Source organism: Bradyrhizobium sp. S3.7.6 (assembly GCF_054061875.1).
Genome location: NZ_JBSSEQ010000001.1, coordinates 4,939,358 through 5,821,273, shown reverse-complemented (window position 1 = coordinate 5,821,273; position 881,916 = coordinate 4,939,358). Strand labels below are relative to the sequence as shown.

Sequence of the window (881,916 nt, the reverse complement as noted above, 5' to 3'; positions counted from 1 at the left end):
CGTGGATGGCCGGGACAAGCCCGGAATTTCTGCCCTCGAGCTCCCGCCGCAGCCCTACTGGATATTGGTACTATTGTTCGGGCCGTTCCCCGAGCTGTCAGGCGGCACCTTCATGCCCTGCCTGAAGGCAAGACGATGAAGCCGACCAAAAGCCCTCCGCAGAGAATGGCGATGGCCAGCTGCATCGTCGCGGTCTTTCGTCAGCTCGCTTCCGCCAGCAGCGACAATTGCCGCGGCTGCTGCTCGGTCTGGGTCTGGTCGGTGAGGTGGGTCGGATACGCCCCGGTGAAGCAATGATCCGAGAATTTCGGATTGGCGGGGTCGCGGCCGGGCTCGCCCATGGCGCGATACATGCCGTCGATCGACAGGAAGGCGAGCGAGTCGGCGCCGATGATCTCGCGCATCTCCTCCAGCGAATGCGTCGCGGCCAGGAGGCCGCCGCGATCCGGCAGGTCGATGCCGTAATAATCGGGATAGAGGATCGGCGGCGAGGCGAGGCGGAAATGGACTTCCTTGGCGCCGGCATCGCGCATCATGCGCACGATCTTCTTCGAGGTGGTGCCGCGCACCAGCGAGTCGTCGATCAGGATGATGCGCTTGCCTTCGATCGCGGCGCGGTTGGCCGAATGCTTCATGCGCACGCCGGACTCGCGGATCGCCTGGGTCGGCTGGATGAAGGTGCGGCCGACATAGTGGTTGCGGATGATGCCGAGCTCGAACGGCACGCCGGAATGCTGGCTGTAGCCGACCGCGGCGGGTACGCCGGAATCCGGCACCGGGACGACGACGTCGATCGGCACATGGCTCTCGCGCGCGAGCTGCGCACCAAAGGCCTTGCGCACTTCGTAGACCGAGCGGCCGTGAACGATGGAGTCCGGACGGGAGAAATAGATGTATTCGAAGATGCAGGGGCGTGGCGCCATCGGCGGGAACGGCTTGTGGATGTCCTGGCCGTTCTCGTCGAACACGATGACTTCGCCGGGCTCGATGTCGCGAATGAAGCGCGCGCCGATGATGTCGAGCGCGCAGGTCTCCGAGGTCAGGATCGGGCAACCGTCGAGCTCGCCGAGCACCAGCGGGCGGATGCCGCGTGGATCGCGCGCGCCGACCAGCTTCTTGTTGGTCAGCGAAACCAGCGCATAGGCGCCCTCGATCTCGCGCAGGGCGTCGATGTAGCGCTCGATGAAGCGGCTGCGCCTGGAGCGCGCGACGAGATGCAGGATCACCTCGGTGTCGGTGGTCGACTGCATCATCGCGCCGTTCTTCACGAGCTCGCGGCGCAGCGTCAGGCCGTTGGTGAGGTTGCCGTTGTGGGCGACCGCAAGGCCGCCGGCATTGAGCTCGGCGAACAGCGGCTGCACGTTGCGCAGGATGGTGGCGCCGGTGGTGGAGTAGCGGACATGACCGACGGCCATATTGCCGGGCAGGCGGTCGATCACCTCGCGGCGGGAGAAGGTGTCGCCGACGAGGCCGAGGCGGCGTTCCGAGTGAAAGCGGCTGCCGTCGTAGGAGACGATGCCGGCGGCCTCCTGGCCGCGATGCTGGAGGGCGTGGAGGCCGAGCGCCGTGATGGCCGCGGCGTCAGGGTGGCCGTAGATGCCGAAGACGCCGCATTCCTCGCGGAGCGTATCGCCCTCCAGGTCGTCCTGAAGCTCTAGCGCGGCTGGGCCGAGATCAAGTTGGGCGTCCTGGTCAGGGTGTCGCATCTCGTCCGCGCCTCTCTTTTAGGGCCTAATCAACGCGCCGCAGGTTTCTCGATCAGCTTCTTGAGGCTGTCACGAGCAGGTTTACTGTATCCGTCGCCAGTGCCCGAAGGCTGCGGTTCGGAATCAGCTTGATCATCATCTGGTTTGTTTTTCTTGAATCTCTTCAAGATGGTGTTCTCGGGGTCGTCAGGCAAGAGGGCCATCAGCCAATCCCCGGTTCCCTGGAGCACCACGCGAGATTTGGCCCCCGTGACCCAGTCCGGGCGCTGCTTGTCCGGCACCAGCCAGGTGAAGAACAGGAACGCGACCACGACGATCAAAAGCCCGCGAGCGAGGCCAAACAGGAAGCCCAGGGTGCGGTCTAGCGCGCCGATGCGCGAATCCAGGATCATGTCGGAGATCCGGACCGTGATCACGGAGACCACGACCAGGGTGCCCACGAACACGCCGGCGACCACGACGACGCTCGCCACCGTGTCGTTGTTGAAATAGGTCTTTGCGGTCGGCAGCAGCTTCGAGAACGAGTACAGCGTCACGATCGCCGCTGCGCCCCAGGCCGCGATCGACAGGATTTCGCGCATGAAGCCGCGGACCATGGCGAGCAGGCCCGAGATCAGCATCACACCGAGCAGGATCAGGTCGAGGAGTGTTACTGGCATCGGCTGGTCGGGTCCGCTCGTACTTCAAAGGTGCTCAGCGAATCGGTGCTTGGCCGTGGCCCTAAGTGAGGGCCAGACGGCGTTCCCGGCAAGGCCGCAACCACGCAATCCCATGCTGCTTTTGTGACGGCTGTATAGCGGTGGGGGCGGAGGACGTCACCTCCACCTAACCCTCTCCACGGCGGAATCTTGCCGGTGTGGCATTTTTCTCCGCCGGCGGGCTCGAGTCGCCGCGGCGGGAGCAGCGGGCCGCGATCTCGGCCACCAGTGTCGTCAGGCTGTTGATCGCGTTCAGGGACAGTCCGGCGTCGCCGCCAGCATCGCCGCCACGGGCCGATTCGGGCAGCACGGCGCGCTTGAAGCCGAGCTTGACCGCTTCCTTGAGCCGGGCCGGGGTCTGCGCCACCGGGCGGATGACGCCGGAGAGCGAAATCTCGCCGAAATAGACAGCATCGGTGGGTAACTGCGCATTAACCAGGGATGAAACCAGTGCGGCCGCGGCGGCCATATCGGCCGCCGGCTCGTGGATGCGCAGGCCGCCCGCGACGTTCAGATAGACGTCGTGGCCGGACAGCTTGACCCCGCAATGGGCCTCCAGCACCGCCAGCACCATGGAGAGCCTGCTCTGATCCCAGCCGACCACGGCCCTACGCGGGGTGCCGAGCGAGGTGGGGGCCACCAAGGCCTGCAATTCGACCAGAACGGGCCTCGTACCCTCGATGCCCGCGAAGACTGCGGTGCCCGGCGTGCCCAGATCGCGCTCGGACAGGAACAGCTCGGAGGGATTGGTGACCTCGCGCAGGCCAAGGCCGGTCATCTCGAACACGCCGATCTCGTCGGTCGGGCCGAAGCGGTTCTTCACTGCGCGCAGGATGCGGAATTGCTGTGAGCCTTCGCCCTCGAAGGACAGCACCGCATCGACCATGTGCTCGACCACGCGGGGGCCTGCGATCTGGCCGTCCTTGGTGACATGGCCGACCAGGATGATGGCAGCACCGGTCTTCTTGGCGAAGCGGATCAGCGCCTGCGCCGAGGCGCGCACCTGGGTGACCGTGCCGGGCGCGGATTCCACCGTGTCGGTCCACATGGTCTGGATCGAGTCGATCACGATCAGCCGCGGCACCGCGCCTTCCGACAGCGTCGAGACGATATCCTCGACAGAGGTCTCGGCCGCCAGCTGCACCGGCGCGTCCGACAAGCCGAGCCGCTCGGCGCGCAGGCGCACCTGGGCGACCGCCTCTTCGCCGGAGATGTAGACGATGCGGTGGCCGGCGCGCGCCATCATGCTGGTGGCCTGCGTCAGCAGCGTCGACTTGCCGATGCCGGGATCGCCGCCGACCAGCAGCACCGAGCCGCGGACGAAGCCGCCACCGGTGACGCGGTCGAGCTCGGTCATGCCTGAGGACAGGCGAGGAGCGTCCTGGGTCTTCCCCGACAGGCTCTCCAGCGCAAACGTCCGGCCCTTGCGCTTGGAGCGGATCGAGACCGGCACGCTGCCGGTCGTGTCCTCCTCGGCAAGCGTGTTCCACTCGCCGCAGGATTCGCACTTGCCCTGCCAGCGGTTATAGGCCGCGCCGCAGTTCTGGCAGACGAAGGAAAGCGTGTTCTTGGCCATGGGGACAGCGAGTCGGGGTTTTCAGGTTTGCTGATAGCACGGAATGACGGGCGAGACGGCGATCGCCGTAACCCCCATTAGCCCAATTCACCGCAGCCGATACACCCTTTGTTAGCTCTACGCCGCCGCGCCGTTCCGGACTTTGCCAAATGTTAGCGGACGCCGGTCCAGTTTCGAAACCGATACGGGATGGCGAAACGAATGACGGTAGTCTTGCGGATAATGCTCGCCGTGGGCATGGCCTGCGGCCTTCTTCTGCCGATTGGCGGCGCCGTTGCGGCCGACGCCGGGCGTCTCAATATCGTTTTCGTCAACCCTGGCAAGACCGGCGAGGTCTACTGGGACATGGTCGCGCAGACCATGCAGGCCGCGGGCCGCAAGCTCGACGCGCATGTCGAGGTGCTGACCAGCGAACGAAATTACCGCACCATGCAGGAGCTTGGCTTCGGCGTGGTGGCACGCGCCGACAAGCCGGACTTCCTCATCCTGTCGAACGAGGAATCCGCCGCCGTTCCCATCCTGGAGGCGGCCGAGGCCGCCGGGGTCAAGACGCTGCTGCTCTCGAACACGCTGATCGGCGACGACGCCGCGCGCCTCGGACCGCCCCGGCAAAAGCTCAAGACCTGGCTCGGCGACATCACGACGGATCTCCAGACCGCGGGTGCGAGGATGGCCAATGCCTTGATCAAAGTGGCGCGCGCCGAGAAATGGCAGAGCCCGGACGGCAAGATCCACATTCTCGGCATCGGCGGCGACGAGATCACGCCGGCCTCGATCGCCCGCAACGCGGGTCTCAAGCTCGCGGTGGACGCCGCGCCCGACGTGGTGGTGGACCGGATGCTGTTCGCCAACTGGACCCAGTCGGAGGCAGAGCAGGTCACCAGGAATTATCTGAGCTGGGCCGCGCGCAAGGAGATCCGGCCTGCCGGCATCTGGGCCGGAAACGATCCGATGGCGCTCGGCGCGCTTCGCGCGGTGGTCGCGGCCGGCCTCACGCCCGGCCGAAACATCCAGCTGGTCGGCCTCAACTGGTCGGAGGACGCGCTGCGCGAGATCAAGGCGGGCCGTCTGCTCATGACCGATGGCGGACATTTTCTGCTCGGCGGCTGGTCGATCGTCCTCCTGCGCGACTACGCCGACGGCTGCGATTTCGCGACCGCATCGCCCCGCGTCGAGGCCAGGACGTCCGCGATCACGCGCGACAATCTCGCTTCGGTCGGAGACCTCATCAAGACGCGCGCCTTCGATCGGATCGATTTCGCGCGCTTCAGGGCGAGGGCGGGGCGCTGCGGCCAGTACGATTTCTCCATCGATGCGCTCATCTCTTCGCTGACGCTTCCGGAAGGCGCTGCTGACTGATGCGAAACGGTGACGACATGACCGATCGGGATCGCAAGCAGCAGGCGACGGCGCCGTCGCGCTCGCGCTCGGTGGTCCGTGCGATGATCTGGGCCACCGTGCCGGTGCTGCTGGTGGTGCAGCTGCTCGCCTCCGCCGGCGTCGAGGCATCGAGCTTCTGGTCGCAGATCAGGCAGCTCGACGCGCGCATTGCCCGCACCGCAGAGAGCCGCGCCGAGCTGATCGCCGAGCCGCTCTGGAAGATGCGCTACGATCAGGTCACGAGCGTGCTCAACGAGATCATGCACGACGAGACCATTGCCGCGGCGGCCGTTTATGACGACACCGGCGTCGCGATCGCGCGGGTGGTGGCGCGGCCGGCGGACCAGGCGGTATCGGAAGTCTCGCGTCCGATCCGCTACAGCAACGGCAACATCGCCGTGCAGGCCGGTCGTATCGCGATCGCCTATTCCTATGCGACGGTCTACACGGACACGGGCAGCCGGCTGATGCTGCTGCTGGTGGTCGGCCTGCTCGCAACATTTGCCACCCTGATCGCGATGCGGATATCGGCCAACATCTTCATCGGCAAGCCGCTTACCGCGATCATGTCGGCGATCCAGCGCAGCAAGCAGGACGGGCGAGCCTATCCGGCCGACATCAAATCGACGAACGAATTCGGCCAGCTCGCGCGTGCCTTCAACGCCATGCAGCACACGACATCGGGCGCGCTCGACCGGCTCGGGCACATGGCCGCGCACGATCCGCTCACGGGCCTGCCCAATCGTCGCTCGCTGTCCGAGCATCTGGTGACCCTGAGCGGCGATGCCGGCTCGCCGGACTCGCTGATCGCCTTCTGCTTCATCGATCTCGACGACTTCAAGGGCATCAACGACACCTTCGGCCATGATGCCGGCGACAAGTTCCTGGTGCACATCTCGGAGCGCCTTCGTGATGCGGTCGAACCGCAGGATTGGGTCGCCCGGCTCGGCGGCGACGAATTCGTCGTCATCCGCCCCGAGGTCAGCAATGAAGCGACCGCCCAGGCGTTCGCGCGCCAGCTGTTAGATGCGATTTCCGAGCCGATCCGGCTGCACGACAAGCAGGTCGTGCCGCGCGCCAGCATCGGCCTTGCCGTGCGCCGCGCCGGCGATCCCGAGCTGTCGCATTTGCCGGCGCTCGCCGACATCGCGCTCTACCATGCCAAGAGCAAGGCGCCCGGCACGGTCGCCGTGCTCGACGAAGCGCTTCAGCGCGACTATCGCCGCCGCCGGGATCTCGAGCTCGCCATTCCCGCAGGCTTCGCCGACGGGCAGTTCGAGGTCTGGTATCAAAGCCAGGTCGACCTCGAGAGCCAGGCCGTTGTCGGCCTCGAGGCGCTGATCCGCTGGCGCCATCCCGAACTTGGTTTGATCGGTCCCGGCGAATTCCTGCCGCTGATTGAGCGCAGCGGCAACAATGCGCGGCTGACGCGCTACGTGCTGACCGATGCCTGTCGCGCGCTGCAGCGACTGGCATCCGCCGGCAGGCCGCAGATCCGGATCGCGATCAATCTGCCGCCGTCCGAGCTCGCCGACCATTCGCTCGCTGCCGAGCTGCGCGCGACCTGCGCGCGTTTCGATGTCGCGGCATCATTGCTGGAGCTCGAGATCACCGAGGGCTCGCTGATCAACAACATCGCCAGCGCCTCCGAGACGCTGCACCGCCTGCGGCGCCTGGGCGCAACCATCGCGCTCGACGATTTCGGCACCGGCTATAGCTCGCTCGCTCATCTCCGGCGTTTCCCGCTCGACAAGGTCAAGATCGACAAAGCCTTCATCAGCGAGATCCCTGACAGCGCGGAAGACAAGGCGATCGTCGGCGTCATCGCCTCGCTCGCCGGCACGCTGGGGCTGAAGCTTGTCGCGGAAGGCATCGAGCGGCCCGAGCAGGCTGAGGCCATGCGCGAGATGGGCGTGATGCTCGGGCAGGGTTATCACTACCATCGGCCGCAGCCGCTCGACGCCGTGCTGCAATGGCTCGAAAAGCAGGCGGTACCCACTGAGACAAGCCGCGTCGTCGCCGGCAGCCCGTCGATCGCGCCCGAATTCGCCGCCTGAGCGCGATTACGACTGCGTTGCGTTCCAGAGCATGGAGAGCCCGGCCGCGATCATGATCGCGTCCATCACCAGGCGGAACATCTCCGGCTTGAGATGCAGCACGAAGCGTTTTGCGATGAAGGCGCCCGACATCAGCGAGGAGCCTGCGACCAGGCCCTTGATGAAGACGTCCTGCGTCAGCGCGCCGAAACGTTCGAAGGTCACGGACTTCGCGAAGTAGAGGCCGAGTGAGGAGGCCGCCTCGGTTGCGAGGAAGGCGCCCTTGGACAGGCCGTAGAACAGGAACAGCGGCACGCTGAGCGGGCCGGTCGAGACCACGATGCCGGTGAGATAGCCGATGATCGCCCCGCCGATCGCGAGGTGCCAGAGATTGGCCTTGAGATCGTGCCGCGCCAGCCAGTGCCGCACCGGCACCATCGCGATCAGGAAGACGCCGATGGCGAGATCGACGGCGTGCGAGGGGAGCGCGAGCAGCGTGCGCGCGCCCAGCACGGCGGCCGGAATGCCCGTCACCGAATAGGCCGCGCAGGCCCGCCAGTCGACCTCGCGCCACCACGCCAGGATCCGCGAGAAGTTCGCCATCACGGAGGCGACCGCCATGATCGGCACGGCTTCCTTCGGCCCATAGGCATAGACCAGCACCGGCATCAGCATGATCGACGACCCCGTGCCGACGATGCCTGAGACGGTGCCGGCGATCAGGCCGACGATGAGGACGAAGAGAAAGGCCAAGGTGCTCTCCACGAATCGGGAGAGTTTAGCCGTGGCCGGCGATGCGGGCGATCCATTCCAGGCGAGGGAACCAATCGCTCAGCGCATGCCATCCCGGCCGGCCGTCAGCCTTGTTCGTCCATGATGCGCAGCTTCTCGACGCGGCGGCGAAAATCCTCGTCCGTAGAGAATTCGGCGGAGAGATAGGACGAGACCAGATCCACGGCGAGCCAGGCGCCGACGATCTGCGCGCCGATGCACATGACGTTGACGTCGTCATGCTCGACGCTCTGATGGGCGGAATGAACGTCGTGGCAGACCGCGGCGCGAATGCCCTTCATCTTGTTGGCCGCGATCGAGGCGCCGACGCCGGTGCCACACACCATGATGCCGCGTGCGGCTTCGCCTGACGTCACCTTCTGCGCAACGGCCCGCGCGATGTCGGGGAAATCCACCGGCTTGTCGTCATAGGAGCCGACATCGACGACGTCGTGGCCGAGGCTGCGGATGTGGTCGATAACGGTCTGCTTGAGCGGCCAGCCGGCGTGGTCGGATCCGATGACGAGACGCATGTGATGTCCTTCTTGATTTTATGTTGGTCGTGACAGCCGCTTCGCGGCTGCCACGATTTTCCCTGGTTTCAGCTGCGCATGTCGGGCGGCAGCTCGACCCCATGGAATTTCTTGTAGATCGCGTTGAGCTTGCCGTTCTTGACGTTCTCGGTGATCCAGGCGTTGAGCTTGTCCATCAGGCGCTGCTCACCCTTCTTCAGGCCGATCGCGAGGTCGAAGGTCGCCAGCGGAATCCGTGACTCGAACACGCGCGACGGGTTCTTCACCCCGATCTGGTTGATGATCGTCGCCGACGAGGCGACGCAGTCGACCTGGCCGGAGACGGCCGCCGTCACCATCGTGGCGTCGTCGTCGTAGCGCGAGATCTTGAGGTCCTTGTCCTTCATGTTGGACAGGGTGGTGTCCTGCGTGGTGCCGCGGGAGACGCCGATCGGCTTGTCTTTCAGGTCGGGCCAGTCCTTGACGGTCGAGGATTTGAGGCAGCCGACGTCGGACTGCAGCGTCGCATAGCGCTTCGTGAAGTCGATGACCTTGGCGCGATCGGGCGTCACCGACAGGGTCGAGATGATGATGTCGGCCTTGCCGGTCAGGACGTTGGGGATGCGCGTCGCACCGGTGGTCTGGATGAATTCGAGCTCGAGCCCCCAATCCTTGGCGAGCAGTTGCGCCACTTCGACGTCGGAGCCGGTCGGCTTCATGCTGCTGTCCATCATGCCCGAGGGCGGAATGGCGACGTCCGTCGAGATGCGGATTTTCTTGGCCTGCGTGATGTCGTCGAGCAGGTCGGCCGACGCCGGCGTGGCTGATATCATGACGAGGCCGAACAGCGCGGTGGCGGTCCCCAGCAGTGTCTTGTTTGTCATCCTTGGTTCTCCTCTCCTGTTATGATTTTAAGTTTCCAGTGCCCACGAATTGCGTGAGTTCGGGCGTCGCCGGCGACGTCAGGATCGAGGCGGGGCCGGTCTCGTGGACCTTGCCCCGATGCATGAAGACGATCCGGTCGGCGATGCCTTTGGCAAAACCCATCTCATGGGTGACCATCACCATGGTCATGCCGTCCGCCGCCAATTGCTCGATTACCTTCAGCACCTCGCCAGTAAGCTCGGGATCGAGCGCGGAGGTGACCTCGTCGAACAGCATCACTTTCGGCTGCATCGCGAGCGAGCGGGCGATCGCCGCGCGCTGCTGCTGGCCGCCCGAGAGCTGCTCGGGATAGGCGTGCAGCTTCTCCTCGAGCCCGACCTGCGCGAGCACTTTTCGGGCGAGGTCCCTGGCTTGCGAGGCGGCCATGCCCTTCACGGCGCAGGGGGCGAGCGTGATGTTCTGTTCGATCGTGAGATGTGGAAACAGATTGTAGCTCTGGAACACGATGCCGACGTCCTGGCGCAGCGCGCGCAGATCGACATCAGGGCGGTCGACGCGATGCCCGCACACGACGATCTCGCCCCCGTCGACCTTCTCGAAGCGGTCGATGCAGCGCAGCGCCGTGCTCTTGCCGGAGCCGGAGCGGCCGATCAGTGCCAGCACCTCGCCGCGTTCGACGGCAAAGGAGACGCCATCGAGCACCCGCAGCGGGCCAAAGCTCTTCTGCACGTCGCGGAGCGACACGATCGGTTCGGAGGAGGAGGGGTTTTGCTGCATGTCAGGCTGGTGCGAGGTTGGACCTGCCACGCCCCATCCGCCGTTCCAGCTTCTGGCTGAACAGGGACAGGGGATAGCACATGGTGAAATAGACGACGGCGATGATCGCGTAGATGGCGAACGGCTCGAACAGCGAGTTGTTGACGATCTGGCCCGACCGCATCAGCTCGACGAAGCCGACGACCGAGGCGAGCGAGGTATTCTTGATGATCTGCACCATGAAGCCGACGGTCGGCGGCGTCGCGATGCGGATCGCCTGCGGCAGGATCACCTTCATCATGCGCTGGGTCCGGCTCAGCGCGAGGCCTTCGGCGGCCTCCCATTGCGGCTTCGGCACCGACTGGATGCAGCCGCGCCAGATCTCGCCGAGATAGGCCGAGACATAGAGCGTGAGCGAGGCGCCGGCGGCAGCTAACGGCGAGACCTTGAGGCCGATCGCGGCGAGGCCGAAATAGCCGAGGAACAGGATGACGAGCAGCGGCGTACCCTGGATCAGCTGGACATAGACGCCGCTGGCGATCCGCACCGACTTGAGCGGCGAGATGCGCGCGAGCGCAATCACGAAGCCGACAATGCCGCCGCCGATCAGCGCGATCACGGACAGGCCAATCGTCCACAGCGCGCCCTGGCCGAGGAACATCAGATGATTGATGTTGAGATGTCCGCCCATGGTCATCTCACAACGGTGTGCCGAGCCGGCGCCGGCGCGGAAACAGCACGAGGCCTAGGCCCCAGAAGCCTGCGCGCATCACCAGCGACAGGATGACGTAGAGCACGGCGACGATGATATAGGTCTCGAAGGCGCGATAGGTGTCCGACTGGATGTAGTTGGCGACGGCGGTGAGTTCCTCCGCCGAGATCTGCGAGCAGACCGAGGAAGCCAGCATCAGCAGTACGAACTGGCTGGTCAGCGCCGGATAGACCTTCTCGATCGCCGGCAGCAGGATGATGTGCCAGTAGATTTGCAGTCGCGACAGCGCCAGCCCTTCGGCGGCCTCGATCTGTCCGCGCGGGATCGCTTCGAAACCGGCGCGCATGATCTCGGCGGTGTAGGCGCCGACATTGATCGTCAACGCGGCCACCGCCACGGTGAAGGCGGAGAATTTCAGGCCGAGGCTGGCGAGGCCGAAATAGACCAGAAAGATCTGTACCAGCAGTGGCGTGTTGCGGATGGTCTCGACATAGCCTTTGCAGGCGCCCGCGATCAGCGGGCTTCGTGAGCCGCGGCCGACGGCTGCGAGCGTGCCGAACAGGGCGCCGAGCACCGTCGCGAAGGCCGCCAACTCCAGCGTCAGCGCCGCGCCGGCCAGAAAATTCGGCCAACGCTCCAGCACCGCGGGAAAGTCGAGTTGGAGGCTCATCGTATCAGGTTCAGCCGGTGGTCTGGTTGGTCATGCGGTCATAGACGCGGAACAGCGCCTGGTTGCCGTTGCTGCCTTCGCCATGCGCGCGTGCGTCCACGTACTGGCTGGTGACGAGCGCGGTGCCGGGCAACGGCACGCTCAGCGCCTGTGCGTGCTCTTGCACCAGGCGGAGATCCTTGAGCTGGAGATCGATCCGGAAGCCGGCGGAGACGTCGCCCGCGATCATCGCGGGGCCGAGCTTGTCGAGCATCCAGGAGGCGGCGGAGCCGCCGAGCAGAACGCGACGCAGCAGATTGAGATCGATGCCGGAAGCGCGCCCGAGCGCCAGCGCCTCGCAGATCGCCTGGATGTTGATGCCACAGATCAACTGATTGCAGAGTTTCACGGTCTGGCCCGCGCCGGACGCGCCGACATGCGTGATGGTCGTCCCCATTGCGCGGAAGAACGGCTCGGCCCGCGCGAAGGCCGCCGCATCGCCGCCGGCCATGATCGAGAGCGCAGCGTTCTTGGCGCCCACGGGCCCGCCCGAGACCGGCGCGTCGATGAAGCTGACGCCGGCCTTTTGCAGGTCGGCATGGATGCGGCGGACGGCGACTGGCGAGATCGTGCTCATGTCGACGATCAGCTTGCCGGGCGGGGGAGACTTCAGGAGACCATGTTCGCCGTAGACGGTCGCCTCGACATGAGGCGTGTCGGGCAACATGGTGATGACGATGTCAGCGCCTTGCGCGGCGTCAGCGGGGCTGTTGGCGCCGGCCGCGCCTTCCTTGACGCTGTCGGCCAAGGCGGCTTCGTTGAGATCGAAGACGCGAACCGCATGCCCGGCCACCAGGAGGTTGCGCACCATCTCGCGGCCCATCGTGCCGATACCGATGAAGCCGACATTGCCCTTGTCGTTCCGTCCCATGTCAGTCGTCCGTTTCTTGGTTGAGTGGTTTCTTGCTTGTTGGCCTGCCGCGATCAGCCTGAGGCGCTGGTCTTGTCGATGTCGCCGACGACGGCGCGCCTGCGGTATTCGTCGCCAATGGCAAAATGCTTGCGCAGCGTCGCATCCGCTCGCTCGGGGTCGCGCGCGATGATCGCGTCGAAGATGCGCCGATGGTCGTCGATCAGGTACGTCTTCATCGACGGGAAGGCCTGCACCAGCTCGCGGCGGCTGCGATGCGAATGCGTCAGCAGCCCCGCCAGCGAACCGTGCAAGACCGTCAGCGTTTCCGAATGCGATGCCACGACGATGGCGCGATGGAATTCGAAGTCGGCCATGCCGCCGGCATCGGCCTCGTCGATCGTATCTCCGATCTTCGCGAGCGCACGCTGCAGGCGTTCGAAATCGGCAATGTTGGCGCGCTCGCAGGCGAGCCGGATCGCCTGACACTCGATCGCGACACGCGCCTGCATGACGTCATCGAGCATGTCCGCCTGCTGGGCGAGCGCGAAGGTGAAGAAGTCGTTCAGCACCGAGACGTCCGGCTGCGTCACCACGGTGCCGATGCGGTCGCGGATCTCGACGATGCCGAGCACGGTGAGGGCGCGTAGCGCCTCGCGGACGATCGGCCGGCTGACGCCGAGGAGGGTCGCCAGCTCGCGCTCGGAAATCAGGCGGTCGCCGGGCTTGAGCGAGCCCGCAAGCAGGCGTTCGCGCAGGAAGGCGAACACCTTCTCGAACCCTTTTTCGCCCTCAGTGGCCCGCTTCACTTCCATCCCGGTCTCTTCTTGGTCTGATCTTGGTCAGACCAGTAGGCTAACCAGGGCGTCGGCGTCAAGAGCCTTGGTTAATTGCGGGTGTCGCAGGCGCGGCTAATCCGATCAGTTCCCCGGCCGGATCCTTCAAATTTGAGGCGTATTGATCGGAGCGCTCACTCAAAGAATTTGAGGTCCGCGATGCCCGATCATCATTCTTTCTCCGCCCTCGACCGTCATGCGGCGCTCAGCGGATCCGACAACGGCTTTCCCTGGTATGCGGGCGCGATGCTCGCGGTCGAAGCGAGCGAGGTGGTGCGGCTGCGCTGCGAGAAGCTCAGCCACGGCGACGAGGGCGCTCGGCAGGAGGCCGTGCTGATGGTCAGCGAGAAGATCGCCGCGGCTTTCGAGGCGGCCGCGAGCCTGCTTGCGGGAGCAACGCCGGCCGCGATCGTCCAGCGCTACCGCGAGCACGTGGCCGCGAACGCCAGGCGGCTGTCCGCGAACGAGGCTCCATGACCGAGTTGCGCTGCTGACAGCATGTTGGCAGCAGGGGCAAGCTACGACCATCTCCTGACAAAACGGAGAGCGGGTCCATGCCGATCGAGGCAAGCTGTCATTGCGGTGAGACGGTGTTCGAGGTGACGGAGGCGCCGGCGAGCGTGACGCGCTGCACCTGCTCACTCTGCGCCAAGCGGGGCGCGTTGTGGGCCTATTACACGCCGGCGCAATTTCGCCTGCTGTCGCCGCCGGAAAGTGTGGCGACCTATCTCTGGGGCAGCCGCACGGTCAAGCATCATTTCTGCGCGAGCTGCGGCTGCGGTACTTATTCGGAGTCGCCGGACTGGTCGACCGGCAAGGCCGATTTCGACAATCCCAAGGTTGCGGTGAACGCGCGCCTGTTCGACGATTTCGATCTCGATGCCGTGCCGGTGAACATGATCGACGGCAGGAATTTGTGGTGAGCATGCAGGGCGCGCGCATGTCCGCTGCGCGTCTGTGACCTTGAGGCGATTTTGAAAAGCTGATTTGGTCCGGCCCCAGAGAAAAAGGGGGGGAAGCCATGATGCGTCGTTTTGCGCGAGTGATGCTCGCAATGTGTCTGGCCGTTGCAGCCGGCTTCAACGCGCAGGCGCAGACCAAACCGAAGGTCACGACATCAGGACCTGACTTCCCCAAGGCCGCGCTGTTCGTCGGCAACAGCTTCTTCTACTACAACAACGGCATGCCCGGGCATCTCTCCTTCATGGAGCGCGCGGCTGATGCTGACAACAAGGCGGCGTACCGCAACACCATGGCTACGATCGGCGGCTCCGGCCTCGATTGGCACGACATGGACAATCTGCTGCGGCCGGGCGGCATCGGCGCCTATTCCTTCGACGAGCAGAACAACGTCGTCTTCAACAAGCCGGGCAGGCAGTTCGACGCCGTCGTCATGATGGATTGCAGCCAGTGCCCGATCCATCCGCAATTGAAGGACGCGTTCGCGACCTTCGCCAAGAAGGACAGCGAGATCGTCCGTGCCCACGGCATGCGGCCGGTGTTCTTTATGTCCTGGGCCTATGCCGACAAGCCGGAGATGACGGAAGCCTTGGCCGAGGCCTATACGCTCGCCGGCAATGCCAATGATGCGCTCGTGATTCCCGCAGGCCTCGCCTTCGCGCGCGTGCGCAAGCTCCAGCCGGAGCTCAATCTGTATGCGCCGGACAAGCGACACCCGAGTCCGGCGGGCACGTATCTGGCAACCTGTGTGACGCTCGCCGCGCTGACCGGGCGCTCGCCGGTCGGCAATTCCTATGCGACGGGCTTGGATGCGGAGACCACCCAACTGCTGCAAAAGGCGGCGTGGGATACGGTGCAGGAGTATTACGGGCGTTGATCTGGCGCGATCTCGTAGGGTGGGCAAAGCGACTTGTCCGCCGTAGCTAGAAGAGCGAAGGCGGAAGCGTGCCCACCACCTTACTCGCGATAGAAGATGGTGGGCACGGCGCAAGAGCGCCTTTGCCCACCCTACGGCACCGTCAACGCTCCTTCAGAACCACCCACGCCGGCGCGTGATCGCTCGCCCCTTCCTCGCCGCGCACCTTCTTGTCGACACCCGCCTTGGCCAGACGCGAGACCAGGGCGGGGCTCAGCAGGAGATGATCGAGTCTGAGGCCCGCATCGCGCGGCCAGCGGTTTCGCTTGTAGTCCCAGAACGTGTAGATGCGTTTCTCCGGATTCAGTTCGCGGATCGCATCACACCAACCCTGTTCAATGAGCGAGGCAAACGCAGCGCGGCTCTTCGGCTGAATCAAGGCATCCTTGTCCCATGACCGCGTCGGATAGATGTCGATCTCATTAGGCGCGACGTTGTAGTCGCCGGCGAGCACCACGGGCAGATCCTGCTTGATGAAGGTCTTGGCGTGGCGCTTGAGGCGCGCGAACCAGTCGAGCTTGTAGTCGAATTTCGGCCCCGGCTGCGGATTGCCGTTCGGCAGGTAAATGCTGGTGACGATGATTCCGCGCACGGCGGCCTCGATGTAGCGGGCTTCGCGATCATCAGGCTTTCCCGGCAAGCGGTCGCGCGTGAGAATGGGCTCGGCATTGCGGGCGAGGATGGCGACGCCGTTCCACGTCTTCTGTCCACGCCACACCGCGCCGTAACCGGCCTGTTCGATGGCCGCTGCCGGAAATTCGCCGTCGGCTGCCTTCAGTTCCTGGAGCGCGACGACATCAGGCTTCGCCGCGCTCAGCCAACGCAACAGGTTGGGCAGGCGGCGGTTGACATTGTTGATGTTGAACGTCGCGATCCTCATGGGCCCAACGACTGGAAATCTTCAGAAATGACTCGCTACCGTTGTCATCGGCGTTCCACGATGTATGCTTACAACCCAAAATTGCCGATCAACACGACGGAGGTTTGACGATGACCAAGCTTTGCCTTGCCGTAGTCGTGGCCGCAACCGCATTTTCCGGAGTGGCTCTTGCTGCCGAGAAAATGGAAATCGCCTGTAGGGTGGAATATTTCAAATACTGCCCCAGTGTCGTGCCGGGGGGCGGGCGCATTGTTGCTTGCCTGAACAGGTACAGGAGCCATATCGGCAACGCGTGCAAAGAGAGCATGGATGCGTGGGTTATCGATAACAAGGTGCGCGGATAATAGAGCGCGATGAGATCGATGAAGCATCATCGCCCCTAGGACCACGGGCGAGGCAGCGACATCAGGCTTCGCCGCGCGGTCGTAGGACAGATTCGGTTGACGTTGAGTGCCGCAATCTTCATGTAGAGATTGCGGCCGCGGTCGTTTGCGCCGCCACCGGAGATCCAAATCCATGTTGAAGTCCAGTCTGAGCCTCGCCATCGTCGCATTCGTCGTCGCATTCGTCGTCGCGTTCTCCGGTGTCTCGTCGGCACAATCGTCCGATCCACGCGGCGCGTGCAAGGCGGACTATGACAAATTCTGCGCCGGCATCGCGCCCGGTGGCGGCAAGATCATCGCCTGCCTCAACGCCAAGCGCGATCAGCTCAGCGCGTCCTGCAAGACGGCGCTCGACAGCCGGAAGAAGTAAGTCTCGTGTCCCGGACGCGGCGCAGCGTGTGACGCTGCTCCGCAGAGCCGGGACCCAGAAAGCGACAGAGTACGGTGCGAGAAGATGGCCCCGGCTCTGCAGCGCATTGCTGAAGAAGCGCTGCGCCGCGCCCGAAGAACGGGCGCGTCCCTAACTCGGCAGCGGCGGCGGGCTCGCGGGCTGCTCGATCGGCGGCGGGGAGGGCGGCTGCTCGGCCGCCTGCACCAGCGCGGGCTCCGGCTTGACCAGCGGCTCCACCTCATTGCCGCCCTTGTAGACGCGGGCGTAGCGGTGGCCGAGGCTGGTCAGCACCTCGTAGCCGATCGTGCCGAAATGATGCGCGAGCTCGTCGACGGTGATGCCCTCGCCGAGCAGCGTCACCATGTGGCCGCGCCGCGCCGCGTTCGGGGCCAAGTCGGTGATGTCGATCGCGATCAGGTCCATCGAAACGCGGCCCGCGACCGGGCAGCGCTTGCCGGCGACAACGACCTCGGCGCCGCGGGTGCCGTCATTGGAGCTGGCGGCGCGGAAATAGCCGTCGGCATAGCCGACTGCGATGATTGCGAGTTTTGTCGGCCGCCGCGCGGTCCAGGTGCCGCCATAGCCGACGCTCTCGCCGCGTTCGACATTGCGGGTCTGCACGATGCGCGCCTTGAGGTCGACCACCGGCTGCATCGGGTTGTCGGCCTCAGGCGTCGGGTTGACGCCGTAGAGCGCTGCGCCCGGCCGCACCAGGTCGAACTGGAAGGGCGCGCCGAGGAAGATTCCGGAGGAATTGGCAAGCGCAGCCGGCACGCCGGAAAATTCGCTGGCGATACTGCGGAAGGTTGCCAGCTGTTTTGCATTCACGGGACTGTTGAGCTGCTCGGCCGAGACCAGATGGCTCATCACCAGCGTGATGCCGTGATCGCCGGCGTTGATGCGGGGGATGATGGCCTGCGCGTCCGCAAGCGTCAGCCCGAGCCGGTTCATGCCGGTGTCGATGTGAACAGCGGCGCCTCCGGTCCAGCCGGTGCGGCGGCAGAACACGTCCCATTCGGCAAGCTCGTTGAGATCGCCGATCACCGGCCGGCAATTGATCCTGGCGTAGTGCTCGCCGGTGTTCTGGAAATAGCCGCCGAGCACGTAGATCGCGGCTTCCGGCACGGCTTCGCGCACAGTGCGCGCTTCCTCGATGGTGGCGACGAAGAAGGTCTTGCAACCGGCCTTGCTCAGGGCCCGCGAGACCTGCGCGGCGCCGCAGCCATAGGCATCGGCCTTGATCACGGCCGAGCATTCGGCCGGCACGGCCGTCTTCTCGAGCTTGCGCCAATTGGCGATGATGGCGTCGAGATCGACGGTGAGCACGCCGCCATAGGCTGCGAGCGCGGCAGCCTGATTGGCCTCCGCGGAGAGGAGGCCGGATTGCGGGATCATTTTCGGGTCGGACGCCATTGTCATGGCGCCGTTTTACGCAAGAGGCCGGTCTGGTTCAAGGAACTCAGTAGTCGTTGCCGCTGCGAACCGGCAACTGACTGTCAGGCGCGAGGTCGCCGAACCTGGTGACCGAGGCTTCGAACGCCAAATCGACGGTGCCGGTCGGGCCGTGGCGCTGCTTGCCGATGATGACCTCGGCTTTTCCGTGCGCAAGACTCATGTCAAGCTGCCACTTCTCGTGTTCAGGCGTGCCTGGGCGGGGCTCCTTCATCGCGAGGTAATATTCCTCGCGGTAAACGAACAGGACGACGTCGGCGTCCTGCTCGATTGATCCGGATTCACGCAAGTCGGAGAGCTGCGGCCGTTTGTCGTCGCGGGATTCGACTTGGCGTGAGAGCTGGGACAGCGCGATCACGGGAACGTTGAGCTCCTTGGCCAGCGCCTTCAGGCTGGTCGTGATCTCCGTGATTTCCTGTACTCGGTTGTCACTCCGCTTGCCGGATCCGGAGAGCAACTGGATGTAGTCGATCACGAGGAGATCGAGGCCCTTCTGCCGCTTCAGCCGGCGCGCGCGTGCCATCAGCTGCGCGATCGACAGGCCGCCGGTCGCGTCGACATAGAACGGCAGCGACTGCAGCTCGATCGAGACTTCCCGGATCTTGTCGAAATCGGCTTCCGAGATGCCGCCGCGGCGGATGTGGGAGGAGGGAATGCCGGTGCGCTCGGCGACGATACGCGTGGCGAGCTGGTCGGCCGACATTTCGCAGGAGAAGAAGCCGATCACGCCGCCATTGGCGGCCTTCATGGTGCCGTCAGCCTGGACCTCGCCGACATAGGCCTTGGCGACGTTGTAGGCGACGTTGGTCGCCAGCGAAGTCTTGCCCATGCCCGGGCGTCCGGCCACAATGATGAGGTCGGAGTGCTGGAGGCCGCCCATCTTGGTGTCGAGGTCGCGCATGCCGGTCGAGATGCCGGACAGCTTTCCATCGCGCTGGAACGCTTTGGCCGCGAGATCGACCGCGACCGCCAACGCCTGCGAGAATTTCTGGAAGCCGCCGTCATAACGGCCGGATTCGGCGAGTTCGTACAGGCGGCGCTCGGCGTCCTCGATCTGCGCCCGCGGCGCGAAGTCGACCGGCGCGTCATAGGCGACATTGACCATGTCCTCGCCGATGCCGATCAGGTCGCGTCGCAGCGCCAGATCATAGATGGTGCGGCCGTAGTCCTGGGCGTTGATGATGGTGGTTGCTTCCGCCGCGAGCCGCGCCAGATATTGCCCGATGGTCATGCCGCCGACATCGGTGTCGGCCGGGAGGAACGTCTTCAGCGTGACGGGCGTGGCGATCTTGCCCATCCGGATCAGGCTGCTGGCCGTCTCGTAGATGGTCTGATGCAGCGGCTCGAAATAATGCTTCGGCTCGAGGAAGTCGGAGACGCGGTAGAAGGCGTCGTTGTTGACCAGGATCGCGCCGAGAAGGCTCTGTTCCGCCTCGATATTATGCGGCGCGCTCCGATACGCCGGAGTTCCGGGCTCGGGCGCGAGTTTGAGGACGTTCGAATCAGTCAGGGCCATGGTCGAGCGTTAGCAATTTTCTGGGGCGGATACGGGGCCGGGATAAAGCGCCGCCTCAGGCCAAAGCGGAAGCAAAAGCTGACCGCTATCAACCGCTCAGTTAAAATGGTGGATGATTGGCAGCCGCGGCACGCGCCGCGCTTGACGGTTTTTGCGGAACTCGCCCGTCCCGGAAGCGGCCGTGACCGCGCCACGGAAAACTCTGGGTGACATGAACCTAATGGATTGGCGCGCAGACGTATCAAGAAGCGCGCGAAATGACGCACGCCGGGAGCTTTGGGCTCGGATTCAGACCAGCAGGAGGTAGACAAGCGCAACCAAGGCCGCTCCGACGCCGGTGGCGATCAGAGCGTAATCGGTGCGGAGGTCGTCCTGCACGTCGAATGAGGTTTGGGTCCGCTTGCTCATGGCGACGGTCTAAGCCGGGCCCGACGAGACTTATGTGAAACAGATCACATCTCCCCGGATTCTTTCGGGGTACGACCCGGAACAGGAAGGCGGTCGGGGGGTTGTCTCCCGCCACCAGGGAACGAGGCGAGCGATGCGGCCAGAACGGCAGCACCAGAATTGGCGAAGCGAGGCGGCCAGCCGGCTTTGGTTGTCGGGGCTGATCGCGGCCATGCAGCACGCCGAGCGGCCCGAAGTGCGGCGCGAGCCGGTCTCGCCCGAGACCCTCGCGGACCTGCGGGCGCAACTGGCGTTAACAGCCTCTTTCCGATCGTCCCAGATCTCGACCCTGCGTCATTAGGATTCATTCACCAACCAGCGTCAGGTCCGGGTTCGGCGCCGCCTTCGCGCGCACGATGACGGGTGTCTGCGGCGTCGTGACTTTGCGACGATGTGCCGCTTCCGACAGGCGACGCGTCGTCTCACGAGGCCACCGGCACTCGAACAAGCTGCAGCGCTATTGCGCTGTGATCACAGCCGATATTCCAAAAGCGCTTAATCACATCCTTGCGTGTGGAGGCTGCTTCCATTCGCGGCTCAATCCGCTAAAAGGTGACCCGCCGCCGCGCCTTATGCCGGCTGCATTCGCGTAAATTCAATGGAGATGATGGGAATGTCGAGCCGAGCGCTCAGCCTCGCGACGGTATTTCTTCTGATCGGCTTCGGCGTGACCGATACCGTCCTTGCGCAGGCGACGAACCTCGAGGCCGGCAAGGCCCCATCCCAGCTTTTCGCGCAGACCTGCAGTGCCTGCCACAAGAGCCCGCGCGGTCTGTTGAAGACGGTGGCGCCGGGCTCGCTGCCGGGCTTCCTGCGCCAGCACTACACGACCAGCTCCGACATGGCCGGCGTGCTCGCGTCCTACCTCGTCTCCAACGGTGCCACCGACACCCGCTACCAGGCCAAGGACGGCAAGGACAAAAAGGACGGCGCCAAGGAGAAGGAAGCCAATACCGCGCCCGGCCAGGCGCCGGACCATCAGGGGCGCCGCCAGCGCTCCCAGGACGCCGCCAAGCCGGACGGCGAGGCTGCCGCGCCCGAGGGCGCCCGTCAGAAGCGCGCGGCACGGCCACCCGAGGAGGGATCGAAGGAAGGTGCGAAGCCCGAGGGCCAGGCCGCGCCCGAGGGACGCAAAGCTAAGCGTCGCGCCAAGCCCGGGACCGAGGAAGCACCGAAGGTCGACGCCGCCGCGCCGGCCATTGAAGACAAGAAGAGCGAGCCGAAGGCCGAGACCAAGCCTGACACGACCAGGCCCGACTCGGCCAAGGTCGAGCCCGGCCGTGACGAGGCGAAGCCCGAGAACAAGCCGGCAGAGAAGCCCGCTGAGGCCAGGCCGGATAGTGCCAAGGTCGAGCCGCGCGGCAGCGATACTCCGGCGCTGCGGCCCGATCCGGTACCGCAGGTCACGCCGGCTGCACCGTCTGCCGCCGCGAAGCCCGCCGAGGCCAAGCCGGCGGAGGAGGCTGCTAAGCCGGCCGCGCCTGCCGTGAGCTCCGAGCCGGCAGCCAAGCCGCAGGAGCCTGCACCGCCCGCGACCGCTGCGGCCCCGCCCGCGGCGCCAGCCGACTCGTCCGGTCCGCCCACACCGCCGATTTCGCGCTAAGCGAGCCAGATTTTCCGTCGATTTGCGAAGGCCGCACGCATCGCGGCCTTCGCATCGTCTTGACCGCAATTAGAGCGTTACTCTAGAGTGATGCTCTAGGAGGCGTCGATGACGACGAGCGTGCGTGACGACCTGTTGGCGGCCGGGCTTTTCGTATTCGACCGCGTCGGCTTCGAAGCCGCGACGGTGGCAGCGATCCGCGCCCGGGCACGCGCCTCCAACGGCAGCTTCTTTCATGTCTTCGGATCGAAGAAGGAACTGGCGGGCGCGCTTTTCCTGGAGGTGCTGCGGCACTATCACGCCGCGGTGCTGGCCGCGCTCGATCCGATGCCGAGGGCCGGGCAGGGCATCGATCGGTTGATCCGGGCCCATCTCGACTGGGTGGTGTCGAGCCGGCGCGAGGCCCGCTATCTCTTCGAGATATCGCGCAGCGAATGGAGCGAGGACGTCCGCGACGCTCAGCGCGCGCAGAATGCGCGCCTTGCCGAAGGCATCGAGCGCTGGCGCGCGCCGTTGGTTGCCGGCGGCGAGCTCTTGCCTATGACGCCGGTGATGTTCGTCAGCCAGCTCATCGGCCCTGCCCAGATCTTCTGCCGCGCCTTTCTCTCGGGACGTGACCGCGCCGATCCGCGCAGCGAAGCCGACACGCTTGTCGCCTGTGCCATCCGTGCGCTGCGGCCGCCCGATCGCATCCACAAGCAATAGGAGAAGCCGCATGCGAGCCGAAGCAGATCCCGAATTCGCAGCTGTAGCCGAGCGCATCCACGCCAATGTCGGCCGTCAGGGGTTTATGAACCTGGTGGGCGCCGAGCTCTCGGAATTGTCGCGCGGCACTTGCACGATTGCGGTCGCGCGCCGGCCCGAGCTGCTCCAGCAGCACGGCTTCTTCCACGGCGGCGTCACCGCCTTCCTGGTCGACAACGCCACGACGATCGCGGCGGCGACCTCGCGCGGCCAGCCGGCGTTGACGGCGGAATACAAGCTCAATCTGTTGTCGCCGGCGGTCGGCGAGAAACTGATCTGCCGGGCCAGGGTGATCAAGCCGGGCCGCCAGGTCTCGGTGGTCGCGGCCGACGTGTTTTGCGTCAACGACGGTGTCGAGAAGCACACGGCAACTGCGCTCGCTTCGATCGCGATGCTGAGCGAGGACGTCGCCGCGAAAACGAAAAGCCCGGCCGCCTGAGGCGGCCGGGCGTCGCAACCTGCGCGAACGCGGGTCTTACTTCTCGGTCTCGTCCGCAGCCGGCGCCGGCTCGTCGTCCTGCTGGGCTTCCGGATCGAAGAACTCGCCGGCGGCGGCGATCGCTTCGGCGGCCGCATCGCGGTCCTCGTTGCGGGTCGAGATGTCCTCGCCGCGGTTGATGCGCTCGGCCTCGTCCTGGCTGCGCGCAACCGTGACGGAAACCTCGACCTCGACCTCGGGGTGAACGGCGACGGTGATGGTGTGCTTGCCGATGGTCTTGATCGGCGCGTCGAGCTGCACTTGCGGGCGCTCAAGCGAGACACCGTCGGCTTCGAACGCAATGACGACGTCGCGCACCGTGACCGAGCCGAACAGCTGGCCGGCTTCGGAAGCCTGACGGATCACGATGATGTTCTTGCCTTGGATCTTCTCGGCGACCTTGGACGCCTCGCCCTTGGACTGGAGGTTGCGAGCCTCGAGATCGGCCTTCATGCCGTCGTACTTGGCGCGGTTGTCGGCGGTGGCGCGCAGCGCCTTGCCGCGCTTGAGCAGGAAATTGCGGGCATAGCCGTCGCGAACCTTCACGACTTCGCCCATCTGGCCGAGCTTGCTCACGCGTTCCAGCAAAATGACTTCCATATTCGTTCTCCTTTGAAGTGTTGAGTGAGTTGGGTTTTGGGGTTGAACTTAAGAGGTTGGCAGCGGCGGTGGCTGGCGGCTGCGCAGGAAGCGCTCGCGGAAGCCGAACACGGCATCCGCGAGGCCGAGGATCACCATCGCGATGACGGGCCAGCCGAACACCACGACGACGGCATAGGTCGAACCGAGCCAGAAGGTGCGGCTCTTCAGCGCCAGCGTCAGCGTATGCAGCACGGCAAATCCGGTCAGCGCATAGCCCATCATCAGCGCCGCCGTCGTGATCTGCGCGACCATCGCGAGCAACCCGCCGGTGAAGCAGAACGCGAGCGCGATGCAGAGCGCCACCAGCGTCATCGGCGGCAGCTCGGCCGTCATCATGTCCGGCCACGGACGCAGCAGGCGGCCCGATGTCGCCGTTATCTTGCCGCTGAGCCAGAGATTGAGGGTGAGCGTCATCATCGCGACGATGGTGGCGGCGGCCGGAGCGATCAGCACCAGCGCGTCGACGAACTGACCGGCTTCGCCTGACGTCTGCGGGTCGGCGGTGCGGAGCAGGCGCATCAAGCCGCGCCGCAGCGTGCCGGTGATGGTCTCGGCGTCGGTGCCGAGGGTGAGCAGGGCGGCGATCGTGGTCAGCGCGGCGAAGCCCGCGATCCACAGCAGGATGCGACCGACCGGATACCATTCGAGCTCGGGCTCGGCCGGCGGCTCGGTGGTGGCTTCCGGCGCGACGGGTCCAACCCGCCGGCTGAGCAGGACGAGATGGCCGAGCCACCACGCGGGCAGCGCGACGGTCACGGCAAAGGCGATGCAGTAGGGCAGGCCGAACAGGGCCCCGAGGCCGATCGCAGCTGCGATGCCGCCGAGGCTCGCGCAAAGCGGGCCCCAGCCGATCGAGGCGACCATCAGCGGCAGCGGTGCGAGATAGAACAGGACGAGCGAGATCAGCGCGCCCGATACGATCGAGGCGAACATCAGGGCCGACGCAGCGCCGGCGATCAGAGCTATCAGTCCAAGAGTCATCATCAGCTGTCCCGCTCCCTTCGAGCGGTTAGAGGCATCTTGCCCCAACCATCGGCGACCGGACGACCCGGAAGCCTTATGAAACCAAAAAAGCGCGGCCGGCGGCGATGTCGCCGCCGGCCGAATTCGTCTTAGCGAATGACGTAGGGCAGCAGGCCCAGGAAGCGCGCGCGCTTGATGGCGCGGGCGAGCTCACGCTGCTTCTTGGCCGACACCGCGGTGATGCGGCTCGGCACGATCTTGCCGCGCTCGGAAACGTAGCGCATCAAGAGCTTGGAGTCCTTGTAGTCGATCTTCGGAGCATTTGCGCCCGTGAACGGGCAGCTCTTGCGACGACGGAAAAACGGACGGCGTGCACCAGCTTCAGCCATTGATCTTACTCCGCATCCGGCGTTGTCGTTTCAGCTTCGTCGCGCGGACGGCGCGGACCGCGGTCACCGCGGAAGCCACCACCGTCGCGATCGCCGCCACGGAAACCACCCTCGCGGTCGCCACGGAAGCCACCGCCTTCACGATCGCCGCGGAAGCCGCCGCCACGGTCGTCACGCTCGCGGTCACGGTCAGCCTTGCGCATCATCGCCGACGGGCCTTCCTCGAGCTCCTCGACGCGGACGCTGAGATAGCGGATCACGTCTTCGCTGATGCGCTCCTGGCGCTCGATCTCGGCGATCGCCGCGGACGGCGCGTCGATGTTGAGCAGCACGAAGTGCGCCTTGCGGTTCTTGTTCATGCGGTAGGTGAGGGAGCGAACGCCCCAATTCTCGGTCTTGGTGACCTTGCCGCCGAGACCCTCGACGATGCCGGTCATCTGCGCAGTCAGCTCTTCGACCTGCTGCGTGCTCGCGTCTTGGCGCGCGAGAAAAACATGCTCATAGAGAGCCATAATGGTCCTTTCCTCATGTTGGCGCATCGCCCGGCGTCAAGCCCTTAAGAGGCCTTCGGAAAGGACTCTGGGATTAAGCTCAGAAGGCGGAAACACGGGACGACGGGCCGACTGGCCCTGCCACACCAAAATCACGAATGATTTGCTGAGACCGTCCGTTCAGCTCCCGGCCGGGGTCTGCGGATGGCGCGCTTATACGGATTTTGGCCGGCTTTGCAAGGTTGGAGGCCGTGCTTTCGGCCCCGGATGGTTCCGGTGCGGGCAGCGGGACCGGTCCTCGCGGACCATACCAGCTTGATTTATTTGTTTGTATAGCATACAAATAAATCAACGCAGAGGACCCCAATGGCGGAAAAGTCGGTCCATGAGCCGTTAGAGGCGGCTGGCGACCCCAAGCATGCGGCACGGGCCACACGTTCGGCCGGCCGCAAGATGCGGTCGCTGCTGCTGGATGCGGCGAGCCCGCTGTTCAGGGAGCGGGGGCTGTCCGGCACGGCCATCACCGACATCGCCGCCGCCGCGGACGCGTTCCCGAGCCAGATCACCTATTACTTCCGCACCAAGGAGGCGCTGTTCGTCGAATGCGCTTGCCGAGAGCTGCTGTATCTGGCGCGGGCGACGGAGCAGGCAGCGCTGAAAGCGCGCACGCCGCGGGACTATACCCGCGCGCTAGCCGAGACCGTGACGGCGAGCGATTCGGTCGCCTTCTTCGCAGAGGCGCTGACGCTGACCCGGCGGCGCCAGGATCTTGCGCCGCTGGTCGAGCGCACCATCGAGCGCCTGCACGGTGAAGGCGCACGCGCCTATGCGAGCCAGGTCGCGCGGCACGGCTGGCGCTCCCTGCGTGCGCCCGACGAAAGCTCGCGGCGGTTCTGGGCCGTCGCCATCGGCGTCATTCTCGAGGGGTACGCCATGGGCCGGTCGCCGGATGAATTGTGCGCCGAGATGCTGCGTGTGCTTGGCGAGCAGGCGAAATCAGCCAGCGACACGGCGCGCCTCCGTCTGGTCGACGAGCGCGACGCATCTGGCAATTCGAATGAGGAGGGTTAGGCCATGACTGCACTTCGCATGCGTGCCCGCGATTTCCTGACCGACGACCAGCTCGCCGACGTGCGCCAGCGCGTGACCTGGAAAGGCGTCGCGCTGATCGCCCACGCCTGGGCACTCATTGTCGCAGCGATCGCTTTGGTGGCGTGGTGGCCCAACCCGATCACCTACATTCTCGCCGTTGCCATCATCGGTTCGCGCCAGCTCGGGCTCGCGATCCTGATGCATGACGGCGCGCATGGCTGCCTGTCCGCTGACGAGAAGACCAATCTGACCCTGAGCCAATGGTTCTGCGCCTATCCTCTCTTCGCGGAGACGCGCAGCTATCGGCGCTATCACCTTCAGCATCACGCGCGCACCCAGCAGGAGGATGACCCCGATCTCGTGCTGTCGGCGCCGTTTCCGATCACCAGGCTGAGCTATCGCCGCAAGTTCATTCGCGACATCACCGGGCAGACCGGCTACCAGCAGCGCAAGGCGCAACTGCTCAATGCGCTCGGGCCGAAGGACTGGACGTTGCGGCAGCGCGCGGCGCATTTCTGGGAGAAACTCGGCCCGCAATGTCTCGCCAATACCGCGATGTTCGCAGCGCTCGCGGCGGCCGGCGTGTGGTGGGCCTATCCGCTTTTATGGCTGGTGCCGCTGTTGACCTGGATGATGGTCATCACCCGCATCCGCAACATCGCCGAGCACGCCGTCGTGCCCGACAGCAGCGATCCCTTGCGCAACACCCGCACCACGCATGCGAATTTTCTCGAGCGGCTGTTCATCGCGCCGTACTACGTGAACTATCACCTCGAGCATCATCTCTTGTTCTACGTGCCCTGCTACAATCTGCCGAAGGTGCATCGGCTGCTGAGTGCGAGCCGGCACGCAGATCGCATGGAGGTGCAGCCGGGCTACGCCGCGGTGCTGCGGCTCGCGACCGCGAAGCCGGACCGGGATGACCGGCCCGGGCAACTCGTGAACAGCGCCCGCCGTGCGCAGGCAGGGGCCGCGGTCGACGCCAATCAGACCAATGGCGGATTCTAGGGCCGGCATTCCCCGTTGAATCCCGGGCGAAGTTCCTATCTTGGCTTGACATTCCGGCCCCGGACAGTGTCTACGGCCCCCTTTGGAGCATGATCCGGAACCATGGCCTAAGGCCGTGCGTCATCGGCTGCCGGTTCTCGCAGGGATCACGCCCGACAAGCAGGGAGCGCCGATGACGGCAGCATTCACATTTCCAGGGCAGGGGTCCCAGGCGGTTGGCATGGGCAAGGCCTTGGCCGACGCCTTTCCGGTGGCGCGCGCCGTGTTCGACGAGGTCGATGCCGCGCTTGGGGAGAAGCTGACGGCGATCATCTGGGATGGTCCTGCAGAAACGCTCCTGCTTACCGAGAACGCCCAGCCGGCGCTGATGGCGGTATCTGTCGCCACGCTGCGCGTGCTGGAGGCCGAAGCCGGGTTTTCCGTGGGGCGGGATGCGGCCTTCGTCGCCGGCCACTCGCTCGGTGAATATTCGGCGCTGGCTGCGGCCGGCAGCCTGACGATCTCGGACACCGCGCGGTTGCTTCGCACCCGCGGTCTCGCAATGCAAAAAGCCGTGCCGGTCGGCGCCGGTGCGATGGCCGCTCTCCTTGGTCTCGACTACGAGGCCGCCATGGAGGTCGCAGGCGAGGCGGCACAGGGCCAGGTCTGCCAGGCCGCCAACGACAATGGCGGCGGGCAGGTGGTCGTCTCCGGCGACAAGGCTGCGGTCGATCGCGCCGTCGAGATTGCCAAGACCAAGGGTGCCAAGCGCGCAATGCTGCTGCCGGTGTCCGCACCGTTCCATTGCAAGTTGATGCAGCCCGCCGCCGACGCCATGGCGGAGGCGCTGGCGAAGGTCACGATCAAGGCGCCGGCGGCGCCGCTGGTGTCGAACGTGCTGGCGAGCGCCATCAGCGATCCCGACGAGATCCGTCGCCGCCTGGTCGAGCAAGTCACCGGCACGGTGCGCTGGCGCGAGTCGGTTGCCTATATGGCAGGGCAGGGCGTCAACCGCTTCTTCGAGATCGGCGCTGGCAAGGTGCTGTCGGGTCTCGTCAAGCGCATTGCGGACGGCGCTGTCGGCGTGTCGGTCGGTGGTCCCAACGACATTGCCGCCGCCAAGGATGCATTGGCCGCTGCGAAGCAGGCCTAGAGGAGTTTTTCAATGTTCGACCTGACTGGCAAAAAGGCGCTCGTCACCGGCGCGACCGGCGGCATCGGCGGCGCGATCGCGCAGGCGCTGCACGCGCAGGGTGCTACCGTTGCGATTTCCGGAACGCGCAAGGAAGTGCTGGATGAGCTTGCCGGCAAGCTCGGCGAGCGTACCCATGTGCTGCCCTGCAATCTCTCCAAGGCCGACGAGGTCGAGGCGCTGGTGCCCGCTGCGGAAGCCGCGATGGGGCAGGTCGACATTCTCGTCGCCAATGCCGGCATCACCCGTGACAATCTCTTCGTCCAGCTCCGCGACGAGGACTGGGAGGAGGTCATCAACATCAACCTGACCTCGACCTTCCGGCTGGCGCGCGCCGCGACCAAGCTGATGATGCGCAAGCGCTTCGGCCGTATCATTGCCATCACGTCGATCGTCGGCGTCACCGGCAATCCCGGGCAGGGCAACTACACGGCATCGAAGGCCGGCCTGATCGGCATGATCAAGACGCTCGGTGCCGAATACGCCAAGCGCGGCGTGACCGCGAACTGCATCGCTCCGGGCTTCATCAAGACGCCGATGACCGATGCGCTCAACGACAAGCAGCGCGAGACGATTCTGGCCAAGGTTCCGGCTGCCCGCCTGGGGACGCCGGAGGACATCGCAGCCGCCGCCGTCTACCTGAGTTCGAACGAAGCGGCCTACGTCACAGGACAAACCATCCACGTCAACGGCGGCATGGCCATGATCTGACGTCTCCTTCCGCACTGCCCACATGGGCGGTGCGGGATGCGGCAAACGGCCGTTTCCGGTGCGAAATGAGGCTTGTAGTCAAGGCAGTTGAAGTATGATAACCGGACGCTCAACGGATGGGCAAAGAACGCCATTGCAGGTTTTTGAAACCCTGTATATTGGCGATGCGGAGCCTTGGCCGTCTCGCCGGGCCTGCATCGGTTAAGATGGGGCCAATCAAAGTTCGTAAGCGAAGGCAGTCAACGACCACGACGGCTCGTATCGTCCCGGGGGGTCGGGTCTACAGGGAACAACACGAGGTTATGCAATGAGTGACATTGGCGAGCGGGTTAAGAAGATCGTGGTCGAACACCTTGGTGTTGAACCCGAGAAGGTTGTCGACGCTGCGAGCTTCATCGACGACCTCGGCGCCGACAGTCTGGACACCGTCGAGCTGGTGATGGCGTTCGAAGAAGAATTCGGTTGCGAGATTCCGGACGACGCCGCGGAGACAATTCTCACCGTCGGCGACGCCACGAAGTTTCTCGAGAAGAACGCGAAGAGCTAAGGCTCTTCATTTTCGCGGGGACAACATTGAAACCGGACGGGCCGCTGACCAGCGGTCAGCCGGTTTCTTGTTATTGGCCGTGAATCTTTCGATGCGGAGTTTTCGAACATGAGGCGGGTTGTCGTCACTGGTCTCGGCATGGTGTCGCCGCTCGGCTGCGGCGTCGAACCGACCTGGAAACGCATCCTCAACGGCGAAAGCGGCGCACGCAGGATCGAGAGCTTCGATGTCTCCGATCTTCAGACCAAATACGCCTGCACCGTCGTGCGCGGCGACGGCACGAACGATACTTTCAATCCCGATACCTGGATGGAGCCGAAGGACCAGCGCAAGGTCGACGACTTCATCATCTTCGGCATGGCCGCAGCCGGCCAGGCGCTCGATGATGCCAACTGGCATCCCGAGACCGAAGAGGACAAGTGTGCGACCGGCACCATGATCGGTTCCGGCATCGGCGGCCTCACCGGCATTGCCGAAACCGCGATCCTCCTGAAGGAGCGCGGACCGCGCCGGGTGTCGCCGTTCTTCATTCCGGGCCGCCTCATCAATCTTGCCTCCGGCTACGTCTCGATCGCGCACGGCCTGAAGGGGCCGAACCATTCGGTGGTCACGGCCTGCTCGACCGGTGCACATGCGGTGGGCGACGCCGCCCGCCTGATTGCGCTGGCCGATGCCGACGTCATGGTTGCCGGTGGCGCCGAGTCGCCGATCAGCCGGATCGGCATTGCCGGCTTCAACGCCGCGCGCGCGCTCTCGACCGGCTTCAACGAAACGCCCGAGAAGGCATCGCGTCCCTACGACAAGGACCGCGACGGCTTCGTGATGGGCGAGGGCGCCGGCGTGCTCGTCCTGGAAGAACTCGAGCACGCTCAGCGCCGCGGCGCCAAGATCTACGCCGAGGTGATCGGCTACGGTCTTTCGGGCGATGCCTACCACATCACCTCGCCGTCGCCCGATGGCGATGGCGGCTTCCGCAGCATGGCGGCAGCGCTCAAGCGCGCCGGCCTCACGGCATCCGATCTCGACTACATCAACGCCCACGGCACCTCGACACCGCTCGGCGACGAGATCGAGCTCGGTGCGGTCGAGCGGCTGCTCGGCAACGCCGCTTCCAAGGTCGCGATGTCCTCGACCAAATCCTCGACCGGCCATCTCCTTGGTGCCGCCGGCGCGATCGAGGCGATCTTCGCCATTCTCGCGATTCGCGATAATGTCGTGCCGCCGACCATCAATCTGGACAATCCGTCGGTGGAGACTGCGATCGATCTCGTGCCGCACATTGCGAAGCAGCGCGAGGTCAACGTCGCGTTGTCGAATTCTTTTGGTTTTGGCGGTACCAACGCGTCGGTGATCTTCCGCCGCCTGGTTCATTAGTTTGCGTTTGAAACGAATCCACCGTTTTGCCGTATTCAGCGATAGTCATACCCCGTGGGCGCGTGCATTGGCTCGACAAGCGATTGTCTGGCCGCGATTGAACCGGCAGGATTCAGGTTGCTTCGATGAGTGAAAGGCCGCCCATTTCGCCCCGGAGTCCGCGGGCAGCGCTGGAGCCCGAGCAGGTTCCGCCGCCGCCGAGGCGATCGGACCGGGCGCGCAATCCCTTCGTGATCGTCGGCAACGCCATCATCACCCTTCTGCTGATCGCCATGCTCGGCGCCGGCGGCGTCTACTATTACGGCCGGCAATTGCTCGAGGCGCCGGGGCCGCTGAAGGAAGACAAGATCGTCAACATCCCGCAGCGGGCCGGTAAGCGCGACATCGCCGAGACGTTGAACCGGGAAGGCGTGGCCGACGTCAATCCGTGGGTGTTCATCGCCAGCGTCGCCGCGCTGAAGGCGAGCTCGGACCTGAAGCCGGGTGAGTATTCGTTCCAGAAGAACGCCTCCTTGCGCGACGTCATCGCCACCATCGTCGAGGGCAAGGTGGTGCAGCATTCCGTCACGATCCCGGAAGGCCTGACCTCCGAGCAGATCGTGGCGCGGCTGTCCGACAACGACATCTTCACCGGCAGCGTCCGCGAGTTGCCGCGTGAAGGCACGCTGCTGCCAGAGACCTACAAGTTCCCGCGCGGGACCCCGCGCGATCAGGTGATCCAGCGCATGCAACAGGCGCACAAGCGCGTGCTGGCCGAGATCTGGGAGCGCCGCAGCCAGGACATTCCGGTGAAATCGCCGGAGCAACTGGTGACGCTGGCCTCGATCGTCGAGAAGGAGACCGGCAAGCCGGACGAGCGCAGCCGTGTCGCTGCCGTATTCGCCAACCGGCTCAAGCAGAAAATCAAGCTGCAGTCCGATCCGACCATCATCTACGGCCTGGTCGGCGGCAAGGGTACGCTCGGCCGTCCGATCAAGCGCAGCGAGATCACGCAGCCTTCGCCCTACAACACCTATGTGATCGAGGGACTGCCGCCGGGCCCGATCTCCAACCCCGGCCGCGCCTCGCTGGAAGCCACCGCCAACCCGGCCCGCACCCGCGACCTCTATTTCGTCGCCGACGGCACCGGCGGGCATGCCTTCACCGAAACCTACGACGCGCACCAGAAGAACGTCGCCAAGCTCCGCGCGATGGAGAAGCAGATCCAGAACGACACGGTCGAGCCGGCCGAGGATGCGCAGCCGCCGGCGGCCGCCGCGCCCGGCGCGGCCGCGGATCCGCCGACCGCGACCACGCCGGCGCGGCCCAATCAGCAGAAAAAGCCGCCAGCCGCTCGCCCCGCCAATCCCGCGCCCGCCCGCCAGGGCGCGGTGCAGCCGTCGCCGCCGGTGGTCCAGCGCTAGGTTCGCGCAGATCTGCCTGCGGGACTTTGCGGATTCCACTTTCCCGCAAAATAGTCTTAAGATTCGCGTGGCCTGATGGGCCTCGCGAATCCTGAGTTTCCGGAGAAATTGACCTGATGGCGCTGTCGTCCATGACCGGCTTTGCCCGAAGCCACGGCGCTAGCGGGCCGTATACGTTCGAATGGGAATTGAAGTCGGTCAACGCCAAGGGCTTTGACCTCAGGGTGCGGTTGCCGCAGGGGTTCGACGAGCTTGAGGCCCACGCCAAGAAGCGCGCCGGCGAGCTTTTGTCGCGCGGGACCGTCTACGCCAATCTCAACGTCAAGCGCGCCAACGCCGCAGCTTCCGTCCGCGTCAACGAGGACGTGCTCAATGCCGTCCTGAAGGCGGCCGCGATGATCGCCGGCAAGGTCGATGCGGTCGCGCCGAGCGTCGACGGCCTGCTCGCCATCAAGGGCGTCGTCGAGGTTGCCGAGCCCGAGGGTGACGAGGAGGAGGACAAGGCCGCGCGTGCCGCCGCCGCGGAGGCCTTCGACAAGGCGCTCGCCGATCTCGTCGAGATGCGCAAGCGCGAGGGCACGTCGCTCGGGCAGATCCTGACCCAGCGGGTCGACGAGGTCGAAGTGCTGGCGAGGAAGGCGGAAGCTGCGCCGGGCCGCAAGCCCGAGGCGATCAAGGCGAGGCTCGCCGAGCAGATCGCGACCCTGCTCGACACCTCCGACCGGTTCGATTCCGACCGCCTGATGCAGGAGGCGATCCTGATCGCCACCAGGGCCGACATCCGCGAGGAGCTCGACCGCATCGCCTCGCACATCGCGCAGGCGCGCGAGCTGATTGGCAAGGGCGGCCCAATCGGCCGCAAGCTCGACTTCCTGGCGCAGGAGTTTCACCGCGAGGTCAACACCTGCTGCTCGAAGTCGAACGACATCGAGCTGACCAATACGGGCCTGGCCATGAAGAACGTGGTCGAGCAATTCCGCGAACAGGTCCAGAATCTGGAGTGATCGATGACGACGGGCGGTCACGGAACTGACGGTGTCGAGCGGCGTGGATTGATGTTCGTGCTGTCCTCGCCGTCGGGCGCGGGCAAGACGACGCTGTCGCGTCTGCTGATCGACCGCATGCCCGGCCTGCGGATGTCGGTCTCCGCGACCACGCGGGCGATGCGGCCGGGCGAGGTCGACGGCCGCGACTACCTGTTCGTCGACAAGGCCAGGTTCGGCGCGATGGTGAAGGGCGACGAGTTGCTGGAATGGGCGACGGTGTTCGACAACAGCTACGGCACGCCGCGTGCGCCGGTCGAGGCGGCGCTGTCGGCCGGGCAGGACGTGCTGTTCGACATCGATTGGCAGGGCACGCAGCAGCTCCGCGAGAAGGCGCGCGCGGACGTCGTTAGCGTGTTCATTTTACCGCCCTCGGCCGCCGATCTCGAGAAGCGGCTGCATTCGCGCGCGCAGGATTCCGACGAGGTGATCCGCAAGCGCATGAGCCGCGCCAGCCACGAGATGAGCCACTGGGCCGAGTACGACTACATCGTCATCAACCACGCGGTCGACGAGGCGTTTGCCGAAGTGCAGTCGATCCTGAAGGCCGAGCGCCTCAAGCGCGAGCGGCGGACTGGCCTCGTTGGTTTCGTACGAGGTTTGCAAGGCCAGCTTCAAGGTTAGGCTTCGCGAGGCGCGGTCCTTCCTGCGCCAGCCGTTCCAGCATCGCCGTGATCACGTCGACGTCGACGGCGTCCTCGATCTGCACGTCGTCATCGCGATCGGCCGCCCCCTTGTCATTGATGTCGTTGGCCGCGAGCCGGGGGGCCGATGCCTCGATCTCGAACTCTCCGTTGAACATGTTGGCCTCGTCGAGCTCTGCGACCTCGTTGCGGGCTTGGGGCGCCCGCTGATCGACGGCATCGATCGCGTGATCGATCGCCTTGAGCTGCGCGGCCTTGGGCTGCGCGGCTTCGCGCTGGGCAGCTTGGGGACGCGCGGCCGCCTGGGGACGGGCGGCATCGAAATCCACCGGGCGCGGCTGCTGCGCGCGCGGCGCGGCAGTCGGCATCGCCTCGAGCCAGGGTGCGCGGCCGTCGTCGTGCGGCTCCCGATTGTCCCAATTGACGCGACGATCCTGGACGCGGACGCGTCGTCCGCCTGCGAAGCGATAGATGATGCTGGCGAGGAGGCCGGCGAGCGCCAGCGCGCCACCGATCACGAGCAGCAGCGTCTGGAGCGAGCCGGTCGCTTTATCGGTGGTGGCATCTGCCGCGGCAAGCGTGACCGGGGCAGGGGATTTTGACGGCTTCGCGCTCGGCGGCGCAGGCGAGGCGACAGGAGCGGGCGCAGCCTGCGGTGCGGGCGACGGAGCCGCGGCGGAGGCATCGGGCCAGCGCGTGGCGACCGGGGGCTGCTGCGCGTTGCTGTCAGCGGAGGGAGTGGCAGCTTGTTGCATCGGCGCCGGTTTCGCTGGTGCGGGCGCATTCGGCGTCGTCGGCGCGGTATTGCCCTGCGGCGTCAGATATTCGGCGCGTGCGTCCTGCACTGGGTGCTGCTGCGGCGCTGCTGAATCTGCCGTCGGTGCATCGGGCGCAGCCTGCGCGGTCTGCACGGCCTTGGCGCTGTCCTTGCCGCCTTCGGCGCGCAAATACCAGCATTGCCGCTTGCTCCCGCGCTCCAGGCGATAGTACCAATGCTGCCCCTGCGGCGCGACGCCCTTTGGCGAGGCGAGGCAGTCGCTGGCGGCATTTGCCGAGCTCGTTGCCTCCGGTGCATTCTGCGACACGGCGGCCAGTGGTGTGCCGGCGATGATGCTGCCGACAAGCGCAGATATGAACTTCGCGGTGCGGTTGCCCATCCTGGTCTCCCGATTACGCATAACGCAACTCTTTACCTTCCCTTTGTCATCAAAGACTTGGGTGGCAATGAGCCGCAAATCCGGAGAGGATGTGGCTTGAATCGGGCCTGCGCGGCGTTCGTTCCGCCGCGAATTCAGGCGTTTTCGAGGGCTATTGCTTCGCCGAACTCCAGGTTCCGCCGCAGCCGTCGGAGCGGCGCCACGTTCCGGAACCACTGCGGCCCGAGAGCCGGCCCGTGCTGGTAAAGGTCACGCCTTGGCCCTGGCCGAACGTGCTGACCGAGCCGCCCGTGCTGACGGTTCCGCGAACGCCTTCGCCGATGATCTTGCCCGAGCTCACGACGACAGCGCCGCTCGTGCTGCCGCCGCAACCAACGCTGACGACCGCCCAGGCACCGTCGAAACCACCGCCGCCACCTCCACCGCCACCTCCGCTTCGCCGAGGCGACGAGCGTTCCTCGGTCGCCGGCTTGCTCCGGCGTGAGGGCGCGGCCGGTTCGGCCGAGCGGCCTGAAGAAGTATCCTGGCGCGAGCCGGACAGCGACTTTTCGTCGTTGCCGATCGAGCCGCCGGCGCTGCCGGACTGCGCGAAGGCGGACGACGAGGCGAGGGCGAGGTTGAGGAGGGACGCAAGGGCGATCGTACGGACGACGGCATTGGGCATGAGGAAACAATCCGAAATGAAAAAGGTATCAGCGGCCGGAGCCGTCGGCGCAGACGGATCCGATAATGCGACAAGCTTTGCCAGCCTTGCCGCATTCGTCAAGCGCGGCATCCCTGGCGTGCTGGATGCTGTCGCGCTGGACCAGCGACCAGGATTTGTCTGATATCGCGAACGCGCCGCAGCGGTTGCCGTAGAAGGAGAGCTCGATCGGACATTTGGCGCCGGCGCAATTGCCGCGCGCATCCGCCACCGCCGCGCGCCGCGAGGCGTGGTTCCACGATATGCCCCATTTGCTGTTGTCGGGACCGTACACGATCGAGCCCCACGGCTTCAGATCCTCCATCTTGCGCATCCGCAGCAGCAGGCCTTCGGTTGCCTCGCCCGTCGGCGCCATCGATATCCGCTGCTGGAGCTTGGTGATCGCACGGGTCAGTCCATCGGGCGTCTCAGGATCGAAATTGAGCTCGTAGAGCCGCTCGCTCAATTCGCTCAGCAGCGCGGCATCGCGCAGCGGCACGCGATCGGGATCGGCGCGCAGCCGATCCGCCGGCAGCGGATCGGGCTGCATCGCCGCGACCTGCGGCGGCGGGCTTTGCGTCGGCGGCACGAAATAGAAGGTGCCGTCGATCGGCGAGGATGACACCCAGGGCTGCTGCGCGCCTGACGTGGCGCGCTTCACGGCGAGGCCGACCTGGTTGAAGGTCTGGAACACGTCGAGGCCCGCGGTCCGGACCGTCGCCGCCAGCGCCTTGGTGTAGGGGCTGTGGCCGTCGCTGCCGTCTTGCGCGACGTTGCCGGGCTGCGTGGCGTAGGAGATCAGCGTGCCCTCCGGCGCGCGCATCTGCGCAAGGCCGCCGTCGGAGGATCGCAGGCCGCGCGAGCCAAACGGGTTGTTGCGGCAGGCGTCGAGGATCACGAGGTTGAGGCGCGTGCCCGATCCCTGCATCTGCCGCAGCACGAGGTTGACGTCGGTCATCTGGAAATCGACATCGGCCTCGCGCGTCGGATTGGCGCCGACAGGCACGAGATAGTTGGAGCCGGCGACCTGCACGCCGTGACCCGCATAATAGAACAGCGCGACGTCGGCGCCCTGGACCTGCCGGCCAAAGCTCTGCACCGCGATGTCCATCGCGCCCTTGTCGAGATCGAGCTGGGCGCGGCCGCCGACCAGTGTGAAGCCGAGCGCGGCAAGCGTCTCCGCCATCAGGCTCGCGTCCTTGGACGGGTTGTCGAGCGGCGTGATGTTCTTGTAGGCGGAGTTGCCGACGACCAGCGCAATGCGCTTCTCGGCCGAGGCCGGCGCCGCCCCGGCGATAAGCAGGGCTGCGGCCAGCGCCGCCAGCCCCACGACGCGATTGAAAATCCTCGCGCGCATGAAAACCCCCAAAGCGAAAATTCTTCAAGGCAATGACGCCAATCTACCAGCCCGGCGCGCCGGCGAAAAGCGGTGCGACATTCTGTGCAGGGCAATCGCATGGGAGCGTTACAGGCCGTCATGCCCGGGCTTATCCCGGGCATCCACCCCGGGCCACGCACGCCGGAATGATGAGGGATGGATCGGTGTTTACTTCCACACCCGCGCCAGCGTCAGCGCCAGACATCCCAGCGCAGTGCTGATGAGTCCCACCAGCGCGTAGGACTGGGCGAACACGCCGGTCTGGATAAAGACCTGGCAGGCGATGGCGATGCAGATTGCGGCCAGCAGCAGGCAGGCGCAGCCAACGATGATAGACAGATAGCATATCGCGGTTGCGACGGGCCTTGCGGATGAAGCAGGATCGTTCATGCAGGGTTACAACGGCGCGGCCGGCGGCGGGTCGATCCGCCGCGGCGTGCGCGCAAGATCATCAGTCGCGGGCGCAGCAATCGACAAGTGCGCGCCAGATGCGCTGAACTTCGATGGTCCGCTGCAGCTCAAGGACGTGGTTCTCGCTTGCATGAGAGGATTTTTCTTCCAATCGTGATTCACGTGGTGCGATCCAGCGCTCGGATATCGGATCGTACCATTTGCCGAGATCGACCAAGTTCGTGTCTCCTCTCTTCGATCCCCCTGGTCTTTTAGCCCATGCGCCTGTTCGTGGTGTTCTGGGTGATGTTGCCGTGCTCGGCCTGTTCGCGAATGTTCTGCTTCTCGTCGTCGCGATGGCCCTTGGTGGTGTCGAGCGGAATTGACGGCGTGCTGCCGGGACCCTTGTGGCTCTGGTTCTCCGCGGGAACAGGCTTGACCGTTTTCGTCAGCGGCTTCGTCATGGGCTTTGACTCCGTCGTTGCCTCACGAGATGCCAACGCATGGGACATTCGCGGCGTTCCAATTGGTGGTCTGATGTGATCGGTGCGGAGGCGACGGGAAGGGCTGTCAGCGAAACCGCCGTGTCACCATTGCAAGCACGAAGACAGGCTCGCTTCCGTCAAACACGCTGAGCGTCCAGCTGTCGCCGGGGCGCAGCGCATGCTCGACGTCGCGGGAGAGGCGGACGGCTTCGCGCCAGGCGGCATCGTCGTCGAGGAGCGTTTCACCGGTCGTGTCGGTGTGAGGTTGCTGGCCCTCGAAATGAAAGAAGTACCGCGCCATGTCGGGCAATGCGGGCCACGCGAATATGTTCCGGCTGCGCGGATCGTTCTAGCCCGCCGAGCGTCCCAGCACTTCGCGAAAGTGCTTCTTCACCGCGCCGTTGCAGGTGCAGGCGCTTGTCTCGAGTGCCGGCGCATCGAGAATCAGGATGGCGCCGCGGCGGGTCGCGAGGATGCGCCTGGCCTTGAACGTCTGGATGACGCGGCTGGCATAGCTGCGGGAGACGCCGAGCATGCTGGCGAGCTGCTCATGGGTAAGGCGGATTTCGTCGCTGCCGATATGCTCTCGGGCCGCAATGATCCATTTCGCCGCGCGTTGCTCGATCGAATGCGCCGCGTTGCAGGCCGCGGTCTGGAGCAGCTGTGCGAACTGGCAGGCTGCGTAGCGCGAAAAAATCTCATGCATGCTGGGCGATCGCTGCTGCGCCTGCTCGAGCGCGCGCAGCGGCAGGCGGACCAGCGTGCCGCCGACCTTCACGACGACGCGGGAAAAGGCCGGCGACGGGCTGCGGCCTGCGGAAAGACCGACCCCGCCCTCGCGGCCCACCAGGAGACTTTCGACCTCGCGGTCATCCTCAACCGGCACCGCGAACGACACGAACGCAGGGCCGCAGGGGAAGTGGACGACGGAGATGCCGTCGCCGGCGTGATGCAGAACGTGGTTGGCGGCGACCTCGACCGATTGCAGGTGCGGCGCGAGCAGCTCGAAATCCTGGGCGCTGAGCCTTCGCAGGAGATCGTTCCTGGGCCGGCCGGTCACTCTTCTTGTCTCTGGGCTCTTCGTTGGCCGGGAATCGGCGTCTCCAGGAAAACCCTACGTTTCCGCGCAGGAACCGACAGTTCCAAAGTGAACACAAGTGTTTGCGGGAAACCGAAAAGTTCGCAGCAGCGAGGCGTCGCGCCGTCCGGCGTTGCCCGCAGGACACGCTGCGAACTTTGTTCTCATCCGGAGAACTACGGAATTTCCAAATGAGCCAGCGCTTGTGGGGCGCCGCGGGCTCTTATCCGAGACGGATCTGGCGTTCGGCCAGGAGGCGGCTTTGGGCCACCTGCTTGCGGTAGGCACCGATCGCCTTGTTGGCGAGCATCAACTGCCGGCGCTCTCCGGTCCTGAGCTGCGCTTCGATGGCATCCAGAATGGTGTTCGCGGTCTCGTCCGGAGGCCCGAGCTCGCCGCTCTGCTCCAGGAAGCTCCAGGCGATGAAGAATGCGCTTTCGACGGTGCAACGAATGGACATGCGCTGCCAACGCGGTGTGGTCGCAGCCGTTCCGCGCGGCGACGTACCTTCAGCGCGCGCAGGTTTCGCGCTACTTCAGCGAGGTGCTGATCGAGCCGAACTTCAACTTCAACGACGAGCCGAGATTGTTGACCACGGCGATGATCGCGAGCGCGATGCCGGCTGCGATCAGGCCGTATTCGATCGCAGTGGCTGCGGTTTCATCGGCCAGGAAGCGGCGAATGGTCTGTATGGCCTCACCAGAATTCCAAAGAGAAAGCTGTCGAGGACTTTAGTTCGCGACGTGCCGGTTCCCCTATTTGGAACCGGGGCTTGCGTCAATTCCGGGTTAATTCGCCGGAGGAAAGCGCGGCGGCGAGACCTCATCCCGCCGCCAAGCCTGTCCAGATTTTCCTGCGCGTCAGTTCTTCAGCACGATGCGGCCGACGACCTTGCCGGCGCGCAACTCGTCGATCCATTTCTGGACGTCGCCCATCGGCTCCTCGCGCATCGGCGTCGGCTTGATCTTGCCGGCGCGGGCGAGCGCCATCAGCTCCTGGGCTTCCGCGAGCGTGCCGACCATGAAGCCTTCGACGGTCAGGCGCTTGTAGACCCATTGCACCATCGGCAGGGTGAACTGGCCGCCCATCAGGCCGGAGACGACGACCTTGCCGCCGCGCGCGGCGACCGCCACGGCAAAGGCCATCGACTTCTCATTGCCGGCGAAATCTACCACCTCGTCGAAGCCGCCCTCGGTTTCCTTCAGGATGCGCTTGATCACGTCGGGCTCGGACGGATCGTAGGCGACGGCTGCGCCGTTCTTCAGCGCGGTCTCGCGTGCGGCCGGCGAGAGATCGGCCACCGTGATCGGCTGCTTGAACATCGCCTGCGCGAACGACAGGCCCATCATGCCGACGCCACCGAGACCGATCAGCAGCAGATTGCGCTGGCGCGGGCGGTCGACCAGGCGCTTGAGCGCGCCGTAGGCGGTCACGCCGGAGCACATCAGGGTCGCGGCCTGGTTGACGGGCAGGGGATCGTAGTCGAGCAGGTACTTTGCGTCGGGCACCAGCACGTGGGTGGCGAAGCCGCCGTCGATGGAGACGCCGAGGAAGCGCTGTTTCGCGCAAAGGTTCTCGTCGCCATTGGCGCAGTCGCGGCACTGGCCGCAGCCGATCCACGGGAACACCGCCTTCTTGGCTCCGACAAGGTTCGCCGGCACGTCCGAGCCGACTTCGTCGACCACGCCCGCGATCTCGTGGCCGAGCGTGAAGGGCAGCGTCATGCCGCGCGTGGTGTCGAGCTTCTTGCCGCCGCCGAGATCGGCATAGCCGTCCTGGATGTGCAGGTCGGAATGGCAGAGGCCGCAGCGCTCGATGCGCACCAGCACTTCGGCGCCTTTCGGCTTCGGCGTGTCGACGATGGTCTCGCACAACGGCGCATCGAACTTGACCAGGGACTGCCGACGCATCAACGCCATATTCCTTCCTCCGAAATTCCTGTTATCCAGCTTGCTTTCGTATATCCGCCAATTCACGCGCCATGGCAACAAAGCCTGATATCGGGATGGTCTCGGCACGCCGCGTCGCATCGACACCTGCGGCCGCGGCAAGGCGAGCGGGATCCGCTTGAAGCGATTTCAGGCTTTGTCGCAGCATTTTTCGGCGCTGCCCGAAAGCGGCGGCTGCGACCTGTTCGAGCAGCTTGCGATCGCAAGGCAGGGGCTCTGCGCGCGGCACCAGCCGCACGACGGAGGAGGTGACCTTCGGCGGCGGCACGAAGGCCGACGGCGAAATGTCGAACAGGATCTTCGTCTCGCAGCGCCAGTTGGCGAGCACGCCGAGGCGGCCATAGGCCTCCTCGTCCTCGCGCGCCACGATCCGTTCACCGACCTCGCGCTGGAACATCAGGACCATCATGTCGTACCAGGGCGGCCAGGGGTCGGTCGTGAGCCAGCCGATCAGGAGCTGGGTCGCGATGTTGTAAGGCAGGTTCGCGACGATCTTGGTTCTTTCGCCATTGAGCAGCGGACGCGGGTCGAAGGTCATGGCATCGCCATGCACGATCTCGAGCCTATCAGGGTAGCGCGCGGAAATATCCTGCAAGGCAGGGATCGCGCGCTCGTCATGCTCGATGGCGATGACGCGTTTGGCGCCGAGCGCGAGCAACGCGCGCGTCAACCCGCCCGGGCCGGGACCGATCTCGACGATGGTGGAGTCCTCGAGCGGCGCGGCGGCACGCGCGATGCGCGCGGTGAGATTGAGGTCGAGCAGGAAGTTCTGCCCCAGCGATTTGCGTGCCGACAGTGCGTGCTGGCGAATGATCTCGCGAAGCGGCGGGAGGTCGTCGATCGCGCTCATCAGCTTTGCGCAGCCGCCATGCGGCTTGCGAGCTTGAGCGCGGCGATCAGGCTTGCCGGATTGGCCTTGGCCGTGCCGGCAATGTCGAACGCGGTGCCGTGATCGGGCGAGGTGCGGATGAAGGGCAGGCCGAGGGTGACATTGACCGCGTCGTCGAAGGCGACCGTCTTGATCGGGATCAGCGCCTGGTCGTGGTACATGCAGACGGCGCAGTCATAGGTGCTGCGTGCGGCCTCGTGGAACATGGTGTCGGCAGGGAGCGGTCCCTTCGCCTCGATGCCGTCGCTACGCAACGCTTTGAGCGCTGGTGCAATCACGGTCTGCTCCTCGTGGCCGAGCGAGCCGTCCTCTCCGGCATGCGGGTTGAGGCCGGAGATCGCGATGCGCGGCCTTTCGATGCCGAAGCGGGATTTCAGCTCGGTCGCGACGATGCGCACGGTCGAGACAATGAGCTCGCTGGTGAGCTGGGCCAGCGCATCGCGCAAGGAGACGTGGATGGTCACGGGCACCACGGCGAGCCGCGGCGACCACAGCATCATCACCGGCTGCGGCACGCGGCCGTTCTTTGCGGCGAGCTCGGCGAGGTATTCGGTGTGGCCGGGATGGCGGAAGCCTGAGCGGTAGAGCACGCTCTTGGCGATCGGGTTGGTGACGACGGCGCCGGCGCGGCCTTCACGGACGTCGGCGACCGCTTGCCGGATCGAAGCGAGCGCGGCCGGCGCGCTCGCTTCATCGGGCTTGCCGGGCTCGGCTGTTGCACTCTCGCCCGTTGCGACCACGGGCAGGGCCTCGGTGAACGCGGCTGCGGCCTCGCCGGCGCTTACCGAGGCAATCCGGATACCGGCGCCGAGGGCCTTGGCGCGGCGAGCGACGAAGGCCTCGTCGCCGAGCAGATAGAAGGCGGGCAGGTTCAGTTCGCGGCGTCTGAGCCAGGCTGCGATCGTGATGTCGGGGCCGATGCCGGCGGGCTCTCCCAGGGTCAGGGCGAGGGGCTTCGAAGGCTTGATGGAAGGTTCTAAGGCGAAGTTGGCCATCAGCGGTTGCGATATTCGATCATCGCCGCTTTCCGGAGATCATCGAGATAGGCCTTCTGGGTCTTCTCGTATTTCTCCGAATACATCTTCTCGCGGACCTCGCGCTTTTTCGGCGTGTCGATCATGGTCGGCTTGCGCGAGCACAGCACGACCATCTCGATGCCCGCCTTGGTGACCTCCGGCGCGGTCAGGTGGCCGATCTGGGTGTCGTCGAGCACCTTGCGAAGCGCGTCGGGCAGTTCCGCGGTGGTCTTGGTGACGGTGTCGCGGATGGTGGCGTTCGGCGTTGAGCGGAACAGCGAATTGGCTTCCTCGCAGCTTCCGACACGCGAGCGATAGGTCTCGGCTTCCTTCTGCCGCGTCTCCAGGAACGCCGGGGACGAGCCGCGTGGCACGATCAGCACGATCGGCTGCATCTTGTACTCGGTGCCCTCGATCTGGAGCTTGTCGCCGGTCTGGGCCTGCACGGCCTGCGCGACGTCGCGCTCGCCGACCATCAGCTTCTCCTTGAAGCGTCCGCGTACGAGGCTGGTCCAGACCATCTCGGCCTTCATGCGGCCCTTCAGCGTCTCGGGGCGGACGCCCTTGACCTCGAGCGACTTGGTGAGCTGATCCGGCGTGATGCGCATGCGCTGCGCCATGCCCTCGTAGGACTGGTTGATGTCGGAGATGCCGGGGTCGACGCCGTATTTCTTGCCTTCCTTGAGCTTCACCTTGTCGTCGATCAGCTCGTTGATGACGTCCTGGCGGCTCGGGGTCTTCTGCGTGGTCAGCTGGTCGAGCTTGGAGCGCTGCTCGATGTCGAAATCGGTGATCGGGTCGCCGTTGACCATCACGACGATGTTCTGCGCGCACGACGGCGCGGGCAGGCCGGTGAGGATCAACCCGGCACCGATGGCGAGGAGGAGGCGAAAAACAGGCAATTGGGTCGTCATGATTATCGCTCGCATGTCAGCCGGGATGAGCTCGCTCTCGGGAGAGCCCGGCCGTCATTTCAGACGGTTCATTGGTAGCCGGCGGACGAGCTGGACCCGGTCGAGGTCGCCAGCGTGCGCAGGCCAATCTGGAACATGAACGCGTGGTTCAGTACGGGCGGCGCCGTGCCCGCAGAGTAACTATACGAAGTTACATAGTTCACGCCGAGCACGAAGCAATCGTCGACATAGCCCGCTCCGAGCACATACTGGTTGATCTTGTTGGCCTCGAGGTCCCAGCGCGCCGAGCCGGTCACCACCCAATTGGCCGCGACCTTGATCGAGCCCGAGGTCAGGATGCCCTCGCGCCGCGTCAGATAGCCGAGCTCCGGCTGCTCGGCGTAATTGCCGTACATCATGCTGACCGACCAGCGATTGAAGTTGGCGCGGCCTTCCGCCTCGAAGCGCTGCACGTTCCAGGTCTGCTCGTCCATGCGGGAGCGGACGCTGAACGTGTAGGTGCTGTTGGGCGAGTAGCTGGCGCTCGCCACGTAATCCGAGCGCGGCTTGTCGAGGCCGGAATCAAGGCCGGTGTTGATGGTGTCCTGAACCGTGTAGGAGTTCAGGCCGAACAGCTGGTAGGACTGGCCGAACAGCACCTTGACGGCGCCGCCCTTGTCGAACTGCGTGGTGGACTGCACGCCGACATTGGCGCGGCCGCCGCCCTCGACGCGGTCGTAACCGGAGAACTTGTCGACGCTGAACAGGTTCGAGGTGTCGAACACCATGCTCTGGGCGTCCTCGTTCGGGAACTTGCCGGCATAGGGCTCGTTCGGCCGGATGATGACCTGCGCGATCGGCTCGATGGTGGTCGAGCCCCAGGGCTGAACGTTGATGAAGGGATAGCGGTATTCGAGGCCGACGGTCGGCATCAGGCGGAACGCCTGGGTGTCGCCGACCGGCAGGTAGTTCGACACGCCCGGCTGGTTGGAGATCGAGGCGTTGATCGCGTCGGCGCGGAGGCTGGCGAACGGTGTCCAGATCTCGCCGAACGGGTCGGTGTAGGACTTGCGCCACTGCGCTTCCGCCGTGAGGCGGGTGTAGGTGCCGGGGACGCCGCGCAGCAAGCACTGCGACGGCGTGCGCGCGAGCGGATCGGCCGACGTCGTCGTGCACAGGCTGGCGGTATTGGCGAGCGTGGTGATCGGATCGAACACCGCCGTGTCACGCGACAGGTTGGTGAAGTTGGTCTTGTAGCTGAACTCGCCGCCGAACACCGGATAGTTGAGCACGTTCGAATAGTCGATCACGGGATAGACGATCGGCACCTGGCTCTGGTTGCCCGAGTAGCTCAGCCAGTACATCGTGCGCGCATCGAAGAAGCTGCGATTGCCGACGCCGGTCAGATAGAGCTGCGACAATGCGTCGGTCGGCAGATACAGGAACGAGCCCAGCGGATCGCGGTATTGCGACAAGCGGTAGTCCGAGAAGAAGTAGTAGTCGGACATGACGACGCCGTCCCAGCCCCAGACCCACTTGTCGTTCAGCGCGAACTGACCCTTGGTGTCGACGGCGCCGCGGAACTGGCGGTCGCCGGGCTGGCCGGCGAGTGCGCCGGGGTCGAGTTGGTCGATGCCGTAGACTCGGATCTGGTAGGCGCCGTCCATCAGGCGCTGGCGGTACTCGGCCTGGAACAGCACGCCCTGCCTGGAGGTGATGCGCGGGCTGAAGGTCATGTCCATATCGGGCGCGATCGCCCAGTAGAACGGAACTTCGACACCGTAGCCGAACGGCGTGTTCGACGTGAAGCCCGGCATCAGGAAGCCGGTCTTGCGCTTCACGGTCGGGTCGGGCGTCGAGAAATAGGGCATGTAGGCGATCGGCACGCCGAAGAATTCGAGCTGTGCCGTCTCGAAATACAGCATCTTCTCCTGCTGGTCGTGGATGATGCGCGCACCCTTGACCTGCCACAGCGGCGGCTTCTTCGGATCGTCCTTACACGGCGCGCAGGCCGTGTAGACGCCGTTCTCGAACACCGTGTAGTTGCCGCTGGAGCGGTCGGCGCGGCTCGCCGCCATGCGGGTCTGGTCGGCGGTGTCCACGCGCAGCGAATCGACGAAACCGTCGCGGTAGTCGTCGGAGAGATCCAGGATCTCGGCATAGGTGATCTTGCCGTCGGCATCCGTCATGCGGACGTTGCCTTCGGCATGCAGCCGCTTGGTCTTCTGGTCGTAGATGACCTTGTCGGCCTCGACGCTCGTGCCGTTGTAGAACAGCTGGACGTTACCGACCGCGGAGACGCGCGAATTGTTGTAGTCGTAGTCGACCTCGGTCGCCTGAACCAGCATCTGGTTGTCGTTGGCGACCTTCGGCGGCTTCGCACGCGGCGGCAGCGGATTGTAGGTGAAGCTCTGAGCGGAGGCCGGCGTCACGGCCGCAACGTCCATCAGCCCGCCGAGCGACGCCACGGCGGCGACGGCCAGCAGGAGCCTGCGAATGGACAAGCCGTATCCGTTCGCGCGCACCACAGTACGCTGCGTCAAACAAGACACGAGCCCTCGATGGACGGCAGTCACTAACCGTCCTCCTGATACAACAAGGCCAAAAAGCCGGTGAGGCCGCCCACCACCGCGGGCAACCACGCCGCAGCGATCGGATGCATCAACTCAGCCTTGCTCAAGTCTTCAGTCACTTTCGACAAAACGTAGAGCAGAAAGCCTGCGCCCACGCCACTCAAAACCATCTTCTGCACGCCGCCCATCCGGAAGAAACGCAACGACACGGAAGCCGCCAGCATCACCATGGCGGCCAGCAAAAACGGCTGTGCCAGGAGCTTGTGATACTGGAGTCGATAGCCGGCTGTCGCGAAGCCCGAGCTCTCCGAGGAGCGGATGTAGCTCGGTAGTTGCCAAAAGGACACAGTCTCGGGTGTGGAAAAGCTGTTGCGGATCTGGGCTTCGGTCAGCGTCGTCGGAATCTCCAACGTCGCCTGGTCGATCGGCGGCGAATCCAGCGAGAAGCGGCGCACCGATTTGAACAGCCAGTGACCGGACTCCAGCGCCGCCTCGCGCGCCTCGATCCGCTCCTTGAAATGCCAGTCCGTATCGAATCGGAACAGGGTCAGGCCGGTCAACCGGACGCCCTGCTGCTCGCTGCGCGCCGCGTTGATGATGACCTGGCCGTCATTGGTGACCTGGTTGAGCCAGAAGCCGGAGGCGTCCTGGATGCCGCCGCCGGGGGCCGAGCCGAACAGCTCGGCTTCCATGCGCTTGGACAGCTCGCGCAGGTTCGCCGACATCGGATTGTAGGCGACGGTGGCGATCACCCCGATCAGGAGCGCGCTGCCGAGAGCCGGCGAGATGAATTGCCACGCGGAGATTCCGGCGGCGCGCGCGACCACGAGCTCGAGCCGGCGGGAGAGGGCGAGATAGCAGGTCATGGCGCCGATCAGCATGCAGAACGGCGTCAGCTTCTCCAGCAATTGCGGGACCCGGAACAGCGAGGTCTCGGCCACCATGATCGCGGAGGCGGATGCGAGCCCTGAGGTCTTGCGCACCATCTCGATGTAGTCGACCAGCACCAGCAGCAGGAAGATGCCCGCGAACACGCCGAGCGCCGCGACGACGAAGCGTCCGGCGAAATAGCGCCCGAGGGTGTTGGTGAGCATGCTCATGCGGCGGCCGGCCGCCCGAACAGCCGCGCGATGCGCGCGTTCGACCTGTTGATGGCCTCCATGAGGCGGGGCGGCGGCTCGACCACGATGCCGCCGATGATCAACCACAGCCCGACACCGATGGCGCCCAGGACCATCGCGTATTGGAACAGCACTGGGCCAGGCGACTTCACCGCCATCACCGAGCAGGCGAATCCCGCCATGCGCAGGCCGAACACGGCGATCACGGAGCCGCCGATCGAGAAGTTGCGGCTTTGGCGCGTGGTGCGCGGCGCGCCGAGGAAGGCGAAGGTCAGCACGGCAAAGGCGAAGGGATAGATCGGCGCCAGCAGGCTGTCGTGCAGAGCCGAGCGGAACTGGCCGGGAATCTGCTTGTAGACCGGATCGTCCTCGGACGGGGAGAACAGCTCCCAGAGATAGCGCTCGCGGATGCCGAGGGTGACGTCGTGACCTTGGCCCGAGAATTTCGACATGTCGAAGCCGTAGCGGCCGAAGGCCACCAGCGCGGGATCGCGCTTGCCGGCCTCGAAGCGCTGGAGATTGCCGTCCTTGAGCACCAGGAACGAGCCGTTGTCGTTCTTCACGACCTCGCCATGCTCGGCGACGATCGAGACGCGCTCGTTAGGATCACGGCGATCGTCGATGAAGATCCCGGCGAGGATGCCGCCGGGCTGGCGTTCGCGGATCCGGATCGTGAGGTTCTTGTCGAGTTGGGCGAAGCGGCCGGGCTGGAGGATGTTGGTGAGCACGTCGGCGGTGATCTCGGCGTCCCACTGCTTGATCCGCCGCATGCCGTCGGGGGCGAGATAGGCCGCGATGAAGGCGACCAGCAGCGCCACGACACAGGTGGCGTAGAAGAACGGATAGAACAGCCGGAACGGCGAGAAGCCGGCGGCATTCATCACGATGATCTCCGAATCGGTCGCGAGCTTGTTCAGCGTGTGCGAGATCGCGATCATCAGCGCGATCGGCGAGATGATCAGGACCAGTGCCGGCACGACGAGGCTGGTGATGCCGAGGAAGGTCAGGATGGTCTGACCCTGGCTCGTCATCAGGTCGATGCCGCGCAACGCCTGCGTAATCCAGATCACGCCGGTGAGGCTGACCAGGACCAGCGCAAACGACGCCAGCGTCGTGCGGAAGATATACCTATCGATTGACCCCATGCGCTACCGCACGAATCCCCACCAGCGCCGCAATGCAGGCCGGAAGTTCGGCTGCCCAACCAATCCCCGATCAGGAGATCCCCAAGGTCGGCCAACCACCTCTTCCACCGGCTTACTCTCTCACTACCATCCCTTTGATCCATCAACAAAATGGCTGCCCCGTGGCGCCGTCAATATATGGTTAATATTTCCCTCGTTGTGGCCCGGCGGCCACGGGGGTGCTTGGCAGCCACCGCGCAGGTGGCCCATAGTGGGGAAAGTCCAGTGAATCGTCGTTCAGCTCCGGCCCGTGGCCGGGTCCGCCCAGCGACGAAAAGCCCGATGTTTTGAAGGAGTTACCCATGTCCGATGCCATCAAGGTCGGCTTTGTCCCGCTGTCTGCTGCCGCCCGTGGCATTCTGGTCGTGTTCTGCGACGACACTCTGAAGCTCGGTCCGGCGACGGCCAAGGCACTCGGTGGCGCCACTGAGCTGGTCAAGCGGGCGGCCTCCGCCGCCGGCTTCAAGGGCAAAAGCGGCGCCGCGCTGGACATCCTGGCGCCGGAGGGGGTGAAGGCCACCCGCCTGGTCGTGATCGGCGCCGGCAAGGCGGCGAGCCTGAAGGCGAACGACTTCCTCAAATTCGGCGGCGTGGCGGCGAGCAAGCTTTCGGCCGCGGCCGCTGCCATGACCATCATCGCGGAACTTCCTGATGGCGCCATGACCAGCGAGCAGGCGGTTGCGATCGCCTCGGGCCTGCGGCTGCGCGCCTACAAGTTCGATCGCTACAAGACGAAAAAGAAAGACGGCGAGGAGGGCGGCTTGCGCGCCGACGTCTCGCTTGCGGTCGGCGATGCCACCGCGGCGAAGAAGGCGTTTGCCTCGGCCGGCCATGTCGTCGACGGCGTGATCATCGCGCGCGACCTCGTCAACGAGCCGCCGAACGTGCTTTTCCCCGAGGAGTTCGCGCGCCGCGCAGGCCTGCTCCGCAAGCTCGGCGTCAAGGTCGAGGTGCTCGACGTCAGGGCGATGGACAAGCTCGGCATGGGCGCGCTGCTCGGTGTCGGCCAGGGTTCGTCGCGGCCGAGCCGCACCGTGATCATGCGCTGGGACGGCGGCAAGAAGGGCGAGGCACCGGTCGCCTTCGTCGGCAAGGGTGTCTGCTTCGACACCGGCGGCATCTCGATCAAGCCGGCCGGCAGCATGGAGGACATGAAGGGCGACATGGGCGGTGCCGCCTGCGTCGTCGGCCTGATGCACGCGCTCGCCGCGCGCAAGGCCAAGGCCAACGTGGTCGGCGCCATTGGCCTCGTCGAGAACATGCCCGACGGCAATGCGCAGCGGCCGGGTGACATCGTCACTTCGATGTCGGGCCAGACCATCGAGATCATCAACACCGACGCCGAAGGCCGCCTCGTGCTGGCGGACGTGCTCTGGTACGTCGCGAAAAAGACCAAGCCGAAATTCATGGTGGATCTGGCGACGCTGACCGGCGCGATCATGGTCGCGCTCGGCACCGAGCATGCCGGCATGTTCTCCAACAATGACGAGCTCGCCGACCGTCTGCTCGCGGCCGGCATCGAGAGCGGAGAGAAAGTCTGGCGCATGCCGCTCGGCCCCGAATACGACAAGCTGATCGATTCCCAGTTCGCCGACATGAAGAACACCGGCGGCCGCCATGGCGGCTCGATCACCGCGGCGCAGTTCCTCCAGCGCTTCGTCGACGGCACGCCCTGGGCGCATCTCGACATCGCCGGCACCGCGATGGGCGCGCCGAAGACCGATATCAACCAGAGCTGGGGAAGCGGTTACGGTGTGCGTTTGCTCGACCGTCTGGTCGCCGACCACTACGAGCGCAAATGATCTGAGATGACCGAAGTCCTTTTCTACCATCTGCAAAACATGACGGTGGAGAACGTGTTGCCGCCGCTTCTCGAGAAATCGCTCGAGCGCGGCTGGCGCGTCGTGGTGCAGTCGACCTCGCCGGAGCGCGCCGACGCGCTCGACGCGCACCTATGGACCTACCGCGACGATTCCTTCTTGCCGCACGCGACATGGCGCGTGAACGATGCCGCCGATCAGCCGATCGTGCTGGCGATCGAGGAGGACAATCCCAACGGCGCCAATGTCCGCTTCCTGGTCGACAACGCCGCGCTGCCGCAGGACGCGCAGGGCTATGAACGCATGGTGCTGCTGTTCAACGGCGACGATCCGGATGCGCTGGCGTTTGCCCGGAGCGCCTGGACGGATTGCAAGGCGCGGGGATTTGATGTCACCTATTGGCAGGCCGACGAACGGGGCCGTTGGCAGCGCCGGAATTAGCGGTCGTCTGCAATTAATGATAATTTGCACTTTTCGGGCGATGCTGGCTTTTGTCACCTTCGTGCCGCAAAGTGATGTTGGGACAATCGCTTAGGGCCGGTCCTTCATGCGGGGAATTTAGTTTATCGTGCGACATCAAAAGCTTCCCAGCTCGCTCATAGTTGCGTTGGCTGCCGTAGCACCGCTGCTCGCGGGCTGCTCGGGGACCGACCTGTTGTCCAAGGATGCCCAGTGGTTCAACACGCCGAGCCGCCTGTTCATCAAGAGCATCTCAATCGAATCGCCACCACTGACCCCCGACAAGCCCGTGACGGCCGAGGATCTGGTCAGCGCCGACGGCGCCTGTCCCGGCATGACGCCGCCCCCTGGGCCGGCTGACGCCAATGCTTCGACGACGGCGCCGGCGCCCATGGGCGGCACGGTCGCGCTCGGTCACACCGAATGCGATGTGGTGCGCGGCATCGGGGCGCCCTCGACCGTCAATCTCTCCAGTGATGCCGCCGGTCGGCGCGTTGCCGTGGTCACCTGGAGCACCGGTCCGCGCGCAGGCATCTACACCTTCACGTCCGGCCGTCTGTCCTCGATCGAGGGCACGCCGGAAGCGCCTGTCATGCCGAAGGCGACCAAGCCGAAGCCGAAGAAGAAGTCGGCGTAAGGCGAACTCTCGCGTCCCGGACGCGCTGCAGCGCCATCAGCGCGTTCACGCGCGTCTTCGACGCGCTATGGGCTGCTGCGCAGAGCCGGGACCAGGTCTCTCTCGATCAAGTCTCTCTCGATCCAGTCTCTCTCGATCATGAGCCCCGGCTCAGCAGCGCACCACTATCGTGCTGCGCTGTGTCCGGCGCACGAGAGCACCGATCGAATTCGCCATCTCATCAAAACGAATGCGTCGTCGCTTCGAGCTGTGGCTTCTGCGCGCGCATCAATGTGTTGGTGGGACTCGCGCGCGCCTTCGAAAGTCACGCTGCCGTTATAAGTGATCGGCAATTCGTGATGTGAGAGCGTTTGCATCCGCTGTCGAAACCAGCCCGGAGGAAAACTGGAGGAAATCTCCAGAATAATCACGCGTGTCTAAAGCAGTGCTTCAAGTAAGACATCCGCACCACTGCTACGCATCGAGGGGAGGGGCTAGATCGATCGAAGGAATATTTGGATGTCTACTACCTCTGTTTTCTCCCCGGTTACGGGCCAGCTCACCATTTTCGGCGACAGCGCCAATAACGGCGTCGTGATCAGCCGCGACAAGTCGGGCCGCATTCTCATCAATAACGGGCAGGTGAAGACGATCGGTGGCGATCCCACCGTGGCCAACACCAATGAGATCGACATCTTCGGTCAGGGCGGCGACGACACGATCACCGTTAACGAATCCAACGGCCCAATGCCCGCGGTGCACATTTTCGGCGGCGACGGCAATGACAGGATCACGGGCGGCTCAGGTGCCGATTTGCTGTTTGGGCAGGCCGGCGACGATACGATCAAGGGCGGCGGCGGCAACGATCTGCTGTTCGGCGGCGCGGGCAACGACACGCTGGACGGCGGCAGCGGCGACAACCAGTTGTTCGGCGAAGCGGGCAACGACCTCATGATCTGGAATCCGGGGGGCGGCACCAACCTGTTCGAGGGCGGTGACGGCAACGACACCGCGCAGGTCAACGGAAGCAATGACCCGGAGACGTTCACGATCACGGCGAACGGCACGCGCGTGCGATTCGATGGGACAGGCGCCGCGCCATTTTCGCTCGACATCGGCACGACGGAGAATCTCGTGCTGCACGCCGGCGGCGGCGACGACGTCATCACCGCAAGCAATGGACTCGCCAGCCTGATCTCGCTGACGCTCGATGGCGGCGCCGGCAACGACAGGATCACCGGCGGCGACGGCAATGACCTCCTGATCGGCGGCAGCGGCGACGACATCGTCAATGGCGGGCGCGGCAACGACGTCGCGCAACTAGGGACGGGCGACGACACCTTCATCTGGAATCCCGGCGACGGCAGCGACACGGTCGAAGGCGGATCGGGCAACGACAAGCTGCTGTTCAACGGCGCCAACATCAACGAGACCATCAACATCTCGGCCAATGGCGGCCGGGTGCGCTTCACCCGCGACGTCGCCAACATCACGATGGACCTCAACAGCATCGAGCAGATCGAATTCGATACACGCGGCGGCGCCGACAACATCACCGTCGGCGATCTCTCCGGGACCGGCGTCAAGCAGGTGCTGGTCGATCTCGGAGCCGTTCCCGGCGGCACGCAAGGCGACGGCGCGGCCGACACGGTGACCGTCAACGGCACTAACGGCGGCCAGCACATCGAGGTCACGTCCAACGGGACGACCGTGACGGTGACGGGCCTGCCCGAAGTCGTGACGATCGCGAATGCGGAAGCTGCCAACGACCGGCTGGTGATCCAGGCGCTCGGCGGCAACGACGTCATCGATGCATCGCTACTTGCTGCGGCGATTGGGCTGACCATCGACGGCGGCGCGGGCAACGATACCATCACCGGCAGTCAGGGCGCCGACACCCTGATCGGCGGCGACGGAAACGATAAGGTCACCGGTGGCAGCGGCAACGACGTCGCTCTTCTCGGCGCAGGCGACGACCTCTTCACGTGGAATCCCGGTGACGGTAGCGACACCGTCGAAGGTGGCGCGGGAACGGATACGCTGGTGTTCAACGGCTCCAATGTCGCGGAGAACATGTCGATCTCGGCGAATGGCGGCCGCGCGCTTCTCACCCGCGACGTCGGTGCCATCACCATGGATCTCAACGACGTAGAGCATGTGCAGATCGCTGCCGCCGGCGGCGCCGACAACATCACCGTCAACGATCTCTCCGGCACCGGCGTCACGCAGGTGGCGATCGACCTCAGTGCCGGCCCCGGCAGCCAGAGTGGTGACGGTGCGGCAGATCGTGTGACCGTGAACGGCACCGCAGGCGATGACAACATCTCGGTCACGACCGCTGGCGGATCGATCGTTGTCAACGGCCTTGCGGCGCAGGTGACCATCGCTCACGCCGATGCCGGTGACGTCCTGACCGTCAACGGCGGAGGCGGTAACGACGTCATCAATGCCTCGTCCATCAAGGCGGGGCAGCCGTTCAGCCTCAACATCAACGGCGGTGACGGCAACGACACCATCACCGGCAGTGCCGGCAATGACATTGTGAACGGCGGCCGCGGCAACGACGTCGCTCTTCTCGGCGCTGGCGATGATACCTTCGTCTGGAATCCCGGCGACGGCAGCGACATTGTCGAAGGCGGCAAGGGTACCGATACGCTGCTGTTCAACGGCGCCAACATCAACGAGAACATCAACATCTCGGCCAATGGCGGCCGGGTGCTGTTCACCCGCGATGTTGCTGCCATCGCGATGGACCTCAACGGCGTCGAGCATATCAACTTCAACGCCCTCGGTGGTGCCGACAACATCACGGTCGGCGACCTCTCCGGGACCGGCGTGAATCAGGTCAACCTCGACCTCGGCGCCAATGACGGCGCCGCGGATACGGTGACGATCAACGGAACCAGCGGCAGCGACGTCATCACGGTGACCGAGCACGACGGCATCATTACGGTGTCGGGGCTTGGCCAGGACATCAACATCACCGATGCCGGCACAGGTGACAGGATCGTGATCAACGGCCTCGATGGCGATGACGTCATCACGGCCTCCGGTCTGCACGGCGGCATCCAGCTCGTCGCCAATGGCGGCAATGGCGATGACGTCCTGATCGGCAGCCCCGGCAACGACACGCTCGCGGGCGGGGCGGGTGACGACGTGCTGATCGGTGGCGGCGGACAGGACGTCCTCGACGGTGGCCCCGGCAACAACGTCGTCATCAACGGGGGCGGGGCGATGGCGGCCGCGATGCTGCTCAACCAGGCCATGGCGGCAAACCTCGTTCCGGCAGGTGACGGTCACGGCGAGATGCCGTTGCCCGATCCACACGCGGCGCAGAGCCAGACCCTCGCACCGCCGCAGCACGCCTGACACTAGGCTCCGGCCCGGAGAACGCCCATGACCACGAACGCGGTCTCGACCGATACGGGGTTGGACGCGCTGCTCACCCTGCTGCATTTGCAGGGTGTTGCGGCCGACCGCGACCAGCTCAGGCACCGGACCGGAACGGCTATCTTTGGCGCAGCGGAGATCATCCGCTGCGCCAAATCTCTCGGCCTCAAGGCACGAACCTATCGAACGCAGTGGAGTCGTCTGTCGGGCAGCCCGCTGCCGGCGATCGCAGTGCTGCGCGACGGCAGCTTCATGGTCATCGCAAAGGCCTCCGCTGACAAGGTGCTGGTGCAATCGCCGCAGGCCCAGCGCCCGGTGCTGATGGAGCGCGACGAGCTGTGCGCGATCTGGGACGGCGGACTGATCCTGATGGCCCGGCGCGCCGGGCTCTCCGACCTCGGGCGCCATTTCGATATCACCTGGTTCATCGGCGCGATCGGCAAATACCGGCGGCTGTTCGGCGAGGTGCTGGCCGCCTCGTTCTTTCTGCAGTTCTTCGCGCTGGTCTCACCGCTGTTCTTCCAGGTCGTGATCGACAAGGTGCTGGTCCACCGCTCGCTGTCCACGCTCGACGTGCTCGTCATCGGTCTCGTCGTCGTCTCGCTGTTCGACACGGTGCTGGGTATCCTGCGTAATTATCTGTTTGCGCATACGACCAACCGCATCGACGTGGAGCTGGGGGCGCGGTTGTTCCATCACCTTCTGGCATTGCCGATGGCATGGTTTCAGGCGCGGCGTGTCGGCGATTCCGTGGCGCGGGTTCGCGAGCTCGAGAACATCCGCAACTTCATCACCAGCTCGTCGCTGACGCTGCTCATCGACCTGTTCTTCACCTCGGTATTCCTGGCGGTGATGTTCGCCTATTCGCCGTTGATGAGCTGCATCGTGCTGGCATCGTTCCCGTTCTACATCGCGATCTCGGCGGTGGCGACGCCGCTGTTTCGCCGCAGGCTGGACGAGAAATTCCGCCGCGGCGCCGAGAACCAGGCTTTTCTGGTCGAGAGCGTCAGCGGCATCGAGACGCTGAAGGCGATGGCGGTCGAGCCGCAGATGCAACGCCGCTGGGAAGAGCAGCTCGCCGGCTATGTCTCGGCGAGCTTCGGCGTCACCAGCCTCGGCAACACCGCAAGCCAACTCGTCCAGTTCGTCAGCAAGGTCGTGACCGCCGCCATTCTCTATGTCGGCGCGCGCCTCGTGATCGGCGATGCATTGACCGTCGGCGAGCTCGTAGCCTTCAACATTTTTGCGGGGCGCGTTTCGGCGCCCGTGCTGCGGCTGGCACAGGTCTGGCAGGATTTTCATCAGGCGCGGCTCTCGATCGCGCGGCTTGGCGACATCCTCAACAGCGCGGCAGAGCCGGCTTATTCGGCGGCGCGTGCGGGGCTGCCGCCGATCCGGGGCAATATCCGGTTCGAGCACGTGTCGTTCCGCTACCGGCTCGATGGGCCGGAAATCCTGCATGACGTCTCGTTCGATGTTCCGGCCGGGCAAACCGTCGGCATCGTCGGATCGTCGGGCTCGGGCAAGAGCACGTTCGCCAAGCTGGTGCAGCGGCTCTACGTTCCGCAAGGCGGCCGCGTGCTGATCGACGGAATGGATCTGGTGATGACCGATCCGGCCTGGCTCCGCCGCCAGATCGGCGTGGTGCTCCAGGACAACATGCTGTTCAACCGCTCGGTGCGCGACAACATCGCGCTGGCCGATCCGACCCTGCCAATGGACCGCGTCATGGACGCAGCAAAACTTGCTGGCGCGCATGAGTTTATTCTGGAGCTTCCCGAAGGCTACGACACTGTCGTCGGCGAGCGCGGCTCGACGCTCTCGGGCGGGCAGCGCCAGCGCATCGCGATCGCCCGCGCATTGGTGACCAATCCCCGCATCCTGATCTTCGATGAAGCGACCAGCGCGCTCGACTATGAAAGCGAGCGGATCATCCATGAGAACATGAAGGAGATCGCCAGGGGCCGCACCGTTCTGATCATCGCGCATCGGCTGTCCACCGTCCGCGGCGCCGATCGCATCTTCACGCTCGAGCGCGGCCGTCTGGTCGAGGACGGCACGCATGACGCGTTGATCAAGACCGGCGGCCGATACGCGGCCCTGCATCGTCTCCAGGGAGGGATCTATGAGGTTGGCTAGCGCGGCGCCGGCCCCGCGGCCGGAGCAGACCGTCGTTCCCTTCCGGAAAGCGAAGGGGCGGCGCACTGAAGAGATCGCCTTCCTGCCCGCGGCGCTGGAGATTGCCGAGGCACCACCGTCACCGATCGGCCGGGCCATCGCGATCGCCCTGATGCTCCTTGTCTGCGCGGCACTCGCGTGGTCGGCATGGGGCACGATCGACATCGTGGCGTCCGCAACCGGGAAGGTGGTGTCGAGCGGGCGAAGCAAGGTGGTCCAGCCGTTCGAGACCGGGGTGGTGCGCGCCATCCACGTACAGGACGGGCAGGCGGTCAAATCGGGCGACGTGCTGATCGAGCTCGATCCGACCGTGAATGCCGCGGAGCGCGATCACCTGCATGACGATCTCATGGCCGAACGGCTCAATATGGCGCGTCTCCGCGCCGCATTGGCAAGCGGCGAAGATGCCTCCACCGATCTCGTCCCGCCTGCGGATGCCGATCCCTCGCTGGTCGCGACACAGCGGCAGCTTCTTGCCAATCAGGTCAGCGAGCATCGCGCCAAATTGGCGTCGCTTGCGCGCCAGCAGGCGCAGAAGGAGGCCGAGCATCAGACCATTGCGGCGACGATCCACAAGCTGGATGCGTTGCTCCCCGTCACCCAGCAGCGCGTCGATATCCGCAAGATTCTGATGGAGAAGGAAATCGGCTCGAAGCTGACCTATTACGAGACCCTTCAGCTTCTGATCGAGCAGCAGGAGGAGCTTCGCGTCCAGAGCAGCCATCTGAAGGAAGCCGAGGCGGCCGTCGCCGCGATCCGGGAGACCCGCACCCAGGCCGTGGCTGAGTATCGCAAGAGCCTGTCCGACGAACTCGCCAAGAGCGAGCAGAAAGCCAATGGCGTCGCGCGCGATCTGATCAAGGCGCAGCAGCGGACCCGGCTGCAGCAGCTGACCTCGCCGGTCGACGGCGTCGTGCAGCAGCTTGCGGTCCACACCGTGGGCGGCGTGGTCACGCCCGCGCAATCGCTGCTGGTGATCGTGCCATCGGATACGCGGCTCGAGGTCGAGGCGATGATCTCCAACCGCGACATCGGCTTCGTCGAGGCCGGGCAGGATGCCGCCGTCAAGATCGACACCTTCAACTTCACCCGCTACGGCCTGCTGGAGGGACGGGTGCTGAGCGTCTCGCAGGACGCCATCATCCGCGACCGTCCGCCGGGAAGCGACCGCGCGCTCGGGACGCCGCGCGACAGCAGCGAGCCTAACGGGCAGGAGCTGAGCTACAGCGCACGCATCTCGCTCGATCGTACGCAAATGCAGGTGGACGATCGCCTCGTCAGCCTGTCACCGGGAATGGCCGTGACGGTGGAGATCAGGACCGGCTCGCGCACCATTTTGAGCTACCTGTTGTCTCCGCTTCAGCGCTACCGACAGGAGATCATGCGGGAGCGGTAGATCCCATTTTGCTCCAGAGGAGCTGTATCACGCCTGCCCACCATTCGTCTCGCCGGCGACGTCGCCATTCTCGGCGCGGATCATCGTGATTGCGACACTTTTGCAGAGGTCGCTTTCCTGATGGCCGTGCGGCCGGGGATGCGCTTTTATGGCGCGATAAAGAATCTTGGAGGGAACATGCGTTTCATCACGATCGTGTCGGCTCTGCTTCTGTCGCTCGGCGCGGCGGTCGCCCAGGACTATCCGTCCAGGCCCATCACCGTGCTGGTGCCGTACGCCGCGGGTGGACCGACGGACACCATCGCGCGTCTGACCGCAGCAAGCATGGCGAAATCCCTCGGGCAGCAGATCATCGTCGAGAACGCGACGGGCGCCGGCGGCACGATCGGCACGACGCGCGCCGCGCGCGCCCAGCCGGACGGCTACACGCTGCTGGTCCATCATGTCGGCATTTCGACCGCGGCCACGCTGTATCGCAACCTGAGCTACGACACGAAGACGGCCTTTGCGCCGATCGGGCTCGTGACCAATGCGCCGATGACCATCATCGCGCGTCCGGACTTCCCGGCCGACACGCTCAAGGAACTGGTCGTCTACGCCCAGCAGCAGGGCGACAAGCTGACTTACGCCAATGCCGGGTTAGGTGCGGCATCGCATCTGTGCGGCATGCTGTTCATGACGGCGATCCAGAAGCAGCTCACCACGGTGCCCTACAAGGGCAATGGGCCGATCATGAACGATCTGCTCGGCAAGCAGATCGATCTCACCTGCGACCAGGCGACGAACACGACCGGGCCGATCACGGCCAAGCAGGTCAAGGCCTACGCTGTCACCACAAAAGAGCGGCTGAAGAGCCTGCCCGATCTGCCGACCGCCGACGAGGCCGGCCTCAAGGGGTTCGAGCTCGGCGTCTGGCATGGCCTCTATGCCCCTAAGGGCACGCCGCCCGCGGTCGTTCAGAAGCTGACGGCGGTGCTCCAGGCCGCGCTCAGGGATCCCGCGTTGATCGCCCGGTTCAACGACATCAACACCGAGCCGGTCCCTCAGGACAAGGCGACGCCGGAGGCGCTCGGGGCGATGCTGACCAGCGAAGTCGACCGCTGGGCGCCGATCATCAAGGCAGCGGGGCAGTATGCCGATTGAGTAAAGGGCCAACTGCTCAGCGGCTTGCATGCAGGTAATTTATTACCCTTACTGTGCATGGGGTTGTTTTTCAGATTTTGAGTCTAGCCCGCCGCCTCGTCGAACTGCGTGCTCGCCTCCAGCCACAGTTCCTCCGCGCGCGCCAGCGCGTCGGCGGCGTTGGCGCGCGCCTTCGACAGTTGCGCGGCCTGCTTGGGATCCCGGGTGAAGATGTCGGGCAGGGCGAGCGCGGTGTCGATCTTGGTGATGATCTCGCTGACGCGGGCGATCTCGCTCTCGGCTTCCGCGATGCGCTTCTTCAGCGAGCCACGATTGTCCGATCTCGGGCGCTGCGGCTTCTCGCTCGCGGCGCTACGCTCGCGCGGGACGGGCTCGCCATTGCGCGCCGACAGCACCAGGCGGCGATACTCGTCGAGGTCGCCGTCGTAATTGGTCACGGTCCGGTCGGCGACGATCCAGAGTTGGTCGGCGCAGGACTCAATCAGATAGCGGTCGTGCGAAACCATGATGACGGCGCCGGGGAATTCGTTGATCGCCTCCGCAAGCGCAGCGCGGCTGTCGATGTCGAGATGGTTGGTCGGCTCGTCCAGAATGATCATGTTGGGGCCGAAGAAGGTCGCCAGCCCCAGCAGCAAGCGCGCCTTCTCGCCGCCAGACAATTTCCCGACCTTGGTATCGGCCGCCTTGCCGGAGAATCCGATGGCGCCGGCGCGTGCGCGCACCTTGGCCTCGGGCGCTTCACCCATAAGCTTGCGGACGTGGTCGTAGGTCGAGGCATCCTCGTTCAATTCGTCGAGCTGGTGCTGGGCGAAATAGGCAATCGAGAGCTTGTCGGCACGCGTCACCTTGCCCGAGAACGGTGCGAGGCGGCCCGCGAGCAGTTTCACCAGCGTCGACTTGCCGTTGCCGTTGGAACCAAGGAGCGCGATGCGGTCGTCATTGTCGACGCGCAAGGTGACGCGGTTAAGCACGGGCGTGTTCGGATCGTAGCCGACCACGACGTTGTCGGCGGCGATGATCGGCGGCGACAGGATTTTCTCCGGCGCGGGAAAGCTGATTTCGCGCACGTCCTGGGTGACCAGCGCCGTGATCGGCTTCAGCCGCTCCAGCATTTTTACGCGAGATTGCGCCTGGCGCGCTTTCGAGGCCTTGGCCTTGAAGCGGTCGACGAAGGCCTGCAGCCGCGCGCGCTCGGCCTCCTGGCGCTTCACCGCCTTGGCATCGAGCAGCTCGCGCATGGCCCGTTGCTCCTCGAAGGAGGAATAGGTGCCTTTGTAGAGCGTGAGCTTGCCGCGCTCCAGATGCAGGATCTGGTCGACCGAGCTTTCCAGCAGGTCGCGGTCATGGCTGATCACGATCACCGTGCGCGGATAATGCGCAAGGTGATCCTCGAGCCACAGCGTGCCTTCGAGGTCGAGATAGTTGGTGGGCTCGTCGAGCAGCAGGAGGTCAGGGGCGGCGAACAGCGTGGCGGCGAGCGCGACGCGCATGCGCCAGCCGCCGGAGAATTCGGCGCAGGGGCGGAGCTGGTCGGTGGCGGAGAAGCCGAGGCCGGAGAGGATCGCGGCCGCGCGGCTCGGCGCCGAATGGGCGTCGATGTCGACGAGGCGGGTCTGGATCTCGGCGATCCGGTGCGGGTCGGTCGCGCTCTCCGCTTCGTGAAGCAGCGCGTCGCGTTCGAGGTCGGCCTTGAGCACGACGGAGATCAGGCTTTCGGGGCCGTTCGGGGCCTCCTGCGCGAGGCTGCCGACGCGCCAGCGTGGCGGCAGGGTGACCGTGCCGTGCTCGGCCGCCAGCTCGCCGCGGATCACCTTGAACAGGGTCGACTTGCCGGTGCCGTTGCGCCCGACCATGCCGACGCGCGCGCCGGGCGTGATCTGCACGGAACTCTGGTCAATCAGAAGGCGTCCGGCAAGGCGGATGGAGAGGTCGGTGATAGCAAGCATGCGGCCTTGTCACCGCAAGGCGCGTCGAACGCAACCCGTTTTTGCGTGAGCCTCACGTCAGTGCGAATCGCGGTCGCGCTGCTTCAACTCGTCGAGGAGCTGTTCGAGATGCGTCGGGAGCCGTGGTTCGGGGCGCAGGCTCTGCTGAAGCCGTTCGCCCACCGCATCGCAGATCGAGCGGCTGGTGCGCCGGTCGATCTGTTCGCTGTCATTGGCAAAAAGGCCAGCCATTGTGGGGTTCCGTCTTCTCAAGGTGATGACACGTTACCAAGTCCTTGGCCCCCCAAATGGTTTCGCCGCTCGCGGACATTGCCCGGCACTCTAGTAAAAATTGCATGAAGCCGGGCAATATCCGCCGAAATACAAAGCCCCGGCGCAGGGGAACGCCGGGGCTTCGCTTGGAAGGTACCTGGGGGCCTAGGTACCTCAGGAAGGTGCTGTCGGGCTCAGTAGCAGCGGTTGATCAGCCGCCAGCGGGGTCCCCAGGGGGTCGGGACCAGCCGGCGCGCGTAGCAGCCGCCATAACCGTAGGAGACGGGGCCGCCGGCATAGAAGCGCGGTCCACCCCAGCCGTGATGCCAGCCACCGCCGCCGCCGTGCCAGCCCCAGCCGCCATGCCAGTGAGCGGAGGCGGAGGTCGGCGCCAGCGCGGCACCCAGCGCAACCGCGGCGACAGCGGCAAGCGAAAGTTTCCTCAACATGGTGATCTCCTAAAGACTGCCGGCGCGGGGCTATCGCGTCGATGGAAAGGCCGCCGAAACGGTCTGCCTGATGATCGGGCCTTCGGTTTCGATAGGCCCGACCTTACGCCGGCGAAGCTGAACCGAACCCTGACGGGGGTTTCAGATTGGGTTCATCTGGATGAAATCGTTGTAATCCATGCTGGAATCCGGGGCGGGCCCTGCGGCGAAGCGCCTGTGAGGCCGTTTTTGCGGTCGCTTGCCGTCCGGCGATGGCGCCGATATAAGCCCGGCAACTCCGAACCACCGCTTTCTTCTCAAGGACAAGATTATGGCCATCGAACGCACTTTCTCGATCATCAAGCCCGATGCGACCGCGCGTAACCTGACCGGTGCGGTCAATGCCGTGATCGAGAAGGCGGGCCTGCGCATCGTCGCGCAGAAGCGCATCCGCATGACCAAGGAACAGGCCGAGACCTTCTATGCCGTGCACAAGGCGCGCCCGTTCTTCGGCGAGCTCGTCGAGTTCATGACCTCGGGCCCCGTGGTGGTCCAGGTGCTGGAAGCCGAGGGCGCCATTGCCAAGTACCGCGACGCGATGGGTGCGACCGATCCGTCCAAGGCCGCCGACGGCACCATCCGCAAGCTCTACGCAAAGTCGATCGGCGAGAATTCCGCTCACGGCTCGGATGCGCCGGAGACCGCTGCGATCGAAATCGCGCAGTTCTTCTCGGGCAACGAGATCGTCGGCTGATCAGCCGATAGGTTAATATCGACGGGGCGAAAGGACGTATTGTGAACTGGCTCTGGCAGATCTTCGATCCCGCAACGATCGGGGCATTCTTCACCCAGTTTCGCAACGAGATGGCCGAACCGACCTTCTGGGTTGCGGTCGCCAAGATCATCTGGATCAACATCCTGCTCTCCGGCGACAACGCGCTGGTGATCGCGCTCGCCTGCCGCGGCCTCAAGCCGCGGCACCGGCTGTGGGGCATGATCTTCGGCGCCGGCGCAGCCGTGCTGCTGCGGATCATCTTCACCGGCATCGTCGCGAGCCTGATGGAGCTACCGTATCTCAAGCTCGTCGGCGGTCTCGCGCTGATCGTGATCGCGGCGAAGCTCCTGGTGCCGGAGAACGAGGACGAGGACGGCGTCGAGTCCGCCTCGCATCTGTGGCAAGCGGTGCAGATCGTCGTCGTCGCCGACATCGTCATGAGTCTCGACAACGTCATTGCGGTGGCCGCCGCCGCCAATGGCAGCGTGCCGCTGCTGATCCTCGGTCTCGCCATCAGCGTGCCGCTGATCGTCGCCGGTGCGGCGCTGATCATGGCGCTGCTCGCAAAGCTGCCGGTCCTGGTCTGGGCGGGTGCAGCGCTGCTCGGCTGGATCTCGGGCGAGGTGATCGCGACCGATCCCGGCATCGCGCCGAAGCTGCACACGCTGTTCGACGGCCCGCTCGGTGCCTCGCTGGACAGCATGCTCGGCGCACTTCGCATCCCGCCCCAATTCGCCCATGGCGGCGGAGGCGGCGAATATCTCTGCGCAGCTCTCGGCGTCGTCGTCGTGCTGGTCGTCGGCAGCATCTGGCGCCGGCGCAGCCTGAGCGCGGCCGCGCTGGAATCCTCCGAGCGCCACGCCAAGGCTTCGGCAGAGTAATCTCTGCGGCATGATCTGGTTTTGCTTGCCTCTTCCCGGCGGGGAGAGGTGTTGCGCGCGATCATTCCGGCAGTCGCCGTCCCCACTGAACCGGTCATCATAGCTCCGCACGCCGGCGAGCATTGCCGCCTCATGGCGGACTCGCGCGTCAAGCGGTCACGCACAGTGCGGTCCGGCACTTCGTGGGTGACCCACAGCGCTCTCAACCTCTGCGCGATTTAGACTTTGACTTATTATAAACTACTGAAAATAAAGGCGTTTTTATTGACTTGGCGGCTCGTGCCGCGGCACGTCGCTCCGGTATTTATTCCTGTCAAACCGGAAGCTGTTGAGAAATGTCTTCGAGTGCCACCTGCCGCCCTGTTGCTATTCTTGCCGCTACCGTCAAATCCCATCCGAAGTTCTCCAGACCGACGGCTTTCGCGGCCTCTCTGGTCTCCATCGCCTTGTTCGGCGACGGCTTCCTTCACCGCACCAGCGCGCAAAGCGCTGCGCCGGAGACGGCGACAGCCTTGCCGGCGGTGACCGTCACTGCCGACGTGCCGAAGCAGCGTGCACGCCCGCGTTTGAACCCAAGTCGAAGGGCGGGCCGTCAAAGCGCGCCCGCGAATGAGCGGGCCAGGATGCAGGCGGAAGCGAAGCCCGCTGCCGCAAGGCCCGGCGCACTCCCGCCCTCCTACTCAGGCGGGCAGGTCGCCCGCGGAGGCCAGATCGGCTTGCTGGGCAACAGGGATTTCATGGACACGCCGTTCAACATCACCAGTTACACGGCGAAGAAAATCGAAGATCAACAGGCCAGCACGATAGCCGACGTCGTCAGCAACGACCCTTCGGTCCGTTTCACCGGTCAGACCGGCGGCATTCTCGACTCCTTCTTCATCCGCGGCTTTCCGATCGGCGAGGGGAATGTCGGAGAAATTGCCTTCAACGGTGTCTACGGTGTTGCGCCGAACTACCGTGTCTTCACCGACTACGTCGAACGGATCGAGATCATCAAGGGCCCGACCGCGCTGCTTTACGGGATGGCCCCGAACAGCAGCGTCGGGGGGCACCATCAATATCGTCCCGAAGCGTGCCTCTGATGTCGATCTCACACGGGTTACGACCGACTACGCGACGAACAGCCAGTTCGGCACGCATCTCGACGTCAGCCGACGGTTCGGCGAGAACCGCGAATTCGGAATTCGCGTCAATGGCAGCTATCACAATGGTGATACGCCGCTGGACAACCAGAACCGGGAGGCGCATGTCGGCGCCGCCGCATTCGATTATCGCGGTGAGAAATTCAGAGCATCGCTCGACTTCATCGATCAGGAAGAAAAGTTCGACGCGCCCACGAGACCGTTTCTGGTCGCAACAGGCGTAGCTGTCCCGACCGCGCCGGTCGGGAGGCGCAATGTCACGCAGGCCTGGGAATGGGCTAAGGTTCATGACAACTCGCTGCTGGCGCGCGCCGAATACGATGTGACGGATTCCGTGACGGTGTTCGCCGACGGCGGTGGCGGCAGGACCCAGGTCGATCGCTTGTTCGGCACGCCGACGATCCTGAACGCGGCCGGCAACACCACGTCGACACCGGGACGCTTCAAATTCGATATCGACAGGAATGTCGCTGACGCCGGTGTGCGCGCCCGGTTTGAAACCGGCGCGATCAGTCACGCCGTGAGTTTCCAGGGCAGCTACTACACGGATCAGATCTCACGGGGCTCTGTGTCCGGGACGCCGGTTCTGTCCAACATCTATGCGCCGATCGCCCGTCCTGAGCAGCTCGTTGCTGCTCCCGCGACTGTTCCGAAGCTTTCGGATACCGAATTGACCGGCCTTGCGCTGGCTGACACTTTGTCGGTTTTTCAGGAGCGCCTTCAGCTGACCGTCGGCGTGCGCCAGCAGGGGGTGAAGTCCAACAACTTCAATACCAACACGGGAGCGGTCACGTCCTCCTATGACCAGACGGCGCTCACGCCGATGGTCGGCCTCGTCGTCAAGCCCTGGAGCAACGTTTCGCTCTACACCAACTACATCGAAGGGCTCAGCAAGGGCGACGTCGCACCGACGACCGCGAGCAATCAGGGGGAAGTTCTTGCGCCTTACTTCAGCAAGCAGCACGAGGCAGGCGTCAAGGTCGACTTCGGAATGCTGGCCACCACGATCAGCGTGTTCCAGATCACCAAGCCGTCGGGACAATTGGGCGTCGACAAGATCTTCCGGGCGGACGCCGAACAGCGCAATCGCGGCCTGGAGTTCACCGTATTCGGAGAGGTGCAGCCGGGCATACGGGTCCTTGGCGGCGTGACGTTGATCGATGCGGAGCTGACAAAGACAAGCACGCCAACCAATCTCGGCAAGACGCCGATCGGTGTGCCTCAGGTGCAGGCAAACCTGTCCGCTGAATGGGACACCCCGTTCGCGCCCGGACTGACGCTGGTCGCAAACACCATCTATACGGGACACCAATATCTGGATGCGGCGAACATGCAGGTCGTTCCGGCCTGGACGAGGCTCGACCTGGGTGCCCGCTACAACACGCGGATCAACAACCGGCCGGTGACGCTTCGGGCCCTGGTTCAGAACGTGTTCGATACCAATTACTGGGCTGGCGTGGCGAGCTTCTCCGCATTGTCGCAAGGTGTACCGCGAACCCTGCTATTGTCGATGTCGACGGATTTCTGAGGCGGGTCGGCTTTGACGCGTGCAACGGCGATGTTGCCGGCCCCGAACCTCACCGGACGCGCACGGCGTAGGCTTCTGTGGGCTCATCGATGGCTCGGATTGCTCGGCGGCATCGTCGTGGTGCTGATCGGCCTCACGGGTAGCTTCATCGTCTTCTATCGGGAAATCGACGCCGCCCTGAACCCGGCGCTTTACACTCCCGCAGGTCGGGAACGAGAGGCTACGTTGAGCGAGGTGATGCGCGCGGCCGCGGCAGCGGATCCCGCGCCGATTGCCACGATCCTCGCGCCGGATCGGACCTGGCCGGTCTGGGTCGTGATACATGCGCATGAAACTGCGAAAGGCCGCTACCCGAATCGTTGGACGACCATGGTCGATCCTTCGAACGGGAAGGTGCTCGGGCGGCGTGACTACGTCAACGCGTTCTCCCTCAAGGTTTATCGTCTGCACTACACGCTGCTGCTCTACGAGTGGTGGGGCAAAGAGCTGGTCGGCGTTGTCGGGTTCATGCTGCTCGGCCTGGCCATGTCAGGCGTCATCTTGTAGTGGCCGAGGCCGGGTCGATTCTGGCGATCAGTGTCGGTCCGGAAGGACGTTTCGCTGCTTCGATTTGTTTTCGACGTCCACGGCACGGCCGGCTTTTGGGCGCTGCTCGCGCTCACGGTGATCTCGATGACCGGCGTCGGGATTATTTTTCCCGACGTCGTGCGTCCCATCGTTGGCCTTGTGTCGCAACCGACAGCCGATCCGTCGCCGCGGATCGAAGCGCCGCCCCCCACGGGGACACCGCCGCTATCACCCGATGCGATCATGCGGAGCGCGCAAGCGGCCAAGCCGGGCATGGCGGTTGCCATGCTGAGCCCGCCCACCGAAACGCGCAACACGTGGCGGGTGCAGTTCCGGGCCGCGGGTGCTGATCCCGCGGTACGTGCCCGGGGGGCGATCTGGCTCGATCCATGGAGTGGCGCAGTGGTGCACGATCGCACTTCGGCCGCGATGTCGATGGGGGATCGCTATCTGGCCGAACAGCTCTGGATCCATAACGGCGCGACGTTCGGGCTGATCGGGCGCCTGTTCGTGTTCGCAACCGGCTTCGCACCTCTCGCCCTGTTCATCAGCGGCGCGATCATGTGGCTCAAGAAGCGTCCAGGGAGGATTAGGACCGGCTGGCGAGTCTAGCGCCGCACGATCGAGCCGGAGCGGCCGATCAGGCGGGCGAGGGCGCGGAAGCGGCTGCCGACGCGGTCGGCGACGAGGTCGACGAGCCGGTGCTCGAACACCAGCATCAGATTGCGGCCCTGGCTGCGGAAATGCGTGGCCGGCAGCACACCCGGACGTGCCGCCGAGATCAGATGGGCGACGCGGAACGCCGCGCCCAGCAGACGGGCGCGTTCGAGCTGGGCAGGTGTCAGCAGCTCCTGCATGGTCACCGGCGGCTGGTTCTCCTCGCTCAGGCCCGCATAGCGGTAGAACACGGACAGGCCGACGAAGGCGCGCTCGGTGTGGGTGATTGCGCCGAAATTGCCGTTGACGACCAAGCTCAGCGTCTGCTCGCCGCGATGGTCGGGATGCACGCGCCAGCCGATGTCGGAGAGCAGGCACGCGGTGTGGCGCAAGCGGCGGTCCTCTTCGGTCTCGCGCAGCTTCACCACGCGCGCGAGGCGGTCGGTCCAGGCGATCAGCTCGCGGGCGTGCTTTGCCGAACGCGACAGCAGCTGATTGAGCTCTTCCGCGGCGCAGATCAGCCCGTCCTTGTTGCGCTCGGATTCCGACAGCTTCTCGTGCAAGAGGCCCTCGCGCACGCCGAAGGTCGAGAACACGATGGACTTGGGTTTCGCCACGCGGATGATGTGCTCGAGCACCAGCGCCGCATAGGTAAGGAGCGGGCGCCTGGCATCCGCGACGATCTCGATGTCGGCCAGCATGTCGGCGGCCGCAAGCCGGCGGAGACGACGCGAAAAGTCGAGCGCTTCAGCTGCGGAAATGGAGTAGCCGTGCATCACCTGGAGCGGATAGCCGCTCTGGATGATGTGGATGCGCGCGAGCGCGCGCCAGGTGCCGCCGACGGCGTAGAAGGTGCGGCCGCGGCCGGCGGTGAGCTGCGGCACCTCGTCGAGCTCCTCGCGCACGATACGGTCGGCGCGCTTGAGCGATTTGTGCGCGAGGTCCTGGAGCGCGAGGCCGCCGAGCGGCAGCGTCACGCCGCTGCGCACGCTGTTCTTGCGCACGTCGATCAGCTCGAGCGAGCCGCCGCCGAGATCGCCGACGATGCCGTCGGGATGATGGATGCCGGAGATCACGCCGAGCGCCGACAGCCGCGCCTCGCGCGGGCCCGACAGGATCTCGATCTTCACGGCGCAGATGCGCTCGGCTTTCGCGATGAAGTCGGGGCCGTTGGAGGCATCGCGGCAGGCTGCGGTCGCAATCGCAAACACGCGACCGACCTGCATGACGCGGCACAGCGCCCGGAACCGCTTCAGCGAGGTCAGCGCCTTGTCGACGGCATCGGGAGCAAGCAGGCCCGTGCTCTGCACCTCGCGCCCGAGGCCGCACAGCGTCTTCTCGTTGAAGATCGGAATGAGGCTCCGCGTCAGTCCCTCGTAGACGACGAGACGGACAGAGTTGGAACCGATATCGATGACCGCGACGCTCGAGCCGCGCTTACGCGGCCGCTTCACGTCCTCGATCCCGGATCAAGATTGATGACGTTCATTACGGCGCGTGAGACGGCGCGGCGAGGATTCCTTGAGCGACTTTCCACGGCCAGATAGACTCGGATTTGTCATGAAGTAGTTGTGGACGTTGAAAGGCTCCTCGCCCTTCGCGGTCTTCATACGCGTCGAGGACCCGTCCGGCAACAATTGCCAGCTCTGCTCATTGTCCTTCAGATTCGCGACCATGATCTGTTCGAGAACCTGCTGATGCACCGTGGGATTTTGCAGCGGACACAGCACCTCGACGCGGCGGTCGAGGTTGCGTGGCATCATGTCGGCCGAGGAGATATACACAGCCGCTTTCGCGCTCGGCAGGCCCTGGCCCATGCCGAAACAGTAGATTCGGCCGTGTTCCAGGAAGCGCCCGATGATCGACTTGACGCGGATGTTCTCCGACAGGCCTGGAATGCCGGGCCTGAGGCAGCAGATGCCGCGCACGACGAGCTCGACCTGGACGCCGGCTTGTGAGGCCTCGTAGAGCGCGTCGATGATGTCGGGGTCGACCAGCGCATTCATCTTCATCCAGACCGCGCCGGGGCGGCCATGCCGCGCATGCGCGGTCTCGCCTTGGATGTGCTCGATGATGCGCTTGCGCAACGTCAGCGGCGACACCGCCATCTTTTCCAGATCGCTCGGCGCGGCATAACCGGTGATGAAATTGAACACGCGCGCGGCGTCGCGGCCGATGGTCGGATCCGAGGTGAAGTAGGAGAGGTCGGTGTAGATACGTGCGGTGACGGGGTGATAATTGCCGGTGCCGGTGTGGACGTAGGTGGTGAGGCCGCCGCCCTCGCGGCGCACCACCATCGAGAGCTTCGCGTGCGTCTTCAGTTCGAGGAAGCCGTAGACGACCTGCACGCCGGCGCGTTCGAGGTCGCGGGCCCAGCGGATGTTGGCCTCCTCGTCGAAGCGCGCCTTCAATTCGATCAGCGCGGTGACGGACTTGCCGGCTTCGGCGGCTTCCGCCAGCGTGCGCACAATCGGGGAGTTGTTGGAGGTGCGGTAGAGCGTCTGCTTGATCGCGACGACATCGGGATCGCGGGCGGCCTGCTGCAGGAACTGCACCACCACGTCGAAGGATTCGTAGGGATGATGGACGACGAGGTCCTTCTGCCGGATCGCGGCAAAGATGTCGCCGCCATGCTCGCGCACGCGCTCGGGATGGCGCGGTACGTAAGGGGTGAATTCGAGATCGGGCCGGTCGAGGCGGGTGAGCTGCGAGAGCTCGTTCATGGCGAGCACGCCGTCGACCAGGAAGACCTCGTCGTCGGCGGCCGACAGCGCATGCTGCACGAAGCTGCGCAGCTCCTCCGGCATCTTGCCGTCGATCTCGAGCCGGATCACCGACCCGCGGCGGCGGCGCTTCAGAGCGGTCTCGAACAGGCGGACGAGGTCTTCGGCCTCTTCCTCGATTTCGAGCTCGGAGTCGCGGATGATGCGGAAGGCGCCCTGGCCGTGGAGATTGTAGCCGGGGAACAGGCGGTTGATGAACAGCCCGGTCGCCTGCTCGAGCGAGATCAGCCGCACGACCTTGCCCTCGGCCGGCAACCGGATGAAGCGGTCGATCTTGCCGGGCATACGAATCAGCGCGTTCATCTGCTTGCCGTCGGCGGCGCGCGTCAGCTGGAGCGCGATGGTGAAGCCGAGGCTCGGAATGAACGGGAAGGGGTGAGCCGGGTCGATCGCGAGCGGGGTCAGCAGCGGAAACACGTTGTTGAGGAAGTAGTCCTCGATCCAGGTCCGTTCCGCCTTGGTGACGTCCTTGCCGTCGACCAGCACGATGCCGACGTCGGCCAGCGTGCCGCGCAGGTCGCGCCAGATCGCCTGCTGGTCGGAGGCAAGCTGCGAGACGGTGCGGTTGATCAGCGCGAGCTGCTCGGACGGCGTCAGGCCGTCGGGGCTGCGCTCGGCGATGCCCTCGCGGATCTGGGCCTTGATGCCGGCGACGCGGACCATGAAGAACTCGTCGAGGTTATTCGCTGAAATCGACAGGAATCGCACCCGCTCCAGCATGGGGTGGCTGGGATTGACCGCTTCCTCGAGGACGCGGCGGTTGAAGTGCAGCCAGGAGAGCTCGCGATTGATGAAGCGCTCGGGACTTGAGGCAATCGCCGGCAGGCCCTCGGTCTCCGGGGCTTTTTCTTTAATTTCAACAGCTTGCGCAGAGTCCATCAGAAGTCGATCCATCCAGTTCGCCCCAATTTGCGACTTATGCGCAAAACCGGCGGGAGCATGTGTTAGTCCGATGACGTTTCGATGACAACGCCTGTAGCGTAACTTCTAACCCCTTCATCTGACATTATTTTGTCGGGGGATCGGACTTCAGGGAAGAGACTTAGGTTGCCGATCGCGGAAACGCGCACATAGAGGCTGAGATCATAAGGTGCCCGTTTGGGCGTCGGATGCACAAGAACGCAATCGATCAGATTTCCAAGCGCCATGCGGCAAGCCGTGTCTTCCGGATTGCGGCGCAATAGGGAAATCAGGGTTTCCATGTCCTTGCCGAACGCCGACATAGCGGCCGGGTGGGGCGTCACGTTGCTCGCATTGCCGAGCAGCTTCAGCCGCTCTTTGACGGTCGCGCGCTCGGCTTCCTTCGCCTTGATTTTTTCTCTGATCTCTTCGACCGGCAGATCGCCTTCGGCAGCCAGATCGACTAGGCGGGAGATTTGAACGTTGAGCCGGTCAAGCTGCCGTTGGGCGCTCTCTCGCTCGGCGTTACCTTCCTTTGCCGCCTTGGCTAGTTCCGCTGCTCTCGCCTGCATCCGCCGTTTTAGGAATTCCGGGTCTCTAAGTTCATGGTCAATCTTATTGATCACTTCTTCGGTGATCGCCTCCAGCTTATAGGCTTTGTTGTGATCGCAGGTTTGGCGATAGCGGGCATTCGAGCAGCCGACCTGACCGCCGCGCGCCTTGGTGACATAGGTCATCTTGCCGCCGCAGGTGGCGCACTTGATTAAGCCAGAAAGCAAATATTGCCGACGCACCAAGATCGGCTTGCGCACGTAGCCTGCGCTATTGCTCTCGGCGGCGCGTTGGGCGCGCATCGCATGAGCGGCGCTCCAAAGCTCGTCCGAGACGATCCGCAGATGAGGGACTTCGGCGGTCAGCAATTCACTTGGATCGGCGCGCCGGGGCAGTCGCTTGCCAGTGTCGGGGTTCTTCATCGTGGTGAAGCGGTTGCGGATGACCTTGCCGCGATAAATCTCGCCATGGATCAGGCCGCGCCCGGTCGAGTTGCCGCCGACGATATTCTGATGGTTCCAAGCCAAGCGGCCAGACGGCGAAGGAATGCCGTCGCGCATCAGACCGGCCGCGATCTGGCGCGGCGTCTTCCCGTTCGCGTACTCAGTGAAGATGCGCCGCACAATCTCGGCTTGAGCTTCGTTGATGACGCGCTCGCCCGGCTTGCCCGGCACCTTGTCATAACCATAGCAGACGCCGAGCACCTTCCCTTCGCGGGTGATGCCGTCATGGCCGCGCTTCACGCGGACCCGCAGTTTCTTGACGAAGTCTTCATTGCCGTGACCGTCGATCAGCAACTGAAAGTCACTTACCTCGCCGTTCGTCGGCGTGAAAAGGCCGACGCCATGAAACTTGAAGCGCTTATCGAGCCAAAAGAGGTCCGCCTTGTCGCGCGACAGACGGTCTGTCATTTCGACCAGCACCGCATCAAACTCTTTGCGTTCAGCGGCGCCCATAAGGTCGCGGGTCAGGCCGGGGCGGTTGAAGAGCGAGGTCGCTGACACCGCGCGATCAGAGAAATAATGGCGCGGGTCAATGCTGAAGCCAAAGCGCTTCGCGGCCTTCTCCAGTTCGGCAAACTGATCTTCAATAGAGCGGTCTTTCTGAAGGTCGCTAGAGTAACGGGCATAAAGAGCTACCCGCTTAACCGCCGCCGTCGTCTTCATCCTCGGTCCCCTTCGGTAATCGCCTGATCATGTCTCGCGCCTCCAGTCTCCCGATCGCCTCAGCAAGCGCGAGCCATGCGTCTCGATGGCTCGGATGTTTCAGGTGTCTCGGGTCCGATGGATCAAGAGGCCGAATTACCCCTTGCTGGCGGCGATGCATTGACGTCACCTAACTTAAGACATTTTGTCCGAAATGTCAGCTCATCTGACGACAGATGTCAGTTTGGCTGCCGGCATTGAATTTACAGGGTTTTTTCCGTTAACCTTCGGAATGACGGAAGTCAGCGCCGCCCGGTCAGAGCAGGCCCGGCCATGGGGGATCATGGCGGGGGTTTCGTTCAGCCGGGCGGCGCCTTCACGCAGCTCAGAACGTGAGCTTCGGAAGTTCAGTCGCGCGCTCAGTGACCGGCGCCGGCTTCTGCTCGGTCTGCTCGACCGCATGCCGTACCGCTGCCTGCTTGGCGGCGATGATGGTCTCCTCGATCACGCCGAGCCGCGACGTCAGCTCGATCGCATAAGCCTGCAGCCGATCGCGCTCGCTCGTCACCTTGGCGAGCTTCGCGCGCGTGAAGTCGCCTTCACGCAACAGATCAGTGTTGGTCAGCATCAGCGTGCGGATTTGATCCTGGGCCGTCGCCAATTCGTCGGCCATGATGTGATAGTCTTCGAATGCTTTTTGCAGCGGGTTCGCGGTCATCAGATGAAGCCCTTATCTTTCGCCAGCCATTCCGGCATGGTGAAGGTGCCGTCGTCGTTGAATTTGACCAGTGATTTAGGAACCCACTCCTCGCGAGTGCCGTCACTGATCTTGTATGCGTTCGCAGTCTCGAAGCGCAGCACCGCTGCGATGTCGGTCAGTTCGTTTCTCTTCATTGCTCCTCTCACTTGATGCGCGCCGACAGCCGGCGCTCGATGGTGGCAGCGATCTTGTTGAACACTGCTGTGATCATCCCGGCCTTCGGTCGATCGTCGATCAAGTTGCCGGTCGCCTCGGCGTCGAGAATGATGCCGAGACATGCGCGCGCATGGCCGAGATGGTGCGCCTCGCTGTCGGGCGCACACTGCTCGCGCGCGTCATAGTACGCATCGATATGGCGCCGGCAGGCGTCGATGTAGATCGATGTGATGATCGCGTTCTCGCGCCAGTTAAACGGGCCGTACTTCTCGGCGCCGTCCATCATGGCGTGCGCCTCGTGCGCGATGGCGACAGCCGGCACCTTCGAGAGCGAGACCTTCCGGATGCCGAAGCGGTCCTTGGGGTTGGCGGGCAGGGTAGTCATCAATGCAAATCCTTTCTGCCGGGCGTCGGCGCATCGATGCCCTCGACGCACATGCGCAGACGGTTGAGGTAGCTTTCGAGCAAATCCTTCCGGCGCGCGGGCGTCAGATGGTGGAATGTTTTGATGGTTACCTCCATCAAAGCGGCCTGCACGACCTCAATTATGATGACGCCTTCGGGGTACTCGACGACGTGACCGTCGATCGCCTCCGAGATCAGTAGGATCAATTCGTCATAGTGGTCATCGTTGGTCACAGGATGCCCCGCTCGCGCAGGTGCTGATCAAGCTCCTTGTATTCAAACTCGCTCATGCTCCTGCCGCAGATGCGATCGTCGTCATCGTCGAGACGCTTCGCATTCTGGAACATCAGCATGACGAACACGCCGCTGAGACAACCGCCCCATGCCGACAGGATCGCGATCAAAACAACCCAGCCCCAAGTCATCTATTCGTCCCCCTCAATGGGCGCTTCGCACACGATGCGCGTGTCCTCCGGCCCGGTATGATAAAAGCCATGGTCATCGCGATAGAGCGCGACCTTGAGATCGCAGAACACGCAGCCGCAGGACGGCGTGACCCTGATGCGTGCGATGGCGGTCGTGTCGCCGCGTGCGACATCGAGCGCTTCGTCGAGACCAGCCTTGATCTTGTCGAATGCGCGGCTCATTGCATGCTCCGCTTGAGCTGGGCTGCGACCCGACCGTCGAGTGTCGTCTTGAAGTTGTTCAGATGATCCGTCTTGTAGCTCGACGGCAGCATCTCGAAGGTGCAAGTCAGCACGTGGCCGATCGCGCCCTGCAGCAGATGCACGGGAATGTTGAAATGCAGGTACTCGCGCATGGTGTCGCCCATGGCGCCGAGCATCGCGCTCGACATCTTGGAGACGAATTCGAGATGCTGTTCGTCGGGCAGCGTCTGCAGGTCGGGGTTAATCACTTCATCACCTTCGCGATCTCGGCCAAATGCTTCTCGATCTTGCTGGCGCGATCGGCGAGCGCGCCAAGCTCGACGTACTTCACGCCGACCTCGCCATAGAGCTGGCGAACCTTCGTGATAAGCTCGCGCGCTTCAGCGATCATCTTGCGCGTGACCTCGCTCGTGATCTCCTCGCCGAAGAATTCATCGCGGATGGTAGCGACCCAGCCGCGCGGAACGCCGAGATCGGTCGCGACGCGCTGATCCGACCAGCCATCGCCATAGCCAACCTTGTCGCTGACGTAGACCTCTTTCAGCTTCTCATAGATGATGTTCTTATCGTCGCGCGTCATGGTGCGAGGCACGGCGGGCGTCGGCTTCGGCGGCGTAACGGTCGTGTTGTTCATCAATGCTTCCTTCACAAGTTGCATATTGCCGGGGCGCGGCTTCATCTCGGCGACGGTCAGTTTCGCGACGCTCTGGCAGCGCGGGCAGCGGTGATCCTGATGGCGCTTGCCAACCTGCCAGCCCTTCGCTTCGAGCTTGCGCGCGATGAAGCGCCATTCGATCTCGTCGTCGTTGCCCTTGTTATTGCCCTGCGTGTTGACGGGCAGGGGAGCTGCGGCCTGACACTTGCCGCAGCGAGCGATGATGCCGCGCACGCGCTTGTCACCATGGGGCAGCAGTGTGTGCTCGAAGCAGGTTGAGAGATCAGAGCGAGCCATGTCAGCGCTTCCCGTTGAGGATTTCCGACACGCGACCGCTATTGCGCAGACCGACCATTTCAGCGATCTCATGGTGAGTGTAGTCTTGGCGCGCGAGCTGGAGCACACGCGAACGCAACTTGCGATCGATCGTCTGACGAACAGCCGGCGCACGCTTAACCGGCGCCGATCGCGTCATCATGTTCAAAGCAGTCGAGATGGTGGATCGGGTGGAGTGAGAAAGTGCGGCTGTGTTGAGAACATGTGAAAGGAGTTCGCGAGCCTTCGGAATGTTGCTGCTCATCGACGCACCATCGCGTTCTGCTTCGCGTGCCAAAGATCGATGATCGCCTTGAAGCGCACGACATCGCCGATGCCGACCATGCGGCCATCGGCATAGGTGAGAGTGCCGTGATCGTCGTACCAGCGAACGCCAGCGATCTCGGGCTGCACGCCGGTCATATCGACATGATGCGCGGTGCCGTTGATGACGACGACGCCGCTGTCTCGATGAAAAGAAAACTGCATGGTGAGAGCTACCGAATGAAAAAGGTTGCGACGAGGGCGATGCAGATGCCAACGGCGAGAGCGCCGCTGACGATGAGTTCTTCTGTGCTCATGGGATCACAGCCTCCATCCGAGCGCGCTGCGGTCCGCTCGCTTGGTTCTGATACTTGCCGCGATACGGCTGCTCGGTCGGTTCATCGAGCAGCTTGAACACGACCTGGGCGATCGGCGTGCCGGCGCGCAGGCGGATCGGCCATGGCAGGAAGCGCGTCAGCTCCAGCGTGAGAAAGCCGTTCCAACCGGGCTCGATGATCGTGTTCTGCACGAACACGAACAGGCGCGCGTTGGTGCTCTTGTCCTTGACCTCGGCGCAGACATCATCGGGCATATCGAATTGCTCGATGGCGCTGGCGAGCCGTCCCCAGAACGGCCAAAGCCAGATGGTCTGTGCGAGGCGAATGTCATAGCCGCACGACGACAGGCCGAAGCTGCGACCTTCGAACGTCGTGCGCTCGAAGCATGGGGTTATCATGGGGCGCTGCAACGCGAGCTTCAGGCAACGCTCGCGGATGGATTGCGTTGACAGGATCATCACGCCGCCTCCGCAGACTTCAGGCGCCAGTCGGCAATCCATTGCTCGACGATGGTGCCGCTGTTCCACCATGAAACCTGAACTTGCGTGCCATGGGGATAGAAGCAAAAGCCGGTCACGATGCCGACGATGTCGCCGCTGTCGATCTTGACCTTGTCGCCAAACATGAAGCTGGTTGTGAACGTGACTTTCACGGCGTGATCTCCGGCGCCGGAAAAACGGCGATCAGAGTTGCAAGGTGAATTGTGCCGGCGTTGTCGGTGAAACGATCGTCGATCACGTGCTCGGCGACGATCTCCAGATGCGAGACGGCCACATCTTCGAAGATGAGCTGGGGCATGGGATCGCGACCGGGGCCGGCAGCGTTGCGGTTACGAACCCAGACGAAACGTATCGGATCGGATGCTTCAAGCTTCTCGCGGTCAGCATCGCTCAGCGGCCCGCCGCTCGCGGCGAACGTCATCAGGTCAGTCATATGTCCCTCGGTTTACTGCTGGTTGGTATGGATGACGCGCGCGCCCTGAAGCTCTGCGCGGATGTTGCGAAGCTCATCGAGGACGCAGAACGTCGCGATCATGAGACCCCAAATGGCGCAGGCGATGAGAGCTAGGCGCATGCGCGGGCCTTCGCGAGCGCAGCAGTCAACGCGACTTCGTATTTCTGCTTGGCATGAATGATGGTCGTATGCCGGCGATTGAGAAGCGCGGCGACCTTGCGCACGGGCGCGTCGGTCATAAGAAGGACGATGCAGACGATCTTCTGTCGCTTGATGACGATCACGCGCTTGCGGGAGGGCGCGCACAACTCATCGAGATCGGCATGAAAGGCTTGCGCCGCGATCTCCAGCATGAGTTTCGCCTGATTGGAGCTAGGCGTGAGCTGGCGATGATACTCGCGATCGATCCATGCAATGCGAGCGGCGTCGTTGGGGAGCTTCGGCAAGCTCGACTGCGGCGAAGGCACAGGCGCGCGGCTGGCGCGCGGCCCTTCGGCCGCTGCCATCATCACCATCATCATGGTCATTTCCTCTGGGGAGCGGGCGAGGAGGTCGCCCGCGTCGTCAGCAGGAATGACGTTAACGGCTGGTTAGGTCAATTGTGCTTGGTAGATAACTTAGTGGCGACTTTCGTCAGCCTAACGTTAAGTCGTTCTAGGCAGAGTGGAAAACGGACATTACCCGTCCAAGTACGGTGTAACCGGAGATTTCTACGGGCTGTGGATGACCTTCGAGAACCATGGAAAGCTGCGTAACGTCAGAGAGCGTCACATGGGCTCGCTTGGCTTCCTTGCCCTCCGGGTCAGTCACGTACCAAATGCCGGTCTCGTTGATGTCGTTTCGCGAACTGTCGATCAGGAAGTAATCGCCGCGATGGACGGGCGTGCCGTCCGGCAGCTTGCACGGCGTCATGACGCGCTTCATCACGACGCTGTCGGGGTCGCAGTTGAAGCTGAACTTCAAAACCTGCGCCGGGATCATCCATCGCGCTTCCGGCTTCTCGGTGTCGATACCATTGGCGTGCGCCTTCATCGTCGGCCTGATCTCCAGCACTTCAGCGTTAGCGGCGCCGCCGATGTCCTTGATGTTGTCGCCGGGTGAATGGTCGTTTGCTGCGGCAAAATGCAGGCGTGGCGATGTCGGCACATCGCCGTGTCGCTTCTGGCGCTTCTTGTCGAAGTGCTGCGCGAGCTGGTCAAACAGCGCTTTCGGCGTTTGCTTCACCTTCATGGTCAGCCAATCGATCGGCACCGAAGTCAGCTCTGCAAAAGCCTCGATGCGATGCGCGGGGACTTCATCAACCCTGTCTTGCTCCCATGACGTGACAGTCGGGCCGGAGACATTGAGAGCCTCAGCAACCTGATCTCGCGTCATGCCTGCAGCAAGACGCACCGCGCGCATTCTACCTCCAACGGTTGAGAGCTTTGCCGCGTTTGACGTTGGTAGATAACTCATTCGTTCCCTCCAGAAAGCGGTAGATAACGATCTTACGTAAATCTCGTTATTAACTTACGTCTCGCTCCCCTAACCGAAAGGGAGCGTTATGACGAAAGCGAAGAAGCCCGGCGACAAACGCGCCGAGTGGATTAACCCCCAGGACCCCGTGCTCCTCGCAATCCGCGAGACGCGCGGCCTCGCGAGCGAGATCGCGAAAATCTGCGGGATCAAGAGCCCTAACGCTCCACACGCATGGAAGCGTGTTCCGGCCGAGCACGTGATCAAGGTCGGCGAGTTCCTGCGCATCGCCCGTCACCGCATCCGCCCTGACATTTACCCCGCCAGCTAACGGCTGAACTACCGGGCATTTGCGGAAAAGTCAATTTTACTGACGGTCAATCCATGGTTGCTTCTAACGGCATCAATACCTTCTGGACCTCAGATCGCGTTGTAATCCTTCGACGATTGCACGCGGATGGGTTGAGCGCTTCGGAAATTGGGAAGCAGCTCGGCTGCACTCGCAATGCCGTTATCGGCAAGTTCAACCGCCTGAAACTGACGGGAACTCGGCCGGCGTCAGTTCGGCGTCATAATTGTCGCAAGGCCGCGCTGCGGCGCCCGTTCACGCGGCAGGTTCGCAAGATCGAGGAGCCGAAACGTGAGCCTGTCGCCATCGTGGCCGGCGCTGGCGCCCCTGTTTGTTTCGATTGCCTTGGCGATGGTGACTGCAAAGCCGTCGTGTCCGCGAACGGCGAGCCGACGATGTACTGCGGCCACACGCGCGGCCTGAATTGGGAAGGCAAGCTCTCGTCGTACTGCGCGACGCATCACGCGCTCTACCTCATCCCGCCGAAGCTGCCTCAGAACACGCGGCGGGCCTATCGATGAGCCGCCCGTTCACTGTCGTGCGCAAGCGCGTCATCGATCCCAGCGAGCACACCATTCAGGCGAAGCTCTGGCAGATCGTGACGATCTGCAAGTGCGACGATGTCACCGCATTCAAAATCCCCAATGAAGGCCGTCGCGGCTTCCGCGCCGCTGCCATGGCGAAGGCTGAGGGTCTTGTCGCTGGCGTTCCTGATCTCGAATTCGTTTTGCCGCCGAACGGTCGCGCGGCCTTCCTCGAATTGAAGAAGCGAACCGGCTCGCTTTCCGTCGCTCAGATTGGCTTCAGCGCGCAATTGAAACGCAGCGGCGCGCTCTGGGCTGTCGCGTACTCGCTCGAAGAGGCGGCCAGCATCCTCATCGACTGGAATGTCCTGAAGCCGATCGCAAAGGAGATGTTCCTGTGAGCCTGTCCGAGATCGATGCCGCGATCGTTGATGGTCACGACCGTGACGCGATGCGTTTGCTGATCGACCAGAACCTGCGCTCGACGAAAGCGCTGGCTCAGTTCGTCCGCTGGTATGAGCGTTACGAGCGCGATTGGACCGCTGACGAATATCGCGACAGCGTCGAATTCTTCGATCTGCGCGATGCCTATGACGCGGCGAAGGGAGCTTTGAAATGAGCTTCAGCGCAGCGGTCATGTTGGTGCTGTTCGCGAGCCTGCTTGGCTTCGTCAATGGCAGCATCGATCTCGGTTTGAAAATCCTGTTCTGGGGCGTCGTCATCGTCACGATCATCAAGGTGATCGGATGAAGCTGATCAACGAGAAATCGATCGGCGCGAAGCTGACCGACACACCGCGCGAACATCGCATCACGCACAAGGGCATGGCGCACTTCGCCGGCACCGGACCGCATGGCCGCACGTGCCGCGAATGCATCGATTGGGACGCATTCAATGCGTCTTATCGCGCTTACGACGGCCAGCTCACGGATGCCGTCTGCAAGATGTTCTCGAAACTCTCTCGCGGCCGGAAGGGCGCGAAGGTGCCGCACCATGCGGAAGCCTGCCAGCACTTCAAGATCAACCCCAGCGCTCCAGAGAAATTCAAGCGATGAGCAATCTGCCATCCGACATCCCGACCAGTGTCGCTGAGCTGTTTGAAGAGCTGGCGATAAAAGTCGCCGCTGCCGGTTACGACCGGTATTCCTCCGATGCGATCCTTCATCGCATCCGCTGGCACATGAAGATCGAGCGCGGTGATCGCGAGTTCAAGTGTAACGATCATTGGACGGCGCCGCTGGCGCGCTGGTTTCTCGCTCGTCATCCCAACATGGCCGGCTTCTTTGAGTTGCGCACGCGCCGCGAGGCTGCGTGATGGTGGTCGATAAGAAGCTTCTCGACGAGACCAATGCGCGCTGGCTGGAGGGCAAGGTCAACCTGCTCGAATACACCGCGCATCATGTCGCTAAAGAGCTGATCGCGTGGTCGCCGCAGTTCAATGGCGCCGACTACACGACGTTGGTCTCGAAGGTTCGTCTCTGGCAGTTGGGATTGCTTCCGTGAGCGACGATCCCTTCGAAGCCTACGGGGGCCGCTCCGGCGCGACGCATACGCGCGCGAAGAAGTCGCACGTGATCCAGTCGGAGAAAGAAGCTCCGATGAAGCCGAGCGCCATGGAAGAGGCGCAGCGCGAAAAGTCCGTGCTGCTCTCGCAGTTCAAGAAAGCGAAGCGCGCCGAGCACCAGGCGATGCTCGATGGTGCGCACGGCAAGCCTTACGCCGTGATGATGGCGATCGTGAAGAAACTGCCGGCCAGCTCGCAAGAGCTTGTCGCGAACCTGCGCAGCGGCTGGACCGCGCCGCTTGATCGTAACGAACGCCAGACCGTGCTCGGCATGATCTCGGCTCGCATCATGTTGGAGCGCGAGAAGCAGGGGCTCTCGCCGCTCGATGATCCGCTGCCGGGTGATCCCGACAATCTGTTCATCATCTGCCGCAAAATCATCATGGGGTACTGAGCATGGCGATCTCCAATGTAGTCGAGTTGCGCAAGGTCGTCACCGATCAAGAAACTGCATCCCTCCACGATGTAGCGAAGGCGATTGGCATCAAGCTGCGGCTCGCTGATCAGAACGACAATGATGCTGCCAACCACCGTCGCGAAGCGGGCGAAATGCTCGTCACGCTGCGCGCACGCATCGAAGCTGACAATCAGAGCTGGAAGCAGTTCGTTTATGACTATTTCGACCGGCCGCCCGCCGAGCTGGAAAAGCTCATGAGGTATGTAGCGGCCTGCAAAAGCGTGCAAGCCGCGATCGAAGCTAAGCCGGAACTGGCGGGCATGTCGGATCGCGTAGTCGGGCGCGAAGTTGGCGTTCATCACGAAACCGTCGCTGCTGCTCGCAAGGCAGTTGGCGAAAAATCGCCAACTGAAAATTCGTGCAGCAATTCCAAGACGATGGTGGAGAGGCGCACCGGCAAGGACGGCAAGCAATACAAGGCCACGAAGCCGCAGGCACAGATCAAGCAACAGCAGCCGTCGAGCACGCTTATCGAACAATCGATGCGCCTCGTCGCCAAGATGACCGCAGCAGAACGCCAGACATTTTTCAGCAGACTGAAGGAGACCTACAAGTGAAAACGATTAAGACGAAAACGATCCACACCATGAAGGTTCAAGTCGGCGTCACCAGCATCGACATCAATGACGGCGAGTGCCGCGTCGCAACGCTTTGCATGGAGAAGGTTGCCATCGCTCGCGCATTGAAGACGATGTTTCCTAATGAGCCAGCACACAAGCTGCACGTTCGCGTTGACGCGGGCCACATCAAATTCAATATCGCCGGTTATCACTGGCGGGCAGACACACCAGCAGCGGCGAAAAAGGCATTGATCGACTTCGACCGCAATGTCGAAGTGCGTCCTCACAAATACACCTTCACCGCTACTCGCCTGGGCAAGGTGCAGCCCATGTCGCGTGACCGCCAAATTCAAATCAACGTCGCGCGCGATCGCCGCAAGGCGGAAGGTAAGCCGGACAAAATCTATAACGCGGCGATCCGTAAGCGCATCGTTGGTTATGACTTGACCCATGGTGAAATCACCAAGGCCAAGCGCGCCAGCACCGACAGCAGCCACGGGGCGTAGTTCACCGCACGATGAATGGCGACACGACGCCGTTCATCTATCAGCTCGAAGAAAAACTCTATTGGCGTGCTCGCCGGCTCTCGAAGCCGGGCGTCACGGTCCGCAGCTTTAAGAAGGTCAAGTGATGAACTTCCTCCGTCGGCATCTCGATGCGCACGCCGCTTCGATCAACCGCTTCGATCCCAATGAGCGCATTCACACGGTCGGCGCGTCCGATGTAGGGCAGTGCGAGCGCAAGGTGTTCTGGTCCAAGAAGCTCGACGACAACGTCGAGCCCGACGCTGACTATGTCGATACTTACGGCGCCAAGCTGCGCGGCACCATGTTCGAAAATCACTTCTGGGCGCCGGCTCTGAAGGCGCAGCTCGGCGATCGTCTGCTCTTTGCCGGCGAAGATCAGCAGACGTTCTTCAGCGGCTATCTGTCGGCGACGCCGGACGGCATGGTCACGCAGCTCGACGAAAATGAGCGCGCGCTGATCTCTGCGATGTCCGGCGTCCCGTGCGGTCTGATCGGCAGCGAGGTCATGGTCGAGTGCAAGACCTATGACCCGCGCACCAACCTTGCCGACCCCAAGACCGAGAACGTGTTTCAGACGCACGTGCAGATGGGTCTCGTGCGCGAACTGACCCCGTACAAGCCGACGCATTCGATCCTGTCGTACACCGATGCGTCGTGGTGGAATGAAGGTCCCGAATTCGTCATCGAGTTCGATCCGCAGATTTACGCGAACGCCAAGACGCGCGCCGCTCGCATCATGCTGGCGAAGTCTGCGGAAGAGCTGGCGCCGGAAGGTTGGATCGGCGGCGGCAAGGATTGCGAGTATTGCCCGTTCACCCAGGCGTGCGGCGTTGAGCGTCGCCGCGTGCCTGATGCCGAACTGAAGAAGGGCATGCTGCCGGAATTCGTCGCGGAGGTTACTGAACTCGCCCGCGCCGTGAAGCAGATTGATGCCGCGATCGACAGTCAGTCGAGCATCATGAAAGAGCTGCAGCACAAGCTCAAAGAGCGCTTGCGCGCCGAAGGCTATCGCAAGGTGCCGGGCGTCGTGAGCTGGTCTCCGATCGCCGGCAAGACGACCTATGACGGCGTCGCCATGCGCGAAGCGCTGACCGAGCTTGGCATCAACATCGAGCAGTTCGCCAAAGTCGGCGAGCCGTCCGATCGATTTCAAATCACCCTGAAGGGCTAACCGAAACCCAACGCGACACATGCCGGGGCCTGTGGTGGGCCGCAAGGAGTGGTGTGACTGCCGTGAGAGCGCGGCGCAATCCTTGAACAGAAAACAGAAAGCATTGAGCAAATGAACGCACTGACTAATACCAATCAGACCGGCATCGCTGTCGATCAGGACTTCGATCCGTTTTCCGCATATGGCGCGACCGCTGGCACGCGCATCATCGGCAAGTTGCTGAAGTTCAATAAGGGCGACTGGCTCGTCGGCCAGAACGGCGACATCATGCAGGAAGGCACCGAGCTTGCCGCGAACATGAATGAGCTGCTTGTCGGCTGGATCAAGTGGAAGGACAAGAAGCCTGCCGAGCAGCTTCTGGTGCCGCTGATCGATAGCGTTGCAGCGATGAAGCGTGGCGATCTCGCTATGGCGAAGCGCGAAGCTCTCGGTGATACCGACGAAAGCCAATGGGAGACTGACGACGATGGTAAGCCGCAGGACCCGTGGCAGCAGACGAATTATCTGCTGTTTAAGGTGCCGGGCCTCGACGATCAGGATGCTCTCTTCACGTTCACGGCGTCGTCGCGCGGTGCCATCAACGCCGTCAAGGCGCTTTGCACCGACTTCGGCAAGCAAAAGCGCATGTGGGCGCGAGGCGAAATGCCTGTCGTGAAGTTGCTTGTCGATAAGTACAAGCACGACAAATATGGCTGGGTCAAAATCCCCCTGTTCAAGATTGTCGGCAAGGTCAGCCCGGCCGAGTTCGAAGCGGCTATGGCGGAAGAGGCTGCGCAGAAGGCGGCAGACGACGCCGGCCGCAAAGCTGCTGACGAAGATATCCCGTTCTGATTGATTACGGACTGAACGACAACGACGCCGGGCATACGTGCCCGGCGCTTCTATCAGCGAACCATAGAACGGGGCAGGGATGACGACGGCAATTGAATTTTTGAAAGCATGGTTCGCTCACACGACGGGACCGATTTACACGTGCTCATTCACCAATGAGCGCGGCGCCGGACCGGAGCGGCACGTTCTGTCGCGCAAGCCGGCCGAGATCACGGGCTTCGTCGAGCGCTGGGATCAGAACGGTCGCGGCACGTTCGTGTGTGTCAGCACCATCAAACAGGGCGCGCAGAAGCGCAACAAAGAGAACGTCGAGCAGTTTCCTGCGCTGTTCATCGATATCGATTTCAAGAATACCGATTTGCTCGGCGACGAACCGATTGAAGACGTGATGAAGCAACTTCGTCGCGCCAAGTTTCTGCCGAGCGCGACCATCCTGTCGGGCGGCGGCGTGCATGCCTACTGGTTTTTGAAAGAGCCGTTCGATCTCGACAGCGATGACGCCAAGGCGCGCATCGAGGCGGCGCTGCGTCAGCTCGCCGATATTTTTGCCGGCGATCTTCAGGTCTGCGAGGTCGCGCGCGTCATGCGCATGCCGCAGTCTCGCAATTCCAAGACCGGCGAGCCGATCCCGGTCATGATCGCGAGTTTCGACCCCGATCGCCGCTATGAGCTGGACGACCTCGAAGAATGGTTCTCCGAGCAGTCGCCGTTGCTGCTGCGCAAGGCGCGCGAGCCCGGCCAGACTGTCGGCGAAATGCAAGTGGCCGACGACGACTTCTTCGCGCAGTATGCGAAGGAGCACGGCATCAAGCCGCCGATCGATGTCATCGCGCGCCTCGAAGGCATGATGTACATGGGGCCTGGCGATAGCTCGATCCATCAGACGCAAATCCAGTGCGCGGCCTCGATGCTCTCGACGGGCATGGAGCTTGAAGACGTCGTCAACGTCATCATGCATTACACGCGCCTCGCCGCTGGCGGCTATGGTGCGCGCTGGAATTGGCGCATCGAGGAGCGCAATCTGCGCAAGGATTGCGAGAGCTGGCTGAAGAAGCATCCGCGCGATGAGAAGAAGAAGGTCGAGCCGAAGTTCACCGTCATCGAGGGCGAGCTGCAGCGTAACGTCACGACGCGCAATGAAGTCGAGCGTGAGGATAAGGAAGGGCGCGAAGCCGTTGATGGCAACGTCGTCAAGATGCCGGTGATCACGCCGGCGCCTCCGAAGCCGAATGAGCTGCACATCGCGATCGGCAAGGCCGTCATTGCCAAGTTCGCGGCCGATGGCGAGCAGATGATCCGCACGAAGGAAGGCGCATGGCTCTACAGCAACGGCGTTTGGGAGCTGCGCACCGAGTACGATTGGCTCGACGTTCGCGTCGAGAAAATCTCGGTTGGCTTCGGCTACAAGACCAGCATGAAGCTGATCAACGAGACGCGCAACTGGATCAAGCGTCAACCGGAGTTGTGGCGCGACAATGAACTGCCATGGGATCAGCATGGTAAAATCCCGACGCGCTCGGGTCTCGTCGATCCCTTGACCGGGACGCTGGAGCCGGCGCGCCCGGATCACTTCTGCACGTGGCGCGTTGAGGTCGATTATGATCCCTCTGCAACCTGCCCATGGTGGCAGACGATGATCTCCGACATGTTCGGCGACAAGGATGACGGCGAACAGGCTGATCTCGTGCGCGTCGTGCAGGAATGCATGGGCGCGGCGCTGATCGACAGCAAGCCGCGCTCGATGTCGAAGGCGCTCGTGTTCTGGGGAATTCAGAACCTCGGAAAGTCCGGGCCGCTCGATGTCGTCGCCGGCATGTTCGGTCGCGTCATTGCTGCGCCGATCGGCACTGTCGAGAGCACGCACGGCGCCATGCCGTTTCGCCAGCGCCAGCCTTGGGTGTTGCATGAGGCTTTCGGCGGCCAGTGGCATTTCTCCCAGACCGTCAAATCGATCATCACGCAAGAGCCGGTCGGCATCAACGTGAAGAACGGCCCGCTCGTCACGCAGATCGTTCGCGCGCCGATCTTCTGGGCCACGAACTTTCAGCCGCAGTTCAAGGAAGCGACCAAGGCGATCGTGTCCCGCATGATCATCATCGAGGTCTCGCGCCAGTTCTTTGACGACAAGCCGGTCGGCGCCGCCGCTGAAGCGATCCGCCGTGGGTTCGCCAAGCCCGGCGAATTCGTCGCGGCGACCGAGCTGCCGGGCGTTCTCAATTGGGCGATTGCCGGGCTTCGCAGGGCGCTGGAGCGGGGTTCGATCGAGCTGACCGCCAGCATCAAAGAAACCTCGGAAGCCATCCACCGCGACAGCAACCTCGTGGCGGGCTTCCTGGAGGACTGTATCGAATTCGACCCCATGGCCCGCATCCGCGTGTCGGATTTCTGTCTGGCGCATTCCGCATGGTGGATGGAGTTGAAGGGCGAGGACCGGCGCCTCCCGACCAATGAGGCGATCGGCAAGGCGATGAAGTCTATCGGCGACCCGCGCATCGGCGCCGATCTCAAGGAGATGCGCGACAACACGAGCCGGTATTATTGCGGGATCGCACTCAACAAGAGCGGGCTTCGCTACCATCGCACAGCTTTTGAGAGCCGTCTGTTTGAGGGCAAGATCGCGACCGCTACGGACCCGGCGCGCGAGGTCAATTCGATCATTCCGCCGAGCTGGGACACGCGCAAAAGCGTCGTCGCGATGCGCGCGCGGCACGGTGACAAGGGCGAGGCTCAGTGACGCCGCATGACGGTTTGTTGTCACAGCGTCTGTGACGGCTGACAGATCACCACCAAAATCAGGTTCGCCGTCACTGAAGCCGTCACTCCTCTAAGCTACTGATCTTCTTATTTCTTCTTCTTCTTATGACAGTAGTGACAGGTAAAGAGAGACTATAGAGAGAGAGAATAGAGATATGGAAGAGAGAGAAGGGAATAAGAGAGTATTAGGGAAAGTAGGGAATTCGCTGACATTTCCGTCACGCTGTCACGCGACGCCTCATTCACCTTCGGACTGCGCGCGATGAGCCGGCGTGATGGCATGACCATGACGATCGACCTCGCTATGCGGCAATGGGCGCCGCGCGTGTCCGAAGCAGCGCTTGCCTTCGAGGCGCGATGGACCCGGCTGGCGGTGCGGAACCTCGACGCCAAGATCGCCGAAGCCTTCGAGGGCGCGCTGACTGCCTACGCGACCGCGATGGAGCTGGGAACCGCCAGCGAGGTCAACGAGACCGGGGCGCGGCTGTGCCGGGCCTATGGCGTGATCTCGGCGAAGCTCGCGGCGGCCGGCGTGCCGGATGATGCGTACATGGTCGGCGCCGATCCCAAGACCGGCAAGCGCATCATCATCGCCAGCTCGAAGGCGGCCGGCGAGCGCGCCCGTGCGCAGGCGGGCAAGCGCTTCGCTGCATGGTTCTCGCCGGACGAGATCGCGACGATGATCGCGCACGACGAAGCGAAGCAGAAGATCGCAGCAGTCAAGGACGCCTTCCCGGGCGCCGAGATTTTGGGGGTGACGAATGCCGACGACGCTGATTAAGAAAATCCTCGACGACGAACCGGCAGCACCGGCAGAAGAGCTGCCTCCGCGCTGGAATGGTCCGCATGTCGGCTTGCGCATCACTGAGGGCTTCGTGACGTTTCGCGCGTTGCCGCTTGGCGCGAAGGGCGGCGCCGCATCAGCCTGGCCGTCGTACATGTACGAATGGGAAGACTTGCTCGCACAGCAAGCACAGGGCGAGCTTGAACGCACGATGAAGCAGCAGAACCGTACCCACGTCTCGCCGTCAGTGCGTGAGATCACGCGCGCGATCGAGGTCAGCTATTGGCCGATGAAGTATCTGTCGGCGAGCCATCCGCATCTATGCGAAGCGGTCAACGCGCTCGGAAAGGCGCACGCGCTTGAACGTGATGCGGGATGGGTGACGAAGAAGCGCGGCGGCTTCGCTGACACTTGGCGCCTGCGTCACGACACCGGTTGCGACATCATCGCGACGCGGTTGATCGCTGATCGCGTGCCGGTGTTTTGATGCTGATTTGCAGAGGAGTGTCAACCGCGCCGTTTTTCAGAATAAGGAATTTGTTTTTCAGAATAAGCGCGCTCGTCGTCTGGGGGTTTGATGCTGCAATATCCACGTGAAGGTGAACGCGACTTCATCGCGAGCATCGAGATTGCGGCGGTGTTCATCGGCCTCGCTGATGCATGTTGCTTGGTGCGATCGACGCGCGACCTCGAAGCGAGCGAGCGCGAGCTGCGCAAGATGTGGCCGAGCCTGCAGATCGTCGCGGCATGGTGGGTCGAGACCCGGGCCGACGCCGATCTGCTGGCGCGCCGGCTGAAACGCAAGGCGCCGTCCGTTGATGGCTCGGTGTTCACCGTGCAAGCCGAGATCGAGGCGGAAGCGGCCCGTGCCGGGCTAAAACTGACCAGCCATGCGACCGTTATGCGGAGGGTGTCCGAAGCAGCTCGGCGGGTTGAGGCCGCTCTGGGGGCTGCTAATGCCCGGGGCGAGCTGGCATGGTTCAATCGGTCATACCGAGAGTACCGGGCGCGGGGCGGGCGCCGCATGAGCTACAGCGCCGCCCGATCGTGTCTGCGTCGCGCCATGGTGCGCCGGCTGACACTGGTCGAGCGCATCGAGTACGGCCCGGAAATGCTGGCGGAAGTGTTCGGGGAGGGGTGGTGACATAGTTATCGACCGCTTTCAGTCGATTGCGGTAGATAACTGGATTGCCAAACCTAAAAACCGGGGGGATACCTATCGCCCGACGTGGGCGAGCTGTGCGCGCCTCCGGGCTTGGTGGATTGAAACTAAAACGCGCTCCGAACCGTCATGGTCCGAAGCGCGTTTTTTGTTTGTTTGTCCCCAGCAGAGCAGCCTTATCGCGAGTGCCATTCGCCGCGATGATCCTTTAGGTATTTCAGAATAAACGCGATCTGTTTGGCATCAACCTTCGCGGCTTTCAGAACGTCCTCGGGCGTCAATTCCTTCTCGACCATCAGCGCTAACACCATCGCCACGGGGCGAGGGATTTGGTTGGCGTCGATCCAACGCGAGATGGTGCGCTCGTTGACGCCGAAGAAGTGCGACACGCCGCGCAATGTTGTGAAGCCGAGCTTTTCGACGGTCTCGCGGAACTGATAACCGTTCATGGTTGGCTTGCTGGCGCCGCCTGACATCACGAACCCGACGGCAGGAAGTACGCGGCGATCAGGACGAGCAGCATGTTGCCCGAACTATTCTCAGACATGTTTTAGTCTCCCTATTTTTCGTCATCCTCAGTTTGATAGATGTCGTATCGCTCGACGATGACCGTCTCTGTGTAGCGTGTCCATCGTCGTGCGCGCATCAACCATTTGCGCCCGACGATCTTGTGCCCGCCGCTAACAGCGACGGGCTTCTTTGTGCAGTAGTAAGTTTCGCCGTTGGCGACGACGATCATGATCCTCCAGCCTTCGCCTTACACGCCGCATAAGCCGCGCTGAAACGCTGCTCTGAACGGCACAGGCTTTCGAACTTGTTGACGAACATGACGACCGCGTCGTCAGACCAAGTCGCCTCAGTCGATCGGTTTTCGTTCATGGCGCTATCGACGACCTTGACGAATTCGCGCGCCAGCGCGCGCAGGTTGACGGCGTCCTGTACGTCGATCGCAACCTTGTGACGGTTGTACGTCTCACGGTTGCCCCACGCGATCACGACGTCGCCATTTGATGCGGTTTGCATTTGCGTTCCTTCCGATGAAGCATGATTGCTTCGTGCTGCGCAGCTCGATGGCTGCGCAGTGTCGAAACAGTCAGTGAACTAATGCATCGATGATATGTGCGATCCCCCAGATTGTTAGTGACCAGACAGCGATTGAGAGGGCGATGCCGAGAAGCAGCCCGACGTTGAGGCGGCGCATTCTCGTATCCTTACGACATATGGATCAAACCATCGTCGCCTCGCCATAAGTCGCGACCTCGCCACTGTGACGCGCTCTTATGCAGTGTGTCGCCGACATCGCCGAGATCGCGATCCCAATAACCAGTGCCGTGACCGTTGCGCGAATACCAGAAGTCACGACCAGCGGCCTTTTCGTCATAACCGTTGATCCGTCCCTTATCGAGCGCTTCATCGAGAGCGATGCGGTTCTGTATTTGAAACGCCTTGCACTCCTCGATCATGGTGCGGAGCGTGAGTGGCGCTAACTCGGCGAATGTCGCATGCTCCAGATCGTTGTCGGCGTCGTCGCCTGTGCCGGTGCTCGTGAAGAACATCGCCTCGATGTAGCCTTGCGTGAATTGATCGAGTGCAGCGTATCGGCGCGCCGCTTCAGGCGTGCCGAGCGATAAAATAAATTCGGGCATTAGCAACCCTCTCTGATGAAGCATGATTGCTTCGTGCTGCGCAGCTCGATGGCTGCGCAGTGTCGAAACATTCAGGCCGGCTTACTTACGACTAGCGCGCCACTTAGCGGCGGCTTCTCGCGAGATGAGCACGCGGTCTCCGATAGTGAACGTCTCGGGCATTTGCTTGCGCAGCTTGTAGAAGAGCTGCACGCTGATCTCGTGACGTTCGCAGAACGTTTTGATGCTGTATGCATCAACGGCATCGGCTGGGCGGTTTGCTTTAACCGCAGTCAGAATGCCGTTGAGCAAGCCGGTTAGGGTCTTGAATTGACCTGCCGCGATCTGCATTAGGCGTTCTCCTCCTTCTTCAACAGGTTCATCACAGCCACGAACTTCTCCATCGACATGGAGCCGATATGGCTGATTGAGACCGTGCCGTCGCTGTTCAGTGTGCCGCTGACGTAATGGTCGCCGCTACTGCTACTGACGCCTGCAGTCTGCGCACTCTGATCTCGCCGATGCACATTCATGCCTGGCAGCTTGCTGCTGAGCTGATGCATGTGCTCGACGATGTTATTGCGAGCTGCCACTTGGATGGCAGCATATTCACGCTGCAGCTTCAGCGCCGCTTGCGACGCATCGATCACGCGCTTCTTGATGTCCTTTGCGATGACGTCAATCGAGCGTGCATCAGGGCTCACCGTTGCATCGCTGCACTTGTGATCCTTGCTGTAGTGGTTGCGATCAGCGTGCTTGATCTCGGGCGCCTCGATGTAGACAGACACCCGGCCTTTGCTGCCGTAGCGGTTACCGGTCACGATGATCAGGTCAGCACCGAGCATGAACGTCGCGCGGTTGTCCTTGTCATCGTGAATGTCCTCGCGCGGCTTATTCAGTGCGCCGCCCTTCAGGGCTTTCGCGAGGTCAGAAGCGAACGCGCGGACATCCGTGACAATCTCGGAACGACCGTGGCGATCGATTTGCTTCTGATACTTTGACATTGCAGAGACCTTCCTGAGCCTAGTGGCTCGATGAAGCATGATTGCTTCGTGCAGCGCTCCGAAGAGCGCTGTGTCGAAACATTCACGAGTGAGTGTATCCATCAGGCTCGATGCCGAGCCACATGCCGCACCAATGCACCATGATGCAGTCATAACCGGGCTGCACCGTGCGACGGAAGGCGCGATAGCCGCGCAGCCAGTCGCTCCGCTTAATCTCAGGCACCGGATGCTTGCGCGAGTGAACCCGCGCGAGCGCTTCGCGTTGCTTGCGTGTCGTCTTGACCATGATTGCCTCTCCGATGAAGCATGATTGCTTCGTGCTGCGCTCCGAAGAGCGCAGTGTCGAAACAGTCAGTATTCGCTCGGCAGCAAGATCGTGCTGTTCGTGTAGAACAGCGCGACCTCGTCGAGAGGGAAGTCAGTGAAATCGATGACCTCGCTATGCACGATGTTGCCGTTGCCGTCATCGCAAGTCAGTTCTGCGCGATGGCCTGCGGCGATTAGCTTGAGCTTCCACGTCTGGAATTCTTCAGCTCTTACTTCTGCCTTGAGCTGCAGCGACGCGATCTTATCGACGAGCCAGTATGCGCTCGCCTTCTCGGCGAGATACTTCACGCCGTCAGTGTAGACGATCGTACGCATCAGGTTGTGACGATAGACGCGCTCAGAGCCAGTGAATTGCGCGAGATCGCTTTGCGTGATCATGTTGTGCCTTCCTAGATGAAGCATGATTGCTTCGTGCTGCGCAGCAAGCTGCGCAGTGTCGAAACAGTCAGGCGCGATGCTCGATCTTGTTTTTCGCAGGATCGAGAGCGAGCTTCGCATAGCGCTTCGTTGCGCTCGCGACCGTCTTCTTCAGATCGGCTTTGCATTCCTCTGCAGTGGCGCGCCAAACGCCGTACTTGCTCGATTGATAACGAGAGCCGTTCAAAGTCGTCTGCAGCTCGGCACGATAAGCGATCTCGCCTTGAGCGTTCGTGTACTTCACGACCTGATTGCTGTAGCCGATGCGGCGAGCGACTTCGGCCTTGCTCTTCAGGTTGAAGTATTCGGTCAGCAGCGTCTCGGTGTGAACGACTTCGCGAGACCAGTCGTTACCGCCGCGATACAAGCTGAATTCCATCTTGTCTTCTCCATGATGAAGCGTAAGCGCTTCGTGATGCGCAGCTCAGCGTTAGCCAACGCTGCGCACTCGAAAGGCTTTGCTCTGCTGGGGCGTGGCGCTTCCGCTTTCTAGGATACTCGCGGGCCGCTTGACGTTGGTGCGGATGGCTTGCTGGGCTACTTGCTTTTGCTTTTGCCGAACCGGCCTTTTGGAAGGGACCGGACCATCTGGTGAACCCCGGGCAATTCGACCCGGCCGAAGCAGTAATGTAGGACATTTTGTCCGGTTTATCAACGTCAATAAAACTGACGTTTTTCAAGGGGTTAGCCCCATATTCACCGGAAAAACCGAATGTTCAAGTTTGACCTCGATGTAGGCGGCCTGATCCAAAGCGCCGAGCAATGGGGCGCCGCCGCAGACCAGATGCCTTTCGCGCTGTCGCGTGCGCTGAACGATGCCGTGAAGGATGCTCGGCAGCATCTCGTTGATCAGACTTGGCCGACGCACGTGACCGTGCGCAATAGCCAGTTCATCGGATGGGCGCTGCGCATCGAGTTCAGCGACAAGTACAATCTTGAGGCTCGCATCTATGATCAGAGCAAGGGCAACGTTCACTTGGCGCTGCATGACCAGGGCGGCCTCAAGACAGCGCAAGGTCGTTTCATCATCCCGACCAAGGCAGTGACGCTAACATCGCGCGGCGTTCGAACTGATCAGCGACCGGTCAACATGCGCAAGAAAGTCGTGATCGGAAATTCGATCTATCAAAAGCAGGGTCGGGGCAAAAACAAAAAGCTCGTGCGGATGTTCACGCTGACGCACAACGTCAATCAACCTGCTGACGTGCCATTCAGCCAAGACTTCAAACAAGTGATCTCGGCGAAGGTCGATGCGTACTTCTTGCCTCGCATGCTTGAGGCAATGGCAACACGAAGATAGAGGGGCAATGAGCCAAAACAATCAGGCGCAACAGCGCCAGCAGGATCAACAGCGCCGATCGGTGTTTGCGATGCCGGGCAAGCGTGACGAAGATGAATACTCGCAGTCGTATGTTGCGATGCTCAATGTGATGCGTCGCCTGTATGATCTGTATGGTGATCCTGCTATCGGCGAGATCATCACCAAGGCTGAGCGTGCGCTGGGACGGTCGCGCTAAGTATGACTGCAAGGATCGCCGCATTGTTTGATGCTGTGCTCTCCAGCATAGTGATTGCCTTAGTGATTGCGTTCTATCTGCTGCCGCTGCTGTTCATCTGGGCCGCATGCTCTGCATGCAATTCGTTTCGCATCATCATCAGCAAGCTACGTTCACTGCGATGTCTCACGCGATGCTGACGCCGATGTATCTCACGCTTGCGGCGTGGTCGTTACTGTCGTGGTCGCCTATGTCGATCGTGTTCCTGCATCTTGCATTCGATTTGCAATTCGGCAAATCGGCAGCCTTAGCAATCTCCGAAAGGTCCGGCCTGGGTCCTTCCCCTACCCCGGGGTAGGGCGGGTCGCGCGCGCGCGTTCCACATAGCTAGGGCGCAGTTTTTTCTAAGGGGTTGATGAAAGTGGCGACTATCGCAGAGGCTGCAGGGCATCTCTTCCTGACGTCGGCACGGTTCCAAGAGCTTGTTTCGTCGGGTGTCATCTCCAAGGCCGATCGCGGCGCCTATGACCTCGACAGGGTCCGCGAACAGTACATCAAGAACATCCGCAAGAAAGCGTCGGGCCGATCCGGCGATGCGGAGGGACTGACCGAAGCGCGCGCCGAGTTGACGCGCGAGCAGACCGCAGCCGTTGCATTGAAGAATGCAGTATCGCGCGGTGAATACGTGCCGCTGGCGCAGTGCCTGCGCGCGGTCGAAACCATCTTCGCAACGTTTCGCGAGCGTTGCCTTGCCATCCCGGGCAAGACGGCATCGGGGTGCGAAATGCGTTCGCGCGACGAGGTCGAAGAGATCATCCGCGCCGAGATTTACGAGGCGTTAGATGAACTCACTCAACCTATCCTCGACCCCAACGTCGAGCTGGGCGGCGATAGCGCTGAGCTTGTCGAAGGCTCAGACGGTGGTGAAGCCGCCGCCGAACCTGAACCTGATTGAGTGGGCCGACACACACCGTCTCGTCTCCTCGAAGAATTCCGCATCTCCCGGTCGCTGGAAAACATCGGCGCAGCCGTGCGCATTCGGTCCGATGGACGCGGTCACGCGCGCCGACACGCATACGGTCACGATCATGGCCGCGACGCAGGTTCTCAAGACCGAGTTCCTGATCAACGTCTGCAGCTACTATATCGCGCAAGACCCGGCCGCGATCCTGTTCGTGCAGCCGACGCAGGGCGTCGCCGAAGACTTCTCGAAAGAGCGTTTCGCGCCAACGGTCGAGATCACGCCGCAGCTTCGCGCGCTGGTCGATCCGCCGCGCGCGCGAAACTCGATGAACACGATCTCGCATAAAGAATTCCCAGGCGGGACGCTCGACTTCGTCGGCGCCAATTCGCCGACCGATCTTGCGTCGCGACCGAAGCGCATCATCCTGTGTGACGAGATCGATAAATATCCGATCTCGGCCGGCAGCGAAGGCGACCCGTTGAAGCTCGCCGAAGAGCGCGCCTCGACCTATCGCGCGCTGGGCCGAGCGAAGTTCGTCCGCACGTGCTCGCCGACGATCAAGGGAATGTCGCGGATCGGCCGCGAGTACAGCGTATCCGATCAACGCAAGTTGTTTGTCGCCTGTCCTCACTGCGACTATGTGCAATTGCTCAGTTGGGCGAATGTGCGCTGGGATCGCGATGAGATGGGGACGCATCAGCCGCAGACGGCGGCTATCGTGTGCGGGCTCGACGGCGGCGGTTGTGGTGCTGTGTGGTCCGAACGCGACCGCGTCCATGCTCTCGACGCTCTCGCAAATGCCCCGGGCTACGGCTGGCGCCAGACCGCGCCGTTCGCGTGCTGTGGCGAGAAGCGCACGCCGTCGAAATGGGACGAGAAAGGCCGATCGCTCTGCGAGGAGTGTGGCGCCCGTTCGCACTTCAACGGGCACGCCGGCTTTCAGCTCTCCAAGCTCTATTCGAAACGGCATCGCCTCGCCGATGTCGTGCAGGAATTTCTCGACGCCGGCCAAGATCAAGAGGCGCTGAAGAAGTGGACGAACACAGCTCTCGCCGAGCTATGGGAGCCGAAATACTCCGAGACGTTCGATCCTAATGCGCTGCTGGCGCGCGCCGAAGCCTATGACGGCGAAGACCTTCCGGAAGCGGTCCGCGTGGTTACCGGCTTCTGTGACGTGCAAGGCGATCGTCTCGAAGTTCAGTTGATCGGCTGGGGCCAGGACGAAGAGGCGTGGCCGTTTCAGTACACGATCATCAATCAGGACCCGACGCAGCCGCAAGCTTGGAAAGAGCTTGAGCAGTTGCTGCGACAGAAGTTTCACACGACGACCGGCCGGATGCTGCGCATCGCGTCGTTCGGCATCGACTTGCAAGGGCATCATACGGCTAACGTGCTGGCGTTCACGCGGGCGCGTAAAGGCCGGCGCATCTTCGCCTGTCGCGGCGTCGCTGGGCCGAAGCCGATCTGGCCGGGTCGATCGTCGCGCGCGAAGACCGGCGACGTGATCTATAACCTCGGCGTCGATACCGCGAAGGATGCGATTTACGCGCGGTTGAACATCGCGCCGCCTGAACCCGGGCAGAGCAAGCCCGGCTTCATTCACTTCCCGGTCGCCGACAACTTCGGCCCGGAATACTTCGAACAGCTCAACTCCGAGCGTCGCGTCGTGCGCAGGCGGTTGGGCCAGACTTACATTGCTTGGGAAAAGGTGAGGGACCGAAACGAAGCGCTCGACACGTTCGTCGGCGCGCTGGCGATGCGCAAAGCTCTGCCGCGCATGATCGCGCGCGATCTCGAATACTCGGTGACGCATGACAGCTTCACTGACGATAGCGAGGGCGCGCCGAGAGTGCCGGCAGGCGACACAGAGCAGGCGCCGGAAGCCGAAGCCGTCAAGCATTCTGCCTACATCAATCAGAATTCGCCAGATCGCGCGAGACCGCGCGTGATCTCGCCGAATGTCGCGAGAACGCACGCAAACAACTTCATCGGCCGCGACACGAGCGGGTGGTTTCGGAGATAATCTGCCTTGGCTTCACCATATCGAAATATCACGAGCCCGTCGATCGTGCCGCGACAGGTGTACGGAACGCCGCAGGGATCGACCGGGGCAGCGCCATCGCCGTATCAACGCGCGCGTGCGGTAGCACTCAACAACGTCTATCCGTCGCCGCAAGTGCAGTTGACCGATACCACGGGGCGGAACAACATCGTTCCGCCGCCTGCCGGCTTCGGTTGGCCGTTCGCGCTGTATCCGTTGGTCGTCCGGCGCGTCAATGGCGTCGTCACGACGGACTTCAATCCGGAAGCCTATGCGCGCGCTGAACTCGCAGGGCCGAGCTTCTTCGTCAACGGCTCCACTGGCAACAACGCCAACCCCGGCACGTCAGCACTACCCGTCAAATCGATCTGGAAAGGAACGCAGCTCGCCAACGCGACTGGCGTTCCGTGCAACGTGCAAGTCGCGTGGCTCAGCGGCGGCTACTCGCGCGCGGACGGCTTCTCGAATACCTCCACGCCCGTTCCGAACACTGTGCCGATCGCGTACATCGCGACCGGCGCGCCGTACCCTGCGAAGGGCGGCATCATCGATTGCTGGGTCGGCGACAATAACCTCGCGTGGTCTGGCACGACTGACGCGACTTATACGACGCTCTACACGGCGACGCGATCGAATGTCTCCCAGGTCATCAACCCGACCGTGCTCGATGTTTACGGTGATCCCATTATGGGGACACAGTACGCAGACGCAGCGAGCGCGCACGCCGCGAGCGGCAACGCATGGGCTCAGGTCGGATCGCTGGTCTATGCGAAATGGGCAGGCGGCGCTCCCGTCACCAACGCGAACACGCACGCCTTGCTGAAGGCGACGCCGAACTTCGTGCAGGATGCGACCTCGAAGTCCGTCTATATGAAGGGCTTCAACTTCCACGGCGGTGCAGCCGGCGCTATCGCATTCGGTGCTGCCGCGAACATGAATTTCATCGCGGTCAATTGCTCGGCTGGTTATGCCGGCGACGCAGCGACGAATGTGAATGCGTTCAAGCTGGATTTCATGACCGGGCTGTGCGCCTTGGTCAACTGCATCGGCATGAATGCCGAAGCTGACGACATCAACGGACACTGGACGCCGGGCGGTACGCCGGGCCTCTACCCGCTTACGATCGGATGCATCGGCCGCAATGCCGGCCGCGATACCGTGCTGTCGTGCAATGGACTGACGTACCACGACAACATCATCGCGATCGACATCGGCGGCGAATATTATCGCAACTATGGCGCCAACGTCATCCCGATCAACGGCTGTCAATTGTGGTGCGTCGGGACGAATTCACACGACGCTTTCGGCGATGTCTCGCACGGCGGTGCCGCAACTCCGATCGACTACCAGACGCAGGCCACAGCGAAGATGTGGCTGGCTCACTGCCAGTCGTCAGGGTCTGCAACCGCTCTTCTCGCTTCGGATACATCCACGATCCTGACGCACGGCTTCGTGCAGTCGGAGGGGCAGAAACAGACGCGCGACGCTGGCGCGCTGTTCCTGACGTATTGAACCAAGGGAAACGTAATGGCCTTCAGTCAAGCACAGCTCGACGCGATTGAAGAAGCAATCGCCGCTGGATCGACCAGCGTGAGCTATGAGGGCAAGAGCGTGACGTATCGCTCTCTCGACGAGATGCTGCGCATTCGATCGATCATTCGCTCCGCACTCGGCCTTACGACACAGCGGCCCACCGTGCTCGTCGAGCACAGCCGGGGCTATCGCGACCAGATCGGCAACAAATAAATGTCCAATGTTCTCGACCGCATCATCGGGTATGTCTCGCCCGAACGCGGCGCCGCGCGTGCGCGTGCGCGTACTGCGATCCGTCTCTATGAGGGCGCCGATCGCGGCCGGCGCGCTGGCGGCTGGGTCGCCTCGGGGACGTCGGCAAACAGCGAGCTGCAGGGCGCGATCTCGCCGCTGCGCGACCGCTCGCGCGATCTCGCGCGCAATAATCCGTGGGCGCATCGGATGCTCGACATCCTGTGCTCGCACTCGGTCGGCAACGGCATCATCCCGGTGTCTAACACCGGTTCGGACAAGCTCGACAATCAGGTCAACGCGCTCTGGGAAGAGTTTTGCGAGCAGTCCGATATCACCGGCTGCATGAACTTCTACGCGATGCAAGACCTCGCTGTGCGATCGATGGCCGAGAGCGGCGAGATCGTGCTGCGCTTTATCGATCGCGAGATGACCGATCGCGAGGCAGTGCCGCTGAAGCTGCAACTGCTCGAAGCCGATTTCATCGATCAGGACCGTGAAGGGCTCTTTGCAGTCGGTCGTGAGAACGCTGCGCCGGGCGTCGAGCGCAACCGTCTCGGCGTCGGTCTCGGCAAGTTTGACGAATGGCGCGGCCTCTGGCTGTGGCCTCGTCATCCTGGTGAGATGAACGATACGCTCGATCTGAAGAGCTACACGTCTCAGTTCGTCTCGCGCGATGACCTCGTGCATATGTTCCGGCGCGAGCGCCCGGGCCAGGTTCGTGGCGTGCCGTGGTTCGCGCCGATCCTTATGACCGCGCGCGACCTTTCGGACATCCTCGATGCCGCCAACGTCAAGGCGCGTGTCGAAGCCTGCTTCGCCGGCTTCATCACCAACAGCGACGAGAGCATGCCGCTGTTGGAAGACAACGGCAACGTGTCCGCGCTCCAGAACGCGATGACGACGACGCTTGAACCGGGCATGCTGAAAGAGCTGCGCTCCGGGCAGGATATCAAATTCGCGGCGCCGACCTCGACCTCCCAGCTCGAAACGATCCTGATCAACAATCTGCAGGCAATGGCCGCAGGCGTCGGCTGTACTTACGATCAGGCGACCGGCGATCTGCGACAGGCGAATTACTCCAGCCTGCGCGCCGGCAAGATCGAGTTTTGGCGCCTGATCGGCAAGCTGCAACAGCACGTCATCATTCCGCAGCTCTGCAAGCCGGTCTGGTATCGCTTCATCAATCGCGCCGTACTCGCCGGACGCCTTACGGAGCGCACGCATCGCGGCGGCTACCCCGCGCGCTGGGTCGTGCCGGCGAAGGAAATGATCGACCCGAAGAAGGATTTTGATGCGACCAAGAACTTGGTGCGCTCGGGCGCGATGACGCCGCAGGATTTCATTGCATCGTTCGGCGGCGACTGGCGCCATTCGATCGATGAGTTCAAGAAATTCTTCGAGGTCGCGCACAAGGCTGAAGTCGTGCTTGATATCGATGTCGCACGTGTTGACCAGCATGGCCGCCAGCCCGCGAAGCCGGGCGAAGATGGTGCCGCGCTGGAGCAGGGCGACGCCGCGCTCGATGACGTCGAAAAGCCCGACAGCAAGGACGATGACGACGACGATCAGGATGAGGCCGCTTAATGCCCGTCCGTCGCAACCCGGTCGCCGATGCTCTTTTCTTCGGCCGCTACAACGAGAACCACGACGCGGACACGGGTCAGTTTTCGTCGGGTGGGGGTGGCGGATCAGGCGGAAGCAGTGTAAATAACGCTGTTGGCTCCAAATCAGGGACCAAGGAAAGTGTTGAAAAGACTGGACAAAAAAGCTCGGGATCAGGCACGGGCGGCGGAAAAGGCGGCGGCAAAGGACCCGCCGTCGCTGGCGCTGGTGCTGAAAAACCATCCGGAGCTTTCGAGGGCCGAAGCCCTCGAAATGATCGAGGCAATGGGCGGCTAAAAGGCGCGACGATCGCGCGCGTCTTTTCGCCGTCTGCCGATCACGAAAAATCGCTGACTGACAGCGGTGCAACCCCCCTCACATTCAACGAGCTGAAAGCCGACAGCGGAAGCGCGAAGACGTTTCACACGCTGATTGACGCCGCCAAGTCGGCGAACAAATACGGCGCCGCCGTTACGCTTTATCCCCAGGAAGACTATGAGCACGTGCGTCTGTTCACGACAGACGACGGACAGGTCGGTTTCGCCTTGAAGGGCGACGACATCATTTCGGTCTTCAAGCATCCGGACAGCAACGCAAAGAACATCGTCGCCTCGATCCTGCCGCTCGCCGTGCAGGAAGGTGGCCGACGCCTCGATTGCTTCGATACGGTCCTGCCCGAACTTTACAGCCTCAACGGCTTTCGCGCGGTCTCGCGCACGCCATTCGACGAGAACTATCAGCCGGAAGGCTGGGATAAAGAGCTGTTCAAGGCGTACAACGGCGGCAAGCCCGACGTCGTGTTCATGGTCTATGACGAGAACGCGAAGCCCTACGCTGCCGGAGACGGCAAGACCTTCGCTTCATATGACGATGCGACGGTCGCACAGAAGGCCGCCGCGAAGACCGACAAGAGCGGTCGCGCGTTCGCACCGGTCGCCGAATATGTCCGCTCGCTCTTCCGCTACAACGAGAACCACGATCCCGACAACGGCCAGTTCACGAGCGACGGCGGCGGCGGTAGCGGCTCCAGCTCTCCCAGCTCCAGCAGCAGCAGCTCGACCGGCTCTTCGAGCAAGAGCACGAAGAGCAGCGCCGGCAGCAAGACCAGCGCGAGCAGTAAGAGCAGCAGCACGACCGCAAAGCCGGCGACGACTGGCGCCAGCGATAAGGGCAGCTCGACCGGCGCCAAGGTCAAGGCGAAGATCGCCGACTTCACCAAAGACAAGGTCAATCTTGGTCGCTTCGCGTCCGACAAGGCGAAAGCCGATCGCTTCGTCGATACATGGGACGAAAAGGTCGGCATGACGCCGGCCGAGTTCAAGGACCATTTTCTCGGCGGCATCAACGCCAACATGTCGATCGACATCGAGAACGATGGCCGTTGGAACATCAGCGGCGAAGTGCTCAACGCAGCGGGACGGCGCATCGGCACCTACACTCGATACATCGATATCCGCAACAAGACCGCAGAGAGCAGCTATTTCGCTCTCGATCGTGGCAACACGCGCGGGGACCTCGGCAAGAAGATGCTCGCCGGCAACATCGAGCTGTATCAGAAGCTCGGCGTCGAGCGTGTCAAGGTTCACGCGAACATCGATGTCGGTGGCTACGCCTGGGCGAAATACGGCTACGTGCCGGATCGCAGCTCTTGGTCGTCCCTGTCGAGTGATATTCTCGACAAGCTCGGCGGCGGCTCTGGCAGCAGCAGCGGTGGTAGCGGTTACCAGCCTGAGAGCTGGGATGAGATCGGCGATCACGATCAGAACGAGATCAAGGATGCGTGGATGCGTTCCACGCGCGACGAGTTCATTCAGAGCGAGATCGATAGTTGGCGCGACAGCGGCAACGCGATCGATGACGCGAAGTCGCAAGTCGCGACCGACTATGACGGCTCACAAGATTGGGCGCTCGATGCAATCCAAGAATGGATTGACGATCGTGATCCTGAAGACAAGCAAGTCCCCTATACGGCATCGCAGATTGCTGAAGCTATCTCGCTCGATTACGCGAGCGGCAACGAAGGGCAGGGCGATCTCGGCGTCGAATTCGACGATGACAAACTGAAAGAGCCGAGCAACGCGCCAGCGAAAGAGCAGGGCAACTTGCCCGGCATCGATCCGGAAGATTTGTCACAGCGTCTCACGGAAACGATGCGCGACGAGTTGACCGCGATCATCGAGAAGCAGTTTGACAAACACGCCGACAGCGTCGCCGACAATCTCGACCCGCCCGAATACATTTATGACAGCGTCGATGACTACCAATCCGAGTATTGGGAAAGCATGGACGACACGTCGCGCTTCCGCTGGGCTCGCGATAACGGATCGCTGCCGGAATACGACGATCCGGATGAAGAGCAATCCTCGTTCGATATGGACAGCGTCGATCCCGACGCTGCTGATGGTCTCGAAAAGCTCGCGCGCAGCTCCGATCCTAAAGCGCTCTGGGCCATCGCCGACAGCGAGCAGGGCAAGGAATTGCTGCTCGGCTCCGACTGGTACGGCACGCTGAACCTGAAAGACCCGCAAACGATGGAGCGCTTCAATGCCTACGTCGGCAAAAAGAAAGCCGCGTAAGGGCGGCGAGGAGTTCTTTGTCCTCGACGACAACCACGATCGGCAAGACAACGTTCTGCACGATCCAATTCTCGACGGCGGCGATCATGCTGCTGCTCGGTCAGTCTCAATCGCGGTGATGAAGCGGCTCGGCCTCTCGGCTAAGCAGATCGCCGCTCTCACAAAGGAGAAAACCTAAATGCCGCACTTCAATGCGCGCTCGCTCGCGGGCGCGATCGATACGCGCTTTGCCGACGTGGCGCCGGGCTCTTACGACAAGAAGGCGCACACGGTTGACGCCGTCATCTCGATGGGATCGGCGGTCAAGCGGTTCTACGGCACCGAAGTGCTGCGCATTCATGAGGACGCGATCGACCTGACGCGCATGCAACACGGCGGCATTCCGCTTCTCGACCATCACAAGCAAGACGGCCTCGATAGCGTGCTCGGTCGCGTCACCGAGACGTGGATCAAGCGCGGCGCGCTGATGGGCCGGTTCAAATTCAATCAGACCGAGCAGGGCCAGAAGGCCGAAGGCATGGTCGCGCGTGGCGAGATAGCCGGTATCAGCGCCGGCTATCGCGTCGATGATTGGGAGATCAGCAACGCAGACGGCGAAGTTGTCGATCCCGCAAAAGATCGCGTGCGGTGGGATGATGATCTCACGTTCACCGCTACGCGGTGGCAGTTGTTCGAAGCGTCGCTTGTCGGCGTGCCGGCAGACGGCACGGCGATGATCCGCAGCCTCGGCAGCGGCAAGGACCGTCCGGTGCCTGAGATCGACGAAATGGCGCGCGGCGCCTTCAAGGTGACGAAGCGCTTCGGCAATTTCGAGGTCACCTATGAATATCCGCGTGTGACTTCGCCGATCACCGACATTCGGGCGCGCATGCAAGCCCGGCAGACGATCGTCGTCGGCAAGGACGACTGAACTAAAACCAACCACTGAACTGTAACCGACCCGGCCGCGAAAGCGCGCCGGGTTTTTTATTGGAGATAGACGAATGAACGTGAAGCAACTGCGCAAGCAGAAGCGCGCCCTTGAGGCGTCCGCGAAGGCGAAGCTCGCCGAGATCGTGGAAGGCATGGACGCCGAAGCGGCTCGCGCGATCGAGACCGAGCATCAGCGCATTCTCGGCGAGATCGCCGCGCTCGACGCCAAGATCGTCAAGGCTGTCAAGGCCGAGAAGCGCGCCGCTGCGGCGACCGACGACGCCGAAGACGACGACGCCGAAGAGGACGAAGAGGACGACGATGACGAGCAGGAAGCGCCCGCTCGCAATCGCGCCGTGCTGACCCGCGCGCAGATGGCCGAGCTGGTCGCGATCGACACTCAGGCGCGTGGCCTGAAGATCGATCTCAACCTCGCCGAAGCCGTCACGCGAGGCGAGAAGCCCGACGCGATGCGCAAGCGTCTCTTCGCCGAACTGGCGAAGCAGTCGGAAGCCAAGGGACCGACTGGCGGCGGCAGCGATGTCGTCATCCTGCGCGATGAGCGTGAGGGTGTCGCGCAGGCGATGGAGCTGGCGCTTGTTCAGCGCGTGCTTGGTTCTCGCGGTAACGAGGGCATCGAGTACAAGCCGAAGGCTCCCGCCGAGAAGGCGTTCGTCGAGCGCTACCGCAAGCAGTCCGAGCAGTACATGAACCTCGGTATCGTCGATATCGCGGCTCGCTGCATCGGCTATCGCGGCACCGGCACGTATCTGTCGGCTCGTCAGGTGGATGACATCCTGTCGCGTGCTTTTCACTCGACCTCGGACTTCCCGAACATCTTCACCAACGTGCTGAACAAGTCGCTGCTGGCGCGTTATGAGACCGCGACCCCGACCTATCGTCGGATCGCCACTCAGCGCAACTTCAACGACTTCCGTCCTCATCCGCAAATCCGCGCTGGCGACTTCCCGCAGCTCCAGCCGGTGAATGAGACCGGAGAAATTCAGTACGGCACTTCGCAGGACAACAAGGAAACCGTGAGCGTGTCGGCTTACGGTGTCGTGTTCACTGTGTCGCGTCAGATGCTCGTGAACGACGACCTCGGCGCCATCGATCAAATCCTCGGATCGGCCGGCGTCGAAGTGCAGCGCTTCGAGAACACCACGTTCTACGCGATGTTCAACTCGAACCCGACGCTCAATCAGGACAGCACTGCAGTGTTCGCTTCCGGCCACGGCAACCTCGCCGCGTCCGGTGGTGTTCCGTCGATCACGACGATCGGCGCAGGTCGCAAGGCGCTGCGCGGCATGAAGTCGCTGAGCGGCATTTTCCTGAACGTGCCGCCGAAAATCCTGCTCTGCGGTCCGACGCAGGAAACCGCTGCCGACCAGATGGTGACCGCAATCGCGCCGACCCTGACCACCAGCGTGAACCCGTTCTCGGGTCGCCTCGAAGTCGTGTCGGATGCGAACATCACCGGCACGGAATGGTACATCCTGACCGAGCCGTCGCAGGTGCCGAACTACGTTTACGGCTTCCTGAATGGTTCGAACGGTCCGCGCACGCGCACCTTCGAGCCCTTCGGCGTGCAGGGCATCAAGATCAGCCTTGAACACGACTTCGGCTGCGGCGCGATCGACTATCGCGGCGCTTACAAGGACCCCGGCGTCTAATGAGTGATCGCGGCTCGCCCTAACGGGCGGGCCGCTTTTGCTTTCCGCGCGCCTTACCCCATTTCACAGGAACACACTCGATGAAGAACCAAATTCTCCCGGGCAACACCGCAGATGTTGCCGCCCCTTATGCCGTCTCGTCTGGCGGCGGCTGCTTGGTCGGCTCGCTGTTTGGCGTCGCGGCCTATGACGCCGCCAACGGCGCGACCGTGACGCTGCATCTCGAAGGCACCTTCGACATGGCGAAAACGTCCGCGCAGGCTTGGACCGTTGGCGCTCTCATCTATTGGGACGATACCGCGAAGACGGTGACGAACGTCGCATCGACGAACAAGCTGATCGGCGTCGCGACCAAGGTCGCTGCGAACCCGTCGTCGATCGGTCGCGTTCGCCTCAACAGCGCGTTCATCGCGTAAGGCACAACGATGGGCGTTGACTTCTCGAAGCTCGTGCTCGCGCCAGCGATGGCGACGTTCGCGAAGCCGGTGACCGTCACGCCTGTCGTGTCGCAACCAAATGCCGCGCCGTATACTGCGCGCGGCATTTGGACGATCCAGAACACGCAAATTCTCGGCGAGAGCGGCAACATCTACTCGACAGTGAACATCAAGCTCGGCATTCGCCTCGCCGACTTTCCTGCTACCGCTCCCGGGCAAGGCGATAAGATTACGACGCTGGCATCCGATCTGCCACTCGGTTTGCTCGATGGCGCGCTCGATCCGACTATCACCTATATCGACTTTCTGCTCGATGATGTGACGCCTGATGGACAGGGCGGCCTTTCATTGTCGCTGAAGCGGGTGATCTCGTGAGTACGACGCCGGCCGTCTATATCCGCGATCAGATCGTGTCGCGCATTCAAGCGCTCTATGAATGGAAGTCTGTGCGCAAAGTGCCGACGATCACGACACAGAGCGACCAGTTTCCACGCCTCGGCGTCTATCTAATCCGCGAGAACGAAAGCCAGGACGGTGACGCTAACGTCGGCGTTCCGCGCTATATCGACGATGCGGTTATCGGCATTTCGATCATGCACACGCTGACCGATCCGGCCGTTCTCGACGGTGCCGTCGATGACATGATCGACAACATCAAAAACACGCTGATGCAAGACTACACGTTCGTGTCACTGAAAGACGCGAACGGAGACTTCATGCTCGACAGCATCCCCAACATCAGCCGGTCCTACAGCTTCCCGAATAACGGCGAGAGCTACGTGATCGAGGGTCGTTTGCAGATGACGTTCCGCTTTAACGTCAAGTACGACCCGATCTTCCCGAACCTGCTTCGCAAGGTGATGGTTGATGTGCGACCGAACAACGATCCGCAGCCGATCGGCGACCCGTATGAGATCGACCTAAACGGATAGAGGAATATGAAAACCAAAGTTTACCCGACGCGCGAGACCTCGCTTGTTCTTCGGCATCCGATCGATGGCCCGCTCAAGGCAGAGGGCAGTGATTGGGAAGTCGATGGCTTCACGTGCCGCATGCTGGTCGATCATGCGCTGACTTCCAATCCTGAAGAGGCCTGGAAGCCTTTCGCTGCGGCGCCGATCGAGCCGGCGCCCGCGCCCGTGGCCGAACCCGAACCGGCTCCCGAACCCGCTGAGAAGCCGGCGCCGGTCGCACAGACCAAGTCCAAGTAACCAACCTAACCATCCCCGCATTGTGACCCGGCCTTAGCGCCGGGTTTTTTATTGGAGCTTTGAGCCAATGCCTGTCAGCACTGGAATTCCTTCGTCGTGGAAACTGCCGCTCTTCTGGGCGACGGTTGACGGTACGAAGGCTGGAAACGTTTCTGCGCCGGCCCGCGCGCTTCTCGTGGGTCAGATGTTCACTGCGTCGCAGGGCGGCAGCAATGCCGGCAACGCGGCGCCTGATGTGCCGGTGCCGGTCGGCTCCGTCGTGCTCGCACAGCAGATGTTCGGTCGTGGCTCGCAGATCGCGCGCATGGTCGAAGCGTTCATGAATTCGAACACGACGCAACAGCTCTGGGTCGCTCCGGTGTCCGAGCCGAGCGCCGGCACTGCTGCGACTGGCACCATCAGCATCTCCAGCGCGGCGACCGCGTCGGGCGTGCTGACGTTCTACATCGCCGGGCAGAAGGTTCAGATCAACGTCGCCTCGACGGACACGCAATCGATTATCGCGACCAATCTTGCCGCCGCGATCAACGCCGCCAATGATCTTCCGGTGACCGCTGTCGCCGCGACGGGCGACGTCAATCTGACCTGCAAATGGAAGGGTGACACCGGGAGCGACATCACGCTGATCCCGAACTATCTCGGTCAGTATGGCGGCGAAGCTGCGCCGACCGGCATGGCCTTCCGCGTCACTGCGGCGCGCGCCTCGACCTCCGCCACGACTACAACGGCGAGCCCGTCACTGACTTTCACGGCGGTGCCCGGCAATGTCGCGGCCGGCATGCAGGCGTATGACAAGACGACCAGCGCGATTATCGGCACGGTGCTTTCCACGACCTCGACTACTGTCACGCTAGCTGCCAACGCCGCAAGCGCTGTCGGTAGCGCTGACGTCATTGAGTTTCGTTCGACGCTCGGCGGCTCGCTCGCGGGCGGCCTCGGCCAGCCGTCGTTCACTGCTGTGATCTCGGCAATTCAGACACTGGAATTCGATTATTGCGGCCTGCCGTTCAGCGACACCGCGTCGATGTCCTCTTGGAATAACGAATATGGTTTCGGCGCGACGGGTCGCTGGAATTACGTTCGCCAGCAGTACGGCGTCATCTTCAGCGCGCGCCGTGACACTTATGCGGCGCTGCTGACGTGGGGCCTGTCGCAGAACGCGCCGGTCATCAGCACGATGAGCATCGAGACCGACAGCCCGTCGCCGATCTGGGAATGGACCGCGTCCTATTGCGCGCTGGGTTCGCTCGGTTTCTCCGACGATCCGGCTCGCCCGCTGCAGACGCTGGAATTCTTCGGCATCCTGCCGGCGCGTCTGCAGAACCGGTTCACGCAGTCGCAGAACAATTCGCTCGTCAATAGCGGCCTCGCGGTGCAGGCAACGGCGCCGTCCGGCAACCCGATGATCCTGCGCGAACAGACGCAGTATCAGCTCAACAGCTACGGCCAGTCCGATACGGCGTTCGCGCTGCTGTCGGTGCTGACCAACCTTCAGGCGCTGTTGCGCGCGATGAAGTCGGCGATCACGAGCAAGTACCCGCGCGTGAAGCTCGTGCCGGATGGCACGCGCATCGGGCCGGGCCAGGCCGCCGTGACGCCGACCGACATCAAGGCCGAGCTGATCGCCGAATACGGGCAAGCGATTTACAACGGCCTCGCTGCCGACATGACGAACTTTAAGGCGAACCTCATCGTCGAGATCGACAGCACCGACGCCAATCGCGTCAACGTGCTGTGGCCGCCGCGCCTCGCGGGGCAGCTTCGTCAGTTCGACGCGCTCGCACAATTCCGTCTGCAGTATCAGCCGCAGAACATCGGCTAACCCAACCCGCCAATCGCCAAGAACCAAAAAACCCGCGCTCTGAACAGCGCGGGTTTTTGCGTTCCGGCTCCCCGCATCACTCCCGCCTAATCGCCAGAACCAAAACCCGCGCTCTGAACAGCGCGGGTTTTTGCGTTCCGGCTCCCCGCATCACTGGAGCAAATTAAAATGGCCTCTCCCAACCGTATCGGCGGCGTGCTCTCGCTGCGTGTCGATGGCACGCAGTACGAAGCGCGCGGCAGCTTCCAAGTCACTCCGGGCAAGGTCCGTCGTACCGGCGTCGCCGGGCAGGACTTCGTTCACGGTTACATTGAAGAGCCGATCGTCCCCCAGATCAAGGGCGACATCTCGATCGGCAACCTGCTCTCGCTGGAACAGCTTGAGCAGATCACGGATAGCACCGTGCAGGTGCAGCTCGCCAACGGTCGCACCTATGTGCTGACCGATGCCTGGGTCACCGCTGCCTTCACGATCGACGCGCACGACGGCAAAGTCGATGTCACGTTCGAAGGTCTCGACTGTCAGGAAATCTAAGAGAAAGCCCGGCCTAACGGCCGGGCCTTTTTTGTTTTCAGAGGAGCAAATAACAAATGGCTAAAACGCCGAAGAACGCCGTCGCTGACGCTGATGAAGAGAAGGAAGAGATCGCTGTCGAATTCGCGTTGACGAAGCCGATCAACGCCTACGGCGAAGAGGTTAAGGTGCTGAAGCTGCGCAAGCCGATGGGCGCCGATCTGCTGCGCGTTGGCAACCCCGTGAAGTTCTCGCCGTACACTGATCCGCCGCAAGTTGATCATGACTATGGCAAGGTGCTCGCAATGGTCGCGCGTCTAGCTAACGTCCCGTCGTCATCGCTTGAACGTCTCGACACCGATGACCTCTCTGCGCTGGCGTGGACGATCACGCCTTTTTTTATCCCGAGCAGGTAGGAAATCTGCTCGACGCCGCACTAGACCTCGCGCTGACCTACAAGTGCGATCCCTACGTGTTTCTAAACCTTCCGCAAGATGAGCTGGCCGAGCTTTATAAGCTGACGTCAGGACGTCTGAAAGAGATACGTCAATCGGAGTGACGCCGCCTTGGCCGAAAATCAGCAACAGATGGAGCTGGTAGCTAAGCTGACCGATCAGGTCAGTGATAAGCTAAAAGAAATCCAGAAGCAGATGATCGCCACGGCGGCGGCTGCGAAGAAATCGAATGAGGGCTCCAGCGCCGCGTCGAAGGCGTATCAGAAGCAGGTCGCTGATGTTGAGAGCGTGCTGCGAAAGCATCACGACAACACAGTCAAGCGAGCTGCAGAGCACAAGAAGCGCATCGAGGAGGTGGGCGAAGCGCTGTCGCAAATGGTGTCTGGGCAAGTCATCTCGACGCTCGTCGGCATGACCACTCGCTTCGGCGCCATCGGCGTCGCTGTCGGTATTGCCTATGAAGGCATCCAGCGCATGACCGAAGCGCTGGAGAAGATGGGCAAAGAGAGCCAGTCGCTCTTTCATCTTCGGCGCGCGACCGACATGTCGGCTGAAGCGTTTCAGAAGCTCGAAAACACGATGGGCCGGCTTGGCGTGCAGAAGGGTGATGCACAGTCAGGCATCATCGGCTTCTCTGATTTTCACGCGAAGCTAAAGCGCGGTAGCATAAAAGCGCTTGAGCAGATGGAAGGCGGCGACGCGCCGGTCGGCGCAACGTCCTACGCGCGCGGCCTCAAGCGCATGTCAACAGAAGAGGCGACGAACACGATCATCCGTCGCATTCTCGGCTCGAACAATACGGTTGAGCAGAAGGAGATGCTGCTTCAGACGTTCCGGCTCCCGACCGGACTGGCAACCTCGAAGTTGTCGGAGTACGACGAGGAGAAACACAAGTCGGTCGCGAAAATCAAAGAGCATGACGTTGATCGCTACAAGGAAGCGCAGGACGCATCAGAGGACGCTACCGATCGCGCCGATAAGCTCAAGAGCAAGTTTACGGCAGCGTTCACCGAGCCGCGCAAGGAGATGAATGAATTCTTCAGCGAAATGCTGAAGAAGATCGACGAAGCAACAGATCACACCAAACATCTCGATGAAGCGATCCGTGGTGCGGCTGGTGGTCTATTTCGCGGTGCGTTGAGCGGCATCGGAGCGGGTCCGCTCGCACCGCTGGCGATCCCGGGCGCAATTGGTGGCGCGATCGGTGGCGCCGCTGGACCGCTTCTGAACGAACGCAAGCAGGAAGAGACGATCAAGAAGGGCACCATGCAAGGCATTCTCGACGGGATGCGTCAATTCTTGATGGAGCACGCCAATCCTGAGATGTTAAAGCCGGGCGGTCTTTTCCAGCCAACAGCGTTTCATCCTGATGGCGGCAACGTCAGCCCGGGGCGTGGTTTCGGCAGCAAGGACTATCCGCTCGTGCCTTCTACTGGCGGCGAGTTCAAGGGACCTCAGACCGGCAAAGCCAAGGCGGCAATCATGGATCAGCTCCGAAAAGAGGGTGTGCCGGAAGCAAATCTAGAATACGCCGCGTCGGCTCTCACTGGTCAGGCGATCTCGGAAAGTGGTCTCAATCCGAATACATCGCACGACGGCGGCACGGGGTACGGCATCTATGGTGCCCGTCTCGGTCGTGCAAAGCGGATGCTGTCTTGGTTGAAAGAAAACGGCTACGCGCACAACGACCTCGAAGGTCAGTCGCGCTACATGGCTCACGAAGCGATGACCGATCAGGCGTATGCCGCTTCGCGTCGCGCGCTCATGGGCGCCACGGCTGGCAATCTCGGTCAGGTCAACGGCGTCTTGACCGACAACTTCGAGGCGCCGGCAGTGCGCAACTATGGTCGCCGGCTGCGCGACACAGGCACAGCGCTTCGATCCGGTCATGTCGAAGGCAGTAATGCCGCAAAGGGCATTGGCATCGGCGATGCCAATCTCGCCGATCTCGATCCCGAATTCATGGGGCGCATGAACGCGCTCTGGGCTGCAGCTCCGGACGAAGCCAAGAAGGGCGCCGGTATCATTTCCGGCAAGCGCTCCTATGAAGAGCAGGCCGAGCTTTATCGTCGTTATCGCTCCGGTCGCGGCGGCATCGCAGCTCCTCCCGGCCGCTCGCGTCATGAGAGCGGTTCAGCCGCTGACTGGCGCGATCCGACCGGATGGTTTCACGAGCATGCCAACGAGTACGGGCTTCATTTTCCGATGGGACGCCGCGATTGGCCGCATATGCAGATGGACCCGCGCTTTGATGGTTCGCTGCTTCCGAACGGCCAGAAGAGCGGCATGTTTGGTAACGGCATGAAGGTGACCGGCGACGCCTCGGTGAAGATTGCACTTGAAGGCTTTCCGCGCGGCACGCGCACGCAAGTGAACAGCAGCGGCATCTTCAAGGATGTCAGCCTCAACCGTGGCCGCTCGATGGGCCTCGCCTCTGAGGATGCCTGATGCCGAAACCGCAGGAGGTCTGCACCGTCAAGGCTAACGGTGTGAACTACAACATTTGGGAGACCGTGGAGGTCACGCGGACGATCGACGATCGCACCGTCGATCACTGTCTGCTCACGGTTGCCGAGAGCAGCAAGCTGCCGCTGAAGCTCGACGATATCAAGTTGATGCCAGGCGATCCCGTCACCGTGTCGCTTGCTGGTCAGCAGGTCATCAACGGCACTGTGTATCTGCGGCAGGTTGCTTATGACGGGCATAACCACGCGGTTCAGATCGGCATCTCGTCGAAGGTGCAAGACCTCGTCGCATCGACGGTTGATGCTAAACCCGGCCAGCACATCAATCAGAATGTTCAGCAGATGGGATCGGCAGTCGCTGGCGCCGTCGGAGTGTCGTTCAGGATCGACGGCAACCCGCCCGGCGCGAATAAAATCTTCAAGCGGTTCTCCGAGCACATCGGCGAGACCCGGTTTGCATGCATCGATCGCATGTGCCGCATGGTCAACCTACATTTGATGGACAACGGCGGCGAGCTGGTTGCTTTCCGTGGGCCGGCGCGATCGACTGGGCTCACGCTGGAAGAAGGCAGGAACATTCTGCGCGCGCGCGTCGTGTTGTCTAACCGCGACCACGCCGACAACGTCACAGCGCTCGCCAACGACTTCAATGATGATAGCGGAGACAAAAACCGGGAGCCGAAGGCGTCATCGACCGTCACGCAGACCGGGGGGCGCCTTTATGTGTCTCCCTATAAGCGCAACGTCACGATCGCATGTGAGGAGCCTACCGATCAGGAAGGCTGTCAGCATCGCGCCAACCACGAAGCGGACTGGATCAAGTTCGAAAACGTTGACGGTGATATCACGACGCAGGGGTGGCTAACGCCTAATGGCGATCTCTGGTTTAATCACTTGCGATCGACGATCGTCGTCAAGTCGCCGATGCTCGTGCCTTCCGGCAGCTTCGGCTTCATGATCAAAGGCATCATTCATCGCCAATCCTCTTATGGTGGCACGACGACCGACGTGCTACTGTGCCGGGTGGACGGCAAGGGCACCAATACGGACGTGGTGACCCCGTTCAGCGGGGACGCGCCTGCCGGCCACTGAGGGGCTTGAACGGTTCCATTCCTTCCCATATGTAGACGGGTCGGGAGGACCGTTAGAGATGAAGCATTTGATTAGAGCCGTTTTTCTTGCTGGCGTGATGGCTTGCGCTGGCGCTGCTGCGTCAGCAAAGGTGACATCCGAGCAGCGGGACGCCATCGAGAGCGTTGCCACGGTTGCAGTAGCAACGACAGACGACCATTGCCCACGCATGCGGCGCATACAGAGCGCTATGCGTGAAGAGTACGAAAGCGTCGGCATCAACAGTAAAGACGAGCGGGACAGCATGCTGAAAGAGATCGACAACGATCTCGATCAGGATCACACCGGCTATAGCCTGTTCGTGATGCTGATCAGAGATTACGACGCGCGCCCGTCAGAATTCTGCGCGAAGGTCTGGAAGTTGTACGGGCCTGACGGGATGCATCGGCGGCAAATGGTTGAGCCGAAGTAAAATCCAGCCAAAGTAAATTCAGAAGCGGCCTCGGTTTTCCGGGGCCGTTTTTATTTGGGGAACGACAATGGCTCTGCCGCCGTGGAAGCTCAACTTGCGACCAGCGTCATTCAAGGGGGTCGGGTTTCATGTTGAAGCCGATACCCGATCTGGCGGGCGTCGCATTGTCCCTCATGAGTTTCCGAAGCGTGACATTCCCTATGCCGAAGACATGGGTCGCCGCGCCCGTCGCTTCCATATCACTGGTTATCTGATTGGTCCCAACTATCAGACGCAGCGCGATGCGCTTGTGCAGGCGTTCGAGACTGAAGGCGGGGCCGATCTCGTGCATCCGACCTACCAAGTCCCCGGCGCCGTGGTTGCTGACACTTACAACATGACTGAGCGCCGCGAGCGCGGCGGCTGGGTCGAATTTGAAGTGGCCTTCGTTGAAGCGGGGCAGGGTGTCGATCTCCAGATTACAGCCGACACGCAGGGCGCCGTTGCCGGCGCGGCAAACAATGCAGTGGGCGCACCGGGCGCGGGTTCGGCTTTCGATATCGCACAACAGTTCATGCAGACCGGACTTTATGGCGGGGTCGCCCTGGTCGGCGCCGGCTTCGGGGCTCAGGTCGGATTTGGCGCCTCGGGCGTCAGCCTTAGCGCAAGCGTATCGGTGCCGGGGTTGCTGGCATCGGCCGACTTTTCGGGGTGGTGATCTGTGAAAAAAGTCGATCTCGATGAAGCGATGACGGTGACGAAGAAAGTCGCCGCAGCTCTGCGCGACAGCGTCAGTGGCAAGAGCGGCGTGACTGGCGCGCAGGCACGAGCTGCCTGCGGCATCCTCGATGCGGACGGCGCGTCTCTTCTCGCGAACAACCGCCTCGGCTTCTTTCTCTGGCTGATCGCCGCCTTCGAGACAGCACAGTTCGCGGGCATTTCGTTCGAAGCGATGGACACGGTTCGCAAGATCGCGCTGGCGTTGTCGCCGAGCGGTTTGCCAGCAATAGCGGTTCGCAATGTCTCGGTGCGGCTGGCGCTTATCGAGCAGGCGCGCATTCTCGCCGCAACGGAGTTCAAGAGCCGGCAGGCTGTCGATCGATATTTCGATCGCATCAACGCCGCCTTTGATCAGGCCGAGACGGTCGCAGCCGATAACCTCGATAACATCGGATACAAGGCGATGATCGAGCTGCACGCTGCTGTCTCGAACGATCTCGCTAACCGATCGCGTCCACTGCCGAACATGGTGTCTTTCCACTTTCCCAAGCGTTACTCGGCGCTTTCTCTTGCGCAGCGGCTCTACAGCGACGGTTCGCGCGCGGGTGAACTGATCGACGAGAACGACGCGGTTCATCCGCTCTTCATGCCGCAGAAAATCACGGCTCTCTCGGAATGAGACATTCGACCTCCAGAACATCTGCCGATCGGCATGCGAACGGCCTTGGTCGCTCTGTCGTCGAAAGTGTCGATGACAGCAAGCTCATGCAGAACGGTAAGCTGTCGTTATTCGACGGCGAGCAGCAAGATCAGATCGAGCACGCGCATCCCTACGGGTTCACGAGCGTCCCTAAAAAGCCTTCCGGACAAGGTTCGCTTCGTCGCACGGCTGAAGCCTTCATCTCTTTCCTCGGCGGAAATCGCAGCAACGGCGTCGCCGTCGTCGTCGGCGATCGTCGCTTCCGGCTCTATCAGCTCGAAGAGGGTGAAGTCGCGCTGCATGACGATCAGGGGCAGCAAGTCCATTTCAAGCGCGATGGTCTCTGGGCGTCCGTACCGAACAGCAAAAAGATCATGCTGCAGGTCATGGATGACGACAAGATGCCGCAAGACGCCAAGGCGCAGGGCGGCGGCTCGAACCAAGCTCAGAAGATGGGGCAGATCAAGCAGGCTGGTCGCGCTGCTCAGATCAATCTCACGATCGACAAGACGCAGTTCACGCTCAACCATCCGAACGGCGACGTGAACTTCAATTGCAAGAACTTCAAGGTGAACGCCAGCGCCGACATCAAACTGATCGCCGCCGCTAACATGCTGGCGCGCGGCCTGAGTGCGATCCTGGTCGCTGCAGCCGACCTGTTCCTGAAGGGCGGCGCGACCATCAATGCCAAGTCTGGCGCGAACCTCGCCGATCCTGATTGGGGTTCTGGCGCCAACGATCCGCCGATCACAAGCTAGGTCAATCATGCCCGATATTCGCTATGTCGCGGTGTCCCGGCCGGACATCGTCACGTTTGACTGGCTGCAGCAGCCGACTGGATTGCTCGACGAGACGGATCAGCTCGCGAGCGCGATTATCCTCGCGCTCAACAGTGACGCGCTCGCCGACGACAGCGACGCCTTGCCTGATCCGCGCGACAGCAATCTGCGCGGCTGGTGGGGTGATATCGATGCGAAGAAGCTCTGGAACGGCTGGCCGCTCGGCTCGAAGCTCTGGCTGCTCACGCGCGCGAAGATCGTCGATGCCGGCGCCGCCGAAGGCGCAACGGTCGCTCGCGTAGAGGCGTATATCCGCGCAGCACTGAAGCCATTTGTCGATAACGGCGTGTTCACGCGCTTTGATGTCAGCGTCAGCCAAGTCAGCGATCAGCGCATCAGCGCGACGATCATGATCTATCGCGGCCAGAAGCCGGCGATCAAACTGGAATATCAGCCGCTCTGGCTGGAATTGTTTCCGGGCTCATAAGCCCGGCTTCACACAATCTGAGGAGCTAAATGCATGCCTTGGCAAACGCCAACGCTGGAGCAATTGCGTTCGCTTAACCGCGACAACGTGACGGCGCAGCTTCATTCGGGTCCGATGATCCCGAACAGCGTGTTGCGCGTAATGTCCGATGCGAACGCGGGCCTCGCCTATCTCACGCTGCTTTATCTCGACTGGCTGTCGCGCCAGATCATGCCCGACACGGCAGAGACCGAATGGCTCGATCGGTTCGCCGCGATCTGGCTGACGCAGCCGCGCAAGGCGGCGAGCTATGCCGCGTGCAAGGTGTCGGCTGATGGGGGCTCAGGCACGGTCTTGCCGGCTGGAACCATCCTTGCAGGCGCCGTCAACAACACCACGGGAGCAGCGATCTATTTCTCGACGCAGGCGACAGTAACGCTCGGCGGTCGTGGTTCGGTCGGTGTGGATGCAGTAGCGATCAATCCCGGCCCGACCGGGCTAGTTGTCGGCTCCTCGCTCGCGCTGCAGACCGGCATTGCAGGTGTCAACGGCGTCCTTCCAATCTTTCAAATCACTGATGGCATCGATGAGGAAACCGATGACGAGCTGCGCGAACGTCTGCTCGATCGTATCCGCCAACCGCCCGTTGGCGGCTCGGCAGAGGATTTCGTTCAGTGGGCGACTGCGACGCCGGGCGTCAACGTTACGCGCGCGTGGTGCTCGCCTGTCGAGATGGGGCCAGGCACGATCACGGTGCGCTTCATGACGGACGATCTCGTCAACAACCTTGACGGCTTTCCGTCTTCAGCCGACATCGCGACCGTTCAGACTTACATCGACACGGTTCGCCCGGTCTGCATCAAAGACCGCTTCATCGTCGCGCCGGTCCCTGAACCCGTCAACTTCACGATCTCTAACCTGTCTCCGGACACGGTCTCTAACCGCAACGCGATCGTTGTCGCCGTGAAGAAGATGTTGTTCCAGCGCGCGGCGCCGGCCCACGCGATCAACGGCATCGAGCAGGACGCACAGACGATCTATCGCGCGTGGGTCAGCGAAGCGGTCTCGTCGATCGGTACGATCGACAGTTTCACGCTGATCATGAACGATCATCCGATGCCCTATCCGGGCTCGATCGGCGTGCTGGGGACGATCGTTTATGCCTGAGAAATGGGTTCAGCGAACGTCCGTCGAATACGCGGAAGGCTGGAACGATCTGCTGCCGACCGGTCCCGCGTGGCCGCGCGAACCCGGTTCGGTGCTGCAATCGGTCATCAGCGGTCTCGCACAGATTTGGGGCGACCAGACCGAAGCCAAGGCAGCGCTGCTGCTCAGCGTCGAGAGCGACCCGCGCAGCACCAACCTGTTGCTGCCTGACTTCGAACGCGCGTGGGGCCTTCCCGACAATTGCCTTCCTAACAATCCGTCCGATGCAGCAACGCGGCGTGTGAACCTCGTCGATAAGATGACGTTCATCGGCGCGCAGTCGCGACAGTTCTTCATCGATCGCGCGACGAAGTACGGCCAGACCGTCAACGTTCGCGAGTATTCGCCGTATCAGTGCGGCATCTCTGGCGTCGGCGATACGACGAACATCGACCCTGACGGGCTCGGTAGTTTCCGCTGGGGCCTCGGTGACGTGACGATCCGCTTCTATTGGACCGTGACAGTCACCGGTCTCACAGCGAGCTGGAACGGCTCCGACCTGTACTGCCTCATGAACCGCTGGAAGCCTGCGCAGACCGTCGTCGTGTTCGATTACTCGGCGCTCGCCGAGCTGCGCGGCTCGCGCCCGTGGAATTCCGGTTACCTCGCTCTGTTTTAACAAGGGGCTCTCATGCCATCACCTAATGACAACGTTCTGATGAAGGACGGCAACGACGCGCCGTTCCGGATGCGTGCGAAGGATGTTTCGACCGCGCAAGATGGATCGCTTCAGGCGGTGCGCCATCTATCGACGCCGTACCCTGTCGATTATGGGATCGGTGGCTGCTATCAGGCTGTCGCCGCGACCGGTGTGATCGCTGCCGGAGCTTCCGCTGGCGCAACCGTGTTTGCGTTTCGCAATCCGTCATCGTCTCTGAGCGCCATCATCCGACGCATCCGTCTCAATGGCTTCACTAACGCAGCCGGCTTCACAAGCGGCATTCTCACGTTTAGCGCAATTGCCGCTCGCACCTTCACAGCGTTCGACACTGGTGGGACGACAATCAGCACTTCAACCGGCAAGCTGCGTTCTGCAATGCCATCATCGAGCGCAGCCGTGATGGTAGCCAATACTACTGCACTCACACCGGGAACGCGAACGCTCGACGCAAGCCCCTTCGCGCGAATGGATTTGGCGGCGCCGACGACTGCGACGACCACGTTCGCTGTGCAGGCTAGTCAGAGCTTGGATGGTTTGTTCTCGCGAGCGGTGGACGAACATCCTCTCTTGCTTGGACTGAACGAAGGCTTCGTCATCCAAGCAACCGTTCCCGCTACTGGAACGTGGAGCTGTGTGCTCACTGTGGCATGGGACGAAGTCCCTCTCGTGAACTACTAAGAGGCGCGCGCTATGCAGTACAACGCACCTTATGCGGGCGCTGGCCCGAACGGCTCCTATGTTGATGGTAACCCCTCGATGGGTCAACAACCGAGCATCATTCCCGCTGCAGCAGTCGAGATGCCGCAGCGTGAGATCGTGAACTGCATTCTGAAAAACCAGATCGCGCCGACCAACGGTGATACGACGCAGCTCGCGCGCGCAATTCAGGTCGATCTCGTCAATTGGGCAGTGGATGTCGGCACCGCGAACAACATTGTCATCAACCTCGACCCGTCGCCGGCCACGCTCGTGCAGGGTCTCAAGGTCTGGGTTCTGATCAAGGTCACGAATACCGGCACGACGACGGTGACCTGTAACGGCATCACCAAGAACTTGTTGACGCAAGGTCTCGTGAACCTTGCGGCCGGCGTGATCGTCGCGAACGGCATCGCGATTATGGTCTATGACGGCACGCAATGGCAGCTCATGCTCGGAACGGCGGCGACCGGTGGTCCGGCAGGCCCGACCGGTGCCACGGGTGCAGCCGGTCCCGCTGGTCCGCAAGGTCCCGCTGGCGCGCCCGGCGCGACCGGTCCTGCCGGTCCCGCTGGTCCGCAAGGTCCGGCCGGTTCTCCGACGAGCTTGATTGTTTCTGGCGGGCAGGTTGGAGCATGGCATCTGATCTGGGCGTCGCTGCAAACCAATCAGGGGTTCAGCGCTTATGTCGCCACAATCCCTTCGATCGGCTACATCATGAATTGGGACACAAGCATCAATTCGATCACTGCCGGGACGTGGCGCGTGACCAGCGCTCACGGTCAGCCGGGTGGCGATAGCCCCAACCCCACGGCGTGCATCGGTCTCGCTCAGAGAATTGCATGATGGCACCGACCATCATCGCCGCGATGTACCCGCGACGCTACGAAGACAGCTACACCGAGATTTTCCTCAAGGTGTGGTTCGAAGAGCTGAGCGAGCCCGTCGAATTTCTAGCGACGCTGTTCGATGGTGAGGGTCATGGCCGAGAGCTGTGGTTCAGGGCGATGAAGGGCGAGTACGGTCCGATCGAGATCATCGGGACGACGCTTCCGCTTCCGCCGTTGCCGTCACCGAAGAGCATGAAGCTCATCGAAGGCACTATCATCAATCAACCAAAACTGTTGGGACATCATGCAAGTTGATATCACGACTTACAGCGACGCCGACTGTGTGCTGACGCAAACGGTCGCGTTCTCGATCGGCTCCAATCCGCTCCATATGCAGGTTCGCTCGACGGCAACTGACGCTACTGTGCAAATCGACTTGACGACTGTGAACGGCATGATCGCGGTCTCGGGTGCCGGCAGCAACGTCGTCACTGTGACCATCCCGCAAAACAAGTTGCGCGATCTGCCGCCAGGCCCGTACGTGCATTCGTGCATCATGTCGTCGGGCGGTGGAAACAGTCGCACTGAAGTCTGGCGCGGCTCGCTCACGCACAACGCCGGCCCGACGCAGTGGGACGCGGGGACGCCGTAAATGAGCGCGACATACTGGAATTACTGCAAGTGGGCTTCGACCACGGCAGGCACTGGCGCGTTCACGGTGGGCACGGCGGCTGCGCCGGACCTCGCCGGACCTCACGCCACGCCGGAAAATTGCAACGTCATCAACGGCCATACGTATCGCTATTATGCGCGAACCGGTTCTCAAACGGAATGGGGCACGGGCGTCTACAATTCGACGACGCACACGCTCTCGCGCACGACGATCATCAATAACTCTGCTGGCACGACCACGCCGATCAACTTCACGAGCAATCCGGTCGTCGATCTCTTCCCGGTGCCGAACATACAACTCGACGGGCAGCAACTGATCAACTACATCCCGGTCAACAAGGCTGGGGACACGATGACCGGCCCACTCACGATGAGCGGCACTTATGTGAACGTTGGCGTGAGCTTGGCGATTGCCGCCGGTGACATCTCCGCTGTGCGACCAAGCGCGCCATCAACAGGTGTTATCTTCCTTGGCAACACCGGCCACTATGTCTACTTCGACGGCTCCAATTACAACATGCCGAGTAACCCGGTTCTCGCCGGCAATGGGCGTCTGTGGGGCAGTAGCGATGCCAGCCAGATTGTCATGCAGTGTCGAGCGGTCTACGTCGGCGACACCCCGATTGGAAATTTCACGCAAGAGCCATTCGGCAGCTACTCCGTTGTTTCTGGTGTTTATGACAATGGCGGCGGCACAGTTCTTGGTCGCTACCGCGCCCACCAATTCCAGCTTAACGGCGGTGGCTGGTTCAACTTCGGATAATTCATGAACATCATCAATCACGGCACATGGTCGCGCTACACGCCTGATCCACATCCGCCCGGGCTCCCGACTTTCACTTCGTTCGCAAAGAGCGACGACAACGGGCGCGACTGGTACGACGCGCTCTATAGCGAGACGCCGCTTTGCGCAGCGGACAGCGTCAAGGTTACAGCGCTCAAGGACGATAAGGGCAACTGGCGCACCATGGCGGCGAACGTGGATGCGACCATGGTCTTCCCGGTCAATCAATTGCTGCTTGAGATCACAGACTATAACGGCACTGATCCGCAAGCTGATCTAGGCGGGAAATACTATCATCCTGATACGAACACCATCGACGCTATAGCGCCGCCGCTGCAGGGCATAGGCGATCTGATCGCCTATGCAAACCTCGCGCAGTGGGCCAAGGCGACGGGCGGCTACACGACGACCGTGAACGGCGACACTTGCCGCATCCCGACCTCAACGGAAAGCCTGTCCCTGATCAACGGCAAGTTCGCGCGGCTGCAGCAGCCGAACCCGCCGACCTCGATCGCGTGGCAGGTCGGCCCGACGACGTTCGTCGATATCCCGGTCGCTGACTTCACGACGCTCGCTGTCGCTATTGCCGACTTCGTGCAGGTGACTTTCGACAAGCTGCGCAACGAAGTGCTGCCGGCGATCGAGGCCGGCACGATCACCGCGACCGAACAGATCGATACTGCTTTCGCTACGCTCTAAGGGGCTTTCATCACATGGCAAATTACGACTGGTCTGGGCAGTCCGTCTGGGCTCCCGGGGCGTGGGCGCCCGGCGCGTGGCTCAGTGGCGCGTGGTTGCCGGGGGCGTGGCTTTCGGCTGCCGTACCCGCCAAGATCGCGTTGCTTCGAGCCCACGGGCTCGCTGCAAAGCCTCTTGCTGTGATGGCGTCGCCTCCGACGATCACCATGAACGCGACGGCGAACGCCAATAGCTCCGTCGTCCCCGCGAACTACGACGCCAAATATACTGCGACCGATCCGCTGTTCACCTATGTCGGCGGCGTGGTCGCAACGCAGGCATCCTCCGGGCCGCCCGGTGCGTTCTGGGCAAAGGGGGCGGGCTCCAACCTTGGCACCGGCAACGGCTATCAGGGCAGCAGTGGGGTGTACTTCAAGACGGCCGACGCGAACGTTGACCTGTCATTCGTCGCGCAGAACAACATTCAGTGCGGCTACCGCATTTCCATCGACGTGCTCGACGGCAACGGATTGAAAGCGACCGCGCTGCAGCCGCGCACGGACATTCAAGCGCTCGCGGACTTCAGCGGTCATCGCGTCAAGATCGCGAACGGCTCCAGCGTAATGCGGGGCTATCGCGTAGAGTTTGAAAACTTCCTGTTCTTCGCTGGCGTTGACGTCGCCGGCACGATCCAGAAATGGGACCCGGGCGGGCCGACCGTCCTCGTCACGGGCGACAGCCATACGGACGGAACGGGCGCGAGTTCAAAACTCCTTGGCATGGCTCAGCGGCTTAAGGAAGCGCTCGGCGTCGATAACGTTCTCGCGCAAGGGCAGGGCGGCACGGGATATCTTACGACCTCCATCGCTGGCACGGAAACCATGCGGGCGCGCATTCCGAATGAGATCACGCCGCGCAATCCCGATCTGCTCATCGACTTGGGAGGATACAACGATCAAACCCCGACGCCTGCGGCATTGCAGGCGGAAGTGACGGCGTATTATGCCGGGCTCACAGCCGCACTCCCGAATGTCCCCGTGATCAAGGTGCTGCCGCCGCGCAGAGGCATTTCTACCGGCGCAGGCTTCACGCCGTCGCAAGCTCGCGCGGACGCGATCAAGGCCGCAGTGCAGGCCGATAGCCGCTATGGGAAATTGGTGTTCCTCGTCGATAGCTGGGCGGCGGATTGGGAGCACGGCACCGGTCGCGTCGGCGCTACGACGGGCGACGGTAACGCTGACACTTGGGTCGGGACCGACAACGTGCACCGTACTGACGTGGGGCACAGCGGCTGGCAGACCTTGATGGGGCCAGCGATCAGGACGGCTCTAGGGATCAGTTCGCTTACCGTGCCCGATACCAACAGTTTCCCGAACGATCGCTATGCGGCCGGATCGTATATGGCTATTGAGGCGGTCAATAATTTGGCGCTGACCCGCACGCAATCGTTTACCGTGAATAAGGGCAGCTTCCCGAACGGCACCAAGTTCAACTGGTCATGGCCCGCAGGAGCCGACGACACTGTTAAGTCGTGGAATGCGATTGATTACGGCAATTATCTTGATGGCGCAGGCGCGGTGCCAGTCGCAATTGCGGCGTCCAAGATCAGTGCGATCACAGCTCTCAAGAGCACGCATTCGGGTGTCTACACCGCATCGGCCGACAGCGGCAACTTCGCGCTGGATTGGTTCTTGTTCTCCGATACCTCTGGTACTACCGCGAAGATGGTTGCGGAGTTCGAGGTCTATTATCACACGCCAAACGCGACTAAGACGTTCATAGACGGCCTGACCAATCTCGGCACCTACACCTCTGTCGCGATTGACGGCACGCCATCCATCGCTTGGAAAGTTGCGCGCCAGTCGGCGAACTTCTTCGGCGTGCCGTACTATCTCGCCTATCCGGTTGATCAATCGGACAAGCCAGCGATCACCTTCGACGCGAAGGCGTTCATGGCATGGCTCAGCGCGGCCAACCCGACGACCGGCCAAACCTACCTGACCGGTAACGAATATTTCACTGGTTATGCGCTCGGCATCGAACCGCTAAAAGGTACGGGCTCGCTTGTTGTCGATTGGTCGAACACCTACGCGGTCACGACGCCGACGAATTTGATCAGCGCTGGCGCCGTCAACGACCTGACCAATGCATTCTGGACAAAGAGCGGCGCTGATCCGCTGACCGGAGCGCTCACAGAGCAGACCAATAACGGCGTTCACGGCGTGACCGGCACGGTCAGCAAGACCGCTGTGTCGAAGAACTACGTCTACAGCTTCGACGTCGATACGGCCCGCTCCCGGTCGTGGATATTCCTGCAAGTCAGTACGCCTGATTTCGGTGCGACTGGCGCGGCGCAGGCATATCTCGACATCACGAATGCTGTTGCTGGCGTGGGCTATTCCGCCAGCGGCTCTTTCACTATCGGAACGCCATCGGTCGTATCCATCGGCGGCGGAAAGTCGCGAGTGTCCTTGCCGTTCACGGCGGGGGTCAGCGGCAACAACACGCAGGACACGTCCCTCTTGCTTCAGGCGCGGCTCGCTACCGGTAACTTCGCCCAAAGCTATCTCGGTGATGTCACGAAGGGCATGAACATCCAGAATGCTCAGCTCTACGAAGTCTAAGCAAACATAGACGGCGCCGAGAAAGACCAACGGTTCGCCCGGCCCTCCGGGCGGAACGGCGCAGGCTCCTCGCGCCGTCACACTTGCCGCGAGCCTCACAAGCTCGCGGCCTTTTTCACAACATTGGAGAATATCGATGAGCTGGCGTTTAGCGCTCGGCCTCGTGACGTTGCGCGAACAGGTCAACAAGGTCTGGCCGAACCGCAGCAAGGAAAGCGACGGCTCGATCGGCGACGAACATCATTCTGCGCGGCTGTCAGACCATAACCCTGACGAGCATGGCATCGTTCATGCGATCGACATCACGCATGACCCGAAAGGCGGCTTCGACAGCTACGCCTTTGCCGACATGATCTTGCGGAAGCAGGATGCCCGGCTCCGCTACGTGATCAGCAATCGCCGCATCGGCTCCGGTCCGCAGGGTCCGCAGCCGGGCGTCTGGCGGCACTACAGCGGCGCCAACGCGCACGACCATCACTGCCACATCTCGATCAATTACGGCTCGCTCGCCGATCAGACCGAGCCGTGGGACATCGATGGCGTCGCAGCTCCGAGCGCCGAGACGGTCGCGGCCTACAAGGCGCCGCCCGCGACGCTGAAGCTCGGCAGCTCCGGGCCTGACGTGATCACGCTGCAGGCGAAGGCGGCGCTCGGCACGATCGTCGTCGATGGCGAATTCGGCCCGAAGACGCGCGACGCGGTCATCGCGTTCCAGAAGAAGCAGGGCCTCGTCGCTGATGGCGTTGTCGGCCCGCAGACGTGGGCAGCCCTCAAGTAATCCGCGCGCGACGGACTTCGCGCAACACAAAAGAGGAGTGAAGGAAAATGACTGGTGATCAAATCTGGGGCATCGCTCGCACGATCCTCGCCGCCGCTGGCGGTTACTTCGTTGCGAAGGGTTACGTTGACACCGACACGATGACGACCATCCTGGGCGGTGTCGGTACTGTGTTCGTCGCGGTGTGGTCGGTCATGACGAAGAAGCCGGCCGCCTAATGGCGACAGCGCTCGCGGTCATGCAAGTGATCGCGGCGCTCGCCGGCCTTCTCAGCAAGCTCATCACGATGACGCAGTCTGAGAGGGACCGGCAAGCCGGCCGCGACGAAGTCAAGGCGAAGGTGAACGCAGAGACAGCGGAAACAACTGATGCGATGGATCAAGTTCAGCGCCCCAATGATGATGCTGTTGCTGACAGCCTGCAACGCGGAGATTTCTGACGATATCGTCGTCAAGGCAATCTGCCCGACGATCGTCAAATACGACAAGGAGACGCAGGATCGAGCGCTTCTAGAATACCGCGCTCTTCCCTCTGGCTCTGCGATCCGCTTGTTCATCGGCGACTACAAGCGCCTCCGTGATCAGGTGAATGCGTGCCGTCTGCGCGCGGGGCAATAGATGAGCGAGATTGCGGAGGAAGTTTTAAAACTCGGCACGGCGGGTCTGATCTGCCTCGTGCTACTGTGGTGTCTGTACAAGTCGGAGCAGCGCGAAGCGAAGAAAGACGCTCGCATTCAATTGCTCGAAAATCAGCTCATTGAAAGTTACGATGAGCGCATCGTGGCGGCTGGTCAGATTGCGGAAGCGATGACATCAACCCGCAGTGCGGTCGAAGCCCTGACAATCGAGATCAGGGCGAGATCGGTAATCGATATCAGCAGGGCGAGGCCGCTTTAAATGAGGTCCATCCTCAATAATATCCGCCGCGCCTTCAATGATGATGGTCGCAACGATCGGGATTTCTCCGTTCAAGAACAACGGCTGCAGGAAGTGCAAAAGCATCTTCAGGAAGCCGCTGACGGTCTCACACGCGCAGCCGCGATCCTCTCCGACCTCATCCGGCTGCGAAACTAGAAAGCGGTCAATAACTAGCGGCGGCCATCTATCCAAGCCAGCCGGCTCGGGGCTAGATCGCGGCCACGGGGCGGCGTCGCCCTTCCGGCGCGCCGTTGATCCCGTTTTCGGTTTGCGAGCCTCCTAGAACCGGCCGCCCCATGAGCGCCCCCAAAGCAGGCTCTAGGGCGGCCGTTTTTCTGAGGCGGGGGTTATGAGGGTCATCCCAATCAACGCGCTCCAGCCTCATTATTTCGAACCTGAAGCACCTTCTCGCGGCCAAGGTCGCCGACCCGGCCAAAACCATCCCGGGAGACCGTCATGTGGCCGTTCCCTGACCATGAGATTGAGCGGCTGATCCTGAAGGTCCGTCACTCGATCAAAACTGAACTCGACCAACTGAAGGAAATGATCATGTCTCTGCAGCCTGCCGTTCAAGCTCTTGCCGACGCCGTCGCCGCCAACAATGCCGCGATCGGCGATGCCGTCGCCGAGATCGTCTCGGTCGAAGCCAAGGTCGTCGATCTCTCGAAGCAGGTCACCGACCTGCAGGCACAGGTCGCTGCTGGCGGCGAGATCGACGCCGAGAACCTCGACGCGATCGTGCAGGCGACTGCCAGCGTCTCGGCCGGCGTCGCCAGCCTGAAGGCCGCCATGCCGGCGCCTGTGCAGCCGGCTGTGTCCCAGACCGCGACCGACGCCGCTGCTGTCGCTGCCGGCGCCGCGTAAGAGCTAGGGGCGCCGGTCATCCGGCTTTGGTTCCTTCGGGGATCGGTACAGCGAAAGCCGGGGCCAGCCTCTAACGATCTAGCGCGCATCGGCTAGTGGCCCGGCCGCGCACCGGGCGATGATGCAAGAAAGCCCCGGCTTCGGCCGGGGCTTTTTTCTGTCAGTCCCATGAGGAAAGAATGATCAACGCACTCGGTTCAGCTCTCCCGATCATCTGCGCGGCGCAATTCTCATTCGCGCCGTTGCCAACTGTCACGCAGATCATGGCGATGCTCGCCAATACGGGCGCGACCGCTATTCGAATTGATGTCCCATGGGCCGACACAGAGCTTGCGGTCGGGGTCTATGCGGTCTCGCCATATCTCGACGGGCTCATCGCGGCGGTACGCGCGTCGGGCCGCTCGGTTGTGCTTGTGCTCGACTATGGCAATCGGCTTTACCCTGGGTCGGGCGATTGGAACCTGCCGCCGCGCGACGCGGCATCGTGCGCGGCCTTCGCGAATTACGCCGCTTGGCTGGTCGGGCAGTATGCCGGGCCTGATGTCTGGTTTGAGATTTACAATGAACCGAACAATCCGGCCTTCTGGGCGAGCGCGGTCAACCCGACGCAATATGCGGCGCTGCTCTCAGCGTGCATCTTGAAGATGCGAGCGGCGCCGAAGGGCGCGACCGCGAACATCATCAGCGCGGGGGTCGGTTCGGCCATGGCACAGGACGATCAGAACCCCTTCATGAAGACGGTCGCGGCGACGGTCGGCGCGACGACGATGGCGAAGCTGACTGCGCAGACGATCCATCCGTATGACGCCAACTATCCGCCTGAAGCGGTGCTGTCGTTCATCGATCGCTATCGCGCGGCGGTGCCCTGCAGCGGGCCTCTCGTGGTTACTGAGTGGGGTTACAACAGCCAATGGCTTGGTGGCGACGAGACGAAACGCGCGCTCTACGTGGCCCGCATGATCGGCAGCGCGGTGCTTGCGGGTCTGCCGATGGTCACGATCTTCAGCCTGATTGATAGCGGGCCGGACGCGATCAATCCTGAAATGACTTTCGGCCTTCATCGCTTTGACAAGACGCCGAAGCTCGCGGCCACTGCGGTCAAGACAATGGCGGCTGCTCTGGCGGGCACGATCACCTATGACGCCGAGAAGGTGGGCACGTTCTACCGGATTACGCTGCGCAAGGCGAACGGTAAGGTGACCAAGATCATTTGGAGCGACGCGCCGGTCACGAGCATCACCGAGCCGATGGCGTCGGTGTCTGCCCTCGATGATACCAACGGCGCGCGCCCATGGTTCCGGTTCGTGCCGGGCGGCTTGATGATCACGATCGGCTCGACGATCGCGCCGCAAATTATCACCGGCACATAGGACCCTGTCGGTCCAAACGATAAAGCCCCGGCTTCGGCCGGGGCTTTTTTTTGTGTCTGAGAAACACGCGCGTGTAGTCGTTGCGGGTTCATTCAATTCGTGGGTCGCTTACCGGCGAGCCGTTGACGAGGTTGTCTAGCTCCTCTTGCCTCTCGCGCGCCCATGCTTGCGCCTTGACCCTAGCCTCCTTGCTCGTCATCGTGTCGGGCTGGAGGCGTCGCCCCGCATCGTCGTCCCAGTAGAAAAACTTGCTTTCGCGACCGTCGGGAAAGCGCACCTCGAAGCTGCCGGTGTCTTCAATGCCTTCGGGGTGATGGGGGACTATGCGGATGCGGTTCATCGAAACTGATCCCGAACGCGACGGTACGCAGGGTGGTTCGGGTTCTTGACTTTGATCCAATGATCGCAACGGCCGACGCGGTATGCGCGCTCGCGATGCTTGGAAATGAGCCCTTCCAAATTCATGTTGCAGGCCGCTCGGAACAACTCCGGGCCGATGTCCCCCTGTTCAAACGGCGCAACGAAGATGCCGTCAGACCGGCGCGCGAGCAGCCGCGCGAGATTGGTCTTGCGGAGCGATAGCGGTAGCATCCTGTAATCATCCCCATCCCCGGCGAGCATGTCGAAGGCGTAGAATTGCACCTCATTGTCATGCTTGCGCGATTGCAGCGCCGAAAAATCCGAGATGCCGTCAACACCAAGGACAACGGCCTCGCCGTCGATGACGAAATGTTCCCGCCGGTTCCTTAACGCGCTTTCCACGATCCAAGGGTAGCGCGCGCTCCAGTCATGTCCGCCTTTGGTGAGCAGGCGCACGCGCTTGCCCTCCCGCAACACGAACATGCGGTAGCCGTCGTATTTGATTTCATGCAGCCAATCCGGACCGGTGGGAACCTTGGGCCGCTTGGTCGGCAGGCAAAACTCAAAACGCTTCGTCATTATCCGCCGCAGGTATGCACGGCCGACCGCTTTTTCCAGAGCCTGGTTCCCGGCAAGACACGCAATCTGCGGCGCAATTCTTTCCGCGACCGGCCTAGCTTTTGGCCCGACCGGTTTATACTTTTTACTCCGGTCAATGGAGTTGTGCGTATGGCCTCGCCCTCGATCATCCCGAACGATCGACTGGATAAGGATTTCTATTTCGTTCTCGAAGACTATCGGAGCGGCGCTGCGTTCCGGGAGACGGATGAGGGGATCGATCACACCACGCTCATCAACGATCTGATCACCGGCCAGTACGGCCAGGTGCTGCGGGTCGTTGTCTGCAACCCGGTTGAGGGATGGGCGAGGGACGCCAGCGAGGACATCGCGCACGAGCTGGAGCAGCGGCTTGCTGCGGAGGACCACGAGATATCCGAGAGGCTGAAGGACTTCATTGAAGCCCATCTCGGCCGCTCGATTGGCGTTCAATTGCCGCTACCGCTGAGAGACGGGCGCGGTTGAGACGGACCCGGGGGCGGCCGGGTCCGTCTCTCTCCCGATGTCGGCGGCGGTTAACACCTTCACCGGAAGATTTCGATCGAGGCGATCTCGGCGGGCGCCGGGGGCACTGTTCGCCGAGACCGCCTCTGTCACCTAGCATTAAGCGGGGGAGCTGCTGCTAGGTGCATCTGCTGCCGGCATCACTGCCGCCATGATCTCGGTGAGCGACGGGATAGGGATTTGCTTCACCTTGTACCACTGTTCGCTCTCGACGATATCTTCCCATACGCGCATTCCAAAGCGGCGTTGATCGATCTCGCCTTGTATGACGATCACGATCTCGCCGTTCACGGTCTTGCGGAAATGCGCGATGCGCAAGCCCGCCCATTCCTTGCCTTTGACCGGCGAGTAAATCCACCAAACCTCATGAAAGTCAGCGTGCGGGATCGGCATCAATGCCTCCTGCCGGCGCCGTTGTGGTCAATCGCGTCATCATCTTCTCAACACCTTTGATGAAGCCGAGCGCGTCCATGCGCGATCCTTCACCACGCTTGAAACTCCACACGCTTGCCGAGCTGCCAATGATCGCCGGTCCATATCGCCTCGAAATACGCCTTCAGGTCGTCGGCCATGGCGGCGCGCGTCTTGCCGTCGAGATATTGCGTAGACACGCGCGTGCGTGCTTCCTCATAGATCAGGGCAGGGGCGTTAGCCGCCGAGCTGAACAACGGGACTTGTACTTTCACGATGGTCATCACTTCACCTTAGAACCGCGCAAGCACTCCTTGATGTGCTCGGGCATGTCAGGGAATTCGCGGATGTAGCGGCATGTTGCGCACACCGGCAAGCCATCGTGGTCGCCGTACTTGTGGATATGATCGCCGCAGTCGGTGCAGACGAATTCATGGGCATGATCGAGATCGAGGTCGCCCTTATTGATCTCGACCGAGTGTTGCTCTGTCATCAGTCGCACCGCGCCACTTCGAATGAGCCATCGGGTTGGATGATAGCGAAGATACTCGCGTGATACATGACGATACGTTCGTCACGCAAGCGCAGCTCGCAGATCGGATTAAGCGGCGGGTCTTCCGGCCACTGCAGCACGTCGCCATCGTACATCGTCCAATGGCTCGGCACCAACGGCGCCCAACCTCCATGTTGACCATATCGTTCGTTGATCTGCTCCTTCGCCGGACGCGGATCGCGATCGTCGATGAAGTCAGGGAAATATCCCATGTGCTCGATGGTCGCTTTCGGGTGTCGCGGGATGAAGGTGATCATGACTTACCTCTCTTCAACGGCGCGTCGATCAGGTTCTCTCGAAACAGGTGTAATGAGCGCTCTACGGCGAGAGCTGCGTCTAAGACCTTTACAGGGTAGTAGCCACTAACCAAATTCATGACTTGCTCCGCGACTACTCGGAGCCATTCCGCATAGTCCGAAGGCGACATTTCGTTGGTGCTATCGGAGACGAGCTTTTCAGCAGCGGCGCGCAAGTCTTCGCGATAATATAGAAACCCATTTGTTGTGATTTCATCGTCCGTAACGATGGCGCACCATGCATCATCCAGTCTCGATTTTAACGTCATGACCAGTTGCAGACAGCGGCGGCATCTTGTCGCTGCCGATGAACTCTTCGGATACTTGTTGATGTCGAACATGGTTAGACCGCAGTGAAGAGCGCTAGTCAGGGGTGCTACTGCCTGATGCTGTTGGACTGTCATTTTTGGATAAACGCGCGTCATGCCACTGCCCTGTGCCTGTTAGCGAGCTTCAGAAACCGCTCCTCATCGTATTCGAGCATCATCTTCTGCGCGAGGAGCTGATCGTACAGCGGCACGGCGCCGAGATCGCAGTGACCGCACAGGCGATAAAGCGGAGCGAGGTCGATGCCTTCGAGCGGTGCAGAGAGTACGTCGATATTAGCGACCATGTGTCCGGCATCGCGGATGCGATAGTGCTGCTTTGACAGGCCGCCTTCGACGATGAACCATTTGTTTTTCTCGAAGGTCTCGCGCTGTGCCGGCGTAAGGTGCGCCAGCAGCAGCTCACGCGAGCGAGCGACGGCTTCGGCGGGATGGGCGCGCATGATCTGGCGCGCCTGATTGCGTTGCTCCATCGCGTAGTACTGGCGGACGTCATCCCAGACGGCTTGCTCTCTGGAGCGCCGAGCGATGTATGGGGCGGCTGGTCTTATCATGCGTGTCGCCGGGATGTAGGTGAAGTTTCCAGTGTTGTCGATCGCCCAATTATCGGCGGCGCACCAAACCGCATGCATGTAAATCGGCGTCGTCGTGGTTGTTGCCGTCGTGGCATTGCTCGCCCAATTGACCCACGTCGGCAGAGTTGACGATGTTGTCGTCGCGGTCGGCGACGTGATCCATCTGCTTCCGCTCGTGTTGTTGCAATAGATCGGCATCCTAGCCTCCGATCTCCCTGACCTCTTCGCGTGTGGTCAGTTTGATCAGTTTGAATTTCTTCCAGCGCACGAGCTTCGACAGGTGCTCGGCCTGCTCGATGATGAAGGGCAGGCGAGCCTCGTCAGCGGCGACCAATGGCATGATCATGCCGTTAGACAAGGTCGCCGCCGCGACGCCTTCGTCGCCCTTACCGTCAACGCTGACGATCATCCAAACCTGATCGATGCGCAGATGGTTCGGCGCGTCGTGGATGATGGGTTCATGGTCGCTCAGCTTCTCGGCCATGGGCCTAGCCTCCACGAAGCTGCGGCACCAACAGCACCTTGGCGGCGGCGCCGACGTCCTCGAAGCGATCGATGCGCCGACCTTGTCCCTCGACCTCGATGCCGTTCTCTTCGGTGATCGAGATCGCGAACGCCGTGTAACCTTTCGCCTTGTAGTCATCGAACTTGGCTTTCGCCGCCTTCACGGCGACAGCATCATCCGCGTCCCAGCTCATCGAGGTGTGGCCGGTCAAGTCCATAATGTTCATCACGTGCTGCATGGTTCACTTCTCCTTCGGGGTTAGAAACATTCCGTCAATACGATCGACCTCGATCTGCTTGCGATCGGCAAGGCGCCGAGCCTGCGCGAGCGCTCGCGTGATCGCCGGCATCTCATCCGGGCCGAGATCGGTTGCCGGCTTGTCCGTGAGCCAGCGCGTGAGATACCGGCTACCGTTCTTTGCGACGATCACCGCGCGGCATTTTCGACTGGACATCTTGAAAGTCTCCCCTCGTGATTACCTCGATCCTCAGAACGTCGAGCTTGCGATTTCGTGCCAGCTCTTTTGCACTCTCGATTGCGGCCCAATGTGTTTCGCACCATCCGGTTGCATGCCGCTCGCCAGACATGGTGATGACGTCGGCGCGTTTGTCGCGGCGTATTAATGGGCTCATACCCGCCGCATCTTAGGCACTAGCCATTCCGGCTGATCAGGCCCGCCAGTCTGCACGATCTCGAACTTCACTCCGTTCGCGTCGCGCTTGATGATGACCTTGGCGCTGCGTCCGCAGTTCTCGCATTTGCGATCCTTGGTCGCCGTCCGATCCATATCGACGATCTTCCATCGCGCCCAATCCGGCGCCGCGCAGAACGGGCAGGGCGCGACTTGCGTCGTCTCCATACCGAACCCCTCGACGCGGCTATTGGCGTCAAACAGGGCGTTGTATTCTCTGGCGTTCATCGGTTCGGTCATGCTGATCCCTTGGTGCTTGTCGAGCGAAGCGCGAACTTCTCGCCGAAGTCGGCCAGCTCATCGTGTATCTGTCCCATGCGGTTCAGGTCGGCGTTTGTCGGTTCAGCCCCAGGCTCCATGATGGTCATCATGCTGGTGAACAGGTGTTGCGCGCCGGCAAAGAACGCCAGATGTGTCTCATCGAGCTGGACCTTGCCGGCAGTGTCCGGCAGCACGGCGAGCCGGTAGCCAATCCATCCGGCTTCGATCAGCTTGCCCCTGTCGGCTAGTTCTTTCGAGAGACGCTGAAGATATGCGCGATCAGCCATGTGTGCCTACCTTATTGATTTCGGCGCGCGCGAATTGAACAGCTCGCTCGTGCATTGCTTCGGCTTCGTCCCATGTGCAGCAGCGTTCCTTATAGCCGAACAAATCCTCTGGGAGCTGTGTGCCGCTTGGCATCTCGATGCCGGTGCCGCGCCGAAAGATCATGGTTTCGAACAGCACAGCTCGGCCTCGACCGAAGCTGTGATCGAGGCCGAGAAACACGGTGCTGACATAAACATCATCGCCAAGGTCGGTCAGAGCGACGCGCCACGGATCGGTGCCCGTCTCTTTCTTCAGAGTGGCGCGGGTCTCGAATTGCTGAACCCACGTCATGAGATCGCGACACAGAACGGGCTCGCGATTGATCAGCAAGTAGCGGCCAATCATCAGGTCGGTGATCGCGGCTGTCGGCGCCAATCGCTCGATCACCGGGAACGGGATGACGTTGTCGCGCGGCTTCATCAAGCGCTGCTGGTCTTGCTCGTTCGGGTTCTGCGGCTCGTCGTCGTCAGCCATCATCGCCTCCTCGTTGTGGGGCGTCTTGCGCTCTCTGCGGTTGAGCGCGCAGGCGGTCGATCTCCTCGCGCAGAGCGTCGTTGATCGCGCGGCTATCGCGAATGTCTGCCTTCAACAAATCGATATCTGCAAGCTGCTCCAACAGCCAGATGCACAGATCAGCATGGTCGGGCCAGGACAGCTCGCGACCGGGCTTCTCTGCCTGCCATCGCTTGATCGCGCGCATGTCGGCGTTCCAGCGCAGATCGAATGAGAATTCGCGCGCCTCGATGTCGTCGGCACCTTCACCGAGCATCGAGGCGGCTTCTTCATCCGTCGATCGGAGGGCGGCAATGCGCATTCGCTTTACAAGATCGCTCATTGCTTCTGCTTCTTGGCCCACGTCTTGAAGTCGTCGATCATCCGTTGCGTCGTGCCGAATTCCGTCACGTCGTCAGGGATGCACTCCATGCAAATCTTCCGAGCTTTCTTCGGCGCGTGCGGCCTGTACTGGATCGCGTGACCGCACTCGGCGCATTTGCCAATCACGTTGTCCGGCAGCATCAGCGACTGAACAGATGTCCATCGCGCGCAAGTCAGGATCACGTTAGCCGGCAGACGTTTGACGACTTTCAAAACCATGTCTCCACAATTACAAAAAGGCGCATTGCTATCTCTCGACGTGAACCTTGCCGCCACGCATGAAGTTGGCGATCTCCGCTGGCGAGCGCTCGCGGCCCGTGCTGTTGCCGCCGACCTCGTGCCACTTGCCGCCCGTCATGCTCGGCGGAAAGATCGTGATGGCGTCGGATGAGTTGAAGCGGATCAGCGCCGCAATGCCTTCTCGCCGGCCGAGCCGATCGAGGTAGCGGCGGAACGACGGGTCGCGATGGGCGTCAGGAAAGGCAGGATCGCACCATACTTGGACGACCTGAATATGCTGCTGCGCGCCGGTCTCGTTATCCTCTGCCGTTATGAAGTCTGGCAGGACATCGACGACCAGATGCGATTGATCGGGGCGGGGCTGGTCGCTCATTCCGTCGTTCACGAGCCAGCGGCAATTCCAGACCCGACATTCGGTCGGCATCTTGCGGGGGAAGTCGTGATAGATCGAACAGCCCTTGTCGAGCTGGAATGAGCAGCGCTTGTTAGCAGGCTTGCCGATGCCTTTGACCGGCATCACCGTGCAGCAGAGCGTGCAGTCTCCGCATTCGCGCTTCATTGCATCTTCTCCGGTATCTCCTCGCCGCCGATCGTCTGTGCGGCCAGGATGAGATCGGCTCGCATTGCCGGAAGCTCGTCGCCATCGATCTCGACGATGACGCCGCCCTCGATGATCACGTCGATGCGCAGCATGTAATGCGCGCGCTGTGCGAACAGGAACGCGCGATCGACGTCGGGGAATGATATGCGCAACATCAATTCGCTCCTTGACCGTTTGTGTGGCCGTTCATGCGCTTCCTTGGCGGAATGCTCTTGATGGTCGCGAGCGCTTTAGCCTCACGCGCCAAACGCCGAGCGCGCGTGTTTTCGGAAATGACCGGGGCACTATTCGACTTCAGCGGCTCGACGGGCAAAAGCTCGGCCTGCAAAGGCTCTGCCGGCGCCGGCTTTAGCCGACATTGGCCGCGCATGATCTCGACCCTATCCGTCTTAGCGAGATAGTCGAGCTTGCGCAGGGCGATCTTCAGCGGCAGTTCCATATCGCGGGCCAGAGCTTCGATCGAATTCCAGCCGGCCGAGACGTACTCAATCGCCTTCTTGCTGCGCGTGCTCAGCTTCTCGACGATCGGCTCCGGCTCTGGCTTAGGCTCCGGCTTGGTCAGCACGTCCTCAATGCGATCCCGAAGCGACATGACCAGATCGGTGAGATCGGCGATCTCGGCGCGCATCATCTTTATCTGATGGTCGGTTGTCTCGACATGGCTCGGGACGGCGAGGGCCTTTGTCAGCTTGCTCGGCTTCGGCTTCGAGACGATTTGGCTCTTGAGCACGAGCCCATCAGCGCGGAATAGCTGCCGAACGCGCGAGCGTTCATTCATGAACCATCGGTGATCGCTCGGCGTCTTGGCGATGATGATGGAGCGGACCTCCTTGGTCGGGTCAGCCTGCCATCGCAGCTCGATGTGACCGCTGCCTCGGGTATGATGCTGGAATTTGATCCCCCATAGATCGAATTCCGATTGCATCATGCGGATCGGGTCATCAGCCATTCTTATCTCCGTTGTGGTGCCAAGGCGACGATCGTCAGGAAGATCAGCGCCGAGATCAGAGGATGTTCACTTATGCAGGTCATCACAGACGTGACCTCCGCATCACGTCACGCGCTCGGGAGCTTGCGCGCTTCCATGCGTGACGATCGTGGATGACGTCGGCGAGATAGAAGCCGGCGAAGAGCATGACGATCAGGACGATGACGATCAGGAAGTGCCAGTCATGGATGCTCATTGCTCGCCCCTCCAGATACGATCTAGGGCAGCATCGTCGTGATGACGATGTACGTCGAAGAAGCCGAGCTTTCGCCACTCGTCATAATGCTTCTCGACCCGCCACGCCATGATCAGCCAGCGCATGTGTCTGATGATGATCTGCCGTTTCATCCAGTCGGTCAGCCATTCGGCCATATCGATCCTCTAAACTAAAAAAAGCCCGGGCGCCGCCAGAAAAGCAAAAGGCAAGGGCGGCGCCCGGCAAGGTCTCACGCCCCTAGGCGTGGCAGCTTACGTGCAATGTCGATAACGAACTGGCGCTGATTGTCGTTCAGATTAATCATTGCATTGATCATTTGAACGCCTTCACGGCTCGCCATCATGGCGTTGAACTCGGACCGCGCGCCGCTGGGCTTTGTGTGGAGCTGCTCGCCTATGAAGTAATCAATGCTGACGTTGAGAACCTGCGCGATCTTCATCAAGCGCGTGGTGTCGATGCGGTTGACGCCTTTCTCGTACTTCTGGATTTGCTGGAACGTGACGCCAATACTCGCGCCTAGTTCCGACTGGCTCATCCCCGCAGTGAGGCGAGCCAGGCGCAATTGCTGACCCATCTTCACGTGCATCTCAGTCACCGATCGCGGATCGATACGTTTTTCTCTCGGCATGGGTAATTACCTCTTCGCCCGCTTCTTAGATGCGCGACCGTTGGTTGCTCTCTTGCTGCGCGACTTCGATTTGTCGCGCAGCTCCTTCTGCTGCTCAAACCAGACGCGGGCCTTTTCCAGCTCCTTTTGTTCGTCGATGGTTTTCACCTTGACGAATTCCTCCTTGTAACCAAGAGCCGACATCGTCGCCATGATGGTCTCGTGTCGGGGGTTGCGCGTCTCGCCTTCGAACCAACCGTCGAATGTCGCGACAGCAACGCCGGAAAGCTCGTGCAGCGTCCTGCGACGCTTCTTCGCGAAGAAACCTTCTTCCTGCAGGACGGTTCTGATCTTATCGACGACGGGATTTTTATCGACGAAGTTGTATGTCCGATAAGTCTGAGTGAAGCCACGCGCCATTTAGGTCGTCTCCGGTGTGGTGATGGCGGCAGCATGATGTTGCCGTCCTTTGTCCGTGAGTTGCCATGTGCCTTGTCCGTCGCTCTTTGCCAGTTTGTCCCGTTGAGCGCGTTCAAGTGTACCGCTGACCGAATTGTCGGAGACGCCTTCGCTGACGAGTTTTGCGACGACGTCCGAGCGCTTCATGGGACCATCGGTCAGCATCGAGAGGAGCAGGGTTTGGCTGTAGCCGCGAGGCTGACGTTTTGCGTCGCCGTTGCCGGACTTCTTCTTTGCATGACCGTTCTTGGCGGCGACTTCCGCTCGCGGCTTTGGCAACAGCTTCACGGCGTCGGGCATGAGCTGCTTCTTCACTCGCTCGGTCAGCTCATAGATGCCGGTCCCCACGCGCTTCACCATGCCGCTGTTGTTGAGCTTGTACAGCGTGCTGTAAGCCGAAGCCTTCGTCAGTCCCAACTCTGTGACCACATCCTGCGCTGAGATCGGCGAGCCGTTGCGCTGCATGAACATTGCCATGATGCGCTCATGGGCGTTGACCTTCTGCTCGCCGGGTTGACGAGCGGGGATAGGCGCGTAGTCGGGGAGCTTTAAGTCAATCTTGATGATGCCCGGCATCTTACGAAGAGCGATCAGCACAGGGCCGACCGCAACGTCTTCAACTTCGAGATGGATGGGTAGCGTAGCCATTGGTTAAGCTCTCCTTTTGGTTAGAGAAGCTGGCCGTAGGCGCGCCGCGATTATTCGTGCAACTCTGATCATTGTGTTTCAACCCAAAGAAGGAACGTCAGCTAAGCTTATCGTTTGTCAGGCGCCCCAGAGCCTCGATCAGAACCTCGCGCTCGTTTTCGGTGAAGTCATCGCAACCGCGCACCTTGTTGCGCAGCACACTCAGATTGACGACATCGCTCTTCGAGGGAGCGACACTCTCGACGCCGAGTAACTCCCGTAAGCGATCCTTCATCGACGGCATCTGCATTATTCCTTGCATTCCCATTGCCCTAGACTTCCCATTGCAAAGCGCAAAATAACTTCGTGCTCACGGAGCGCGCCTAACTGCCTCCGCAAGTGCTCGCCTGTTACCGGCGATGTTTGGTGATGCTGCGTCAGGTACGCTGACGGTGCATCACTATCGGGTCACACATTTGTGTCGTCAAGCAGTCGCGAGTGTTGATTTAGATTTGCAACCAGCTTCACCAAATTGGACACTTTCACCAATTTGGTCAGTTCTCGCAGCGACTGCGAAAAATTTGGACATCCGTTCCGATGTTGCTACTTGTTCCCACTGTGACTGAGGTCGTGCAGGTGGTGTGGCAAAGATGTCGGCGTCTAAAAAACTTTCGTTGGATATCGTCACCGCTACGCGCGCGATGCCGATCGTCAGCAGATTGATCGTCGCGATGATCAATTCAATTCGCCCGCAGGGTTACGGGGTCAAGCACATCGGCCTTGCGATGGAGCGCATCGCCATTGTATCGGCGGTGCGCAAGTGCGAATGCGACGGCGTGCAGTGTACGGCGGCGCAAATCTCGAAGTCGATCGGAGTACCCGACAGCAGTGTTCGCGCCGCGCTGCGCGATCTCGTCGAAGCGAAAATCGTCATTCGTGATGGTCGCTTCTATCGCTCAACCATGGATGATGAGCGGGAACGCACCGACGTTAATAGCCTCGTCGAAGCGATCGTGGAGGCCGGCGTACAGTTGAGCGACGTAGTTGCTCAGTCGCGAAACGGCTCGAACACGAGCAAAGCCGCGTCCAAACGCTGAATAACAGCCTTGATGTCCTCCTGGGGGATCGTCTTGAACTTATCGAGGTTCGCGCAATAGCCGGTGCCGAACCGCTTTGCATAGCCGTCGCGCGACAAATGCATGAGATGGCGCACGACCGTCGAGCGAGCCATCTTCAGTTGTCTTGCGATGTCACTCGCGTTTGGCGCCTGACGTTTGCCGCAAGCGACGAGAAGGATGTTCATGATGTACATGCGATCGAGCGCACGGGCCGACTGAGGTTTATTCGGGTATCTGAATTGCTGCACGATCATCGTGAGATCAACCATCATGTTGGCGAGCGCGACGGCGGCATCAGCAGTGTCAGTCATTGGGCAGGCTTTCCTTGTTCGGCTTGTTCTTGAATTTTTTTAACTTCGAGAGCCGAAGCGATCGCGCGCTGCTAACAGCAGTCCTGAAGCATGGTCAAGGCATCAGGTTTGATGACGCGCGCCAAATATTTCGTGATCAGCAGGATCACGACTATGCGAGAGCGTGCATGGATACATGTAGAACTAAGTGGAGTTGCATGGTTCTGATCCATGCAATCTTTAGAGCTGATTAAGCAACGCTCTCGATTGCTTGTTGTCCCCACATCGTAAAAATTCGTTGCGGCGCACGATTGTATCTCTCGAACGAATGTGTTGATTTGCGTCGCCCCGAATAGCCGGGGTGAAAAAGGAAATGATCAATGAAGCATTTGGTTTTTGCGCTTTCCGCTCTGGCCCTCCTTGGGACCATTATTCCCGCGCACGCCGGATGCCCTCCCGGTACACGATACGATTGCACGAGCACCTATAACGGCAAGCAGTCCTGCGGCTGTCGCTAAAAGTCCACGTCAAGATACGAAAGCCGCCCTTCGCAGGGCGGCTTTTTTAAATAGCGGAGGAGTGATGATGAGCTGGCAGATTGAAGGCGATCGAGATCGTATGTTGATCTTGGACGGCGCGCGCGTAGTCGGCTCGATCGCCCGCTCTGCCGGAAACTCGCACGGCTGGCGCGTCGAAATTCTATGGTCGGGATCGGCCGGCGATTTGACTTATGAAGCGCCGACCATGGCGAGCGCGCAGGGGTTTGTACACGGGGTCGAAATGGCTTGGGCGGCAATCCGTGCCGAAGATGATTGAAAAAGCCGCCCGGTGAGGGGCGGCTTTCGTGATCGAAATTCCGATGGCGATGCTCAGCGACCGGCGCGACTGACCATCAACAAGACGCCGCCGATCTGGGGCAGGATCGCCAGCAGCATCAGCCGCAGCATCGCGAAGTCGTCGCCGGTCGGCTTCAAGGTCCCGACACTGAGCCAAGCCACGATCTTGATCGCCGCCTCGGTCTGCGGGTCGGCTGTCTGCACGACGTCGTGCATAGCCGCATCGAGAACCCGGCGACGATCGCCGACAACGTCTTCGCGAGCGCGGCAGTTCTTTCCGATGCCGCCCGCGCATTCCCGATCGCGCGCCGCCATGGCGTCGGCGAGATCGGCCTTTGCCGCGACGATCGCCGGGGTCGATCGGCCGGCGCGTGCCGTGGTCACGTCGGCGATGTTCACGCTGGCGAACCCGATGCCGGCTGTGACCGCGAAGGCGAAGGTCATAAGCCAGACCAGCCAGCCGGCCAGGGCGGCGCCTCGCTGGCGGCGTTCCCATGACCGGGCGGCACATGAGGGCAACGCCAGCGCGACGACGTCAGCGGCGACGCCAATGGCGAGGAACAGCCAGCCGGCGATGTCGCTGGAACCGAGCGACCGGGCAAACCAGCCGTTCATGGTGACGCCAACCCCGGCGAGCCCGAACGCCGCCGCGACGAGCAGCGCGGGGCCGATCGGGTGACTGTGTCGCCGGATGTCAAGGACGGCGTTTTGCGAAACAGGAGGGGCGTTTTGCGAAATAAGCGCGGCGCCAGTTTCGCAACGTGACGGCGCCGTCACGGGCGTCACGGGCGTCACGGGCGTCACAAGTGACGGCGTCACGGGCTCGCGTGACGGCGTCACGGGCGTGACGGTGACGGGCGTGACGTCCTCGATCGAGAGGGCGAGCGTCACGGGGGTCGGGATGGTCTCGGTGATAGCATCGGCCGGCGCCATCGGAATTCCGGCTTCGGCCGGGGCGGCCTTCTGGCGCTTGCGGTCGCGGTATGCCTTGGCGCGCTCGGCGCCGGTCAGGGCGCGCGGGGCGGTCGGCTGGGGTTGATGCAGATGGATGATCGATGCAGTGTGGTCGGTAGCCATTTGAACCGGTCCTTTCGGTTTGGGTGGTTAGGACGCGGCGCCTTGGTGGAACAGGGCGCCGCGTTCGCGTTAGTGCGGCTCATGCCGCCTTCTGACGCCAGCGTCCAAGTAGGACAATGTCGTCGGAATTCTGTAACGGTTTAGGCAAACACGTTTCGATGACATTGATGTTCCGCCGCTGCGCCGCGTCAAGCGGCCTTGGAGCCAGGGCGGAAGGGTCAGGCGTCCCGAAGCAGCTCGGCGGCCAGCGCCCGCGTGACGGGGCGACCGAGGCGCAGGGCCTCGCTGTCGAGCAGCTCAACGGCCTCCCGTGCGGCCGCCGAAGAGCGCTCCAGGCGGGTAGCGAGGTAGCTGACCACGCTCTCATCCACGGCGAGCTGGCGGTCGGCGCAGAACTTGACGATCAGGCCGCGGAAGAGCTGGTCGTCGGGCGGCAGCAGCGAGATCACAGGCACCGCGCGCAGCCGCGAGCGCAGGTCGCGCAGCTCGATCTCGAGCGACGCCGGTACCTCGCGGCCGGTGAAGAGCAGGTAGGCCCCATCCTCGCGGGCGAGGTTCATCAGATGAAACAGGGCCCGCTCGTCGAGCTCTTTTGCCCTGAGATCCTCGACCACCAGCGCGCCGGTGGCGAGCGCGCCCGGGACGTTTTCGGCGGTCAGCCCATTGGCTGTGGTCGAGCGGGCGCCGGAAGCCTCGGCCCAGATCGCGGCGAGATGGCTCTTGCCGCTTCCTTCCGGGCCGGCCAGCCACATGATCCGGTTCGGCCATTCAGGCCAGGCGTCGATGAGGGCAAGACCGGCTTCGTTGGCGGGGCCTTCGAGGAAATTATCCCGGCTGAGGCTTTCCGCGTGCGGAAGCGAGAATGCCAATTGTCGGGGATGAACGCGGCCTGCCACGCTTGCTGTGCTCCGTGCCGGCACGCCGGCTTCGTTTGAAGAGATTCGACGTCATCGAGCGGGAGTTGGCCTTTTGCGGGGCCGCATCCCGGCTCATTTGGCCTCGATCGTGCTACTTGGCTTCGATCGTACTCATGTGCCGCAGCCACTCGACGAGATAGAGCGACACGGAAGAGAGCGTGAAGACCGTGACGAGGCCCATCAGGATCATATCATAAGGCGCCGGTTTGAAGCCGAAGGCCAGGGAGGCCAGCACCAGCGCCGCATAGGCCACCTGGGCGGCGGTGTTGAGCTTCGACACCTTCGACGGCTTCATCTCGACCGGCTTGTCGAACAGCCAGGACACGATCACGGCGGCGACGATCATGATGTCGCGCGACACCACCAGGATCACGATCCAGCGCGGGATGTCGCCCCAGATCCCCAGTGCCAGATAGATCGAGACCAGCAGCGCCTTGTCCGCGAGCGGATCGAGCAGGGCGCCGAGCTCGCTCGTCATGTTGAAGCGCTTGGCGAGGAAGCCGTCGACCGCGTCGCTGACGCCGGCAATGAGGAAGACGGCGAACGCAACCTCCATTTGGCTCGACACGATGGCCCAGACGATGATTGGGACCAGCATGATGCGGCCCAGGGTAATGATATTCGGAATACTCACGCGGCGCTTCCTGGCACCCGGCCTGACCTCGAATCCGGCCCGTTTGAAGGCTGAACCGGTTGATATCTACATAGTATAGGGCGGGGCGCCACGCTTGCCATTGCGCGTCCCCGGAATTCGACGTAACCAGCCGCAAACCCACTGGAAATCGGGCATGACCGACCGCAAAAACGGCCTCACTTACGCCGATTCAGGCGTCGATATCGACGCGGGCAACCGCCTGGTCGATCTGATCAAGCCGTTGGTGCGCGCCACCGCGCGGCCCGGCGCCGACGCCGAGATTGGCGGATTCGGCGGCCTGTTCGACCTAAAGGCGGCCGGTTTCAAGGACCCCGTCCTGGTCGCCGCCACCGACGGGGTCGGCACCAAGGTCAAGATCGCGATCGAGACCGGCCTGCATGGCGGGATCGGCATCGACCTCGTCGCCATGAGCGTCAACGACCTCGTGGTACAGGGCGCCGAGCCGTTGTTCTTCCTCGACTATTTCGCCTGCGGCAAGCTCGACCCGGAGGCGACCGCCTCGATCGTCGCCGGTGTCGCCGAAGGCTGCCGCGAATCCGGCTGCGCCCTGATCGGGGGCGAAACCGCCGAGATGCCCGGCCTCTACAAGGACGGCGACTACGACCTCGGCGGCTTTGCCGTCGGCGCCGCCGAGCGCGGTACCTTGTTGCCGCGCAAGGACATCGCCGCGGGGGATGCCGTGATTGGCCTTGCCTCGTCCGGCGTGCACTCCAACGGCTTCTCGCTGGTGCGCAAGATCGTCGAGCAGTCCGGCCTCAGCTTCGAGGCGCCGGCCCCGTTCGCGCCGGTCATGACGCTCGGCGGCGCGCTGCTGACGCCGACACGGCTCTACGTCAAATCCTGCCTGCGTGCGATCCGCGAGACCGGCGCGGTGAAGGGGCTTGCCCACATCACCGGCGGCGGTTTCACCGACAACATCCCACGCGTGCTGCCGAGCCATCTTGGCGTCGGCATCGATCTGGCGCGCCTGCCGGTGCTGCCGGTGTTCAAATGGCTGGCTGCCCAAGCCGGCATCGCCGAGCTCGAGATGCTGCGCACCTTCAACTGCGGCATCGGCATGATCGCGATCGTCGAGCCCGACAAGGTCGATCAGGTCGTGCAGGTCTTCAGCGATGCCGGTGAGACGGTGGCGCAGCTCGGTACCGTGATTCCGGCCGAGGGCGAGCACCGCGTCGTCTACAACGGCCACCTCGACCTGGCACTGTGATGACTGGCGCTGTGATGAAGCGCCGCGTCGCCATCCTGATCTCCGGCCGCGGCTCCAACATGTCCGCGCTGATCAGGGCCGCTGCCGCAGCGGAGTTTCCGGCGGAAATCTCGCTCGTCATCTCGAACAAGGCCGACGCGCTCGGCCTCGAACGGGCCAAGGCGAGCGGCGTCAAAACGCTGGTGATTGAGAGCAAGCCGTTCGGCAAGAACCGCGCCGGCTTCGAAAAGCTGCTGCAGGCCGCGCTCGACCAGCACGGCATCGAGCTGATCTGTCTCGGCGGCTTCATGCGCCTGTTCACGGCCGAGTTCACCAAGGCCTGGTACGGGCGGATGCTCAACATCCATCCCTCGCTGCTGCCGTCGTTCCCAGGTTTGGACCCGCATGGTCAAGCTTTGCGCGCCGGCGTCAAACTGTCAGGCGCGACAGTGCACTTCGTGATCCCCGAGACCGATGCCGGTCCGATCGTGATGCAGGGTGCGGTCCCCGTCAGCGACCACGACACGGGCGCTACGCTGTCGGAGCGCATTCTCGAGGTGGAGCATCGCATCTATCCGGAAGCGTTGCGGCTGCTTGCGACCGGCAAGGTTCGGATCGAGGGCGATGTGTGCAGGACGGACGGAAGCGGGCCCTCGGAGAATTTCCTGGTATCGCCGGTGGTGCGCTGAAGCGCCGTCGCACCGTGTTTCGTCTTCGCAAACAAAATCCCCCGGCAGAGCCGGGGGCATCGTCATGATCTCTCGCGCGAAGCTTTGAGAGAAATCAGGAGACCTTGAGGTTCTCCGCGGATGCTTTGCCGCGGTTCTCCACGAGGTCGTATTCAACCACCTGGTTCTCATTAAGGGTCGAGAGTCCGGCACGCTCGACGGCCGAGATATGGACGAACACGTCCTTATCGCTGCCGTTCGGCTTGATGAACCCATAGCCCTTGGTCGGGTTGAACCATTTGACGGTGCCCTTTTGCGGCATCGCTCATCTCCTCCACTAGATACAAAAAAGACGCGGCCGCAGTTTCGCGTGCCACGCCACAAACGGGCTTCCGATAGTCTGTTCGAGTCTCAATGTCGCGAAACGCACAGCCGAGCGGCCAATTCCGATTGTGTCCAATATTGCAACATGAAATTCGCGCGTTAGCAAGCGGCGCACGGCTTTCAAGATCGCGGCGGGTGTCGCTGTCTGCTATTTGCGACCTGTGGCAAGGGAACCACAATCGAGGCAATAGCCCCGCTCCAGCGCGCCAACCGGTTGACCCTGCGTGGCAGTTCGGCACAAATCGCCGCAAGCGCGCGCCGTTCGTGTTGCATTTTTGCGCTCCGCCACTTTGCTTCGGGATTAGTCGTCATGCGCTGCGCGTTGCAGCTCTCCGGGACACGGCAGACGGTCGGGCTGGGCCGTGTCCGCCGGATCGCGGCTGCGCTCGTCATGGCGCTTGGACTCGTCGTGATGATGTCTGCGACATCAGCCTTCGCGCAGAGTCCGACGCCCACGCCGACCCCGACCCCGACACCCACGGCGTCACCGACCCCCATGCCGACCGCGACCAATTACGACCAGTCGGCCGGCAACAGTGCGCTCAATCTTGGGTCCAATTTCCTGGAGCGGCTCGGCAACCAGGCCTCTGGCGGCGTCAACCGCGCATCGCGCACCAATCCCGGTGGGGGCGGTGCCTCGGCGAGCACGGAGGATCCGCTCTACCGCACCTGGTTCGAAGGCTATGGCATCTCGGTCCGGACCGACGCGCAAGGCGACTTCGTCGGCGACAAGCGCAAGACCTTTGGCGGCGTCGCCGGCTTCGGCGCGCGGGTCGCGCCGGGCGTCAATCTCGGCTTCTCCGTCGACCAGAGCCATACCGACATCGACGTGCCGCTGGCGCTCCAGTCGGCGACGCTCGACCTGACGCAAATCGGTTTCAACGGCTCGGTCGACAAGGGACCGTGGACCTGGGCGTTCGCGGTGGTGCACGGTTTCGGCAAGGTTCGTTCCAGCAGGGACACCGGCGTTGGTCTTGCGACCGCGGGTTATCGTGCCGCGATCGACGGTGGCCTGACCGAGATCAGCTACTACTGGACCAAGGACCAGATGCGCGTCGTGCCCAAGGGCGCGCTCGAATACGTGCGCGCTACCAGCGCTGCGTTCCAGGAGGCCGGAGGGCTCGATCCATTGAACGTCGGCTCCACGGCACTCTCACGCGCACGCGTGATGATCGGCGCGGAGATCGGGCGCTACTTCATCTACGACCAGAAGATCCTGGACCTGTCGGCCTACGGCAAGTTCGTCGACAATTTCTACCAGAACCTGGGATCGGTGCAGGTCAGCCTGGGAACCCAGAGCATCGTCGTTCCCGGCATCGGGGAGGGCCGTTACGGCATGGATGCCGGCGCCTCGGCCTCGCTCAGCCTCACCAGCGTCGCGCGGCTCTACATCAACTATGACGGCAAGTTCCGCAACGAGCTGACGTCGCATCAGGGCACGGTCGGCTTCGAGTACAGATGGTGAGGGCGAAGCGCGCCCTGCGTCTACGTCGGCGTTGCCGCGACATAACCCGTTAGCCCAAAGCCCTCGCGCGCGGCCGTCATCATTGGCACCAGCGCATTCGGATGGATGAACTCGTCGCGGAAGCAGGGATAGGTCTTGGCATCGAAGATCTTCTTCAGCCAGTCGACCACGATCTTGTGGCGCTCGGAGTTGCGGAATTCCTTGTGATAGGTGAGCCAGAGATCGGCGTGGTGGCTGACGCCCAGATCGACGGCAACGAGCGGTGCGCCGAGCGCGATCGACACGGTCGGCAGGAAGCCGATGCCGGCGCCGCGCTCCACCGCATAGAGCACGCCGACCGAAGAGTTGGTCTTGATCCCGACGATGCCTTCGAGCGACTTCAGTCCAAGCACGCGCGCGTAGGCGCCGTCGTCGACCTGCGGCGCGCTCTGCTTGATGATGCGATGGTTCTTCAACTCGGCGAGGGACGCCGGCACGCCGTAGAGGCTCTCGTATTCCCTGGAGACGAAGGGATAGATGTGCAGGCGGCCGAGCTTGGCGACGATCAGGTCGGGATTGGTCGGTGGCTCGAGCTGGATCGCGATGTCGGATTCAAGCCGGGCGACGTCGGCCTGCTCCATCGCGCAGCGCAGATCGACGGTGATCTTGCGATAGGTCTTCTGGAAATCGATCAGCCGCGGCAGGATCCAGAAATTGCCGGGGCCTTCCGTCACCGCGACGCGCACGGTGCCTGACGTGTCGTTCGACGATCGCGAGGCACGCCGGAAGACGTTGAAGGCATGACGCTCCATATGCGCGACGTCGGCGATCATCGCGGCGCCTTCATCGCTGAGCGTCAGTCCGCTCTGGTCGCGCAGGAACAGCTTGCAGTCGATGCTCTCTTCGAGCCGGTCGATCCTGCGCATCAGCGTGGTGGAGGTGAGGCCGAGTTCTTCGGCCGCGTTGCGGAAACTTTTATATTTTGCGCACGCTAAAAAGAGTTTCAAATCGTCCCAGGACGCGTCCAGGGCTTCTTCACGGTGCTGCATCAAAGCAGCACCCCGGTGCAATAACTGCTGCATACGCCAGATCCCCAACCGCTAAGGTCATCGTCATAGCGGGGCACTAAATCCTCGGACGATAGAGGGGTGACATGAGTATGGAAAGGGGCTCCTTTGCCGCAAGGCATGATTTCGATGCATTGCCGCTCAGTCCGGACGTCGATGTCCGATGTGCGCAATCTTCCGAAATTGCTGCGCTTTCCGACATGGCGCACCGGCTGGTGCCGGGTGTGCAGATCGGAACGGCAGAGCTTGCACGATATTTCACGTTCGATCCTCAGAGCATCCTGACGTTCAGTCGCAAGGGCAATCTGGTCGGCGGCATGGCCTTCTTGTTCCTCAACGACCGCGGACATGATGCGCTGCTGCTCGACGAGATCTGCCTGACCGCACCCGAGACGCGCTATCTCGCTTCCGCGAAGGAAGACGTTGCAGCGATCTACATCTGGGCGATCGCGGCGACGGGCCGCGGTATCGCCGGTCTCGGCAAGGCCGCGGCTCATCTCCGTCAGGTAAGGTTTCGCGGCGCGGATTGCTATGCGCAGCCGTCAACCGTGGCCGGACGCGACATCATGAAGGCGACGGGATTCGACCCCGTCCCGAGCTTCCAGCCCGATCTCTGGTGTTACGAGCGGCCCTGGCATCGGCAGCCGATGCGGATGCCGGGCGCGATCATCCAAACAAGGAGTTTTGCAGATGCACGGCACTAGGATTCCCCTCGCCAAGCCCGACTCCCGCGCCATCACCATTCGCCTCGCGCGCGATCCCAACGACCTCATGCTGGTCACCGCCATTCGCGCGGCGGTCTATCTCGCCGAGCAGGATTGTCCGTTCGACGAGGAGTTCGACGGCAACGACATGGTCGCAGCGCACTTCATCGGCTACGTCGGCAACGAGCCTGCGGGTTGCCTGCGGGTACGCTTCTTCGGTGATTTCGCCAAGGTAGAGCGGCTCGCGGTGCGTCATCAATATCGGCGCTCGCGCGTCTCGTTCAAGCTGGTCCAGGCGAGCGTCGACTATGTGAAGCGCAAGGGCTTTCGCAAGATCTACGGCCAGGCGCAGGACCGGCTGGTCGATTTCTGGGCTCATTTCGGCGCCAAGCCGCTCGGTCACAACCGCAAGATCACCTTCTCGGATTTCTCCTACACGGAGATGCTGCTGGAGATCGAGCCGGGGCCGGACGCCATCACGCTGGACAGCGATCCCTATGTGATCATTCGCCCCGAGGGCGATTGGGACCGGCCCGGCGTGCTCGACGCATCCGCGGGGCGGGCGGTGACCTCGCCGCTACGGGACCTCGCACTCGCCGATCACTGAAATTGGTGCAGCTCTGCGCAAGACAATGCTGGCTTCCATTACCGATGATCCGTCGATCCTGGTCTGTGCGGATCTCCAGGTTGAATATCTGACCCCCGGGCGTCGCCATGTCATCCTCGACGGCGAAGCCGCCACCGTGCGCTGCCTGGAGCTCCTGACACTGTGGCGCACCAATCTCTGGCCGGTGATGCATCTGAAGCGCATCGCCCAGGCGGCTTGGTTCAATCCGGCATCCAGGCTGACCGATTGGATCGCGGAGGCGAAGCCGCGACCCGGCGAAATGACTTTCGAGCACCCGCTGCCGTCGGCCTACAGCTCTTCGCGGTTCGTGGACTACATGTCCAATATCCGCAATGTGCGCTGCATTCTGGTCGGCTTTTCCCTGGACGAAACCATCCTGGCCACCGCCGTCGACGGGTTTCACCGCAGCCATCGCTACCAGATCGTCGCTGACGCCGTGGCCTGCCGGCAGCCGGGCACGGGCGATGCCGCCGTCTACAAACAGTCGGTGGTGAATGTGATCGGGAATTTTGCTACAGTCCATGCCAGCGCCGAACTGATCAGAACCAGCGGCGCCATCGCGGTCTAGGCGGCCGTGGTCGGCGGATGGATGGGGTGGGACATTGTCGCGGGGGGACGAGCTCAAGGAGCTGGCAAGCGATTTGTCGCGTGCTGTGGAGACGGCGCGCAGCGTCGGCTTGCCCACGACGGTCTATCTGCTCTCGATGGCGCTGGTGGAGGTGAGGGAAGCCGCTCGCGCTGCCGACGAAGAGGATGACGACGGCGCGGCGTAGGGTTTCGGGCCTGCGGCGAAAGCGTTTCTCTCAGGATCGGCCGATGGCGCGCATCAGGATATCGGATGCGTCATCAGCGTTGTCGCCCGCGTAGGCGACGAATTGATCGGGCCGCACCAGGATCAGCCGCGCCTCGTATTTCTCGCGTCCGCCTGATGCGGTGTCCCTGATCACCGTCAGCGGGATGCCAAGCCGCGCGGCGGCTTGCTCAAGAGCTGTTGCCGCGGCGCCGTCCGTCAGATCGATCAAGGTGAAGCCGTCGCCCAATTCCTCGAACACGTTGTTGCCTGACGACAGAGGTTGCGGCGTGAGATGATGACCTGCGCGCGCCGGATAGGCGTGCGAGCCGATCGCGCTGCAGACAGCGCCGGCCGGACCAAAGACGATTGGTGACCCCTCGTAATTCGGCTCGAAGGCGTTGACCTCGGCGCGGGCGCCGGAGTGCCGCTCGTGCCAGGCGGCCTCGAAATCCGCCCGATCGCGCGCCGGATCGTGGCGGCGAAGAAAATCGCGGTCGCGGAAGATCGGAGTCTCGATGAAATCGCGCGCAGTGGACGCAAACACCGGACGCCGCTCGGCATCGTAGCTGTCGAGCAGACCGGCGGGCGCCCAGCCTTGCAGCGTCGCGGCGAGCTTCCACGCCAGATTTGCGGCGTCCTCGAAGCCGGTGTTGATGCCATAGCCGCCGTAGGGCGGATGGCTGTGCGCGGCATCTCCGGCGACGAAGACGCGGCCGGCGCGGTAGCTGTCCGCGACCGTGAAGCGAAGATCCCAGAATCCGATGTGCTCGAACTCGATGTCGAATTGTGCGCCGGCGGCATCGTGCAGCAAGCGTCGGAAATCGAAATTGTCGGCGGTGGTGTCCGCGGGAACGGGGGCATGGAAGAACCAGGTGCTGCCGAGATCGACCCGGCCGAAGAACTTCCAATAGCCCTCGAGGTCCGGATGCAACACGCTGTAGAACGACTTGCCTGGAAAGGCCTCGAGCAGTCGATGCAATTCGACGGAGCGAAACACCAGCAGCACCATCAGCCGGTCGTGGTCGGAGCGGGTCTGGGTGATGCCGGCGCGTTCGCGCACGATCGATCGGCTGCCATCGCAGCCGATCACGTAGTCGGCGCGAAGGCTCTGTATCATCCCGTCGCGATTTTCGATGTCGAGGCCCACGCCCTCGGCGTCAGGCCGGACATCCCGGCAGGTCCAGCCGTATTGCAGGTCAATGGAGGGAAGCTGTGCCGCCCGTTGCCGCAGCACGGCTTCGGTCGCGTATTGCGGCAGGCGTTCGTTGTCGGTGAAATAGAAAGGGCGGACGAGCTCGCGCTGCAGCCAGTTGTAATTGTAGCCGCTGAGCAGCGTCCCGTAGCTGGTCATTCCGCCGATGCCGTAGTCGGGAGGAATGGTGCGGGCCGCGCGCAGCGCTGCCTCCGCGCCCCAGAAATGGAAATGCTCCATCGTCCGCTGCGTGAGGTTCTGTCCCTTGGGGATCGGCTGCGGCTGTTCGTGGCGTTCCACGACGATGGTCCTGATGCCGCGCTGGCCAAGGCCGATCGCCAGACCCATCCCGACCGGTCCGCCGCCGACGATCACGACGGGCGCGTCGCTATCCGCTGAAGCCTGCCTCACATCGCTTCCCCACGATTGTCATCGCGCGAGGCGCGATCGCTCGTCCTCATGAGATGTCGCACGGATTTCGTCAAGTAAAATCTCAAATAAAGAGATTAGTATGTCATTAATAAAGAGATTAGTATGTCATTACCTCGGAGATTTGCCGGGCCGCTTCGCTGACCTCCGCGCTGATGCGATCGATCAACTCGCCCTTGGCATGTGGTCCGGCGATCGTGATGCAGAGGCTTGCGATCGGGTAGCCCGCATCGAGGATCGGCGCGGCGATCCCGACCGCGCCCGGTGTCACTTCGCCAAAGGCAACGGCGACGCCGGCGCGCCGCACGCGTTTCAGCGCTGCCAGGATTTCGTCGGAGGTGTCGCCGACGCCGACGCTGCGCAGATCGGCGGCATAGCGCGTCACTAGTGGCATCACGCGCTGCTTGGGCAGAAAGGCCATGATCGAGCGCGCGATTGCGCCGCGGCCCATCGCCATCGGTCGGCCGCGCGGATAGCTGCTCACGGGATTCACGACGGAGGCGATTGAAGCCACGCACAGCATCTTTTCCCCATACCAGCGCACGACCAGGGCCGTACAGGGGTGCGCGGCCGACAGCCGCTCCAGATGCGGGGTGGCTGCTGCGATCAGCGGATCGGAACGGCGGCTGAGATAGTCCATCTCGACCACGCGCGGGCCAAGCGCGAACCGGCCGCCGCGCGTCGGCATCACGAAGCCGCTGTCCTTCAAGCTCTTCAGATAGCGATACAGCGTCGGCCTCGTGTAGCCGAGCTCCTTCATGAGCTCTTCGGGCGACCATTGCGGCCGTGCCTCGGTGAAGAGATCGAGCACGGCAAGGACCCGATCCTGACTGTTTGCTTTGACCAAGTGAGATTCGATCCAGCTTCGCGTATTCGCCGTGATACCCGCATTCGCGCCGGCCGCAAAACGGCGGCACGGTAGCGGCTTGCCTTCGTTATAATCTCACTATAAGAGATTTTAAGAAGAATAATAGTGCATGAGCTGCCGGGGAGGGGTTGGGCATGGCTGTCACAGCTACGGATGGGATCGTGTCGGGCACGGTCGACGTTCCCGCCTATGTCGATCGTCAGCCGGTCGGCGCCTTTCAGATCCGGGTTCTGCTCGTCTGCGCCGCGGTGCTGTTCATCGACGGCTTCGACACTCAGGCCATCGGTTATGTCGCGCCTGCAGTCGCGCAGGAATGGAAGCTGGCGCGTGGCAGCCTCGGTCCGGTGTTCAGCGCGGGGCTTCTGGGTCTCATGATCGGCGCCCTGATCTTCGGTCCGATGGCCGACAGGATCGGTCGCCGCCGCATCATCCTCGCAAGCACGCTGGTGTTCGGCATCGGGACGCTGCTCACCGTGTTCGCGGTGGATACGACCTGGCTGATCGCGTTGCGCGTTCTGACCGGTCTCGGTCTCGGCGGTGCAATGCCCAATGCGATTGCGCTGATCTCCGAGTTCAGCCCGCATCGCCGCCGCGCCACCATGGTCATGATCATGTTCGCAGGCTTTTCGATCGGTGCGGCCCTGGGCGGGTTGCTGGCGGCCGCCATGATCCCGGCTTTCGGCTGGCGCTCGGTGTTCCTCGTCGGCGGCCTCGTGCCGCTGCTGCTTCTGCCTTTCCTCTTCAAGGCGTTGCCGGAGTCGATCCGGTTCCTGGCGATGATGGGCGGCCGCGACCGCGAGGTGGCGAACCTCCTGCAAAAGATAGCCCCGGGGGTATCCTTCGCCGGCAATGCCATATTCGTGGTCCAGGAGCCCAAATTGTCGGGATTGCGCGTCGCGCATTTGTTTGCAGAGGGCCGCGCATCGGTGACGGTTCTGCTCTGGGTCGTGTTCTTCATGAGCCTGCTCGACCTGTATTTGCTGTCGAACTGGCTGCCCACCGTGCTGAACGATCTCGGCGTGTCGGTTTCGGGGGCGGCCGCGATTGGTGCGATGCTCCAGGTCGGCGGCGTGGTCGGCACCTTCACGCTCGGCCAGTTCATCGACCGCTTCTCGTTTCGCGCGTTGTCGCTGACCTATCTCGGGGCGGCGGTCGCGGTTGCGGCCGTCGGCATGGCCAGCCATTCGATCGTGCTGGTCACGATCGCGATCTTCGCGTCGGGATTTTGCATCGTCGGGGGACAGATCGCCTCGAACGCGCTGACGGCGACCTTCTATCCGACGGCGATCAGATCGACCGGCGTGGGCTGGGCGCTGGGCATCGGCCGCATCGGCTCGATCGTGGGGCCTCTGATCGGCGGCGTGATGCTGGCCCGCGACATGGGACCGCAGCCGCTGTTTGGCGCTGCGGCCGTCCCGGCATTGATCGCCGCGGCGGCGGCCTTCGTGCTGGCACGGCGAGGCTAGCCGAGGCGATATATCCTGCCGAAGTGCCAGCGCTGCTTTCCTGCAACGCTCGTGTGCGCTTGTTGCCAACGAAATGACGTTGCAAGTTGCGGCCTGCCGCAATAGCCAAGATGTCGACGTTTTCTTTGGACAAGCTCGTCGTTTGGACAGGTCTGCGTCATGACCTCCAATGACGCACCGTTGAGGAATCCCGCAATGTCCATGCTGCCCAATTCGCAAGAGGCCCGGGATGTGGCCTACCAGCTCCATTCCTATACCAACGCGCGCGCGCATCAGCAGGCCGGGTCCGCTGGTGATCGAGCGCGGCGAGGGCCCTTACGTGTTCGACGCGTCGGGCAAGCGCTATTTCGAGGCCATGGCCGGCCTGTGGAGCGTCGGGCTCGGCTTCAACGAGAAGCGGCTGGTCGAGGCGGCGCACAAGCAAATGCTGGCGCTGCCGTTCTACCATACGTTCTCCGCCAAATCGCACGGGCCCTCGATCGACCTCGCCGAGAAGCTGGTGGCGCTCGCGCCGGTGCCGATGAGCAAGGTGTTCTTCACCAATTCCGGCTCGGAGGCGAACGACACCGTCCTCAAGCTGATCGCCTATCGCTCCAATTCGCTTGGCCAGCCGCAGCGCAAGAAGATCATCAGCCGGATGCGCGCCTATCACGGCGTCACCATTGCCTCGGCAAGCCTCACCGGCCTGCCGAACAACCACCGCTCGTTCGACCTGCCGCTGCCCAACATCCTGCACACGGGCTCGCCGCATTTCTACAAGGACGGCGCGCCCGGTGAGAGCGAGGAGGCGTTCGCGACGCGCCGGGCCGAGGAGCTCGACACGCTGATCCAGAAGGAAGGCCCGGATACGATCGCGGCCTTCTTCGGCGAGCCTGTGATGGGCGCGGGCGGCGTCGTCGTGCCGCCGGCGACCTATTGGGACAAGATCCAGGCCGTCCTGAAGAAATACGACATCCTGCTGGTCGCGGATGAGGTCATCTGCGGTTTCGGCCGCACCGGCAAGATGTTCGGCTGCGAGACCTACGGCATCAAGCCGGACGTGATGGTGGTCTCCAAGCAGATCACCTCGAGCTATTTCCCGCTGTCGGCGATCATCCTGAACGACCGCATGTTCGAGCCGATCGCGGACGAGAGCAACAAGATCGGCGTGCTCGGTCACGGTTTCACCGCGGGCGGCCATCCCGTCGGTTCGGCCATTGCGCTGGAGAACCTCAAGATCATCGAGGAGCGCGGCTTGGTCGCGCACGCCGCCGAGCTCGGCGGCTACATGCAGGGCAAGCTGCGCGAGCTCACCAGCCATCCGCTGGTCGGCGAGGTCCGCGGCGTCGGCATGATCGCGGCGATCGAGCTCGTGCTCGACAAGGGACGCAAGACGGCCGCCAGCACGCCCGGCGCCGTCGGCGGCATCGCCAGCCGCATGCTCCAGGAGCGCGGCGTGATCTCGCGCAACATGCTGGATGCCATCGCCATCTGCCCGCCGCTGATCGTCACCAAGGCCCAGATCGACGAGCTGATCGCGGCCATTACGGGCGTGCTGAATGATATGAAGCCGGAAGTGGCGAAGCTGACGCCGGCGTAGGCTCTCTCCTCGTCATTGCGAGGAGCCCGCAACAAAATTGCGAAGCAATTTTGCGCTAGCGACGAAGCAATCCAGACCGTCTCCGCGGAAAGATTCTGGATTGCTTCGCTTCGCTCGCAATGACGGCGTTGATGCAATGAGCCTCGATTTATCACCGTCACCCTGAGGTGCTCGCCTCTTCGGCGAGCCTCGAAGGGCGACGGCCGACTGGCCGCAGCGGGGGCCGCTCATCCTTCGAGGCTCACGCCTCGCGCCTCAGGATGACGGTTTAACCGGCTCCACCCGCTGAACCCCGATCACGCGGCCCTTCTCGATCGCCAGCGCCAGCTCGCCGCGCTTCAGTTTCAGCGCGGCATCGCCGAACAGCTCGCGGCGCCAGCCGCGCAGGGCGGGGACGTCGGCCTCGTCGTCGGCTGCGATCTCTTCGAGATCGTCGACGGTGGCGATCACCTTGCTGGCGACCGCGTGGCGCTCCGCGGTCATGCGCAGCAGGACCTTCAACAGCTCGACGATGGCAGCGCCATTGTTGTTGTTGCGCGGCTTCTCCAGCTTCGGCAGCGTCGCAAAATCGCGCGCCAGCCCACGCTCGACCGCGGCGACGATGTCCGCGCCCCATTTGGATTTCTCGAACCCCTTCGGCACCGAGCGCAGATGGGCGAGCTTCTCCAGCGTGTTCGGCGCGTGGGTCGCGATGTCGCTGATGGCTTCATCGCGCAGCACGCGGCCGCGCGGCACGTCGCGGCTCTGCGCTTCCTGCTCGCGCCAGGCCGCGACCTCCATCAGGACCGCGAGGTCCTTGGGCTTGCGGACCCGCGTCTTCAGCCGTTCCCAGGCGCGCTCGGGGTGGAAGTCGTAAGTGCGGGGCGAGGTCAAAACCTCCATCTCGATGGAGACCCACTCGCTGCGGCGCCGCTTCTTGAGGTCGGCATCGAGCGCGGCGAACACGTCGCGCAGGTGCGTGACGTCGGACACCGCGTAGTGCATCTGCTCTTTCGTCAGCGGCCGGCGCGACCAGTCGGTGAAGCGGTGGGTCTTGTCCGGGCGGTGGCCCGTGACCTTCTCGACCAGCGCGTCATAGGCGATGCTGTCGCCGTAGCCGAGCACCATGGCCGCGACCTGGGTGTCGAACACCGGGTGCGGGATGATGTTGGCCTGGTGCCAGATGATCTCGATGTCCTGGCGGGCGGCATGGAATACCTTCAGCACGCCCTCGTTGCCCATCAGGTCGAAGAACGGCTTGAGGTCGATGCCCTCGGCCAGGGTGTCGATGACGATCGCTTCCTCTGGGCTGGCCATCTGCACCACGCACAGCAGCGGGTAGTAGGTGGTTTCGCGCAGGAACTCGGTATCGACTGTAATAACGGGGTGCTTGGCCAGCCGGCTGCAGGCAGCCGCGAGGTCAGCGGTGGTGGTAATCAAATCCATGAACGGCCCATGACACTTGGTATCAGCCGTTCTGCCGAAAGCGCTGTGATGTCAAGGGGCTCTAAGCGAATTCGAGCATTGCATCGGGCCGGAATCGTCTCTTTCCGACGAAATTCCTATTCGTAACGGATCCGGTGCGAGGATTTGCGCGCGCAGGGCAGCGCCACCACGACCACGCACATGGCGACCAGCGCCAGCCCCAGGAACTCGAAAACCAACAGATCCACGGCGAAATCTCCAGAAACATTGATAGATTTGTCGGGGGTACGTTGAGGGTCTGTTAATGCTCGTGGTTACCGGCCGCCCGGCAAGCCGGATGGTGGACGGGGAGTTAACGGGGGCGGGCTCGACCATCACCCCATGAGCTTCGGCAAGGCGGCGAGCGCGTCCACGGCGGCACGCACTTTTGGCGGAATCCGGGGCGAACGGGGCCACAGCGCGTGGCAGTCGTAGAGGAATTCGGGCTGGCCTTCGAGGAGGCCGACCAGCGCGCCGCTGTTGAGACGCTCGCGGACCAGCCAATAAGGCAGCCAGGCGAGCCCCATGCCCTGTGCGGCGGCGTCCGCGATCGCCTCCATATCGTCGAGCCTCAGCCTGCCTGACGGCATGATCTCGCGTGCCGGCTGGTCGGCTTGTGGAAACAGCCATGGCCGGACGCGTCCAGAGCGGCGATAGATGATCGCCTGATGCGCGGCGAGATCGTCGAGCGATTTTGGTTTGCCGTTGGCGCGTAAATAGGACCGCGCGCCGCACACCACCATGCGCTGGCTTGCGATGCGCCGCGTGATCAGACCGGACTGGTCGTCGAGATCGCCGGTCCGGATCGCAAGATCGTAGCCGGCCTCGATGATGTCAGCGATGGGATCGCCGAAGGAGAGGTCGAGCTCGAGATGCGGATATTTTCGCGCGAGCTTCATCAACAGAGGGGCGATGCAGTGCCGTCCGAGCAGGGCAGGCATGGTCACGCGCAGCCTGCCGCGCGGCGCGGAGAGTTCATCGGCCACGACGGCGTCGGCGGCTTCGGCCTCGCTGAGTACCGCGCGGCAGCGCTCGTAGTAGGCCTGGCCAGCCTCGGTCAGGCTCTGGCGCCGCGTGGTGCGGTTGAGGAGGCGGACGCCGAGACGTTCTTCGAGGAAGCGCACATGCTTGCCGACCATCGGCCCCGACATCTCCAGGGCGTCGGCCGCGGCCGCGAACGAACCGAGATCGACGGCCCGGACGAATACGGCCATGCTGGTCAGGCGGTCCATGATTGAAAACTCCTGGTTTCGACTGTTCGCGTATTCGGGCCATTTATCCACTTCGGTGGGATCGGCATAGCTCCATTCAGTTCAATTGTTTTGGAGTGTATCCATGACCCGCGTCGTTCGCTTTCACCGGCATGGCGGTCCCGAAGTGCTGTGCATCGAGACCGTCGACGTTCCACCGCCGGCAAAGGGCGAGGTGCAGATCCGGGTCAGGGCGCTCGGTCTCAACCGTGCGGAGGCGCTGTTGCGGACGGGCACCTATATCGAGACCGCGACATTTCCGTCCGGCCTTGGTCTGGAGGCGGGAGGTATCGTCGAGGCCATCGGCGAAGGCGTGGCCGGCTTTGCACCGGGAGAGGCGGTCAGCATCGTGCCGCCGCTGTCGATGGTGCGATGGCCGGCCTATGCCGAGCTCGCGACGTTTCCGGCCGAGCTCGTCGTGAAGCATCCGCCCGAGCTTGGCTTCGAGGCGGCGGCCGCGGTGTGGATGCAGTATCTGACGGCCTACGGCGCGCTGGTCGACATCGCCGGACTTGGGCGAGGGGACGTCGTCGCCATCACGGCGGCATCGAGCAGTGTCGGGCTTGCGGCCATCCAGATCGCGAACCGGATCGGCGCTTTCCCGGTCGCCCTGACGCGGACCTCGGCCAAGCAGCGCGCCTTGCGCGAGGCCGGCGCCGCCCACGTGATCGCCTTGGACGAGGAGGACATCGAAGCGCGGCTGGCAGTGATCGCCGGTGCGAGCGGCGTCCGCGTGGTGTTTGACGCCGTCGGCGGTCCCGCATTCGAGCCGCTGACCGCGGCGATGTCACGGGGCGGAATCCTGATCGAGTATGGTGGGCTGAGCCCCGCGCCGACGCCGTTCCCGCTTTTCAACGTGTTGACCAAGAGCCTGGTCCTGCGCGGCTACCTCGTGCACGAGATCATCCGCGATCCCGTGCGCCTTGCGAAAGCAAAGGCGTTCATCCTCGACGGGTTGTCAGACGGCAGCTTGAAGCCGGTGATCGCCAGAACGTTCCCGTTCGAGGAGATCGTCGAGGCGCATCGCTTCCTGGAGTCGAACAATCAGTTCGGCAAGATCGTTGTGACGATCTAACCGCGCGCGGCGCGTGGCTCACGTCGCGGCGATCAGCCCCCCTCGAATATTCTCTTGCGGGCATTTTCGACATGCGTGCGCATGGCGCGGCGGGCGCCGTCCTCGTCTTGTGCCTCGATGGCCTCGAACACGCGGCGATGCTCCTGCTGTCCCCTGAGAATGCGGCCGCGCGGCTGAATGAGCGACAGGTTGCGGTTGAGATTGACGCCAATGGCGATCTGCTCCCTCAACGAGGTCAGCGTCTCGACAAAGAACCGGTTGCCGCTCGCCTCCGCAATCGTGCGGTGGAAGAGGAGATCTTCCTCGACACCAAGGCCGCCCTCGCGCCCTTGGGCGACCATCGTATCCAGCCTGGTCAGCACCTGCTGAATGCGGCGCAGGCTTTGCCTGTCCCGGTTGCGGGCGGCGAGGGCCGCGGCATCGCCCTCGACGGCCATCCGGAACACGAAGCAGCGCTGGATATCGGGGATGCTACTGACAGGCGCGAAGTCGAAGGCATTGGCGGCCGGACGCCGGGTCACGAACCAGCCCGCGCCCTGGCGTGATGCAATCAGCCCGTCGTCGCGCAATCGCGTCAGCGCCTCGCGAACGACGGGCCGCGAAACGCCCAGGAGTTCGGCAAGGCCATTCTCGGGCGGTAACCGGCAGTTCACGGGAAGGATGCCGATCGCGATCTGACCCAGCACATGGTCGTAGATCCGGTCGCTCAATCGTCCCGTCGAGGACGACAGCGGCAACTCCGCGGATTTCATCGCAGGCTTTTTCAAGTCCGGCTCCGTCCGGTTTTGCGTTCGGCTTCCAAACAAGTTTTTGACATTTCAGTCCGTGCACAAGGCGCTCGGCCGCCAGCTCAAAACAGCTACAGAACAGACCGCTTGACAACCAGCGAAGATTTCGTCGATGCTTGCCTTACAAATAAATAACAAGTTGCGCAAAAAATAAAGCGCGTGGGAGGCGAGAATGAAACCGAGGTCAGCAACCCCAATGGTCGCCGTCCTGCTGGGGGCGTGTCTATGCAGCGGAGCCCTTGCCGCTCCGATCAGTCTTTCGATCATCGATACCGGCGGTGACCTGGCCTCGGTGCAGACCATCATCGAGAACTACAAGAAGGCGAATCCGGACAAGGTCAGCGAGATCAGAATCCAACGCGCGCCCGCGCCGGAGCTTCCGGCCAAGATCAAGGCGCAGCAGGACGCCGGACGCCTCGATATCAATCTGGTGCTGACCGGGCAGGATGGCGGCGCACTGCTGGCCCAGAACGGCCAGCTCATCGCCATCCCCGATTATCAGAAGAGCTTTCCGCGCGACGGCCTCACCGATGCGGGCAAGGCGCTTTACGACGAGGGCAAGGGCGTCCTCATTCCGTCAGTCGGCAATGCCGGTGGACCGGTGCTGATCTACAATCCGGCGAAGGTGCCGAGCCCGCCGAAGACCGCGCAGGAATTGCTGACTTGGGTGAAGGCGAACCCGGGCAAATTCATGTATGCGCGTCCGGCGAACAGCGGGCCGGGCCGCGCGATCCTCCAGGGCTTTGCCTTCATTCTCGGGGACTCCAAGCCGCTCGACCCCGAAAAGGGCTGGGACAAGAGCTGGGATTTCCTGAAAGAGCTCGGCAAGTCCGTCGAATATTATCCGACCGGTACCGCGATCACGTTGAAGGAATTCGCCCAGGGGCAGCGCTGGATGATCGCCGGGATCATGGAATGGGACATGAAGCCGCGCGCGCAGAGCGTAATCCCGCCGGACTCGAAGATCGCAATCTTGGAGAACACCACGTTCGTGGTGGACGGTCACTATTGGTGCATCCCGAAGGGCGTGCCGCAGGAACAGGTCGATGTCATCGTCGACCTCATGAAGTTCATGTGGAAGCCGGAGCAGCAGGCGCTCACCTGGAAAGCCTTCATCGGGCCGGTCGTGAAGGCCGCAGCCCTCGCATCGGCGCCCAAGGAAATCCAGGACGAGGTGAAGGAATTCTGGCGTCCTGAATATGATCAGATCGGGACCAAATGGAAAGTATCGCCTCCGCTGGGCGTGACCGAGCTGAGCTACGCGATGGAACGGTGGGACCGTGAGGTCGGCGCCGATCAGGTCAAGAAATAACAAGAACCGGGACCAAGATGCGAGGGCGCGCAGGTGCGGCCCTCGCGCGCGTATGCGGGGCGGGGAATGGCCGACTCTATCGATAAGCTGCAGATGTCGATCACCAAGCGTTATGGCGGCAAGGTGGTGCTCGACCACTTTCCGCTGGAGGTCGGCGGCCGCGAGTTCGTCACCTTCCTGGGGCCGAGCGGCTGCGGAAAGTCTACGGCGCTCGGCATCATCGCGGGCCTCGTGCCGCCGAGCGACGGCGAGATCCATCTCAATGGACGACGGATTGACGATGTCTCGCCCGAAAAGCGCGGGTTCGGCATGGTGTTCCAGAACTACGCGCTGTTTCCGCATCTGACTGTGTTCGGCAACGTCGCCTTCGGCCTCTCTCTCCAGAAGCGGCCGTCTGCGGAAATCGAGCAGCGCGTGCGGGGCATGCTCGGTCTGGTACGTCTTGCCGGTTATGAAGACCGCTATCCCGGTCAGCTCTCGGGCGGACAGCAGCAGCGTGTCGCCATCGCGCGCGCGCTTGTGCTGCACCCTCGGTTGATGCTGTTCGACGAGCCGTTGTCCAACCTTGACGCAAAGCTCCGCGTCGAGATGCGCGCCGAGATCAAGCAGCTGCACGCACAGCTCGGCCTGACCTCCATCTACGTCACCCACGACCAGGCCGAAGCTCTCTCGCTCTCCGACCGCATCGTCGTGCTGCGCGAAGGTGTGCTCATGCAGGTCGGGACGCCGCAGGAAATCCACGACCGTCCCAAGAACGTCTTCGTGGCGGATTTCATGGGCTTCCGAAATTTCCTCGATGTGACGCTCGGCAAGGAAGCGGGCGGTATGATCGAAGCCGGTTTCAAGGGGCAAATCCTGCAGGCCAGGGCCAGGGATAGCTTCCGCCCGGGCGAGCACGCCGTTCTGGCCATCCGGCCGGAAGATGTGCGTCTCGGCAAGTCTGGTGATGGCGTCAATGTGCTGCGCGGCAAGGTCGAGCTGGTCGAGTATCTCGGACGCGAGCAGGAGGCCGAGATCGCGCTCAATGGCGACGCAAGGCTCTGGGTCCGCTCGCACGAGAAGCTCGTATTGGGCGAGATGCTGGATCTGACCTTGCCGGCGGACAAGTTCGTCCTGCTGCGTCGCGAGTGAGGGGACAGATCGTGGCTCGCATCCGCTCTGATTCTCGCAGCGAACTGGACCTCGTCGCGATCCTCTGTCTTGCGCCGTCGCTGCTCTACGTGCTCGCGATGTTCGTCTACCCGTTCCTCTACGGGATCTACATCAGCTTGCAGCCGAAGAAGCGCGACGCCGGGATATTCTCGAACTATGTCGCGTTCTTCAACGACGCCTACCAGTACAATACGATCAAGACGACCTTCATGTTGGCGTTGCCGACGACGGTCGCGGTCGTGTTGGTTGCGCTGTTCCTCGCATACGGCATGCGGCGCGGCATCTGGTTCGAGCGCACCATCACGACCATTCTCGTGCTTCCGATCTCGCTCGGTGTCGTCTTCCTGTCGGAAGGGATCCTCGGCTTCTACGGCCACAATGGCTGGCTCAACCAGTTGCTGCTTGCGGTCGGATTGATCCAGAATCCGCTCGAGCTGACGCATAATTCGATCGGCGTCACCTTCTCGCTGTTCATGCAGAACTTTCCGTTCTGCTTCCTGATGTTGCTCGGTTACATCTCCGGCATCGACCCGAGCCTGGAAAGCTCCGCACGCATGCTGGGCGCCGGTCCCTGGACCATCTTCCGGCGCGTCATGTTCCCGTTGATCGCACCGGGCCTGATCATCGCGTTTGCCCTCGTCTTCGTGATGAGCTTTGCCGTGTTTCCATCCGCGGTGATGGTTGGCCAGCCGGCCGGTTCGACGCGGACGATCTCGATCGCGGCCTACCAGCAGGCCTTCGAGCAATATGACATGTCCTACGCATCCGCGATCGCGGTCATCATGGGGCTCTGCCAGCTCGCGGCGCTGGTGGTCATCGTGCTGGTGCGCCGCCGCATGACGATTGCAACAACCATGGGCGTCGGCAAACGCTGAGGGGGCGCCAATGCGCGGACGGATGTGGAAATTGGCGATCTACCTGTTCCTGCTGGGGTTCATCCTGAACCTGCTCGGCATCGTGACGCATGTCGTGGTCAGCTCGTTCGCAAAACGCTGGTTCGGCAAGCCGTTGCCGCCGGCGTTCACGACGGATTGGTTTACCTACGCCTGGCGGGAGTTCGAGCTCTCCCATGTGCTCTTCATCACGCTGTTCATCGCGCTGGCCGTGGTGTTCATCGCGCTCGCGATCGGATTTCCGGCCGCCTACGTGCTGGCGCGGCGGAATTTCAACGCCAAGCCGGTCCTGCTGCTGCTCTACTTCCTGCCGCTGCTGATCCCGCAGATGACCTACGGCATTCCGCTTGCCACGACGCTTTATGGGTTTGGTGTTGGCGGGACGGTCATTGGCGTCATTCTCGCCGTGCTCGTCCCGATGGTTCCTCTTGCCGTCTTCATCCTGTTGCCGTTCTTCGAGCAGATCAGCTTGAACCTTGAATGGTCGGCGCAGATGCTCGGCGCGAGCCGGCTGCAGATATTCCGCCGCATCCTGTTGCCGCTGATGCTGCCCGGCATTTTGACAGCGGGCCTGCTGGTTCTCGTAAATACGATCTCGAACTTCGAGCTGGCGTTTCTGCTTGCGGGCGGGGGATCGCAGACCCTGGTCGTGGCGCTCTATTACAACGTCTTTGCTGGCGGTGTGCGGCCGGTCTATTCGATCGATGCGATGGCTGTGATCTACATGTGCACCGTCATGGCGGTGCTGCTGGTCGCATTGCGGTTCGTGCGTCCGACGCAGATGGTGTTCAGGCTCGATGGCAGGCGCAACTGACGCAATCACGGCCCCTGAAATGATTTCGGCGCCCCACACCGTGGAGCGCCGAGGTTGTTTGGCTGATCGTTGGCCTTACGGCAGCTTCAGCGAGGTCTCCGCGTTGTAAGGCTTCAGCGTCTCGTCGGCGGCCTTCTGGGCGGCGACCAGTGCTTCCTTCGGCTGCTTCTTGCCGTTGAGGACCAGCATGACCTCGTCCTCCAGCGTCTTGCGGACCGGCACGGTCTTGTAGGTCGCGAACCAGGGTTTTGCGACGTCGAGCTGCTCGACGGCGGTCTTGGCGTCCGGGTTCTTGTTGAGGAAGTCGACCATGTCAGGCGTCTTGTAGGCGGCCATGTTGGGCGCGAAATAGCCGGTGGCGCGGCTCCACCAGGCGCTCTTCTCAGGCGAGGTCATCCACTTGATCAACGTCCAGGCGGCCTTCTGCTTGTCGGCTTCGAGACCGGCCGGAACGATCAGCGAGGCGCCGCCGATCGGCACGGCGTTGCGGACGTTGCGCGGGATAAAGGCGACCTTGTAGTTGAACTTGGCGTTGTCGCGCACATAGGTCAGCGAGCCCGTCGAGAGCATCATCATCGCGGCGTTGCCGGAGATGAAGGAGGTGCTGACGGCCGGACCGGGCGTGGCGCCGGGGGCGTGAACCTTGTGCTTGTAGACAAGGTCGTTCCACCAGGTCAGCGCGCCGAGCATCGAGGGCGTGTCGTAATAGACCTCGCCGCCGAACTCCTCGTTGTAGTAGCGCCCGCCATTGGTCATGGTGAGCGTTTCCATCATCCAGCCGCAATAGTCATAGGCGCAGGGGATCGCGATGCCCCATTGGGTCACCTTGTCGCCTTCGCGCTTGGTGAGCTTCTTGGCCCAGTCGGTGAGCTCGGCCCAGGTCTGCGGCGGCTTGCTGGGATCAAGGCCCGCTTCCTTGGCCTTGTCGGCGTTAATGTAGAGCAGCGGTGTCGAATTGTGGAAGGGCACGCCGTAGACTGAGCGGTTGATCACTGCGTTGCCCTGCAGCGCCGGGAAGAACTGACCGAGGAACTGGTCCTTGGTGGTGCCGTCGGCGGTGATCAGGCCGTCGAGATTGGTGAGCTCGTTCTCGATCTGCATGTCGAGCAGGAAGTTCGCCGACATGATCACGGCAGCCGGCGGCTTGCCGGCCTTGATCGACGCACGTGTCTTGATCAGCGTGTCGTCATAGGAGCCGGTGTAGACCGCGGTCGCCTTGATGGCGGGATGGGTCTCGTTGAACTCCTTGATCAACGTGCCCATGTCGCGGGCGAGCTTGCCGTCGACGGGAACGGGGAAGAACAGGTCGATCTCGGTCGGACCTTCGGCCATCGCCGGGACGGCGAGGGCGCCGGCCATAGAGCCTGCCATGGCAAGGCCAAGCATGAGCCTGCGGGTAAACAGCATCGAAAACTCTCCTATTTGATGCCTGAGGTGACGAAAGAACTGATAAAGCGCTTCTGGAAGATCAGGAAGGTGATGAGCAGCGGTGCGATCACCATCAGCGTGCCGGCGGCAATCGTGCCCCAGGCCTGCGTCCCTTCGGCGGTCGCGGTGAAGACGGACAGACCGACCGTGAGCGGCCGCTTGTCCGGCGAATTGATCACCATCAGCGGCCACAGGAAGTCGTTCCAATGGCTGGTGACGGAGATGATGGCGAAGGCGGAGAAGCTCGGCATCGACAGCGGCACGTAGATGTGGCGGATGCGCTGGAGAAGGCTGGCGCCGTCGATCAGGGCGGCGTCTTCCAGCTCGGTCGGAATGGCTTCAAAAGCCTGTCGCATCAGGAAGGTGCCGAAGGCCGAGGCGAAGAACGGCATCATCACGCCGGCGAGCGTGTCGTAGAGCCCGAACTGCGCCACCAGGCTCAAATTCGGCACGATCAGCAGCACCGGCACCAGCATCAGCTGCATCAGGAACAAATAGAAGATCAGCGTCTTGCCGGCGAATTCGAGCCGCGCAAAGGCAAAGCCGGCCAGCGTGATCGTGACGAACTGCACCAGCAGGATGCCGGTGCAGATGATCGTGGTGTTGAGGGTGTAGCGCGGGAAATCGCCGATCTCCCAGGCATCCCTGACATTGTCGAGCGTGGGCTTGAGGCTCGGGATCAGCTCGGCCATCACGTTGATGCCGTCGGACGCCGGGCGGAGCGTCGCCACGCCCATCCACAGGAACGGGATCAGCCAAACGATCGCGAGCAGCACGGTCAGCAGAAAGCCGAGCTTTGGCGTGATCTCGCGGCGCGTGGCGAGCGGGGCGTCCCTAAGCAGCCAGTCGATCAGCGTCATGCTCCGCCCTCACGATTGGCCATCGTCCGGAAGGAGAGCGCGGTGAGGCCCATCAGCGCCGCAAGCGTCAGCAGCGTTGCCGCCGAGGCCTTGCCGATGTCGTAATGCTCGACCGCCTGCTGGTAGATGTAGAACAACACGAGATTGGTCGAGTTCGACGGTCCGCCCTTGGTCATGACGAAGACGTGGTCGACCTGCGTGACCGCGTTGAGCGTGGCGATGACGATGACGAACAGGAAGGTGGGCTTGAGCTCCGGCAGGATGATGTAGCGCAGCCGCATGAACGGGCCGGCACCGTCGAGATGCGCGGCTTCCATGACATCCTCGGGCACGGCCTGGAGGCCGGCGAGGAAGAACAGCATGTAGTAGCCGGCGTTCTTCCAGATGGTGATCACCATGATCGCATAAAGTGCGATGTCGGGGTCGCCGAGCCAGTTCGGCACCACCGGAAGCAGGCGGCCGATGTAATAGTCGAGCAGGCCGACATTGGGCAGGAAGATAAACAGGAACAGCGCGGAGGCCGCGACCATCGGGATCAGCACCGGCAGGAACAGCGCGGCGCGCAGCGCGCTGCTCACCGCATTGGTGCGCGACAGCGCCAGCGCGAACAGCAGTGCAAGTCCGATGCTCGGGATCGCCGTGCCGATGGCGTAGACGAGATTGTTGACGACCGCACCGGTGAAGGCGGGGTCGGCTAGCACCGCGGCTATATTGTCGAGGCCGACGAAGCGGACCGGTGCCTTCGGCGTGGCGCGCTGGTAGAGCGCGTCGATCAGCACGCGGCCCATCGCGCCATAGGTGAACAGTGCGAGGAAGACCAGCGATGGCAGAAGCAAAAGGTAGGCGGGCAGCGAGGCTTTGAATCGGCCAAGAAACCGCTTCAGGACGCGCAGACGCGGTGCCGCCGATGCCGCGACCGGAAGAGCCGCGGGTTCAGCGAGGCTCATTTCACCGCGCCGCGAACTTGAGCGCATAGTCGCGGCCGTCCATTCCCGCCGGTGGCTCGAAGGGGAAGCGCAGACTGGTGTCGAGGAAGTCGTGGCTGTGCACGACCAGGTTCTCGCCGTCGATCAGCACCACGCCATAGGCCGGCGGCTCATGGCTGGCGAGATGGTCGGTCGCGGCAGCGTCAAGCTCGAACCAGACCTGGTGGTTGGTGCCGCGGAGCGTCGAGAACGGGATCTTGCCGTAGCTGCCGAAGATCGGCCGGTGCACGTGGCCGAAGAAGAGATGGCGGATGCGTGCGCGATAGGGCGCGATCACCTCGGCGAATTCGGCGCTCTGCGCCAGTGCGATCTCGTCCATCGCGTGGACGCCGACCGGGAAGGGCGGATGATGCATGAAGACGACGAACGGCATGTCGGCGGGCGCGGCCGCCAGCGTGCTTGCGAGCCAGCCGAGGCGCTTGGCGCACATCTCGCCGGCGTGGCTGGTCTCGTCCAGCGTGTCGAGGAAGACGAACAGGCCGTGCTCGGTGGTGCGGGTGCCCTGGACGAAGCCGTTCGGGTCGCGCGGCGCGGCCTTCAGGCCGTCGAGGCAGGCCACGCGCTTATCGTGATTGCCGACCATGGCGATATAAGGGATTTTCAGCGCGGCCATCGCCTCGGCGAAATTGGCGTAGGATTCAGGCTCGCCCCAATGGGTGAGGTCGCCGGTCACGACCGCGAAGGCAGCATCGGACTGGTGCTTGTTGATGTCGGCAACCGCCGCGTCCAGCCGGGCGCGCGGATCGAGGCCATAGAGCTTCAGTCCGGGGTTCGCGAGATGCGTGTCGGTGATGTGGATGAATTTGAAGGGCATGGCGCGTCAGGACTGTTGGAGGATGGGCGCCTCCGGCAGGACGTCCCTGACAGGCCGTTAGAGCGCCAGTGTTTCAGTTTGATGACAGCGGTTCCTGCGGCGCGTGGAAGATGTGGACATGCTTGGGACGACCGGGCGAGCGTACTCTGGGGTCGAATGACCTCTCACGATTGAGGCGCAAGATGCGGTCTACCTTGCCGCGAAGATGCGGTCGTGGTTTGCTCATACTGCTCACCGAATTTGCATCACGAGACCTCCAAATGTTGCCGCCGCGTGGCCTCCCCAAGCTGGGTTTGCTTGCCGTCTCCCTGCTGCTTGTCGTCCTCTCCGCCGTCCCCGATGCGGCGCGCGCCGAATTCAATTTCGCCCGTTACAAGGAGACCGATCTCGACGAGTTCCTGGCACGGCGGCGACCGGCCACCGGCCTCGACGTCTACCCGATGTCGCCGCTGAAGCTCGACGTCACGCTGGCCTCCCACGGGGAGCCGTGCGCAAGTGGCGCGCTCAAGCGATCGCTGATCATGAGCGGCATGCCCAAGACCGACGCCGACGCCTTGCAGGCGACCAACTGCATCACGGTCCGCTCCGCCAAGGGGCGCGAGCTGAAGGTCTTCATCCAGGATGTGGTCTACGGCTTCTTGCCGGCGGAGGTGCCGGTTGGGGACAAGCTCTCGCTCTATGCGATCCATGCCTTCACGTCCCCCGAAGGGCCGGGACTGCTGGTCAATGAATTCCTCACCCCGCGCAGCTTTCCGCGCGCCGACAAGCCTGCAGACAAGACGATGACCTCCTGTGGATGCTGGACCCAGGACGAGCATCCCGGTGTCGATTTCACCTCCGACAAGGCAGTCGGCCCGGTGGCGGCGATGGCGGACGGCGTCGTCGTCAAGATCGAGACCAGCGAGCAGGCGCCGGCCGACCTGCCCGTGATCGGCGGTTGCGGCCGCTACGTCGTGCTCAAGCACACTTATCCGAACGGCGGCATCGTCTACACACGCTACGTCCAGCTCGGCCGCATAGGCGGTCCGAAGGGCGAGCCGCTTGCGGTCGGCGCGAGCGTCAAGGCCAAGGACACGATCGGCGAGATCGGCCCGAACAAGGTGCTGCATTTCGAGATCCGCCCCGTCGCGCCCGGGACAACGACGACGAACAAGGCCTGGACCGAGCGGTACGCCAACGTGCCAGACATGGAGTGGTCCCGCTACGATCCCGTCGATCCGCAAAAGTTCGACGCGGCGTCGTTCGGCGGAGTCAGGAAGGCGACGAAGTAAGGACGGCGCGTGGAAATCCTGCGTTTCTTGTTCTCATTCAGCGGACGCGTTAGCCGGTTCGACTATGTGTTTCGCTTCCTGATCCCGCTGGCCGTGGTTCATGCCGTGGTGATTGTTCTTGTCCCTCCGCTTCAGTTTAACGTGGCATTCGGGGTCCTCGTGCTGCTCTCGCTCTGGCCCAGTTGGGCCGTCGGTGCCAAACGGTGTCACGATCGCGGGCGCTCGGGCTGGTTTCAGCTGATCGTGCTCATTCCCATCGTGGGGCCGCTACGGCTATTGATCGAGCTGGTTTTCCTGCCGAGCGTAGAGAAGACGATCAGTCGGCCATAGGCCGCAAACGCTCAATTCGATTGTTTCGATGCCAGATATCTTGCCCAGCTCCTGAGCACCTCAGCGACGCCTGCCTGACTTTCAACGGGTGCAATCCAGTCGGTCGCTTCGCGCGACAATTCGAGAGCGTACAGCACCTCGTTGACGAGCGGCTCAACCCCGTATTCCACGGGAATGATACGAAAGGATCGGCCATGAGGCCATCCTGGCTGTCAGGGTGGCCCGCTAACAGTGCGCCGCCATGTCTTTACACCGATGGGTTGCAGAAGGTATAGAGCTGCCGTTGGAGCCAGGAAAATGGAACGCTCGCCTAGAGATTGCTGTGCCCTTTGCGGCAACACTGAATTTCATCCAAAACTGACGATCAGCCGCAGGGGTGATGACTTCTCTATCGTACAGTGCGGCGGCTGCGAGCATGTCTTCGTTGCTGATCCGCCGGCGGACACAGCCAACCACGTCGAGATCGAGAAGATCGACTGGGCGTTCCGGCCACGACATCACCAGATCAGGCGGCTAATCCTCGCGCACCTCAAGTCCGGTCAACGGGTACTCGAGATCGGCTGCGGGCGTGGCGAGGTCGGTTACCTGTTGCGCGACGATCCCGTAGTCTATCAGGGCTACGAGCCGGCACGCGGGCTTTCCGACTTTGGTATCCGTGCCGGCGTACCGATAATTCAAGAAATTTACCGCGGCGGCGATACGGCCGATGCGATCGTGATTGACAACGTCATCGAGCACGTCGCCGAGCCGCGACAGATGGTTGAAGTGGCGGCGAGGTCATTGCGGCCCGGCGGCCTCGTGATCGTCATCACCCCAAATGTGCATGACGTGCGGGCGATTTTCCCGCAGTTTCGAAAACGGCATCTGTGGATCCCGCCAGATCACATCAATTACTTCTCGGCGCGGGATATCGATTTCATTTTCACAGCAGCCAACCTGCCGCGGCCGCAACGCTTCCGGTTCTTCCCACTCAGCCTAAAGGATTATCGCTTCTTCCCGCGCGCATTTTCCGAAACGCTTGGCCTATCGATCTTCGGTCACAACGTGTTTGCGATCAGGGATTGAAATTCCTTTAAGGAAAAATGTTGCTGCTGACGTTCGATCCGCCCGAGGATTGATCGTTGCAACGGTCCACGTGAAATCCGGAGCTGGTGTTTCCAATGTTGGTGTTCGGGGTGGTGAGGACGTCATCAACAGCATAGCCAGGACACGGCATCGCTATGCTGGCTTGCGTCACGGCGCCGTCAGAAACCCTCGCCTTACCTGAGCTGCTCTGCCCCGAACCGCCGGTCAGAGGGACGCCGTTGTTGGTCGTACCGCGACTTGATCGCTTCCATCCCTTCTTCGTTCAGAGTAGGGAGCTGGGTAATTTTGCACTCCAGATCAGGTTCACGTCCCGCAGAACGTCTGCAGCACCCGCTGGTCCGGCAGCGGCGGATCGGCGTAGGCGGCATAGTCCGGCTGCTCCTCGAACGGCTTGGCCAGCACCTTCACCAGCTCCTCGAACGGCGCGTAGTCGTCGTTGTTTACCGCGGCCTGGATCACGGCCTCGACGCGGTGGTTGCGGGGGATGAAGATCGGATTGGCGGCGTGCATGGCGGCTTGCCGCTCGGCTGCGGCCTGCGGCTCCAGCGCGGTGCGCTCGCGCCAGCGTCTGGCCCAGTCGTCGAGGGCTGAGGGGTCCATGAACTGCGCGCGGACGTCGGCCGCGGCGGCCTCGTCGCCTGCGGCGTCACCGAGCTTGCGGAAGGTGAGGGTGAAGTCGGCCTGGTTCTTGGCCATGGCATCCAGCAGGTCCTGGATCAGCGCCTCGTCGCCGTCGCGTTCCGTGAACAGGCCGACCTTCTTGCGCAGGCCTGCTTGATAGGCGTTGCTGAAGGTCTCGGCGAAGGCGCCGAGAATGTCCTGGGCTTCCGCGACCGCCTTCTCCTGATCATCGGAGAACAGCGGCAGCAGGCATTCGGCGAGCCGGGTCAGATTCCACAGCGCGATGCGCGGCTGGTTGGCATAGGCATAGCGGCCCATCTCGTCGATCGACGAAAACACCTGCGCGGGGTTGTAGGCATCCATGAAGGCGCAGGGGCCGTAATCGATGGTCTCGCCCGAGATCGAAGAGTTGTCGGTGTTCATCACGCCGTGGATGAAGCCGACCAGCAGCCAGCGCGCGATGAGATCGGCCTGACGCGCGACGACGCCGGCGAGCAGGGCGTGATAGGGGCGCTCTGCCTGGAGCAGATCCGGATAGTGGCGGGCGATGACGTGGTCGGCGAGCCGGCGGATCGCGCCGGTGTCGCGGCGGACGGCGAAGAACTGGAAGGTGCCGACGCGGATGTGGCTCGCGGCGACGCGCGTCAGCACCGCGCCGGGCAGCGCGGTCTCGCGGATGACGTGCTCGCCGGTGACGACCGCGGCGAGCGAGCGCGTGGTCGGGATGCCGAGCGCGAACATGGCTTCGCTGACGATGTATTCACGCAGCACCGGACCCAACGCAGCACGGCCGTCGCCGCGGCGGGAGAACGGGGTGGGACCCGAGCCCTTGAGCTGGATGTCGCGGCGGATGCCGTCTCTGTCGATGACCTCGCCGAGCAGGATGGCGCGGCCGTCGCCGAGCTGGGGCACGAATTGCCCGAACTGGTGGCCGGCATAGGCCATGGCGATTGGGTCGGCGCCAGCGGGAACCGTTTTCCCGGCCAGGATTTCGGCACCCTCAGGGGTCTCCAGCAGGTCAGGGTCGAGCCCGAGCTGGACCGCCAGCGGCCGGTTCAGCTTGATCAGCCGGGGGGCGGCCACAGGGGTCGGCGCGACCCGGGCAAAGAAGCTGTTCGGCAGTGCCGAATACGAGTTCTGGAAGGGGAAATGGACGGTCATGGAGGTAAAGATAGGCGGGGAACGCCTGATGGCAAAGGCTTGAGGCCCAATCGGCCAAAAATGGGCGCTTCGGCCCCAAAACAGCCCGTTCCCTTGGTTGCCGCCCCCGGTCTCGTCGGGTAAACCCTGCCGCAACTTCGGACCGGTCGTTTCAGGCCGTCCGATTCGACCCCTCCGACATTGATTTTGGGACGACCATGCATCGCTACCGGTCACATACATGCGGCGCGCTCCGCGAGAGCAACATCGGCGAAACAGTTCGCCTCTCGGGCTGGGTCCATCGCGTTCGCGACCATGGCGGCGTGCTGTTCATCGACCTGCGCGACCATTACGGCCTGACCCAGTGCGTGGTCGATCCGGACTCGCCGGCGTTCGCGCTGGCCGAAAAGCTGCGCTCGGAATTCGTGGTCAAGATGGACGGCAAGGTCCGCCGCCGCCCCGAGGGGACAGACAATGACGATCTGCCGACCGGCAAGATCGAGATCTATGTCAGCGAGATCGAGGTGCTCGGTCCGGCCGGCGACCTGCCGCTGCCGGTGTTCGGCGATCAGGAATATCCCGAAGACATCCGCCTGAAGTATCGCTTCCTCGATTTGCGCCGCGAGAAGCTGCACCAGAACATCATGACGCGCGTCGACATCATCAAGTCGATGCGTCGGCGCATGGAGGGGCAGGGGTTCTTCGAGTTCAACACCCCGATCCTGACTGCGTCCTCGCCGGAAGGTGCGCGCGACTTCCTGGTGCCGTCGCGCATCCATCCCGGCAAGTTCTACGCGCTGCCGCAGGCGCCGCAGCAGTACAAGCAGCTGCTGATGATGTCGGGCTTCGACCGCTACTTCCAGATCGCGCCCTGCTTCCGCGACGAGGACCCGCGTGCCGACCGTCTGCCGGGTGAGTTCTACCAGCTCGACGTCGAGATGAGCTTTGTCACGCAGGAAGACGTCTTCGCGGCGATGGAGCCCGTGATCACCGGCGTGTTCGAGGAGTTCGCCAAGGGCAAGCCGGTGAGCAAGAACTGGCGCCGCATCCCGTTCGCCGAAGCGCTGCGCAAATACGGCAGCGACAAGCCGGACCTGCGCAACCCGATCGAGATGCAGGACGTCTCCGAGCATTTCCGCGGCTCCGGCTTCAAGGTCTTTGCGCGCATGCTCGAAGACCCCAAGAACCAGGTTTGGGCGATCCCGGCGCCAGGCGGCGGCTCACGCGCTTTCTGCGACCGCATGAACTCGTGGGCGCAGGGTGAAGGCCAACCCGGTCTCGGCTACATCATGTGGCGCGAGGGCGGCGAGGGCGCTGGCCCGCTTGCCAACAACATCGGGCCTGAGCGCACCGCTGCGATCCGCGCGCAGATCGGCGTCAAGGAAGGCGATGCCGCCTTCTTCGTCGCCGGCGACCCCGACAAGTTCTGGAAATTCTCCGGTCTCGCCCGCAACAAGGTCGGCGAGGAACTGAACCTCACCGACAAGGAGCGGTTCGAACTCGCCTGGATCGTCGACTTCCCGATGTACGAGTACAACGAGGACGACAAGAAGGTCGACTTCTCGCACAACCCGTTCTCGATGCCGCAGGGCGGTCTCGACGCGTTGAAGGGCCAGGACCCGCTGACCATCAAGGCGTTCCAGTACGACATCACCTGCAACGGCTACGAGATCGCTTCGGGCGGCATCCGCAACCACGTGCCGGAAGCGATGGTGAAGGCGTTCGAGATCGCAGGTTACGGCGAGCAGGAAGTGGTCGACCGCTTCGGCGGCATGTACCGCGCCTTCCAGTACGGCGCGCCGCCGCATGGCGGCATGGCCGCGGGTGTCGACCGCATCGTAATGCTTCTGTGCGGCACCAACAATCTGCGCGAGATCTCGCTGTTCCCGATGAACCAGCAGGCCATGGATCTGCTGATGGGCGCCCCGTCGGAACCCAGCACCAAGCAGCTCCGCGAGCTGCATGTGCGGGTGAACCTGCCGCAGAAGTGATCCCTCTTCGCCTCTCCCCGCGTGCGGGGAGAGGCCGCATCGCATCGAAGATGCGAGGCGGGTGAGGGGGACTCTCCACGAGTCACTTTGTTACCTTCTTCGCGGAAGCAGCTCCTCACCCCAACCCTCTCCCCGTAAGAACGGGGCGAGGGAGCGCACCACCGCTCGCCCCTACAGCCCCGTCGACGCCTCGATCCTGAACTGCGCCAGCGCGACGATCGGCTCGCTGTTCAGTGCGTCCATGAGCTGAAGCACGGGCAGCTTGCCGAGCGGCGTCAGCTTGATGGTGAGCGTCTGACCTGAGGTCTCGACGAAGCCGGCGAGTGCATCGACCGCCGCTTTGGCATCGAGATTGGCGGCCATGACCTTCTCGCCCTGCGCCCGGATCATCTCGGCGATGGCGCTGCGGGCGGCGTCGCGGCTGACATTCTGCATGCGCGAGAACTGCGCCACGACGAGATCGACGACGCCGCTGTCGCGCAGGGAGAGCTCGATCGCGCCGGTCTCGATCTGCGCCGCCTGGCCCATGGCCTGCGCCGGATCGGTCGTGAACAGGCCGCGCGGCACGTTGGCGAGCGCGAAGCGGGCCTGAGCTTTGGCAAGGTTGCCGAGATCGATCGTGGCAGGCGCGAGCGCAAACGCGCCCGAGGACTCCGTCCAGGCGGCACCGAGATCGAGGTCGATCGCGAGCTTGTCCACGCCCGCCATGATCAGCGGCCGCTGCGCCGGATTGGAGGGATCGGTCGGCGTGACCATCTTCACGACCAGATTGGCCTTGCTCGGGATCGATCCGACCAGCTGGCCCCAGTTGAGGCTGATCGTGTCGATGGTGACGAGCTGCCGCGTGTTCTTGTAGGGCGAGACCACGCCCTTGATCTCGGCGCCTTCGAGCACCCGGAACAAGCCCAGCATCTGGTCGGGCGAGGGCGCCTGCCCGGGATTGCTAAGGCCAGCGGCCCAGCGCATCAGGTTCGTAATGCTGAACGATTTGAGCGCGAAGCGCTCCATCTTGAACTGCCCTTGCGGCGACGGCGTATCGACGCCCTCGACGGCGAACTCGCCCTCGCGGTACCTGACCGCATTGATCTTGGCTGTTCCCTGCGGCGTCCCGATCGACGTCTTGCCCATCTCGGCCTTGCCGATGCGAACACCCTCGTAGACCCCGGCGAGCTTCTCCAGCAGCTCGCGCGCCTGCGCCGGCGTCTGGGGCGCCGATTGATCCTGCGGCAGCGCGGCGAGCACGTCGGCCAGCCGGAATTTCGACGGCTGCACGGCGATGTCCTCGATGGCGAAGCCGTCGATATCGACGCGAATCGCCTGTGCCGATTTGAGCGTGTACGGGCCTGCCGAGACTTGCCGGTAGACCCGGCGATAGTTGTCGTCGCCGCTCGTCTGCGGATCGAGCGCCGCGAGGATCGCGGTGGCATCGAAATCGTTGACGATGATGTTCGACAGCTCGCCTGTCAGCTTGTCCGGCTTGCCTGGCTGCTTCACCTCGACCGAGATGACGGCGCGGTCGGCCTTCATCGCATCGATCTTGCCGTGCTTGAGGTTCTGGATCGCCAGCCCGGTATAGGTGAACTCGCCGCTGCCGGCGGCAGCGTTGCCGGAATCGAAGCTCATCGTCAGTGTCGGGGCCGTAAGCGACGAGGCCGTGACGCCCGTGTACTGGCTGAGCGCATAGCGGTACATCTCGATCAGGGAGTTGTCCGCTGGCGCAGCCGCGGCGTGAACGGGACCGGCGTAGTCGCGCATCGTCAATTGCGGGATCTTGTAGGAGACTTTCAGTTTTGCCGGGGGAGCCTGGTCCAGTGCGACCTCAACACCGGTGATGTCGATGCTGTCGGCCGAAAACCTGATATCGTCGACCAGGCAAACACCCGTCCCTTTGATGCCGGCGATCTTGATCTGCGCCTGCGGCAGGTTGCCGGGAGTGACCGCGATATCCTCGATCGTCAGCGTCCGGGTCGCGAGCTCGAACGTGATCTTGCCGTGGCTCGCCTTGCCGCCCTGTTGGCGCATCTGCTCGAACGCCGCCTCGACCTCGCTGGTCGCGCGGTGCTGGGCATAGAAGTTGAAGCCGAACCATCCGCCCGCGGCAAGCACGGCTGCCACGATCAGGCCGATCAGGATCCGCTTCATTCCCAGCTCCAGTTGCCCGTTTTGCACTGCGCAACCTGCCATATTCGGGAAATGCCGCGCGGTCTAGGGAAAGCTAGCGCTATCAGGTATTTGACCATGCGCCCTGTTGATGGGGCCGTAATCGGATGTTGCCACCGGGGCGCCCGCCGTGCTTCATCCCGTTTCCATGACCCGGAAATACCGTCCGCTTGGGCGACGGCTCCGGATGAGGCATTTTGAAGCCGGTAACGCGAGGCGAGACACCGCATGTCGTCTTATTCTGATGATCTCCACCAGGCGGCGCTGGCCTATCACCGTCTGCCGCGCCCCGGAAAGCTCGAGATCCAGGCGAGCAAGCCGCTCGCCAACCAGCGCGACCTCGCGCTTGCCTATTCTCCGGGCGTTGCTGCCGCCTGCACCGAGATCGCCAAGAACCCGGCGGAGGCCGCCACGCTCACCACCCGCGCCAATCTGGTCGCGGTGGTCTCCAACGGCACCGCGGTGCTCGGCCTCGGCAATATCGGCCCGCTGGCCTCCAAGCCGGTGATGGAGGGCAAGGCGGTCCTGTTCAAGAAGTTCGCCGGTATCGACGTGTTCGACATCGAGATCGCCGCCGACACCATCGAGCGCGTGGTCGAGACCGTGGCGGCGCTCGAGCCGACCTTCGGCGGCATCAATCTCGAGGATATCCGCGGACCGGAATGCTTCGAGATCGAGGCGCAGCTGAAGGAGCGCATGAAGATCCCGGTCTTTCATGACGACCAGCACGGCACCGCCATCATCGTCGCCGCCGCCATCACCAATGGTCTCAGGCTGAACGGCAAGAAGCTGTCCGACGTCAAGATCGTCGCGTCGGGGGCAGGGGCCGCCGCGATCGCGACGCTCAACCTTCTGGTGTCGATGGGCGCGCAGCGCAAGAACATCTGGGTCTGCGACATCGACGGTCTCGTGCATGAAGGCCGCAACACCACGATGGACCGCTGGAAGGCGGTCTACGCGCAGAAGACCGACAAGCGCACGCTGGGCGACGTCATCGGCGGCGCCGACATCTTCATCGGGCTGTCGGCACCAGGGGTGCTCAAGCCGGAGATGGCCAAGGCGATGGGCGACAAGCCCCTGATTATGGCGCTCGCCAATCCGACCCCGGAGATCATGCCGGAGGAGGCGCGGAAGGTGCGCCCCGACGCCATGATCTGCACCGGCCGCTCCGACTATCCGAACCAGGTCAACAACGTCCTCTGCTTCCCCTTCATCTTCCGCGGCGCGCTCGACGTCGGCGCCAGCGCCATCAACGAGGAGATGAAGCACGCCGCCGTCGAGGCCATCGCGCAGCTCGCGCGCGAGGCGCCGTCGGATGCGGTCGCGCAGGGCTTTGACACCGGCGAAACGCAGGGCTTTGGCCCCGGCTCGCTGATCCCGAGCCCCTTTGATCCCAGGTTGATTCTGCGCATCGCGCCCGCCGTCGCCAAGGCGGCGATGGAGTCGGGCGTCGCGACGCGCCCCATCACCAACTTTGACGAATACACCGCGCTGCTCGAGCGCTTCGCCTTCCGCTCCGGCCTCGTCATGAAGCCGATGTTCGCCAAGGCCAAGACCCAGCCGGTGCGCGTGATCTACGCCGAAGGCGAGGACGAGCGCGTGCTGCGCGCCACGCAAGTGGTGCTGGAGGAGAAGCTGGCGACGCCGATCCTGGTCGGGCGTCCGTCGGTCGTCGAGGCGCGCATCAAGCGCTTCGGCCTGTCGATCAAGGCAGGCAAGGATTTCGACCTCGTCAATCCCGAAGACGATCCGCGCTATCGCTCCTATGTGCAATCCTATGTCGAGGTCGCCGGCCGCCGCGGCGTGACGCCGGATGCGGCGCGCACGGTGGTGCGCACCAACAACACGGTGATCGCCGCGCTCGCGGTCATGCGCGGGGAGGCGGATGCCATGCTCTGCGGCGTCGAAGGCCGCTACATGCACCACCTCCGCCATGTCCGCGAGATCATCGGCTTCTCCGCGGGGATCATCGACTATGCGGCGCTGGCGCTGCTGATCACCAGCAAGGGCGCCTTCTTCATCGCCGACACCCAAGTTCGGCCCAATCCGAGCGCCGAGGAGCTCGCCGAGATCGCCTCGCTGGCGGCGGTCCACGTCCAGCGCTTCAACATCAAGCCGAAGATCGCCTTCGTCTCGCACTCGGATTTCGGCAGCTACGACACCGAATCCTCGCGCAAGATGCGCCGAGCGACCCAGCTGTTGAAGGAGAAGCATCCGGAGATCGAGGCCGACGGCGAGATGCAGGGCGACACGGCACTTTCAGCTGCTGCGCGGAAAATGGTGCTGCCGCACTCCAAGCTGGAGGGCGAGGCCAACATCATGATCATGCCGAGCCTCGACACCGCCAACGTCGCCTATCAGATGATCAAGTCGCTGGCGGATGCGCTCCCCGTCGGCCCGATCCTGATCGGCCCGGCGCGCCCCGCCCATATCCTCACGCCCTCGGTGACCGCGCGCGGCATCCTAAACATGACGGCCGTTGCGGTCGTGGAAGCGCAGGAGCGCGCTGCACGGCAGCAGCCGACGTTGTTTACGTAAGATGCCGTCTTACCCTCTCCCCCTGTGGGAGAGGGTGGATCGCGGCGTTAGCGGCGAGACGGGTGAGGGGCTCTATCCACGAGTCCCACCGCTATTGAGCTCGCGGAGATACCCCTCATCCGGCGCCATAGCCGAAGCTTCGCTTCGGCGTTCTTAAGAACGGCGGCCGCAGGCCGCCTATGCCACCTTCTCCCGCAAGGGGAGAAGGCGCACCGCCCGCGTCGCCAACTTTGAATTGCTCGCAGTTCGCCATTTCCCCGTTTGTAAACCGGCGCACGACTCTTCATAATCGCCCGGTGCTCTCGTCAAGACGCCTTTTTCAAAAAGCCTGAGCCAAGAGGCCGATCATGCCAGCGTTCGTGACTTTCGGGCGAATCCTGTTCGCCGTGCTGTTCATCTACACGGGCGCGACCAAGTTCTTTCCCCTCCAGGCGACGGCCGATTTCATCGCCACCAAGGTGGTGGTGCCGGAAGTCATAGAGTCCTACACCAAGCAGATCGAGACGGCGACCGCCATGACCACGCCGCAACTGCTGGCGATCGCGGGCGGCGGGCTTGAGATCATTGCAGGCCTGATGATTGCGCTGAACTTCGGCGCGCGCTTTTTCGCATTGCTCATGATCATCTACATCGCGGTTTCGACCGTCCTGTTCTCCGATTTCTGGAATCAGGCCGCGCCCGACAACGCCAGGATGGTGGTCGATGCGCTGAAGAATCTCTCGATCATCGGCGCGCTGTTCATGATCATGGGCTACGGCCGCGCTACGCGCTCAGCCGAGACGGCCTACGGCGACGTGTAAAGCGAGTTGATGGCTCGTCCGACAGCATCTCCACCCGCGCCGAATATCGCGTCACTCATCTCGGGGCGCGAGACGATCTGGCGTCTGATTTCATGACCAGCCTGAGCGCGGGCGGCACGGTGCACACGCTGCGCGGCGTGCTGGCCTATCACCTTCCGACGCCGTAGCGCAGATCGCCTGCGCTAGACTCGACGCCACGGCGTCACCGTGACGTCATGCGCCGCGTCGAGCAGATACGGCGCCCCCGGCTTCATCCCGTGTGACGCCAGCACCTCATGCGGCGTCCGCTCCGGCACGCCGACAAAGCAGCCTTCGCCGCCGGGCAACCGCACATGCGGTGCTTCCGACAGCCAGAACGTGTCGTAGCGGTCCATGAACATGTCGAACACGACGGGGCCGCCGATGATTGCGACCGTGCCGGAGGCGACATCGGCGAAAGCGCAGGCCTCCTCGAAGCTCGCATGCTCGGGATTCCACAGCGTCGCGTTCGGCATCTCCGGGTCGACGGTGAGTGCCTTGATCTTGCGGGTGAGGATCAGCCGCTTGCGCTTCGGCGAATTCTGCTGCTGCTCGTGCGAGTGTCCGCCGTGCACGACGACCGCGGCTCGATCGAGCGCTTGCTCGAAAAAGCGCTTGTCGCCTTCGAACACCAACGTTGAGGGCATGATGTGCGACGGATCGGCAAGCATGCCGTCCGCCGATATGATGACGTAACCCTCAAACCGGAAAGACAATTGCGGTCTATTCCGAGACCGTCGTCACGACGGAATTGACCGGGCGCGTGCTCACCGTCGGCAGCTTGACGTCCTTGAGCAGCTCCTGGTCGTATTCGGGCAGCGTCGAGGCCGGGAACTTGGCGCGCATCGCCACGACCTTGTAGCCGCCGGCCTTCAGGCGCTTGAGCAGCTCGGGCAGGGCTTCCGCCGTGTGCTTCTGGAAGTCGTGCATCAGGATGATGCCCTTGCCCTTGGTGTCGAGCTTCTTCATCACGGTCTCGATCACCTTCTCGGGCTTCGACGCCTTGAAGTCGAACGAGTCGATGTCGCAGGAGAAGATCGCGACGTTGCGGTTGCCGAGATAGGTGACCATCTCCGGCGGGTGCTGGAGCGCCGGGAAGCGGAAGAACGGCGAGGGCGAGATGCCGCCGAGCGCCCACTTCACCGCCGAGAAACCCTTCTCAATCTCTTCCTTGCGCTGCGCTTCCGTGAGCTTCTTGTTGTTGAGGTTGGCGTGCGACCAGGTGTGGGCGCCGACAGTGTGGCCGGCCGCATAGACCTGCTTCAGGATCTCCGGCTCATAGGTCGCGTGCTTGCCGATCGAGAAGAAGATGCCGGTGGTGCATTCGTCGGCGAGTGCCTTCAGCACCGCGGGCGTGTTCTTCGGCCAGGGGCCGTCGTCGAAGGTCAGCACGACCTCCTTGTCGCGCAGGAAGTCGAGCTCCTTGAAATGCTCGAAGCCGAAGCCCGGACCACCCGTGGTGTCGATCTCGACGGTGCGGGCGACGCCGAGCGCGCCGGGCGTGTTGCAGGCCGCGCGGGCGGGCTGGGGCGCCTGTTTCGGCGGGGGCGGGAAGGCCGCTTGCGTCGGCGCAGCGGCTGCCGCCGCGGGAGCGGGCGCCGGTGCCGCGGCGGGGGCTGCAGCCGGTGCCGCCTGGGTGGCGGCTGCGGGCTTTGCGGCCGGGGTCTGCGACCACGCTGCGCCTGCCATCGCAACCGACATCGCGCTTGCCAAAATCAGTCCTGCCGCCACACGCATGGTGTTGTCCTCGAGATTGATCCCGTTGTTCCGCCGCAGCTTTTCGCCTCTGGCAAAACCATCCTGCCCCTTGATCGTCCTAGCCTAGATGGTGGGCCCTCGTCATTGCAACGGCTGTTTGGCACCCCGCCACAATTGTGCCCAACCGGATGCGGGCTTGCGGGTGTCAGCTGTCGGCCAGCGCCTTCGCAATCGCTGTCTTGACCCGCGTGTCCGTCGGATCGACCGCAGACGGATACACCTCGGCAATGTAGCCGTCGCGCCCGATCAGGTATTTGTGGAAGTTCCAGCGCGGAACGTCGCGGGGGCGCGCCTCGGCCGCCCATTTGTAGAACGGATGCGCCTTGGCGCCGACCACCACGGCCTTGGCCGCGATCGGAAAGGTAACGCCGTATTGGTGGTGTGCGGTCTCCGTGATCTCGCTGGTGCCGCCTGGCTCCTGGCCGCCGAAATCATTGGAGGGTACGCCGATCACGGTGAGCCCGCGCTCGCGAAACTCGCTCCAGAGCTCTTGCAGGCCCGCGTATTGTGGAGTGTAGCCGCAGAGCGAAGCGGTGTTGACCACCAGCAGCGGCTTGCCAGTGAACGCGGCAAGGCGGATGTCGTCGCCTGATAATGCAGGGAAGGAGAACGCATAGGCCGAGATCCGGCTCATGCCGCCATCGGCGCGGCTGCGTCCAGCAGACGCGGTCGTCGCGACAAGCGCGGCGAGCATGGTCCTGCGGTTCAGCATGGCAACGTCCCCCGACGTGATCCGGGACGCACCTTACTGCGTCGGCGCGACGCGCCTGGTCAACACCGCGTTATCGGACGCGGCAAGGCGCCACTTCGCTCGAAAGCGCTCTAGTAGAGGCGGACGATGAAGTCGGTGCCTTCGCCGGTCTCGCCCTGGTTGATGCCCTGGTCGGAGACGATGATCGAGCCGCCCGATGTCAGCATCTCGTTGATCTTCGCCATGGTGTCCGCAGGGATCGAGATACGGTCGAGTGCCTCGGCCGGGCTGTCCGGCATGACCACGGGCTTGGCTGTAACGGGCTTGGCGGCGACGGGGATCACGGCGGCGCCACGCTGGCGGAGTGTCACGCGGCTGTCATCTTCGCGCGCGGCGGCGCGGGCGGAGACCGGCAGCGACACCACCGACCAACGCAGCGCGTTGGTGTCGGTCTTGTCCACCTCGGCGGTGAACACGTGCGTGCCGAGCGGCCGGTCGCTCGCAGCGATCGTGACGGGAACCTCGAACAGCGGCGCAAAGTTCTGCCGCACGTAGAGCTTGGAATCCTTGCGGCTGATGAACACCGCGATCTGGCCGGCCCGTTTGGGCGTCTCCGGCTTTGCGGCAGGCGCAGGATCAGCGACGCGGGTCTCGTCCTTCTTTGCGTCGGGCGAGGCGGCGAGCGCAGGCGCGGCAGCGGGCGCATCGGGCTTCTTCGCGGGCTCGGCCGCTTCAGCCTTAGGCGCTTCTGCAGTCTTGGGCGCTTCTGCGGCATCAACGGGCTTTGCGTCGGTGCTTGCGGGCTTGGCGGCTTCTTCCGACTGCGGCTTGACCGGGGCAGATGCCTCGGCGGTCTTTTCAGACTTGGCCTCAACCTTGTCGGGGGGAGCGGCTGCTTCCGCGCGCACCGGTGCATTGCCGGTGGTCACATCCGACATCACGGTATGGCCGAGCGACGAACGCAGCTCGAGCGCGCTCTCCGCGCTGGCGGTCTTCGTCTCTACGGGTTTTGCTTCGCTGACTTTGGTTGGTGCGGCGCCCTTGTCGGCCTTGTCGCCGACATTGGTCTGCGGCTCCAGGCTGGCGGCGGGCTGCGGCGGCACGCGCACCGAGGCGAGCAGGGGATGCGAGAAATTTTGCGGCGACATCTGGCCGGGCGAGACGATCACGCGCGCGCCCATCCTGGTCCAGTTCCACATCTTCACCGCGAACGCCATCGGCATGCGGATGCAACCGTGCGAGGCCGGATAGCCCGGCAGCACGCCGGCATGCATGGCGATGCCGGACCAGGTGATCCGCTGCATGTACGGCATCGGCGCGCCGCTATAGATGTTGGACTGGTGGAATTTGTGCTTCTGGATCACGCTGAACACGCCCATCGGCGTCGAGTGGCCCTTCATGCCTGTCGACACCGGGGATTCTGCGAACACGCCGTTGGTGTCGAAGACCGTCACCTTCTGCCGATCGATCGACACGACGATCACGAGCGGACCTTGCGGCTTGGTGCCGGCTTCCTTCTCGGCGACGACCGCCTTCTTACCAGCCGTACTGCGCTTCTGGGGCTTCTGCCGGGGAATGTCGGGATAGCGCTCCTGCCGGGCGGCGTAGGACCCGTCCGAGTAGTCGCTCCAGTAGTAGAACGCCGCGTCCGCCTGGCTGGTCAAGCCAATCGCACCCGCCGCCGTCAAAATGGCGACCTGCCACAGCCGGGCCGGCCTGGCAGAAAAACTGGCCCCGTTCACGCTATTCATTCCTCGAATCCACAATCCAACTCAGAAATTAGTCTCGCAGAGGGGATACGCGTTCACTAGCACGGCAGTTCTGCCATCAGCGAATTTTGTCCATGACGTAGCAAAAAAGCCTCACGGAGCGGTAAACGGCGGCCGCGACGGCTGCCGGTCGTCTTCCTGACCGGCTGTCGCATGCCTACATTGCCGGGACTTGTTACCGGAGAACTTCATGTCATCTCGTTTCCCCGGTCTTTCCGGCATCCGCTTGAAAGGCCTTGCTTTATTCCTCCTGTTGCTCGCTGTCCCAGCGAGTTCTGCAATCGCCGCCGACGAGCCGGATCTGATCTTCCGCCGCTCGACGGTATTCAAATGGATGAGCCCGAATGACAAGCTCGCGACCTACGGCCTCGACGACCCCGAGGTCGAGGGCGTGGCCTGTCATTTCACGGTGCCGGAGAAGGGCGGCTTCAAGGGCTGGCTCGGCCTTGCCGAGGAGGTCTCGGATATCTCGCTGGCCTGCCGCCAAGTCGGTCCGATCAAGTTCAAGAACAAGATGGAGCAGGGCGACGACATGTTCCGCCAGCGCCGCTCGCTGTTCTTCAAGAAGATGCAGATCGTGCGCGGCTGTGACGCCAAACGCAATGTGCTGGTCTACATGGTCTATTCGGACCGGCTGATCGAGGGCTCGCCGAAGAACTCGACCTCGACGGTACCGGTCATGCCGTGGGGACCGGCTGACGCAAACGTCCAGAAGTGCGGCGAGTTCTTCACTCAGTGACGCGCGTGCGTTCACTCAGTGACGCTCTTGCGTTCACCCAGTGACGCGCTCGCGTTCACTCAGTGACGAGAGTGCGGCTGGCGCGCGGTTTTGCGAGATGCGAGCCGGTCAGCCGCACGAATGCTTGTGGCGCGGCCTCGTGGCCGCGGCCCGACTGCAGCGACATTGCCCCGATTGAAGCGACCCGGCTGGGTTGGTCGGCGCGGTCCGTCCGTAGGTCCGCGTCGCGCGGCGTTGCGCGATCTTGCGCCGTCATGATGGCATCCCTCAACTGAACGCGCCCGGTGGTTCCGGACTTCTCGGTTTCGATGGCTTGAGTCGCAGTCGATTCGCCGCCGGTTCGACGGAACCCAGCCCTCGTTCGGGCTTCTCTTCAGCAGAAAAACGTAAAATGCATGTGAAGTGCGGAAGGCGCGCGTGTGACGGCGCGCAGTGTGGGTCTGCTTCCAAGCACGGACAGAGCCTGCAAGGCCACTTTCAGGCGCGGCGCGACCCATTTGAAAAGACTGGGATTTTCCGCTGAATGTTTCGTCGCCTGGCGCGTGACGAAACAATTCTCACAAAGACGAAACCATTTTCCGCTTTTGGCGCATCACGCGCGAAACGACGCATGGTTATCAGCTTCACAACGACGACGCACCGCCGGCCAAGGAATTGGGACACGAGATCATGCGCACGCTCAGCTTCATCCTTGCCTTCGCTTTCGTGCTCGCCGGCTCTTCGTTCGCGGGGGCGCCGGACGGCAATCTCCCGGGTGTCGGCACCTTCCAGTACAGCGGCTCGCCGGTCACCACCACGGCGCCGCAGCCGATCGTGGTCGCTGCGCGTTTCTGATCGACAGCCAAGAAAATCAAAAGAAAAATCACAAGAAAAACCAGCCGATAAAGGCCATCATGATTGTCCGATTCTGCGCCGCAGCGTTCGTTTCGCTTCTGACGATCAGCGCTGCCCACGCGCAGGTTCGCGCTCCTTCGAGGCTACCGGATCCCCGCAGCGAGTTCATGCGTCAGTGTGCGCCGCGGATGCTCGGGCGCTGGGAGCATCCCGAGGAGGTCTGCGGCTGCCTGCATGATCACGCCGTTGCTGCCGTCGAGGACCGCGATCTGCGCGAGGCGCTGTTGCGCGGCATCAGCGAGACCGGCGTGCCAACGATCGAGACTGATTGGGTGCCCGCGTCCAAGCAGGGCGAGATCGGCTCGACCTTCACCAAGATCGCCAAACCGACCTTGCAGTGCATGTTCGACCCGGCGAAGTCGTAACCATCACTTCGATTTCGGACCGTAGCGCGGCACGCAGGCGATGGTCCGCGCCACGCCCTTGTCGGTCATTCTCGCACCGCGCACTTCCTTGACCTGCCCGGCGGGGCAGGTTCCGTCATCCACTTGCACGCGCTGGCCGAGCTTGAGATCCGTGATGTCCTGTTCACGTCCGACGGTGACGGCATGCGCCGCCGTCGCGAGGGCGACGGAGATCAGCAGCGAGAGGCAGGTCGCGCGGCGCAGCAGCATGATGTGAGGTCCCGGCATCGATGCCGCAATGTAGGGAGCGGCAGGCGATTCTCATAGCGAACGTTTCTCATAGTGAACGTTCGTCACGCCCGCCGGGCCGATTTGCTCCTCGCGCGCAAGGCGCCGCGCGACTCCAGCGCGAGCCGTTCGGCGGAGGCCACGAGTTGCGGAACCGCGTGGCCGGAAAATCCCAGCACGAACCCGGGCAGGGGACGCGTGCGCGAATAGGTGTCGGCCAGCAGCCAGCCTTCTGCGCCCGCGGCCTGCTTCGCCTGCGCCGCGACGGTAAGCTCGACCGACGGATCGAACCGGGCGACGAGGTGCAGCCCTTGCGACGGCACAGGCACCGACAACGCACCGTCGGATGCTGCTTCCAGGGTCTCAGCCAGCGCGTCGCGCGCCTCGCGATAAAGCTTGCGCACGCGCTTCAGGTTGGCGGCGAACGCGCCGGAATTGAGCATGTCGGCCACCGCGCCCTCCATCAGCGTGCCGGGAAAGCGGTCGAGCGCAGCGCGCGCGGCCGTGACGTCCGCGATCAGGCGCTCGGGCAGTGCGCAATAGCCGATGCGCAGGCCGGGAAACAGCGTCTTGGCAAACGTGCCCATGTAGATCACGCGCTGGAGATGATCGATGCCGGCAAGCGACATCAACGGCGCGCCGTCATAGCGGAACTCGCTGTCGTAGTCGTCCTCGAGCACGAAGGCGCCGGCCTGCCTCGCCCAATCCAGCAGCTCCAGCCGTCGCGGCATCGACATCTGCACGCCCAGCGGAAACTGGTGCGACGGCGTCACATAGGCCGCGCGTGCGGACGATGCGGCGGTGCGGCCCTTGGCGACACGTATCCCGTGCTCGTCGACGGGGACGGGCACGGCGCGATAACCGCAATGCGAAATGGTGTTTCGCGCGGCGGGGTAGCCCGGGTCCTCGCACCAGACCTGGTCGTTGGGCTTCAGGATCGCGCTTAGCACGATGCGCAGCGCGTGCAGCGTGCCCGAGGTCAGCATGATCTGATCCGGGTCGCAGCGCAGGCCACGCGCCGACAGCAGGTGATCGGCGATCGCCGCGCGCAGCTCGCGGCTGCCGCGCGGATCGCCATAATGCAGATGCTCGGGCCCGAACGCGCGCATGCGCCGCCCGACGAAGGCACGGAAGCGCTGCAGCGCGCGCTCGTCGATATGGGTACAGCCGAGCGAGAATGCGCCCTGTCGCGGCGCTTCGACCACGGCCTTCGGCTTCTTTGGTTCGGCGGCGCGCGCCGGTATCCGCGCTGCAACGAAGGTGCCGGAGCCGACGGTCGCAGCGGCAAAGCCGTCAGCGATCAGCCGTTCATAGGCAGTGACGACGGCGTTGCGGCGGAAGCCGGTCTGCTTGGCCAGCGTCCGCGACGGCGGCAGCGGCTCACCGGGTTTGACGAGGCCAGAGACGATCATGTCGCACAACGCCTGGTACAGCCGGTGCGCCGATGACGCGCCCGCGGTGATATGCGGGCCGGTGAGGTCGAGCGGCAGTTCGGCCTTGGCCGGCGAGGGGGCAAAATTGGTCGGAATTTTTCGCATGGAATTGGCACTATCGCAGACCAAATCCGCGGCTACAACTCTCCTGGAATTGTTCCAATCCCGACAGGAGCGGCCGTGAGCCAAGCTGAAAGCCAAAATTCCTATCCGACGTCAGCGCGCAACCAGGTGAAGCGCCGTCACGACCGCGGCTTCTACGACCACGACACCGTTCACCGCATCCTGGATTCCTCGATGCTCTGCCAGGTCTCCTATGTGATCGACGGCCAGCCCTATTGCACGCCGACCTTCTTCTGGCGCGAAGGAACGAAGCTGTACTGGCATGGCTCGAGCGCCAGCCGCATGCTGCGCAACCAGACCAGGGGCGAGCGCGTCTGCCTGACGGTCGCTCATCTCGACAGCCTCGTGCTGGCGCGTTGCGGCTTCAACCATTCCGCCGACTACCGCGCCGTGATGGCGTTCGGCACTGCCTATCTCGTCACCGATTCCGAGGAGAAGGAGCGGGCGGTGATTGCCATGGTCGATCGCTTCTTCCCGGACCGCACCGCGACCCTGCGTCAGAGCAACACGCAGGAGATCAAGGCGACCTCCTTCATCGCGATGGAGATCGAGGAGGCCTCGGCCAAAGTCCGCGCCAAGGGTGTGGCTGACGACGACGAGGACTACGAATTGCCGATCTATGCCGAGCGCATCCCCGTGCGCACCGTCTTGGGCGCGCCGGAGCCGTGCCCGCGCCTGCTGGATGGTGTAACCCGGCCTGCGACGCTGAATGGCTATTCGGAAGGCCGGCTGCTCGAAGATGCATTGCGGGATGCTTATTTTGTGGAGTACCCGAACGGCTGAAATCGGCTAGCTTGCGCGCACCATTGACCAATTGGATGCCTGGAGTTGCCCGATGAATGCCGAAACGCAGCAGAGGATTCTTGACGCCGTCGATGTCGGCTTCGAAGCCCAGCTTGCGACCACAAGCGATTTCGTTGCGATCCCTTCGACCCGCGGGGCCGAGGGGCCGTGCCAGGACATGATCGGCGACCTCCTGCGCGAACGCGGCTACGAGGTCGACGACTGGCACATCGATGTCGATGACCTCAAGGATCTGCGTGGTTTCGGTCCGATCGAGCACGATTTCTCCAAGGCGCGCACGGTGGTTGGCACCTACCGTCCGCAAACGAATGGCGGCAAATCGCTGATCCTCCAGGGGCACTGCGACGTTGTGCCCGCGGGGCCGCTGGAACTGTGGGACACGCCGCCATTCTCGCCCGTCATCAAGGACGGCAAGATGTTTGGCCGCGGCGCCTGCGACATGAAGTCGGGCACGATCGGCGCGCTCTACGCGCTGGACGCGATCAAGGCGGCGGGTTTCAAGCCGACGGCGCGGATCCACTTCCAGTCCGTGATCGAGGAGGAGAGCACCGGCGTCGGCGCGCTCTCGACATTGCAGCGCGGCTATCGTGCCGACGCCTGCTTCATCCCGGAGCCGACCGGCGGCAAGATGGTGCGCTCGCAGGTCGGCGTGATCTGGTTTCGCCTGCGCGTGAAGGGCCATCCGACCCACGTTGCCTTCGCCGGCTCCGGCGCCAACGCAATCATGGCGGCCTATCATTTGATCCAGGCGCTGCAAAAACTCGAGATCGAGTGGAACGAGCGCGCGAAAGCCGATCGGCACTTCAAGACGCTGAACCATCCCATCAACTTCAACCCCGGCATCATCAAGGGCGGCGACTGGGCTTCCAGCGTGCCGGCCTGGTGCGACGTCGATTGCCGCATCGCGGTCCTGCCGGGCTGGTCGATCGCCGATCACCAGAAGGAGATCGTGGCCTGCGTTGCGGCTGCCGCGCGCAACCACCGCTTCCTTGCCAACAATCCGCCGGAGGTCGAATGGTCGGGCTTCCTGTCGGAGGGATATGAACTGACCGACTCCGCGGCGCCCGAGGCCGCGTTCGGCAAGGCCTTCAACACCGTCTATGGCGGTGAAATCCAAGACCTCGTCTTCACCGCGCTTACCGACACCCGCTTCTACGGTCTCAATCACGGTATCCCGAGCCTCTGCTTCGGCGCGAGCGGCGGCGAGATGCACGGCTTCAACGAATTCGTCGACCTGGAGTCGCTGAAGAAGTCGACCAAGGCGATGGCCCTGTTCATCGCGGATTGGTGCGGGGTGGAGAAGGCGTAGGTCTCTCCGCCGTCATTGCGAGGAGCCCTTGCGACGAAGCAATCCAGACCGTCGCTGCGGAAGCAGACTGGATTGCTTCGCTGCGCTCGCAATGACGGGCGGACGGTCCTGTAGGGTGGGCAAAGGCGCCCTTGCGCCGTGCCCACCATCTCTCTTCTACCCCGAACGAAGTGGTGGGCACCTTCCGCCTTCGCTCTTCGAGCTACGGCGGACAAGTCGCTTGGCCCACCCTACGGCATCTCGGCCGGGACGGCCGCTGCCCGAAACACGGGCGCGTCCAAATGCTTTAAGCTTAAAAGAAAGACTAGGACGCCGTCCTGACTGGTGGCAGACTGGCGCCCAGTTCGACTGGCCGAATACTTGGGTGTCACGATGCGCGATTGGGATGATGCTTATGCCAATTCGGCCCATATTCCGGGCTCGGACAAGATGCCGGCCCAATGGGCGGAGCGGGCGGCGGCTTATCGCACCGGCCTGAAAGACTTCCGCGCGGACGTCTCCTACGGCCCGGGCGAGCGCCAGCGTCTCGACCTGATCCTGCCAGACGGCGACAGCAAGGGCCTCGTCGTCTTCGTGCACGGCGGCTACTGGATGCGCTTCGACAAGTCGACCTGGACCGATCTGGCCGAAGGCGCGCGGCATCACGGCTGGACGGTGGCGCTGCCGAGCTACACGCTGACGCCGGCCGCGCGCATCTCCGACATCACCGCAGAGATCACCGCCGCGATCACCAAGGCGGCTTCGCTCGTCTCCGGCCCGATCCGGCTCGCCGGCCATTCCGCGGGCGGCCATCTCGTCACGCGCATGCTGTGCAACGACAGCCGGCTCGAGCCTGCCGTCTACAACCGCATCGCCGGCACGCTCTCGATCAGTGGGCTGCATGATCTGCGACCGCTGCTGAAGACGAAGATGAACGACACGCTGCGCATGACCATGGAGGAGGCGACGCTTGAAAGCGCGGCGCTGCACCTGCCGCGGGGACATTCGCCGGTCACGGCCTGGGTCGGCGGCGGCGAGCGGCCCGAATTCATGCGGCAGTCCGATCTGATCGCCAATGTCTGGACCGGCTTCGACGTGCCGACGCGCCTCGTCGTCGATCCCGGGCTCAACCATTTTACGGTGATCGACGGACTGAAGGATCCGTCGTCCCCGATCACCGCGCGCCTGATCGGCCTCGACTGACGCGGCGAGGATCGATCGATCGAAAGGGCCTGCCATGACGTCCAGCGATTACGATCCCACGAGCGAAGGCGCCGAGACCGATTTCGCCCGGCGTATGTCCTACGGCGACTATCTGGCGCTGGATGCGATCCTCGGCGCGCAGCATCCGCTCTCGGAGGCCCATGACGAGATGCTGTTCATCATCCAGCATCAGACCACGGAGCTGTGGATGCGGCTTGCCATCCACGAGCTCAGCGCCGCGCGCCGCGCCATCGCCAGGGACGAAGTGCAGCCCGCGATGAAGATGCTGGCGCGGATGTCGCGCATCTTCGAGCAGCTCAACGGCGCCTGGGACGTACTGCGCACCATGACTCCCAGCGAGTATACGCGTTTCCGCTCGCAGCTTGGCCAGTCCTCGGGCTTCCAGTCGCGTCAGTACCGGCTGATCGAATTTCTGGTCGGTAACCGCAACCACGCCATGCTCAAGCCGCACGCGCACGATGTGGAAACGACCAGGCTGCTCGAAGGCGAGCTTGCCACGCCGAGCCTGTACGACGAGGTGCTGCGGCTCGCCGACCGCAACGGGCTCAAGATGCCCGCGTCCGTGCTGGCGCGCGACGTTCGCGAAACCCACAGCTTCAACGAGGGCGTGCTCCAGGCCTGGCGTATCGTCTATGAAGCGCCGGAGACGCATTGGATGCTCTACGAGCTTGCCGAGAAGCTGGTCGACTTCGAGGACTACTTCCGGCGCTGGCGCTTCAACCACGTCACGACGGTCGAGCGCGTCATCGGCTTCAAGCGCGGCACCGGCGGTACCGGTGGCGTCAGCTATCTCAAGCGCATGCTGGAGGTGGAGCTGTTCCCCGAGCTCTGGCGCGTCCGCACGATTCTGTAGAGATCCCATGACCAAGCTTCGCGTCTATGACGACACCAGGGCCTTGTTCCATTTGCCTGAGGGCGTGATCTATCTCGACGGCAATTCGCTCGGCGCGCTGCCGCTGGGCGTTGCCGAGCGCGTCGGCAACGTCATCACGGCCGAGTGGGGCAACGAGCTGATCCGCGCCTGGAACAGTGCGGGCTGGTATGCCCAGCCGCGCCATGTCGGCGATCGCATCGCGCGATTGGTCGGTGCGGAAGCCGGCTCCGTGACGGTCGGAGACACGCTGTCGCTCAAGGTCTACCAGGCCCTCGCCGCCGCGCTCGACATGAACGCCTCGCGCAAGGTCGTGCTATCGGACACCGGAAACTTTCCGACCGATCTCTACATGGCCGAGGGCCTGATCGCGACGCTCGGCCGCGGCCATCAATTGCGCCTGGTGGCGCCGGAAGAGATCGAGGCCGCGTTGTCGGAGGAGATTGCGGTCCTCTACATCACCGAGGTCGACTACCGCACCGGACGGCGCCACGACATGGCGACGCTGACCGCGAAGGCGCATGCGCTCGGCATCGTCACGGTCTGGGACCTCGCGCATTCGGCCGGCGCGCTGCCGGTCGATCTCGCTGGCTGCGGCGCCGATTTCGCCGCCGGCTGCACCTACAAATACATCAACGCCGGCCCCGGGGCGCCGGCATTCCTCTACGTCGCGCCGCGCCACGCCGACGGCGTGCGCGCCGCGCTGTCGGGGTGGATGGGCCACGCCAAGCCGTTTGCGTTCGAGCTTGCCTACGCGGCGGCCGGCGGCGTCGAGCGCATGCGCGTCGGCACCCCGCCGGTGCTTGCAATGGCGGCGCTGGAGGCCTCGCTCGACATCTGGGACATGGTCGACATTCGTGAGGTCCGTGCGCGTTCACTGGCGCTCGGCGATCTCCTGATCGCCGAGGTCGAACGCCGCTGCCCCGAGCTCAAGCTCGTCACCCCGCGCGCGCACGAGCACCGCGGCTCACAAGTCTCCTTCGCCTTCGACGGCGGCTACGCCGCCATGCAGGCCCTGATCGCCCGCGGCCTCATCGGCGATTTCCGCGCGCCTGACATCATGAGGTTCGGGATTACACCGCTCTACATTGGGGAGAGCGAGATCATGCGAGCAGCCGAGATCATCGAGGAGGTGATTGCAGGCGAGGTCTGGCGTCGGCCGGAATATCAGGTCGTGAACGCGGTGACCTGAAGAAGGTCTCGTGCCCCGGACGCGGCGCAGCGCCCCCGGCGATGCGAAGCATCGTCCGGTGCGGTGCGCTGCAGAGCCGGGGCCCACGTTGCACTGAACTCCGTATCGAGATGGGTCCCGGCTCTGCGCAGCAACGCTGACGCGTTGCTGCGCGTCCGGGACACGAAAGCTGCGATCAAGCTATTTGAGTCCACCCCACAACGCCGTCACGATCGCATCCAGCCCATCCGTCAGCGCCGCCGGCCCCGGCTGCAAGATGATCGGCGACTTGATCTCGACGATGCGGTCGTCGCGCACGGCGGGGATCTCGTTCCAGCAATCGCGCGCGCGGATGCGGGCAGGGACGACTTTCTTGCCGCACCAGGAGGCAAGGATCACGTCGGGCGCTGCCTCGCGCACCGCCTCCGCCGAAACGATGCGATCCTTTGCCGCCTGCCGATGTCGCAGCTCCGGAAACACATCCTCGCCGCCGGCGATCTCGATCAACTCGGACACCCAGCCGATGCCTGAGATCAACGGATCGTCCCATTCCTCGAAATAGACCTTTGGCCGCGCCGATGGGCGAGGTGTTGCCGCTATCTCTGCGAGGCGCCGTTCGAGATCACGGGCAAGGCCTTCGGCGCGTTCAGCGGCGCCGACCAGGGCACCAAGTGTCCGGATCATCGCCAAAATCCCGGCGATGTCGCGCTGATTGAAAACATGGACGTCGACGCCCGCGCGCACGAGATCGGCGACGATGCCGGCCTGGAGGTCAGAGAAGGCCAGCACCAGCTCCGGTTCCAGCGCCAGGATCTTCGGGATGTCTGCTGAGACGAAGGCCGACACCCGCGGCTTCTCCCGCCGCACTTGGGGCGGACGGACGGCGTAGCCGGAGACGCCGATGATGCGGTCCTGCTCGCCGAGCAGGTACAGCGTTTCGACCGTCTCTTCGGTCAGGCAGACGATGCGGCGGGGCGGGAAGTGGCGCATGGGAAGAGCATATGCGCAAATGCCGCCGCCGATGTCAGCAGGGCTATTACCTCGGGCGTCATTGCTTTGCTGCCCGAAGCAATTCACGCTGAAACAACAATGAATTGGGAGGAGATCCGATGACGCCGCTCGAGAAACTTAAAGCGATGAAGATGCCGTTTGCCGAGCTCAAGGGCGTCGAGTTCGTCGAGGCCGAGAAGGACCGCGTGGTGGCACGGATGACGGTCAGGCCCGACCTCTGCACGCTCCACCACACCATCCACGGCGGGGCGGTGATGGCGCTCGCCGATTCCGTCGGTGCCGCCGCGACCGTGATCAATCTCCCGGAGGATGCCAAGGGCACCACGACGCTCGAGAGCAAGACCAACTTCATCGGCGGGGCGAAGGAGGGAACCACGGTTATCGCCACGGCTACACCGGTCCATCGGGGACGGCGGACCCAGGTCTGGAGCACCCGGCTGGAGACCGAGGACGGCAAGCTGGTTGCCGTGGTGACCCAGACCCAGCTGGTCCTCGTATGACTACGGGGGCTTGATTTTGTTAACGAATTGGTCGCCTCGAGGCCTGAAACTTGGGCAGGTTCCCGTCTTGAAAAATATGTTGCGACGCACAATATTGGGGACCTAGGGATTCGAACGCCTCCTCGAGGGACACCAAGAGGAGTTTTGACGTGGTACTTGAAGACACGACCCGCACGACGCCCGTTCCGGGCTATGTGCGGACCTTGAGCCAGCAGGAAGAATTGCCGCTTCTGCGCGATCACCTCCTGCGGCTTGATTCCGCAAGCCGGCACGACCGTTTCAACGGCTTTCTCGACGACAGCTTCATCGAGCGTTACGCCGCCCGCTGCGCCGAGGACGGCACCGTGATTGTCGCCTACATCGTCGACGGCGTGGTCCGCGGTGCGGCCGAGCTGCATCCGCCGGAGGACGATTCGTTGCCCGAGGTCGCCTTCAGCGTGGAAGCCTCGGCACGGCGCCAGAATGTCGGCACCATCTTGTTCAGCCGGCTGATCGCGGAAGCGCGCTGGAAAGGCTACAAGCGCCTGCGCATCACCACCGGCGCCGAGAATCACGCCATGCGCGCGCTCGCCAGGAAGTTCGGGGCGAATCTGCAATTCCGCCATGGCGAATCGACCGGCACGATCGATCTCGCCAAGACGCCCGAGGCCGAGCTCGCTGAACTCGCGGCCTCGCCCTTCACGGCCGGCCGCGCTCTTCTCAGCTTCAACTCGACCTGCTGGAAGATCATCTCCAGCATGTACGGCAATCGCGCCGCCTAAATCCCAACGCGGACTGGAATCAAAAAAGCGGACCGGCAAAACCGGTCCGCTTTCGTATTGGGGATAGGGAATTGAGCGCTCAGGTACCGGTGCGCTTGTCGTTGCCGAAGCGGCGGACGACACGGCGTTCGACCACCACCGAGCGCTGCGCACCCTGTTCGCCTGCGATCACGCGTGTGGCGGTGATGCGGCCGTTGGTGCGGGCCTGCTTCTTCACCTCGGCCTGCACGATTTCGATCGGCATCCCCATCAGCGCTGCCGCGATCTCGGCCTGCTGCTCATGATCGTCGGTGATGCCGACGGCGGCGAAGATCGCCTCGTCCAGGGTCGGCGGATCGTGGCGCACGCGCCGCGTGCCATATTTAGTGTTCCAGTCTGCGCTCATAACGGCCTCGGTTTGATGCCGGGATACCTAGTGCCGGAGATGTTGCATTGCAATATGAATTTGGTGTGGCATCACAGCTATGCGCTCACAGCTTTTCGAGCCTGTCGGCCTCATAGAGGTCGAGCGTGGTTGGCCCCGTGGCCAGCGAGCGCAAGGTGCGCACGAACTCGCCGGATGCAGGTACCGCAAAGTGGGCGGCGAGCGCGGCGCGGTCGGCCCATTGCTCGAGGAACACCAGCCTGAGCGGATTCTCGCAGTCGACATGCACTCCATGGGAGATGCAGCCGGGTTCCTGTCGCGACCGATGAACATGCTCGAGGCTCAGGCGGCGCGCCTCGTCGAACGTCTCGGTGCGGACCGTTACGCTGCCAGTCACAACGATCATGCGCTGTCTCCCGACGTGATTTCCGCTAGGGGGGCGATGCCTCGCGGGGCGTTTCTTTCATCGGTGCCTGCGGCCAGCGTTTCAGCGCCGCGTGTCCGGCCTCGGTCAGCCCGTAGATTCCCCGGTCCGCACGTTCGAACCAGCCATACACATTGTTAAGCAAGATCTTGCCGGCATCGGGACAGCGCTTGCGCAATTCGCGCACCTTTCGTGGCCCGCCGACGAGTTCCGACGCACAGGCCAGCGCCTGCTGGCGATAGGCCGTCATGATCGGCGCGCGGGTGCTGCCGCCGAGAACGGGATCGCCCTGGCGGCGCTGATGTTCGGCGACGAGGCGAGAGCGCTTTTTCGGCTCGCGGCGCGGCGCTGCCGTCGGTGGCTTCACCAGCACCTCGACCTGGCCGCGGTCAGTGACCCCAAGCATACCGAAGCCGAGGCGGCGGCACAGATTGCGATAACGCGCATCGCTCTCGCGTCCCTTGCCGCGGATCGACATCTTTGCAGCGATCCAGACCTCGTCGCCGGCCGGTGCGCGGTCAACCGCCTGGAGGATCAGCTCGAGATTGAAGGCGAGCTTGAGCTCACCAATCACCACGACAGGCGGATCGCCCGCGCTGAGGCCGACGAGGTCGCAGCCGCCGATCTCGCCCTTGACCGTGAAGCCGAGCTCTTCGAGGAAGCGTTTGACGGGTAGATAAAGCGCGGTTTCCAAGGAAAGCGTCCGGGTCTTGCGTTCCGATCCGAGAATCAGTTGCGGCCAGTTTAGCCCGGAACGCAGTTGTGGCTCTGCGCCATTTGATCGGGAACCGATGGTGCGGTTATCCTGCGACCGGGACAGTCGGGCGCTTTACGAAGATGACGATCAGGAATGGCCTCTATCACATTCGCATCGAGATGCTGGATGCCGTCCAGGGCGGCAATCAGGGCGTCATGGTGCTGCGCGACGGCACCATGCGAGGCGGCGATTCATTCTTCTTCGCCTATGGCAGCTACACCTCGGCCGACGGCAAGTGGAAGGGCGAGTTGACCAACGAGGAGCATTCGCCCTCGTTCGACGAGCGCCCGGTGTGGGGCCGCAAGGTCGTGACTATCGGCTTCAGCGGCACCTACACAGGCGAGACCGCCTATGGCGAAGGCATCGCGCTCGCCGGCAAGCAGAGCATCCGCTTCAAAGGCGATCTGCGGCTATTGGTGCCGGACTAAACCCGGCCGCTCACCGGGATCAGCGCGCCGGTGACGCCGCTCGCGGCATCGCTGACGAGGAACAGGATCACTTCGGCGAGTTCCTGCGGCGTCACCCATTTGGAAAAATCCGCCTTCGGCATGTCGGCGCGGTTGGCCTTGGTGTCGATGATCGATGGCAGCACCGCGTTCACGGTCACCTTGCCCTTCCACTCGTTGGCAAGCGCCTCGGTGAGGCGATGCACGCCGGCTTTCGACGCCGCATAGGGGCCCATGCCGGAACCTGCCTGAAGCGCGCCCATGGCGCCGATATTGACGATGCGGCCAGCCCCGGACGCGGCGAGATGCGGCAGCGCCGCGTGCGAGGTGTTGAGGGCCGTCAGCACGTTGAGCGCATGCATGCGCTGCCACGTCTTGATGTCGCCGTCGCCCACGGTCTCGAACGCGAAGCCGCCGGCGATGTTGATCAGCGCATCCAGCCTGCCGAAGTGCTTTGCCGCCGCCTCGACCGCCGTCTTCGCTTGTGCTGGGTCGGACAGATCAACGCCGCCGATCTCGATGCGTTCGGGCGTTGCCGACATCTGCGAGGGCGCGTGATCGATGCCGGCCACACGCGCGCCGCGCGCCAACGCTGTCTCGGCGACAACCTTGCCAAGGGCGCCGAGCGCGCCCGTCACGATCAGAACCTTGCCTTGCATCGTCGTTCTCCCGGCACGGCCGCTTACGATTGCAGATAACGCGCCTTCAGCGCGGTTTGCTCCGGTGTGCCGAGCTTGAGGCCGTCGCGCAAGTAGGTTTCGAGACCGCCATATTCGTTGGAGACGGCCTCGAAGGCAGCACCAAGATATGAGGCTTCGACGCCGCCGATCGCATCGAGGACGTCGGCGGGAAGATCGGAAGCGTTCGATGCGTCGCGCCTGTAGTGTTGGTTGGTCAACAGGTAGTCCTCGGCAATGACCTCGTCGGCCACGCCGAGCGCATGCAAGATCAGCGCGCTTGCAAAGCCAGTGCGGTCCTTGCCGGCGGTGCAGTGGATCACCAGCGGCGCGCGGTCTTCCAGGAGATGGCCGAACAGCGCGCGAAAGCTGTGCGTGTTGTGGCGGACATAGTTGCGGTAGGACTCCCGCATGAGTTCGAGCGCGACCGGCGCGGTGAGCCTGCCCTCGGCAAGCTCGGCGCGCAGCGCGGCCACCACGGTCGGCTCGATCGGCAGCGAATGCACCGTGATCTCGTTCACGACGCAGACGCCGGCCGCGCGCTCCTCGACGCCGCGAAAATCGAAGGCGCTGCGCACGCCCAGCGCGCGGACGATTTCGACGTCGGCGGCCGTGAGCTGGCCGAGATGGTTGGAGCGGAAGATGTGGCGCCAGCGCGTGGCGCGGCCATCCGAAGTCGGATAGCCGCCGAGGTCGCGAAAATTGCTGGCGCCTTGCAGGGCGAGGTGGCGGGCAGGGGAATCTGGCATGAGATCAGCTTGGGTTATGTTTCCACTGGACGCACTGCGGCGTCTTTGAGTGCATTCAGGGGGCAATCATGGGCCGGCACAAGGCCATTGTTTTGGCGATCACCATGCTGTCGGGCGGAATTATCGGTGCGGGACAGGCGGATGCGCAGACGTTCCGGACCTATCGCTGTGCCGATGGTACGCAGTTCATCGTGGGATTTTATGACGATGACAAACGCGCCTTCCTCCAAATCGACGGCGAACCTGTCACGCTGAAGAAGCGGCTGGCGCTTTCTGGCACCCGCTATTCGGGGGCAGGGATCACGCTGAGGATCGGCAAGACCGGAGCGACCACGGTCCAGCATCTGAAGCGGCCGGTCACTTCCTGCACGGTGATCGAAAAGCCCGCCCTCTAGCCGGGAGTCCAGCAGGAATCAAAAAGGGCCGAAACCTCGTTGTTTCGACCCTTTTTCAAACTTCCGTCGGACGCTTGCGCGCGCGCGGCGGTATCATACCAAACACAAACATTAGCGTTCCCATTTGGGCTTTGCTTCGTCGACCGCATCCTGGTGGTACCAGCTGTCGCTGCAGATCGAGACGTTCGCGGGAAGCGAAGCATGATCGGCGGGAAGGCGGGTGTCGCCATAGCGGCGTCCGGCGAGAGCCGCGCGGCCCCCGACAGGGAATTGGTAGATCGTTGCAGATCCGTGATTCAGACCATTATTCATCATTGCGATTGCTCCTGGGTCGAAGCGCCTTGGCCTCCATGGTGCGCCCGACTCGTTCGATTGTGGTTACTGAATTCTCCATATCGGCCGCGCATCCCGAATTGGAAAGTGCTGAAAAGGAAATCAGTTGCTGCCTAATCTGTAGGCATGTGACCCTCTGCATCCCCTAAGGCACCGCGTCGGTGGCTAACGCCTGGGCCATTCCAAAGGTTGCTAGGCAGGGCGCAGGACTTTGCGAAAGTTGCCGGACGTTGATGCGCGTTTCATCGGCAACCTCCGGCAACGATGCGTCTGCTCCAGAATCAGGCGTTTTCCGCGGGATTTTTGCGGTGCAGCTTCACGCGAAGGTGCGCGGCTATGACGCACGCCGCCGAGGACGGTTTGCCGTCGGCGGGCCGACCCCGGCCGCGGTGGAAAACCACCCGCGCTGCGGCCTTTTGGCACGCAAAATGCTTGTAGAGGGTCGGCCGATGATGGCCGGGTACAAACGTGCGGGGGCTCTCAACCCCACCTTTCGCATCATCTACAGAGAGGCTCAATGACCAAGTATAAGCTCGAGTACATTTGGCTCGACGGATATACGCCGACTCCGAACTTGCGCGGCAAAACTCAGATCAAGGAATTCGCGTCGTTCCCGACGCTCGAGCAGCTTCCGCTCTGGGGCTTCGATGGCTCCTCCACGCAGCAGGCCGAAGGCCACAGCTCCGATTGCGTGCTGAAGCCGGTCGCCGTGTTCCCGGACGCCGCGCGCACCAACGGCGTGCTCGTGATGTGCGAAGTCATGATGCCCGATGGCAAGACCCCGCACGCATCCAACAAGCGCGCCACCATCCTCGATGACGCCGGCGCATGGTTCGGCTTCGAGCAGGAATACTTCTTCTACAAGGACGGCCGTCCGCTCGGCTTCCCGGCCTCCGGCTATCCGGCCCCGCAGGGTCCGTACTACACCGGCGTCGGCTTCTCGAACGTCGGCGACGTCGCCCGCAAGATCGTCGAAGAGCATCTCGACCTCTGTCTGGCGGCCGGCATCAACCATGAAGGCATCAACGCGGAAGTCGCGAAGGGCCAGTGGGAATTCCAGATCTTCGGCAAGGGCTCCAAGAAGGCCGCTGACGAAATGTGGATGGCCCGCTACCTGATGCTGCGCCTGACCGAGAAGTACGGCATCGACATCGAGTTCCACTGCAAGCCGCTCGGCGACACCGACTGGAACGGCTCCGGCATGCACGCCAACTTCTCGACCGAGTACATGCGTACGGTCGGCGGCAAGGAGTACTTCGAGGCGCTGATGGCGGCCTTCGACAAGAACCTGATGGACCACATCGCCGTCTACGGCCCGGACAACGACAAGCGTCTGACCGGCAAGCACGAGACCGCGCCGTGGAACAAGTTCAGCTACGGCGTTGCCGATCGCGGCGCGTCGATCCGCGTTCCGCACTCCTTCGCCAACAACGGCTACAAGGGCTATCTGGAAGACCGCCGTCCGAACTCGCAGGGCGACCCATACCAGATCGCTTCGCAGATCCTGAAGACGATCGCGTCCGTGCCGGCCGACAAGAAGGCCGCGGCCTAAGATCCTCCCGGCCCGGGCCGGGGGGCTGGCCCGGGTTGGTCTTCAATCCGCCGGAGCTTCAAAGCTCCGGCGGATTTTTGCATTCCGATGACAGCCGTTGTTGTGGGTCTGCCGGCCATGCCGGCTTGAAGTCTGTCCATCGCCGGCGAAACCGGGATAGAATGCCCCGGGATGCGCGGGGCCGGGGACACGGCTGGTGTTTGAAGGCTTCTACAAGGTGCGATTTCAGCTCGGCGACGCGGTCGGCCGGAGCGTGATGCATGTCGGCAATGGAAAGATGCTCGGCGGCAATTCGGCCTTCGCTCATATCGGCACCTATGAGAGGACCGAAGCCGGCGTCGACATCGTCATCAAGACGGTCCGCCACAACCCGGACCCGAACTACCGCGCCATGGCCGGCACCGACGATGCGACCTTGCTCGCGAAAGGCTGGGCCGACGGCGATCTCTATCGCTTCAAGGGCGAGCTGAAAGAGCTGCCCGGCGTGCCGTTCCAGTCGGTGATGACGCCGATCACCGAAGACGAGGTGCCGATCGCGGGCGGTGTCGGCGAGGCCGGCATCGCCGACGGGCTCTACTCGATCCACCTTCGCATGCTCGACGGCGTCGATGGCGGGCTCACCGGCGTGATGCTGCTCAACCAGGGCCGCATCCTCGGCGGCGATGCCTCGTTCTACTATCTCGGCAGCTACACTGCTGCGAATGGCCGCTGGAAGGGGCAGATCCTCAATCAGGAGCACACGCCGGCCAAGGACGATCCGATCTTCGGCGGCCACGAGGTCGGCATCGGTTTCTCCGGCACCTATGACGCGGAGCAGGCTGTACTGGAGGCAACGGCGCTCGTCGGCAAGCGCAGCCTGCGCCTGACCGCCGCGCTCAAGCTGATGCACCGCGCCTGATCGCGACAGGAATAGCCCATGGAAAACATTCGCATGCTCTCGACGCTCGGCCTGATGGGCGCGATGCGCAGCCTGTCCTCCGCCTTCGAGGCCGCTCACGGCATCCACGTCGATGCCGACTTCGCGCCGACCCTGGCACTGCTGAAACGACTACGCGACGGCGAGGCCGCCGATCTCGTCATCCTGACCCGTGAGGGGCTCGACGAGATGATCGGCGAGGGCCGCGTGGCCGCAGGTAGCGCAGCCGATCTGGCGCGCTCCTTCGTCGGCATCGCCGTGCGGGCAGGGCAGGCGCATCCCGATATCTCCAGCGAAGCTGCATTGCGCAAGTCGCTGCTCGCGGCGCGATCCGTCGCCTATTCGCGGCTGGGCGCGAGCGGTGTCTATTTCGCCCAGTTGATCCAGCGATGGGGCATCGCGGCCGAGATCAACGCCAAGGCCACCATCGTCGAGCAGGGCTTTACGGCGGAGCGGCTCGTCAGCGGCGAGGCTGACCTCGCCGTGCAGCAGATCAGTGAGCTGAAGCAGGTCGAGGGCATCGAGGTCGTCGGCCCGATCCCGCACGATTTGCAGACACCGGCCGTGTTTTCCGCCGGCCGCATGGCCAACGCCAGACATGCCGAAGCGGCCGATCGGCTGCTGCGCTATCTGGCATCGCCGGAGGTCGTCCCGGTGCTGCGCCAATCGGGACTCGAGCCTTGAATTTGCCGGAGCAGAGACGCAACGTGGTGCCCATGCGGACTTGTCTCCTTGCCATCCTCCTCACGCTTACAACGCCGTTATTGGCGCACGCGCAATCGGCCGATCTCGTCCTGTGCGACCGGCTGGCCGCCGATCCCAGCGATCCCGACAAGCCGGCCGATGTGAAGGGCGTGACGGAGCTTGCTGCATCTGACATTGCGACCGCCGTCAAATTCTGCAAGCAGGCCGCACCGTCGTCGCGGCGCGCGATGTTCGCGCTTGGCCGCGCCTATGCCGCCAACCGGCAGACGGCGGAGGCGATCGCCGCCTGGCGCAAGGCGGCCGACAAGGGCTCGAGCGCGGCGATGGTCGAGCTCGGTGTCGCCTACGGCACCGGCTCCGGTGTTGCGAAAGACGAAGCACAAGCACGCAAGCTGTTCGAGCGGGCGGCGCAGGCCGGCAATCCTCGCGGTGTCAGCAATCTTGCCGCGCTCGGCGGCGCCGGCGGTGCTGCGCCGGCCGACCCCGCACAGGCGCGCGCGCTGCTCGGCAGGGCGGCCGAGACCAACGCGGAGGCGCAGTACCAGCTTGGCCTGATGCTCTCCAACGGCAACGGCGGCGAGAAGGACGACGTCGCGGCGCGCGCGATGTTCGAGAAGGCGGCGGCGCAAAACCATCCCGGCGCGCTGGAGCGGATGGGCGCCTTCGCGCAGGAAGGCCGCGGCGGCGCGAAGGACAAGGATGCCGCCAAGGCCTATTACGAGCGCGCTGCCGCGCTCGGCGACGAGGATGCCAAGAAGGCGCTGGAGCGGCTGCGCTGCCCCTATGCGATCAAGGACAAGCAGGGCAAGCTCGTCACCACGCTGTGCTTCTAGCTCACTTGTAGTAGTAGGCGACGTTGTTGCGGGCGTCGCGATAAGTCGTATCGAGAAAGTCCGGATATTGAGCGGCCGCGCGCGCGACGGCGCGCACGACGCACTCCCAGAAATCGCCTATCCAGTTGAAGTGCTCGAAGGTGGCATCTTCGAACTTCACGGCGGTGATGATGGCCTGCCGGATTGCTGCGTCATCGGCGCGTGGATGGGCGCGCTTCACATAACCGAACATCGGTCCCTCATGGGCGTGGTCGCGGTCGTAGCGGTATTTCTCGGCCATCTGCTGCGGGGTGAGGGTGCGATAGACGCGCACCTCTTCGTCGGTCGGGCGTCCGTCGAGTGTGTTGAACCGGTAGCGCCGGCACCAGAGCTCGAAGGCCGCATCGAGCAGCGGCTGCTTTGCAGCGCTGGCGATGATCGCTGCGATCTGCGCTTCGGCTGAAGGCTCTGTCTGGTTCATGCCGCTTTGTCGTGCGCTCACTCCGGCGGGTTCGAAGGGGCCTCAAGGATGAACCAGCTCCGGCACGGGCCGTTGAACCACAACATGAGGAGGGCCGCCCGGGATCGCACGAAACAAAAAAGTCAAAAACAACCCCATGCACAGTAGCCAAGTCGTCGAAATCACTAAGTTCGTATTTTACGAAAATCAATTGACCCGTCGGGCAAAACAGGGGCATGATGGCATCATGCGGCGAGTGGGCTCCGCTCCCGGCCCTGCGCTGAAAAGCCGGATGACCTCGGTGCGTCTGAGTTCGTAGTGCATGATTCGAGGCTCCAGTTTCGGAGCTTGAATCATGTCCGCGGTGATACCATCAAGCCGCATTGGCCCTGCGAGGCGCCGCTAACTGGTTCGACCCGGTCGCGAATGACCCGCAACGGACCTCGCCTCTTAGGCAACTGGTGACGTTCATATCCTGTCCGCGTTCCTCCTGTGATATTAATGACGCAATCGGCCAAATATGGCGCGCGCTTTGTCGGATGACCGATATTGGTCGGACTCCGCGATGTTCCCCCGCTAAACCTGATACCGCAGAGCCCCGCTTAACGGGTCCATGCGCGACGGGCGCCGCAAAGGCGCAACGGAATTTCAAACGTCGCTATCTGGGCTGCGGGGAGATTTGGGTTGTCTTATTTTGTAGCGTCTGAAGGCGCGCTGGAAACCGGCGCGGCCGTTGTTGGGCGCAAGCGATCGATTAGCCGCTTTGCGGCGCTGACCTTGGCCGCGTTGTCCCGTCGCCTGCTGGGCACCAGCTCCACGGTGGCGCTCGGACTGGTCCTGGCGACATCGACGCCATCGCGCGCCACCGACTGGACCGGCGCCACCTCAACCGACTGGTTCACCGCCGGCAACTGGTCGGCCGGCGTTCCAACCAGCGCGGTCGACGTGAATATCGACACGGTCGCGCCCAATGCCACAGTGGTCGGAGCGGCCGGCGCGCAAGCGAACACTGTCTTTGTCGGCATTTCCGGCACCGGCACGCTGACAATCCAGAGCGGCGGCAACTTGAGCGACTTCAACGGCTATGTCGGCTTCAATGCCGGCTCGACCGGCACCGCGACGATTGATGGCGCCGGCTCGGCCTGGACCGCTTCCAACTTGTTCGCTGTCGGCTATTACGGCACCGGCACGCTGACGATCCAGAACGGCGGCACGGTAAGCAACACCAACATCGGCTTGATCGGGTCCAATGTCGGCTCGACCGGTACCGTGACGGTCGATGGCGCTGGCTCGGCCTGGACCAATTCCACCAACCTCGCTGTCGGCAATTCCGGCACCGGCACGCTGACGATCCGGAACGGCGGCACGGTGAGCAGCGCCTCCGGCGTTCTCGGCCAAAATTTCGGTTCGACCGGTACCGTAACGGTGGATGGCGCCGGCTCGTCCTGGACCAATTCCAGCGACCTCGAGGTCGGCTATGTCGGCGCCGGCACGCTGACGATCCGGAACGGCGGCAAGGTGAGCAACGTCACCGGCGGTCTCGGCATCAATACCGGCTCGACCGGCACCGTGACGGTCGATGGCGTCGGCTCGTCCTGGACCAATTCCGGCGATCTTTCTGTCGGCAATTCCGGCACCGGCACGCTGACGATCCGGAACGGCGGCACGGTGAGCAGCAACACCGGCTATCTCGGCAACAATGTCGGCTCGACCGGAACCGTGACGGTTGACGGTGCCGGCTCCTCCTGGACCAATTCCGGCCTCGTGGTCGGCGGGTCCGGCACCGGCACGCTGGCGATCCGGAACGGCGGCAAGGTGAGCAACGTCACCGGCGTTCTCGGCTTCAATGCCGGCTCGACCGGCGCAGCGACGGTTGATGGCGTCGGCTCGGCCTGGACCAATTCCGGCTCGCTCTTTGTTGGCTATTCCGGCGCCGGCACGCTGACGATCCAGAACGGCGGCACGGTGAGCAACAACTACGGCTTCCTCGGCTACTATTCGACCGGCACCGTGACGGTTGATGGCGCCGGCTCGTCCTGGACCAATTCCGGCTCGCTCTTTGTTGGCTATTCCGGCACCGGCACGCTGACGATCGCCAATGGCGGCGCCGTCTCGGCGGCTTCGGGCATGCAAATCGCCCTTAACCTCGGCTCGACCGGCACGCTCAATATCGGCGCCGCCTCCGGTCAGGCCGCGGCCGCGCCGGGCACGCTGACCACGCCCTCGGTCGTGTTCGGGGCAGGCACCGGCAGCATCGTCTTCAACCACACCGCCTCGAACTACACATTCGCCCCGGTCATTTCTGGCGCGGGGTCGGTGACGGTGGAGAACGGCACCACCATCCTGACCGCGACCAACACCTATAGCGGGCCGACCACGGTCAATGGCGGCACGCTGGCGGTCAACGGCTCCATCGCCAATTCGGCGGTGACGGTCAATGCCGGTGGCACGCTCGGCGGCAACGGCACCGTCGGCAATACCACCGTCAACGCCGGCGGCGTGCTCGCGCCCGGCAATTCGATCGGCACGCTGACGGTCGGCGGCGATCTGGCGTTCGGCGCCGGCAGCATCTACCGCGTCGAGGTCTCGCCATCGGCCGCCGACCGCGCCAATGTCACGGGCATCGCGAGCCTGACCGGCGGCACCGTGCAGACGAGCTTCCTGCCCGGAACCTATGTCCGCAAGAGCTACACCATCCTGTCGGCGGCCGGCGGCCTCGGCGGCACCACCTTCAGCGGCGTGAGCAGCAGCCTGCCCGGTTTCACTGTCGGCCTGAGCTACACGCTGTCCGATGTGTTGCTGAACCTCACGGCCTCGCTCGGCGCCGGCACCTCGCTGCCGGGCAATGGGCAGACCGTCACATCCACGCTCAACAACTTCTTCAACAATGGCGGCGCGCTGCCGCCGGGCTTTGTCGCGCTGTTTGGTCTCACCGGCAGCAATCTTTCAGCCGCGCTGTCGCAAACCTCCGGCGAGACCGCGACCGGCTCGCAGCAGACGACCTTCAACGCAATGAACCAGTTCATGGGGGTGCTGACCGATCCCTTCATCGACGGTCGCGGCGATGGCGTTTCAGCGGGATCATCCGCGGGCGCGTCGGCCTACGCCTCGCCGGACAGACCGCGTTCCGGTGCGGCGCGGGACGCCAATGCGATGTTCACCAAGGCGCCCGTCATGGCCGATCCGTTCGCGCAGCGCTGGAGCGTGTGGGCGGCAGGCTATGGCGGCTCGCAGACCACGGACGGCAACACGACACTCGGCTCCAACAACACGACCAGCCGCATCGCAGGCATCGCGGTCGGCGCCGATTACCGTATCTCGCCGAATACGCTGGCGGGCTTTGCGCTCGCCGGCGGTGGTACGAACTTCAGCGTCGTCAATGGCGGCTCTGGCCGATCTGACCTGTTCCAGGCCGGCGCCTTCGTCCGGCACAATGCGGGTGCGGCGTATCTCTCCGGCGCGCTGGCCTATGGCTGGCAGGACATCACCACCAACCGCACCGTGACGGTGGCCGGCATCGACCAGTTGCGCGCGCAGTTCAACGCCAATGCCTTCTCGGGTCGCGTCGAAGGCGGCTATCGCTTTGTCAGCCCGTGGATGGGCGGCATCGGCATCACGCCCTACGCGGCAGGACAGTTCACCACCTTCGACCTGCCGGCCTATGCCGAGCAGGCGGTAACCGGCGTCAACACCTTTGCGCTCGCCTACGCCTCGAAGAGTGTCACTGATACGCGCAGCGAGCTCGGCCTTCGCAGCGACAAATCATATGCGATGGCGGACGGAATCTTCACGCTGCGAGGGCGCCTGGCATGGGCGCATGATTTCAATCCCGACCGCAATATCGGCGCGACGTTCCAGACGCTGCCGGGCGCATCCTTTGTCGTTGGCGGCGCCGCGCAAGCCAGCGACTCCGCGCTCGTCACCGCTTCTGCCGAAAAGAAATGGCTGAACGGTTGGTCCGCCGCCGGCACTTTCGAACGCGAGTTCTCTCAGCTCACCAGGAGCTACGCCGGCAAGGGCGTCGTGCGGTATGCGTGGTGAGGTGGCGACTTCCCGAACGACGCCTCTCCAATGCCAACTGGTGATGTCGATATCCGCGTTCCTCCTGTGATATTAATCACGCAGTCGGCCAAATAGGGCGGCGCGCTTTGTCGGATGACCGATATTGGTCGGACACCGCGATGTTCCCCCGCTAAACCTGATTCCACAGAGCCCCGCTTAACGGGTCCATGCGCGACCGGCGCCGCAACGGCGCAATGGTATTTCAACGGTCGCTATTTGGGCTGCGGGGAGGTTTGGGTTGTCTTATTTTGTAGCGTCTGAAGGCGCGCTGGAAACCGGCGCGGCCGTTGTTGGGCGCAAGCGATCGATTAGCCGCTTTGCGGCGACCATGCGCGCGGCGCTGTTCGCCGGCGTCTTGCTCGGCGCGCTCGTGACCGGAGCGCGGGCCCAGACGGTGATCAACGTCACGGTCGCCAACGACACCGGCACCACCTCGGGGGGCTCGACTGGCGGCGCCGGCACGCTTAGCGCCGCGCTCGCGCAGATCAATGCTTCCACGCCCCCCGGCGGCTTCATCATCAACCTGCAGACCAATGTCACGCTGTCGGGGCCGCTGTCGCCGATCTTCAACTCGGTGAGCATCAACGGCAACGGCTTCACCATCAGCGGCAACAATTCGCAGCGCATCTTCATGGTCGGCGTCGACACCGCGACGCAGACCAGCGCGGGGGTGGCGGGCTCGATCATCGCGGACCGCCCTCAGGTGGCGATCAGCAACGTCATCCTGTCCGCGGGCCTCGCCCAGGGCGGCGGCAACGGCGCCGGCGGCGGCATGGGGGCGGGCGGCGCACTGTTCGTCAACCAGTCGGCCGACGTGACGCTGAGCAACGTCAGCTTCGCCAACAACAACGCGAAGGGCGGCAACGCAACAATCAACACGTTTCGCGGCGGCGGCGGCCTCGGCGGCAGCAGCGGCGGCAGCGGCGCCGGCGGCATTTTCGGCAGCGGCTCCTCCGGCGCCGGCGGCGGCATTTTCGGCGGTTCCGCTGGCGCCGGCGGCGGCGGCTATAGCGGCGCCGGTGGAAGCGGCGCGAACGGCACCGCGGGCCTCCTGTCGATTGCTGGCCTCAACGGCGCCGGCGGCGCCGGATTTGGTGGTGGCACCACCGGTGGTGCGAATGGCGGCGGCGGCGGCGGTATCGGAAATGCGGGCGGGGGTGGCGGCTTCGGCGGCGCAAGCAGTTCCGGCTCGACCGGCGGGGCGGGTGGTTTCGGCGGCGGCGGCGGCACCGGCTTGAACGGCGGCGGCGGCGGTGGTTTCGGCGGCGGCGGCGGTGGTTTCAGCGGCCCTGGCGGCGCCGGTGGCTTCGGTGGCGGCGGCGGCGGTGGCGGCGGTGCGGGCGGCTTTGGCGGCGGCGGTGGCGGCGGCGGCGGCGCGGGTGGGTTTGGCGGTGGGGGCGGCGGCGGCGGGGCCGGCGGTGCGGGTGGCTTTGGCGGCGGCGACGGCACCAGTGGCGGGAACGGCGGCGGCGGCGGCATGGGCGGGGCGGTGTTCGTGGTCAAGGGCGGCTCGCTCACCATCAACGGCAACGGCTCGACCTCGGGCGGCAGCGTAGCCGGCGGCACCGGCTCCAACGGCGGCGGTGCGGGCTCGGCCTTAGGCACGGGCTTCTTTGTGCAGGGCTCGACGCTGACCTTCGGTGGCAGCGGCAGCTACACGGTGTCGGACGCCATCGCCGATCAGAACGGTTCCGGCGGCTCGGCGGCCTCGGACGGCCTCGGCGGCACCGGTGGATCGAGCGCCATTACCAAGAGCGGCATCGGCACGCTCAGCTTTTCTGGCGCCAACACTTATACTGGAGCTACGACGATCAATGCCGGCACGCTAAGGGGCGCTGCGGCGAACACATTCAGCGCTACGAGTGTGACGACAATCAACACCGGTGGCACGCTCGATCTCGGTTTGCTGGGACAAACGATCAATATCGTTTCGCTATCGGGCGGCACGTTGGCCAACGGCGCGTTGACCGGCGCAGTGACCTCAAGCGGCGGCACGCTGAACAGCCTCGGCGGCGGCATGACGCTGACGGCGAATAGTGGCGCGACCAATGTGACGGGCACCAACACCTTCACAGGCGCGACCACGGTCAACGGCGGCCTGCTCTCGGTCAACGGCACGAGCACGGCCAGCGCGGTGACGGTGAATGCCGGCGGCACGCTCGGCGGCAACGGCACGGTCGGCAACACGACCATCAATGGCGGCACGCTGGCGCCCGGCAATTCGATCGGTACGTTGACCGTGCAGGGCAATCTCGTGTTGACGGCCGCATCGAGCTACATGGTCGAGGTGTCGCCTTCGGCGGCCGACCGCACCAACGTCACCGGCGTGGCGACGTTCGGCGGCGCCACCGTCAAAGCATCTTTCGCAGCCGGGGCCTATGTCGCAAAGCAATACACCATCCTCAACGCCACCGGCGGTATCGGCACCAGCACGTTCGGCTCGATCGTCAACACCAACTTGCCGGGTGGATTCGCGTCGAGCCTGAGCTATGACGCCAACAATGCGTATCTCAATCTCGTTCTCAGTTTCGTGCCGCCGCCCGGGACGGGTCTCAACAACAACCAACGGAACATCGCCGACCCGATCGTCAATTTCTTCAACTCCAACGGCGGTATTCCGCTGGCGTTCGGCGGGCTGACGCCGGCGGGACTGATCCAGATCTCGGGCGAGACCGCGACCGGCTCGCAGCAGACGACCTTCAACGCGATGAACCAGTTCATGGGATTGCTGACCGATCCCTTCATCGACGGTCGCGGCGATGGCGTTTCAGCGGGATCATCGGCGGGCGCATCGGCCTACGCCTCACCGGACATGCCACGCTCCGGTGCGGCGCGGGACGCCCATGCGATGTTCACCAAGGCGGTCGTCATGGCCGATCCGTTCGCGCAGCGCTGGAGCGTGTGGGCGGCGGGCTATGGCGGCTCGCAGACCACCGACGGCAACACGACACTCGGCTCCAACAACACGACTAGCCGCATCGCAGGCACCGCGGTCGGCGCCGATTACCGTATCTCGCCGAATACGCTGGCAGGCTTTGCGCTGGCCGGCGGTGGTACGAACTTCAGCGTCGTCAATAGCGGCTCTGGCCGATCCGATATGTTCCAGGCCGGCGCCTTCATCCGGCACAATGCCGGTGCGGCGTATCTCTCCGGCGCACTGGCCTATGGCTGGCAGGACATCACCACCAACCGCACCGTGACGGTGGCCGGCATCGACCAGTTGCGCGCGCAGTTCAACGCCAATGCGTGGTCCGGTCGCGTCGAAGGCGGCTATCGTTTTGTCAGCCCATGGATGGGCGGGGTGGGCATCACGCCTTATGCCGCAGGACAGTTCACCACCTTCGACCTGCCTGCCTATGCCGAGCAAGCGGTAACCGGCGTCAATACCTTTGCGCTCGCCTACGCCTCGAAGAGTGTCACTGATACGCGCAGCGAGCTCGGCCTTCGCAGCGACAAATCATATGCGATGGCGGACGGAATCTTCACGCTGCGAGGGCGCCTGGCATGGGCGCATGATTTCAACCCCGGCCGCAATATCGGTGCGACGTTCCAGACATTGCTGGGCGCATCCTTTGTCGTTGGCGGCGCCGCGCAAGCCAGCGACTCCGCGCTCGTCACCGTCTCCGTCGAGAAGAAATGGCTGAACGGCTGGTCCGCCGCCGCCACCTTCGAAGGCGAGTTCTCTCAACTCACCACCAGCTACGCCGGCAAGGGCGTGGTGCGGTATTCCTGGTAAGTTGACGATTTCCGGTTTTGGCCCTTCGCATCATTTCGCTGTGCTGCGGAATTTGGTAGCTATCGGGGGCATAGCGGACTCTGGCAAGCCGACCGATCGGCTGATTTATGGGATCACGGCCTAGGTAGCCCGCGATTCTTTTCTGATTTTGTGGGCTTATTGAATTGCTGGACGGACTCTACAAGGTTGAATACGGCGTCAACGATGCGTTCGGCCGCAGCATCATGTGCCTGCATGACGGTAAGATGCTGGGCGGCAATTCGGCCTTCGCGCACCTTGGAACCTATGTCGAGCGCGACGGCGAGATCGTCGCCGAGGTGATCACCGAACGGCACAACGAGGATCCCAATCACAAGCCGCTGATGGGAGCCGATATCGCCTCGATCGGTGCGCGCGGGCGGCTCACCGGCAACCAGATCCGTCTCGAGGGTGGCGCGGACACCATGCCGGGCGCAAAATTCTGGGCCAATCTCACCCGGCTCGACGACGAGGGGTTGCCTCCGAGTGGTGCGGTCGGTCCGGGCGGCATCGCCAACGGACTCTATGGGATGAGCCTGCGCGCGCTTGACGGTGTCGATGCCGGATTATCAGGCGTGATGCTCCTGATCGACGGCCGCATCCTCGGCGGCGATGCGTTCTTCTACTATCTCGGCTCCTATTCGTCGGCGGATGGCCGCTGGAAGGGCGAGATGCTGAACCAGGAGCACACGCCGGCGAAGGGCGAAAACCCCGTGTTTGGCGGCTATGAGGTCGGGATCGGCTTCTCCGGAACCTGCACGGCGGATATCGGTGAGCTCGAAGGCATCGCGCTCGCCGGCAAGCGCAGCCTGCGCCTTGCAGCCTCGCTCAAGCTGATGCGGCGGGCCTAGGACGTATCCTCATCGAAGCCGCGTCGGCTTATGCCAAAAAGTGACATCGAAGTGGTCTGGGACGAATGTCGTCCTTGGGCCAGAGGCGGGAAGGCCAGTTCTTCTACCTCTCGCGCTTCATTTCATTGCAACATCGCGGTCGATGTCTTGCAGGTGCACGAAAGTTGCCCAAGCCTTTCGATATTCGCTGTCTGTGGGATCGATCGCAAGCAAGGCGCGACACGCCTCTTTGATTTCGTCCGACGAGGGACGCATCGCGACGTTGCCGGACGACTTGGCTTGGTTCCAGCGTTCCTCGACGCCTTTCGCCAAGGCGAGTGCTTCGGAGGGGCTCCGTTTCCGGGTTGACCTCGCCAAAGGGTGATCCGGAGGGAATTTGGGCCATGCGACGGGAGGCTGATCGGCTCGCCACTCACTCTCCTTGCCGGTCCCACGCTCTCCCGGCAAGTTTGCCTGGGCTCCATTGGCCGATTGAGGCGGGACAGTCCGTGCGCCCAGCTCGCGGAGCTGCTGCTCCATGGTCCCGCCGGACGCCGTTGCGCCTGCCGCAGGTGCACGCGTCGTCAGACCTGACACAGTTGAGGTGCCGGCCTGCGGAGCAACCTTCTGAACGGTTTGCGCAACGGACAGCATGCCAGGCGAAAGAGCAGGCTTCTGCTGCGCGACCTTGTCATTTTCAGTGGGGCAAGGCCGAAATCCCGAGCGCAGCTGCGTGATCCGGCCGTCGTCGTCGATGCGGGCAAAGTCAACGGCCACAGTGTAGACGAAAGCGGCATCGATGGATTGGCCGGATTTGTCTCTGGCGTTGACGGCGCCGCAAACATATCGCGCCGCGTCGGCCTCGACTGAACGCAATGCGCTGAATTTGGCCGAGTCCGGATCGATCAGCACGCGCCGAACTGCTGCGCGAGCTTTCATGTGCTCGTTAGAGAAGATGCTGAGCACGACATCCGGATTGAACATGTCGGGCTGGTAGTACCACTTGTACTCCACAGCAAGGAATGCTGCGGCCAAAGGCCGTCGCGATCAGGAAAGCAGATGCATTCATGGATTTGGTCGGGCAATGGAACCCGGTATGGTTGTTGTTATCTTCTTGAACCATTTATGATGGAATCTACTAACAATCCGTAAATTGGTTGCTCCCGCGATTTTCAACAACCGGTGGAAGAGCCACAGCTGGTTTTGCTCAAGGGGGCAGTTGCCGGTGCGGGAAACACACTGACCAAAGTCAACCAAGGGGGCACAGGCTGACGCCTGACGGGTGGCAGCGGCAGGTCCGCTGTGGGCCATAACCGGACATCAACCAGCGAAGGACCGTGGGTCTCACAGCACTGGCGTACACTGCATGTCTGCTCCGACGATGAGCGGCCCGTTGTAGGCAGTTCGCAAATCAGCGATGGCGGCATCGAGTTCAAACAGACCGAAATGACTGACGATGAGCTGCTTGACCGCAGCCTCTTGGGCAACGCGTCCGACGACTGCCGGTGTTGCGTGCAAGGGAACATTCGCACCGGGCGGGATTGCAAGATGCATGATCAGGAGGTTCGCGCCCTTTGCGAATTCGACGAAGCCTGGATCGGTGCCGTTTTGGTCGGAGCTAAACACGATCGACACATTTCCGGTCTGCACGCGATAGGCCAAGGTTGGCATATTTCCATGCGGGATTTTCCGTGCCGTGACTGTCGTTCCCTCGCGCTGCAAAACCACGGATGGATCGCTTTTGACAGCGTCAATCACTCCGACATCAAGTCGAACGCCACCCGCCACAACGCGCCCCATATCGGGCCGCACGCCGCTGCCCCCGTATGAGCCGCCTAACGCCGATCCGAGCACTGGAAATGCGCCAGTCTTCTCGTCAAAAAGCCTGTTGAGGAAAATCGCAAAGTCAGGGGCCGCATCGTTGCCTGTAGGACCGAAAACCTTGAGAGGTTCCTTGCGGACCTCGTGGCTCAGCCAAAGGAACGCTGGCAAGTCGGAAACGTGATCTGGATGAAGATGGCTTATTCCGACCATCCACAAGTCTTCGAGTTTGGCTTGCGATTCACCAAAGCGGTGTTGAGCACCACCGCCCATGTCGATGAGTATTCTTGCGCGCCCCTCGATCCAGACCAGATAACTCGTCGATGCCCGAGTGGGATTCATTCTGGGGCCACCAGAACCGAGGATTTGCACGTCGAGCGGCGTTGTACCGCAACTCTGTCCGAAAGCGCTCAAACTGCTCAGTGACGCACAGAAAATTCCCAGCAAGAAAATAACCGGAAGCCGAACCATGAAGACACCCATGTTGTTCAAACAGAGTCTATCAAATCGGTCTTGCAAATTTCACGACAGGGCCGAGATGGTCATTCGGGCAGCCCTGCTTGCCGCAATCCTTCCTCATATCGCGCGACGTCCTCAGCACGTCGATAAGGGCCAAGCACATCTTTGAGATTGGAAACGCGCAGCGTGGGGCTGAGTTCTCGCAGCCGAGCCACGGCCTTGTGTGCTTGCTCCGGCCGACCGGCCATTGCGTTGCTTGCGGCGGTGATCCGTAATCCAGGCCGATAGTCCGGGCTGCACTGCAATGCCATTGCCGCCCATGATGCCGCTTCGTCATAGCGGTCCAAAAAGAAATGTGCATACGCGGTCCCGGCTCGCATGCCCATCAGCCACGGATCAAGTGGGCTCAGGCGAATGGCTCGTGCGAAGCGCTCGATCGCCGATTCCGGCTCGCCGAGCCAGAGTTTTACCCAGCCGCCGAAATTCCATGCCTCAGCCAAATTGGAATTAAGCGCGATCGCGCGATCAACTAAGCCGGCACCTACCCCGAGATCCCCAACAACAAACGCTAACGCATTCCCGCCAGCGGAGAGCGCGTTCGCGTCATCCTTGCCCAACTCAACTGCCCGTTGGGTGAGCTTCTTCACTTCGGCAATCGCGTTCGCCGTGTCCGGAATCCAGCCATTGATCCTGGCAATGAGGTAGCAAAAGGCTGCGCGACCGTAGGCGGTGGCAAATTCCGGGTCGAGCTCTATCGCGCGGTTGAACAGACGCAATGCCTCGTCGTTCGCTTGCCGGTTACCAAACTGATGAAGCCGGGCCAGACCGCGCAAATAGTGGGCATAGGCGTCGAGACTAGCGGTCGGCTTGCGTTTGGCGCGCTCGATCTCAGCTTTCTCCACCGCAGGCGCGATCGCCCCGACAACGCTTTCAGTCACCTGGTCCTGCAAATCGAAGATGTCGCCGAGCTCGCCATCAAACCGATCGGCCCAAATATGTGCTCCAGTAGCGGTATCGACGAGTTGTCCCGTAATGCGCACTCGGTTTGCCGCCTTGCGAACGCTCCCTTCCAACACGTAGCGCACCCCAAGCTCGCGCCCCACCTGCTTCACGTCGACAGCGCGCGCCTTGTAGGTGAAGCTGGAGTTTCGGGCGATGACAAATGGCGCCTTGAAACGGGACAGCGCCGTGATGATGTCCTCGGCCATTCCATCGGCAAAGTATTCCTGTTCGACATCGCCAGACATATTCTGAAACGGAAGCACCGCAATGGAAGGCCTGTCGGGCAGCGGAGGCGGACTCCCGGCCTCGGCAGCAAAAACTGGCGCAGCCTCTCGCGTTTCCGTCGGCGCATCGACCTCAAAGGCCCTGATTGGCTCCTGAATGTTCTTTACATGTTGAACGCCAAGATCCGTACCTGGGTCTGTGACCGAGGCTCGCGCGGGCAATTCTTCCTCGGTGATCTCGCCAACAAACCGGAAGCCTCTGCGAGAAACCGTCCGGATCAGGCGTTGCTCCTTGCCGGTATCCCCGATTGCCTTGCGCACGGCATTGACGTGGCTGGTCAGCGTGGATTCGGACACGATCCGTCCTTCCCACACCGCCTTCAGAAGATCGTCCCTTGTCACGACCTGTTCCCGGTTTCGGACCAGGAAGAGCAGCAGGTCGAACACCTTCGGTCCGATGGGGATGAGCTCGGAGCCTCGCTTGAGCTCGCGCCGGTTGGCATCGAGACAATAATCTTCGAATAGAAACGACACTTGTGATCCTTCCTGGACAAGAAGCCAAGGAAAACTCGATCGCAATTCAGGCCGGCTGCAAGGTCTTTTCCGTTCGAAACAGTACACATTTTCTCACCCTTCGGGAACGAGGGTTCGAGAAATGGTTGGCCCGCCTGCACTCGACGCGCACTGACGTTCGCAAACAACGCAACAAACCTGGCCGAGCCGAGGCAGGCTTACCACCTGCATCGCCTCCCGAGTGCGAGGATACGTTCATGAACAAGCATATCTTGCGCGCTTCCCTGGAGGACGCGTCACTTGCGCCTGAGGCGTGCCAAGTCACTCCGGCTCATGCCGAGCGCCCTCCCGCCGGTGCAGAAATGGCGCGGGTGCTCGGGACCACGCCATTTCAAATGGCTTTGGATTCCTCCGGCGCCGGAATCGCCCACTGGAAGCATGACCCGCTGCACGACGTCGTCGCGCCCATGAGCCATCACGTCATCATGGCTTACAACGGCACGGTGCAGCGCATGGAGCGGCGGATGGGAAGCGCGGTTGCGATCGGTACGTTTCGTCCCGGAGTCGTGATCATCATCCCCGAAGGATCGAGCTCCCGGTGGGATATTCCGAAACCTGTCGATGTCATCCAACTCTATCTTCCGCACGCCACGCTCGAGCGGGTTGCAGGCGAGGTCGACAGCGCCACCTCGACCGATCTGCTGGAGCGAACGGCGCATCCCGACCCCATTACATCCCGATTGCTCCTGACCGCGACCGACGCCGTGGTGGGCAATGTCGTCGTGGATACACTGTTCAGGCATCAGCTGATGGACCTCTTGGCCACGCGCCTGCTGGCGGCGCATGTCGGCGCGCCGTCCACGTTCCAGCCGACGCGGGGCGGCCTCTCACCGGTCGTATTGCGCCGCGCCATCGAGCGCCTGCACTCGGACATCGACGCTGACGTATCGCTCGCGGCGCTCGCTTCTGATGCCGGTCTTTCGCGATTCCACTTCTGCCGCGCCTTCAAGGAAAGCACCGGGCTTTCCCCACATGCCTGGCGGCGCCAGCAACGGCTCGAGGAGGCCAAAAACATGCTGCGCGGCACCGACGCGTCGGTCATCTCGATCGCGGTCGCGCTCGGCTATTCTTCCCAGACCGCGTTCGCCGCCGCCTTCAGGAAGCTGACTGGGGACACCCCGAGCAATTGGCGACGGCGTGCACGTTGACAGCATCGCCTATGCTGGGAACAGCATCATTGGGAGAAAGGCTCCCGGATGCAGGCGGGCAAAAGAAGGTCCCATGACCGCTATGGGTCACAAGCCGACGCCTGACGGGCGGTAGCGGCAAGTCCGCTATATGGGACATTGGCGGACGTCACGCCTTGCCGCTCGCACAGCGCGCTTCGGCTGGAAGCGGACAGCGAGACGGCAGGCAGCGGGCGCGAAGCGTCGCGTCGGGATGAATTACAGGAAGCTGGCGTCTGGCGGGGTGGAATCCGGGCCCGGCCGGGCTTCCCCTGGCGGCCGGCATGGCCTATGACGCTGCAACGCAAAAAATCCTCCCAAAAAGACCCCATGATCCGCCTCGACAACGTCAGCAAGCAAGCCGGCCACCAGATCCTGTTCATCGAAGCCTCCGCCGCCCTTAACAAGGGCGAGAAGATCGGGCTCGTCGGCCCGAATGGGGCCGGAAAGACCACTTTGTTCCGGATGATTGCCGGTGAGGAACTGCCCGACGAGGGGCAGGTCTCGACTGATCGCGGCATCACGATCGGCTATTTCAACCAGGACGTCGGCGAGATGAGCGGCCGCAGCGCCGTGGCCGAGGTGATGGATGGCGCAGGTCCCGTCAGCGAGGTCGCAGCCGAGTTGCGCGAGCTCGAGGCCGCGATGGCCGACCCCGACAAGGCCGACCAGATGGACGAGATCATCGCGCGCTATGGCGAGGTGCAGCACGCGTTCGAGGAACTCGACGGCTATGCGCTCGACGGCCGCGCGCGCGAGGCGCTGTCCGGCCTCGGCTTCAGCCAGGAGATGATGGACGGCGATGTCGGCAAGCTTTCCGGCGGCTGGAAGATGCGCGTGGCGCTGGCGCGTATTCTTTTGATGCGCCCCGACGTCATGCTGCTCGACGAGCCGAGCAACCATCTCGATCTCGAAAGCCTGATCTGGCTGGAAAAATTCCTGCACGATTTCGAAGGCACGCTGCTGATGACCTCGCATGATCGCGAGTTCATCAACCGCGTGATCTCCAAGGTGATCGAGATCGATTCCGGCTCGCTCACGACCTATACCGGCGACTACGAGTTCTACGAGCAGCAGCGGGCGCAGAACGAGAAGCAGCAGCAGGCGCAGTTCGAGCGCCAGCAGGCCATGCTCGCCAAGGAGATCAAGTTCATCGAGCGTTTCAAGGCGCGCGCGTCTCATGCCGCCCAGGTGCAGAGCCGGGTGAAGAAGCTCGACAAGATCGAGCGGGTCGAGCCGCCGCGCCGCCGCCAGACCGTGGCATTCGATTTTCCGCCGGCGCCGCGCTCGGGCGAGGACGTCGTGGCGCTCAAGAACGTCTACAAGGGTTACGGCAGCAAGCGCATCTATGACGGCCTCGATTTCATGATCCGCCGCAGGGAGCGCTGGTGCGTGATGGGCGTCAACGGCGCCGGCAAGTCGACGCTGCTCAAGCTGATCGCCGGTGCGAGCGAGCCGGACGAGGGCACGGTGGCAGTCGGCGGCAGCGTCAAGATGGGCTATTTCGCTCAGCACGCGATGGATCTGCTCGACGGTGAGCGCACCGTGTTTCAGTCGCTCGAAGACCAGTTTCCGACCGCGGGGCAGGGGTCGTTGCGCGCGCTCGCCGGCTGTTTCGGCTTCTCCGGCGACGATGTCGAGAAGCGCTGCCGCGTACTGTCGGGCGGCGAGAAGGCGCGCCTCGTGATGGCCAAGATGCTGTTCGACCCGCCGAACTTCCTGGTGCTGGACGAGCCGACCAACCATCTCGACCTCGCCACCAAGGAGATGCTGATCACGGCGCTGGCGGATTTCGAGGGCACCATGCTGTTCGTCTCGCATGACCGCCACTTCCTGGCGACGCTGTCGAACCGCGTGCTGGAACTGACGCCGGAAGGCATCCACCAGTTCGGCGGCGGCTACACCGAATATGTCGCGCGCACCGGGCAGGAAGCGCCGGGGTTGCGGTCTTAATTGGAAGCCGTAGCCCGGATGGAGCGAAGGGCCATCCGGGATTCGTTCCACGCGAGCGGTCGCGTGATGCAGTTGCTCCGGCCCCGGATTGCGCTTCGCTCCATCCGGGCTGCAACCAAATCGAGAGACTCGCAATGAACTAGCGGGATGGGCGGCGGTACAGCACCCATCCGTTGTGGCCCTCAATCGCTATCGCAAAATCTCGCGCAGCACCTCGCCATCGACCTGGTGCGGTCTGACGCCCAGGATCTGCATGATGGTCTGCGCGACGTCGAGATTGTGCATGCGTCGGATCGTGGTGTTGTTGCGGATCTGCGGGCCGGCGGCGATGAAGGTCGCGCTCATCACCGGCAGCTTGGGATCGTGGCCGTGGGCACCGTAGAAGTTTGGCATCGACAGCGTGGTCGTCGCCGCATTGAACGGAGCATCGCCGAGCCGGGCGACGCCGGGGCTCTGGATGCCGTCGAAATTGTACCCCGGGGCCATCAGCGCGAATACGTCGCCGAAGTCCTGACCGATGGTCTTGCTGGTGCACTGTCCGAGCCCGGCCTCGCATTGTAGCGGGCGGGTCTCGACCACCGTGAACAGCCGCCCGTCCTCGAGCGAAGCGTTGAATTTGGGGTTGGGATCGACGGCATTCCTCACGGCCTCGGTGATCTGCGTCACCAGCGACTTGTAGGTGGCAGGATCGACGGTGCCACCCTGTTCGCGCTGTTGCAGGTTGACGTAGATGTTGGCCGCCGGACCGGAGGTGCGGATCGCCACCTTGGTGGTGTCGATGCCGGCGTTCTTCAGGATATTGGCCATGCTGACCGAGGTGTGGAACGGCGCAAAGCCGTGGTCCGACACGACGATGACGTTGCTGTCCGGCCCTGCGGCATCGGCGATCCGCTTCACCGCCTTGTCCGCGGTCTGATAGGCGAAGCGAATGTAGGACTTGTAACGGGCGACCTTGGCTGCGTCCTGGTTGGCCCCGATCGAGTTCGGGTCCTTCGGGTTGGTGCCCTGGCGCGGGTCGGTGAGCAGGAACTGATGCTCGGAGCCGTCGGGCTGCTCGATATAGACCATCACGAGATCGGCGTCGGGATTGTTCAGGATGGCGCGCTCGCCGATATCCGCCTGATAGCGCACGAAGGTCTTGACCATGTCCTCGAACATCGCCTCGATCTCGATGTCCGGGAAATTGGTGAAGCCCGGGCTCAGCCGCTCCGGAATGCGGAAGTCGGCCTGCGGACGCCAGAAGCCGATAGTGTTGTTGATGTCGTCGACGTCGGTCAGGACCGGTGCGTTGCGCGGAATGAAGTTGGCGCCGTAACGGGCGAAGCGCACCACCGAGAGATCGGGCGCGAGCTGCGAGACGAAGTAGGCCGCACCGACCTTGGCGCCGCTGCCGTCGAAGAAGAACGGCGCGTTCTCGCCACCGAACTTCGCATAGGCCGGTCCGGTCGCCGGGGGCTTGAACGGTCCAGCCGTAATGCCGCGCGTGGCGTCGAAGAACACAAGCGTGTCGTAGTTCACCCTGCTGTCATTGGTGGTGTCGAGCGCCGCTACCCGGATCGCATATTTGATGTCCTGGGTAGCCGCGTTGGTGCAGGTTGCGGTCGGAGCGGATGCGCATGAGAACGTCTCGATCGGCGCGGAGGTTGCCAGCACCGGGCTGAACGAGAAGCGGCCAGCCGCCTGGAGGGCCGTGGCCACGGCCGGATCGGCGGCGAAGTCCGCCGATGTGAGCGAAAAGCCCTGGGCGCCGATACCGCCGAATGCGCCGAACGGCACGGTGTAGTCGGTGATGCGGATCGGCTGGGCCGGTTGCACCACCGTGCCGTTGATCGAGATGTCGGCGCCGTCGCCGCCCGGCCACGTCGCAGTGACGACTTTCCTGCCCTGCTGGCGCAGTTGCACCCACAGCGGCAATGCCGTCGGACGCGGCGAGGGCCCGAGCGGGCTCTCGCGATAGCCGCCGATCGGCGCGGCGAAACCGCTGAGGCTCGACGTAACCGGCCCGACGATCGCCTGATAGGTGTTCGAGGGAATGTCGTTGTGGACGGCGGTCGAGCCGGTGGCGATCTCGATATGCGAGACGGCGGTAAGTGACGGCGACGCCGTGATGTTTTGCTGCGCCACCGCGCCATGGCGGCTCAGCCGCGCCAGAGCGCCGTCGCGCGGCAGTACGCCTTCGTCGATAAATTGCTGGATGAAATCGGGCTTTGCACCGTCGAGCGAGATGACGACTACCGGCGGCGAGCGGTGTCCGTGATGATGGTCGCGATCGTGGTCGCGATCCCTGGAATTGTCGAAGCCGCGGTCGCGGCCGTTGTCGTCCTGATCGGCGTGCGCCGGAATTGCGGTGCCAGCCAGCGATGCGGCGAGCGATATCGACGAGATCAGGGAGAAGAGCGCCTTCATGTCCACGTGGTGCCCCATGTTTCTTGCTGCGCAACCTGCGCGGGTTTGACCTGGAATGACGCGGGGATTATCGAGCGTGGCCCACGACGCGCGTGTGACGCCTCGGCGACGTGTGTGCGTCGTTGAGATAACGCGGCGTGGCTGTGGTCACGTCACACCGAAATCAAGGTCCCGGCCGCACAGACATGCGCATATGAGCCTTGAGCACTGCGAACTCGCTCGTTACGCTGAAGAAAAAGCGGGAGGAGACGCGTGAAGCAACTGCGGATCGGCGACATCACCATCGATGCGGTGATCGAGCGGGAAGGGCCGTGGCGGCGGCCGCAGGATTTCTTCCCGGCCTATGACGAGGGCGTGTTCGCCCGTCATCTGCCGACGATGGAGCCGGAGGTGTTCGATGCCGCGCGCGGCATGATGGTGATCACCTATCAGACCTTCGTGGTGCGCACGCCGCGCTACACCATCCTCGTCGACACCTGCACCGGCGAGGACAAGGGCCATCCGCCGCCGTTCGACTTTCCCGGCAAGGTGCGCTGGCGCAACGAATTGTTCGCGCTCGGCATCTCTTTCGAGCAGATCGACTACGTCTTCTGCACGCATCTGCACATCGATCACACCGGCTGGAATACGACCTTGCGCGACGGGCGCTGGGTGCCGACGTTTCCGAATGCAAAGTACGTCTTTCACAAGGGCGAGTACGCGGCCTGGGAGGCGGAGAATGCCAAAGGCAACAACCCGCCCGGCACCGTCTTCCGCGACAACTGCCTGCCGATCGTCGAGGCCGGGCAGGCGCTGCTGGTGGACGACGACTACGCGCTCGATGACACCGTCACGCTGACGCCGACGCCGGGGCACTCACCTTGTCATTGCTGCGTGAATATCTTTTCGAAGGGGCGCCGCGCGGTGGTCGCGGGCGATCTCATGCATCACCAGATCCAGTGCCGCGAGCCGGACTGGTCGGCGAAGCCGGATTGGGATGCCAGGCAGTCGGCGGTGTCGCGACGAAAGTTATTCGCCTCCGTTGCGGACACCGACACGCTGATCCTGCCGATCCATTTTCCGGCTCCGACGGTCGGGCTGATCAAGCCGCTGGATGGGGCGTTCGACTATCGGTTCAAGCGGGACTAGGCCGTGTACGCCCAAATCAGTCCTTTCCCGCCGTATTGATCACGGCCCGGCCGCCGTCGATATATGAAATTGGCGGCCATTATCGAACGATTTCAAGCGTGACATTGACCACGCCGATCTTGATCATTCCAAGGGCTGCGGCCGCACCCGATGTAACGTCGATGATGCGTCCATGAACAAATGGACCGCGGTCGTTGACTCTCACGATCACGGACTTTTTGTTCAAGACATTAGTCACGCGCAGGCGCGTTCCGAAAGGCAAGGACGGATGCGCCGCATGCAGCGCATGCTTGTTGAACCTCTCGCCACTCGCGGTCATCTGGTCTTCCGAGTAGAAACTCGCAAGCCCGAACAGTGGGGTTTCCCTTCTGGGATGCTTTTTATGAAGTGCATGCTGATGGTTGCTCTTCCGATGCGTTGCTCGCCGAATGTCGCCGTGAGCTTTCGGGCCTTGCCCTGTTGCGCGCTGACGCCGTCGCGGTGACTTCGTGGCAAGCGAGGGGAGGTCGTTGGCGTTTGGCGAACCGTTTGCGTCGCGGGTATGGTCATGCACTTCCAGTGGCGTTGCGCCAGGGACAATCGCCGACTTCGTTATTCGACCGAACTTCGCATGCGCAGAGTCAATTCCACCATCGAATGCGATGCATGATGCAGCAATCGCGGTAGCAGCGAGCAGTGCAGGTTGACCGCTCCATCGTTTCATGATGGCCCCCCCAGCGCCTCAGCTGGTTGGAGTAGTTCGGTTCCAGGAATTGCCGGCTTTGACATATGTCAACGTTGCCGTGGAAGGCAGCGGAGTTGCCATTTCGGTCAGCGCCCAGCCGACGCGCAACGAGAATTTGCCCAACTGCCCGCACATCGCCGCAAAGAACAGCCGCTGGCCTTGGGGAAGCCAGCGGCTCTGGCATCCCGCAAACCAATGGTGCAGGGCGCGTAGAGGTGGGCCGTGCGGCCCACCGAGATCAGATGCCAAGCGCGCTGGAGATTTCGCCGAGGGTTGCTTTCTCGGCGTCGCTGACCTGAACGCCCCCACCGAACCACCCTCCGCCTTCCGATGCAGCCTCAGCCGTCTTTTGACTAATCTGACGCAGCCAGCCCTTGAAAGCCGCGGCATCATCCGGAGCTTTCGCAGCAAGCAGCGCCGTGACTTCATGCAACGATGCGATTGTCTTGGTCTTGATCTCGGCCGGCGTGCTCTTGCCGAGCTCCGCCTTCAACCCGTCATGAGCCGCGGCCCGGCCGTCGCTCGTCTGGAAGTCGGCGACCACAGCCTTTACCATGGGGTTGGCATTGGGATCGGTGGCCGCCTGGGCGAGCGCGGTGCCGCCAGCAAATGATTCCTTCAGAAGGCCAAACAATCCGCTCGGTTCGGCAGCCGTAATGGCCATTCCAGCATTCATCGGGCTTCTCAGGAGGAGCGCCCATTCATCCTTGGTGAAACTGGTCTTGTCGGCCATGGAGTCTTCTCCTTTCATCTTGCAGGACGGGAGGGTGGGAAACACGTCCCGTCCTGAAGTGTGGCGAGTTTATTGCGTGTGACGTCTCTGGCTTTCAGGCTTTCGCCAACTGGTCGAGCTTGGCACGAAGATTGTCGATCACTGGCTTTGCGATCGTGCCGGCCGGTGTCGCCGAGACCTTGTCGCACATCTGATTGATGGCCGGCGCCGCCGCGACGATCAGCTTGGCAAGCGCGCGTCGCGCTTCCGGAGAAAGCTTGGCAGCTCGTGCCGTGACGCCATCCAGCTGTGAGATGGCGTCGTTGATCTTCGGCAGGGCCGCCTGCGCGCTAGCTTCATCGGTGATGGTCGGCAGTTGAGCCTGCAGCGTACCAAGGGACGAATTGACCTGGTTCGCCAGATTCACGCCGTCAACGGTCAGATCCGCGGGCGCCATGCCCACAGTTCCGGTTGAGGGCCGCGTAACGTTTGTACTCTGAGCGACCGTCTGCTCGGTCGGACGCTGAAGCGCATATATGGCAAGTCCGGCAACGATAACGAGCGCGGCGAGCCAATATGGCCATTGCGTCCGGCCGGCGGCCATGGCGGCCTGGCTCGCGCCAGTGGCGCCGGAAACGCCGGCGATCCGGCTCCCTGTGGCGGCGGCCGTCGCCATTCCACTGCGTGCCTTGTCGATCAGGCCCGCGGCGCCGAGTTGATCACTGAGGCCCGATGGAATCGCCGCCATGATCTGATCTTTCTGCGAGCGCAGAAGCGATGCCAGTCCGTTTGCATCCATCCCGGCGTCATGCTGCTGCTTGCCGAGCATACCCAGGACCAGCGGCCCGACCACGGCGAGTAACGACTTGCCGCCGCCATCGCCCATTCCCGCGAAACTCCCGATCGCCTGGGCCATGGTATCCATGGTTCGGCCTCCAAGCAGTCCGGACAACATGCTCGAACCCGTCTGAGCCAGGTCCGGGGCGCCGGCGTTGCGCAACATATCCATGGGATTGCTGCCTTGCTGTTGTGACAGCAGTTTTGACAGTTGATTGGCGCCGGCCGGGGTTCCGACCAGATCCGACAGGCTGGCCAGTATTGTCGGGATGGCCGCTATTGCGGCCTTCTGCGTCGCGCTTCGGTCCATCCCAAGAAAGGAGGAAATCTGCGCAATGACTTCAGGGGTCAGGAGCTGTTGTGCAGCTGAAATGAGATTGACGGCCATGGCGGTCTCTCCACTACGTTGCAGGTCTGTTGGTTGCCCCCTAATTCGCGAATTTGATGTGACAGGCGTCGATGGTTCCGAACGTCGCCTATCGCCCAAGTTGAGATTGCATCGATAGTTCGACTCCTTGATCCAGATCAAAGGTCTTCGGTACAGGGCAAATGCGAAGAGTTCGGCGCGAGATATCCAGTGCGCTGCGGCCCATCAGGCGGACTTGGTTGAGAGGCATCGATGTTTCGCTGACGGGCCAGGATTGGCTATCGGCTCCGAGCACCGCAATGCCCGCTAGCGGGCATGATGACACGCAGTGGGATTGTACCAGAAGACAATTGTCCGTCGCACGGACATCTACGTTACTGGCAGTGCGCGGGTGGGCTGCGGTCCGCGCCTCGATGACGGTCCCGGAACCTCACACTCAACCCAAGTCCGGGGCCGTCGTTTGGATAATCCAAATTGATCAGAAGGATCGTCGACCGCGTATCGAACTTCGCCAGTTTCTTGCTCGCAAGCCCTGGATGCGGGCGCGCGGCGCTAGCTTGCCCGCGCTGCGGATGTGAAGCCTCCCGCGAGAACGTTCAGCGGGGACGAGCTAGGGGATGCTCTCACCTGAATTGCGAGCAATGCGGAAAGACCAGTGATATTGCAGGATGGCGGCTGCAGGGTCTTTCCGAGCAAGGCTCTGGGCCCCTTATCGGATGAGTTATGTCCGCCGGCCCGGGGCGAGCGCTGAGGTGCCGATATGGGCGCGACGGAATCGTTCCCCGCTTTCGTCGAGCGACGACGCAGGAGCTATGAAGCGTCGCAAGGCATCTCCTGTCTCCACATGAGCGGCGGTCGAACCGGAAAGCTTGGATGATCCATTTGGAGGAGACGGCGATGTGGATGCTCCGTTGGCTAATCCTGGGCGGTGCGGCGATCCTGGCGATCGCCTCGGCTACAGCCCAAACTTACGATCCCAGCCACCCCGTCTGCCTTCAGAGATGGGAGTGGGGAGGCAGCACCTATTTCGAATGCGCTTATACGTCATGGGATCAGTGCCGAGCGTCGGCGATCGGACTTTCCGCGATGTGCGTGGACAACCCGTATTGGCAGCGACCGCAGGCGAGGCTATCAGGCGGCCGCTTGCGTTCATCAACCCCGTACTGATGCGCCCGGCGACAGTCTCCCAAGCGCAATTTTCGCGCGCAGCATTTCCGTTGCTATTCGATCACCTCGTCGGCTCGGGCGGACAGCGTCATGGGAATGTCGAGACCGAGGGCCTTGGCGGTCTTGAGGTTGATATTCAGGGTCACATCCGTCGTCTGCTGGACGGGAAGCTCCGCCGGACGGGCCCCTTTCAGAATGCGATCAACATAGCTTGCAGCGCGTTGCCATAGTTTGAAAAGGTTGGCCGAGTACGACATCAGTCCTCCTCTCTGAGCCGAGTCGCGGAATGGATAGATCGCCGGCAAGCGCCGCTCTGCAGTGAACTCGATCAGGCGGGGAACAAGGGGTATCAGCGATGGATCGTCGGTGACGACGAGACCATCGAAGCCTCTCTCCCCAAGCGCGGCGAAGCTGTTGTCGATGTCCGCGCGCCGTATCGAGAGAGCCGTCAGCTCGATACCGAGACCGGGCGCCGCTTTCTGCATGAGTTCGACTTGGTTGGCGGTCGTCGGATTGTCAGGATTCCACAACACTGCGACACGGCGCACTTTCGGTGCCGCCTCCTTCAGCAGTTCCACCCACTTGACACCGTATTCGCCCGAGAGCTGCGACAGCCCGGTGATATTGCCGCCTGGTCGGGCAAGGCTTGCCACAAGACCGGCTCTGACCGGATCTCCGCTCATGCAGACGATCGGCACCGTGGACGTTGCACGTTGCGCGAGCAGCAGGTTGCGCCCCACGACATATCCCAGGTCCGCAAGTCCCTGACGGAAGCCGGTCTGGTAGTACAAGTCCGTCCCGCGAACGCCACCCCAGACATAGCCAACCCGCGGCACCGCGGGTTGCTGCGCGTGGGCCGCGAGGGGCATGACGGTCACCGCAGCGCCGAGAAGCGCGACAAAATTGCGGCGTTTCATTCGGTCACCTCGCGACGCCCTACCGCTGCAATATGCACCCGCGCGGGCGAGGAGTCAGGTCGATACTTCCGGGCTAAAGACCCCGCCGCGGCACACGAGCCGGCGATCAAGTCGCACCACATTTGCGGGCGCGCCGGAATCGTTCGCTGCTTTTGGCGAGCGACGACGCAGGAGGAATAAAACGCCGCAGAGCGTCTCCTTTTTCCATACGACGCGGCAGTAGAAAATTCCGGAATGGCCGTCGAACGACAACACAAACTCGTCGGCAAATATGTAGTACGGCGTGGAAATGCGGGCACCCAAGGCGTTGATATCGCGCACCAAGCACGGATGAGTCCCGTGAATTTCACCAAACGATAGCCGCGCGGCCCGGTTGATCGGTATGCGCTTCATTGCACGACGTTCGATCATGGCGAGATGCTCCCAATGAAAGACGATCGCACTCGACGAAGTCACTTTCCCGGTCCCGCCGATATCCGGAAAACGGCAATTCCCGCACGTTGATCTGTGCGGCTCACGCTAACAAGCAGCGTTGTTGTCTTATTAAAATTGGATCGAATTGGTGGTTAATTCGAACGGCTTGACGACGATGTTACCAGAGGACGTTCGTGCTTTCGACTTGGCCCGGCCATCTGATCTGTGCCGCACGGACACACATATGTGGATGCCCGGGACAGGCCCGGGCACGACGGAGTTGCAGAGTGTCCGTGCAGCAGTGGCGAACCAGCAGCGATCAGGCGCCGACTTCGCACTTCTTCATGAAGCTGTTCTTGGCGGCACCGGCAAGCGGCTTGCCGTCGGCGCTGACGGCCTTGGGCGTGCAAGCGTCGGCCTTGCACTTCTTCATGAACGAGGTCTTGGCGGCGCCGGCGAGTGCCTTGCCGTCCTTGCCGACCGCCTTGCTCTCGCAGGTGTCCTCCGCGAAGGCCGAGCCCGCTGCAAAGGTGGCGACGATCGCTGCGAGAAAAATCCGCTTCATCATGGGTGTCTCCCTAGGACAAAATTACCGAGCGGATTGGAGCCGCGAATCGTGGCGCAATCAAGCAGGATCGATGCGCGCCACGACCGATGTCGCGGATTTTTCCATTCATCTGCGGTTCAGATTCCGCGCGCGAGCAGTGTCTTGAAATCGGCCCGTGCGCGTTGCGCCTCGGCCTTCGCGGCCGCGGAAGCATCGCCAAGGCCGAAATAGCCGTGGATCAGGCCGGGGCCCTCATGGTGCTTGACGCGGACGCCGGCGGCCTCCAGCGCCCGTGCATAGGCCGTGCCTTCGTCGCGCAACGGATCGAACCATGCGGTGGTCACGATCGCGGGCGCGAGCCCTTTGAGCGAAGCGGCGCGGAGCGGCGAGACCCGCCAGTCGGCGGCACCCTTGGGATCGGCGAGATAGTGGCCACAAAACCATTCCATCGTCGCGCGTGTCAGAAAATAGCCGTCGGCATTCTCGGTACGTGACGGATAGGGCGCGTTCTCGCGCGCATCCGCGTAGCCCCCGACGACGTCGGTCACGGGATAGACCAGCAGTTGCGCCGCGAGCGTGATGCCGGCGTCGCGGCAGGCGATCGCGGTGGCGGCTGCGAGATTGCCGCCGGCGCTGTCGCCGGCAACGCCGAGACGCTTTGCATCGCCGCCAAATTCCGCGACGCGGTTGAAGATGTCACTCGCAGCGGCGAACGCGTCCTCGAAGGCGCCGGGAAAGCGCGTTTCCGGCGGGCGCCGATAATCGACGGAGACGACGACCGCGCCGGTTTCGATCGCGAGATTGCGCGCCTGCCGGTCGTGGGTTTCGAGATCGCCCGCGACCCAGCCGCCGCCGTGGAAGAAGACTACGGTTGGCGCAGGATTGGGGCCGACGCGATAGACACGTGCATCGAGCGGCCCGGCGCCGCCTTTCACCTTGATATCCTGCACCGTGTCGACGGGGGGCGGCGGCACATCCGCACGCGAGGCAGCCAGTGCGCGCAAGGCATCGCGCGCGCTCTGTGGCGTCATCGTGGTGGGATCGCGCAGCGGCAGCAGCGGAATGATCTGGGCGATGACGGGATCGAGCGGTGCGGGCATTTGCAGGTCCTCGCTGGGTTCTTGGTCTTGCTTGCGGGGTAGCATAGATTTGGCGTACCGCATCGGCAACCGGTTACGCGTTACAATTGCAATGCCGCGGAATGAACGGTCAGGGAGGTCAAGAGTTGGAATTCGAAACGCTGGTCCAGTCGCGCCGCAGCGTGCGCGGTTTCAAGCAGCAGCCGGTGCCGCGCGCGGTGATCGAGGCGATCATCGAGAGCGCCAAGCGCGCGCCGTCGTCGATGAACACCCAGCCCTGGCATGTGCATGTGCTCACAGGCCCTCCGCTTGAAGAGTTGCGCCGCCGCAACATGGAGGAGATGGTCGGCGGCGCCAAGGTCAAGCGCGATATCATCAGCCATGGCGAATACCAGGGCATTCATCGCACCCGGCAGGTCGACATCGCCAAGAAGCTGTTCGGCGCGATGGGGATCGAGCGCGACGACAAGCCGATGCGGCAGGACTGGGTGCTGCGCGGCTTCCGCCAGTTCGACGCGCCGGTCTCGCTGGTGCTGACCTATGACCGCGTGCTGGATCCCGGCGCGGTCTGCCATTTCGATCTCGGTGCGCTCTGCTACGGCATCGTGCTCGCGGCCTGGGACCGCGGTCTCGGTTCGGTGATCAACGGGCAGGGCATCATGCGCTCCGACATCGTGCGCGAGGTCGCGAAGATTCCGGAAGACGAAGTCATCATGACATGTGTGGCGATGGGGTATCCCGACGACAGCTTCGCCGCGAACGCCGTGCGCTCCGATCGCGAGGGCAACGACGATTTCGTGCGTTATGTCGGCTTTGCCGACTAGTGCGGGAAGTCACTGATGCGCACAGCCGGCTGACGCTGCGAGCCGACTAACGCGGAGAGCCGGCTGAGGTGGAGGAGAGGAGATTATTCTCTCGTCGATTTTTTTGATGCTGAGCCGTTGGTGGCCTCTTGCAATCTCGATCGCGCGGGAGGAACAATACGCGGAGTGAAAGGTTTGTTGCTGGCGCGAGGGAATCGACATGCGGCGGCTGGCTAGCCTGGTTCGACGGTTCTTCGGTCCGCGACAGCGGTATCCGATTGATGATGATCCAAATCTGCCCTTCACACCCGATGAGCTCGGCAAGCTGATCCGGAGTGGCAGACGCGAGGACATGAAGCTGCTTGCGGAAGGACTGGCCTCCCGGTCGATTCCGCACCGCGCCAAATACCGGGCCACGCACTAAGCGCGGTTCGTGACGAGGTCCTCGCTGCGGGATCGCCCAGCCTGCGCGGTCATCGCGTGAGCGCAACCTCCTTGAACGAGGTTACGAGCGCCTTCTCGAGTTTTCCGGTCATCCCGCAAAGAATGTTGTAGGCCTCGGTGCGGGGCATTGTCGGCTTGTAGTGCCGGTGTTCGATCAGCGCGGCGAAGATGTCCGAGATCGTCAGAATGCGGACGATGTCATTGATGCTCTCGCCGCACAGCGCGTCGGGATAACCGCTCCCGTCGAGATATTCGTGATGATGCCGCACGGCGTCGAGAATCTCGGGCGAGATTTTCTCGTGATCCTTCAGAAACTCGTAACCCGCTGCCGGATGCTTCTCGATCATGGCGCGTTCGTCGGTGTCGAGGCGGCCGGGCTTGTCGAGGATCGCAAGCGGAATCTGCGCCTTGCCGATGTCGTGGAACATGGCCGCGGAATACAGCCGCTCGAGATCGGTTCGCCCGACGCCGAGGCTGAGCCCGAAGTCGATCGCCACGCCGGTCACGAGCAGGCAATGCTGGTAGGTTCCCTCATGGTGACGCCGCACCGTGGCAAGCCATTCGGACAGGCCGTGCTCGGTGATGCGGTCGGCGATCCTGCGGCCCGCTTCCTTCGTGCCGTCGACGTCGAGGGGCTCGCCGAGCGTGACGGCCGTGAACATCGACGCGATGGCGGTCGCCGCGGCTTCGACGGCGTTGTCCGGTTGCGCTGCGTCACTTGAGCCAGCAGAGGCCGGTTCGGCCGGGTCAGCCAGCGCTGCCAGCAGCTTGCTCTTGTTGAGAGCCCCAGGAAGAACGAGGGTGGCGCCGAGTGCGTAGGCCTGCGAGATGCCGACGTGAGACGAGTGCTCGACGAGGAAGATGCGCTTCGTGGCTTTCGCCAGCTTGCCGGCGCGCTTCTTGATGGCCGCGATGGTGCCGACGTCACGCAGCTCCGCGCGAACGACGACCGCGAATGGCACTTGTGACAGCTTGGCTTCCGCATCGAGTCGTTCGCCGGCGACGGTAAATTGCCGTTCGAGGGCCGAGCAGACGCCCGCCAGTTTGTCGGACGAATCGGCCAGCACATGCACAAACGGGCGAATCGCTTCCGTCATTCGGACGCCGCCGTCGTTTTTGGCGGGGCTGGATATGGTTCGGGCACTCTGCACGGCGGACCGGACTATGATGACGTTGAATGAGCTCGATGAATTCTGGAGCCTATTTGCTCGGCGTGGAGTTTGGCGCGGCGGCCGCCTTTGCGCTCGCCGGCTTCTTCTTGCCGTCAGCGGTGATGAAGTGCACGCCGGCCATGGTGCCGTCGATCCACACCAATTCGCACCGCCGGTAGGCAAGCCCCGTCGATGACAGCAGCATGAAGAATTCCTTGGCCTGGAGCACGTCGAGCGTCCCTTCGACCTCGATCTTGGCGCCACTTTGCGACACGTCGAGCAGGAAGCAACTACGTCGCCAGGTGCCGTCGGAGCCCATCAGATTGACGGCCTGCTTGTGATCCATCCGTACGCGAAGCGCCTTTCGACCGTCGAACCTCATCGGTTAACCCCCATTTTTGTGCCGCGATGTCCCGCATCGCTTGGGTTGGCACTCGCTGCAATTTCCCCCCAGCGCACTGTCCATTGGCTGGTCGACAAGAGAAGCGTTTCGAAAATCTGCTGCGCCCGTTCGCGCTCGACGAAGGAGAGCCGTGAGCCGCTGCGGTTGCTCAGGATCGCAAGCGTAGTGGCCCAGTTCAGCCGTGCGGCCCGGCAGGCCATGACGAGGCCCTCGCAATCGTCATCGGTCATGACATGCTCGACGATCTCGATCGGAGCGCCCGAGAGCACCGAGAGCGCCGTGAACAGATTGGCCGTCTCGCCGCGGATCGTGAAGCGGTTGACGGTGGAATCGTTGAGCTTGCCGACGCGGCTGAGGGCGACGATCTCCGGCCTCGCGCTCGCATAGTCGGCCGGGCAGGGCAGCTTGGGCGGAACCGGCGCGGCGTGTTGTGCGGGCGGAATGGTGGATGCGTTGGCCTTGGCCGGCGCCTTCGGGGCCGGCGCCTTCTGGGAGAGCAGCTTCCGGACGACCAGGTCGGGCGTACCGGGCCGCAGCACCAGCGCCTTGGCAATCTCGCCGTCCGGATCGGCCCTGGCGATCAGCGCGGTGTAAGCTGCCTCGGAGAATTGGGTTCCCGGGTTCTTGATCAGCGCAAGGCAGATCGGGCCGCCGCGTTTGATCAGCGCCTCGGCCACTTCAGGCTCGATCGAGTTGCGCGCGGCGATCGCGCGTTGATGCCGCTCGCCGCACGAGGCCGCGATCGTCGCGAGATCGGTGGCGGAGACTGCCTGCGATTTGAGGAGGACTGGACAGGCCACGTCAGGGTCGTCGTGCGAGGCAAGGCGCTGCAATGCCTCGGGCGGGGCCACCTTGAGCTCGGCAAGCGCCGTGCTGAGTTGGACGAGCGACTTGGCCTCGACGCGTTCCGTCAATCGCAGCAGAACGCCGTCAACCACGCCGGCGAGCAATTCCTGAGGTCGATCGCGGCTACCGGTGAGCAACTGCACAATGCCGGATAGGATGCGTGCACAGCGGTCCGGCGGGCACGTAGCGACCGCCTGTTCCAGCTCAACCAGAATATCAGCAGGCAAATTTGCCATCATGGCAGGGGCCTGACTCAAAAAAATCGCGACTATCCAATGACCTTCATTCCGCCTGACAGGCGTTAATTTGAAATTTAGAACTTGATCGACGGGGTATCAGCGCACCGCTGGCGGCGCTGGAAACGCTATCGAAATTCGGCGAGACTCGATGCGGCGACTTGTCCTTTGAACGGGACCCTCGCCAACTGAACGAGACGAATTAGGATGATTCTTTCGGTCGAACGGGACAACCGAAAGGGGGAAACTCGGGCCGGCATCGCCGCCGGACGCGCGTTGGTTACGACGCGACGTTTCACATTGCCATGAACAGTATTGCGCCCAGGGTATTTCGCTTCTCCGACGTCGACGAATTTCGGAATGCCATACGAGGCCTGAATTTCGAGTTCACGCCCTTCGTACGGAGGATTTCGGCCGAGCAGACCATCCTGTCGCTGCCCGGTTGCGACGTGAATTTCACGCGGGCGTTTCCCCGCGTCGTCGACGCGCAGCTCGTCGAGAATTGCACCGCCATCGGATTCACGATGGATGAGCTCAACGTGCCCATCCGCTTCAACGGCTCGCAGCGGGCACGACCTGTCATCGTGATCGGCATCGGCGGCGCCGCCTACACCACCATCGAGGAGGTGGAGCGGCAAATTGCCTCGGTGGTGTTCAGGCCGGAGGTGACGGATCGCGGCTGGCCGCACGCGACATCCAGCTTCAAGATATTTGAAACGACGGCCGCGAGCCTGAACCGGCTGCGCAGCCTGGTCCGGGAGGTGCTGGCTGCCGCGTCGGAGCCGATCGGAGCCGCGGACGTGCAGCTGAAGGCTGCAGCCATGAAGGAGTCCCTGCTTGGCGCCGTCGACGACGCATTCGAAAGCGTCGTTGCCGCGCGATGGACCCTGCGTCCCAATGACGAGCGCAACTTCAGGATCTTCCGGGAGATCCGCGCGCTTCTGTCCGACGACCTCTCGCAGCCGATCTACAGCGAGGAGATTGCGCGCAAGCTCAACCTGTCCGTCCGCACCCTGCACGACGTCGTCCGCCGCTATCGCGGCATGAGCCTGCATCGCTATTTGCGCCTGCGCCGGTTGTGGCTGGTGCGCCAGCGCCTGCTCGCCGGTGCCGATAGCGTCAAGGCCGTCGCACTGGCGTTCGGCTTCTGGCATCTCAGCGACTTCTCCAGAAGCTATCGCGACCAGTTCGGCGAGACGCCGTCGCAAACGCTGGAGCTCGGACGGCAACGGTAGCGCGGCAAATCGGTTGAGGCCGTATCGCTGTTTCGTGCTAGCGTGCCGGCCATGAGTACTCGCATCCTCGTCCTCTACGGCTCCTACCGTTCCGACCGCATGGGCGTCCGCCTTGCGAATTTCGTCATCGATCGCCTGCGCCAGCGCGGCGAGGAGGTCGAGTTCATCGACGCCAAGGCGATCGGCCTGCCGATGCTCGATCGCATGTACAAGGAATATCCCAAGGGGGCAGCACCCGAGGCGCTCGAGAAGCTGGCGGGGCAGATCCGCGGCGCCGACGGTTTTGTCTTCGTCACCGGCGAATACAATTGGGGCATCCAGCCCGGCCTGAAGAACCTCACCGATCACTTCCTGGAAGAGTGGTTCTGGCGCCCGGCTGCGATCGTGAGCTACTCCGCCGGCCGATTGTCCGGCGCACGCGCCTCCACCGCCTGGCATGGCACGCTGTCGGAGATGGGCATGGTCGTGGTGTCGAGCACCATCGGCGTCGGCCCGATCGCGCAGACGCTGTCGGCCGAGAGCGAGCCGATCGGCGAGGGCGGCAAGGCACTGGAGCGCTCGTTCCCGCGCTTTGCCGACGACCTGCTGTGGTGGATCGAGGCCGCCAAGGCGCAGCGGGCGCGCAAGGCGCCGCCTTACTGATGCCGTATGCTGTTCCGCGCAGGGGGGCGGTTGCCGTCAGCGATCTGCCGCGCCAACCATTCAGCCCAATGGAATTGCGTGAGAATTCGGCGTTTCTGCCGCGACTTGAGGCCATGCGTGGCTATGCGGCCCTGTCGGTGCTTGCGTTTCACGCCTGCATGCTGTCTTAGGACATGGTCGCGACCGGAATGGCGCCGGTCGTCGTCTTCTTCGTGCTCAGCGGCTTCCTTCTCGCGCGATCGCTGGATCGAGATCCCGATCCGGTCACCTTCGTGCGTCACCGCCTGTTCAGGCTGCTCCCTGCCGCTGTCGCGACGGTGCTCCTGCTGACGCTAGCCTATCAAACCTTCGGCTTCTATATCGGCTTTCTGCCCTCGTTCGACCCGTTCAACGTCGTCCTCAATGCGCTCCTCATCAAGAGCGACATCAACGGCGTGATGTGGTCCCTGACCGTGGAGTGCGTCGCAGTTCCGGTGATCCTGATATCCCACGCTCTGCTGAGGCGTCATGGCACGACCCCGGTGTGGCTCCTGGTCGCCTTTCTCTTCGCAATTGCGTTCTGGGGACCCTATGTTCACTTGCTGGGCGGCTTCACCAATCTTGCGCCGCTCTACGCGTTCGTCGTGGGCTTGCTTGTACAATCAAGCCGGACCACGCTGACCAGGGGATCGCAACCACCTTGGGCAGCGACGATCGCTGCCATCGCTCTTGTTGTCCTGGTCATAGTGGCGGTTCGCAAGCAGACCGCCGTAACGATCGCGTTTGAAACGCTCTGCGCGTCCGTTCTGATTTGGCTTGCCGCCTTCAGCCCCGGCAAGCTCGTCGCACTGCGGCCGCTGGATCTCGATATCGCCCGGTTCTTTGGACGAATATCGTACAGCTTCTATCTGCTGCACATGATCGGGCTTGCGATCGCGACTCGTCTGCTGCCGGTCGAGCTGGATCCGGTCATCCGCGCAGCGGTCCTGTTCCTGGCAGCGTTGCTGATCACGACGCCGGCGGCCTGGCTGATGTGTCGCTTCGTCGAAGTGCCATTCATTGACCTGGGACGCAGGCGGATCGTGACAAGAGCGGCCTGATGCCGCCGGCCGCTCTTAGGCGGCCCTGACCTCGCCGAGGAAGCGGTCGAACTGGCCGGCGAGATCGCGCGACTGGGTCGAGAGCTGCTCGGCCGCGCCCAGCACTTCCCTTGCGGCTGCACCGGTGTCGTCGGCGGCACGCTGCACGCCCGATATGTTGCTGTTGACCTCCTGGGTGCCGCGCGCGGCTTCCTGGACGCTGCGGGAGATCTCCCGGGTCGCCGAACCCTGTTCCTCGATCGCAGCCGCAATCGCGGTGCCGATCTGGTCGATCTCGGCGATGACGTCGGCGACGTTGCGGATCGCGTTCACGGTCTCGTCGCTTGCGGACTGGATCGCGGTGATCTGCTCGGAGATTTCGGTGGTGGCCTTGGCGGTCTGGCCCGCCAGCGACTTCACCTCGGATGCGACAACCGCAAAGCCGCGGCCGGCGTCGCCGGCGCGGGCGGCTTCGATGGTCGCGTTGAGCGCCAGCAGATTGGTCTGCTCGGCAATGCTCTGGATCAGCGTGACGACGTCGCCGATCTTCTGGGCACCCTCGGCGAGCGCGCGCGCGGTGTCGCCGGTGCGGCGGGCGTTGTCGACGGCGCGGGCCGCGATCTCAGTGCTTTGTGCCACCTGACGGCCGATCTCGGAGATCGAGGAGGTCAGCTCTTCGGTCGCGCTCGCGACCGTCTGCACGTTGGTCGAGGTCTGCTGCGAGGCGGCGGCGACGACCGCGGCCTGGCTGTTGGTCTGGGCCGCCGTCGAGGTCATCGATTGCGCCGTGCTTTCCATGGTGGAGGAGGCGCGGGAGAGGCCGCCGACGAGCTCGGTGACCTTGGCTTCGAATGCGCGGGTGAGCCCGTCGAGCGCCTGGGCGCGGCGCATCTTGCCGTCGTTCTCGGCCTGCTTCTCGGCTGCGAGCCGGTCGGCCCGGATCATGTTGTCCTTGAACACCTGGACGGCGGAGGCCATCGCACCGATCTCGTCGGAACGCTCGGCGCCGGGAATCTCGTCAGCAACGTCGCCGTCGGCGAGCCGCGACATCCGCGTCGTCAGGCTGACGATCGGAGCGCAGACGCGGCGGCGGACCATCACGATCAGGCCGGCGCTGGCGATCAGCACGGCGAGGAGGCCGGCCAGCGCAATGGTGAAGCTGGTGCGCGCCGCGGAGGAAGCGCCGGCGAGGATCTGCTCGGCGTTGTCGTAGAAGGCGTCGCGGACGCCGATGATGGACCCGAGGCCCTTCTGGGACGCCACGTAGAAGGTCTCGACATCGTGCTCGTATTTGCCGCTGACGGCGCCGTCCTTGACGAGCTTCATCTCGCGGCCGAATTCCTCGACATAGTTCGCGTTCATCGTCTCCAGCGCCGCGGCGACGTTGGCCGGAGTTGCCGCATTGCCACGCAATTCCATCAGCGACATCACGATCTGGTCGTTGCGGCCCTGCATGCGGGCCATGTCGGCCTTCTCGGCGTCATTGGCCACTTTCTTCGCGCCGACGAGATTCTTGTGCACGCTGGAATTGAGGCCGCCGACGTCGCGCAGCGTCATGGCGATGTTGGCGTAGTTGGACTGGCGGTAGGCGTCCCCATTGAGGATCGCCATGCGGCGGACCTGTTCGTTGAGCAGCGCGGTGACGCCGGCATTGAGCACGGCATTGTCGGCGACGACCTTTTTGGCGGCGTCCTTGCGGGCATCCGCAGGTCCTGCGATCGCCTTGTCGATGGCCTCGCGGAGCGCGGTGAATTTCGAATTGATCGCGTCGATGTTGCTGCCGATGGTGGCGCCGTCGTCGAACGGGCCAGGCAGCTCCTTGCGCAGCGCGTTCATCCGGTCGCGGGCGCCGTCGGTCTGCTTGCGCAGCTTGTCGTGCTCGGTGAGCTGCGCCGGATCGACCGTCGCGGGCCCGTAGAGGATGTTGGTGGCGAAGCCGCGCTCGGGGTTGAGGTAGCGCGGGATGTCGCTGGCGGCGCGGACGATCGCGAGTCGTCCCTGCGCTTCGGCGATCCTGTCCATCGTCTGGTACTTCGTCACGGCGACGTAGACGGCGAGGCCGCCGCCGACTGTCGAGAGCGAGACGATGGCGGTGGTCAGCAGCGTACCGATTTTCATGATCTGTCCGGCAATTGGCGCGGGGAAGAAAATTATTCTGCGCAAACGATAGGCAGCCGGTGTTAATCCGGAGTTTACGCTGCCGGCCGCCATGCCCCGCCTGCATGCGTCCATTCGTCTAGGCGTAGGTCGCGCTAGCGCGCCGGCCGATCGAGCCTGGCGAGCATCTCCAGCGTCGCGCCGTCGCGCTCGCCTGCGAAATATCGGGCGAGCGCCTGGTCGAAGACGAGTTCGTCGGAGACCGCGCCGAACAACGTCATCGACGAGCGGAATTTGGCGTCATCGGGCGCGCCGAGGATCGCGTTGATGGTTCGTCCCTCGACGGCAAGCACGAGCGTGGTGCATTCAATGAGTCGCGGACCGAGTACGGGGTGGGCGAGGTAGGCTCTGGCTTCCGCGCGCGAGCCGATTGCGTAGCGCTGCGACATGGTGCTGAAGCCGAGGCCGGCGATCTGCGGGAAGACGAACCACATCCAGTGAGTCTGTTTCAGGCCCCGGGCCAGCTCCCCCTGGACGTCGCGAAAAACCGGGTCCTGGGCCCTGACAAAGCGCTCTAGGTCGAAAGGATCGGTCATTGGATACCTCAAGGGGGGCTTGTCGGCCGCGATTATGCCTAACTTTTGGCTCCCAATGCGATAGCTGGTATAGAGTCTCCGGACGGGGGTTGGGCCCCTCCGGGGGTTGATTTGGGGATCTGATGGTTTCCGACCGCGCAAGCGCCGAAAGGCTGTTGTCGCGCCGCCGTATTGGGCGAGCGGAGACGATACTGCTGTCTTTGGCAGCCGTCGCGCTGGCACTGGGAGCGGCCGCCTGGGTCGCTGACATGGGCGATTCGACGCCGCTGGTCACCGCCTCACTGCCTCCGGCCACCGCACTGCCTCCGGCCAATGGTCCTTCGTTTGACGACCGTTTCGCTTCGGCATCCAGCAGCCCGCCAACCCGTGACCTCGGCCTGCGGACGCTGGAGCGCTCCGCGGTGAGCGCGGTCCAGCTCAAGCTGCGCGACGCCAAGGCGATGCTGGCCCAAAAACTCCAGGGCGACGACTGGCGCTCGACCCTGACCGGCTCGACCCTGACCGATGACGACCGGCACGTGGTTGACGAGACGAGGCCGTCGCAGCGCGCCGACGCCATCCCGGTGCCGCGCTCGCGCCCGGCCCAGGCAGACCTCGCGTCCCAGATCGCCTCGAGCCAAGCCTATGCCGAGACCAACCCCAGGGTCGACAACCGCAACTTCTTCGAGAAGTTTACCGACAAGATCAAGCTGGCCTCGCTGACTCCCGGCGACGGCCTGCTCAGCAGGGCGCCTGATCTCGCCGCGCTCGGCTACGATTCACGCACGGCGGTCTATGACATCAAGGCCAAGGCGCTTTACCTGCCGAGCGGCATCGCGCTGGAAGCGCATTCGGGCATGGGCGCGCTGATGGACGACCCCGACCATGTCGACCAGCGCATGGTTGGCGCGACCCCGCCGGCGACCTATGATTTGAAGCCGCGCGAAAAGCTGTTCCACGGTGTCCGTGCCCTGCGCTTGACGCCCACTGACGGCACCAGTGCGCTCGGCCGCGTCGGCCTGCTCACCCATAACTACATGCTCGGGCCACGCGGCGACTCCAATGGCTGCGTCTCGATCAAGGACTATGATCGCTTCCTGAAGTCCTGGGACAATGGCGAGTTCAACCGCCTGGTCGTCGTGCCTAGCCTGCGCGGATCGGCGACCGCCTCGCAGCGTGCGAGTACCGACTCCTGATATTTGCTGGACGGCGGGGCTGCCGTTTCCCCTTCGTTAAGCCGACCTCGTCCAGAAGCAGCCCATGAGTGATCCCCAGAGTTCCGAGACCCCGCTGCGTACGACGTTCAAGATCAAGCTGAACGGCGACACGCTGGCGATTGCGACCGTTGGCCAGGCCTATCAATTCCTCACCAACTTCAAATCGGTCGAGTGGATGGAATTCCGCTCGCTCCATGAAGAGGCGGTCGCGGCGCTCGAAGGCGCCGCCGACAACGCCATGCTCGCGGTGCAGGCGACCAACGCCGTGCGCGCGTTGTTCGTGAGCGCGAAGCTGCTCTGAGCGGCCTTTCAACGCGCTCTCGTCGCCCGGATCGCGCTGCGCGCCATCCGGCTACGGACGCCAGCAGCCCTTCCGCTCCCGGCTTGAACTCCGCTATAGGAACGGGCAAACGGTCCGCGAAGACCGTCGCCGGACGCCGATATGTTTGAAATTTACCTCCAGGGAGAGACCCCAACATGAAACGCCGTACATTCCTCAAGGGCGGCGCGGTCGCCGGCGCGACGACGCTGGTTGCTGCACCTGCGATTGCGCAAGGCGCGCCCGAGATCAAATGGCGTCTGACCTCGAGCTTCCCGAAGTCGCTCGACACCATCTACGGCACGGCGCAGACCTTCGCGAAATACGTTGCGGAAGCCACCGACAACAAATTCCAGATCCAGACCTTCGCGGCCGGCGAGCTCGTTCCCGGCCTCCAGGCGCTCGATGCCGTCAGCGTCGCGTCCGTCGAGATGGCGCAGACACCGCTGTATTTCTACATTGGCAAGGAGCCGGCGCTGGCCTATGCGACCGGCGCGCCGTTCGGCATGAACCATCGCCACCAGGAATCCTGGTGGTATTTCGGCGGCGGCGCCGATCTCACCAACGAGGCGCTGAAACCTTTCAAGACGCACGCCATCCTCTGCGGCAATTCCGGCACCCAGATGGGCGGCTGGTTCCGCAAGGAGATCAAGACCGTCGACGATCTCAAGGGCCTCAAATTCCGCATCGCCGGCATGGGCGGCCATGTGCTGGCCAGACTCGGCATCGTGCCGCAGCAGCTCGCCGGCGGCGACGTCTATGCGGCGCTGGAGAAGGGCTCGATCGACGCCGCTGAATTCGTCGGTCCCTATGACGACGAGAAGCTCGGTTTCCAGAAGGTCGCCAAGTACTATTACTTCCCCGGCTGGTGGGAAGGCGGCGCGATGCTGCACATGATCGTCAATGACGAGAAGTGGGCGAGCTTGCCGAAGCAGTACCAGGCGATCGTCAATCAGGCCGCCTCGGCGGCCGGCGCCTGGATGCTCGAAAAGTACGACAGCGTGAATCCGGCGGCCTTGAAGCGGCTGATCGCCAACGGCGCGGAGCTGAAGGCGTTCCCGCAGCCGGTGCTGGAAGCCTGCTACAACGCGACCCAGGAGCACCTGAACGAGCTCGCCGCCAAGAGCGACCTGTTCAAGCGCACCAAGGAAAGCCACGACGCCTACATGAAGGAGCTGCTGTTCTATGCGCAGATCGCGGAAACTTCTACGACAACTATTTGCTCAGCAAGATGCGTAACAAGACTTGATGACGAGCAGGGCGCGGTGACTACGCCGCGCCCCGCTCTCGTAGGGTGGGCAAAGGCGCACTTGCGCCGTGCCCACGTTCTTTGCGTCACGTGCAATGGTGGGCACGCTTCCGCCTTCGCTCTTCGAGCTACGGCGGACAAGTCGCTTTGCCCACCCTTCGGCACCTGTCGTGTGGCGCCTTACGCCGCACCCAGCCCCAGCTTCGCATAGATCCGCCTTGCATAGGCGCCGAACGCGTCGGTGGTCTTGAGCGGAAGGTCGCGCGGGAAGGGCAGGTCGATCGGGAAGTAGTCGGCCATCTTCGCCGGTCCCGCGGTCAGCACGGCGCAGTGCGAGGACAAGAACACGGCTTCCTGGATCGAGTGCGTGACGAAGATGATGGTCTTGCCGCTCTCGCGCCAGATCCGCAGCATCTCCAGATTCATCTGCTCGCGCGTCAGGGCGTCCAGCGCACCGAACGGCTCGTCCATCAGGATCAGCTTTGGATCGTGAATGAAGGCCCGCGCGATCGCGGTGCGCTGCTGCATGCCGCCCGAGAGCTCTCGCGGATATTTCTGCTCGTAGCCGGCAAGCCCGACCAGGTTGAGCAGATCGCGCGCCCGCTCGCGCGCGGCCTTGATCGGCAGGCCAACGATCTCGGCCGGCAACAGTACGTTATCCAGGATGGTGCGCCACTTCAGCAGCAGCGCCTGCTGGAACACCATGCCGATGTCGCGGGTCGGATCGAACGGGCTTTTGGCATTGCCAATTCTGACGGTGCCGCCGTCGGCGCCGTGCAGGCCGGCCAAGATCTTCATCACCGTTGTCTTGCCGCAGCCGGAGGGGCCGACCAGCGAGACGAGCTCACCTTCCTGCACGTCCATCGTGACGTCGGACACCGCCAGGAACTCGGCGCCGCCGCTGCGATAGACCTTTCGGACGCCGCTCAGGCTGATGAAGGGCTCGGCGCTCATGCCAGCCATTTGTCCAGATTGGGGGCGACGAACGCATCGTCGCTGAGGTCGGCGTGCTCGCGATAGACGCGGTCGATCTCCTCCTTCTGGCCGGGGCTGAGGCCCTCGTTCGGGTCGAGGCACCACAGGCCCTGCATCAGGCCCTGACGCCGCAGCACCTCGTGGCAACCGGCGATGCAGCCGTGAAAATTATTGGCGACGTCGAAGAAGGCGCTGTTGCAGTCGGTGACGCGGGCATCGAGGGCGAGCAGATCGGCCGGCACGGCCTCCTTGTGCCGCGCCGCCTTGCAGCGCTCGAATTGTTTGATGGCGCTCGCGGTCCACACCGACCAATGGCCGAGCAGGCCGCCCCTAAAATAGGTGCGCGTGGTGACGCCCTTGTCGCGCAGGTCGAACGGCAGCATCAGGTCGAGCAGGATGTGGTCGTCATTGCCGGTGTAGAGCGCGACGCGGTCGAGCGCACCGGCCGCCGCGACGCCGCGCAGCACGTCGAGCGTGCGATAGCGGTTGAACGGCGCGATCTTGATCGCGATCACATTGTCGATCGCGGCGAAGCGCTGCCAGAACCGGCTCGACAGGATGACGCCGCCGACGGCCGGCTGGAGATAGAAGCCGACCAGCGGGATCTCGGCGGCGACCGCCGTGCAATGCGCAATGATCTCATCCTCGGAGGCGCTCTTCATCGCGGCGAGGCTGAGGAGCCCCGCGTGATAGCCGATATCGCGCGCGGTGCGGGCCTCAGCCGCCGCCTGCCGGGTCGGGCCGGCGAGGCCCGCGACCATCGCCAGCGGACGCTTGGTCCAGTTCGCAGCGGTCTCGGCGGCGAGCTCGAGCACGGGACGGTAGAGGCCGACGTCCCGGATCGCAAATTGCGTGGTGTGGACGCCGACCGCAAGGCCGCCCGAGCCGGCGTCGATGTAGTAGCGCGTCAGCGCGCGCTGATGCTTCTTGTCGAGCTGGCGCTCCGCCGTGAGCGCGAGGGGGTGAGCCGGCAGCACGGTGCCGTCGGCGATCAGCTTGCGGACGTCGCTGTTGATCTGGCTGTGGTGCATGATGTCCTATCCGAATTCAGGGCCGGCGACGGCGAATGGCGTATCCTTGGCAGCGGTGGTGGCGGGGCCGAACCGCATGCGCTGGAACGGCCGCTCGATGGTCCAGCCCGAGGCGGTCAATCCGTCCAGGAATGCGGCTTGCGACGCAACGGCATCGATCAGAATCGGGCCGGTCTCGGAGCGCGTGATCGCATGAACCAGGGCCAGCGCCGGCGCGGCATTGTTGGCAAACAACGGCCCGATATGGCGCGCGGTTCGGCCGTCGCGAACCAGCGCTATGGCGCCATGCGCTGCGACGATGCGCGAGCCGGAGCGCAGGGCGATGGCGGAGAGGAGCGCGGTGCGGTCGAAACCGGTGGCGCGCCGGTCCCGCGCCCGCAGCGCATCGATGGTCGCCGATGAAGGCGGTGGGGCTTCGGCCCGTCCGGATTTCACCAGCTTCAGCCGGCGCAATTGCAGCGTCGGCGTGAATCCGAGCGGCCCGTAGACGGCGGCGCCGTCGGGCGTCGCGTCGAGCCAGCTCGTCAGGCCGTTCTTGCGCGCGGTTTCCAGGCAGGCATCGACGAGCCGGGTGGCGAGGCCGCGGCGGCGATGCGTGCCCGATACCAGCACCATGCTGATCCAGGCGTTGTTGCCGGAATAGGGCAGCAGCGCCGCGGTCGCGACCAGCCGTAGGCCGTCGCGAATGCCGAACACCACGCCCTCGTGCAGGAAGATTCGCCAGTCCTCCTCGGTCTGGTTCCAGTGCGCTTCCGTCGACAGCACCAGCCCGGCGATCGCGTCGTCGACGGCGAGCTTGAGGATGGGCGGACCGTCAGTAGCGTCCATCGCGCACCTCGTATTTGGTGGGCTTGCCGAGGCTCGGCATGGCGCGGGACACCCAGTCCGCGGTCCAGGCGATCAACTGCTCGCTGTCGACCACGGGCAGGCCGAACAGCTCGACAGCTTTCGACGTGTCGGTGAGCCACGCCGTGGGCTCTTCCTTGCCTGTCAGCACCGGCGCGCGGCCGAAGCGCGCGCCGAATTTTGCTGCGAGATCTCGCACCGCCAAAATCTCGTGGCCGCTGACGTTGATCGGCGAGGTCGGCGCGGTGCAATGCGCAAGGCACCGCAGCGCCTGCGCGGACGCATCGCCCTGCCAGATGAAATTGACGTGGCCGAGACTGACATTGATCGGCGTTCCCGTGAGGACCTTTGTCGCGATGTCGTGCAGCACGCCATAGCGCATGTCGATCGCGTAATTGAGCCGGAACAGCCGGCCCGGCGTCGAAAACTTGCGCGAGAAATATTCGAACATGCGCTCGCGGCCGACGCAGGACTGGGCGTATTCGCCGGGCGGATTCGGCGCCATGTCCTCGGTCGCGCCTTTGCCGTCGACGGGGACGAAGGGATAGATGCAGCCGGTCGAGAACGCCACGATACGCGACGTCGGGAAGGCCTGTGCGACGAGGGCCGGCACATGCGCGTTCATCGCCCAGGTCAGCGACAGGTCGCCCTCGGCGCCGAACTTGCGGCCGGCCATGAAGACGATGTTCGGCGCCTTCGGCAATGCCTGAATTGCGGTCTCGTCCATCAGGTCGCAACTGATCGTCTCGACGCCGCGCGCGTGCAGCCAGTCCTTGACGCTCGCGTCGCTGAAGCGGGCGACGCCGATGACGCGGCGATCGGGTGCGGCGGCTTTCGCGAGCCCCGCCAGCGTCGGTCCCATCTTGCCGGCGACGCCGAGGATCATGATGTCGCCCTCGACCTTCTTGAGGTCGTCGATCAGCGCCTGGGTCGGCCGGCACAGGAGATCGTCGAGGGCTGCGATATCCGGGATCGTCTTCGGCAGCGTCTGGCGGGTGAGCAGCATGGATCGGTCCTTGTCGTTAGTTCTGCCTGGCATCGCCGACCACGAACATGCGTTCGAGAGCGAGGACCAGGCCGTAGAGAGCGACGCCGAGCAGGGTCAGCAGCACGACGGCCATCACCATCGCGGGCGTGTCGAGCGACGACTGCACCTGGATCATGAGATAGCCGAGCCCGCGCTCGGAGGCGATGAACTCGCCGACGATGGCGCCGGCCACCGCGAGGATGGCGCCGACCTTCATGCCGGAGAACACGTAAGGCAGCGATCCCGGCAACTGGATCTTGCGGAACAGCGTCCAGCGCGAGCCGCGCAGCGATTTGACGAGGTCGAGCAGGTCCGGCTCGACCTCGCGCAGGCCGCGCGCGGTGGTCAGCAGGATCGGGAAGAAGCAGATGCTGAAGGCGATCAAGATGTTCGGCACGATGCCGTAGGAAAACCAGACGATGAAGAGCGGGCCGAGCGCGACCTTCGGGATCATGTTCATCGTCACGAACAGCGGCAGCAGCACGAGGCTCAGCAGCGGTGCCCAGCTGAAAATCACCGCCAGCGCGACGCCGACGAACGCGCCGAGCGCGAAGCCGCCGAGGATCTCGATCGCCGTGACCAGCGTGTTGGCGCCCCAGGCATAGTTCGCGGTGCCCAGCGTCTGCACCGTCGCCAGCGGGGAAGGCAGGATGAATTTCGGCACGTGGAAGGCATCGACCGCGACCTGCCAGAGCACGAGCACGGCGAGATGCACGATCAGGATGATCGCAAAGCTGCGCGAGGTGCGTGCGCCGTCTCCGGTCACCGGTTGCTCCCTGTTGCCAGCGGCCACCTTGCCGCTGTTCGTCAGCCTAACCGGCCTTGCGGGAAGTTTCAACCAGTTGGTTGATTAGGGCCGGAGCGAATGCAGCAAGAGGTCGACGACATGCCTGCGGCGGGCGCGCCTTGCCGCCCGGCTCGACAGGTCCTTGCCGAAGATCGCCGACAGCGTCGGCGTGTTGGAGAGATAGAAATAGCTGAGGCCGGCGATGGAGATATAGAGCTGGATCGGGTCGATCCCCTTGCGGAACACGCCGGTGCGAACGCCCTCGTGGAGGATGTGGGAGACGCTCTTCACCAGCGGCGAATGCATCGCCTCCAGCCGGGTCGAGCCGCGGACGTGGCGGGCGCCACCGCGGTTCTCGTCGTTCAGAAGCACGATGAAATCGGGGTTTGTTGCGAGGTAATCGAACGAGGCCTCGATCAGCTTTCGGATCGCCTTTTCCGGCGGCAGGCCTTCGAGGTTGAGCTGACGCTCCTGCTCGCGGATGTCGGCATAGACCCATTCGAGTACGGCGAGATAGAGCGCGTCCTTGTCGCCGAAGTAGTGGTAGACGAGCTGCTTGTTGACGCCGGCGCGCTCGGCGATCTCGTCGACGCGGGCGCCGGCAAAGCCGTGCCGGGCGAACTCCAGGCGCGCCGCGGTGAGCAGCTTCTTGCGGGTGGCGACGGGATCGCGCCGCTGCGGCACGGTGTCGCCTGAACGTTTTGCGGTCATTTCCAACCAGACAGTTGACAAGTCGAGGGCGGCTTGTTGCATTGGTATCCTCACACGGGGAGAGCGACAAGCCGGGTCGCGGCAATGAGGAGGGATGCGATGAAGCGTTTGCAGGCTGCGGGCTCGGCTTTGGCTTTGGCCCTGACGCTCGGTGTGCCGGCGGTGCCGGCGAGCGCGGGGGAGGCGGTCAACCTGATCCTGAACTGGACACCGACGGCCGACCATTCGCCGTTCTATTTCGCCAAGGCGCAGGGCTGGTACGAGAAGGCCGGCATCGACCTGACCATCGAGGTCGGCAAGGGCTCCGGCGTCTCCGCTGCCAAGGTCGGCTCCGGCGGCTCGCCGTTCGGCATCGCCGATCTCGCCACCATGCTGGTCGCCAAGAGCAAGGGCGCCGATGATGTCGCGCTGATGAGCATCTACGCCAACACTGGGCAGACGTTTTACTGGCTGAAGAGCTACGGCGTGAATGGCGTGAAGGAGTTTCCGAGCCACAAGATCGGCAACCCGCCCGGCGACGCCTCGCGCGTGATGTGGCCGGCCTTTGCCAAGGCCGCAGGCATCGCGCCTGATGCCGTCAGCTTCGTCAATATCGGCCCGACCGCGAAGATCGCCGCGCTGAAGAGCCATACCGTCGACATCATCAGCGACTTCTACAACGAGCACGATCTCAAGGTGATCGAGTTCGGGCCCGACCTCGGCTTCGTCAACTGGAAGGACATCGGGCTCAACCCCTACGGCAATTCGCTGATCGTCAACGGCGCCTATCTGCAGAAGAACCCCAAGCTGGTCGAGGAGTTCGTGCGCGTCTCGCAGAAGGCCTTTGCGGCCTGCGTCGCCGACGTCACGCCGTGCCTGAAGGCGCTGCTCGACCAGGTCTCCGGTCTCGACAAGGAGAACCAGGAACGGCAGTGGGAGCGCATCAAGTATTTGATGACCGACGAGTTCACGACCACCAAGGGTCTTGGCTGGATCGACGGCGAGCGGATGAAGAAGGACTATGAGCTGGTCCAGACCTATCTCGGCATGGAGAAGCCGTTCGACGTGACGACGGCGTTCACGACCAAGATGCTGGATCCCGCCGTCAAGATGGATGCGAGCAAGGTGAAGAAGTAGGGGGAGCCGTACGCTTCCGCGTTGTAGCCCGGATGGAGCGAAGCGCAATCCGGGAAACCTGCCGCTGAGGATGCGCTGTCCCGGATTTCGCTGCGCTCCATCCGGGCTACGGTGCTACCCTCAGCTTTTCTTCATCTCGTAGACGTGTTCAGGCCCGGGAAAGGCGCGCGACCGCACGTCGGTGGCATAGCCTTCGATCGCCGCCTCGATCGCCGGACCAAGATTGCCGTACCGCCGGACGAATTTCGGGGTTCGTGGCGACAGCCCGAGCATGTCCTCGAGCACGAGCACCTGACCGTCGCAGGCAGCGCTCGCACCGATGCCTATGGTGGGGATCGCAATCGTCTCCGTGATCTTGCGCGCCAACGGTTCGGCCACCGCTTCGACGACGACCGAGAATGCACCGGCATCGGCGACGGCCTTCGCATCGTCCTCGATGGGGCCCCAGTCCACCTCGTTGCGCCCCTGGGCACGAAACGAACCGAGCGTGTTGATGGATTGCGGCGTGAGGCCAATATGACCCATCACCGGGATGCCGCGCCCGGACAGGAATGCAATCGTCTCCGCCATGCGAACGCCGCCTTCGAGCTTCACCGCGCCGCATTGCGTTTCCTTCATGATCCGCACCGCGGAGTTGAACGCCTGCTCCCTGGAAGCTTCATACGAGCCGAACGGCATGTCGACGACGACCAGCGCCTGCTTCGAGCCGCGCATCACCGCGGCGCCCTGGAGGATCATCATGTCGAGCGTAACAGGCACCGTCGTCTCGAAGCCGTGCATGACGTTGCCAAGGGAATCGCCGACCAGAATGACGTCGCAATGCCGATCCACCAGTGCGGCCGTATGCGCGTGATAGGACGTCAGCATCACGATCGGTTCGCCCCGCTTGCGTGCACGGATGTCCGGCGCGGTCTTGCGCCTGATGGAAGACTGAATTGACATGCTCGGCTCCGTCCACGGGGGAGGCGGATCGAAACCAGATGCCATGAGCATGTCAATCCGGATGGTCGGGCCTGCGATCACAATGGACGGCGTGAGGGCCCACTGTCTCGACATTCTCAGTGTCATCGCCCGCGTAGGCGGGCGATCCAGTATTCCAGAGGCCGTGCCATGATGCGGATAAGCCGCGGCGTACTGGATGCCCCGGTCAAGCCGGAGCATGACAGCGGTGTGTTGCGCGGAAGCGCTCGCCCAAGCCCTTCCGCAGGCCCAGCCCGTCCACACCCACGTGCCAAGGATAAATTAACCGGCCGTTAACCAAATCCGCCGCATCGTTAACCATTCAATAACAGGGATCGAGTCGGCCGCTATGGAGGCTGCAGCAAAAGTCCAACGCCAAATGGTTCGCCTGCGCGGGCGCTCCTACGTGGCCTTCGTGTTCGTGCCGACGGTTCCGATCCAGGACTGGCTGCAGGAGATCGACGCCACGATTGCGCGCTCGCCGGGCTTCTTCGCCGGTCGGCCCGTGGTGATCGATCTGTCCTCGGTCGATCTCAGCCAGTCCGGCATCGGCCATCTGCTCAGCAGCCTTCACGACCGGAACATCCGGGTGCTCGGGATCGAGGGGGTCGAGGAGGGCCGGCTGACGCCGGCGATGCCGCCACTGCTCTCGGGCGGGCGCAGCTGCGTGGTCGAGCCGAGCGCGCCGAAGAAGGCCGAGGCGAAGGCCGTAACCAAGCCGACCTCGCTCCTGCTCGATAGCCCGGTGCGCTCGGGCCAGACCGTGATCTTCCCGGAAGGCGACGTCACCATTCTCGGATCGGTCGGCTCCGGCGCCGAAGTCGTCGCCGGCGGTTCCATCCACATCTACGGCGCGCTCCGCGGCCGTGCCATGGCGGGGGTCAATGGGCACACGAGCGCCCGCATCTATTGTCAGAAGATCGAGGCTGAACTGCTTGCAATTGATGGATTTTACCAGACTGCGGACGACATCGACGCCGCTTTGCGCGGCAAGCCGGCGCAGGCCTGGCTGCAGGGGAATACCATGCGAATTACAGCACTGAACTGACCAGCAAAGGAGACATTTCAGATGAGTAAGGTACTGGTCGTGACATCAGGCAAGGGCGGGGTCGGCAAGACCACGACGACCGCCGCGTTGGGGGCTGCGCTGGCGCAGCGCGGCGACAAGGTCGTCGTCGTCGATTTCGACGTCGGCCTGCGCAACCTCGACCTCGTCATGGGCGCCGAACGCCGCGTCGTGTTCGATCTCATCAACGTGGTGCAGGGTGTCGCAAAGCTGCCGCAGGCGCTGATCCGCGACAAGCGGCTGGAGAATCTCTGGCTGCTGCCGGCTTCCCAAACGCGCGACAAGGACGCGCTGACGGAAGAGGGCGTCGGCAAGGTCATCGACGATTTGCGCGACCGCTTCGACTGGGTGATCTGCGACAGCCCGGCCGGCATCGAGCGCGGCGCCTCCATGGCGATGCGCTTTGCGGACGAGGCCGTGATCGTCACCAATCCGGAAGTCTCCTCGGTGCGCGATTCCGACCGCATCATCGGCATGCTCGATTCCAAGACGGTGCGGGCCGAGAAGGGCGAGCACGTCCAGAAGCACATTCTCATCACCCGCTACAATGCCTCGCGCGCCGCGCGCGGCGAGATGCTGACCATCGACGACATCCTCGAAATCCTCGCAACGCCCTTGCTCGGCATCATCCCCGAGAGCCAGGACGTGTTGAAGGCCTCCAATGTCGGCACGCCGGTGACGCTGTCGAACGTGGACGGTGCACCCGCACGGGCCTATATCGACGCGGCGCGGCGGCTGTGCGGCGACACCGTGGCGATGCAGGTTCCGGCCGAGCGCAGGCGCTTCATGGATCGTCTGCTGCGACGGAGGGCTGCATGAGCATGGGTCTGCTTCGGCTTCTCCGTGGCAAGAAGGCCTCGGCACCCGTCGCACGCGAACGGCTGCAGATCCTGCTTGCCCATGAACGCGGATTGCGCGGCCAGCCCGATCTGCTCGGCGTGCTGCGCGAGGAAATTCTTGCTGTCGTGTCCAGGCACGTCACGCTGGACCCGACCAAGGTCATCGTCCGGCTCGAGCGCGGCGACGAGGTATCGACCCTGGAGGTCGATATCGAGGTGCCGAACGATTTGGAGCGCAAGCGCGCGGCGGTCGGGTAGGGGATCCGGCCGGTACACTGCAAATTTGGGGTGGGTGAGAAGGCGGTCCGCTGGGCATAGCGGACCGCCTTTGTCTTGCTTGCTCGTCACGTCAAATTCCAGGCCTGCCGATGTGATCGGTCGTGGGCGGAACGGGACCTGCGGCGAAATCGTTGTCAGAGGCCGCGGAGCGCTAAGCCAGGCGCTGCGGTTTCCTGAACAGGAGAGCGCCCATGATATCCGAGATCCAGGTCCACACCATCGCGCGCCAGATGCTGGAAAAACATGGTTTCGCTGCGATTGCGAAGGCCGCCGAGCAGGCGCAGGCCTGTGAGGGCCGCGGCGAGGCCGATGAGGCCAAGGAGTGGCGTCACATCGAGGACGCCATGAAGATCATCCGCGGCCCGCACCAGAGCTGATCCGCGGCCAGCGCGCTCAGCGCTCCCCGCGGTCGGCGCCCGGCTGCGTAGTGCGATTTTGTGTCTGCGGCTGGGGACGCTCGCCTGTCTCTTTGCAGGGCAGCGGTTCCCACGAGCCGTCGGGTGCCTGCTGGTAAGCACTGCAGGATGACGAGGTGGATTTTTCCTCGCCTTTCTGGGCATCGGAGTTCTTCGCCAGAGCGGGCGCGGTCAGCACAGCGGCGGCCGCAAATGCGCCGGCGAAAACAAAATGGATACTCCGCATGTGGGCTCTCCTGTTCGAATTCGAAGAGGCCGCATGGTGTCGAGGATTATGACGATAGTTGGCCGCCGCGACGGTTCCGCCACGGCGTGCTTAACGCCGCGAGAGAGCGCCTAGCCGCCCTTGCTGCGGATCAGGCCGGCGAGGTTGGTCTTCTGGGCCTCGCACCAGCCGGGCATGCCGAGGCGGCGCTGGTCCATGTCGGTCGCCTGCGTCGCGACCGCGACCTCGGCCATCAAATCATCGTCCTGCTTCTCGCCCATCTTGCCGCCGGTGTGCATCCAGGCGATCGCCTTGCGCACCTTCTCGGTGGTGCCGTCCGGCAGCTGCATCTGCTGCGCCTTCTGCACGAGGTCCTGATAGACGAGATCGGTGTTTGGACATTCCACCTTGGCGGCGAAGGCCTGCAAGACCATCGTCACATAGGTCGAGCGTGCACGGTCCGCCGCTTGGGCCGGCGCGGTGAGCAGTAACAGACCTGCGATCAGGAAACCGGTGCGCATCCTTGGTATCTCCTCCGTTTTTTTGGGAGGCTAGCGTCCGGCAAGCCACTCCGCAATGGTGCCGGGACGTATTTGTCGCTCCCCGGTGCGGTGCGCTATCGTCAGCCCGTCCTGGCCACGGAGAGCGACATGAGCCTGTTGAGCACGCCGTTCGACCCCGCACGCGACACGGCCCTCGTCACCGGCGCAGGCAACGGCATCGGCCGCGCGATTGCGCAGGCGCTGGTCGGCGAGGGCGTTCGGACCGTGTTCGCCGATGTGAGCCTGGAACGGGTGAGCGCGGCGATCAGCGCGAGCGGCAGGCCTGAACTGGCGGTGCCGTGGGTCGGCGATCTCGCCAGGTCAGACGCTTGCGATGCCCTGCTGGCCGCCGCAGAGGCGCTCGGCGAGGTCTCGCATTTCGTGCACAGCGCATCGCCGCCGCGGCGGGAGGCCGATCATGCGCTCGCGGTCGACCGCAAGACCTGGCAGGAGATGCATGCCGTCAATCTCGATGCCGGATTCCATCTGGCGCGCGGGCTGGCAAAACGGCTGATCGCGGCGAAACGGCCGGGCTCGTTCCTGTTTCTCACCTCGCTGCACGCGGGCACGCCGCGCAACCTGCCGCATTATTCGACGGCGAAGGCGGGGATGGCAATGCTGGTGAAGGAGCTCGCGAAGACGCTCGGGCGTCACGACATCCGCGTCAACGCGCTGGTGCCCGGCGCGATCGCGGCGGGCGGGTTCGTTGCCGATGCCTCGCTGGCGAAGCACATTCCGCTCGGGCGCCTCGGCGAGGCCAAGGACCTCGCGCCGATGGCGCTTGCGGTGCTGTCGAACAAGCTCTCGGGTTACGTCACCGGCGCAGCCTTCGTCGTCGACGGCGGATTGTCGCTGACGAACTGGTTCGAGCCGCCGGTGCTGGACGACTAAGGCCCCGTTCCGATGACTCGGAACGATGCTTTTGAGTCATAGTTCGACGCGCTTTTACGCGAACCGGTTTCCAAATCGCTCGAAAACGCTGTGGCCTAGCGTCGCCAGGCCGGCACGGGATCGAGCGGCGTGCGATAGACCTCGTTGTGATCGCGATCGGTGACGCGAACCGCGCAACCCTTCCGTTGCAGCTCCGGCTTCACCTGCGACAGCTCGGTAGCCAATTGAACGGCGCGATCGGAAGCGACCTCGATGTCTTCGAGGATGATTCCACCCTGGTTCTTGAACTCTTCACCAACCACGAGATCGAAGGAATAGTAGGGCATTCGATTTCCCCGGTGTGACGACGTGAGCTTCAGTGGAAGTCTCAACACATCCCGGATGATACCACTGAGTCGATATTTTCGAATGAACAGGTCGCGCAATCTCTGTGCTTATGGCGCAGAAATCATGTGCAGCATTCGTGCGCGTTAAGATTTTATTAAATATGTCGACGTGATCATAAGGCATGGAATTGCAGCAGAACCGGGCTCCGGGAACCGGCAGCTGCAAGAGAAGGCCGGCGGCATAAATCCCGACGGCCTTTTCTCTTCACGGAAGACGATCGAAATATCGGTCTCCGTAATTGCCCGGACTCAACGCGTCGCATCGACTCGGACAGCTTGGACGACGTCGCGACAGCGACGCTGCGTCGGCGCCTGATCTAGCGCAGCGGCATCGGCGGACGCACGACAGGTCCGTCGTCATCGGCAACGGCTTGCGTCGTGGCGACCGGTGCTGCCGTCGGCGCGACCGCGGCAGCCTGCGAAGGTGCAAGCGGCGCGGGCGAATAGGCCGGCATGTAGGTTTGCGACACGACCGGCTTCGGCTTGCGAACCGGAGGCGCCGGAGATCGCGGCGGGAGCGTGGACACGCGCGCGCGCGGATCGACCGGCTTGGCCTCAGCCACCGGCTTTGGCGCGGGTGGTTTTGCCATCTCGCGCGCCATCTGCTCCTGCCCGGCCTTCAGCTCGGCAATGTTGGCCTTGAGCGATTCGATCTGCTGCGCCATCGCTGCGAGATCGCGCGTCATCGATTGGACCGATTGCGCGGGATCGGGCTGTGTTGCGACAGGTGCTGCTGCTGCAACCTGAACCGGAGGCGGCGGCGCAGGTTGAGCAGATTGATCGGTCGCTTGATCCGTTACGGCTGGCTCCGCGGGCGGCGCGGCCTGCGCGGCGGTGACGGGCGCGGCGGTCACCGGTGCCGCCGTTCGCGATGTCGAAGGCAGCAGCGAGGTCAACGCAGTCAATGCTGGTTTCCATTCGTCGAGCATCTGCCTGGCCGTGTCGCCATGTTTCTCCCAGGCGACAGTGGCGGCCGCGCTTCCGCCCGCAAACAAGATCATGACGAACGCGCCGCGCAGCCATTTGCCGGCGGAGGATCGCTTCTGCCGGCGACCATCGCTGGCGGCGACGCGCACGGCGGTGTCGACCGAGGGCGCTGCCGTCTGCGGCTCCAAGACGGGACTGAATTTCGGCTCCGGATTAATGGTGCGCTCCGGCGCGAACTTCGGATCTATTTTCGGCTCTGGACGGGTTGCGATCTCAGGGGCCAACGCGGGCGCACCACTGATGGGGCGCGAAGCCAGCACCATGTCGGGTGAAATCTCAACGGCGTCGTGCGGATCGTTGTCCTTGACCGTGTCCTTCACGATCTCATCGACGATTTGCCTAGAGTTCAGCGTCGCGAGCATCGCAGCTCCTTTGAAGTCCGAGTGTTTAAAGTATGGGCGTCCGCATTGGCGCGAGCCGATCTGTCGAGGTGAACCCATCCCAAATCCGATGAGTCCGCACGATGACCCACGAGTCCAGCCGGGTTTGACCAAAGCAAGGCGAGGGGATGGAGACTGTGCGACGGTTCTTCGCCGTTTGTGGTGATGGAACCATGCCAGTCGAACACGGGCACGTGTTCCGCATTGCCTTGTTTTCAGCACGATTTGGGCAGCATCTGGCGTCGCTGGGAGCGCAACTATCCGCTATCGGGGGGCCGGTGGTGCCAAAATCTCTAATCGTATTGTTCGTCATGGCCATGCTTCCGCTCGCCGGCTGCATGCAGACGACGCTTTCTCCATCGACGGATGCGAGCATGACGCCGCGCGACCGGCAGTTGCTTGCGCACACGCCCTACGCGCAGGCGAACGTGCCTGAGCAATATCTCCGTCATATCGTCGACTATCCGCGCAAGGAGCAGCCGGGCACGATCCTGGTCGATACCGATGCGCGCTACCTCTATTTCGTGCTGCCCGAAGGCAAGGCGATCCGCTACGGCGTCGCGGTCGGCGAAGAAGCCATGGCCTTCTCCGGCGTTGCGCGCGTCGGTCGTCTGGCGGAATGGCCCGACTGGGTTCCGACAGCGGAGATCCAGGCGCGGCTCGGACCGTATCCGGCGCGCGTCACCGGTGGCCCCGCCAATCCGCTGGGCGCGCGGGGCATCTACCTCTACCTCGGCAACAAGGACACGCTCTACCGTATCCACGGTACCAACCAGCCGGAATATATCGGGCAGGCGATCTCGTCCGGCTGCATCCGGATGCGCAACGAGGATGTGATCGATCTGTTCGACCGGGTGAAGCTGAATGCCACGGTGGTGGTGCTGCCGCCCGGGCAGAATGCACGGGTCGACGCGGGGTCTAGCTGGCGCGGCTAAGCGCGGTGCGATCGGTTATTCCACTGCTCACGAGGCTTTCGTCGTGGGCGGGCCTGTCGGTTGAGACCTAGTTCTCAGGGCGGGCGACGCGCCATTGCAGCGTCGTGGCATTGCCGTTGGCATCGCCTGGCGCCTTGTCGGCCGGCGAGGTGTAGAGCGGACGATAGCGGTACGCCCACATCTTGCTCCCGTCGTTGCGGCTGATCACGGTGAAGTCGCCGATGGCTTTGGCGTCGACCGTAGCGGATAACGGTACCCAGCTCTCGGTGCACTTGCCGTTGCAGTTCGACGTCTTGCCGGTGGTGTCGCGCTCGTAAGTGTAGAGCGTCATGCCCTTGAGGTCGACGAGCGTGGGGCCCTGCTTGGTCAGGATCACCTTCGCCGGTGCGGTCGTGGCCTCGGGCTTCGGCGGAGCAGGGTCGCCACCGCCATGGCCGTTGGCAAGCGCAGGACCGGCCGAGAGCGCGATCGCCGTCGCCGCAATGAGGAACCTGAACATCCGAAACTCCCGAGCGGCAAAGTAAATCGCGCGTTAAACGCCGAATGTTGCCGACCCTAGCAGCCGAAGGTTAGTTCCAGGTTTCGCGGCACTGCGACAATTACGGATAGAAATACGGGGTTCATGCCTCCGCCTCGCGCAGCGGGGCGCGGCTGAGCTCGTTGCCGGCGGCAATGGCCTTGCGCAGCAGCCGCATCAGATCCTCACTTTCCTTCGCGCTGAGACCGCGCAGCATGACGCGCTGGGCGGACTCCACCGCCGGAGTGATCTTGCGCAGCGTGCGTCGGCCCTCGTCGGTGATCGCGAGCTCGCGGGCGCGGCGGTCGCGGCTGGAGGCGCGGCGCTCGGCAAGGCCTTTCTGGACGAGGCGGTCGATGACGCCGGTGATGGTGGTGCGGTCGTAGGCGATCAATCCTGCCAGCGTCACCTGGTCGAGCCCCGGATTGGCCTTGATGGTCGCAAGGGCCGCGTATTGCACCGGCGTGAGGTCGAAGCCGGCTTCGCCGACTTCGGCCAGAAACACCGCCACCGCGATCTGCTGGAACCGGCGCGCCAGATGCCCGGGCATGTCGTTGTTGTCTTTCACCGAATTCTCCGTTGCGGCAGGGAAGGCGCGGATCGTTGACAAGTATACTGATAGTCAGCATACTGAGCAATATCGAAGAAGACGTTGACGGGAGAGGTGCTCATGCAATTCCATCTCAATGGATTTCAGCCGGGCGATCCTGAAATCGCCGATCCCGCCGACCGCATTCTGGCTTCGGGCGCGGCCGGCGCCGTGCCTGAAGAGGTCGATGTCCTCATCGTCGGCTGCGGCCCTGCGGGCCTGACGCTCGCGGCCCAGCTTGCGCAATTCGGCGACATCAAGACCTGCATCGTCGAGCAGAAGCCGGGCCGGCTGCTGGTCGGGCAGGCCGACGGCATCGCCTGCCGCACCATGGAGATGTTCCACGCCTATGGCTTCAGCGCGCGCGTGCTGAAGGAAGCCTATTGGGTCAACGAGACCACGTTCTGGAAGCCGGACGAACGGAAGCCCGAGACGATCGTCCGCAGCGGGCGTGTGCAGGATGTCGAGGACGGGCTGTCTGAATTCCCGCATGTCATCCTCAACCAGGCGCGCATCCATGACGGCTTTCTCGATGTCATGCGCAAATCGCCGGCCAAGCTTGAGCCCTATTACAGCCGCCGCCTGCTCGATCTCGTGGTTGATCCGGCGGCGAGTCCCGCCAACCATGCTGTGACGGTGCGCCTCGAACGTGTCGATGCCGGCAATGAGGGGAAGGTGGAGACGATCAGGGCGCGCTACGTCGTCGGCTGCGACGGCGCGCGCAGCACGGTGCGCAAATCGATCGGCCGCGAGCTGCATGGCGATTCCGCCAACCACGCCTGGGGCGTGATGGACGTGCTGGCGGTGACCGATTTTCCCGACATCCGCTTCAAGGCCCTGATCCAGTCGGCGAAGGATGGCAGCCTGCTGATCATTCCGCGGGAAGGCGGCTACATGGTCCGCCTCTATGTCGAGCTGGCAAAACTCGACGTCGGCGAGCGCGTCGCCAATCGCAACATCACGGCTGAGGACGTGATTGCGAAGGCGCAGCGGATCCTGAAGCCGCACACGTTGGATGTGAAGGAGATCGCCTGGTGGTCGGTCTACGAGATCGGCCAGCGCCTGACCGACAAGTTCGACGACGTGCCGGACGCCGAGATCGCCGCGCGCCTGCCGCGCATCTTCATCGCCGGCGATGCCTGCCACACCCACAGCCCGAAGGCGGGGCAGGGCATGAACGTCTCGATGCAGGACGCCTTCAATCTCGGCTGGAAGCTCGCCGCCGTCCTCCGGGGGCAGTGTGCACCGAGCCTCTTGCATTCCTATTCGGCCGAGCGCCAGGCGGTGGCGAAGGAGCTGATCGATTTCGACCGCGAATGGGCGGGCATTCTCGCCTCCGCCGCCAAGGCCGGTGGTGCCGATGCGGCCAGGACGCAGGACTATTTCGTCAGGCACGGGCGCTATACCGCGGGCACGGCGACGCATTACCGGCCGTCGCTCCTCACTGGCGCGACATCACACCAGCATCTTGCCGAAGGCCTCGTCATCGGCACGCGCTTCCATTCCGCGCCGGTGATCCGGCTTGCGGACGCCAAGCCGGTGCATCTCGGCCATGCCGCGCAGGCCGATGGCCGCTTCCGCATCTACGCGTTTTCGCCCGCGGAGGATCCCGCCGCCGCGGGATCGGCGATCCGCGCGCTGTGTGATTTTCTCGCAGAGGCCCGTGAATCGCCGGTCCGTCGCCATACGCCCACTGGAGCCGACATCGACAGCGTGATCGACCTGCGTGCCGTCTTCCAGCAGGATCATCGCGCGCTCGCTGTGGAGGCGATGCCGGCACTGCTGCTGCCGCGCAAGGGGCGACACGGCTTGATCGACTACGAGAAGATGTTCTGTCCGGACCTCAAGAGCGGCCAGGACGTTTTCACCATGCGCGGTATCGATCGGAGGGCTGGCGGCATCGTCGTGGTGCGCCCCGACCAATATGTCGCGCAGGTTCTTCCGATCGACGCTTTTTCTGCGCTCGCGGCGTACTTCGACGCGTTCATGCTGCAAGCGAGCTGACGCTCAAACAGCCCTGGCGTTGCCAACGAAAGCCGGTCCTCGCGCCGGGCTTTCCGTTTGGTTCGAGTCAGGTTCCGTGCGCGTACAATTTAAGAAAGTTCTTCGCGGGCAGATTTCATCGATCGTAATATGTGTACTCAAAGCTGTAAGCATCCACTCGGGGCAGCGGGGCAACGGGAGGATGACGATGAGACAGAGCCAGGCGGAGACGCGCCGCCAAAATGTCGCGAAGCGGTCGATGACCAAGGAGGCCAAACAACTGTCCAGCCTGATCGCCGGGCTGCGCAAATCCCTCGACGGGATTCACAAGGAGCGGACGAGCACGAAGCTCACCGGTGCCGAGATGGGCATGCTCGACGAGCGCCGCAACAATCTGCTGCTGACCATCGCAGCGTTGGACGACCGTCTCTCGGCGGTGCAGGGGCTGATCGATCTCGGGCGTCCCCATATCATCCGCGTCCACTGAGCGGATCGCAATATCCTAACGATTCCGTCGCGGCGGCGATGGACCCGGGCCCGGTGGCCGGCTCCGCAGGGCATAAGGGTTGGCGTAGCACTGGGCGGACTGCCCGGAAGCAGTCGCGGCGCACTGCGCGATCGACGTGAAACTGCAATCGATGCTGCTGCCGTCGATGGTGTAGATCTCGATGCAGACGGGATAGCGCGGATCGTAGGTCTGCGCCCGCGCAGGTGCGGTGGCAAGCAGCGCCACGCCAGGCAAGCCAGCGACAAGCAGAATCGCATTTTTGATGCTGCGCACGATCAATCTCCGTCGCTCAGTTGGAACCAGGGCACAATGCTGCCGTCGATGGCACCAAATTGCCACGCTCCCGGCGAATTGCCGCCAAAGCCCGCTGCCACGAGGGAGCGGGTGCAGAGCGACGCAAGGGGATGCGCATTGGCCTATAAAATGGTCGCAGAACGCGACAATGAGAAGTGCAGTTTTGCCCGCGAGAGCCGGTTGCTCATCGTGGCGAAGGCAAAAGTATGGGCGAGCGAGGGATGGAAGGTCGTCATCACCGACCCGGACGGCAAGGCCTACACTCCGCCCGAATTCGATCAGCTATCGGCGGCGTGACCGCGCGACGGGGCCGATTCTTCTTTTGACGCGTTTTCTTTACGCGAACCGGAATCCACTTCGCTCGAAAACGCTCTAGGGGACGACATTGATTTCGCTGTTTCGACCGGGGCGCGACGTGATCGCGCCCCTGGTGACTCTCGCAGCCGCGGCGCTGACGGTGACGGTCGCGTCCGCGCAAAATCTCGATGCCGGCAAGCCGGCCGCAAAGCTCTTCGCGGACGGCTGCGCGACCTGCCATCGCAGCCCGCGGGGATTGGCGAAAGGGCGCTTTAGCCTGACGCTCGCCTGGTTCCTGAAGGACCATTACGTAACCAGCGCCGACTCCGCCAAGGCGCTCGCCGCCTATCTGGTGTCCGTCGACGAACCGCCGCCGCGCGCGGCGGCCAAGTCCGGTGCAAAGCCGGCCAAATCCGCGCCGCGTCCGCCCAAGGCAGTGCAGAGCCAATAGCTGTCGTTCCGGTTATCCGCGCCGATAGGTCTGTGCGATGAGGCGGTCGTGCACGGCACGCAAGTCCGCGCCCATGCGCGTCTGTCCCGTCGTGATGTAGGACAGCCAGGCGCCGTCGGCGGCGAGGCGCACGACGTGGAGTTCGGGCGCCGCGTCGGTCGTACGGTGACGCTTCAGGCGCGCCTTCATCCAGTCGTTCCAGAGCCGGCGCAGGGACGGATCGGTGACCACGACCATGCTCAGCGCCGCCCAGGGCGTCGCAAAGCCGAAGGCCTTGCCGGTGAAGACCGCATTGACATAGGCCCGCGTAAAGCTGCCGCGCGGCTTCGGGTCGCCTTCGATAGCGGCGTCGATCTCGGCATCGACGCGGCCGAGGAGATCGGCGAACAGGCCCTCGATCAGCGCCTGCTTGCTGCCGAAATGATGGAACAGCCCGCCCTTGGTGACGCCGGCCGCCGCCGCCACCGCCTGCACCGTGATCCCCGATACGCCGTGATCCATGGCGATCGCCGCGGCATGGTCGAGCAGGGCGCGCCGGACCTGCTCGGGCTGCTTGGCGCGGGTGTAGGCGCTGGCCGGCATCAATGGGCCGTCGTCTGCGAGAACAGGTTGATGACCACGACCCCTGACACGATCAGCCCGATGCCGACGAAGGCCGCGGCGTCCAGCATCTGGCGGAACAGCACGAAGGAGACGGTCGCGGTCAGAATAATGCCGACGCCGCCCCAGATCGCGTAGGCGATGCTGAGCGGAATGACCCGGATCGCCACCGACAGCGCGTAGAAGGAGGCGACGTAGAACAGCACCATGGCCAGCGTCGGCCATGGCCGCGTGAACTGCGCGGACTGCTGCAGGAAGGCGGACGCGGTCACCTCGAAGACGATGGCGAGGGCAAGCGCTGCGTAGGCATTGAAGGCGGAGGTCATGGCGAGCTCAGATGTGGCGCGCGAAAGATACCGCGCGGTAGGTATGTTTAGCACGCGGAACATGGCTTTTGGCGGGTGGAGGTATCACGTGTGAGTGACGAGCCTGCGACAGGCCGGAGCCTGTTGGCAGCGGTTTGCCGGAGTTTTGGCTGTTTCGCCGAAAAGACGAAGCCGCCGCGCGACAGATCGCACGACGGCCCAGACTGTCGATTTTATGCAACGTCAGCTGATCCGCACGGAGAGCTCAACGTCTTCGGCGAAGGGCGTGGACATGTAGCCGCTTGCGGGCCTGCGTACGCGCGCGAGATAGTCGGGGCTGTCGTCGGCATTGTCGGCGACGATGATCGCGCCCGGCTTGAGATGGCCTTCGACCAGATCCAGGATCTCCGGGTAGAGCGCCTTGGCGCCGTCGAGCAGCACGAGGTCGATCGTGTCGGGCAGATCCGCGCTGAGCGTCTTCAGCGCATCGCCCTCGCGGATTTCGACGAGATCGATCAGCCCGCCGGCCGAGAGGTTGTCCCGCGCCCGCGCCGCCTTGGACGGCTCGAACTCGCTGGTGATGAGACGGCCGCCGCCATTGTCGCGCAAGCCTGCGGCAAGGTGCAGGGTCGAGATGCCGAACGAGGTGCCGAACTCGACGATCGCCTTGGCGCGCGAACTGCGCGCTAGCATGTAGAGCAGGTGACCCGTCTCGCGAGAGACCGCGAGCGGTGCGTCCTTCAAGCGTCCGTAGAGGTCGCGGTAATCGGTCTTGCTCCGCATAATCCGCGCCCGGTCCGCGTTGGACAAATCGGCGACGGCGGCGTGTGTTGCGCCCCTGGCCGCTTCAGCCTCGTCAAACAGGCGATCCAGCAGCGGCGCAAGCGTTGTGATAGTCGGGGTGGTCATTTGATGCCTCCGGAGTTCGCGAAGAAGCGCGTGCTTGCGCGGGAACTGAAATACGACTAATTCGTCGCATTTCCAATTCGCATTACTCGAGCACGCCATGGCCGACCGCCGAAGCCGTTCAATTTCCTCACGAAAACAGCCGCAACAGGCCCGATCGAGCGGGCTGGTGGCCGCGATTCTGGATGCCGCTGTTCAGGTCCTGGCCAAGGAGGGAGCGCAGCGTTTCACTACGGCGCGGGTGGCGGAGCGGGCCGGTGTGAGCGTCGGATCGCTCTACCAATATTTTCCGAACAAGGCGGCGATCCTGTTCCGCCTCCAGAGCGACGAGTGGCGGCGCACGAGCGAGCTGTTGCGCGGGATCCTCGCAGATGCGGCGAAGCCGCCACCGGCGCGGCTGCGCGCACTGGTCCACGCCTTCATTCGTTCCGAGTGTGAGGAGGCCGCGATCCGCGTCGCACTCAGTGACGCTGCACCGCTGTATCGCGACGCGCCCGAGGCGCAGGACGCCCGGGCGGCCGGCGAGGGGATCGTCGCGGCGTTCATGCGGGAGGCGCTGCCGAAAGCCTCGGATGCGACGCGTATCCTCGCCGGCGAGCTGATCACGGCGACGCTAAGCGAGGTCGGCAAGAGTTTTTCGGAAGAGACGCGGAGCGAGACGGAGATCGCAGCCTATGCCGATGCCATGGCCGACATGTTCTGCGCCTATCTTGCGACGCTGGCGCGGCGCTGAGGCATTGCTGACATCGGCGTTTGCGGGCCGATTATTCTTCAGAGTTTGCCGGGTCATGGGTTAGCCTTCGCTCGCCTTCCCCTGTTCGAGCCGTCGAGCGCCGCGCCATGCATCTGCTTCGTCCCCAGTTTCGCATCGAGGAGCAGCGCGCGCTGGAATTTGCCGGGCGACGCGGCTTCGGCATGATCGTCGCGGCGGACGAGCACGGTCCGCGCGCCTCGCACGTGCCGTTCGTGCTGGGCGAGCGCGACGGGCAGGTGGTCGTGCAGATCCATTTCACCGCCAAGAATCCGCTCGTTGCGCTTGCGGACGGCACGCGGCGCTTCCTGCTGATCGTTGCCGGCGACGACGCCTACATCTCCAACGACTGGTACTCTTCGCGCGACAATGTCTCGACCTGGCTTTACGAGGCCGTGCACCTGTCGGGCGTGGCGCATCTGCGCGAACTGGACGAGAACCGCGGGCATGGCGATGCGCTGCTTGCGGTGTCCGAGGCGCGGTTGCCGAAGCAGCCCTGGGACCTCGCGCAAATGGAGCCGGGCAAGCGCGAGAGCATGCTGGCTGCTATCCGGGTCGTCGATCTCGTGGTCGACACCGTCGAGGGGCAGGCCAAGCTCAATCAGCACAAGAGCGATGCGGACCATGTCGCGGTCGCTGACCGGCTGGCGCGGTCGGAGGAGACGGGGCACGGGCGGCTGGCGCGGAAGATGCAGGCGCTGCGGCCGGGGCTGGGGTATGAGATGCTCTAAACTTGTAGCCCGGATGGAGCGCAGTGTAATCCGGGATTCATGCCGCAATCTGAGAACCCCGGATTGCGCTTCGCTCCATCCGGGCTACACCAGCCGTTCCTGCTACGCTTGCGTCGCTCAGCATTTGATCTTACGGACCTCTGCATGCTCGTGATCTCCATTCAAAGCCAGGTGGTTCACGGCCATGTCGGCAACAGCGCGGCGGCCTATGCCATGCAGGCCGAGGGCGTGAACGTCGCGGCGGTGCCGACGACGCTGCTGTCGAACCATCCGCGTTATCCGACGTTGCGTGGGCGGGTGCTGGAGACCGAGCTCGTCGCCGATCTCCTCAAAGGCGTCGAGGAGCGCGACCTCGTCGATGAGGCCGCGGTGCTCGTCACCGGCTATCTCGGCTCGCCTGGCAACGCGGCTGTGATCGCCGACTTCGTCGAGCGGGCGCTGACGCGGAATTCGAAGCTCGTCTATCTCTGCGATCCCGTGATCGGCGATGACGGCCGCGTCTACGTCGCCGATGGCATTCTGGACGTGGTGCAGCACCGGCTGCTGCCGGCCGCCAACCTGACCACGCCGAACCAGTTCGAGCTCGAGCTGCTGTCGGGCGTCACGATCGCGGACACGCAGAGCCTGCGCACGGCCTGCGCGGCGCTGGCGGGGCAACGTCGCATCGATGTCGTCGCTACTGGCTGCACGCTCGCCGACACGGCAGAAGGGCAGGTGGAGACGATCCTGTGCGCCGACGGCCAGCTGTCGCGCTTTGCGACGCCGCGGTTGCCGATCCGCCCCTCAGGCACCGGCGATCTCCTTGCCGGCCTGATTGCGGCGCATCTGGCCAAGGGCAAGGCGATGCAGGCGGCCGTACGGCTCGCGGTCGAAACCATCTTTGCGGTGCTGGTGCGCACGCAAGACGCAGGCACCGCCGAGATGCGCCTCGTACCGCTGCCGATCCCCGGGCGGAAGCCGTAACAGGGTCAGGTCGCGCGCTTGCCGGCCGATTGCGCTGACTTCTGCGGCTTGGCCAAAGCCTTCTGCTCGCGTGCGGCGTGTGTCTTTCGCAGCTTTGCGTGGGCCGCGGCCCGCGTCACCTTCTTGGACTTCACGTTGGCAGCTTCCTTGCGGTCTCCCGTGCCACGCTTCGAGATGTATTCCTGGCCGTCGACCGGGCCGACATGCGGCGGATCGCGGCCGAGATAGGGCCGGCCGATGCCGAATGCCTTGCCGTTGGCGTCGACCCACTTCCACAGGATTTCGGTCGAGACCCAGCGCTGCGCGCGGTTGTTGCCCTGGGTGCTGACGATGTCGGCCGCCATGCCATGGCCGTAGCCACCGCGCGTGCTGCCGCCATGATAAGAGCGGTCGGAGGCGGCCTTCAGGCCGCTCGCGATCGACTGGCGGTAGTCGTCGCGGAACGCGCTGGTGATGCCCGGCGACAGGCCGGCGGCCTCGGCTGCGAGCAGCATGCGAAACAGCTTTCGCTTGAAGCTCTTGTCCATGCCGCCGATGACGTAATCCATCATCGGCATGCTGGCGCGCTCGGCCGCTTTCGGATCCTTCCAGCCAAAATCCTGATCGACCAGCTTTGTGAAGCTGCGCATCACCGTGACCATCTTGCCCCTGCGTTTGATGGTGACGGGGCGGCGGTCCTCGACCTTGATCGAATCCTCCTTCGCGGTGCGCTGATAGAGCGTCCACAGATAGCGGTCGATGCAGGCGTCCATGACAAAGCACTCATCGAGCACGGCAACGGTGTCGGCCGGGGGCGACGGCTTGCTCGCGGCAGGCGCTGGGCCGGTCGCGATCGCCGCGGGCGACAGCTCATCTGTCGTCACGATCTCGGTGGGATCGGCGGAGGCGAGTTTGACCACGGGCTCCGGCGCCGGTGCGGCCTCTGCTGGTGCAGCCTCGCTGAGGACGGGCGCCGGTCCAGGCGAAATCTGTAGCGCCGGCGGCGCTTCCGCCGGCAAGATCAGGGCCGGATCGGCCGAGGCGAGCTTGATGACGGCGGCGGGCGTCTCGGCTGTTGCGGCCTCGGGGGCCGGATCCGGATTCGGTGTCGCAGCGACAGCGGCCGCGATATCGGCGGTCAGGGCGACGCCATCCTCGATGGCCGCAGCATGCGGGACGTCGGCGAGCTCGAGCCGGCCAAGATCTTTCGCGCGCGACACGGCGGGAGCATTGGCGCTGCTTTTCTCGATGAGGGCCGGAGCGTAGGCGGACAGGGAGAGCGCCAGCCAGCCGGCGAGAACGGCCGAGGGGCACGAGACCGCCACCAGAAGAGACTGCCGATCATTCATGATCCCTGCCTCCAAACGGTTCTGTTCGAACCAATCTTGCACAGCCAGGCACGCGACGCGTCAATTGTTCGGGGGATGGTGTGGCGGCGCAATGGCGCAAATAGGCGAAATGGGGCTTTTCGGGCGGGTGTTGCCGAGGTGCAACGCGAGTTCCCTGCGGTTTAGGGCGGCAAGTGGCTGAAAAGCAGCAGCCATTCATTGCCATCAAATTGAAGGGATTGAATTTACTCAATCTTGGATTGCGACTTGGTATCTCTCCTGTGCCGGCAACGTGCGGTAGAGTTGTAAGGATGCGAGTTGTGAAATTGAAATGCCTGTTGATCGAATTTGCCGCCGATGAATCCGGCGCGACCGCGATCGAGTACGGTCTGATTGCAGCCGGTATCGCGCTGGCGATCATCGAGATCATCTATGCGCTCGGCACCAATCTCGTCGCAAAGCTGCAATCGCTGGCGACGGCGTTGAAATAAGCCGCGTGGACGGGGGGGCATGTGCTCGGTGGCTGACCGCCGCCCATAAAAGTGTCATGTCGCGTCCGGCGGGGCTTCGACCAAGCGCTTGTGCGCATTAAACATATTGCTATGCAGCGGGCGCGCTGTTGCAATGCAACAGAGCATGTCGCAATGCAGCAAAACGCGCTTAAATGTGCTCCGAACCTTCCACTCAGGAGCATCACCAATGAATAAGAAGACTCTGTCGATCGCCGCCGCCATCCTGACGATCGCGGGCAGCACCGCGGCCTTCGCCGCCGAGCTGCCGACCTATGAGGCCAACGGTTTTCCGGTCTCCCCCCTGCAGGTGCGCGTGCTTGGTGCCGCGCATGTCGAGCAGCAGGCAACCGTGCCGACCACGGTCGCTTCGGTCCACCAGGCTCGCGTGCTGACGCCGCGCAAGGTCAAGACCGCGGACGTCACGACGGGCACGGCCCGCTGATCTCAATCGCTTGAAGACATGAAACAGGCTCGTCCCCTCCCGAGCCTGCATGGACCGCGTTCCCTTTCAGGAGCGCGGTCTTTTTTTGAGAAGCGAGCCACGTTCTGGCGCGGCCGTGCGCGGGTTGAGAAAGTTGCGGCAAGAAAAATCGCCGTCGCGCGCCGGTTGTGTACGGCCGTTCAAGACTAGTGTGATCTCTTTAATAGTTGCTTTGCAGATCGCGGCGCCTGATGCGGGCGCCGCTTAGTGGCGGCCAAAAACCGTTTTCATAATGGAGCCGTCATGCCCGTTGCGCAAAAAGCCGTTATTGCCACCACCTCGCCGCGCGCGTTTATTCTCAGACATATTGCATTGTTCGCAGCCGCCGCGCTGTTCGTGTTCGTGCTGAGCCTGACCTATGGACTCGATCTCAGCCCCGGATTTTTCTGAGCGAACTTGCGCAGCTCGATTCGGGCTACGCATGCTTCGATGAGCGCAGGCTGGACGGCGATCTTCCATAGAGCTCGGCGAACGCGGCGTTGAATCTCCGCAGGCTGCCGAAGCCGGCCTGGAACGCGATGTCGGTCATGGTGTGTTCGCCGCCATCGAGCAGGCGTTTTGCGCGCTGGACGCGCAGCGTCTTGGCAAGCTGCTGCGGCGTCGCGCCGACATGCCGCTCGAACAAGCGCGCCAGGTGACGCGAGGAGATGCCGAGCCGCATCGCAAGCGTCACCACCGAATCTTCATCGAGCGCGCCCTCGTTGATCAGCTTCACCGCGCGCGCGACCGTCGAACGCGTGCCGTTCCAGGCCGGGCAGAACGGCGCGGTTTCGGGGCGGCAGCGCAGGCAGGGCCGGAAGCCAGAGGCTTCGGCCGCGGCCGCCGTCGGGTAATAGACGACGTTGCGCGTCAGCGGCTGCTTGGCCGGACAGACCGGGCGGCAATAGATGCCCGTGGTCTTCACCGCCGTGAAGAAGCGGCCGTCATAGCGGGGATCCCTGCGCAGGCGCGCGGCGTTGCAATCGTCAAAACTCAGCATGGCCGGATGATAGCGCATGCCAGCGCGGGCGGAAGGGGCCGCGGGATGACCGAGTCCGATTGTGGCGAGCCGCAACGCGCATGGTGGCCTAGAAGGCGGCCCTCGATGCAAGCCCCCTCAATGCCAGTTCTGGAGCGCGCCGTGACCAGCCCGAAAGACATCGTTCTCAACGCCTGGAAGACCTTTTCGTCGCGCGATGCCGGCCGCATCGCCGCACTGTTCACCGACGATGCCGAATGGATCGCGCCGAAGGGCAACGCCACCGCCGTCGCGCTCGATCACACCGATCACATGATGGGCGCGCAAGCGATCGCGCGCTTCATCGCGCAGGAGATGCACAGGATGTTTTCCGAGATCGATATCGCCTTTCGCGGCGTCTACGCCGACGGCGATGTCGTGATCGTGGAGGAGCGGATGCGTGCCACGCTTGCGGGCGGCAAGCCCTACGAGAACGACTATTGCTTCGTGTTCACGGTGGCCGGGGACCGTATTCGCGAAGTGCGGGAATACATGGACACGCGCAACGGATGGCAGATGGTGTTCGGCGAGGAGGCATGATGGTTGGGCTACGCTGCGTGCCAGACCTGCAACGGCGTGGGTTGAGGCGGCTCACGCGCTGACATAAGGCTTGTCGATGGATCAGCGAACGAGCGGCGCTGACGCTCTCATTCAGAAGAACGATGCGGCGCCGGCGTTGCTCGGCGTCGTCTGCGGCCTGTCGGCTGCACTGTTCTGGGCGCTGGGCTTTGCGGGGACGCGGCACGGCCTCAGGGTCGGTTTCACCCCGGTCGATCTGCTCGTGCATCGCTATGTCTGGTCGGGCATCGCGTTCCTGCCGCTGGTCGCGCGCGCCGGCATCGGTGATCTCTGCGGTATCGGCTGGGGCAGGGGCCTTGCGCTGATGGTGCTCGGCGGTCCCGTGATGTCGCTGATCTCCTACACCGGATTCCTGTTCGTGCCGCTCGGCCACGGCAGCGTGATCCAGCCCTCCTGCGCGACGCTCGGCGGCCTCCTGCTCGCGGCGGTCGTGCTGAAGGAGCACATCTCCGCCTCGCGCCTTGCCGGCGCCCTGGTCATCGTCGGCGGCCTCTGCGTGATCGGCGCGGAATCGATCGGCCATATCGGGTCCGACGGTGTGCTCGGCGATCTGACCTTCGTGCTCACCGGATTCATGTTCGCCGGTTTTGGCGCGCTGCTGCGGCACTGGCGCGTCTCCGCCGTGTCGGCCGCGCTCGTCATCAATGTGCTGTCGCTGCTGCTGTTGCCGATCTATCTCGCCACCGTCGGTCTCGCCCATGTCGCGGCGATCGGCGTGACCGAGAATGCGATTCAGGCGCTGGCGCAGGGCGTGCTCGCCGGCCCCGCCGCGCTTTATCTGTTCGCCGTCTCGGTCCAGCGCCTCGGCGTCGCCCGCGCCGCCGTGATCCCGGCCTGCGTGCCGGCGCTGACGCTCCTGGTCGGCTGGCTGCTGCTCGGCGAGCCGCCGACGATGCTGCAGGTGGCGGGTCTGGTCACGGTGCTGTGCGGGTTTTATCTGGCGCAACGGCAGCGGTGATCGCATAGCGCGACCGTTGGTGCGGCAAGATTCCGGATTATGCGTCCGCTCCGTCCGGGTTACGCTGCCCGTCATGACCATCCTGCTCAACATCGACGTTCCCGACGCAGCGCAAGCGACCACCTTCTACACCGCCGCTTTCGGCCTGACGGTAGGCCGCCGCTTCGGCACCGACTTCGTCGAGCTGCTGGGCTGGTCCGCGCCGCTGTATCTTCTGACCAAGCAGGCCGGCACACCGGGCGCGGGCAGCGACCGCCGGCGCTACGAGCGGCACTGGACGCCGCTGCATATCGACGTCGTCGTCGACGATGTCGATGCCGCCGTCGCGCGCGCACTTGCCGCCGGTGCGATCCTCGAGGCGCCCGCGCGCGATGCGCCGTATGGACGGATCGCGATGCTGGCCGATCCGTTCGGGCACGGGTTTTGTCTGCTGGCGTTCAGCGCGAAAGGGTATGACGCACTGCTGGAGGAATAGCGCGAGCGGACGCGGGCGGCTCAGGCCTTCTTCACGAACTCCGATTTCAAATTCATCGCGCCGATGCCGTCGATCTTGCAGGCGATGTTGTGGCCGTCGGTGGCGTCCTGGAGGCGGATGTTCCTGACCTTGGTGCCGCCCTTGACGACCGACGACGACCCCTTGACCTTGAGGTCCTTCATCACGATGACGCTGTCGCCATCGGCAAGCGCATTGCCATGCGCATCGCACACGCCGGCCTCCTGCGCGACCGGAGTGGCCGCATCGCCCCCAGCGCGCCATTCATGGGCGCATTCCGGACAGACCCAGAGATCGCGGTCCTGATAGGCGTGCTCGGACTGGCAGTTTTGGCATTTCATCGGTTCGGTCATTGCTTGCCTCGTCACCCCCTAGAGCCTTTGCTCCAGGTTTTTGTTTTGGCGCGTTTTCTTTACGAAAACCGGTATCCACTTCGCTCGAAAACGCTCTCACGGGCGCGCCGCACGCATTCCGCCGGAAAAGATGGATTGGGAGCAAATCCTTTACCATGGCGTCCGGTCCCGGTTGAAGTGCCGGAGCCTTAGGAGTTCGGGAAAAATTCCGCGGTATCCATGTCCTGATCATGCGGATGCGTCGGCTACGCCGTTCGGCGCTGCCGCAAGCTTTGGGAGTCCAGGTCATGAGCGAGCATCGTGCCGCCGTCAGACATCACACGCTGCGAACCGGGATTGTCGAGTTCGACAACGGCACCGGCAGCCTCATCAGCGTGCCCTGCACGATCCGCGATGTCTCCGGCACCGGCGCCCGCCTGCAGCTCAACTCGTCGCTATGGGTCGCCGAGCAGTTCACGCTGGTCTTCAGCAGCGGACTGCGCAAGGACTGCCGCGTCGCCTGGCGCAAGGGGAGACTGATCGGCACCGCGTTCGCCGATGGTTATGCGAGCCCGGACGAACAGGCCGTCATGATGACCGCGGACGAGCAGTCCCGGCACCGGCTCGGGATCGGCGCGCGTGTTAAAGCGGCACGCGAGACCCGCGGCTACACCGCAGTCCAGCTCGCCGAGCGCATCGGCGTCACGCCCGCCTTCCTGGCGCTGGCCGAGAGTGGCGAGGCGGACATTCCGCTCTACCAGCTGATGCACATTGCCGATTTGCTAATGGTCGGTCTCGGCGGGCTCGTGGCAGGTCCGGCGCCTGAGGACGTCGACGCGGCGTAGGGAGACACCTCGCGGAACTGCGCGGCCAACAAAAATGTCGAAAACAACCCCATGCACCGTAGAAAACTCGCGTGATTTCAGGGGTCTGCGGGACCGAATATTGTGCTGCTCCGTCGGCAATGCCGGTCGTTGCTTGCCTCGCATCGATTTCGGTGATCCCGAATAAAATTTGACTCGTCGGGCAAAACAAGGGCACTATGGCATGGTGGCGCCGGCGCGAGGGAGAGGTGCTTCGCCGGGCCGCGGGGCGATATGCCGAAAGACCTGAAGAGAAAACTGAAGACCTACCAGACCTCGCTCGGCTTCTACGACCAGGCGGTCGCCGCACCCTCGATGAAGGCGGCGCTGGAGGCCTGGGGCGCCAGCTCCAACCTCTTCCATCAGGGCGCCGCGAAGGAGACCGACGACCCCGACATCGTCGCGGCGACCATGGCGAGCCCCGGCGTCGTGCTCAGGCGCCCGGTCGGCTCCGGCGGCCCGTTCACCGAGAGCGCCGCGCTGCCAACCGATCTCGCCGACGATGAGGCCAAGCGAAAACCCAAACCCAACTCCAAGTCCAAGCCCGAGTCCAAATCCAAGTCGAAGCAGCGTCCGGCCGAGGGCGTAACAAAACAGTCACGCAAGATTGACGATCAAGACGCGCGCAAAGCCGCCGCGGCGTTCGAGAAGGAAGAGCGGCGGCGAGACGCCGAGCGACGCAAGGAAGAGGTCGCCCTCGCCAAGGAGCGCGCGCGCCGCGACAAGGCGGTCGCCACGGCCCAGGCGGCGCTGGACGCGGCGAGGCGGGAGCACGCCGCGAAGGCGGAGGCGATCGAAGCCGAGCGGGCTGTGCTCGACGAACGCGCCGAGGCCGAGCAGGGCCGGTGGGACAAGCAAAGGAAAAAGCTGGAGGAGGCTCTGCGCCGCGCGCGCACGTAGCGCGAGCGAATTTAGCTTGCCTTGCCTTGCGTCCTTTTGCACTCTTCCAGGGAAGGAGACCAACGCATGAAGATCATCACCGCCGCGTGTGCGCTCGGAACGGCCCTGGTGCTGTGCAACCTCGGGACATCAGGCGCTGAGGCCCGGACGCGGAAGGCCCAGGTGGTTCGCGAACCACAGCAGAGGCTTATCGTCACGGCGCCCGTGCTCAGGCCGACGCCGTGGGATTACTACATTGTTCCACGATATCGTTATCGCCCTGAAGACGACCGGGTCGATCCGAACGGCCCGCCCTATGTGTCGTCATGGGTCCGCTATGAGGGATGGCGGTGGCCGTACTGGTGGTAAAGGCCATCGACGGACGCGGAGCGGAATAGACGAGAAGCGAAGCCCATCGATAGCTGTCGCGGCACGATGGGTTTCGCAGGCGCTCCACCCATCCTGCGCGCTGCTCCTCGAGGCATCCCCGAGACGTGCTATGCTCCTGGGCGGGAGGAATCAGCATGAGAGTCCCCACCGCGATACTCGCCCTGCTTCTTTCAAGCCCGGTCGCCGCCCAGGAGTGCCAGACATGCTCAATGGCCGACGCCTGCATGAAGGAGTACTCTAAGGCGACGTTGGAGGCCCAAAGGGCCACGAAGCAAGCAATCCGGGACTGGAAGCAGAATCTGGACCGAAAGGCCTCCGCCGAACTGTCCAGCAGGGGCATACTCGCATTGCAGGACGCGATGGAGGCGCAGGTTCGTTCCGAGCTGGAGCGGCTGAAGGAGTGCCTGGCGAAGATCAGGTAGGGCGCAAGCGCGCGGCGGAAAGCACCCGCATATAGGGACGGGTTGAGCCTTTGCCAAAACGCATGATCTTCGTGGCTGGCAAGGCACTGGTTGCGCCTTCTTCGCGGCACGCCTCGCATAAGCGCGCGTTGGGAAAGCGATGAGTGTTGGAAGGATATCAACGCGCCTCAAAGCGCCGGCCAGCCCGCTGAAGCGCGCGCCCTCGCGACTATGAATGTCTAGGCTGGTGCACTGCGCTTCGCGCAGCCGCAGGCAAACCCACCCTACGGGTCATCCGCCGATAGTCGCAGGAACTGCCGCTTCATCGCGTTGACCCTGGCGACATAGCTTGCAACCGAGTGATCGCCGCAGCGTTCGTCGGCGATCATCTGAAACTTGCGGTGCGCGTAGGCTGTGGCGGGACCGGCGCCGCAGAGATGGATGAAGGCGGCCAGATCCTGCTTCTGCTCGCGGCTTGCCTTCACATCGCCCGCGCGGGTGAGAACGTCAGCCACGTTGCGGTCGAGATACACCGATGCCAGCTCGATGGCGTGGCTCGGGATCGCGCGGGTGTAGAGGCCCTTGAACCCGCAGCCGGTCTCCGTGACCGCGTTGCCGCGGACACAGAACCGTGCGGCGTCGGCGAAAGCCGGATCGGTCATCTGGTAGAGGCCGACGGCGCTGGATGCGGGCCGGTAGATCGCGAGCGGATTGAGGCTCAATCGCCAGCGCCAGTAGGTGCGCGCCACCGGATTGCCCGAACTCTCGACCTGCGCCAGCGCGGCCAGCAATTCGGGCGTGATCGTCGCGGTGGAATAGGTGCGGAACAGCGGCCCGTATTGCCGCCAGTTCTCGGCCGGCTCCTTGTCCAGCGCATTGCCAACGAGGACGAACAGCTCGGTCGGCTTGCGGATGACGTGATAGACGATGTTCAGAAGCGCAGCGACCGCAAGCAGGATCGCCACGCTGCCTGCGATCCGAACCATCCGCGGTGCGCGCGCGAACCTCTTTCGCATCCACCGGGCGCCCCGCCGGACGCTGCGAAGGCGGGGGAGGAGGCGTTTGCTTTTTCGTGGCATGGGTCTGGTGGGAGCGCGTGGATGAGTTGAGGCTTTGCGAAATCCATCACCTGACGGGGTCGATGGGGATCGACTCGCTCCACCCATCCTATGGATCGTGTGGGGGTATCACTGCAACGATTCGTCCCTGTCCTCTGAGAGTTGGGTGCACCGTCACCGCAATTCGAACCGCAACTATGAGAGGTTGAGCGCTGATGACATCCATCATCGCTGCGTGCCGGGGCGGAAACTGCACAAAAATGGCAAAGCTGCGACTGTCAACGACATATCTGATTAGAAGGTCGCTTATCCACGTAATACACTCAGCGCCGTTTGGGGTACGGGGAGCGTATTGGGAGGGTCAATCATGGCAAGTGTCGAACAATTGCGCAGACGTGAAGGCGTAAACTTGGTCCAGCTCGAGGCGGACATTGCATCGGTGCGCACGGGAAGCTCGATTGCTTCAATTGCGCTGCCCGATTACGTCGAGCACACCGAGGGGGTCACGCGCGTGGGCGCGCTCAGTGCAGAGGCGGTCATTCGTGACTATGAGTCCGCTGCAAAGGAGATCGAGGCCATGGGCGCCGAGCTGATCGATGCCGCGCGAAAATGCGAGGCGCTGACAGCCCAGGTCCATGATGCGATCGCCTTCATGCGCGAGACGGCAGCGGGGTATCGCGACGAGGGGCGGAAGATCTTCAAACGCATCGAGGAATGCGCGCTCTTCACGGAAGACGTCCGCAAGACGTGCGAGCAGGTCAAGCGCAGGATGAAGGACGTCTCGGTCGGCGAGTACTGCAGCGAGGAGCTTGCGACGGAAGAGCTCGAGCCGACCGGGATCGAAGCCAAGGTGTCGGTGTGCGAGGTACGGTGAGGCGGGCGTAGAGCGTCGTTCGCAGGATGGGGTGAGCGCTCGCGCGCCCCCATCCTGCGGGCTGGGCTTCAAAGCCAATCGCGCGTCGACGGGAAACAAGCCCGTTTGCGAGAGTCCCAGACGTAATCTGAACCGCCGCAAGGCGGACGCGCACGCGACGTGGCCGGACATTGATTCCAGACCCGCGCACCCGTTGCCCAGCCATCGACCACGCACGCGCCGGAAACGGTGGCGTGGCAACCGGTGCCGCAGCCGTCTGCGGCGCTGGCCGCGCAGACTGCAAACAGAAGCATCATTGGGGTCAACAGGACGCGTGAAAGGTGCCTGGTCATGGGCTCGCTCCTTCATGCCGAGGCCCGTCGTGACGTCGCACAGATCTGGCCGAGGGCCTGCCGGCCGATCGCCGCGCAGCATAGCATCAAGGCTCTTGGCACCAAGCCTCTTGGCCGAGAACGCTGACGGCTTACCAATCCGGATCGTAGGGGTCGGCCATATAGGGCGGGGGCATCCAGCGTCCTCGCGGCGGCGGTGGCCTGGGCCGCCGGGGTGCCGCCGCTTGCACGTGCGGCCGTGCAGGCGCAGCCGTCTCGTTGCTCGTCGCGCTCCGCACGACCGGTTTCGCGGGTGCAGGCGCGGCTGACGTCGTCAGTTGCGTTTGCAGCGCCTGGACCTGTGCGGCGAGGCGCGCATTGTCCGCGGCATCCTTCTCCTGCGCCGCCTTGAGCTGTTGAATGGTGTCGGCCTGCTCGCGCAGCGTCTGCTCGTTGCGGCTTTTCAGTTGCTCGAGCTTTCCGTTGATGCTCGCAAGCTCGCTGGTGATGGTCTTGAGCGATTGCGCGAGATCGGACGATGACGGATCAGGCGCCGTGGCGCCGGTTCTTGGCGCGTCAGGTCTTGCAGCGTCAGGTTTTGGAGCCTCAGCTCTTGGAGCGTCAGTTCTTGGAGCGCTTTCCGTTTCCTTGCCGAGCGGCGGCGCGGGCACCGGACTGGGCCCATCCGCAGCAGCCAGTTGCACGGCCGACGGTTGCGCCGGACTTTCGACCACGGACGCTCGCGCGGGTTCGCTCGCGGCCGGCGGAGCCCATCGCGCCATGATGGACCTGGTCATCGACTTGGCCTCATCGCGATATTGCGAAGCGAAGGCGGCGCCGAGAAGGCCGATCGCCAACACGAGGCCAACCAGGGCACGCAGCATGGTCCGATCTCCCTTCAGGCCTTGATTGCCCACCTTGCTAACCGGTGCCGGCACCTTGTCCCTGGGAGTCTCGGCTGCCTTCGCACTGGCGCTTGCTTGCGAGGCCCGCGGGCCTTCGCTGCCGCGTTCCATTCCGGAAACCAGCCGGTCCAGCCGCGCAAGGTCCTGCTCTGCGCTCTTGATCTGGTCATAGGCCCGCGCCAGCCCGCCATCGGCGCGCACCTCGTCCGGCTTGGCGGCCTCAGGCTTTTGGGCCTCAGGCTTGTCGGTGTCAGGCTTGGGGTCGTTCGCTTCAGGCACCGATGCGCGCTCCATCCAGTCGGGCGTCAATGGGAGTGCGGCAGTCCGAACGTCGGAAGGATAGGCCTCACCGTTGTCCAACACAACGCGCGCGCGAAGGAGAAATTATGGCGGGCTACGGTTGCTGAAGCAGCCGGGCGCTGCTCCCCGGGGCATCCCTGCGACGTGCTGTGCTATCGCGGGAGGAAGCGCCATGAGGGTCTCTACCGCGACACTCGCCCTGCTTCTTTCAGGTCCGGCCGCGGCCCGGGAGTGCCAGACGTGCTCAATGGCCGACGCCTGCATGAAGGAGTACCTTAAGACGACGTTCGGAGGCCCAAAAGGCCACCAAGCAAGCCATCCGGGATTGGAAGCAGAATCTGGACAGAAAGGCCTCCGCAGAATTGTCCAGCAGGGGCATACTCGCATTGCAAGACGCCATGGAGGCGCAGGTTCGTACGGAGCTGGAGCGCCTGAAGGAGTCCTGGCCAAGATCAGGTAGGGAGGGGCGCAAAGGAGGATCCAATGAAATCGCTTCTGCTGCTCACGGCGAGCGGTCCGCTGCTCATTCTCACCTCGCACCAGTCCCTGGACGACCAGAAGCTCCTTGGGGTGCTCAGGCAAAAAGGTATCGGCAAATTCGTCGCGTTCGAGGTTCCCTTGTCGCTCGCCAGAGAGCGCTACGGCGGGCACTTTCACGCGGTCGAAAGCAATCTGCACGAGACCGATGATTTGAGAGTGCTCGACTTCAACGGCCAGCGGGTCTTTCAGCTCTTTCATTTCGAAGAGCTCGGTTCACCGATCCTGGTAGAGCGGTCGTGATCCGGTTTTGCTCGGCGGCGAAAGGGGATGTGTTGAGCAGGGCTGTTCCGAAGAGACGCCGATTGAGGTACGGTGGAAGCCTGGACCCGTGGAGTCTGCCATGACGTCATATACTGTCGGGTTGAAGCTCGGGGTGCGTGCCAAGGTGCTCACGATCGAAGCCGAGGACGCATTGGTCGCGGCGCTGAAGATCAAGCTCGAGAACCCCGAGGCACTCGTCACCTACGTTCGCAAGTCAAACCGGCGTGGCGATCGTCGTCACCCGCACGAAGTGCAGCGGGCCAAGACAACCGGCTAAAGCGCGATGAGATTGGGATGAATCGTCATCGCGCTTTAGGTTGTTGTTTGAGCATGATCTTTTCGGAAAACCGCTTCGCACTTTTCCGGATCATGCGTTAGCCGATGCCGAGACCGCGGCAGGTAGCCCGGATTTCGCTTCCGCCTTCGCTCTTCGAGCTACGGCGGACAAGTCGCTCCATCCGGGCTACGCTCGCTCCCCCCCCCCCGCTGTGTCGGAATACGCAGTTGTCGTTAGTGACGTGTCGCGCGGATTTCGAGCGTCGTCTGGGTGAGCTTGGCCACGAATCCCTCAAAATGCATGACCCTTTGTCTGGTCAATTGTCCATGCAACTCGGCGATCTTCTGGGATTCGGCAATCAACGATCCGCACACCTGTTTCGCGTACTCCATCTGAAGCTCAAAGGCCTCGACGGGTGAGCGCGCCGCCGCGAGCTTTCCCAGGAAGGTCCAGGCGTGCTCAAGCGACGTCCTCGTGTAGTCGCTATAGGCATCGGCAATCGCCTGCGGGCTGGCCTGGGAGGGTTCCACCGGTGCGACGGGCGCGCTTGCAGCGATCTCCATCCCGGAAGCCTCGCCTGGCAAGGCTGCAGCCGATGGTATCTGGGCACTGATCTCTCGGCTCGTCTCTTGCCTTATCTCTTGCTCGGCCTCTTGCCTGTTCTCTTGGGTGCTCTCTTGCTTGTTCTCTTGCTTAGTCTCTTGGCTGATCTCCGCCGAGGCATCCGGCAATTGATGGGCGGCAGTTGCGTGTTGCTCGCCGGCCCTGGTCCGTTGCCCGGCCTTCTTCTTCGCGCCGCGCCGGCCGGATTTTCCCGTTGTCTTATTTTCGCCCGCACTCAACATTGCAAATAACTCCTGAATATCGCTGAAGCCGCAAGCCTCCGTCGTGTTTGCGCTGAAATCGCGATTGTGGGTTGTCGCTTGCGTGGCGGCCATGTGGTGAGATTTTGCCGGGCATCGGCAAGGCGCAATTCGCGGGTGACGGCCTGGACTGCTTCGCAGAGCCTGTCATCGGGCCGCGCTCCGCGCGGACCCGGCGGCTCGCAATGACGGGCGTCCTGGTCCTCGCGCGTTCGTCGTCACCCGAACAGGGCGACATAGACCACGTAGAGCCAGCCCAAGATGCCGTGGATGATCGCCCACAGGATCGAATGATTGTTGGTGTAGGAGATTGCGATGGCGAGTGCGGAGCCAAAACCCACGCCGTATTTGGCGCCCTCGACCCGAACCCCGTAGTAGCGATTGCCGTTCATGGCGGTCCTTCCTGCGGGCCACGCTTGCTCATCACGCCTTATAAAAGTCTTCCGCCAATTGTGAAATGGCACACAGACGGCAGCCCTCGGGTCTGCTTCTTTAGCGCCGACACTATACCCTCGTGCGCTTGTTCGGCGATGCGCACCGGCGGGTCGGCATTTGGCAATTTCGGGATGATCGCTATGGGCGTTTTCAATCGCACGGCCATGCTTTGCAGCTCTTTCATCGTGTCCACCATGAGCGGGTGAACCGAGAGATTTCGCGTGCGCGCAACGGCGCGTGCAGGGATTTTCTTGAGGCCCCGCCGGTGACGGACGGGGCCTTTCCATTTTTCATGTCAGCCCACGACTGCCCGGCGGTGCCTTCGCGAAGAAGGATGCAGGGTCATGTGGGAGTATTTTGGACCCGATTTCGCTTTTGACGTGGTGAAGGGATTTGTCGCCGGCGTTGCCTCCATGGCGTTTCAGGTCGTGGCGCCGCGGGCGTTTCATGCCGCGAAGCGATTTCGCGCGCACTGGGTTGCCAGAAAAGACGCAAGACAAGCGGCAAGGCAATCACGCCGCAACGCTCCGGCGAATGATGAGCCGTGAGGTCTCTGGGCGAAGCGAAACCCATCAACAGTCGTCGTGGATTGATGGGTTTCGCAAGTGCTCTACCCATCCTACGGACAAGCTAACCGCCGTCATCCGCCGCCAGGCGCTGAAATTGCCGCTTCATCGCATTGACCTCAGAGATATAGCTTGCGACGAGATGATCGCCGCAGCGCTCGCCGGCCGTCAGCTGAAAGTGGCGGCGTGCGTAGGCCGTGGCGGGACCGGCGCCGCAGAGATGGATGAAGGCGGCCAGATCCTGCTTCTGCTCGCGGCTTGCTCTCACATCGCCCGCGCGGGCGAGAACGTCGGCCACATTGCGGTCCAGATACACCGATGCCAGCTCGATGGCGTGGCTCGGGATCGCGCGGGTGTAGAGGAAGGTCGACCCGCAGCCGGTCTCCGTGACCGCGTTGCCGCGGACACAGAACCGTGCGGCGTCGCTGAGGGCCGGATCGGTCATCTGGTAGAGGTCGACGGCGCTGGAGGCGGGCCGGTAAATCGCGAGCGGATTGAGGCTCCATCGCCAGCGCCAATAGGTGCGCGCCACCGGATTGCCAGAGCTCTCGACCTGCGCCAGCGCGGCCAGCAATTCGGGCGTGATCGTCGCGGTGGAATAGGTGCGGAAGAGGGGGCCGTATTGGCGCCAGATCTCGGCGGGGTCCTTGTCGAGGGAGTGGCCGACGAAGGCGAAGAGCTCGGTTGGTTGGCGGATGATTTGATAGGCGATGTCGAGGAGGGCGAGGGCCGCAAGCAAGACTGTTACGCTGAGCGCGATCCGGACGATCCGCGGTGCGTGGGCGAACGCCTTTCGCATCCGCCGAGCGCCTCTTCGGAGGTTGCGAAAGCGAGGGAGAGGGTGGCTGCGTTTTCCTGGCATTGCGCTTGCGCAGCACTGTCACCGCAATTCGAGCTGTTATCTCAAGACGCTGAAATCTCAAGAGCTGGAGCCGGCCATCAATAGCGGCCGCCGGTGCCCTTTTGCTGCGTGATCCAGTCCGACAATGTTTTCGGTGTCGATCCCGCAGTCCGGCCCGGTGATGCCTTCGGATTGTCGCGGACGCCTTTCGTCGAACGGGTGCGCGGCGATTCCGTTGCGTTGACGCTCTTCAAGGCAGCCGTCGATGCCTCTGCGGCTTCCTTCTCGAGCCGCAACTGTTTCAATCGCGCCATCTTGATGCGCTCTGCCTCGACTTCGGGTCCGTCGGACAGCCGCGGCTTGTGTTGAGCCAACTCCGCCGGGACCATGACACCGATAATGGTTGTCTCGCCGAGCGCCTTGCAGGCTTCGAGCCGATGCAGTCCCTCGACCAGAACGAGGCGGTCTCCGTCGGGCCGAACGAAAATGGGGGCCTGTTGTCCGATGTCCAGCATACTTTCGGCGATCTCCCCGACGATCTCGGGCTTGATGGCCTTCTTCATTTTCGTGGGAACGAAAATCTTCTCGATCGGGAAGCTTTCCGATGTGGGCATAACTCGACTCCGCTTCTACCGGGCCCGTCGGAACCCATGCCGGTGGTGTTGAGAGTTTAGGAGAGAAGGGTTCGACGGCAAAGGCAATTTCGGCGGCAGGGTGTTGATGAGCATCGAAGCCGGAACCAATCTGCGATGACGGTGACAGTGCAATCAATCGAGGTCGCGCACTAAAAGCGATCCGAAGTGACCTGCCCCTGAAGTTTCACCCAGTAGCGGTTAGAGTCTCGGCGGATGTTACGCCGTTTGGCGCGGTGTGAGCAACGTGCGATCGGCGGAGCTGGTCGGGGTTGCGCAGCCGATCGCACGTTGCGGTGAGGTAGGCGGCATAGGCCGCAGGGGTCAGATAGCCGAGCGAGGAATGCGGGCGTTGGCCGTTGTAGTCGCCGACCCAATCCGCAATCTTGGCGCGGGCGTGATCGAGGCCGAAGAACAAGGTTTCGTTGAGAAGCTCGTCCCGCATCCGGCCGTTGAAGCTTTCACAGAAGCCGTTCTGCATCGGCTTGCCCGGCGCAATGAAGTGCCAGTCGATCTTGTTCTCCTCCGACCAGGCCAGCATGGCATTGCAGGTGAACTCGGTGCCGTTGTCGGAGACGATCATGCCCGGCTTGCCGCGCTGATTGATCAGCGCCGTCAGTTCGCGTGCCACCCGCCGCCCCTGGATCGAGGTGTCGGGGATGGCCGCCAGACATTCCCGGGTCACGTCATCGACGATATTCAGGACCCGGAAGCGACGGCCGCTGGCGAACTGGTCGTGGACAAAATCCAGCGACCACCGGGCGTTCGGCCGAGCCTCGACCAGTATCGGCGCTCGGGTGCCCACGGCGCGGCGGCGGGCCCGGCGCTTGCGCACGCTGAGGCCTTCCTCTCGATACAGACGGTAGATCCGGTTCCGCCCGGACGGCTCGCCCTGCTGGCGAAGCAGCACGAACAGCCGGCGGTAGCCGAACCGCCGACGGGCATTAGCAAGCTCGCGCAAGTGGCCGCGTAGTTCGGTGTCCGGCGGTCGGCACGATCGGTACCGAACCATCTTGCGGTCAGCGCCGACGATGCCGCAGGCCCGCCGCTCCGCCAGACCCATGACGGCCTGCAGGTGCGCGACGGCTTCGCGCTTGGCGACGGGCCCTACCATTTTTTTGACAAAAGCTCGCGTAGCGCTGCAGCATCCAGCATCTGCTCGGCCAGCAGCTTCTTCAGCTTGGCGTTCTCGTCCTCGAGTTGCCGCAACCGCTTGGCATCGGAGACGTCCAGACCGCCGAACTTCGCCTTCCAATTGTACAGCGTCGCTTCAGAGACGCCATGCTTCCGCGCCAAATCGGCAGCCTTCGCACCCGCCTCATGCTCACGCAGCACGCCAATAATCTGCTCTTCCGTAAACCTGGCTCGCTTCATCTGTCCGTCCTTCAGAAGGCCGGACTCTAACTTCAACTGGAGGAAATCGGCAGGGGCAGGTCACAGCGTGCACACAAAGTGCGTTGAGCGATAGCCCAGCCTATCGAGACCGAGAATATCGGCTCGATCGAGGCTATTCTCTTGGTCTACGTCAAAGAGTGCTCTTACTAGCTTGCTGATGGCTGTAACCTGCGACTCCAAGAACGTTACGATCCTTATGCCGGATAAGTCTGTTAGCTGCTCCGTCGGATTCTCGTATTGCTTCCTTCCAATCTTCCTTATTGCTTCGTCTAATAGTTTTACGCGATATGTGACATTGAGGTATTCAATTTTCTCCTTCTGAAGCATGCTCTTCCAGAAGAGAATGGACGATTGGAGCAAGGCGTTCGTGGTTTGGTAGGACGTCAGCCAGCCAAACTTTATGTTTATCGCCTTCGATTGCTTTTGTTCTAGCGGCTTTCTTCATTTGAGAAACTCTGTTCAATAATAATGCTCGGTAGTGTTATGCTTTATGTAGTACACGTATAAAGAGCGGTGGACAAAAAAGAGGGGCGGTTAGAAACCGCCCCTCTTACATTCTTGTCGTTCAATGAAAGCCCCTCACGAACACCCCGTCGTGCTGCCGCAAGTATCGCACTTCATACAGGTCCCATTCCGCACCAGCGTGAAGTTGCCGCACTCCGAGCACATCTCGCCTTCGTAGCCCTTGGCCTTGGCTTCCGCGCGGCGCTCGGCCTTGGTGGGGACGAGCGTCTGAGCGGTGCTGCCGGCCTTGCTCCACTGGAGGGCCTCGAGCTTCTCCGTCGGAGAGAGGTCGTGGCTGGCTTCCTGCTTCAGGGCGACGGCGCCTTCGATGGCATCGCCGGCGCGGGCCGAGCTGCCGTGCGAGGCCAGCGCGGTGACCTTGCTGCCGCCGGTCGGGGCGCTGTCGTTGCCCGGGGCGATCGCGGCGGAGCCGCCGCGCATCACGACGAGGTTGTCGGTGCGGGAGCGGGTGAGGCCGCGCGAGACCAGCTTGGTTGCGTGCTGGGCCTCGTCCGGCTCCTTGCCTTCCTCGACGCCCTTGCCGAGCGCGTCGAAGTTCGACTCGGTCGGGTCGACATGGGCGAGATCGAAGCGCGACATGTAGCTCACCGCGAGCTCGCGGAAGACGTAGTCGAGGATCGAGGTCGCGTACTTGATGCTGTCGTTGCCCTGCACGGGGCCCGCCGGCTCGAAGCGGGTGAAGGTGAAGGCGTCGACATATTCGTCGAGCGGCACGCCGTACTGGAGGCCCAGCGACACCGCGATGGCGAAGTTGTTGATGAAGGAGCGCAGCGCCGCACCTTCCTTGTGCATGTCGATGAAGATCTCGCCGAGACGGCCGTCGTCATATTCGCCGGTCCGCAGGTAGACCTTGTGGCCGCCGACGACCGCCTTCTGGGTGTAGCCCTTGCGGCGATCCGGCATCTTCTCGCGCTCGCGCATCACGATGATGCGCTCGACCAGCTTCTCGACGATCTTTTCCGAGACCTGGGTGGCACGCGCCGCCATCGGCTTTTCGTAGAGTGACTCGGCCGCATCCTCCTCGTCCTCATCGTCGGCGATGAGCTGCGAGTTGAGCGGCTGGGAGAGCTTCGAGCCATCGCGATAGAGCGCGTTGGCCTTCAGCGCGAGCTTCCACGACAGCATGTAGGCGGACTTGCAGTCCTCCACCGTGGCGTCGTTCGGCATGTTGATGGTCTTGGAGATCGCACCCGAGATGAAGGGCTGGGCCGCCGCCATCATGCGGATGTGGCTCTCGACCGACAGATAGCGCTTGCCGATCTTGCCGCAGGGATTGGCGCAGTCGAACACCGAATAGTGCTCGGCCTTCAGGTGCGGGGCACCTTCTACCGTCATCGCGCCGCAGATGTGGACGTTGGCCGCCTCGATCTCGCGCTTGGTGAAGCCCACGGCCTGAAGCAGGTCGAAGCCGGGGGCTGCGATCGCCTCGGCACCGATGCCGAGCTGGTCGCGGATGAAATCCTCGCCAAAGGTCCACTTGTTGAAGGCGAACTTGATGTCGAAGGCGGTCGGCAGGGCCTTTTCGACCTTGGCGATGGCTTCATCGGTGAAGCCCTTGGCCTTCAGCGTCGAGGCGTTGATGGCCGGCGCGTTGGAGAGCGAGCCGTGGCCGACGGCGTAGGCTTCGATCTCGGCGATCTCGCTCTCGCGATAGCCGAGCGCGCGCAGCGCCGCGGGGACCGCGCGGTTGATGATCTTGAAGTAGCCGCCGCCGGCGAGCTTCTTGAATTTGACCAGCGCGAAGTCGGGCTCGATGCCGGTGGTGTCGCAATCCATCACGAGGCCGATCGTGCCGGTCGGTGCGATCACCGTGGTCTGGGCGTTGCGATAGCCGTGCTTCTCGCCGAGCTCGAGCGCCGCATCCCAGGCGGCCTGCGCGTGGCTGACGAGGTCAGCCTGCGGGCAGGAGACGAGGTCCATCGGCACCGGGTTCACCGAGAGCGCCTCGTAGCCGTTGGACTGGCCGTGGGCGGCGCGGCGGTGGTTGCGGATCACGCGCAGCATGTGCGCGGCGTTCTTCTTGTAGCCCGGGAAGGTGCCGAGCTCGGCCGCCATCTCCGCCGAGGTCTTGTAGGTGATGCCGGTCATCACAGCGGTGAGGGCGCCGCAGAGCGCGCGGCCTTCCTTGCTGTCATAGGACAGGCCCATGGTCATCAGCAGGCCGCCGATGTTGGCATAGCCGAGGCCGAGCGTGCGGAACTCGTAGGAGAGCTCGGCGATCGCGCGCGACGGGAACTGCGCCATCATCACGGAGATTTCGAGCACGATGGTCCAGAGCTGGCAGAGGTGCTCGTAGCCGGCGACGTCGAACTGCTTGGTCTCGGTGTTGTAGAAGGTCAGCAGGTTGGCGGAGGCGAGGTTGCACGCCGTGTCGTCCAGGAACATATATTCCGAGCACGGATTGGACGCGCGGATGTCGCCGGACGCCTTGCAGGTGTGCCAGTCGTTCATGGTGGTGTTGAAGTGCAGGCCCGGGTCGGCCGACGCCCAGGCGGCGTAGCCGATCTTTTCCCAGAGGTCGCGCGCCTTCAGCGTCTTGGTGATCTTCTTCGTCGTGCGTCCCACGAGGTTCCAGTCGCCATCCGTTTCCACGGCGCGGAGGAAGTCGTCCTTCAGCGAGACCGAGTTGTTGGAGTTCTGGCCCGAAACCGTGAGGTAGGCTTCCGAATCCCAGTCGGTGTCATAGACGTCGAACTGGATGTCCTTGTAGCCCTGCTTGGCGAACTGCATCACGCGCTTGATGTAATTGTCGGGCACGAGGCTGCGGCGCGCGAGCTTGATCTCGCGGCGGAGCGCCGGGTTCTTCTCGGGGTCGAAGCAGTCGTCGCCCGAACCTTCGCAGTTCACGCAGGCCTTCAGCACCGCCTTGAGGTGCTTCTGGTTGATCTTGGATCCGGTGACGAGAGCGGCGACCTTCTGCTCCTCCTTCACCTTCCAGTCGATATAGGTCTCGATGTCGGGGTGATCGACGTCGACGACGACCATCTTGGCGGCGCGGCGCGTGGTGCCGCCCGACTTGATCGCGCCGGCTGCCCGGTCGCCGATCTTGAGGAAGCTCATCAGGCCGCTCGAGCGGCCGCCGCCCGAGAGCTTCTCGCCTTCGCCGCGCAGGCGGGAGAAGTTGGAGCCGGTGCCGGAGCCGTATTTGAACAGGCGGGCTTCGCGGACCCAGAGGTCCATGATACCGCCCTCGTTGACGAGGTCGTCACCGACGCCCTGGATGAAGCAGGCGTGCGGCTGCGGGTGCTCGTAGGCGGACTTGGACTTGGTCAGCTTGCCGGTGAAGGGGTCGACGTAATAGTGGCCCTGGCCGGGGCCGTCGATGCCATAGGCCCAGTGCAGGCCGGTGTTGAACCATTGCGGCGAGTTCGGCGCGACCATCTGCATGGCGAGCATGTAGCGGATCTCGTCATAGAAGGTCTGGGCGTCCTCGTCGGAGGAGAAGTAGTTGCCCTTCCAGCCCCAATAGGTCCAGCAGCCGGCGAGCCGGTCGAACACCTGCTTGGCCGAGAGCTCGCTGACGAAGCGCTCTTTCTCGGGGAGAGCGGCGAGCGCCTCGGTGTCGGGCACGGAGCGCCACAGGAAGGAGGGGACGGACTCCTCCTCGACCTTCTTCAGGCGCGCGGCGACGCCGGCTTTGCGGAAATACTTCTGGGCGAGCACGTCGGAGGCGACCTGCGACCACTCGGTCGGCACCTCGACGTTCTCGAGCTTGAACACGACCGAGCCGTCGGGATTCCGGATCTCCGACGTGGTCAGCCGGAAATCGATCCCGGCGTAAGGTGACTGTCCCGAAGTGGTGTGGCGCCGCTCAATCCGCATGGTCTTGCCCCGTCCTTTTATCTGCCGGACTGCCTCCGCAAGGCGCCCGGGTCGCTATTTCGGTTCGCGATTCCTCCGAGGGCCTCATCGGCCCAAAGGCTTCGCAGTTCAGCCGGTGGATCCGGCCCAGTTTCTCCCGGCGCGATGGTTTTCATCCGCCGGCATGTCCACACCCATCCGCCCCCAAGGGGATGTGCGCGACATGCGTTCAACGCCCCACACGCCACTTCAACCAATGCCATCCGAGCCTGTTGCCGGCCCGTTCTGGCGCCCGAAGGTCTGCATTTCGAGGGCAGACAAGCCCTCATCCGCGGCCTTTGGCTGGCTTGGCGGAGTGACGATTTGCGAGACCCTTTGGGGGAGTGCCGGCGGGACGCAAACTCACTCGCGCCGAACGGACCGAAAGCTAGGACTCTCCGTTGCGCCCGTCAAGAACTAGTGCGAGTTCCTGAATCAAATACTAAATATGGTGGATTGCGGGGGATAACAGGGGGTAAGCCCGCGCCTGTTGTTGAGCCAAGTATCAGTGAGTCCTCAGGGATTCCCAACCAAAAAAATTTGCATCCCGTGACGATACGGACCCTTCACCCCGCTGTTCACAGGGCAGGTATATTTTTCGGGACCGGGGTTGCCTCAGCGGGACTCACGTAGGGCTACGGAAGGTGAGGGCAGGCATGCCCGCCGGGGTGGTGGTGGCGCGTGCGAATCCGCGCCAAGCTGACCGCGATTTTGCCGGGTACCCCACATGCTTGATTCGACTCGCCGGGATGCGCGACCGCGCATCGCCCCGGCCGGCCTGATGTTCCTCGCCATCACCTCGATCGGCTGGGGTTTCAACTGGCCGGTGACGAAGTTCCTGCTGTCCGAGCTGCCGCCGCTGACGCTGCGCGGGGTGACCGGCGTGCTGGGCGCGGTGCTGCTCGCCGCCCTCGCGCTGATCCGCCGGCAGAGCCTCAAGGTGGGGCCGGGGATCTGGCCGCGCTTACTGACCGCCGCCGTCCTCAACGTCACCGGCTGGATGGTGCTGATGGGCCTGGCACTGCTTTGGCTGCCGGCCAGCGAGGCGGCGCTGATCGCCTACACCATGCCGGTCTGGGCCTCGCTGATCGCCTGGCCGGTGCTGGGCGAGCGGCCGACCGTGCTGCGCACGCTGGGGCTGGTGATGGCCTTCGTCGGCCTGGCCTCGATCATGGGCGGCAACGGCTTTGCGGCGAGCGTGGAGAAGCTGCCTGGAATCATCATGGCGCTGGGCGGCGCGCTCGGCTTCGCCGTCGGCACGGTGTTCTCGAAGAAGTACCCGATCCATCTGCCGCCGATCACGGCTGCGGCCTGGCAGATCGGGATCGGCTGCCTGCCGATCTCGATCATCGGCCTCTTGGTCGAGACCACGCATCTTTCGCTGGTGACGCCGGTCGGCTGGTGGCTGCTGGTCTATTCCACCGTGGTGCAGTTCTGCATTGCCTATGTCAGCTGGTTCGCAGCATTGGCGCGGCTGCCGGCGTCAGTGGCCGCGATCGGCACCATGGCCGTGCCTGTCATCGGCGTGGTCGCCTCCGCGCTCGCGCTGGGCGAGCCGCTGGGGCCGGGCCAGATCGCCGCGCTGATCTTTACACTGGCGGCCGTGGTGCTGGCGACGCGCTAGTTCGAGAACCAGGCATCACCATGCGTAGCGGATCGCGCCCTTGCCCGGCATAGCTTTGCGTGACATTCGAGAACCCGCCCTCGAACGTCGCGGCGGCAGACCAGCCGTTGGTCCACTGCCATTCGGCCGAGGCTGTGGTCAGCGCGGAGTCGGACGCCTGCGCCGCACCGTTGACGACGAAGCTTGCGCCCGGCAGCGACTGGAAGGTCGGGGCAATCGAACGATCCGGATTAAAATCATGCGCCCATGCAAGGCGGCCGCGCAGCGTGACGATGCCGTTCTGCATGGCGAATGATTTGTCGGTGCGAATGCCGAGCTCGCTGCGCGTGTCGGTCACGCTCTTGGCGGCATAGGTCTGTGCAAACAACGGCGAACCGGCGACGACGCTTTCGGCATAGGCCGGCAGGTCGAATGTGGTGAATTGCCCTGCGGCGTAAGGGGTGATGCCGAGACCGCCCAGCGTCGGCGTGACGAAGCGGTGGCCACTCTCCACGCGACCCGAATACGCATTCGCATTGAACTCGGCGCGCAGGTGGTCGATGCCGGCGACCGTGACGATGCGGTTGGTCGTGATGTCCTGCCAGCCATAAGCCAGCGCAGCAATGATGTAGGCCGCACCGATGTTATGGCGAACGAAGGCGCCGGCTTGGAACAGGTCGGAGCTGCCATAGCCGAGGCCGTTGACGTTGAAGCCGGTGCGGCCGCCCGCCAGCGCAAATCCCGCGCGCGTGTCCGGCGAGACCCGATAGTCCGCACCGACCGCGATGCCGTAGATGCTGCTCGCGCTGTTGTTCGAGCCGATGATGGCGTTGCCGGCCGTGGTCTGCGACCCGCCGAAGCCGGCGGCCCACACGCTCCAGCGTTGGTCGAAGGTCGGAGCTGCCAGCGCCTTGGTGGACATCGCCGCATAAGCGTCGCGCTCGCCAACAGTTCGACCGCGTGCCGCGTAGGCCGAGCTGTCCTCGGCATATGCATTCGGCGGGCCGCCGGCGCTGACGGGACCGCGGCGACCGGAGATGAATGGATCCGTCATCACGCCCATGAACTGGTTCATCGCGTTGAACGTCGTCTGCTGGGAGCCAGTGGCGCTCTCGCCGGAGACCTGGGTCAAGCCGGTGGGATCGAGTCCGAAGAAGCCCATCGGAAGGCCGCCGTTGTTGTTGAAGGCGTAGGTCAGCGCGTTGGCGACGTTCTGCTGGTTGACGTTGAGGCCGGTGTAATTGGTGAAGGCGGCCGTCAGGTTCAGATAGGCGTTGTTGGCGTCATAGCTCAGTGTATCGCTCGCGCCCGTCGGCAGTCCGACATTGGTGATGCCCGCGAACGTCGTGCCGCCACGTCCGCCGGCCGCGGTCAGGATCGTGTATGTCTTCGAGACATAGCTGCCGGGCAGGAAATTCGCGACCACGGTCGCACCCGTCAACGTCGCCGCGCCCGTGACATTGGCGGAGCTCGATGTCGATGGGTTGAGCGCAACGACGTAGAGCGCGCCCGATTGGAAGGCCAGATTGCCGGCGACCATCGTCGACGTCCCGGGCGTGTTGACGGCTCCAGGCATGAACGTGCCACCGGCATTGATCGTCGCTGCGCCGATAGTGCCCGTGCCGCCAAGCGTGCCGCCGGCGTTCACGGTCATGGTCGAATTGGCCAGCGAGCCGTTCACCAGCAGCGTGCCGGCGGCGATCGACCACGGCAATGCAGCGCTATTGGTGCCGCTTAGCGTCCAGGTCGAAGCGCCCGTCTTCTCGAAGCTCGCGAAGCCCCGATACTGCGCAGCGGCGCCGATCAGCGAAACGTCGAAAGAAGCAGTGGGGTTGGTGTTGCCGCCGAACTGCAAGGCGCCGTTGCCCGTCTGATCGACGACGTTGCCGCTGAAGCTGTAGCCGGCCTGAAGCTGTAGCGTGTTCGCGCCGCCGGTGAAGGTGATGGCGTTGGCACGCGTGACGCCGTCGCCGGCGAGACCGCCTGAAATCGATCCGCTGTTGATGATGCTGAGATTGGTGCCGATGACGCCGGCGCCGCCTGCACCGACCGCGCCGGAGACCCCGGCGGTGACGGTGCTGCTGCCGGAGCTACCGCTCGCGCCGGCGCTGCCGCTCACGCCGGAGAAGCCGTTCGTCCCTGTGGTGCCGTTCGTGCCGCCGCTGGCGGCCAAGGCCCCGGCACCGCCGACGCCGCCGGAGCCGCCGACACCACCGCTGCCGGCGCTGCCCGCGGTGCCGCCGAGGCCACCCATGCCCGCGGCCCCGGCGATGCCGCCATTGCCGCCGGTGATCGTGCCGCGATTGATCAGCGTGCCGCCGTTGGAGAAGGCGGCGCCAACGCCGCCGGTGCCACCATAGCCGCCATCGCCGCCGCGGCTCGAGGCGCTGCCACCGTTGCCGGCATTGCCGCCGGCACCGCCAAATCCGCCGGTCCCGCCGTTGCCGCCATTGCCGCCATCGGTCGAGCCGACCACGTTGACGCCAGCGGTGCCGTTGCCGCCAGCGCCGCCAACGCCGCCGACACCGCCGTTGCCCGCATTGCCACCGGCGCCGCCGTTGCCGCCACTGCCTGCGGTGCCGCCGCGGCCGCCATCGCCGCCGGTGATGATGCCTTGATTGGTCAGCGTGCCACCGTTTGAAATGGTCGCGCCGGCGCCGCCGGCGCCGCCATGACCACCTACGCCGGCATCGCCGGCGCTTCCTCCGCTCCCGCCGTTGCCACCCATTCCGCCGGCGGCGCCGCTGCCGCCGCTGCCGCCAGCGACGGCCGGGAGAAGGGCACTCGCGCCAGCACCGCCGGTGCCCGCTGTGCCGGCGTCACTGCCGTTGCCCCCGGCGGCGCCGTTGCCGGCATTGCCGCCGGAGCCGCCAATCCCGCCGGCGCCACCAGCGATGTTGCCCGAAACTGTAACGGTCCCGCCGTTCGTGAGCTGGACACCATCGCCGCCGCTGGATCCGCTACCGCCAATGCCGCCATTTCCGCCGGCGCCACCATTCCCGCCGTTGCCGCCAGCGCCACCAACCAGACCGTTGTTGCCATTGAGAAAGCCGGAGCCGGAGGACCCCGTTGGCGCCATTGTCGCCTGTGCCGCCGGCGCCGCCGATCCCGCTTGCGCCGCCATTGGCGCCGTTGCCGCCAGCTCCGCCATTGCCACCGGCGCCTCCCATGATCGTTTGGGAAATTGAGAGCGTGCCACCGCTCGTCACCTGCAGACCAACGCCACCGCCGGCACCATTGGCGCCATCGCCTGCGTGGGCGCTGGCGCTGCCGCCGGTGCCACCATTGCCACCGCGCCCGCCGGCTACGCCGAGCCCGATGCTGGATCCCGCGTTGCCGCCGTTGCCGGCCATGCCGCCGGCGCTGCCTGCACCGCCAGCGCCACCGCTGCCGCCGGTACCTGCCGTGACGCTTTGCAAAATCGTCACGGTGCCGCCACCCGTGACCTGGATGCCGTCGCCACCGCTGCCGCCGATCGCACCATTGCCGCCGGCACCAACCCCGCTATTGCCGCCGTTTCCACCGGTCCCGCCATCGAGCGCGCCGAGAACATTGGCGCCGGAAGCGCCCGCACCACCGCTCCCGCCGTGACCCGCTGTACCGCCGCGCCCGCCGCTGCCGCCATCGCCGCCGGCGACCGTTTGCTGGACCGTCGTGGTGCCTGCGCTGGTGACCTGCACGGCGGTGCCGCCATTGCCGCCGCCGCCGGCAGCGCCCCCGCTGCCGAGGACGTTGCCACCGGTCCCGCCGGTCACACCAGCGACGCCCAGGGAGAGAGCACTGGCTCCATTGCCGCCGCTCCCGCCGGCGCCGCCACTGCCACCAACCCCACCCGCGCCGCCGGTCGCCGCTATCGAAAGGGTGCTGCCTCCGACGCTGACCTGCACGCCGGCGCCACCCGCACCACCGCCGCCACCGACGCCGCCGCTGCCCGTTCCCGCGCTGGCATCAAGGCCACCAATGACAGAAGAACCATCGGCGCCGCTCGCGCTGGCGCCGCCGTGACCGCCGGCGCCACCCGCTCCACCGGAGCCGGCACCGAGCGCACCTTCGCCGCCACCGCCGCCGCCACCGCCACTACCCGTAGTCAGAGCTGAGTTGCCGTTGCCGCCATTGCCGCCGCTGCCACCGACAACGTTGCCGCCGTCACCGCCAAGTCCGCCGTTGCCGCCTGAGGTCGCCGTGCCCCCGGAGCCTCCGGTGCCGCCTGCGGCAGCGCCGCCGCCGCCGCCCGCGCCTTGTCCGGTCGCGTTGTCACCGCCATTCCCACCGTTAGGAGAGGCGCTGGTACCGGCCGCGCCACCGCCGCCGCCCGTGCCATTGCCACCGGCTCCGCCAGCGCCGCCGTCGGCGCGCACCGACACGATCGTCAGCGCCAGTGCGACAGCCGTGCTCGCCAACAATGTAGGGAGCCTGAAACGGCGCCGGGTCGGACAAGAACCAATTCTCGATTCAACTATCAATTGTATTACCGGCAGCCTTGGCACCGACCCGCAGGCCATTCCGAGGTGAAATCCTCAGAAACAGACCGCAACATATTCGCTCGCCGAAACGGCTCAACGAGAATGGTCTTGCCTGCCAGGAATACCGTTTGATTTCGGTCGCCTGTCACCCGGAAACAACATCGACACCCGCCGCGAGACCGCGGATGACGTCAGTGAGCATTCGTAATTCAGTGCAGTTCTCAGCCGAGCGCACACACAATCTGCGCGCTTTCGAAGCCGTGCCAGGCCTCGCATCCGGAGCAGGTGACGACGCTCGGCTGGGCAGCCGTCTATTCGACCGTGGTGCAGTTCTGCATCGCCCATGTCAGCTGGTTCGCCGCGTTAGCGCGCCTGCCGGCCTCGGTCGCCGCGATCGGCACCATGGCGGTACCCGTGATCGGCGTCGTCGCCTCGGCACTGGCGCTGCACGAGCCGTTGGGCCCGGGGCAGATCGCCGCGCTGGTCTTCACGCTGGCGGCCGTGGTGCTGGCGACGCGCTAGACAGCGGTCTCTTGCGCGAAGCCGCGCTGCACCTCTAGATAGTTTCCCGCGATTCACCTCGCTCCAGGGGCAACGCATGAGAGTCATCGCGCTGGCCGTCGTGCTCGGCCTGATCCCGTCCCTTGGATTGGCTCAAGCCGATCAGGATCGGTTATCTTGCAATGCATCCAACGATGCTCCGGAAGCGGCCGTGATTTCGGCCTGCACGCGCCTGATCGAGGCCGGCACGCCAGGCCACGATGAACGTGCGGGCTTTTTTCATGATCGGGGCAACGCCCACTGGCGCAGCGGCGACTACAAGGCGGCCGTCGCCGATGAGAGCGAGGCCATCGCCATCAATCCAGCCTTCGCCGACGCCTATATGAGGCGGGGTGCAGCCAATTTCGACGACGGCAATGTCGATCAGTCGATCGCCGACTCGACGAAAGCCATCGAGATCGATCCGCAGAATTTTCGCGCCTACACCAACCGGGGTATCGCCCGCGCGAAGAAGGGCGATCGGCGCGGTGCCATCGCGGACGAATCCAGGGCGATCGAGATCAACCCGAGATGGATCGCGGCCTATCTTGCCCGGCAAGACAACCGCAATCACATCGGCGACCGCGCCGGCGCGTCATCCGATCTTGCCAGCGCGCTTGGCATCGAACCGGACGGCGGTTTCGATGGATATCGATACCGGGCTGTGGCGTTCAGGCGAAAGAAGGACTACGGCCACGCCATTGCCGACATCGATCACTGGATCAGCATGAATCCGGGCAGTGCGGCGGCTTACGAGAGTCGCGCCGACGCTCGTTTACGCCAGGATGACTTCGCGCATGCGATTGCCGACGCCAGCAAGGCGCTCGAGCTGAATCCGAAGCGTTCGTATCCGCTCAGCATCCGTGGTTCGGCTTATCTGCACACGCGCGATCTCGACGCAGCCATCGCCGATTTCGATGCCAGCATCGCAGCCGACGCCAGGATCGGATACGTCTACGGGCTTCGCGGCCGCGCCTACGCGCTCAAGGACGATCAGGACCGGGCCATTGCCGACTTCACAAAGCAGATCGAGCTCGATCCGGACAATGAACAAGCCTATCGCGCACGCAGCGCGGCCTGCGAGAAGAAGCAGGACGCTGCCGCTGCGAGCGCCGATTTCGAAAAGGCATGGGCGATAGAAGGCGCGCGATCGCGTGCGCCTGGGGCGATGCCTCCGGATGTTGCGAAGGTGTTCGAAACAAAGCGGCGGAAGCCGCCGCAGAACAATCCTTGAACTAACCCGCCGTCATCCCGCCGCCGTTCAGCGCCTTCCTGATCATCTCGGCGAGCTGGTTGCGGCGGTAGGGTTTTGTCAGCAGCAGCACGCCGTCGTCGAGCTTGCCGTGGTGGACGATGGCGTTGTCGGTGTAGCCGGAGGTGTAGAGCACCCTCACACCCGGCCGGCGCTTGGCCACCTCTTCGGCGAGCTCGCGCCCGCTCATGCCGCCGGGGATGACGACGTCGGTGAACAGGAGGTCGAAGTCCTGGCCGGCCTCGATCATGTCCAGCGCGGCCCGGCTGTCGGGCGCGGCGACCGTGTCGTAGCCGAGGCTCTGCAGCTGCGCGGTGACGAAGTTGCGCACCAGCGTGTCGTCCTCGACCACGAAAATGGTCTCGGCGCCGCCTTCGGCCTGCGGCGCCACTGGGGCCGCCGCGTCCGTCATGCCGTCGCCCGGCGGCAGATAGAGCTTGATCGTGGTGCCGTGGCCTTCCTCGCTGTAGATCTTGATGTGGCCGCCGGACTGCTTGACGAAGCCGTAGACCATGGAGAGGCCGAGGCCCGAGCCCTTGCCGACCTCCTTGGTGGTGAAGAACGGCTCGAAGGCCTTCTGCTGGATGTCCGCTGACATGCCGGTGCCGGTGTCGCTGACCGCGAGCATCACGTAGGGGCCGGGCTGCACCTCCGCGTGGGCCTGCGCATATGCCTCGTCGAGCACGACGTGGTGGGTCTCGAGCAGCAGCTTGCCGCCGTTCGGCATGGCGTCGCGGGCGTTGATCGCCATGTTGAGCACGGCATTGGTGAGGCGGGACGGATCGATGTGCGCGGTCATCGGTCCCTGTTCCAGCACGGTCTCGATCTGGATCTGCTCGCCGAGGGTGGGGCGCAGCAGCTTGGCGATATCGGCGATCGCGCCGTTGATCTCGACATTGCGCGGTTGGAGCGGCTGCCTTCGTGCAAAGGCGAGCAGATGCTGGATCAGCTCGGCGCAGCGCTCGGCGGCATCGTCGATCAGGCGGGCCACGCGCTGGAGCTCGGGCTGCTGCTTCAGACTCGCCACCAGCGTCTCGGTATTGCCGGAGATCACCGTGAGCATGTTGTTGAAGTCGTGCGCGACGCCGCCCGTCAGCTTGCCGATCGCATCCAGCTTCTGCGACTGGTGCAGCTGCCGCTCGGTTTCGCGCGACGTGGTCGCGTCGTGATAGACCAGCACGGCGCCGGAGACGTTGCCTTGTCCGTCGCGCATCGGCCGGCCGCTGATCATCAGATGGCGGGGATCGTTGCCGTTATGCGGGCGGACGATCATCTCCAGATTCTCGAACTGCTCGCCGCGCAGCACGCGCGTCGAGGGCAGCTCGTCGGCCCTGAGCGGCGTAACGCCGTCGCCGTGAAACACGTCGGACAGGGCGCGCAGATTGCGCAGGCTCATGCCGGCGCGATGCAGCAAGATGCGTTCCGCGGCCGGATTGGACAGAAGGACAGTGCCCTCGGCGTCGATCACCAGCACAGCCTCGGCCATGCTGTGGAACGTGCTCTGGAGCACGTTCACCGACAGCCGCAGCTCGTCATGCGCGTTGACGAGATGCTCGGTGCGCTCGGCGACGGCCGCCTCGAGTTGCTCCTTCGCCGCCGTGGTCTCCAGCAGGGTGCTCTTCAGCGCGACCGTGGTGCGCTGGCTCTCGCGCATCAGCATCGCGACCAGCAGCAGGATCACCAGCGCGCCGATCACGTCGATGCCGAGCAGGACGATGCCGGTGCGGCGGGAACTTAGGGCGCGGGCGGCGAGCAATCGCTCTTCCTCCGCGCTCAGCTGATCGAGATTGCCCATCACCGTGTCCATGAGGCCGCGGCCCTCGCCCTTGCCCTGGAGCGCGGCAACGCCGGCCTGGTCGTTCTCGGCGCGCAGGCGCATCACCTCTGCGGCGATCTCGACCCGGCGCAGCGCCAGCGGCTCGGTGCCCTCGATGAGCGCGACCTGATCGGGGTTGTCACGCAGGCTGCGCTTGAGGTCGGCCAGCGCCGGTGCGATCTGGGCGTGCACCGCCTGAAACTCGTCGCTGAAGCTCGGGTTGCGATAGATCTCGTAGCCGCGCGCGGCGCTCTCGGCGTGGCGCATCAGCACGCGCAGATCGGAGATCTTCTTCTGCGTCTCGATGGTGTGATTGACCCAGGCGGCATCGAACCGCGACTTGACGTCGAGTCCGATCGAGGCGGCGGTGATGATCAGGAGGATTGCAAGTCCAGCACCGAGAATGACGCGCTGCGTTGGGATCAAGGGGCTTCTTTCTTGTCCTTCGGCTGCGTGGCCTCGCCGAGGCATTCCCGGATCGTGGTCAGGAGCGCGTCCGGCGTGAACGGCTTGCGCAGGCAGCGTGTCGCGCCGAGTTCCAGTGCCATGCGGAGGAAATCGGGGGAGGGCGACGCAGACGAGGCGAAGGCGTAGCCGGACATCGCGATGAGAGGGATCGCCGGGGCGCGCTCGTGAAAGATGCGGATGGATTCGAAGCCGCGCATGTGCGGCATGAAGATGTCGACCAGCATCACGTCAAACGTCTGCGCTTCGAGCGCAGCCAGCCCCGTTTCGCCGCCGTCAGCCATCGTGACATCGAAGCCCTGACGTTGGAGCAGGACCTCGATGGTCGCGCCGACCATCGGATCGTCATCTACCACGAGGATACGCGGCATGACATTTCCCAGTAGATCGAAGTCCCAACATTCATCGGTGATATAGGCGAATCGCGGGACGGGTCAATTTGGGATTGGATCATTGTAGATATGCACGGTGCGGTGAATAAAGGTCCCTCGCGTTCGCGTGCATAGTTACTCCCGCGCGATGCGCGGGCTGCGCGCGAAACAGGCGATGAGCGCGCGACAAACGAAAGAGGCGCCGCACCGATGCGACGCCTCTTCCGTCAAGCGTTGTCGACCTGCTTACGGGCAGGGATGACGCTGGCCGTCATAGCCGAGATACGTGCCCGAGGCCGGATCGTAGGATCTGTATCGCTGCGCGCAATAAGCCGACGAGTCACCACCGCTATCCGGCACCACCGCGACCGACGGTTCGTCATAATAGCTGTCGTCGCCATAGTAGTAGGGATCGTTGTAGTACCCGCCACCGTAGTAGGCGTAGGAGCCGAGCCCGCCGATCGCAGCACCGGCTGCGACGCCCGGCCAGAAACCGCCACCATGACGACGCCAGCCGCCACCGTGCCAGTTGCCACCGCCGCCGCGCCAGTTGTTACCCGCGACTGCGAGGGGACGGCCGCCGCCACCACTAAACGTGGCTCCTGCGGTCGGACGCATGGCTAGGCCGGCGCTCGGGCGCATGGCTCCGGCTGCGAAATTGCCGCCGCCGCCACCGAACCGCGCGCCGCCAAAGCTGCCGCCGCCCATGCGGGCGCCGCCACCGCCGAAATGGGCGCCGCCACCACCGCCAAAATGACCACCGCCGCCACCGCCGTGGCCGCCACGGCCCTGGGCGAAGCTCGGCGTCGCCAACGGAAGGACCAACGCCACCGCTGCCGCGGCGCTCAAAATTCTCAGACTTTTCATGTTCAAACTCCTTATTCCCTGAAGCAAACCTCTTGAAGGGCCCGCGGTTCCAGGGTTCACGCCGGTGTGCGCGTATGGCGCAGGTTTCCATGTGGCCGCTGTACCCGGCATGAACGGATCGCGTCCGATTTGCGGCAGGGCTTGCGCCGGGCACCACATTTTGCGGGGGGCACCGCCGCCCCCGCGGAACTGGACATTTCGCCGCCCGGATGGCATCAGGGCCTCACGAAGCAGGGCCCTAGCCGTATGAAACAGTTCTTCCTCAAGTTCTTCACCTGGTGGAGTGGCCAGACCTTTGGCACCCAGCTCTGGACCAAGCGGTATGGCGAGCTGGTCGGCCAGGACGAGCAGGGGAACCGCTATTATCGGACCCGCGGCGGCGCGATCGATCCGACACTCGGCTTCGAGCGGCGCTGGGTCATCTATAACGGCTACGCCGAAGCGAGCCGCATCCCGACGGGTTGGCACGGCTGGATGCATCACGTCGTCGATGTGCCGCCGACCGAAGAGAACTACCAGCCGCGCGAATGGCAAAAGCCGCACCAGCCGAACCCCACCGGCACGCCGAACGCCTATCGGCCCTCCGGCTCGACGCTTGCCAGCGGCAAGCGTCCCAAGGCGACCGGCGACTACCAGCCCTGGACGCCTGGCTAGCTTTCCGATCTCCGTCCGAATCCTTGCCGTGGGGGTGGATGCACCAGCATCCGCCTCACCTTGCTGTGGACAACGGGAACAGCGGGGACAGCGCCTGCGCCGGCGTTGCAGCTACGCGAGCGATGCGGCTCAATGGTCCCATCTTACGGAGATGGGAGACCATCGCGTTCGGTTCGGGCAACAGTTCGCGACTGTCCCGTGATGCAGCGGCCGCCGACGAGGACTCGATCGGGAGATAGGCCCCCGGTCTGGAAGTTCGAAATCGCCCGATGGAATGTGCAGCCACCGTAAGACAGGAAAGGCCGCTTGGGAAACCGAGCGGCCTTTTTCTTTTGGGGACTTGCGGGAGGTCTCGTGCCCCGGACGCTGCGGCGCAGCGTTGCATGCTGCACCGCGTCCGGGACATGAGAGCTACATCACCCGCTCAGCCGCGCGCTTGACCGCCTCAAGGCGGCGGGCCTGGTTTGCGGCGCCGCGCTCTCTCAGCAAGGCCAGCACTTCGGCCGGCGCGGTGTCGGGCGAGCCGGACGTGAACGGCGGGGCGGGGTTGTATTCGATCTGGAGCTGGATCGCTTCCGCCGTGGTGCGGTCGACCAGGATCGACACCAGCGTCAGCGCGAAATCGATCCCGGCGGTGACGCCGCCGCCGGTGACGCGGTTGCGGTCGATGCAGACGCGCGTTTTGGTCGGCATCGCGCCGAACTGGCCGAGCATCTCCATCGCGCTCCAATGGGTGGCCGCGCGGTAGCCCTTGAGCAGGCCGGCAGCGCCGAGCGCCAGCGCCCCCGTGCAGACCGAGGTGACGTATTTGGCGCCTTCGGCCTGCCGGCGCAGGAAATCCAGCACCTCTTCGTCATTGAGCAGGTCGTTGGTGCCGCCGCCGCCGGGCACGCAGATCACGTCGAGCTGAGGACAGTCGGCGAATGTCGTGGTCGGCGTCAGCGTCAGCACGGAATCGCTCGGCACCGGCTCGATCCGTTTCCAGATCAGGTGCAGCTTCGCGCCGGGGACGGAGGAGAACACCTGCAAGGGACCGGTGAAGTCGAGCTGGGTGACGCGCGGAAACACCAAAAGACCGATCTGGAGCGGTGACGACATGGGCAGGTCCTCCAAAGATGAGCTTGACGGACGCAGCCTCTCATGATGCCATTCCGTCCAAAATGGCGTATTTCCCTCACTTTCGGACATGACCATGATCGGCATCCTGATCTTCCCGGACTTCCAGTTGCTCGATGCGGCCGGCCCGATCTCGGTGTTCGAGATCGCGGCGCGCTGCACGGGCAAGACGACCACCGGAATCCGCGTGCTGGCACTGAACGCGGGGCCCGTGCGCAGCTCGTCCGGCGTGGAAATGATGGCGCGCGACTTCAAGTCGGCGAACGCGATCACGACACTGGTCATCGCGGGTGGCGCAGGCGTGACGGACGCCGCACGCTGCCAGGTCACGCGCGCCTTCGTGCAGCGGCTGGCGCGGCGCGGCGTGCGTGTCGCCAGCGTCTGCTCGGGCGCCTATGTGCTGGCCGAGGCGGGCCTGCTCGATGGACGCCGCGCCACCACGCATTGGGGCCGCACGCGGGATTTCGTCGCGCGCTATCCCAAGGTGAAGTTCGAGCCGGACCAGATCTTCACGCATGACGGCAATGTGTGGACGTCGGCGGGCATCACCGCGGGTATCGATCTCGCGCTCGCGATGGTCACCGAGGACCATGGCGAGGAGATCGCGCAACAGGCCGCCCGCCAGCTCGTGCTGTATCATCGCCGCAGCGGGGGCCAGTCGCAGTTCTCATCGCTCTTGGAGTTGAAGACGCCGAACGGCCGGTTCGGCGCGCTGCTGTCCTGGGCGCGCGAGAACCTCGATGCCCGGCTGACGGTCGAAGATCTCGCCGATCGTGCCGGCATGAGCGCGCGGCATTTTGCCCGCGCCTTTGCCGCGGAGACCGGCACGACACCGTCGAAGGCGATCGAGCGCTTACGGATCGAGGTCGCGCGCGAGCGCGTGCAGTCCTCGCGCGAGGCGATCGAGCTCGTCGCGGAGGCGACCGGATTTGGCGACCCCGAGCGCATGCGGCGCGCCTTCATCCGCGCCTTCGGCCAGCCGCCGCAGGCGCTGCGGCGCGCGGCGCGGGCGGGTTAGGAAATCTCACCTGGCACTCGAGCGTGGAGGCGAAGATGAGCGGGATGGAGTACAGCAACGAAAACGCGAAACGGCTCCAAAGACTTTATCTCACAGGGGACGTGACCGCCCAGCGCGCGGAGACCATTCGGCAGCTCAATCTGTCTGCCGGCGAGAGCGTTCTCGATATCGGATGTGGTCCCGGCTATCTCTGCGAAAGCATGGCGCAGATCGTTGGGCCTGATGGTGCCGTCGTCGGGATCGATGTGTCGACTGACCTGATCGCGGTCTGCAACCGGCAGAAGGCTTCCGCCTGGATTTCATATGCGATCGGCAACGCCACGGAATTGGGTCAACCCGATGCGTCGTTCGATGTCGTCGTGTGCACGCAGGTTGCCGAGTACGTGCCCGATGTTGACCGCGTCCTCACAGAGACATTTCGCGTGCTCAAGCCAGGGGGCCGCACGATTTTTGTCGCAACCGACTGGGACGCGGTGGTGTGGTATTCCGAAAGCCCGGAACGTATGGCCGCGGTGATGAAATCATGGGAAGCGCACTGCGCTCACCCGCGTCTCCCGAGGTCGATGGCCCGCAGATTGGCGGATGCACGACTTCACCTGGACGGTGCGTCGGTCTTTCCAATCCTGAATTTGCAGTACGATGACGATAGCTACAGCAAGGGGCTGGCCCAGGGCATTCGGGACTTCGTCGCCCGCAGGAACGACGTTTCCGCCGATGATCTCGAAGCATGGCACAGCGAGTTCGAGTGTCTCAGCGGGGCAGGACAATACTTCTTCAGCACCAACCGCTATCTCTTCAGGGCCTCAAAGCCGGCTGCGACGCCGCTATGACTGCGTCCTAGGTCGCCTTGCCTGCAGCTGCCTCGCCGTTGCCATCCGCGCGCGCCGTGAAGCGGCGTGCAATCGGCGTCAGCATGTAGGGCGCAAGGTGGATCGGAAATTGCGTCATCGCGAAATAGAGCCAGGTGGTTGGCGGCAGCGCGCCGGCGGTCGCGGCCAGCATTAGGCCCAGATTGCGCTGTGACACCATTAGCCCGAGCGCCAGCGCGCGCTCATAGCCGATGCGGCGGAACAGCAACGTGGTCACGGCGAGCAGCGTAAAATAGATCGCGAAGGACAGAGCCGCCAGGCCGATGGTGAACACCGGCTGCGCCACCAGATCGTTCACAACATCGCCCATGATCGCGGCGGCGAAGATCAGGAGGATGATGATGTTGAAGCCGTCGATCGGCTTCCTGTGGCGCTGGATCGCTTTTGCGCCGAACACCCAACGGATGATGGTTGCGGCCAGCAGCGACGCCGCGAGGATGCCGAGCAGCTTCAGGCCGAGCGTCGCCGGCGTGACGCTGAGCATGCCGTCGAGGAATAGGCTTGCGAACAGCGACGCTGTGAACGGCACCAGCGCGGTCGAGGTCACCAGCGTGACCAGCACCAGCGTGGCATCGAGCCCCATCAGCGCGGCGAGCGCCGGCGAGGCCATCATGGGCGAGGCCATGCTCTGGAGCATCAGGGCAACGGAAAGGCCGGGCGAGCGGTCGTTGAGCCCTGCTGCATAGATGATCAGTCCGACGATCAGCGGCACGCCCATCGTAGTCCAGGCGGTTGCGGTCGCAATCAGCGCCGGGCGGCGTAGGTGACCGTACAGCGCCGCGAGATCGACTCGCATGAAGGAGATGCAGAGCAGGACGAGGATCGCTTCGGTGATGTAGGGCCGCAGCAGCGCGCCGAGCGGCGGTACGGCGGCGGCGACGAACACGACCGCCGCGACCCCGCGGGTGCCCTGGCTGCCGAGCCATGCCAGCGCGCGCAGGGGGAGGGCGAAGACGGTTTGAAGAACGAAGGGCATGGGAGGCGTCAGCCCAGCTCCTTCAACCAGGCGCCGATCTCGCGCACCGCGACGTTGGCCTGCGGCAGCAGCTTGCCCATGGTGAAGAAGCCGTGGAATTGGCCGGGATAATGTTTGTAGGCGACGGGCACGCCGGCCTGCTTCAGGCGCGCGGCATACTCGTCGCCTTCGTCGCGCAGCGGATCGGCGCCGGCCGTGAGCACATAGGCCGGCGGCAAACCGGCGAGGCTTTTCGCGCGTGCCGGCGAGGCGCGCCAGTCGTGGATGTCGGCTGTGCCGTTGAGATAGTGATCGCGGAACCAGCGGATCACCGAATGCGTCAGCAGCACGCTGGTCTCGGGCTCGCTGTGGGAGCCGTGCGTCATGGCGAAATCGGTCGCGGGGTAGATCAGGACCTGGCCGGCGATCTTCGGACCGTTGCCGTCGCGTGCGGTGAGTGCGACCACAGCGGCGAGATTGCCGCCGGCGCTGTCGCCGCCGATCGAAAGGCGCGCAGCGTCGATGCCGAGTTCGCGCGCATTCGCGGCAATCCATTTCGTGGCGGCGATCGCGTCATCGGCGGCGGCGGGGAACTTGTGCTCGGGCGCGAGGCGGTAATCGACCGAGATCACGATCAGCGCGCCCTCGACGGCGAGCTGGCGGCAGACGACGTCGTGGGAGTCGAGATCGCCGATCACCCACCCGCCGCCATGGAAGAACACCAGCGCCGGCGACAACCCGTCCTGAAGGCGCGGCTCCTTTGGCACGTGGGTGCGGGCGGGGATCGCGCCGTGCGGCGCCGGGATCGCCAGCGCCGCGACGCGCGCCAATTCCAGCGGCTCGGGGTTGGTGGCAAAGCGGGCCTGCCCGTAATAGGCGCGGGCTTCCGGTGCCGTCAGCGTCTCGTAGGCGGGGCGGCCGGCGTCCTGGAAGGCCTTGTAGACGGCGGCGGCATCGGGATCGAGCACGACGGGCATGGGAGCGACCTTAGGCTTAACGTTGTGGTTGGACGTCGTTTCCGGGGGCGCTGCCCGCCTCGGCCCCGGGGAGGGGCGGGTCAACTATCCCATCCGGCCGCCGGTCTGGCCAGCCGGCGGCGGGCAGGGCAGGGATGCCGCCCTTCCCCCGCCGTATTCGCCGTGTTAACCGGATGGCCTGCGAGCGGCGGTATCCCCTGTAGAATGTCCAGCAAGCCCGATTCGCTGTTGAAGCCGCGCGAGAAGATGGTTCGAACCTTTACCCTTACAAGACTTGCCCTGCCAGGTCTTGCGGCGCTTCTGGCCGCCACCGCATTGACGGTTGCGACGCCCGCGCAAGCGCAGATCGGCACGATCTTCTCCGACCCGCCGCCGCGGCCGCCGGGTTCGATTCCGCGTGGTCAGCCGCAGCCTCAGATCCCCGATGACGACGAAGAGGTCCCCGAGCTGCCGCCGCAGGGCCGCGTGCTGCCGTCGCGCCCGATGGCGCCGCCGCCGGGCCGGCAAGGTAACGTGATGCCGGGGCCGGTCGAGTCCCAGCCCCTGGCGCCGCCGCCGGGCTCAACCGTCGCTCCGCCGAACCAGCCGCCATCCGTGGCGGTTGCTCCGCCCAATCCGCAAGCCGCCCCGGGGGCGCCCGGTCAGCGCCAGCCCCAGCAGAAGGGCGGGCCGGGCGGCACTGTCCCGCAGACCCCGGCGAGCCTCCAGCCCGGCGACGAGGTCGTGACCGAGCCGCCGGCCCAGAAGATCGTGAACAAGAAGGCGACCTTCTCCGGCCTCGACAAGATCACCGGGCGCATCATCAATTTCGACGAGGACATCGGCGAGACCGTCCAGTTCGGCGCGCTGCGGGTCAAAACCGACGCCTGCTATACGCGGCCGGCGACGGAAGCCACCAATACCGACGCCTTCGTCGAGGTCGACGAGATCACCTTGCAGGGCGAGGTGAAGCGCATCTTCTCGGGCTGGATGTATGCGGCAAGCCCGGGCCTGCACGGCGTCGAGCATCCGATCTACGACATCTGGCTCACCGACTGCAAAGAGCCGCAGCAGACCATTGCGACCGCGGCGCCCGATCCGGCCGCGGCAAAGCCGCCGGCTCCGCCGCCCGCGCAGAAGAAGGCGGCGCCACCCAAGCAGGCCGTGCAGCAGCGTCCGCCGCAGCCCTTGCCGCCGATCCAGCAGCAGCAGCCGGCGCCGCCACCCCCGCCGCCGCCGGAGCAGCGGCCGGGCCTGTTCGGCATCCCCGGGTTCGGGCGCTAGGCCCCATCACCGATTATGGCCGGGAGGCGACGATGTCGAGCGCGCGCGCGCCCGGGATCGCGTCACTGGCTGACAGCCTCAGGAAATCGCCGGGGTCGCCGGCGAGGGCCTTGTCGAGCAGTGCGGTGTAGCGCCGCCGCGAAATCTCGACCGCGCCAAAACTCTTCAAATGATCAGTGACGTATTGCGTGTCGAGCAGCTCGAAGCCGCCATGGATCAGCCGCGCGACCAGGTGCACCAGCGCGACCTTCGAGGCATCGCGCGCGGTGTGAAACATGCTCTCGCCGAAGAAGGCGCGTCCGAGGCTGACGCCGTAGAGCCCGCCGACGAGGTCGTCGCCCTGCCAGGCCTCGACGCTGTGGCAATGGCCGAGCTCGTAGAGGCCGCCATAGAGGTCGCGGATCCGCTTGTTGATCCAGGTGTCCTCGCGTCCCGCCTGCGGCGCCGCGCAGCCGGCGATCGTTGCCTTGAACGCGGTGTTGACGGTGACGCGAAAGGCGTCCGTACGGACGGTGCGCGCGAGCCGCGAGGCCACGCGAAATCCCTCGAGCGGGATCACGCCGCGCAATTCCGGCTCGACCCAGAACAGGGTCGGATCGTCGGCGCTCTCGGCCATCGGAAAAATGCCGCAGGCATAGGCACGCAACAGCACGGCCGGCGTGATTTCAGACGAAGCGGAGTCGCGCGAAGTCATGGCGCAACAATAGCAGGATCGTGGAGGTGTTGCGAAGGGGGCGAGGGTCAGCCTGCGGCGGCGTTGTTGGTCTTGTCGGGGGCCGCGGGCGTGCGGCGGAACCTCAGCATGACGCGAGTTCCGGAATGGGCGGGGTCGCGCTCGACGGTGGCGTCGAGCTTGGTGGCCATCGCCGCGACGATGCGCTGGCCCATGCCGGTCGAGCGTGGATCCGCCTTGACCTTGTCGCCGACGCCGTCGTCGGTGATCGCCAGCAGCAGATCCTCGCCCTGCGAGGTCAGCTCGACATGGATGGGGCCGGCGCCGTCGGGATAGGCGTATTTCACCGCGTTCATCACCAACTCGTTGACGATGATGCCGACGGCGACGGCGCGGTCCGGGTCGATCTCGATCGGCTCGGCCTTCACCGTCAGGCGCGACATCCGGTTGCCTTCGGCCGAGCGCCTGAGATCCTCGAGCAGCGAATCCAGATACTGGTTGAGCACCACGCTCTTCAGGTCCTGCGAGGTGTAGAGGCGGCGGTGGACCTGCGCGACCGCGGCGACGCGGCCCATCGCGTTGGTCAGCGCCGCCTTGACCTCTTCCTGGCCTGCGGAGTTCGCCTGGAGATGCAGCAGCGAGGCGATGATCTGGAGCGAGTTGCCGACGCGGTGATTGACCTCGCGCAGCAGCAGTTCACGTTCGGCAGCGAGCGCGGCGTAGCGGTCGCGCGATGCGTGGATCTCGGCCTCGGCTTCCTCGCGCGCCTTCTGCAATTCGGCCTGGCGTAGCGCGCCGTCGGCGGCGACGTGGAGCAGGGGGATGAAGTCGCCCTTGACGTCCTTGACGAGATAATCGGCCGCGCCCGCCTTCAGCGCGGTGACCGCGATGCTGGAATCCTGCGATGCGGTGACGAACACCACGGGCGGCGCGCCTGAGATCGCCATGATCTGCTCGAGCGTCTCCAGCCCGTCGAGGCCGGGCATGTACTGGTCGAGCGCCACGACGTCGATGCAGCCGTCGGCGCTGTTTTGGGTCCCCGCGCGACGGATACGCTCCAGGCCTTCCTCGCCGCTCGCGGCATGAATGACCTTGTAGCCGCGCCGCGTCAGGCCGCGCTCGACCAGGCGGGCCAGCGCCGCGTCGTCGTCGATGTAGAGCAGTGTAGGCGGGTGCTGGTTCATGAGGCGGCGGGCGGGACCTGGATGACCGAGAAGAACAGGCCGAGCTGCCGGATGGCATTGGCGAAATTCTCGTAGTTCACGGGCTTGGTGATGTAGACGTTGCAGCCAAGCTCGTAGCAGCGCTTGATTTCCTGGGAATCGTCGGTGGTGGTCAGCACCACCACGGGCGAGGCTTTCAGGTACTTGTTCTCCTTGATCTGCTTCAGGATGTCGATCCCGGTCATGTCGGGGAGATTGAGATCGAGCAGGATCAGGAGCGCATTGCCCTTCTGCACGAGCCCGCTGCCGTCGGAGCCGAACAGGTGCTTCACCGCGTCCGTGCCGTTGGCGAAGGGGATGATCTCGTTGTTGACGCCGGATCGGCGGATGTTGCGCTCGATCAGCCGGGCGTGGCCCTCGTCGTCCTCGATCATGATGATGGTGACGGGTTGAGTCATTGGTCGGCGTTCCGGTTGCTTGCGTTCCAGGTGATGGGCAGCGTGATGGTGAAGGTGCTGCCCGTATTCAGTTCCGATGATACCGACATGGTACCGCCGAGGCGGCGCACAAGTGCACGCACATGCGCAAGACCAATGCCCTGACCAGGCTTGTCCTGGGTTCCCGCCCGGCGAAACAGGTCGAAAATCCGCTGGTGATCTTTCGGATCGATCCCGCGGCCATTATCGCTGATCTCGAAGATAGCGTAGCCAAGCTTGGTGCGCCCGCGGATTCTGATCTCGCCGGGGGCGCCGGCCTTGAGATATTTGATGGCGTTGTCGATCAGATTGGAGAAGATCTGCTCCAGCGCAAGGCGGTCGCTGACGAGATCCGGCAGCGGCGCGACATGGATCTCGGCCTGCGCTTCGGCGGACTGATGCGCCAGCGTCGAGACGATGGCTTCGATCAACTCGCGGGTGTCGATCTTCTCGGGCACGAATTCGCGCCGGCCCTCGCGGGTGAGGTTGAGGATCGCCGAGATCAGGCGGTCCATCTTGGCGATCGACGACTTGATGAAGCCGAGCGCTTCGGAAAAATCCGTTGAAAGCTGCTTGTCCGGGCCTTCGAGCGTGACCTCGCCGTCAGCTAGCGGCGGGCCATCGGCCGGGACATGGGTAAGGCCGCCGATACGGCGGAAAATGTCGCCGCTGAGCTCTTCGAGTTCGCTGGTGAAGCCCATGATGTTGACGAGGGGCGAGCGAAGATCGTGACTGACGATATAGGCAAAGCGCTGAATCTCGTTGTTGGCCTCGCGCAGGTCTGCCGTGCGTTCGTCGACCACGGTCTCGAGGTTGGCGTAGGCGTCGCGCAGGCGCGTCTCGGCCTCGTCGCGGGCCAGCACCGAGCGCCGCACCAGCCAGATCGAGATCAGGGTCAGCAGCACCACGAGGCCCGAACCGATGCCGGTCATCGAGGCCGCCAGCGTCTGGCTGCGGTCGGAATTGGCCGATCGGAGCCGGAACAGACGCTCCTCCTCCTGGATCATGGAGACGGCGACTTTGCTGATCTCGGCCGTGGTGTCGGTGGAGGCGGCCTCGCGGACCTGCGCTATGGCCTTGTCCGGCCGATTCTGGCCGATGAAGTCCAGCTCCTGCTTGAATTGCCCCAGCCGGATTTCGATGGCCGCGCTCAGCTTCTCGATGTTGCCGCGTTGGTCCGGATTATCGCGGGTCAGGCGCGTGAGCTTGTCGAGGGCAGGTATGATCGCTGCCACGGCTTTCTCATGGTCGGCCTTGAAATCCGCCCCTTGGGTCAGGAGATAGCCGCGGGCGGCGCTCTCGGCACGCCGGATTTCCAGCAGCAGGGCGTTGATCTGGTTCTCCGCCTCGATGGTGTGGATCACCCATTTGCTATCGTCTCTGGCCTTGTTGACCAGGTAGACGGAGCCGGCGCTGATCACGGTCAACACGAGAAGACCCGCCGAGAACAGCAGGATCTGCCACATGGAGCGCCGTCGTTGCGCTTCAGTCGTCACGACGGTCTCGCTTCGTCACCGTCAACGGAACTCAAAAGGCCCCCTCGGAACTGTCCCCGTCCAGAACGCGATGGGGGCCAAAGGGTTCCATCGGGAGAGAGGGTTACCCCGCGGTCGGTTCCTTACCCGCGAGGTACTGTTCCAGCCAGTGGATGTGATAGTCGCCGTTGATGATGTCGTCCTGGCGCACCAGGTCGCGGAACAGCGGCAGCGTCGTCTCGATACCCTCGACCACCATCTCGTCCAGTGCCCGGCGCAGCCGCATCAGGCATTCGGCGCGGGTCTTGCCGTGGACGATGAGCTTGCCGACGAGCGAGTCGTAATAGGGCGGGATGGTGTAGCCCTGATAGACCGCAGAATCGATGCGCACGCCGAGCCCGCCGGGCTGGTGATATTGCGTGATGCGGCCCGGCGAGGGACGGAAGCTCTGCGGGTTCTCGGCGTTGATACGGCACTCGATCGCGTGGCCGATGATCTGAATCTCGCTTTGCTTGGCCGGCAGATCGCCGCCGGCAGCGATGCGGATCTGCTCCAGCACGAGGTCGATGTCGGTGATGCTCTCGGTGACGGGATGCTCGACCTGGATGCGGGTATTCATCTCGATGAAGTAGAACTCGCCGTCCTCGAACAGGAATTCGATGGTGCCGACGCCGAGATATTTCATCTCGCGCATCGCCTTGGCGCAGGTCTCGCCGATCTTGGCGCGTGCAGCGGCGGCAAGGACCGGCGAGGGACCTTCCTCCCAGACCTTCTGGTGGCGGCGCTGCAGCGAGCAATCGCGCTCGCCGAGATGGATCGCGCCGCCGCGGCCGTCACCGAGGATCTGGATCTCGATGTGGCGCGGCTTCTGGAGGTATTTTTCCAGATAGACGGACGCGTCACCGAAGGCGGACTTGGCCTCGTTGGCTGCCGTCGACAGCGCCACCTGGAGGTCGGCCTCGCTCTGCGCGACCTTCATGCCGCGGCCGCCGCCGCCGGCGGCTGCCTTGACCAGCACGGGGAAGCCGATCTTCCTGGCGATCGCCATCGCGTCGTCCTCGGGGCCGACCGCGCCGTCCGAGCCGGGCACCACGGGAATGCCGAGCTTCCTGGCCGTCTTCTTGGCCTCGATCTTGTCGCCCATCAGGCGGATGTGCTCGGCCTTGGGGCCGATGAAATGCAGATTGTGCTCGCCAAGGATTTCGGCGAAGCGCGCGTTCTCGGAGAGGAAGCCGTAGCCGGGATGCACGGCATCGGCGCCGGTGATCTCGCAGGCCGCGAGCAGCGCGGGCACGTTGAGATAGCTGTCCTTGGACGGCGGCGGCCCGATGCAGACGCTCTCGTCCGACAGGCGCACATGCATGGCGTCGGCGTCGGCGGTGGAGTGCACGGCCACGGTCGCGATGCCGAGCTCCTTGCAGGCGCGCAGGATGCGAAGGGCGATCTCGCCGCGATTGGCTATGAGGATCTTGTCGAACATGGTGTCCTTAAGGGACTGGCGCGCGGGAAGCGGCTAGGGCGGCTGACCGCCCACGACCATTACTCAATGATGACGAGCGGCTCGCCGTACTCGACCGGCTGGCCGTCTTCGACCAGGATCTGCGTCACCGTGCCGGCGCGCGGCGAGGGGATCTGGTTCATGGTCTTCATCGCTTCGATGATCAGCAGCGTCTGGCCGACCGAGACCTTGCTGCCGACCTCGATGAACGGCTTGGCGCCGGGCTCCGGCGCCCAATAGGCGGTGCCAACCATCGGCGAGATCACCGCGCCCGGATGCTTCGACAGGTCGGCCGCGGCTGGCGCGGCGGCAGCTGCGGCCGCCGGCAGGACGGCGGGACCGGCCGCCATCTGCATCGGCATGGTGGCGGCGACGCTGATGTTGCGGGCGACGCGCAGGCGAAGACCGGCCCGTTCGATCTCGATCTCGGTGAGGCTGGTCTCATCGAGCAGAAGTGCGAGCTCGCGGACGAGCGCGGAATCCTCGCTGGAAAACTTTACGGCTGCTTTGTCGTCTGGCTGGCGCGCCATGTTCTGATCCGAATGTTCTGTGTGAAGAGGGAGCGTCAGGCTTTGGGCTTGATGCCGAGCTTGGCGGCAAGGCCCTGGATGGCGAGGCGGTAGCCCTCGATGCCGAAACCGCAGAGCGAGGCGAAGGCCGCGCGCGCGGTGTAGGAATGGTGACGGAAGCTCTCGCGGGCGTGGATGTTGGTCACGTGCACTTCGACGGTCGGAATCTGCACCGCGAGCAGCGCGTCGTGCAGCGCGATCGAGGTGTGCGAATAGCCGCCGGCATTGATGATGATGCCCTTCATCTTGCGGGCGTGCGCCTCGTGGACGAAGTCGATCAACTCGCCTTCGCGGTTCGACTGCCGGCAGTCGGCCTTGAGGCCGTATGCCGCCGCCGCTTCGCGGCACAGTGTTTCGACGTCGGCCAGCGTCGCATGGCCATACTTCTCGGGCTCGCGCGTCCCCAACATGTTGAGGTTCGGCCCGTTGAGAACGAGGATCGTGTCGGTTGCTGGTTCGGCCATTCCAATCCCGCAAGAGGTGCTTCGGCGTGGCGGGGGTTATAGGTAACAAAGCGCCTTAGGGGAAGCCTTGAAGGACCTCCCAGGGGGCTTCAAACAGCTCATCCGGGGTGCAAAAACCTGTGCGGAAGTTACGGAAATTGCTTGTTAACCAGTTCTAATCGTGGCTGCCGGGCGGGATAGGCAGGGGAGGCCGCCCAATAGGCCAAAAGCCCCTGCCGATCTCTCGGCAAGGGCTTATCGGGCCGTCAGCCAGGTGGCTTAGCCTTCGATGATGTACACGATCTCGCGCGTCTGCGGACGGACGATGATGTACTGTCCGCGGACGTAGATCACGTCATAGCCGCGCCACTCCGGATAGATTTCCACGATCCGGGGCGGCAGCGGATGGAAGCGAACGGACGCCGGGATCGCGGCGCCGACCGAGATGTTGAAGTTGACGTTGGTGGTCTCTTCGATCTTGGTCGACTTGATCGCCGTTGAGATCTCGGTCCGCTTCTCGGCAGGCGGTGCCGCAGCGGTCGCAGGCGCGGCGCCGGTCGTGGTCTGAGACTTGGTGTCGGCAGCCTTGCTGTCCGCGCCCTTGGTCTGGGCGTTCATGTTGCCGCTCTTGGTGTCAGTCTCGGTGCTCTTGGACTTGTCCATCTGGGACTTGTCCATCGTGCTCTTGGACTTGTCCTGCGCGGACTTGTCCTGCGCGCCCTGGGCGTGCTCACCCTTCGTCGCGCCGGCCTTCTCGTCAGCCGCGTTCTTGTTCATCGTGCCGGATTTTTCCATCCCGCCTGACTTTTCCATCGCACCGGATTTCTCCGTCGCGCCAGACGACTTCTCCTCGGCTGCTCCGCCGGGCTTCATGGCGCCGCCAGCCTGGCCGACGGTGCCCCTTTCGGGAGCGGCTTCCTTGCCCATCGCGCCACGTTCAGCCGCGCCGCCGGCGGGTTGCGAATGTTGCGTCGGCTGCGCACCGGCCCCGCCACCGCTATCGCGGTTCATGGTGCCCTGTGCGTTCGCCAGCCCGGTGCCTGCGACGAGCGCGAGCGCGGCGACCGAGATCATAAAGCGGTTAGACATCAAATTTCTCCTCACGTGTTTCTTAGCGTCATTGCCCGCGCCACCAACGAAAGGAGATTTGAGTTGTTCCGGAACATCGGCGGTTCCGGGGTATTTGTTTCTTAAACGCGAGATGAATGCGCGCGCCGGATTCGCGCCAGAATTCGCGCAGAGCTGCGGTCAACGAAAAAGGCCGGCTGTTCAGCCGGCCTCGTCGCATGCGCAGATTGTGAAATGCGGGATCAGCAGGTCGCCTTGTTAGCAAGTCGCCTTGCCGCAACGGGCAACGCCGATCTTTTCCTTCAGGCCTTCGAGGCCGACGGCGCCGATCACGATCTGCTTGCCGATCACGTAGCTCGGCGTGCCGTTCATGCCCATCGCTTCGGCGAGCTTGAAATTCTCCTCGATGGTGGCGCGCACCTCGGGGCTGCCGATGTCCTTCTCGATCTTCGCGGTGTCGAGGCCGGCTTCCTTGGCCGCCTGCAGCGCGCGCGCCTTGTCGGCGGCGCCACGGCCGCCGAGCAGCTTCTGGTGGAAGTCGAGATACTTCTTGCCGGTGGGATCCTGCATGCGCACGGCGACCGCGACCTGTGCCGCTTCGACCGAGCCCTGGCTCAGCACCGGAAACTCCTTGAGCACGACCTTCAGCTTCGGATCGGCCTTCATGAGGTCGAGCATGTCGCCCATCGCGCGCTTGCAGTAGCCGCAATTGTAATCGAAGAACTCGACGAAGGTGACGTCGCCGTCCTTGTTGCCGAGCACGACCTGGCGCGGCGAGTTGAAGATCGCATCGGAGTTCTGCGCGATGCTGGCTTCGTGCTTCTGCGTTTCGGCCGCGGCCTGGCGCTTGGTGAGCTCGGTCATCGCTTCCTCGAGCACCTCGGGATGGGTGACGAGATAGTTCTTGATGATCGCCTCGATGTCGGTGCGCTGGGCATCCGAGAAGCTGTCGGCCGACGCGGGAACGGCCGCGCCGAAGATGGCGAGCGCGAACAGCGCGGGAGCAAGCAGGCGCAGCGAAGGCATAGGCAAATCCTCTTATCGAAAGCTGGTTTCGGAAAACGTCCCGGCGGACTTAAGCTCGGTGTCGTGACGTCGTGGTGTCAGGCGTCGTCTTGGTCGCGTTAGTTGCGCGGCGGCTTGGCCGCCACGATGTCGTCGGCCTTGACCCATCCGGGCGTGCCGACGGCGAAACGGGTTTTCGCGCGCGTGGCGAGCTCGCGGGCGGTCTTGTTGTCGCCGCGCAGATAAGCGGCCTGCGCCGACGCCAGATCCGCCTCGGCATAGTCGCCCTTCCGGCCATAGGCCATCGCGAGCTGCATATAACCGAGCGCAGCCTCCGGTTCCCGTGCCACCGCGGCCCGGAGAATCCGAACGGCATCATCGGTGTAGGCCTTATTATCCGATCCAACCAGAGCCTGCCCAAGTAACATCTCGATGAGGGGCGCGTTGTTGGACAGCTGCACCGCCTTGCGCAGGGCAGGGATCGCCTCGGCCGGCTTGCCGCCCTCCAGCAGGGCCTGGCCGCGCACCTCGTAGAAATACGGGTTGTTCGGCTGGACCTGGATCAGCGCGTCGATCTGGGCCAGGGCGCTGCGTAAATCGCCGTGCAGATAGGTGCTGATGGCGCGGGCATAGCGCGCCGGCATGCTGTCGTTCGTCTGGGGATAGCGGCGGTAGACCGTCTCCGGCCGCTCCATGAACGCGGAAATCTTGGCGCGCGCCATGTCGTGGCGGAGCTGGAGCGCGGGATCGTCCTTCTTGTCCCAATAGGGGCTGGAACTGGCGAATTCCTGAAGCGACGCGACGCGCTCGGCGGGCATCGGATGCGACTGGAGATAGGGATCGGTGCCGCGGGCAGCGAACAGGCTCTCGCTGGTGAAGCGCTTGAAGGTCTCGTACATGCCCTTCGGCGACTGCTGGGTCGCGGTCAGGAATTTCACGCCGGCGCGGTCGGCGTTCTCCTCCTGCTGGCGCTGATAGGACAGCAGCGTGCGGCGGATCATCTCCTGCGGTCCGGCGATGGCGGCAGCACCGGCATTGGCGAGCCCGTTGTTGCCGGCGCTGTTGCTGCCGCGGGTGCTGCCCACGGCGATCGCGCCGGCCCCGAGCAGCATGGCGATGATCATCTGGGTCTGGGCGTTGGCGAGCTGTTCGCGCAGCTTGGACAGATGGCCGCCGGCCAGATGTCCGGTCTCGTGCGCGAGCACGCCGATGATCTGGTTCGGCGTCTCCGACTGCATGATCGCGCCGTAATTGACGAAGATGCGGCGGCCGTCCGCGACGAACGCGTTGAACGAGCCTTCGTTGATGATCACCATCTGGATGTTCTGCTTTTCCAGACCGGCAACGCGCAGGATCGGGCGCGTGTATTCGCGCAGCAGCTGCTCGGTTTCGGTGTCGCGCAGGATCGGCGGCCCCTTGGCCTGCGCATGCGCGGCCGGCATCGGCAACAGCGCGATCGCCGCGGCGGTGACGAGGGCGGTGAGGGAGGAGGCCTTCTTGCGCAATGCGATCTGGAGCAACATCAGGCGGTCTGGGTCAAACGGTCTTGATCAAGCAGTTTCGTGATTGGTTTTTGGCGATTGGCGGCGGACCGGATACGAGATATGCCCTTATGAGCCGTACAATGCGGCCAGTCTGGGGCGCAAGCGCCCCGTTTCCGGGACCGAACCGACCGGTTCGCCAGCGAATAGCAGAATTCGATGCACGATGCGACATTGAGGAACCGGGTGGGGCAGTGGCTCGAGCCCTCCCGCCGCAGCGATGTTCCCCCGTTCATGGTGATGGACGTGATGGCCGCCGCGGCCCGAATCGAGGCGGCAGGCGGCCACGTCATCCACATGGAGGTCGGCCAGCCCGCAACCGGCGCTCCAAAGACCGCGATCGCGGCCGCCCATGCGGCGCTCGAGGCGGGGCGGATCGATTACACCTCCGCGCTCGGCATCCCCTCATTGCGCGAACGCATCGCGCGCCACTATCGGGATGCCTATGGCTGTGATGTCAGCCCCGAGCGGATCGTGGTGACGACAGGCTCCTCCGGCGGTTTCATCCTGGCTTTCCTGTCGATGTTCGCGCCCGGCGACCGCGTCGCCGTGACGGTGCCGGGCTATCCGCCCTACCGTCACATCCTCACCGCGCTCGGTTGCGAGCCGGTGCTGATCGAGACCACCAATGACACGCGCCACGCGCTGACCGGCGAGGCGCTGCTGGCGGCCCATCGCAAGGCGCCGCTCAAGGGCGTGCTGGTCGGCAGCCCGGCCAATCCGACCGGGACGATGATGTCCCGCGAGGCGCTTGCCGGCCTGATCGCTGCGGCGGAAGATGCCGGCATCCGCTTCATCTCCGACGAGATCTATCACGGGCTCGACTACGCGTTTCCGGCGGCGACGGCGGCGGCGCTGTCGGAGCACGCACTCGTGATCAACTCGTTCTCGAAATATTTTTGCATGACGGGCTGGCGCGTCGGCTGGATGGTCGTGCCCGAGATCCTGGTGCGGCCGATCGAGCGGCTGCAGCAGAACCTGTCGATCTCGGTGCCTTCGCTGTCGCAGATCGCGGCCGAGGCCGCCTTCGACGGCGCGGCCGAGATGGAGGAGATCAAGCACGGCTATCAGGAAAACCGGCGCATCCTGATCGAGGGATTGCCCAAGGCGGGCCTCAGCAAGTTCCTGCCTGCCGACGGCGCCTTCTATCTCTACGCCGACGTCTCGGACTTCACCTCGGACAGTTTCGAGTTCGCCAAGCAGATGCTGGAGCAGGCGCACGTTGCGGCCACGCCGGGTCTCGATTTCGATCCCATCCATGGTCGTTCGTTCATACGGCTTTCCTATGCGCGTTCGGCAGCGGAGATGCGGGAGGCAGTTGACCGGATCGCTCACTGGCTTAAATAGCCGCGAGTTTTCGACAGCCGTTTCGACACCAGCCCTGCGGAGTTCAACTTTGTCTGACCGTTCCCTCCCGTCCGTCGCCACGCCGCATTCTCCTCTCGCCGCATTGATGTGGCCGACCCGTCCGGGTGAAACCGTCGGCGCACTTCGCGCCGTCGTGCTGATTGCGCTCGGCACCGCCTTGATGGCGCTATCAGCCAAGGTGAATCTGCCACTGCCTTACGTGCCCATGACCCTGCAGACGCTGGTCGTGCTGATGATCGGCGCCGCCTATGGCTGGCGCCTTGGCAGCGCAACCATGATCGCCTACCTCGCCGAAGGCGCGATGGGGCTGCCGGTGTTCGCCGGCCCGGTCGGTGGAATTGCACCGCTGGTCGGCCCGACTGCCGGCTACCTGTATGGCTTCGTGCTGGCTGCCTTCATCACCGGCTGGCTGGCCGAGCGCGGCTGGGATCGCAACGTCGTGTTCCTGTTTGGAGCAATGGCGCTCGCCCATGTCGTCATCTTCATCGCCGGCTTCGGCTGGCTGGCCTACGTCATCGGCCTTGGCGCAACCAAGGCTTGGGCGGTCGGCGTCGCGCCGTTCATTGCGGCATCGGTGGTCAAGAACGCGCTGGGCGCCGCGCTGATGCCGGCGGCCCGCCGGATCGTCGATCGACGCGGGTAAAGCGCACCATTCCGAGCAGTTCCGATTGACAGAGCCGGCCAAGTTGATCTTGGCTGGCTCTGAGTTTGAGGGGGAGTGAAACAATGACGACGACAACGATGGCGGGGGCGCCGGTCGCGCCGGCCGCCGCCAAGCCTTGGTACAAGGTTCTCTACGTCCAGGTGCTGATCGCCATCGTGCTCGGCGCCTTGGTCGGCTGGCTGTGGCCGTCGCTCGCCACCAACGAGTGGATCAAGGCGATGGGCGACGGCTTCATCAAGCTGATCAAGATGGTGATTGCGCCGATCATCTTCTGCACCGTGGTCTCCGGCATCGCGCATATCCAGGACGCCAAGAAGGTCGGCCGCATCGGCGTCAAGGCGCTGGTCTATTTCGAGGTCGTCTCGACCTTCGCGCTGGTGATCGGACTCATCATCGGCAACCTGGTGAAGCCGGGTGCGGGCTTCGGCAGCGCCGCCGCCAACGCGCAGGCCGTCGCCAACTACGCCAAGCAGGCCGAGGGCCAGAGGTCGGTCGACTTCATCCTGCACATCATCCCCGACACCGTGGTCGGCGCCTTCGCGCAAGGCGAGATCCTGCAGGTGTTGCTGTTCTCGGTGCTGTTCGGCTTCGCCATCATGGGCCTCGGCGAGCGCGGCCATACCATCCGCAGCTTCATCGATGACGCCGCGCATGCGGTGTTCGGAGTCATCTCCATCGTGATGCGCGCGGCGCCGATCGGCGCCTTCGGCGCAATGGCCTACACCATCGGCAAGTTCGGCACCGGGGCGATCCTCAACCTGGTCGGCCTGATCGCGACGTTCTACGTCACCGCGGCGCTGTTCGTATTCGTCGTGCTCGGAACCATCGCGCGCCTCGCCGGCTTCTCCATCTTCAAGTTCCTCGCCTACATCAAGGACGAGCTGCTGATCGTGCTCGGCACCTCGTCCTCGGAAAGCGCGCTGCCTTCCTTGATGGAGAAACTCGAGCGCCTCGGCTGCTCGAAGTCGGTGGTCGGCCTCGTGGTGCCCACGGGCTATTCGTTCAATCTCGACGGCACCAACATCTACATGACGCTGGCGACGCTATTCATCGCGCAGGCGCTTGGCTTCGATCTCACCTTCGGCCAGCAGCTCACCATCCTGGTGGTGGCGATGCTGACCTCGAAGGGTGCCTCCGGCATCACCGGCGCGGGCTTCATCACGCTGGCCGCGACGCTCGCCGTGGTCGATCCGCGCCTCGTGCCGGGCATGGCGATCGTGCTCGGCATCGACAAGTTCATGAGCGAGTGCCGCGCGCTGACCAACCTCTGTGGCAACGGCGTGGCCTGCGTGATCGTCGCCTGGTGGGAGGGTGAGCTCGACCGCGACAAGCTCAACGCCAACCTCGCCAGACAGATCGATCCGACCGACATGGAAACGGCCGTCACGACGGACTGATCTGCAAGCGGAATCTGACGGCGCGGGCGGCGCCGTCAGACCTCGAAATAATGGGGCTGGTCGAGATCGTCGATCAGCCCTTTTTCTTTCGGCGCCCAGCTGAGCGAAGCGCGCGTCTTGGCGCTTGAGGTCGGAACGTCGATGCCGGCGAACTGTGCGAACCAGCCGAAATGCGCGGCCGCTTCCTCAGGCGATTTGGACACGACGGGGACGCCGAGCCGTCGGCCGATCACCTCTGCGATCGCCTTGAACGGCACGCCTTCCTCGGCGATCGCATGATAGCGCCGCGCGGTCGCGCCTTGCTCCAGCGCGAGACGATAGACGCGCGCGGCGTCGAGGCGGTGCGCGGCCGGCCAGCGGTTTTGGCCTTCGCCGATATAGGCCGCGGCGCCTTTCTCCCGGGCGAGCGCGATCAGGCGCGGCACGAAGCCGTGGTCGCCCTCACCGTGGGTCGTGGGCGGCAGCCGCACGATGCCGGTGCGGACGCCGCGCTCCGCGAGGTCTTCGGCAGTGGCTTCCGAGACGCGCGGAAAGTGGCGGGCCGCCGCATCGTCTTCGGTCGCGAGCCGTCCGGGCGCCAGCAGCGCTACACCGGATGTGACGATGAGAGGGCGGTCGGAGCCTTTGAGCTCCTCACCGAGCGCGAGGATCGCGCGGCGGTCGAGCTCGCAATTGTCGGCGAATTTCGAGAAGTCATGGTTGAAGCCGAGATGCAGCACACCGTCCGAAGCGGCGGCGCCGCCGCGTAAGGAGGCATGATCCTCCAGCGACCCACGATGGACCTCGGCGCCCATCGCGGTGAGCGCTGCGGCGCCGGCATCGGAGCGGGCGAGGCCGTTTACGCTATGGCCGGCGGCCATCAGGTCTCGAACGACGGCGGAACCGACGAAGCCGGTGGCACCGGTAACGAAAACACGCATGCGAAATCTCCTGGTGTTGGTGGAGAGAACCATCTGCGCTACAGTTATCCGGGTAAAGTAGTGACATTATCAGGGTATAATAGCTAACAGGATGAGCGAGAGCGCTGCCGCCGAGAACTTGCTTGGGGCCTATCTGAAGGACCGTCGCACCCGGCTCGATGCAGCCGCGTTCGGCTTCTCCGGCAGCCGCAGGCGCACGCCGGGTCTGCGCCGGGAGGAAGTGGCCCAGCGCGCCAATATCAGCTCGACCTGGTACACCTGGCTGGAGCAGGGCCGCGGCGGGGCGCCATCGGCCGACGTGCTCGACCGGATCGCGCGCGCGTTGATGCTGACCGATGTCGAGCGCGAGCACCTGTTCCTGATCGGCCTCGGCCGCCCGCCTGAGGTGCGCTACCAGGCGAGCGAAGGCGTCTCGCCGCGGCTGCAACGCGTGCTTGATGCGCTCTCATTCAGCCCGGCGTTGGTACGCACCGCGACCTGGGACGTCGTCGCCTGGAATCGCGCCGCAAGCGTCGTGCTGACCGACTACGGCGCGATCCCTCCGAGACAGCGCAACATCCTGCGCTTCATCTTCTGCGATCCGCGCGTGCGCGCCGCGCAATATGACTGGGACAGTGTGGCACGCTTCGTGGTGGCCGCATTCAGGGCAGACGCGGCGCGAGCAGGTGCCGTCTCGCATGTCGCCGATTTCGTCGACGAGCTCTGTCGGACAAGTCCGGAATTCGCGGCGCTCTGGCGCGACAATGACGTGCGCCATCATGGCGACGGAACCAAGCGGCTGCGGCATCCCGTTCACGGCACGATGTCGTTCGAATATTCGAGCTTCAATGTCGAGGGCCGCTCCGATCTCAGCATGATCGTCTACAATCCGGCGACGCCCGAAGATGCCGACCGCATCAGGAAGCTGCTGGCCGAGCGCGCCGACTGACGGAATTTGCCGGCTCGCGCATCTCAGTCGCGCTCGCGGTGCGCGCCGCGGACGCCGACAGCTAGAAGCGCTCAGGCCGGTATGGCGTCGGATCGATCGCCGGCGTCTCGCCGCTCATCATCTCGGCGAGCAGGCGACCGGTCGCGGGCCCGAGCGTAAAGCCCTGGTGGCCGTGGCCGAAATTCATCCAGAGGCCGGGATGACGCGGGGCTTGCCCGAGCACCGGCAGCATGTCGGGCGTGCAGGGGCGGGTGCCGAACCACGGGTCGGGCTCGACGCGCCTGCCGAGGTCGATCAGCTCTCGCGCCGAAGCTTCGGCACTCGCGAGCTGCACCGGCGTGGCGAGCGCGTCCATGCCGGTCAATTCCGCGCCTGTGGTGATGCGGATGCCCTTCGCCATCGGACCCATGGCATAGCCGCCGGCCTTGTCGACCAGCGGCAGATCGAGTGAGGCGCCGCCGCTGTAATGCATGTGGTAGCCGCGCTTGCGTACGAGCGGAATGCGATAGCCGAATTTGTGCAGGAGATTGGGCGACCAGGGCCCGAGCGTCACGACGGCGGCCGCAGCGTCGATGGTTCCCTGGTCCGTGTCGACCGACCAGCCGGTCGCGGTCTGCCGCAAGGTCTGGGCATCGCCGAGCACGATGGTGCCGCCGAGGCGTTCGAACAGCTCGGCATAGGCCGTGACCAGTGCGCCGGGATCGGACACGGTCCAGGTGTCGAGCCAATGGATCGCACCGGGCAGGTCGTCGCGCAGAATCGGTTCGGCCTTGGCGAGCTCGGCCCCCGAGAGCGCGCGAAACCTCACGCCGAATTCGCGCTGGTCTTGTTCCGCCGCCTTGACGGCGAGATCGAAGGAGGCTGCGTCGCGATGCAGATGCCGGTAGCCCGCGCGGCGGATCAGATTGTCGGCATGGGCTTCGCGAATGAGGATGTCGTGCTCCGCCGTCGCGTAGGCGATCAGCCGCGCCCAGGCGTCGATCGCCTCGCGATGCCGCTTCGGCGCCGAATGCCACCAGTAGCGGAGCAGGGGCTCGATATGGAGATGAAGCGACGACAGGCTGTAGCGCACGTCATTGGTGCGGCCGGTCGCGATCTTCAGGAGCGAAGCGAGGTCGCGCGGCATCGGATAGGGACGCACGGCTTCGGCCTGGATCATCCCGGCATTGCCGTAGCTGGTCTCGCGGCCCGGCTCCCTGCGGTCGACGAGCGTGACCGACCAGCCGCGCTGCCGGAGGTGCAGCGCCGCGCTCACGCCGATCATGCCGCCGCCGAGAACAATTGCGCTTTGCATCGAAACTGACCTCGCTAAATCAAAACCGCCCGGTTTGGCCGGGCGGTTTCAACTGCTTTGTTCGCTCTACTCGCCGCCGCCGAACCGGCGAGACCACCAGCCGGCGCGACGCGGGGCGGCCGGGGTTTCGGTTGCCGCCTCCGGCGTGGGTTCAGCGGCTGGTGCGGGCGGGGCAACCGGCTCTGGCGCTGCCGCAACCGGTGTTGCCGGCTCGCTCGCGCTGCTCGACAGGAAGCTCACCTTTTCCCGGACCGTGGAGCGGCGACGCGCTGCCTTGTCGTCGGCGGGCTCGTCGTCCGCGGCGGCAGGAGCGGGCTCAGGCTGGGCCGGCGCCTCAATCTGCACCTCGGCGCGCGGCTCGGGCTCGCTGACCTGAGGCTCGGCGGTGGTGTGTTCGGCCTGCGCGATCGAGGGCGCAGCCTCGCCGCCAAAGCTGTCGAAATCGGCGGCGGCATCGGTCGCTTCCGACGGCGCATTGGCTGCGAGCTCGTCGCCGATGGAGCCGGCGAGACCTTCCTCGTTGCCACCGCGACGGCGGCGTCCACCGCGACGACCACGTCGGCGACGGCGATCGCCGTTGCCCTGCTGCTCGCTGCGGGCCGCCTGGTCCTCACCTTCCTCGCCGTCCTGTTCGGACTCGGAATCCTCTTCACCTTCGCTGGCCGCCACGGCCGCTTCGGAAGACGCCGGAGCGCCATCCTCGCGCAACTCGCCGTCGCGCGGGGCACCGCGGCCGCGCCGACGCCGGCGGCGCTTGCGGCGCTGGCCATCCTGGTCGGAAGCCGCTTCGCCGCCAGCCTGCTCCTCGGCGAGGCCTTCGGTTTCTTCGGTCTCGACCTCGGATTCCAGCTCCGGATCGAATTCCTCGTCGTCATAGACTTCTTCGGCTACGGGCGGCGGGCTTGCGGCGGCCTGTGCCGCCAGCAGCGCCTTCGCTGCTTCCAGCGTATGCACCTGCTCGCCGCGGTCGATGAGATAGGCCTGCGGTCCGCTGACGCTGGGGTCGGCGATGACGGCCAGCGTGACCTTGAAGCCGTTCTCGAGGTCGCGCAGATGGCCGCGCTTGTGGTTCAGCACATAGAGCGCGACGTCGGTGCGGGTGCGGACCACGAGATTGTGGGTCGCGCCCTTCATCAGGATCTCTTCGAGGCCGCGCAGCAGCTGGAGCGCAACCGAGGAGACCGAGCGGACATGGCCGGTGCCGCCGCAATGCGGGCAGGGATCGGTCGAGGATTCCAGCACGCTGGCGCGGATGCGCTGGCGCGACATCTCGAGCAGGCCGAAATGCGAGATGCGGCCGACCTGGATGCGGGCGCGGTCCTGCCGCAGGCAATCGGACAGCTTGCGCTCGACCGCGCGGTTGTTGCGCTTCTCGTCCATGTCGATGAAGTCGATGACGATCAGGCCGGCGAGGTCGCGCAGGCGGAGCTGGCGGGCGACCTCTTCGGCCGCTTCCAGATTGGTCTTGAGCGCAGTGTCCTCGATATGGTGCTCGCGGGTCGATCGTCCGGAGTTGACGTCGATCGAGACCAGCGCCTCGGTCTGGTTGATCACGATGTAGCCGCCGGAGCGCAACTGCACGGTCGGAGAGAACATCGCATCCAGCTGGCTTTCGACGCCCATGCGCGAGAACAGCGGCTGGCCGTCCCGATATTGCTTCACCGCGCTGACATTGGCGGGCATCAGCATCTTCATGAAGTCGCGCGCTTCTCGGTAGCCGGACTCACCGGCAACCGAGATCTCGTCGATCTCCTTGTTGTAAAGGTCGCGCAGCGAGCGCTTGATCAGCGAGCCTTCCTCGTAGACCAGGGTCGGGGCCTGCGACTTCAGCGTCAGGTCGCGCACCGTCTCCCACATCCGGATCAAATATTCGAAGTCGCGCTTGATCTCGGGCTTGGTACGGGCGGCGCCGGCGGTGCGCAGGATGATGCCCATGCCCTCGGGCACGTCGAGATCCTGCACAACTTCCTTCAGGCGGGAACGATCCTGGGCGCTGGTGATCTTGCGGCTGATGCCGCCGCCGCGCGCGGTGTTCGGCATCAACACGGCATAGCGGCCGGCAAGCGAGAGGTAGGTGGTCAGCGCTGCGCCCTTATTGCCGCGCTCTTCCTTGACGACCTGTACCAGCATCACCTGGCGGCGCTTGATGACTTCCTGGATCTTGTACTGGCGGCGCGGGCGGAAGGTGCGCTCCGGCACCTCCTCCATCACGTCGTCGCCGCCGACGGATTCGACGTGTTCCTCTTCGGCTTCCTCGCCGTCCTCGTCCTCGTCGTCTTCCTCCTCGGACTCCTGATGGCGAGCATCAGTGCTTTCGCCGGCAGCGTAGACGGCGTCGGCCGGTTCGGCGGAGGCGGTCACGGCTTCGGCGAGAGCCTCGGCATGGGCTTCGGAGGCGATAGCCTCCTGCGGTTCGGAAGCGGTCTCGGTCGCGACCACGGGCTCGGCGCCGAAGGCTGCGACAGGCGCGGGCGTTTCGTCGGCATGATCATGGTCGTGATGATCGTGCTGGCCGTCGTGGCCGTGGTCATGATCGTGATGATGGTCGTCGTGCCCATGATCGAGATGATCATGGCCTTCGTGGTCATGATCGTGGTGATCATGATCGCCATGTTCGTGGTCTTGATGCTCGTGGCCGTCGTGCTCGCCGTGATGCTCCGTCTCGGCGTGCAGGTGCTCGCCCTCGTGCGACGCACCCTCGATGTGCAGGGCGTCGCTCTCGACCGGCTGGGCCGCTGGATCGGCGCCGGCCTCGAGGCCCTCGACGATGTCGCTGCGGACGCGTTCGCCTTGACTGCGGCGGCGGGAGTTGCGGTGGCGCGAGCGGCGGCGGCCGTGGGAGCGGTTCTCGCTCTCTTCCTCGGCCTCGCGATGGGCCTGTTCCTCGGCCTCGATCAGTGCCTGCCGGTCGGCGACCGGGATCTGGTAGTAATCGGGATGGATTTCGCTGAAGGCGAGGAAGCCGTGGCGGTTGCCGCCATATTCGACAAAGGCGGCCTGGAGCGAAGGCTCCACCCGGGTGACCTTGGCGAGGTAGATATTCCCGCGCAGTTGCTTGCGTTGTGCGGTCTCGAAATCAAACTCTTCGACGCGATTGCCGCGGACCACGACGACCCGGGTCTCCTCCGGGTGGGTGGCATCGATCAACATCTTGTTGGGCATGTCTTAACTCTTGGCGGCGGCGGGCGCGATTCACCGTGGGCGCGATTAGCGCTGCCGGGTGCCGCGACGGTCCACCTGATTCGGGGGTGAGGGGAAGGCCGAAACGCCGTCTCTCGCGCCTTGCCGAAACGGAAGCTGGAGGGCCGAAGCGGCGCGCGGGATTGTCACTCCGCAGCGTCGCGAACGGTCCTTCAGAATTCGTCGGCACAGTCTGGCGCATCAAGCGTCGGCCCGTATGAAACATTGGGCGGCGGGGCCGCCCCTCAATCAGTTGCTGCTGGCCAGGCATGGCGCGAGCGCGCTCGCCTTGGGGATTACGAACCGCTCCCTTGGGATTAAGGGACCGGGTAACGAGTCACGTCGCTGTCAAAACCGTCCCGGAAACGCGGTGGTAACCAGGGACCGTCCGCCACCGGCGCTTGACCCGCTCCACCTCGCTGCCGCGCACCGCGCTGGTCTTTGAGGGGAACGGAAAAACGCTGGAATTCCCAAACCTTGAGAGTTCCGGCGCTGCACCGGGAGGCTGAACGCGACACAACCGGAAATATCGGCCGTCAGCACTCCGTACATACGTGGAATGGACCAACCGTGCAAGGGAGCGTCGCACGGCGGTCACAGTCGGGGAGTTTCGTATATCTGTCATTAAGCGACGATTAACCCTGTGGTTCTATTGCGTTAGAAGGGCCGCTCGGAGGCACTGAATCGGTGACGAGCCGCACAAATCAAAGGGTTTTGCTGGGATGCGCGCTTCTGTGCGCCGCAGCATTGGTATGCGCTGATTCCTGGCGCCTGAGCGCGGCGGAAAGCCAGCCGCAACCCTCTGTTGCGGTAGCGAATTTTCCAACCGCGTCCGCCGCCCGGCTGGCCGGCGATGGCAAGCAGACCCGCTTCATCCTCGACATCGATCAAGCCGTCACCTTCCGCGCCGTGACGCTCGCCGACCCGTACCGGGTGGTGGTCGATGTGCCCCAAGTCAATTTTCAACTGCCTGCGGGCACCGGGGTCGAGGGGCGGGGACTGGTCAAGGCCTTCCGCTACGGGCTGGTCATGCCCGGCGGCTCGCGAATCGTGTTCGACCTGACAGGCCCGGCCAAGATCGCCAAGTCCTACGTGCTGGAGGCCGCCAATGGCCAGCCGGCCCGGCTCGTGCTTGAGCTGGAGGAGGTCGACCGGACCGCCTTCGTGCAGTCGCTCCTCCCCGAGAAGCGCCCCGAACTGCGGCCCGCAATCGCCGACGCGCCGCCGGCAACGGTTCCGGCCGCCGCAGCTCCGGAAGCCGGGCAGCAAAAGGTCGACGGCCGCCCGATCGTCGTGATCGATCCCGGCCATGGCGGCATCGACAACGGCACGCAGTCGGGCGGCGAGAGCGAGAAGAACCTGGTGCTGGCCTTCGGCCTGGCGCTGCGCGACCGGCTGGACAAGACCGGCAAATTCCGCGTGGTGATGACACGGGACGACGACACCTTCATTCCGCTCAACGACCGGGTCAAAGTCGCCCGCGGGCTCAAGGCCGCCTTGTTCGTCTCCATCCACGCAGACGCCCTTCCGAAGGCCGAGGGCGATGCGCAGGGCGCGACCATCTACACGCTGTCCGACAAGGCCTCCGACGCCGAGGCGCAGCGGCTGGCGGATGCGGAAAACCGTGCGGACGCGATCGCCGGTTTCAACCTCGCGGAAGAGCCGACCGACGTCGCGGACATCCTGATCGACCTCACCCAGCGAGAAACTCGTACCTTTTCAAGCCGTTTTGCCCGCCTGTTGATGGGCGAAATGAAGTCGTCGGTGCGGATGCACAAGCATCCCCTGAAGTCGGCCGGCTTCCGGGTCCTCAAGGCGCCAGACGTGCCGTCGGTGCTGGTCGAGATCGGCTATGTCTCCAACAAGGGCGACCTCGAGCATCTGGTCTCGGAGGGGTGGCGGTCCAAGGCCGTGGGCTCGATGGCGCAGGCGATCGACGGGTTCCTGACCAAGCGGATGGCGACGGCCGGATCGTCAAATTGACGACCGGGAGGCGTCGAATTGAGAGGGATTTTCCGTCCCGTTGCAAAAGCCCTAGTTTGGCCACAGCGGGCGCTTTATAAAAATGCCGCAGGGGGTTCCGGAATCGGCGAGAATCCCGTTCGGCAAGCGTCTTGGGTCCGGCACTGATGTAATTGAGTAGGCCGGTAAATTCGCGACGTGGAGTTGGCGCCTGTTTTGGGTGCCTTGAGCTGATCCAGAGTTTGAACGGATAAACATATAATGCGCTTGCTGGTGCGGTTCATGGGCTTCCTGTTCGCCGCGGGAACGGTGGTGTTCCTTGTCGGTGTCGGGGCCGTGGCAGGCCTGATCTGGCATTTCTCCAAGGACTTGCCGGACTACTCTCAGCTTCAGGATTACGAGCCGCCGGTGATGACCCGCGTGCACGCGGTCGACGGCTCGCTGCTCGGCGAATACGCCAAGGAGCGCCGGCTATACCTGCCGATCCAGGCGGTGCCGAAGCTCGTGATCAACGCCTTCCTCGCGGCCGAGGACAAGAATTTCTACGAGCATGGCGGCATCGACTACACCGGCATGGCGCGCGCCGGCGTGCTCTTCATCCAGAACTACGGCTCGAACCGGCGTCCGCAGGGCGCCTCCACGATCACCCAGCAGGTCGCCAAGAACTTCCTTCTGACCAACGAGGTCTCCTTCGCCCGCAAGATCAAGGAAGCCTTGCTGGCGATGCGCATCGAGAAGACCTATTCGAAGGACAAGATCCTCGAGCTGTACCTGAACGAGATCTATCTCGGCCTTGGCGCCTACGGCATCGCGGCCGCTTCGCTGGTGTATTTCGACAAGTCGGTGAACGAGCTGACGGTCGCTGAAGCGTCCTATCTCGCCGCGCTGCCGAAGATGCCCGCGACGCTGCATCCGGTGCGCAACCGCGATCGCGCCATCGAGCGTCGCAACTACGTGATCGACCGTCTGCTGGAGAACGGCTGGATCAAGCAGGCCGACGCCGACAAGGCTCGCAAGGAGCCGCTGGCCGTCACCAACCGTTCCAACGGCGCTCACACCTTCGCCGGTGAATATTTCGCCGAGGAAGTCCGCCGCGACATCTTCGAGCGCTACGGCGAGAAGAAGCTCTACGAAGGCGGTCTGTCCGTCCGCACCACGCTCGATCCGAAGATCCAGGTCATGGCGCGCAAGGCCATGGTCGCCGGCCTCGTGAACTATGACGAGCAGCAGGGCTATCGCGGCGCCATGAGCAAGCTCGATATTTCGGGCGATTGGGGCGTGAAGCTCGCCGAGATCAAGTCGCTGTCCGACATCTCGCCATGGCGCATGGCGGTGGTGCTGGAGACCAGCGACCAGTCGGCGCGCATCGGCTTCCAGCCGAACCGCGAGCTCGGCGGCGCCATCAGCAAGCAACGCGAGACCGGCATCGTCACGGTCGACGGCGTGCGCTGGGCGAGGGCGGCCCAAGGCAACGCCAAGGGCAAGACCCCTACGTCGGTGGCGCAGGTGTTGCAGCCCGGCGACGTGATCTATGCCGATCCGCTCTACACCAAGGAGGGACAGCCGGTCGAAGGCCAGTACCGCCTGCGCCAGATCCCCGAAGTGTCCGGCGCGATGGTGGCGATGGATCCCTGGACCGGCCGCGTGCTCGCGATGGTCGGCGGCTTCTCGTTCGACCAGAGCCAGTTCAACCGCGCCACGCAGGCCTACCGGCAGCCGGGCTCGTCGTTCAAGCCGATCGTCTATTCGGCCGCGCTCGACAACGGTTATACGCCCTCGACCGTGGTGCTCGACGCGCCCATCGAAATCGACCAGGGCCAGGGCGCCGGCGTGTGGCGGCCCGAAAACTTCTCGTCCGGCAAATTCCAGGGACCCGTCACGCTGCGCAACGCTTTGCGGCAGTCGCTCAACACCGTGACGGTGCGCCTTGCGCAGGACATCGGCATGCCCCTGATCGGCGAATATGCGCGCCGCTTCGGCGTCTATGACGAATTGCCGAACTATCTCTCCTACGCGCTCGGCGCCGGCGAGACCACGGCGATGCGCATGGTCACGGCCTATTCGATGCTCGCCAATGGCGGTCGCCGGGTGAAGCCGACCTTGATCGACCGTATCCAGGACCGTTACGGCCGCACCATCTTCAAGCACGACCAGCGCGAATGCCGCGGCTGCGACGCGCCGGGCGGCTGGAAGAACCAGGCCGAGCCGCAGCTGATCGACCGCCGCGAGCAGGTGCTGGATTCCATGACCGCCTATCAGATCACCGAGCTGATGGAAGGCGTGGTCCAGGCCGGTACCGCAACCGTGGTCAAGGAGGTCGGCAAGCCGATCGCCGGCAAGACCGGCACCACCAACGAGGCCAAGGACGCCTGGTTCGTCGGCTTCTCGCCCGACGTCGCCGTCGCGATCTATATGGGCTACGACAAGCCGCGCGCGCTCGGTAGGGGCAACGCCGCGACCGGCGGCCATCTGGCCGCGCCCATCGCGCGCGACTTCCTCAAGCTTGCGCTCGCCGACAAGCCCGCGGTTCCGTTCAAGGTGCCGGCCGGCATCAAGCTCGTGCGCGTCGTCTCCAAGACCGGCATGCGCGCCGGTCCCGGCGAGACCGGTGGAACCATCCTCGAAGCCTTCAAGCCGGGCACGGCGCCGCCTGACAACTACTCGGTCATCGGCGTCGCCGATGCCGACGGGCGCGGCGGCGTGCCGGCGTCGCAGCAGCAGCAGCCGGATTCCGGCTTCTTCATGCGGCCGGGCACCGGCGGGCTGTACTAGCGGATAAGACAGACGATCGCGGTTCCAGCGGTTGCGCTTTGCAGCCGCCGCCGCTACATCCCGATCTGAATTGCACGCGGGATTCCGCGAGATCAGAGAACAACATGCGCGCCGAAATCGAACGGTTGGTAGAAGAGATCAAGCAGTCAGTCGGGCTGCTGAGGAGGCATCTTTGACGTCGAGAAATCGACGGCGCGCCTCGCTGAGCTGAACAAGCTCGCAGAAGATCCCAACCTCTGGAACGATCCCCAGAAAGCCCAGAAGCTGATGCAGGAGCGCACCTCGCTTGAGGATTCGCTCTCGGGCATCGGCAAGGTCGAGCAGGAGCTCGAAGACGACATCGGCATGATCGAGCTCGGCGAGGCCGAGGGCGATGCCGGCGTCGTCACTGAGGCCGAAACCGCGCTGAAGAACCTGAAGAAGGAAGTCGCCCGGCGCGAGCTCGAGGCGCTGCTGTCAGGCGAGGCGGATCGTTTCGATTCCTATCTCGAAGTCCATGCCGGTGCCGGCGGCACCGAAAGCCAGGACTGGGCGCAGATGCTGCTGCGCATGTACACGCGCTGGGCCGAGACGCACGGCTTCAAGGTCGAATTCCTCGAAGAGTCCGAGGGCGAAGAGGCCGGCATCAAGTCCGCGACGATCCAGGTCTCCGGCCACAATGCCTATGGCTGGCTGAAGACGGAGGCGGGGGTGCACCGGCTGGTGCGCATCTCGCCGTTCGATTCCAACGCGCGGCGGCACACCTCGTTTTCGAGCGTGCAGGTATTCCCCGTCATCGACGACAGCATCAAGATCGACATCAAGGAAGCCGACGTCCGCGTCGACACCATGCGCTCGGGCGGCGCCGGTGGCCAGCACGTCAACAAGACCGAATCCGCGGTGCGCCTGACGCATATTCCGACCGGCGTTGCCGTGGTCTGCCAGGCCGGCCGCTCCCAGCACAAGAACCGGGCGCAGGCCTGGGACATGCTGCGCGCGCGGCTTTACGAGATCGAGCTGAAGAAGCGCGAGGAGAAGGCTGCCGCCGACCAGGCCGCCAAGACCGATATCGGCTGGGGTCACCAGATCCGCTCCTACGTGCTGCAGCCCTACCAGATGGTGAAGGATTTGCGCACCGGCGTGCAGACGTCTGACACGTCGGGCGTGCTGAACGGTGAGCTCGACGACTTCATGGCCGCAACCCTGGCGCAGCGCGCCTTCGGCACCACCGGCGCCGACATCGAGGACGTCGACTGATGTCCCGCGTCGCCTTCATCGGGTTGGGGCGGATGGGCCACGGCATGGCCGGCCGCTATCTCGATGCCGGCTTCACGGTGACGCTTTGGAATCGCAGCAAGGCAAAAGCGGACGACCTGATCGCGCGCGGTGCGCATTGGGCGACCTCGCCTGAGGATGCCGCGATCGATGCCGATGCGGTCGTGACCATGGTCGCTGATGACGAAGCCTCGCGCGTGGTCTGGCTCGGGCCTGAGGGCGCGGCCAAGACGGCAAAGGCCGGCACCATTGCGATCGAGTGCTCCACCGTCTCCTATGACCACGCCCGCGAGATGGGCCGCGAACTGAACGCGCGCGGGCTGATCTACATCGACTGCCCCGTGACGGGATTGCCGGATGCGGCAGCGGCCGGAAAGCTGACGCTGCTCGCCGGCGCTGACGCAGCTGATCTCGAACGTGCGCGGCCGTTCCTCGAACCGATCGGCTCGACCATCCGCCATTTCGGCGCGGTCGGCTCCGGCACCGTCTACAAGCTCATCAACAATCTCTTGGGTGCGATCCAGATCGCGGGCCTTGCCGAAGGCCTCGCCATCGCCGAACAGGCCGGGCTCGACATGAACCTGGTGCTGGAATCGATCCAGGCCGGTGTCGCGGCAAGCCCGCAGGTGCAGCGTCACTCCAGGCGCATGGTCGCCCGCGATTTCAGCGGCGCGACGTTTACGGCGGCGCTGCGGCACAAGGATGCCGCCTACGCGGTGAGGCTCGCCGAAAGCCTGCTCGCCGACAAGCCGCTGGTCTCGCGCGCTGCGGTCGAGTCCTACGCGCAGGCGAAGGCCGCAATGCCCGACGACGATGAAGGCAAGATGATCGAGCTGGTGTCGCGGCCGAAGAAGCCGACCTAGCTGGACGCATCAACATGGGGCAGCCTCGTTCGGATCGCGGTCTCGGCATTGCCCTCGTCATCGCTGCCGCAGTTGCCTGGAGCACGGCGCCGTTCTTCACGCGCCTCTTGCCGTTCGACCCCTGGACCATCCTGTTCTGGCGAGGCCTGTTCGCGGGCAGCCTGATCACGGTCTTTCTCGTCGTGATGCAGGGTCGCGCTGCGCTGTGGCAATTGGTCGTGCCGGGGAAGGGCGGCCTGCTCGTCGCGTCCTTGTCCGCGGTCGGCATGGTCTCGTTCATTCCCGCGCTTCAGATGACCAAGGTCATGAACGTCGCCGTGCTGATTGCCACCCAGCCCTTCATCGCGGCCGCGCTGGCATGGCTGTGGCTCGGCGAAGCCGCGACGTGGCGTACGCTGACCGCGAGCCTGATTGCCTTTGCCGGCGTCGTCATCACGGTCGGCGGTGTGCAAGCCGGCGCCGATCTCGGCGGCGTCGCGCTGAGCTGCCTGATGGTGCTTGCCATCTCCGCCATGACCGTCGTGGTCCGGCGCCATCGCGAGACGTCGATGGTGGCCGCGGCCGCGCTGTCGAACTTCATGGGAAGCCTCGTCAGCCTTCCCTTCGCCCACGACATCGCCCATGTCGGCGGCAATGGCCTTGCGATCCTCGCGATGTTCGGCTGCCTCCAGGTCGCGCTCGGCCTGACCTTCTACATGCTCGGCTCGCGCTTGCTGCCATCAGGGCAGGCTTCCCTGATCGCGACGCTGGAAACGCCGCTGATGCCGTTCTGGATCTGGGTCGCCTTCCGGGAGTTGCCCGCCGTGCATGCGCTCATTGGCGGCGCGCTGGTGATTGGAGCGGTGATCGCCGATATTGCCGGTGACGCTCGCTCGCGGCGCCCTTCCTGAACAACGTTGTCGGAAATCGGGTGGCGGCCTGTCTCGCGCCGTCCTAGGCGGCAGGCTCGGCCGCCGAGGTGAAGCACATGTCCCCGAACGATAACAGGATCGATGCGCGAGACTGGTCGCTGCTCGCGGTGCTCTCGGTTCTCTGGGGCGGATCGTTCTTCTTCAATGGTGCGGCGCTGCGGGAATTGCCGCCGTTGACGCTGGTGTTCCTGCGCGTCGCGCTTGGGGCGGCCATTCTGCTGCCGTTGCTCCGGATGCAGGGCATCGGTCTTCCCAAGGGCATGGCGGGCTGGAAGCCGTTCGTCGCGATCGGGCTGCTCAACAACGTCATCCCGTTCTCGCTGATCGTGCTCGGACAGACCTTCATCCCGAGCGGACTGGCCTCGATCCTGAACGCGACCACGCCGCTCTTCACGGTGATGGTGATGGCGGCGGCCGGCGAAGAGGCCCTGCAGATGCGTCGGGTGGCCGGCGTGGCGCTCGGCCTCGCCGGCGTCATCATTCTGCGCGGATGGGGCATCGAAACGAGGCCGGGGCAGGGGCTCGGCATCCTGCTCTGCCTGGGCGGCGCGTTCAGCTATGGCTTTGCGGCGCTTGCCGCGCGGAGGCTGCTGAAGGACGCGCCTCCGCTGGGAACGGCGACGTTTCAGCTGATGGCGTCGACTGTGATGATGGCGGTCGTCGCCGGAGCTATGGAGCAGCCGTGGCACCTTTCGATGCCGGGTCTCACGACCTGGCTCGCGGTGCTTGGCCTGGCCGCCCTATCTACGGCGCTCGCCTACATCGTCTTCTTTCAGATCATTCGGCGTTCGGGCGCGACCAACGTGATGCTGGTGACTCTGCTCATTCCCGTCACCGCCATCCTGCTGGGATGGCTGGTGCTGGGTGAGCCGATCTCCGCGCGCGAGATCGCGGGCGCCATCGTCATCGGTAGCGCATTGCTCGTGATCGACGGGCGCGCGCTGAGACTGCTGCGGCGCACCGCGTAAGTTCCGGGTCCGTCGTTTCACGGCGCGGAAAATCGCGGCGCTTGCCAGCGGCGAACGGCCTTGCGACACTCTCCGCAAAACAAGACTACAAAACATAGGGGAGAGAACGATGCCGGGTCGTCGCGAAAGCCTTGCTGCCCTCGCCATTCTTGCTGCCGGCGTGCTCGTCACGGCACCGGCTCTGGCGCAGAAGAAATACGATCCCGGAGCCACCGACACCGAAGTCAAGATCGGCAACATCATGCCCTATAGCGGGCCGGCGTCGTCCTATGGCGTCATAGGCAAGACCGAGGCCGCCTATTTCAGGATGATCAACGATCAGGGCGGCATCAACGGCCGCAAGATCAACTTCATCAGCTATGACGACGCCTATTCGCCGCCGAAGGCGATCGAGCAGGCGCGCAAGCTGGTCGAGAGCGACGAGGTGCTGCTGATCTTCCAGCCGCTCGGCACGCCCTCGAACTCCGCGATCATGAAATACATGAACGCCAAGAAGGTGCCGCAGCTCTTCGTCGCCTCCGGCGGCACCAAGTTCGGCGACCCCAAGAATTTCCCGTGGACCATGGGTTTCCAGCCGAACTACCAGAGCGAGGGGCGGATCTACGCAAAATACATCCGCGATCATTTTCCCAACAGCAAGATCGCGGTGTTCTGGCAGAACGACGACGCCGGCAAGGACCAGTTCAAGGGCCTGAAGGACGGGCTCGGCGACAAGGCCGGCATGATCATTGCTGACAAATCCTATGAGGTCAGCGATCCCTCGATCGACTCGCAGATCGTGGCGCTGCATGACTCGGGCGCCGACATCTTCTTCTCATGGGCCGCCCCGAAGGGATCGGCGCAGGCAATCCGGAAGGTCGGAGAGCTCGGCTGGAAACCAAAATTCTTCCTCGCCAATACCGCGACCTCGGTCGCCTCGGTGCTCAAGCCCGCCGGGCTCGACTATTCCAAGGATATCATCTCGACCGTCTATCTGAAGGATCCGACCGACCCGACCTGGGACAAGGACCCGGCGGTGGTGAAGTGGCGCGAATTCATGGACAAATATTATCCCGATGGCGACAAGGCCAACGCCAACAACATCTACGGCTATGTGCAGGCCGAGGCGATGGCGCAGGTGTTGAAGCAGTGCGGTGACAATCTCACCCGTGAGAACGTGATGAAGCAGGCCACTAGCCTGAAGAATTTCCACACTGATCTGATGCTGCCAGGCATCATGGTCAACACCTCCACCGACGACTATTTCCCGATCGAGCAGATGCAGTTGATGCGCTTCAACGGGCAGGCCTGGGAGCTGTTCGGCGACGTCATCACCGGCGAGGTCGGCCACGAGCGGAGTCAATAGTCAGGGTTGGCGGCCGGCTCTTGCCTTCAGCGCCATGCCGCCGGCGACGCCGACGCCGAGCACATACATCCAGCCTTCGTGGAAATCGAACAAATGCGAGTTCAGAAGCGAGCTCGCGATGTTCTGTACGACGGCCACGAGCCCGATCCAGGCCGCAAGGCCTTCGTCAAGGAACAGGCGAAGCTGGGCGATCCACATGGCGTAGAGCAGGACAACGCCGAGTACGCCCCATTGCATCGCGACATTGAGGGTCTGGTTGTGGGGATTGCTGACGATCTCCGCATCGAGGCTGCTTCCACCGGTGGCGGCGCGCTCGAACTGGCGCTTGATCGACCCGGTGCCGTGACCGGTCAGGGGCGCCTCGGCAATGGCGTGAAGCGCCTTGCGCCAATAGGTCAGGCGTTGGGCGGTCGAGGCTCGGCTGATGTCCTCGTGGCCGTGGCGGTATTCCACGGCGATGTCCGCGATGCGGTAGCGCAGATAGGGCGAGGTCGTCCAGGCCAGTGCGCTCGCGGCTATCGTGCCCGCGAGCAGGACCAGCGTCGCGCGCCGGCTCAAATGCCTCCTGGCGAGCAATCCGAGCAGCACCGCGATGCACAGTAGCGCCGTGCGGGCGGAGGCGACGAACACCATGTTGGTGACGAACAGCAGGATCAATGCCAGACAGACGGCTGTCGCGACCACGTTTCCGCGGCGCGAGAAGGTCAACGCCGGCAGCGCGAGCGCAAAGGCGCACAGCGTGAATTCCTGGCTCTGGTCGATCTAGTTCTTGACGGGAACACCGGCCGACGCGGTCGCGGTGAGTTTCCAGGCGGGATCGTGCAGCACGATCCAGGAATAGACTGCAAGCAGCGCGCAGGATGCGAGAAAGCCAAGGAAAACCCAGAAACCGCGTTCGGATCGGCTGAAGTGATAGAGCAGTGCTGGAATGAGCACGAGCTTTGCGACCGGCTTGATCGCATGCAACCGGTCGGCCCACGCGCCGCCCGACCAGAGCGTGCCGAGAAGCGCGAGCAGCAGCAAGGCAAAGGGCAGGGCGAACGCAGGCCGTGCGAGCTGGCGTCCATAGTCGCGCCAATCGATGGTCGGCGTCACCACCAGCAGCCAGAGCCCGACGAAGATCGAAGGCGCTGTGGTCGACCAGGGCAGCGACGCCGCGATCAGTACAGCGAGCACATCGGCGGCCCCGATCAGAGCGGGCGATTTGCCCATGGCCCGCCATCGGGCGCGCAATGCTTGTCGACCGGCCGGGCCGGACCATTCCGCGGTTTCAGCAGTCATGTGCAACGACGCTTATTGCGCGGCCAGGCTTTCCCGGGGCATCGCATGCCCGAGGAAGTCGCGCGCCTGGGTCTCGTAGCCGAAGCGCTCGGCGAGCTCGTGTCGCCTCGCGCGGATGCGGCCGCGGCATTCCTCCTGCCGCGTCAGCACGCGGGTGATTGAAGCTGCGATCGCATCGGTCGAGAACGGATCGAAATAGTCGGCGAGCTCGCCCGCGACTTCGCGGAACACCGCGATATCGGAGCACAGCACCGGCGTGTTCGCGGCCAGTGCTTCGATGATCGGTATGCCGAAGCCTTCGGCCAGGCTCGGCATGATCAGCCCGTGCGCCTCCGCGATCATGGCGGCCTTTTCATGCTCGTCGACATAGCCGGCGAAGCGGACATTTGGCGGCAGGTTGCGCATCCGGCTGATTTGGCCCGCATGACCGATCACCACGAGATCGGCCTGAGGGACGTTGCGGAAGGCACGAATGACGGTGGCGACGTTCTTGCGCGGTTCGTTCGACACGATGATGACGAAGTTCGGCCGCCCCGGACGCCCCGACAGGGCTGGGAGGTGGAGGACATCCGGGGCGTCGAACCGGGTGCGGGGATACACGACCCGCGCCGGCAGGTGCGCAAATTGCGGCAACAGTTCCCTGAACCGCATCATGCTATAGTTTGAAACGAAGGCGAGCTCGTCAGCCTGGCGCAGGCTGGTGCCGATCCGCGCCAGGAATTGCCGCGTGGCGATGTCGCTGAGCTTGAGATCGGTGAGCGGCAGCAAATCGTGGACGACGCAGATCACCTTGGCGTTCGGCTTGCGCCTGATCGCGACCCGCGTCGGGGTGTCCACAACGATGAGATCATAGTCACGCGCCTCGATCCGCGGCGGCGGCAGCAGGAAGAAGGCCGAGGAGTCCTGATAGTTGAAGAATCCGGGCTCGAGCTGGAATTCGCTGAACAGTTCGAGATGGCGCATATCCGGCGGAATGTATTCGAGCGCAGCGGTCCGGTTCTCGATCAGCCGGGCGTGCAGGCCAAGCAGGCCGATCGCGCGCAGCAGGCAGAGGATATTGTCCCGCGACAGCAGCATGGTGGCCTTGTGGCGGAGCCAGTCGAACCTGCGACGCGCGCCGCTGAGCATCACCGGCCCGCTCACGTTGACCTCGTCGAGGAAGCGATAAAGAGCGAGCAGTTCGATGTTGCGCGACTGCGCCGGAAACAGCTTCGTGCGTCGCTCGCGCCGACATAGCTTGCGGTAACGCTTCGAGGTTTCCACCAGCAACGTGAGTTCGTGGCCTTCCGACGCGAGCGACCGTACCAATTCCCGGGTGAAGTGGAAGATGCCGCGCTTGTGATTGGGTTGCCCGAGCGACTCGGACACGATCAGGATGTTCTGTTTCATGCGCGTTTCTCTCGGAGCTCAAAGGCGTGCGTGGCGGGCGGCTCGACCGCGAGGGTCGAGGCGATGCGGCCGTGATCGAGGTTGATGATGCTGGAACAGGTGCGGCGCAGCAGCGGCAGGTCGTGCGAGGCGATGATCACGATCGCCGCCTGCGAGACCAGGTTTTGCAGCCGCCTCTCGGCCTTCTCCGCAAAATGCTCGTCGACGACGCTGAGCCATTCGTCGAGCAGCAGGATGTCGGCCGGGAAAGCGGTGGCGGTCGCGAACAACACCCGCATCAGCATGCCCGAGGAGAACATCCGCAGGGGCAGGCGCTGCATGCGCGCTTCGAGCTCGGTGAAAGCCCAGATCTCGTCGATCACGCTACGTGTGGGCTTGCGACCGCTGATCCGCAGCAGCAGCGCGATGTTGTCCTCCGCCACGAAGTCCAGATTGACCCCGGCGTTCAGGCCGAGCAGGGGCACGACGTTGCCCCGGACCGTGACGCGGCCACTGGTCGGCGGATAGACACCGGCAATCAGGCGCAGCAGCGTCGACTTGCCGGAGCCGTTGGGGCCGGCAAGCCCGATACGGGCGCCGGCTTCGGCCTCGATCGAGACGTTGTCGACGGCGCGGATGATCCGCATCTCGCCCGGTTCGCGGATGAGGTGGCCGAGTAGCCGCCGCTTCAGCGAGAAGTCGTAGGCGCCGTAGAGTGGATAGTTGAGACAGACGTTGTGCAGGCTGATCGAGACCATGCGTCAAATCCAGAATGCGGCTTTGCGCAGGTGGACCAGCGTCAGCACGCTCGCAAAGATCAGCAGCGCCAGCGTTATCAAGACGTAGACGATGCTGGCGGGATCGATATGGCCGCCTGCAAGTGGCTCGCGCCACACCGCGAACAGATGCGTCAGCGGATTGAGCCGCATCACCGTCGAGCGGTGATTGATCATCTCGGCGGACCAGATCACGGGCGAGGCGAGGAAGGCGAGCATCAGCGTGGATTCGATGATCGGCTTGAGGTCGCGATAGCGCGTTGCCGTCGCGCCGAGGACGAGGCTCAAGGCGAAGGTACAGGCTATGAACAGCAGCAGGCCAGGCAGCGCCGCCAGCGCGTGAGAGAGGTCGTGGGGCGAGAGGATCAGCCACAGCACCAGCGGCACGCAGGCGTTATGCAGCGCGAACAGCGCCTGGCGGAAGGTGCATTGCAGCAGGAAGATCACCGGCGGCAGCGCCCGGTCGCGGATCAGGCTGGCGGAATTCTGAAGTGCCGTGGTCGCATCGAGCACGACGCTGTTGAGGAAGGTCCAGGCCGTCATCGACAGCGCCAGCATCGGCAGGCGCGCCAGCATGTCGGCGTTCGACATCTGGCCGATCACCGAGCCCAATACGGCGACCACGATCGCCATCTGAAGCGACATCCAGAACGGGCCAAGCAGCGAACGCACGTAGCGGTGGCGCATGTCCGACCAGGCCAGTGCGGCCGCGATCTGGACGGTGTCCAGCCAGCCGGTCGCCTGCGGCAGCTCGGCGGCGGTTGCGGGTTCCCTGCACGACGCGGTGACGGCGTCGCGGTAGACGGCCTGCATGCCTTCCCTGAAGGCTGGGGCGGAATAGCGGGTGAGGGCGCGCGTCCGGGCTGACAGTCCCATGCGGCGGCGGCGCTCGGGATCGCTGATCAGCGTGTCGATGGCATCGCCGAGCTTTTCGGCATCGCCCGGCGGCACCGTGATCGCCTCCATGCCGTGGCGGGCGACGCGCGGCACCGCGGTGTCGAGCGCCGTGTTCACGACAGGGCGGCCGGCGGCCATGGCCTCGAGCTGGACCAGGCCAAAGGTCTCGGCATTGGTCACCGACGGCATGACGAAGACGTCGGACAGGCACATCAGCTTGATGCGCTCGCAGTCGTTCACCGAACCGAGCAGGCGGACGCGGTCACCGAGGCCGAGCTCGCGGATCAGCTGCTCGAGCCGCGGCCGCTCGGTGCCTTCGCCAATGATCCAGACCTCGAACTTGCGGTTGACGGCGGCGCGGATCAGGACGTCAAAGCCCTTGTAGGGCACGAGCCGGCCGCAGGCGAGCACGAGCCGGCCGCGATCGTTCACGTGGTGCGGCTCGATCTTGGGCCAGTCGTAACCCGAGGTGTCGATGCCGAACGGCACGACGTGGCATTTGTCGACGAATTCCCGCAGCAACGGCGTGTTCTCGATCAGCGCGTGGTCCGAGACGATGATCGCCTTCGCCCGGCGCAGTGTCCGCCGCATCAACGGTTCGATGAACCAGCGCAGGCCGGCATGGGTGACGATGTCGGCATGCCAGTGCACCACCAGCGGCCGATTGGCGCCGAAGCCGAACGCGAAAACGAGGTCGGCGAGTGGGAAGGGGGCATGGAGCGCGAGCAAATCGTGCTCGGCGATCTTGCGCCAGAGCCGCCAGGGATAAGTAGGAGCGGCGGGAAGCGACAGGAGATTGCCGAAGGAGCGGACGCGCTCGACCGGCACATCATTGACGACGATCTCGCGCCGCTCGGCCGATTGCGAGCAGACCAGCACGGCGGAGGCGAAGCTGTCATTCAGGTTCGCGCAGATGTCGCGGATCACCGTCAGCGTGCCGCCGAACAGGTCGGGATAATAGATCTTGAAGATGTGCAGCACCGACGGGCGGCGCGGAGTTTCGCTGGTGTGATGCATGATGGTGTCAGCCTGCGAGAAGGGCCGCGACGAACGGTGCGGCCAGCACCGAGATGAAGATCACGCCGCGCAACAGCGCCGGCAGCATCGGCTCGATTGCGCCGCGCCCCCGGTCAGGAGCCGGCACAGCACGCAGTGAGTTGGAATTGCGGACCAAGCGGTCAGCCATGGGTGTGAGTCCCTTTACGTCGCGCCCTCAGTGGTGCCTCATTTACGTGGGAAAATTTACCACGTCAATCGGAAGGGAGAAAAAAGTGGGATTGTGTCCCACGTGGGGCGCGGGTACTATTCAGACATGAATGCCAAGTCCGGGTCCAAAGCAGCGGCTCCGCAGCCGACTGCCGCGAAGCTGCACGCGCCGCTGGCGCGGCTGCTGCGCCCGCTCGTGCGGCTCTGCATTCGCAGCGGCATGACTTTTCCGGCATTGGCGCAATTGCTTCGCGAGCTGTTCGTCAACGTCGCCGAGCACGATTTTGCGCTGGAGGGGAAGGAGCAGACCGATAGCCGTGTCAGCCTGCTCACCGGGATCCATCGCAAGGAGGTGGCGCGGCTGCGCGGTGCCGGCGCGCCGGTGCACGAGGCGCCGGCCGCAGTGTCGCTGACGAGCGCCGTGATCGCGCGCTGGCTTGCCGCGCCCGAATTCACCGATGCGAAGGGCGAGCCGCTGGCGTTGCCGCGCACGGCCGAGGGCGATGCGCCGTCGTTCGAGCAGCTGGTCGCCTCCGTCACCAAGGACGTGCGGCCGCGCGCGGTGCTCGACGAATGGGTCGACCGCAAGCTCGTCACCATCAACGATTCCGACGAGATCGAGCTGGTCGAGGCGGCCTTCGTCCCGAGCGGCGAGGACGACAGCAAGTGGCACTATCTCGGCCGCAATCTGCACGACCATATTGCGGCCGCCGCGCAGAACGTCTCAGGCGCGGCGCCGCGCTTCCTCGAGCGCGCGGTGCACTACAACAACATCTCGCCGAAGCTTGCCAAGCGCCTCGAGGCACGCTCGCGCGAGCTCGCGATGGACGCGCTGAAGACCGCCAAACGCGAGGCCAACCGCGCGCTCGGCAAGGACAAGGGCGGTGACGCCCGCTGGAATTTCGGCATCTACATCTACAGCGAAGATGCAGATGGCGAGGCAGAGGCCAAGGAAGGCGGCAAGGACAGCAGCAAGGAAAGCGGCAAGGAGGGTGGTTATTCATGAGCCGGCCGCCGCTGATCTCCCGCCGTCTGCTGCTGACAGGATTTTGGCTCGCCGGTACGGCGATGGCCCACGCGCAGGTCAAGCGCGGCACCGATCAGGGCATCGGCGGCACCGGAATCAGGCGCGGTGACGACCACGGCATCGGCGGCACCGGCATCGTCGGCGTGATTCAGCGTTTTGGCAGCATCTACGTCAACGGCGAGCGCGTCACTTATGCGAGCGACGTGCCGGTCCGGATCGACGGCGAGGCCGCGAGCCCCAAGGCTCTGCGCATCGGTCAGCTCGCGCGCGTGGTCGCGACCCGTCAGGCCGACGGCACGCTCGTGACGCGCAACATCACGATCGCGAGCGAGGTCGCAGGTCCGATCGAAACCGTGAAGGGCAACGAGCTGACGGTGCTCGGCCAGAAGATCGTCACAAGCGACAAGGAGAGCAAGCTTCGTGCGGGCACGCAGGTGGCCGTCTACGGCCTGCGCCGGACCGACGGCGTGATCGTCGCAAGCCTGATCGAGCCGCGGCGCGAGGCGACCGAGCGTGTCACCGGTCTCGTCGAGCGCGGGCCTGACGGCTTGCATATTGGCGGGCTGAGGCTGAGCGGGGTCGATCCGCTGCTGGTTGACCAGCGCGCCCAGATCGAGGGCCGTTCGAGCCAGGGCACGATGCAGGCCGCGCGCACGCGCATCGACGACTTCTCGGATCTCGTCGGCGCAAGCCGCCTCTCGATCGAGGCCTATGTGCAGCGTGTGGGATCGAACCTCCAGCTCGGCTCCGGCTTCGTGGCTCGTGACGGTTCACGCTTCGGCCCGGCGGCCGGCGAGGCCCGCATGGTGGTCAACGGCGTGTTCGATCGCTCGCGCGGCTTCCAGGTCGAGTCGGCTCAGGCCATAGGCCAGGGGCCGGGAGCCCCTCCATCCGGTGGCGGCAATCCCAATCGGTCGCCCGGCGGCTCGATCCTGCATCCGAACCGCGGTGCCACCACTCCGAGCGGCGGCCAGCCCGGCGCGCCCGGTGGTGGACCTGCGCCGGGATCTGGCCCTGGACCTGGCCCAGGACCTGGCCCAAGTGCGAATCCCGGCTCCGCGCCGACGAGCCCGAGCGGCCCGTCAGGCCCCGGCGGATTTGGTTCGCCCGGCGGTGGGCCCATGGGACCCGGCGGTGGAATGGGCGGTGGCGGCTTTGGAGGTCCCGGAGGCGGGATGGGCGGCGGCCGGCGGTAGGCGCGGCCACGCTGAAAGCGCGTGGTGCGGGCTTAGCCCGCGCTGAGCCGCACGCCGGCGCGCAAGAACTTCTGCGGATCGACCGCTTCGCCGTCGATGCGGGTTTCGTAATGGAGGTGCGGGCCGGTGGAACGGCCGGTCGAGCCGACGAGGCCGATGACCTGGCCGAGCTTCACGATCTCGCCGACCTTGACGTTGATCTCGGAGAGATGGCCGTAGCGGGTCGCAAGTCCGTTACCGTGATCGACCTCGACCATGCGGCCGTACCCGCCCGACCAGCCGGCCGAGACCACCTTGCCGTTGGCGGTGACGCGGGCGGGATCACCGGTGGCGGCACGGAAGTCGAGCCCGGTATGCATCGCGGGCCGGCCGAGGAAGGGATCGCTGCGCACGCCGAAGCCGGAGGTGAATTCGACCTCGCCGATGACGGGCTTGCGGTACGGCACCAGCGCCAGCGTGCGATTGAGCCGATCCATCTCGGCGCGGGTGACATTGATGCGGTTGAGCTGCTTCTCGAACGGCCCGGCATTGGCCGCCAGCTTGACGGGCACGAAAGGACCGCCCATCGCGGAGCGCGGCACGGCGGCTTCGAGGCTGGCGAGATTGAGGCCGAGGTCGCTGACGACACCGCGCATCCGGCGCATGCGTGAATCCATGCCTTCCTCGACGGCGCTGAGCGTCGCCATCTGGCGACGCTCGACCTGGTCAAGCGAGGTCGTGAGCCGGACCAGGACGTTGTCGAAACCTTGGTTCTTGGCGAATTGGCTGGTCGGCGGTGCCGCGACGGTCAGCGCACGCGACTCAAGCCGTGCTTCGCGATCGGGCGGTGCCACGAAGATCACGGTGTCGCTGATCGGCGACGGCTTCGGCGTGCCCTGCGTCGCGCCCTGGCTCGAATCACCGCGCTGCGGGGCCGTGCGGGGGATTGATCCGGTCACGTCGGGCATGGCCCCGAGCGCCGTGGCGCGGGACTCCAGCGCCGTCTGGCGCTTCATGATCTGGTCGAGCTTCTGGTCGAACTGTTCCTGGTCGAGCAGCTGCCGGCTGGTGGTGCGGTCGACCTTGGCACGGAGCTCGGCGATGCGATCCTCGTAGGCGTACTGCATCTCGGCCTGACGTGCGATCAGCCGGGTCAGGACGTCGTCGCGGAAGGCGAAATAGGTCGCGGTCGCGGCCGACCAGAGTCCGAGCAGCACGACGGTGCCGACCACGATCCAGAACACCACAGGTCCGAGGCGGACCTGCTTGCCGTGGTGCACGATGGTGTAGGCGTCGTCGGTCGAGGGAAGGGGGATCGCGGCTGCAGCCACGGCGGCGGCAGGACGGCGATGGAGGGGCCGTCCGTGGTCGTGCGCGTGATGTTGGGGGTACTGCGAATATTGGGCAGAACTTTTCGACATCGGCACTCCCGCGCCGGTCGGATGAGTCCGTACGGCCTAATTGCCGCAGCAATCTGGGCCGGTCATGGTTAATTTTCCGGAAACGGAACCACTCGAATTTAACGGATTGGTTAAAGGCCTCTTGCCGCTTCCAGCACCTCGTCGGCGTGGCCGTCGACGCGGACATTGCGCCAGACCCTGGCTACCTTGCCGTCGGCACCAAGCAGTATCGTGGTGCGAAGAACTCCGAGGAAGCTCTTGCCATACATAGATTTTTCGCCCCAGGCGCCGTACGCCTCCAGCATCTCGTGTTTCTCATCCGAGATGAGGGGCATGCCGAGGCTGTGCTTGTCGCGGAACTTCTCCTGGGCCCTTAACGGATCGGCGGAGATGCCGAGCAGGGCCGTGCCGGCAGCGCTGAAAGCGTCCGCCAGCCGCGTGAAATCGATCGCCTCCCGGGTGCAGCCGGGCGTGTCGGCGCGGGGATAGAAGAACAGGACGAGCTTCCGACCGGCATAGTCGGCGAGCGAGACCACATCGCCGCCGTCGCGGGGCAGCCGGAAGGCGGGCGCCCTCTGGCCTTCGGTCAGGGCCGGCTTCGCCTTCGCGGGCGCGGAGGCCGATTTGGAGGAATTTAACTGTTTCGACGCGGCCTTATGTGATCCTGCTTTTGCTACGGTCCTGGTTGATTTGCTCGCCTGCGTCCGCTGTGTTTTCGCGGACTTTGTTTGAGTCGTTGCCCGCTTGGTCGGGGTCTTCTTTTTAGCTGTTGCGATGCCGGAGGGCGTTTTGGACGATTTCTTTCGGGATTTCTTGGACATACGCCTTCCTTTCGTCGCTTTCGGCGGGTCAACCAAAGCGGTATTGCAGCTCTCGTCCGGTGTGCCGGAATCGCCCTCGTCTGGGCAAGTCTGGCGACGCCGGGGTATGGTTACAAGGAATTCCACGCACCACCCCACTGCTCGTTGAACGCGCGCCCGGGGCGAAATGACGAACAGCAGGAACATTCGAGGTATGGCGGCAATGCCGGCGCGGGGAGCTTCGCTTCCCGCGGACGGCTGCGGTCCCGGCGGTGCTCAATCCTACGATGGGCGCCTGTATCGAGAGGCAATGGCAAGGAATACGTCGCCCCAGGATTACAATCGGGATTTCGATCGGCGCGGCGGTCAACAGCAGCCGCAGGAATGGGACGACGCCGACTGGGATCCGGATCAGGAAGCAGCGGCGGGCTATCGGGCGCGCCGGCTGTTGTCGCGTTCCAATTCAGGCTTCCATCGTTTCGGTGACGGGTTTGCGTCAATGCGCCGCTGGCTGGCGGCTGATCGCTGGCTGAAGCGGCTGGCCATCGTGGTCGGAGCCCTTGCCGTCATTTTCATCGGCTGTTTCGGCGCGCTGTGGTGGCGGCTTGGTGCGGGTCCCATCAATCTCGACATCGCGACACCCTGGCTCGCTGCTGCCATCGAGGACAATATCGGCCACGGCAACACTGTGGAGGTCGGCGGCACCCAGATCGAGCGGGCCGGGCGGATCCGCATCGCCGTGCGCATCCGCGACATCGTCGTCCGCGACCATGATCACGCCATCGTCGCCACCGCGCCGAAGGCCGAAGTGAAGCTGTCGGGGGCGGGTCTCCTGATGGGGCACCTGCGCGCGGAAAGCCTCAACCTCGTCGATGCCGAGCTGGCGATCCGCATTGCGCCCGACGGCACCGTCACCGTGTCCGCCGGCGACACCGCCAAGCCGCTGGCAACCGGCGTCGCATCCAAGAAGGAAGCGGGCCTGCCGCCGACATTCCCGCGCAACGGTGTCCCGCCGCCGCCATTCGCCGCCGGACCTGCAAGCCCGGACGCATCGCAGGCTGCTCCCCAGGCCGCTGCCCCGAGCGGCATTCTTCAGGGCCTCGACTGGCTCGACAGTCTGAGCATGACCGGCCTCGACGGCCAGAACCTCAACGAGATCGGTCTGAAGAACGGCAATCTGATCGTCGACGATCAGCAGCGCGGCAGCAAATGGAGCTTTGAGAACATCACGCTCAGCCTGCGCCGGCCGAGCCATGGCGGCGTCGCGCTCAGCCTAGGCGAGGAGGGCGCGCGCCCGTGGTCGCTGCGCGCCACGATCGGCCCTGGCGAGAATGGTGTGCGTTCGGTCGACATCCGCGCCGATAAGCTTTCCACCGCCAACATCCTGCTGGCGCTCCGGGTGAAGGACTTCACCTACACCGCCGACCTGCCGCTGACCGGCGAGCTCAAGGGCGAGCTCGGCCGCGACGGCGTGCCGACCTTCTTCCGCGGCAAGATCGCGGTCGGTGCGGGCAACATCATCGACACCGACACGCCTGACTATCCGATGGCGATCGACTCGGCCGAGATCAACGTCGAGTGGGATTCGAACCGGCGGGTATTGGTCGCTCCGTTCAAGATTCTCTCGGGCGCGAACCGCCTGACGCTTCTGGCCCATCTCGAGCCGCCCAACGGCACCACCAACGACTGGCAGCTTGGCTTCAGCGGCGGCTCGATCCTGCTGGGCGGCATCGACAACGAGCCCCCGCTGGTCTTCAACCGCATCGCGATTGGCTTCCGCTTCGATACCGACCACAAGCGCATGCTGCTGACGCAAGCCGATATCAGCAATGGCGAGATCGGCGTCGCCGGCACCGGTGCCATCGACTATTCGGGCGAGCCGCGGTTGACGCTGGGCTTTGCGGGAACGCCGATGTCGGCCTCCGCGCTCAAGCGGATGTGGCCGACGCTCGTCGTTCCCGAGTTGCGCGAATGGGTGATCGAGCGGATCGAGCGCGGCACGCTCCAGCGCATCGAGATCGGCGTCAATTCGCCGACGAAGAACCTCCCGCGCAAGGGCCCGCCCATTCCCGACGACGGCCTGTCGGTCAACATCGTCGCGAGTGGCGTCGCGGTCCGCCCTGTGGATGGCATGCCGGTGGTGCACGATGCCGATTTGAAGGCGCGTGTGACCGGGCGCACCGCGACCGTGAATATCGGGCAGGGCATTGCCGATACGCCGGCGGGCCGCAAGGTCACGATCTCCGACTTCGTCTTCGAGGTGCCGGATATGGCGCCCAAGCCGTCGCCATCGCGGACCAGGTTCCGCGCCGACGGCCCCGTGGCGGCCGCCGCCGAAATCCTTTCCAATGATCGGCTCAGCGATCTGTCGGCGACGTTCGTCGATCCCAACACCAGCAAGGGAACGTTCTCGGCGAACATCCAGCTCGGCTTGCCGGTCAAGGGCGCGCTGACCAAGGGCGACACCAGCTACGCCGTCAGCGCCGACCTCAACGGCTTTGCCGCCGACAAGCTGGTGATGAACCAGAAGCTGGAGGCCAACAACCTCAAGATATCAGCCAACAACCAGGGCTATCAGGTCAAGGGCGACGTCAAGATCAACGGGCAGGCGGCTTCGCTGGACTATCGCAAGCCGACCGAGGGCGACGCTGACGTCAAATTGCAGGCCACGCTCGACGATGCGAGCCGCGCGCGTCTCGGATTCGACCTCAGCCCTGCCGTGAGCGGATCGCTGCCGATCAAGCTGTCGGGCAAGATCGCCGGAGGTCCCGACCAGACGACGAAGCTCGGTGTCGAGGCGGACCTGACCTCGGTCAAGCTCGACAACATCCTGCCCGGCTGGGTCAAGCTGCCGGGCAAGTCGGCCAAGGCCAGCTTCAAGGTGTTGCCGACGGCGCAATCAACGCGCCTGGAGGACATCGTCGTCGAAGGCGGCGGCGCCTCGATCAAGGGCTCGCTTGAAGTCGATCCGAACGGCGACCTCATGAACGCGAACTTCCCGACCTACGCCCCGTCCGACGGCGACAAGGCCTCGTTGAAGGTGGAGCGTGGCCAGGACGGGGTGGTGCGGGGCACGATGCGCGGGGATGTGTTCGACGGCCGCGGTTTCCTGAAGTCGGCGATCTCGGGCAATTCCAAGGACGACGCCAAGAACAAGATGAAGAACGTCGATTTCGACATCGACGTGAAGCTCGGTGCCGTCGCGGGCTTCAACGGCGAGGCGATGCGCAGCGTCGACGGCAAGATGTCGCGGCGCAACGGCACCGTCAAAGCCTTCACGCTGAACGGCAAGATCGGCCGCGACACGCCGGTGGCAGCCGATTTGCGCGGCGGCCGCGCCCAGGGCAATCGCGAGGTGATCTACCTCCAGACCAACGATGCCGGCGCGTTGCTGCGCTTCACCGACACCTACACCAAGGCGAGCGGCGGCCAGATGGTGGTGGCGATGGAGCCGCCGACGTCGGAGCCGAACACCACGCGCGAGGGCCTCATCAACGTCCGCGACTTCACGGTGAAGGGCGAGGCGCAGCTCGAACGCGTTGCCGCCGGCGCGCCCAACGGCACCGGGAACGGCGTCTCCTTCAGCGCGCTGCGCGCCGAGTTCACGCGCCAGAACGGCGCGCTGACGATCCGCGATGGCGTCGTCAAGGGCCCGATGATCGGCGCCACCATCGAGGGCTCGATCGACTATCCCGGCAACCAGGTCTGCATGAGCGGCACCTTCGTGCCGATGTACGGCTTGAACAACATGTTCGGACAGATTCCGGTGCTCGGATTGTTCCTGGGCGGTGGCGACAAGGAAGGCCTGATCGGCGTGACCTACGAGGTCGTCGGCACGCCGGCCGCGCCGGTGATGCGCGTCAATCCGGTTTCGGCCATGGTGCCGGGTGTGTTCCGCAAGATCTTCGAATTCAACACCGGCAAGCAGAACACGCCGTTCGAGGAATTCCCGTCGCAGTCGAACGACGGCTCGACCGGATCGACGCGCCAGCTCTCGAGCGGCTGCACCCTCGCGCGGCGATAACCCACTAAAATTCGCAGGTGCTCGTCCCGGCTGCGCGGCCGAAGCCGCTTCGGCGCGGCGAAGGCCTGGGCATCCACGTTCTTCGTGCAGAGCGGCTATAAAAACGTGGATGGCCGGGACAAGCCCGGCCATGACGCATGTGGAGGGATTGGCGTCGGGAAGCTTACGCCGCGCGCACGCCGGCCAGGAAGGTGCCGACTTCGCCGGAGAGCTGCTCGGCCTGCTTGGAGAGATTGCTGGCCGCAGCGAGCACCATGCCGGCGGCGTTGCCGGTCTCGTTCGCCGCGGTGCTGACACCGCCGATATTGGTGGTGACTTCCTTGGTCGCTTCAGCGGTCTGCGAGACGCTGCGGGCGATCTCGGCGGTGGCGGCGCCTTGCTCCTCGATGGCCGCGCCGATCGAGGTGGCGATCCGGCTGACTTCCTCGATGGTGGCGGTGATGCCGCCGATGGCGTCCACGGCCTCCTTGGTCGCGCCCTGGATCTGGGCGATCTTGTCGCCGATCTCGCGGGTGGCTTCCGCGGTCTGGCTCGCCAGCGACTTCACCTCGGAGGCGACGACGGCAAAGCCGCGGCCGGCTTCACCGGCGCGTGCGGCCTCGATGGTGGCATTGAGCGCGAGCAGATTGGTCTGCGCTGCGATGCTGGAGATCAGCTCGGCGACGTGCTCGATCTGCTGGGCGCCGTCTGAGAGCGCACGGACGATGGTGTCGGTGCGGCGTGCGCTGTCGACGGCGCGCTCCGTCACCTCGGCGGACTGCGCGACCTGGCGGCTGATCTCGGTGATGGAGGAGGAGAGCTCCTCGGCCGCGGCGGCAACGGTCTGAACGCGCTGGCTGGCTTCGGTGGCGGCCGAGCCGACCACGGCGGCGCGGCGGTTGGTGCCCTAGGCCGTGGACGACATCGACTTGGCGGTGGTCTCGAGCTCGCCGGAGCCGGAGGCCATCAGGCCGACGAGCTGGCCGACCGAGGCATCGAAGCGGTCGGCGAGCGAGATCAGGGCGTCGCGTTTCTCCTGCTCATTGCGGGTCTTGGCGGCAACCTGCTCGGCCTCCAGTGTGCGCGCCGTCAAAGCGGTCTGCCTGAGCATTTCGAGCGTCTCGGCCATGCGGCCGATCTCGTCGCCGCGATCGGTCTCCTCGACCGGCCTGTCGATAGCGCCTTCGGAAATCTCCTGCATGCGGGTCTTCTGGCGGTTGAGCGCGCCGAGCACGTCGCGGGCGATCAGCCAGGACAGCGTCGCCATCAGCAGCATCAGGCCAACGCCGATTGCGGCGAGCTCCAGCGTCAGCGCGCGCACGTCGGCGTCGATGTCGTCGACATAGAGACCGTAGGCAATTGCGACGTTCCAGGGCGCGAACTGGCGAGCGAACACCATTTTGCGGACCGGAACGGTCTCGCCCGGACGCGGGAAGAGATAGGACAGGATACTGCCTTCCGGTGTCTGCTTGCCTGCGGCCACCGTGGCATCGCCGATCACGATGCCATTGGCATCCTTGATGCCGTTGTTCTTGCCCTCGAGCTGAGGCGCGCCGCCATTCATCATCACTGTTGAATCGGCGGTATAGACGACGGGATAGCCTTGGCCGCCGTTGAACTTCATTCGCCGGCCGCGCAGCTTGAACTGGTCTTGCGCATCGGCGAGCGTCATCTTGCCGGCGGTGACGTCGTCCTGGAGCGATTGCGCGAAGCCGTGCAGCAGATCGACTGCCGTCTGCATCTGGCGCGCGCGATCTTCGAGCATGCGCGTCTTGCTGAGATAGGCTGACGCGACGATGAGGGCAGTCACGGTGAGCGCCGCAAGACAGACCATGCTGGCAAGCTTGGTGCGGATTTTCAGGTGACTGAGCAGCGTCATAACGGCCTCGCGAACGGTTGCAAAATGCTAGTTCTCGCGCAGCCGTATCAGGAAGTCCTTACCATTCCTGAACGCAGGGCACGGCGTGTTCAGACGCGGCGCAATCTGCGCAGCCATGGACACGCATATGCAGGGAAGACGCCGATGCCTGCGGCGACGTGTCCAGAAAAATGCGTCGTGATCGTATTCGTGCGATCAATCCGGTGCGCTCCGAACATCGATTCGCAGATGCGTCGTCTTGTTCAGAACCTGCGCAGATGTCGCGCGGCTTACGCCGCGCGCACGCCCGCCAGGAAGGTGCCGACCTCGCCGGAGAGCTGCTCGGCCTGCTTGGAGAGATTGCTGGCGGCCGCGAGCACCATGCCGGCGGCATTGCCGGTCTCGTTCGCCGCCGTGCTGACGCCGCCGATATTGGTGGTGACTTCCTTGGTCGCTTCAGCGGTCTGCGAGACGCTGCGGGCGATCTCGGCGGTGGCGGCGCCTTGCTCCTCGATGGCCGCGCCGATCGAGGTGGCGATCCGGCTGACTTCCTCGATGGTGGCGGTGATGCCGCCGATGGCGTCCACGGCCTCCTTGGTCGCGCCCTGGATCTGGGCGATCTTGTCGCCGATCTCGCGGGTGGCTTCCGCGGTCTGGCTCGCCAGCGACTTCACCTCGGAGGCGACGACGGCAAAGCCGCGGCCGGCTTCACCGGCGCGTGCGGCCTCGATGGTGGCATTCAGCGCGAGCAGATTGGTCTGTGCCGCGATACTGGAGATCAGCTCGGCCACATGCTCGATCTGCTGGGCGCCGTCCGAGAGCGCGCGGACGATGGTGTCGGTGCGGCGCGCGCTGTCCACGGCGCGGCCGGTCACTTCGGCGGATTGCGCGACCTGGCGGCTGATCTCGGTGATGGAGGAGGAGAGTTCCTCGGCCGCGGCCGCGACCGTCTGGACGCGCTGGCTGGCTTCGGTGGCGGCCGAGCCGACCACGGCGGCGCGGCGGTTGGTGCCCTCGGCCGTGGACGACATCGACTTGGCGGTGGTCTCGAGCTCGCCGGAGCCCGAGGCCATCAGGCCGACGAGCTGGCCGACGGACGCATCGAAGCGGTCGGCGAGCGAGATCAGCGCGTCACGCTTCTCCTGCTCGCTGCGGCTCTTGGCGGCGACCTGTTCGGACTCCAGCGTGCGCGCCGTCAAAGCGGTCTGCCTGAGCATTTCGAGGGTCTCGGCCATGCGGCCGATCTCGTCACCGCGGCCGGTCTCCTCGACCGGCTTGTCGATGGCACCGTCGGCAATCTCCTGCATGCGGGTCTTCTGGCGATCGAGCGCGCCGAGCACGTCGCGGGCGATCAGCCACGACAACGTCGCCATCAGCAGCATCAGGCCGAAGCCGACCGCGGCAAGCTCGAGCGTCAGCGCGCGCACATCGGCGTCGATGTCGTCGACATAGAGGCCGTAGCTGATCGTCGCGTTCCAGGGAGCGAACTTGCGCGCGAACACAGTCTTGCGCACCGCTTCGGTCTGGCCGGGGCGGGGATAGAGATAGGAGGCTACGCCGCCGCCATTCTGTTCGCCGGCCTTGAGGATCGCGTCGGCAATGAGGACGCCGTTGGCGTCGATCGCGCCGGTGATCTTGCCTTCGAGCTGCTGGTTGGCGCCGTTGACGAGGAGGGACGTGTCGGCGTTGTAGACGACCGGATAGCCCTGGTTGCCGTTGAAGGTCATGCGCCGTCCGCGCATGTGGAACTGGGCCTTGGCCTCGGCCTGCGTCAGCTTGCCGGCGGTGACGTCGTCCTGGACCGACTGGGCGAGATTGTAGAGCATGTCGACCGCGGTCTTCATCTGCTGGACCCGGTCCTCCATCATGCGGCTCTTGCTGAGGAAGGCCGATACCGCGATGATGGCTGTGACTGTGAGAGCCGCAAGACAGACCATGCTGGTAAGCTTGGTGCGGATCTTCAGATGGCTCAGCAGCTTCATCGCAGCCTCTACGAAATGGTTGTTATTGCTCGCATCGGTAGCATGAAGTTCTTACCAATCATGAACATAGGCATGCGGCCACCGGCCGCGCGCGTGACCGTTCGCAGCCTGATGCGCAACCATGCAGGCAAAGCGACATGCGTAGGCGCACGTCAGCGCGTATGGCGGAGAAGATCGATCCTGGACTTTGGTGGTCATCGAGCCTGGCGGGAGCGGCAATGAACCGATTCGTTCACCGCCTCATCATGTCCGCGCTGCTCGTCGCGGCCCTCGTCCTGATCTGGAACGTGCTGGGCTCGCGTTAGATGGCACCGGCAGAGCTGCCGGTGCCATCCATGACTTGCGCGTCAATTGCGCGCGTCAGCGTCGCGCAAATGCGCCGCCGGCCGAGGCGCGTTCGTTGCCCAGCGCCGCATCGACGCTGATCGGGCCACCGCCGGCCGCCGAGAGATAGAGGCAGGCGAAGCAGAACAGGATGGCAAGCGTGCCGTTGTTGAGCAGCGGCAGGAGCACCGGCGTCTCGCCCTTGAGCATATGTCCCATGAAGTAGGCGAAGGCCATTTCACCGGAGAGGATGAAAGCGGCGAGGCGGGTGAACAGGCCGAGGATCAACAGCGCGCCAAGCACCAGCTCAAGCGTCCCGGCCGCGCCGTAAAGCGACATCAGTTCGACTTTCGCGAACATCGGCAAAGGCGGAAACTTGAAAAGCTTGGCCACGCCGAATTGAAACAGCAGCAGGCCGGTGATGAAGCGGAACAGGCTTAGGAGAACCGGTTCAAAGCGAGTGAGATAGGGAAAGTTCATTGGTTTGTGCCCTCCATCCAATGGGCGACTTGGACCGTATTCAGTTCGGCCTCGCAAGCCACCCGGGGTCAATTCCGTGCTGACATTTTTGTCATGTGGACAAAATATCGCAGTTCGTCCCTTAACTCCGGTTGCGCTCGACTGTTTCGCACGCGGAGCAGCGTGTGTCGCCCGTAATTTCCCGGTGACGCGGAGGGATGCAGGTTACGTCGGGGAGACCTACTCCCGCAAGGCGGGGACAATCAGAAATGGAATCATTCCGAGGATCACGCTCGCAAGTGCGAAGACGAGCAGGAGATTGTAGCCGTGCGTGAAGTCGTGGATGAGGCCGCCGCTCCATGAGCCGAACGCCGAGCCCAATCCGCTGCCGATCGAGATGGTGCCGAAGATCGTGCCGACGCGCTTGCCGCGAAAAATCTTCATGGCGGTCGCTGTGATCAGCGGGCCGCGCGAACCCATCATGCTGCCGAAGCAGACGACGAAGCCGGTGAGCAGGATGATGTTCGGATAATACTGCAAGAGCCAGAGCAGGACGATGCCGATGATCGAGATCGCGTAGCTAAGCAGCACCGAGGGCCGGCGCCCGATCAGCCCGTCGAGCGCGGACACGCCGAGCATGCCGAACACCAGCACCACGCCCGAAAAACCCCAGGCGGTCGCGGCCTGGAGCGGCGGAAAGCCGGCGTCGATGAGGTAGGCCACGATCTGCGCGGCGATCGAATACATGCCGACCGCGGTGAAGAAGAAGGTCGAGAACAGCGCCCAGAAAGCGTGGTGGCGCATCGCGCTCGCAAGCGTCCAGCCGTTGTCGATGAAACCGGGATCGGTCTTCTTGCTGACATGCGGCGAGCCGACCGCGAACATGCGCCAGGGCAGAAGCAGCAGCGGCGCGAGCAGGCCGAGCGCGGCGAAGCCGTAGACCTGATAGGCTTCACGCCAGCCGAGATGATCGATCAAAAGCTGCGAGGTCGGGAGCAGCGCCAGCACGCCGCCACCCATCGCCGAATAGACCACCGCCATCGCGGTCGGCAGCCGTGGCCCGAACCAGCGGCCGAGCAGGATCGAGTTCGGCACAATGCCGATGAAGGCGACGCCAATGCCGACGCAGAGGCCGATCGAGAGCTGAAATTGCCAGAGCGCCTGCGCGTGCGCCGCGATCAGGAACGCCGAGCCGAGCAGGAAAAGCCCGAGTGCGTAGACGATGCGCGGTCCGGAATGGTCGAACAGGCGCCCGACCAATGGCGCGGTCAGACCGCTGATCAACCAGGTCAGTGAGTAGATCGAGACGACCTGCGCACGGTCCCAGCCAAAGTTTTCGGAGATCGGCTTGAGGAAGACAGTGAAGCTCTCGCTGAGGCCGCGGCCGAGGACGGCGAGCGTGAAGCACAGTCCGAGCACGATGAGTGCGGTGCGCACCGCATCTCGCTGCGTGCGTACGGCTTGTTCCCTCGAAGTTTCCCTGGGCGTGTTTTGATCCATTGCCGGTCAGGGAGCGCGCTTCGGCGTGCCCTGACAAGCATCAAAAGCTCATACGCCTATGCAGGCCGGATGAGGACGTGCTTCTTCTTGCCGAAGGACAGCTTGATCACGCCCTCAGGTGTCAGATTGGCCGCCGACAGCGCCATCTTCTCGTCGCTGACGGACTCGTCGTTGACGCGCAGGCCGCCGCCCTTGATCTGGCGCCGTGCCTCGCCATTGGAGGCAACCAAGCCTGCCTTGACGAAGGCGTTGAGCACGCCGAGGCCGGCGTCCAGCTCGCCGCGCGGAATTTCCACCGTCGGCAGGCTTTCGGCCAGTGCGCCTTCCTCGAAGGTGCGGCGCGCGGTTTCAGCCGCCTGGTTTGCTGCGTCGCGTCCGTGCAAGAGCGCGGTCGCCTCGGTGGCAAGCACCTTCTTGGCCTCGTTGATCTCCGAGCCGCCGAGTGCCTCGAGTTTCCTGATCTCGTTCATCGGCAGCGTCGTGAACAGCTTCAGGAATTTGCCGACGTCGGCGTCCTCGGTGTTGCGCCAGTATTGCCAGAAGTCATAGGGCGAGAACTGGTCGGCGTTCAGCCAGACCGCGCCTTGCGCGGTCTTGCCCATCTTGGCGCCGGAAGCAGTCGTCAGCAGCGGAGTCGTCAGCGCGAACAGCTGGTGGGTGCCCATGCGGCGGCCGAGATCGACGCCCATGATGATGTTGCCCCACTGGTCCGAGCCGCCCATCTGCAATTTGCAACCGGTGCGCTTGGCGAGCTCGACGAAGTCGTAGGCCTGGCAGACCATGTAGTTGAATTCGATGAAGCTCATCTCCTGCTCGCGCTCGAGGCGCAGCCGCACGGAGTCCATGGTCAGCATGCGATTGACCGAGAAATGCCGGCCGACGTCACGCAGCATCTCGATCCAGTTGAGCTTGGTCAGCCACTCCGCATTGTCGAGCATGACGGCGTCGCTCTTGCCGTCGCCGTAGCGCAGCACCTTTGCGAACACGCCGCGGATCGATTCCTTGTTGGCCTCGATCTCGGCGACGGTGCGCATCGCGCGGGTCTCGTCCTTGCCGGAGGGGTCGCCGACCATGGTGGTGCCGCCGCCCATCAGCGTGATCGGCTTGTTGCCGGACTGCTGGAGCCAGTGCAGCATCATCATGGTCAGGTAGTTGCCGATGTGCAGCGAGCGGGCGGTGCAATCGTAGCCGACATAGGTGGTCGCTTCGCCCTTGGCGGCGAGCACGTCCAGCCCCTCGAAATCGGAGCACTGGTGGATGAAACCACGTTCCTGCAGGGTATTGAGGAAATCCGATTTAAATGCAGTCATCTGTCGGCGAGCCTGACAATTCTTGGTTTACTGTTTCGGGTGCAATTTAAGGGTCTCCCGTGGGAACTCGATTGCCACCCGCCACTTTGCCTGTGGCATTATAAGATGTGTCCCTCTGGCACAAGATCGGCATGCCGGAGGGGGTCTCTTGAGGACGCTGATCCATGATGTTGACGGCACTCGGTTTGATGAGCGGCACCTCGCTGGACGGGGTGGATGTCGCGCTGATCGAAACCGACGGAAAGCAAGTGAAGGCGTTCGGGCCGTCCGGCTACCGGGCCTACAGCCCGGCGGAGCGCAATCTGCTGCGCCAGGCGCTGAGCGAGGCCGTGCACCTGCCGCGGCGCGACGCCCGCCCTGGCGTTCTGGCCGAGGCCGAGCGCGCGGTGACGCTGGCCCATGCCGAGGCTGTGGCCGCCTTCATCGCCCAGAACCGGATGAAGCCGGAGGACATCGACATCGTCGGCTTCCACGGCCAGACGGTGCTGCATCGCCCCGAGAAGCGGCTGACGGTCCAGATCGGCGATGCGCCGGCGCTGGCCAGGGCGATCCATATCCCCGTGATGCACGACTTCCGCGCCGCCGACGTCGAGGCCGGCGGGCAGGGCGCGCCGTTCGTGCCGGTCTACCACCGGGCGCTCGTCCATTCGCTGGAGCGCGAAGGGCCGATCGTCGTCGTCAATATCGGCGGCGTCTCCAACATCACCTATATCGATGGCAACGACACGCTGATCGCCTGCGACACCGGACCGGGCAACGCGCTGCTTGACGATTTCATGTACCGCACCATGAACCAGGCCTTCGATGCGGAAGGAAAGTTCGCAGCGCTCGGCAAGGCGGACGAAGCCTGGATCGCGCGGGCACTGGAACTGCCGTTCTTCACGGCTCCGCCGCCGAAATCGCTCGACCGCAACGACTTTGCCGCGCTGAAGCTCGGCGACGTCCCGCCGGCCGACGGCGCCGCGACCCTGACCGCCTTCACCGCGGCGGCGATCGCCCGGATCATCTCGCTCCTGCCGCGCCGGCCGCGGAGCTGGATCGTCTGCGGCGGCGGCGCCCGCAACCTCACCATGCTGCGGATGCTGCGGGAGCGGGTAGGGTCGGCCACGGTCGAGGCCGCCGAGACGCTCGGCTGGGCCTCCGACGCCATCGAGGCGCAGGCCTTCGGCTTCCTGGCTGCCCGCGGCCTCAAGGGCCTGCCGCTGTCCTACCCCGCCACCACGGGGGTGCCGATGCCGATGACGGGCGGCGTGATGGCGCGGCCCTGAGGTCCGGGCCTCAAGATCCAAGGTCGGTTGATGCAAATGCATCGATCTTGACGTGTGAATGCAATTGCATCTATATTGGATGCAGTTGCATCAAACCGCCGGGATCATTGCCATGACCGCCTCACTGAAACTTATCAGCCACAAGCTTTGCCCGTATGTGCAGCGCGCGGTGATCGCGCTCAACGAGAAGGGCGTGCCGTTCGAGCGGATCGACATCGATCTCGCCAACAAGCCCGACTGGTTTCTGAAACTCTCGCCGCTCGGCAAGGTGCCGGTCCTGGTGGTGACGACGGAGAAGGGCGAGGTCGCGCTGTTCGAGAGCAACGTGATCTGCGAATACATCGAGGAGACGCAGGCAGGCCTCAAGCTGCATCCGGCGGATGCGTTGAAGCGCGCCGAGCATCGCGCCTGGATGGAGTTCGGCTCGGCGATCCTCGGTGACCTCTGGGGTCTGGAGACCACGACCGATCCGGCGACGTTCGAAGGCAAGCGCCAGGCGGTTGCGGCGAAATTCGCGCGCGTGGAGGCCGCGCTCGGTGCGGGGCCTTACTTCGCAGGTGATGCGTTCAGCCTCGTGGATGCGGTCTTCGCCCCGATCTTCCGCTATTTCGACCTGTTCGACGAACTGACCGAGCACGGCATCTTCAGCGATTTGCCGAAAGTCCGCGCATGGCGCGCGGAGCTTGCGAAACGTCCGAGCGTGCGCACCGCGGTCGGCGCGGACTATCCGCAATTGCTGCGTGCCTTTCTGGTGCGCCACGACGCGCATCTGCTGAAGCTTGCGGCCTGAGCGCACGCCAATGTCGCAATCCATGGCCTGGCTGATGCTGGTGATCGCCGGTGCGCTCGATGTCGGCTGGGCGATCTCGATGAAATATGCCGAAGGCTACACACGGGCAGGCTGGAGCATCGCCTCGCTGGTGCTGCTCGCCGCCTTCGTCTTCCTGCTCGGACGCGCTTTGCAGGTGCTGGAGGTCGGCGTCGCCTATTCGGTGTGGACCGGCATCGGCGCGGCCGGCACCTTCCTGCTGGGCGTCGTGCTGTTCGGCGAGACCTTGAGTGCGATGAAGCTTGCCGGCATCGCGCTCGTGCTGATGGGGATCGCCGCGCTCAAGCTGGCCTAGATCTCCGCGGCCATCTTCGCGAGCGTTGCGACGGTATTCATGTTGCGCGCGGTGCCGGTCTTGGCGGCGGGGATGACGAGCTTCGACGTCCCCATGCCGTCGCCATAGTGCACGTAAATCTCGCGACGGCCGAGGCGGAGCTCTTCGTTGTTCTGGCCGCGGATGCTGGTAAGCGCGTCTTCAGGTGGCGCCCTGTCGAGGAAGATCGCGACGGTGCGATTGGGCGCAGCCTTTGGAAAAGGATTGTCGGCCGAGACTTGCGCCATCTCGGCGGCGCTACGCACGAGCACCCCGACCGGCGCGCCGGCGTAGGCGTGCAGGCGCTTTTCGAGGGCGGTCTTGATTGCAGCTTCCGACTTGCGGCTCGTGAAGACGACGTTGCCGCTCGCAATATAGGTGCGCACGGCGGCGAAGCCGAACTCCTCGCACATGGCCTTGAGCTCGCTCATCGGCAGCTTGCCGGTGCCGCCGACATTGACGGCACGCAGCAAGGCGACGAAGGAGCCCATTTGAGGCCTTAGCGCACGTTGGCGAGGCGCATGTCGAGATAGGCCGTGATGGTTTCCATCAGCGGCTCGAGCTTGGCGTCGAAGAAGTGGTTGGCGCCGGGGATGACCTGCTGGTCGATCACGATGCCCTTCTGCGTCTTCAGCTTCTCGACCAGCGTGTTGACGTCCTTGGGCGGCACCACCGCATCCTTCTCGCCATGCACGATCAGCCCCGACGAGGGGCAGGGCGCCAGGAACGAGAAGTCGTAGAGGTTGGCGGGCGGCGCGATCGAGATGAAGCCCTCGACCTCGGGACGGCGCATCAAAAGCTGCATGCCGATCCAGGCGCCGAACGAGAAGCCGGCGACCCAGCAGGCGCGTGCTTCGGGATTGATGGTCTGCGCCCAGTCGAGGGCTGCGGCCGCATCCGACAATTCGCCGGTGCCGTGGTCGAACGAGCCCTGGCTGCGGCCGACGCCGCGGAAGTTGAAGCGCAGCACCGAGAAACCGCGATGCGCGAAAGCGTAGTAGCACTGGTACACGATCTGGTGGTTCATCGTGCCGTGAAACTGCGGATGCGGATGCAGGATCATCGCGATCGGCGCGTTCTTCTGCTTGGCCGGGTGATAGCGGCCTTCGAGACGGCCAGCAGGGCCGGTGAAAATGACTTCAGGCATGATGATCTCTTGATTGATCCCTTGAAGACGCTCTTCAGCAATCAACCGATTGTGCGGACTTCATCGACTGCTGTGCCGATCAAACCGCGAATGGAAGAGTGGAGCGGCGCCCTCGGATGGTGCGCGAGCGGCGCGCGGTGAACTGACGCGGGCGTTCTAACATGAGGCGAGGGTCAAAAAGCAAGCATCTTGAACATCCGGCAATGGGCTCAAGATGTTAGCGCGTCATGGCGTCGTCATTGAGCGGTGGGGATTCGGAATCGAGTTGCCAACCGCTCCACGGGGGCCCATGTCGGGCTCCAGGACGGGCACACCAGCCTGATCCATGGAGTAACATAATACCTCATGCCGAGTCGTGTCTATCTCGACTGGAATGCGACCACGCCGCTCCGCGCCGAAGCGCGGACCGCGATGCTTGCCGCCTGGGAGCTGATCGGCAACCCGTCCTCGGTTCATGCCGAAGGGCGCGAGGCGCGTCGGCTGGTCGAGGAAGCCCGCGCCACACTTGCAGCGGCCGTAGGCGCGCTGCCGCGGAACGTCATCTTCACCTCAGCCGGAACCGAGGCCAATGCGCTGGCGCTGTCGCCCGGTCTGCGGGGGTTGTCCGGCCGCCCTGTCGAGTGTCTGTTGGTCTCGGCCGTCGAGCATGCCTCGGTGCTGTCGGGCGGCCGATTCCCAGCGGAGAAGGTCAACCAGATCCCGGTCACACGCGCTGGCGTCATCGACCTCGACCGCCTGAAGGCGTTGCTCTGCGACGGCCCGCCGGCGCTTGTCTCCATCATGGCTGCGAACAACGAGACCGGCGCAATTCAGCCGCTCGCAGAGGCTGCTGGGATCGTCCACGCGGCCGGGGGGCTCCTGCACGTCGATGCAATCCAGGCATTGGGAAAAATCCCGTTCGATATCAAGGCCGTGGACGCAGACGTTGCGACCTTTTCCGCGCACAAGATCGGCGGCCCCAAGGGCGTCGGCGCGCTGGTCCTGGCGGGGGGGATCACTGGACTGGAACCCGTGCTGCGGGGCGGGGGACAGGAGCTGAGCCGGCGCGCGGGAACCGAGAATGTCGCCGGCATCGCCGGATTCGGGGCAGCGGTGAGAGCCGCCCTTCAGGCTCTGCCAGAGGATGTGGAGCGGATGGCAACCCTCAGAAATTCCTTGGAAAATGGAATCCGCGGGATCGCCGGCACGATGGTCTTCGCGGATGACGTCAAGCGGTTGCCAAATACCATCCTCTTCACTGCCCCCGGCCTGAAGGCCGAAACCGCCGTGATCGGCTTCGATCTCGAAGGCGTGGCTGTGTCCTCGGGCTCGGCCTGTTCTTCAGGTAAAGTGCAGCCGTCTCACGTGCTGTCGGCGATGGGGTATGATGCCACCGTTGCCCAGGGAGCGGTGCGTCTTAGTCTGGGCTGGTCCACGGAACCAGATGACATCAACAGGGCGTTAGAGGCTTGGCGAAAGCTTGGTAATACCCTACTTAGAGCCTAAGCGACGAAACACGGCTTGAACGGTTCTAAGCGCGTGCTTTCTGCCGAAAAACATCGTAATACTCGTCCAAGTTTGTGATCCACCGCGGTCCTTGAAACCGCGAGCGGAGGATAGAATGCCAGCCGTGCAAGAGACGGTCGAGCGCGTGAAGCGCATCGACGTCGATCAGTATCGTTATGGGTTTGAGACCCTGATCGAGTCCGACAAGGCCCCGAAGGGACTGTCGGAAGAGACCGTCAAGTTCATCTCCGAGAAGAAGAACGAACCCGCCTGGATGCTCCAGTGGCGGCTCGAGGCCTATCGGCGCTGGCTGACCATGACCGAGCCGACCTGGGCGCGCGTCGACTATCCCAAGATCGACTTCCAGGACCTCTATTATTACGCGGCGCCGAAGCCGAAGAAGACGGTCACCTCGCTCGACGAGATCGACCCCGAAATTCTGAAGACCTACGAGAAGCTCGGCATTCCCCTGCGGGAAGTCGCGATGCTCGAGGGCGTCGAGCCGAAGCCCGGCGATCAGGATCCGGCCCGGCGCAAGATCGCGGTCGACGCGGTGTTCGATTCGGTCTCGGTTGCGACGACCTTCAAGGCGGAGCTGAAGAAGGCCGGCGTGATCTTCATGCCGATCTCGGAGGCAATCCGCGAGCATCCCGAACTGGTGCAGAAATATCTCGGCTCCGTGGTGCCGACCTCGGACAATTTCTATGCGACGCTGAACTCGGCGGTGTTCTCCGACGGCTCGTTCGTCTATGTGCCGCCGGGCGTGCGCTGCCCGATGGAGCTGTCGACCTATTTCCGCATCAACGAGCGCAACACCGGCCAGTTCGAGCGCACGCTGATCATCGCCGACAAGGGTTCTTACGTCAGCTATCTCGAAGGCTGCACCGCGCCGCAGCGCGACGAGAACCAGTTGCACGCCGCCGTGGTTGAGCTCGTCGCGCATGACGACGCCGAGATCAAATATTCGACGGTGCAGAACTGGTACCCGGGCAATTCCGAAGGCAAGGGCGGCATCTACAATTTCGTCACCAAGCGTGGCGACTGCCGTGGCGACCGGTCCAAGATTTCCTGGACCCAGGTCGAGACCGGCTCCGCCATCACCTGGAAGTACCCGAGCTGCATCCTGCGTGGCGACAATTCCAGCGGTGAGTTCTACTCGATCGCGATCTCGAACGGTTTCCAGCAGGTCGATTCGGGCACCAAGATGATCCACCTCGGCAAGAACACGTCGAGCCGGATCATCTCGAAGGGCATCGCCGCCGGCAAGTCGCAGAACACCTATCGCGGGCTCGTCACCGCGCATCGGAAAGCGACCGGCGCGCGCAACTTCACGGCGTGCGATTCCCTGTTGATCGGTGACAAATGCGGCGCGCACACCGTGCCGTATATCGAGGCCAAGAACTCCTCGGCGACGTTCGAGCACGAGGCGACGACCTCGAAGATCTCCGAGGACGTGCTGTTCTATTGCATCCAGCGCGGCCTCACCCAGGAAGAAGCCGTCGGCCTCGTCGTCAACGGTTTCGTCAAGGACGTGCTTCAGCAGCTGCCGATGGAATTCGCGGTGGAAGCGCAGAAGCTGATCTCGATCTCGCTTGAAGGGTCGGTCGGCTAATCGCCGACCCTCGCGGTGCGCTACGGCGCTCCATGCATCATTTGAATAGACTGGACACCAAGATGGCTTTGCTTGAAGTGAAGGATTTGAAGGTTCGTGTCGAGGAGCGTGAGATCCTCCACGGGCTGACGCTGACCGTGAACGAGGGCGAGGTTCACGCGATCATGGGGCCGAACGGCTCCGGCAAATCGACGCTCTCCCACGTCATCGCCGGCAAGCCCGGCTACGAGGTTACCGACGGCCAGATCCTGTTCAAGGGCGAGGACCTGCTGGAGATGGATCCGAACGAGCGCGCCGCGAAGGGCGTGTTCCTGGCGTTCCAGTATCCGGTCGAGATTCCCGGCGTCGCCACCATGACCTTCCTGCGCACCGCACTGAACGCGCAGCGCAAGGCGCGCGGCGAAAGCGAATATTCGACCCCGGACTTCCTGAGGAAGGTCCGCGAGGTCTCGAAGTCGCTGAACATCCCGCAGGACATGCTCAAGCGCGGCGTCAATGTCGGCTTCTCCGGCGGTGAGAAGAAGCGCAACGAGGTGCTGCAGATGGCGCTGTTCGAGCCGAGCCTGTGCATCCTCGACGAGATGGATTCCGGCCTCGACATCGACGCGCTGCGCATTGCGGCCGACGGCGTCAACGCGCTGCGCTCGCCCAAGCGCGCGATGGTCGTCATCACCCATTATCAGCGGCTGCTGAACTACATCGTGCCCGACGTCGTGCACGTGATGTCGAAGGGCCGTGTCGTGAAGAGCGGCGGCAAGGACTTGGCGCTGGAGCTGGAAGCGTCCGGCTACGCCCAGTTCGAGGATGCCGCGTAAGGAATTTTAGGATGAACGTTGCTGTGGCAAAGACCGGAAACGGCCGCGCGGTGAGCGATCTCTTCGCCAGCGCCGAAGGCCGCCTGCCGGGTTCGCCTTCTGTGATCGCGGTACGCCGCGAGGCGTTCGAGACCTATGAGCGTCTCGGCCTGCCGCATCGCCGGATCGAGGAATGGAAATACACCGACCTGCGTGCGCTGGTCGGCGAGGTGCTGCCGCTTGCAGCCAGCTCCGATGCGGCCGCGCTGAAGCGTGCCGCGGATGCCGTCAAGGCGCATGCGATCGAAGGCGCCCGCAAGCTGGTGCTGGTCGACGGCGTGTTCGCGCCCGATCTCTCCGACGTCAAGGCGCTTGCCGCTGAGGCGGGCCTCAAGACGCTGCGGGAAGCGCTGGAGAAGGACGCAGGTCTCCTGAAGACCGCGGCCACCGATGCCGTGATTGCGCTGAATGCGGCGCTGGCAACCGACGGCGTCGTGTTGTCGATCGCCGACGGTGCGCAGCTGTCCGCGCCGATCCAGATCATCCACATCGCGACCGCTTCGTCCGCGTCGGCTTTCAGCCGTTCGCGGATCGCGGTCGGGAACGGCGCTCGCGCCACCATCATCGAGAGCTTTGTGGCGGCCGGTGCCAAGGCCTACCAGGTCAACGACGCCGTCATCCTCTCGGTCGGCGACAATGCCGACGTCGCGCATATCCGCCTGTTGGACGATGCACCCGACGCAGTGAACGTGACCTCGCAGTTCGTCACGGTCGGCGCGAACACGAAGCTCAATTTCTTCAACATGACGACTGGCGCTGCCGTCAGCCGCCTCCAGGGCTTCATCACGATGGCGGGCGAGGGCAGCGACCTCTCCGTCAACGGCGTGAACCTGCTCCAGAAGACCGAGCACGGCGACACCACGCTGGTGGTCGATCATGCCGTGCCGAACTGCGTCAGCCGCGAGGTCTTCCGCGCGGTGATCGACGATCGCGCCCATTCGGTGTTCCAGGGCCGCATCATCGTCCGTCCCGATGCGCAGAAGACCGACGGCAAGATGATGACCCGCGCGCTGCTGCTCTCGGACGAAGCCGAGGCCGACAACAAGCCGGAGCTCGAGATCTTCGCCGATGACGTCTCCTGCGGCCACGGCGCCACTGCCGGCGCGCTCGACGACAGCCTGCTGTTCTACCTGAAGGCGCGCGGTCTGCCGGAGAAGCAGGCCCAGGCGCTGCTGATCCAGGCTTTCGTGGGGGAGGCGATCGAGCAGATCGCCGATGACGGTTTGCGCGAGCACGTGATCGGTATCGCCGAGCGCTGGCTGGAGCGGCGCCAATGAGCACGCATCCCGCAGTCAAGAACGGTGCCTACGACGTCGCACGCGTGCGCCAGGATTTTCCGGCGCTTGCCATGCAGGTCTACGGCAAGCCGCTGGTCTATCTCGACAACGCCGCCTCGGCGCAGAAGCCGAGCGCCGTGCTCGACCGCATGACGCAGGCCTATACGTCCGAATACGCCAACGTGCATCGCGGCCTGCATTACCTCGCCAATGCCGCCACCGAGGCTTATGAGGGCGGTCGCAGCAAGGTTGCGCAGTTCATCAACGCGCCGCGGACCGAAGAGGTCATCTTCACCCGCAACGCGACGGAGGCGATCAACCTCGTCGCGTCGTCCTGGGGCGAACCGAACATCAAAGAGGGCGACGAGATCGTCATCTCGATCATGGAGCACCACTCCAACATCGTGCCGTGGCATTTCCTCAGGGAACGCCATGGCGTCGTGATCAAGTGGGCGCCGGTCGACGACGAGGGTAACTTCCTCATCGACGAGTTCGAGAAGCTGCTGACGTCGAAGACCAAGCTGGTCGCGATCACGCAGATGTCGAACGCGCTCGGCACCATTGTCCCGATCAAGGACGTTGTGAAGATCGCGCATGCGCGCGGCATTCCCGTGCTGGTCGACGGCAGCCAGGGTGCGGTGCATCTGCCTGTCGACGTCCAGGATCTCGGCTGCGATTTCTACGTCTTTACCGGCCACAAGGTCTACGGGCCAACCGGCATCGGCATCCTCTGGGCCAAGTACGACCACCTCGTCGCGATGCGTCCCTACAACGGCGGCGGCGAGATGATCCGCGAGGTCTCGCGCGACATCGTCACCTATGGCGATCCCCCCCACAAGTTCGAGGCCGGCACGCCCGCGATCGTCGAGGCCGTGGGCCTTGGCGCGGCCATCGACTACGTCAATTCGATCGGCAAGGAGCGCATCGCTGCCCACGAGCACGATCTCACCACCTATGCCCAGGACCGGCTGCGCGAGATCAACTCGCTCCGGCTGATCGGCATCGCCCGGGGCAAGGGCCCGGTGATCTCCTTCGAGCTCAAGGGCGCCCACGCCCACGACGTCGCCACCGTGATCGACCGCCAGGGCATCGCGGTGCGCGCCGGCACCCATTGCGTCATGCCGCTTTTAGAGCGGTTCAACGTGACTGCCACCTGCCGGGCGTCGTTCGGCATGTATAATACGCGGGAAGAAGTCGATCATCTGGCACAGGCGCTGTTGAAGGCGCGGGATTTGTTCGCATGAGTGACACGGCCGAAATCAAAGCCAATCCGATGGAGACCCATTCGGCGTTGCCGCCGGAGGAGACCGAGCGTCTCACCACCGAGATCATCGCTGGCCTCAAAACCGTGTTCGACCCGGAAATCCCGGCCGACATCTATGAGCTCGGCCTGATCTACAAGGTCGAGATCAAGGACGACCGTTCCGTCGACGTCCAGATGACGCTGACGACGCCGAACTGCCCGGCCGCCGGCGAGCTCCCGACCATGGTCGAGAACGCGGTCGCCAGCGTCCCCGGCGTCGGCGTGGTCGACGTCAAGGTGATCTGGGAGCCGGCATGGACGCCGGAACGCATGAGCGACGAGGCCCGTCTCGTCCTCAATATGTGGTGACGCGTAACTCTGGCATTGAATTCGCTCAGCAACGGACCACATCACTGACATGACACAGATATCGTCCGGCCCAACACCAGCATCCACTCCGAAACCGCGGCGCCCGCGTCCGCAGGTGATGCGGCTGACCGATGCCGCCGCCCAGCGCATCAGCGAGCTGACGAGCCGCGCCGATTCCGAGATCGTGGGCCTGCGCGTCGGCGTGAAGAACGGCGGCTGTGCCGGCCAGTCCTATACGGTCGAATACGCCCATGATGTCCGCCCGACCGACGAGGTCGTCGAGGACAAGGGCGTCAAGATCCTGGTCGATCCCAAGGCCGTGCTGTTCCTGCTCGGCACCGAGATGGACTACAAGGCCGACAAGATGCAGGCCCAGTTCGTCTTCAACAACCCCAACCAGGTCTCCGCCTGCGGCTGCGGCGAGTCGGTCGAGCTGCGGCCCGCGAAGATCGACGGGTAAGTCGCTGTCGTCCCCGCGAACGCGGGGACTCATACCGCGTGATCTGGCGATGACGCTCGGTATCAGTACCAAGCTTTCCTGGCTGGTAGTCTTCGCTAAACTCCTCCCGGTGGTTATGGGTCCCCGCGTTCGCGGGGACGACCGTGGGGAGACAGCTTGGCCATGGACCGCGAATTCCTGATCGACCTGTTCGCCGATTTCGGCCCCGTCACCATCCGAAAAATGTTCTCCGGCTACGGCATCTCCGCCGACGGCATCAACTTCGCGCTCGCCTTGCGCGCGGGCCTGTTCTTCCGCGCCGACGAGGTCACCATCCCGGACTTTGAAGCGGAAGGCTCGAAGCCGTTTCAGTATTCGACCCGCGCCAAAACCGTGCTGGTGAATTCCTATTGGGAATTGCCGGCGCGCCTGTTCGACGATTCCGAGGAGCTTGCGCAATGGGCGAGGGCAGCGCTCGCCGCCGCCCAGCGCGCCAAGGTGAAGAAGCGGCCGAAGGCGAAAGCTGCGGCGACGGCCGAGCCGAAGAAGGCCGCTGCGAGGAAGCGGCAGGTAAAGAAGGCGGCCAAGAAGACGGTGCGTAGGGTGGGCAAAGCGAAGCGTGCCCACCGTTCAGGATAAAGGTGCTGGAGAGATGGTGGGCACGGCGCCTGCGCGCCTTTGCCCACCCTACGAGACCTCAGTCCACCGCCTTGGTCAGTCCGACCCTCATGTCCTTGGCCATGAAGACGCAGACTCCATCGGCAAGCACACGACCGTCGGCAATTCCGAGCACCAGCTTGCCGCGCCGGACCATACGCATGGCGACCTCGTAGCGCACGCAGCCCGTGTCGGGTGTGATGGATCCCGTGACGTCGACCTCGCCGACGCCGATGGCGCGGCCCTTGCCCGGTGAACCCGACCAGCCGAGCCAGTAGCCGATCATCTGCCACATCGCATCCAGGCCGAGACTTCCCGGCATCATCGCGTCACCGCGATAGTGGCAATCGAAGAACCAATGGCCGGGCAAAATATCGAGCTCGCCGACGATGTGGCCTTTGCCGAACTCGCCGCCGTCCAGGCTGATCTCGGTGATGCGATCCATCATGAGCATCGGCGGGGCCGGCAATTGCGCGTTGCCCGGGCCGAAATAGCCGCCGTCGCTCGATCTCAGCAGTTCATCCCTGGTGTACGACGGCTGCGGTGTGTGAAAGTCATGGGGATTGGGCAAGACGACAAGTCCTCTCGACGCTCGTAGTCGGGCGGCGGGGAAGATGTCGTTCGGCGGGTTGGAATGTCAAGCGCCGGCCGTTTCTTCGGCGCGCTGCTTCGGCGTCAGGCCACCCGGCTGTGCGACTCGATCGCGAACTCCGGATCGGCCTCGCAGATCACGCGGTTGCGCCCGTTGCGCTTGGCGGCATAGAGGCAGGCATCGGCACGCTCGATCAGTGCGTCGGGATCGTCGCCCTGCTTGAGCATGGAGACGCCGACGGAGATGGTGACGCGGCCGAGGATCTCGCCGGTCGATTTCTTCTTCAATTCCTTCGCCATCACGGCGCGGCGGATGTGATCTGCAACGGTGAGGGCCTGGCGCAGCGCCGTGTTGGGCAGCAGGACCGCGAATTCCTCGCCGCCATAGCGCGCGGTGATGTCCTGTCCCTTGATGGTCTGCTTCATGGACAAGCCGACCAGCCGCAACACCTGGTCGCCGGTGAGATGGCCGTAGGAATCGTTGAACGATTTGAAATGATCGATGTCGAACAGCAGCAGCGACAGTGGCTCGCCCGAGGCGAGCGCGCTCTGCACGGCCATGCCGATCATGCGATCGAAATATTTGCGATTGCCCAATCCCGTAAGCGGATCGGTCAGGCTCTCGGCGCGGATCGCCTCCAGGCTCTGCTGGAGATTGCTGATCTCGTTCTTGGACAGGGTCAGCCGGTCTTCCAGCGCCTTGTTGGTCTCACGCATCTCGCTGGTCGAACGCAGCAGCGTCTCGACGATCGACTTGATCTGGTCGCGGTTCTTGGCCGACGACAGTTGCTCGGTCGCGCCCGACAGGCTGGCATCGTAGGAGCCGGTCATCCCGAGCGCTTCGCTCAGCACCGTCATCACGTCGTCGATCTCGCCGATGACGCGTGCGCCGACCTTGTCGATGCGGTCGGTAGTCTTGATGTGGGAAAGATAGGTCTCGTAGATCTGCTCGAGATCGCCTTCGGTCAGCTTGCCGTGGCGCGCCAGCGTCTCGTTGATGATCTTGTTGAGCGGTGCGTTATAGCCGGTGGCGTAGACGTACCAGATCTCGTAATTGCGGGGAATTGCAGTCTGTCGAAGCGAGCGGATCTGACCGAGAGCCACTTCGGCGAACGCCATCGTGCGTTCGTGTTCGTCGAGCACCTTGACCACTGAACATACCCCACAGCGGTCGGTGCGCCATCGACCGCAGCAATACTTAAATTATGTTCGCAGGCTAACGGACGATCGTGAACGCTCTGTAAACAGACGTTCGCGAATGCATCAGAAAAAGTGTGAGGCGGCTCAGCTCAACCGAAGCTGAATCGCGCCGGCGCGTCAAGCGCCGGCGGGAGAACGCACTGGCCGGAGCAGAAACGCCGGAAGGTGCGAGTGATCGCCGGGCTCGGTATCGGCCTCGCGCTGGCGGCGCGGCTCGGGGCGGCCGATCGACGGCACATGCGATGGATTGGCTTGCTGGCGCGATCCACCGCGCGGCTCGGATGATTGCTTCGCTTCACGCGGAGGCCTCGCCTCCCGTGCGGGCCTCGGCTCACGTGCAGGTCTCGCTTCAGGAGCGGGCTGTGTCTCTGCGGAAGGCCTCGCCTCGCCGCGCGGTTCGCGGGGCTCGTGGCTGCGCTCACGATCGCGGCCACGCTGCGGCTTGCCGCGTCCGCCGCGGGAACGTTCACGGTCGCGCCCGCGCGGTTCGCGCGAACGTGCGCTCTGCTCGCCTGCGTCCGCGGGCACTTCGAAATCGCCCTCGGCGCGCGGAATGCTCTGGCCGATCAGCTTCTCGATCGCCACCATCGACTTCTGGTCGAGCGGCGTCACGAGCGAGATCGCCATACCGGACCGGCCGGCGCGGCCGGTGCGGCCGACGCGGTGAACATAGTCGTCGGGGTGGTGGGGGACGTCGAAATTGAAGACGTGGCTGACCTCAGGGATGTCGAGGCCGCGGGCGGCAACATCGGAGGCGACCAGCAGCGGCAGTTCGCCCTTGCGGAACTGTTCGAGCGCCGCCGTGCGGGCCGACTGGTCCATGTCGCCATGCAGGGCGCCGACGCTGAAACCATGCTTTTGCAGTGATTTGTGAACGACGGCGACCTCGCGCTTGCGATTGCAGAAGATGATCGCGTTCTGGAGATCCTTGGCCTCGCGCAGCAGGCGTCGCAGCAATTCACGCTTCTCATGCGCCTCGCGCCCGGCCGGGACCTGACACTGCGTGACGGTCACGGCGGTGGTGGCGGGCTTGGAGACCTCGACCTTCTGCGGATTATGCAGGAAGGTCTCGGTGATGCGCCGGATTTCCGGCGGCATGGTCGCGGTGAAGAACAGGGTCTGCCGCGTGAACGGGACGAGCTTGCAGACGCGCTCGATGTCGGGAATGAAGCCCATGTCCAGCATGCGGTCGGCTTCGTCGATGACGAGCAGCTCGACGCCGGTGAGCAGGAGGCCGCCGCGCTCGGTGTGGTCGAGCAGGCGGCCGGGGGTGGCGATCAGCACGTCGACGCCGCGCGTCAGCTTGGCATCCTGGTCGCCGAAGGAAACGCCGCCGATCAGCAGGGCGACGTTGAGCTTCTGGCCGGCGCCGTAGCGGTCGAAGTTTTCCTTCACCTGCGCCGCGAGCTCGCGGGTCGGCTCCAGGATCAGCGTGCGCGGCATGCGCGCGCGGGCGCGACCCTTTTCAAGGATGGTGAGCATCGGCAGCACGAAGGCCGCGGTCTTGCCGGTGCCGGTCTGGGCGATGCCGAGCACATCCTTGCGTGCGAGGACGTGGGGGATCGCCTGTTCCTGAATGGGGGTGGGGGTGGTGTAACCGGTGGCCGCCACTGCGGCGAGGACTTTTTCGGACAGTCCGAGATTTGAAAAGGACATTGAGCCTCTGGTCGAAACCGCCGTTCGGAATCGAGGGTAATTAAGGCTGTCGCGTTCCACCCCGAAACGGCGCGCTCTCAAAGAAGCTGGGGGTGCTGACTCACGCGAACAAAGCGCAAGGCTCAAGAATCGGTCTTCGATCTGAGCCGCGTCGCCCCGGAACATAGGCGGGAATCGGCCAAAGTCAATGGAGCGGGCGCGGGAAGACCCTAAAAAACCTGAGGTTTTTGCTCAAATAGCGGGCCCGGCTGGGCTTTTCCGCCTCCACCGTTAACCGGGCGATGGCTGCCGGAGGGACGGCTAACGCCCTTCCGGGCTCCGGGCCCGGAAATCGCCGGGGGCCATTCCGTAGGCGGCGTTGAAGACCCGGTAATAGGTCGCCAGGCTCTCGAAGCCGCAGGAGGTCGCGATATCAGCGATCAGCCGGTCCGGCGCCTCACGCATCAGGCGGCGGCTCTGTTTCAGGCGTTCGTCCGTCACCGTTTGCGAAAAGCTCTTCGCAGCGGTTTCGAACAGCATGTGCAGGTGACGCACGGACACGCCGAGCTGGTCGGCCACCATCGTCGGCGCCAGATCGGGGTCTTGCAGATGGCGCGCGATCAGGCGACGCGCCTGCGAGAGCCGGGCGGTCCGTAGCGCGGCCTGCCCACGGCGGCTGCCGGGCCGCACGATGCCGCGCTCGATCAGGGCCAGATGGGCCAAGGCCTGGACGAGCGAGGCTTGATCCAAGGAGGCCTGATCCAAGGAGGTCTGGGCGACTGAGGTCGCATCAGTGGCGCCGTTATCGCCCGCGGCGGCTTCATCGAGGTCGGCGAAGCAGGCGCCGAGCAGGGGCGCCAGGCCGGGATCGCTGAAGGTCCGGGGCGCAAGCTCGCGCATGCGCCTGTCCTGCGTGGAGAGCCTGCTCACGGGGATCTTCAGGATGCGCAGGTGGAAGCCGCCTGCGCCGAGCGGCGCGGTGCGATAGGGCTGGTCGGTATGGCTGGTGGCGAAGCTGCCGTTGGCGATCGCAAAGTCGCCGGTGCGCATGCCGCCGAACCAGCCGCCGCTGCCGAGCTGCTGGTAGACGCAGATGCTGTCGCCGGGCGCGTAGGCGATGTCGGAGTTGCTGCGCTCGACAGTGTAGTGTGACGCCTTCAGCTCGACGAGCCCACCGCCGCCGAGCTGGCGCAGCGAGAATTCGCCGTAGAAGTCCGCGCGGCGTTCGCGCTCGAGTTCAGCGGTGACGCCGAACAGGCCCTTGGACCGGACCTCGCGCCAATAGTCGAACCGGTCATGCGGCTCGACCTCGTCAGTACACCATCGATACACGGCAGCCCCCGCTTGCAGCGCAGCTGCCTAGAAAAAGCAGATTCCGGAGGAATCTGCCATAGTCCTGATGACGGAACCCGTGGGCTCTCGGCGTTGAACCGTCGATATGGCTGGACCGACTATCATCAACGGCAGAGGGTTTCAATGAATCGCTGTTCGAGGGGGCCGGCGGAGCGCCGTTCCGCAACGGGAATTTTACGATGACGCGTCGGCTTTTCAGAATTCTGGCGGCCCTTGGCCTTGCGGTGAGCCTGAGCGGCTTCGCGCTGCCCGCACAAGCCGAGAAGCGCGTTGCGCTCGTCGTCGGCAACAACGACTACAGGAACGTCCCCAAGCTCCTAAAGGCGGTCAACGACGCCCGTACCATGGGCGATACGCTGAAGCAGCTCGGCTTCTCGGTGATGGTCGCCGAGAACCAGAGCCGGCAGCAATTCTCCGAGACGCTGCTCGCGTTCGACAGGACGATCGAGCCCGGCGACACCGCATTCTTCTTCTACGCCGGCCACGGCTTCGAGATCGCGGGCCAGAACTACCTGCTGCCGACTGACGTGCCGGCGGCGACCGAAGGGCAGGAAGAGCTGGTGCGCGACGCTTCCATCCTGGCCGACCGCATCGTCGAGCGCCTTCAGAACAAGAAGGCGCGCACGTCGATCCTGGTGTTCGACGCCTGCCGCAACAACCCGTTCGAGCGCAAAGGCACCCGCGCGGTCGCCGGTGGCGGCGGCCTCGCGCCGATGGTGCAGCTGCCCGAAGGCGTGTTCTCGGTGTTCTCCGCAGGTCCCCGCCAGACCGCACTCGATCGTCTCTCCAACGACGACGCCAATCCCAATTCGGTGTTCACGCGCACCTTCGCCAAGGAGCTGCTCCAGCCCGGCGAGAATCTGGTGCAGGTGGCGCAGCGCACCCGCCGTCTCGTCAGCGAGATGGCCGACACCGTCAAGCACAGACAGGTGCCGGTCTATTTCGACCAGATGGTCGACGACGTCTTCCTCAGCGGCGTTGCCAAGGACGCGACGGCCGCTGCGCGCCCGGCCGATCCGCCGCCGCAGAAGCTCGCGGCTCTCCCGCCGGTGTCGGTACCGCGCGTGCCGAAGGAAGAAACCACCAACGCGCCGATCGCCAGCTTCTCGCGGCACAATGGCGGCTGGAGCGTGGTGTTCTCCTTCGCCGACCCGACGCTCGGCATTTCCTGGCGCATGGCCGGCAACGGCGATTTCCGCGAGACCGGCTTCATCGACACGCTCGATCCGCGCACGCGCAAGCGGATGCCGAACCCGTCGATCGAATTGCCGCCGGATGCGCAGGCCGGCACCATCGAGGTCCGCTATGTCGATCAGTCCGGCGACATGCAGGGGCCATTCCCGATCAGGTTCGATCCCGAGGCCGCGCTGATCCGCGACCAGCGCAAGATTCTCGACATGACCGCGACGAGCTGGCTGTCGTTCCGCGAGTTCAACGGGCTGCTCGTCTATTACACGCATCTCGTGTCCTACCGCTGCGCCATCCGCGAGGTGCGCATCGGCATCGACACCGCCGTTCCGAACCAGGTGTTGAAGATGCCGGGCTGCGACATGCGCGATCCCAGCGCGATCAGCGCCGGCATGCCGCTCTACATGAAGCTTGCCCCGGCGACGCAGTTCGTCTCGGTGGAACTGACCTACCGCGACGGCAGCGTGTCGGAAATCAAGAGTTTTCGGGCCTCAAACCGTACCAACAACTGAGCGTCCGCGGCTCCATTGTTGGGCAGCGAGCGCAGTTGGCGCGGGAACTAGCCGCGACGCTTTCCGATGTAGCGCTTGATGGCGTCGATCGCTTCCATCAAGGGCGGCGCAAGCGAGAAGAACGTCCCCATGGCGATCGAGATGACCACATGGCGAAGCAGGACCTTCTCCTGTTCCTCGAACGGATAGCCGTTCTGGTCGATCCGTGCCGGCGCGAGCGTGCCCGCCTCCTGAGGATCCGGCTTCCGCGGCTTGCGCGGCGGCAGCATGATCACGACGAAAAGCACGTTGATCAGCAGCCAGATGCCAAGCACTATCAGTATGGTGCGCAACGCGGGATCATCCTGAAATCAATCGAAATTATCAGCAACGCTACCGGCCATTCGGCATTGCGGCAAACCAATTCCGGCTTGTTGCACCGCACAGAGTACTAAAGTTGTAAGCGAGGAGTTGATGACGGAATCTGATACCCCAGAGCACACCGTGCGTCACTCCGTGAGAGCCCGATGTTGCATCGTCGGCGGCGGGCCGGCCGGCATGATGCTCGGCTATCTCCTGGGACGCGCCGGCATCGACGTCGTGGTGCTGGAGAAGCATGCGGATTTCTTCCGCGACTTTCGCGGCGACACCGTGCATCCCTCGACGCTCCAGGTGATGGACGAGCTCGGCCTGATCGATGGGTTCCTGAAGCTGCCGCACCAGCGCCTGCAGATGATGGACGGCCTGTTTGGCGGCACGCCCGTGCGGATCGCTGATCTCCGCCGGCTCCGCACCAAGTACCCGTTCATTGCCTTCATGCCGCAATGGGACTTCCTGAATTTCCTGCGCGAGGCCGGCCAGCGCTTCGGCTCGCTCAAGGTGATGATGAATACGGAAGCCGTCGATCTGATCCGTCGCGGCGAGACCGTCGCCGGCGTGCGTGCGATGACGCCGGAGGGGCCGATCGACATCGAAGCCGATCTCACCATTGCCTGCGATGGCCGGCATTCGACGGTGCGCGAGCGTGCGGGGCTCCGCGTCGAGGAGATCGGCGCGCCGATGGACGTGCTGTGGTTCCGCGTCGGCCGCAAGGCGGACGAGACCGAGAACCTGTTCGCGCGCATCGAGCCCGGAAAGATGATGGTTACGTTCGACCGCGGCGACTATTGGCAGTGCGCCTATGTCATCGCGAAGGGACAATACGCGGCGGTGAAGGCGAGGGGATTGCAGGCGCTGCTCGACGACGTCGTGCGCATGGCGCCGATCCTTCGATCCGGCATTGCCGATGTGAAGAGCTTTGACGACGTCAAGCTGCTCACGGTCGCGATCAACCGCCTGGCGCGCTGGACGCGGCCGGGCCTGCTTCTCATCGGCGATGCCGCGCATGCGATGTCGCCGGTCGGTGGCGTCGGCGTCAATCTCGCCGTGCAGGACGCGGTCGCGACCGCCAACCTGCTCGCTGACAAACTTCGGCAGGGCTGCCCAACCGAGAATGAACTCGATGCCGTGCGCCGGCGCCGCGAATTCCCGGTGAGGATGACGCAGCGCATGCAGGTGATCGTGCAGAACAACATCATCAGCGGCGCCCTGCAGGGCAGTGATCGGCCGCTGAAGGTGCCACTGGTCGTGCGCCTGATCACTGCGCTGCCATGGCTCCAGGGTCTTCCGGCGCGCCTGATTGCGCTCGGCGTGCGGCCCGAGCACGTGCAGTCCAAGGCCGCGCCGGCATGGTAGCGCAGGAGGTCGGTAGGGATAACGCGGCGTTAAATCGCGCACCGCGCGTTGCGTGCGTGCAACAGCGCAAACGGATTCACGTCGCGTCGCTTGCCAATCCGGCGTCTTAACTTTCTTGATTCAAATTTGAGTAAGACCTGCGTGTGACCGTGCATCCATCAAAGGACACGGGGTGTACCATGCGTAACAAATTGATTGCCGCCTTCGCCTGCACGACCGCTCTGGTTTCGACCGGCGCTGCTTCAGCCGCCGATCTCGGTGCACGCTACATGAAGGCGCCCGCCTATGCGGAGCCGCTGTTCAACTGGACCGGTTTCTATGTCGGCGGCCATATCGGTGGCGCATGGACCAACGAGCAGTTCATCAACAACGGGACCGGCGCGCCGTTCGGCGATCTCGTTCCGGGCCAGGGCTATCGCCAGCGTGGCGCCGGCATCATGGGCGGCGCCCAGATCGGCTACAACTGGCAGGCCAACAACTACGTGTTCGGCATGGAAGGCACGATCTCCGGCCTCGACAACAAGGGTACGGTGGTCAACACCGCCTTCGGCGCCGCTGACGACATCTTCACCTGGCGCGCCAACGTGCTCGCGACCGTCGTCGGCCGCGCCGGCTTCGCGGTGCAGAACAATTTGTTCTACATCAAGGGCGGCTATGCCGGCGTGAACAACCGTCTCAACGTCAGCGACACCGTTGCGCCCTCGACCGGCTCGGGCGGTCAGACCCACTGGGCCAACGGCTGGACCGTCGGCGCCGGCTGGGAATACGGCATCACCCGCAACTGGATCGTCGGCCTCGAATACAATTACGCGGCCTTCGGCAGCCAGACCTATCAGCTCGGCGGCACCTCGGGTAACTACACCTTCGATGCCAAGCCGCGCGACATCCAGTGGGCCGTCGTGCGCGCGAGCTACAAGTTCGACGCACCGGTCATCGCGCGCTACTGAGCACGTCAACGAACGACCGAAGCTAAAAAAGTACTGCCAATAACTGAAAGCCCCGGCTCCGTCCGGGGCTTTTTTCTGTCGATTCGCGCGTCGTTGTCGCCACGGGCGGGACGGCGCAGCGGACGGTCATCTCCGGAAACTGGCCGTGACGGTGCATAAGGGTGCAGTAGGTAAATAGCACTTGCCTATTTCTGCCCCCACGGACTCCGCGACGTATCGTTTCAGCCATGTCGTTGATGCGGTGCGCGTCGGCGTGAACTACCGCTTCGGTCCCTCGGCCGTCGTCGCAAGGTACTGATCTCTCCGAACGTGAGAGCTTTCAAAGCCCCGGCATCTGCCGGGGCTTTTTCGTCGACCGCGGGCAAGCTTACGCCATCACGGAGAATCCACCGTCGACGGGGATCGCAGTGCCCGTGACGAAGTTCGAGGCGGGCGAGGCGAGGAACACGGCGATGCCGGCGAAGTCGTCGATATCGCCCCAGCGTCCCGCGGGCGTGCGCGCCAGCACGCGCTCATGCAGTCCCGAGACCTGCTGCCGCGCGCCGCGCGTCAGGTCCGTGTCGATCCAGCCCGGCAGGATGGCGTTGACCTGGATGTTGTCGGGCGCCCACGCATTGGCGCACGCGCGCGTATACTGCACGATGCCGCCCTTGCTTGCCGCATAGGCGGTGGCGAAGCTCGCGCCGAAGATCGACATCATCGAGCCGATATTGATCACCTTGCCGTTGCCCGACGCCTTCAGCGCCGGATAGGCCAGCTTCGAGCACACGAAGGCGCTGGTGAGGTTGGTGTCGATCACCTTGTTCCACTCGTCGAGCTCGAGCTCGTGCGGCGGCTTGCGGATGCTCATGCCGGCATTGTTGATGAGGATGTCGATCCGGCCGAGCTCCTTGACGACGCGGTCGATCATGGCCGCGACCGCCGCCTTGTCGGTGACGTCGGTGGTGACGGCAATCGCCTTCACGCCGCGCTCTCTGAGATCGGCAACGGCAGCGGCCGACTTGGTTTCGTTACGTGCGACCACGGCGATATCGGCGCCGGCATCGGCGAGTCCGTGGGCGAGGCCAAGACCGATGCCGCCATTGCCCCCTGTGACGATCGCGACTTTGCCGCGGAGATCGAACCGGTTGGATGTCATATTTGTATTCCCTGGTTTCTTCTATTGGTTGCTCTGCCAGATCAGGACCAGTCCGAAGCCGGCCATGGCTGCGCCATAGCCGGCCCATTGCAACTGGTTGACCATGAAGCTCGACCGCGGCCAGGCGACGGTGCCCGTTCCCTGTCCGATCCAGAGCAGCCCGACGGCGAGGGCAAACAGGCCTGCGATCAGCAGAAATCTGCGCATGCATTCCTCCCCGTTGGTTTGCTTCTGTCGTGGCCCGCGACATCAACGATCGCCGCGGATCACGAAAACTTCCCGCCAGACTAGCCGTAGCTTCGGTTTGGATACAATGGCTGCGGATGCAGGGCCGCTGGGAGGATCCATGTCCGTGCGGAAGATGCTCCTGGGTAGCGCCCTTGGCATCGCGGCCGCGGTCGCACTGGTGGCGGCCTATGCCGTCATTCCACGGCGTGCGGATCTGCGGGCGTTCGATCCGGCCGAGATGGCGCGGCTCGAGACCGCGATGTGGCGCAACTATTACGACAAGCGCTATGCCGCGCTGTTCTATCATCTCTACGAATCGACGCGGACGCAGTTCGGCTTTTCGCCCCTAGGAAGCTTGCAGATCGCGTTCGGCGCCGCCGGGGCCGCCAGGACGTTCCAGCCGACGCGGTCACGCCGGGAGGCCGATGCGGCCCTGCCAGCGCTCGTTGGATACTACCGGGATTTTGCATCGGCCGCGCCCGTGGCATTCGACGCGCACGAGGCCGCCCGTCTCGAGCTTGACTGGTGGCAGGCGCGGCGCGAGGCGGCGGACCCGCGCGACTATGGCCTCACCATCGCACGCGTGGCGGCGCTGACCTACGGCAAGAGCGCGGACGATTCCGGCATCAGGCAGTTCGGCATCGCGCGGGCAGAGGCCATGGCGTTTCGCGATGCGCGGGGCGAGGCGATCACTGAGGCCGACTGGGCGGGGATCGAGCACCGGCTTGGAGAGGCGTACCGATCTCTGAAGGCGAGCGTCGGCCGCTGAAGATCCGGCAGCGAAAAGCCCCGGACGATGCCGGGGCTTTGACGTCCCATATCCAGGCTGGATCAGGACTTGTTCAGGAGTTGGGGCGCTTCAGTTGAAGCGGTAGACCAGCGACGTGCTGATGGTCTGGACCCAGGGCTTGAAGGTAATTGCGGTGCCCGTCAGACCCACCGCCGGCGCGCCGAAATTATTGCCCGGAGCAAACGTCGTGGGCCGGGAAATGCGGTCATAGTACGCCGAACGGTATTCGGTTTTCATGAACCAGCCGGGCGCAGCAATTCCGAAAATGTCGAGGTTGTTCTCGACGCCACCGCCAACGAAAAAGCCATCGCGGTGGAAGGAGCCAGTGGTCGTCTGCGTCGCGGTACTGGCGCCCGGTCCCACACCCAGAAACGTCTGAGACGTGCCTGACCATTCCGAACCCGAGTAACCGGCGTTGACGTAGGACAGGACATTGGGCGCAACGAGATAGCCTAACCGCGCGCCGGCCGTGTAGCTGGTGCGGAGCTTTTGGCGGCCTTCAGTTTGCCAGAAGGCGGGGTCGGTCAGCGAGCCACTGATGTCACCGAACTGTCCGTCAGCAAAGACGCCGGCCACCCAGCGCCCGTTGAATTGCCAATCGTAACCGGCGCCGACGGTTCCAAACCAGCCGCTGCCGCCCAGGCGCGTATCGCGGGTTATCGCAGTGCCAGCAGGTCCGAAGGCACCGAACCCTCCGGCAACACCGGTGCTCTGGATGTTGCTGTCAGCGGACCACAGACCGCCGCCGCCGCCGCCGAAGATGTAGAAGCCGGTCCAGCTTTGGACTGGCGCGGGCGCCGGAGTCTTCACATAGGGGCGGGCCCCAAGGTCGGCCGCCGCGGCCGAACCGGTCATCGCCGCCACTGCGGTCAGAGCGAGCAAAAACTTCTTCATGATAAAACCCCAACCTTGGTCTGTTCGGCGCGAGCGCGCTGAACTTCGAGTCATCGGATGACCAAGCTATAGGCGGTTCCAGCCAAAAAGCTGTTGCCGGTCAGGTACATATGAATTGGGAACGCAGAGCTTGAGGCGACGCCTCCGGACTGGCACGACCCGCTGGGGCACCGCGCACCGGAGCTCTCGATGTATCGAGCCTTGAACTCCGCAAAACAGAAGCCGCAACGAAAAAGCCCCGGACAATGCCGGGGCTTTGACGTCTGAATTTCAGATCAGATCAGTACTTCGCGACGACCGGACCGGTCCAGTTGAAGCGGTAGACCAGCGAGGTCGAGATCGTCTGGTTCCAGCTGTTGGCGCGGATGCTGTTGCCGGTCGGGAGGTTGGTGCCGTCGATGAGTTCGTCCTGGGTCTTGGCGTTGTAGAAGGCCGAACGATATTCGGTCTTCATGAACCAGCCGGGCGAAGAGATGCCGAAGATGTTCAGGCTGTTCTCGACGCCGCCGCCAACGAACCAACCATTGCGGTTGTAGCTGTTGAGGTGGGCACCAGCGGGAACGCCGGCCAGCGTCAGGAAGTTGGTCTGGCCGAAGTGAGCGCCGGAATAACCGCCGTTGACGTAGGAGAGAACGTTCGGAGCAACCAGATAGCCGAGGCGCACACCAGCGGCCCAGGAGTCTTCCAGCTTCTGCGAGCCGGTGATGCCGAAGAAGGGATCCTGAACCGTGCCACGGATGCTGCCGAACTGACCGTCAGCGAACACGCCGGCGACCCAGGTGCTGTTGAACTGCCAGTCGTAGCCGAGACCGACGGTGCCGAACCAGCCCGAGCCACCCTGGCGCTGGCCGATCGTCAGCGGAACCGCGCCGACCGTGGTCTGGACGGACTGATCGGAGTTCGAGAGGCCACCACCACCACCGCCGAAGATGTAGAAGCCGGTCCAGTTGGCGACGGGCGCCGGAAGCGGGGCCTTCACGTAGGGACGGGCAGCCAGATCGGCCGCCGACGCCGAACCGGTCATCGCGGCAACCGCGGTCAGTGCGAGCAAAATCTTCTTCATTTCAAAATCCCCAAGCTTTGGTCTGTCCGGCAGGCGCGAGCGCACTGAAGTCCGATTGATCTGATGCCCGGACTATAGCTGCTTTCCGCCGAAATGCTGTTGCCGGACAGGCACAGTCGCCGGGAAACGCCGCCTGGCAGCGATTTCGGGCGCGATCTCCGAAATCAGAAATAGCTCTATGATTCCAATGTGTTGCGTCATTTTCCGAAGATCGAATTCCGGTAACTTCTCGTTAGCAAATCCGGCTCTGTCCGAAATGGTAGCAATCCTGCCTCAGCCTTGGCGCCGGTGAGTCGTTGGCCGAGTCGTTCCGCCCCAAGATGAGTCGGGTAGCGGACGCGGTCTGGTCGGGCGCCTCCGCGAGCAGCCGCAAACAAAAAAGCCCCGGCCGAGGCCGGGACTTTGTGCGTGACGTCGGAAGACTGCCTCAGACGTCCAGCAGCTCCTCGCTCGCAAACTCCGCCTTGTCCGAGATGAACGCGAAGCGCGCCTCGGCCTTGGTGCCCATCAGGCGCTCCACCGAATCCGCCGTGGTGTCGCGGTCGTCGGCGAGCAGCACCACCTTGAGCAGCGTCCGCTTGCGCGGATCCATGGTGGTTTCCTTGAGCTGCGCCGGCATCATCTCACCAAGGCCTTTGAAGCGGTTTACCTCGACCTTGGCGTTGGCGTTGAACTCGCTCTTGAGCAGCGTCTCCTTGTGCTTGTCGTCGCGTGCGTAGACGGACTTCGAGCCATGGGTCAGCTTGTAGAGCGGCGGCACCGCGAGGAAGAGGTGGCCCTCGTCGATCAGCCGCGGCATCTGCCGGTAGAAGAAGGTGATCAGGAGCGAGGCGATGTGGGCGCCGTCGACGTCGGCGTCGGTCATGATGATGATGCGCTGATAGCGCAGATCCTCTTCGCGATATTGCAAAAGCTGGCCGCAGCCGATCGCCTGCACGAGGTCGGAGAGCTGCGCGTTCGCCGTTAGCTTGTCCTTGCCGGCCGAGGCGACGTTGAGGATCTTGCCGCGCAGCGGCAGCACCGCTTGCGTCTTGCGATCACGGGCCTGCTTGGCGCTGCCGCCTGCCGAGTCACCCTCGACGATGAAGAGCTCGGAGCCCTCTGTGCCGGCATCGGTGCAGTCGGCGAGCTTGCCGGGCAGGCGCAGCTTCTTGCCGGCGGTCTTGCGTGCCGTTTCCTTTTCCTGGCGACGGCGCAGCCGCTCCTCGGCGCGGTCGATCACGAAGTCGAGCAGCCGGTTGGCCATGTTCGGATTGCCCGACAGCCAGTGGTCGAACGGATCCTTCATCGCCTGTTCGACGATGCGCTGCGCTTCGGCGGTGGCGAGACGATCCTTGGTCTGGCCCTGGAATTCAGGCTCGCGCACGAACACCGACAGCATCACCGCCGCGCCCACCATCACGTCTTCCGACGTAATGGATGACGCGCGCTTGCCCTGACCGACGCGTTCGGCGTGATCCTTCAGGCCGCGCAGCAGCGCGCTGCGCAGGCCGGATTCGTGCGTGCCGCCATCGGGCGTCGGCACGGTGTTGGTGTAGGACGACAGGAAGCCGTCGGCATCCGCGGTCCAGGCGACAGCCCATTCGCAGGCGCCATGCGCGCCGTTGCGGCCCGATTTGCCCGAGAAGATGTCGGGATGCACCAAGGTGTCGGCGTGGATCGCAGCGGCGAGGTAATCCTTGAGGCCGCCGGGGAAGTGGAAGGTCGCTTCCGCCGGCACATCCTCGACGCCCTTCAAGAGCTCGGGTGCGCAATTCCAGCGGATCTCGACGCCGCCGAACAGATAGGCCTTCGAGCGCGTCATCTTGAACAGGCGCTGCGGCTTGAACGCGGCCTTGGCGCCGAAGATATCGGTGTCGGGCTTGAACCGCACGCGGGTGCCGCGGCGGTTGTTGATCTTGCCGAGATCCTCGAGCTTGCCCTTCGGGTGCCCGCGCTCGAACGTCATGCGGTAGAGTTTCTGGCTGCGTGCGACCTCGACCTCGAGCAGCGAGGAGAGGGCGTTCACCACGGAGATGCCGACACCGTGCAGACCGCCGGAAGTCTCGTAGACCTTGGAGTCGAACTTGCCGCCCGAATGCAGCGTGCACATGATGACTTCGAGCGCCGACTTCTTCGGGAACTTCGGATGCGGATCGATCGGGATGCCGCGGCCGTTGTCGGTGACGGTCAGGAACCCGTCGGCGCTGAGCTCGACTCCGATGAAGGTCGCGTGCCCGGCCAGCGCCTCGTCCATCGAGTTGTCGATGACTTCGGCGAAGAGGTGATGCAGCGCCTTCTCATCGGTGCCGCCGATATACATGCCGGGCCGGCGGCGCACCGGTTCCAGGCCTTCGAGCACCTCGATATCGGCCGCAGTGTAGTCGGCTTCGCCGCCGGTCCCACGCGAGGCCGCCTTGGCGGGCGCGCGCGACTTCGGCTCATCGCCGCCGAAAAAATCGTCTTTTGCTTTTGGCTTCAACTGCTTGGACATATATTTTGATGCACTTTGATGGCCGCGATGGCGGCGAATCGGTTGGGCCGACTATGCCACGGCTGGCCTGCAAAGGTCACCGCAGGTCCGCCCGGCGGGTGTGGGTGGGAGCCAATCCCGGCGATTTTACGCCGCAGGCCCCACCAATTCCCGGCAATTTGACACCTGGGCCCGGCTCAGGCCCGGCTTTGTGACTTGATGTCACACAAGTCCTTGGCTTACCAGTCCTTTTATCTGACAGGACCGTGACGGGGCGGGAAGGCAATCTGGAATGGAGCAGTACGCGCACGCGCTGGCCGATTTCGTGCGCGCTCACCAGGCTTGGGCGGCCCCGATCGTGTTCCTGCTCGCCTTCGGGGAGTCGCTGGCCTTCATCTCGCTGCTGATCCCGGCCTGGGGGGCGCTGGTTGCGATCGGCGCGCTGATCGGGGCCAGCGGCATCAGCTTCTATCCGGTCTGGATCGCCGGCGGCATCGGTGCTGCGCTCGGCGACTGGGTCTCCTACTGGTTCGGCTATCGCTACAAGGAGCAGGTCGCGCAGATGTGGCCGCTCTCGCGCTATCCGGAGCTGCTGCCCAGGGGCGAAGCCTTCGTGCGGAGCTGGGGCGTGCCCAGCATCTTCATCGGCCGCTTCTTCGGCCCCTTGCGCGCCTCGGTGCCGCTCGCAGCCGGCATTTTCGAGATGCCCTATTGGAGTTTTCAGGCCGCCAATTTCATCTCGGCACTGGTCTGGTCCGCGGCGCTGTTGCTGTTCGGCGACGTGATCGCGAAGATCATGGAATGGATCTGGCGCGTGATCTGACCGGGCAGCTCGGCCGCCCGGTCAGCGCATACGGCAGAGCTTAAAGCGAGGCGTTCCAGATCGACGGAATCCAGCGATAGCCCGAACCATCCTTCTCCTTCTCGACGCGGACGAGACCTGGGAAGGCGGCATGGAAGGCCTGGATCGGCATCTTCTCGGCAATCGCCATGTCGTAGAGCTTGCGCCGCGTCTCTTGCGCCAGCGGCTTGTCGACGTCGGAGGCGATGTTCCATTCGGGGTGCTTCACGAACAGGAACGCTGCGCCTGCGGTGATGTCGACCTGCACAAGTACCTTTTCCGCGCCAGACGCGACGATGAAGGAGTTGTGTCCCGGCGTGTGGCCCGGGCTCGCCACCGAGGTGATGCCGGGCGCGACTTCCTTGCCGGACTCGTATTGCGTGACCTTGCGGCCGAGCGCATCGAACACGCGGCGGATGTTCTTGAAGTTGCTTTCGAGGATCGGATTGCCCGTCCCCTTGCTCATCTCGCCGTCGTCCATCCAGAACTTCCATTCCACTGCCGGAACCATGATCTCGGCGTTGGGGAAGGCCGGCTTGTTCTCGGCCGCGAGCAGGCCGTTGATGTGGTCGCCGTGGAAGTGCGAGATGATGACGGTGTCGACTGCCGCGCGGTCGATGCTGGCCGCCGCAAGGTTGTTGTGGAACTGGCCGACCTTGCCCTTGGTCTGCGTGAACTGGTCGGGCCCGAGACCGGTATCGATCACGACGAGCTTCGGCCCGGTGTTGACGACGACCGGATTGAAGGTGTGGGTGACCTTGTCGGTCGGGAGATGGTTCTCGGCGAAGATCTTGTTGATGTCGTCCTTGCTGGCGCCGGCCGCGTAATTGTCCGTCAGGTTGACGGTCGCGACGCCGTCGCAGACCACGGTGATCTGGTGGCTGCCGACATTGTAGCGGTAGAAGCTCGCATTCTGGGTCGCGGCCGGGGGCGCGGCGGCGCTCGCGGGCGAGGTCTTCACGAAGGGCAGGAGCGCCGAGGCGGCGGCGCCGGCTAGCGTTGCGCGACGGGTGATCTCGGTCATGGCGATGTCCTGGGGCTGGGTTGCGAACGAAAGGCACGAATCGGCGGGGTTGTGGCGCCTTTCTTTCTCGGGAACCCCCAAGCTTAGGGGAAATTCCGCTGCGACCCGATGACACCCGTGCGGCATCCTGCCGTCACAGGGGCGGCATCCTGCCGTCACGAGGTGCGGCAGCCGTCACGCCCCATCGATTTGGACTTGACCCTGGAACCCGCTGGCCGTATAGCCGCGCGCCATGATCAACGCCGCGACCATCCTGTTCGCCCGTCGCCGCCGCCGCTCTTTAGCGGTTTGGGCGGTCGATCGCGTTTGAGATCATCGTCTTTGCCGCTGGATCCGATCCGCGGCATTCTCTCTCCTGTCAGCGCGATCTGATCCGGCGGCCCCCCCGAGGAGGCCCAGCAGGAGACCACGATGTACACGCCACCCTTTTTCAAGCAGGACCGCGCCGCGAGCCTGAAATTCGCCGAGGAGCGCGGCTTCGGCACGATGTGCGCCTTCGACGGCCACAAGCCGGTCGCCTCGCCGCTGCCGTTCTACCTGACTTACGCCGCTGACGGCACGCCGCAGGCCGCCTTTCATGTCGCCCGTCACAATCCGCTGCTAAAGCTGGCGGACGGCGCGACCTCCTGGCTGCTCGCGGTCAACGGCCCCGATGCCTATGTATCGCCCGACTGGTACGTCTCGCCGGATCAGGTGCCGACCTGGCTCTACCAGTCGGTGCATCTGAGCGGGCCGGTGCGCCTCTTGTCGGACGATCAGCTGGCGGTGCAGATCGACACGCTGAGCGACAAGTTCGAGAGCTGGCTGTTGCCGAAAGCGCCGTGGACATCGGCGAAGATGACGGCAGGCCGGCTGGAAGCGTTGAAGAAGGGGATCGTGGGTCTGGTCATGACGGTTGAAGAGGTCGAAGGCAGCTTCAAGCTCAACCAGCACAAATCGGACGCCGACTACACCGCGATCGCCAACGCGCTCGGTGCGCAACCCGAAGCCGACGCCAGAGAGATTGCACAATTGATGCAGGACGTGAGGCCGGAGGCCTTCGCGAACGAAACCAACATGCTCGAAAGGAGCGCGCCATGAGCCTCACCGAAACCACCAAGGCCCCGACCACCGGCGCGGCCAAGAAGCCCGCGACCGTCTTCGTCGACGGCGGCTCCGGCACCACCGGGCTCGGCATCAATGAGCGGCTGAAGCTCCAGAGCGACGTCACCGTGAAGACGATCGCCGACGACAAGCGCAAGGACCCCGCGGCCAAGAAGGCGCTGATGGAGGAGGTTGATCTCGTGATCCTCTGCCTGCCTGACGATGCCGCGAAGGAAACAGTCGCGCTGGTCGACAGCATGGGCGCTTCGGCGCCGAAGGTGCTGGACGCTTCCACCGCCTACCGGGTCGCGCCCGACTGGGCCTACGGCTTTCCGGAGCTGACGCCGGACCAGGCCGGCAAGATCAAGGCCGCGAAGAAGGTCTCCAATCCCGGCTGCTATCCGACCGGTGCGATCGCGCTGCTGCGGCCGATCGTCGATGCCGGTCTGTTGCCGCCCGATTATCCCGTCACCGTCAACGCGGTGAGCGGCTATTCCGGCGGCGGCAAGTCGATGATTGCGAGCTTCGAAGACGGCAGCGCGCCGTCCTTCGAGCTCTACGGCCTCGGCTTCGAGCACAAGCATCTGCCGGAGATGCAGCTCTATTCGAAACTGACGCGGCGGCCGATCTTCATTCCCTCGGTCGCCAACTACCGGCAGGGCATGCTGGTCTCGGTGCCGCTCCAGCTCGACGCGCTGCCAGGCAAGCCCAGCGGTGCGGACCTTCAGGCCGCGCTGGCCAAGCGTTACGCCGGCTCAAAGTATGTCGCGGTGATGCCGCTCCAGAACGAGGCGACCAAGGGCGGCAAGCTCGAGCCGGAGGCGCTCAACGAGACCAACACGCTTGAGCTCCACGTCTTCGCCAGCGACAAATATCACCAGGCGGTACTGGTCGCCCGGCTCGACAATCTCGGCAAGGGCGCCTCGGGTGCGGCCGTGCAGAACATGCGGCTGATGCTGGGCCTTGCCGACAATAGCTGATCGAACGTTGCTCGGGAGGCCAGCCCGGTGGACGAAGCGACGCTGCGACTTTCGACCCCGGCAAGACGATCAAATGACGCCTGAAAGGTACGCGTGATGAGCTCGAAGAAGATCGGCATTCTCGGCGCCTCCGGTTACACCGGGGCCGATGCGGTGCGCCTGTTGGCCCGGCATCCGAATGCCGAGATCGTCGCGCTCACCGCCAACACCCATGCCGGCAAGTCGATGGGCGACGTGTTTCCGCATTTTTTCATGCTGGACCTGCCGAAACTCGTGGAATGGGAAAAGGTCGACTGGAGCAAGCTCGATGCGGTGTTCTGCGGACTGCCGCACGGCACCACGCAGGAAATCATCGCCGCGGTCCTCAAGGCAAATCCCAAAATCAAGGTCCTCGACATGTCCGCCGATTTCAGGCTGCGGGACAAGAGCACCTATGCGCAATGGTACGGCCATGAGCACCGGGCGCTCGAACTGCAGGGCGAAGCGGTCTACGGTCTCACCGAATTCTATCGCGAGAAGATCACGTCGGCGCGGCTGGTCGCCTGTCCCGGCTGCTATCCCACGGCGGCGCTGCTCGCGCTGGTGCCGCTTGCGAAAGCCAAGCTGATCGACGTCGACGACATCGTCATCGACGCGAAATCGGGCGTCACCGGCGCCGGCCGCGGGCTGAAACAGAACACGTTGTTCAGCGAGGCGGGCGAGGGGCTGTCGCCCTATTCGGTCGGCACCCACCGGCACGCGCCCGAGATCGAGCAGGAGATCGGCGTCGCCGCCGGTTCCGCAGTGACGATCAACTTCACGCCGCATCTTATTCCGATGGCGCGCGGCGAACTCTGCACCTCCTACGTCAAGCTCAACGGCGCGACGCCGGACGATCTGCGAAGCGCGCTGGAGCAGGCTTATGCCAACGAGCCCTTCGTGCATGTCGCCAGGAAGGGCGTGCTGCCGCAGACCCAGAATGTGCGCGGCTCCAACTATGTGCAGATCGGCGTCGTCGCCGACCGCATCAAGAACCGGGCGATCGTGATTTCCACGCTCGACAATCTGGTGAAGGGTTCGGCCGGGCAGGCGATCCAGAACATGAACCTGATGTTCGGGCTGCCCGAGACGGCGGGGTTGGAGCAGATCGCGCTGTTTCCATGACACGAGGTACTGCGGTGGACGAAGCGACCTTGCAATTCTACCGGCAGAACGCCGAGGTCTATGCCGGCTGGGCGAAGGCCGCATCGACGCGGTTGCGGGGCTTTCTCGCCCTGCTGCCGCCGGGAGGCGCGATCCTCGAGCTCGGTTGCGGTGCCGGCAATCATTCCGCAGTGATGCTCGCCGAAGGTTTTTCAGTGCGTGCGACCGATGGCTCGCCCGAAATGGCCGAGATCGCCTCGCGCCGGCTTGGTCATCCCGTCGAGGCGATGCGGTTCGACCAGCTGGATGCGCACGAGGCCTATGACGGCGTCTGGGCGAGCGCCTGTCTGCTGCATGTGCCACGCGACGAACTCGCCGGCATCCTTGGAAAGATCCACCGTGCACTCAAGCCATCAGGCGTGTTCTACGCCAGCTACAAGATGGGTGAGGACGATGGCCGCGACAGCCTCGGGCGCTACTACAGCTACGTCTCGCGGGAGTGGCTCGAGATGACTTACGCCAGCGCAGGTTCGTGGATCACGCTGTCGTCGGACACCAACGTGATCCAGAGTTTCGACGAGACGCCAGCCAACATGCTGAACCTCGTCGTACGCAGGGCCTGATCCCTAAGAGACCCGATTTCTAGAGCACCTTGAAGATTGCCAGCGCAAGCACGGCCTGGGCGAGGAAGCCGACGGTGAAGGCGAGAGTCCGGAACACCGGGATTCCGAGCGCATAGACGATCAGATGCGCGACACGCGACCAGAAATAGACCGCGCAGGCGAGCACGGTCCATTTCGAGGAATAGTCGATCGCGTTCAGGATCAGCACCAGCGGCGCGAAGAGCACGAGGTTTTCGACGGCGTTGTCATGCGCGAACATCAGGCGGTTCGCCCACTCCGTCTGCGGCTTGTCGCCGCGCGAGGGATTGGCCAAGGCGCCACTGAGCCCCCGAACCTGGCAGCGGTTGATGGTGTAGGGAATCCAGAGGATCCCGGTCAGGATCACCGTCAGTGTCAGCCAGAACAATTCGCGCGTCATAACCCGGTCCCCTCTGTCGTCGCTGTGTTGAACGCGAGATTATACAAGCGCGCAGGATTGCGCCATGCGCAAAGAAATCCCGCTAGGCGCGAACCCTGACATAGCTGCCGGGCGCGTCCTCGATCGGGGGCAGGGCCTCGCTGCCGACCGCGCGCGCCGGGACTTCCTCGGGATCGAGCCCGCCCAACCATTCGCGCCAGTCCGGCCACCACGAGCCCTTGTGCTCCACCGCGCCCTTCATCCACTCGGCGACGTTGATGTCCTTGACGTTGTCGTTGGTCCAGTACTGGTACTTGTTCGAGGCGGGCGGGTTGACCACGCCGGCGATGTGGCCCGAGCCGGACAGGACGTATTTCACCGGGCCGCCGAAGAACTGCGAGCCGTACAACACCGATTCGGCCGGCGCGATGTGGTCCTCGCGGGTGGCGAGGTTGTAGACGGGCACCTTGACCTTGGAGAGGTCGAGCAGCGTGTTGTCGAGCACCATCGTGCCGGTGGAGAGCCGGTTCTCCAGGTAGCAATTGCGCAGGTAATAGGAATGGTTCGACGCGGTCATGCGCGTCGCATCCGAATTCCAGTGCAAGAGGTCGAACGCGCTCGGCTGATGGCCCTTCAGATAGTTGCTGACGACATAGGACCAGATCAGATCGTTCGAGCGCAGCATGTTGAAGGCCATCGCCATCTTCGAGCCTTCGAGCACGCCGGCCGCCTTCATGTCCTGCTCGAGGGCTGCGATCTGGTCTTCGTCGACGAACACGAGGAGATCGCCGGCATGGGTGAAGTCGACCTGCGCTGCGAAGAACGTCGCCGACGCCACGCGCTGGCGGCGCTTCTCGGCGAGCCAGGCCAGCGTGGTCGCGAGCATGGTACCGCCGACGCAATAGCCGGCGGTGTGCACCTTCAACTCGCCGGTGACCTTCTCGATCACGTCCATCGCCGTGAGCGGGCCTTCCTTCATGTAGTCTTCCCAGCTCTTGTTGCCGAGCCGCTTGTCGGGATTGACCCATGAGATCACGAACACGGTGATGCCCTGGTCGACGCACCACTTGATGTAGGATTTCTCCGGCTTGAGATCGAGGATGTAGAACTTGTTGATCCAGGGCGGCACGATCAGGAGCGGCGTGCGCAGCACGTTCTCCGTGGTCGGCGAATACTGGATCAGCTGCATCATCTCGTTCTGGTAGATCACCTTGCCCGGCGTCGTCGCCATGTTAACGCCGACGACGAGATTGTCCGGATTGGACTGGCGGATCTTCAGCATGCCCTTGCCGGCCGCGATGTCCTCGGCCAGCATCTTCAGGCCGCGCGCGAGATTTTCGCCGCTGCTCGCCACCGTCTCGCGCAGCACTTCCGGATTGGTCAGCACGAAGTTGGACGGCGAGATCGCATTGGTGACCTGCTGGATGTAGAACTCCGCCTTGCGGCGGGTCTGCGGATCGAGCTCGGCGTCGTGCACCAGCTCCTGCGCCCATTTGGTCGTGAGCAGATAGAGCTGCATCATGAAATCAAAGAACTGGTTCGACTTCCATTCCGGATCGGCAAAGCGCTTGTCGCGCGGCGAGGGCGCGATCGCGGGCGGGGCGTCCTGGCCGGCCATGCGGCGCGCTGCCGAGCCCCAGAGGTCGAGATAATCCTTGGCGAGCTTGGTCTGCAGATCCGACGCGCGGGATGTATCCGACAGCCAGTATTGGGCGACCGACGTGAAGGCCTTGACCACTTCCGTAAGCTCGGCGGGCGGCCGATCCTGCACGTCGCCGCTCTCGCGCGGTTTCAGATACGCGGCGAGCGCCTTGCCGCCGCTCTCCATCGCCCGCGCGACATTCATCGCGAAGGCTTCCGCATCGAATTTCGTCTCGGGTTTGGGCGTGTCGGTCGTGGCGGTACTCATGAGCAGAACAGTAACGATTCATTCTGTATTCGTCACCGCGAAGCTCGCATGTTTGGCGTTAAACAAGCTCCAACATGTGCTGCACTGCGACAAAGCCCCTTGGTTTTGTCACAATCAGCGTGCACCTCTTCCGCAGTGGGCCTTGGAAGTATTCTCGCTCGTACCATTTGTGGGCAGCAATGGTTTGAGCTTGGGCAGGTTGTCGGGTTAAGTTCCGGCAGCCTAGCGTTGGGACGAGTAGGGGATTTCCCAAGTGTTGGCGTTGAGGGACCTGCAAAAGTCGCTGCCGATCTGCGGCGCGCTGCTGATGGCGGCGCTTGCCTTGGGCGGTTGCTCGAGTCAGCTGGCTGACTATACCCCTACTGATGCGCAGGCCCATCCCAGGGAGCCCGGCTCGTACCTTCCGGTGCACGATCTGCCACCGGATCGTGATCAGGCAATCATCCCGCCGGACCAGCGCGCCAAGATCGAAGCCGAGCTGGCCGCTGCGCGCGACCGCCAATCCGTTGCCGCAAAAGACGCCAAGTAACGCGGCGTAATCGCTGGCGCCCCCGCCATGCCGTGCTAAAAGACCTCAGTTCAGCCGAGAGTCAGGGCGAACGACTTCAGCTCCTGCCGTCGAATATTGCTCTAAGCGTTTGATTTTGAGTGATTTTCGCGAGGGGCGAGAGCTTTCCCGAGCGGCTGTCATGGCCGGTCGATTCTGTCCTGACCGGTTGCCCGGAGCCTAGAGAGCCATGGAAGAGTTTTACCGCATCCGCCGCCTTCCGCCTTACGTGTTCGAGCAGGTCAACCGGGCCAAGGCAGCCGCGCGGAATGCCGGCGCCGACATCATCGACCTCGGCATGGGCAATCCGGACCTGCCGGCGCCTGCGCATGTGCTGGAGAAGCTGAAGGAGACGCTGGGCAAGCCGCGCACCGACCGCTACTCGGCCTCCCGCGGCATCCCCGGGCTGCGCCGGGCCCAGGCCGCTTATTACGCCCGCCGCTTCGGCGTGAAGCTCAACCCCGACACCCAGGTTGTCGCGACACTCGGTTCGAAGGAGGGCTTCGCCAATGTGGCGCAGGCGATCACCGCGCCCGGCGACGTCATCCTCTGCCCGAACCCGAGCTACCCGATTCACGCCTTCGGATTCCTGATGGCGGGCGGCGTGATCCGCTCGGTGCCCTCGGAGCCGACGCCGCAATTCTTCGAGGCGGTGGAACGGGCGATCGTGCATTCGATCCCGAAGCCGCTCGCGCTCGTCGTCTGCTACCCCTCGAACCCGACCGCCTATGTCGCGAGCCTCGACTTCTACAAGGACCTCGTCGCGTTTGCGAAGAAGCACGAGATCCTGATCCTCTCCGATCTCGCCTATGCCGAAGTCTATTTCGACGAGAACAACCCGCCGCCCTCGGTGCTCCAGGTGCCCGGCGCGATCGACGTCACCGTCGAGTTCACCTCGATGTCGAAGACCTATTCGATGGCCGGCTGGCGCATGGGCTTTGCGGTCGGCAACGACCGCGTGATCGCCGCGCTCGCCCGCGTCAAATCCTACCTCGACTACGGCGCCTTCACGCCGGTGCAGGTCGCCGCGACCGCCGCGCTGAACGGCCCCGACGATTGCATCAAGGAGATGCGCGACACCTACCGCAAGCGCCGCGACGCGCTGGTGGAGTCATTCGGCCGCGCCGGCTGGGAGATCCCGCCGCCGGAAGCCTCGATGTTCGCATGGGTGCCGCTGCCGGAGGCCTTCCGCAGCGTCGGCAGCATGCAGTTCGCAACCCTGATGGTGGAGAAATCCGGCGTCGCGGTCTCGCCCGGTGTCGGCTTCGGCGAGCACGGTGAAGGATATGTCCGCATCGCCATGGTGGAAAACGAGCAACGGATCAGACAAGCCGCGCGCGGCGTGCGCCGCTTCCTTGAAAGCGGCATCGAAACGTTGCACAACGTCGTTCCGCTCGCCAATCGGCGTTAAGTTTCTCTTCGGCAGGTTTTCTAAAGCATCATGGTTGCACCCCTGAAAGTGGGCATAGCGGGGCTCGGCACCGTGGGCGCCGAAGTTGTCCGTTTGATCGAGACCCAGGCCCGCGTGCTCGCGGGCCGCAGCGGCCGCGGCATTCGCGTCGTCGCCGTCACCGCGCGCTCGAAGGCGAAGAAGCGCGGCGTCGATCTGCGCGGCATCGAATGGGTCAGGGACCCCATGGCACTTGCCACGCATCCCGGCATCGACTGCTTCGTCGAGCTGATGGGCGGCGCCGGTGATCCCGCTCTCTCTGCGGTCGAAGCGGCACTGAATGCGGGCAAGTCGGTCGTCACCGCCAACAAGGCGCTGCTCGCCAAGCACGGCCTGAAGCTTGCCAAGGCCGCCGAAAAGCACGGCGGCGCGCTGAATTTCGAGGCAGCGGTCGGCGCCGCGATCCCTGTCATCAAAACGTTACGCGAAGGGCTTGCCGGAACCGGCGTCACCCGCGTCTACGGCATCCTCAACGGCACCTGCAATTACATCCTGACGCGGATGGAGCAGGAGGGACTGTCCTTCGCCGAATGCCTCAAGGATGCGCAGCGGCTCGGCTACGCCGAGGCCAATCCGTCCTTCGACGTCGATGGCCACGACACCGCGCAAAAACTTGCCATTCTCGCCAGCCTCGCTTTCGGCACGAAAGTTGCTCAAAGCGCGGTGTATGTCGAAGGTATCTCATCCATCGCGCCGGAAGATCTGCGCGCGGCCGACGATCTCGGTTACCGGCTCAAGCTGCTCGGTGTTGCCGTCCGTACCGCCAAGGGCATCGAGCAGCGCGTGCACCCGACCATGGTTCCAAAATCCTCCTCGATCGCGCAGGTGATGGGTGTCACCAATGCGGTCACGATCGATGGCGAGGGCATCCCTCCGATCACGCTGGTCGGCCCCGGTGCCGGCGGTGCTGCGACCGCATCCGCCGTCGTCGCCGACATCGCCGACGTTGCGCGCGGCATCCGCGCCAATCCGTTCGGCCGGCCGATCTCGCATCTGCGCGACACCAAGAAGGCGCCGATGGAGCGGCACGAGGGCGGCTACTATATCCGCCTGCTGGCGCGGGATTTCCCGGGCACTGCGGCCGCGATCGCGACCCGGCTCGCGGAGCAGAAGATTTCGATCGAGTCGATCGTGCAGCGTCATCCCAATGGCGGCGCTGCGCCGGCGAACGGCAAGGCGGTGCCCGTGCCTGTCATCCTGATCACCTATGCGACGCATGAGGACGCCGTGCGACGCGCGCTCGCGGCCGTGCAGAAGGACAAGGTGATCAGCGGACGGCCACAGGTGATCCGGATCGAGAAGAACTGAGCATGACCCGGAAAAGTGTGAAGAGGTTTTCCGGAAAGGTCATGCTCAAACAATAGGACACGGTTCGAACGAACTGTGGGTGTTACGAGTTGATGCGGGCGGAGATTTCCGTCCAAAACTGTTCCGAAGGAGTTAGCCGATGTCGACCCATATTTCAGTCCCGCCGCACGCGTTGCTCGAGCGCATCCTCACGCTGGAGATCGTGCGGGTGACGGAGCGGGCGGCGGTGTCTTCGGCGCGGCTGCGCGGGCACGGCAACGAGAAGGCGGCCGACCAGGCCGCGGTGGACGCCATGCGGCGCGAGCTCAACAAGCTGCCGATCGAGGGCACCATCGTGATCGGCGAGGGCGAGCGCGACGAGGCGCCGATGCTGTTCATCGGCGAGAAGGTAGGCATGAACGCCGGCCCGCAGGTCGACATCGCGGTCGACCCGCTCGAAGGCACCACGCTGTGCGCCAAGAACATGCCGGGCTCGATTGCCACCATGGCGATGGCCGACGGCGGCACGCTGCTGCACGCTCCTGACGTCTACATGGAGAAGCTCGCGATCGGTCCCGGCTACGACAAGGGTGTTGTCGAAATTGATGCCTCGCCCGCCGACAACGTCCGCCGCCTCGCCAAGGCCAAGGGTGTCCAGCCGGAAGGCATCACCGTTCTCGTGCTCGACCGCCCGCGCCATGCCAGCATCATCGAGAGCGTGCGCTCGACCGGCGCCGCCGTCCGCCTTATCACCGACGGCGACGTGGCCGGCGTGATCCACTGCGCCGACCCCGATAACACCGGCGTCGACATGTATCTCGGCACTGGCGGCGCGCCGGAAGGCGTGCTCGCGGCCGTGGCGCTGCGCTGCATCGGTGGCCAGATGCAGTGCCGCCTGATCCTGGATTCCGACGAGAAGCGCGAGCGCGCCGCCAAGATGGGCGTCAACGATCCCAAGATGATCTACGGCATCGAGGATATGGCACGCGGCGACTGCCTGTTCGCCGCCACCGGCGTCACCACCGGCTCGCTGCTGTCGGGCGTCAAGTTCCGCAAGGACGGCGTGATCGAGACCGAGACGGTCGTGATGCGCTCCGTCACCGGCACCGTGCGTTACATCAAGGCCGAGCACCGGCAGTTGGAGAAGTTTTACCTGGGCTGACGCGCTTCGTCATTCCGGGGCGACGGGACCGCGCAAAGCGCGCGGCCCGGAGAAGCCGGAATCTCGCGCCATAACTTCTGGATTCCGGGTTGGTGCTGACGCGCCTCCCGGAATGACAAGAACAACAAAAGAGGAAGCGCACATGTCCGATCTCTCCTCCGTCAAAGCCCTGGTCTTCGACGTGTTCGGCACCGTCGTGGACTGGCGCACCAGCCTGATCACCGACCTCATGTGGTGGGGCAAGGGCCGCGGCATCGCCGCCGACTGGACCGCTTTGGTCGACGGCTGGCGCGGCATGTACACGGCCGCCATGGATGACGTGCGCAAGCACCCCGAACGTGGCTATGTCATCCTCGACGTCCTGCACCGCCGCTCGCTGGACAAGCTGGTCGAGAAGTTCGCGATCAAGGGTTTGACCGAGGCCGATCTCGACTACATCACCAAGGGCTGGCACCGTCTGCATCCCTGGCCCGACAGCGTCGCCGGCCTGACGCGCCTCAAGACCAAATTCGTGATCTCGCCGCTGTCGAACGGCAATGTCGCGCTGCTCACCAACATGGCGAAGTTCGCAGGCCTGCCGTGGGACCTCATCATGTCGGCCGAGCTGTTCGAGCACTACAAGCCCGATCCCGAGACCTATCTCGGCGCCGCGCGCCTGCTCGGCCTCAAGCCGGAGCAGGTGATGATGGTCGCCGCCCACAACGGCGACCTCGCCGCCGCGCAGAAGAACGGGCTGAAGACCGCGTTCGTGGCGCGGCCGACGGAATACGGCCCGCTTCAGAAGGTCGATTTCGAGGCGACCGGCAATTGGGACATCGTCGCCAAGGATTTTGGCGGGGTCGCCGACAAGCTCGGCTGCTGAGCGGCACTGCTTCTGTTTGACATCCTTCAAGACAGCGCCTTTCATATCGACAATGTCGATGTGTGAGGTGCGCCCCTGGATACCGAGCTCGCGCGTACATTCCTGACGGTGGTCGCGACCGGCAATTTCATCACCGCCGCCGACCGGCTTCACGTCAGCCAGTCCACCGTCAGCACCCGGATCCACTCGCTCGAGGAGCTGCTCGGCTGCACGCTGTTCGTGCGCAACAAGGCGGGCGCGACGCTTACGGTGGCGGGGCGGCAATTTCAGCGCCACGCCTCCACCCTCGTGCGTACCGTCGAGCAGGCCCGCCACGACGTCGGCCTCCCCAAGGGCTTTAGCGGGGCGCTGGTGGTCGGAGGCCGCATCGGCCTGTGGGAGGAGTTCCTGCTGCTTTGGGTACCGCGCATGCAGGAGGCCAATCCTCAGATCTCCATCCGGGCCGAGAGCGCGCTCGAGCCCGAATTGATGCAGGGGCTGGTCGAGGGACGCATCGACATCGGCGTGATGTACACCCCGCAAAGCCGCCCCGGCCTCAAGGTCGAGTTGCTGATCGAGGAGCAGCTCGTGCTGGTGTCGACCAATCCCAGGAGCGATCCGGAGCCGCAGGAGGGCTACGTCTATGTCGACTGGGGGCCCGAATTCTACGCCCGCCACAGCGCCGTCTTTCCCAATTTCGCGGGGCCTGCGCTGACCGCCAACATCGGCTGGCTCGGGCTGCAGCATGTTCTCGCCAACGGAGGCTCCGGCTATTTTGCGCACCGGATCGTCGAGCCGCTGCTCAAGGCGCGGCGGCTGCACCTGGTGGTGGGAGCGCCGAAATTCTCGATGCCGGCCTATGTCGTCTATTCGGTCGACCAGCCCGACGACCACGTGCAGAGCGCGATAGCGATCATGCGCGACCTCGCCGCCGAGCAGACCCGGCGCGTGACGGAACCGCCGGCGCGTGGCGCGCGCAAGCGCCGCTGACGGCTCGTTTGACTGGATCTAACCGCGCCGGTGCAGGCGGGTCTCGGCCAGCGCCGTCACCGCGCCAAGTGCGAGCGTCGCGACGACGATGTCCGCAGTCGCGTCGAAGCCGACGGCGAGAACTGCAGCGGCGATCACCGCGGCCAGCACGGTGATGGCGAAGCCTTCGTCGGTTACCAACCGTCGCGCGCCGCTGAGAAGCGTTGCACGCATGTTCGTGGGACGCATTCGCCGCCTACTGAAACAGCTTCATGGCGTTGAGCAGGGTCTGGATCACGCCCGCGAGCAGGGGGATGCCCGCAAAGCTCCAGGCCAGCGCCAATTGCAGCGGGGTGGTCTTTGCCGTCTGAGCGGTCTGCATGATGTCAGGCCCCCGAGGGATTGTTGCTCGCCGCGGCTGCGGCCGCGATCTCGGCGGCACGATGCACCGGCCGCATCGCCGCCATCGTCCGGGATACCCGCCAGGCGATCCAGCTCAGCAGCGATTGGGAGAATGACGCTTCGCTCCGTGATGTCGTGGTCATGGTCGCCTCCTTGTGTTCGTCCGAACGTCAGGCAGCACGCGCCGCCTCGAGACCTGAACTGTCCTCGTCTTTCATGTGATGACGCTTGTCGACGGCACGGACGCAGAGATTGGCGAGGAAGCCGACCACGAGCAGTCCGGCCATGATGTACATGGTCGTGTTGTAGGCCTGCGCCTTGGGCACGCCATGCGTGACGTTGTATTCGCGGATGTAGTTGATCAGCACAGGCCCGGCGATGCCGGCCATCGACCAGGCCGTCAGCAGGATGCCGTGGATGGCGCCGACATAGCGCGTGCCGAACATGTCGCGCAGATAGGCCGGCACGGTGGAAAAGCCGCCGCCATACATGCTGACGATGATCAGGAAGCACAGCACGAACAGCACGACATTGCCGCTCGCGCCGGCATAGGGCACGGTCACGTAGAGGGCGATTCCGAGCACCATGTAGACGAAATAGGTGTTCTTGCGTCCGATGAAGTCGGATAGCGAGGCCCAGCTGAAACGTCCGCCCATGTTGAACAGGCTCATCAGGCCGACGAGACCTGCGGCCGCCACCGCGGTGATGTGGCCGGGGAACATCTCCTGGCTCATCGCCGAGGCCTGGCCGAGCACGCCGATGCCGGCGGTGGTGTTGCAGAACAGCACGATCCAGATCAGCCAGAACTGCGGCGTCTTGATCGCCTGGTAGACGAACACGTCGTTCCTGGTCATCAGCTTTGTGGCGGCCGCAGGCGGCACGTAACCCTCTGGCTTCCAGCCCGGCGCCGGCACGCGCACGATGGCGGAGCCGACCATCATGAAGACGAAGTAGACACAGCCGAGCGTGATGAAGGCGCCGAGCACGCCGACGTCGCTCGTGGTCGCAAACTTGCTCATCAGCCAGACGGAGAGGGGGGAGGCGATCAGCGCGCCGCCGCCAAAGCCCATGATCGCCATGCCGGTGGCCATGCCCGGCCGGTCGGGAAACCACTTCATGAGCGTCGAAACCGGGGAGATGTAGCCGATGCCGAGCGCGCAGCCACCGATCACGCCGTAGCCGAGATAGATGATCCAGAGATTGTGGAGATAAACGCCGAGGGCCGAGATCAGGAACGCGCTCGCCCAGGCAACGCCGGCGGTGAACATCGCCTTGCGCGGGCCGCCTTCCTCGACCCAGCGTCCGAACACTGCGGCCGACAGTCCGAGGAACACCATCGCGATGGAGAAAATCCAGCCGAGCTCGGTGAGCTTCCAGTCGCCAGAGGCCGATTGGGTGACGCCGATCAGCTTGGTCATCGGCAGGTTGAAGACGCTGAAGGCGTAGGCCTGCCCGATGCACAGATGCACGCAGAGCGCGGCGGGCGGCACCATCCATCGGCTGTAGCCCGGCCTTGCGATCGTGTGCTCGCGATCAAGGAAGGGCAGCAGCGAACGTGCAGGCATTCCCGATGCGTCGAGCGTCGTCGTCATCCAATCCTCCGGTGCCTCGCTGTTCTCGGGGGCGGCCTTTACGGGCAGCCGGGCGATGGCGCGGATCAGGCTACGCAGAAGGAGGATTTTGACAAACGAATAATATGCGCTGTTACAATCGGATTAATCGATATTAGAAAGAGCAGAAATCGGCATGGCGTTTTCGCGATGGACAAAAGGTCCGGGCGGTCTCGCGCCGCCCGGACCTGATCCGAAGAATGACAACGTCATCTGCCTTGGTTCGGTATGGTATGTCAGCCGATGCTACTTCGCTGTGACCGCATTCGCAGCCTTTCGGATCACATCCAGCACCACATCCGGCTTCGACAGCATGGGGACGTGGGACGAAGGCACTTCGGTCACGGTAGCGTTCATGCGCTTCGAGACGAAGTGTTGCAGATCGGGGTGAACCGTCTGGTCCTTGCTGGCGAGGATGTACCAGCTCGGCTTCGAGGTCCACGCTGTGCCATCGACCTTCTGGGTCAGGAGATCCGCAACCGGCGCCCCTTGCGTTGCGTAGACCAGCTTTTGCTCGGCTTCGGGCAGGTCGCCGGCAAAGTGCGTCAGGCCGCTTGGCTTGAGCCAGACACGGCCCGCCGGCGCGTCGATGTGGCCGAACACCTGCGTCGTCGGAAATTTTGCAATCTGGCTCTGCGAAGTTTCGTCGGCAGCGGGCGCGAGCGCGGCGATGTAGACCAGCGCGGCGACCCGCGGATCGGTTCCGGCATGCGTGATCAGTGTGCCGCCATAGGAGTGGCCGACGAGGACCACGGGTCCAGGAACACGGCCAAAGCACGCCGTCACGCAGGCGACGTCGGTTGCGAGTGAATCGAGCCCGTGCTGGCTCGCCAGGACCTCGTGGCCTTCGGCTTGCAGCGCCGGGATCAGCTTGCCGAAGCACGATCCGTCAGCCCAGAGGCCGTGCGCGAAAACGATGCTTGGTTTGGTCATGAGATGGTCTCCGTTGGCTGCGCAACGGCGAGCCGAGGTGCTCGCGGAGCGTGAAGCGGGGGAGCTTCACGTCTAACGCGCGACCACGTCAGCTGACAGAGGGGCGCAAGGATAATCGGGCGAATGCGAAATTGAGCAAGTTCGGCTCGTGAGCCGAATGCAGCTTACGCCCCACACGACAGAGAGCGTGCATCAGTTCAATGGTCCGGGCAGCGTGCACCGTCGCGATTGTGTCTCCTGATCGCGCGATGCGGCAGGACTGGACGAATCTTTTTGCGTCAGGATGGCGTGCGCATGCCCAGGCGTTCGACGAAGCGCACGAGGTAACCGTCCGGATCCTGGACGAGGAATTCGCGCTAGCCGAATTCCTGATCGCCGACCCGATACCAGGCTTCGTTCGGCTGTTCGTAGAGCGGCCATTTGGCATCGCGGAGAGCGCTCAGCATGGGATCAATGCGATCGACGACCATCTGGAAATTGACGCCGCGTCCGAATGGCCGCTGCATCTCGGCCGTCTCCCAGCGCCCATTCAATTCGCAGAGCATGACCTGCAAACGCCCCCTGACGAGATACGCAAATCGCGCATCGGGGCGATCGTAAGCGAGCTCGAAGCCGAGCAAGTCGCGCCAGAACGGCAGGCTGGCTTGAATGCTGGAAACGCCGAGTTCGGGAACGAGATCGGCAAAGCCGCCTTGCGGCGCGCTCCCGTGCTGTCGGAGGTCGCACGCGCGACGGGGTCAGAGGGCAGCGGTTTGTTCATTGCGGCGTCGCCTGATCTTATGGCCGATCTTCGGGGCGGTTATCGCAGCGAAGCGGCGCGAAGGCCAGACGCGGAATGGGGCGAACGAGTGCTCGCCGGCGAGCGCCTCGAGACCCTGGCAGACCTTCGGTGGCTTCCCATTCCCGATCTGCACGCCCGCGCACGGCACCGCCTACGACATCGCAGGGCAAGGCATCGCGTCGATCGGCGCCAGCCGCGCCGCGTTGCTGCTGGCCGCTGAGATGGCCGCGCGCCGCGCTGCGTGACGAGGCGGCGCTACTTCGTGATCGGCGTGACCAGCTCCTTGTCTGCCGAATCCACGACGAAGACGGCCAGCAGCTTCGCAGGTTCGGTATCGCTGGCATTCGCGCTTATGGCGTGACGGTCGCCGGGCTTTTCGAAGAAATTCTCGCCTTTGCGATAGACCTTGGCGGGCTCGTCATTGACCTGACTGCGGATCGCTCCTTCCAGGATGGTCGCATAGATGAATGCGGAGCGCGGATGCATGTGGGCCGGCGAGGAGCCTCCGGGACCATACTCGACCAGCACGCCCTTCATGCTCTTGCCCGGGACGTTCGGCAGCGCCTGGTCGAACACGACCGTCACTTTGGCCAGAGGTGCCGGTTCGGCCGCATAAGCCGTCAGGATTGATGCGGCATAAACCGCCGTTGCGATCAGCAATCTGCGCATGGGATTTCCTTCATTGCAGTGGTTGTCGTGATTGAAGCTCTTGCGGTCCGTCAGAGTCTTGCGAGCCACGTTGCGAGCGGCGTTTTTCCAAGCCGCGCCTCGCCGAGCGGGTTCAGTGATGTGTCGTCAATGGGGGCGCCGTAGTACGGTGCCTTCGGGTCCCCCACCACCGGTCGGGTGTCGCCGGACGCCTTGAGGCGCCGCGCAATGAATTCATTGAAGGGGGCCTTCTCGGGTCCCGCGATATCGATGGTGCCGTTGAGCGGCCGGCCCATGGCGACCTCCGCGAGGCGATCAGCTACGTCTTCGGCGGCGATCGGCTGAAACAGTGCGGACGGGACGACGATCTTTCCATCGACCACAGCCGTTTCGGCAATGGCGCCGAGGAATTCGAAGAACTGGGTGGCACGAACGATGGAGTAGGGGACCGACGAGGATTTGATGATGGTCTCCTGGGCGAGCTTGGCCCGAAAATAGGAATTGTCGGGCGACCGTTCGGTCCCCACGACCGACAGCGCCACGTGATGCTTCACGCCCGCGACCGCCTCTGCCGCAACGAGGTTTGTGCTCGAGCGCTGGAAGAAATCGAGCACGGCGGCGGGCTCCCAGGACGGTGCGTTGGCAACGTCGACGACGACATCCGCGCTAGCCAGCGCTGCTGCGAGGCCTTCCCCGGTCACGGCGTTCACGCCTGATTTCGGCGAGGCTGCAACGGCCTCGTGGCCGTGTTGTTTCAACTTCGTCACGAGCTTGGATCCGATCAATCCGGTCCCGCCGATCACGACGATCTTCATGGCATGTCTCCTCGGCATGTGACGAGCGTGAGTGATCTCAATCCGTGGGCCGATCATGTCACGTCCGCCCAACGTGATGCGAAGCGCAGCGTAGCCGAGCAATGCGGCAAGCTCTTGCCTGTAACCGGCCTGCCTTGCCGGAAAATGCTCAGAAGACTCGTTGCGACGGGGTGGGCGCCGCGCCTGCCGCGGTCGGATTGAAGCCCAAGGCAAGAAGTTTGCTGCATCTGCTCTGCTCGCGCGGAGGCGGCAAAATTGCACCGAGATCAATGTTCTTATTGTACTGAGTAATGTACCGGTTCATATTGCGCCGCATCGATCCTCAAATGCACCGAGAGGTGGTCGCGCCCGACAAAGCGGAGCAACAGAATGAGCGTGAGTTATCTTGATGTGTTTCTGGCATTCCTCGGAATGACCTTTGGCCTGCCGTCAGTGCTGCCCGGTCTCTTTTTCCAGCCGAAGGCCGAGCCGCCTCGAACCTCGCAGGCGACGTCGACCGACGCCGGCCCAACGGCTACCGATGACGACGTCACGGCGACCTGAGCCGAGTCTCGCCCGCGATGTTTCGGCGTGACGCGCGCCGAGGCGCGAGCGTGCCGGTCATGGAGACGCGCAGATGGATTTGACTGTCGCCACGGTGATCATCGCCTTTTCCGGCGTCTTCCTGATCTGCTTCATGAAGGGCGCATTCGGCGGCGGCTTCTCCATCGTCGGCATTCCGTTGCTCTCATGCGTGATGGATCCGGTCACCGCGGGCGGCCTGCTCGCGCCGCTCTTCATCGCCATGGACCTGTTCGCGTTGCGCTACTGGAAGCCATCGACATGGTCGAAGCAGGACCTGGTGCTGCTGTTGCCCGGGCTCGTGATCGGCATTGCCCTCGGCTATCTCTTGTTCCGTGTATTGGACCATCGCGTCGTCGCGATCGTGATGGCGGTCGTGACGTTGAGCTTCGTTGGCATATGGCTCGTGAGTGATCCGAAGGTGGTCATTCGTCCGCGCTCCTCGCCGAAGGCGGTTGCTGCCGGCCTTGCCTCGGGTGTCACGACCATGGTCGCGCATTCCGGCGGACCGCCGCTGGCGATGTACCTCCTGCCGCTTGGCCTCAGCAAGGAGGTCTACGCGGGAACGACGAGCCTGTTCTTCACCGTCGGCAACGCCATCAAGGCGGTACCTTGGCTGTTGCTGGTGCGGCCGGCGGGCAACGTCTGGATCGTGATGGCGGCGTGCCTCTTTGCCATTCCCAGTGGCGTCTGGCTCGGCTGGCGGCTGCACGGAAAGCTGGACCAGCGGCAGATCTACCGGGCCTGCCATGGCTTGCTGGCCGTGACGGCGTTGAAGCTGTTGTGGGACGGAGTGTCTGGCTATCTCGGATAGGCTGCACGTCGCGCCGCATCACGACGCGACCATCGTTCGACGGTCACGCTGCCGCGCTCACGGACTTCGCGATGATGTCGTCACGCCCCGCAGACGATCACGCCGTACCAGCCGAGGCCGCGATAGGTCTCGTAGCCTGGCGTCGCATGGAACGCGACCAGTGCGCCCGTGCGATCGTGGTAGAAGCCGGACCGCTGGCCGTTCAGCGAGATCGAGATGCGCTCGCTCAAAATACCCTGGCCGTCGGAAGCTGCGATGACACGCAGATTGGAGTCGACCAGCAGCACGCGCGCCTTGTCGCTGTCGCCGACGCGCACGCCCTGCACGATGGCGCGGGCCTGCGCCTCCCAGTCGAAATGGATGGCGAGCACGCCGATCGGCGCGCCGTTGGCCTGGCCGCCGGCGCGGACGCTGGCACAATAGGTCGCGACTTGCGCATTGCCGAGCAGCGGCTGGTTCTCGACGTCACCGGCGACATAGTCGTCGCCGGTGCGCAAGGTTCGCGCCTCGCGAAACCACTTTGTGTGAGCGACGTTCTGGCCGACGACGCGAAAGCGGTCGGCGCGGCCGTTGGCGATGACATTGCCGTCGAGGTCGCAGAGCCAGAGGTCGAGATAGACGGTGTAGGCGCCGAGGATCACGCCGAGGCGCTGCGAGGCATGGGAGACGGCTGCGGCGTTGGGCGAGGCCGCGCAATCGACCACGGCGGAATCGGTCGCCCACCAGCGCACGTCGCAGGTGCGTTCATAGAGGTTGCGATCGATCAGCTCGATGGCGTTGAGCGACAGGTCGACCATCCGCTCGCCGCGCGAGCGCTGGCTCATGCGGTCGATCGAGGCGACGAGATCGCCGGTGCGCTTCGTCAGCTGGGTTTCGAGCTCGCGCGCGATGGTTTCGACCTGCTGGCCGACACCGCGCACCTCCTGCGCCACCACCGCGAAGCCGGCGCCTTGCGCGCCGGCGCGCGAGCTCTCGATCAGCGCGTTCAGCGCCAGCATCTTCATCTGGTTGGTGATCTGCTGAATCGCCTTGGTCTTGTCGACTGCGATCTGGTTGACCTCCGCGGTCAGGCGATTGATCAGTGCGGAGATATCGGAATCGTCATCAGCGGGTTCGGTGGCGATCGGCTTGGCTTTCAGACCCAGCGCAGCAGACATCGGGGAGCTTCCCTTGGCAATGAGGCCTGATCTGCAACGAACCCGGAACAACTAATTACAGATCGAATACGAGTCTTTTTCGAAGATTCCGCCTAACGCCCGCTTAATTTGCTGTTCCACGGAATGCCCAAATGATAGTCAGTCCGCGCAGCAAAGCGGCAATCCACCGCTTTGTGCGGCGCGGACATTGCAAATCCCGGGGGATTCCAGGTCAATCGTCATTGTCGGCCGATCGCCGCAACGCCCAGTCCGATTCCCGGGTTCCTCAAGCCAGTCTCGACTCATGACGCCGCCCGCAACCGCCTTGCCCGTCGAAGTGCCCCAGGCGTTTCTGGGCGTCGCGCGCTCGCTCACCGACAAGCTCTGGCTCGACCGGCTGGATGCGCGCGGGGCGGCCAAGGCGCTCGTCATCGTGCAGCGGCACCAGCTGCCGGAGTTGCTGGCGCGGGTGCTGGCGGGCCGCGGTGTCGATATCGACGCCGTCGCCGACTTCCTCGATCCGACCATCCGCAAGCTGTTGCCGGACCCGTACACCGTGACGGAGATGGAGGCCGCCGCGAAGCGGATCGCGGACGCGGCGGTGCGCGGCGAGAAGGTTGCGATCTTCGGCGACTACGATGTCGATGGCGCGACCTCGGCAGCGCTGCTCGCCTGGCATCTGCGCCATTGCGGGCTCGATCCGCTGATCCATATTCCCGACCGGATTTTCGAAGGCTACGGCCCGAACACCGAAGCGATCCGCGCGCTGGCCGCCAAGGGCGCCACGCTGCTCGTCACCGTCGATTGCGGCACCACCAGCATCGAGCCGCTCGCGGAAGCCAAGCGCCTCGGCATGTCCGTGGTCGTGATCGATCATCACCAAGCCGGCACGGAGCTGCCGGAGGTCGATGCGCTGGTCAATCCGAACCGGCTCGACGATCTCTCGGGCCTCGGCCATCTCGCCGCCGTCGGTCTCGTGCTGGTGACGCTGGTTGCCGTCAACCGCGAGCTGCGCCAGCGCGGCTTCTGGACGAGCGAGATGCCTGAGCCCGATCTGCTCGGCATGCTGCATCACGTCGCGCTCGGCACGGTTGCGGATGTCGCGCCGCTGATCGGGCTCAACCGTGCTTTCGTCGCAAAAGGCCTGATCGCGATGCGGCGGCGCGACCATGTCGGCCACACCGCGCTGATGGACGTGGCGCGGCTCAACGGCCCGCCGGAGGCCTGGCATCTCGGATTCATGCTGGGGCCGCGCGTCAATGCCGGCGGCCGTATCGGCCGCGCCGATCTCGGCGTGCGGCTCTTGCTCGAAGGCGACAGCGTCGAGGCGGCGCGGATTGCAGCCGAGCTCGACCGCCTCAACAGCGAGCGCCGCGTCATCGAGCAGGCGGCCGAAGCGCAGGCCGAAGCCGAGGCGCTGGCCTCGATTGGGCTCGAGGACAAGATTGGCGTGATCGTCACGGCCTCCGAGGGGTGGCATCCCGGCGTGGTCGGCCTCGTCGCGTCCCGCCTGAAGGAGAAGTTTTCGCGGCCGGCCTTCGCGATTGCGCTGGAGCCCGGCGGCATCGGCACCGGCTCGGGCCGTTCGATCGCCGGCGTCGATCTCGGCAAGGCAGTGCGGCAGGCGGTGACTGACGGCATCTTGCTGAAGGGCGGCGGCCACGCGATGGCCGCGGGCGTGACGTTGCGGAAGGAGAAGCTCGCCGAATTCCGCGCCTATCTCGAAAACGCGCTGGCGCGCGACGTTGCCGAGGCGCGCCATGTCAACGAGCTCTACGTCGACGGCGCGGTGTCCGCGCGCGCGGTGACGACGGAGCTTGCGACCACGCTCAACCGCGCCGGTCCCTTCGGCAGCGGCAATCCGGAAGTCGTGCTGGCGCTGCCATCGCATCAGCTCGTCTATGCCGATGAGGTCGGACAGGCGCATTTGAGGCTACGCTTCAAGTCCGGCGACGGCTCGATCGTCAACGGCATTGCGTTCCGTTCGGTCGGCCAGAAGCTCGGCAATGCACTTCTCGCCAATCGCGGTCAGCAATTGCATGTCGCGGGATCGTTGTCGGTCGACCGGTACCAGGGCGCCGAGCGCGTGCAATTCCGCGTCGTCGACGTCGCGCTACCGGACCAGGGACCATCCGTGATTAGATAACGCAAGATCCCCCGCGACAAACGCGGTACGCGTTTGCGCGGAGATCATGCGTCAAAAATAAGCCGCTCAAGCAACAAAAAAGGGAGTGAACATGGCAGGGCAGGTTGAGGGCAAGGTCGCGCTGGTGACGGGCGGCGCCTCGGGCATCGGCGAGGCCATCGTCGAATTGTTCGCCCGCGAAGGCGCCACCGTCGTCGTCACCGATATCGACGAGTTGCGTGGCCCCGAGCTCGCCAAGCGCGTCACCAAAGCCGGCGGCAAGGCGATTTTCCTGGAGCAGGACGTCACCAGCGAGGAGCGCTGGATCGAGATCGTCGCCGAGATCGCCAAGCGCTACGGTCGGCTCGACATCATGGTCTCCAATGCCGGCATCGGCATCGCCGTGCCCTCGATCGTCGATATGACGCTCGCTGATTGGCACAAGCAGAACGCCATCAATCTCGACGGCGTGTTTCTCTCCGTGAAGCATTGCCTGCCCCTGATGCGCAAGACCGGTGGCGGCTCGATCGTGATGATGTCCTCGCTCGCGGGTCTGCGCGGCGCGCCAGGCCTCTCGGCCTATTCGCTGACCAAGGGCGGCGTGCGGCTGTTCGCCAAATCGATCGCCATGGAGTGCGCGGCGGCCGGCGACGGCATCCGCGTCAACTCCGTTCACCCCGGCATCATCGACACGCCGATCTGGGGCAAGATTCCGACGGGTGCAACGGGCGCCGGCCAGAACGCCCCGATCGACCCCGAGGAGCGAGCCAAGGTCGCAACCCCGCTCGGCCGCGCCGGGCAGGCCGCGGAGATCGCCTCCGGCGTGCTGTATTTGGCCTCCGACGCCTCGCGTTACGTCACCGGCAGCGAGCTCGTCATCGACGGCGGCATGAACGCCGGCGGCGTGCCGCGGCGGCAATAAGCCGCCGCGCAAGACGCGAAGGGCAGGGTGGCGCCCGCGGGGGCTGACGCAGAGGCGTTGGCGCTGTACAACGCGGGCCTCTTCCGACCGATAGAGGTTTCCTTCGCCATGGCGCACAGCCTTCAATCTTCCTCATCCGCAGCTGCGCCGTTCCGCTCGAACCGGCCTGATCTCGCCACCGACGCGATCCGCACCGCGCGCGAGGACCTCGCAGCATGCTTCCGCATGGCCGCGCGCAATGGTTTTGAGGAGGGCATCTGCAACCATTTCTCGGCCGTGGTGCCCGGCCATGACGATCTCTTTCTGGTCAATCCATATGGCTACGCCTTCCGCGAGCTGACGGCGTCAAAGCTCCTGATCTGCGATTTCCACGGCAACGTGCTCGACGGCGATGGCGCGCCCGAGGCAACCGCGTTCTACATCCACGCCGAGATGCACAGGCTGCTGCCGCGCGCGAAGGTCGCCTTCCACACCCACATGCCCTACGCCACGGCTTTGTCGATGACCGAGGGTGATCCCCTGATCTGGGCCGGCCAGACCGCGCTGAAATTCTACGGCCGCACCGCAGTGGACCGCGATTACAACGGCCTCGCACTCGACAACCGCGAGGGCGCGAGGATCGCATCCGCTGTCGGCGATGCCGACATCGTCTTCATGAAGCATCATGGCGTGATGGTGCTGGCGCCGACCATCGCGGAGGCCTGGGACGATCTCTACTATCTCGAGCGCGCCGCCGAGGTGCAGGTGCTGGCGATGTCGACGGGACGAAAGGTGCTGCCGGTCGATCCCGCGATCGCGGCGGAAACCTACAGGCAGATGCGCGATGGCGATTCCGAATCCGCGCGATTGCATCTCGCCGCGATCCGGCGGCAGCTCGACGCGGAAGAGCCGCAGTACCGGCACTGAGGCGAGTTACGACCCCTGCCGCAGCTTCGCCAGCACCTTCAGCCCGCCATAGCCATCGGCGGGCGTGATCCCAGCGCGCTGCTGGAAATCCTTGATCGCCTTCATGGTGTCGTTACCGACGCGGCCGTCGGTGCCGCCGGTGTCGAACCCGGCCTTGGTCAGGCGCGTCTGCATCTCCTGCACCTCGGCGAGCGTCAGCGCGCGCTCTGAGCCGGGGAAGGGCTGGATGAAGGGCGGCGCGCCGAGGCAGCGGTCGCCGAGATGACAGATTGCGAGCGCATAGTTCATCGAGGGATTGTAGCTCTTCACCGAATAGAAATTCGGTCCCAGCAGGAATGTCGGCCCGCCCGCAACCGGCGTCCACATCTGCGCGGATGCATTCGGTTGCGGAAACGGCTGGCCATCGGCACGGGTGACACCGGCCGATGCCCAGGCCGCGTAGGTCCGGTTGCCGCCCATATCGCCGGACGGGCGCACTTCGTAGCCCCAATGCTCGCCACGGCGCCACTTGCCGCGATTGACCAGGTACTTTGCCGTCGATCCCAGCGCGTCGTCGGGCTTGCCGAACGGCGACACCTTGCCGTCGCCGTCATAGTCGATGCCGACATTGAGCCAGACCTCCGGCATCCATTGCGAATGCCCCATCGCGCCGGCCCAGGATCCCTGCATCTGCTCCGGCGTGCTCCAGCCCTTGTCGACGATGCGCAGCGCGTTGATCAGCTCGGTCTCCCAATAGGCCTTGCGGCGCGGCTCGTTCCAGGCGAGCGCGGCGAGCGAGGGGAATACCGGCGTCATGTGGTTTTGTTGCACCAGCGGATCGCCGTAGGCCGACTCCACGCCCCACAGCGCCAGCAGCGTGCCGCGCTCGACGCCGAAATCACGCTCGATGCGCGCGAGCAGCGCCTCGTTGTTTTTCAGCGCGATCTTGCCATTGATGATGCGCCAGTCCGAGACGCGGCGGTTGATGTATTGCCAGACCTGCTCGTGGAATTCGGGCTGGTTGCGCATCTGCTTGAACACGCTCATGTCGGGCTCGACCCGCGCCATCGCACGCTGCCAGGTCGCGGCCGAAATGCCCTTCGCCATGGCGCGTGCACGAAAACCCTCGCGCCATTCGTCGAAGCCCGGAGGCGCGGCGAGAAGCTGCGTGGGGAATGTGATGAAGGCGGCTGCGCCGAGCGTGGATCGAAGCAGGGCGCGGCGGCTGTGATTGGCCGAGGAATCAGCTTGTTTCATGGACCCATTCTAGCGGGAATCACGGCTGCTGTGGGCCGGTTCCTGGAACACCGGGAACAGGCTATCGCCCCCGCGTTCTGCCGGAACAAAGTGTCGCAGTCCCGCATTCCCTCCGCATACACTGGAGGATGAAGATGAAAAGATATCTGTTTGCCGCCGCCATGGTCACGGCCATCGCTGCCCCTGCATTCGCCGACGAAGTCGGCGTTCACGTCGGCCCGGTCGGTGCTGGCGTGACGGTCGGACAGTCCCACGAATATCGTGAGCGGGACCGCGATCGCGACCGCACCACGGTCATCAGGGAGCGCGAGCCTGCCAACCGCACCACGGTGATCAAGAAGGAAGATGAATTCGGCAATCGCAGCAAGACCGTGATTCATCACGACAACGACTGACGGAGCTGGGCCCCGGCCGAGCGCCGGGGCCCGCCGTCTGCACGCAGTCTGCTCATCGAGAATTCGGGGTGGAATGAAGATACGGGCACATGCGGAAAGTCATGTCGTCGAGCTCGACGACGGATCGCAATGGCGGATCTATCCCGGCGATCTCGCGACCACGTTGAGCTGGAAGCCCGAAACCGATTTGCGTCTCGAGCCGAGCGGTGATCGGACGAGTTCGCATGTGCTGGTGAATGCCGCCGATCAGAGCCGCGTGCGCGTGAGCGCGGCGGGCGATGCCTGGCCCGACGGCGAGGTTAAGAAAGCGTTGAAGGGCGGCTGAGCGTCCTTAGGCTTGCCCGGATATCCCCAATTTCAAGCCTGTCGCTTTACGGTCGATTTGCTTCCGTCTGCCCAGAATGCGCGCATGCGGGAGCTGTTCGACATCATCCGTAGCAATCCCTGGCCGTTCGGCGCCGGGCTGTTTGTCGTGATCCTGATGATCATCGCCGAGAACTTTGGCCGCGGCATTCAGGGCGACGGCGCCGTCAGCGATTTCGACGGCGCCGTCAGCGATTTCGACGGCGCCGTCAGCGATTTCTCGGATGCCGATGGAGGCGACGGCGGCTGCTGTGGCGACGGAGGCGGCGGCGACTAGGGCCGGTTAGTCCTCCTGCAAATCGGCGGCGATGCCGGCGAGCCAGCGCCGGATCGCGGTCTCTGCCTTGGCGTCCAGACTTGCGGCAAGGCGCTTCTCCAGCGCGATCACGCGCTCCCTGCACGCCTTCAACAGCGTCGTTCCCCGCTGCGTCAGCGTCCATTGCTGGATCCGGCCGTGGACCGGATGAGGCGTCATTGCGATCGCACCGTCGCGATCGAGGTTGCGAATGATCACGCCGACCGTCTGTGGGGTCAGGAAGGTGAGCCGGGCGACGTCGGCACCCGAGAGGCCCGGATAGGCGTTCAGCATGGTCAGCACGGCAAATTGCGGCGACGTCACGCCGAGGTCGGCGAGCGTCCGTTCCATCGTGAGGCGGACCGCGGCGTGGGCTTGTCGCAGCAGATAGCCGAGATAACCTTGCTCGCCGCGCTTGCCTTCTCCGGGCGCGGGCACGCGAACGGCAACGATTTCGGCAGGCGCCGTCGGCTTCCGCGAATCCTTCGATTTCGTGATGGCAGCGGTCTTGCGTGGCATATAAGAGCTCTTATAAGATATAAGTGGTCTTACAATACACGAGGTGAACGCCAATGTCACACGCCCGCAGCGAGTACGAGGATTTCAAGAAGATCGCGCCCGATGCGTATGAGTTGGTGCTGGCGCTCGGCCAGGTGGCGGCCAAGGCGGGCCTCGACAAGCAGCTGCTCGAGCTGGTCAAGCTGCGCGCCTCGCAGATCAACGGCTGCGCCTTCTGCGTGCAGCACCACGTCCTGTTGTCGGAGCGGATCGGCGTGCCCGTGGACAAGCTCAATCTGGTCGCGGTCTGGCGCGAGGCGCCGGTCTTTTCCGCGCGCGAGCGCGCCGCGCTGGCCTGGGCGGAGGCGCTGACCTTCCTGCCCGATGGCGTCAGCGAAGAGGTCTATGCGGAGACTTCCCGCGAATTCTCCGAGGCCGAGCTGATGTACCTGACCTCGGCGGTCGCCTCGATCAACGTCTGGAACCGCTTTGGCGCCGCGTATCGCTGGACGCCGGCGAAGCGGCCGGTCGCAGCGAGCGCGGCGGCATCTTGAGTGCAACAACGAGAAAACAAGGGGAGGTTATCATGACTGCAATGAGTTTGACCCATGCGCAGCGTCCGGCGCCATCGCGCTCGATGGCGCTGGCCGTTGTCGGCGGGCTCGCCTGCGCGGTTGCGATCGGCAAGGCGTTGCCGGTGACGATGGACGCGGTATCCGGCGCGTTGGCGCCGCTCTGCGCGACGGCGGCGGAGAGCTCGCCGCTCGACAAGGTCGAACCGATCGGCTCCTACGCGCTGCCGAACGTCCCGGGCAAGCGCGTCACCATCGTGCGTGTGTTCTACGGTCCCGGCGGATTTTCGCGGCCGCATCGTCACGCGGGTTCGGTGACCGCCTACATCACCAAGGGTGAAATCCGTTCCCAGCTTGGCGGCGGTCCTGTCGAGACATTTGGCGTCGGCCAGTCCTTCTTCGAGCCGCCGGGATCGACGCATCTGGTCTCGGCCAATGCCAGCGCGACCGAGCCGGCGGAATTGATCGCGGTGTTCGTGGCGGACGAGGGCGCGCAGCTGACGACGCTGTTGGAGTAGTCCGTAGCGGCCGCATGAGCGAACTCGCCCCTCAATTCTCCTCGCCGCTCGATCCCTCGCGCAGGTCCGGCTTGATCACGTCCTCCGGCAACGCATGCGCCACCGGCTGCGGCGTGCCGGCGATCTCGGGGCCGACTTCGCGGCCGCGGGCGTGGATCAGGCGTTCATAAGCCGAGACCAGCGTGACGTAAGGACTGACCCAGATCCAGCCGTCGCGAGTAAATACCTGCACGTCGAAATGCAAATGCATCGATGTGCCGGCGGGATGGTCGAGATAGTTGGAGACCACGCCGATCTTCTCGCCTTCGGTGACGATGCGGCCGTTGAGCATGCCGTCGGCGGTCAGCGCCTGCGGGTTCATGTGCATATAGCGGAAGCGAATATGCTCGGTGCGGCTGTTGACCTCGAGCGTCGCGGCCTGATCCTTGGCGCCGCGGATCACGATGGCGTCGCGCACCGCGACGACGCCGCGCTGCTTGCGATCGCAGGGTTCGTGGCCTTCGCCGGGCGGTGGGCATTCGGCGGCGCGGATGTCCTCGCCCTGGTGGCCATAACCGCCGCCGCACTGCCAGACCTCGAAACTGCGGGACTCGCAGAAATTGTCGCGCCAGGGATAGGCCGTCGGGCCGTCGCTCTTGTCGCGCTTGCCGTAGGATTGCGAACGCACGAAGGCGGGCGCCTTTTCGAGCGGAAAACGGATCTGCGCATAGGCCATCACATCCGGATGGCCGGCCTTGTTGCGATAGCCGGTGTTCGGGATGATGTCGCCGCTCGGTCGGTAGGTGAAATCCGGCGACCGCGCTGAAGGACGATCGATGATGCTGGAGGCCATGTCCGTGAGCGGCCGCATGCGCTGGCCGCCGGCGATGCGGAGCCCTTTCAGGAAGCGCTCGGCAACCGGATAGGCTTCCTTGCAGGCGAGCCTCCGCGGCTTTGCGATGCTATCCAGGCACTGGATGGAGACGACATAGGCAACGCCGAAGCGGGTGAAGGCGTAGTGCACATAGCCTTCCCGGATGAACCTGCGCAGGTCCGGATAGGTTGCCGCAAGCGGCTTGACCTGCTCGCCCTTGCCGCCGGCGGGATCGGCGACGTCGTAAACGAGTGCCGAGCCCGTGATCTGCACCTCGACCGGCCTTGTGTAGACGCGGCTCGGCATGCCGTCGCCGGCACCGGGTTCGAGCGAGAAGCTGGCACTGTAACCTGAGGGGCCGGCATCAAACATGTCGACGGGATTGAAGTCGGCCTGGTAGTGCGAGAGCGCGAGTGTCCCCGGCGCGCGATTGCGCTGCGCCTCGAGATAGGCGGCAGCATCGAACGGCAGCAGCACGGGCACGGAGCTGCGGGCGATACCGGTGAAGAATTGCGATGAGACCGCGTTGAGCTGCACCAGCGCAGGCATCGCGCGCGGATCGTAGCGTGGCACCGAACGGCGGGGTGCGAAGATGAAGTCGCCCGCGATCGGGGGACGGCTGTTGACCTCGGTGCGGAGCTGGTCGAGCGCTGCGCGCCAATCGACGCGCAGCGCCGTGAGCGAAGGGCTGCGGATTTCGTCCGCAGCGAGCGGAGTGGCGGTGAGGAGCGAAAGCGCCGCCAGAAACAGCGAGACGAAGCGGAAACTTTTCCCAACCACTGCCTCGGCCCCCGGCGGCACCTGCTCTGATTCCTCGCTTAGTCCTTGGCGCGCTCGGAGTAGGAGCCGTCTTCGGTCATCACCACGATACGGGTGCCGACGGCGATGTGCGGCGGCACGGTGGTGCGCAGGCCGTTGGAGAGCACCGCGGGCTTGTAGGAGGAGGAGGCGGTCTGGCCCTTGGTCACGGGCTCGGTCTCGACCACTTCCAGCGTCACGCGCTGCGGCAGCGCGATCGACACCACGTTGACGTCATGCGTCGACAGCTTGACCGTCATACTCTCCTGGAGATAGGCGGCCGCGTCGCCGATGACGTCCTTGGACACCTGGACCTGGTCATAGGTTTCCGGGTTCATGAAATGGAAGCCGTCGCCATCTTCATAGAGGAAGGTGAAGTTGCGCTCTTCGATCGTGGCCTTCTCGACCTGGTCGGTGGTCTTGTAGCGCTCGGAGATCTTTACCCCGTCCGAGATTCGGCGCATTTCGATCTGGCTGACCGGAGTGCCCTTGCCGGGATGGATGTTCTCGGCGGTCACAACGACATAAAGCTTGCCGTCTTGCTCGATCACGTTGCCCTTGCGAATAGAACTGGCGATGACTCTCAAAGCTATATTTCCTGCTTGCTTGGCCCGGCTCCGGCCAGGACGTGGTCAAATTGATGGGGGACCTGGGGCCTCAAATCAGACCGCGGCACCCGTTTCGGGCCGCAACATACGCATTTTGTCGTTGAATGCCAGCATTTTGCTGGCCTGCGCGGCGGCCGGTTGATGGTTGGGGACAAGCCGATTTCGCCGTTCTGGTCGCCCTCGCGGCACCTCGACCGGCGGCCGTTCCTCCAGGCCAGAGGGGCCATTGCCGGGTCTCTCAGGGGCTTTTTCGCCGAGCAGGGGTTCCTCGAGGTCGAAACCTCGGTCCTTCAGGTCTCCCCGGGCAACGAAACCCATCTGCACGCCCCCCGGACCGAGATCATGCGGCCCGATGGCGGCCGTGCCAGCCGGTACTTGCGGACCTCGCCGGAATTCGCCTGCAAGAAGCTGCTGGCGGCGGGCGAGGAGCGGATTTTCGAATTCGCACGGGTGTTCCGTGATCGCGAGCGCGGCGACCTGCATCTGCCCGAATTCACCATGCTGGAATGGTACCGGGCCAGCGCCCCCTATGATGCCATTATGGCGGACACCGTCGTCGTCATCGCCCGCGCCGCGCAGGCGACCGGGATCGGGAATTTCTCCTTCCGCGGCCGGACCGCGGATCCCTTCGCCGAGCCGGAGCTGGTGACGGTCGCCGGCGCCTTCGAGCGGTTCGCAGGGATCGACCTGCTGTCGACAATTTCGGGCGGCGAGGGTAACCGTGCCGCGCTCGCGCAGGCCGCCGGCGGCAAGGTCCGGGTGGCGGAGGACGACACCTGGTCAGACATCTTCAGCAAGGTCCTGGTCGAGCATGTCGAGCCGCATCTGGGGCAGGGGCGTTTGACCATTCTGTTCGAATACCCATCTCCAGAGGCGGCGCTGGCGCGGGTGAAGGCCGATGACCCGCGGGTCGCCGAGCGGTTCGAGGTCTATGCCTGCGGCGTCGAGCTCGCCAACGGGTTTGGCGAGTTGACCGACGCCGAGGAACAGCGCAAGCGCTTCACGGAGTCGATGGCGGAGAAGCAGCGCCGCTATGGCGAGGCCTATCCGCTGGACGAGGATTTTCTGGCCGCGGTCGCCCAAATGCCGGAGGCGAGCGGTGTCGCGCTCGGCTTCGACCGGCTGGTGATGCTGGCGAGCGGCGCAGCGCGGATCGATCAGGTGGTGTGGACACCGCCTGCAAATGAAACGTTAAGTGAGACATGACGAAGACCAATCTTGCACGCACCCTGCGTGAGCCGGCCGAACTTGTGGCCGCGCAGCTTGCACCGGCCGAAGCGCTGCCCGCGCTCGAGCGTGTCGCCGCGCGCTATGCGGTGGCGATCACGCCGGCGCTGGTCGAGCTGATCGACACGTCCGATCCCCACGATCCGATCGCGCGGCAATTCGTTCCGACCGTCGCGGAACTGGAGATGCAGCCAGGCGAGAGCGCCGATCCGATCGGCGATCATCCGCACTCGCCGGTGCAGGGCATTGTGCATCGCTATCCCGACCGCGTGCTGTTCAAGCTCGTCCACGTCTGCGCGGTCTATTGCCGCTTCTGCTTCCGCCGCGAAATGGTCGGGCCCGGCAAGGAGAACGCGCTCTCGGACGGCGCCTATCGCGCGGCGATCGACTACATCCGTTCGCACAGCGAGATCTGGGAAGTGATCCTGACCGGCGGCGATCCCTTGATGCTGTCGCCGCGCCGGATGAGCGAGATCATGGCCGATCTCGCGGGAATCGATCACGTCAAGATCATCCGCCTTCACACCCGCGTGCCGGTCGCCGATCCCGCGCGGATCAGCGACGAGATGGTGGCTGCGTTGAAGGTCGAAGGCGCGACCACTTGGGTCGCGGTGCATGCCAACCATGTGCGCGAGTTGACGGGGCCCGCGCGCGCGGCCTGCGCACGGCTTGCCGATGCCGGAATTCCCATGGTGAGTCAGTCCGTGCTTTTGCGCGGCGTCAACGACAGCATTGCCGCTTTGTCGGATTTGATGCGAGCTTTCGTCGAATGCCGGATCAAGCCCTATTATCTGCATCACGGTGATCTCGCGCCGGGCACCGTGCATTTGCGAACGACGCTGGCCCAGGGGCAGGATTTGATGCGGCAGTTGCGCGGACGGGTGTCAGGACTGTGTCAGCCCGATTATGTCATCGACATTCCCGGCGGCGCCGGCAAATCGCCGGTGGGGCCGAATTATGTGTTGGCGGTGCAAAATACCGCAGCCGACGCGCGTGAAGCGGAAACGGAAACGCGCTATCGTATCGTGGATTATTGCGGCGACGTTCATCTCTATCCGCCCGAGACGTGAGCGGCGATGCAGAGAACGTGGGTTTGAGAATGGAGGAACGGACATGAAGAAGATCATGGTGGTGGCAGCGTCGCTCGTGGTCTTGCTTGGCGGCGCGGCGGTTGCACAGCCCAGCGGCTCCAAGGGGGCGACATCCGGCGGCGCGACGTCCGGGTCGGTGCCGCAAGCACCGATCGGGCATCGCCAGCCGCGCGCCGGCGACGTACCGAACGAGAAAAACCTGAGCGATCCGAATAATCCCGTGAACAAGGAAGACGCGGCGCTCGACAAGAAGATCAAGAGCATCTGCCGCGGCTGTTAGCTTGTGGCCAGCGGCGGGCAGGGCGCGACAGCTCGCCCCGCCCGCGTTGACTTTGGCCTTACGCCGAGCGTTCGTGCAGCCCCGCGCGCTTCGTGTTGCGCCGGATCTCGACCGCGTCAGCGAGTTGCTCGAGCGCGGTTGCCGTGGTCGCCCAGTCGATGCATCCGTCCGTGATGCTCTGGCCGTAGGTCAGCGGCTTGCCCGGCACCACGTCCTGGCGGCCGGCAACGAGATTGCTCTCGATCATCACGCCCATGATACGGTTCTCGCCACCCGAGATCTGGCCGGCGATGTCGGCCATGACCAGCGGCTGGTTTTCCGGCTTCTTGCTCGAATTGGCGTGGCTCGCATCCACCATCACCAGCGGCGCGACGCCGGATTTGGCCAGATCGTCGCAGGCCGCCGCGACGCTTGCCGCATCGTAGTTCGGCTGGCTGCCGCCGCGCAGGATGATGTGGCAATCCTCGTTGCCCGCGGTCGAAGCGATCGCCGAACGGCCGAGCTTGGTCACCGCCATGAAATGATGCGGATGTGAGGCCGACTTCACCGCGTCCGCCGCGATGCGCACATTGCCGTCGGTGCCGTTCTTGAACCCGACCGGGCAGGACAGCCCCGAGGCCAGCTCGCGATGGATCTGGCTCTCGGTCGTGCGCGCGCCGATCGCGGCCCAGGACACGAGGTCCGCAATGTATTGCGGCGTCGTCATGTCCAGAAATTCTGCGCCGGCGGGCAGGCCGAGATTGTTTACCGCGGACAGCACGTTGCGCGCCAGCCGCAGGCCCTTGTTGATGTCGAAGCTGCCGTCCAGGTCGGGATCGTTGATCAGGCCCTTCCAGCCGACGGTGGTTCGCGGCTTCTCGAAATAGACCCGCATCACGATCTCGAGCTGGTCGGCCAGCTCTTCGCGCAAGCTCGCGAGGCGCTCGGCATATTCGAGCGCGGCCTTGGGATCGTGCACCGAGCAGGGGCCGATCACGACGAGCAGGCGGTCGTCCTGGCCGTTGAGGATGGCATGGATGGCGTTGCGCGCCGCCATCACCACACGCGTTGCGGTGAGCGTGCGCGGGACTTCCCGCATCACCTCTTCCGGTGTGCTCAGCTCTTTCAGTTCGCGGATACGAAGATCGTCGGTCGTGCTCAGCACGGCGGGCTCCTGTTTGTTTGAACCTGCCGGCAATAAAAAAGCCGCCAAGTCTGGCGGCTTGTTCGGACGTTTGCTTCAATATTCAGATTGAGCGCGATCCTCCTGCCGCCAGCGAGCTGTCGTAGCTAAAGTACCAAAAATAGCTGGTGACGAGGGTGATCATGGCCGCTCATATAGCGTGCGATTGGCGGGTTGTCACCCCCCAATCGGCGCGAGCGGCCACGAGGCGCCTCAACTGTTACTCTTGCGTGCCGCCAGCGCCATGCCGATCAGGGTGGCGCCGCCGAACAGCAAATTGATACCGACGAGGATGCCGATCGCCCATTCCGCCGAGCTCGGCAGCCCCGTGATCACCATGAACGCGATGGCGATGTCGACGAGGCCGGAGATCAGGAGCCAGGACCAGCGGCTGCTCAGCTCGCGGCGGTGCTCCAGCGCATACATGATGGTGGCGACGCCCTCGGCGAGGAAGTAGGCGCCGAGCACGATGGTCAGCGTCAGCACGGCCTGCATGGGGCGGGCCAGCAGGAGCATGCCGGCGAGCACGGCCAGCGCGGCCGAGATCAGCGACCACCAGAACCCCGGCGAGCTGCGCGCCCAATAGGTCACGATCAGTCCGCCGATGCCGCTGATCAGGAACATCCAGCCGAGAAAGATCGTGATCGCAAGGCTCGCGAGCGGCGGCAGGATCAGCGCGGCGACGCCGAGGACGGCAAGCAGGATGCCTTCGAACAGGAAAGCCTTCCAATGCGCCTTGACCGTTTCGCTCATGGCGGATTGCAGCCGGGAAAAATCCTCAGGCGATGTCATCGGCAGGCTCCAGATCGAAAGATGTGTGCTCAATCTAGTATGCACACACCGCGCTTGCCATCCCGGGGCTCAACCGCCGCCGTGCGCTGACGAAAAACCTTCGCCGCTGGTGCGAACGCGGTTGCGGCCGAGAATGTAGATCGCGATCGTGACGATCAGGAGCGCGAGGCCGAGCAGGATCGAGACGAAGCCGATCGGGATCAGGGCCAATGTCAGATTGCGCTCGGGGTTGATCAACCAGTGATGGATCGAGGTCAGCACGAAGGCGAGGCCGAGGAAGCCGACGCCGCCGCCGGCGAGCAGCAGCGCCCACATCCGGCGCAGCTGGCTGAGCCGCTCCCGCGCGATATCGGTCCTCGGCGCGTGATGGCGCGCGACCCGCCGCACCAGGCGGATGGCGAAGGCGATCGAGCTGAAGCCGATCAGCAGGCTCGCTCCACCCAGCCACATCCGCAGCGTGGGATCGAGATCGGGCATCCGCTGCAAGGTCAGCAGCGGGAAGTCGAAGGCCGAATGCAGCGCGACCGGGCCTGCGAAGATCAGCAGGCGGCTGGACAGGCGCGCCCAGTCGCGATGGTGGCGGTTGGCGCCCAGCGCCGTGCCGGCGCGCGCGATCGTCAGGTAGGCGCCGGCGATGATGCCGAGCGCGCCGTGGAACGGCACGGTCAGCACGCTGCGCAGCGCGGCCAGCGAGCGCCACATCTCGGCATGCTGGACGAGATAGGCGAGGTTCTCGTAGGCGGCGAAGCCGAGGCCGACCGCGGCGCCATAGACCACGGTGTCCATCGGATTGGCGAAGGTCCGCCGCTTGGTCGAGGAGACCAGCACGATGGCGATCACCTTGACGGCTTCCTCGGGCAGCGCGACCCCGAAGACCGAATGCATGGCGAGCGCCGCCCAGGGGTTGTCAGGGGCTGCAACCATCTTGGCGAAGGGCGCGCGGGCAAGGCCCAGCAGCGAAATGCTGGCCGCCCCGAGCAGGAACGCGGTCCAGACCTGGGCCGGCGGTCCCGGACGCTCCTCGGCGGCGATGACGAGCCACAGCATCAGCAGCGCCGGGGCGATGGCGGCAGTTCCGATGACGGTGGGCAAAGCTTCAATTAGGTACATCGGCGCCGAAAATAGGTTCCCTTGATCTGCTTATCTACGTCTACCGATGCGACCATGTGTCATGCATTTGCTGTCGCGTCACTTAACAGGCGCGACAGCCAGCGTTCATCGGGATCGGCACCGAACGTGTAGAAGACGAGCGCAATCAAGCGCATGACAGAACCAATTCGTCATTGATGGGAGCGGTCCGCGCTCATCACCGGATCGCGATTGGCAAGTCAGATCAAGGCACTGCGCAGGTTTCTTCGATTCACGATGCACGTGCGCGAAAGGCCTGTCCAGAGGCGGCGTGGCTGCCGCCTGGACAACGCTGGGCCGGGCCAACCGGCCTAGTCACGCTTCGTTGTGCGCCCGCGGGGCGGCGCAGCGACCCGGCGTGCCCGCACCTGCTCCAGCTCCCAGAAGGCGCGTACGAGGCACGTGCCAAGGCAGAAGACGATGAGCAGCAGCAGGAAGGCCTGGTCGACGGCGGGGATGTGCATCATGACGTTGATTAAGCAACGTGCATGCCATGCGTTCCCGCAGCCGCCTGCGCCGCGCGCAGCCCGCAAGGCGATTTGGGCCGGCGTTCCCGCCCTTCAATGCGTGGTGAACGGCGGTGGGGTGTCCGGCGCGATGTCGAAGGCGCCGAGATGGAATTCCTCGCCGACGGCCTCGTCCGGCTCGGCGTGGTGCGCGAGCAGCGTGAAGGCGGCTTGCGGATATTGCTTCCAGATATCGAGATCGCCGGCCGTAATCGTCAGCCAGCCAAAGGTGTACATGTAGCGTCCGGGCTCGGTGACCCGGCCAACCCTGTCCCAAGTGATCTTATCAATCCTAATCTTGTTGACTGCCATTCGGTCCCCCGATCGCAAGTCTGCAAATGAGGTCCGGCACGAGGCACAGACCCTCAAAAGCTGATCCCGCAATGGGGCCGCGATAGGGCAGCGGAGCGGAGGCGAGACGGCCGGATGAGGCCGCCGGCCTGCCGGTTCAGCGCCCCGTCGTGGCCGCCTGCGCTTCCGCTTCGGACGCCAGCTCGAGCTGACGGTGCGACGCGTGGAAGACGTCGTGGACGAGGCCGATCTTCTCCATGCCCAGAATGATCAGGCCGTTGAGATCGATCTCCCACCAGGCGTGCGAGATATAGGCGTCCCGCGGGAAGCGGTGATGGTTGTTGTGCAGACCCTCGCCGAAGGTGAGGATCGTGGTCACGAACTCGTTGGTCGAGGCGTCCTCGACCTCGAAGCGGCGATAGCCGTAGGCGTGGCAGACCGAGCCGGTGAGCTGGCTGGTGAGGATCAGCAGGTAGCAGCGGAGCAGGCCGGAGAACAGCACGCAGCCGATCATGGTGTGCACGCCGCCGAAGGTGTAGCCGATCACGCCGGGAATGAAGACGCCGGACATCCCGTACCAGACCCAGCGCGTGCGCACGAAGAACATCGCGATGGGATCGGCGAGGATGTCCTTGGCGTAGTATTCGTTGTCGGTGGTCGCCTGGTCGAACACCCAGCTGCCCTGGGCGTGCAAAAAGCCCTTGAGCGCGCTGACATAGCGATTGCCGAAGCCGTCGAATTGCGGGCTGTGGGGATCGCCGACGTCGTCGGCATAGAGGTGGTGGCGGCGGTGGTTGGCGACCCATTTGGCGATCGAGCCCTGCACCGCCATTTGGGCGATGGCGCAGAAGAAGACGCGCATGATCGGGCCGGTGCGGAAGCTGCGATGGACGAACAGGCGGTGCATGCCTGCGCCGATGCCGAACGTCGTCAGCGCGAACATCCAAGCGAAGGTAAACAGCTCCACCTTGCCGACGCCTTGCGTGATGGCCCAGATGATGCCCGCGACAGCGCCGACGTAGAGAATGCCGAGGAGGAGGTAGCTTTCGCGCAACTTGGCCTGGACGAGCGGGCCTTCAGTGATGACGCCGGGTGGAAGCTGCGGCTTTGCGGCGGCGGGCGCGTTTTGGGCGGTCTCTCTGCCGGGGCGAACTCAGCGATGGACATTCCGGGACTTCCAATAACTCGGGGCCCGCAGTGATTGCGGACATGCTGGGTCACACCCTACCGTGCGGGGATCGGCACCTCCAGTATTTACTTAAAATTGAGTTAAAATCGATTGGGCCGATTCAGGCCGATTGCAGCATGGGCGTACGGACAACCAGGCGGACGAGGTCGTCCCGCTGCTGCTTCTCGGCGAACTTGACCGCAAAGCCGTTGTCGAATTTGCGAATGACGCGCCCGACGCAGGCGCCGACCGCAAGCGGGGTTCCGATCTGCGGGTCGTATTCGCAGGATATCGCGACGCCGGCCGTGGAGACGTCGATGATGAAGCAGGCATGGGTGCTGCCGTCGGCGAGCGTCAGAAAGCTGTGCGAGACCTGGGGAACGAAGCGCGCGTCATTGCGCAGTTCCTGAATGCTGGCGTCCTTCTGCTTCTTCTCCAGCCAGGTCAGCTTTTCCGACATCCAGGCGCGCCGCTCCCGCGTCATGTCGAGTTCCATCAGGAAGCCCGCCTTCAGCGTCGCGCTGATGGTGCACTGGAATTCGCCAAAGTCCTGGAAATAGGAGGTCACGCGCTCGCCGACCTTGCCGACAACGGGCACGTCGACGATCATGCGGAACGGGGAGACACGCTTGGTGCGGCAAGCGAAGGTGCGCAGCTGGCCCTCGCAATCGTACCAGCGCGGCAGCGAGTAGCTGCCGCTCACGCTGACTTCCACTGCACGCTGCCGGAGGAACTCTGAGACGGACATGAACGCCAATCGTGTTTCGGATTGTTTCCGTAGATTCACGGTAGGGCGCAACGTCTAAGCAAACGATACGCCGATCAAATAGCAGGGGTAAATTTCCGGTAAACGGCCCGGCCGTCTCACGACATCGTCATTGCATGCCGCTCAGAGAGATCCGAGCAGCACCAGCAAGGCGAGCAGGCCAAGGGCCATGAGGAGCTTGATCGCCGTCGCGGTCAGGCTGTCCGGCCTGATCTGAAATCCGAACCACGGCAATGCGTGCCGCATCGCCAGCCCCGCAGACGCTTCGACGGTCGCGAACACGACGGCGATGCCGGCAATGGTGGGCCAGGATGTGTCCGGCGGCATCCATGCCGCAAGCCAGGCCGGCACGGAGCCCCGCAAGGATGCGAGCAGCGCGAACCATCCGAACAGGGAAGCGAAGCCCTTGATGATGTCGGGGCCGATCGTGTTGGGCTCGAACCGGATGCCGACCACTCTGAGCGCGTGCTCGATGCGCTCGCCGTCGGTGAGGAAGAGATAGGCGCCGAGGTAGAGCGGAACGCGCGACTGGAAGAGCAGGGCGATGACACCGAACAGGACCGTGTAGCCCAAGGCATCGCCGAGAATGTCCACGCCGCTCGTGTGCGACGGCGTCGGCACCGTCGCGGCCTGGGGCTGCGGAAGCGATCGGGCGCGTGCCATGTGCTCCAGCATTCTGGCGCGCCGCTCCGGCGCGTAGGGCGCGGTACGGTGCATCCAGGACGGCGGTGCCGGCGAGGCGGCGCCGGTCTGGCGGTCCGAGGGGGATTTGCGCTGCGCCATGGGCCTGTACCGGTTCCAACGGGACATTGGTCGTCGGTCAGGGGCGGGGAGGTTCATGGAGGGGCGGCGGATTTCGCCGCATCACCCGACCCGATGGCCCGGATGATGGCGCTCCCTGGCGGAATCGAACCGCTCTCTCCACCGTGAAAGAGATGGGATGATGTCCATGGTCGTTTATCCCCGTCTAAAAATGCGTGCTGCTTCGGCTTCCTCGTCGAGCTTACGCATCCGCTCCTGGTGGTAGGCCCTGGCGGCCGCTCGGTTCTCTGCCTTGGTCATTGCGCCATCGAAGCCTGGCGCCGCGAGAGTCAAATTATCAATCCCTTGGGCCGCGGAACGAACGCGGGCTACTGCGCATCGTGGGTGTGGAAAAGCAAAGGCCCCGCCGGTTCACGCTGGCGGGCCCCAGCCTTGTTGCATGCGCTAATCATTCGTGAATTGCCCAGCCCTGACGCCGTAGAAATACTGATCCAGCTATGATGGCGGTGGCGTTGATTACCGGCTGTGTCAGCGTTTTGGCTCTAGGCGCCACATTCGCGGTGGTCATCTATTTCGATGCTAGAGCGGATCGCAGGCGCCAACAGTAAGGCCGCGCCAGAAGTTGATTGCCTGATGAACAGGATCACTCAAACGTTGGGCCGGACGGGGATGTCCCTTGTTGTCGTCTCTCTCGTCTCTGCCTGCTCCAGCTCAGAACATGCCGCTCCGAAGTCAGTTGCTCGATCTGGCGCGCCGTGGGCCCGAGACCTCAATGAGCCGCCCCCAAATCGAGAGCCCGCGAGTGCCGCAACTGCACAGACAAAGGCAGACCTGAACGCTGCGCGCCAGAAGGCGGTTACCGGGCGGTAGGGGGGCTTTCGCGCTGAGTCGTCCGCAAGCTTACCTGTGCTGGCAGAACTTCACGAGCGGCAGGGCTTTGGTCCCGCGCCTAGATCAGCGGAAAATGGTTGTTCTTATATTGAAGGGCTGACGGATCCGCAGGGCTCATGGGTTAGGAGCACGTGCCCGTGCCAACATTCATGGTGCGTTTGGGCGAAGCCAATCAAGGCCAGGATAATCAAAGCCACTGCGACGCATCCGGCTACAACGTTCTGCATCATGGCTGCCACTCCAGGTAAACCGTGACTGGCTTACTCGGCCAGGCACCGGCGAGCAGGCCTTCGAAGTCCGCGCTGGGCGCCCGGTCACCGAGTGATCACCGCGGACGGTGACCGGGCGGACAAGCTATCTGGCGAAACCGGAGTCTAGAAGCTTCAGAGTCGAAATCGGCCACTTGCCGTCGTGGCCACCGATCGAGATCCGGAGCCCGTGCACCTCGTCAAGGAAGACGTGATCAACCGTCCCCGCCTTACCGTCGGTCAGGATAACACCCCTGCCGATTAGCTCCGTCTCGGCAGCATGAAGTTCTCGAAGGATGTTCGTCGCTCGTTTGGTCCAGTCATCGGACATGGTCATGCCCTACGCGGCCGGCGGATTAGTGAAGATCAGTCAGCGCGGCAGATGCATCGAGGCCATCGCCGCTTCGCGCGAGTCAGTGCCGCCAACCGTCCTTGTCGAGCTCGACCCTGAAACCTTCCGGCAGCCGCGGCGTCTCGCTTTCGGTCACGACTTGCAGCGCGGGTTACTTTGGTGGGTGCAAATCGCCTTGAAGCCAGCGGCCATTGGAATGCATGGGATCTTCATGCGCTGCGAAGGTCGTAAGTGCGTGATTGCAGACAGCGCAGCGAAACATGTGCAGGTCCACGCTTAGGCTTTTTGGCTCGATGCTGACGAGCATCATCTGGGCCTTGCACCTCGGACAGGCAGGGCGCGCAAATGGAGCCGGCGGAATGGGCCGCGCCAATCTGGCGGCCCACCGATGTTCGAACTTTCTTTCGAGGTCCACAGGGATCGTGCTCATGATCCGAACTCCGGGGTTCGCGATCCTGCCCCGGTGCTAACGCCTCAACGCTCACCGCGCCCTAAAGGTCCCAAACAGCACCAGAGGGAACCATCGCGTCCGCAGCGGCGCGGTAGTCGGCCGCCAGCGCGTTCAGTCCGTCGCGCGCGAGAACGAGATCGTCATCGTCCGCCCAATCCGAGCAAAGGCGCTCCATTTCGCGCAGCTCCGCGACCCGGCGCTGTGTACGAGTCCACACGCGTATATTGGCCATGTGTTGGACAAGGCGGTAGGGCAGGGCAGTAAGTGATTGATTTGTTGGCGCTCCCTAGCGGAATCGAACCGCTCTCTCCACCGTGAAAGGGTGGCGTCCTAACCGATAGACGAAGGGAGCAAACACAAGGCCCCGCCGCTTTTCACGACATGGCCGCCGGCCACCCGAGTCGCGCCCGGCGGCTGCAGCGGGCGAACGTATAGTGGCCTTTGGCGCCGTGGGCAAGCCGTTCGGGAACGGTCTTTTGGCACCGGTGGATAGCCTCCACCCCCGTGACATTCGGGGGCGATTTCAACGGTTTCTTAGGCCCCGTGAGCTAGCGCTGGAACCGGAGAAATTTGTCCATGCCCCAGCCCAAGAAGCGCGCAGCCCGCAAATCGCTGTCGCGGCACGCCTGGATCACGCTCGATGGCGGATTCGCGGCGCGGCATTGCCTGGTCCAGGACATCTCCGATACCGGCGCAAAGATCACGCTGGACGAGGACGCGAGCCAGCTCCCGGGCGTGATCCGGATGGCGTTCGCGCGTGACGCCCGCACCGGGCGGAGCTGCCAGGTGATCTGGCGTCGCGGCAAATCGGCCGGCGTCAAGTTCATCTGATCCCGGCCGAGGCGACCCGGATGGCGCGCGGCGCCGGTCCGGGCTAAAACGGCTGCATGCGCGCGCCGCTCCTCATCCTCATCCCGTTGCTGGCCACCTCCGCGGCCGCGGCCGAGGCGCTGCGCCTTCCGCCAGCCGAGGGGCCGCAGGCCGGCAAGGCTCTGCCGCTGAAAGGCGCGGGCGGCACGGCGAAGGCCGGCTCCTGCGCCGCCTATGGCCCGCGCTTCGTCATGGTCGAGAGCACGGGCACTTGCGTGAAGATCGGCGGCTCGGTCAGCGTCGAGACCACGGTCAGGCGCTGAAGCCGGATGCCGCCCGATCTCATGCGGCCCGACATCATCGTCCCCTTCGTGATGTATTGCGCCCTGCTGTTGTGGGTCGGCCGCGGCCTGAGCTGGACGGCCAAGCTCGCCACCGCCGCCGTGACACTGGTGCTGATCATCTGCGTGCTGCTGGTCGAGCGCGGCTGGCGCTAGGCACCGCCCCAAACAAAAACTACGAAAACAACCCCATGCACAGTAGTCGTCAACTCCCGGCGCGACGCTTGATGCGTGCGCCGTGACGACGATTCATCGCGCGCTCAGCGCAGCTTACGCCGCGCTACCGGTTCAGGACATCGGCGGTGCGACAAACTGTGCAAACCCGGGTCGTTTACCGAGCTCGGCGAGCCAGGCGGGTCAAATGCGGTTGCGCCGGACGGGTGATGCCTTCGACGCCCAGCCAGCGCCGCGCATAGGCGCCGATCGCGATGTCGGCCAGCGTGAACTGGTCGCCGTCCATGAAGCGGTGCGTTGAGAGCAGGCGGTCGGCGATGGCCCAGACCTCGGCGGCGGCATCGGCATCCCGCTGCACCTGGATCATGTCGCGCTCGGCGGGGGCCGTGCGCACGATGCCCCAGAACACCGGGCGGTCGACCGGCTGCACCATCGACAGCGTCCAGTCGAGCCAGCGGTCGACGCTGGTGCGCAGCTTCGCTGCCTCGGGATAGATCGGCGTGCCGCGGCCATGCGCGAGGCAGAGATAGCGCATGATGGAGTTGGATTCCCACAGCACGAAGTCGCCCTCGACCAGCGTCGGGATCCGCGCATTGGGATTCATCGCGAGATAGTCGGGCTCGCGGGTCTTGCCGAAACTCATGCCGGCGTCGATGCGCTCATAGGGCAGGTCGAGCTCGGCGAGGCACCACAGCACCTTCTGCACGTTGACCGAGTTGGCGCGGCCCCAGATCGTCCGCTTGGTGTCCGGCATGAAGTCCTCCCGCGTTTCGCTTTGGCGCGCGTGATAGCGGAATTCCCTGGCGGGAGCGACGGCGATTGCGGCGCGCCCCTCATGCAAAAAGCTCCGCCGTCGGCGGAGCTTTCATTGCAAGCCAAACTTGGCAAGTTGAACCTAGCAAGTTGAGCCTGGCAAATCGAACCCGGCAAATCGAGCCCGATGATCAGTGGCCGAAGAACAGCCACAACAGAATGATCACCGGGATCGGCACGCCAAGCATCCACAGCAACAGTCCTCGTCCCATTGCGTCCTCCTCCAATAGTTATGTCGGAGGGACAACACGGGTAGCGAGGGCTAGTTCCTGCGTCGCGGCCCTACCAGTGGCCGGTATTCGGCATCGACGACCACGGCTCGGCCGGCGCCTTCGGCTCGCCCTTCTGCAGCAGCTCGATCGAGTGCAGATCCGGCGAGCGGACGAAGGCCATGTTGCCGTCGCGCGGCGGACGGTTGATGGTGACGCCGGCCTTCATCAGCTGCGCGCAGGTTGCGTAGATATCGTCGACCTCATAGGCGAGATGGCCGAAGAAGCGATCCTCGCCATACTTCTCCTCGTCCCAATTGTAAGTGAGCTCGACCAGCGGCGCGCCGCGCGTTTGCGGCTGCTTCTTCAGCGCCTCGAGATCGTCCGCCGAGCACAGGAAGACGAGCGTGAAGCGCCCCTTGTCGTTCTCGATCCGCCGCACCTCCTTCAGTCCCAGCGCATCCTGGTAAAACTTCAGCGCGACATCGAGATTGCGCACGCGCAGCATGGTGTGGAGGTATCGCATGGTTGTTGCTCCCTGATACGGAGGTGTTTTGGTTTGGGCCGGAACGGCGGGGACAGGAGATAGCAGGAAAGTGGGAGGAGGGGCAGGGGGCGCAGGCACATCTGCGTGAGGGAGAGACGGTGGGTGCGGTCAGCCAATTCCGCATGGACGGACAAGCCGTAGCGTCAGCCGGGACACGCAGATGAGTTCAATGCGCTGTCAGCGGAATTCAGCGCTTCTCGTCAATGAGCAAGCCCGGTCCTGCCGATGAACCATCCTCAATGTCACGGTCACTAATGCCCATATCTGGAAGGTATTTCGCCGTGAAATGGTTCAAGCGATATGCAATTGGCTGCCTGATCTGGTTGATCCTCGGCGGCATCAACGATGGCTACAGACGGCCCGGCGAAGACATGCGTTGGGGCGCTATCGTCATGGTGGCGGGTTTTTGGCCAATCGTGACCGCCGTCATCGTTGGCAGCTCTGTTGGCGAGGTTGCGCACAAGATCAATGAAGGGAAGCTGGGGTGACTGACGTGTCCGACACCCAGAAACTGATGCCCGCACTCTCGACGCCTAGGCGCGACCTGCTGAGGCGAGAAATATATAGGCAATTCGGAGTTGATGGTCGAAAGACGCTCTTCTTGCTCCTTCTCCTTTTCGCGATCCCCGCGGACGACTGCTCCGCGCAGACACCGCCGCCCCCAGTCGACGAACATGCGTTCGAGCGCGTGCCGCCGACAGTCGTGAAGAGATTGGCGACCCGCTTTTCGCTAGGCGCATTCGCCGGCCGCTTCGAAGAGACGCGACTCGGCGCGGTTCGCGAAGCCGTGGGCGAAGGGACCATCCGACACCAAGGCGACGCTGGAGATAGCATCTATTGGCTGTGTTATCGGCGCGCGCAGCATCGATTATGGGTGGTGTCCAGCGGAGAGATGGGCGGCCCGGACCATCTCGTCACGGAGATCGTTGAAGAGCTCACCGAGAAAGACGCCGGGGCCTCGGCCGATTGCGCCATCATCCCGGAAAAGTTCTCGCCCGTCGTCCTCGACAGCAAGCTGCATTTAGGTATGTCGCGTCAGGAGGTAATCACGGCGTTGGGACCGCCGTCGAAGTCGGAAGCTGCTCGGATCGTGTATTCTCACGAGGGAAAGCTCGCAGACGGTTTCGATGAGACCGCTTGGCTCATTCTCGGATTTGGTGAGGACAAGCTCGTGTGCATGCGCGGCGGCAAGACCACGACGAATTGAAGTGGCTGCGAGCAGCGTTCGCGCTTCGCGACGGATGCGAACGAGTCACGCTCGCTCCCGCACCAGCCCCATCATATACCCCAGCTTCTCCACCACCTTCGGCGAAAGCAAGCCAATGGCACTTGCGCCACGCGCGTCGACCGGGCCCCAGGGGATCTGGTCCGGCAATATGACGATCTCCCCTTGATTGACCACGGTTGAATTTACTCCTTTTGGCTGCAGGGGACGCTAGCGGGTCCTAACGCAAGGCGTGAGCCGCGCATGCGTGACCGTCTGTCCGCGCGAGGACATGACACGATGCGGCTGCAACATCAAAAAGGGGGATCGCGACGTGCGCGCGACGGCTACGTCACTTGGCTAGCTCACTTGGCGTAACCCTGGGAACGGAGCCATGCGATCTTGCGATCGCCGTTGATCCAGTCGTCGGCATCTGCCTTGCTGGCGAATCCGGTGATTTCGCGCTGTTCGTGGTCGGGGTAGTCCGCCAGTATCTTCCAGTCGCTGTCTGAGAGGCGGACGGTTTTGAAGGTCACTTTTGCTTTGGCCATGCCGCACTATGCAGGGAATTCTCTTAAATGAGAACCCGCCTCGGCCGGCTTTTCGTCAATCCGCATCGGCATCACTCACGGTGACGGAAAACCAATCCAGCCCCGATCGGCCCGTTCCTCGGCGATGATGGCTGTTTACGAGTGTCGAGCAGTGACCTCGCCAGCAACCTATCGAACCGGCGCCCTCAATGGCCAACCCGCGGCGGTTGAACCCCGCCAGAGGTAGGGCGACTAAACGCCATGGCCGCTTTCTTTGCAGAACTCCTGTTTGATCTCGTCAGAATCCTCGTCGGTGACTGGCTGAGACGGGCTGCGGTGGCCGTTTGTGCGTGGCTCGATACGAAGATTCACGGCCCGCGCTGCACGCCTTGTCGTGGGCGGCCTTCTCGGGCTCGCCGCCTATTTCCTCATTCCGGTTCTCGCCGGGCTGCTGGGGTTTTGATGCTCTCCGTGAAGGCAAACCTCATCATCGCATTGGCCATCGGGGCGCTCATCTCGTCGGTGCTCCTCGCCATCGAGCCGCTGACCGACTTCGCTTTTCTTTCGCTGGAATGGCCCGGCATCACCGCGGCGTATTTGTTCTGGGGAGCGGTCGGAGGCTCCAGCTTCGCAGGGATCGCCATATCCTGGGTCGTGAATGCACTCACCTACGCTCTCGGTGCTTTCGCCGTTCTCATCGTTCTCAGCGCTCTCAGGCTGCTGGCCAGGCCGAAGACTTGAGACGCGCGGCGACCTCCTGGAGCTTATGAAGGCTGATCCGAACAAGGGCGTAGCGGAGATCCACGCCATGATGAGGGCGGCATGAAGCGCTGGCTTCAAAGGCTCGGAAACATTGCGAGGGTTGCTGCGATTTGCGGGACCGTCGCGTGGCTGGCGCTTTTGACTGTCTCACCCCAGCAGCCTGATGCCGCGCATCCTGAACGCTACGCGCACCGGCACGATGTCCGGTATGTGAGCCAGGAGATGGGATCGACTCTGCGAATTCTGCTCGGCGCGACGTTTGCTTTGGTCCTGGTGGCGTTTGGATGTCACTTCGCGACCACGGACTTGCGAGACGGGACGTAGCCGCAGCGTGTTCGTCGCTGTTGGACCATGCTTCGCATCGCCAGGAGCGCTGCGTCCGGGGCAGGAGCGCACATGAAAAGCCGCCCCTGACACGAGCCAGGGGCGGTTCTCAAAAAGTCAGTCTAGTGACCGGTGCCGGGCTTCGTTGTCTTCGGCGGCTTGCCGTCTTCGACGCGGCCTTCGTTCCTGAGGTCGCGACCCTCCTGAGCCTTCTTCTGGCTCTCGGGCGACTTGCCGTGCTCGTACAGCTCTTCCTTGACGTAGCCAGCGGCTTCCTTGGCTTTACCTTCAACGCTCATTGCAATCTCCTCATCTGGAGATGGATCAATGTGCGGGAGAGCCAACCGTTCCTATCCGCCGGTCATCGTGAGGATGCGCTTGCCGTGAGCCGCTACGCAGCAATCCGTCGTTCGACAGGTGCCGTCAGATATTTGAGCATCTGCGCATGCTCGAGGTCGGGAACCGCAATCGCCGTGTGGCTGTAGATCGCATGGGTCCTTGAGTTCGCGATTCTGTCCAGGATCTCTTTGCCCTTGATGACGTGGAGGCCCATGCCTTCCTGCGAGGGGAAGATCGCCAGCACCACGTCGTAGGCCGCGATGACGGCCTTGAGCGCTTCAGCCTTGTCCTCGGCGATGTCAACAAACACGCGAACATCAGCCGCGAGTTCACGCAGCTCGTCAAAATTCAGCACTGTGGGTTTACTCCAACGCAACGATACTGGCGGGGAGAGTGGATGGGTTAGGTTACCGAAGTCTCAACAAGGCGTGCCGGACCGCAGGTTTCACGACGAGGTGACGCGTTGGCTGGGGATAACCGGGTTGCGGTGACGGTCCGCTCATTTCAGCGCAGCGCGCCTAGCGCTTGGCTTCGTCGTTGCGAAGCCTGTCATCCCCGGCCTCGTCCACGAGCTTCAAGGCACGGCCGTCGTAGCTCAGCTTGAGCCCACGGCCGACGATCCACGTCCATCCGTCGCGGGCGTCCCTGGTCGGCTGGGCGTTGAACTGGTCGGAGATCGATTTGACGGCCGCGTCCTGCGGTCCCGGATTGTTCAACTCAGCATGGACGCGCCGGATGGGGTGGCTGGCGTCGACGTCGTCATTATAGACCGTGACCTTGGCGCCGTTGATTTCGCATTCGAGGATGTACGAACCTCGACCCTGTCGGCAGCGGTAGTGACGTTGCGTGACGAGCTTGTTGGTCTCCTCGAATGTCATCCCGGGCGAAAAGCCGAAGATGTCGGACTTCTTGACCTGTGCCAGAGACGCAGGCTTCAAAAACTCCGGCTGGATGGCGACCAGGGCGGCGACCGCAACGACGATCAGGCCGGCGATAACAATGGCAATCTTCATCAGCCCCTCACGAGAAACATCCGACCATATAACAGCCGGCGCGCTCCATCAGGCCTCCAAAAGCGAAAGCCCCGCCTGGGGGAAGCGGGGCTCTCTGATGGGGGTGAAGCTTGGGGACTTCAATTAGTTAGACGCGCCAGCGGCAGAATGGTTCAAAGCCAACGCGGCGCATGCTGCGACACTTTCGCGGGAAAGGGTGGAACCCCAGCCGAAGCCATGCTTGTGTTTTGGGCCTCAATGGGTTCTAAGCCCCGTGACTTCATGACCTCCGGCGTGAATCGGCATCACACTTGCGTGGTTCAGCCGCGTCCTGAGCAGGATCTGCTCACCCGCACAAAAGGAATTCAGACATGGCGAAGATGACGAAAACTCAATTGATTGATGCAATTGCCGAGGGCACGCAGCTGTCGAAGAACGACGTGAAGTCGGTCATCGAGTACATGGCGACGGTCGGCTACAAGGAGCTCAACGAGTCCGGCGAGTTCGTCATTCCCGGCTTCGCCAAGATGTCGGTCGTGAACAAGCCGGCGACCGAAGCCCGCATGGGCGTCAACCCCTTCACCAAGGAGCCGATGCAGTTTGCGGCGAAGCCGGCGAGCAAGTCGGTGAAGGCCTCGCCGCTGAAGGTGGCCAAGGACTCCGTCTAAGGGGCTCGCTAAGCGACCCGCGACATCGTCGCGGCGGCTCGCTGTCGCGGAGCGCCGCAACGACAGCCGGCTGGTGTGCCGGACACGGACAAGGAACTCTCGGGCGTCGTCAGGCTTTGCTTCCCAAAGGGAGACGTCACATGGCCAGTCTGAGCGAGGAACAGATCCGGGACCGCGCCTATCATCTCTGGCGGGAAGCCGGCGAGCCCGCGGGGAGGATGGACACCTTCTGGTATGAGGCCGAAAAGTTGCTCCTCGCCGAGCGGGCCGCGCAAGGCGAAGTCCCGCCGGGGCTGAACGACAATTTGCCGGTCTGACGGTCAACAAAGGCCGCACGGAAATTTGTCGCGCGCCGGAACGTTGTCCGGCGTTCGGCGGTTGAGATGACGGCGACGGAATCTTGCGCGAAGCTGACAGTCGTCAAAGCAGCCACCCGGTGTAACGCCCGTGTGGCTGCTTTGTTGTTTGCTGCTCTGTTGTTCGAGCGCGCCGCAAAGAAAAACCCCGGCGTTGGGGACCGGGGCTTCTCAAAGCTGGACGGCCGCGTCGCACAGCCGCCAGCACCACTGAATTCGACCTGACAACGCGGGGCGGGGACATTCGTTCCGGCCGCTACTCCGTCGGCACCGACACATCGATGATCGCCGGCGGATCGATCTGGCGCTCGCGCCAGACGATGAATTCGCATTTGGGATTGAGCCACTGATATTCGGAGCCGCGCGCCTTCAGGTGCGCAAGCGCCGCATCGTGCGCCGTGGTCTCGTCAGGGGCCTCGACCATGATCTCCACGGTCTCCTCGATCTGACGAACCACTTCGACGGCGTAAAATTTCCTGGTCACGGTCCCTCGCTCCGGAATGGCTAACGGCGAGGGCGACGGCGCGTTCCCAAAAGAAAAACCCCGCGCTTGCGCACGGGGCTCTCTTGGCCGGCGGCGTTGGGATTTCAGCGCCTGGCCGCCAGCGCCTCGAACTTAAGGTTGAAAATCCAAAAAGCAACCCGCCGTGGCGACGGCGCATGTTCGTCAGGCGGCGCTGCCAGTGGCCGGGCGCGGAAATCCCCAGCTTTCAGGGGGGCGCAGCGCCGGCAAGGCTTGAGGCGATGTGCGTGGGAAATCGCGTGCGAGGGGCTGGACTTGTTGTTCTCATTTTGTTCTAGTTGGTCATCACGTTGGAGGTGACTCATGACCATCGAGAAACAGCGCGAAGTGATCAGGCTCTGGAATCAGCTGAGGAAGGTCGAGGGGCCGGCCGCCGAAGAGCTCCGCATCCAGATCCTCGAATGTTTTTCCGAGAAGGCCAACGCCAAGCGAGCGGCGTGAGGCGCGCCGGCGGGCCACGACGCGACCCAGTAAGCGCGATCTCGTCTGCCGTTGAAAATCTTGCCGATGAAGCCGTGACGGCGCGCGCCTTCATCGATCGTTAGGAGTCGCGCCGCGCCGATTTGCTCGACTCCGATTCGTTCTTTGCGAACGAAATGGAGTCGGATGCAGAACAAGGCGTGCCTTCTGTGTCGATGCGGGACAGTCCTTCTCGCCGCGCGTGAGCGTGATGCTTCGCACGGTCCCGCCCTCGTGTCCTCGTTACGGAATGAGGCGAAGGAGAGCGACATGGATGCGTGCTGGTTTCTCGCCGAGATCGTCAAAGTGTTCTGGTCCGACAGGCACAAGCGGCTGCGCAAAGGCAGGCCCTCGGTGCCGCAGGTGCCGCCGCCACTGAAGCGAGACGACATGGAGTGATGGTGCCTTCGCTGCGATCGCACGTTCGCTTTCGCGACGATCCGCACCACTTGTTAAGAGTTGCTCCGTGCCGATTTTTTCGATTCCGATTCGTTCTTCGAGAACGAAATGCAGGCGAAGCTGGAACAAAGCCGTACCGGTTCAGGAGTTTTGGTGCGGAGACGGTCTGAAGCGGCGCGCCGGGATCTCGAGGGCAGATGTCTCAAGCCTTGCGCAAACTCCTAACGAAGATTTGCGGGAAAGCCGATAACCCTATTCGGTTAGGTTAAAACCCCAATCGCGTTGCGCTTGCCGCTGTTTGGGATAGGTGTCTGGCAAGGACAAGAAACGACTTTGCCCAGAAGCAAGTTTGCATGACACCTTTTTCAGAACCATCCTTTTATCAGGGCGACCGCCACACCTACCGGCGCGTCGCCGTCGTCGGCTCGCTGTTCTGCCTCGCCTTCGTGGTGATCAGCTTCTCGCTGCGGCCGCAGCTCGAGGACACGCGCGTCGCGGTCAAAGCCGACCGGCTGGTGCGCACGGCAGGCCAGGCGCCCCACACCAATTAGCGCTCGTCACCATAGGTGCGGTCGTCGGCGGAATGGCCAGGGCACGCGGTGCCGCGGCGCGCGAGCGCGACGAAGCCGGCATAGCCGGACAGGTTGAGCAGAACTTCAAGCCACGCGGGCATGTCGGGTCCCTTCTTGCGTGAAGAGGGTTCAACGTACGCGGGAAACATTTGTTCCGTGCTCGCCAGAAACAAACCCGCTTACAGCGGAGAAGAGGGGTCCAGCCGCCGGCCGAGGGTCGCAACGGACGCGCTCGAGGGCTGCTCCTTGAGGAACTCGGCGATGGCCCGCGCCAGCTCGCCGTCGCTCATCGGCGTCGGCGGCGGGCGCAGCGCGCCGACACCGAAGTTGCGGACGATCTCGTCGTAATGCTGGTCGCGCGATTTGGGAACGAGCCTGCGGATGCGCCCCAGCAAAGCGGATAGCGGCAATGTGTCCTCCTCGGCATCCGTCCCGTTGGCAGCCATTGATGTCTGCCGCCATTTTCTGTCCGTGAAACTTCTTTCCGTGAAACCAAAAACCCCGCCAGCATCGCGGAGATGCTGACGGGGCATCGTGCTGTCGCCTCAACCGGATAGCGGAGGCTTCCGCACTCGCAGATGCAATCCGCCGAACCGGCTTTCGTTCCGCTCGTGCCGATATTTTTCTGCCGCCCGGGTTCCACTTCTGCGCGCAACCATTGCGGGCCGGCGACGTTGTCCCCGCAAGACGCGAAGGAGGAGAGTCATGACGAAGACACTGGCAGTTCTGGCCACCGTTGCGGCCGTCGGCGTGACCGCGGTTGCGGCGCCTGCGCCTGCAGAGGCGCGCGGTCGCGGCATTGGCCCGGGCCTCGCATTCGGCCTCGCCGCCGGCGCGATCACCGCGGGCGCGATCGCTGCGTCCCATCCGTACGGCTATGGTCCGGGCTACGGCTATTATGGCGGGCCCGCCTATTACAGCCCCGGCCCGTATGCCTATTACGGCGATGGGCCGTACTACCCCCGGCGCCACTACTACCGCCACTGGTAACGGCTGACCAAGTGAAAAGCCCGGAGCGATGCTCCGGGCTTTTTTCATGCGTCGCGATCGGAGGTGCCTTTATGGCCAGAGCGAGGGCCGCTCCACCTTGCGCGCATTGTCGAGCGTCGACACGAAATACTCTTCGCGCTCGCGCTGGAATCTTTCCTGCGTGGCACGGAAGGCGGCGACACGGGCGGCGATCTCTTCGCGTTCGCGGATTTTGCGTTGTTCGTCTTCGGTCATGTCAAATCCCCTCTACACGTCAGTATCTGTGCACTCCAATATGTGTGCACGGCCGAACTCACGCACTGCCGCCGCAATCACGTTGAGTCGCGTTAACACATGCATTGGCGCTTCTGATTGGGGCGTCAATGGGGAGGAGGCATTGCAGGATTGTGATAAGCGAAGGTCGGAAAAAATTGCCGACCGCGCTTGCGCGATTCTCACGTGGCAGTGGATAACAGCGTCAACGATCTTGTCGCTTGCGCATGGTGCGGCCAGCGCAAGGCCAACATCGGAGGCCGCGAGTGATTGCATCGGATCTTCGCAGCGGCGTGGAGCGACTCGGCGACATGATCGCCGAGTCGAGGGCCATCGTGCCGTTCACCGGCGCGGGCATCTCCACCGAATGCGGCATCCCGGATTTCCGCTCACCGGGGGGAATTTGGACGCGCAACCGTCCGATCCCGTTCGACGAATTCGTCGCCAGCCAGGAAGCTCGCGACGAATCCTGGCGCCGCCGCTTTGCGATGGAGGCGGTCTTTGCCGCGGCCAGGCCCGGCCGCGGTCATCGCGCGCTCGCCTCGCTCTACCGCGCCGCCAAGGTTCCCGCCGTCATCACCCAGAACATCGACAATCTGCACCAGGCTTCGGGCTTTGCCGCCGGGCACGTCATCGAGCTTCACGGCAATACCACCTATGCGCGCTGCATCGGATGCGGGCAGGCCTATCAGCTCGACTGGGTGAAGCGCCGTTTCGACGAAGACGGCGGCGCACCCAACTGCACCGCGTGCGACGAGCCCGTGAAGACCGCGACGATCTCGTTCGGCCAGATGATGCCCGACGACGAAATGCAGCGCGCGACCGTGCTGTCGCAAGCCTGCGACCTCTTCATCGCGATCGGCTCCTCGCTCGTGGTGTGGCCGGCGGCGGGTTTTCCGATGATGGCGAAGAACGCCGGTGCACGTCTGGTGATCATCAATCGCGAGCCGACCGATCAGGACGACATCGCCGACCTCGTTATCCGCCACGACATCGGCGAGACTCTCGGGCCCTTTGTCGGAAATTGAGGCATCAATTTGATTCGCGGCTGTGCAAGCTGTTCATAGGTTCCGGCGAATCATTTTTTTATCTATGCGCCGCAACCGGGAGTGTTATCTTTTGAGTCGAAAGATTCGCATCGCGTCGAATTGAGAACATTCTCTTAAGACGCGTGATTCGACGCCGCCGCTGAGGCGGGTTGCAATGGGCAGTGTGGGGTCCGGGGTTATGGGGTCGTCGGACGGATTTGAGTCCAAGAAGATCGGAGTTCCCGCTGTGGGCGAGCACGGCGGCGGTCGCGATAACGCGCTAAGCCCGTTCAGCGGACTTGGTGAAGGCAGTGCCAACCTCGTCGAGGTTCACGGCGTCATCAAATGGTTCGACGCTTCAAAGGGCTACGGCTTCATCGTTCCCGACAATGGCTGGCCGGACGTGCTGCTGCACGTCACCGTGCTCAGACGCGACGGCTTCCAGACCGCCTATGAGGGCGCCCGCATCGTAGTCGAGTGCATCCAGCGCGCCAAGGGCTACCAGGCCTTCCGCGTGGTCTCGATGGACGAGTCGACCGCGATCCATCCGGCGCAGATGCTGCCGCCGCGCACCCATGTCACGGTCACCGCGACCAGCGGGCTGGAGCGAGCCCAGGTCAAATGGTTCAACCGCCTGCGCGGCTTCGGCTTCCTGACCTGCGGCGAGGGCACGCCCGACATCTTCGTGCACATGGAGACGCTGCGCCGCTTCGGCATGACCGAGCTCAGGCCCGGCCAATATGTCCTGGTCCGCTTCGGGCCCGGCTCCAAGGGCATGATGGCGGCCGAGATCCATCCCGAGACCGGATCGCCGGGATTGCAGTCGCACTAGCGGCGATCGCCAACTCCCGCAATCGTGACAAGAGGCGCGCAGGCCGTCCGGCGCGCCTCTGGCTTTTGTCTCGATCGCCGCGTAAGGACTGGTCCAGTCCCACGCCCCCTTGAGTACCGTCCCATGAATTTTGACCGAAAGGCCGTCTGGTCCATTGCGAGGGGCTGGCTGGCCGCCATCCTCGTCGTCGGCTGTGCCGTCGGGAGCGCGCCGGTGCGCGCCGCCAGCTTCCAGCCGCTCGAGATCGTCACCAGGAACGGCGTGCAGGTGTTCTCGGTGGAAATGGCGACGACCGAGGAGGAGAAGCAGACCGGGCTGATGTACCGCAAGGAACTGGCCGACGGCAAAGGCATGCTGTTCGACTTCAAGCCCGAGCAGGAAGTGTCGATGTGGATGAAGAACACCTACGTCTCGCTCGACATGATTTTCATCCGCGCCGACGGTCGCATCCTGCGCATCGCCGAAAACACCGAGCCGCTGTCGACCAAGATCATCTCGTCCCAGGGCCCCGCGCGGGCCGTGCTGGAGGTGGTAGCGGGAACGGCGCAGAAATACGGCATCCGTCCCGGCGACCGCGTCGGCCACCCGCTGTTCGGCACCAAGTAGGGCGACCCGGCGGGGTTATTGCCGCCTTGCTGGCGGCTTGAAAGCTTGATGGCGCTTTGGGAAGCGTGTATCGACGGGGCTCGCTGGACATTCGGGGTATAGCGCAGCCTGGTAGCGCGGCAGTTTTGGGTACTGCAGGTCGTTGGTTCGAATCCAGCTGCCCCGACCAGTCCCGAGGTTGAAGCTCCTTCAATTCTCTCGATATTGCGCCGCGCTCATCCCGTTGCCGCTGCCGATCGTCAGGTCAGCGGGGCGACCCCCGCGAAATTACGTCCGCTGCAGCTTTTGCGTGCATCGGCGTCCCGGCGGCGTTTCAATTTCAGAACAACAGCCAATCGACCAGGCGCCAGGCGATCCAGGCGAGGGCGCAGATCCAGCCCAGCATGGCGATTCCGGCGACGCCAAGCCCGCACAGTGCGAACAGCGAACTTTCAGTCTCCGGCGTGCCCGAGAGCTTCTCGGTCGTATCGATTTGACTCACTGCATCCCCTTGGCTTGCGGCCTGCTGTTCGTTGGTCTCTGCTCGCTCGTGAAAATTCACCGGCCGCGCTCCAGCTCACACGGTCGTGAGACGAGATGACCGTCCGTACATCGCGCGGGCATGGATCGCAGCCATGCGGCTTCCCCGGACAGACGGGAAGAACCTGCAACTCATGGCGCGGTGATTGGTTGCGACCGCAGAGGCGGGAACTGCACGCCGCAGCGACAGACCTACAACGCGCAGGGCACGCTCAGCGCCGGAGCGCAGAGCCCGTCGCGCATCTGAGCGAGCGCGATTGCGGGGGATGGGCAGGCGGGCCTATGGCGACCTGAAGCGAGCGCGAACCTTGCCTGAAGCCTTGCCTGAAGCCCAGGCGCTTGTTCTTCACTCAACGCCACTTCTGCGCGATTTTTCAAGGCATTGCGCCGGCCGGCCCGACCCAGAATTCGCAAAATTGCTTCGAACCTTTGGCTGTCGCCATAGACATATAGGCATTGGGGATTTCAGCGCCCAATGCCTAAACGGACGCCGCCAAGCGATGATATTCCGCTTGAGCGGCGTCGCGCTATTTCCGGGGATCAGTTCGTCGCGTACCAGCCGAGCGGAAACGGCAGGAACGGCCACGCCAGATGATTGTCGTTGGCCGCCTTCGGCGGTTCAGAGACGGATGTCTTGACTGTCTTGATGCGCGGCGCAGGCGGCACCGAGCACACCGCCAGGCGCAAACGTCCACATTGCATATTCATTGTGGTGCCCCAGTCAGCAAGTCATTTGAAAAATGAAAATCCGTTCGCAATTGCCACGCGTCCAAAACGGCGCGCTCATTCTCAAATTGTGCACGCATCATAGAAAGATCGGCGCCGGCTTTCAACGGGTCTTGGCGGGTACCCACGAGGGGTAAGGTTGACCAGTTAGGTTAAGGCCGAGTGGTCGTTGCAGCCACATTCCTGGCTGATATCAGGTCGGCAAGGCTCGCGATGGGGTGCCTGCAATCGGTGGTCACACAGGTCACAGTTCGTCGCGGCGCTCATATCTTGTGAGTTTTGCGTCATGTCTTTCGATCGCAACGTCCGAACCGTCCATCCGCAGTCGAGCTGGACCGTGATCTGGCACCTCTGGACCGTGATCGTGCCGCGCCGCTCGATCAACGGGCAGCTCGTCTATGGAAAGGTCTGGCGCCGCCACGACGGCCGCGACTGGATCTACAAGAAGTTCACCGAGTACGACAGCGAAGCGGCCTGAGCCGGCTCCGCTGCCGCTACTAGAAGCTAGCGCCCCGTTCCGATTTCATCGGAACGGAAATGGCTCTAGGCCGCCTTTGCGGGCGAGGCGGCGGCCGCAGCCTTGGGCGGCGGCGGCTTCAACGGCTTGTCCTGCTTTTTCGACCAGGAAATGTAATAGGCCACCGTCGTCATGATCGCGATGCCGGCGATGCTGACGAAGATCTGCGCGAACAGCGAGCCCGAGCTCATCGACAGCTCGAAATGGCCGACGAAGGACAGGAACACGCCGACGCAGAACACGGCGAGCGACTGCTGGCCGCAGACGATCAAGGGATCGAACACCTTCCACTCCAGACCAGGCCAGTCCTTCGGCACGAAGCGGATCACCAGGATCACGATCACGACGAAATGGAGGAAGCGGTAGGGCGCAAGGTTGGTCTTGTCGTTGGGGTTGAAGGCCGAGAACAGCCATCCCGGGAACATGCCGCCGAGGGTAGGGAAGCGGCCGGCCATGGTCATAACCAGCGCGAAGGCGAGATAGCCGAGGCAAAGCCACAGCGTGATCGGCGAATTGATCACGGCTCCCGAACGCCGGGCGCCGCCCATCGCGCACCAGGCGCCGAACACGAACAGCACCTGCCAAGCATACGGGTTGAAGTACCACTGGCCGGCCGGATAGGCGGTCAGGTTCAGTCCATAATGGCGGGCGGCGAGCCACAGCACGATGGACAGCGCCATCGTCAGGTCGGGCTTGCGCAGCATGAACCACAGCACCGGCGGAAACAGCCCCATCAGCACGATGTAGAGCGGCAGCACGTCGAGATTGAGCGGCTTGAAGCGCAGAAACAGGCCCTGGCGCAATGTCTCGGTGGCGTTGTCGACGAGGCCGGCGACGTTGAACTCGTTGATCATGTCGGAATCGCCGAACCGCAGCGCCAGATAGCTGATCGAGGCGATGTAGATCACGAACAGGATGATGTGGGCGACGTAGAGCTGCCAGACCCGCTTGGTCAGCCGCGTGGCGCCGACGATGAAGCCGCGCTCGAGCATCATTCGCGCATAGACGAAGGAAGCGGTGTAGCCTGAGATGAAGACGAACAGGTCGGCGGCGTCGGAAAAGCCGTAGTTGCGCGTTGTGATCCAGTTCACCACGTTGTCGGGGATATGGTCGAGGAAGATCGCCCAGTTCGCGATGCCGCGAAACAGGTCGAGCCTGAGGTCACGGCCCTTTTCGGGAAGCGTGGCGTTGATGTTCAGGAAGGCCATGCGACGGAAGCTTTCGGAGGGGGCGGATACGCTGGTGTCGGCGAGACAGGGCCGCCGGGCGGGATCCCGGCGCGGAAGGCGGGTACGCAATTGTCACGGTGCAGCATAATGACTATACCCGTCGGCAACGCACCCCCGGGGGGACCGGAATCACCGATCAGTTCCCAAAAGGTGTCTCTATACTATGCCCGCGGTTTCCACCAACTGCTACCGTGACGCATCGAAATCGAACGAAAAGACCAAGAGGCCCGGACCACCCATGACCGCACGCATTTTCAAGCCCGCCAAGAACGCGATGCAATCCGGCCGGTCCAAGACCAAGGAATGGCAGCTGGATTACGAGCCGGAGCAGCCGCGTTCGGTCGAGCCGCTGATGGGATGGACCTCGTCCGGCGACATGAAGCAGCAGATCACGCTGCGCTTCCACAGCAAGGAAGAGGCGGTCGCCTATTGCGAGCGCAAGGGCATCGCCTACCAGGTGATCGAGCCGCAGGATTCGATCCGCCGCCCGGTCGCCTATGCCGACAATTTCTCGTTCCGGCGCGGCGAGCCCTGGACGCATTGAGGGGCGGCTGGCTGCTCCGACTTCATACGACGTGATTTACTCGTCATGCTTGGGCCTTGTCCCGCCTGCGCGGCCGAAGCCGCTTCGGCGAGGCGAAGGCCCGGGCATCGACGTCTTTGGGGCCGAGTGAAAGAGCGCGGATGGCCGCGACAAGCCCTGGCATGACGGCGGGGGTACCCCGCCCGCAGACATGACGTCGCGTCCGATGATCCCGATCCACGGACCAGCTGTTGCGCCGGGCTCCGGCCCCTTGGCAGCGATTCCGCCGCGTGCTTCGCTGACGTCATGACGGGATCATGGCGAGGTGGGGGATGGCCGGGCGTGACCAGCTCGACGGCATCGATCTGAAGATACTCTCCGAGCTGCAGCAGGACGGGCGGGTGCGCAACAACGAGCTGGCGCTGCGGGTCGGCGTGTCCGCGCCCAATTGCCTGCGGCGGTTGAAATTGCTGTTCAGCCGCGGCGTGATCCGGGCGGTCCGCGCCGTCATCGACGAGCGGCTGCTCGGCTATGAGGTGGTTTCGTTCGTCTCGATCCAGCTCGTGAGCCAGGCCCAGCCGGTGCTGGAGGCGTTCGAGAGCTCGATTGCCGCGATCCCGCGCATCCAGCAGTGCTGGCGGATTTCAGGCGACACCGACTACCTGCTGAAATGCGTCGCGCCGAACGTCGAAAGCATGCGCCAGCAGCTGCTGCATTTCGCCGCGATGCCTGACGTGAAGAACGTCCGCAGCTTTCCGGTGCTGGGCGTCGCGAAGGATGTGCCGCTGCCGTTACAGGATGTAGTGGCGGCACCCGTCGGATAGGGCGTTCAAGTCTCGCTACTGAAGTTCCGAAGTCGGGGGCGCTTGCGCGCGGTGTAGTCGATTCGGATAGTTATAATAGCTTAGTAACTAACCTAACTGTGACATGTGATTTAGGCAGGACTGCAATGCGCGCAACCGTGATTGTCGGCATCTTTGCGCTGCCTAGATGCAGGGTGTGAACCTCGGTCTGCGTCGCACGCCGGGGATGCTTTTGTGGGACCCTAAGCAGGAAAAGACATCATGACATCGACTTCGAAGACGATCGCAGCCTCTGCTGCGACGCTGTTTGCGTCTGCGTTTTTTGTTCTGTCGGCGCCGACTGCGAAGGCCGACGATTATTGCATCACCAACGGCGCCCAGGCCGCTCACGGCTGCGGCTATCCGACGATGGAAGCCTGCCGGGCGGCTTCCGGCGGTATCGGCGGCATGTGCTCGCAGGCCGCCGGCGCGAAGACCAGCAACGATGCGCTCGCCTTCCAGCCGAAGCAGCCGCAGTCGCGTACCAAGGCTCATCCGCGCAAGGATGCGTCCTCGAACTAAGTCACGATCGCCAATTCCGGCGTAAATGGTGCGGCCTCTGCGTTCGATCGCGGAGGCCGTGCTTGTTTGCAGGCCTCAGCGATACCGGTCGCGAAATTCGCGCGGGCTAGCGCCGGTCCAGGTGCGGAAGGCGCGCGAAAAGCTCTTCTCGTTGCGGAAGCCGGCGATCTCCGCGATCCGCTTGATGGGGGCGCGGCCGCGCATCAGTTCCTGCTTGGCGAGCTCGAACTTTGCCTCTTCCTTGAGATCGCGCAGCGAGGTCGCTTCCTCGCGCAGGCGCCGATGCATGGTGCGGGTGGAGAGCGCCAGCTCGCTTGCGACATCCTCGGCGCCGAGAATGCGTCCGCGTGCATTGCGCAGCACGCGGCGGACGCGCTCGACCAGCAGCCGGTCGCGCCGGTAGGGCAGCACTGTGAGCCGCAGCGCGCCCTTGAGCATGCTGTCGAGATCGGCGGGGCTGCGGGTCAGCGGCAGAGAGAGATAATGCTTGTCGAAGACGATGCGGGCGCCGTCCGCATCAAAGCTCAAATGCCTGCAAAAGATCGTCGGATAGACCGAGACGTGGCCCGGCTCGGAATAGGGAAACTCGGCCGCACGCAGCGCGATCGCGGAATCGACGGCCCAGCAGGAGAAGCCGAGAACATAGCGGAGCAGGGTGACCAGGCAGAATTCACGCAACGGGCCAAGGTCGCGCTGCTCGCGAATGGAGATGGTCGCGGTCTCATCACCAAGCGAGAGCTCGAACAGCACGTCCTCGGTCAGCAGGCGATGATGCCGGCACCAGCGTTTTAACGCGACTTCGAGATTGGGGGCGGTGATCGAGGCGCGGCACAGCATGCCATAGGTTCCCCAAGGCAGCCGGCGCGAGAACCAGCCGAGCGCCTCGTCGTCGAGCTCGCGCATGGCATGGCCGGCCAGCGCCTCGAACTGGGCCGCCGTCACCCGTCCGTCCCGGGATCGAACAAGGTCCTCGGTGACCTGCCCCTTGCCCAAGGCTTCGACCGGATCCCGTCCGTAAAGGGCATAAGCGGCAACCACGCCGCGGACGAAGGCGGCTGGGGTCATGGCGCGGCGGGGCGTCGCGGTCGCGGCTTGAAAGGGCATGAAAAATCCTCGCCAAACTTGGCGGAAAATGCAACCTTTTCGACCGCTGGGACGCCCGGGCGGGGGTAGGTTCGGACCCGACAAGAATACGGAGGAATCGCCTTGAACATCCCGAGCATCGATTTCGATCTGGGCGAAGACATCAGCATGCTGCGCGACACGCTGCGCGCCTTCGTGGAGGCGGAGATCGCCCCGCGCGCCGCCGAGATCGAGAAGGCCAATCTGTTCCCGGCCGACCTCTGGAAGCGCTTTGGCGACCTCGGCCTGCTCGGCATGACCGCGCCGGAGCAATATGGCGGCTCCAGCATGGGCTATCTCGCCCATATCGTCGCCATGGAGGAGATTTCGCGGGGCTCGGCCGCCGTGGGGCTGTCCTACGGCGCGCATTCCAACCTCTGCGTCAACCAGATCCGCCGCAACGGCAACGACGCGCAGCGCGCGCGCTATCTGCCAAAGCTGATCTCCGGCGAATATGTCGGCGCGCTCGCGATGTCCGAGCCCGGCGCGGGCTCCGACGTCGTTTCGATGAAGCTGCGCGCCGACAAGCGCGGCGACCGTTACGTGCTCAACGGCTCGAAGATGTGGATCACCAATGGCGGCGACGCCGACGTGCTGGTCGTCTACGCCAAGACCGATCCGGAGGCGGGCCCGCGCGGTATGACCGCCTTCCTGATCGAAAAGGGCTTCAAGGGTTTCACCCACGGCCAGCATCTCGACAAGCTCGGCATGCGCGGCTCCAACACCTATCCCTTGTTCTTTGACGAGTGCGAGGTGCCGGAAGAGAACGTGCTCGGCAAGGTGGGCGAGGGCGTCAAGGTGCTGATGTCCGGCCTCGATTATGAGCGCACAGTGCTGTCGGGCGGCCCGCTCGGGATCATGGCGGCCTGCATGGACGCCGTGGTGCCCTACATGCACGAACGAAAACAGTTCGGCCAGCCGATCGGCGACTTCCAGCTGATGCAGGGCAAGCTCGCCGACATGTATGCGACCTGGCAGTCGGCGCGCGCCTATGTCTATGCGGTCGGGCGCGCTTGCGACCGCGCCGACCACGCCCGCACGCTGCGCAAGGATGCGGCGGCCGCGATCCTCTATTCCGCGGAGAAGGCGACGTGGATGGCCGGCGAGGCGATCCAGGCGCTGGGCGGCGTCGGCTATACCTCCGAATTTCCGGTCGGACGTCTCTGGCGCGACGCAAAACTCTACGAGATCGGCGCCGGCACCTCGGAGGTGCGTCGCATGCTGATCGGCCGCGAGCTGATGTCCGAGACGGCCTGAAACCTTCACCTCATTGGAATCAACATGCCGCTCCATTCCAGCATCGATACGTCTTCATCAGACTTTGCGCGCAATTCCGAGGCCATGCGCGGGCTTGTCGCGGACTTGCGCGAAAAACTGAGCCAGATCGCCGGCGGCGGCGGCGAGGTCTCGCGCAACCGCCACACCTCGCGCGGCAAGATGCTGGCGCGCGAGCGCGTTGACCTGCTGGTCGATCCCGGTACCTCGTTCATGGAGCTGTCGCCGCTGGCGGCGTACGGCCTCTATGGCGGTGACGTGCATTCGGCGAGCGTCATCACCGGCGTCGGGCGCATCTCGGGCCGCGAATGCGTGATCGTCGCCAACGACGCCACCATCAAGGGCGGCACTTACTATCCGATGACGGTGAAGAAGCATCTGCGCGCGCAGGACGTGGCGCGGCAGAACAATCTTCCCTGCGTCTACATGGTCGATTCCGGCGGCGCCTTCCTGCCGCTTCAGGACGAGATCTTTCCGGACGAGCGCCATTTCGGCCGCATCTTCTACAACCAGGCCCAGATGTCGTCGCAGGGCATCCCGCAGATCGCGATCGTGATGGGCTCCTGCACCGCCGGCGGCGCCTATGTCCCCGCGATGTCGGACGAGAGCATCATCGTCCGCAACCAGGGCACCATCTTCCTCGGCGGCCCGCCGCTGGTGAAGGCTGCGACCGGCGAGGTGGTGAGTGCCGAGGAGCTCGGCGGCGCCGACGTGCATTCGCGGCAATCGGGCGTGACCGACCACTACGCCCAGAACGACGCCCATGCGATCGGCATCGCCCGGCGCATCGTCGGCACGCTGAAGCCATCGGTGCGGCCGAACCTCAACATGCACAAGCCGCGCGATCCGCTGTTTGCGGCGGAAGAGATCTACGGCGTGGTGCCGGTCGACGGCCGAAAGCCGTTCGACGTCCGTGACATCATCGCCCGCATCGTCGACGGCTCGGAGTTCGACGAGTTCAAGAAACTCTACGGCACGACGCTGGTCTGCGGCTTCGCCCATGTCTGGGGCTATCCGGTCGGCATCATCGCCAACAACGGCATTCTCTTCAGCGAGAGCTCGCTGAAGGGGGCGCATTTCATCGAGCTGTGCTGCCAGCGCGGCATTCCCTTGGTGTTCCTGCAGAACATCACGGGCTTCATGGTCGGCAAGAAGTACGAGGCCGGCGGCATCGCGCGCGACGGCGCCAAGCTCGTCACGGCGGTGGCGACCGCCTCGGTGCCAAAATTCACCGTCGTGATCGGCGGCTCCTACGGCGCCGGCAATTACGGCATGTGCGGCCGCGCCTATTCGCCGCGCTTCCTGTGGATGTGGCCGAATGCGCGCATCTCGGTGATGGGCGGCGAACAGGCCTCGATGGTGCTGAGCCAGGTCCGGCGCGACAACATCGAGGCCAAGGGCGATAGCTGGTCGAAGGAAGAGGAAGACAAGTTCCGCGAGCCCATCCGCGCGCAATATGAGAGCCAGGGGCATCCGTATTACGCGACCGCGCGCCTGTGGGACGACGGCGTGATCGACCCCGCCGACACGCGCCTCGTGCTCGGCCTCGGCCTTTCCGCGGCGTCGAATGCGCCGATCGAGCCTACCAAATTCGGCCTGTTCAGGATGTGATGCGATGGACCGTTCAATGCTCTACCGGCGTTTTCGCACGCTCCTGATCGCCAACCGCGGCGAGATCGCCTGCCGCGTCATCCGCACCGCGCGAGCCATGGGCCTGCGCACGGTCGCGGTCTATTCCGAGGCCGACCGCGACGCGATGCATGTCGCGCTCGCAGATGAAGCCGTGCTGCTCGGTCCGGCGCGGGCGCGCGACAGTTACCTCAGTGTCGAGCGGCTGATCGAGGCCGCGCGAAAGACCGGCGCGGAAGCCGTGCATCCCGGCTACGGCTTCCTGTCCGAAAATGCCGAATTCGCGCGGGCGTGCCTGGAGGCGGGCCTGGTGTTCGTGGGCCCGACCGCCGCGATGATGACGGCGATGGGCTCGAAGTCCGGCTCCAAGGCGTTGATGGAGAAGGCCGGCGTGCCGCTGGTGCCCGGCTATCACGGCGAGGCCCAGGACGACGCGACGCTTTCGAAGGCGGCGGACAAGATCGGCTTCCCGATTCTGGTGAAGGCGTCCGCGGGCGGTGGCGGCCGCGGCATGCGCATCGTGCGCTCGGCGGACGAGCTTGGACCGGCGATCGTCAGCGCCAAGCGCGAGGCCAAGGCCGCGTTCGGCGACGACCGGATGCTGATCGAAAAATATGTCGACAATCCCCGCCACATCGAGGTGCAGATCATCGGCGACAGCCACGGCAATCTGCTCTCGCTGTTCGAGCGCGAATGCACGCTGCAGCGCCGGCACCAGAAGGTGATCGAGGAGGCGCCGTCGCCGACGCTCAATCCGGCCCAGCGCGAGACCGTCTGCGCCGCCGCGCGAAAGGCGGCGGGCGCGGTCAACTATGTCGGCGCCGGCACGATCGAGTTCGTCTCCGACGGCAAGGACGTGTTCTTCATCGAGATGAACACGCGCCTTCAGGTCGAGCATCCCGTGACCGAGCTGATCACCGGCATCGATCTCGTCGAATGGCAGCTGCGCGTCGCCTTCGGCGAGGCGCTGCCGTTGAAGCAGGACGAGATCCGCCTCAATGGCCATGCGGTCGAGGCGCGCGTCTACGCGGAAAACCCGACCAAGAACTTCATGCCGTCGGTCGGCAGGATCTCGACCTGGCGGCTGCCGGCGGAAACCGGCGGCTTGCGCATCGACGCCGGTTATCGCGAAGGCGATACGGTCTCGCCCTATTACGATGCGATGCTCGCAAAAATGATCGCGTGGGCGCCGACACGGGACGTCGCGATCGAATGCCTGAACCGCGGGCTGCAAGACTCCGACGTCCGCGGCATCGTCACCAACATCCCGTTCCTGTCGGCGCTGATGACGCATCCGAAGGTGCGGACCAATGCGATCGATACCGGCTTCATCGAGCGTGAGCTGGCGGGCTTGACGCAGGCCTCGCCGGCGCCCGGCGAGCTCGAGCTGTGCGCAGCAGTCGCCGCTGTTATCAACGACGAGCGGCAGGCCGCGCAAGACGAGGCGAGTTCGCCCTGGCAGACCTTTGGCTGGATGCCGGTCGGCCGCCGCCAGCGCAGCTTTGCCTTCCGCGTCGGCCATGGGCCGGAGCAGAAGATCACGCTGAACTACGGCAGCGGCCCGTCGACGCTGGTGACCGGCGACCGCGAGTTGGCGTTCACGATCGCGCCGCGTGACGGCGGCTTCGATCTGACGCTCGATGGCGTCAAATCGCAGGTCGCAGCCGTGATCGACGGTCACGAGCTGTATTTGCGCACACGCAACGGCCGCTTCGACCTGCATTGGGTCGATCCGTTCGGCGGCGAGAGCGAAGAGCATGTCGGAGAGGACAAGATCGCGGCGCCCTTGCCGGGCACGGTCGTCGCCGTGCTGGCCGAGGAGGGCGCCAAGCTCGACAAGGGCGCGCCGATCCTCACCCTGGAAGTGATGAAGATGGAGCAGACGCTGCGCGCGCCCTACGCCGGCGTGCTGAAATCGATCAAATGCAAGGTCGGAGACATCGTCCAGGAGGGCGTCGAGCTCGCCGTGGTCGAGCCATCGGGAGAGTGAGATGAGCGATCCCGTCCGCATCATCGAAATGGGGCCGCGCGACGGCCTCCAGAACGAGAAGACGCCCGTCAGCGTCGAGGCCCGCATCGCTTTCGTTGAGGCGCTCGTCACCGCTGGCCTCTCCACGGTCGAGGTCGGCGCCTTCGTCTCGCCCAAGGCGATCCCGCAAATGGCGAGCTCGGACGCCGTGCTGCGCGGCGTCGGCCACGTCAAGGGCGCCGAATTCCACGTGCTGGTGCCGAACGAGAAGGGCTATGACGCCGCGCGCGCTGCCGGCGCGCAAGTCGTCTCCGTGTTCGCGGCGGCCTCGGAAGGGTTTTCGCGCGCCAATATCAACTGCACGGTGGCGGAGTCCATCGAACGGTTCAAGCCGGTGCTGGCGCGCGCCCAGGCGGATGGCGTCAGGGTCCGCGGCTATATCTCCTGCGTGCTGGGCTGTCCGTTCGACGGCGAGATCAAGCCGAAGGCGGTCGCCGATCTCGCCAACACGCTGTGGGAGCTTGGCTGCTACGAGATCTCGCTCGGCGACACCATCGGCGTCGGCACGCCTGATAAGGCCAAGGAGATGCTGCGCGCGGTCATCGCCAACATTCCTGCCGCCAAGCTCGCGATGCATTTCCACGACACCTATGGCCAGGCGCTCGCCAATCTCTATGCCGGCCTGGAGGAGGGCGTCCGCGTCATCGATTCCGCTGCCGGCGGCCTCGGCGGCTGCCCCTACGCGCCGGGTGCGACCGGGAACGTCGCGACCGAGGACGTGGTCTACATGCTCGAAGGCATGGGCGTCAGGACCGGTGTCGACATGGACAAGCTGCTGGCGGCCACGAACGAGATGAGCGGCGTGCTGGGCAAGCCGCCTGTGAGCCGCGTAGCCTCCGCGCTGAACGCGAAGAAGAAGCGGGCGGGTTCGTAGCTGCGTAGGGTGGGCAAAGGCGCTCAGCGCCGTGCTCACCATCTCTCCGCGATCTTGATCTCAAATGGTGGGCACGCTTTCGCTTTGCCCACCCTACGAGACCTTCGCCTAGGCCGCCTTCAGCCCGACATCCGGCAGGAGCGGCCGGTTCTTGAGCGCCTTGGCCATCATCGCCTCGACCTCGGCCTTTTCCTGCGGCAGCAGCGCGAGGCGGGGCGGGCGGGTCAGTGCGGTGCCGCGGCCCATGATGTGCTCGCACAGCTTGATGCACTGGACGAGGTCGGGGCGTGCGTCGAGATGCAGCAGCGGCATGAACCATTCGTAGATCGGCATGGCCTCGGCAAAGCGACCGGCCTTGGCCAGGCGAAACAGCGTCTCGCCCTCGCGCGGGAAGGCATTCGACATGCCGGAGACCCAGCCCACCGCGCCCATGGCGATGCTCTCGACGATGACGTCGTCCAGCCCTGCGAACAGCACGAAGCGGTCGCCGACCATGTTCCTTGTGTCGATGAAGCGCCGCGTGTCGCCCGAGGAATCCTTGAAGCAGACCACGGTCTCGACGTCGGCGAGCGAGGCCAGGATGTCGGGGGTGACGTCGTTCTTGTAGATCGGCGGGTTGTTATAGAGCATCACCGGCAGGTCGGTCGCGGAGGCGACGGCACGGAAATGAGCGGCGGTCTCGTGCGGCTTCGACGAATAGACCAGCGCCGGCATCACCATCACGCCGTCGATGCCGACGCGCGCGGCTTCCTTGGCGGTCTCGACCGCAAAGGCGGTGGTAAACTCGGCGATGCCGCACAGTACCGGCACGCGGCCTTTCGCGACGGATTTCGCCGTCTCCATGATCGCGACCTTCTCCTTGCGCTCAAGCGAGGTGTTCTCGCCGACCGAGCCGCAGACGATCAGGCCGGAGACGCCGTCGCGGATCAGACCGTCCATGACCTTGGCGGTCGCGTCGATGTCGAGCGAGAGATCGTCGTGGAATTGCGTGGTGACGGCCGGGAAGACGCCTTCCCAGGAAACGCGGCGGCTCATGATGTGACTCCAAGTGAGTTTACCGGCGGGGGGCTGGGGCCGCCGGCTGTTGTGAAGAGGATGGCGAATGGGATCAGAGCGTCGCGCCGACCTTGCGCAGCTCGGCGAGAACAGGTGCCTTGGGCAGCCAGATCTTGTCGAACTCGGCGATGACAGCCTCGGTGTCGCCGGGCGGGACCTGGCGGATCGGGATCGGCGCGTTCTTGAAATTCTCGATCAGCGCGGGCTCGTTGCCGGCCAACTCGTCGATCTGCGCGTCCAGCGTCGACTTCACCGTCTTGGCGATCAGCTCGCGGTCGGCTGCGGGGAGCGTCTGCCAGACCCGGCCGGAAACGACCGCGGCCATCGGCATGAAGACGGCGTTCATCTGCAGGATCACCTTCGAGACCTTGTCGAAGCGCTGGTTCCAGGAGAATTCGAGATCGGCCTCAAGGCCGTCGACCTGGCCGTTGGCCATCGCGTCGAACACCTGCGGGGTCGGGATCGGCGTCGGCGCGGCACCGAGCGAGGAATAGAAATCGCGATAGACCGGCGTCGGGTTGATGCGCAGCTTCATGCCCTTGATGTCGGCGAGCGAGTTCAGGTCCTTGGACGAGAACACCGCGCGCATGCCGGTGATGCCCCAGCCGAGGCCGATGGTGCCGGTCTCCTGCGGCAGCACATCGAACAGCTTCACCGCAGCCGGATGCCGCACGAATTTCGCGACCGCAGGCGTCGAGCGGACGATGTAGGGCGCATTGATCGCTGCGATGTGCGGCACGCGCGAGCCGAGCTCGGCGGCCTGGATGAAGCCCATGTCGAGCGCGCCGGACTGCAATTGCTGCATCATCGCGGGCTCGTTGCCGAGCTGGCCGGAATGGAACACGGTCAGGGTGAGCCGGCCGTTGGTGGCCGCCTTGAGCTCGTCGCCGAACTTGAGCGCCGCCTTGTTCCAGGAATGGCCGTTCGGCGTGATCAGGCCGAGGCGGAATTCCTTGGCCTGGGCGAGCGCCAGCGAGGGCGCGAACACCGAGGCGGCGGCGCTGGCGGCGAGAAAGCGGCGGCGTGAAAGCGGCATGGTCGGGCTTCCTTTTGAACGGGCCTATTTGATGAGGATCAGCGAGAGCGAGGGGTAGAGCGAGAGCAGCACCAGCAGGACGCAGGAGATGACGAAGAACGGCAGCGTCACCATGAACATCTTGCCGGGTTTGGCGCCGGTGACGGCGGCCGCGACGAAGAAGCAGAGCCCGACCGGCGGCGACAGCAGGCCGAGCACGAGATTGATCACGACGACCACGCCGAAATGCCGGGGATCGATGTGGTAAACGTCGGTTGCAACCGGCAGCAGGATCGGCACTGTCATGATCAGGCCGGGAATGCCGTCGATGACAGTGCCGATGATCAGCAGGATGACGTTGCAGATCAGCATGAAGCTGACCGGGTCCTTGGCGGCGGACTGGATCCAGCCGGCGGTTTCCTGCGGCACCTTGCCGAAGATCAGCACCCAGGAGAACACCGCCGCGGCCGCGACCAGGAACAGCACGATCGCCGAATAGATGGCGCTGCGCAGCATCATCTGCGGCAACTGCGAGAATTCGAACTCCCTGGTCCAGTATTTCCCGACAAGCGCGGCGGCGACCGCGCCGACGGCCGCGGATTCCGTCGCATTGGCGAGGCCGCTGAGGATGGTGCCGACGATGACGATCGGGATCAGCAGGGTGGGTGACGTCCGCAGGATCGTCATGACGCGCTGGCGCGGCGTCTGATAATCCGCGCGGGGATAGTTGTAGACATATCCCATCAGCGCGATGACGAGGCAGAACATCACCGTGAGGATCACGCCCGGCACGATGCCGGCGATCAGCATGTCGCTGACCGAGACCTGCGCCAGCACGCTGTAGACCACGAACATCACCGAGGGCGGAATGATCGGGCCGAGCATGCCGCCATAGGCGGTCAATCCCGCCGCGAAGGTCTTGTCGTAGCCCTTCTTCTCCATCTCCGGGACCATGATCTGCGCCATGATCGCGACCTGCGCGGTGGCGGATCCCAGGATCGAGGAGATGAACATGTTAGCGAGAATGTTGACGTAGGCGAGCCCGCCCTTGAGCGAGCCGACGAACGCCATCGCCATGTCGACGATGCGCCGCGTGATGCCACCGCCGTTCATGATCTCGCCGATCAGGATGAAGAGCGGAATGGCGATCAGGCCGTAGCTGTCGACGCCGCCGAACAGCTGGAGCGGATAGGACTGGAACAGCACCGGATTGCCGGATGCTGCGATGTAGACGAGGCCGGCGAGGCACAGGCAGAGGCCGATCGGCACGCCGACCAGCATGATCGCGACGAAGGCGGCTGACGTGATCATCAGTTGACCCCGTCGAGTTCGGAGAGCGCAAAGCCCTTCGGCGGCGTGCGCGGGACCAGTTCGAGATCTTCCAGCAGGTTGGCGAGGCCGTGGATGGTCATCGAGACCGCGAAGATCGGCAGCGTCAAATAGAGCACCCAGGTCGGCCAGTTCAGCGTCTGGGTGTGCTCGGTGTAGAGGAAGTTGAAGGTCTCGGCCGCGAGCTTGCGCCCGTCGAAGCCGGCGCGCGCAAGGCCAATCGGGTCCATCCAGAGCATGCAGGTCACGATCAGCGCGATGCCGAACACGACGACCATGCCGGTCGAGATCACCTTTGCGATCTTCTGGTGTCGCGGCGAAAGACGCTCCGTCAGCATGGTGACCGCGAAATCGAGCCGCAGTCGCGTCATCGCGGAGGCGCCGACGAAGGTCAGCCAGACCACGCAATAGACCGCGGATTCATCGATCCAGTAGATCGGGAAGCGCGCGTAGCGGGTGACGACGTTCACCAGGATCAGGCCGGTGAGCAGGTACATCAGGCCCATCAGCGCGACGCGCTCGACGGCGAGCAGGGCACTGGACGCGCCGACGACAATGCGTCGAACGCTGAATGCGCGCGTGGCCGGCATCGTCTGCTCGATCATGAAAGAGGCCCCGCCCCCTGAGAAATCTCGTGCTATCGGCAAATGTATAATTTATACATTTTGCGTGTCAAACGAAGATTGCGGTCATTTCGGCGGCAGGACGCGCTTTTGCTGGGCACTGGCTTTTGCCGGGCCCCACACTTTTGTTGGGCCCCTCAACATGCAAGAGAGAGACCGCTTCGGCCGGATGAGTCGGGAAGGACAACAGAAGGTCAGATGAAACAGCCTCTGAAGCATCGCACGCTGTCGGCCGCGATCGTCGACCAGCTCAGGCAGGCGATCCTCGACGGCACCTATCCGGCCGGATCGCAGCTACGGCAGGACGCACTTGGCGAGGCCTATGGCGTCAGCCGCATCCCGGTGCGCGAAGCGCTGTTCCAGCTCGAGGCCGAAGGACTGGTGCGCATCGTTCCGCAGAAGGGCGCGATCGTCTCGGAGCTGTCGCTGGACGAGATCAACGACGTGTTCGATCTGCGCGGAATCCTGGAGCCGCGCCTCCTGGCGCAGTCGGCGCCCCGCTTCACCACCGATGATTTCGAAGGGCTCGACGACATCCACAAGAGCTTCGAGAAGGCGATAAAGGCGCGCAATGTCAGCGAATGGGGGCAGCTCAACGCCGACTTCCACATGGCGCTCTATGTTCACGCCCCGCAGCCGCGTACGCGCGCGATCGTGATGTCACTGCTCCAGACCAGCGACCGCTACACGCGCCTCCAGCTCTCCAACACCAAGGCGATGGGGACCGCCGAGAAGGAGCACGCCCATCTGATCGCGCTCTGCCGTGCGGAGAAGGTCGAGGAGGCCTGCCGGTTCCTGGAGCGGCACATCGAGGCCGTGCGCAAGGATCTGTTGCAGGTGGTGGCCGGCAGCACGATCGCGCCGAAGGCACGGCGGAAGAGCGAGTCGTAATCGATGCGCTCGTAGGGTGGGCAAAGGCGCACTTGCGCCGTGCCCACCACGCTGTCCAACGGACACGACAAATGGTGGGCACGCTTCCGCCTTCGCTCTTCGAGCTACGGCGGACAAGTCGCTTTGCCCACCCTACGGCAGCATCATCTGCTCCCGTCCGGCCCCATCACCAGGTCCGGCAGCCCGGTCGAGATTCCCGGGAAGAAGCACAGCAGCAGCACCGCGAGCATCATCAGCAGCACGAAGGGCAGGGTACCCCAGATCACCTCGCGCAAGGGAATGTCCGGCGCGACGTTGCGGATGACGAAGATGTTGAGGCCGACCGGCGGATGGATCAGCCCCATCTCCATCACGATGGTCATGACTACGCCGAACCAGATGATGTCGAAATTGGCGGCGCGGAGCGGCGGCAGGATGATCGGCGCGGTCATGAGAATAATGGAGACCGGCGGCAGGAAGAAGCCGAGCACGACGACCATGACGAGGATCGCGAACAGCAGCTCCCAGCGCGGCAGGTGCATCGCGACGATGGATTCGGCGACCGATTGCGAGATGTGCAGATAGCTCATCACGTAGGAATAGAGCAGCGACATGCCGATGATCATCATCAGCATGGTCGATTCCCGGATCGTCGACTTCAAGATCGGGGCGAGGTCGCTCGGCCGCCACACGCTGTAGATCGCCGCGATCAGCGCCAGCGCGAGCAGGCCGCCGAGGCCGGCGGTTTCCGACGGCGTCGCGTAGCCGCCATAGAGCGCGATCATGACGCCGGTGAGCAGCAGCACGAAGGGGATTACACGCGGCAGCACGCTGAAGCGTTCGGCCAGCGTGTATTCGTCGCGGGCCAGGATCGCCGCCTCAGGCCCGCCTTTCTCAAAGATCGCCTGCGCCGCGGCATATTCCTGGCGGAAGCGGATCACCGCATAGGCGCCGAACAGCGAGACCAGCAGCAGGCCGGGGCCGATCCCGGCGAGGAAGAGCCGGCCGAGCGATTTTTCGGCGGCGACCGCGAACAGGATCATCGTGATCGAGGGCGGCAGCAGAATGCCGAGCGTGCCGCCGGCCGCGATGATGCCGGCAGCAAATCCGCCGGAATAGCCGCGCTTGCGCATCTCGGGGATGCCGGCCGATCCGATCGCCGAGCAGGTCGCGGGGCTGGAGCCCGCCATCGCCGCAAACAGCGCACAGGCGAACACGTTGGCGACGCCGAGGCCGCCGGGGACGCGATGCAACCAGGCATGCAGGGCCGAATAGAGATCCTGGCCGGCGCGCGATTTGCCGATCGCGGCGCCCTTCAGGATGAAGAGCGGGATCGACAGCAGCGTGATCGAGGCCATTTCCTCGTAGACGTTCTGCGTCACCGTATCCAGGGACGCGGCCGGCATGTAGATGCCCATGAACACGACCGCGACCGCGCCGAGCGCGAACGCGATCGGCATGCCTGAGAACATCACGACCAGCGTCGCGATACCGTAGGCGAGGCCGATACCGAAAACGCTCATGGACGCCTGGCTCCTGCGAAAGGCAGCGCAAGCTGCACGAGGATCTGGATGCAGAGCAGGCTCATCCCGAGCGCCATCAGCGAATAGGGAATGGCGAGCGGCGGCGACCACATCGAGTTTGAGACCTGACCGTCGACATAGGCTTCATGGGTCAGCGTCCAGGACTTCCAGGCGAAAAAGGCGCAGAACAGGAACGTCGCGGCATCGACCAGCCAGAGCCTGATCCGGTTCGCGAGCGGTGACAGCAGGCCGACAAAGGCCTCGATGCCGATATGGCCGCGGTTCTGCTGCACATAGGCCGCCGTCATGAAGGTGGCGCCGACCAAGAGGAATACGGCGGCCTCGTCCTGCCAGTAATTGGCGGCCTTGAACAGGGCGCGGCTGAGCACGCTGTAGCTCAGGATGGCGCAGGCCGCGATCAGCGCGATCGCTGCGAACACGACGATGATGGTGTTGAGGACGGCGAGACCGCGATCGATCGCCGCCGCAAGGCCTGTCCCTGCGGCAGCGTTCGCCTGGTCGTCACGATCCGGAAGCGGACCGTGGCTCATGCGCCGACGTCGGAGGCGAGCTTGAGCAGGTTGGCGGCGGTCGCGGTCTTGGCGCCGTAATCCTTCCACGCGGTGTCGCGGGCGATGTCGCGCCATTTGCCGACGGTGGCGGCATCGAGCGCACTGACCTTGGCGCCGGCCTTCTCGTAGACCTTGGCGACCTCGACGTCGTCGTCCTGCGCGCCCTTGCGGCCGAAGGCTTCGAGCTCGGTGCCGACCGCGAGCAGGACGTCCTGCTGGTTCTTCGGCAGCTTGTCGAAGATCGCCTTCGACATCATCAGCGGCTCGAGCATGAACCAGTAGGAGGCACCCGCACCCGAGGTCAGCGACTTCGCGACCTCTTCGAGCCGGAACGAGATCAGGCTGGTCGAGGAGGTGATGCCGGCATCGCAGGCGCCGGTCTGCATCGCCGCGTAGATTTCGTTCGACGGCACCGAGAGCACCGAGGCGCCGGCGGTCTGGAGCACCATGTCCATCTCGCGCGAGCCGCCGCGCACCTTCATGCCCTTGGCATCTTCAGGGGCGACGATCGGTTTGGAGCGGCTGGCGACGCCGCCGGCCTGCCACACCCAGGTGAGCAGGATGATGCCCTTGTCGGCGAGGAAGTCAGTCAGCGCCTTGCCGACCGGCGCCTTCTTCCAGCGCATGCCCTGGTCGTAGGTGGTCACGAGGCCCGGCATCAGGCCGATATTGGTCTCCGGTAGCTCACCACCGGCGTAAGGCATCGGATAGAGGCTGATGTCGAGCGCGCCCTTGCGCATCGCGGAGAACTGCGCGTTGGTCTTGATCAGCGAGGAGTTCGGATAGATTTCTGCAGCGATGTCGCCTTTGCTGCGCTTGGCGACTTCAGCCGCGAACATGCGGCAGAGCCGGTCGCGGAAGTCGCCCTTGTCGATGGTCCCTCCCGGGAATTGATGCGAGATCTTCAGCGTGGTCGCGGCATGCGCGGTACCAGTGCCGAAGCGAAGAATGGCGGGTGCGGCGACGGCGGTCGCGATCAGATGACGGCGCGTGAGCATGGTGTATCCCCTTGGACGGCCCTTGGCCGGTTCTTGTTTGGTGTGAGGTGGGCTGGGTCCTTGAGACCAGCGCATAGGTCCATCCTAGCCGGTCTCTCACCCAATATTCTCTCATCTGATAGTTCGAGACCGAATGCCGGGGCAAGTGCCGGCCTTGCTGCAGTGCACACGGAACATCCTCGCAGCCGGCCCGCAGAAATTTTGTCAGTGGGCGCGTAACAACGCCAGCGGGCAATCCGTCGAGATCAGATAGCGGCGTCCGTCGCTGACAAACACCATCTCGAAGGGAAATCACTCATGACCATTCGCACCCGCATCGTGCTCGGCGTCTCGGCTGCCGCTCTGTCGCTTGGCCTCGCGCTGTCGCCGGCCGCTTTTGCCCAGGACAAGATGGGCAAGGACGACGGCATGATGAAGAAGGACACGATGTCCAAGGACGGCATGAAGAAGGACACCATGTCCAAGGACGACGGCATGAAGAAGGACCACATGTCGAAGGACGGGATGAAGAAAGACGACGGGATGATGAAGAAGAACTGATCTTCCGCCGTCGTCGCGGCGTCTGCGAAGGCAGCCGCGCGCTTGGAAGTCCGAGGGCGGTCACATGGACCGCCCCCAGCGATGTTTCAGTTCAACTTCACTTGAACGCGACGTGAGTTGAACGTGACTTGCGAACGTTACTTCCGCTTGGCCTTTCGGGCAGCGTAGCGGGCGTCGCGCTTGGCCTTTTGCTCGGCCTCGACTTCAGCCTGCTTGGCGATCGCTTCTTCCGCTTCGCGGGCGATACGCGCGGCTTCGGCCGCTGCAGCTTCTTCCGCAATACGCTTCTGCTCGGCCTTCTCGGCTTCGCGCGCGGCCTTTGCCTCTGCGCGCTTGGCCGCGAGCGCCTCGCGCTCAGCACGACGTGCCGCCACCGCCGGATCATCCAGCCCGGGCTGCGACTTGAATTTGTTCAAAAGATTTTTGCGCGCTTCCTGCGCCGCCTTTTGCCGGTCTGAAAACCCGGGTTCCCTAAATCCACTCACGGGCCTTGCCTTCCTCGCTTTCAATCCTACATCGGTGACTGTTGGTACGTCGGCTGGGCATAGCAGGCACCACGCGACGCAGAAGCGTGTACATCGGCGCGCGTCGCGAAGCCACCCATAATCGCAGCCGATCAGGTAGACGAAAAATCGCCACCACCGACGATCTCTCGTAGCCCCGAAAAACTGCCGAATTGTGATGTCCTTCATAGAGGACCACACGGAGCGGCGCCTAGCGTCCGCCCGGTACGAGACGGAGCACGGGCATGATGATCTCAAGACTGAGCCCGAAGGCGCTCGCAATCGCCGTCGCGGTGGTCGCCTTGGCTGGCGTCGCACTGTTGCTCGCCCGCCCTAAGCCGATCGAAAGTGCCGTCCTCGGCGCGGATTGGGAATGCACCCAGACCGCATTCTTGCTGACGACCTGCGCACCTCGGGCCACTCCGGCGGTCGAAACCTCGCGCAAGGATGCGATCCGGCAGACCCGGGGCTGAACGATCGACCGGGATGTGACGCGACGTCGCAGAGGTGGTAAAGCCGGCTCACCCCTGCGATCGGCCAGTCATGTCCAAGTCTGAGTCCAAGCCCGAATCCAAGCCCGAACCGGGCAAAAAGCCCAAATCCCTCGCAAAACCTCAATCCGGCGACAACCGTCGTGGTGCGATTGCCGGATTGATCATCGCGCTCGTGATCCTCGGTGTCGGCTGGTGGCTCGCCCGCGATCTCACCGCGGCCAGCAAGATGCAGGACTGCCTGATGTCGGGGCGGACCAACTGCAATGTGATCGAGCCGGCGCGCTAGAGCGGTTCCGCCGCGCCCCCAGGGCCGAAAATTGCCGTGATCTTAATCATTTGTAACGGGACTTAGCCGACCAAAGCAGGTCAGTTATGTCCGCCGGCATCAGCCAGGCGCGGGGCGAATCGTCTATCGCGCTAGGCACCACGGCAATCGCGAGAGTAGGGGGTTAAGCACGCATGAGTGCGTCCAGCCGCATGAAGATCATTATTCCCTTGGTTTCGGCCATGTCCCTTGTGGCGCTGTCGGCGCAGGCACAGGACTCATTGCCGCCAAGACCCCAGGCCCAGCCGCCTGCGGGGCCCGGCGCGGGCGCGCCGCCCCAGAACAATCAGAACATGCGCAAGGGCCCCCCGCCGCAGCAGGCGGCCCGGCCCGCGCAACAGCCCGGCGGCCAGCCCCACGCCGGCGGCCCCGGTCCCGGCCCGCACGGAGCAGGTGGCCCGCCGCCCGGACGCAATTACGCCAGGGGCCCCGCACCGGAGCGCGACTGGGGCGGACACGCCTATCGCGGCAATCGCGCCTGGGATGGCGGGCGCTGGCGCCACGAGGTCCGCAACGGCCGCTCCGGCTGGTGGTGGGACGTCGGCGGCGTCTGGTACTATTATCCGCAGCGGATGGCCGGCCCGCCGGCCTACATCTCCGAGGATTACTTCGACGACATGCCGGTGGCCTATGCTCCGGCGCCGCCTCCCGTCGCCTACGAACCGCCGCCGCCTCCGCCACCGGCTGATCCCGGCGCAAGCGCACTTGGCGGCGCCATCGTCGGCGGCGTGCTGGGCGGCCTGATCTCGGGCAACGCCTCGGGCGCGGCCGCGGGTGCCGTGATCGGCGGCGCCACCGGCGCGATCGCCGGCGCCACGGCTGCCTCGCGGCCCGGCTATTATTTCGCCCAGGGCAATTGCTACTACCGCTATCCGAGCGGCCAGTATGTGCAGGCCGATCCTCGCGCGTGTTACTGAGGCTTCAGGCAAGGTCTGAAACAAGGAGGCGGGCGCAGGCCCGCCTCTTTTGGTTTGGGCAACGTATTGTTTGCTGACGCGATACTGATCGCTTCGCGCGTCACACCAGCCAGTTGAAGAACGCGATCGCGGCCCAGACCAGGCCTGCGATCCAGGCCAGCATCACGATACCGATGGTGGCAAGAAACGTGGCGCCGAACAGGTCGGGCCTTGCGCGTCGTGTCGGGACGTGAGCCTCGGCTGCTGCTTCCTGTGTCATGATGGACCACCCATGCCCTCTCGCGGCGGTGCGAGCGGTTGAGTTCTGTTTAGCCGAGACGCCGGGGGCAGGCTGTGACGCAGTTCACAGATGCGTCAGGGTGGGTTCGGACGACGCGAAGCCACCCCGCATTCATACGGACGAAATTGCCATCGGTCCGTCCATATCGGTCGGTTAGGTTCGGCCTCATGTGCCCCAAGTACGACCCACAGCACGAAGCCGAGGCGGCGATGAAGCGGGCCGCGGCGTCCGCCGACGGCGCCGACCGGCAGAGACTGATCCAACTGGCTCTGGCCTGGCATCAGCTCGCCCGCGACCGGCGCGACGAGCAGACGGACTAATCGCATCCTCGGCGAGATCTCGCGCCAATGGCCGGCCGAGGTCGGGACGCTGGTTGGCCTGCATGAGAAAGCCCCGTGCTCGGGGGGACAAGCACGGGGCCCTTCAAAGCCGACCGGGGCTGGCGGGTCGGCACCACTCCATTTCGTTGCAGCCAACGTGCTGGTCGTGATCTCGTTCGCGGCGCTACGCATTTCGTCGCGCCGTGGTTCGCTGCGACTGACGTTGCGCGGTTAGGAACATCCGTTCCCCGGCGACGTTGGCCGGACATGACAGACCCCGAATTACGCGCGCAGTCTTTCGAGATTGCCTGGAAATATCTCGACCAATCCGGCTTGCTCACCGGCGAGCCCAATGATTCAGCCCGCTTCATCCTGAACAGGATCGATCGCATGATGCTGCGCGGCGAGCGGCGCAGGCTGCTGCTGTCGAACGCTGCGATCGACGCGTACCGGTTGCGGCCGGTTCTCGTGACCTTGGATGCATGAACGAACCGAGCGAGCGAAACGCGGCATTAACAAATGCGCGCTGCCGATTTTTGCGATGACGATTCGTACTTTTGGAACGAAGCGGAGTCGGACCGTGAACAAACGAAATGCCGCTTAGGCGTCGGCCGATCTGGTGCTGCACCTGACTCAATTGATCGCCAGGCAGTGCTCCAAGTGTGGCTCCGAGTCCGCTTTCTGGCGGCTTGGACGCGCCCAGGCCTGGATAGCGAATGCGAGTTGATGCTGACTGGCCGCCGCGTCCGCAATGGAAGCCCGCGCCGTCTCGATGCGCCGTGTGATCACGCTGGAGCTCACGACGCCTGCGTCGATTGCCAAATACGACACCGCGATCACAGCAACCGCAGATGCGATAGCCATTCTCGTCCACTCGGTTGGCAGCATCGAATTCCCTATCGGGCGCACGTCGCCCGGCGCATAGATAGGGTTCGTCTGCCCGGTTCAAAGACCGGGGCGAGGGTACCCACGTATTCGTGAAGTAAGACGGGTCAGCAACGTGCGGCGCTACCCTCCTACACGGGCGGAAGCTTCTTCGGCATTTTGATGCGGAAGATGCTTCTAATGATCCATGGCCGCCGAACATGTTGATCGGCTAAGGCTTGATATATTCTTGACGCTTTCTCAGGATCTCTCTCGCCGATTTTTGTGATAGTCAGCATGTTTGTTAAATCCTGGAGCGGCATAGCTCCGCTGCTTAGGAAGGAAAGCAGGGCACTAAAGCAGTCGCACAGCAAGACAAATCCAATGACCAAGATGCTCGCGTTAAGCGAAAAGCTGGGATCAGCATAGATGTCCCTCAATATGCGATAGTGAACGTAACCGGCAGCAAGCAGCGTCGCGAAAAGTACGGTGAGGGCGATTAGTCCAATCGCACCAATGAGCGCCAAAAATCCCCAACCGACGGAAGCACGTTCGTATTTAACGGCTGGTAGAAGCCAATAATTTGTACCCAGCGCCATGCCGAGGTACTCCGCGACTTCCTTGTCTCCTTTGCTTCGTCTCTCAATATACGCAGCAATCACTTCGTTCAAATTCTCGACGTGGTGATTTATGCCGGAGGAGCAAACGCCAAGCAGTGCTGATATCACAACGAGAACTTCACGCAGATTTTTCGATGTTCCAGGCGAGACGCCAAATAGTGTTACACTTGCCTGTATTGGAATGAGAGAGAGCACGAGAAAGGTAAGAATTGGTAGCTGAACCGCGATCAGCTTCCAACCGATCGAGAACGCCGCGGCTCTGCGTTTTTGTATCGCTTCGATGTAATCTTTGTCGAATGTGGCGACGTTTTTTCTGAGGACGTCTTTAAATCTCTCTCGACGCATGGTGCTGAATCGCCACCACACCCACGTATGCATTCTCGGCTTGCGCATTTAGTTGGCCCGTCCCTGCGATTCGTCACCTCATCCTCAAGGATGACACACGCGGCCACGGGTGTTTGTGCAGGGATCGCGTGCGAGTCCAACCTATTCACAGGCTGTGTCGCGCCCCATGTTGCGCCGAGTAGCCGGGAGTTGTGGGGAGTCGTTGGAATTAATGGGTAATTTTGCGCAACAGGCGCAACACGAAATGACCTTGATTAGACCGTCTAAGTTATTGAAATGCGTGGCGATCCCAGCAGGACTGATTGAAATCAATTGTCTCAATGGCTTGACGGCAGGGTTAGGCAATTTTTCTGCCATTGTTTCCCATGGAGAAATTCGAAGATTGCCTAACCTCGGGCGGTGATGCAGCCAGGGCAGAATGCGCCCGCCCAAGGCGGGGCTAAACCCCGCTGGCGGCGTTTTTCTTTGTGCACACTTTCCGTCCACGACAACCATATTTGTCATGGGCATCAAAACCACCAAGCGACCTCGTCAACGAGGGCGGCATCAGGCCGGCCTGACAAGTAGCCGGCACCGGCTCCAATTTCTCGAGTGTGCGCGGCACCGCTCATAATAACCCGCCGGTCGGCGCCCCTGTTGTTTGCGCGCGCCGCCCGTATTTGTCTGTGTATCGCATTTAGCGTTTTTGCTTGCCGCGCCTACTACCTTTTGTACGCCGACCATTCGGAGGAGGAGACCATGCAGCAACAATCAGATCAGCGGCGGGAGGCTGAGCCGAACGATCGTTATTGGCTGGCGATGTCGAGTCCCGATCGCATTCACCTGTTCAACGAGTACGCGATGACGCTGCCCGACAAGCTCAGCACGCGACAGGTCCAGGCGGCGATGCTGAAGAGGTTTCCGATATGGTGAAGGTGTTATCTGCGAGGCGAACGCATGACAGCAGCATCATTTGTTACGCCAATGTAGCTCTAAGCGATGACATAGCGGCCTTCAACGTAAAGATCACACTCGACAAGGTTCCCGGCCGCTACCGGGCGCACGCGCCAAACTCTGCCGGCGGGCGGGTGGTTACGTTCTCGGCCAATCTGGCCCATGAGATTGCCGAGGCCGCAATTCAATACTTGGAAGGAGCATCCGCCAATGAGCGCACAGCCTAAATTTAACACGCACGATAGCCACGCCAACGATAATGGTCCGTTGGATGAGCGGCAGATGCTTCTCGATTACAAGATCGACGGTCACGGTGGCAGCCTGAGTAGGCATAACGGGAGTCTCGCCCTGATCGGCTGCCGCGTCGGCGACGAGGTCGGCACAGCAACCGTGCGTGATGGCGCGATCGTATTTGAACCTACCGGCCAACCGATTGCCGTGGTCGACGGATCGATAACCTACCTCTCGGAAAGCGATCTGGCGGACGTGCTGGTGCGGCGCAATCTACTCGCTCTCCGATACGACTGCGACCGCGAGAGGTGGTTTGAATGGTCTGGCTCGTGCTGGAAAGTGGCGAGGGGCGGCAGCGTATTGCATGAAGCCCGCCTTCTGGCGCACGGGGCTTCGGGTGGGAGAAAGAGCAAGGAATTAATCGCAGCGCGGAAAGCAAGCTTTGCCGCCGGGATCGAACGACTCGCCAAGGGCGACCCGCGAGTGGCTGTGCATGCCGATGTCTGGGATGCCGATCAATTCCTATTAGGCACTCCCGGTGGAACCGTCGATCTGCGAACAGGCGTACTCCGACCCGCCGACCAGGACGACATGATCACGAGGCTAACGGCCGTTGCGCCGGCGGATACGGAAGACTGCCCGCGATGGCTTCAGTTTCTCAATGAGTCAACGGGCGGTGACGTCGAGCTTATCGGCTTCCTGAAGCGCTGGTGCGGTTACTGCCTGACCGGCAGCGTCCGAGAACATTCGCTTGTGTTCGTGTTCGGGCCAAGCGGGACCGGGAAATCGAGGATAATAGCCGTGATGGAGTATGTCCTGGCGGGTTACGCAACGACTGCCGGGATGGAAACGTTCACTGCGTCGAAGTTCGACAGACATACGACCGAACTGGCGCGGCTCGCGGGCGCGCGGTTGGTGACGGCCTCGGAGACCGAGGAGGGCAAGGCGTGGGACGAGGCGAAGGTAAAGCAGCTAACCGGCGGGGACAGGATCACGGCGCGATTCATGAGGCAGGACAATTTCGAGTTCGCTCCTCAGTTCAAGCTCTGGATCGTCGGCAACCACATGCCGCGGGTGAAGCGCGTATCCGATTCAATGCAGCGTCGGTTGCGCGTCGTGCCGTTCACGATCAAGCCCGAGGTGGTTGATCAGGGTCTACCGGCGAAGCTTGAGGCTGAAGCGCCCGGCATCCTGCGCTGGATGGTCAATGGATGCACGGAGTGGCAACGGAACGGTCTCGGAATGCCATCAAAGGTAAAGGAAGCAAGCGCCGATTATTTCGAGAGCCAGAACGCAATCGGCCAGTGGCTCGAAGAGTGCTGCCGCGTCGAAAAGAGCAACAGGTATTTGAAGGCGACGCGAAGCGATCTTTTTCACTCCTGGAAAACATGGGCGGAGGCTTCAAACGAATTCGTCGGCAAGCAGAACGACCTGTACGCACACCTTCGGATGGAGGGGTTTGATGAATATAAACTTGCCGGCAGCCGAGGATTCTCTGGAGTTGAGGTGAAGCAGCGGACTTAGGGGCAGCTTGGACCTGCCCCAACTTTTGTGGTTCATCTGTTGAAATCACAAAAGAATTTGGTTTAGGGGCAGCTTGGGGCAGTTGAAACGTAACTATAGGCCCCACACGCGCGCGCCTGTAGGCGCTCATATGTAAATCGCTGCCCCATGCTGCCCCACTGCCCCAAATTCGGAAAGCTACCCAGCCATGCTCCACCTAGCTCTCACGCTTGCCGCGGCAGGCGTGCCTGTATTTCCCTGCCGACCAGAGAACAAACGACCGTACACTTCCAGCGGCTTTAAAGCCGCTTCTGTTTTCCCGCACGTGCTGCGCAGGTGGTGGTCCGACTGGCCTGATGCTCTCGTCGGCATGCCAACCGGCGAGCGCACCAACGTCTGGGTGCTGGACATGGACTCGTATAAGGGCGCGACCGAGGCCGACCTGCCGCACAGCCTGCCGCCGACGCGCACTGTCAGGACGCGGAGCGGCGGGCGCCACTTCTATTTCCGCCACGTTGGGCTTGGCAACTCACCGGGCAGGTTGTCGCCCGCCTGGGACGTAAGGGGCCAGGGTGGGTTTGTGCTCGTGCCGGGCAATCCGGGATACACGCTGGAGCATGACCTGCCGCCCGCCGTAGCGCCGGAATGGCTACTGGCGCTGATTCGGCCCAAGCCGTACGTACCGCGACCCAGCCAGCCCTATGCGGCGGGAGAGCATGATGCGTACGTCGCTGGCGCGTTGAAGGCGGAGCTTGCCGCGCTGTCGGGCGCTGCGGCAGGCAATAGGGGGTACCAGCTCAACACCAGCGCATTCCGGCTGGGCACGTTGGTCGGCGCCGGAGCATTGGCCCGTGCCTATGCAGAGGCTGGCCTGTGGGATGCCGCCACGTCCTGCGGCTTGGTAGCAGTCGACGGCGAGCGCGCTGTCCGGGCAACCATCCGGCGCGGGCTGGACGCAGGCACGAAGCAACCGAGGTCGCTGCCTGAGCGCGACAGCACGCCCATGCCTGACATCAGCCGCTTGTTGCGGAAGGTCAGGGCGTGACCATGGGTACGGGGTGGGTCAAATCTTCAAACGCCACCGCCTGCCTACCGCCCGCATCCAATCACTGTACCGTGGCCCGACCCCGTTCAAACGAGATTTTTGGGAGAGACGATATGACCAAGCAAAATCCAGCCCCATCGCACCTCAAGGCGCCCACCAAGAAATGGTGGCGCGCCGTGACCGACGAATTTGATCTTGAGCCGCATCACCTTCGACTGCTGCAACTCGCGGCCGAGGCTTGGGACAGCGCTCAGGCGGCACGTGCTGTAATTCAAACAGAAGGCATGACCTTCGTCGACCGCTTCGGCGCGCCGCGCGCTAGGCCAGAGGTAGCGATCGAGCGGGATAGCCGGCTGGCGTTCGCCCGCCTAGTCCGAGAACTAGACCTCGATTGCGCCCCACCGTCCAGCACACCGCGGCCGCCAGCACTCAATTCAAATAGGAGGGCCGCCAATGCCCGCTAAGCGTCGGAGATCCAAGGAACGTAAATTCCAGATCAGTGATGAGGCTGTGGTCCTGTTCGCCCGTGCCCGCGAACTGGCGCCCTTTGAGCAATGGGAAGAAGAGGGCGGGCGACGCCGCGAGTACCTGGAGACGTGGAAGGCCCTGCATCTTGCGCTAGGTCTAAAGCTATTCGAGGCGTCTCCACTCGATGTTCGCGAGGGCGGGACGTACCTCGCCGGCCATTGTTGGCTGGAGTCAGTCCCGAAGGCCTTGGCGGTTCGTGCAGAACTGATTGCGGTGGCTGGCACAGAGTAGGGGGCGGGGCAAAAGCCTGGCCCCCCACCGCCTGCCTACCGGCCGCTTTCGAAAATTCTCGCGGCTGCAAATGAAAACATGGGGGGGTATCGGCAAAGCCTGGCCGCCAGATTCCCAGCAAACCGGCCGCTCAGGCACGTGTAACTTTTTTTGATTGTTTGATTATTTCGGAAATCAAACCAACAGCGCGCGCCGCAGCGCCCATCACGCCCGCATCACACGACCCCCACGCCAACCCGAACCGCACCACAGCCCCGCCGCTGCCCACCACGGCGGCACCTGTAACCGACCGGCCCGCACCTGGGCCGCAGCCACAGACAACTGGAGTCCACATGTCCGCCCTTGCTTTCCGCGACGTCCTGACCGCCTGGCAGCCCACGCCAGCCAACGACAACGCCCCCGTCACGGCCGCCAGCTTCAGTAGCCTTGCCGCCCGCCGCGCCTTCGTCCAGCGCACCCAGCGCGACCCAGAGCCGGTGCTGAATTCACCGACCCTTGAACGCCTCAGCCGGGTGGCTCCCGATGTCGTGCATCTCTGGCGGTATTGGCGGGATCTGCAAGCGGCGCCGGCTGCAGACGTGTACGCCGAGCCCGAGATAATCGTCGACGACGGCGATGAGCCCGCGAATGCCGGATTCTCGGAGGGCGAACAGGATTTGGAGATCCGGCCCGGCATCGAGGAGTTGCAGCGTGCATGGGAATCCGCACCGGCAAGGCGCGTCTCGGTTCATTGCACCGTGCAGGGCGGTAAGCGGTTTGACGTCCAGCCGGTTATTGATCCCGTCGTCACCATCGAAGGCGACATGGCCTATATCGGCCCGCTGGTGTTCCGCCGTGGCCGTCTCGTGCGTTATGGCCGCACCAGCAGGGGCGTTCCGCTAGAGCCGGTAGAACGACTGCGGGCGGAGAAGGGCAGCCGCGAGAAGCCGCCAGCGCGGGACTTCCGCTGGTTGGTGCACACAGATGCCCCGGTTGCCGCAGGTGCAAACTTTCTAGCCGGTACGTCCGCTTCGACGGGCAGGGCCGGCGCGCCGATCGACTGCTTCGCGGAGCGCGAACAGGTGCGGTTCGCGGATGACAAATCCCTGCGGCAGGCACTTGGCGCGCACGCGGAGATATTGGACCTCGCGATCAGTGACGCGACCGCCCGTGACATCGGAGAGAGCCGAGGCCATCGCGGCAAACATGCTGAGAGACGGGGCATCTTTCTGGTGAACGAGGCGTTCGCGGCGCTAAGGACGTTGGTAGGCGGGCGTAGCGGCGCCCGCTAAGGCGGGGTGCGATCGAAGGCTACCGAACAGCGGGCGCTTTAAAGGGACGCACCTCCGCCGCGCGCTGCAGGCGACAACTCGGCGCGCTGCTGGCTGCGCACCGTGGCCGGGAAAATAATTGAGCGTCGACGTCCCTAAACCGGGGCGTCAATCCGTATTTCCAAAGAGGGCAACAAAAGTTGCCGCACAAATTGGCCGCGCCCACGGATGTACTGGACGTGCGCCATCATTTCATTTCTCAACAAATAGATAGGTTTGAAACGCCATGAGAAAGCGCAGGGCCACCCAGGTCGTCGCGCATCGACTGGGGCTGAATGTTAATCGCGTGGCCGCGCTGGTGCAGCGTGTCAGCGAAGCCGGCTTGCTACCCGTGACGACTGGCAGCACGCGGCCAGATCTATCCCACCGGCAACTCGCCACGCTGTTACTGGCTGCCATCGCCGACAATGGCCTGGGAAACGCGCCAGCCACGGTCCGGGAGGTTTCCGCGCTTACCGCCGGCAACCTGCGCCTCGACGATTGGCTCGAGTCTCTGATTGCGGGCCGCGTCGCCGCCGAGCCGATCTTGTCGGTCGTGCTTCAACTCGATCCCGCGGCTGTGACGGTGCTGACCGGCGCGACGCAATTGGAATTCGGCCAGTCCGTCCGCGCGGCAACCACTCGGGTCGTCGCAATCAGTGGCGAGGCACTCCGCGCGATAATCGAGGATTTTTCGGAATGAGCTGGGGAAGATTGGCGCGTTGGAATTACGCGAGATCGTTCGGTTTTGTCGAATACGATTATCCACCCGGCGAAGCGGTGTTCGTTCATGCCAGCGTGCTGCAGCACGCCGGAATCGAACCCTGCGACGGCGTTCCCGTCGAATTCGAAACCGAAGTCCACAGCGGAAAACTGCGCGTCAAGTGGGCGAAGCGCCTGCGCACTTGGGACGAGCCTGATCCCGAGGATGCTGAGGACGATCCACAGCGAAAAATCGCGGGCCGGATCGTGCACGTCAATGAAGGCAAACGTTACGTCTTCGTTGCGAGGGACGATAGGCGTGGCGTGCGCGTTTTCTGTCGGCTCGGGGACCTTCAGCGGACTGGCGTGCCCGCCGCAATCGGCACTCGCGTCCTTTTTGAAGTCGGTGAGCGCGATGGGCGCCCGGTCGTCGTCGGTATCGAGCACAACACACATGCTAACCACTGAATACGGAGTACTACAATTGGCTAAAACCAAATCCGAACCCACCTTGATCGACAAGATTGCGGCGGTGCATCCGAAATACGCGGCGCTCCTCACTAGGCAGCGCGAGCTTCTGCATAGACAGGACGCGCTTTATCTCGATCTGAACGACAGCGCGCCGCAAACCCTTGTGCGCACCGTTGATGCTGCCGGTGAGGAACGCGTCACGCTGAATGCCGGCAAAGTAAGCCTGGCGGAAACTGCGCGCCGGTCTGTTCTGGGCTGGGTCGCGCAACTGCCCAAACCGAAACCGCAGCCAATTGTGCGGCACGAGGGTGCAGTTGCGTTGGTCGGCGAACTGCTGAGCCCGCAGCCAGAGCATGAAATCAACCCGCCGCCGCTCCCGCCGAATTGGCCCGATGAGTCGCGCTACAAGGAAATTGGCCGGGAGTTGGAGAGCATCGCAGAGGCGCTGAAACTTCTTGCGCCTGAGTTGACGAAGGCGCGTCGAGAATATTCCAAACTGGTGGTGGCAGAGCGCGCGCCTGATTATCAGAAGCTCGTGGAGACCGTCGTCGATGCTTCGCGCCAGCTTGGTGACGCCGTGCTGGCCGCTCACGAATTCGTCGATCAGGCGCGCCTTGACGGCATCGAGCGGCGCTATCTGAAGCCGCTTTTGATGACGGAATTCGGCGACCTGGCTGAGCAATATTCCCCGCTGCGCTCAATTATCGAACGCGCAATCGAACTGAAACACGTAGGCGCCGGCAAGAGGCCGGACTGGAAGCTGCCGGCAAGCCATGAATTGATTTATTCCGGAGTTTGATAATGACGAAGAAGAAAGACAGCCGCGCTGAACTTCGCGGCCTGGTTGCTAAGCTGGACGCGGTATGCAGGGCGGACGTGGCAAAACACGTTGCGAAGAAAAAGCCAGCCAGCCGCAGCGCGCGTTTGCGGGAGGCCGAAGCCCAGGTGAAGGCCGCGAAGCCGCGTGATCAGCGGTTGGTTTGGAAAGAAATGGAGTAACGCCGCGCGCTGTTCCTCTGGCGGCGTGGCAGCGGGCGGGCGCGTTCGGGGAACAGCGCGTCCGCCCAACCAATTCTTTGCAACAAATGAGATTATATTATGCGTGACATTTCAAACGACATTTGCCTGCCGATGCCGTGCTCGGGTTGCGGGCGCAGCTGATGAAGGACCACAAATGAAATTGAATCTCGGCAACCTACCGCCCGAACTCACCGAACCGCCGCCCCAAGCTCGCGGCTGGATCGCCTTCCAGCCATCCACGGGCAAGGTCTGGCGGAAGGTCGACGGCCAGTGGTTTCGTATCGAAGAAGCACTAAAACGCATTGAGGAAAAGAAGTCTTGACCGCACTTAATTCATACTCCACCGGCACCGTCGCGGTTTCCGCGGACGGAACGACCGTCACCGGCACGAGCACGATTTGGTCCAGCGCCGGAAACGTCAAGCCTGGCGATCTTTTCCAGAGCGGGCATTTCCTCGCGACGATCACCGATGTCACCGACGACACGCATTTAGTCATTACGCCCTGGCCGGGCTCCACCGTGAGCGGTGCGTCCTACACCATCTGGAAGGTGTCGCAACAGCGCATCGTCGGCGAGACCTACGCGCGATCTGTTGACCAACTCGTCAGTGCGATGGACACGTCTGGATTCTTCGTGTTCGTAAACGTCAACCAGACCACACCGGACCCATCCCTCGGTGACGATGGGCAGTATGCTTTCCAGCCGACGACCGGCAAGACGTGGGCAAAGGTGGGCGGCGTCTGGACCTATCTCGGTATCTATAAGGCGTTTCAGCTAAAGGGCGCGTGGAGTGGTGCGACCGCTTATGCGGCTGGCGACGTCGTGACGCTGAGCGGGTCTAGCTACGTTTGCGTTCTCGACCACACCAACCACACGCCGCCTAACGCGACCTACTGGCAGTTGTTGGCGAGCAAGGGCGATCCGGGAACAAACGGCACTAACGGCTCTACAGGTGCGACGGGCGCAACCGGCGCCGGCTATGGCGGGACGTCGACGACGTCGCTCGCGATCGGCACGGGCTCCAAGGTGTTCACCACGCAAGCCGGGCTCGCCTACACCAACGGAGCGCGCGTGCGGGCCACTGCGACGGCTGGCGTTACAGGATGGCTCGAAGGTGTCGCGACTTATAGCGGCACAACGCTTACCATCACCAGCGACAAGACCAGCGGCAGCGGCACGGGGACGGCCTGGAATTTCAACCTGGCCGGCGAACCCGGCGCGGGCGACCTGTCGAGCGCGAATAATCTTTCGGATGTGGCAAATGCAGCGACCGCCGCAGCCAATCTAGCAGGCTGTTGAAGAACTCAGCCGCGTTCGCAAACGAGGCCTGAATCGTCGCCATTGTGTATGTAGAAATGGCCGACGAGCCTGCCAGCAGTGCCGATCATAACCCATCCGCGACCGCAGACGGGGTCATTCTCGTCGTGCCCTTCCCATGAGAACTCCGCGCAGGGCGAATCGTCTCGCGCGCCGTAGCGGACGTCGAGGAAGCCCTTCAGCGCACCGAAGGCGACTTCACCGTCGGACTTGCCATCGAAGGTGAGATGCGCCTCTTCGGCAAGATCGAGGAAGTCGCTGTCCCAGTTGTCCATTTCGACGATGCGCCAGCGGCCGGCAAAGGCCTTTGCGAAGCCGGGCACCTTGGCCATCAGCCGGTCTCCGCTATCAGTTTGGGCAGCCGCACCAGATTGTAGGCGGCGGCAGCGAAGGTAAAAGCCCATGCTACGCGATCACGGCCACGGAAGCTGGTCTTCTCTTGCCCGGCTACCGTCTTGATCCAGCCGAATGCCTCCTCGATGCGCTTGCGGATGCGCTGGCTGACGGCATAGCCGCCGTGCCGGGTCGTTCGCCCGTCGATCGCAGAGCTGCGGCCGCTGGTGTTCTGCGCAACATGCGGCGTCACGTTCATCGAGCGCAGCTCATTGACGAAGTCTTCTGTGTCGTAGGCCTTGTCGGCGCCAAGCGTGATCGCTGTCGGCCGATCAGCACGAGGCTCGATCATGTGTAGCGCGGCCACCCGTTCGGCATGCCCGTCAGCCAGCGTCAGGCAGGTGTCGACCACCAGGCCGTGGCGGTTCTCCATCAGTCCGTGCCCGATGAAGCACAGCTTCGTCTCCTTGCCTTTGCCCTTGCGGTACAGCCTGGCGTCCGGATCGGTGGTCGAAGCATGGGTGTCGTTCGAGCGCTTCTGGCCATGGAAGTCCGCTTCGGCATTGCGCCCGCCGCCTTGCGCCGGCGGCTCGCCCGCGCCGTCCTTAGGCTTGACGCTCTTCATCGAGGCCCAAGCCTCGATCAGCGTGCCATCGACCGAGAAGTGATCGCTCGACAGAAGCTTCTTCGCCTTGGGCTGCGACAGCACCGCGGCCAGGAACTTCGCCGCAATGTCGCCTTCCAGCAGTCGGTCGCGGTTCTTCGAGAACACCGAATGGTCCCAGACCGCCTCGTCGACGCCGATTCCGACGAACCAACGGAACAGCAGGTCGTATTCCAACCGCTCCATCAGAAGCCGCTCCGAGCGGATCGAGTAAAACGCCTGCAACAGCATCGCCCGCAGCAGCTTCTCCGGCGGGATCGACGGCCGCCCAATCGGCGAATAGAGCGCGGCAAACTCGCGCTCCAGCGCCGACAGCGCCTCGTTCACAATCGTCCGGGTCGCTCGCAGCGGATGATCACGCCGCACCCGCGCCTCCAGGTCAACGTAGCTGAACAGCTCGCCCGTTCGATTGTCCCCGCCGCGCACGCACCATCTCCGAATCTCGTCGGAGCCAATGAATCACGGTCGCCGGTCGACGGCGAGTGCCTTTTTCAACAGCCTGCTAGGGGTGGTTCGCTATGCGGCGGCGCAGTCGCTGACGAGCCCGCAGCAGGTGCAGGCGCGGGCCAATATTGGAGCGGCTGCATCCATCACGTCCATCACGGGATCGCTTGGCGCAGACGTGACGCTGAACAATACCTCAAACTACTTCGATGGACCTAGCGTCGCGCAGGGCACCTCGGGAACATGGTTTGTCAGCGCCACGGTGACGGTGGTGGACGCCGCGGCAGCTGCCGGCTTTTTGGTGAAGCTTTGGGACGGAACCACTGTGATAGCCGCCGCGGCTGATTTCACGTCCGCAGCCAGTCAGGATGCATCGATTGCGTTAAGTGGCATTATCACCAACCCTGCCGGAAATTTGCGGGTGAGTGTGCGCGACTACTCGTCAACTTCAGGGAAGATCGAGGCAAACCGAACGAACCAGGGCAATCGCGACAGCACGATTACTGCAATTAGGATTGCATAAGTACCTGCCCGAAGGTCTGTGACGACTGATGTTTGGCCGGACGCGGCCCTCCGACCAGCCTTTCTTTTGTCGAAATTCCGGCACTAGTTTTGGTTTTTGAAAAATGGAGAAGTTAAGTGGCTATGGGGACTGTAAAGTGGTTCAACCCGACGAAGGGTTACGGGTTCATTCAACCTGACAACGGCGGCAAGGACGTGTTTGTTCACATCTCGGCGGTTGAGAAGGCTGGTTACACGTCGCTCGCAGAGGGAGCCAAGGTGAGCTTCGACGTCGTGAACAACCGCGGCAAAGACTCTGCGGAAAATCTGCGGATCGGGTGATGCTGATCAAGCGGATGCCCTGTACGTGAAAAGGCCGCAGGGGCGGACCACTGCGGCCAGCCGGGTAAAATGATTAGGTGCAATATGGAGTCCAGCCCCGGCAAATAAAGCCTACCGCGACTTTACCGAGGCGCAATGTCATCCAGGCCACACTTGCAAAGAAACTTAATAGGTCAGTTTTGCTGACTGAGGGAGAGGGGAGGGCCCGCCGGGGCTGGCTATGACGAACCCTCCACCCAATGGCCGTAACTATCTAGGGCAGCTACGGCGCACGTCGCAGTTTGCGCTCGATCGCGTCATATTAATGTCAACTCAATATCGAAATTTGGCGGATTGACCGAGCGTGATCCATTACCGCTGATGGCCCAAACCAAAGCCCAACACCAACGCCTTCTGACGCAGCGCTCCCTCGGTGCGCTGAGTCATCTTGGATATTTTGACGACAGGCGTCCGTGCTTTGGAGTGCGCTCTGAGTTCCTTGATGTCGGCCTTAGTCCACTCGCGGCGAACAGTCTTCTTTGTCTTCTTGGCCAAGGCGGCGCTCCATCAATGTTGATGGCGCGGTCTAGCACATGGTGCGCGTTGCGCAACAAACACTCACTTTCATTTCGAAGATTTAATGGCCGACAACGAGCAACTAGTTCTATCTATTTCGGCTGACACACGAGCCATGCAACGCCAGCTTGATAAGCTGGTATCGTCTATTGGCAGCGTTGACAGCAACCTTGCGAGCGCCTTCACCAAGGCACCCAAGAAGATCGACGACGTCGCCAAATCGCTTGGTGCGGCTAAATTCCAGACTGCAAACCTCGCTGCGCATTACGGGTGCACAGCGAGTCGAAGGTACGTTGCGTCGCGCTACGCCTTCTGATGGGCTTTCATGTACGGGCCAAAAAGGCGCGGGGCTTCCTCGTAGAACTTGGCTATAGCCACGAATTCGTCTCCGCGTCTTTTGACCCATGTCGGGCGTTCTGGATCGATGAGATTTTGCATCATCGTGTTGGCGAGGTTTAAGTTGATCAGATGAAGGCGGATCTTCTCCACGTATTTTTGAACGTCCTCACCGAAGAAATAGGGCACGCGATCGATCGCTCGTCCGTACCGAAAAAATAAGTCGTCAGGAGCGGTGCCGCTACGGCAAGCCTCGCCCACTAATCCTCTAATGTCTTCAAAAATGGCGAGCCGCTTATCGAATAGATCGAGTACAATCTTTTCGTTGGAAGTTTTCCAGTTGCGCTCGGCAATGTCTGCCTGGACCTTCGCTACCGCGATCTGACTTTGGCCCAGGCGATAGGCGATCCAGCCAGCCGTGATCGCCGCAAAGACGGTTGATGCCGGAGCGGCATAGTCTTTGAAGCGGGCAGGATCACCTACAAGAATGGCTACTATTAGCCAGAAGGCAGTAGCCGCCAGTACCCCGAGGGCAACTTCAGAGCCGCCCTTATCCTTCATCGTCGTGCTCACGATAACCCTCTATGAGCCGATCCAGGTCGATCTTTTTAATTGACGCCACGATCGATCGGTCCACTTTCCATATGCGCGGTTGCGCGAATTTCCAACGCAGACATAGCTCCATTTGATTTTCGGGGCTGATGTTGTCGTAGTCACGGGGTTTGAAGATCGGGAGAACGGCATCTGCACCGGCGTCTAAAGATATAGTTGTATCGCCCTCAAACATCGTTTGAAGCACGCCTTCTAACGATTGCCCTTTGGCGACGCGCATCTTCCTGTGGTCTCCGTCCTTCCACGAAACCAGAATGGGTCGATCACTGGGATTTTTGAGATGCAGGAAGGGGACTATCTGACGGCTGCCTGCCATGAGCGGTCTAGCGACGATGACAGCCACGGGGACGTGCTTAACGTAGCGATCCCAAAGCAAGAGGCTGATAGCCAGCAATCCGGAAGCGGCGCCGACGGCCTTGGCAATCTCGTAGAGTGTATCCAATGCTGAACCTTTCGAATCGTTGATCGTAGCGCGAGGCAGGTCGAGTCAGCGGGCCGATCTGTATGACTTTATGAGCGACGGGCAGTGGACGGAGAATTCGCGGTCACCGCGAGGGTCGTTCGCGCAGTAGACGCAATATGATGCGGCATTCTCTCCGCGATAATCTGGATCAGATCCACCGCTGAGCATGAGCGTGGCGAGATTTTGCCTTTTATGGAAGATGAAGCCTCGTGCGCCGGCATAACCGCCCATGCGGTTCTTCGAGTTGACCATTCCGCAAGTCACTTCACCTTCATCGGGCGTAGAGACCTTGAAAAGGTCGGTGAAGCGCGCGGATTCGGGATCGGTGAGCTTGCGCACTAGCGCCGCCTTGGCATCAGCGAACTCGTCGGTGGGAGGTTTCTTGATCGCCGCCTTTGGTGCTTTGGCCGCTTTGTCGAAGCACGCCAGCCTGGCCTGTGTGTCAGCAATGGAAGTGCAGTCAGCCGCCCGAGCGGAATTGCCGCAAGCTGCAAACAGCGCGAGCGCTGCGAAAAACATCTTCATGGAAAGGCTCCCCCAACCCGCCGCCACCATAAGGCGAGCCAATCGGAGAGGGCAACTAGTCTTTAGCCGCGCCGCCCGCAATGGCCAGCCAGGCCGCTTCGCCTTCGGGGGTGATCCGATAGATTCTGTTTCCCCGCTGATCGTGGCCCGTGGCCTGAATAAAGCCGTGGAGCACGAGCCACAGCGCCGTTCGCGGCCAATGTGTGCTTAGGGCGATCGACGTCCCACGCGCCTCGAAACACAATTTCAAAGCTTCCCGCTCTCTCTTCGAAATTGGCCGCGCTTTATTTGCCTTGTCGGTCTCGGCACAATCCGAGCGCAGGCGTTCACGAAGATTGAGAGGGCCGTTTAGCCGAACATCTGACCGCACCAGAAAGCTGAGGGTGTGCTCACTGATAGGGCGCTCGGGCGTGAAATTCAGCCGGCCAACAGAAATTTCGAGCTTAGCGGGCACACGACATAAGTTGCGCATCTTCGCGATGGCCGCGAGTGTGGTGTAATCCTTGCCTGCAATCCGCTCAATGACAAGTCGTCCCCGGATAGCTTCACGTCGCAATCCGCTTGCGGTCATGCCGCCGCCAGGAAACGCGAGTTCTGCAGCCCTGCGCAGCCGTAGGGGAGCGTTCGGACTGACGACATCGGCGGAATTAGACATTGTGGCCTCCAAAGTCCGAAGGCTCGGAGCGTCAAGTCGATTCGTGTTGGGACAATGCTCGCCGACTAGCATTCCTGTGGACGCGGCGAAGCGCCCCAATGTCGGGGGTGGATTTGTTTATTTGGGACCGAAAGCGCTCAGGAGCCCTATCGCGATGGGTATCAGGGCGACGCAGGCCCACAAAGCTGGAGCGCCAGAGTTTAGACCGGCAATGAAGATCCCGATGCCAAAGCCGACGATAAAGGCCGAGATCGCATAGGCAACTACTGTGTCCATCGGTCGATCCACAAGCAACAGGATCGATGCCTCAAGGACGCGCCGCGGCACCAAACGTTCCAACGCGCGAAAGGGCCACTTAAGAAGGGGGTGGGGCTAGGCCTTCGGCTTCGCCAGCCTCACGCCCGGTCCGCCGTCGAGCGATTGGCCGTCATCTAGAAAGATGACGCCGGCAGATTCGAGCGCGGCACGGATGGCGGCTATGGAATGGCCGGGCGCCGTTGCGTCGGTCTCAACCCTGGACACGGTGTTTCTATGCACGCCCGATCTCTCCGCAAGGTCGCGAACGGTCCAATTCAACAAACCGCGCGCAGCTCTGATTTGTGCACTTGTCACCATGGTTAATTCCTGTATAGTGCATTTGTCACCATAAGGGTGATAAATGCACACTATAGGAACCCGCCCAATGCCGCAAGCCGCCGAATCCTACCGGACGATCCTCTCCCGACTCGTCAACACCCATACACATCTCACGGACCCGGCCCGCGGTCCGCTTCCCAACCAGATTGCCGACACGCTCGGTGCAGCCGCTTGCGAGATTCAAAAAGAAATCGTCGCCACTCCATCAGCAAGCTGGTCCGAGTTCGGTGCCAAGGCCTGCCTCCTTATCACCGAACTGACCACCGACCCCACCACGGGCTGGCTGGATGCGATTCGCGAGAGCCTGCGCGCCGACGTCGAGCGGCTGGGGGCGGCGGCCTAAGAGCACTCCCCGTGGAGGCCCGCCCCAGCTTTGCAGCTGGAGCGGGCGCCTCCCTGCCGAACGACCTCGCCATTTCGCTCATCTCAATGTCGCCAGCCGTTCTTGTCGAACACCGTCCTGAAGCCCTCAGGTGGCCGAGGCGGCTGCCCCTCCACCGGCACGTTGCAGCGGGGGCACGGCACGCCAGCTCCGCCACAAGGGCAAGTCCCGTCCCAAGGGTAGTCGCGATGGTTCTCGCAGACCCAGCCGATGTCTTCGCAAATGAAGCAATCCATCGTGCGCTTCTTCGGGCGGAGAGACGGCCCCGGCTGCAGGGGCTTAGGGGGTTAGGCCGGGGCCGCTCCGCCAGCTCGATTCGGCGAGCCAGCCAGAAATAACTGAAGAGCCGCAACAGCGGTTCCTGGGGCTACGCAGCGTGGGCGGGCACCCTCTATTAAAACGCAAGTAACGAATTGTTACAAATCAATCATTCGTACGGTGTGTGCCGCATTTGTTCTCAAGCGACCGTGTATAGACCGTGGAGTGCGTCGGCTCCCGCCGGCGAGGTAAGCAGAGCAGTTTTCTCAGGGGCGCGCCTTGCCCAATCCAGCCAACGACAACCAACGCGTTGTGCCTCGCGGCCTGCGGCGAGTGGATGCTGCGCGGTACATCGGTGTTTCACCGAGCTACTTTGACCGGAAGCGCAAAGAGGGCGAGGTTCCACCACCCAAGGTGATCTTGGGCGTGGATGTATGGGACCGCAACGACCTCGACCGCCTGTTTGATTGTGCATCAGTCGCAAATGACAACGACGACTATTGGGACAAGGCATGCAACGGCGAAAGCCTAAATTCGTAAACGAGTACATCGATAGGCACGGCAAGCCTCGCGTATATCTGCGACGACCGGGCAGGGCGCAAGTCGCCTTGCCCGCGCCGCTGTACACGCCAGAATTCTGGACGGCCTATCGTGCGGCCATGAGCACGGACGAACCGATGCCAGAGGTGCGGCGTGTCAAGGTCGGCAGCATAGCGGCGGCCGTGCGCGGCTATTATGGCTCGACTGAATTCAAGGTGCTGGCTGAAACGACAAAGGCCACCTATCGCGGCGTTCTGGACCGCTTCGTTGATAAGCACGGCGAAGGGCCGATTGCTGGCCTTCAGCCAAAACACATCAATAAGCTAATTGACGAGATGGCCGATACGCCATCCGCCGCGAGCAACTTCCGGAAGCGGCTTAAAGGTCTGATGGACTATGCCGTGTCGGCCGGGATGCGCAGTGATAATCCGGTGGTAGTCGCCAAGCGGGTCAAGCTGAAAACCACTGGTCATCGAACCTGGACTGAGGAAGATATCTCCGCATTCCGCAAGCGGCATAACATTGGCACACCGCTGCGGCTTGCAATGGAGGTGCTGTTGCACACCGGGCTGCGCCGCAGCGATGCGGTACGGCTGGGGTGGAAACATCTCACCAAGGACGGCTTCGTCATCAGCACAAAGAAGAGCCAGGGCCATGTTGAGTTGTGCATTCCGGTGCATAGCGACCTGGCGCGCTATATCGCCGATTGCCCGAAGGATGGCCCGGCCTTCATCGCAACTATGTACGGCCGCGCTCGCAGCGAGAAAGCGTTCTCCACGTGGATTAGCGAAGCGGCATGCGACGCTGGCCTGCCTCCGCGTTCATCGCCACACGGCTTGCGTAAAGCAGCGTGCCGACGCCTAGCGGAAACAGGCTGCACCGCGCTGGAGATTATGAGCATCACCGGCCACACCGATATCCGCGAAATCGAGCGGTATTGTCGCGAAGCTGCGCGCAAGAAACTTGCCGTATCCGCGATGGCGAAACTTGAAGGCGGGTTTGATATCCGATTGCCTAACCCACCGGACGAGTTAGGCAAAAACGACGATAACTTATTGAAATCATCGGCTGGAAAAACAGAATGGCGATCCCAGCAGGACTCGAACCTGCAACCCGCGGAGTAGAAACACGCCGGACGCGGCTGCAAAATCCGCTACTCAGCAAAGGCTTAGGTTGCGTCGTTGCGCAACTCCGGGGATTTCTCCGGGGTATTCCTTGAACAACGGCGTGTCGCCACCCATTTGGGCGATGCGTCCATAGCTCAACCGGACAGAGCGCCCTTTTCGTAAAGGGGAGGTTAGGGGTTCGAATCCCCTTGGAATACGAGCGCCGCGGTGTCCGTTGACGGGCCGCGGCGCTTTGCTTTCTGCGCCACGATCGCGAGCGGGGCCTGTGGGTGCGTTATTTTCGCCTCGGGGGTGTCGGTGTGCGGGGCCGGGGTGTTTGAACGCATGGGCGGGGCTCCTAGCGGGGTCTGGCTAGTCGTCTGTCATTCGGTCGGCGAACGACTTCGCCATTCCATGGAAAATCCACGCAAAAAAGAAGCCCACCACGATCGGGAGGAGCGTGGTGTATGCGAGTTTCGAAAAGTGAGGGAATACCTGCGCGATCCAGACTTGATCGTTGGAATAGGCCTGCAGCACCGGCAGGATGATGCCGCCGGCTCCGGCTGCGATCGCCAGGCCATTCCAAAAGCCCGCCTGGATCTTCAAGCGCTCGTTTTCCCTGCTCATTCGATCAACCCTTCGCCGTCATTCCCTTAGCTCTCCTCGCGCAAATTAGCTGCTCTGTACGCAGCCGCCAGCGCCTCCGGGCCGTGCTTGGCCTTAAACGCGGCCGCTACGGCTGCGGCGCGGCCGCAGCCGTCGGCGATTCAGCCGGTGCGGGCTGCGTTGCTGCTCGTCCGACCAGGGCGACGCCGATCACGAAGAAGATCGCGGCTGCCAGGGCCACCACGATGGCAGCGGACCTCGTGCCGTTGATCACTTTCTGCTGGCGTCGAAAGAAATCGGCCCGCGTCTCGCCGCTCTTCTGCATGTGGCCCGCCGGCCACTCCGTTTCTGTCGAGTTCAGAAAGTTGTTTAGGGATTCCTGGGTGGGGTGGGTGCCGGCGAGGTATGAGAAATTGAAGAACGAGATACCTCCTGCCGCTGTGACGCCGATGCACCCCGCGACAAAAGGCCAGATAGCCCACAGGACCGATGTGGCCTGCTTAGTACTTGGATATTTGCCTGCAATATAGGCCAGGACTGCGACGATAGCGCCGGCGTTCAGCAGGAAAAGCCACTTCAGCGTTTGAAGGCCGTACTCCTTGAATGAGGCCTCAGCGGCGGCCGCCGCCGTCGCCTTCTGCTTGGCGAATTCTAGCCGGCCCTCGAAATGATTGCGTCGCTCCTGGCGATCGGCGGCGCTGGCGTCGGCATAAATTTGCTTCGCAAGATCCTCGCTGCCGAGAGCGCCCTGCAGCGCCTTCATTCCCTCAATTGGGTTCATGGAGTTCGTAGTCATTCCTGGTCCATCCTCAGTTGCCCGAGCCCATCTTGGGTGGGTCGAAATCCGGTCGCACGTCGGCGCTCGCGCGGCGGGCGCCGCCGCCTTCGTGCATCACTCACGCGGGAACGGGTGGAGTAGGCATAATCAATAGCGCCGCAGCGCGGCGTCGGCTTCCTGTTCGGAGATCTGGCGCACGGCGGTCGATATTGCTGAGATCCGCGGTCTTAGCTCGACTTGGGTGCCTCAAGCGTCGGCGGAAAATGGAAGGTCGGCGCATGAGTTTTCTGGTGATGATCGAGATAGAACCAATCCCACGCCTCGTTAGGCAAAATGCCATCTACGTTTTGTGGATTTATCTCGGCGATCAAGTACGGACCCGTTTGAGGAAAAAAGGACTTCAATTTCACAGCCAAATCGCGTGCGCTGAGCCGAGATTTGACGCAGTACACTAGCGGAACGTAATTCCAAAAAGCCAAGATGTCGGCGCTGTCGAACAGATACTGAACCACCGCAGCGATGTTCACATCCACAACGCCGAAGGTGACACAGTAGGTCTTTACCGACGGGTTTATCATGATCGATCTATCGCGTTGTTCGCGGTTGGCGCGCTATTGATGAGCTTTGCGCTGTTGGGGTCTCTCTCGTCACCGATCAGCAGTAGGCGTTGCTGCGCTAGTTGATAGTGCTCGGTTTGGAGACGGTTTGGAGCCACCATAGACCAGTATACATATGAGGCCAGAGTGAAAGCCGTACATATGAGGAAGGGGATCCATGCGACCCACAACAAACTGTTTGTGACACCAATTAGCGGCGTTGCAAGGAGCGCGAGCGTCGCGCAGATCACGTCGAGCACCAACAACGGAGCAAGTATACTCGCCGTTTTAATTCGCTCGACGGCGGACATCAGCGGGCTGGTCGGAGAGAGTACCATAAATTTTCCCAACGGAAGCCACAACCCATACGCGATTGATCAGGTGTCAGCAACGATATCGAAGAGCTTATGAACATCTTACTACGTGACATCCGCCGCGCCGCCCGGAGGAAAATTTCAGCTCTCAGTCATGATGGAAAAGCGGCCGGAGCCGTCCGCCGCGATCTTCCAGGTGCCGCCGTAGACCTCGCGCATCGCCTCGGCTATCAGCAGCGCGCTCTCGAGCGGGCTCAAGCCCGCGCAGGCCTCCGCCAGCTGCGCCGCTAGGGCCTGGTCCTCCGGTCGCATCGGCCGCACCTTCATCGCTTGCTCTCGCCTTAGCTGCGCGCGCCCATCTGCGGCGGCTCAAAATCGGGCCGGATGTCGGCGTCGCGCTGGCCGCATTTCTGGCAGACGAATTTCGGCTCGAGATCTGACAGCCGAACATCGTCCGGCCATTGGTCGACCGTCTCCGGCGCCAGCGTGATGTGGTGGCCGCATTTGTAGTCGGCGCAGTAGACCAGCAGGCCGCGCGTGCCGCCGCGGCCGGCGCGCATTTCGCCGAGCGTAATCTTTTGCGCGCGTTTGTTCATTCGCCGCTCTTGTCGACCAGCTTTGCCGGCGCCGGCGTCACGTCGCGGGCGCTGTTGGTCTCTTCCATCGCCTGGCGCAGATCCTCGACGTTCGCCGCCGTGTAGAATGTGGCGGTCGTCTTGATGTCGGTGTGACCGAGCAGCTCCTGCACCACGCGGAGATTGCGGGTCTTGCGCAAGGTGCGCATGCCCGTGGTGTGGCGCAGGTCGTGAATGCGGGCCTTGACGCCGGCCTTTGCCCAGGTGCGGTCCTTGTGCGAGCCGAGGCCTTCATAGGTGATGGGGTGGCGGTCGCCCTTCATGCGGCGATCGTTCGGGTCGCGCCAGTTTTTCCAGTTGCGCTGCGCCTTCGTGGTGAAAACGAATTCGGCGTGATGACCGCGCCGGCGCCAGAGGATTGTGTAGGCCTCGCGCGTCAGCGGGATGGTGCGCCAGGTGCCGCCCTTGACCTGGACTTGAATCGTGGCGAGCTCAAAGTCGACTTGCGGCCAGGTGATCAGCATCTCGCGCCGGCGCAGGCCGGTGATGATCGCGAAGCGGCGCAGCTCGGCATAGTCGAGATCCTCGGCGGCATCGAGCGCGGTTTCCTCGGCCACTGAGATCTCCCGGATCGGATGCTTGGTCTCCTTCAGCCGATGCTTTTTCCAGGTCGGTTCGTTCGGCAGATAGGCGTTCCAGTTTTCCTTGCCCCGGCGCATCACGCGGCGCAGAAGGTCGATGGTGCGGTTGACCGTCGTCGCCGTGATCGCCCGCGTCAGGATCTTCTCGCGGCCGCGCTCGATCACGGTTGAATCGCGCCGCGTGTCCTTGCGCCGCTCCGCGACCAGGTGCGAGACCGTGTCGTCGGTGATGGCGTGCAGATCCGTGTTGCGGCCGAGGACCTTCACGATCTTGTCGAGCGCGCTCTTGATCTTTTTGTCGGCGAGATGCTGGCCGTGTTCGTTCCACCAGCGGTCGCAGGCCCGGCCCAGCGTCAGCGGGGCGCGTTGCTCGGCTCGCTCGCGCTCGAGCTGGGCTCGCGCCTCGCGCTTTTTCTCGGCCTCGACCTGGCGGGCCTCGAGTTCATCGTTCCGTTCCGTGGAGCCGTAAAAGCGACGACGTTGGATCTGGAATTCGTATTGCCAGAATTGCGATCGCTTGTCGCGGTAGATGGACATGCCCCGTTGTCCCCTGTCAGAAACGCCTCGATGTCCGCGCGCGAAAAGCAGCGGTGCGGCTTCTTGCGGCCGCAGCCCAGGATCCGGCTGGGCAGGCGACCGGCGTCAATATGGCGCTTGATGGTTTTCCGGTCCATCGGGAGCAGCCGCGCCAGCTGTGGAACGTCGATGGTGACGAACGCTGCAAAATGGGACTCGAGGGCGGGGGAGAGGGGGGTCATTTGCCCTCCGGCCGGTCAGACGTGTTTAGCTGCTTGGCGATCGCGCCACTGGATAAGGGGACGGTCACGGCCATCTCTCGATCGCCGCCAGGACGATCTCGCCCAAAAGCTTCACCAACATCATCCAGAGGACTCGATCGCTCGTTGACCGTTTCTTTCGTTTCGCCATCGGGGTCTCCGCCATGCACGCTGGCCAGACCGAGGTGGTCTGACTCTGCGGGACACTGCGGGGCCGATGGTTGTCGGGCTGGCACAGCGTTGCCTGCCGGATGTCGGGGGACGTCATTTATGAGCCTCTCTATAGGGGAGACGGGCGGGATGCTGTCTCCTGATAGGGAGGGGAAAGACGTGATTATCGGAGCGAACAGGTCCGACGTGGCTTCGGGTTGTGGCGCCGCGCTCATTGCCGACCCTCCAGCCGCCGGCAGCATTCGCCCTGGCACGCGCCGCAGACCATACAGCTGCCATCGAGGTCGACCTCGTTGGTCTCGCAGCGCCGCGGTGGGGCATCGTCGTCTGCGGCTGCGCGGGCGATGGTGCGGGTACAATCGAGCATGCGGGCGATCATCGCCTCGCATTCGGTGAGGTCGAGGTGCTGCACGCCGCGTGCGAGCAGGTCGCGGCGCAGCGCGCCGGCCATGATGATGCTAATGCCGCTCATGGTGCCTCTGTCCGTTTGTGATGAACCATTCCGCCCCGGATCTCTGCGCGGCCGCTGGCGATCAGGCGCGCGATCGGCCCGTCGCCGATCGTTTTCGTGCCAAACCGCCAGCCGCCGCGCGGGCGCCGCTCGAGGGGCTGGATTTCGAGCAGGCGCAAGATGAGTTTCTGATGGGGGTCGCTGTTAAGGCGCCGCCGGTGTGGGTTCGACGGCCGCGGCGACCGGGCGCGCGCGGCGCAGCTGCGCGAGCAGAAACGCTGGGTGGCGCGATGGGGCCGAAACTCCGCCCCGCAGCCGCATGTCCCGGAATGCGTCATGGGCGGGGCCGCCGGAATGCCGGCCGCAGCGGCGCCTCGAGCGCGCAGTCGATGCGGCCGGCGATCGCCTCCGGCGCGAAGGCGCGATGATCAAGCAGCTCGGCGATGCGCGCGGTGCGTGCAGTCACGAATTGCGCGGTCGTGCGCGCGCCGGTTGTTTCGGCGGTTGTGTCTGCCACATTTTCCTGAGTGTGCGGTATGCACCTTGTGCCATTCATCCCACTATCCTCACTCCGTAGAAGGCCCGACCTTATTCCCATGGCGAAAACTCGGGCCTCGGCAGTATTCCTTGGAACATGCAACCGGCGCGGGACGCTGGACAAACCCCACGCCGGCGGCGGACCATTACACAAGAAGTGTAACTAGGTCCACTTAATTACACGCCGCGTGGTATGCGGTCTGTTTGGGAGTGGGAATATGCTGACGAAGATCGCTTCAAAAAATACGGACAGGACGCGGCGCGCGGCCATCGAGCTGGCCGTCCAGTTGCCGGAGGATATCAATGAGGCGCGTGCCGTGCTGGTGCAGCTCGGCGAGCTGCTGGAGGGCTTCTTGATTCGCGCGCCGCGGGAGGTCTGGACCAGGCCCGCGCATCCGGTCGACCCTCGGAGTGGCCGCATCGCTCATGAACTCGCGCTGTGCTGGACGGCCGCTGGCGCGGTGGCGCTCGCGCCGGCCGCGGCGCTGCTCTCGCGTCTGCTCGACTGCGAGTTGGTTTCCGGCTTCGTCCTGTTTTCGGGGGTTGCGGCTGCTTCGCTGGTCTTTGGCCAGCTCTATGGCGTGATCTTCTCGGCGCTCGCCGTGCTGGCCCACAATCTGCTGTCGGTGCCGCCGGCCTATGAGTTCTCCGTGCCGACGCGCGGCGAGTTGGTTCGTGCCGTGGGCTTCGTGCTGCTGGCAATCACCCTGCCGGCGATCGCGGGCGGGGCGCAGAGGCTTCGTGCTCTGGCCGTCAGCGGCGCTTGGCCTCTTTCCGCTGCTGGTCGTCGATCTGCATCGCCAGTTCTGCCGGAAGCGCCGAGCGTATGTCCCGATAAATGAAATCGAGGCTGGCGCCGGTCGCGGCGCAGACCTTGAGGGCTTGGTCGACCGAGATGCGGCGGAAGCCGCGTTCGTAGTTGTTCCATGCCTGCTGCTCGATCTTGACCAGGCGACAGAACGTTGCCTGGTTCAATTGCTTTGCCTCGCGCAGCCAGCGCAGTCGGTTGCCTATCTCTTTGATTTGATCCGCCATTCTGGGTGGCATGATCGGCGTAAACGCCGCGTTTAATCCATCATCAATGTGTGGATTTTGCAAATTACACATTACGTGTAATGAATCGTCCGCATGAATGATTCGCGGCTCCAGCTTCTGACCACGGTCGAGAGCGTCCTCAAGGCGCTCGGCGGGGGCAGTGCCGCCGCCAGGATGTTCGAGGGCGGTACTCCGCAGATCATGAGCAATGCGATCGCACGCGGTCGCCTGCCGCCGTCGACCTTTCTGATCTTCACCGAGGAGCTTCGTGAGCGGGGGTACCGCGCCCCGCCGGAGCTGTGGGGCATCCAAAGCGGGCAACTCGGTTAGCGGCGTCGTTTCGGGCAGGGGCATCATGGGGCGGACGACCTACAGCAGCACGGCGAGACTGGCAAAAAAGCCGACCGATCAGCTGATCGGCAAAGACCGACCGGTTGACCGGTGGTTTTTGCCCATCGCCCTGACATTCCGAAAGAATTTCCCGCAGAAAACTGCCGAGGTTCTGGCCGACATGGCTGGCCTTCGCGACGTCCGGCCGGCCGAGCTTTGGCTCGAGGGCCGCCGGGCGCCGAGCGGCGAGGCGCTCGCGCGGATGATCATCTCGGCCCATGGCGACCTCGTCATTCGCGCCCTGACCCAGGGGTGCGGGCAGGCATGGGTCAAGCGCCATCGCCGCATCGAAAGCCTGGCGGCCGCGCGCGCCGACGTCGAGGCCGCCCAACGTCGTCTTGCCGAGGCCGAAAGGGGGATTGAGCCATGACCGACATTGCTGCCCGTCTCGCAGATCCTGACGATCTCCGCTTTCTGGTCATGCTGGCGGCCGCGCTCCTGGTCGGCGCCGGCCTGGCGATCGCCGCCGGCGCGCAGCCGTTCCTGCATCGCGCGGACGGCGGTTTCGGCTTCCGCTGGGTGAAGCGGCAATGAGGGCGGCCCGCGCCATCCTGTTTGGGCTCGACCGTCGGCTGATCGTCGGCGCGGTCCGCGTCGTCATCGCCGACGAGGCGCCTAAGGTGATCCTCTACGACGGCGACCCGTTCCTGCCGATGCCCGTGCCGCCCGGCTGGGACGCAGCCGTGCTCGCTTACGGCCAGGAGCGTCCGTACCGCGCCGATGACGGCCTGCTCGAGGTGGCGTCATGAGCGGCCGCGCCTTCGCTACCGTCAAGATGATCGAGGCCGCCGCGGCCCGCGCGCTCGCCAACGGTCACGACCTCAAGTCCTGGACCGCGCACCGCATCGCGCATGACCTGATGCGGTACGACGCCGATTTCGAGGGCTGCGATTACACGCAGCTGGTCTCGGTGGCGCAGCTCTGGCGTAAGGGGTTTCTGGCATGAGCGCGGACCAGGGGCGCGTCGCATGATGCAGGCGCCGGTCAATATCATCGGGGCGCGCGCGGTCGATTTCGAGCAGGGCCTTCCCGACCTGACGCTGACGCCGTGGCGGCGGGTCTGGCTGTCATCGCGCGAGCCGATCTGGACGCTGGTCGACGCCGAGGATTTCGACTGGCTGATGCAGTGGCAGTGGAACGTCTGGCACGGCGGCCGCGGTAAGGAATGTTTTCTCTACGCCAAGCGCAACACGGGGGTGAGGCGCGACACGGTGCGGATGCATCGCGAGCTACAGATCCGCTCCGAGCCGCAGGATGACGATTACCTGGCGCGCCACGTCGTCGACCACATCAATGGCCAGACGCTCGACAACCGCCGCGCTAATCGTCGCTGGTCGACCAAACGCGACAACAGCATCAACCGTCGCGTGCGCGGCGAGGCGCCGAGCCTCGACAAGATCCTGGCGGGCCTGCTCGCCGGCTTGCCGGCGCGACATCAGCTCGAGGAGATTCCATTTTGACCGAGCTGGTTCGATACGAGGCAGCGCGCCGCGCCCTGGCCGAGGCGGTTGCGGTCGACGAGGTCGCCGGCATTCGCAGCCAGGCCGAGGCGCTGCGCTATGCCGCGCGCATTGCCGGCGACAAGCAGCTCGAGATCCAGGCCGCGCAAATCCGCTTTCGCGCCGAGCGCAAGATGGGCGAGCTGCTCGCCGCGGCGAACGAGGCCGGGCAGCTGCGCCGCGGTCGCCGCTGGGATGGCGATTCTAATTGTTCTCAATCGGAACAATTAGAATCCGAGGACCGCGTCACCCGCGTCACACTCCAGGAAGCCGGCATCGACCGTAAGCTGTCGTCGCGGGCGCAGAAAATGGCCGCGATGGACGCCGGCGCCTTCGAGCACGCGCTTGAACGCCACGCCGACGAGATGCGCTCCGGCGCCGGGCGCGTCGCGATGGACCTGCTCAAGGTCGACGCTGAGGAGCGTGGTCGGGTCCATAGGCGGGATCTCGCCTCTGCGCTGTCCTCGGCCTCGGCGCTGACGCCGTCCGGTCGGCAGTATCCGGCCGGCTACGGCGATCCGCCCTGGAAGCGCAAGGCAGGTATCGGCAACCGCGCCTATGAAAACCATTACCCGACCATGTCGTGGCCGGCGATCCTCGATTATCTCAAGATCGCCGGCGAGGCGCTGCTGCCGGACAGCTGGTTCTGGATGTGGATTCCGCGGGCGCATCTGCTCGCAAAAGTGCCGTTCAAGACCGAGGCTGTGCTCTCCGATGGCGAGGTCGTCATGGCGACGGTCGACATGCCGCTGGCGTGGGCCTGCATGCTCGCGCTCGGGATGGACAGCTACTCCACCTGCTACGTCTGGACCAAGACCGACGCGGAGCATCCGGACGAAAGCGGCACGGGCCTTCTGGTGTGGGACCAGGACGAGTTGCTGCTCCAGTTCAAGCGCGGGCGCGGCCTGCCGAAACCGGCCGGCGATGAAAAGTTCGGCTCCAACCATCGCGAGCGGCCGCGCGAGCATTCGCGCAAGCCCGACCACTACCGCGACATGATCGCGGCCATGGTCGGCAAGGACACTGCAGGCCAGCCGCTGCCCGTGCTGGAGCTGTTCGCTCGCGTCGACGCCGAGCACCCGCTGCCGGAGAATTGGGGCGCGTGGGGCAACCAGGCCGGCGTTTCACTAACGGCCGACGTGGCGCCTGCTGCTGGCCCGTCATCGCCCGACGATTTGCGCGAGGCCTTCAACGCCGCGCGTGCGGCGCGCGACGCTGAGCGGCTATGGGAGCATCCCGCCCGCGACGGTCACACTGTCTCGATGACGCGCGACTATCCCGGCGGCGTCTCCTTCAACGTCGCGACCTGCCGGTGCGGCTGGTCGTTTCGCGTCGAGACGAAGCCTTTCGGACTCGAGCGCGACGATGCAGTCGACGCGCATTGGCGCGAAATCATCGCGCAGCATGACCTCCCGGCGCCCTCCGGTGAGACCGAGGCGGCCGCAGCGGAAGCAACTGACGGGGCCAGCGCCGCTGCGGCCGTCGCGGATCTCGACCGCGCGCCGTATGACGAAGGCGACACCATCGTCATCGACCAGCTGGCGGGCTCCGACTGGCTGGCGCCGCCGGCGCACGAGGCGCCGTTCGATCCCGCCTCGCTCAGTGAGCGTGAAGCGCTCAAGATCCTGTCCGATTTCTGCCACGCGCGCCGCGACATCGCGCCCGTGCTCGGCGAATTCTATCATTCGCGCGGCTTCACCTATCTCGGCGCTGTGGAATGGTCGCTGACCGGCAAGGGCTGGGATCGCCTGCGCGAGCTGGAGGCGCTTGATGCGCCCGTGGCGCCGCGCGCGGATCTGACCGAGCCATATCGGGCTCCGCAGCCGTCCCTGTTCGATGTCGCGCGCCAGATCGACGACGCGCCGCCGGCTGAGGTCGTCGATGGCCACCTGCAGACGCGTCTGCCGGTCGACGCCGACGAGGTCGCCGAGCAGCTCGCGTTGCTGGCGATCGACGCCGGCGGGACGGTCGACGGCGAGATGGCGCGCCATCTGGTCGGCCGCGATCTGGTGTTTGCAACCACCAAGCATCTCAAGATTACCGAGACCGGCCGCGCCTTCCTGGCGCAGCTGGTGCAGCCGGCATCCGTTCAACAGCAGGGGGCAGAGGCGTGACCGAGATCCTATCGCACCAAACCATCCCGCCGCACGCGATGCGTCGCGTCGTGCTCGAGTCGCCTTTTGCCGGCGATGTCGAGGCCAACATCGCGTATGCGCGCGCCTGCATCCGGGACTCGCTGCTGCGCGGTGAGGCGCCGATCGCCTCGCATCTGCTCTACACGCAGCCTGGCATTCTCAACGACGACGATCGGAACGAGCGCGCGCACGGCATCAATGCCGGCCACGCGTGGATGTACGACGCCGCGCAGGCCGTCGTCGTCTATGTCGATCGCGGGATTTCGAGCGGCATGGCCGCCGGCATCAAGACCGCCGAGTTTCTCGGCCTTCCAGTCGAGCGCCGGTCGCTCATTGGGGGTGTGCAATGAACCCGCAAACCCTCGCCATCGGCATCAACCTGCTGCTGTCCTGCGGCTTCATCGTGTTCTTTTCCGGCCTGATGCTCGGCTATGCCATCGGCTGGCGCCAGCGCCGCAGGCAGCCAGCGCCCGAGGCTGGCGGCTCTTATTTCCTGGGCGGCCCGGTCGACCTCGACCAACTGCCAGCCCTGCGTGAGACCGCCGAGGAACGCGTGCGGAGATCGCAAGCGTGAAGCACAGCTGGAGCGAAAAGGTCCGCTCTCCGGACGGCCACAGCTCGCGCAAGGTCTGCGAGCGCGAGGGCTGCGAGATCGTCTGCGTCTCGCGGCACGAAACCGACGAGCGCGGCTTTCCGCAGCATTGGAAGGAATGGTTTCGCGGCTCCGAGTTGATCCGGCGCGGCGGCCTGACGCCGGTTTGTGAAGCCGTCGAGGAGGTGCTCGCATGAAGGGCAGGCCGAAGATCTGGACCGGAGCCGAGGACGATCATCTGCTGTTCCTGCGCGATCGGGAAAAGCTGACATTCGAGGCCATCGCGGCTCGTTTCGGGCGATCACGAGGGGCCTGCAAGACCCGCTATTATTACGACCTGCAGCGCCGCAACGGCGCCCGGCACTACACGGCGGCCGACAGGGCGGCTCGGCGCGGCGACGGCTATCCGGTGCCGCCGGAGCTAGGCGAGGGCGTGCCGGCGCTGCGGCTGCCGTCCATTGGCGAGCGTATCCGCATGCCGTCGCTCGACGCCTTGCGCGAGCAGGCCGAGCTGCGCCTGCGCATCGCCGAGCGCGGCCTCACCGGCGGCGTGTTCGGCGATCCGCCTCCTGGCCGCTCGGCGCTGGACCAGCGCGCTAACGGGCTTGCGGCGCCGCTGCAGCCGTCATTGCCCGGTAGGGGCTCCGATGTCGGCTGATCTCGTGCTCGCCACGCTCGCCGCCGGCGGCCAGCCTGCCGTTAAGCTGGCGGACGTCATTCAGAAGCTGGTCGCCGAGGCCGCCAAGCTCGGCGAGCTGGACGAAGCGGTCTATGTGCGCTCGACCGGCCAACTCTTGACCGTAGATGAAGCGGACGCGCTGCCCGCCGAGCAGCTCGCGGTCGTCAAGGACCACCTCGTCACGGTTAAGCGGTTTCCCGTGCGCTGGCTCCATCGCCTCGACGATGCGATCGAGCGCGGGCTGCTCTGGAAGTACCCCGACGAAGATATCGTCCGGTTCATGCTGATGGGGCCGCGATAGCAAAACTCGAATTGCGTTCTGTTGCTTACCGCGTCCAGTTGACTCCATCTCTCAAGGCATCACGTGTCAAATCCTCGTCTGTCGATCATCCCCGCGGGGGCGGTGACTGATCGCTCGCTCGACGCGCGCGACCTGCAAACGCTGTGTCTGCTCGGCCGTCATATCGATCGCGCTGGCTGGTGCACGCGCAGCCAGGTGCGCATGGCGGCCGAGATCGGCTGCGGCCGCGCCACGCTGCAGCGCTCGCTGGAACGGCTGTATGAGGCGGGCTGGGTGGAAAAGAAGCGGCGCGATCACTGGCGCCCGGAGGATTCGGCGCCGTCCTCGAGCTATGCGTATCGCGTGAAGCTCGACCGCGACGATTTCGACCTGAAAACCCTCGCGCGCGATGCCGACGATGACGTCGACGAGAGCCATGCAGAAATAGCAGAAGTGCCGGAAAATGATGGGGGGGTGCCCGCTGATGGGCAGGGGTGCCCGCCAGCGGGCACGGGTGCCCATCCATGCGTGGGCACGGGTGCCCATCCATACGTGGGCACCAATAACGACCCCTTAGAACGACCCCTTAAAACGATCGAGAGAGACGCGGGCGCGCGTGCGAGGGATCGAAAGGAAAGGTTCAAGGCCGAGTTCCGCAAGCGATGGCCGACAGCTGTCGTCGATGATCGCCAGCGAACCGACTATGCCGCCGACGCGCTAACCGCCGACGAGGAAAAATCGGCACTCGATGGCGTCGAGCCGTTCCTCGAGGAGCTGAAGCGGCAGGGTCGCAAGACCGTGATCGCGGGCTGGCGTTACCTCGAGGAGAAGCGCTGGACGTTGCTGCGCGGCGCGGGCGAAGGCTCTGCGGAGCGTAGCGTTCGGCGAACGGCATTCGCTGAAGGCGGCACCGAGCATCGCGCGCTCGCTGCGCTCTATGCGGTTGCCAAGGCGCGGCTGTTCGTCAACCACGGGGACGTGATCTATCCCGGCGGCGTCACGCCACAGGTGCTGGCTTTTGCGGACGTGGCCGACAAGGCGTCCTGGCGATGGATCGTCGATCGACAGCAGATCGCGGCATGGCAGGCGTTCCTGTCGTCGCATGTGTTCGGCGCCAGATCGCCGCTGCTCGAGCAGCGCGGCGATGCAATGGGCTTCTTTGCTCCGGCGCCGTGGCCGCCGCGCAAGGACGGAACGTGGTCAGACGAAGCATCACAGGCAGGGGGAGACGAATGAATATGCAGTACCAGGTGGGGCAATTCGTCGGCTACGAAACAATAGCCGAGCCGATCGCCGTGCCCGTCACTCCGGAGCGCTGGTTCATGCTTAGCGTCACGCCGGGTCGCGACTCGCGCGTTGCAAGGCGCTTGCTGGAGCGTGGCATCTGCGTCTATTCGCCAATCGTGGTGCGCTACATCAACCGGCGGACGAGACAGGAAACGCGCAAGCCGCATCTCGGCAAGCGCGTCGAGCGGCCGTTCCTTGCCGGCATAGTGTTCGTGCCCGACTTCGATGCGGGCAATCCGGCGATTAAGCGGGTTGACGATGTCGGCGAGTGGCTGACTGTCGACGAAGGGCGTCGGGCATCGCTGAAGCCGGCCGACATGGTGGTCGTGCGCGGTATCGTTGCTGCGATGAACAAGCCTTTCGGCGAGCGTGATTATGCGGTCAACCAGATGGTGGAGATCGTCGACGGTCCGCTCGCTGGCTTCGTGGGGCAGGTGAGGCGCCTTGACTCAAGGGACCGACTCACCGTCTTTATCGACGCGTTGCGCGGCGCCTCTGTCCAGTTAACCGAGGCGCAGATCGAACCGGCCGCTGCAGGCACGCCTGCACCCACGGATCGACGTCAGAAGCGGAAACGCTCTGAGCGGCACCTGCCACAAGGTAGGCGTGCGAAGCATTAGCTTCGGAAAATCGTTTCACATGGAACAAGCCCGGCCATCGCGCCGGGCTTTTGCATGCATAGGTGTGCGGTAGCGCGCCTGTGCGTCACCGCTGCCCTCCTTGGGCGTTTCCTCCCTAGACTCAGGGCCGCTTGTGGCAACGCAAGCGGCCCTTCCTTTTGTGATGCGGAGCGGCGCACGGGCTCGAGGCTACACCAGGCGATGGGAGCGCTCGGCGGCGCTGTTCAAGGTACAGCATCCGCTGTGTTTGGGGTGCGAGGCTGTCGGCCTGGTGTCGGCGACTGAGGTTGTCGACCACGTTGTTCCGCACAAGGGTGACCTCGACGTGTTCTGGGACCGCAACCGTTGGCAGCCGGCATGCAAGTGGCACCACGACGTGGTCAAGCAGCAGCTCGAGCACAGGTATGAGCGCGGCGCTCTCACTGAGGCCGACCTATGGCTCAGCTCCTCGGCGGCTGTCGCTGTAACGCAGCGCGAGCGCAGTGCGACCGGCGCCGATGGCTGGCCGGTCGACGCGCGAGGGTAGGGGGTGGGTGAAAGTCTACCGCTCTAGGGCGGGGACCGGCGCCTAAGGTTCATACGCAAAATTTTGGAATTAAATACAAAAAGCCACCCTGATGCGCGGTGCTAAGCCGAAACTTCGCAACGTTGTGCCGATGCGGGGCGACGACGTCGATATCGCCAAGCGCAAGCGCCAGGCGCAGCTTCGCCTCATCCGCAAGCTGATGCCGCGCGATCTCTCGATGGCTCTCAAGGCCGAGTACAAGCGCGTTGCCGAGATCCTGTCCGAGCCGTCCGTCGATCGGCTGAAACCGCGCTTCATCGACACCGTGATGGAGTACTGCCGCTGCACGGTGCGCCTGCACGATCTCCGCGCGTCAATGCCGACGCTGGCGCACGAGGTCTACCGGGTGAAGACGCGCAACGGCGACCAGGTGAAGAGCCACCCGCACATCGCGCAGGTCAACGAGGAATGGCGCAAGTGGCGATCGCTGGTCGCCATGCTCGGCCTCTCGCCGACCGACGAGCGCAACCTGCTACCCGGCCAGGGCGACTTCTTTGACAAAAACGATGACTACTTCGACTGAAAAGAAACCGCGCCGCAAGAAGGCCGCCGCGCCGCCGGCGCCGGCCGTTGTGCACGAGCCGGTCGGCCCGCGCGCGGAGGTTCGCGTCCGCGAGGAGACCTGGCCGATCGAGCGGCTCAAGCCCTATGATCGCAATGCCAAGAAGCACGACCAGGCGCAGCTCGACCAGATCCGCGCCTCGCTGCGCCAGTTCGGCCAGGTGCATCGCGTCCTGGTCGACGAGGAGGGCGTCGTTATTGCCGGCCACGGCCGGCTCGAGGCGCTCAACCAGGAAAAGTTCGCCGAGGTCCGCGTCCTGGTCGCGGTCGGCTGGGGTGAGCCCGAAAAGCGCAAATTCCGCCTGGCTGACAACCAGCTCACCATGGCGACGGGCTGGGATGAGAAGCTGCTCAAGGGTGAGGTCCTCGAGCTGTCCGCGCTCGGCGTCGAATTGGACCAGCTCGGGTTCGAGCCCGGCCGCATTGCCGGGTTGCTCCACGAGGCGCCCGCGGGTCACACCGATCCCGACGACGCGCCGGAGCCGGCGGCTGTGCCGACCTCCCGGCGCGGCGATGTCTGGCTCCTGGGCGGCCGGCACAGGATCACCAACGGCGACTCGACCAACCCCGAGGACGTCTCCCGCGTCCTGGCTGGCCGCGTGCCGCATCTGATGGTCACAGACCCGCCTTACGGCGTGAAATACGACCCGGCCTGGCGCGTGCGAGCCGGTCATGGCAGCGAGGGGCAGGCAGTCGGGCAGGTGCTCAACGACGATCGCGCCGACTGGCGCGAGGCATGGGCGCTGTTTCCGGGCGACGTGGCCTACATCTGGCACGCAGGCTCGTTCTGCGGTGATGTCGCTAACTCGCTCGAGGCCTGCCGCTTCAAGATCCGCGCTCACATCGTCTGGGTGAAGCCGCGCCACGTCTTCGGCCGCGGCGACTATCACTTCCAGCACGAACCGTGCTTTTACGCGGTCAAGGACGGCGCCGACGAGCAGTGGCATTTCGTGCCTGAGCATGAGGTCGCGACCTATACCGTCCGCGAAGGCGAGCGCGGCCATTATGAGGGCGGCCGCAAGCAGTCGACCGTCTGGCACATCGAGCACATGAAGTCCGAAACCGGCCACGGCACACAAAAGCCGGTCGAGGCCATGAAGCGGCCGATTGAAAACAATTCCCAGCCGGGCGAGGGCGTCTATGAGCCGTTCTCCGGTTCCGGCACCACCATCATCGCCTGCGAAATCACGGGCCGTCGCGCCTATGCGATCGAGCTCAATCCGCTTTACGTCGATGTCGCCGTGAAGCGCTGGCAGGCCTTCACCGGCATCGCCGCAACCCTTGAGTCTGATGGTCGATCTTTCGACGACGTCGCCGCCGATCGCGACGCCGAACGCCGCGCCGCCGCCGCTTGATGCGGACGTGGTCGACGAGGTTTCGGCTTACGCGCGCGCAGTGCTCGCCGGCGAGATCGTCGCCGGCCCGCTGGTGCGCGCCGCGTGCCGCCGGCACCTGGCCGACCTCGAGCGCGGCGCCGATCGCGGCCTGTCATTCGACGTCGACGCCGCGCAGCGCGCGATCGGGTTCTTTCGCGACATCCTCACCGTCGAGGTCGAGGAGAAGGACGAGTTTGGCGAGGTCTCGACCTATGCCGCGCCGTTCGATCTGCAGGCCTGGCAGGCCTTCATCATCGGCTCGCTGTTTGGTTGGAAAAACGCGCACGGGGTGCGCCGATTCCGCCGCGCCTATGTCGAGATCGGCAAGGGCAACGGCAAGTCGCCGCTCGCGGCCGGTATCGGCCACTACATGCTGTTAGGGTGCCGCAAATTGCGCGCTGAGGTCTATTCCGCCGCGACCGACAAGGACCAGGCCGCAATCCTGTTCCGCGACGCTGTTGCCATGTGGGAGCGCTCGCCGGCGCTGCGCCGGCGCCTGCGGCCGAAAGGTGCCAACCCGGTTTGGGAGCTGCATACGTCCCGGCCGGGCGTCAATTCCTACTTCAAGCCGATTTCGTCCGACAAAAAGGGCAAGTCCGGCATTCGGCCCTACTGCGCGCTGATCGACGAGGTGCACGAGCATCCGGATAACTCGGTGATCGAGATGATGCGCGCCGGCACCAAGGGCAACCAGGAGGCGCTGCTGTTCGAGATCACGAACTCGGGTTTCGACAAGAAAACGGTTTGCGGCCAGGAGCACGACCTGTCCGCGCGGATCTTGAACGGCGAGTTCGACAACGATGCCTGGTTCGCCTTCATCACCTGCCTCGACGAGAAAGACGACCCGTTCGAGGACGAGTCGTGCTGGATCAAGGCCAACCCGAACCTCGGCGTTTCCATCCACCCGCCGTTCATCCGCGAGCAGGTCCAGGAAGCCCGCGGCATGCCGTCGAAAGAGGGTCTCGTGCGCCGGCTCCACTTTTGCCAGTGGACCGAAAGCGAAAGTTCGGCCATTCCGCGCGCGACATGGATGGCGTGCGAGGGCGCGGTCGATCCAGATGCGCTGACCGTCGCTGGCTATCCGTGCTTCGGCGGGCTCGACCTTTCCAAGGTGCGCGACCTTACGGCGTTTACGCTGACCTGGCTGCTCGACGAAACCAAGGATCAATGGCGGTTCGCCTCGAAAACATGGTTCTGGACGCCAAGGGACACGCTGAAGGAGCGCGCCAAATCGGACCGCGCGCCCTATGAGCTTTGGGTCGAACAGAAGTTCATGGAGGCCGTTCCTGGTCCGCGGATCAAGTATTCGTGGCTTGCCAATGCACTGCTCGAGCTGAACGCACGCTATCACCCGGTGTCGATCGGCGCCGACCAGTACGGCCTCGAGCAACTCAACGAGGCGATGTCCGTCACGAACGACTCGCTGCCGACCGAAGTCCATCCGCAGGGCTTTCAGCGCCGCGTCGTCGGCGAGCGTGCGGAGGAGGCGCAGAAGGAAACCGGCGCCGAGGACGTGGTGCTCTGGATGCCCGACTCCATCAACAAATTGGAGGCGGCGCTCCTCGAGCGGCGGATCACGATCGACGTCAACCCGGTCATGCGTATGTGCGCCGGCGGCGTCGTTTACGAGCAGAACCGCTCCGGCCATCGCATGTTCGACAAGGCGAAGGCGACGACCCGCATCGACGGCATGGTCTCGCAGGCGATGAGCGTTGGCATGGCGACGACGAACAAACGCAAGATGGAAGCCGGGCTGGTATTGCTATGAGCTGGATCACCGACGCCCTCGGCACCTCGGCGCCCGCGGTCCGGGTGCCGGAGGATTTCGAGCCGCCGAAAAACGCGACGCAGATGGTGCCGCTGACCGATATCGTCCGCGGTTCGCAAGCTTGGGCCGACCTGTTCGGGCCGAACTTCGGCGGTGGGCTGCCGACCCTGACCGAATATTCCGCGGCCACTGTGACCGCAATCTATGCCTGTTGGTCGCTGATCTCGGGCGCAATCCAGACGTTGCCGGTCAACATGATGAACGTCGACATTCCGACCGGCGAGCGGTCGCGGATCTTCGACGACCCGCTGCTGTGGGTGCTCAACGAGGAAATGTCGGTTCGCTGGCCGGCACCGATCGGTTGGGAATTCCTCGTCAAGTCGATCATGGCCGAGGGCGATGCGTTCGCGATCATCCGCCGTGACCGGATGTTCAAGCCAGTTGGACTCGAGCCGGTGCACCCGTTGCGCGTCGTCAACGGCATCGTACCGGAGACCGGCCGCATGGTGTACCGCATTGCGCCGGAATATCTCGCTAACGGCCAGGTGATTGGCCAGACTCGCGATTTCGACCAGGATGACATCATCCACATTCCCGGCTTTGGCTTTGATGGCCTGCGCGGCATGACGCCGCTGCGCTACTCGCTTCGCAACGCCGGCGGCGTCGCGATCGCGGCGCAGGAATATGCGGCTCGGTTTTTCACCAACGGCGCGCGGCCTGACTACGCCCTCTCAACCGACCAGCAGCTCGGCGAACCGAAGATCAGGGAGCTGCAGGGCCTGATCGACGAGCGTCACCGTTCCGTCGAGAACGCGCATCGGCCGATGTTGTTGCATTCCGGCCTCAAGATGACGTCGCTGCAGATATCGGCCAGCGACATGCAGCTGCTCGGCCAGCGACAATTCCAGATCGAGGAGATCGCGCGCGCCTATGGCGTCCCGCCCTTCATGATCGGCCACAACGAAAAGACCACGTCCTGGGGCTCCGGCGTCGAGGCGATGTCGATCGGCTTCGTGCGCTACACGCTGCGCCCGTATCTCAACAAGATCGAGCGCGAGTTGGACCGCAAGCTGTTCCGGACGCGCTCGCGCGTGACCGTGTTCGACACCTCCGATCTCGAGCAGGCCGACACCAAGACGCTGTACGAATCTTTGCGTGTTGCGGTCGGTCGGGCCGGCGAACCGCGCTTCATGAAGCCGAACGAGGCGCGCGCCAAGCTGCGGTTGCCGCGCGACAAGGATGCGGATGCCGACAAGCTCGGAGTCAATGCCGGCGCCGCGGCGCCGGCTGCGAGTGATCAGGGCTCAACCGAACCGAAGGACGCTGCAGCATGAAAGACCGTCGCCTTTTTAACCTGTTCGCGTCCAACGCCAAGCGCGGCAGCTTCCGCGCCGATGCGGCCAGCAACACGATCGAACTCTATGACATGATCGTGTCGAGCCAGATCGAGGCCGAGTGGTTCGGCGGCGTTTCGCTCGAGGGCTTTGCAAAGACCCTGCGCGGCATGTCGGGAACGGTGCATCTGCGGATCAATTCGCCGGGCGGTGACGTGTTCGCCGGCGTCGGCATCGCGCAGTTGATGCGCGAATATGACGGCGAGATCATCGCCCACGTCGACGGTTATGCCGCGTCCGCGGCCTCGGTTGTTGCGATCGCGGCGACCAAGGTGGTGATGGCGCCGGCGTCGATGATGATGATCCACAAGGCGTGGACTTGGGGCATCGGAAATGCTGACGACCTGATCGCGACCGCAGAGCTGCTCGAAAAGATCGATGGTCAGCTCGCCGACACCTACGCCGCGCGCGGCAATAAGGACTCGTCGGCCTTCATGAAGCTGATGGCCGCCGAAACCTGGCTGACGCCGCAGGACGCGATCGACTGCGGTCTCGCCGACGAGATGGCCGGCGACAAGGATAAGGCCGAGGCCAACGCGCGATCGCGCTGGGACGTCTCGGCGTTCGAGCGGGCGCCGGCGCCGCCTCCGGCCGCGCAGACGGATGACAAGATTCGCGCCGCGGTCGAGGCAGCGCTCGCGGAGCGCGATCGCCTCGACAGCGAGAAGGCCGCGTCGCTCGCGGCCGCCGAACATGAGCGGGGGCAGCGCCGGCGGCGCGCGCAACTGCTCGCACGAACTGCCTAAGCGCGCCGCGCCGAGCAGGACAAGCGTCGCGGTCATCCTGGCCGAGGCGGTTTCTGGCCATGTCAAAAAGGGGTTCAAAATGGCTTCACTTCAGGAACTGAGAGCGCAGGGCGCAGCCATCGTGGCCGTCATGCAGACGATGGCGGATAAGCCCGCCGACAAGTGGAACGCCGCGGTCGACGGCCCGGAATGGGACAAGCTCGACGCGCAGCTGGTCGACATCCAGGCCAACATCAAGCGCCAGGAGCGCGTCATCCAGGCTGCGGCCGATAGCCTGCAGCGCGACCTCGTCGTTGATGCGGCGCTGCGCGTCGGCCAGGACCAGAAGTCCGAGGGCTCGGTGCTGTTCGCCAAGTGGGCGCGTGACCCTGCGCAGCTCTCGGCCGAGGAATGGACCAAGATCCGCGCGACCATGTCGACCACGACCAACAGCCAGGGCGGCTACACCGTCCAGACCGAGGTTCAGAAAACGGTCCTCGACGCGCTCAAGGCCTATGGCGGTATGCGCGCGGTGGCGACCGTGATCCAGACCTCGCAGGGCAACCCGATGAGCTATCCGACCTCGGACGGCACGTCTGAGACCGGCGAAATCGTCGCTCAGAACGCGTCCGCGACGGCTCTTGATCCGTCGTTCGGCACGGTGCCGCTCAACGTCTACAAGTTCGGCTCCAAGATCATCGCGGTGCCGTTCGAGTTGCTGCAGGACTCCGAGGTCGATGTCGAGGCTTTCGTGATCAAGCGTGCGACCACGCGCCTTGGCCGTATCACCAACACGAAGTTCACCGTGGGTGCGGGCGACGGGTCTGGCGAGCCGAATGGCATCATCACGGCTGCCACGGCCGGTGTGACGGCTGGCAACGGCACCAGCCAGGTCACGGCGATCATCTATGACAGTCTGATCGACATGCAGCATTCGGTCGATCCGGCCTATCGCGAGAGCGGAGAGTGCAAGTGGATGATGCACGACTCGAGCGTCAAGGTGATCCGCAAGATCAAGGACGGCCAGCAGCGGCCGATCTTCGTTCCTGGCTGGGATTTCGCGGTCCCGACCGGCGGTAAGGCCGGCAAGATCCCCGACTCGCTGCTCGGCGATGCCATCCAGGTCAACCAGGACATGGCGGTGATGGCCGCCAGCGCCAAGTCAATCGCTTACGGGAAGCTCAATGAGTACACGATCCGCGACGTGATGGATGTGACCATGTTCCGCTTCACGGACTCTGCCTACACCAGCAAGGGTCAGGTCGGCTTCCTCGCCTGGCTGCGCTCCGGCGGCAACTTGATCGACGTCGGCGGCGCGGTGAAGCTGTTTGTTAACGCGGCGTCCTGATCGCCTTCGGGACGCAACGGGGGAGAAGGGCCGGGACAGTTTCCCGGCCCTTTTTATGTAGGCCCCAGTTTCTCTCAAGGAGGTTCAGAACGATGCGAGTGATCATGACGTCGTACCACACGCTTGCCGATGGCACGGAATTGAAGCCGGGCGATCCGCACGATCACGAGGAGGCCGAGGCGCGGCGCCTGGTTGGCGTTGGCGGCGCACGTCATCCGACCAAGGATGACGAGGCGCGCCTCGAGGCGCACGCGCGCGAGCAAGCCAAGGCCAATGTCCGCATGCAGCTCGAAAGCTCAACCGTCGACGAGCTGAAGGCCGGTGCCGAACAGCGCGGCATCGACCTGAGGGGCGCCACCAAGAAGGCCGAGATCATCGCGGCGATCGTCGCCTGGATGGAAGAGCGCGAAGCGGCGGAACATGAAGCCGCTGCTAAGGCGCAGAAGTAACCACGTCCGGCCGCTGTCGGGGATATCGTCATGTTTCGCAATAACGACATCAGCGATGGCGGCCGGGCGGTTCTGATCGAGCCGCCGACCGACGATGTGGTGACGCTCGCCGATTGCAAGGCGATGCTCGGCATCTCAGGCGCGGATCAGGATCTCAGTATCCAGGCCGCGATCTATGCCGCGGTCGACAATCTTGACGCGGCCTCCGGTTGGCTGGGCCGTGCGCTGCGCGAGCAGACCTGGGAGCTGCAGCTGCGCTCCTTCAACGACCGGCGCCGCAAGGTGGCGCCATACAACAATCCTCTGGCGATCCCGCTGCCCTATGCGCCGCTGCTCTCGATCGTCTCGGTCAAATATTTCGACGTCGCCGGCGTCGACCGCACGCTGGTGCTCGGGTCGGATTACCGAATTCTCGGCCTTGGGGCGCCGCTGGAGCGCCAGGCGATCGCGCCGGTCTACCAGGGCAACTGGCCGGTTGCGCGCGTCGACGATGCCTCTGTGCGCGTCCGCTTCGCGTGCGGTTATGACGAGATCCAGAACATCATGCCGCGCCAGTTGACGCAGGCCGTTTGCCTGGCCGTGCGCGACCTTCTCCCGCTGATGACGCGGGATCAGATGCTGCTCGAGGACCGCGTCGAGGGTGTCGGCTCGCAGCGCTACCAGAGCAACCCCGAATTCGCCGCGGTGACGCGTAAGGCGATCGCCGGGCTGCTCTCGAACCTGTCGCTGTACTGATGCCGGTCCGCACTTTCGTCCTGCCGCAAGGGCTTGTCCGCGCCGTCTGGCCTTCCAAGACGGCCGACGAGACCGGCGATTACGGGCTCGACTGGTCCGGGCGTCTCGCCAAAGGCGATTCGATCGTCGATTCCACGTTCGAACTGCCAAAGGGGTTGATCTCGCCGCAGGCCAGCAACACCGACAAGGTCGCGATTGTTCTCATCTCCGGCGGTGCCGCCGGCGAGTCCTACGACGTCCGCAACCGGGTCAAGACCAAGGGCGGCGCCCTCCTTGAGCAAACCGTCCGCCTCAAGGTCAAGAGCAGGTGATGTGGTCGACGTCATCGCTCTGGTCCTGGTCGCACATCGCCGCCTGCGGCTGCGTCGGCTCCTGGTCGCGATCGAGCGCGATCCGTCAATTCTGGAGGGACTAGACATGAACCGTTCCATTGGCCGGCCGATCCAGCTGGCCGGCTTCTCATCGCGCCTGGTGCGAGCCGAAAAGCTCGAGCAGGGCCTCGAGGTCACCGGGCAGCGCTATGATGCGGTGCTGGACGAGGTTGAGGACCAGAAACGCGCGCTCGACGAGCATGTCGGCTCGCTCGAGGTCGTCAAGACCAACCTCGACCAGGTCATCGGCCGGATGACGGCCGGGAGCAACGGTGCCCCAAACGGTGGCGACGGCTCCTCGAAAGACTCGAGCGAGGGGATGGTCGGCCAGGTCATCACCTCACGGACTGAGGGCTGACCGTGCTCGACGCTGCCGGCGCGATCGCGCAGCTGGATCGGTTTCTCGCAGCCAGGGGCAGCGGGGACATCGTGCTGACGCGCGAGGACGATGATGGCAATGTCATCGCGATCGCGACCTGCCGGGCGCGGATTGACCGCACCAAGGCGGACGATGCGCCGGCCGGCATCAAGCCGAGCGGCTTCAATCTCATCATTTCGCCGACGTCGTTGCTCGCTGCCGGCTGGCCGGATGGAGATCCCGCCAACATCGTTCCCGTCGAGAACGCGGGCGACAAGGTTGCGCTTGATGGCTCCGGCCGGCGCCAGACCGTCGTCTGGGTCGATGCAAAGCAGATCGGCGGCCGGGTGGTGCGGATCGACATGCGGATTTCGGGCTGATGGCGTTCACTGATCCGGCGGCGGACGTGCGGGCGGCACTCGAGGCGAAGCTCAAGGCGACGCCTGCACTGGTCACGCTGATCGGGGATCGCATCTATGACCGCGTCCCGGCCAAGCCGGACTATCCGCTGGTCACGATCGGCAACATGCAGGTGATCCCGGAATCGGCCGATGGCGTCGATGCGGCCGAAACCTCCGTCACGATCCATGTCTGGGACCAGTTCAAGCAGGCCGACAAGTCGCGCAAGGTCGGCGGCGTGGTGGTCAGCGCCCTGCATGAGGAGGAGCTGCGGACCGTCGACAGTGGGACGCAGTCCGTGCTGCTCGAAAGCGCCAGCTATCTGCGCGATCCAGACGGCGTCACCAACCACGCGGTGCTGACCTTCTCGATCCTGAGCGACGCCGCTTCGGTCTAGCGTTCTTTCTCTCGCGTCCTCTCAAACCCTGGAGCCTGTCATGACTTCGCTCAACACCATCGTGCGTGCCTCGATCGCCGCCACCAACCGGAAGACGCTCGACGGCCGCGATGTCGTCGACCGGATGCCGGACGCGGCCGATGTCCAGCTCGCCAGCGGCACCGGTTACGGCAAGGCCGACATCGCCTTCATGGACACCCGCACGCTCGCGGCCTCGACGTCCGAGAACCTCGACCTGGCCGGCGCGCTGGTCGATGCCTTCGGCGCAACCATCAATGCCGCCAAGGTCAAGGCGATCATGATCGAGAACCCGGAGGCCTCGCTCTCGACCCTGACGGTCGGCGCCGCGGCGTCGAACACCTTCAACGGGCCGTTCTCCGGCGCGACGCATTCGGTCGATCTCAAGCCCGGCGATCGCGCGCTGTTCTTCAGCCGCACCGGCTGGACGGTGACCGCTGCGACCGGTGACCTTCTCAAGGTCGCCAACGGCGCCGGCGGCAGCGTCAATTACAATATCGAGATCATTGCGGCGTCGGCGTAAGCCGGCGTCGCATCTTGCTTCCCTGTTGGCTGCCCTGATCGGCGAAAGGAAAAGGTTCGATGGCAAAGGCCCAAACTCTCACGTTTTCAAAATTTCTGGTGTCGCTCGGCAATGGAGCGACGCCCGAAGTCTTTGCTGCTCCGTGCGGGCTCAACTCGCGCAGCTTCAATCGCACGGCGGCAACAAATGAGACCAACGTGCCGGACTGCGATGATCCCGACGCGCCATCGTGGCTTGAACGTGACATCGTCTCTCTGTCTGCGTCCATCTCAGGGGCAGGCGTTGTCGCCGACGAAGACTTCGACACTTGGAACGCCTGGTTTGAAAGCGGCGACAGCAAGAATGTCCAGATCAAGCTCGGCACGACGCGCACCTGGACCGGTCCCTACAAGCTGACCAAGCTCAATATCACCGGTCAGCGTGGCAGTCGCACGACGTTCGATGTGACCCTCGACAGCGACGGCGAAACCGTCCTGCAGTAATGGCCTCGCCCGATGACCAGCTGCAGGACTGGTTTTCGGGCCTGTCCTACAAGACCAAACGCAAGCTTGCCGGCGATCTCAAGGAAATCGCCGGCGGCGCAGCCGGCAAGATCCAGGACGCGGCGCCGGAGCTGTCCGGCAGGCTGAAGGGAACCGTCAAGGTTCGCCGCAAGCGCAACGATCTCGATCTCGAGATCACAGCCGGCGGGCCAGAGACGACAAAGGAAATCCGCGAGGGCTCCGGCGTCGAGTACGACTACGCGCTGGCGAGTGAATACGGCACCGTCCACGAAGAGGCGCAGCCGTGGTTTTTCCCGACCTGGCGCGAGATCCAGGGCGATGTTCGGCAGGAAATCGAGGACGCCGTCAATGACGCTATCGATCAGGGGTAGGGGATGACTGACATCCAAAAGCACAATTTCAGGCTCTTGCGCCAGCGGCTGCGCGGTGTGTCGCGGACCGAGCGTCTGCGGACCTATCTGGTCCTGCGTGCACCCCTGCTTGCGCCGCTCGCGCTGGCTGTTCTCGATGGCGAGGTCGCATGAGCGCGCCCGGAACGCGAACCATCATCTGGGGCAATGGCGAGGATCAATTCTGCCTGTCCAAGGTGGGGTTGATCCTCGACCTCGAGTCCAAATGCAACGCCGGCATTGCCGTCATTCTCAAGCGGATTGCCGAGAAGGATTTTTATCTTTCCGATATCCGGGAGACGATCCGGCTCGGCTTGATCGGCGGTGGCAAGACGCCAGAGGCTGCCATGGCGGCGGTCAAGCATCATGTTGACCTCAATGCGCATGGCCTCGCGCCGTCGGTGATGGTCGCTTATGCCGTGCTCGAGGCCGTATTGATCGGCGTGCCGGAAGACCCCTTGGGAAAAGCGGGGCCGGTGGCAGATCAGACAACGGCCGGCAACTCTTCCTCGACGACGGACGCCTCTGCCGCTCCGAAGTCATCGGCCTCGGAGCCGGCCTCGGCTGGACGCCGCGCGAAACCGAAGACGTAGCCCTCTGGGAGATCGTCGCCGCGGTCGAGGGCCATAACCGCGTCCATGGCGGTGATGAGACCAAGGTCACCCCGATGAGCGATGACGATTTCGACGATCTGCTCGAAACCAACGGATTGCTGAACTGATGCCGGCGCCCGCCTTACGTATCCCTGTCTCGCTGAACATGGACGAATTCGACAAGGGCGTCGAGCGCGCCAAGACCGGCACGCGCCAGGCGACGCAGTTCGTTCTCAAGCAGTTTGCGGAGATGAATGCCTCGCTCGGCGGCCCTGCTGCCGCGGGGCTGTTCGCCGGCGTCGGCGCGTCCGCGCTGCAGTTGGTCGGCATCTTCGGCGCCGTGGTGACGGCGGCGAAGCTCGTCGGGATGGCGATCGACGGCGTGCGCGGCGATCTCGAGGAGATGGTTAAGGTCGCCGAGGGCGCGCAGCGCACCGGCCTGACGCCGCAGTTCTTCCAGGCCTTCATTGCTGGCGCCAAGGGCGCCGAGGCGGAGGTCGAGACCTTCACGGCGGCGCTGGACAAGGCGTTCCAGGCCACCAAGCCGACGCTTAATCCCGATTGGTCGGTGTGGGATCAGGGCGTCACCAAGGTCAATGCCGTCGAGAAGGCGCTGACCGAGATGCGCGAGATGTTCTCGACCAGCGACAAGTTCACGGCGCTGGACCTGTTTCGCCAGTCCGGCACTCAGGACGACCGCATCCGCGCCGTCATCACCGGCATGAAGGAATTGAACGCGATCGGCCAGCAGGTCGCCGCGCTCGATCTTGGCGAGAAGATGTTCGGCGCCAAGTTTGTCGACGGGCTGCGGCAGGGCAAAACGTCGATCGATGACATCGCTCGCACGATCGAAACCAAGCTACAGGCCTCGGACATCATTTCCAATGCCAGCGCGATGCGCGCCAAGGAGATCGACGACCGGCTCAACGATGCCTGGAACACGATCACCAACAACCTCAAGCCGAGCTGGCAGGATCTCGACGGCATCGCGCTCAAGATCAAGGATACATGGGCCTCGATCGTCGGGCTGATCGCCGAGGCGTCGGCGGCGGGGCCGCGGGCGCGCGATCGCGTGCAGCAGCTGCAGGATCAGGCCAGCTCGGTCGAGTCTCAGTTGAACGATCCGGAAAGCGCCGTGTTCGTCAATCCGAACCTGCTGCGCCAGCGTCAGCGTATGCTGGCTGCGCGGGGTCAGCCGTTCTCGGCGGCGCCGACCGGCATGTTCTCGGAGTTCACCGACTTTCCCGGCATCCCGAAGGACGAGGAGCTGTTTCCGCGTGCGCGCAATGGTGCCGCGCTGTTGCCCCGGCCGCGGCCGAGCGACGCTCCGAAGCCGCCGGAGGAAAAGGCGGAGCAGCGCGATCAGTTCGACGTCTCAATTGACAGCATCAACAAGCACATCGCGACGCTGAATGCCGACACGGCGGCGATGTTCCAGAACAATGCCAGCCGGGCGCAGTTGCGTGCCGAATTCCAGGCGCTGACGGCGATCATGCGTGACGAGGGCGAGGTCACGCAGGAGCAGATCGACAAATATGAAAAGCTGCGGCAGTCGATGTCGGCGCAGCAGGCGCTCGAGCAGTCCGGCATCCAGCTGACCAAGGAGCATTCCGACGCGTTCCTTGCGGCCTCGCGCAACATCAAGCAGGCGGCCGATCAGCACGATCAGGCGGCGGTCAGCCTGCAGAAGCTAAACAGTGCCTCGGCGACGGTCGGAAGCGCGCTGGAGACCGCTTTTGCCGATGCCGTGGTCGAGGGTAAGAATTTGAACGACGTGCTGTCGAGCCTGATCAAGACGCTGGAAAAGGCCGCGATCAACTCGGTGTTTGCGTCGATCTTCGGCGCGCCGGCGTCCGGCGGCCTGTCGCCTTTCGCGGGTTTCATCAAGGGCATCATTCCTGGCTTTGCTGACGGCACCGACAGCGCCCCTGGCGGCCTCGCGTGGGTGGGTGAGAACGGCAAGGAGCTGATGAACGTTCCGCGCGGATCGCAGATCATTCCGAACAATGTCGCGAGCCAGATCACCTCCGGCTCGACCGTCCAGAACACCTTTTACGTCTCCGGCGACGTTAGCCCCGCGACGATCGACAAACTGGCGCAAAGCGTGGTTGCGGCGCATCGCAAGGTCGACGGCGTGACTCGCCAGATGACCTCGATCCGGCGCGAGAACGCGACGGGGGTCGGCTGATGTCTGACCTCGAATTCCCGCGCGCGCTGCTGCGCGCAAAGCAGGACCCGTGGAACCTTGCCGGCGTCGCGGTTGCCGGCGGGCAGGCGAATGCTGGCCTCGTGCCGGGACTGACGCGGTCGGATGGCGGCGGCTATTGGACGTGCCGGATGCTGGATGTGAGCCTGTCGGGCCGGCAAGGTATCCAGGATCGCGGCCGCGACCGCCAGCGCATCTCGACGCTGCTGTGGCGCGCCGTGCGCCAGATATGCGACGGCGGCGTGGTCTCGATCATCGTCCCGCGCAATGACGCCCTCTATCGGCCCTGGCCAGCGGGTGTGCCGCACAAGGCAGGCTTTGACCTGCCGCACGACGATGGCTCGTCGTTCTCGGACGGCACCGGCTATTACCAGCCAATCATCGACATCACCTGTGCCGCCGCGACGCTGCGGGCGACGTCTCTCGACATTACCATTGTCTATGCCGGCGAGCTGATGGGCGGGGAATCCTTCTCGATCAACCATGAGAATGTCGGCTGGCGCCTATACGAGATCGCGACGGTCGACCAGGTCGACGACAATAGCGCGACCATTACGTTCAACCCGCCGCTGCGCGAGGCGGTCCCTGATGGCACAGTGCTGGAATTCGATCGGCCGCGCTGCCTGATGCGCCTGGTGCAGCCCTCGTCAATGGATTTTGCACCCCAGCCCTGGACCTTCAACTCCGCCAGCGCAGATTTCGTCGAGGCGCTGATCCCATGAATTTCAACGACGCGGAGCTGGCCGTGCTCGCTTCGGGCGTGGTGCGCATCGGTGTGTTCTTCCGGCTCGACGTCGAGCCGGAGCCGGTGCGGCTCTGGCTCGGCTTTGGCGATATCGAGCCGGGTGTCGATATCTTCGATCCGGCCGGTGCGCGCTATCGCGGCCTCGGCCAGCTCACCAACGTTCCGGCCTTCAGGCAGTTGCTGAATGGTGCGGCCGAGCGCGTCGAATTCGCGATGAGTGGGGTATCTGGCGACGTGTTTGAAAAAGCGATCACCAGCGGCGACGAGGACGCCGTCAAGGGGCGGCCGGCAACGGTCGGCTTTGGTCTGTTCGGCGATCGCTGGGACAGTCTGCTCGGCGGTCTGCACTGGTGCGCCTATTACGTTGCCGACTATCTCGTGCTGTCGCAGACCGAGGCCGATGGCGAGGGCAATGGCATGCGCAGCGTCGCGCTATCGTGCAGCACGCGTTTCACCGGACGCCGGCGACCCTCGCTGGCCTATTTCACCGATCAGGACCAGCAGGCGCGGCATCCAGGCGATCTGTCTTGCAGTCTGACACCGCAGTACGCGCACGGTTTCAATAAAACCTGGCCGGTCTTCTCCTGATGAACCTTGCTCGATACCTGGACCAGGTCGCTGGCCGTGACTGCGGTTATGGCGTCCTCGATTGTGCGATCTTCGTGGCGGACTGGCTCATGCAATGCGGCTGGCCAGATCCAATGCCAGACCGCCGCGGCACCTACGCAACCGAGCGTGATTATCGCGCCGCGATCCGCAGTGAGGGTGGCCTGGTCGCGTCGTGCCGGCGCCGCTTCGCGCGCATCGGCCTCGGCGAGGTCGTTGCCCCCCATGAGGGTGATGTTGCCGTTGCCTTGGCGCCGTTCGCACCGAGGCGTGGAAAAGCGCCGCTGCGCCTGCCGACAGGCTGCATCGTGCTGGGCGGTGCGACGGTGGCGTTGCTCGACTGGCCCCGCGGCATCGTTGGGGCTGATTTGCAAATTCTTGCGGCGTGGGGTCATTGCCGTGGCTGAAACAGTTGGACTTCTGATCCTCAGTTCTATTGGCGCGACGGCGTCGGTAACTGGCATTGGCTCGGCGAGCGCCTTTGTCATCGCCGACGTTGCCATCAGCGTGTCGGCGGCGGCGACGGTCGTTGGCACGGCGGCAATCGTAGGCGCATCCATCGGGCTACAATACGCGCTCAGCAATCCGAATGTGCCCAAGCCGGAAAACGGAGCGCAGCCGCTAAAACAATCTGTTCCGTCGCGGCAACGCGCCTACTGGATCAACCGACTGAGCGGCTATTACCTGTTGTTCCTCGGCGCCGGTGGAAACTCGCAAGACGTCATTGCCTTCCATAGCGGACGGATCGAGGAGGCGATCGGGCTGTATCTGCACGACACCTCCGTCTCGACGTCTGGAACGTTAGAGGATGGTCAATATTGCGTGGTCATTCCGCCGCATGACATCGCCTTCGAGTTTGTTGTGGTGACGATTTTCTACGGCACCGATACGCAGAATGTTGGCACCAGCACCCTGATAAATTCCGGGACCACGTCTGGTGTCTGGACCAGCGACTTTGCGGCAAAGGGAATCGCCTGCATCGGTATGGGATGCGGTGCGGCCCCGGACCCGTCAGAGTTTACCAAGATATATCCGCAGCAGCTGCCGCTGCCTTCAGTGGTCGCGAAATGTGCTCCGGTCTGGGATCCGCGCGATGGCACGCAGTCGCTCGGCGATCGCTCGACGTGGAGGGCTTCGCCCAACGGCGTTGTGTCGTTGATTGACTATCTCACCGAGGCCGACGGTGGCATGGGTGAGGATCGCGACATCATGTTCCCGCCGACGGCGCTGGCGCAATGGATGGCGGAGGCGGATCTGTGTGATGCCGATGTCGGTGGCCGTGCACGCTACCAGACCGCGGGCTTCTACCAGTTCGACAACGCACCGGAGAGCGTGATCGGCAAGCTGCTGGCGAGTATGGACGGCTGGCTGGGCGAGGCCGGTGATGGCTCGCTGGTTCTGACCGTTGGTGTCTATCGCGAGCCGACCGATCCGCCGCTCACAGCCGATCACATCAAAGGATTTAGTTGGCGCAAGGGTGTAGCCGATGAAGAGTCTGTCAATCAGCTCGACATCACTTTTACCAACCCGGCGGCGGGCTACGTCAGCGACCAGATCGCGTCCATCCGCGATGAGGATGCGATCTCACTGGCGGGCATCGTGCGTGCCAAGCCGCTCGATCTGTCCTGGGTGCAAAATGCCGACCAGGCGGCCGCACTCGGCGAGCGCGCCATGCTGCGGCTCAACCCGAAGCGGTCCGGCAGCTTCGTGACCACGCTCTACGGCATGCGCTATCTCGGCAAGCGCTGGATCAAGGTGCAGCACCCGCTGCTCGAGCGTGGCGCTGTGTGTGTCGTCGAGATTCAGGACAAGTGCGAGGTCGACCTGCTCGGCGGCCGCGTCACGATCAACTGGAATCTGGTCGATCCCGTCGCGCTCGCGGCGCTGAACTAGAAATCACTGTTGTCCTTTAAGGGGTCATTGCGATGGGGCTGATCAAGAAGGCCGTTGAGATTTTTCGCCGTTACGTGACCGATGGCGTTCCTGCCTCCGGCGTCAACGAGCCGAACAAGGACGATATCCGGGCGTGGGGGACGTTCCTCGAGTCGACGCTCGGACAGGTCGGTCTCGGCTATGCGACGCTGGCGCTTTTGAACGCTGATCTGGCTCACGGCGCGAACACCCTCGCAATCGTCTACAGCGATGCGACTGCCGCGAACAATGGGCTTTATCAGAAATCCGGCGGCAGCGGTTCTGGCGCGTGGACGCGTGTTGGCGATTTGCCGAAGGAGATAGTGCAGCTGAGCGTCACGGGCGGCACCGCCAACGCGATCACGGCGACGGCGATCGAGAATCCCACCGTACCGGGGGCGAAGCTCTATCTATTGACGCCGACCGCCAATAACACCGGCGCGACGACGATCACGGTAAATGGCGGCTCGGCGGTCCCGATTACGAATGCGTTTAATTCGACGCTTGCGTCGGGGTCCCTGATCGCCGGGTCTCAGGTTTTGATGGCTTGGCAAACTGATCACTACCAGCTGCTGATTGCGGCTGCTGTGGATGCAAACCCGATCCTGGCTGATACCGTGGCGGCGCGGGATGCTGCAATTGCCGCGCGCGATGCTGCGATTGCCGCGGCGGCATCGGGGGCGATCGCCTCGGCCATCGATCGCACGGCGCTGAAGGCGATCAACACGGCAGGCACGAAAGCCGCTGTCCTGCGCGAAGCGGGACGCGAAGGTGTGTTCATCTGGGAGACCGGAGATTTCGCAGCCCGGATAGCGGCCGATGCCAACGAAACGACCTACATCAAGGCCAATGCAGTCGCGGCGACATCAGGCGCATGGATGCGCGTCGTCTCGGAGCGAAATCGCGTCATACCTTCGGTGTTCGCGCCGCTTGCAACGTTCGGACTGAACTCCCTGCTCGATTGTGTCGCGCCGTTGCAGGCGACGCATAACATCGACATCGAGGCGATCTGGGATGAGAAGTACGGCGCGTCTCAGTCGGGCGGGCAGGATCTCTGCGTCGATTTTGCGAATGGCAACGACACGACCGGCAACGGCACCTATGCAGCCCCCTACAAGACCGTGAAAAAGGCGATGGCCGACGCTGGCGGGTGTCGCCGCATCTACATGCTCGGCGCGACGTCTGACGAGGTGCCCAACTGGACTGCGGCCGATGGCGTGCTGGGGAGCGGTCTCGCGCGCGCGATCAAGATCATTGCTTTGACGCCGGGCTTTATCTTCCGCAACCCTTATGAGTCCCTGGGTACTTTCACGTGGACGGCATCGGGCTCGGGCTATACCGCCACTCCGGTGACGACCACTCGGCGGCTGCACGCAGTGCAGTACCTGACGCTCGATCTGCAATATTTTGCGAGCACCGCGGCGGTGGATACGGCCGGGTACGGTTGGACCCAGAACGACAGCACGGGGCAAATCTACATCAATCTCGGCGGCCTCAACGTCAACGCGCTGAAAGGCGGTCTCACCGGCATCTGGGCCGGCGCTGCCGCGCGCATTTCGGGCGCGTGCCTCTACATCAAGAACTGCACGTTTTGGGGTCTGACCGATCTCCAGTTGCTCTACAGCCAGCCTGGCGCGGTGTGGGACCGACCCATCGTGTTCATGGAGAATTGCAAGGTCCAGTACGGCTCGGGGAGCTACAATCTCGGCCTGCTCGGCTACGGCATCGAAAACAAAGGCGGCATCCTCGTCACCAAGGGCTGCGAATTCAGCTGCAATGCCTTGGACGGCGTGAACGCGAATCCGGATGCCCTTGCCGGATCGGGGCAGGAGCCCTGGCACGTCACCATCGACGACAAGTTTTTCTCAAACGGCTACGTGCAGTCGCGAGCCTTCGTCGAGTTCATTACCGCCAACCCCGGCGCGCGGAACATTCAGGGCATTTCTTACCATCAGGGGCTCGTCGCGCAGATCAATTCTCTGGTCTACGACAACTACGGCCAGAACATCGCGCACACCCAGACCACGTCCACGGGTGGGGCGTGGCTGGTCGGTGTGAAGGCGGGCAGCCCGCGTGCGGATATGCAGGCGGCGCAAAGCTCCCTGGTGACGCCCTTCCCAAAGACGAGCGCGATCAACTCGCGGTTCGCCAACGTCGAGCTGCAAAGCGCAAACACCTGGGTCGATACTTGCGCCGCGGGTGGCCGCGACAGCACCTACGGGCTTGTCATCCCGAACGGCGCCAAGGTGTTCAACGGAAGATTCGATGGCTTCACGGGGGCGATACAGGGCGCGGTGACAGCCTATGATCCTGCCAATCCGGGTTGACGCGATCAGAACAGGTGAGTTTGTCCCGCGAACAAGCAAAGCCAGATCACAACGACCGATACGACGATCGTTATGACGGCCATCACCTTCTGCAGCAGATCAATCAATGGCGGTGGCTCGCGTCGTCGTCGATCTCTTTGGCAGCCTTGCCAAGATGTCCCCAGAGCCAGCCGCCAGCACCGATCGCGGTACAAACGAAAAAGATAACAACCATCAGGCTCGGGGGCATTATGCCTTCCTAAAACGGGAAGTCGCAACCGCCGCGTGCCGTGCGCCGTCGAGTCCCGTTCCTGAACCTACCTACTGCAACCGATCCGAGCAAGGCCGGGTTGAATCGCGCGTGGTATTCTCCCGTCCTTTCCTAAAAATCAGCCGAAGGTCTAATAACATGTTGCAAGTGCATGACATTTTGAGCTTCGGCCAAGACTACGTCCAACCGTTCTCTCGTCTGAGTTTTTCGTGAAGGCGTTTAATGCGGTAGCGCCGGATGGACCGATAACCGACCCAGAGCATCACCAGGGCGATAGCTATTCCCATCCAATAAACGGACATGAGGTTGCTCCTCGCAATAGGAGGAACGTATCAATCACAACCATTCCGAGCAAGGCTCGCCACGTCAGGCGTCCGGGGCCTAGCGTCTCACCAGGCGCTGTCTTCCTGGTGCTTCGTGGCCTCTTCAGGCGTCATGTCGCGGTACTCCCACTTGCCACGCCAGCGGCGCATCTTCCGGGTTGCCGGTCTGTAGGGGTGCCAGTCTCCGTCGTGGGCCAGCGTGCGGCCTCGAACGATCAGCCAGCCTAGAACGCCGCAAATGGCGATCACGATCGCAAAGATGATGAAGTTGCTCATTCGAGCATAGTGCCCCGCCAATTCCGGGCGGCACCATAACCGGACAACCGATCCGAGCAAGACCTGGTTGTATCGCGCGCCCTGTTCTCCCAGCCTTTTCTCAAAACATCAGCCGAAAGTCTAATAACATGCTGGACCTGCATGGCATTTCGCGTGCCGCGTTCGATCTCGTCGTCGCCGAGGAGGTGACGAGCGAGGCCGTCTATGAGCGGAAATACCGCCACGTGCTGGAATATCCGGGCCAGCAGTCCGGCCCGACCGGCGGCATCGGCTATGATTTCGGCACGCAGACCAAGGCGCAGATTCGGGCCGACTGGGGCGACAAGGTCGACGCCGGCATGCTCCGGATCATGCTGGCTGCGTCCGGCGTGCGCGGCGAGGCGGCGAGGGCCTATTCGTGCCAGACGCAGGGGCAGGTCGACATCCCCTGGGACGTCGCGCTCGATGTCTTCAGCAATCATGACCTGCCGCGTTATCTCGGCATCCTGGATCATTACTGCCCCGGCGCGGACCGGCTCGGCCCGGACTGCCGGGGCGCGCTGTTCTCGATCGCGCAGAACCGTGACGCCACCGGCTTCGTCAAGGCCGGCGCGCGCTATGCCGAGATGCGCGAGATCCGCGCCTGCGTGGCGAGCGGTGATCTCGCGCGCATTCCCGGCCTGATCCGCTCGATGAAACGGCTGTGGTCGCCGACCAATGGCGTCTACAAGCGGCGCGAGCACGAGGCCGTGCTGTTCGAGCGCGGGCTCGCCGAGCATCATCCGGACGAGCATGCGCGGCTCGAGCACGTGTCGCCGGCGCCGGATCCGGACCTGGTCGTGCAGGTCCAGTCGCGGCTGCGCGAGCTTGGCTATTACGACACCGGCGCCGTCGACGGCCAGCTGGTGCCGAAGGGGCGGACCGAGGCCGCCATTCTCGCGTTTCGCCACGAGCACGATCTGCCGCTGGTCCCCGGCATCGACGACGATCTGCTCGCCGCGATGGCGCGGGCTGAGCCGCGGCAGATCTCGGAGATCCGCAGCAATGCGACCGCAACCGATTTGCGCGGGCAGGGCTCGGAGACAATCGCCATCACCGACCAGGTCAAGGGCTGGGCCGGCAAGCTGTTCGGCGGCTCCTCGACGCTCGGCCTCGGCGGCCTGCTCGCCTGGATCACCGACAAGGCGACGGCCTTCTCCGGCGCCAAGGACGCGGTTGGCGGCCTCGGCATCCCGCCGGCGGCGATCGCCTGGCTGCTGGCGGCCGTCGTGGTGCTCGCCATCGTCGCCGGCCTCGGCGTGCTGATCTGGTTCGTGGCGCACAAGGTCGAGGTCAAGCGCGTCGTCGACTATCGCGCGGGCAAGAACACATGAGCGGCGCCATCATCGCCGCGATCGTGCGGCTCGCCGGGCTTGCCGGCGTCAAGCTGTCGCCATTCTGGGCCGGCGCGGCGCTCGCTGGCGCTCTCGCGCTGATCGTCGGCTGCGCGGCCACGGCCGCCGGCGTTCACCTCTACAACGCCGGCTATGCGGCGGCGGACGGCGCCTGGCGCGAGAAAGCGCTCGACGCGCAGCTCGCGGCCGCGCGCAAGGATCTCCTCGAGGCCAACCGGGCGGCGGGCGACGCCGCGCTGCGGGTGAAGGCGATCGAGCAAAAGGCAGAGCAGGAAAAAGCGGGGACCGGCGCCTATGTCGACGAGCTGGAGAAACGGAATGCTGCGCTGGCGGCGACCGGTAAGCCGAATGCTTGCGGTCTCACTTGCGATGATCTGCGCGGGATGCGCATCAAATCCGCTGCCTGCGCCGCTCCGGCGGGATCTGCCGGCGGCGTCAACGCAGATCTTCGCGCCCGTGCGCGATCCCTCCGCAACCCTCAATAGCGACGCGCGCGAGCGCCTGGCGCGCACGCGCGACGCGCTGAAGGAGGCGAACCAGCGGCTCGAGCAGGGGCGCGCCTGGTACGAGGGCGTGCGGCAGTCCTACGGCGAGGGCGCGAAGTGACTGAAGGTGAATCCATCCAGGCGGCGCTGCGCGACATGGCCAAGTCGATCGGCGGCCTCGAGTCGACGGTCACGAGCCTGACGACACAGTGGCGCGCGCAGGACGAAAAGGCCTCTCTCGGCCGTCGTGACCTGCACCAGAAGCTCGACGCGTTGGTGAATGACCTGCGCACGCTGGAGGGCTCGGTCAAGGCGGCAATCTCGGACATCGCCTTCATGAAGCCGATCGTCGACGGCGTGATCGAGGCGCGGCAGCAGGTCAGGGGCGCGGTCAAGGCCGGCCGCTGGATCTATTGGGTCGCATCCGGCGGCGGCGGCGCGGCCGTGCTGTGGGTTGCCTCGCACTTCTTTTCGGTGACGCTGAAATGAAGCTGTCGCAGATCGTGATCGATGCTGCGGCGATCCGCGGCGAGCTGCGCGACGTGCTGACGGCCGGCCTGGGCGTGATGCTGTGCCTGGCGATCGCGTGGGCCGTCACCGAGCTGCGCCGGCTGTGAGATCCGCGCCCACCCCCTTTTAACGATTGAGGCTTTCAATCGCCTTCAATCTGTTTTCGATCGCTTCCATCCTCGATATGGCTCCTGTAATGTCTTGACCATTGACAACAACCTGATCATCCCTGCTGATGATTGATCCTTTCCCGATGGCAATGGAGCGTTTCGGTTTGCAGGTGTTGATTGCGACCCGCACGTTACGGCCGGGTGTGATCGCTGCATATTTGTTGCCGACGTAGCCGACGCTGTCTTGGTCGAACACGATGAACGGTAATAAGCCGCCCTGCTGCCACTCGGCAGATTTGTTCGTTGGCATCTCGTCGGCGAACAGCATCAGGTTAACGCGGGCGCCCGGTGCGCCAAGTCCATGGCTCTTGATGATCCAGGGCGTGTGGTCGTGGTGGTCAATTTGGATCTCCGAGACCTGTAATTCAGGGCCCGGGATGCGGGCGGTCGTGACGTAAGCGCCGTGCATTACCAGGTCCTCGCCTTCTGAGAGTGCGCCGGCATCGCGCCCCGATGCGATGGTTCTATTGACGATGGCGCCGTTCAACGAGTTCAGGCCTGATGCATGCGACTCCCGAGCAAAGCATGAGTGACCGGAATATAGACCGACAAAGGTGCTGTCCTCAGCATCTGCATATTCCAGCGCCGCGTATCCCTGCGCGGCAACCCTCCGAATCCTGGCTTTCTGAGCGGCGTATTGTCCCGAGATGTCGCTCAACTCGAAGTCGGCACCGATGCCGCAGGCATCTCCGATGCAAGACGTAGAAACCCCGCGCGCATCTGCTGCCGCGCCACGTCCGTTGATGACGCAATAGCTGAGAACTGCATTTCTCGCGGTGCTTTCGTCGCCTGTTATGATGTTGTGTTCGCCCGCACCGTTTAAAAAGCCGCCGCCGACGATTTGATTGGTCGAGCCTTGGGCAATAGCTTCGTGCGGAAGCGCGGCGGTGCCTATGACGGCAGCAAAAGCCTGAAAGAGCTTTCTGCGATTCATTCGTTTCCCAGTCACGTAGGCCAGCCAGGGTCGCACGCTACTCCGCCGCAAACCTCCCACGCAACCTGCTTTTAATTTGACAAATTCGTCTGCCGGCGGCTTCGGCACAGGTCTTCGCACCCGTGCGCAATCCCTCCGCAAGCCTCAATAGCGACGCGCGCGAGCGCTTGGCGCGCACGCGCGATGCGCTCAAAGAGGCGAATGACCGGCTCGCGCTGGGGCGCGCCTGGTATGACGGCGTAAGCAGAGCTGCGGCGAGGGCGCGAAGTGTGCGGTGATGTCGTGACATGGGGCGCCGTCGAGGTTGCGGTCGGCGCCGTCATCTCGATCGTCACGTTCTGGACCCGCTACTCCGATCGGCTGAGGAACCGTTCAAAGTCATGTTTGAACAGTTCCGCGCCCGTTGTGTTGAGATGATCGTCGTCAAAATACAAGATCTTGCCATCGATCACTGCCTTGCAGACCTGATCGTCACAAAGCCTTCTTGATGGATCGAAGACTTGAAAGTGGTCGGAAACGTAAGGCCGGAGATGGCGCATCGTCTGCTCGCGGCGTGCCTGGCTGATAGAGACTGGCACGAAGAACCGATCGATGGATCGCCCGAACATGAGGTTTGCGGCGGCTGTCGGAGGGACATCGATTTTCTGTTGAGGCACCGTCAGCACGAAATAGACTTCAATATCTTTGAAGGTCTCAATCGTCTGCCTCAAGCCAAAGTCGAACGCGCGGAAAGGCTCAATCGGGTCGTCGTAACGACCGGCGAATTGCAGGACTGCGGGGGTTTCTGCGTCCAAGCCCCCAGGGAGGCCACCGAACAGATAGACGTCCCATCTGGAGATCAGAAATACCTTCTTGATGTGGTAGTCTCTGACTTGCTTCGCAACATCTGCGAAGAATTGCGCGCATTTAAGAGTCCGAGATCCGCCGTGGGTTAATCCAGAGAGTGCCGGACATCCAGCGTAGACCGCGAGAATGCCGCGCTTGCCTGTCGCAAGCGCGGCTTCCTGCATCGTCGATGCCATGGCAAAGCCGTGGCTATCTCCGATTAGCGCAAAGTCGAGCTTTTCAGTCGCACTCGGCGGACCAAGCCTGCACAGCTTGTCAAGGGCCGCCATCTCTGGAATTGAGACCTCGAAGTCAGTGCCTGGCGGATCGAAGCACTTGTGGAACTCGGGTGACATAACCTTCGCGGCGAGGGCCATCTTGGCCGACTTCGGCAAGCGCGACGGAACGCCATCGGTCCTGATTACGAAGAAGCACGCGATCAGCGCGGCGGCGGAGGTCGCGGACGCTGCGCCGACCAACCTCGGCCAATGCGGTATCGTCCATATGGGCGAGCGCCTGAAAAAGGTTTCGACGGAGTAGTAGGAGGCAGTCGCCAGCGTCGTCGAAATCAGCATGGCGCCCGCGGCAAGGCGTCGAGGATCTTCGATATACATCCGCAGGAACACGATGACGGGCCAGTGATACAGGTAAAGCGAGTAGGAGATCAGGCCGAAGAAGCGCAGCGGCCGAAGCGACATGATCGCGTTCGCGGAGGTCTCCTGTGTTGACAGGATCAGGAACAATAGCGCGGCGATCGACAATGCCGCCTGAGTTTTGAGGTTATGTCCAAACGATGATGGGGCAAAGAGACAGGCGAGGATGATTGCGATCCCCAGAAGCTGCGCCGGCCCGTTTGCGATGTTTTTCCTGATTGCGTAGCGGCTATTCGCGATGATGGCGCCAATAAGCCCAAGGCTGAACTGCCAGCACCGCGATCCGATTCCGTAAAACGCGAGTTGGCCATCTCCGGCAGCGATCAAGCTGAAGGAATGATGGAAAGACAAGGCGCAGGCAACCGCCGCGATGGCGCCAATGATCAACCGGTTTCTTATGAACAGGATGAGAGGAAATGCGAGATAGAATTGCTCCTCGACCGACAGTGACCACGTGTGCAGGAATATGCGCGATGTGGCGGCATCGGCAAAGTAGTTCGTGGTTTCGTAGAAAAAATAATTGGCCCTGATCAGCAGGGTTGCAGTGGCCTGGTTCGCTGTGTCCACAAATGGCGGGGGCAGCAGAAGAAAGTAGCTTGCCGCCAAGGTCAGAATTATCATCGTGACGAGAGCCGGGAAAATGCGGCGCAACCGAGCGTAGTAAAAGGCCAAGATTGGCGTCGGGGCGGGGCGACGGAAAGCGCTGGTGGCCACGACGAAGCCGGAGATTACGAAAAACAGATCGACGCCCAAAAACCCGCGCTCAATGAGCGACTTGTCTACGTGGTAAAAAAGAACACTTAGAACCGCGATGGCACGAAGGCCGGTAATGGGTCGTATTTCAGTCTCCGCAGCGCGCAGCAAAGCCGTCTGCGCGACGGGCGCAATCCGCTCCATCGTAATCATGAATTCCCAGCCCAACTTCCTCAGCCGGGCAAGGAACTAGCCTGCAACCTCGCCGCGAACAAGCCTCTTTAAGCATGGGTGGGGGGTCGAGCGCGCGGAGGCCGTGATGATCCCGGCCGGCGGCTCAAGCCCGGCGCGCCAGTCCGGCCGCGGACGATGCCCGTTGCATCGCGCGGGGCGCGCCAGTCTTTTGGTTGCCTAGTCGAACCGTCGCGACATCGCCGGGTGCGTTCGGTTCTTGACCTTGATCCAGTCTTTCGACCGGCCGGCGCCATAGCGCCGGTCTTTGCGTTTGGAGACCAGGCCCTCGAGGCCCATGCGGCAGGTGGCGCCGAACAGCTCCGGCCCGATCGCGGCGGCCTCGAACGGCGCCACGAACATGCCATCCGGTCGGCCGCGCAGCAGCCGCGCCAAATTGGTCTTGCGCATCGTCAGCGGCAGCTGGCGCAGATCCTCACCGCCGAGCGCAAGGATGTCGAAGGCGTAGAGCTGCACCTCGGCGTCGTGCCGGCGTGAGTGCAGGGCGTCGAAGTCCGAGACGCCGTCGACGCCGAGCAGCACGGCCTCGCCGTCGACGACGAATTGCTGCTCGCGATTCTTCAGCGCGGCCTCGACGATCCATGGGAATCGGCTGGCCCAGTTGTGGCCGTTCCTGGTGAGCAGCCGGACGTCGCGGCCCTGGCGCTCGACGCGCAGGCGGTAGCCGTCATACTTGATTTCGTGGATCCAGTCGGGGCCGGCCGGCACCGTCTTGGCGGGGGTCGGCAGGCAGAATTCGAACGCGCTACGCATGTCGCCGAAATAGGGATTTTGGCCGTGGGATGCCAGAGCGGACCGCGTTTCGCTGTGCGGAATGGCTCCGGGGATTTCTCCGGGGATTTTGTGCCTCACCGGGCCGCATTTGGGGCCTTTGATCCCCACTCGTTCTATTCATCTGGTGTATTATTTTATTGCGTGGCCCGGTAATTGTCTTTGATTTCTATAGTTTTTTGCTGGCGATCCCAGCAGGACTCGAACCTGCAACCCGCGGAGTAGAAATCCGCTACTCTATCCAGTTGAGCTATGGGACCGTCGTGAGACCAGCCTTGCGCCAGCCTTGGCTGCCGCCTGCCGGTCTTCTATCACGCCAGATATAAAAAATCCTCGACCCCGCCAAGTCTGAACCGAACCGTTTTCCTCAACGCCGCGACTAAGCGGAACGGTGGGGTGTCAGGGTGCCGGGTTGAGCGGCAGCGGACTGGACGATGGATTACATCGCCGGGAACGCTGGCCAGCTTCCGGGACACGGCCGCCGGTCGATCGGTCAGGTATGGCTGCGCCATCAGGACGGCGTGCGCGGTGATATCTCGATCGGTCTCCTCAGGGCTTGCCTTGTCATGGCGAATGCGACGATTTGCACCTTTGGTTCCATCGCCTTGAGTCCGTCACCTTTCCGCGCATTTCATGCTCACGCGGCGTTCGCCGCGATTTCCGGGAGTCCATTATGATCGGTCTTGTTCGCGCCGTCACACTCTGCGCCACGCTGGCGCTCGGCCTTAGCGCAGCGCTGGCCGCCGACAAGGCGTTCAAGCGCGACGACCTCGCCGATTCCGCGATCAAGCTGGAGGCCCAGATCAAGAGCGAAGCGGGGCCGGTCGCCAAGACCAGCGCGACGCTGCGCACCGACGCCGACGCCGCCTTCCGGCGCAATGATTTCCGCACCGGGCTGTCGGTGCTCGGCCAGATCGCCGCGACCACGCCGGAGGATACCGGCAACTGGCTGCGGCTCGCCAAGGTGATCTTCCAGATCTCGCCGAAAAGCTCGAGCGAGCAGACGTTCCTGCTGGAGCGGGCCTCGACCGCCGCATACATCGCCTACCAGCGCGCCGGCAATCCGGGCGAGGAGGCGGATGCGCTCGCCGTGCTCGGCAAATCGCTGGCCGAACGCAAGCTGTGGCGGCCGGCGCTGGATGCGCTGCGGCTATCGCTCGACATGCGCGAGGTCGCCGACGTCCGCGGCCAATACGAGAAGATGCGCGACGAGCACGGCTTCCGGCTGCTCGACTATACCGTGGACTCGGATTCGGCGAGCCCGCGCGCCTGCTTCCAGTTCTCGGAGGAGCTGGCCAAGCGCACCGACTTCGCGCCGTACCTCGCGCTGGCGGGCCAGGACAAGCCGGCGCTGTCGGCCGAAGGCAAGCAGCTCTGCGTCGACGGGCTGAAGCACGGCGAGCGCTACAACATCAATCTGCGCGCCGGCCTGCCGTCCACCGTGAAGGAGGGCCTGCCGAAATCGGCCGAGTTCAACGTATATGTGCGCGACCGCAAGCCGTTCGTGCGCTTCACCAGCCGTGCCTATGTGCTGCCGCGGACCGGCCAGCGCGGCATCCCCGTGGTCAGCGTCAACACGCCCGCGGTCAGCGTCAACGTCTTCAGGATCGGCGACCGCAACCTGATCAACACGGTGGTCGACAGCGATTTCCAGAAGACGCTGTCGCGCTACCAGCTCGCCGATCTCGGCGGCGAGCGCGGCGTCAAGGTCTGGACCGGCGAGCTTGCGACTGCGATGACGCTGAACCAGGACGTCACCACCGCATTCCCGGTCGACCAGGCGCTCGGCGAGCTCCAGCCCGGCGTCTACGTGATGACCGCCGCGGCCAAGGGGCCGGGCTCGGACGACGATTACCAGCTCGCAACGCAATGGTTCATCGTCTCCGACCTCGGGGTCACGGCCTATTCCGGCAATGACGGCATCCACGTCTTCGTCAATTCGCTGGCGTCGACCGACCCGGTCGGCAAGGCCGAGGTCCGGCTGGTTGCACGCAACAACGAGATCCTGGCGACCCGCAAGACCGACGACAGCGGCCATGTGCTGTTCGAGGCGGGCCTTGCGCGCGGCGAGGGCGGCCTGTCGCCGGCGATGCTGACGGTCACGGGCGAGAAGGCCGACTATGCCTTTCTGAGCCTGAAGACCTCGGCTTTCGACCTGTCCGACCGCGGCGTTTCGGGCCGGGCGGTGCCATCGGGCGCCGATGCTTTCGTCTATGCCGAGCGCGGCGTCTATCGCTCCAGCGAGACCGTCTATCTCACCGCGCTCTTGCGCGACGGGCAGGGCAATGCCGTTGCCGGCGGGCCGCTGACGCTGGTGATCGAGCGCCCCGACGGCGTCGAATTCCGCCGCGCCGTGCTCGCCGACCAGGGGGCCGGCGGCCGTACGCTGTCCGTGCCGCTCAATTCGGCCGTCCCGACCGGGACCTGGCGGGTCCGCGCCTTCACCGATCCGAAGGGCTCGTCGGTCGGCGAAACCACCTTCATGGTCGAGGACTACGTCCCTGATCGGATCGAATTCGACTTGTCCGCCAAGGACAAGCTGATCAAAGCTAACGCTCCGGTGGAGCTTAAGGCGGATGGCCATTTCCTCTATGGTGCGCCGGCCTCCGGTCTCCAGCTCGAAGGCGACATGCTGGTCGCGCCCGCAAGCGAACGCCCGGGCTTTGCCGGCTACCAGTTCGGCGTCGCCGACGAGGAGACCACCTCAAACGAGCGCACGCCGCTGGAGAATTTGCCGGAAGCCGACGCCAACGGCGTTGCCACCTTCCCGGTGACGCTGGACAAGCAGCCTGCCTCGACGCGCCCGCAGGAGGCGCAGATCTTCGTTCGCATGGTCGAGACCGGCGGCCGCGCCGTCGAGCGCAAGATCGTGCTGCCGGTCGCGCCCGCCAACGCCATGATCGGCATCAAGCCGCTGTTCGGCGACAAGAACGTCGCCGAGGGCGACAAGGCGGAGTTCGACGTCGTGTTCGTCTCGCCCGAGGGTGAGAAGCTGCGCCGCGACGGCCTGCGCTACGAGCTCCTGAAGATGGAGTCGCGCTACCAGTGGTATCGCCAGAACAATTACTGGGAGTACGAGCCGGTCAAATCGACGTCGCGCGTTTCCGACGGCGACGTGACGATCGCTGCCGACAAGCCGTCGCGGATTTCGCTGAGCCCGCAGCCGGGCCGCTACCGGCTCGATGTGAAGTCGAACGACGCCGACGGTCCGGTGACCTCGGTGCAGTTCGACGTCGGCTGGTATTCCGACGGCAGCGCCGACACGCCGGACCTGCTGGAGACCTCGATCGACAAGCCGCAATACGCCTCCGGCGACACCATGACGGTGTCGGTGAACGTCCGCAGCGCCGGCAAGCTCACCGTCAACGTGCTCGGCGACCGCCTGCTGACGACGCAGACCATCGACGTCAAGGAAGGTACCGCGCAGGTGCGGCTGCCGGTCGGCAAGGACTGGGGCACCGGCGCCTATGTGGTGGCGACGCTGCGCCGCCCGCTCGATGCGGCTGCGCAACGCATGCCGGGCCGGGCGATCGGCCTGAAATGGTTCGGCATCGACAAGCAGACCCGCACGCTCCAGATGAAGCTGACGCCGCCGGCACTGGTCCGGCCGAATGCGATGTTGAAGATCCCAGTCAAGCTCGACGGGCTCAATCCGGGTGAGGACGCCAAGATCGTCATCGCTGCGGTCGATGTCGGCATCCTCAACCTGACCAATTACAAGCCGCCGGCGCCTGACGATTACTATCTCGGCCAGCGCCGCCTGAGCGCGGAGATCCGCGATCTCTATGGGCAACTGATCGACGGCATGTCGGGCACGCGCGGACAGATCAAGTCCGGCGGCGATGCCGGCGCCGGCGAATTGCAGGGCTCTCCGCCCGCGCAAAAGCCGCTCGCGCTCTACTCGGGCATCGTCACGGTCGCCACCGACGGCACCGCCGAAGTGAGCTTCGATATCCCCGAGTTCGCCGGCACCGCGCGCGTCATGGCGGTGGCGTGGACCGCGACCAAGCTCGGCCGCGCCAACACGGATGTCGTGATCCGCGATCCCGTGGTGCTGACCACGACCTTGCCGCGCTTCCTGCTCAATGGCGACCACGGCACGGTCAACCTCGAGATCGACAACGTCGAGGGCCAGGCCGGCGACTACGTCATCAACGTGAAGACCGGCGGCCCGGTGAAGATGACCGGCAATCCCGCAACCACGGTCAAGCTCGCCGCCAAGCAGCGCAACGCGTTTACGCTCGCAATCGACGCGACGGCGGCGGGGCAGGCGACGCTCGACGTGGACATCAAGGGGCCGAACGGCCTTGCGCTGGCGCGTCACTATGCGCTCGACGTCAAGGCAGCGACGCAGGTGCTGGCGCGGCGTTCGATCCGGACGCTGGCGAAGGGTGAAAGCCTGACGCTGACCTTGGACATGTTCTCCGATCTCGTGCCGGGCACCGGCAGCGTCTCGGTTTCGGCCAGCCTGTCGACGGCGCTCGACGCCGCAACGATCCTGAAGGCGCTCGACCGCTACCCCTATGGATGCTCGGAACAGATCACGAGCCGTGCCTTGCCGTTGCTCTATGTCAACGAGCTCGCCGCCGGCGCGCATCTGGCCATGGACACCGAGGTCGACCAGCGCATCCGCGATGCGATCGAGCGACTCCTCGCGCGTCAGGGCTCCAACGGCTCGTTCGGCCTGTGGTCGGCCGGCGGCGACGATGCCTGGCTCGACGCCTACGTGACGGACTTCCTCACCCGCGCCCGCGAAAAGGGCTTTGCGGTGCCGGACGTGCTGTTCAAGAACGCGCTCGACCGTATCCGCAACTCGGTCGTGAACGGCAACGAGCCCGAGAAGGACGGCGGGCGCGATCTCGCCTACGGCCTCTATGTGCTCGCACGCAATGGCGCCGCGCCGATCGGCGATCTCCGCTATCTCGCCGACACCAAGCTCGCCAACCTCGCAACGCCGATCGCGAAGTCGCAGCTTGCGGCGGCGCTCGCACTGGTCGGCGACCGCAACCGCGCGGAACGCGTCTACGGCGCCGCGCTCGACGGCCTCGCGCCGAAGCCGGTGCTGGAGTTCGGCCGCACCGACTACGGCTCGCAGCTTCGCGATGCCGCAGCGCTGGTCTCGCTCGCCAGCGAGGGCAACGCGCCGAAGGCGACGCTGACGCAGGCGGTGTCGCGGGTCGAGACCGCGCGCGGCCTGACGCCCTACACCTCCACGCAGGAGAATGCGTGGCTGGTGCTGGCGGCGCGGGCGCTGGCCAAGGAAAACCTCTCGATGGAAGTCGACAGCCAGCCGGTCAAGACCGCGCTGTACCGCAGCTACAAGGCCGTGACGCTGGAGGGCAAGCCGCTGAAGATCACCAACACCGGCGATGCGCCGGTCCAGGCGGTGGTCTCGGTGTCGGGCTCGCCGGTCATGCCGGAGCCGGCTGCATCGAACGGCTTCAAGATCGAGCGCAATTATTTCACGCTCGACGGCAAGCCCGCCGACATCAGCAAGGTCAAGCAGAACCAGCGTTTTGCGGTGGTGCTGAAGATCACCGAGGCGAAGCCCGAGTACGGCCACATCATGGTGTCCGACTATCTGCCCGCGGGCCTCGAGATCGACAATCCGAAGCTGGTGTCGTCGGGCGACAGCGGCACGCTGGACTGGATCGAGGACGGCGAGGAGCCTGAAGATACCGAGTTCCGCGACGACCGCTTCACGGCGGCGGTCGATCGCGCCTCGGACTCCAAGTCGGTCTTCACCGTCGCCTACGTCGTGCGCGCGGTCTCGCCCGGCAAATACGTGCTGCCCCAGGCCTATGTCGAGGACATGTACAATCCCTCGCGCTACGGCCGGACCGGGACGGGTAACGTCGAGGTGCGGGCGGCGAAGTGAGTAGAGAGATGAGAAACGCGGCGCCTCCTCAAACTCCGTCGTCATGCCCGGGCTTGTCCCGGGCATCCACGGACGTTGGTGCCGCGGCCAAGAACGTGGATGGCCGGGACAAGCCCGGGCATGACGGGGCAAGGGGCAGGGGCTTTCGCATCCTCTCGGGCCTCGCGCTCACGCTGATCCTCACCATCGTAGGCTTCGTCGCCTGGGCCTACTCGATCGGCCCGCTGCCGCTCGACGAGGCACGCCAGGTCTCCACCACGGTCGTCGATCGCAACGGAAAACTGCTGCGCGCGTATGCCATGGCCGACGGCCGCTGGCGGCTGCCGGTCGATGCCAAGGCCAATGTCGATCCGACCTATCTCAAACTGCTGCTCGCCTATGAGGACCAGCGCTTCTACGCGCATAACGGTCTCGACCCGCTCGCGCTGGGGCGCGCCGCGCTGCAGCTCTCGACGCGCGGCCACATCGTCTCGGGCGGCTCGACCATCTCGATGCAACTGGCGCGGCTGATGGAGCCGCGGCGGCAACGCTCGCTCTATGCAAAACTGCGGCAGATCGTGCGCGCGATCGAAATCGAGCGCAGCATGAGCAAGGCCGAGATCCTCGACCTCTATCTCGCGCTCGCGCCCTACGGCGGCAATCTCGAAGGCATCCGCTCGGCCTCGATCGCCTATCTCGGCAAGGAGCCGAAGCGGCTCTCGCTGGCCGAGGCCGCGCTGCTGGTGGCGCTGCCGCAATCGCCGGAGACGCGCCGGCTCGATCGCTATCCCGAGGCCGCACGCAAGGCGCGCGACCGCGTGCTGGACCGCATGGTCGAGGAGCATGTGGTCAGCCTTGAGGACGCGAAGCAGGCCAAGGCCGTGCTCGTGCCAAAACTGCGCAAGCCGATGCCGATCCTCGCGCCGCATGCCTCCGACACGGCGCTGTCGACGGTCAAGGATACGCCGGTCATCAAGCTGACGCTCGATGCCAATCTGCAGAAGGTGCTGGAGCCGCTGGCGCGCGACCGTGCCATTGCGCTCGGGCCCAACATCTCGGTCGGCATCATCGTGGTCGATAATGAGAGCGGCGACGTGCTCGCCCGCGTCGGTTCGGCCGACTATTTCGACGAGAGCCGGGCGGGGCAGGTCGACATGACCCGCGCCGTCCGTTCGCCGGGGTCGACGCTAAAACCCTTCATCTACGGGCTCGCCTTCGAGGACGGCTTCGTCCACCCCGACAGTCTGATCGACGACCGGCCCGTCCGCTTCGGCTCCTACGCGCCGGAAAATTTCGACATGACGTTTCAGGGCACGGTGCCGGTGAAGAAGGCGCTGCAATTGTCGCTGAACGTGCCGGCGATCGTGCTGCTCGACCGCGTCGGCGCGAGCCGGCTGTCGTCGCGGCTGCGGCAGGCCGGTGGCAATCTGGTCCTGCCCAAGGACGAGGCACCGGGGCTCGCGATGGGACTCGGCGGCGTCGGTGTGACACTCCAGGACCTCACCCAGCTCTATACGGGTTTCGCTCGGCTCGGCACCACCATGCCGTTGCGCGACCTCATGACCGGCCGGGACGATCGGGAACCGCTGCGGCTGCTGGACCAGGTCGCGGCCTGGCAGGTCGGCAACGTGCTCCTGGGCACGCCGCCGCCCGAAAACGCCGCCCATAACCGCATCGCGTTCAAGACCGGCACCTCCTACGGCTATCGCGACGCCTGGTCGGTCGGCTTCGACGGCCGCATGACCATCGGCGTCTGGGTCGGCCGGCCCGACGGCGCGCCGGTTCCCGGGCTGATCGGCCGCGTGGCCGCAGCCCCGATCCTGTTCGACGCCTTCGCCCGCACCGGCAAGACGCTGGTCCCGTTGCCGAAGCCGCCGAAGGGAACCCTGGTCGCCAGCAACGCCAAGTTGCCATTGCCGCTGAAGCGGTTCCGCCCGGTCGGGGACCTGGTGCGGACCGGCAGCGAGCAGGCGCTGCACATCCAGTTCCCGCTGAACGGCTCGCGGATCGATGTCGACCGTTCCGGCGGCGAGGGGAGCGCAGCCATGCCGGTGAAGGTCGCCGGCGGCGTCCTTCCCATGACCATCATGGTTAATGGAACTTCACTCGGCGAGATCGACGGGCGCCGCCAGCGCCTGATCGATCCGCCCGGTCCGGGCTTTGCGCGGCTCACCGTGATCGACGCCACTGGCGCCGCGGACACAGTTGTCATTCGAATTCAATGACCCCGCCTTAACCGGTTGTCCGAATGACGGTTTCAGCGTAAGCGGAACCAATGGCCGAGACCTATCCCAGCCCCCGTTTTGGAGCACCCCGCGAGCCGAAAGCGCCCGTGAATCCGGGCAGCCGGCTCGTGCTTATGCTGGACTACGCCACGGCCAGTCACGCCCGCGCGATCGGCTTCCTGCTGCTGTGTGCGCTGCTGCTATTCCTGCCGGGCTTCTTCACGATTCCGCCCGTTGACCGCGACGAGGCGCGCTTTGCGCAGGCCACCAAGCAGATGGTCGAGAGCGGCGATTATGTCGACATCCGCTTCCAGGAAGACGTCCGCTACAAGAAGCCAGTCGGCATCTACTGGTTGCAGTCGGCCGCGGTTGAAGCCGCATCCGCGCTAAAGCTGCCGAAGGCCGAATTGCGGATCTGGGTGTACCGGCTGCCGTCACTGATCGGCGCAATCGGCGCCGTGCTCATGACCTATTGGGCCGCGCTCGGCTTCGTCACGCGGCGCGCCGCGGTGCTCGCCGCGCTCCTGATGTGCGCCTCGGTGCTGCTCGGCGTCGAAGCACGCCTCGCGAAAACCGATGCGATGCTGCTGTTCTGCGTGACCGCCGCGATGGGCGCGATGTCGCGCGCCTATCTGTCGTGGCAGCGCGCAGAGGATGAGACGCATCCGCCCTGGAGCTGGCCCGCGATCTTCTGGACCGCGCTCGCGGTCGGCATCCTGATCAAGGGCCCGCTGATCCTGATGTTCGCAGGCCTGACCATCGTCGCGCTCGCGATCCAGGACCGCGATGCCTCGTGGCTATGGAAGCTGCGTCCGCTCTGGGGCCTGATGTGGATGCTGGTGCTGGTGCTGCCCTGGTTCGTCGCGATCTTCTGGCGCGCGGGCGATGCCTTCTTCGCCGATTCCGTCGGCGGCGACATGCTGAGCAAAATCGGCGCCCAGGAATCCCATGGTGCGCCGCCCGGACTGTATCTGGCGCTGTTCTGGATCACATTCTGGCCCGGCGCGCCGCTTGCGGCGATGGCGGCGCCGGCGGTGTGGCGGGCGCGGCGCGAGCCCGGCGCGCAGTTCCTGCTGGCCTGGCTGATCCCGTCCTGGATCGTGTTCGAGGCGGTGCTGACCAAGCTGCCGCATTACGTGCTGCCACTGTATCCGGCGATCGCGATCCTCACCGTCGGTGCGCTGGAGCGCAACGTGCTGTCGCGCTCGTGGCTCGCGCGCGGCTCGGCCTGGTGGTTCGCGATTCCCGCTGCCGCCTCGATCATCGCCGTGGTCGGCGCGGTCATGCTGACGCGGCAACCGGCGTTCGTGGCCTGGCCGTTCATTGCGGCCTCGCTCATTTTCGGTCTGTTCGCCTGGTGGCTGTTCGACACCAATCGCGCCGAGCGCTCGCTGCTCAACGCACTGGTCGCAGCGCTGATGCTCGCGGTCGTGGTCTACGGCATCGTGCTGCCGTCGCTGACCCCGCTGTTTCCGAGCATCGAGATCGCACGCGCGCTTCGCAACGTCACCTGCGTCGGGCCGAAGGCAGCCGCCGCCGGTTATCACGAGCCGAGCCTCGTGTTCCTGACGGGCACGCAGACGCTGCTCACAGACGGCTCGGGCGCGGCGGATTTCCTGCGCCAGGGGAGCTGTCGCTTCGCGCTAATCGAGCAGCGCTCGGAGCGCAGCTTCGTGCAGCGGGCCGAGGCGATCGGGCTGCGCTACAAGGTCGGTACGCGCATCGACGGCTATAATTTCTCGCAAGGGCGCGCGATCTCGATCTCGATCTTCCGCTCGGAAGGCACTGAGTAGATGCCGGCGCCAGCCGACATCACGCCGCGCCCGGGCTATCTCGCGCAATTGCTCGCGGTGTCGGGCCGTGCCCTGGCGCAGCTCGTCCGTACGCCTTCGCATTCATGCCGCGCCGAAGCCGCGCGAAAGCTGGCGCGGCATTCGCTGTGGCTCAGCGCGGCCGGTGCGGCCTTGATTATCGTGCTGATGCTCGCGTTCGATCAGACCGAGATCCAGCTGATGCCGGTGCGTGGCACGCCGAGCCTGTGGCCGATCCGCATCCTCACCGATTTCGGCAAGGACGAGTATGTGCTCTCGGTGCTCGGGGGGACGCTGGTGCTCCTGGCGCTCGTTGCAGCGGGATTGCACGGCACCCGTCGTGGGCTGCTGCTCGGCCTCGGTACGCGGCTGCAGTTCATGTTTCTGTCTGTCGCCCTGTCCGTGTTCGTTGCCGAGATCCTGAAATATCTCATCGGTCGCGGACGTCCGTTCGTGAGCGGCAAGGCCGATCCGTTCAACTTCATCCCGTTCGAGGGAACGGGGGCTTATGCCAGCCTGCCGTCGGGTCATGCGGTGACGGCGTTTGCGCTGGCGTTTGCGGTCTCGGCGCTGTGGCCGCGCCTGCGCGTGTTCATGTTCACTTACGCAATCGTGATCCTGCTGACCCGGCTGGTGCTGCTCGCGCATCATCCGAGCGACGTCGTCGCCGGCGCTCTGGTCGGCATGGTCGGCGCCATGGCAGTGCGCTACTGGTTCGCGGCCCGGAGGCTCGGCTTTGCCATCCGCGCCGACGGCACCATTGTGCCTCTTGCAGGGGCGGTCTCGGGCCGTCTCAAAAGGGTTGCCCACGGGGCATCCGCCCCATAAAAGCGGCTGCCTGCCGGGACCGCCGGTTCCCCGGGGCAGGCCAATTCCAACCACGAGCTTTCAATTTGTCGTCGTCCCAGCCTTCGGTTTCCATCGTCGTTCCCGTGCGCAACGAAGCCGACAACATCGCGCCGCTGATCGAGGAGATCGGCGCGGCGCTCGACGGCCGCTGGGCCTATGAAATCATCTACGTCAACGACGGCTCGACGGACGCGACCGGCGAACGGCTCGGCGCGATCATGCAGCAGCGGGACAATCTCCGGCAGCTTCGCCATGCCAGATCAGGCGGCCAGTCGGCAGCAGTGCGCAGCGGCGTGCGCGCAGCGCGCGGCGCGATCGTGGCGACGCTCGACGGCGACGGGCAGAACAATCCCGCCTTCCTGCCGGACCTGATCGCGGCGGTCGAGAAGGGGGCGGGGCGCGTCGGTCTCGCGGCCGGTCAGCGTGTCGGACGCAAGGATACCGGCTTCAAGAAATTCCAGTCGCGCGTGGCGAACGGCGTCCGCAATGCTATCCTGAAGGACGGAACGCGCGATACCGGTTGCGGCCTGAAGGCGTTCCGGCGCGACGTGTTCCTGATGATGCCCTATTTCGACGGGCTGCATCGCTTCCTGCCGGCGCTGGTGCGCCGAGAGGGCTACGAGATCGCCTATGTCGACGTGATCGACCGGCCGCGCCGTTCCGGCGTGTCAAACTATGGTTTCTTCGACCGGCTGTGGATCGGCATCATGGATCTCGTCGGCGTGTGGTGGCTGATCCGCCGCAAGAAGCCGACACCAGATGTGACTGAGGTGAAGGCATGATCATCCAATACGGTCAGGCGTTGAATAACTATCTCTACGACGTCTTCGTCGCCAAGTTCGACTTCTGGCTGGCGTTCGGCCTCGTCGCGCAGCTTTTCTTCACCGCGCGCTTCCTGGTGCAGTGGATCGCGAGCGAGCGGGCCGGCAACAGCGTGGTGCCGATGGCGTTCTGGTTCTGCTCGATGGGCGGCGGGCTGATGACGCTGGTCTACGGCGTCGTGAAGCGCGAGCCCGTCATCATCCTCGGACAGGCGCTCGCGACCATCATCTATATCCGCAACATCATGCTGATCATCAAGAACCGCGGCCGCGCCTCGAGGACGCTGGAACGCTGAGACGCGCTGCTAGCGCGGCAACGCCGACGCCGCGCCGGAGGTGGGCAGGGCGGTATCCGCCTCGCTCCTGCGATATGGCTCGCCGGCGGCATCGAGCACCGGATAGGCGACCGAGCAGATATGCGAGTGGATGCGGCGCAGGTCGCGCAGCACGTCCAGATGCAGCGAGGTGGTCTCGATGGTCTCGGGGCGGCCCTCGCGCAGGCGGTCGAGATGACGCTCGACTGCGGCGAGCTCGGTGTTCTTCAGCGTGGTCTTCTCCACCAGCAGCTTGCGCGCTTCGTTGGCATCGCCCGACATGAAGACGCCGAAGGCGATCCGCAGCGAGTCCATCGTGCGCTTGTGGAAGGCGGCGAGCTCCTCGGCGCCCTCGACCGAGAACTGAAAGCGGCGCTTGATCTTCTTGGTCGCGAGCTCGCTCAGGCTCTTGTCGATGATGTCGCCGATATGCTCGAGGTTGATGGCGAAGGAGATGATCTCCATCGCGCGCCGCCCCTCGCTCTCGTCGAGGCTGCCCCGCATCAGCTTCGTCACATAGAGCTTGATGGCTTCGTCGAGGCTGTCGACGACATTGTCCATCTTCGTGACCTGGTCGACCAGCGCGCGGTCGCCGGTCATCATCGCCGCCATCACCTTGCGCAGCATGACCTCGACGAGATCGCCCATGCGCAAGGTCTCGCGCGCGGCGTCGGCGAGCGCCAGTGACGGCGTCTCCAGCGCGCTCTCATCGAGATAGCGCGGCCGGGCCGGATCGTCTTCCCGGACGCGATCAGGCAGCAGCCGGGTCAGGAGCCGGGACATGATGTCGAGCAGGCCGATGAAGATGACGGCCGTGCCCACGTTGAAGGCGATGTGGAAGGCCGCCGTCATCCTGGCGAGATCGGGCTGCCAGGTGTGCATGTGCTCGGCGATCCCACTCAGGAAGGGCAGCACCAGCGCGATCCCGATCACGCGGTTGGCGAGATTGCCGAGCGGCAGGCGGTAGCTCGCGGGATCGTCGCGCCGGGCGCCTTCGAATACGGGATTGATGGCGCTGCCGAGATTGGCCCCCAACACCAGCGCGAGGGCTGCGTAAGGCGTGATGAACTGCGAATAAGCCAGCGACATGATCAGCAGCACGCTGGCGACGCTCGAATGCACCGCCCAGGTGATGAGCGCGGCGATGACGATGCAGAGCACGGGATCGCCCGTGATCGCGGACATCATGACACGAACACCCGGCGCGTTCTCCGCCGGAGCCAGCGTGTCGAGCAGGATGTGCAGCGACAGCAGCATCAGGCCGAGGCCGATGAAGACGCGGCCGATATCCTTGATCCGCGACCGTGGGCCGGAGCGGAAGGCGACGAGCCCGAGCACGAACAGGACAGGCGCAACGGCTGCGATGTTGAACGACAGCACCTGCACGATCAGCGTCGTGCCGACATTGGCTCCCAGCATGATGGCTAGCGCGGCAGTGAGGCTAACGAGGCCTTCTGCCGCGAATGAGCTGGTGATCAGCGCCGTCGCCGTGCTGCTCTGGAGCAGCGCGGTAAGGCCCAGCCCGGCGGCGAACGCGTTGAATCGGTTGCCGAGCGCCTTGCCGAGCAGCCGCCGCAGGTCCGGGCCGAAGGCGCGCAGAATCCCGCTGTGGACCATGTGCAGGCCCCACAGCAACAGCGCCACGCCGCCCATCAGATCGAGCAGAACCAACGTTCCCATGCTCCGCGTCCGGATTGGAGTCGATTGGTGAGGCTAGCGCCAAACGTCAGCGGTTCAAACCCTTTGTTGGCGCATCCGCGTTAACGTTTGCGGCGGTTGCGCGTTCCCGCGGCGCGCGTTTTGCGCGTCCGCCGGCGCGATTGCCGCGTCCCGAGGCGCGATGCCTTGTGAGCAGGCTTACATTGCCGCCTTGAGGGCAGCGAAGCCGCGATCGAGATCGGACTTGAGATCGTCGACGCTTTCGAGGCCGATGTGAAGACGCAGGGTCGGGCCGCCCGGCGACCACTTCGTGGCGGTGCGATAGGCGTCGCAATCGAAGGGAATCACGAGGCTCTCGAAGCCGCCCCAGGAGAAGCCCATGCCGAACAGCTTGAGCGTGTCGAGCATGGTGTCGACGGCCTTCTGCGGCGCCGGCTTCAACACGATGCTGAACAGGCCCGACGCGCCGGTGAAATCGCGCTTCCAGATCGCATGGCCGGGATCGGTTTCGAGCGCCGGATGCAGCACGCGCGCGACCTCGGGTCGGGCCGCGAGCCAGCGCGCCATGTCGAGCCCCGAGCGATGATGCTGCGCCAATCGTACCGACAGCGTGCGCAGGCCGCGCAGCGCCAGGAAGACGTCATCAGGGCCGGCACAGACGCCGAGCAGGCGGATGCCTTCGGCAATCTGCGGCCACGCCTTTGCGTTGGCCGAGATGGTGCCGAACATGATGTCGGAATGGCCGCCGATATATTTGGTGGCGGCCTGCATGCTGATGTCGACGCCCTGGTCGAGCGAGCGATGATAGAGCGGCGTCGCCCAGGTGTTGTCGTCGATGACGAGCGCATCGCGCGCATGCGCGACCTCGGCGATGGCGCGGATGTCCGGCATCTCGAACGACTGCGAGCCCGGCGCCTCCACCAGCACCGCGCGGGTGTTGGGCTTGAACAGCCTGTCGATGCCCGCGCCGATCAGCGGATCGAAATAGGTGGTCTCGATGCCAAGGCGCGCGAGCATGCCGTTGCAGAAATTGCGCGAGGGCCGATAGACGTTGTCGCAGACGAGCAGATGGTCGCCGGTCTTCAGCACCGAGAGCAGGGTGGTGGAGATCGCCGAAAGGCCTGACGGCACGATGCCGACGCCGGCGCATTGCGGCCCCTCCAGTGCCATCAGCGTCTCCTGGAACGCCCTGGTGGTGGGGGTGCCGTGGCGGCCGTACTGGAACTCGCCGCGATGGGCGTGCAGGTCCTCGGCGGTCGGATAGAGCACGGTCGAACCGTGAAACACCGGCGGATTGACGAACCCCTTCTGCGCCTTGGTGTCGCGGCCGGAGGTCACCAGCCGGGTTTCGGCGTGCTGTTGGGAGGGGTGCGAGGAATCCATGCGTCTGCTTTCAAAACCGCGTTTCCACCGAGCGCGCCGCGCCCGCGGGCCGGCCGAAGGCCGCTGCCGTTAATAACAGAACACAGAAGAGTCCCGTCAACCCCTTGACCCGGCTCGCCAGTCGTTCTGAGATGCGCGGGTGCTATTCAGTCGCCGCATGTTGAGGGGCTGCCGCGACCTTCGATCCATCGTCTGACCGGACCTTGCGTCACAGCCATAACGGCGGGCGCCTGCGGCGGGGATTAAGGTATGGCCTCCCGGGATGGGCGAGTGTTCGGCAAGGTTTTCCAGCATGACTCTTGCAAGGCTAGTCTTGATGCGGCTAGCCCTAGCGGAGACGATCCCAAAGACGCCATTCCTGACATTGAGACGACTTTGAAAGGCCTTCAGCCCATGAAACGCTTAACCCTGGCTCTCACTCTCGCTCTCGCCGCCGGCCTCTCCGCCCAGGCCGCCGATGCGCAAACGCTCAAGACCATCAAGGACCGGGGCATGCTGTCCTGCGGCGTCAGCCAGGGCCTGCCCGGCTTCTCCTCGCCCGACGACAAGGGCAACTGGACCGGGCTTGACGTCGACCTCTGCCGCGCGATCGCCGGGGCGATCTTCAACGATCCGACCAAGGTCAAGTACGTGCCGTTGTCCGCCAAGGATCGTTTCACGGCGCTGCAATCCGGCGAAATCGACGTGCTCTCGCGCAACACCACCTGGACCATCTCGCGCGACACCTCGCTCGGCGCCAACTTCACCGGCGTGACCTATTATGACGGGCAGGGCTTCATGGTGAAGAAGTCGCTCAAGGTGAATTCGGCGCTCGAGCTCAACAGCGCCTCGGTCTGCGTCCAGACCGGCACCACCACCGAGCAGAACCTCGCCGACTACTTCAAGGCCAACAACATGAAGTACGAGGTGATCGCGTTCGGCACCAACGACGAGACCGTCAAGGCCTATGAAGCCGGGCGCTGCGACGTCTTCACCACCGACCAGTCGGGCCTGTACGCCAACCGCCTCAAGCTTGCCAATCCCAACGACCATATGGTGCTCCCCGAAATCATCTCGAAGGAGCCGCTCGGGCCGATGGTGCGTCACGGCGACGACCAGTGGTTCGACATCGTGAAATGGACGCTGTTCGCCATGGTTACCGCCGAAGAGCTGGGCGTGACCTCGAAGAACGTCGACGAGAAGGCGAAACTGGAAAATCCGGAGCTGAAGCGCGTGCTCGGCAGCGACGGCAATTTCGGCGAACAGCTCGGCCTGACCAAGGACTGGGTGGTGCGGATCGTGAAGGCCACCGGCAATTACGGCGAGGTGTTCGATCGCAACGTCGGCGCCGGTTCGCCGCTCGGCATCAGCCGTGGCCTCAACAATCTCTGGAATAAGGGCGGTCTTCAGTACGCGCCGCCGATCCGCTGATCCCGCCTGATCCGCGGCGATGAGCACCGAGGCTCGAAAACCGCCGGCCCAGATCGCGCTGAAGATCAGGCGTGTTCTGGGCGGCAAGGCAGGCTGGAACGGCGTCGCCGTCCAGTTTGCCTTCGCGGCGATCCTGGGCTGGATTGGCTATGAGATCGTTTCCAACGCCCGGACGAACCTCGAAAACCAGCACATTGCCGCCGGCTTCGGCTTCCTCCGGAACAATGCCGGCTTCGACGTCAACCAGACCCTGATCTCCTACACCGGCTCGGACACATTCCTGCGCGTGTTCGTGGTCGGGCTTTTGAACACGCTCGTGGTCTCGGTGGTGGGCATCTTCTTCGCCACCGTGATCGGCTTCATCGTCGCGCTGTGCCGGCTGTCGCCGAACTGGCTGCTGTCCCGCGTCGGCGAGATCTATGTCGAGATCGGCCGCAATCTGCCGGTGCTGTTCCAGATCCTGTTCTGGTATCTGGCGGTGCTCGCGGCCCTGCCAAATCCCCGGCAGAGCATTTCGCTGCTGGGCATCGCCTTCATCAGCAACCGTGGGCTCGTCATTCCGCGCCCGATCGGTGAGGGCGGCTTCGAGCCGTTCCTGGCGATGCTGGTCCTCGGCATCGTCGCTTCGCTGGTTTTGCGCTTCTATGCGCGGCGGGCGCTATTTCAGCGCGGTCAGATGATCCGGATCTGGCCCTATGTGCTGGGCCTGCTGTTCGGGCTGCCGCTCGCCACCATGCTGGTATCCGGTGTGCCCTTCACCTTCGAGGTGCCGCAGCTCAAGGGCTTCAATTTCGCCGGCGGCTCGCGGATCATCCCGGAATTCGTGGCGCTGACGCTGGCGCTGTCGACCTATACCGCGGCCTTCATCGCCGAGATCGTGCGCGCCGGCATCCTGTCCGTCCACTCCGGTCAGATGGAAGCGGGATCCTCGCTGGGGCTGAGCCGCGGCACCACGTTGCGCCTGATCGTCGTGCCGCAGGCGATGCGCGTGATCGTGCCGCCGCTGACCAACCAGTATCTCAACCTCACCAAGAACTCTTCGCTGGCGGTCGCGATCGGCTATCCCGACCTCGTCTCGGTGTTCGCCGGCACGTCGCTGAGCCAGACCGGGCAGGCGATCGAGATCATTGCCATGACGATGGGCGTCTACCTCCTGATCTCGCTGCTCACGAGCGCCGTCATGAGCGTCTACGGTTGGCGCGTCAGCCGGAGTCTGGGCGCATGAGCGACATCATCTCGTCCGCCTATGTCCGCCGGGACCTGCTCACCGAGCGTCCCGCGCCGGTCAAGACCACGGGCTTCATCGGTCTGATGCGCACGCGCCTGTTCAATTCGCCGACCAACATTTTGCTCACCATCGTCGGCGCCTTGCTGCTCTGGTTCACCGTCATTCCTGCCGTCAAGTTCCTGATGGTCGATGCGGTCTGGACCGGCAAGGATCGCACGGCGTGCCTGACCGAGAATGCCGGCTTTACGGTCGGCGCCTGCTGGCCCTTCATCCAGGCCAAGCTGCCGCAATTGATCTACGGCTTCTATCCCGAGGCCGAGCGCTGGCGGGTCAACCTTTCGCTGATCCTGGCGGCGGCTCTGCTTCTGCCGCTGCTCATTCCGCGCCTGCCGGCGAAGGGACTGAACGCCGGTCTGTTCTTCTTCGCCTTTCCAGTCGTTGCATTCTTTCTGTTGCACGGCGGCGGCATCACCGGGTTTGGCCTGAGCTGGACGGCCGGCCTGCTGCAATTGTTCGACGACAGCATCATCGGCGCCGGGCAGGCTCTGCTCAGTCTCGCCAAGACCTCAGCCATCGCACCGCTCTTCTGGCTGGCCGGCAATCTCATCGTGCTGGTCGGCACCGCGATCTACTGGCTGATCTTTCCGCTGACCTGGCTGCGTGACCAGCTCCAGGGAACGGGCCAGTCGGTCTGGGCCGATTTCGCCATCACGGCGGCGGTCGTCTCCCTGATCGCCTTCGTCGTCGGTGGCGGCGTTCGCACCGGCGGCCGGGCGCTGACATCCAGCATCGGCACCTTCATCGCGATCGCGGTCGTGATCAAGCTGATGGGGCTCGATCACGGCGGCCTGCCGGTCGTGACCACGAATCTGTGGGGCGGGCTCCTGGTGACGCTGGTGGTCTCCGTGACCGGCATCGTCACCTCGCTGCCGATCGGCATCGCGCTGGCGCTCGGCCGCCGCTCGACCATTCCGCTGATCCGGATATTCTCGATCGCCTTCATCGAGTTCTGGCGCGGCGTGCCGCTGATCACCGTGCTGTTCTTCGCGACCTACATGCTGCCTTTGTTCCTGCCGGGCAATTTCACGGTCGACGGTCTGGTGCGCGCGCTGATCGGCATTTCGCTGTTCACGGGCGCCTATCAGGCCGAGAACGTCCGCGGCGGGTTGGCCGCGATCCCGCGCGGGCAGGGCGAAGCGGCGGCCGCCCTGGGCCTGTCCTGGTGGAAGACGACCTCGCTGATCGTGCTGCCGCAGGCGCTGCGCCACGTCATTCCGAACCTCGTCAACAGCTTCATCTCGCTGTTCAAGGACACGTCGCTGGTCTCGATCGTGGCGCTGTTCGACCTGCTGGGCTCGCTCCGGGCGTCGTTCTCGGATCCGAAATGGTCGACGCCGTCGACCGCGTTCACCGGCTTTGCCTTCGCCGGGATCATCTACTTCATCTTCTGCTTTGGAATGTCGCGCTACTCGCTCTTCGTCGAGCACCGCCTCAACGCTCACCGTCGCAACTGATCGAGGTCATCATGTCCGACCCCATCGTCAAGATTTCCGGCCTCAACAAATGGTACGGCGAGTTCCACGTGCTGCGCGACATCGACCTCGAGGTCAAGAAGGGCGAGCGCATCGTGATCTGCGGCCCCTCAGGCTCGGGCAAGTCGACGTTGATCCGCTGCATCAACGCGCTCGAGGAATTCCAGGAGGGCGAGATCGTCGTCGACGGCATCGAGCTTGGGCCGAACCTGAAGCACGTTGATGCGGTCCGCCGCGAGGTCGGCATGGTGTTCCAGAGCTTCAACCTGTTCCCGCATCTGACCGTGCTGGAGAACTGCACGCTGGCGCCGATCTGGGTGCGCAACATCCCGAAGAGGGACGCCGAGGTCAACGCGATGAAATTCCTGGAGCGGGTCAAGATCCCGCACCAGGCCAACAAGTTTCCCGGACAGATGTCCGGCGGCCAGCAGCAGCGCGTCGCGATCGCACGCGCGCTGACGATGAACCCCAAGGTGATGCTGTTCGACGAGCCGACCTCGGCGCTCGACCCCGAAATGGTCAAGGAAGTGCTCGACACCATGGTCGACCTCGCCGAGGAGGGCATGACCATGCTGGTTGTTACCCACGAAATGGGCTTCGCTCGCGAGGTCGCCAACCGCGTCGTGTTCATGGATGCGGGCCAGATCATCGAGGCCAATACGCCGAACGAGTTCTTCGCCGCTCCCCAGCACGCGCGGACGAAGCTGTTCTTGAGCCAGATCTTGCGGTGACCCCGTAGGGTGAGCAAAGGCGCCTTTGCGCCGTGCCCACCATCCGTCCGCAGTCTCCGGCAAGCAAGGTGGGCACGCTTCGCTTTGCCCACCCTACGGCTACGGCACCGCGGCTTGCCTCAACTTGAGCCGGACTTCGTAATCCGGGCGGCTGCAACCCTCCCGGCCTAGACGAACGGCGGCTTGATGTTGCTGCGCTTCTCCAGCCATTCCGGCACCGGCAGGTTCTTGGCGCGCATGAAATCCGCATTGAACAGCTTCGACTGATAGCGGCTGCCGGAATCGCAGAGCACGGTGACGATGGTGTTGCCGGGCCCGAGCTGTTTCGCGAGTCGTATCGCGCCGGCAATGTTGATGCCGGTGGAACCGCCGAGGCACAGGCCTTCGTGCTGGAGCAGCTCGTAGATCACCGTGACGGCTTCCGCGTCGGGAACGAGATAGGCGTCATCCACCTTTGCGCTCTCGACGATTGCGGTCGCACGGTTGAGGCCGATACCTTCCGTGATCGAGCCGCCCGGCGTCGCCTTGGCGTCGCCGCTCCGGAAATATTCGAACATGCCGGCACCATGCGGATCGGCGCAGGCGATCCGGACGTCCTTGTTCTTCTCTTTCAGATAGCGGCTGACGCCGGCGAGCGTGCCGCCGCTGCCGACCGAGCAGACGAAGCCGTCGACCTTGCCGCCGGTCTGCTCCCAGATCTCGGGGCCCGTCGACTCGTAATGCGCCTTCGCATTGTCGAGGTTGTTCCACTGGTCTGCGAACAGCACGCCATTGGGCTCGGTCTTGCGCAGCTCGTCGGCGAGCCGGCGGCCGACATGCTGATAATTGTTGGGATTGGCATAGGGCAGGGCCGGCACCTCGATCAGCTCGGCGCCGCACAGCTTCAGAAAATCCTTCTTCTCCTGGCTCTGCGTCTCCGGGATCACGATCAGCGTGCGGTAGCCGCGCGCGCTCGCCACGACCGCGAGGCCGATGCCGGTGTTGCCGGCGGTCGCCTCCACCACGAGACCGCCCGGCTTGAGCTCGCCGCGCTTCTCGGCCTCCAGGATCATCCATTTGCCGGCGCGGTCCTTCACCGACTGGCCCGGATTCATGAACTCGGCCTTGCCCAGAATGGTGCAGCCGGTCAGTTCGGAGGCGCGCTTGAGCTTGATGAGCGGGGTGTTGCCGATGGCTTCGACAACGTCATTTTTGATGGTCATGTCAGGCAATTACCGGCTGGATCATAGGGTGGGCGCGACCCTAAAGTAGGGTGGCGGGCCTTACAAGCGACCCTTGCAAGCCGACCCCGCAAACCCTTATTGCTGCTTTGCGAAGATGACTTGCCGGACGTCGATATTCCCGGACAGGAATCCGGCCTCGCAATAGGACAGGTAATACTCCCACAGCCGCCGGAACCGGTCGTCGAAGCCGAGCGGCACGAGGCCCGGCCAGGCCGTCTGGAAGTTATTCCGCCAGGTGGCCAGCGTCTTGGCATAATCCTGCCCGAAGATGCGCTCGCGAATGACGGGCAGGCCGAACCTGTCACCGAGCGACTTGAGCACGGCGGGCGAGGGCAGCATGCCGCCGGGAAAGACGTAGCGCTGGATGAAGTCCACCTCGCGCCGGTAGCTCTGGAACAGCCTGTCCTGGATGGTGATCGCCTGGATGCCGGCGAGGCCGCCGGGCAGCAGCCGGTCCCGCAACTGGGCGAAATATTTCGGCCAGAACTGCTCGCCGACGGCCTCGATCATCTCGATCGAGGCGATGCGGTCGTAGCGGTCGCATTCGTCGCGATAATCCTGAAGACGGATCTCGACCTTCTCGGCAAGGCCCGCCTCGTGAATGCGCTTCTGAGCAAAATCGCGCTGCTCGGTCGAGATCGTGAGGCCCACCACGCGCGTGCCGAAGGTCTTTGCGGCGAACTCGGCGAAGCCGCCCCAACCGCAGCCGATCTCGAGCAGCGTCTGGTCCGGCTTCAGGTCGAGCGCCTCGGCGAGCCGGCGGTATTTGTTGGTCTGGGCTGCCGTGAGATCGGAGGTGCTCTCCTCGAACAGCGCCGAGGAATAGGTCATGCCGGGATCGAGCCAGGCCGAATAGAACGCGTTGCCGATGTCGTAATGGGCATGGATGTTGCGCCGCGCCTGGCGGCGGGTGTTGCGGTTGAACCAGTGCTGCAGCAGTTGGACGAACCGCATCAGCGGCTTGTCGTTCAGCATGGCCTGGATGAGATCGTGGTTGACGCAGAACAGGTAGAGGAATTGCGTCAGGTCCGGCGTATCCCAGTCGCCGGCGAGATAGGCCTCCGCGATGCCGATGTCGCCGCCGTTGATGAGGCGCGACGCGAAGCCGTAATTGTGCAGCCGCATCGCCGCATTCGGGCCCGGCTCCTGGCCGCCGAGGCGGATCACGCGTCCGTCGGGCAGGGTGACGTCGAGCGTTCCTCGCCGCAGCCGCGCGCCAAAACTGAGTGCGAGCCGAACGATGCGCGGCAGATCGGCGAGCACTGTGTCTATGGTGTCTGACGTCACCGAGATGGTATGCGACATCGGCAGATCCATCACCTGAACGGATACTGTCCGACCGCGAGCCAGGCGCCCCCATACGCCTCATATCGCTGGACCCGAGGGCGCCCCGCAAACGGTCAGCGTCGAATCATGCGCATGATATAGGTGCGCGCTGCGCCGGTCGCCAAGGGGCTGGCGGGGTACCTCCGGCAGTCCACCGCCGTGTGCACAGCGCAATTGCGGGCCAGCCCCCGATCATAGCGCGCCGTGCGCTCAGCCAAGGCCGGGGAAGCTGCGGTGCGCCGCGGTGCAGGTTTCGGTGGAGCGCCTGGCGGGACCGGTAGCCCTGGCGTCGGCGTGGCGGCAATATCACATGAAATCTTGGTAAGCTTGAATGCGCCCCGGGCCGAGGTTGGAATACAAAATAGCCCTGTGACACAGGCATATTTTGTATTTGCGTGAGTTCGGCATCGACGCATTCGAGGCCGCATTTCGCAGGTGCGGGACTGTCCCCCTGTTCCGCGCCCCGCTAGTATGAACTTCAGGTTCCGCAGAAAGCATCACGGCTGTGAACGAGTTACATAAACGCCCCCGGCCGTCCCGCCACGAATCGGTTAATCCGGCTCTGCGGTGGCGGATCTATCTGCCCGGCGGGGGGTGGATGTGACACAGGATGGTCCTGCGGTCGCCATGAGACGATCTCCCGGCCTTACGTTCCGGACGTCGCGCGCGGCGCGATGGGCTGCCGTGGCGTGCCTTGCCGCCAGTTCAGGCGCCTGCGTGCTGACGCAGGATTTGCCTGATCCCGCACTCGATGTTCCCGCGCAGTACAAATACGCGGGCAAGCCGGATGCGCCGCCGTCGCTGGATTGGTGGCGCGGCTTTCGCTCCGCGGAGCTGACGCAACTGGTGGAGGAGGCGCAGACCGTCAATCTCGACATCGCCGCCGCGGTCTCGCGCATCGTCCAGGCCGACGCCCAGGCGCGGCAGGCGGGCGCTGCGCTGCTGCCGAGCCTGTCGGGCGGCGGATCGGAAACCTATTCACGCACCTCGGGTTCGAGCGCCTCGGGCCTGTCCATCGGCGGCCGCGAGGTCGTCAACTATTCGGCGTCGCTGAGCGCGAGCTACCAGCTCGACTTCTGGGGCCAGAACCGCGATGCGCTGCAATCGGCGGAAGAGACGGCGAATGCCAACCGGTTCGATCGTGACGTCGTCGCGCTCACGACGCTGGCAGGCGTTGCCAACGCCTATTTCCAGGTGCTGGCCTCGCAGGACCGGCTGCGCACCGCCCAGAGCAACATCGCCAGCGCGCAGCGGATCCTTGATGCCATTCGCGAGCGCCGCAAGGCCGGCACCGGGACCGATCTCGACGTCGCCCAGCAGGAGAGCGTGGTCGCCAACCAGAAGGCGCTGGTGCCGCCGCTGCGCCAGACGCTCGACCAGAACGTCAACGCGCTCGCCGTGCTGGTGTCGCGGCCGCCGGAGAGCGTGCGCGTGCTCGGCGGCACGCTGAACAAGATCGCGATCCCGCGCGTCACGCCCGGCCTGCCGTCGGAGCTTTTGACGCAGCGGCCCGACATCCGCCGCCAGGAGGCACAGCTCGCCTCGGCGACCGCGAACATCGGCAATGCCCGCGCGCAGTTCTTTCCGACGATCCAGCTCACCGGCAATGGCGGCTATCAGAGCTCGGCGCTGGTCTCGCTGTTCCAGCCGCATGCGGCCTTCTTCCAGCTCGTCGGCAGCGCCACGCAGCCGATCTTCGACGGCGGCAAGATCCTCGGCAATTTCGAATTCGCCAAGGCGCGGCAGGACGAGTTGCTCCAGACCTACCGCAAGACCATCATCCAGTCGTTTGCGGACGTCGACAACGCGCTGTATTCGATCAAGCAGACCACGATCAAGCTACAATTGCAGCGCGATGTCGTTACCTCGTCGAAGCGCGCCTTCGATCTCGCCGAGCAGCAATTGCGCGCCGGCACGGCCGACATCGTGACTGTGCTGAACGTCCAGCAGACACTATTTCAGGCCGAAGATGCGTTGTGGCAGGCCCAACTCGCACGGCTTCTCGCCATCGTCAGCCTGTATCAGGCGCTCGGCGGCGGCTGGGAGCCGCGAATGGAGAAACCGGTCAATGCTCTTTAAGCCGGATACGAAGGAAGGCGCGAAAGAAGGGACGGCGAAGAAATCGCGCGGCCGCGGCTTCGTCATGACCCTGATCACGTTCGCCATCCTTGGCGGGCTCGGCTATTTCGGCTGGACCGTCTGGCATCTGCAGCCGCAGCAGGCGAATGGCCGCAACCAGCGGCCCGACCTGCCGGTGCCGGTGCTGGCGGCGACACCCCGCATCCAGGACGTCCCGGTCTATCTCGACGGCGTGGGTGCGATCCGCGCGCTCAACACAGTGACCGTGCGCTCGCAGGTCGACGGCAAGCTGATCGCCGTGAAATTCACCGAGGGCCAGGACGTCAAGAAGGGCGACGTGCTCGGCGAGATCGATCCCGCGCTCTACCAGGCGACGTACGACCAGGCCGTCGCCAAGAAGGCGCAGGACGAGGCCCAGCTCGCCAACCAGCGCATCGATCTCACGCGCTACGAGCAGTTGGCTGCCTCCAACGCGGGCTCCAAGCAGCAGGCCGACACCCAGCGCGCCGCGGTCGCGCAGACCGAAGCGCTGGTCAAAGCCGACCAGGCCGCGATCGACAATGCGGCGGCGACGTTGAGCTACACCAAGATCGTGGCGCCGCTCTCCGGCCGCGCCGGCCTGCGCCAGGTCGACCAGGGCAACATCATCCACGCCGCCGACGCCACCGGCCTCCTGGTGATCACGCAATTGCAGCCGATCGCGGTGTGGTTCAGCCTGCCACAGCAGCAGATCATGCGCGTCAACGCAGCGGCGTCGAAGGGCACGCTCGCGGTCGACGTGTTCGGCAATGACGGCATCACCGTGATCGACACCGGCAAGCTGACCGGCATCGACAACCAGGTCGACCAGACCACCGGCACGCTCAAGCTCAAGGCGGAATTCCCCAACGCCAATTACCAGCTCTGGCCAGGCCAGTTCGTCAATGTCCGCCTCAAGGTCGAGACCTTGATGCAGGCGCTGGTGGTGCCGACATCGGCGGTGCAGCGCGGACCGATCGGCACCTTCAGCTACGTCATCGGCGAGGACAATGTCGTCTCCGCCAAGCCGGTGACCGTGACCCAGCAGAACGAGCATGACGCCGTCATTGCCAGCGGCTTGTCGCCGACCGACAAGGTCGTCACGACGGGCTTTGCCAATCTGTCCGACGGGTCCAAGGTGGTCGTCGGCCGCGATGACCAGACACCGTCGGCCGATCTCGCCCCGCGCAAGCGCACGCGCGGCCCGGACGGCCAGAAGAAGGATGGGCAGGCCAAGGACGGGCAAAAGGACGGACAGAGCAAGGACGGCGAGCACCGCGCCAAGCGGAGCAGCAGTGAAGGCGACCAGAAGGGGCAGACCGGACCAGCATCGGGGCCGGGGGCATCGGAACCTGGAGCCAAGCAGCCATGATCCCGACAACAGCCGCCTGAGCGGCAGGCATATCCCATGGGCGTCTCCGAACCCTTCATCCGCCGCCCGATCGCGACCTCGCTGCTCGGCATCGCCCTGCTGATCGGGGGCGCGCTCGGCTATTTCTCGCTGCCGGTCTCGGCGCTGCCGCAGGTCGATTTCCCGACCGTGCAGGTGTCGACGCAGCTTCCGGGCGCGAGCCCCGACGTGATCGCCTCGCTGATCACCGCGCCGCTGGAACGGCAGCTCGGCCAGATCCCGTCGCTGACGGCGATGAACTCGACGAGCTCGTTCGGCGTCAGCCAGATCTCGCTCCAGTTCGATCTCAACCGCGACATCGACGGCGCGACCCAGGACGTGCAGGCCGCGATCAACGCGGCGGCCGGCGTGCTGCCCAAGACGCTGCCTTATCCGCCGACCTACGCCAAGGTGAACCCGGCGGACGCACCGGTCATGACCCTGGCGCTTCGCTCCGACACGATCTCGCTGCGGGCGATGAGCGACATCGCCGACACGCTTCTGGCGCAGCGGCTGAGCCAGATCTCCGGCGTCGGCCGGGTTTCGGTGCTAGGTGGGCTGAAGCCGGCCGTGCGCATCCAGGCGGATCTGGCGCGCCTTGCCGCCTATGGCATCGCCATGGAGGATCTGCGCACCGCGATCTCCAATGCCAACGTCTCCGGGCCAAAAGGCTCGCTCGACGGCGCGCAGCAATCCTACCTCATCGCCGCCAACGACCAGATCGCCGCTGCCGACGCCTACAAGCCTGTTATCATCGCCTACCGCAACGGCTCCCCGGTCACGATCGGCGACGTCGCGCAGATCGTGGATGGCCTCGAGAACGACCGCACCGGCGGCTGGTACCAGGGCACGCCGGCGGTCATCATCGACATCCAGCGCCAGCCCGGCGCCAACGTCATTGATGTCGTCAGCCAGATCCGGGCGGAAATCCCAAAAGTCCAGCGCGCCATTCCGGCCGGCGTGAACCTCACCATCGTCTCCGACCGCACCGTCACGATCCGCGCCTCGGTCCGCGACGTGCAGTTCACCCTGATCCTCAGCGTCGTCTTGGTGACGCTGGTGGTGCTGCTGTTCCTGCGCTCGCTGCGGGCCACACTGATCGCGGGCGTCGCGCTGCCGCTGTCGCTGATCACGAGCTTCGGCATCACGTATTTCGCCGGCTTCAGCCTCGACAATCTGTCGCTGATGGCGCTCACCATCGGCACCGGCTTCGTCGTCGACGACGCCATCGTCATGATCGAGAACATCGTCCGCCACATGGAGAACGGCGACAGCGCGATGGAGGCCTCGCTGAAGGGGGCCAGCGAAATCGGCTTCACCGTGATCTCGCTGACGGTGTCGTTGATCGCGGTGTTCATCCCGCTGCTGTTCATGTCCGGCCTCGTCGGGCGCATGTTCCGCGAATTCGCGTTGACGCTGACGATCGCGGTCGTGACCTCGGCCGTGGTCTCGCTGACGCTGACGCCGATGATGTGCTCGCGGCTGCTCAAGCACGCCCATGAGGAACTGGCGGTGCCGGGATTGGCCGCGATCAGCCGCTTCATCGATAGCACCGTCGAGTTCTATCACCGGACGCTGCTCTGGGTCCTGGAACGCCAGCGCGCCACGCTGCTCGTGACATTTGCGACCCTGGTCGCGACCCTCGTCCTCTATGTCGTCGCGCCAAAGGGCTTTTTGCCGCTTCAGGACACCGCCTCGATCACGGCGGTGACGGAGGCGGGACCCGACGTGTCGTTCACCGAGATGCAGAAGCGCCAGGCCGAGGCGGCCGATGCCATCAAGGCCGACCCTGACGTGGTCGGCGTGGTCTCGGTGATCGGGGCGGGCTCGGTCAACCCGACCACCAATGTCGGGCGCCTGGTCATGACCTTGAAGCCGCGCGGTGAGCGGCGCGACGACGTCAGCGCGGTGGTGACCCGGCTGAAGGAGCGGGTGTCGGCTATCCCCGGCATGACCGTCTATTTCCAGCCGGTGCAGGACGTGCAGATCTCGACCCAGTCGAGCCGTTCGCAGTACCAGTACACGCTGACCGGGACCGACGCGACGCTGGTGTCGGAATGGGCGCGCAAGCTCGTTGCCGAGATGCGGCGCGATCCGCTGTTCCGCGACGTCTCCTCGGAGGCGCAGGAGGGCGGCCTGCGGGCGCAGCTCGATGTGGACCGGACCCGGGCCGGACAGCTCGGCGTGAGCCTGCAAGGAATCACCGACACGCTCAACGACGCGTTCGCGCAGCGGCAGATCTCGACCATCTACGGCCAGGCCAACCAGTACCGCGTGGTGCTGGAGGCGCTGCCGATGTACCAGCGCGATCCCTCGATCCTGTCGAAGCTGTATCTCCCGGGCGCGGCGAGCAGCATCGTGGGCGCGCCCAATGCCCAGGTGCCGCTCTCCGCCGTGGCGACGCTGAAGCGCACCACGGCGCCGCTCGCGATCTCGCACCAGGCGCAATTCCCGTCGATCTCGCTCAGCTTCAACCTCGCCCCGGGCGCCGCGCTCGGCGATGCCGTCGAGGCGGTGAAGACGATCGAGACCAGGATAGAGATGCCCAACAGCATCGTCGGCGTCTATGCCGGCGATGCCGCCGAATTCGCCAAGGCGCTCGCTGGCCAGCCCTGGCTGCTGCTCGCCGCCGTGATCACGATCTACATCGTGCTGGGTGTGCTCTATGAGAGCTACATCCACCCCATCACCATCCTGTCGACGCTGCCCTCGGCCGGCGTCGGCGCGATCCTGGCGCTGATGCTGTGCGGGCAGGACCTCTCGGTGATAGGCCTGATCGGAATCATCCTGCTGATGGGCATCGTCAAGAAGAACGCGATCATGATGATCGACTTCGCGCTCGAGGCCGAGCGCCGGCAGGGGATGTCGCCGAACGAGGCGATCGTGCAGGCCTGTCTCCTGCGCTTCCGTCCGATCATGATGACGACGCTGGCGGCGCTGTTCGGCGCGCTGCCGCTCGCGATCGAGAGCGGCACCGGCGCCGAGCTGCGCTTTCCGCTCGGCATCTCCATCATTGGCGGCCTGCTGCTGAGCCAGCTTTTGACGCTCTACACCACGCCCGTGATCTACCTCGCGCTCGACCGCATCAACCGCCGCCTCGAGCAGGCGCTGCCGCCGGCTGAATCCGGCGGCCCGCCGGTCGCGGGCGCGACCGAGGGGATGCAGTGATGGCATCGATCTCGGAGCCCTTCATCCGCCGGCCGGTCGCGACCACGCTGCTGTCGATCGGGTTGTTCCTGCTGGGTGTCGTCGCCTACGAGTTCCTGCCTGTCGCCTCGGTCCCGAACGTCGACTTCCCCGCCATCTTCGTGTCGGCCAGCCGTCCGGGCGCCGACCCGTCCGTCATGGCGGCGACGGTGGCCTCGCCATTGGAGCGTCGGCTCGGCGAGATCGCGGGCATCAACCAGATCACCTCGACGTCGTCGCTCGGCACGACCAGCATCCAGCTCCAGTTCGACATCGGCCGCAACATCGACAAGGCCGCGCGCGACGTGCAGGCGGCGATCAACGCGGCGCTGATCGACCTGCCGAGCGACCTGCCGACGCTGCCGCGCTTCCGCAAGGCGAACACGGCCGGCGCGCCCGTTTTCGTGCTGGCGCTGACCTCGAAGACGCTGTCCGCCAGCGCGATCTACGACGTCGCCGATACCGTGCTCGCGCAGCGCATCTCGCAGGTGCCGGGTGTCGGCGACGTGACGGTGAGCGGCGCCGACCAGCCGGCGGTGCGCGTGCAGCTCAACCCCGTCGCACTGTCCAACGCCGGCATCGCCACCGACGACGTCAGGACTGCGATCATCAATGCCAATCCGCTTGGTCCCGTCGGTATCTTCAACGGCGAGCGCCAGAGCGAGACGCTCTCCCTCAACAAGCAGATGCGGACAGCGAAAGAGTTCCGCGACATCATCATCAAGAGCTCGAACGGCAATTTCGTCCGGCTGTCCGACGTCGCCGACATCGAGGACTCCGTCCGCAACGCTCGCTCCATCGCCTGGTTCAACAAGCAGCCGGCGGTGCTGATCCAGATCACCAAGCAGGGCGACGCCAACGTCATCGACACCGTCGACCGGGTGAAGGCGCTGATTCCGGCGCTGAAGCAATGGATCCCGGCGGGTGTCGATATTTCCACCTTGGTCGATCGCACCAGCACGATCCGCGCCAGCGTGCTCGACATGCAGTGGACGTTGCTGGCAACCGCTGTCCTCGTGATGGTCGTGGTGTTCGTGTTTCTGCGGCGGCTGACGCCGACGATCGCGGCCGGCATCTCCGTGCCGCTGGCGCTGGCCGGAACCTGCGCCGGGATGTGGGTCGCGGGCTTCTCGATCGACAATCTGTCGCTGATGGCGCTGGCGATCTCGGTCGGCTTCGTGGTCGACGACGCCATCGTCATGATCGAGAACATGTACCGCAATCTCGAACATGGCATGCGGCCGCTCCAGGCCGCGCTCGTAGGCGCCCGGCAGATCGGGTTCACCGTGGTCTCGATCAGCCTGTCGCTGATCGCGGCTTTCACGCCGCTGATCTTCATGGACGGTATCGTCGGCCGCCTGCTGCGCGAGTTCTCGCTAACGCTGACCTTTGCGATCCTGGTCTCGACGCTGGTGTCGCTGACGGTCACGCCGATGATCTGCGCTCATTACATCCGGCAGACCACGTCCCGGACCGCAACGCTGTTCGACCGCATCATCGAGGGCTCGCTGTCGCGCATCGTCGCGTTCTATGCCCGCACCCTGCGCACCGTTCTGGAATTCCCGCTGCTGACGCTGCTGGTGTTCTTCGCCACCATCGGCCTTACGGTGACGCTCTACATCAAGGTCCCCAAGGGTTATTTCCCGACCGACGATTCCGGCTTCGTCATCGGCGCGACGCGCGCCTCGGCCGACATCTCGTTCCAGTCCATGCTCGGCCTGCAGCAGCGGCTCGCCGACATCGTGATGCAGGACCCGGCCGTGGCCGGCATCGGCTCGACGGTCGGCAGCGGGGGCGGGCCGGGGGGAGCGACCTCGAACCGCGGCACCATGTTCATCAGCCTGAAGCCGCCGGAGGAGCGCGACCACGTCTCGACGCAGGTCGTGATCGACCGTCTCAGGCGCGCCCTGTACCCGGTGCCCGGCATCCGCCTGTTCATGTTCGCCGCCCAGGACGTCCGCGCCGGCGGACGGCAGAGCGATTCCGACTACCAGTACACACTGACCAGCACCGACCTCAGCCTGCTCCAGAAGTGGGCGCCGATCGTGGCCAAGCGCATGGAGAGCGTCGAGGGCATCACCGATATTTCCAGCGACCGCGATCCCGGCGGGCTTCAGCTCACGCTCTCGATCGACCGCCAGAAGGCCTCGGCGCTCGGCGTCAAGGTCCAGGACATCGACAACGCGCTCAACAACGCATTTTCGCAGCGGCAGATCGGGATCATCTACACCCAGCGCAACCAGTATATGACCGTGCTGGAGATCGACCCGAAATTCCAGGTCGACCCATCCAACCTCGATCGCATCTATGTCGCCGGTGCCAATGACGCGCAGGTGCCGCTGTCGGCCGTGGTACACGCGACGCGCGGGCTCGCTGCGCTGGCGGTCTATCATTCGCAGGGGTTTCCCTCGACCACGGTGTCGTTCAACCTGATGCCGGACGTGCCGCTCCAGACCGCGACCCAGAACGTGCAGCGCGCGATCGAGGAGCTGCACATGCCGGAAGGCATTCGCGGCAGTTTTGACGGCAACGCGGGCGATTTCGCAAGGACCAGCGGCCGCCAGCCGCTGCTGATCCTCGGCGCGCTGGTGGCGATGTATATCGTGCTCGGCGTGCTCTATGAGAGCCTCGCCCATCCGCTGACGATCATCTCGACGCTGCCGTCCGCGGGGCTCGGCGCGCTGCTCGCCTTGCAGCTCACCAACACGCCGCTGACGGTGATCGCCTTCGTCGGAATCATCCTGTTGATCGGCATCGTCAAGAAGAACGGCATCATGATGGTGGACTTCGCGCTCGATGCCGAGCGCCAGCGCGGCCTGTCCTCGGCGGAGGCGATCTTCGAGGCCTGCCAGGCGCGCTTCCGCCCCATCCTGATGACGACCATGGCGGCGCTGTTCGCCGGCATTCCGCTGGTCATCGCGACCGGTCCGGGCACGGAGCTGCGCCGTCCGCTCGGCATCACCATCATCGGCGGCCTGTTCGTCTCGCAGATCCTGACGCTCTACACGACGCCCGTGATCTACCTGCTGATCGACCGCCTGCGCCGCCGTTCCGAGCCGCGCCCGCTGGCCGCACCGGCGGAATAGGCGAAGTATCGCGCACGTTCCGACATCGTCAGTCGGCTCGATCCCCTAACATTTTGATGTTATCAAATTAACATCTGCATTCATAAAAGCTGCTAGTTCTCATTTCTGTCAACAAAGCTCGTTACAGAACGGAGACGGGCGCAGCCTTCGCTCGTCGCGCCGCCCGAAGCTGTTGCATTCGAACGGAATCCCGCCTCGAGAACGTGTGACGTGCTTGGGAATCCTTGCGGGCGAGCGGAAATCGGCTGGCTCGTGGTGTCTTGGAGTGATTGGCCAAATGGCTAATACGGTCGGATCGCACTTTTTCCCGGAGATTGCGGCGGGTGGATTCTCTCGGGTTGATGGCACGGTTCAGTTCTGGCAGCGGGTCGGGGCCTTGGTTGGCCAGGATTCCATCGTGCTGGACTTTGGCGCCGGACGAGGCGCCGGCCAGAGCGAGGATTCGGTCGCCTACCGGCGCAGTCTGCGGTCGTTGAAGGGACGGGTGCGCGAGCTCGTCGGGGTGGATGTCGACCCGGCTGTCACGACCAACAAGGCGCTGGATCGGGCGTTCGTGATCACACCCGATGGAGAGCTACCGATCGCCGATCACTCCATCGACGTGATCGTATCGGATTTTGTGTTCGAGCATCTCCAGGATCCTGCCAGAGCCGCCGGTGAACTCGACCGCGTGCTCAAGCCGGGCGGCTGGATCTGCGCGCGAACGCCCAACCGCTATGGATACATCGCACTCGCCAACCGGATGATCCCCGACCAGTTGCATGCCCGCATCATCCAGTCGGCCCAGGACGACCGCAAGGGCGAGGATGTCTTCCCGGCCGTCTATCGGCTGAACACTGCCGGCGCGTTCAAACGGCATTTTCCCGCCTCCCGATACGATCTGTATGTGATCCCGTGGGACGCGGAGCCGGCCTATTATTTCGGATCGAAGCTGCTCTATTCGCTGTTGCTTGCGGTTCAGCACTGCACGCCGGCTCCGTTCAAGACGGTGTTGACGGCGTTCATGCGCAAACGCCCCGTGCCGTGAGCCCGACAGCCAAGTTACGCCGGGCTCAAGCTGCCGTACACCTCGTTGCGAAGACGAAAGAGCGCACGGGACGAAAGGCCTTCGAGCGCGGAACGTCACGCAACGCAGCAGCCTTGTAGAAAGATCGTAACCTCCAAGACGTCACCAAGTCCGAGCGATAACGTCATTCGGCGGTCAACTGGGGCGTGTATTAGGGCCTGACCACCACACTTCATGACCATCGCCTCCCAATCCCCATCCCGTTGATCGGCACTTGCACTCGCCTTTTTGCGAGTGCGACGCGGTCGTTACCAACGAAGAGCAATCAAAATGCCCGTACCTGCAACCGGCTTCGATGTCGATCTCTCGCTTTATGACGAATTTTCCCGGTACCCCGATGGTTCGATCCAGGGGCAAGCGCCGATCGTAGGGGCAAATTGGAAAGAGTCCGGAGAGGTCCCGCCGACGATCGATCACCACTATCTCGTCAGCAAGGCTCAGAACGGTCAAAGGCCTGGCTACCTCTATTCGATCCAGCCTACTCCAGTTAACGAACTTGGATGCGACATCGTGTGGTCCGGGGGCTCCGATATGACGAGGCTCCCAATGACATTGACGATCTCGCCCGACACCACGACACTCACGCTCACCAGAATGCTCCATTTTAACTTCGGACCCACGGGGTTTTCTCTCAGCTTCGGAGATGCGGTCGGGGCTGGTGCGCCGCTCGCCGGGGTCACCGCGGGGAGCTGGACAGTGCCGATGAAGAACGACGGCACGACGACCTATCGCGTGAAGATGGCGGTTCGCGGCAACGGCGTTGTGATCTTCGGTCCCAATGGCGAGGTGTTCGGCTGGAGCGACACGCGTGTGTCTCAGTTTACGGGTGGCCTATGCTTTCTCGAGCCGACACTTCAATATGAAAACGACAGCCCCGGCCTGAACGCCATGGTCAAGCGAGCCTGGGCCGTGAGCCGCAACAGCGACAATCCGCCCAGCCCGTATGCGACCAACGACGATTTCGCCGCATTTGGAAATTATTTCTTCTACGGCCGCGTCGTAGGCGCGCTCAACCGGATGGGTGAGGTCGATATTGGATTCATCGTCCCCACGTTCTCGTTCCCGCAAATTCAGTTCGGCCCGCAGAACATCATTACGTCCATCCTGTCTGATGTTTCGATCGGCGCGGACAAAATTTCGTCCGTGGACTTCATCCCGGTGGGCACGCCGATATTGATCGATCCGGGCCCCAATCGGGAAGACCGCACCACGACGGCCTACACCGTCGCCTCTGACGGTTTAAATCCTCCGCAGCATGTGTGGTATGATCTCACAATTGATAAGGCGTTGGATAAGGCGCATGCTGCTGGGGCGATCGTACAGTGTGCCGCGCCTTCCAAGATGTCGTACACGGTGATCTACAACCAGATCAGCCAGGTCCTGCAGTTTCCGGTTGATGCCGACCGCTCGGTGTCGTTCGGCAAATTTGCGTTCGCTGCCGAGCTCGATCCCAACCGCAATGTCATCGGTCACCGACTCTACCTCGACGTCGACGGGCCAGACGCGGGCTTCATCACGTCGAACACGGGGCGCGTTCGATTGGGTGCAACCAATACGTTTGCGACTGGCCGGGGCGGTACTCCGCCGACGGGCAATCTCATGATCGGCGATCAGTTCTATGACACCAGCCTCGGAATTCCGATCTGGTACGCCGGTAAGGACAGTGAAGACAACGACCAGTGGAAGAACGCCGCCGGAGCAGTTGTTGTGTCCATTGCTCCCTAGTGAAGTAGTCGGATTGCTCTCGACATGCACGCGAAACGACCGCCTTCGGGCGGTCTTTTTGTCTGCCGAGGACGACGAAGATCCGGCGGCAGCCACTGCCGAGTCCACGCAAGGCCGGGTTGTTGAAGCGCCGCTTCGAGCGTATAGCGGCGGTCATGTCCAATCCCCCAGTCGCCGCCGCCGCTTTGCCCGATCCGATCCCCGAATGCCCGCACTGCCAGAAGCCGATGCCGCTGTGCATCTGCGACAGTGTCACGCCCATCAAGAACCGGCTCTCGCTCCTGATCCTCCAGCATCCGCAGGAGCAGGACAGGGCGCTCGGCACCGCCCGGCTGCTTGCGAAGCACTTTGCCGATGCCACGGTGCGGGTCGGCCTGTCCTGGTCGAGCCTGTCCAAGGCGCTGGCGCGGCCGGTCGAGAACGCCTCGCACTGGGCCGTGCTCTATCTTGGCTCGGCGCGCGCGGCCGATCTGGAGGCCGAGGGCGAGATCCTGGCGCTCAACCGCAAGGGCGAAGTCGCGGAGAACCAGCGCTCGATCCTCGGCAAGCTCGAAGGCGTGGTGCTGCTCGACGGCACCTGGAGCCAGGCCAAGGCGCTGTGGTGGCGCAATCCCTGGATGCTCAAATGCCAGCGCGTGATCCTCAACCCGGCGCATCCCTCCCGATACGGACGCCTGCGCAAGGAGCCGCGGAAAGACGGGCTGTCGACCATCGAGGCGGCCGCGACCATCCTGGCCAGTCTTGAGAAGCGCCCCGATATCGCCGAGACGCTCAATGCCAGTTTTGAACGGATGTTGACGCGCTACCGCGAGGTTCAGGCCGAAATGCCGGAATTGGCGCCAAAACCGCCGGTCAAGGACCGCCGGCGCGGTGTCCGGCGCAGCAAGCGCAGCTGACTCGCGCTTAAATCCTCCGTACGGTTGATTGCCCCGCGCGAGACGGGCGGGTAGAGACGATCGGCCGATGGGCCGCGAACTGTTATCTTCGCAGAATCGGAAAGCCGGAAGCGGAAGGGGCAGTCGAATTCAGGCCGCGGCGAAGGAAATCCTTGCACAGGCGGCGCGGCCCGATCGATGGGGCACGCTCGCGCTGATGGACATTTCGCTGCGCTACCGGCGCACCGTGATCGGCCCGCTCTGGATCACGCTGACGCTCGCCGCGACGATCGCAAGTGTCGGCACGGTCTACGCCGCACTGTTCAAGCAGGACATCGCGGGGTTCCTGCCGCCCTTCGCCGTCGGCTTGATCGTCTGGACCTTGATCGCGACGACGCTCCAGGAAGGCTCCAGCATCTTCGTGGCGTCGGGCCACCTGATCAAGGCCGTGCCGGCGCCGCTGATCGTGCATGTGCTCCAGATGATCGCGCGCAACGTGCTCATCTTCGCGCATCATCTGGTGATCGTCGTGCTGCTCTACATCGTGATGCCCTGGCCGCTGCATGGGAGCATGCTGCTCGCGGTGCCCGGCTTTGCGATCCTGCTCATCGTTCTGCTCGGCGGTTCGGTCGCGCTCGGCATGCTCTGCGCGCGCTTTCGCGATATCGGCACGGCGATCGTCAGCGGCCTGCAATTCATCTTCTTCCTGACGCCGATCATCTGGACCGAGGACGCCCTGCGCGGCACCGCGTTCTACTGGCTGATCCGCGCCAATCCGTTCGCGACGCTGCTCGACCTCGTGCGCAGGCCGTTGCTGTCGCAGCCGACCGATCCGGAGCAATGGCTGCTCGGGGCGATCTATGCGATCGTCGTAGCCGTCATCGCCTTCGGCTGCTACGCGAAATACCGCCACCGCGTGGCGTATTGGCTGTGAGGCGCGCATGAGCCTTGCTGCCCACATCGTGCTTCGCAACGTTTCGGTCAAATTTCCGGTCCTGTCGTTCCGCGACCGTTCGCTGCGCAGCCGCTTCGTCAGCGCGGTGACGCTGCGCCGGACGTCGGCGGTGCCGCACATCGTCTCCGCGCTCAACGACGTCAGTCTCGACATCCGCGCCGGTGACCGCGTCGCCATCATCGGCGCCAACGGCGCAGGCAAGACCACGCTGCTGCGGGTTCTCGCCGGCATCTATCATCCGACCGCGGGCAGCGTGGACGTGCTCGGCCGCTGCCTGTCGCTGTTCGACCTGTCGGCCGGCTTCGACGAGGAAGCGACAGGTTACGAGAACATCGTGCGCCGCGGTCTCGTGATCGGCGCACGGCGCTCCGAGATCGATGCGCGGCGGGCGGAGATCGCCGAGTTCACCGAGCTCGGTGACCGGCTCGACCTGCCGCTGCGGACCTATTCCAGCGGCATGATGCTGCGGCTGATCTTCGCGGTCGCAACCGCCGTGGAAGGCGAGATCGTGCTGCTCGACGAATGGATCGGCGTCGGCGACCAGCAATTCCGCCGGAAGGCGCGGCAGCGGCTCGACGAGATCGTGGCCCGTGCCGGCATCCTGGTGCTGGCCTCCCACGACATCGAGCTGATCCAGAGCACCTGTAACCGCGCGATCCTGCTCGAGGAAGGGCGGATCACCGCGGCCGGCCCGACCGATGCGATTCTTGCGAAATATCTCGCCGGCCCGGGCGGGTGCAAGGCGTAAACGCCCGGTCGGGGTTGCCTAAGCCATTGATCCCCTATATTGCTCCGCCCTTACGGGGCCACGTGGCGGAGTGGTTACGCAACGGTCTGCAAAACCGTGTACACCAGTTCAATTCTGGTCGTGGCCTCCATAACAACCTCCTGATATTTCATCATAAATTTTGCTCACCGCGCGTTCCGCGGAGCACGCGATTGAGGCCTGCTAGGCCGTGCACACCGGGTTTGCCCGGGGCTTGGCGGACACCAGCGATTCAGGCCCGATGGCATAGACTTCGCATCTGCGAAGTGATGCGTCACGAACCCCTGGAGCTGGAGAGCACGTGAGCGACGTCGTCCGATTTGTCCCGAAATCCGAGCTGGAGCGGGCTCGCCTCATTCGCGAGGCCCGTGCGATCTATGACAGCATCTTTCCGCCGGCCGCACCCGACCGGGTGCCGCAGGACGGCGAGGAGCGGGTCAAGACCTGATCGGCGCCGCGCCGTTCCGGCGTATGGCCGATAGCAAAACGCCCGCGGGAGCGGGCGCATCGGTTGACGTTGAAAGTGGCCTCAACCGGCCGCGTACCAGCCGTCCGGAAACGGCAGAAGGGGCCAGGCGCCCTCATTGTCATTGGCGGCTTTGGGCGTTGCGACGTACGACCACGAGCGGGGCACGAATTCCTCCTCCGGCTCGGGCGCGAAATCTTGATAGACCATGGCGTCCCGGACGGCATCCAGCAGCAAGTTGAATTCGGCTTCGCTCATCGCACCCTCGCAGAACGCGGATGGCGCAATGTCGCAAAGCCGGTTTGTCACCCGATTGAGCCGATCGTTCGCATTTTAGCGACCCGGCGATCGGGCTCCGATTGGTTAGCGATTCCTTAAAATCCCCGCGGAACCGTACGTTCCTCCCGTCCGGCCTCAGTGTGAAAGAGATCACATCCCCCGCGATTTATTTCTCCTACCCCTCGCCACGACACCGGCCAGCGAAGGGCGGGGCAAGGCGGACGGGAGACTTGGTCATGAAGGCAAGGTTCTTACGGTTTGCAGGTGCGAAGAGCCGGGCGCGCCGCGCCTCGACGGTCGGGCTGTTCCTGGTGCTGTTCGCCACCGTCGCTCAGGCGCAGCAGGGAACGGCGGAGCAGCGCCGGGCCTGCACCCCCGACGTCTACCGGCTCTGCGCCGGCGAGATCCCCAACGTCCGCGCCGTCACGGCGTGTCTGCGCCGTAACCGGTCAAGCTTGAGCGAGGCTTGCCGCACCGTCTTCGACCAGGCCGGCGGCTGACATAGCCGCCCTGTGGGTTTGTGCGCAGCAAGTGGCTCGTGCGGCCTCGCGAATCCGGCATAGTCGGCCTGTGGATATGCTGCGGACAGGCTGTGGAAAGCGGTGAGATGCTGTGGATGTCGTCCACAGATGCGTCTGCCCCGCGCCTCATTTCCGTCAGCGAACGTCATATCTCTGTCAAATATCCTGACTGATTGATTCTCCGACCGTGCAGATTATTGCGTCGTGCGAGATCATTTGGTTTTCCCGAATTCGGAATTGCGTGCCGCAGGACACCTGACACACGAGCAGTTTTTGTGCAGCGGGCTGCCCAATTCTCGGGCCCCATTCATCCAATTTTTTGTACGCCCGCGGACAAGCTTTCCCGTCCGCACTCCACCTAGGCTCGTTCCCGAGATCTGGAACATGGCCAGTGCCATGACAATTCGAAGGAGCTGGAGATGGAGACACGGGTATTGCCCCATGCACGGGGGATCGCACGCGCATCATTGCCATGGCGCAAGGTCGCGCTCGGCGCAACCATCGCTTTCGGCTTCGTCGCCGCGGCACCGCTGAGCGCGCAGGCCGCCGCACCCGCCGCCTGCGCCGCACTCCAGGAGAAATATCCGGACTGGAAGGGCAAGACCCTCGTCAACGCCATCAACCCGCACACGCCGGGCTATGAAACGATCGACCCGAAGGATCCCAGCAAATATATCGGCTTCGACATTGATCTTGGCGAAGCCATCGGCGAATGCCTCGGCTTCAAGCTGACCTACAAGCCGGTGACGTTCGCAGCACTCCTCACAACACTCGCTGCCGGCCAGGCGGACATCGTCATCTCCGACATCTATGCCACCAAGGAGCGCGCCAAGGCCGCCGACTTCATCACCTACTCGAAAGTGTTCGACGGCGTGCTGGTCGCCAAGGGCAATCCGAAGGGCATCAACGGCATCAACATGTCGATGTGCGGCACGGCGGCCGCCGAAAACACCGGCTATGTCGAGGTGCCCCTGATCCAGGCCCTGATCCCGGAATGCAAGAAGGCCGGCAAGGCCGAGCCGACAATCCAGCTCTACGACAACAACGCCAACTGCATCCAGGCGATCCTGGCCGGCCGCGCCGACACCTACATCAACGACGTCAATACCGTCGACAGTGCGGTGAAGGCCTATCCGGACAAGCTGGAGAAGGCGGTCGCGGTGACGATCCCGTATTCGGTCGGCATCGCCGTCCCGAAGGACAAGCCGAAATTCCGCGACGCCGTGCTGGCCGCACTGATCGAGGTGCAGAAGGCCGGCACGCATATGGAGCTTCTGAAGAAGCACGGGCTCGATGTGAACAACTTCAAGGAACCGGACATTCTGACGGCTGACTGATGTCGCTGTTTCTCCATTACCTGAGCATGCCGTATCTGCTCGAGGGCATCGAACTCACCCTCGAGGTGACCGCCCTCGGGCTCGGCGGCGGATTGATCCTCGGATTGATCCTCGCCGGCATGCAGCTCTCGCGCTTCTGGCTCCTGGCGGCGATCGCCAGGGCCTACACCGTGATCTTCCGCGGCACGCCGCTGATTCTGCAGATGGTGTTCGCCTACGATGCGTTGCCGCATATCGGCATCAAGCTGCCGGCGGTGCTGGCGGCCGGCCTCGCGCTCGCCTGCAACGAGGCGCCGTTCATCGCGGAGATGCTGCGCGCCGGCGTGCTCGGCGTCGACCGCGGGCAGGTGACGGCCGGCCAGGCGCTCGGCATGACGCCGCGGATCCTGATGTGGCGGGTGATCGCGCCGCAGGCGATCCGCACCATGATCCCGGCCTTCGGCAACGAGGCCGTCAGTGCGCTGAAGAATTCCTCGCTGGCGTCCGTCGTCGCGGTCCAGGAGCTGACCTTGCGCTCGACCCAATTGGCGTCCTCGACCTTCGACTTCTTCTCGATCTTCTTCGCCTCTGGCCTCTTGTACCTCGTGCTGACCTTTGCCATCAGCGTCATCCAATTGTTCGTCGAATGGCTGCTCGATCTCGACCGCGCCAAGGGACGGAAGCGCAAACTCGCCGATTACCTGCCGTGGCGTCGCGTCGATCTCGGCACCAAGCTGGAGCTTGCGGAGGCGACCGTCGCCGATCCCGAACCCGTGCAGGCAGAGCTGACCGACACGCCGCCGCTCGCTCTGACCAGAGAGGAGCGCACGCGGCGTTCCGCGACGATCGCGCGCAACAACATCGCGGTCGAGACCAAGGACCTCACCAAGAGCTACGGCACGCAAAAGGTGCTCGGCGGCCTCGATCTGACCGTTCGCGTCGGCGAAGTGGTCGCGCTGCTCGGCCCCAGCGGCTCGGGCAAGAGCACGCTGCTCCGCTGCATCAACCATCTCGAAAGCTGGGACGGAGGCACCGTGCGCGTCGGCGGCCGCCGTCTCGGCTTTGACGACGACGGCAAGTTGCTGTCACCCCGGGCCATCGCCAACGAGCGGGCAACCGTCGGTGTCGGCATGGTGTTCCAGCAGTTCAATTTGTTCGCCCATCTGTCGGCACGCGAAAACATCGCCGGGCCTTTGCGCTGGGTCCACGGCATGACCCGCATCGACGCCGACCGTCGGGCCACCGAGCTGCTCGACCGTGTCGGTCTCTCGCATCGCGCCGACGCGCTGCCGCGACATCTCTCCGGCGGCCAGCAGCAGCGCGTCGCCATCGCCCGCGCGCTGGCGCCCAATCCAAGCGTGCTGCTTTTGGACGAGCCGACCTCGGCGCTCGATCCCGAGCTCGTCAACGAGGTACTGGAAGTGATCCGGCGGCTCGCCATCGACGACGGCCTCACCATGATCATCTCGACGCACCAGATCCGCTTTGCCGATGAAGTCGCCGACCGCGTCGCTTTCTTGAGCGGCGGCACCATCATCGAGGAGGGACCGGCGCACGAGGTGCTCACCAATCCCCGCAATCCGCTGACGGCACGTTTCCTCAGCGTGATGGAAGCCGACAAGACTCCGGAGGCGGTGCGATGAGCGCTGCCTTCGTAAGGTTCAAGACTCCCGAAGAGGCCATCTCATGAAGCATTTCACGCTGCCGGTTTCGCCGAAGACCGTCCACTGGGGCTATTTCTCCAAGAAGGTCACGCCGGGCCTGACACTGCGCTCCGGCGACCGCGCCACCATCGAGACGCTGACCCATCACGCCAACGATGATTACGAGCGGATGATCCAGGGCGATCCCGGCGCCGAGAGCGTGTTCCAGTGGACGCGCGAGCACAAGGCGGTCGCGCGCCGAGGCTCAGGCCCGACCGAAGGCCCTTTCATCCGTGGCGCGGGCGAGGGGATCGGCGTGCATCTCCTCACAGGTCCCGTGGCGATCGAAGGTGCCGAGCCCGGCGATATCCTGGAAGTGCGCATCCTCGACATCCGGCCGCGACCGAGCTGCAGCGCCTGCCATGCCGGCCGCTGCTTCGGCTCCAACGTCGCGGCCAATTGGGGCTTTCACTATCACGATTTGATCGAAGAGCCGAAGCCGCGCGAGGTCGTCACCATCTTCGAGCTCGACACCTCGGGCGAGCCTTATGCGAAAGCGGTCTACAACTACGTCTGGACGCCGCAGACCGACCCCGACGGCATCGTACATCCCACCATCGACTATCCCGGCGTGCGCGTCGATCACGCCACCGTCAGGAAGCGCGAGAACGTCCTCGCAAGTGTGAAGGTGCCGGCGCGCCTGCATTTCGGCACCATGGGCCTCGCGCCGTCGGAAGCCGACTTCGTCAGCTCGATCCCGCCAAGCTACACCGGCGGCAACATCGACGACTGGCGCATCGGCAAGGGCGCGCGGATGTTCTACCCGGTCGCAGTCCCCGGCGCCTATTTCTCGGTCGGCGATCCCCACGCCGCGCAAGGCGACAGCGAGCTCGGCGGCACCGCAATCGAGACCTCGCTCACCGGCGATTTCGAGTTCATCCTGCACAAGAAGGCTGATCTGGCCGGCACCAATCTGGAGGGCCTCGACCATCCGATGCTGGAGACCGATCACGCTTGGTCGTTCTACGGCTTCACCTATCCGAACTATCTGGCCGCGCTCGGCGCCGACGCACAAACCGAGATTGCCAATCACTCGAGCCTCGACCGTGCGATGCGCGATGCGTTCAGAAAACTCCGGCGGTTCCTGATGACCGTGCACGGTCTCAGCGAGGACGAGGCGATCTCGCTGCTGTCGGTCGGCGCCGATTTCGGCGTCACCCAGGTCGTCGACGCCAATTGGGGCGTCCACGGCACGATCCGCAAGAACATCTTTCGCTGCGACTAATGCATTGAGACACAGCGAGTTTTCGGGATGAGGGGATGAGCGGCGAACGTCATTTGCGGCCCGTTGCTGCGACGGATGACCGCGTTCGTCTGGCACAGAGGTTGCTTCGATCAACTGCAATCTGGGTTGATCCGATGAGCTTCCGGCCGTTCACGAGCGAGTCCTACGCGCAAGACGACCGCCCCGAAGCCTGGCGGGACGTGCTGGCGGCGGTCGGCCTGCAACCGGCGACCGGCCATTCCTTCTTTGACGGACACGCAACGGCATCGCATCGCCATGCCGCAGGTGTTGCGCTGACGCGGATGGCGGCTGGCGCGCAAAGCGTCGCGCCGCTTTCGCAAGCGAATGAAGACCTTCCGATCGCGCTGATCCCGGTCGAGGACGGCATGGTGCTGAAGAGCGCCGGCGGCCACCGCATCGTTCCGGTCGGCCATCTCGTGCTGCTGCCGCGGAGCGGGGACTGGAGCATCGTGTTCCAGCGTGACATGCGGGCCATCGTGCTGTCGGTGACCTCGGAAGCGCTGCACGGACGCCTCTCGGGCAGGCCGCGGCTCGGCGAGCCCCGCGTCGTTCCACCCAGCGGCTTTGCCGATGTGTTCTCGCGTCTGCTGGATGCGACCGCGCGCACGCTCGACACGCTGAGCGATGCCGAATGGAATTCGGTCGCGCAGTCGCTCGTTGATCTGCTCCTGACGCTCGCGCATCAACTGGCGGCCTCGACGTCCGATGCCGGATCGAGTGCGACGCAGGCCGCGCTGCTGCATCGGATCTGCCAGACCATCGAGCGGCGGCTCGACGATCCCGAACTGGCGCCGGCGCGCGTCGCGCAGGCCCAGGGGATTTCCGAGCGCTACCTGCAAAAACTGTTCGAGACGGTCGGCGACAATTTCACCCATTACGTCCGGGAGCGCCGCCTCCAGCGTGCCTGGGCCGATCTGTCCAATCCGACCGAGGCGCATCGTTCGATCTCGGAGATCGCCTATGCCTACGGCTTTGGCGATTCCGCACATTTCAGTCGTGCCTTCCGCCATCGCTTCGGCCTGCCGCCCCGCGAGTTTCGCCAGCAGGAGGCGGAGCGGGCGACCTTGCAGCATGGCGCGGCCGGTCAGCGCGGCTGGCCGCAGGATGCGCTGGCGCAGCTCCGCGTGCATTCGAGCGTCGAAGCACGCAGCACCGTTGCGTGTGCCGGCACCGAGGAGCGGACGACCACGGAACGCAGGCATCACCATCTCCCGGTCGAGGCCAGCCGCGTCCATTGGGGTTATTTCAGCCGCTCGCTATCGCCGCAAATCGAGATCGCCTCGGGCGACACCATCACCATCGAGACGCTGACGCAGCACGCCTCCGATGCGCCCGAGATGATGATCGCGGGCGATGCCGGTGCTGAAAGCGTGTTCGGCTGGACACGGGACAAGAAGAACGTCGATCGTCGCGGCGCTGGCCCGATGGATGCCAGCGTGTTCGGCCGTGGCGCCGGCGAAGGATTTGGCGTGCACATCTGCACGGGGCCGGTCGCGGTGAAGGATGCCCAGCCCGGCGACGTGCTGGAGGTGCGCATCCTCGACATCGTGCCGCGCGCGAGCCGCAATCCGAACCATGCCGGCCGCGTGTTCGGCTCCTCGGTCGCGGCCTGGTGGGGCTATCACTACAACGAGTTTCTCGGCGGTCCCATGCCGCGCGAGGTCGTCACCATCTACGAGATCTTCGACGATCCCGAGGAGCCGCACGCCCAGGCGCTTTATTCCTATCGCTGGGAGCCGCAGACCGACCCCTTCGGCGTCGTGCACGCCACCTACGACTATCCCGGCGTCCCCGTCGCGCCTGCCACAGTGAAGCGCCGGCATGCCGTACTCGACGGTATCCGCATTCCCCTGAGGCCGCATTTCGGCGTGATCGCGGTGGCGCCGCGCGAGGTCGATTTCGTCGACTCCGTGCCGCCGTCCTATTTCGGCGGCAACCTCGACAATTGGCGGCTGGGGAAGGGCTCTACGGTCTATCTTCCGGTTTCGGTGCCCGGCGCGCTGCTGTCGGTCGGCGATTCCCATGCCACGCAGGGCGACGGCGAACTCAGCGGCACGGCGATCGAATGTTCGATGACAGGGACGTTCGAGGTGATCCTGCACAAGAAGGCCGAACTGGCCGGCCAGCTCTTTGCCGACCTCTCCTATCCCCTGATCGAGACCGAGACCGACTGGGTGTTGACCGGGTTCAGCCATCCCAACTATCTCGCCGAGTTCGGCGCGCAGGGCCAGAGCGAGGTCTACGCAAAGTCCTCGCTCGACCTTGCCATGAAGGATGCGTTCCGGAAAATGCGGCGTTTCCTGATGAACGTCAAAGGCCTCAGCGAGGACGAGGCGATCGCGCTGATGTCGGCCGCCGTCGATTTTGGCGTCACCCAGGTCGTCGACGGCAATTGGGGCGTGCACGCCATCCTCAGCAAGCGCCTGTTCCGGGACTTGCCTTAACAAGGACACCTCAAGTGAAATTCCACATGATCAGCGGCGGACCGAAGCCGGTCGCGCCCTTCAGCCACGCCGTCGAGACCGACGGGTTTGTCTTCGTCACCGGCCAGATGCCGGACACGCCGCAGGCGCCGGGTGTGCTGCCCGACGGCATAGAGGCGCAGACGCGGGCCGTGATGGAGAATTTGAAGGTGGTGCTCGCTGGCCTCGATCTCGGCCTCGAGCACGTCGTGATGACGCGGATCTATCTGACGCGTTTCAAGGAAGACTACGCCTCAATGAACGAGACCTATCGCAGCTTCTTCGCACCGGATCGTTTGCCGGCTCGCACGTGTGTCGGCGTCACCGGGCTCGCCTATGACGCACTGATCGAGATCGATCTGGTGTGTCGGCGACCGTGAGCTCGGCTTTCGCAGCCCGGACGCTGCGGCACGAACTGATGCGCAGCAGAGCCGGGGCCCATGCCACAGCTACGGTGCGGCTTTCCGGGTCCCGGCTTGGCGCCGCAACGGTTCACGTTGCAACGCGTCCGGGACACGAGAGTGGCAGTCGCCAAACGCTCTCTCTCCACTTCGTCTTAAATTGCAACCCGCGCGTGCAAGAAGTCTTGATCGGCCGTGATCTATCGATGGTCACCAGCCTTGAACGCGTCGCCTGCGGCCGACGACTAACCCACAGAGTGCATGAGGGTCAGGGGAACGTGATCGTACTTCCTCTTCCTAAAGCACCAAAATGGTGCTTTAGTGCTTTCCATGAGCCCGTCGCCCCGAAACGCGCCGTCCGCGCTGCGTTACAGGCTTGCCCCTGACCCGGCCGCCAAGGCCGCCATGGAGGCGACGTTCAGGGCCTATGACCGCATGATGGAGATCCTGGACGAGGTGGCGCGGAGCCATAACGTCGGCTCCAATGTCGTCCTGCTCCATGCCCATGCCTATGAGCCGATCCGGAAAGAAACCGCACTGCCGTCGCGGCTGGTGACGCTGGGCCTGCGCGACCGCGCCGATTATCGCGCCGCGCAGGGCCGCCGCCTGCCGCTCGACGACAAGCTCGCCAAGATCAAGGGCCCCGCCACCATTTCGATTGCGACCGTGCAGGGGCGCTTCAGCGTACCCTTCGACTATGCCGGCTATGCCGAGGGTTGGGGGCAGAGCGCGCCCGCGCACCTCATCCGCACCGACGACGGCTTTGAAGTTCACTACGGCGTCACGCCGAACAGTCTGCCAGAGGAGGAGAACGCTATGGATACCATCGCTGCCGCCCCCGACAACTTCCTGTCCCGGGTCGGGCGCCTGATCGCCGGGATCGCCTATGACGCGATCGAGCAGGCGGAGGGGAAGAACAAGCTGAACGTGGTTGGCCAAGCCATCCGCGAGATCGAGCGCGCGGAGAGTGAAGCGCGCGATGCGCTCGCGGCCGCGCGCGCCGAGGAATACCGTCTCAACGCGCGCCGCACCGAGATCGAACGCGAGATGACCGATCTTGCGCCCAAGATCGAAGGTGCGATTGCTGATAGCCGGGACGATCTCGCACGCGCCGGCATCGCGCGGCAGATGGACCTCGAGGCGCAGTTCGAGGTGCTCTCCCGCGCCATCGATGAGAACAACGAGAAGATCGAGCAGTGCGTGACGTCGCTGCGCGCCGTGCTGTCAGCGCTCCAGGATGCCGAGCAACGCCGCGCCGATCTCGAAAAGAGCGAGGCTCAGGCGAGCCATCAGGCTTCGACGTCGCCCCGGAAACAGGGCGGCGCCTCGGCAGCAGCAACGGCGCTGCGCGCGGGGAGGGCGGTGGCGCGCGCCACCGGCGTTCCGGCCACCATCCCGTACTCAAGCGACATCGACGAGCTCAGCACGTTGCATCGCGACAAGGAAATTGCAGCGAGGCTGGCGCGATTGAAGTCGCGCTCCTGAGTAATGTGTCATGAGCGCACTGCTCGAACACGTGATGTCGCCGGAGGTCAGGCCGTTCGCGATCGCGGCGGCCATGATCCTCATCGTCGGCTCGATCGAGGTGGTCTCGATGCTGGTCGGGGCCTCGCTCAGCGAGATGCTCGGCACCAACATCGATTTCGGTCACCCCAGCGACAATGGCGTGATCAACGCCATCTCCTGGATCAATGTCGGCGGCGTGCCGCTCTTGATCTTCCTGCTGTTGCTGCTTGGCGCGTTCTCCATCACCGGCTTCCTGATCCAGGACATCGCGCGGATGGTGGCCGGTCCCTTGCCGGCAACGCTCGCGTCGGTCGGAGCGGTCGCCGTCTCGATTCCGCTGGTCCGCGCCGCAAGCAGGGGCATCGCGCGGGTCATTCCCAAGGATGAAAGCTATGCCGTCGGCCTCGGCGATCTCGTCGGCCGCGTCGGCGAGGTCGTGATCGGCCCGCTCGATCAGGGGCCGCCCGGCCGCGTCAGCGTCGCCGACATCCACGGCAACCGGCATTTCGTGTGGGCGGTCGCCGCACCGTCATCATCGCCCCTGCCGCAGGGAACCATGGTCCTGCTGGTCGATCGCGCCGGCACCCGCTTCGTCGCGGTGAAGGCCGACGATGAACTCAAACCTTCCAAGCCGACTCGAAGCAACTGACAAGTCATTTATCGGAGAAAGTCATGTTCGATATCGCAGTCCCGGCCATGATCGGCGTCGCGCTGATCGTCGTCCTCGGGATCGTCTTCACCATCCTCTACAAGCGTGCCACCCGCGACGAGGCCTTCGTGCGCACCGGCCTCGGCGGCAAGAAGGTCGTGCTCGACGGTGGCGCCATGATCCTGCCGATCTTCCACTCTTATGCCAGCGTCAATCTGAAGACGCTGCGGCTCACCGTCGAGCGCAAGGAGCGGGAGTCCCTGATCACCAAGGACCGCCTGCGCGTCGACATCGTCGCCGAGTTCTACGTGCGCGTCCGTCCTGACGATGAGAGCATTGCGCTCGCGAGCCAGACGCTGGGCGCGCTGACGAATGACGCCGAAGCCCTGCGTAACCAGGTCGAGGCAAAATTCGTCGACGGCCTGCGTTCAGTGGCGGCCACCATGTCCATCCTGGAGTTGCAGGAGAAGCGCAGCGACTTCGTCAAGCATGTGCAGGCGACAGTGGAATCGGACGTGAAATCCAACGGTCTCGAGCTTGAATCGGTGTCGCTGACCAAGCTCGACCAGACCGACGTCAAATTCTTCAACCCGGAGAACTTCTTCGACGCCGAAGGTCTGACCCAGCTGAAGACCGTTACCGAGACGCGCCGGCGCGACCGCAACTCGATCGTGCGCGACAACGAGGTGGCGATTGCGCAAAAGGATCTCGAGGCGCGGCAGCAGACCCTGACCATCGAGCGCACCAAGAAGGAGGCCGAGCTCTCCCAGGAGCGCGACATCGCGAACAAGACCGCGAGCACCCGCGCTGAAGTCGCGACTGCGACCCAGACGGCGCGCCTGACCGAGGAGAACGCCCGCATTGATACCGACCGCGCCGTTGCCGAGAAGGAGGCCGGCGCCAAGCAGGTCAAGGAAACCGCGGTCATCGAGTCGGATCTGGCGATCAACAAGCGCAAGACCGACGCCCAGCGCGAAATCCAGATCGCCACGCAGGAGAACGAGATCCAGATCGCGGCCAAGAGCAAGCAGACCTCGGAAGCCGTCGCCGACGCCAAGACCGCCGAGGCGCTCGCCGTCTCCGCGGAGGAAAAGGTCGTGACCGCCCGCGCGGTCGAGGTCGCCGACCGTGCCCGTCTCACCCAGGTGCTCGCCGCGCGCACCGAGGCCGAGCGCAAGTCGACCGAGTTGATCGTCGCCGCCGAAGCCGAGAAGAGGGCTTCGCTCGATCGCGCCGAGGCCGTCAAGACGCTGGCCACGGCGGAAGCCGAGTCCAACAAAATTAAGGCTGTCGGTGTCAGGAACATCGGCGAGGCCGAGGCCGCAATCATCACGCTCAAGAACGAGGCGCAGAACAAGCTCGGTGCCAACGTCATCGACTTCGAGCTCGCCAAGAAGCGGATCGAGACCATGCCCTCGGCGCTAGCCGAGATGGTGAAGCCGATCGGAAATCTCAAGGACGTCCGCATCCTGCACACCGGCGGCGCGTTCGGCGGCAATGGCACCGGCGGCGGCAATGTCGGCTTCGGCGAAGGGCTTGCGGGCGAGCTCCTCAAGGTGCACGCGCTGCGTCCGATGATCGACGAGATCCTGCGCCAGAGCGGGTTTGCGCCGGGCGAGGATCCCGTGAAAGCGCTGGTCGGCGCCGTGACGGGAAAGAGCAACGGCGCCGCAGTGCCGGCGCCCGTGCCGGAGAAAACAAACACCGCCGATCTATGAACGCCGGTTCATTGCTGCGGAGAATTCGAATCGATATGAACTGCCCGTGCGCGTCTCGCGTCGCGCACGCTCCGGAGCGTCGATCGATCGCGTGTTGAACCACTCGATCGCGCTCCGGGTGAATTCTTCGAGGCAACGCCATTTGTTGCCGCGGTGCCTGCGCGGATCGACGTCAGGCACCGGAGCCTCTTTCGATCGGGGGAATTTCACATGAAGTATTTTCTGTCCGGACTGATCGCGATCGGTCTTGCGATCGCCGCTGCGCCGTCGTTCGCGGCCGACGCCCGCAACGTCACCGTCGTCAACGAGACCGGCTATGCCATCAAATTCCTGGGCTTCAACGCACCGGACGACGGCCTGGACGAATGGGAGAACGAACTCGACAAGGTTTTGCAGAACCAGGCGAGCACCTATGTCGAGTTCGAGGAGGACGACGAGGGATGTGTCTGGAACATCCGCGTCGACTGGCAGAACTATGACGAGTCCGTGCTCTGGAAGAACGTCAACCTCTGCAAGATCACCGCGCTTCGGCTGCGGTACGATTCCGGAACCAAGACCACGTCCTTCGTCGCCGAATAGTTTGACCTGACTTGAGCCAGGGGAGGGGCGGCGGCCCTTCCTCGGCGCATTGTGCAAGATCGCGAATTCGTCCTTTGCAAGCGCAAGCGGCTTTGTTATACGCAGCCGCGCGCGAACGACTGGTTCGCCCTTTCCTCGGTAGCTCAGCGGTAGAGCATCCGACTGTTAATCGGATGGTCGCTGGTTCGAATCCAGCCCGGGGAGCCAAAATCCAGCAAATTCAAAGCCTTACTTGCGTTGTAATTGCGCAACACCCCCCCGGGGCCGCCGCGTTGGGCCCAGCGCACGGCTGTGCAGCCGGCCGGTGGAGCGGGAATCGGTCGGACCATAGCTGTCCCCCAGCGCAGCCTGACCAGGCGCCTATAATTCATGCTGAGAGGGTTGAACCCTCAGGCGAGGGACAGTTCGTCCTCCCAGGGTCTGCGACGGACGTTCCCCGAACATCGCATGGTAATACTGCGAGAACCGCCCGAGCTCGTAGAAGCCCTGCTGCATGGCGACAGCGGCCACGGTCGTCGAGCCCGGCACGCTCTCATGCAGAATGGAATGAACGGCACACAGCCGCTTGTGCCTGAGGAAGCTGACCGGGCCCAAGCCGAACACCTCCTGAAACGCGCGATGGAGGGTGCGGCGCGACACCCCGAGAGCGGCGCAGATCTCCGAGACATGCACCGGGCGCGTGCCGGCCTCGTCGAGATACTCCTCGACCCGGCGGATCAGCCGCCTTGCCGAAGGCAGCCAGCCGGTGTCGTCGGGCGGTAGCGACGACATCACGTTGGCCGCCATGCATTCGACGATCGATCGCTTCCAGAAATCGGCGGTCGAGGGCGTCAGGCCGCTCCTGTAGGTGCGCAGATGTGACATGATCCGGACCAGACGATGTGCGGCGATCGCGCCGCTATCGGGGGCCGCCCGGAAATGGTCGCGCCTACGCCAGGTGTCGGGATTGCTCAGCCTCGCTTCGCCGCCGAACAGCGATGCGACCTCGTTGATGTCGAAGCGCATGGCGGCGTAAGCGGATGCACCGTGAAAGATCCCGTCATGCTCGAGCAGCGGCGGAATCACGAGCACGTCGTTGAGGCGCATGTCGAAGGACCAGTGGGTGACGCGCTCTTCGGCCGCGAGCAGCATCCCGATGATCAGCTTGTCGTCGCTGGCGACACGCTGCGTGCGCATGCCGACGCTGAAGGTGCCGATGCTGAGCGAGAAATCGCCGATGCCGACATGGGAGAGCGATCCGCGCAATCGCCCGCGCCCGAGCTGCATGACATCGACGTGCGAGCCGTGAACGGCCTGGTGAAGACCTTCGAAGCCGTCGAGCTTACGCGAATCAACCAGAAGGAATTGGCCCATGGCGCCACCCTGTTACTCAAGCGCGACAATTCTGCGGCAGGCGGCGGCTGAACACCACTACAACGCGAAGTGGGTACGACAGTCGGAGTTCGCGCTTTGAGGTAAATTATCGCCGAATTTGACGCGAGCTGCGCGCCACATGACGCTGTGGATTGAGGAATTTGCGACATGTGTCGTTAAGCCTCACCGATCGGCGCGACGTATTGGCACAAACTGCACATCACGGGCATCCAATCTTCGGATACCATTTGCAACCTAGGCGATTTCGGTGACGTCGCCGTGCGAACCGCGGGGCGGGCTAGGCGGTATTGTGTTGCCGCTCGCTCGAGGGGTGCGCAAAAGAGGATCAAAAGAGGGAGAGATGCTGACGCAAGTCTTCGAAACTCATCTCGCACCTGCGGCGCCAAGAAGAAGAAGAGGGGACCAGACAATGCGTCCAGAATGCCGGGCAATGTGCCCTCGTCGACGCCTGCAGAAGTCCGCGCCGTAGTATCGGGTGGAATACTCGTATCGGAGTTTCCACAATGCTGCGGGCGGATCCGGATCACTGCGAATGGTTGCCAGACGACGTGAAGACCGGCGAGATGGTCTTCATTCCCGGCGGGACCTTCCGTATGGGATCCGAACATCATTATCCCGAGGAGGCGCCGAGCCACCGCGTCTCTGTCGACGGTTTCTGGATCGACCGCACCTCCGTCACCAACCGGCAGTTCAAGCAATTCGTCAACGCGACCGGCCACGTCACCGAGGCGCAGATCGTTCCCGACCCCAAGGACTATCCCGGCGCGCTGAAGGAGATGCTCTACGCCGGCTCGCTGGTGTTCTCGCCGCTGCCGCGCATCACCGATCTCACCGACTGGAGCCAATGGTGGTCCTTCATGCGCGGCGCCAACTGGCGTCATCCTTACGGCCCCGGCAGCAACATCAAGGGCCTCGACGACCATCCGGTCGTGCATGTCTCCAATAGCGATGCAGCCGCCTATGCCCGCTGGGCCGGCAAGGAACTGCCGACGGAAGCGGAATGGGAGTTCGCCGCGCGCGGCGGCCTCGACGGCGAGGAGTTCGCCTGGGGCGATGCGCTGATGCCCGGCGGCAAGCACATGGCCAACATCTGGCAGGGCAATTTCCCCGTCCAGAATCTCGGCGAGGATGGGTTCAAGCGTACCTCGCCGGTCATGGCTTTCCCGCCGAACGGCTACGGCCTCCACGACATGATCGGCAATGTCTGGGAGTGGACCTCGGACTGGTGGTCGTCAAAGCATGCCGCCGACGCCGCAAAGCCCTGCTGCATCCCGAACAATCCGCGTGGCGGCCGCGAGGACGCGAGCTACGACCCGCGCCTGCCGGACATCAGGATCCCGCGCAAGGTTCTAAAGGGCGGCTCGCACCTCTGCGCGCCGAATTACTGCCGCCGCTATCGTCCCGCCGCCCGCCACGCCGAGCCGGTCGATACGTCGACGAGCCACGTCGGGTTCAGGTGCGTGGTTCGAGCAGTCGATCCGAATTCAGTGAGATCACCGACCACAAAGTAGGAGCATCGGAATGAGCCGTGGAATTAGGAGCAAGACCGGGACGGACGCAAATGATGCCATCAATCGTCGCAATCTCCTTCTCGGGACGTCTTCCCTAGTTGCCGCCGCGGCCCTAACATCGGAGGCATTAGCGCAAGCCCAGAAGGCAGCACCAGGCGGCTCGCCGGCAGCGACATCATCCGGTCGCAAGCCGAACATCCTCTTCATCATGGGCGACGACATCGGCTGGTTCAATGTCAGCGCCTACAACATGGGAGTGATGGGCTACCGTACCCCCAACATCGATCGCATCGGCAAGGAGGGGGCGGTATTTACCGACTGGTACGGACAGCAGAGCTGTACCGCAGGCCGCGCCGCCTTCATCACCGGCCAATCGCCTATCCGCACCGGCCTGACGAAAGTTGGTCTTCCCGGCGCCGAGCTCGGCCTGGGACCGCTCGACCCTAGTGTCGCCGATGTGCTCAAGACCTACGGCTACGCCACCGGCCAGTTCGGCAAGAACCATCTTGGTGACCGCGACGAACATCTTCCGACGGCGCATGGCTTCGATGAGTTCTTTGGCAACCTCTATCATCTCAATGCCGAGGAGGAGCCCGAGAATCCCGACTATCCCAAGGACCCGGAGTTCCGGAAGAAATTCGGGCCGCGCGGCGTCATCAAATCAACTGCCGACGGCAAGATCGAGAATACCGGCCCATTGAATGCCAAGCGTATGGAGACCATCGACGAGGAATTTCTTGGCGCGGCCAAAGATTTCATCAACCGACAGCATCGGGCCGACAAGCCCTGGTTCTGCTATTTCAACTCGACGCGCATGCACATTTTCACACATTTGAAGAAGGCGTCGGAAGGAAAGACAGGTCTCGGGACCTACCCTGACGGAATGGTCGAGCACGACGGCATGGTCGGAGAACTGCTCAAGCTTGTGGATGACCTCGGTGTCACCAACAACACCATTGTCGTCTACACCACCGACAATGGCACCGAGGCATTCACCTGGCCGGACGGTGGCTCAACGCCGTTCAAGGGTGAGAAGGCCACGAACTGGGAAGGCGGCTTCCGCGTCCCGTGCTTGATGCGCTGGCCGGGCGTCATCCAACCGGGCACGATCATCAATGATATCTGTGCCCACGAAGACTTCATCCCGACCTTCGCCGCAGCGAATGGCGATCCGGACCTCGTCGAGAAGGTCAAAAAAGGTTCAATGCTGAACGGCAAGACTTTTAAGGTCTATCTGGACGGTTTCAATCTGATGCCGTTCTTGAAGGGCGACGTAAAAGAATCGCCCCGCAAGGAATTCCTGTACTGGAGTGATGACGGCGACTTGATGGCTCTTCGTCTGCGCGATTGGAAGATCAGCTTCATGGAGCAGCACACGGAAATAGGTCCCAAGACCCCGCTTGGAGTCTGGCAGGGCAATTTCACCAAGCTTCGCGGGCCAAATCTCTACAATTTACGGACAGATCCATTCGAACGTGGGCCCGACAGCATCTATTACGCCGATTGGCAGGCGCACCGCGCATTTATGTTCGTGCCGGCGCAGGCCATTGTCGCGAAGTACATCGAGAGCTTCAAGGAATTTCCACCGCGCGCCAAGGCGGCAAGCTTCACCGTCAGCGACGTCATGGACAAGCTGACGACAACGCCTCCGGGCAAGAACTGACAAAAGCGGCCTACCGGCCGGCTGCGTTCCGGCCGGACGCTTCTCGATGAGACTGGAAGGACATGTCGGATTCCGGAACGGCGCAAACGTCAGGCTTCACAGAGCGAGCGGACACCAAACGCTCGGCCTCCCGCGATGCCGTGCTCGAGCTGAAATCGCGGATCGGAAAGTCCGTGCTTGGCCAGGATCATCTGGTCGAGAGCATGCTGATCGGCCTTCTTGCCAACGGTAATCTTCTGATCGAGAGCCTGCCCGGTCTCGCCAAGACGCGGGCAGTCAAGACGCTGGCAAAGCATCTCGCCGCTGATTTGTCGCGCGTGCAATTCACCCCGGATCTCCTGCCGTCGGACGTGACTGGCGCCGAGATCTACGTCCAGACCGACAAGGGTGGACAGTTTGAATTTCAGAAAGGGCCGATCTTCGCCAATCTTGTGCTCGCCGACGAGATCAACCGCGCTCCGGCCAAGGTGCAGTCCGCGCTGCTCGAGGCCATGGAGGAACGCCAGGTCACGGTTGCAGGCAAGACTTACAAAATGCCGGACCTCTTCATGGTGCTCGCGACCGAAAACCCGATCGAGCAGGAAGGCACCTATTCGCTCCCCGAAGCGCAGCTCGACCGCTTCCTGATGCATGTCGTCATCACTTACCCCGACGAGGCATCCGAGGGCGAGATCATCCGGCTCAATCGCGCCGAGAACGCGCAAGCACCGAAGGATCACACCTCGGAGCCGCCGCCGATCCCGCAACAGGCGATCCTGGACGCACGTGGTGAGATCGACGGCATCTTCGTCTCGGACCTCGTTCAGAAGTACATCGTCGACGTGATCTACGCGACGCGGTTTCCCGGGCGCTATGGCGAACCGCTGAGCAAATGGATCCAGGTCGGCGCCAGCCCGCGCGGCAGCCTGGCGCTCGATCGTTCCGCGCGGACTCGCGCCTGGCTCGATGAATACGATTTCGTGACGCCCGACCACGTGCGCGCGGTGATCCACGACTGCCTGCGCCACCGGATCATCCTCAGCTACGAGGCAGTGTCGCAGGGCGTTACGCCCGATCAGGTGATCGACAAGATTACCGAGCTAGTTGCAGCAGCCTGAGGCCGTCATGACCGAGACATCAGCCAATATGCCAGGTGTCTATGTCGGTCTTCACGAATTGATCGCGCTCGAACATCGCGGACGCAAGGTCTCCTTCCTTCCGCGCCAACCCGTGCATAGCCTTTTGTCCGGCCGCTTTGCGTCCCGCATGCGGGGCCGGGGCCTGAACTTCGAGGAGATCAGGGATTATCGTCCCGGCGACGACGTCCGCTCGATCGACTGGAAGGTGACGGCGCGCCTGCGCAAGCCGCATATCCGAGTCTTCAACGAGGAGCGCGACCGGCAGACGATCCTGGTGGTGGATCAGCGCCTGTCGATGTTCTTCGGCAGCCGGCATGCGATGAAATCGGTGACGGCGGCCGAGGCCGCAGCGATCGGGGCGTGGCGGGTGCTAGGCGTCGGCGATCGCGTCGGCGCCGTCGTGTTCAACGATCGAGACTTCATCGAGGTGACGGCGCGCCGCAGCCGGGCGACCGTGCTCCAGATCCTCGCGGCGGTCGTCACGCACAACCAGGCGCTCGGCGTCGGGCGCGGTCTGGTGTCCGCGCCGGCGATGCTCAACACCGCGCTCGATCATTCAAGGCGCCGGGCACCGCACGATGCCGCCGTGATCATCATCAGCGATTTCGACGGCGCGGACGCTGCAACGCGCGATATGGTCGCCGCGCTGGCGCGGCACAATGACGTCATCGCTGCGTTGGTCCATGATCCCCTGCAAAGCGATCTGCCACCGTCGGCCAGCATGACGGTGACCGATGGCGAGTTGCAGATCCGGCTTGATGTCGGCCGTGACAGCGTCCGCAAGAGCGTAGCGCAGGTCACCCGGGACCGCCTGAAAGGCAACTTCGACTGGACGCACGAGCTCGGAATTCCCGTGCTGCCGCTGAGCGCGGCGGAGGACACCGCTGCGCAGCTTCGGCGTCTTCTTGGTGGTCTGCCGGCCGGTCGTGGCCGCGCGGCCCCGCATAACCAGACGGAGGCGGCTCTTGGCTGAGGCTACATCCGTGACTGCCGACCCGGTGGCCGGCCTGATCGACTTCCCGCTGCCGCGCGAGGTCAGCCTCTGGCCACAGACCTGGGAGGCGAGGCTTGCGATCGCCCTGCTGCTCGCGGCCATCTGCGCTACCGTGTGGCGCGTGGCGCATCTGCGCCGTGTCAACCGCTATCGCCGCGAAGCGCTCGCGGAGCTTGATAGCATCGAGCATGCGCGAAATTCGGTGCCGTCGGAGCTGTTGTCGAAGCTGACCTTGCTGGTGCGGCGCACGGCGCTCGCGGCCTTTCCGCGCGAGCGAGTGGCGCCACTGGTCGGGCCGGCATGGCTGGCCTTCCTCGATCGCAGCTGTGGAGGCGAGGAGTTTTCTCACGGCGTGGGCCAGCTGCTCGCGAGTGGTCCTTATCGGCAGATTCCGCCTGATGGCGCCGAGCTGCAATCGCTGGTCCGTCTCGTGCGCCGCTGGATCAGGGGGCATCATGCTTGAATTCGCCTGGCCATGGTTGCTTCTGCTGTTGCCGCTGCCAGTCCTGGCGTGGTGGCTGCTGCCGCCATACCGGGCGCGGCAGGCCTCGATCCAGGTGCCCTTCTTCGACAGGCTGGCGGCGGCGACCGGGCAGACACCGCAGCGCGGCGCGGTCGTCCTTGAACGCCGCACCGTCCAGATGGTCGCGGCAGTGGCCATCTGGATGCTGCTGGTTGTGGCGCTGGCCCGGCCGCAATGGGTCGGCGAGGCGGTGACGCGCGAGGTCTCCGCGCGCGACCTGATCCTGGCGATCGACATTTCGGGATCGATGGACCAGCGCGATTTCAAAGCGCCGGACGGTACGTCGCTCACCCGTCTCGACGGCGTCAAGCACGTGGTCAGAGACTTCATCGCCCGCCGCAAGGGCGACCGCGTCGCCCTGATCCTGTTCGGCACCATGGCCTATGTGCAGGTGCCATTCACGCAAGACCTCCAGACGGCGCAGCAACTGCTCGATCAGGCGGGGGTCGGCATGGCCGGCCAGCAGACGGCGATCGGCGACACGATCGGTCTTGCCATCAAGACGTTTGCAGCCAGCAGGGCGAAGCAGAAGCTCCTGATCCTCCTGACGGACGGCAACGATACGGCGAGCCGGGTGCCGCCCGAGCACGCCGCCGACATCGCTCGCCAGAACGATGTCACGGTCTACACCATCGGCGTTGGCGATCCCGCAGCCTCGGGCGAGAACCGCGTCGACCTCGCCGTCTTGCAGCATGTCGCGGACGCCACCGGAGGGCACTTTTTTCGCGCCGAGGATGGCGCGCAGTTGCAGGCGATCTATGTCGATATCGATCGCCTCGCGCCGGCCAAGCTTCAGACCTTGTCATGGCGGCCGAAGCTGCCGCTGTTTCAATGGCCGTTCGGCCTGGCCATCGCGATCGGTCTGCTCTTGTGGCTCTGGCTCCTGCTCGGCAGCGAGTGGCGCCGGATGAGGAGCGTCAGCCATGCGTGACGCAGCCACCATGTCCTTCCATCTCTTACGCCCGCTCTGGCTGCTCGCGCTGATCCCGCTTGCTGTCGTGTTTGCGGTGCTGCTTCGCCGGCAAGATGTGCGCGCGCAATGGGGTGGCGTGATCGCGCCGCATCTGCTGACGCATCTCATCGTGCGGCCGGGACAAGGACGCCAAATCAACCCGCTCTATCTCGTCGCCGCCGGCATGATGCTCGGCATCATCGGCCTGTCCGGTCCGACCTGGCGCCGCGAGCTTCCGCCCTTTGTCGAAGACAAGGCACCGTTGATGATTGCGCTCGCAGTCGGATCATCGATGAATGAGACCGATGTGGCGCCCTCGCGCCTCGAACGCGCCAAGCAGAAGATCAGGGATCTGCTGGCGGCCCGCGCGGGCGCCAGGACCGGGCTCGTGGCCTTTGCCGGCACCGCGCATCTGGTGATGCCGCCGACCGACGACCGGTCCGTGATCGAGCCGTTTCTGGCCGCGCTTGAGCCAGGGCTAATGCCGGCGGATGGCAAGAACGTTGCGGGTGCGGTCGCGCTGGCGGCCGACGCGCTGGCGGCCGAACCGGTCCCCGGAACGGTCCTGCTGGTCGCGGACGATCTCGGGACCGCGGATGCGGCCGCCGTGCGGCAGGCAGCCGGACGCAATGGTCTCGTCATATTCGCGGTCAGCCCGGATTCATCGGCGCTGCCCGCTGGCGCGGACGTCATTCGGGTCAGCATCGACGGCTCGGACATCGTGCGACTGGAGCGTCGGATCGAAACGCGCTTTCAGGCCGCCCAGGGCGATGCGTTCGGCACGCAATGGCGGGATGAGGGCTATTGGCTGCTGCCGCCGCTGGCCCTGTTGAGTCTTCTCTGGTTCCGGCGCGGTACGACGGTGGCGTGGGTCCTGGCTCTCTTCATCGTGACGCACGCCAGCGCTTCGAGAGCCGAGGAGACATCGCGCTTTACTAATCTTTGGCTGACGCCGGATCAACAGGGACGGCTTGCATTTGACCGTGGCGACTATGCCGCCGCGAAAACGACGTTTGCCGATCCAATGTGGCGCGGCATCTCGGCTTACCGCGCATACGATTTTCTCGCCGCTGCCGAGGAATTCTCGCGCGTCGACACGCTGGAGGGAAAATTCGCGCTGGGCAACGCGCAGGCGCAGAACCACGCTTATGAGAAAGCGCTCAAGACCTATGACGAGGTGCTCAAGGCGCAACCCGGCAACGCCGCCGCGAAGACGAACCGCGCCATCGTTCAGGCGGCGCTGGATGCGCGTGAAGCCAAGCGCCGCAAGCAGGAGCAGGATGACCCTGCACCTCCGGATGAGAAGGCCGACGAGATGCGCGTCGATCCCAATCAGAAAGGCGGAAAGAAGATCACGGTCACACCGCAGGACGTCACCACTGCCGGCGCCGCCGAGGCCTGGATGCGTCAGGTCCAGACCTCACCTGCGGATTTCCTCAAACTCAAATTCGCGATCCAGGCGGCCGCTCCAGCCCAGGGGAGGGTGTCGCAGTGAGAGTTTGGATCGGCTTCATCGCCTTGCTGCTCGGCGGCGCGCTCCCGTCGCAGGCTGTGTATGCGCAGCAATCAGTGGCGCTCGAGCCGATCGTGCAGGTGACGATCGCCCCGCCGCGAGTCGTGGTTGGGCAGAAAACCACGTTGAGTGTCCTGGTCCTGGCGCCGAACTACATGACGTCGCCGCCCGAACTGCCGGATTTTCAGGTGCGCAACGCGGTGACACGACAATTGCAGAGCGTCAACACCAGCGAGCAGCGCGATGGCGTGCCCTATGCCGGTGTGCGGTTTGAATACGCGATCTCGCCGCAGGAGCCGGGGTCCTACGCCGTCGCCAACCAGATCGTCAGGATCAAATATGCGGCCGAGCCGCCAGCCACCCGTGAGGTGGCTGTCGCGCTGCCACGCGTGTCATTCGAAGCATTCATTCCGGATGCGGCGAGCGCGCTTCGCCCGTTCGTATCGGCCAACAGCCTGACCGCCGAGCAGGACGTCAAGCGTTCGTCTGACCCGCTCAAGGCCGGTGACGCCGTGACACGAACCATCACGATCCGGGCGGAAGGCACGCCGGCGATGCTGCTGCCGCCTCAGCAATTCCCGTCTGTCGATGGCTTGAAGCTTTACCCGGCGCAGCCGAAGCTCGAGGACAAGGTCGACGGGCGCTCCGACGTCATGACGTCGACCCGCGTCGATTCCGCAACGTATATGGTGGAGCGGGCAAGTGACTATTCGCTGCCGTCCATCGATATTGGTTGGTGGAATGTCGGCAGCGGCAAGGTCGATCAGGTTCATCTCGAGGCCGTGCCGCTCAAGGGAACCGTGACTTCGGCGGTGGCGGGTCCAGCTTCTTCGAACCAATCAGCTCGGCGGTGGACGTGGGATAGCGTCGTCGACTTTATCTTCGACCACTGGCTGACGGCCCTGCTCTTGGTGGCCGTCACCGCCGGGTTCGCTTGGTTTGCTCCTCGTGTGACCCGCCGCGTTGCGGGCAATCTTCATCGTCGGCACCAGGCCTATCTTCAGTCGGAGGCGTTTGCCTTCAGCCGGTTGCGCCGCGCGATCCGCCATCGCGACTCAAAAGCGTCTTATTTTGCACTGCTTGAATGGCTGCCGCATCTCAACGCGACGCAACCTCCAATTTCGGCCGGAGCTTTCAAGGCCGCCGCACGCGATCCGGAGCTGGATCTCCAGCTTGATGCGATCGAGAGCGAGTTGTTCGGAAATCGGGGCAATCCGGCTCATTGGTCTCCACGCCGGCTGCTCCACCAATTGGTCGCCGCCCGCCGCAAGCTGCGCCCGCGCGCCGGAAGCCGGGCCACGACAGGTCTGCCCCCGCATTTGAACCCGGTCGGGACCCCGAAGGTCACCGCGTATGGAAAACCCGCGAGATAAGCAAAGCACAGGAGGCCACTCAGACGGAACGGACGATCTAGATTCGCCCTCATCCACGCCAACCAACATCGAATAAGTCAGGGAGCGTCGAATGACCAACGAGACGAAGAAGCAGAATAATGCCGTTGTTGATTCCACCTGTAGCGACCATTCGGCGATTCATCGCCGCGCCGTGTTGCTTGGCACATCGTCGATCGTCGCAACAGCGGCGCTGACATCGCAGGCACTGGCGCAGGCTCAGAAGGCGGCTCCTTCGGCGGCGCCGGCTGCGGCGCCCACCGCGGGCCGCAAGCCCAACATTCTCGTCATCTTCGGTGACGACATCGGCATCCCGCAGATCAGCGCCTACACCATGGGCATGATGGGATATCGCACGCCCAACATCGACCGCATCGCGAATGAAGGGGCGATCTTCACCGACGCCTACGGCCAGCAGAGCTGCACAGCCGGTCGTGCCTCCTTCATCCTGGGGCAGGAACCGTTCCGGACCGGCCTTCTCACGATCGGTATGCCGGGCGACCCCCACGGCATCCAGGATTGGATGCCGACGATTGCCGACGCCATGAAGACCCAGGGCTATGCCACCGGGCAGTTTGGCAAGAACCATCTGGGCGACCGCGACGAGCATTTGCCGACGAAGCATGGCTTCGATGAGTTTTTCGGCAATCTCTACCACCTCAACGCGGAGGAGGAGCCGGAAGGGTACTTCTATCCCAAGGATCCGAACTTCCGGAAGCAGTATGGTCCGCGTGGCGTCATCAAATCATCGGCGGACGGAAAGATCGAAGATACTGGACCGCTGAATACCGCGCGCATGCCGACGGTCGACGAGGAGTTCCTGGGCGCAGCCAAGGACTTCATCGGCCGTCAGGCCAAGGCCGACAAGCCGTTTTTCGTCTGGTTCAACTCGACGCGCATGCACGTGTTCACGCATCTGAAGAAGGAGTCGCTCGGCAAGACCGGCAAGGGCATCCACGCCGACGGCATGGTGGAGCACGACGGGATGGTCGGGGAGTTGCTCAAGCAACTCGATGACCTCGGCATCGCCGAGAACACGATCGTTCTCTATACGACCGACAACGGCGCCGAAATCGCGCTTTGGCCGGACGGAGCCATGACCCCCTTCCATGGCGAGAAGGGCACCACATGGGAAGGCGGCATGCGCATTCCCATGATGGTGCGCTGGCCCGGCGTGGTGAAGCCCGGCACCCAGTACAACGACATTATCTCGCTGATCGACTGGTTCCCGACCCTCTGTGCAGCGGCGGGGATCCCCGACGTCAAGGAGAAGATGAAGACGGGATTTGCAGGTGCAGGCGGGAAGAACTTCAAGGTTCATCTCGACGGCTACAACTTCATGCCGTTCCTCAAAGGCGAGGCCAAGCAAGGACCACGCGAGGCGATCTATTACTTCGATCAGGGCGGCAACCTCAATGCCATCCGGTGGAACGACTGGAAGCTGAGCTTTGCCTCGTCGAAGGGAAACATCGCAACAGGCACGCGTGAGGTTACGGCCTGGTCGCTGATCACCAATCTGCGCATGGATCCATATGAGCGTGGCTTGGAGGAGGGCGGCGAGGCGATGAAATTCCTCGCCCAGAACATGTGGCTCATCGTGCCGGTGCAGGGCAAGATCAAGGAGTTCTTCTCCGATTTCGATCAGTTCCCCTATCAGGAAGGCAGTTCGCTGAACGCGGGCAGCATCAACTACGGAATGCTCCGGCAGCAAGCGGCGCTGAAGCGGCTCAACGAGCTTGAAACCCTGAAGCCGCAATAGCAACGGGCAGAAAGGACAAGTGTGCTGATGGTTAGGGTTTACGCTGTGCTGCCTGCATGTCTCGCAGCCATCTCCGTTGCGGTGGCGCAGCCGGCGGATCCCTTGCCATCGTGGAACGATGGCGCGGCGAAAAAGGCGATTTCCGATTTCGTCGCGCGCGTCACGACGCAAGGCGGAACGGACTTTGTGCCGCCCGCCGAGCGCATTGCCGTGTTCGATTTCATCAACGAAGCAAGAACAATGTGAGAAACCAAGATGCTTGAACATATGCGCGTTTTTCGGTTGACGACCTGCTTGCTGGCGCTGGCCACCGGCGCTTCTCTTCCGATCGGGGCTGCGGCGGCGGCGCCGCTTCAGCCTGCCGCCATTCACTGGGACGCCGCCACATCGTCTGATCTCATCGAAGTGCGCGCGGCCGTTCGTCGCGGCGGAGCTGCCATGGGTCCGCGCGGTGGGGCCGTGGTTCACCGCGGCGGCGCCGTGGTCGGGCCTCGCGGCGCGGCCTATCGCGGCGGCACCGTGGTGCGCGGACCGCGCGGCAACGTTGCAGTTCGCCGAACCACGGCCGTGGCGGGACGCGGCGGCTGGGCGCGGCCCGGCTGGTACGGTTGGCCGAGGGGCGGTGCCATTGCGGCGGGCGCCGCGATCGGTTTCGTGACAGCGGCCACGGCTGCTGCCTGGGCAGGTGCTGCGCCTGCGCCCGGCATGTGCTGGTACTACACCGATCCGTCCCGGACCCAGGGCTTTTGGGATTACTGCCAGTGATGGTGGGGCGCCGATCGATGTGATGCTCGCCTGCGAAGGCCAACCGGGGCGGACGCTTACCGGCCCGGTTCCCATCTCCGGACACGATACGCGTCCGATCCCCAATGGTGGGTGGAACGATCAACAAAGTGCTGGATGGAGGTTTAGAAATGCAGCCTGGTCGCGCGCGTCTACGGGCCGAGCAAAGCCGCGATGACCGGAGCAAGGAAGCCGCCGCCACTGGAGCCGATGCAATGATGAACGGGACAACGCGTCGGATTTTTGTCGCCGGCTTCCGGTTTCGAACGCGAGGATCAGCGATGAAATTGAGATATGTCTTTTGGGGATTGCAGGGGATACTTATCTGCACAGGTGCGGCCTTGGCGCAGGTTTCAAACACAATTCCCGTCACGGTCGACAATTTCATCCGTGCGGAATCCGATCTCTATCTCAGCGTCGTCGCGATTAAAGAAGGCGGCTTCGGCAGGTTCGAGCACCATCGTGAACTGTCACCGATTGATGCCCAGACCATCGTCCGGATGAACCGCGACACACTCTACTCGGCGGCTGTGTTCGATCTCGATGCCGGCCCCGTAACGGTTACGCTGCCGGACGCGGGCAAGCGTTTCATGTCTCTTCAGCTTATCAGTCAGGATGAGTATTCACCGCCTGCGCTCTATGGCGCCGGCAAGCACACCATCACCAAGAGGCAGATCGGAACGCGTTATGTGCTTGTCGGCGTACGAACGCTGGTCGATCCCAACGACGCCGCCGACGTGAAGAAGGTTCATGCGCTCCAGGACGCGATCAAAGTCGACCAGCCCGGAGGGCCGGGCACGTTCGAGGTACCGAAATGGGACCCGGTCAGCCAGAAAAAAGTTCGCGACGCGTTGATCGTTCTGGCCACAACGCTCACCGACACCAGCCGCTCCTTCGGCACCAAAGATCAGGTCGATCCGGTCCAGCGTCTCATCTCGGCAGCGGCGACGTGGGGCGGCAATCCGCGGAAAGATGCCATCTATCTCAATTACACGCCGCCGAAGAACGATGGAAACTCGATATACAAGCTCAGCGTCAAGGATGTGCCCATCGACGGCTTCTGGTCGATCAGTCTCTACAACGCTGACGGCTATTATCAGAAGAATCCGTATGAGGCTTATTCGCTCAACAACATCACATCGAAGAAAAATGCGGATGGATCGGTTAGCGTTCAATTCGGCGGCTGCGACGGCACGATTCCCAACTGCCTGCCGATCATGAGCGGCTGGAGCTACACGGTGCGGCTCTATCACCCGCGTCCCGAAATCTTGAACGGCAAGTGGAAATTCCCGGAGCCGCAGCCGGCGAGCTAGAGGATCGACCATGAGCGGCTACGACATCTTCGCTTGGATCGTGCTCATCATTCTCGTCGTGAGCGCGATCGGCGTGGTCTGCATCGCCGGCTGGTTGCCGGGACACATCGCGAAGTCCCGCAACCATCCTTACGCGCAGGCGGTGACGGTCGCGGGCTGGATTACGTTGTTCTTCGGCTTCGCGTTGTGGCCGATTGCCTTGATCTGGGCCTATGTTGACGTACCCTCGCGCAAGGCGGGAGACGCGTGATGGCGGTCGCGATCCTCAACATCTATCTGCTGCTGCTGTTCCTGCTGGTGCGCTTCAAGGTCGTACCTTTCAACACCTTTTGGAAGGCTTCGCCGTTCATCGTTCTGGTGCTCGTGATGTTCGGGCTTCTGGTTCCGATGGGCTGGGGTGCGCCGCAAGGTAACGCGCTGGTGGTACGCAATGCCGTATCGATCGTACCCGACGTGGCGGGTGAGGTGATAGACGTGCCGGTGGTGGCGAACACTCCGCTCAAGACCGGAGACGTGCTGTTCAAGATCGATCCGACGCCCTACGCGGCTCAGGTCAAGGCCGTCGAGGCCCAGTTCAAGCTTGCCAAGACGCGCCTGGGCCAGATGACGCAGCTCTACGAGCGCGACGCCGGCCGCGGCTTCGACGTCGAGCAGCGCCAATCGGAGGTCGACCAGCTTGGCGGTCAGTTGGAGTCGGCACAGTGGAATCTCGACAAGACGGTCGTGCGCGCACCGACCGACGGCTATGTCACCAACCTTGCGCTGCGCAAGGGTGCCCGGGTGGCGAACCTGCCGCTGTCGCCGGTGATGGCGTTCATTGATACTTCCAATACGATCATCGGCGTCGAGATCAACCAGATCGACGCCCGCTACGTCGCACCCGGACAGGACGTCGAAGCCACGTTCAAGTTCGCGCCCGGGCGGATCTACACTGGCAAGGTCGAAAGCGTGCTTCAGGCGATCGCGACCGGGCAGGCGCAGACCTCGGGTACGGCGGTGCTGCCAAAGGCGATCGAGGCGGCCCCCTTCATCGTTCGGGTCAAGCTCGACGATGCTGCCTTCGCCGACCGCCTGCCAGCCGGCAGCGCCGGAACGGCGGCGATCTATACTGACCATCTGAAGCCGACCCACATCGTCCGTCGCGTGGTCCTGCGCCAGCTTGCGATCCTCAACTACGTCAACCCGTTCTAGAGAGGAGCCGCCGATGAAATAGACGATCATTGGAGCAGCTATCGCAATAGCTCTCGCGGTGTCGGGCACACACGCCCAGAGCATTTCACCGGACGAACTGAACAGCCGCAGCATCCAGCGCCGCGCCATAGAGGCCGTGATCTGGGGGATGCCGGCGGTCAACTACGACTTGATGCTCCAGGAAATGTTCGCGAAGACGGAAGGAAAGGTAGGGCAGGCGATCTATTGGGGGCGGCCGCTGGATTGGCACAACCAAACCCTGACCCCGAATCCCGACGCGCTCTATTTCATGGTGTTCTTCAACACGAAGGACGGTCCGGTCGTGCTCGACCTACCGCCCGGCGACAATGACGGCTCGTTCAACGGCAACATCGTGACGGTCTGGCAGATGCCGCTCGAAGACGCCGGGCTTCTCGGTGCCGACAAGGGAAGGGGGGGAAAATATCTGGTTCTGCCGCCGGGGTATTCAGGCAAACCGCCGGACGGATACGTCACACTGCAATCCGATACGTTCGGCGGATACATGCTGTTCCGATCAAATCTCAGGAGCCACGGCCCCGCCGACGTCGCGACGTCCATCGCCTACGGCAAGCGGCTCAAGGTGTATCCGCTGGCGCAAGCCGAAAATCCTCCTGCGACCGTTTTCACCGACGTCAAGGACGTCAACTACGATTCGACCATCCGCTATGACGAGAGCTTCTTCGAGCATCTTGATCGCATGGTGCAGAGCGAGCCATGGCTGCAGCGCGATCGGGCGATGATCGATCAGCTCAAGACGCTCGGTATAGAGAAGGGAAAGCCGTTCCAACCGGCTGATGCGACCAAGACCCTGCTGGCGTCTGCGGCACGTGAGGCGGGGGCTCTGCTGGAAGCGAAATACGACGCCGGCCTGCCACCATTCTTCTCGACGACGAGCCGCTGGACCTTTCCCGCGCCGCCAGATCTGATCAAAGCGGCGCAAGAAGGTTATGCGGATCCGGAACAGTATCCGGTCGATCAGCGTGGCATGGCCTACAGCTACGCTTATATCGGCATCAAGCGCCTCGGTTCGGGGCAGTTCTACCTGATCTCGATCCGGGACAAGGACGGCCAATCGTTCGAGGGTGGCCAGTCCTATCGGCTGACCGTGCCGGCCAATCCGCCGGTCGAGCAATATTGGTCCGTCACGGCGTATGACCGGCAGACCCATGCGCTGATCAAGAACATGTCGCGCGCCAGCCGCTCCTCGCAGATTCCCGAGTTGCAGAAGAACGCGGATGGCTCGGTCGATATCTATTTTGGCCCGGCGGCGCCGGCGGGCAAGGAATCGAACTGGGTGCCGACCGACCCGAACCGCAAGTTCGAGTTGATGTTCCGCGCCTATGCGCCGACCAAGGCGCTTTTCGACCACAGCTGGAAGCTGTCTGACGTCGAGCGGATCGCAGCGACTGTGGGAGGTGCGACGAAGAACTAGATCGCTGGGAGATGAGAAGCACAGTTTTTAGGATGGAATGAAGGGACTCGACGTGACGGGACACATTCGCAAAGTCGGGCTCGCGACGGTATTGGCGATGGCGAGCTTCGCCGCTCAGCCTGCGCTCGCGGCTTCAGCGGCGTGAGCTTCTGGCTTCCGGGCATCTTCGGCAGCTTGGCCGCCGTTCCCGTAACGCCTGGATGGGCCTATTCGACGATCTACATTCACCTCAACGAAAAGGCCGGAGGAGGGCAGAACTTCGTCACTAGCGGCGGCATACCCGGCTCGGTGACCGCCGGCCTCAACGCACATGCCGACGCGTTCGTCATGGGCATCACCTACACCTCGCCGATGCCGGTGCTGGGCGGCCAAGCCGGCTTCACCGTGCTCACCGCGCCCGGCAACATTGGCGCCGGCATCGATGCGACGCTGACCGGTCCGCGCGGCAATACGATCTCGGGCAGCGCCACCGACAACCGCACGACGCTGACCGACGTGTTCTACCAGGGCACGCTGAAATGGAATCAGGGCGTCCACAACGAGCTGGTCTACATCACCGGCAACATCCCGAGCGGCACCTATGATTCCAGCCGGCTCGCCAATCTGAGTTTTGGCTTCCCCGCGATCGACGTCGGTGCCGGCTACACCTATCTCGATCCGAAGAGCGGCCACGAATTCTCGATCGTCGGCGGGCTCACCTATAGTTTCATGAACGGGGCCCTCCAGTATCAGAACGGCATGGATTTTCATGTCGACTGGGCAGCCTCACAGTTCGTCAGCAAGAACGTTCACATCGGCATCGCCGGTTATTTCTTCCAGCAGATCACCGACGATAGCGGTCCCGGCGCCAAGCTCGGTGGCTTCCGCGGCCAGGCGGTCGGCATCGGTCCGCAGATCGGCTTCATGATCCCGATGTCCGACGGCTACCAGGGCTATCTCAATATCCGAGGCTACAAGGACCTTGAGACCGAGAACCGGCCGAACAGCTGGTCGACCTGGGTTACTTTCTCGGTCTCGCCGTCGGCGCCCGCGCCGGCGGCGACGAAGCCCATCGTGCGAAAATACTGATGGAGGCGTTCAGGCAGCTCCGATGACAGGAGAGAAGACCAGCAAGCGCGTATTTCGCATTGGCTTTCAGACATCGATCATCACGGTGTTCGTGGGCGTGGTGTTGCTTGTGGGCCTGACGCTGGTCTATCTCAGCTTCGAACGCGTGACCGCCATCACCAGGACGGCCGCCTCTGGCTTCATCGAGAAGGTGGCACAGCTTGGCGCCGATCACATCGACGAGCAGTTCAAGAATGTCCGCGACAATCTCGACATACTGTCCGGCCTGCCGCCGATCCAGGAGGCCGACATCGCGGACAATACGCGGCTCTACAGCCTGATGGCGGCGATGCTGCGCAACAACCCGCAGCTCTTCAATCTCTATGTCGGCTACGAGGACGGCTCGTTCATCGAGATGGACGTGATCGACCGCGCCCAGCCGGCGTTCCGAAAGGGTTTGAATGTCGATGAGGATGCTGCCTTCCGCCTGGTCGTGATCTCGCGCACGGCGGGGGCCGCGCCTGTCACGCAGTTTCTCTCCGAAAACCTCATTCAGGTTGCCGAGGTCGCCGGACCCGCGAGCTACGATCCGCGGCAGCGGCCCTGGTATGTCGAGGCGTTCAAGAACGACAAGACGCTGTTGACCGGTCCTTACGTCTTCTACGCCACGGGCGAGCCGGGCTACACGCTGCGGACGCCATTGAGGGAAGGGCGCCGCGGCGTTATTGCGGGTGATTTGCTGCTGAACCGGTTCGAGGACATGCTGGCGGCGCAGAAGCTCGGCCAATCAGGGCTGGCGTTCCTGTTCAACGATGCCGGGCGCATCGTCGGCCATCCCGAGATGAACCGCCTGATGGCAGAGATCCCGGAGCGGCAGGACGACCTGCCACAGATCGGCGCGCTCAGGCTGCCCGCGCTCGTGCCGGTCATCCGCTCCTGGCGGGATGGCGGGGCGGCCCAGCAGTTCTTTGCGGACGCGTCGGGCCGAACCTATGTCGCGGCGGTTCACAGGCTCGAGACGGCCGGCTCGGCCAATATCCGGATGGCGATGGTCGCGCCGCTCGACGAGTTCTATGCGCAGATCATCGACGAGCGCCGTACGCTGTTCGCGCTTGCGCTGGCCTTTGTCGGCGCCACGCTTCCGTTCGCGTTCTGGCTTGGATCGCTAATGGCGCGGCCGCTGCGCAAGCTGGCCGACGAGACCGACGCGATCCAGCGGTTCGAGATCACCGAGCGGCCGCGCGTCCATTCCGTCATCGCCGAGGTCGAGGAGCTTGGCCGCTCGGTGTTCACCATGCGCAGCGTGGTACGCAGCTTTGCGAGCTTCATCCCGCGCCAGATCGTGCGGCAGCTGATCGAGACCGGCTCTTCGCTCAGCCTCGGCGGCTCCAGGCGTGAGGTCACGGTGCTGTTCACCGACGTCACCGATTTTACCGCCAAGACGGAGCGCGCCGACCCGTCGCAGGTGATGATCCACACCTCGCGCTATTTCGCGGTGCTGTCGGATGAGATCATGCGGCACCAGGGCACGGTCGACAAATATATCGGCGACGCCGTGATGGCATTCTGGAACGCGCCGGCCGACGATCCCGACCACACCGTCAATGCCTGCCGCGCCATCCTGGCATGCCTTGCGGCCAACGAAGCGCTCAACAAGGAGTTTCGCCGCGAGGGCTGGCCGCCCTACGACACCCGCTTTGGCCTGCATGTCGGCGACGCCGTGGTCGGCAACATCGGCTCGAGCGACCGGATGAACTACACCGCGCTGGGCGCCACCATCAACCTGGCGTCGCGGTTGGAGGGACTGAACAAGAATTACGGCACGCGCGTGCTGGTCAGCGCGGCGGTCCGCGCCAGCGTCGGCGATAAGTTCCTGTTCCGCAGCGTCGACAGTATCACGCCCAAGGGATTTGCCGACGCGATCGAAGTCAGTGAGCTCCGCGGCGAGCTGGCGCACGCCGATGAAGCCGAGGTTGCGATGTGTCGACGCTGGGATGAAGTCTTTGCGGCGATCGCGCAGGACGGCGCGGCCGAGACGACGCGGGTCCGGCTGTCGGCCTTCCTGCACGACTATCCCAAGGATAGCGTCGCGCTATTTCATGCCCAGCGATTTCGGTCCGCGGCCCGGAATGCGGGAGCGGCGGCATGAACATCTTCGGTGTCAATCGCCGGCAGTTGCTGCGGCACGGCGCGGCGCTGGCGGCCGCGTCAATGCACGCGGCGCCAGCCATTGCGCAGGCGCGCAGCAGAATTCGGCTCGGTTATCTCCACGTGGTCGCCGTGGACGGACACATCTGGACCGGGCTCGATCGCGGCTCGTTCGACCGCGAGGGGATCGATTTCGAATTGCACGAGTTCAACACCGGACCTGAGGTGTTCGAGGCGATGGCGCGGGGTGAGCTCGACGTCCTCTCGGCCGGCGGCGTCATCTCCAACTATCTGGCGCTCGGCCGCGGCCGGGGCTTTCTCATCAACGACATTGAGGTCGCGACCGCGCAGCTCTGGGTCCGGCCGACGCTCGGCGTCAAGGGGATGGCCGATCTCAGGGGCAAGCGGATCGCGACGACGATGAAGACCACGGCTCACATTTTTCTCGATCGCGCGCTGCGGGCCAACAACGTCAACCCGTCCGAGGTCGAGATCGTCAACGGCAGCATGGCCGCCGCCGTCAAGGCGTTCATTGCCGGCGAGGTGCCGGCCGTTGCGCTCTGGGTGCCGTTCAACATTGCCGTCCGCGAGGCGTTGCCGGATGCGGTCAAGCTGGTGGACGCCTCCGCCTTCTACCCGCAATCCGCCGTGCTCGGCGGCTGGACCGCGCGGATGGATTTTTATGCGGGGAACAGGGACGTGCTGGCCCGGATCATCCGCGCCTGGGCGGAAGCGAACGACCACATGGTGCGCAACCCAGCGGCCGCAGCGGAGGCGCTCCAGACACATTACGGGCAGTCGCGTCCCGCCGACATCGCGGAAGCCTTCAAGGCCCAGAAGCTCTATTCCTCGCGCGAATGGAAGCGGCTGTATTCCGACGGGACCGTCGTGAAATGGCGCCAGCAGGTCAGTGACTTCTTCATGACGGATGCCGGCGTCACCACACCCGTGCGGGCCGCAGACTATTTCGACACGCAGCTCTACCTTGCAACCGTCGCCTGAACTTCCAGGGGCACAGGCTCGCACGGACACTCCCTTCGGGCCATGCATCGGCCTGCCCAGCGTCCAGATCATATTTCAATGTGTTTTCAATATCCTGCGCCCGCATTCTAATGTAGCCGCGGCACCACTTCGCCCCAGCGCAGAATCGCACTCAAGCAGTTGTGTGTGTCGGGCGCGGTCGCGTCATGAGGGCGACGCCAATTCGACCCAATTCAAATCGAGCTTGGCAGGCGCCGGATCCTTACGGAGGTGATTCCAATGCCAGACGTCCTCGACCGTTCCGAAATGGCCCCCTCGATTCTGCCGGCGGACGTTCCCGAGCTCAGCGATGATGAATGCCTGGCCTGCCTCGCGCGCGCCGTCGAGGCGCACGATTCGGCGCGGCTCGACGAAGTCGCCGCATTGATCGGCCGCCTCGCAGTCACGATCGAATAGCTCATCGATCACCTTGACGCCTCGGGTTGCGCAGCCTGGTCCGCCGGGCCAACGGACGTGTTGCGTTTTCGCGGAGCCTGTTCCAAAGATGCCGCCGAATTTCGTCCGCGGCATCGTCCGCATTGCAGGGTCCGCAAATGTCCGGTTTCTCGACCGCGCGCCTAAAAATGGTCGATGGCCAGGTGCGCACCAATGACGTCACCGATCGCCGCATTCTCGACGCGATGCTCACAGTTCCGCGCGAGGCGTTCGTGCCGGTTGCCAGGCAGGCATTGGCCTATCTCGACCTCGATCTCGACGTGAGCGAAGGCGGGGCCAAGCGGTTCCTGATCAAGCCGCAGCTGACCGGCAAGCTGCTCCAGGCCGCCGAAATCGGCGAGGGGGACAACGTGCTGGTGGTCGGCTGCGCCACGGGCTACCTCGCCGCGCTGACGGCTACGCTCGCCCGTCAGGTCACCGCGACGGAATGTGATTCGGCCCTGGCCGCGAAGGCCAAGGATGCTTGCGCCAGTCTCGCCAACGTCACGTGCAAGGCCGCAGCCTGCGCCGAAGGGGATCCCTCTGCCGCTCCCTATGACGTCATTATCCTCAACGGCGCCTTCGAGGTGACGCCAGAGGCGCTGCTCGGGCAGCTCAAGGAGGGCGGGCGCCTCGTGGGGGTGTCGGCCCAATCCACGCCCCCCCGGGCCGTGATCGTGACCCATACCCACGGTGAATTCGGCCATCGGGCGCTGTTCGATGCCGCAGCTCCGGTCCTTCCCGGGTTGGAACGGGCCGCCGCTTTCGTCTTCTGAAGTCCCGATTGAGGGCTTTGGCCCGTTAAAATCCCGTTCTGAATCAGAAGTGTGGCCCGGATGCTGCACGTGAAGAGTTTCCACCGGGAACTACCTTCAGGTGGTTCCGTTGCGCCAATTGGCGGCCTATGTTGCTGAGGGGCAACGACTCCACTCGGTAGACGGTATCCTAGCTCGCGGGCACGAGCGGGGCGTTAGAATGAACGGAATTTAAGGGATGCATGGGGTGAAGCTCTTCACCGGAGCTGCGGTTTCGGTCCTGCTGCTGGCGCTTGCCGGGCCGACGCCTGCCTTGGCGGACACGATCGAGGCCGCCTTGGTGCGCGCCTATCAGAACAATCCGCAGCTCAACGCACAGCGCGCCCAGGTGCGCTCGACCGACGAGAACGTGCCTCAGGCGTTGTCGGGCTATCGCCCCAGGGTCGCGCTGACGGCGAACGGCGGCTATCAATATCAGGATACGTTGAGTTCGCCGGGGCCGGGTAACACACCAATCAACGGGCCCAGCGTGCCGCGCAGCGTGGGTGTGACCGTCACGCAGACGCTCTATAACGGCAACATCACCGGCAACAGGACGCGCGCCGCCGAGAGCCAGGTTTCCGGCTCCCGCGAAGCGCTGCGCAGCCTGGATCAGAGCGTGCTGCTTCAGGGCGCTTCGATCTACATGGACTATCTGCGCGATGCGGCTACGCTCGAAGTCCAGCGCAGCAACGTGCGCGTGCTCGAGCAGACGCTGAAGCAGACGCGTGATCGCTTCAACGTCGGCGAAGTGACGCGCACCGACGTTGCGCAATCGGAAGCGCAGCTGGCGGCTGGCAAGACGCAGGCCCTCACGGCCGAAGCAAATCTCACCACGACGCGCGCGAACTTCCGCCGCATCATCGGCAACGAGCCGACGAACCTCGCGCCCGGTTCGCCGGTGGATCGTTTCTTGCCCGCAAGCCTCGCCGGGGCAGTCGAGCTCGGCCTGATCGAACATCCCAACGTCACGGCCGCGATGTTCGGCATCGACGTCAACTTTCTGCAGGTCAAGGTCGCCGAAGGCGCGCTGCTGCCGACGATCGCGTTGCAGGTGGGGGCCACGCAGGGGAACGAACAGTCCTTGATTCAATACAGGTCGTTCAACGCGTCCGCCATCGCCCAGGCCAATTGGCAGCTCTACGATGGCGGCAATTCATATTCGCTGATCCGCCAGTCCAAGGAAAACCTGGCGCAGCAGCGTCTCAACCTCGAAACCACCCGCGACCAGACCCGCGCGACGGTCGTGCAGTGGTGGGGTTCGCTGCAGGCCGGCAAGGCCCAGGTGCAGTCCGCGCAGGCGCAGGTCACGGCGTCCGAGATCGCGCTGAACGGCGTGCGCGAAGAAGCCAAGGCTGGTCAGCGTACCACCCTCGACGTGCTCAACGCGCAGCAGGCGCTGGTCAACGCGCGAGTCGCGCTGGTGACCGCACAGCACGACCGCGTGGTCGCGTCCTATCAGGTTCTGGCCGCCATCGGCCGTCTGTCGCCGCAGGTCCTCGGCCTTGCGACCACGGTTTATGATGCGAGCGTTCACTACCATCAGGTCCGCGACAGCTGGGCCGGCGTGCGCACGCCTGACGGACGCTAAGGTCCGTAGTCATCCGGTCGGCCTCGCAAACAGCCGAGGCCGACTGGTGCTTTGCTTGCAATCATCAAAATCCCTGACATAGCCTTGCCAAGAAGATGCGGGTCGATTCGCCCGGCACCTGATGTCGTGTGCGTAAAGGCTTGAGTGCCGAGGGCAGAGGCGCACCTCCGCACGTTGAGCCGTGAACTGGGGACAAGTCGGGCTGCCGCGACGAAAATGTCGGGGCGTCCGTTGCGGAACCGGCCAATCCTGTCGTGCTTGGTGTAAAACAACGCATGCGAGGGCGTTGATGATGTGGAGTCGGAGATGACGCAGCCTGCAAAGGTCACAGAACCCTCGATGGAGGAGATTCTGGCCTCGATCCGGCGCATCATTGCCGACGATGAGGCCAAGCCGCCGCCGGCCGAAGTTGCCAAGCCAGCGCCCGCTGCAGCTGCGCCGAAGCCGTCAGCCATGAACGACATTCCGCCATCCAAGGTCGCTCCCGCAAAACCTGCCGCCGAGAAGCCCGCGCCGCCGCCGGTTGCGAAGCCGGCTCCAGCGCCGCCGCCGCCCGCACCTGCGGCGGATGCATCCAATAACCAGGACGATATTGATGCTCTGCTGGCGGGGCTGGACGCGGCTACGCCTGCGCCCGAGGTCCGTGCACCAGAGCCAGAGCCCGAACCTGAACCCGACGTGCTCGAATTGACCGACGAGATGGCGGTGGATCCGGAGCCGACGCCGCCTCCGCCGCCGCCCAGCTTCCGCAAGGTCGAGCCGCGCGACGATCTGGAATTCGCCGAATCGCCGCTGCGCCTGACGCCGTCATCGTCCTATGCGGCGGTGGACTACGATGCGCCGCCGGTACCACCCCAACAGCCGATCCTGGCCCAATCGACGGTCTCGGCGGTCGAATCCGCCTTCAACTCCCTGGCCCACACGGTGCTCAGCAGCAATGCGCGGACGCTGGAAGATCTGGTCAAGGAGATGCTGCGTCCGATGCTGAAATCCTGGCTCGACGACAACCTGCCGGGTCTCGTTGAACGCATCGTGAAGGCCGAAATCGAGCGGGTCTCGCGCGGCGGCAGGTGAGGGCGGCTCCCGAGCCCTCATAAAGCCCCTCTTATGCGCCTGTTTGGCCTGCCGACCGGCCGCAAAGCCGTTTTGCCGCCGGGCTTTCCGTTGATCCTCTCCCGGACCTTTTCGTTGACTTGCCCCCCGCGCGCGGCTTTCTAGCAGCCCATGATCGAGAAAAATTACCAGCCCGCCGATATCGAAGCCCGCATGTCCGTCGTGTGGGAGGACAGCCTTGCCTTCAGGGCCGGCCGCCCCGACCGCCGCGACGCAGTGCCCTTTACCATCGTGATCCCGCCGCCGAACGTGACGGGCTCGCTGCATATGGGCCACGCCCTCAACAACACCCTCCAGGACATCCTGTGCCGGTTCGAGCGCATGCGCGGCCGCGACGTGCTGTGGCAGCCCGGCACCGACCATGCCGGCATCGCCACCCAGATGGTGGTCGAGCGGCAGCTGATGGAGCGTCAGCAGCCCAGCCGCCGCGAGATGGGCCGCGAGAAGTTTCTGGAGCGGGTCTGGCAGTGGAAAGCCGAGAGCGGCGACACCATCATCAACCAGCTCAAGCGCCTCGGCGCCTCCTGCGACTGGTCGCGCGAACGCTTCACCATGGACGAGGGCCTGTCGAAGGCCGTCATCAAGGTGTTCGTCGAGCTGCATCGCGACGGCCTAATCTACAAGGACAAGCGGCTGGTGAACTGGGACACCAAGCTGCTGACCGCGATCTCCGACCTCGAAGTGCAGCAGACCGAGGTCAAGGGCAGCCTGTGGTATCTGCGCTATCCGATCGAGGGCAAGACGTTCAGCCCCGAGGATCCCTCGAGCTTCATCGTCGTCGCCACCACGCGGCCCGAGACCATGCTCGGCGATACCGGCGTGGCCGTGCATCCCGACGACGAGCGTTATCAGAAGCTGGTCGGCAAGAACGTGATCCTGCCGCTGGTCGGTCGCAAGATTAAGATCGTCGCCGACGAATATTCCGATCCGGACAAGGGCTCGGGCGCGGTGAAGGTGACGCCGGCGCACGACTTCAACGACTTCGAGGTCGGCAATCGTCACGGCCTGGGCCGGATCAGCGTCATCGACAAGGAAGGTTGCCTCGACCTCGTCGACAATGAGGATTACCTGCGCCACCTGCCGGAAGGCGCTTCGCAGTTCGCCGAGGAGTTTCACAAGGTCGACCGCTTCGCGGCGCGCAAGCGCATCGTCGAGCGACTGGAATCCTTCGGCTTCGTCGAGCGGATCGAACCGCACACCCACATGGTGCCGCACGGCGACCGCTCGAACAGCGTGATCGAGCCCTATCTGACCGACCAGTGGTACGTCGACGCCAAGACGCTGGCAAAGCCCGCGATCGCGGCGGTGCGTTCGGGCGAAACGACGTTCGTGCCGAAGAACTGGGAAAAGACCTATTTCGAGTGGATGGAGAACATCCAGCCCTGGTGCATCTCGCGCCAGCTGTGGTGGGGTCATCAGATCCCGGCCTGGTACGGCCCCGATGGCAAGGTGTTCGTCGCCGAGACCGAGGAGGAGGCCGTCAGCCACGCGCTCGGCTATTACGTCGAGCAGGAGGTCATCACGGCCGAGCAGGGCCGCGAGATGGCGCTCGACCGCAACAAGCGCGAAGGCTTCATCACGCGTGACGAGGACGTGCTCGACACCTGGTTCTCCTCGGCGCTGTGGCCGTTCTCGACGCTCGGCTGGCCCGAGGACGCGCCGGAAGTGCAGCGCTATTACCCGACCAACGCGCTGGTGACCGGCTTCGACATCATCTTCTTCTGGGTCGCCCGGATGATGATGATGGGCCTGCACTTCATGAAGGAAGTGCCGTTCTCGACGATCTACATCCACGCCCTCGTCCGCGACGAGAAGGGCGCCAAGATGTCGAAGTCGAAGGGCAACGTCATCGACCCCCTCAACCTGATCGACGAATACGGCGCCGACGCGTTGCGCTTCACGCTGGCCGCCATGGCGGCGCAGGGACGCGACATCAAGCTCGCCACCAGCCGCGTCGAGGGTTACCGGAATTTCGCAACGAAGCTCTGGAATGCGTCGCGTTTCGCGGAGATGAACCACTGCGCCGTGCCCGACGGTTTCGAGCCGGCGAAGGCCAAGGAGACGCTGAACCGCTGGATCGCGCATGAGAGCGCGCACACCACGCGGGAGGTGACCGAGGCGATCGAAGCTTATCGCTTCAACGACGCGGCCGGTGCGATCTACCGCTTCGTCTGGAACGTCTATTGCGACTGGTATGTCGAGCTCGCAAAGCCCGTGCTGCTCGGTCCGGACAGCCCCGCCAAGGACGAAACCCGCGCCATGGTCGCCTGGGCGCGCGACGAGATCCTGAAGCTGCTGCACCCCTTCATGCCCTTCATCACCGAAGAGCTGTGGGAGGTGACGGCCAAGCGCGACGGCCTGCTGGCGCTGGCGAAATGGCCGCTGAAGCCGTCCGAGCCGACGCCGGAGCAACTCGCGATGCTCGCCGCGGCAGCCGGGCCGACCGATCCGCTGATCTCGCCGGTCCTGATCATGCCGCTCTTCGACCATGCCGACTTCACCGATCCCAAGGCGGAAGCCGAGATCGGCTGGGTGATCGACCTGGTCACGCAGATTCGCTCGGTGCGCGCCGAGATGAACATCCCGCCGGCAACGCTCACGGCGCTGGTGCTCGCGGGCGCCTCGACCGAGACAAAGGAACGCGCGCCGCGCTGGACCGACGTCATCAAGCGCATGGCACGGCTGTCCGACATCTCCTTCGCCGACCGCGCACCTGATGGTGCGGTCCAGCTCCTCGTGCGCGGCGAGGTGGCCGCGCTGCCGCTGAAGGGCGTGATCGACGTCGCCGCCGAGCGCACGCGCCTCGACAAGGAGATCGGCAAGGCCGACGCCGACATCAAGCGCGCCGAGTCCAAGCTGGCGAACGAGAAGTTCGTCGCCAACGCGGCCGACGAGGTCGTCGAGGAGGAGCGCGAAAAGCGCGAGGCGGCGCTGGCGCGGAAGGCCAAGCTGCTGGAGGCGCAGGAGCGGCTGAAGCAGGCGTCGTAGAGCGTTTTCGAGCGAAGTGGAAACCGGTTCGCGTCAAGAAAACGCGTCAAAACTAGAATCTAGAGCCCGTTCCATCGGAACGGGTTCTAGGCCTGCTTCGGGAACGGCTTGCTCAAGAACTTCGAGCCCTTGACGCCATAGCGCCAGGGCAGCTCGACGGCCTTGGTGATGCCGATCCGGATGCCGGCCACCACCTCGACCTCCTCTGTCCGCGCATGCAGCGCGATCGGCGGCCGGTCCAACGGCAGGGCGTTGTGCGCGATGGTGATGCCCAGCGCCTCGGTCAGCTTGCCGGGACCCGAGCACAGCGCGTGCACCTCCTGGAGATGGCGGCGGCGGCGCATCGCGGCGATGCCATGCGTCGGCTCCAGTGCGCGGATCAGCACGGCGCTGGCGGAGCCTTCCTCCTCGCAGACGAAGTTCACGCACCAGTGAATGCCGTAGGAGCGGTAGACATAGGCAAAGCCGGGCGGGCCAAACATGATTTGGTTCCGCGGCGTCGGGCCATTGTAGGAGTGCGCCGCCGGCTCGGTATGATGATAGGCCTCGACCTCGACGATGAGGCCGCCGACGCCATTGACCAGCATGGTGGCCCCGATCAGGTCGGGCGCGACCTCGTGGACGCTGCGGCCGAAAAACGCACGCTTCAGGGCTTTGCCGAGCCGCGGTGGTGAGGCTTTCGAGGTTGGAGCCATTCGAGATGAGAATCGCCTGAGAACAGAGCAGGATATTGCCCATATCTGCCATGTTCCCTGAAGCGGCGCGAGCCGGGTTGCGGCAGGCAGCCAGACCGACTAGGTAGGACCTGAACAGACCGGACAGCCCATGGTCGTTATTGTCGACACCATCTCGAACCCGTTGCGCCCCCGCCACCCTGAAAAGGTGAATCGCCCTGATTCCGCTTCGCCGCCGAAGCCGGACTGGATTCGCGTGCGCGCCCCCAATACCCGCGGCTATGCCGACACCCGCAACATCGTGCGCGCCAACGGCCTGCATACCGTGTGCGAGGAGGCGGGCTGCCCGAACATCGGCGAGTGCTGGGACAAGAAGCACGCGACCTTCATGATCATGGGGGACACCTGCACCCGGGCCTGCGCGTTCTGTAACGTCAAGACCGGCATGCCCAATGCGCTGGATGCGGCCGAGCCGCAGAACGTCGCCGAAGCCGTCGCCAAGCTGGGGCTGGCCCACGTCGTCATCACCTCCGTCGACCGTGACGATCTGGCCGATGGCGGCGCCGAGCATTTTGCAGAGACCATCCGTGCGATCCGGGCCGCGTGCCCCTCGACCACGATCGAGATCCTGACGCCGGACTTCCTGCGCAAGGAGGGCGCGCTGGAGGTTGTCGTCGCGGCGAGGCCCGACGTCTTCAACCACAATCTCGAGACCGTGCCGTCGCGTTACCTCACGGTGCGGCCCGGCGCGCGCTACTTCCACTCGATCCGGCTGTTGCAGCGGGTCAAGGAGCTCGATCCCACCATCTTCACCAAGTCCGGCATCATGGTCGGCCTCGGCGAGGAGCGCCACGAGGTGCAGCAGGTGATGGACGATCTGCGCTCCGCCGACGTCGACTTCCTGACCATCGGGCAATATCTCCAGCCGACCCGGAAGCACCACGCCGTGATGCGCTATGTGCCGCCCGACGAGTTTTCGTCCTACGAAAAGGTCGCCTACACCAAGGGTTTCCTGATGGTGTCGGCGAGCCCGCTCACCCGTTCGTCGCATCATGCCGGCGAGGACTTTGCGAGACTGAAGGCCGCACGGGCCGCGACTGCCCGCTGAACCGCCATGCCCAAATTTTCAAGCAAGCGCCGTGTCCATCACAGCGCGTCCGAGATGTTTGATCTGGTCGCCGACGTCGAGCGCTACCCGGAGTTCGTGCCGCTGTGCAGCGCGCTCAAGATCCGCCAGCGGATGGCCAAACCCGACGGCACCGAGGTGCTGGTCGCCGACATGACGGTGTCGTTCAAGCTGGTCAAGGAGTCCTTCACCAGCCGCGTGACTCTCGACCGCGCCAATCTGAATATCCGGGTCGAATATCTGCAAGGCCCGTTCAGCAACCTCGAGAACCGCTGGACGTTCGAGCCCAAGGGTGAGGGCGTCTGCGACGTCGGATTCTTCCTGGCCTACGAGTTCAAGAGCCGGATGCTGGCGATGCTGATGGGCTCGATGTTCGATGCCGCGTTCGCGCGCTTCTCCATCGCATTCGAGAAGCGGGCGGATGCGATCTACGGCCGGCCGAAGCTGGCGTCGTCGTAAGGCGTACTCTCTCCGCCGTCATTGCGAGGAGCCCTTGCGACGAACCAATCCAGGGTCTTGCCGCGGAGGGATTCTGGATTGCTTCGCTGCGCTCGCAATGACAGTGAGGCTCAATCCACCGCCTTCACCACATCCGGCGGCTGCGAGGCGTAGTACGCCGCGGCCGCCTCGATCTCTTGCGGCGTCATCGCGCGGGCGATGTTGCGCATCTGCTGGCTGATGTCGTTGCGCCGCTCGCCGGACGCGAAGGCCTGGAGCTGCGCCTTCATGTAAGCTTCGGACTGGCCTTCGAGCCACGGACTGCCGGTCTTGTTGTCGAGGCTGCCATGGCAGGCGCCGCAGGGCGCGATCCCGCGCATCGGCGCGCCGTAGATGACGATGCTCGGTTTCGGCAGCTGCGGCGTCGGGTGATAGGCTGCCGGCCGCGGCAGATAGGCGTAATAGTTCGAGAGATCGGCGATCTCCTGGTCCGTCAGGTTGACGGCGAACGGCGACATCACGGCATTGGTGCGCGCGCCCGAGTGGAAATCGTGCAACTGCTTGTAGATCACGGCGGCATATTGGCCGGCGAGATTGGGCGAATCCGCGCGGCTGATGCCGGTCGGGCCGTGGCAGATGGCGCAGCGCTGCGCCAGCGTGGCGCCCCGGCCGATCGCTTCCTGGCTCGGACGTGCCAGTGTACGCGAGGTCAGCACGACCTCCGACAATTGCTTGCTCTGCTCGGGCGCCCTGACGTTCGGCGCACGCTGTGGCACGCCCGCGGCGCTGCAAATCGCGTCCCAGACACTGGCGAACTGCACCCAGGGTTGCGCGAATGGCAGCACGATGAAGCCGACGATTGCGGTCACGATCAGGATCGCGGCGGTAATGCCGACGCCAATCCTGAAATGGCTGTTCCGGAGGGTGAAGAGGTCGCGCGTGGTCATCACTGCGCTCCCACATAGACGGCGGGCACCGACGTTCCCGAACTCAGCGCCAGGTTCAGGATCGGATAGCCGTAATTGGTGAGGGTGAGGGCGATCATCAGTGCCACCCACAGCGCGTGAGTGTTGAGCGCAACCGGCACCGTCGTCGGCTGGTGCACGGCGACCGCAAAGCGGTAGGGGCCCGGCGTCAACCCGAGGCGCACGCATGCCACGCGCCAGGATGACGATGAACATGATGCCCGAGGTCAGCAGGATGAAGCCGCCGATCGCCGAGAACGTGACCGAGAGCGCCTGCGGCGCGATCGCGGGATCGCCGAAGTCGAAATAGGCCATGCGGCGCGGCATGCCGAGAATGCCGACCCAGTGCCACGGGAAGGTCGTGATGATCATACCGATGAACCACAGCCAGAGCTGGGTGCGGATCAGGCGGATATCGATGAGTTCGCGCCCGGTCAGATGCGGCCACAGATCATAGGCGATCGCAAAATACATGATCACGATGGCGCCGCCGAAGATCAGGTGGAAATGGCCGGTGATCCACTGCGTGTTGTGGATCGACGCATCGAGCTGATAGCTCATGTTGATCAGGCCGCCGGCGCCACCAAAGCCGAGCATGACGAACGAGAACGCCAGCGCCAGCATCATCGGATTGTCCCAGGGCAGCGCCTTGATCCAGCCGAATAGGCCGCGGCCGCCGCGCAGGCGCGCGGCGATCTCGACGGAGGCGCAGATCGTGAACACGGTCAGAAGCGTCGGCAGCGCGACCAGCGCCGTGAAGGCCGAATGGATGAACTTGAAGCCGGCGCCGACCTGCGGATCGGCGAAGGTGTGGTGCATGCCGATCGGCATCGCCACCACCAGGAACAGGATGAAGGAGATCCGCGCCATGCTGTCGGAATAAACCCGGCCGCCGATCGCGCGCGGCACGATGGTGTAATAGGCGATGTAGGTCGGCATCAGCCAGAAATAGACGATGGCGTGCAGCGTCCACGAGAAGAACACGCGGGCAAGACCCGCGTCGATCGTGGCCTTCAGCCCGGCCGCGACGGGAATGATCTGGAGCAACAGCTCGAGGGCGGCGCCGACCGCGGTCCAGGCCCACAGATAGGAGCCCGCGACATTGGCGAACATCGCCAGCGGCACCGGTGCACCGGGATGGGCCTTCCGCCAGACGCGCAGATTGATCGCCATCAGCGCGACCCAGATCCAGGAGCCGACCACCACGAGCACGACGCCGAGGTAATAGAATACGTTGCCGATCAATGGCGGATAGAACGTGTAGAGGACCGAGGCGCGGCCGAGCGCGACCGGGACCATCGCCATGACGCTGCCGATCACGATCAGCCAAAATCCGGTCCAGGCCCAGCGCACGCCGACCAGGCGCTGCTCCAGCGCGGACTCGCTGATGGCATAGCCAAAGCCCATCGCGACGAGCGTGGGAAAGACGTAGCCCATCACCGTGCCGTGCGCGGTCAGCGAGCGGTAATAGAGCTCGGGATTGGACAGCCAGGTGCCGATCGGGCTGCGGATGAACATCTGCCAAGCGCCGAGTGTCAGCGCAAAGCCGAACACGGCAAAGGCCAGCCAGAAATGGGCGAGGATGAGCTTCCTATTGACCAACACAGCTCAGCCTCCCGCCACCCTTCGCACGATTGGCGAAGTCGGCCTTGTCGATCACCTTGACCTTGCCCCACATGCCCTCATGGCCGAAGGAGCAGAACTCCTGGCAGGGCATCAGATAGTCGCCAGTCTTCGTAAAGCGCATCAATTGCTCGGAGATGTAGCCCGGCACCAGCATGGTGTTGATGTTGGTGCCCTGGATCAGGATGCCGTGGACGACGTCGGCGCTGGTGGCGCGCATCGTGATCGGCGTATCCACGGGCACCACGATGCAGGCCGGCGTGAACGAATATTGCTGGCCGATCGCGCGCACCGTCACATTGCCATTGGCCTCCAGCACGCTGCCGAGATTGCTCTCGACGAATTCGCCGGACAGATGAATGCGCGAGGGATCGGTAGTCTCGACGCGCGGCTGCGGCATGGTGGCGCGATGGATGCCGGCGAAGGCTGCCAGAAGCGCCATGCCGACGACGATTATCACGGCAATGGTCGCCCAGCGCCGCTCGACGCGGGCCGCGACCTCGGCGCTGCCATGGGTGTGGGTGTCCCCTGCGCTCATTGCAGCGATCCGCGCGGCAGGAAGACGAAGAGATAGAAGGCAAACCACATCGCGACCACGCAGGCCGTGGCGATGCCGGCCAGCACGATCGCGCCGGACGGTCCTTGCGAGACGACTTCCTCGACGGCCTGGTCGGCGGCGGCTGGGCTGGTCGGCGGATCGGAATTGAACATGACGCCTCTCAGTTCAGCGGTGCGGAGCGCAGGTCGTTGGCCTCGCGCGCCGACACCGGCGTGCCGCGATTGCCCCAGGCGGTGCGGATGTAGGAGACGACGGCGGCGACCTCGTTGTCGGAGAGGAGGCCTGCGAAAGGCGGCATGCCGTACGGCATCGGATTGCCCTTGGTGCCCGGCGGATAGCCGCCATTGAGCACCATGCGGATCGGATTGACCGCCGACTGCATCTCGATCGACTGGTTGTTGGCGAGCGGCGGCCAGTGCGGCGGCTTGCCTTCGCCCTGCGCCCCATGACAGCTCGCGCAATTCTTGTCGTAGACGGTCTTGCCGAGGCTGATCAGCAGGCTGCTCTCGGTGGTCGGCAGCGCCGAGCTCGGCGCCGGCGGAGGCGAGGGCTCCGCGATGCCCTTGAGGTACACCGCCATGGCGCGCGTGTCCTCGTCGTTGAGGTATTGCAGGCTGTTGTGCACGACCTCGGCCATCGGGCCGTAGACCACGCCGCGCATGGAGACGCCGGTCTGGAGCAGGTCGGTGATGTCCTTGATGCTCCAGTCGCCGAGACCCGCCTCGCGGTTGGAGGTGAGGGACGGCGCGTACCAGTTCTGCATCGGGATCAGGCCGCCCTTGAAGGCGTCCGATTGCGAGGTGCCGCCGAGCGCGTTGATCGGCGAATGGCACATGCCGCAATGACCGAGCCCCTCGACCAGATAGGCGCCGCGATTCCATTCCGCCGACTTGGTGGGGTCGGGCTTGAACTCACCCTCGCGGAAGAACAGCGTACGCCAGCCGAGGATGAGCTGGCGGTTGTCATAGGGAAACCGCAGCTCGTGCGGCTTGTTCTTCTGGTTCACCGGCTGAATCGAGCGCAGATAGGCGAAGATCGCGTCGCTGTCGGCGCGCGTGACCTTGGTATAGGACGCGAACGGCATCGCCGGATAGATCAGCCCGCCATCCGGGAAACGGCCGTTGTGCATGGTTCTGTAGAAATCGTCCGCGCTCCACTTGCCGATGCCGGTCTCCGGATCGGGCGTGATGTTGGAGGTGTAGATCGTTCCGAACGGGGTCGGCATCGGGCGCCCGCCGGCAAACAGCCGGCCCTCAGCCGCAGTATGGCAGGCCGTGCAATCGCCGGCGCGGGCGAGATATTCACCCCGCGCAATGACGTCGCCGGCCTTGTCCTGCGCTTGCGCGGCCGTGATGAGCGCGGCAAGGGCCAGGAGCTTGATCGATAGCTGCGTGATCGACAGTCTTGAGCCCATCATGCGCCTCGTCAGTTGGGCTGGCTGCCGCAGCCGAACGGCAGCGCGTAGGTGCCTTTCGGGACGGGGGCCGGGTTGGTGGGCGCCGGCCGCGTCGCGAGCCAGGCCGCGACGGCGGTAACATCTGCTTCTGTCAGATGGCCGGCGACGAGCTGCATGCAGTCCGGCGATTTTGCCGTTCGCGTGCCGTAGCGCCAGGCGCCGAGCTGCGCACTGACGTAAGCGGCGCGCAAGCCCAGCAGACCGGGGATGCCGGGCTGCATGCCCGTGAGGCCCGGGCCGTGACAGCTCACGCACGCCGGTATGTTACGACCGGCATCGCCGCTGGTCGCGAGCAGCTCGCCCTGCGCCAGCACTTCCTTGCTGACTTCGCTCGGCGCGGGCTGCGGCAGCGGCGGATGCTCGCTGGCGAAATATTCGGCCATCGCCTCCAGATACGGATCAGGCAGAAACTCCAGCAGATAGTTCATCGGCGGGTATTTGCGCCGGCCGCTGCGGAAGGCGAGGAGCTGGTTGTAGAGATAGCCGGCCGGCTTGCCGGCAAGCCGCGGGAAATAGACGTCGCTGGTGCCTTCGCCCTTGTTGCCGTGACAGGGCGTGCACGCCTCCACCCGCGCCGCCATCGTATCCGGCGGCTGGTTGGCCGTTTGTGCGGCAGTACCATCAATGGCGGCCAAGGTAGCAATGGCGATTGCCAGTGCAGTGTCGCGAGCGAACACGCCGTCGCCCTCCAGAAAGCAGGACCGGGTTGATTCCTGGCCACAGCGTAGAGCCGCATTATTGCGCCAATACAGTCGCGCGCAAGATCGGACATGGCGATGACGCTTGGTCGCGGTTGCACATTTGCGATCCTGATCGAATTCGACAAGAATTGCGTGCTTTTTGAAAACTGGCGTAACGCCGCGATCTCGCGGCGTATTCCGCCCGAGCTTTGCTTCACAAGCGGGAAGCGCGGCAATGTGGAATCCGTTCGCGCGCGCGCGGATGTTCTGCCGCTTGGGCCGGGCAGACAATCTTTCATAAAAGTGCATCTTCCCGTCGGGCGACAAGTGCAGTTTGTGCCAAAACGCAGCGCGCTGACGCAACACCCCTTGCCGCAAACGGCGCACCACGAGCTCTGCCCTTCGCGAAAGGTTTGACTACAATCCGAGTCGGGCGCGGGCGCTTTATCGCGGGATCGGGGGAGATGGGACGCTGGAAGCAGGCATGGAGCGAAGAAGACCTTGGCAGGCTGAAGGTACTGGCAGGCACCAAGCCGATTGCGCTGATAGCGAAAGAGCTCGGCCGGACCCGCGGCACGGTGCTGGCGAAGGCGATTGAGCAGAAGCTCCCTGTCATTTGTCGGACGAAGCGCCAGGAACAATAATTGGATGTCGCGGAACCCATTCAGCTTCCTTGCGCCGAACGCACATGCCGGGAACGCGCGCTTGGCCGCGCTCAATTGACAGCATGGGACAGGCCGGCAGCTGGCTGACCAGATCCTGAAGGAGTTGCGTGAAGATCCTCGCGGCGACGAGCGGGCCGCGCCATCGGTCAATGTGTCGAAGGTGGTCGCCGCCGATCCCGCAGCGCCCGTCGTGGAATTGACGGTGAGCGCGAAGGTGGCGCCGTCCGACGCCGATGCGGTCAAGCAGCGCGTGCTCGACCACGCGAGCGCGCTGCTGGCGGCGGCATGAAGTGTCTCTAGCCGCGCGGTGACCGCGGCGTCCTGCGCTTCACCGCATGCCGGCGCGGCGAGCGGGTCACGCGAGGCCGCAGGCGGGTTGCCGCGGCGGCGCGCCGGGGCTTGGGCTGGGCCTTCGGGCCGCGGGCGAGATCCATCAGCATGCGCAATGCCTCGACCACCGAGCGCTGGCGCACGGCGGTCCGGCCGATCGCGCCAAAGCGATGCTCGCGATGGACGATGCGGCCGTCGCGCGCGGCAACCGCAAAATGCACGAGGCCGACCGGCTTGCCGGGCGTGGCGCCGCCGGGGCCGGCGATACCGGTGATGGCAACGGCGAGATCGACGCCGGCCCGCTCCAGCGCGCCGACCGCCATCGCGGTTGCGGTCTCCTTGCTGACGGCGCCGAAATTCGCGAGCGTGCTCGCCTCGACCCCTAGCATCGCGCGCTTGGCGTCATTGGAATAAGTGACGAAGCCGCGGTCGATCACGTCGGAGGAGCCGGGAATGTCGGTCAGCGCGCCGGCAACCAGGCCGCCGGTGCAGGACTCGGCGGTGGCAATCGTCAGCTTGCGCATCCGGCACAGATCGAGCAGCGAGCGGGAGAGGGCGCGTGCGTCGCTGCCGCCCATGACCTAGACGCTCCAGGGCAGGCGGATGGTGGCGCTCGCGGTGGCCGCGATGCCCTCCTCGCGGCCGGTGAAGCCGAGCCGCTCGCTGGTGGTCGCCTTCACCGCGACGCGCGAGATGTCGACCCCGGAGATCTCGGCGATGCGGGCGCGCATGGTGTCGCGCAAGGGGCCGATCTTCGGCCGCTCGCAGATCATCGTCACCTCGAGGTTGGCGACGCGGCCGCCACGCTGCGCAACGCGCTCGATGGCGTATTTCAGAAACTGGTCGGAGGAAGCCCCCTTCCATTTCGCATCGCTCGGCGGAAAGTGCGAGCCGATATCGCCGTCGGCGAGTGCGCCGAGGATGGCGTCGACCAGCGCATGCAGGCCGACATCGCCGTCGGAATGGGCGAGGAAGCCTTTGGTGTGCGGGACCCGCACGCCACAGATCATCACGTGGTCGCCTTCGCCGAAGGCGTGCACGTCATAGCCGGTGCCGGTCCTGATGTCGCCGAGCAGGCTGGCCAGGCGCGCTTCCTCGCGCACGAAATCCTCGGGAGTGGTAAGCTTCATATTGGCAACATCGCCTTCAAAGGTTGCGACCGTCAATCCCGCCCATTCGGCAATCGCGGCATCGTCGGTGAAATCGCTGCGTCCATCCTTTGCCGCGCGACGATGCGCCTCGAGGATGACGTCGAAACGAAAGGATTGCGGCGTCTGCGCGATTCGCAAGGCTGAGCGGTCCGGCGTGTCCTCGACATTGCCGCTCTCGCCGGTGACCTTGATGGTGTCGGTGACGGCAACGACGGGGAGCGCGGCGCCGGTGCGGCTCGCCGCCTCGATTGCGCGCGAGATCACGCCTGCCGAGACGAAGGGGCGCGCGGCGTCGTGGATGAGCACGATATCGGGCTTATGCCTGGCGAGTGCTTCGAGCCCTGCGAGCACGGAGGCCTGCCGCGTCGCGCCGCCATTGGTCGGCGGCTCATGGCTGAGACCTGCGACCGCTGCCGTGAACATGGCGCTGTCGTCGGGGTTCACCACCGGCTGCACGGCGAACACGTCGGGGTGGCGGCTGAAGGCTTCCATGGCGCGATAGATCACGGGAACGCCGCCGATCTCGCGATATTGCTTGGGACCACCGGCGCCAGCCCGCAGGCCGCGTCCGGCCGCGACGAGGACGACTGCGGTGCGCTGTGATTTCGCCATAGGACTCAAATACTCAGTTGGTGATGAAGAGAGTCGGGGGAGTGGGGTGATTGCCGCATGCCTCTAGCACGGCAGGCCCGCAAAAAAAGGGGTTTCCCCGGATTGTGGGAAACAGCATTTTGCTGCACTGCACTTGAAAGATTTGCAGAACTGTCTAAACTGTAGGCATGACGCTTGACTGCACAAGAATTGTGCGCAAGATAGGTCATGGCAGGCGCGATGAGGCCCTGCCTACACAACGAGAACCCCTGTGACCGGCTCGGCAGTATCAGGCTCTAAGCCGTTGAAAATTGGCGATATCGAGGTCGCCACCCCGGTCTTCCTGGCGCCGATGTCGGGAGTCACCGACTCGCCCGTCCGCAGGCTCGCCGCCGAGCTCGGGGCCGGTCTGGTCGTGTCCGAAATGACCGCCAGCGATGAGCTCGCGAATGGCCACAAGATGTCTCGGTTGCGCTGCGAAGCGACCGGAATCGGGCCTCATGTGGTCCAGCTCGCCGGCTGCGAGGCGCACTGGATGGCCGAGGGGGCCCGGATCGCCGAAGCCGGAGGCGCCGACATCATCGACATCAACATGGGCTGTCCGGCCCGGCACGTCACCGGCGGCCAGTCCGGCTCCGCCCTGATGCGCGATCTCGACCATGCCGTCAGCCTGATCGATGCGACGATCGCGGCGGTGAAGGTGCCGGTGACCCTGAAGATGCGGCTCGGCTGGGACGATCACACCCGCAACGCGCCGGAATTGGCGCGGCGTGCGGAAGCCGCCGGCATCAAGCTCGTCACCGTGCACGGCCGCACCCGTTGTCAGTTCTACAAGGGCGAGGCCGATTGGGATGCGATCCGCGCGGTGCGCGAAGCGATCTCCATTCCGCTCGTCGTCAACGGCGACATCACCACTTACGAGAAGGCGCTCGCGGCGTTGGAGGCCTCCGGCGCCGATGCCGTGATGATCGGCCGCGGCGCGCAGGGGCAGCCTTGGTTGCCCGGCGAGATCGGCCGCCGCCTGAAGGGCGGGGCGGTCGAAGCCGCGCCGTCGCTCGCGACCCAGCTGCATTATGTCCGCACGCTCTATGAGGGCGTCTGCGCGCTCTAACGGCCTGCGCATCGGCCTCCGGCACGCGCGAAAACATCTCGGCTGGGCGCTCGACGTCGCGGCCGATGTGAGCCGTGCGCCGGCCGAGAAGCTGAAAGCCTGGCGCCAGAAGATCCTCACCTCCGAGGATCCGCGCCTCGTCCACCAGTCGCTGCAAGATGCCTTCGACGATTTCGCATGGAGCGCTGCTGCATGAGCTCAGCTGCTGACCATCGCCGGCCGCTTCCGTCCGAGAGCGATGCGATCCTGGATGCGCTGCCCAATCCCGTGCTCATGATCGGGCCGGACGGCAAGATCGTCGCCGCCAACATCGCGACCGAAGCCTTCTTCGACATCTCGACGCAGTTCCTGAAACGGCAGTCGCTGAAAGAGCTGGTGCCGTTCGGGAGCCCCTTGCTGGCGCTGATCGACCAGGTTCGTTCGTCGAACTCGCCGGTCAACGAATACAAGGTCGATCTGGGCACGCCGCGCATGGGCGGCGACCGCCAGGTCGATCTGCATGTCGCCCCGCTGACGGAGCGGCCCGGCCATATCGTGGTGATGCTCCAGGAGCGTTCCATTGCCGACAAGATGGATCGCCAGCTCACCCATCGCAGCGCCGCGCGCTCGGTGATCGCGCTGGCCGCCATGCTGGCGCATGAGATCAAGAATCCGCTCTCCGGCATCCGCGGCGCGGCGCAGCTGCTGGAGCAGCAGGCCTCGTCCGAGGACCGCATGCTGACGCGGCTGATCTGCGACGAGGCCGACCGCATCGTGACGCTGGTCGACCGCATGGAGGTGTTCGGCGACGAGCGCCCCGTGGTGCGCGGTCCCGTCAACATCCATTCCGTGCTCGATCACGTGAAGCGACTGGCGCAGTCGGGCTTTGCCCGCAACATCCGCTTCATCGAGGATTATGATCCGTCGCTGCCGCCGGTCCTGGCGAACCAGGACCAGCTCGTCCAGGTGTTCCTCAACCTCGTGAAGAACGCCGCCGAAGCGCTGATCGACGTCCCCGACGCCGAGATCCAGCTCACCACCGCGTTCCGTCCCGGCGTGCGCCTGTCAGTCCCCGGTCAAAAATCCCGTGTATCGCTGCCGCTCGAATTCTGCGTGAAGGACAACGGACCAGGCGTGCCGGACGATCTTCTGCCCAACCTGTTCGATCCCTTCGTGACCACCAAGCAGACCGGCTCGGGTCTTGGCCTGGCGCTGGTCGCAAAGATCATCGGAGATCACGGGGGCATCATCGAATGCGAGTCTCAGCCGCGCAAGACCACCTTCCGCGTGCTGATGCCGATGTATTCCACATCGGTCAAACATGCCGATCCAAGCAGCCGCGACGGCTCTGCCGGGAAGTCGTCGTCTGCCTCACAGGGGGCGAAATGAGGATTAACGATGCCCGCAGGTAGCATTCTCGTTGCTGATGACGACACCGCCATCCGCACGGTTCTCAATCAGGCGCTATCCCGCGCCGGCTATGAAGTCCGGCTCACCGGCAATGCCGCAACGCTGTGGCGCTGGGTCAGCCAGGGGGAGGGCGATCTCGTCATCACCGACGTGGTGATGCCCGACGAGAACGCCTTCGACCTGCTGCCGCGGATCAAGAAGATGCGGCCGAATCTGCCCGTCATCGTCATGAGCGCGCAGAACACGTTCATGACCGCGATCCGCGCCTCGGAGCGCGGGGCGTACGAATATCTGCCAAAGCCCTTCGACCTGAAGGAGCTGATCGCCATCGTCGGCCGTGCGCTGGCCGAGCCGAAGGAACGGGTCTCGACGCCGGACGAGGACGCCGAGATGGAGGCGATCCCGCTGGTCGGCCGCTCGCCGGCGATGCAGGAAATCTACCGCGTGCTGGCGCGCCTGATGCAGACCGACCTCACCGTGATGATCACGGGCGAGTCCGGCACCGGCAAGGAGCTGGTGGCGCGCGCGCTGCACGATTACGGCAAGCGCCGCAACGGCCCGTTCGTCGCGGTCAACATGGCGGCGATCCCGCGTGACCTCATCGAGTCCGAACTGTTCGGCCACGAGCGCGGCGCCTTCACCGGCGCCAACACCCGCGCCTCGGGCCGGTTCGAGCAGGCCGAGGGCGGCACGCTGTTCCTCGACGAGATCGGCGACATGCCGATGGAGGCGCAGACCCGCCTGCTGCGCGTGCTCCAGCAGGGCGAATACACCACCGTCGGCGGCCGCACCCCGATCAAGACCGACGTGCGGATCGTCGCGGCGTCCAACAAGGACCTGCGCGTCCTGATCCAGCAGGGCCTATTCCGCGAAGATCTGTTCTTCCGCCTCAACGTCGTGCCGCTGCGGCTGCCCCCCTTGCGCGAGCGCATCGAAGACCTGCCGGACCTCGTGCGGCACTTCTTCACGCTGGCCGAGAAGGACGGCCTGCCGCCGAAGAAGCTCGATGCGCTGGCGCTGGAGCGGATGAAGCAGCACCGCTGGCCCGGCAACGTGCGCGAGCTCGAGAATCTCGCCCGGCGCCTCGCCGCGCTCTACCCGCAGGACGTGATCACGGGCTCCGTCATCGACGGCGAGTTGGCGCCGCCCACGGTCAGCCCCGGTGCCGCGGTCCAGCAGGGCGTCGACAATCTCGGCGGCGCGGTCGAGGCCTATCTCTCCTCGCACTTCCAGGGCTTCCCGAACGGCGTGCCGCCGCCGGGCCTCTATCACCGCATCCTCAAGGAGATCGAGGTGCCACTGCTCACGGCCGCGCTCGCCGCCACCCGCGGCAACCAGATCCGCGCCGCCGATTTGCTCGGTCTCAACCGCAACACGCTGCGGAAGAAGATCCGGGACCTCGATATCCAGGTGTACCGGAGCGGGGGTTAGTCTTCCCGAACGGACGGTGGCTCAGCTCCCCCTACCAAAGCGGAGCTGAGCCTGTCCGGATCGCGCTGGCCGTTGTGGCTAACGCGGTGAGCAAAAGTCCGAATCAGGCCGAAACGTTCCGCTGGAACGTATGAATTGTTATTCAACCGCCGAGCGCAGCGTCGCGCTCATCTGATCAGCCGCGCCGAGACCGGCTGGGCGCTGGCGACGTTCGCCAGCGGCTGCTGCACCCCGAGACCATTGACCAGGAGGTCGGCGGCTACGATCAGCAGCAGCACGGCCGACACCATCATCGCGAGAAAGAACCTGTCCATGGCGGTCAAGCCGCAGGGGCGGGAATCCGTTCCCGCAAGCGAGGTTTGCCAGAACAGCGGCCTGTGGATGCGCCGGTCCGTCGCGGCGAGGGCGCCGCGGAATTGTCGCAATTCGGCAACAATGTGGTACGAATACATCAGTATCCGCCCGCCGCGGACCCCGTTTTCAGCACCATTGCCGGAATGACCAGCGCAGATACCTCGGCCGCACACTTCGACACGGCCCCAGCGGAAGAGCCCCGGCGTTGGTCGGTGCGACGCTGGCTGGCACCCCTTGCCGTGGCGATGGCGTTGCTGTCGGCCCTCCTGACCTTCCTGGTCCTGACCGGTCTCACGAGGATCGAGCCGACGCCGGAGGTGGTCCGCGCTCCTTCTATCTGATCAATGCGGCCACGATCCTGCTGCTGGTTGGCATCATCGTCCGCGAGCTCTGGCAGTTGATCCTGGCGCGGCGGCGGGGCCGGGCGGCGGCGCGCCTCCATGTCCAGATCGTCAGCCTGTTCTCGATCGTGGCGGTGCTGCCGGCGGTGCTGGTCGCCGTCGTCGCCAACGTCACCATCGAGCGCGGCCTCGACCGGCTGTTCTCCGGCCCGACCAAGGAGGTGATCCAGAATTCGCTGACGATCGCGCGCGCCTACATGCAGGACCACGCACAGCTGATCCGCGGCGACATTCTCGGCATGGCCAATGACATCGCCCACGCCCGGCCGCTCTACGACCAGGACCGCCGCTCGTTCCGCGAGCTGCTGACCGCCAGCGCCGGCTCCCGCAACCTGCCGGGCGCGATGATCATCGACAAGAACACCAATATCCTCGAATCGGCCGACACCGGCATGCGGCTCGCCTATTCGCCGCCGGCGCCGGACTTCCTCAGCAACGTCAACGAATCCGAGCCCGAGATCGCCGTGCTGCCGGATGCGAGCTTCGTCGCCGCGGTGATCCGCCTGCGCGCCTTCAGCGACACCTTCCTTTATGTCGCGCGGCCGCTCGATCCGAACGTCGTCAACCAGCTCAAGCAGACCGAAGTCAGCGTCGCCGAATACGCCCAGATCGAGTCGCGCCGGCTCGGCATCCAGGTCGCCTTCGCGCTGATGTTCGCGGTGATCGCGCTGACCATCCTGATGGCCTCGGTGTTGATCGGCCTCAACTTCGCCAACTCGCTGGTGGCCCCGATCCGGCGGCTGATGAACGCGGCACACACGGTCTCGACCGGCGACCTCCATGTGAAGGTGCCCGTGCACCAGTCGGAAGGCGACCTCGCCCAGCTGGGTGAGACCTTCAACAAGATGACGCAGGAATTGCGCAGCCAGCGTGACGAGCTCGTCAACGCCAGCGATCTCATCGACAGCCGCCGCCGCTTCATCGAGGCCGTGCTGTCCTCGGCGAGCGCCGGCATCATCGGCGTCGACAATTCGGGCAGCGTCGGCATCCTCAACCGCTCCGCCGAGAAGCTGATCGGGCACTCCGAAGCCGAGACGCTCGGCCATCCGCTCTCCGACGTGCTGCCCGAGCTCGAGGAGATGATGAAGACGGCGCGGGAAGGGACCCAGCGCCTGGTGCAGGGCCAGATCACGATCACGCGCGACGGCACCGAGCGCAACCTGTCGGTCCGCGTCAGCGCCGAGAAGACCAGCCAGCCGCACGACAGCTACATCATCACGCTCGACGACATCACCGAACTGGTCTCGGCGCAGCGCACCTCGGCCTGGGGCGACGTCGCGCGCCGCATCGCGCATGAGATCAAGAATCCGCTGACGCCGATCCAGCTCTCGGCCGAGCGCATCCGCCGCAAGTTCGGCAAGGACATCACCGAGACCAAGGACAAGCAGATCTTCGAGCAGTGCACCGATACCATCGTGCGCCAGGTCGACGATATCCGCCGCATGGTCGACGAGTTCTCGCGTTTCGCACGGATGCCGAAGCCGGTGATGGAGGGCGAGGACGTCGCCGACACCGTGCGGCAGGCGGTGTTCCTGATGAAGGTCGCCCATCCCGAGATCGATATCGAGGCCGAATTCAAGGAAGATCCGCTGCGCGCGCAGTTCGACCGGCGGCTGATCTCGCAGGCGGTCACCAACATCGTCAAGAACGCCACGGAGGCCGTCGAGCAGGTGCCGCCGGAGGAGCTCGGCAAGGATTACGGCAAGGGCCGCATCGACGTCGTAGTCTCGCGCGAGGGCGAGGACGTGCTGATCGACGTCATCGACAACGGCATCGGCCTGCCCAAGGTCGCGCGCTCGCGCCTCCTCGAGCCTTATGTGACGACGCGGGCCAAGGGCACCGGCCTTGGCCTGGCGATCGTCGGCCGCGTGCTCGAAGACCATGGCGGGCGTATCGAGCTGAAGGACGCTTCCGATTTCCGCGAGGGCCAGCGCGGCGCGTGGATGCGGATGCGTTTTGCGATCTCCGGTGCCCCCGCGAAGGGCGAGGGGACCGTGCAGGCATCGTCGGCCGCAAACGCGGTCACGGACATCGCCAAGCCGCCCGAAACAAAACAGCCGGCCGCCGAAACCAAAGAGGCGGCTGAAAAGACCAATGATTCAACGAAGATCGAAGCCTCAACAGGCATCTGACAAGACAGGCGCGAACCATGGCAAGTGAAATTCTGATTGTCGATGATGAGGCCGATATTCGCGATCTCGTTGCGGGCATTCTCGAAGACGAGGGCTTCGTGACCCGGACCGCCCGCGACAGCGATACGGCGCTCGCCGAGATCGCCAATCGCAGGCCGCATCTGGTGTTTCTCGACATCTGGCTCCAGGGCTCCAAGCTCGACGGCTTGCAGCTGCTGGAGCAGGTCAAGAAGGACAATGCCGATCTGCCGGTCGTGATGATCTCCGGCCACGGCAACATCGAGACCGCGGTCGCCGCGATCAAGCGCGGCGCCTACGACTTCATCGAGAAGCCGTTCAAGGCCGACCGGCTGATCCTGGTCGCGAACAGAGCGCTCGAGAACTCGCGGCTCAAGCGCGAGGTCAAGGAGCTGAAGCAACTCGCGCCGAGTGCAAGCTCGCTCGTCGGCCGCTCGCCGAGCATGAACCAGCTGCGCCAGACCATCGATCGCGCGGCCAAAGCCAACAGCCGCATCCTGATCGTCGGCCCGGCCGGCGCCGGCAAGGAGCTGACCGCGCGCACGCTGCATACGGCCTCGGGCCGCGCCGATGGTCCGTTCGTCGTGATCAATGCCGCCGCGATCACGCCGGAGCGCATGGAGCACGAGATGTTCGGTGTCGAGCAATCTAACGGCGAGCAGGCGCGCAAGCCCGGTGCGCTCGAGGAAGCCCATGGCGGCACGCTGTTCATCGACGAGATCGCGGACATGCCGCGCGAGACCCAGAACAAGATTTTGCGCGTGCTGGTCGAGCAGTCGTTCCAGCGCGTCGGCGGCACCGGCAAGGTGCAGGTCGACGTCCGCATCATCTCCTCCACCGCGCGAAATCTCGAAGAGGAGATCGCGGCCGGCCATTTCCGCGAAGACCTCTATCATCGGCTCTCGGTGGTGCCGATCCGCGTGCCCGCGCTCTCGGAGCGGCGCGAGGACATTCCGGAATTGATCGACTATTTCATGGAGCAGATCTCGGCCGGCAGCGGCCTGCCCAAGCGGCAGATCGGGCAGGACGCGATGGCGGTGCTGCAATCGCATGTGTGGCCCGGCAACGTACGCCAGCTTCGCAACAACGTTGAGAGAGTCATGATTCTGGCCGCGGGCGGACCGGAGGTGATTATCACCGCCGACATGCTGCCGCAGGACGTCGGCTCGATGGTGCCGGCGATGCCGACCAGCAACAATGGCGAGCACATCATGGGGCTGCCGCTGCGCGAAGCGCGCGAAGTGTTCGAGCGCGACTATTTGATTGCACAGATTAGCCGTTTTTCAGGAAATATTTCTCGCACGGCTGAGTTTGTTGGCATGGAACGTTCGGCGTTGCACCGGAAGCTGAAGGCGCTCGGTGTCGGCTGACACCGCGACGTCGCGGCCGCACCTCAGGGATTAGCGAGGAAAATCATCGATTTCCGTAGTTTTTCGGGGCAATTGGGCGTGGCCTGCCGCGTGAAGCGGCTTGCCTAATAACCCGTCCTGTCCTCTAATCGAACCGCTGTTCCTCCGAGGGGGATCTCATGAGGAATGGCAACCGGAAGAGGCCCCGAATGTCACAAAGAGGGCCGCAACCGGCGCAATAAAAAGAAACTCAAAGCGAGAAAAAAACAATGGCGGCAGACCGCGCACAAAACCTACAGGACACCTTCCTCAATCACGTTCGCAAAACCAAGACGCCACTGACGATCTTTCTGGTCAACGGAGTGAAGCTCCAGGGCATCGTGACCTGGTTCGACAATTTCTGTTTGCTGCTTCGGCGCGACGGTCACTCGCAGCTTGTCTACAAGCATGCGATCTCGACCATCATGCCGGGCGCTCCGATCCAGTTGTTCGAAGGCGGCGAGGATCAGCCGGCTTGAGAGTGATCTGATTGGAACCCCGGAATTTCGACGGGGAGGCCGACCGTCCGCGGTCGGCAGGGGCGAAGCAGACGGGGCGGGTGCTTGTCATCGGCCCCTACTTGCGTGTGCGCGCGGGCGGTGCCGACGCGCAATCGGAAAGCCATGTTCAGCGTGACGCGGAGGCCCGGCTCGATGAGGCCGCCGGCCTCGCGCGGGCGATCGACCTCGTCATTGCCGACGCCATTATCGCGCCGATCAGCCAGATCCGCCCCGCGACCTATATCGGCAAGGGCAAGGTCGAGGAGATCGCCGCGCTGGCCAAGAGCCTCGATGTCGAGCTCGTCGTGATGGATTGCGCGCTGGCGCCGATCCAGCAGCGCAATCTCGAGAAGGAATTGCACGCCAAGGTGCTCGACCGCACCGGGCTCATCCTGGAAATCTTCGGCCGCCGCGCCAAGACCAAGGAAGGCTCGCTCCAGGTCGAGCTTGCGCATCTCAACTACCAGCGCTCGCGCCTCGTTCGCTCCTGGACCCATCTGGAACGCCAGCGTGGCGGCTTCGGCTTCATGGGCGGTCCCGGCGAGACGCAGATCGAAGCCGATCGCCGCCTGATCCAGGAGCGCATCTCGAAACTCGAGGGCGAGCTGAAGAAGGTGCAGGCGACGCGGCGGCTGCATCGCGCCGGACGCCAGCGCGTGCCGTATCGCGTCGTCGCGCTGGTCGGCTACACCAATGCCGGCAAGTCGACGCTGTTCAACCGCCTGACCCGCGCCGACGTTCAGGCCGCCGACATGCTGTTCGCAACACTCGATCCGACCCTGCGCGCGCTCACTTTGCCGCATGGCGGCAAGGCGATGCTGTCCGACACCGTCGGCTTCATCTCCAACCTGCCGACCCAGCTCGTCGCCGCCTTCCGCGCCACGCTGGAAGAGGTGCTGGAAGCCGACGTCATCCTGCATGTGCGCGACATCTCGCACGAGGATGCCGAGGCCCAGCAGGGCGACGTCGACGCCGTGCTGCGCCAGCTCGGCATCAATCCCGACGACAGTGGCCGCATCATCGAGGTCTGGAACAAGATCGACCGTTACGAGCCTGACAAGCGCGAAGAGCTTTTGAACATCGCCGCGCGCCGGCCGGAAGATCATCCGGCGATGCTGGTCTCGGCCGTGTCAGGCGAGGGGATCGATGCACTGCTTGCGGCCATCGAGGAACGTCTCGCCGCAAAGCGCACCACGCTCGATCTCTCCATCGACGCCGCCGACGGCGCCGGCATCAGCTGGCTGCACAGGAATTCCGAGGTGCTGGCCAAAGAGCTGCACGACGGCCGCTTCGACATGACGGTGCGGGTCGACGAGACCAAGCGGGATATCGTGGTGAACCGGTTCGATGCCGTGCCGCGCGTGGCGTGATCCGAAGGGCGCGGTGCGCCCGACCGGCCTGCGTGCGATATCGACCATATCCGCGTTTCCGGGTTGAGACGCGTAACGCTAGAATGGAATGGTCAGGCCCGGATTCTTCGCCTGCGCCTTGGTATAGGCGACGCCGTGGATCTTGATCCCGCGCTCGTCCAGCAGCGAAATGATGCCGCCCTGGTTCGACAATTCCATCGGCTTCTGCACGACGACGGCGAGCGTGCCCCCGGCCGCGATCTTCCCTGACAGGACCATCTTGTTCTTCTGCTTGTCGGCCAGCATCCAGCCGGTGAGATCGATGTCGCGATCGGCCGTATTGAGCAGCGTGACGACTTCCCGCTCAGGCGTCTTCAAGGCATTGACGAGTGCTGCGATGATGCGCACGAGTCCGTCAGGCATTTGCCCGGTCGGAGGAGCGGTCGGATCTGGCGGCTGTGTCGGAGCGCCGAGATCGATGGGGTCACCGGTCTTGTCGTCGGTGTGCCAGGCCTGGGTCTGGAATTTGAGGAAGACCGCCGTCCATAGCTTCTGATCCGGGAATTCGAACACCAGCCCGCCGTCTTGCCATGGCCCGTTGTCGCCCGAGAATCGTCCGATTGGATTTCCCTGATTCATATGGATATCGTGAATGCCGCGGCCCGGCCGGAAGCCGAAATAATTGTCCGCCTTGGTCTCCGGCCCCCATGTCTCACCGAATGCGTAGATCATCGCGCTTTCGTTTGAGAGCGCGCGCTGGACGAACTGGTCGAGCTTCTCGTTGAGGTCATTGTCGGGTCCGGGCACGGACAGCGGCAGCGGGATCATCTCCTGGGGCTGCATCAGATTGCCGCGAATGAAGTCCAGCGCGATGCTGGCCGGCTTCGGCGGCTGCGGGTGCAGGCCCTCCGGCAGCGCCGCGAGATGATCGGTGATCGGATGGACAAAGTGCGATCGCACCAGGAACTCGACTTCGCTTCCGTCGGCTGACTGCACATTGACGGCGATGCGGAAATCCGCGTTGTCGGCCACGACATGGACTTGATAGTGCGGCGACTGGCCGGTGCCGAAACGCATCGCGATCGGGCGTCCTTTGAGGACCGAATAGTGCTTTAATGGCATCGCACTCACCTGAGGTGGGATTTCGGCTGCGCGGGCTCCGTTGCTCAACTCTAGACTGCTTGTCGTGACGGTTTCATGGCTTGACTGCGATCCGCCATGACCGCCTCGCTGCATTCGGGAAAAGATGCTGACCTATATCTCCTTCGCGACCGCTTCGATCCTTGCGGGTACACCGATGGAGCAGGCCACAACGCTAGCGGCGGGCCTGCGAGCGAGTCTCTGATACCGGTTTCCCCTCACTCTTCGCCGCGTTCCACAGCGCGTCCATCTCCGCCAGCGACGCCTGCTCGAGCGTCCGCCCTTGCGCCTCAAGCGCGCGCTCGATGAAGGCGAAGCGCCGCTCGAACTTTGCATTCGTCGCGCGTAGCGCGGCTTCCGGATCGGCGTCGACGTGGCGGGCGAGATTGACGAGTGCGAACATCAGATCGCCGGTTTCCTCCGCCAGCCCCTCGCTGTCGTTGCGGTCGAGCGCCGCCTCGATCTCGTCGGCTTCTTCGCGGATTTTCGCCAGCACCGCGCGCGGGTCGTTCCAGTCGAAGCCGACGGTGGAGGCCTTGCGCTGGAGCTCCATCGCGCGCGTCAGCGCGGGCTGACCGGCCTTGACGCCCGAGAGTAACGACTTGTGCGTCGGCGTTTCCTCCGGCGGCCGGCGAGCCGCACGTTCGGCTTTCTCCTCGGCCTTGATGCGGTCCCAGACCTCCTTGACGTGGGAGGAGGCGAGGTTGCCGTCCTTGTCGGCGAAGACATGAGGGTGGCGCCGGATCATCTTGCGGGTGATGGCCTCCACGACGTCGCCGAAGGTAAAGGCATTCTGTTCTGAAGCCATCTGGGCGTGAAACACGACCTGGAGCAGGAGGTCACCGAGCTCCTCGCGCAGATCGTCGAGATCGCCGCGGCTGATGGCCTCGACCACCTCATAGGCCTCCTCGATCGTGTAGGGCGCGATCGTCGCGAAATTCTGCTCGAGGTCCCAGGGGCAGCCGGTCACCGGCGTGCGCAGCGCCGCCATGATCTCGATCAGACGGGAAATGTCGCGGGAAGGGGTCATTGCGGGGCAGTCTCCTGGCTCCAAAGCCTTATGCCAAAAGCGGCCCGCCGTTCCCAGCGCGGCGCTGCGGAACAGGCCGATTTCCACCGATTGGCGGCAGATTGGCGAGCCGCGCCCGCAGTGCTAAAGCGCGGGCCATGAGTGACGCATTTTCATCACAAACCGCCCTGGTGCTCTTTTCCGGCGGCCAGGATTCCACCACCTGCCTCGCCTGGGCGCTCAGCCGCTTTGCACGCGTGGAGACACTGGGTTTCGAGTATGGCCAGCGCCATGCCATCGAACTCGCCTGCCGCGACCGGCTGTTCGACGGCATCAAGGGGCTGCGTGCCGATTGGGCCGCAAGGCTCGGCGAGAGCCACACGCTGTCGATTCCGACGCTGGCGGCTGTGTCCGAGACGGCGCTGACGCGCGACGTCGCCATCGCGATGGGCGCCGACGGCCTGCCGAATACGTTCGTGCCCGGCCGCAACCTGGTGTTCCTGACGTTTGCCGCGGCGCTCGCCTACCGGCGCGGCATCACCCACATCGTCGGCGGCATGTGCGAGACCGATTATTCCGGCTACCCCGATTGCCGCGACGACACCATCCGCGCCATGCAGGCCGCGCTCTCGCTCGGCATGGCCAGGCAATTCGAGCTGCATACGCCGCTGATGTGGATCGACAAGGCGGCGACGTGGAAGCTCGCTCACGACCTCGGTGGCGCAGGACTGGTCGATCTCATCCGCGAGCACTCGCACACCTGCTATCTCGGCGAACGCGGCGCGCAGCATGAGTGGGGTTTCGGGTGCGGCGAGTGCCCGGCGTGCAGTTTGCGGGCGAAGGGATGGCGGGAGTTTGCGGCGGGCCGCTGAGGCCACATATTCGGTGTCATCACCCGCGAAAGCGGGTGATCCAGTATCCCAGAGACCGTGCTTGAGTCGAGAGGCCGCGGCCTACTGGATTCCCCGCTTTCGCGGGGAATGACAGCGGAGGGCTTGGCACGAGCGTGCCTCTTACCGACCTACCGAAAATCCTCCGGCCGCAGCTCGATCGGCTTACCGTGCGGCGTACGATCCGCGGCGTGGTCCCAGGCGTCGCGGTAGCGGTGCAGCGTCTCCGCCGATGCGACGCCCTTGCTTGCAACCAAACCTTCCAGCGTGGCGAGCCAGTGCAGGTAATAGGTCTCGCCCGTGTCAGGGTCGCCGGCGGCTTGGGCGCGCTTGATCTCGGAGGCCAAGGCTGCGGCCCATTCCGGCCAGGTGAACACGCCGCGCTCGTGCAGCGTCAGCGCCATCGCAAACGCATGCGCTTCCCAGGGTGCGCGGAACACCGGGCCGTCGTCATCGCGCGGAATGCTCGGAATGGCCGCCGTCGCAGCGGCCGCAGCCGGGCTGCTCATCACGCCGGGTCCAGATAGGGTTCGAAGGCGTCGATCGACACCTTCAAGGTCGGATCACCGTCCGCGCCCCAGAGGTCGCGGCCCTCGAATACGACCGTGTAAAGCCATTGCGGATTTTCGCCGAGCTCCATCGCCGCCGAATCCGGAAATACGTGGCAGCCGTGGTTCAGCTCGACGACACCGACATGGCCGCGCACATAGCGCGGCAGCCGCGTATGCGTGGTCGGATGAATGTTCTTGGCGCGGACGCGATCGCCGATGTTGAATTTTGCCGGCGCCGGAGCAGGGCGGGCGAACTTGCCGCGCACCATGACGCGCTCGACATTGGCGAGGTCGAACTTGCCGTGCTTGAGCGCCTTTGCAGGCTGCATCGCGTGGCCGGCGGCGACCTCCTCCCGGGTGAGGTAGCCCTTCTCGATCAGCATCTCCTCGAGCCCGAGAAACCATTTCTTGTAGTAGGAGCTCGAGAGATAGTCGTGCGGCGGCAGCGTCTCGCGATAGAAGCGCGAGGTGTCGATGTTGAAGGCGCCCGCCGCGCCCATCGCGCGCACCATGGCGAGAACACGCGATTCCCACTCCTCGTGAAACATCGGCTCGTTCGGCTCGGCCTCGACCTTGCCGAACCCGTCCATGCCGCCCATGTCGTGGACGCCGTTCACGAGGGCGCTCCAGGCGTCTTGGGAAAGCCGGTGCCGATCATGGAATCGCGCGTGACGAGTTCGGCGAGCTGCTCCTCACTCCAGCCTTCGGTGCCCGCGGGGCGCATCGGCAGCACCAGGAAGCGGGTCTCGGCCGTCGAATCCCAGACACGGATTTCCATGTCCTTCGGCAGGGTGACGTCGAAATCGGCGAGCACGCCGCGCGGGTCCTTCACCGCGCGCGAGCGATAGGGCGCAGCCTTGTACCAGACCGGCGGCAGCCCCAGCATCTCCCAAGGGTAGCAGGAGCACAGCGTGCACACGACCATGTTGTGTCGCTCCGGCGTGTTCTCGACCACGACGAGATGGTCGCCGACGCGGCTGACATGGCCGAGCGTGCCGATGGCCTTCGAGCCATCCTCTAGCAGCGCCTTCTTGAACGCCGGATCGGTCCAGGCCTTGGCGACGACGCGCGCGCCATTGTGCGGTCCGATCCTGGTCTCATAGGCCTGGATGATGGCGTCGAGCGCGGCCGGCTCGACATAGCCTTTTTCTGTCAGGATCGTCTCGAGCGCGCGCACGCGCAGCTCGGTCTCCGACAGCTCGGAATGGTCGTGATGATGGTCGTGATCGTGGCTCATGGCGCAAAGATAGGCGCAATGGTCCCTGCCTGTCGAGTATGCGCTGGGGCGCAACCGGGTCCCATATTCGTGAGGCCGGATGTAGGCTAGCCTCGCAGCAAAGCGGATTGGGAGACATTGGTGACGAACTTCGTGACGATCGAGAAGGGCCTCGGACCGGAGGGGCGGATTGCGGTGGTGCGGTTCGACCGCGGCGACGGCATCAACGCGCTCTCGCCGGAGGCACTGCGCCAGCTCACCGCGGCCGCGCGCAGCTTCGAGGATGATGCCGCAACGTCCGTCGTGGTTCTGACGGGCAGCACCAGCGCCTTCAGCGCCGGCTTCGACCTCAAGGATGCCGAGGGCCGCTCGCGCAAGGACATGGATCTCGGCACGCTGCGGCGGCATCTCAAGCTCGGGCCGCGTCTGACCCACGCCTGGCATGAGATGGAGCAGATCACGATCGCCGCCATCGAGGGTTTTTGCGTCGGCGGCGGCGTCGCGCTGGCCGTGGCGCTCGACTTCCGCGTGATGGGGCACGACGCGCATCTGCGCGTGCCCGAGATCGGGCTCGGCATGAACATGAGCTGGCAGAGCATCCCGCGCATGCTGCATCTGATCGGGCCGGCCCGCACCAAGCAGGCGGTGATCCTGGCCGACCAGCGCATCAGCGCTGATGAGGCCTATGAATGGGGCCTGGTGGAGCAGGTGGCCGATCCCGGCCATGCGTTCGATGCCGCCATGGAGCTTGCCCGGAAGGTCGCCGCGCAGCCGCCGCTCTCAGTCGCAATGACCAAGCTGACCGTCAACCGGCTGGCACATGCGCTGGACGATCTCGCCAGCCACATGGACGTCGACCAGTTCGCGCTGGCGAGTCTCACCGAAGACCACAAGGAGGGCATCGAGGCGTTCCTGACCCGCCGCAAACCGCGCTTCAAGGGGCGGTAGCAAGGGGCGGTAGAACGTGAAGTCAGGCCATTGATCGCGCCGCGGACAGTCCGTATACGCCGCGCTAGGACAAAAACGGCTCGGCCAACGGGCGGTACAATGCGACGACAATCGAGGGGGGAGGGCCCATGGCCGCTAGCTCGCAGACGCCTCAGGCAAAAGGGTTTAGCTGGAAGCTGATCGCGCCGCTCGTGGTGTGGCTGGCCATCTATCTGTGGCCGGTGCCGACGGGTCTCAACGCCAATCAATGGCACTATTTTGCCGTGTTCGCGGCCGTCATGACCGGACTCATCCTGGAATCGATGCCGGTCGGCGCGGTCGGGTTCATCGGGCTGACGGTCGCTGGCGTCGCCGGCTATATCGATCCCGATCCCGGCAAGTCGCTGCGCTGGATGCTCGCGGGCTTTGCCGAGAGCACGGTGTGGCTGATCGTCGGCGCCTTCGTATTCTCGATCGGTTATCGCAAGAGCCAGCTCGGCCGCCGCATCGCGCTGGTGCTGGTGCAGAAGCTCGGCCGCAACACGCTCGGTCTCGGCTATGCGGTGGCGATGTCGGACTTCCTGCTGGCACCAGCGACGCCATCCAACACCGCGCGCAGCGGCGGCATCGTCTATCCCATCATCAGCAACATCCCGCGCATCTACGGCTCCGAGCCGGGACCGACCGCCGGCAAGATCGGCACCTATGTGATGTGGACGGCGTTTGCGGCAACCGCGATTACCAGCTCGCTGTTCTTCACCGCGCTCGCGCCCAATGCGGCCGCGCTTGCGATCGCCAAGAGGACCGCCGGCGTCGAGGTGAGCTGGGCGCAGTGGTTCGTCGGCTTTGCGCCGCTCGGCATCCTCCTGATGATCCTCGTTCCGCTGCTCAGCTATGTGGTCTGCCGTCCCGAGGTGAAGCACAGCCCGGAGATCTCCGAATGGGCGGCCAGGGAGGTCAGCGAGATGGGCCCGATGTCGCGCAACGAGTGGATCATGCTGGCTCTGATCATCCTCGCGATGTTCCTGTGGATCGCGGGCTCGAGCCCGGACATCCACGTGCCGCTGCTCGGCTCGAACTTCGTCAACGCCACCACCGTCGTGTTCATCGTGATCTCGCTGATGCTGGTGACGGGCGTGATCGAGTTCGCCGACATCGTCAGCGAGAAGAGCGCCTGGGAGGTGTTCTTCTATTTCACCTCGCTGCTGACGCTGGCCTCGGGCCTCAACGAGATCGGCTTCATCAAATGGTTCGCGACCGAATACGCCAAACCGCTCGCGGGGCTGTCGCCGTCGACCGCGATGATCCTGCTGGTCGCGCTGTTCTTCTGGATCCACTACTTCTTCTCGAGCATCACCTCGCATGCGGCGGCCGTGCTGCCGGTGGTGCTCGCGGTCGGATCGGGCATCCCCGGCCTGCCGGTCACGACGCTCGCCATGCTCTGCATGTATTCGCTCGGCCTGATGGGCGTGATCTCGCCTTACGCGACGGGACCCGCGCCGATGTATTTCGGCAGCGGCTACATCGGGAAGGGCCAGTTCTGGGGCTTTGGGCTGCTGTTCGGGCTGCTCTATTTTGCGGGACTGCTGCTGATCGTGCTGCCCTGGTTGCAGATCAGTTGAGCGGGGCCGGAAGCTCATACCCCCGGCAGACGAATTTTCTTCGCCGGGGTGGGATTAGGAAAACTTCGTCCAACTCCCCGCAAATATCTGACATTGCAAGGAAGACCTGAAAAGGCGATGGTGCGTGCTGCAGTGCAGCGCGTTCCACCGGAACCCTCGCCGCGATTTCACTCTCCGTCGCTTGACGCGACCGGTTCCCGCATGCCCCACGGGGGCAGCAGGAACTGTTGTGCATGAAGGCCGCCCCCATGAACGCCCACCAATCGCTCGCGATCGGACAGAAGATCGAAACGCTTGAAGCGATTTCACCTGCCGCCCGAAACGCTGACGCGATGGTCCGTTTCGAGGGCATCTCGAAGATCTATCCGGCCTATCGCGGCAAGCCCGGCGTCAACGCGCTGCAAGACATCGACTTCGCGATTGCGCGCAGCTCGATCACCGGCGTCATCGGCCGCTCCGGCGCCGGCAAGTCGAGCCTGGTCCGGCTGATCAACGGGCTGGAGAAGCCGACCACGGGCCGCGTGATCGTCGATAACAGCGATATCTCGGCGCTGGCCGGCCGCGAATTGCGGCTGGCGCAGCGCTCGATCGGGATGATCTTCCAGCATTTCAACCTGCTGTCGTCGCGTACGGCGGCCGACAACATCGCGCTGCCGCTGGAGATCGCCGGCTGGGCCAAGTCCGACATCAAGGCCCGCGTCGCCGAGCTGCTGGCGCTGGTCGGCATCGCCGACAAGCACGACCGCTATCCTTCCGAACTCTCGGGCGGCCAGAAGCAGCGCGTCGGCATTGCCCGTGCGCTGGCGACGCGGCCGAGCGTGCTGCTGTCGGACGAGGCGACCTCGGCGCTCGACCCGCAGACCACGCGCGCGATCCTCGATCTGCTTGCCAACATCAACCGCGAGCTTGGCGTGACCATCGTGCTGATCACCCACGAAATGTCCGTGGTGCGACAGCTCGCCAAGGAAGTCGTGGTACTCGATGCCGGCCACGTCGTCGAGAGCGGCCATGTCGCCGATATCTTCACCCATCCCAAACACCCGATCACACAGTCTTTCCTGGCCGAGGTCATCGGCGACAGCCTGCCGGTCTCGCTGGCGAGCCGGATCGTACCAGAGCCGTCTGCGGGCGGGCAGGCCGTGATCCGCGTCCAGGTGCGCGGGGCAGGGGCCGGCGACACGGTGGTGGCGCGGCTTGCCCGCGAGCTCGGTCTCGACGTGGCGCTGCTGTCGGCGCGCATCGACGAGATCGGCGGCCAGCATGTGGGCTCATTGACCCTCGGTATTCCCGGTGGCGAGGACGCGGTGACGCGCACGCTCGCCTGGCTCTCTCAATATCAACTCCCGGCGGAGCGTCTCGGCTATGTCGCCTGAACTCATCAACCTCATCGTCCAGGCAACAGGCGAAAGCCTGTACATGGTCGGCATCGCGGCACTGCTCGGCACCGCCTTCGGCCTGCCGCTCGGCGTGTTCCTCGCGACCAGCCGGAAAGGCGAGCTGTTCGCGGCGCCCACCATCAATCGCGTGCTCGGCATGGTCGTCAATGCGACGCGCTCCACGCCCTTCATCATCCTGGTCGTCGCCATCATCCCGTTCACGCGGCTCATTGCCGGCACCTCGATCGGATCGACCGCGGCGATCGTGCCGCTGGTCATCGCATCGACGCCGTTCATCGCGCGTCTGGTCGAGGCCGCGATCCGCGAGGTCGATGGCGGCCTGATCGAAACCGCGTCCTCGTTCGGGGCATCACCGATCCAGATCGTTCTCAAGGTACTGATCCCCGAAGCGTTGCCCGGCCTGCTGCTGGCGCTGACGCTCGCGGTGGTCAGCCTGCTCGGCTACTCCGCCATGGTCGGTGCCGTCGGCGGCGGCGGACTCGGCGATCTCGGCATCCGCTACGGCTATCAGCGCTTCATGCCGGAGATGATGCTGGCCGTCGTGGTCGTGCTGATCGCGCTGGTGCAGCTCGTGCAGAGCGCGGGCGATTATCTGGCACGCCGGGTCAACCGCCGGCTGCGGCAGCGCTGATACTCATTCCCTGAAACTGGAGACTACAATGCGCTTTCTCGCAACCCTTGCGGCTGCAGCCTTGCTTGCGACCACCGCTCAAGCTGAAACCATCCGCGTCGGCGTTACCGCCGGCCCCCATGCCGAGATCCTGGACGTGGTGAAGAAGGTCGGCGCCGAGCGCGGCCTCGACATCAAGGTGGTCGAGTTCACCGACTACGTCATTCCGAACCAGGCGCTGGCGCTGAAGGACCTCGAAGCCAACTCGTTCCAGCACGAGCCTTACCTGAAGAACCAGATCTCCAAGACCGGCTGGAAAATTGTCAAGGTAGCCAACACGATCGGCTCGCCGCAGGGCGTCTATTCGCAGAAATACAAGAAGCTCGCCGATTTGCCGGAAGGCGCTCGCGTTGCGATTGCCAGCGATCCCTCCAACGGCGCGCGCGGCCTGATGATTTTGGCGCTGCACGGCGTGATCAAGCTAAAGGATCCGAACAACGTCTCCTCGACCATTGCCGACATCACCGACAATCCGAAGAAGCTGCGCTTCGTCGAGCTCGATGCCGCCCAGCTGCCGCGCGCGCTGCAGGACGTCGACGTCGTCTCGATCAACAACAATTACGCCGTGCAGGCCGGCCTCAATCCGGCGACCGATGCGATCGCGCGCGAGAACCCCGATGGTCCCTGGGTCAACATCCTCGCCGTCCGCGAGGAGGACAAGGACAAGCCGTGGGTGAAGCAGTTGATCGCGGTCTATCACTCCGATCCCGTGAAGGCGTTTCTTGAGACGCGCTTCAAGGGTACGTATTTGCCGACCTGGTGACGTGCCCGGCCTGCATGGCTCGAGACGCCCGCTTGCGCGGGCTCCTCACCACGAGGGTCCAATATCTCGCCGCAAAACACGACCTCATCCTGAGGGCCCGCCAGAGGCGGGCGTCTCGAAGGATGGCCGCAAGCGAGCTGCTAGCCACGACTAGTCGTAGAGTAGAAGACGCGCGCGTCAGGCGATAAGCCTCGCGCGCCGCAGTGTCTCCGAGGGCAGCTCGGAGAAGTGGCGCTTGTAGTCGAGCGAGAACTGGCTGAAGTGCCAGAAGCCGTGTTGCACGGCGACGTCGTAGATCGACGTCTCGGCGCCGCCGGCGCGCTTCAGGTCCCGCCGCACCCGATTCAGCCGCATCGCGCGCCAGTAATGCATCGGGCTCGTGCCCACGACTTCCTGAAAGCAATAGCCGAGCTTGCGCGGGCTCGCGCCGACCGCCTTGCAGACCTCCAGCAGCGACAGCGAGCGATCGCCGCTGCCATGCATCAGCTCGCGGGCGCGATCCACGGTGCGCTTGCGCGCCGTGGCGCTGCGGCCGGGATCGCTGGGCTGGGCCGTCGGCAGCATGTCCATGATCTCGACGAGGAGGGCGTCCTCCAGCGCCTGTCGCGCGGCCGGATCGTCGAACCGTTCGGATGCGGCCGTGATGGTCTCGTGAATGGCGGCGAGGTGGGCGCGCAGCCGCGCGACCGGCGCCGCCGCCATCTCGATCACCAGCAACTGGTGCCAGACGGCGCGCGGCAATTCGATGTCGAGCCGTGCCGCAAGCTCCGCGATCAGCGCCGCGCTGGCGACGACACCGCGGAGCTCGAACGCCTTCGGCGTACACATGTCGATCTCGGCGTCGATGCTGGCGATGACCTGGGAGCCCGCAACATTGGCGCCGTTGCAATTGACCTCGCTGCCGCCGTGCCAGGGCAGGCCGATGCCAAAGCTGTCGGCACCTAGCTGGCCGTATTGGCGCACCTGCTGGCTGGTGATCTCGCGGAAGACTTCGAGCCGGGGCAGGGAGAGTTGCGTGAAGCTGCCCCGGAACGCCCCGGCGCTGATCTGGTCGTAGCTCAGCCGCCAGCGGCCGAGCGTGGCGCAATGCTCGTCGACATCCGTGCTGCTCGCTTGAAGTAGATTGGCAGCCGAGTCTTGAATCGGAAGAGTTGCGCTTAAGGCCATGACAGCACGTCAGTATTTGCAAGCCGAATAGCCAGCAAGAACTACGCCAGACTGGCACGGCCATGGCCGCTGTCCAGCAAAATATTGCCGGATCTCGATAACGCCCGATGCGGCCTGTGTGCAGTCTTCTCCCTTGCCGTTCCGACATCGCAGTCGGGATGGCCTTGCGGAGGATCGAGATGCGACCGACGGACATCATGCGCGGCAGCCCGCCCACGCCCGAGGCCCAGGTGACCCGCGCCAACTGGCGCAGCTTTCCCGCCATCCGCTGGGGCTTCACCCACACCCGCGAAGTGCTGCCGACCGCGGAGGTTCGCCGCTCCGCGCATCCCACACCGATGGCAAGCGCGCCGCGCGAGCTGCAAAAGCTCAGCTTCACCGCGCCGGACGGCAAGCCGACCACGGTCGAGGCCACGTTGCGCGAAACCTTCGGCGATGCGCTGCTGGTCATGCACCGGGGCACACTGATCCACGAATGGTACGGCGACGGCATGAGCGTCACCACGCCGCATCTGATCTGCTCCATCAGCAAGTCGATCGCCGGCACGCTCGGCGGCGTGCTGGCTGCGCGCGGCCTGCTCGATCCGGAGGCGAGGGTGGTGCGCTACGTGCCGGAGCTGGAGAGCTCGGTCTATGGCAGCTGCACCGTCCGCAACGTCCTCGACATGGCGGTCGCGATCAAGTTCGAGGAGGACTACGAGGATCCGGCCGGCGACGTCGCGCGCTATCGCTTCTCCTCGGGCTGGGACGTGCCGCCGCCAGGCGTCGAGGCCGGCCATCAGCGCGCCTATCTCACCACGCTGCGCGGGACAGGAAAGCCGCACGGCAAGGTGTTCCACTACGTCTCGACCAATACGGAAGTGCTCGGCTGGGTCTACGAGCGCGCCTGCGGCATGCCTTACCATCGCATCCTCTCCGACTATCTCTGGCAGCCGATGGGCGCCGAGGAGGATGGCTCCCTCACGCTCGACAGCCACGGCATGGGCCGCATCGCCGGCGGGCTTTCCGTCACCGCACGCGATCTGCTGCGCTTCGGCGAAATGATCCGCTGCCGCGGCGTGGTCGAGGGACGGCAGGTGGTGCCGGGCTGGTGGATCGACGACATCCACGAGAACGGCGATCCCCAGGCGTGGAAAGACGGCGACCTCGCCGACATCTTCCCGGGCGCCCGCTACCGCAGCAAATGGTACACGATCGATCCGTCGCGGAACGATCTCGCGGGGATCGGCATTCACGGCCAGTGGCTCTACATCGACGCGGCCACCGACACCGTCATCGTCAAGCTCGCGACGCAGCCGAAGGCGATGGACGTTCCGCTCGACCACCGCTGGCTCGCCGCCTTCCGCGCCATCACCGCGCATCTCGCCCCGCGCTGATTTCTGGTCATCATCATGCTCGATACCGTCAAAGCCAAATCACCGATTCAAGCGGCCGCACCGCATCCGCTCGATCCTCTGACAGCCGAAGAGATCACGGCCGCCTGCACGCTGGTTCGTGCCGCCGCGACCTCGCCGGAGAACTGCCGCTTCCCGACCGTCCGGCTGGAGGAGCCGACCAAACAGGAATTGGCTACGGGCGGAGCAGGGCGCCGCGCCTTCGCGCTGACGCTCGACGTCACCACGGGCGAGGCGATCGAGCACATCGTCGATCTCGGCCGCAACGAGATCGTCGGCCGCAAGGTCATTCCGAACCGCGAGGCGCCCTATGGGCAGCCGCCGGTGATGCTGGAAGAATTTTTCAAGTGCGAGGCCGTGGTGAAGGCCGATCCAGGCTGGCGCGCGGCGATGGTCCGCCGCGGGTTGACCGACAAGGATATCGAGCTGGTCCAGGTCGATCCGTTCTCCTCGGGCTTCTTCGATTTTGAGTACGAGCGCGGCGCCCGTATCGTGCGCGCCGTCAGCTTTTTCCGCGAACATCTGCAGGACAACGGCTACGCCCATCCGATCGAGGGCGTAGTCGCTGTGGTCGACCTGATCGGCGGCAAGGTCATCGACCTCACGGACGCAGACCCGATCGTGCCGATCCCGCGCAAGAAGCGGAATTACGGCGCGCATGAAGTCAAAAACCCGCGCACCGACATCAAGCCGCTGCATATCGAACAGCCGGAGGGCGCGAGCTTCAAGGTCGATGGCTGGAAGGTCGACTGGCAGAAATGGAGTTTTCGCGCCGGCTTCACGCCGCGCGAAGGGCTGGTGCTGCATCAGCTCGCCTACCAGGACGGTGATCGCAAGCGCTCGCTGATCCATCGCGCCAGCGTCACCGAGATGGTGGTGCCCTATGCCGATCCGACCGAGAACCATTTCTGGAAGTCGGCGTTCGATGCCGGTGAATACGGGCTCGGCATGCTCGCCAATGCGCTCGAGCTCGGCTGCGACTGTCTCGGCAACATCCATTATTTCGACGTGCCGGCCGCCGACAACAAGGGCGCGCCCTTCGTCATGCAGAATGCCATCTGCATGCATGAGGAAGATTACGGAATTGCCTGGAAACACTACGAATTCCGCAACGGCCTGTTCGAGGTGCGCCGCTCGCGGCGCCTCGTCATCTCGTTCTTCGCCACCGTCGGCAATTACGACTACGGCTTCTACTGGTACCTGTACCAGGACGGCACGATCCAGCTCGAGACAAAACTCACCGGCATCATCCAGACCGCCGCCGTGCCATCCGGCGAAAAGTACAAATGGGGCGGCATGGTCGACGACAATCTGGGCGGCCCAACGCACCAGCATTTCTTCAACGTGCGCCTGCACATGGACCTCGACGGCGGCGGCAATACCGTCACCGAGCACGAGTTCCTGCCGCGGCCCTGGGGCGCGGACAATCCGCACGGCAACGCGTTCGATACCACGACCCGCATCCTGTCGCGCGAGCGTGATGCGGCTGCCATTGCGAACGGCGAGACCGGCCGGTTCTGGAAGATCAGCAATCCCAACGAGACCAATTCGGTCGGCAACGCGCCGGCCTACAAGCTCGTGGTCAATCCGAGCCCGCTGATGCTGGCGCAGGAGGGCAGCTATGTGCGCAAGCGCGGCGGCTTTGCCACAAAGCATGTCTGGGTCACGGCCTTCGACAAGGACGAGAAATACGCCAGCGGCGATTATCCCAATGTCCACGCCGGCGGCGACGGCCTGCCGCGCTACGCCGCGCAGAACCGCAACATCGAGAATACAGATCTCGTGGTGTGGCACTCCTTCGGCCACACCCATGTCTGCAAGCCCGAGGATTTTCCGATCATGCCGGTCGAATATGCCGGCTTCATGCTGAAGCCGACCGGATTCTTTTCGGCCAATGCCGCCGGCGACATTCCGCCGGAGCGCAACAGCCGCAGCGTGCTGGCGGGCGACCCGAAGGATGCCGCCGGCGGCGCGTGCTGCCACGCCGGCAAAGCGTAGGCTCGTCGCGCGACAACAACGTTCGCAGCAGGCCAACCAGCGCTGGTTCGCTGGTCGCATGCGCTCGCGGTCGAATTGTCAGGGGAGTATTGCTGCCCCTTTCGAAGGGCCCGCGACGCGACGGCCGGCCGCACGTCGAAAAGATCGCTTCCAATTCCTTTCGAGAGTGATACCATCTTAAGGTTGTATTCTTTAAGGAGATTTCCCATGACCCATGCACTCAATCTCACGCTGCCGATCAAGCAGGATGCCGAGACCCTGGCAAAGCTGCGGAATCTCGAGGCGAGCTTCACTGAGAAGGTTCAGCCCGCCATCGCGGCGGCGCTGAAGCAGTCCAGGATTGTTCATTTCGCCCGGGTCGTCGTCATCGAGGACAAGTACATCCAGGTCATCACCGAATATGAGGGAACGCACCAGGAATACACGGAGTTTTTCCGGCGAGCGCTCACGCCGATATTTGCCGCGATATTTTCCCTGGCAGATACGACTGGCCTGGACATCAACGATCCCAATGCGTTCTTCGAATTCTCGAAGAACCACAACGCGCGCTCGCTGGGCACTGCGACCGACGGCTCAACCGACATCAGCGGCAACCCGTCCGGCTGGCTGTTCTCGGCTTACGACGGCATGACTGTCGCAGACATTCTGGCAAAGCTCGGGAAATAGCTTTCAGAGCGTATTTGCGCTTTCGGGATAGGCCGGCTTTGAGGCTGCCTATCGACTGACCGTTCTTGCAGGGCAGGCGCCATGGTGGATCTCGGCAATTTGCAGGCGATCGTCGCTCGAAGCTCGGCCAAGCCGCTACTTGCGGCTCTGTTGTTTAGGTTTGGCGACGCCGGCGGCGCCAGGTCCTTCCTGCGGCAATGGATACCGCGGGTCGCGGTGGGGGCGGGCCCGGACGCCGAGGGTCCCGCGTTCCACTTCATGTTCAGTTGGAACGGCATCGCGACGATGATGTCGGGTCGCGCCGACCTTGACGTCGCGCAGGGGCGGCAGCAATTCGAGGTATCGTTCGTGGACCCGGCGCAGGCGCCGGATGGCGGCATTGCGACACAGCTTGGTTTCTTCGACGCCAGCGCTCCGGCGGGATGGTGGGACGGCAAGTTCAAGTCGAGCGATATCGATCTCGCCATCCACATCGGGTTCGACACGCCCGAGCAGAAAGCCGATTGCCTCGCGCAGGTGCGGCAGTCCGCGACAGGCCTCGGTGTCCGGGAATTGTCGCTCGACAGTTGGGACGACGGCGCGCTGTCCGGCTGTCGGCCAGCCGACGGCCGCCTGCATTTTGGCTATCGTGATGGAATCACCGCGCCCAATATTGACTGGCAGGATGCGCCGGCTGCCAGGGCTTCCGACGCCGTCGATTGTCGCGAGATCGTCGTCGGCTATCCGAACAGCGATTTTCCCACTGCACCGTTCAAGCCCGGTCCATGGCAGGACTTCGCGCGCGATGGATCATTCGTCGGCCTGTCGTGGCTTTATCAGGACGTCGCGGCCTTCAACAGATTCCTGAAGGCGAATGCACCGCAGGCGGCGCCGCATGTCGGCCCGGAACTGGCCGAAGAATGGATCGCGGCCAAGATGATGGGGCGCTGGCGACACGGGTCGCCGCTGTCACGTTTTCCGGATGCACCACCGTCGACCCCGCAATTGAACGATGCTTTCGGCTATGGCGACGATCCAAACGGCGTCAAATGCCCGCTCGGGGCTCACATTCGCATTGTCAATTGCCGCGATCATCCGCTGAAATTTGCCAATCAGATTCGTTTCCCCAAGGGGCCGCCACGCGTCATACGCCGCGGATTTTCCTACGGTCCTCATCTGGAGGGCACGGAGGACGACGGCAAGGACCGCGGCATCGTAGGGCTTTTCTACTTCGCCAGGATCAACGAGCAATTCTATACCATCTTGCGGTGGATGCATCAGACCGACTTTGCCGACGCCTACATGCGCCTTCCGAACGGAGCCAACGCGCAGGATGCCTTGACTGGAAACCGGGCAGATCCAAAGGCCGAGACCCGGTTCCAGGTTCCGCTCGCGGGGGACGCCTCCGTGACGTTCCAGATGAAGCAATTTATCCGCTACAAGGGCGTCGCAGTGCTGTTTGCGCCGAGCGTTAAAGCGCTCAACACGATGATTGCCGTGCAACGTTGAATTGCCGGCTCCCGTCAGCCTTCGCATCGTCGTCGCAGCCATTCGCTCGCGGCAGCGAGTCCGCCGTTGTCACGCGTTTGCGGACAAGCGGCGAATGTTCTCACTCTAGAAGCATTCCATATCGAAGCGCTCATAGAAGCCGGCGATGCGCCTCGACGCGCAGATGGGCGCATTGGTCGCACGATTTATTCCCCGGTCTCGATAGATTCTAACTCTGCGTCTCTCGCACTGAGAATGCCCCCGCGTTAGGGCGAGAGTCCAAAAATCATTCCGGCAAAGCCGGCAGCGCGGGACCTCGCTAGACGTGTCAGACTTCCAACTTCGTTCGTGCTCCAATGCGCGTGTTCGACAGCTTCAGGTGCTTTTCTTCGGCGCCGTCAGCACATTCGCTCTCTGCGTTCCCTTCGCGCCCGTACAGGCGCAGACTCAAATTCCCACGGTCTCGGTGGAAGCGCCGGCGCAGCGCGCCCGACCCGCTTAATGAGAGTCGAGACGATGAGAGCGATATTTGGCAGGCTGCATCGCTGGGCGGGACTGCTCACGGCCGGATTCCTGTTCTTCTCCGGCATCACCGGGGCGATCATCTCCTGGGACCACGAGATCGACGAGGTGCTGAATCACCACCTGTTCGATGTCACCAGCAAAGGCCCGGCCATTCCCTCGATCGAGCTCGCGAAGATGATCGAGCAGCGCGATCCCCGCGCGCGCGTCGTCTACCTCTTCATGACGCCGGAGGAGGGGCACTCGCTGTGGTTCTTCGTGATGCCGCGGATCGATCCGGCGACGGGAAAACGCTTCGCGATCGACTACAACCAGATTTTCCTCGATCCCAACACCGGCGCGGAGCTCGGCCGGCGCTATTGGGGCGCGGTGTGGCCGGTGACGCGCGAAAACTTCGTCTCGTTCCTCTACAAGCTCCACTATACCATGCACATCCCGGAATTCTGGGGCAGCGATCGCTGGGGCATGCGCGTGCTCGGCGTGATCGCCATCATCTGGACCATCGATTGCTTCGTCGGCTTCTATCTGACGCTGCCCTCGCGACGGCGCGCCAAGACCGCGCGGGCGCCCCAGGTCACGCGCCAGCTCGAACGCGGCTTCTGGGCGCGCTGGGCGCCGGCCTGGACCATCAAGGCATCGGGCAGCGCCTACCGGATCAATTTCGACATCCATCGCGCCTTCAGCCTGTGGACCTGGGGCGTGCTGTTCGTCATCGCCTTCACGGCGTTCTCGCTGAACCTCTATTTCGAGGTGTTCTCGCCGATGATGAAGATGGTGTCGAACTACACGCCGACGCCCTATGAGCAGCGGCCCTACCGCAATCCCGACGATCCCATCGAGCCCAAGGTGACGTTCGCCGACATTGCTGCGCGCGCGGCGGCTGAGGGCAAGGGGCGAGGGTGGACCGTCCCGGTCGGCGCGCTCAGCTACGGCCCGGCCCATGGCGTCTATGCCGCGGCGTTCTTTCATCCCGGCGACGATCACGGCGCCGGCGGCGTCGGGCCGGCGCAGCTCTATTACGACAGCGAGGACGGCCGCCCGATCGGCGAACGGCTGCCCTGGGTCGGCACGGCCGCCGACATCTTCGTGCAGGCGCAATTCCCGCTACATTCGGGCCGCATCGTCGGGCTGTTCGGCCGCATCTTGATCTCGATCATGGGCCTCGTGGTGGCGGCACTGTCGGTCACCGGCGTCGTGATCTGGTGGCGCAAGCGCCGCGCCCGCGTCCGGGCGCGCGAGACGGCGGCGATGCGCCTGAGCCGGCAGCAACTCACGCCGGCGGAGTAGGGCCGGCGTGCCGCTCGATCGTCTGCGCGTTTACCGAGTCCGCTCGTTGACGATGGGCATCGCTGTCTGCAGCGCCTGCTCGTAACGCTTCGACTGACTGAGCGAAAACTTCTTCATCGCCAGCAGTTCGTCGGACGTCTTGCCTCTCAATCGGGCGACGTTGGATGTCTTGAACACGTCATCATTTGCCGCCGAAGCGTTCTGTCGAAGCGCAAAAACCCTTTCGATGTTCTGCGACAACAGCCGATTGCGCTCCACCCCTTTGTTCGCGTGCTCCACATAGTGAAGCAGTCTATCGGTGGGCATGGCGCGAGCACTGTCTGCATCGCCTTCGATGAGGCGAAGCAGCTGCTCATCAACGATATCGGTGCATAGGTCGATACATTCGTCGCATATAAAGACAGCTGGCCCAGCCACCAGCTTGCTCACTTCATGCTGGTTCATGCCGCAGAACGAACAGTAGATGGGACGATCCTGCTGGGCAGGATTCTGCACGCCAGCACTCGGCTGCGCCGCATCAATCTTGGCCGACAGAATATTCCAGTTCTCGTACCCGAACGCTTTCGCGATCAGTTCCAAAGCTTCGCTGTGAGTGGTTTGCACGGCTTTGGCATTCAAGGCATCGCGCAAGGAACGAGCCATAGCCTTCGCATCGCGGAAATCGCGCATGAGAGCACCCGTATCGGCGAACGGAGAAGATCGGTGCCTGCCTTGCCGACCCGCTCGCCAATAGCGAGGGTGAGGGCGACTTTGATACGTTCACCATCCCCAAAGGGCGCAGGCAGCGGGTGTATCGACCCAACCGAATTTTGGCGCTGGACGGCCGCTCTTGTCAACCTGAAACGGGTACATCGACACCTCCGGCCGCCGCGCAGTTTGCAGTTCAGGAGCCGATGAACCTTCCAGTCCGGCACCGGCACAAAGACTGGAGATCGCTCCCAGTCTTCCGGAAATTGCAATGAGATCGCTCGCCTTGCTCTGCCTGCTCGTTTTCGCGACGCCAACCGACGCCGCCACGCCCGAGCAGCACTATCTCGATTTACGCGATCGCTACATCGCAAAATTCTCCAAAGCCAAGGAGAACGACGAGACTTTCAAGCAGCACGATGCAGCGCTCAACGAGCTGACCGGTGTGCTGCGCGGCCTGGTCGGACCGGTTACGATCAAGGGGCTGCCGGCCGAGGGCAAGTCGAACGCCGACACGCTGTTCAAGGGCGACTCGGGCTTCGGCCATCTCGACGGTCTGGGCTTTGCCTCCGAAGGCGACAAGATGCAGGCCGTGGTGACCACCACAGGTCTGCTCAAGCACTGGCTGCGCGAGCACCGCGAAGACGGCATGCCGCAGGAGATCGCCGCAGCCTTCAAGCCGGATCGCTTCTACTATCAAGCCATCCAGGACTCGGCCTTCGCCAAATATGCCGAGCTGCCGATCACGAAGCCCGCATCCACGAGTACCGCGGTCGCCGTGCTCGGCGTGCGCGGCAACGGCGACCTGAAGGGCGCGCCGCACGAAATCGATGTCGTCGCGATCCAGGGCGAGAAGGTCTTCTTCCTCGCCGTCACCGACGCCGTGAAGACGGCCGAGATCCCGGCCTGCGAAAAAGTCTGGAAGCAGATGATGGCCAGGAAGACTCCAGAGGACGCCATGGCCAAGGAAGACCAGGCGATGGACGCCTACACCAAATGTTTCGCCAAGGAAGCGCCAAGCCAGAGCTGGTTCGCGGGCGCGGTGAAGAAGGCGCAGAGCCAGCTGGAGATGCTGCTGGCGCGGTAATTGCGCAGCTTCACCACACTCCGCACCTCATCCTGAGGAGCCCGCAAAGCGGGCGTCTCGAAGGATGGCCACACGCGAGAGGCGGGCCTTCATGGTTCGAGACGCGCGTGCCGCGCTCCTCACCATGAGGGTATTGCAACGCCATCAGGCTAGAGCGCGCTGCCACCCAAATTCCACCCCCGTCCGCCCTCGCCAAAAATCTCATACCCGGTCGGCGTCACCACAACCGTGTCCTCGAGCTTGATGAAGCCGCGCTTCGGATGCTTCATGGTGGTCTCGATCGAGACCACCATGCCTGTTTCGAGCGGCAGGCGGGCGTCGGTGTCGTCGTAGGGGACCGGGCCCTTCGCGGTCAGGCGAGGGGCCTCGTGGCTGACGAGGCCCATGCCGTGGGCCAGGAAATCGGTGCAGTCGCGCTGGGTGATCTGGGCAAGCTGCCGTTCGGCCGCGACGTAGATGTCGCCGCCCAGAGCGCCCGGCCGGACCGTGGCGAACGCGGCGCGCTGCACGGCTTCGATCTCGGCCAGACAGTCTCTCAGTTCGGCATCGGGCTCGCCCAGCACGGCCATGCGGGCGAGGTCGCCGATATAGCCGTGATAATTGCCGCCGGAGTCGAGCGACAGCACGTCGCCTTGCTCCCAGCGCTGCGATGACGGCGCCCTGTTGTGGCTGCTGCCGCAGGCGAGCAGGCAGTATTCGAACGTCAGGCCGCGATTGGCCTCGGCGATGCGCAAGCCGTCCGACAATTGCTGCTTGGTCGTGCCGGGCCCGTGCCCGGCGATCACCTCCAGCATCGAGGCAATCACCAGTTCGGATGCGGTCTTGAGCTTGGCCAGCTCATCGGCCGACTTAACCGCCCGCAGCCGCTCCAGCACCAGCAGCGCGTCCTTGAGCTCGGCACCGGGCAGGGCGTCGGCGAGCGCCCTTCCTGCATCCATCGGCAGGAACGCCATCTCGACCCCGACCCGCTTCAAGGGCACGCCGGCATCCCGGATCAGGCCCACGGCCCGCGTCACGGCATCCACCGAGCCATTGGATTCGGTGCGGACCTGCGGCACCCATGGCGGCGCCACGGCACGCTGATGGGTTTCCAGACGGTGACCGATATAGACCGCCTTATCAGGCGCGCCCCTGGGATAGACCAGGACCGGCAGATAGCGGCTGACACCCATGGCGTCCATGTAGTCGAAGAAAATCGCGCGCTCGGCGCCCAGCAGGTACTGCACATTGTGCTTGGAGGTCGCGACCAGCACGTCGAGGCCGGCGGCGTCCATCAGCTTGTCGAGTTTGGCGGCATCGAACGGAATGGCGCGCGAGCTGTTCGCGCGGGCGGCGCTCTCTTGCATGACAGGGCTCCCTTGGGCGGGCGGTTGGGACCGCCTTGTATCGTTGACCTCTTCAGGACTGCGACGCCTAGTCTAGCACAACCTTCCACTCGCGCGCCCCAACCGAACGACCCGATGGAAAATGGAACCAGGACTGAGAGCGTCTCCAGCTAGCGTCCACGCCTGAGATCCGCTGTCGCGCGCCTGAGGATATCGTGAAGCCAGTCATGCGACGGCTCGCCCTCGATACGTTCGTGCCACAACAGCCGGACCTCGACCGGCGTTGTGGCGTAAGGCAGTTCGTACGTCGTGATGGCATGCTCACGTTCGAATGCCCGCGCCAATGGACGCGGAACGATGGCCGCGAGTTCAGAGTCCGCGAGCAGGGCGGGCAGCGCCAGGAAATGCGGCAGCGAAACAGCTATGCGCGGCGGCCGGTCGCTTTCGGACAATGCCCGTTCGAGTGCCGCGCGGTCATACATCTCCGATCGCCTTGCGAGGCCACGCTCGGAGATGAAGCCTCCGATCGCTCCCTCCTGCTCGCCGCCGAAGGAGACAACGACCAGCGGCATGCGCGCCAGGGCCGCGTTGTCGATCCGACCGAGCTTGCGCTTTCCGCCCACGATCAGCACGTCGTCATATTCGAACAACAGTGAGGTCCGAAAGCGGTTCGGCGGATCCGAGAAGACGCCGATCGCAACGTCGATGCGACCGAGGTCGATCTGCTCGGCGAGGTCGATCCGCGTCACCGGCTTGATAATCAGGTCGATCGCCGGCGCCTCAAGCCCAAGTATCTTCAGGAGCGGTGACGCCAGCACCATCGTGGTGAAGTCGTTGGCGGCCAGGGTGAACTGTCGGGTCGAGGCCGCCGGAACGAAGCGCGGCTGCTCGACCGCCGCCTCGAGAGATCGCAGCGCTTCGCGAACCTGTGGAGCCATCGTCAATGCACGCGCGGTTGGCTGCATGCCGGTCGCCGTGCGCACGAACAGATCGTCTTCCAGCATCTCGCGGAGCCGGGCGAGCGAATGGCTCACGGCGGATTGACTGAGCGCAACCCGCTGGCTCGCCCGCAGCACGCTGCGCTCCTCCATGACGGCGTCGAAGACCTTGAGCAGGTTCAGGTCCAGGGTCTTGAAGGAAACAGCCACGTGCAGGACACCGTCGCAGGCGGATCGCGCGCCCGTTGCATAACTGCGATCTATTCCAGTTAAGGCCATGCGCGCAGCCGACGCAACCGAGCAGGGCGCCCGGACCGCGACGCCTGGCCGTTCGCGCCACCAATCTGAAGGCGGTTCAGGATCACTCTGCAAGAGTTTCACTTCCGCATTCGCGCGATCCCGTCATGATCCCGACGCCGGATTTGGAGGAGATGGGCAATGAAATCCTGCGGGATGTCGATCGGAGCTTTCGGACTGGCACTGGCGCTGTTCACGGCGCCGGCTATTGCGCAGGACGGTCCGGTGAAGCTCGGCGTTCTCACCGACATGTCCTCGCTCTACGCCGACAATGGCGGCCAGGGCTCGGTGGTTGCGGCGCAAATGGCGGTCGACGATTTCGGTGGTCAGGTGCTGGGGCGCGGTATCCAGATCGTCGCGGGAGACCACCAGAACAAGGCCGATGTGGGAGCGACCATCGCGCGGCGCTGGATTGAAAACGAAAACGTCGAGGTCGTCCTCGACGTGCCGAATTCTGCGGTCGCGCTGGCGGTGCAGGGCATCACACGGGACAAGAAGAAACTGTTCCTCGCCACCGGCGCCGCCACGTCGCGCCTGACTGGCGACGAATGCTCGCCGACCGGAATTCACTGGACCTACGACACGTATGCGCTGTCGCAGGGAACGACACGGGCGATGTCGCGTCTCGGCGCAAAGTCCTGGTATTTCATTTCGGTCGACTATTCTCTCGGCGCCCAGCTCGAGGCCGACAGCCGCAAGGTCATCGATGCCATGGGCGGCAAGGTGATCGGCGCCGTGAAACATCCGCTCAATACGCCGGATTTTTCGTCCTTCCTGCTCCAGGCACAGTCCTCGAAGGCGGACGTGATCGCGCTCGCCGACACCGGCGGCGACTTCATCAACGTCGTCAAGCAGGCCGGCGAATTCGGCATCACGCAGCGGCAGAGCTGGTCGGCCTGCTCGTCTTCATTGCTGACATTCACAGTCTCGGGCTCCAGAGCGCCCAGGGCCTGATGCTGAGCTCGGCGTTCTATTGGGACCTGAACGAGGATACACGGGCGTGGTCGAAGCGCTTCATCGCCAAGACCCAGAAGGTCCCGACCATGATCCACGCCGGCACCTATGGCGCGGTGATGCACTACCTTAGGGCGGTCCAGGCGGCCGGCACGCTGGATGGGCCGATCATAGCCGCCAGGATGCGCGCCATGCCCGTGAACGATCTCATGACCAGAAATGGCCGGATCCGCGAGGACGGCCGGCTGGTCCGCGACATGTATCTGTTTCGCGTCAAGTCGCCCGAGCAGTCCAAATACAAGTTCGACTATTACGAGCTGCTGGCGACGATTCCGGGCGAGGAAGCCTTCCGGCCGATGGAGCAAGGCGGATGTCCGCTCCTGAAGCAGCCATGATCGGCGAGGGCGCAGCCGTGCAGAGCGGCATAGACGAGATCATCGCAGGCCGTTTTGCATGCCGCGACTTCTCGGGCGCGCCGGTCGGGCGAGGGACCATCGAGCAGATTCTGCGCGTGGCACGGTTTGCGCCAAGCGGCGCCAATATCCAGCCCTGGCACGTCTACGTGCTGGCCGGCGATGCCAAAGACAGGGTCTCGGTGGCGCTGCGCGAGGCGCACGAAACCGCCCGCGACGCGCATATGTCGGAATACAGATACTACGCCAGTGATCTGCCCGAACCCTACCTGCAACGACGACAGGAGTTCGGCCGGTTGTTCTACGGTTCGCTCGGCATCGCCCAGACCGATATCAAAGCCAGGAGCGGCCAGACCGCCAAGAACTATGCGTTCTTCGGCGCGCCCGTCGCGCTGATCGTCACGATCGACCGGCGCCTGGAGGTCGGCAGCTGGCTCGACCTCGGCATGTTCATCCAGAACGTGCTGCTGGCTGCGGCAGGCCATGGGCTCCAGTCATGTCCGCAGGAGACGTTCTCGAAATACCACCGGATCCTGCGTCCGCTGCTGTCGATCCCGGCGGAGCAAATGGTCGTGTGCGGCATTTCGATCGGCCGTGCCAGGCACCAAATCGCGGGCAGGCTGATGCCGCGCGCGGACATCGCGGACTTCGCCTCGTTCGCGGGCTTTGAAGAACAAAGTGCAACCCAAATGGAAAGGACAACGCCATGGGAAGCCGAGACGAACTGATTCAGTGCAGCATTCCGTTTCTCCGCGAGGTCAAGGACATGACGCCCGGCGCGGAGATGGAGCGGTGGCTCAACCAAACCTACGGCGAGGGCAGCCAGCTCTACCAGGACCTGGCGCGGCTGATTAAGCGCGGCGTCGAGGAAGGCTGGGCGGCGAACCAGGAGGTCGACGGTCCGAACTACCGGCGCAGCCGCATCATGGATCCGACGCCTGAAACGTTCCAGTTCAGCATCACGGCCGTCTACATGAACAGCACCGATCCGCGCCGCTTCAAGGACGAGGACGACCACGACGTGCTCCGCGGGCAATATCACGGTCACCCATACGGGGAACTGAACCTGGTCGTGCCGCTGGACAAGGGCGCCGAGCTCAAGGGGCTGCAGGGCTGGCAAGGGCCTGGCTGGACCGCGCCCGACCCCGGCAGCCGGCACTATCCTGAGGTGCGCGGCGGCGCCGTCATCGCGCTGTTCTATCTGCCCGCCGGACGCATCTCCTACGACTTCGCGGCGCCGTCCTGACTGCCGGCCGGACCATCTCGGGTGACGCCGTGCGCGAGCGTCACCCGCTCAGAAGAATGCACAGCTGAGCCCGCGCGCGGCGATGCGCCGCGACGCCACGGCCAGCAACGCGGCTCACCATGAACGGTGGGGAGGGATTTCGGCGACCATGCGCCAGGCGGGCCCCAGCCCGGACCGCCACATCCGTAATTCGCATAAGGTATATTATGGAATATTTATATATACAATTAGATCAGATATTTAGATCGAATTCCTGACACCGCGCCTTCGCTTGCCGTCCGTTTCCGCGATGCGCGGCGACTGGCCTCCCGGCTCTTGACGGCTACTGTGCATGGGGTTGTTTTTCAGATTTTGAATCCGGCCCATCTGCCGAAAGCCGATATTGCCGCGACGGTGCCCGGCTGCAATAAGCGAGACCTCGCGAGATCGCAGATGACCTTCAGGCCTTCCGTCCGTATAGGTTTGCATCTCAGAACAACAACAAACTTCCGAGGAAGCAGACCCATGAGCTTTTCCCGACGCACGCTTCTCAAGGCCTCCGCCGCGACCGCGGTCCTGGGCGGCCTCGGTGCGCCCCATGTGGCCCGCGCCCAGAGCGCCGAGTTCACCTACAAATACGCCAACAACCTGCCTGACACCCATCCGCTGAACGTGCGCGCCAGGGAGATGGCGGCGGCGATCAAGGCCGAGACCAACGGCAAGTTCGACCTCCAGATCTTCCCGAACAACCAGCTCGGCTCCGACACCGACATGCTGAGCCAGATCCGGTCCGGCGGCGTCGAGTTCTTCACGCTGTCAGGCCTGATCCTGTCGACCCTGGTGCCGGCCGCGTCCATCAACGGCATCGGCTTCGCGTTCCCGGACTACGGCACGGTCTGGAAGGCCATGGACGGCGACCTCGGCGTCCATGTCCGCGGCGAGATCAAGAAGGCCGGCCTCGAGGTCATGGACAAGATCTGGGACAACGGCTTCCGCCAGACCACGTCGTCGAGCAAGCCGATCAACGGTCCCGACGACCTCAAGGGCTTCAAGATCCGCGTGCCGGTGTCGCCGCTGTGGACCTCGATGTTCAAGGCGTTCGATGCGGCGCCCGCCTCGATCAATTTCGCCGAGGTCTATTCCGCGCTCCAGACCAAGATCGTCGAGGGCCAGGAGAACCCGCTGGCGATCATCTCGACCGCCAAGCTGTACGAGGTGCAGAAGTACTGCTCACTGACCAACCACATGTGGGACGGCTTCTGGTTCCTGGCCAACCGCCGCGCCTGGAGCGCGCTGCCGGAGGATGTGCGCACCATCGTCGCCAAGAACATCAACGCCGCCGCCATTAAGGAGCGTGAGGATACCGCGAAGCTCAATGCGAACCTCCAGCAGGAGCTCGCGGGCAAGGGCCTGACCTTCAACCAGCCTGCGGTGGCGCCGTTCCGTGACAAGCTGCGCTCCGCCGGCTTCTATGCCGAGTGGAAGGGCAAGTATGGCGACCAGGCCTGGGATCTCCTGGAAAAGGCCGTCGGCAAGCTGTCGTAACGCGCGTTGGGGCCGCCGAGGTTCTTATCGAGATGGCTCATGTCGAGGTTGAGGCGACCGGAGTGGTGGGCGAGGTGGCTGTTCAGCCCCCTCGCCGATCCCCTGTGCTGGCCTCGCTGGAGCGCATCCTTGGCCTCGCCGTCGAGATCCCCGCGGCCATTCTGGTGGTCGCGGAGATCGTGATCCTGTTTGCGGGTGTGGTCGCGCGCTACGGCGTGCACCGGCCGCTGATCTGGTCGGATGAGCTCGCCTCGATCCTGTTCCTGTGGCTGGCAATGCTCGGCGCCGCGGTCGCGTTCCGCCGCTCCGAGCACATGCGCATGACGGCGCTCGTCGCGAGCGCGCGGCCGGCCTTGCGCGCCTATCTGGACGTGGTCGCGACCTGCGCGGCGCTGGCGTTCCTGGCGCTGATCGTCTGGCCATCCGCCGAATACGCCTACGAGGAAAGCTTCATCACCACGCCGGCGCTCCAGATCTCGAACATGTGGCGCGCCGCGGCGCTGCCGGCCGGCATCTGCCTGATGGCGGTGTTCGCGCTGCTGCGGTTGCTGCGCGCCGCCGATTACCGCATGGTCCTGACGGCGGTGATATCGGTTGCCGTCATCGTCGGTCTGTTCTGGCTGGCGCAGCCTTATCTGCGGCCGCTCGGCAATCTCAACCTCGTCATCTTCTTCGTCGGCGTCGCAGGCTTCTGCGTCTTTGCCGGCGTTCCCATTGCGTTCGGGTTTGGCCTCGCGATCTACGGCTATCTGGCGCTGACCACGCGGACGCCGGTCATGGTGCTGGTCGGGCGGATGGACGAGGGCATGAGCCACCTCATCCTGCTCTCGGTGCCGCTGTTCGTGTTCCTGGGGCTCCTGATCGAGATGACCGGCATGGCGCGGGCCATGGTCGCGTTCCTGGCGAGCCTGCTCGGCCATGTCCGCGGCGGCCTGCATTACGTGCTCGTCGGCGCGATGTACCTCGTCTCCGGCATCTCCGGCGCCAAGGCTGCCGACATGGCGGCGGTGGCGCCCGTGCTGTTCCCGGAAATGAAGCAGCGCGGCGCCAAGCCCGGCGACCTCGTGGCGCTTCTTGCGGCTACGGGTGCCCAAACCGAGACCATTCCGCCGAGCCTCGTGCTGATCACGATCGGCTCGGTCACGGGCGTCTCGATCGCCGCCCTCTTCACCGGCGGCCTGCTGCCCGGCGTCGTGCTCGCCATCACGCTCTGCATGCTGGTGTGGTGGCGCTACCGCCACGAGGACATGAGCCATGTCCGCCGCGCCACGGGTGGCGAGATCGGCAAGACCTTCATCATCGCCCTGCCCGCGCTCGCGCTGCCCTTCGTGATCCGCTACGCCGTGGTCGAGGGCATTGCGACCGCGACCGAAGTCTCCACCATCGGCATCGTCTACGGCGCCCTGGTCGGCCTCCTCGTCTACCGCCGCTTCGACTGGCGGCGGCTGTTTCCCATGCTGGTCGAGACCGCGGCGCTGTCGGGCGCGATCCTCCTGATCATCGGCACGGCGACCGGCATGGCCTGGGGGCTCACCCAATCCGGCTTCTCGCGCTCGCTGGCTTCAGCCATGACCGGATTGCCCGGGGGGCCTGCGACCTTCATCGCCGTGTCGATCCTGGCCTTCACCATCCTCGGCAGCGTGCTCGAGGGCATTCCGGCAATCGTGCTGTTCGGGCCGCTGCTGTTTCCGATCGCCCGTGCCGTCGGCGTGCACGAGGTGCACTACGCCATGGTGATCATTCTGGCGATGGGTATCGGGCTATTCGCCCCGCCCTTCGGCGTCGGCTATTATGCCGCCTGCGCCATCGGACGCGTCGATCCGGCCGAAGGCATCAGGCCGATCTGGGGCTATCTGCTGGCGCTGCTGGTGGGATTGATCATCGTCGCGATCTTCCCCTGGATCTCGATCGGATTCCTGTAAGGCGGCGTCAAGGAGGGTGTCGATGAGCGAGCGGCAGAACCAGTACAACATGGGCCTCGACAAAACCCCCGCCAACTACGTCCCCCTGAGCCCGCTGAGCTTCCTCGCGCGCAGCGCTGCCGTCTATCCCAACCACGTCAGCACGGTCTATGAGGGCCGCAGCTTCACGTGGCGCGAGACGCATGAGCGCTGCAAGCGCTTTGCGTCCTGGCTTGGCGGCAAGGGCATCGGCGTCGGCGATACCGTCGCGGCGATGCTGCCGAACATTCCGGCGATGAACGAGGCGCACTTCGCCGTCCCCATGACCGGCGCCGTCCTCAATGCGCTCAACATCCGTCTCGATGCGCCTTCGATCGCGTTTCAGCTCGATCATGGCGGCGCCAAGATCATCCTGGTCGATCCGGAGTTTTCGACTGTCATCACCGACGCGCTGGCGCAGATGAAGGGGCCGAAGCCGCTCGTCGTCGACGTCGACGACGCCGCTTTCAAGGGCGGCAAGCGTATCGGCGAGATCGAGTATGAGGCGGCGGTTGCGCAAGGCGACCCGGACTTCGCGGCGATCCCGCCAGGCGACGAATGGGACGCCATCGCGCTGAGCTATACCTCGGGTACCACGGGCAATCCCAAGGGCGTCGTCACCCATCATCGCGGCGCCTATCTGAACGCCGTCAGCAACATCCTCGCCGGCCAACTCGGCCAGCATCCGGTCTATCTCTGGACGCTGCCGATGTTCCACTGCAACGGCTGGTGCTTCCCATGGACCATCGCGGCGGCCGCCGGCATCAACGTCTGCCTGCGCAAGGTCGAGCCGACAAAAATCTTCGAGCTGATCAAGCAGCACGGCGTCACCCACATGTGCGGCGCGCCGATCGTCTACAACACGCTGATCAACGCACCCGACGCGCCGAAGGGCAGTGCCGCGCGCCGCGTCGTGGGCCTGATCGCCGGCGCCGCACCGCCGGTTGCCGTGCTGGAAGGCGCGGAGAGCATCGGCATCAGGCTCACGCACGTCTACGGCCTGACCGAGGTCTACGGCCCCGCCTCCGTCTGCGCCGAGCAACCCGGCTGGGACGATCTGCCCGCCGCCGAGCGCGCCAGCATGAAGCGGCGGCAGGGCGTGCCCTACCCGCTCGAGGAAGGCGTCACCGTCATCAATCCGCAGACGATGCAGGAGGTGCCCCGGGACGGCGAGACCATCGGCGAGGTCATGTTCCGCGGCAACATCGTGATGAAGGGCTACCTCAAGAACGAGAAGGCGACGAAGGAAGCCTTCGAGGGCGGCTGGTTTCACACCGGCGACCTCGGCGTGCTCGACGAGCACGGTTACGTCATCATCAAGGATCGCTCCAAGGACATCATCATTTCCGGTGGCGAGAACATTTCCTCCGTCGAGGTCGAGGACATCCTCTACAAGCATCCGGCCGTGCTGTTCGCAGCCGTCGTCGCAAAGCCCGATCCGAAATGGGGCGAGGTGCCCTGTGCCTTCGTCGAACTGAAGGACGGCGCCAGCGCGACCGAAGCCGAGATCATCGCCTTCTGCCGCACGCATATGAGCGGCTTCAAGACGCCGAAGGCCGTCGTGTTCGGACCGATCCCGAAGACGTCCACGGGCAAGATCCAGAAATTCTTGCTGCGTAACGAGGTCGGCTCGTCGAAGGCGATCTCGGCCTGAACCGAGCCGGCGCGATCAGTGCGTCTCGAGCCGCATGCCGTCGTAGGCCGGCACCACGTCCGCGGGCAGCGATTGCCGGATCACCTCGTAATCGACGTCGGCCGTCATGTTGGTGATGACGGCCCGCTTCGGCTTGAAGCGCTCGATCCAGGACAGCGCATCGTTGATGCTGAAATGGCTGGAATGCTGGGTGTAGCGCAAGCCGTCGACGATCCAGAGATCGAGATTCTCCAGCGCGCCCCAGCTCTCGCGCGGGATGTCGTTGAGGTCGGGCGTGTAGGCGGCATTGCCGATGCGATAGCCGAGCGCGGGAATCTGGCCGTGTTGGACCAGGAAGGCGGTCATGGTCACGTCGCCGCCCTTGCCGCTGATGGTCCGGCTTTCGCCGGCCTCGATCGAATGCCGGTGCAGGATCGGCGGATAGTCGCTGCCCTCGGGCGAGATGAAGCAGTAGGAGAACCGCGCCATGATGTCTTTCGCGGTCGACTGGTTGAAATAAACCGGAATGCGCTTGCGCATGTGGAGCACGACGGAGCGCAGATCGTCCATGCCGTGGGTCTGGTCGGCATGCTCATGGGTCAGGAACACCGCGTCGATGTGGTCGACATTGGTATCGATGAGCTGCTCGCGCAGGTCGGGCGAGGTGTCGATCACGATGCGCGTGGTGCCGTGGTGTGATGTCTGCTCAACCAGCAGCGAGCAGCGGCGGCGGCGGTTCTTTGGATTGTTGGGATCGCAGGCGCCCCAGCCGAGTGCCGGGCGCGGCACGCCGGCGGAGGAGCCGCAGCCCAGGATCGTCAGCGTCAGCGTCATGCGGCTCCCAGTCCTAAGATTTCACCTTGGAGAACAGGCGGAAGAAGTTTTCGGTGGTCTGGCGTGAGATCTCATCGAGCGACACGCCGCGCATTTCGGCGAGCACCTTGGCGACCTCGACCACATAGGCCGGCTCGTTGCGTTTGCCCCGGAACTTGCCGGGCGCAAGATAGGGCGAGTCTGTTTCAACCAGAATACGGTCCGACGGCAGTTCAGCCGCAAGCGCGCGCAGGGTCTCCGATTTCTTGAAGGTCAGGATGCCCGTGAAGCCGATATAGAGCCCGAGCGACACCGCCTTCAGCGCCAGCTCGCGCCCGCCCGTGTAGCAATGCAGCACGGCGCGAAACGATCCCTTGGCGGCCTCCTCCTCCAGGATGCGGCCGCAATCCTCGTCCGCCTCGCGGGTATGGATCACCAGCGGCAGGCCGGTCGCACGGGCCGCGGCGATGTGCGCGCGAAAGCCCCTCGCCTGCGCCTCCGGCGCGCCGTTGTCGTAGAAATAGTCGAGCCCGGCCTCGCCGAGCGCGACGACCTTGGGATGCCCGGTCAACCCGATCAGCTCGTCCGGCGAGATGCCGTCTTCCTCGTCCGCGTTGTGCGGATGGGTACCGACCGAGCAGTAGACGTCATCGTAGCGCTCAGTGATGGCCAGAAGCTGATTGAGCTTTCGCACCCGCGTGGAGATCGTGACCATACGGCCGATGCCGGCCGCACGTGCACGCGAGACGATCCCGTCGAGGTCTTCCGCAAAGTCCGGAAAATCCAGATGGCAGTGGCTGTCGACCAGCATCGCCCGAACGCCCTAGGCCGCCGGCTCGATGTAGCGCGGGAACGCCGGTGTTGGCGCCGGCAGCGTCGAGCCTGGCGCGATCCGTTTGGCGCCCCCGAGCATCGCGAAGTTCCGCTCGCCCGCGGGAATGCCGAGGCTGTCGAGCAGCAGGCCCGAGGCAGTCGGCATCGCCGGCTGGGCCAGGATCGCGATCTGGCGCACGACTTCGGCGGTGACATAGAGCACCGTCTTCTGCCTGACAGGATCGGTCTTGGCGAGCGCCCACGGCGCCTCGCCCGCGAAATAGCGGTTGGCCTCCGCGACCACGGCCCACACGGCGTTGAGCCAGTGATGGATCTGCTGCGTCGCCATCGCTTCGCGCGATGCGGCGATCATGCCGTCCGCCATCGCCAGAATCGCCTTATCGTTGTCGCTGAACTCGCCCGGCTCCGGCAGCACGCCGCCGAGCTGCTTGGCGATCATCGACAGCGAGCGCTGCGCGAGGTTGCCGAGGTCGTTGGCGAGATCGGCATTGATGCGCGCGACGATGGCATCGTGGTTGTAGTTGCCGTCCTGGCCATACGAGACCTCGCGCAGGAAGAAATAGCGCATCTGGTCGACGCCATACTGGTCGGCAAGATTGAAGGGGTCGACGACATTGCCGACCGACTTCGACATCTTCTCGCCCCTGTTGAACAGGAAGCCATGGGCATAGACCCTCTTCGGCAGCGAAATGCCGGCCGACATCAGGAATGCGGGCCAGTAGACCGCGTGGAAGCGGATGATGTCCTTGCCGATGATGTGCACGTCGGCCGGCCAGTAGCGCCAGTTCTTGTCGCTCTCGTCGGGGAATCCGACGCCGGTGATGTAATTGGTCAGCGCGTCGACCCAGACATACATCACGTGCTCTTCGTCGCTGGGCACTTTCACGCCCCAATCGAAGGTCGTGCGCGAGATCGAGAGATCGCGCAGGCCGCCGCGTACGAAGCTCACCACCTCGTTCTTGCGCGAGTCCGGGCCAATGAATTCAGGATGATCTTCGTAGAGCTTCAGAAGCTTGTCCTGATAGGCCGACAGGCGGAAGAAATAGCTCTTCTCCTCGACCCATTCGACTGGCGTGCCTTGCGGGCCGAGGCGCACGCCGTCGTCGTTCAGGCGCGTCTCGTCCTCGGCGTAATACGCCTCGTCGCGCACCGAGTACCAGCCGGCATAGCTGTCGGCGTAGATGTCGCCGTTCGCTTCCATGCGCCGCCAGATCTCCTGGCTGGAGCGATGGTGCTGCTCTTCGGTGGTGCGGATGAAGCGGTCGAACGACACGTTCAGACGCTCGTCCATCTCCTTGAAGCGGCCAGCATTGCGGGTCGCGAGCGCGGACGGGGTCAGGCCCTCGTTCTGCGCAGTCTGGACCATCTTCTGACCGTGCTCGTCGGTGCCGGTCAGGAAGAACACGTCCTTGCCGTCGAGCCGCGCAAAGCGCGCCAGCACGTCGGCCGAGATCGCCTCATAGGCGTGGCCGATATGCGGGCTGCCGTTGGGATAGGCGATGGCGGTCGAGATGTAGAAGACGTTGTCGCGCGCGGGCGCAGCAACGGGAGTTGCGGCTTGCGGAGCTGCGACGGGCTTCGGCGCGGGCGGCGCCTCAGGCTTCGACACCTTGGGCTTCGACACCTTGGGCTTCACAACCTTCGGCGGCGTGGCGACAGGAGCCGGTGCTGCGGTCACGGCAGGCGCGGTCACTTTCGCTTTCTTGGCGACCTTCTTTGCCGGAGGAGCCTTGCTCTTCGCCGGAGATTTGGCTGCCTTTTTGGCCGCTTTCTTCACCGCCTTCTTGGCGACGACCTGCTTCTTCGCAGCCTTCTTGCCGGCCTTCTTTGTCGTCTTCGCAGCGCTTTCCTTCACGCCCTTCTTGACGGCAGCCTTCTTGGTCTTCTTGACCTTCTTGGCAGCTTTGCGCGCGAGCGCCTTCACGGCCTTCTTCACGGCCTTGTTGGCAGCCTTCTTCTTGCTGCTCTTGCCCCTGGCGGTTTTCTTAGCTCGCGTGGCCACGACGAATTCCTTTACCGGCTTCTCGAAATTTGGAAACGAACCTGCGTTAGGTCATTATTTGGAGTATGATCCTGTCGGAAAACCGCTGCACACTTTTCCGGATCATGCTCTAGCGCGTTGCGTCCGCCAGCCAGCCGAACACCGAGAAAACCAAGGGCTTTCGCTCCAGATTGTAGGTTTCGGTGTCGCGCGCGGCGCGGACGATCTTTTCCCATACCTCAGCTAGGCGCGCAAGGCGCGGCAGATTCTGGTTGGCATTGGCCTCGTCGGAGTGCAGGCGCTCCGCAATCCAGCGATCGATGCCGTCGATGAAGGCCGCCAGCGCGACTCGATCGCTGGTGCCGAGCGAATCGCCGAGCGTGTGCAATTCGCGCGGATCGACCTGTGGCAGGCGCGCGAGCAGCGCCGCCGTGCGCTGCTGCAGCTTCAGGGCATCGCCGCCGAGCAGCGTCAGCGCCCGCGCGACACTGCCCTCGGAGGCCTCCGCGGCCTCGCGCAGCGCCGGATCGTTCGGATCGAGGTCAGCCGTCGAAGCTGCGGCGCCGATCACATCATCCGTGTCGAGCGGGCGCAGGCGCAGCTTGCGGCAGCGCGACTGGATCGTGGCGAGCACGCGCGCCGGCGCGTGGCTGACCAGGAGGAACAGCGATTGCTGCGGCGGCTCCTCGAGGATTTTCAGCAGTGCGTTGGCGGCATTCGGATTGAGCTCGTCGACGGTGTCGACGATGCAGACGCGCCAGCCTTCTGCCGCGGCAGTCGAGCCGAAGAAACCGATCGTCTCCCGCGTCTCGTCCACGGTGATCACGGTGCGCATCACGCCGCGGTCGTTGGCGGTGCGTTCCAGCGTCAACAGCCCGCCGTGCGAGCTGGCCGCAACCTGCCGCGCCACGGCGTTATCAGGATCGATCGCGAGGGTCTGGGCTTGCTGCACGGACGGCGCCAGCGGCTGGCCGTTGGAAAGCACGAAGCGCGCCATGCGATAGGCCAGCGTCGCCTTGCCGATCCCCTGCGGCCCGCCGATCAGCCAGGCATGCGGGATGCGCCCGCTGCGATAGGCCGCGAGCAGCGCCGTCTCGGCCTCGCGATGGCCGAACAGAAGGCTCGTCTCGCGCGGATGCGGAATGGCGGTTTCGCGTTCGGCCTGGCGCGGGCTCATAGGGAAACCACCGATGCAGGGGTTGGGAGAAGACGGTCGCGCAGCGCCGTCCAGACTCGTCCAGCAACCGTGTCGGGATCGGAATTGGCATCGATCAGGACGCAACGGCCGGGATCGTCCTCGGCGATCTTGCGATAGGCCTCGCGCAGGCCCTGGTGGAAGCTGAGCTGCTCGCCCTCGAACCTGTCAGGTGTGCCGCTACCACGACGCACGGCGGCGCGCTGCAATCCAATCTCGACCGGCAAATCGAGGATGAGGGTGAGGTCCGGCTTGAGATCGCCGATCGTGACCCGCTGCATCGCGTTGATCAGGCCCATCGGCACGCGGCCGAGGCTGCCCTGATAGGCCCGCGTCGAGTCGGCGAAGCGGTCGCACAGCACCCAGGCGCCCCGATTGAGCGCAGGCTGGATCACGGTGCGGACATGGTCGTCGCGGGCAGCCGCGAACAGCAGCGTCTCGGCTTCGGGCCCGAGCAGCTTGCCCATCCCCGACAGCACCAGGTGGCGCATGATCTCGGCACCCGGCGAGCCGCCGGGCTCGCGCGTGACGAGGGTCCGCATCCTGGCCGCAGTGAGGCGATCGGCGAGCTTCTTGATCTGGGTCGACTTGCCGGTGCCCTCGCCGCCTTCAAAGGTGATGAAGCGTCCGCGTCCGGACGGCCGCTGTGCTGCGCTCTCACTCATGATCAGAGCTTCTCGGCGCCCGCGCGGAACATGCCGATCACGAGCTCGCTGGCGCCGTCGATCGCGCGGCGCATGGTCGAGCCGGTGCCGATCGCTTCGGCGGCATAGACGGGCGTTTCCACCGCGATATTGCCGCTGCGCCAGACCTTGACCACGCCGACCTTCTGCCCGGCTTCGATCGGCGCGCGCACCGGTCCGCTATAGACGATGCGCGCAATCAGCTTGTCGCTGCCGTTCTTGTGCACCATCACCTTGACGGGCGTCTTGGCGACCAGCTTGACCGAGCGGCTCTCGCCGCCAAACACTTTTGCGTAGCCAACCTGCTGGTCGGCCGCGATCAGGGTGCGGGTCTCGAAATTGCGAAAGCCCCATTCCAGCATCTTCTTGGCTTCGGTGGCGCGATCCTCAGGATCTTCCAGGCCATTGACGACCACGATCAGCCGCGTGCCGTTCTGCACGGCCGAGCCGACCATGCCGTAGCCGCCCTCCTTGGTGTAGCCGGTTTTCAGACCGTCAGCGCCTTCCATCGAATTGAGCAGAGGATTGCGGTTGGGCTGGCGGATCTTGTTCCAGGTGTACTCCTTCTCGCCGAACAGTTTGTAGAATTCGGGGAAGTCGAGAATGATGTGGCGAGCGAGGACGCCGAGCTCGCGCACCGTCATCTTGTTGCCGGGATCGGGCAGGCCGTTGGAATTGCCGAAGGTCGACTTCGTCATGCCGAGCTCGCGGGCACGCTTGGTCATGAAGTCGGCGGCAAAGATCTTCTCGTTGCCGGCAATGCCCTCGGCCAGCGCGATGCAGGCGTCATTGCCGCTCTGGATGATCGCACCATGCAGGAGGTCATCGACCGAAACCTTGCTGTTGATGGCGGCGAACATGGTCGAGCCGCCCGAGGGCGCCCCGCCCTTGCGCCAGGCGTTCTCGCTGATCCGGTACTCGTCGGTCGGCTTGATGTCGCCCTTCTTGATGGCATTGAAGACGACTTCGGCCGTCATCAGCTTCATCATGCTGGAGGGCGCGCGCAGTTCGTCGGCGCTCTTCTCGAACAGGACGCTGCCGCTGGAGGCCTCGATCAGGATCGCGGTGGGGGCATCGCCATCGAAGCCGGAATCCTCGGCTTTCTTGGCGCCCTGGATGCTCTGGTTGGCGGCGTACAGGGCCCCGCCCCAGCCGATGCCAGCCACCAGAACCGCCGCGATCAGCCCGCGCGCCAGCGCCCCGGCGGAGAACCGGGTGCGACGGAGCGGAAAAAGACGAAATGCCATGGCGAAGCCCTGAGAGCGGCGTTCTAACAGCAGGAACCGGTGCGAACAACACCGGGCTGGCCGCCGAACCCGAGATTGCACGATTCTCGGCGCGCCCCTATCGTGGCACCTGATATTTCCCGACCAAACCCCTGAAACAAGGCGGAAAAGCGATGTTGTCCACCCGCGTCATCAAGGCCAACGGGATCGACCTGTTCATCCGCGAAGCCGGCCAGGGCCCGCTGGTGGTGCTGTGCCACGGCTGGCCCGAGCTATCCTACTCCTGGCGCCACCAGATCCCGGCGCTGGCGGACGCCGGTTTCCACGTCGTTGCCCCCGACATGCGCGGCTACGGCCAGAGCGCGGCGCCGGCGGACGTCGCCGCCTACTCGATCTTCGACACGGTGGGCGACGTCGTTGGCCTCGTGCACGCGCTCGGCGAGAGCAAGGCGATGGTGGTCGGCCACGACTGGGGCGCGCCGGTCGCCTGGCATGCGGCGTTGTTCCGGCCCGACATCTTCACGGCGGTGGCGGGCCTGAGCGTGCCGCCGCCATTCCGCGGCCGCGGCAAGCCGCTCGATCTGCTGCGCCAGGGCGGCGTCACCAATTTCTACTGGCAGTATTTCCAGACACCCGGCGTCGCCGAGGCCGAGTTCGAGCGTGACATCGCCCGCACCATGCGCATCGTGCTCGGCGGGCGCGGCCTTGCCGATCCCAGCGCCGCGATGTTCGTCCAGGAGGGCAAGGGCTTTCTCGGTCACGCGCTCGCCGAGGAGCCGCTGCCCAACTGGCTCAGCGAGGCTGACCTCGCCTATTTCACCGAAAGCTTCCGCAAGTCCGGCTTCCGCGGCGGGCTGAACTGGTATCGCAACCTCGACCGCAATTGGGAGCTGACGGCGCCCTGGCAGGACGCGCAGATCCATCAGCCATCGCTCTTCATTGCCGGTTCGAAAGACGCCGTCATCACCGGCCTGATCGGCGCCAAGCGCGTCAACGAGCTCGAGCGCGTGCTGCCCAATCTGACGCGGAAGCTGATCATCGAGGGCGCCGGCCATTGGGTCCAGCAGGAGCGGCCCGACGAGGTCAACGCTGCGCTGCTGAAGTTCCTGCGCGAAGCGGCTGTGCGTTAGCCGAGATCCTTTTTCATCGCGATGTGAGCGGCGCCCGCCTGCCCGGTCTCGGCAAATCCTCGCCGCAGGTAAAACCTGAGCGCGGCCGAATTGTCCGCGAGCACTGAGAGCGTCAGCGCGCCGACACCCTGCTGCCGTGCGCTCGCTTCGAGAGCGTCGAGGATCTTCGTGCCGGCGCCGCGACCGCAATCGGCCGGCAGCAGCGCGATGTCGATGATGTGCCAGTGCTCGCTTTCGCAATGAAGCAGCAGCCGGCCGATCGCGGTCCCATCCTGTGTGACGATCAGCGAGATCGCCCCCGGAAACTGCGCGGCATAGCCGGCCGCCTGGCTGCGGAACTGTTGTGCGATGATCTGGCCGACGATCGGCCCGGACAATGCCGTCGCGGTGAATTGCCCCGTCCGCACCTCCTCGAAGAGACGCCGGATGAACGGCTCGTCATTCGGGCCTGCGGGCCGAAGCCGAAGGGCCGGATCGTCCGGGACGATGTCGAGCGGCGCGCCGTCAATCATGCCGTCGCGCACTCAAGATCGTTCAGGAGCTGCCGAAAGCCGGAAAGATTCCCGCGTAGGCGATACACCAGACGATCGCCTGGGTCGGCTGCATGTTGTCGTGCGGCAGGTTCTGCCCGGTGAGTGTGACGGCGCTTGGCACCAAGGTGAGACTGCCGGGTGGCGCCGTGAAGCCGGTGAAGTTCGGGTCGATCGCAACCGTGGTCCCCGCCGCGCCGGGACCTGCCGTAGCGCCTGTCGCGCTCTTGTTGCCGAGTTGCAGGGCGTGCGTGTGCCTCGCCATGTTGTCGCCGATCAGCGTCACCGTCGAACTGCCGACGGTCTCGCCGACGACATAATTTTGCAATCCCGGGCCTTGCCCCTGACCGATCGCGACCGAACCGTTCAGGTTCGGCAAGGCGAAATTGGTCGTGCCATTGCCGCCGTAATAGGTACCGATGAGTGCAAATAACGCACTGTGACCCTGAATTGGCAGGAGCTGGCCGCCGCACGGCAGCCAGGCGCTGTTGAAGCCGCCGACTGCAAAAGGAAACGTAAAAGCCTGGATTTCTCCGACGAACGGATCTGACATGTTGTCTTTCCTTGAGACTGAATACGGATGCGTGCGCAGCCTAACCGGACGAAGGGAAGACGCCCGCGTAGCAAATGCAGTAATTGGCAACCACGCTCGGCATCATGTTGTTGTGCCCGATGCTGTTGCCCGAAGTGGCGACGCAGGGGGCCATCGTGGAGTACGTCCCGGCGTTCGCAATCGGTGCGTAGAGTTCACCTGCTGACGCCGTGGCAAGATGAAGGGTCGGCCCGGGCGTTACATCCGTTGCCGTCACGGTCGAGGACATCAGCGCATGACTGTGGGTCGGCATTTCGGCTTCGATCAGGGTGTGGTTCTCCTCACCCCCGGGCTGGCCCAGCGTATAGTTCGGAAGGCCTGTCCCCTGTCCCTGTCCGATCGGCACACGGCCGCGTAGATCGGGAAGGTTGAACGTGTTGACGCCATCGCCGCCATAGGTGGTGCCGATCACGGCGTAAAGCGTCTCAAACTGGGCAATCGAGACCGACTGTCCATTGCAGGCGAACCAGCCGTCCGGCACCCGCGGAAAGCCAAACAACCTGATCTCGCCGAGAAACGGATCTGCCATCGCATATGATCCTTTGGTGTGCGCCCGTTCCGATCCGATCGGCGAATGCGCGAATATGGGAAAATTGAAGTGGACGGATTACGTTTGCGAAAATGCGGCCGTGCAGCCGCTCAGCTTCGCGACGGAAAAATCCCCTGCGTCGCGATCAGATAGCTGATCGTGAGATAGGGCTGCATGTTGTTATGCTGCTGGTTGCCGCCTTCGTTCACCAGATTGGTGGCGGTGGCCAATGGCGTGTCGCCGCTCCCGGCTGCGGCAAAAATCTTCGTCGGGTTGGTCGCCGGCAGTGAGTTTGTCGCGAAGACGTTGCCTGTGGGAGGGACGCTCCCGCGTCCGCCTCCTCCGACCGCTGCGGACACTTGAATGAGATGATTGTGGGCCGGGAGCTGCTGCACATTGAGGCTGGCCATATACGATCCGCCGGTCATGCCCACGGGATATTGGCCGGCGCCACTCGAGCCGAGGATCGCGCGACCGCGCAGATCCGGGAGTGCAAACGTCGTCACTCCGTTGCCGCCATAATAGGTGCCGAGCAACGAGAACAGCGCGGAATTTTGCTGGATGGCCAGCAGCGCACCGTTACACAGCGCCCAACCTCTGGGAATCACTGCGCCCGCAAAAGGCATGATCTGTCCGAGAACCGGCTGTAACGGCATGACCCCTCCCCCAAAAAACTAACGACCCGTCGCGTGATGATGCAAACCACGACGGCGGCACTTAAATTAAAGAATGAATTTATTGCGGCCCACTCGCCGAGATTGTTGAACAGCCAGCGTCGACAGTCAAGCGCAAGCGCAACCATAAATTGACAAGTCAAGCGTTTCCGTCGATTGCCATCAAAGCACGCTTTTGTTGCGGCTATGCAACGGTTCGCCGGAAAGTAGTGCCCGCGACTTGGTTCCGGCAGTTTGGCTGGCTCGCTCGCTTGCGTTGCGCACCGCGTCACGTCAAATGCACGCAACGATATAGGCGAATAATTTCACAATCAGGGATTTTAGGCGGATGCTCTATCGAGAGCTGCCGCTAAGGGGGGCCGGTGAGTCACGCAATTGCGGTGGCCATTCCAGCGATAATCGGGAAATTGGCGGTCCCGACACGCGATGGTGAAGCTACGCCTTCGCGGATATTGCGCTCTCTCTGGCGGGCGGCTCAACGCATCTGCATCGCGGCCGTCGTGATGCTCGGCGCGATGGCAGCGGCGAACGCGGCTTGCGATCAAACGACGGATTCGACGTCGGGCGTGACCATCAACTTCACGTCGGTCGGTCAGATCTATCGCCTGTGTCTGACCGTCGGCGCAGCCGCGGCCGACGACTCGGTTGTATACGGCGTCTATTCCGTCGCGGGCACAGACGCCTTTTACAATGCACCGATCGCAAATTCGACCGGCCATTCGGGCAGCCCACTGCTCACAGCGGCCGATTATAATCCGACCACGTCAAAGGCAACTTACACATTTCACCCAACGAACCCGAACCAAAACGGTCAATCCGCGAAGGCCGGCCAGGCCGAGATCGATATCACGCTGAACAGCAAGACAGGTGGCGGACAGGACTCGATCACCCTGTATTACACGCCGGGCTGCAGCGATTTCAACGTGGGCTGCTCCGGCAGTTCGATCGCGAATACCCCTTACACGTTCACGATCAATCTACCCAGCCCCACGGTGACGTCGATTTCACCGACGACCGGGCCGCTCGCCGGCGGCACTTCGGTGGTGATCACGGGCGCCAACTTCACCGGGACGACTGGCGCGGGCGGCGTCAAGTTCGGCGCCACCAATGCGACGAGCTACACCGTCAACTCCAATACGCAGATCACGGCGACAGCGCCGGCGGGGTCCGCCGGGACCGTCGATGTCACCGTCACCAACGGCTCGACATCGCCGACGTCGGCGGCGGACCAGTTCACCTATGTCGCCCCGCCGACCGTAACCGCGATATCGCCGACATCAGGTCCAACCGGTGGCGGCACATCGGTGATCATCACCGGCACGAATTTCAGCACGACCACAGGCGCTGCCGGCGTGAAGTTCGGCGCCATCAATGCCGCGAGCTACACGGTCAATTCCAATACCCAGATTACCGCGACATCGCCCGCAGGGACTGGCACGGTCGACGTCACCGTGACGACTGTGGGCGGAACGTCCGCAACCACGGCCTCCGACCAGTTCACCTATGTGGGCGCGCCCACCGTCACTTCGATTTCGCCGACCTCGGGTCCGGGCGCTGGCGGCACCACCGTAACCATCACCGGCACCAACTTCTCAGGCGCGACGGCCGTGGTGTTCGGAGCAGCGGCTGCGACTGGCGTCACGGTCAATTCGGCGACCCAGATCACCGCGACATCGCCGGCAGGAACCAGCACGATCGACATCAGGGTGACGACAGCCGGCGGCACGTCCGCAACATCTGCAGCGGACCAGTTCACCTATATTGCCTCACCGATCGTCACCTCGATCTCACCCACTGCGGGCCCGCAGACAGGCGGCACGGTGGTGACGATCACGGGCACGAATTTCACCGGCGTCACGGCCGTGTCATTCGGCGGGACGGCCGCGACCGGCTTCACGTTCAATTCCGCGACCTCGATCACCGCGACCTCGCCGCCCGGCACCGGCGCCGTGGACGTCAGGGTCACGACGCCGGGCGGGACATCCGCGACCTCGGCCGCTGATCAATTCACCTATGCCGGCCCTCCCTCGATCACGTCGATTTCGCCGACAGGCGGCCCCCTGGGCGGCGGCACCATTGTCACGATCACCGGCTCCAATCTGTCAGGTGCAACGGCGGTGACGTTCGGCGCCACGGCGGCGGCCGGCTTCACCGTCAATTCGGCAACCCAGATCACCGCGACATCGCCTGCCGGGACCGGCACCGTGGACATCAGGGTCACGACGGTAGGTGGAACGTCGGCAACGTCCGCCGCGGACCAGTTCACCTACACCGCCGCGCCGACCGTTACCTCGATCTCACCGACTACGGGTCCGCAGACAGGCGGCACAGTCGTGACGGTCACGGGCACAGGCTTCACCGGCGCCACCGCAGTGACATTCGGCGCAACCGCCGCAACGAGTTTCACGGTCAGTTCGTCAACATCAATCACCGCGACGTCACCCGCCGGGACCAGCACCGTTGACCTCCGCGTGACCAATCCGGGCGGCACCTCGGCCACCTCCGCCGCCGACCAGTTCACCTACGTCGCCACGCCAGCCGTCACGTCGCTTTCGCCGACGTCGGGGCCGGCGGCCGGCGGCACGGTGGTAACGATCACGGGCACCAATTTCATCGGCGCGACAGCCGTGACGTTCGGTGCAACCGCGGCGGCGGGCTTCACCGTCAACTCCGCAACCTCGATCACCGCGACATCGCAGGCCGGCACCGGTACCGTCGACGTCAGGGTGACGACCACGGGCGGCACCTCGGCCACATCGGCGGCAGACCAGTTCACCTACGTCGCCACGCCAGCCGTCACGTCGCTTTCGCCGACGTCGGGGCCGGCGGCCGGCGGCACGGTGGTAACGATCACGGGCACCAATTTCACCGGCGCGACAGCCGTGACGTTCGGTGCAACCGCGGCGGCGGGCTTCACCGTCAACTCCGCAACCTCGATCACCGCGACATCGCAGGCCGGCACCGGTACCGTCGACGTCAGGGTGACGACCACGGGCGGCACCTCGGCGACATCGGCGGCAGACCAGTTCACCTATTTCGCCGTGCCGACCGTGACGTCGATCTCGCCGACGGGCGGCCCGCTCGCCGGCGGCACGTCGGTGACCGTCACCGGCACCAATTTCACCGGTGCGACCGCCGTGAAGTTCGGGGTGACGAATGCATCGAGCTTCACGGTCAATTCCGCGACCTCGATCACCGCGACCTCTCCCGCCGGCACAGGCACCGTTGATCTCACGGTCACGACACCTGGCGGAACGTCGGCCATATCAACGGCGGATCAGTTCAGCTACGCCGCGACGCCGGCGGTGACGTCGGTTGCGCCGAATGCGGGCCTGCTCGCCGGCGGAACGTCGGTCACCATCACGGGCACCGCGTTGTCCGGCGCCACCGCGGTGAAGTTCGGCGCCAACAACGCGACCAGCTTCACGGTTAATTCGGCAACGTCGATCACGGCAACCTCGCCGCCCGGCGCCGGCACGGTCGATGTCACCGTGACGACGGCCGGAGGGACGTCGCCGACCTCGGCGGCAGACAGGTTCACCTATCTGTCCGCGACGACCACCACGGAGCTCACCTCGTCGAAGAATCCGAGCAGCTACGGCGAGTCTGTAACTTTCACGGCCAAGGTGAACAGCTCGGGCGGAACGCCGACGGGAACGGTCACTTTCAACGACGGCGGCACGCCGATCGGCACGTCTACCCTGTCGGCCGGCGTCGCCACCTTTGCCACGACCACGCTCGCCGTCGGCAATCACAGCATCACGGCGACCTACAACGGCAGTGTGGCCTTCAACGCCTCGACCTCGCCGGCTCTGAACCAGTCGGTCGACATTCCCGCCGACAGCGCCAAGCTGCGCGCCCTCCAGCTCAACGTCACCAAGATCGTGGCGCAGAGTTCGGGACAGGCGATCTCCGGTTCGATTGACACCGCGATTTCCGAAGGGTTCAGCGACGGCGGGCAGTACATCATGCCAGGCGCGGGCGGGCTGCGCGTCAATTTCGCCGCCGCGCCCGACGGCGATGAGGACGACAAGCCCAAATCCGGTCAGCAGCCCGGTTCTCAAAGTTTGAACTCCTATTCGGGCGACGGCGGCTCCGGCCGGACCGGCGGCCGCGGGCGCGGCTCCTCGCGGATCGATGACGCCTTCGCCGCGATCGATCGGGCGGCTCCGACCAAGGCACCGGCTGCGCGCTTCAGGGAGCAGAAGGACTGGCTGTTCTGGATCGACGTACGCGGCAGCGGCATCGATCAATGGGGCTCGTCCGGCAACATCGGTCAGGGGGCAACCCAGGCCACGCTCTTCGGCCAGCAGATCAACCTGCTGACCGGACTGACCTACCGGGCGAGACCCAATTTGCTGGTCGGTGTGACCGGCGGCTATGAGAACTTCAGCTACACCCAGACCGACATCAACGGAAAGCTGAAGGGCGACGGCTGGACCGTCGGTGCCTATCTCGGCTGGAAGATCATCCCGACGCTGCGTTACGACGTGGCCGTGACCTATTCCGGCATCGGCTATGACGGCACCGCCGGCACGGCCCAAGGCAACTTCAACGGCAATCGCTGGATATTCGCGACCGGCTTCACCGGCAGCTACAGCTGGGCCAATTTCAATATCGAACCGTCGGCCAAGGTCTACGCGATCTGGGAGCGGGAAAACGCCTATGTCGACTCGCTCGGCACCCAGCAGGCGGCCCGCACCTTCTCGAGCGGCCGCGCATCTGCCGGCAACAGGGTCTCCTACCCCATACCGTGGCTCGATAGCGTGCTGCTGGCGCCCTATGCCGGCGTCTTTGCCGACTATTACTTCACCCGTGACGATGCGGCCGCGATCGTTGCTGCGGGCGGCATCCCGCTCGCTTCGACACCATTGCTCCAGGGCTGGTCAGCCCGCATCACGGGCGGCATCGGCGCAAGGCTGGCGGGCGGCACTACGGTCGGCTTCGGCGCCGAACTCGGCGGCATCGGCAGCAACACGCAGATCTGGACGTTCACGGGACGCGCGCGCATCCCATTCTGATCCCTGGGCGCGACGACGGGCCAGCGGCGCTACGCCGCTCGCCGGATTTGCCGGCTTGGTACCTGCTTAGTAGAGGCCGCGGCCGCTCAGGATGCTGCGGGCCTCGGCGGCGCCGTCGGCCGATGACGGCGCGTTCTCGGTCGCATAGCGGCCATCCTCGTCATAGGACACGGCACGCGCGTTCTGGAGCGCCCGGCCCCGGCCCCGGCTGCGGCTCGAGGCCGACATCTCCGAGGTCGCGTTGAGCGACGCCATGTCGGCAGAGGTGTTGCCGAGATTGTAGGGCCGCCCTTCCGGCGTCGGAACCTCGCCGCGAATGGCGCTACGGTTCGACGATGGCAGCTCCGGCACGAAGGGCCTTGCCGAGGCAACCCGCACCATCGAGGGCGACGGCGCCGGGATCCCGGTGCGCAGGGTCGCCATCAGCTGGCGGTCGTCGGAGCCTTCCAGCGGCGCCCGGCCGACATATTCGACACGGACCTTGGCGACGCCATTGCCTTTGAATTCAAGGAGTTCAGCGGCTTTGTTCGAGACGTCGATCAGGCGGTTGCCGTGATAGGGCCCGCGGTCGTTGACGCGCACGATCAGCGATTTGCCGTTCGAGACATTGGTCACCCGCGCATAGGACGGCATCGGCAGGGTCGGATGCGCCGCTGTCAGCGAAGTCATGTCGAACACTTCGCCATTGGCGGTCAGGCGGCCGTGGAAATCGTCGCCGTACCAGGACGCCATACCCTCGGCGCGGTAGTTGACGTCCTCCTCCGGCACGTAGGTCCGACCGCCCACAACATAGGGCTTGCCGACGCGGTAGGTGCCGCCGCCTTTCGGAACCGGATCTCCAAACGCCACGACCCGCGGGCTCGAGGACACGCCGTATTTCGGATCGACCCGACTGGCGAACTTGTTCGAGGAGGCGCAATTGGCGAGCGCGAGGCAGGTCGCGACCGCGGCAACACCGCGTGCGGCCCGCAAAACCGAATCTGACCGTCGGATCCCCATGCGCCCCAAATACCACTTCGCCGGAGGCGTACCCAACCCGCTTTGGCTACGGGGGAGCCGCTGTCCGGTCCCAAAATCCGAGGCGGCCCACCACCGCGTCGGAAGCAGTAAGGATAACGCAACCCGAACACGGCGGAAATGGGGAGCCCACAGCGTTCACGCCGGGATGGTAAACGGGGCGTTCGCTTCTCCCCCGTTGATCTACGGAGCGCAGGCACCCTGCTCTGTACCACTCCTGGACATTCTGTTGCGCCAAATCCTCACTCCACCCCCATTGTCTTGTGGCTCACTGGAATTCTTTTGACTGTGCAAGGCCGCACGCGTTTTCTCGGTTGCAGGGGCGAACTGGAATTTGATGATGATCGAGACGGTTTCGGCACTGATGGGTCTGGTAAGCGCGGGGATCTTCCTGGCCCATGCGTTTGAAGGTTACCGCACGAGGGCCTGAGGGCATTCGCGCGGACGGCAAGGATCACCTCTTTCAAGACGGCACGTTCGGACAATCTTAATCGATCCGACCGAGCATCGAACACGAGAGCGGCAGGTGTCCCATGCGCAACCATGACTTCGTATCCGATGGCTTCCTGGCACTGACCGCCGGCGGCTTGTTTCTTCTCTGCTCGAGCCTCGTGGCACTGGCCTTCGCCTGAGCACCACCACCAGGCTCCTTCTTTCTAACCACAACTACACCGCGATGCAGCATACAGCTCTGTCCGGTATTGCCCTGCTCCCGTTTAGTTGATTGAATTTCTGCGTTCGGCGCCTCGACTCATTTCAAGAGGCCATCACCAACGAGGGTGACGCAAATGCTTGCTGAGAAATTTTTTCTGGTTCTGGAATCGCTGATCCGCGGCGACCGCACCTATTCCGACGGAAGCCCCCGGGTGATCAGCACCTCCCCGCACGTGCCGGTAAAGCTGCCGGACCGGAAATAGCCGTCCCCCAAACCTCCGAATCACGCGCTGCTCAGCGCAGGCCCAATAGCGAGCGGCGATAAAGGCTGTCGCGGGCCTCGCTCAGGCAGACGAAGCTGCCGTCGAAACCCTGGCCATACCGCTTCTGGCCCTTGCCGTAGTAGATGCCTTTCCTGAAATCGAGCCAGACCACCTGATCGTGCGGGCAATGACGTTGCGCCTGCGCCTCGTAGCGAAACGGCGTCAGCGGCGTCGCCGAGACCTCCGCGCCACCGGCGCCAACCACGATTGCGACGGCGACCGCGATGCCGCCGAGCCTTTTGCCGAAGCCGCTCCAAGACACCCCCGCCTCCCGATTCAAGCCCTGACTCTTTCGCCGTTCGGCACGGTAGCACGAGACTGCGCGATCTGCCGGCCGCAGCCAGCGGCTTGGCCGTCTTCCACCGGCCATCTTGTCGGGTTACATGAAGGCGAGATCATCTCAGCTCGCGAGGATGCTGCCTGAATGTCGGTTGAGCCTGGACCCGAGTCCGAACTGCGCACCGAACCCCGCCCGCCGTTGCCGCGTTTGGGCCTGCTGCCGATGATCATCTTCGGCTCGCGCTGGCTGCAACTGCCGCTCTATCTCGGACTGATCGTGGCGCAATGCGTCTACATCGTGCTGTTCCTCAAGGAGCTCTGGCATCTTTCCTGGCACGCGATCGACCTCACCGAACAGCAGATCATGATGAGCGTGCTGGCGCTGATCGACGTCGTGATGATCTCCAACCTGCTCGTGATGGTCATCGTCGGCGGCTACGAGACCTTCGTTTCGCGGCTCGACCTCCAGGGTCATCCCGACGAGCCGGAATGGCTCGGCCACGTCAATGCGAGCGTCCTGAAGATCAAGCTCGCCATGGCCATCATCGGCATCTCCTCGATCGCGCTGCTGCGCACCTTCATCGAGGCCGGCAATCTAGGCTCGAACCGCGCCGGCTTCACCGAGACCGGCGTGATGTGGCAGGTCCTGATCCACATCACCTTCATCGCCTCGGCGATCGGCATTGCCTACGTCGACAGGCTCAGCGACTCCGGAATGCGCAAGCACGCCGAGTGAGGGCAACGGCCGGCCTTCTTATTGTTTGCTTGCTTCGAGCTGCGCGAGCGCCTGGTGCAGGCACTCCTGAAGCTTCTGCGCGACCTGCTCGCGCGCGACGCCCTTGGCGGCAAGATCGCCGGACACCTTGCCCACGACATCGTCGATGCTCTGGCTCTCCAGATTGTCTGTCACCAGCGCCGTTGCGTAGCTTGCCGCGGCGTCGCCGCTGAGCCCGAGCTGGCCCGCGGCCCAGAGCCCGAGCAGCTTGTTGGACCGGGCCGTGGCCTTGAACATGAATTCCTCGTCGTGAGCGAATTTGGCCTCAAAGCCCTGCTCGCGCTTGTCGAACGTGGTCATGGTCAGCTCCAATGCGTTTTCGCTGAGGAGAATCGGACTGGCTGGGAGCGAACGTCTCCGTGGTTCTCGTCAGTTTAGGATCATTTGAATCTTCCTCCCGGAAGGCAGAGGCCGTCAAGCCTGCGCGGTGGTGCACCGCAGCCCGGGCGTGGGCACGGCACGCACCAGCGCCGCGCCAGCCAAATCGGCTAGGCAGAGATGTTTACCGTCCGTTAAGCAGACTCGGCGCCGGATGGGCCGGGGGACATCAAGAGCTGGCGCATGAACAAAGAGCTGCGGGAGTTTCGACGGCTTGAACGGGTCTGCCTGGAGCAGGCTGCCCTCTCCACCATGGATCTCGCGCGAAGCGGGTTGCTCAAGGTGGCCGACGATTGTCGCATCGCGGCCGAAGCGATCGAGGCGCAAGCGCCCCGCGGCGCGTTCGCCGGCGCCGTCCAGGCGCTTAAGCTGGCTTTGAGCGCAACGGGAATGTCCAACCGGCATTAGCGGCCGGTCTCCGGTTGGGAGATCGCTTCAGAAGATTGTGGGCGGCGACCGCGTTCGGTCAGCCCTTCGCCTCGGCCGCTTCGCGCGCGAGCCGCTCGGCCCTCAGCCGTTCCTTATTGGCGTAAAACGCCTTCTGGGCCTCTTCGTGATCGCGCATGGCCTTTTCGGCCTCGATCCGGCGTGCGGCATCACGAGCCTGGCGCTGCTCAGGGGTCAGGGGTTTGCGTCGGAAGGAAAGGTCTTCGGTCATGCGGAGACAACGCGCGAGCAACGAAACGGTTCCATGAGTTGAACCCGGCAGTCGATGCGGCCGATTGAAGTATCAACATATCAGATAGTTAGATGATGCATTCGGTCGGCCGGACCTATTGCGTCGACCCCGGCGGCTTGACGCCTGTGAGCGGGCACTGCGGTGCCGCGGGAATCGCGCTGCGGACGGGCGGGTCCGGATAGTATTGGGTGTTCTGCTGAACCTCACGCGCCAGCTCCGTGCCTCCGAGCAGCGTGATCAACATCAGGGCCTCGTCGAGGCCCGCGGATATTCCGCCTCCGGTCAGGCGATTGCGATCCAGCACGAAACGCGGATGTCCGTCGGCAACCTTCACCTTCGGGAACAGCGTCGGGAAGCATTCCAGGAAAGCCCAGTGCGTCGTCGCCCAATGGTCGTCGAGAAGGCCCGATGCCGCGAACAGCATTGCTCCCTCGCAGACCGAGCACATGTACTTCGCACCGGCGGCCTGCCTGGTCAGAAACTGGACGTAGGTCCGGTGCGGATCGTTGATGATCTCGGTGAGCGCGACTGGATCGCCGCCGGGAATCCAGACGGCATCATATTGGGTGCACTCCGCGAAGGATTTTGCGACCTCGAACGGAAATCCCCGGTTGCGAAACCGTTTCATTCCCGGCTTCCCGGCTTTGCCGCGACGACCTCGACGTCGAAGTCGGCCCAGTCGAACATTTCGAAGGGACCGGCGACGTCGAGCATGTCGACGCCGTCGTAGACGGGGATGCCGATCTTCATCGCGCGTAATCCTCCCTGCTTCCTGTGACGATCAATGTTTGTGGCCTACGGGCGTCGCCGCGGGTGTCGCCGTCGGCTGCTTGGCATGGCGCATCCCCGCCATCCCGAGGCCGCCGCCCGGCGCGTTGAGGTCGGGAACGATCGCGATATTGGCCATCATGCCCGCGTCCTCGTGGTCCAGGATGTGGCAATGCAGGACGTACTCGCCGATGTAGCGGTCGTACCGCGTCCTGACGCGGATCTGATAGTTGTTCTCGACGATGATCGTGTCGCGGAATGTGTGCCACATGCCACAATACTGGTTGGCCAGTTGCTGCTTGTCGGCATACACGATGTCAGCTTTGCAGGTGCCGTCGGGATTGTAGATCGATATCTGCTGACCGTTGGTGTTGGTGGTGGTGACGTCGATCACCTGGAACGGATTGACGTGGATATGGAAGATGTGCGGCTCGCCTTGCGCGGACAGCAGCCAATCGTCCGTGGTGTTGACCTCGCGCGTGAAGTTCACCACGTCGGGATCGTACGAGGCGTTGTTGACCGTGAAGGCCGGGAAGTTGATCGCGAAGGCCGCCTGCTGCTGCTGGCTGCCCGCAGCCGGCGGCGCAAGGTTTTCGAATGGCGCCCACGGCCGCAGATCGCCGTCACGCAGCCCGGTGCGAACGGCGTCCGGCAGCGTCGGATTGGCATCGTATAGCGCCTTGCCGACATAGGCCTGCAGGTCCCCCGTCACGGGCTGGCCTCCGCGCACATGGACATAGGCCAGCAATTGCGGCGTCGTCGGCCCCTGCCCGCCGCCATTGCCGTTGGACACGCGCTCAGCCTTCGGCGCCGCCTGGTTGAGCAGGCAATAGTCCCCGTCCGAGGGGAATACGACGAGGACGTCGCTCCGATAGCCGGGCTGCATGTAGTTCGATTCGAGCACGCCGCCGACTTGCGAGGCGTGCACGGTGCGCAATTTGGTCCGGGTCAGACCGTCGGATGCGATCTCGAACTGCGGGATCAGTGTGCCCGTCGAGGCGTTGCAGGCGGCCAGAAGATCGGCCTTCTGCTGCTGGCGGTTGCCGCTCAGCGCCGAGGTCGCGATCAGGTTCGTTGTGCCGACCGGCGTGGCGCGCACGAGCTGAATGTTAATCGTGTCATGAATGCCGGCATGCACGAAGCGCCAGCGTTGGATCTCGCCCGCCGGCACGGTGAGCGTCGGCTGCACGATGCCATTGACGCTGGTGAAGCGGCCATTGGTGTCCCAGATCGACGATGAGTCCAGTTGCAAGCCAAAGTTCTCGACGACGCCGGGGCTTACCGGATTGCCTGACGTCGCCAGTGGGCACGTCCACGGCGCGTTGGCGATATTTGCCGGACTGTTGGCGTTGTAGAGTCCCTGCGTGGTGTAGATCTGCTGCCACGGGCCGCCGGGCTGGTTCGGCTGGTTGGCGAAGCAGGCATAGGCGATCTGCTGAAACAGGAAGAGCTGCTCCTTGAACGGGGCGCCGTTGACGTCATGCAGGACCGTGTCGATATCGGCAATCGGCTTCGGGTTCTGCGGCGACGGTGGCGCATAGGGTCGCTCGCCCTTGACGACCAGCACGCCCGAGGCGCCGCTCGCCACCTGCACTGCCGTCGAGCCATGACGGTGGGCGTGATACCAGAACGTCCCCGCCGGATGGTCGTTGGGGATGTTGATCTCATACGGAAACTTCGTCTGTGGGGCGATGTTGAGCAGCACGTTGTCGCTGTTGCCGGCAGGCGAAACGTGCAGGCCGTGCGTGTGTAGGTTGGTGGTGTTGAAGCACCCGACCAACGCCGGCAAGCCCAGCCCCTCCGGCGGATTGGGCAAACAGCTCGGGTCGTCCTTCGCGAGCTGGTTGATCAGGTCGACGCGCAGCGTATCGCCGGGCTTGATGAAGATCGCCGGGCCCGACTTGCAGCCGCCATAGGAGCGCAGCTCGACGGGGTCGAGGCCATCGGGTTGCGGATCGGTCGGATCCGGGTTGTTGATGAAGAAGCGGCCGCGCATGAAGTTGAGCACCACCGAGACGATCGAGCCGCTGCGCGAGATCGATCCTTGCGGCCGGCAACCGCCGACAGCCGGCGCCACGCCGGCCTCCAGGGCCACGACATTGCCCTGTCCGGGCAGCGTCGGCGGCGGTTCGAAAGCACGGGGAACCGGCGCCGCGAATGCTGGAAGGCTCGGTCCCAGCGCGGCGACGACAAGACCAATTCGCGCGAAGCTCTTCATCATGTTGTCCGCCCTACTGTTCCAGAAGACTGCTCGAAGGATTGCGTGAAGGCGCGTCGGCATGCCGGCGCCGCCAGAACGGGCGCTCGGACCAGCGCGAAACACTGCCGTAGTGTTCGCTCAGCGTCGTCGCGTAGGCCGCAGCTTCGCGCGCGATCCACACGCCGTAGCGATCGAGAGCGGCCGCATCACCGCGCGCGAGGCAATCGCTGGCGGCATAGGCGGCGAACACGCCCGAGCGCATGGCCTTGACCACGCCATGACCCGAGATCGGATCAAAAGCGCTCGCGGCATCGCCTGCGCAGAGGAAATGGAAGCCGGCAGTCGTTGCGGCGTACCGACTGCCCGCAGGGATCAAGCGGGGTGGTTCGAGCCGAATGATCTTGCTCGCGAGCGCCGAGACGAATTGCGTCCTGGCGAGAGCTCTGCGCCAGCCGTCCGGCGTGTTCAGCCTGAGGCCACGCGCGAGATCGGCATCGGTCATGCAGGCAAAAGCGCGCCTGCCCTGGTCGAGTGCCATCGTGTACCACCAGCCGTCTTCAAAGGCCTCGACGAGCAGTTCCGGTGCCGCCGGTCCCGACGTCGTCGCCTCGGCATAGGCCGCAATCAGGCGGTCCTGCGCTTTCGCCCGCGATCCCTGGCGATCGGCGAGCGCGCGGGCGCGGCCCGTCGCATCGATGATCAGCCGGGCCGAATGGCTGGTGCCGTCGTCGCAAACGACCGACCAGCCGTCCGCCTCGCGCGCGAGATGACAGACCTTCGCATCGACGCGCTCGGCCGCGCGGCAACCCTCCGCCGTCAGCCAGCCATCGAACGCCATTCGATCAACGCGCCATGACGGCCCGCGCGCTTCCAGCAGCAATTCGCTCGACGTCAGGCCGGCCTGGTCCCAGGAGGTGAGCGTGCGGTGCGACGGCGCAAAGCCCTGCGCCAGGAAAGTCGGCCACAGACCCAACTGCCGCAGCACCGGCTGGACCAACGGTGACAAGACCTCGCCTCGTCCTTGGTCTCGTCCCGGGCCCCGTCCTTCGCCGCGCCCGCGCCGCCCGGACGGCGCGATCACGGCCACCCGAAGCTCTGGCGCGCACATCGCAAGCGCGCGGGAAGCGGCCGCTCCGGCTGGACCTGCGCCTGCAACGATGATGTCGAACGCGGCCAAGGTCAGTCGGCCCGGACTGCGTAGAACGACGCCACGACGCCGGCAGGCGCCACCGTGCCGGGCGAGCCGCCGCTGTGCGGGATGGTCCGGATCACCGAGCCGACGATAGCCGGACGCTGGTCGACGCCATTGGGCCAGGCCGGCACCAGCGAGCCCCAATAATCGTAGATCCATTCCTCGCCGCCGACGACGCCGGTGCCCTGGAAACGCACCTGCATCGGCGCCCCGTAGGCGCGCGATCCCTTCAGCGCGAGCGACCAGCCCGGGCCGCCGATCGTGCCGGTCAGCAGCTGCATCGGCCCGTCCGCGATCTCGATCGTGCCGCGGCCGAATTCGAGATTGTTGAAGGCCGTGTTGACGTCGGGATCGTTGAGCAGGCTGCGATAGGTCCAATGTCCGACGAATGGATTGTCGCTCATGATGCCTCGCTTTTGGGATCGGGCCGCGACCCGGTTGTTCGCTCGACGCTGATGTATTTGGGCCCTTGATAACTGTCGGCGGGCTTGACGGCCGGCTCGTAGGGATTGCGCACGATGAAACCGAGCAGCGACCACTCAGTGACCATCTTGAGGTCGCCGACCGGCGTCTGCGGGACGCCGCGGCTCCAAGTGGTCCAGACGTAATTGGGCTTTCCGTTCGAGACCGAGGCGATCTCGAACGACTGCAACGGCCGATGCGCCGGCCACCACAATGTGGTCCAGGTCTTCTCGTCGCGTCGCAAGCGATCGTCATTGTCGCTGCCCGGCCACAGATTGTTCCAGTCGGCGTAGGTGATGTTGATCGGCTGCGTGGTGCACTCGTTGAAATCGGACTGCCAGGGCAGACCCATATATTTGGTGAGGTCACCCGGCTGAAGACCGGTCTCGAAATCGTTGTCCTGGCTGAGCGGCGAGTTGACGTTGAAGGTCGGGTCGGCAATCACGGTGCCGTGGTCCTGGTTGGCCTGGGCGGCGCTCTGCAGGAAATCCGAGACGCTGCGATCGGCGTTGATGCGATACGGCGCCCAGTAGATCGAAGGGTTGCGCATCACCCAGCCGAGCTCGGCGCCCGGACAAAAGGCGCCGCCGAGCACGTTGCTGAGCACGCCGCGGTCGAGCTCGCGGCCGGTCTTCGGCGGTGTCTTCGGATAAGGCGCGAAGGGTGAATAGCCGTCGGGTAGCCAGCCCTCCTCCTTCTCGTTGATGAACCAGCCGCGCGCCCACTGGCCGAGGATGAAGAGCTGGTACTGGGTGAGATGAAGGAACTTCGACGGCGTCTCGTTGGTCAGCGGATTGTCGCCGCACAGCAATGGCATCAGCGGCAGCGAATGGACGCGCGACGATGCCCGGTCCTGCACCTGGAAGGAATTGGCCTCGCCCGCACGGCGCAACAGATCGAACAGGAAGCGGCGCATCGGTCCGTAGGGATCGTCGGCCTTGGAATAGTGGGTCGGACCTGCGACCGCCGCCACCGCCATGACCGCTTCGCCCTGACTGGCATCGCGCAACGGTGCATCCGACGGTGTCGCCGTCGCCGTCGGCCGCGTCGCGCGTTTCGGGGTCTTTGATAATTTGTCCGGATCGAACGTGCCGCGCTGCGCCTGATCGTGCGGGTAGTTCGATTGCTGAAGGATATCGTTCAGATACCTGAATTCATCCGGCCGGAACAGGATCGGCCAGATGTCGCGATAGAACCACGGCCGGTAGTTGCGATTCCAGGCAAGACGGCCGGCCTGCCAGTGACGCAGCGCCGCCTCGTCGCGGAACGGGATCTGCTGCGGATCGTCATAGGTGCCGAGCGTCCCATAGATGCCGGTATCGGTGGCGAACTGGCGCACATAGAGATCGTACAGCACCTCGTCCATCGTGATCATGTCGAGGATCTCAGGGACGAAGCGCGGATAGCCAACCACGACCCAGGCCGGAAACTCGACGTCGATGTAGCGGGTCTGGCCGACCTGTTTCGAATACATGATCAGCCGCGCCATCACCGGCCCATCGGAGATGTCGTCGTACCAGCCGTCGGTGTTGGCATAGTCCTCGATCTTCGGACCGAAGCTGCCGTTGACGTCCATGCCCGAATTGCCGTGACCGCCGAGCACGACCAGGCGGCCCTTGTTGTCGGTCATCATTTCGCCCAGCGTGTCGATGTCGAACGGCTGGAGGCCCCTCGGCGGGAACGTGGTGGCATAGCCGCCGGGGCCGCCCGAGCGATCGAAATGCGCGCGCCGGTTGGTGGTCGCGTTCACGCTGCGCGGGCCGGGATCGATGATGAGCAGGTCGCGGTCCTGGCCGGTGATGTCGGCGTTGCGGCGCGCACTGCCGGGCGCGTAGCCATGCTCGCCCTTGAGCTCGGTGAACGGGTACCAGGAGGCCTTCTTGTTGGCGACATAGACGCGCCACTGGATGTCGACGAGCACACCATGATTGCCGCCGCCCTCCACGGCATCGCCGAGCGCCAGCGGCCTGCCTTCCGGGGACTCGTCGTCATAGACGAAGATCTGGAAGCGCGCGGCCTGCCGCTTCACGCGACCCTGCGCATCCTTGAACGTCTTGACCGGAACGGGTGTGACCCCGTCGGGGCCGTGCAGGGGATTGCCGAAACTATCGCAGGCGAGCGGCATCGCCGCGGGCGTCTCCGGCGCGAGGTAGAATTCGTTGTCGCTGTTGCCCAGGCGCGCGATGCCGATGCCCGGATGGATTCGATACGTCGCCATGACTTCCCCGCCGCTTTCTCAATCCAGGAAACTGATCGACACGCCTTCCAGCTTCAGAAGCTCCCTCTCCTCCTGGTAGTCGCCGCCGATCACGACCAGCGTGATCTGCAGCGGGCCCTTCTTCTTGAGCGCCTGCCTCGCGGCGGCCGTGACGTCGATGCGATGGACGCGTGGCGTGTTGTGGCTGCGCCCGCGCTGGTCGAAGCGCCGCGGCTGCGGCGGCGGGATATCGCAATGGCCGGGACCGCCGTAGCAGGCCCCATGTCCGAAGATCGAGATGTAGCCGGCGTAGTGCGGATTGCCCTTGATCGGCGTCGAGGCATCGGCCCCGGGTTCGTTCAGGAAGGCGCGCACGAAGCAGGAGCGCATCAATTGCGGCACCTGATGCAGGCGGATCTCCGCGCGTTTGAAGCTGCGTGCGGCCTGCGGCACGTTGATCGGCTGCGACACGAAGCGGCTGACTGGCGCCTCGAGCCCGACCGGCATGAAATGCGAGCTGCGAACGTATTCGTAGCCGAACGGCGCGATGTCGAGCGTGTCGCGGATCGTGTAGTTCCACGGCGACAGCACGGAATCGAGATCCGCCGGCAGCGCATTCGGATTGAGCTTCTGCCACTCCCACCAGATCCGATCGATATTGACGTGGATCGGCCAGAACACCGGGTCGTAGGAGGCCGTCAGGTTGCTGAACATGTCGCCGGAGCGCGGCTGCGAATAAAGATCCGGGCGCGCGTGGAAACGGCGCCCGCCGACCTGTACGGCATCGTTGCGGCGCTTGGCGAGCGCGCGCAGACGTGTGGTCTCGGCGTCGGATTGCGATGCAGCCGCCGCAGTCGGGGCATCTTTGCAGACATAGGTCGCCTGCCCTGCATCCGGATTCTGCCCACCGGTCCAGATGTGCATGGTGTTGTGCGGATTCTGGTCGAGGAACCCAAACGCCGCGTCGTAGATGCTGCCGCCGCCGAAGTCGCGGAAATTGTTGAGGCTCAGGATCTGGGCGATGTCGTCGGCCGACGGGTAATGATAGTTGATCGCCTGGTTGATAGTCTGTCCCTTGGGATATTCGGCCGGATAGCGCAGCGGATACCAGAGCGAGTTCGAGTGCAGCAGCGCGTCGATGAAGCGCTGGCGGTTGGCATTCTCAGTATCCGGCGTGACGGCCGCATAGCCGATCTTGCTGATGACGTAGCAGAAGAAGCGGTGCTGTGAGGTGAAGGTGACGCGGTCATGCGCGAGCGCCAGGATCGCCTTCTTCTGCGCCGCCGTCGGCGCCGGGTCGAGCGCCGCCAACAGCGTCTCCGCCGCTTCCTCGGTGAGATAGGCCTTCATCGAATTCGGAATGATGCGGCCCTTGTCCGGCTCCTCCGGCCGGTACTCCGGCATCGTGAAGTCCCAGTACGGGAGCATCAGCCCGGGCTCGAAGTCCTGAAGGTTCTGTTCGAACTCGTAGAGATAGGCGCGGTGCCAGGGCAGGAAGCGCTCCCAGCCGTGCTGGCAATGGTTCTGGTGGATCAGCGCCTGGTTGTTGTAGTTGCGCCGGTCTTCCGGCCAGTGGTCGAGATCGTAAAGCCGGCGGAAGCCGCGGCGCAGCCGTTCGAGCTGCGGCTCGCTCATGCAGTCGACGTTCATGCGCCGCCGGGGCTCGCCGGCATCCGCGGCCGGCGAATAGCCGTCGGCAGCAACCGCAAATTCGGCGATCTCGCTCACCTTCACCGTCGCAGTCTTCGCCGGCTTGCCAGGCGCAAGCTCAACTGCGACGCTGGTCGCATCATCCGGGCAGCCGGCATCGATCCAGTCGGCAATGCGGTCGACGTCCGCGGGCGTGACGCGCTTGCCGCCCCATGGCAGCGCCGGAAACCGGCCGCCGTCGAACGGTGCTTCACCGCGCAATCCCCTGATCAATCCGGACGCGTCGCTGCGCGCATGCGGCGGGATGCAGCAGGCGTGGCCCTCCGGCACTGGAGCAACCATCTTGATGCCGAAGATCTCGGCCGCCTCCAGCGCCTGTGCGCCCTTGTCCCAAAACCGTCCAGCGCCACCATAATCAGCGGTGCTATCGCCGGCAGCTTCATCCAGGATCGCCTTCACGCGCGCATAAGCAACGGTCAATGCTTCGGTGTCCATTCCAGCCCCCGGACAGCAAGACGAAGAAGGCCGCCGGAGACTAAGCACAACTTTTGGGTGATGTCACGTAGACACGCACCTTCAACGTCGAAGCAAGCGCGAATATTTTTCGGGGTTGCGTGATCTATTTCATACAACCTTTATCAAAACGACAGATCTGGCCATGCGTCGTGCGGATGAGGCGGATGCGAGCACGAGTGCGTTGCTCAAGCTCAGCGCCGGCCATCGGACGTGTCCGGTCATCAAACGCTGCGTGATTGAGCGCAGCGTGCATTCCAGTCGTCGTGGGACGAAGCCGAGCCACACCGTGAGCGAATCCGAGCCGAACGACTGCTCGACGAAGCCGAGCTTCGCCCTTCCCGGCCTGTTCCCCCATAGGACTTGGTTTTCCCCCGCAAGCGCCAACTTCGCGTTGCCTTGCGCGGTCGACTGCGTTAAGCGACAACCATTCTCTGTCCGGAAGGGTGGCCGAGTGGTTTAAGGCACCGGTCTTGAAAAACGCACGGGCACGTCCCGGCCTATACAACATCGTTTCTTCTCGTCAGCCATTTCAGACACTTGCGACGCTTGCCGCGGTCGCTCCAGCTCATCCAATCCCTGCCCGTCATTTTGAGTTTGGGTCCCGTTTTGGGTCCAAAGAGATCGCTCGCATCCGCGAGTGAGAATGCGGCCCGCCGAGGTGCTGAGAACACCCCAACGGGCCTAACCCCGAGCAAAGGAAGTAGCTATGCCCAAGGCTGAAAACGAAATTATCACACGGCCCTTAAACGCGTCTAACCCAGATCCAATCCTCGCTGCGATCGAGGCCCACAAGGCGGCCTACGCAGCATATCAGGCTGCCGTTGATCGTTACGAGGCGCTGGAGCGCGAGAAGTGCTCGAGAGACGATCCCCGCTGGACACAGGCAGAGCGGGACCTGGACGCCGCCGGCGATGTGGAGACCGGAGCCGCGTGGCGCCTTGTGAACTTCGCGCCATCAACGAAAGACGGAACGCTGGCGCTGTTGGAGTACACAGCCACAATCAAAAGCTGGCCTGACGAATGGTACCCTTCCTTGCTGGTGAAGCTCGCCGATACGCTCAACCATTTCTTTGGCGGGAGGATCTGATGTTGACGCCGATCGATTACTTACCTCGGACTGGCCGTCGCAGGGCTGCCTAGTTCTAGACAGCCGCTACCTCGCCCATCAGTGCCCGTCGGTTCACGCCGGCGGGCTTTTTGCGCGCTCTCCTCCAATAAGCACCCAGCAGAGCACCTTCCCGATCAGGTAGATCAAGAGCGCGCACAGGTAGGCAGCCACGCTAATATCCAAGGCGTCTGACCCGAAGAGGTAGGCTACGCCTGCGACGCCACCGCCGAGGGCCAACAGAAAGGCAGTGCCGTTGAACAGAAGCCAAACGAAGATTGCGATTCTTTCGGCCATCACTTCTCCCTAAACAGGTTTTGTGGGCACCCACACTTTTGAAACCGCCTCTGGAAAACTCACTCTTAAGCGCCTTGGAGCTTGGTAAACGTTCCAATTCTAAATAATACGTTACCAGAAGTTGTAAGATGGAACCGCAAGAGGGGGCTTGCCGTTGCTACGGCAGTGCCGTATATGTGCATGCACGGGGTTATCGAAACTGCAGACTTCCTGAATGATGCGGCTGACGTGGGGATGTCGGCCGAGGAGCGAGGGCTGATCGTAAACGCCCTGTCCGAAGATCCAATGCTTGGCTCTCCAATGGTCGGAACCGGAGGCGCTCGAAAGGTTAGATTCCCGATACCTGGGAAGGGTAAATCGGGTGGCTACCGAGTGGTCCACTACTATGGGGGCAAGGGCATCCCTGTATTCATGCTGGCGGTGTTCAAGAAAAATGAGAAGGACAATCTGACAAACGCCGAAAGAAACGAACTAAAAAAAGAACTGGCCGGGCTCGCAGAGGATTATCTGAAGTCGGTCAAACGCAAAGCAGCCGAGTTACGCAGGAGAGCGAGATGAGCACACTTGGAAAGCGTCTTATCAAGGCCGCGAAAAATGCCCGCAAGATTGCGAGCGGAGAGGCTGATCCCTCTTCCTTTCAGGTCCACATCCCTGAAACTCTCGATGTCCAGAAGATCCGCAGGACACTTGGCCTGAGCCAGGAGGCCTTCGCGCTTCGATTTGGCATCCCTGCGGCAACCCTCAGAGACTGGGAGCAGAAGCGCAGAACACCAGAAGTGTCTGCCCGCATTCTCCTGAAGGTCATAGAGAAGAATCCGGACGCGGTCACGGAGGCGTTGGCTACTGCGTAACCAACGCCGATGTCCGTCCTTCGCATGCATGAACTAACTCAAAATGATCGAACCGCTGACCGATTTGGACAAACTCGATAGTGCGTTCGAGTAGCGGCATTCCATCGAACGAATGTGGGGCCGCTCCGCACGCCGGCAAATGGCGATTTGGCTACCACCCTAGCCCGCGTGTCAACGCGGCCTCCGGAACCCCTGTAAAAATAGGGGTCTGCGATGGGCGCAGAAGCGACCGACCATCCATATTTGGGGAGGGCCGCAGAGCGCGCTGAGAGGCGTTTGTGGCGGGGCTAGGTAGGTAGCGGCCGTCCCTCAAAACGCATGGACGGCCGCACCGGACTCAGGCAAATGGCACTCTAATCTCCGCGGTGGCGGTGCCTACCGCGAGCGTCGAACGTTTCACCGGTTATCTGGGTGAATGCGCTCCTTCAAAATCGCGGTGAGCTCATCCAAGTTGAGCGATCGATTGTGCAGCCCCGCTCGCATCGGCTCAAACACGCGGTACATCCGCAAGTAACCCGGCACCGACTGGAAATGTGAGTTCAGGTCTCGGTCGGCAAAATGACTAAAGCGCTTCAGATCCTTAACTAGGTACGTCGCAATCCCGTAGTGCTCTTCGTTGTTGCCATCAAACCCGCTAAATCGAACGTGCTCGCCGAACGGCTCCGCTTCCTTCTTCAGCCGCTCTTTGTCGTCCGGGGATAGCTTCTCATACGCCTCCTCGATCAACCACCACATATCCATGATATTGGCGGTCTCCTGGACGGCCGGAGGATCCTCACCGCGCTCGAATGGGATGCCTGTATATTGCCAATCGAAGCCCCACAACTTGTCACTCCAGATAGTGTTGGAGATGAAGTTGGGATCAAATTCGCCCTTGATTTCCATCGCCTTGTACATATCGGCAAGCATCAAAAGAATCAGCTTTTCGCCGTCGCTCAGCTTCATAATCGCCCCCAGTCCATTAGGACACGTCTTCTGAGTAAGGTAAGGGCATCCCAATACAACCTGTGGTCTGGTTACGCTAGTCCGACTAGCCGTCCATTTTTCGCATGCCCGGCAACTGACGGGAGATGGTATCAGCCTGCCCGGGCAAGCCCCCAAATAGAAAAACGCCGCCCGGGAGAAACCAATCCCCGGACGGCGCTGAAGCATCGCCGCCGGTACATCCGCGGCCCGCAATGCTGTCTGCTGACGAAGGTCAACCCTAGAGGCAAGGAACCCCCGCCAGCGAAGATACTCTATGCCGCCTTGCGCGCGGCCGCCTCCTCGAGCGCCTGCCAGTGCGCATTGAGCGCGGACTTCCTGGCGCACCGGGTCGTAGCTCCGGGCATTTGGAACGTTGGAAGATTGCTGGCGGCGATTAGCTCGCGGCAGCGCTGGATTGGAATCTCGAGGAAAGCCGCGATAGCCCTGGTCCCGTAGATCAGATCATTTTCAATCGCCACGCCGTCCTCCGTTCTGCTCGGGCTAGAGTTGGGGTTGTCGAACAGGATAGCAAGCTCGCGATGTAGCGCCGCGGCGATGCCATGACGCTGAGGAACGGCCGCCCGGTTTGCGCGTGCCTGTGCTCTGACGTCGCCCAAGTCGACACGGTCGAAGGCGTCTAACCACTCCAAGCCCTTCTCCGGCCATTCCGGATGCGCAAGCATGATGTCGTGGACGGCGTAAAGCGTGAACTCGTTGACGTGCTCCGAGTTGCCGTCGGTTTCCAACAGGGTCCGCAGCAACATGACCAAATGCCCCTCGCCATGGCTTCGATAAATCGCATGCAACGTCGAACCTGCCGTGGTCTGTCCGGGCCCGGGCTTCTTGTTTGTCGGCAGGATCTCCAGGCCGAGCTCGGCGCAGAGCTTGGGGATGCGGGGCGATCGAATAACGGTGGTCTTCACTTCAAGCCCTCCAATCGCGACACTTCGGCCAGACGCTGGATGTCGTCAAGCAACCTATCGAATTGCTCTTCGGCCTCGAGCGCGACCACGGCATCGCTGCCGGACGCGTGCGCGCAATTTCGTAGTTCGTGAAACACTTGCCGGCGCAGATTCGCCGGGATCGCGCCAATCACAAAGGCAGTAGCCGTGCCGAACAAAACCTCGCTGGCGACTTGGCGCACGGCGACGCGATCGAGGCGGTGCTCCAACTCCACAACGCGCGCGGCGACGCGATCGAGGCGTGATTTGCGGCGCTTCCAGAACGTCATAACGGCATGTTCCCGGCGGAGCCGACGTGCGGGACGGACGGTGCAGCGGCGTCAGGACTGCTCTTCCCGGTCGATCCGACGCCGTTGGCGGTGTACTGCCCAGCCAGCTTGATGGCGTTCTGAGCGTTCTGCACCAGCGCCTCGAAGTACTGCGATGCCTTGACCTCGATGGTCTGCTTGACCTCGCCGTGAACCTCCGCAGAACCAGTGAGCTGCGCCTGCACGGTCTCGCTGCCCACACCGGTGCCGTAGGTCGTCGTTGCCGACACCTCTGGCGCCGCAAAAGCGGGCATATCGAATCGCTGGCCTCTTTCCCGTCTTAACCTCGCCGCGCTCTCCGCCGATGCGCCTTCGCGGCCCAAGCCCTCCCAGTATTCTTTGCTATGGAATGACTTGCGGGTGTAATCCCCTCCCATCGGGTCTAGGTCGCCCACAAAAGGCTTGATTGGATCATCCTTGCTGCCGGGGCCATCGTGCTTTCGCCACTTGTCCTGAAACGGAGTATCCCACCAGTTCTGAATCGCGTGCAGACCGGGCGACGACTCCGGCATCTTGCCCGTCCGAACGAAAGTCGCGTAGTTCGCGAAATCGCCCGACACTTTATTCATCGCGCTAGTGACGGTTGCGAGGCCCATAAACGCGCCACCGAGATCTTGCGCCTGCGTTTTGAGTCCCTCGAGCGCGAGCGTGGCGTCCTTGGCCTGAAGGTCCGGAACGCCCTCCAAGCCCGCCGTCTTGCGTCCGCGCGCGCGCTCAACGAGAGACTCGTCGATGAGGTTGGTCGCCATGAGATCGGCCGCGTTCCGGGCCGAGAAGTGATGCTGCAACCAGTCGACGGTCTTGCCCTTGTCCTCCTCGCTCATGTGCTCGCCGAAATGGACACCCTGCTTTTCCAGCAACGGCTTGATGTGCTTTTGCGTCCACTCGTAGTTGTTGGAGATGTAGCCTTCGGAATCGAGGAGCTTGCCGTCCTTATCGAGCAGCCCACTCTCGGTGAGCTCGCCCTTGACCTTCTTGGTCATACGACCGCCGACCAGAGCCGAGAGGCCCGTCGCCAGCTTGTTGCCGAACCCGGAGGTGTGCGACGCCAGGATCGGGAACACGTTTTCCATATAGTCTTTGGACAGACCGTACTTGGCAGACGAGGCCGCCGACAGGTCCGACCGGAATTGCTCGCCGGTGTAGTCCGGGTTGGCCGCCTTGGCTTTCGACCACATATTCATACCGGAGGCGAATTCGGCCGCGCTGTTTGCTTTACCGGCGCCTTCCAGCGCGCGGACGACCTGCTCCAGTTCGTGCTCATCGCCGCCGGAGATCTTGTTGGAAATCCTCGCGCGCGCGTAGGTGTCCGCAACCTCCTTGGCCCGGTCGAAACTCCCGAGGCGCGAAGCGTTCTTACGAAGGTCATCGAGAACGTCGGCGCGGGAAATGCTCGGATACTTCGACGACAGGCTGTCAGCCATGATGTTGGCCTCGCCAAGCTGGCTTTCGCTCAACCCCATCTGGTCGTAGCGGACTGCGGCGCGGTTCTGTGCGCCAGCCGTCGCGACGCTGGACCTGATGGCGTGACCAGCCATATAGGCGCCGCCGACAAGGCCCGCGGCGTGCATGCCGAAACGCGCCGCACTGGATGCCGCGCCCGCGAAGAACTTCTTGTGAGACTTCTCGGTATCGTCCACAGCGGCCTTGACGTTGCGCCAGTGGTCAACCGTCTTGCCCTCCCATTCCTTCAAAGCCCGGACGTAGTGCGCCGCCCGGATCGGGCCGGACTTCAGTTGCGAGTCGAACAGCGCCATTTCCTTGCGGACAGCCTGCAACTCCTTCTCGGATAGCTTTAGCCGCTGCAATTCCTCGTTCAGATTACCGAGGAATTTCGGGGCTTTCACGCCCTCCATCGCCTTGGCGGCCTTCTCGACGCCTTTGAATTTGCTCGCGAGCTTGTCGAATACGTTTCCGGTGGCGTCGGAGGCTGTGATCCGCGCCTCGGCGGAAATGACTTTTGACAACGGCGTAATCCTATTCGGTGATCTGCCGCGATCAGCGGCGATATTCAGGCGCGTACGGCGCCAGCGGGACGAGCTCGGTCGTCAACTGACGCTCGGCGCCACCGGTAGCGAGCGCTTGCAAGGCCTCGGCGGGCGTCATGGCGTTGCGAGAATCCCAAGCGTAGCCGGGGCGGTCCATCAGCGGCAGGCGAAGGGCCTTCAGAAGCGGATCGGCGTGCTCAGCGCGCTCGGCGGGGAAATACTCGGTCTGCCGGAATTTGCGGCGGACGGCCGCGATGCTGTGGTGCGCTCCTTGGAGCGATCCGCGTTCGGCCGAAAGCTCGATCACTCTATCCTGGTCCCCAATTAAATTGCCATTCTCGGCAAATACCCACAACGCGATTTCCGTTTCGGAGATGACTTCGCGCGGCTTGCTCGAGCCAGCTCTAGCAAGAATATCCGCTCCGATAATCTGCTCGGCGCCACGGCCTAGCGCCCCGTTCAGCTCCTCATCAACGGCCTCCGCCGCTGCTACGTCATGAACAAGCTTGAGCAGCACCGCGACCGCAGCGCCGCCCTCGGTCCGGATTCGATCGGCGAGCTTCTTGTTTGCCGCGCGCTGCGCATCAACGCGCTTCTGTAGGGTGATCGGGGCGGATGCTTTTGTTTTGGCTAACACGGTGTGTGTGGTTCCTTCAGATGGTGTCAAATCCGTCAACGTGACGGATTTGAATTTGTCGGCGACACGGTTGAATTGAAGCGCCGCTCGGCCTCCCAAGGAGGATGATCCAAGACCGAGCGGCGCAGATCGTCCGGCGGCTATGCTGTGCTTGCCGGACGGGACTGAATCAGTTGTTGCTGGTTGCGCTCGAGGCCTGCGCGGCGCGAGGCGTAGATCTCGTCGGGGTTGATGCTGCCGGTGGCGTTTTCCGTCACCATGCCGGCTGCGGCCTTGGCACGGGCGGCGTAGATAGCGGCGGTGGCGATCGTCGCCTTCTTGGGCGCATGCGGCGCATGGGCTGCGGCCGGCAGTTGCTGCGCTCCCGGCTGCTGCGCGCGATGGATCGCGTACGTTTGCTCGTAGAGCGGCAGGGGCGTGTCATTTGCAGCGGCATCGGCCACTGCAGCGAGGTGGAAATGTTCGCGGGTGGCGCTGATTGGTCCTTCCGCGCAGTGCGGGCAATCGTCGGGCGATTTCGTAAGGTCGTGCTTGGTCATTCGTTGAATTCCTTTGCTATCATCAATGTAGTCGACGCTGCGCTGGTTCGCGGCTTTTCTTCGCTCAAATCGCTCGCGCCCTCATGCTTAATCGCTCGAACCGCTCGCGAGATGACGCAGTAGTCGAGACTTCGAGACGGACCACCGAGCACCGAGCTTCACCGCGAATCCCGCCTCGCCGTTGATCGGGTTTTCCCGACACCATGCGGCGATGGTCACCTTGCTACGCCGAGCAATTGCCGCAGCGTCGCCGGCCTCAATCAAATCGGATAGCTCCACACCGGGCGGGCCCTGGTCGACCGGTGCGGTTGGTGGCGCATCCGGCGCGCGCGTCAGCTTCAGCCGTTGAAGAGCCTCGATCGCCGCCCGGTGCGCCGCGATCTGTGAGTTGATTTCCTCCTCACTCACGGCGCAACCCCGCACGCAGCGAAGGCTGTCACGAGATTGGCCATGTCGCCATCGTCCAGCTCTGCGATCCGCGATCGAAGCTTGTCGAGCAGCGGCTCGTCGACCGGCTTGCTCTTGGCGATTGCGACGGCACGGTGCACGATTGCGGCCTCCACGACGGCGTGAATGGTCGCGGCGTCGGACAGTGCGGCCTTGACGATAGCCGCGACCACACGGTCAACTGCAACAGGATCCCGAACCAGACGGGCGCGGAGCTCGGCCGCGAACGTGTTGATCTGTTGCGTGACACGGCCGACGGCCCACGCCATGTCCTCGGACGAGACCGTTGCTGGATTATGCCTCGTCATCATCGCCTCCCGCGTCATCGGCGTTCAACCGCCCCGCTTTGGCGTCGTCCGCCACCGCGTCGAGCGACGCCTTGAAACGATAGATAGCCGCGCTGAGGTGCCCCTGAATCGTCTCACGCTGCCCCAGATCACGCGTTGATGCGGCCGCAACGCCAGCCAACTCGCCGCAAAACCCTGAGACGATCATGCCAACGGCGTAATTTACGTCATCGAGCGAGATCGACTCGTTCCGCTCCTTGGCGAGGCGTGCCTCGAGCTCTTGAGCTCGCAAATCCCTGATCCGGCTCATCCCCGCATCCGGCACCTTCCGGATTGCGCGGCAATAGGCCGGGACCGCGATAAACGGGTCTATCCGGCCGTTCTTCAGGGCCGAGAACAGGCCTTCCTTCAATAATTGGGAAACTCGCTGCTGCGACGTTCCGAGGAGCGCGCCTAGCTGCCCTTGCGTCAGTGGTCCGACGGGTTTGGCGGGCTTGGTCTTGGCGGCCTTGGTGGTCTTTCGGGTCATGGTCTTCCTCTGGGTCAGCGTCACAAACAAATGAGTTTTGGAAAACTCGCCACACAGTGATTCATTGGGCACCTGCGCAGCGCGATGGGCGGTCATGCATACGGTCCCTTGGGATTTTTTGAGCGCATTCGCACGTTTGCTGGCCATTAGGCGGCCCGTGGTGCGTTGGCGCCGGCGGGAGTCGCGAGACAGCGGGGAGCGTTCGCGCGCGCATGGGCGGCCTTCCCACAGGGGCGCCCACAGGTGATTAGAGGGCCGGTGGTGCGGCTCTGCCTTGGACCGCTGTCCCTGCCTGCCCTAGCCTCTATCGCTCCGGTGGCCCTGTGCTCCTGCCCTTGGGTACGGCATAGGGTACGGGAGCGGGTGGGGGCAGGCAGGGTTAGGCGTGATGGCGTATCATTGCATCGTCGCACGTTCTCGCCTCGAATTGTTGCGGCCTTGCGCCCTTGAACGTATGTCCGTTCACCCGAACGCCCACGCAGAGCGTTTTTCGTTTTCCGACGGGCCGCGGCGCCGTCATGATGAGGCTTTCGGGTCAGCCTGCGTCGACACTCGAAAGTGTCAGCGCTCGAGCCCTGGCCGCGGGCTATTTGAGAGGCTGCGAAGAGCGGTGGGAGTCCCCTCTAGCCGCCATGTCGCGAAGGCGGCGCCATCCTGTCGGAGAGCTGCAGCACTGCGCGAGGATCAAGATCTGGTCTTGGCAGTACGCCGGCCATCTCCGCAAAGTGGGATTCCTCGCGCGCGCTTGCGAGAAGGTCGCCGTCGATCTGCGCCAGCTTTGCGATCCGCTGCTCGGCCGACAGCGCCGCCTCATCATCGCCGACTGCATCGATCTCACGGTCGAGCGCGGCCAGAAATTCTTTCGGGTGTAGCCATGCCACCAGGCCAACCACGTCGACGGCGGCCGCGTTAAGTGGACCCGCCGCAGAGGCGTAGATCTGCTCGATCGACGCGGGGCTCATCGGAAACTTGATCGGCTCGAGCTGCTCGACCAGATCGGAAACGTCAGGCTTCGCCGCCTCGATGCGCGCCGCTAGCTGTTCACGAGCATGTTTTTTTACGATTGCCACCGGAAAGGGTGCGCTGAGCACGTCTCTGCGATCGGCCAACAACGTTCTGGTCCTGCGCCCTGCTCTGTCCAACCCATCAAGGGCGCCTTCGCCTTTCTGCAATTTCGGTGCGACGCCGTCGTGGAGGGCGATGCCGGCGGCGGCATGCTGACGGAGATAGTTTTCGAGCCGCTCTACCAACTTGGCGGAATTTTCCCAGCTTGGCGTCAATTCATTAGTTCTCGCGCCCAGTCTGGCGATTGTAGCTTCACGGCGCCTGATCTCATCGATCAGTGGCGCGACGGCTTCATGGTCGTCGGGCAGGCGCTGGCTCCTGAGCTGCGCCACGCGAGATTCAGCTTCCATTTGGGCAATCCGAGCGTCATTACGTTCCTCGGAGAGCCGCAGCAGAGCCGCGCGCCGGTCCTGGGCAACGCCGCGAAGAGTATACATTCGGTCGCGAACTTGGGGTGGGATGCTCGCCACGTCGAGAAGGTCAGTCATATCGTTTACTCGTCTTTGTTGATGTTGATGGAAGCACCGTGACGCGTCGCGTGGGTCATTTCAAATGACCAACTATTTTTCTGATGCGCTCGGCACTTAGCGTGCGCGGAGATTGCTGCATGATCTCCCAGAACATCCCGCGCAGCGTGCCCGCGATGCGCGGCGACTCGGAGGATCTCTCCCGCAGCCAGCCGCTCGCGGCATAACGCCGCCATTGCGAGGAGATCTCGTGGCAAGCATCATGGTCGGTGCGACCTGCAAAGAACCGCTGTCGGCATTCGACCAGGAGGCGATCCCGCTCGGCGTTGCGCCCCGCCGGCAGCGTCAGCCCCTGATTACGCAAAGCAGCGGCGACCATGACGCGCTGCTCTGCCGTCAGCGGTTCACCCGCCTCGACGGCCTCGGCGATCAGCTGGAGGTTGGCGGCCATGGTCACGGCAAGCGCCGGCTAGGTGTTCGCATGTGTGTGCGCGAGGTGCCGATCATGCCACACCCACAGCACGAAGCGCCGCTGCAGCCTCCCGGGCGCCGCTGCCTCGATCATCTCGTCGGTGCTCATGGTCACCGCCTCACAGCCGCGGGTCTATGTAGGTTGACCGAGCTGTCTCCGATGCCTTCGACCTTGCATCGTAGCCAACCTCTCCGATCACCCAATTGCGCCAAGCATGGATCCAGTTTGCATTCCTGGTTCCCTTAGCCCGGCATTTGCTCTCGAAGCCTTTGAATATTTGCTCGGCTTGCTGTTGGTTGAATCCTTCTTCCGCAGCGATGGCGATAAGTTCGTTGTTGAGCGAGAAACCATCCGGCCATCCAGTTTGAATAACCGATCGGGAGCGAGCGCCACTCGCTGTTCTCGTTGTTCTCTTCGCTGTTCTCTCTGTTTGTGTGTCAACGGTGACACCGTAGACCGGCGAATTTGACACCGTTGCCCCCCCTTTTTTGACACCGTAGGTAGGCTCATTTGACACCGTAGCCCCCTCACCAACCGTGTCACTGCTGACACCGTTGGGATCCAGGAATACGAACGAATGTGTATATCCGATGCCGTCGATTGATCGCCCCCCGCGGCTTCTCGTGACCTCCAGCCACCCCGCCGCTTCCATCTCGCGGATCGCGCGAAGCACCGTGCTCTTGCTTGCGTCCGTTCCGCTCGCCAGTGTGGGGACAGCAGGGTCGCACCGGCCGCTCGTGACGTTGATGTACAGCGCCAGCCGCATCGCAATAAGTTTGGTTGTGTGGCTCATGGCGCTCTCGGCTAGTGCGCACAGGAGGCTATCGCGGTCTTTGAATGTTTCTATCTTGAACGCTTGACGCGCAGCGGGCGCGTTATTATCAACATTAGTACGCACGATGATTTCCGTTCGTTGTGCTGGTTGGTGTGTGTGATTGTTTCAACGCCTCCGGGTTCGGCTCCGGGGGCGTTGTCGTTTGTGGGTGGCTACTTGCGCTCGCGGTTCTTTCGTTCTCGCTCTCGCTCGTATTTCGACATGCGCCCTTGGGCCCGGCGGAACTCTGCCCGCTGCTGCTCGGTGCCTTCGCCCGCGTAAAAGCAGGCAACTGCGAGTAGCGTGATGGCGATCTCGTCGACGGGTTGGCCGTCTCTGAGAAACTGCTCGGCCACCCGATCGATCGTATGGAACATGAGTTGCTGCTCATATTGGCGTTTCATGTCGGCGCGATCCGCCGCACTCTTTGCCTCTGCCCGCCTCACCGCGAACGTGCGGCGCGCGTCTATGACTGTCATGCTGCCATCCTCCTTTTGCGTGCTCTAACTTCGCTGTCGTAAAGGGCTTCATCGCTGTATTTCGAGCGCAGCTCGGCGAGCCGCCGATACAGATGCGCGGTCGTGATCTTCTTCGCGCAGGCTGAGCGCCAAAGGGCTGAGCGCTGGCTGCTGACGGGATGGACGGCTTCAGCCATGGGGCGTGAAGCACCTGATGCCATCGGCGCTGATCGCCTCTTGCCACTCGGGCTCAGTGAAGCAGCCGCCGGCCTCGAGCCAGTGGCCCCTATTGAGCTTTCGATCGAGAGCGGAGGGACAAGTAACCGTAGTCGGCGCCGATGGTGGCCAGCCTCACTTGCTCGGGGATCAGCGATCCAGCGACAATGCGGGGGGTCCGAGGGCCCTTGGAGGCTTCGGAAACCCCTATTTTTATAGGGTCTGCGGAGCCCAACCTTGCACGCCAGCCACCCCACACCATCCCGAGCACTTGGTGGCGTTTTTTGGCCGCCAACTCGGACCGGCACCTGGGATGACTGCAAGCCAGCCCCCTGCCGGATTTCCGGCCCTCGCAGATGACGCACTTGGCTACGTAATGAATCCGTGCGCAGCCCTTGGTGCAGAATGCGTTGAGCGGATTCGATGCCGGAGCGGAAAGCTTCACGCGGCAACGGCGGCAGTGATGCTTTTCAGGAGGCGCGCGCATTGGCGCCTCCCGCGCCGTCGATTGGCTTCACCCGCACGATGCGCCAGCCGCGTTGAAGCAGGAGCTCGCAGACTGTCCTGGCCTCCATCGATGACAGCGGATGCAAGGGCGCGCAGGCCTGCAGCTGCCTGACGATATCGTCCAGTTCGGGACCGGGGCCGGTGATGCTCCTAGTCTCACTCATTGTCAGGCCGCATCCGGTCGAATGCCGGCCTGTTCAAGCATCTTGTGGAACGCCGCCTTGGGTACCCGGATCAGTTTGCCGATCCGAATTGTGGGAATGAGGCCCTTCTTTGCGGCTTCGTAAGCGTTATTGCGGCTCATGCCGAGCATGGCCCCTGCCTCGGGAACCTCGTAAACCAAACGATTATCGGGATCTGTCATCTCTTACTCCAGTTGATGCGGCACAAGTTGTTGTGGTTTGCGCCGCCGATGTTCCATATCTAGCGTATTGACGCTTGGTTCGCAATGGTGTTAGTTGAGCACTAACGATTTCTTCTGGTAACGTTTACGTCATGGCAAGCCTGAAAGCATTCCTGCCCCATATGGCCAATCTGTTCGGCACCACGGCCGACGCGCTCTACTCGCGGCAGCGGGCGCTTGTGGAGTTAGGCGTGATGAAATTCGTGGGTAGCCGCGGCCCTGGTAGCGGCACGCCACTCGACGGAAGCGGAGTTGCCGCGATGATCATCGCCTTGATGGCGGCCGATAGTTTGCAGGACACCGACATCAGAGTCCGCGCCTTTTGCCGGGCAACGCCAGTTGATGGGGACAGATGTCCGTGGACGGGCGCGGCAAATTTGCAGTCGGCGTTAGCAGCTGTGTTGATGTCTCGGGAGAAGGCGGAGAGCCTTGTCTCTTTTACAGTCCACCGACACAACAACACTGCTTCACTCACTTACGGCCGGCCCAATGACTCCTTTGGATCAGTATTTGCGTCGTCCGCACCGCGGCCGCGCTCGGCAATTAGGATCAGCGCTGACATTGAGGCCGCCAACATCAGAAGGCTGGCCGCTTTTCTTCAAATAGAAGTGGCAGGTTCGAAATGAAGCGATCGCACGGCGACGGCGGCGTCGATCAGCGCGGCGAGAACACCTACCGGCTGCGCTATCGTGTCGGGGGCAAGCGGCACACCAAGACCTTTCACGGCACCCTGACGGAAGCCCGGAAGGAATTGCGGGCACTGGTGCGGTCCGGGGACGTCGGGGAGCACGTCGATCCGAGCAAGCTCACGGTGGGCCGTTGGATAGACCAATGGATCGAGGCCGGCGCGCCAGGACGCAAAAGGAAGAAGGTCAGCCAACGGACGCTGGAACGTTACGAGGAGCTGCTGCGCGTTCACGTCAAACCAAAGCTTGGCGAGCGGCCCTTGCAGAAACTCGCGGCAACCGAAATTGATGCGCTGTACGGCGAGCTTGAGGCCAAGATAGCGCCCATGACGGCGCATCACGTGCACGTCACTTTCAATTCGTGCCTATCAACGGCGGAGCGCAAGGGCCTATTGCGGGCCAACCCCATGCGGCGAGTCGATCAAATCCCCTCCCCGGGCGAAAGCGACCATGGCGTGGCGCTGGATGAAACCGAGCTGGCCAAGCTGGTGGCAGGCTTCAGGCCCTCTCCGCTCTTTCCGATTGTCGCCCTGACTGCCGCGATAGGTGCCCGCCGCAATGAAGTTTTGGCGCTCCGCTGGTCCGACCTGACCAACAAAGCCTTGCGGATTGAACGTGCCTTGGATTTCACCAAGGCCGGCGTTGTCGGGGTCAAGGTCCCCAAGACGGCCCGCGGACTGCGGACGGTCGCCTTGGATGACGCCACGGTGGCAATGCTGCTCAGGGAACGGGAACGGCATCAGCGTATCCTCGCCGGCGTCCCCGATGGCGTAGAGGTCGATCTATCGCTGGTCCGTCTCCCGGCGGACGGGTTGATGTTTCCGAACATCCCCGGCACCGGCGAGGATTTCTCATTCACCACGCCACGCAATCCCCGGAATTTCAGCAAAGAGTTTGCCCGGCGGGCGAAGCTGCTCGGCTTCCCCGTGAGGTACCATGATTTGCGAGGAACACATGCCACCTTGCTGCTTGACCGCGGCGTCCCGGTTCACACAGTAGCGGAGCGCATAGGAGACGATCCGGCCGTGTTGCTAAGGAACTACGCGAAGCGGACGCGCGGGCAGACTGTCGACAGCTCGGTGTCAGCCGTCATCAGCTCGCTGGCGGCTAGTTTTCTGGGGACATAAAGCTGATTGGGTCCAGGTTGGGTCCAAGTTCACATTGCGTTCGTTACGGCACGGCGGTAAGCGATTGAAATTATTGAGATGGAAGGGTGTCCGAGTGGTTTAAGGAACCGGTCTTGAAAACCGGCGTGCCCGCAAGGGTACCGTGGGTTCGAATCCCACCCCTTCCGCCAAAACATCAACAAAATCAAGTACAATCGTCGCTTGGTGGCGCCGTAAGCGTCGCGGTGAGATCGAGTCGATTTGTCGCAGTTCGGACGAGGCGACGCCCGATCCCAACACTGATGCCGCCGCCGATCTCATCAGCTTTCCGACGTCGCGATGGACTGTCGTGTTTCGACGCGATGCATCGAAGGAGCGACAAGACGGTCCTTGAATCACAGCGATGGCGTCGCGCATCTATCCACACCCACGACCGGCAGTAGCTCGCGAGCATTCCGCGTCGCTAGGAATCGATAATTTGACTCTCGCCTGCGCCGCGGTTCGATGGCGTCATGACCAAGGCAGAGAACAGAGCGGCGGCGAGAGCTTGGCACCAAGAGCGCATGCGTCAGCGCGCGGAAGAAGTGCGGGCCGAGGCGGTAGCAGCCGACCTGGCCGAACTCGGCCGGCTTCGCCACTACCTCATCTTTGGCAGGAAGGATCGCCGTGCCGACCGCGAGAAGCTGATGAGCGCCATTGACGACTACGTCGGTGAGATGACTGGCGACCGAACCGCGCTGCACGCCAAAAACCACAAGTGCGGGTGAAGCAGTACGGCCTGGGGACGAAGAATCGGGTAGTCGATCTGCATGAAACTCGCCGCCGAACGTGCCTTTGCCGCTCCTGAAGCCGCCGCCCGCAAACTGGTCGAGCTCGCGAAGACCATTGAAGCTGTCCAGGACGGTCGCATTCACATCGAAAAGCTCAATGCTCCGTTTCTCTACACGCTCAAGGCCACCGGGTTGGAGTTCGGCGCCGGCATCAAGCATGCAGTTGAGAAGGGCTGGCTCGAGCTGCACGAGAGCGGGACCTATGTCCGGCTGATCGACACCAGCGCAAAAGCGGCCCCAGCAAAAGACTAAGTTGCCGGGGCCGTTTGGAGGCTACCTTGGCGGTAATGGGGTCGCCAGGTGGTCATGAGCATAGGAAAAACCGGCAATCAGTTCTGTCCACTTGTGCCCAAAGCAGTATAGTTCCAGATCGGGAACGGAACCGATCGCAATGAAGTTTACAAGGGACGGCCCGCCAGCGTGACCAGCGGGCTGGTAGCGATCGTCAGGCGCAGTCGCGACCTTCGCGGGGTACGATCGAAGTACTGGCTCGTGGAGCTTCGCGCGCGTTCTCAATGTCCGAATGGAGGTTCCAATGCGTACTCCGGCCTTGGCGATTTTGGCAATCGGGATGGCATCAACAGAGCCGGCGGCAGCTCAGACGTATAATCCGGCCTTTCCGGTTTGCCTGCACGTTTACCGCGCGGGGGCCAACTATTACGATTGCAGCTACACATCGCTGCCTCAGTGCAATGCTTCGGCATCGGGCCGCGCCGCAGAGTGCGCCATTAATCCATACTTCGCGGGCGTGGAAAACCCCGCAGCTTATCGGCGGCACGGCCGCCGCGCCTACTAGGGCATTGCGAGAGACGCTCAGCCCGCCAGCGTGAACCGGCGGGTTGCTGCTTGGGCCGCCTGCGTTTCGGTACCGCAATCCCTAGCGGCTTGTGTCGACGCTACCACCGCGCTTCTATCGGACGATCCGATCAAGACGGCAGCCCGTTATACAACCAAATATCTGATCTTTCATTTGGGTGCCTACCCGGCAACCCCTAATGCAAGCGCGCACATCGTCGCCCCACACACGGCCCTTGGTTTGAGAACTCGAGATACAACGATTGTTGCATGCCTTGTCGTTATCGGGGCATTTGGACAAACACGCCGCAAGGCCAAGTCGCTCGCCTTCTGAAAATGTCGCTTCTTGGGCGGTTGCGAGCGTCGTTGTTGTCGCCGCAGTATAAAGGGCTAGCGCGAGCGCGCTCTTTAGGATTTCTGTAGCCGACATTATCTCCTGCCTCTGTTTGAGACCTCGGAAAGCAGCGTACGCCGGATACACCACCAAGGCGCAAGGCGGCCAGGAAATATCGGATCGCGAAGTAGGCCGCCCGCGTGAGCCGGCGGGCCTGGCTTCACGGACGTATCGTCCGCTCAATTTCACGGGCCGCCCAGGTCGCAACCATCATCGCGAACCGGAAGCGCTCGCGCGTTTCCGCAGGTATTTGGATGCTGCGAATTGCGAGGCTGTTCACATGTCCGGACCCGACAGCATGCTATTGTCGGTGCGGTCATGCCGAACTGTTCGTTTGAATGGCTTCCAATAGAATTAAGTAGGACGAGCAAATATTCGGCTCTGATGCGCTGAAGCTGTTCGTACACACAAGGGTCCTGCCATGGAAATCGGGACTTGGCTGAAAAGTTTGGGCCTAGGACGACATGAGTCCCTGTTCATCGCGAACGCCATAGATTGCGATGTGTTGCCGCAATTGACAGAAGTTGACTTCGAAAAGGTTGGCATCCCACTCGGCGACCGGAAACGCCTCGTGAATGCGATCAGTGCGCTTCCCTCCAGCCTTCCCTCCACTGTCGTGAATGCTGCAATTGCGCAATACGCGGAACGGCGCCACCTCACGGTAATGATCTGTGACTTGGTCGATTCGACCGCCCTGACGGCACGCCTTGACCCGGAAGATATGGGCGCCGTCATCGATGCCTATCACGCTGCTTGTGCTCGTATCACGCGCTCCTATGACGGCTTTCTCGCCGACTTTCGCGGAGACGGCATTCTTGCGTATTTCGGCTATCCCATTGCGCACGAGGACGATCCCGAACGAACTGTAAGAGCTGCGCTCGATATCATTGCTGCTGTCGCACGGCTTGAAACCCGCGCTGGAGAACCGCTCGCGGTGCGTATCGGTATCGCTACCGGCATGGTGGTAGTCGGTGACCTGGGCGGCGAAGGCAAACTTCGGGAGCACTCCGTGGTTGGGGGCGCTCCCAATATCGCGGCTCGCGTGCAAGCCTTGGTCGAGCCGAACACCGTGGTCGTCGCAGACTCCACCCGTCGTCTCCTTGGCGATATCTTTAGTCTTCGCGACCTTGGCGCCCACCACCTCAAAGGCATTAGCGAGCCGGTGAGCGCGTGGGCCGTCCAGGGCGTCTCGGCTTCCGAGAGCCGCTTTGAGGCGGTGCGTCCGACAGAACTCGCCCCTGTCATCGGCCGCGATTCCGAGTTGGAGTTCTTGGTGGAACGTCAACGTTTGGCTCGCACGGGCGAAGGCCAGATCGTTCTCATCTCAGGCGAGCCGGGTATCGGGAAATCGCGCTTGGCAGCGGCTCTGGCTGAACGTGCAGCTAAGCATCAACCACACGTGCATTTCCGTTATCAGTGCTCGCCTTACCACGCCAACAGCGCACTTCATCCCGTGGTCGAGCAGTTGGAAAGGAGTGCCGGATTTAAGGCGGACGATCCCGTCGAGACGCGGCTTGACAAGCTGGAGGCACTCCTCTCGTTGAGAGCACCGCAAGTTCAGACGGTAGTACCACTTTTTGCTGAGCTGCTATCGATCCCATTCGCGAGCCGTTATCCAAAACCGCAGCTAAGCCCCGCCCAGCAGCGTCGCCGCACACTTGCCGCGCTGCTCGATCAATTCGAGAGCCGTTCTCGCAAACAGCCCATCCTGTTGCTTATCGAAGATGTTCAGTGGGCCGACGACACCACCCTCGAATTGCTCGACCTCATCGTAGAGCGAGCCCGACAGTTGTCTATCCTTGCGCTGGTTACCTTTCGACCAGAGTTCGAGCCTCCCTGGACCGGTCTTGCAAATGTCGGAAGCCTGGTCCTCGGACGGCTCAACCCAGATGATGTTAAAGGTGTTGCCACGCAGGTGGCCAATGGCCGAGCGCTTCCGATCGACGTGATGAAGCAGATCGTAACAAAGACTGACGGAAATCCGCTCTTCGTGGAGGAACTCACCAAGGCTGTCCTCGAAGCTGGCATTCTGATCGAATGCCAGGATCGCTATCAGCTCGGGGGACCGTTACCGCCCTTTGCCATCCCGGAAACCCTTCACGACTCCCTGATGGCGCGGCTCGACCGCCTGCATTCGGTGAAGGAGATCGCCCAGATTGGCGCCACCATCGGTCGCGAATTTTCCTATTCCTTGATGCGGGCTGTGGTCGCTCGAGAGGAAACACGGTTGCAGCATTCCCTCTCCGAACTCGAGGAGGCCGGGCTTATTTTCCGCGAAGGTGACCTGCCGGATGCCATTTATAGCTTCAAACACGCATTGGTGAGGGATGCGGCTTATCAGAGCCTGCTGAAGACACGGCGGCGGCAACTCCATGCGCAAATAGCGCGCGTGCTAGAGGAAGGATTCCAGGATGCCGTCGTGAACGACCCTGAAATCCTTGCGCACCATTTCACCGAAGCCGGCATGCTTGAGAAGGCAACGGACTATTGGCTCAAGGCCGGAAAGCGCGCGCTCGGGCGCTCCTCCAATGCCGAGGCTGTAAAACATCTCACGCGAGGAATGGAGCTGACCCAGCAACTGCTCAGCTCGCCGCAACGCGATCGCAAAGAACTGGATTTCTATCTGGCCCTTGGTCCTGCAGTCGCCGCAACTGAGGGCGATGCCGCGGCTGAAACGTCGCGGGTCTTCTCACGGGCTCGCGCGCTGCTAGGCGAAAGTGTCAGCCTAGAAGAACGGATGACGATTCTGTGGGGCAGCTACCTAGCCCACAGTATGCGCGCGGAGTATAGCTCAGCGCTGGAGGATGCCCGGTACGGCCTCGCGTTGGCCGCAGAGCATGATCATCCCGGCGTGGCCGTCCTAGCCACGCGCTTTATTGGACAATCATTGCATCTCACGGGTGCCTTCGCCGACGCACGCGAACACCTCGATCGCGCCCTCGCACTGTGCTCAACCAATCCAGCCACGATATCGACCTATCGCCGCTTCGGAGTCGATGACGCGGTGAACAGCCTGGCGTGGCTCTCGACGACGCTATTGGTCCTTGGCTATCCTAAACAGTCTACGACAATCGTCGAGCGTACTGAAACTCTTGCTCGAACGAGGGAACAAAGCTTTACGACGGCCCTGGCCCTGGGGAACATAGTCGTTCTGGGCACAATCGGCGGCGACGCAAAGCGCGCTTTGGCTCACGCCGACGAAGCGATATCGCTCAGCATCGAGCATGAATTTGCGGCAATTGAACGAAGAGCACGTTTTTTCCGCGGAGCGCTATTAGCCCAAGGAGGGGATCTTCAAGTCGGGATCGAACTGATGCGCGGCGCTTTGACGGCAACTTACCAAAACTCTGAACGGTGCCGCCGCACTCTCTATTTGGGCCATCTCGCCTTCGCTCATGCCCAGCTCGGAGAGCTTGAAGTTGGACTGCGCCTGCTGGACGAAGGCGTTCAGCTGGCCGAAACAACAGGGGAGAGTTTCTTTGAGGCCGAGTTGTATCGTCTTCGGGGCAACATCAACCTAAAACTCGGCAGGCGTGACCAGGCAGAGGCCGCACTGCAGCGAGCCGTGGCGATTGCGCGGCGACAACAAGCTCGCTGGTGGGAGTTGCGTGCCTCGATCTGTCTCGCGCGGCATTGGAGTAACGAAGGCAGATATTTCGAGGCTTGGTCCCTCTTAGAGCCTATATACACTTGGTTCACCGAAGGTCAGGATACACCCGATCTGACAGACGCGAGAAATCTCGTGGACGAACTACGCTCAGTTTCAGGAATGAAATCGGTTTCAGGAATGAAAGATGAGCCAAAGCGTGGCAGCTGTTGACCAGCACCGCTCAACATCATGCCTGACGTAAATTGATCAGCGTCCGATCAACGCCTGCCCTTCGCCCGCTTTCCGGACTTGCCACCTGTTCGTTCAAGTTTGCTAAGGGCGCTCTCGACATCCTTGATTGCCTTCTTGAGCTGCTTCTCGCGCTTTCCAAGAATGCTCTTGAGTTGTCTTCGCTGCTCGGCGGTCAATGTCGTAAAATCGATCACCTTCGTAAACGCGATGAAGGCCATTGCTTACCTCCCGATGGTGGTGGTCGTTAGGCCGTGATCAATATGTGCAAGGCAGTGAAACAAATATTCTCCAATATCATCGACCTATAGTCAAACGGCATTTCTTCCAGAAATACTCGATCGGCCTTCCGACCCACGGGCCCTCGTGGTGAGCGCGAGAGAAAGCGGTAGCAACTGACATCGCGCTACCACGCCGTCGTTATTTCACTTCCGCTTTTTGTTCTTGAGCCGCGCCGGTCGCGAGGTGCGCTTCGTGCGACCGAGTCGGGAAGACCTTACAGTCGGAGATTTCTCGTGGGGCCTTGATCGCTGCAACAAGGCGCGGAGCGTGGCAAACTGGCGTTGATCCAGCTGATTGGCGAAGCTCTCGAAATCAGTGGCGTCACTGCCAAGCTGGCTCAACCAGACAAATGCACTATCCAAGGTGCGCAACTCAGGCGTCTGGTATGACAGCAGATCTCGGTAATAAGTTGCCGACTCCTCGCAAAACAGATCACGCGCGATGCCATTTACGAGCCGCCGCACTCCATATTTTATCCCCGTGATGGCCGCTCCTGATATTCCATGGCTCAGCATCGCTCCGAACGTAAAGTTGTGTAGCCCTCGCAGAAACGGAGCAGTGCCGCGGTGCCGCTCGGTGAATTCAAAGGCTTGGCCCAAATAGGGATAGCGCGCGAGGGCCTCGCTTTCCTCGCCCGATGGAGGCGTGAAGCGGTCGCGCCAAAGGGCTATTTGTTCAAAGAATAGGGCGAGCTCGGGACGCGCCGAGAGATCCGCCTCAACGCCGCTCGCAAAAATCATGAAGTCGAATTCGAATCTACGATTGCTGCTTCGAACCCTTGCAATACCGCAAGCTTCGTCGATGAAACTCCATCCGCAGTCGGGGTGCCAGGCGAAATTCTCAAACTCGCGGCATCGCCAATAAGCGTCCTGTGTAGGCGGGACCGGAAGCTCCTCAAGAATGTGACGCATGAACCGCCAGCGGTCCAGGTCCGTCAGATCGCCGAAGTGGCCCAACATACCGGCAAAATTCATCCAAGTGAGTGGGTTGACCCGCGGCATCTCCGAACGGCGGAAGCAAAGGTCTACTCGCGCGGCGCCCGCCTCAAGTGCGAGAGCTGCGTTGTCAAAGGCGGATGCCCCGGCACCAAGGATACCAATGCGCTTTCCTGCAAGCTTGCGAAAATCGATATCATCGGCCGAATGTGCGTAAAGATCTGCCGACAAATGGGCGACCAGAGACTTAGGAGCGCCCCACCTTCCACTTCCCTCAAAGCCTGTCGCAAGAATAATCTTTCTTGCATACACCCGCTCAATTCCTTCGGAACGACGGAGATGGGCAAGGAAGATGCCATTCGCCGGCTCAATCAACATTAGTTCGACCTCGTTCTCAACCGGGAGGTCCAGGACGTCTCGGTACCAATCCAGATACGAGCGCCACACCTCCCGAGGGACGGTATCTATGCGACCCCATGCTCGCCGCCCAAATTTTTCCTCGTACCACGCACGCACCGTTAGACTCGGGACGCCGAAATCAATCCCAGTCACCTCCTTCGGAGTCCGCAACCGTTCCATCCGAGCGAAACTGCGCCAAGGTCCTTCGAAACCGCGCTGGCAACGATCGATGATCCTGAAGTTTGCTATGCGCTCAAGCCTCAAGCCGAACGCGATACCCAGTCCGCTCTGTCCAGCGCCGACAACCAGCACGTCCAGAACCGGCACTCCGTCCATAAATCGCGGGACGGTCCACTCCCGAGCCGGATAGTCCAAATAAGTCAGCTCGCGTCGAACGCGCTTCGTGAGTTGGGAGACGCTCATGGGACATTCCTGCCGCTGCGCTCTTGTTAGAAATGACTTTTGCCATTCGGCTTAGTTCTGTCCCATTACCACAGGTCTGATTGCAGAAAAATCGACCGCCCGACCGCCATTGGGTTTCGCACAGAGCGATTTTGGCCCGCAAGACAGCGGGCTATTATTCTAGCGCTCACTCAAATGCTGATCCGCTCGACGATCGAGCCATCAGTTGCCTCCGATCGCGAGACACGCAACATCGACAATCAACGCGCCTATCGGTGACGATCTGAGCGTCAATCGACTGAAAGACTCAGGCTAGCTCGCCCATCAGGTAGCCTCATAGCGGCACGCTTAGCCGCGTTCCTGACGAAGTCCCCTGCCCGCCCAATCGGCGTAGTGCCGAATTTGCGAGGGTCCATTCGTAGCTCGTCACCGTAGCATTGTACGCGAGCTCCGCGCGGATCGTCAGAATTTGCAATGAGTTCAACTTCTTGGCTAGCGTTGTTTGGAGGAGCGGTGACAGATCACTGACCGCGGCTTTTGACCGTAGGTTCAGAGGACGGTTTTTCCTGAGGAATGGCTGGAAGGCTCAAACCGCTCGAGGTAGAGCGCCAAACGCCGATAGAGACGGACTCTACCTGATCATCACCGGACCAACCTCGGAGTCGCATTGGCCGATTGTGCGGTCGGCGTGCTTCCACCTATTGAATAGCGCGCGAAGCGCTGTCCAATATGGACCGCGCGACCTCGGAAACGCCGGTGAGGATGATCTGCACGCCGATGCAGAGCAGCAGGAAAGCTGACAGTTTCGTCACCACGCTGGTGCCCTCCTCGCCGAACAGGCGCGCCATTGCGCTCGATTTCCGGTAGGCGTGGTAGATCGCGGCAGTCACGGCGAACGCCACCAGAAGCGAAACGATCGATGACTGGAACATCGCATCGAGGCTGCTGGTGCGGCTAATCCCGATCGCGATGGCTGTCGCGATCGTTCCCGGCCCGGTCGTCAGCGGAATTGTGAGGGGAAAGAAGGCCATGCGTTTCATGGTCGCATGATCGGGGGACGAGACCTCGTGAGGCCCGGCCGGGCCCGAGGGTGCGTGGAGCATGGACCAGCCTGTCGCTGCGACCACGAGGCCGCCGGCAATCCGAAGCGCCGGGATGGTCACGCCGAAGAAGTTGAGGATCTGGCTGCCCAGAAACAGCGACACCAGCAGGACCACGAAGGCATATCCGGCAACCCGCAGCGCAAGGCTCGCGCGCTCGTCTTCAGAAAGACCTCTCGTCTTGTCGAGGAAGATGAAGGCCAGTCCGTAGGGATTGATGATCGCGAACAGCGCGCCGAAGCCGAACAGGAAATCGGCAACGAACCCCGATGTGGCGATATCACGCATGCTGCGCCCGCTCCGCTCTTCGGCTTACGGCCATGTGAAGCCGGGCGCTTTGAAAACGGCCAGATTGTCGAGCGTCTTGCGCAGAACCTCGAACAGCACGGCCACCGACCAGCTGTTGGCGACACCGGCCGGCATGCCGACGAAAAACCGGGGCATCATCCGATCAAACCGGATCTCACTTGCCCTTGCCGGGTGATCGCTCAAGACGCGATCTCTGCGCGCGCATGCGCTTGATCTCCTCCCTGAGCGCCTCGGCTTTTTCGTCTCGTTGCTCGCTCGCCGTTTCCAAGGGTTCGTCGCGAAGCAACTTCTGGAGTGCCTTTTCGACAGAAAGCTTGTTGGTCTCGGCCATACCAGACCTTTCTGACGCTACCGCGTCTGTCAGTACCGTGGTTGCAGTCTCAGCTCTTCGGACTGAACATGCCGCCGGCCGCCTTCATCGCCGCCTCACCCATGGTCTTGGTCTGGTCGGTCAGGGCCCGCATCTGCTCCTGGAAGAAATCGGCTTGAAGCTTGAGTGCGTCCTGGACATCCTTGGCATGGATCAGCTTGTCGCTGAGGTCCAGGGTCGCTGTGACATTGCGCTGCATGAAACTGCAAAACTCCTTCGCCTGGTTCGCGATCGGCAGAGGCGACGAACTGATCCCCTTCTCCAGCATCTCGAAATAGTCGGCGTTGGCCTTACGCAGGCGGCCAAGTGCCTCGGTCAGCGCCGCACGGACGTTATCTGCGGATAGATTGATCTCTGCCATGACGTCTCTCCCTTCAGGTGTTAGCAGTTACGCGGTAAGTCCTCCGAACCAGGCGCCGAAATAACCGGCGTAGAGCGCGGGTACTTCGAGATTCATCGAGTGCCCGACGCGCGGCACGATCACGAGACGGCAATCCGGCATCGCATCGGCCATGACGTGAAGATCGGATGGCAGAATCCAGCCGTCCCATTCGCCCCATAGCACCAGATGCGGATGCTTCAGCTCCGGCATGCGGCGCTCGAGCTCTCTGCTCTCTCTTTCCTTCGTGAGGTTGACCGGCGTTCCGATCCAGATGCCCTCGGAGACGCCAAAGGTCTGCTCGATGATGCGGTCGAACAACGCCTGGATGTCCTTCAATCCCTCCCGAAATCGAGGCACGGCGTTCGGCGCCATGCTCTCGGGCACGAACAGCGAGGACGCCGCGGTCGCCATGATCGTCCGTGTCAGATCCTTGCTCGCCATCATCGCCCGAAACAGGCCGATCTGGTCGGCATTGAAAGACATGCCGAGCGGCGTCACCGGATCGAGTGCGAACACGCGCCCGAAACGCTGCGGCTGCATCAAGAGCATGCGGGCCGCGATGATGCCGCCGGTCGAATGCGTCGCGAGATGGCAATAGCCGATGTCGAGCATATCGAGTGCCGCCAGCATGTCCTCGGCATGCTGCTGCATGGAGTAGTTCGAATAATCGGCGGCAGGCTTCGGCCGGTCGCTGTCCCCGCAGCCGCGCCAGTCGATGGCGATGACACGCAGGCCCGTTGGAAACAAGGGCGCAGCCAGCTCGATCCAGTCCTTGCTGGCGAGATTGCCATGGATGAAGACGACGGTCACTTCGCCTCGGCCCCACTCCCGCCAGCCAAGCTCGATTTCACCCGCCTGCACCCGTGGCATAGACCGATCCTATTTGTTGAGACCGGCGGTTGGTGCCGCACCGGGAGGTGTTGGCGCCACTGGCAGGGCGGATACCACGGAACCCTTGATCATGCGATCTGTGCCGAGGGGCGATGAGGTGTCGACCGTTCCCTTCGTGACGAAGTCCACGACGTCGGCGGAATATTCCACCGGATTGTCGGTATGGATGAAGTGCCCGGTCTCCGGATAGATTTTCAGAATCGGCCGGTTGCCCGCATTGGTCATGCGCGTCATGAACGGCGTGATGACGTCGCGTCCGAGATCGGTCAACCCGTTGAAGGCGGGCGTCGGGATGAACGGCTCCTTGTCACCGAAAGCGAGGAAGATCGGCGCCTTGATCTGGGTGACCCGCTCGTAAAGGTTCTTCGGATCATCCTGCTGGAGCTCGGCTCCGATCGTATAGATGTCGAAGATGAAGACGTTGCACCACTGTTCGAGCTCCTTGGGGTTGCCCTTGGTAAGCCCGACGCGCTGCTCGGTATGGAAGCGCGCATATTCGCTGTCGCTGAAGAAGTAGCCGCTCTTCGCCGCCGACACCACGCCGGTGTCGGGATCACGTTTCTTGAAATAGAAGAAGTCGCGAATGCCCTGCTCGTCCCGGGCCTTCTCCGCCGCCAGGATGCCGGTCTGGTCCCAGATCTGCTTCCACTTGTCGAAGTCGCGACCGAGTCCCGGTTGGAACAGAGGTGCCTTCTTGTCTTTCGCGATCGTAATGTCGCGCGGGTATTCCTCGAGTCCGGATGGTGCTTCGAGCGCGAGGCCCTGCACCGCATCCGGCCAGGTCAGGGCGTACCCAGTGACGAACTGACCGCCCAGCGAGTGGCCGAGATAATAGGCTTTCTTGACGCCAAGCTGGTTTACGACGAGGTCGTAGATGACCTCGCGCATATCCTGCATGGTGCGCGCCGGGCTCTTATCGAGATTACCGGGCCCGGACATGCCGTAGTTCGGCAAGTCTGGCACGATCACACGCAAGCCACTCCGCAGCGCATATTGCATGATGTTGCCATAGTGCCCGCCGAATGCGCCCTTGCCGTGGATGATGATGAGGACCTTGGGATCCTTGTCGGCGCCGGCATACTCATCCATGTAACCGATCTGCCAGGTGTTGCCGATCTTGTCCTTGGCGCTGGCGTATTTGACCGGATACGGATAGGTCACGAAGTCCTTCCAGAAGGACTTGCTTGGATCGATGTTTTCGGCGACCCCCGGTACGCGATAATTCTTGTCGACGAACATCCTCGCGCGATCGAGAGCCGCGACGTCGTCCATGAAGGCGACGAACTTCGGATCGTTCTTGCGCTGGTTGATGATCGGGAACACGCCGTAATGGGCGACCGGGCTCTCCTGCGCGATCAGGTCCGCGCCCGGCACGCGATCTACGGCCTTCTGCGCCAGCTTGAAGTTCAGCCAGAGATCGTTGGTGATGTGCATCACCAGTGTGCGCGACTGGATGCGGCCGAGATATGGATTGATGTTGTGGGTCTCACCGACCCGGTTGCGCCAGACGAGATCGACGGCGTCATAGAGCTTGGCACGGTTGGTGACACTCAGACCGGCCTTCTCGTTCGGCGGATCCCAGTAGAATATCTCGGGCTGGACCGCGGCCCAGTTCTGGGTCGTGCGGAAGCCGAAGTCGTAGCCCGTCATGCCCAGAATCGACCAACCGAACGCCACACCCGGCATCGGGTGCTTCTCCTTGGGCAGATTGTAGTAGTCGCCCTTGGTCGCCTGCCAGACCGGATCGCCCTCGATCGCGGCCGTCATCATCTGGAAGGTCCAGTTGCCGACGGGGTCTTCACCGTCCGACTGCGTGGTGCCGCCGATCGGCATCAGGGCGCCGATATATTCGGGATGCATGACCCCCCACACGTAGGTCTGGGTGCCGCCCATGGAGACGCCCGTGACAAGCGCGACGCGCGCCACCTTCAACTCGTCGCGCAGCAGGCGGTAGTTCGCCTGCACCATGTCGTAGTAGCTGTACTGCGGAAACTTGATGCCGAGGCCGTCGGAAGGTTTGCTTGCGCCCCACGTGCCCAGCGGGTCGACCATGATGACGTAGTAGCGGTCGGTGTCGATCGGCCGTCCGGGGCCGATGATCGGGACGCCGCCCGACAGGGCCGCGCCCTTGACCCACTGTTCGTACATATCGGTGGAATCGCCGGAATAATAGGAATTGATCACGACCGCGTTGGTGATCTCACCGGCGGCATTGCGCCGCGCGTTGCCGATCGCGATGTATCCGGTACGCAGCTTGCCTGCCCCGAGCGATTCCAGCGTCACGCCGCCCTCGCCGCCATTCTCCCATTTGGAGGGATTGGCCAGGTCGTACTTGCCGCCAAGCCGGAAGTTCGCGATCTCATAGGTCTTTTTGAGCCCGTCATGCTGCATCTGCGATGAGCGCCGCGTGAACGGCTGGGCGACAGCGAGCGCGGTGCCGACCAGCAACAGGATCAGGCTAACGAAGCAACGCTTGAGTGCGCTTCTCCCGTTCATGACGAACTCCCTCCTGGCGGTATTTTGCGCGAACGCTAGGCTGGACCTCCTCCTGAGGTTTGATTTAGCTCAATGGAATCCTCAGGCCTGCGTTGAGGATCGTGGTCATCGTCACGCTGGCCGGTCCCCGCAATGCCCTTCCTCAGTCATGGCTCATATCGTATCCGCTATGAGCTCGACGGACCGGCGAATGCGCCTGCCTATGTGCTGGTGAACGGTCTCACGCAGTATTCCGAGCTTTGGGGCGCGTATCGCGACACGCTGATCGCACGGCGGTTCCGGGTGGCTACCTTCGACCTGCTCGGCCAGGGCGTCTCCGACAAGCCCGCGCTGTTCATCGATCAGGACGACCACATCGCCGTGCTGCATCGCCTGATCGGCGAACTTGGCGACGGTCCGGTCTTCCTCAGTGGCATCAGTTTCGGTGGCCTGATCGCGTTGCGCTATGCCATCGAGCATGGCGCGCGGCTGTCGGGCCTTGTGCCGATGAGCTGCTTTGCCGAGCTTTCACCACAACTGCTTCTGATCGGCAACGCCTTGCGCACCGGCCTCATTCTGGGCGGCACCGGCTACCTCCAGGATCTGCTGCTGCCGATGAACCTGTCCGACCAGTGGCTGAAGCCGCTGCTGGACAAGCTCGACAGCGTGAAGCGGCAGGGCTGGCTGGTCAACGACGTGTACGCCCTTCAGAACCTGATGGAGTCTTTCCTCGACTTCAAGCCGCTGACGCCGCAGCTCTCCTCAATATCCGTCCCGACCATGATCCTGAACGGCGAGTTCGACTTCCTCACGCCGCGGGCGCTGCACGAGACGTTGCGTGTGGAAATTCCTGACAGTGCGCTCGTCATCATTCCGAGGGCCTATCACGCCTTCACGCTCGAAAAGGCTGCATTAACAGCCGACCTGCTGGCGCGCTTCGCCGAGGACGTGTTGGCTGGCCGCTGGCAGGGCAACAAGCAGGTCTTGATCGCGCCGGAGGATGCCGGCGGAGACTTTTCGCCGTTTCCCGCCGGCTATGACCATCTGCGCGCGATTCCGATGCAGAGGCCAGCAACATGAGCGCATTCTTCGGACCGCTGCAAGCCGACGGGCGCGTGCCGCCGCGCCAGCAGACGCGGGTCGCCGCGTTCCTGGTTTCTGCGCATGGTGCGCTGGCACGGCAATTCGCGGTCGCCCTGCCCGCGAGATTCGATGCCGCCTGGCAGACCGAATTGCACGCGCAGTTCTATCGCGAGAGCGAGATCGTCTCGCTTCTCATGCGCGCGACCGCCTGGGTCCCGGACCTCGCGCTGGGCCCCATGGCGGCATCCTGGGAGATGGCCTGGCTCCCCGCCCCGATCGAAGGCATCGCCGACCACACCCGCGCACAGAACATTCACCTCGCGACGCTCGCACATGCGGTCCATGCCGGGATCCGGCCGGCGGCCCTGCTGCCGACGGAAGCGAACGCGAACGATCCCTTCGTGATGGCGCTGCGCCGCATCGAGTTCGAAAGCGGCCGCCTGTTACAGGCGCAGATTCTGTTCCTGAAGGGCCCGGACCTCCTACCTTTCCGGGATGCCGTCAGCGCGACGCTCGAACGGCGGCATGCCGAGGTGCGCAGGCTCTGGCACGAGACCCTTGCAGGCGTCGGCGTTGGCCCGCGCGAATGACCCGGCAACCTTGACGCAGATCAAAGCCGAGAGTCTGCCCGCCCCCAACATCGGTCCAGTATTCACCTGCGCCTGCCGACCGGAGTTCCGCCCATGAAGGCCGTTTCCGTCGAAGAAGCCGTTGCGATGATCCCGGCCGGTGCGAGCGTCATGGTCGGCGGCTTTATGGGCGTCGGAACCCCGGAGCGCCTGCTTGACGAACTCGTGCGGCAGAACAAGACCGGCCTGTCGCTGATCTGCAATGACGCCGCCACCCCCGGCAAAGGCGTCGGCAAGCTGTTCGACGCTGCGCTGGTCTCAAGGCTGACGGCAACGCATATCGGCCTCAATCCGAAGGCGCAGCAGCAGATGCTCGCGAACCAGATCGCCGTCGATCTCGTGCCGCAAGGCACCTTTGTCGAACGCATCCGCGCAGGCGGATGTGGCCTCGGCGGCGTGCTGACGCCGACGGGCGTCGGAACGCTGGTTGCCGAAGGCAAGCGTCAGATCGAGGTGGATGGCAAGCCGTTCCTGCTGGAGACGGCATTGCGGGCGCAGTACGCGCTGGTTCACGCGTTTCTCGCCGACTATCTCGGCAATCTCGCTTACGCACTGACCTCCCGCAACTTCAACCCGGTCATGGCGATGGCTGCCGACACGGTCATCGTCACTGCAGAGAACATCGTGCCCGTCGGTGTCATCGCGCCCGATCACGTCGTGACCCCGGCGCCGCTCGTCGATTACCTCATTACCAACGGGTGAGATCATGGACCCGCAGATCATCATCGCCCGACGCGTCGCCAGGGAGTTGAAGAGCGGAAACCTCGTCAATCTCGGCATCGGCATTCCGACCTTGGTTGCGAATTACGTTCCGGCCGATTTGAAAGTCTTTTTTCAGTCGGAGAACGGATTGATCGGCACCGGGCCGATTCCCGAACAAGGCATGGCGCATCCGACGCTGACAGACGCCGGCGGCCGCCCCATTAGCGCGCTCCCAGGTGCGGCGACCTTCGACAGCGCGATGTCGTTCGGACTGATCCGCGGCGGCCATGTCGACGTCACCGTGCTCGGCGGCCTCCAGGTCGATGCGCATGGGCTTCTCGCCAACTGGATGATCCCGGGCAAGATGGTGCCGGGCATGGGCGGGGCGATGGACCTCGTCAGCGGCGCCAAGCGGGTCATCGTCGCCATGCAACATGCAGCGAAGGGCAAGTCGAAGATCGTCAAGACATGCAACTTGCCTCTGACCTCGGCGCGCCCGGTCCACCTGGTCGTGACCGACATGGCGGTCATCGGTTTTGCGGACGGCAAGGCGACGCTGCTCGAGACCGCTCCAGGTGTCAGCGTTGGCGAGGTTGTGGCGGTGACAGAGGCCGAATTGGTCATTCCTGACAACATCCCGGAAATGACGATCTGACGAGGTCACGACCATGCGGATATTCAGCGACTTCAACGAGATCAAATCCGCGGTCGGCACCGAGATCGGCGCGAGCGACTGGATCGAAGTGACCCAGGATCGGATCAATAAATTCGCCGAAGCAACCTGTGACGAACAATGGATCCATGTCGACCAGGACCGCGCCAGGAAGGAAGCGCCCGGCGGCACCACCATCGCTCACGGCCTGCTGTCGCTCTCGCTTGCTCCACTGTTCATTCGATCCGTGATGGGTTTGAAAGGGCTGCGCAATACGCTGAACTATGGCGCGGATCGCATCCGGTATCTGGCGCCCGTGCCGGCCGGCTCGAAGCTCCGCGGCCGGGTCACCGTCGCTGAAACCGAGGACGTGCCGCCGGAAGGCTTGCGCGTCAACTATCATCTCGTGATCGAGATCGAGGGCGGCAAGAAGCCCGCTTGTGTCGCCGAGCTGATCGCCCTGCACTATCGCTGAGTGCGCTCAGTCGATGATGTGATACCCGCCATCGATATAGAGAACGCCCCCGGTGATCAGCTTGGCACCATCCAGCGCCAGGAACGCGGTGGCATTGCCGACGTCGTCGATGCTGACCAGGCTGCGCGCCGGCGCTTTGGACTGCGCCTTGTCCATGAGCTCGTCGAACTCCGGGATACCTGACGCCGCGCGCGTGGCGAGCGGGCCGGGCGAGATCGCGTGCACGCGGATGCCCTTGGGGCCAAGCTCGGCGGCCGCGTAGCGGACGGCCGCTTCAAGCGCCGCTTTCGCCACGCCCATGATGTTGTAGTTCTCCACCACCATCTGGCTGCCATAATAAGTCATGGTGAACATCGTGCCGCCGTTCTTCATTAGCGGCTCGGCGAGATGCGCCATGCGCAGGAATGACCAGCAAGAGACGTCCATCGTCTTAAGGAAGCCATCGCGGCCGACGTCCAACCACGCGGCCATGGAGCGCCTCCTTCGGCGAGAAGGCGATCGAATGCAGCAGGAAATCGAGCTGTCCCCATTCCTTCGTAATCCGCTCGAACACCGCCTCGGTCTGCCCCTCCGTCATCACGTCCAGCGGCATGAAGATCGGCGCTTCCAGCGCCTGCGCCAGCGGCTCGACGTGTTTCTTGGCGCGATCGTTAAGGTAGGTGACGGCCAGATCGGCCCCAAGCGCACGAAATGCCCTCGCGCACCCCCAGGCAATGGACTGGTCGTTCGCGATGCCGACGACGAGGCCCTTCTTGCCCTTCAGGGCAACCTTTGTATCCGGGAACACGGGGATCATGACACCCTCTCTTGTCTTGGATTGGTCGATTGTCCGTTCATCAACAGCGACAGCGTATGCTGTGCGATCATCAGCTCTTCGTCGGTCGGCACGACGTAGACGGGGATGCGGCTGTCGGAACGCGAGATCAATCTGGAATTGCGGGAGTTCTCGACGGGATCGAGCGTGCCGCCGAGCCATCCGAGCTGCTCGACCACGCGCGCGCGAATGTTCGCCGAATTCTCGCCGATCCCGGCCGTGAAGACGAAGGCGTCGAGGCCCTGCAAGGCGGCCGCGAGCATGCCGGCATTGAGACCGATCCGGTAGACGAAATAGTCGACCGCGAGCTTCGCCTTGGGGTCGGCGCTCGCCTCCAACTCGCGCATGTCATTGCTGACACCGGAGAGCCCCTTCAATCCGCAGTCGCGATAAAGGAAGTTCTGCACGTTTGAGGCGGACATCCCCTTCTCGGAGATAAGATAGATCACCACCCCGGGATCAATCTGGCCTGGACGCGTTCCCATCGGGAGGCCATCGAGCGCTGTGAAACCCATGGTGCTCTCGACGCTGCGCCCGTCCTTGAGCGCGCACATCGACGCGCCGCTGCCGAGATGGGCAACGATCACGCGCCGCTTCGCGATATCGGGCGCCACGCCCGGCAGGGTCCGGGCGATATACTCGTAGGACAGCCCATGAAAGCCATAGCGCCTGACACCCTCGGCATGAAGTTGATGCGGAATGGCATAATGGTCGGCGACGGCATCATGCGTGCGGTGAAATGCGGTGTCGAAGCAAGCAACCTGTGGCAGCGTCGGGAAATTCGCCAGCAGCGAACGGATCGGCGCCAGATTGTGCGGCTGGTGCAGCGGCGCCAGGGTCACAAATCGTTCGAGACGGGACACGACGCCGTGGTCGATCAGTACCGGCCGCGAATAGTCCGGCCCACCATGCACGACCCGGTGACCGACCGCGATCGGTGTGACGCGAAGTTCGTCCCGCAGCCAGTCGCCGGCAACGGCCATCGCCGCCGGAACATCAGGCACAGCCTCGATCGGATAGGCCCGATCGGCCATCGGATCGCCGCTCGGGCCACTTGCCCGCAGACGCGGTCGGCTGCCGATACCGTCCATCTGTCCCTTGATCTGACGACGAAGCGCACCGTCGCCTTCGATCGCATAGACCTGAAACTTCACACTGGACGAGCCGGCATTGACGACGAGGATCGTATCCATGGCGATCACGCGGCAACCGTCGGCGCCTTCCGGCGCCGGGCATGAGCATAGAGCGCGGCGACGGCACAGGACGCCATCCGCGCACGTGGCGAATCCGCGCGCGAGGTCAGCACGACGGGCACGCGCGCACCGAGCACGATGCCGGCGCCATCGGCCTTGGCGAAATAGGCGAGATTCTTGGCGAGCATGTTGCCGGACTCAAGGTCCGGAACCATCAGGATCTGGGCGCGGCCGGCGACCTCGGATGTGATGCCCTTGATCCGCGCGGCTTCGAGATCGATGGCATTGTCGAAAGCCAGCGGGCCGTCGAGGATGCCGCCGGTGATCTGGCCGCGATCAGCCATCTTGCACAGGGCAGCGGCTTCGATTGTCGAGGGGATTTTCGAGGTCACGGTCTCGACGGCGGACAGAATCGCCACCCGCGGCGTCTTGCCGAACCCTGCCTGGTTGTAGAGGTCGATCGCGTTCTGAATGATGTCGCGTTTGGCGTCAAGATCGGGGAAGATGTTGATCGCCGCATCCGTCACGAAGATGGTCTCTGCATAGGCCGGCACATCCATCACGAAGACATGGCTGATACGTCGATCGGTGCGCAAGCCACCGGTCTTGGCCGTGACGGCGCGCATCAATTCGTCGGTGTGCAGGCTGCCCTTCATCAACAGCTCGCCTTTGGCGGCATGGATGAGCTCGACGCCCTTGGCCGCGGCTTCGTCGCTGTGCGCGGCATCAACGATCTCGAAGCCGGACACATCGAGATCGCACCGGGCGGCGGTATCCTTGATCTTCCGCTCGGGCCCGACGAGCACGGGCCGGATAATGCCGGCGCTTGCGCTGTCGATGGCACCGCGCAGCGAGGTCTCGTCGCAAGGATGCACCACGATGGTCGGCGTTGGCGGCGCACCCTTCGCCGCCGCAATTAAGCGATCGTACTTGCTACCGGGCTGGGTTTGCGTCGTGTCGGCCGACATGATGTCACTCCCGATCCTGCCAATCCGCGTTACGACGCCCTTGCCTTGGGATCGAAAGGAGCGACGTTCGATGTCAACTCCCCCTCTCCGTCCAGACCGAAAAGCGCGGCGACGCGCTTCAGGCGATTGGCCCGCTCGCCGGTGATGTCCTCACTCGCCGACAGCACCTCGCGCATCGCCGAGAAGGCCGCACGCCGCTGGTCGGTATCGTCGGGCAACAATTTCGGGATCGCAGCGAGAGCACCTTCGCGATCAAGAAGCAGCATGAAGAACTGCTCACGCACCAGCTTCTTGAATTCCGACAGCGTTATGCGGGCGCCGGCATGGTCACGCCGAACCTGCCGCAACGCCTCGATGCTCCGCTCATCCACCATGCCGCGTGCGGAGCCAACATAAAGCAGCGCGCGGAGCGCCGCTTCGCGGAGCCCGCCCTCACCGATGTGCGATTTTAGCTCGGCGATCCGTGCCGCGAGCATGGCGCGATGCTCCGGCGACATCTCCCGGCGGCGCGAGGGAACGGAATTAGGGTCGACGCCGACCGCGGCCTGGAGCAGCGGCGAGCCGTAGAGGTTGAGGAAGACGGCCTCGCTCAGCGCCTCCTGCGCGTCGCGCCAGCTATCCAGCGCGTGCACGATCTGCTTCGACATTTGTTCCTGGAATGACAGGAATGGATTGTCCTTTGAAGCCGGCTTGCGATCCTTCTCGACATGATCGGCAGCCGACTTGACCGTGGACATCCAGGGGTTCTGGCTGCTGAACGTCTCGTATTGCAGCCGCAGCGGATGCATGTTGCGGGCCCATTCCGCGAGTTGGGGCGTCACCATGCCCTTCACCCACGGCCGCATGAATTTCCGATAGGCAGCGAGATTGAGCTCCGAGACACGCTTGGCCGCGGCGAAGCGCCGCTCGTCCTCGGGCGAATTTCCGCCCATCGCGTGGATATCGTCCAGCGTGCGGGCCTCGCACCGCATCACCCACTGGCCTGCCGCAAGATCCGCATTGAGCGTCTCGTTGCCACGGGCCTCGAACGTGGCCTCGTAGAGCCCTGGCGGCAGCACGTCGATCAGGTCGATGTTGCTGGAGAACTCAGCGTGCTCCTTCTTGGCCACGCCGCCGGATACGAAGATCCCGAGATGACCGATGCTCTCGTGAACGGTATAGACAATGGTCTGTCCGTAAGCTCTGATCTCGTCGACGTCGGCGTAGCAGTCCAGTATCCAGTCCAACGCCTGCTGCGGTGGGGTGACATTGTCGCCCTTGGAGCAGAACACAACGATCGGCGAGCGAATGTTGCGCAGATCGACCTTCTGGCCATCGGACATCTCGATCTTGCCGGCGGCGAGATTGTTGCCGATGAACAGTTCGTCGACGATGAACTGGATTTCCTCGGCATTGAGATTGACGTGTCCGCCCCACCAGCGCTCGAAATCGAGATAGCGTTCCGCCTCGGTATCGACCTTGGAGTAGACGTTGTACTGCTTGGTCCAGAGCGTATTCGACGGGTTCTGGTTCTCGAAATTCTGCACCAGCCAGGCGCCGTCGAACTTGCCGGCGCCGAGATCGCTCGTGAGCGCCGTGAGCCAGCTTCCGCCCAGCAGGCCGCCGGAATAGCGCATGGGGTATTTGCCATGCACGCCTGCCCAGTAAGCCAGCGGCGCACCGGCGATGATCAGCGGCCCGAATAATTCCGGCCGCAGTGACGCCAGGATCATGACGGCCCAGCCGGCCTGACAATTGCCGATCACGCAGGGCTTTCCGTCGGCGTCCGGATGACGGCTGATGACGGTCTCGATGAAGGTGGCTTCCACGCGCGCAATGCGTTCGATGGTCTGCCCGGGCATCGGCTCCGGAAGGAAGCCGATGAAGTAGCAGGGATGTCCCGCCTTCATGGCGACGCCGATCTCGCTATCGGCCTTGAAGCCGCCGATGCCGGGTCCATGGCCGGCGCGCGGATCGACCACGACGAACGGACGCCGGCTCATGTCGATCTCAACATCCTTCGGCGGAATGATGCGCACCAGCGCGTAGTTGACCGGTTCGTCCAGCTTCCGGCCGTCCGTGATTAATTCTGCAGCATATTGCAGCACATGCGGCGCGGTCTGGGCGACGTGCTCGCGATACTGGTCGCCACGCTGGCGCATGATGTCCAGGAACAGGACGCTGCGCTGTCCCGCATCGACCATGTATTCCACGGCCGAGGCGACCAGCCCCGACATCGGGCCATCAGGCAGCTTTAAGTCTTTGATTGCCATGTTCGACCTCGTCGTCGCGCGAGGTCATTCAAAAAGGTCGGCGGTCGCTGACGTTGATTTAGGTCAACGGTTGGTGACGGCGTTCGCGTCAATCGGGATCGACCAACCGCCCCGCGGGGGCACGCCGCAATCGGGCCGCGGGAGAGCTTAAGTGCCGGATGCAGCCAATTACAGCCGCCAGGAGAGACTACGCGACGGACGATTGGTCGATATCCGGGCGCTTCGTCCCGAGGATGAGCCCGACATGCTTGCCGCGCTCGAGGAGACCAGCGCTCAATCGCTCCAACGCCGCTTCTTTGTGACGAAGCGTCATTTTTCCGAACGGGAACGCGCTTTCTTCATGGAACCCGATTTCAGAAACCACGTGGCGCTGGTTGCGTGCACGGAAGAGGCGAGCCGCAGCATGATCATCGGCGGTGGTCGCTATGTCATATTCGAGCCTGGACGGGCCGAAGCAGCTTTCGTCGTGATCGATGCCTGGCAGGGACGCGGCGTCGGCGGGCTGCTGACGCACCATCTGATCGCGATCGCCCGCGAGGCCGGTTTGACGGAGTTGACCGCGGAAGTGCTACCGGAGAACGCAGCGATGCTCCGCGTCTTCGACAAGTTTGGCTTCAAGCCAGCAACGACCCGCGAACCCGGTGTAATTCACATGGCATTGAAGCTGTCCTAATACGCGGCCGGTACGAGAGCTCCAGCATCGAGAGAAATGGCGGCGGCGCGTCGCGCCACCGTCCGTTGGTACCGGCACCTCCAAACGCGCGCCCTCACCCCAAGCCTGAATTTTCCGCCGCACGCGATCTGTCAGGCGAGCGTCAGCCTGTTCGTCTAGCTTCGCAACATGTCGGCCGCCGACACACGCCGCCCCTCAGCAATCCCGGACACTGGCGACACCGCCCAGGGCGTCGCCGGTTGCGAGGCCCGGTTGGATTCGCGTCCATTTCCGGGCCTCGTTTGCTGCCTCAAAAGAAAACGGCGCCCCCAAAGGAGCGCCGCCCGACACTCTTCGTCGCTGCGATGGCTCAGTAGCCGCAGGACGCGCAGCCCATCTGCACCGGCGCGTAATAGGAATAGCCTGGCGAAACCATCTCGACGCGCTGGCGCGTGGCGTATTGCGGCGGGATGCGTTCGTACTGGACGCTCGGCGGTGCCACCATCACGGTCTGCGGCACCATCACGGTGCGGTACTGCGCCGGCGTGCGGTGTGCGACGGTTGCGCCGGGCGACACCATCACGGTCTCGTCGACGGTGCGGTATTGCGGCTGCACGTATTGCTGCTGGTAGCAGGTCTGGCACGGCGGCGGCGCGTAGCAATTGTAGCAGCCGGCAGAGGCCGCGCTCGTCATGGAAATCGCGGCGACGACTGTTGAGAAAACGACAGCGAGAGTACGAGACATTGTGGTGGTGCCCCAGTTGCCCAAAATGGATTTGCGAAGGTCGCGAGCAGCATACGCTGCAACATCCCGAGTTGCCGAACTTCGTCGAGGCATCCTTAATGCGAACGGCCGGCTTTCGCCGGCCGTTCAGGACTTGTTGACCATGCGCGCGAGGCGCGGACGGTGCCGCGCTTACTTCGTGCGCCGCTTCACTTCACGCACCGCACCGCGTGCGGCGCTGGTGGTGAGTGCTGCGTAAGCCTGGAGCGCGGTCGAGACGTTGCGCTTGCGGCCCACAGCCTGCCAGGCGGCATCGCCCTTCGCCTCTTCCGCGGCGCGGCGCTTGGCGAGCTCCTCGTCGGAGACTTCCAGCGTGATGCTGCGGTTCGGGATGTCGATGGCGATGCGGTCGCCGGTACGCACCAGACCGATGTTGCCGCCTTCCGCCGCTTCCGGCGACAGATGGCCGATCGACAGGCCGGACGAGCCGCCGGAGAAGCGTCCGTCGGTGACGAGCGCGCAGGCTTTGCCGAGGCCCATCGATTTCAGGTAGCTGGTCGGATACAGCATCTCCTGCATGCCGGGGCCGCCGCGCGGACCTTCGTAAATGATGACCACGACCTCGCCGGCAACAACCTTGCCGCCCAGGATGCCTTCCACAGCGGCGTCCTGGCTTTCGAACACGCGCGCCGGGCCGGAGAATTTCAGGATCGAGGCGTCGACGCCCGCGGTCTTCACGATGCAGCCGTCCTGCGCGAGGTTGCCGTAGAGCACGGCGAGACCACCATCCTTGCTGAAGGCATGCTCGAGGTTGCGGACCACACCCTTCTCGCGATCGCTATCGAGCTCGTCGTAACGGCGCTCCTGGCTGAAGGCGACTTGGGTCGGAATGCCGCCGGGCGAAGCGCGGAAGAACGTGCGGACAGACTCGCTCTTGGAGCGCTTGATGTCCCAGCGCTCCAGCGCGTCGTTCATGGTCGGCGCGTGCACGGTCGAGACCGAGGTGTCGATCAGGCCGGCGCGGTCGAGCTCGCCCAGAATGCCCATGATGCCGCCGGCGCGATGCACGTCCTCGACATGGACGTCGGCGACCGATGGCGCGACCTTGCACAGCACGGGCACGCGGCGCGACAGCCGGTCGATGTCCTGCATGGTGAACTCCACCTGCCCTTCATGGGCCGCCGCCAGCAGATGCAGCACGGTGTTGGTCGAGCCGCCCATGGCGATATCCAGCGTCATCGCGTTCTCGAACGCCTTGAAGTTGGCGACGTTGCGCGGCAGCACGGAGGCATCGTCCTGCTCGTAATAGCGGCGCACGATATCGACGATGGTGTGGCCGGCCTCGACGAACAGGCGCTTGCGGTCTGCATGGGTCGCCACCACCGTGCCGTTGCCGGGCAATGCGAGGCCAAGCGCTTCGGTCAGGCAATTCATCGAATTGGCCGTGAACATGCCCGAGCAGGAGCCGCAGGTCGGACACGCCGAGCGCTCGATCACCTTGACGTCCTCGTCGCTGACCTTGGAGTCGGCGGCCGCCACCATGGCGTCGATGAGGTCGACGGCCTTGGTCTTGCCCTGCAGCGTGACCTTGCCGGCCTCCATCGGGCCGCCCGAGACGAACACGGCGGGGATGTTGAGCCGCAGCGCGGCCATCAGCATGCCGGGCGTGATCTTGTCGCAGTTGGAGATGCAGACGAGGCCGTCGGCGCAGTGCGCGTTGGCCATGTACTCGACGCTGTCGGCAATCAGTTCGCGCGACGGCAGGCTGTAGAGCATGCCGTCATGGCCCATGGCGATGCCGTCATCGACCGCGATGGTGTTGAATTCCTTGGCGACGCCGCCGGCCTGCTCGATCTCGCGCGCCACGAGCTGGCCGAGGTCCTTGAGGTGGACGTGGCCGGGCACGAACTGGGTGAAGGAGTTCACGACCGCGATGATCGGCTTGCCGAAATCGGCATCCTTCATGCCCGTCGCGCGCCAGAGGCCGCGGGCGCCCGCCATGTTGCGGCCGTGGGTGGTGGTGCGGGAGCGATAGGCTGGCATGGCGGTTTCCGTCCTCGGTTGGGTCAGCCGGGCGGAAAAATGGAAGCCGCCTCAGGCCTTTCCGGCCGGATAGCGCACGGGCTGGGCGCGCGCAACGGGAACTTGCCCCGAAACGACCCGGATCGGCCCCGCGCAGGCCTCCCCTGCTCCGGGCGCGGGTTATTGCAGGGTCGCGCCAGCGCCGGACGAACGCCGCAGCAGCTAGCGCTTCGGCTTGGGCAGCACAATTCTCCCCTGGGAGGCGATGCCGCCCCACTTGGCGGACCACCCGACTTCCGAGGCCGAGAATGGCTCGATGCCTGCATGACCCCCGGCACCCTGCAGTGCAAACAGCGCGCCCTGGGGATCCACACATCGTGCGATCCAGCAGCCATCAGGCAATTCGATCGGACCCTGGAGGATCCGGCCTCCACCAGCATTCACATGCTTCGTCGCAGCGCCGATGTCGTCGACATTGAAGTAATGCAGCCAACATGGCTGCGCTACGCTCGAAAGTTTCGTCAGCATGCCGCCGACCGTTTGCCCCCCCGCCGAAAACAATTGGTACCAGTCCGCTGGATCGGTTTGAGCGTCAGCCTTCTGCCAACCAAATAGTTCTCTGTAGAAATCCAAGATCACGGTCCGGTCGGCGGCCAATAGCTCATGCCAGCCTACGCGCCCGGGCTCGTCCAGCCGGCCCGGTTTCCATCGGCCATATGTCGGTTTCTCGATCAGCCCGAACGTCGCTTCCTGCGGATCGGCAGCGACTGCTATTCGGCCAATATTGGTGTCGGTCGGCGGCACAAAGATCGTGCCTTCGAGACGCCTGATCTGCGCGGCAGCCCCGTCCAGGTCGTCGACAGCGACGTAACCCATCCATCTCGGCGTTGCCCCTGATCTTCGCCCCTCTTCCGGGATATCCATAAGGCCGCCCAGTGGGGTGCCGCCGCTACGAAGCACCGTGTAAGGCAGTTCCGGAGTCGATTCATCCGTCACGCCCCAGCCGACGACCTTGCGATAGAATGCGCCCGCCGCCGCGACGTCCGTGGTCAGCAGTTCGTACCAAGCGAAACGTCCGAGTTGATCCGCCACGCCGATCTCTCCGTTCAAACCTGGATGCGATTGCGGCACTGCACCAAGTTGCCCTCGCACCGAGAGCGTTGATCGTTGACGCGTTGTGTCAACCGGCCGTGCCGGTTGCCGTTCATGAAGATGAATACATCCCGAACGTGCAGCCCCGCGCTTTTGTGCGCGTAATTGTTGCCCGCGTTATTTCCTGGGCGTAGACTTACCGCGGCTGGGATACTTCTTGCAATGCTCGGAGGTTCGACCATGCGGCAGGCGAAGAAGACTTCTAAAGGGAAGAAGCGAGTAAGCAAAGTCGCCGTGCCGGCGTTCGGAGCCGCAGGGTTGACGTTCTCGCTGGCGGGAGGCGCATCGGCGTCCGCCGTGCCGACACCCGACGTACAACAATTGCCGCACCTTGGAACGGGCCAGGCAATCACGCTCGATGAAGAGGAAATGGCTGACGTCAGCCTGGCCACCTTCCATCTCTTCGACAAGGAAAACGCCGGTAGCCGCGTGCAGCTGGCATGGCGCGGATGCGGCGGTTGCCGCGGCTGCGGAGGCTGTCGGGCTTGCCGTGGTTGCCGATGTGGCGTCGGTTGCCGATGTGCGGGTTGTGCAGTTGGCTGTGCTGTCGGCTGTGGCGTTGGTGTGGTGGGATGCGCCGTATCATGCGCGGGTTGCTGCGCATCGTGGGGCCGCTGCCGCGTGTGCTAGACCCCGGCGCATTCCGAATGTCAAATTCACGGGTTGATAGGTCATTGGCCGGCCTCAAGAAAGGGTCCGGCCAATTGCTTGATTTCGCTACGACGCCTGCATCGGCGGCTTGCGGGTGACAGCTGAATTCGTTTCAATTCTCTGGGAAAATTCCGGCGCGCGGTCGCGACGATCCATCTTGCGCCGGGGATCTAGCGTGACGGCAACAGGATCAGCGTGCTGACTCAATGACTGCAACTCGCAAGACCCGCGTTGCGCGGCAGACCCGCAAAGACATTCTCCGATTTGCACCGAACTTCACCGCTTACTTGCTGCCTCCCGATGCGGTTTGTCTCTATTCCGAGAACCGCAAATTCTTCCTGCACGGCGAGCTCTACTGCGCCCTCGCCACCGCGATCGGGCAACACGGCAAGGCCAGGTCGGAGATCATTCGCCAGCTTTCGAAGCGCTTCCCGGCCGACAAGATCGAGGAAGCAATCAAGCGGCTGCTCGATCGCCGATATGTCGTTGCGCGGACCCCGAAAGCGTTCGACGACGCCGTCGGCGGTTTCCTGGCAAGCCTCGGCATGCCCCTGGAGATCGCGGAACAAAATCTTCGCAATTGCCCCGTTCAGGTCGACTCGATTGACGTCAAAGGCGCCAAGGAGCTGACCGCGGCCTTGAGTAAGCTCGGCGTTCAAATCGCCAAGCGCTCGCCGCAGCTCACGATCACGCTGGTGAACGATTATCTTGACGGGCGGCTCGCCGAATTGAACCACGAACGCGTAGCCAGCAAGACGCCATGGCTGCTGGTACAGCCGTCCGGCGCGTTTCCGCTGGTCGGGCCCATGTTCAAACCGGGCGAGAGCGCCTGCTGGACCTGCCTGTTCGATCGCATGATCCGCAACCGGGAGATCAAGGGGTTTCTTGACCGGGGACCGGCGCGTGCGGTTGCCATATCGCCTCTCGTCAGAGAAAGCGTCGGCAAGACTGGGATCCATTTTGCGGCCGTCGAGATCGCCAAGGCAATTGCCTCGGATTTTCGCACCGATTTGTGCGATCACATCGCAAGTTTCGACCTGACCGGCGCCGCCATCGCCAAGCACTACGTGACGCGACGTCCGCAATGTCCGACCTGCGGCAGCAGGAAGCTGAACAACCCGCGCCGATCTCCGGCCCTGGTCGAGATTGCCGAGGGCAAGAGGCTCGTCATGACCAGCGGTGGATATCGCACCGTGACGTCCCGGTCGACGGTGTCGCGCTTCCGCAAGCATGTGAGCCCGCTGACCGGCGTGGTCACCCGGCTCGAGCGGATCGACGTCGACCTGCCGATGAACACCAATTACTTCGCCCAGCACAATTTCTCCGCGCCAGCCCACAGCGTCGACCAGCTCAGGTCCGGATTGAGCGGGGGCAGCTTTGGCAAGGGCTCGACGGCTGAACAGGGCGAGGCAAGCGCGCTGATGGAGTCGATCGAACGCTATTCGGGCATTTTCCAGGGCGATGAGATCAGGACGACGCGCCGCTTTGCCGATTTCGCGCCTGGCGACGCACTTCTTCCCAACGACGTCCAGCTCTTCAGCGAAACGCAGTTCAAGACCAGGTTTCTGCAGCAGCCGGACGATCCCCATCCGGTGCCCGAGCCGTTCGATCCCTCGACGAGGACCGAGTGGTCGCCGGTCTCGTCGTTGCGCGACAAACGCTTCAAATATCTGCCGACCGGCCTCCTGTACTTCTTCTATGGCGGCTTTCATACGGATTCCAACGGCTGTGCGGCCGGCAACACCCGCGACGAAGCCATCGTTCAGGGCTTCCTCGAACTGATCGAGCGCGATGCCTACGCGATCTGGTGGTACAACCGGGTGCAACGCGCCGAGGTCGATCTCGGGCAATTCGACGATTTCTATGTTCGGGATCTCCAGGCTCAATTTGCGGAAGCCGGGCGCAAGCTGTGGGTGCTCGACATCACCACGGATCTCGGCATTCCGACTTACGTGGCGATCATGCACTGGATGCAGAATGGACACGAGAATATCGAGTTCGGTTCCGGCGCGCATTTCGACCGCCATATAGCGCTGCTGCGATCCCTCACCGAACTGACCCAATTTATGTCCGTCGGCATGATGGGCGGCGCAAGCGGCGAGAAGCCGACCCTCGACGGTGTCACGCCGCTGCGCCTGGAAGACTACCCGTTCCTGACACCGAGCGACCACCCGATCGTTCCCCCGGCGCCGAGCCTCAAGCTTCACGACAATACGCGTGACCAGGTCATTGCCTGCGTCGAGATCGCCGCCCGTTCAGGTTACGATTTCCTCGTCCTCGACCAGACACGTCCCGACGTCGAGGTTCCGGTCGTCAGAGTGCTCGTTCCCGGCCTGCGTCACTTCTATCGCCGTTTCGCACCGGGTCGCCTTTACGATGTGCCGGTGAAGCTCGGATTGTTGGACCGGCCGCGACCGGAAAGCGATCTGACTTCATTCCTTCCACACACCTGAAGGGCTGCTCTTTCGTGCGCGCTCCCCGGAAAAAGCCGACCAGGAAGATCGCGCCAGACATTGCCGCCCGGTTGAGCCATAACTTCTCCCTCCAGATGCAGCCGGACGGAAACATCACCGCCATTCTGGGCGACTATTCCGTCAACCTCGGACAATTCAGCGCGGCCGCGATGGACTGCGCGCGACGTCTGAGCACCGGCCTTCCGCTCGCGTCCTTTGCAGGCAAGAGCGCCCTCGCGAGAGAGGTCGACGCCCTGGTGCGTCGCCTGGCCCGGCAGGGGCTTCTGGAATACCGCCTCTCCTCTTCGCGTAACACGCAGGACTTTGTGGTCATCGAACCCCAAGTCCCCGAATACTGGCCGCGGCGCGCGAAGCTGGGCAGTCGTGACACCATTGTGCTATCGCGCTTTGCCTTTCTGCGCCGGCGCGGCAACGATTTGGTGCTGGAATCGCCACGCGCCGGCGCATTGTTCCGGATTGGCGATCCCGCCATCGCCGCCACCCTTGCGGCGCTGTCGCACCCTCGGAAGATCGGCAAGCTCAACCAGAAGATAGCTCCCTCCACCCTCCATCTGCTCGAACTGTTGCTGGACAGCCAGATCCTGCTCAAGCTCGATGCGAAAGACGGACAAGGCCTGCGGGTGAACGAAGGCGACGGCAACCTCGTACTCTGGGATTTCCACGATCTGGTGTTTCACACGCGGAGCACGGAGGGTCGGCAAGCCAATCCGGTCGGCGCCGCCTTCACCTATGCCGGCGTCGTTCCGCCGTCGCCGGCAGTGCGTCCGCCCTGGGCCGGCAGCAAGATTGACCTGCGCAAATTCTCCTCCCCGGAGCCGAACTCCCGCTTCCCGAAGCTGTTGCGCGAACGCCATTCAACACGGGATTTCGACGACAAGAATCCGGTCACGCTCGGCGAACTCGCGCAGTTTCTCGACACCAGCGCGCGCGTCTTGTCCGAATGGAAGAGCGAGCCGTATTTCGAAGGCGGTTCCGACGTCACCTACAGCACAAGGCCTTATCCGTCGGCGGGCAGCGCGTACGAGCTAGAATTGTACCTTACCGTCGCGAACTGCGACGGGCTTGCGCGCGGACTCTACCACTACGATGCAGGGAGCCACGCTCTAGTCGCGATCAGCGCCTCCCCCCAACAACTCCAGGCGCAGTTGGCAGCTGCCCAGTTCGCCATGGACGCGCCGGGTCAGCCGCAAATCCTCATCACGATCGCGGCGCGTTTTGGGCGGGTCTCCTGGAAATACAGCTCAATCGCATATTCGCTGATCCTGAAGGATGTCGGCAGCCTGATTCAGACGCTTTACCTGACAGCAACCGATATGGGCCTCGGCGGCTGCGCCATTGGCAGCACCAACATCGATCTGTTCGCGAAAATGACGGAGTTGGAATTCCATATCGAGGGCCCGGTCGGCCAATTCGCGCTCGGGCGCGGCAGGACGCCGGAGGTCCAAGGCTAGAAGCGGGTGTCCGACGGCAAATCGGCGCACGCGTCAGGCCAGTCGCCCTATTGCAGGGTCGGATCGAGCCGGTCGCGCAGCCAGTCGCCGATCACGGAGACGGCCAGCGTGGTGATCACGATGGTGGTCGCCGGCGCCAGCATGATCCAGGGCGCACGGGTCAGGTACTCGCGGCCATAGCCGACCATGTTGCCGAGGCTGGTCATCGGCGGCTGCACGCCGAGGCCGAGGAAGGACAGGCCTGATTCCATCAGGATCACCTCGGGGAAGACCAGCGTGGTCGAGACGATCAGGGTCGAGGCGATGTTGGGCAGGATGTGGCGCAAGTAAATCCGCGACGGCGTCGCACCGAGCTGGCGGACGGCCGCGGCATAGCCTTGCGCATTGGCGGAGATGGCGAGGCCGCGGGCGATGCGGGCATAGCGCTCCCAGCCGAACAGCCCCATCAGGCCGATCAGCAGTGGCAGCGAGTTGCCGAAGAAGGCCAGCACCGCGAGCGCCATGATCAGGAACGGCATGCTGGCCTGGAAGTCGGTCAGCATCAGCACGAGCTGCTCGACGGCCCCGCGGAAATGCGCGGCGAGAAAGCCGAGCGTGGTGCCGACGATCGCCGAGATCGCGGTCGCGCCGAAGGCGATCAACAGCGAGATGCGGATGGAAACGAGCAAGCGCGACAGCACGTCGCGGCCGAGCTCGTCGGTGCCGAGCCAGTGCGCGACATTGCCGGGCGCAGCCAGCCGGTTGCGCAGGTCGAGCTGGGTGAAGCTGTAAGGCGCGATCTTCTCGGCGAACGCCGCGATCACCAGCATGGCGACGATCCAGCTGATCGCGAGCGCGACCGAGACCGGGATCGCGGGAAGGCTGATGCGGCGGCGGACAGCCGTGTCCTTCAGCGCTGCGTCGGTCATGCGTGCGCTCCCTTCGCGCGAAGCCGCGGATCGAGGAAGCCGTAGAGGAAGTCGACGATCAGATTGGACGTGACCATGGTCATCGCGACCAGCAACAGGATGCACTGCACGACGGCGAGGTCGCGGTTGGCGACGGCGACGACCAGCAGGCGCCCTACTCCCGGCCAGGCAAATACGCTCTCGACCACGACCGCGCCCGCGATCAGCGTGCCCACCATGAAGCCGAGGATGGTGACGGTCGGGATCGCCGCGTTCGGCAGCGCATGCGACGTCACCACCTTGCGCCACGGCACGCCCTTGGCCGAGGCGGTGCGGATATAGGGCTGGCCCAGCACCTCCAGCATGGCGCTGCGGGTGAAGCGCGCCAGCACCGCGGCGCCGCCGAGGCTGAGTGTCACGATTGGCAGGATGGCGTGACGCCAGCTGTCCTGCCCGCCCGACGGCAACCAGCCGAGCTGCACGGCGAAGACGAGCACGAGCAGCAGCGCAAGGACAAAACTCGGCACGGTGAAGCCGGCGACCGCCGTCATCATCACGGCGCGATCGATTCCCGAGCCGCGGTGCAGCGCCGCATAGATGCCGGCGGGAATGCCGAGCGCGACCTTGAAGAAGAAGGCCGGCAGCGTCAGCGCCAGCGTTGCCGGAATCCGCTCCAGCACGAGCTCGATCGCCGGTCGCCCGTCACGCATGGAGCGGCCGAGCTCGCCCTTGGCGATGGCGCCGAAGTAGTCGAGGTACTGGAACCAGATGGGATCATCGAGCCCCCAGGCCTTGCGGAAGGCGGCGAGCACTTCCGGCGGCGCCTCAGGTCCCAGGATCATCAGCGCGGGATCGCCGGAGAGGCGCAGCACCACGAAGGCGAAGGTGACGACGAGCACGATCGTCAGCGCCGCGCGTCCGATCCGAATGGCAAGATAGCGTCCCATCAGGCCGCGTCCCGCGTCTCGGCCTGCGGCCCCGTCACGAGATGGCAGGCGACTTGCCTGTCTCCGCCGACGGCCGACAGCGCCGGCACCTCGCTCGCGCAGCGCGCGATAGCGCGCGGGCAGCGCGGATGGAAGGCACAGCCTTGCGGCCGCGCCGCCGGGTTCGGCGGATCGCCTGCCAGCACGATGCGGCCCGCACTGCGGCGGCCGGGCGCGGGTGACGCCGAGACCAGCGCCTGCGTATAGGGGTGTTCGGGACGCGCGAAGAGATCGTCGGCGCTGCCGATCTCGACGATGCGGCCGAGATACATCACGGCGACGACATTGCTGATCTGCCGCACGACGCGCAGATCGTGGCTGATGAACAGCAGCGTCAACCCGAGCTGCACCTGGAGGTCGCAAAGCAGGTTCACCACCTGCGCCTGGATCGAGACGTCGAGCGCGCTGACCGGCTCGTCGCAGACGAGGAAATCGGGCTTTGTCGCCAGTGCCCGCGCCAGCACGATACGCTGACGTTGGCCGCCGGAGAGCGCGCCCGGATAGCGCGCGCCATGCGCCGGCGTCAGCTCGACCGCGCGCAGCAATTCGCGGACACGCTCCTCGCGTTCGGCCGGCGTGCCGAGACCGTGAATGTCCAGGGGCTCGCGGATTTGGGTGGCGACCGGTAACCGCCGGTCAAGCGCCCCCAGCGGATCCTGGAAGATCATCTGCATGCGCGCCCGCTGCGCGCGCCACGCCTTCGTGCCCGGCGCGGCCATCGCCTTGCTGTCGAACCGCACCTCACCGCGATCGGGCGGCTCGAGACCGAGCACGATACGACCCGTGGTCGACTTGCCCGAGCCGGACTCGCCGACGAGGCCGAGCGTCTCGCCCTTGCGGATCGCAAGTGACAAGCCGTCGACCGCGTGAACCGCTGTGCTGCGGCCGAACATCCCGGAGCGCATCGCGTAGCTGCGCGAGATCGAGGACACCTCGACGAGCGGCGCGCTCATTCGGCGGCGATCCCGAGCAACGCGCGGCGCGAAGCTTCAGCCCGGATGCAGGCAACCACGCGATCGTTCGCGATCGGCGCCAGGCTCGGCACGGCAAGTCCGCACGGCTCGGCCGCCAGCACGCAGCGCGGCGCGAAGGCACAGCCGCTTGGCATGTGCGCGGGATCGGGAACGGTCCCCGGAATGGCCGTGAGACGTCGACGCGGTCCGTCGAGCGGCGGCAGTGCGCCGATCAGGCCCTGCGCGTAGGGATGCACCGGATCGGCAAAGAGCTGGTTGGCGGGCGCCTGCTCGACGATGCGGCCGGCATACATCACGGCGACGCGGTCGCAGTTTTCCGCGACGACGCCGAGATCATGGCTGATCAGCACCATCGCCATGCTCATCTCGCGGCGGATGGTCGAGAGCAGCTCCAAAATCTGCGCCTGGATGGTGGCGTCGAGCGCCGTGGTCGGCTCGTCTGCGACGAGGAGATCGGGATTTCCGGCCAGCGCCATCGCGATCATGATGCGCTGGACCTGGCCGCCCGAGAATTCGTGCGGATAGGCTTCGAGCCGCCGCGCCGCATCGGGAATGCCGACGAGATCGAGCAGCCGCCGCGCTTCGGCCTTCACCGCCTCGCCCGAGAGATCGCGATGCAGCGCCAGAGCCTCGCAGAGCTGCTTGCGAATGGTGAGCACCGGATTGAGCGCGCTTGCGGGATCCTGAAAAATCATGGCGACCCGCCCGCCCCGCACCCGGTCAAGCTCACCCGCGGCTGCGCCGAGGATTTCGCGTCCGTCGAGCCGCACGGAGCCCGAGACTTTTGCATGCCGCGGCAAGAGCCCGAGCGCCGCAAGCCACGTCACGGACTTGCCGGAGCCGGACTCGCCGACGAGGCCGAGAGCCTCGCCCTTCTGTAAGGTGAGATCGACGCCGCGCAGGACCGGGACGCCGTTGAAGGCGACGCTGAGGCCCTGGATGCTGACCAGCGGCGTCACCACTTACGCCTCGAAATTGCCGGCGCGGAAATCCATCGCGAATGCCGGCGACGCCTTCCACTTGATCGACTTCGGCTTCGCGGTGAAGGTCGCGTTCTGGTGCAGCACCGTATAGGCGGGATCCTCGCGCTCGGCGATCTCAAGCATGCGGCGGAACGCCTTCTTGCGGGCGGCCCGGTCGGTCGAGGTCTCCAGGAACTCCGAAAGCTTGTTCAGTTCGGCGTTGGTCCACTCGCCGATCTGCTGCTGCTGGCCGTTCGGGCCGTGCTGGGCGACCAGCGACGAGACGGGGTCGTTGAAAGCAGCCGAGTTCGACCAGTCGCGTACCGCGCGGGTCGGCGCACGTTCCATGATCTGCGACCAGTTCTCCTTGGTTTCGATCTGGACGTTGAGGCCGACCGACTTCCACATCTCGACCAGCACCTGAGCGGTCGCAACCTGGTTGGTGTAGTAGTTGTTGAGCAGGCGATAGGGAATCGGATCGCCCTTGTAGTTGGCCTGCTTCAACAGATCCTGCGCGAGCTTCGGATCGTAAGCCGGCACGCTCCAGTCGGCGTTGAACATGTCGCCGTAGAATTCCCACTGCAGGCCCTTCGGCACGCGGGTACGGCCCGCCCAGAGGCTGTCGACGATCGCCTGGCGGTCGATCGCGTGGGTGAAGGCGCGCCGCACCAAGGGATTGGCGAGCTGGGCGTGGTTCTTGTCGAATACGGTCAGGCGGTGATTGAGGATGGTGCCGCCCTGCACTTCGAACGCCGCGTTCTTTTCGATCCCGGCAATCTGGTCCGGCGGGATGTCGCAGGCGAACTGGTATTCGCCCGACAGCAGGCCGTTGATGCGGCTCGCGACCTCGGGCACTTCGAGGAAACGGATGCGCTTGAGCGGCGGCCGGCCGCCCCAATATTCGTCATGCGCTTCGAGGGTCAGCGACACGTCGGGCTTGAGCTCGACGACCTTGTACGGGCCCGTCGTGATCGGCTTGCGCGCCCAGTCGAGATAGCTCGCGGACTGCTCCCAGGCGCGGCGGTTCATGATGTCGGAGCCGTAGCGCGACAGCCGACCCTCGATCGTGACGTCGGGCGTCGCGTTGTAGAAGCGCACGGTGTACTTGTCGACGGCATCGACGCGCACGAGGTCCGGCCAGATGCGGCGGGCGACCGCCGGCACATCAGGCGGCAATTCCTTGCCCGGGCGCGGCGTCGGGATCTTCTCGAAGGCCTGGATGGTGGAGCGGCTCTTGGCCTCGGTCTCGCCGAACATGCGCTCGCGGCTGAAGGTGAAGACGACGTCTTCGGCCGTCAGCTCGTCGCCATTGTGGAACTTCACGCCCTGGCGCAGCTTCACCTCGACGGTCTGGTCGTCGATGCGGCGCCACTCGGTGGCGAGGCCCGGCACGGCCTCCAGGCTGCCGCGCCAGTTCTTGGAGATCAGGCCCTCCCAGATCGAGGAGAAGAACACGCGTTCGCCGACGTTCGATTGCTCGCGCAGCACGTCGAGCACGTTCGAATTCGTCACCTTCTGCACGGCGATCGTCACCGACGGACGGTTGTCGGCCTGCCCGATCGCAAAGCGCGGCAGGAGAAGCGTGCCTGCGGCAGCGCCGCCGGACTTCAGGATGGTGCGACGGGTGAGTTTGCTCATGACGATAAGCCCTGACCTTTGTGATGCCGGTTATTCAGCGAGACCGAGCGCGGCCAGATGGGCTGCGCCGGCGCGAACGTCGTCGTGATTGCGGAGTTCGAGGATCAGCCGCGGGTTGGAGGTCAGCCGGCCCAGCGCGCGGAACACGGCCACCCACGGGATGTTGCCTTCGCCCGGCGCCCAGTGCCGGTCGGCAAAGCCGTCGGTGTCCTGGAGGTGCACATGCGTCAGCATGTCGCCGGCGGTCTCGACGTAGTAATCGACCGGCGGAGCGCCGGTGGAGATGTGGGCATAGTTGGCGTGGCCGGTGTCGAGGGAGACGCGGACCTTGTTGCTTTCGAGCGCCTTGGCGAGGCGCACGCGGTCGCGCGGATCCTTGTCCTCGATGTTCTCGATGACGACCTCGCAGCCGATCGTCTCGGCGCGCGCGATCACCTCGGCAAGCGTCGTCTTGACGCGTTCGACGAGATTGCCGCGGTTATCGGGATAGAGGTCGAGATTGTTGTGGTCCCAGGTCGTGAACGGTGAATGGATCACCATCTGCGTCGCACCGAGGAATTCCGCGGCATCGAGGCCCTGGAGCAGGCGCTTCGTCACCGCCTTGCGGATCAAGGGATCATGGCTGTCGATCTTGAAGCCCCAGAACGGGCCGTGAATGCCGAGCCGGCCGGTATGGCCCGAGAGCATCTGCTTGATCTCGCTGGCCGCACTCCGCCAATCGCCGTCGAGCAAATCCGCGCGGAAAAAATCCTGGATTTCGAGATCGCGCTGCCGTTCCAGAAGCCAATCTCGGTGAGCAGGGATCGATTTGATGGACAATGCTGCGCCCAGCACCGGCTTCGACATGGCTTGCTCCTTGACCGTCAGCGATGACGGGAGCAGCGCTAGACCAGTTAAGTGACAGGCCCGTGAAATGCAGGTGCCGGGGCGATGCGCTGATGTGGACATCCCCGCCGATCGCCTGCATCGAATTCAGGCAGCAGTGATCGCAGCAGATGCGGACGAATGCACCAGCGTGCAGCATCAAGCGCGTTCGTGTCCGTAGTGATCCGGAATGGAATCCTAACCATACTTCGCGTACATCGCGCGCATCGATCGGCGGCCTTCCAGGGGCATCACCTTCTGATCGCGCTACATGGGGTTGGGGGACCGCATGGGGCGGGGGGATCAAAGGCTGGGGCAAGGTGACGAGGTCCGGACTCCTAGGCACTCCGGACCTCGGCACTTTCTAGATTGAACGCAATTTCGCGCCGCCGGCCTTATGGGCCGCGCGGCGCGAAGTCGTTCTGGAGCTACCCTGCCCGCGTTCTGGAGCTACCCTGCCCGATCAGCCGTCTCAATCACTTCGGAACGTTCCGCTCGAGATCCTCAAGCCATGCCGCAGCGCTGGAATCCGACGGCGCGCGCCAGTCGCCACGTGGCGACAACGAGCCGCCGGCCGAAACCTTCGGACCGTTCGGCATCGCCGAGCGCTTGAACTGGCTGAAGGCGAAGAACCGGCGCAGGAACACCTCCAGCCAGCGCCGGATCTCCGGCAGATCATAGGCCCTGCGCTTATCGGTCGGGAACGCCGGCGGCCATTCGCCCTTGGCGACATCATTCCAGGCGTGCTGCGCCATGAACGCGATCTTGGACGGCCGCATGCCGAACCGCAGCGTGTAGAACAGGTTGAAATCCTGCAGTTCGTAGGGCCCGACGGAGGCTTCCGTGCTCTGCGGCTTCTCGCCGGGCTTGACCGGAACCAGCTCGGGTGAGATTTCGGCCGACAGGATCGACGCAAGCGTCCGGTTGACGTCGTCGCTGAACTGTTTTGAGGCGATCACCCAGCGGATCAGGTGCTGGATCAGCGTCTTCGGCACCCCGGCGTTGACATTATAATGCGCCATCTGGTCGCCGACGCCGTAGGTGCACCAGCCGAGCGCGAGCTCCGAGAGATCGCCGGTTCCAATGACGATGCCGCCATGATGGTTGGCGAGCCGGAACAGATAGTCCGTGCGCAGGCCCGCCTGCACGTTCTCGAACGTGATGTCGTAGACCTTCTCGCCCTTGCCGAAGGGATGACCGATGTCCTTCAGCATTTGCGTCGCCGTGGGACGGATGTCGAGCTCCTGCCACTCCGTCTGCAACGCCTTCATCAACGCCAGTGCGTTGGTCTTGCTCTCGCTGCCGGTGGCAAAGCCCGGCATCGTGTAAGCTAGGATGTTGCTGCGCGGCAGTCCGAGCAGGTCGACCGCCTTGGCGGCGACGATCAGGGCGTGGGTGGAATCGAGCCCGCCCGAGACGCCGATCACCACGCGCTTGGTTCCGGTCGCGCGCATGCGCTGCACGAGGCCGGCGACCTGGATGTTGTAGGCCTCGTAGCAATCCTGCTCGAGCAGGGCTTCGTCGCTCGGCACGAACGGGAAGCGCTCGATCTGGCGCAGGAAGCCGATGTCGGTGGCCGGCGGCTTCAGGGCGAAGGTGATCCTCCGGAAAAAGGCTTCGCGTTGCCGGCGATTATCGTCGAAAGTGCCCATCAGTGCGCGTTCCTGCCTGAGCAGATCGAGATCGACGTCGGCCAGCGTGATCTGGCCGTCCTGGCGGAACCGCTCGCCCTCGGCCAGCAGCACGCCGTTCTCATAGATCGAGGTCTGGCCGTCCCAGGCCAGGTCCGTGGTCGATTCCCCTGCCCCCGCGGCGGAATAGACGTAGGCCGCAAGACAACGCGCCGACGTCGATTGGCACAGCAGTGCGCGCGAGCGCGCCCGGCCGATCGTGATCGGGCTGCCGGATAGATTGATCAGCACGCTGGCGCCGGCAAGCGCGAGTTCGGATGCCGGCGTCACCGGAATCCACATGTCCTCGCAGATCTCGACGCCGATGATCAGGCCCGGAACATCCTCGGCCGCGAACAGGAGGTCAACGCCGAACGGTGCGTGCAGCCCGCCAAACGCGATCGTCTCTCCGGCCACGCCGGCACCGGAGGCGAAATGCCGTCCCTCGTAGAATTCGCGATAGGTCGGCAGATAAGACTTGGGCACGACACCAAGGACGTTGCCGCGATGAATGACGACGGCGCAATTGTAGATGCGATGACCGAAGCGCAGCGGCGCGCCGACGATCAGGACGGTCATCAAGGCCGAGGAGGCCTCGACGATTGAGGCGAGCCCGCGCTCGACCGCATCGAGCAGCGGGTCCTGCTTGACGAGATCCTCGATCGCGTAGCCGGACAGGCACAGCTCCGGAAACACGGCAACCGCCACCGACTGTTCATGGCAAGCGCCTGCCGCCGCCAGGATCGCCTTCGCATTGGCCGTGGGATCGGCCACATGGGAGGTGGTGACGCAGGCCGCCACGCGCGCAAATCCATGGGCGTAGATCGAGTGGAAGCTCATCGAGCACGGTACCCTTAATCTTGTCGCGGCCGCAGCCGCCAGTTCCCCATGATATGTAACCCATCGACCGGGCCCCGTGCAGGCCATCCGCCGTCATGCATAACGGATTTGCGTGTTCGCCGGCCCGGCCGGGCCAAGGCACCTGACAAGGTCAGGCGCTGCGGGCCAGCACTCCGGAGAGGTCGTTGCGCAGCCACTCGGCGATCCGGGGCCAGGCATGGGCGTGGGTGCGCGCCCCCATGAACAGGCCGAGATGATTGCTGGGCTCGGAGGCCGCGGCAATGAAGGCCGGCGGCGTTCCGAGCAGACCGGCGGTCGCAAGCGCCTGTCTGGCCGGCACGACGTCGTCATCGAACCCGGCGAGCAGGAAGACCGGCGCCTTGACGTCCCTCAGATCAACCTCGCGGCCGAGCGCCGTGAAGTTGCCGCCGGCAATTCGATTCTCCCGGAAGATTCGGTTGACGATCTCCAGATAATAGGTGCCGGGCAGGTTGAGCGTCTCGGTATTCCAGCGATCGAAACGCGCGAGCAGTGCCGCGCCCTCCTCGTCCGAGAGATCCCTCTGCAATGCCGCCGCAATGTCGTCGCGGCTCGGCGCCTTCGTCCAGAAGCGCAGCATCTCGTCGCCGCTGACATTGCCGCCGCCGCGCGCCACGAGCTGGTCGTAGAGCGCCTCAGGCGCATTGCGAGCGAGCCGGGACAACGCGGAATCGATCGAGAGATCGACGGGCGCCCCCACCAGCACCAGCCGCCGCACCTTGGCGGGAAAGCGCGCCGCATAGAGCAGCGACAGCCAGCCGCCCTGGCACAGGCCGACGAGATCGACCGGCGCGCCGATTTCGTCGACGGCAACGTTGAGATCGCCGAGATAGCTGTCGATCGAGAGATAGCGCATGTCCGGCGAGGCCGAGCGCCAGTCGGTGAGGTACACCCGATCGATGCCGCCATTCTGCAGGGACTGCACCACGCTGTGGCCCGGTGCGAAGTCGGCGATCAGAGCCCGATGCAGCGCATAGGGCGCGCAGACCAGTGCCGGCTGGCCGGATTGCGTCCGCGTGCAATCGCGCAGGCGCATGGTCGCAAGCTCCAGGGCGACCGTGTTGGGTGTCGTCCACGGCAGATTGCTCGCGTCCTGTTCCGGCGGATCGCGCTCCAGCCACCAGAAGCAGGCGTCCATCGCGAGCCGCGCCGCCGCAAATGGCCATAGCAGCGGATCATTCGGAGGACGATCCGATCCACCCAGCGGTTTGCCGCCCTTCTCCACCATGACTATCTCAAGGTCCTCACAGCAAGGCCTCCAGGCTGACGCTCGAAATACCGCGCTCGCGAAAACTCCGATGGGTCGCGGCCACCGAGCCGTCGAGATCGATGCCGCGGCATGCATCCTCGATGACGGCGACCTCGAACCCCGCCTTGCGGGCATCTTCCGCCGAGAAACGAACACAGAAATCCAGCGCCAGACCGGCGATGAAGACGGTCTTCAGCTCGCGCTCGCGCAAATAGCCGAGCAGCCCGGTCGGCGTCCGGTGGTCGTTCTCGAACAGCGCCGAATAGGAATCGATGCCGCGACGAAAGCCTTTGCGCACCACGAGGTTTGCCCTGGTAACGTCGAGCTCCCCATGGAATTCAGCGCCCGCCGTGCCTTGCACGCAGTGCGTCGGCCACAGCACCTGGGTGCCGTAGTCGAGCTCGATGGTCTGGAACGGCTGCTTGCCCGCATGGTTCGGTGCGAACGAGACGTGATCGCCCGGATGCCAGTCCTGGGTCAGCACCACATTGGTGAATTTTGCGGCAATTCGGTTGATCGCCGGGACAACCTTCTCGCCGCCGGGAACGGCGAGCGCTCCGCCGGTGCAAAAGTCGTTCTGCACGTCGATCACCAGCAGCACGTCGCGGTCGGAAATCTGCATCGCAAGGTCCCGTTCCAGCCGTCCGGCGCGACGGGCGCCGAACGATCCGTCCAATGTCGATCTTCTCGCGCGGCTTCGCAACCATCGACACATGCGGCGATATCGCGCCCGTCGCACCTGGGATGCAACGGTTTGGCGTTGTCCGAGTTGACTAGGCTCACCCGAGGACGGATTCTAGAGACGTTCGCAAATTGCGGATCGGATGGAGCGGAGGGAACGGTTCCCGCGAGCCTGCAGGACGCGGCAGCCACAAGATCATGAGTATCGGCAAGACAGGACAGATTCTTCTCGCCGATATCGGCGGCACCAATGCGCGCTTTGCGCTGAGCGAAAGCGCATCGGACAGCGGCGACCAGGCCGGGCCCATCGACTATGTGAAGGTCGCTGACTTCCCGACCGTCCGGGAAGCCATCGCCGACGTCCTTGCGCGCCGGTCAGGCGGCAAGCAGCCCAAACGCGCCGTGCTGGCCGTCGCGGGTCCCGTGACCAATAACCGCTGCGTCATGACCAACAGTCCGTGGGTCATCGACGGCAACGAGCTCCAGCCGGCCCTCGGCTTCGAGAGCGTGCATGTGCTCAATGATTTCGAGGTCGTGGCCTGGTCCCTGCCCGCCCTGAAGCCTGCCGATTTGATCCCGCTCGGGGGCCAGGACGGCCTCCCGCGCGAGCCGCTGCTGGTGGTTGGGCCTGGAACCGGCTTCGGCGTCTCCTGTCTGGTCGAACGCCACGGCGCCCGGCTGGCGGTCGTCACCGAGGCAGGCCACGCGACTTTGCCGGCGGAGACCGAGCGCGAGGAGCGCGTGATCGCGGCCATGCGCCGACGTCTCGGTCATATCTCCATCGAGCGCGGCGCGCTTTCGGGCTCCGGCCTGCAAAACCTCTACGAGGCGCTGGCGGAGGTCGACGGCGCCCAGGTGCCGCACCGTGACGCCGCCGCCATCACCAAGGCCGCCCTGGAGGGCAGTTGCGAACTGAGCCGCGCGACGCTGGAGATGTTTTGCGCCATCCTCGGCTCAGTCACGGGCAATCTCGCGGTGACCTTCGGCGCCCGCGGCGGCGTCTACATCGCCGGCGGGATCGTGCCGCGCTTTCCGGAGTTCCTTGCTGCTTCCGCGTTCCGGGCGCGCTTCGAAGCCAAGGGACGCTTCCAGGACTATTTGCGCAATATCCCGACCAGGCTGGTGACGAAACCCGACGCGAGCTTCGTCGGCCTGAAGATGTTCGCCGACCACAATCCGGATTGATGAGCCGCGATCGGCTCCGACGCCGTCCAGTCCGTTAACTATACACAGCTGATTGCAGCCAAGGCGCGGTTCCACGCAGGATCGTGCTTGCCCGACTGTGTCCGATGGGAAACAATTCCCGTAGTTGCGGGGGCGTGACATGCGTAAGCAGGACTTCGGTTTCGACTATCACCGCTATCACCGCCTGCTGACCGAGGCGGACGACGATGACAAGCGGCTGGCCCTGATCGAGCTCCTGATCGAGGAAAAGGCGCGCGACCGGCTGGCCGCGCAGCGCGCCTCTGATCGCGCCGCCATGACGGCCCATACCATCGCCACCGTGCTGAAGAACGGCCGCAACTGAGACTTGCGGGACCGCTTGCTACTCGCGCAAACACGCGAGCGATGGCGATTCCGTTAACGATCCCTCGCAAGCTCGCGTCAAACTTTTTGCTCTAAGAGCTTCCCCTACCTGATGCAATTCAGGGGTCAACAAAGGGGGGAATGAACATGAGCATGATTTCGCTTGCCGCGATCCCGGCCGCCGTCGAAACCCGTTTTGCCGATTCTTCGTTCAAGATCATCTTGCTGTTCTGCTGCATGGGCCTGGTCGCCTCGTTCGGCGTGATGGCGCGCGGCATCGACCTCAGCGCCGGCCTAATCTGAGACGACGAGACATTCTTTCGCCAAATGGCCGCCCCTCACGGGCGGCCATTTTCGTTGGCGATCTCGGTACGGCGCCTTCTCGGTGAGGAGCCTTCTCAGTGAGGAGCTTTGGCGACCGCGTCCGGAAACAGCGAATCGATCATCACCTTGAGCTGGTCGAGGGAAATCGGCTTGCGCAGGATCGGCCGCCGCCGGAGCAAGGACGGCAGCAGCTCCGGCCCGTAGCCGGTGGCGAACAGAAACGGCTTGCCGCGGCGCTCGATCAGGTCGGCGACGGGATCGACGTAGAGGCCCTTCAGGTTGATGTCGAGGATGGCGAAATCGTATTGCGCGGTCATCGCAAAGGCGCTCGCGTCCCGGACATTGTCCGCTTCCGCGACGACATGATGGCCGAGTTCCTCCACCATGTCGGCGATCATCATCCGGATCAACGCCTCGTCTTCGACCAGGAAAACGGAGAGTCCGTCCGCCATATCAACCCCGCAGTCAGCTTACGAAGCTAACCATACCCGAAATGCGGAGAGGATTCACGAATTCGTGGCGGGCGCCGTTAATTCAGACGCCCGCGATCGGATTCAACTTGATTAATCCAGCCCGCGCTCGTGGCTGAGGCGCACCATCTCCTGGATGAAGACCTGCTTCTGCTTGTCGTCGAGGCTCGAATAAAGCGGCTCGGCGGCATCGGCGACATTGCGCTGGTCGGCGGCGCGGTCGATCAGGAATTGCGATTCGTTGCGCATCTGCTCGATGATGTCGTCAGGCGGATCCCGCTTGGCGCGGGCGATCCGCAGGTTGAGCCGCTCCGCGCCATTATGCCCCAGATAGTGCATTGCGCTCGAGAAGCCGAACCAGTGCTTCTCCTGATCGGGCGTCAGGTTCAACTCGGTCTTGATCCGCTCGATATAGGAATCGCTGTTGGCGACGATCTGCTCGGCGGACTGTTGCGGCGCGCCGGGCTGGGTGAGGACGGTGACGTCCTTATTGTCCTTGTTGTCCTGCGGCGCATTCCTGGCTTCCTTGCTCGCCTTGGCGCCCTTGCCCGCCTTGGCGGTCTCCTTGGCGCCCTTTTCCTTGCCGGCGCCCGGCTGCTTGGAATCCTTGCTCGCGTCCTTGCTGGCATCCTTGCTCGCGTCCTTGGCAGCCGGAGCCGGCTGGTTGTTGACGCCGAGCACGCCGGTGAAGACACCGACCACGCCGCCGATCGCACCGCCCAGCACGCCGCCAACGGGTCCGGCCGCCTTGTTGCCGGCCGCGGCTCCATCCTGAACGCCCTTGACCAGGCCTTGCGCCTGCGCAACGGCGGCGGCGCCCAGCAGCACCGCGAGCACGGAGCCCAGCGCGAACCATCGCCGCAGGTGAAGCCGCGCAGGCGGCGCCGGGTTGATCATTCTGGTCTCCATCGTCGATCCGATTGTCCTGTCCGGGTGGGGGCCACCCGCCGGTTGCAACTCTATCGTTTTCGCCGCTTCGCGGTCCAGCCGCAGCCAATTGCTGTCCACGCCCGAAAACTGTTTGGCGCGAAGCGGTTATGAAGGCTTATTCGAAACTGCGGCGTAATTGCGCACGAGATGTCCTGCGGTCCTTGACCCGAAGTGTGCGTCGCAAAATGCGCCTCCGAGGTTCACCTCCGGGTGTGCTTCGCGAGACGGCGCCGCCGCGTTCCCGGACGCAACGTTAGTTCTAGACGGCGAGTCGTTCGGCTTCCTCGACAGACGGGATCAATCATGATCTGATCGCGCTACCAATTTGCTGCGCTTCGCGCGATTTCACGGCGAGGCGGTAGCACCAAGAAACGCGAACAAAAATCAAAAACAAAACTCGGAATGCCAGAGGAAACGCGAGAACAATAAAACATCCAGGTGAGGAAACGAGATGTCACGCAAGACACTGACGCGACGTCAATTTGTAGCTGCCACTGCAATGTCCTCCGCAGCGCTGATCACAGCGCCCTATGTCCGCGGCGCTTACGCCGCCGGCAAACTCTCGATCGGCTTCTGGGACCACTGGGTGCCCGGTGCCAACGACGCCTCCACCGCCATGGTCAAGGAATGGGCTGAAAAGGAGAAGGTCGAAGTCTCCATCGATTACATCACCAGCAACAACAAGAAGATCGAGTTGACGGTCGCGGCCGAAGCGCAGGCCAAATCCGGTCACGACATTCTTCAGATGTACACCTGGTGGCCGCATGCGTATGCCGAGCAGTTTGAACCGGTGAACGACGTGGTCGAGGAAGCGATCAAGCAGAACGGTGAGGTCAACGACACGGTCAAATATCTCGGCAAGGCCAACGGCAAATGGCTTGCGGTCCCGGCAACCCCGGGGAGCCAGATCAAGGGGCCCTGCTCGCGCATCGACCTCATGAAGAAGCATGCGGGGATCGACGTCCAGGAACTGTACCCCGTCGGCGCGCCGCCCAAGGCCGATAGCTGGAATATGGATACATTCCTGAAGGCGGCGGAAGCGTGCCAGAAGGCAGGTTTCCCATTCGGAATCGGTCTCGGCGAGACCACCGACAGCGTCGATACCGCGGGCGCCATCTTCCAGTCGTTCGGCGCCGAACTCGTCAACGCCAAGGGCGATGTCACGGTGAAGACCGATGAGGTTCGCCAGGCGCTCGAATACTACAAGAAGCTGATCGCCTTCCTGCCGCCGGACGCACCGTCCTGGGACGATGCCTCGAACAACAAATGGCTGATCTCCGGCCGCGGCGCCCTCATCATGAATCCGCCGAGCGCCTGGGCGGTCGCCAAGCGCGACGCGCCGCAGGTCGCCGAGCAATGCTGGACGCACGGCTTCCCCTCCGGTCCTAAAGGCCGGTATGCGCCGTTCCTGCCCTATTTCTGGGGTCTCTGGAATTTCTCCAAGAACAAGGCATCGGCCAAGAGCCTTCTGGCATTTCTGTCACAGCCGTCATCGATCGAAAAGTTCGTCGCGGCGAGCGGCGGCTACGATTTGCCGGCCTATTCGAAGATGACGACGCTGAAGACCTGGGCCGAGGTAGGCCCGCCGAAGGGCACGCTCTATCACTATCCAAATCCCTACAATCATCAGACACTGTCGATTGCGGCCTCTCCGGCGCCGCCGAAGATCGCCCAGCAGATCTACGCGCAGGCCACGCTGACCAAGATGGCGCTGCGCTTTGCGCAGGGCGAAAAGTTGGAGACCGCAATCGCCTGGGGCGAAGGCGAGTGTGAAGGCTTCATGCGAACCTAAGCCGGGGTGTGCCACGGCGGTTCACGCATCCCCGCGTGAGCCGCCAGGGCACCCCACCGTTCGATGGAATGAGCAGATCGAGCCGACACGCGGGTGCCGGCTCCGCCGTTGGACATTCCGCAAGGAAGCTTGACCCAAGGACACTGACATGGCCGATGTCGTCGTTGAGGACGGTCGCGTCGCCCGCACGGCGAGCGCGCGCAAACGGACGGGCCTGCACAATGCGTTGAAGCGGAAATCGACCGTGGCGTTCTTCCTGACGCTGCCGCTGATCCTGCTGATCGCGCTGTTCGTGCTTTACCCTGCCCTGTTCTCGATCCACCTCGCGACGCTGAACAAGTCGATGCAAAAATTCGTCGGCTTCGGCAACTTCACCTTCCTGTTCAAGCGCGAGACGTTCTGGATGGTGGTGGAGCAGTCCTGCATCTTCGCGATCACCGCCGTGTTCTTCAAGGCGCTGATTGGCTTCATCGTCGCGCATTTGGTGCACAACATACCGGCCAAGGGCCAGCGCAAATGGCGCGGCATGCTGCTGGTGCCCTGGGTGATCCCGCCGGCGATGAGCACGCTCGCCTGGCTGTGGCTGTTCGACCCCTCCTACAGCGCCTTCAACTACACGCTCTCCTTCTTCGGCATCGGTCCCATCAACTGGCTCGGCAATGCCGCCTGGGCGCGCTTTTCCGTCATCCTCGTCAACGTCTGGTACGGCGCGCCGTTCTTCCTGATCATGTACCTGGCGGCGCTGAAATCGGTGCCGGACCAGCTCTACGAGGCCGCCGCAATCGACGGCGCCAATTGGTGGCAGAAGATGTGGTACGTGACGCTGCCGATGATGCGCAACATCATCGCGATCACGACGCTGTTCTCGCTGATCGTCACCTTCGCTAATTTCGACATCGTCCGCATCCTGACCTCAGGCGGGCCTCTCGACCAGACCCAGATCTTTGCCACCTATGCGTTCCGGGTCGGCATCGAGAGCAACGACATTCCGCTCGGCGCCAGCGTCTCGCTGTTCATGGTCCCGATCCTCGCCGTCGCAGCGATCTTCATCCTGCGCGACGTCAATAAACGCGGGAACGAATCCTGATGAGCACAATAGCGATCGACAAGGCCGGCCCCCGGCGCAAGGTCAAATATGGCAGCATGAGCCGCGACCGTACCTGGGCGCTGCGCTGGTCCTATTTCTTCTTGGTGCTGTTTGCGATCTTCTTTCTGACGCCGCCGCTCTACATGGTGATCACCTCGCTCAAGAGCAGCGCGGAGATCTCGGCTGCGACCAATCCGTGGTGGGTGTTCCACCCGACGCTGGCAAACTATGTCGAACTACTGACGTCGAACCAATTCCTCCGGTTCTTCTGGAATTCGACCATCGTGTCGCTGGTGGTTGTGATAGTCACCATGCTGATCAGCATCCCTGCGGCCTTCGCGCTCGCGCGGATGAAGTTCTGGGGCTCGACAACGCTCGCGACCGGCGTGTTCCTGACCTACCTGGTCCCGGACAGCCTCCTCTTCATCCCGCTGTTCAAGATGTTGGCGCTGGTTCAGGACATCACCGGCATCACGCTCCTGAACCGATGGTACGTGCTGCTATTCGTCTATCCAACGCTGACGGTGCCGTTCTGTACCTGGATCATGATCGGCTATTTCGCCTCGATCCCGAAGGAGCTCGACGAGGCCGCGATCATCGACGGCGCCTCGTGGCTTCAGACCCTGACGCGGATCTTTATTCCGGTCGCGCTGCCGGGCCTGATTGCCGCGACCATCTTCGCCTTCACGGTGTCCTGGGCGCAGTTCCTCTATCCCCTGGTGTTCACGACGTCCATCGACCAGCTCGTGCTCCCGGTCGGCATCACCACCACCCTGATCAAGGGCGACGTCTTCAACTGGGGCCAGATCATGACCGGCGCGCTGCTCGGCGCAGCTCCGCCGCTGGTCATCTACGCCTTCCTGATGGACTACTACATCGCCGGCCTGACCGCCGGCGCGACAAAGGGTTGATGTCTCATGGCTGACGTTGCATTGCGGAAGGTGGTCAAGCGTTACGATGATGTCGAAGCCGTGCGCGGCATCGACTTGGACATCGCCGACCATGAGTTTATCGTGCTGGTTGGGCCTTCGGGCTGCGGCAAGTCGACGACGCTGCGCATGATCGCGGGCCTCGAGGACATCAGCGACGGCGACATCATGATCGGCGGCGACGTCGTCAATGACGTACCGCCGAAGGATCGCGACATCGCCATGGTGTTCCAGAACTACGCGCTCTACCCGCACATGACGGTCGCGGAGAACATGTCGTTCGGGCTGCGCCTGAAGCACTTTCCCAAGGCCGAGATCAAGGCGCGGGTGACGGAAGCCGCCCGCCTCCTCGACATCACCGACCTGATCGACCGCAAGCCGAAGCAGCTCTCCGGCGGCCAGCGCCAGCGTGTCGCGATGGGCCGCGCCATCGTGCGCAATCCGAAAGTGTTCCTGTTCGATGAGCCGCTGTCCAATCTCGACGCCAAGCTGCGCGTGCAGATGCGGATCGAGATCAAGAAGGTGCACCAGAAGGTGCGCACCACCACCGTCTACGTCACCCACGACCAGGTCGAGGCGATGACGTTGGCTGACCGCGTCGTTGTGATGAACAAGGGCCGCATCGAGCAGATCGGCACGCCCAACGAACTCTACCACAAGCCGGCGACGCGCTTCGTTGCCGGCTTCATCGGCTCGCCCGCGATGAATTTCATCCCGTGCCGGCTGGAGGATGTCGGCGGCGCGCTCCAGATCCGTTTGACCGACCGCATCGCCTTTGCGCTGCCACAGGCTCGCGCCGCGCGCTACAACGCGCTGCCGCGCACCGACAAGCTGCTGCTCGGCCTCCGGCCCGAGCACCTCACCGAGTCGCATGCGCATCTGGGGCCCGGCGTCGAGACCTTCGACACCGTGCTCGACGTCACCGAGCCGATGGGGATGGAGACCCTGGTCTATTTCGGGCTCGACGGCACGCCCGTCTGTGGCCGCGTCGATCCCAACGCCGGCGCCAAGGACGGGGCACCCATGCGTTTGGCGATGGACCTCAACAATATGCACCTGCTAAACGAAGACACCGGCGTCGTGTTGTGACGCAGGTCCAAGAAATGCGAGCAGGCAGGGAGCGATGGCGACCAACAAGAAGAAGATTTTCGTTACACAAACTTTGTCGCAAGGGGCCCGCGCCCTCCTCACCCAGCGAGACGATATCGAGCTCGTCGAGTTTCCGAACCTGATCTCGGCCAAGGATTTCGAAGCCTTGCTGAAGAACCACGCGCCGGTTCACGGCGTGGCGCTGGGTGCCACCGCCTTCGGTGAGACCGAGCTCGAGGCCTCGAAGGACATGAAGGTGGTGACCCGCATCGGTGTCGGCTACGACGCCGTCGACGTGCCCGCCCTCTCCCGCCGCAAGGTGCCGCTGATGGTGGCGGGCAGCGCCAACTCGCCCTCGGTCGCCGAGCAGGCGCTGTTCATGATGCTGACGCTGGCCAAGCGCGCCAATGAGATGCACGCCTGCGTCAAGGACGGCCAATGGGCCAACCGGCTCGGCATGCTGCCGTTCGACCTCTACGGCAAGACCGTGCTGATCATCGGCTTCGGCCGCATCGGCAGTCGCACCGCCAAGCGCTGCCTGGCGATGGAAATGAAGGTGCAGGTCTACGATCCCTACAAGCCTGCGGCCGAGATCAAGGCCGCGGGTTGCGAGCCCGTCGGTGACCTCGACACCGCACTGCCCAACGCCGACTTCGTCACCATTCACTGCCCGAAGACCCCGGAAACCGTCGGCCTGTTCGATGCGGCGCGGATCGGCCGGATGAAGCCGAAATCCTACCTCATCAACACCGCACGCGGCGGCATCGTGAAGGAGGCTGCGCTATACGACGCCCTGGTCTCCGGCAGGATTGCCGGTGCCGGGATCGACGTGTTCGAGGTGGAGCCGCCGCCGGTCAGCAACGCGCTGTTCGCGCTGCCCAACGTCATCATGGCCCCGCACGTCGCCGGCGTCACCGTCGAGGCGGTGAGCCGCATGAGCGAGCAGACCGCTCGCAATATCCTGAGTGTGCTGGACGGCGATCCCATCCGGCAGAACATCATCAACCAGGACGTGCTCGGCTGAGCCGACCTCCGGGCGGGCGGTTATCCGCTCGCCTCCGGAACGCCAGAATGCGTCCCATTTTGGTGCAGATCGAGCCCCAACTCAGCCTTAATCAAACCCGCGTAATAAGTCCGGCCGCGGCGGCAGTGGGACAGACTTGCCGGCCGCGTCGAGCTGGAGGATGAACCCTTGTCAGAGATCGACCCGACCGACCACGCGCTGGCAACCATCGCCAGCATTTTGGAGCACCCCGAGCCCGTCCGCGAGACCGAGACCGAAATGGTGGTCGACGGTGAGCAGGTCGTCGCCGACGAGCATCCGATCGCCGACGAGCATGTGGTGGTCGACGAGCACGAGCATCCTGTGGTCGAGGAGCAGCCGCTGGTGCCGGAGCACACCGATGCCGATGGCTACAGCAAGGTCGGTCCGGGGCCGATGGTGGCGATCCGTCTGAAATGGACGGTCCATCGCGGCGATGACGGCCAGTTCTACGTCCACGAGACCATCGGCGAGCAGTCAGCGCCCGTGGTCAGCGGCCCGATGACGAGCGAAGCCGCGGTGCATTTCGTCGACGCGCACGAGGACGAGGCACATCGGCGCTTCGAGGAGCTGCGCAGCGAGATCGCCGGCCGCAGCTCGCTCGCCGATTACGAGCGCAAGGGCGAAGCCTAGCGCTCGCGAGGGCCGAGAAAATCCCGCTTCACGAGCTCGACGCCGGCATGCCGGAGCAAGTCGTAGGACGTCGTGACGTGGAAGAAGAATTGCGGGACGCTGAACGTCAGCAGCAGCGTCCGCCCGGTGAAGGGCAGCTCGGTCCCGTTTTTCAGCCTGAAGAAGACATTCCGTTCCGCCGCACTATCGATCTCGGCGCGCGACAGGCTCTCGATGAACTCGATTGACGTCGCAATGCGCGCCTGAAGCCCGGCGATGTCGTGCTCCAGCGCCGGCAGCGCCACCGGCTCCTGGTCGGCCAGCAAGGCTGGCGCGACCGTGGCATGGCGGCACGCCTCCCCTATCTGCTGCGCCAGATCGTACATGTTCGGCGCCATGCGCATGCCGAGCAGGACGGCCGGATTGAACTTCCGGCTTTCGGCATAGGCGACGCCCTTGTCCAGCAGTGCCGACAGGTTGCGCAGATACGGCACGAAGACGCCGACCGAGGCGTCATACATCGAGATCGTCACCCTAAATTCCCTTCAATTCCGCCTCGCCAGCGACGGGCATCTGGTCTAAATCCAAGTTTCAAGAGCTGCACAATGACAGCTCGGGCATGGGTGGAAAAGAGATGATCGTTCGAATCGTGGCGGCTTTGGCCGCGGTCCTGCTGGCGAACTTTTCGGTATATGCACAGCAGCCGGCGCCATCGCGCCTCGACGAGATCGTCAAGCGCGGCACTTTGCGCGTCGGCATGACCGGCGACTACAAGCCTTTCACCTACCTGGACAAGGCGACACAGCAGTTCAACGGCTTCGACGTCGACATGGCGGAGGCGCTCGGCAGGGCGCTCGGCGTCAAGGTCGAATTCGTGCCGACGGCCTGGCCGAAGCTCATGAAGGACTTCGAGGCCGACCAGTTCGACATCGCCATGGGCGGCGTCTCGGTCACGCTCGACCGGCAGAGGAAGGGCTTCTTCTCGATGCCGATCATGCGTGAAGGCAAGACGCCGATCGCACGCTGCGCCGACGTCGGCAAGTACCAGACCATCTCCGACATCGACAAGAAGGGCACCCGCGTCATCGTCAATCCCGGCGGCACCAATGAGCGGTTCGCGCGCGCCAACATCAAGGACGCCGAGATCAACGTCTTCCCCGACAACACCGTGATCTTCGACGAGATCGCCAAGGGCAACGCCGATTTGATGATGACGGACGCCTCCGAGACCCGCTACCAGCAGAAGCAGCATTCCGGCGTGCTCTGCGCGGTGCATCCCGAGAAGCCGTTCGACTTTTCGGAGAAGGCCTACTGGCTCCAGCGCGACATGGCGCTGAAGGCTTTCGTCGACCAGTGGCTGCACATCTCGATGGAGGACGGCAGCTACAGGAAGATCTACGCCGCCTGGTTCGACTAAAGCGATGTTCTCGCCGCGTGCGCCATCACTCCAGGCGCGCGCGGAAGAAGGCGACGGCTGCGCCGTTGAACACGTCGTGAAACACTATCCGATCAAACCCTGGAGGATCGGTGCACGGGATCGGCGCGGCCTCGGCAAGCTTGGGTGGGCATGGAGCAATGAAGGAGAAATGCGTGGAGTTCGGCACGATCCGGTAGTCGGGCTGCGCAGGAAGCAGCGGCACCAGCGCATCGACAGCATCGGGTACGGCGCCATCACCGCCAAACGCCGAACGCCACAAGAGAATTGGGATCGTCACGCGAGCCAGACGCTCGCGGCTGAACAGGCCGTCAAAAAGTGCCGGATCCGCCAGTATGGCGGCTCTGATACGGGGATCGTGGACTGAGGGCTCGGTCGGTACCCGGCTCTCGCGAATGTCCCGGCATTTTGGCGTCGTGGCTCCGTCGCTGTCGCAGAACGGAGCGAGCGCGCCGAAATCGGGGTTGCCGCCGATCACGACGAGACCGGTATAGGCGCCGCGCGAGAACCCGAACAAACCAACCCGCTTGGGGTCCAGGACCGCCGCTTCCTTCCAGGCGCCGAGCATGAAATCCGTAAGCCGCTTCATGTCGGCGGGACGCTCGACCAGGACGGAGAACTCATCGGTCCGGCTGCTGTCCCTGGCAGTGTCGCCCGGGTGATTGATCGCGGCGACCACGAAGCCGGCATCGGCCAACGCGGCCGCCGTGTCGACGTGGCCCAAAAACGAGCCGCGCCGTCCGTGCGACACGACGATCAGCGGCAGTCGATTGCCCGCTACCGGACAGTCCTTCACGCCCGGCAGGACGACACCGCCGTCGAGAGCGACCTCGGAGGGCGGCGCCGCACAAGGTGTCCACACCATGCCCGTGAGCGCGGGGCCGCTGGCGTCCGCCGGCACTTCGATAAACCGGAGCCCAGCCGCGTGCGCCAGCGTCGCAGCAAGGCAAGCGACTACGATCAGAATAAGTCCGCCAAGCCGCGGCCGGAACATCAGCGTGCGCTTTCGGAAGCTTCAACCACAACGGTTGTACCTGCCCATCCCATACCCCGTCCAGAGGTGCGCCGCGCCGCCGTCCAACTCTGGACGGAGTCCGGCGTTATTGAACCCGAACCCGCTGGAGCACGACTCATACGGACAACAGTGATCTAGATCACTTTTTGCGATCGAACCGGCGCGTAAGCCTCGGTACGGGGCCAGTTGTTCAGGAGACCGAAATGAGGAAGCTGTTGGCCACGGCCGCATTCCTTTTGGCGAGCACCGCTGCGCAGGCGCAGTACACTTTCGAATATGGCGGGCGCACCATCCGCATCGATCCGGACCGCGGCACGGTGCAGATCCCCGGCGTCTACGATAACACCGGCCAGGGCAAGGCGAAGAAAGCCAAGAAGAACGAGACGACCCCGGGCCAGCAGGCGCCGCAACAGGCCAAGGTTGATCCGCAACCGCCGGCCGCTCCGGCGCCAGCTCCCGCCCCTGCCGCAGCGCCGCCCGCAACCGAACAGGCGCCCGCCGCTGCAGCGCCGCCGCCAGTTCCGCCCCCGCCCGCTCCGCCGCCGTCCGCAACCGCCAGCAACGCGCCGGCCGAAACGGCCGTGTTGCCGCCGCCTGCACCTCCTCCGGCGCCCGCTCCGGTCGGGCAGCAGGCAGCGCCCGCCGTGGCGCCGCCGCCGGCCCCGACTGTGGCTGCTGCACCCCCGGCGCCGCCTCCAGCCCCCGCTCCGGCCCCCGCACCCGTTCAGGCGGCTGCCGTCGCACCGCCGGCTCCTGCAGCCGCGCCCGCGCGCGATCTCAATTCACCGCTCGGCATCTGGCTCACCGAGGAGAAGGAAGGCAAGGTCCGCATCGAGCAATGCGGCAGCAATCTCTGCGGCTATTCGGTCGACAGCAAATCGAACCAGAACGGCGAGCAAGTCCTGATCAACATGAAGCCCGGCAAGGACCAGAACAAGGATCAGAAATGGTCCGGTCGCATCCTCGATCCCAACTCCGGCTCGACCTACGATTCCACGATCGCGATGAGGGGCACCGACCGCCTGCGCGTGCAGGGCTGCGCCTTTGGCGGCATGTTCTGCGGCGGCCAGACCTGGACGCGCGTGGACTGAGTCCGGCTTCGACGTTCGAACCGAGACATGGGGCCCGCGATCCGGACCCCTTTAACTTTTGTCCGCGATCTCTTTGCGGAGTGCGCCACCTCACAGAGCCCCTTGCGCACGTGACAGCCCTCACATCGCGGGTTCCGCGCTCATGCCACGATCCCCCCATGGTCAACCAACGGGGCGTGTCATGAACAGATTTTGCAAAGGTCTCTTCGCCAGCATTGTAGCCATCGCCGTCCCCCTGACGCAGGCGGGCGCGGCGACCTCCACCTTCGACGGCGCATGGAATGTCCGCATCTCATCATCGAGCGAGACTTGCGGTAACGGCGCAATGGTCTCGATCGGCATCAGCAACGGTCAGATCGCATCGAGCAGCGCTGTGGTTTCAGCATCCGGCCGCGTGGCCGATGCCGGCAGCATCAACGTCACCTTGAGCACCGGGATCAAACGCGCCGTCGGCTTCGGCCGGCTCAGCGGCGCTTCAGGCTCCGGCACATGGCGCGGCCCCCCTGTGCACGGGCACGTGGACGGCGGAGCGGATGTGATTTGCCGCGTCCCGGACGCGCTGCAACGCGCAGCGTTGCTGCGCTGAGCCGGGACCCAAGGGCTCTTGCTTTGAGGAGACTTGTGGGCCCCGGATCAGCAACGCCGCGCTTACGCGCTGCATTGCATCCGGGGCACGAGAGATTAGCCCAGCGCCGCGCCGTACTCCGCGTCGGTCACCGGCTCCAGCCAGGTCGAATAGACGCCGTCGAGCGCTTCCTGCATGGCGATGTGGCACATGCTGTTGTTTGGCGAAGCGCCATGCCAGTGCAGTTCACCCGGCGGAATCCAGACGGTGTCACCGGGACGGATCTCCTTGACGGGGCCACCCTTGGTCTGGACGCGGCCGACGCCGGAAATCACGTAGAGCGTCTGCCCAAGCGGATGGTGGTGCCAGTTGGTACGCGCGCCCGGCTCAAAGGCGACGCGCGAGCAGTTCAGCCGCGCCGGCGCCGGCGCCATGATCACGGGGTCCTGCAACACGGTGCCCGTAAAATTTTCCTTCGGCGCGCGGCGGGTCGGCCGCGTGCCTGCGACGGTGATTTCCATGGGATACCTCGTTTCCTGTTACTTCTTGCTGGCGGCGTAGCGCGCCTTGGTTTCGGCGTTCATGGGATAGAGGCCCGGCAGCACCGCGCCGTTGTTCACCTCGTTGACGATCCAGGCTTCCATCCGCTCCTGCTCGACGCCCTCATTGAGCACGTGATCGAGCATCGCCTGCGGGATCAGCACGCAGCCGTCCTGGTCGGCGACCACGATGTCGTTCGGGAACACCGCAACGCCGCCGCAGCCAATCGGCTCGCCCCAGCCGACGAAGGTGAGGCCTGCAACCGACGGCGGCGCGGCATAGCCGTCGCACCACACCGGAAGATTGGTGCCGAGCACGCCCTCGACGTCCCGCACCACGCCGTCGGTGACGAGTGCGGTCACGCCGCGTTTCATCATGCGCGCGCAGAGGATGTCGCCGAAGATGCCGGCATCGGTGATGCCCATGGCATCGACCACGGCAATACAGCCGTCCGGCATCGCCTCGATCGCGGTGCGGGTCGAGATCGGCGAGGACCAGGATTCCGGCGTCGCCAGATCCTCGCGCGCCGGCACGAAGCGCAGCGTGAAGGCCGGCCCGACCAGCCGCGGCAGGCCCGGACGCAGCGGACGCGCGCCGCGCATCCACACGTTGCGCAGGCCCTTCTTCAGCAGGACCGTGGTGATGGTGGCAGTGGTGATGGCGGCGAGGGTCTTGCGGGCTTCGGGGGACAGCGACATGGACGAGAACGAGCTCCGGATGGGCGGGAAAGAACGCGGGCATCTTGCGAGCCGCAGCCCTTGCGTCAAGGGCCAAAGGGCCAGCAAGAACGCAGGGCCGCTGGGCTGTTATGCGACGCGATAACAACGCTTTATCGTTTCCCCTTGCATTAATTTATTGGACTTGCGGGCGCATTTACGCGAAGCAAGGAAAAGCGGAACTCAAGGCTGAGCCCGCATTTCCTGAGAAGCCCGATTTCGACAGCCCTTCGACAGCTCATGGCCGCGACGCTTCCCCCGCCCCGCCTTCTGCCCAGTGGCGACAGCGCCGTCACGGTCGAATTCAGCCGCACCATCGATGACGCCGCCAACGAGCGCGTGCTCGCGCTCGACAAGGCGCTCGCAGCAAGCCCCATCGACGGCATCACCGAGACCGTTCCGACCTATCGCTCGCTGCTGGTGCATTACGACCCCGGCAAGATCGGCTTCGACGCGCTCGGCGAAAAGCTGCTTGCACTCGCCAGCCAGCCGCTGCCGCCGGCCACGAAGGCGCGGCGCTGGCGCATTCCCGTCGCCTATGGCGGCGAACACGGCATCGACCTCGAGGATGTCGCCAAGGCGCTGAACACCACGCCCGACGACATCGTCGCCCGTCACATCGCCGGCGACTACCGCGTTGCCATGATCGGTTTCACCCCGGGTTGGTCCTATCTCAGCGGCCTCGACAAATCCCTTCACATGTCGCGGCGGCAGAGCCCGCGGCTGTTCACGCCCGCCGGCACGATCTCGATCGGCGGTATCCAGGCCGGAATCCAGTGCCTGGCCGCGCCAAGCGGCTGGCACCTGCTCGGCCGCACGCCGGTCAGAACCTATCAACTCCACCGGAATCCGACCTTTCTCACCGAACCCGGTGATCGCGTGACGTTTTTTGCCATCGACCACAAGACCTTCGAGGAACAGGATCGCGCCGCCGAGGCTGGCGAGATCATCGCCGAGCAGGTGGTCGCATGAGCCGGCTCGTGATCGCCAGCATCGGTCCCGCAAGCTCCGTTCAGGACGGCGGCCGCCACGGCGCGCAGCGCTACGGCCTGACGGTCAGCGGGGCGATGGACCGTCTGTCGCTGGCGGCAGCGAACACGCTGGTCGGCAACGCGCCGTTCGCGGCCGTCGTCGAGATCGGCCCCTTCGGCGGCCACGTTCACTGCCAAAGACGGCGCCGTGCGCGTCGCGATATCAGGCGCGCCGCGCAATGCGGACGTCGCCGGTAAGCCGGTGGCCATGGACACGTCAGTGACGCTCAAGGACGGCGAGACGCTGACGCTGGGCTTTGCCCGCGGCGGCGCGTTCACTTATCTGGCGATCGAAGGCGGGATCAAAGGCGAACTGGTGTTCGGCAGCCTTGCGGTGAACGCCCGCGCGGGCCTCGGCAGCCCCTACCCGCGCCCGCTGCAGGCCGGCGATGAATTCACAGTTGATGCCGCAAGCGGCGCGCCCGAGCTGCGCATCGAGCTGCCGAAGCCTGCAACAGGTCCGATCCGCGTCCTGCTCGGACCGCAGGACGACGAGTTCGACGACGCCAACAAGGCGCTGTTCCTCGATAGCGAGTGGAAGATCTCGGCGACCTCCGACCGCATGGGCTACCGGCTCGAGGGCCCGGCGATCAAGCATCTGCATGGCCACAACATCGTCTCCGACGGCACCGTCAACGGCAGCATCCAGGTCCCCGGCAACGGCTCGCCGATCGCTCTGATGATGGATCGCGGCACGTCCGGCGGCTATCCGAAGATCGCAACCGTGATCACGGCCGATGTCGGCCGCCTCGCACAGACCTCGGCGGGAACCGCGTTCCGCTTCCTTGAGGTCACCATGGCCGAGGCGCAGGAGGAGGCGCGCAAGTTCGCGCAACTCATCCGCAACCTGCCCGATCGCCTGCGCTCTTCCGATACCGTCGAGCTGAACATCGAGGCGCTCAGCGATGCTAATGTCGCGGGCTATGCGGTGAGCGCCATGGATGCCGGGACCTGGCAGGTCACGGCGGAGCCGTAAGCGACAAGACGACCAGAGGCGGAGAGCACCCCATGAAGACGATCGATCTCAACTGCGACCTCGGCGAAGGTTTTGGCGCGTGGGAGATGGGCAACGACGCCGCGATGATCGAGCTTGCCAGCTCGGTCAACGTCGCCTGCGGCTTCCATGCCGGCGACCCCGACATCATGCGCCGGACGGTCGAGCTCGCGAAGGCGCGCGGCGTCTCGGTCGGCGCCCACCCTGGCTACCGCGACCTGCACGGTTTCGGCCGCCATCCGATCGCGGGCCTGAAGGCTTCCGAGATCGAGAACCTCGTCGCCTACCAGATTGGCGCGCTGCAGGCTATCGCGACCGCGGCCGGGCACAAGGTCACGCATGTGAAGGCGCATGGCGCGCTCTCCAACGTCGCCTGCGAGGATGACATGACGGCCAAGGCGATCGCCGCCGGCATTAGGGCGGTCGACCCGAGCCTGATCTTCGTCGTGCTCGCCAATTCAAAGCTGGTGAAGGCCGGCGAAGAGGCCAATCTGCCGATGGTGCACGAGGTGTTCGCCGACCGCGCCTATGAGGACGACGGCAACCTCGTCTCGCGCAAGAAGCCCGGCGCGGTGCTGCACGATGCCAAGGCCATCGCCGACCGCGTGGTGCGCATGGTGCAGGACGGTGCGGTGGTTTCGGTCACTGGTAAGGTGATCAAGATGCGCACGGACACGGTGTGCATCCACGGCGATACGCCGGGCGCAGTCGACATCGCGCGCGGCCTGCGTCAGGCGTTGAAGGATGCGGGAATCGAGGTCGCGCCGTTCAAGCGCGGGGCGTAATCAGAACGGATGCACCGAGAGCGTGCCGAACACGATGGCCGCGATGACCGCGAAGGCGCTGTAGAGCCCAACGTGATGCATGCTCGCCCCGGTCCGACGCGAGAGCGAGCGCGCGTAGAAGTGCAGCCTGGCTTCCGCCGATAGTTCGCGCATGGTCGATCTCCAACGCCCCATTTGTGGGAGTATGAAGGATCAACCCTGGCGGGAGGCAAGATGGCGGAGAAAATAGCGATGGAGGTTCTCTGAAGGCGCCCCGTCGCAGGTGCAAATTCTCTGCACCCAAGGGTTCCGAGAATCTTATTCGTTAAGATCCGAGCCAGCTGGAACCGGCCCGGATGACGGTGGGATGACAGCCGGGCGGAGGCCTTCAGCCCCCTCCAAACAAAATTATCGAAAACAACCCCATGCACAGTAGAAGCGGCCAACGGCGCGACGTCCGGCGGTTGCGCCGCCGGGACGATTTGCGCTGATCGGCTCGCGCCTTAGTAGACGTCAGCCTGGAAGCGGCCCGTCTTCTTGAGCTCGGCGACGAAACTGACGGCCTCATCCGTCGAACGCGCCCCGAACTGCGCGACGATGTCGACCAGCGCGCGCTCGACGTCCTTGGCCATGCGTTTGGCATCGCCGCAGATGTACAGATGCGCGCCTTCGGCAAGCCAGGTCCACACCTCGCGGCCGACCTCGCGCATGCGGTCCTGCACGTAGAACTTCTTCTCGCCGTCGCGCGACCAGGCCAGCGACATGCGCGTCAACAGCCCCGAGGTCTTCATCGCGTTGAGCTCTTCCTGATAGAAGAAATCGCAATCGCTGCGCTGATGGCCGAAGAACAGCCAGTTCTTGCCGGGCGCGCCGGTCGCCTTGCGGTCGAGCAGGAAGGCGCGGAACGGCGCGATGCCGGTGCCGGGGCCGATCATGATGACAGGCGTCTTCGGATCCTGCGGCAGGCCGAAACCGTGCGCCTTCTGCACATAGACCTTGAGCTTCTCGCCCTCGGCGATGCGTTCGCCGAGGAAGGTCGAGGCCACGCCGATCCGCTTGCGCTTGCCGATGACGTAACGCACGGAGTCCACCGTCAGCGACAGCTTTCCGGGCGTCGCATTGTGCGAGGACGAGATCGAATACAGCCGCGGCTGGAGCGGCTCCAGCGCCTCGACGAAGGCCTCCGGATGCGGCCGCGTGCCCGAAAACTTCTGGAGCGCCGCCATGACATCGAGCGTGGCGGCGTCACCATCGGGATCCTCGCCCTGTGCCAGCGCCCGCGCCTTCTCGCGCTGCGCGCCGCCGGTGATGAAGGAGATCAGCTCGAACAGCGTGTCGGGCGCCGGCGACAGCGAGACGTCGTCGATCAGCACTTCGCGCAGCGTCTTGCCGTTGACCTTGGTGGTGTGGGAGGCGCCGAGCAGCGCGATGATCTGATCGACGAGGCCGACCTCGTTGCGTGCGAACACGCCAAAACTATCGCCGACGACATAGTCGAGCTTGCTCTCGGCGAGATCGAACTCGACGTGATAGGTCTCTTTCTCAGACTTCCCCTTGTTGAGCAGGCGCCGCGACAGGAACGTCGCCGCGATCGGATTGTCGCGCGAGCGGCCGGGCTCGGCGATCGTCACCGTCACGGCCGGCGCCGCCACCGCATCCACCTTGTCGGCCGCCTTGGCCGCCGGCGCCTTGTCCAGCTCCTCGTACAGCGACTTCAGCATCCGCGCGGTTTCCTTGCCGCCGGGGACGCAGAGATTGAGCCGTGCTTCGCTACGGCCCGCGATCGCCTCCGAATAGTCGTGGCAATTGTAGCCGCACTGCCCGCAATCCTGCTGCGCCATCGCGGCCATCATCTTGCGGCGCACGGGACGGCCTTCGGCGAGCTTCATCCGGTCCGCAATCGGCATGGCCTGGTCGTGCCATGGCGCTTCACCGTCGTCGCCGTCACCGGCTTGCATGACGGCGGCACCCTGCTCCGCCGACAACGGCGTGGCCACATCAGGCGACAGCAGCCCGGCAAAGAAGCCGTTGAGCCAGGAGCGCTGCGCGTCGGAGAACGGCGCGCTGGCGGGAATGATGTCGAGTTTCGGCGGGGGCGTGATCTGGTTCATGCGGACACCTGTGCATCGGCAAGCTTGCGCAGCGTTTCGCCATCATGGCGGCGCGCAAAGGACAGGAAGGTCTCGTCGGGCGACGAGCGGTGGGCGATATAGGCCTTGAGCAGTCCCTCGACCGTCTTCGGCGCGTCTTCGGCCTTGAGGTCGTGATAGACCTCCTGCCCGACATCCGCATCGGGACCGAACCCGCCGCCGGTGAAGAGGTGATAGCCGTCCACCGTGTCTTCGTCGTTGATCGGCACGCGCGCTCCGATCAGGCCGATGTCGCTGATGTAATGCTGCGCGCAGGAATGATGGCAGCCGGTGACGTGGATGTTGACCGGCTTGTCCATGGCGACGCGCGGCTCGCACCAGTCGCCGATCTCGGCGGCATTGCGCTTGGTATTGGAAGCCGCGAAGCGGCAGCCGGCACTGCCGGTGCAGGCGATCAGGCCAGCGCGGATGTGCGAGGCCTCGACCGCGAGCCCGATCTGCTTGATCGCCGCGATGGCGAGCTCGACATTCTCGTCGCGCACGCCCGATATCAGCAGGTTCTGCCAGACGGTCAGGCGGATCTCGCCGTCGCCGAGGTCCTGCGCCACTTTGGCCAAACCCCGCATCTGATCGCAGCTGTTCTTGCCGAGCGTCAGCGAGACGCCGATCCAGTTCAAGCCGTCCTGCTTCTGCTTGTGCACGCCGATATGCGCCATGCGGTCCGCGGCTGGCCGCGGCGCAAACGCCTCTTCCGGCACGCGCGTGAACGGCGTCTTCAGCCGCTCCTCGACAAGCTTGAGGAAGCCGTCATGACCCATGGCATCGAGCACGTATTTCAGCCGCGCCTTGTTGCGGTTGGTGCGATCGCCATGATCGATGAACACGCGCACGATGGCGTCGGCGACGGCGGTGGCCTGCTCCGGCTTGACGATGATGTTGGAGTATTTTGCAAAGTCCTTGTGGCCGGTGATGCCGCCGAGGCCGAGGCGGAACCAGACACCGGGCTCGACGCCAAATCCATCCTTCACCTCGAACGCGGTGAAGGCGATGTCGTTGGTTTCCTCCAGCACCGCGATCCTGCCGGCGCCGTCGAAGGCGACGTTGAACTTGCGCGGCAGGCCGTAGAGCGAGCGATCGTTGAGGATGTGGTAGTGCCACTCACGCGCATAGGGGCGCGTGTCGATCAGTTCCTGCGGGTCGATGCCGGCCGTCGGCGTCCCCGTCACGTTGCGGATGTTGTCGGCGCCAGAGCCGCGCGAGCACAGGCCGAGGTCCTGGATGCCCTCGATCAGCCTGATCGCATTCTTCGGCGGGATCTCGCGGAGCTGGAGATTGGCGCGCGTCGTGACGTGACTGTACGGGCCGCAGAGATCGTCGGCGAGATCGGCAAGGCCGGACAGCTGCCAGTGCTTCATGATGCCGTTCGGGATGCGCAGCCGGCACATGTAGGAGTCCTGCGTCGGCGCGACGTAGAAGATGCCGTAATAGCGCCAGCGGAAATTGTCCGCCGGGCTCGGCGGCGCGTTGTCGAGCGCCTGCTGCCGCAGTCGCGGATAGGCATCGAACGGATGCTCGTCGCGCTTGAACTTCTCCTGGTCGGCGAGCTTCTTGCCGGCTGCGATGACCTTGTCCTGCGCCTTGATGTGGACGGCGTCGGGGCCCGTGGGCTCGGCATTGGCCTTGCCGGCGCTGCCGCCGAGACCGCGACCGACCCGGCTGATCTGCAAACCGGTCGTGAAGCCTTCGAGATAGCGTTTCTGCTCGTCGGAAAAGTCGACTGAGAGCGTATCGATTTTCATGGTCGGTAACGAAGCTCCTGCGGCCACCGGGTGGCATCGACGGAAAATTGCGCGACCCGCGAGGAACTCGGCTGGCTCAAGAAGCCGGCTGCGCACCCAACGGTCCGGTCAGCTTCGTTGCTGCGGGACTTGGCTCAGCAGGCGTCTGTGACAAGCTGGCCGCACTGCAACATACAAGTTGCGTGCCAGCTTCGATGAAATGAAAATTGCTTTGATTTCAGATGGATACAGACGAGCCCGGAAAATCGCGGTCTGGAACTCTCATGAAATTCGAGCAGGCGGCCCAAAATTTAGCCGATGATCTCTTCCGCCTAAAAACGATGCAGAACCGAATCAGGCCTTCCAGCGTCCGACCTCGAAGGCCTCCAGATGCCCGCGGATGTTACCGGGATCGAAGGCCGGGCCCGCAAATGCCCCGAACGCCGCGGGGGCTTCAGCGGGCGATGGCTGACCGAGGGCTGCGTCGTAGAGATCGGGCCTGAACACGGCCATCGCGGTCTTGACGCCGTCCGGCGTCAGTGCGGTCTGCCCCCAGCGCACCATCTGCGCATAGAGCCAGGCCGCCTGGACCGGATCGGGGCGCCCTGCCCCTTCGCGTCCGACCAGGAGATACCGACCGCTCTCGCGGAGGGTGCCGTCGGGAGAAATCTTCAGGCGCCCGGTGAGGGTTCGCTGAATGACTTCGGCATCGACGCCGATCCGTTCCGGCTGCGCCAGGATCCGCGCCGCTTCAGACAGGTTCGCGGGGTTCTCGATGAACTCGGCGCCCTTCACGGCCGCGCGCACCAGCGCTGCCACCACATCCGGATGCTTGTCGGCCCAGACCTGACGAACCGCCAGCACCTTCTCTGCAGCGCGCACGAGAATGTCGGAGACGAAATGCAGGATGTGGCCTATGCCGAGATCGACCGCGACCGAGTTCCAGGGCGCGCCGACGCAGAACGCATCGACATGGCCATTGGCGAGGCTATCGACCATGTAGGGCGGCGGCAGCACCACGAGACGCACATCCTCGTCCGGATCGACGCCGGCCGCCGCCATCCAGAACCGCAGCTGGTAATTGTGGGTCGAGAACGGGAAGGTCATGCCGAAGGTCAGCGGATCGGCACCTAGCTTGCGCCGCTTCGCGACGACCTTCGCCAGCGCGTTCGCCGTGACAAGCGGATCGAAGCGGTCACCGTCGATCTCCTCCATCAGCGCGGCGTGAAGCGCAGGCGAGACCGTGATCGCGTTGCCGTTGATGCCGAGGTTGAAGGGCGCCGCGATCGGCACCTTGACGTGGCCGAGCCCGAGCGAGGACGCGATCGCGACCGGCGCCAGCAGATGCGCGGCGTCGAACAGGCCGATATTGAGCTTGTCACGCACGTTGGACCAGGAGACCTCGCGCACCAGCTCGACCTCGAGCCCTTCGGCGGCAGCAAAGCCCTTGTCGACGGCGACGATCAGGGCGGCGGCGTCGACCAGCGGGATGAACCCGATGCGGAGGGGACCGGTCATTTCAGCATCTCCGACGCGGTGATGATCGATTGCGCGATCTCGCCGATTTTCTTCTTCTCGCGCATCGCCGTGGAGCGCAGCAGCACGTAGGCCTCGTCCTCGGTGAGGCCCTTGACCTTCATCAAAATTCCCTTGGCCTTCTCGATGATCTTGCGGTCCTCGAGCTGCGACTTGGTGCGCTCCAGCTCCTCCTGGAGTTTTGCGAAGGCGTTGAAGCGGGACACGCAGAGGTCGAGGATCGGCTTGATGCGCTCCTTCTTCAACCCGTCGACGATGTAGGCGGATACTCCCGCCTCCACGGACGCCTGGATCGAGGCTGAGTCGCTCTGGTCCACGAACATCGCGATCGGCCGCTTCACGGCGCGGCTGACCTGGAACATCGCCTCAAGCACGTCGCGGCTGGGGTTTTCCAGATCGATCAGGATGATGTCGGGATCCACCGCATAAATACGGGCGAGCAGGCTCTGCATCTCGCGGATATGGACGACTTGCGTGAATCCGGCCTCCCGCAACCCTTCCTCGAGGATCGCAGCCCGGATCGGGCTTTCGTCGACAATCACGATTTTAGGCGACTGTTCGGCGCTCATAGCTCACTCACCACCCGGCGATTCATCCATAGCATGCCGGAGGGCGATGCAAAGGGTTGTAATTATGGGCAATTGGGACTAGCTCAGGCCTGTCAATCAGGCAGATCAGATATGGATCAGACGGCTGCGCCCAAGGTCAGCTTCGTGTCGCTCGGGTGTCCCAAGGCATTGGTGGATTCCGAGCGCATCATCACGCGCCTGCGCGCCGAGGGCTACGAGCTCGCCCGCAAGCATGACGGGGCTGACATCGTCATCGTCAATACGTGCGGCTTCCTCGACAGTGCCAAGCAGGAATCGCTTTCGGCGATCGGCGAGGCCATGGCCGAGAACGGCAAGGTGATCGTGACCGGTTGCATGGGCGCGGAACCCGAGCAGATCGAGCAAGCCTATCCCGGCGTGCTCTCCATCACCGGCCCGCAGCAATATGAGAGCGTGCTGGACGCCGTGCACCGCGCGCTGCCGCCCGCCCACAATCCGCATCTCGATCTGGTGCCGCCCCAGGGCATCAAGCTGACGCCGCGCCACTACGCGTACTTGAAGATCTCCGAGGGCTGCAACAACCGCTGCACGTTCTGCATCATCCCGAAGCTGCGCGGCGATCTCGTCTCGCGTCCGGCCAACGACGTGTTGCGCGAGGCCGAGCGCCTTGTCAGCGCCGGCGTCAAAGAGCTGCTGGTGATCTCGCAGGACACCTCCGCCTACGGCGTCGATCTCAAATACGCCGAGAGCCCGTGGAGGGATCGCCAGGTCCGCGCCAAATTCCTCGACCTCGCGCGCGAGCTCGGCGAGCTCGGCGCCTGGGTCCGGCTGCAATATGTCTACCCCTACCCGCATGTCGACGAGGTCATCGCGCTGATGAACGAGGGCAAGGTGCTGCCCTATCTCGACATCCCGTTCCAGCATGCGAGCCCCGAGGTGCTGAAGGCGATGAAGCGCCCTGCAGCGCAGGACAAGACGCTGGCGCGGATCAAGCGCTGGCGCGAGGAATGTCCCGATCTCGCTTTGCGTTCGACCTTCATCGTCGGCTTCCCCGGCGAGACCGATGCCGATTTCGCCTATCTGCTTGACTGGCTGGATGAGGCCGAGATCGATCGCCTCGGCTGCTTCAAATACGAGCCGGTTGCCGGTGCGACGTCGAATGCGATCGAGAACCCCGTGCCCGAAGAGATCAAGCAGGAGCGCTACAACGCGCTGATGGCCCGCCAGCAGAAGATCTCCGCGCGCCGGCTGAAGCGCAAGGTCGGCACGCGCCAGCAGATCATCATCGACGAGGTCGGCCCGACGGTTTCAAAAGGCCGCTCCAAGGCCGACGCGCCGGAGATTGACGGCGCGGTTTATCTCTCCAGCCGCCGCCCGTTGCGCGTCGGCGAGATCGTCACCGCGAAGATCGAGCGAGCCGACCAATACGACCTGCACGGCAGCGTCGCGGGATTCTGAAACCCTCTGTCATTGCGAGCGCAGCGCACCATCACCGTCATCCTGAGGCGCTCGCTCTGCGGCGCAACCGCGCCGTAGAGCGAGCCTCGAAGGACGACGGCCCGGCATCCCGGCCGCTCATCCTTCGAGGCTCCCCATGGGACGCCTTGCGTCCCATGCCTCGCACCTTCACCGACGAGCGCTACGCGCTCGCGGGGATGACGGGTCCGCTATCGCCTTTGCCGCGCTCGCGATGACGTCACGTCGCTTCTCCCGACGCCTGCCGTCCGTCATGCGCGGAAAACACCTCCTTGGCTGCGAACAGCCCGTTCACCGCCGCCGGGAAGCCCGCATAGACGGCCATCTGCATGATGATCTCCACGATCTCGTCGCGAGACAGCCCGACGTTCAGACCCGCCTCGATATGCACTTTGAGCTGAGGCGCGGCATTTCCGAGCGCCGTCAGCGCGGCGATCGTCGCGATCTCTCGATCGCGCAGGCCGAGGTCCGGGCGGCTGTAAATGTCGCCGAAGGGAAACTCGATCACGTATCGTGCGAAATCCGGAGCGATGTCGGCGAGTGAGGCGACGACCTTTTCGCCGGCTCTGCCGTCAATGCGTGACAGGGCCCGCTGGCCGCGATCGAAGCGGCTTTCGGCTTGTGTTTGGGCGTGCGTCATTTTCCTTCGTCCTCTGTTCATCGCCGGCATAACCGGAGATCTTGGTATCAAGGACGAGCAGGCATTCCTGGAGTTCGGCAATCTGCGTGCGAACCTGTTCCCGGTGGATTTCCAGCATCTGCCGCCGGGCTGGCCCGGTGGCATCGCCTTCATCACGAAGCGCCGCATAACGCAACATGTCCCGGATCGGCATTCCCGTGGTCTTGAGCCGACCGAGGAATGCGATCCAGGTGAGGATCGATGCGTCAAAGTCACGCTGGCCGGAACGATCCCGGTCTGCGTATGGCAGCAGCCCGACGCGCTCATAATAACGCAACGTGTGCGTCGACAAGCCGGTTCGTTTTGCGAGGTCGCCGATCTTCATGTGTGCCCGTTCTCGTACTGACGCACGTACAGATACCCCTTCGAGCGCACTCTAAGTCAAGGGGGATCGCAAGGGGGATCGAAGGTGCCGTTCCCGCGAGGTCAAGACGGCGCGACAGCAGAAGAACACCGGTTCGACGCGACTAGTCGCCGGCAAAAAAGATTCCCTCGATGTCTTCCGCTTGCTGACCTCCGGCCAGACTGACCCAACCAGTCAGTCCGTTCTTGTCCCGAACGAGGAAATGGTAGCGCTCGGACGAGTCTTCCTCACGTCGGTCGCTTGCGACGAGCACCTCAACGAACTCACCTTTCGGAATGGTGCCGACCGCATTCGTCGCAGCCTTATCGAAATAGAACGTCAGGTCATGCAGCGTCTTTGACTTGAGGCCGACGTAATGAAACGGCTGGTTAACCTCCTTCAACCGGTCGTCGTCAAGGCAGTACTTGCGTCGATGGTCGAACATCGTATTGACGTGACCGGAGGCGTAGACGCACCCGTCGCCAGGTATCTCGAATCGGAGGCCTTCGATCTGGTCTTGATAGAGATCGCCCGCGCCTCCAATCAGGTTAAATACGCAATTGTAGTCGGCACTACCGCCGGAGCTGCAGACAACCAGGAAGTACCTCTCCGACCGAAGGCGAAGCTTCGTTTCAAAAACGTAGGTGAGAATAACGCCGCCAGCATCGGCCTCATCGCTGTTTTTCTTTTCGTCCGGTGTGATCACGTGAGGCCGCGTGAGCGCGGGATCGGTAGCCAGCACGATCGGAAGGTCGGCAACGGCGCTTTCCACGAGCTCGGTTTGCGCGTCTGCGGCCGAGGCCGCTGACATCAGCAGGATCGCGACAATCAACCGGTGACAAAGGCCGCGCATCAGCGAACTACCCCGACGAGAAGCTAATTCAATCAGCAACCTGATTGCACGGCTCCGTGACGGGATTCTGACGGTGTTCCGTCACGCCAGCCATTTCGGCACCCACCGCTCCGGGCGCGGGGCGCGGGCGAGATCGGCCTTTGCTTCGGAGAGCTGCGCCGGCTCGCCGCCGATGATCGGACGCACATCGTATTCGAAGTTCGGCATGACGCGGCCGTCGACATAGAGGCCGAATTTCATCGCGTGCCACAGCCCGAGCTCGGGCTGTGCCTTGCGCATCTCCTCGCGCAGATCGCGCAGCAGCGATTCGATCGAGGCGGCCTCCTCGAACGGCTGCGGGCCGAGGGTCAGGACGCGGGCCTCGTACTGCTTGCCGACGATCGCGACCTCGAAGCGGGTCTTGTCCCAGGGCTTCTTGCCCTTGGGCAGATGCGCGGCGAGCCGCCAGCCGAGCTCGGCCATCAAGCGATGATTGGCCCAATAGTCTTCGCGATCCCGGCTCCATTTTTCCACGAAGCCGCGGAAATCGGGAAGCTCTGCAGCACCGTCGTCACACGCGGCCTTGTCGCCGATCGGCTGTCCCGCAAGCCATTTCGCGAGCTCGTCGGTCTGGCACTCGACCTCGTCATGCGGCTTGAGATCGCTCCAGGCCTTGTCAAATTGCTGTGACGTCAGCTTCGCCAGCAAGCCGTCGAGGCTCGGCGCGAGCAGCTCGTAGTCGCCCTCGGAGCCCAGCCCCACGATCGGCGGGTTGTCGCGATCAAGACCTGCGCCATACCAGCCGCCGACGGCCGAGCCATCCGGCAGCCGCATGAACAGTGAAAACCTGTCGCGCAAGGGACTGCCGTCGAAGATCGGCGCCTGATCGGAGAACTGGCCTTGCAGCGAGAAACGGCCGACGCTGCCCCACGGGCGCCCGTTCAGCCAATCGGCAAAGTCGACCAGCAGGGATGGCGCCTCGATGCCCGGCGGAAACGCGCCGCGAATGCTGTCGAGGTCGATCGGGTAAGGCGTATCGGACAAGGTCTTCAAACTATCTGGTTGGTCCCGCCTTCTTGGTCTGATCCGTGATGCATTCGGTTCGAACCAAGTCGCGTCCTTCGATCACAAACGCGCTAGAGGCGCAATGGTTTCGATGTGGAAAACAATGAAACACACTGAAACGTCAAGGATTCGCTTCAAGCTGTCTGCGATCGGCATCGCAATGGCCGTGTTCGCCCTGTCCGCCCCCGCCACCGCGCGATCGCCGTCAACCGCGCAGGCACGCCAATGGTGCTATGGCGACGACGACGGGGGAAACGAGGATCAGCGCATCGCCGGCTGCTCGGCCGTGCTCAAGGCCGATCCCTCGAATGTGCGGGCGCTGGCCAATCGCGGCGAGATGTTTCGGCGAAAAGGCGACACGGAGCGTGCCCTGGCGGACTTCAACCGTGCCATCGATCTCGATCCGAAAGACGCCGACCTCTGGTACAATCGCGGCATCGCCCACGACGATCTCGGCGACACCGACCACGCCATTGCCGACTACACACGCGCCATTCGGCTGAATTCCCGCGACGCGCTCTACTACAACAACCGCGGCAATTCCCACATCCACAAGAACGACTCCGAGCATGCGATGGCCGACTACGATCAGGCCATCAAGCTCGACCCTAAATTTGCGCTGGCCTATTTCAATCGCGGCACTGCCTATCGCAACCATGGCGACGACGCTCGCGCACTGGCGGATTTCGATCTCTCGATCAAGCTCGACCCGAATTACGGCCCGGCCTACGGCAACCGTGCACGCGTCTTCCGCGACCGCGGCGACCGTGCGCGTGCGCTCGCCGACTTCGCAAAATCGCTTCAGCTCGGTCCGAACAACGATCGCGATTTCTTTGCGCGCGCGAACATGTATTTCGACACCCACGACTATGCGCAGGCGCTGGAGGATTACGATCGCTCGATCAAGGCCAATGCGAGCTATCCGGGCGTGTTCAATTCGCGTTGCATGACGCGTGCGATCCTTGGCCGCCTGCAGGAGGCGCTGGCCGATTGCGAGCAGTCGCTGCGGATGGCTCCCAACGACCCCTATACGCTGGACAGCCGCGCCCTCACGAATCTGAAGCTCGGCAATCTCGACGCGGCGATTGCGGATTACGACGCGGCGCTGAGCGCAAAGCCTGAGCTCGACGGCTCCCTCTACGGCCGCGGACTGGCGAAGCGAAAGAAGGGCGACAGTGAAGGCGCTGAGCAAGACATCGCGGCCGCCAAGGCAATCAACGCCGGCATCGCGGACAGTTTTGCGCGCTACGGCGTTCAGTGACGTGCTCCGATCTCGCCGCCGATGCACGCCGGACGGGTGTTTTTCAAAACGCCCGCTTGACAAGTCCCGCCGTTCGCATGTATTGCCGCGCCCCATGATCAACGCTCGGACCCATCAGCGCACCGAAATGCTCCGCCGTCGCTTCCGCGACGACGAGAGGGTGCGCCATGTCCGACGACGCCGCTGAACCACTGAATTCAGCCGAGTTTTCGAGAAAGGCCGCACCCGCAAGGTGCGGCCTTTCTGCTTTTTGCGCCCCTTTTCCACCCCGTCCCCACAGGAGTTCGACATGACCACGCATCCGTATGACGCGCTGATGGAGATCACCGCACGGCCCAAGGCCGTGTTCGTCCGCGGCGCCGGCTCCTACCTCTGGGACGACAGCCGCAAGCGCTATCTCGATTTCGTGCAGGGCTGGGCCGTCAACTGCCTCGGTCACTCCCCGCCCGCGATCGCCGATGCGCTTTCCGCGCAGGCCAAGCGGCTGCTGACGCCGAGCCCGGCGTTCTACAACGAGCCGAGCCTGAAGCTTGCCGAGCGGCTTGTCGCAAACAGCGCGTTCGACCAGGTGTTCTTTGCCAACTCCGGCGCCGAAGCCAACGAGGGCGCGATCAAGCTCGCGCGCAAATACGGCAGCCTGCACAGGAACGGCGCGTTCGAGATCATCAGCTTCGCAGGCGGCTTCCACGGCCGGACGCTGGCGACGATGTCAGCCTCGGGCAAGAAGGCGTTCGAACCGCTGTTCGAGCCGAAGGTCGCCGGCTTCAAGAAGGCGAAGCTGAACGACATCGCCTCGGTCGAAGAGCTGATCAACGACAACACCGTCGCGGTGATGCTGGAGCCGATCCAGGGCGAGTCCGGCGTGTGGCCCGCGACCGATCAGTTCCTGCAGGAACTGCGCGCGCTCACCGACGCGCACGGCCTGCTGCTCATTTTTGACGAGATCCAGACCGGCATGGGCCGGACCGGAAAACTCTTCCACTACGAGCACACAGGCATCGCGCCCGACATCATGACGCTCGGCAAAGGCATCGGCGGTGGCGTGCCGCTCGCGGCCCTGCTCGCAACCGAACGCGCGTCCTGCTTCGAGCACGGCGATCAGGGCGGGACCTTCAACGGCAACCCGATCATGTGCGCGGCGGGGCTCGCGGTGCTGGAAGAGATCAGCAAGCCCGACTTCCTGAAGACGGTCACCGAGACCGGCCTGCTGCTCGAAAGCGAGTTGCAGAAGGTCTCGGCCCGGCACGGCCTCGGCGGCGTGCGGGGACGTGGCCTCTTGCTCGCGCTCGACCTCAAGCTGCCGATCGCGCCAGGCATCGTCGCGCAGGCGTTCGAGGCCGGCGTGCTCCTGAACGCGCCGCAGCTCGACACGCTGCGCTTCATGCCGGCGCTGAACGTCACGCGGGCCGAGATCGCCGAGATGATCGATTGTCTCGACGGGATTTTGACCAGGGCCGGCGCGGCACGGCGGGTGGCGTGAGGCCAGTCTCGTGCCCCGGACGCAGCGCAGCGCCCCTTCGGCGGTGCGCTGCAGAGCCGGGGCCCAGCCGGGGAGATGGGTCCCCGCTCTGCGCAGCAGCGTTTCACGCTGCGGCGCGTCCGGGACACGGGAGCCGAGTTTGACGAGAGACTACGGCTTCAGGATCGACGCGCCGGTGGTCTTGCGGCTTTCGAGATCGATATGCGCCTTGGCGGCGTCCTTGAGCGCGTAGGCGTGGTTGATCGGCACGTGCAGCTTGCCGTTGATGACGGCGGCGAACAGCGTATCGGCGCCTTCCAGCAGCTCCTTGCGCGTGCCGACGTAGTCGTTGAGCTTCGGCCGCGTCGCAAACAGCGAGCCGTGATTGTTGAGCTCGGCGATCGAGAACGGCGGCACGGGCCCCGAGGCATTGCCGAACGAGACGAACATGCCGCGCGGCTTCAGGCAGGACAGCGAGCCCGGGAAGGTCGCCTTGCCGACGCCGTCATAGACGACGTCGCAGCCCTCGTTGCGGCTGATCTGCTTCACGCGCGCGGCGAAATCTTCTTCGTTGTACAGGATGACGTGGTCGCAGCCATTGGCCTCCGCAAGCTCGGCCTTCTCGCGCGAGCCGACCGTGCCGATGACGTGAGCCCCGAGCGCCCTCGCCCACTGGCAGGCCAACAGGCCGATGCCGCCGGCTGCGGCATGGATCAGCACGCGGTGATGCGGCTCGACCTTGAAGGTCTTGTGCAGGAGATACCAGACCGTCAGCCCCTTCAGCATCAGCACGGCGCCCTGCTCGTGCGTGATGTGGTCGGGCAGCTTGACCAGCTTCTCCCAGGGGATGTTGCGCTCGCCGGTATAGGCACCGAGATTGTGGTAGTAGGCGACGCGGTCGCCGGGATGGAAATGCGTCACGCCGGGCCCGACGGCTATGACCTCGCCCGACGCCTCGTTGCCGGCGATGAAGGGCAGCCCCGGCGCCTTGTAGAGGCCGGTGCGATAGTAGACGTCGATGAAGTTCAACCCGACCGCATGCTGGCGGATGCGCACCTCGCCGGAAGCCGGCGCCGGGACATCGACGCTCTCATAGACCAGGGCTTCGGGGCCTCCGACCTTGTGCACACGGACGGCTTTGGTCATCACCTGACCTCCTCTCGGTCTTCTCGCCGCTGAGCGAAAGACATCGCGCCCGCCTTGTCAACTCGACCCAGATTGGAACGGCTAAACGGACGACTTGCGGACTTTCCTGCGGTTGCGCTTCGCCAGCACGTTGAAGAATTCCACTGCCGCCGAGAACGCAATTGCGAAGTAGATGTAGCCGCGCGGAATGTGGAATTGGAATCCGTCCGCGACCAGCGCGACGCCGATCAGCACCAGGAACGCCAGCGCCAGCATCTTGGTGGTCGGATGCTCGGCGACGAATCGCGACACCGGCCCCGACGAAATGTACATGATCAGGCAGGCGATCACGACCGCCGCGATCATGATCTCGATGTCCTGCGCCATGCCGATCGCGGTGATGATCGAGTCCAGCGAGAACACGATGTCGATGACGATGATCTGGACGATCACCCAGAAGAACGCGCTGCCGCCGGACTCCCGGTCGCCCTCGCCGTCATCGGCTTCGACCTCGGCGTGGATCTCGTGCGTCGCCTTGGCGATCAGGAACAGGCCGCCGCCGATCAGGATGAGATCGCGCCAGGAGAAGCCGTAACCTGAAAATGAAAACACCGGCGCGGTCAGGCCGATCAGCCAGACCAGCAGGCTGAGCAGGATGATGCGGAAGATCAGCGCCAGCGCGAGCCCGATCTGGCGGGCGCGGTGGGCCTGCTTCTCGGGGATGCGTGACACGATCACCGACAGGAAGATGACGTTGTCGATGCCGAGCACGATCTCGAGCGCGGTCAAGGTGAGCAGCGCGGCCCAGGCTTCAGGACTAGTGAGGAGGTGCATCATGCGAAGGATCTTGCCAGGCGGATCAAGGCGTCGCTGAAGCTGATCCAGAGCGCGATGGCGCAGAGCACGATGGTCACGCCGGTGCCGACGCGAAAATCCATCTCCAGCACATAGAGGCCGAGCACGGCCCAGATCGCGATCAGCGACATCGTCAGCCAGCGCAGCCGAACCACCCGCACCGGATGCAGCACGTGGAACGGCACGAAGGTCAGCACGACAAGCGCCGCGACCAGCAGCGTCGATACCAACGGCGGCCAGTGCAGCAGGAACAGATAGAACGCCGCCGCATTCCACAGCGCCGGAAAGCCGCGGAAATGATTGTCGTCCGCCTTCATGCGCAGATCGGCGAAATATAATGCGCTGGTGACGATGATGGCGATGCCGAGCAGCGGCGCGGCCACCGGCAGCAACAGCCCGCTCGCCACGATCGCATAGGCCGGCACGAACACATAGGTGACGAAGTCGACCACGAGATCGAGCACGTCTCCCGACCAGTTCGGCTGCACATCCTTGACCTTCAGCAGGCGGGCGATCGGCCCGTCGATCGCATCGATGATCAGGGCGACGCCCAGCCACTGAAACATCGCCGCCCAATGCTCGCGCACGGCCTCCAGCATCGCCAGCAGCGCGATGGCCGCGCCGAATGCGGTGAAGATGTGCACCGAGAAGGCCGCGGCGCGGATCGCCGGTCTCGGCTTCAGGGAATCCTCTTGGGTATCCATGGCTTCTGCTATCAGAATGGGACCGGTTTGCACATCCGCCATTGCGGCGCGCGGTCGCACAATTCGCCACAAAATCAAGGAAATATAGCCGGGCTTGAATTTGCCGCGCAGCATGTCAATTGTCGTTCCATGACAGATGCATCGACACTCCATGACGCGGCCGTGATCGGCGGCGGACCGGCGGGACTGGCGGCCGCCATCGCACTGGCGCAGGCCGGCGCGCGGACCGCGCTGGTGGCGCGGCGCGTGCCCTATGCCGACAACCGCACCACCGCCCTGCTCGGCGCCTCCGTCGATCTCCTGGAGAGCCTCGACGTCTGGCCGCGCTGCAAGGGCAAGGCGGCAGCACTCGAAATCATGCGCCTCGTCGACGACACCGGCCGGCTGTTCCGGGCGCCGGAGGTCAGGTTCTCCTGCCACGAAATCGCGCTCGACGCCTTCGGCTACAACATCGACAACCGCTCGCTGATGCTGGCGATGGAAGAACGCGCGGCCGAGTTGTCCAACCTCGTCCGTTGCGATGACGAGGCCGAAAGCATCGTCATCGAAGCCGACGACGTCGCGGTCCGCACGGCGTCCGCTGAATTCCTCTCGGCCCGGCTCGTGGTCGGTGCCGACGGCCGGCACTCGCTGTGCCGGGAAGCCGCCGGCATCGCGGTGACGCGGCGCGACCTGACGCAGACCGCGCTGACCTTCAACGTCGGCCACGCGCGCCCGCATCGCAACGTCTCGACCGAGTTCCACACGCCGCATGGCCCTTGTGTGTTCGTGCCCCTGCCCGGCGACCGCTCCAGCATCGTCTGGGTCTCGGCCCCCGCCGAGGCCGAGAGGCTTCGCGGCTTGAGCGACGCGGAGCTGTCCGCCGCGATCGAGAAGCAGTCGCATTCCATTTTGGGACGCATGACGGTCGAGCCGGGCCGCAACCTATTCCCGCTGGCGATCGAACGTCCAAGATCCTTCGGGCGCGACCGCATCGCGCTGGTCGGCGAAGCCGCCCATGTGGTCCCGCCGATCGGCGCCCAGGGCCTCAACCTTGGTCTGCGCGATGCCGCTGACATCGCCAGGCTCGCGGGCGAAGCCATCGCTGCGGGCCAGGATCCCGGCGCGCCCGACGTGCTCAAGCGCTACGACCGGGCGCGGCGTCCGGATATTCTGAGCCGCACGTTCGCGATCGACATCGCCAACCGTTCCCTGCTCAACGATTTCCTGCCGCTCCAGCCGGTCCGCGCGGTCGGCATGCACCTGCTCGGCGCCATCGGCCCGCTGCGGCGCTTCGCCATGCGCGAGGGCCTAACCCCGACGTGGCGGCGATAGGCTCGCTTACGGAAACGCCAGCCGGCCGGTCTGGATCGCCCACATCACGCTGGTCAGCGTGACCACGGACGCGAAGGTCCCGAGCAGCACCGCGACGGAGGCGGATTCGATCCAGGCGTCGTTCTGCCGGGCGATCACGAACACGTTGAGCGCCGGCGGCAGCGAGGCCATCAGCACGGCGGTCGCGGCCCAGGGCTGCGCGAACGGTCCGAACGCCAGCATCAGGCCGAACGCTGCGAGCGGGTGGATCAATAGCTTCACCGCGATCACGCCCGGCACCTCCCACGGCACCCGGTTGAACGGGCGGAGCGCCACGGTCACACCGAGCACGAACAGCGCGGTCGGTGCGGCTGCGTTCTGAAGGAACGTGATGGTGCGATCGAGTGCGACCGGCAGCTCGATATGAAGCGCCGCCACGGCCGCGCCAAAGCAGGCCGACATGATCAGCGGGTTGAGCACGATCTGCTTCAGCACCACGCCGAAGGCATGGACCAGCGAGGGATGGTCGCGGTCGGAGAGCTCGATCAGCAGCGGCACGATCGTGAACAGGAAGATGCTGTCGCAGCAGAAGATCAGCGCGGTCGGCGCCGAGGCCTTCGGCCCAAGCACGGCGAGCGCCAGCCCCGGCCCCATGTAGCCGATATTGCCATAGCCGCCGGAGAGGCCCGCAAGCGTCGCCTCGCGCAGCGTCAGCCGTCCCAGAACCTTGCCGACGACCAGCGCCAGGGTGAATGCCGCAACCGTGGACAGCGTGGTCGCGACCAGGAACGGCGGGTTGTTCAATTCCGCAAACGGCGTCTTCGACATGATTGCGAACAGCAGCGCCGGCAGCGACACATAGAGCAGGAAGAAGTTCATCCAGGCGAGGCCCGATTCCGGTAGCGATTTGGCCTTGCCGCAGGCGAATCCGACGAAGATCAAGCCGAAATAAGGTAGTGCCAGATTGAGGATATCGACCATTGATGAAGTGTTTTCTGAAGATTTGGGGGCTATCTGCCCCTTAGCCGAAGGTCAATTACAGATCAGGGCACTAGCATCGGCCACAATCCTGGTCTATCGACGGGGAATGATTAAAGCGAGGACCGCCAAATTCCAGATCGGACAGGTCGTTCGCCACCGGATCTTCTCGTTCCGGGGGGTGATCTTCGACATCGATCCGGAATTCAACAACACCGAGGAGTGGTGGCTGTCGATTCCCGAAGAGGTGCGGCCTCACAAGGACCAGCCGTTCTACCACCTGCTCGCGGAGAACGCGGAGTCGGAATACGTCGCCTATGTCTCCGAGCAGAATCTGGTGCCTGACGATTCCGGCGAGCCGATTCGCCATTCCCAGGTCGCCGAGATCTTCATCAAGGACAAGACCGGCGGCTATCGCCCGCGCAATCCGTCGCTGAACTGAGCCGACCGCGCTTGAAGTGAGTTTTGCCGCCATCAAGCGGCCAGCAAAAAAGGCGCTCGAACCGAGCGCCTTTTTCATGTCCGGGATTTTAGCCCGCTTACTTCTGACCGGTCGGAGCCGCGCCGGGCGCGCCACCGTTCTGCTCGAGCTTCTTGCGCTGCTCGTCGGCCTTCTTCTGAAGCTCTTCCTGAAGCTTCTTCTGGGTTTCCTCGAACACCTTCGGATCGGTCGGCGGACCGTCATAGGCCTTCTGGAATTCGCCGGCGAGCGGCAGCGGCAACGTCAAGGGCGCACCGTTGGCATTGATCGCCTGGACAACGAGGTTCTGGCCCTTCTTCATGTTGCCGATGAGCTCGGGCGTGGCCTCGTAGTCGGACATGCAGCCATTCTGGAAGCAGATCACGTAGGGGCTCTGCAACGGCGCATTGTTGTCCACGATGATGCGGGTGCCGTGCACGAGCTGCATGCCGAGCGGCAGCGTCACGCGCAGGATCTTCTTGGGCTCGCCTTCCGGCTCGATGATCACGGCCGCGATGACCGGCTGGCCCGACTCGATGCGGCCGTCCTTGCCGGTGAAGCAGACCTGCTTGGCGTTGGCGTCCTGGCCCTTGAGGCAGAACTTGGTCCAGGGGGCGTAGATCAGCTGGATCTGCTGATCGGCCGGCTGGGCCGCGGCGCCCTGCTGCGCCGGAGCGCCCTGCGCGGGAGCCGGCTGGGCGGGAGCCTGGGCAGCCGGCGCCGGAGCCTTGGGGGCAGCCTTCGGAGCAGCTTTCGGGGCCGCCTTGGGCGCGGCGGGGGCACCGGGGGCCGGCGCCGGGGTCTGGGCCTCAGCGGCAAACGGAACGGCCAATGCCGTCGCCGTCAACAAGGCGAGAAGTCGCCCGCGCGGCCGGACGGACGCGGCCAAGTAACGGAAATTCATTGCGGAAAACCCTTTCTGAACGGGAAGTGCCCGAACCGCTCCGAAGCGACGAACCTGGCCGCGTTGGGCGCGGCTCTCTCCCCGTCAATTGAGGCGGATAAGTGACGGGCTCGACGCTCTTGCGCGATTGCGTGCCTTCTTAACGTGGCCGACGAAAAGATCAATGCCGACAAGCGTCTTTGACCACGCCTTGAACCGCTCCCTGGCCTGCGATCCGTGAAATTCCTTGTGATAGGATTCAGGCCCGCAGGTCCTCGAATCAACGTGTGCCGATGTCCATGTTCCAGCGCCTTCTCGAGGGCCTTCGTGAGGGCCTTGGCACCCGCCTCTGTCTTCTCGCCTTCGTCGTCGCCTCCGCGCTCTCCGCAGGCGGCGCAGGGGCTGGGGAAGCCCATGCCATCGCGATGCACGGCAAGCCGGCGATGCCGGCCGATTTCACCCACATGCCCTACGCCAACCCTGATGCCCCCAAGGGCGGCCGGCTCACCTGGGGCATTCTCGGCACCTTCGACAGCCTCAATCCCTTCATCGTCAGGGGATTGGCCGTGCAGCCGGTGCGGAACTACGTGGTCGAGAGCCTGCTCGCACGCGGCAATGACGAGCCGTTCACGCTCTACGGCCTGCTCGCCAGATCGGTCGAGACCGATGACGCGCGGAGCTTTGTCACGTTCCGCCTCGATCCCCGCGCCCGCTTCTCCGACGGCAAGCCGGTCCTGGCGGAGGATGCGCTGTTCTCCTGGCAGCTGCTGCGCGATCACGGCCGCCCCAACCATCGGCAATATTACGCCAAGGTCGCCAAGGCCGAAGCGCCCGACCCTCTCACCGTCCGCTTCGACCTGGCTGGCGCCAACGACAGGGAATTGCCGCTGATCCTCGGCCTGATGCCGATCCTGCCGAAGCATGCAGTGGATGTCGCAACCTTCGAGGAGACGACGCTGACCGGCCCAATCGGCTCGGGCCCGTATCGGATCATGGCGGTGAAGCCCGGCGCCAGCGTGACCTTGACCCGCAATCCCGACTATTGGGGTCGCGACCTGCCCATCAATCGCGGGCTCTACAATTTCGACGAGATCAGGCTCGACTATTTTCGCGAGGCCAATGGCCAGTTCGAAGCCTTCAAGCGCGGCCTCTATGATTTCCGCGTCGAGCACGAGCCGCTGCGCTGGCACGACGGTTACGACTTTCCAGCCGCCAAAAGCGGCGACGTGATCCGCGACACCATCAAGCCCGGCGTGCCGCAGCCTTCCGAATTCCTGGTGTTCAACACGCGCCGTCCGATCTTCGCCGACATCCGCGTGCGCCGGGCACTGACGCTGCTGTTCGATTTCGAGCTGGTCAACCGCAACTACTTCTTCGGACTCTATTCGCGCGTTGCGGGCTATTTCGCCGGCTCCGACCTCTCGGCCTATGGACGGCCTGCGGATGCGCGCGAACGCGAGCTGCTGAAGCCCTTTGCCGCGCAGATCCCCCCCGACGTCATGGACGGCAGCTACCGCCTGCCCGTCACCGACGGCTCGGGGCGCGACCGGACGACGCTGCGCGCGGCACTCAAGCTCCTGTCGGACGCCGGTTACGATCTCGACGGCACCGTGCTGCGTAACCGCGCGACAAAGGCCCCCTTCACCTTCGAGATGCTGGTGACGACCCGCGACCAGGAGCGCATCGCGCTCGCGTTCCAGCGCGACCTCAAGCGCGCCGGCATCGAGCCGAGCGTTCGCGCGGTCGATCCCGTGCAGTTCGACCAGCGCCGGCTCAGCTACGAGTTCGACATGATCCAGAACCGCTGGGACCAGTCGCTGTCGCCCGGCAACGAGCAGTATTTCTATTGGGGGAGTGCTGCCGCCGACAATCCGGGCACCCGCAACTACATGGGCGCCAAAGATCCCGCCGTCGATGCCATGATCGACGCTCTCCTCGAGGCCCGTGATCACACGGCCTTCGTCTCGGCGGTGCGGGCGCTCGACCGCACCTTGATCTCCGGTTTCTATACAATCCCCCTGTTTAACGTATCCGAGCAATGGATCGCGCGCTGGAATCGGATAGAACGGCCAAAGGCCACCTCGCTGTCCGGCTACCTGCCGGAGACCTGGTGGTCGAAGGGGCAGCCGCAAGCGAAGTGACGCCGTGAATCAGCCAGCCGTATCGCCGACGCTCGACACGCTGTTTCAGCGCACGCTGATGCGGCAACCGCACGCGCTCGCCCTGCTCGATCCCCTCAACAAGGCCCGCGTGACCGGCCACCAGCCGCGGCGGATGACCTACGCCGAGGCCGACACCGCCATCGAGGCCCTGTCGGCGCATTTCGTCGAATCGGGCCTGCCGGCCAATTCGGTCATCGCGATCCAGCTGCCTGCTACGGTCGAGTTCGTGCTGACGGTGCTCGCCGCGCATCGCGCCGGGCTCGTGGTCGCCGTGCTGCCGCTGCTCTGGCGCCATGCGGAACTGACCGCCGCGCTGAACCGCACCGCGGCGCGCGCCATCGTCACCATGAGCAAGGTCGACGGCGTCAGCTATTCCGACCTCGCGATGCATGCCGCCGCGGAGGCCTTCTCGATCCGTTACGTCTGCGGTTTCGGCGCCGACCTGCCCGAGGGCATGGCCTCGCTCGACGAGGTGCTGGCCCGCCCGCCGGGCACCACGCGCGCCGTGATCCAGGACGGCCGCAAGGCGGCGATGATCTCCTTCGACGTCACCGCGGAAGGCTTTCGCCCGGTGCCGCGGCCGCATTTCAGCCTGATCGCCGGCGGGCTCGCGATGTCGCTGGAAGCCGACATCAAGCAGGGCGCGACCGTGATGGCGGCGTTCACGCCGATGTCGTTCGCGGGCCTCGCCTCCTCGCTCGCGGTGTGGCTGCTCTGCGGCGGCACGCTGGCGCTGCATCATCCCTTCGAGAACGACGTGCTGGAACAGCAAATCAACGAGCACGAATGCGAGGTGCTGATCGCCCCCGCGCAGCTCGCGCTGCGGCTCGGCGATGCCGATCTCGCGGCGCGGATGCCGAGCTTGCGCAACGTCATCGGCCTCTGGCGCGCGCCCGAGCAGGTGGCGGCGAGCGATGCCTGGATCGCGCCGCATGCACCGCTGACCGACGTCTATCTGTTCGGCGAGGCCGGGCTGTTCGGCGCCCGCCGCGGCGAGGACGGCATGCCTGTTGCGGTGATGCCCGGACCGCACGGCGCCCCGCGCGAGCAGTCCGGTTCCTCCATCGCCGGCGAGATCCTGCTGACGCCCAGGGGCACGCTCGGCCTGCGCGGAGCGATGGTGCCGATCGCGGCCTACGCGCCGCCGCAGCCGGTCGGCGACACGCTGACGGCGCAGCCGCCGCGCGATTATGTCGACACCGGCTATGCCGCGCGGCTCGACCGTCCGAGCGGCGCGATCTGCATCACCGCACCGCCCTCCGGCATCATGGCCGTCGGCGGCTACCGCTTCCTGTCCAACGATCTCCAGGAATGGGCGCGCCGGCTCGGCCAGGGCGCCCTGCTCACCGCGCTGCCCGACCGGCTCTCGGGTCACCGGCTCGCAGGACGGGCGCAAGACAATGCCCGCGCCCGCGAAGCGCTCAATGAGCTCGGGCTTAACCCCCTGATGGTCGAGGCTTTTCGCGACCGCTCCGGGCCGGTTTAAGCGCAGTTTCGACCCATCCATTGACGCTGCATTAAGGCAACCGGACTAGATTGCGCAGCATCTGTTGCGTGATCAGAGTTTGCGATGTCCCAGGCGGGCCCGATCCTGTTTGTGTCCAACGCCCAGCGGCCGCCTTTCATTGCGGCCCTGGACGAGGCCCGTCTGTTTCCCGTCGTCGACGCCGACTGGGCCAGCGCGGCGCGCGCGGTCGAGCAGGTGCAGCCGGCCGCGGTTCTCGCCGCGATGCATGTCGGGCACGAGCCCCATCTGGCGACGCTCGCCAGGAAGATCGCGGACCAATCGCCCTACCTGCCGTTCGTGGCGCTCGAGGCTGCGGGTACGCTGCCGCAGAACGCCCTGCCCTTCTCCTCGCGCGGCGGCAATTCCGACCGCCTCGTCGCGCGGCTCCGCGCCGCGCTGCGCGTACGGACTCTCCATGCGACGGTTCTGCGCCGGCTGCCGGACGCGAAAGTCGGGTTGCCGGAGGGGGATCCGGCACGCGATGCGACGGTGCTCCTGATCGGCCGCGGCGCAGCTTATCCTGCGCTCTCCGTCGCACTCGGCGAACGCGTCGGGGTCGTCGGCGCGCTCTCGATCGAGGCCGCGGCCAAGCATCTCAACACCCGCGATATCGATGGCGTCGTGCTCGCCGAAGGCTTTACCGCGCGCGTCACCGACGCCTTCCTCACGGTACTCGCCGAAGACACCCGATTCCGCAGCCTGCCCGTGGTCGTCACCGCGCACCAGCTCGCGCAGACTTACGACCTGCCCAATCTCGAGCTGATCCCGGGCGAGCCGGCGAAGGTCGCCGCCAACGCGCTGCCGCTGATCCGCCAGCACGCGATGGAAGCGCAACTGAGCCGCACGCTGCGTTCGATCGATGCCGGCGGCTGGCTCGACCCGCGCAGCGGCCTGCTCACGGTGGAAGCTTTTGCCCGCGATTTCGCCAAGGCGGTCGAGCAGGCTCTTGCCCGCGGCGGCGGCCTCTCCGTGGCGCGCTTCGCCTTCGAGCCCGGCAATTCCCGTGCCCAGCTCGACGCCGCGCGGATCCTGAGCCGCCTGATGCGGCAGATGGATTTTGGCGTGGCGCAGAAAGACGGCTCCGTCATCGTCGTGTTCGCGGAGACCGACTTCCGCACCGCCCACATGATCGCCCGCCGCCTGTCGGCGGTGATGCGGCACACCTCCAATGGCAAGCACGAGATGCGCAGCGATCCCGTCGTCAGCGTGGACTCGCTGTCGCCGTCGGATACGGCGCGGTCACTGCTCGGGCGTCTCTCAGCCGACGCGTCGCGCGCGGCGTCGTAGTCGCGCGTCAGCAATCCCTGATCTCGTGCGCGCCCCTTGTACGGGCAACGTGGCGCTAAGCGCCACCATTCGCGCCCGATTTCGGGGCGGCCGCCAGAGCGGGAGTGGCCAGGAGAAAGCCGACAGTCTCGTTCAGGAGCTCGTGGGCCCGGTCGACGATGTCGTCCAGCGACATCGTCTTTGCGAACATGCGCTGCGCTTCAGCCAGCAACTGGTCGCGAGTCGGCATGCTGGACAGACGCAAATCGGCACGCTGCTGCAACAGAATGATCGCGTCCCTGACCGACAATTCGGTCTCATGGATCGACGTCTTGATCGCCTGTGCGATGTGTTCAGGATTGAAGCGAGCGGCGAGCTGCTCGGCCGCTTGCTTGATCGCGCGTGATCCCAACCGATGCTCATTGCGCAGGACCTGCTTGGGCGGCATCTTCAGATCCCGGACAATCCCGAGCCAGGACAAGGCCACCAGGATATAATAGGTGAGATCAATCTCGTACCAGTGGAAGCCCTGTCGAGCACTGGCCTGATAGGCGTGGTGATTGTTGTGCCACCCCTCACCCATCGTGACGAGAGCGAGCAGCCAGTTGTTGCGGGAATCGTCGCCGGTCACGTACCGCCTGCGGCCGTGAACATGTGCGAGGGAGTTGATGCAGAACGTGCCGTGATACACGAGCACCGTGCTCCAGAGAAAGCCGACCACGAGTCCTGACCACCCGGCAATGAGGAAGCAGAGGCCCGCGAGCACGAATGCCGGCAGAAGCTCCAGTTTGTGCAGCCACATCAGCTCGGGATACGACGCCAGATCCGATACTTTCACCAGATCGGTTGCATCGTGCTGCCGGTAGAAGATCCAGCCGAGATGACTGTAGAGGAAGCCCTTGTGCCGGGGCGAATGCACATCCTGCGCCGTATCCGAGTGAAGATGATGATGGCGATGTTTGGCAGCCCACCAGAGGACGCTTTTCTGAGCGCTGCTCTGGGCCAGGAAGGCCAGGATGAACTGAAACACCCGGCTGGTCGCGTAAGCCCGATGCGAGAAATACCGGTGATAGCCGGCGGTGATCGCAAACATGCGCAACCAGTACAGAACCGCGCAAATGGTAACGGCTTGCCACGAGACGCCCGACCAGATCGCCGCGACGCATCCCGCGTGGACCAATATGAACGGCAGGACCTGCGGATACATGACGTCGTCGTGTTCGTCACCGTGTTCCTGGCCTGAATCGATATTGATAGACACGCTCGCGACCTCAGAAGTTTCAATGGGCGGGGCAGCCCCGCTTTGCGGTACAAAAAACCCGCGGCCGGTAAACCAGTCGCGGGTCACACGAATCAGGTCATCAGTCAGGCACGCTATCAGCGGCGAGGCCAAGTCGGAGGCCAAGTCGTCGGCCTAACTCGACGAATCGAACATGGCTGTCGTTCGATCATTCCGCAAGTGGCCATATGCCGCTGTTTTGTATCCAAGTACCGCTCGGTGGCGCTCGGAACAATTACGCCGCCTTCTTGCTCTGCGCGAGCTGTGCCAGCTGGCGCATGATCTCCGTGGTGCCGGCGAGCCGCTCTTCCGGCGTCTCCCAGTCTTGCAGGAATACCACCTTCATGTCGGGCCGCACCTTGGCGGCCTGGCCGTAGCTGCGGATGAACGACACCAGGCGGTCGGGATGGGCGAACGAATTATCGCGGAAGGCGATGACCGCGCCCTTCGGGCCGGCGTCGATCTTCCCGACATTGGCCGTGCGGCAGAACGCCTTGATCGCGGCGACCTTGAACAGATAGCGCACCTCGTCCGGCAACACGCCAAAACGGTCGCGCATCTCCGCACCAAAATTCTCGATCTCCTCCTCGGTGTCGAGATCGGCGAGCCGCCGGTACAGCGACAGCCGCACCGAGAGGTCGCCGACATAGTCTTCCGGAATGAGCACGGGCATGCCGATGGTGATCGAGGGCGACCAGCGGTCGGCGGCGGGCTCGGACACGCCGGCCTTGAGGTTGACGATCGCCTCCTCCAGCATCGACTGGTAGAGCTCGAAGCCGACTTCCTTGATGTGGCCGGACTGCTCCTCGCCGAGCAGGTTGCCGGCGCCGCGGATGTCGAGGTCGTGCGAGGCGAGCTGGAAGCCCGCGCCCAGCGTCTCCAGCGATTGCAACACGGTGAGCCGGCGCTCGGCCTGCGCGGTGATCTTCTGCTGCGCCGGCAGCGTGAACAGCGCATAGGCTCGCAGCTTGGAGCGGCCGACGCGGCCGCGGAGCTGATACAGCTGCGCCAGGCCGAACATGTCGGCACGGTGCACGATCAGCGTGTTGGCGTTGGGAATGTCGAGGCCGGACTCCACGATGGTGGTCGACAGCAGGATGTCGAACTTGCCGTCGTAGAAGGCGGTCATGATGTCCTCGATCACCGCGGGCGGCATCTGGCCGTGCGCGACCGCGACCTTCATCTCCGGCACGTTCTTGTCGAGGAAGTCCTTGACCTCGGCGAGGTCGTCGATGCGCGGCACCACGTAGAACGCCTGGCCGCCGCGATAGCGCTCGCGCAGCAGCGCCTCGCGGATCATCAGCGGATCGTGCGGGGCGACGAAGGTGCGCACCGCGAGGCGGTCGACCGGGGGCGAGGCAATGATCGAGAGCTCGCGGACGCCGGTCAGCGCCAGCTGCAGCGTGCGCGGGATCGGCGTCGCCGACAGCGTCAGCACATGCACCTCGGAGCGAAGCGCCTTCAGCCGCTCCTTGTGAGTGACGCCAAAATGCTGCTCCTCGTCGACGATGACAAGGCCGAGATCGCGGAACTTGATCGCCTTGCCGAGCAGCGCGTGGGTGCCGACGACGATGTCGACCGAGCCATCGGCGATACCCTTCTTGACCAGGTTCAGCGCCTTGGTCGGGACCAGGCGCGAGGCCTGCGCCACGTTCACCGGAAAGCCCTTGAAGCGGTCGGTGAAGGTCTTGTGGTGCTGGCGGGCGAGCAGCGTGGTCGGCACCACGACCGCGACCTGCTTGCCTTCGAGCGCGACGGCAAAGGCCGCGCGCAAGGCCACCTCGGTCTTGCCGAAGCCGACGTCGCCGCAGATCAGCCGGTCCATCGGACGGCCGAGCTCAAGGTCCTTCAGCGTGGATTCGATGGCCCCTAACTGGTCCTCGGTCTCGTCATAGGGGAAGCGCGCGCAGAACTCGTCGTAAAGTCCCGGCTGCACCGGCAGCTTTGGCGCCTCGTGCAAATGGCGCGCGGCGGCGATCTTGATCAATTCGCCCGCGATCTCACGGATGCGGTTCTTGAGCTTCGCCTTGCGGGTCTGCCAGCCGGAGCCGCCGAGGCGGTCCAGCTCGACCGTGGTCTGGTCGGAGCCGTAGCGCGACAGCAGCTCGATGTTCTCGACCGGCAGAAACAGTTTTGCGTCGGCGGCGTAATGCAGCTCAAGACAGTCATGCGGCGCGCCGGCGACGTCGAGGGTTTGCAAGCCGATGAAGCGGCCGATGCCGTGGTCGGCATGGACGACGATGTCGCCGGCGGTGAGGCTCGTCACCTCCGAGATGAAATTGTCGAGCTTGCGGCTGGCCTTGCGGGGCCGCACCAGGCGGTCGCCGAGGATGTCCTGCTCGCTGATCAGCGCGATCTCATCGGTCTCGAACCCGGCCTCCAGGCCGAGCACGGCGAGCATGGTCTCGTTGCGCGGGGTCGCCTGCACCGTCCGCCAGGCGTTGACGCTGGTGGTGTGGGTCAGCTTGTGGTCGCGCAGCATCGAGGTCATGCGGTCGCGCGATCCCTCGCTCCAGAGTGCGATCACGACCTTCTTGCGCTGGGCATGCAGCGCCATCACGTGGCTGACGACGGACTCGAACACGTTGACGGTGGCGTCATTGCGTTCGGGTGCGAAGTCGCGGCCCTTGCGCGCGCCGGCATCGACGATCGTCGCACCATCGGCCGGAACCGAAAACTGCGTCAGCCGCACCAGCGAAATCTCGCTTTCGCGCCTGGTCCATTCCTCGTCGGTGAGATAGAGCCTGTCAGGCGGCAGCGGCTTGTAGATCGCACCGCCGCCGGGATGCTCCATCGCATCGCGGCGGGCTTCGTAGTAATCTTGGATCTGCTTGAAACGCTCGCGAACGGCGTCCTCGGCCTGCGGCTCGATCGCGATGGCTGCGCCTTGCAGATAGTCGAACAGCGTGTCCATCCGGTCCTGGAACAGCGGCAGCCAGTGCTCCATGCCGGGATGGCGGCGGCCCTCGCTGACGGCCTCGTACAGCGCATCGTCGCGCTCGGGCGCGCCGAACTCGGCGACATAGCCCATGCGGAAGCGGCGGATGGTGTCGGTGACGAGCTGGAATTCCGAGATCGGCACGAGGTCGAGCGAGCGCATGTCGAGCATCGTGCGCTGGGTCTCGGCGTCGAAGGAGCGGATCGATTCCAGGCTGTCGCCGAAGAAGTCGAAGCGGACCGGCTGGTCGAGGCCGGCCGGAAACAGATCCAGGATACCGCCGCGCACGGCATATTCGCCGGGCTCGCGCACGGTCGAGGAGCGGTTGTAGCCGTTGTGCTCGAGCCAGGCGACGATGGTGTCCATTGGCACCACGTTGCCCGGCGCAACCGACAGCGCCTGCGCGGCAACGAGTTCGCGCGCAGGGACGCGCTGCAGGATTGCGTTCACCGTGGTGAGCACGATCAGCGGCTTGTCGCTGCCGGTCAGCGGCGCAAGCCGCGCCAGTGTGGTCAGGCGCTGCGCGAGGATGCCGCCATGCGGCGAGACGCGGTCATAGGGCTGGCAGTCCCAGGCCGGAAAGGTCAGCACCGGCAAATCGGGCGCGAAGAATTGCAGCGCGCGCTCGAGCTGCTGCATTCGCCCGCCGTCGCGGCAGACCACGGCAAGGCTGACGGCCGGTTTCTTCGGCCGTGCGGCGATGGCACGGGCGAGATCGGAGATGACGAGGCCCTCGGCGCCCTCGGCAACATTGGCAAGCGTCAGCGCGCGGCCGGGCGTAAGCAGCTCGGCCGGCGACTTTATCCCCTGTTTCATAAATCGCCGTCCGTAATCGGGAACGCCTTGATGCGCGCAAACAGCGCGCCGGTGACATCAGCTGGCAGCACCTTGTCACCGGTGATGGCGGCATAGAGATCGGGATCGGACTCTTCGAGCAGGGTCTCGAGCTCGGTCAGCTCGTCGTCGGACAGATTGCCGATCTCGGCATCCGCGAAGCGGCCCAGGATCAGGTCCATCTCGCGCGTGCCGCGGTGCCAGCAGCGGAACAGAAGCCGCTTGCGGCGATCGTCCAGCCCGTTGCTCGATCGTGTCGTTCCCGTCATGTCTCAGATCCAGTCAAACGCAGAAAGCCCGGACGTGCCGGGCCGGGGTGATATAGCCACTCGGACCGCCCCTGTCAGCCCTCGATTTGGCATGGCCCGCTGCCCGCGTGGGCGCCGCGAAAAAAGCCGTGGATGCCCGGCATAAAGCCGGGCATGACGGGCCGAAACGATCCTAGATTCGCTCTCATGCGCCCCAGCCTGCTCAATCCGCTGTTTGCTCCCGTGACCAGCCTGCCCGGCGTCGGTCCGAAGCAGGACAAGCTGCTGCAGTACCTGCTCAGCCGCAATGAGACGCCGCGCCTGGTTGACCTGCTGCTGCATTTGCCGAGCCAGGTCATCGACCGCCGTGCGCGGCCAAAGATCCGCGACGCCGTCCAGGGAACCATGGTGACGCTGGAGGTCACCGTCGATCGCCATCGCCCGCCTCCGCCGCGCAACGCCCGCGCGCCCTATCTCGTCTACGCCAGCGACGACACCGGCGACGTCGTGCTGACCTTCTTCCGCGCCAAGCCCGGCTATGTCGAAAAGCTGCTGCCGATGGGCGAGAAGCGCTACGTCTCGGGCACGCTGCAGATGTATGACGGCATCCCGCAGATCGTGCATCCCGACCGCGTGCTCGACGAGGAGGCGATCGCAAAACTCTCCGGCATCGATCCGGTCTATCCGCTGACCACCGGTCTGGCACTCGGCTCGCTCCGCCGCGCGGTCGCGCAAGCGCTGCAGAAGCTGCCGGCCCTGCCGGAATGGATCAGCCCGGAGGTGATGCGCCGCTGCAGTTTTCCGACGGTCACCGAGGCGCTCAGCCGCGTGCACCAGCCGGTCGAGCTGACAGACATCCTGCCCGAAAAACCCTACTGGTCGCGCCTCGCCTTCGATGAGCTTTTGGCCGGCCAGCTCGCGCTGGCCCTGATCCGCGCCCAATTGCGCCGCCCGGCCGGCGTCCGCAACGCCGGCGACGGTCACTTGCGCAACAAGATCATCGACGCCCTGCCCTATGCCCTGACCCCGTCCCAGCGCAACGCCGCGGCCGCCATCGCCGAGGATCTAAAACAGCCCGTGCGCATGCTGCGCCTGCTTCAGGGCGATGTCGGCTCGGGCAAGACCGTGGTGGCGCTGCTGGCGGCCGCCGCCGTCGCCGAAGTCGGCAAGCAGGCGGCGCTGATGGCGCCGACGGAAATTTTGGCGCGGCAGCACATCAAGACCATCGCCCCGCTCGCGGAGCGCGCAGGGCTGCGCGTGGCCATCCTCACCGGCCGCGAGAAAGGCAAGGAACGGCGCGAGCTGTTGGCGCAACTCGAAGCCGGCGAGATCAATCTCCTCGTCGGCACCCATGCCCTGATCCAGGACGACGTGATCTTCAACGATCTCGCCCTGGCCGTCGTCGACGAGCAGCATCGTTTCGGCGTGCGCGAACGCCTCGCGCTGACCTCGAAGGGCGCCGCCGTCGACGTGCTGGTGCTGAGTGCGACGCCGATCCCGCGCACGCTGGTGCTGACCTATTTCGGCGACATGGACATCTCCGAGTTGCGCGAGAAGCCCGCCGGCCGCCAGCCGATCGAGACCCGCACCATATCGATGAGTCGCCTCAATGAGGTCACGGACAGCATCGGCCGGGCCCTGGAGGCGGGCAAGCTGGTCTACTGGATCTGCCCGCTGGTCGAGGAATCCGAGGCCGAGGGCACCGAGCACCTGACCAATGCGACCAAACGCTTCGAGAGCTTGCAAAAGCGTTTCGGCGACCGCGTCGGCCTCGTCCACGGCCAGATGAAGGGCACCGAGAAGGACCGCGTGATGGGCCAGTTCGCCGCCCATGAGATCGGGCTTCTGGTTGCGACCACCGTGGTCGAGGTCGGCGTCGACGTGCCGGCCGCGACCATCATGGTGATCGAGAACGCCGAACGGTTTGGCCTTGCCCAGCTGCACCAGCTGCGCGGCCGCATCGGGCGCGGCTCGGAAGCCTCGACCTGTCTCCTTCTCTACTCGGAGCCGCTCGGCGAGATGTCGAAGGCACGCCTGAAGGTGATCCGCGAGACCACCGACGGTTTTCGCATCGCCGAGGAAGATTTGAAGCTGCGCGGCGAAGGCGATGTGCTCGGCGTGCGCCAGAGCGGCCTGCCCGGCTACCGCATCGCGCGCTCGGAGGTGCACGGCCAGCTCATCACCCAGGCTAGAGACGAGGCGCTGCGGATCCTGAAGGACGATCCGAAGCTGAAAGGCGAGCGCGGCGAGGCGCTGCGGTGCCTGCTGTATCTCTACGAGCGGGACGAGGCGATCCCGCTGATCGGGGCGGGTTAGCCTGCTGCTCTTCGGCGCCCGACCTCATAAGCCGCCACATGCGCGCGGGCCAGATCCAGCAGCGGCGTATCGATACCGAGCGTGCGGGCGCGATTGGCCATATCGCCCAGGATATGCTCCGCTTCGGTAACCGAACCACGCTCGATATCGCGCAGCATCGAAGCCTTGAGCGGCGAGTCCGGGGTGGTGAACAGTTTCCGGTCGAACTCGATGAACGGGGCGCGTGGCTCAAAACCCGACGCCGTTGCAACGGCACAGCATTCCGCGAACAGCCGGAAAATGGACTGCTCGCCGTTCGGCACCGCCAGGATGTCGCCGATACTTGCGCGCATCAGGCAAGTGATGCCGGCGAGCGTGCTGAGCTGGATGAATTTCTCCCACATGTCCTGCATGATCGTTTCGCTGGCGCGCACGTCGATACCGGGGACATGGAGCAGTGTTTCCAGCGCGAGCGCACGCTCGCTCGGCGCCCCGTTGGTCTCGCCGAAGACGATGGTCTGATTGGCCATGAACTGAACGACACGACCATCCGCGTCGAGCCCGGCGCTGACGTTCGCCAGGCCGCCGAGGACGCGCGCAGCACCGAACTTCGCGGTCAGAGCGTCAATATGTTTCAATCCGTTGAGTATCGGCAGAATCATCGTGTTGGCGCCAACGGCCGGGGCAAACTGGGCCATCGCATCGTCGAGCGAGTAGGATTTCACCCCGACCAGCACGACGTCGAACGTCTCCTTGAGATCGTTAGCCAGGACGATCTTCGGCTGCACGGCAAAGTCGCCATGCGGGCTCACGACCTGCAATCCATTCCGCCGCAATTGCTCGGCACGCTTCGCTCGCACCAGAAAGGTCACGTCGCCGCCCGCTCGGACCAGGCGAGCTCCGTAATAGCCTCCAAGCGCGCCTGCGCCGATCACCAGCACTCTCATTCGAACTCCGATTGCATCCATCTGTCTCCGCAGAAACAATAGCAGACGGGGCGTGCGGCGTCTCCTCCCCGTCATTGCGAGCGCAGCGAAGCAATCCAGAATCTTCCCACGGAGACAGGCTGGATTGCTTCGCTGCGCTCGCAATGACGAAGTGGATAGAGCCGCTTCAGAAGACTCACCCTTTCGCCGCGGTCGACTTTATGAAACCTTGCGCTCATGCGCAGGGTCATCGTTGTCGGTTCTCAGGGAAGCGGAAAGACGAGCCTCTCTCGAAATCTCGGGCGGAAGCTTGGACTGCCCGTGGTGCATCTCGACGTGCTCTATTGGCGGCCGGGATGGAATCCATCCGACAAGGCCAGCTTCCGTCTACGCGTCGCGGAGGCGATCGCGGGCGACGCATGGGTCATCGACGGCAGCTTCTCGGGGCTCGCCTTCGATCTCACGCTTGCGCGTGCCGACACCCTGGTCGTCATCGACCGCCCGCGCTGGCTCTGCCAGTGGCGCATTCTCTGGCGCTCCGCGTTCGATCGCGACACGACGCGACCCGATCTGCCCGAGGGATGTCCGGAACAGTTCGACTGGAAACTGATGAAGGAGGCGTGGCGCTACGACACCGAGCGCGTGCCCGTCATCGAGGCCGAGCGCCTTCAATATGGCCCCGATGTCCCGGTCGTGCGCCTGAGACGCGACCGGGACATCCAGGGTTTTCTGGAGTCGGTTTCAGTACACTGCGAGTGATCCATCGCCGTGACTTCAGACTGGACGGTCAGGCCTTCTTCTGCGCGACACGCGCAGCGAACGCCTTCAGCAGTGCCGCATCCACCGCTTCGCCATTCGCGTCCGCGGCGAGGTGCTCGAACCAGCGCGCAAAGCCTTCGTAGATCTGGCTCGCCGGATGGTCGGGCCCGAGGAAACCCGAGATCTCCCGCATCTCCGCGACCCAGCGATAGGCTTTCGGGATCATGTCCGGCAGCGCGACTTCGAGCCGGGCCAGGACCGCGGGCTGGCTCAGCGCGAGCTCGTCGCGCAGCGCGTCAGCCGCGCCCGCTTTCGTGGCCGCGACCACCATGGCCGAGCCGATGCCGGCCAGGCCCTTGACGATACCTGCATAGGACATCTTCAGCGCGGAGGCCGCGCCGACGGGGCCCTCGACAATCCGCACGTCGAGCCCGAGATCCTTCAGCACCGCGAGATCCCCAGCGTACTCGCCGGACAGGTAGAAAGCCGGGCTCTTGCCGCCGGGCTGCGGCGGGAAGCCGATGATGCCGCCATCGACGAACGGCGCCTGTGCCGAGCCGATGATCTCCTCGATTCTTTGAACGGTATCGACATTGACCGCGTTGCAGTCGACGACGATGGGCTTCTTCTCGCGCCGGACGATCAGCGCGGCCAGGCGTTCGGCCAAAGCCACGGCTTCGCCCGGCGGCACGATCGAAAGGATGATGTCGGCCTCCACGATCGCGTCGTCCTCGGCGCCGATCATGCCGGCATCGGCGGCGCGCTTTTGCGTCGCCTCGCTGCGCCCCCTTCAACGACGTCAGCACGCGCGCACCGTTTTCGCCGAGGCGGCGGGCCACGGCGCTGCCCATGGCGCCGGGCGCGAGAATCGCAATGGTCTTCGTCATCATGCACTCCAGGTCGAATTCCGAGCGAGGCGCTCAATTCAACCGGAAGACTAGCAGAGGACGAAAGTGCTTGCGTGAATGCGGCCATCCGAAACGGGAATGGCCCTACTCCACCTTCGCGGGCTGGGGCTGGAGCGCGGACGCGTTGGCAATGCGCGCGGCGTTCGCCATGCCCGCGAGCGCGGCGGCCTTCTTCGGATCGGGCGCCGAGCCCGGCTGCACCACGCCGGCCGACATGATCAGGGTCGCGGCATCTTCGGTGCTCATGTCGACCTCGACGATCTTGCTCTTGGGCACGTAGAAGAAGAAGCCCGTGGTCGGGTTCGGCGAGCACGGCAGGAACACCGAGACGTGCTCCTCCTGCCCCGGCAGGCTGCGCGCGACCTCTTCATTCGGCGACTGCGAGATCAGCACGATCGACCACATGCCCGGCGACGGAAACTCAACCAGGCCGACCTTCCGGAAGCTCGAGCCCTTGCCCGAGAACAGCGTCTCGAACACCTGCTTCAGGCCGCGATAGATGGCGCGCACCGCCGGAATCCGGCCGAGGAAGGTCTCGCCGATATCGACCAGCGTCCGGCCGATCAGATTGGCCGCGAGGAAGCCGACCAGCGTCAGCGTGAAGAATGCGACAATCAGTCCCCAACCTGGAATGACATACGGCAGATAGGTTTCGGGCCGGTAGGCCAACGGCACGAACGGCCGCACCACGCCGTCAACCCAAGTGACGAACCACCAGACCAGATACAGCGTGATGGCAATTGGCCCCGTCACGACAAGGCCGGTGAGGAAATAATTGCGGAAGCGGCCCATCAGGCCGGTATGCGGTTCCGGGATGGGATCAAGCGGCGCAGGCGCGTCGTCGCGGGGGGTCATTCGGGTTCCAGGTCGGTCGCTGCACTCAAGCTAGGGTCTTCTAGCAGGTTTTGGAAGACTACCTAGCGTTCCGGCCTGATCCCTTCTGCCTATTCCACGGTCACCGATTTCGCGAGGTTGCGCGGCTGGTCGACGTCGGTGCCCATGATGACCGCTGTATGATAGGCGAGCAGCTGAACGGGGACGGCATAGACCATCGGTGTGAACGCGGCCGCCATGTCGGGCATGACGATGGTGACGAGGGACTCGACGGTCGCCTCCTCCGCGCCCTTGGCGTCCGTCATCAGGATGATCCTGCCGCCGCGGGCGGCAACCTCCTGCATGTTGGAGACGGTCTTTTCGAACACGCGGTCATAGGGGGCGATGACGACGACCGGCATGGTCTCGTCGATCAGCGCGATCGGCCCGTGCTTCAGCTCGCCGGCGGCATAGCCCTCGGCATGGATATAGGAGATCTCCTTCAGCTTCAGCGCGCCTTCGAGCGCGAGCGGGAAGCTGGTGCCGCGGCCGAGATAGAGCACGTCGCGCGATTTGGCGATCTCACGCGCCAGCTTCTCGATCTGGAGCTCGGTGGTGAGCGCGTCCGACATCAGGCGCGGGATCTCGACGAGGCCATGAACGAGCTTGGTCTCGTCCTCGTCGGACAATTCGCCGCGGGCCTTGCCGGCCGCGATCGCAAGATTTGCCAGCACCATGAGCTGGCAGGTGAAGGCCTTGGTCGAGGCGACGCCGATCTCGGGACCGGCGAGCGTCTGCAGCACGGTCTCGCTCTCGCGCGCGATCGTCGAGGTCGGCACGTTGACGACGGCCACCGTGTGCACACCCTCGGCCTTGGCATAACGCAGCGCGGCCAGCGTGTCGGCGGTCTCGCCCGACTGCGAGATGAAGATGGCGAGATCGCCCTTGCGCAACGGCGCCTCGCGGTAGCGGAATTCGGAGGCGACATCGACCTCGACCGGCACGCGCGCAAAGCGTTCGAACCAGTATTTCGCGACGAAGCCGGCATAGCTCGCGGTGCCGCAGGCGGTGATGTTGATGCGCTGGATGCTCTTGAAGTCGAAGGGCAGCTTGACCGGCAGCGAGACGCGCTCGGTCGCCATGTCGACATAGCGCGCCAGCGTGTGGCCGACCACTTCCGGCTGCTCGTGAATTTCCTTCGCCATGAAGTGGCGGTAATTGGCCTTGTCGACCAGCGAGGTCGAGGCGGCGTGCTTGATCTTCTCGCGCTGGACGGCGTGGCCGTCCTTGTCGAAGACCGTAGCGCCCTTGCGCGTCAGCACGACCCAGTCGCCGTCTTCGAGATAGCTGATCGTGTCGGTGAACGGGCCGAGCGCAATGGCGTCGGAGCCGAGATACATCTCGCCGTCGCCATATCCGATCGCAAGCGGCGGGCCGTTGCGGGCGCCGATCATGAGGTCGTCGTCACCGGCGAAGATGAAGCCGAGCGCGAAGGCCCCGCGCAGCCGCGCCAGCGTCAGCTTCACCGCTTCCACGGGCTTGTTGCCGCGCGTGAGCAGATCGTCCACGAGATGCAGCACGATCTCGGTGTCGGTCTCGGTGTGAAACACCGTGCCCTTTTTCTCGAGCTCCTCGCGCAGCTCGCGGAAATTCTCGATGATGCCGTTGTGGACCACGGCAACGCGTTCGGTCGCGTGCGGATGGGCATTGTTGACGGTCGGCTTGCCGTGGGTGGCCCAACGGGTGTGGCCGATGCCGGTCGTGCCTTTGAGCGGCTCGGCCTCGAGACGCTTCTCCAGATTCTTCAGCTTGCCCTCGGCGCGGCGGCGCGCGAGATGCTTGCCTTCGAGCGTGGCGACGCCCGCGGAGTCGTAACCGCGATATTCAAGACGTTTGAGCGAATCCACCAATTGCTCTGCAACCGGCGTGCGCCCGAGAATGCCGACAATCCCGCACATGCGGATCAATATCCCCCAAATCGTCGAAAAATCGCCTAAACGATCCGCTCGGTCTTTAGCGAAGTTCCTAAGGAACCAGATACTCAATAATTATTGCGGATTGAGACAGCGCCGGTTCGCTTCCGATTTCGACTGCGTCGAATTGGCCGGCCTTAAACCGCGCGAATTAACTTGTTGTCAATAAGTTTGACCAACGATTCCCGGCCAGGGAGTAAGGTCATGAAAAGCTCGTCCGGCCGCAAAGGCCTGTCATCGATGTATGCCCACGCCAGCGAGACCACTGGCACGCACCTTGCGCATTGGCCGCCGCCCCAGCGCGGCAAGGAAAGCAAGCCCGTCTTCGTCAAGCACGCCGCCGGAGAACCTGCGAAACGGGCCAAGCCGCGCGGCTGGCGCCTGACGCGCGCGATCTTCTCGGAATTCTCCGACGACGAGTAGCGGCGCGCCTTACCACCCCAGCATCACGGCCCAGACGAGGAAAATGAGGAGCGCCCAGAACGCCAGCCCGATGACGAGGGCCAAAATCTCGGGCGGATCGTACTCGTTCATTTCCCGCAGCGGCAGTCGCCCCATCCCCGTGACGAATGTGTCGATCAGAAAACTGAAGAGATCGCGCACAAAGCGAGAGGACACCGCATTTGGCGCTTAGTTCTCCGGCTTCTTTTCCGGCTTCTTGCCGCCCGTCTTCATCTCGCGATAGCGCGCAGCGCCGCCTTCCCGGATCGTCTGCTGGTTGCGCTCCAGCGCCATGGCGTCGTCGGGCACGTCGCGGGTGATCACCGAGCCGGAGCCGATATAGGCGCCGTTGCCGATTTTCACCGGTGCGACCAGCGATGAGTTGGTGCCGACGAAGGCTCCCTGCCCGATGACCGTCTTATGCTTCTTGAAGCCGTCGTAGTTGCAGGTGATGGTGCCGGCGCCGATGTTGGAATTGGCGCCGATGGTGGCGTCACCAATATAGGAGAGATGGTTGACCTTGACGCCGGCCTCCAGCGTCGCGGCCTTGGTCTCGACGAAATTGCCGATGCGCGCGCCGTCGCCGAGCGAGGTGCCGGGTCGCAGCCGCGCATAGGGGCCGATCGAGACGTTCTTGCCGAGCGTGGTCTGCACGATATGCGAGAAGGAATGGATCACCGTGCCGTCGGCGATCGACACGCCCGGACCGATCACAACGAACGGCTCGATGGTGACGTCATTGCCGAACACGGTGTCGGCGGACAGATAAACGGTCTCGGGCGCGATCAGCGTGACGCCTGCTTCCATCGCCGCTTTTCGCAAGCGCGCCTGCATCACGCTTTCGGCCTCCGCAAGCTGCGCCTTGGTGTTGATGCCGCGCACCTCGTCCTCGCTGGTCTCGATCACGACGGCCTCCCATCCCTGTTCACGAACGACGCCGACCGCGTCGGTCAGATAATATTCGCCCTTCGAATTCGCATTGCCGATCTTGTCGAGGATCGCGAGTGCACGGCGCCCGTCGATCGCCATCAGGCCGGCATTGCACAGATCGATCTTGCGCTCTTCCGCGCTGGCATCGGCATGCTCGCGGATCGCGACCAGACGGTCGCCCTCGACGATGAAGCGGCCATAGCCGGTGGGATCGGCGGCGCGAAAGCCGAGCGCGGCGATTGCTGCACCCTTCGCGAGTGGCGCGCGCAGCCGCGCAAAGGTCTCGGCCGAGATCAGCGGCGTGTCGCCGAAGGCAATCAGCAGATCGTCGGCGCCCCGCGCAATCGCCTCGCGCGCCGCCAGCACCGCATGCGCGGTGCCGAGCCGTTCTGCCTGCACGAAGGTGAGCGCATCGGGACGGATGCGCTTCGCCTCGTCCCCGACCGCCTGATGGTCGGGGCCGATCACGACGGCGAGCGAGGTGCCGGTTCCCTTCGGTGTGGCGGCGAGCACGTGCGCGAGCAGGCTCTGGTGTGCGACCGGATGCAGCACTTTCGGCAGGTTCGATCGCATGCGCGTGCCTTCGCCGGCGGCGAGCACGATCGTGAGGCTGGAACGGGCGGTCATCAAAATCCTGTCAAACATGGCCGAATCAACGGGCGGCGGCAGGCCGATGCCGTCACGAGCTGTCGCCTTGCTACCCCCGCAAACGCCCGGAATTCAAGTGCGACGGGGTTTTCCTGTTAATGTTCCCTGATTGATTCGGGGAAGCTGTTCGGGGCTGGGCACTTAACGTTCATGGCAAAGGATTCCGACCCACTGGCGGACGCCTTCGGGACCAAGGAGACCGGCGGGCTGTTCTCCGGACTTCTGGCCGAGGAAAGCGCGGTCGACCGCAGCATGATGTGGCGGCTGGGCGCGTGGGGTGTGATTGCCGTCGGCGCCGTCGTGATGGCCGTGATGGCCAATCAGGCCCAGCTCGGCTGGCGCCGTGACCAGGTTGCGTCGGCCGATCTGTCGCGCCAGGCCGACCGGCTCCAGATGCTGACCAAGGAGAGCCAGAACGAGGCTCGCCGCCTCGCCTCCGCCATCGAGACGTTGAACACCGATCGTGACCGGCTCTATTCGCGCGTCACCGTGCTCGAGCAAGGGATGGATTCCGTCACCGGCGCCATCGCCAAGCAGAGCGCGAAGCCGCAGGACGCGCCGGCGCCCGACACCCAGCCCGCGGCGCCGACCGTCGCGCCGGTCGCCTCGACGCCGGCTCCCTCGAGTGACAAGCCGCGCGCGGCAGCCGCGAAGGACCAGGCGAAGGAGCCGACAAAAGACGCTGTGAAGGAGGCCGCAAAGGATCAGTTGATCCCGCCGCCGCAGAACGCCGCCATGGCCTCGCTGGTGTCGCAGTCGCCGCTGACAACGTCGGCACTGCCCATGCTTCCGCTGGTGCCATCCAAGTCGATCATGGCGCCACCCGATCCCGCCGCATCGAAGCTGACGCAGCCCGAGACGACTGAGAAGGCCGCCGAGAAGAAGCCCGAACAGACGCCCGCCCCGACCGAGGTCGCCGCGGCGCCGGCCAAGCCGCCGGAGACGGCCGAGAGCGAGGCTCCTGCAATCGCGGTCCAGCAGACGCGCTTCGCCATCGACCTCGGCGGCGCCAACTCGCTCGACGGCCTGCGCGCGCTCTGGCGCGGCCTGATCAAGTCCAATCCGGAGGTCGCTGCGCTGCGGCCGATCATCATGATCAAGGAAGGCAACACCGGCGTCGGCATGCAGCTCCGCTTGGGCGCCGGCCCGCTGATCAATGCCGCCGCTGCCGCAAAGCTCTGCGCGGGCCTCGCCGAGAACGACCGCCATTGCGAGACCACCGTGTTCGACGGCCAGCGGCTGTCGATGCGCGGCGGATCGGAGAAGGGACAAGAGAAGACTCAGGACCGAGTTCAGGAGAAGAACGCGGACAAGACCCAGGACGCGGTCCCGCAAGCCGAGACCGCGCCGGCCCCCGCTCCTGCCGCCAAACCGGAGAAGCGCCGCCGCAGCTACTCCTCGAAACGCTCGTCGAAGCGCGAGGAGCCCGCGCCTGCCCCCGCACCTCAGCCACCGGCCGCACCAGCGAAGCCGGAGACGGCCTCGACGGGATCAACGCTGTCGTCGTTCTTCAGGCGGTAGGAACGCGCACGAGTTAGATCATTACCGCGGATCCTTGTTGCGCGACCCTCTTGTTACGCAGCCCTTGGGGGGGGCCCTCAATGGCCGTCTAGCGATGGCTCGCCGAACGGCGCAAGTGATCAGAAATATCCACCTCGCCTGTTGCCCCCTCCCGTCATCCCGACCATATTGCGCCCATGACAAAAAAGCCCTTCCGCCTCACGCCCTACCAGGTGCAGTTCCTGATCGTCGTCGGTTTCGTGTCCGTCGGCTATGCGATCTATTTGCGCTATCTCGGCATCGAGAACTCGACCGTCGGCCTCGCCTGTGACGCTGGCCTGCAGACGCTGATCTGCAAGGCGCGCACGGTCTCGACGGTGCTGTTCAAGAATTCGGTGTTCGGCATCGTCGCGCTGGTGGTTGCGACACTGAACCTGATGCGGCCGTCGATCGTGCTGCTGACCGTCGGCATCGTCGCCGCCGGCCTCGGCATCGTGCTCTACAATGTCGTGCTGTCGGGCCTTGCGATCGGCCTGTTCATTCTTGGATTTGCTCGGCCCGCGCCCGCCACAGCGTGAACGCGAACAGCAAGTAGATCGCGCAGGTCCACAGCGACTGCCAGTTCTCGCGGCCCTCGTTGAACAGCACATAGGCGGCCGCCAGCGTGAGCAGGCCCGCGAATACCGATTCCGCCATCGGACGCTGGCCGATCTGCGGCCGGTTCAGCATCAGCACCGCGAACGGCACCACCGCCATCGTCAGCGAGGCGTAGGGGAAGTCGTGGTAGCGCGAGTCGAACACGAAGGCGAGCGCGGTCTGCGTCGCGATCACCGCGGTCACCGCCAGCGTCAGGCCGAGCACGGCGGTGAGCTTCGACCATTTGCGGCCCTCGCGCGGGCCGAGCAGATCGAGGAAGGTCGGAAGGCTGCGGCCGATCACCATCGCCTGCGCGCAGAAGATCGGCGACAGGATGCCGGCCAGAAGCAGCGCGCCCCAGTGCAGCCAGCCGCCGATGCCGTAGCTCTCATAATACATCTTGTCGGCGCCGATCCCGAGCAGGGTGCCCGCTGACGTCGCCGAGATCGCGACGCCGAGCCAGGCCGAGAAGCGCGGCGTCCACGGCCGCCTGCGCAGCGTGAGGCCGGCGACCGCGAACACCAGCACGCAGAGGCCCATGCCGGCGCCCATGTACCATTTCCAGTACGGGAAATTGCTGATCGGCTGGCCCGGCGGATATTTCAGGTTCCGGCGCACCGAGTCGTACAGGCCCCAATAGCCGCCGACGGTGCCTTCCAGCTTGCGCTTCCAGGGCTGGTCATAGGACTCGATCAGATTGACGCGAAACTTGTTCGCTTTCGCCAGGCCCAGGATTTCCGAGACGACGCGCGCCTGGTTGGTGCGCGACGGCAGCGCGCCCTCGCGCATGCGCCCTTCGCTGGGCCAGCCGGTCTCGCCGATCAGGATTTCCTTGCCGGGGAACGCGACCGCCATGCGCTCGCGGATCGCCTCGACATGGCTCGCTGCGAACTTCGCCTTCACCGGAACATCCTCCCAATAAGGCAGGATGTGGATCGTGACGAAGTCGACGGCGTCATAGACCTCGCGATTCCTGAGCCAGAACTCCCAGACGTCGGCATAGGTGACGGGCACGCTGACCTGCGCCTTCACCGAGCGGATGATGGAGACGAGGTCCGCCGTCGTCATCTCGCCGCGCAGCAGCACCTCGTTGCCGACGATGACGCTGGTGATGATGCCGGGGAATTCCTTGGAAAGGCGGACGGCGAGCGCGGCCTGCTCAAAATTCTTGGCGCGGTTGCTGGAGAGCCAGATGCCCTGGAGCACCTTCAGCCCGCCGACCTTGGCGGCGATCGCCGGCACCTGGTCGAGCCCGTTCTCCATCGAATAGGTGCGGACGCAGTCGGTGATCTCCTTGAGCTGTCGCAAATCCTGCTCGATCTGGTCGGCTTCGATATGGGTCCACGCGTTCAGCGGCGACTGTTCCCCGCGGAACGGCGCATAGGAGACGCATTGGACCTTGTCGGCCGGGTCGATCGGGGCGCGCGCGAGCGTGATTGGCGTGGCCAGCCACCACCACACGGCAGCAATCGCACCCAGTGAAACGAGCAGAAGCGCCAGTGGCGTACGAAGAGAAATCGGTTCCGTCCTCCGCGAGGTGCCGTCGATTACCTGCTCACGCGCCATCTGCCAAGGGGTGTGTCCGGGATGGATCCTTCCCTCCCCCGAGGAATTTACCTGCGGCCGTTCGACAGAGGCCTAGGATCGTGACTTTGCTGGACAAAATTTCAAATTCAGGTCATGGACTCGGCAGGACTTTGCCGCCGCATTGGGGACCCATTTGGACGCCATCACCGGCGAGTCCGCGAGGTCCTGGCGCGGGCGGTCAGCTGATATATTGGGGAATTCATGCGGCAACGGGTGTTCGAGTTACGAAATGCGGTCCTGCGGCAGTTCGCCGCCACCTTGGCCGTCGCCTCCCTGGTCGTGATGGTCGGTCTCGGTGGCGCCTCCGCCCAGAGCGGCACGCCCGCCCCGGACCAGGGCAAGGCAGCCACCCAGCCCGCCGATGCCGCCGCCAAGGACGCCGCCCAGAACCAGCGCCGCACCGACGAGTTCGCCGAAGCAGCCCAGGTCATCAACGGCCCGGCCGGCAACCCCGAATGCGTCTGGCTCGGCCGGCGCGTGGTGCGGCTGATGTGGCGCGACGACCTCGATACCGCGTTCCGCCATCTCGACCTCTACGACCGCTTCGGCTGCCCCGGCGGCCACATCCAGGCCGCCTTCCGCTGCCTGACCCGCTTTGGCGGCCAGATCGATCCCAAGGTCGCCGAGACCCTGGACAGCCGCGTGCACGCCTGCTGGATCAACCCGGCATCCCAGCCGCAGCAGGCGTCAGCCAGCGCCTCCCAGCCGGCGGCGCCAACCACGGGCAATTCGCAGGCCCCGCAGCCGGCCGCGAGCCCCGCGCCTGCGGCAAGCCCGACACCGGCGCCCTCGAAATAGCCGCGATCGTTTCAGCCGCCGTTCAGGAACGATCGGCGATAGAAGCGGTTGGCACTGCCGCACATTCCAAAACTGTCATGCCCTCATACGGTCATGAGGCCATGACAGTTGTGAAACCGCGCGGCAGAGGTATGCTCCATTTGCCGCGGACTCGGTCGGATCTCGGGGTCGGATCCGCTTCCCTGCCACCTCAGCCCCTTTTGGTTTAGCCGCGATGCGCGTTGTCGCCGCCGTTCTGTTGCTTGTGTCCGTGCTTCACGCCGGCATCTGGGGAGTCCTGCGCGACAAGGAACCCGCGCCCGACTTCAAAGGCCTGCTGCCCAGCGTCTCCTACGCCCCGTTCGAAGGCGCGGCCCACCCCGATATCGACAACATCCCCACCGTCGAGAAAATCCGCGCCGACCTGAAGACGCTGTCGACGATGACGCGCGCGATCCGTCTCTATTCGTCCACCGGCGGCGTCGAGCTGGTGCCGCCGATCGCGGCCGAGTTCGGCCTCAAGGTCACCGTCGGCGCCTGGATCGACAAGGACAAGGATCGCAACGAGCGCGAGATCAAGGCTGCCATCGAGCTTGCCCGCAAGAACAGCAACGTCGTCGGCGTCGTGGTCGGCAACGAGGTGATCTACCGCGGCGAGCAGAAGGTCGAAGACCTCATCGACATGATCAAGAAGGTCAAGGGCTCGGTCCGCGTGCCCGTCACGACCGGCGAGATCTGGAACATCTGGCGCGACAATCCCGACCTTGCCTCCAACGTCGACTTCATCGCCGCCCACGTGCTGCCCTATTGGGAAAACTTCCGCTCGGACCAGGCGGTCGACCAGGCCGTCGACCGCTACAACCTGCTGCGCAACCTGTTCCCCGGCAAGCGCATCGTGATCGCCGAATTCGGCTGGCCGAGCCAGGGCTACAATCTGCGCAACGCCGACCCCGGCCCGTTCCAACAGGCGCTGACCCTGCGCAACTTCGTCAGCCGCGCCGAAGCCATCGGCATGGAATACAACATCGTCGAAGCCATCGATCAGCCCTGGAAATATTTCGAGGGCGGCGTCGGTCCGTACTGGGGCATCCTCAACGCCAGCCGCGAGCCGAAATTCGCCTGGACCGGACCGGTCGAGAATCCTGACTACTGGAAGCTGATGGGAATTGCGCTGCTGGTCGGCATCCTCCTGTCGCTGCCGATCCTGCGGCTGGAGCAGCCGACCGCCAGGCAGGCGTTCCTGCTGTCGGCGACCGCCAACGGCGTCGGCGCCTGGGCCGCGACCGTGTTCGCGTTCTGGAATGACCACTATTTCATCTTCGGCTCGGCCTTCGCGCTCACGCTCGGCATGATCCTGCTTGTTCCCCTTGTCCTCATCGCGATGGCGCGCGTCGACGAGATCGCGGCAGTGGCCTTGGGCCGGCCGCCGCAGCGGCTGCTCTCCAAGAGCAAGCCGGTCGAGAACGTTCCCGAGAATTACTACCCGAAGGTCTCGATCCACATCCCCGCTTATTTCGAGCCGGTCGAGATGCTGAAGCAGACGCTCGATGCGCTGTCGCGGCTGAACTATCCGAACTACGAATGCGTCGTCATCATCAACAACACGCCCGATCCCGCGTTCTGGCAGCCGATCCAGGACCATTGCCGCGCGCTCGGTGAACGCTTCAAGTTCATCAACGCCGAGAAGGTGCAGGGCTTCAAGGCCGGCGCGCTGCGGATCGCGATGGACCGCACCGCCGTCGATGCCGAGATCATCGGCATTCTCGATGCCGATTATGTCGTCGATCCCGACTGGCTGAAGGACCTCGTGCCGGCTTTCGCCGACCCGCGCGTCGGCCTCGTGCAGGCGCCGCAGGAGCATCGCGACGGCGACCTGTCGATCATGCACTACATCATGAACGGCGAATATGCCGGCTTCTTCGACATCGGCATGGTCCAGCGCAACGAGGCCAACGCCATCATCGTGCACGGCACGATGTGCCTGATCCGCCGTGCCGCGATGGACATGGCCGGCGGCTGGTCATCCGACACGATCTGCGAGGACAGCGATCTCGGCCTTGCGATCCAGCAGCTCGGCTGGACCACCCACTACACCAATCACCGCTACGGCCAGGGCCTGCTCCCCGACACCTACGAGGCCTTCAAGAAGCAGCGTCACCGCTGGGCCTATGGCGGCCTCCAGATCGTGAAGAAGCACTGGCGGCACTTCCTGCCCGGCCGCAGCCGGCTGACGCCCGACCAGAAGCGCGAATATGGCTTGGGCTGGCTGAACTGGCTCGGCGCCGAAAGCCTCGGCGTGGTGGTGGCGCTGCTCAACCTCATCTGGGTGCCGATCGTCGCCTTCGCCGACATCGCCATCCCCGACAAGATCCTGACCCTGCCGATCATCGGCGCCTTCATCGTCTCGCTCGCGCACTTCCTGTCGATGTACCGCGCGCGCGTCGCGATCAAGCCCGGCCAGATGATGGGCGCGATGATCGCCGCGATGAGCGTGCAATGGACGGTGTCGCGCGCGGTCGCGCAGGGGTTGATCACCGAGCACATCGCGTTCGCGCGCACCTCCAAGGGCGGCCTGTCCAGGATGTCGATCGAGTTCCAGGCGTTCTGGGAGGCCGTGATCGGCACCCTGCTGGTGATCGGCGCCGGCGTGCTGATCGCCTCCAACAGCTATCGCCAGATCACCGAGATCTACATCTTCGCCGGCGTCCTGGTGCTGCAAAGCCTGCCGTTCCTGGCCGCGGTCGCGATCGCGATCCTCGAGCTCAGCCGCATCAACTCGTTCCAGTTCTGGCGCGACAGCGCGATCCGCACCGCCGAGCTGATCGGCCTGCGCCCGGTCGCGCTGCCGACCCCCGCCGGCACGCCGCAACCGGTGCCGAGCGAAGTGCGGCGGGAGGCGAACTGACGGGCCGGACGGTCTCGCGGCGCGGCTGAAACCTCCGCGCCGGCAAGCCACCGGCGCTGTTCGGCGTGGATAGCGGGCCGCCAATCGGGTTGAAAATTCCGACTTAAGCTGCGGATACCGCGAGCGAATCCCCGCCTCCGCAAAGAGTTTGGGCCGCCACTCGCACTATTGACCTCAGCGCCCCATCCCCCTACACAGCGCGGGCCGAAAGCATGATCCGGAAACAGCCGGTTTTTCCCCGCGACGCCAGTTGAGGCAGCGGCAAGACATGCTTCTCGAATGTCCGAAGACGATGGCGATCGATCTTGAAAGCCATCAGCGGCCATGGGAGCGCGTAGCTCAGCCGGTAGAGCACGTGACTTTTAATCACGGGGTCCTGGGTTCGAGCCCCAGCGCGCTCACCAAGCCGAAACAATAACTTAAGCGAAATCACAAGCGGACCGAAAAAGCCGTGTGTGGGCACTGTGTTGGCAAATTGATTGCCGATCTGAGCGTCGAGGATGGCAGCGCGGCAATTGCGCGCGATCGCCATGAGGCCGGCGCGCTCAAGCGGCAGCACGCCCTCCCCGTCCGCCAGATCCGGGCAGATGCGCTCCATGCGCGCGAAAGAGCCCCACTAGGGCCGGCGCAACACCCCAAGCAGGTCGGCGACATCGATCACATCAAGGTCTTCGCGACGGTGGGCGCCGCGGAACGATGGTTTGAGGAGAACGACCCGGAGGGCGTCGCCTTCGAATACGATGTGATCGAGTGATGTGGAGCGGATAATCAGCGCCACATCGTTGGTGGGTTCAAGGCCTCGCGACCCGCTGCTTTCAACGCGTCGGTTGAGAGCTGCCCATGTGCCGCGGCATCGAGCAGCTTCGAAGCAACGTACGCTCTGGCGCCCGTTTCGCTTACAGGAATATTTTCGCAAACTTCATCGAGCACCGCCCTGAGCAGCGCAGTCATTTCAGCATCAAACACGCCGAACTCCCGAAATTGAGAGGATACTGAACGCTGCACAAGCGGAATATATTCGCTTGGCAGCGTTCGCCGCGTATTCCTGTCTGGGCTCTGAAATCCCAGCGCCTTCCAAATTGGCACCTGTCTGTCAAAGTAATGTGACAGCTTCCTCGGCCACATCAACAGGAGTTTGCAGGGCCTGCCAAGGCCCGCCAGCGTGAACCGGCAGCCTGAAACCTTCCCAGGTTTCGTACGTAAAATCTCTATCCGAGGTTTTTGTTAGTTCCCATCTCGGGGCTGGAAATGAACACCGCCGCCGGGACAATGTATTAGAGCCCGGCGGCGTATTTGTTGGTGCCTGAACCGGCGCGCGCCTCGAGCGGCGGCTTCCACCTGAATTTGTAGGGCAGATTTTTTTCTAACCTGAGTTAGTTTTTTCTATGCCCAGCGTCGACTACCCCAATTTTTCTGCGCGTAGAGCAAGGGGTCGACCGGGTGGTTCAACAACTGGGACTGGAGGATTGGGCCTGGCAAATCGCCGCCGACGTGTATCGCTTGAATCTGTATAGCCGACTCACCGGACGAGCGGCCCCGGGAGACGCCGTTTCAGACGAACAGCTTGCCAGAGCAATCCGCGAAAGCTTCACTCAAACGAACGACGGCGCCTATCGAGAAATGGTTGAGTTAGCGACCGATGCCGCTTTATCGGCCTACGATCGTGTCGTCTCACGCAATGTCAAACAGGCGCGCGCTCAACTAGCGAACTAACGGCTCGTCGGCGGATGATGACTAGCCTGCCCCGCAAGAGAACCCCGCCGACCTTGTGAGCCGGCGGGCTTATCTCTACCGCTTCAACCGGCGGCGATGCGTCATCAGCCGTTACCGGACGCCACTCCGATGCATTGATGCCGCAATCGGCGCGATGTTATGCTAGTCGCAGAACCGGGAGTTTCTCGATGCGCAAAATCGCCGCCGCTGTCATGTTTGCCCTGATCGGACAGACCGCATTGGCTCAGGACCATGTTCCAATGTACGGCGAGTCCAAGGACAAGACGGAGGCCGAGAAGGCGGACGACATTCGGGCCGAGCGCGCCTATCAACGCTCCCTCGGCAATGTTCCCAACCAGAAGGCAGTCGATCCGTGGGGAACTGCCCGCGGCGACGAAGCGAAGAAGCCGGCCACGCCGGCCAAACCGGTAGTGAAACATTCGTCCAAGGCCAAGAGCGGCAGCCCCCCCAACTAGCGAATTCTAAAGGGGGGCCGCCAGCGCGAACCGGCGGGTCAGCGCTTCGTTGCGTTGCCAGCTAATTCCATCGCGAGATCTAGGGCTGCGATTCCAATTTGGTCGGTCGGACGGGATCTGCAGCGCTGTAAAGTCACCGCCTCCAACAATCGCCTCTATCATAGAGCGACGGCCGGCGAGGCTGCCATCGAGCATCCAGCCAAAGCTTATGCCGTGGCGACGGCAATAGCCGGCCAATTCTTGTGAAGCGCAGAAGCCTGGAGCGTGCGGAGCCGGCTCCTGCGCGCGGTGGCTCAAGGGCTACGAGTGTTGGTCCAAGGATCTGCAACCTTGGGGAAAACGCACCCTAGGTCAGTCGGACTGCATTTTCCGAATCAACCAGATGTGCGCGCGCTCGCGCGTGATCTTGCCGGGGGTGTGCGTGAGCCAGTTTCTGTCCGTGCTGCTATTGCTGACGACATTGACGCTGACGGTGTGTTTCGGCGTGGCTGCCTGGCGCCAGTCGGCCGGCAGAGATGCCGATATTACCGCCACCATTTCACATCGGGAAACCGGCTGGAGGTCGGAACGGAGCAACTGAGACCTTGCGCTCGCTCTTGCGAGAGAGTTTTGAAGTCACCGTTGGCGCGCGCCAGTTCGATTGCGATGCCCCTCGGGCTTGATCTCGAAAATGCATCGGGGCGCAGCAGCCCCTGTTGCGCCCTCTAAGTCGAGCGGCCCCTCACGGATAACGCCTCGGTGAATGAAACCATTCGCCGCATCACGCGAAGCACTCAGGAAACAATCCGGGTCCAGTGTCCCGTCACCCACGAGGGGATCTCGCGATGATTATTCTCAAGGTCTTTGCTGTTGTTCTTGGCGCTGGCATCCTTTTCACGATGTACTCGGGGGACCTTGGCGCCGACGTCGTGCTTGCCATCGTGTCCTGCCTGGCGTGACAAGAAGACCGGCCAGCGTGAGTTCGAGGGCCAGTAGTGTCAGGTGATTTGCCTGACCTGTCTTCAGCTTTCCGGCGCCGAAACCACGGCCGGCACGCTCAGCGGCGCTCCTCCAACCGAAACCGGCCCGACAGACTTCGACTGCCGGACCATCCGCTTCCGCATCGCTGCCGACAGTCCATAGCGTGCGTTCGCTTTTCGGATCGAGGACGTGACGTCCGACATCATTGCATTTTGCAGCGTATCGACCTTCGCGATGAGCGTCGACAGCTGCGAAGATATCTTCCTCACATCGACCCGTTCGTCCGTGATGCTCTGCCGCAGAGACAACAGCACCATTGAATCCTGCTGCAGCAGAGCTGCATGTTGCTGCAAGGCGTGATTGCTCTCCTGCAGCGAAGCCGTGTGTTGCTGCTGGGCCGACTGAATGTCCTTCAAGGCAGCGACAACCGGATCCGCCTTTGGCGCGGAAGCTTCCCGGCGCGGAAGCAGTTCAGCCAGACTGCTGAGATTCGGCGACGGAAAATCAGCCGGCAATGTATAGATCGCCGCCGCACCATTGATGGCCAAGGCACACACCGACAGTGCCAGGACCGATTTCCGGCTGGACCGCTTGCTCGATGCCGGAGCTTCCGGGGCTGCGGGCTCGAGTGCTGCGACTGCGAGCGCGAGCGCCGCAGGGTCGAGTTGTTCGACGAGGCCTTGCGCCTCGGATGTCGTGGTCATGTCCATTGACCTCAAATGAGCGAGCAACAGGAAGCCGACGCCGGAACGTCCTCGCGACGGCTCCTCTACGCAGCACCCACCTACAACTGCCTAAAATTGTGGGCATTTTGGATTAATTCCACGTTAGCGACATGGCCGCCTGGCAGGCCCGGCCGCCCCGGCCGACTACGGGGGGCGAAGGGACGGAATGAGTCACGCGGCAGCCTGCTTCGAAGCACCAAAGCCGAGAGACAAGGCCCCTGAAAGGTGTAAGATTCAGGAGAACCGGAGGAACGGCATGTTTGAAATCAGCGGTTTCGACACGGCAGGCGTCGTCAGCCTCAAGCGGCTGTCACTCGCGGCCGCCCTCAAGAAGGCCAGACAGCTTGTCGAAGACGGGTGCTGGGACGTTCAGATCGTCGATCCAACGGGACGCGTACACACCTCGTTTGAGGAGCAGGCCGCTTAGTCGTGGCGCTGGGCCGGCTCCGCGGCTAGCTCATCAAGAGCACACTGATCCGGAGCGCACTGATCCGGAGCACACCCGGCCTCACGCCTGACGGCCCGTCTCTCAGTACCGCCGATAGTAGTTCTCTGGCCGGTCCTGGAATTGTAGTGGAACCGTGCCGTTGGGGTAGCAGACACCGTCGCGGATATCGACGTCAGCGCCGTGGCCGCATGGCACCGGACGCCGGCGCATTCCATAGTAAGGCCGCGGGCCCTGATAGTATCCCTGCAGCGCCGCCTGGTCTTCGGGACGGAGATAGCCGTTGGGATAGCACATCCCGTCGCGGGCGCTCTGATCCCAATGATCGCCGCACGGCGGCGGATGTCTCGGCACGCCGCGATACTGCACCTCGAGCGGGCGTTCGACAGCTGCGGCCGGCGCCGTTGCACCGCCATGAAGAGCAAGGATTGTCGCAATAGTGGTGATCAACATCGAAGCGGTCCTCCAAGGCCGCAAGATAGACAAGCCCTCTGAATGACGCCTGAACGCGACGGGAGCGCCACGACCATCAGGGTCGGCCGATGGCACGATGGCGGCCACCGCGCTGCACTGGACACTGCAGCTGCGGTTCCATGGGCCTTGCCACAAAAGCCGGGAGACAACGCCCTCGAAAGGTGTAAGATTCAGGAGAACCGGAGGAACGGCATGTTTGAAATCAGCGGTTTCGACACGGCAGGCGTCGTCAGCCTCAAGCGGCTGTCACTCGCGGCCGCCCTCAAGAAGGCCCGAGAGCTCGTCGAAGACGGCTGCTGGGACGTTCAGATCGTCGATCCGGCCGGGCAGGTCTACACCTCGTTTGAGGAGCAAGCCGCTTAGCCGCCCCGCCCTTCGGCACTTTTCAGAAAGCACCCGTCCGGTCCGATCACGCTTCGCGAGCGGTGATCGTGATCGAAATGAAAACCCCAGCGCCTGGTAGGGAGCGCTGGGGCGTTTTCAAAATATCAATCGGTAAAAGCAATGAGGCCTTGATAGCACCGGTCTCGAAGCGCGCGTGTGAACTGGTTCACACGGCTCCGCCGATCTTCCCGCACCCACGTCCGGGTGTGGCTATCCGCCTCGGCCGACGTTGGACGAGGCATTATTGAGCCAGCGCGCCGTTGCTTCATCGCTCCAGCCGGGGACCGCGAAGCGTACGCGAGGATTCACTTCGGTGCCGAAACGATCGACCGGAGGATGGCGTGCCGCAGGATTGCGCGCGCGTGCGTGGTGCGCGGCGTCTGCAGACGTACACAAGACGATCAAGAGGCCCAGGGCCAAAACAAGACGCATCGTATCGGCTCCAATCGAGTCCGCTCTCCCTTATGTAATACGCCGACCGTCCCACCGCGATCTGACGCGGCTTCACAGCTAAGAGAGCGAAGCGCGAACGCGACGCTCTTGCGATGGAGCGAACCGCCGCTCAACTCCAGCGCGCCGCACCGTTGCCAACCAATTCGTTTGGGAGCACGCTCTCTCCAGGCGCTTAAGACGCCGCACAGGGAGAACCACATGAAGGAACCGGGCCTGGACGGCCGCCACCGCGACAAGGATGGCGCGATCAGCAAGAAGCACGGCAACACGCTGGTCGGTACGTTGCGGAAGATCTACGGAAAGGCATTTGCGGCAGGTTATCCGGATGCGACGCCGCTCAGCGAGGTCTTGCATCAATTGAACGAGACCTCGCTGAGCCAGTTGCGTCGCGATCACGACACCGGGCATCTCGGGCACAAGATCGACCACGCCTCGAAGTGAATGGACTTCACTTGGCCGATTTCGCTTGGCCGACTTCACTTACCCCACTTCACTTGGCCGACTTCGGGTCGTTGAAAAACCGACTCCGCCGACAGCCTCTCGGACGCAGGCTGCGCTATCGGTCGTCCCACCGTACTTGCCGTTTGAGCCATCGCTACCCCCGCGCTAGCATGAGCCCTTTTACGGAGGCTCATTTGAAGCAGTTCATTATCATCATCGCCGCGATCGCGCTCGCCGTGACCGCTCCCGCCCGCTCGCAGGCACTGGTCGATCCCAACAAGGTTGCCCCCGAATATCGCGAGGCGGCCGAGAAGCGCCGGGCCGAGCAGATGCGGCAACGCGAATGCGCGCTGAAGGCGGATCTCGACAAGGTGCTGCCCAGGGATCGCACCGTCTATCTCAACCACTGCCTGGACACGCTGGCGGTCAAGCAATAGCGGCTGGCTGGGGCCGTCTCGATCAGACCACCACCGTAGGCCGACCTGACCGCACGATGATCTGTCGATTTCGGGCTCGTGTTGTGGACCAGCGGGCGATTTGTCGCACCGGCGCCGCGAAGACGCGGCCCCCCTCCTCACTGGCGCCGCGGCTTGCTCGGAAACAGCCGATCGCGGATGTAGCGCGAGGTCGGCGTCAGGCGGATGCCGCGCGGCTTCTGCCAGGCGGCCCGGTCGATCTCCTTCTTGTCGCCGATCTCGAGCCTGCCCTTGGCACCCTTGGCGATGAAGATCGCGTCGCTCATCTTGCGACCGGAGCGCTTATTCCTGGCCGTCACTTCCTTCCACAGGCTGATCCGGCCGAGCTTCAGCTTGGGCAGCTCCTCCTTGATCTCCCGCCGCAGGCAGTCCTTGTCGGACTCGCGCGAACGCTTGCGGCCGCCCGGGAACATCCACAGGCCGTCCGACCGCCGTCTGACCAACAATACCTTGCCGCGTTTTGCGGCAACCAGCTTGGAAGACTTCGCCATTACTGCCGTAGATCGAAAACAGAATCGCCCTATCGTAACTTGTCTAGTTGAATAGACAAGTTCGCGGGGCGCTTTGACCACAGCCCGTGCGAGCAGCTCAGCTTTCGCTCGCCGCCGCCCGGTCCTCGGTCCTGATCCAGGCCATCATCAACTCCCAGGCCACCGACAGGATGATCGGCCCGATGAACAGGCCGACGATACCGTGGGCGAGCGTACCGCCGATCACGCCGACGAAGATCACGATGGTCGGCGTGGTGAGGCCGCGCCCCATCACCAGCGGCTTCAACATGGTGTCGATGAAGCCGACGAGGACGAGAAACACGGTGAGCAGCAGCGCCGTGGTGACGTCCTTGGCGGTCCAGATCCAGATGATCACCGGCAGGATCACCAGGAACGCGCCGATCTGCACGATCGACAGCAATAGCACGATGAAGGCGAGCAGGCCGGCGCTCGGCACGGCTGCCATCTTGAAGCCGATGCCGGCGAGCAGCGCCTGCACGATGGCGACGCCGATCACGCCTTGCGCCACGGCGCGGATGGTGGCGCCCCCAAGCTCGAGAAAATGCTCGCTCTGCTCGGGCACGATGCGAAACAGGAAGCCGCGCCCGGCCGCAACCAGCCGCGGCCCATGCGGAAACAGGAAGCCGGCGACGAACACCGAGACCAGAAACTGGAGCGTGCCGAGGCTCGCATCGCCCGCAAGCGACAACAGGGGTCCCGCCAGCGGCTGGAGATAGGGCGCAACCTCGCGCAGCACCGCACGGATGTTGTTGTAAGCCTGATCCCAGAGATCAAAGAGCCAAGGGCCGACCACCGGCCACGACTTGAGCTGCTCCGGCGCCGACTGCAGCGCGAGATCGCCGGTGCCGAGCTGCTTCGCCAGTTCGCGCGCACCGTCCACCGCGCTGAGGCCGAGCCAGGTCGCCGGGCCAATGACGATGCCGAGCGTGATCAGGGTGAGGATCGCGGCCGCGGTCTTCGGGCGGCCGCCGAGGATCTTGGCGACCCAGCTGAAGGCCGGATAGAACGCGACCGCGAGCACGGCGCTCCAGGCCAGGATCGGCACGAACGGGCGGATGATCAGGAAGGTCCAGATGATCAGCAGGCCAAGCAGGCCGACCCGGATCAGGAGCTGGATGATGTCCTCTCCCGTCAGGAGCTGACGGAGACTTTTCACGGGCACGCCTTTCCTTGCGGCATTGACGCGGGTTCCGGCACTTGCGCGGCAAAGCGTTATTGCCAGCCGCGCATCCGGCGTCAAGACGACCGGGCCCGCGGCTGCGCGAGGGATCGGACCGCTGCGCCGCCCGGCGCGGCATCAGCTGTCGCCGAACGGGTTGGTCCAGTCGGCCGAGCGGTGGCGCTCCCTCCGCTCAGAAGTGGTAGTTCACGCCCACCGTGCCGGTCTGGATGTTCAGCTTCACATTGGCTGGAGTCGCCACCAGATTGCCTGTCGTCACCGGCTGCTCGGTGATCGTGCCGAAGCCCATATAGTTGTACTCGGCCCGCACCGACCAGTTCGGCATGAACATCCACTCGATGCCGCCGCCGGCAAGCCAGCCGGTGCGATTGAAGCTGCCCGAGGCGGAACCGGCGAGCGGGCCGGCAAGGCCGTTGTTGACGCTATACTTGTCGCGGGTGAAGGCCGCGCCACCCTTGGCGTAGAGCAGCACGCGGTCGAAGGCGACGCCGAAACGGCCGGCGACCGTGGCGATGTAGTCGTTCTTCAGCGACAGGTTGAAGCCGGCACCGCCACCGAACGGGCCGCCGGCATTGAGTGTGACGCTGGACCAGGCGCCGGTGCCTTCGAGGCCGATCACGAAATTGCTGATCTGGTAGTTGCCGCCGATCTGGCCCCCGACGATGCCGCCGCTGGCCGTGGCCGAGCTCCAAGTCGCTGTCGGATCGGTCGGGTCGATGCCGGTCCATTTGCTCCAGGCGCCGCCGCCATGCGCGCCGATGTAGAAGGCGGTCCAGCTGAAGATCTGGGCCGCCACCGGCGCTTTGACCGGCGCGGGCGCAATGATGTCAGCTGCAAATGCCGGCGTTCCCAATGACAGCAGCACAGACGCCAAAACCAGTTTCTTCCGCATGATCTCACCCCCAAATTGTCCGCCCTCCGACCGAGGCGACGATGAAATCTAGCTGTGGGATCACGCGCGCGCTTGGACCAATCGGCGACGCGATTTGGACTGACGGGCGCTCGTCAGACCCGGGAAGCTCCTGCAACGCCGCGACCGGAGCCCGGTTTGGCTAACGGCGATTAACCGGATTTCCCGAGGTCAGTTTACGCCGATGCAAATCCCCGCACCTACGCTTCTCGCCAACATTCAAAAACACTGATGTGCAATGGCCAACAGCATCTGGACGACCGAAGAATTCACCTGCGCGGGTTGCAGCATGAACTACACCGCGACACGGGAAGAGCACAGCGAAGCCCACACCGGCAGCTTCAAATGCAGCATCTGCAGCGGCGTGGTGCACACCTGGTCGGGGAAGCACCACTTCTTCGGCTGGCAAGCGGTGAAGACAAAACCGCCGGTGTTCGGAAGGCGGTGGGCGGGCGTGCAGTGACAGGCGCCAGCGATGGTCTCGGTACCGTAGCCCAATTGAGGCGACGGCCCGCCTCCACGCCGTCATTGCGAGCGTAGCGAAGCAATCCAGAGGCTTTCCGCGGCGACGGTCTGGATTGCTTCGCTACGCTCGCGATGACGAATCCATTGAAGTAAACGTGTTGCGCCACTCCAACGTGCTGCTGGTGCTCGCAGACCCACTACTGCCGTCATCGCAGTCTGCGCGAACTATGGCTTCTGCTACTCTGCGGCGCAGGATAGACTTTCCGCCCCGCAATAGAAGCTGACACGCAATGACCGCACCCTTCGTTCCTCAGATCGCCCTCTACCGCAACTGGCTCGCCGAGCAGCGTGGCCTTTCCTTCGCGAATTACGAGGAGATGCGGCAGTGGTCGGTGCGCGATCTCGACGGCTTCTGGCGCAGCATCTGGGACTATTACGATCTGCAATCGCCGACGCCGTTTGCGGCCGTGATCACCGAGCGCAAGATGCCGGGCGCGGTGTGGTTTCCCGGTGCGCAGGTCAACTATGCGCGGCAGGTGTTCCGGCACGTTGAGGCCGCCGTCGCTGCCGGCCTGCCCGCGATCGTCAGTAGCGGCGAGGACGGCAAGCTCAACGAAACGAGCTGGCCGGAGCTGCGGCGCAAGGCGGCGGCGCTCGCGCTGCATCTGAAGGAGAAGGGCATCAAGCCCGGTGACCGGATCGCGGCCTACCTGCCCAACATCCCCGAAACCATCATCGCGTTTCTGGCGAGCGCCAGCATCGGCGCGGTCTGGAGCGTCTGTGCGCCCGATATGGCTGCGCCCGCCGTGATCGACCGCTTCAAGCAGATCGAGCCGAAGGTGCTGATCGCCTGCGATGCCGTCACCTATGCCGGCCGCCGGCATGATCGCAAAGACGTCGTCGCGGAGCTGTGGCGATCGCTGCCGACGGTCGAGCACGTCATCCTGCACAGCGAGGCCGCGCCCGCAGCGCCGGACGCCCTGCTCGCCGACATCGTCGCAAGGACGGGCGCCGCGATCGACGCGTTCGAGCCGGCCTGGCTGCCGTTCGATCATCCGCTCTGGATCGTCTATTCCAGCGGCACCACCGGCCTGCCGAAACCGATCGTGCACGGCCATGGCGGCATCGTCATCGTGGTGCTGGCGCTGCTGGGCCTGCACAACGACCTCGGCTGCTCCTACCACGAGAACTCGTTCGGCGAGCGCTATCACTGGTACTCTTCGACCGGCTGGATCATGTGGAATTCTCAGGTCGGCGGCCTGCTCAGCGGCACCACCTGCTGCATCTTCGACGGCAGCCCGGGCGGCACCAAGGACAAGCCGGACTGGACCACGCTGTGGCGGTTCGTGGCACAGTCGAAAGCGACCTTCTTCGGCGCCGGAGCGGCGTTCTTCGCCAACTGCGCCAAAGCCGAGATCGATCTCACTGCGGCCGGCGATCTGTCGCGGCTGCGTTGCCTCGGCTCGACCGGCTCGCCGCTCAGCGCCGATACGCAAGCCTGGTTCAACGATCGCTTTACGGCGTTGTCGAAAATCAACGGCAGCAAGGCGCAGGCCGACATCTGGTGGGCGAATATCTCCGGCGGCACGGATTTCGCCGGTGCCTTCATCGGCGGCAACCGCGAATTGCCGCAGACCCCGGGCGCGATGCAGTGCCGCCTGCTCGGCGCGGCGGTCGAAGCCTTCAGCGAGCAGGGCCGCGCCGTCATCGACGAGGTCGGCGAGCTCGTCTGTACCGAGCCGATGCCCTCGATGCCGCTCCGTTTCTGGAACGACAAGGGCGATGCGCGCTATCGCGCCAGCTATTTCGAGACCTATCCGGACAATTTCGACGGCAGCGGCCGCGGGCCGGTGTGGCGGCACGGCGACTGGCTCAAGGTCAATCCGGACGGCTCCTGCATCATCTATGGCCGCAGCGATGCGACCATCAACCGGCACGGCCTGCGCATGGGCACGAGCGAGCTCTATTCCGCGATCGAAGCGCTGCCGGAGGTGCTGGATAGCCTCGTCGTCGACCTCGAATATCTCGGCCGCGACAGCTACATGCCGCTGTTCGTGGTGCTGCGCGAGGGCACAGCCTTCGACGCTGCGATGCAGGCCAGGATCAACAAGGCGATCGAGGCCGGCCTGTCCCGCCGATTCCTGCCGAACGAGATCTTTGCCGTCGCCGAGATCCCGCGCACGCTGTCGGGCAAGAAGCAGGAGCTGCCGATCAAGAAGCTGCTGCTCGGCCAGCCCGTCGAAAAGGTCATCAACAGGGAGGCGATGGCCAATCCCGCCTGCCTCGACTGGTATCTCGCCTTCGCCCGCGATTATCTCGCTCGAACCGCGGCGTAGCTTCGATCAACCGCCGCCGAAATTGGAAGGATCGAGATTCCTGTTCTCCGACGGCGGGATCGGCGGCCACCCGGGAAATTTGTACCAGCCGGGCGGGACCGGCGCGTCCTCGGGCAGTTGGACGGCGACGTGATGGCGCGGGCGGGCATGATGCGCCGGCGCGGCAGCCGCCGACGCGCATGTTGCAATCAGGAGGACCAAAGCCAGGACAGACCGCATCATACGTGCTCCAGACGTCCACCCAAGCACTATGTGGTGCGGGAACCACGCTGGGACGACGCATCGCACCGTCACGATGTCTCACATCGGCGGCATCGCTGCTGCCGGGAGACGCCGGAGATCAACCCAATTGCGCCAATGGCGTTTGGATTCCGTTCACCGATCGCCGCTAGATCAGGATGGATCCTCCGCGACGAACAGCAGCTATGGCCGATCTCAACGCAGTCCTCTCCAGGCTCAACGACCGCCTGCTCCGCCTCGAAGGCGAGCTGTTCGTCCTGCGCTCGCTGGCGCGCGCGACGCTGACGGCGGGCGACGACCATGCGGCGCGCATGCGCAAGCTGGTCGAGGCCGCAAAGGTCGCGCTCGACGACGAGGCCAAACGTGAGCTCGACAAACCGACGCGCAAATATGTCGATGCGGCAACCGCGCTGGTGGAGGAACTTCTGGTCGAGCCGACCCAGGCACGGCCGCTGTTCACCGTCATCGACGGTGGCCGGCGCGACTGAGCGCGTCAGATCGGACGTATCCCGCGGGGATCCGCGGACTGGGCCTTCAGCCGGCTGAGCCCCTCCTCGATGATCGCGATCTCCTCGTCGATCTTGCCGATCGGCAGGCTGAAATCATAGCCGGACCTGCTCTTCAGATCGACCGCGAGCCGTTGCCTGTGCATCATCAGCTCGTCGAGCCCACGGCGGTTCTTCAGCCGCACATAGGCGTCCACGATCTGCTCAATTGCGCTCGGCATGAAATCGGCCCCGGCAAAAAAGCCCACGCGGCGCACCCACGCCGGCGGGACATTTTTGGTGTCGCGGTACGCAATACAAATCCGCGACGGATTCGTCGATATGACAGGCAGGTTGAGAACGCGTTACCGTTTGATGATTTCGTGATGGCGCCGGCATGAAAAGCCGCTGGCGATCACTCGCCAGCGGCCAAAGCCGGGTTCGAAAACGGATTCGGAATCAAATTTGGCCAGCCCCGGTTGGTGCATTCTAGCGGCACACGGGGGCTGCTTATGTTAGAAATGAAACAGAGGAACCGGCGGATACATCATTTGCTGTCGATGTGGCCGCCCGGCAACGCTAATCCGTGACGCAAAAATACTTGCGCGGCAGCCTGCGGTAGGCGCTGTAGCGGTAGTACGGCCTGTAGGCGTAGCCGCGATAGAGTGCGGGCGGCTCCCCGCCGTAATAGGCGCCGTGGTAGAAATTATAGACCGGCCCTTCGGCGCAACGATAGGCATCCCACGTCGGACCGATGAACGGCGCCACCCCGACCTCGGGCGGGACCGCCGGATACGGCCCGCCGGCGCGCGCTGGCGTGGCTACGCTCAGTCCCGCGAGAAGGAAAAACCACGCGCTTCGCATGCGCTCGCTCCTGATACGGTGCAATACGCGCATGGAAGCACCGGAACGGCCGGCTGCGCAATCGCGGAGCCCGTCGCGCCCCCGCGCCCGGTGCATTGTTGATAACCGGCACAAACCGCCCGCGGCTGGTGACAGGACGCACCGACGTGTTATCGGGGGATGACGCAGTTGCGAGACGGATCGGACACCCATGCGCATTACCCTCGTCGGCTCCCGCCATTTCGGCGTGACCACCCTGAACATGCTCCGGGAGCACGGCGTCCCGATCGTGCGGGTCGTCGTGGCCGACGCCGAGGATCGCCTCGCGGCGAGCGCCAGGGCGGCTGGCATCGAGGTGACGGTCCAGGCCAATCCGAAGCTGGTGGTCGCCTCCGAAATCGGCCCCGACACCGACCTGATCATCACCGCCCACAGCCACGCCCGGATCGGCAAGGACGCCCTGGCCGCCGCGAAGTACGGCGGGATCGGCTATCATCCCTCGCTGCTGCCGCGTCATCGGGGCAAAGCCGCTGTGGAATGGACCATCAAGGAAGGCGATCCGATCGCCGGCGGCACGATCTATCATCTTGCCGACCGCATGGACGCCGGCGCCATCGCCGCCCAGGACTGGTGCTTCGTCAGGAAGGGCGAGACGGCTCGCGAGCTCTGGGAGCGTGCGCTCGCTCCGCTCGGCCTCAAGCTGCTGGCCGACGTGATCGACTACGTCAAGGTCCACAAGGCGCTGCCCTCCAAGGTTCAGGACGAGCAGTTCGCCACCTTGGCGCCAAGTCTTTCGTGAGTCCCTTCCGCAGTCCTTCCCCTGAGTCTCTCCTGACGTTTACCCTTAACGTGAAGGCGCGTTGATTCTGCTTCGAAAATTGGAGCCGGAAACACAAATAAATTATTGTTTCCACTGGAACAATTTTCGCTTTGGCAATGCAACAAATTTCCGTCACATTTGGGCCGAATAAGCGTCAGCATATCAGACAGATTCAAGGACGGAATTCATGCGTTTTGGTCGCATTACGGCATTCTGTGCCGCTTCAGTTATCACCCTCGCCGCTCCCGCTTTCGCCCAGACCCCCTATGACGGCAACTGGCATGTCACCATCGTGACCAAGAGCGGTACCTGCGAGCCGACCGCGAGCTCCATGCTGACGGTTGCCGACGGCAAGATCACCGCGCCCGGCGCTAACGTTTCCGGCACCATCGGCAGCGGGGGACTTGTGAAAGTTTCGATCAATGGTGCATATGCCAACGGTCAACTCAGCGGCAACGCCGGATCGGGGAAGTGGAATGGAGCATCTGCAGGCATACCGTGCAGTGGGCGGTGGGAAGCATCGCGCCAGTAAGAAATTCGGGATCAGCGTCGTGAGCCGGCGGCTGCTGATCGCGGCCGCCGTTTTGTTTGCGGCGGGGATCGCCAACTCTGAGAGCCAGGCCCAGTCCGGCCCGTTCGCCCCGCTGGCGGGGAGCTGGAGCGGTGCCGGCACCGTCACGCTCGATGACGGCTCGACCGAGCGGATCCGCTGCCGGGCCAGATACGCCCCGATCGGACCGACGATGGAGATGTCGCTGACCTGCGCCAGCGACGCCTACAAGTTCAATCTCGGCGCCAACGTCAGGGCTGAAGGCGGCACTATTGGCGGCAGCTGGTCCGAGGCCAGCCGCAACATCTCCGGCTCGCTCCAGGGCCGCGGTGCCGGCGGAAACTACGAGCTGGTCGCCTCGACCGCCGGCTTCAACGCCAACATCTCGCTGAAGACGTCCGGCAACAAGCAGAGCGTCACGATGCGCGCGGACAGCCAGTTCCGCGGCGCCAACATCTCGCTGTCGCGCTAAGGCGGACCGCGTTCAAGCCAAAAGCCCCGGCGATTCCGCCGGGGCTTTTTTTATCCGTTTTATACGTTCGGTACGAACGCCGTGACCTCGATTTCGACCTTGGCGCGCTCGTCCACGAGACCGCCGATGTAGAGCAGCGTCGAGGGCGGAAAATTGCGCCCCAGCGTTTCCTTCCAGGCCGCGCCGATGCCGGCCCCGGCCGATTCATATTCGCTGCGGCTGGTCAGGTACCAGGTCAGGCGGACGATGTGCTCCGGGCCGGCTCCGGCCTCGCCCAGCAGCTTGATGATCCGCTTCAGCGCGGTTGCGACCTGCGCCGCCATGTCAGGCGCGTAATTGCCGGTCTCGTCGCCGCCGGTCTGTCCGGCCAGCACCACCCAGCGGCCCGGCCCTTCGGCCACCACACCGTGAGAAAAGCCCCGCGGTTTCTTCCATTCAGCCGGCTGCAAGATTTGCATGAGCGAAGATCTCCCTTTTCTTGTTGTTCAATGATGCCTTAGCACGCCGCCCTGCATCGCTGCATCCGCAGTTTTGGCCGTTGCAAACGCCGGCGATGTCGCCGATACCGGCCCTCCCCTCAGGCTCGATCGCCCGCACCAGCAACGATGACCGCGACACCGTCCAAAACGATGGCTGCACTGTGGATGGCCGGCTGGCTGACGCTGATGCTGGTCATGGCGGTTGCCGGCCGCGAGACCACGCGCGAGCTGAACGTTTTCCAGATCATGGAAGTACGCTCGGCGATCGGCTTTACGCTGCTGCTGCCGATCATCTACCGGGCCGGCGGTTTCAAGGCGGTCTCGACCAAACGCCTGCCCCAGCACCTCGCGCGCAACGGGGTCCATTATTTCGCGCAGCTCGGCTGGTTCTACGCACTGACACTGATCGGGATCGGCCAGGTCGTCGCGATCGAATTCACCATGCCGATCTGGACTGCGCTGCTGGCCGCAACGTTCCTGTCCGAGCGCATGACCGTCTGGAAGATCGCCGCCATCGCGCTCGGCATCGTCGGCGTCGTCATGATCGTGCGGCCCGCCACCGGCGAGATCAATCCGGGCCAGTTGATCGCACTGGGGGCCGCGATCGGCTTCAGCATTTCCATGATCTTGGCGAAATCGTTGACCCGGACCGAGAGCGCATTGTCGATCCTGTTCTGGATGATCGTCGTGCAGATGGTCGTGGGCCTGCTGCCGACGCTCTACGTCTGGACCTGGCCGTCAACCACTCTCTGGGGGTGGCTCTTCGTCATCGGGGTCTGCGGCACATTCTCGCACTATTGCCTCGCCAGCGCGCTCCGCTACGCGGATGCAACCATCGTGGTGCCGATGGACTTCTTGCGGGTGCCGCTCACCGCGACTGTCGGCTGGCTGCTGTATTCGGAGCGGCTCGACGCCTGGACCGTGCTCGGCGCGACGCTGATCCTGTGCGGCAATCTCCTGAACCTGAAGCCGACCGCCCCGGTTCCCGCCCGCGCGCAGTGAACCCGCGCGCAGCCTCGCGCGACAAAACCGAAGTGGCCGTGTGATCTGGATCACGTTGGAGGGTCATTCCATCGTGCACATTCGGCCACACAGCAGCGGGTTGAATACGACGTACTGCCGTTTTGGTGGCGCGAAGTCGGGCACTTCGTGTAGGTTCGTTGCCAATTTGTTGCTGCCTGCAATTCGATTCTGTTGGGGATTTCAGATGCGCACTCTCACCCTGCTCGCTTCGCTGATGTGCATGGCACTGTCGGTCAGTGCCGCGAAGGCCGACCGCCGTGTCGCCTTCGTCGTCGGCAACGGCTCCTACAAGAACGTCGCACAATTGCCGAACCCGCCGATCGACGCCAAGGCGATGGCGGCGACCCTGCGCAATGTCGGCTTCGAGGTGATCGAAGGATCCAACCTCACCCGCGACCAGATGACGGAGAAGCTCCTGGACTTCGGCCGCAAGGCGCAAGGCTCCGATGTCGCAGTGTTCTACTACGCCGGCCACGGCATCGCCGTCAGCGGCAGCAACTACCTTCTGCCTGTCGACGCCGACATCAAGTCGGAGATGGACGTCAAGCTCGGCGCAGCCATCAACATCGACCTGACGCTCGAGCAGACCATGGGCGACGCCAAGGTCAAGCTCGTCTTCCTCGACGCCTGCCGCGACAATCCGTTCGCCGCCAAGATCAAGTCGAACTCGGCAACGCGCAGCGTCAACGTGCAGAGCGGTCTTGCCGAGATGAAGTCGGGCGAAGGCACACTGATCGCGTTCGCCACCGGCCCGGGCCAGACCGCGCTCGACGGCCAGGAGGGCAACAACAGCCCGTTCACCCGCGCGCTGATCGACAACATCACCAAGCCCGGCGTCGAGATCCAGCAGGCGATGACCTCGGTGCGCGCCCAGGTCAACGAAGAGACCCGCAAGGGCCAGCTTCCCTGGGGCCACACCAACCTGATCGGCGCGGTCTATCTCAACCCGTCGCAGCAGACGCAGGTTGCCAACGCAGCCCCGACCGCTTCCGGAATCGTGCCGGCGGCAGCGAGCAGCTCCGACGGTGTCGAGCTCGAGTACTGGCGCTCGGTCAAGGAATCCAACAAGCCGGAAGAGCTCAACGCCTATCTCTCGGCCTATCCGAACGGCCAGTTCAAGGCGCTGGCGCTGGCGCGGCTTGCGGCGATCAAGAGCGGCCCGTCCACGGCGACCCGCAATCTGAACTCCGGGATCGATCCCGCCACCTTCACCGATGACTCCACCCAGCTCACCGAGGATCAGATCGGCCTCGACAAGGGCCAGCGCCGCGACGTGCAGCGCCGCCTGACCGGGCTCGGCTTCGACACCAAGGTGACCGGTGCCTTCACCGACGAGACCCGCTCGGTGCTGAAGCGCTGGCAAGCCGCCCGCGGTTATCCGTCGACCGGCTACCTCAACAAGCTCCAGCACAAGGCCCTGCTGTCCGAGATCGTGGCGGCCGCGCCGGCCACCGCGAGCGACGACAGCGCGAAGCCGGCACGGCGTGCTGCCCCGGCCCAGGCCCAGAGCGGCGCACCGGTTCAGCATCGCAACAGCGGCGGCGGCGATGCCGGCGCGGCCTTCGTCGGCGGTGTCGTCGGCGGCATGATGGGCGGCATGTTCCGCCGCTGAGGCGAGACCCGGCTCCAAAACGCAAAAAGGCCCGGCGAGAGCCGGGCCTTTTTCGTGGTGGCAATGGCTAGTAGTCTTGGGTGAACCAAGGCACGAGCGTCCGGATCCGCGGCATCGCCTGCATCGTAATGCTCGTCCGAGCCATCTCCGCGATGCGCGGCGCCAGTGACGAGAGATCGCCACGGCAGGTCACCAGAAGCAGCTCACGAAAAAATCCGGGGCCCGGCAGAGGGAGAGCGCTGACTTGACCAGCGTGAGCGAGCCCCTGCAACAGACACAGCGGCGTGGTGATCGCCACGCCCATCCCGGTGGCGACCATGGCGACCAGGCTGTCCGAGGTGTCAAACTCAAAGGCCCGCGGTGGGCGAATGCCCAAACGGCTCAGGTGGCGCTCGACCTGAGCGCCTGCATAGGAGCGTTCGCTGTACCGGACCAGGCGATGCCGGGTCAGGATCTCCCGCAAATCAAGGTCAGCAAATTCGGCTTCCAATCCGCGCGGCACCACCAGCAGATTTGGCTCGCGGTAAAACGGGAAGCGCTCGATATCATACAGGTCATCCATCGCATCGCATGTGATCGCCGCGTCGATCGTTCGGTGGACCAGCGCCTCGGCATGCGAGTGAGCAAGGCCCGACCAAACGGACAGGCTCAGTGCGACCTCGCCCGTCATGAGCTCCTTGACGAGGTGTGCGCCGACCGTGGCGGCATAGGAGTCGATCAGGCCGAGCCTCAGATCGACACGCTCAGGCAGGTTCGCTGCGTCCCGGAGCGCGCTGAGTAACGTGTCAAAGTCGCGATTCAGATCGCGAACACGGCCAGCAAGGATGCGGCCTGCCCGCGTCAGTGTAAGCGGCCTCCGGCTACGGTTGAAGAACGCGACGCCGATCGAGGCCTCGGCCCGCCGCACAGCCTGAGAAACCGCTGATTGCGTCATCCCGAACTGACGGGACGCCTGAAGCATGCTGCCGGACTCCGCGACGGCAGCGACAATCTGCAAGCTTCGCAAGTCTGGAACAGGTGGCGTCATATCTATAGCTTAAGCAGAAGTTATACTAACATGCAAATTGCCTTCATTATATGAATTATCCTTGTAGGAGAGCCGCATCCGAAAGCAGACTTCGGATCGTCCTAACAATTAAGCCGTTCCGATCGATGAGCGAGCAAGCGGATATTCTGGTGATCGGCCTCGGTGCCATGGGCAGCGCGGCCCTCTATCAACTGGCCAAGCGAGGGGTAAAGGCGGTCGGCCTCGATCGCTTTGCCCCGCCCCACACGATGGGATCCAGCCACGGCGAAACCCGCATCACCCGGCAGGCGGTCGGCGAAGGCCGCGATTACGTGCCCCTGGTGCTGGATACGCACCGGATCTGGCGTGAGCTCGAAGCCGAGACGTCTGCCGAGCTGCTGAACCCATGCGGCCTCGTCGTCATGGCGCCCGGTGTCGGCGAGACGTCGCACCACGGCAAGCCGGATTTCGTCGCGCGCTCGATTGGGGCCGCGCGTGACTTCGGCATCGCTCATGAAGTGATCGACGGGCGAGAGGTGGCTCATCGCTTCCCGCAGTTCCTGAATCTCCAGGGTAACGAGAAGGCCTATTACGAGCCCGGCGGAGGGTACGTTTTTCCAGAGCGCTGCATCAAGGCGCAGCTGACGCGCGCGGAACAGCTCGGCGCAACGATCCGCACGGGAGTCGAGGTTCTCTCGATCGCGCAGCGCGGCTCCGCCGTTCGGGTGGAAACGTCCTCGGGCACATTCGAGGCGGACCAGGTGGTGGTGTCGGCAGGCGGCTGGAATGCCCACCTGCTCGGCGCGCCGTTTGACCGCGTGCTTACGGTGAAGCGGCAGGTGCTGCACTGGTACGAGCTCGAGGATACCAGCGCGTATCGCGCCGACGCCCCTGTGTTCATCTGGATGCATGGCGCGACGGATGTCGACTACCTCTACGGCTTCCCGCCTTTGCCTGGCGATCGTCGTCTCAAGGTCGCGACCGAGCAGTACGAGACCAACACGACGGCCGACGCCATCGACCGCACCGTCGATCCCGCGGAATCGGCTGAAATGTACCGGAAGCACGTCGCGGGGCGGCTCGCCGGCGCCACGCCGCGCGTCGCGCAGGCGGCTGCCTGCATCTACACGGTGACGCCCGATCGGGGCTTCATCATCGACCGCCATCCCGACCAGGACCGGATTTGTGTCGTCTCGGCGTGCTCGGGCCACGGCTTCAAGCACTCGGCAGGTATCGGCAACGTCGTCGCCGGGATGGTGACCGACGGTCGAAGCGCGATCGACCTCAGCCCATTCTCCATCTCCCGTTTTTCGTGACGTTTGGCACGAGCCTTGTATCTTGAACAAGCGCGCTCAACGCGCGTCGTGATCACAATCCTGGAGGCGTCATCCGATGAGAGACATTGTCCGTTCCATGATGACAGGCATCGCGGCGCTGCTGATGCTTGGCAGTGCCCAAGCCGCCGATGGCGTCGATGCCATCAAGCAGCGCGGCACGTTGAATGTCGGCGTCAAGGCTGACTACAAGCCCTTCGGCTTCCGCGATCCCACGGGATACGTGGTCGGCATCGAGCCGGATCTCGCCGCAGACATTGCCAAACGCCTCGGCGTCAAACTCGAACTCGTTCCGGTCGCGGCCTCCAACAGGATCGAATTTCTTCAGCAGGGAAAGGTCGACCTGCTGATCGCGACCATGTCGGACAGGCCGGAGCGCCGTCGCGTGGTTCAAGCCATCGAACCGCTATACTACTCGGACTATGTGAACATCCTTCTCAACAAGAAGTCCGGCATCAAGGACTGGGCCGAGCTCAAGGGAAAACCCGTCTGTGCAACGTCGGGGGCCTGGTACAACAAGGACGTTGCCAAATCCTACGGCCCCGAAATCGTTGCGTTTGACGGCTCGGAGAAGCCTCTGTTCGCCATGAAGCAGGGCAACTGCATCGGCTATGTCTACGATCAGACCTTCCTGCAAGGCAAGCTGCTCGAGGACGAGTGGAAGGCGGACTACGACTTGCCCCTGAAAGGTATTTTGCCATCGCCATGGATGATCGCTGTCGCGCTCGACAATGCCAGCCTTCAGAAGCTGCTCGAAGATACGACAAAGGACTGGATGAAGACCGGCTTCATCGTGGCAGCGGAAAAGAAGTGGGGCATTACGCCGACCGAGTATTCGCTGCTCATGCACGAGCAATACAAGGACAAATAGACGCGTAAGGCGGAGCGCCAGATCCGTCTTGCGCTCCGAGCAGGTCGAGCCAATGCACTGATACGAGGCATCGCCTCAACAGTTTGGTGTCGCGCAAAATGCACGAAATCGGCGACTGGTTTCAACGGCTCTACGAAACGACGGGGCTGAATTTCTCCGTATTCTACGATGCCTACGATTGGGACCGCTATTTCGGCGGGCTCAAGATGACGTTGCTTCTGAGTGTCACGACCATCCTGCTGAGCCTGATCATCGGCGCGGTGGGCGCCTTGCTGCAGGGCAGTCCGTCGATGCTGTTGCGGTTGCCCGTCAATGCTTTCGTGGTGGTGTTCCGCAACACGCCGCCGCTGGTCCAGATCTTCTTTTTCTATTTCGGCCTCGGCACCATGCTCCCAGCCGTCGAGGCGGCGGGCATGCGCGTTCCGCTGCTGAGCAACGTCCAATGGGCCATCATTTCGCTGTCGCTGTTCGCGGGCGCCTTCAACGTCGAAATCTTCCGCTCCGGCATCGAGGCGGTGCCGAGGACGACGCTGGAAGCCGCGGAGGCGCTCGGATACACGCGCCTCAAGGCTTACGTCCATATCGTCCTTCCGCTGGCCATTCGCGTCTGCCTTCCCGCACTGAACAACAACCTCGTCAACCTGCTCAAGACGACCACCCTCGCCTACGCGATCGCCGTTCCCGAGACGCTGTATGCGGTCAAGCAGATCTGGTCGGAATCGCAGAACGTCTTCGAAATGATGGTCGTATTGCTGGCGACCTACGGCATCCTTGTCGGCGTCCTCGTCTGGCTGATGCATCGCTGGGAGCGGGCGATGCGCATCCCGGGATATGCCCGATGAAAGGCGCCCAGCCCGAGCACAGGCTTGCCGTCCTTCTGCCGTACCGTCCCGCGCCGCCCCGGATGTCCGTGCGGATCGGCCCGCTGGCCGCCGCGATCCTTTGTTTCTGCGCCATCATGGCCGCGTCCACCGCGTGGGCGCAGACCGGTCCGGCGGTGCTGTCCCCGCTGCAAATCATCGTGAAGTGGTCGCCGCTGCTGCTGCGCGGGTTCGCCTTCAACATCTTGATCTCCCTGCTCGCCATGCTGCTGGGGACCGTCGCCGGGCTTGGCCTGGGTCTGGGGTTGTTGTCGGAGTTTCGACCGCTCGCCGCCGTCAGCTGGCTCCTGACTCAATTCTTCCGCAACGCGCCCTGGCTGGTGCTGCTGTTCTTCGTCATGTTTCTGGTGCCCTTCCAGGTCACCCTCTTCAAGACGACCATCCCCTTGCCGGACTGGATCAAGGCAACGGTCGGCTTCGCATTGCCTGTCATGGCGAATGTCGCCGAGGTCGTGCGCGGTGCCGTCCGCTCCATTCCGTCGACGCAATGGGAGGCGGCGGAATCGCTCTCGTTCACACGGCGCCAGACGATGTGGCTGATCATGCTGCCACAGTGCATCAAGCGCATGCTGCCGCCCTGGATGAACGTCTATGCGCTGGTCGCGATGTCGACGGTGCTGGCATCGATCGTCGGTGTTTCGGAGATGCTCACGCTGACGGCGCAGGTGCATGCCGCCGAAGGCGGCAGGCCGGAGCTGTTCGCGCCGCTCTACGGTTTCGCGCTGCTGTGTTTCTTTCTCTACTGTTATCCGATCAACCTCTGGACCGCTCGTCTCGAGCGTCGGTTCCGCATACGCTGAGGAAGCAGAGCATGGCCACGAGCTGGACTCCGGATCAGCCCATCGTCCAATGCGTCGACGTCAGAAAGTCGTTCGGAGCTCTCGAGGTTCTGAAAGGCATCAGCCTGTCGGTCAAAAAGAGCGAGGTGATCTGTATCATCGGCCCGTCCGGATCAGGAAAATCCACGCTGATCCGCTGCATCAATGCGCTCCAGCCGATCACGTCCGGCAGCATTCAGATCGAAGGCATCGAGGTGTCCGATCCCAGGCTCGACAAGCTGGCGCTTCGCCGCAAGGTCGGGATGGTCTTTCAGCAGTACAATCTTTTCCCGCACAAGACCGCGCTCCAGAACGTGATGATGGCGCCGATCCATGTTCTCGGCCAGAAACGTGCCGAGGTCGAAGCGCGCGCCCGGGCGCTGCTTGCCAAGGTTCGGCTCGCGGGGAAGGAGGATACCTATCCCGGCGAGCTCTCCGGCGGACAGCAGCAGCGCGTGGCTATCGCCCGCTCGCTGGCGATGCGACCGGACATCATGTTGTTCGACGAAGTCACGGCCGCCCTCGATCCGGAAACGGTCAACGAGGTCCTGGTCACCATCCGGGAGCTTGCCGAGGATGGCATGACATGCCTCCTCGTCACCCATGAGATGAACTTCGCGCGTGAGGTCGCCGATCACGTCTACTTCACCGACCGCGGTGTGATCGTCGAGCACGGGCCGCCGGAAGCCTTGTTTACGGCGGCCAAGGACGAGCGAACGCAGCGGTTTCTGTCGCAGGTCCTCTGAGTTCGCCGGCGCGCCGCCCTTCGGCGCCCCTGGGCAGGAGGCGCTACTTCCCCGCCGCCTTGCGCAACGCCTCGTTGATGCGGTCCTGCCAGCCCGGACCGCCCTGCTGGAAGAACTCCAGCACATCCTGGTCGATGCGCAGCGTGACCTGCTCCTTGATTCCCGGCGCTACGTTCGGCTTCGGTGGCGCCACGGCGACCTTGGCGGTCACCTTCTTGAACGCCGCCTCGGCCTCCGACCGCGCATCGCCAAGCGTGCGCGGCCGCCTCGGTTGATCCGTCATGTCCTAGATTCCCTCAAACAGAGCCGTCGAAAGATACCGCTCGGAGAAGGACGGCACTATAGCCAGAATGGTTTTTCCCGCAGCTTCCGGCCGCTTGCCGATCTGGAGCGCAGCTGCGATCGCCGCGCCCGAGGAAATGCCGCCGGGGATGCCCTCATGCCGCGCCAGCGCCCGGGCGGTCTCGATCGCGGTCGTCGAGTTGATCTTCACGATCTCGTCAATCACCGAGCGGTCGAGGATGTCGGGCACGAAGCCGGCGCCGATGCCCTGGATCTTGTGCGGCGTGTGCTGGCCGCCTGAGAGCACCGGGCTTTCCTCCGGCTCGACCGCCACGACCCGCAAGGACGGCTTGCGCGGCTTGAGCACCTGGCCGACGCCGGTGATGGTGCCGCCGGTACCGACGCCGGCGACGAAGATATCGACGTTGCCGCCGGTGTCGTTCCAGATCTCCTCGGCGGTGGTGCGGCGGTGCACCTCGGGATTGGCGAGGTTCTTGAACTGCTGCGGCATGACCGAATTCGGCGTCGTCTTCAGGAGCTCCTCGGCGGTTGCGATCGCGCCCTTCATGCCCTGTGCCGCCGGCGTCAGCACCAGCTCGGCGCCGAGAAAGGCCAGCATCTTGCGCCGCTCGATCGACATCGATTCCGGCATCACCAGCTTGAGCCGGTAACCGCGCGAGGCCGCGACGAAGGCGAGCGCGATGCCGGTGTTGCCCGAGGTCGGCTCGATCAGCACGGTGTCGGGCTTGACGATGCCGGCCTTCTCCATCGCGATGATCATGGCCGCGCCGATGCGATCCTTCACGCTCGCGGCGGGATTGAAATATTCAAGTTTTGCCAAAATCGTCGCGTTGACGCCGTGCATGCCCGGCAGCCGCTGCAAGCGCACGATCGGCGTGTCGCCAAAGGCCTCGACGATCGAAGAGTAGATCCGGCCGCGGCCGGGCTGGTGCGCTGCACCCGTGTTGGACGATGCGTCCATGATGAACTCCCTGTGACGACAATTTCTGTTTCTGCAGCGTCTCTTGTGCAGTAACGGACAGCTTGGGACGACACGCAAGCGACAATGCGGCACATGTTAAATACGCTGCATCGCAAAATCGCGTGAGCTGTAATTATCAGAAAACCAACGCATTTGTGTTGCGACCTCGTCAACTGATTCGGTCTATGTTAGACTTAGGTCTCAAAGCCAGAGAGGTCACCACGATGTCAGCAGTCGCTGAAGTGTTGTCGACCGTCGCACATCACCGCGCCCCGCGTTGCAGCGAGTTGCCGACCTGCCCGGTCTGCGCCGACTCGATGGTCGCCGCCGAAGCATCCGCCTACATCTCTGACCATATGATCAGCTATCTCTGGACCTGCGACAATTGCGGCTATGGCTTCGTGACCAAGCACGCCGTCAAGCAGCGGATCGTCTGCAACTGACTAGCGCGGGGCGATGTCGCCCCTCGCCCAGTCTTGGCGCGTACGCTGGTAGAACTCGTCGAACGTTCCGTGTGCGATCGCGTCCCTGATGCCCTGCATCAGGAACTGGTAATAGGCGATATTGATCTCGGAGAGCAGCATGGCGCCCAGCGTCTCGCCCGCCTTGACGAGATGATGCAGGTAGGCGCGCGCGTAGTTGCGCGCCGACGGCCAGGAACTCTCTTCGTCGAGCGGACGCGGATCGTCGGCGTGGCGCGCGTTGCGCAGATTGACCTGACCGAAGCGGGTGAAGGCGACGCCGTGACGGCCATTGCGCGTCGGCATCACGCAATCGAACATGTCGATGCCGCGCTTCACGGCTTCGAGGATGTCATCAGGCGTGCCGACCCCCATCAAATAGCGCGGCCGCTCTTTCGGCAGCAGCGGCGCGGTCTCGTCGATCATCGCCAGCATCACCGCCTGCGGCTCGCCGACGGCAAGGCCGCCGATCGCATAGCCGTGAAAGCCGATTGCAACGAGGCCCTCGGCGCTGGCGTGACGAAGCTGCGGCACGTCGCCGCCCTGCACGATGCCGAACAGCATGTAACCGTCGGGCGCACTCTCGAATGCGCGCTTGCTTCGCTCTGCCCAGCGCAGCGACAGCCGCATCGCCCGTTCGATGTCGTCCCGCTCGGCCGGTAGCCGCACGCATTCGTCCATCTGCATGGCAATGTCGGAGCCCAGGAAGCGCTGCACCTCGATCGAGCGCTCCGGTGACAGCTCGACCTTGGCGCCGTCGATATGCGAACGGAATGTGACGGCGTTCTCGGTGACCTTGCGCAGGTCCGACAGCGACATCACCTGGAAGCCGCCGGAATCCGTCAACATCGGCCCGTTCCAGCCGGTGAACCGCTGCAGGCCGCCGAGCGCCGAGATCCGCTCGGCGCCGGGACGCAGCATCAGATGATAGGTGTTGCCGAGCACGATGTCGGCGCCGGCCTCGCGCACCTCGCGCCAGTGCATGCCCTTCATGGCGCCGGCGGTTCCGACCGGCATGAAGGCCGGCGTCCGCACCACGCCATGCGGCGTGGTCAGGCGCCCGGTGCGCGCGGCGCCATCGGTGGCGAGCAGCTCGAAGTGATTGGGTAGACCGACGTCAGGAAGATTCATGGTCGTGCTTATTGCGTGTCGGAAGAGGCTGATCAACCCGCTCGGACCACGCCAGAGCCGGCTTGTGGCTCAGAGCGGGACACATTTGACGCCGACTTGATCGCCCGGCGCGCTTGCCAAACAAAACGATACAGTGTAGTTTTTGCGCGGGGCTGGACGAGATGCCGCGGTGAATTTTGCCGGCGGCAGTATTTGCGTGATCGCCAGCCACCGACAATGCCCTCCGCTTCATGTTCGACCAAAATGTCCGGCCCCTCGCGCGGCTGGATCAGACAGACAGGCGCCCGCCTGACCGGATTCCTGGTTCTGGCGTGCAGCCTGGCACTCGGCGCCTGCACCTCCCTGCCCCGCACGCCCTATGCGGCCGCCGAGGCCAGCACGTCGCGCGTGCTCGATATCGACGGCTTGCGCCGCTACGCCGACGAGCCCGTCACGAAATTCAGCTTCGAGAAGGACACCAGCACCGCGACGAAGTCCTATCTGGCGCTCTCCGGCGGCGGCGCCGATGGCGCCTATGGCGTCGGCGTGCTGAGCGGTTGGACCGCTGCCAGAACCCGTCCCACCTTCTCGGTCGTCTCGGGCGTGAGCACCGGCGGCCTGATCGCACCCTTTGCGTTCCTCGGCTCGCAATATGACGACACGCTCAGGGAGGTCTACACCAGCGGCATCGCGGAGAGCCTCCTGAACGATCCCAGCATCATGCGTGTGCTGTTCGGATCCGGCCTGTTCGGCAACACGCGGCTGCGCGAGCTCGTCGCCCGCTATGTCGGGCCGGAGATCATGGCGCAGGTCGCGCGTGAAAACGCCAAGGGCCGAAAGCTGCTGGTGGTGACCACCGATCTCGACACCCAGCGGACCGCCATCTGGGACATGGGCAAGATCGCAGCGGTCGGAACACCCGAGGCGCTAAAACTGTTTCGCGACGTGATGGCGGCCTCCGCCAGCATTCCCCTGGTGTTTCCGCCTATCATGATCGACGCCGAAGGCCAGGGCCGCAGATTTCAGGAGATGCATGTCGACGGCGGCGTGACGGCGCCGGTGCTGACGCTGCCGGAAGCCCTGCTCTCCCAGGACCGCCTGCCCGGCAACGCGCGGATGAACATCTACATCCTCGTCAACAAGAAGATCGAACGCAATTTCGAGCTCGTGTCCAACAGCACCATCGACGTCGCCTCGCGCAGCCTGTCGTCGATCACCCAGTCGCAGACGCGCTCGATCATCTTCTCGACCTATGATTTCGCCAAGCGCAACAATCTCGGCTTCCACCTCTCCTACATCGCGCGCGATTATCCCGCGCCGCCTTCGGAAGGGTTCGACACCGCCTATATGCGGGCGCTGTATCAGTACGGATATGAGAAGGCTGCCTCCGGCCAGGCCTGGACTTCGAAGCTGCCGTGATCTCTCGTGACGGAACGAGACCGCGCCGAAACCGTTGACGATATGGCCAATTCGGCCAGATTCGCGATGACGCCCCCGCTCCCGCGCGATATAGAGCAAATGACGACGATTAGAAGCGCGCAGGAATCATTGGGCATGGGATTGACTGCGACCAGGACAAAACCGGCAGCGCCACGGCGCGAGTTGCCGAAATCACGCGGCGGCCGCCCGACGAAAACCGCCGCGATCGAGCGCGATCAGCGGCTGATCGAGGTTGCCACCCGCCTGTTCCTGGATCGCGGCTTCGACGCGACCTCGCTCGACGCGGTCACGGAAGCGGCCCGGGTCAGCAAACCCACCGTCTATTCCCGTTACGGGGACAAGCGCGGCCTGTTTGCCGCCGTGCTGAGGCGCGAAATCGCGCGCTGGCTTGCGCCGCTATCGGCAGCCGCCGAGACCCAGCTCTCCAGCGCCTCGGACATTTCGGTCGAGCAGCGGCTGGTCGAGATCGGGCGCGAGATGCTGACCTTCACCTGCGGGCCCGATGCCGTCGCATTCAGCCGCATGATGACGTCACAGGCCATCAACTTCCCCGACATCGCCAAGCTCGGCAAGGAGGAAGGCTGGCTGAAGGCCGTCGCCACCACGGCCCGCTTCTTCGACCGTCTGGTGGCGCAGGGCGCACTCGACGTCGACGACACCACGATCGCGGCAGAGGTGTTCCTCGACGTCGTCGTCGGTCACACCCACCGCCTGGCGACGTTCGGCACGGCGCTGGAATTGAAGGCCGCCGAGAAGCGCATGCGCGCGGCGATCAAGCTGTTCCTGGCCGGCGCGCTGGGACCAGCAGACCGCATCCAGAGCGCCGCAAAGGGCACACCGCGGCGGCGCCCGTCCCGTTGACAATTCCGTGAGGTAGCGACGTTTCCCCCTTCGAGATTACGCCCGCGTCATTGACCAAAACAAAACGATACGGTATGGTTTAGTTATAAGCGATACGGACCGCTTTTTCACCAGCCCCAAAGGGGTCCGTACCGCCCAAGATCGCCGTGCCGGGTCCAGCCCGCTGCGACGCTCCGCGGCCGGCCGATGCCCAAGGTCGGCCGCGAATTCTTTACGATCATCCGGCACACTCGCTGGCCGAGGGTTTCGAGCATGACGACAGCCAAACGATTGACCGCGCGATTACTTGCGATCGCCTTGCCCGCGCTGCTCCTTGCCGCGCCGGCGCAGGCGATCGTCACCACGGGCACGCCAACCGCGGTTCACGGCGACACAGATGGTGATGCCGAAGCAGACCGCCAAGCGGTCAGCCGCGAAATCGAACGATTCCGCAGCTCGTCGATCTCGATCAGCCAGGCCATGGCGATTGCGGAAGCCCGTCATGCCGGCGCCACGACGGCGGATGTGAGTTTCGACGGAGCCTCCGGCGTGCCGGTCTACCGGGTGAAGACCCTGCATAACGACCGTATCTGGCGCCACACCATCAATGCCGCCACCGGCGAGCTCGTCGGCGGCGAAGCCGCCCTCCCCCTCGCCGAACTCGATCTCGACGACCGCAGCAACCTCGCGGCGCTCGGTGCGATCAAGCACCGCCTTGCGGATGCCGTGCACGTCGCCGAACGTGCGGCCTCGGGCAAGGCGATCAGCGGCGGACTGGTGCGCGAACGCGGCCGGCTGAATTTCGCGATCGTCGTCATCAGCGGCGACAACCTCAAGGAGGTCATCCTGGAGCCGCCGGGCGCCCGGGCGAAATAGCGGCGGCCACAATCCCGCCGAAAAGCCATTGACGGGCGCGAAACTCTCACGCATAAGTCGCCGCCATGTTCACGACCACCAAACGCACGACTAAAACCACCACGGCCTTCGGGGCCCGGGGAGGCGTGCGCGCGTAGGTCGTCGACTTAAACGCAATCCACTCTACCGAAGCTCCGACCTCTGGTCCGGGGCTTTTTTGTTGTCTTCAGCTCAATGCAATGGAGGAGAATGTGAGTAACGATCCCGTCGTCGCGATTGTCGGCGTCACCGGTGCGGTGGGCGCCGAATTCATCGCCACCATGGACAAGCGCGGCTTTCGCGTCGGCAAGCTCAAGGCGCTGGCCAGCGCCCGCTCGGCCGGCAAGACGGTGTCGTTCCGCGGGCAGGACGTCGTCATCGAGGAATTGACCGAGCGCGCTTTCGAGGGCGTCGACATCGCGCTGTTCTCGGCCGGCGGCAGCATCTCCAAGAAGTTCGCGCCAATCGCTGTCAAGGCCGGCGCCGTCGTGGTCGACAACTCCTCCGCCTTCCGGATGGACCCGAACGTCCCGCTGGTGATCCCCGAGATCAACGCCAACCGGATCCGCGACCACAAGGGCATCATCGCCAACCCGAACTGCGCCGCCATCACCGCACTGGTGCCGCTCTGGCCGATCCACCAGACGAACCGCATCAAGCGCGTCATCATCTCGACCTACCAGGCGGCCTCGGGCGCCGGCGCCGCCGCGATGGACGAGCTCGTCGAGTCCACCCGCGCCAGTCTCAACGGGCAGGTCTATACGCCCAAGGTCATGCCGCACCCCTACGCCTTCAATCTCTTCAACCACAACACCGCCGTCGACCCTGAAACCGGCTACAACGACGAAGAGACCAAGGTCATCAAGGAAACCCGCAAGATCTTCGAGGACGAGAAGATCGCGATCGGCGTCACCTGCGTCCGCGTGCCGGTGCTGCGCGCCCATTGCGAGGCCATCACCTTCGAATGCGAGAAGCCGATCAGCGAGGACCAGGTCCGTGCCATCATGGCGCAGGCGCCCGGCGTGAAGCTCGTCGACGACCGCGTGAAGAACTACTTCCCGATGCCGATCGACGCTTCGGGCCAGGACGACGTCCTGGTCGGCCGCATCCGCAAGGATCTCAGCGATCCCTCAGGGCATTCGATCTCGATGTTCGTGGCGGCCGACCAGCTGCTCAAGGGCGCCGCGCTGAACGCGGTGCAGATCGCGGAGCTGTTGCCGCAGCGCGTGATGGCGTAACGGAAGGTGCCGTAGGGTGGGCAAAGGCGCGCAAGCGCCGTGCCCACCACTTCTCTCGCGCATTTGAGAAAGATGGTGGGCACGCTTCGCTTTGCCCACCCTACGACGCCGAAATTAGTCGCGCGCCCGAAACAACAAGCACGCATCGCCGTACGAATAGAACCGGTACCCTTTCGCGATCGCGTGCGCATACGCCTGCTGCATCGCCTCGAGCCCGGAGAACGCCGACACCAGCATGAACAGCGTCGACTTCGGCAAATGGAAATTGGTCAGCAGGATATCGACGGCACGGAAGCGATAGCCGGGGGTGATGAAGATCGACGTCTCGGCCGCGAACGGCTGGATCGTGCCGTCCTCGCCGGCCGCGCTTTCCAGCAGCCGCAGTGACGTCGTGCCCACGGCGATGATGCGGCCGCCGTTCTGCCGTGCGGTGTTGAGCCGCTCCGCCGTTTCGGCCGAGATCGTGCCCCACTCGGCATGCATCTTGTGGCCTTCGGTGTCGTCCACCTTCACTGGCAGGAACGTCCCTGCCCCGACGTGCAGCGTGATGCGGTTGATGCCGACGCCGCGGTCGCTCAGCGCCTGCTCCAGCGCCGGGGTGAAATGCAGGCCGGCGGTAGGCGCCGCGACAGCGCCTTCATTCGCCGCGAACATGGTCTGGTAGTCCGCGAGGTCCTGATCGTCGGGCGTGCGCTTCGAGGCGATATAGGGCGGCAGCGGCGGGCTGCCGAGATCTTCGATCGCCTGATCCAGCGCCGGGCCGTGAAACGAGAATGACAGTGTCACTTCACCATCGGTGCCCTTGGCCTCGACCTCGGCGTCGAGATGGCCGAGCAGGCAGACCTTGCCCTCGTTGCCGAAGCGGATGCGGTCGCCTGCCACGAGCTTTTTTGCCGGCTTCACCAGCGCCTGCCAGCGCGAGCCGTCGAGGCGCTTGATCAGCGTCGCCTCGATCTTGGGCTCGGTCTCGCGGCCAATGCGGCGGCCCTTGAGCTGCGCCGCGATCACCTTGGTGTCGTTGACGACGAGCTGGTCACCGCCCTTCAGCCATTGCGGCAGCTCGGAAATGAGCTGGTCGCGCAGCGCGCCACCTTCCACGACCAGCATCTTCGCGGAGTCGCGCGGGCTCGCCGGGCGCAACGCGATGCGCTCGGCGGGCAGTTCGAAATCGAAGAGATCAGTGCGCATGTCGAGCTCTGCGCCACGCAGTCAGACCCTCATGGTGAGGAGGCGCGTAGCGCCGTCTCGAACCATGAAGGCCGAGCTGCAACAGCGGGGCCTTCATCCTTCGAGGCGCGCGTTCCGCGTTCCTCAGGATGAGGGTTGAGCGGTTACTCCGCGTCCGCGGCCATCCGCGCCTTGACGATCTTGTCGGGGTTCTGGACGGGCTCGCCGCGCTTGATCTTGTCGACGTTCTCCATGCCCTCGGTGACCTTGCCCCACACCGTGTACTGGTTGTCGAGGAAGCGGGCGTCGTCGAAGACGATGAAGAACTGGCTGTCGCCGGAATCGGGGCTGGCGGCGCGGGCCATCGAGGTGGTGCCGCGCACATGCGGTTCCTTGTTGAATTCCGCCTTCAGCTTCTTGCCGGAGCCGCCGGTGCCGGTGCCCTGCGGGCAGCCGGTCTGCGCCATGAAGCCCTCGATCACGCGGTGGAACACGATGCCGTCGTAAAAGCCCTCGCGGACCAGTTCCTTGATGCGCGCGACGTGGCCGGGCGCGAGATCGGGCCGCATCTCGATGGTGACGGGGCCCTGCGTGGTCTCGAGGATCAGGGTGTTTTCGGTGACGCTCATGCTCGTCTCTCTTGCGTTGGGGGTGAAGTCTTCCGGTTACGGAACTGGATCGCGAATGGACGTCCCGCGGCGGCGCCGGCCATTGCATCGGTAAATGGCATCGGCGTGCAGCGTTGCAGCGCCTCCATCACCGCGACCCGGTATTGCAGCCGGTCATTGTCGGAGGCCTCCGCGGATTCATAGGTAATCCTCGGGTGGCCCAGAATGTTTCCGGCCCGGTTAAAGCTCACGACGACGGTGATGTCGATAGGGCGAGCCTTGCTGAGCGGCGGCGGCTTCCAGCAGGTCCGCAAGTGCTGGAAGATGTCCTGGATGGTGTTGACCTCTGCGTCTCCGGCGGCCGCGCCGGAAACGCCTGAAAGCAGCAGCGCGGCAGCCAGCAGAAGCCTATTGCCATAGCGCGCCATGGCCCCATCCTATTTGATGTCGGAAGCGACCTGGACCTTCACCATCTTGTCGGGATCGGTGACGGCACCGCCGGCCGAACCGGGCGGTGCCTTCTTCAGCTTGTCGACGACGTCCATGCCCTGCACGACCTCGCCGATCACGGTGTACTGGTTATCGAGGCTGCCGCCGTCCGCGAACATGATGAAGAACTGCGAGTTGGCGCTATCGACGCTGTCGCCGCGCCGCGCCATCCCGACGATGCCGCGGGCGAAATGAACCTTGGAGAATTCCTGCTTCAGGTTCGGATATTTCGAGCCACCGGTGCCGTTGAATTTCTCGCCGTCGCCGGTCTGCGCCATGAAGCCGTCCATGACGCGATGGAACGGCACGTTGTTGTAATAGCCCTCGCGCGCGAGCTGCTTGATGCGCTCGGCATGCTGAGGCGCAATGTCGGTCCGCAGCTTGATGACGATGCGGCCCTTGGTGGTGTCGATGACGATGGCGTTGGCCTTGTCGAGATTCGCCGGCAGCTGCTGCGCCACCGTCGGGACCGCGCTGAAGAGCGCGGCAAAGATCGTGGCAAGAATTGCGAGACGACGGATCATGAGAACTCCGGATCAGGTAGGATGGAGAATTGCGCCGTTATCCGGCGAATTTGGCCTTGAGCAGGTTGGCGACGAGCGGCGGCACGAAGGTCGAGATATCTCCGCCCATGGCCGCGATTTGACGCACCAACGTGCCGGTAATTGGGCGGACGGCCGGAGAGGCCGGCAGGAACACGGTTTGGACGTCGGGCGCCATGGCGCCGTTCATCCCGGCGAGTTGCATCTCGTAGTCGAGGTCGGTGCCATCGCGCAGACCCCGAATCATGACAGTCGCGCCGTGCCTGCGTGCCGCGGTGACCGCAAGATCGTCGTAGGTCACGGCCTCAAGCGTACAGCCGACCTGGGCCGCGACCGGCCCGCAGACGTCATGGAGCATCTTGAGCCGCTCCTCGGTTGAGAACAGCGGCTTCTTGCCGGGATGGACCCCGATCGCGACCACGAGCCGATCGCACAGGGGTACACTGTTCCGGACCACGTCCAGATGGCCGTTGGTGATGGGGTCAAAGGAACCCGGATAGAAGGCGATACGCGGCATGCCCCCGTCCTACCGCGCCCGGCCCGGCCCGGCAAGCCAGACGGGTTCCCTGCCGGTTTTTCGGCGGCGCCGAGTCGGAATCCCCCGAATTGTTTCGTCCTCGGGACGGCCATGAAACAAAACGAAGTGCGAACGAAACCATTTCGGGCGTCCGCGAAGACGTCCGGAAACTGGCCATGGTTACTAATCCACCCAACGAATGACGGGCCGCACAACTGGGCGTAGCGGCCGCATCACAGGGGACCGTCAATGATCAAGACCATCTCGGCCGTCGCTATTGCCGCGTTTGTTGCCGCCGCTCTCACCGTCCTTCCCGGTTTCGCTCCGTCCGTCGAAGCGAGCGTCCCGCAGCCGCTGGCCAAGAGCGACCGCCTCGATATCCGCACCGTCGGCAAGGACTGCTCGCAGCATGCCTGGCCGAACTTCGAGGCGTCTTGCCTGCGTCAGGCCGGCACCAAGGCCAATATCCGCGAGGCGCGTCTCGTGACCGCCGACCGGACCCCGTAGTCGAACCTGTCAGCTTCGCGTCATATAGACCCCGAGATAAATCCCATGGATATTTGCGACGTCTCGTCGCAGACTGTCTGATATTCGCGCCCGTCGGAATGGCCCGGCGGGCGCGATCCCATCGGGGGGTCGACCTTGTCCAGTACGCCCGCAGTCGTTTCCGGCCATCACCCTGACCCTCTGCCAATTGCCATGACCATGGGCGCCCTCGGGGTGGTCTATGGCGATATCGGCACCAGCCCCCTCTACGCCCTGAAGGAAGCCGCCAAGGCGGCCGCCCATGGCGCTACGCTGACTCCCGAAGCTGTCCTGGGCGTTGCCTCGCTGATCCTCTGGGCCCTGCTGCTGATCATCTCGCTGAAATATGCGCTTCTGATCCTGCGCGCGGACAATCGCGGCGAAGGCGGCATCGTCGCGCTGCTGGCGCTGCTCCACGCCCGCCACGCCCAGTCCGGCACCTGGCGCGCGCATCTCCTGGTGGTCGGCCTCGTCGGCGCCGCCCTACTCTATGGCGACGGCGCGATCACCCCGGCCATCTCGGTGCTCTCAGCCATCGAAGGCCTCAAGGTCGATGCGCCCTCGCTCGCGCCGGTCGTCGTGCCCATCACCGTCGCCATCCTGATCGGGCTGTTCATGATCCAGAAGCAGGGCACGGGCTTCATCGGCCGCATCTTCGGGCCGGTGATGCTGGCCTGGTTCTTCGTGCTGGCCGCGCTCGGCGTCCACGGCATCGTCAAGGCCCCGGCCGTGCTCGCGGCACTGAGCCCGCTCTATGCCTTCAACTTCCTGATCCACCAGGACTTCCACATCTCCTTCGCGATCCTCGGCGCCGCCTTCCTGGCGGTGACCGGCGGCGAAGCCATGTACGCCGACATGGGGCATTTCGGCCGCTTCCCGATCCGGCTCGCCTGGTTCGCGATCTGCCTGCCCGCGTTGGTGCTGAACTATTTTGGGCAGGCCGCGCTGCTGATCACCGATCCCGCGATGATCGAGAACCCCTTCTTTCAGCTCTGCCCGGACGCCCTGCACTATTCGCTGGTCGCCTTCTCGGCGCTCGCGACCGTGATCGCCTCGCAGGCGATTATCTCCGGCGTGTTCTCGCTGACCCAGCAATCGATCCAGCTCGGCTTCCTGCCGCGCATGCAGATCCGCCACACCACGAGCCATGCGATGGGCCAGATCTACGTGCCGCTGGTGAACTGGCTGCTCGCTGCCGCAACGCTCGGCGCGGTCCTGAGCTTCGGCACCTCGGAAGCGCTCGCCGGCGCCTACGGCATCGCGGTGTCGCTGCTGATGGCGATCACCACGCTGCTCGCGGCCCTGGTCGCGATCCAGTGGGGCTATTCGCCGTGGATCGTGGTCGCCGTCAACGGCTTCTTCTTCGTGATCGACGTGATCTTCTTCTCCGCCAATTCGATCAAGCTGTTCGAGGGCGGCTGGTTTCCGCTGCTGCTCGCGGCCCTCGTCGCCTTCATGATGCTGACCTGGCGCAGCGGCGTGAAGCTCGTCGAGGCGGCGCGCGCGAAGCTGCGCCAGCCCGAGGAGGACCTGATCGAGACCGCGGTCAACAAGTGCCGCGCCAGACTGCCCGGGACCGCCGTCTTCCTGGCCTCCGCGCCGCGCGGCGTGCCGCTGGCGCTGACGCAATTCGTCAAGCACAACCACGTGCTGCATGAGCGCATCGTCCTCGTCACCGTGCTGATCGAGGAATCCCCGCACATCACCGATGAAGACCGTGCCGAGGTGATCGAGATCGTTCCCGGCATCACCCGCGTGGTCCTGCATTACGGTTTCATGCAGAATCCGACGATCTATGCGGGCCTGACGCTCGCCTGCCGCCAGGGCAAGCTGCCCGGCATCGACCTCTCCGACATCACCTACTATGTCGGCCGCGAGACCATCATCCCGAGCGAGGACATTCCGGGCATGTGGGTCTGGCGCGAAGGCCTGTTCGCCTTCCTCCAGCGCAACGCCGAACGCTCCGCCGCGTTCTTCGGCGTGCCGACCAGGCAGGTGGTGGAGTTCGGCACCGAGCTGGAGATCTGATCGTCGTGCGGATCGCCCATTCAGGGCAAGGCAGGCTTCGCACCACGCGTCTCGATGAGATGCCGATCACCGACAGGTAGAGCTCGTCACGCCCGCTTACCCGGGAGTGTGCGACATTCGCGCGCACCTCAATCTTGTCTGGCCCATCACCAGACATACGCAGCAACAAATTCCAATGCTTTGTCGATCAGTTAGCTTCGCTTTTTTAGAAGTTCTAAGAATGCTTCCAATTATGACGTTTCGAGTGATTCAAAATTCGTCCAACTCGACGCTCGCAATGTCGCGATCTAACACGCGCGAGGGTGCGAAGTCGCGTGAGGTCAGAAGGATCATCCCGCCGGCGCGGCGATCGCCGGATGGGGCGCTGACATGGAATGCGATGGACACGACCTGCGTGGTCGTGCGGACTATTTTTTAAGGAACACTTTCAAGAGCACAGCCAGCGCACTCGCGCTTGGCTGCTTGCTGATGGCCGTCACGCCGGTGAACGCGCTGACCGCCGGCCAGTCCGGTGCATCCGCGTTGCCGCCGGTGACGGTCGACGCACCCGTTCAGCGCGCGCAACGTCCGGTCCAGGTCCGGCGCAACGCATCGGCGCGGCGCAGTGCGAGCCAGCGGTCCGCTCAACAGGCCAACCGTTCGACAGTACAGCCGGAGCCCCAAGCGCTGGTGGGAACAGCAGCGCGCGTCAACGCCGGCACCAACGGGTTCGTCGCCACCCGCGCCTCCGGCGCCACCAAGACGGATGCGCCGATCATGTCGACGCCGGCATCGATCGCCGTCATCACTCGCGACGAAATGAATGTGCGGCAGGCGCAGAGCATCCGCGACCTCTTGCGCTACGCGCCAGGAATCTATTTCAGCAACGATACCGATTTCCGCTTTCAGAACGTCAGCGCTCGCGGCTTCAGCCTCGAAACATATCTGGACGGGCTGCGGCTCCAGGGCGGACCGTTCGGTGCGCCGCGGGTCGATCCCTATTTGCTCGAGCGCGCCGAGGTGATCACCGGGCCGGCATCAATTCTCTACGGCGCCGCCTCGCCCGGCGGCATCCTCAACCTCGTCAGCAAGCGCCCGACTGAAAATCCGTTCGGAGAAGTCTCCCTGCAAACCGGCTCGTTCAACCGGATCCAGGGCGCCTTCGATGTCGGCGGCCCCGTCGACAAGGACAAGACGCTGCTCTACCGCGTCACCGGTATCGGCCTCAACGCCGACACCCAGGTCGACAATATCGGCGAGCAAAGATTTTCGATCGCGCCGGCCTGGACGTGGCGTCCGAGTATCGACACCACCATCACCTTCCTGACGAGCTACCGGCAGGACCCGAAGGGTGGTGCCTTCGCGCTCTTGCCGATCCAGGGCACGCTGGTGCCGGGGACGTTCGGGCAGATCCCGCGCAATTTCTTTGCCGGCGATCTCAACTACGAGACTCTCAAATACAAGCAGGCAACCGCAGGCTACGAGTTCGAGCATCGTTTCGACGACGTCTTCACGGTGCGCCAGAACGTACGCTACCTGCACAATGAGCTCAGCTATGTCGAGGTGCAGCCCGGCGGGTTCACGACGACGGGCGCGGGCGGCACGCTCCGGCTGGTCGACGGCCGCACGATCAACCGGAGCTACTTCTCGACCAACGAGAACCTCGACACATTCGCTGCCGACAACCAGCTCCAGGCCAAGTTCAACATGGGACCGCTGCAGCACACGGTGCTTGCCGGCCTCGACTACCAGCGGTTCGACTTCAACAATCTCGCCCGCTTCGCGGCCACCAACACGCTCGACATCCTGGCGCCGAATTACACGCAGAACATCGCCGTCCCCACGGCGCTCTTCCAGAACCTCGACCAGCACCTGTCGCAGCGCGGCCTCTACGTCCAGGACGAGGCCAGGCTCGGCCGGCTCACCGTGCTTGGCGGAATCCGCTACGACTGGGCCGAGGGCAATACGCTGGCCCAGAACACCGGCGTTCGCGTCCTGAACGACGACCAGAAGCCAACCGGCCGCATCGGCGCGATCTACAATTTCGACAACGGCATCGCGCCCTATGTCAGCTACTCGACCTCGTTCCAGCCGACCTCGGTCGGCACGCTGCTCAACGGTCAGCCCTTCAAGCCGACCACCGGCGAACAGTACGAAGGCGGCGTGAAGTATCAGCCGGTCGGGACCAATCTGATGTTCACGGCCGCGGTCTACGACTTCAAGCAGCAAAACGTCGCAACCGTCATCAGTGGCCCCGGCATTCCGGCCAACACAACGGCGCAGGTCGGCGAGGTCAGCTCGCGCGGGTTCGAAGGGTCCGTCGTCGGCAGCCCCCTGCCCGGCTTGAGCCTGCGTGGGCAGTACTCCTATCTCGACAACCGGATCAGTTCGCCCCAGGACGTCAATTTCGGCAAGCGGCTCGCCAACGTCCCGATGCACACCGCCTCGCTCTGGGCCAACTATCTGGTGCAGGGCGGTCCTGCCACCGGCTTCCGCTTCGGCGGCGGCGTCCGCTACGTCCACGACATGTACACGACCAACGCCAACAATCTGACGGTTCCGACCATCGTGCCGGGCGTCTTCCTGCCCGCCGCCACGGTGCCGGCCAGCACGGTGTTCGATGCGGTGCTGTCCTATGATTTCGGGATGCGATATCAGCAGTGGAAGGGCCTCAGTGCGGCGGTGAACGTCAACAACGTGTTCGACAAGACCTATGTCTCGTTATGCACCGCCGGCGGCTGCCGCTGGGCGCTGGGGCGCACGGTGCTGGCGACGCTGACCTACCGGTGGTGAGAGGATGACAGCACAGTCAGTCAAATGGTGGTCGCTGGTCCACAAATGGACCAGCCTGGTCTGCACGCTATTCCTCCTGATGCTTTGCATCACCGGGCTCCCACTGATCTTTCATGACGAGATCGACGAGCTCTTCAAGTCGGAAGCCTCGGCCCGAGAGCTCCCGGCGGATACTCCGCAGGCTCCGCTAAGCCGGCTGGTCGACGCCTCCAAGGCGCGCTATCCGCAGCGCTACCTCCAGGTGCTCGGCTGGGACGACGATCGCGCCAACGTCGTCAACGTATTCCTCTCGGCTACGCCCGAAGCTCCCCCCGGCCAACGTTTCCTGAAGCTGTCATTCGATTCCAGGACCGCGGAACTGATCGGCGAAGACACGCAGCAGGGCGGCCTGATGAGCGCCATCCGCATATTCCACCGCGACATGTTCTTGGGGTTGCCGGGTGAACTGTTTCTCGGCGTCATGGGCCTGCTGTTTGTCGTCGCGATCGTTTCCGGCATCGTGCTCTACGCGCCCTTCATGCGCCGGCTCAACTTCGGCACGGTGCGTCGTATCGGCGCGTCGCGGGTCAAATGGCTCGACCTGCACAATCTGATCGGCGGAGTGACTCTCATATGGCTGCTTGCCGTCGGCGTCACCGGTGTCATCAACACGATATCGTTGCCGCTGTTCTCCGCCTGGCGCGCGGAGGTGATGCCGGAGCTGATCGCGCCGCACTTGGGCAAGCCGCCGCTTGCGAAATGGGCCGACGTCGACGACGTCATGGCCGCAGCACGTCGGGCGCTCGACGGCAATACGCCGGCCAGCATCATCTTTCCGACGGTCGCACGGTTCGGGACACCACGGCACTTCATCGTCTGGACCAAGGGCACGACGCCGATCACCTCGCGCCTGTTCACGCCCGCGATGCTCGACGCCGAAACCGGGCAGCTCGTCACCGCGCGTGGCCTGCCGTGGTATCTCAGGGCGTTGCAGGTATCGCGCCCGCTTCATTTCGGGGACTACGGCAGCCTGCCGCTGAAGATCATCTGGGCGCTGCTCGACCTCGCCGCCATCGTCGTGCTCGGAAGCGGCGTCTATCTCTGGCTCGGCAAGCGCAAATCGCCTCGCCTCACCGCGCACGCGCAGGACCGGCCGCCCGTCGTCGCGACATCCGGGCTTCGCCCATGAAACGCGAGCGTCACACCGCGGACGAGATCTTTCGCTGGCCATTCCTGCTCGGGGTGCTCACCCTCGTCGGGCTGGCGTCGGCGCTGCTCGGGGACGATGGCTGGGACGCGCTGTCCTGGGCGGCACTGGCCGTTCCGCTGGCTGTGCTCGGCTGGAAGGCATCGCGCCGGCCGCAGCTTCCGGGATCATAGGCCCGCAGCGGCGCGTTGTGGCACGCCGGTCCTGTCCGATCGACAGCAACCGTCAGCCGGAGACGGCACCCGACAGGAGCGGCTCGATCTACGAGCCGTTCCCGTTCTCGCCATTGCCGCTCTCGGCCTCTTCCGTGATGTGCTCGACCGAGACGACGTGCTCGTCCTCGGCGGTGTCGAACACGATCACGCCCTGGGTCGAGCGACCGGCGACGCGGATGCCTTCGACCGGGCAGCGGATCAGCTGGCCCTTGTCGGTGACCAGCATGATCTGGTCGGCGTCTTCCACGGGGAAGGAGGCCACCAGATTGCCGTTGCGGTTGTTGACGCTCATGGCGACGATGCCTTTGCCGCCGCGGCCGGTGGTGCGGTACTCGTAGGACGAGGTCCGCTTGCCGTAGCCGTTGACGGAGACGGTGAGCACGACCTGCTCGGCCGCCGACATCTCGATATAGCGCTCCTGCGGAAGCTGGAAGCTGCCGGAGGTCTCCTCGGCCTCGGCATCCACTGCGGGCTCCTCGGTCGCGGCCTCGCCAGCGACGGCGCGGCGCATCTTCAGATAGGCCGAACGTTCGTCCGAGGTGGTCTCCATGTGGCGCAAGATGGCCAGCGAGATCACCTTGTCGCCTTCGGCAAGTGCAATGCCGCGCACGCCCATCGAAGTGCGGCCGGTAAACACGCGCACGTCGGGGACAGGGAAGCGGATGCACTGGCCGCCGGCGCCGGTCAGCAGCACGTCGTCGCGCTCGGTGCAGATCTGCACGTCCACGATCGCTTCATTCTCATCGAGCTTCATGGCGATGATGCCGGAGCGGCGGACGTCGACGAAGTCGGACAGCTTGTTGCGCCGGACGTTGCCGCCGGTGGTGGCGAACATCACGTCGAGGTTGCCCCAGGTCGATTCATCCTCCGGCAGCGGCATGATGGTGGTGATGCGCTCGCCCTGCTCCAGCGGCAGGATGTTGATGAGCGCCTTGCCGCGCGCGTTCGGCGCGGCCATCGGCAGGCGCCAGACCTTCTCCTTGTAGACCTGGCCGCGCGACGAGAAGAACAGCACCGGCGTGTGCGTCGACGCCACGAACAGGCGGCTGACGAAATCCTCGTCGCGGGTCTGCATGCCGGCGCGGCCCTTGCCGCCCCGGCGCTGCGCCCGGTAGGCCGACAGCGGCACGCGCTTGACGTAGCCGGCGTGGGAGACGGTGACGACCATGTCCTCGCGCTGGATCAGGTCCTCGTCCTCGACCTCGCCCTCCTGCTCGATGATCACGGTGCGGCGCGGGGGTCGCGAACTCGGCCTTCACCTCGGCGAGCTCGGTCTTGATGATGCCCAGCACGCGCGCGCGCGAGCGCAGGATGTCGAGATAGTCGGCGATCTCGCCGGCGAGCTTGTCGAGCTCGTCGCGGATTTCGTCGCGGCCGAGTGCGGTGAGGCGCTGAAGGCGCAGGTCGAGAATGGCCCTCGCCTGTTCCATCGACAGCCGGATCGTGCCGTCCTCGCTGATGCGGTGGCGCGGATCGTCGATCAACGTGAGCATGTCCTCGACGTCTCGTGCCGGCCAGTCGCGCGACATCAGGGTGTCGCGGGCAGTGGTCGGGTCGGGCGAGGTCCGGATGACGCGGATCATCTCGTCGATATTGGCGACCGCGATCGCCAGACCGACCAGGATGTGGGCGCGATCGCGCGCCTTGGCGAGCAGGAACTTGGTGCGCCGCGTGACGACCCGTTCGCGGAAGTCGACGAAGATCGCCAGCAGGTCCTTCAGATGCATGATCCGCGGACGGCCGCTGTCGAGCGCCACCATGTTGACGCCGAAGCTCGTCTGCAGCGGCGTGAATCGGTACAGCTGATTCAGCACCACATCCGGCACGGCGTCGCGCTTCAATTCGATGACGACGCGGTAGCCGTCGCGGTCGGATTCATCGCGCAGGTCGCCGATGCCCTCGATCTTCTTTTCCTTGACCAGCTCGGCGATGCGCTCGACCATCGTCGCCTTGTTCACCTGGTAGGGAATCTCGGTGATGATGATCGCCTCGCGCTCCTTGCGGATGGTCTCGATCGCGACCTTGCCGCGCATGACGATGGAGCCGCGGCCGAGGTGGTAGGCGGCGCGGATGCCCGCGCGTCCGAGAATGACGCCGCCGGTCGGGAAATCCGGTCCCGGAACGATGTTGATGAGTTCCTCGATGGTGAGCGCAGGATTGTCGATCAGCGCGACGCAGGCGTCGATGACCTCGCCGAGATTGTGCGGCGGGATGTTGGTGGCCATGCCGACCGCGATGCCGCCCGCCCCGTTGACCAGGAGGTTCGGGAACTTGGCCGGCAGGACCGACGGCTCGGTTTCGTTGTTGTCGTAGTTCGGCTGGAAGTCGACGGTGTCCTTGTCGATGTCGGCCAGCAGAGCCAACGCCACCTTCGTCAGTCGCGCTTCGGTGTACCGATAGGCGGCCGGGGGATCGCCGTCGACCGAGCCGAAATTGCCCTGGCCGTCGATGAGCGGCACGCGCATCGAGAAGTCCTGCGCCATCCGGACCATGGCGTCGTAGATCGACTGGTCGCCATGCGGATGATATTTACCGATCACGTCACCGACCACGCGCGCCGACTTGACGTACTTCTTGTCGGGCGTGTGCCCCTGCTCGTTCATCGAGTAGAGGATGCGACGATGAACCGGCTTCAACCCGTCGCGCGCATCAGGCAGCGCACGCGCCACGATCACGCTCATCGCGTAATCGAGGTAGGACTTCTTCATCTCCTCGTAGATGGAAACGGGACGAATGTCCGAGGGTTGCGCCGGCTGGTCGCCGGGCTTGTTGTCGTCGTCAGCCAAGGGGAAATCCGGTGAGATTTTATCTGGGAATCATATAGCGCATCGCCCCCCTGATAACCACCCTTGCGAGGTCTGGGGAAGCGGTTTTTCCGACTGTTTTTCCAGAGACTTACGAGCTCAGCACGATCGCTTCGAACGGAGCTGGAATGAGCCATTGGGAACCACGTCTCAGGCCCCGAAAATCACCCGGTGCATGATGCGGCCGGGCACCAGCGTGAACAGGCCCGCCACGACCAGCGCCCCCGTGAACAGGAGGATCATGGCGCGGCGATGATCGGTGATGCGATGGGTATGCGCCCGCCACACCGCGAGCGGTAGCATCACCAGCGTGAAGATCGACAGGAGATGGATCGGGCTGAACGGCCCGACCAGGCGGATCTGGTGGATCCAGAACGACGAGGCCGCCACCACCGCCATCAGCGCCACCCAGATCCAGCCGATCGTCCGGTGCGGCAGCGTGCCCTTGGGGGCGGCAAACTGAACGAGGCCGAGCACGAAGGCGGCCATGGCGGCAAAGGCATGCAGCGGGATCGCCGGAGCAGCCTCAAGCAGTGGCGCAACGCTCATGCAGGGCTTCCTCTAATCGACGGCCGACCCATGTGAATAGGATTAACATCAAGTTAATACCATTCACATCACTCCTCGTCAAAGGCTTGAGGCAGCACATGAGGCAAGCCCGGAAAAACCGAGCTTTGCCCGCCAATTGGTAAGAAATCCTGTCGTTTCAAGCGAGCAAGGTGACATCAGGGGCGAAGCGCCCCCGCCCGCCTCAGAACGGGATATCGTCGTCCATGTCGCTGTTGCGGCCACCACCGCCACCGCCGGCGGCAACTGCGCGGCGCGGCGCGCTGCTGACGGGACCGGAGGAGCCGAAATCGCCGCCCGGCTCGTCGCCGAAGCTGCCGCCTCCACCGCCGCGGCCGTCGAGCATCGTCAGGGTCGAGTTGAAGCCCTGGAGCACGACCTCGGTGGAGTACTTCTCGGCGCCGCTCTGGTCGGTCCATTTGCGGGTCTGGAGCGCACCCTCGATGTAAACCTTCGCGCCCTTCTTCAGGTACTGCTCGGCGACCTTGCAGAGCCCTTCATTGAAGATCACGACGCGATGCCACTCGGTCTTTTCCTTGCGCTCGCCGCTGTTCTTGTCGCGCCAGGTCTCCGAGGTGGCGATGCTCAAATTCGCGATCGGCCGCCCGTCCTGGGTGCGGCGGATTTCGGGATCCTTGCCGAGATTTCCAACCAGAATGACCTTGTTGACGCTTCCCGCCATCGCCGCTCTCCACTCCGAATGCCACTGAATTTTAGAAGGCCCGGGACGCGCCCGCGTCCTCTGCAACCTGTTGACGCGACCCTATACGCTTGCGCGGACGGATCGGCCCGTCACCCCTCCACTTATCCCCATATATAGCACCCCTGGCGGGTTCGTTCCAGATTTGTTCTTATGACACCCCTCACCTTGTTGCGTTGGCAAGACGACACCGCGCTGCACAAAGACGGCCTGCGCCAAATGGAATTTCCCCGAATTCCTGAGGACGGCGAAACAGCTTAACATTCATCAAGTTAGAAGCAGTTCAGATGCCGCCCGACTGTTGCATTCCGGAGACGGACTCCGCCTCCCGCCTAAGCTACGCTTGCCGCGGAATTAGATTCTTATAGGCGTCGCGCCTGATCAGCCGCTTCGGGGACTTCGAAAAGCGGTCAGAAACTGGGGGGACTGCAATGAATAAGATTTTGATTGGTACTATTGGTGCAATCGCGTTGGGGCTGTCGGCTCCCGCAATCGCGGCAGATCTCGCTGCGCGTCCCTACACCAAGGCTCCGGCACCGATGATCGCGACCATCTACGACTGGAGCGGCTTCTACATCGGTATCAACGGCGGCGGCGGCACCAGCCACAAGTGCTGGGACGTCGATATCGGCGGTGGCGTTCTCGTAGGCGAAGGCTGCCACAACGCGACCGGCGGCACGGTCGGCGGCCAGGTCGGCTACCGCTGGCAGTCAGCCAACTGGGTGTTCGGCTTCGAAGGCCAGGGCAACTGGGCCGATTTCTCGGGTGACAACATCAGTGCGATCAGCGGCCTGCGCGATCGTTCGAAGATCAACGCCTTCGGCCTGATTACCGGTCAGGTCGGTTACGCATGGAACAACGTCCTGGTCTACGTGAAGGGCGGCGGCGCCGTCGTCAGCGATCGCTACCGCAGCTTCGACGTCGCCAGCGGCCTCGAGTTCGACCGGGCCAACGAGACCCGTTGGGGCGGCACCGTGGGTGCGGGCGTCGAGTTCGGATTCGCCCCGAACTGGACCGTGGGCTTCGAGTACGACCACATCTTCCTCGGCAACCGCACCATCGGCTTCACCGGATCCGGCAATTTCGCCCCGCTCGGCGTTGCCACACGCTCCGATCGCATCAGCCAGGACGTCGATATCGGCCTCGTCCGCGTGAACTATCGCTGGGGCGGTCCGATGATCGCAAGATACTGACATCCCTCTGAAATCGCTTGGAGATCAAAGGCCGGCCTCGCGCCGGCCTTTTTGCGTGGGCAACGGGAATTATAGGTCAGTCACCGTTACGTTTTGCGATTATTGTGGCTTTTGGGAGACGCAACTTGCGGCTTTGCTCGTGTAAGCACGACATCAGTTGGACCACGGCGTCCGATGTCCTTCCGAACGCACGGAAGGCAAAAACAGAAACCGGGACTGGGATTAGTTTGAAAATGAAGAAGGTTTTGTTGGCTTCGGCCTGTTTGTTCGCTCTCGCTGCTCCGGCTTCGGCCGCTGATCTCGCGGCGCGCCCCTACACCAAGGCTCCGGTGGCGGTGGCCTCGGTCTACAACTGGACCGGCTTCTACCTCGGTATCGTCGGCGGCGGCGCCTGGGAAAACGGTTCCGGCGACCCGAAGATGAAGGGTGGCTTCGTCGGCGGCACCGCCGGCTACAACTGGCAGACCGGCAACGTCGTGTTCGGCGTCGAGGCTGATGGTTCCTGGGCTGACGTCAGCGCTTCGGCGACCGGCGCCACTGTTGTTCCCGGATTCGGCGTTGTGACCGCAACGGCGAGCTCGAAGACCGATGCCATGGGCACCGTGCGCGGCCGTATCGGCTACGCCGTCAATCAGGTCCTGTTCTACGGCACCGGCGGCTACGCCTGGATCGACAACAAGATCACCCTCTCCGCTCTCGGCCTGACCGCGTCGGACAGCAAGTGGCACTCCGGCTGGACCGTCGGCGCGGGCGTCGAGGCGTTCTTCGCTCCGCAGTGGTCGGTCAAGGGCGAGTACCTCTATCGCAGCCTCGGCGGCGAGACCTACTTCTCGGGCGCCCTGCCCACCGGCACGCTCAACTTCCACACCGTGCAGGTCGGCGTGAACTATCACTTCGGGGGCCCGGTGGTCGCGAAGTACTGAGCTTCGCTTCCAACGCACCGCGTTACGAAAGGCCGGCCTTGCGCCGGCCTTTTTGTTTTCGCGCGTCCAGATCCAGGCCAACCGATTCCCAACGTTTTCGGGGAAAGCTGTGGTATCCCGGCGACACAACCTTCGGCTTTAATGGTGTAGAGCAATGACATCGGTTGGGTCATTGGGTCGGCCGTTTTTGGTCGACAAAGAGAAACGAAACTGGGGAATTGAAATGAAGAAGGTTTTGCTGGCCTCGGCCAGTCTGTTCGCACTCAGCGCGTTGGCTCCCGCCTCGGCGGCCGATTTGGCGGCCCGCCCCTACACCAAGGCGCCCATTGCTGTGGCCTCGATCTACAACTGGAGCGGGTTCTACCTCGGCATCAACGGCGGCGGCGCTTCGAGCCGCAACTGCTGGGATGTCAACAATATCTTCGGCGTTGCGGGTCCGGACACGGCTGAAGGCTGTCACAATGCGACAGGCGGCGTCGTCGGTGGCCAGGTCGGTTATCGCTGGCAGTCGGCCAGCTGGGTGTTCGGCCTTGAAGCCCAGGGCGACTGGGCCAATCTGAAGGGCTCGAATACGAGCGTGGCGCTTGCTCCGCTGGTCAACGAGACCAAGATCGACGCGATCGGCCTGTTCACCGGCCAGGTCGGCTATGCCTGGAACAATGTGCTCTGGTACGTGAAGGGTGGCGCGGCGGTCACGCATGCCAAGTACAACGGCACGGTCGTCGGCGTGGTCCTCGACAGCGCAAGCGAGACGCGCTGGGGCGGCGCGGTCGGCACCGGCCTCGAATTCGGCTTCGCGCCGAACTGGTCCGTTGCGATCGAATACGACCATCTGTTCATGGGCAAGCGCAACAACTCGTTCACGATTCTCGGCATCAACGACCGCATCGACCGTATCAAGCAGGACGTCGATATGGGCACGGTCCGCGTGAACTACACCTTCGGCGGCCCGGTTGTGGCGAAGTACTGACCTTCGCCATCAACGCCATCGCGTTACGAAAGGCCGGCTTTGCGCCGGCCTTTTTGTTTTCGCGCGTACGGCGCGAGCGCTTGCGGACAAGTTCCATTTTTCGGCGCGCTGTGACCCTCCGGTGACAGACTGTCGCACCTCAAAGGTTGTATCGAAGATCGCAACAACTTTGGCCTTGGGGGGTCCGTCTTGAACAAGTTTATGCTTGCCGCCGCCGGCATAGTCGCGATGACCACTTCCGTTTCGGCGGCCGATCTGGCGGCGAGGCCCTACACCAAAGCTCCTGCCCCGATGATCGGCGCGGTCTACGATTGGAGCGGCTTCTACATCGGCGCCAACGGTGGTGGCGGCTGGAGCCATAGTTGCTGGGACATCGTCACCAACATCCTCGGTGCGCCGATCACTCCCCCCGCATCGGAGGGCTGCCACACCGCGACCGGCGGCGTGGCCGGCGGCCAGGCCGGCTTTCGCTGGCAAAGCGCGTCGTGGGTGTTCGGCGTGGAAGGCCAGGGCGACTGGGCTCACCTTAGCGGCTCCAATGGACCGAGCTTGGCTGCCGGCGGCGTCGGCTCAGACCGCTCGAAGATCAACGCCTTCGGCCTCGTGACCGGCCAGGTCGGCTACGCCTGGAGCAATGTGCTGTTCTACGCGAAGGGTGGTGCGATGGTTGTGAGCGACAAATACGAGGGCTTCACCACCGCCACCGGCTTCGTGTTCGACAGGGCGAATGAAACGCGCTGGGGCGGAGCGGTTGGTGCTGGCCTCGATTTCGGCGTAACGCCCAACATCGTGGTCGGCGTCGATTATGTGCACGGCTTCATGGGATCGCGCGACAACCGCTTTACGTTCAACAACGGCACGTTCTCGCGCGCCGATCGGATCCGCCAGGACGTTGACATTGCAACGGCCCGCGTCAGTTACAGGTTCGGCGGCCCCCTCATCGCCAGATACTGATCTTCGTCTCCAACGCCATCGCGTTACGAAAGGCCGGCCTTGTGCCGGCCTTTTTGTTTTCGCGCGAGGGTGCACCCAACCGTCTTGGAGTCGTGAGGCGCGCGCAATGCGTCCGCGAATGGCTTTGGCGAGTTGGGGACGTGACATGAAGACGTGGATGCTGGCTGCGGTCAGCCTGTTCGCACTCGGCGCGGTCGCGCCGGCTACCGCCGCCGATCTCCCACTCTACAAGGCGCCGGCGGCCGCCGTTCCCGTCTATGACTGGAGCGGCATCTATGCCGGCATCAACGGCGGCGGCGGCTTGGCCCATGCATGCTGGGGCGTGACCCGCGCGCTCGGCATCGCTGTCGATCCGGCCGTTGGCGAAGGCTGTCACAATGCGGACGGTGGCACGGTCGGCGGACAACTCGGCTATCGCTGGCAGAAATCGCGCTGGGTGTTCGGCATCGAGGGCCAAGGCAACTGGGCCGACTTCAAGGGCAGCAATGTCAGCGTGGCGCTGCCGCTGTTCACCAACCAGACCAAGATCGACAGCTTCGGCCTGTTCACTGGCCAGATGGGCTACGCCATCAACAACCTGCTCTTCTATGGCAAGGCTGGCGCCGCGGTGGCGCACGACAAGTACGACACCTTCGTCCCCGGCGTCCCGGCCGCGGTGTTCAACAGTGTCAACCAGACCCGCTGGGGCTACGCGATCGGCATCGGCGTGGAATGGGGTTTTGCGGAGAACTGGTCGGTCGGCGGCGAGTACAACCATGTCTTCCTCGGCCATCACAGCGCCGACTTCGCAACTCTCGTCGGCGGCTTCGCCCCGCGCACCGACAGGATCGGCCAGGATATCGACATGGGCCTGATCCGCATCAATTACCGCTGGGGCGGCCCGGTCGTCGCCAAATACTGAGACAAAGCTTCCCTCAGGAACCTCCAAGTCCTGATCACGTGCGGATTGCCCCAAATCCGCATTCAAACGCGAACGAAGGGCTGGCCTCGCGCCGGCCCTTCGCATGTTCCGGGCGCCCCGCTCCTGCCAGATGCCGCCAGCGCGCCAACAATCCGTTGACGATTCGCACACGCCACTGGAAATCCGTCCCCGTTCTTCCTACGTTCGCTGCCATACCCATCGGCGCCGATCCCGGTTCCGGGCGACGCGCGCCTTTTTTGTTGGCGCGATCGCGCACCTTTGGGATTCGTTGAGGGCAACTCGGATGGATGAAGTGATCAAGGCGAAGCGCCAACAGCAGAACGCGGGATCCAGCCTGCGCGCAATTACGATCCGTGGCGCGCGCGAGCACAACCTCAAGAATGTCGACGTCGAGATTCCCCGCGACAAGCTGGTGGTGTTCACGGGGCTGTCAGGCTCCGGCAAATCCTCGCTCGCCTTCGACACCATCTATGCCGAGGGCCAGCGCCGCTACGTCGAATCGCTGTCGGCCTATGCGCGTCAGTTCCTGGAGATGATGCAGAAGCCTGATGTCGACCAGATCGACGGCCTGTCGCCGGCGATCTCGATCGAGCAGAAGACGACCTCGAAGAACCCGCGCTCGACCGTCGGCACCGTCACCGAGATCTACGACTACATGCGCCTGCTCTGGGCGCGCGTCGGCGTGCCCTATTCGCCCGCCACGGGCCTGCCGATCGAGAGCCAGACCGTCTCGCAGATGGTCGACCGCGTGCTGGCGCTGCCCGAAGGCACCCGCCTCTATCTGCTCGCCCCCGTCGTGCGCGGCCGCAAGGGCGAGTACCGCAAGGAGCTCGCCGAATGGCTCAAGAAGGGCTTTCAGCGCGTCAAGATCGACGGCACCTTCCATGAGCTCGCGGAGGCGCCGACGCTCGACAAGAAATTTCCGCACGACATCGACGTCGTGGTCGACCGCATCGTGGTGCGCGCCGACATCGGCCAGCGTCTCGCCGAGAGCTTCGAGACCGCGCTTAAGCTCGCCGAGGGCCTTGCCGTCGTCGAGTTCGCCGACGCGCCCGCCGCCGCTGCGCCTGCCGAAGAGAAAAAGAAGACCGCAAAGATCCACGACAAGAGCGGCCCCGAGCGCATCCTGTTCTCGGAAAAATTCGCTTGCCCCGTCTCCGGCTTCACGATTCCGGAGATCGAGCCGCGCCTGTTCTCGTTCAACAATCCCTACGGCGCCTGCCCGGCCTGCGGCGGCCTCGGCGTCGAGCAGCATGTCGACGAAGACCTCGTCATCCCCGACAAGGAGCTCGCCATCGGCAAGGGCGCGATCGCGCCCTGGGCCAAGTCGTCGTCGCCCTACTACGTGCAGACGCTGACCGCGCTCGGCAAGCACTACAAGTTCACGCTGACCACCAAATGGAAGGATCTGCCGAAGAAGACGCAGAACGCGATCCTCCTTGGCTCGGGCGAGGACGAAATCAAGTTCTCCTACGAGGACGGCGTCCGCTCCTACGACACAAAGAAGCCGTTCGAGGGCGTCATCACCAACATCAACCGCCGCTATCGCGAGACCGAGAGCGAGTGGGCGCGCGAGGAGCTCGCAAAATATTTTCACGACGTCCCCTGCGAGGGCTGCAAGGGTTTCCGGCTGAAGCCCGAGGCGCTCTGCGTCAAGATCGGCGGCAAGCACATCGGCGAGATCTCGGAGCTGTCGGTCAGGAAGGCCGGCGAATGGTTCGAGACCGTGCCCGAGGCGCTGAACACGCAGCAGAACGAGATCGCAGGCCGCATCCTCAAGGAGATCCGCGAGCGTCTCACCTTCCTGCTCGATGTCGGCCTCAACTACCTCACCCTGTCCCGCTCCTCCGGCACGCTGTCCGGCGGCGAGAGCCAGCGCATCCGCCTCGCCTCGCAGATCGGCTCGGGGCTGACGGGCGTGCTCTACGTGCTGGACGAGCCCTCGATCGGCCTGCACCAGCGCGACAACGCACGCCTGCTCGATACCCTCAAGCGCCTGCGCGACCTCGGCAACACCGTGATTGTGGTCGAGCATGACGAGGACGCGATCCTGCTCGCCGACTACGTCCTCGACATCGGCCCCGGCGCCGGCATGCATGGCGGCAACATCGTCGCCGAAGGCACGCCCGCCGAGATCATGCGCAACCCGAAATCGCTCACCGGCAAATATCTCACCGGTGAGCTCGAGGTCGAGGTGCCGGAGCGGCGCCCGCCGAACCATCGTCGCACCATCAAGGTGGTCAACGCGCGCGGCAACAATCTCAAGAACGTCACGGCCGAAATTCCGCTCGGCCTGTTCACGGCCGTCACCGGCGTCTCCGGCGGCGGCAAGTCGACGCTGCTGATCGACACGCTCTACAAGGCCATCGCCCGCAAGCTGAACAACGCCAGCGAAGGCGCCGCGCCCCACGATCGCATCGAGGGCCTCGAGCACATCGACAAGATCATCGACATCGACCAGTCGCCGATCGGCCGCACGCCACGTTCGAATCCCGCGACCTATACCGGCGCCTTCACGCCGATCCGCGAATGGTTCGCCGGCCTGCCCGAAGCGAAGGCGCGCGGCTACGAGCCCGGCCGCTTCTCCTTCAACGTCAAGGGCGGCCGCTGCGAGGCCTGCCAGGGCGACGGCGTCATCAAGATCGAGATGCACTTCCTGCCCGACGTCTACGTCACCTGCGACGTCTGCAAGGGCAAGCGTTACAACCGCGAGACGCTGGAGGTCCTGTTCAAGGGCAAGAGCATCGCCGACGTGCTCGACATGACCGTCGAGGAAGCCGCCGACTTCTTCAAGGCGGTGCCGCGCGTGCGCGAGACCTTCCAGACCCTGCACCGCGTCGGGCTCGATTACATCCATGTCGGCCAGCAGGCGACGACCCTGTCGGGCGGCGAAGCCCAGCGCGTCAAGCTCGCGAAGGAGCTGTCGAAGCGCGCCACCGGCCGCACGCTCTACATCCTGGACGAGCCGACCACCGGCCTGCACTTCCACGACGTCAAGAAGCTGCTTGAGGTGCTGCACGAGCTCGTCGCACAGGGCAACACGGTCGTCGTCATCGAGCACAATCTCGAAGTCATCAAGACGGCCGACTGGGTCATCGACCTCGGCCCCGAAGGCGGCGACGGCGGCGGCGAGATCGTCGCCTGGGGCCCGCCGGAGGACATCGCGAAAGCGCCGCGGAGCTACACGGGGAAGTTTCTGGAGCCGGTGCTGAAGAAGGCACGGAAGCCGAAGCGGAGGAGCACGAGCGAGGCGGCGGAGTAGAGTTCATTCCGCCTCGTCCGCGGGATCATCGGGGAAAGGCTGCAAGTGTCCGCGATGCCCAGCCGCACCTACATGCTCTTCCGCAAGGCAATCCTCGCCGAGCAGCAGGTAACCTGCATCTACGAGGGGCGTTATCGCGAGCTCTGCCCCCACATCATCGGCACCAACAAGATGGGTGAGGAAGCCGTCCTCGCCTGGCAATTTGGCGGCGAGAGCAGCGGACCGCTGCCGCAATGGCGATGCCTGAAGCTCGCCAATATCACCAACGCCCGCACGCGCGATGGCCCCTGGCACGAGGGCGGCTCTCACCGGACTACTCAGACCTGCGTCAGCAACATCGATCTCGACATCAATGTTCACGTGCGCAGGTTGCGGTGACGCACATGCGTCCCACGGCTGACGGGCTTGCCGGCCATGATCGCAGGGTTGATTTCAATGCGCTCGTGTCGCATGGGTGTCCTCGAATTCTTCTAAATAATAGCCGCCACGTCTCGTTTGTCAGCGAACTCCAAAACCTCCTCCATGCACTACTCCCTCGCCATCTTCGATCTCGACGGCACACTGGCCGACAGCTTTCCGTGGTTCCTGCGCACCATCAACGATGTCGCCGATCGCTTCAATTTTCGCCGCGTCGCGGATGACGAAATCGAAGCGCTGCGACATGCCTCGTCGCGCGAGATCCTCGCCCGGCTCGAGGTGCCGCTGTGGAAGCTGCCGGCGATCGCGCGGCATGCGCGGCGGCTGAAGGCGGAGGCGGCGGCGGAGATTCCCCTATTCGCCGGCGTCGAGACGATGCTGCAGACGCTGGCCGGGAACGGCGTGCAGCTCGCGCTGGTGACGTCGGATAGCGAAGCCAATGCGCGCGAGAAGCTTGGCGAGTCCGCCGCCCTGTTCGCGCATTTCGACTGCGCGGCGTCGCTGTTCGGCAAGCCCGCGAAATTCCGCCGCGTGATCCGGCGCGCGGGCGTGGAGCCAGGCCGCGTGATCGCGATCGGCGACGAGGTCCGCGACATCGAGGCGGCGCGCGCGATAGGGATTGCCTGCGGCGCGGTGAGTTGGGGCTACGCCGCGCCGGCGGCGCTGCGGGCGCTTGCGCCCGATCACATGTTCGCGCAGATGGATGAGATCGCAGACGTGGTCTGCCGGATTTCGCTCAAGGCCTGATCCGCAATCGGCCCCCCCCCGGCCCAAGGAGACGGTGATGACACTCTCGGACGCAGCCCGCCTCAAACTCCTGGAGCCGCCGGTCGGCAAGGTGCGCGTGGTGCTCGACACCGACACCTACAACGAGATCGACGATCAGTTCGCGCTGGTGCAGATGCTGCTGTCGAAGGACCGGTTCGACGTCGAGGCGATCTACGCCGCGCCGTTCTTCAACACACGCGCCGACAGTCCCGGCCACGGCATGGAGCTGAGCTACCAGGAAATCCTTCGCCTGCTGGAGCGCCTCAACGTCGCGCCGGACGGCCTCGTCCATCGCGGCGTCACCGACTATGTCGGTCCCGGTAAGACGGCGCAGGCGGCCCCCGCCGTCAACGACCTCGTGGCCCGGGCGCGCGCAGGCTCCCCTGACAATCCGCTCTACGTCATTGCCATCGGCGCCATCAGCAATGTCGCCTCGGCACTGCTCGAGGCCCCCGACATCATCGACCGCGTGGTGGTGGTCTGGCTTGGCGGTCACGCGCTGGAATGGCCGCACACGATCGAGTTCAACCTCAAGCAGGACGTCGGCGGCGCGCAGGTGCTGTTCGACAGCGGCGTGCCGCTCGTGCTCGTGCCATGCAAGGGCGTCACCTCGCACCTTCACAGCACGGTGCCGGAGATCGAGCGCTACGTCGAACCGCATGGCAGCATCGGCGCATTCCTCGCCATGCGCTTCAAGGACTATTCGTCCGACCATCTGGGCTGGGCCAAGGAGATCTGGGACATGGCGCCGGTCGGCTGGCTTCTCAATCCCGATTGGGCGCCGAGCGTGATCGTGCCGGCTCCGGTTCCCACGGATCAGATCACGTGGAGCATCGATCGCCGGCGGCATCCGATCCGCTACGTGACCTATGTGGATCGCAACCCGATCCTGAAGAACTTTTTCCTGAAGTTGAAGGCGTTTGCCGGATCTAAGAGTGGTTTAGCGCCGTAGCCCGGATGGAGCGAAGCGCAATCCGGGAAAGTGTCCCCGCATTCCGCTTCGCTCCATGCAGGCTACAGATGCTCCGCGCCCCCTACTCCGTCCTACGCAGGAACGCCCCGAACGCGCGCGGGCCGTCGCCGGTCTTGACCTCGCCGATCACCTTCAGCTCGGTGGCATCGATGATGCTCAATGTGTTGCTCTCCCAGCAGGCGACGATGACGCGCTTGCCGTCGGCGGTCACATTGATGCCTTCGGGATAGTCGCCGACATTGATCCGCTTGACCGGCTTCAGCGTCGCCAGGTCGAACACGCTGACGGTGCCGCCATATTGGTCGGTGACGAAGCCGCGCCCTTGCGTCAGCGCCACCGCATAAGGACGCATCCCGACCGGCACGCGGCCGATCTCTTGGCTCGCGGCGATGTCGATCACCGAGACGTCGTTGGAGCCGACATTGGCGGTGTAGGCGCGTTTTCCCTCGGCATCGATGGTGACGCCGAACGGACGGGTCCCGACCTTGATGGTCGCCCTGCGCTCACGCGTCGCGGTATCGACCACCGAGACGCTGTCGTCGTCGCGGTCCGCCGAGAGCAGCAGCCTGCCATCAGGCGTCACCGCGAGGCCGGACGGGGATGCGCCGACCGCGATGCTGGCCGTGATACTGCGCGAGGCCGTATCGATCACCCGCACTGCCGCCGCATACCAGTCCGCGACGTAGACCGTCTTGCCATCGGGCGTCACGGCAATGCCGAGCGGCCCGCCGCCGACCTCGATCCGCCCCGAGACCTGCCGCGTTGCGGCGTCGACCACGGTCACCGCCTTGGCGTCGGGGCTCGTGACATAGGCAAAGCGCCCATCCGCGCTGACGGCCACGCCGGCCGGCTTGCCGCCGATCGGGATGGTCGCGACGCTGCGCGATGTCGCGAGGTCCACGACCATCAGATCGTCGCTGAGCTGGTTGGTGACGAACGCCTCTTCGGCGGACGCGCTGCCAATACTGGCAGCGCAAAGGCTGGCGGCGAGCGCCGCCAGGATCCGCGCCCGCACGGTCAGCTTCCGCTCTCGATCTTCTTCTTCAGCGCTTCGAGGCCGGCCTGATAGAGCCCCTTCACCGCCTTCACCGCGGCCTCGTCGCTGAGCTCCGGCGGCGGATCGTTGTTGGGGAAGCCGCGGTAGAACGCGCCCGCCCATTCCAGCGTCGCGCCCTTGCCGTCGGCGCTCGGCGTCACCGTCAGCGTCGAGGAATAATTGGTGACCGGCAGCACCTTCACGTCCACCTTGGTGATCCGGTAGGAATAGGTCATCGCGGCAGCGTCGAACTTGTAGAGTTCCTCATCGACGGTGGCGCCTCCCGTCAGGGTCAGCCGCCGCGTCGCTTCGATCTCATTGCCCTTCTCGCCCTCGGTCTTGGTGACAGGCGGCAGCCAGCTCATGTCCTGGAAATTGCCGATCGCGGCCCACACCTTGGCCGGCGGCGCGTTGATCTCGATGGATTCGCGCACCTTCTGCCGGGTCGGCCCATGTGCCCAAGCCGGGCCAAACGCCGCCGTCAAAGCCACCGCGCCCGCGGCAGTCAGCACCGCGCCCATGACCATGCGCCGTCCAATCGTCACCCTCATCTCGTTTCCTCATGCGTCTCGTGGATCGTGCGCGACTTGAGGCGCGCTGCGATCATGGTAGCGCATTTTGCGGCCGTGGGGAGACCTGTTCATGGCGGCGTTGCGGCGCGCGCTCGCGCGTCCCACAACCCCTTGCGCCGCCCGTCGGGCAAAACACCCAATGGGCGGGTCAACCGCACCACGCAGAAATAATTCTCTTTATCCGCATTTCGGATTATCATATAGAAAGCCATCCCACCCCGGGCCGAGGGGCGTTATCGCGATCGTCACGACACGCGGGGTGGGACGTGGTGGACGCAGGCGGCGTCGGCGCGAAGGTGGTTTGCAGGGCGGGCAACCGTGAGCGAACGCCGCGCGCACACGACCGGTGCAGCCTGTGTACGGTAAAACCGTGCCGTCCTGGCGCCCGGAGCCTGTGCGCCAAGTCTTGCGGTGATGTGGCGGCCCGACCGGGCCCGCACATCAGTCATCCGCAAGGCGACGGGGGCAATAGTGCATCGCTCCCCGGGGGAGAGCTCGGCATAAGCCGTAAAACCACTGCGCAGGGAAGGCCGGATGTTTGGCTTCACCTGTATGCCACTGTGCAAACTTCGTAGCGCAATTTCCGCACAGTGGACCGCGGGTGCCAGCCGGCACCCGGCCTTCCCCGCGCCCTCGGCACTTTTGGGGGCGATGAATACAGCAGAGCTCGGGCAGATCTTGCCGCGAGGATGCGAATCCGTCCGTGCGATTTGAATTCGAATGCAAAGATAGAAGCTGCTCGCGTGCCCCGGACGCAGCGCAGCGCTTCCCTGGCGATGCGCAGCATCGTCCAGTGCGGCGGTGCGCTGCAGAGCCGGGGCCCATGCATCAGCGAGCGTGTGACTGCGTGAGTCCCTGCTCTGCGCCGCACCGCTACGCGCTGCAGCGCGTCCGGGACACGAGAAGAGCGAGTGCCGTGGGAGCGCGCCCTCGCCTACTCCGCCAGTGTCGCCTCCACGAACCCGCGCGGATCGTCACAGAACTCGCGCATCACCCGGTAATGATCGGTTTGCTCCACCGTCGTCGGCTCCAGGCCGTATTTGCCCAACCGCAACAGTCTCGCGTTTGGATAGGCCATCAGCAGAGGCGCATGGGTTGCCATGATGACCTGGCAGATGCGGGACTCGTCCATGCGTCGCAAGAGCTTCAGGAATTCGATCTGACGCGCCGGCGACAGCGCCGATTCCGGCTCGTCGAAGATGAAGATGCCCTGGCGCTGGCAGCGCTCCTCGAAGAAGCGCAGAAAACCTTCGCCATGGGAATGCGACAGGAAGTCGGGGCCGGCCTGGCCGGCATCACGTGCGGCCTCGTCGAGATATCGCGCGACCGAGAAAAAACTCTCGGCGCGAAAAAAACAGCCGTTGGCGATCTTCGGCAGCCAGCTTGCGCGCAAGGCCCTGGAAAGCTGGCCGCCCATCTTCTCCCGCGCTTCGGAATGGTCGACGGGCATGTAGCCCTTGCCTCCACCCGCATCGTCGTAGCCGGCAAGCGCTGCGATACCCTCGAGGATCGTCGACTTCCCGGTGCCATTCTCTCCGACGATGATCGTGATGGCGGCGTCGAAGTTGAGCTCGAAATCATCCGGGAAGATGGGCAGGCAAAACGGATATGCCTCGCGATCGTGAACTCGCGACGGATCGAGCCAGACCCGCTTCAGATACGGCGCCGGCAGGTTGATGGTGCGATTGCTTCGTCGGCTCATGCTCTGCTTCCAACCCACTCCGGTCGATATTTCGACTGGAACATATCAGGAACACAATCCTCGCGAAAGCAGCACCTGAGAAACATACAGCAACAAAACCCGGCATGCGTCACTTGGACGCAAATTAAAACCTAAGATTGCAGCGAAGAATCGCCTTAAGAAAACGTTGCTGCGAGACAGCTTGCTGGCATGAGGCCAGCCCCCACCCCGCGACCCGGCAATGATTGACGGAAGTCCAGGACCGTAGAGCCGCGAGGAATGCGCGATGGTATCAACGTATTTCAGCTACAACTACATTGCGCACCATCTCAAGCAGTCCCTGACGCGGGTTGAACAGCAACCCGATGTCGCGCGAGAATCCGCCTATTACAAAGCCAACATCGGCAAGGTGCGGACCGTCGATGATCTTATGAAAGATTATCGCCTGTATCATTATGCGATGAAGGCATATGGCCTGGAAGACATGGCCTACGCCAAGGCTTTCATGAAGAAGGTGCTTGAGAGCGACCTCTCCGACCCAAAGAGCTTCGTCAACAAGTTGGTAGACAAGCGCTACCGGGAGTTTGCCGCGGCATTCTCCTTCAATGGCAGTGCCACGCCAGTTGCGCAATCGGGAGACCAGACCGACGAGATGATCGGTCTGTACACGACGACCAAGAAGAGCCAGGTCGATGCGCTTGCCGCAGACTCGAATTACTACAGCGCTGAAATCGGCAAGATCAGCAGTGCAGACCAACTCCTGAACAACGACCGTCTTCGCAACTATGTCTACTCGGCATACGGGATCGATCAAAGCAAGTGGCCGGGTGACACGATAAGTCAGGTCTTGCGCAGCGATCCGTCCGATCCAAATAGCTACGTCAACACCACCTTCGCTTCTCAGTTGACCGGCCTCAACGCCCAGCTTGCTCAAGCCAAATCGGACGCCAGCGCCGCTGATCTAAAGATAACCGGTTACAAGGCCCAACTATCGCAACCGGGCGCCGACGTGACCCAGTTGAACATCCAGATCCTGGTCGAAAAAAGTCACCTGGAGTCATATACGAAAAGCATTTCCAGCCTCAGTGACCAGATAGCGACGATTGGCGGGTTTGTAGACCTGGCCGGCGCGTTCGAGTTCTCGCCCGACGGGTCGCTTCCGTCAGGCGTGTCCGCCCAGACTGCCGCAAATGTCGCGATCACGAAAAAGCGGTTCGACGACAGCAAGGCCGCCGTCTATTCGGCGGCAAGCCCGATATACGAAGCTTTGGCGATCAAGCAATTCAGAACGGACCTCAGCAAGATCAATTCAGTCCAAGCGTTCGTATCGACACCTGGCGTGTATGATTTTGCGCTGGGCGCCGTCGGCCTCGATCCCGGAATGGTCTCGAAGGCGACGATCAAGGCAGTCCTCGAAAGCGACGTCAACGACCCCAAGAGCTACGTCTATACCCTCAAGGACAATCGGTACGTAGAGCTCGCACGCGCCTTCAACTTCGACGCAAAAGGCAATCTGACGACCCCCTTGGTGGCTCAAGACTCGGCTCAGGTCCTCCAGATCGCGAGACAATACGTCGTTGCCGCGCTGAAACAGGCAAGCCCTCAGCAGGAGAAGGCAATTCGGGCACTAGCCACGAAAGATGCGACGGCTTATCAAGAGGCAATCGCAGGCATCGACAGCGTTTCCGAGCTTCTCGCAAACAGGCCGATGGTCGATTTCATTCTCTTGGCCAAGGGTTTGGACCCTAAGAAGGTCAGCACCGAATTTCTCAAGAAGATCTTCAGCTCCGACCTGAACAACCCAAAGAGCTTCGCGAACACGCAGAGCGATCCTCGCTTTGCCGAAATCGTTGCGTCGTTCAACTTCGACAGCAAGGGCAACGTCGCGCGCCTCCCGATGATGGGTCCTCAGAAGAGAGATCAATTCCGGGAAACACAGGCGAACTATCTCCAGCAAAGCCTGGAGCAGCAGCAGGGGGATACGAATCCCGGCGTACGCCTTGCGCTCTATTTCCAGCGAAAGGCGGGAGAAATCACGTCCGCATACGACATCCTTGCCGACAAGGCTCTTTCAGAGGTGTTCAGAACCACCTTCGATTTGCCTGACTCGATGGCCTCGATGCAGATCGATCAGCAAGCCAAGGTCGTGGACAAATTCATGAAGATCAAGGATCTTTCCGATCCGGCGAAGGTTGAAAAACTGTTGAGCCGGTTCTCCGCCATGTATGACGTCAGAAACGGCGAGAGCATCGGCCAGGGTCAATCTCCCTTGCTCAACCTCTTTCAAGGATCGAGCTCGGGCATATCAGGGATAAGTGAATCCACGTTCTTGGCCATCGCCAAGCTACGTGCTCACTGATGATCGCTCGCCGATACTAGCCCAACACCTCGAGCGCCAGCTCCATGGTCATCAGCACGGGATTGTCCCCACGGATCAGACGGCCCTCAGCGATGCCGCCAGTGTAGTCGATCAGGGCAATGTCGAGCGCCGCCTCCGGTGCACCCGAACTGCCCTGTACAATCGTCCCCGCTGTCACAGCGAGCTCGGTCGCGAACGGTTCGGTCACGCCGCCATGGGTGAAGCGCGCGCCGATGGTCGAGCCGACGCCGCCGTGAATCTTCGCGCGTGCGATGCCATGCGCGCGGCAGAACGCTTCGAGGCAGCCGGCAAAATCCTGGTTGGGCCGCAGCCGAAGTGAGAAGGCGCGGCTCGTGGTGCGCGCGCCGGTGCTCACACCAGGCACCGGCCCGAACAGCTTGAAATTGGTCTCGGGATCGGGCTCCGCGGTGAACATCGCGCCGTCGATGCCGAACGCTTCGACCTCGAACGGCTCGGCGACAACCGTCTCGTCCGGGAGCATGTGGCCGCCGCTTGCCTTGCCGTCCGCCTCCGTCCAGAGCCCGTGGCAATGAAAGAACGGGGCGCCATCGCGCATACCGAGCGTCATGCTGCCGAGTTTCGTGCGCATCACGCCGCTGGGGCGAAAAGTGTCACTGTAGAACGCTGCGTTCTCACCTGTCTTCGACAGCGCCGGCATCACATATGCGAATGGTCCGAGCGCAGCGCTGCCAAAATTCAGCACGCCACTGGCAAACCCCTCCGCCGCAAAACCACGCCGCGCGGCTTCGAGCAGCGGCAGACCCGCTTCGAGCCTGAACGAGAACGCGCGCCCCCTCGCCTCGACCCATTGGATGCGTTCGGCGACAGGCGCGCCCGGCTGCTTGATACTTCGCATCGCGTATGCTCAGCCCGCCTGCTTGTTGTCGAGATCGAGCAGCCCGCGCGCCTCGAGCTCATCGCGCACCATGCGCTTCGGGATCTTGCCATAGCCGGACTTCGGCAATGCATCCCAGAAGAAGAACCGCTTCGGCATCTTGTAGCGCGGCACCTTCTGCAGGAGGAACGCCGCCATCTCGGCTTCGCTCACCGGCGTCTCGCCTTCGCGCGCGACGCAGACGGCGACGCCGACCTCGCCCCAGGTCGCGTCGGGCACGCCGAGCACGGCGACCTCGCCGACCGCGGGATGCGTCAATATCTTCTCCTCGATCTCGCGCGGATAGATATTGGAGCCACCGGAGATGTACATGTCCGAGGCGCGTCCCGTGATGTAGACAAACCCCTCCTCGTCCATGTGTCCGAGGTCGCCGGTGCGGAACCAGCCGTTGCGGAACGCCTTCGCATTGGCCTCGGGGTTGTCGTAGTAGCCGGCGAGCACGGCAGGCCCGATCACGCAGATCTCGCCGCTCTGGTTGGCGGCCAGCTCGCAGCCCTCGTCGTCCTGGATCGAGACCTGCATGGCCGTGCGCTCGAAGCCGCAGGTGCCGATCTTCGCATAGGGCCCGTCCTCGGGATCATGCAGCGCCGCCGGCAGCACGGTGATGTTGCCGGTGACCTCGCCGAGGCCAAAATACTGCACGATGACCTTGCCGAGCTTCTTCAGCGCGGCCTTCTGGTCCTCGCGGTACATCGGCGCGCCGGCATAGATCACGTGACGCAGCGAGGAATGATCGTATTTGTCGGCGGCCGGATGCTCGACCATCATCTTCAGGATCGTCGGCACCGTGAAGAGATTGCTGACCCGATGCGCCTCGATCAGGCGGAACGCCTCGTCGATGTCGAATTTCTCCGTCGGCAGCAGCACGGTGCACACACCGCGGGCGGTCTGCACCAGCTGATGGACGCCGGCGCCATGCGACAGCGGCGCCACCACCAGCGACGCATCCGCTTCCGTGACGCCGGGGGTGAGATCGGCGAGATGGTTGGTGACGACAAAACCCATCTGGCCGTGGGTCAGCACCGCGGCCTTGGAGCGGCCGGTGGTGCCGGAGGTGAAGAAGAACCAGCAGGGATCGTCGTGCTCGACGGCGACGTTCGCAACACTTGCACCGGCCTGCGAGGCGATGGCTTCCGCCACCGAGCGCTCGCCGAACGAGCCCTTGCCGTCGACGCTCCAGGTGAACTCGAGCGCACCGCCCTTCACGGCTGCAGCGTGCTCGGGAAAATCGACGTGGCACAGGAATGCCTTCGCGCCGGAGGCCTGCGCGAGATAGGTGACCTCATCCGGCATCAGGCGGAAATTGGTAGGCACCCAGACCGCACCGAGCCGGAACGCGGCGAACATCGAGAAGAACATCTCGTCGCCGTTCTTGGAATGGACGAGGATGCGGTCGCCCTTGGCAATGCCGCGCGCGGCGAGTGCGGCGGCCAGCGCCGAGACCTGCGCATCGATCTCGCGCCAGGTCCAGGATTTGTCCCCCCATACGAAACCGGGACGCGCCCCATGCCGCCGCGCATTCTGGGTCAGCATGTGAGCGAGATTCATGACGCGGCGGGACATGCGCAGGGGCTGCATCGGGCTTCCTCTTCGACGGCGGACGGCGCACGAGCCGCCCGCTCCTTGCAGCCCATTTATCGCCATCGAATGCGGTGTAGCAAGGCCGCCGGTCGCGCATCTGCCCTACGGCTGCTTGAACGCAAAGGGCGTCGCCGTGATGGCCTTCTCCTTCCAGCAGGCCTGCGCACCGAAACCACCGCAATAGCTACCGTGCAGATCGAAGCGAATGGTGCGCGCCGCGCCACGCTTCATCGCCGGCGGCAAAATCTTGTAGCCGCGGACAGAGCCGTCGAACACGGGGCGCACGCTGCCGTCGGGCAAAGTCACCAGGACGTTCATGACGCAGCCGCCGGTTCCGCAATAGGTGGTCTCGCGCTCCCCGCATTTGGTGTCGCGGAAATCGACGATGTAGTCCTCACGGCCGTCGCCGGTCAGATCGATCTTGCGCACGGTGTCCGGCGCGAAGGTCACCAGGCCACCATCCTGGCTGTCGCATTCCTCATTGGCGTAGCGCAGCGCCTGCTGCACGGCGGGCGGATAATCGGAGGGATTGAACGGTTTTGCATCGTCGGCGCGCGCAGCGGTGGCGAGCAGTATGAGCAGGAGGATCAGATAGCGCATTCGCGTTTGTCGCCGGCGCAGCCGCGACCGTTCAGGGAATTTTAAACATGATCGGCGCAACCTCAGCCAGTTCTCGCGTACAGAGTGCCGCATCATGGTCAAAGCGCCCGCCTTCCTCCTGTTGTCGCTGGTGCTCGCCGGATGTGCCGTGGCGCCTCAGGCGCACCTCTCCGCCGACCCCGCCTTCAAGCCCGCGCGCTATGCCTGGGATGGCGCCGGCGAGGATCCCAACCAGCCACGTTCCGGGGCTCCGCGTGCCACGCGCGCCGACGCCGGCTCCGAGCGCAACAGGTCGCAAGCCGGACTTCAGCCCTATTCGAAGGAATGGTGGCAGGCCCAGGACGGCATCGAGGCCGAGCAGGACGCCAGGGTCACCCGCTCCCTCGTCATCTGCCAGGGTTGCCTCCGCCCGCAGCCGCAATCTGAAGATTCCAGGCTCGCCAAAGCGACCGATTGAACCGAGCGGCCGCGCCATCGGTCTACAGAGATACGCGCTGACGCCGGCCGCTCCGGCCCTGCGATCGCACGTCATTATCTCAGGGACATTTCATGCTCACCCGTCGGACCTTCGTCGCCGCCTCTCTGCTTGCCTCCGCCGCTCCGGCATTCGCCGTGATGCCTGCCTCCAGCGACCCCGTCGCGATCCTGACCGCCATCTACACGCGCGCAGCCAAGGGCAAAGGCGATGGCGGCGGCGCCTTCGTCATCGAGAACAAGGCGGCCAAAACAAAATATCTCTCCAGGGCGCTGGTCGCGCTGTGGGCCAAGGCGGATGCGCATACGCCGAAGGGCGACGTTGGTCCGGTCGATTTCGATCCTGTCACCAACTCGCAGGAACCGGACGTGAAATCCTTCAAGGTTGACGCGGAGAAGGTGGAGGCCGACAAGGCGACGATCGCGGTGACCATCACCGGCCACCGCAACGACCGCAAACCCGCCGACCAGATCGTGCGCTATGACTTCGTGCGCGAGGCGAACAGCTGGCGGATCGACGACATCAAGGGCTCGTCCGACGGCGAGGCCTGGTCGATCCGCAAGATGCTGACGGACTCGTTGAAGACCTGACGGGAGACACCATGAGCGACGTCATCGATAACAAGGCCGATCATCGCTTCGAGCTGGAGGTGGAGGGCCATCTCGCGACCGAACACTACAAGCTCGACGGCAACGTCATCACCTTCGAGCATACCGGCGTGCCGAAGGAGCTCGGTGGCAAGGGCGTCGGCTCGAAGCTGGTGCAAGCCGCGCTCGACCAGGTCCGCGCGGCCGGCTTGAAACTGATCCCGCAATGTCCGTTCGTGAAGGCGTGGATCGAGAAACATCCGGAGTATGCGGATTTGGTGAAGAGTTAAGCGAGCGCAGGCCCGCCGAGCGCACGGCAGGCCTGCTCAAATCTACCGCCTATTGCCCATGCTTCAGCATATCCTGGTCACTCAGACCCCAGTCCTGCCACAGCTGGAGCACGCCGAGGATCACCGCCACCGCTCCGAGACTCGTATGGTAGATCCGGAGAAAGCCTTCGCCGGAATAACCGAACACATAGGGCGAGACGATAAGCCACAGCCCGACCAGGATCGTCGCCACCTCCTGCCAGCGCTGCAACGCGACATATTCGAGCTGGCTCAGGCCGAATACGACGAGGCCGATTGCGACCGTGTTCAGGATCATCGTCTGGCGTTCGACGATCGGCGAGTGATCCTGGATGGGGAACCACGGCGATGCGACAATCAGCGCGCCGAGCAGCATCCCGCACCAATCTTCCCATGTTCGATGAGTCTTGATGAAACTAAAGTCCGACATCGTACCCTCCTCCAAAAGAGGCATACGTCAGCGGCTGGCGATCATGACACTCCGAATGTCTAGCGACCGTGCCGGCCGCATTCGGGCGTATGTCCTGTAACGAGACGTGGGGAACCGGGTGCACGATTGCAAGACGGACTGATGTTTTTTGCCAGCGAGGCGGCATTAGGAATTATGGCTCACGCGTTGATCGAACGCTCGCTACAGAGCCCCAAGCTTCTGCAGTGCATCATGGGCGGACGGCAGGCCTGGACGCAATTCCAGCGCCTTCCGGAAATCGGCAATCGCGCCCTGCCTGTCGCCGAGGCGCAGCCTGGCCTGGCCGCGGTTGTTCCAGGAGAACACGTCGGAGGGATCGTATTGCAGCGCCTTGTCGTAGTCGGCAAGGCCGCGCTTGTTGTCGCCCCGATAGAGCCGGATCATGCCGCGATTGCGCCAGCCGCGTGCGTCGGTCGGCGCGACGCGGATCGCCTCGCCGTAGTCGGCGGCGGCCCGGTCGAGCTGCTCGCTGTCGCGGTAGACGTTGCCGCGGTCGATATAGGCAATCAGATCCGGCGCCAGCCTGATCCGCATGCTGTAGTCGGCGAGCGCATGCGCCGTGTCATGCTTGCGGGCATAGACGAAGCCGCGGTTGGCGTAGGCGGTGACATAGTTGGGATCGCGCTTGATCGCCGCGTCGAAATCGGCAATGGCGCCGTCGAGGTCGCCCTTGTTGAAACGGGACTCTCCGCGGTTGCTGTAGGCCAGCGTCAGCGACGGATCGAGCTTGATGGCTTGGTCGTATTCGGCGATGGCACGATCATAGTCGCGCTTGAAGCTGTAGACGCGGCCGCGATTGTTGTAGGCGCAGGCATAGCCGGGAGCGAGCCGGACCGCCTCGTCGAGATCGGACAACGCGGCGTCGAGCTCGCGTTTCTCGGTGAGCCCATGGCCGCGATTGCAATAGGCGCCGGCAAGCCTCTGCCCGCTCTCGCTCCTGGTATCGATCACGGCCGAGCAGGCTTTGATCCGCGCGTCCGGCGTACTGGCCAGCCCGACGCAGGCATCCCAGGCCGGGGCGCCTTCGGCCGCAGCCGACACCGGCGCGGTCGAGACGAGCGCCGCAAGCAGCGCCAAGAGGCTGAGCGGGACACGCATTTTCCGGATATCTCCCCTGCGGCAACCTCCCTTGGTCGCACCTTGGCAAGGGCCGGTTCAGGCGCCTAGATCAGAGAACACGCAGCGCTTCGAAGGGATCTGGCATGGCGGTACGGGACAACAAGGACAGGAGTCGCTTCGAGCTCGATACGGGCAACGAAATCGCCTTCGCCAATTACCGGCTGACGCCGTCGGCCGTGATCATCACCCATACCGAGACGCCGCGCGCGCTGCGCGGCCGCGGCATTGCGTCCGAGCTGATCAAGGGTGCGCTGGACTTGATCCGCCGCGACGGCAAGAAGGTGATCGCCGGCTGTGGCTTCGTCGTCGACTATCTCGACAGGCATCCGGAGGAAGCAGACCTCGTCGCCTGAATGCAAAAGGGCCCGCGAGATCGCGGGCCCCCTTGGCTTACGACCGAACAATCGGTCAGTGCTTGATCTCCGGCGGCAGCTTGCCGCCATTGGCGGCGAGCTTGGACATCACCTGCTTGTGCAGCCAGACGTTCATGCTCGCCGAGTCGTTCATGTCACCGCTGTAGCCGAGCTCCTTGGCGAGGTCCTTACGCGCGGCAAGGCTGGAGTCGATGTCGAGCGCCTTCATGAGGTCGACGATCGAGGTGCGCCATTCCAGCTTCTCCTTCTGGGCAGCGACCAGCTTGTCGACGATGGCCGCAACGTCCACGGTTGCCATCGGCGCGGCAGCAGGCGCCGATCCGCCCGGCGCGGCGCTGGCGGGTGCGCTACCCGAGGGTGCGCCACCTGCGGGCGCGGCGGAAGCCGGATGGCTGCCGAAGATCGCGCCCATGATTTTCCCGAAAATGCTCATGTCTTCTCCCCGAAAAGGATCCGTTGGAAGGGCCTTGAGTGGCACTTATAAACGAAGTTACTGCGTTACGCCCGCGAAGTTCTGCGAACCGACAACCAGCATCAGCTTATCTGCGGCGAAATGACGACCGAATGACATCGTTGAGGTTGCGGTGCGGCATCGAATCTCAACCAAGCGTGTGGGACAGGACTCGGAAATGGGCGTACGCTCCACTTTCAGTTCGCGATGACGTCCGGAATTCGCGTCTGGCCGGAATCGCGAAACTCAGAAAAGCGGCCGCTTGCGCCGTTGCCGGCGCCGAATTCGGCTGCATGGCAAGGGAGCTAGCGACCATGGCCACACTCTACCCGGGCAATGTCCCCACTGTGGCCCAGCCCGCGGATGCGGCTGGACCGGTGATCCGAACCATCCAACTGTCCGATCTGCACGACGCGCTCAGGCGCGGCTGGGAAGATTTCAAGGCGGTGCCGAGCCACGCCATCATCCTCTGCGTGATCTATCCGGTGCTAGGCCTCGTGCTCGCCCGCGCGGTGATGGGCTATTCGGTGCTGCCGCTGTTGTTCCCACTGGCCGCAGGCTTCGCGTTGATCGGCCCGTTCGCCGCGCTCGGTCTCTATGAGCTCTCCAGCCGGCGCGAACGTTATGAGGAGGCCAGCGCCTGGAATGCCATGGAGGTGCTGCGCTCGCCTTCGTTCGGCGCCATGCTCGGTCTCGGCACCCTGCTGCTCGCTCTGTTCGTGACCTGGGTTGCGACCGCTCAGGCGATCTATGTCGCGGCGTTCGGCTATGAGGGCGCGACCGGTATCTCTGATTTCATGACGCGCGTTCTGACGACCCAGCAAGGCTGGTGGCTGATCGTGGTCGGCTGCGGCACCGGCTTCCTGTTTGCGCTTGCCGCGCTCTGCATCAGCGCCGTGTCGTTCCCCTTGATGCTCGACCGCCATGCCGGCGCGTTCGAGGCCATGGTGACGTCCCTGCGCGTCGTCGCCAAGAACCCGGTGCCGATGGCGGCCTGGGGCCTGATCGTGGCGGTGCTGCTGGCGCTAGGTACGATTCCGGCGTTCCTTGGCCTTGCCGTGGTGATCCCCCTGCTCGGCCACGCCACCTGGCACCTCTACCGCAAGGTGATCGTCTCGGAGCCCGGTGCACGTCCGGTGCCGCCCCCGCCGCATCGCCCGCGCAAGCCGGCCGCCGACTTCCCCGCCAACCTCTTCCCCTGGCGCAATCGGACGGACGCCTGACGATATCGTGACATGCGATCCTGCCCGGGCTCGGCTCGGGCAGGATTGCGTGCTGTCATACGCCTTGCTTTGGCCGCGGTTACAATCGAAATTGCGCCCGCCGGTCAGATCACTTCACGGAATCCATTTCATCTGATGACCCCGACGATTTCTCGTCTCGCTCTCGCAGCCCTCGCCCTCTCCGCGTCAATCCTAACCGCCCAGCCAGCCCTCGCCGCTGTTGCCTGCGGCTCGGGCAATTTCGACGCCTGGCTCGCGGACTTCAAAGCCGACGCCGCGGCCAAGGGCGTCTCGCAGCAGGCCGTTGCCGCCGGGCTTGCCGGCGTGACGCTCGACCAGAGCGTGCTCAACCGGGACCGCTCGCAAAAAGTCTTCACCCAGACCTTCGAGGAGTTCTCCGGCCGCATGGTGCCGCCGCGCATGCAGCGTGGCTCCAACATGATGAAGCAATACGGCTCGGTGCTGTCCCGCATCGAACAGACCTATGGCGTGCCCGGCGAGGTGCTGGTCGCGATCTGGGGTCTCGAGACCGATTTCGGCGTCAACACCGGCAAGTTCGCCACCATCCGCTCGCTGGCAACGCTGGCCTATGATTGCCGTCGCTCCGACCAGTTTCGTGCCGAGCTGCTGGATGCGCTGCGCATCGTCCAGCGCGGTGACCTCGCCCCCGCCGACATGAAGGGCGCATGGGCCGGCGAGCTCGGCCAGACCCAGTTCATGCCGTCGTCCTGGATGAAATACGCCGTCGATTTCGACGGCAACGGCAAGCGCGACCTCTTGCACAACGCGCCCGACGTGCTCGCCTCCACCGCCAATTATCTCGCCGGCTACGGCTGGCAGCGCGGCAAGGATTGGCAGCCGGGCAGTCCGAATTTTGCGGTATTGCAGCAGTGGAATAAGAGCGAAGTCTACTCCAAGACCGTCGCCTATTTCGCGACCCAGCTCGCACGCGCCCCTTAAATAGCGCCCGACAGGACGCGTAGGGCCGATCGCCCGGCGATCGGCCCTCTCTTGGTGCGTTTACTTCCCCATGGTGGCGTTCATCGCCTTGTTCAGGTGCGCGCCGCACACACCCATTTTGCCGTTGAGAAGCGCGTCCTGCGCAGCCGCGATCTCCTTCTGCGCCACGAACTTGCTGTCGCCGTCGGCCATGTTCTCGATCGCGGTCTCCGTCTTCTCCAGATTGGCCGAGCTGCAACCGCCCATGGCGTGCTTGGCAGCCTGGGCCGGCGCGACGGCGAACGCAACGGCGGCAATTGCGATAACCCCGAGTAACTTCGTCATGATGTTACTTTCCTTCTCTTGTTCTTGGGACAGAACCAGCGACATTGCCAGAATCTGCGACATGACTTTCCTCCGGGCGCGGCAACTTGCCGCAATAAATTCCTCGCGAGAATTGCGTGATGTTGCGTGCGGCGCAGAGGCACCATGCAAAGTTTCTGATTTTCATTACACCCTTGTAATGAACGCCACACGTTCGGCGTGTGTGCACCGCACCAGAGAGGCGGTTGCGGTCTGAAACGAGGCTTGGTGGGTTTCGGCAGGCTTCACGCCTGGCCGTCTGGTGATCCGCCAGCCCAAAGCGAGTTGGATCGTCGGGACCCGGTCGCATAGTGCCCCACATATGAATGAATTTATATTCATATCTATAGTTCCGCTATCATGCGATTCGCGCATGCGAGACTTGGGCGCAGGCGCTGACTGATCGCCTTGAGAACAGTTGGAACCCTACCTATTTCCATTTCACCGGTAGCGAGAGTGGTTGCAGTAAACCCGTGAATTCACGGTGATTTCTGGCAAAGTATTCCCTATTTCGCCTACCCTTTAGGCGAGAGTGTTCCCGGGTTAATCGTCCGTTACCACCGCTATGCACCTCGCGCTTAGCTGCATCGCAACATCGGAACTTTCGCACTGCACCACTCTCACCTATATTCATTTCAACGATGAGGCTCGGGCAAGGGCTGAATCGAACTACAGGAGACTACCAATGCTGCTCTCGCTCATCCGCATGATCCAGGCTTTCCGGGACTATCAGCGCAATGTTGCCGAGCTGTCCCAGCTCAGCGATCGCGAACTGGCCGACATCGGCCTCGATCGCTCGGACATCCCGCGCGTTGCCGCCGGTCAGTATCAGGGTTGATTCCGTTCAGCCCTTCACCGGACGAACCGATAGCGCCCGCCTCGTGCGGGCGTTGTCGTTTCTGATGGCAGAAAACTCCATCTCGGCGATTCCACTGACCGCCGAAAAGCGCTACCTGTCCGCCCCATGACAGGACCCCAATCCAACATTGTCCACGTGATCGGCGCTGGCCTTGCCGGTTCCGAAGCCGCCTGGCAGGTCGCCAAATCCGGCGTGCCCGTGGTGCTGCACGAGATGCGGCCGGACCGCATGACCGAGGCGCACCGCACCGATGGGCTCGCCGAGCTCGTCTGCTCCAATTCGTTCCGCTCGGACGACGCCGCCAACAACGCCGTCGGCCTGCTGCACGCTGAAATGCGCCGGCTCGGCTCGCTGATCATGCGCGCGGCCGACGCCAACCAGGTGCCCGCCGGCGGCGCGCTCGCGGTCGACCGCGACGGCTTCTCGGCGGCCGTCACCAAGGCGCTCAACGACCACCCCCTGATCGAGATCGCCCGCGGCGAGATCGCAGGCCTGCCGCCGGCCGAGTGGAGCAACGTGATCGTGGCGACCGGTCCCCTCACCTCCGCCCCGCTGGCCGACGCCATCCGCGAATTGACCGACGAGAACGCTCTCGCTTTCTTCGACGCGATCGCGCCGATCGTGCATCGCGAGTCCATCGACATGTCAGTGGCCTGGTTCCAGTCGCGCTATGACAAGGTCGGCCCCGGCGGCACCGGTGCCGACTACATCAACTGCCCCATGACCAAGGAGCAGTATGACGGCTTCGTCGCCGCGCTGATCGCGGGCGAGAAGACCGAGTTCAAGGAATGGGAGACCAACACGCCCTATTTCGACGGCTGCCTGCCGATCGAGGTGATGGCGGAGCGCGGCCCCGAGACGTTGCGCCACGGCCCGATGAAGCCGGTCGGCCTCACCAATCCGCACGATCCCACCACGAAGGCCTACGCGATCGTGCAGCTGCGCCAGGACAACAAGCTCGGCACGCTCTACAACATCGTCGGATTCCAGACGAAGCTGAAATACGGCGAACAGCAGCGCATCTTCCGCAGCATTCCGGGGCTGGAGAAGGCCGAATTCGCCCGCCTCGGCGGCCTGCATCGCAACACCTTCCTCAATTCGCCAAAGCTGCTCGACGGCCAGCTGCGCCTGCGCGCGCAGCCGCGGCTGCGCTTTGCCGGTCAGATGACCGGCTGCGAGGGCTATGTGGAATCCGCCAGCGTCGGCCTGATCGCCGGTCTCTATGCGGCAGCGGATGCGCGCGGCGAAACGCTGGCGAGCCCGCCTGCTACGACAGCACTGGGATCGTTGCTCGGTCACATCACCGGCGGCCATATCGAGACCATTGAGCCCGGTACGCGCTCGTTCCAGCCGATGAACATCAATTTCGGCCTGTTCCCGCCGCTTGCGAATGCTCCGACGAAGAAGCCCGACGGCAGCCGCCTGCGCGGCAACGAGAAGACGGTGGCCAAGAAGCAGGCGATGAGCGCGCTGGCGCTCGCCGATCTCGATCGCTGGATCGCCGATCACCTGCGCATCGCCGCAGCAGCGTGAGTTTTTCGATGAGTCTTCCCAAAGACGACGCCGCGACACTGTCGGCGCGCTGGACCGAGGGCGTGCTGCTCAAGCGCGACGTGTTCTCGACCGTCGAGCGCGGCCGCTTCCGCGGTGACAGCGGCGAGGTCGACGCCGTGCTGCGCCGGCTCGACGAAGTGCCGTGGTGGTCATTTCCCTTGGCGCGCCACCTGTTCGCGCGTGAGAAGCACGCGCTGGCACTGGCCAAAGGCCTCAATGTCGGCCCCGATTTGCTGTGGGCCGGCCGCCGGGCGCTCGTGCGCGGCTTTGTCGACGGCGTCGCGCTCCATCTTGCCAAGCCGCATGGCGACCTCGCCTATTTCCGCTCGGCCAAGGTGGCGCTACGCCGGTTGCGTCGCGCTGGCATCTGCCACAACGATCTCGCCAAGGAGCAGAACTGGCTGGTCGGCCGCGACGGCCGCGCCTATGTGAC

At 63.9% G+C, this 881,916-nt stretch carries 933 protein-coding genes, 7 tRNA genes and 24 pseudogenes (1 of these 964 running past the window's edge); 519 read left to right on the top strand and 445 right to left on the bottom strand.

Features of this window, described 5'->3' with window-relative positions:
• Positions 1–200 precede the first annotated feature (200 nt).
• The 3 genes from purF to radA form a co-directional block, all read right to left on the bottom strand.
• On the bottom strand, positions 201–1,706 hold the full coding sequence (gene purF, locus ACVJ5M_RS28785) for an amidophosphoribosyltransferase (RefSeq protein ID WP_063983721.1): 1,506 nt from the start codon (positions 1,704–1,706) through the stop codon (positions 201–203).
• A 29-nt stretch (positions 1,707–1,735) separates the two neighbouring features.
• Entirely contained in the window at positions 1,736–2,365 is a 630-nt protein-coding gene (locus ACVJ5M_RS28780) for a CvpA family protein (RefSeq protein WP_063983720.1), read from the bottom strand.
• Between the two features lie 166 nt (positions 2,366–2,531).
• On the bottom strand, positions 2,532–3,980 hold the full coding sequence (gene radA, locus ACVJ5M_RS28775; protein ID WP_354099492.1) for a DNA repair protein RadA: 1,449 nt from the start codon (positions 3,978–3,980) through the stop codon (positions 2,532–2,534).
• 201 nt (positions 3,981–4,181) lie between these two features.
• Here radA and ACVJ5M_RS28770 point away from each other — a divergent pair, with 201 nt between their 5' ends.
• Both ACVJ5M_RS28770 and ACVJ5M_RS28765 read left to right on the top strand, forming a co-directional pair.
• Complete coding sequence (locus ACVJ5M_RS28770) at positions 4,182–5,339, top strand: ABC transporter substrate-binding protein (RefSeq protein ID WP_231144879.1); 1,158 nt, start codon at positions 4,182–4,184, stop codon at positions 5,337–5,339.
• A complete protein-coding gene (locus tag ACVJ5M_RS28765) occupies positions 5,339–7,417 on the top strand; it encodes a putative bifunctional diguanylate cyclase/phosphodiesterase (protein WP_063983717.1) in 2,079 nt (692 codons plus the stop codon). The genes ACVJ5M_RS28770 and ACVJ5M_RS28765 overlap by 1 nt, the downstream gene beginning before the upstream one ends.
• Before the next feature lie 6 nt (positions 7,418–7,423).
• Here ACVJ5M_RS28765 and ACVJ5M_RS28760 read toward each other — a convergent pair whose 3' ends face one another.
• The 8 genes from ACVJ5M_RS28760 to ACVJ5M_RS28725 form a co-directional block, all read right to left on the bottom strand.
• Positions 7,424–8,149: a sulfite exporter TauE/SafE family protein gene (locus ACVJ5M_RS28760; protein ID WP_063986422.1), complete on the bottom strand. Its 726-nt coding sequence runs from the start codon at positions 8,147–8,149 to the stop codon at positions 7,424–7,426.
• A gap of 104 nt (positions 8,150–8,253) precedes the next feature.
• Entirely contained in the window at positions 8,254–8,700 is a 447-nt protein-coding gene (rpiB, locus tag ACVJ5M_RS28755) for a ribose 5-phosphate isomerase B (protein WP_063983716.1), read from the bottom strand.
• Between the two features lie 68 nt (positions 8,701–8,768).
• A complete protein-coding gene (locus ACVJ5M_RS28750) occupies positions 8,769–9,563 on the bottom strand; it encodes a transporter substrate-binding domain-containing protein (protein WP_063983715.1) in 795 nt (264 codons plus the stop codon).
• A gap of 19 nt (positions 9,564–9,582) precedes the next feature.
• The gene (locus tag ACVJ5M_RS28745) at positions 9,583–10,341 is read right to left on the bottom strand and encodes an amino acid ABC transporter ATP-binding protein (protein WP_063983714.1); all 759 of its coding nucleotides are present in this window, start codon (positions 10,339–10,341) and stop codon (positions 9,583–9,585) included.
• A 1-nt stretch (position 10,342) separates the two neighbouring features.
• Positions 10,343–11,011: an amino acid ABC transporter permease gene (locus ACVJ5M_RS28740; protein WP_063986421.1), complete on the bottom strand. Its 669-nt coding sequence runs from the start codon at positions 11,009–11,011 to the stop codon at positions 10,343–10,345.
• Positions 11,012–11,018: 7 nt separating this feature from the next.
• The gene (locus tag ACVJ5M_RS28735; protein ID WP_063983713.1) at positions 11,019–11,702 is read right to left on the bottom strand and encodes an amino acid ABC transporter permease; all 684 of its coding nucleotides are present in this window, start codon (positions 11,700–11,702) and stop codon (positions 11,019–11,021) included.
• A 10-nt stretch (positions 11,703–11,712) separates the two neighbouring features.
• A complete protein-coding gene (locus ACVJ5M_RS28730; RefSeq protein WP_354095448.1) occupies positions 11,713–12,666 on the bottom strand; it encodes an NAD(P)-dependent oxidoreductase in 954 nt (317 codons plus the stop codon).
• A complete protein-coding gene (locus tag ACVJ5M_RS28725; RefSeq protein ID WP_166095906.1) occupies positions 12,666–13,406 on the bottom strand; it encodes a FadR/GntR family transcriptional regulator in 741 nt (246 codons plus the stop codon). Before ACVJ5M_RS28725 ends, ACVJ5M_RS28730 begins: the two co-directional genes overlap by 1 nt.
• Before the next feature lie 180 nt (positions 13,407–13,586).
• On the opposite strand from ACVJ5M_RS28725, the gene ACVJ5M_RS28720 reads away from it, so the two are divergent.
• The 3 genes from ACVJ5M_RS28720 (at position 13,587) to ACVJ5M_RS28710 (ending at position 15,264) form a co-directional block, all read left to right on the top strand.
• A complete protein-coding gene (locus tag ACVJ5M_RS28720) occupies positions 13,587–13,904 on the top strand; it encodes a hypothetical protein (protein WP_063983710.1) in 318 nt (105 codons plus the stop codon).
• Positions 13,905–13,981: 77 nt separating this feature from the next.
• A complete protein-coding gene (locus ACVJ5M_RS28715) occupies positions 13,982–14,350 on the top strand; it encodes a GFA family protein (protein ID WP_063983709.1) in 369 nt (122 codons plus the stop codon).
• 98 nt (positions 14,351–14,448) lie between these two features.
• Complete coding sequence (locus tag ACVJ5M_RS28710; RefSeq protein WP_063983708.1) at positions 14,449–15,264, top strand: DUF4886 domain-containing protein; 816 nt, start codon at positions 14,449–14,451, stop codon at positions 15,262–15,264.
• Between the two features lie 142 nt (positions 15,265–15,406).
• Here the strand turns inward: ACVJ5M_RS28710 and ACVJ5M_RS28705 are convergent, their stop codons facing one another.
• Together ACVJ5M_RS28705 and ACVJ5M_RS28700 are read right to left on the bottom strand one after the other, a co-directional pair.
• On the bottom strand, positions 15,407–16,183 hold the full coding sequence (locus ACVJ5M_RS28705; protein ID WP_063983707.1) for an exodeoxyribonuclease III: 777 nt from the start codon (positions 16,181–16,183) through the stop codon (positions 15,407–15,409).
• A gap of 68 nt (positions 16,184–16,251) precedes the next feature.
• Positions 16,252–16,701 (bottom strand): hypothetical protein, encoded by a 450-nt coding sequence (locus ACVJ5M_RS28700; RefSeq protein WP_231144883.1) that lies wholly within the window; start codon positions 16,699–16,701, stop codon positions 16,252–16,254.
• Here ACVJ5M_RS28700 and ACVJ5M_RS28695 point away from each other — a divergent pair.
• Positions 16,700–16,936 (top strand): cysteine rich repeat-containing protein, encoded by a 237-nt coding sequence (locus tag ACVJ5M_RS28695; RefSeq protein ID WP_063983705.1) that lies wholly within the window; start codon positions 16,700–16,702, stop codon positions 16,934–16,936. The genes ACVJ5M_RS28700 and ACVJ5M_RS28695 overlap by 2 nt on opposite strands.
• A 150-nt stretch (positions 16,937–17,086) precedes the next feature.
• Here the strand turns inward: ACVJ5M_RS28695 and alr are convergent, their stop codons facing one another.
• Both alr and ACVJ5M_RS28685 read right to left on the bottom strand, forming a co-directional pair.
• Positions 17,087–18,370 carry an alanine racemase gene (alr, locus tag ACVJ5M_RS28690; RefSeq protein ID WP_063983704.1) on the bottom strand — a complete coding sequence of 428 codons (1,284 nt, stop codon included), beginning with the start codon at positions 18,368–18,370 and terminating at the stop codon, positions 17,087–17,089.
• 46 nt (positions 18,371–18,416) lie between these two features.
• Positions 18,417–19,925 carry a replicative DNA helicase gene (locus tag ACVJ5M_RS28685; RefSeq protein ID WP_063983703.1) on the bottom strand — a complete coding sequence of 503 codons (1,509 nt, stop codon included), beginning with the start codon at positions 19,923–19,925 and terminating at the stop codon, positions 18,417–18,419.
• A 442-nt stretch (positions 19,926–20,367) separates the two neighbouring features.
• On the opposite strand from ACVJ5M_RS28685, the gene ACVJ5M_RS28680 reads away from it, so the two are divergent.
• The 4 genes from ACVJ5M_RS28680 to ACVJ5M_RS28665 all read left to right on the top strand — a co-directional run bounded on the left by ACVJ5M_RS28680 (position 20,368) and on the right by ACVJ5M_RS28665 (position 23,158).
• Positions 20,368–20,673, top strand: coding sequence for a hypothetical protein (locus ACVJ5M_RS28680; protein ID WP_231144886.1), 306 nt, complete (start codon positions 20,368–20,370; stop codon positions 20,671–20,673).
• 312 nt (positions 20,674–20,985) lie between these two features.
• Positions 20,986–21,975: a hypothetical protein gene (locus tag ACVJ5M_RS28675; protein WP_063986420.1), complete on the top strand. Its 990-nt coding sequence runs from the start codon at positions 20,986–20,988 to the stop codon at positions 21,973–21,975.
• Between the two features lie 108 nt (positions 21,976–22,083).
• Entirely contained in the window at positions 22,084–22,680 is a 597-nt protein-coding gene (locus ACVJ5M_RS28670) for a TetR/AcrR family transcriptional regulator (RefSeq protein WP_231144888.1), read from the top strand.
• A gap of 10 nt (positions 22,681–22,690) precedes the next feature.
• Entirely contained in the window at positions 22,691–23,158 is a 468-nt protein-coding gene (locus tag ACVJ5M_RS28665) for a PaaI family thioesterase (protein ID WP_028149711.1), read from the top strand.
• 36 nt (positions 23,159–23,194) lie between these two features.
• On the opposite strand, the gene rplI is transcribed toward ACVJ5M_RS28665, so the two are convergent.
• The 4 genes from rplI to rpsF all read right to left on the bottom strand — a co-directional run bounded on the left by rplI (position 23,195) and on the right by rpsF (position 25,703).
• A complete protein-coding gene (rplI, locus tag ACVJ5M_RS28660) occupies positions 23,195–23,797 on the bottom strand; it encodes a 50S ribosomal protein L9 (protein WP_063983702.1) in 603 nt (200 codons plus the stop codon).
• 48 nt (positions 23,798–23,845) lie between these two features.
• On the bottom strand, positions 23,846–24,823 hold the full coding sequence (locus ACVJ5M_RS28655) for a YybS family protein (RefSeq protein WP_063983701.1): 978 nt from the start codon (positions 24,821–24,823) through the stop codon (positions 23,846–23,848).
• A gap of 128 nt (positions 24,824–24,951) precedes the next feature.
• Complete coding sequence (gene rpsR, locus ACVJ5M_RS28650; protein ID WP_007592020.1) at positions 24,952–25,191, bottom strand: 30S ribosomal protein S18; 240 nt, start codon at positions 25,189–25,191, stop codon at positions 24,952–24,954.
• Positions 25,192–25,196: 5 nt separating this feature from the next.
• Entirely contained in the window at positions 25,197–25,703 is a 507-nt protein-coding gene (gene rpsF / locus ACVJ5M_RS28645; RefSeq protein ID WP_014495806.1) for a 30S ribosomal protein S6, read from the bottom strand.
• 345 nt (positions 25,704–26,048) lie between these two features.
• On the opposite strand from rpsF, the gene ACVJ5M_RS28640 reads away from it, so the two are divergent.
• From ACVJ5M_RS28640 to gmk, 9 genes are all read left to right on the top strand, one after another.
• Positions 26,049–26,753, top strand: coding sequence for a TetR/AcrR family transcriptional regulator C-terminal domain-containing protein (locus ACVJ5M_RS28640; RefSeq protein ID WP_063983699.1), 705 nt, complete (start codon positions 26,049–26,051; stop codon positions 26,751–26,753).
• A gap of 3 nt (positions 26,754–26,756) precedes the next feature.
• Complete coding sequence (locus ACVJ5M_RS28635) at positions 26,757–27,782, top strand: fatty acid desaturase family protein (protein ID WP_063983698.1); 1,026 nt, start codon at positions 26,757–26,759, stop codon at positions 27,780–27,782.
• A 172-nt stretch (positions 27,783–27,954) separates the two neighbouring features.
• Positions 27,955–28,914, top strand: coding sequence for an ACP S-malonyltransferase (gene fabD, locus ACVJ5M_RS28630; protein WP_063986419.1), 960 nt, complete (start codon positions 27,955–27,957; stop codon positions 28,912–28,914).
• Positions 28,915–28,926: 12 nt separating this feature from the next.
• Positions 28,927–29,664, top strand: coding sequence for a 3-oxoacyl-[acyl-carrier-protein] reductase (gene fabG / locus ACVJ5M_RS28625; RefSeq protein ID WP_028147729.1), 738 nt, complete (start codon positions 28,927–28,929; stop codon positions 29,662–29,664).
• Positions 29,665–29,971: 307 nt separating this feature from the next.
• Positions 29,972–30,211: an acyl carrier protein gene (locus ACVJ5M_RS28620; protein ID WP_008130699.1), complete on the top strand. Its 240-nt coding sequence runs from the start codon at positions 29,972–29,974 to the stop codon at positions 30,209–30,211.
• A 108-nt stretch (positions 30,212–30,319) separates the two neighbouring features.
• The gene (gene fabF / locus ACVJ5M_RS28615) at positions 30,320–31,585 is read left to right on the top strand and encodes a beta-ketoacyl-ACP synthase II (protein ID WP_063983697.1); all 1,266 of its coding nucleotides are present in this window, start codon (positions 30,320–30,322) and stop codon (positions 31,583–31,585) included.
• A 125-nt stretch (positions 31,586–31,710) separates the two neighbouring features.
• Entirely contained in the window at positions 31,711–32,988 is a 1,278-nt protein-coding gene (gene mltG / locus ACVJ5M_RS28610; RefSeq protein WP_135215284.1) for an endolytic transglycosylase MltG, read from the top strand.
• A gap of 116 nt (positions 32,989–33,104) precedes the next feature.
• Positions 33,105–33,992, top strand: a complete 888-nt coding sequence (locus tag ACVJ5M_RS28605; RefSeq protein WP_063983695.1) for a YicC/YloC family endoribonuclease — start codon at positions 33,105–33,107, stop codon at positions 33,990–33,992.
• A 3-nt stretch (positions 33,993–33,995) separates the two neighbouring features.
• On the top strand, positions 33,996–34,655 hold the full coding sequence (gmk, locus tag ACVJ5M_RS28600) for a guanylate kinase (protein WP_063983694.1): 660 nt from the start codon (positions 33,996–33,998) through the stop codon (positions 34,653–34,655).
• Here gmk and ACVJ5M_RS28595 read toward each other — a convergent pair.
• The 17 genes from ACVJ5M_RS28595 to lptF all read right to left on the bottom strand — a co-directional run bounded on the left by ACVJ5M_RS28595 (position 34,588) and on the right by lptF (position 49,431).
• The gene (locus tag ACVJ5M_RS28595; RefSeq protein ID WP_063983693.1) at positions 34,588–35,832 is read right to left on the bottom strand and encodes a hypothetical protein; all 1,245 of its coding nucleotides are present in this window, start codon (positions 35,830–35,832) and stop codon (positions 34,588–34,590) included. The genes gmk and ACVJ5M_RS28595 overlap by 68 nt on opposite strands.
• A 151-nt stretch (positions 35,833–35,983) precedes the next feature.
• On the bottom strand, positions 35,984–36,496 hold the full coding sequence (locus ACVJ5M_RS28590; protein WP_063983692.1) for a hypothetical protein: 513 nt from the start codon (positions 36,494–36,496) through the stop codon (positions 35,984–35,986).
• A gap of 28 nt (positions 36,497–36,524) precedes the next feature.
• A complete protein-coding gene (locus ACVJ5M_RS28585) occupies positions 36,525–37,871 on the bottom strand; it encodes a caspase family protein (protein WP_354099491.1) in 1,347 nt (448 codons plus the stop codon).
• Positions 37,872–38,060: 189 nt separating this feature from the next.
• Positions 38,061–38,282, bottom strand: coding sequence for a hypothetical protein (locus ACVJ5M_RS28580; RefSeq protein ID WP_063983690.1), 222 nt, complete (start codon positions 38,280–38,282; stop codon positions 38,061–38,063).
• A gap of 61 nt (positions 38,283–38,343) precedes the next feature.
• The gene (locus ACVJ5M_RS28575; protein WP_166095994.1) at positions 38,344–38,520 is read right to left on the bottom strand and encodes a hypothetical protein; all 177 of its coding nucleotides are present in this window, start codon (positions 38,518–38,520) and stop codon (positions 38,344–38,346) included.
• 34 nt (positions 38,521–38,554) lie between these two features.
• Positions 38,555–38,746, bottom strand: a complete 192-nt coding sequence (locus ACVJ5M_RS28570) for a hypothetical protein (RefSeq protein ID WP_063983688.1) — start codon at positions 38,744–38,746, stop codon at positions 38,555–38,557.
• A 106-nt stretch (positions 38,747–38,852) separates the two neighbouring features.
• Positions 38,853–39,068, bottom strand: a complete 216-nt coding sequence (locus ACVJ5M_RS28565) for a DUF6894 family protein (RefSeq protein ID WP_063983687.1) — start codon at positions 39,066–39,068, stop codon at positions 38,853–38,855.
• A 48-nt stretch (positions 39,069–39,116) separates the two neighbouring features.
• Positions 39,117–39,827, bottom strand: a complete 711-nt coding sequence (locus tag ACVJ5M_RS28560; RefSeq protein ID WP_231144890.1) for a Crp/Fnr family transcriptional regulator — start codon at positions 39,825–39,827, stop codon at positions 39,117–39,119.
• Between the two features lie 241 nt (positions 39,828–40,068).
• The gene (locus ACVJ5M_RS28555) at positions 40,069–40,305 is read right to left on the bottom strand and encodes a hypothetical protein (protein ID WP_028157550.1); all 237 of its coding nucleotides are present in this window, start codon (positions 40,303–40,305) and stop codon (positions 40,069–40,071) included.
• 70 nt (positions 40,306–40,375) lie between these two features.
• Positions 40,376–40,537 carry a Flp family type IVb pilin gene (locus ACVJ5M_RS28550; protein ID WP_071917505.1) on the bottom strand — a complete coding sequence of 54 codons (162 nt, stop codon included), beginning with the start codon at positions 40,535–40,537 and terminating at the stop codon, positions 40,376–40,378.
• Between the two features lie 168 nt (positions 40,538–40,705).
• Complete coding sequence (locus tag ACVJ5M_RS28545; RefSeq protein WP_063983685.1) at positions 40,706–41,764, bottom strand: alcohol dehydrogenase; 1,059 nt, start codon at positions 41,762–41,764, stop codon at positions 40,706–40,708.
• Between the two features lie 22 nt (positions 41,765–41,786).
• On the bottom strand, positions 41,787–42,644 hold the full coding sequence (gene rsmA, locus ACVJ5M_RS28540; protein ID WP_063983684.1) for a 16S rRNA (adenine(1518)-N(6)/adenine(1519)-N(6))-dimethyltransferase RsmA: 858 nt from the start codon (positions 42,642–42,644) through the stop codon (positions 41,787–41,789).
• Positions 42,644–43,678: a 4-hydroxythreonine-4-phosphate dehydrogenase PdxA gene (pdxA, locus tag ACVJ5M_RS28535; RefSeq protein ID WP_063983683.1), complete on the bottom strand. Its 1,035-nt coding sequence runs from the start codon at positions 43,676–43,678 to the stop codon at positions 42,644–42,646. Before pdxA ends, rsmA begins: the two co-directional genes overlap by 1 nt.
• Positions 43,678–44,613, bottom strand: a complete 936-nt coding sequence (locus ACVJ5M_RS28530; protein WP_063983682.1) for a peptidylprolyl isomerase family protein — start codon at positions 44,611–44,613, stop codon at positions 43,678–43,680. The genes pdxA and ACVJ5M_RS28530 overlap by 1 nt, the downstream gene beginning before the upstream one ends.
• 68 nt (positions 44,614–44,681) lie before the next feature.
• Positions 44,682–47,168 carry an LPS-assembly protein LptD gene (locus ACVJ5M_RS28525; protein WP_063983681.1) on the bottom strand — a complete coding sequence of 829 codons (2,487 nt, stop codon included), beginning with the start codon at positions 47,166–47,168 and terminating at the stop codon, positions 44,682–44,684.
• The gene (gene lptG / locus ACVJ5M_RS28520; RefSeq protein WP_063983680.1) at positions 47,168–48,265 is read right to left on the bottom strand and encodes an LPS export ABC transporter permease LptG; all 1,098 of its coding nucleotides are present in this window, start codon (positions 48,263–48,265) and stop codon (positions 47,168–47,170) included. The genes ACVJ5M_RS28525 and lptG overlap by 1 nt, the downstream gene beginning before the upstream one ends.
• Positions 48,262–49,431: an LPS export ABC transporter permease LptF gene (gene lptF / locus ACVJ5M_RS28515; RefSeq protein ID WP_063983679.1), complete on the bottom strand. Its 1,170-nt coding sequence runs from the start codon at positions 49,429–49,431 to the stop codon at positions 48,262–48,264. The genes lptG and lptF overlap by 4 nt, the downstream gene beginning before the upstream one ends.
• Positions 49,432–49,772: 341 nt before the next feature.
• Between lptF and ACVJ5M_RS28510 the strand changes: the two genes are divergently transcribed.
• From ACVJ5M_RS28510 to ACVJ5M_RS28480, 7 genes are all read left to right on the top strand, one after another.
• Entirely contained in the window at positions 49,773–51,272 is a 1,500-nt protein-coding gene (locus ACVJ5M_RS28510; RefSeq protein WP_063983678.1) for a leucyl aminopeptidase, read from the top strand.
• Positions 51,273–51,278: 6 nt separating this feature from the next.
• Positions 51,279–51,731 (top strand): DNA polymerase III subunit chi, encoded by a 453-nt coding sequence (locus tag ACVJ5M_RS28505; RefSeq protein ID WP_014495779.1) that lies wholly within the window; start codon positions 51,279–51,281, stop codon positions 51,729–51,731.
• 166 nt (positions 51,732–51,897) lie between these two features.
• A complete protein-coding gene (locus ACVJ5M_RS28500) occupies positions 51,898–52,386 on the top strand; it encodes a hypothetical protein (RefSeq protein WP_028147753.1) in 489 nt (162 codons plus the stop codon).
• Positions 52,387–52,884: 498 nt separating this feature from the next.
• Positions 52,885–55,734, top strand: a complete 2,850-nt coding sequence (locus ACVJ5M_RS28495) for a beta strand repeat-containing protein (RefSeq protein ID WP_456679547.1) — start codon at positions 52,885–52,887, stop codon at positions 55,732–55,734.
• 27 nt (positions 55,735–55,761) lie between these two features.
• Entirely contained in the window at positions 55,762–57,894 is a 2,133-nt protein-coding gene (locus ACVJ5M_RS28490; protein WP_231144892.1) for a type I secretion system permease/ATPase, read from the top strand.
• Positions 57,881–59,329 carry an HlyD family type I secretion periplasmic adaptor subunit gene (locus tag ACVJ5M_RS28485; protein ID WP_063983675.1) on the top strand — a complete coding sequence of 483 codons (1,449 nt, stop codon included), beginning with the start codon at positions 57,881–57,883 and terminating at the stop codon, positions 59,327–59,329. The genes ACVJ5M_RS28490 and ACVJ5M_RS28485 overlap by 14 nt, the downstream gene beginning before the upstream one ends.
• A gap of 177 nt (positions 59,330–59,506) precedes the next feature.
• On the top strand, positions 59,507–60,472 hold the full coding sequence (locus ACVJ5M_RS28480) for a tripartite tricarboxylate transporter substrate-binding protein (RefSeq protein ID WP_063986418.1): 966 nt from the start codon (positions 59,507–59,509) through the stop codon (positions 60,470–60,472).
• Between the two features lie 83 nt (positions 60,473–60,555).
• Here the strand turns inward: ACVJ5M_RS28480 and ACVJ5M_RS28475 are convergent, their stop codons facing one another.
• The 3 genes from ACVJ5M_RS28475 to ACVJ5M_RS28465 form a co-directional block, all read right to left on the bottom strand.
• Complete coding sequence (locus ACVJ5M_RS28475; protein ID WP_063983674.1) at positions 60,556–62,418, bottom strand: ABC-F family ATP-binding cassette domain-containing protein; 1,863 nt, start codon at positions 62,416–62,418, stop codon at positions 60,556–60,558.
• Between the two features lie 57 nt (positions 62,419–62,475).
• Complete coding sequence (locus ACVJ5M_RS28470) at positions 62,476–62,649, bottom strand: hypothetical protein (protein ID WP_166096073.1); 174 nt, start codon at positions 62,647–62,649, stop codon at positions 62,476–62,478.
• Positions 62,650–62,864: 215 nt separating this feature from the next.
• Entirely contained in the window at positions 62,865–63,119 is a 255-nt protein-coding gene (locus ACVJ5M_RS28465; protein ID WP_038931848.1) for a hypothetical protein, read from the bottom strand.
• A gap of 310 nt (positions 63,120–63,429) precedes the next feature.
• On the opposite strand from ACVJ5M_RS28465, the gene ndk reads away from it, so the two are divergent.
• The 5 genes and pseudogenes from ndk (at position 63,430) to ACVJ5M_RS28440 (ending at position 68,603) form a co-directional block, all read left to right on the top strand.
• Complete coding sequence (gene ndk, locus ACVJ5M_RS28460) at positions 63,430–63,852, top strand: nucleoside-diphosphate kinase (RefSeq protein WP_027535388.1); 423 nt, start codon at positions 63,430–63,432, stop codon at positions 63,850–63,852.
• A 41-nt stretch (positions 63,853–63,893) separates the two neighbouring features.
• Complete coding sequence (locus tag ACVJ5M_RS28455) at positions 63,894–64,754, top strand: TerC family protein (protein ID WP_063983672.1); 861 nt, start codon at positions 63,894–63,896, stop codon at positions 64,752–64,754.
• 446 nt (positions 64,755–65,200) lie between these two features.
• Entirely contained in the window at positions 65,201–65,836 is a 636-nt protein-coding gene (locus tag ACVJ5M_RS28450; protein ID WP_456679546.1) for a TonB-dependent receptor plug domain-containing protein, read from the top strand.
• Positions 65,808–67,424, top strand: a complete 1,617-nt coding sequence (locus tag ACVJ5M_RS28445) for a TonB-dependent receptor (RefSeq protein ID WP_456679637.1) — start codon at positions 65,808–65,810, stop codon at positions 67,422–67,424. Before ACVJ5M_RS28450 ends, ACVJ5M_RS28445 begins: the two co-directional genes overlap by 29 nt.
• Before the next feature lie 30 nt (positions 67,425–67,454).
• Positions 67,455–68,603 (top strand): annotated as a pseudogene (locus ACVJ5M_RS28440) (PepSY-associated TM helix domain-containing protein).
• On the opposite strand, the gene ppx reads toward ACVJ5M_RS28440, so the two are convergent.
• From ppx to ACVJ5M_RS28345, 19 genes are all read right to left on the bottom strand, one after another.
• Positions 68,600–70,102 (bottom strand): exopolyphosphatase, encoded by a 1,503-nt coding sequence (gene ppx / locus ACVJ5M_RS28435; protein WP_041957841.1) that lies wholly within the window; start codon positions 70,100–70,102, stop codon positions 68,600–68,602. The pseudogene ACVJ5M_RS28440 and the gene ppx overlap by 4 nt on opposite strands.
• 15 nt (positions 70,103–70,117) lie before the next feature.
• Positions 70,118–72,310, bottom strand: a complete 2,193-nt coding sequence (locus ACVJ5M_RS28430; protein ID WP_063983670.1) for an RNA degradosome polyphosphate kinase — start codon at positions 72,308–72,310, stop codon at positions 70,118–70,120.
• Positions 72,311–72,375: 65 nt separating this feature from the next.
• Positions 72,376–74,049 (bottom strand): recombinase family protein, encoded by a 1,674-nt coding sequence (locus ACVJ5M_RS28425; protein WP_456679545.1) that lies wholly within the window; start codon positions 74,047–74,049, stop codon positions 72,376–72,378.
• 364 nt (positions 74,050–74,413) lie between these two features.
• Positions 74,414–74,746: a hypothetical protein gene (locus ACVJ5M_RS28420; RefSeq protein ID WP_456679544.1), complete on the bottom strand. Its 333-nt coding sequence runs from the start codon at positions 74,744–74,746 to the stop codon at positions 74,414–74,416.
• The gene (locus ACVJ5M_RS28415; RefSeq protein ID WP_456679543.1) at positions 74,746–74,922 is read right to left on the bottom strand and encodes a hypothetical protein; all 177 of its coding nucleotides are present in this window, start codon (positions 74,920–74,922) and stop codon (positions 74,746–74,748) included. The genes ACVJ5M_RS28420 and ACVJ5M_RS28415 overlap by 1 nt, the downstream gene beginning before the upstream one ends.
• 8 nt (positions 74,923–74,930) lie before the next feature.
• Positions 74,931–75,329 carry a dATP/dGTP diphosphohydrolase domain-containing protein gene (locus ACVJ5M_RS28410; RefSeq protein ID WP_456679542.1) on the bottom strand — a complete coding sequence of 133 codons (399 nt, stop codon included), beginning with the start codon at positions 75,327–75,329 and terminating at the stop codon, positions 74,931–74,933.
• A complete protein-coding gene (locus ACVJ5M_RS28405) occupies positions 75,329–75,583 on the bottom strand; it encodes a hypothetical protein (RefSeq protein ID WP_456679541.1) in 255 nt (84 codons plus the stop codon). The genes ACVJ5M_RS28410 and ACVJ5M_RS28405 overlap by 1 nt, the downstream gene beginning before the upstream one ends.
• A complete protein-coding gene (locus tag ACVJ5M_RS28400) occupies positions 75,580–75,774 on the bottom strand; it encodes a hypothetical protein (protein ID WP_456679540.1) in 195 nt (64 codons plus the stop codon). The genes ACVJ5M_RS28405 and ACVJ5M_RS28400 overlap by 4 nt, the downstream gene beginning before the upstream one ends.
• Positions 75,775–75,996: a hypothetical protein gene (locus ACVJ5M_RS28395; RefSeq protein WP_456679539.1), complete on the bottom strand. Its 222-nt coding sequence runs from the start codon at positions 75,994–75,996 to the stop codon at positions 75,775–75,777.
• Positions 75,993–76,265: a hypothetical protein gene (locus ACVJ5M_RS28390; protein WP_456679538.1), complete on the bottom strand. Its 273-nt coding sequence runs from the start codon at positions 76,263–76,265 to the stop codon at positions 75,993–75,995. The genes ACVJ5M_RS28395 and ACVJ5M_RS28390 overlap by 4 nt, the downstream gene beginning before the upstream one ends.
• Entirely contained in the window at positions 76,262–76,969 is a 708-nt protein-coding gene (locus tag ACVJ5M_RS28385; protein ID WP_456679537.1) for a hypothetical protein, read from the bottom strand. The genes ACVJ5M_RS28390 and ACVJ5M_RS28385 overlap by 4 nt, the downstream gene beginning before the upstream one ends.
• Position 76,970: 1 nt before the next feature.
• Complete coding sequence (locus ACVJ5M_RS28380; protein WP_456679536.1) at positions 76,971–77,252, bottom strand: hypothetical protein; 282 nt, start codon at positions 77,250–77,252, stop codon at positions 76,971–76,973.
• A complete protein-coding gene (locus ACVJ5M_RS28375; RefSeq protein ID WP_456679535.1) occupies positions 77,249–77,476 on the bottom strand; it encodes a hypothetical protein in 228 nt (75 codons plus the stop codon). The genes ACVJ5M_RS28380 and ACVJ5M_RS28375 overlap by 4 nt, the downstream gene beginning before the upstream one ends.
• Positions 77,477–77,564: 88 nt before the next feature.
• Positions 77,565–78,047: a dCTP deaminase gene (locus ACVJ5M_RS28370; RefSeq protein ID WP_456679534.1), complete on the bottom strand. Its 483-nt coding sequence runs from the start codon at positions 78,045–78,047 to the stop codon at positions 77,565–77,567.
• Positions 78,047–78,241: a hypothetical protein gene (locus tag ACVJ5M_RS28365; protein ID WP_456679533.1), complete on the bottom strand. Its 195-nt coding sequence runs from the start codon at positions 78,239–78,241 to the stop codon at positions 78,047–78,049. Before ACVJ5M_RS28365 ends, ACVJ5M_RS28370 begins: the two co-directional genes overlap by 1 nt.
• Positions 78,238–78,522, bottom strand: coding sequence for a hypothetical protein (locus ACVJ5M_RS28360; RefSeq protein WP_456679532.1), 285 nt, complete (start codon positions 78,520–78,522; stop codon positions 78,238–78,240). Before ACVJ5M_RS28360 ends, ACVJ5M_RS28365 begins: the two co-directional genes overlap by 4 nt.
• A gap of 12 nt (positions 78,523–78,534) precedes the next feature.
• A complete protein-coding gene (locus ACVJ5M_RS28355) occupies positions 78,535–78,663 on the bottom strand; it encodes a hypothetical protein (protein ID WP_456679531.1) in 129 nt (42 codons plus the stop codon).
• On the bottom strand, positions 78,654–79,064 hold the full coding sequence (locus ACVJ5M_RS28350; protein ID WP_456679530.1) for a helix-turn-helix domain-containing protein: 411 nt from the start codon (positions 79,062–79,064) through the stop codon (positions 78,654–78,656). The genes ACVJ5M_RS28355 and ACVJ5M_RS28350 overlap by 10 nt, the downstream gene beginning before the upstream one ends.
• Positions 79,065–79,197: 133 nt before the next feature.
• The gene (locus tag ACVJ5M_RS28345; protein WP_456679529.1) at positions 79,198–79,944 is read right to left on the bottom strand and encodes a helix-turn-helix domain-containing protein; all 747 of its coding nucleotides are present in this window, start codon (positions 79,942–79,944) and stop codon (positions 79,198–79,200) included.
• A gap of 142 nt (positions 79,945–80,086) precedes the next feature.
• Here ACVJ5M_RS28345 and ACVJ5M_RS28340 point away from each other — a divergent pair, with 142 nt between their 5' ends.
• From ACVJ5M_RS28340 to ACVJ5M_RS28260, 17 genes are all read left to right on the top strand, one after another.
• Positions 80,087–80,329, top strand: coding sequence for a transcriptional regulator (locus ACVJ5M_RS28340; RefSeq protein WP_456679528.1), 243 nt, complete (start codon positions 80,087–80,089; stop codon positions 80,327–80,329).
• A gap of 53 nt (positions 80,330–80,382) precedes the next feature.
• The gene (locus tag ACVJ5M_RS28335; RefSeq protein WP_456679527.1) at positions 80,383–80,868 is read left to right on the top strand and encodes a GcrA family cell cycle regulator; all 486 of its coding nucleotides are present in this window, start codon (positions 80,383–80,385) and stop codon (positions 80,866–80,868) included.
• The gene (locus ACVJ5M_RS28330; protein ID WP_456679526.1) at positions 80,865–81,272 is read left to right on the top strand and encodes a VRR-NUC domain-containing protein; all 408 of its coding nucleotides are present in this window, start codon (positions 80,865–80,867) and stop codon (positions 81,270–81,272) included. The genes ACVJ5M_RS28335 and ACVJ5M_RS28330 overlap by 4 nt, the downstream gene beginning before the upstream one ends.
• Positions 81,269–81,490 carry a hypothetical protein gene (locus tag ACVJ5M_RS28325; protein WP_456679525.1) on the top strand — a complete coding sequence of 74 codons (222 nt, stop codon included), beginning with the start codon at positions 81,269–81,271 and terminating at the stop codon, positions 81,488–81,490. Before ACVJ5M_RS28330 ends, ACVJ5M_RS28325 begins: the two co-directional genes overlap by 4 nt.
• Entirely contained in the window at positions 81,487–81,621 is a 135-nt protein-coding gene (locus ACVJ5M_RS28320) for a hypothetical protein (protein WP_456679524.1), read from the top strand. The genes ACVJ5M_RS28325 and ACVJ5M_RS28320 overlap by 4 nt, the downstream gene beginning before the upstream one ends.
• Positions 81,618–81,926 carry a hypothetical protein gene (locus ACVJ5M_RS28315; protein WP_456679523.1) on the top strand — a complete coding sequence of 103 codons (309 nt, stop codon included), beginning with the start codon at positions 81,618–81,620 and terminating at the stop codon, positions 81,924–81,926. Before ACVJ5M_RS28320 ends, ACVJ5M_RS28315 begins: the two co-directional genes overlap by 4 nt.
• Complete coding sequence (locus ACVJ5M_RS28310) at positions 81,923–82,186, top strand: hypothetical protein (protein WP_456679522.1); 264 nt, start codon at positions 81,923–81,925, stop codon at positions 82,184–82,186. The genes ACVJ5M_RS28315 and ACVJ5M_RS28310 overlap by 4 nt, the downstream gene beginning before the upstream one ends.
• Positions 82,186–82,374, top strand: a complete 189-nt coding sequence (locus tag ACVJ5M_RS28305) for a hypothetical protein (RefSeq protein WP_456679521.1) — start codon at positions 82,186–82,188, stop codon at positions 82,372–82,374. The genes ACVJ5M_RS28310 and ACVJ5M_RS28305 overlap by 1 nt, the downstream gene beginning before the upstream one ends.
• Positions 82,371–82,829: a hypothetical protein gene (locus tag ACVJ5M_RS28300; RefSeq protein WP_456679520.1), complete on the top strand. Its 459-nt coding sequence runs from the start codon at positions 82,371–82,373 to the stop codon at positions 82,827–82,829. Before ACVJ5M_RS28305 ends, ACVJ5M_RS28300 begins: the two co-directional genes overlap by 4 nt.
• Before the next feature lie 2 nt (positions 82,830–82,831).
• Complete coding sequence (locus tag ACVJ5M_RS28295) at positions 82,832–83,449, top strand: hypothetical protein (RefSeq protein WP_456679519.1); 618 nt, start codon at positions 82,832–82,834, stop codon at positions 83,447–83,449.
• The gene (locus ACVJ5M_RS28290; protein WP_456679518.1) at positions 83,446–83,958 is read left to right on the top strand and encodes a hypothetical protein; all 513 of its coding nucleotides are present in this window, start codon (positions 83,446–83,448) and stop codon (positions 83,956–83,958) included. Before ACVJ5M_RS28295 ends, ACVJ5M_RS28290 begins: the two co-directional genes overlap by 4 nt.
• Positions 83,959–84,082: 124 nt before the next feature.
• On the top strand, positions 84,083–85,150 hold the full coding sequence (locus ACVJ5M_RS28285; RefSeq protein ID WP_456679517.1) for a hypothetical protein: 1,068 nt from the start codon (positions 84,083–84,085) through the stop codon (positions 85,148–85,150).
• Positions 85,151–85,261: 111 nt separating this feature from the next.
• Positions 85,262–85,981: a hypothetical protein gene (locus tag ACVJ5M_RS28280; RefSeq protein WP_456679516.1), complete on the top strand. Its 720-nt coding sequence runs from the start codon at positions 85,262–85,264 to the stop codon at positions 85,979–85,981.
• Between the two features lie 79 nt (positions 85,982–86,060).
• Positions 86,061–88,715, top strand: a complete 2,655-nt coding sequence (locus tag ACVJ5M_RS28275; RefSeq protein ID WP_456679515.1) for a hypothetical protein — start codon at positions 86,061–86,063, stop codon at positions 88,713–88,715.
• A 282-nt stretch (positions 88,716–88,997) separates the two neighbouring features.
• Positions 88,998–89,516 carry a hypothetical protein gene (locus ACVJ5M_RS28270; protein ID WP_456679514.1) on the top strand — a complete coding sequence of 173 codons (519 nt, stop codon included), beginning with the start codon at positions 88,998–89,000 and terminating at the stop codon, positions 89,514–89,516.
• The gene (locus ACVJ5M_RS28265) at positions 89,497–90,006 is read left to right on the top strand and encodes a hypothetical protein (protein WP_456679513.1); all 510 of its coding nucleotides are present in this window, start codon (positions 89,497–89,499) and stop codon (positions 90,004–90,006) included. Before ACVJ5M_RS28270 ends, ACVJ5M_RS28265 begins: the two co-directional genes overlap by 20 nt.
• A gap of 90 nt (positions 90,007–90,096) precedes the next feature.
• Positions 90,097–90,663, top strand: a complete 567-nt coding sequence (locus tag ACVJ5M_RS28260; protein ID WP_456679512.1) for a hypothetical protein — start codon at positions 90,097–90,099, stop codon at positions 90,661–90,663.
• 194 nt (positions 90,664–90,857) lie between these two features.
• On the opposite strand, the gene ACVJ5M_RS28255 is transcribed toward ACVJ5M_RS28260, so the two are convergent.
• From ACVJ5M_RS28255 to ACVJ5M_RS28215, 9 genes are all read right to left on the bottom strand, one after another.
• Positions 90,858–91,157 carry a hypothetical protein gene (locus ACVJ5M_RS28255; RefSeq protein ID WP_456679511.1) on the bottom strand — a complete coding sequence of 100 codons (300 nt, stop codon included), beginning with the start codon at positions 91,155–91,157 and terminating at the stop codon, positions 90,858–90,860.
• A gap of 83 nt (positions 91,158–91,240) precedes the next feature.
• On the bottom strand, positions 91,241–91,420 hold the full coding sequence (locus tag ACVJ5M_RS28250; protein ID WP_456679510.1) for a hypothetical protein: 180 nt from the start codon (positions 91,418–91,420) through the stop codon (positions 91,241–91,243).
• The gene (locus tag ACVJ5M_RS28245) at positions 91,417–91,677 is read right to left on the bottom strand and encodes a hypothetical protein (protein ID WP_456679509.1); all 261 of its coding nucleotides are present in this window, start codon (positions 91,675–91,677) and stop codon (positions 91,417–91,419) included. Before ACVJ5M_RS28245 ends, ACVJ5M_RS28250 begins: the two co-directional genes overlap by 4 nt.
• A gap of 215 nt (positions 91,678–91,892) precedes the next feature.
• Positions 91,893–92,327 (bottom strand): hypothetical protein, encoded by a 435-nt coding sequence (locus ACVJ5M_RS28240; RefSeq protein ID WP_456679508.1) that lies wholly within the window; start codon positions 92,325–92,327, stop codon positions 91,893–91,895.
• Between the two features lie 81 nt (positions 92,328–92,408).
• Positions 92,409–92,657 (bottom strand): hypothetical protein, encoded by a 249-nt coding sequence (locus ACVJ5M_RS28235; RefSeq protein ID WP_456679507.1) that lies wholly within the window; start codon positions 92,655–92,657, stop codon positions 92,409–92,411.
• On the bottom strand, positions 92,657–93,310 hold the full coding sequence (locus ACVJ5M_RS28230) for a hypothetical protein (RefSeq protein ID WP_456679506.1): 654 nt from the start codon (positions 93,308–93,310) through the stop codon (positions 92,657–92,659). The genes ACVJ5M_RS28235 and ACVJ5M_RS28230 overlap by 1 nt, the downstream gene beginning before the upstream one ends.
• 82 nt (positions 93,311–93,392) lie before the next feature.
• Positions 93,393–93,596 carry a hypothetical protein gene (locus tag ACVJ5M_RS28225; RefSeq protein WP_456679505.1) on the bottom strand — a complete coding sequence of 68 codons (204 nt, stop codon included), beginning with the start codon at positions 93,594–93,596 and terminating at the stop codon, positions 93,393–93,395.
• A 65-nt stretch (positions 93,597–93,661) separates the two neighbouring features.
• Positions 93,662–94,015: a DUF6876 family protein gene (locus tag ACVJ5M_RS28220; RefSeq protein ID WP_456679504.1), complete on the bottom strand. Its 354-nt coding sequence runs from the start codon at positions 94,013–94,015 to the stop codon at positions 93,662–93,664.
• A gap of 67 nt (positions 94,016–94,082) precedes the next feature.
• Positions 94,083–94,433 carry a hypothetical protein gene (locus ACVJ5M_RS28215; RefSeq protein ID WP_456679503.1) on the bottom strand — a complete coding sequence of 117 codons (351 nt, stop codon included), beginning with the start codon at positions 94,431–94,433 and terminating at the stop codon, positions 94,083–94,085.
• Between the two features lie 333 nt (positions 94,434–94,766).
• Here ACVJ5M_RS28215 and ACVJ5M_RS28210 point away from each other — a divergent pair, with 333 nt between their 5' ends.
• From ACVJ5M_RS28210 to ACVJ5M_RS27995, 44 genes and pseudogenes are all read left to right on the top strand, one after another.
• Positions 94,767–95,354, top strand: a complete 588-nt coding sequence (locus ACVJ5M_RS28210; protein WP_456679502.1) for a hypothetical protein — start codon at positions 94,767–94,769, stop codon at positions 95,352–95,354.
• Positions 95,355–95,361: 7 nt separating this feature from the next.
• Positions 95,362–95,571 (top strand): hypothetical protein, encoded by a 210-nt coding sequence (locus ACVJ5M_RS28205; protein ID WP_456679501.1) that lies wholly within the window; start codon positions 95,362–95,364, stop codon positions 95,569–95,571.
• A 394-nt stretch (positions 95,572–95,965) separates the two neighbouring features.
• Positions 95,966–96,505, top strand: coding sequence for a hypothetical protein (locus ACVJ5M_RS28200; protein WP_456679500.1), 540 nt, complete (start codon positions 95,966–95,968; stop codon positions 96,503–96,505).
• Positions 96,453–98,537 carry a phage terminase large subunit family protein gene (locus ACVJ5M_RS28195; protein WP_456679499.1) on the top strand — a complete coding sequence of 695 codons (2,085 nt, stop codon included), beginning with the start codon at positions 96,453–96,455 and terminating at the stop codon, positions 98,535–98,537. The genes ACVJ5M_RS28200 and ACVJ5M_RS28195 overlap by 53 nt, the downstream gene beginning before the upstream one ends.
• Positions 98,538–98,582: 45 nt before the next feature.
• Positions 98,583–100,067 (top strand): hypothetical protein, encoded by a 1,485-nt coding sequence (locus ACVJ5M_RS28190; protein ID WP_456679498.1) that lies wholly within the window; start codon positions 98,583–98,585, stop codon positions 100,065–100,067.
• A gap of 15 nt (positions 100,068–100,082) precedes the next feature.
• Positions 100,083–100,301 carry a phage head-tail joining protein gene (locus tag ACVJ5M_RS28185; protein ID WP_456679497.1) on the top strand — a complete coding sequence of 73 codons (219 nt, stop codon included), beginning with the start codon at positions 100,083–100,085 and terminating at the stop codon, positions 100,299–100,301.
• Complete coding sequence (locus ACVJ5M_RS28180; protein WP_456679496.1) at positions 100,302–101,906, top strand: phage portal protein; 1,605 nt, start codon at positions 100,302–100,304, stop codon at positions 101,904–101,906.
• Positions 101,907–102,065: 159 nt separating this feature from the next.
• Positions 102,066–102,221 carry a hypothetical protein gene (locus ACVJ5M_RS28175; RefSeq protein ID WP_456679495.1) on the top strand — a complete coding sequence of 52 codons (156 nt, stop codon included), beginning with the start codon at positions 102,066–102,068 and terminating at the stop codon, positions 102,219–102,221.
• A 206-nt stretch (positions 102,222–102,427) separates the two neighbouring features.
• Positions 102,428–104,500: a hypothetical protein gene (locus ACVJ5M_RS28170; RefSeq protein ID WP_456679494.1), complete on the top strand. Its 2,073-nt coding sequence runs from the start codon at positions 102,428–102,430 to the stop codon at positions 104,498–104,500.
• Positions 104,469–104,678 carry a hypothetical protein gene (locus ACVJ5M_RS28165; RefSeq protein ID WP_456679493.1) on the top strand — a complete coding sequence of 70 codons (210 nt, stop codon included), beginning with the start codon at positions 104,469–104,471 and terminating at the stop codon, positions 104,676–104,678. Before ACVJ5M_RS28170 ends, ACVJ5M_RS28165 begins: the two co-directional genes overlap by 32 nt.
• The gene (locus ACVJ5M_RS28160; RefSeq protein ID WP_456679492.1) at positions 104,679–105,410 is read left to right on the top strand and encodes an HK97 family phage prohead protease; all 732 of its coding nucleotides are present in this window, start codon (positions 104,679–104,681) and stop codon (positions 105,408–105,410) included.
• A gap of 73 nt (positions 105,411–105,483) precedes the next feature.
• Positions 105,484–107,085, top strand: coding sequence for a phage major capsid protein (locus tag ACVJ5M_RS28155; RefSeq protein ID WP_456679491.1), 1,602 nt, complete (start codon positions 105,484–105,486; stop codon positions 107,083–107,085).
• 80 nt (positions 107,086–107,165) lie between these two features.
• Positions 107,166–107,501 (top strand): DUF2190 family protein, encoded by a 336-nt coding sequence (locus ACVJ5M_RS28150; protein WP_456679490.1) that lies wholly within the window; start codon positions 107,166–107,168, stop codon positions 107,499–107,501.
• A gap of 9 nt (positions 107,502–107,510) precedes the next feature.
• Entirely contained in the window at positions 107,511–107,897 is a 387-nt protein-coding gene (locus ACVJ5M_RS28145) for a head-tail joining protein (protein WP_456679489.1), read from the top strand.
• The gene (locus tag ACVJ5M_RS28140) at positions 107,894–108,454 is read left to right on the top strand and encodes a hypothetical protein (RefSeq protein ID WP_456679488.1); all 561 of its coding nucleotides are present in this window, start codon (positions 107,894–107,896) and stop codon (positions 108,452–108,454) included. Before ACVJ5M_RS28145 ends, ACVJ5M_RS28140 begins: the two co-directional genes overlap by 4 nt.
• A 6-nt stretch (positions 108,455–108,460) precedes the next feature.
• Positions 108,461–108,733 carry a hypothetical protein gene (locus ACVJ5M_RS28135; protein WP_456679487.1) on the top strand — a complete coding sequence of 91 codons (273 nt, stop codon included), beginning with the start codon at positions 108,461–108,463 and terminating at the stop codon, positions 108,731–108,733.
• 184 nt (positions 108,734–108,917) lie between these two features.
• Positions 108,918–110,555, top strand: coding sequence for a phage tail sheath C-terminal domain-containing protein (locus ACVJ5M_RS28130; protein WP_456679486.1), 1,638 nt, complete (start codon positions 108,918–108,920; stop codon positions 110,553–110,555).
• A gap of 168 nt (positions 110,556–110,723) precedes the next feature.
• Entirely contained in the window at positions 110,724–111,089 is a 366-nt protein-coding gene (locus ACVJ5M_RS28125) for a phage tail tube protein (RefSeq protein ID WP_456679485.1), read from the top strand.
• 56 nt (positions 111,090–111,145) lie between these two features.
• Complete coding sequence (locus ACVJ5M_RS28120) at positions 111,146–111,484, top strand: phage tail assembly protein (protein ID WP_456679484.1); 339 nt, start codon at positions 111,146–111,148, stop codon at positions 111,482–111,484.
• Between the two features lie 150 nt (positions 111,485–111,634).
• Positions 111,635–113,971 (top strand): phage tail tip lysozyme, encoded by a 2,337-nt coding sequence (locus tag ACVJ5M_RS28115; protein WP_456679483.1) that lies wholly within the window; start codon positions 111,635–111,637, stop codon positions 113,969–113,971.
• Positions 113,971–115,080 (top strand): phage baseplate assembly protein, encoded by a 1,110-nt coding sequence (locus tag ACVJ5M_RS28110; protein WP_456679482.1) that lies wholly within the window; start codon positions 113,971–113,973, stop codon positions 115,078–115,080. Before ACVJ5M_RS28115 ends, ACVJ5M_RS28110 begins: the two co-directional genes overlap by 1 nt.
• 58 nt (positions 115,081–115,138) lie before the next feature.
• Entirely contained in the window at positions 115,139–115,531 is a 393-nt protein-coding gene (locus ACVJ5M_RS28105) for a hypothetical protein (RefSeq protein ID WP_456679481.1), read from the top strand.
• A gap of 67 nt (positions 115,532–115,598) precedes the next feature.
• A complete protein-coding gene (locus ACVJ5M_RS28100) occupies positions 115,599–116,228 on the top strand; it encodes a DNA circularization N-terminal domain-containing protein (RefSeq protein ID WP_456679480.1) in 630 nt (209 codons plus the stop codon).
• A gap of 3 nt (positions 116,229–116,231) precedes the next feature.
• Complete coding sequence (locus ACVJ5M_RS28095; protein ID WP_456679479.1) at positions 116,232–116,909, top strand: hypothetical protein; 678 nt, start codon at positions 116,232–116,234, stop codon at positions 116,907–116,909.
• Positions 116,906–117,130: pseudogene (locus tag ACVJ5M_RS28090) on the top strand (phage baseplate assembly protein domain-containing protein); the annotation flags it as partial. The gene ACVJ5M_RS28095 and the pseudogene ACVJ5M_RS28090, both read left to right, overlap by 4 nt.
• 174 nt (positions 117,131–117,304) lie before the next feature.
• Positions 117,305–117,688, top strand: a complete 384-nt coding sequence (locus ACVJ5M_RS28085; protein WP_456679642.1) for a hypothetical protein — start codon at positions 117,305–117,307, stop codon at positions 117,686–117,688.
• A 7-nt stretch (positions 117,689–117,695) separates the two neighbouring features.
• The gene (locus ACVJ5M_RS28080) at positions 117,696–118,196 is read left to right on the top strand and encodes a phage GP46 family protein (protein ID WP_456679478.1); all 501 of its coding nucleotides are present in this window, start codon (positions 117,696–117,698) and stop codon (positions 118,194–118,196) included.
• A 33-nt stretch (positions 118,197–118,229) separates the two neighbouring features.
• Positions 118,230–119,342 carry a baseplate J/gp47 family protein gene (locus tag ACVJ5M_RS28075; protein ID WP_456679477.1) on the top strand — a complete coding sequence of 371 codons (1,113 nt, stop codon included), beginning with the start codon at positions 118,230–118,232 and terminating at the stop codon, positions 119,340–119,342.
• Positions 119,335–120,000 carry a putative phage tail protein gene (locus tag ACVJ5M_RS28070; RefSeq protein WP_456679476.1) on the top strand — a complete coding sequence of 222 codons (666 nt, stop codon included), beginning with the start codon at positions 119,335–119,337 and terminating at the stop codon, positions 119,998–120,000. The genes ACVJ5M_RS28075 and ACVJ5M_RS28070 overlap by 8 nt, the downstream gene beginning before the upstream one ends.
• A gap of 39 nt (positions 120,001–120,039) precedes the next feature.
• A complete protein-coding gene (locus tag ACVJ5M_RS28065) occupies positions 120,040–120,720 on the top strand; it encodes a hypothetical protein (RefSeq protein WP_456679475.1) in 681 nt (226 codons plus the stop codon).
• A 12-nt stretch (positions 120,721–120,732) separates the two neighbouring features.
• Positions 120,733–121,584, top strand: a complete 852-nt coding sequence (locus ACVJ5M_RS28060) for a collagen-like triple helix repeat-containing protein (RefSeq protein WP_456679474.1) — start codon at positions 120,733–120,735, stop codon at positions 121,582–121,584.
• Positions 121,581–121,883: a hypothetical protein gene (locus ACVJ5M_RS28055; protein WP_456679473.1), complete on the top strand. Its 303-nt coding sequence runs from the start codon at positions 121,581–121,583 to the stop codon at positions 121,881–121,883. The genes ACVJ5M_RS28060 and ACVJ5M_RS28055 overlap by 4 nt, the downstream gene beginning before the upstream one ends.
• A complete protein-coding gene (locus ACVJ5M_RS28050; protein WP_456679472.1) occupies positions 121,873–122,220 on the top strand; it encodes a hypothetical protein in 348 nt (115 codons plus the stop codon). The genes ACVJ5M_RS28055 and ACVJ5M_RS28050 overlap by 11 nt, the downstream gene beginning before the upstream one ends.
• Positions 122,221–123,003 carry a hypothetical protein gene (locus ACVJ5M_RS28045; RefSeq protein ID WP_456679471.1) on the top strand — a complete coding sequence of 261 codons (783 nt, stop codon included), beginning with the start codon at positions 122,221–122,223 and terminating at the stop codon, positions 123,001–123,003. It begins immediately after the preceding gene.
• 3 nt (positions 123,004–123,006) lie between these two features.
• Entirely contained in the window at positions 123,007–123,723 is a 717-nt protein-coding gene (locus ACVJ5M_RS28040) for a DUF4376 domain-containing protein (protein ID WP_456679470.1), read from the top strand.
• 14 nt (positions 123,724–123,737) lie between these two features.
• Positions 123,738–126,326, top strand: coding sequence for an SGNH/GDSL hydrolase family protein (locus ACVJ5M_RS28035; RefSeq protein ID WP_456679469.1), 2,589 nt, complete (start codon positions 123,738–123,740; stop codon positions 126,324–126,326).
• 136 nt (positions 126,327–126,462) lie between these two features.
• Positions 126,463–127,104: a peptidoglycan-binding domain-containing protein gene (locus tag ACVJ5M_RS28030; RefSeq protein ID WP_456679468.1), complete on the top strand. Its 642-nt coding sequence runs from the start codon at positions 126,463–126,465 to the stop codon at positions 127,102–127,104.
• 47 nt (positions 127,105–127,151) lie between these two features.
• On the top strand, positions 127,152–127,322 hold the full coding sequence (locus ACVJ5M_RS28025; protein WP_456679467.1) for a Pam3-gp28 family putative phage holin: 171 nt from the start codon (positions 127,152–127,154) through the stop codon (positions 127,320–127,322).
• Positions 127,322–127,543, top strand: a complete 222-nt coding sequence (locus tag ACVJ5M_RS28020; protein WP_456679466.1) for a hypothetical protein — start codon at positions 127,322–127,324, stop codon at positions 127,541–127,543. The genes ACVJ5M_RS28025 and ACVJ5M_RS28020 overlap by 1 nt, the downstream gene beginning before the upstream one ends.
• A complete protein-coding gene (locus tag ACVJ5M_RS28015) occupies positions 127,473–127,721 on the top strand; it encodes a hypothetical protein (RefSeq protein ID WP_456679465.1) in 249 nt (82 codons plus the stop codon). Before ACVJ5M_RS28020 ends, ACVJ5M_RS28015 begins: the two co-directional genes overlap by 71 nt.
• Positions 127,722–128,000, top strand: a complete 279-nt coding sequence (locus tag ACVJ5M_RS28010; RefSeq protein ID WP_456679464.1) for a hypothetical protein — start codon at positions 127,722–127,724, stop codon at positions 127,998–128,000.
• Entirely contained in the window at positions 128,001–128,177 is a 177-nt protein-coding gene (locus ACVJ5M_RS28005; RefSeq protein WP_456679463.1) for a hypothetical protein, read from the top strand.
• A 300-nt stretch (positions 128,178–128,477) separates the two neighbouring features.
• Positions 128,478–128,885: a hypothetical protein gene (locus ACVJ5M_RS28000; protein ID WP_456679462.1), complete on the top strand. Its 408-nt coding sequence runs from the start codon at positions 128,478–128,480 to the stop codon at positions 128,883–128,885.
• Positions 128,886–129,064: 179 nt separating this feature from the next.
• Positions 129,065–130,255, top strand: coding sequence for a hypothetical protein (locus ACVJ5M_RS27995; protein ID WP_456679461.1), 1,191 nt, complete (start codon positions 129,065–129,067; stop codon positions 130,253–130,255).
• Positions 130,256–130,343: 88 nt separating this feature from the next.
• On the opposite strand, the gene ACVJ5M_RS27990 is transcribed toward ACVJ5M_RS27995, so the two are convergent.
• Together ACVJ5M_RS27990 and ACVJ5M_RS27985 are read right to left on the bottom strand one after the other, a co-directional pair.
• Complete coding sequence (locus ACVJ5M_RS27990; protein WP_456679460.1) at positions 130,344–130,595, bottom strand: hypothetical protein; 252 nt, start codon at positions 130,593–130,595, stop codon at positions 130,344–130,346.
• Positions 130,592–131,194 (bottom strand): ATP-dependent DNA ligase, encoded by a 603-nt coding sequence (locus ACVJ5M_RS27985; RefSeq protein WP_456679459.1) that lies wholly within the window; start codon positions 131,192–131,194, stop codon positions 130,592–130,594. Before ACVJ5M_RS27985 ends, ACVJ5M_RS27990 begins: the two co-directional genes overlap by 4 nt.
• A 150-nt stretch (positions 131,195–131,344) precedes the next feature.
• On the opposite strand from ACVJ5M_RS27985, the gene ACVJ5M_RS27980 reads away from it, so the two are divergent.
• Positions 131,345–131,698, top strand: a complete 354-nt coding sequence (locus ACVJ5M_RS27980) for a hypothetical protein (protein WP_456679458.1) — start codon at positions 131,345–131,347, stop codon at positions 131,696–131,698.
• Between the two features lie 138 nt (positions 131,699–131,836).
• On the opposite strand, the gene ACVJ5M_RS27975 is transcribed toward ACVJ5M_RS27980, so the two are convergent.
• From ACVJ5M_RS27975 to ACVJ5M_RS27865, 23 genes are all read right to left on the bottom strand, one after another.
• The gene (locus ACVJ5M_RS27975; RefSeq protein WP_456679457.1) at positions 131,837–132,130 is read right to left on the bottom strand and encodes a hypothetical protein; all 294 of its coding nucleotides are present in this window, start codon (positions 132,128–132,130) and stop codon (positions 131,837–131,839) included.
• An 89-nt stretch (positions 132,131–132,219) separates the two neighbouring features.
• Positions 132,220–132,432 (bottom strand): hypothetical protein, encoded by a 213-nt coding sequence (locus tag ACVJ5M_RS27970; protein WP_456679456.1) that lies wholly within the window; start codon positions 132,430–132,432, stop codon positions 132,220–132,222.
• Complete coding sequence (locus ACVJ5M_RS27965) at positions 132,432–132,641, bottom strand: hypothetical protein (RefSeq protein WP_456679455.1); 210 nt, start codon at positions 132,639–132,641, stop codon at positions 132,432–132,434. Before ACVJ5M_RS27965 ends, ACVJ5M_RS27970 begins: the two co-directional genes overlap by 1 nt.
• Positions 132,641–132,958 carry a hypothetical protein gene (locus ACVJ5M_RS27960; protein WP_456679454.1) on the bottom strand — a complete coding sequence of 106 codons (318 nt, stop codon included), beginning with the start codon at positions 132,956–132,958 and terminating at the stop codon, positions 132,641–132,643. The genes ACVJ5M_RS27965 and ACVJ5M_RS27960 overlap by 1 nt, the downstream gene beginning before the upstream one ends.
• Positions 132,955–133,338, bottom strand: coding sequence for a hypothetical protein (locus ACVJ5M_RS27955; RefSeq protein ID WP_456679453.1), 384 nt, complete (start codon positions 133,336–133,338; stop codon positions 132,955–132,957). Before ACVJ5M_RS27955 ends, ACVJ5M_RS27960 begins: the two co-directional genes overlap by 4 nt.
• Positions 133,339–133,418: 80 nt before the next feature.
• Complete coding sequence (locus ACVJ5M_RS27950; RefSeq protein WP_456679452.1) at positions 133,419–133,766, bottom strand: hypothetical protein; 348 nt, start codon at positions 133,764–133,766, stop codon at positions 133,419–133,421.
• A gap of 160 nt (positions 133,767–133,926) precedes the next feature.
• The gene (locus ACVJ5M_RS27945; protein ID WP_456679451.1) at positions 133,927–134,061 is read right to left on the bottom strand and encodes a hypothetical protein; all 135 of its coding nucleotides are present in this window, start codon (positions 134,059–134,061) and stop codon (positions 133,927–133,929) included.
• 36 nt (positions 134,062–134,097) lie between these two features.
• Positions 134,098–134,382, bottom strand: a complete 285-nt coding sequence (locus ACVJ5M_RS27940) for a hypothetical protein (protein WP_456679450.1) — start codon at positions 134,380–134,382, stop codon at positions 134,098–134,100.
• Positions 134,383–134,386: 4 nt separating this feature from the next.
• Positions 134,387–134,641: a hypothetical protein gene (locus ACVJ5M_RS27935; protein ID WP_456679449.1), complete on the bottom strand. Its 255-nt coding sequence runs from the start codon at positions 134,639–134,641 to the stop codon at positions 134,387–134,389.
• A gap of 3 nt (positions 134,642–134,644) precedes the next feature.
• Positions 134,645–134,857 (bottom strand): hypothetical protein, encoded by a 213-nt coding sequence (locus ACVJ5M_RS27930; protein ID WP_456679448.1) that lies wholly within the window; start codon positions 134,855–134,857, stop codon positions 134,645–134,647.
• A 174-nt stretch (positions 134,858–135,031) separates the two neighbouring features.
• Positions 135,032–135,334, bottom strand: a complete 303-nt coding sequence (locus ACVJ5M_RS27925; RefSeq protein ID WP_456679447.1) for a hypothetical protein — start codon at positions 135,332–135,334, stop codon at positions 135,032–135,034.
• On the bottom strand, positions 135,331–135,642 hold the full coding sequence (locus ACVJ5M_RS27920) for a hypothetical protein (protein ID WP_456679446.1): 312 nt from the start codon (positions 135,640–135,642) through the stop codon (positions 135,331–135,333). The genes ACVJ5M_RS27925 and ACVJ5M_RS27920 overlap by 4 nt, the downstream gene beginning before the upstream one ends.
• Positions 135,635–136,156 (bottom strand): hypothetical protein, encoded by a 522-nt coding sequence (locus ACVJ5M_RS27915; RefSeq protein WP_456679445.1) that lies wholly within the window; start codon positions 136,154–136,156, stop codon positions 135,635–135,637. Before ACVJ5M_RS27915 ends, ACVJ5M_RS27920 begins: the two co-directional genes overlap by 8 nt.
• Entirely contained in the window at positions 136,149–136,538 is a 390-nt protein-coding gene (locus ACVJ5M_RS27910; protein ID WP_456679444.1) for a hypothetical protein, read from the bottom strand. Before ACVJ5M_RS27910 ends, ACVJ5M_RS27915 begins: the two co-directional genes overlap by 8 nt.
• Before the next feature lie 267 nt (positions 136,539–136,805).
• Positions 136,806–137,357, bottom strand: a complete 552-nt coding sequence (locus ACVJ5M_RS27905) for a hypothetical protein (RefSeq protein WP_456679443.1) — start codon at positions 137,355–137,357, stop codon at positions 136,806–136,808.
• Positions 137,354–137,554, bottom strand: coding sequence for a hypothetical protein (locus ACVJ5M_RS27900; protein ID WP_456679442.1), 201 nt, complete (start codon positions 137,552–137,554; stop codon positions 137,354–137,356). Before ACVJ5M_RS27900 ends, ACVJ5M_RS27905 begins: the two co-directional genes overlap by 4 nt.
• The gene (locus tag ACVJ5M_RS27895; protein WP_456679441.1) at positions 137,554–138,030 is read right to left on the bottom strand and encodes a hypothetical protein; all 477 of its coding nucleotides are present in this window, start codon (positions 138,028–138,030) and stop codon (positions 137,554–137,556) included. The genes ACVJ5M_RS27900 and ACVJ5M_RS27895 overlap by 1 nt, the downstream gene beginning before the upstream one ends.
• A 400-nt stretch (positions 138,031–138,430) precedes the next feature.
• A complete protein-coding gene (locus ACVJ5M_RS27890) occupies positions 138,431–138,583 on the bottom strand; it encodes a hypothetical protein (protein WP_456679440.1) in 153 nt (50 codons plus the stop codon).
• Positions 138,580–138,759: a hypothetical protein gene (locus tag ACVJ5M_RS27885; protein WP_456679439.1), complete on the bottom strand. Its 180-nt coding sequence runs from the start codon at positions 138,757–138,759 to the stop codon at positions 138,580–138,582. Before ACVJ5M_RS27885 ends, ACVJ5M_RS27890 begins: the two co-directional genes overlap by 4 nt.
• Before the next feature lie 74 nt (positions 138,760–138,833).
• Positions 138,834–139,232, bottom strand: coding sequence for a helix-turn-helix domain-containing protein (locus ACVJ5M_RS27880; protein WP_456679438.1), 399 nt, complete (start codon positions 139,230–139,232; stop codon positions 138,834–138,836).
• Between the two features lie 6 nt (positions 139,233–139,238).
• On the bottom strand, positions 139,239–139,631 hold the full coding sequence (locus tag ACVJ5M_RS27875) for a hypothetical protein (protein ID WP_456679437.1): 393 nt from the start codon (positions 139,629–139,631) through the stop codon (positions 139,239–139,241).
• Complete coding sequence (locus ACVJ5M_RS27870; RefSeq protein ID WP_456679436.1) at positions 139,632–140,318, bottom strand: hypothetical protein; 687 nt, start codon at positions 140,316–140,318, stop codon at positions 139,632–139,634. It abuts the gene before it with no gap.
• Positions 140,319–140,415: 97 nt separating this feature from the next.
• A complete protein-coding gene (locus ACVJ5M_RS27865; protein ID WP_456679435.1) occupies positions 140,416–140,601 on the bottom strand; it encodes a hypothetical protein in 186 nt (61 codons plus the stop codon).
• Between the two features lie 346 nt (positions 140,602–140,947).
• Here ACVJ5M_RS27865 and ACVJ5M_RS27860 point away from each other — a divergent pair, with 346 nt between their 5' ends.
• Complete coding sequence (locus ACVJ5M_RS27860) at positions 140,948–141,394, top strand: hypothetical protein (protein WP_456679434.1); 447 nt, start codon at positions 140,948–140,950, stop codon at positions 141,392–141,394.
• Here ACVJ5M_RS27860 and ACVJ5M_RS27855 read toward each other — a convergent pair.
• Positions 141,346–141,687 (bottom strand): helix-turn-helix domain-containing protein, encoded by a 342-nt coding sequence (locus tag ACVJ5M_RS27855; protein ID WP_456679433.1) that lies wholly within the window; start codon positions 141,685–141,687, stop codon positions 141,346–141,348. The two genes, ACVJ5M_RS27860 and ACVJ5M_RS27855, sit on opposite strands and share 49 nt — an antisense overlap.
• Before the next feature lie 603 nt (positions 141,688–142,290).
• On the opposite strand from ACVJ5M_RS27855, the gene ACVJ5M_RS27850 reads away from it, so the two are divergent.
• A complete protein-coding gene (locus tag ACVJ5M_RS27850; RefSeq protein WP_456679432.1) occupies positions 142,291–142,521 on the top strand; it encodes a hypothetical protein in 231 nt (76 codons plus the stop codon).
• Between the two features lie 53 nt (positions 142,522–142,574).
• Here ACVJ5M_RS27850 and ACVJ5M_RS27845 read toward each other — a convergent pair whose 3' ends face one another.
• The 3 genes from ACVJ5M_RS27845 to ACVJ5M_RS27835 all read right to left on the bottom strand — a co-directional run bounded on the left by ACVJ5M_RS27845 (position 142,575) and on the right by ACVJ5M_RS27835 (position 145,169).
• Positions 142,575–143,618 carry a hypothetical protein gene (locus ACVJ5M_RS27845; protein WP_456679431.1) on the bottom strand — a complete coding sequence of 348 codons (1,044 nt, stop codon included), beginning with the start codon at positions 143,616–143,618 and terminating at the stop codon, positions 142,575–142,577.
• A gap of 218 nt (positions 143,619–143,836) precedes the next feature.
• Positions 143,837–144,514 carry a P-loop NTPase family protein gene (locus ACVJ5M_RS27840; RefSeq protein WP_063986416.1) on the bottom strand — a complete coding sequence of 226 codons (678 nt, stop codon included), beginning with the start codon at positions 144,512–144,514 and terminating at the stop codon, positions 143,837–143,839.
• 112 nt (positions 144,515–144,626) lie between these two features.
• Positions 144,627–145,169 (bottom strand): CDP-alcohol phosphatidyltransferase family protein, encoded by a 543-nt coding sequence (locus ACVJ5M_RS27835; RefSeq protein WP_063983669.1) that lies wholly within the window; start codon positions 145,167–145,169, stop codon positions 144,627–144,629.
• A 154-nt stretch (positions 145,170–145,323) separates the two neighbouring features.
• Here ACVJ5M_RS27835 and purM point away from each other — a divergent pair, with 154 nt between their 5' ends.
• The gene (purM, locus tag ACVJ5M_RS27830) at positions 145,324–146,397 is read left to right on the top strand and encodes a phosphoribosylformylglycinamidine cyclo-ligase (RefSeq protein WP_063983668.1); all 1,074 of its coding nucleotides are present in this window, start codon (positions 145,324–145,326) and stop codon (positions 146,395–146,397) included.
• A 14-nt stretch (positions 146,398–146,411) separates the two neighbouring features.
• Positions 146,412–147,065, top strand: coding sequence for a phosphoribosylglycinamide formyltransferase (gene purN / locus ACVJ5M_RS27825; protein ID WP_354099534.1), 654 nt, complete (start codon positions 146,412–146,414; stop codon positions 147,063–147,065).
• A 94-nt stretch (positions 147,066–147,159) separates the two neighbouring features.
• Here purN and ACVJ5M_RS27820 read toward each other — a convergent pair whose 3' ends face one another.
• Positions 147,160–147,366 (bottom strand): cold-shock protein, encoded by a 207-nt coding sequence (locus tag ACVJ5M_RS27820; protein ID WP_007591938.1) that lies wholly within the window; start codon positions 147,364–147,366, stop codon positions 147,160–147,162.
• A 372-nt stretch (positions 147,367–147,738) separates the two neighbouring features.
• Here ACVJ5M_RS27820 and ACVJ5M_RS27815 point away from each other — a divergent pair, with 372 nt between their 5' ends.
• A complete protein-coding gene (locus tag ACVJ5M_RS27815) occupies positions 147,739–148,893 on the top strand; it encodes an autotransporter outer membrane beta-barrel domain-containing protein (RefSeq protein ID WP_063983666.1) in 1,155 nt (384 codons plus the stop codon).
• A 20-nt stretch (positions 148,894–148,913) separates the two neighbouring features.
• Here the strand turns inward: ACVJ5M_RS27815 and ACVJ5M_RS27810 are convergent, their stop codons facing one another.
• The gene (locus ACVJ5M_RS27810; protein ID WP_028147769.1) at positions 148,914–149,954 is read right to left on the bottom strand and encodes a LysR family transcriptional regulator; all 1,041 of its coding nucleotides are present in this window, start codon (positions 149,952–149,954) and stop codon (positions 148,914–148,916) included.
• A gap of 71 nt (positions 149,955–150,025) precedes the next feature.
• On the opposite strand from ACVJ5M_RS27810, the gene ACVJ5M_RS27805 reads away from it, so the two are divergent.
• From ACVJ5M_RS27805 to ACVJ5M_RS27790, 4 genes are read left to right on the top strand one after another with little or no spacing between them, the layout of a single operon-like run.
• Complete coding sequence (locus ACVJ5M_RS27805; RefSeq protein ID WP_063983665.1) at positions 150,026–150,643, top strand: hypothetical protein; 618 nt, start codon at positions 150,026–150,028, stop codon at positions 150,641–150,643.
• The gene (locus tag ACVJ5M_RS27800; protein WP_063983664.1) at positions 150,630–151,250 is read left to right on the top strand and encodes a GNAT family N-acetyltransferase; all 621 of its coding nucleotides are present in this window, start codon (positions 150,630–150,632) and stop codon (positions 151,248–151,250) included. The genes ACVJ5M_RS27805 and ACVJ5M_RS27800 overlap by 14 nt, the downstream gene beginning before the upstream one ends.
• Before the next feature lie 25 nt (positions 151,251–151,275).
• Complete coding sequence (locus ACVJ5M_RS27795; RefSeq protein WP_063983663.1) at positions 151,276–151,839, top strand: isochorismatase family protein; 564 nt, start codon at positions 151,276–151,278, stop codon at positions 151,837–151,839.
• Positions 151,840–151,873: 34 nt separating this feature from the next.
• Positions 151,874–152,044, top strand: a complete 171-nt coding sequence (locus tag ACVJ5M_RS27790) for a hypothetical protein (RefSeq protein WP_166096098.1) — start codon at positions 151,874–151,876, stop codon at positions 152,042–152,044.
• Between the two features lie 30 nt (positions 152,045–152,074).
• Here ACVJ5M_RS27790 and ACVJ5M_RS27785 read toward each other — a convergent pair whose 3' ends face one another.
• Together ACVJ5M_RS27785 and ACVJ5M_RS27780 are read right to left on the bottom strand one after the other, a co-directional pair.
• Entirely contained in the window at positions 152,075–153,667 is a 1,593-nt protein-coding gene (locus ACVJ5M_RS27785; protein WP_187387723.1) for an FAD-dependent monooxygenase, read from the bottom strand.
• Between the two features lie 118 nt (positions 153,668–153,785).
• Complete coding sequence (locus tag ACVJ5M_RS27780) at positions 153,786–154,532, bottom strand: IclR family transcriptional regulator (RefSeq protein ID WP_063983662.1); 747 nt, start codon at positions 154,530–154,532, stop codon at positions 153,786–153,788.
• 155 nt (positions 154,533–154,687) lie between these two features.
• On the opposite strand from ACVJ5M_RS27780, the gene ACVJ5M_RS27775 reads away from it, so the two are divergent.
• Both ACVJ5M_RS27775 and ACVJ5M_RS27770 read left to right on the top strand, forming a co-directional pair.
• Positions 154,688–156,019: an MFS transporter gene (locus ACVJ5M_RS27775; protein WP_283018686.1), complete on the top strand. Its 1,332-nt coding sequence runs from the start codon at positions 154,688–154,690 to the stop codon at positions 156,017–156,019.
• A gap of 195 nt (positions 156,020–156,214) precedes the next feature.
• Positions 156,215–157,598 (top strand): annotated as a pseudogene (locus tag ACVJ5M_RS27770) (aspartate aminotransferase family protein).
• Between the two features lie 255 nt (positions 157,599–157,853).
• Here the strand turns inward: ACVJ5M_RS27770 and rnd are convergent.
• Positions 157,854–159,023 (bottom strand): ribonuclease D, encoded by a 1,170-nt coding sequence (gene rnd / locus ACVJ5M_RS27765; protein WP_063983660.1) that lies wholly within the window; start codon positions 159,021–159,023, stop codon positions 157,854–157,856.
• A 353-nt stretch (positions 159,024–159,376) separates the two neighbouring features.
• Positions 159,377–160,273, bottom strand: coding sequence for a LysR family transcriptional regulator (locus ACVJ5M_RS27760; protein ID WP_063983659.1), 897 nt, complete (start codon positions 160,271–160,273; stop codon positions 159,377–159,379).
• 103 nt (positions 160,274–160,376) lie between these two features.
• On the opposite strand from ACVJ5M_RS27760, the gene ACVJ5M_RS27755 reads away from it, so the two are divergent.
• The gene (locus ACVJ5M_RS27755) at positions 160,377–161,366 is read left to right on the top strand and encodes a zinc-dependent alcohol dehydrogenase family protein (protein ID WP_063983658.1); all 990 of its coding nucleotides are present in this window, start codon (positions 160,377–160,379) and stop codon (positions 161,364–161,366) included.
• Positions 161,367–161,398: 32 nt separating this feature from the next.
• On the opposite strand, the gene ACVJ5M_RS27750 is transcribed toward ACVJ5M_RS27755, so the two are convergent.
• Complete coding sequence (locus tag ACVJ5M_RS27750; RefSeq protein WP_199877100.1) at positions 161,399–162,133, bottom strand: FadR/GntR family transcriptional regulator; 735 nt, start codon at positions 162,131–162,133, stop codon at positions 161,399–161,401.
• A gap of 193 nt (positions 162,134–162,326) precedes the next feature.
• Here ACVJ5M_RS27750 and ACVJ5M_RS27745 point away from each other — a divergent pair, with 193 nt between their 5' ends.
• From ACVJ5M_RS27745 to ACVJ5M_RS27730, 4 genes are all read left to right on the top strand, one after another.
• Complete coding sequence (locus ACVJ5M_RS27745; protein WP_231144904.1) at positions 162,327–163,466, top strand: ABC transporter substrate-binding protein; 1,140 nt, start codon at positions 162,327–162,329, stop codon at positions 163,464–163,466.
• A 66-nt stretch (positions 163,467–163,532) separates the two neighbouring features.
• Complete coding sequence (locus ACVJ5M_RS27740) at positions 163,533–164,597, top strand: ABC transporter ATP-binding protein (RefSeq protein ID WP_063983657.1); 1,065 nt, start codon at positions 163,533–163,535, stop codon at positions 164,595–164,597.
• Positions 164,598–164,608: 11 nt separating this feature from the next.
• Positions 164,609–165,493 (top strand): ABC transporter permease, encoded by an 885-nt coding sequence (locus tag ACVJ5M_RS27735; protein ID WP_063983656.1) that lies wholly within the window; start codon positions 164,609–164,611, stop codon positions 165,491–165,493.
• A gap of 10 nt (positions 165,494–165,503) precedes the next feature.
• On the top strand, positions 165,504–166,325 hold the full coding sequence (locus tag ACVJ5M_RS27730; RefSeq protein WP_014495741.1) for an ABC transporter permease: 822 nt from the start codon (positions 165,504–165,506) through the stop codon (positions 166,323–166,325).
• 75 nt (positions 166,326–166,400) lie between these two features.
• Here the strand turns inward: ACVJ5M_RS27730 and ACVJ5M_RS27725 are convergent, their stop codons facing one another.
• The 4 genes from ACVJ5M_RS27725 to ACVJ5M_RS27710 are packed head-to-tail and all read right to left on the bottom strand — an operon-like array spanning position 166,401 to position 170,413.
• Positions 166,401–167,732, bottom strand: coding sequence for an ABC transporter substrate-binding protein (locus ACVJ5M_RS27725; RefSeq protein ID WP_231144906.1), 1,332 nt, complete (start codon positions 167,730–167,732; stop codon positions 166,401–166,403).
• A gap of 11 nt (positions 167,733–167,743) precedes the next feature.
• Entirely contained in the window at positions 167,744–168,613 is an 870-nt protein-coding gene (locus tag ACVJ5M_RS27720; RefSeq protein WP_063983654.1) for a carbohydrate ABC transporter permease, read from the bottom strand.
• On the bottom strand, positions 168,610–169,560 hold the full coding sequence (locus tag ACVJ5M_RS27715) for a carbohydrate ABC transporter permease (protein WP_063983653.1): 951 nt from the start codon (positions 169,558–169,560) through the stop codon (positions 168,610–168,612). The genes ACVJ5M_RS27720 and ACVJ5M_RS27715 overlap by 4 nt, the downstream gene beginning before the upstream one ends.
• Position 169,561: 1 nt before the next feature.
• A complete protein-coding gene (locus ACVJ5M_RS27710; protein ID WP_063983652.1) occupies positions 169,562–170,413 on the bottom strand; it encodes a phosphodiesterase in 852 nt (283 codons plus the stop codon).
• A 260-nt stretch (positions 170,414–170,673) separates the two neighbouring features.
• Here ACVJ5M_RS27710 and ACVJ5M_RS27705 point away from each other — a divergent pair, with 260 nt between their 5' ends.
• From ACVJ5M_RS27705 to ACVJ5M_RS27695, 3 genes are all read left to right on the top strand, one after another.
• Positions 170,674–171,684, top strand: a complete 1,011-nt coding sequence (locus ACVJ5M_RS27705; protein ID WP_063983651.1) for a M23 family metallopeptidase — start codon at positions 170,674–170,676, stop codon at positions 171,682–171,684.
• Between the two features lie 9 nt (positions 171,685–171,693).
• Positions 171,694–172,014 carry a DUF805 domain-containing protein gene (locus ACVJ5M_RS27700; protein ID WP_063983650.1) on the top strand — a complete coding sequence of 107 codons (321 nt, stop codon included), beginning with the start codon at positions 171,694–171,696 and terminating at the stop codon, positions 172,012–172,014.
• A 297-nt stretch (positions 172,015–172,311) separates the two neighbouring features.
• Positions 172,312–173,079, top strand: coding sequence for a class I SAM-dependent methyltransferase (locus ACVJ5M_RS27695; RefSeq protein ID WP_063983649.1), 768 nt, complete (start codon positions 172,312–172,314; stop codon positions 173,077–173,079).
• Positions 173,080–173,403: 324 nt separating this feature from the next.
• Here the strand turns inward: ACVJ5M_RS27695 and ACVJ5M_RS27690 are convergent, their stop codons facing one another.
• A complete protein-coding gene (locus ACVJ5M_RS27690) occupies positions 173,404–174,882 on the bottom strand; it encodes a protein adenylyltransferase SelO (RefSeq protein ID WP_063983648.1) in 1,479 nt (492 codons plus the stop codon).
• 197 nt (positions 174,883–175,079) lie between these two features.
• On the opposite strand from ACVJ5M_RS27690, the gene aspS reads away from it, so the two are divergent.
• Positions 175,080–176,852: an aspartate--tRNA ligase gene (aspS, locus tag ACVJ5M_RS27685; protein WP_063983647.1), complete on the top strand. Its 1,773-nt coding sequence runs from the start codon at positions 175,080–175,082 to the stop codon at positions 176,850–176,852.
• Positions 176,853–177,023: 171 nt separating this feature from the next.
• Here aspS and ACVJ5M_RS27680 read toward each other — a convergent pair whose 3' ends face one another.
• Positions 177,024–178,994, bottom strand: a complete 1,971-nt coding sequence (locus ACVJ5M_RS27680; RefSeq protein ID WP_231144908.1) for a hypothetical protein — start codon at positions 178,992–178,994, stop codon at positions 177,024–177,026.
• Between the two features lie 246 nt (positions 178,995–179,240).
• Here ACVJ5M_RS27680 and ACVJ5M_RS27675 point away from each other — a divergent pair, with 246 nt between their 5' ends.
• A complete protein-coding gene (locus ACVJ5M_RS27675; protein ID WP_063983646.1) occupies positions 179,241–181,550 on the top strand; it encodes an NADP-dependent malic enzyme in 2,310 nt (769 codons plus the stop codon).
• Positions 181,551–181,897: 347 nt separating this feature from the next.
• Positions 181,898–182,350, top strand: coding sequence for a DoxX family protein (locus tag ACVJ5M_RS27670; protein ID WP_063983645.1), 453 nt, complete (start codon positions 181,898–181,900; stop codon positions 182,348–182,350).
• Positions 182,351–182,532: 182 nt separating this feature from the next.
• Here ACVJ5M_RS27670 and ACVJ5M_RS27665 read toward each other — a convergent pair whose 3' ends face one another.
• From ACVJ5M_RS27665 to ACVJ5M_RS27650, 4 genes are all read right to left on the bottom strand, one after another.
• Positions 182,533–183,084, bottom strand: coding sequence for a hypothetical protein (locus ACVJ5M_RS27665; protein WP_063983644.1), 552 nt, complete (start codon positions 183,082–183,084; stop codon positions 182,533–182,535).
• Between the two features lie 7 nt (positions 183,085–183,091).
• Positions 183,092–184,105 (bottom strand): polysaccharide deacetylase family protein, encoded by a 1,014-nt coding sequence (locus ACVJ5M_RS27660; protein WP_028147793.1) that lies wholly within the window; start codon positions 184,103–184,105, stop codon positions 183,092–183,094.
• A gap of 166 nt (positions 184,106–184,271) precedes the next feature.
• Positions 184,272–184,838 carry a glutathione peroxidase gene (locus ACVJ5M_RS27655; RefSeq protein WP_063983643.1) on the bottom strand — a complete coding sequence of 189 codons (567 nt, stop codon included), beginning with the start codon at positions 184,836–184,838 and terminating at the stop codon, positions 184,272–184,274.
• Between the two features lie 110 nt (positions 184,839–184,948).
• Complete coding sequence (locus ACVJ5M_RS27650) at positions 184,949–186,568, bottom strand: L,D-transpeptidase (protein ID WP_063983642.1); 1,620 nt, start codon at positions 186,566–186,568, stop codon at positions 184,949–184,951.
• Between the two features lie 208 nt (positions 186,569–186,776).
• Here ACVJ5M_RS27650 and ACVJ5M_RS27645 point away from each other — a divergent pair, with 208 nt between their 5' ends.
• The gene (locus ACVJ5M_RS27645) at positions 186,777–187,325 is read left to right on the top strand and encodes a CreA family protein (protein ID WP_028157500.1); all 549 of its coding nucleotides are present in this window, start codon (positions 186,777–186,779) and stop codon (positions 187,323–187,325) included.
• A 55-nt stretch (positions 187,326–187,380) separates the two neighbouring features.
• On the opposite strand, the gene ACVJ5M_RS27640 is transcribed toward ACVJ5M_RS27645, so the two are convergent.
• The gene (locus tag ACVJ5M_RS27640) at positions 187,381–187,581 is read right to left on the bottom strand and encodes a hypothetical protein (RefSeq protein WP_063986413.1); all 201 of its coding nucleotides are present in this window, start codon (positions 187,579–187,581) and stop codon (positions 187,381–187,383) included.
• Between the two features lie 413 nt (positions 187,582–187,994).
• Here ACVJ5M_RS27640 and ACVJ5M_RS27635 point away from each other — a divergent pair, with 413 nt between their 5' ends.
• Together ACVJ5M_RS27635 and ACVJ5M_RS27630 are read left to right on the top strand one after the other, a co-directional pair.
• The gene (locus ACVJ5M_RS27635; protein ID WP_166096179.1) at positions 187,995–188,159 is read left to right on the top strand and encodes a hypothetical protein; all 165 of its coding nucleotides are present in this window, start codon (positions 187,995–187,997) and stop codon (positions 188,157–188,159) included.
• A 59-nt stretch (positions 188,160–188,218) separates the two neighbouring features.
• Complete coding sequence (locus tag ACVJ5M_RS27630) at positions 188,219–188,584, top strand: hypothetical protein (RefSeq protein WP_063983641.1); 366 nt, start codon at positions 188,219–188,221, stop codon at positions 188,582–188,584.
• Between the two features lie 3 nt (positions 188,585–188,587).
• Here the strand turns inward: ACVJ5M_RS27630 and ACVJ5M_RS27625 are convergent, their stop codons facing one another.
• Positions 188,588–188,833 carry a DUF6719 family protein gene (locus ACVJ5M_RS27625; RefSeq protein WP_063983640.1) on the bottom strand — a complete coding sequence of 82 codons (246 nt, stop codon included), beginning with the start codon at positions 188,831–188,833 and terminating at the stop codon, positions 188,588–188,590.
• Between the two features lie 83 nt (positions 188,834–188,916).
• On the bottom strand, positions 188,917–190,389 hold the full coding sequence (gene pdxR / locus ACVJ5M_RS27620; RefSeq protein WP_063983639.1) for a MocR-like pyridoxine biosynthesis transcription factor PdxR: 1,473 nt from the start codon (positions 190,387–190,389) through the stop codon (positions 188,917–188,919).
• A gap of 75 nt (positions 190,390–190,464) precedes the next feature.
• On the opposite strand from pdxR, the gene ACVJ5M_RS27615 reads away from it, so the two are divergent.
• The 5 genes from ACVJ5M_RS27615 to kynU all read left to right on the top strand — a co-directional run bounded on the left by ACVJ5M_RS27615 (position 190,465) and on the right by kynU (position 195,786).
• Positions 190,465–191,190, top strand: a complete 726-nt coding sequence (locus tag ACVJ5M_RS27615; RefSeq protein ID WP_063983638.1) for a pyridoxamine 5'-phosphate oxidase family protein — start codon at positions 190,465–190,467, stop codon at positions 191,188–191,190.
• A gap of 52 nt (positions 191,191–191,242) precedes the next feature.
• Positions 191,243–192,520 (top strand): ArgE/DapE family deacylase, encoded by a 1,278-nt coding sequence (locus ACVJ5M_RS27610; RefSeq protein ID WP_063983637.1) that lies wholly within the window; start codon positions 191,243–191,245, stop codon positions 192,518–192,520.
• Positions 192,521–192,892: 372 nt separating this feature from the next.
• Positions 192,893–193,702, top strand: coding sequence for an alpha/beta hydrolase (locus tag ACVJ5M_RS27605; protein ID WP_063983636.1), 810 nt, complete (start codon positions 192,893–192,895; stop codon positions 193,700–193,702).
• A 34-nt stretch (positions 193,703–193,736) separates the two neighbouring features.
• The gene (gene kynA, locus ACVJ5M_RS27600) at positions 193,737–194,576 is read left to right on the top strand and encodes a tryptophan 2,3-dioxygenase (protein WP_014495717.1); all 840 of its coding nucleotides are present in this window, start codon (positions 193,737–193,739) and stop codon (positions 194,574–194,576) included.
• Between the two features lie 7 nt (positions 194,577–194,583).
• Complete coding sequence (gene kynU, locus ACVJ5M_RS27595; protein WP_063983635.1) at positions 194,584–195,786, top strand: kynureninase; 1,203 nt, start codon at positions 194,584–194,586, stop codon at positions 195,784–195,786.
• A gap of 180 nt (positions 195,787–195,966) precedes the next feature.
• Here kynU and ACVJ5M_RS27590 read toward each other — a convergent pair whose 3' ends face one another.
• The gene (locus tag ACVJ5M_RS27590; protein ID WP_063983634.1) at positions 195,967–196,755 is read right to left on the bottom strand and encodes a cobalamin-binding protein; all 789 of its coding nucleotides are present in this window, start codon (positions 196,753–196,755) and stop codon (positions 195,967–195,969) included.
• A gap of 119 nt (positions 196,756–196,874) precedes the next feature.
• Between ACVJ5M_RS27590 and ACVJ5M_RS27585 the strand changes: the two genes are divergently transcribed.
• Together ACVJ5M_RS27585 and ACVJ5M_RS27580 are read left to right on the top strand one after the other, a co-directional pair.
• Positions 196,875–197,276, top strand: coding sequence for a PaaI family thioesterase (locus tag ACVJ5M_RS27585; protein WP_028157491.1), 402 nt, complete (start codon positions 196,875–196,877; stop codon positions 197,274–197,276).
• A gap of 149 nt (positions 197,277–197,425) precedes the next feature.
• Positions 197,426–198,037, top strand: a complete 612-nt coding sequence (locus ACVJ5M_RS27580) for a GNAT family N-acetyltransferase (RefSeq protein ID WP_028147806.1) — start codon at positions 197,426–197,428, stop codon at positions 198,035–198,037.
• Positions 198,038–198,116: 79 nt separating this feature from the next.
• On the opposite strand, the gene ACVJ5M_RS27575 is transcribed toward ACVJ5M_RS27580, so the two are convergent.
• The 3 genes from ACVJ5M_RS27575 to ACVJ5M_RS27565 form a co-directional block, all read right to left on the bottom strand.
• Positions 198,117–198,422, bottom strand: a complete 306-nt coding sequence (locus ACVJ5M_RS27575) for a hypothetical protein (protein WP_063983633.1) — start codon at positions 198,420–198,422, stop codon at positions 198,117–198,119.
• A gap of 85 nt (positions 198,423–198,507) precedes the next feature.
• Complete coding sequence (locus tag ACVJ5M_RS27570) at positions 198,508–198,807, bottom strand: putative quinol monooxygenase (RefSeq protein WP_063983632.1); 300 nt, start codon at positions 198,805–198,807, stop codon at positions 198,508–198,510.
• Between the two features lie 25 nt (positions 198,808–198,832).
• Positions 198,833–199,519 carry a DUF2161 domain-containing phosphodiesterase gene (locus ACVJ5M_RS27565; RefSeq protein ID WP_063983631.1) on the bottom strand — a complete coding sequence of 229 codons (687 nt, stop codon included), beginning with the start codon at positions 199,517–199,519 and terminating at the stop codon, positions 198,833–198,835.
• 143 nt (positions 199,520–199,662) lie between these two features.
• Here ACVJ5M_RS27565 and ACVJ5M_RS27560 point away from each other — a divergent pair, with 143 nt between their 5' ends.
• Positions 199,663–200,010: a GrlR family regulatory protein gene (locus ACVJ5M_RS27560; RefSeq protein WP_063983630.1), complete on the top strand. Its 348-nt coding sequence runs from the start codon at positions 199,663–199,665 to the stop codon at positions 200,008–200,010.
• On the opposite strand, the gene ACVJ5M_RS27555 is transcribed toward ACVJ5M_RS27560, so the two are convergent.
• Both ACVJ5M_RS27555 and ACVJ5M_RS27550 read right to left on the bottom strand, forming a co-directional pair.
• Positions 200,007–200,687: an SDR family oxidoreductase gene (locus tag ACVJ5M_RS27555; protein ID WP_063983629.1), complete on the bottom strand. Its 681-nt coding sequence runs from the start codon at positions 200,685–200,687 to the stop codon at positions 200,007–200,009. The two genes, ACVJ5M_RS27560 and ACVJ5M_RS27555, sit on opposite strands and share 4 nt — an antisense overlap.
• A 23-nt stretch (positions 200,688–200,710) precedes the next feature.
• Positions 200,711–201,454, bottom strand: a complete 744-nt coding sequence (locus tag ACVJ5M_RS27550; protein ID WP_063983628.1) for a tyrosine-protein phosphatase — start codon at positions 201,452–201,454, stop codon at positions 200,711–200,713.
• A 68-nt stretch (positions 201,455–201,522) separates the two neighbouring features.
• Between ACVJ5M_RS27550 and ACVJ5M_RS27545 the strand changes: the two genes are divergently transcribed.
• Positions 201,523–201,849 (top strand): MliC family protein, encoded by a 327-nt coding sequence (locus ACVJ5M_RS27545; protein ID WP_063983627.1) that lies wholly within the window; start codon positions 201,523–201,525, stop codon positions 201,847–201,849.
• A 111-nt stretch (positions 201,850–201,960) separates the two neighbouring features.
• Here ACVJ5M_RS27545 and ACVJ5M_RS27540 read toward each other — a convergent pair whose 3' ends face one another.
• Positions 201,961–202,164 (bottom strand): DUF2735 domain-containing protein, encoded by a 204-nt coding sequence (locus ACVJ5M_RS27540; protein ID WP_028147811.1) that lies wholly within the window; start codon positions 202,162–202,164, stop codon positions 201,961–201,963.
• A 535-nt stretch (positions 202,165–202,699) separates the two neighbouring features.
• Here ACVJ5M_RS27540 and ACVJ5M_RS27535 point away from each other — a divergent pair.
• The 4 genes from ACVJ5M_RS27535 to ACVJ5M_RS27520 all read left to right on the top strand — a co-directional run bounded on the left by ACVJ5M_RS27535 (position 202,700) and on the right by ACVJ5M_RS27520 (position 206,188).
• Positions 202,700–203,734 (top strand): glutamine synthetase beta-grasp domain-containing protein, encoded by a 1,035-nt coding sequence (locus tag ACVJ5M_RS27535; protein WP_063983625.1) that lies wholly within the window; start codon positions 202,700–202,702, stop codon positions 203,732–203,734.
• 196 nt (positions 203,735–203,930) lie between these two features.
• On the top strand, positions 203,931–204,632 hold the full coding sequence (locus ACVJ5M_RS27530; protein WP_283018687.1) for a GrlR family regulatory protein: 702 nt from the start codon (positions 203,931–203,933) through the stop codon (positions 204,630–204,632).
• Positions 204,633–204,650: 18 nt separating this feature from the next.
• Positions 204,651–205,334: a substrate-binding domain-containing protein gene (locus ACVJ5M_RS27525; RefSeq protein WP_247311209.1), complete on the top strand. Its 684-nt coding sequence runs from the start codon at positions 204,651–204,653 to the stop codon at positions 205,332–205,334.
• 32 nt (positions 205,335–205,366) lie between these two features.
• Positions 205,367–206,188 (top strand): tetratricopeptide repeat protein, encoded by an 822-nt coding sequence (locus ACVJ5M_RS27520; RefSeq protein WP_283018688.1) that lies wholly within the window; start codon positions 205,367–205,369, stop codon positions 206,186–206,188.
• A gap of 1 nt (position 206,189) precedes the next feature.
• Here the strand turns inward: ACVJ5M_RS27520 and ACVJ5M_RS27515 are convergent, their stop codons facing one another.
• Positions 206,190–206,648, bottom strand: coding sequence for a hypothetical protein (locus ACVJ5M_RS27515; RefSeq protein ID WP_063983621.1), 459 nt, complete (start codon positions 206,646–206,648; stop codon positions 206,190–206,192).
• Positions 206,649–207,311: 663 nt separating this feature from the next.
• On the opposite strand from ACVJ5M_RS27515, the gene ACVJ5M_RS27510 reads away from it, so the two are divergent.
• From ACVJ5M_RS27510 to ACVJ5M_RS27500, 3 genes are all read left to right on the top strand, one after another.
• A complete protein-coding gene (locus tag ACVJ5M_RS27510; RefSeq protein ID WP_354099489.1) occupies positions 207,312–210,668 on the top strand; it encodes an autotransporter outer membrane beta-barrel domain-containing protein in 3,357 nt (1,118 codons plus the stop codon).
• A 259-nt stretch (positions 210,669–210,927) separates the two neighbouring features.
• The gene (locus ACVJ5M_RS27505) at positions 210,928–214,425 is read left to right on the top strand and encodes an autotransporter outer membrane beta-barrel domain-containing protein (RefSeq protein ID WP_456679430.1); all 3,498 of its coding nucleotides are present in this window, start codon (positions 210,928–210,930) and stop codon (positions 214,423–214,425) included.
• Between the two features lie 164 nt (positions 214,426–214,589).
• Complete coding sequence (locus ACVJ5M_RS27500; RefSeq protein WP_231144920.1) at positions 214,590–215,294, top strand: hypothetical protein; 705 nt, start codon at positions 214,590–214,592, stop codon at positions 215,292–215,294.
• Positions 215,295–215,411: 117 nt separating this feature from the next.
• Here the strand turns inward: ACVJ5M_RS27500 and ACVJ5M_RS27495 are convergent, their stop codons facing one another.
• From ACVJ5M_RS27495 to ACVJ5M_RS27485, 3 genes are all read right to left on the bottom strand, one after another.
• Positions 215,412–216,308: a hypothetical protein gene (locus ACVJ5M_RS27495; protein WP_341850557.1), complete on the bottom strand. Its 897-nt coding sequence runs from the start codon at positions 216,306–216,308 to the stop codon at positions 215,412–215,414.
• 309 nt (positions 216,309–216,617) lie between these two features.
• Positions 216,618–217,577: an MBL fold metallo-hydrolase gene (locus ACVJ5M_RS27490; protein ID WP_224581010.1), complete on the bottom strand. Its 960-nt coding sequence runs from the start codon at positions 217,575–217,577 to the stop codon at positions 216,618–216,620.
• A gap of 59 nt (positions 217,578–217,636) precedes the next feature.
• A complete protein-coding gene (locus ACVJ5M_RS27485; RefSeq protein WP_063983616.1) occupies positions 217,637–219,313 on the bottom strand; it encodes a winged helix-turn-helix domain-containing tetratricopeptide repeat protein in 1,677 nt (558 codons plus the stop codon).
• 236 nt (positions 219,314–219,549) lie between these two features.
• Between ACVJ5M_RS27485 and ACVJ5M_RS27480 the strand changes: the two genes are divergently transcribed.
• Positions 219,550–220,500, top strand: a complete 951-nt coding sequence (locus ACVJ5M_RS27480; protein ID WP_231145272.1) for an AraC family transcriptional regulator — start codon at positions 219,550–219,552, stop codon at positions 220,498–220,500.
• A 348-nt stretch (positions 220,501–220,848) separates the two neighbouring features.
• Positions 220,849–222,471, top strand: coding sequence for an ABC-F family ATP-binding cassette domain-containing protein (locus ACVJ5M_RS27475; protein ID WP_063983614.1), 1,623 nt, complete (start codon positions 220,849–220,851; stop codon positions 222,469–222,471).
• Positions 222,472–222,660: 189 nt separating this feature from the next.
• On the opposite strand, the gene ACVJ5M_RS27470 is transcribed toward ACVJ5M_RS27475, so the two are convergent.
• Complete coding sequence (locus tag ACVJ5M_RS27470; protein WP_354099487.1) at positions 222,661–224,895, bottom strand: alkaline phosphatase family protein; 2,235 nt, start codon at positions 224,893–224,895, stop codon at positions 222,661–222,663.
• A 234-nt stretch (positions 224,896–225,129) separates the two neighbouring features.
• On the opposite strand from ACVJ5M_RS27470, the gene ACVJ5M_RS27465 reads away from it, so the two are divergent.
• Positions 225,130–226,005, top strand: coding sequence for an MBL fold metallo-hydrolase (locus tag ACVJ5M_RS27465; protein ID WP_063983613.1), 876 nt, complete (start codon positions 225,130–225,132; stop codon positions 226,003–226,005).
• A 79-nt stretch (positions 226,006–226,084) separates the two neighbouring features.
• Here ACVJ5M_RS27465 and ACVJ5M_RS27460 read toward each other — a convergent pair whose 3' ends face one another.
• The 3 genes from ACVJ5M_RS27460 to ACVJ5M_RS27450 all read right to left on the bottom strand — a co-directional run bounded on the left by ACVJ5M_RS27460 (position 226,085) and on the right by ACVJ5M_RS27450 (position 228,666).
• The gene (locus tag ACVJ5M_RS27460; protein ID WP_283018691.1) at positions 226,085–226,708 is read right to left on the bottom strand and encodes a septal ring lytic transglycosylase RlpA family protein; all 624 of its coding nucleotides are present in this window, start codon (positions 226,706–226,708) and stop codon (positions 226,085–226,087) included.
• Positions 226,709–226,967: 259 nt separating this feature from the next.
• Positions 226,968–227,462: an alpha/beta hydrolase family protein gene (locus ACVJ5M_RS27455; RefSeq protein WP_354098163.1), complete on the bottom strand. Its 495-nt coding sequence runs from the start codon at positions 227,460–227,462 to the stop codon at positions 226,968–226,970.
• Between the two features lie 94 nt (positions 227,463–227,556).
• Positions 227,557–228,666 carry a DUF937 domain-containing protein gene (locus ACVJ5M_RS27450; protein WP_283018692.1) on the bottom strand — a complete coding sequence of 370 codons (1,110 nt, stop codon included), beginning with the start codon at positions 228,664–228,666 and terminating at the stop codon, positions 227,557–227,559.
• 852 nt (positions 228,667–229,518) lie between these two features.
• Between ACVJ5M_RS27450 and ACVJ5M_RS27445 the strand changes: the two genes are divergently transcribed.
• Positions 229,519–229,812 carry a DUF3551 domain-containing protein gene (locus ACVJ5M_RS27445; protein ID WP_354098162.1) on the top strand — a complete coding sequence of 98 codons (294 nt, stop codon included), beginning with the start codon at positions 229,519–229,521 and terminating at the stop codon, positions 229,810–229,812.
• Between the two features lie 53 nt (positions 229,813–229,865).
• Here ACVJ5M_RS27445 and ACVJ5M_RS27440 read toward each other — a convergent pair whose 3' ends face one another.
• The 4 genes from ACVJ5M_RS27440 to ACVJ5M_RS27425 all read right to left on the bottom strand — a co-directional run bounded on the left by ACVJ5M_RS27440 (position 229,866) and on the right by ACVJ5M_RS27425 (position 232,790).
• The gene (locus ACVJ5M_RS27440) at positions 229,866–230,729 is read right to left on the bottom strand and encodes an ABC transporter substrate-binding protein (RefSeq protein WP_283018693.1); all 864 of its coding nucleotides are present in this window, start codon (positions 230,727–230,729) and stop codon (positions 229,866–229,868) included.
• 54 nt (positions 230,730–230,783) lie between these two features.
• Complete coding sequence (locus tag ACVJ5M_RS27435) at positions 230,784–231,140, bottom strand: PilZ domain-containing protein (RefSeq protein WP_063986409.1); 357 nt, start codon at positions 231,138–231,140, stop codon at positions 230,784–230,786.
• 322 nt (positions 231,141–231,462) lie between these two features.
• On the bottom strand, positions 231,463–231,711 hold the full coding sequence (locus tag ACVJ5M_RS27430; protein ID WP_063983609.1) for a hypothetical protein: 249 nt from the start codon (positions 231,709–231,711) through the stop codon (positions 231,463–231,465).
• 116 nt (positions 231,712–231,827) lie between these two features.
• Positions 231,828–232,790, bottom strand: coding sequence for an alpha/beta hydrolase (locus ACVJ5M_RS27425; RefSeq protein ID WP_063986408.1), 963 nt, complete (start codon positions 232,788–232,790; stop codon positions 231,828–231,830).
• 125 nt (positions 232,791–232,915) lie between these two features.
• On the opposite strand from ACVJ5M_RS27425, the gene ACVJ5M_RS27420 reads away from it, so the two are divergent.
• The gene (locus ACVJ5M_RS27420) at positions 232,916–233,593 is read left to right on the top strand and encodes a nitroreductase (protein WP_063986407.1); all 678 of its coding nucleotides are present in this window, start codon (positions 232,916–232,918) and stop codon (positions 233,591–233,593) included.
• A gap of 452 nt (positions 233,594–234,045) precedes the next feature.
• Here the strand turns inward: ACVJ5M_RS27420 and ACVJ5M_RS27415 are convergent, their stop codons facing one another.
• From ACVJ5M_RS27415 to ACVJ5M_RS27405, 3 genes are read right to left on the bottom strand one after another with little or no spacing between them, the layout of a single operon-like run.
• Positions 234,046–235,167, bottom strand: coding sequence for an HD-GYP domain-containing protein (locus ACVJ5M_RS27415; protein ID WP_283018694.1), 1,122 nt, complete (start codon positions 235,165–235,167; stop codon positions 234,046–234,048).
• Positions 235,168–235,216: 49 nt separating this feature from the next.
• On the bottom strand, positions 235,217–235,549 hold the full coding sequence (locus ACVJ5M_RS27410; RefSeq protein ID WP_028152715.1) for a PilZ domain-containing protein: 333 nt from the start codon (positions 235,547–235,549) through the stop codon (positions 235,217–235,219).
• The gene (locus ACVJ5M_RS27405) at positions 235,546–236,655 is read right to left on the bottom strand and encodes a DUF2336 domain-containing protein (protein ID WP_283018695.1); all 1,110 of its coding nucleotides are present in this window, start codon (positions 236,653–236,655) and stop codon (positions 235,546–235,548) included. The genes ACVJ5M_RS27410 and ACVJ5M_RS27405 overlap by 4 nt, the downstream gene beginning before the upstream one ends.
• A gap of 302 nt (positions 236,656–236,957) precedes the next feature.
• Here ACVJ5M_RS27405 and ACVJ5M_RS27400 point away from each other — a divergent pair, with 302 nt between their 5' ends.
• The 3 genes from ACVJ5M_RS27400 to ACVJ5M_RS27390 all read left to right on the top strand — a co-directional run bounded on the left by ACVJ5M_RS27400 (position 236,958) and on the right by ACVJ5M_RS27390 (position 239,608).
• Positions 236,958–237,887 carry an AraC family transcriptional regulator gene (locus ACVJ5M_RS27400; RefSeq protein WP_283018696.1) on the top strand — a complete coding sequence of 310 codons (930 nt, stop codon included), beginning with the start codon at positions 236,958–236,960 and terminating at the stop codon, positions 237,885–237,887.
• A 51-nt stretch (positions 237,888–237,938) separates the two neighbouring features.
• Positions 237,939–238,529, top strand: a complete 591-nt coding sequence (locus ACVJ5M_RS27395; protein WP_283018697.1) for an NADPH-dependent FMN reductase — start codon at positions 237,939–237,941, stop codon at positions 238,527–238,529.
• A 173-nt stretch (positions 238,530–238,702) separates the two neighbouring features.
• Positions 238,703–239,608: an acyltransferase family protein gene (locus ACVJ5M_RS27390; RefSeq protein WP_456679429.1), complete on the top strand. Its 906-nt coding sequence runs from the start codon at positions 238,703–238,705 to the stop codon at positions 239,606–239,608.
• A gap of 15 nt (positions 239,609–239,623) precedes the next feature.
• Here the strand turns inward: ACVJ5M_RS27390 and ACVJ5M_RS27385 are convergent, their stop codons facing one another.
• Both ACVJ5M_RS27385 and ACVJ5M_RS27380 read right to left on the bottom strand, forming a co-directional pair.
• Positions 239,624–241,705: a methyl-accepting chemotaxis protein gene (locus ACVJ5M_RS27385; RefSeq protein WP_283018699.1), complete on the bottom strand. Its 2,082-nt coding sequence runs from the start codon at positions 241,703–241,705 to the stop codon at positions 239,624–239,626.
• Between the two features lie 134 nt (positions 241,706–241,839).
• Positions 241,840–242,280 (bottom strand): DUF1810 domain-containing protein, encoded by a 441-nt coding sequence (locus ACVJ5M_RS27380; RefSeq protein ID WP_283018700.1) that lies wholly within the window; start codon positions 242,278–242,280, stop codon positions 241,840–241,842.
• A gap of 191 nt (positions 242,281–242,471) precedes the next feature.
• Here ACVJ5M_RS27380 and ACVJ5M_RS27375 point away from each other — a divergent pair, with 191 nt between their 5' ends.
• The 3 genes and pseudogenes from ACVJ5M_RS27375 to ACVJ5M_RS27365 all read left to right on the top strand — a co-directional run bounded on the left by ACVJ5M_RS27375 (position 242,472) and on the right by ACVJ5M_RS27365 (position 245,044).
• Complete coding sequence (locus ACVJ5M_RS27375) at positions 242,472–243,455, top strand: DUF2778 domain-containing protein (RefSeq protein WP_283018857.1); 984 nt, start codon at positions 242,472–242,474, stop codon at positions 243,453–243,455.
• A gap of 64 nt (positions 243,456–243,519) precedes the next feature.
• Positions 243,520–243,777 (top strand): hypothetical protein, encoded by a 258-nt coding sequence (locus ACVJ5M_RS27370; RefSeq protein WP_014495671.1) that lies wholly within the window; start codon positions 243,520–243,522, stop codon positions 243,775–243,777.
• A gap of 176 nt (positions 243,778–243,953) precedes the next feature.
• A pseudogene (locus ACVJ5M_RS27365) lies at positions 243,954–245,044 on the top strand (TRAP transporter substrate-binding protein).
• A 180-nt stretch (positions 245,045–245,224) separates the two neighbouring features.
• Here ACVJ5M_RS27365 and ACVJ5M_RS27360 read toward each other — a convergent pair.
• The 6 genes from ACVJ5M_RS27360 to ACVJ5M_RS27335 form a co-directional block, all read right to left on the bottom strand.
• Positions 245,225–246,007, bottom strand: coding sequence for an ABC transporter ATP-binding protein (locus ACVJ5M_RS27360; RefSeq protein ID WP_028151793.1), 783 nt, complete (start codon positions 246,005–246,007; stop codon positions 245,225–245,227).
• A complete protein-coding gene (locus tag ACVJ5M_RS27355; protein WP_283018701.1) occupies positions 245,995–247,050 on the bottom strand; it encodes a dihydrodipicolinate synthase family protein in 1,056 nt (351 codons plus the stop codon). Before ACVJ5M_RS27355 ends, ACVJ5M_RS27360 begins: the two co-directional genes overlap by 13 nt.
• Before the next feature lie 6 nt (positions 247,051–247,056).
• Complete coding sequence (locus tag ACVJ5M_RS27350) at positions 247,057–247,878, bottom strand: GNAT family N-acetyltransferase (protein WP_283018702.1); 822 nt, start codon at positions 247,876–247,878, stop codon at positions 247,057–247,059.
• A complete protein-coding gene (locus ACVJ5M_RS27345) occupies positions 247,865–248,902 on the bottom strand; it encodes an NAD-dependent epimerase/dehydratase family protein (protein ID WP_283018703.1) in 1,038 nt (345 codons plus the stop codon). Before ACVJ5M_RS27345 ends, ACVJ5M_RS27350 begins: the two co-directional genes overlap by 14 nt.
• A 16-nt stretch (positions 248,903–248,918) precedes the next feature.
• On the bottom strand, positions 248,919–249,689 hold the full coding sequence (locus tag ACVJ5M_RS27340) for an ABC transporter permease (RefSeq protein WP_283018704.1): 771 nt from the start codon (positions 249,687–249,689) through the stop codon (positions 248,919–248,921).
• Between the two features lie 84 nt (positions 249,690–249,773).
• Complete coding sequence (locus ACVJ5M_RS27335; RefSeq protein ID WP_346283418.1) at positions 249,774–250,421, bottom strand: TetR/AcrR family transcriptional regulator; 648 nt, start codon at positions 250,419–250,421, stop codon at positions 249,774–249,776.
• Between the two features lie 99 nt (positions 250,422–250,520).
• On the opposite strand from ACVJ5M_RS27335, the gene ACVJ5M_RS27330 reads away from it, so the two are divergent.
• Positions 250,521–251,537, top strand: coding sequence for an ABC transporter substrate-binding protein (locus ACVJ5M_RS27330; protein WP_283018706.1), 1,017 nt, complete (start codon positions 250,521–250,523; stop codon positions 251,535–251,537).
• 120 nt (positions 251,538–251,657) lie between these two features.
• Here the strand turns inward: ACVJ5M_RS27330 and panB are convergent, their stop codons facing one another.
• Entirely contained in the window at positions 251,658–252,479 is an 822-nt protein-coding gene (gene panB / locus ACVJ5M_RS27325) for a 3-methyl-2-oxobutanoate hydroxymethyltransferase (RefSeq protein ID WP_283018707.1), read from the bottom strand.
• A gap of 367 nt (positions 252,480–252,846) precedes the next feature.
• Here panB and minC point away from each other — a divergent pair, with 367 nt between their 5' ends.
• The 4 genes from minC to ACVJ5M_RS27305 all read left to right on the top strand — a co-directional run bounded on the left by minC (position 252,847) and on the right by ACVJ5M_RS27305 (position 255,058).
• The gene (gene minC / locus ACVJ5M_RS27320; RefSeq protein WP_283018708.1) at positions 252,847–253,545 is read left to right on the top strand and encodes a septum site-determining protein MinC; all 699 of its coding nucleotides are present in this window, start codon (positions 252,847–252,849) and stop codon (positions 253,543–253,545) included.
• A 21-nt stretch (positions 253,546–253,566) separates the two neighbouring features.
• Complete coding sequence (gene minD, locus ACVJ5M_RS27315) at positions 253,567–254,382, top strand: septum site-determining protein MinD (protein WP_354099486.1); 816 nt, start codon at positions 253,567–253,569, stop codon at positions 254,380–254,382.
• Complete coding sequence (gene minE / locus ACVJ5M_RS27310) at positions 254,379–254,660, top strand: cell division topological specificity factor MinE (RefSeq protein WP_063983590.1); 282 nt, start codon at positions 254,379–254,381, stop codon at positions 254,658–254,660. The genes minD and minE overlap by 4 nt, the downstream gene beginning before the upstream one ends.
• 212 nt (positions 254,661–254,872) lie before the next feature.
• Positions 254,873–255,058 (top strand): hypothetical protein, encoded by a 186-nt coding sequence (locus ACVJ5M_RS27305; protein WP_028161169.1) that lies wholly within the window; start codon positions 254,873–254,875, stop codon positions 255,056–255,058.
• Positions 255,059–255,074: 16 nt separating this feature from the next.
• On the opposite strand, the gene ACVJ5M_RS27300 is transcribed toward ACVJ5M_RS27305, so the two are convergent.
• Positions 255,075–255,323, bottom strand: a complete 249-nt coding sequence (locus ACVJ5M_RS27300) for a hypothetical protein (protein ID WP_231144930.1) — start codon at positions 255,321–255,323, stop codon at positions 255,075–255,077.
• A gap of 110 nt (positions 255,324–255,433) precedes the next feature.
• The gene (locus tag ACVJ5M_RS27295) at positions 255,434–255,823 is read right to left on the bottom strand and encodes a hypothetical protein (protein ID WP_283018709.1); all 390 of its coding nucleotides are present in this window, start codon (positions 255,821–255,823) and stop codon (positions 255,434–255,436) included.
• A gap of 129 nt (positions 255,824–255,952) precedes the next feature.
• Here ACVJ5M_RS27295 and ACVJ5M_RS27290 point away from each other — a divergent pair, with 129 nt between their 5' ends.
• Positions 255,953–256,735, top strand: a complete 783-nt coding sequence (locus tag ACVJ5M_RS27290; RefSeq protein ID WP_283018710.1) for an SDR family NAD(P)-dependent oxidoreductase — start codon at positions 255,953–255,955, stop codon at positions 256,733–256,735.
• A gap of 95 nt (positions 256,736–256,830) precedes the next feature.
• Here ACVJ5M_RS27290 and ACVJ5M_RS27285 read toward each other — a convergent pair whose 3' ends face one another.
• Both ACVJ5M_RS27285 and ACVJ5M_RS27280 read right to left on the bottom strand, forming a co-directional pair.
• Positions 256,831–257,061: a DUF6894 family protein gene (locus ACVJ5M_RS27285; RefSeq protein ID WP_027530842.1), complete on the bottom strand. Its 231-nt coding sequence runs from the start codon at positions 257,059–257,061 to the stop codon at positions 256,831–256,833.
• A gap of 377 nt (positions 257,062–257,438) precedes the next feature.
• Positions 257,439–258,470 carry a hypothetical protein gene (locus ACVJ5M_RS27280; RefSeq protein WP_283018711.1) on the bottom strand — a complete coding sequence of 344 codons (1,032 nt, stop codon included), beginning with the start codon at positions 258,468–258,470 and terminating at the stop codon, positions 257,439–257,441.
• A gap of 335 nt (positions 258,471–258,805) precedes the next feature.
• Between ACVJ5M_RS27280 and ACVJ5M_RS27275 the strand changes: the two genes are divergently transcribed.
• Positions 258,806–259,423, top strand: coding sequence for a L,D-transpeptidase (locus ACVJ5M_RS27275; RefSeq protein ID WP_283018858.1), 618 nt, complete (start codon positions 258,806–258,808; stop codon positions 259,421–259,423).
• A gap of 67 nt (positions 259,424–259,490) precedes the next feature.
• On the opposite strand, the gene ACVJ5M_RS27270 is transcribed toward ACVJ5M_RS27275, so the two are convergent.
• On the bottom strand, positions 259,491–259,922 hold the full coding sequence (locus tag ACVJ5M_RS27270; RefSeq protein WP_283018712.1) for a COG4315 family predicted lipoprotein: 432 nt from the start codon (positions 259,920–259,922) through the stop codon (positions 259,491–259,493).
• 121 nt (positions 259,923–260,043) lie between these two features.
• Positions 260,044–260,508, bottom strand: coding sequence for a MarR family winged helix-turn-helix transcriptional regulator (locus ACVJ5M_RS27265; protein ID WP_283018713.1), 465 nt, complete (start codon positions 260,506–260,508; stop codon positions 260,044–260,046).
• A 102-nt stretch (positions 260,509–260,610) separates the two neighbouring features.
• On the opposite strand from ACVJ5M_RS27265, the gene ACVJ5M_RS27260 reads away from it, so the two are divergent.
• Positions 260,611–262,533 (top strand): FAD-binding monooxygenase, encoded by a 1,923-nt coding sequence (locus ACVJ5M_RS27260; protein ID WP_283018714.1) that lies wholly within the window; start codon positions 260,611–260,613, stop codon positions 262,531–262,533.
• 238 nt (positions 262,534–262,771) lie between these two features.
• The gene (locus ACVJ5M_RS27255) at positions 262,772–262,999 is read left to right on the top strand and encodes a hypothetical protein (protein WP_224580733.1); all 228 of its coding nucleotides are present in this window, start codon (positions 262,772–262,774) and stop codon (positions 262,997–262,999) included.
• Between the two features lie 15 nt (positions 263,000–263,014).
• Here the strand turns inward: ACVJ5M_RS27255 and ACVJ5M_RS27250 are convergent, their stop codons facing one another.
• A complete protein-coding gene (locus ACVJ5M_RS27250) occupies positions 263,015–263,293 on the bottom strand; it encodes a DUF3551 domain-containing protein (protein WP_247310934.1) in 279 nt (92 codons plus the stop codon).
• Positions 263,294–263,404: 111 nt separating this feature from the next.
• On the opposite strand from ACVJ5M_RS27250, the gene ACVJ5M_RS27245 reads away from it, so the two are divergent.
• Positions 263,405–263,611, top strand: a complete 207-nt coding sequence (locus ACVJ5M_RS27245; RefSeq protein WP_063983585.1) for a hypothetical protein — start codon at positions 263,405–263,407, stop codon at positions 263,609–263,611.
• A gap of 88 nt (positions 263,612–263,699) precedes the next feature.
• Positions 263,700–264,062 (top strand): hypothetical protein, encoded by a 363-nt coding sequence (locus tag ACVJ5M_RS27240; protein ID WP_166096364.1) that lies wholly within the window; start codon positions 263,700–263,702, stop codon positions 264,060–264,062.
• Between the two features lie 12 nt (positions 264,063–264,074).
• On the opposite strand, the gene ACVJ5M_RS27235 is transcribed toward ACVJ5M_RS27240, so the two are convergent.
• The 3 genes from ACVJ5M_RS27235 to ACVJ5M_RS27225 all read right to left on the bottom strand — a co-directional run bounded on the left by ACVJ5M_RS27235 (position 264,075) and on the right by ACVJ5M_RS27225 (position 265,876).
• Positions 264,075–264,644, bottom strand: a complete 570-nt coding sequence (locus tag ACVJ5M_RS27235; protein WP_283018859.1) for a TetR/AcrR family transcriptional regulator — start codon at positions 264,642–264,644, stop codon at positions 264,075–264,077.
• Entirely contained in the window at positions 264,644–264,988 is a 345-nt protein-coding gene (locus tag ACVJ5M_RS27230) for a DMT family transporter (RefSeq protein WP_014495640.1), read from the bottom strand. The genes ACVJ5M_RS27235 and ACVJ5M_RS27230 overlap by 1 nt, the downstream gene beginning before the upstream one ends.
• Positions 264,989–265,210: 222 nt before the next feature.
• Entirely contained in the window at positions 265,211–265,876 is a 666-nt protein-coding gene (locus ACVJ5M_RS27225) for an O-methyltransferase (protein WP_283018715.1), read from the bottom strand.
• A 97-nt stretch (positions 265,877–265,973) separates the two neighbouring features.
• Between ACVJ5M_RS27225 and ACVJ5M_RS27220 the strand changes: the two genes are divergently transcribed.
• From ACVJ5M_RS27220 to pdxY, 3 genes are all read left to right on the top strand, one after another.
• Positions 265,974–266,606 carry a TetR family transcriptional regulator gene (locus tag ACVJ5M_RS27220; protein WP_085399039.1) on the top strand — a complete coding sequence of 211 codons (633 nt, stop codon included), beginning with the start codon at positions 265,974–265,976 and terminating at the stop codon, positions 266,604–266,606.
• A gap of 107 nt (positions 266,607–266,713) precedes the next feature.
• Positions 266,714–267,355 carry an FMN-binding negative transcriptional regulator gene (locus tag ACVJ5M_RS27215; RefSeq protein WP_283018716.1) on the top strand — a complete coding sequence of 214 codons (642 nt, stop codon included), beginning with the start codon at positions 266,714–266,716 and terminating at the stop codon, positions 267,353–267,355.
• A 144-nt stretch (positions 267,356–267,499) separates the two neighbouring features.
• Positions 267,500–268,318, top strand: a complete 819-nt coding sequence (gene pdxY, locus ACVJ5M_RS27210) for a pyridoxal kinase (RefSeq protein ID WP_063983580.1) — start codon at positions 267,500–267,502, stop codon at positions 268,316–268,318.
• Positions 268,319–268,323: 5 nt separating this feature from the next.
• Here the strand turns inward: pdxY and ACVJ5M_RS27205 are convergent, their stop codons facing one another.
• On the bottom strand, positions 268,324–269,646 hold the full coding sequence (locus ACVJ5M_RS27205) for a M15 family metallopeptidase domain-containing protein (RefSeq protein ID WP_283018717.1): 1,323 nt from the start codon (positions 269,644–269,646) through the stop codon (positions 268,324–268,326).
• 305 nt (positions 269,647–269,951) lie between these two features.
• Between ACVJ5M_RS27205 and ACVJ5M_RS27200 the strand changes: the two genes are divergently transcribed.
• From ACVJ5M_RS27200 to ACVJ5M_RS27190, 3 genes are all read left to right on the top strand, one after another.
• Positions 269,952–270,116, top strand: coding sequence for a Flp family type IVb pilin (locus ACVJ5M_RS27200; RefSeq protein ID WP_166105775.1), 165 nt, complete (start codon positions 269,952–269,954; stop codon positions 270,114–270,116).
• 208 nt (positions 270,117–270,324) lie between these two features.
• Positions 270,325–270,579 (top strand): hypothetical protein, encoded by a 255-nt coding sequence (locus ACVJ5M_RS27195; protein ID WP_028161188.1) that lies wholly within the window; start codon positions 270,325–270,327, stop codon positions 270,577–270,579.
• Between the two features lie 282 nt (positions 270,580–270,861).
• Positions 270,862–271,008 (top strand): hypothetical protein, encoded by a 147-nt coding sequence (locus tag ACVJ5M_RS27190; protein WP_166096368.1) that lies wholly within the window; start codon positions 270,862–270,864, stop codon positions 271,006–271,008.
• A gap of 25 nt (positions 271,009–271,033) precedes the next feature.
• Here the strand turns inward: ACVJ5M_RS27190 and ACVJ5M_RS27185 are convergent, their stop codons facing one another.
• Positions 271,034–271,597 carry a bifunctional transcriptional activator/DNA repair enzyme AdaA gene (locus tag ACVJ5M_RS27185; RefSeq protein WP_166353047.1) on the bottom strand — a complete coding sequence of 188 codons (564 nt, stop codon included), beginning with the start codon at positions 271,595–271,597 and terminating at the stop codon, positions 271,034–271,036.
• A gap of 141 nt (positions 271,598–271,738) precedes the next feature.
• Here ACVJ5M_RS27185 and ACVJ5M_RS27180 point away from each other — a divergent pair, with 141 nt between their 5' ends.
• The 3 genes from ACVJ5M_RS27180 (at position 271,739) to ACVJ5M_RS27170 (ending at position 273,627) form a co-directional block, all read left to right on the top strand.
• Complete coding sequence (locus ACVJ5M_RS27180) at positions 271,739–272,155, top strand: nuclear transport factor 2 family protein (protein ID WP_283018718.1); 417 nt, start codon at positions 271,739–271,741, stop codon at positions 272,153–272,155.
• A gap of 76 nt (positions 272,156–272,231) precedes the next feature.
• Entirely contained in the window at positions 272,232–273,152 is a 921-nt protein-coding gene (locus ACVJ5M_RS27175; protein WP_283018719.1) for a DMT family transporter, read from the top strand.
• A gap of 73 nt (positions 273,153–273,225) precedes the next feature.
• On the top strand, positions 273,226–273,627 hold the full coding sequence (locus ACVJ5M_RS27170) for a VOC family protein (RefSeq protein ID WP_283018720.1): 402 nt from the start codon (positions 273,226–273,228) through the stop codon (positions 273,625–273,627).
• 20 nt (positions 273,628–273,647) lie between these two features.
• Here ACVJ5M_RS27170 and ACVJ5M_RS27165 read toward each other — a convergent pair whose 3' ends face one another.
• Complete coding sequence (locus ACVJ5M_RS27165; RefSeq protein ID WP_283018721.1) at positions 273,648–273,998, bottom strand: zinc ribbon domain-containing protein YjdM; 351 nt, start codon at positions 273,996–273,998, stop codon at positions 273,648–273,650.
• A 287-nt stretch (positions 273,999–274,285) separates the two neighbouring features.
• Here ACVJ5M_RS27165 and ACVJ5M_RS27160 point away from each other — a divergent pair, with 287 nt between their 5' ends.
• The 4 genes from ACVJ5M_RS27160 to ACVJ5M_RS27145 all read left to right on the top strand — a co-directional run bounded on the left by ACVJ5M_RS27160 (position 274,286) and on the right by ACVJ5M_RS27145 (position 276,531).
• On the top strand, positions 274,286–274,822 hold the full coding sequence (locus ACVJ5M_RS27160; protein WP_283018722.1) for a helix-turn-helix domain-containing protein: 537 nt from the start codon (positions 274,286–274,288) through the stop codon (positions 274,820–274,822).
• A 252-nt stretch (positions 274,823–275,074) separates the two neighbouring features.
• On the top strand, positions 275,075–275,740 hold the full coding sequence (locus ACVJ5M_RS27155; protein ID WP_283018723.1) for a cell envelope biogenesis protein TolA: 666 nt from the start codon (positions 275,075–275,077) through the stop codon (positions 275,738–275,740).
• 66 nt (positions 275,741–275,806) lie between these two features.
• Complete coding sequence (locus ACVJ5M_RS27150; RefSeq protein ID WP_283018724.1) at positions 275,807–276,088, top strand: hypothetical protein; 282 nt, start codon at positions 275,807–275,809, stop codon at positions 276,086–276,088.
• Between the two features lie 155 nt (positions 276,089–276,243).
• On the top strand, positions 276,244–276,531 hold the full coding sequence (locus tag ACVJ5M_RS27145; protein ID WP_283018725.1) for a hypothetical protein: 288 nt from the start codon (positions 276,244–276,246) through the stop codon (positions 276,529–276,531).
• A gap of 263 nt (positions 276,532–276,794) precedes the next feature.
• On the opposite strand, the gene ACVJ5M_RS27140 is transcribed toward ACVJ5M_RS27145, so the two are convergent.
• The gene (locus ACVJ5M_RS27140) at positions 276,795–277,589 is read right to left on the bottom strand and encodes a transglycosylase SLT domain-containing protein (protein WP_283018726.1); all 795 of its coding nucleotides are present in this window, start codon (positions 277,587–277,589) and stop codon (positions 276,795–276,797) included.
• Between the two features lie 346 nt (positions 277,590–277,935).
• Here ACVJ5M_RS27140 and ACVJ5M_RS27135 point away from each other — a divergent pair, with 346 nt between their 5' ends.
• The gene (locus tag ACVJ5M_RS27135; RefSeq protein WP_071914417.1) at positions 277,936–278,442 is read left to right on the top strand and encodes a hypothetical protein; all 507 of its coding nucleotides are present in this window, start codon (positions 277,936–277,938) and stop codon (positions 278,440–278,442) included.
• A gap of 68 nt (positions 278,443–278,510) precedes the next feature.
• Here the strand turns inward: ACVJ5M_RS27135 and ACVJ5M_RS27130 are convergent, their stop codons facing one another.
• Both ACVJ5M_RS27130 and ACVJ5M_RS27125 read right to left on the bottom strand, forming a co-directional pair.
• Complete coding sequence (locus ACVJ5M_RS27130) at positions 278,511–278,735, bottom strand: GCG_CRPN prefix-to-repeats domain-containing protein (protein ID WP_371498184.1); 225 nt, start codon at positions 278,733–278,735, stop codon at positions 278,511–278,513.
• A gap of 170 nt (positions 278,736–278,905) precedes the next feature.
• Complete coding sequence (locus tag ACVJ5M_RS27125) at positions 278,906–279,952, bottom strand: hypothetical protein (RefSeq protein WP_354099533.1); 1,047 nt, start codon at positions 279,950–279,952, stop codon at positions 278,906–278,908.
• Positions 279,953–280,441: 489 nt separating this feature from the next.
• On the opposite strand from ACVJ5M_RS27125, the gene ACVJ5M_RS27120 reads away from it, so the two are divergent.
• Positions 280,442–280,738 (top strand): hypothetical protein, encoded by a 297-nt coding sequence (locus ACVJ5M_RS27120; protein ID WP_063983569.1) that lies wholly within the window; start codon positions 280,442–280,444, stop codon positions 280,736–280,738.
• A gap of 100 nt (positions 280,739–280,838) precedes the next feature.
• Complete coding sequence (locus tag ACVJ5M_RS27115; RefSeq protein WP_014495617.1) at positions 280,839–281,036, top strand: hypothetical protein; 198 nt, start codon at positions 280,839–280,841, stop codon at positions 281,034–281,036.
• A gap of 233 nt (positions 281,037–281,269) precedes the next feature.
• Here ACVJ5M_RS27115 and ACVJ5M_RS27110 read toward each other — a convergent pair whose 3' ends face one another.
• The 10 genes and pseudogenes from ACVJ5M_RS27110 to ACVJ5M_RS27065 all read right to left on the bottom strand — a co-directional run bounded on the left by ACVJ5M_RS27110 (position 281,270) and on the right by ACVJ5M_RS27065 (position 290,115).
• The gene (locus ACVJ5M_RS27110) at positions 281,270–281,974 is read right to left on the bottom strand and encodes a phasin family protein (protein ID WP_028148715.1); all 705 of its coding nucleotides are present in this window, start codon (positions 281,972–281,974) and stop codon (positions 281,270–281,272) included.
• A 143-nt stretch (positions 281,975–282,117) separates the two neighbouring features.
• Positions 282,118–282,291, bottom strand: a complete 174-nt coding sequence (locus ACVJ5M_RS27105) for a hypothetical protein (RefSeq protein WP_166096372.1) — start codon at positions 282,289–282,291, stop codon at positions 282,118–282,120.
• 38 nt (positions 282,292–282,329) lie between these two features.
• A complete protein-coding gene (locus ACVJ5M_RS27100) occupies positions 282,330–282,518 on the bottom strand; it encodes a hypothetical protein (RefSeq protein ID WP_283018727.1) in 189 nt (62 codons plus the stop codon).
• A gap of 446 nt (positions 282,519–282,964) precedes the next feature.
• A complete protein-coding gene (locus ACVJ5M_RS27095) occupies positions 282,965–283,699 on the bottom strand; it encodes a lytic transglycosylase domain-containing protein (protein ID WP_428841295.1) in 735 nt (244 codons plus the stop codon).
• A 140-nt stretch (positions 283,700–283,839) separates the two neighbouring features.
• On the bottom strand, positions 283,840–284,355 hold the full coding sequence (locus ACVJ5M_RS27090) for a ParB N-terminal domain-containing protein (RefSeq protein ID WP_283018729.1): 516 nt from the start codon (positions 284,353–284,355) through the stop codon (positions 283,840–283,842).
• Between the two features lie 205 nt (positions 284,356–284,560).
• On the bottom strand, positions 284,561–285,628 hold the full coding sequence (locus ACVJ5M_RS27085) for an IS3 family transposase (RefSeq protein ID WP_231142186.1): 1,068 nt from the start codon (positions 285,626–285,628) through the stop codon (positions 284,561–284,563).
• Positions 285,595–285,747: pseudogene (locus tag ACVJ5M_RS27080) on the bottom strand (transposase); the annotation flags it as partial. The pseudogene ACVJ5M_RS27080 and the gene ACVJ5M_RS27085, both read right to left, overlap by 34 nt.
• Positions 285,748–285,807: 60 nt before the next feature.
• Entirely contained in the window at positions 285,808–286,095 is a 288-nt protein-coding gene (locus tag ACVJ5M_RS27075) for a hypothetical protein (RefSeq protein ID WP_354097752.1), read from the bottom strand.
• Positions 286,073–286,213, bottom strand: a complete 141-nt coding sequence (locus ACVJ5M_RS27070; RefSeq protein WP_283018730.1) for a hypothetical protein — start codon at positions 286,211–286,213, stop codon at positions 286,073–286,075. Before ACVJ5M_RS27070 ends, ACVJ5M_RS27075 begins: the two co-directional genes overlap by 23 nt.
• A 134-nt stretch (positions 286,214–286,347) precedes the next feature.
• Positions 286,348–290,115 carry a vitamin B12-dependent ribonucleotide reductase gene (locus ACVJ5M_RS27065; RefSeq protein WP_354099571.1) on the bottom strand — a complete coding sequence of 1,256 codons (3,768 nt, stop codon included), beginning with the start codon at positions 290,113–290,115 and terminating at the stop codon, positions 286,348–286,350.
• 745 nt (positions 290,116–290,860) lie between these two features.
• Between ACVJ5M_RS27065 and ACVJ5M_RS27060 the strand changes: the two genes are divergently transcribed.
• Positions 290,861–291,757, top strand: a complete 897-nt coding sequence (locus ACVJ5M_RS27060; RefSeq protein WP_063983567.1) for a DMT family transporter — start codon at positions 290,861–290,863, stop codon at positions 291,755–291,757.
• Here ACVJ5M_RS27060 and ACVJ5M_RS27055 read toward each other — a convergent pair.
• Both ACVJ5M_RS27055 and ACVJ5M_RS27050 read right to left on the bottom strand, forming a co-directional pair.
• Entirely contained in the window at positions 291,723–292,658 is a 936-nt protein-coding gene (locus ACVJ5M_RS27055; protein ID WP_456679636.1) for an autotransporter outer membrane beta-barrel domain-containing protein, read from the bottom strand. The two genes, ACVJ5M_RS27060 and ACVJ5M_RS27055, sit on opposite strands and share 35 nt — an antisense overlap.
• A gap of 2,038 nt (positions 292,659–294,696) precedes the next feature.
• Positions 294,697–296,136 carry a hypothetical protein gene (locus ACVJ5M_RS27050; protein WP_456679428.1) on the bottom strand — a complete coding sequence of 480 codons (1,440 nt, stop codon included), beginning with the start codon at positions 296,134–296,136 and terminating at the stop codon, positions 294,697–294,699.
• A 363-nt stretch (positions 296,137–296,499) separates the two neighbouring features.
• Between ACVJ5M_RS27050 and ACVJ5M_RS27045 the strand changes: the two are divergent.
• Positions 296,500–296,721, top strand: a pseudogene (locus tag ACVJ5M_RS27045) (EamA family transporter); the annotation flags it as partial.
• 76 nt (positions 296,722–296,797) lie between these two features.
• Positions 296,798–297,973, top strand: a complete 1,176-nt coding sequence (locus tag ACVJ5M_RS27040; protein ID WP_354099572.1) for a tetratricopeptide repeat protein — start codon at positions 296,798–296,800, stop codon at positions 297,971–297,973.
• A gap of 1 nt (position 297,974) precedes the next feature.
• Here the strand turns inward: ACVJ5M_RS27040 and ACVJ5M_RS27035 are convergent, their stop codons facing one another.
• The 3 genes from ACVJ5M_RS27035 to ACVJ5M_RS27025 form a co-directional block, all read right to left on the bottom strand.
• Positions 297,975–300,233 (bottom strand): CHASE3 domain-containing protein, encoded by a 2,259-nt coding sequence (locus ACVJ5M_RS27035; RefSeq protein ID WP_063983563.1) that lies wholly within the window; start codon positions 300,231–300,233, stop codon positions 297,975–297,977.
• Positions 300,230–300,643: a response regulator gene (locus ACVJ5M_RS27030; protein ID WP_063983562.1), complete on the bottom strand. Its 414-nt coding sequence runs from the start codon at positions 300,641–300,643 to the stop codon at positions 300,230–300,232. Before ACVJ5M_RS27030 ends, ACVJ5M_RS27035 begins: the two co-directional genes overlap by 4 nt.
• Positions 300,644–300,889: 246 nt before the next feature.
• Positions 300,890–301,510, bottom strand: a complete 621-nt coding sequence (locus ACVJ5M_RS27025) for a BA14K family protein (protein WP_063983561.1) — start codon at positions 301,508–301,510, stop codon at positions 300,890–300,892.
• A 246-nt stretch (positions 301,511–301,756) separates the two neighbouring features.
• Here ACVJ5M_RS27025 and ACVJ5M_RS27020 point away from each other — a divergent pair, with 246 nt between their 5' ends.
• Positions 301,757–302,164: an NADH:ubiquinone oxidoreductase subunit NDUFA12 gene (locus ACVJ5M_RS27020; RefSeq protein ID WP_028148726.1), complete on the top strand. Its 408-nt coding sequence runs from the start codon at positions 301,757–301,759 to the stop codon at positions 302,162–302,164.
• Between the two features lie 411 nt (positions 302,165–302,575).
• Here the strand turns inward: ACVJ5M_RS27020 and ACVJ5M_RS27015 are convergent, their stop codons facing one another.
• Positions 302,576–303,262, bottom strand: coding sequence for a DJ-1/PfpI family protein (locus tag ACVJ5M_RS27015; RefSeq protein WP_063983560.1), 687 nt, complete (start codon positions 303,260–303,262; stop codon positions 302,576–302,578).
• A 94-nt stretch (positions 303,263–303,356) separates the two neighbouring features.
• Between ACVJ5M_RS27015 and ACVJ5M_RS27010 the strand changes: the two genes are divergently transcribed.
• Both ACVJ5M_RS27010 and ACVJ5M_RS27005 read left to right on the top strand, forming a co-directional pair.
• Positions 303,357–304,298: a GlxA family transcriptional regulator gene (locus tag ACVJ5M_RS27010; protein WP_063986398.1), complete on the top strand. Its 942-nt coding sequence runs from the start codon at positions 303,357–303,359 to the stop codon at positions 304,296–304,298.
• A gap of 35 nt (positions 304,299–304,333) precedes the next feature.
• Positions 304,334–305,128, top strand: a complete 795-nt coding sequence (locus ACVJ5M_RS27005) for a methyltransferase domain-containing protein (RefSeq protein ID WP_063986397.1) — start codon at positions 304,334–304,336, stop codon at positions 305,126–305,128.
• Positions 305,129–305,135: 7 nt separating this feature from the next.
• Here the strand turns inward: ACVJ5M_RS27005 and ACVJ5M_RS27000 are convergent, their stop codons facing one another.
• A complete protein-coding gene (locus tag ACVJ5M_RS27000) occupies positions 305,136–306,143 on the bottom strand; it encodes a hypothetical protein (RefSeq protein ID WP_063983559.1) in 1,008 nt (335 codons plus the stop codon).
• Positions 306,144–306,151: 8 nt separating this feature from the next.
• Positions 306,152–307,099, bottom strand: a complete 948-nt coding sequence (locus ACVJ5M_RS26995; protein ID WP_063983558.1) for an alpha/beta hydrolase — start codon at positions 307,097–307,099, stop codon at positions 306,152–306,154.
• A 204-nt stretch (positions 307,100–307,303) separates the two neighbouring features.
• Between ACVJ5M_RS26995 and ACVJ5M_RS26990 the strand changes: the two genes are divergently transcribed.
• On the top strand, positions 307,304–308,362 hold the full coding sequence (locus ACVJ5M_RS26990) for a DUF2155 domain-containing protein (protein WP_166096385.1): 1,059 nt from the start codon (positions 307,304–307,306) through the stop codon (positions 308,360–308,362).
• 13 nt (positions 308,363–308,375) lie between these two features.
• Here ACVJ5M_RS26990 and aat read toward each other — a convergent pair whose 3' ends face one another.
• The 10 genes from aat to ACVJ5M_RS26940 form a co-directional block, all read right to left on the bottom strand.
• Positions 308,376–309,056, bottom strand: coding sequence for a leucyl/phenylalanyl-tRNA--protein transferase (gene aat / locus ACVJ5M_RS26985; protein ID WP_063983556.1), 681 nt, complete (start codon positions 309,054–309,056; stop codon positions 308,376–308,378).
• A gap of 47 nt (positions 309,057–309,103) precedes the next feature.
• The gene (locus ACVJ5M_RS26980; RefSeq protein WP_063983555.1) at positions 309,104–310,219 is read right to left on the bottom strand and encodes a sensor histidine kinase; all 1,116 of its coding nucleotides are present in this window, start codon (positions 310,217–310,219) and stop codon (positions 309,104–309,106) included.
• Positions 310,216–310,656 carry a response regulator gene (locus tag ACVJ5M_RS26975; protein WP_063983554.1) on the bottom strand — a complete coding sequence of 147 codons (441 nt, stop codon included), beginning with the start codon at positions 310,654–310,656 and terminating at the stop codon, positions 310,216–310,218. The genes ACVJ5M_RS26980 and ACVJ5M_RS26975 overlap by 4 nt, the downstream gene beginning before the upstream one ends.
• The gene (locus tag ACVJ5M_RS26970) at positions 310,653–312,170 is read right to left on the bottom strand and encodes a sensor histidine kinase (protein ID WP_094184055.1); all 1,518 of its coding nucleotides are present in this window, start codon (positions 312,168–312,170) and stop codon (positions 310,653–310,655) included. The genes ACVJ5M_RS26975 and ACVJ5M_RS26970 overlap by 4 nt, the downstream gene beginning before the upstream one ends.
• A gap of 103 nt (positions 312,171–312,273) precedes the next feature.
• Entirely contained in the window at positions 312,274–313,629 is a 1,356-nt protein-coding gene (gene accC / locus ACVJ5M_RS26965; protein WP_063983553.1) for an acetyl-CoA carboxylase biotin carboxylase subunit, read from the bottom strand.
• 59 nt (positions 313,630–313,688) lie between these two features.
• Positions 313,689–314,177 carry an acetyl-CoA carboxylase biotin carboxyl carrier protein gene (accB, locus tag ACVJ5M_RS26960; RefSeq protein ID WP_063983552.1) on the bottom strand — a complete coding sequence of 163 codons (489 nt, stop codon included), beginning with the start codon at positions 314,175–314,177 and terminating at the stop codon, positions 313,689–313,691.
• A 35-nt stretch (positions 314,178–314,212) separates the two neighbouring features.
• Positions 314,213–314,680: a type II 3-dehydroquinate dehydratase gene (gene aroQ, locus ACVJ5M_RS26955; protein WP_014495592.1), complete on the bottom strand. Its 468-nt coding sequence runs from the start codon at positions 314,678–314,680 to the stop codon at positions 314,213–314,215.
• Between the two features lie 258 nt (positions 314,681–314,938).
• On the bottom strand, positions 314,939–315,748 hold the full coding sequence (locus ACVJ5M_RS26950) for a DUF1236 domain-containing protein (RefSeq protein ID WP_231144946.1): 810 nt from the start codon (positions 315,746–315,748) through the stop codon (positions 314,939–314,941).
• Positions 315,749–315,985: 237 nt separating this feature from the next.
• Positions 315,986–316,753, bottom strand: a complete 768-nt coding sequence (locus tag ACVJ5M_RS26945; protein WP_063983550.1) for a DsbA family protein — start codon at positions 316,751–316,753, stop codon at positions 315,986–315,988.
• A 98-nt stretch (positions 316,754–316,851) separates the two neighbouring features.
• The gene (locus ACVJ5M_RS26940) at positions 316,852–318,255 is read right to left on the bottom strand and encodes a M48 family metalloprotease (protein ID WP_063983549.1); all 1,404 of its coding nucleotides are present in this window, start codon (positions 318,253–318,255) and stop codon (positions 316,852–316,854) included.
• 177 nt (positions 318,256–318,432) lie between these two features.
• Between ACVJ5M_RS26940 and ACVJ5M_RS26935 the strand changes: the two genes are divergently transcribed.
• The 3 genes from ACVJ5M_RS26935 to ACVJ5M_RS26925 all read left to right on the top strand — a co-directional run bounded on the left by ACVJ5M_RS26935 (position 318,433) and on the right by ACVJ5M_RS26925 (position 321,702).
• Positions 318,433–319,620 carry a pyridoxal phosphate-dependent aminotransferase gene (locus tag ACVJ5M_RS26935; protein ID WP_063983548.1) on the top strand — a complete coding sequence of 396 codons (1,188 nt, stop codon included), beginning with the start codon at positions 318,433–318,435 and terminating at the stop codon, positions 319,618–319,620.
• Positions 319,621–319,726: 106 nt separating this feature from the next.
• On the top strand, positions 319,727–320,284 hold the full coding sequence (locus ACVJ5M_RS26930; RefSeq protein ID WP_063983547.1) for a biotin transporter BioY: 558 nt from the start codon (positions 319,727–319,729) through the stop codon (positions 320,282–320,284).
• 83 nt (positions 320,285–320,367) lie between these two features.
• On the top strand, positions 320,368–321,702 hold the full coding sequence (locus ACVJ5M_RS26925; protein WP_063983546.1) for a dicarboxylate/amino acid:cation symporter: 1,335 nt from the start codon (positions 320,368–320,370) through the stop codon (positions 321,700–321,702).
• Between the two features lie 35 nt (positions 321,703–321,737).
• On the opposite strand, the gene ACVJ5M_RS26920 is transcribed toward ACVJ5M_RS26925, so the two are convergent.
• Complete coding sequence (locus ACVJ5M_RS26920; protein WP_063983545.1) at positions 321,738–322,622, bottom strand: SDR family oxidoreductase; 885 nt, start codon at positions 322,620–322,622, stop codon at positions 321,738–321,740.
• Positions 322,623–322,713: 91 nt separating this feature from the next.
• Between ACVJ5M_RS26920 and ACVJ5M_RS26915 the strand changes: the two genes are divergently transcribed.
• Complete coding sequence (locus ACVJ5M_RS26915; RefSeq protein ID WP_063983544.1) at positions 322,714–323,550, top strand: helix-turn-helix transcriptional regulator; 837 nt, start codon at positions 322,714–322,716, stop codon at positions 323,548–323,550.
• Positions 323,551–323,611: 61 nt separating this feature from the next.
• Here the strand turns inward: ACVJ5M_RS26915 and ACVJ5M_RS26910 are convergent, their stop codons facing one another.
• Both ACVJ5M_RS26910 and ACVJ5M_RS26905 read right to left on the bottom strand, forming a co-directional pair.
• Complete coding sequence (locus ACVJ5M_RS26910) at positions 323,612–324,844, bottom strand: NAD(P)/FAD-dependent oxidoreductase (protein WP_063983543.1); 1,233 nt, start codon at positions 324,842–324,844, stop codon at positions 323,612–323,614.
• 66 nt (positions 324,845–324,910) lie between these two features.
• Positions 324,911–328,006 carry an Rne/Rng family ribonuclease gene (locus ACVJ5M_RS26905; protein ID WP_231144948.1) on the bottom strand — a complete coding sequence of 1,032 codons (3,096 nt, stop codon included), beginning with the start codon at positions 328,004–328,006 and terminating at the stop codon, positions 324,911–324,913.
• A gap of 705 nt (positions 328,007–328,711) precedes the next feature.
• Here ACVJ5M_RS26905 and ACVJ5M_RS26900 point away from each other — a divergent pair.
• The 7 genes from ACVJ5M_RS26900 (at position 328,712) to ACVJ5M_RS26870 (ending at position 338,099) form a co-directional block, all read left to right on the top strand.
• The gene (locus ACVJ5M_RS26900; RefSeq protein WP_063983541.1) at positions 328,712–330,007 is read left to right on the top strand and encodes an N-acetylmuramoyl-L-alanine amidase; all 1,296 of its coding nucleotides are present in this window, start codon (positions 328,712–328,714) and stop codon (positions 330,005–330,007) included.
• 240 nt (positions 330,008–330,247) lie between these two features.
• Complete coding sequence (locus tag ACVJ5M_RS26895) at positions 330,248–332,758, top strand: penicillin-binding protein 1A (RefSeq protein ID WP_014495579.1); 2,511 nt, start codon at positions 330,248–330,250, stop codon at positions 332,756–332,758.
• 104 nt (positions 332,759–332,862) lie between these two features.
• Positions 332,863–333,994 (top strand): peptide chain release factor 2 gene (gene prfB, locus ACVJ5M_RS26890; protein WP_100213929.1). Its coding sequence is split into 2 segments (ribosomal slippage): positions 332,863–332,931 and positions 332,933–333,994, totalling 1,131 coding nucleotides; the frame shifts between segments, so codons are not numbered across the junction.
• Complete coding sequence (locus tag ACVJ5M_RS26885) at positions 333,994–334,875, top strand: NAD(P)-dependent oxidoreductase (protein ID WP_063983539.1); 882 nt, start codon at positions 333,994–333,996, stop codon at positions 334,873–334,875. The genes prfB and ACVJ5M_RS26885 overlap by 1 nt, the downstream gene beginning before the upstream one ends.
• 14 nt (positions 334,876–334,889) lie before the next feature.
• A complete protein-coding gene (locus ACVJ5M_RS26880; protein WP_063983538.1) occupies positions 334,890–335,765 on the top strand; it encodes a DMT family transporter in 876 nt (291 codons plus the stop codon).
• A gap of 77 nt (positions 335,766–335,842) precedes the next feature.
• Positions 335,843–336,754, top strand: coding sequence for a DMT family transporter (locus tag ACVJ5M_RS26875; protein WP_063983537.1), 912 nt, complete (start codon positions 335,843–335,845; stop codon positions 336,752–336,754).
• 109 nt (positions 336,755–336,863) lie between these two features.
• A complete protein-coding gene (locus tag ACVJ5M_RS26870; protein WP_063983536.1) occupies positions 336,864–338,099 on the top strand; it encodes an ABC transporter substrate-binding protein in 1,236 nt (411 codons plus the stop codon).
• Here ACVJ5M_RS26870 and ACVJ5M_RS26865 read toward each other — a convergent pair.
• The 5 genes and pseudogenes from ACVJ5M_RS26865 to ACVJ5M_RS26845 all read right to left on the bottom strand — a co-directional run bounded on the left by ACVJ5M_RS26865 (position 338,100) and on the right by ACVJ5M_RS26845 (position 343,607).
• A pseudogene (locus ACVJ5M_RS26865) lies at positions 338,100–339,380 on the bottom strand (O-antigen ligase family protein).
• 12 nt (positions 339,381–339,392) lie between these two features.
• Positions 339,393–340,769, bottom strand: a complete 1,377-nt coding sequence (locus tag ACVJ5M_RS26860; protein ID WP_283018759.1) for a glycosyltransferase family 4 protein — start codon at positions 340,767–340,769, stop codon at positions 339,393–339,395.
• Positions 340,766–341,506, bottom strand: coding sequence for an ABC transporter ATP-binding protein (locus ACVJ5M_RS26855; protein ID WP_283018760.1), 741 nt, complete (start codon positions 341,504–341,506; stop codon positions 340,766–340,768). The genes ACVJ5M_RS26860 and ACVJ5M_RS26855 overlap by 4 nt, the downstream gene beginning before the upstream one ends.
• A gap of 3 nt (positions 341,507–341,509) precedes the next feature.
• Entirely contained in the window at positions 341,510–343,438 is a 1,929-nt protein-coding gene (locus ACVJ5M_RS26850; RefSeq protein ID WP_283018761.1) for a glycosyltransferase, read from the bottom strand.
• A 7-nt stretch (positions 343,439–343,445) separates the two neighbouring features.
• Positions 343,446–343,607, bottom strand: a complete 162-nt coding sequence (locus ACVJ5M_RS26845) for a hypothetical protein (RefSeq protein WP_283018762.1) — start codon at positions 343,605–343,607, stop codon at positions 343,446–343,448.
• Positions 343,608–343,733: 126 nt separating this feature from the next.
• Here ACVJ5M_RS26845 and ACVJ5M_RS26840 point away from each other — a divergent pair, with 126 nt between their 5' ends.
• Together ACVJ5M_RS26840 and ACVJ5M_RS26835 are read left to right on the top strand one after the other, a co-directional pair.
• Complete coding sequence (locus ACVJ5M_RS26840; protein WP_283018763.1) at positions 343,734–344,633, top strand: DUF6502 family protein; 900 nt, start codon at positions 343,734–343,736, stop codon at positions 344,631–344,633.
• Positions 344,630–345,850, top strand: a complete 1,221-nt coding sequence (locus ACVJ5M_RS26835; protein WP_283018764.1) for a DUF5666 domain-containing protein — start codon at positions 344,630–344,632, stop codon at positions 345,848–345,850. Before ACVJ5M_RS26840 ends, ACVJ5M_RS26835 begins: the two co-directional genes overlap by 4 nt.
• 32 nt (positions 345,851–345,882) lie before the next feature.
• Here ACVJ5M_RS26835 and ACVJ5M_RS26830 read toward each other — a convergent pair whose 3' ends face one another.
• Together ACVJ5M_RS26830 and ACVJ5M_RS26825 are read right to left on the bottom strand one after the other, a co-directional pair.
• Positions 345,883–347,250, bottom strand: coding sequence for a M23 family metallopeptidase (locus tag ACVJ5M_RS26830; protein WP_354099575.1), 1,368 nt, complete (start codon positions 347,248–347,250; stop codon positions 345,883–345,885).
• Positions 347,251–347,360: 110 nt separating this feature from the next.
• Positions 347,361–348,050 (bottom strand): peroxiredoxin, encoded by a 690-nt coding sequence (locus ACVJ5M_RS26825; protein WP_084795150.1) that lies wholly within the window; start codon positions 348,048–348,050, stop codon positions 347,361–347,363.
• A 202-nt stretch (positions 348,051–348,252) separates the two neighbouring features.
• Here ACVJ5M_RS26825 and ACVJ5M_RS26820 point away from each other — a divergent pair, with 202 nt between their 5' ends.
• On the top strand, positions 348,253–352,053 hold the full coding sequence (locus ACVJ5M_RS26820; protein WP_456679635.1) for a YhdP family protein: 3,801 nt from the start codon (positions 348,253–348,255) through the stop codon (positions 352,051–352,053).
• Between the two features lie 163 nt (positions 352,054–352,216).
• On the opposite strand, the pseudogene ACVJ5M_RS26815 reads toward ACVJ5M_RS26820, so the two are convergent.
• Together ACVJ5M_RS26815 and ACVJ5M_RS26810 are read right to left on the bottom strand one after the other, a co-directional pair.
• Positions 352,217–353,911, bottom strand: a pseudogene (locus tag ACVJ5M_RS26815) (methyl-accepting chemotaxis protein).
• 269 nt (positions 353,912–354,180) lie between these two features.
• Positions 354,181–355,872 carry a methyl-accepting chemotaxis protein gene (locus tag ACVJ5M_RS26810; RefSeq protein WP_085401071.1) on the bottom strand — a complete coding sequence of 564 codons (1,692 nt, stop codon included), beginning with the start codon at positions 355,870–355,872 and terminating at the stop codon, positions 354,181–354,183.
• A 161-nt stretch (positions 355,873–356,033) separates the two neighbouring features.
• Between ACVJ5M_RS26810 and ACVJ5M_RS26805 the strand changes: the two genes are divergently transcribed.
• Positions 356,034–356,177 carry a hypothetical protein gene (locus tag ACVJ5M_RS26805; protein ID WP_283018766.1) on the top strand — a complete coding sequence of 48 codons (144 nt, stop codon included), beginning with the start codon at positions 356,034–356,036 and terminating at the stop codon, positions 356,175–356,177.
• A 55-nt stretch (positions 356,178–356,232) separates the two neighbouring features.
• On the opposite strand, the gene ACVJ5M_RS26800 is transcribed toward ACVJ5M_RS26805, so the two are convergent.
• The 3 genes from ACVJ5M_RS26800 to tyrS form a co-directional block, all read right to left on the bottom strand.
• Positions 356,233–356,676, bottom strand: a complete 444-nt coding sequence (locus ACVJ5M_RS26800) for a DoxX family protein (protein WP_283018767.1) — start codon at positions 356,674–356,676, stop codon at positions 356,233–356,235.
• Between the two features lie 219 nt (positions 356,677–356,895).
• Positions 356,896–358,155: an MFS transporter gene (locus ACVJ5M_RS26795; protein WP_283018768.1), complete on the bottom strand. Its 1,260-nt coding sequence runs from the start codon at positions 358,153–358,155 to the stop codon at positions 356,896–356,898.
• 56 nt (positions 358,156–358,211) lie between these two features.
• Positions 358,212–359,465 (bottom strand): tyrosine--tRNA ligase, encoded by a 1,254-nt coding sequence (gene tyrS, locus ACVJ5M_RS26790; RefSeq protein WP_283018769.1) that lies wholly within the window; start codon positions 359,463–359,465, stop codon positions 358,212–358,214.
• A 164-nt stretch (positions 359,466–359,629) separates the two neighbouring features.
• Between tyrS and ACVJ5M_RS26785 the strand changes: the two genes are divergently transcribed.
• The 3 genes from ACVJ5M_RS26785 (at position 359,630) to ACVJ5M_RS26775 (ending at position 361,857) form a co-directional block, all read left to right on the top strand.
• Entirely contained in the window at positions 359,630–360,733 is a 1,104-nt protein-coding gene (locus ACVJ5M_RS26785) for an anhydro-N-acetylmuramic acid kinase (protein WP_283018770.1), read from the top strand.
• A 112-nt stretch (positions 360,734–360,845) separates the two neighbouring features.
• The gene (locus tag ACVJ5M_RS26780) at positions 360,846–361,523 is read left to right on the top strand and encodes a glutathione S-transferase family protein (RefSeq protein WP_283018771.1); all 678 of its coding nucleotides are present in this window, start codon (positions 360,846–360,848) and stop codon (positions 361,521–361,523) included.
• Positions 361,524–361,533: 10 nt separating this feature from the next.
• A complete protein-coding gene (locus ACVJ5M_RS26775; protein WP_028148768.1) occupies positions 361,534–361,857 on the top strand; it encodes a DMT family transporter in 324 nt (107 codons plus the stop codon).
• Here ACVJ5M_RS26775 and ACVJ5M_RS26770 read toward each other — a convergent pair.
• Together ACVJ5M_RS26770 and ACVJ5M_RS26765 are read right to left on the bottom strand one after the other, a co-directional pair.
• Positions 361,854–362,366 (bottom strand): DUF1697 domain-containing protein, encoded by a 513-nt coding sequence (locus ACVJ5M_RS26770; RefSeq protein WP_283018772.1) that lies wholly within the window; start codon positions 362,364–362,366, stop codon positions 361,854–361,856. The two genes, ACVJ5M_RS26775 and ACVJ5M_RS26770, sit on opposite strands and share 4 nt — an antisense overlap.
• Positions 362,367–362,374: 8 nt before the next feature.
• Entirely contained in the window at positions 362,375–363,022 is a 648-nt protein-coding gene (locus tag ACVJ5M_RS26765; protein ID WP_014495555.1) for an alpha/beta hydrolase, read from the bottom strand.
• Positions 363,023–363,367: 345 nt separating this feature from the next.
• Between ACVJ5M_RS26765 and ACVJ5M_RS26760 the strand changes: the two genes are divergently transcribed.
• The 8 genes from ACVJ5M_RS26760 to ACVJ5M_RS26725 all read left to right on the top strand — a co-directional run bounded on the left by ACVJ5M_RS26760 (position 363,368) and on the right by ACVJ5M_RS26725 (position 370,940).
• Positions 363,368–364,507, top strand: a complete 1,140-nt coding sequence (locus tag ACVJ5M_RS26760; RefSeq protein WP_283018773.1) for a cysteine desulfurase family protein — start codon at positions 363,368–363,370, stop codon at positions 364,505–364,507.
• 115 nt (positions 364,508–364,622) lie between these two features.
• Complete coding sequence (gene sufB / locus ACVJ5M_RS26755; protein ID WP_208071631.1) at positions 364,623–366,119, top strand: Fe-S cluster assembly protein SufB; 1,497 nt, start codon at positions 364,623–364,625, stop codon at positions 366,117–366,119.
• A 62-nt stretch (positions 366,120–366,181) separates the two neighbouring features.
• Positions 366,182–366,934, top strand: coding sequence for a Fe-S cluster assembly ATPase SufC (gene sufC, locus ACVJ5M_RS26750; RefSeq protein WP_028161255.1), 753 nt, complete (start codon positions 366,182–366,184; stop codon positions 366,932–366,934).
• Positions 366,935–366,945: 11 nt separating this feature from the next.
• Positions 366,946–368,250: a Fe-S cluster assembly protein SufD gene (gene sufD, locus ACVJ5M_RS26745; RefSeq protein WP_283018774.1), complete on the top strand. Its 1,305-nt coding sequence runs from the start codon at positions 366,946–366,948 to the stop codon at positions 368,248–368,250.
• Positions 368,247–369,494 (top strand): cysteine desulfurase, encoded by a 1,248-nt coding sequence (locus tag ACVJ5M_RS26740; RefSeq protein ID WP_283018775.1) that lies wholly within the window; start codon positions 368,247–368,249, stop codon positions 369,492–369,494. The genes sufD and ACVJ5M_RS26740 overlap by 4 nt, the downstream gene beginning before the upstream one ends.
• On the top strand, positions 369,491–369,862 hold the full coding sequence (locus ACVJ5M_RS26735) for an SUF system Fe-S cluster assembly protein (protein ID WP_071914314.1): 372 nt from the start codon (positions 369,491–369,493) through the stop codon (positions 369,860–369,862). Before ACVJ5M_RS26740 ends, ACVJ5M_RS26735 begins: the two co-directional genes overlap by 4 nt.
• A 49-nt stretch (positions 369,863–369,911) precedes the next feature.
• The gene (locus tag ACVJ5M_RS26730; protein ID WP_071914312.1) at positions 369,912–370,322 is read left to right on the top strand and encodes a HesB/IscA family protein; all 411 of its coding nucleotides are present in this window, start codon (positions 369,912–369,914) and stop codon (positions 370,320–370,322) included.
• A 162-nt stretch (positions 370,323–370,484) separates the two neighbouring features.
• Positions 370,485–370,940: a TfoX/Sxy family protein gene (locus ACVJ5M_RS26725; protein ID WP_166096424.1), complete on the top strand. Its 456-nt coding sequence runs from the start codon at positions 370,485–370,487 to the stop codon at positions 370,938–370,940.
• A gap of 58 nt (positions 370,941–370,998) precedes the next feature.
• Here ACVJ5M_RS26725 and fabA read toward each other — a convergent pair whose 3' ends face one another.
• The 4 genes from fabA to ACVJ5M_RS26705 form a co-directional block, all read right to left on the bottom strand.
• Positions 370,999–371,529, bottom strand: a complete 531-nt coding sequence (fabA, locus tag ACVJ5M_RS26720; RefSeq protein ID WP_283018776.1) for a bifunctional 3-hydroxydecanoyl-ACP dehydratase/trans-2-decenoyl-ACP isomerase — start codon at positions 371,527–371,529, stop codon at positions 370,999–371,001.
• Positions 371,530–371,633: 104 nt separating this feature from the next.
• On the bottom strand, positions 371,634–372,701 hold the full coding sequence (locus ACVJ5M_RS26715) for a GGDEF domain-containing protein (RefSeq protein WP_039149102.1): 1,068 nt from the start codon (positions 372,699–372,701) through the stop codon (positions 371,634–371,636).
• A 165-nt stretch (positions 372,702–372,866) separates the two neighbouring features.
• On the bottom strand, positions 372,867–374,405 hold the full coding sequence (locus ACVJ5M_RS26710) for a DEAD/DEAH box helicase (RefSeq protein ID WP_063983517.1): 1,539 nt from the start codon (positions 374,403–374,405) through the stop codon (positions 372,867–372,869).
• Positions 374,406–374,705: 300 nt separating this feature from the next.
• Positions 374,706–375,716 (bottom strand): helix-turn-helix transcriptional regulator, encoded by a 1,011-nt coding sequence (locus tag ACVJ5M_RS26705; RefSeq protein ID WP_283018777.1) that lies wholly within the window; start codon positions 375,714–375,716, stop codon positions 374,706–374,708.
• 200 nt (positions 375,717–375,916) lie between these two features.
• Between ACVJ5M_RS26705 and ACVJ5M_RS26700 the strand changes: the two genes are divergently transcribed.
• Positions 375,917–377,437, top strand: a complete 1,521-nt coding sequence (locus ACVJ5M_RS26700; protein WP_283018778.1) for a caspase family protein — start codon at positions 375,917–375,919, stop codon at positions 377,435–377,437.
• A 47-nt stretch (positions 377,438–377,484) separates the two neighbouring features.
• Here ACVJ5M_RS26700 and ACVJ5M_RS26695 read toward each other — a convergent pair whose 3' ends face one another.
• The gene (locus tag ACVJ5M_RS26695) at positions 377,485–377,769 is read right to left on the bottom strand and encodes a hypothetical protein (protein WP_063983514.1); all 285 of its coding nucleotides are present in this window, start codon (positions 377,767–377,769) and stop codon (positions 377,485–377,487) included.
• A gap of 121 nt (positions 377,770–377,890) precedes the next feature.
• Between ACVJ5M_RS26695 and ACVJ5M_RS26690 the strand changes: the two genes are divergently transcribed.
• Complete coding sequence (locus ACVJ5M_RS26690) at positions 377,891–379,150, top strand: FAD-dependent oxidoreductase (RefSeq protein ID WP_283018779.1); 1,260 nt, start codon at positions 377,891–377,893, stop codon at positions 379,148–379,150.
• 179 nt (positions 379,151–379,329) lie between these two features.
• Positions 379,330–380,097 carry an outer membrane protein gene (locus ACVJ5M_RS26685; RefSeq protein ID WP_071914298.1) on the top strand — a complete coding sequence of 256 codons (768 nt, stop codon included), beginning with the start codon at positions 379,330–379,332 and terminating at the stop codon, positions 380,095–380,097.
• Between the two features lie 367 nt (positions 380,098–380,464).
• On the opposite strand, the gene ACVJ5M_RS26680 is transcribed toward ACVJ5M_RS26685, so the two are convergent.
• Both ACVJ5M_RS26680 and ACVJ5M_RS26675 read right to left on the bottom strand, forming a co-directional pair.
• Positions 380,465–381,235 (bottom strand): SDR family NAD(P)-dependent oxidoreductase, encoded by a 771-nt coding sequence (locus ACVJ5M_RS26680; RefSeq protein WP_063983511.1) that lies wholly within the window; start codon positions 381,233–381,235, stop codon positions 380,465–380,467.
• Between the two features lie 21 nt (positions 381,236–381,256).
• Positions 381,257–381,442 (bottom strand): hypothetical protein, encoded by a 186-nt coding sequence (locus ACVJ5M_RS26675; RefSeq protein WP_007609848.1) that lies wholly within the window; start codon positions 381,440–381,442, stop codon positions 381,257–381,259.
• A gap of 139 nt (positions 381,443–381,581) precedes the next feature.
• Between ACVJ5M_RS26675 and ACVJ5M_RS26670 the strand changes: the two genes are divergently transcribed.
• A complete protein-coding gene (locus tag ACVJ5M_RS26670) occupies positions 381,582–382,232 on the top strand; it encodes a hypothetical protein (RefSeq protein WP_283018780.1) in 651 nt (216 codons plus the stop codon).
• Between the two features lie 90 nt (positions 382,233–382,322).
• On the opposite strand, the gene ACVJ5M_RS26665 is transcribed toward ACVJ5M_RS26670, so the two are convergent.
• From ACVJ5M_RS26665 to parE, 3 genes are all read right to left on the bottom strand, one after another.
• The gene (locus ACVJ5M_RS26665; RefSeq protein ID WP_283018781.1) at positions 382,323–383,147 is read right to left on the bottom strand and encodes an outer membrane protein; all 825 of its coding nucleotides are present in this window, start codon (positions 383,145–383,147) and stop codon (positions 382,323–382,325) included.
• Between the two features lie 280 nt (positions 383,148–383,427).
• Positions 383,428–384,210, bottom strand: a complete 783-nt coding sequence (locus tag ACVJ5M_RS26660) for an outer membrane protein (RefSeq protein WP_085401054.1) — start codon at positions 384,208–384,210, stop codon at positions 383,428–383,430.
• 427 nt (positions 384,211–384,637) lie between these two features.
• Positions 384,638–386,683 carry a DNA topoisomerase IV subunit B gene (parE, locus tag ACVJ5M_RS26655; RefSeq protein WP_071914292.1) on the bottom strand — a complete coding sequence of 682 codons (2,046 nt, stop codon included), beginning with the start codon at positions 386,681–386,683 and terminating at the stop codon, positions 384,638–384,640.
• 271 nt (positions 386,684–386,954) lie between these two features.
• Between parE and ACVJ5M_RS26650 the strand changes: the two genes are divergently transcribed.
• Complete coding sequence (locus ACVJ5M_RS26650; RefSeq protein ID WP_063983507.1) at positions 386,955–387,485, top strand: DedA family protein; 531 nt, start codon at positions 386,955–386,957, stop codon at positions 387,483–387,485.
• A gap of 40 nt (positions 387,486–387,525) precedes the next feature.
• Here the strand turns inward: ACVJ5M_RS26650 and ACVJ5M_RS26645 are convergent, their stop codons facing one another.
• Positions 387,526–388,527 (bottom strand): MBL fold metallo-hydrolase, encoded by a 1,002-nt coding sequence (locus ACVJ5M_RS26645; RefSeq protein WP_354099578.1) that lies wholly within the window; start codon positions 388,525–388,527, stop codon positions 387,526–387,528.
• A 411-nt stretch (positions 388,528–388,938) separates the two neighbouring features.
• Between ACVJ5M_RS26645 and ACVJ5M_RS26640 the strand changes: the two genes are divergently transcribed.
• From ACVJ5M_RS26640 to ACVJ5M_RS26625, 4 genes are all read left to right on the top strand, one after another.
• Entirely contained in the window at positions 388,939–389,607 is a 669-nt protein-coding gene (locus ACVJ5M_RS26640) for an FMN-binding negative transcriptional regulator (protein WP_208086635.1), read from the top strand.
• Positions 389,604–390,590, top strand: coding sequence for an N-acetyl-gamma-glutamyl-phosphate reductase (gene argC, locus ACVJ5M_RS26635; protein WP_354097765.1), 987 nt, complete (start codon positions 389,604–389,606; stop codon positions 390,588–390,590). Before ACVJ5M_RS26640 ends, argC (ACVJ5M_RS26635) begins: the two co-directional genes overlap by 4 nt.
• A 96-nt stretch (positions 390,591–390,686) precedes the next feature.
• On the top strand, positions 390,687–391,733 hold the full coding sequence (gene argC, locus ACVJ5M_RS26630; RefSeq protein ID WP_063983503.1) for an N-acetyl-gamma-glutamyl-phosphate reductase: 1,047 nt from the start codon (positions 390,687–390,689) through the stop codon (positions 391,731–391,733).
• 14 nt (positions 391,734–391,747) lie between these two features.
• The gene (locus ACVJ5M_RS26625; RefSeq protein ID WP_354097766.1) at positions 391,748–392,335 is read left to right on the top strand and encodes a class I SAM-dependent methyltransferase; all 588 of its coding nucleotides are present in this window, start codon (positions 391,748–391,750) and stop codon (positions 392,333–392,335) included.
• Between the two features lie 19 nt (positions 392,336–392,354).
• On the opposite strand, the gene ACVJ5M_RS26620 is transcribed toward ACVJ5M_RS26625, so the two are convergent.
• The gene (locus tag ACVJ5M_RS26620; RefSeq protein WP_354097767.1) at positions 392,355–392,753 is read right to left on the bottom strand and encodes an MAPEG family protein; all 399 of its coding nucleotides are present in this window, start codon (positions 392,751–392,753) and stop codon (positions 392,355–392,357) included.
• A gap of 82 nt (positions 392,754–392,835) precedes the next feature.
• Positions 392,836–394,641, bottom strand: coding sequence for a PHA/PHB synthase family protein (locus tag ACVJ5M_RS26615; RefSeq protein WP_354097768.1), 1,806 nt, complete (start codon positions 394,639–394,641; stop codon positions 392,836–392,838).
• A 253-nt stretch (positions 394,642–394,894) separates the two neighbouring features.
• On the opposite strand from ACVJ5M_RS26615, the gene ACVJ5M_RS26610 reads away from it, so the two are divergent.
• From ACVJ5M_RS26610 to ACVJ5M_RS26585, 6 genes are all read left to right on the top strand, one after another.
• Positions 394,895–395,170 (top strand): hypothetical protein, encoded by a 276-nt coding sequence (locus ACVJ5M_RS26610; RefSeq protein ID WP_063983499.1) that lies wholly within the window; start codon positions 394,895–394,897, stop codon positions 395,168–395,170.
• Positions 395,171–395,378: 208 nt separating this feature from the next.
• The gene (locus ACVJ5M_RS26605; RefSeq protein WP_014495524.1) at positions 395,379–396,599 is read left to right on the top strand and encodes an LL-diaminopimelate aminotransferase; all 1,221 of its coding nucleotides are present in this window, start codon (positions 395,379–395,381) and stop codon (positions 396,597–396,599) included.
• 30 nt (positions 396,600–396,629) lie between these two features.
• Positions 396,630–397,946 carry a homoserine dehydrogenase gene (locus ACVJ5M_RS26600; RefSeq protein ID WP_085401211.1) on the top strand — a complete coding sequence of 439 codons (1,317 nt, stop codon included), beginning with the start codon at positions 396,630–396,632 and terminating at the stop codon, positions 397,944–397,946.
• A 139-nt stretch (positions 397,947–398,085) separates the two neighbouring features.
• A complete protein-coding gene (gene glpX, locus ACVJ5M_RS26595; protein WP_063983497.1) occupies positions 398,086–399,087 on the top strand; it encodes a class II fructose-bisphosphatase in 1,002 nt (333 codons plus the stop codon).
• Between the two features lie 142 nt (positions 399,088–399,229).
• The gene (locus ACVJ5M_RS26590) at positions 399,230–399,949 is read left to right on the top strand and encodes a haloacid dehalogenase type II (RefSeq protein ID WP_283018782.1); all 720 of its coding nucleotides are present in this window, start codon (positions 399,230–399,232) and stop codon (positions 399,947–399,949) included.
• A gap of 75 nt (positions 399,950–400,024) precedes the next feature.
• A complete protein-coding gene (locus ACVJ5M_RS26585) occupies positions 400,025–400,918 on the top strand; it encodes a LysR family transcriptional regulator (RefSeq protein ID WP_354099715.1) in 894 nt (297 codons plus the stop codon).
• Between the two features lie 18 nt (positions 400,919–400,936).
• On the opposite strand, the gene ACVJ5M_RS26580 is transcribed toward ACVJ5M_RS26585, so the two are convergent.
• From ACVJ5M_RS26580 to ACVJ5M_RS26555, 6 genes are all read right to left on the bottom strand, one after another.
• Positions 400,937–401,131 (bottom strand): hypothetical protein, encoded by a 195-nt coding sequence (locus tag ACVJ5M_RS26580; RefSeq protein WP_354095353.1) that lies wholly within the window; start codon positions 401,129–401,131, stop codon positions 400,937–400,939.
• Positions 401,132–401,153: 22 nt separating this feature from the next.
• Positions 401,154–401,279, bottom strand: coding sequence for an MFS transporter small subunit (locus ACVJ5M_RS26575; protein ID WP_014495518.1), 126 nt, complete (start codon positions 401,277–401,279; stop codon positions 401,154–401,156).
• A 4-nt stretch (positions 401,280–401,283) separates the two neighbouring features.
• A complete protein-coding gene (locus tag ACVJ5M_RS26570; protein ID WP_354095354.1) occupies positions 401,284–401,442 on the bottom strand; it encodes a hypothetical protein in 159 nt (52 codons plus the stop codon).
• A gap of 27 nt (positions 401,443–401,469) precedes the next feature.
• Positions 401,470–402,891 carry an L-lactate MFS transporter gene (locus tag ACVJ5M_RS26565; RefSeq protein ID WP_354097769.1) on the bottom strand — a complete coding sequence of 474 codons (1,422 nt, stop codon included), beginning with the start codon at positions 402,889–402,891 and terminating at the stop codon, positions 401,470–401,472.
• Between the two features lie 264 nt (positions 402,892–403,155).
• On the bottom strand, positions 403,156–403,842 hold the full coding sequence (locus ACVJ5M_RS26560; RefSeq protein ID WP_354097770.1) for an alpha/beta fold hydrolase: 687 nt from the start codon (positions 403,840–403,842) through the stop codon (positions 403,156–403,158).
• Between the two features lie 356 nt (positions 403,843–404,198).
• Positions 404,199–404,348 (bottom strand): VOC family protein, encoded by a 150-nt coding sequence (locus tag ACVJ5M_RS26555; protein ID WP_354099579.1) that lies wholly within the window; start codon positions 404,346–404,348, stop codon positions 404,199–404,201.
• 382 nt (positions 404,349–404,730) lie between these two features.
• Here ACVJ5M_RS26555 and ACVJ5M_RS26550 point away from each other — a divergent pair.
• Positions 404,731–404,868 (top strand): annotated as a pseudogene (locus ACVJ5M_RS26550) (4-hydroxythreonine-4-phosphate dehydrogenase PdxA); the annotation flags it as partial.
• Positions 404,869–404,878: 10 nt separating this feature from the next.
• Here ACVJ5M_RS26550 and ACVJ5M_RS26545 read toward each other — a convergent pair.
• Both ACVJ5M_RS26545 and ACVJ5M_RS26540 read right to left on the bottom strand, forming a co-directional pair.
• Positions 404,879–405,292: a cupin domain-containing protein gene (locus tag ACVJ5M_RS26545; protein WP_354097772.1), complete on the bottom strand. Its 414-nt coding sequence runs from the start codon at positions 405,290–405,292 to the stop codon at positions 404,879–404,881.
• 50 nt (positions 405,293–405,342) lie between these two features.
• Positions 405,343–406,086: an SDR family oxidoreductase gene (locus tag ACVJ5M_RS26540; protein ID WP_354097773.1), complete on the bottom strand. Its 744-nt coding sequence runs from the start codon at positions 406,084–406,086 to the stop codon at positions 405,343–405,345.
• Between the two features lie 369 nt (positions 406,087–406,455).
• Here ACVJ5M_RS26540 and ACVJ5M_RS26535 point away from each other — a divergent pair, with 369 nt between their 5' ends.
• Positions 406,456–406,629: a hypothetical protein gene (locus tag ACVJ5M_RS26535; RefSeq protein ID WP_166096445.1), complete on the top strand. Its 174-nt coding sequence runs from the start codon at positions 406,456–406,458 to the stop codon at positions 406,627–406,629.
• A gap of 73 nt (positions 406,630–406,702) precedes the next feature.
• Complete coding sequence (locus ACVJ5M_RS26530) at positions 406,703–407,461, top strand: sulfite exporter TauE/SafE family protein (RefSeq protein WP_354097774.1); 759 nt, start codon at positions 406,703–406,705, stop codon at positions 407,459–407,461.
• 80 nt (positions 407,462–407,541) lie between these two features.
• Here ACVJ5M_RS26530 and ACVJ5M_RS26525 read toward each other — a convergent pair whose 3' ends face one another.
• Positions 407,542–408,618 carry a methyl-accepting chemotaxis protein gene (locus ACVJ5M_RS26525; protein WP_354097775.1) on the bottom strand — a complete coding sequence of 359 codons (1,077 nt, stop codon included), beginning with the start codon at positions 408,616–408,618 and terminating at the stop codon, positions 407,542–407,544.
• 283 nt (positions 408,619–408,901) lie between these two features.
• Here ACVJ5M_RS26525 and recJ point away from each other — a divergent pair, with 283 nt between their 5' ends.
• From recJ to ACVJ5M_RS26510, 3 genes are all read left to right on the top strand, one after another.
• Positions 408,902–410,743, top strand: a complete 1,842-nt coding sequence (gene recJ, locus ACVJ5M_RS26520) for a single-stranded-DNA-specific exonuclease RecJ (protein WP_354097776.1) — start codon at positions 408,902–408,904, stop codon at positions 410,741–410,743.
• A 91-nt stretch (positions 410,744–410,834) separates the two neighbouring features.
• On the top strand, positions 410,835–411,644 hold the full coding sequence (locus tag ACVJ5M_RS26515) for an SDR family NAD(P)-dependent oxidoreductase (RefSeq protein ID WP_354097777.1): 810 nt from the start codon (positions 410,835–410,837) through the stop codon (positions 411,642–411,644).
• Positions 411,645–411,752: 108 nt separating this feature from the next.
• A complete protein-coding gene (locus tag ACVJ5M_RS26510) occupies positions 411,753–412,550 on the top strand; it encodes an aldolase (RefSeq protein WP_354097778.1) in 798 nt (265 codons plus the stop codon).
• A gap of 6 nt (positions 412,551–412,556) precedes the next feature.
• On the opposite strand, the gene ACVJ5M_RS26505 is transcribed toward ACVJ5M_RS26510, so the two are convergent.
• Entirely contained in the window at positions 412,557–413,786 is a 1,230-nt protein-coding gene (locus ACVJ5M_RS26505; RefSeq protein WP_354097779.1) for a lytic murein transglycosylase, read from the bottom strand.
• Positions 413,787–413,920: 134 nt separating this feature from the next.
• Between ACVJ5M_RS26505 and ACVJ5M_RS26500 the strand changes: the two genes are divergently transcribed.
• From ACVJ5M_RS26500 to ACVJ5M_RS26490, 3 genes are all read left to right on the top strand, one after another.
• Positions 413,921–414,181, top strand: coding sequence for a hypothetical protein (locus ACVJ5M_RS26500; protein WP_028151025.1), 261 nt, complete (start codon positions 413,921–413,923; stop codon positions 414,179–414,181).
• Positions 414,182–414,254: 73 nt separating this feature from the next.
• On the top strand, positions 414,255–414,506 hold the full coding sequence (locus ACVJ5M_RS26495; RefSeq protein ID WP_028161293.1) for a hypothetical protein: 252 nt from the start codon (positions 414,255–414,257) through the stop codon (positions 414,504–414,506).
• An 84-nt stretch (positions 414,507–414,590) separates the two neighbouring features.
• Entirely contained in the window at positions 414,591–414,821 is a 231-nt protein-coding gene (locus tag ACVJ5M_RS26490; RefSeq protein WP_354099581.1) for a hypothetical protein, read from the top strand.
• Positions 414,822–414,827: 6 nt separating this feature from the next.
• Here ACVJ5M_RS26490 and ACVJ5M_RS26485 read toward each other — a convergent pair whose 3' ends face one another.
• Entirely contained in the window at positions 414,828–415,358 is a 531-nt protein-coding gene (locus ACVJ5M_RS26485) for a MarR family winged helix-turn-helix transcriptional regulator (protein ID WP_354097781.1), read from the bottom strand.
• A gap of 53 nt (positions 415,359–415,411) precedes the next feature.
• Here ACVJ5M_RS26485 and ACVJ5M_RS26480 point away from each other — a divergent pair, with 53 nt between their 5' ends.
• On the top strand, positions 415,412–415,891 hold the full coding sequence (locus ACVJ5M_RS26480; RefSeq protein ID WP_354097782.1) for a carboxymuconolactone decarboxylase family protein: 480 nt from the start codon (positions 415,412–415,414) through the stop codon (positions 415,889–415,891).
• A gap of 32 nt (positions 415,892–415,923) precedes the next feature.
• Complete coding sequence (locus ACVJ5M_RS26475; protein WP_354097783.1) at positions 415,924–416,427, top strand: cupin domain-containing protein; 504 nt, start codon at positions 415,924–415,926, stop codon at positions 416,425–416,427.
• A gap of 31 nt (positions 416,428–416,458) precedes the next feature.
• Here ACVJ5M_RS26475 and ACVJ5M_RS26470 read toward each other — a convergent pair whose 3' ends face one another.
• Both ACVJ5M_RS26470 and efp read right to left on the bottom strand, forming a co-directional pair.
• The gene (locus ACVJ5M_RS26470) at positions 416,459–418,081 is read right to left on the bottom strand and encodes a M23 family peptidase (protein WP_354099582.1); all 1,623 of its coding nucleotides are present in this window, start codon (positions 418,079–418,081) and stop codon (positions 416,459–416,461) included.
• Positions 418,082–418,098: 17 nt separating this feature from the next.
• A complete protein-coding gene (efp, locus tag ACVJ5M_RS26465) occupies positions 418,099–418,665 on the bottom strand; it encodes an elongation factor P (RefSeq protein ID WP_063983478.1) in 567 nt (188 codons plus the stop codon).
• A 162-nt stretch (positions 418,666–418,827) separates the two neighbouring features.
• On the opposite strand from efp, the gene epmA reads away from it, so the two are divergent.
• Genes epmA through ACVJ5M_RS26450 form a run of 3 tightly spaced genes read left to right on the top strand, consistent with a single transcriptional unit; the run spans position 418,828 to position 421,284 of the window.
• A complete protein-coding gene (gene epmA / locus ACVJ5M_RS26460) occupies positions 418,828–419,892 on the top strand; it encodes an EF-P lysine aminoacylase EpmA (protein ID WP_354097785.1) in 1,065 nt (354 codons plus the stop codon).
• Entirely contained in the window at positions 419,889–420,983 is a 1,095-nt protein-coding gene (locus ACVJ5M_RS26455; RefSeq protein WP_354097786.1) for a lysine-2,3-aminomutase-like protein, read from the top strand. The genes epmA and ACVJ5M_RS26455 overlap by 4 nt, the downstream gene beginning before the upstream one ends.
• A 43-nt stretch (positions 420,984–421,026) precedes the next feature.
• Positions 421,027–421,284 carry a hypothetical protein gene (locus tag ACVJ5M_RS26450; protein WP_063983475.1) on the top strand — a complete coding sequence of 86 codons (258 nt, stop codon included), beginning with the start codon at positions 421,027–421,029 and terminating at the stop codon, positions 421,282–421,284.
• 58 nt (positions 421,285–421,342) lie between these two features.
• On the opposite strand, the gene ACVJ5M_RS26445 is transcribed toward ACVJ5M_RS26450, so the two are convergent.
• The 8 genes and pseudogenes from ACVJ5M_RS26445 to ACVJ5M_RS26410 all read right to left on the bottom strand — a co-directional run bounded on the left by ACVJ5M_RS26445 (position 421,343) and on the right by ACVJ5M_RS26410 (position 429,335).
• A complete protein-coding gene (locus tag ACVJ5M_RS26445) occupies positions 421,343–422,428 on the bottom strand; it encodes a 3-deoxy-7-phosphoheptulonate synthase (protein ID WP_354097787.1) in 1,086 nt (361 codons plus the stop codon).
• A 231-nt stretch (positions 422,429–422,659) separates the two neighbouring features.
• Entirely contained in the window at positions 422,660–423,238 is a 579-nt protein-coding gene (locus tag ACVJ5M_RS26440; protein ID WP_063983474.1) for an HdeD family acid-resistance protein, read from the bottom strand.
• A gap of 69 nt (positions 423,239–423,307) precedes the next feature.
• Positions 423,308–424,348 (bottom strand): PrsW family glutamic-type intramembrane protease, encoded by a 1,041-nt coding sequence (locus ACVJ5M_RS26435; RefSeq protein WP_014495490.1) that lies wholly within the window; start codon positions 424,346–424,348, stop codon positions 423,308–423,310.
• Between the two features lie 578 nt (positions 424,349–424,926).
• Complete coding sequence (locus ACVJ5M_RS26430) at positions 424,927–425,184, bottom strand: hypothetical protein (protein ID WP_063983473.1); 258 nt, start codon at positions 425,182–425,184, stop codon at positions 424,927–424,929.
• Positions 425,185–425,320: 136 nt separating this feature from the next.
• A pseudogene (locus ACVJ5M_RS26425) lies at positions 425,321–426,330 on the bottom strand (acyl-CoA desaturase).
• Between the two features lie 122 nt (positions 426,331–426,452).
• On the bottom strand, positions 426,453–427,079 hold the full coding sequence (locus tag ACVJ5M_RS26420; RefSeq protein WP_354097788.1) for a PilZ domain-containing protein: 627 nt from the start codon (positions 427,077–427,079) through the stop codon (positions 426,453–426,455).
• Between the two features lie 141 nt (positions 427,080–427,220).
• Positions 427,221–427,880 carry a hypothetical protein gene (locus tag ACVJ5M_RS26415; protein ID WP_354097789.1) on the bottom strand — a complete coding sequence of 220 codons (660 nt, stop codon included), beginning with the start codon at positions 427,878–427,880 and terminating at the stop codon, positions 427,221–427,223.
• A 1,224-nt stretch (positions 427,881–429,104) separates the two neighbouring features.
• Complete coding sequence (locus tag ACVJ5M_RS26410) at positions 429,105–429,335, bottom strand: photosystem reaction center subunit H (RefSeq protein WP_081369264.1); 231 nt, start codon at positions 429,333–429,335, stop codon at positions 429,105–429,107.
• Here ACVJ5M_RS26410 and ACVJ5M_RS26405 point away from each other — a divergent pair.
• Positions 429,334–429,630, top strand: a complete 297-nt coding sequence (locus tag ACVJ5M_RS26405) for a hypothetical protein (protein ID WP_225005074.1) — start codon at positions 429,334–429,336, stop codon at positions 429,628–429,630. The genes ACVJ5M_RS26410 and ACVJ5M_RS26405 overlap by 2 nt on opposite strands.
• A gap of 211 nt (positions 429,631–429,841) precedes the next feature.
• On the opposite strand, the gene ACVJ5M_RS26400 is transcribed toward ACVJ5M_RS26405, so the two are convergent.
• Entirely contained in the window at positions 429,842–429,976 is a 135-nt protein-coding gene (locus ACVJ5M_RS26400; protein WP_256461574.1) for a hypothetical protein, read from the bottom strand.
• Positions 429,977–430,078: 102 nt separating this feature from the next.
• Positions 430,079–430,153 (bottom strand) — tRNA-Glu (locus ACVJ5M_RS26395).
• A 224-nt stretch (positions 430,154–430,377) separates the two neighbouring features.
• Between ACVJ5M_RS26395 and ACVJ5M_RS26390 the strand changes: the two genes are divergently transcribed.
• From ACVJ5M_RS26390 to ACVJ5M_RS26380, 3 genes are read left to right on the top strand one after another with little or no spacing between them, the layout of a single operon-like run.
• Complete coding sequence (locus ACVJ5M_RS26390; protein ID WP_063983468.1) at positions 430,378–430,632, top strand: PilZ domain-containing protein; 255 nt, start codon at positions 430,378–430,380, stop codon at positions 430,630–430,632.
• Between the two features lie 56 nt (positions 430,633–430,688).
• Positions 430,689–430,934, top strand: a complete 246-nt coding sequence (locus ACVJ5M_RS26385) for a hypothetical protein (RefSeq protein WP_354097790.1) — start codon at positions 430,689–430,691, stop codon at positions 430,932–430,934.
• A 6-nt stretch (positions 430,935–430,940) separates the two neighbouring features.
• Positions 430,941–431,108, top strand: coding sequence for a hypothetical protein (locus ACVJ5M_RS26380; RefSeq protein ID WP_014495480.1), 168 nt, complete (start codon positions 430,941–430,943; stop codon positions 431,106–431,108).
• 132 nt (positions 431,109–431,240) lie between these two features.
• Here ACVJ5M_RS26380 and ACVJ5M_RS26375 read toward each other — a convergent pair.
• Positions 431,241–431,880: pseudogene (locus tag ACVJ5M_RS26375) on the bottom strand (glutathione S-transferase family protein).
• A gap of 341 nt (positions 431,881–432,221) precedes the next feature.
• On the bottom strand, positions 432,222–432,674 hold the full coding sequence (locus ACVJ5M_RS26370; RefSeq protein WP_014495478.1) for a VOC family protein: 453 nt from the start codon (positions 432,672–432,674) through the stop codon (positions 432,222–432,224).
• A 302-nt stretch (positions 432,675–432,976) separates the two neighbouring features.
• Here ACVJ5M_RS26370 and ACVJ5M_RS26365 point away from each other — a divergent pair, with 302 nt between their 5' ends.
• Positions 432,977–433,183 (top strand): hypothetical protein, encoded by a 207-nt coding sequence (locus ACVJ5M_RS26365; protein WP_028151003.1) that lies wholly within the window; start codon positions 432,977–432,979, stop codon positions 433,181–433,183.
• A complete protein-coding gene (locus tag ACVJ5M_RS26360) occupies positions 433,180–433,902 on the top strand; it encodes a hypothetical protein (protein WP_354097792.1) in 723 nt (240 codons plus the stop codon). Before ACVJ5M_RS26365 ends, ACVJ5M_RS26360 begins: the two co-directional genes overlap by 4 nt.
• Positions 433,903–434,264: 362 nt before the next feature.
• Here ACVJ5M_RS26360 and ACVJ5M_RS26355 read toward each other — a convergent pair whose 3' ends face one another.
• A complete protein-coding gene (locus ACVJ5M_RS26355; protein ID WP_028151001.1) occupies positions 434,265–434,450 on the bottom strand; it encodes a hypothetical protein in 186 nt (61 codons plus the stop codon).
• A gap of 240 nt (positions 434,451–434,690) precedes the next feature.
• On the opposite strand from ACVJ5M_RS26355, the gene ACVJ5M_RS26350 reads away from it, so the two are divergent.
• Entirely contained in the window at positions 434,691–435,170 is a 480-nt protein-coding gene (locus ACVJ5M_RS26350) for a hypothetical protein (protein ID WP_456679427.1), read from the top strand.
• A 467-nt stretch (positions 435,171–435,637) separates the two neighbouring features.
• Here the strand turns inward: ACVJ5M_RS26350 and ACVJ5M_RS26345 are convergent, their stop codons facing one another.
• From ACVJ5M_RS26345 to ACVJ5M_RS26335, 3 genes are all read right to left on the bottom strand, one after another.
• Positions 435,638–435,814 (bottom strand): hypothetical protein, encoded by a 177-nt coding sequence (locus tag ACVJ5M_RS26345; RefSeq protein WP_014495468.1) that lies wholly within the window; start codon positions 435,812–435,814, stop codon positions 435,638–435,640.
• Between the two features lie 92 nt (positions 435,815–435,906).
• The gene (locus ACVJ5M_RS26340; RefSeq protein WP_028150997.1) at positions 435,907–436,209 is read right to left on the bottom strand and encodes a hypothetical protein; all 303 of its coding nucleotides are present in this window, start codon (positions 436,207–436,209) and stop codon (positions 435,907–435,909) included.
• Positions 436,210–436,372: 163 nt separating this feature from the next.
• On the bottom strand, positions 436,373–436,867 hold the full coding sequence (locus ACVJ5M_RS26335) for a hypothetical protein (RefSeq protein ID WP_354097795.1): 495 nt from the start codon (positions 436,865–436,867) through the stop codon (positions 436,373–436,375).
• Positions 436,868–437,217: 350 nt separating this feature from the next.
• Here ACVJ5M_RS26335 and ACVJ5M_RS26330 point away from each other — a divergent pair, with 350 nt between their 5' ends.
• Both ACVJ5M_RS26330 and ACVJ5M_RS26325 read left to right on the top strand, forming a co-directional pair.
• Complete coding sequence (locus ACVJ5M_RS26330) at positions 437,218–437,514, top strand: HU family DNA-binding protein (protein ID WP_071914190.1); 297 nt, start codon at positions 437,218–437,220, stop codon at positions 437,512–437,514.
• Between the two features lie 140 nt (positions 437,515–437,654).
• Positions 437,655–437,831, top strand: coding sequence for a DUF2934 domain-containing protein (locus tag ACVJ5M_RS26325; RefSeq protein ID WP_084795141.1), 177 nt, complete (start codon positions 437,655–437,657; stop codon positions 437,829–437,831).
• Between the two features lie 295 nt (positions 437,832–438,126).
• Here ACVJ5M_RS26325 and ACVJ5M_RS26320 read toward each other — a convergent pair whose 3' ends face one another.
• Positions 438,127–438,354: a hypothetical protein gene (locus ACVJ5M_RS26320; protein ID WP_354097796.1), complete on the bottom strand. Its 228-nt coding sequence runs from the start codon at positions 438,352–438,354 to the stop codon at positions 438,127–438,129.
• 342 nt (positions 438,355–438,696) lie between these two features.
• Between ACVJ5M_RS26320 and ACVJ5M_RS26315 the strand changes: the two genes are divergently transcribed.
• The 3 genes from ACVJ5M_RS26315 (at position 438,697) to ACVJ5M_RS26305 (ending at position 439,802) form a co-directional block, all read left to right on the top strand.
• Positions 438,697–438,834: a hypothetical protein gene (locus ACVJ5M_RS26315; protein ID WP_014495463.1), complete on the top strand. Its 138-nt coding sequence runs from the start codon at positions 438,697–438,699 to the stop codon at positions 438,832–438,834.
• 288 nt (positions 438,835–439,122) lie between these two features.
• Positions 439,123–439,251, top strand: coding sequence for a hypothetical protein (locus tag ACVJ5M_RS26310; protein WP_256461575.1), 129 nt, complete (start codon positions 439,123–439,125; stop codon positions 439,249–439,251).
• Positions 439,252–439,604: 353 nt separating this feature from the next.
• Complete coding sequence (locus tag ACVJ5M_RS26305) at positions 439,605–439,802, top strand: hypothetical protein (RefSeq protein WP_248883244.1); 198 nt, start codon at positions 439,605–439,607, stop codon at positions 439,800–439,802.
• On the opposite strand, the gene ACVJ5M_RS26300 is transcribed toward ACVJ5M_RS26305, so the two are convergent.
• Complete coding sequence (locus tag ACVJ5M_RS26300; RefSeq protein ID WP_085965803.1) at positions 439,799–439,924, bottom strand: hypothetical protein; 126 nt, start codon at positions 439,922–439,924, stop codon at positions 439,799–439,801. The genes ACVJ5M_RS26305 and ACVJ5M_RS26300 overlap by 4 nt on opposite strands.
• Positions 439,925–440,002: 78 nt before the next feature.
• Positions 440,003–440,269 (bottom strand): hypothetical protein, encoded by a 267-nt coding sequence (locus ACVJ5M_RS26295; protein WP_175627352.1) that lies wholly within the window; start codon positions 440,267–440,269, stop codon positions 440,003–440,005.
• 259 nt (positions 440,270–440,528) lie between these two features.
• Here ACVJ5M_RS26295 and ACVJ5M_RS26290 point away from each other — a divergent pair, with 259 nt between their 5' ends.
• A complete protein-coding gene (locus tag ACVJ5M_RS26290) occupies positions 440,529–440,813 on the top strand; it encodes a hypothetical protein (RefSeq protein WP_354097797.1) in 285 nt (94 codons plus the stop codon).
• A 69-nt stretch (positions 440,814–440,882) separates the two neighbouring features.
• On the opposite strand, the gene ACVJ5M_RS26285 is transcribed toward ACVJ5M_RS26290, so the two are convergent.
• Positions 440,883–441,047 carry a hypothetical protein gene (locus tag ACVJ5M_RS26285; RefSeq protein ID WP_166096472.1) on the bottom strand — a complete coding sequence of 55 codons (165 nt, stop codon included), beginning with the start codon at positions 441,045–441,047 and terminating at the stop codon, positions 440,883–440,885.
• A 284-nt stretch (positions 441,048–441,331) separates the two neighbouring features.
• On the opposite strand from ACVJ5M_RS26285, the gene ACVJ5M_RS26280 reads away from it, so the two are divergent.
• The 4 genes from ACVJ5M_RS26280 to ACVJ5M_RS26265 all read left to right on the top strand — a co-directional run bounded on the left by ACVJ5M_RS26280 (position 441,332) and on the right by ACVJ5M_RS26265 (position 443,700).
• The gene (locus ACVJ5M_RS26280) at positions 441,332–442,093 is read left to right on the top strand and encodes an SIR2 family NAD-dependent protein deacylase (protein ID WP_354097798.1); all 762 of its coding nucleotides are present in this window, start codon (positions 441,332–441,334) and stop codon (positions 442,091–442,093) included.
• A gap of 199 nt (positions 442,094–442,292) precedes the next feature.
• Complete coding sequence (locus ACVJ5M_RS26275; RefSeq protein WP_028150990.1) at positions 442,293–442,925, top strand: cold-shock protein; 633 nt, start codon at positions 442,293–442,295, stop codon at positions 442,923–442,925.
• A 123-nt stretch (positions 442,926–443,048) separates the two neighbouring features.
• Positions 443,049–443,531 (top strand): DUF192 domain-containing protein, encoded by a 483-nt coding sequence (locus ACVJ5M_RS26270; RefSeq protein ID WP_038959501.1) that lies wholly within the window; start codon positions 443,049–443,051, stop codon positions 443,529–443,531.
• Positions 443,532–443,623: 92 nt separating this feature from the next.
• A tRNA-Pro gene (locus ACVJ5M_RS26265) sits at positions 443,624–443,700 on the top strand.
• A 150-nt stretch (positions 443,701–443,850) separates the two neighbouring features.
• Here the strand turns inward: ACVJ5M_RS26265 and ACVJ5M_RS26260 are convergent.
• Together ACVJ5M_RS26260 and ACVJ5M_RS26255 are read right to left on the bottom strand one after the other, a co-directional pair.
• Positions 443,851–444,012 carry an RNA-binding protein gene (locus ACVJ5M_RS26260; RefSeq protein WP_223153565.1) on the bottom strand — a complete coding sequence of 54 codons (162 nt, stop codon included), beginning with the start codon at positions 444,010–444,012 and terminating at the stop codon, positions 443,851–443,853.
• A 578-nt stretch (positions 444,013–444,590) separates the two neighbouring features.
• Positions 444,591–444,758 carry a hypothetical protein gene (locus ACVJ5M_RS26255; RefSeq protein WP_166341408.1) on the bottom strand — a complete coding sequence of 56 codons (168 nt, stop codon included), beginning with the start codon at positions 444,756–444,758 and terminating at the stop codon, positions 444,591–444,593.
• A 304-nt stretch (positions 444,759–445,062) separates the two neighbouring features.
• On the opposite strand from ACVJ5M_RS26255, the gene ACVJ5M_RS26250 reads away from it, so the two are divergent.
• A complete protein-coding gene (locus ACVJ5M_RS26250; protein ID WP_354097799.1) occupies positions 445,063–445,254 on the top strand; it encodes a hypothetical protein in 192 nt (63 codons plus the stop codon).
• 65 nt (positions 445,255–445,319) lie between these two features.
• On the opposite strand, the gene ACVJ5M_RS26245 is transcribed toward ACVJ5M_RS26250, so the two are convergent.
• On the bottom strand, positions 445,320–446,501 hold the full coding sequence (locus ACVJ5M_RS26245) for an OpgC domain-containing protein (RefSeq protein ID WP_354097800.1): 1,182 nt from the start codon (positions 446,499–446,501) through the stop codon (positions 445,320–445,322).
• Between the two features lie 259 nt (positions 446,502–446,760).
• On the opposite strand from ACVJ5M_RS26245, the gene ACVJ5M_RS26240 reads away from it, so the two are divergent.
• From ACVJ5M_RS26240 to ACVJ5M_RS26230, 3 genes are all read left to right on the top strand, one after another.
• On the top strand, positions 446,761–447,066 hold the full coding sequence (locus ACVJ5M_RS26240) for an ETC complex I subunit (protein ID WP_014495449.1): 306 nt from the start codon (positions 446,761–446,763) through the stop codon (positions 447,064–447,066).
• A 311-nt stretch (positions 447,067–447,377) separates the two neighbouring features.
• Complete coding sequence (locus ACVJ5M_RS26235) at positions 447,378–447,869, top strand: Lrp/AsnC family transcriptional regulator (RefSeq protein ID WP_063983448.1); 492 nt, start codon at positions 447,378–447,380, stop codon at positions 447,867–447,869.
• Between the two features lie 240 nt (positions 447,870–448,109).
• Positions 448,110–448,409 carry a DUF3551 domain-containing protein gene (locus ACVJ5M_RS26230; protein WP_354097801.1) on the top strand — a complete coding sequence of 100 codons (300 nt, stop codon included), beginning with the start codon at positions 448,110–448,112 and terminating at the stop codon, positions 448,407–448,409.
• Between the two features lie 75 nt (positions 448,410–448,484).
• On the opposite strand, the gene ACVJ5M_RS26225 is transcribed toward ACVJ5M_RS26230, so the two are convergent.
• On the bottom strand, positions 448,485–449,513 hold the full coding sequence (locus ACVJ5M_RS26225) for an AraC family transcriptional regulator (protein WP_354099583.1): 1,029 nt from the start codon (positions 449,511–449,513) through the stop codon (positions 448,485–448,487).
• 147 nt (positions 449,514–449,660) lie between these two features.
• Between ACVJ5M_RS26225 and ACVJ5M_RS26220 the strand changes: the two genes are divergently transcribed.
• The 4 genes from ACVJ5M_RS26220 to ACVJ5M_RS26205 are packed head-to-tail and all read left to right on the top strand — an operon-like array spanning position 449,661 to position 455,338.
• Positions 449,661–450,788: an isovaleryl-CoA dehydrogenase gene (locus ACVJ5M_RS26220; RefSeq protein WP_135213850.1), complete on the top strand. Its 1,128-nt coding sequence runs from the start codon at positions 449,661–449,663 to the stop codon at positions 450,786–450,788.
• A gap of 24 nt (positions 450,789–450,812) precedes the next feature.
• Positions 450,813–452,417 (top strand): carboxyl transferase domain-containing protein, encoded by a 1,605-nt coding sequence (locus ACVJ5M_RS26215; protein ID WP_354097803.1) that lies wholly within the window; start codon positions 450,813–450,815, stop codon positions 452,415–452,417.
• 4 nt (positions 452,418–452,421) lie between these two features.
• Positions 452,422–454,425 carry an acetyl/propionyl/methylcrotonyl-CoA carboxylase subunit alpha gene (locus ACVJ5M_RS26210; RefSeq protein ID WP_354099584.1) on the top strand — a complete coding sequence of 668 codons (2,004 nt, stop codon included), beginning with the start codon at positions 452,422–452,424 and terminating at the stop codon, positions 454,423–454,425.
• 1 nt (position 454,426) lies between these two features.
• Complete coding sequence (locus tag ACVJ5M_RS26205; protein ID WP_354097805.1) at positions 454,427–455,338, top strand: hydroxymethylglutaryl-CoA lyase; 912 nt, start codon at positions 454,427–454,429, stop codon at positions 455,336–455,338.
• 108 nt (positions 455,339–455,446) lie between these two features.
• Here the strand turns inward: ACVJ5M_RS26205 and ACVJ5M_RS26200 are convergent, their stop codons facing one another.
• From ACVJ5M_RS26200 to ACVJ5M_RS26185, 4 genes are all read right to left on the bottom strand, one after another.
• Positions 455,447–456,373 carry a dihydrodipicolinate synthase family protein gene (locus ACVJ5M_RS26200; protein WP_071914161.1) on the bottom strand — a complete coding sequence of 309 codons (927 nt, stop codon included), beginning with the start codon at positions 456,371–456,373 and terminating at the stop codon, positions 455,447–455,449.
• A 73-nt stretch (positions 456,374–456,446) separates the two neighbouring features.
• Positions 456,447–457,430 (bottom strand): TRAP transporter substrate-binding protein, encoded by a 984-nt coding sequence (locus tag ACVJ5M_RS26195; RefSeq protein WP_354097806.1) that lies wholly within the window; start codon positions 457,428–457,430, stop codon positions 456,447–456,449.
• Positions 457,431–457,454: 24 nt separating this feature from the next.
• Positions 457,455–458,720: a TRAP transporter large permease gene (locus ACVJ5M_RS26190; RefSeq protein WP_063983439.1), complete on the bottom strand. Its 1,266-nt coding sequence runs from the start codon at positions 458,718–458,720 to the stop codon at positions 457,455–457,457.
• Positions 458,720–459,328: a TRAP transporter small permease gene (locus ACVJ5M_RS26185; protein ID WP_354097847.1), complete on the bottom strand. Its 609-nt coding sequence runs from the start codon at positions 459,326–459,328 to the stop codon at positions 458,720–458,722. The genes ACVJ5M_RS26190 and ACVJ5M_RS26185 overlap by 1 nt, the downstream gene beginning before the upstream one ends.
• Before the next feature lie 231 nt (positions 459,329–459,559).
• On the opposite strand from ACVJ5M_RS26185, the gene ACVJ5M_RS26180 reads away from it, so the two are divergent.
• On the top strand, positions 459,560–460,252 hold the full coding sequence (locus ACVJ5M_RS26180; protein WP_354097807.1) for a GntR family transcriptional regulator: 693 nt from the start codon (positions 459,560–459,562) through the stop codon (positions 460,250–460,252).
• A gap of 143 nt (positions 460,253–460,395) precedes the next feature.
• Here ACVJ5M_RS26180 and ACVJ5M_RS26175 read toward each other — a convergent pair whose 3' ends face one another.
• From ACVJ5M_RS26175 to ACVJ5M_RS26165, 3 genes are read right to left on the bottom strand one after another with little or no spacing between them, the layout of a single operon-like run.
• A complete protein-coding gene (locus tag ACVJ5M_RS26175) occupies positions 460,396–461,754 on the bottom strand; it encodes a TRAP transporter large permease (RefSeq protein ID WP_063983437.1) in 1,359 nt (452 codons plus the stop codon).
• The gene (locus tag ACVJ5M_RS26170) at positions 461,751–462,305 is read right to left on the bottom strand and encodes a TRAP transporter small permease (RefSeq protein ID WP_063983436.1); all 555 of its coding nucleotides are present in this window, start codon (positions 462,303–462,305) and stop codon (positions 461,751–461,753) included. The genes ACVJ5M_RS26175 and ACVJ5M_RS26170 overlap by 4 nt, the downstream gene beginning before the upstream one ends.
• Positions 462,302–463,324, bottom strand: coding sequence for a TRAP transporter substrate-binding protein (locus tag ACVJ5M_RS26165; RefSeq protein ID WP_063983435.1), 1,023 nt, complete (start codon positions 463,322–463,324; stop codon positions 462,302–462,304). The genes ACVJ5M_RS26170 and ACVJ5M_RS26165 overlap by 4 nt, the downstream gene beginning before the upstream one ends.
• Before the next feature lie 297 nt (positions 463,325–463,621).
• On the opposite strand from ACVJ5M_RS26165, the gene ACVJ5M_RS26160 reads away from it, so the two are divergent.
• On the top strand, positions 463,622–463,864 hold the full coding sequence (locus ACVJ5M_RS26160; RefSeq protein ID WP_028150975.1) for a pentapeptide MXKDX repeat protein: 243 nt from the start codon (positions 463,622–463,624) through the stop codon (positions 463,862–463,864).
• 137 nt (positions 463,865–464,001) lie between these two features.
• Here the strand turns inward: ACVJ5M_RS26160 and ACVJ5M_RS26155 are convergent, their stop codons facing one another.
• Entirely contained in the window at positions 464,002–464,349 is a 348-nt protein-coding gene (locus ACVJ5M_RS26155) for a DUF6481 family protein (protein ID WP_071914157.1), read from the bottom strand.
• 263 nt (positions 464,350–464,612) lie between these two features.
• On the opposite strand from ACVJ5M_RS26155, the gene ACVJ5M_RS26150 reads away from it, so the two are divergent.
• The 3 genes from ACVJ5M_RS26150 (at position 464,613) to ACVJ5M_RS26140 (ending at position 466,103) form a co-directional block, all read left to right on the top strand.
• Positions 464,613–464,840, top strand: a complete 228-nt coding sequence (locus tag ACVJ5M_RS26150) for a hypothetical protein (protein ID WP_028150973.1) — start codon at positions 464,613–464,615, stop codon at positions 464,838–464,840.
• A 70-nt stretch (positions 464,841–464,910) separates the two neighbouring features.
• Positions 464,911–465,147, top strand: a complete 237-nt coding sequence (locus ACVJ5M_RS26145; RefSeq protein ID WP_085401256.1) for a hypothetical protein — start codon at positions 464,911–464,913, stop codon at positions 465,145–465,147.
• 173 nt (positions 465,148–465,320) lie between these two features.
• Positions 465,321–466,103 carry a hypothetical protein gene (locus ACVJ5M_RS26140; protein WP_085401257.1) on the top strand — a complete coding sequence of 261 codons (783 nt, stop codon included), beginning with the start codon at positions 465,321–465,323 and terminating at the stop codon, positions 466,101–466,103.
• A 100-nt stretch (positions 466,104–466,203) separates the two neighbouring features.
• Here the strand turns inward: ACVJ5M_RS26140 and ACVJ5M_RS26135 are convergent, their stop codons facing one another.
• Complete coding sequence (locus ACVJ5M_RS26135; protein WP_028161343.1) at positions 466,204–466,362, bottom strand: hypothetical protein; 159 nt, start codon at positions 466,360–466,362, stop codon at positions 466,204–466,206.
• Between the two features lie 188 nt (positions 466,363–466,550).
• On the opposite strand from ACVJ5M_RS26135, the gene ACVJ5M_RS26130 reads away from it, so the two are divergent.
• The 3 genes from ACVJ5M_RS26130 (at position 466,551) to ACVJ5M_RS26120 (ending at position 467,628) form a co-directional block, all read left to right on the top strand.
• Complete coding sequence (locus tag ACVJ5M_RS26130; RefSeq protein ID WP_014495428.1) at positions 466,551–466,703, top strand: hypothetical protein; 153 nt, start codon at positions 466,551–466,553, stop codon at positions 466,701–466,703.
• 75 nt (positions 466,704–466,778) lie between these two features.
• The gene (locus ACVJ5M_RS26125) at positions 466,779–467,189 is read left to right on the top strand and encodes a hypothetical protein (protein WP_456679426.1); all 411 of its coding nucleotides are present in this window, start codon (positions 466,779–466,781) and stop codon (positions 467,187–467,189) included.
• 265 nt (positions 467,190–467,454) lie between these two features.
• Entirely contained in the window at positions 467,455–467,628 is a 174-nt protein-coding gene (locus tag ACVJ5M_RS26120; protein WP_354097809.1) for a hypothetical protein, read from the top strand.
• Between the two features lie 91 nt (positions 467,629–467,719).
• On the opposite strand, the gene ACVJ5M_RS26115 is transcribed toward ACVJ5M_RS26120, so the two are convergent.
• Positions 467,720–468,580, bottom strand: a complete 861-nt coding sequence (locus tag ACVJ5M_RS26115) for a hypothetical protein (RefSeq protein ID WP_354097810.1) — start codon at positions 468,578–468,580, stop codon at positions 467,720–467,722.
• A gap of 690 nt (positions 468,581–469,270) precedes the next feature.
• Here ACVJ5M_RS26115 and ACVJ5M_RS26110 point away from each other — a divergent pair.
• The 13 genes from ACVJ5M_RS26110 to ACVJ5M_RS26050 all read left to right on the top strand — a co-directional run bounded on the left by ACVJ5M_RS26110 (position 469,271) and on the right by ACVJ5M_RS26050 (position 477,784).
• Positions 469,271–469,444: a hypothetical protein gene (locus ACVJ5M_RS26110; RefSeq protein WP_354099585.1), complete on the top strand. Its 174-nt coding sequence runs from the start codon at positions 469,271–469,273 to the stop codon at positions 469,442–469,444.
• A complete protein-coding gene (locus tag ACVJ5M_RS26105; protein WP_094184023.1) occupies positions 469,438–469,692 on the top strand; it encodes a hypothetical protein in 255 nt (84 codons plus the stop codon). Before ACVJ5M_RS26110 ends, ACVJ5M_RS26105 begins: the two co-directional genes overlap by 7 nt.
• Positions 469,676–471,220: a phage/plasmid primase, P4 family gene (locus ACVJ5M_RS26100; RefSeq protein WP_201266165.1), complete on the top strand. Its 1,545-nt coding sequence runs from the start codon at positions 469,676–469,678 to the stop codon at positions 471,218–471,220. The genes ACVJ5M_RS26105 and ACVJ5M_RS26100 overlap by 17 nt, the downstream gene beginning before the upstream one ends.
• Before the next feature lie 187 nt (positions 471,221–471,407).
• Positions 471,408–472,244, top strand: coding sequence for a bifunctional DNA primase/polymerase (locus ACVJ5M_RS26095; protein WP_354099586.1), 837 nt, complete (start codon positions 471,408–471,410; stop codon positions 472,242–472,244).
• A 113-nt stretch (positions 472,245–472,357) separates the two neighbouring features.
• A complete protein-coding gene (locus ACVJ5M_RS26090) occupies positions 472,358–472,708 on the top strand; it encodes a hypothetical protein (RefSeq protein ID WP_354099587.1) in 351 nt (116 codons plus the stop codon).
• Positions 472,698–473,003 carry a hypothetical protein gene (locus ACVJ5M_RS26085; protein ID WP_354099588.1) on the top strand — a complete coding sequence of 102 codons (306 nt, stop codon included), beginning with the start codon at positions 472,698–472,700 and terminating at the stop codon, positions 473,001–473,003. The genes ACVJ5M_RS26090 and ACVJ5M_RS26085 overlap by 11 nt, the downstream gene beginning before the upstream one ends.
• A gap of 332 nt (positions 473,004–473,335) precedes the next feature.
• The gene (locus ACVJ5M_RS26080; RefSeq protein ID WP_354099589.1) at positions 473,336–474,274 is read left to right on the top strand and encodes a hypothetical protein; all 939 of its coding nucleotides are present in this window, start codon (positions 473,336–473,338) and stop codon (positions 474,272–474,274) included.
• Between the two features lie 265 nt (positions 474,275–474,539).
• Positions 474,540–474,995, top strand: a complete 456-nt coding sequence (locus ACVJ5M_RS26075; protein WP_354099590.1) for a hypothetical protein — start codon at positions 474,540–474,542, stop codon at positions 474,993–474,995.
• Entirely contained in the window at positions 474,992–475,462 is a 471-nt protein-coding gene (locus tag ACVJ5M_RS26070) for a cold-shock protein (RefSeq protein WP_354099591.1), read from the top strand. Before ACVJ5M_RS26075 ends, ACVJ5M_RS26070 begins: the two co-directional genes overlap by 4 nt.
• Positions 475,463–475,478: 16 nt before the next feature.
• Positions 475,479–476,264, top strand: coding sequence for a hypothetical protein (locus tag ACVJ5M_RS26065; protein WP_354099592.1), 786 nt, complete (start codon positions 475,479–475,481; stop codon positions 476,262–476,264).
• 2 nt (positions 476,265–476,266) lie between these two features.
• Positions 476,267–476,464 carry a hypothetical protein gene (locus tag ACVJ5M_RS26060; RefSeq protein WP_354099593.1) on the top strand — a complete coding sequence of 66 codons (198 nt, stop codon included), beginning with the start codon at positions 476,267–476,269 and terminating at the stop codon, positions 476,462–476,464.
• Between the two features lie 175 nt (positions 476,465–476,639).
• A complete protein-coding gene (locus tag ACVJ5M_RS26055) occupies positions 476,640–476,807 on the top strand; it encodes a hypothetical protein (RefSeq protein ID WP_354099594.1) in 168 nt (55 codons plus the stop codon).
• Complete coding sequence (locus ACVJ5M_RS26050) at positions 476,804–477,784, top strand: carbohydrate-binding protein (protein ID WP_456679425.1); 981 nt, start codon at positions 476,804–476,806, stop codon at positions 477,782–477,784. Before ACVJ5M_RS26055 ends, ACVJ5M_RS26050 begins: the two co-directional genes overlap by 4 nt.
• Positions 477,785–477,789: 5 nt before the next feature.
• On the opposite strand, the gene ACVJ5M_RS26045 is transcribed toward ACVJ5M_RS26050, so the two are convergent.
• Together ACVJ5M_RS26045 and ACVJ5M_RS26040 are read right to left on the bottom strand one after the other, a co-directional pair.
• Entirely contained in the window at positions 477,790–478,134 is a 345-nt protein-coding gene (locus tag ACVJ5M_RS26045; protein ID WP_354081277.1) for a hypothetical protein, read from the bottom strand.
• The gene (locus tag ACVJ5M_RS26040; RefSeq protein WP_354081279.1) at positions 478,134–479,225 is read right to left on the bottom strand and encodes an IS5 family transposase; all 1,092 of its coding nucleotides are present in this window, start codon (positions 479,223–479,225) and stop codon (positions 478,134–478,136) included. Before ACVJ5M_RS26040 ends, ACVJ5M_RS26045 begins: the two co-directional genes overlap by 1 nt.
• A gap of 28 nt (positions 479,226–479,253) precedes the next feature.
• Here ACVJ5M_RS26040 and ACVJ5M_RS26035 point away from each other — a divergent pair, with 28 nt between their 5' ends.
• Positions 479,254–479,766, top strand: a complete 513-nt coding sequence (locus ACVJ5M_RS26035; protein WP_456679424.1) for a hypothetical protein — start codon at positions 479,254–479,256, stop codon at positions 479,764–479,766.
• 116 nt (positions 479,767–479,882) lie between these two features.
• Positions 479,883–480,086: a cold-shock protein gene (locus ACVJ5M_RS26030; protein WP_085398124.1), complete on the top strand. Its 204-nt coding sequence runs from the start codon at positions 479,883–479,885 to the stop codon at positions 480,084–480,086.
• A gap of 351 nt (positions 480,087–480,437) precedes the next feature.
• On the opposite strand, the gene ACVJ5M_RS26025 is transcribed toward ACVJ5M_RS26030, so the two are convergent.
• The gene (locus ACVJ5M_RS26025; RefSeq protein WP_354099596.1) at positions 480,438–480,620 is read right to left on the bottom strand and encodes a hypothetical protein; all 183 of its coding nucleotides are present in this window, start codon (positions 480,618–480,620) and stop codon (positions 480,438–480,440) included.
• 85 nt (positions 480,621–480,705) lie between these two features.
• Between ACVJ5M_RS26025 and ACVJ5M_RS26020 the strand changes: the two genes are divergently transcribed.
• Entirely contained in the window at positions 480,706–480,957 is a 252-nt protein-coding gene (locus ACVJ5M_RS26020; RefSeq protein ID WP_354099597.1) for a hypothetical protein, read from the top strand.
• Here ACVJ5M_RS26020 and ACVJ5M_RS26015 read toward each other — a convergent pair.
• The 5 genes from ACVJ5M_RS26015 to ACVJ5M_RS25995 form a co-directional block, all read right to left on the bottom strand.
• On the bottom strand, positions 480,945–481,550 hold the full coding sequence (locus ACVJ5M_RS26015) for a hypothetical protein (RefSeq protein ID WP_231141952.1): 606 nt from the start codon (positions 481,548–481,550) through the stop codon (positions 480,945–480,947). The genes ACVJ5M_RS26020 and ACVJ5M_RS26015 overlap by 13 nt on opposite strands.
• Positions 481,528–482,031 carry a hypothetical protein gene (locus ACVJ5M_RS26010; protein WP_354099598.1) on the bottom strand — a complete coding sequence of 168 codons (504 nt, stop codon included), beginning with the start codon at positions 482,029–482,031 and terminating at the stop codon, positions 481,528–481,530. The genes ACVJ5M_RS26015 and ACVJ5M_RS26010 overlap by 23 nt, the downstream gene beginning before the upstream one ends.
• Positions 482,032–482,076: 45 nt before the next feature.
• Positions 482,077–482,577 (bottom strand): hypothetical protein, encoded by a 501-nt coding sequence (locus ACVJ5M_RS26005; RefSeq protein ID WP_354099599.1) that lies wholly within the window; start codon positions 482,575–482,577, stop codon positions 482,077–482,079.
• A 55-nt stretch (positions 482,578–482,632) separates the two neighbouring features.
• Entirely contained in the window at positions 482,633–483,232 is a 600-nt protein-coding gene (locus ACVJ5M_RS26000) for a hypothetical protein (protein WP_354099600.1), read from the bottom strand.
• Between the two features lie 372 nt (positions 483,233–483,604).
• A complete protein-coding gene (locus ACVJ5M_RS25995; RefSeq protein ID WP_354099601.1) occupies positions 483,605–483,847 on the bottom strand; it encodes a helix-turn-helix domain-containing protein in 243 nt (80 codons plus the stop codon).
• 67 nt (positions 483,848–483,914) lie between these two features.
• Between ACVJ5M_RS25995 and ACVJ5M_RS25990 the strand changes: the two genes are divergently transcribed.
• From ACVJ5M_RS25990 to ACVJ5M_RS25980, 3 genes are all read left to right on the top strand, one after another.
• Positions 483,915–484,211 (top strand): hypothetical protein, encoded by a 297-nt coding sequence (locus ACVJ5M_RS25990; protein WP_354099602.1) that lies wholly within the window; start codon positions 483,915–483,917, stop codon positions 484,209–484,211.
• A gap of 576 nt (positions 484,212–484,787) precedes the next feature.
• On the top strand, positions 484,788–485,048 hold the full coding sequence (locus ACVJ5M_RS25985) for a helix-turn-helix transcriptional regulator (RefSeq protein ID WP_354099603.1): 261 nt from the start codon (positions 484,788–484,790) through the stop codon (positions 485,046–485,048).
• Between the two features lie 68 nt (positions 485,049–485,116).
• Entirely contained in the window at positions 485,117–486,172 is a 1,056-nt protein-coding gene (locus ACVJ5M_RS25980; protein WP_354099604.1) for a tyrosine-type recombinase/integrase, read from the top strand.
• Between the two features lie 354 nt (positions 486,173–486,526).
• Here the strand turns inward: ACVJ5M_RS25980 and ACVJ5M_RS25975 are convergent, their stop codons facing one another.
• From ACVJ5M_RS25975 to ACVJ5M_RS25930, 10 genes and pseudogenes are all read right to left on the bottom strand, one after another.
• Entirely contained in the window at positions 486,527–486,781 is a 255-nt protein-coding gene (locus ACVJ5M_RS25975) for a hypothetical protein (RefSeq protein ID WP_354099605.1), read from the bottom strand.
• 106 nt (positions 486,782–486,887) lie between these two features.
• Positions 486,888–487,556, bottom strand: a complete 669-nt coding sequence (locus ACVJ5M_RS25970; RefSeq protein WP_354099606.1) for a hypothetical protein — start codon at positions 487,554–487,556, stop codon at positions 486,888–486,890.
• A gap of 209 nt (positions 487,557–487,765) precedes the next feature.
• Positions 487,766–488,116, bottom strand: a complete 351-nt coding sequence (locus ACVJ5M_RS25965) for a hypothetical protein (RefSeq protein ID WP_354099607.1) — start codon at positions 488,114–488,116, stop codon at positions 487,766–487,768.
• Positions 488,117–488,589: 473 nt separating this feature from the next.
• Positions 488,590–488,775 carry a hypothetical protein gene (locus tag ACVJ5M_RS25960; protein WP_354099608.1) on the bottom strand — a complete coding sequence of 62 codons (186 nt, stop codon included), beginning with the start codon at positions 488,773–488,775 and terminating at the stop codon, positions 488,590–488,592.
• A gap of 14 nt (positions 488,776–488,789) precedes the next feature.
• The gene (locus ACVJ5M_RS25955) at positions 488,790–489,044 is read right to left on the bottom strand and encodes a hypothetical protein (RefSeq protein WP_354099609.1); all 255 of its coding nucleotides are present in this window, start codon (positions 489,042–489,044) and stop codon (positions 488,790–488,792) included.
• Positions 489,041–490,201, bottom strand: coding sequence for a tyrosine-type recombinase/integrase (locus ACVJ5M_RS25950; RefSeq protein ID WP_354099610.1), 1,161 nt, complete (start codon positions 490,199–490,201; stop codon positions 489,041–489,043). The genes ACVJ5M_RS25955 and ACVJ5M_RS25950 overlap by 4 nt, the downstream gene beginning before the upstream one ends.
• A gap of 26 nt (positions 490,202–490,227) precedes the next feature.
• Positions 490,228–490,422, bottom strand: a pseudogene (locus ACVJ5M_RS25945) (helix-turn-helix domain-containing protein); the annotation flags it as partial.
• A gap of 400 nt (positions 490,423–490,822) precedes the next feature.
• Complete coding sequence (locus tag ACVJ5M_RS25940; RefSeq protein ID WP_354099611.1) at positions 490,823–491,083, bottom strand: hypothetical protein; 261 nt, start codon at positions 491,081–491,083, stop codon at positions 490,823–490,825.
• Complete coding sequence (locus ACVJ5M_RS25935; protein WP_354099612.1) at positions 491,080–491,241, bottom strand: hypothetical protein; 162 nt, start codon at positions 491,239–491,241, stop codon at positions 491,080–491,082. The genes ACVJ5M_RS25940 and ACVJ5M_RS25935 overlap by 4 nt, the downstream gene beginning before the upstream one ends.
• 155 nt (positions 491,242–491,396) lie before the next feature.
• Complete coding sequence (locus tag ACVJ5M_RS25930) at positions 491,397–491,579, bottom strand: hypothetical protein (protein ID WP_354099613.1); 183 nt, start codon at positions 491,577–491,579, stop codon at positions 491,397–491,399.
• 238 nt (positions 491,580–491,817) lie between these two features.
• On the opposite strand from ACVJ5M_RS25930, the gene ACVJ5M_RS25925 reads away from it, so the two are divergent.
• Positions 491,818–492,441, top strand: a complete 624-nt coding sequence (locus tag ACVJ5M_RS25925; protein ID WP_354099614.1) for a DUF4118 domain-containing protein — start codon at positions 491,818–491,820, stop codon at positions 492,439–492,441.
• Here ACVJ5M_RS25925 and ACVJ5M_RS25920 read toward each other — a convergent pair.
• Positions 492,353–492,634 carry a helix-turn-helix domain-containing protein gene (locus ACVJ5M_RS25920; protein WP_456679423.1) on the bottom strand — a complete coding sequence of 94 codons (282 nt, stop codon included), beginning with the start codon at positions 492,632–492,634 and terminating at the stop codon, positions 492,353–492,355. The two genes, ACVJ5M_RS25925 and ACVJ5M_RS25920, sit on opposite strands and share 89 nt — an antisense overlap.
• Before the next feature lie 93 nt (positions 492,635–492,727).
• Between ACVJ5M_RS25920 and ACVJ5M_RS25915 the strand changes: the two genes are divergently transcribed.
• From ACVJ5M_RS25915 to ACVJ5M_RS25730, 38 genes are all read left to right on the top strand, one after another.
• Positions 492,728–492,964 (top strand): hypothetical protein, encoded by a 237-nt coding sequence (locus ACVJ5M_RS25915; protein ID WP_456679422.1) that lies wholly within the window; start codon positions 492,728–492,730, stop codon positions 492,962–492,964.
• Positions 492,965–492,989: 25 nt separating this feature from the next.
• Positions 492,990–493,394, top strand: a complete 405-nt coding sequence (locus ACVJ5M_RS25910) for a hypothetical protein (RefSeq protein ID WP_354099616.1) — start codon at positions 492,990–492,992, stop codon at positions 493,392–493,394.
• Positions 493,391–493,558 carry a hypothetical protein gene (locus ACVJ5M_RS25905; protein WP_354099617.1) on the top strand — a complete coding sequence of 56 codons (168 nt, stop codon included), beginning with the start codon at positions 493,391–493,393 and terminating at the stop codon, positions 493,556–493,558. Before ACVJ5M_RS25910 ends, ACVJ5M_RS25905 begins: the two co-directional genes overlap by 4 nt.
• Positions 493,555–493,773: a hypothetical protein gene (locus ACVJ5M_RS25900; RefSeq protein WP_354099618.1), complete on the top strand. Its 219-nt coding sequence runs from the start codon at positions 493,555–493,557 to the stop codon at positions 493,771–493,773. Before ACVJ5M_RS25905 ends, ACVJ5M_RS25900 begins: the two co-directional genes overlap by 4 nt.
• On the top strand, positions 493,770–493,970 hold the full coding sequence (locus ACVJ5M_RS25895; RefSeq protein ID WP_354099619.1) for a hypothetical protein: 201 nt from the start codon (positions 493,770–493,772) through the stop codon (positions 493,968–493,970). The genes ACVJ5M_RS25900 and ACVJ5M_RS25895 overlap by 4 nt, the downstream gene beginning before the upstream one ends.
• 22 nt (positions 493,971–493,992) lie before the next feature.
• Entirely contained in the window at positions 493,993–494,484 is a 492-nt protein-coding gene (locus ACVJ5M_RS25890) for an HNH endonuclease (RefSeq protein ID WP_354099620.1), read from the top strand.
• Complete coding sequence (locus ACVJ5M_RS25885) at positions 494,481–496,637, top strand: methyltransferase-A70 family protein (protein ID WP_354099621.1); 2,157 nt, start codon at positions 494,481–494,483, stop codon at positions 496,635–496,637. Before ACVJ5M_RS25890 ends, ACVJ5M_RS25885 begins: the two co-directional genes overlap by 4 nt.
• The gene (locus ACVJ5M_RS25880) at positions 496,634–497,008 is read left to right on the top strand and encodes a DUF7768 domain-containing protein (RefSeq protein ID WP_456679421.1); all 375 of its coding nucleotides are present in this window, start codon (positions 496,634–496,636) and stop codon (positions 497,006–497,008) included. Before ACVJ5M_RS25885 ends, ACVJ5M_RS25880 begins: the two co-directional genes overlap by 4 nt.
• Positions 497,005–497,232 (top strand): hypothetical protein, encoded by a 228-nt coding sequence (locus ACVJ5M_RS25875; RefSeq protein WP_354099623.1) that lies wholly within the window; start codon positions 497,005–497,007, stop codon positions 497,230–497,232. Before ACVJ5M_RS25880 ends, ACVJ5M_RS25875 begins: the two co-directional genes overlap by 4 nt.
• Positions 497,229–497,447 (top strand): lipocalin/fatty acid-binding family protein, encoded by a 219-nt coding sequence (locus tag ACVJ5M_RS25870; protein WP_354099624.1) that lies wholly within the window; start codon positions 497,229–497,231, stop codon positions 497,445–497,447. Before ACVJ5M_RS25875 ends, ACVJ5M_RS25870 begins: the two co-directional genes overlap by 4 nt.
• On the top strand, positions 497,444–497,908 hold the full coding sequence (locus ACVJ5M_RS25865) for a hypothetical protein (protein ID WP_354099625.1): 465 nt from the start codon (positions 497,444–497,446) through the stop codon (positions 497,906–497,908). The genes ACVJ5M_RS25870 and ACVJ5M_RS25865 overlap by 4 nt, the downstream gene beginning before the upstream one ends.
• Positions 497,898–498,230, top strand: coding sequence for a hypothetical protein (locus ACVJ5M_RS25860; RefSeq protein WP_354099626.1), 333 nt, complete (start codon positions 497,898–497,900; stop codon positions 498,228–498,230). The genes ACVJ5M_RS25865 and ACVJ5M_RS25860 overlap by 11 nt, the downstream gene beginning before the upstream one ends.
• A gap of 102 nt (positions 498,231–498,332) precedes the next feature.
• Positions 498,333–499,445 (top strand): hypothetical protein, encoded by a 1,113-nt coding sequence (locus ACVJ5M_RS25855; RefSeq protein ID WP_354099627.1) that lies wholly within the window; start codon positions 498,333–498,335, stop codon positions 499,443–499,445.
• Entirely contained in the window at positions 499,442–500,116 is a 675-nt protein-coding gene (nusG, locus tag ACVJ5M_RS25850) for a transcription termination/antitermination protein NusG (RefSeq protein WP_354099628.1), read from the top strand. Before ACVJ5M_RS25855 ends, nusG begins: the two co-directional genes overlap by 4 nt.
• Before the next feature lie 271 nt (positions 500,117–500,387).
• The gene (locus ACVJ5M_RS25845) at positions 500,388–500,642 is read left to right on the top strand and encodes a hypothetical protein (protein ID WP_354099629.1); all 255 of its coding nucleotides are present in this window, start codon (positions 500,388–500,390) and stop codon (positions 500,640–500,642) included.
• A 91-nt stretch (positions 500,643–500,733) separates the two neighbouring features.
• Complete coding sequence (locus ACVJ5M_RS25840; RefSeq protein WP_354099630.1) at positions 500,734–501,204, top strand: P27 family phage terminase small subunit; 471 nt, start codon at positions 500,734–500,736, stop codon at positions 501,202–501,204.
• Positions 501,188–502,597 carry a site-specific DNA-methyltransferase gene (locus ACVJ5M_RS25835; protein ID WP_354099631.1) on the top strand — a complete coding sequence of 470 codons (1,410 nt, stop codon included), beginning with the start codon at positions 501,188–501,190 and terminating at the stop codon, positions 502,595–502,597. Before ACVJ5M_RS25840 ends, ACVJ5M_RS25835 begins: the two co-directional genes overlap by 17 nt.
• Entirely contained in the window at positions 502,533–504,386 is a 1,854-nt protein-coding gene (locus tag ACVJ5M_RS25830; protein WP_456679420.1) for a terminase large subunit, read from the top strand. Before ACVJ5M_RS25835 ends, ACVJ5M_RS25830 begins: the two co-directional genes overlap by 65 nt.
• Positions 504,383–505,720, top strand: a complete 1,338-nt coding sequence (locus tag ACVJ5M_RS25825; protein WP_456679419.1) for a phage portal protein — start codon at positions 504,383–504,385, stop codon at positions 505,718–505,720. Before ACVJ5M_RS25830 ends, ACVJ5M_RS25825 begins: the two co-directional genes overlap by 4 nt.
• Positions 505,717–506,526: a head maturation protease, ClpP-related gene (locus tag ACVJ5M_RS25820; protein WP_354099634.1), complete on the top strand. Its 810-nt coding sequence runs from the start codon at positions 505,717–505,719 to the stop codon at positions 506,524–506,526. Before ACVJ5M_RS25825 ends, ACVJ5M_RS25820 begins: the two co-directional genes overlap by 4 nt.
• Before the next feature lie 79 nt (positions 506,527–506,605).
• On the top strand, positions 506,606–507,853 hold the full coding sequence (locus tag ACVJ5M_RS25815) for a phage major capsid protein (protein WP_354099635.1): 1,248 nt from the start codon (positions 506,606–506,608) through the stop codon (positions 507,851–507,853).
• A gap of 92 nt (positions 507,854–507,945) precedes the next feature.
• Complete coding sequence (locus ACVJ5M_RS25810) at positions 507,946–508,302, top strand: hypothetical protein (RefSeq protein WP_354099636.1); 357 nt, start codon at positions 507,946–507,948, stop codon at positions 508,300–508,302.
• Between the two features lie 30 nt (positions 508,303–508,332).
• On the top strand, positions 508,333–509,037 hold the full coding sequence (locus tag ACVJ5M_RS25805; protein ID WP_354099637.1) for a head-tail connector protein: 705 nt from the start codon (positions 508,333–508,335) through the stop codon (positions 509,035–509,037).
• Entirely contained in the window at positions 509,037–509,348 is a 312-nt protein-coding gene (locus ACVJ5M_RS25800; RefSeq protein WP_354099638.1) for a phage fiber-tail adaptor protein, read from the top strand. Before ACVJ5M_RS25805 ends, ACVJ5M_RS25800 begins: the two co-directional genes overlap by 1 nt.
• Position 509,349: 1 nt before the next feature.
• Complete coding sequence (locus ACVJ5M_RS25795) at positions 509,350–509,766, top strand: hypothetical protein (RefSeq protein ID WP_354099639.1); 417 nt, start codon at positions 509,350–509,352, stop codon at positions 509,764–509,766.
• Between the two features lie 2 nt (positions 509,767–509,768).
• Positions 509,769–510,146: a hypothetical protein gene (locus ACVJ5M_RS25790; protein WP_354099640.1), complete on the top strand. Its 378-nt coding sequence runs from the start codon at positions 509,769–509,771 to the stop codon at positions 510,144–510,146.
• Positions 510,146–510,562: a DUF3168 domain-containing protein gene (locus tag ACVJ5M_RS25785; protein ID WP_354099641.1), complete on the top strand. Its 417-nt coding sequence runs from the start codon at positions 510,146–510,148 to the stop codon at positions 510,560–510,562. The genes ACVJ5M_RS25790 and ACVJ5M_RS25785 overlap by 1 nt, the downstream gene beginning before the upstream one ends.
• A 40-nt stretch (positions 510,563–510,602) precedes the next feature.
• Positions 510,603–511,103: a hypothetical protein gene (locus ACVJ5M_RS25780; RefSeq protein ID WP_354099642.1), complete on the top strand. Its 501-nt coding sequence runs from the start codon at positions 510,603–510,605 to the stop codon at positions 511,101–511,103.
• 59 nt (positions 511,104–511,162) lie between these two features.
• Entirely contained in the window at positions 511,163–511,585 is a 423-nt protein-coding gene (locus ACVJ5M_RS25775) for a phage tail tube protein (protein ID WP_354099643.1), read from the top strand.
• Positions 511,585–511,977, top strand: coding sequence for a hypothetical protein (locus ACVJ5M_RS25770; protein WP_354099644.1), 393 nt, complete (start codon positions 511,585–511,587; stop codon positions 511,975–511,977). The genes ACVJ5M_RS25775 and ACVJ5M_RS25770 overlap by 1 nt, the downstream gene beginning before the upstream one ends.
• 3 nt (positions 511,978–511,980) lie before the next feature.
• Positions 511,981–512,130: a hypothetical protein gene (locus ACVJ5M_RS25765; protein WP_354099645.1), complete on the top strand. Its 150-nt coding sequence runs from the start codon at positions 511,981–511,983 to the stop codon at positions 512,128–512,130.
• Positions 512,127–512,588, top strand: coding sequence for a gene transfer agent family protein (locus ACVJ5M_RS25760; protein WP_354099646.1), 462 nt, complete (start codon positions 512,127–512,129; stop codon positions 512,586–512,588). The genes ACVJ5M_RS25765 and ACVJ5M_RS25760 overlap by 4 nt, the downstream gene beginning before the upstream one ends.
• Positions 512,589–512,715: 127 nt before the next feature.
• Positions 512,716–514,776: a BAR domain-containing protein gene (locus tag ACVJ5M_RS25755; protein WP_354099647.1), complete on the top strand. Its 2,061-nt coding sequence runs from the start codon at positions 512,716–512,718 to the stop codon at positions 514,774–514,776.
• The gene (locus tag ACVJ5M_RS25750; protein WP_354099648.1) at positions 514,776–515,516 is read left to right on the top strand and encodes a hypothetical protein; all 741 of its coding nucleotides are present in this window, start codon (positions 514,776–514,778) and stop codon (positions 515,514–515,516) included. The genes ACVJ5M_RS25755 and ACVJ5M_RS25750 overlap by 1 nt, the downstream gene beginning before the upstream one ends.
• Entirely contained in the window at positions 515,513–516,127 is a 615-nt protein-coding gene (locus ACVJ5M_RS25745; RefSeq protein WP_354099649.1) for a hypothetical protein, read from the top strand. Before ACVJ5M_RS25750 ends, ACVJ5M_RS25745 begins: the two co-directional genes overlap by 4 nt.
• Positions 516,127–516,552: a DUF6950 family protein gene (locus ACVJ5M_RS25740; RefSeq protein WP_354099650.1), complete on the top strand. Its 426-nt coding sequence runs from the start codon at positions 516,127–516,129 to the stop codon at positions 516,550–516,552. Before ACVJ5M_RS25745 ends, ACVJ5M_RS25740 begins: the two co-directional genes overlap by 1 nt.
• Positions 516,545–518,038, top strand: coding sequence for a phage tail protein (locus ACVJ5M_RS25735; RefSeq protein WP_354099651.1), 1,494 nt, complete (start codon positions 516,545–516,547; stop codon positions 518,036–518,038). The genes ACVJ5M_RS25740 and ACVJ5M_RS25735 overlap by 8 nt, the downstream gene beginning before the upstream one ends.
• A gap of 32 nt (positions 518,039–518,070) precedes the next feature.
• Entirely contained in the window at positions 518,071–520,383 is a 2,313-nt protein-coding gene (locus ACVJ5M_RS25730) for a hypothetical protein (RefSeq protein WP_354099652.1), read from the top strand.
• A gap of 103 nt (positions 520,384–520,486) precedes the next feature.
• Here ACVJ5M_RS25730 and ACVJ5M_RS25725 read toward each other — a convergent pair whose 3' ends face one another.
• Positions 520,487–520,612, bottom strand: coding sequence for a hypothetical protein (locus ACVJ5M_RS25725; protein ID WP_354099653.1), 126 nt, complete (start codon positions 520,610–520,612; stop codon positions 520,487–520,489).
• Between the two features lie 410 nt (positions 520,613–521,022).
• On the bottom strand, positions 521,023–521,232 hold the full coding sequence (locus ACVJ5M_RS25720; RefSeq protein ID WP_354099654.1) for a hypothetical protein: 210 nt from the start codon (positions 521,230–521,232) through the stop codon (positions 521,023–521,025).
• Positions 521,233–521,360: 128 nt separating this feature from the next.
• Here ACVJ5M_RS25720 and ACVJ5M_RS25715 point away from each other — a divergent pair, with 128 nt between their 5' ends.
• From ACVJ5M_RS25715 to ACVJ5M_RS25695, 5 genes are read left to right on the top strand one after another with little or no spacing between them, the layout of a single operon-like run.
• Positions 521,361–522,584, top strand: coding sequence for a peptidoglycan-binding protein (locus ACVJ5M_RS25715; protein WP_354099655.1), 1,224 nt, complete (start codon positions 521,361–521,363; stop codon positions 522,582–522,584).
• Positions 522,581–523,090 (top strand): protease IV, encoded by a 510-nt coding sequence (locus tag ACVJ5M_RS25710; protein WP_354099656.1) that lies wholly within the window; start codon positions 522,581–522,583, stop codon positions 523,088–523,090. Before ACVJ5M_RS25715 ends, ACVJ5M_RS25710 begins: the two co-directional genes overlap by 4 nt.
• On the top strand, positions 523,062–523,211 hold the full coding sequence (locus ACVJ5M_RS25705) for a hypothetical protein (protein WP_354099657.1): 150 nt from the start codon (positions 523,062–523,064) through the stop codon (positions 523,209–523,211). The genes ACVJ5M_RS25710 and ACVJ5M_RS25705 overlap by 29 nt, the downstream gene beginning before the upstream one ends.
• The gene (locus ACVJ5M_RS25700; protein WP_354099658.1) at positions 523,208–523,579 is read left to right on the top strand and encodes a DUF1515 family protein; all 372 of its coding nucleotides are present in this window, start codon (positions 523,208–523,210) and stop codon (positions 523,577–523,579) included. The genes ACVJ5M_RS25705 and ACVJ5M_RS25700 overlap by 4 nt, the downstream gene beginning before the upstream one ends.
• Positions 523,576–523,707, top strand: a complete 132-nt coding sequence (locus ACVJ5M_RS25695) for a hypothetical protein (protein ID WP_354099659.1) — start codon at positions 523,576–523,578, stop codon at positions 523,705–523,707. The genes ACVJ5M_RS25700 and ACVJ5M_RS25695 overlap by 4 nt, the downstream gene beginning before the upstream one ends.
• Positions 523,708–523,726: 19 nt before the next feature.
• Here ACVJ5M_RS25695 and ACVJ5M_RS25690 read toward each other — a convergent pair whose 3' ends face one another.
• The 4 genes from ACVJ5M_RS25690 to ACVJ5M_RS25675 form a co-directional block, all read right to left on the bottom strand.
• On the bottom strand, positions 523,727–524,704 hold the full coding sequence (locus tag ACVJ5M_RS25690) for a hypothetical protein (protein ID WP_354099660.1): 978 nt from the start codon (positions 524,702–524,704) through the stop codon (positions 523,727–523,729).
• 347 nt (positions 524,705–525,051) lie between these two features.
• Entirely contained in the window at positions 525,052–527,103 is a 2,052-nt protein-coding gene (locus tag ACVJ5M_RS25685; protein WP_354099661.1) for an acyltransferase family protein, read from the bottom strand.
• A gap of 183 nt (positions 527,104–527,286) precedes the next feature.
• Positions 527,287–527,880: an ATP-dependent DNA ligase gene (locus ACVJ5M_RS25680; protein ID WP_354099662.1), complete on the bottom strand. Its 594-nt coding sequence runs from the start codon at positions 527,878–527,880 to the stop codon at positions 527,287–527,289.
• Between the two features lie 201 nt (positions 527,881–528,081).
• Positions 528,082–528,158: transfer RNA gene (locus ACVJ5M_RS25675), tRNA-Arg, on the bottom strand.
• A gap of 174 nt (positions 528,159–528,332) precedes the next feature.
• Here ACVJ5M_RS25675 and ACVJ5M_RS25670 point away from each other — a divergent pair.
• The 7 genes from ACVJ5M_RS25670 to ACVJ5M_RS25640 all read left to right on the top strand — a co-directional run bounded on the left by ACVJ5M_RS25670 (position 528,333) and on the right by ACVJ5M_RS25640 (position 539,757).
• Positions 528,333–528,575 carry a hypothetical protein gene (locus ACVJ5M_RS25670; protein WP_166341529.1) on the top strand — a complete coding sequence of 81 codons (243 nt, stop codon included), beginning with the start codon at positions 528,333–528,335 and terminating at the stop codon, positions 528,573–528,575.
• Complete coding sequence (locus ACVJ5M_RS25665; RefSeq protein WP_456679418.1) at positions 528,572–533,776, top strand: alpha-2-macroglobulin family protein; 5,205 nt, start codon at positions 528,572–528,574, stop codon at positions 533,774–533,776. The genes ACVJ5M_RS25670 and ACVJ5M_RS25665 overlap by 4 nt, the downstream gene beginning before the upstream one ends.
• Before the next feature lie 95 nt (positions 533,777–533,871).
• Positions 533,872–535,980: a penicillin-binding protein 1C gene (pbpC, locus tag ACVJ5M_RS25660; protein WP_354097812.1), complete on the top strand. Its 2,109-nt coding sequence runs from the start codon at positions 533,872–533,874 to the stop codon at positions 535,978–535,980.
• 50 nt (positions 535,981–536,030) lie between these two features.
• The gene (locus ACVJ5M_RS25655; RefSeq protein ID WP_354097813.1) at positions 536,031–537,773 is read left to right on the top strand and encodes an ArnT family glycosyltransferase; all 1,743 of its coding nucleotides are present in this window, start codon (positions 536,031–536,033) and stop codon (positions 537,771–537,773) included.
• On the top strand, positions 537,774–538,619 hold the full coding sequence (locus ACVJ5M_RS25650; RefSeq protein ID WP_354097814.1) for a phosphatase PAP2 family protein: 846 nt from the start codon (positions 537,774–537,776) through the stop codon (positions 538,617–538,619).
• Between the two features lie 65 nt (positions 538,620–538,684).
• Positions 538,685–539,422: a glycosyltransferase family 2 protein gene (locus ACVJ5M_RS25645; RefSeq protein ID WP_354075493.1), complete on the top strand. Its 738-nt coding sequence runs from the start codon at positions 538,685–538,687 to the stop codon at positions 539,420–539,422.
• The gene (locus tag ACVJ5M_RS25640) at positions 539,419–539,757 is read left to right on the top strand and encodes a lipid-A-disaccharide synthase N-terminal domain-containing protein (protein ID WP_071914138.1); all 339 of its coding nucleotides are present in this window, start codon (positions 539,419–539,421) and stop codon (positions 539,755–539,757) included. The genes ACVJ5M_RS25645 and ACVJ5M_RS25640 overlap by 4 nt, the downstream gene beginning before the upstream one ends.
• 9 nt (positions 539,758–539,766) lie before the next feature.
• Here ACVJ5M_RS25640 and ACVJ5M_RS25635 read toward each other — a convergent pair whose 3' ends face one another.
• Entirely contained in the window at positions 539,767–541,455 is a 1,689-nt protein-coding gene (locus tag ACVJ5M_RS25635; RefSeq protein ID WP_354099663.1) for a Na/Pi cotransporter family protein, read from the bottom strand.
• Positions 541,456–541,632: 177 nt separating this feature from the next.
• Positions 541,633–542,817, bottom strand: coding sequence for a cystathionine beta-lyase (metC, locus tag ACVJ5M_RS25630; protein WP_354097816.1), 1,185 nt, complete (start codon positions 542,815–542,817; stop codon positions 541,633–541,635).
• Between the two features lie 393 nt (positions 542,818–543,210).
• On the opposite strand from metC, the gene ACVJ5M_RS25625 reads away from it, so the two are divergent.
• Genes ACVJ5M_RS25625 through ACVJ5M_RS25610 form a run of 4 tightly spaced genes read left to right on the top strand, consistent with a single transcriptional unit; the run spans position 543,211 to position 547,718 of the window.
• A complete protein-coding gene (locus tag ACVJ5M_RS25625) occupies positions 543,211–544,227 on the top strand; it encodes an amino acid ABC transporter substrate-binding protein (RefSeq protein WP_283016427.1) in 1,017 nt (338 codons plus the stop codon).
• A gap of 19 nt (positions 544,228–544,246) precedes the next feature.
• The gene (locus ACVJ5M_RS25620) at positions 544,247–545,452 is read left to right on the top strand and encodes an amino acid ABC transporter permease (protein ID WP_354097817.1); all 1,206 of its coding nucleotides are present in this window, start codon (positions 544,247–544,249) and stop codon (positions 545,450–545,452) included.
• Entirely contained in the window at positions 545,449–546,969 is a 1,521-nt protein-coding gene (locus ACVJ5M_RS25615; RefSeq protein ID WP_354099664.1) for an amino acid ABC transporter permease, read from the top strand. The genes ACVJ5M_RS25620 and ACVJ5M_RS25615 overlap by 4 nt, the downstream gene beginning before the upstream one ends.
• 11 nt (positions 546,970–546,980) lie before the next feature.
• Positions 546,981–547,718, top strand: coding sequence for an amino acid ABC transporter ATP-binding protein (locus tag ACVJ5M_RS25610; protein WP_063983419.1), 738 nt, complete (start codon positions 546,981–546,983; stop codon positions 547,716–547,718).
• Positions 547,719–547,885: 167 nt separating this feature from the next.
• Here ACVJ5M_RS25610 and ACVJ5M_RS25605 read toward each other — a convergent pair whose 3' ends face one another.
• Both ACVJ5M_RS25605 and ACVJ5M_RS25600 read right to left on the bottom strand, forming a co-directional pair.
• The gene (locus ACVJ5M_RS25605; RefSeq protein ID WP_283016430.1) at positions 547,886–548,920 is read right to left on the bottom strand and encodes a cysteine synthase A; all 1,035 of its coding nucleotides are present in this window, start codon (positions 548,918–548,920) and stop codon (positions 547,886–547,888) included.
• 96 nt (positions 548,921–549,016) lie between these two features.
• A complete protein-coding gene (locus tag ACVJ5M_RS25600; RefSeq protein WP_354097819.1) occupies positions 549,017–550,246 on the bottom strand; it encodes a cyclopropane-fatty-acyl-phospholipid synthase family protein in 1,230 nt (409 codons plus the stop codon).
• A gap of 648 nt (positions 550,247–550,894) precedes the next feature.
• Between ACVJ5M_RS25600 and ACVJ5M_RS25595 the strand changes: the two genes are divergently transcribed.
• The 11 genes and pseudogenes from ACVJ5M_RS25595 to ACVJ5M_RS25545 all read left to right on the top strand — a co-directional run bounded on the left by ACVJ5M_RS25595 (position 550,895) and on the right by ACVJ5M_RS25545 (position 565,861).
• The gene (locus tag ACVJ5M_RS25595) at positions 550,895–552,346 is read left to right on the top strand and encodes an efflux transporter outer membrane subunit (RefSeq protein ID WP_245328438.1); all 1,452 of its coding nucleotides are present in this window, start codon (positions 550,895–550,897) and stop codon (positions 552,344–552,346) included.
• Positions 552,336–553,736, top strand: a complete 1,401-nt coding sequence (locus ACVJ5M_RS25590) for an efflux RND transporter periplasmic adaptor subunit (protein WP_283016431.1) — start codon at positions 552,336–552,338, stop codon at positions 553,734–553,736. The genes ACVJ5M_RS25595 and ACVJ5M_RS25590 overlap by 11 nt, the downstream gene beginning before the upstream one ends.
• Positions 553,737–553,772: 36 nt before the next feature.
• Positions 553,773–556,922, top strand: coding sequence for an efflux RND transporter permease subunit (locus ACVJ5M_RS25585; protein ID WP_354099665.1), 3,150 nt, complete (start codon positions 553,773–553,775; stop codon positions 556,920–556,922).
• On the top strand, positions 556,922–560,026 hold the full coding sequence (locus ACVJ5M_RS25580) for an efflux RND transporter permease subunit (protein ID WP_283016432.1): 3,105 nt from the start codon (positions 556,922–556,924) through the stop codon (positions 560,024–560,026). The genes ACVJ5M_RS25585 and ACVJ5M_RS25580 overlap by 1 nt, the downstream gene beginning before the upstream one ends.
• 214 nt (positions 560,027–560,240) lie before the next feature.
• On the top strand, positions 560,241–561,053 hold the full coding sequence (locus ACVJ5M_RS25575) for a class I SAM-dependent methyltransferase (RefSeq protein ID WP_354097820.1): 813 nt from the start codon (positions 560,241–560,243) through the stop codon (positions 561,051–561,053).
• Positions 561,054–561,362: 309 nt separating this feature from the next.
• Entirely contained in the window at positions 561,363–562,817 is a 1,455-nt protein-coding gene (locus ACVJ5M_RS25570) for a hypothetical protein (protein ID WP_283016434.1), read from the top strand.
• Between the two features lie 155 nt (positions 562,818–562,972).
• Positions 562,973–563,713: a tRNA-uridine aminocarboxypropyltransferase gene (locus ACVJ5M_RS25565; RefSeq protein WP_283016435.1), complete on the top strand. Its 741-nt coding sequence runs from the start codon at positions 562,973–562,975 to the stop codon at positions 563,711–563,713.
• 67 nt (positions 563,714–563,780) lie between these two features.
• Entirely contained in the window at positions 563,781–564,626 is an 846-nt protein-coding gene (locus ACVJ5M_RS25560) for an ABC transporter permease (protein WP_283016436.1), read from the top strand.
• Between the two features lie 163 nt (positions 564,627–564,789).
• A pseudogene (locus ACVJ5M_RS25555) lies at positions 564,790–565,395 on the top strand (ABC transporter ATP-binding protein); the annotation flags it as partial.
• A 56-nt stretch (positions 565,396–565,451) separates the two neighbouring features.
• Positions 565,452–565,525 (top strand) — tRNA-Cys (locus ACVJ5M_RS25550).
• A gap of 189 nt (positions 565,526–565,714) precedes the next feature.
• Complete coding sequence (locus ACVJ5M_RS25545) at positions 565,715–565,861, top strand: hypothetical protein (protein ID WP_167767891.1); 147 nt, start codon at positions 565,715–565,717, stop codon at positions 565,859–565,861.
• Positions 565,862–565,942: 81 nt separating this feature from the next.
• Here the strand turns inward: ACVJ5M_RS25545 and ACVJ5M_RS25540 are convergent, their stop codons facing one another.
• Positions 565,943–566,137 carry a hypothetical protein gene (locus ACVJ5M_RS25540; protein WP_014495402.1) on the bottom strand — a complete coding sequence of 65 codons (195 nt, stop codon included), beginning with the start codon at positions 566,135–566,137 and terminating at the stop codon, positions 565,943–565,945.
• A gap of 257 nt (positions 566,138–566,394) precedes the next feature.
• Between ACVJ5M_RS25540 and ACVJ5M_RS25535 the strand changes: the two genes are divergently transcribed.
• The 11 genes from ACVJ5M_RS25535 to ACVJ5M_RS25485 all read left to right on the top strand — a co-directional run bounded on the left by ACVJ5M_RS25535 (position 566,395) and on the right by ACVJ5M_RS25485 (position 578,466).
• Positions 566,395–566,658 (top strand): hypothetical protein, encoded by a 264-nt coding sequence (locus tag ACVJ5M_RS25535; protein WP_283016438.1) that lies wholly within the window; start codon positions 566,395–566,397, stop codon positions 566,656–566,658.
• A gap of 440 nt (positions 566,659–567,098) precedes the next feature.
• Positions 567,099–568,016, top strand: a complete 918-nt coding sequence (locus ACVJ5M_RS25530; protein WP_071914115.1) for an ABC transporter substrate-binding protein — start codon at positions 567,099–567,101, stop codon at positions 568,014–568,016.
• Positions 568,016–569,638 carry an amino acid ABC transporter permease/ATP-binding protein gene (locus ACVJ5M_RS25525; protein ID WP_354099666.1) on the top strand — a complete coding sequence of 541 codons (1,623 nt, stop codon included), beginning with the start codon at positions 568,016–568,018 and terminating at the stop codon, positions 569,636–569,638. The genes ACVJ5M_RS25530 and ACVJ5M_RS25525 overlap by 1 nt, the downstream gene beginning before the upstream one ends.
• 43 nt (positions 569,639–569,681) lie before the next feature.
• Positions 569,682–570,923 (top strand): acetamidase/formamidase family protein, encoded by a 1,242-nt coding sequence (locus ACVJ5M_RS25520; protein WP_354099667.1) that lies wholly within the window; start codon positions 569,682–569,684, stop codon positions 570,921–570,923.
• Between the two features lie 134 nt (positions 570,924–571,057).
• Entirely contained in the window at positions 571,058–573,388 is a 2,331-nt protein-coding gene (locus tag ACVJ5M_RS25515) for an acetamidase/formamidase family protein (protein ID WP_354099668.1), read from the top strand.
• 14 nt (positions 573,389–573,402) lie between these two features.
• Positions 573,403–573,786 (top strand): RidA family protein, encoded by a 384-nt coding sequence (locus tag ACVJ5M_RS25510; RefSeq protein ID WP_085401464.1) that lies wholly within the window; start codon positions 573,403–573,405, stop codon positions 573,784–573,786.
• A gap of 342 nt (positions 573,787–574,128) precedes the next feature.
• Complete coding sequence (locus ACVJ5M_RS25505) at positions 574,129–575,292, top strand: PspA/IM30 family protein (RefSeq protein WP_231141936.1); 1,164 nt, start codon at positions 574,129–574,131, stop codon at positions 575,290–575,292.
• A 10-nt stretch (positions 575,293–575,302) separates the two neighbouring features.
• A complete protein-coding gene (locus tag ACVJ5M_RS25500; RefSeq protein WP_231141937.1) occupies positions 575,303–575,962 on the top strand; it encodes an OB-fold-containig protein in 660 nt (219 codons plus the stop codon).
• Positions 575,963–575,985: 23 nt separating this feature from the next.
• Positions 575,986–577,680: a flotillin family protein gene (locus ACVJ5M_RS25495; RefSeq protein ID WP_354099669.1), complete on the top strand. Its 1,695-nt coding sequence runs from the start codon at positions 575,986–575,988 to the stop codon at positions 577,678–577,680.
• 210 nt (positions 577,681–577,890) lie between these two features.
• On the top strand, positions 577,891–578,259 hold the full coding sequence (locus tag ACVJ5M_RS25490) for a hypothetical protein (protein WP_063983400.1): 369 nt from the start codon (positions 577,891–577,893) through the stop codon (positions 578,257–578,259).
• Positions 578,260–578,391: 132 nt separating this feature from the next.
• Positions 578,392–578,466 (top strand) — tRNA-Asn (locus tag ACVJ5M_RS25485).
• Positions 578,467–578,619: 153 nt separating this feature from the next.
• Here the strand turns inward: ACVJ5M_RS25485 and ACVJ5M_RS25480 are convergent.
• Complete coding sequence (locus tag ACVJ5M_RS25480) at positions 578,620–579,612, bottom strand: helix-turn-helix domain-containing protein (RefSeq protein ID WP_283016445.1); 993 nt, start codon at positions 579,610–579,612, stop codon at positions 578,620–578,622.
• A gap of 524 nt (positions 579,613–580,136) precedes the next feature.
• On the opposite strand from ACVJ5M_RS25480, the gene ACVJ5M_RS25475 reads away from it, so the two are divergent.
• The 21 genes and pseudogenes from ACVJ5M_RS25475 (at position 580,137) to ACVJ5M_RS25375 (ending at position 602,832) form a co-directional block, all read left to right on the top strand.
• Entirely contained in the window at positions 580,137–581,144 is a 1,008-nt protein-coding gene (locus ACVJ5M_RS25475; RefSeq protein ID WP_283016446.1) for a formylglycine-generating enzyme family protein, read from the top strand.
• A 10-nt stretch (positions 581,145–581,154) separates the two neighbouring features.
• Positions 581,155–582,807, top strand: a complete 1,653-nt coding sequence (locus tag ACVJ5M_RS25470; protein ID WP_354099670.1) for an arylsulfatase — start codon at positions 581,155–581,157, stop codon at positions 582,805–582,807.
• 62 nt (positions 582,808–582,869) lie between these two features.
• The gene (locus ACVJ5M_RS25465; RefSeq protein ID WP_231141961.1) at positions 582,870–583,904 is read left to right on the top strand and encodes an AAA family ATPase; all 1,035 of its coding nucleotides are present in this window, start codon (positions 582,870–582,872) and stop codon (positions 583,902–583,904) included.
• Positions 583,905–583,911: 7 nt separating this feature from the next.
• Entirely contained in the window at positions 583,912–584,898 is a 987-nt protein-coding gene (locus ACVJ5M_RS25460) for a DUF58 domain-containing protein (protein ID WP_354099671.1), read from the top strand.
• On the top strand, positions 584,891–585,382 hold the full coding sequence (locus tag ACVJ5M_RS25455; RefSeq protein WP_187387700.1) for a DUF4381 domain-containing protein: 492 nt from the start codon (positions 584,891–584,893) through the stop codon (positions 585,380–585,382). Before ACVJ5M_RS25460 ends, ACVJ5M_RS25455 begins: the two co-directional genes overlap by 8 nt.
• On the top strand, positions 585,375–586,373 hold the full coding sequence (locus ACVJ5M_RS25450; RefSeq protein ID WP_283016448.1) for a VWA domain-containing protein: 999 nt from the start codon (positions 585,375–585,377) through the stop codon (positions 586,371–586,373). The genes ACVJ5M_RS25455 and ACVJ5M_RS25450 overlap by 8 nt, the downstream gene beginning before the upstream one ends.
• Positions 586,366–587,889 carry a vWA domain-containing protein gene (locus ACVJ5M_RS25445; protein ID WP_283016449.1) on the top strand — a complete coding sequence of 508 codons (1,524 nt, stop codon included), beginning with the start codon at positions 586,366–586,368 and terminating at the stop codon, positions 587,887–587,889. Before ACVJ5M_RS25450 ends, ACVJ5M_RS25445 begins: the two co-directional genes overlap by 8 nt.
• A 23-nt stretch (positions 587,890–587,912) precedes the next feature.
• Entirely contained in the window at positions 587,913–589,280 is a 1,368-nt protein-coding gene (locus ACVJ5M_RS25440) for a BatD family protein (protein WP_283016450.1), read from the top strand.
• A 91-nt stretch (positions 589,281–589,371) separates the two neighbouring features.
• Positions 589,372–591,057, top strand: coding sequence for an arylsulfatase (locus tag ACVJ5M_RS25435; protein WP_283016451.1), 1,686 nt, complete (start codon positions 589,372–589,374; stop codon positions 591,055–591,057).
• A gap of 27 nt (positions 591,058–591,084) precedes the next feature.
• Positions 591,085–591,276, top strand: a pseudogene (locus tag ACVJ5M_RS25430) (haloacid dehalogenase-like hydrolase); the annotation flags it as partial.
• A 36-nt stretch (positions 591,277–591,312) separates the two neighbouring features.
• On the top strand, positions 591,313–591,822 hold the full coding sequence (locus tag ACVJ5M_RS25425) for a hypothetical protein (protein ID WP_231141962.1): 510 nt from the start codon (positions 591,313–591,315) through the stop codon (positions 591,820–591,822).
• Positions 591,823–592,121: 299 nt separating this feature from the next.
• Positions 592,122–593,153, top strand: coding sequence for a DUF1254 domain-containing protein (locus ACVJ5M_RS25420; protein WP_283018869.1), 1,032 nt, complete (start codon positions 592,122–592,124; stop codon positions 593,151–593,153).
• Between the two features lie 10 nt (positions 593,154–593,163).
• Positions 593,164–593,403: a DUF3302 domain-containing protein gene (locus tag ACVJ5M_RS25415; RefSeq protein WP_063983338.1), complete on the top strand. Its 240-nt coding sequence runs from the start codon at positions 593,164–593,166 to the stop codon at positions 593,401–593,403.
• On the top strand, positions 593,403–594,344 hold the full coding sequence (locus ACVJ5M_RS25410; RefSeq protein ID WP_283016452.1) for an HlyD family secretion protein: 942 nt from the start codon (positions 593,403–593,405) through the stop codon (positions 594,342–594,344). The genes ACVJ5M_RS25415 and ACVJ5M_RS25410 overlap by 1 nt, the downstream gene beginning before the upstream one ends.
• A gap of 58 nt (positions 594,345–594,402) precedes the next feature.
• Positions 594,403–595,797, top strand: a complete 1,395-nt coding sequence (locus tag ACVJ5M_RS25405; RefSeq protein WP_354099672.1) for a DUF1254 domain-containing protein — start codon at positions 594,403–594,405, stop codon at positions 595,795–595,797.
• Between the two features lie 141 nt (positions 595,798–595,938).
• Complete coding sequence (locus ACVJ5M_RS25400; RefSeq protein ID WP_354099673.1) at positions 595,939–596,865, top strand: SphA family protein; 927 nt, start codon at positions 595,939–595,941, stop codon at positions 596,863–596,865.
• 22 nt (positions 596,866–596,887) lie between these two features.
• Positions 596,888–598,993, top strand: coding sequence for an adenylate/guanylate cyclase domain-containing protein (locus ACVJ5M_RS25395; protein WP_283016455.1), 2,106 nt, complete (start codon positions 596,888–596,890; stop codon positions 598,991–598,993).
• The gene (locus ACVJ5M_RS25390; RefSeq protein ID WP_354097825.1) at positions 598,990–599,994 is read left to right on the top strand and encodes an ABC transporter substrate-binding protein; all 1,005 of its coding nucleotides are present in this window, start codon (positions 598,990–598,992) and stop codon (positions 599,992–599,994) included. The genes ACVJ5M_RS25395 and ACVJ5M_RS25390 overlap by 4 nt, the downstream gene beginning before the upstream one ends.
• A gap of 258 nt (positions 599,995–600,252) precedes the next feature.
• A complete protein-coding gene (locus ACVJ5M_RS25385) occupies positions 600,253–600,429 on the top strand; it encodes a hypothetical protein (RefSeq protein WP_094183926.1) in 177 nt (58 codons plus the stop codon).
• Between the two features lie 137 nt (positions 600,430–600,566).
• Positions 600,567–601,223 carry a protein-L-isoaspartate O-methyltransferase family protein gene (locus ACVJ5M_RS25380; protein ID WP_176400466.1) on the top strand — a complete coding sequence of 219 codons (657 nt, stop codon included), beginning with the start codon at positions 600,567–600,569 and terminating at the stop codon, positions 601,221–601,223.
• A gap of 217 nt (positions 601,224–601,440) precedes the next feature.
• A complete protein-coding gene (locus ACVJ5M_RS25375; protein WP_208071439.1) occupies positions 601,441–602,832 on the top strand; it encodes a TolC family outer membrane protein in 1,392 nt (463 codons plus the stop codon).
• Here ACVJ5M_RS25375 and ACVJ5M_RS25370 read toward each other — a convergent pair.
• Positions 602,829–603,287: a hypothetical protein gene (locus ACVJ5M_RS25370; protein WP_283018954.1), complete on the bottom strand. Its 459-nt coding sequence runs from the start codon at positions 603,285–603,287 to the stop codon at positions 602,829–602,831. The genes ACVJ5M_RS25375 and ACVJ5M_RS25370 overlap by 4 nt on opposite strands.
• Here ACVJ5M_RS25370 and ACVJ5M_RS25365 point away from each other — a divergent pair.
• Positions 603,172–603,906, top strand: a complete 735-nt coding sequence (locus ACVJ5M_RS25365) for a PopZ family protein (RefSeq protein WP_283018870.1) — start codon at positions 603,172–603,174, stop codon at positions 603,904–603,906. The two genes, ACVJ5M_RS25370 and ACVJ5M_RS25365, sit on opposite strands and share 116 nt — an antisense overlap.
• 150 nt (positions 603,907–604,056) lie before the next feature.
• Entirely contained in the window at positions 604,057–606,933 is a 2,877-nt protein-coding gene (locus ACVJ5M_RS25360; protein WP_283016457.1) for a valine--tRNA ligase, read from the top strand.
• Between the two features lie 86 nt (positions 606,934–607,019).
• Here the strand turns inward: ACVJ5M_RS25360 and ACVJ5M_RS25355 are convergent, their stop codons facing one another.
• A complete protein-coding gene (locus ACVJ5M_RS25355) occupies positions 607,020–607,628 on the bottom strand; it encodes a DNA-3-methyladenine glycosylase (RefSeq protein WP_283016458.1) in 609 nt (202 codons plus the stop codon).
• A 130-nt stretch (positions 607,629–607,758) separates the two neighbouring features.
• Between ACVJ5M_RS25355 and lipA the strand changes: the two genes are divergently transcribed.
• Both lipA and ACVJ5M_RS25345 read left to right on the top strand, forming a co-directional pair.
• Positions 607,759–608,715 (top strand): lipoyl synthase, encoded by a 957-nt coding sequence (gene lipA, locus ACVJ5M_RS25350; RefSeq protein WP_085399550.1) that lies wholly within the window; start codon positions 607,759–607,761, stop codon positions 608,713–608,715.
• Between the two features lie 6 nt (positions 608,716–608,721).
• The gene (locus ACVJ5M_RS25345; RefSeq protein ID WP_071914058.1) at positions 608,722–609,192 is read left to right on the top strand and encodes a type II toxin-antitoxin system RatA family toxin; all 471 of its coding nucleotides are present in this window, start codon (positions 608,722–608,724) and stop codon (positions 609,190–609,192) included.
• 110 nt (positions 609,193–609,302) lie between these two features.
• Here the strand turns inward: ACVJ5M_RS25345 and ACVJ5M_RS25340 are convergent, their stop codons facing one another.
• From ACVJ5M_RS25340 to ACVJ5M_RS25315, 6 genes and pseudogenes are all read right to left on the bottom strand, one after another.
• Positions 609,303–610,118: a c-type cytochrome gene (locus tag ACVJ5M_RS25340; RefSeq protein ID WP_283016459.1), complete on the bottom strand. Its 816-nt coding sequence runs from the start codon at positions 610,116–610,118 to the stop codon at positions 609,303–609,305.
• Positions 610,118–611,741, bottom strand: a pseudogene (locus ACVJ5M_RS25335) (b(o/a)3-type cytochrome-c oxidase subunit 1). The gene ACVJ5M_RS25340 and the pseudogene ACVJ5M_RS25335 overlap by 1 nt, the downstream one beginning before the upstream one ends.
• A complete protein-coding gene (locus tag ACVJ5M_RS25330; protein WP_208086771.1) occupies positions 611,728–612,297 on the bottom strand; it encodes a cupredoxin domain-containing protein in 570 nt (189 codons plus the stop codon). The pseudogene ACVJ5M_RS25335 and the gene ACVJ5M_RS25330 overlap by 14 nt, the downstream one beginning before the upstream one ends.
• Positions 612,294–612,470, bottom strand: a complete 177-nt coding sequence (locus ACVJ5M_RS25325) for a hypothetical protein (protein ID WP_166341619.1) — start codon at positions 612,468–612,470, stop codon at positions 612,294–612,296. Before ACVJ5M_RS25325 ends, ACVJ5M_RS25330 begins: the two co-directional genes overlap by 4 nt.
• 8 nt (positions 612,471–612,478) lie before the next feature.
• A complete protein-coding gene (locus ACVJ5M_RS25320; RefSeq protein ID WP_408581365.1) occupies positions 612,479–613,735 on the bottom strand; it encodes a cytochrome c in 1,257 nt (418 codons plus the stop codon).
• An 8-nt stretch (positions 613,736–613,743) separates the two neighbouring features.
• A complete protein-coding gene (locus ACVJ5M_RS25315; protein ID WP_063986378.1) occupies positions 613,744–614,451 on the bottom strand; it encodes a c-type cytochrome in 708 nt (235 codons plus the stop codon).
• 93 nt (positions 614,452–614,544) lie between these two features.
• Between ACVJ5M_RS25315 and ACVJ5M_RS25310 the strand changes: the two genes are divergently transcribed.
• From ACVJ5M_RS25310 to ACVJ5M_RS25300, 3 genes are all read left to right on the top strand, one after another.
• Positions 614,545–614,871: a hypothetical protein gene (locus ACVJ5M_RS25310; protein WP_354099674.1), complete on the top strand. Its 327-nt coding sequence runs from the start codon at positions 614,545–614,547 to the stop codon at positions 614,869–614,871.
• Between the two features lie 47 nt (positions 614,872–614,918).
• Positions 614,919–615,098 (top strand): hypothetical protein, encoded by a 180-nt coding sequence (locus tag ACVJ5M_RS25305; RefSeq protein WP_071914051.1) that lies wholly within the window; start codon positions 614,919–614,921, stop codon positions 615,096–615,098.
• Positions 615,099–615,222: 124 nt separating this feature from the next.
• Positions 615,223–615,408, top strand: a complete 186-nt coding sequence (locus ACVJ5M_RS25300) for a hypothetical protein (RefSeq protein WP_283016462.1) — start codon at positions 615,223–615,225, stop codon at positions 615,406–615,408.
• A gap of 7 nt (positions 615,409–615,415) precedes the next feature.
• Here the strand turns inward: ACVJ5M_RS25300 and ACVJ5M_RS25295 are convergent, their stop codons facing one another.
• Together ACVJ5M_RS25295 and ACVJ5M_RS25290 are read right to left on the bottom strand one after the other, a co-directional pair.
• A complete protein-coding gene (locus tag ACVJ5M_RS25295; RefSeq protein WP_028161429.1) occupies positions 615,416–616,027 on the bottom strand; it encodes a CinA family protein in 612 nt (203 codons plus the stop codon).
• 3 nt (positions 616,028–616,030) lie between these two features.
• Positions 616,031–617,212 carry a bifunctional 2-C-methyl-D-erythritol 4-phosphate cytidylyltransferase/2-C-methyl-D-erythritol 2,4-cyclodiphosphate synthase gene (locus ACVJ5M_RS25290; RefSeq protein WP_354099675.1) on the bottom strand — a complete coding sequence of 394 codons (1,182 nt, stop codon included), beginning with the start codon at positions 617,210–617,212 and terminating at the stop codon, positions 616,031–616,033.
• 331 nt (positions 617,213–617,543) lie between these two features.
• Between ACVJ5M_RS25290 and dusB the strand changes: the two are divergent.
• From dusB to ntrC, 3 genes and pseudogenes are all read left to right on the top strand, one after another.
• Positions 617,544–618,498: pseudogene (dusB, locus tag ACVJ5M_RS25285) on the top strand (tRNA dihydrouridine synthase DusB).
• The gene (locus ACVJ5M_RS25280; RefSeq protein WP_063986376.1) at positions 618,495–619,670 is read left to right on the top strand and encodes a two-component system sensor histidine kinase NtrB; all 1,176 of its coding nucleotides are present in this window, start codon (positions 618,495–618,497) and stop codon (positions 619,668–619,670) included. The pseudogene dusB and the gene ACVJ5M_RS25280 overlap by 4 nt, the downstream one beginning before the upstream one ends.
• 9 nt (positions 619,671–619,679) lie before the next feature.
• On the top strand, positions 619,680–621,122 hold the full coding sequence (ntrC, locus tag ACVJ5M_RS25275) for a nitrogen regulation protein NR(I) (protein ID WP_028147560.1): 1,443 nt from the start codon (positions 619,680–619,682) through the stop codon (positions 621,120–621,122).
• A 167-nt stretch (positions 621,123–621,289) separates the two neighbouring features.
• On the opposite strand, the gene ACVJ5M_RS25270 is transcribed toward ntrC, so the two are convergent.
• On the bottom strand, positions 621,290–621,574 hold the full coding sequence (locus ACVJ5M_RS25270; protein ID WP_063983321.1) for a hypothetical protein: 285 nt from the start codon (positions 621,572–621,574) through the stop codon (positions 621,290–621,292).
• A 45-nt stretch (positions 621,575–621,619) separates the two neighbouring features.
• Here ACVJ5M_RS25270 and ACVJ5M_RS25265 point away from each other — a divergent pair.
• The 4 genes and pseudogenes from ACVJ5M_RS25265 to hflX all read left to right on the top strand — a co-directional run bounded on the left by ACVJ5M_RS25265 (position 621,620) and on the right by hflX (position 627,285).
• Positions 621,620–624,009 (top strand): annotated as a pseudogene (locus tag ACVJ5M_RS25265) (ATP-binding protein).
• Between the two features lie 17 nt (positions 624,010–624,026).
• Entirely contained in the window at positions 624,027–625,397 is a 1,371-nt protein-coding gene (gene ntrX / locus ACVJ5M_RS25260; RefSeq protein ID WP_071914044.1) for a nitrogen assimilation response regulator NtrX, read from the top strand.
• Positions 625,398–625,645: 248 nt separating this feature from the next.
• Positions 625,646–625,894 carry an RNA chaperone Hfq gene (gene hfq, locus ACVJ5M_RS25255; protein WP_007591126.1) on the top strand — a complete coding sequence of 83 codons (249 nt, stop codon included), beginning with the start codon at positions 625,646–625,648 and terminating at the stop codon, positions 625,892–625,894.
• 11 nt (positions 625,895–625,905) lie between these two features.
• Positions 625,906–627,285, top strand: coding sequence for a GTPase HflX (gene hflX / locus ACVJ5M_RS25250; protein ID WP_063983318.1), 1,380 nt, complete (start codon positions 625,906–625,908; stop codon positions 627,283–627,285).
• Between the two features lie 78 nt (positions 627,286–627,363).
• Here hflX and ACVJ5M_RS25245 read toward each other — a convergent pair whose 3' ends face one another.
• Both ACVJ5M_RS25245 and mazG read right to left on the bottom strand, forming a co-directional pair.
• Positions 627,364–628,386 carry a DUF2278 family protein gene (locus tag ACVJ5M_RS25245; RefSeq protein WP_063983317.1) on the bottom strand — a complete coding sequence of 341 codons (1,023 nt, stop codon included), beginning with the start codon at positions 628,384–628,386 and terminating at the stop codon, positions 627,364–627,366.
• A 193-nt stretch (positions 628,387–628,579) separates the two neighbouring features.
• Positions 628,580–629,434, bottom strand: a complete 855-nt coding sequence (mazG, locus tag ACVJ5M_RS25240; RefSeq protein ID WP_063983316.1) for a nucleoside triphosphate pyrophosphohydrolase — start codon at positions 629,432–629,434, stop codon at positions 628,580–628,582.
• Between the two features lie 137 nt (positions 629,435–629,571).
• Here mazG and queC point away from each other — a divergent pair, with 137 nt between their 5' ends.
• A complete protein-coding gene (gene queC, locus ACVJ5M_RS25235) occupies positions 629,572–630,285 on the top strand; it encodes a 7-cyano-7-deazaguanine synthase QueC (RefSeq protein ID WP_063983315.1) in 714 nt (237 codons plus the stop codon).
• 149 nt (positions 630,286–630,434) lie between these two features.
• On the opposite strand, the gene ACVJ5M_RS25230 is transcribed toward queC, so the two are convergent.
• Genes ACVJ5M_RS25230 through nthA form a run of 3 tightly spaced genes read right to left on the bottom strand, consistent with a single transcriptional unit; the run spans position 630,435 to position 632,091 of the window.
• Complete coding sequence (locus ACVJ5M_RS25230) at positions 630,435–630,812, bottom strand: nitrile hydratase accessory protein (protein WP_063983314.1); 378 nt, start codon at positions 630,810–630,812, stop codon at positions 630,435–630,437.
• Positions 630,812–631,471 (bottom strand): nitrile hydratase subunit beta, encoded by a 660-nt coding sequence (gene nthB, locus ACVJ5M_RS25225; protein WP_063983313.1) that lies wholly within the window; start codon positions 631,469–631,471, stop codon positions 630,812–630,814. The genes ACVJ5M_RS25230 and nthB overlap by 1 nt, the downstream gene beginning before the upstream one ends.
• Positions 631,468–632,091: a nitrile hydratase subunit alpha gene (gene nthA / locus ACVJ5M_RS25220; RefSeq protein ID WP_063983312.1), complete on the bottom strand. Its 624-nt coding sequence runs from the start codon at positions 632,089–632,091 to the stop codon at positions 631,468–631,470. Before nthA ends, nthB begins: the two co-directional genes overlap by 4 nt.
• A gap of 120 nt (positions 632,092–632,211) precedes the next feature.
• Here nthA and ACVJ5M_RS25215 point away from each other — a divergent pair, with 120 nt between their 5' ends.
• The 5 genes from ACVJ5M_RS25215 (at position 632,212) to ACVJ5M_RS25195 (ending at position 637,449) form a co-directional block, all read left to right on the top strand.
• Complete coding sequence (locus ACVJ5M_RS25215) at positions 632,212–633,018, top strand: enoyl-CoA hydratase/isomerase family protein (protein WP_063986375.1); 807 nt, start codon at positions 632,212–632,214, stop codon at positions 633,016–633,018.
• A gap of 128 nt (positions 633,019–633,146) precedes the next feature.
• Complete coding sequence (locus tag ACVJ5M_RS25210; protein ID WP_354099676.1) at positions 633,147–634,619, top strand: DASS family sodium-coupled anion symporter; 1,473 nt, start codon at positions 633,147–633,149, stop codon at positions 634,617–634,619.
• 233 nt (positions 634,620–634,852) lie between these two features.
• Positions 634,853–635,992, top strand: coding sequence for a methionine ABC transporter ATP-binding protein (locus ACVJ5M_RS25205; protein WP_187387699.1), 1,140 nt, complete (start codon positions 634,853–634,855; stop codon positions 635,990–635,992).
• A complete protein-coding gene (locus tag ACVJ5M_RS25200) occupies positions 635,982–636,647 on the top strand; it encodes a methionine ABC transporter permease (RefSeq protein ID WP_063983310.1) in 666 nt (221 codons plus the stop codon). The genes ACVJ5M_RS25205 and ACVJ5M_RS25200 overlap by 11 nt, the downstream gene beginning before the upstream one ends.
• Before the next feature lie 28 nt (positions 636,648–636,675).
• Positions 636,676–637,449, top strand: a complete 774-nt coding sequence (locus ACVJ5M_RS25195) for a MetQ/NlpA family ABC transporter substrate-binding protein (protein ID WP_063983309.1) — start codon at positions 636,676–636,678, stop codon at positions 637,447–637,449.
• Between the two features lie 177 nt (positions 637,450–637,626).
• On the opposite strand, the gene ACVJ5M_RS25190 is transcribed toward ACVJ5M_RS25195, so the two are convergent.
• Positions 637,627–638,616 (bottom strand): helix-turn-helix domain-containing protein, encoded by a 990-nt coding sequence (locus ACVJ5M_RS25190; RefSeq protein WP_063983308.1) that lies wholly within the window; start codon positions 638,614–638,616, stop codon positions 637,627–637,629.
• Between the two features lie 179 nt (positions 638,617–638,795).
• Here ACVJ5M_RS25190 and ACVJ5M_RS25185 point away from each other — a divergent pair, with 179 nt between their 5' ends.
• The 5 genes from ACVJ5M_RS25185 to fsrB all read left to right on the top strand — a co-directional run bounded on the left by ACVJ5M_RS25185 (position 638,796) and on the right by fsrB (position 645,950).
• The gene (locus tag ACVJ5M_RS25185) at positions 638,796–639,992 is read left to right on the top strand and encodes a serine hydrolase domain-containing protein (protein WP_231141973.1); all 1,197 of its coding nucleotides are present in this window, start codon (positions 638,796–638,798) and stop codon (positions 639,990–639,992) included.
• 15 nt (positions 639,993–640,007) lie between these two features.
• Positions 640,008–642,008 (top strand): primary-amine oxidase, encoded by a 2,001-nt coding sequence (locus ACVJ5M_RS25180; protein WP_231141974.1) that lies wholly within the window; start codon positions 640,008–640,010, stop codon positions 642,006–642,008.
• Between the two features lie 207 nt (positions 642,009–642,215).
• On the top strand, positions 642,216–642,674 hold the full coding sequence (locus ACVJ5M_RS25175; RefSeq protein WP_028147544.1) for a hypothetical protein: 459 nt from the start codon (positions 642,216–642,218) through the stop codon (positions 642,672–642,674).
• An 81-nt stretch (positions 642,675–642,755) separates the two neighbouring features.
• Positions 642,756–644,162 (top strand): Dyp-type peroxidase, encoded by a 1,407-nt coding sequence (locus ACVJ5M_RS25170; protein WP_063983306.1) that lies wholly within the window; start codon positions 642,756–642,758, stop codon positions 644,160–644,162.
• Positions 644,163–644,657: 495 nt separating this feature from the next.
• Complete coding sequence (fsrB, locus tag ACVJ5M_RS25165) at positions 644,658–645,950, top strand: siderophore utilization protein FsrB (RefSeq protein WP_063983305.1); 1,293 nt, start codon at positions 644,658–644,660, stop codon at positions 645,948–645,950.
• A 350-nt stretch (positions 645,951–646,300) separates the two neighbouring features.
• On the opposite strand, the pseudogene ACVJ5M_RS25160 reads toward fsrB, so the two are convergent.
• Both ACVJ5M_RS25160 and ACVJ5M_RS25155 read right to left on the bottom strand, forming a co-directional pair.
• Positions 646,301–646,394, bottom strand: a pseudogene (locus tag ACVJ5M_RS25160) (ClpX C4-type zinc finger protein); the annotation flags it as partial.
• Positions 646,395–646,466: 72 nt separating this feature from the next.
• Positions 646,467–646,619, bottom strand: a pseudogene (locus tag ACVJ5M_RS25155) (glyoxalase superfamily protein); the annotation flags it as partial.
• 289 nt (positions 646,620–646,908) lie between these two features.
• On the opposite strand from ACVJ5M_RS25155, the gene ACVJ5M_RS25150 reads away from it, so the two are divergent.
• Positions 646,909–647,724: a hypothetical protein gene (locus tag ACVJ5M_RS25150; protein WP_063983303.1), complete on the top strand. Its 816-nt coding sequence runs from the start codon at positions 646,909–646,911 to the stop codon at positions 647,722–647,724.
• A 149-nt stretch (positions 647,725–647,873) separates the two neighbouring features.
• Here the strand turns inward: ACVJ5M_RS25150 and ACVJ5M_RS25145 are convergent, their stop codons facing one another.
• Positions 647,874–649,070, bottom strand: a complete 1,197-nt coding sequence (locus ACVJ5M_RS25145) for a M24 family metallopeptidase (protein WP_063983302.1) — start codon at positions 649,068–649,070, stop codon at positions 647,874–647,876.
• Positions 649,071–649,219: 149 nt separating this feature from the next.
• Complete coding sequence (locus tag ACVJ5M_RS25140; protein ID WP_063983301.1) at positions 649,220–650,197, bottom strand: LysR family transcriptional regulator; 978 nt, start codon at positions 650,195–650,197, stop codon at positions 649,220–649,222.
• A gap of 228 nt (positions 650,198–650,425) precedes the next feature.
• Here ACVJ5M_RS25140 and ACVJ5M_RS25135 point away from each other — a divergent pair.
• From ACVJ5M_RS25135 to ACVJ5M_RS25110, 6 genes and pseudogenes are all read left to right on the top strand, one after another.
• Positions 650,426–651,633, top strand: a pseudogene (locus tag ACVJ5M_RS25135) (ABC transporter substrate-binding protein).
• Positions 651,630–652,379 (top strand): nitroreductase, encoded by a 750-nt coding sequence (locus tag ACVJ5M_RS25130; protein ID WP_063983299.1) that lies wholly within the window; start codon positions 651,630–651,632, stop codon positions 652,377–652,379. The pseudogene ACVJ5M_RS25135 and the gene ACVJ5M_RS25130 overlap by 4 nt, the downstream one beginning before the upstream one ends.
• The gene (locus tag ACVJ5M_RS25125; protein WP_063983298.1) at positions 652,358–652,897 is read left to right on the top strand and encodes a 4-hydroxylaminobenzoate lyase; all 540 of its coding nucleotides are present in this window, start codon (positions 652,358–652,360) and stop codon (positions 652,895–652,897) included. The genes ACVJ5M_RS25130 and ACVJ5M_RS25125 overlap by 22 nt, the downstream gene beginning before the upstream one ends.
• A 504-nt stretch (positions 652,898–653,401) precedes the next feature.
• Positions 653,402–654,421: a TRAP transporter substrate-binding protein gene (locus tag ACVJ5M_RS25120; protein ID WP_063983297.1), complete on the top strand. Its 1,020-nt coding sequence runs from the start codon at positions 653,402–653,404 to the stop codon at positions 654,419–654,421.
• 32 nt (positions 654,422–654,453) lie between these two features.
• The gene (locus tag ACVJ5M_RS25115) at positions 654,454–656,343 is read left to right on the top strand and encodes a TRAP transporter large permease (RefSeq protein WP_063983296.1); all 1,890 of its coding nucleotides are present in this window, start codon (positions 654,454–654,456) and stop codon (positions 656,341–656,343) included.
• Between the two features lie 22 nt (positions 656,344–656,365).
• Positions 656,366–658,015 carry an acyl-CoA synthetase gene (locus ACVJ5M_RS25110; protein WP_063983295.1) on the top strand — a complete coding sequence of 550 codons (1,650 nt, stop codon included), beginning with the start codon at positions 656,366–656,368 and terminating at the stop codon, positions 658,013–658,015.
• Positions 658,016–658,030: 15 nt separating this feature from the next.
• Here the strand turns inward: ACVJ5M_RS25110 and ACVJ5M_RS25105 are convergent, their stop codons facing one another.
• The 6 genes from ACVJ5M_RS25105 to ACVJ5M_RS25080 all read right to left on the bottom strand — a co-directional run bounded on the left by ACVJ5M_RS25105 (position 658,031) and on the right by ACVJ5M_RS25080 (position 664,747).
• Entirely contained in the window at positions 658,031–658,828 is a 798-nt protein-coding gene (locus tag ACVJ5M_RS25105) for an MBL fold metallo-hydrolase (RefSeq protein ID WP_063983294.1), read from the bottom strand.
• Positions 658,829–658,841: 13 nt separating this feature from the next.
• Positions 658,842–659,618, bottom strand: a complete 777-nt coding sequence (locus ACVJ5M_RS25100; RefSeq protein WP_063983293.1) for a TatD family hydrolase — start codon at positions 659,616–659,618, stop codon at positions 658,842–658,844.
• Between the two features lie 12 nt (positions 659,619–659,630).
• A complete protein-coding gene (metG, locus tag ACVJ5M_RS25095; protein WP_084795126.1) occupies positions 659,631–661,643 on the bottom strand; it encodes a methionine--tRNA ligase in 2,013 nt (670 codons plus the stop codon).
• 109 nt (positions 661,644–661,752) lie between these two features.
• Positions 661,753–662,799 (bottom strand): DNA polymerase III subunit delta', encoded by a 1,047-nt coding sequence (locus ACVJ5M_RS25090; protein ID WP_354099678.1) that lies wholly within the window; start codon positions 662,797–662,799, stop codon positions 661,753–661,755.
• Positions 662,796–663,482, bottom strand: coding sequence for a dTMP kinase (tmk, locus tag ACVJ5M_RS25085; protein ID WP_085401502.1), 687 nt, complete (start codon positions 663,480–663,482; stop codon positions 662,796–662,798). Before tmk ends, ACVJ5M_RS25090 begins: the two co-directional genes overlap by 4 nt.
• 2 nt (positions 663,483–663,484) lie before the next feature.
• On the bottom strand, positions 663,485–664,747 hold the full coding sequence (locus tag ACVJ5M_RS25080) for a D-alanyl-D-alanine carboxypeptidase family protein (protein WP_063983290.1): 1,263 nt from the start codon (positions 664,745–664,747) through the stop codon (positions 663,485–663,487).
• A 152-nt stretch (positions 664,748–664,899) separates the two neighbouring features.
• Here ACVJ5M_RS25080 and ACVJ5M_RS25075 point away from each other — a divergent pair, with 152 nt between their 5' ends.
• Positions 664,900–665,856: an alpha/beta fold hydrolase gene (locus ACVJ5M_RS25075; RefSeq protein ID WP_063983289.1), complete on the top strand. Its 957-nt coding sequence runs from the start codon at positions 664,900–664,902 to the stop codon at positions 665,854–665,856.
• On the opposite strand, the gene ACVJ5M_RS25070 is transcribed toward ACVJ5M_RS25075, so the two are convergent.
• From ACVJ5M_RS25070 to ACVJ5M_RS25055, 4 genes are all read right to left on the bottom strand, one after another.
• Positions 665,853–666,368: a GNAT family N-acetyltransferase gene (locus ACVJ5M_RS25070; RefSeq protein ID WP_063986371.1), complete on the bottom strand. Its 516-nt coding sequence runs from the start codon at positions 666,366–666,368 to the stop codon at positions 665,853–665,855. The two genes, ACVJ5M_RS25075 and ACVJ5M_RS25070, sit on opposite strands and share 4 nt — an antisense overlap.
• A 22-nt stretch (positions 666,369–666,390) precedes the next feature.
• A complete protein-coding gene (locus tag ACVJ5M_RS25065) occupies positions 666,391–666,939 on the bottom strand; it encodes a phage tail protein (protein WP_063983288.1) in 549 nt (182 codons plus the stop codon).
• Between the two features lie 40 nt (positions 666,940–666,979).
• Complete coding sequence (locus tag ACVJ5M_RS25060) at positions 666,980–667,507, bottom strand: phage tail protein (protein ID WP_063983287.1); 528 nt, start codon at positions 667,505–667,507, stop codon at positions 666,980–666,982.
• Positions 667,508–667,617: 110 nt separating this feature from the next.
• Positions 667,618–668,163, bottom strand: coding sequence for a phage tail protein (locus ACVJ5M_RS25055; protein ID WP_063983286.1), 546 nt, complete (start codon positions 668,161–668,163; stop codon positions 667,618–667,620).
• Between the two features lie 521 nt (positions 668,164–668,684).
• Here ACVJ5M_RS25055 and ACVJ5M_RS25050 point away from each other — a divergent pair.
• Complete coding sequence (locus ACVJ5M_RS25050; protein ID WP_456679417.1) at positions 668,685–673,202, top strand: IPT/TIG domain-containing protein; 4,518 nt, start codon at positions 668,685–668,687, stop codon at positions 673,200–673,202.
• Between the two features lie 66 nt (positions 673,203–673,268).
• Here ACVJ5M_RS25050 and ACVJ5M_RS25045 read toward each other — a convergent pair whose 3' ends face one another.
• On the bottom strand, positions 673,269–674,201 hold the full coding sequence (locus ACVJ5M_RS25045) for a septal ring lytic transglycosylase RlpA family protein (RefSeq protein ID WP_063983284.1): 933 nt from the start codon (positions 674,199–674,201) through the stop codon (positions 673,269–673,271).
• A gap of 806 nt (positions 674,202–675,007) precedes the next feature.
• Here ACVJ5M_RS25045 and ACVJ5M_RS25040 point away from each other — a divergent pair.
• A complete protein-coding gene (locus ACVJ5M_RS25040) occupies positions 675,008–675,136 on the top strand; it encodes a hypothetical protein (protein WP_256376408.1) in 129 nt (42 codons plus the stop codon).
• A gap of 31 nt (positions 675,137–675,167) precedes the next feature.
• Here ACVJ5M_RS25040 and ACVJ5M_RS25035 read toward each other — a convergent pair whose 3' ends face one another.
• Positions 675,168–675,458, bottom strand: coding sequence for a hypothetical protein (locus ACVJ5M_RS25035; protein ID WP_063983283.1), 291 nt, complete (start codon positions 675,456–675,458; stop codon positions 675,168–675,170).
• Positions 675,459–675,620: 162 nt separating this feature from the next.
• On the opposite strand from ACVJ5M_RS25035, the gene ACVJ5M_RS25030 reads away from it, so the two are divergent.
• Positions 675,621–676,211 carry a TIGR00645 family protein gene (locus ACVJ5M_RS25030; protein ID WP_063983282.1) on the top strand — a complete coding sequence of 197 codons (591 nt, stop codon included), beginning with the start codon at positions 675,621–675,623 and terminating at the stop codon, positions 676,209–676,211.
• An 18-nt stretch (positions 676,212–676,229) separates the two neighbouring features.
• Here ACVJ5M_RS25030 and ACVJ5M_RS25025 read toward each other — a convergent pair whose 3' ends face one another.
• Entirely contained in the window at positions 676,230–676,550 is a 321-nt protein-coding gene (locus ACVJ5M_RS25025) for a DUF1476 domain-containing protein (RefSeq protein WP_063986370.1), read from the bottom strand.
• Positions 676,551–676,811: 261 nt separating this feature from the next.
• On the opposite strand from ACVJ5M_RS25025, the gene ACVJ5M_RS25020 reads away from it, so the two are divergent.
• Positions 676,812–677,036, top strand: a complete 225-nt coding sequence (locus tag ACVJ5M_RS25020; protein WP_028153369.1) for a hypothetical protein — start codon at positions 676,812–676,814, stop codon at positions 677,034–677,036.
• A 58-nt stretch (positions 677,037–677,094) separates the two neighbouring features.
• On the opposite strand, the gene ACVJ5M_RS25015 is transcribed toward ACVJ5M_RS25020, so the two are convergent.
• The 8 genes from ACVJ5M_RS25015 to ACVJ5M_RS24980 form a co-directional block, all read right to left on the bottom strand.
• Positions 677,095–677,286, bottom strand: a complete 192-nt coding sequence (locus tag ACVJ5M_RS25015; protein ID WP_028153368.1) for a hypothetical protein — start codon at positions 677,284–677,286, stop codon at positions 677,095–677,097.
• Positions 677,287–677,401: 115 nt separating this feature from the next.
• Entirely contained in the window at positions 677,402–677,935 is a 534-nt protein-coding gene (locus ACVJ5M_RS25010) for a DJ-1/PfpI family protein (RefSeq protein ID WP_354099680.1), read from the bottom strand.
• Positions 677,932–678,057, bottom strand: coding sequence for a hypothetical protein (locus ACVJ5M_RS25005; protein ID WP_354099681.1), 126 nt, complete (start codon positions 678,055–678,057; stop codon positions 677,932–677,934). The genes ACVJ5M_RS25010 and ACVJ5M_RS25005 overlap by 4 nt, the downstream gene beginning before the upstream one ends.
• 31 nt (positions 678,058–678,088) lie before the next feature.
• A complete protein-coding gene (locus ACVJ5M_RS25000) occupies positions 678,089–680,296 on the bottom strand; it encodes a multicopper oxidase family protein (protein WP_354099682.1) in 2,208 nt (735 codons plus the stop codon).
• 10 nt (positions 680,297–680,306) lie between these two features.
• Complete coding sequence (locus ACVJ5M_RS24995; RefSeq protein ID WP_456679416.1) at positions 680,307–681,281, bottom strand: NAD(P)/FAD-dependent oxidoreductase; 975 nt, start codon at positions 681,279–681,281, stop codon at positions 680,307–680,309.
• Positions 681,282–681,454: 173 nt separating this feature from the next.
• On the bottom strand, positions 681,455–681,871 hold the full coding sequence (locus ACVJ5M_RS24990; protein ID WP_283016475.1) for a hypothetical protein: 417 nt from the start codon (positions 681,869–681,871) through the stop codon (positions 681,455–681,457).
• Positions 681,868–684,147, bottom strand: coding sequence for a LodA/GoxA family CTQ-dependent oxidase (locus tag ACVJ5M_RS24985; protein ID WP_354096340.1), 2,280 nt, complete (start codon positions 684,145–684,147; stop codon positions 681,868–681,870). The genes ACVJ5M_RS24990 and ACVJ5M_RS24985 overlap by 4 nt, the downstream gene beginning before the upstream one ends.
• Before the next feature lie 18 nt (positions 684,148–684,165).
• Positions 684,166–686,271, bottom strand: coding sequence for a tyrosinase family protein (locus ACVJ5M_RS24980; RefSeq protein WP_354099684.1), 2,106 nt, complete (start codon positions 686,269–686,271; stop codon positions 684,166–684,168).
• A 727-nt stretch (positions 686,272–686,998) separates the two neighbouring features.
• On the opposite strand from ACVJ5M_RS24980, the gene ACVJ5M_RS24975 reads away from it, so the two are divergent.
• Positions 686,999–687,379, top strand: a complete 381-nt coding sequence (locus tag ACVJ5M_RS24975; RefSeq protein WP_456679415.1) for a hypothetical protein — start codon at positions 686,999–687,001, stop codon at positions 687,377–687,379.
• A gap of 93 nt (positions 687,380–687,472) precedes the next feature.
• Here the strand turns inward: ACVJ5M_RS24975 and ACVJ5M_RS24970 are convergent, their stop codons facing one another.
• Positions 687,473–687,694: a hypothetical protein gene (locus ACVJ5M_RS24970; RefSeq protein ID WP_456679414.1), complete on the bottom strand. Its 222-nt coding sequence runs from the start codon at positions 687,692–687,694 to the stop codon at positions 687,473–687,475.
• Positions 687,695–687,775: 81 nt separating this feature from the next.
• Between ACVJ5M_RS24970 and ACVJ5M_RS24965 the strand changes: the two genes are divergently transcribed.
• Both ACVJ5M_RS24965 and ACVJ5M_RS24960 read left to right on the top strand, forming a co-directional pair.
• On the top strand, positions 687,776–688,252 hold the full coding sequence (locus ACVJ5M_RS24965) for a type II toxin-antitoxin system RelE/ParE family toxin (RefSeq protein WP_354133661.1): 477 nt from the start codon (positions 687,776–687,778) through the stop codon (positions 688,250–688,252).
• On the top strand, positions 688,249–688,545 hold the full coding sequence (locus ACVJ5M_RS24960; protein WP_354133660.1) for a helix-turn-helix domain-containing protein: 297 nt from the start codon (positions 688,249–688,251) through the stop codon (positions 688,543–688,545). The genes ACVJ5M_RS24965 and ACVJ5M_RS24960 overlap by 4 nt, the downstream gene beginning before the upstream one ends.
• A 396-nt stretch (positions 688,546–688,941) precedes the next feature.
• Here the strand turns inward: ACVJ5M_RS24960 and ACVJ5M_RS24955 are convergent, their stop codons facing one another.
• From ACVJ5M_RS24955 to ACVJ5M_RS24880, 16 genes are all read right to left on the bottom strand, one after another.
• The gene (locus ACVJ5M_RS24955) at positions 688,942–689,490 is read right to left on the bottom strand and encodes a YfbU family protein (RefSeq protein WP_456679413.1); all 549 of its coding nucleotides are present in this window, start codon (positions 689,488–689,490) and stop codon (positions 688,942–688,944) included.
• A gap of 293 nt (positions 689,491–689,783) precedes the next feature.
• The gene (locus tag ACVJ5M_RS24950; protein WP_456679412.1) at positions 689,784–690,434 is read right to left on the bottom strand and encodes a hypothetical protein; all 651 of its coding nucleotides are present in this window, start codon (positions 690,432–690,434) and stop codon (positions 689,784–689,786) included.
• Entirely contained in the window at positions 690,431–690,742 is a 312-nt protein-coding gene (locus ACVJ5M_RS24945; RefSeq protein ID WP_456679411.1) for a hypothetical protein, read from the bottom strand. The genes ACVJ5M_RS24950 and ACVJ5M_RS24945 overlap by 4 nt, the downstream gene beginning before the upstream one ends.
• Positions 690,739–692,748, bottom strand: a complete 2,010-nt coding sequence (locus tag ACVJ5M_RS24940; RefSeq protein WP_456679410.1) for a hypothetical protein — start codon at positions 692,746–692,748, stop codon at positions 690,739–690,741. The genes ACVJ5M_RS24945 and ACVJ5M_RS24940 overlap by 4 nt, the downstream gene beginning before the upstream one ends.
• 31 nt (positions 692,749–692,779) lie before the next feature.
• Positions 692,780–693,505, bottom strand: coding sequence for a hypothetical protein (locus ACVJ5M_RS24935; protein WP_354133653.1), 726 nt, complete (start codon positions 693,503–693,505; stop codon positions 692,780–692,782).
• 41 nt (positions 693,506–693,546) lie between these two features.
• Positions 693,547–693,945 carry a hypothetical protein gene (locus ACVJ5M_RS24930; RefSeq protein WP_354133652.1) on the bottom strand — a complete coding sequence of 133 codons (399 nt, stop codon included), beginning with the start codon at positions 693,943–693,945 and terminating at the stop codon, positions 693,547–693,549.
• Between the two features lie 87 nt (positions 693,946–694,032).
• Entirely contained in the window at positions 694,033–694,353 is a 321-nt protein-coding gene (locus ACVJ5M_RS24925) for a hypothetical protein (RefSeq protein WP_354133651.1), read from the bottom strand.
• Positions 694,350–694,700: a hypothetical protein gene (locus tag ACVJ5M_RS24920; RefSeq protein ID WP_354133650.1), complete on the bottom strand. Its 351-nt coding sequence runs from the start codon at positions 694,698–694,700 to the stop codon at positions 694,350–694,352. The genes ACVJ5M_RS24925 and ACVJ5M_RS24920 overlap by 4 nt, the downstream gene beginning before the upstream one ends.
• Positions 694,687–695,304: a hypothetical protein gene (locus ACVJ5M_RS24915; protein WP_354133649.1), complete on the bottom strand. Its 618-nt coding sequence runs from the start codon at positions 695,302–695,304 to the stop codon at positions 694,687–694,689. The genes ACVJ5M_RS24920 and ACVJ5M_RS24915 overlap by 14 nt, the downstream gene beginning before the upstream one ends.
• A gap of 527 nt (positions 695,305–695,831) precedes the next feature.
• Positions 695,832–696,761 carry a hypothetical protein gene (locus ACVJ5M_RS24910; RefSeq protein ID WP_456679409.1) on the bottom strand — a complete coding sequence of 310 codons (930 nt, stop codon included), beginning with the start codon at positions 696,759–696,761 and terminating at the stop codon, positions 695,832–695,834.
• A gap of 55 nt (positions 696,762–696,816) precedes the next feature.
• Positions 696,817–697,197: a hypothetical protein gene (locus ACVJ5M_RS24905; RefSeq protein ID WP_456679408.1), complete on the bottom strand. Its 381-nt coding sequence runs from the start codon at positions 697,195–697,197 to the stop codon at positions 696,817–696,819.
• A gap of 133 nt (positions 697,198–697,330) precedes the next feature.
• Positions 697,331–698,005: a hypothetical protein gene (locus ACVJ5M_RS24900; protein WP_456679407.1), complete on the bottom strand. Its 675-nt coding sequence runs from the start codon at positions 698,003–698,005 to the stop codon at positions 697,331–697,333.
• 194 nt (positions 698,006–698,199) lie between these two features.
• Entirely contained in the window at positions 698,200–698,505 is a 306-nt protein-coding gene (locus ACVJ5M_RS24895; RefSeq protein ID WP_456679406.1) for a hypothetical protein, read from the bottom strand.
• Positions 698,502–698,681: a hypothetical protein gene (locus tag ACVJ5M_RS24890; RefSeq protein WP_456679405.1), complete on the bottom strand. Its 180-nt coding sequence runs from the start codon at positions 698,679–698,681 to the stop codon at positions 698,502–698,504. The genes ACVJ5M_RS24895 and ACVJ5M_RS24890 overlap by 4 nt, the downstream gene beginning before the upstream one ends.
• Before the next feature lie 489 nt (positions 698,682–699,170).
• Positions 699,171–699,371, bottom strand: coding sequence for a hypothetical protein (locus ACVJ5M_RS24885; protein ID WP_456679404.1), 201 nt, complete (start codon positions 699,369–699,371; stop codon positions 699,171–699,173).
• 2 nt (positions 699,372–699,373) lie between these two features.
• Positions 699,374–699,571, bottom strand: coding sequence for a helix-turn-helix domain-containing protein (locus ACVJ5M_RS24880; RefSeq protein WP_456679403.1), 198 nt, complete (start codon positions 699,569–699,571; stop codon positions 699,374–699,376).
• 131 nt (positions 699,572–699,702) lie between these two features.
• Between ACVJ5M_RS24880 and ACVJ5M_RS24875 the strand changes: the two genes are divergently transcribed.
• The 7 genes from ACVJ5M_RS24875 (at position 699,703) to ACVJ5M_RS24845 (ending at position 707,241) form a co-directional block, all read left to right on the top strand.
• The gene (locus ACVJ5M_RS24875) at positions 699,703–700,236 is read left to right on the top strand and encodes a hypothetical protein (protein ID WP_456679402.1); all 534 of its coding nucleotides are present in this window, start codon (positions 699,703–699,705) and stop codon (positions 700,234–700,236) included.
• Positions 700,233–701,423 carry a phage integrase central domain-containing protein gene (locus tag ACVJ5M_RS24870; protein ID WP_456679401.1) on the top strand — a complete coding sequence of 397 codons (1,191 nt, stop codon included), beginning with the start codon at positions 700,233–700,235 and terminating at the stop codon, positions 701,421–701,423. The genes ACVJ5M_RS24875 and ACVJ5M_RS24870 overlap by 4 nt, the downstream gene beginning before the upstream one ends.
• An 80-nt stretch (positions 701,424–701,503) precedes the next feature.
• A tRNA-Ser gene (locus tag ACVJ5M_RS24865) sits at positions 701,504–701,593 on the top strand.
• Between the two features lie 321 nt (positions 701,594–701,914).
• Complete coding sequence (locus tag ACVJ5M_RS24860) at positions 701,915–702,169, top strand: hypothetical protein (protein WP_038937372.1); 255 nt, start codon at positions 701,915–701,917, stop codon at positions 702,167–702,169.
• A 42-nt stretch (positions 702,170–702,211) separates the two neighbouring features.
• Positions 702,212–702,484 carry a hypothetical protein gene (locus ACVJ5M_RS24855; protein WP_063983276.1) on the top strand — a complete coding sequence of 91 codons (273 nt, stop codon included), beginning with the start codon at positions 702,212–702,214 and terminating at the stop codon, positions 702,482–702,484.
• A 283-nt stretch (positions 702,485–702,767) separates the two neighbouring features.
• Positions 702,768–703,028, top strand: coding sequence for a DUF3551 domain-containing protein (locus tag ACVJ5M_RS24850; RefSeq protein ID WP_071917452.1), 261 nt, complete (start codon positions 702,768–702,770; stop codon positions 703,026–703,028).
• 814 nt (positions 703,029–703,842) lie between these two features.
• Complete coding sequence (locus ACVJ5M_RS24845) at positions 703,843–707,241, top strand: AAA family ATPase (RefSeq protein WP_354099685.1); 3,399 nt, start codon at positions 703,843–703,845, stop codon at positions 707,239–707,241.
• 47 nt (positions 707,242–707,288) lie between these two features.
• On the opposite strand, the gene ACVJ5M_RS24840 is transcribed toward ACVJ5M_RS24845, so the two are convergent.
• From ACVJ5M_RS24840 to ACVJ5M_RS24805, 8 genes are all read right to left on the bottom strand, one after another.
• Positions 707,289–707,480, bottom strand: coding sequence for a hypothetical protein (locus ACVJ5M_RS24840; protein ID WP_063983274.1), 192 nt, complete (start codon positions 707,478–707,480; stop codon positions 707,289–707,291).
• Between the two features lie 204 nt (positions 707,481–707,684).
• Positions 707,685–709,298, bottom strand: coding sequence for an NAD(P)-binding domain-containing protein (locus tag ACVJ5M_RS24835; protein ID WP_283016499.1), 1,614 nt, complete (start codon positions 709,296–709,298; stop codon positions 707,685–707,687).
• 677 nt (positions 709,299–709,975) lie between these two features.
• Positions 709,976–710,665 (bottom strand): MarC family protein, encoded by a 690-nt coding sequence (locus ACVJ5M_RS24830; RefSeq protein ID WP_354099686.1) that lies wholly within the window; start codon positions 710,663–710,665, stop codon positions 709,976–709,978.
• Between the two features lie 24 nt (positions 710,666–710,689).
• Entirely contained in the window at positions 710,690–710,821 is a 132-nt protein-coding gene (locus tag ACVJ5M_RS24825; RefSeq protein ID WP_354099687.1) for a hypothetical protein, read from the bottom strand.
• Positions 710,822–710,840: 19 nt separating this feature from the next.
• Positions 710,841–711,017 carry a hypothetical protein gene (locus ACVJ5M_RS24820; protein WP_014495244.1) on the bottom strand — a complete coding sequence of 59 codons (177 nt, stop codon included), beginning with the start codon at positions 711,015–711,017 and terminating at the stop codon, positions 710,841–710,843.
• 49 nt (positions 711,018–711,066) lie between these two features.
• On the bottom strand, positions 711,067–711,417 hold the full coding sequence (locus ACVJ5M_RS24815) for a phasin (protein WP_071913875.1): 351 nt from the start codon (positions 711,415–711,417) through the stop codon (positions 711,067–711,069).
• A gap of 27 nt (positions 711,418–711,444) precedes the next feature.
• Positions 711,445–712,308 (bottom strand): alpha/beta fold hydrolase, encoded by an 864-nt coding sequence (locus ACVJ5M_RS24810; protein ID WP_354096496.1) that lies wholly within the window; start codon positions 712,306–712,308, stop codon positions 711,445–711,447.
• A gap of 9 nt (positions 712,309–712,317) precedes the next feature.
• Positions 712,318–714,825: an alpha/beta hydrolase gene (locus ACVJ5M_RS24805; protein ID WP_354096495.1), complete on the bottom strand. Its 2,508-nt coding sequence runs from the start codon at positions 714,823–714,825 to the stop codon at positions 712,318–712,320.
• Between the two features lie 132 nt (positions 714,826–714,957).
• Between ACVJ5M_RS24805 and ACVJ5M_RS24800 the strand changes: the two genes are divergently transcribed.
• From ACVJ5M_RS24800 to ACVJ5M_RS24780, 5 genes are all read left to right on the top strand, one after another.
• Positions 714,958–715,884 (top strand): alpha/beta fold hydrolase, encoded by a 927-nt coding sequence (locus ACVJ5M_RS24800; protein ID WP_354096494.1) that lies wholly within the window; start codon positions 714,958–714,960, stop codon positions 715,882–715,884.
• Complete coding sequence (locus tag ACVJ5M_RS24795) at positions 715,881–716,477, top strand: hypothetical protein (protein WP_354096493.1); 597 nt, start codon at positions 715,881–715,883, stop codon at positions 716,475–716,477. Before ACVJ5M_RS24800 ends, ACVJ5M_RS24795 begins: the two co-directional genes overlap by 4 nt.
• A gap of 93 nt (positions 716,478–716,570) precedes the next feature.
• Entirely contained in the window at positions 716,571–717,218 is a 648-nt protein-coding gene (locus tag ACVJ5M_RS24790; protein ID WP_063983266.1) for a CoA transferase subunit A, read from the top strand.
• A gap of 4 nt (positions 717,219–717,222) precedes the next feature.
• Complete coding sequence (locus ACVJ5M_RS24785) at positions 717,223–717,873, top strand: 3-oxoacid CoA-transferase subunit B (RefSeq protein ID WP_071913865.1); 651 nt, start codon at positions 717,223–717,225, stop codon at positions 717,871–717,873.
• Positions 717,874–717,886: 13 nt separating this feature from the next.
• Positions 717,887–718,345, top strand: coding sequence for a MaoC family dehydratase (locus ACVJ5M_RS24780; protein WP_354096492.1), 459 nt, complete (start codon positions 717,887–717,889; stop codon positions 718,343–718,345).
• 6 nt (positions 718,346–718,351) lie between these two features.
• On the opposite strand, the pseudogene fabI reads toward ACVJ5M_RS24780, so the two are convergent.
• From fabI to ACVJ5M_RS24760, 4 genes and pseudogenes are all read right to left on the bottom strand, one after another.
• Positions 718,352–719,141 (bottom strand): annotated as a pseudogene (gene fabI / locus ACVJ5M_RS24775) (enoyl-ACP reductase FabI).
• Positions 719,138–720,352 (bottom strand): acetate/propionate family kinase, encoded by a 1,215-nt coding sequence (locus ACVJ5M_RS24770; RefSeq protein WP_354096490.1) that lies wholly within the window; start codon positions 720,350–720,352, stop codon positions 719,138–719,140. The pseudogene fabI and the gene ACVJ5M_RS24770 overlap by 4 nt, the downstream one beginning before the upstream one ends.
• Before the next feature lie 5 nt (positions 720,353–720,357).
• On the bottom strand, positions 720,358–721,320 hold the full coding sequence (locus tag ACVJ5M_RS24765; protein WP_354096489.1) for a phosphate acetyltransferase: 963 nt from the start codon (positions 721,318–721,320) through the stop codon (positions 720,358–720,360).
• Between the two features lie 29 nt (positions 721,321–721,349).
• A complete protein-coding gene (locus ACVJ5M_RS24760) occupies positions 721,350–723,572 on the bottom strand; it encodes a DUF3141 domain-containing protein (RefSeq protein WP_354099688.1) in 2,223 nt (740 codons plus the stop codon).
• A gap of 151 nt (positions 723,573–723,723) precedes the next feature.
• Between ACVJ5M_RS24760 and ACVJ5M_RS24755 the strand changes: the two genes are divergently transcribed.
• A complete protein-coding gene (locus ACVJ5M_RS24755) occupies positions 723,724–724,245 on the top strand; it encodes a GNAT family N-acetyltransferase (protein WP_354096485.1) in 522 nt (173 codons plus the stop codon).
• Between the two features lie 349 nt (positions 724,246–724,594).
• Here the strand turns inward: ACVJ5M_RS24755 and ACVJ5M_RS24750 are convergent, their stop codons facing one another.
• From ACVJ5M_RS24750 to ACVJ5M_RS24740, 3 genes are all read right to left on the bottom strand, one after another.
• Positions 724,595–724,918, bottom strand: coding sequence for a hypothetical protein (locus ACVJ5M_RS24750; protein WP_014495230.1), 324 nt, complete (start codon positions 724,916–724,918; stop codon positions 724,595–724,597).
• A 222-nt stretch (positions 724,919–725,140) separates the two neighbouring features.
• Positions 725,141–726,991 (bottom strand): dihydroxy-acid dehydratase, encoded by a 1,851-nt coding sequence (ilvD, locus tag ACVJ5M_RS24745; protein WP_354096484.1) that lies wholly within the window; start codon positions 726,989–726,991, stop codon positions 725,141–725,143.
• A 201-nt stretch (positions 726,992–727,192) separates the two neighbouring features.
• Entirely contained in the window at positions 727,193–728,062 is an 870-nt protein-coding gene (locus ACVJ5M_RS24740) for a VOC family protein (protein ID WP_354096483.1), read from the bottom strand.
• Positions 728,063–728,979: 917 nt separating this feature from the next.
• On the opposite strand from ACVJ5M_RS24740, the gene ACVJ5M_RS24735 reads away from it, so the two are divergent.
• On the top strand, positions 728,980–731,226 hold the full coding sequence (locus ACVJ5M_RS24735; RefSeq protein WP_354099689.1) for a TOMM precursor leader peptide-binding protein: 2,247 nt from the start codon (positions 728,980–728,982) through the stop codon (positions 731,224–731,226).
• Between the two features lie 95 nt (positions 731,227–731,321).
• On the top strand, positions 731,322–732,698 hold the full coding sequence (locus ACVJ5M_RS24730; protein WP_354099716.1) for a SagB/ThcOx family dehydrogenase: 1,377 nt from the start codon (positions 731,322–731,324) through the stop codon (positions 732,696–732,698).
• A gap of 47 nt (positions 732,699–732,745) precedes the next feature.
• On the opposite strand, the gene ACVJ5M_RS24725 is transcribed toward ACVJ5M_RS24730, so the two are convergent.
• The 9 genes from ACVJ5M_RS24725 to pncA form a co-directional block, all read right to left on the bottom strand.
• Entirely contained in the window at positions 732,746–733,606 is an 861-nt protein-coding gene (locus ACVJ5M_RS24725; RefSeq protein WP_354099690.1) for an ABC transporter permease, read from the bottom strand.
• A complete protein-coding gene (locus tag ACVJ5M_RS24720; RefSeq protein ID WP_014495224.1) occupies positions 733,603–734,532 on the bottom strand; it encodes an ABC transporter permease in 930 nt (309 codons plus the stop codon). Before ACVJ5M_RS24720 ends, ACVJ5M_RS24725 begins: the two co-directional genes overlap by 4 nt.
• Positions 734,532–735,524 carry an ABC transporter ATP-binding protein gene (locus tag ACVJ5M_RS24715; RefSeq protein WP_354099691.1) on the bottom strand — a complete coding sequence of 331 codons (993 nt, stop codon included), beginning with the start codon at positions 735,522–735,524 and terminating at the stop codon, positions 734,532–734,534. Before ACVJ5M_RS24715 ends, ACVJ5M_RS24720 begins: the two co-directional genes overlap by 1 nt.
• Positions 735,521–736,504: an ABC transporter ATP-binding protein gene (locus ACVJ5M_RS24710; protein ID WP_354099717.1), complete on the bottom strand. Its 984-nt coding sequence runs from the start codon at positions 736,502–736,504 to the stop codon at positions 735,521–735,523. Before ACVJ5M_RS24710 ends, ACVJ5M_RS24715 begins: the two co-directional genes overlap by 4 nt.
• A gap of 3 nt (positions 736,505–736,507) precedes the next feature.
• On the bottom strand, positions 736,508–738,145 hold the full coding sequence (locus ACVJ5M_RS24705) for an ABC transporter substrate-binding protein (protein ID WP_354099692.1): 1,638 nt from the start codon (positions 738,143–738,145) through the stop codon (positions 736,508–736,510).
• 30 nt (positions 738,146–738,175) lie between these two features.
• Positions 738,176–738,991 carry a sugar phosphate isomerase/epimerase family protein gene (locus ACVJ5M_RS24700; protein ID WP_063983251.1) on the bottom strand — a complete coding sequence of 272 codons (816 nt, stop codon included), beginning with the start codon at positions 738,989–738,991 and terminating at the stop codon, positions 738,176–738,178.
• A 494-nt stretch (positions 738,992–739,485) separates the two neighbouring features.
• Positions 739,486–741,519, bottom strand: coding sequence for an NAD(+) synthase (locus tag ACVJ5M_RS24695; RefSeq protein ID WP_354099693.1), 2,034 nt, complete (start codon positions 741,517–741,519; stop codon positions 739,486–739,488).
• A gap of 151 nt (positions 741,520–741,670) precedes the next feature.
• Positions 741,671–742,786, bottom strand: coding sequence for an alpha/beta fold hydrolase (locus tag ACVJ5M_RS24690; protein WP_354096475.1), 1,116 nt, complete (start codon positions 742,784–742,786; stop codon positions 741,671–741,673).
• Positions 742,787–742,802: 16 nt separating this feature from the next.
• The gene (gene pncA, locus ACVJ5M_RS24685) at positions 742,803–743,429 is read right to left on the bottom strand and encodes a bifunctional nicotinamidase/pyrazinamidase (protein WP_354096510.1); all 627 of its coding nucleotides are present in this window, start codon (positions 743,427–743,429) and stop codon (positions 742,803–742,805) included.
• 257 nt (positions 743,430–743,686) lie between these two features.
• On the opposite strand from pncA, the gene glk reads away from it, so the two are divergent.
• From glk to ACVJ5M_RS24670, 3 genes are all read left to right on the top strand, one after another.
• The gene (glk, locus tag ACVJ5M_RS24680; protein ID WP_354096474.1) at positions 743,687–744,673 is read left to right on the top strand and encodes a glucokinase; all 987 of its coding nucleotides are present in this window, start codon (positions 743,687–743,689) and stop codon (positions 744,671–744,673) included.
• A gap of 139 nt (positions 744,674–744,812) precedes the next feature.
• Positions 744,813–745,016, top strand: coding sequence for a hypothetical protein (locus ACVJ5M_RS24675; RefSeq protein WP_014495215.1), 204 nt, complete (start codon positions 744,813–744,815; stop codon positions 745,014–745,016).
• A gap of 146 nt (positions 745,017–745,162) precedes the next feature.
• Positions 745,163–745,318 (top strand): hypothetical protein, encoded by a 156-nt coding sequence (locus ACVJ5M_RS24670; protein WP_259257549.1) that lies wholly within the window; start codon positions 745,163–745,165, stop codon positions 745,316–745,318.
• 95 nt (positions 745,319–745,413) lie between these two features.
• On the opposite strand, the gene ACVJ5M_RS24665 is transcribed toward ACVJ5M_RS24670, so the two are convergent.
• Positions 745,414–745,791, bottom strand: coding sequence for a response regulator (locus ACVJ5M_RS24665; RefSeq protein WP_354096473.1), 378 nt, complete (start codon positions 745,789–745,791; stop codon positions 745,414–745,416).
• Between the two features lie 111 nt (positions 745,792–745,902).
• Positions 745,903–746,706: a Spy/CpxP family protein refolding chaperone gene (locus tag ACVJ5M_RS24660; RefSeq protein WP_354097568.1), complete on the bottom strand. Its 804-nt coding sequence runs from the start codon at positions 746,704–746,706 to the stop codon at positions 745,903–745,905.
• 484 nt (positions 746,707–747,190) lie between these two features.
• Between ACVJ5M_RS24660 and ACVJ5M_RS24655 the strand changes: the two genes are divergently transcribed.
• The 6 genes from ACVJ5M_RS24655 to ACVJ5M_RS24630 all read left to right on the top strand — a co-directional run bounded on the left by ACVJ5M_RS24655 (position 747,191) and on the right by ACVJ5M_RS24630 (position 753,311).
• Positions 747,191–748,531: an ABC transporter substrate-binding protein gene (locus tag ACVJ5M_RS24655; RefSeq protein ID WP_354096471.1), complete on the top strand. Its 1,341-nt coding sequence runs from the start codon at positions 747,191–747,193 to the stop codon at positions 748,529–748,531.
• 148 nt (positions 748,532–748,679) lie between these two features.
• On the top strand, positions 748,680–749,618 hold the full coding sequence (locus ACVJ5M_RS24650; protein WP_063983244.1) for a carbohydrate ABC transporter permease: 939 nt from the start codon (positions 748,680–748,682) through the stop codon (positions 749,616–749,618).
• Positions 749,618–750,529 (top strand): carbohydrate ABC transporter permease, encoded by a 912-nt coding sequence (locus ACVJ5M_RS24645; RefSeq protein WP_071913823.1) that lies wholly within the window; start codon positions 749,618–749,620, stop codon positions 750,527–750,529. Before ACVJ5M_RS24650 ends, ACVJ5M_RS24645 begins: the two co-directional genes overlap by 1 nt.
• A gap of 6 nt (positions 750,530–750,535) precedes the next feature.
• A complete protein-coding gene (locus ACVJ5M_RS24640) occupies positions 750,536–751,636 on the top strand; it encodes an ABC transporter ATP-binding protein (RefSeq protein WP_071913821.1) in 1,101 nt (366 codons plus the stop codon).
• A 34-nt stretch (positions 751,637–751,670) separates the two neighbouring features.
• A complete protein-coding gene (locus tag ACVJ5M_RS24635) occupies positions 751,671–752,660 on the top strand; it encodes a hydroxyacid dehydrogenase (protein ID WP_354096470.1) in 990 nt (329 codons plus the stop codon).
• 168 nt (positions 752,661–752,828) lie between these two features.
• Complete coding sequence (locus ACVJ5M_RS24630; RefSeq protein ID WP_166096603.1) at positions 752,829–753,311, top strand: hypothetical protein; 483 nt, start codon at positions 752,829–752,831, stop codon at positions 753,309–753,311.
• On the opposite strand, the gene ACVJ5M_RS24625 is transcribed toward ACVJ5M_RS24630, so the two are convergent.
• Positions 753,308–753,811, bottom strand: a complete 504-nt coding sequence (locus tag ACVJ5M_RS24625; RefSeq protein WP_028158770.1) for a DUF1993 domain-containing protein — start codon at positions 753,809–753,811, stop codon at positions 753,308–753,310. The two genes, ACVJ5M_RS24630 and ACVJ5M_RS24625, sit on opposite strands and share 4 nt — an antisense overlap.
• A 113-nt stretch (positions 753,812–753,924) precedes the next feature.
• Here ACVJ5M_RS24625 and ACVJ5M_RS24620 point away from each other — a divergent pair, with 113 nt between their 5' ends.
• Positions 753,925–754,707 (top strand): transporter substrate-binding domain-containing protein, encoded by a 783-nt coding sequence (locus ACVJ5M_RS24620; RefSeq protein ID WP_085399005.1) that lies wholly within the window; start codon positions 753,925–753,927, stop codon positions 754,705–754,707.
• Positions 754,708–754,732: 25 nt separating this feature from the next.
• Here ACVJ5M_RS24620 and ACVJ5M_RS24615 read toward each other — a convergent pair whose 3' ends face one another.
• Positions 754,733–755,719: an alpha/beta hydrolase family protein gene (locus ACVJ5M_RS24615; RefSeq protein ID WP_354096469.1), complete on the bottom strand. Its 987-nt coding sequence runs from the start codon at positions 755,717–755,719 to the stop codon at positions 754,733–754,735.
• 224 nt (positions 755,720–755,943) lie between these two features.
• Between ACVJ5M_RS24615 and ACVJ5M_RS24610 the strand changes: the two genes are divergently transcribed.
• Both ACVJ5M_RS24610 and ACVJ5M_RS24605 read left to right on the top strand, forming a co-directional pair.
• Positions 755,944–756,831, top strand: a complete 888-nt coding sequence (locus tag ACVJ5M_RS24610) for a DUF2147 domain-containing protein (protein ID WP_354097569.1) — start codon at positions 755,944–755,946, stop codon at positions 756,829–756,831.
• Between the two features lie 325 nt (positions 756,832–757,156).
• Positions 757,157–757,417 carry a hypothetical protein gene (locus ACVJ5M_RS24605; RefSeq protein WP_354099694.1) on the top strand — a complete coding sequence of 87 codons (261 nt, stop codon included), beginning with the start codon at positions 757,157–757,159 and terminating at the stop codon, positions 757,415–757,417.
• Between the two features lie 95 nt (positions 757,418–757,512).
• Here ACVJ5M_RS24605 and ACVJ5M_RS24600 read toward each other — a convergent pair whose 3' ends face one another.
• Positions 757,513–757,917 (bottom strand): (R)-mandelonitrile lyase, encoded by a 405-nt coding sequence (locus ACVJ5M_RS24600; protein ID WP_063983236.1) that lies wholly within the window; start codon positions 757,915–757,917, stop codon positions 757,513–757,515.
• 18 nt (positions 757,918–757,935) lie between these two features.
• Positions 757,936–758,634 (bottom strand): ribonuclease activity regulator RraA, encoded by a 699-nt coding sequence (locus ACVJ5M_RS24595; protein WP_063983235.1) that lies wholly within the window; start codon positions 758,632–758,634, stop codon positions 757,936–757,938.
• 258 nt (positions 758,635–758,892) lie between these two features.
• On the opposite strand from ACVJ5M_RS24595, the gene pxpB reads away from it, so the two are divergent.
• The 3 genes and pseudogenes from pxpB (at position 758,893) to ACVJ5M_RS24580 (ending at position 761,462) form a co-directional block, all read left to right on the top strand.
• On the top strand, positions 758,893–759,624 hold the full coding sequence (gene pxpB, locus ACVJ5M_RS24590; RefSeq protein ID WP_063983234.1) for a 5-oxoprolinase subunit PxpB: 732 nt from the start codon (positions 758,893–758,895) through the stop codon (positions 759,622–759,624).
• A pseudogene (locus tag ACVJ5M_RS24585) lies at positions 759,621–760,659 on the top strand (5-oxoprolinase subunit C family protein). The gene pxpB and the pseudogene ACVJ5M_RS24585 overlap by 4 nt, the downstream one beginning before the upstream one ends.
• A gap of 32 nt (positions 760,660–760,691) precedes the next feature.
• Positions 760,692–761,462, top strand: coding sequence for a LamB/YcsF family protein (locus tag ACVJ5M_RS24580; protein WP_063983232.1), 771 nt, complete (start codon positions 760,692–760,694; stop codon positions 761,460–761,462).
• Here ACVJ5M_RS24580 and ACVJ5M_RS24575 read toward each other — a convergent pair whose 3' ends face one another.
• The 5 genes from ACVJ5M_RS24575 to ACVJ5M_RS24555 all read right to left on the bottom strand — a co-directional run bounded on the left by ACVJ5M_RS24575 (position 761,463) and on the right by ACVJ5M_RS24555 (position 767,414).
• Entirely contained in the window at positions 761,463–761,615 is a 153-nt protein-coding gene (locus tag ACVJ5M_RS24575) for a hypothetical protein (RefSeq protein ID WP_014495196.1), read from the bottom strand.
• 329 nt (positions 761,616–761,944) lie between these two features.
• Complete coding sequence (locus ACVJ5M_RS24570; protein WP_063983231.1) at positions 761,945–763,552, bottom strand: sulfite reductase subunit alpha; 1,608 nt, start codon at positions 763,550–763,552, stop codon at positions 761,945–761,947.
• A complete protein-coding gene (locus ACVJ5M_RS24565) occupies positions 763,549–765,330 on the bottom strand; it encodes a NirA family protein (protein ID WP_354097571.1) in 1,782 nt (593 codons plus the stop codon). Before ACVJ5M_RS24565 ends, ACVJ5M_RS24570 begins: the two co-directional genes overlap by 4 nt.
• Positions 765,331–765,663: 333 nt before the next feature.
• Positions 765,664–766,827 (bottom strand): CmpA/NrtA family ABC transporter substrate-binding protein, encoded by a 1,164-nt coding sequence (locus tag ACVJ5M_RS24560; protein ID WP_354096464.1) that lies wholly within the window; start codon positions 766,825–766,827, stop codon positions 765,664–765,666.
• Positions 766,824–767,414 (bottom strand): ANTAR domain-containing response regulator, encoded by a 591-nt coding sequence (locus ACVJ5M_RS24555; protein ID WP_027559205.1) that lies wholly within the window; start codon positions 767,412–767,414, stop codon positions 766,824–766,826. The genes ACVJ5M_RS24560 and ACVJ5M_RS24555 overlap by 4 nt, the downstream gene beginning before the upstream one ends.
• Positions 767,415–767,525: 111 nt before the next feature.
• Between ACVJ5M_RS24555 and rimO the strand changes: the two genes are divergently transcribed.
• Positions 767,526–768,851, top strand: a complete 1,326-nt coding sequence (rimO, locus tag ACVJ5M_RS24550; RefSeq protein WP_166341298.1) for a 30S ribosomal protein S12 methylthiotransferase RimO — start codon at positions 767,526–767,528, stop codon at positions 768,849–768,851.
• A gap of 238 nt (positions 768,852–769,089) precedes the next feature.
• On the opposite strand, the gene ACVJ5M_RS24545 is transcribed toward rimO, so the two are convergent.
• The 4 genes from ACVJ5M_RS24545 to ACVJ5M_RS24530 form a co-directional block, all read right to left on the bottom strand.
• Positions 769,090–769,509, bottom strand: a complete 420-nt coding sequence (locus ACVJ5M_RS24545; protein WP_014495189.1) for a carboxymuconolactone decarboxylase family protein — start codon at positions 769,507–769,509, stop codon at positions 769,090–769,092.
• Complete coding sequence (locus ACVJ5M_RS24540) at positions 769,442–769,873, bottom strand: MerR family transcriptional regulator (RefSeq protein ID WP_071913796.1); 432 nt, start codon at positions 769,871–769,873, stop codon at positions 769,442–769,444. Before ACVJ5M_RS24540 ends, ACVJ5M_RS24545 begins: the two co-directional genes overlap by 68 nt.
• A 142-nt stretch (positions 769,874–770,015) precedes the next feature.
• Positions 770,016–770,783 (bottom strand): SH3 domain-containing protein, encoded by a 768-nt coding sequence (locus ACVJ5M_RS24535; RefSeq protein ID WP_354097573.1) that lies wholly within the window; start codon positions 770,781–770,783, stop codon positions 770,016–770,018.
• Between the two features lie 42 nt (positions 770,784–770,825).
• Entirely contained in the window at positions 770,826–771,767 is a 942-nt protein-coding gene (locus ACVJ5M_RS24530; protein ID WP_063986364.1) for a hypothetical protein, read from the bottom strand.
• A gap of 124 nt (positions 771,768–771,891) precedes the next feature.
• On the opposite strand from ACVJ5M_RS24530, the gene ACVJ5M_RS24525 reads away from it, so the two are divergent.
• Both ACVJ5M_RS24525 and ACVJ5M_RS24520 read left to right on the top strand, forming a co-directional pair.
• Entirely contained in the window at positions 771,892–773,049 is a 1,158-nt protein-coding gene (locus ACVJ5M_RS24525; RefSeq protein ID WP_354099696.1) for a tetratricopeptide repeat protein, read from the top strand.
• A gap of 289 nt (positions 773,050–773,338) precedes the next feature.
• Positions 773,339–774,529 carry an acetylornithine transaminase gene (locus tag ACVJ5M_RS24520; RefSeq protein ID WP_354096460.1) on the top strand — a complete coding sequence of 397 codons (1,191 nt, stop codon included), beginning with the start codon at positions 773,339–773,341 and terminating at the stop codon, positions 774,527–774,529.
• Positions 774,530–774,679: 150 nt separating this feature from the next.
• Here the strand turns inward: ACVJ5M_RS24520 and ACVJ5M_RS24515 are convergent, their stop codons facing one another.
• The 3 genes from ACVJ5M_RS24515 to pcsA all read right to left on the bottom strand — a co-directional run bounded on the left by ACVJ5M_RS24515 (position 774,680) and on the right by pcsA (position 777,234).
• Positions 774,680–775,654 carry a quinone oxidoreductase family protein gene (locus ACVJ5M_RS24515; RefSeq protein ID WP_354096459.1) on the bottom strand — a complete coding sequence of 325 codons (975 nt, stop codon included), beginning with the start codon at positions 775,652–775,654 and terminating at the stop codon, positions 774,680–774,682.
• 81 nt (positions 775,655–775,735) lie between these two features.
• Positions 775,736–776,470, bottom strand: coding sequence for a TerC family protein (locus ACVJ5M_RS24510; RefSeq protein ID WP_063983222.1), 735 nt, complete (start codon positions 776,468–776,470; stop codon positions 775,736–775,738).
• Positions 776,467–777,234, bottom strand: coding sequence for a phosphatidylcholine synthase (pcsA, locus tag ACVJ5M_RS24505; RefSeq protein WP_283016529.1), 768 nt, complete (start codon positions 777,232–777,234; stop codon positions 776,467–776,469). The genes ACVJ5M_RS24510 and pcsA overlap by 4 nt, the downstream gene beginning before the upstream one ends.
• Positions 777,235–777,321: 87 nt before the next feature.
• Here pcsA and ACVJ5M_RS24500 point away from each other — a divergent pair, with 87 nt between their 5' ends.
• On the top strand, positions 777,322–778,506 hold the full coding sequence (locus ACVJ5M_RS24500; protein WP_354096458.1) for a UbiH/UbiF family hydroxylase: 1,185 nt from the start codon (positions 777,322–777,324) through the stop codon (positions 778,504–778,506).
• A gap of 6 nt (positions 778,507–778,512) precedes the next feature.
• Here ACVJ5M_RS24500 and ACVJ5M_RS24495 read toward each other — a convergent pair whose 3' ends face one another.
• Positions 778,513–779,466, bottom strand: coding sequence for an AEC family transporter (locus ACVJ5M_RS24495; protein WP_071913784.1), 954 nt, complete (start codon positions 779,464–779,466; stop codon positions 778,513–778,515).
• 106 nt (positions 779,467–779,572) lie between these two features.
• On the opposite strand from ACVJ5M_RS24495, the gene hspQ reads away from it, so the two are divergent.
• Positions 779,573–779,905 carry a heat shock protein HspQ gene (hspQ, locus tag ACVJ5M_RS24490; RefSeq protein ID WP_014495177.1) on the top strand — a complete coding sequence of 111 codons (333 nt, stop codon included), beginning with the start codon at positions 779,573–779,575 and terminating at the stop codon, positions 779,903–779,905.
• Between the two features lie 97 nt (positions 779,906–780,002).
• On the opposite strand, the gene ACVJ5M_RS24485 is transcribed toward hspQ, so the two are convergent.
• Entirely contained in the window at positions 780,003–780,827 is an 825-nt protein-coding gene (locus tag ACVJ5M_RS24485) for an invasion associated locus B family protein (protein ID WP_063983219.1), read from the bottom strand.
• Positions 780,828–781,099: 272 nt separating this feature from the next.
• Between ACVJ5M_RS24485 and ACVJ5M_RS24480 the strand changes: the two genes are divergently transcribed.
• The 3 genes from ACVJ5M_RS24480 (at position 781,100) to ACVJ5M_RS24470 (ending at position 785,762) form a co-directional block, all read left to right on the top strand.
• Complete coding sequence (locus ACVJ5M_RS24480) at positions 781,100–782,947, top strand: extracellular solute-binding protein (RefSeq protein ID WP_354099697.1); 1,848 nt, start codon at positions 781,100–781,102, stop codon at positions 782,945–782,947.
• A 4-nt stretch (positions 782,948–782,951) separates the two neighbouring features.
• Positions 782,952–784,454 carry a class I adenylate-forming enzyme family protein gene (locus tag ACVJ5M_RS24475; protein ID WP_354099698.1) on the top strand — a complete coding sequence of 501 codons (1,503 nt, stop codon included), beginning with the start codon at positions 782,952–782,954 and terminating at the stop codon, positions 784,452–784,454.
• A gap of 84 nt (positions 784,455–784,538) precedes the next feature.
• Positions 784,539–785,762: a GGDEF domain-containing protein gene (locus tag ACVJ5M_RS24470; protein ID WP_354099699.1), complete on the top strand. Its 1,224-nt coding sequence runs from the start codon at positions 784,539–784,541 to the stop codon at positions 785,760–785,762.
• A 55-nt stretch (positions 785,763–785,817) separates the two neighbouring features.
• Here ACVJ5M_RS24470 and ACVJ5M_RS24465 read toward each other — a convergent pair whose 3' ends face one another.
• The 3 genes from ACVJ5M_RS24465 to ACVJ5M_RS24455 form a co-directional block, all read right to left on the bottom strand.
• The gene (locus ACVJ5M_RS24465) at positions 785,818–786,948 is read right to left on the bottom strand and encodes an acyl-CoA desaturase (RefSeq protein WP_166353125.1); all 1,131 of its coding nucleotides are present in this window, start codon (positions 786,946–786,948) and stop codon (positions 785,818–785,820) included.
• A gap of 307 nt (positions 786,949–787,255) precedes the next feature.
• Entirely contained in the window at positions 787,256–790,774 is a 3,519-nt protein-coding gene (mfd, locus tag ACVJ5M_RS24460) for a transcription-repair coupling factor (protein ID WP_283016536.1), read from the bottom strand.
• Entirely contained in the window at positions 790,771–791,061 is a 291-nt protein-coding gene (locus tag ACVJ5M_RS24455; RefSeq protein ID WP_028147879.1) for an FAD assembly factor SdhE, read from the bottom strand. Before ACVJ5M_RS24455 ends, mfd begins: the two co-directional genes overlap by 4 nt.
• A gap of 186 nt (positions 791,062–791,247) precedes the next feature.
• Between ACVJ5M_RS24455 and recG the strand changes: the two genes are divergently transcribed.
• Positions 791,248–793,356, top strand: a complete 2,109-nt coding sequence (recG, locus tag ACVJ5M_RS24450) for an ATP-dependent DNA helicase RecG (protein ID WP_283016537.1) — start codon at positions 791,248–791,250, stop codon at positions 793,354–793,356.
• Here recG and panE read toward each other — a convergent pair.
• Positions 793,353–794,282, bottom strand: coding sequence for a 2-dehydropantoate 2-reductase (panE, locus tag ACVJ5M_RS24445; protein ID WP_283016538.1), 930 nt, complete (start codon positions 794,280–794,282; stop codon positions 793,353–793,355). The genes recG and panE overlap by 4 nt on opposite strands.
• Positions 794,283–794,582: 300 nt before the next feature.
• Here panE and ACVJ5M_RS24440 point away from each other — a divergent pair, with 300 nt between their 5' ends.
• Positions 794,583–795,020: a P-loop NTPase family protein gene (locus ACVJ5M_RS24440; protein WP_283016539.1), complete on the top strand. Its 438-nt coding sequence runs from the start codon at positions 794,583–794,585 to the stop codon at positions 795,018–795,020.
• A gap of 28 nt (positions 795,021–795,048) precedes the next feature.
• Here the strand turns inward: ACVJ5M_RS24440 and ACVJ5M_RS24435 are convergent.
• The 3 genes and pseudogenes from ACVJ5M_RS24435 to glmS form a co-directional block, all read right to left on the bottom strand.
• Positions 795,049–795,907 (bottom strand): annotated as a pseudogene (locus ACVJ5M_RS24435) (DUF1932 domain-containing protein).
• 105 nt (positions 795,908–796,012) lie between these two features.
• Entirely contained in the window at positions 796,013–796,783 is a 771-nt protein-coding gene (locus ACVJ5M_RS24430; RefSeq protein ID WP_014495163.1) for a DUF502 domain-containing protein, read from the bottom strand.
• Between the two features lie 89 nt (positions 796,784–796,872).
• The gene (gene glmS / locus ACVJ5M_RS24425; RefSeq protein ID WP_063983209.1) at positions 796,873–798,699 is read right to left on the bottom strand and encodes a glutamine--fructose-6-phosphate transaminase (isomerizing); all 1,827 of its coding nucleotides are present in this window, start codon (positions 798,697–798,699) and stop codon (positions 796,873–796,875) included.
• A 219-nt stretch (positions 798,700–798,918) separates the two neighbouring features.
• Between glmS and ACVJ5M_RS24420 the strand changes: the two genes are divergently transcribed.
• On the top strand, positions 798,919–799,137 hold the full coding sequence (locus ACVJ5M_RS24420) for a hypothetical protein (protein WP_028158733.1): 219 nt from the start codon (positions 798,919–798,921) through the stop codon (positions 799,135–799,137).
• 9 nt (positions 799,138–799,146) lie between these two features.
• Here ACVJ5M_RS24420 and ACVJ5M_RS24415 read toward each other — a convergent pair whose 3' ends face one another.
• Positions 799,147–799,332: a hypothetical protein gene (locus ACVJ5M_RS24415; RefSeq protein WP_283016542.1), complete on the bottom strand. Its 186-nt coding sequence runs from the start codon at positions 799,330–799,332 to the stop codon at positions 799,147–799,149.
• 12 nt (positions 799,333–799,344) lie between these two features.
• Positions 799,345–800,712, bottom strand: coding sequence for a bifunctional UDP-N-acetylglucosamine diphosphorylase/glucosamine-1-phosphate N-acetyltransferase GlmU (glmU, locus tag ACVJ5M_RS24410; RefSeq protein ID WP_283018875.1), 1,368 nt, complete (start codon positions 800,710–800,712; stop codon positions 799,345–799,347).
• Between the two features lie 171 nt (positions 800,713–800,883).
• Between glmU and ACVJ5M_RS24405 the strand changes: the two genes are divergently transcribed.
• Positions 800,884–802,254, top strand: coding sequence for a hypothetical protein (locus ACVJ5M_RS24405; protein WP_283016543.1), 1,371 nt, complete (start codon positions 800,884–800,886; stop codon positions 802,252–802,254).
• A gap of 176 nt (positions 802,255–802,430) precedes the next feature.
• Positions 802,431–802,811, top strand: a complete 381-nt coding sequence (locus tag ACVJ5M_RS24400; RefSeq protein ID WP_028147889.1) for a hypothetical protein — start codon at positions 802,431–802,433, stop codon at positions 802,809–802,811.
• On the opposite strand, the gene ACVJ5M_RS24395 is transcribed toward ACVJ5M_RS24400, so the two are convergent.
• Entirely contained in the window at positions 802,771–804,435 is a 1,665-nt protein-coding gene (locus ACVJ5M_RS24395; protein ID WP_283016544.1) for a glycoside hydrolase family 17 protein, read from the bottom strand. The two genes, ACVJ5M_RS24400 and ACVJ5M_RS24395, sit on opposite strands and share 41 nt — an antisense overlap.
• Positions 804,436–804,657: 222 nt before the next feature.
• Between ACVJ5M_RS24395 and ACVJ5M_RS24390 the strand changes: the two genes are divergently transcribed.
• The 4 genes from ACVJ5M_RS24390 (at position 804,658) to ACVJ5M_RS24375 (ending at position 808,892) form a co-directional block, all read left to right on the top strand.
• Positions 804,658–805,254 (top strand): beta-1-3, beta-1-6-glucan biosynthesis protein, encoded by a 597-nt coding sequence (locus ACVJ5M_RS24390; protein ID WP_354099700.1) that lies wholly within the window; start codon positions 804,658–804,660, stop codon positions 805,252–805,254.
• 214 nt (positions 805,255–805,468) lie between these two features.
• Positions 805,469–808,138: a glycosyltransferase gene (locus ACVJ5M_RS24385; RefSeq protein WP_283016545.1), complete on the top strand. Its 2,670-nt coding sequence runs from the start codon at positions 805,469–805,471 to the stop codon at positions 808,136–808,138.
• A 328-nt stretch (positions 808,139–808,466) separates the two neighbouring features.
• A tRNA-Lys gene (locus ACVJ5M_RS24380) sits at positions 808,467–808,542 on the top strand.
• Positions 808,543–808,613: 71 nt separating this feature from the next.
• Positions 808,614–808,892 (top strand): hypothetical protein, encoded by a 279-nt coding sequence (locus ACVJ5M_RS24375; protein ID WP_283016546.1) that lies wholly within the window; start codon positions 808,614–808,616, stop codon positions 808,890–808,892.
• Positions 808,893–808,906: 14 nt separating this feature from the next.
• Here ACVJ5M_RS24375 and ACVJ5M_RS24370 read toward each other — a convergent pair whose 3' ends face one another.
• The gene (locus ACVJ5M_RS24370; protein ID WP_404979721.1) at positions 808,907–809,143 is read right to left on the bottom strand and encodes a hypothetical protein; all 237 of its coding nucleotides are present in this window, start codon (positions 809,141–809,143) and stop codon (positions 808,907–808,909) included.
• A 435-nt stretch (positions 809,144–809,578) separates the two neighbouring features.
• Between ACVJ5M_RS24370 and ACVJ5M_RS24365 the strand changes: the two genes are divergently transcribed.
• Together ACVJ5M_RS24365 and ACVJ5M_RS24360 are read left to right on the top strand one after the other, a co-directional pair.
• Positions 809,579–809,851: a hypothetical protein gene (locus tag ACVJ5M_RS24365; RefSeq protein ID WP_063983199.1), complete on the top strand. Its 273-nt coding sequence runs from the start codon at positions 809,579–809,581 to the stop codon at positions 809,849–809,851.
• A 188-nt stretch (positions 809,852–810,039) separates the two neighbouring features.
• The gene (locus ACVJ5M_RS24360) at positions 810,040–810,327 is read left to right on the top strand and encodes a hypothetical protein (RefSeq protein ID WP_063983198.1); all 288 of its coding nucleotides are present in this window, start codon (positions 810,040–810,042) and stop codon (positions 810,325–810,327) included.
• 351 nt (positions 810,328–810,678) lie between these two features.
• On the opposite strand, the gene ACVJ5M_RS24355 is transcribed toward ACVJ5M_RS24360, so the two are convergent.
• Together ACVJ5M_RS24355 and ACVJ5M_RS24350 are read right to left on the bottom strand one after the other, a co-directional pair.
• Positions 810,679–810,903 (bottom strand): hypothetical protein, encoded by a 225-nt coding sequence (locus ACVJ5M_RS24355; RefSeq protein WP_283016547.1) that lies wholly within the window; start codon positions 810,901–810,903, stop codon positions 810,679–810,681.
• A 425-nt stretch (positions 810,904–811,328) separates the two neighbouring features.
• Positions 811,329–811,997 (bottom strand): hypothetical protein, encoded by a 669-nt coding sequence (locus tag ACVJ5M_RS24350; protein ID WP_283016548.1) that lies wholly within the window; start codon positions 811,995–811,997, stop codon positions 811,329–811,331.
• 271 nt (positions 811,998–812,268) lie between these two features.
• Here ACVJ5M_RS24350 and ACVJ5M_RS24345 point away from each other — a divergent pair, with 271 nt between their 5' ends.
• On the top strand, positions 812,269–812,439 hold the full coding sequence (locus ACVJ5M_RS24345; protein WP_283016549.1) for a hypothetical protein: 171 nt from the start codon (positions 812,269–812,271) through the stop codon (positions 812,437–812,439).
• 102 nt (positions 812,440–812,541) lie between these two features.
• On the opposite strand, the gene ACVJ5M_RS24340 is transcribed toward ACVJ5M_RS24345, so the two are convergent.
• Entirely contained in the window at positions 812,542–812,910 is a 369-nt protein-coding gene (locus ACVJ5M_RS24340; protein WP_049807936.1) for a hypothetical protein, read from the bottom strand.
• Positions 812,911–813,123: 213 nt separating this feature from the next.
• Between ACVJ5M_RS24340 and ACVJ5M_RS24335 the strand changes: the two genes are divergently transcribed.
• The 3 genes from ACVJ5M_RS24335 to ACVJ5M_RS24325 all read left to right on the top strand — a co-directional run bounded on the left by ACVJ5M_RS24335 (position 813,124) and on the right by ACVJ5M_RS24325 (position 814,646).
• Positions 813,124–813,294, top strand: coding sequence for a hypothetical protein (locus ACVJ5M_RS24335; RefSeq protein WP_167541702.1), 171 nt, complete (start codon positions 813,124–813,126; stop codon positions 813,292–813,294).
• A gap of 672 nt (positions 813,295–813,966) precedes the next feature.
• Positions 813,967–814,209: a hypothetical protein gene (locus tag ACVJ5M_RS24330; RefSeq protein WP_028152129.1), complete on the top strand. Its 243-nt coding sequence runs from the start codon at positions 813,967–813,969 to the stop codon at positions 814,207–814,209.
• Between the two features lie 194 nt (positions 814,210–814,403).
• On the top strand, positions 814,404–814,646 hold the full coding sequence (locus ACVJ5M_RS24325; RefSeq protein ID WP_283016550.1) for a hypothetical protein: 243 nt from the start codon (positions 814,404–814,406) through the stop codon (positions 814,644–814,646).
• A gap of 137 nt (positions 814,647–814,783) precedes the next feature.
• On the opposite strand, the gene ACVJ5M_RS24320 is transcribed toward ACVJ5M_RS24325, so the two are convergent.
• From ACVJ5M_RS24320 to ACVJ5M_RS24310, 3 genes are all read right to left on the bottom strand, one after another.
• The gene (locus ACVJ5M_RS24320; RefSeq protein WP_028152127.1) at positions 814,784–815,176 is read right to left on the bottom strand and encodes an NUDIX hydrolase; all 393 of its coding nucleotides are present in this window, start codon (positions 815,174–815,176) and stop codon (positions 814,784–814,786) included.
• A gap of 97 nt (positions 815,177–815,273) precedes the next feature.
• On the bottom strand, positions 815,274–816,359 hold the full coding sequence (locus tag ACVJ5M_RS24315) for an AI-2E family transporter (protein WP_085404720.1): 1,086 nt from the start codon (positions 816,357–816,359) through the stop codon (positions 815,274–815,276).
• Positions 816,360–816,549: 190 nt separating this feature from the next.
• On the bottom strand, positions 816,550–817,269 hold the full coding sequence (locus tag ACVJ5M_RS24310; RefSeq protein WP_283016552.1) for an outer membrane protein: 720 nt from the start codon (positions 817,267–817,269) through the stop codon (positions 816,550–816,552).
• Positions 817,270–817,525: 256 nt separating this feature from the next.
• On the opposite strand from ACVJ5M_RS24310, the gene ACVJ5M_RS24305 reads away from it, so the two are divergent.
• Both ACVJ5M_RS24305 and ACVJ5M_RS24300 read left to right on the top strand, forming a co-directional pair.
• Positions 817,526–817,750 (top strand): hypothetical protein, encoded by a 225-nt coding sequence (locus ACVJ5M_RS24305; RefSeq protein WP_166096636.1) that lies wholly within the window; start codon positions 817,526–817,528, stop codon positions 817,748–817,750.
• A gap of 292 nt (positions 817,751–818,042) precedes the next feature.
• Positions 818,043–820,088, top strand: a complete 2,046-nt coding sequence (locus tag ACVJ5M_RS24300; RefSeq protein ID WP_283016553.1) for an acetoacetate--CoA ligase — start codon at positions 818,043–818,045, stop codon at positions 820,086–820,088.
• Between the two features lie 6 nt (positions 820,089–820,094).
• Here the strand turns inward: ACVJ5M_RS24300 and ACVJ5M_RS24295 are convergent, their stop codons facing one another.
• A complete protein-coding gene (locus ACVJ5M_RS24295; protein WP_223153539.1) occupies positions 820,095–820,310 on the bottom strand; it encodes a hypothetical protein in 216 nt (71 codons plus the stop codon).
• A gap of 203 nt (positions 820,311–820,513) precedes the next feature.
• Here ACVJ5M_RS24295 and ACVJ5M_RS24290 point away from each other — a divergent pair, with 203 nt between their 5' ends.
• Positions 820,514–820,816, top strand: a complete 303-nt coding sequence (locus tag ACVJ5M_RS24290) for a hypothetical protein (protein ID WP_063983186.1) — start codon at positions 820,514–820,516, stop codon at positions 820,814–820,816.
• A gap of 5 nt (positions 820,817–820,821) precedes the next feature.
• Here ACVJ5M_RS24290 and ACVJ5M_RS24285 read toward each other — a convergent pair whose 3' ends face one another.
• Both ACVJ5M_RS24285 and ACVJ5M_RS24280 read right to left on the bottom strand, forming a co-directional pair.
• Positions 820,822–821,055: a hypothetical protein gene (locus tag ACVJ5M_RS24285; protein ID WP_166341191.1), complete on the bottom strand. Its 234-nt coding sequence runs from the start codon at positions 821,053–821,055 to the stop codon at positions 820,822–820,824.
• Positions 821,056–821,392: 337 nt separating this feature from the next.
• Entirely contained in the window at positions 821,393–821,677 is a 285-nt protein-coding gene (locus ACVJ5M_RS24280) for a hypothetical protein (RefSeq protein ID WP_283016554.1), read from the bottom strand.
• Positions 821,678–821,867: 190 nt separating this feature from the next.
• Here ACVJ5M_RS24280 and ACVJ5M_RS24275 point away from each other — a divergent pair, with 190 nt between their 5' ends.
• The 3 genes from ACVJ5M_RS24275 to ACVJ5M_RS24265 all read left to right on the top strand — a co-directional run bounded on the left by ACVJ5M_RS24275 (position 821,868) and on the right by ACVJ5M_RS24265 (position 823,498).
• A complete protein-coding gene (locus ACVJ5M_RS24275; RefSeq protein WP_283016555.1) occupies positions 821,868–822,455 on the top strand; it encodes a formyltransferase family protein in 588 nt (195 codons plus the stop codon).
• 208 nt (positions 822,456–822,663) lie between these two features.
• A complete protein-coding gene (locus ACVJ5M_RS24270) occupies positions 822,664–823,008 on the top strand; it encodes a hypothetical protein (protein WP_014495138.1) in 345 nt (114 codons plus the stop codon).
• Positions 822,953–823,498: a hypothetical protein gene (locus tag ACVJ5M_RS24265; RefSeq protein ID WP_071913735.1), complete on the top strand. Its 546-nt coding sequence runs from the start codon at positions 822,953–822,955 to the stop codon at positions 823,496–823,498. The genes ACVJ5M_RS24270 and ACVJ5M_RS24265 overlap by 56 nt, the downstream gene beginning before the upstream one ends.
• Positions 823,499–823,557: 59 nt before the next feature.
• On the opposite strand, the gene ACVJ5M_RS24260 is transcribed toward ACVJ5M_RS24265, so the two are convergent.
• A complete protein-coding gene (locus ACVJ5M_RS24260; protein WP_283016556.1) occupies positions 823,558–823,956 on the bottom strand; it encodes a RidA family protein in 399 nt (132 codons plus the stop codon).
• Between the two features lie 147 nt (positions 823,957–824,103).
• On the opposite strand from ACVJ5M_RS24260, the gene ACVJ5M_RS24255 reads away from it, so the two are divergent.
• Entirely contained in the window at positions 824,104–824,979 is an 876-nt protein-coding gene (locus ACVJ5M_RS24255) for a DMT family transporter (protein ID WP_283016557.1), read from the top strand.
• 205 nt (positions 824,980–825,184) lie between these two features.
• Positions 825,185–826,612 (top strand): caspase family protein, encoded by a 1,428-nt coding sequence (locus ACVJ5M_RS24250; RefSeq protein ID WP_283016558.1) that lies wholly within the window; start codon positions 825,185–825,187, stop codon positions 826,610–826,612.
• A gap of 67 nt (positions 826,613–826,679) precedes the next feature.
• Here the strand turns inward: ACVJ5M_RS24250 and ACVJ5M_RS24245 are convergent, their stop codons facing one another.
• A complete protein-coding gene (locus ACVJ5M_RS24245; RefSeq protein WP_354099702.1) occupies positions 826,680–827,639 on the bottom strand; it encodes a LysR family transcriptional regulator in 960 nt (319 codons plus the stop codon).
• Between the two features lie 125 nt (positions 827,640–827,764).
• Between ACVJ5M_RS24245 and solA the strand changes: the two genes are divergently transcribed.
• From solA to ACVJ5M_RS24220, 5 genes are all read left to right on the top strand, one after another.
• Entirely contained in the window at positions 827,765–828,934 is a 1,170-nt protein-coding gene (gene solA, locus ACVJ5M_RS24240; RefSeq protein WP_283016560.1) for an N-methyl-L-tryptophan oxidase, read from the top strand.
• Positions 828,935–829,010: 76 nt separating this feature from the next.
• A complete protein-coding gene (locus ACVJ5M_RS24235; protein WP_283016561.1) occupies positions 829,011–829,823 on the top strand; it encodes a transporter substrate-binding domain-containing protein in 813 nt (270 codons plus the stop codon).
• Between the two features lie 98 nt (positions 829,824–829,921).
• Positions 829,922–830,665, top strand: coding sequence for an amino acid ABC transporter permease (locus tag ACVJ5M_RS24230; protein WP_085404709.1), 744 nt, complete (start codon positions 829,922–829,924; stop codon positions 830,663–830,665).
• Positions 830,662–831,504 (top strand): amino acid ABC transporter permease, encoded by an 843-nt coding sequence (locus tag ACVJ5M_RS24225; protein WP_283016562.1) that lies wholly within the window; start codon positions 830,662–830,664, stop codon positions 831,502–831,504. The genes ACVJ5M_RS24230 and ACVJ5M_RS24225 overlap by 4 nt, the downstream gene beginning before the upstream one ends.
• Before the next feature lie 11 nt (positions 831,505–831,515).
• Positions 831,516–832,268, top strand: a complete 753-nt coding sequence (locus ACVJ5M_RS24220; RefSeq protein ID WP_354099703.1) for an amino acid ABC transporter ATP-binding protein — start codon at positions 831,516–831,518, stop codon at positions 832,266–832,268.
• Positions 832,269–832,311: 43 nt separating this feature from the next.
• On the opposite strand, the gene ACVJ5M_RS24215 is transcribed toward ACVJ5M_RS24220, so the two are convergent.
• Complete coding sequence (locus ACVJ5M_RS24215; protein WP_028152108.1) at positions 832,312–832,551, bottom strand: BrnA antitoxin family protein; 240 nt, start codon at positions 832,549–832,551, stop codon at positions 832,312–832,314.
• A gap of 3 nt (positions 832,552–832,554) precedes the next feature.
• A complete protein-coding gene (gene cysK / locus ACVJ5M_RS24210) occupies positions 832,555–833,532 on the bottom strand; it encodes a cysteine synthase A (protein ID WP_283016563.1) in 978 nt (325 codons plus the stop codon).
• 224 nt (positions 833,533–833,756) lie between these two features.
• Here cysK and ACVJ5M_RS24205 point away from each other — a divergent pair, with 224 nt between their 5' ends.
• Positions 833,757–833,975: a hypothetical protein gene (locus ACVJ5M_RS24205; protein ID WP_085404705.1), complete on the top strand. Its 219-nt coding sequence runs from the start codon at positions 833,757–833,759 to the stop codon at positions 833,973–833,975.
• Here ACVJ5M_RS24205 and tgt read toward each other — a convergent pair whose 3' ends face one another.
• Positions 833,976–835,124, bottom strand: coding sequence for a tRNA guanosine(34) transglycosylase Tgt (gene tgt / locus ACVJ5M_RS24200; protein ID WP_283016564.1), 1,149 nt, complete (start codon positions 835,122–835,124; stop codon positions 833,976–833,978). It abuts the gene before it with no gap.
• 243 nt (positions 835,125–835,367) lie between these two features.
• On the opposite strand from tgt, the gene ACVJ5M_RS24195 reads away from it, so the two are divergent.
• From ACVJ5M_RS24195 to ACVJ5M_RS24180, 4 genes are all read left to right on the top strand, one after another.
• Entirely contained in the window at positions 835,368–836,522 is a 1,155-nt protein-coding gene (locus ACVJ5M_RS24195; protein WP_283016565.1) for a patatin-like phospholipase family protein, read from the top strand.
• A 135-nt stretch (positions 836,523–836,657) separates the two neighbouring features.
• Positions 836,658–837,404: a TetR/AcrR family transcriptional regulator gene (locus tag ACVJ5M_RS24190; protein WP_354099704.1), complete on the top strand. Its 747-nt coding sequence runs from the start codon at positions 836,658–836,660 to the stop codon at positions 837,402–837,404.
• 252 nt (positions 837,405–837,656) lie between these two features.
• Positions 837,657–838,259, top strand: coding sequence for a PepSY domain-containing protein (locus ACVJ5M_RS24185; protein WP_283018876.1), 603 nt, complete (start codon positions 837,657–837,659; stop codon positions 838,257–838,259).
• A gap of 218 nt (positions 838,260–838,477) precedes the next feature.
• On the top strand, positions 838,478–839,515 hold the full coding sequence (locus tag ACVJ5M_RS24180; RefSeq protein ID WP_283016567.1) for an aspartate-semialdehyde dehydrogenase: 1,038 nt from the start codon (positions 838,478–838,480) through the stop codon (positions 839,513–839,515).
• Positions 839,516–839,629: 114 nt separating this feature from the next.
• Here ACVJ5M_RS24180 and queA read toward each other — a convergent pair whose 3' ends face one another.
• The 5 genes from queA to coaD all read right to left on the bottom strand — a co-directional run bounded on the left by queA (position 839,630) and on the right by coaD (position 842,838).
• Positions 839,630–840,703 carry a tRNA preQ1(34) S-adenosylmethionine ribosyltransferase-isomerase QueA gene (gene queA, locus ACVJ5M_RS24175; protein WP_283016568.1) on the bottom strand — a complete coding sequence of 358 codons (1,074 nt, stop codon included), beginning with the start codon at positions 840,701–840,703 and terminating at the stop codon, positions 839,630–839,632.
• A gap of 143 nt (positions 840,704–840,846) precedes the next feature.
• The gene (locus tag ACVJ5M_RS24170) at positions 840,847–841,311 is read right to left on the bottom strand and encodes a peptidylprolyl isomerase (RefSeq protein WP_071913717.1); all 465 of its coding nucleotides are present in this window, start codon (positions 841,309–841,311) and stop codon (positions 840,847–840,849) included.
• The gene (locus tag ACVJ5M_RS24165) at positions 841,308–841,718 is read right to left on the bottom strand and encodes a hypothetical protein (protein WP_283016569.1); all 411 of its coding nucleotides are present in this window, start codon (positions 841,716–841,718) and stop codon (positions 841,308–841,310) included. Before ACVJ5M_RS24165 ends, ACVJ5M_RS24170 begins: the two co-directional genes overlap by 4 nt.
• 9 nt (positions 841,719–841,727) lie before the next feature.
• Positions 841,728–842,303: a peptidylprolyl isomerase gene (locus ACVJ5M_RS24160; protein ID WP_354099705.1), complete on the bottom strand. Its 576-nt coding sequence runs from the start codon at positions 842,301–842,303 to the stop codon at positions 841,728–841,730.
• A 37-nt stretch (positions 842,304–842,340) separates the two neighbouring features.
• Positions 842,341–842,838, bottom strand: coding sequence for a pantetheine-phosphate adenylyltransferase (coaD, locus tag ACVJ5M_RS24155; protein ID WP_085404698.1), 498 nt, complete (start codon positions 842,836–842,838; stop codon positions 842,341–842,343).
• A gap of 249 nt (positions 842,839–843,087) precedes the next feature.
• Between coaD and ACVJ5M_RS24150 the strand changes: the two genes are divergently transcribed.
• From ACVJ5M_RS24150 to ACVJ5M_RS24130, 5 genes are all read left to right on the top strand, one after another.
• Positions 843,088–843,345 carry a hypothetical protein gene (locus ACVJ5M_RS24150; protein WP_283016570.1) on the top strand — a complete coding sequence of 86 codons (258 nt, stop codon included), beginning with the start codon at positions 843,088–843,090 and terminating at the stop codon, positions 843,343–843,345.
• Positions 843,346–843,537: 192 nt separating this feature from the next.
• Positions 843,538–845,391 (top strand): potassium transporter Kup, encoded by a 1,854-nt coding sequence (locus ACVJ5M_RS24145; protein WP_354099706.1) that lies wholly within the window; start codon positions 843,538–843,540, stop codon positions 845,389–845,391.
• 468 nt (positions 845,392–845,859) lie between these two features.
• Positions 845,860–848,163, top strand: a complete 2,304-nt coding sequence (locus ACVJ5M_RS24140; protein ID WP_283016571.1) for a TonB-dependent siderophore receptor — start codon at positions 845,860–845,862, stop codon at positions 848,161–848,163.
• A 4-nt stretch (positions 848,164–848,167) separates the two neighbouring features.
• Complete coding sequence (locus ACVJ5M_RS24135; RefSeq protein WP_354097580.1) at positions 848,168–849,331, top strand: PepSY-associated TM helix domain-containing protein; 1,164 nt, start codon at positions 848,168–848,170, stop codon at positions 849,329–849,331.
• Positions 849,328–849,522 (top strand): hypothetical protein, encoded by a 195-nt coding sequence (locus tag ACVJ5M_RS24130; RefSeq protein WP_283016573.1) that lies wholly within the window; start codon positions 849,328–849,330, stop codon positions 849,520–849,522. Before ACVJ5M_RS24135 ends, ACVJ5M_RS24130 begins: the two co-directional genes overlap by 4 nt.
• Positions 849,523–849,610: 88 nt before the next feature.
• Here ACVJ5M_RS24130 and gyrA read toward each other — a convergent pair.
• The 3 genes and pseudogenes from gyrA to ACVJ5M_RS24115 form a co-directional block, all read right to left on the bottom strand.
• Positions 849,611–852,350 (bottom strand): annotated as a pseudogene (gene gyrA, locus ACVJ5M_RS24125) (DNA gyrase subunit A).
• A 168-nt stretch (positions 852,351–852,518) separates the two neighbouring features.
• On the bottom strand, positions 852,519–852,917 hold the full coding sequence (locus ACVJ5M_RS24120; RefSeq protein WP_354097581.1) for a DUF2306 domain-containing protein: 399 nt from the start codon (positions 852,915–852,917) through the stop codon (positions 852,519–852,521).
• Between the two features lie 202 nt (positions 852,918–853,119).
• Positions 853,120–853,617, bottom strand: a complete 498-nt coding sequence (locus ACVJ5M_RS24115) for a single-stranded DNA-binding protein (RefSeq protein ID WP_283016576.1) — start codon at positions 853,615–853,617, stop codon at positions 853,120–853,122.
• Positions 853,618–854,066: 449 nt separating this feature from the next.
• Here ACVJ5M_RS24115 and ACVJ5M_RS24110 point away from each other — a divergent pair, with 449 nt between their 5' ends.
• The 9 genes from ACVJ5M_RS24110 to ACVJ5M_RS24070 all read left to right on the top strand — a co-directional run bounded on the left by ACVJ5M_RS24110 (position 854,067) and on the right by ACVJ5M_RS24070 (position 863,996).
• The gene (locus ACVJ5M_RS24110; protein ID WP_354099707.1) at positions 854,067–854,828 is read left to right on the top strand and encodes an outer membrane protein; all 762 of its coding nucleotides are present in this window, start codon (positions 854,067–854,069) and stop codon (positions 854,826–854,828) included.
• Positions 854,829–855,061: 233 nt separating this feature from the next.
• A complete protein-coding gene (locus tag ACVJ5M_RS24105) occupies positions 855,062–855,751 on the top strand; it encodes an outer membrane protein (protein WP_085404689.1) in 690 nt (229 codons plus the stop codon).
• 223 nt (positions 855,752–855,974) lie between these two features.
• Positions 855,975–856,721 (top strand): outer membrane protein, encoded by a 747-nt coding sequence (locus ACVJ5M_RS24100; RefSeq protein WP_208086988.1) that lies wholly within the window; start codon positions 855,975–855,977, stop codon positions 856,719–856,721.
• Positions 856,722–856,910: 189 nt separating this feature from the next.
• Positions 856,911–857,675 carry an outer membrane protein gene (locus ACVJ5M_RS24095; RefSeq protein WP_283016578.1) on the top strand — a complete coding sequence of 255 codons (765 nt, stop codon included), beginning with the start codon at positions 856,911–856,913 and terminating at the stop codon, positions 857,673–857,675.
• Between the two features lie 145 nt (positions 857,676–857,820).
• Positions 857,821–858,576 (top strand): outer membrane protein, encoded by a 756-nt coding sequence (locus ACVJ5M_RS24090; RefSeq protein ID WP_354099708.1) that lies wholly within the window; start codon positions 857,821–857,823, stop codon positions 858,574–858,576.
• 304 nt (positions 858,577–858,880) lie between these two features.
• The gene (gene uvrA / locus ACVJ5M_RS24085; RefSeq protein WP_354097584.1) at positions 858,881–861,859 is read left to right on the top strand and encodes an excinuclease ABC subunit UvrA; all 2,979 of its coding nucleotides are present in this window, start codon (positions 858,881–858,883) and stop codon (positions 861,857–861,859) included.
• A 45-nt stretch (positions 861,860–861,904) separates the two neighbouring features.
• Positions 861,905–862,237 (top strand): hypothetical protein, encoded by a 333-nt coding sequence (locus tag ACVJ5M_RS24080; RefSeq protein ID WP_135213712.1) that lies wholly within the window; start codon positions 861,905–861,907, stop codon positions 862,235–862,237.
• 144 nt (positions 862,238–862,381) lie between these two features.
• On the top strand, positions 862,382–863,023 hold the full coding sequence (locus ACVJ5M_RS24075) for an HAD-IA family hydrolase (RefSeq protein WP_354097585.1): 642 nt from the start codon (positions 862,382–862,384) through the stop codon (positions 863,021–863,023).
• A 37-nt stretch (positions 863,024–863,060) separates the two neighbouring features.
• The gene (locus ACVJ5M_RS24070; RefSeq protein WP_354099709.1) at positions 863,061–863,996 is read left to right on the top strand and encodes a nucleoside hydrolase; all 936 of its coding nucleotides are present in this window, start codon (positions 863,061–863,063) and stop codon (positions 863,994–863,996) included.
• Between the two features lie 82 nt (positions 863,997–864,078).
• On the opposite strand, the gene ACVJ5M_RS24065 is transcribed toward ACVJ5M_RS24070, so the two are convergent.
• The 3 genes from ACVJ5M_RS24065 to ACVJ5M_RS24055 all read right to left on the bottom strand — a co-directional run bounded on the left by ACVJ5M_RS24065 (position 864,079) and on the right by ACVJ5M_RS24055 (position 867,327).
• On the bottom strand, positions 864,079–865,032 hold the full coding sequence (locus tag ACVJ5M_RS24065; RefSeq protein ID WP_135213715.1) for a YVTN family beta-propeller repeat protein: 954 nt from the start codon (positions 865,030–865,032) through the stop codon (positions 864,079–864,081).
• Between the two features lie 2 nt (positions 865,033–865,034).
• On the bottom strand, positions 865,035–865,604 hold the full coding sequence (locus ACVJ5M_RS24060) for an SRPBCC family protein (protein WP_063983150.1): 570 nt from the start codon (positions 865,602–865,604) through the stop codon (positions 865,035–865,037).
• 955 nt (positions 865,605–866,559) lie between these two features.
• Positions 866,560–867,327, bottom strand: a complete 768-nt coding sequence (locus ACVJ5M_RS24055) for an AAA family ATPase (protein ID WP_354097587.1) — start codon at positions 867,325–867,327, stop codon at positions 866,560–866,562.
• Positions 867,328–867,592: 265 nt separating this feature from the next.
• Here ACVJ5M_RS24055 and ACVJ5M_RS24050 point away from each other — a divergent pair, with 265 nt between their 5' ends.
• Positions 867,593–869,665, top strand: coding sequence for a DUF1217 domain-containing protein (locus ACVJ5M_RS24050; protein ID WP_354099710.1), 2,073 nt, complete (start codon positions 867,593–867,595; stop codon positions 869,663–869,665).
• A 16-nt stretch (positions 869,666–869,681) separates the two neighbouring features.
• Here the strand turns inward: ACVJ5M_RS24050 and ACVJ5M_RS24045 are convergent, their stop codons facing one another.
• The 3 genes from ACVJ5M_RS24045 to ACVJ5M_RS24035 all read right to left on the bottom strand — a co-directional run bounded on the left by ACVJ5M_RS24045 (position 869,682) and on the right by ACVJ5M_RS24035 (position 872,762).
• Positions 869,682–870,542, bottom strand: coding sequence for a PCC domain-containing protein (locus tag ACVJ5M_RS24045; RefSeq protein WP_354097589.1), 861 nt, complete (start codon positions 870,540–870,542; stop codon positions 869,682–869,684).
• Positions 870,543–870,551: 9 nt separating this feature from the next.
• Complete coding sequence (locus tag ACVJ5M_RS24040) at positions 870,552–872,159, bottom strand: acyl-CoA synthetase (RefSeq protein ID WP_354097590.1); 1,608 nt, start codon at positions 872,157–872,159, stop codon at positions 870,552–870,554.
• A 105-nt stretch (positions 872,160–872,264) separates the two neighbouring features.
• Positions 872,265–872,762, bottom strand: a complete 498-nt coding sequence (locus ACVJ5M_RS24035) for a hypothetical protein (protein ID WP_354097591.1) — start codon at positions 872,760–872,762, stop codon at positions 872,265–872,267.
• 94 nt (positions 872,763–872,856) lie between these two features.
• On the opposite strand from ACVJ5M_RS24035, the gene ACVJ5M_RS24030 reads away from it, so the two are divergent.
• From ACVJ5M_RS24030 to ACVJ5M_RS24020, 3 genes are all read left to right on the top strand, one after another.
• Positions 872,857–873,219 (top strand): hypothetical protein, encoded by a 363-nt coding sequence (locus ACVJ5M_RS24030; RefSeq protein WP_354097592.1) that lies wholly within the window; start codon positions 872,857–872,859, stop codon positions 873,217–873,219.
• Between the two features lie 92 nt (positions 873,220–873,311).
• Positions 873,312–873,827, top strand: a complete 516-nt coding sequence (locus ACVJ5M_RS24025; protein WP_354097593.1) for a DUF3828 domain-containing protein — start codon at positions 873,312–873,314, stop codon at positions 873,825–873,827.
• Positions 873,828–873,838: 11 nt separating this feature from the next.
• Complete coding sequence (locus tag ACVJ5M_RS24020) at positions 873,839–874,114, top strand: GNAT family N-acetyltransferase (RefSeq protein ID WP_354097594.1); 276 nt, start codon at positions 873,839–873,841, stop codon at positions 874,112–874,114.
• 49 nt (positions 874,115–874,163) lie between these two features.
• Here the strand turns inward: ACVJ5M_RS24020 and ACVJ5M_RS24015 are convergent, their stop codons facing one another.
• A complete protein-coding gene (locus ACVJ5M_RS24015) occupies positions 874,164–874,562 on the bottom strand; it encodes an SPW repeat protein (protein WP_166341913.1) in 399 nt (132 codons plus the stop codon).
• Positions 874,563–874,763: 201 nt separating this feature from the next.
• On the bottom strand, positions 874,764–875,699 hold the full coding sequence (locus ACVJ5M_RS24010) for a tetratricopeptide repeat protein (protein ID WP_354099711.1): 936 nt from the start codon (positions 875,697–875,699) through the stop codon (positions 874,764–874,766).
• Between the two features lie 104 nt (positions 875,700–875,803).
• Here ACVJ5M_RS24010 and ACVJ5M_RS24005 point away from each other — a divergent pair, with 104 nt between their 5' ends.
• Positions 875,804–876,073 carry a GNAT family N-acetyltransferase gene (locus ACVJ5M_RS24005; protein WP_354097596.1) on the top strand — a complete coding sequence of 90 codons (270 nt, stop codon included), beginning with the start codon at positions 875,804–875,806 and terminating at the stop codon, positions 876,071–876,073.
• A gap of 55 nt (positions 876,074–876,128) precedes the next feature.
• Here the strand turns inward: ACVJ5M_RS24005 and ACVJ5M_RS24000 are convergent, their stop codons facing one another.
• Positions 876,129–876,527: a DUF3597 domain-containing protein gene (locus ACVJ5M_RS24000; RefSeq protein WP_028156132.1), complete on the bottom strand. Its 399-nt coding sequence runs from the start codon at positions 876,525–876,527 to the stop codon at positions 876,129–876,131.
• Between the two features lie 332 nt (positions 876,528–876,859).
• Between ACVJ5M_RS24000 and ACVJ5M_RS23995 the strand changes: the two genes are divergently transcribed.
• On the top strand, positions 876,860–877,768 hold the full coding sequence (locus tag ACVJ5M_RS23995) for a DUF2189 domain-containing protein (RefSeq protein WP_166341915.1): 909 nt from the start codon (positions 876,860–876,862) through the stop codon (positions 877,766–877,768).
• A 135-nt stretch (positions 877,769–877,903) separates the two neighbouring features.
• The gene (locus ACVJ5M_RS23990; RefSeq protein WP_063983140.1) at positions 877,904–878,728 is read left to right on the top strand and encodes a lytic murein transglycosylase; all 825 of its coding nucleotides are present in this window, start codon (positions 877,904–877,906) and stop codon (positions 878,726–878,728) included.
• A 60-nt stretch (positions 878,729–878,788) separates the two neighbouring features.
• Here the strand turns inward: ACVJ5M_RS23990 and ACVJ5M_RS23985 are convergent, their stop codons facing one another.
• Positions 878,789–879,115, bottom strand: coding sequence for a hypothetical protein (locus tag ACVJ5M_RS23985; protein WP_028152352.1), 327 nt, complete (start codon positions 879,113–879,115; stop codon positions 878,789–878,791).
• A 640-nt stretch (positions 879,116–879,755) separates the two neighbouring features.
• Between ACVJ5M_RS23985 and ACVJ5M_RS23980 the strand changes: the two genes are divergently transcribed.
• From ACVJ5M_RS23980 to ACVJ5M_RS23970, 3 genes are all read left to right on the top strand, one after another.
• Positions 879,756–879,908, top strand: coding sequence for a DUF1127 domain-containing protein (locus ACVJ5M_RS23980; protein ID WP_007590701.1), 153 nt, complete (start codon positions 879,756–879,758; stop codon positions 879,906–879,908).
• Between the two features lie 126 nt (positions 879,909–880,034).
• On the top strand, positions 880,035–881,462 hold the full coding sequence (gene trmFO / locus ACVJ5M_RS23975) for a methylenetetrahydrofolate--tRNA-(uracil(54)-C(5))-methyltransferase (FADH(2)-oxidizing) TrmFO (protein WP_354097597.1): 1,428 nt from the start codon (positions 880,035–880,037) through the stop codon (positions 881,460–881,462).
• Between the two features lie 8 nt (positions 881,463–881,470).
• Positions 881,471–881,916, top strand: the 5' end (the start) of a protein-coding gene (locus ACVJ5M_RS23970; protein WP_354097599.1) for an AMP-binding enzyme. The gene runs 649 nt beyond the window's last position; the window shows 446 of its 1,095 coding nt (coding positions 1–446); its start codon is at positions 881,471–881,473; its stop codon lies off the right edge, out of view.

Coding starts and splice junctions, on each gene's coding strand:
- purF (WP_063983721.1), bottom strand. CDS start 1,706: ATGCGACACCCTGACCAGGACGCCCAACTTGATCTCGGCCCAGCCGCG.
- ACVJ5M_RS28780 (WP_063983720.1), bottom strand. CDS start 2,365: ATGCCAGTAACACTCCTCGACCTGATCCTGCTCGGTGTGATGCTGATC.
- radA (WP_354099492.1), bottom strand. CDS start 3,980: ATGGCCAAGAACACGCTTTCCTTCGTCTGCCAGAACTGCGGCGCGGCC.
- ACVJ5M_RS28770 (WP_231144879.1), top strand. CDS start 4,182: ATGACGGTAGTCTTGCGGATAATGCTCGCCGTGGGCATGGCCTGCGGC.
- ACVJ5M_RS28765 (WP_063983717.1), top strand. CDS start 5,339: ATGCGAAACGGTGACGACATGACCGATCGGGATCGCAAGCAGCAGGCG.
- rpiB (WP_063983716.1), bottom strand. CDS start 8,700: ATGCGTCTCGTCATCGGATCCGACCACGCCGGCTGGCCGCTCAAGCAG.
- ACVJ5M_RS28750 (WP_063983715.1), bottom strand. CDS start 9,563: ATGACAAACAAGACACTGCTGGGGACCGCCACCGCGCTGTTCGGCCTC.
- ACVJ5M_RS28745 (WP_063983714.1), bottom strand. CDS start 10,341: ATGCAGCAAAACCCCTCCTCCTCCGAACCGATCGTGTCGCTCCGCGAC.
- ACVJ5M_RS28740 (WP_063986421.1), bottom strand. CDS start 11,011: ATGGGCGGACATCTCAACATCAATCATCTGATGTTCCTCGGCCAGGGC.
- ACVJ5M_RS28735 (WP_063983713.1), bottom strand. CDS start 11,702: ATGAGCCTCCAACTCGACTTTCCCGCGGTGCTGGAGCGTTGGCCGAAT.
- ACVJ5M_RS28725 (WP_166095906.1), bottom strand. CDS start 13,406: ATGGAAGTGAAGCGGGCCACTGAGGGCGAAAAAGGGTTCGAGAAGGTG.
- ACVJ5M_RS28720 (WP_063983710.1), top strand. CDS start 13,587: ATGCCCGATCATCATTCTTTCTCCGCCCTCGACCGTCATGCGGCGCTC.
- ACVJ5M_RS28715 (WP_063983709.1), top strand. CDS start 13,982: ATGCCGATCGAGGCAAGCTGTCATTGCGGTGAGACGGTGTTCGAGGTG.
- ACVJ5M_RS28710 (WP_063983708.1), top strand. CDS start 14,449: ATGATGCGTCGTTTTGCGCGAGTGATGCTCGCAATGTGTCTGGCCGTT.
- ACVJ5M_RS28705 (WP_063983707.1), bottom strand. CDS start 16,183: ATGAGGATCGCGACGTTCAACATCAACAATGTCAACCGCCGCCTGCCC.
- ACVJ5M_RS28695 (WP_063983705.1), top strand. CDS start 16,700: ATGTTGAAGTCCAGTCTGAGCCTCGCCATCGTCGCATTCGTCGTCGCA.
- ACVJ5M_RS28700 (WP_231144883.1), bottom strand. CDS start 16,701: ATGGATTTGGATCTCCGGTGGCGGCGCAAACGACCGCGGCCGCAATCT.
- alr (WP_063983704.1), bottom strand. CDS start 18,370: ATGGCGTCCGACCCGAAAATGATCCCGCAATCCGGCCTCCTCTCCGCG.
- ACVJ5M_RS28685 (WP_063983703.1), bottom strand. CDS start 19,925: ATGGCCCTGACTGATTCGAACGTCCTCAAACTCGCGCCCGAGCCCGGA.
- ACVJ5M_RS28675 (WP_063986420.1), top strand. CDS start 20,986: ATGTCGAGCCGAGCGCTCAGCCTCGCGACGGTATTTCTTCTGATCGGC.
- ACVJ5M_RS28670 (WP_231144888.1), top strand. CDS start 22,084: ATGACGACGAGCGTGCGTGACGACCTGTTGGCGGCCGGGCTTTTCGTA.
- ACVJ5M_RS28665 (WP_028149711.1), top strand. CDS start 22,691: ATGCGAGCCGAAGCAGATCCCGAATTCGCAGCTGTAGCCGAGCGCATC.
- rplI (WP_063983702.1), bottom strand. CDS start 23,797: ATGGAAGTCATTTTGCTGGAACGCGTGAGCAAGCTCGGCCAGATGGGC.
- ACVJ5M_RS28655 (WP_063983701.1), bottom strand. CDS start 24,823: ATGATGACTCTTGGACTGATAGCTCTGATCGCCGGCGCTGCGTCGGCC.
- rpsR (WP_007592020.1), bottom strand. CDS start 25,191: ATGGCTGAAGCTGGTGCACGCCGTCCGTTTTTCCGTCGTCGCAAGAGC.
- rpsF (WP_014495806.1), bottom strand. CDS start 25,703: ATGGCTCTCTATGAGCATGTTTTTCTCGCGCGCCAAGACGCGAGCACG.
- ACVJ5M_RS28640 (WP_063983699.1), top strand. CDS start 26,049: ATGGCGGAAAAGTCGGTCCATGAGCCGTTAGAGGCGGCTGGCGACCCC.
- ACVJ5M_RS28635 (WP_063983698.1), top strand. CDS start 26,757: ATGACTGCACTTCGCATGCGTGCCCGCGATTTCCTGACCGACGACCAG.
- fabD (WP_063986419.1), top strand. CDS start 27,955: ATGACGGCAGCATTCACATTTCCAGGGCAGGGGTCCCAGGCGGTTGGC.
- fabG (WP_028147729.1), top strand. CDS start 28,927: ATGTTCGACCTGACTGGCAAAAAGGCGCTCGTCACCGGCGCGACCGGC.
- ACVJ5M_RS28620 (WP_008130699.1), top strand. CDS start 29,972: ATGAGTGACATTGGCGAGCGGGTTAAGAAGATCGTGGTCGAACACCTT.
- fabF (WP_063983697.1), top strand. CDS start 30,320: ATGAGGCGGGTTGTCGTCACTGGTCTCGGCATGGTGTCGCCGCTCGGC.
- mltG (WP_135215284.1), top strand. CDS start 31,711: ATGAGTGAAAGGCCGCCCATTTCGCCCCGGAGTCCGCGGGCAGCGCTG.
- ACVJ5M_RS28605 (WP_063983695.1), top strand. CDS start 33,105: ATGGCGCTGTCGTCCATGACCGGCTTTGCCCGAAGCCACGGCGCTAGC.
- gmk (WP_063983694.1), top strand. CDS start 33,996: ATGACGACGGGCGGTCACGGAACTGACGGTGTCGAGCGGCGTGGATTG.
- ACVJ5M_RS28595 (WP_063983693.1), bottom strand. CDS start 35,832: ATGGGCAACCGCACCGCGAAGTTCATATCTGCGCTTGTCGGCAGCATC.
- ACVJ5M_RS28590 (WP_063983692.1), bottom strand. CDS start 36,496: ATGCCCAATGCCGTCGTCCGTACGATCGCCCTTGCGTCCCTCCTCAAC.
- ACVJ5M_RS28585 (WP_354099491.1), bottom strand. CDS start 37,871: ATGCGCGCGAGGATTTTCAATCGCGTCGTGGGGCTGGCGGCGCTGGCC.
- ACVJ5M_RS28580 (WP_063983690.1), bottom strand. CDS start 38,282: ATGAACGATCCTGCTTCATCCGCAAGGCCCGTCGCAACCGCGATATGC.
- ACVJ5M_RS28570 (WP_063983688.1), bottom strand. CDS start 38,746: ATGACGAAGCCGCTGACGAAAACGGTCAAGCCTGTTCCCGCGGAGAAC.
- ACVJ5M_RS28565 (WP_063983687.1), bottom strand. CDS start 39,068: ATGGCGCGGTACTTCTTTCATTTCGAGGGCCAGCAACCTCACACCGAC.
- ACVJ5M_RS28555 (WP_028157550.1), bottom strand. CDS start 40,305: ATGTCCATTCGTTGCACCGTCGAAAGCGCATTCTTCATCGCCTGGAGC.
- ACVJ5M_RS28545 (WP_063983685.1), bottom strand. CDS start 41,764: ATGGCGTTGATGCGTCGGCAGTCCCTGGTCAAGTTCGATGCGCCGTTG.
- rsmA (WP_063983684.1), bottom strand. CDS start 42,644: ATGAGCGCGATCGACGACCTCCCGCCGCTTCGCGAGATCATTCGCCAG.
- pdxA (WP_063983683.1), bottom strand. CDS start 43,678: ATGGCCAACTTCGCCTTAGAACCTTCCATCAAGCCTTCGAAGCCCCTC.
- ACVJ5M_RS28530 (WP_063983682.1), bottom strand. CDS start 44,613: ATGACGACCCAATTGCCTGTTTTTCGCCTCCTCCTCGCCATCGGTGCC.
- lptG (WP_063983680.1), bottom strand. CDS start 48,265: ATGAGCATGCTCACCAACACCCTCGGGCGCTATTTCGCCGGACGCTTC.
- lptF (WP_063983679.1), bottom strand. CDS start 49,431: ATGGGGTCAATCGATAGGTATATCTTCCGCACGACGCTGGCGTCGTTT.
- ACVJ5M_RS28510 (WP_063983678.1), top strand. CDS start 49,773: ATGTCCGATGCCATCAAGGTCGGCTTTGTCCCGCTGTCTGCTGCCGCC.
- ACVJ5M_RS28505 (WP_014495779.1), top strand. CDS start 51,279: ATGACCGAAGTCCTTTTCTACCATCTGCAAAACATGACGGTGGAGAAC.
- ACVJ5M_RS28495 (WP_456679547.1), top strand. CDS start 52,885: ATGTCTACTACCTCTGTTTTCTCCCCGGTTACGGGCCAGCTCACCATT.
- ACVJ5M_RS28490 (WP_231144892.1), top strand. CDS start 55,762: ATGACCACGAACGCGGTCTCGACCGATACGGGGTTGGACGCGCTGCTC.
- ACVJ5M_RS28485 (WP_063983675.1), top strand. CDS start 57,881: ATGAGGTTGGCTAGCGCGGCGCCGGCCCCGCGGCCGGAGCAGACCGTC.
- ACVJ5M_RS28480 (WP_063986418.1), top strand. CDS start 59,507: ATGCGTTTCATCACGATCGTGTCGGCTCTGCTTCTGTCGCTCGGCGCG.
- ACVJ5M_RS28475 (WP_063983674.1), bottom strand. CDS start 62,418: ATGCTTGCTATCACCGACCTCTCCATCCGCCTTGCCGGACGCCTTCTG.
- ACVJ5M_RS28470 (WP_166096073.1), bottom strand. CDS start 62,649: ATGGCTGGCCTTTTTGCCAATGACAGCGAACAGATCGACCGGCGCACC.
- ACVJ5M_RS28465 (WP_038931848.1), bottom strand. CDS start 63,119: ATGTTGAGGAAACTTTCGCTTGCCGCTGTCGCCGCGGTTGCGCTGGGT.
- ndk (WP_027535388.1), top strand. CDS start 63,430: ATGGCCATCGAACGCACTTTCTCGATCATCAAGCCCGATGCGACCGCG.
- ACVJ5M_RS28430 (WP_063983670.1), bottom strand. CDS start 72,310: ATGGACTCTGCGCAAGCTGTTGAAATTAAAGAAAAAGCCCCGGAGACC.
- ACVJ5M_RS28425 (WP_456679545.1), bottom strand. CDS start 74,049: ATGAAGACGACGGCGGCGGTTAAGCGGGTAGCTCTTTATGCCCGTTAC.
- ACVJ5M_RS28420 (WP_456679544.1), bottom strand. CDS start 74,746: ATGACCGCGAACCCGCTGCAAAAAGCATTCGAAGACTATCACATCATG.
- ACVJ5M_RS28415 (WP_456679543.1), bottom strand. CDS start 74,922: ATGAAGAGAAACGAACTGACCGACATCGCAGCGGTGCTGCGCTTCGAG.
- ACVJ5M_RS28410 (WP_456679542.1), bottom strand. CDS start 75,329: ATGACTACCCTGCCCGCCAACCCCAAGGACCGCTTCGGCATCCGGAAG.
- ACVJ5M_RS28400 (WP_456679540.1), bottom strand. CDS start 75,774: ATGACTTGGGGCTGGGTTGTTTTGATCGCGATCCTGTCGGCATGGGGC.
- ACVJ5M_RS28395 (WP_456679539.1), bottom strand. CDS start 75,996: ATGAGCCGCGCATTCGACAAGATCAAGGCTGGTCTCGACGAAGCGCTC.
- ACVJ5M_RS28385 (WP_456679537.1), bottom strand. CDS start 76,969: ATGGCTCGCTCTGATCTCTCAACCTGCTTCGAGCACACACTGCTGCCC.
- ACVJ5M_RS28380 (WP_456679536.1), bottom strand. CDS start 77,252: ATGAGCAGCAACATTCCGAAGGCTCGCGAACTCCTTTCACATGTTCTC.
- ACVJ5M_RS28375 (WP_456679535.1), bottom strand. CDS start 77,476: ATGCAGTTTTCTTTTCATCGAGACAGCGGCGTCGTCGTCATCAACGGC.
- ACVJ5M_RS28370 (WP_456679534.1), bottom strand. CDS start 78,047: ATGATCCTGTCAACGCAATCCATCCGCGAGCGTTGCCTGAAGCTCGCG.
- ACVJ5M_RS28360 (WP_456679532.1), bottom strand. CDS start 78,522: ATGACTGACCTGATGACGTTCGCCGCGAGCGGCGGGCCGCTGAGCGAT.
- ACVJ5M_RS28355 (WP_456679531.1), bottom strand. CDS start 78,663: ATGCGCCTAGCTCTCATCGCCTGCGCCATTTGGGGTCTCATGATCGCG.
- ACVJ5M_RS28350 (WP_456679530.1), bottom strand. CDS start 79,064: ATGATGATGGTGATGATGGCAGCGGCCGAAGGGCCGCGCGCCAGCCGC.
- ACVJ5M_RS28345 (WP_456679529.1), bottom strand. CDS start 79,944: ATGCGCGCGGTGCGTCTTGCTGCAGGCATGACGCGAGATCAGGTTGCT.
- ACVJ5M_RS28340 (WP_456679528.1), top strand. CDS start 80,087: ATGACGAAAGCGAAGAAGCCCGGCGACAAACGCGCCGAGTGGATTAAC.
- ACVJ5M_RS28335 (WP_456679527.1), top strand. CDS start 80,383: ATGGTTGCTTCTAACGGCATCAATACCTTCTGGACCTCAGATCGCGTT.
- ACVJ5M_RS28330 (WP_456679526.1), top strand. CDS start 80,865: ATGAGCCGCCCGTTCACTGTCGTGCGCAAGCGCGTCATCGATCCCAGC.
- ACVJ5M_RS28320 (WP_456679524.1), top strand. CDS start 81,487: ATGAGCTTCAGCGCAGCGGTCATGTTGGTGCTGTTCGCGAGCCTGCTT.
- ACVJ5M_RS28315 (WP_456679523.1), top strand. CDS start 81,618: ATGAAGCTGATCAACGAGAAATCGATCGGCGCGAAGCTGACCGACACA.
- ACVJ5M_RS28310 (WP_456679522.1), top strand. CDS start 81,923: ATGAGCAATCTGCCATCCGACATCCCGACCAGTGTCGCTGAGCTGTTT.
- ACVJ5M_RS28305 (WP_456679521.1), top strand. CDS start 82,186: ATGGTGGTCGATAAGAAGCTTCTCGACGAGACCAATGCGCGCTGGCTG.
- ACVJ5M_RS28295 (WP_456679519.1), top strand. CDS start 82,832: ATGGCGATCTCCAATGTAGTCGAGTTGCGCAAGGTCGTCACCGATCAA.
- ACVJ5M_RS28285 (WP_456679517.1), top strand. CDS start 84,083: ATGAACTTCCTCCGTCGGCATCTCGATGCGCACGCCGCTTCGATCAAC.
- ACVJ5M_RS28280 (WP_456679516.1), top strand. CDS start 85,262: ATGAACGCACTGACTAATACCAATCAGACCGGCATCGCTGTCGATCAG.
- ACVJ5M_RS28275 (WP_456679515.1), top strand. CDS start 86,061: ATGACGACGGCAATTGAATTTTTGAAAGCATGGTTCGCTCACACGACG.
- ACVJ5M_RS28270 (WP_456679514.1), top strand. CDS start 88,998: ATGAGCCGGCGTGATGGCATGACCATGACGATCGACCTCGCTATGCGG.
- ACVJ5M_RS28265 (WP_456679513.1), top strand. CDS start 89,497: ATGCCGACGACGCTGATTAAGAAAATCCTCGACGACGAACCGGCAGCA.
- ACVJ5M_RS28260 (WP_456679512.1), top strand. CDS start 90,097: ATGCTGCAATATCCACGTGAAGGTGAACGCGACTTCATCGCGAGCATC.
- ACVJ5M_RS28255 (WP_456679511.1), bottom strand. CDS start 91,157: ATGTCAGGCGGCGCCAGCAAGCCAACCATGAACGGTTATCAGTTCCGC.
- ACVJ5M_RS28250 (WP_456679510.1), bottom strand. CDS start 91,420: ATGATCGTCGTCGCCAACGGCGAAACTTACTACTGCACAAAGAAGCCC.
- ACVJ5M_RS28240 (WP_456679508.1), bottom strand. CDS start 92,327: ATGCCCGAATTTATTTTATCGCTCGGCACGCCTGAAGCGGCGCGCCGA.
- ACVJ5M_RS28235 (WP_456679507.1), bottom strand. CDS start 92,657: ATGCAGATCGCGGCAGGTCAATTCAAGACCCTAACCGGCTTGCTCAAC.
- ACVJ5M_RS28230 (WP_456679506.1), bottom strand. CDS start 93,310: ATGTCAAAGTATCAGAAGCAAATCGATCGCCACGGTCGTTCCGAGATT.
- ACVJ5M_RS28225 (WP_456679505.1), bottom strand. CDS start 93,596: ATGGTCAAGACGACACGCAAGCAACGCGAAGCGCTCGCGCGGGTTCAC.
- ACVJ5M_RS28220 (WP_456679504.1), bottom strand. CDS start 94,015: ATGATCACGCAAAGCGATCTCGCGCAATTCACTGGCTCTGAGCGCGTC.
- ACVJ5M_RS28215 (WP_456679503.1), bottom strand. CDS start 94,433: ATGGAATTCAGCTTGTATCGCGGCGGTAACGACTGGTCTCGCGAAGTC.
- ACVJ5M_RS28210 (WP_456679502.1), top strand. CDS start 94,767: ATGTTCAAGTTTGACCTCGATGTAGGCGGCCTGATCCAAAGCGCCGAG.
- ACVJ5M_RS28205 (WP_456679501.1), top strand. CDS start 95,362: ATGAGCCAAAACAATCAGGCGCAACAGCGCCAGCAGGATCAACAGCGC.
- ACVJ5M_RS28200 (WP_456679500.1), top strand. CDS start 95,966: ATGAAAGTGGCGACTATCGCAGAGGCTGCAGGGCATCTCTTCCTGACG.
- ACVJ5M_RS28185 (WP_456679497.1), top strand. CDS start 100,083: ATGGCCTTCAGTCAAGCACAGCTCGACGCGATTGAAGAAGCAATCGCC.
- ACVJ5M_RS28180 (WP_456679496.1), top strand. CDS start 100,302: ATGTCCAATGTTCTCGACCGCATCATCGGGTATGTCTCGCCCGAACGC.
- ACVJ5M_RS28165 (WP_456679493.1), top strand. CDS start 104,469: ATGCCTACGTCGGCAAAAAGAAAGCCGCGTAAGGGCGGCGAGGAGTTC.
- ACVJ5M_RS28160 (WP_456679492.1), top strand. CDS start 104,679: ATGCCGCACTTCAATGCGCGCTCGCTCGCGGGCGCGATCGATACGCGC.
- ACVJ5M_RS28155 (WP_456679491.1), top strand. CDS start 105,484: ATGAACGTGAAGCAACTGCGCAAGCAGAAGCGCGCCCTTGAGGCGTCC.
- ACVJ5M_RS28150 (WP_456679490.1), top strand. CDS start 107,166: ATGAAGAACCAAATTCTCCCGGGCAACACCGCAGATGTTGCCGCCCCT.
- ACVJ5M_RS28145 (WP_456679489.1), top strand. CDS start 107,511: ATGGGCGTTGACTTCTCGAAGCTCGTGCTCGCGCCAGCGATGGCGACG.
- ACVJ5M_RS28135 (WP_456679487.1), top strand. CDS start 108,461: ATGAAAACCAAAGTTTACCCGACGCGCGAGACCTCGCTTGTTCTTCGG.
- ACVJ5M_RS28130 (WP_456679486.1), top strand. CDS start 108,918: ATGTTCACTGCGTCGCAGGGCGGCAGCAATGCCGGCAACGCGGCGCCT.
- ACVJ5M_RS28125 (WP_456679485.1), top strand. CDS start 110,724: ATGGCCTCTCCCAACCGTATCGGCGGCGTGCTCTCGCTGCGTGTCGAT.
- ACVJ5M_RS28120 (WP_456679484.1), top strand. CDS start 111,146: ATGGCTAAAACGCCGAAGAACGCCGTCGCTGACGCTGATGAAGAGAAG.
- ACVJ5M_RS28110 (WP_456679482.1), top strand. CDS start 113,971: ATGCCGAAACCGCAGGAGGTCTGCACCGTCAAGGCTAACGGTGTGAAC.
- ACVJ5M_RS28105 (WP_456679481.1), top strand. CDS start 115,139: ATGAAGCATTTGATTAGAGCCGTTTTTCTTGCTGGCGTGATGGCTTGC.
- ACVJ5M_RS28100 (WP_456679480.1), top strand. CDS start 115,599: ATGGCTCTGCCGCCGTGGAAGCTCAACTTGCGACCAGCGTCATTCAAG.
- ACVJ5M_RS28085 (WP_456679642.1), top strand. CDS start 117,305: ATGCTGCAGGTCATGGATGACGACAAGATGCCGCAAGACGCCAAGGCG.
- ACVJ5M_RS28080 (WP_456679478.1), top strand. CDS start 117,696: ATGCCCGATATTCGCTATGTCGCGGTGTCCCGGCCGGACATCGTCACG.
- ACVJ5M_RS28075 (WP_456679477.1), top strand. CDS start 118,230: ATGCCTTGGCAAACGCCAACGCTGGAGCAATTGCGTTCGCTTAACCGC.
- ACVJ5M_RS28070 (WP_456679476.1), top strand. CDS start 119,335: ATGCCTGAGAAATGGGTTCAGCGAACGTCCGTCGAATACGCGGAAGGC.
- ACVJ5M_RS28065 (WP_456679475.1), top strand. CDS start 120,040: ATGAAGGACGGCAACGACGCGCCGTTCCGGATGCGTGCGAAGGATGTT.
- ACVJ5M_RS28060 (WP_456679474.1), top strand. CDS start 120,733: ATGCAGTACAACGCACCTTATGCGGGCGCTGGCCCGAACGGCTCCTAT.
- ACVJ5M_RS28055 (WP_456679473.1), top strand. CDS start 121,581: ATGATGGCACCGACCATCATCGCCGCGATGTACCCGCGACGCTACGAA.
- ACVJ5M_RS28050 (WP_456679472.1), top strand. CDS start 121,873: ATGCAAGTTGATATCACGACTTACAGCGACGCCGACTGTGTGCTGACG.
- ACVJ5M_RS28045 (WP_456679471.1), top strand. CDS start 122,221: ATGAGCGCGACATACTGGAATTACTGCAAGTGGGCTTCGACCACGGCA.
- ACVJ5M_RS28040 (WP_456679470.1), top strand. CDS start 123,007: ATGAACATCATCAATCACGGCACATGGTCGCGCTACACGCCTGATCCA.
- ACVJ5M_RS28035 (WP_456679469.1), top strand. CDS start 123,738: ATGGCAAATTACGACTGGTCTGGGCAGTCCGTCTGGGCTCCCGGGGCG.
- ACVJ5M_RS28030 (WP_456679468.1), top strand. CDS start 126,463: ATGAGCTGGCGTTTAGCGCTCGGCCTCGTGACGTTGCGCGAACAGGTC.
- ACVJ5M_RS28025 (WP_456679467.1), top strand. CDS start 127,152: ATGACTGGTGATCAAATCTGGGGCATCGCTCGCACGATCCTCGCCGCC.
- ACVJ5M_RS28020 (WP_456679466.1), top strand. CDS start 127,322: ATGGCGACAGCGCTCGCGGTCATGCAAGTGATCGCGGCGCTCGCCGGC.
- ACVJ5M_RS28015 (WP_456679465.1), top strand. CDS start 127,473: ATGCGATGGATCAAGTTCAGCGCCCCAATGATGATGCTGTTGCTGACA.
- ACVJ5M_RS28010 (WP_456679464.1), top strand. CDS start 127,722: ATGAGCGAGATTGCGGAGGAAGTTTTAAAACTCGGCACGGCGGGTCTG.
- ACVJ5M_RS28005 (WP_456679463.1), top strand. CDS start 128,001: ATGAGGTCCATCCTCAATAATATCCGCCGCGCCTTCAATGATGATGGT.
- ACVJ5M_RS28000 (WP_456679462.1), top strand. CDS start 128,478: ATGTGGCCGTTCCCTGACCATGAGATTGAGCGGCTGATCCTGAAGGTC.
- ACVJ5M_RS27995 (WP_456679461.1), top strand. CDS start 129,065: ATGATCAACGCACTCGGTTCAGCTCTCCCGATCATCTGCGCGGCGCAA.
- ACVJ5M_RS27990 (WP_456679460.1), bottom strand. CDS start 130,595: ATGAACCGCATCCGCATAGTCCCCCATCACCCCGAAGGCATTGAAGAC.
- ACVJ5M_RS27985 (WP_456679459.1), bottom strand. CDS start 131,194: ATGACGAAGCGTTTTGAGTTTTGCCTGCCGACCAAGCGGCCCAAGGTT.
- ACVJ5M_RS27980 (WP_456679458.1), top strand. CDS start 131,345: ATGGCCTCGCCCTCGATCATCCCGAACGATCGACTGGATAAGGATTTC.
- ACVJ5M_RS27975 (WP_456679457.1), bottom strand. CDS start 132,130: ATGCCGATCCCGCACGCTGACTTTCATGAGGTTTGGTGGATTTACTCG.
- ACVJ5M_RS27970 (WP_456679456.1), bottom strand. CDS start 132,432: ATGACCATCGTGAAAGTACAAGTCCCGTTGTTCAGCTCGGCGGCTAAC.
- ACVJ5M_RS27965 (WP_456679455.1), bottom strand. CDS start 132,641: ATGACAGAGCAACACTCGGTCGAGATCAATAAGGGCGACCTCGATCTC.
- ACVJ5M_RS27960 (WP_456679454.1), bottom strand. CDS start 132,958: ATGATCACCTTCATCCCGCGACACCCGAAAGCGACCATCGAGCACATG.
- ACVJ5M_RS27955 (WP_456679453.1), bottom strand. CDS start 133,338: ATGTTCGACATCAACAAGTATCCGAAGAGTTCATCGGCAGCGACAAGA.
- ACVJ5M_RS27950 (WP_456679452.1), bottom strand. CDS start 133,766: ATGCGCGCCCATCCCGCCGAAGCCGTCGCTCGCTCGCGTGAGCTGCTG.
- ACVJ5M_RS27945 (WP_456679451.1), bottom strand. CDS start 134,061: ATGGATCACGTCGCCGACCGCGACGACAACATCGTCAACTCTGCCGAC.
- ACVJ5M_RS27940 (WP_456679450.1), bottom strand. CDS start 134,382: ATGGCCGAGAAGCTGAGCGACCATGAACCCATCATCCACGACGCGCCG.
- ACVJ5M_RS27935 (WP_456679449.1), bottom strand. CDS start 134,641: ATGCAGCACGTGATGAACATTATGGACTTGACCGGCCACACCTCGATG.
- ACVJ5M_RS27930 (WP_456679448.1), bottom strand. CDS start 134,857: ATGTCCAGTCGAAAATGCCGCGCGGTGATCGTCGCAAAGAACGGTAGC.
- ACVJ5M_RS27925 (WP_456679447.1), bottom strand. CDS start 135,334: ATGACCGAACCGATGAACGCCAGAGAATACAACGCCCTGTTTGACGCC.
- ACVJ5M_RS27920 (WP_456679446.1), bottom strand. CDS start 135,642: ATGGCTGATCGCGCATATCTTCAGCGTCTCTCGAAAGAACTAGCCGAC.
- ACVJ5M_RS27915 (WP_456679445.1), bottom strand. CDS start 136,156: ATGGCTGACGACGACGAGCCGCAGAACCCGAACGAGCAAGACCAGCAG.
- ACVJ5M_RS27905 (WP_456679443.1), bottom strand. CDS start 137,357: ATGAAGCGCGAATGCGGAGACTGCACGCTCTGCTGCACGGTGATGCCG.
- ACVJ5M_RS27900 (WP_456679442.1), bottom strand. CDS start 137,554: ATGTTGCGCATATCATTCCCCGACGTCGATCGCGCGTTCCTGTTCGCA.
- ACVJ5M_RS27895 (WP_456679441.1), bottom strand. CDS start 138,030: ATGATGCGCGCCGAGATCGCCGATCTCACCGATCTGGTCATGTCGCTT.
- ACVJ5M_RS27890 (WP_456679440.1), bottom strand. CDS start 138,583: ATGAGCATCCATGACTGGCACTTCCTGATCGTCATCGTCCTGATCGTC.
- ACVJ5M_RS27885 (WP_456679439.1), bottom strand. CDS start 138,759: ATGGCCGAATGGCTGACCGACTGGATGAAACGGCAGATCATCATCAGA.
- ACVJ5M_RS27880 (WP_456679438.1), bottom strand. CDS start 139,232: ATGCCGAGAGAAAAACGTATCGATCCGCGATCGGTGACTGAGATGCAC.
- ACVJ5M_RS27875 (WP_456679437.1), bottom strand. CDS start 139,631: ATGGCGCGTGGCTTCACTCAGACTTATCGGACATACAACTTCGTCGAT.
- ACVJ5M_RS27870 (WP_456679436.1), bottom strand. CDS start 140,318: ATGGCTACGCTACCCATCCATCTCGAAGTTGAAGACGTTGCGGTCGGC.
- ACVJ5M_RS27865 (WP_456679435.1), bottom strand. CDS start 140,601: ATGCCGTCGATGAAGGATCGCTTACGGGAGTTACTCGGCGTCGAGAGT.
- ACVJ5M_RS27860 (WP_456679434.1), top strand. CDS start 140,948: ATGTCGGCGTCTAAAAAACTTTCGTTGGATATCGTCACCGCTACGCGC.
- ACVJ5M_RS27855 (WP_456679433.1), bottom strand. CDS start 141,687: ATGATGGTTGATCTCACGATGATCGTGCAGCAATTCAGATACCCGAAT.
- ACVJ5M_RS27850 (WP_456679432.1), top strand. CDS start 142,291: ATGAGCTGGCAGATTGAAGGCGATCGAGATCGTATGTTGATCTTGGAC.
- ACVJ5M_RS27845 (WP_456679431.1), bottom strand. CDS start 143,618: ATGGCTACCGACCACACTGCATCGATCATCCATCTGCATCAACCCCAG.
- purM (WP_063983668.1), top strand. CDS start 145,324: ATGACCGACCGCAAAAACGGCCTCACTTACGCCGATTCAGGCGTCGAT.
- purN (WP_354099534.1), top strand. CDS start 146,412: ATGAAGCGCCGCGTCGCCATCCTGATCTCCGGCCGCGGCTCCAACATG.
- ACVJ5M_RS27820 (WP_007591938.1), bottom strand. CDS start 147,366: ATGCCGCAAAAGGGCACCGTCAAATGGTTCAACCCGACCAAGGGCTAT.
- ACVJ5M_RS27815 (WP_063983666.1), top strand. CDS start 147,739: ATGCGCTGCGCGTTGCAGCTCTCCGGGACACGGCAGACGGTCGGGCTG.
- ACVJ5M_RS27810 (WP_028147769.1), bottom strand. CDS start 149,954: ATGCAGCAGTTATTGCACCGGGGTGCTGCTTTGATGCAGCACCGTGAA.
- ACVJ5M_RS27805 (WP_063983665.1), top strand. CDS start 150,026: ATGAGTATGGAAAGGGGCTCCTTTGCCGCAAGGCATGATTTCGATGCA.
- ACVJ5M_RS27800 (WP_063983664.1), top strand. CDS start 150,630: ATGCACGGCACTAGGATTCCCCTCGCCAAGCCCGACTCCCGCGCCATC.
- ACVJ5M_RS27795 (WP_063983663.1), top strand. CDS start 151,276: ATGCTGGCTTCCATTACCGATGATCCGTCGATCCTGGTCTGTGCGGAT.
- ACVJ5M_RS27775 (WP_283018686.1), top strand. CDS start 154,688: ATGGCTGTCACAGCTACGGATGGGATCGTGTCGGGCACGGTCGACGTT.
- rnd (WP_063983660.1), bottom strand. CDS start 159,023: ATGGATTTGATTACCACCACCGCTGACCTCGCGGCTGCCTGCAGCCGG.
- ACVJ5M_RS27760 (WP_063983659.1), bottom strand. CDS start 160,273: ATGGACCGCCTGACCAGCATGGCCGTATTCGTCCGGGCCGTCGATCTC.
- ACVJ5M_RS27755 (WP_063983658.1), top strand. CDS start 160,377: ATGACCCGCGTCGTTCGCTTTCACCGGCATGGCGGTCCCGAAGTGCTG.
- ACVJ5M_RS27745 (WP_231144904.1), top strand. CDS start 162,327: ATGAAACCGAGGTCAGCAACCCCAATGGTCGCCGTCCTGCTGGGGGCG.
- ACVJ5M_RS27740 (WP_063983657.1), top strand. CDS start 163,533: ATGGCCGACTCTATCGATAAGCTGCAGATGTCGATCACCAAGCGTTAT.
- ACVJ5M_RS27730 (WP_014495741.1), top strand. CDS start 165,504: ATGCGCGGACGGATGTGGAAATTGGCGATCTACCTGTTCCTGCTGGGG.
- ACVJ5M_RS27725 (WP_231144906.1), bottom strand. CDS start 167,732: ATGCTGTTTACCCGCAGGCTCATGCTTGGCCTTGCCATGGCAGGCTCT.
- ACVJ5M_RS27720 (WP_063983654.1), bottom strand. CDS start 168,613: ATGACGCTGATCGACTGGCTGCTTAGGGACGCCCCGCTCGCCACGCGC.
- ACVJ5M_RS27715 (WP_063983653.1), bottom strand. CDS start 169,560: ATGAGCCTCGCTGAACCCGCGGCTCTTCCGGTCGCGGCATCGGCGGCA.
- ACVJ5M_RS27710 (WP_063983652.1), bottom strand. CDS start 170,413: ATGCCCTTCAAATTCATCCACATCACCGACACGCATCTCGCGAACCCC.
- ACVJ5M_RS27705 (WP_063983651.1), top strand. CDS start 170,674: ATGTTGCCGCCGCGTGGCCTCCCCAAGCTGGGTTTGCTTGCCGTCTCC.
- ACVJ5M_RS27695 (WP_063983649.1), top strand. CDS start 172,312: ATGGAACGCTCGCCTAGAGATTGCTGTGCCCTTTGCGGCAACACTGAA.
- ACVJ5M_RS27690 (WP_063983648.1), bottom strand. CDS start 174,882: ATGACCGTCCATTTCCCCTTCCAGAACTCGTATTCGGCACTGCCGAAC.
- aspS (WP_063983647.1), top strand. CDS start 175,080: ATGCATCGCTACCGGTCACATACATGCGGCGCGCTCCGCGAGAGCAAC.
- ACVJ5M_RS27680 (WP_231144908.1), bottom strand. CDS start 178,994: ATGAAGCGGATCCTGATCGGCCTGATCGTGGCAGCCGTGCTTGCCGCG.
- ACVJ5M_RS27675 (WP_063983646.1), top strand. CDS start 179,241: ATGTCGTCTTATTCTGATGATCTCCACCAGGCGGCGCTGGCCTATCAC.
- ACVJ5M_RS27670 (WP_063983645.1), top strand. CDS start 181,898: ATGCCAGCGTTCGTGACTTTCGGGCGAATCCTGTTCGCCGTGCTGTTC.
- ACVJ5M_RS27660 (WP_028147793.1), bottom strand. CDS start 184,105: ATGCGTGTGGCGGCAGGACTGATTTTGGCAAGCGCGATGTCGGTTGCG.
- ACVJ5M_RS27655 (WP_063983643.1), bottom strand. CDS start 184,838: ATGCTGAACCGCAGGACCATGCTCGCCGCGCTTGTCGCGACGACCGCG.
- ACVJ5M_RS27650 (WP_063983642.1), bottom strand. CDS start 186,568: ATGAATAGCGTGAACGGGGCCAGTTTTTCTGCCAGGCCGGCCCGGCTG.
- ACVJ5M_RS27645 (WP_028157500.1), top strand. CDS start 186,777: ATGTCATCTCGTTTCCCCGGTCTTTCCGGCATCCGCTTGAAAGGCCTT.
- ACVJ5M_RS27640 (WP_063986413.1), bottom strand. CDS start 187,581: ATGACGGCGCAAGATCGCGCAACGCCGCGCGACGCGGACCTACGGACG.
- ACVJ5M_RS27635 (WP_166096179.1), top strand. CDS start 187,995: ATGCGCACGCTCAGCTTCATCCTTGCCTTCGCTTTCGTGCTCGCCGGC.
- ACVJ5M_RS27630 (WP_063983641.1), top strand. CDS start 188,219: ATGATTGTCCGATTCTGCGCCGCAGCGTTCGTTTCGCTTCTGACGATC.
- ACVJ5M_RS27625 (WP_063983640.1), bottom strand. CDS start 188,833: ATGCTGCTGCGCCGCGCGACCTGCCTCTCGCTGCTGATCTCCGTCGCC.
- pdxR (WP_063983639.1), bottom strand. CDS start 190,389: ATGCGAAAAATTCCGACCAATTTTGCCCCCTCGCCGGCCAAGGCCGAA.
- ACVJ5M_RS27610 (WP_063983637.1), top strand. CDS start 191,243: ATGAATGCCGAAACGCAGCAGAGGATTCTTGACGCCGTCGATGTCGGC.
- ACVJ5M_RS27605 (WP_063983636.1), top strand. CDS start 192,893: ATGCGCGATTGGGATGATGCTTATGCCAATTCGGCCCATATTCCGGGC.
- kynA (WP_014495717.1), top strand. CDS start 193,737: ATGACGTCCAGCGATTACGATCCCACGAGCGAAGGCGCCGAGACCGAT.
- kynU (WP_063983635.1), top strand. CDS start 194,584: ATGACCAAGCTTCGCGTCTATGACGACACCAGGGCCTTGTTCCATTTG.
- ACVJ5M_RS27590 (WP_063983634.1), bottom strand. CDS start 196,755: ATGCGCCACTTCCCGCCCCGCCGCATCGTCTGCCTGACCGAAGAGACG.
- ACVJ5M_RS27585 (WP_028157491.1), top strand. CDS start 196,875: ATGACGCCGCTCGAGAAACTTAAAGCGATGAAGATGCCGTTTGCCGAG.
- ACVJ5M_RS27575 (WP_063983633.1), bottom strand. CDS start 198,422: ATGAGCGCAGACTGGAACACTAAATATGGCACGCGGCGCGTGCGCCAC.
- ACVJ5M_RS27570 (WP_063983632.1), bottom strand. CDS start 198,807: ATGATCGTTGTGACTGGCAGCGTAACGGTCCGCACCGAGACGTTCGAC.
- ACVJ5M_RS27560 (WP_063983630.1), top strand. CDS start 199,663: ATGACGATCAGGAATGGCCTCTATCACATTCGCATCGAGATGCTGGAT.
- ACVJ5M_RS27555 (WP_063983629.1), bottom strand. CDS start 200,687: ATGCAAGGCAAGGTTCTGATCGTGACGGGCGCGCTCGGCGCCCTTGGC.
- ACVJ5M_RS27550 (WP_063983628.1), bottom strand. CDS start 201,454: ATGCCAGATTCCCCTGCCCGCCACCTCGCCCTGCAAGGCGCCAGCAAT.
- ACVJ5M_RS27545 (WP_063983627.1), top strand. CDS start 201,523: ATGGGCCGGCACAAGGCCATTGTTTTGGCGATCACCATGCTGTCGGGC.
- ACVJ5M_RS27540 (WP_028147811.1), bottom strand. CDS start 202,164: ATGATGAATAATGGTCTGAATCACGGATCTGCAACGATCTACCAATTC.
- ACVJ5M_RS27535 (WP_063983625.1), top strand. CDS start 202,700: ATGACCAAGTATAAGCTCGAGTACATTTGGCTCGACGGATATACGCCG.
- ACVJ5M_RS27525 (WP_247311209.1), top strand. CDS start 204,651: ATGGAAAACATTCGCATGCTCTCGACGCTCGGCCTGATGGGCGCGATG.
- ACVJ5M_RS27520 (WP_283018688.1), top strand. CDS start 205,367: ATGCGGACTTGTCTCCTTGCCATCCTCCTCACGCTTACAACGCCGTTA.
- ACVJ5M_RS27515 (WP_063983621.1), bottom strand. CDS start 206,648: ATGAACCAGACAGAGCCTTCAGCCGAAGCGCAGATCGCAGCGATCATC.
- ACVJ5M_RS27490 (WP_224581010.1), bottom strand. CDS start 217,577: ATGGGTGTCTTCATGGTTCGGCTTCCGGTTATTTTCTTGCTGGGAATT.
- ACVJ5M_RS27480 (WP_231145272.1), top strand. CDS start 219,550: ATGAACAAGCATATCTTGCGCGCTTCCCTGGAGGACGCGTCACTTGCG.
- ACVJ5M_RS27475 (WP_063983614.1), top strand. CDS start 220,849: ATGATCCGCCTCGACAACGTCAGCAAGCAAGCCGGCCACCAGATCCTG.
- ACVJ5M_RS27470 (WP_354099487.1), bottom strand. CDS start 224,895: ATGGGGCACCACGTGGACATGAAGGCGCTCTTCTCCCTGATCTCGTCG.
- ACVJ5M_RS27460 (WP_283018691.1), bottom strand. CDS start 226,708: ATGAAACGATGGAGCGGTCAACCTGCACTGCTCGCTGCTACCGCGATT.
- ACVJ5M_RS27455 (WP_354098163.1), bottom strand. CDS start 227,462: ATGGCCGACAAGACCAGTTTCACCAAGGATGAATGGGCGCTCCTCCTG.
- ACVJ5M_RS27450 (WP_283018692.1), bottom strand. CDS start 228,666: ATGGCCGTCAATCTCATTTCAGCTGCACAACAGCTCCTGACCCCTGAA.
- ACVJ5M_RS27445 (WP_354098162.1), top strand. CDS start 229,519: ATGATCCATTTGGAGGAGACGGCGATGTGGATGCTCCGTTGGCTAATC.
- ACVJ5M_RS27440 (WP_283018693.1), bottom strand. CDS start 230,729: ATGAAACGCCGCAATTTTGTCGCGCTTCTCGGCGCTGCGGTGACCGTC.
- ACVJ5M_RS27435 (WP_063986409.1), bottom strand. CDS start 231,140: ATGATCGAACGTCGTGCAATGAAGCGCATACCGATCAACCGGGCCGCG.
- ACVJ5M_RS27430 (WP_063983609.1), bottom strand. CDS start 231,711: ATGATGAAGCGGATTTTTCTCGCAGCGATCGTCGCCACCTTTGCAGCG.
- ACVJ5M_RS27425 (WP_063986408.1), bottom strand. CDS start 232,790: ATGCCCGCACCGCTCGATCCCGTCATCGCCCAGATCATTCCGCTGCTG.
- ACVJ5M_RS27410 (WP_028152715.1), bottom strand. CDS start 235,549: ATGAGGTTCGACGGTCGAAAGGCGCTTCGCGTACGGATGGATCACAAG.
- ACVJ5M_RS27405 (WP_283018695.1), bottom strand. CDS start 236,655: ATGATGGCAAATTTGCCTGCTGATATTCTGGTTGAGCTGGAACAGGCG.
- ACVJ5M_RS27400 (WP_283018696.1), top strand. CDS start 236,958: ATGAACAGTATTGCGCCCAGGGTATTTCGCTTCTCCGACGTCGACGAA.
- ACVJ5M_RS27395 (WP_283018697.1), top strand. CDS start 237,939: ATGAGTACTCGCATCCTCGTCCTCTACGGCTCCTACCGTTCCGACCGC.
- ACVJ5M_RS27390 (WP_456679429.1), top strand. CDS start 238,703: ATGGTCGCGACCGGAATGGCGCCGGTCGTCGTCTTCTTCGTGCTCAGC.
- ACVJ5M_RS27385 (WP_283018699.1), bottom strand. CDS start 241,705: ATGAAAATCGGTACGCTGCTGACCACCGCCATCGTCTCGCTCTCGACA.
- ACVJ5M_RS27380 (WP_283018700.1), bottom strand. CDS start 242,280: ATGACCGATCCTTTCGACCTAGAGCGCTTTGTCAGGGCCCAGGACCCG.
- ACVJ5M_RS27370 (WP_014495671.1), top strand. CDS start 243,520: ATGAGTGATCCCCAGAGTTCCGAGACCCCGCTGCGTACGACGTTCAAG.
- ACVJ5M_RS27360 (WP_028151793.1), bottom strand. CDS start 246,007: ATGGCTGGCATGAGCGCCGAGCCCTTCATCAGCCTGAGCGGCGTCCGA.
- ACVJ5M_RS27355 (WP_283018701.1), bottom strand. CDS start 247,050: ATGCACCACAGCCAGATCAACAGCGACGTCCGCAAGCTGATCGCCGAC.
- ACVJ5M_RS27350 (WP_283018702.1), bottom strand. CDS start 247,878: ATGGACGCTACTGACGGTCCGCCCATCCTCAAGCTCGCCGTCGACGAC.
- ACVJ5M_RS27345 (WP_283018703.1), bottom strand. CDS start 248,902: ATGCTGCTCACCCGCCAGACGCTGCCGAAGACGATCCCGGATATCGCA.
- ACVJ5M_RS27335 (WP_346283418.1), bottom strand. CDS start 250,421: ATGACCGCAAAACGTTCAGGCGACACCGTGCCGCAGCGGCGCGATCCC.
- ACVJ5M_RS27330 (WP_283018706.1), top strand. CDS start 250,521: ATGAAGCGTTTGCAGGCTGCGGGCTCGGCTTTGGCTTTGGCCCTGACG.
- panB (WP_283018707.1), bottom strand. CDS start 252,479: ATGTCAATTCAGTCTTCCATCAGGCGCAAGACCGCGCCGGACATCCGT.
- minC (WP_283018708.1), top strand. CDS start 252,847: ATGGAGGCTGCAGCAAAAGTCCAACGCCAAATGGTTCGCCTGCGCGGG.
- minD (WP_354099486.1), top strand. CDS start 253,567: ATGAGTAAGGTACTGGTCGTGACATCAGGCAAGGGCGGGGTCGGCAAG.
- minE (WP_063983590.1), top strand. CDS start 254,379: ATGAGCATGGGTCTGCTTCGGCTTCTCCGTGGCAAGAAGGCCTCGGCA.
- ACVJ5M_RS27305 (WP_028161169.1), top strand. CDS start 254,873: ATGATATCCGAGATCCAGGTCCACACCATCGCGCGCCAGATGCTGGAA.
- ACVJ5M_RS27300 (WP_231144930.1), bottom strand. CDS start 255,323: ATGCGGAGTATCCATTTTGTTTTCGCCGGCGCATTTGCGGCCGCCGCT.
- ACVJ5M_RS27295 (WP_283018709.1), bottom strand. CDS start 255,823: ATGCGCACCGGTTTCCTGATCGCAGGTCTGTTACTGCTCACCGCGCCG.
- ACVJ5M_RS27290 (WP_283018710.1), top strand. CDS start 255,953: ATGAGCCTGTTGAGCACGCCGTTCGACCCCGCACGCGACACGGCCCTC.
- ACVJ5M_RS27285 (WP_027530842.1), bottom strand. CDS start 257,061: ATGCCCTACTATTCCTTCGATCTCGTGGTTGGTGAAGAGTTCAAGAAC.
- ACVJ5M_RS27280 (WP_283018711.1), bottom strand. CDS start 258,470: ATGCTCGCGACGCTGAACTCTAGGCAAATCGTCGATGAGATCGTGAAG.
- ACVJ5M_RS27275 (WP_283018858.1), top strand. CDS start 258,806: ATGCTTCCGCTCGCCGGCTGCATGCAGACGACGCTTTCTCCATCGACG.
- ACVJ5M_RS27270 (WP_283018712.1), bottom strand. CDS start 259,922: ATGTTCAGGTTCCTCATTGCGGCGACGGCGATCGCGCTCTCGGCCGGT.
- ACVJ5M_RS27260 (WP_283018714.1), top strand. CDS start 260,611: ATGCAATTCCATCTCAATGGATTTCAGCCGGGCGATCCTGAAATCGCC.
- ACVJ5M_RS27255 (WP_224580733.1), top strand. CDS start 262,772: ATGACCAAGGAGGCCAAACAACTGTCCAGCCTGATCGCCGGGCTGCGC.
- ACVJ5M_RS27235 (WP_283018859.1), bottom strand. CDS start 264,644: ATGCCGGCCAGCGCCTACACCCGCGCCAAGCAGCCCGAGCAGGTCCGG.
- ACVJ5M_RS27230 (WP_014495640.1), bottom strand. CDS start 264,988: ATGACCTCCGCCTTCAATGCCTACGCAGCGCTTGCCCTCGCCATCGTC.
- ACVJ5M_RS27225 (WP_283018715.1), bottom strand. CDS start 265,876: ATGACCACCCCGACTATCACAACGCTTGCGCCGCTGCTGGATCGCCTG.
- ACVJ5M_RS27220 (WP_085399039.1), top strand. CDS start 265,974: ATGGCCGACCGCCGAAGCCGTTCAATTTCCTCACGAAAACAGCCGCAA.
- ACVJ5M_RS27215 (WP_283018716.1), top strand. CDS start 266,714: ATGCATCTGCTTCGTCCCCAGTTTCGCATCGAGGAGCAGCGCGCGCTG.
- pdxY (WP_063983580.1), top strand. CDS start 267,500: ATGCTCGTGATCTCCATTCAAAGCCAGGTGGTTCACGGCCATGTCGGC.
- ACVJ5M_RS27205 (WP_283018717.1), bottom strand. CDS start 269,646: ATGAATGATCGGCAGTCTCTTCTGGTGGCGGTCTCGTGCCCCTCGGCC.
- ACVJ5M_RS27195 (WP_028161188.1), top strand. CDS start 270,325: ATGAATAAGAAGACTCTGTCGATCGCCGCCGCCATCCTGACGATCGCG.
- ACVJ5M_RS27190 (WP_166096368.1), top strand. CDS start 270,862: ATGCCCGTTGCGCAAAAAGCCGTTATTGCCACCACCTCGCCGCGCGCG.
- ACVJ5M_RS27185 (WP_166353047.1), bottom strand. CDS start 271,597: ATGCTGAGTTTTGACGATTGCAACGCCGCGCGCCTGCGCAGGGATCCC.
- ACVJ5M_RS27175 (WP_283018719.1), top strand. CDS start 272,232: ATGGATCAGCGAACGAGCGGCGCTGACGCTCTCATTCAGAAGAACGAT.
- ACVJ5M_RS27170 (WP_283018720.1), top strand. CDS start 273,226: ATGACCATCCTGCTCAACATCGACGTTCCCGACGCAGCGCAAGCGACC.
- ACVJ5M_RS27165 (WP_283018721.1), bottom strand. CDS start 273,998: ATGACCGAACCGATGAAATGCCAAAACTGCCAGTCCGAGCACGCCTAT.
- ACVJ5M_RS27160 (WP_283018722.1), top strand. CDS start 274,286: ATGAGCGAGCATCGTGCCGCCGTCAGACATCACACGCTGCGAACCGGG.
- ACVJ5M_RS27155 (WP_283018723.1), top strand. CDS start 275,075: ATGCCGAAAGACCTGAAGAGAAAACTGAAGACCTACCAGACCTCGCTC.
- ACVJ5M_RS27150 (WP_283018724.1), top strand. CDS start 275,807: ATGAAGATCATCACCGCCGCGTGTGCGCTCGGAACGGCCCTGGTGCTG.
- ACVJ5M_RS27145 (WP_283018725.1), top strand. CDS start 276,244: ATGAGAGTCCCCACCGCGATACTCGCCCTGCTTCTTTCAAGCCCGGTC.
- ACVJ5M_RS27140 (WP_283018726.1), bottom strand. CDS start 277,589: ATGCCACGAAAAAGCAAACGCCTCCTCCCCCGCCTTCGCAGCGTCCGG.
- ACVJ5M_RS27135 (WP_071914417.1), top strand. CDS start 277,936: ATGGCAAGTGTCGAACAATTGCGCAGACGTGAAGGCGTAAACTTGGTC.
- ACVJ5M_RS27130 (WP_371498184.1), bottom strand. CDS start 278,735: ATGCTTCTGTTTGCAGTCTGCGCGGCCAGCGCCGCAGACGGCTGCGGC.
- ACVJ5M_RS27125 (WP_354099533.1), bottom strand. CDS start 279,952: ATGGAGCGCGCATCGGTGCCTGAAGCGAACGACCCCAAGCCTGACACC.
- ACVJ5M_RS27120 (WP_063983569.1), top strand. CDS start 280,442: ATGAAATCGCTTCTGCTGCTCACGGCGAGCGGTCCGCTGCTCATTCTC.
- ACVJ5M_RS27115 (WP_014495617.1), top strand. CDS start 280,839: ATGACGTCATATACTGTCGGGTTGAAGCTCGGGGTGCGTGCCAAGGTG.
- ACVJ5M_RS27110 (WP_028148715.1), bottom strand. CDS start 281,974: ATGGCCGCCACGCAAGCGACAACCCACAATCGCGATTTCAGCGCAAAC.
- ACVJ5M_RS27105 (WP_166096372.1), bottom strand. CDS start 282,291: ATGAACGGCAATCGCTACTACGGGGTTCGGGTCGAGGGCGCCAAATAC.
- ACVJ5M_RS27100 (WP_283018727.1), bottom strand. CDS start 282,518: ATGAAAGAGCTGCAAAGCATGGCCGTGCGATTGAAAACGCCCATAGCG.
- ACVJ5M_RS27095 (WP_428841295.1), bottom strand. CDS start 283,699: ATGCGAAAGGCGTTCGCCCACGCACCGCGGATCGTCCGGATCGCGCTC.
- ACVJ5M_RS27090 (WP_283018729.1), bottom strand. CDS start 284,355: ATGCCCACATCGGAAAGCTTCCCGATCGAGAAGATTTTCGTTCCCACG.
- ACVJ5M_RS27075 (WP_354097752.1), bottom strand. CDS start 286,095: ATGCTTCAGAAGGAGAAAATTGAATACCTCAATGTCACATATCGCGTA.
- ACVJ5M_RS27070 (WP_283018730.1), bottom strand. CDS start 286,213: ATGAAGAAAGCCGCTAGAACAAAAGCAATCGAAGGCGATAAACATAAA.
- ACVJ5M_RS27065 (WP_354099571.1), bottom strand. CDS start 290,115: ATGCGGATTGAGCGGCGCCACACCACTTCGGGACAGTCACCTTACGCC.
- ACVJ5M_RS27060 (WP_063983567.1), top strand. CDS start 290,861: ATGCTTGATTCGACTCGCCGGGATGCGCGACCGCGCATCGCCCCGGCC.
- ACVJ5M_RS27055 (WP_456679636.1), bottom strand. CDS start 292,658: ATGTCCACCAAGGCGCTGGCAGCTCCGACCTTCGACCAACGCTGGAGC.
- ACVJ5M_RS27040 (WP_354099572.1), top strand. CDS start 296,798: ATGAGAGTCATCGCGCTGGCCGTCGTGCTCGGCCTGATCCCGTCCCTT.
- ACVJ5M_RS27030 (WP_063983562.1), bottom strand. CDS start 300,643: ATGCCGCGTATCCTCGTGGTAGATGACGATCCGATGGTCGGCGCGACC.
- ACVJ5M_RS27025 (WP_063983561.1), bottom strand. CDS start 301,510: ATGAAAAGTCTGAGAATTTTGAGCGCCGCGGCAGCGGTGGCGTTGGTC.
- ACVJ5M_RS27020 (WP_028148726.1), top strand. CDS start 301,757: ATGAAACAGTTCTTCCTCAAGTTCTTCACCTGGTGGAGTGGCCAGACC.
- ACVJ5M_RS27015 (WP_063983560.1), bottom strand. CDS start 303,262: ATGTCGTCACCGCTCCAGATCGGTCTTTTGGTGTTTCCGCGCGTCACC.
- ACVJ5M_RS27010 (WP_063986398.1), top strand. CDS start 303,357: ATGATCGGCATCCTGATCTTCCCGGACTTCCAGTTGCTCGATGCGGCC.
- ACVJ5M_RS27005 (WP_063986397.1), top strand. CDS start 304,334: ATGAGCGGGATGGAGTACAGCAACGAAAACGCGAAACGGCTCCAAAGA.
- ACVJ5M_RS27000 (WP_063983559.1), bottom strand. CDS start 306,143: ATGCCCTTCGTTCTTCAAACCGTCTTCGCCCTCCCCCTGCGCGCGCTG.
- ACVJ5M_RS26995 (WP_063983558.1), bottom strand. CDS start 307,099: ATGCCCGTCGTGCTCGATCCCGATGCCGCCGCCGTCTACAAGGCCTTC.
- ACVJ5M_RS26990 (WP_166096385.1), top strand. CDS start 307,304: ATGTCCAGCAAGCCCGATTCGCTGTTGAAGCCGCGCGAGAAGATGGTT.
- aat (WP_063983556.1), bottom strand. CDS start 309,056: ATGACTTCGCGCGACTCCGCTTCGTCTGAAATCACGCCGGCCGTGCTG.
- ACVJ5M_RS26980 (WP_063983555.1), bottom strand. CDS start 310,219: ATGAACCAGCACCCGCCTACACTGCTCTACATCGACGACGACGCGGCG.
- ACVJ5M_RS26975 (WP_063983554.1), bottom strand. CDS start 310,656: ATGACTCAACCCGTCACCATCATCATGATCGAGGACGACGAGGGCCAC.
- accC (WP_063983553.1), bottom strand. CDS start 313,629: ATGTTCGACAAGATCCTCATAGCCAATCGCGGCGAGATCGCCCTTCGC.
- accB (WP_063983552.1), bottom strand. CDS start 314,177: ATGGCGCGCCAGCCAGACGACAAAGCAGCCGTAAAGTTTTCCAGCGAG.
- aroQ (WP_014495592.1), bottom strand. CDS start 314,680: ATGGCCGAACCAGCAACCGACACGATCCTCGTTCTCAACGGGCCGAAC.
- ACVJ5M_RS26950 (WP_231144946.1), bottom strand. CDS start 315,748: ATGTCTAACCGCTTTATGATCTCGGTCGCCGCGCTCGCGCTCGTCGCA.
- ACVJ5M_RS26945 (WP_063983550.1), bottom strand. CDS start 316,753: ATGCCTTCGCTGCGCCTGCTTGCTCCCGCGCTGTTCGCGCTCGCCATC.
- ACVJ5M_RS26940 (WP_063983549.1), bottom strand. CDS start 318,255: ATGTTGCTCCAGATCGCATTGCGCAAGAAGGCCTCCTCCCTCACCGCC.
- ACVJ5M_RS26935 (WP_063983548.1), top strand. CDS start 318,433: ATGCACGATGCGACATTGAGGAACCGGGTGGGGCAGTGGCTCGAGCCC.
- ACVJ5M_RS26930 (WP_063983547.1), top strand. CDS start 319,727: ATGTGGCCGACCCGTCCGGGTGAAACCGTCGGCGCACTTCGCGCCGTC.
- ACVJ5M_RS26925 (WP_063983546.1), top strand. CDS start 320,368: ATGACGACGACAACGATGGCGGGGGCGCCGGTCGCGCCGGCCGCCGCC.
- ACVJ5M_RS26920 (WP_063983545.1), bottom strand. CDS start 322,622: ATGCGTGTTTTCGTTACCGGTGCCACCGGCTTCGTCGGTTCCGCCGTC.
- ACVJ5M_RS26915 (WP_063983544.1), top strand. CDS start 322,714: ATGAGCGAGAGCGCTGCCGCCGAGAACTTGCTTGGGGCCTATCTGAAG.
- ACVJ5M_RS26910 (WP_063983543.1), bottom strand. CDS start 324,844: ATGCAAAGCGCAATTGTTCTCGGCGGCGGCATGATCGGCGTGAGCGCG.
- ACVJ5M_RS26905 (WP_231144948.1), bottom strand. CDS start 328,006: ATGCCCAACAAGATGTTGATCGATGCCACCCACCCGGAGGAGACCCGG.
- ACVJ5M_RS26895 (WP_014495579.1), top strand. CDS start 330,248: ATGCGCTTGCTGGTGCGGTTCATGGGCTTCCTGTTCGCCGCGGGAACG.
- ACVJ5M_RS26885 (WP_063983539.1), top strand. CDS start 333,994: ATGTCCCGCGTCGCCTTCATCGGGTTGGGGCGGATGGGCCACGGCATG.
- ACVJ5M_RS26880 (WP_063983538.1), top strand. CDS start 334,890: ATGGGGCAGCCTCGTTCGGATCGCGGTCTCGGCATTGCCCTCGTCATC.
- ACVJ5M_RS26875 (WP_063983537.1), top strand. CDS start 335,843: ATGTCCCCGAACGATAACAGGATCGATGCGCGAGACTGGTCGCTGCTC.
- ACVJ5M_RS26870 (WP_063983536.1), top strand. CDS start 336,864: ATGCCGGGTCGTCGCGAAAGCCTTGCTGCCCTCGCCATTCTTGCTGCC.
- ACVJ5M_RS26860 (WP_283018759.1), bottom strand. CDS start 340,769: ATGAAACAGAACATCCTGATCGTGTCCGAGTCGCTCGGGCAACCCAAT.
- ACVJ5M_RS26855 (WP_283018760.1), bottom strand. CDS start 341,506: ATGGTCTCGATCAGCCTGCACAACGTCTGTCTCAACTATCCACTCTAC.
- ACVJ5M_RS26850 (WP_283018761.1), bottom strand. CDS start 343,438: ATGCATCACACCAGCGAAACTCCGCGCCGCCCGTCGGTGCTGCACATC.
- ACVJ5M_RS26845 (WP_283018762.1), bottom strand. CDS start 343,607: ATGGCTGACCGCTTGGTCCGCAATTCCAACTCACTGCGTGCTGTGCCG.
- ACVJ5M_RS26840 (WP_283018763.1), top strand. CDS start 343,734: ATGAATGCCAAGTCCGGGTCCAAAGCAGCGGCTCCGCAGCCGACTGCC.
- ACVJ5M_RS26835 (WP_283018764.1), top strand. CDS start 344,630: ATGAGCCGGCCGCCGCTGATCTCCCGCCGTCTGCTGCTGACAGGATTT.
- ACVJ5M_RS26830 (WP_354099575.1), bottom strand. CDS start 347,250: ATGTCGAAAAGTTCTGCCCAATATTCGCAGTACCCCCAACATCACGCG.
- ACVJ5M_RS26825 (WP_084795150.1), bottom strand. CDS start 348,050: ATGTCCAAGAAATCCCGAAAGAAATCGTCCAAAACGCCCTCCGGCATC.
- ACVJ5M_RS26820 (WP_456679635.1), top strand. CDS start 348,253: ATGCCGGCGCGGGGAGCTTCGCTTCCCGCGGACGGCTGCGGTCCCGGC.
- ACVJ5M_RS26810 (WP_085401071.1), bottom strand. CDS start 355,872: ATGAAGCTGCTGAGCCATCTGAAGATCCGCACCAAGCTTACCAGCATG.
- ACVJ5M_RS26805 (WP_283018766.1), top strand. CDS start 356,034: ATGGCGGAGAAGATCGATCCTGGACTTTGGTGGTCATCGAGCCTGGCG.
- ACVJ5M_RS26800 (WP_283018767.1), bottom strand. CDS start 356,676: ATGAACTTTCCCTATCTCACTCGCTTTGAACCGGTTCTCCTAAGCCTG.
- ACVJ5M_RS26795 (WP_283018768.1), bottom strand. CDS start 358,155: ATGGATCAAAACACGCCCAGGGAAACTTCGAGGGAACAAGCCGTACGC.
- tyrS (WP_283018769.1), bottom strand. CDS start 359,465: ATGACTGCATTTAAATCGGATTTCCTCAATACCCTGCAGGAACGTGGT.
- ACVJ5M_RS26785 (WP_283018770.1), top strand. CDS start 359,630: ATGATGTTGACGGCACTCGGTTTGATGAGCGGCACCTCGCTGGACGGG.
- ACVJ5M_RS26780 (WP_283018771.1), top strand. CDS start 360,846: ATGACCGCCTCACTGAAACTTATCAGCCACAAGCTTTGCCCGTATGTG.
- ACVJ5M_RS26775 (WP_028148768.1), top strand. CDS start 361,534: ATGTCGCAATCCATGGCCTGGCTGATGCTGGTGATCGCCGGTGCGCTC.
- ACVJ5M_RS26770 (WP_283018772.1), bottom strand. CDS start 362,366: ATGGGCTCCTTCGTCGCCTTGCTGCGTGCCGTCAATGTCGGCGGCACC.
- ACVJ5M_RS26765 (WP_014495555.1), bottom strand. CDS start 363,022: ATGCCTGAAGTCATTTTCACCGGCCCTGCTGGCCGTCTCGAAGGCCGC.
- ACVJ5M_RS26760 (WP_283018773.1), top strand. CDS start 363,368: ATGCCGAGTCGTGTCTATCTCGACTGGAATGCGACCACGCCGCTCCGC.
- sufB (WP_208071631.1), top strand. CDS start 364,623: ATGCCAGCCGTGCAAGAGACGGTCGAGCGCGTGAAGCGCATCGACGTC.
- sufC (WP_028161255.1), top strand. CDS start 366,182: ATGGCTTTGCTTGAAGTGAAGGATTTGAAGGTTCGTGTCGAGGAGCGT.
- sufD (WP_283018774.1), top strand. CDS start 366,946: ATGAACGTTGCTGTGGCAAAGACCGGAAACGGCCGCGCGGTGAGCGAT.
- ACVJ5M_RS26740 (WP_283018775.1), top strand. CDS start 368,247: ATGAGCACGCATCCCGCAGTCAAGAACGGTGCCTACGACGTCGCACGC.
- ACVJ5M_RS26735 (WP_071914314.1), top strand. CDS start 369,491: ATGAGTGACACGGCCGAAATCAAAGCCAATCCGATGGAGACCCATTCG.
- ACVJ5M_RS26730 (WP_071914312.1), top strand. CDS start 369,912: ATGACACAGATATCGTCCGGCCCAACACCAGCATCCACTCCGAAACCG.
- ACVJ5M_RS26725 (WP_166096424.1), top strand. CDS start 370,485: ATGGACCGCGAATTCCTGATCGACCTGTTCGCCGATTTCGGCCCCGTC.
- ACVJ5M_RS26710 (WP_063983517.1), bottom strand. CDS start 374,405: ATGTCCTTTTCAAATCTCGGACTGTCCGAAAAAGTCCTCGCCGCAGTG.
- ACVJ5M_RS26700 (WP_283018778.1), top strand. CDS start 375,917: ATGACGCGTCGGCTTTTCAGAATTCTGGCGGCCCTTGGCCTTGCGGTG.
- ACVJ5M_RS26690 (WP_283018779.1), top strand. CDS start 377,891: ATGACGGAATCTGATACCCCAGAGCACACCGTGCGTCACTCCGTGAGA.
- ACVJ5M_RS26685 (WP_071914298.1), top strand. CDS start 379,330: ATGCGTAACAAATTGATTGCCGCCTTCGCCTGCACGACCGCTCTGGTT.
- ACVJ5M_RS26680 (WP_063983511.1), bottom strand. CDS start 381,235: ATGACATCCAACCGGTTCGATCTCCGCGGCAAAGTCGCGATCGTCACA.
- ACVJ5M_RS26675 (WP_007609848.1), bottom strand. CDS start 381,442: ATGCGCAGATTTCTGCTGATCGCAGGCCTGTTTGCCCTCGCCGTCGGG.
- ACVJ5M_RS26670 (WP_283018780.1), top strand. CDS start 381,582: ATGTCCGTGCGGAAGATGCTCCTGGGTAGCGCCCTTGGCATCGCGGCC.
- ACVJ5M_RS26665 (WP_283018781.1), bottom strand. CDS start 383,147: ATGAAGAAGTTTTTGCTCGCTCTGACCGCAGTGGCGGCGATGACCGGT.
- ACVJ5M_RS26660 (WP_085401054.1), bottom strand. CDS start 384,210: ATGAAGAAGATTTTGCTCGCACTGACCGCGGTTGCCGCGATGACCGGT.
- parE (WP_071914292.1), bottom strand. CDS start 386,683: ATGTCCAAGCAGTTGAAGCCAAAAGCAAAAGACGATTTTTTCGGCGGC.
- ACVJ5M_RS26650 (WP_063983507.1), top strand. CDS start 386,955: ATGGAGCAGTACGCGCACGCGCTGGCCGATTTCGTGCGCGCTCACCAG.
- ACVJ5M_RS26645 (WP_354099578.1), bottom strand. CDS start 388,527: ATGACCGAGATCACCCGTCGCGCAACGCTAGCCGGCGCCGCCGCCTCG.
- ACVJ5M_RS26640 (WP_208086635.1), top strand. CDS start 388,939: ATGTACACGCCACCCTTTTTCAAGCAGGACCGCGCCGCGAGCCTGAAA.
- argC (WP_354097765.1), top strand. CDS start 389,604: ATGAGCCTCACCGAAACCACCAAGGCCCCGACCACCGGCGCGGCCAAG.
- argC (WP_063983503.1), top strand. CDS start 390,687: ATGAGCTCGAAGAAGATCGGCATTCTCGGCGCCTCCGGTTACACCGGG.
- ACVJ5M_RS26620 (WP_354097767.1), bottom strand. CDS start 392,753: ATGACGCGCGAATTGTTCTGGCTGACACTGACGGTGATCCTGACCGGG.
- ACVJ5M_RS26615 (WP_354097768.1), bottom strand. CDS start 394,641: ATGAGTACCGCCACGACCGACACGCCCAAACCCGAGACGAAATTCGAT.
- ACVJ5M_RS26605 (WP_014495524.1), top strand. CDS start 395,379: ATGGAAGAGTTTTACCGCATCCGCCGCCTTCCGCCTTACGTGTTCGAG.
- ACVJ5M_RS26600 (WP_085401211.1), top strand. CDS start 396,630: ATGGTTGCACCCCTGAAAGTGGGCATAGCGGGGCTCGGCACCGTGGGC.
- glpX (WP_063983497.1), top strand. CDS start 398,086: ATGTCGACCCATATTTCAGTCCCGCCGCACGCGTTGCTCGAGCGCATC.
- ACVJ5M_RS26590 (WP_283018782.1), top strand. CDS start 399,230: ATGTCCGATCTCTCCTCCGTCAAAGCCCTGGTCTTCGACGTGTTCGGC.
- ACVJ5M_RS26580 (WP_354095353.1), bottom strand. CDS start 401,131: ATGCGTGCAACGCTTCTCAGCGGCGCGCGACGGTTGGTAACCGACGAA.
- ACVJ5M_RS26575 (WP_014495518.1), bottom strand. CDS start 401,279: ATGCAGACCGCTCAGACGGCAAAGACCACCCCGCTGCAATTGGCGCTG.
- ACVJ5M_RS26570 (WP_354095354.1), bottom strand. CDS start 401,442: ATGACCACGACATCACGGAGCGAAGCGTCATTCTCCCAATCGCTGCTG.
- ACVJ5M_RS26565 (WP_354097769.1), bottom strand. CDS start 402,891: ATGACGACGACGCTCGACGCATCGGGAATGCCTGCACGTTCGCTGCTG.
- ACVJ5M_RS26560 (WP_354097770.1), bottom strand. CDS start 403,842: ATGACCAAACCAAGCATCGTTTTCGCGCACGGCCTCTGGGCTGACGGA.
- ACVJ5M_RS26555 (WP_354099579.1), bottom strand. CDS start 404,348: ATGCAGCGGCCATTCGGACGCGGCGTCAATTTCCAGATGGTCGTCGAT.
- ACVJ5M_RS26545 (WP_354097772.1), bottom strand. CDS start 405,292: ATGCGCAGATTGCTGATCGCAACGGCGGTTTATGCCGCATCAATCCTG.
- ACVJ5M_RS26540 (WP_354097773.1), bottom strand. CDS start 406,086: ATGAAGATCGTCGTGATCGGCGGGACCGGATTGATCGGATCCAAGCTC.
- ACVJ5M_RS26535 (WP_166096445.1), top strand. CDS start 406,456: ATGAGCGTGAGTTATCTTGATGTGTTTCTGGCATTCCTCGGAATGACC.
- ACVJ5M_RS26530 (WP_354097774.1), top strand. CDS start 406,703: ATGGATTTGACTGTCGCCACGGTGATCATCGCCTTTTCCGGCGTCTTC.
- ACVJ5M_RS26525 (WP_354097775.1), bottom strand. CDS start 408,618: ATGTCTGCTGCGCTGGGTCTGAAAGCCAAGCCGATCGCCACCGAACCC.
- recJ (WP_354097776.1), top strand. CDS start 408,902: ATGACGCCGCCCGCAACCGCCTTGCCCGTCGAAGTGCCCCAGGCGTTT.
- ACVJ5M_RS26515 (WP_354097777.1), top strand. CDS start 410,835: ATGGCAGGGCAGGTTGAGGGCAAGGTCGCGCTGGTGACGGGCGGCGCC.
- ACVJ5M_RS26510 (WP_354097778.1), top strand. CDS start 411,753: ATGGCGCACAGCCTTCAATCTTCCTCATCCGCAGCTGCGCCGTTCCGC.
- ACVJ5M_RS26505 (WP_354097779.1), bottom strand. CDS start 413,786: ATGAAACAAGCTGATTCCTCGGCCAATCACAGCCGCCGCGCCCTGCTT.
- ACVJ5M_RS26500 (WP_028151025.1), top strand. CDS start 413,921: ATGAAAAGATATCTGTTTGCCGCCGCCATGGTCACGGCCATCGCTGCC.
- ACVJ5M_RS26495 (WP_028161293.1), top strand. CDS start 414,255: ATGAAGATACGGGCACATGCGGAAAGTCATGTCGTCGAGCTCGACGAC.
- ACVJ5M_RS26490 (WP_354099581.1), top strand. CDS start 414,591: ATGCGGGAGCTGTTCGACATCATCCGTAGCAATCCCTGGCCGTTCGGC.
- ACVJ5M_RS26485 (WP_354097781.1), bottom strand. CDS start 415,358: ATGCCACGCAAGACCGCTGCCATCACGAAATCGAAGGATTCGCGGAAG.
- ACVJ5M_RS26480 (WP_354097782.1), top strand. CDS start 415,412: ATGTCACACGCCCGCAGCGAGTACGAGGATTTCAAGAAGATCGCGCCC.
- ACVJ5M_RS26475 (WP_354097783.1), top strand. CDS start 415,924: ATGACTGCAATGAGTTTGACCCATGCGCAGCGTCCGGCGCCATCGCGC.
- epmA (WP_354097785.1), top strand. CDS start 418,828: ATGGTTGGGGACAAGCCGATTTCGCCGTTCTGGTCGCCCTCGCGGCAC.
- ACVJ5M_RS26455 (WP_354097786.1), top strand. CDS start 419,889: ATGACGAAGACCAATCTTGCACGCACCCTGCGTGAGCCGGCCGAACTT.
- ACVJ5M_RS26450 (WP_063983475.1), top strand. CDS start 421,027: ATGAAGAAGATCATGGTGGTGGCAGCGTCGCTCGTGGTCTTGCTTGGC.
- ACVJ5M_RS26440 (WP_063983474.1), bottom strand. CDS start 423,238: ATGACATCGCCTGAGGATTTTTCCCGGCTGCAATCCGCCATGAGCGAA.
- ACVJ5M_RS26435 (WP_014495490.1), bottom strand. CDS start 424,348: ATGTACCTAATTGAAGCTTTGCCCACCGTCATCGGAACTGCCGCCATC.
- ACVJ5M_RS26430 (WP_063983473.1), bottom strand. CDS start 425,184: ATGGCAGTCAACAAGATTAGGATTGATAAGATCACTTGGGACAGGGTT.
- ACVJ5M_RS26420 (WP_354097788.1), bottom strand. CDS start 427,079: ATGTCCGTCTCAGAGTTCCTCCGGCAGCGTGCAGTGGAAGTCAGCGTG.
- ACVJ5M_RS26415 (WP_354097789.1), bottom strand. CDS start 427,880: ATGGCGCAGCGCAAATCCCCCTCGGACCGCCAGACCGGCGCCGCCTCG.
- ACVJ5M_RS26405 (WP_225005074.1), top strand. CDS start 429,334: ATGCCCTACGCGGCCGGCGGATTAGTGAAGATCAGTCAGCGCGGCAGA.
- ACVJ5M_RS26410 (WP_081369264.1), bottom strand. CDS start 429,335: ATGACCATGTCCGATGACTGGACCAAACGAGCGACGAACATCCTTCGA.
- ACVJ5M_RS26400 (WP_256461574.1), bottom strand. CDS start 429,976: ATGGAGCGCCTTTGCTCGGATTGGGCGGACGATGACGATCTCGTTCTC.
- ACVJ5M_RS26390 (WP_063983468.1), top strand. CDS start 430,378: ATGCCCCAGCCCAAGAAGCGCGCAGCCCGCAAATCGCTGTCGCGGCAC.
- ACVJ5M_RS26385 (WP_354097790.1), top strand. CDS start 430,689: ATGCGCGCGCCGCTCCTCATCCTCATCCCGTTGCTGGCCACCTCCGCG.
- ACVJ5M_RS26380 (WP_014495480.1), top strand. CDS start 430,941: ATGCCGCCCGATCTCATGCGGCCCGACATCATCGTCCCCTTCGTGATG.
- ACVJ5M_RS26370 (WP_014495478.1), bottom strand. CDS start 432,674: ATGCGATACCTCCACACCATGCTGCGCGTGCGCAATCTCGATGTCGCG.
- ACVJ5M_RS26355 (WP_028151001.1), bottom strand. CDS start 434,450: ATGGCCAAAGCAAAAGTGACCTTCAAAACCGTCCGCCTCTCAGACAGC.
- ACVJ5M_RS26350 (WP_456679427.1), top strand. CDS start 434,691: ATGGCCGCTTTCTTTGCAGAACTCCTGTTTGATCTCGTCAGAATCCTC.
- ACVJ5M_RS26345 (WP_014495468.1), bottom strand. CDS start 435,814: ATGAGCGTTGAAGGTAAAGCCAAGGAAGCCGCTGGCTACGTCAAGGAA.
- ACVJ5M_RS26335 (WP_354097795.1), bottom strand. CDS start 436,867: ATGAAGATTGCCATTGTTATCGCCGGCCTGATCGTCGTTGCGGTCGCC.
- ACVJ5M_RS26330 (WP_071914190.1), top strand. CDS start 437,218: ATGGCGAAGATGACGAAAACTCAATTGATTGATGCAATTGCCGAGGGC.
- ACVJ5M_RS26325 (WP_084795141.1), top strand. CDS start 437,655: ATGGCCAGTCTGAGCGAGGAACAGATCCGGGACCGCGCCTATCATCTC.
- ACVJ5M_RS26315 (WP_014495463.1), top strand. CDS start 438,697: ATGACCATCGAGAAACAGCGCGAAGTGATCAGGCTCTGGAATCAGCTG.
- ACVJ5M_RS26310 (WP_256461575.1), top strand. CDS start 439,123: ATGGATGCGTGCTGGTTTCTCGCCGAGATCGTCAAAGTGTTCTGGTCC.
- ACVJ5M_RS26305 (WP_248883244.1), top strand. CDS start 439,605: ATGACACCTTTTTCAGAACCATCCTTTTATCAGGGCGACCGCCACACC.
- ACVJ5M_RS26300 (WP_085965803.1), bottom strand. CDS start 439,924: ATGCCCGCGTGGCTTGAAGTTCTGCTCAACCTGTCCGGCTATGCCGGC.
- ACVJ5M_RS26295 (WP_175627352.1), bottom strand. CDS start 440,269: ATGGCTGCCAACGGGACGGATGCCGAGGAGGACACATTGCCGCTATCC.
- ACVJ5M_RS26290 (WP_354097797.1), top strand. CDS start 440,529: ATGACGAAGACACTGGCAGTTCTGGCCACCGTTGCGGCCGTCGGCGTG.
- ACVJ5M_RS26285 (WP_166096472.1), bottom strand. CDS start 441,047: ATGACCGAAGACGAACAACGCAAAATCCGCGAACGCGAAGAGATCGCC.
- ACVJ5M_RS26275 (WP_028150990.1), top strand. CDS start 442,293: ATGGGGTCGTCGGACGGATTTGAGTCCAAGAAGATCGGAGTTCCCGCT.
- ACVJ5M_RS26270 (WP_038959501.1), top strand. CDS start 443,049: ATGAATTTTGACCGAAAGGCCGTCTGGTCCATTGCGAGGGGCTGGCTG.
- ACVJ5M_RS26255 (WP_166341408.1), bottom strand. CDS start 444,758: ATGAATATGCAATGTGGACGTTTGCGCCTGGCGGTGTGCTCGGTGCCG.
- ACVJ5M_RS26250 (WP_354097799.1), top strand. CDS start 445,063: ATGTCTTTCGATCGCAACGTCCGAACCGTCCATCCGCAGTCGAGCTGG.
- ACVJ5M_RS26245 (WP_354097800.1), bottom strand. CDS start 446,501: ATGGCCTTCCTGAACATCAACGCCACGCTTCCCGAAAAGGGCCGTGAC.
- ACVJ5M_RS26240 (WP_014495449.1), top strand. CDS start 446,761: ATGACCGCACGCATTTTCAAGCCCGCCAAGAACGCGATGCAATCCGGC.
- ACVJ5M_RS26235 (WP_063983448.1), top strand. CDS start 447,378: ATGGCCGGGCGTGACCAGCTCGACGGCATCGATCTGAAGATACTCTCC.
- ACVJ5M_RS26230 (WP_354097801.1), top strand. CDS start 448,110: ATGACATCGACTTCGAAGACGATCGCAGCCTCTGCTGCGACGCTGTTT.
- ACVJ5M_RS26225 (WP_354099583.1), bottom strand. CDS start 449,513: ATGCCCTTTCAAGCCGCGACCGCGACGCCCCGCCGCGCCATGACCCCA.
- ACVJ5M_RS26220 (WP_135213850.1), top strand. CDS start 449,661: ATGCTGCGCGACACGCTGCGCGCCTTCGTGGAGGCGGAGATCGCCCCG.
- ACVJ5M_RS26215 (WP_354097803.1), top strand. CDS start 450,813: ATGCCGCTCCATTCCAGCATCGATACGTCTTCATCAGACTTTGCGCGC.
- ACVJ5M_RS26210 (WP_354099584.1), top strand. CDS start 452,422: ATGGACCGTTCAATGCTCTACCGGCGTTTTCGCACGCTCCTGATCGCC.
- ACVJ5M_RS26205 (WP_354097805.1), top strand. CDS start 454,427: ATGAGCGATCCCGTCCGCATCATCGAAATGGGGCCGCGCGACGGCCTC.
- ACVJ5M_RS26200 (WP_071914161.1), bottom strand. CDS start 456,373: ATGAGCCGCCGCGTTTCCTGGGAAGGCGTCTTCCCGGCCGTCACCACG.
- ACVJ5M_RS26195 (WP_354097806.1), bottom strand. CDS start 457,430: ATGCCGCTTTCACGCCGCCGCTTTCTCGCCGCCAGCGCCGCCGCCTCG.
- ACVJ5M_RS26190 (WP_063983439.1), bottom strand. CDS start 458,720: ATGATCACGTCAGCCGCCTTCGTCGCGATCATGCTGGTCGGCGTGCCG.
- ACVJ5M_RS26185 (WP_354097847.1), bottom strand. CDS start 459,328: ATGCCGGCCACGCGCGCATTCAGCGTTCGACGCATTGTCGTCGGCGCG.
- ACVJ5M_RS26180 (WP_354097807.1), top strand. CDS start 459,560: ATGAAACAGCCTCTGAAGCATCGCACGCTGTCGGCCGCGATCGTCGAC.
- ACVJ5M_RS26175 (WP_063983437.1), bottom strand. CDS start 461,754: ATGAGCGTTTTCGGTATCGGCCTCGCCTACGGTATCGCGACGCTGGTC.
- ACVJ5M_RS26170 (WP_063983436.1), bottom strand. CDS start 462,305: ATGAGCCACGGTCCGCTTCCGGATCGTGACGACCAGGCGAACGCTGCC.
- ACVJ5M_RS26165 (WP_063983435.1), bottom strand. CDS start 463,324: ATGCTCACGCGCCGTCATCTGATCGCGACCGCCGTCGCCGCACCCGCC.
- ACVJ5M_RS26160 (WP_028150975.1), top strand. CDS start 463,622: ATGACCATTCGCACCCGCATCGTGCTCGGCGTCTCGGCTGCCGCTCTG.
- ACVJ5M_RS26150 (WP_028150973.1), top strand. CDS start 464,613: ATGATGATCTCAAGACTGAGCCCGAAGGCGCTCGCAATCGCCGTCGCG.
- ACVJ5M_RS26145 (WP_085401256.1), top strand. CDS start 464,911: ATGTCCAAGTCTGAGTCCAAGCCCGAATCCAAGCCCGAACCGGGCAAA.
- ACVJ5M_RS26140 (WP_085401257.1), top strand. CDS start 465,321: ATGAGTGCGTCCAGCCGCATGAAGATCATTATTCCCTTGGTTTCGGCC.
- ACVJ5M_RS26135 (WP_028161343.1), bottom strand. CDS start 466,362: ATGACACAGGAAGCAGCAGCCGAGGCTCACGTCCCGACACGACGCGCA.
- ACVJ5M_RS26130 (WP_014495428.1), top strand. CDS start 466,551: ATGTGCCCCAAGTACGACCCACAGCACGAAGCCGAGGCGGCGATGAAG.
- ACVJ5M_RS26120 (WP_354097809.1), top strand. CDS start 467,455: ATGGAAGCCCGCGCCGTCTCGATGCGCCGTGTGATCACGCTGGAGCTC.
- ACVJ5M_RS26115 (WP_354097810.1), bottom strand. CDS start 468,580: ATGCGCAAGCCGAGAATGCATACGTGGGTGTGGTGGCGATTCAGCACC.
- ACVJ5M_RS26110 (WP_354099585.1), top strand. CDS start 469,271: ATGCAGCAACAATCAGATCAGCGGCGGGAGGCTGAGCCGAACGATCGT.
- ACVJ5M_RS26105 (WP_094184023.1), top strand. CDS start 469,438: ATGGTGAAGGTGTTATCTGCGAGGCGAACGCATGACAGCAGCATCATT.
- ACVJ5M_RS26100 (WP_201266165.1), top strand. CDS start 469,676: ATGAGCGCACAGCCTAAATTTAACACGCACGATAGCCACGCCAACGAT.
- ACVJ5M_RS26095 (WP_354099586.1), top strand. CDS start 471,408: ATGCTCCACCTAGCTCTCACGCTTGCCGCGGCAGGCGTGCCTGTATTT.
- ACVJ5M_RS26090 (WP_354099587.1), top strand. CDS start 472,358: ATGACCAAGCAAAATCCAGCCCCATCGCACCTCAAGGCGCCCACCAAG.
- ACVJ5M_RS26085 (WP_354099588.1), top strand. CDS start 472,698: ATGCCCGCTAAGCGTCGGAGATCCAAGGAACGTAAATTCCAGATCAGT.
- ACVJ5M_RS26080 (WP_354099589.1), top strand. CDS start 473,336: ATGTCCGCCCTTGCTTTCCGCGACGTCCTGACCGCCTGGCAGCCCACG.
- ACVJ5M_RS26075 (WP_354099590.1), top strand. CDS start 474,540: ATGAGAAAGCGCAGGGCCACCCAGGTCGTCGCGCATCGACTGGGGCTG.
- ACVJ5M_RS26070 (WP_354099591.1), top strand. CDS start 474,992: ATGAGCTGGGGAAGATTGGCGCGTTGGAATTACGCGAGATCGTTCGGT.
- ACVJ5M_RS26060 (WP_354099593.1), top strand. CDS start 476,267: ATGACGAAGAAGAAAGACAGCCGCGCTGAACTTCGCGGCCTGGTTGCT.
- ACVJ5M_RS26055 (WP_354099594.1), top strand. CDS start 476,640: ATGAAATTGAATCTCGGCAACCTACCGCCCGAACTCACCGAACCGCCG.
- ACVJ5M_RS26045 (WP_354081277.1), bottom strand. CDS start 478,134: ATGGCCAAGGTGCCCGGCTTCGCAAAGGCCTTTGCCGGCCGCTGGCGC.
- ACVJ5M_RS26035 (WP_456679424.1), top strand. CDS start 479,254: ATGAATCACGGTCGCCGGTCGACGGCGAGTGCCTTTTTCAACAGCCTG.
- ACVJ5M_RS26020 (WP_354099597.1), top strand. CDS start 480,706: ATGGCCGACAACGAGCAACTAGTTCTATCTATTTCGGCTGACACACGA.
- ACVJ5M_RS26005 (WP_354099599.1), bottom strand. CDS start 482,577: ATGAAGATGTTTTTCGCAGCGCTCGCGCTGTTTGCAGCTTGCGGCAAT.
- ACVJ5M_RS26000 (WP_354099600.1), bottom strand. CDS start 483,232: ATGTCTAATTCCGCCGATGTCGTCAGTCCGAACGCTCCCCTACGGCTG.
- ACVJ5M_RS25995 (WP_354099601.1), bottom strand. CDS start 483,847: ATGGTGACAAGTGCACAAATCAGAGCTGCGCGCGGTTTGTTGAATTGG.
- ACVJ5M_RS25990 (WP_354099602.1), top strand. CDS start 483,915: ATGCCGCAAGCCGCCGAATCCTACCGGACGATCCTCTCCCGACTCGTC.
- ACVJ5M_RS25975 (WP_354099605.1), bottom strand. CDS start 486,781: ATGAGCAGGGAAAACGAGCGCTTGAAGATCCAGGCGGGCTTTTGGAAT.
- ACVJ5M_RS25970 (WP_354099606.1), bottom strand. CDS start 487,556: ATGACTACGAACTCCATGAACCCAATTGAGGGAATGAAGGCGCTGCAG.
- ACVJ5M_RS25965 (WP_354099607.1), bottom strand. CDS start 488,116: ATGATAAACCCGTCGGTAAAGACCTACTGTGTCACCTTCGGCGTTGTG.
- ACVJ5M_RS25960 (WP_354099608.1), bottom strand. CDS start 488,775: ATGAAGGTGCGGCCGATGCGACCGGAGGACCAGGCCCTAGCGGCGCAG.
- ACVJ5M_RS25955 (WP_354099609.1), bottom strand. CDS start 489,044: ATGAACAAACGCGCGCAAAAGATTACGCTCGGCGAAATGCGCGCCGGC.
- ACVJ5M_RS25950 (WP_354099610.1), bottom strand. CDS start 490,201: ATGTCCATCTACCGCGACAAGCGATCGCAATTCTGGCAATACGAATTC.
- ACVJ5M_RS25940 (WP_354099611.1), bottom strand. CDS start 491,083: ATGAGCGGCATTAGCATCATCATGGCCGGCGCGCTGCGCCGCGACCTG.
- ACVJ5M_RS25925 (WP_354099614.1), top strand. CDS start 491,818: ATGCTGACGAAGATCGCTTCAAAAAATACGGACAGGACGCGGCGCGCG.
- ACVJ5M_RS25920 (WP_456679423.1), bottom strand. CDS start 492,634: ATGGCGGATCAAATCAAAGAGATAGGCAACCGACTGCGCTGGCTGCGC.
- ACVJ5M_RS25915 (WP_456679422.1), top strand. CDS start 492,728: ATGAATGATTCGCGGCTCCAGCTTCTGACCACGGTCGAGAGCGTCCTC.
- ACVJ5M_RS25910 (WP_354099616.1), top strand. CDS start 492,990: ATGGGGCGGACGACCTACAGCAGCACGGCGAGACTGGCAAAAAAGCCG.
- ACVJ5M_RS25905 (WP_354099617.1), top strand. CDS start 493,391: ATGACCGACATTGCTGCCCGTCTCGCAGATCCTGACGATCTCCGCTTT.
- ACVJ5M_RS25900 (WP_354099618.1), top strand. CDS start 493,555: ATGAGGGCGGCCCGCGCCATCCTGTTTGGGCTCGACCGTCGGCTGATC.
- ACVJ5M_RS25895 (WP_354099619.1), top strand. CDS start 493,770: ATGAGCGGCCGCGCCTTCGCTACCGTCAAGATGATCGAGGCCGCCGCG.
- ACVJ5M_RS25890 (WP_354099620.1), top strand. CDS start 493,993: ATGATGCAGGCGCCGGTCAATATCATCGGGGCGCGCGCGGTCGATTTC.
- ACVJ5M_RS25875 (WP_354099623.1), top strand. CDS start 497,005: ATGAACCCGCAAACCCTCGCCATCGGCATCAACCTGCTGCTGTCCTGC.
- ACVJ5M_RS25865 (WP_354099625.1), top strand. CDS start 497,444: ATGAAGGGCAGGCCGAAGATCTGGACCGGAGCCGAGGACGATCATCTG.
- ACVJ5M_RS25860 (WP_354099626.1), top strand. CDS start 497,898: ATGTCGGCTGATCTCGTGCTCGCCACGCTCGCCGCCGGCGGCCAGCCT.
- nusG (WP_354099628.1), top strand. CDS start 499,442: ATGAATATGCAGTACCAGGTGGGGCAATTCGTCGGCTACGAAACAATA.
- ACVJ5M_RS25840 (WP_354099630.1), top strand. CDS start 500,734: ATGCGCGGTGCTAAGCCGAAACTTCGCAACGTTGTGCCGATGCGGGGC.
- ACVJ5M_RS25835 (WP_354099631.1), top strand. CDS start 501,188: ATGACTACTTCGACTGAAAAGAAACCGCGCCGCAAGAAGGCCGCCGCG.
- ACVJ5M_RS25830 (WP_456679420.1), top strand. CDS start 502,533: ATGGTCGATCTTTCGACGACGTCGCCGCCGATCGCGACGCCGAACGCC.
- ACVJ5M_RS25825 (WP_456679419.1), top strand. CDS start 504,383: ATGAGCTGGATCACCGACGCCCTCGGCACCTCGGCGCCCGCGGTCCGG.
- ACVJ5M_RS25820 (WP_354099634.1), top strand. CDS start 505,717: ATGAAAGACCGTCGCCTTTTTAACCTGTTCGCGTCCAACGCCAAGCGC.
- ACVJ5M_RS25815 (WP_354099635.1), top strand. CDS start 506,606: ATGGCTTCACTTCAGGAACTGAGAGCGCAGGGCGCAGCCATCGTGGCC.
- ACVJ5M_RS25810 (WP_354099636.1), top strand. CDS start 507,946: ATGCGAGTGATCATGACGTCGTACCACACGCTTGCCGATGGCACGGAA.
- ACVJ5M_RS25805 (WP_354099637.1), top strand. CDS start 508,333: ATGTTTCGCAATAACGACATCAGCGATGGCGGCCGGGCGGTTCTGATC.
- ACVJ5M_RS25800 (WP_354099638.1), top strand. CDS start 509,037: ATGCCGGTCCGCACTTTCGTCCTGCCGCAAGGGCTTGTCCGCGCCGTC.
- ACVJ5M_RS25785 (WP_354099641.1), top strand. CDS start 510,146: ATGGCGTTCACTGATCCGGCGGCGGACGTGCGGGCGGCACTCGAGGCG.
- ACVJ5M_RS25780 (WP_354099642.1), top strand. CDS start 510,603: ATGACTTCGCTCAACACCATCGTGCGTGCCTCGATCGCCGCCACCAAC.
- ACVJ5M_RS25775 (WP_354099643.1), top strand. CDS start 511,163: ATGGCAAAGGCCCAAACTCTCACGTTTTCAAAATTTCTGGTGTCGCTC.
- ACVJ5M_RS25770 (WP_354099644.1), top strand. CDS start 511,585: ATGGCCTCGCCCGATGACCAGCTGCAGGACTGGTTTTCGGGCCTGTCC.
- ACVJ5M_RS25765 (WP_354099645.1), top strand. CDS start 511,981: ATGACTGACATCCAAAAGCACAATTTCAGGCTCTTGCGCCAGCGGCTG.
- ACVJ5M_RS25760 (WP_354099646.1), top strand. CDS start 512,127: ATGAGCGCGCCCGGAACGCGAACCATCATCTGGGGCAATGGCGAGGAT.
- ACVJ5M_RS25755 (WP_354099647.1), top strand. CDS start 512,716: ATGCCGGCGCCCGCCTTACGTATCCCTGTCTCGCTGAACATGGACGAA.
- ACVJ5M_RS25750 (WP_354099648.1), top strand. CDS start 514,776: ATGTCTGACCTCGAATTCCCGCGCGCGCTGCTGCGCGCAAAGCAGGAC.
- ACVJ5M_RS25745 (WP_354099649.1), top strand. CDS start 515,513: ATGAATTTCAACGACGCGGAGCTGGCCGTGCTCGCTTCGGGCGTGGTG.
- ACVJ5M_RS25740 (WP_354099650.1), top strand. CDS start 516,127: ATGAACCTTGCTCGATACCTGGACCAGGTCGCTGGCCGTGACTGCGGT.
- ACVJ5M_RS25730 (WP_354099652.1), top strand. CDS start 518,071: ATGGGGCTGATCAAGAAGGCCGTTGAGATTTTTCGCCGTTACGTGACC.
- ACVJ5M_RS25725 (WP_354099653.1), bottom strand. CDS start 520,612: ATGCCCCCGAGCCTGATGGTTGTTATCTTTTTCGTTTGTACCGCGATC.
- ACVJ5M_RS25720 (WP_354099654.1), bottom strand. CDS start 521,232: ATGAGCAACTTCATCATCTTTGCGATCGTGATCGCCATTTGCGGCGTT.
- ACVJ5M_RS25715 (WP_354099655.1), top strand. CDS start 521,361: ATGCTGGACCTGCATGGCATTTCGCGTGCCGCGTTCGATCTCGTCGTC.
- ACVJ5M_RS25710 (WP_354099656.1), top strand. CDS start 522,581: ATGAGCGGCGCCATCATCGCCGCGATCGTGCGGCTCGCCGGGCTTGCC.
- ACVJ5M_RS25695 (WP_354099659.1), top strand. CDS start 523,576: ATGAAGCTGTCGCAGATCGTGATCGATGCTGCGGCGATCCGCGGCGAG.
- ACVJ5M_RS25690 (WP_354099660.1), bottom strand. CDS start 524,704: ATGAATCGCAGAAAGCTCTTTCAGGCTTTTGCTGCCGTCATAGGCACC.
- ACVJ5M_RS25680 (WP_354099662.1), bottom strand. CDS start 527,880: ATGCGTAGCGCGTTCGAATTCTGCCTGCCGACCCCCGCCAAGACGGTG.
- ACVJ5M_RS25670 (WP_166341529.1), top strand. CDS start 528,333: ATGGATTACATCGCCGGGAACGCTGGCCAGCTTCCGGGACACGGCCGC.
- ACVJ5M_RS25665 (WP_456679418.1), top strand. CDS start 528,572: ATGATCGGTCTTGTTCGCGCCGTCACACTCTGCGCCACGCTGGCGCTC.
- ACVJ5M_RS25655 (WP_354097813.1), top strand. CDS start 536,031: ATGGCCGAGACCTATCCCAGCCCCCGTTTTGGAGCACCCCGCGAGCCG.
- ACVJ5M_RS25650 (WP_354097814.1), top strand. CDS start 537,774: ATGCCGGCGCCAGCCGACATCACGCCGCGCCCGGGCTATCTCGCGCAA.
- ACVJ5M_RS25640 (WP_071914138.1), top strand. CDS start 539,419: ATGATCATCCAATACGGTCAGGCGTTGAATAACTATCTCTACGACGTC.
- ACVJ5M_RS25635 (WP_354099663.1), bottom strand. CDS start 541,455: ATGGGAACGTTGGTTCTGCTCGATCTGATGGGCGGCGTGGCGCTGTTG.
- metC (WP_354097816.1), bottom strand. CDS start 542,817: ATGGATTCCTCGCACCCCTCCCAACAGCACGCCGAAACCCGGCTGGTG.
- ACVJ5M_RS25625 (WP_283016427.1), top strand. CDS start 543,211: ATGAAACGCTTAACCCTGGCTCTCACTCTCGCTCTCGCCGCCGGCCTC.
- ACVJ5M_RS25620 (WP_354097817.1), top strand. CDS start 544,247: ATGAGCACCGAGGCTCGAAAACCGCCGGCCCAGATCGCGCTGAAGATC.
- ACVJ5M_RS25615 (WP_354099664.1), top strand. CDS start 545,449: ATGAGCGACATCATCTCGTCCGCCTATGTCCGCCGGGACCTGCTCACC.
- ACVJ5M_RS25610 (WP_063983419.1), top strand. CDS start 546,981: ATGTCCGACCCCATCGTCAAGATTTCCGGCCTCAACAAATGGTACGGC.
- ACVJ5M_RS25605 (WP_283016430.1), bottom strand. CDS start 548,920: ATGACCATCAAAAATGACGTTGTCGAAGCCATCGGCAACACCCCGCTC.
- ACVJ5M_RS25600 (WP_354097819.1), bottom strand. CDS start 550,246: ATGTCGCATACCATCTCGGTGACGTCAGACACCATAGACACAGTGCTC.
- ACVJ5M_RS25595 (WP_245328438.1), top strand. CDS start 550,895: ATGAGACGATCTCCCGGCCTTACGTTCCGGACGTCGCGCGCGGCGCGA.
- ACVJ5M_RS25590 (WP_283016431.1), top strand. CDS start 552,336: ATGCTCTTTAAGCCGGATACGAAGGAAGGCGCGAAAGAAGGGACGGCG.
- ACVJ5M_RS25585 (WP_354099665.1), top strand. CDS start 553,773: ATGGGCGTCTCCGAACCCTTCATCCGCCGCCCGATCGCGACCTCGCTG.
- ACVJ5M_RS25580 (WP_283016432.1), top strand. CDS start 556,922: ATGGCATCGATCTCGGAGCCCTTCATCCGCCGGCCGGTCGCGACCACG.
- ACVJ5M_RS25570 (WP_283016434.1), top strand. CDS start 561,363: ATGCCCGTACCTGCAACCGGCTTCGATGTCGATCTCTCGCTTTATGAC.
- ACVJ5M_RS25565 (WP_283016435.1), top strand. CDS start 562,973: ATGTCCAATCCCCCAGTCGCCGCCGCCGCTTTGCCCGATCCGATCCCC.
- ACVJ5M_RS25560 (WP_283016436.1), top strand. CDS start 563,781: ATGGGCCGCGAACTGTTATCTTCGCAGAATCGGAAAGCCGGAAGCGGA.
- ACVJ5M_RS25540 (WP_014495402.1), bottom strand. CDS start 566,137: ATGAGCGAAGCCGAATTCAACTTGCTGCTGGATGCCGTCCGGGACGCC.
- ACVJ5M_RS25535 (WP_283016438.1), top strand. CDS start 566,395: ATGAAGGCAAGGTTCTTACGGTTTGCAGGTGCGAAGAGCCGGGCGCGC.
- ACVJ5M_RS25530 (WP_071914115.1), top strand. CDS start 567,099: ATGGAGACACGGGTATTGCCCCATGCACGGGGGATCGCACGCGCATCA.
- ACVJ5M_RS25525 (WP_354099666.1), top strand. CDS start 568,016: ATGTCGCTGTTTCTCCATTACCTGAGCATGCCGTATCTGCTCGAGGGC.
- ACVJ5M_RS25520 (WP_354099667.1), top strand. CDS start 569,682: ATGAAGCATTTCACGCTGCCGGTTTCGCCGAAGACCGTCCACTGGGGC.
- ACVJ5M_RS25515 (WP_354099668.1), top strand. CDS start 571,058: ATGAGCTTCCGGCCGTTCACGAGCGAGTCCTACGCGCAAGACGACCGC.
- ACVJ5M_RS25500 (WP_231141937.1), top strand. CDS start 575,303: ATGAGCGCACTGCTCGAACACGTGATGTCGCCGGAGGTCAGGCCGTTC.
- ACVJ5M_RS25495 (WP_354099669.1), top strand. CDS start 575,986: ATGTTCGATATCGCAGTCCCGGCCATGATCGGCGTCGCGCTGATCGTC.
- ACVJ5M_RS25490 (WP_063983400.1), top strand. CDS start 577,891: ATGAAGTATTTTCTGTCCGGACTGATCGCGATCGGTCTTGCGATCGCC.
- ACVJ5M_RS25480 (WP_283016445.1), bottom strand. CDS start 579,612: ATGGGCCAATTCCTTCTGGTTGATTCGCGTAAGCTCGACGGCTTCGAA.
- ACVJ5M_RS25475 (WP_283016446.1), top strand. CDS start 580,137: ATGCTGCGGGCGGATCCGGATCACTGCGAATGGTTGCCAGACGACGTG.
- ACVJ5M_RS25470 (WP_354099670.1), top strand. CDS start 581,155: ATGAGCCGTGGAATTAGGAGCAAGACCGGGACGGACGCAAATGATGCC.
- ACVJ5M_RS25465 (WP_231141961.1), top strand. CDS start 582,870: ATGTCGGATTCCGGAACGGCGCAAACGTCAGGCTTCACAGAGCGAGCG.
- ACVJ5M_RS25460 (WP_354099671.1), top strand. CDS start 583,912: ATGACCGAGACATCAGCCAATATGCCAGGTGTCTATGTCGGTCTTCAC.
- ACVJ5M_RS25450 (WP_283016448.1), top strand. CDS start 585,375: ATGCTTGAATTCGCCTGGCCATGGTTGCTTCTGCTGTTGCCGCTGCCA.
- ACVJ5M_RS25445 (WP_283016449.1), top strand. CDS start 586,366: ATGCGTGACGCAGCCACCATGTCCTTCCATCTCTTACGCCCGCTCTGG.
- ACVJ5M_RS25435 (WP_283016451.1), top strand. CDS start 589,372: ATGACCAACGAGACGAAGAAGCAGAATAATGCCGTTGTTGATTCCACC.
- ACVJ5M_RS25425 (WP_231141962.1), top strand. CDS start 591,313: ATGCTTGAACATATGCGCGTTTTTCGGTTGACGACCTGCTTGCTGGCG.
- ACVJ5M_RS25420 (WP_283018869.1), top strand. CDS start 592,122: ATGAAATTGAGATATGTCTTTTGGGGATTGCAGGGGATACTTATCTGC.
- ACVJ5M_RS25415 (WP_063983338.1), top strand. CDS start 593,164: ATGAGCGGCTACGACATCTTCGCTTGGATCGTGCTCATCATTCTCGTC.
- ACVJ5M_RS25410 (WP_283016452.1), top strand. CDS start 593,403: ATGGCGGTCGCGATCCTCAACATCTATCTGCTGCTGCTGTTCCTGCTG.
- ACVJ5M_RS25395 (WP_283016455.1), top strand. CDS start 596,888: ATGACAGGAGAGAAGACCAGCAAGCGCGTATTTCGCATTGGCTTTCAG.
- ACVJ5M_RS25390 (WP_354097825.1), top strand. CDS start 598,990: ATGAACATCTTCGGTGTCAATCGCCGGCAGTTGCTGCGGCACGGCGCG.
- ACVJ5M_RS25385 (WP_094183926.1), top strand. CDS start 600,253: ATGCCAGACGTCCTCGACCGTTCCGAAATGGCCCCCTCGATTCTGCCG.
- ACVJ5M_RS25380 (WP_176400466.1), top strand. CDS start 600,567: ATGTCCGGTTTCTCGACCGCGCGCCTAAAAATGGTCGATGGCCAGGTG.
- ACVJ5M_RS25375 (WP_208071439.1), top strand. CDS start 601,441: ATGCATGGGGTGAAGCTCTTCACCGGAGCTGCGGTTTCGGTCCTGCTG.
- ACVJ5M_RS25365 (WP_283018870.1), top strand. CDS start 603,172: ATGGAGGAGATTCTGGCCTCGATCCGGCGCATCATTGCCGACGATGAG.
- ACVJ5M_RS25370 (WP_283018954.1), bottom strand. CDS start 603,287: ATGGCTGACGGCTTCGGCGCAGCTGCAGCGGGCGCTGGCTTGGCAACT.
- ACVJ5M_RS25360 (WP_283016457.1), top strand. CDS start 604,057: ATGATCGAGAAAAATTACCAGCCCGCCGATATCGAAGCCCGCATGTCC.
- ACVJ5M_RS25355 (WP_283016458.1), bottom strand. CDS start 607,628: ATGGCTCCAACCTCGAAAGCCTCACCACCGCGGCTCGGCAAAGCCCTG.
- lipA (WP_085399550.1), top strand. CDS start 607,759: ATGGTCGTTATTGTCGACACCATCTCGAACCCGTTGCGCCCCCGCCAC.
- ACVJ5M_RS25345 (WP_071914058.1), top strand. CDS start 608,722: ATGCCCAAATTTTCAAGCAAGCGCCGTGTCCATCACAGCGCGTCCGAG.
- ACVJ5M_RS25340 (WP_283016459.1), bottom strand. CDS start 610,118: ATGACCACGCGCGACCTCTTCACCCTCCGGAACAGCCATTTCAGGATT.
- ACVJ5M_RS25330 (WP_208086771.1), bottom strand. CDS start 612,297: ATGAGCGCAGGGGACACCCACACCCATGGCAGCGCCGAGGTCGCGGCC.
- ACVJ5M_RS25325 (WP_166341619.1), bottom strand. CDS start 612,470: ATGTTCAATTCCGATCCGCCGACCAGCCCAGCCGCCGCCGACCAGGCC.
- ACVJ5M_RS25320 (WP_408581365.1), bottom strand. CDS start 613,735: ATGATGGGCTCAAGACTGTCGATCACGCAGCTATCGATCAAGCTCCTG.
- ACVJ5M_RS25310 (WP_354099674.1), top strand. CDS start 614,545: ATGGCGATGACGCTTGGTCGCGGTTGCACATTTGCGATCCTGATCGAA.
- ACVJ5M_RS25305 (WP_071914051.1), top strand. CDS start 614,919: ATGGGACGCTGGAAGCAGGCATGGAGCGAAGAAGACCTTGGCAGGCTG.
- ACVJ5M_RS25295 (WP_028161429.1), bottom strand. CDS start 616,027: ATGGGCGGCAGCGACGCACGCGCCCTCTCCCGCTCGCTGCTCGATCTG.
- ACVJ5M_RS25290 (WP_354099675.1), bottom strand. CDS start 617,212: ATGGCGAAATCACAGCGCACCGCAGTCGTCCTCGTCGCGGCCGGACGC.
- ACVJ5M_RS25280 (WP_063986376.1), top strand. CDS start 618,495: ATGAGCTCAGCTGCTGACCATCGCCGGCCGCTTCCGTCCGAGAGCGAT.
- ntrC (WP_028147560.1), top strand. CDS start 619,680: ATGCCCGCAGGTAGCATTCTCGTTGCTGATGACGACACCGCCATCCGC.
- ACVJ5M_RS25270 (WP_063983321.1), bottom strand. CDS start 621,574: ATGTATTCGTACCACATTGTTGCCGAATTGCGACAATTCCGCGGCGCC.
- ntrX (WP_071914044.1), top strand. CDS start 624,027: ATGGCAAGTGAAATTCTGATTGTCGATGATGAGGCCGATATTCGCGAT.
- hfq (WP_007591126.1), top strand. CDS start 625,646: ATGGCGGCAGACCGCGCACAAAACCTACAGGACACCTTCCTCAATCAC.
- ACVJ5M_RS25245 (WP_063983317.1), bottom strand. CDS start 628,386: ATGCCATTAAAGCACTATTCGGTCCTCAAAGGACGCCCGATCGCGATG.
- mazG (WP_063983316.1), bottom strand. CDS start 629,434: ATGACCCCTTCCCGCGACATTTCCCGTCTGATCGAGATCATGGCGGCG.
- queC (WP_063983315.1), top strand. CDS start 629,572: ATGAGTGACGCATTTTCATCACAAACCGCCCTGGTGCTCTTTTCCGGC.
- ACVJ5M_RS25230 (WP_063983314.1), bottom strand. CDS start 630,812: ATGAGCAGCCCGGCTGCGGCCGCTGCGACGGCGGCCATTCCGAGCATT.
- nthA (WP_063983312.1), bottom strand. CDS start 632,091: ATGAGCCACGATCACGACCATCATCACGACCATTCCGAGCTGTCGGAG.
- ACVJ5M_RS25210 (WP_354099676.1), top strand. CDS start 633,147: ATGGCCGCTAGCTCGCAGACGCCTCAGGCAAAAGGGTTTAGCTGGAAG.
- ACVJ5M_RS25205 (WP_187387699.1), top strand. CDS start 634,853: ATGAAGGCCGCCCCCATGAACGCCCACCAATCGCTCGCGATCGGACAG.
- ACVJ5M_RS25200 (WP_063983310.1), top strand. CDS start 635,982: ATGTCGCCTGAACTCATCAACCTCATCGTCCAGGCAACAGGCGAAAGC.
- ACVJ5M_RS25195 (WP_063983309.1), top strand. CDS start 636,676: ATGCGCTTTCTCGCAACCCTTGCGGCTGCAGCCTTGCTTGCGACCACC.
- ACVJ5M_RS25190 (WP_063983308.1), bottom strand. CDS start 638,616: ATGGCCTTAAGCGCAACTCTTCCGATTCAAGACTCGGCTGCCAATCTA.
- ACVJ5M_RS25185 (WP_231141973.1), top strand. CDS start 638,796: ATGCGACCGACGGACATCATGCGCGGCAGCCCGCCCACGCCCGAGGCC.
- ACVJ5M_RS25180 (WP_231141974.1), top strand. CDS start 640,008: ATGCTCGATACCGTCAAAGCCAAATCACCGATTCAAGCGGCCGCACCG.
- ACVJ5M_RS25175 (WP_028147544.1), top strand. CDS start 642,216: ATGACCCATGCACTCAATCTCACGCTGCCGATCAAGCAGGATGCCGAG.
- ACVJ5M_RS25170 (WP_063983306.1), top strand. CDS start 642,756: ATGGTGGATCTCGGCAATTTGCAGGCGATCGTCGCTCGAAGCTCGGCC.
- fsrB (WP_063983305.1), top strand. CDS start 644,658: ATGAGAGCGATATTTGGCAGGCTGCATCGCTGGGCGGGACTGCTCACG.
- ACVJ5M_RS25150 (WP_063983303.1), top strand. CDS start 646,909: ATGAGATCGCTCGCCTTGCTCTGCCTGCTCGTTTTCGCGACGCCAACC.
- ACVJ5M_RS25145 (WP_063983302.1), bottom strand. CDS start 649,070: ATGCAAGAGAGCGCCGCCCGCGCGAACAGCTCGCGCGCCATTCCGTTC.
- ACVJ5M_RS25130 (WP_063983299.1), top strand. CDS start 651,630: ATGATCGGCGAGGGCGCAGCCGTGCAGAGCGGCATAGACGAGATCATC.
- ACVJ5M_RS25125 (WP_063983298.1), top strand. CDS start 652,358: ATGGGAAGCCGAGACGAACTGATTCAGTGCAGCATTCCGTTTCTCCGC.
- ACVJ5M_RS25120 (WP_063983297.1), top strand. CDS start 653,402: ATGAGCTTTTCCCGACGCACGCTTCTCAAGGCCTCCGCCGCGACCGCG.
- ACVJ5M_RS25115 (WP_063983296.1), top strand. CDS start 654,454: ATGGCTCATGTCGAGGTTGAGGCGACCGGAGTGGTGGGCGAGGTGGCT.
- ACVJ5M_RS25110 (WP_063983295.1), top strand. CDS start 656,366: ATGAGCGAGCGGCAGAACCAGTACAACATGGGCCTCGACAAAACCCCC.
- ACVJ5M_RS25105 (WP_063983294.1), bottom strand. CDS start 658,828: ATGACGCTGACGCTGACGATCCTGGGCTGCGGCTCCTCCGCCGGCGTG.
- ACVJ5M_RS25100 (WP_063983293.1), bottom strand. CDS start 659,618: ATGCTGGTCGACAGCCACTGCCATCTGGATTTTCCGGACTTTGCGGAA.
- ACVJ5M_RS25090 (WP_354099678.1), bottom strand. CDS start 662,799: ATGAGCCCGCGCCAGGCCGAACGCGAAACCGCCATTCCGCATCCGCGC.
- tmk (WP_085401502.1), bottom strand. CDS start 663,482: ATGAGTGAGAGCGCAGCACAGCGGCCGTCCGGACGCGGACGCTTCATC.
- ACVJ5M_RS25080 (WP_063983290.1), bottom strand. CDS start 664,747: ATGGCATTTCGTCTTTTTCCGCTCCGTCGCACCCGGTTCTCCGCCGGG.
- ACVJ5M_RS25075 (WP_063983289.1), top strand. CDS start 664,900: ATGTTGTCCACCCGCGTCATCAAGGCCAACGGGATCGACCTGTTCATC.
- ACVJ5M_RS25070 (WP_063986371.1), bottom strand. CDS start 666,368: ATGATTGACGGCGCGCCGCTCGACATCGTCCCGGACGATCCGGCCCTT.
- ACVJ5M_RS25065 (WP_063983288.1), bottom strand. CDS start 666,939: ATGTCAGATCCGTTCGTCGGAGAAATCCAGGCTTTTACGTTTCCTTTT.
- ACVJ5M_RS25060 (WP_063983287.1), bottom strand. CDS start 667,507: ATGGCAGATCCGTTTCTCGGCGAGATCAGGTTGTTTGGCTTTCCGCGG.
- ACVJ5M_RS25055 (WP_063983286.1), bottom strand. CDS start 668,163: ATGCCGTTACAGCCGGTTCTCGGACAGATCATGCCTTTTGCGGGCGCA.
- ACVJ5M_RS25050 (WP_456679417.1), top strand. CDS start 668,685: ATGCTCGGCGCGATGGCAGCGGCGAACGCGGCTTGCGATCAAACGACG.
- ACVJ5M_RS25045 (WP_063983284.1), bottom strand. CDS start 674,201: ATGGGGATCCGACGGTCAGATTCGGTTTTGCGGGCCGCACGCGGTGTT.
- ACVJ5M_RS25040 (WP_256376408.1), top strand. CDS start 675,008: ATGCTTGCTGAGAAATTTTTTCTGGTTCTGGAATCGCTGATCCGCGGC.
- ACVJ5M_RS25030 (WP_063983282.1), top strand. CDS start 675,621: ATGTCGGTTGAGCCTGGACCCGAGTCCGAACTGCGCACCGAACCCCGC.
- ACVJ5M_RS25025 (WP_063986370.1), bottom strand. CDS start 676,550: ATGACCACGTTCGACAAGCGCGAGCAGGGCTTTGAGGCCAAATTCGCT.
- ACVJ5M_RS25020 (WP_028153369.1), top strand. CDS start 676,812: ATGAACAAAGAGCTGCGGGAGTTTCGACGGCTTGAACGGGTCTGCCTG.
- ACVJ5M_RS25015 (WP_028153368.1), bottom strand. CDS start 677,286: ATGACCGAAGACCTTTCCTTCCGACGCAAACCCCTGACCCCTGAGCAG.
- ACVJ5M_RS25010 (WP_354099680.1), bottom strand. CDS start 677,935: ATGAAACGGTTTCGCAACCGGGGATTTCCGTTCGAGGTCGCAAAATCC.
- ACVJ5M_RS25005 (WP_354099681.1), bottom strand. CDS start 678,057: ATGAAGATCGGCATCCCCGTCTACGACGGCGTCGACATGCTCGACGTC.
- ACVJ5M_RS25000 (WP_354099682.1), bottom strand. CDS start 680,296: ATGATGAAGAGCTTCGCGCGAATTGGTCTTGTCGTCGCCGCGCTGGGA.
- ACVJ5M_RS24990 (WP_283016475.1), bottom strand. CDS start 681,871: ATGAGCGACAATCCATTCGTCGGACATTGGACCTATCGCAGCCTGCTC.
- ACVJ5M_RS24985 (WP_354096340.1), bottom strand. CDS start 684,147: ATGGCGACGTATCGAATCCATCCGGGCATCGGCATCGCGCGCCTGGGC.
- ACVJ5M_RS24980 (WP_354099684.1), bottom strand. CDS start 686,271: ATGGACACCGAAGCATTGACCGTTGCTTATGCGCGCGTGAAGGCGATC.
- ACVJ5M_RS24975 (WP_456679415.1), top strand. CDS start 686,999: ATGCCCAAGGCTGAAAACGAAATTATCACACGGCCCTTAAACGCGTCT.
- ACVJ5M_RS24970 (WP_456679414.1), bottom strand. CDS start 687,694: ATGGCCGAAAGAATCGCAATCTTCGTTTGGCTTCTGTTCAACGGCACT.
- ACVJ5M_RS24960 (WP_354133660.1), top strand. CDS start 688,249: ATGAGCACACTTGGAAAGCGTCTTATCAAGGCCGCGAAAAATGCCCGC.
- ACVJ5M_RS24955 (WP_456679413.1), bottom strand. CDS start 689,490: ATGAAGCTGAGCGACGGCGAAAAGCTGATTCTTTTGATGCTTGCCGAT.
- ACVJ5M_RS24945 (WP_456679411.1), bottom strand. CDS start 690,742: ATGACGTTCTGGAAGCGCCGCAAATCACGCCTCGATCGCGTCGCCGCG.
- ACVJ5M_RS24930 (WP_354133652.1), bottom strand. CDS start 693,945: ATGACCAAGCACGACCTTACGAAATCGCCCGACGATTGCCCGCACTGC.
- ACVJ5M_RS24920 (WP_354133650.1), bottom strand. CDS start 694,700: ATGACGAGGCATAATCCAGCAACGGTCTCGTCCGAGGACATGGCGTGG.
- ACVJ5M_RS24915 (WP_354133649.1), bottom strand. CDS start 695,304: ATGACCGCCCATCGCGCTGCGCAGGTGCCCAATGAATCACTGTGTGGC.
- ACVJ5M_RS24910 (WP_456679409.1), bottom strand. CDS start 696,761: ATGACTGACCTTCTCGACGTGGCGAGCATCCCACCCCAAGTTCGCGAC.
- ACVJ5M_RS24900 (WP_456679407.1), bottom strand. CDS start 698,005: ATGAGCCACACAACCAAACTTATTGCGATGCGGCTGGCGCTGTACATC.
- ACVJ5M_RS24895 (WP_456679406.1), bottom strand. CDS start 698,505: ATGACAGTCATAGACGCGCGCCGCACGTTCGCGGTGAGGCGGGCAGAG.
- ACVJ5M_RS24890 (WP_456679405.1), bottom strand. CDS start 698,681: ATGGCTGAAGCCGTCCATCCCGTCAGCAGCCAGCGCTCAGCCCTTTGG.
- ACVJ5M_RS24885 (WP_456679404.1), bottom strand. CDS start 699,371: ATGAGTGAGACTAGGAGCATCACCGGCCCCGGTCCCGAACTGGACGAT.
- ACVJ5M_RS24880 (WP_456679403.1), bottom strand. CDS start 699,571: ATGACAGATCCCGATAATCGTTTGGTTTACGAGGTTCCCGAGGCAGGG.
- ACVJ5M_RS24875 (WP_456679402.1), top strand. CDS start 699,703: ATGGCAAGCCTGAAAGCATTCCTGCCCCATATGGCCAATCTGTTCGGC.
- ACVJ5M_RS24870 (WP_456679401.1), top strand. CDS start 700,233: ATGAAGCGATCGCACGGCGACGGCGGCGTCGATCAGCGCGGCGAGAAC.
- ACVJ5M_RS24860 (WP_038937372.1), top strand. CDS start 701,915: ATGACCAAGGCAGAGAACAGAGCGGCGGCGAGAGCTTGGCACCAAGAG.
- ACVJ5M_RS24855 (WP_063983276.1), top strand. CDS start 702,212: ATGAAACTCGCCGCCGAACGTGCCTTTGCCGCTCCTGAAGCCGCCGCC.
- ACVJ5M_RS24850 (WP_071917452.1), top strand. CDS start 702,768: ATGCGTACTCCGGCCTTGGCGATTTTGGCAATCGGGATGGCATCAACA.
- ACVJ5M_RS24845 (WP_354099685.1), top strand. CDS start 703,843: ATGGAAATCGGGACTTGGCTGAAAAGTTTGGGCCTAGGACGACATGAG.
- ACVJ5M_RS24840 (WP_063983274.1), bottom strand. CDS start 707,480: ATGGCCTTCATCGCGTTTACGAAGGTGATCGATTTTACGACATTGACC.
- ACVJ5M_RS24835 (WP_283016499.1), bottom strand. CDS start 709,298: ATGAGCGTCTCCCAACTCACGAAGCGCGTTCGACGCGAGCTGACTTAT.
- ACVJ5M_RS24830 (WP_354099686.1), bottom strand. CDS start 710,665: ATGCGTGATATCGCCACATCGGGGTTCGTTGCCGATTTCCTGTTCGGC.
- ACVJ5M_RS24825 (WP_354099687.1), bottom strand. CDS start 710,821: ATGCCCCGGTTTTTCGTCGGCATGCCGGCCGGTGTCGCCAACAGCTGG.
- ACVJ5M_RS24820 (WP_014495244.1), bottom strand. CDS start 711,017: ATGGCCGAGACCAACAAGCTTTCTGTCGAAAAGGCACTCCAGAAGTTG.
- ACVJ5M_RS24815 (WP_071913875.1), bottom strand. CDS start 711,417: ATGGCAGAGATCAATCTATCCGCAGATAACGTCCGTGCGGCGCTGACC.
- ACVJ5M_RS24810 (WP_354096496.1), bottom strand. CDS start 712,308: ATGCCACGGGTGCAGGCGGGTGAAATCGAGCTTGGCTGGCGGGAGTGG.
- ACVJ5M_RS24805 (WP_354096495.1), bottom strand. CDS start 714,825: ATGAACGGGAGAAGCGCACTCAAGCGTTGCTTCGTTAGCCTGATCCTG.
- ACVJ5M_RS24800 (WP_354096494.1), top strand. CDS start 714,958: ATGCCCTTCCTCAGTCATGGCTCATATCGTATCCGCTATGAGCTCGAC.
- ACVJ5M_RS24795 (WP_354096493.1), top strand. CDS start 715,881: ATGAGCGCATTCTTCGGACCGCTGCAAGCCGACGGGCGCGTGCCGCCG.
- ACVJ5M_RS24790 (WP_063983266.1), top strand. CDS start 716,571: ATGAAGGCCGTTTCCGTCGAAGAAGCCGTTGCGATGATCCCGGCCGGT.
- ACVJ5M_RS24785 (WP_071913865.1), top strand. CDS start 717,223: ATGGACCCGCAGATCATCATCGCCCGACGCGTCGCCAGGGAGTTGAAG.
- ACVJ5M_RS24780 (WP_354096492.1), top strand. CDS start 717,887: ATGCGGATATTCAGCGACTTCAACGAGATCAAATCCGCGGTCGGCACC.
- ACVJ5M_RS24770 (WP_354096490.1), bottom strand. CDS start 720,352: ATGGATACGATCCTCGTCGTCAATGCCGGCTCGTCCAGTGTGAAGTTT.
- ACVJ5M_RS24765 (WP_354096489.1), bottom strand. CDS start 721,320: ATGTCGGCCGACACGACGCAAACCCAGCCCGGTAGCAAGTACGATCGC.
- ACVJ5M_RS24760 (WP_354099688.1), bottom strand. CDS start 723,572: ATGGCAATCAAAGACTTAAAGCTGCCTGATGGCCCGATGTCGGGGCTG.
- ACVJ5M_RS24750 (WP_014495230.1), bottom strand. CDS start 724,918: ATGACGAGCGCGGCCTCTGCCGGCTGCTACAATTGCTACGCGCCGCCG.
- ilvD (WP_354096484.1), bottom strand. CDS start 726,991: ATGCCAGCCTATCGCTCCCGCACCACCACCCACGGCCGCAACATGGCG.
- ACVJ5M_RS24735 (WP_354099689.1), top strand. CDS start 728,980: ATGACTGCAACTCGCAAGACCCGCGTTGCGCGGCAGACCCGCAAAGAC.
- ACVJ5M_RS24730 (WP_354099716.1), top strand. CDS start 731,322: ATGCAGCCGGACGGAAACATCACCGCCATTCTGGGCGACTATTCCGTC.
- ACVJ5M_RS24725 (WP_354099690.1), bottom strand. CDS start 733,606: ATGACCGACGCAGCGCTGAAGGACACGGCTGTCCGCCGCCGCATCAGC.
- ACVJ5M_RS24720 (WP_014495224.1), bottom strand. CDS start 734,532: ATGGGACGCTATCTTGCCATTCGGATCGGACGCGCGGCGCTGACGATC.
- ACVJ5M_RS24715 (WP_354099691.1), bottom strand. CDS start 735,524: ATGAGCGCGCCGCTCGTCGAGGTGTCCTCGATCTCGCGCAGCTACGCG.
- ACVJ5M_RS24705 (WP_354099692.1), bottom strand. CDS start 738,145: ATGAGCAAACTCACCCGTCGCACCATCCTGAAGTCCGGCGGCGCTGCC.
- ACVJ5M_RS24700 (WP_063983251.1), bottom strand. CDS start 738,991: ATGTCGAAGCCGGTGCTGGGCGCAGCATTGTCCATCAAATCGATCCCT.
- ACVJ5M_RS24695 (WP_354099693.1), bottom strand. CDS start 741,519: ATGAGCTTCCACTCGATCTACGCCCATGGATTTGCGCGCGTGGCGGCC.
- ACVJ5M_RS24690 (WP_354096475.1), bottom strand. CDS start 742,786: ATGGTGGAGAAGGGCGGCAAACCGCTGGGTGGATCGGATCGTCCTCCG.
- pncA (WP_354096510.1), bottom strand. CDS start 743,429: ATGCAGATTTCCGACCGCGACGTGCTGCTGGTGATCGACGTGCAGAAC.
- glk (WP_354096474.1), top strand. CDS start 743,687: ATGAGTATCGGCAAGACAGGACAGATTCTTCTCGCCGATATCGGCGGC.
- ACVJ5M_RS24675 (WP_014495215.1), top strand. CDS start 744,813: ATGCGTAAGCAGGACTTCGGTTTCGACTATCACCGCTATCACCGCCTG.
- ACVJ5M_RS24670 (WP_259257549.1), top strand. CDS start 745,163: ATGAGCATGATTTCGCTTGCCGCGATCCCGGCCGCCGTCGAAACCCGT.
- ACVJ5M_RS24665 (WP_354096473.1), bottom strand. CDS start 745,791: ATGGCGGACGGACTCTCCGTTTTCCTGGTCGAAGACGAGGCGTTGATC.
- ACVJ5M_RS24660 (WP_354097568.1), bottom strand. CDS start 746,706: ATGATCAACCCGGCGCCGCCTGCGCGGCTTCACCTGCGGCGATGGTTC.
- ACVJ5M_RS24655 (WP_354096471.1), top strand. CDS start 747,191: ATGTCACGCAAGACACTGACGCGACGTCAATTTGTAGCTGCCACTGCA.
- ACVJ5M_RS24650 (WP_063983244.1), top strand. CDS start 748,680: ATGGCCGATGTCGTCGTTGAGGACGGTCGCGTCGCCCGCACGGCGAGC.
- ACVJ5M_RS24645 (WP_071913823.1), top strand. CDS start 749,618: ATGAGCACAATAGCGATCGACAAGGCCGGCCCCCGGCGCAAGGTCAAA.
- ACVJ5M_RS24640 (WP_071913821.1), top strand. CDS start 750,536: ATGGCTGACGTTGCATTGCGGAAGGTGGTCAAGCGTTACGATGATGTC.
- ACVJ5M_RS24635 (WP_354096470.1), top strand. CDS start 751,671: ATGGCGACCAACAAGAAGAAGATTTTCGTTACACAAACTTTGTCGCAA.
- ACVJ5M_RS24625 (WP_028158770.1), bottom strand. CDS start 753,811: ATGTATGACGCCTCGGTCGGCGTCTTCGTGCCGTATCTGCGCAACCTG.
- ACVJ5M_RS24620 (WP_085399005.1), top strand. CDS start 753,925: ATGATCGTTCGAATCGTGGCGGCTTTGGCCGCGGTCCTGCTGGCGAAC.
- ACVJ5M_RS24615 (WP_354096469.1), bottom strand. CDS start 755,719: ATGTTCCGGCCGCGGCTTGGCGGACTTATTCTGATCGTAGTCGCTTGC.
- ACVJ5M_RS24610 (WP_354097569.1), top strand. CDS start 755,944: ATGAGGAAGCTGTTGGCCACGGCCGCATTCCTTTTGGCGAGCACCGCT.
- ACVJ5M_RS24605 (WP_354099694.1), top strand. CDS start 757,157: ATGGTCTCGATCGGCATCAGCAACGGTCAGATCGCATCGAGCAGCGCT.
- ACVJ5M_RS24600 (WP_063983236.1), bottom strand. CDS start 757,917: ATGGAAATCACCGTCGCAGGCACGCGGCCGACCCGCCGCGCGCCGAAG.
- ACVJ5M_RS24595 (WP_063983235.1), bottom strand. CDS start 758,634: ATGTCGCTGTCCCCCGAAGCCCGCAAGACCCTCGCCGCCATCACCACT.
- pxpB (WP_063983234.1), top strand. CDS start 758,893: ATGGCCGCGACGCTTCCCCCGCCCCGCCTTCTGCCCAGTGGCGACAGC.
- ACVJ5M_RS24580 (WP_063983232.1), top strand. CDS start 760,692: ATGAAGACGATCGATCTCAACTGCGACCTCGGCGAAGGTTTTGGCGCG.
- ACVJ5M_RS24575 (WP_014495196.1), bottom strand. CDS start 761,615: ATGCGCGAACTATCGGCGGAAGCCAGGCTGCACTTCTACGCGCGCTCG.
- ACVJ5M_RS24570 (WP_063983231.1), bottom strand. CDS start 763,552: ATGAACCAGATCACGCCCCCGCCGAAACTCGACATCATTCCCGCCAGC.
- ACVJ5M_RS24565 (WP_354097571.1), bottom strand. CDS start 765,330: ATGAAAATCGATACGCTCTCAGTCGACTTTTCCGACGAGCAGAAACGC.
- ACVJ5M_RS24560 (WP_354096464.1), bottom strand. CDS start 766,827: ATGACCGGTCCCCTCCGCATCGGGTTCATCCCGCTGGTCGACGCCGCC.
- ACVJ5M_RS24555 (WP_027559205.1), bottom strand. CDS start 767,414: ATGAGCGCCGAACAGTCGCCTAAAATCGTGATTGTCGACGAAAGCCCG.
- rimO (WP_166341298.1), top strand. CDS start 767,526: ATGGATCAGACGGCTGCGCCCAAGGTCAGCTTCGTGTCGCTCGGGTGT.
- ACVJ5M_RS24545 (WP_014495189.1), bottom strand. CDS start 769,509: ATGACGCACGCCCAAACACAAGCCGAAAGCCGCTTCGATCGCGGCCAG.
- ACVJ5M_RS24540 (WP_071913796.1), bottom strand. CDS start 769,873: ATGAAGATCGGCGACCTCGCAAAACGAACCGGCTTGTCGACGCACACG.
- ACVJ5M_RS24525 (WP_354099696.1), top strand. CDS start 771,892: ATGAAACACACTGAAACGTCAAGGATTCGCTTCAAGCTGTCTGCGATC.
- ACVJ5M_RS24520 (WP_354096460.1), top strand. CDS start 773,339: ATGACCACGCATCCGTATGACGCGCTGATGGAGATCACCGCACGGCCC.
- ACVJ5M_RS24515 (WP_354096459.1), bottom strand. CDS start 775,654: ATGACCAAAGCCGTCCGTGTGCACAAGGTCGGAGGCCCCGAAGCCCTG.
- ACVJ5M_RS24510 (WP_063983222.1), bottom strand. CDS start 776,470: ATGATGCACCTCCTCACTAGTCCTGAAGCCTGGGCCGCGCTGCTCACC.
- pcsA (WP_283016529.1), bottom strand. CDS start 777,234: ATGGCGGATGTGCAAACCGGTCCCATTCTGATAGCAGAAGCCATGGAT.
- ACVJ5M_RS24500 (WP_354096458.1), top strand. CDS start 777,322: ATGACAGATGCATCGACACTCCATGACGCGGCCGTGATCGGCGGCGGA.
- ACVJ5M_RS24495 (WP_071913784.1), bottom strand. CDS start 779,466: ATGGTCGATATCCTCAATCTGGCACTACCTTATTTCGGCTTGATCTTC.
- hspQ (WP_014495177.1), top strand. CDS start 779,573: ATGATTAAAGCGAGGACCGCCAAATTCCAGATCGGACAGGTCGTTCGC.
- ACVJ5M_RS24485 (WP_063983219.1), bottom strand. CDS start 780,827: ATGAATTTCCGTTACTTGGCCGCGTCCGTCCGGCCGCGCGGGCGACTT.
- ACVJ5M_RS24480 (WP_354099697.1), top strand. CDS start 781,100: ATGTCCATGTTCCAGCGCCTTCTCGAGGGCCTTCGTGAGGGCCTTGGC.
- ACVJ5M_RS24470 (WP_354099699.1), top strand. CDS start 784,539: ATGTCCCAGGCGGGCCCGATCCTGTTTGTGTCCAACGCCCAGCGGCCG.
- ACVJ5M_RS24465 (WP_166353125.1), bottom strand. CDS start 786,948: ATGTATCCGCAGGTCCTGCCGTTCATATTGGTCCACGCGGGATGCGTC.
- mfd (WP_283016536.1), bottom strand. CDS start 790,774: ATGAAACAGGGGATAAAGTCGCCGGCCGAGCTGCTTACGCCCGGCCGC.
- ACVJ5M_RS24455 (WP_028147879.1), bottom strand. CDS start 791,061: ATGACGGGAACGACACGATCGAGCAACGGGCTGGACGATCGCCGCAAG.
- recG (WP_283016537.1), top strand. CDS start 791,248: ATGCGCCCCAGCCTGCTCAATCCGCTGTTTGCTCCCGTGACCAGCCTG.
- panE (WP_283016538.1), bottom strand. CDS start 794,282: ATGAGAGTGCTGGTGATCGGCGCAGGCGCGCTTGGAGGCTATTACGGA.
- ACVJ5M_RS24430 (WP_014495163.1), bottom strand. CDS start 796,783: ATGACCCCCCGCGACGACGCGCCTGCGCCGCTTGATCCCATCCCGGAA.
- glmS (WP_063983209.1), bottom strand. CDS start 798,699: ATGTGCGGGATTGTCGGCATTCTCGGGCGCACGCCGGTTGCAGAGCAA.
- ACVJ5M_RS24420 (WP_028158733.1), top strand. CDS start 798,919: ATGAAAAGCTCGTCCGGCCGCAAAGGCCTGTCATCGATGTATGCCCAC.
- glmU (WP_283018875.1), bottom strand. CDS start 800,712: ATGACCGCCCGTTCCAGCCTCACGATCGTGCTCGCCGCCGGCGAAGGC.
- ACVJ5M_RS24405 (WP_283016543.1), top strand. CDS start 800,884: ATGGCAAAGGATTCCGACCCACTGGCGGACGCCTTCGGGACCAAGGAG.
- ACVJ5M_RS24400 (WP_028147889.1), top strand. CDS start 802,431: ATGACAAAAAAGCCCTTCCGCCTCACGCCCTACCAGGTGCAGTTCCTG.
- ACVJ5M_RS24395 (WP_283016544.1), bottom strand. CDS start 804,435: ATGGCGCGTGAGCAGGTAATCGACGGCACCTCGCGGAGGACGGAACCG.
- ACVJ5M_RS24390 (WP_354099700.1), top strand. CDS start 804,658: ATGCGGCAACGGGTGTTCGAGTTACGAAATGCGGTCCTGCGGCAGTTC.
- ACVJ5M_RS24385 (WP_283016545.1), top strand. CDS start 805,469: ATGCGCGTTGTCGCCGCCGTTCTGTTGCTTGTGTCCGTGCTTCACGCC.
- ACVJ5M_RS24360 (WP_063983198.1), top strand. CDS start 810,040: ATGCGCAAAATCGCCGCCGCTGTCATGTTTGCCCTGATCGGACAGACC.
- ACVJ5M_RS24350 (WP_283016548.1), bottom strand. CDS start 811,997: ATGGACATGACCACGACATCCGAGGCGCAAGGCCTCGTCGAACAACTC.
- ACVJ5M_RS24345 (WP_283016549.1), top strand. CDS start 812,269: ATGTTTGAAATCAGCGGTTTCGACACGGCAGGCGTCGTCAGCCTCAAG.
- ACVJ5M_RS24340 (WP_049807936.1), bottom strand. CDS start 812,910: ATGTTGATCACCACTATTGCGACAATCCTTGCTCTTCATGGCGGTGCA.
- ACVJ5M_RS24335 (WP_167541702.1), top strand. CDS start 813,124: ATGTTTGAAATCAGCGGTTTCGACACGGCAGGCGTCGTCAGCCTCAAG.
- ACVJ5M_RS24330 (WP_028152129.1), top strand. CDS start 813,967: ATGAAGGAACCGGGCCTGGACGGCCGCCACCGCGACAAGGATGGCGCG.
- ACVJ5M_RS24320 (WP_028152127.1), bottom strand. CDS start 815,176: ATGGCGAAGTCTTCCAAGCTGGTTGCCGCAAAACGCGGCAAGGTATTG.
- ACVJ5M_RS24310 (WP_283016552.1), bottom strand. CDS start 817,269: ATGCGGAAGAAACTGGTTTTGGCGTCTGTGCTGCTGTCATTGGGAACG.
- ACVJ5M_RS24305 (WP_166096636.1), top strand. CDS start 817,526: ATGGCCAACAGCATCTGGACGACCGAAGAATTCACCTGCGCGGGTTGC.
- ACVJ5M_RS24300 (WP_283016553.1), top strand. CDS start 818,043: ATGACCGCACCCTTCGTTCCTCAGATCGCCCTCTACCGCAACTGGCTC.
- ACVJ5M_RS24295 (WP_223153539.1), bottom strand. CDS start 820,310: ATGATGCGGTCTGTCCTGGCTTTGGTCCTCCTGATTGCAACATGCGCG.
- ACVJ5M_RS24290 (WP_063983186.1), top strand. CDS start 820,514: ATGGCCGATCTCAACGCAGTCCTCTCCAGGCTCAACGACCGCCTGCTC.
- ACVJ5M_RS24285 (WP_166341191.1), bottom strand. CDS start 821,055: ATGCCGAGCGCAATTGAGCAGATCGTGGACGCCTATGTGCGGCTGAAG.
- ACVJ5M_RS24280 (WP_283016554.1), bottom strand. CDS start 821,677: ATGCGAAGCGCGTGGTTTTTCCTTCTCGCGGGACTGAGCGTAGCCACG.
- ACVJ5M_RS24275 (WP_283016555.1), top strand. CDS start 821,868: ATGCGCATTACCCTCGTCGGCTCCCGCCATTTCGGCGTGACCACCCTG.
- ACVJ5M_RS24270 (WP_014495138.1), top strand. CDS start 822,664: ATGCGTTTTGGTCGCATTACGGCATTCTGTGCCGCTTCAGTTATCACC.
- ACVJ5M_RS24265 (WP_071913735.1), top strand. CDS start 822,953: ATGGAGCATCTGCAGGCATACCGTGCAGTGGGCGGTGGGAAGCATCGC.
- ACVJ5M_RS24260 (WP_283016556.1), bottom strand. CDS start 823,956: ATGCAAATCTTGCAGCCGGCTGAATGGAAGAAACCGCGGGGCTTTTCT.
- ACVJ5M_RS24255 (WP_283016557.1), top strand. CDS start 824,104: ATGACCGCGACACCGTCCAAAACGATGGCTGCACTGTGGATGGCCGGC.
- ACVJ5M_RS24250 (WP_283016558.1), top strand. CDS start 825,185: ATGCGCACTCTCACCCTGCTCGCTTCGCTGATGTGCATGGCACTGTCG.
- ACVJ5M_RS24245 (WP_354099702.1), bottom strand. CDS start 827,639: ATGACGCCACCTGTTCCAGACTTGCGAAGCTTGCAGATTGTCGCTGCC.
- solA (WP_283016560.1), top strand. CDS start 827,765: ATGAGCGAGCAAGCGGATATTCTGGTGATCGGCCTCGGTGCCATGGGC.
- ACVJ5M_RS24235 (WP_283016561.1), top strand. CDS start 829,011: ATGAGAGACATTGTCCGTTCCATGATGACAGGCATCGCGGCGCTGCTG.
- ACVJ5M_RS24230 (WP_085404709.1), top strand. CDS start 829,922: ATGCACGAAATCGGCGACTGGTTTCAACGGCTCTACGAAACGACGGGG.
- ACVJ5M_RS24225 (WP_283016562.1), top strand. CDS start 830,662: ATGAAAGGCGCCCAGCCCGAGCACAGGCTTGCCGTCCTTCTGCCGTAC.
- ACVJ5M_RS24220 (WP_354099703.1), top strand. CDS start 831,516: ATGGCCACGAGCTGGACTCCGGATCAGCCCATCGTCCAATGCGTCGAC.
- ACVJ5M_RS24215 (WP_028152108.1), bottom strand. CDS start 832,551: ATGACGGATCAACCGAGGCGGCCGCGCACGCTTGGCGATGCGCGGTCG.
- cysK (WP_283016563.1), bottom strand. CDS start 833,532: ATGGACGCATCGTCCAACACGGGTGCAGCGCACCAGCCCGGCCGCGGC.
- ACVJ5M_RS24205 (WP_085404705.1), top strand. CDS start 833,757: ATGTCAGCAGTCGCTGAAGTGTTGTCGACCGTCGCACATCACCGCGCC.
- tgt (WP_283016564.1), bottom strand. CDS start 835,124: ATGAATCTTCCTGACGTCGGTCTACCCAATCACTTCGAGCTGCTCGCC.
- ACVJ5M_RS24195 (WP_283016565.1), top strand. CDS start 835,368: ATGTCCGGCCCCTCGCGCGGCTGGATCAGACAGACAGGCGCCCGCCTG.
- ACVJ5M_RS24190 (WP_354099704.1), top strand. CDS start 836,658: ATGGGATTGACTGCGACCAGGACAAAACCGGCAGCGCCACGGCGCGAG.
- ACVJ5M_RS24185 (WP_283018876.1), top strand. CDS start 837,657: ATGACGACAGCCAAACGATTGACCGCGCGATTACTTGCGATCGCCTTG.
- ACVJ5M_RS24180 (WP_283016567.1), top strand. CDS start 838,478: ATGGAGGAGAATGTGAGTAACGATCCCGTCGTCGCGATTGTCGGCGTC.
- queA (WP_283016568.1), bottom strand. CDS start 840,703: ATGCGCACTGATCTCTTCGATTTCGAACTGCCCGCCGAGCGCATCGCG.
- ACVJ5M_RS24170 (WP_071913717.1), bottom strand. CDS start 841,311: ATGAGCGTCACCGAAAACACCCTGATCCTCGAGACCACGCAGGGCCCC.
- ACVJ5M_RS24165 (WP_283016569.1), bottom strand. CDS start 841,718: ATGGCGCGCTATGGCAATAGGCTTCTGCTGGCTGCCGCGCTGCTGCTT.
- ACVJ5M_RS24160 (WP_354099705.1), bottom strand. CDS start 842,303: ATGATCCGTCGTCTCGCAATTCTTGCCACGATCTTTGCCGCGCTCTTC.
- coaD (WP_085404698.1), bottom strand. CDS start 842,838: ATGCCGCGTATCGCCTTCTATCCGGGTTCCTTTGACCCCATCACCAAC.
- ACVJ5M_RS24150 (WP_283016570.1), top strand. CDS start 843,088: ATGATCAAGACCATCTCGGCCGTCGCTATTGCCGCGTTTGTTGCCGCC.
- ACVJ5M_RS24145 (WP_354099706.1), top strand. CDS start 843,538: ATGACCATGGGCGCCCTCGGGGTGGTCTATGGCGATATCGGCACCAGC.
- ACVJ5M_RS24140 (WP_283016571.1), top strand. CDS start 845,860: ATGGCCGTCACGCCGGTGAACGCGCTGACCGCCGGCCAGTCCGGTGCA.
- ACVJ5M_RS24135 (WP_354097580.1), top strand. CDS start 848,168: ATGACAGCACAGTCAGTCAAATGGTGGTCGCTGGTCCACAAATGGACC.
- ACVJ5M_RS24130 (WP_283016573.1), top strand. CDS start 849,328: ATGAAACGCGAGCGTCACACCGCGGACGAGATCTTTCGCTGGCCATTC.
- ACVJ5M_RS24120 (WP_354097581.1), bottom strand. CDS start 852,917: ATGAGCGTTGCGCCACTGCTTGAGGCTGCTCCGGCGATCCCGCTGCAT.
- ACVJ5M_RS24115 (WP_283016576.1), bottom strand. CDS start 853,617: ATGGCGGGAAGCGTCAACAAGGTCATTCTGGTTGGAAATCTCGGCAAG.
- ACVJ5M_RS24110 (WP_354099707.1), top strand. CDS start 854,067: ATGAATAAGATTTTGATTGGTACTATTGGTGCAATCGCGTTGGGGCTG.
- ACVJ5M_RS24105 (WP_085404689.1), top strand. CDS start 855,062: ATGAAGAAGGTTTTGTTGGCTTCGGCCTGTTTGTTCGCTCTCGCTGCT.
- ACVJ5M_RS24100 (WP_208086988.1), top strand. CDS start 855,975: ATGAAGAAGGTTTTGCTGGCCTCGGCCAGTCTGTTCGCACTCAGCGCG.
- ACVJ5M_RS24090 (WP_354099708.1), top strand. CDS start 857,821: ATGAAGACGTGGATGCTGGCTGCGGTCAGCCTGTTCGCACTCGGCGCG.
- uvrA (WP_354097584.1), top strand. CDS start 858,881: ATGGATGAAGTGATCAAGGCGAAGCGCCAACAGCAGAACGCGGGATCC.
- ACVJ5M_RS24075 (WP_354097585.1), top strand. CDS start 862,382: ATGCACTACTCCCTCGCCATCTTCGATCTCGACGGCACACTGGCCGAC.
- ACVJ5M_RS24070 (WP_354099709.1), top strand. CDS start 863,061: ATGACACTCTCGGACGCAGCCCGCCTCAAACTCCTGGAGCCGCCGGTC.
- ACVJ5M_RS24060 (WP_063983150.1), bottom strand. CDS start 865,604: ATGAGGGTGACGATTGGACGGCGCATGGTCATGGGCGCGGTGCTGACT.
- ACVJ5M_RS24055 (WP_354097587.1), bottom strand. CDS start 867,327: ATGAGCCGACGAAGCAATCGCACCATCAACCTGCCGGCGCCGTATCTG.
- ACVJ5M_RS24050 (WP_354099710.1), top strand. CDS start 867,593: ATGGTATCAACGTATTTCAGCTACAACTACATTGCGCACCATCTCAAG.
- ACVJ5M_RS24045 (WP_354097589.1), bottom strand. CDS start 870,542: ATGCGAAGTATCAAGCAGCCGGGCGCGCCTGTCGCCGAACGCATCCAA.
- ACVJ5M_RS24040 (WP_354097590.1), bottom strand. CDS start 872,159: ATGCAGCCCCTGCGCATGTCCCGCCGCGTCATGAATCTCGCTCACATG.
- ACVJ5M_RS24035 (WP_354097591.1), bottom strand. CDS start 872,762: ATGCGCTATCTGATCCTCCTGCTCATACTGCTCGCCACCGCTGCGCGC.
- ACVJ5M_RS24030 (WP_354097592.1), top strand. CDS start 872,857: ATGGTCAAAGCGCCCGCCTTCCTCCTGTTGTCGCTGGTGCTCGCCGGA.
- ACVJ5M_RS24025 (WP_354097593.1), top strand. CDS start 873,312: ATGCTCACCCGTCGGACCTTCGTCGCCGCCTCTCTGCTTGCCTCCGCC.
- ACVJ5M_RS24020 (WP_354097594.1), top strand. CDS start 873,839: ATGAGCGACGTCATCGATAACAAGGCCGATCATCGCTTCGAGCTGGAG.
- ACVJ5M_RS24015 (WP_166341913.1), bottom strand. CDS start 874,562: ATGTCGGACTTTAGTTTCATCAAGACTCATCGAACATGGGAAGATTGG.
- ACVJ5M_RS24010 (WP_354099711.1), bottom strand. CDS start 875,699: ATGCGTGTCCCGCTCAGCCTCTTGGCGCTGCTTGCGGCGCTCGTCTCG.
- ACVJ5M_RS24005 (WP_354097596.1), top strand. CDS start 875,804: ATGGCGGTACGGGACAACAAGGACAGGAGTCGCTTCGAGCTCGATACG.
- ACVJ5M_RS24000 (WP_028156132.1), bottom strand. CDS start 876,527: ATGAGCATTTTCGGGAAAATCATGGGCGCGATCTTCGGCAGCCATCCG.
- ACVJ5M_RS23995 (WP_166341915.1), top strand. CDS start 876,860: ATGGCCACACTCTACCCGGGCAATGTCCCCACTGTGGCCCAGCCCGCG.
- ACVJ5M_RS23990 (WP_063983140.1), top strand. CDS start 877,904: ATGACCCCGACGATTTCTCGTCTCGCTCTCGCAGCCCTCGCCCTCTCC.
- ACVJ5M_RS23985 (WP_028152352.1), bottom strand. CDS start 879,115: ATGTCGCAGATTCTGGCAATGTCGCTGGTTCTGTCCCAAGAACAAGAG.
- ACVJ5M_RS23980 (WP_007590701.1), top strand. CDS start 879,756: ATGCTGCTCTCGCTCATCCGCATGATCCAGGCTTTCCGGGACTATCAG.
- trmFO (WP_354097597.1), top strand. CDS start 880,035: ATGACAGGACCCCAATCCAACATTGTCCACGTGATCGGCGCTGGCCTT.